Genomic DNA, 745,000 nt, shown 5'->3' with positions numbered 1-745,000 from the left:
GGGGCCACCCCAACTTGCCAAAAACCCACAACAGTTGAGCCTCGCAATATGCGGAAGCTGAACCGGACAGCCGTGGGTCAAGCCCGGGCATGACGGAGTCACAAACTGCCCCGGTCCATCGTCGCGGCAGCCCCACGTACTCGTAGCGGCGCACCACGCCGCGCAAGCATTATCATCTCCACATTCTCAAACAGCATCGCGTCGATCCGGGGCGAGCATCGACGGCCTCGCGACGCATCCCGCGCCCGAGTGATGCTCCAATTCCCGCCCTCTCCGAATGGAGGGCGCAGGGAAGGCCGGGCGCTGGCCGCGCCCGTGGCCCGCCTGCGAAAAAAATGCAGGCGGCAGGTACCACAGGTCTGGCCGAACACACCCGGCCCTCCCCGCGCGATGGTTTTAACAGGCTATAGCGCGCTCTTCCTGGTGCACCGGGCTTTCTGGCCACCATCCGCTGCGCGACGCGTCAGCGTCGTCGCAACGTTGACACTAGCGTCGGAGTGTCAGAACCACACGCCTTCACCGTCCGCGAGGCAAACGTTCGTCCGTGCTCAACACACGCCGCCACCCCGCGTCCACCGCTCCCCGCTGCCAACGTCCGTGACGACCGCGAACCGTCCCCTACCGTGCAACGGGATGGGCGGGACAATAATGCTGATTTGGGTCGAATTAAAGTCAATTATCTTTTTCCGAAGATATTGACATTTTTCCGAATTAGCGAATGTCCGGCCTGACGACCGCCAACCGCTGTGGCTGATCACCCGCCGGATGGGAGCCGACGGGTGATCTGGTGGCTGATCAGAAACAAGTCGCGGTGAATTCAGCACTGCCCGACGTTGGGGACACAAACGCCGGCGCATGTGTTCAAAAATGGAATACATGCTCCGACGCAGCACTTGCCCGGACCGCAACAATCGGACTGCACGACACGGCCGTCTTGTCTCACTTGATCCCAGTTGGCACCCCGCTCGGCCGGCTTCGCTTGTACTGGCATTCTCATGGCATTCCCTCGCTCTTGTCAGCCCGTCCCGGGACGACGAGCCGGGATCGACACCTCGCGGTCGTACCGAGAGGACGTACTCCCGCAGTACAATCTTGAAAGCTACGCACGACGACAGATCCTCTCGCTCGAGACCGCCAGGCCCTCAAGCGCCGAGCCGGACCGCCCAATTCCGCACCGGACCGACGGTCACGGGCAGCACCTCGCTGACATCCACGGTGTAGCGATAGACACGGCCCGCGCGACGCTCGTTTTCGGGGTCGAACATCTGCAGCTTGACGTCCCAGCAATCGGAGTCCGGGCGGCAAATTGGGCTCTTGACCACCTCGATGGAGTCGAGCGCGTAGTTGCGCGCCGTCGCCTCGGCGAAGACCTGGCGCGCCTGGTAGGCGTTGGTCGCCGCGAAGTTCATGGCGCGCTCCTGGGGCGTAACGCCGAGATTGCGAAGCTCGTAATAGACCCGGTTGAGGAAGTCCAAGATGGCCGCGTCTTCCGGCGGCGACGGCGGGTTCAGCAAGAACGACTTCGTCGCTTCCAGCAACTCATGCGGACGCCATCTGAACATGCCGCGTGGATCGGCGAACACGATCGGCACGCTCATGCCGTTCATCAGGCGCGTCGAGCCTCCGATAAATCCGGGCAGAGATATTCTCTGCAAGCGGCCGTGATCGCCGATCGATGCCTCGATCGCGTCGAGCATGTCCTTGTAGGTGTCGGCCGCGAACGGCCCTGACGGCACAATCGCATAGAGCGGAATCTGGTCTTGCAACAGTATGAAGGTGAGGCCGGTCGCAAACCGCGGTTGAGCGCGCAAAAAGCCGATCAACTCGTGGGGATTCGCCGCGCGAGCAGGATCACCTCCCAGTTGCTGGACGATCGCATCGTAGCGCGCCTCGGTACCGAAATCGAACCAAAGCGAACCAAGCGCATAAACGATCTGTGGCGGGCGCCCGCCACCGCACGAACAAGCCGATTGGCTGACGCCGGTATCTCCGTCACCGCTCTTAGTGAGCGCCGATGTCACAGAAGGCGACTTGGCCTGCGGCCTGATGGCCTGTTCGTCATCCTGCTCCTTGGCCTTGGTTTGACAAGCGCAGGCCGATGCTTCCAGTCCGGAACGCTCGAACGACAATGTTTCACTTGGCGCAATATCAGATTGCAGCATTTCAGGCCTCCCCATCGACGGTGATGCATGGTCAGGACGGACGAGCTCTTGACGAACTTCTGTTTTTAACGCGCTGTTTGCAGGCGGCTTCCGGGAGCTTCCGATCTGATGAAGCAACTTCAGCGCCCCTGCCGGATCCAGGGACCCGGCCAGATAGCGATCGCAAGCGCCTTCTTTCGCCAATTCGCAACGCTTCGCGCTATCAATCAAAATCGTGCGGATATCGAAAGCATCGATCGCGTACCCTCCCGAACGGGCCAACGAGAGCAGCAGCGCCGCCACCCCGGAGACGACGGCGGCAGCGTAGCTCGTTCCGCTGGCCCGGCCAAAGCGATTGCCGGTCAAGGCGACCGGAATGTCCTTGCCCGGCGCGAGGAGTCCGTTCAGCCGATAGGGACGCCCCCAGTTGCTCGTCTCCAGCGGAGAGCCATCGTGAGCAACGGCGCCTACGGCAAGAACACAGTCTGACGCGGCAGGAATGTGGATGCAATCGCAGCCATCGTTTCCCGCAGCTGCGACGACGAGCACCCGCCGCTCCACGCAGTTCTTCAAGACCTGCTGAAGATGAGCCTCCGCTTCCGTGCTGAAGCTTCGCTGCCCGGCACTGACGTTGATGATGGACGCGCCTCTTTCAATCCCAAACGCGAGAGCTCGGGCCAGATCGAGCTGCGATGCAGGTCTGGTGCGGGCGTCGTTCGTTTCACCGAAGAAGATGGGGAGCACCAACCCGGAGCATCCCGGAGCAATTCCGCGCAGTTCTGGGGTTTGGCCAAAGATGATGCTGCAGATCCCAGTCCCATGGCTATCGGGCGCTCCGGCCGAGCCGGGTATCATCGCATCCAGACACTCGATGTTCGCGCGTTGCAAGGAAGGATGCGAGAGATCGGGCATTCCATCGACGACGCCGATGAGAACGTCCGGGATACCTGGATAGACATTCTTCAGGCCGTCGCGGACGCCAGCGAGCGGATCACCAATATTGCCCAGCGCATGAAGCATGGCACCAGAACTCTATTGATTGAAAAATTCAAAAAATATCTCTTAAGGTTGCATCATATCGAGAACGAAACTCATGTCAACAGACCCTATCCACAAAAATGAGCCAAATGCACTGCACAATCAGTGCCGATGCAGATGAAGGATGATGAGAGCATCGCTCGCGATCGTGCAGACTTGTTTGATATGCGCGTCCGAGCGGAGCTGTTGATCGCTGACGTTGCGACCGATACCGTCGCGGACCGCTGCAAAGTGATTTCCCGCGGTTGAACGCCGGGTTGATCTTCCGTCGCGTTGCCGCTCCAAGCGGCCCAGCTGCATATGGCGGATTAGCCGAAGGCGTAATCCGCCGTCCCTCCGCGGAGAAGAAGCGGCGGATTACGCTCCGCTAATCCGCCCCTACTCATCCCTCACCGAAACGCCGAAACCACGATGGCCCCCACGATCGCAACCGTCAGCGTGTACTTCGCCGCGTAGTACACCGTCCTGTTCCACGCCTTCACCTTGCGCGTCGCGAGGTGAAACTCATACAGCTTGCCGAACACCTTGTTCAGCACGCCGACGTGCTCGCCTTCGACGTTCTGCGTCGCCGACGCCTTGACGATGTGGTGGCTGACCCAGCGGTTGATGGCGGTCATGGCGCCGTATTTCATCGGGCGCTCGACGTCGCAGAACAGGATGATGCGGTTGACATCCGTGGCGTTCTCGGCGCTGTGAATAAAAGTCTCGTCGAACATGAAGGCCTCGCCGTCGCGCCAGACGCAGGGCACGCCGTCGACCAGGATGCGGCACTTGTCGGAGTTCGGGGTGACGAGGCCGAGGTGATAGCGCAGCGAGCCGGCGAAGGGATCGCGGTGGGCGCCGAGCTTGCCGCCGGGCGGCAGCATCGCGAACATCGCGCCATGCACGTTCGGGATGGAGTCGAGCAGCTCGACGGTCTTCGGGCACAGCGTGCGCGCCGACGGCAGGAAGTCGTCGTACCATTTCAGATAGAAGCGCTTCCAGCCGCTCTTGAAGAACGAGTAGAAGCCCCAGTCGTTGTTGGCGGCGGCGGCGCGGATGAAGCCCTCGTCGAACAGGCGCACGGCCTCCTCGCGGATCTCCTGCCAGTTGTCGGTGAGCCTCGAGAGCTCCGGAAACTGCTCCACCGGGATGACCGGCGTGTTCGGCACCGCCGAGCCGGCATACATCAGCACGTTGTAAGGGGCGAGATAGGTCGAGTGGTCGCCGAGCTGGCGGGCGAAGCGCAGCCGCTGCTTGCCGCGGAAGTGGACGTAGATGGTGGCCCCGATCAGGATGTAGAGGCCGATGAGCTGAGGCGCGAAAAGCTGTCTGAGCATGTCCGGTACCCATGATCCGGCCGCTCTGAGCGTGTTGCGCAGATATGTCGCCTTTTTGGCGATCGAAATGGTGCTCTGATGCCAGCCGCTAGAGCCCCAATTTAGCCGCAAGTGCGGCGGGCCGCATCATTCGCACGTCGGTTGCAGGCGGACATCCGGGTTGAAAGTTCTGCGCCGTGGCCCCGTTGCAACAGCCGCCGGTCCCGGCTGGCGGTCGCGCTAGCCGCGCGTCAGCTCCTGCAGGCCCTTGAAGGTCAGCCGCTTGGGATCGCGGACGCCGGCGAGATAGATGCGCCGGACAAAGGCGGCGACCGCGTCGCGGTCGCAGCCGGTCAGGACGACGATGGCATCCACCGCGGTCTTCTGGGCCTCCATGGGACTGGTCCTCCTGGCAATGCACCCGGCACGCGCAGGCTGTCACGATGCCGATTAACATCGCGTTAACCGTGCAGACGGCCGCCAGTTCCCATGCCGCGATTCCTGCCGCCGCTCCATACGCGAAACCGCGCAGGCCGGAGCGGCGCCTGTCGCGCGCCGCGGCAGCGCCGCCGTCACACCATGAAGAAGTCCTCGGGCGCCCCGATCAGGCGGTCATCGCCGTGGGCCACGAGATTCCGCCGCATCGGGCGGACCGGCGGCGTGATGACCCGCCGCTCCAGTTCATTGGCGCCCGGCAACTGATCGACGAAGCGGACGGCGAAGCCGCTGGGGAAATGCCGGATGACGCGGCCGATGCAACTGCCCACCGCCAGCGGCGTGCCGATCTCCGGCTGGATCTCCGCCGAGACCGCCGCGCCCGACATCGAGGCATCGATCACGAAGCACGGGATGATGCTGCCGTCGGCGAGCGTCAGCGCCGAATGCGGCGAGTTGGGCACGAAGCGCGCGTCGCGGCGGGAATCGCGGATCGACGGATCCTTCTGCTTCTTCTCCAGCCAGACCAGCTTCTCGGCGAGCTTGGCGCGCTCGGCGCGCGTCATCTCCAGCTCGAGCAGAAAGCCGCCATGCACGGTGTCGCTGATCTCGCCTTCGAACTTGCCGAAATCGCGGAAATACGAGGTCAGGCGATCGCCGACCTTGCCGACGACGGGCACCTCGAGCAGCGCGCGAAACGGCGACACCCGCGTGGTGCGGCAGGCGAAGGATCGCAGCCGTCCTTCCGGGGAATACCAGTTCGGCAGCGTGTAGGACCCGACCGTCTGAATCCTGACCGCGCGCTGCTTCAGGAATCGAGCAACCGACATTGCACGTCTCCCCTCGCCCCCATGATGTCCCCGACGATGGCCCGGCCGCCGCCGCGGCACGATGCGCTAGTTACAATTTCTGCGTGCATTTTAGGTCGTACTAAATCGAATTGGGCATAGCCGCCGTGCCCGGACCGTGCGCGCAAATTGTTGAGGAAATCTGAATGTCGAGACGGAAATCCCGCTCAACGGAATCGTATGTCCAACCCGTTTCCGCTTTCTGAAGATGCGGCCCCGTCTGATTACGGTGCAGCACGGCATGCAGTGTCGGCATCGTCGCCCCCATGGAGAGTTCAGCGCGAACGTTTCGCGTGGCGCAGAGGCAAGTCGTGATCGGCCGATCCGCGCTGCCTCGCGCGACGGCACAACCTCGTCGACGGGGTCGTGTTCCTACGCTCGTGTTGTTAGCAAACGATTCAGCTTAACGAGATTCCCACTGAGGCGCGGCTGCAACTCATGATCTCATTCTGTCGCGCGCGCGCCGACGGATGCGTGCAGGCGCGCCGTGCGCAAATAGCTAACACATTCGCGGCGTTTCACTATTTGCACGCTAACAACCTGTTCACCACTTGCGCAATCGTTGCTTGATGCGGGTGCCGCGGCCCGCCGCGTTCAAGTCTGCTTATACCATTGGCGCTTAGTCGTTAGTGAGGGAGAACGGCTGTCAGTCGTCAGCGTGTTTGCTTCCGGTGTATGAGTAACAGAGTAGTCACGCGTATGATGACCGCACGCATCGTGGTGTTAACCATCGCTCTCGGCGCGGGCGGCGTTGCGGCCTATCTGGTCAGCAATTCCGACGGCCAGCGGCAGGCGCCCGTGGCGCCGGTCGTGCAGTTGCCGACGGTCGAGGTGCTGGTCGCCAAGACCGACATCGGACTCGGACAGGCGATCAAGCCCGGCGACCTGATCTGGCAGACATGGCCCGAGGCTGCGAGCAACATCTTCATCCGGCGCGGCGACCGTCCCGAAGCGGCCAATCAGCTGGTCGGCACCATCGCCCGCTCGCCCTTCGTGATCGGCGAGCCGATCCGCGAGCAGAAGCTGGTGAAGGCCGACGGCTCCGGCTTCATGGCGGCGATCCTGCCCGCGGGCATGCGCGCGATCTCCACCGAGATCTCGCCCGAGACCGGCGCCGGCGGCTTCATCCTGCCGAACGACCGCGTCGACGTCATCCTGTCGAAGCGCGACAAGAACCCTGACAAGCCCGGCGCCGCCGACTTCGTCAGCTCCGAGATCATTCTCTCCAACGTCCGCGTGCTCGCGATCGACCAGGCGCCGAAGGAGAAGGAAGGCCAGAACACCGTCGTCGGCAAGACGGTGACGCTCGAGCTCAGGCCCGAGCAGGCCGAGACCCTGGCGCGCGCGCGCCAAGCCGGCTCGCTGGCGCTGGCGCTGCGCAGCATCGCCGACGTGAACGCAGCCGACGGCAACAAGACCGAGGCACAGCAACAGCAACAGCAGCAGCAGATGGCGCGACGGGGCAGCGCCATCGAGATCATTCGCTATGGGATCACGAGCTCGCTCACGGCGCAGAAGTGATCGAAAGGACGTGGAAGATGATGGGTGGGCATCAACGCGCAACGTTCGGGACGTGGGTCGTCCGCGCGCTATCGACATCGGCCGTGATCGGGCTTGCGCTCAATCCGGCGCTGACGCCGGTGAAGGCGGCTGACGACAGGCTGGAGACGCCCGTGGTGTCGGTCGGCTCGTCGAAGATGCGCTTCCTCTCCCTCGGCATCGGCAAGTCCGTGGTCGTCGACTTCCCGCAGGACGTCAAGGACGTGCTGGTCGCCGATCCCAAGGTCGCCAACGCCGTCGTCCGTTCGGCCCGGCGCGCCTACATCATCGGCGCGGCGGTCGGCCAGACCAACGTGGTGTTCTTCGACGGCGAGGGACAGCAGGTCGCGGCCTACGACATCGCGATCAAGCGCGACCTCAACGGCGTGCGCCAGGCGCTGAGCCAGAGCATTCCCGGCGTGAAGATCGACGGCGTCGGCGAGGGCGTGATCCTGACCGGATCGGTGTCGAGCCCGGTCGAGGCGCAGCAGGCCGGCGAAATCGCCGCACGGCTGGTCGGCGGCGCCGACAAGGTGGTCAACTCGATCGTCGTGCGCGGCCGCGACCAGGTGATGCTGAAGGTCAACGTGTCGGAGGTCCGGCGCGAGATCGTCAAGCAGCTCGGCATCGATCTCAGCGCCAGCCTGAACTACGGCACCGCAGTGGTGAACTTCAACAACACCAACCCGTTCACCGCCTATGGCAAGTCGCTGGTCGGGACCAACGGCCTGTCCGCCACCGGCGGCGGCTTGTCGTCGGTGTCGGCGACGCTGCGCGCGATGGAGACGGCCGGTGTCGTCAAGACGCTGGCCGAGCCCAACCTGACCGCGATCTCCGGCGAATCCGCGACCTTCATCGCGGGCGGCGAATTCCCGATTCCCGGCGGCTATTCCTGCGATCCGACCACGCGGGTGTGCAGCACGTCGATCACCTACAAGAAGTTCGGCATCTCGCTCAACTTCACGCCCGTCGTGCTCGGCGAAGGCCGCATCAGCCTGCGGGTGATGACCGAGGTGTCGGAGCTGTCGAACGACAATGCGATCACGGTGTCCTATGCGCTGACCTCGGCCTCGACCTCGTCGGTGACGATCCCCGCGATCCGCACCCGCCGCGCCGAGACCACGGTCGAGATTCCTTCCGGCGGCTCGATGGCGATGGCCGGCCTGATCCAGAACCAGACCAAGCAGGCGATCAACGGCCTGCCCGGTCTCAATCAGCTGCCGGTGCTCGGCCAGCTGTTCCGCAGCCAGGACTACGTCAACAACGAGACCGAGCTGATGGTGATGGTGACGCCCTACGTCGTGCGCGCCGTCGCCCAGAAGGAGCTGTCGCGCCCGGACGACGGCTTTGCGCCAGCCACCGACTCGGAGTCGGCGCTGCTCGGCCGCATGAACCGGCTGTACGGCATCGCCGCCAAGGTCGACGCCGCCACGGGGCAGCCGGCCGGCTTCGGCTTCATCATCGACTGAGATTGCGGGACGACGGGGACGGGGGAACGATCATGTCGGCAACATCCACACGAGACGGCGGACGCGCACTGCGCCGGATCGGCGCCATCGCGGGGCTGGCGCTCACGCTCGGCGCCTGCAACGCCACCACCGGCGAGGTCGTCGCGACGATCCCCGACGACTACAGGATCCGCCATCCGATCGCGATCGAGGAAGGCCGGCAGTCGACCGTCGTCTTCATCGGCAGCGGCCGCGGCGGCCTGACCTACCAGCAGCGCGTCGACGTCGCGGGTCTTGCGCGCTCATGGCTGCGCGAAGGCACAGGCGGAATCATGGCGGAGGTGCCGACGGGCACGTCGAACGCGCGCGCCGCGGCCGACGCCTATCGCGAGATCCGCGCCGTGCTGACCGCCGGCGGCGTTCCCGGGCACGCGATCACACTGCGCAACACCATGCCCGATGATCCGCGGCAGCTCGCCGTCATCCGGCTGAGCTATCCGAAGATCGCCGCCGTCGCCGGCCCCTGCGGGCTGTGGCCGGACGACCTCGGGCCGAACCTCGACAATCGCGGCTACAGCAGCAACCAGCACTATCAGAATTTCGGCTGCGCCACGCAGCGCAACCTCGCCGCGATGATCGACAACCCGGCCGATCTCGAGCAGCCGCGCTCGGAGATGGCCGCCTACACGCCGCGCCGCTCCGCTTTGTTCGAGAAGTACCGCAAGGGCGAGTCGACCGCGGTGGCGTATCCGGAGTCCGACAAGGCCAAGCTCAGCGATACAGGCAAATGATCAACGCGTCCCGTCAAAGCCAGGACGAGCCGGCCGCCCCCAGCGGCCCCGTGCTCGACGACCACATCGCGCCGGTGCCGCGCGTCTCGGTGCAGGCGTTCTGCGAAACCGATCAGACCTCGGCCGCGATCCTCGCCGCCAGCCAGGACCGCCGGCTCGGCAAGGCGCACATCACGATCAAGGCGGGCGGCATGGCGCGCGCCATCGAGACCTATCATTCGCAGCCGACGCCGAACGTCATCGTGATCGAGACCAGGCCCGGCGGCGACATTCTCGGCGGCCTCGACGATCTCGCCAGCGTCTGCGATCCGGGCACCCGCGTGGTGCTGATCGGCAGCCCGGCCGACGGCGTCGCCTATCGCGAGCTCGTCCGGCGCGGCGTCAACGACTACGTGATCGGCCCGGTCGAGACCATCGACGTCATCCGCTCGGTCTGCAGCCTGTTCTCGGCCTCGGAGGCCGTCATCACCGGCCGCATCATCGCCGTGGTCGGCGCCAAGGGCGGCGTCGGCGCCTCCACCGTCGCCCACAACGTCGCCTGGAGCATGGCGCGCGACCTGACGCTGGATTCCGTCGTGATCGATCTCGACATGGCGTTCGGCACCGCGGGACTGGACTACAACCAGGATCCGCTGCAGGGCATCGCCAACGCCGTGTTCCAGCCCGACAGGCCGGATACGGCGCTGATGGAGCGCCTGCTCGCCAAATGCACCGAAAATCTCAACCTGCTCGCCGCACCCGCGACCCTCGACCGCGTCTATGATTTCGGCGCCGACGCGTTCGACGCCATCTTCGACACCCTGCGCATGACCCAGCAATGCATCGTGCTCGACGTGCCGCACCAATGGTCGGCCTGGACGCGGCACGCGCTGATCAATGCCGACGACATCCTCGTGGTCGCCGAGCCCGATCTGGCGAACCTGCGCAACGCCAAGAACCTGCTCGGCGTGCTCAAGGCCTCGCGTCCCAACGACCGGCCGCCGCTGTACTGCCTGAACCAGGTCGGCATGCCCAAGCGGCCGGAGATCGACCTGAAGCGCTTCGCCAAGACCGTCGAGGCCGAGCCGGTCGCGATCATCCCGTTCGACTGCAAGCTGTTCGGCACCGCCGCCAACAACGGCCAGATGATCGCGGAGATCGCGGCGCTGAGCCGCACGCCAAAACTGTTCCAGGACATCGCCAACCGGCTGACGGGGCGGATCGACCACAAGCCGCAGCGCAGCTCGCTGCTGGCGCCGATCGCAAAGCTGCTCGGCGCGAAATAGCGCCTGAGATCATGATGCGATGCCACGGAATCGCATCATGATCTCATCTCTCTATTGAGCATGATCTCCGCGCAAACGCCTTCGGCGTTCGTCGCGAGGGAAAACCGGCTTTCCTAGTCGTCGGACCGGCTGAGCGCCCGCGCCAGCGCCTTGTCGGGCTCGCCGGCCACCGGACGGTCACGGCGCGGCGACAGCTCGCGCTGCGCGATCTTGCGGCGCTCCAGGATGCGCTTGACATAGGCGACGCTGGCGCTGGCCTGCTCCGGCGGCAGCCCTGATCGTGCGATGCTCTCGGCCTCGCTCATCCGGCCCTCCAGCCCGACGATGACGGCAAGGTTGGTCCTGACCCGCGGGCTGGCATCGGGATGCGCGCTCGCCTTGCGCAACTGCTCCTCGGCCTTCGGCAGCTCGTTCGTGAGCGCGTAGGAGAGACCGAGATTGGACAGCACGGACGGGTCGTCAGGGGCGATCTTCAGCGCCGTCATGTAGTATTGCCGGGCCTCCTCGTTGCGCCCCATCTGGTCGAGCGTGGCGCCCTGCGCCGACAGGATGCGCCAGTCGGGATCCTCGGGCGAATGCGCGCGGCTGAGCACGTCGAACGCCTGCTGGAAATTGCCGTTGTCGGCGAGCGCACGGCCATAGGCCGCAAGCAGCGTCCTGTTGCCGGGGCTTGCGATGCTCGCCTGCTCCAGCACGGCGACGGCCTGCGAGCGCTGGCCGGTGGCGCGCAGGGCGCTGCCATAGCGCAGCGCCACCTCGGGATCGTCGGGACTGGCGCGGAAGCGCTCGCGAAGCTGGTCGATCTCGGCGCGCGGGTCGCCGGCGGCAGCGCGGCTCTTTTCGGGATTGCCGCCCAGTGCCCCCGTGACCTCGCTGAGATCGGTGGTCTGGCAGGCGCCGAGACCGAGCAGCACGGCCGTGAACGACAGCGCGAACGCGGCCGGCCGGAGCAGAGGGAGAGAGCGGAGGGGCCGCGTACGCATGCAACTGAACTACTTCGGGACCAGATGATCTGCACGCTGGCAGATTAACCCTAAGGTCCCGTTAAGCGGGCGCGGCCGGCCCGCCTCAATCGATGAATTCGGCGCCGAACTCGCAGCCGATGCGCCAGGCCAGCCGGCACTTGCGCTGGTGGTCGGGCGCGAAGACGATGGTGAACTGCGGGGGAATCTCGACGAATTCGGCGATCACCTTGACGCCGCCGTCGGAAATATCCGTGACCGTGCAGTCGCGCGGCAGGCTGCCGTTGCCGTAGTGAATCTTCGCGATCCTCCTGCACAGCCGACGTTCACTCTTGCGACGGTTCGCCAACATCAACATTTCGACGTCTCACCCACTCGATCGTCCATTCCGGAGACCTCGTTTGTAGCGAGGAAACCTTGGGATCTGACTAGCGCCAAGCCCTGAAATCCAGGGGCCGGATTTGGATTTCGTTTACCCTCTGCGTCCCTCAGCGGACCGGCAGCAGCACACGATCGAAATACGCCGACAGCCTCCTGACGTCGTCGAGTGGCAGGACGTCGGCGACATACTGATCGGGCCGCACGATCACGATGCAGCCCGCCGCGCGATCGACGCCGCGCATCGCAAAGATGTCCTGGCCGCTCTTCAGATCGGCACAGAACATCTTCTCGTAGTCGATGAGGCCGTAACGGCCCTTGCGCGGCAGCAGCAGCTCCGGCATTCGTTCGAGCGCGAGCTCGCGATGCCCCTGCTGGAACACCGCGCGCAGATCGATCACGGAGTCGATGTCGGCGCCCGCCGGGGTGTGGCGGCGCAGGGGTGAGGCGGAATCCTCGCTGAGGAATGTGCATAGGCGGCGGATCGCGGACCCCGGCGCGGCCGGATCCTCTGCCTCCGCGAAAGCGAAGATGCGGAAGCGGCCGTCGGCCTGGACGACGTGGCCGAGCTGCACCGGCTTGGCGTCGCCGAGCCGGATGACCGGCGCCGAGTGAAAGCGCTTGCCGATGACGAAGCCTGTGGCGAGCGGCTGGAAGGTGTCGTCGCCGGTGAGAACGGAGGGCCGATAGTGCGTGGCGGTGCCCGCCGTGTAGCGGCCGTGGCGCACGAAATAGTCCTGCGTCTTGGCCGCATCGGCGCCGCCCTGCTTGGCGGCGGAAGCGAGAATTCCTGCCCATTCGCGATCGAAATCGATCAGCTCCTGGGCGATGGCCCGCCGCTCGGCCGAATAGCTGTGCAGGAGCTCCGGCGCGCAGCGCTTGCCCAGCACAGCGGCAAGCTTCCAGCCGAGATTGAACGTGTCCTGCATCGAGACGTTCATGCCCTGCCCCGCCTTCGGGCTGTGGGTGTGGCAGGCGTCGCCGGCGATAAAGACGCGCGGCAGCCGCGTTGCGACCTCGGTCTCCGGCACGTCGTCAAACTTGTCGGTGATGCGCTGGCCGATCTCGTAGACCGACCACCACGCGACCTCCTTCACCTGAAGCGTATACGGCGCGAGAATGCGCTGCGCCTTGGCGATCACCTCGTCGACGGTGATGTTGCGCCCAGCCACGCGCTCGCCGACCTCGAGCTTGGCAAGCTCGACATAGAGCCGGACGAGATAGCCGCCCTCGCGCGGGATCACCAGCAGGCTGCCGTCCTTGGCGGACTGGATCAGCGACTTGAAGCGGATGTCGGGAAAATCGGTGACGGCGAGCACGTCCATCACGCCCCAGGCGTGGTTGGCGGAATCGCCGTGCAGCTCGCGGCCGATCGCCTTGCGCACGATGCTGCGTGCACCGTCACAGCCGACCACGTAGCGCGCCTTGATGGTCTCGACCTGGCCTTCATGCTCCGGATGGATGCGGTCGAAGCTGACGGTCACGCCGTGTGCGTCATTGCCTGTGGACGGATCGATATGAAGGTCCCGCAGTCGCCGGGCGTAGTGCGGCTCGAGCTTCGCGGCCGAACGGCGCATCACGTCCAGGAAGAAGTCGTGCACGCGAGCCTGGTTGAGCACGACATGCGGCATCTCCGACAGGCCATCCTCCACGTCCTGCACGCGGCCGCTGCGCGCAATATGCGCGCGGTTGGCGTCATCGGGCTTCCAGAACGTGGTCTCGTTGATCCAGCAGGCTTCCCTCAGCACTTTCTCGGCGAAGCCATAGGCCTGGAACATCTCCATGGTGCGGCAAGCGATGCCGTCGGCCTGGCCGAGCAGCAGCCGGCCGGGCTTCTGCTCGACGATGCAGGTCTTGATGTCGGGGAAGGCAGAGAGCTGGGCGGCGAGATTGAGGCCCGCCGGGCCGCAGCCGACGATGAGGACGTCGGCCTCGGCCGGCAGCGGGCTGCTCGCGCCGGCGCTCGCGACACGTTCGGCCGTGTCGAAGATTTCGGGATCGCCCGGCTGGAAGCCATTGAGATGAAACTGCACGTGACCACCCTCCCTCGCTGTTCCTTATTGATCAGTATGCTGATCATCAGTATACTTGTCAAGCTGGTGACAGGAGATTCGAATTGACCGAGATGCGGGACATGCCGGGGCACCTGGCGCGCCGGTTTCAGCAGATCGCCGTGGCGGTGTTTCTGGCGGAGGTGGAAGCGGCCGGCTTCGACCTGACGCCGGTGCAATATGCGGCGCTGGCGGCGATCGCGGCCAACCCGGCGATCGACCAGATCACGCTCGCTGGCCTGATCGCCTATGACCGCACCACGATCACCGGCGTGATCGACCGGCTTGCACAGAAAGGCCTCGTTGTCCGCCGAGCGAGCGCGCGCGACCGCCGGTCACGGGAGCTGTTGATCACCGATGAGGGGAAAAGGACGCTGGAGGCGATCACGCCGGCGGTCGAGGCCGCGCAGCGGCTGATGGTGCGCGGCCTCAGCGCGGCCGAGGCGAACGAGCTGGTGCGCCTGATGCGCAAGGCGATCGCCGCCGCCAACGACCTCAGCCGCGCGCCGCTGCGGGAGGGGGCGGCGGAGGAGCGGTGAAGGTTGCTCCTGCTCCACCCCATCATGCGCACGGTCGCGCCCGAAAAGAACTGACGCTGACACCGTCGTTGCGGCCATCCTTCGAGACGCCCGCCTGCGGCGGGCTCCTCAGGATGAGGATCGAGTGCGTGGCGAAATCCTCTGCGGTGGCGAGATGTTTCCCCTCATGGTGAGGAGGCGCGAAGCGCCGTGTCGAACCATGAGGCCCGAGATCGCGCCGACGATCCGACGGAGCGCCCTGCCCTCACGAATACCGCATCACGCCATCGTCGACCTTGCCGAAGCGCAGGGAGACGATATCGAGGGCGTAGTTCTGGTACAGCCGCCACGGCCGCTTCGAGCCTTGTTTCGGCAGATCGGCGACCGAGCGCTGCACATAGCCGGAGCTGAAGCTCAGCGACGGCAGCGGCGTGACGGTGGCGTCGTCATTGTGCGGCACGCATTGGCGGTAGCCGTGCCGGTCCATGTAGTTGAGGAGCCGGCAGACATATTCGCAGGTAAGGTCGCATTTCAGCGTCCACGACGCGTTGGTGTAGCCGAGCGTCGCCGCCAGGTTCGGCACGTCGGAATACATCATGCCCTTGTAGTTGAGCGTCTTGGCGAAATCGACGGTGCGGCCGTCCACGACGACCTCGAGGCCGCCGAGCACCTGCAGCACCAGGCCGGTCGCGGTGACCACGACATCGGCCTCGATCTCGCGGCCGTCGGTGAGGCGCAGGCCGCGCTCGGTGAAGGTCTCGATCCCGGCCGTCACGACCGAGGCACGCTGCTCGCGAATGGTCTTGAACAGGTCGCCGTCCGGCACCAGGCACAACCGCTGGTCCCACGGGTTGTAGCGCGGCGTGAAATGGGTGGCGACGTCGTAATCGGGACCCAGCGCGGCGCGCACCCCGCCCAGGATCAGCTGCTTGACCCGCTGCGGCTTGCGCCGGCTGAGCTGGAAGAAATACATCCCGAACAGCACGTTGCGCCAACGGATCAGGTGATAGGCGAGAGCAGCGGGCAGATGCCGGCGGAGCCTGTTGGCGAGCGCGTCCTGCGCGGGGCGCGACACCACATAGGTCGGCGAGCGCTGCAGCATCGTCACATGCGCGGCGGACTTGGCCATCGCCGGCACCAATGTGACCGCGGTCGCGCCGGAGCCGATCACGACGACGCGCTTGCCGGCATAGTCGAGGTCCTCAGGCCAGGCCTGCGGATGCACGATGCGGCCCTTGAAATCGGCCATGCCCTTGAAGTCCGGCAGGTAGCCCTTTTCGTAGCGGTAGTAGCCGGAGCACATGAACAGAAAGCCTGAGGTCATCCGCACGGTCTCGACCGTGCCCTGCTCCGTCCGGCGCTCGGCCTCGACGGTCCAGCATGCGTCCGCGCTCGACCACGACGCACGCCGGACCCGATGGTTGAACCGGATGTGGCGGTCGATGCCGTTCTCGGTCGCGGTGTCCTGGACATATTTCAGGATCTGCGGCCCGTCGGCGATCGCCTTCGGATCTGTCCACGGCTTGAACGAATAGCCAAGCGTGTACATGTCGCTGTCGGAGCGGATGCCGGGATAGCGGAACAGGTCCCATGTGCCGCCGATCGCGCCCCGCCCCTCCAGGATCGCGAAGCGCTTGCCCGGGCACTTGTGCTGCAGATGATAGGCGGCGGCGATGCCGGACAGCCCGGCGCCGACGATCAGCACGTCGACATGCTCTGTTGACATGTGGTGTTCCTGGCGTTTCCTGGTGCGGCTTTCTTGCTCTGGCTGCGGACAGTCGCAATCCGGCTCGTCGCTGTCAAATCGCCGGCGCATTCGTCGTCGGTCAACCCTCCTCCGCTATCAGCGGGAGACCACCCTCGATACGGATCTGGCGATGAACGCTCCCCACCCGCGCGACGACAGGCCCGGCGACGGCGACAGCCGGGACGGCAGTGGCGCGCCGTCACAGCGCATCGCCCTGGGCTTCTCGCTGTTCGCAATCGGGCTCGCAGCCTGGTCGCTCTTCCCGAGCTTTCCGGCCGGCCAGCTGATCGCGGTCGTCACCGTCATTCCGCTGCTGGCGCTCGTCCTCACCTTGCGCTTTCCCGGGCGGTTCCGCATCGGCCTCGGCTCCGGCTACGGCGCCAATCTCGGCACCGGTTGCATCGTGGCGGCCGGCACGCTCGCCGCGCGCACGCTGTCGGACGTCAATCTCGTCAGCTGGCTGCCGCTGACGGCCTTCGCGGCCGCGGTCGCGATCATTTTTCTCATCGTCGCCGCGCGGTTCGAAACCCAACTCCGCCGCCGCGGCTGGCGGCTGCTGCTCGCCGCTCTGTTCGTCGCCGCCTATGCGTTCGGGGCGCTTGGCCAGTTCAACACCGCACTCGACCGCTCGGCGCCGGCGCTGCTGCGCAGCCGCGTGCTCGCCAAGCATCTCGGCCACAGCCGGCTCGCCACACATCAGGTGACGCTCGAGCCGTGGGGCCCGTTCGCGAGAGCCACCGATGCACATGTTGCGCAGGCGCTGTACGAAAGGTTGCAGCCGGGCGACACCGTGTGCCTGCGCCTGGGCGATGGCGCGTTTCGCATGGCGTGGTTCACGGTGGCCGCATGCCGTTGAGACCCGGCGCTGCGGCCGAGACAGGAAGGGCCATTTGCGCAGCGCGGCGATACTGCGTATCGTCGTAGTTTCGTGGCCCGCATGAGCGCAGCCATATGCGGGGCCTCACGCGCCGTCTCGATGAACCCGGACGTCGCTCCGCTCATCCGAGCTATGCGATTGCGAGCCGTTCTGCATGACCGACTTCCTGCCCCGCCCTTTCGCTGTCGATCGTCCCGACGTGCTGGAGCTCGACATCACCGCGCTCGACGCGCGCCCCGGCGCGGTGCTGGTGGCGCGCTCGCCATTCTATCCCGGCGGCGGCGGCCAGTTGCCGGACCGCGGCACGATCGCGTGGAACGGGATCGTCCGCGTCGTCACCGGGTTCGAGCCGACGGCATCTGGCACCTGATCGGTGATGACGCCATCCCGGACGGGGCGATCGAGCTGCGCGTCGATCCGGCGTTCCGGCAGCGCATGAGCGAGCAGCACACGGTGGCGCATCTCGTCAACAGCGCCGTCTACACCCTGTTCGACGGCGCGCTGCTGACCGGCGTCCGCATGACCGAGACCGACGAGTTCAGCGTCGACTTCGACCTGCCCAAGGTGGCGCCGGAGCAGCTGCGCGCGGTGGAGGACGCGGTCAACGCGGCGATCTCGGACGATCGCCCGGTACGCGCCTTCGACATGCCCTATGACGACGCGCAGGCGACCGCGGGACTGTTTCGCGCCAAGTCGGTCGCCCCGCCGCGCCAGGCCGACGGCCTGATCCGCATCGTCGACATCGACGGCCTCGACCGCCAGGCCTGCGGCGGCACGCATCTGGTCTCGACGGCGCAGGCGCGGCGCATCCGCATCCTCAAGGTGGATAACAAGGGACGGCAGAACCGAAGGTTCAGGATTGGGCTCGGCCAAGCATAGCAGCCCGCAGCCCGGATGGTCAGCTCCGCTTCGCCGCGATTCGTCCCGATCATCAGCGCCATTCGATGTCGAGGAAGCAGGCTGACGCTTGGGACGGAGCCAGCATGACGGGTACACGTTGACAGAAGCCCGTTAGATCTCTTGTGAGCGTAAGCAGCTGCGTAGGGACCGGATCAGCCAATGCCGCGCGTTGAACAGATCTTCGACTATCGCTTTCCGAACATCGACATGGCCATCGTGAAAGTGAGACGGCCGCTGACCGAGCTCGCGGCAAGCCATGGCTGGACGGCGGAGACTTGGCAGGAGGACGGACTCGGCGACGCCTCAGGCGTGCTCCTCAGGCTCGGGTCGGGGCGCACTGTTCTTCTGATGGAGCTTCGCCATGCGGTCGAGCATCTCGGCGAGACGGGACCGACGGCCTTCATCGATGGCGCTGAGCTCGCCACACATGGGGTCGCAATCTTGCTCGCCGAACTCCTCGCGGCGCTGAGCTTGACGGAACAGGACACGAGCTGGATCGCGCCGCCCGAAAGCCAGCAAGCCGCGCTCGACTTCATAAACCATCTCCGCACCCTACCACCACCGCCGTCCGTCGGGCCGCCCGATAGCTACATGCACACAATCAATCCCCCGGACGGCGATATCGAAATCGAGTGCTATGGCGAGCTCGATCGGGATCGTTATCCGATCAGATGGATCAGGAAGTATCCCGGCGGCCGGTTTGAGACTTGCAGCTACGCCCAGGCGAACTGGCGCGACATGATGCCGGAAGGCGCGATTCCGTCCATTTCCGAGATCAATGATCTCAGCGGATTTTCCGCGCGCAATATCTCGGCTTCCGAATTTGAAGCGGCCTGGCGGGTCGCTCTGGGCTTCCAAGTGACGAGCGAGACGTAACGTCGCGGACGTCGCGCGTGTCGCCAAAGCCCCTGATTTGCAGGCCCGCCGCAGCCCGTAGCCCGGATGTCGCTGTGCTCATCCGGGCCACGCAACTGTCTCAGGTTTCCAGCTAATGTACGATCACGTTGAACCCTTCGTCCGCCGTCGGCGCCACGAAGTAGCTCGTGAACAGATCGAACTCCTCGTCGGTCACCGTGAAGGCGTGGCGGCCTTCCGCGTTGCGCGCGCGCAGCCGCGCCTTGCAGACCTCGTCGGGCACGTCGAGATGATGCAGCTGGTGCGGCGCGCCGGCTGCTTCGAACAGGCCGCGCATCCAGGCGCGGCTCGCCGGCGTGTTGGCGGGAAAGTCGAGCACGACGGAAACGCCGGCCCGCAACAGCGCAACGACGTGCGGCCCCATCACGCTGCGCAGCCGTGATGAATTGCGCACGTAGTCGGCCAGGGTGCTCTGCTCGCCGGGATAGAGCCGCGCCAGCCAGTCGTCCTCGGCGATCACGATGGTGCCTGTGCGCCGGCCTAGCGCGGCAGTGAGCGTCGATTTGCCCGCAGCGATCTTGCCGCACACGAGGTGCAGCGTGGCAGGATGAGAAGACATGGACGACCTCGCATACGGCGCCGCTTCGGGCGCCAAGAGCATTCACAGGCAGTTCTCACAGGCAAAGCGCCCGGCCCGACGGATCAGGCCGGGTCGGTAATTCGGCTGCTCAGTGCAGCGCCTGCGACGTGAATGCGGAAGGTCATGAGGATATATTTGACAGTTATTCGCGACGGCGTCCAGGCTGGGCCTCATCGGTTGCTCGAAACCGCGCCGCGATTGAGTTTGACTCGCAGGACGCAACCGCCTGCATGTCACGCACGCTGCGGTTCACGACTGAGTTGAAGCCACTTCAATGTTGCCGAATTGATCCACCGTGACGGGAGAAGACGACATCCCACATACTCCATTGCCAATGCGATGCCCGCTCCTGTAGGTCATTCCAAGGGACGGGAGCGTCAGCCGGTGGCTCGTCAGGGGCGTCAACGACAAGGCATCGCATCAGGACGACGTGAGGCGCGCATGCGCTCAGCGCGGCGGCGCGCAGCGCTGTCGCGGCTCGGCGGCGCTCTCGTCTGGTTTGCGGCATGGGCCCTGATCTTCCAGTCCGCGCTGGCGCTCTCCGCGATGAGCGCTGCGGTTGCGGCTCCCGACGCCGTCGCCATCATCTGTCAGAGCTCCGCCGACGCGCCGTCGTCGGACGACATCGGCACTGCGGCCAAGCAATGCGCGAGCTGTCCGTTCTGCGCGCTCGGGCGCGGCGTCACCGTCCCGCACGTACCCGCCGTGGCGCGGCCGATGCCGATGGTCGTGGCGATCCTGATCGAGCGGACCGACCTCGTTGCGGCACCCCGGCCTGCGCTCGAACTGCCGGTCGCTCGCGGACCACCGGCGGCCGTCTAGGCCGACACTCCAGACGTCTCATCCCGTCACGATGCGGCCGGTCTCGTCGGCGCGCGCTGTAGGCTGCCGTCCGGCGGCCGCCGCAGCGTGCCCGCAGCCGCCTCGTCGCGACATGTTCACGAGGCCACGGCGCGCTCGCCGCCAGGCGCCTCTCCCATTCCTATTCCGAGATCCCATCATGGACCATTGTTCGACACCCGTCCGGCGGCGGTTGCTCCGCTCAACCACCGTGCTCACATCGCCCGCGCTGCTGGCATTCGCTCTTTCGAGCCCCGCACTCGCGCAGGACCCATCGCAGGCTCGCTCCGGCACCACGCTGCCGCAGGTGACGGTCACTGTCCCACAGCCCCGCCCGGCCGCCCGAACGGCAGTCCGCCGCAGGGGCGCACATGCGGCGACGATCAATCCGGCAGCTGCGCCACCGCGGCAGGCGGCCTCATCCGACGGCATCGCCGCGCCACCCGGCGCCACTTCGGTTGCGCCGGGTGACTTCCTGGCGAAGCGGGCCACCACGAACGACACGGCTGCGCTATTTGCCGATGTGCCCGGCGTCAGCCTCTATTCGGCCGGCGGAGTCTCGAGCCTGCCAGCGATCCATGGCCTCGCCGACGACCGCCTGCGCATCAAGGTCGACGGCATGGACACCATCGCCTCGTGTCCCAATCACATGAACCCGGCGCTGTCCTACATCGATCCGGCCCAGGTCGCCGCGGCCAAGGTCTGGGCGGGCATCACGCCCGTGAGCGTCGGCGGCGACTCGATCGGCGGCACCGTCGCGGTCAACTCGCCGGCGGCCCTGTTCGCGGCGCCGGGGCAGAGCCTGCTGACCAAAGGCAGCATCGGCACGTTCTACCGCAGCAACGGCAACGTGCGCGGCGTCAACCTGTCGGCCACCATGGCCACCGAGAACTACAGCGTCAGCTACAGCGGCGCTGCGGTCAAGGCAGACAACTATACGGCCGGCGGCAACTTCAAGAACTTCACCCTGAGGAGCTCGATCACGCCGGTGCTCCCCCTCGATCAGGTCGGCTCATCCGCCTACGAGACCAGGAATCATCTGATGGGCGTCGCCTGGAGCAAGGACGGCCAGCTCATCGAGCTGAAGGCGGGGGTGCAGGAGGTCCCCTATCAGCTCTACCCGAACCAGCGCATGGACATGCTGGGCAACGATGCCTACAGCGTCAACCTGCACCATCTCGGCCGGTTCGACTGGGGCGATCTGGACACCCGCCTCTACCACCAGTCCGTCGATCACTACATGAACTTCGGCGGTGATCGGCTGTTCTCGTATGGCACGCTGAAGTCGCCGAACACGACGGGAGCAAGCTATCCGGTCAACGGCATGCCGATGTATACGCGCACCAAAACCAACGGCCTGACCTCCAAGGCCGACATCACGCTGTCGCCCCGCGACGTGGTCCGCGTCGGCGTCGATCTGCAGACCTACCGTCTCGACGACTGGTGGCCGCCGGCCCCCGATTGCGGCGTCGGCAACTGCATCGGCGGCATGGCGCCGCTGACGTTCTGGAACATCAACGGCGGCAAGCGCGACCGGGTCGGCGTGTTCAGCGAGTGGGAGGCGAAGTGGAGCCCGTCCTGGCTGTCGCTGCTGGGCGTCCGGTTCGAGCGCGTCGAGACCGACACCGGACCGGTCGTCGGCTACAACACCAGCACCACGCCGCTGACATCGGGATTCATGTCGGGCATGTACGAGACGAGCTCGGTCGGCTCCCGCGCGGCGTTCAACGCCATGGATCGCTCGCGAAAGGACAACAATATCGACCTGACGGCGCTGTTCCGGAACACGCCGAGCGTTCATCTCACCTTCGAGTTCGGCGCGATGCAGAAGACCCGGTCGCCAAATCTGTACGAACGCTATTCCTGGTCGCGCAACACCATGGCGCTGGAGATGAACAACTTCGTCGGCGACGGCAACGGCTATCTCGGAAACCCCGATCTGAGACCCGAGGTCGCCCATACCGTGAGCTTCACCGGCGCCTGGCACAGCGCCGACCATGAGGCCGAGCTTCGGCTCACCCCCTACTACACCCATGTGCGCGACTACATCGATGCGGTGCAGTGGAAGGCCGCCACCAACACCGCTGCCGTGCCTGCCGTCGCCAACCAGTTCGTGATCATGAAGTACATGAACCAGCCGGCACGGCTGTACGGCTTCGATCTGTCCGGCAAGGTGCCGCTGGGCAGCACGCCGGTCGGCGATTTCGGCCTGAAGGGAGTCCTGAGCTACACCAACGGCAGGAACCTCGACACCGGAAGCGGCCTCTACAACATCATGCCGATCAACGGCAAGCTGACGCTCACGCACCGGCTCGACGGCTGGGACAGCGGCCTCGAGCTGGTGATGGTGGGCCGCAAGTCCGACGTCTCCGTCGCGCGCAACGAGCTGAAGACCCCGGGCTACAGCCTGGTCAACCTGCGCAGCAACTACATCTGGCAGAAGCTGCGCATCAGCTTCGGCGTCGAGAACCTGTTCAACAAGCTCTACTACCTGCCGCTCGGCGGCGCCTATGTCGGCGAGGGCGCATCAATGTCGTTCAACAAGGAGGCCGGGACCGTCGCTGCCACCGGCGGCGGCGTATCGGGCACTGCGACGATGTGGGGCACCGCCGTTCCCGGTCCCGGACGTTCGTTCTATCTGGGGGCGAACCTGGAATTCTGACGCCGGCATTCGCAGCCCTGCCCTGTCCCGCCGCCCGGGACAGGGCGAGAGCGGACGCCAGCCCACAGCGTCGCGACGGGCGGCACGAGCGAGACGTAACGTCGCGCATCGCGCCATCTGCGATTCTCGGCCGAAATCGCGACCCTCACGAACTTGGAAAAGCTCTAAGAGCGATTCCAGCCGCCGCTCCGTTGACACATCGGGGCGGTTGCCGTCTCCACTGATCCCACGATGCATCGTATTTGAATTTGCTCATTGGAGGGATTGATGAGACTGACCATCGCCGCCGTGCTCGGTGCCGCACTCGCCGGCTTCGCCATCTCGCCGGCTCTGGCCGACGGCTACAAGGACTGCACCAAGCTCGACAAGGCCCAGTGGAAGCCGGCGGCCGAGGCGGAAGCCAAGGCCAAGGAAGCGGGCTACGAGGTGCGCCGCTCGAAGGTCGAGGGCTCCTGCTACGAGGTCTACGGCGTCAAGGGCGGCAAGCTGTATGAGCTGTTCTACAGCCCCGAGGATCTCAGCCTGAAGCACACGATCGCCAAGTAGTTGGCGCAAGCGTCGTCCAGCGTGCTGAACGACGTGACGTGAGAGCCATGCACGGCACAGCCCCCAGAGCCAGCCTGAAACGCCAGGACACCGCCGACACCGTGCAGGTCTGGGACCTGCCGCTGCGGCTGTGGCACTGGATGCTGGCCGTGCTGGTGCTCATCGCCTGGGTGACGCCGAACGTCCACGACGGGCTGCACCGGATTGCGGGCTACGCGATCCTCGGCCTGCTCGCCTTTCGCCTGATCTGGGGCATCATCGGTACGCGCCATTCGCGCTTCCGCAGTCTCCGTGCCCGGCTGCGCGCGACGCCGGCCTACCTGTGGAATCTGCGGCGCGGCAGGACCGGGCGCTATCTCGGGCTGAATCCCGCCGGCACGGCGATGCAGCTCGCACTGCTGCTGCTGCTGATCGTCTCCGCGGTGACCGGCGCGATGCAGGTGACCGTGCGGTTCTTCGGCATCTGGTGGGTCGAGGACACCCACGAGGTGACGTCCTATCTGCTGATCCCGCTGGTGGTGCTGCATGTCGCCGGCGTCGTGCTGGTGAGCCGCCTGCAGCACGAGAATCTCGCCCGCGCCATGCTGACCGGACGCAAGCTGCTGCGGCGAACGATGCAGCGTGGGCAGCAGTCCAGCACAAGAGTCGACTCATAAGCGACACACGGAACTCACAATCGCGCACCGTTGCGCTGATGTCACAGTTCCCGCAAAAGCCGCTCGCCACGGGCGTCGTGTTGTTGCACCTCGCCGCCAAGCGCCGAACAATCGCAGGTATCGGATACCTGACCGCCCCTCACCAGCAGGGGCTCGGATTTTGGGGAGACCGGATGATGAGCTCGCAGCAGCTTCTGACGCGTGCGTTGTGTCGGTCCGTTGTCCTGGTAGCTTGTGCGGCGGCTTGGCCCGCGGCTGCCGCCGAGATCGAGGCGGCGACGCCGCCCATCGTCGCGGAGCCGATCGCGACGTCGCCGCAGCCGACCGCAGCCGAGCCTGCGCTGACGACCGCGTCGATCACCCCATCGGCCGTCCTGCCCGCGGACGAACAGGCCGCGCCCGACGCGGCAACCGAACCGCCCCGGCCCACCGTCGCCAGCGCCGACCGCATCGAGATCCTCGACGAGTGCCCCGACATCGATGCCTGCATCGACCGCTATCTGTTCGCGCTGTATGAGCGCGCGCCGAAGCTCGACAAGATCCGGGAGACCGAGCGCCGCGTCGTCACGGTCAAGCGCAAGGGCCGCATGGTGAAGGTGACGCGCGCGTTCACCAAGCTCGTCGACAATGACTTCACCTGGAAGGATCCGAAGGCGGCCGACCGCGTCGGCCGCAGCATGATGGAGTATGTGATCGGCGGCATGGACCGCGGCTTCAAGCTGAAGCTGTTTCATACCCTGCACGCCGCCGAGGCCGCGGGTCTCGCGCCGGGCATCACCAGCGGATTCCGCGACGATTATCGGCAGGAGATCGCGAGCGGGCTGAAGGCCGCCAGCAACCGCTCCTATCACGGCGGCAGCCTGCGCGGCGGCTACGGCCATGGACTCGCGGCTGACATCGTCAGCGTCAACGGCGCGACGCGCGCGCAGCGCTGGATCGCGACCGAGGCGCTGTGGAAATGGGTCGACGCCAACGGCAAGACGTTCGGCATCGGCCGGCCCTATCTCGACCGCGACCCGCCGCATGTCGGCCCGGTCGACGGCGAGGAATATGCCAAGCATCGCGCGCCGGCCGTGAAGGTGGCGGCAGCGGAGACGAAGAAGCGCAAGCGGATCGCCGCGCGACCGGAGCATCACGCGGCCAAGCGCGCGAAGGCGGTCCGCGCGTCGGCGCTGGCGTCGCGGCGGACGGGGTGATTGCAAGCGTAGATTGCTACGCGTGTAGCTAAACCACGGACTTGACGACATCCTTCAGTGCGGTGAGCGATGCAGCGCCCTCTCCCCTTGTGGGAGAGGGCATCTCCGAACCATCCACGCACGCGGTCGGGTGAGGGGTCTCTCTCCGCGAGCGTTGCTCGTGGAGGCATTACCCCTCACCCAAACAGATTTGTGGCAGTCACCACCTTGCCCTCTCCCACAAGGGGAGAGGGCGCATTCATGGGCATCGCACTCGACTTGTCATCCTCAATCGCTACGATTGAGTTTGATAGTTACTTCGCGATCAAAACAAAAAAGGCCGGGGCAATGCCCCGGCCTTCGTCGTCTCGCCGCGCGTCGCGCCGGAACTCAGTAGCGGTAGTGGTCCGACTTGAATGGGCCTTCCGGCTTGACGCCGATATACGAAGCCTGGTCGGGACGCAGCTTGGTAAGGGTCACGCCGATCTTGGCGAGATGCAGCATCGCCACCTTCTCGTCCAGCGACTTCGGCAGCACGTAGACTTCCTTCTTGTACTTGCCGTCCTTGTTGTTGGCGTAAAGCTCGATCTGCGCCAGGGTCTGGTTGGTGAAGGACGCCGACATCACGAAGGACGGGTGGCCCATCGCATTGCCGAGGTTCACGAGGCGGCCTTCGGACAGCAGGATCATGCGCTTGCCGTCGGGGAAGGTGATCTCGTCGACCTGCGGCTTGATGTTGGTCCACTTCAGGTTCTTCAGCGAGGCGACCTGGATCTCGTTGTCGAAATGGCCGATGTTGCAGACGATGGCGCGATCCTTCATCGCGCGCATGTGCTCGATGGTGATGATGTCCTTGTTGCCGGTGGCGGTCACGAAGATGTCGGCGCGCGGCGCGGCGTCCTCCATCGTGACGACCTCATAGCCCTCCATCGCCGCCTGCAGAGCGCAGATCGGGTCGATCTCGGAGACCATGACGCGGCAGCCGGCCTGGCGCAGCGAGGCGGCCGAGCCCTTGCCGACGTCGCCGAAGCCCGCGACCATCGCGACCTTGCCCGACATCATCACGTCGGTGCCGCGGCGGATGCCGTCGACCAGCGACTCGCGGCAGCCATAGAGGTTGTCGAACTTCGACTTGGTGACGCTGTCGTTGACGTTGATCGCGGGCCACAGCAAGGTGCCGGCCTTCTGCATGTCGTACAGGCGATGCACGCCCGTGGTGGTCTCCTCCGAGACGCCCTTGATCGACTTGGCGATCTCGGCGAAGTAGCCCTTCGGCTTCTCCTTGAGCTGCTTCTTCAGAAGCGCGAAGAACACCTCCTCTTCCTCGGAGGCCGGCTTGTCGAGGAACGCCGCATCGCCGTTCTCGGCGCGCAGGCCGAGATGGACGTACATGGTGGCGTCGCCGCCGTCATCGAGGATCATGTTGGGATGGCCGCCGCCATGCCAGTCGAACAGTTTTGCGGTGTAGTCCCAGTAGTCGACCAGCGTCTCGCCCTTGACGGCGAACACCGGAATGCCGGCGGCGGCGATCGCGGCGGCCGCGTGGTCCTGGGTCGAATAGATGTTGCAGGAGACCCAGCGGATGTCGGCGCCGAGCGCCTTCAGCGTCTCGATCAGGACCGCGGTCTGGATGGTCATGTGCAGCGAGCCTGCGATGCGCGCGCCCTTCAGCGGCTGCTTCGGGCCATACTCCTCGCGCGTCGCCATCAGGCCGGGCATCTCGGTCTCAGCGAGCGAGATCTCCTTGCGGCCGAACTCGGCGAGCGAAATGTCCTTGACGATGTAGTCGTTGAAGGCGGTCATGAGATCATCCTCTGTCTTCGCGCGAACGCGACATTCAGCAAATCGAACAGCAATGGTTCGTCATGCCCGGCCTCGTGCCGGGCATCCACGTCGTCAGTCGTATCAGTCACCTCAACTCAAGACGTGGATGGCCGGGCCTCCGCCTCGCCGAAGCGGCTTCGGCCGCGCAGGCGGGACAAGCCCGGCCATGACGCCTCGAACATTCAGGCGGCAAGCGCCGGCAATGCTTACACCGCGCGCTTGAACGCCTCGGCGAGGTCGGTCTTCTCCCAGGAGAAGCCGCCCTCGTTGTCCGGCGTGCGGCCGAAATGACCGTAGGCCGCGGTGCGCGCGTAGATCGGGCGGTTGAGGTCGAGATGCGAGCGGATGCCGCGCGGGGTGAGGTTCATGACCTCGGCCGCCGCCTTCTCCAGCTTGTCCTCGGAAACCTTACCCGTGCCGTGGGTGTCGATGTAGATCGACAGCGGCCGCGCCACGCCGATCGCGTAAGCGAGCTGCAGCGTGCAGCGATCAGCCAGACCAGCGGCCACGATGTTCTTGGCGAGGTAGCGCGCAGCATAGGCCGCCGAGCGGTCGACCTTGGTCGGATCCTTGCCGGAGAACGCGCCGCCGCCATGCGGAGCCGCGCCGCCATAGGTGTCGACGATGATCTTGCGGCCGGTCAGGCCGGTGTCGCCATCGGGGCCGCCGATGAAGAACTTGCCGGTCGGGTTGATGTGCCAGATCGTGTCCTTGGTGATCCAGTCCTTCGGAAGCGCCTCGCGGACGTAGGGCTCGACGCGCTCGCGCACCTGCGCCGAGGTCATGTCCTCGACCAGATGCTGATGCGAGACGACGATCTCGCGCACGCCGACCGGCTTGCCGTTCTCATAGCGCACGGTGACCTGGCTCTTGGAGTCCGGGCCGAGCACCTTCTCGACGCCGGAGTGGCGGGCTTCGGAGATCAGGCGCAGGATCTTGTGGGCGTAGAAGATCGGCGCCGGCATCAGATCGGGCGTTTCGTTGCAGGCGTAGCCGAACATGATGCCCTGGTCGCCGGCACCCTCTTCCTTGACTTCGCCGGGCTGCAGCGCGTCGACGCCCTGGGCGATGTCGGCCGACTGCGGATGCAGCAGGATCTCGATGTCGCAGGTCTTCCAGTGAAAACCTTCCTGCTCGTAGCCGATGTCCTTGATGGCTTCGCGCACGACGTGCTCGATGTGCTCGTTGGTGACCGAGGCCGGGCCGCGGGTCTCGCCGGCGATCACGACCTTGTTGGTGGTGGCAAGCGTCTCGCAGGCGGCGCGGATCTGCCAGGGGTCGATGCCGGCCTTCGGCCCTTCACGGTAGAACAGGTCGACGATCTCGTCGGAAATACGGTCGCAGACCTTGTCCGGATGGCCCTCGGACACCGACTCCGAGGTGAACAGATAAGACGCGCGCATCAAGCAACCCCTTCTTTGCCGCCCACGGCGGTCATTTGTATTGATCCCAAGTCTCTCGATCCCAAGTCTCTTGATCCCAACTGTCCTGATCCCAGGATGTCAGTCGCGACGCCGCGAGATGACGTAGGACTCGTCGTAGAACCACAGCCCGTTGTGCTTTCGCAGAACCTCTCTGGCGGCGTCGAGCGCACGAGACGAGTGGGCCACCTCGGTCAGGCGGTCTTCCTCGATCTGCGCGACATACACCGCCGCGTTCCAGGCTGCAAAGGCCGTCGAGGTTCCGATCGCACCGGTGACCTCGTTGGGCAGAGCCTCCATCTCATACCTGAAAATCGAGCGATTGTCCGCATAGGCGTTAAAATTTAAGTCTCGCCCACTGGAGCCCAGCTCGTATTTCACGGCGCGCAATAGCTCATGGCGGCTGACCGAGAAAGGATTTTCTCCGGGCCAGACCGCCTGGATGATGTCCAGGCCGGGATCCTGGCCGTGGGAGTGGATTCCGATCAGCCGGCCGCCCGGCTTTAAGGCACGCGCCAGCGGTGCGATGATGCGCTTGGCGCGAAAATTGACCGAGGACCGGGCACGGTAGGGCTGGGAGGCGATGATCAGGTCGAAATTGGCCTCGACCCGTCCGGCCCGCGGGATGATGCCGTCGAGCAGAAAGCGGTGGTCCTCGCGGTACAGCACCAGCGCGATCGGCCGTTCATAGACCGGCATGCCGGTGCGCTGGGAGACGTTGGCGCGCCAGTTCTGCTCCAGAAACGGCTTCAGCGCGGTGATCTGGGCCTCGAAATCCCCGGACGAATCGCCCTGCAGCACGACCTCGTGCCAGATCATCGACGCCGCGACCGAAGGCGACGCCGGCGTCAGCCAGGGCGCCTCGGCATAGTTCATGTTGGTGAACACGAACACGCTGGCCGGATGCTCGAACAGCCGGTCCGGCACCTTCTCCAGTGTCAGCCGAACGTCCTCGAGGCTCAGCTCCTTGCCGGCGACATAGAACGGAATGTGCGGAAAACGGCCGTGCATGGTGCGCAGCACCTTCGACAGCACGGTGCCGTCGCCGACGCCGGCGTCGAACAGCCGCAGCGCCGGCGGCCGCGGATGGATGCTGGCGAGCTCGAGGCCGACACGCTCGGCCACCACCCGCTTCTCGCTGCAGGTGTGCACGAACAGCAGGTATTTCTGGCGGTTCTCGAAGAAGCGGAAATTGCTCTTGGGATCGCGCTTCTCCGGCACGACGTCGAGCCGCGGCGGCGGCAGCGTGCCGGTGGAAGCCGCGATATAGGCCTGGATGCGGTCCAGCGTATCGATGGTGATGCGCTTGCCCTCGCGCAGCCGCTGCACGAGCTTGCCGTCGTTCACGGCCCGCCGGCCGAACGTCGATTCCGCCATGTCCGACTGGCGGCAGAACTCCGTGATCTGGGCGAGCAGCTGGTCGTTCTTCATTCGGTCCGACGGGTGGGAAATGCAAGTGGGCAGCGCGCCCTTGGCCCAACCTCCTAGCACCATCTGCCCACCATTGGAAAGAGCCTGAACCCGGACCCTTCCGGACGCAACAAACCGGATAGGTTCCTGCCTCTCGTCCCCACGGTCCGTGCCGATGCGCCGCTCCCTCCTGCTGCCGATACCGCTGCTGGCTGCCCTCTGGACGTCTCCCGGCCTCGCCCAGTCGAAGTCCCAGCTCGGCCCGCTCTGCACCACCGAGACGACGCCTGCGGACCAGATGATCGCCGCCTGCAACAAGATCATCGCGCTGAAGGTGTTTTCCGGCAGCCAGCTGGCGACGATCTATTTCTGGCGCGCGGTCGGCTGGAACAAGAAGGGCGACTACACCCACGTGATCGCCGATGCCACCGAGGCGCTGCGGCTGGCACCGGCGCAGGCGATCTACAATCTGCGCGGCTCGGCCTACTACGACAAAGGCGAGTACGAGATCGCGATCGCCGACTTCAACGACGCCATCAAGAGCGGCGCGCCGAGCGGCACGCTCTTCCACAACCGCGGCAACGCCCATCGCGGCACCGGCGACTACGCCAAGGCGATCGCCGACTACGACCAGGCGATCAGGCTGATGCCGAAATCCGCGCTGTCCTGGCAGAATCGCGGCATCTCCAAGGAAGCGACGGGCGACCTCGACGGCGCGCTTGGCGACATCAACGAGGCGATCCGGCTCGATCCGGCGCTGGCCTCGCCGCTGATCAACCGCAGTGTGATCTGGCGCGCCAAGGGCCATCTCGACCGCGCCGTCGCCGACGCTTCGGAGGCGGTCCGGCTCGCGCAGAATCCGCCGGCCAACGTGATGACGCCGCCGGGCAGCGTCGTCATCGCTGCCCATGTGCATCGTGCGCTGGCCTATGAGGCCAAGGGCGAGTTCGACGCGGCCAAGGCGGATTACGCCGCGGCGCTGACGCCGACCGCATCCGATGCCGGCAGCAAGGCCAACCAGGCCACCGCCAGGGTGCGTCTGTCGCTGCTGTCGGAGGCGGTGGTGCGCCCCCAGCCGCAGCCGGAATCCACGGCCCCCTCCTCGGCCGCAGCGGCGCCGACGGGGCAGCGCATGGCGCTGGTCATCGGCAACGGGGCCTACGCTCACGTGCAGCCACTGCCCAATCCGCCGCGCGATGCGCGAGCAATCGCCAGGAGCCTGCGCGACATCGGCTTCACGGTGACCGAGGGCATCGATCTCGACCGCGCGGCGATGCAGGCCAAGACGCGCGACTTCCTGCGCGAGGCGACGCGGGCGCAGGTGGCCGTCGTGTTCTATGCCGGCCACGGCGTGCAGATCGACGGCCGCAACTATCTCCTGCCCACCGACATCGCACCGTCCGCGGGCAGCGATGTGGTCACGGCAATGGTCGACATGGACCAGATCCTGGCCGGGCTCGACGACCAGGTCCGCACCAACATCCTGATCCTCGATGCCTGCCGCAACAATCCGTTCGCGCCGCCGGAGACCGCAAGCGCCGGACCCGGCCGGGGTCTCAGCGCCAGCGGGCTGGCCGCACCATCGTCGCTCGGTGCCGGCGCGACGTCCGGGGCCGGCACGCTGATCGCGTTCGCGACCGCGCCGGGCAAGGTCGCGCTCGACGGCGACGGCGACAACAGCCCGTTCTCGGCGGCGCTGACCCGCCACATCGGCACGCCCGGGCTCGAGGTGCAGCAGATGCTGACGCGCGTACGCGCCGAGGTCGTGGCCGGCACCAAGAACCGGCAGGTGCCGTGGTCGAATTCCTCGCTGCTTGGCGAAGTCTATCTGGCGGCGAGATAAACCTGCGGCTGGGCAGGCACTGCCACAGCCCGACCATCACAGCCCGCGAGACAGGTGCGGCACGCCCGAATCCTGATATCCTTTCTGAACAATGGAGACCAAGCGTGTCGCCGTCGGCCCGCCGCATCGCCGACACGATCCGCTAGCAACAAGTTCGTCTCGAAGGATGAGGGAGGCTCGCATGATCGGTCGTTTCGTTGTCGGACTAGGTGTGTCGCTCGTGCTGGCGGCAGGCCCGGCGCTCGCCGACGATGTCAGCGGCGTCTGGCTGCGCGAAAGCGGCGCCTCCAAGGTCAGATTCGCGCCCTGCGGCGGCGCCATCTGCGGCACGCTGGTCTGGATCAAGGAAGGCACGGTTACCCCCGCCAAGGTCGGCCAGCGGCTGTTCTCCGGCATGAAGCCGACCGGACCCAACGCCTGGGCCGGCAGCTACAGCAATCCCGACGACGGCAAGACCTACGATGCCAAGATGACCCTGTCCGGCGGCACGCTGACCACGGCCGGCTGCGCCTTCGGCGGCGTCATCTGCCGTTCCTCGACCTGGACGCGGACGAATTAGAGCTCCGTTTGCGAATTCATCCTACGGTCGGGTCACATCAGGGCATCGATCGTCCATATGGCAGCGAAAACGCAGGCGCGGCTGGGATTCGTGCTGTTTGCGGTGATCACCGCGGCAGCCGCGACGTTCGTGCTGGCACGCCGCTCGGCGACACCGTCCGGCAGCGACCACCGCATGGTCCGCCAGCTCGTCGTCCACTACAATCTGCTGGCTCGCCCCGATGACCCGATCATCGTGCTCGGTGACAGCATCGTCGAGGCGGCGACGCTGCCGGCCAACGCCTGCGGGCATCCGGTCGTCAACGCCGGTCTCGCCGGCGCCGGGACGCGCAGCGATCTCGCCGGCTGGCTGAAGCCCGCACTCGGGCCGAAACGGCCGTTCGCGATCATCGTCTCGCTCGGCGTGAACGACGCGCTGGCCGCCAAGCCCGACTCCAGCGAGGTCTTCGCTGCGCGCTACGAGGCCCTGCTGCGCGAGCTGTCAAAGCTCACCACGCGCATCTTCATCGCCGAGTTTCCCTCCGTCGAGGCGCGCGGGCCATTCACGCCGGCCATGGAGAAGGCCGCCACGGCGAGCATCACCGGCTATCGCGCCGTGCTGCCGGACCTCGCAAGGCGCACCGGCGCGACCTTCCTGCCCCTGCCGCCGATGGAATCGCCGTTCACGCTCGAAGGCATCCATCTGAATGCCACGGGCTATCGGTCCTGGGACCAGGCGATCCTGCAAGGAACCGAGCTCGCCTGCCGCTGATCCGCAGGCTGCGAAAACATTCCTTCACTTCGCGCCGGCTAGGATTGGGCGCACATCCCGTCGAGACGGTTAACGATCACCGCATGGCCCTGCCTCACACATCGACATCGTCTGGGACTCACAAGCTGCTCGGGCTCGAGCTGCTGCGTTTCATCGCCACGATCTCGGTGCTGTTGTGGCACTATCCGCACTTCGCCTACGTCGCCGACGCGCCGGTCGATCTCGTCCGAAGCGAATTGCCATTCTACCGCGTGCTGTTCCCGTTCTACGAGCTCGGCGAATACGGCGTGGTGATCTTCTGGTGCATCTCCGGGTTCATCTTCTTCTGGAAGTACAGCGCGCTCGTCCCGGATGGCGCGGTCGACGGCTGGACCTTCTTCGTCAACCGGCTGTCGCGGCTCTATCCGCTGCATCTCGCAACGCTGCTGCTGGTCGCGGGGCTGCAGGCCCTCTATGTCGCGCAGCACGGCTTCTTCTTCGTCTACCAGAGCAACGATCTCGCTCATTTCGTCGCCCAGCTTTTCATGGCGAGAGACTGGCTGCCGCCGACCGGGGTCAGCTTCAACGGCCCGATCTGGTCGGTCTCGATCGAGGTGCTGGTCTATGCCGCGTTCTTCCTGGCGCTGCGTTTCGTCACCGCATCGCCGCTGTTGAACCTGGCGATGATCCTGGCCGGGATCGCGAGCGGGACGCTGGTCGGAAAATGTTTCGTGTTCTTCTATGCTGGTGGCCTCGCCGCGATGGCGCGGCAGAGCGTTGCCGATGCCCCGTACCGGCCAAAACTGGAGGCGCTCGCCGCCTGCGCCGTCGTCGGCATTCCCTTGGCGCTGCGGGTGTCAGGCATCGCGCTCGCCGAGCGCGCGGCAGCGCTCCTGCTCGTCTACACACCGCTCCTGTTGTTCGTCTGCACAACCCCGCTGACACTGCCCAAGCGTGTCGAAGATCTGCTGCAGGCCGCGGGCAACATGACCTATTCGTGCTACCTGCTGCACTTCCCGATCCAGCTCATGATCGCGCTGGCATTCGCGTCCTGGGGCCAACCGATCCCGTACGGCAGCCAGCTGTTCTGGATCGGCTTCATGGGACTGACCCTGACGGCGGCATATCTCACTTATGCCGGCTTCGAGGCCCCCGCCCAGCGACTGATCCGCCGCGCGCTGCTGCGCAAAAACGAAGCGGGGCGGATTGCTCCGGCCCCGCTCCCGCACCACTGATCAATCATCACAGCGACGCCTGCTGTCGCAGGCGGGCGCTGCATTGATTGCCTGAATTACTTCCCCCAGATCTCCTCGGCGAGCTCGACGCAGAGGCGCAGCTTGGCCCACTGCTCTTCCTCGCTCAGGATGTTGCCTTCCTCGGTGGAGGCGAAGCCGCATTGAGGCGACAGCGCGAGCTGGTCGAGCGGGGCGAACTTCGAGGCCTCTTCCAGGCGGCGCTTGATGTCGTCCTTCTTCTCGAGCTCGCCGACCTTCGAGGTGACGAGACCGACGACGACGACCTTGTTGCCCTTGGGCAGGAAGCGCAGGGGCTCGAAGCCGCCGGCACGCTCGCTGTCATATTCCAGGAAATAGCCGTCGTAGTTGGTATTGGCGAGCATGGTCTCCGCAACCGGCTCGTAGCCGCCCGAGGAGATCCACGTCGAGCGGAAATTGCCGCGGCAGACATGGGTGGTGATGGTCATGTCGGCGGGACGCTCGGCGATCGCGTAGTTGATGATGCGCGAATAGATCTGCTGCAGGCCGTCGGGATTGTCGCCGCGCTCGCGCGCCTTCTTCAGCTCGTCCTGCGAGCACAGATAGGCCCACACGGTGTCGTCGAACTGCAGATAGCGGCAGCCGGCGTCGTAGAACGCCTTCACGGCCTTGCGGTAGGTCTTGCCGAGATCCTCGTAGAAGGCGTCGAGATCGGGATAGACGTCCTTGGAGATCGATTTGCGGCCGCCTCGGAAGTGCAGCACGGCCGGCGACGGGATCGTCATCTTCGCCGTCACATGCGCCGTATCGGCGTGCTTCTTCAGGAAGCGGAAATGGTCGAGCATCGGATGATCGGCCGGGAAGTCGAGCTTGCCGATAACGCGCACCGCGTCATGACGGGTCTGCACGCCGGTGAACTGAATACCGGCGTCCGGGTGAAACAGCTCGCAGCCGGTCAGCTTGGCGAGGAAGTCGAAATGCCACCAGGAGCGGCGGAACTCGCCGTCGGTCGCAAGCTTCAGGCCGGTCGAGGCCTGGCGATGCACGACCTTCTCGATCTCCATGTCCTCGATCTTTGCGAGGTCGGCCGCCGAGATCTCGCCCTTCTCGAGCTTGGCGCGGGCTTCCTTGATCTTCTGCGGCCGCAAGAGGCTGCCGACTTCGTCGGCGCGGAATGGGGGCTTGGTGCGTTGCATGTGCTCACTCCTTGGAAGGCGTCGATTCGTTGGATAGGGTTGTTGGACCGGCCGCGATCTGTCCTGGCTGGTCACCTGGGCAAAGCGTGATGGACTGGGTCCATCCCCTACCCCGTATCCGGTCGGTATACAATTCTGTCGAAGAGAGATCGTGGAGAGGCACGGCGCGATCCATGCCAGGTGCGGTGGTCTGGCCAATTCCGACCGCGTTCGATGGGCAATCTTGAGGTGACCCCATCAAATCCGTCTCCAGGCAAAGCGCCCTCGGGATAACGAGGCTCCGGCCGCCAGGGCGTCACAACTGGATTCTGCATACCGATGTTGACGACGGCCGCGCCATACCGCCAGACCTTCCGCGCGACCTCGGTCGATTGCGCGAGCCACGCTGTCCCCGCAACCAATGATGACGCTTCGGCTCGTCGCGTTCAAGCCTATCGATCAGGTCAGTGCGCGGCGGCGCTCGCGACGCCGAGATGCCGCTCCAGGGGCGCCGGATCGGCCTTCAAGGCGCTCGACGGCGCATCGTGCACGATGGTGCCGCGCTCCAGGATCACGACACGGTCGGCCAGCGCCAGCAGCTTCTGCGCGTGCTGCTCGACGATGATGGAGCACAGCCCGCCGGCGCGGCTAATGGTGCCGATCGCAGCCAGCAGCTCCTCGACGATGATCGGCGCGAGGCCTTCGGTCGGCTCATCCAGCAGCAGCACCTTGGGATTGAGCGTCAGCGCGCGGCCGATCGCCAGCATCTGCTGCTCGCCGCCGGAAAGCTGGTTGCCGAAATTGTTGCGCCGCTCCTTGAGCCGCGGAAACATCTGGTAGACGCGCTCGACCGTCCAGGGTCCGGGCTGCGCCACCGCGGTCATGTTCTCCTCCACCGTGAGCGAGCGGAAGATGTTGCGCTCCTGCGGCACCCAGCCGATGCCGGCGCGGGCGCGCTGGTCGGCGCGAAGAGCCGTGATGTCGGTGCCGGCCAACGCGAGCTTGCCGGAGAAGCGGCGGGTGACTCCGACGATGGAGTTGATCAGCGTGGTCTTGCCGGTGCCGTTGCGGCCGAGCAGCGCCAGCACCTGCCCCTCGGGCAGCTTCAGCGACATGTCCGGCAGCACGACCGCCTGGCCGTAGCCGGCGCGCAGGTTCTCGATTGTCAGCAGATCGGTCATCACGCGGCCTCGCCGAGATAGACGGCCTTGACCTGCGGATCGCGCGCGACCTCGTCGGGCGCGCCCTCGACCAGCAGCGCGCCGGAGACGAGAACCGAGATGCGGTCGGCGAAGGAGAAGACGAGATCCATGTCGTGCTCGATCAAGAGCACCGTCACGTCGCGCGGCAGCGCCGCGACGGCGGCGAGAATATCCTTGCGCTCGCCCTCGGGCACGCCGGCGGCGGGCTCGTCGAGGAGCAGAACGCGCGGGCGCGCGGCGATCGCGACCGCGATCTCCAGCAGGCGCTGCTTGCCATAGGGCAAGGTCGAGGTGCGATCGTTCATCACGTCGAGTAGCCGGAAGCGTTCCAAGGTCTCGGCGATCTCGGCATTGATGTCGTCGCGCGTGCCCATGCGCCGCCACCAGTTGCCGCCGCCGCCGAGTCGCTCGGAGACCGCGAGCCCGATCGTCTCCAGCGGCGTGAGGTCCGGATAGAGCTGGTTGATCTGGAAGGTGCGCGACAGGCCGCGCAGCACGCGCTTGTGCACGGGCAGGTCGGTGATCTCCTGGCCCTCGAGCAGGATGCGCCCCCCGCTCGGCTCGAGCACGCCGGTGAGCTGATTGATGACCGTGGTCTTGCCGGCGCCGTTCGGCCCGATCAGCGCATGGCGCGCGCCCGGCGCGATCTGCAGCGACAGATTGCGGGTGACATGGAGGCCGCCAAAATGCTTGTCGAGGCCGCGGGTTTCCAATGCGTAGGTCATGGCGCCTCGTTATCGGTGAGGGCCACCGCGGCCTTGCGGCCGGCGATCTGCCGAAGGATGAGATTGGGCAGCCACAGCGCATAGGCGTGGATGCGATGGCGGCCGACCAGAACGATGACGACGAGCACGAGGCCGATCCAGAACATCCAGTATTGCGGCGTGATCCACTGGAACAGCTCCTGCAGCATCCGGAACACGGCGGCGCCGATCAGCCCGCCATAGAGATAGCCGGATCCGCCGATGACCAGCATCAGCACGAGGTCGGCGGAGCGCTCGAACGAGAACACGTCGAGCGAGGCCAGCGCCGTGGTCTGGGTGAACAGCGCCCCGGCAATGCCGGCGTAGAACGCGCCGACGGTGTAGATCGCGATCAGGCGCTTGTTGACGGGAATGCCGACGGCGGCGGCGCGCAACGGATTGTTCTTGATCGCGCGCAGCGACAGACCGAAGGGGGAATGCACGATTGTCCGCGCCAGCAGGAACAGCACGAACAGCACCGCGAGCGCATAGAAGAACCCGGTCTTGCCGAACATGTCGAAGGCGAACACGCCGAAGATCGGCTGGATGTCGATGCCCTGGAGACCGTCGGTACCGCCGGTGATGTTGGAGAAGCGCTCCGCCAGCGCCTCCATCAACAGCGCGATGCCGAGCGTCACCATCAGCCGCGTCAGGTCGACGCCGCGGATGACCAGGAAGCTGGTGGCGAAGCCAAGCACGGTGGCGGTGAGGCCGGCCACGATCAGCGCCAACACCGGCTCGTTGATGATGCCGTGCACCGAGAGCAGGCCCGCGCAATAGGCGCCGACGCCGAAGAAGGCGGCGTGGCCGAGCGAGACGATGCCAGCATAGCCGAGGATCAGGTCGAGCGACAGCGCGAACAGCGCCAGCCGCAGGATCTCGGTCATGATCAGGTAGCGCGAGGGAAACGCGAGGCCAACCGCCAGCACGACGATCCAGAAGGCGAACTCGCTCCAGTGCCAGCGGCCGTGCTGCCTGGCGTGAAATCCGACCTCGGTTTGTGCGTTCGTGGTCATGCGATCCTCACCGCGTCGCCGTGCGGCCGAACAGGCCGTTCGGACGCCAGATCAGGATCACGATCATGATGGTGTAGATGACGAAGGGGCCGAGCTTCGGCACATAATATTTGCCGGCGACGTCGCCGATGCCGAGCAGCAGCGAGGCGAGGAACGGGCCGGTGATCGACGACGAGCCGCCCACGGTGACCACGATCAGGAAGTAGATCATGAACTTCAGCGGGAAGTATGGATCGAGGCCGAGGATCTCGGCGCTGAGCGCGCCGCCCAGGCCGGCGAGCCCGCAGCCGAACGCGAAGGTGAAGGCGAACACCTGCGGCACGTTGATGCCGAGGCCGCTCGCCGCGCGCGGATCATCGACGGCGGCACGCAGCCGGCTGCCGAACCGCGTCTTGGAGAGCACCAGCTGCAGCCCCACCGTGAGCAGCCCGCAGATGACGATGATCATCAGCCGATAGCGGCCGATGCCAACGCCGAAGACGTCGAACTGGCCCTGCAGCACGTCGGGCAGATTGATGAAGATTCGCGAGGAGCCCATGATGTAGTCGACCGCGGCCACCGTCATGAAGACGAGCCCGATCGAGAACAGCACCTGGTCGAGATGGCTGCGCGCATAGAGATGCTGATAGAGCGTCCGCTCCAGCAGCGCGCCGATCATGGCGCTCGCGACGAAGGCCAGCGGCAGCGCCGCGAAGAACGGCCATCCCATCCGGTTGACGAGCACGGCGCAGACGTAGCCGCCGGCCATGGCGAAGGCGCCATGGGCGAGGTTGACGAAGTTCATCAGGCCGAGCGTCACGGCGAGCCCGCAGGCCAGCACGAACAGCAGCATGCCGTAGGCGACGCCGTCGAAGAGGTTGGTGAGGATGGCGGTCATGGAGTCTAGTTTCAGTCCCCGGTCATCCCTTCATCCGAAGGGCATGCATTCAATGCTTGCTCGGTCTGCGCCTCCCCCGCCTGCGGGGGGAGGTCGGATCGCATCTGAACGATGTGATCCGGGTGGGGGACATCTCTCCACACGACGCGTGTGCCGTGGGGTACCCCCACCCCAGCCCTCCCCCGCACGCGGGGGAGGGAGCGCACCGTTCGTGCGCGCTCGAGATGACGCCTATCGCGTCACTTCTTGGCCTTGCCCGGATCCTTGACGGCCTCGAAGGTCTGGAACTCGACGTTGTAGAGCTCGCCGTCGACCTTCTCGACCTTGCGGATGTAGACGTTCTGAACGATGTCGCGCGTCTCCGGATCGATCGAGATGGGACCGCGTGGGCTCTCCCAGGCCATGCCCTTCATCGCAGCAAGCAGGGAATCGCCGTCGGTCTTGCCACCGGTCTTCTTCAGCGCCTCGTAGATCAGATGGATGCCGTCGTAACCGCCGACCGCCATGAAGCCCGGACGGCTGTTGAACGCCTTCTTGTAGGCCGCGACGAACTCCTTGTTCTTCGCCGACGGATGCGCCGCCGAATAGATGTGCGCGGTGACGGCGCCGAGCACGGCGTCGCCCATGTCGTTGAGCAGGTCGTCGTCGGTGACGTCACCCGGTCCGATCACCTTGATGCCGCTCTTGTCGAGGCCGCGCTCGGCATATTGTTTCATGAAGTTGCCGCCCTGGCCGGCCGGCACGAACACGAACATGGCGTCCGGCTTGGCGTCCTTCATGCGCTGCAGGAACGGAGCGAAGTCGGGGTTCGCCAGCGGAACCTTGATTTCCTCGACGATCTCGCCGCCGCCGGCGGTGAAATGCTCCTTGAACGAGGCCAGCGCGTCGTTGCCCGGCGCGTAGTCCGAGGTCAGCGTGGCGACCTTCTTGATGCCGTTCTTGACCGCCCAGTCGCCGATGATCGTCGAGGACTGCGGCAGCGTGAAGCTGGTGCGGACGATGTAGGGCGACTTCTCGGTGATGATGGAGGTGCCGGCCGCCATTACGACTTCCGGGATCTTGCCCTGGGTGGCAAGCGGCGCGGCGGCGAAGGCCGCCGGTGTCACGCCGAAGCCGGCGATCACATTGACCTTGTCGTTGACGATCAGCTCCTGCGCCAGACGCTTGGTGTTGTCGGGCAGCGCCGCGTCGTCCTTGAGGATGACCTGGATCTTCTTGCCGGCGACGGTGTCGCCGTTCTGCTGCATGTAGAGCTTGATGGCATTGTCGATCTGCTTGCCGGTCGACGCCTGGCCGCCGGTCATCGGCACGATCAGGCCGATCTTGAACACGTCTTCGGCCCGCGCCGCACCGGACGCGAGCGCAGCCGCGGCGAGCGCCGCACTGGCGGCGAGCGTCAGTGTCTTGTTTCGCACGAACATTGAAACTACCTCCCTGGTCGGATCAGGACCGCAGCCCCCGGCCATTGTTGTCTTAACCGTGCGATCTCGTTCACGATATCGCGGGCGCATCGCTGCGGACTTGGGACCCCGTTGTCAATGGCGATCATGGGAGGCTTCGTGAACGGTAGGTTTCCGCAACGGACCACCGATCCGTGATTGGTATATTAATACCCAAACCATCGAACGGCCAAATTTTACCAATTGATGGCAAGTCGTTAGGGTCCGGGCCGCGGGTCGCCCGCAGCACGAAAGGTCCCCCGTCAATGCCGGCCAGACGCCCCCACCGGACCAGGCTCTTTCCGGCCGCGATGATGCTTCTGGCCGCGGCCGGGCCGATCCTCGCCGGCTGCTCGTCGATCAATGAGAAGGTCGGCGCAGGGATGGGCGATCTGATGCCGCAATGGGCCGGCGGCCTGCCGGCCGACGCGCCACCCCGGCCGGGCACCCCCGAATACGACCGGTTCATGCAGGAGCGCGAGCGGCAGCGGCAGTTGCCGGCCGCCGAACGCGACAAGCAGACGCAGTCGAACGCCAACGCGCAGGCGACCGCCCCCGGCCGCTGACGGCGGCGACATCAATCCATGAAGACGACGGTCTTGCGGCCGTTGAGGATGACGCGGTCCTCGAGGTGATAGCGGATCGCCCGCGCCAGCACGCGCCGCTCGATGTCGCGGCCCTTGCGCACGAGATCGTCGGGGGTGTCGCGATGGCTGATTCGCTCGACGTCCTGGTCGATGATCGGGCCCTCGTCGAGATCGCGGGTGACGTAATGGGCGGTAGCGCCGATCAGCTTGACGCCGCGCTCATAGGCCTGGTGGTAGGGTTTCGCGCCCTTGAAGCCCGGCAGGAACGAATGATGGATGTTGATGCAGCGGCCGGACAGGCTCGCTGACATCTCGTCCGACAGGATCTGCATGTAGCGCGCGAGCACGACGAGATCGGTCTCGGTTTCCTCGACCAGCTTCAGGATCGCCTGCTCCTGGTCGCGCTTGGTGTCCTTGGTGACGGGCATGTGGTGGAACGGAATGTCGCCGAAATCGAGCCCGGCATAGGTCTCGCGCGGATGGTTGGAGACGATCGCGGTCGGGATCATCGCGAGGTCGCGGGTCCGCCAGCGATAGAGGATGTCGACCAGGCAATGGTCAAACTTGGACACCAGCAGCATCACCCGGCGCTGCCCGGCGCGGTCGCGCATCTGCCAGTCCATCGCAAAGCGTTCGGCAATCGCGGCGAATCCGGTCTGCAGCGCCGGCAGGTTGACCGCGAGGTCGGCCGCCGTGAACACCACGCGCATGAAGAAATGACCCGTCTCGAAGTCGCCGAACTGCTGGGCGTCGAGAATATTCTGGCCGTTATGGGCGAGGAAGGTGGAGACGGCCGAGACGATCCCGGGACGATCCGGGCAGGACAGAGTCAGGACATATTGGTGGTCGGACATGGCGTGACGTTACCGGGCGGATGACGAAGGGGTGAATGATGCGGCAGGCTTGTCGCCCGTTCGGGCCCTGCTCTATCACCCTCCGCGCGCTTGCGCCAACGCTCGGCCCGTGGGCAGGATGAACAAAACATCAACTCTCAAACTTCGAGCATCGTCATGGCTGACAGGCTGACCGGCAATCGCATCCTGATCCTGGAAACCCGCGAGGAGGCGCAGTTCTCGCGGCTGCTCGCCGAGCAGGGCGCCGACGTGCTGCAATGTCCGATGTTCACGATCGAGGATGCGCCGGACCCGGCGCCGATGGAGGCCTGGATTCGCCGCTGTAACGAACGGCCGTTCGACGATCTCGTGCTGATGACCGGCGAGGGGCTCAGGCGGCTGATGACGGTGGCGCGCCGGATCGGCGTCGAGGCCGAGTTCATCGCCGCGATCGGCAAGGCCCGGACCTTCACCCGCGGCCCCAAGCCGGGGCGCGCCTTGCGCGAGCTGGGCCTGGAGGCGCAGGTCACCACGGAGAAGCCGACCTCGGAAGGCGTGGCCGAACTGCTGGCAGGCTACGACCTCGCGGGCCATCGGCTCGGCCTGCAGCTTTATCCCGACAAGGATCATTCGGCGCTGATCGGCGCGATCAAGGCTGGCGGCGCCGAGGTCGATCCCGTGCTGCCCTATGTCTATGATGCCAAGGCGGCGGACGCGAACATCCTCACCGCGATCGACGAGATGATCGCCGGCAAGGTCGACGCGATCGCGCTGACGAGTTCCGGCCAGCCGCGGCGGCTGTTCGACGTCGCCAGGGCGCACGGCGTCGAGGCACGCCTGCGCGAGGGACTGGCACGCACGCAGATCGCCTCCGTCGGGCCTGTGGTGACGGAGGAGCTGGCTGCGCATGGGCTGACGCCGTCGATCACACCGGCGGGCGAGGCCTATTTCATGAAGCCGCTGATCTCGGCGATGGCCAAGGCGCTGGGTGTGAAAGTGCCGCCAGCGGCGCGTTACTAACAGTGTCGTCCCGGGCTTGACCCCGGACCTATAGCCACCGATCGCGATGAGGCAGGCAACTACCAGCCCCGTTCCCAGATAGCGTCCGCGGTATGGGTCCCGGCGTTCGCCGGGACGACAGCGGAGGGTTAGGGGGCGGCCTGCCCCGTCTCCTGAAGAAACGCTTGATACGCGCACGCGATGCCTTCCTTCAGCGACGTCGTCGCGCGCCAGCCAAGCTTTGCCAGCCGCGAGATGTCGAGCAGCTTGCGCGGCGTGCCATCGGGGCGTGAGGGATCGAAGCTGATCCGTCCCTGATAGCCGACCGTCGCCGCAACCACACGGGCGAAATCGGCAATCGTGATGTCCTCGCCGGTGCCGATGTTGACCAGCCCCGCCTCCGAATAGGTCTTCATCAGGTACACGCAGGCATCCGCCATGTCGTCGACATAGAGGAATTCGCGCCGCGGCGTCCCCGTGCCCCAGACCACCACCTCCGGCGCATCGGCGAGCCTCGCCTCATGGAAGCGGCGGATCAGCGCCGCAACGACGTGGCTGTACTCGGGATGGTAGTTGTCGCCGGGACCATAGAGATTGGTCGGCATCACGTTGATGAAATCGGCGCCATACTGGCTGCGATAGGCCTCGACCATCTTGATGCCGGCGATCTTGGCGATCGCGTAGGGCTCGTTGGTCGGCTCCAGCGGCCCGGTCAGCATCGAATCCTCGCGCAACGGCTGGGGGGCGAGCTTGGGATAGATGCAGGAGGACCCGAGAAACATCAGCTTCTCGGCGCCGTTCACATGCGCGGCGTGGATGACGTTGGTGGCGATGGCGATGTTCTCGTAGATGAACTCGGCACGCAGCGTGTTGTTGGCGACGATGCCGCCGACCTTCGCCGCGGCGAGGAAAACGGCCTGCGGCCGGGCGCGCGCAAACCATGAGAACACCGCCGCCTGGTCGCGCAGATCGACCTCGCTGCGCGGCACCGTCAGCAGTTCGACGCCTTCGCTCGCCAACCGCCGCACCAGCGCGCTGCCGACCATGCCGCGATGGCCGGCGACGAAGACACGCTTGCCGCGGAGATCAAATGGCGTGGCCACTGCTCGCCTCCCGCCGTGCGGCGCACAGATCGCTGGCGACCATCTCCTTGACCAGTTGGGCGAAGCTCGTCCTTGGTTTCCATCCGAGCTTGTCGCGCGCCTTGCTGCAATCGCCGATCAGGAGGTCGACCTCGGTCGGGCGGAAATAGGTCGGGTCGATCCGCACCACCGCCTTGCCGGATCTCGCGTCGATCCCGGTCTCCTCGACCCCCTCGCCGCGCCATTCGATGCGGCGATCGACCTCGGCGAAGGCGAGCTCGACCAGCTCGCGCACCGAATGGGTCTCGCCGGTCGCCAGCACGAAATCGTCAGGCGTATCGGCCTGCAGGATACGGTGCATGCCCTCGACATAATCGCGCGCATGGCCCCAGTCGCGCTTGGCCTCGAGATTGCCGAGATAGATCGTCTCCTCCAGGCCGGTCTCGATGCGGGCGACGCCGCGGGTGATCTTGCGGGTCACGAAGGTCTCGCCACGGATCGGGCTCTCGTGGTTGAACAGGATGCCGTTGCAGGCGAACATCCCATAGGCCTCGCGATAGTTCACCGTGATCCAGTAGCCGTACAGCTTGGCGCAGCCATAGGGCGAGCGCGGATAGAACGGTGTCGTCTCCCGCTGCGGGATCTCCTGCACCAGGCCGTACAGCTCCGAGGTCGAGGCCTGGTAGAACCGCGTCTGCTTCTCCATGCCGAGAATGCGAATGGCTTCCAACAAGCGCAGAACCCCGAGCGCGTCGGCATTGGCCGTGTATTCCGGACTCTCGAAGCTGACGCCGACATGGCTCTGGGCCGCGAGATTGTAGATCTCGTCGGGGCGGATCTGCTGCACCAGCCGGATCAGGTTGGTGGAATCGGTCATGTCGCCGTAATGCAGCAGGAACGGGACGTTGCCTTCGTGCGGATCCTGGTAGAGATGATCCACCCGCGCGGTATTGAAGGACGATGACCGCCGCTTGATGCCGTGCACAGTGTAGCCAAGGCCGAGCAGATATTCGGCCAGATAGGCGCCGTCCTGGCCCGTGACGCCCGTGATCAGGGCCACGCGGCCGCTGCAATCCTTCCCCGCCATACTCACTCCAACACCGTCGCGCCCCCTCGGGCCGAAGTTCCCGGCGAGCAGTCCACAGCCGAAGCCGCCGGTCAAGCTCGACGGAAAACAAGGCGTTGGATCAATCCCGTATCGGCGCGACGCAAGGCGGGATCTAGTCCCCGTAGCAGCGCAGCCGGTCGAGATCGAGCACGGTCACCCCGCCATATTCGACGCGCAGCAGGCCTTCGCGCTCCAGCGTCTTGAGGCATTGATTGGCGTTCTGCCGGGACAGGCCCGACAGCGCGCCGATCTCCTCCTGGGTGATCTCCAGGTGGCGGGTCGTATTCGGGTAGAGGATCGGATTGAACAGTGAAGCGATGCTGCGGGCGAGCCGTGCCGTCGCATCCAGCGTGCGGCCGACCTCGACCAGGCCGATGAACTGGCCGAGCCGCTCGTTGAGCTGGGTGACGAGGAAGCGATTGAAGCCGACGCTGTTCTCGAACAGCCACATGAAGGTCGGCCGCTCCATCAGCGCGACGCGCGTATCGCGCAGCGCCACGACGTCATAGCGGCGCGGCTCGTTCTTCAGCACGCTGCCCTCGCCGAACCAGGCGCCGGCCGACATGCCGGCGAATGTCGTCGCCTTGCCACCGCGCGACACCGTGCTCATGCGCGCCAGACCCGTGACGATCCCGGTCCAGTAGTCGAATTGGTCGCCGCGGACGAAGATGTGTTCGTTGGCCGCAAACGACCGCTCGACGACGCCGGCCGCGGCCGTGTCGATTTCCTCGGGCTTCAAATGGCGGGACCAGGGCGCGATGCGCAGAAGGGTATCGGGAGAGATCAAGCCGTCATCTCGTCTCGTCGAAGCTCGCGGCAGCCATATTGCATCGCAACAATCCAGCGGTGAATTTAGCCTGGGAAATGTCAGGCGCAAGACAGTTCCTGATAGCGCTTTCCCCTATCGAGGGCCACTGCTCTCGACTCGCGCCTCCGATGAGGTGCATCCGAGATGCGGCAAAATGCGCCCGCCCGGGTGGCCCGTCATTCGTCGGATGGCGCGGACCCGATGCCCGGGATAGGATTGCAGCCGACGCGACGAGCTCAACGTCGCGCGACACGATGCCTTGAAGAGCGCGCCAAGCGCCCAAGACAATTCGGGAGGACGACTTGGACTATACGTTGGAAGCGCGCGGAGTGTCGCTGCGTTTCGGTGGGGTGCGGGCCCTGACCGACGTCAGCTTCGGCGTGCGCGAGGGCGAGTTGTTCTCGATCATCGGCCCGAACGGTGCCGGCAAGACCTCGATCGTCAACTGCATCTCCGGCCGCTACAAGCCGACCGAGGGCCGCCTGCTCCATCGCGGCCGCGACATCACCGGCCTGCCGCCGAGCGCGCGCGCCAATATCGGCATCGGCCGCACCTTCCAGAACCTCGCCCTCTTCCACCACATGAGCGTGCTCGACAACATCATGGTCGGGCGCCATCACCTCTTGAAGAACAACTTCCTCACCGGCTCTCTGTATTGGCTCACCGGCGCGCGGCGCGAGGAGCTGAAGCACCGCGAGAAGGTCGAGCAGATCATCGACTTCCTCGACCTGCAGTCGGTGCGCAAGGCGCCGGCCGGCACGCTCTCCTATGGCCTGCGCAAGCGCGTCGAGCTCGCCCGCGCCATGGCGCTGGAGCCACATCTCATTCTCCTCGACGAGCCGATGGCCGGCATGAACTTCGAGGAGAAGGAGGACATGGCGCGCTACATCGTCGACCTCAACGAGGAATACGGCATGACCGTCGTGATGATTGAGCACGACATGGGCGTGGTGATGGACATTTCCCACCGCGTCATGGTGCTGGATTTCGGCCGCAAGATCGCCGAGGGCGACCCGGCCGCGGTGCTCGCCGATCCCCACGTCAAGCGCGCCTATCTCGGCGAGGAGGACGAACTGCTGGTCGATCCCGACGAGGCGCCGTCCATCGCGGAGGACGCGGCATGATGGACTATGCGGGTCGCGTCCGGCAGGCCGACACCTATCCGAAGCTGCTACGGCTGAACGCGAAAGAGCACGGGACGGAGATCGCGCTGCGCGAAAAGGATCTCGGGCTGTGGCGCACCTTCACCTGGGCCGACTACCAGGCGCGCGTGCGCGATTTCACGCTCGGCATGGTCGAGCTTGGGCTCGGCAAGGATGCCGTGATCGGAATCATCGGCGACAACCGGCCCGACTGGGTCGCGGCGGAGATCGCAACGCATGCGATCCGAGGCTACAGCCTCGGGCTCTATCGCGATGTGCTCGACGACGAGGCCGCCTACCTGCTCAATTACGGCGAGGCTCGGTTGGTGTTCGCCGAGGATGAGGAGCAGGTCGACAAGCTGCTCAACCTCGCCGAGCGCGTGCCGGCGCTCAAGCATATCGTCTATTCCGATCCGCGCGGCATGCGGAAGTATGACGATCCCAGGCTGATGCCGGCGGACAAGCTCGCTGAGCTCGGCCGCAATCGGGCGGCGCGCGAGCCGGATCTGTACGACCGCATGGTCGATGCGACCGTCGGCGACGACGTCGCCATTCTCTGCACCACCTCGGGCACGACCTCGCATCCGAAGCTCGCGATGCTGTCGGCCGCGCGCGTGCTCAAGCACTGCGCGACCTATCTCGCGTTCGATCCGAAGGGGCCGGAGGACGAATACGTTTCGGTGCTGCCGCTGCCCTGGATCATGGAACAGGTCTACGTGCTCGGCAAAGGACTGCTCTGCCGGATGAAGGTCAACTTCGTCGAAGAGCCCGACACGATGATGAACGACTTCCGCGAGATCGCGCCGACCTTCGTACTGTTTGCACCAAGGGTGTGGGAGCAGATCGCGGCCGACGTCCGTGCCGCCGTCATGGACGCCTCGCCGCTGAAGCAACGGCTCTACCATCTGGGCATGTCGACCGGCCTTGCGGCGCTGGAAAAGGGCCAGCATTCGAGCCTTGCCGACATGCTGCTGTTCCGTGCGCTGCGCGACCGGCTCGGCTTCACCCGGCTGCGCTCGGCTGCCACCGGCGGTGCCGCGCTCGGGCCCGATACGTTCAAGTTCTTCCGCGCCATGGGCGTACCGCTGCGCACGCTCTACGGCCAGACCGAGCTGCTCGGGGCCTACACGCTGCATCCGGACGACAAGGTCGATCCCGACACGACCGGCGTGCCGATGGCTGACGACATCGAGATCAGGATCGACCAGCCCGACAGCCAGGGCATCGGCGAGATCCTGGTACGCCACCCGAACATGTTCCTGGGCTACTACAAGGCCCCGGAAGCCTCGACCGCCGACGTCAAGGACGGCTGGATGCATTCGGGCGACGCCGGCTATTTCAACGACGCGAAGCAGCTCGTCGTCATCGACCGCATCAAGGACCTCGCCGAGACCGCGCGCGGCGAGCGCTTCTCACCGCAATATATCGAGAACAAGCTGAAGTTCTCACCCTATATCGCCGAGGCCGTCGTGCTCGGCGCCGGCCGCGAGCACCTCGCCGCGATGATCTGCATCCGCTATTCGATCATCTCGAAATGGGCCGAGAAGAACCGCATCGCTTTCACCACCTATTCCGATCTCGCCTCGCGCAACGAGGTCTATGCGCTGCTGCAGAAGGAGGTCGAGACCGTCAATGCCCACCTGCCGCCGGCGCAGCGCATCTCCCGCTTCCTGCTGCTGTACAAGGAACTCGATGCCGACGACGGCGAGCTCACACGTACGCGCAAGGTGCGCCGCAGCGTCATCAACGAGAAGTACGCCGATATCATCGACGGCATCTATGGCGGCAAGCCGGCGATCCCCGTCGACACGGTCATCCGCTTCCAGGACGGCACCACCCAGCGCATCCGCACCACGCTGAAGGTGGTGGACCTGGACAGCCACGGCCCCATGGCGGAGGCCGCAGAGTGATGTGCTTATCGTCATATTCGGTCATCCTGCGCGGGCTTGACCCGCGCATCCATCTTCTTGCGAGAGCGATGGATCGCCGGGTCGAGCCCGGCGATGACGAGCAGCGGCTTGAGCCGCAGCGAAGGTTACTGCGCATGACTGCGCCCTCTCCCCTTGTGGGAGAGGGCATCTCGGCCGGTCAACGCAAACGCGGTCGGGTGAGGGGTCCCTCTCCTCTCGCTCGCCCGCGGAGAGAGCCCCTCACCCGGCTGCGCTGCGCGCAGCCACCCTCTCCCACAAGGGGAGAGGGTAAGAGCCACGCCGGCTCGGCACACCCAATCGTCATGCGCGGGCTTGACCCGCGCAGCCATCCTCTTCCGAAAACGCTGGATCGCCGGGTCAAGCCCGGCGATGACGAGCGAGAACGATCATGAACACCGCCTTCCTCATCCAGCTCCTGGTCAACGGCCTCGTCGTCGGAACGCTCTATGGCGTGGTCGCGATGTCGTTCGTGCTCATCTACAAGGCGACCCAGGTCGTCAATTTCGCGCAGGGCGAGCTGCTCCTGATCGGCGCCTGGGTGTGCTGGGCATTGCTGACGAAATATCAGGTGCCGTTCTGGGTCGGCATGCCGCTGACGCTGGTCTTCATGTTCGCGTTCGGCATCGCGATCCAGGTTGTGATCCTCCGGCCGATGATCGGCGAGCCCATCATCTCCGTCATCATGGTCACGATCGGCCTGTCGACCGTGTTCCAGGCGGCGCTGAAATGGATGTTTGGCGTCAATCCGCAGCCGTTCCCGCCAGTGTTCGCAAGCACGTCCGTCGACCTGTTCGGACTGCAGATCCAGACGGTCTACGTCATGAGCCTCGTCGTGTCGCTGCTGATGATGCTCGGCATGGCCTGGTTCTTCAAGGCCTCCAAATATGGCCTCGCGATGCGCGCCACCGCCTTCAACCAGCAGGTCGCGCAATCGCTCGGCATCTCCGTCAAGAGCGTGTTCGCGATGGCCTGGGCGATCTCGGCGACCGTGTCCGCCGTGGCCGGCGTGGTCGTCGCCGTCGTCAACGGCGTGTCCTCGGGATTGTCGGCCTACGGCATCAAGGTGTTTCCGGCGGCGATCCTCGGAGGCCTCGACTCGGTCGGCGGTGCCGTGCTCGGCGGCATCATCATCGGCCTCCTGGAGAATATCGCGCAATATGTCGACAGCCAGTATCTGCACTGGGGCAATCTGTACGAGATCGCGCCGTTCTACGTCCTGATCATCATCCTGATGATCAAGCCCTACGGCCTGTTCGGCACCAAAGACATCGAGCGGATCTGAACCATGGTCGCACGTTCCACGATACCCGCCGGTGACTTCCGCACCTCCTACGCGGCCGACACCACGATCTTCCCGACCAGGACCAGCCGCAATTTCGCGATCGCCGGTGTCATCCTGCTGTGCTTCGCGCCGCAGGTGTTCTCCGAATACTGGCTGTCGGTTTCGATCCAGATCGGCATCTTCGCGATCGCGGCCCTCGGGCTGAACATCCTCGTCGGCTTCACCGGCCAGATCTCGATCGGCCAGGCCGGCTTCTTCCTGCTCGGCGCCTTCACCTCGGCCTACATCAACAACGCCTATGCCATCCCGGTGTTCTTCGCGATCCCGCTCGCCGGCGTGATCACGGCCCTCGTTGGTCTGGTCTTCGGCCTTCCGGCGGCGCGGCTGAAGGGGCTCTATCTCGTCATCGCCACCCTCGCTGCGCAATACATCCTGCTCGACTTCTTCTCCCGGGCCGAATGGTTCTCCGGCGGCTCGGTGCCGGCTTCGGCCAATCCGTTCTCGATTCTGGGCTACACGCTGCGCGGCGACCGGCAATATTTCTACGTCGTGCTCGCTTACGTGCTGGTCTGCTATCTCCTGGTCACCAACCTGATGCGCACCCGCGACGGCCGGGCGCTGATCGCGATCCGCGACCATTATCTCTCGGCCGAGATCATGGGCATCAACCTGACCAAATATCGCACGCTGTCGTTCGGCCTCGCCGCGTTCTTCGCCGGCATTGCAGGCGCCCTCTATGCGCACTACCAGCTGGTGATCTCGCAGGAAGGTTTCGGCATCGAGCGCTCGATCCTGTTCCTTGCGATGATCATCATCGGCGGCACCGGTTCGATCATGGGCACGCTGATGGGGACCGCCTTCGTCGTTCTGCTGCCGGAATCGATGGAGTGGCTCAGCCATCTCCTCAAGGGCGGCGCGATCGACAAGGCGCTCGCGCTCAACAACAACATCACCTTTCTGCGCGAGATCGCGATCGGCCTGATCATCATCGGCTTCCTGATGTTCGAGCCCGACGGGCTCGCGCATCGCTGGCGCCAGATCAAGACCTATTGGAAGCTCTATCCGTTCTCACATTGATTCCAACCAACAGGGACCGGCGGCAATCCGGCCCGAACCCACCACAGGAGGAAGCACTATGACGATCAAATCATGGCTCGGCTCGGCGGCACTGGCGCTCTTGGCGGGCGCATTCGCCCCGTCGGCGCAGGCGCAGCAGATCGCGATCGGCCATCTGCAGGATCTCTCAGGCGGCACGTCCGACGTCGGCACGCCCTACGGCCAGGGCGTCGCGGACACCTTCGCCTGGGTCAACAAGAACGGCGGCATCGGCGGCAAGCAGCTCGCAGTCGACAGCAACGATTATGGCTACCAGGTGCCGCGCGCGATCGCGTTGTACAAGAAGTGGTCGGCACCGGACAACAAGGTCGCGGCGATCATGGGCTGGGGCACCGCCGACACCGAGGCGCTGACCGGCTTCCTCGCCAACGACAAGATCCCGGACATGTCCGGCTCCTACGCTGCCGCGCTGACCGATCCGGAAGGCACCAGCGGCAAGGCGAAGCCGGCGCCGTACAACTTCTTCTACGGCCCGAGCTACTCGGATGCGCTGCGCGCCGAGCTGACCTGGGCGGCCGAGGACTGGAAGGCCAAGGGCAAGCCGGGCAAGCCGAAATTCGTCCACATGGGCGCCAACCACCCCTACCCCAACGCGCCGAAGGCGGCCGGCGAGGCGCTCGCCACCGAGCTCGGCTTCGAGGTGCTGCCGCCGCTGGTGTTCGCGCTGGCGCCCGGCGACTACAGCGCCCAGTGCCTGAGCCTGAAGAGCTCCGGCGCCAACTACGCCTATCTCGGCAACACCGCGGCTTCCAACATCTCGGTGATGAAGGCCTGCAAGAATGCCGGCGTCGACGTGCAGTTCCTGTCCAACGTCTGGGGCATGGACGAGAACGCCGCCAAGACCGCGGGCGCTGCCGCCGACGGCGTGATCTTCCCGCTGCGCACCTCGGTGGCCTGGGGTGGCGATGCGCCGGGCATGAAGACGGTGCAGGAGATCTCGAAGATGTCCGACCCGACCGGCAAGGTCTACCGCCCGGTGCACTACGTCGCCGCGGTCTGCTCCTCGCTCTACATGAAGGAGGCGATCGAGTGGGCTGCGAAGAACGGCGGTGCCACCGGCGAGAACGTTGCCAAGGGCTTCTATCAGAAGAAAGATTGGGTGCCGGCCGGGATGGAGGGCGTCTGCAGCCCGTCGACCTGGACGGACAAGGACCACCGCGGCACCATGAAGGTCGACCTCTATCGCGCCCGCGTGACGGGTCCGACCGATGGCGACCTCAACGACCTCATGGCCAAGGGCGTGATCAAGCTCGAGAAGGTCAAGACCATCGAGCTGCCGCGCAAGGCGGAATGGGCTGGTTGGTAAGTTGATCGGCGACGGTTGAGTGAACTCAGCAGTCGCCCCACACACGATCGTCATCCCCGCGAAAGCGGGGATCCAGTACGCCGCGGCTCATCGATCAAGCATCGGCGTCTCTGGAATACTGGGTCCCCCGCCTGCGCGGGGGACGACAGCGGTGGACAGCCACAATGACCGAAACACTCGACACTCCGCGAACCGGCGCAGCCAGCGCGACAGCAGCCCCCCTGCTCTCCGTCCGCAACATCGAGGTCGTCTATGACGACGTCATCCTGGTGCTGCGCGGGCTCAGCCTCGATGTGCCCAAGGGCGCGATCGTCGCGCTGCTCGGCGCCAACGGCGCCGGCAAGTCGACGACGCTGAAGGCGATCTCCGGCCTGTTGAAGACCGAGGACGGCGAGGTCACGCGCGGCGAGATCATGTTCGACGGCGCGCGCATCGACGGCATCGATCCGGAGAAGATCGTTCGCCGCGGCATCTTCCAGGTCATGGAGGGGCGCCGCATCGTCTCCGACATGACGTCGCTGGAGAACCTCAAGCTCGGCGCCTTCACGCGATCCGATCGCGAGGTCGCAAGCGACATCGAGATGGTGTTCAACTATTTCCCGCGGCTGAAGGAGCGCACCGGCTTCGCCGGCTATCTCTCCGGCGGCGAGCAGCAGATGCTGGCGATCGGGCGCGCGCTGATGGCGCGGCCGAAGATGATCCTGATGGACGAGCCGTCGATGGGACTGTCGCCGCTATTGGTCAAGGAAGTGTTCGCGATCATCAAGGACATCAACAGGGATCTCGGCGTCACCATCCTCCTCGTCGAGCAGAACGCGCGCGCGGCGCTGTCGGTGGCCAGCCACGGCTACATCATGGAGCAGGGAAAGGTGGTGCTCGACGGCACCGCCGAGAGCTTGCGCGACAACGAGGACGTCAAGGAATTCTACCTCGGCGGCGCCGGCGACCAGCGCAAGAGCTTCAAGAACCTGAAGAGCTTCAAGCGGCGGAAGCGGTGGCTGTAGCCGAACTCTCTCCTCGTCATGGCCGGGCTTGACCCGGCCATCCACGCGTGAGCCGCAACGACGAACGACGTGGATGCCCGGGACAAGCCCGGGCATGACGATCGCAAGATTCAAGGACTGGGTACGATGCCCCACTACGACGCCCTCGAAACCCGTGATCCCGCAGCCCGCGAGCAGGAGCTGTTCGGCCGCCTGCCCGACGTGCTGCGCGCGGCGATCGCGGCGCCCGCGTATGCCGCGCTGCTGCAGGGCATTGATCCCCGGGACATCACGACCCGCGCCGCGCTTGCGCAGCTGCCGGTGCTGCGCAAATCGGAGCTGCCGGCGCTGCACAGGGCGGCGCCGCCATTTGGCGGCTTCGTCGCGCAGGCGCCCGGCGCGTTCTCGCGCCTGTTCACCTCGCCCGGTCCGATCTTCGAGCCGGAGGCAGCGCACAACGATCCCTGGCGCGGCGCCCGCGCGCTGTTCGCGTCGGGCTTGCGCAGTGGCGACGTCGTGCTCAACACCTTCAGCTATCATCTGACGCCGGGCGGCTTCATCTTCGATGCCTCGGCGCGCGCGCTCGGTTGCGCTGTCATTCCGGCGGGACCAGGGAACACCGAGGCGCAGTTCGAGCTGATCGAGGCCTATCGCCCGATCGGCTACAGCGGCACGCCCGACTTCCTCAAGATCCTGCTCGACGGCGCCGCCAGCGCTGGCCGCGACGTCTCCTCGCTCAAGCGCGCGCTGGTGTCGGGCGCGGCGTTCCCGCCGTCGCTGCAGGCCGAAATCAAGGCGCGCGGCATCGATGCCTATCAGGCGTTCGGCACCGCCGATCTCGGCATCATCGCCTATGAGACCGCAGCGCGCGACGGCATGGTCGTCAACGAGGACCTGATCTTCGAGATCGTCCGCCCCGGCACCGGCGATCCGGTGGCGCCAGGCGATGTCGGCGAGATCGTCGTGACCTCGCTCGATCCCCACCATCCCTGGATTCGCCTCGCGCTCGGCGACCTCACCGCCGCCCTGCCCGGCCTCAGCGCCTGCGGCCGCACCAACATGCGCATCAAGGGCTGGATGGGCCGCGCCGACCAGACCACCAAGATCAAGGGCATGTTCGTGCGCCCCGAGCAGGTCGCCGAGATCGGCAAGCGCCACCCGGAGCTCGGCCGCCTCAGGCTGGTCGTGACCCGTGCCGGCGAGACCGACGCGATGACGCTGAAGGCGGAATGCGCCTCGCCGTCAGATGGCCTGCAGGACGCGCTCTCAGCCAGCCTGCGCAACATCACCAAGCTCGGCGGCGGCATCGAGCTGGTCGCGCCAGGCGCGCTGCCCAACGACGGCAAGGTGATCGCAGACGAGCGGTGAGACGGCGCGATGTTCCCGTAACGGGAAGCCCTGCACCAGCGGCATGAGCTGGGCGGCCCGCACCGCCCGCACGCAATTGTCGCCTCCCGCGCGCTCTCCTATACAGCCATGTCCCGTCTCTCGGAGTTCGTCCGCATGGCCTTTCCGCGCGCGTCCAAAGCCCTGTCCCGCTTCACCGTGCTCGATCTGACGCGGGTCCGCGCCGGCCCGACCTGCGCGCGGCAGTTCGCCGACTGGGGCGCCAACGTCATCAAGATCGACGCCATGATGGAGGACGGCGGCGAGGCGCTCGGCGGCCCGCGCCGCGGTTCCGACTTCCAGAACCTGCACCGCAACAAGCGCGCGATGACGCTCAACCTGAAGGACCCCAAGGGCGTCGACGTGTTCATGCGGCTGGCGAAGCAGGCCGACGTGGTCATCGAGAACTATCGGCCCGACGTGAAGACCAAGCTCGGCATCGACTACGAGGCGGTGCGCAAGGTCAATCCGCGCATCGTCTATGGCAGCATCTCCGGCTTCGGCCAGGACGGCCCCTATGCCAAGCGGCCCGGCTTCGATCAGATCGCGCAAGGAATGGGCGGGCTGATGTCGATCACCGGCGCGCCCGGCGAGGGGCCGATGCGCGCGGGCATCCCGATCGCCGATCTCTCCGCGGGCCTGTCCTGCGCGATGGGCATCCTCACCGCGCTGCTCGAGCGCGAGGTCTCCGGCGAGGGCCAGTGGGTCCAGACCTCGCTGTTGCAGGCGCAGATCTTCATGCTCGACTTCCAGGCCGCGCGCTGGCTGATGGAGAAGGACGTCGCGCCTCAGGCCGGCAACAACCATCCGACCAGCATCCCCACCGGCGTGTTCAAGACCTCCGACGGCTACATCAACATCGCCGCGACCGGCGGGCGGATCTGGGAGCGGCTGTGCCAGACGCTCGGCGCGCCCGAATGGATCGACAATCCGGACTACGCGACCGCGCCGGCGCGCTCGAAGAACCGCGACGCGCTCAACGCCGAGATCAACGCGCGCACGCTGGCAAAGACGAGCGAGCAATGGGTTGCCGAGCTCAACGCCGCCGGCGTGCCCTGCGGCCCGATTTACGCGATCGATCAGATGTTCGAGGATCCGCAAGTGAAGCATCTCGGGATGGCTCAGCAGGTCGCCAGCGACGACGGCCGTGACATCACGCTGGTGGCGCAGCCCTTCACCTTGTCGCGCACGCCGAGCCGGATGGCGGCGCGGCCGCCGGAATTCGGCGAGCAGACCGAGGAGATCCTTTCGGAATTCGGCTTCACCGACGGCGAGATCGCCGATCTCCGGCTGCATCGCGTCGTGTGAGCAAGTGCAATATGACCAAGCTGCGGCATCCCGCCGCTGTGGCCCAGATGTCACCACGTTGGAACTTCGACCTGGGCGGGATTGAGGCCAGAGCGAGACCGCGTTAACCTCTTCTCATCAGTTGATCGCGGACCCCCGGGGCCCGCGGGCTTGAGGAGTAGCGGGTCATGAGCGCATCGGAATTGAACGAGTTTCTGTCGGCGATGGATATCGTCCGCGACGTCAACGCCGCCGCTCTGAATCACGACGGCGCGCTGCCCTTCGATGAGACGATGCTGGACAACGAGTCCGACTGGTACCACATGCCGGTCGCGGAGAAGGCCAACTGAGGCTGACCTGCCTCGGGTTCGCGTCCTCGCTGACCTACATCACCTTTGCTCGAAGCCTTCGTTCCGAAAAGCCGGACGGAGGCTTTTTCCTTTCGAGGGTGACGGGATGAGCTGCGAACCCTGATCCACCGAATGCAAAAAAAAGCCCGACGCACGCGCCGGGCAAGGTGATCGTCTCGGGAGGAAACATCAGGGCGCGATGACCAAAGATCAGGCACCGCGCGTGAGCAGCACGACGTCTGCCCATGAATGAAGCCTACCACTGTGCTGCCTAAAATACTGTCATCGCAAAGACACAACCTCTGGAGAAGCGCGGAAGCGATTCGAACAACGGTCCGTCGCTGCCGATCCGGCCTCTCGTAAACGTGTCGGCGGTGCCACAGTCCGATTACGATCTGCAATGCCGCTCAATTCACCCAAAAAGTCACAATTCCCGCCCCCGCAAATTTGCGTGCTTTGGACGACGGCCTGCGTCCGTCGATCGGCACCGGCCTGATATCGAGTCGCGCGAAGGGCTGAAGTGCTGATCCCAGGCAGATTGAAGAACGAGACATCGGCCGATTCACTCCGACGTACTCAGTTGCGTTGGCTGGCAGCGACGACAGCGCTACTCACCGTCATGCTCGCCAGCCCAGTCCTCGCCCAGGCGACGAGTGGCGGCGACGGCGGCGCAGCGACTGGGAATGGCGGCACGAGTTCGGCCACTGGTTCGGGCGGCGATGGCGGTGCCGGAGCCAACATTGCGCAAGGAGGCGGCGGCGGCGGCGCGGGTGTGAACGGCGGCAACGGCGGAGGTGACAGCACGGGCCAGACCCTGGGGGGCCAAGGCGGCATCGGCGCGGGCGAGCGGGGACATGCCGGCGAAAGCGGCAGCGGGAGCACCGGCGGCGGCGGTGGCGGTGGTGGCGCTCATGGCGCGGTGGTCATCACGAACGACGTCAATTCGACAACCGTAACCGGCGGCAATGGCGGACGGGGCGGCTCGACCAGCCTCAGCTTCGGAGCCGGCGGCGGTGGAGCGGGCGGCTACGGGGTGGTCGTGGATGGCAGCGGCCTGACGTACACGAACGTTGGGGTGATCACTGCTGGTGGCGGCGGTCCCGGCGGCGTCGCCAACGGCACTGGTCGTGGAGGCGACGGCGGCGATGGTGGTTACGGCGTCTATCTGACCGGCACCAGTATCCTGGTCAATTCTGGCGGGATTTTCGGTGGCGTAGGCGGCGATGGCGGCAACACCGCCAACAGCATCCAATTCCACGCCGGTGGCGATGGCGGCAATGGCGGTGCAGGCGCGGTCTTCGCAGCCGGTGGAACCTTGATCAACTCCGGGAGCATCAGCGGTGGCGCTTCAGGAAACAAGGGCGTTGGCCCAAATGCGAACGACGGCGACTACCGTCCGGCCGGGGCCGGCGTCACCGGCGCCAATCTCACCATCATCAACAGCGGCACGATCTCGGCCGGGTTCAATACCGGCGGCGTCGCCGTGACCAGCGCCAACGCAATCACCTTCACCGGCGGCAGCAACACGCTGGAGATCTGGGCGAGCTCGATCATCAACGGCAACGTGGTCGGCACCGGCAGCGACACCTTCCGGCTCGGCGGCGCTGTGAACGGCACCTTCGACGCGTCCACGATCGGCGCCTCGGCGCAGTATCAAGGCTTCTCGAGCTTCGTGAAGACCGGCACGAGCACCTGGACGTTGACCGGCACCACGACCGCCGTCACGTCCTGGGCCATCAACCAGGGTGCGCTCGCGGTCTCCTCCGACGCCAGCCTCGGCGCGGCCTCCGGCGGGCTCTCGTTCGGCGGCGGCACGTTGCAATATCTCGCGGGCTTCAGCTCCAGCCGCAACATCACGCTCAATGCCGGCGGCGGCAGCTTCGACACCAACGGCAACAACGCCACGCTCAGCGGCACGATCACCGGCAGCGGCGGACTGACCAAGCTCGGCGCGGGCACCCTGACGCTGACCGGGACGACCACTTTTGCCGGCGACACCGTCATCAGCGGCGGCACCCTGCGGACCGGTGCGTCCGGCGTTCTCTCGGTCGCCAGCAGCTACATGATCGCGAGCGGTGCGACGCTCGACATCGATGGCACGGGCCAGACCATCGGCGGACTTGGCGGCAGCGGCAGCGTCCTCCTCGGAACCAACGGGTCGCTGGCGATCGGCGACAATGGCGGCGCCACCGTGTTCTCGGGCACGATCTCGGGCAGTGGCACCTTCGTCAAGAGCGGCCCGGGCGTGCTCACACTCGGCGGCACCAACACCTACACCGGGGCGACCATCGTCGATGGCGGCACGCTGCGCGCCGGCGCGGCCGGCGCCTTCGCCCCCTCAAGCTCCATCGAGGTCGACAATGGCGGCACTCTCGATCTCAACGGCTTCAATCAGACGATCGCCTCGCTGACGGGCGGCGGCGCCGTGCTGCTCGGCGCGGGCACGCTGACGTCAGGCGGCGACAACGCCAGCACGAGCTACACCGGCACGATCTCCGGCAGCGGCGGCTTCACCAAGGTCGGCACCGGCACGATGCGGTTCGACGGGCCGACCAGCTACACCGGCGCGACCACGATCGGCGCCGGCACCTTGCAGGCCGGCGCCTCCGGCGTGCTCGCCTCGGCCAGCGCGTTCATGATCGCGCCGGGTGCGACGCTCGATCTCAACGGCTTCGATCAGAGCATCGGCTCGCTGGCGGGGAACGGAAGCGTCCTGCTCGGCGCGGCGACGCTGACGGCGGGCGGCAACGATGGCAATACGACCTTCTCAGGCACGATCTCCGGCAGCGGCGGTTTCACCAAGGCCGGCAGCGGCCGGATGACTCTCACCGGCGCCAGCAGCTACACCGGTGCGACCACCATCAACGGCGGCGTGCTCGACGTCGAGGGCGCGATCACCAACACGTCCGGTGTGACCGTCAACGCCGGCGGCACGCTGATGGGCGCGGGCCTGGTTGATCCACCCATGACCGTCGGCATCAACGATGGCGGCACGCTGGCGCCCGGCAACGGCACCGCGGGGTCGTCGATGACCATCGTCGGCAACCTCGCCTTCCAGTCCGGCGCGTTCTATCTGGTGCAGATCGATCCGACGACGGCCTCGTTCGCCAGCGTCACCGGATCGGCCACGCTCGGCGGCGCGACCGTCAAGGCCGAGTTCGACGCCGGCGGCTATGTCGACAAGCGCTACACCATTCTGACGACGAGCGGCGGCATTACGGGCAGCTTCGGCTCGGTGGTGAAGACCAACCTGCCCTCCGGCTTCAAGACCAGCCTGAGCTACGATGCCAACAACGTCTATCTCGACCTGATCCTCGCCTTCGCCCTGCCTGGCGGACTCAACGGCAATCAGAAGGCGGTCGGCGATACGCTCTCGGCCTTCTTCGATCGCAGCGGCGACATTCCGGTCGTGTTCGGCAAGATGAATCAAGCCGGGCTCACACAGGCGTCCGGTGAGAGCGCGACGGGAAGCCAGCAGACGACGTTCAACGCGATGAGCCAGTTCGCGGGACTGCTGACCGATCCCTTCGCACAGCGTGCTGGCGGCGGTACCGGCAGTGGCAGCGCGAGCAGCTATGCGGACCCGACGCGCAAGCGCACCGATGCCTTTGCGATGCTGACCGAGGACAGGCCGGCGGACTTCGCGCAGCGCTGGAATATATGGGCGGCCGGCTTCGGTGGCTCACAATCGACCAGCGGCAATGTGGGCGTCGGCTCCAGCGACACCACCAGCCGCATCGCCGGCACCGCTGTCGGCGCCGATTACCGGATCGCGCCGCAGACCATTGCAGGCTTCGCTCTCGGCGGCGGCGGCACCAACTTCAGCGTCAACGGCCTCGGCTCAGGCCGTTCTGACCTGTTCCAGGCCGGCGCCTATCTGCATCATCATATCGGACCGAGCTATCTCAGAGCCGCCCTGGCCTATGGCTGGCAGGACGTCACCACCGACCGTGCCGTCACCATCGCCGGCGCCGACCGGCTGCGCGCGACCTATCAGGCCCACGCCTGGACCGGCCGCATCGAGGGCGGCACCCGCTTCCTTGCGCCGGTCGGCGGCATCGGATTGACGCCGTACGCAGCGGCGCAGGTCACGAGCCTGCGGCTGCCCGGTTACGTCGAGCAAGCCGTCGCCGGGGCCTCGACGTTCGCGCTGAGCTACAACGGCAAGACGGTCGCTGATACGCGCACTGAGCTCGGCCTGCGGACTGACAAGTCCTATGCCTTGAGCGATGGCACTCTCACCTTGCGCGGCCGACTCGCCTGGGCGCACGACTTCAATCCCGATCGTTCAGTCGCCGCGACCTTCCAGACGCTGCCGGGCGCGAGCTTCGTCGTGAACGGCGCAGCGCAGGCGCGCGATTCCGCGCTAGCGACCACATCGATCGAGATGAATTGGCTGAACGGCTGGAGCGCAATGGCCACATTGGAGAGCGAGCTCTCGAACGTCACGCGCTCCTATGCAGGCAAAGGGACCGTGCGCTACGCGTGGTGAGAGCTGGCGCGGCGCTCACCTCTCCCGCGCCCGTCCTTCGAGACGCCCGCCAAGGGGCGGGCTCCTCAGGACGAGGTCTGAATCCGCGGCGCGATCAAGATCCTCTCCATGAATACGCGGTCGGCGTGTTCATGGCCTCGTGTAAGGCGGCCGCTCGGTCCCTAGCCCGTCATGGTGAGGAGCGCCGCGCCCAGACCAACGAAAATGGCAACGGTCGAGCGCGGCGCGTCTCGAATTATGAGGCCCAATACGTCGCGGCCAGCTTGCCCTACGCCTCGGCCTTCGCCGCAGGCGCGCTGGACTTGCCGAAGCTCGCCACCAGCCGATCGATCAGCGGCCAGAACAGCAGCAGGATCGCCAGCGTCGTGATGGTGCCGACGAGACCGTTGGCCCAGAACACCTTCATGTTGCCGCCGGAGATGATCATCGACTGCCGGAATGCATCCTCGGCACGGCTACCGAGCACCAGCGCCAAGGTGAACGGCGCCAGCGGGATCTTGATCTTCTTGAAGACATAGCCGACGACGCCGAAGCCGAGCATCAGCCACACGTCGAACATCGCGTTCTGGATGGCGTAGGCGCCGATCGCGCAGGACACCACGATCATCGGCGCCACCGCCGCGAACGGCACGCGCAGGATCGAGGCGAAGATCGGCACGGTGGAGAGCACCAGCACGAGGCCGACGACATTGCCGAGATACATCGAGGCGATCAGGCCCCAGACGAAGTCCTTGTGCTCCACGAACAGCAGCGGGCCGGGATTGAGGCCCCACACCATCAGGCCACCGAGCAGGATCGCCGCGGTACCCGAGCCGGGAATGCCGAGCGCCAGCATCGGCAACAGCGCCGCGGTGCCCGAGGCATGCGCTGCGGTCTCGGGTGCGAACACGCCCTCGATACGGCCCTTGCCAAAACTGTCCTGGTTCTTGGAGAAGCGCTTGGCGAGGTTGTAGCCCATGAAGGAGGCCGCAATCGCGCCGCCCGGCGTGATGCCGAGCCAGCAGCCGATCACTGAGGAACGCAGCAGCGTCATCCAGTATTTCGGCAGGTCCTTCCAGACGGCGAGCACCGTGCGCAAGGAGATCGCGGCGGCGTGACCGCGCAGCGCCAGGCGTTCCTCCATCGTCAGCAGGATCTCGCTGATGCCGAACAGGCCGATGACCGCGACCAGGAAGTTGATGCCGCGCAACAGATCGGTCGAGCCAAAGGTCATCCGCAACTGACCGGACACGGTGTCCATGCCGACGCCGGCAAGCAGCAGACCGAGCGCCATCGCAATGACCGTCTTGTGCTTGTCCTCGCGTCCCAGGCCCACGAACGAGCAAAAGGTCAGGAGATACACGGCGAAGAATTCAGGCGGACCGAACTTCAGCGCAAACGACGAGATCCAGGGCGCCAGGAAGGTGATCAGCATCACTGCGACCAGCGAGCCGATGAACGACGAGGTGAAGGCGGCGGTCAGCGCTTCCGCTGCTTTGCCCTGCTGCGCCATCGGATAGCCGTCGAAAGTGGTCGCCACCGACCACGCCTCGCCGGGAATGTTGAACAGGATCGAGGTAATGGCGCCGCCGAACAGCGCGCCCCAGTAGATGCAGGACAGCATCACGATGGCCGAGGTCGGGTCCATCGAGAAGGTCAGCGGCAGCAGGATGGCGACGCCGTTGGGGCCGCCCAGCCCGGGCAGCACGCCGACGAAGACGCCGAGCACCAGCCCGACCATCATCAAGAGCAGCGTCTTCCAGGTCAGAAGGACCGCGAACCCGTGCAGCAGCAGACCCAAGGCTTCCATGATTCCATTCCAGCTATTTTGCCGTCATTGCGAGCGCAGCGAAGCAATCCAGAGTCGAATGCGCAGCCCTGGATTGCTTCGTCGCTTCGCTCCTCGCAATGACGGGGAGAGACCGGTATCAGTACCCGAACGCCGCTTCGAGCGGCCCCTTCGGCATGATCACGTCGAACACGACGTCGAACGTCACGAACATCACGGCGCTGAACAGGAACGCCGTGAGCAGCGATTTCCAGATCGCGATCTTGCCGACGAGGCGCATGAACCCGGCGATGAGCAGGAAGCTCGCGACATAGATGCCGAGGAACTGCATCGCGATGCAGAACAACAAGGTCGGCACGAACACGGCCATCACGCGGCGCAGTTGCGCGCGCGTCACGAAGGTCTCGACTGCTTCCTTGCTCGACAGGAAGGCGGCGCCGATCCCGTAAAGGCTGGCGCCGCCGAGGATCACCGACAGATAGAACGGAAAGTAGCCGGGCTCCGGACCGGTCGAGTCCCAGGACGCACCGGTCCGCCAATTGTCCCAGGCGAGCACGACCGCGAGCGCGAGCAGCAGCAGCGACACCGCGACGTCGACGGTCCCGGTGGAGGTGACGGCCGGAGAATTCTCCTCCGGCGCGGTCGGATCGTCGACGGCAATCTCGAGCTCAGCGTTGGACATCGATCCTCCTCATCCCCTCGCCCCGTCCAGCCTTACTTGGCGACGAAGCCCGCTTCCGTCATCAGCTGCTTGTTGAGCGAGCCATCCTCTTCGAGGAACTGCAGCATGTCCTTGCCAGTGAGGAAGATCGGCTTCAGCGCCTGCTTCTCCATGTAGTCCTTGTACTCCGATGTCTGCACCAGCTTGCTGAACAGGTCGATGTAGAACTCCTGCTGTTCCTGCGTCACCTTGCCCGGCAGGAACATGCCGCGCAGCATCAGGTACTGCACGTCGAGCCCCTGCTCCTTGCAGGTCGGAATGTCGTTCCAGGACTGCGTTTCGGTGACCTTCGTCGTGTAGGAGATGCGCTCCTTGTCGAATACGCACAGCGGACGCACCTGGCCGGCGCGCCAGACTTCGAGATTTTCCGACGGATTGTTGACGTTGGATTCGGTGTGACCGCCGACCAGCTGGGTCGCGGCCTCGCCCCCCGACTTGTAAGGCAGATAGGAGAACTTGGCGCCGGTCTTCTTCTCCATGAAGACGGTCAGCACGTGGTCCTCTCGCTTGGAGCCGGTACCGCCCATCTTGAACGGCGAGGCCGACGTCTTGGCGGCATCGATGAACTCCTTCACCGTCTTTGGGCCGTTGACGTTGTCCCACAGCACGAACTGGTCGAGTGCGATCACCGCAACCGGCGACAGCTCGTGCCAGTCGAACGGCAGCTTGGCCGACAGCGGCAGCATGTAGATCAGCGAATAGGCGATCAGGATCTTGTTCGGATCGCCGTCGCTGGACTTCATGTACATCAGGGCTTCGGCGCCCGACGCGCCGCCCTTCAGCGACACGACAACCGGCTGCTTCAGAAGATTGTTCTTCTGAATGGCAGCCTGCATCATCCGCGCCATCTGGTCGGATGCACCGCCGGCGCCCGCGGCGACGACGATCTCGACCGGCTTGGTCGGCTCCCAGCCGGCAAAGGCCGGAGCGCTTGTGAAAATGGCCGCCGTCGCGGCCGCGATCTTGATCAGTTTGCGCACGTGTTTTCTTCCCCGTTCGAAACGCCAGCTTGCATCCTACCAGGATACTGCTGGCTTATTGTGGTCAGTTCAAGAACACAAGCACGATGCGGCCTCATGTTCCTCGGCATAAGGTCGCAAGCACGGCATCGGACTACTTGCCTTTCCAGTTCGGCGTCCGCTTGTTGAGGAACGCCTCCATGCCCTCGCGGAAATCCTCACTCATATAGGCGCGCAGGATCAAATCCTCGCCCTCGTCCCGCGACAGGGTCCGGCGGATGCGGCGCACCGCCTCCTTGGTCACCTCGAGGGTGATCGGCGCGTGCGAGGCGATGAGCTTCGCGGTCTCCAGCGCGCGTGTCTGCAGCGTCTCGACGTCGGGCACGATCTCGTTGAGCAGATCGAGCGCCAGCGCCTCGGGCGCCTCGACCAGCCGCGCCTTGAAGATGAGATCCTTGGTGCGCGCAGGCCCAATCAGCGAGACCACGCGCGAAATGTTCGACATCGACAGGCAGTTGCCGAGCGTACGCGCGATCGGAAAACCGATGCGCGTGGTCTCGGTGCCGATACGGATGTCGCAGCAGGCGGCGATGCCGGCGCCGCCGCCGGTGCAGGCGCCCGCGATCGCCGCAATCACCGGCACACGGCACAGTTCCAGCGTGCCGAGCACGCGGTCGATCCGCGCCTCATAGTCGAGCGCATCCTGCGCGGTCTTGAAGGCGCGGAACTGTGAGATGTCGGTGCCGGAAGCGAAGGCCTTGTCGCCGGCCCCGGTCAGGATCAGCGCCTTGATCGACCGATCGCCATTGATGGCCTCGCAGATCGAGGCCATCTGGTCGTACATCGCGAACGTCATCGCGTTGCGCGCCTGCGGCCGGTTGAAGGTGATCTTGGCGATGCCGTCGTCGACGGCATAGATGAGATCGTCGGAGCCGGTCACAGGTGCGGTCATCAGGCCACCTTCGGAATCGGCGCGGCCTCGCGCGCCTTGAGAACATCCATCGCCGCAAGCACGCCCCCGGCACGATGCGGCACGTTGGCGAGCGCCAGGCCCATCTCGACGCCGGAGAGCGTGCCCATCAGCATCAGGTCGTTGAAATGACCGATATGGCCGATGCGGAAGACCTTGCCCTTGATCTTGTTGAGGCCGGTGCCGAGCGACATGTCGAAGTTTTCCAGCACCGTCTTGCGGAACTGATCGGCATCATGGCCGTCGGGCATGACGACGCCGGTCAGCGCCGGCGAATGCGCCTGCGGATCGGCGCATTGCGTGTCGAGGCCCCACGCCTTCACAGCGGCGCGCGTCGCAAGGCTGTGGCGGCGGTGGCGGGCGAACACATTCTCGTGGCCCTCCTCCTCCAGCATCTTCAGCGCCTCGTTGAGGCCCATCAGCAGATTGCAGGCCGGCGTATAGGGAAAGGTGCCGAGCTTGTTGAAGGTGATGATCTCCTGCCAGTCCCAGTAGGAGCGCATGCCGGGATTGGCCTTGGCGGCGGCCAGCGCCTTCTCCGAGATGGCGTTGAAGCCGAGGCCCGGCGGCAGCATCAGGCCCTTCTGCGAGCCCGCGACGGAGACGTCGATGCCCCACGCGTCGTGCTCATACTCCATCGAGCCGAGGCCGGAGATGGTGTCGACCATCAGCAACGCCGGGTGGCCGGACCGGTCGAGCGCCTTGCGCACCTCGAGCGGCGGCGTCAGGCAGCCGGTCGAGGTCTCATTGTGCACGACGCAAACGGCCTTGATCTTGTGCGCCTTGTCGTCGACCAGACGCTGCTCGATCGCCGCGATGTCGGCGCCATGACGCCAGTCGCCGGGGATGAAGTCGACGTCGAGCTTGAACTTGTCGGCGATGCCCCGCCACAGCACAGCGAACTGGCCGGTCTCAACCATCAGCACCTTGTCGCCGGGCGCGAGCGTGTTGACGATCGCGGCTTCCCACGCGCCGGTTCCCGACGACGGATAGATGATCACCGGCTGCTTGGTGCGGAAGATGCGCTGGCTGGCCGCCAGCACCCCGAAGCCGAGCTCGGCGAACTCAGGACCGCGATGGTCCAAGGTCGGCATGTCCATCGCGCGCAGCACGCGGTCGGGTACGTTGGTCGGCCCCGGAATCTGAAGAAAATGCCGTCCCGTGTGCACAGTCATTGGCGTCCATCCCCGGTCATTTGGTTGGTGCGCGGACGTGGCATGCCACGCGCTCGCCGCGCTTTTCTCCCGCCAGACCGCTGGCGTCAATAAAGAAGACGCAAGCACCGATCGCTCCGGGCTGACATCCCTCAGATGCACACAAATCCCCTTCTTCTGTGCAGTGCGGCATAGCGGGGCACCCCGGCTTGCGGCACGCGATTTGGCCTCATGTCACCGCCGCAAGATGACTCGGCGCATTGCCCTGCGATGGCTCGTCGAGCAGGGCCATCGCGGCATCGACACCGCCGGCGCGATGCGGCACGCCGGCCGCGCGCAGCCCCATCTCGACACCGCTCAGCGCAGCCATCAGGGTCAGCGCGTTGCACTCGCCGAGATGGCCGATGCGGAACACCTTGCCCGCGACCTTGGACAGGCCCGAGCCGAGCGACATGTTGTACTTATCGAGCACGACCTGGCGGAACTGATCGGCGTCATGGCCCGGCGGCATGAGCACGGCGGTCAGCACCGGCGAAAAATCCTTTGGCTCCTGGCACAGCACCTCGAGGCCCCAATGCTCGACCGCGGCGCGGGTCGCGGCCGCAAGGCGCTGGTGGCGCGCGAACACCTGATCGAGCCCCTCCTCGAGCAGCAGGGCAATCGCTTCGCGCAGGCCATAGAGCAGGTTCGTCGCCGGGGTATAGGGGAAGAAGCCGTTCGCGTTCAGCTTCAGCATGTCCTCCCAGTCCCAGAACGAGCGTGGCATCTTGTTGTCCTTGGCAACGAGGCGCGCCTTGTCCGAGATGGCGTTGAAGCCGAGCCCCGGCGGCAGCATGAAGCCCTTCTGCGAGCAGGATACGGCGACATCGACCTTCCACTCGTCGAAGCGGAAGTCGGCCGAGGCGAGACCCGAGATGGTGTCGACCATCAGCAGCGCCGGATGCTTGGCGCGGTCCATGGCGGCGCGCACCTCACCGACCCGGCTGGTCGCGCCGGTCGAGGTCTCGTTGTGCACGACCATCACCGCCTTGAGCCGATGGCCGGCATCGGCGACCAGCTTCTCCTCGATGACAGCGGGATCGACGCCACGGCGCCAGTCGCCAGGAATGAAGTCGACCTCGATGCCCCACCGCGCCGCCATCTGCCGCCACAGCGTGGCGAAGTGGCCGGTCTCGACCATCAGCACCCTGTCGCCCGGCGACAACGTGTTGACGATGGCAGCCTCCCAGGCGCCGGTGCCCGAGGAGGGGTAGATGATCACCGGGCTCGTGGTCTTGAAGATTGTCTGCGAGCCGCTGAGCACGGCCCTCCCCAGCTCGGCGAACTCGGCGCTGCGGTGATCGATCACCGGCATGTCCATGGCCCGCAGCACCCGCTCGGGCACCGGACTTGGGCCCGGAATATGCAGGAAATGACGGCCTTGGGGACGGGTCACGGTAGAACTCCAGGGAGACGACGGCATTCTGGCACCCATGATTGCATTCAATTTCTTAATGTGCAAGAGCTTAAACGCATTCACGGACGAGGTCGACCACATCTGTAACTACCGCTACAATGGGTAAGATGAATTCCACGATTCCCGATATCGAGACGCCACCCTTGGCTGGGCCAAGCGGTCGATCCGTGCCCGCGCGGGACGAGACCTCGCTGCATGACGAGATCCTGGCACGGCTGCGCGACTACATCGTCGAGGGCCATGTCGCCGACGGCGGACGCCTGTCCGAGCGCCAGCTTTGCGAAATGCTGGGGGTGTCCCGCACGCCCTTGCGCGAAGCGCTGAAGGTGCTCGCAGCCGAAGGGCTGGTCGAACTGCTGCCCAATCGCGGCGCCCGGGTGCGCCCTCTCAGCGCCGCCGACATCCATGAATTGTTCGACCTGATGGGAGGCCTGGAAGGCCTCGCCGGGCGCCTCGCCTGCGAGAAGATTTCGGATGAAGCGATCACGGAAATCGAGCAATATCATCACGATATGTACGGGTTCTACATGCGGCAGGACATGCAGGGCTATTTCCGCATGAACCAGTTGATCCACCGCGCGATCGTCGACGCCGCCGCCAATGCCACCCTTCATGCGACCTATGAGAGCTTGGCGGGCCGCATCCGCCGGGTGCGCTTCTCCGCCAATTTCGCCCGCAAGCGCGAGCGCTGGAGCGAGGCCATGCGCGAGCATGAGCTGATCCTCGATGCGCTGCGCCGCCGCGCCGGAAGCGAGCTGTCGGACATCCTGTTCCAGCATCTGCGCAACAAGGGCGCGGCTGCGATCGCCTACTTCGCAGAGAGCCAGCCGCCGCTGGCGGGAGCCAAGCCGGACAAGGTCGAATAACGCCCGGGATTGCGCAAATTTGCATGCAATCAGATTGACGCATTTGCGGAAATGAATGACACCGGGCGGAACAGCGCCCGCCGGACGACAGCCGGGCCCGACCAGGGATCACCATGCCGAACGCCAAAGCCGGTCCGTCCAGGCTCGAACAGAAGCTCCGCGCCGAGATCACGGGCAACGTCTTCTTCGACCGCTTCAACCGCGGCCGCTACGCCACCGACGCCTCGTTCTACCAGGTCATCCCGGCGGGCGTGGTCGTGCCGCGCACGATGGACGAGGCGCTGCTTGCGCTCGCCATCGCCCGCGACGACGGCCGCATCGTCACGCCCCGCGGCGGCGGCACCTCGCAATGCGGCCAGACTGTCAACGAGGGGATCGTCGTCGATTTTTCCAAGCACCTGAACCGCATCGTCTCGCTCGATGTCGAGGCCCGGACCTGCGTGGTCGAGCCGGGCATCGTGCTCGACGATCTCAACCGCCAGCTCAGGAAGCACGGCCTGTGGTTTCCGGTCGACGTCTCCACGGCGTCGCGCGCCACGATCGGCGGCATGGCCGGCAACAATTCCTGCGGCGGCCGCTCGCTGCGCTACGGCACCATGCGCGACAACACCATCGCGATCGACGCCGCGCTGGCCGACGGCACGCTGGCGCATTTCGGCGAGGTGCCGCGCGACCTTGGTGACGTCAGCGCGCCCGACGGCGCCCGCGCGCTGTTTCGCGACATGCTGGCGCTGGGCGAGCGCGAGGCGGCCGAGATCGCCGACAAGTTTCCCAAGGTGCAGCGCCGCGTCGGCGGCTACAATCTCGACGCGCTGACGCCGCGCAACGCTGCCAACAACATGGCCCACCTGCTGGTCGGCTCGGAAGGCACGCTCGCCTTCTCCACCCGGATCGAGCTCAAGCTGTGGCCGCTGATCCGCACCAAAGTGCTCGGAGTCTGCCATTTCGGCAGCTTCTATCAGGCGATGGATGCGGCCCAGCACCTGGTCAAGCTGAAGCCGATCGCGGTCGAGCTGGTCGACCGCACCATGATCGGGCTGGGCCGCGACATCGCGATGTTCCAGCCGGTGATCGCGGCAGCCGTGCGGGGCGATCCCGACGCGATCCTGGTGGTCGAGTTCGCCGAGGAGACTGCCGACGACAACCTCGCCAAGCTGAAGCAGCTCTCCGAGCTGATGGGCGACCTCGGCTTCTCCTGGAGCAACGAGATCAGCAAATGGGGCGGCGTGGTCGAGATCTCCGACCCTGCGCTGCAGACCGCCGTCGCCGACTTCCGCGCCGCCGGCCTCAACGTGATGATGTCGATGAAGGAGGCCGGCAAGCCGGTGTCGTTCGTCGAGGACTGCGCCGTGCCGCTGCCCCACCTCGCCGACTACACCGCGCGGCTCAACGAGGTGTTCGCCAGGCACGGCACGCGCGGCACGATGTACGCGCACGCCTCCGAGGGCTGCCTGCATGTGCGCCCGGTGCTGAACCTGAAGCTGGAGAAGGACGTCAAGGCGATGCGCGCCATCGCCGAGGAAGCTTTCGCCATGGTGCGCGAGTACAAGGGCTCGCATTCCGGCGAGCATGGCGATGGCATCGTGCGCTCGGAATTCCACGAGCAGATGTTCGGCAGCCGCATCGTCGCCGACTTCAAGAAGGTCAAGCAGCGCTTCGATCCGGCGAACGTGCTCAATCCTGGCCGCATCGTCGATCCACCCCGGATGGACGACCGCTCGCTGTTCCGCTATCCGCCGGACTACCGCATCGTCGACGACATCAAGCCGGTGCTCGACTGGTCGGCCTATCCGGGTGCCGCCGGCGGCTTCCAGGGCGCGGTCGAGATGTGCAACAACAACGGCGCCTGCCGCAAGCTCGACGGCGGCGTGATGTGCCCGTCCTATCGCGCCACCCGCGACGAGAAGGATGTCACGCGCGGCCGCGCCAATACCTTGCGGCTCGCGATCTCCGGCCAGCTCGGTCCCGGCGCGCTGTCGTCCGACGAGATGATGGAGACCTTGAAGCTCTGCGTCTCCTGCAAGGCCTGCCGCCGCGAGTGCCCGACCGGCGTTGACATGGCCAAGATGAAGATCGAGGTGCTGGCGGCACGGGCGAAGACGCATGGCCTCACGCTGCGCGACCGGCTCGTCGCCTATCTGCCGCGCTACGCCGATGTCGCCGCCCGCTTCGCGCCACTGGTGAACCTGCGCAATCACGTCGCGCCGTTGCGTGCGCTGATGGAGCGCGTGGCCGGCATCAGCGCCAGGCGCGAGCTGCCGGCGTTCCGCAGCGACACCTTCCGCGCCGTAGCCGAGGCGTTCGGCCCGGAGAACGGCTGCGAGGTCGTGCTGTTCGGCGATACCTTCAACCGCGTCTATGAGCGCGAAAATCTCGACGCAGCGCTGCGCGTGCTGATCGCCGGCGGCTATCGCGTCTACGTGCCCAAGCCGGCCGATGGTGGCCGCGCCCTGTGCTGCGGCCGCACCTTCCTCTCCGCCGGCCTCGTCGACGAGGCCAAGTCCGAGCTGCAGCGCCTGGTCGAGACCTACGCGCCGTTCGCCTCACGCGGCGTGCCGATCATTGGCCTCGAGCCAAGCTGTCTGCTGACGCTGCGCGACGAACTGCTGTCGCTGCGCAACGACGCGACCGCGAAAACGATCAGCGCACATGCGCTGCTGCTGGAGGAGTTTCTGGCGCGCGAGGCCGAGAGCGGCCGGCTCGCGCTGCCGCTCGCCCCCCTGCCCGGCAAGGCGCTGCTGCACGGCCATTGCCATCAGAAATCCTTCGCCGCCTTCAAGCCTGTCGAGCAGGTGCTGCGGCTGATTCCGGAGCTCGAGGTCGAGACCATCGAATCCTCCTGCTGCGGCATGGCCGGCGCCTTCGGTTATGGCGCGGAGACCTACGAGGTCTCGCTGCAAATGGCGGAAGCGTCGCTGCTACCAGCCGTGCGCAAGGCCGACGCTGCAACGTTCATCGTCGCCGACGGCACCTCCTGCCGCCACCAGATCCAGGACGGCGCCAATCGTGGCGCCGTTCACGCCGCGCAGCTCCTGGCGATGAGCCTGGAGCGAGGGCGAGCATCTACGTAGTCCGTAGGGTGGGCAAAAGCGAAGCGTGCCCACCGCGGACCTTCCGCTTCGCAAGATGGTGGGCACGCTACGCTTTGCCCACCCTACGCAGCTTCGTTTGAGTTAATGACACAGGGACTCACAGACATGGCCGACCTCTCTCTCGACACCGCCCGCAAGATCCTCGATGCCACCCTCGCCAAAGGCCTTGAAAAGAAGCTCAAGCCGCTCGCCGTGATGGTGCTCGACGCCCGCGGCTGCCTGAAAGCGGCCGCCGCGCAGGACGGCACCAGCCTGATGCGGGCCGAGGTCGCGCACGGCAAGGCTTATGGGGCGCTCGCGCTCGGCCTCGGCTCCCGCGCCCTGTTCCAGCGCGCGCAGGAGCAGGCCTATTTCATCGACGCCGTGAACACGCTGGCCCAGGGCCGCATGGTCCCGGTGCCCGGCGGCGTGCTGATCATGGACGGCACCACGCTCGTCGGCGCCGTCGGCGTCTCCGGCGATACCTCCGACAATGACGAGATCTGCGCGGTCGCCGGCATCGAAGCCGCCGGCCTCAAGGCCAATGCGGGCTGAGCTCGGTCGCACAGCAAAGCTCTGCGAATTCTACCGTTCCAACGATCTCGAGGGGACTGGCGTGCCCTCTCGGAGCTCGGTGGATCGCGCGTCGAACTCCCCGGCGCCGTCAAAAGCTGACGGAGAATTCATTCGGCCGGCTTGACCGGCCCGAAACATTGCCGGCCGCCGCACGTTTGTACCAAGGGGCGCGTGGAGAAACCGGACATGCCTCGCAGACGAACTCGCACCATCATCATCACTGGCGCCTCCGCAGGCGTCGGCCGTGCCATCGCGAAGCGTTTCGGCGAGGCCGGCGATCGCATCGGCCTGATCGCGCGCGACGAGGAAGCGCTGCGCGACGTCCAGCGCGAGCTGCAGGCGCGGTTTGCCCATGCCGAATACGAGGCCGTCGATGTCGCCGATGCGCAGGCCCTGTTCGACGCGGCCGAGCGGCTCGAGCAGCGCCTGGGTCCGGTCGACATCTGGATCAATGACGCCATGGAGACGGTGTTCTCGACCGTAGCGGACATCACGCCGGAAGAATTCCGCCGCGTCACCGAGGTCACCTATCTCGGCTTCGTGCACGGCACGATGGCGGCGCTGCGCTCGATGCGCCGGCGCAGCGAAGGCCGCATCATTCAGATCGGTTCGGCGCTCGCCTATCGCGGCATTCCGCTGCAGGCGGCCTATTGCGGCGCCAAACATGCGATCCGGGGCTTCACCGACTCGCTGCGTGCCGAGCTGATGCACGAGCGCTCGGGCATCACGCTCAGCATCGTCGATCTGCCCGCGGTGAACACACCGCAATTCGACTGGGCCCGCGCGCACCTTGCGCATACGCCACGCCCGATGGGCCGGCCGGTGGAGCCCGAGGTGATCGCGGACGCCGTCTATCGCGTTGCCGACGGCGGCTTCCGCGAATATTGGATCGGCTGGCCGACACTGCTCACGATCCTCGGTAACGCCGTCGCGCCGGCTTTGCTCGACCGCTACCTCGCAGCCAAGGCGATCGCCGGGCAACAGACCGATGTGCCGCTGGTGCCCGACCGCACCGACAATCTCGATCACCCGGTGACGCGCCTGCACCGCACCCGCGGTTCGTTCAGCCGCGGCGCGGCCCAGCAGACCCTGCTGGTGCCCGGTGATGTCGCGCGCGCGATGACGGTCGCGCTCGGCGCCGCGGTCTTTATTGCGTTGGGAGCGGCAATGAGCCGGCGGCGCTGGCGATGAGCCGCGACGCTGCCCTTGCCTGACACCGGCAGGATACGCTTTCCTGCAACGCGGCTTCCACTAGGGCTCGGAGCGCCTTCATGACCATCGAGAGCATCAGCGCGATCACCATCGCCACCCACGACATGGCGCGTGCCGTCGCCTTCTATCGCGCGCTCGGCTTCGACAACATCGCTCATGGCGGCGCCCACACGCCGTTCACGAGTTTCAGGGTCGGCTTCGGCTTTCTCAACCTGATCGCCATGCCCAAGGACAAGCAATGGAGCTGGTGGGGCCGCATCATCTTCCATGTCGCCGACGTCGACGCCGTCTACGCGAAGGCGCTCGGCGCTGGCTTCACGCCCTCGACCGAGCCGCGCGACGCCGAATGGGGTGAGCGCTATTTCCACCTCACCGATCCCGACGGTCATGAACTGAGCTTCGCGCGGCCGCTGGGCTAACCGAGCTCGAAGGTGGTGACGCCGAACACCCGCTCGATCCGTGGCGGCGGGATCGGCCCGGTGTACATCCGCGCGGTCTCGAACACCGGCTTGAGGCCGAGGCTCTCGGCGAGCGCCACCGCCGCGGAATTGATTGCGGGCACGTCGAGGAACACCTCGGCTTCGCCGGCCGTGCTCAACAGAGCCGCGATTACGGCCTCGGCATCATCGCGCCTCTCGGCAACCAGCGGACCGATCTTGTAGCCGATGCGGCACGGACGGATCACACCCCAGGCGGCTAGCGTATCGTCGCGGATCAGCGCCCGGCCGACATGACCGGGCGTGTCGATCCAGGCCCGCAGGAATGCACGGCGCGGGGCAGGAAACACGGTCGCGTCTGACGCTTCGATATCGGCGAACGACACATCGCCCAGAGTGACGACACCTGATCGCTCCACCGACTGCGGCAGGGCTACGGGTCGCCCGCCGTAGCGGATATTGGCATACGCATAGCTGAAGCCGGATTTCCGGTAGTTGTCCTGCTGCGCGACCACGCCGTCGAGCCCGACGACCCGCGAACCCGCATGGGCCATCGCCGCCTGCCAGAGCCGCAAGCCGTAGCCGTGCCCGCGCAGCTCGGAACGGACGATGTAGAAGCCGAGAAAGGCGAAGCGGTCGTCGTAGTTCACGCAGGACACGGTTGCGACCGGCACGCCCTCACGCTCGGCAATCAGAAAGCCGCCGGGATCGACCACGGCGAAACAGGCCGCATCCGACCGGCCGGGATTCCAGCCCTCGGCCGCCGCCCAATCGATGGCGAGCGAAATCTCGTCCGGGCGCATCGGCCGGATGCGCAGGCCGTCAGCGTTGGGATGTCCGGCCGATGGCGTCATGTTCTCCTCGATCCGAATGCCGCAGCATCTATCAATCATGACGCCGTGCGAAGCTCGGAGCAACCTGCGTAGCCAATTCTGCTGTAAGGTTTCAGTCGCTAACGAAGATCATCCAAGCTCATTGTTCATCTGCGGCAAGGACAAAACCAGGCAACGCTCGAAAGTGTGCTGCGCAGTCGCGGGCAAATCGTAGGCACGTCTCGATAAGATGCCGAATCGCCTCGTGCATCGTTCCGAATATCTTTTGCCGGATAGAGCTAGAATTGAATTTTGATGTGCCCCTCGACCGAGTGATCCTGGGTGCTGGTCGAAAGATTGCCGCGATAGGACAATCCTATGACAGTATTGGCGCCTGTGCGCAGATCAAGCGCGGTTTGCACCAGGGCGGCATCGCGGGCGAGCGGCACCCCGGCGATGTCGAATCGAGCGCCCGTGCTTCTGAAAAGCAGGTAGTCTTCCGGACTAAGCTGGCCGAACCCGTGTTGCCAAGCGAGCGATGCTGAAGGTTTGAGCGCCATTCCGCCCGACAATGCAATCACCGCCGACGCGCGCGCCCCGATCGCGGTATACCCCACGTCCTCCTCGCGCGCTGCGGCGGAAAGTGCGGCAACGTCACCGACCTCATCGAAGCCGTTGGTATGGAGATGGATCCAGGACCAACCTGTGAATGGCTCCACAACAGCATTTGCGAGGTTCAGCTCATACCCAATCTCACCAAACAATTGTGAGCTGAACGCGCCATAACGCCCGGTCGCCCGTTCGAGAAAACCAGGATAGCTGATCGAGCGAGCGCTCCCAATCGTGATGACACTCAGAAGGGCTCCCGAGCGGACGTTCCAGGCACCCACGCCCAATCCTGTATAGACGCCGAAAAATGCGCTATCGATATCGGCCGAGCTCGCACGGGCATCGATGCTCATCCTCGAATTGGTGTAGCCGAGTGCGACGCCTGCCCGCCAGTTGTCGCCCAGCCGCCCGTCTACTCCGCTGAAGAAGCCGCTCAGGCGTCTGCTCATACCAGCAGCATTCCCGTCACTATGAACCGCGCCCCAAGCCCCCACTCCCTGAGCCCACCAGGCAATATCCCGCGGCGCGGATGCGTCGGCGGACAAAGGAATGCTGCCGGCGCGGAAAATGTGCCTGCCCGTATCGGCATAGGCCAGGTGCTTCGGCGAGGATCGATCGGCATCACCGTAGATCACGGCCGGACCTTCGGAGCCAAAACTCGCAAAGGCCCCAAAACGGTCCTCAAACGACGTTTGACGCAAGCGACCGAGGATGGCGTCCCGGGCGTAATGACCGTCTTCAACGATGGACGTGCGTGCGCTGGCATGAAGTTCGCCCGATAGCGCGTCGAACGCCTGCTGCGCGCCGGCCGCCGTCTGGAAGATCACGCTACCGAAAAGCCGGCTGTCCGGCGAGCTTTGCTGGAGAGCGGTGGCTACGGCCAGCTGGTTTGCCGTTCGCGCGACGCTCGGAAAGAAGGTCGACTGGGTCAGCGAGAGGAACACGTTGTGGGCATCATAAGTCAGGCTGGGAAACAGGAACGCAGAGTTGCTGCTCACCCCAGAGAAGGCACCAATGACGCCATCGGTAGCATTGAGAATATTGTAGGTCGTACGGAAGCCATAGGCACCGCTTTGCGGCAGGACAACAACATTGCCATTGAGTCTCGCCGTGCCGGTCGCCACGATCCGGTCTGCGGCCCCGGTCGTGTTGGTCTCGACTTCGTAGGCGGAGCCAGGGGCGAAGGATAGGTCGCCGGAGACATTAAGCGTCCCGATCGAATTGCCTGGCGCAACGACTCCGCTGCTCGCAACACCGAGCCCCCCGATCGTGCCATTGCCCGTGAGCCGGGCCCCGGAGTTGACGAACACGGTCGATGCAAGCGTCCCCGTGACGTCCAGTATCCCGCCGTTGACGAACGTCGGGCCGGTATAGCTGCTGTCCCCGCTCAGGACGAGCGTGCCACTGCCGTTCTGCTCGAGGGTACCAGAGCCCGAGATCGTTCCACCGAAGGTGTAATTGTCGGAATGATTGAAGGCCAAGATTCCATTGTTGATCACGTCGCCGACGATCGAGCCGCTGGTGCCGCCATTCCCGAGTTGCAGCGTGCCGGCGCTGACGGTGGTGCCGCCGGTATAAGTGTTCGCGCCAGAGAAGATGGTCGTGCCGGAGCCAAGCTGTTGGAATGTCCCGGTGCCGGAAATGATGCCACCGAACGTGTAGCTGTCGGAACGATTGATCGCGAAGATGCCATTGTCGTTGACGTTGCCGCCGATCGAACCGCCGCTGCCGCCATTCCCGAGTTGCAGTGCGCCGCTGTTCACCGTGATCGAGGTGTTTGGCATGCTTCCGTCGACCTCGAGCAGGCCGCCATTCACGGCAAAGCTGGAGATGAGCGGAGTGGTGCCCGTAAGCGTCCAGTGGCTGCTGCCTTCCTTGAGAAACGTCCCGAAGCCCTGGTATTGCAGGCCTGCACCGACAGTTGCGACGTTGAAGCTCGCTGTACCCGTGCCGCCTAGTGCAAGGGTGTCGCTGCCGCCGCCGAAGACGTTGCCGTTGATCACAGCGGTTGGATGAAGCTCAAGCCGGTTCGCCGAACCATGAAATCGCACCGCGCCGCCTGCACCGCCGTTTAGCGTGCCGGCCACAGTGAGAGTCGTGGGGCTTACGACGAGGCTCGATGTATCAATGGCGAAACCAGCCGCCCCCGTACCATTCGAGGTCACGTGGCTTCCGGCACCGATCGCAATCGCAATCGATCCGCTCGTTCCGCTTCTGGCATATATGCCCGTCGTATTGGTTCCTGTGACGTCGCCAGCGACGGTAATCTCTACGGCGCCATTGCCATCGCTCCGCGCAAATATGCCACTCTCCTGGCCGCTCACGGCGGTTCCGGCGGTCGTGGTCACCGTGACATCCGCGTTCCCTCTCGCGAGAAGGGCGACATCGCTGCCGGTCGTGCCGGCGGCCGTGACGTCACCATTGACGGTTACGGTCGTCGATCCAGTGCCGTAGTTGCGGCTCAGAATTCCATAGCGCGCGCCACTAACGTTGGAGCCCGCGCCGGTTGTCACGGTCAGATCAGTGCCGAAATTGATCGCCACGATTCCCCGCGATACCGCGGTTGTGCCCGTGCTGACGACGTCGCCATTGGTCGTGATATTGAGCGCGCCGGTGCCCTGGTTGCGGCCCCGAATGCCGTAGTTGAGGGCGGTGATGTCGCCGTTGGTATTGACCGTGATGCTGCCCGGAACGCTGGCCGTTGTCGTCATATTGAGTCCGTTACCGGCGCTCGCGGTAAACGGAGAGGAGTTCGTATCGGTGTATGAAAGGTCGCCAGCGCCGGTGATCGTGAGGGCATTCGCGGAAACGGTCGTAATACGGAATCCTGATAGCGCAGTCACGTGCGCGTTGGCGCCCGAAATCGTCTGGGCGGTGCTGGCCCCCGAGCATTCCCAATTGGAACCGCCCACATTGGCGCAAGCAGAGTAGGCCCGGCGGCTATAGCCGGAAACAGCACCCACCAGCATCGAAGACGACAGCACCAGCTGCCGGCATAGAGACCTGTCGGACAAGCGCCCCCTCCTTGGGCTGGGAAATTCAACCTTTATATGTCAAAAATCACTCGACAACCAGGAGATGCCGCACTTCGATCACAAAGTCGTAGGTCGATCCCGTCTTTCGAGGCGCTCTCCTGGGCCGCGCTGAAGAGGTGCGGCCTCTTGTCGGGTCCACCGCCGTTTGGGGAAGCATCCATGTGCTGTCGTGACGATGTGCCGACATTCGAATCAAACGAGATTTTGCCCGCCGATCAAACTGGCCTGCGCCTTCCCGCGGAACAGGTCGGCCAAGCCGGCGGGGAGGCGCTTCGGTACTCCATGTCCCCCGGACTGCCCGAGTTTCTTGGTTCTCAGCGCATCGCTATCGTGGGTTCGTCCTATCAATCCGGCAAACTCTATTTCCTCGGTCAGAACGTCGATGGCGGGCTCTTGGTCCACGAGCGCCTCTTTCACAAGGCTATGGGACTCTGCGTCGTGGACAGAGACACGATTCTGCTCGCCACGATGTTCCAAATCCTGAAATTCAGGAACGTGCTTGCGCCCGGCCAGCGGATCAACGATCTGCACGATGCCTGTTATGTCCCGCGCCAGATATTCACCACCGGCGAGCTCGATGTTCACGACGTCGGGGTGCTGAGCGATGGCCGCATCGTCTTCGTCAACACGCTTTACAATTGTCTTGCTTCAATATCGGAACGGCACAGCTTCACGCCGCTGTGGAAGCCTTCATTCATTTCGAAGATCGTCAAGGAGGACCGATGTCACCTGAACGGACTTGCCATCGAAGACGGCACCCCTCGCTACGTTACCGCGATCAGCAAATCGGATACCGTCGATGGCTGGCGCGACCGTCGCTCCGATGGCGGCATCGTCGTCGACGTGCACTCCAACGAGATAGTGATCGGCGGTCTCTCGATGCCTCATTCCCCCCGACTCTATCGCGGGAGATTGTGGGTGCTTAACTCGGGCACAGGGGAGATCGGGTGGATCGCGCATTCAGCAGCCGGCGCGACGTTCCAGGTTTTGGCCTTCTGTCCCGGCTTCGTGCGCGGGCTCGCGTTTTTCGGCAACCATGCCTTCGTTGGCTTGTCGAAACCTCGCTATGAGCGGTTCGAGGGTCTCGCACTGGATCGCCGGTTAGCCGAAACCGATTCCGAACCGTGGTGCGGAATCCAATTGATCAATCTCGATACCGGTGTCTGCGAAAACTGGTTTCGGATCGACGGGGCGGTAACCGAATTCTACGATCTAGGCGTGGTGGCAGACGTGGTGCGCCCCATGGCGATCGGCTTCGCCAACAACGAGATCCTTGATCTCGTCACCCATGATCCGATTGATGCCGCTCAGAGCGCTTGGCCTGTGCAGAAACGAGCGCCGGGAGTGGGGTCCCCGTGGCGGGCGTAGAGTTGCACGCTAGCCGAGGAACAAGTGCTCCTCAAAGACGGCAGGCCGCACGCACGTGACGGTGACCCGAAAGCCCGGGGCACCAGAGAGATCACGTATAAGCCGATTCACCTGCCCTGCGCCCTCTTCATCTCTGAGTGCTGAGACCAGAACGGGACTCGGGCGCACGGCGCCGCGAGATTGCTGACGAATATATTCTGTTGCTCGACGATGGCGACGATGTTGAGAACGCGCGCACGTCTCCACCAGCGTTATTCCGGACCGCGCCTGCAAGGCGTGGGCACGGAATCCATAACCGCCATCGGGAGTATGGATTCCGGGATCGCCCTACGCGCGCCCCGGAATGACGACCTCATCATACGAGCGAAATCATTTCCCCGGCCACACCGGCTTGCGCTTCTCGGCAAATGCCTTCAGGCCTTCCTTGGCGTCCTCGGTCATCGCGAGCAGCGCGATCTGGCTTTCGAGATAGGCGATGGACTCGTCGAACGACATCGAGGCGATGGCGCGCATGGCGTATTTGCCGCGGCGGATGGCGGTCGGCGACTTGTCGACGAGGCGGCCGATCAGCCAGTCGATCTTGCCGTCGAGCTCGGCGGCGGGAACGACGTGGTTGAGCAGCCCGGCGGCCTGCGCGACCTTGGCGTCGAACGGCTCGCCCGTGAGCGCCCATTCGTTGACGAGACGCGGCGGCGCGATGCTCTGCAAGAGGCTCAGGACCTGCATCGGGAACACGCCGACCTTCACCTCCGGAAGGCCGAAGAGGACGTGATCGGCCGCGACCGCCATGTCGGTCATGCACAGCAGGCCCATGCCGCCGGCCATGCAGACGCCGCCGACCCGCGCGATCGCCGGCTTGGTGGCATTCTGCGACAGCCTGAGCAGATCGGCATAGTCGACATTGGGACGGGAGAAATCCATCGCGAACGCCGCGCCGGAGTTCTGCAGGTCGGCGCCCGCGCAGAACGCCTTGTCGCCCGCCCCCGTCAGCACGATCACGCGCACCCCGGGATCGTCATGCGCCTGGCGATAGCCGCGCGAGATGCCGGCGATGACGTCGCCATTCAGCGCGTTGCGCTTCTCCGGACGATTGATGGTGATCCAGAGGGCCTGCCCGCGCTTGTCGAGAATCACGCTGTCGTCGGTCATCGCCTTGCCTGTCGCTTGCTGTCGGATGCGAGATTGTCGCGGGATAGCCGCGAGGAGCAAGGAAAACTTGCGTCAGGAGGCCGCGCGGCGGCCGATCTCATCGATGACGCCGCGCAGCAGCGGACGCGCAGGCTCGAACTGGCCGGTACGCAGGAACGCGATGGTCTGCCGGAACGACGTCGGATGCACCAGCAGTCCCACGTGCGAGGCCTTGACGGTCGTGTAGTCCGTCATCCCGACGAGCTTGCAGCTCTCGACCGAGACGCGGCCGTCGTTCGGCCATGGCAGCAGGAACAGCCCGGCGATCGGGTCGAGGAAACGGTTGCCGGCGATCACGCCGATCTCGTAGTCGGCGGCCGGCAAGGAGGCGAGCGTGACGTCTTTCGTGGTCACCAGTTGCAGGCCTGCCGGCCCGAAATAGGCGCGATACAGCCCGACGTTCTGCAGCCGGTCGGCGAGCTCGCTGCCGCCATTGGGCGTTCCCAGCATGACGACACGGCCGAGCCGCGCCGGCCGATGCTTCGCGATCGCGACCCGTGCCAGCAGCCCGCCCATCGAGTGGGTGACGAAATGGACCGGACCGTCGATCCCGGCGGCGAAATCGGCGATCGCCGGGCGGATGTCGTCAGCAAGAAACTCGAGCGGCTTCTTGCGGCTCTCATAGTCGAGGTTCAGCGTCGCAAAACCTGCGCGCTGCAACCGCTTTTCCAGCGGACGCAGCATCAATGACCGGCCGGCGATGCCATGCAGCAGCACAACCCCCGCGTCGCGGGGGCCACTGTGCTGAGAACGCCGGCGCAGCGATGCGATCACGCGACTTCCCGCTCCTCCGGCTCGCGCTCCGTCGTAGCGGTTGCCGCACTCGCCTCGGCAAGCGCCTTGGCGCCGACATAGTCGGTCTTGCCCGAGCCGAGCAGCGGGATCTTGTCGACCACCATCACGACGGCCGGCACCGCAAGCTCCGGCGCGCCTTGCGCCTTGGCCTGACGCTGTATCGCGGAGCGTTCGGCATCCTTCTGCGTCGTGATCAGCACGATGCGCTCGCCCTTGCGCTGGTCGGGGATCGACACCGCGACCGAGGCTGCCTGCGGCCACAAAGCCGCGGCGATCTGCTCGACCACCGTCAGCGACACCATCTCGCCGGCGATCTTGGCAAAGCGCTTGGCGCGGCCCTTGATCGTGATGAAGCCCTGCGCGTCGATGGTGACGATGTCGCCGGTGTCGTGCCAGCCCTCCGGCAGTGCCTCGAGCACGCCGGGATTTTCGGCCCTGACATAGCCGAGCATGACGTTGGGGCCGCGGACCGAAAGCCGTCCGCCCTCCTCGATGCCCGGCACCTTGTCGAGCCGATACTCCATCAGCGGCGACAGGCGGCCGACGGTGCCGACACGGTTGGCCATCGGCGTGTTCATCGCCAGCACCGGCGCGGTCTCGGTGACGCCATAGCCTTCGAGAACGCGGATGCCATAACGCTCCATGTAGATCTGCCGTGTCCGATCCTTGACCGGCTCGGCGCCGGCAATGACCAGCCGCAGGGTGCGGAAATCGTAGGCATGAGCGGAGCGCGCGTAGCCGGTCAGGAAGGTGTCGGTGCCGAACAAGATCGTGGCGCCGGTCTGGTAGATCAGTTCGGGCACGATCCGGTAATGCAGCGGCGACGGGTACATGTAGATCGGGATGCCCGCCAACATGGGCATCATCATGCCGCCAGTGAGGCCGAAGGAGTGAAAGACCGGCAAAACATTGAACACAAGATCGTTAGCGTTGGCATCGACCCTCGCCAATGCCTGCGCGGCATTCGCGAGAATGTTGCGATGGGACAGGACGACGCCCTTCGGGGTGCCTTCGGAGCCGGACGTGAACAGAATCACCGCCGGATGGTCGGCATTGCGGGCGACGCGCGGCTTGGTGCCGTCGATCATCCCCTTGATCTTGTCGGCCAGGCTGACGGAGGCCTTGACGTCCTCGAGATAGACCAGGCGGGCCTGTCCTTCGATCGCCGCGATCAGCTTGTCGAGCTTGCCCTTCTCGATGAAGGCCCGCGACGTCAGAACGGTCGTGACCTGCGCCGCCTTCATTGCCGCCAGCACATTCACCGGGCCGGCGGAGAAATTCAGCATTGCCGGCACGCGGCCGATCGACTGCAGCGCCATGAACACCACGGCGACGCCGGCGGAGTTCGGCAGCAACAGGCCGATGTTCTCGCCCACCATCGTGCCCTGCTCGAGCTTGCGGCTGAGCACCTGCGAGCCGAGCAGCAGCTTGCGATAGGTCAGCTTGGTGCCGAGCGGATCCTCGATCATCACCTTGCCGGTGTCGTGGTCGCGATGGGCATGGGCGAGCGCCTCGAACAGCGTCCGATCCAGCATGGCGTTCTTGACCATGGCGTCGATCATCACGTCCTGCAGCGCCGCGCCGGCCGCATTGCGGCGGGTCTTGCCCTTGAGAGCCGCATCGATGGTGAGCTTCACCGGCGGCAGGATCGTCACCGTCACCTTGGGAAACCACGAGCGCTTGATCTGGCCATCCTTGAGATAGCTGAGATGCGAGCGCTGCGCGCCCTCGATGCGAACGGGCACCACGATGGCGTCGGCCTTGTCGGCGATCATCGCGGTGCCGTCATAGACCTTCATCAGCGAGCCCGACACAGTGATGCGGCCCTCGGGGAAGATCACCACCGGCTCCTGGCTGGCGACCAGCTTGATCAGATCGCGAGCACCGAGCGGCTTGGTCGGGTCGATCGTGATGTGCCTCACAAGTTTCAGAAAGACCTTCGCCCACCAGGCCTTAGATATCCCGGTGTCGACGGCAAAGGTGGCATCGATCGGCAGCACCGCGTGGAGCAGCGGACCGTCGATCAGGCTGACATGGTTGGGCGCGATCAGCATGCGGGTGCCGGCCGGTGGCAGGTTCTCCAGGCCGCGCACTTCGGTGCGGAACAGCGCGCGGAACAGCATCGCGCCGAAGTCGCGCACGCCCTCCCTGCCCCATTTGTTGAACACGAACCAAACGGCGCCGAAGCTCGCCAAAGCCAGACCGAAGAATATCCAGGCGATCGAGACGCCTGCGGCCTGCAGACCGGCCACGCCCAGCGAGCCGACCACCATGAAGGCGGCCTGCAGCACGTTGCCGGCAGCGATCACCCGGGCGCGCTCGGTCGGCTCCGACCAGGCCTGCACGGCGGCGAACGCCGGAACCACGAACAGGCCGCCGCCAAAGGCGAAAACGGCGAAATCGATCAGCATGCGCGCGCCCGCCCAAGAGCCGACGAAGGCGAGCGGCGTGAGGCCCTTTGCGGCCTCGGTCGTCCCGATCGCCCAGGACAGATCGAGGCCGAGCACGCCCATGAGGATGGCGCCGATCGGCACCAGCGCGAGATTCGGCCTGACGTGGCTGAGATGCGCTGCGAACAGCGAGCCGATGGCAATGCCAATCGCGAAGATGGCGAGGCACAGAGTGACCACGCCCTCGGTGCCGCCGACGACATCCTTGACCAGCGCCGGCAGCAGCGACAGCACGACGGCGCCGACCAGCCAGAACCAGGACACGATCACCATGCCGTCCCACAGCCGCGGCGCGGCGTACAGCGACTTGAGAAGGTGCGAGGTCAAGGTCCAGGGATTGGCCGTGATGCGCAGATCGGGGGCCGACGGCGACGTATGCGGAATGCGCGAGGCCGACGCCCAGGAGATCACCGCGAGGCCGATGACGGCGAGAGCGACCCATCCCATGTGCGACGAGCCGGAGACGAGCTGGCCGCCGGCGATGGTGCCGATCAGGATGGCCATGAAGGTCGCGCCTTCGACCAGCGCGTTGCCGGTGGCGAGCTCACCGACCGTCAGTTGATCGGGCAGCATGGCGTATTTCACGGGACCGAACAGCGCGGCAATGACACCGAACATGCCGAGGGCGACGAACAGCAGCGGGATCGAATGCAGAAAGAAGCCCAGCGCCGCAAAGGTTGCGGCGAAGATCTCCGCGAATTTGAGCCGGCGCGCCACGATTCCCTTAACATATCGATCCGCCAGCTCGCCGCCGAGCCCGGACAGGATGAAGAACGGAAAGATGAAGACGGCGCCCGCCACGGTCACAAGCGCGTCGCCATGCGTTGCCACGGCGCCATAGAGCAGCATGATGACCAGCGCATTCTTCAGGACGTTGTCGTTCAGCGCCGAGGAGAATTGAGCCCAGAACAGCGGGGCAAAACGGCGCGACGACATCAACTGCTTGATCATGATCGATTCCTGGTGTGCTGCAGCGGCTTGGCCGCAAGGATCGCAAGAGTCTTGAAGGCTGGTGATGAAATGAGGCGGAGCCGGCGATGCATCCCGTTAGACGCGGTCATGCGGTTAGGCGTTCTGTTGTTGGTCGCCGACCAGGACGGAAAATAGCGCGAAGGTCGTGTGCAAAAGGCTTATCCAGACCGATGGCAACGGGACGGAGGGGGTGGGACGCGAGGACATGGTGACCGCTTCGTTGCGCATCAGATCGGGATTTGAGACGAGGTCAGGTCAGTTCGCTCAGGTAGTGGAAGCAGCCGAACAGGCCGCCACGGCGCAGCCGGTGCCCTTCGCGCCCGGCGGCACGAAACAGACGTTGTCCCGCCAGCCGCCTCGTTCGCCGCGCAGCCAGCAGACCGGCAACATCACAAGCATTTGCGATCCGCTCGACGCGCGCCGTCAAAAGGTGAGACGCGAACCGCGCGAGACCGTTCAGTCCTGTCGGCGCATTGGTCGAAAAAAAATGGGGAGCGCGAGAGTCGAGAACCTGCATGAGACTTCTCCATATTTTGAGCAACGCTCAAAATATATATCGCACTTTTGAACGACGCTCAAGAAGAGAATGTAAAACGTCAAAGAAGGGTAAAATGATCCTGCGAGGCGCCCGCCCCTCGGCGTGAGGGGCAATTAGGGCCCTCGAATCAGAAGGGATTTTCGATAACTCGGCTTGCCCCAGTGGGTCAGCCTGCCGATTTGCGCAGCCAGACCTTGTTGTCGTGGAAGGCCGCGCCCCCGATCGGGGCGACGGTGTCGGCGGCGGTGAGCACGTTGATGCCGCGTCCCCCGACATGGGCGCGATTGGGATGGATCGATTCGGCGATCAACACTCCGCGCCGGACTCCGTCGAACAGCCGGGCCGCAAGCGAGGTCTGTCCGCGCTCATTGCCGAGCGCGACGATGTCGCCGTCGACGATGCCGAGCGGGGCTGCATCCAGCGGATGGATCATGACGGAGGGGGCCCCTTCCCGCGCCTGCGACGATGGCGTCTCGTTGAAGGAGGTGTTGAGGAACGAGCGTGCGGGACTGGTTGCAAGCCGGAACGGATGCTGCTGATCGACCTCTTCGGTCACCGCCCAATGGTCGGGCAATGACGGCATGCGCTCCGGATTGCCCATGACGCGTCCGAATGGCGGATGAGCCCAGTCGGCCTTGAAGTGGAATTTGCCGTCCCTGTGCGCGAAGCCGTCGAGATAGTGCGACGTGCGGAAGTCCGGCTGAAGGTCACGCCAGACATCGGCCTCGAGCCCGGCGATATCGCCATGGCCGCTCTTCTTCAACGTCGCATCGATCAGCTCGCGCGGCGACATCTCGAAGCCCGGATGCACAGCCCGCAGCCGCCGCGCCAGGCCTTGCAGCACCTCGTGGTTGGAGCGGCACTCACCCGGTGGATCAATCAGCTTCGGTCCGACCGAGATGTGCTGATGGCCGCCGCCGTAATAGAGATCGTCATGCTCCATGAACATCGTGGCGGGCAGCACGATGTCCGCCATCTGCGCCGTCTCGGTCATGAACTGCTCGTGGACGGCGACGAAAAGGTCTTCGCGCGCAAATCCGTTGCGAACCAGCTCCTGCTCGGGCGCCACCGTCATCGGGTTGGTGTTCTGGATCAGCATCGCCTTGACTGGCGGGCCTCCACAGAGGGCCACCGCGTCTCCCGTCAGGATGCGCCCGATCTGGGACTGATCGAGGAAGCGGGTGGAATGATCCACGGCGTCATGGCCCTCGATGATCGACTCATCGAAGTGCCAAAGCGCGGCGTTGTTGAAGAAGGCCCCGCCTCCTTCGTACTGCCAGGCGCCCGTCACCGCGGGAATGCAGGATGCCGCATGCATCTGCGTGGCACCGTTCCTGCTACGGGTGAAGCCGTAACCCAGCCGGAAGAAGGTGCGCTTCGTCTCTCCGACCAGACGGGCGAACGCCTCGATCTCGGCCACGGGAACGCCAGAGATTTGCGATGCCCATTGCGGCGTCCGCGTCTGCAGATGCGCTTCGAGTTCCGCAGGGCAGTCCGTGTACTTCTCCATATAGGCGCGGTCGGCAAAGCCGTCGCGAAACAGCACGTGCATCACGCCGCAGGCAAAGGCGCCGTCGGTGCCTGGGCGCAGGATGATCTTGATGTCGGCCTGCTTCATCGTCTCATTGTCGTAGACATCGATCGCGGCGATCTTGGCGCCCCGCTCTTTTCGGGCGCGCGCGGCATGAGTCATGACATTGACCTGCGTGTTCACCGGGTTCGTGCCCCAGATCACGACCAGGTCCGAGAGCGCCATTTCCCGCGGATCGACGCCGGCGATCTTCCCGGTGCCGATGGCAAAGCCGATACGCGCGACATTGGCGCAGATCGTCGAGTAGAATCGCGAATACTTCTTCACATGGGTGAGACGATTGAGGCCGTCGCGCATCACGAGACCCATCGTGCCCGCGTAATAATACGGCCATACCGACTGAGCGCCAAAATCCCGCTCCGCCTGGAGAAACCGCTCCGCGATCTCGTCCAATGCCTCGTCCCAAGAGATGCGTGCAAAATGCCCTGATCCTTTCGGACCGACGCGACGCATCGGATGCATCAGCCTTTCAGGATGATGAATCCGCTCGGCATATCTCGCGACCTTGGCGCAAACCACGCCAGCCGTATAGGTCTGCCGTTTCGAGCCGCGAACGCGGCCGATCGTCTTCCGATCGAGCACTTCGACGTCGAGCGCGCAGGCGGACGGACAATCGTGCGGGCAGGTGGAATGGCGGATATCGACGCGGGTCTGCTGGTTCATGCCCGATTGGTAGCATCAAAGAATGCATCCGCCGAGAGCATTCGCGAGGCATTCGCATGAACAAGATTCGTACGTGTCTGCATCACCGCAGATCTGGTTCTGGACGTGGACAAGTCGCCGCCGACGACGGCTGATCCGCCGTTAGGGGCGAGATGAAGACGGCAAGAAAAGACGATAGGCTTTGTTGCGTGCTCGTGTTTGCTGCCTGCGACGGTCTACATCGCAGCGCACCATCACGAGCCCTCAGCTGACGGCAATTTCGATTGCAAAGCGAGTTTCATATATTAATATATCAGTTGAGGAAACGAAAATGTCCGGTCGCCCCCCGAGGAAATTGGCCGCAGCGCCACGGCCCGTGGTGGCCCGCATGCGCCGCAATGGTCGACCCCGCGGCGCGACAGCAGCGTCACGCATCTACACCGATCTCAGGTCGGAACTCGTGTCGCTCGTGCGCCTGCCGGGCGAACCGATTTCGGAAGCGCAGATCGCGACGGCCTATGGCGTCAGCAGGACACCGGTCCGCGAGGCCATTCTGAAGCTCTCGGACGAAGGGCTGGTCGAGATCTTTCCGCAGTCCGGCATCTTCGTCTCGCGCATTCCGGTCGCAGCACTCCCCGAGACCATCATCATCCGAAAGTCTCTCGAAGAGACCACCGCACGGATGGCGGCCGAGCATGCAACATCGAGCCAGTTGCTCAACCTGCATGCGACCCTCGAACGTCAGCGCGAGGCCTGCGCCGCAAAGGATCGCGAAGCCTTCCACCAGGCCGACGAGATGTTTCACGCTGGCATCGCCGAGGTCGCCGGCTATCCCGGTATCTGGAAGCTGATCGTTCAGGTCAAGGTTCACGTCGACCGCTATCGCCGCCTGACCTTGCCGCAGATCGGACGGATGGCCGAAGTGATCGCAGAGCACGAACCAATCCTTCAGGCCATCGAACGGCGCGATCCGGATCGTGCCCGGGCTGCCATGGCGAGTCATCTGGAACGCCTGCTCGACGACATCTCTGAAATTCAGACCAAGAATCCAGAGTATTTCGATCAACCAAGCTAGCGAGATGATCGCATCGAACCTTGCGGCGACACGATCACTTCGGCGGAGAGACGCCATGAAAAGACGCGATTTCATCAGACTGAGCGTGGGCTTTGCGGGCGTTGCAACGCTGCCGCCGATCTCGGCCGCCCTTGCGCAATCGAAGGCGGTGTTCAAGGCATCCGACGTTCAGCCGCCGGGGTATCCGACGGTTGCAGCAACAGAAAACCTCGGCAAGAAGCTTGCGGCGGCCACCAGCGGCAGGCTGTCGATACAGATGTATCCGTCCGCTCAGCTCGGCGGCGAGAAAGAGACCATCGAGCAGACCCAGATCGGGGCGATCCAGATGCTGCGAGTCAGCGCCGGCGCGCTCGGCCCGATCGTCGATGACGTCAACGTCGTCAACATGCCCTTCCTGTTCAAGAGCATCGAACATTCGGAAAAGATGATGGACGGTCCGATCGGTCAGGACCTTCTGGACCGCGTCAGCGCCAATGCCAGCGCAAATCTCGTCGCACTCTGCTGGATGAATTCGGGTGCGCGCAGCATCTACAATACCAAGAAGCCCATCAGGACGGTGGAGGACGTCAAGGGGCTGAAGATTCGCGTGATCGGCAATCCCATCTTCATCGACATGATGAACGCGCTCGGCGGCAACGGCGTCGCGATGGGGTACGATCAGGTCTTCAGCGCGCTGCAGACCGGCGTGATCGACGGGGCCGAGAACAATCTACCGAGCTACGTCTTCAGCAATCACTACACGGCCGCGAAGTACTATTCGCTCACCCAGCATCTCGTCATTCCAGAAGTCCTCGCGTTCTCGAAGCGCGCCTGGGCGAACCTGTCGACCGACGACCAGACCTTGATCAAGAAGTTCGCACGCGAAGCACAGATGGAGGAACGCGAACTCTGGAAGGTCTACGAGCGGGAAGCGACGGAGAAGGCCAGGGCCGCCGGCTCCGAAATCGTCGAAATCGCCGACAAGGCGCCGTTCCAGAAGGCCGTAAAGCCGGTCTGGGACAAATACGGTCCGAAGCACCAAGAAATGATCAAGCGCATTCAGGACATCGCGTAGACCGCGCGCTCGGTTCGGACGATCGGGAGGCTTACGATGGCCGGACTCCATCGCCGGCGATGGATGCGCTGCATCTCGCCTGCGTCATCGTGGGCGTGACGGCGCTCGTGCTGATCTTAGCCCTCATCCTTTGGGCGGTCTTCACGCGCTACGTCCTGAACAGCGCGATCTTCTGGCCCGAACCGATGGCCGTCCTGTTGTACTGGCGCCACCAAGCCACAACGCCGTCCTGTACTCGCTCGCGACCGGTGGGGCGTTCTCGATCAGCGTGCTGCTCATGGCGGGTATATTCCCGGGACTGCTGCTCGGCTTCTCGCGGATCCTGCTCTGTACCGTGTTCGCCTATCGCGAAGACCATCCCCACAGCCGGCAGGTTCCAGCCAAGGATGCGATCAAGATCACGATCGATCGCTGGCCGGATGCGGCCATCATCGGTTCAGCAGGACGCCGGAAAATGCCTCTCGGCCCCTACTCGTCCTCGTCTTGACCGGTCTCTGCCAATCCGCGTAGCGGCTCGGGGTTCAGAAGAACGATCGCCCCGTGCTCGAGGCGGACCCAGTCCCGCGCGGCCCACGCACGCAATTGCTTGTTGATGCTCTCCCGCGTCATGCCGACCATTTCGCTGATCTCCTGCTGAGTGATGGCAATGGTGCGGCTCGCGGCATCCAGCTTGCGCTTGTCGGTCAGGCCGAGCAGTGCACTGGCAAGGCGGCGAGGAAGATCCTGGAGGATGACCTGCTCGACCTGGTCGCTGGTCCAGCGCAGCCGATCGCAAAGCAGCTCGATGAATTTCATTGCCAGCACCGGCTGGCTCTTCACGAACGGCAGGAATTCGCGCCGATCGATGACCAGTATCTCGCAATTCGTGTTGGCCGTTGCATCGGCTGTGCGTTCTCGTCCGTCGAGCACCGCGACCTCGCCGAATATCTCACCCGCGCTGATCAGGTTCAGGATGGCATTGCGGCCGTCGGGCGACGAGACACTGATTTTGACGGTGCCACTGATCACGGCATATAAGCTCGAGCCAGGATCGCCTTTTGAGAAGATGGTTGCACCGCGCTTGAGCGATGTCGGCTTGGCGTAGCGGCAGAGCTGATCGACCGCATCAGCCTCGAGCTCACGAAAAATCGGATGCTGACGCAGCACCGACAGTTTGCCGTTATTGGTAGGTCGGACGCTCGCCCGCTTTTCCTCAGTCACACCGCATCTCCCAGGCGTCCGAATACCGCCGCCCAAGGGAAATGTCCAAAGCTGGTGGCCAAGGCCCCGCGGATGTCAGGGGACTATGGACACGCCTACAGCCACCAGCAAAAACGATCCCTCGGACTTGCGACCACCGATCCTCGATTTCATTGCATCTCGGAATACGGCAGATCGGCGGATTGTCCAGGAAAATGCGGCGAACGCTCAACGGCGAAGCCATGTGCCAATCGACGCCGGAGGCGTTTACGCCGCCGGGACGGGCCCTGCATACGTTGTGCAACGCGTGAGAGTCGTCCAGCCGCCCCGTCGGACTGGCAGCGCTACTCTTCTGAGCGCAAGATGCCGCAGCCCAAGGGCAGCCTGTACCTCACACCCGATGCCTTGTCTGTGAATCAGCCCAAAGCAGGACCGCAGCGAACCCGACAAAAACCCCCACAACTGCAAAGCTGACCATCATAGCGTCCAGCGGCATGTCTCTCTCCCCCTGTTCGAGTTTGAGACACAGTTCCCTATCGGCTGCGCGACAGTCCTTGATCCAGATCAATGCAATGCGGATTTCGCCCGCGATGTCAGGCAGCAGCCATTGCTTCAGCTCGCGCCGAGTCCCGAAGCGAGACGCCCCCGGGCAGGATCGCGATGATGCCCTCCCGTTCGAGCTTCGTGAACGTTCGACTGACGGTCTCGATGGTGAGCCCGAGATAGTCGGCGATATCCTGCCGACTCATCGGCAACGGTACCATGTTAGAGGCCCCCCGAAGCTCCACCAGCCGATCCCTCCAGCCAACGAGGAATGTCGCGACCTTCTCCTCGGCTGATCGGCGTCCGAGAAGTACCATGTGATCACGCGCCTGATTCAGCTCCTGCACGGCCAGTTCGTTCATCCGGCGCAGCAGATTCGGCTTGTCCTCGGCAAAGCGTCCGAACGGTCCCTTCGCGAACTGGCAGACGGTGACGGGACCGATCGCGTCAGCCGAAAATCCGTGCCGTTCCTCCGTCGTCATGCCGACGAAGTCGCCGGGCAGCGCAAATCCGACGATCTGCCTGCGTCCGTCGGGGAGAAGCTTGTAGAGCCTCATGACCCCATCCAATAAATTGTAGAAGCAGGACGACGTATCTTCTTGCGCGAAAACCGTCTCGCAGGTCGCAAAATGGGCTCGGCGGCTGAGGTGCTCGAATTCGCGCATCTCAAACTGGTCAAGCGACGCACAGACACTGAATCCCCGCACGGCACAATCGGCACAGGCCTGCCCGTGGAAATCGATTGCAACAAGAGACGTCTTCATACGAGGGCTCCGGTGGGCCAAGCGCAAAGCGAATGGTTGCATTCTAACGGACGCTCGAAGTTCCGATTGATTCAAATCAAACGAACCAACAATCCGGGCCCTATCGTGGCCGCCACTCCCAACACCAATGGATATCGTGAATGCAGCGGCTTGTTCTGTGCCACCTTCTCGCCGCCACGATGTTGGCGACACCGTCATACGCAGCGTCGACAGCAGAGCAACGCGGACAGGCTTTCGCGAAGGCCCACTGCGCACGATGTCACGCCATCGGTCGAACGGGAGAGAGCCCCTTCGAACCGGCCCCTCCGTTCCGCAGCCTGCATCTCCGCTACCCGATCGAATCGTTGGGCGAAGCGCTCGCGGAGGGGATCATGACTGGTCACCCGGCCATGCCCCAATTTCAGCTCGCGCCGCCGCAGATCCACGATCTGCTCTCGTATTTGAAGAGCTTGGAATAGCCCCGTCGATTCAGAGCGCCTGTACCGTCCAGGTCAAAATCGATTTGGCAATCCGGCCGAAGGCCTCGTCGAAGGCGGACACGGCATCAGCAGGATCAAGCCGGGCAACGGACTGGTTTTCGTCAAACAGCCGAGACGCGATGGCCTTGCCGTTCTTGTCGACGAGGCGAGCCGACAGGCCGATCTCCACCGCGGCGGTATCGGCATTGATCCGGAAACGGCGGACATCAATCAGCAGCTGAAAATCCGGCTGGCCCAGATCGGATGTCCGCAGCGGAGCGTGGGCCACATCGTAATTCTCGAAGGCATCGATCAGACGTGATTGCAACAACTTGGGGATGCTGTCAGCCCACAGGAAATCACCGAACCCCGGGTAATCCTTTGTTGGCGTGAATAGCATGCGCTGAGTCTGCAGCATCGCCACGGCCGTGGGCTCAGGTATCGCAAGCTGCCCCTTGATGGTCTTGTTGACCGGCCCCAGTTCTCGCGGCGCGCTCAGATCATAGGTGACTTTCTGTGCTGGAGCACCGCCTCCCGTCATTTTCTCCAGACCCGAGACGATTCCATCGAGCTTGCCGGTATTCCGCGCAAGGCCGTCTGAGAATGTCTTGAGGTTGGCGATCGTATCTTTGAGCGGCCCTGCATTCTCCGCAAGAACTGCATCGACACGCCGCAGGGCGTCCCGGGCGGCCTGCGTCATGCTTTGTCCGGCGCCCGGTTCTGCAATCAAGGTCGATACGGCACTCGCCGCTCCTGCCGACGCGCCACCCTCCAGCGCAATCACCGGCACTCCTGTCAGCCCCTGAAATTCCAACCCTACTTTGGTGTCGGCGCGCACGGGAGTCGTCGACGCCACGGAAATCGTTGCGTTGACCCGACGCGGATCGTTCGCCGCCAGACCGAGCTCGGTCACCTCGCCGACCCGGATTCCATTGAACAGAACGGCAGCCCCGACCAGCAGGCCGGGCACCGAGCCCTCGAACTGCACGTGATAGGTCGTGCGAGGACCGAGTCCTCCGGTGTTGTTGAGCCAGTAAACGAAGCCAAAGATTGCGACGATGGCCGCCAGCACGAAGCCGCCGATGACAGCGAAGGGTGCACGGGTTTCCATCTTTCAACTCGCTTTTGGTTGCAGCATCTGGGATCGCTTGCCGTGAAAATAGGCTTTGACCCATGGATGTTCTGATCGGAGGAGGTCGCTCATAGGACCAATCGCCACGATCCTGCCATCGGCCAACGCAGCGACACGGTCGCAGACCGTGTTGAGGCTGGCGAGGTCATGGGTCACCATAAACACCGTCAATCCCAACGTCAGCTGGAGCGTCTTGATCAGGGCATCGAAGTCGCCGGCGGAAATCGGATCGAGGCCGGAGGTCGGCTCGTCAAGAAATACGATCGCCGGATCGAGAGCGAGGGCGCGCGCCAGCGCGGCGCGCTTCGTCATGCCACCGGATAGCTCGGCTGGGAATTTATCACCGTCCTCTGCGCGAAGGCCGACCATTTCGAGCTTGGCTATCGCGATCTCATCCATCAACTCCTGCGACATCTGCAGGCTCTCGCGCAGCGGAAACTGAACGTTCTGCTTGACCGTCAGTGACGAGAACAGAGCTCCCTGCTGGAACAGAATTCCCCAGCGCTTCGCTGCAGCCTGCGTCGTCCGCTCCTCGGCGCTCCCAAGGGTTGTCCCCATGACCTCGATGGACCCGCTGCGCCGAGGAATGAGCCCGATGATCGTCCGCATCAGGACGGATTTTCCGCCGCCTGACGCGCCAACCAACCCGAGAATCTCACCGCGACGAACGTCGAGCGAAAGATCGTTCAGAACGAGCTGCCGGCCGAACCCGACAACGAGATCGGTCACGCGGATCGCGCTGGACACGCCAAGATCATCCATTGCTACATTCCAATGGACGCAAAGAACACGGCGAAAAGACCATCGAGCACGATGACCAGGAAAATGGACTTCACCACGGATGTCGTAGTCTGTTGCCCCAGCGATTCGGCACTACCTTTCACACGAAGTCCCTCACTGCAGGCGACAATGCCGATCACCAAGGCCATGAACGGCGCCTTCAATATTCCCACTTCGAAGTGCGTCACCGAGATGGCATCGTGTAGCCGGGCGATGAAGATTGCTGGTCCCATGCCGCCATAGAGCTGGGCCACCAGCCCTCCTCCATACAGGCCAGCCATCGAGCCAATGAAGGCGAGAATTGGCAAGGTCAAGATCAACGCAAGGATACGGGGCAGGATCAGCACCTCGACAGGATCAAGTCCCATCGTCACCAGCGCATCGATCTCCTCGCGCATCTTCATCGATCCAAGCTCGGCCGTGTAGGCGCTTCCCGACCGTCCTGCCACCATGATCGCGACGATCAGAACGCCAAGCTCGCGCAGGACCAGAATTCCGACCATGTCGACGACGTAAGACTCGGCACCGAAACGTCGAAAATGGAAGATCCCCTGCTGGGCAATGATGGCGCCGATCAGGAAGGTGATCAACACCACGATTGGAATGGCCTGCCATCCGATGCGGTACATCTGATAGACGAGGGAGGTCACGCGCAGAGATCGCGGCCGGCGCAGCGTCCGCAGCAGCGCAAAGAACAGCGCGGCCAACATGTCCAGAAACACCTTGATATCCTGGGCGGCCCCCAGACTCGAACGACCGAGGTCGGTGAGTTTGGCAAGGATCGGGTTCAGTCTCGGTGCCGGCGCGACGGCTCGTCGATTGACCTGCCGGACCTCCTCGACGAGGCCGATGTAGTTTTCTGCCACCCCGGTCGTCTCGACCCGCCGACCGCCAACAGTAGCCCGGCGGCCGAGCTTCTCAAGCAACCAAGCACCCACGGTATCGATTTCGCTGACGGCTCCAAGATCAAGCTTCACCGCAGTCGCGCTGTTGATGCTGTTGCCGACAGAGCCGGTCAAGCTCTCGAGCTCTGCCACGTTCAGGGACACCCATGATCCGCTCGGACGAAGCTCGAGCACATCCTCCGTCGTCGCGGCGGTCAGTCCCGGATGAGCACGCAATTGGATGTCTCCCTCAGTCGGCGTGCCGAGGCACACCCGTTCCTAAATCGCGCCGATCTGCCTCGCTTGATCTGCGTCAATCCCGTCAGCGCAACGGGTTGAGCGAAATCAAGCATCGTGCCGAGCTACGTTCTACAGTGATTTTGACCCGAGGACAAAACATGGCCATCGACCCGACGACGCTCCGGACCGAGTTGGAGAGCCTGACGCGCGAGCTAAGCCAGCTGTTGCGGGGCGCGGGTGCGCCGCGTGACAACCCGGACGCGCAACCAGCTGCCGGAATGCTCGCTGCAGCGATCGAGGGGCTAGACATGCGTCTAAGTGAGACCGACGTTCAGGTGGAGCGGATGATCAGGGATCGTCCGATCGCGGCGACAGCTTCGGCCTTCGCCTTCGGGCTCGCGGTTGGCCTCCTGCTGCGGAGAACTTAAGTGGATACCGAAAATGTCGTTAAACATTTGCGCCTTCTCTGGCGGACGGACCGGGTCATTGCCGACATCAGGCTCCGGCATCTGCTCGTCGGACTCGGCCTCCGGGCCTTTGCGGCGCTGATCGCCGTCTTTGGCCTCCTGATGTTCGAGCTGGCGGCCTACCTTGCGTTGGTCCAGATCACCTCTGCAGTCGTGGCAGCCGCAGCACTCGGAGCCTGCAATATCGCGATTGCGGCGATCCTCCTGATCATCGCATCCCGTGCACCGTCCGGCCGGGAACTCGAACTAGCCAACGAGATTCACTCCTCGGCGATGGACTCGCTGCAGTTGGAAGCACGAGCTTTGCAGTCCCGGATATCGAGCGTGGTCAACCATCCGCTCAACAGCCTCATTCCGCTGCTCATCGTTCCCATTGCGACGATGATCATCAGAACTCTCCGCTCGCATGGCGCCTCCGAAGGCGAGGCGGCGAGGCCACCGTCCAATGACGACCACCATCCGACCTGAACCGATGTATCCGGTGAGAGGACACCAAACACCTAAGCTTAGAGCCTGAGTTTGACATTGCAAAGGTCGCGCTCGGTTGGATCGGTTCTGACCTCGAAACCGAGGTTCCTACACATCTCCAGCATGACGACATTCTCCTGCAGGACGTCACCGGAGATCATCTTCAGGCCCTCCGACTTGGCATATTCGATGATCAGCTGCATCAATGCCCAGCCGAGTCCGCGTCCCTTGAGATCCGACCGCAACAGGATTGCGTACTCCCCGCTCTCGTAAACCGAGTCGGAGTGAATCCTCACGACGCCGACCAGTTCGTTTGTCGCTTCATCGAGCGCCACAAAAGCCATCGCGCGCGCATAGTCGAGCTGCGTCAGGCGCGCGATGAACTCGTGCGTGAACTCCTTCATGGGGGCAAAGAATCGAAGACGCAGGTCTTCCGGAGTGACATGCTTGAGGAACTCATGAATGGTTGGCTCATCCTCGGGTCGGATCGGCCGCGCACGGATCCGCCAGCCGTCCTTGACCTGGAGATGCCGTTCCCATTGGCTCGGATAGGGCCGAACGGCGAAATTCGACGGACCAGAGCCTTTGAATTTCGGCGGAACCCTGCCGACGGCGACGCGCGCATCGACGGCCATGACGCCGCTCTCGTCGGCGAGCAGCGGATTGATATCGAGTTCGCGAATCTCGGGAACGTCTGCTGCAAGCTGCGCAAGCTTGACCAGCACCAGTGCGACTGCATCGGGCTTGACCGCGGGGACATCACGATAAGCGCGCAGCAATCGTGAGACGCGCGTCCGCTCGATGAGGTTTCGCGCCAGATGGAGATCGAGCGGAGGCAGACCGAGCGCCTTGTCGTTGATGATCTCGACGGCGGTACCGCCCCTGCCGAACACGATCACGGTTCCGAAGATCGGATCGTCGGCAATGCCCATGATCAGCTCCCGCGCCTTGGCGCGGACGATCATGGCTTGCACGATCACGCCGGAAATCCGTGCGTCGGGCCGAAGGGCCTTCGCGCGGGCCATGATCTCGTTCGCCGCGTTACGCACGGCCTCGGCCGTGGTGAGATTGAGCACGACACCGCCGACGTCGGATTTGTGAATGATATCTCTCGACAGAATCTTGAGAACGACAGTTGTGCCTTGAGCGAACAACTGTTCCGCATACCCGACCGCCTCGTCGACCGAGGACGCAGCGAACGTCGGCACCATCGCAATATCGTAAGCCTCCAGCAGGCGACTGATCTCGACCGGATCGAGCCAGGTCCGCCCGTCGGCGAGGGCTGTCGCTATAATTCCGCGGGCTGCGTCGACGTCGGGCGCAAAAGAGCTCGGCATGGCCGGCGGGACAGCGGCAAGCGATTCGACCACCTCCCGATGACGAACGAGATGCATGAAGCCGCGAACGGCATCATCCTCGGTTGGATAGTTCGGAATTCCTGCCCCGCTCAAGGTCTCGATGACCGGCTGCTCCGCGCCGACCCATGCCGCCAGAACCGGCTTTGCCCAGCGCCGGTGCTGCTTTCGATAGGTACTGACGAACTCGGTGACAGCCGTGGCGATGGCGCTCGCGGATGCAATCGCGGTCTGAACATTCATGACGAGAATTGCATCGTTGGCTTGATCGGCGAGCAGCGCTTCGAGCGCGAGCGTGTAGCGTGCGGCATCGGCATCGCCGACGATGTCGACCGGGTTGGATCCGGACCAGGTCGGCGGCAGGATGGCGTCAAGTTTGTCGTGTACGACCGGCGAAAGTGCGGCAGGCACGCCTCCGAGCTCGACCAGTCGATCCACGGCGAGCACGCCGATCCCGCCGCCGTTCGTGAGAATGGCGAGCCTCTTGCCCATGGGCGACTCCACCCGCCCCAGCGTTTCGGCGCAGTCGAACAACTCGCGCAGATCGGAGACCCGCAGAACGCCGGCCCGGCGAAAAGCCGCATCATAGACGGCATCGGCTCCCGCCAGCGCGCCCGTATGTGTCGCCGCAGCTTGCGCACCGACGGCACCGCGGCCCGACTTTACGACCACAACCGGCTTGACCCTTGCCGCCCCTCGCGCCGCGGACATGAACTTTCGCGCGTCCTTGACGGCTTCGATGTAGAGCAGGATCGCGCGGGTCCCACCGTCCAACGCGAAGTGGTCCAGAAGATCTGCGAGATCGACGTCCAACTGATCGCCGATCGAGACGATTCCAGAAAACCCAACACCGCGCTGAGCAGCCCAATCTACCATCCCCGCCGCGATAGCGCCGGACTGGGAAATGAGCGCCAAGCTTCCTGCAACCGGCATGTGTGCCGAAAAGCTCGCATTGAGCTTGATGGTAGGCATCATGATTCCGAGACAGTTCGGCCCGATGAGACGCATGCCGTATTTCTGCGCCGCCTTCTCGGCCTGGTCGGCGAGCGACCCCTCTCCGTGCCCGAGACCCGAGGTAATGATCAAAGCCCCTGCCGTCCCCAACGCGCCTGCGCGATGAATGAGATCCGGGATCGAAGGGGGGGGCGTCGTGATCACCACCAGTTCCGGCACAAACGCCAGTTCGGCGAGGCTGCCAACGGCTGCGATATTGGATATTTCCCGATAGCGAGAATTGACCAGGCCAAGCTTGCCCTCGAACCGCGCCTTGACGATATTGTCGAGGATGGCCTTCCCTACCGAGTTCGGTCGCGGACTTCCTCCGATCAGAGCGATGGAGCGTGGCAAAAGCAGGTTCCGCATTCGGTAGGTCGACATTTGCACGTCCAACATCAGTCGGTGAAAGGCGGGTGAATCCCGGAGACTGATCTTAGTTTCAATCCGCAGCCGGTCTAGCGCGACTTATCATCCCAGCATGGTGACGGATGCAACCCCGCTGCGTTCCCTGACTGCGCCTGCCGGTTCCGCTCGGTAGGCCGCAGTATTCGGACCAAGTCCTTGATGAGCATCAAACGATTGCCGGGCTGATTATCTTATTACCCTGCAAATTCGTCCGGGAGGCTCTCCGATGCGAGCGATGGTTCTGCGAAAGCCTGGAGCGCCTCTGCAGCCCGAGACACTCGCGGACCCCGATCCTGGTCCCGGTGAGATCCGCGTCAAGATTAGGGCATGCGGCGTGTGTCGCACTGACCTGCATGTGTACGACGGTGAGCTTCCCGACATCCGGTATCCGCTCATCCCCGGACACGAGATCGTCGGTCATGTCGATCAGATTGGTCCTGGTGTGACGACGCACAGGCTCGGCGAACGCGTCGGAATTCCATGGCTGGGGCATACATGCGGCCATTGCGCGTTCTGCGCACGTGGTATGGAAAATCTCTGCGACCAGCCGACGTTTACCGGCTATACGCGCGATGGCGGCTATGCGACCCACACCGTCGTCGACGCAAATTATGCATTCCCGCTCGATGGTCTGGAGGATGACATCGCCACCGCACCACTGTTGTGCGCCGGCCTGATCGGCTGGCGATCCCTGGTCATGGCAGGGGAAGCCGAGAGGCTTGGCATCTACGGATTCGGCGCGGCGGGTCACATCGTTGCCCAGGTGGCCCGCTGGCAGGGGCGTCAGATCTATGCGTTCACCCGCGAGCACGACGAGGCTGCGCAGGATCTGGCTCGCCAACTTGGCGCCACATGGGCCGGAGCGGCGGGCCAGCGTCCCGATGTTGCTCTGGACGCGGCCATCATCTACGCGCCAGCTGGCGAGCTTGTTCCGGCCGCTCTGCGGGCTGTTCGGAAGGGTGGCCGGGTGGTCTGCGCAGGTATCCATATGAGCGACATTCCGACGTTTCCCTATTCCCTTCTCTGGGGAGAACGCCAAGTGGTGTCCGTCGCCAACCTGACGCGACAGGACGGTCTCGATTTCCTGCAGGTCGCGCAGCAGGCTCAGATACGGACCCATACGACGCCCTATCCGCTGTCCGACGCAAATGACGTTCTGGCCCGCCTGAGGCGGGGTGACGTCGTCGGCGCGGCGGTGCTTATCCCGGACTTTTGAAGTGAATGTGGTAACCCCGCCCATGGCATCACCATCCGATCAGGAACTGGTCTTCTCCTTCTTGGGCAATACCACCCGACATCCAGGTGTCCGCCGGATCGACACGCACGCGGCTTCAGTGTTTCTGATCGGCGACCGCGCTCTGAAGATCAAGCGCGCCGTTCGGCTGCCATTTCTGGACTATTCGACGCTCGATCGGCGCAAGGCAGCGTGCGCGAAGGAAATGGAGATGAATCACCCGTTTGCTCCAGACATCTATCGGCGTGTCGTCGCCATCACCAAGGCGCCAGACGGATCATTCGAAGTCGATGGATCCGGCACTCCGGTCGAATATGCCGTCGAGATGCGTCGCTTCGATGACAGCCGGACACTCGATCACCTCGCTCGCCACCAGCAATTGGAGATCGGCTTGGGCGAACGTCTGGCGGAGACGATCGCGGCGTCGCATGCCGTGGCCACCCGGATGCCGTCCAACGCGTGGACGCAGTCGCTTCCAGTCTGGATCGACGCGTTCGTCGCCAGCCTTCGAAACGTCCCACTATTTGACGCTACGCAAATCGAAGAACTCCGCGCTCTTTGCCACTCGGCCTTCACACGGCTCTGTCCCCTGCTCGAGCAACGCGCAAAAGAGGGGCACGTGAAGCGCTGCCACGGCGACCTCCATCTCGCAAATATCGTTCTCATCGACGACAAGCCGGTGCTGTTTGACGCCATCGAGTTCGACGACCGGATAGCCACGATCGACGTCCTCTACGATCTCGCGTTTCCATTGATGGACCTCTTGCACTTCGGGCAGTCGATCGCCGCCAACCATCTCTTGAATCGCTACCTCTCGATCGCTGCGCCCGACCAGACCGGTGGATTGGCTGCTCTGCCTCTGTTCATGGCGATCCGGGCCGCTATCCGTGCGCAAGTCTTTCTTGCAAGGCTCGACCGCAGTGATGCCGAACACTCGGAGGCAGACCGCTCTGCGACCATCGGGATCGCAGAGAGCTACTTCCAACTTGCGCGCAGCCTCATTCGGCCGGCGGAGCCGAGGGTGGTCGCCGTCGGCGGATTATCGGGAACGGGAAAATCTGCGCTCGCCCGGGCTCTGGCTCCCCTCTTGGCTCCTCCACCGGGAGCAATCGTGTTGCGCAGCGACGTGCTGCGCAAGCAACTATCCGGCGTGAAGGAAACCGAACGCCTCCCAGCTGCGGCCTATACGCCGGCATCGAGTGCACGGGTCTATCGAGAGTTGACGACGCAGGCCGGCCGCGTGCTCTCACAAGGCTTCACGGTGATCGTCGACGCCGTGTTTGCACGTTCGGATGAACGACAGGCGATCCATGATCTCGCGAACCGGCTGAAGGTGCCCTTTGCCGGCCTCTTCCTCGTCGCAGATTTGCGCAGCCGGCAGGAGCGGATCCACCATCGAGTCGACGATGCGTCCGATGCAACGGTTGGAATTGCCGAAGATCAGGAACGCTACGACATCGGCGCCCTGGATTGGCTCCGGGTGGATGCGTCGGGCACGGCCGAGACGACACTGGAACGAAGCCGATCATTGCTCCGGATCGGCACCTGAGTCCGGTGGAATAACGCTGCCTGACCGCCACAAGCGGCGACTACGTGTGCACGTAGTCGCCCGGCGCGTCTCCGAGATCATTTGAACGATCTGCCCCGAGTTGCGGCGGCGCGCCCGGTGCACCCGACTGCTGTCCAAGCCACGCCGTCCACGCCGGCCACCATGACCCCTCCAGTTTTGGCGAGGTGCTCTGCCACTCGTCCGGCCCGAGATATGGCGCGTCGGCTGCCTTGGTCCGCATCTGATGGGAGCGCCCCTGCTCGCCCGGCGGCGCCACGATGCCGGCATTGTGGCCGCCGCTCGCAAGCACGAAAGTGACGTCGGCATCAACTTCGTAGTGGACCTTGTACGTCGACTTCCAGGGCGCAACGTGATCACGCAGGGTCCCGACCACGAACATCGGCGTGTGGATGTCCGAGAGCGAAACGGGTTTCCCCTCGACCCGATATCGCCCCTCGGCGAGATCGTTGTTCAGGAACAGCTTGCGCAGATACTCGGAGTGCATCCGATACGGCAGCCGCGTCGCATCTGCGTTCCATGCCATCAAGTCGCTCGGATTCGCGCGCTCACCGAGAAGATAGTCGCGCGAGACACGCGACCAGATCAGATCGTTGGAGCGCAGCAATTGAAATGCGCCCGCCATCTGCGTGGTGTCGAGATATCCACGCTCCCACATCATGTCTTCGAGAAAGGCGACCTGGCTTTCATTGATGAAGAGCGTCAGCTCTCCCGCTTCGGTGAAATCGGTCTGCGCCGCAAACAGCGTGATCGTCTTCAGACGCTGGTCACCGTCCCGTGCCATGGCCGCCGCCGTGATCGAAAGAAGCGTTCCGCCGAGACAATAGCCTGCGGCATGAACCGGCGTATTCGGAATGATCGTTCCGATCATCTCCAGGGCCGCCATGACGCCCAGCGAGCGGTAGTCGTCAAACGCAAGATCCCGGTCTTCCGCGCCGGGGTTTCGCCAGGAGATCATGAAAACCGTAAAGCCTTGGTCGGTCAGGTATCGGACCAGCGAATTGTGCGGCGATAGATCCAGGATGTAATATTTCATGATCCAAGCCGGTACGATCAGGACCGGCTCTGGTCGCACCTTCTCGGTCGTCGGCAGGTATTGAATCAGCTCAATCAACTGATTGCGAAGCACAACCTTGCCCGGTGCGGTCGCGACGGTCTTGCCGGCGACGAACTCACCATTGCTCGATATCTTTCCGGGCTGCATTACCTGCATGATATCGGCGAGCCAGTTCTGCCAGCCGAAGATCAGGTTCTCGCCACCGCTTTGAAACGTCTTTTCCAAGACTTCCGGGTTGGTCGCGGCAAAGTTCGATGGTGCGAAGATGTCGAGCAGTTGACGAATTGAAAAGTCGACGACGGCTTCGTTGGCGGGGTCGACACCACGAATGCCGGTCGTCGCCTTGTGCCACCAATCTTCCCCGAGCAGGAACGCCTGGGCGAACAAGTTGAACGGGTACGTCGCCCATTGCGGCGTGGAAAAGCGATGATCGTTCGCCTGCGGTTTGATCAGGTCCCAAGGACCACGATTCGGGTCTGCAAAATGCAGGGACCGTTCAGCGACCTGCTTTGCGCCGTACCAGGCATCTCGAACGATTTCGATCTGGCGCTGAGGTGCTGCGGCCAGATGACAAGCCCAATCCAGATACGCCATTGATAGAGCGGCCGGGGAAATTCCGCCGGTGAGCCGAGCCAGCATCGCGCTGAAGGCCTTGTCCAGCTCGTGATCCTCGCGCCGAAGCTCCCCGGAGCTCGCGTCGGCTTCGCGGGAGAGCAGCTTTGCGTCGGATGCGGCGAGCGCAGCAGCCGGCTTCAAAGAGGTCCCTGCAGAGACAACGGCACTGCTTCGGTCGTTGTCGGTCGTTCCTTCGCGTTCCCGTTCGGGACGCGACACACCCGCACTCTTCAGTTTCGCCACCGTTGCCCCATAAGATTCACGCTGGCATCAATCAGGCGCTGCCCGTGTTTGAAAAGTCGATCGCAATCACGCCTGACGAAATCAATCTGATGCCGTCCACATTCCTGAACCATCGCCTGGATTCCCGTCACGGAATGCACGCCGGCCAGCTTCGACACGAACTCGGCCAGCAGATGCGTCTCCGTACGCGCGCGATCCAGCACTTCGTTGCTGGCAAACAGAATCTCCTCCATGATGATCTGCTGGGAGCCAACGAGCAGCTCAAGTGCGTGCTTGTTGGAGAGAGCGACACGTTCGGACAGTTCGGCCGTTTCGTCGGCCAGGATCTTGGTCCCGGAGAACTCGGACATGGGCACCTCTCCTCTCGCTGGATCAGAAGGCCGTATAGCTGCAATTCAAAGCCAAGACCTTGAGCTGCGTCAATGACGGCGGCGGCACCTGCTTTGACCTGCGTCAATTCAAGACCGTGGCAGCGGGTTACTTTTTCTTAGCTTTTGACATTGGAGTTCGCCATGCGCGCCCATCAGATCATGACCCGCCCCGTCATCACCGTCACCCCTGACACTTCCATCGTGGATGCGGCAAATATCATGCTTCAACGGCACGTCAGCGGCCTTCCAGTGGTCGATCCCGGCGGAAAGCTGGTGGGCGTCGTCTCGGAAGGCGATTTCATCCGCCGAACGGAGATCGGCACCGGGCGAAAGCGCGGCCGCTGGCTGCGATTCATTCTCGGGCCCGGAAAGTCGGCGGCCGACTTCGTCCACGAGCATGGTCGCAAAGTGTCAGAGGTGATGACCAAGTCTCCCTTGACGATCACCGAGGACGCCGCGCTGGCTGAGATCGTGGAACTGATGGAAAAGAACCACGTGAAGCGGTTGCCCGTGGTCAAGGGAGACCGAGTGATCGGCATCGTGTCACGGGCGAACCTGCTGCAAGCGGTCGCCGCGCTCGGGCGGCAGGTTCCGGATCCAACGGCCGACGACGATCACATCCGCAACCGTGTGATCGACGCCCTCGAGAAGAACGACTGGTGCCCGTTCGGATTGTCCGTCATCGTTAAGGACGGCATCGTTCATCTGAGCGGCGTCATTACCGAGGAGCGGTCGCGGCAGGCGGCAATCGTTGCCACCGAGAACATCTCTGGCGTCAAGAAGGTGCATGATCATCTGTGCTGGGTCGACACCATGTCGGGCATGTATCTGAACTCACCGGAAGACGATGAAATGGCCAAAGCCGGCTGATGGCTGCTGAGGACGCTGCCGCTCCTCCGTGTCCGGCAACAGTGACGATGCCCTCAGGCTCCCGGATTATTGCGTCCGAACGTCCCTACCCGACGCAGGGCTTCGATCTCCTGCTCGGTGTACCCAAGCCTGTGGCGCAGGATTGCGGCCGTATGCTCACCGAGCCGCGGCGCCGCCGTCGGCTCGACGGTTGGTGTGAGCTTCATGGTGATTGCAGGCTCGACGTTGGGTATCGAGCCTGCTGTCGGGTGCGGAATACGACAGGTGCGGTCGCGCATCCGGACCTCGGCCGCGTTGAACGCCTGCTCGACCGTTCGAACGCGTCCAACCGGAACTCCAGCCTGGTTCATCCGGGATATCCAGACATCCATCCGTTCCGTGGCAAGGATGTCGGCGATGAGGCCGCGCAGTTGCGCACGGTTGACCCATCGCGCCCTTCGCGTGGCAAAGCGAGGATCGCTCAGGAGATCCGGACGACCAAGCACCTCAGTCGACAGCCGGCGGTAGAGCCGATCGTTGGCACATGCGATGTAGAGCGGGCCATCTGACGCTTCAAAGACGCCGACCGTCGGAGAGTCGTTCGGCGAATTTCCCGTTCGCGTGGGGTTCACGCCATTCATCAAATACGCCATTCCGGAGAAGCCTGTCATCGCCAACGCGATGTCGAACAGCGCCACCTCGACGTGCTGCCCGCGACCGAGCCGCTGCCGGGCGGCAAGTGCCAACAGGATGGCATTGCAGGCGGACATGCCGGTGGCCAGATCAACGATCGGAGGACCGGTCCGCACCGGCGGACCGTCGGCGAAACCGTTGAGGGACATGAACCCGCTTTCGGCCTGGGTGATCGGATCGAACCCTGATCGCCACGCGAATGGACCGGAGCGTCCGTAAGCCGAGATCGAGCAATAGATCAGCCCGGGATTGGTGCTGGACAATGCCTGATAGTCCAGCCCGAACTTCTCCATGACGGACGACGAGAAATTCTCCACGACGATGTCGGCCTTGGCGATCAGCGCACGCGCGACGTCTCTGGCCTGCGGGATCGTGAGATCCAACACCATGCCGCGCTTGTTGCGATTGAGGCTGAGGAACGCAGCGCTCTCTCCGCCGAGCTCGGCGTGCTCGTATGCCCGGGTATCGTCCCCCGTGAGCGGCTGCTCGATCTTGATCACCTCGGCGCCGAAATCGGCCAGCGTCTGTGTGCACGCGGGCCCTGCGACGACACGTGTGAAGTCGATCACCAGCAGACCAGCCAGCGCGGTCGGCGCGTCAGGCGACCGTGGCGCACGCTCTGGCAGGGTGACCTCGGCCGGCATCCCAGAGTCCTTCCCGTTGCTTTGATCGTCTGAAGCGATCTTCCATTCACTGCCGGGCGCAGCTTGTCTCCAACATCCCGACAACGCATGGTTAGCTCAACGGCAGCCGCAAAAAAAGCCTGGCTCGGAGCTGTCGAGCCGGGCTAGTTCTGCTGCAGCGCAATGCAATCTGCATAAGGCGTCGGTCGACAGCTCACCGCCGGATCATCTTGCGCCAATAAAGCGAGTTCCCCCAGGCCCAGGGCCGGCCCGGTTGGAACAACACATATCCGCACCGAATGAAATTGTTCGCGGAAACGATGTTGCAGGTCGTGTCCGAAACGATGCAATCCAGTCCCGAGCGGCGCGCGCGCAGCTCGATCGCACGCATCAGCCGCCGCTGCAGGCCGTAACCACACCGCTCTTGGAGAACACCAACCCTCGAAAGGTAGGCGATGCCTTTGCCGAGGGATGACGGCGTCATTCCGGCGAAGGCAACGGGCCGTCCGAGCTCGGTCGATATCCACCATTGTCCGCTCTCGAAATCAGGCAGAGGCGCGCAATCGAGGAATGTGCGCGCATGGAGCTCCTTCAAGGTGTCGAGAACGTCAGGCTCGCAAGCGTCGACCTCCCTGATGCGGAAGCGGCGGTCTCGCCGTAAGGTCCTGGCTGGCACGGCATTACCTTCCGAGCACGACTTTGATGCCGAGCCAGATCGCGCCGATCAGACCTGTCGCGATGACCGTGATGACGGCCTTGAACGTGTAGCTCTGAGCCTGCTCCACGCTCTTGCGCCAGCGCCGCAGGTGCTGGAAATCGGCTCTCAGCTCCTTCCGATCCTCCTCCTCGATGCCGAACGAGGTGAGAATGGTCGCGATCGCCCTCATCACGACGGCATCGATCTCGTCGCGCTGAAGCTGACTCTGCTTGGCCAGGGTCTCGGCGACGACGGCCGTGATTTCGTCATGGGTGATGTTCATCGCCTGATGATCCTCGCTACATTTTCGAAGCCGCGCTTGGCAAAATAGAAGGAGATGACGAGATTCGCGGTCGTCGACGCGAAGCCCGCGAGCGGATCCGTCGAGCCGAGCCCGAGCACCTTGTCCCACACCAGCAGCTTGGCAAAGTAGATCGAGACGCAGTAGCCGATGAGCTTGTCCGGCTCGTACCAGCAGCCGATTTCGGCCGCACGCAGCCGGAGCTGCGCGTCGCTTTCGGAGACCTGCGCGGCGATCTCCGTCGCCGCCAGGTCTGCCGCGATCTTGGCATCCGCGTTGCCTGCCCTCAGCTTCGCCTGGTAGGCATCGATCAGCCCCTTGATCACCGGCCCGCCCAGGAATCCCAGAATGCTCATCCACATGTCACGACGCCCTCTTGAGCGAGCGCAGCCGTGCCAGAATCGTGATCAGCGAGATCGCGAGAAAAATCCGGCCGACGGCACGGGTATCGCCGATGGCGGCACTGATCTGATCTTTCAGGCTCGGGTCTCCGAGCGCGTCACTGACGTTGTCGGCGATCGACAGCAGAAACCCGATGACCGCCAGCGCGTAACCCCAGGCGATCGTCAGCGAATGACGACACGCGGCCTTGATTTTCGTCCACATGATGAATCCTTTCCGAAAAAAATGCGGAGACGACGCCGCCGGCCCTGCGCGAGCCGCGCTCGGCGCCCTGCAATAGTTGAATTTTGTCCGAGGCCCGCCCGTCCGTCGGTACACCGACGTGGAGCACGAGGATTGCGCCGGTCAGCGATCGCCGAGAATGCGTTTCACCAGAGCAGCAAAAAGGGCCCCAATGGAGCCCTTTGCCGGATGTCTGATTGATGCGGAAGCCGACGTCGGAGGCCCCTTGTCGGGTGGCCGTTCCGCCCCCACAAGACCGGGCGGGAAGCTGATGGTCGCATCGATCTCCATCATGGCCTTGAGCATCCCGGCGCAACCCGGCTGCCGGTCGACGGCCTGGGGATCGTAGACGCCGTCGCGGACATACTTGCCGGCACGATATTGATCGGTTCCGGCCCAGACATAGGGTGACGGCACGCCCCGGCGTGCATAACCGAGCCCATTATACTGCTCGAGAAGCGTCAAGGCGCCGCCAATCGACCAGTCCTGCCACCGCGCCGCATGCGGCGCGCAATTGACGAGCGCGTCAACCGCAGCGTCCTCCCACGAGGCGAACGGTCCTCGTCCCGCAGGCACATGGACCGACACCCGGTCCCAGGGATCCCCCTGCGCCAGCGACCGGGACCAGCTCTGCGACGATTCGCGCTCGTGGATAACGGCGATGATCGGCCAGGGGACACCGGTCCGCTTGGTAACGGCCTGATAGCGAGGCTTGGCCGCAATGAGACGTTGGGCTGCGGCATCCATGTTGCGGGTGAACCTTGCCACTTGCCATTTTTTGGCGTTCGTCGTGATTAGCGTTCTGATATCGGGCATTCTGAGGTCCGAAAAATATGGTTGGATAATCTTGCGATTAAACGGGCCGCGTGATTGTCTCTCTGAACGCGATACAGCCTTGAGATGAGCTCCATGAACCCGAACTATCGTTATGTGTTTGATCGTGCCGTCTCGGCCTCCGGAACTGCTAACCCGAAAGTCTTGGACTACGGCTGTGGTCGGGGAGAGGTGGTGACCTTTGGCCGTTCAATGGGGTACGAGTTTTTCGGAGTCGACCGTACTGCTCCCGCTTCGGAACGCCCCAGCCATTTTCAGCCGCTTGATGGGACGCGTATTCAGTTCGAGGATGCATTTTTCGACGTGGTGATTTCGAACCAAGTTTTTGAACACGTGTCTGATCCGCCAGCCGCCCTAGCGGAGATCGCACGCGTCCTGAAACCAGGTGGGGTATTTATCGCTCTATTTCCGTCGAGGGCGGCGTGGTTCGAGGGGCATGTTGGTGTTTATTTCGTGCATCGAATGCATCGACACCTCGCCAAGGCGTATCTAGAGATCTGCCATCGGTTGGGGTTCGGCTATTATCGCGAAGGTAAATCAGCCCGTGCGTGGGCTGATTTTATGCTGAACCAGCTCGAAACGGACGTTTTCTACCACTCGCCGGCTGATCTCAAACAATGGTGGACCAACGCTTTCGGAAGCACGCCAGTCGCTATTGAGCACGATTTTATGCTCTATAGACTGTCGAGCTCGCCGCGACTGCGTTCGTTCTCGCGAATTGTCAGTGCGCCGATATTTGGGCCAATAGTTTCTTTTATATGCCAGAAGCGGGCAGGCATCGTCTGGCGTACGACTAAATCACCCTCAGGATACGATTGCACAAAATCGTTGGCTGCATGACGTTGTGTGCCGCTCCACCACCTGAATTCTGAATACTAATTCCGGTAAGCGCAGAACTTGTGTTCAGGGTGGCCAGACTTGCGAAATTGCCTGCAACAGCGTTCACATTTCCACCGGGCGCGTAACTCTGCACGGTGTGACTATGACCGGGATCGCTCACGCCATGAGCGTGGCTTGGCATCTCACCAATAACGAGGACGTGCGCATCTTCACCGCCAAACCCGCCGATGCTGTGGCGCACGCTGGCAAGCCCGCCACTTACGAGACGATTGGCGGTCGCTCCGCCCATGTTGTCCACGCACGCGGTCACGCGCCCCCGTAAATCGGGAAGATTAAACGTGGTCGATCCGTCCCCCGTTCCAAACGCTGTTCCCATAAGTGCAAATAGGACGGAATAAGTTGTGCGGCTGATCGATTGCCCATACGGGAAAACAAACGAGCTGTTCGGCGCGGTCGAGCCCCAGAACTCAAGACTCGCTCCGATCGGAACATTGTAAGGATTGCCGAAAAACCCATGCAGGTAAAAGGCGCCATCGCTGTTGTTGTAAGCGGCCACATATGGGGTGCCTTGGACAATTGTGCCGGCCGGCAGCTCGATATTCGGGGCGGTTCTCAGTGCTTTCGCACCAAGGCCGTCTACATTTAGAGTGGACGTCCCACCATTGGTGACGTGCGGCGTGAACGCGATGATCTGTCCGTTGAGATGCGGCAGCGAATCGAATTGCTGGTTGCTCGTTACGGCGTAGGCGGTGCTCGTGCCGCTCGTTGCGATCGCGCCCGCGATGTCGTCGCGATATTTTGCGGTCGCCGCCATCATGGCCCGAGCGGAGTCGTTGATGCTCGACGGCACTTGTCCTTCGGACCAGTTGATCGTTGGATCGGCCGTGGCATCCGCCGATGCGGTCTGCGACCATCGATAGAGTGTCATTCTGCTTCTCACATAGAAATGGCAGCCGCGCGGGCTGCAGGGGCCGGTTTGTGGCTGTTCGATGCGGGGATCGCGGCACGTGCCCGATGATCGATCACGCATCCATGGCTAGGTCTCTCGCCGTAGCGTCAGATATTGCTCGCAGGCACAGGACGGCGCCCTGGCGATCAGCAGATTGCGGATCACCCCTTTGGGCACTCCGGGACTTTCTCTTGCGATCGCGTCCACACGAGTCTGCACGACGCGCTCGATCTCACCCCGAAGCTCCTGAATCCTGTCTTCGATGGTCGGATTGCTGCGATTCTGCTTCACCGGTCTGATCCTCCTTCATCGTACGCTCCGCCGATCGGAGCCGTACGAGCATCTTGTTCGTATGCGCGAGCGCGTGCTGCGTGCGTCTCAAGCTCTTCTCGCGTCTCGTCTCGTGGTCCGCGATGAAACGCTTCAGGTCGTGGGGCAAGGCCTTGAAGCGCTCCTTCCAGGGACCTGGCCAGGATTGCGGGGGCGAGAGGTTGGCGATGCCGTCGATGACGATCGCGACCGGCGCTCCCGCCGTGGGATCAGCCAGTCCCAATGAGACATGAGCTCTGGAGATGTCGAGAATCGCCTCCCAGAGCGGCTCGACACCGATGCCGGCGTGTGCTCTGGCAAAGCGGGCGACCGCCGCCGGCGAGGCCGGGCAGAACGTCTCGCGCTCCCGCTCACACCAGCGTGCAAACAGCGGAGCGCGCTGCCTGCGCGCCTCGGCAAGCGCAGCCAGAACGGGGTTTGCCATCGGTGGTCTCACGGCCTGCCGGATCTGCGGGCCTGGTAGAGAGCGACCGCGTCCTTGAGATCCCCCGACGATGTCAGGCGGGCGTTGAGCGCCCGCAGATCCGTCCGTCCCCGCTCCCCTGACGAGACTGAGACACCCGGCCGCACCACGGGCGGGACAGCCTTCGTCACCGCGGCATCCTTTGCCCGCATCATCAGTCGATATCGCGCCGCGTCGTACATCATCCGCTGAAAGGTGGCGTGGCGCATCAGCGGCTCGGTCTGGAACAGCCGGTTGAGCTCCGACGCCGAGATCCCGCTCTCCTTTGCCGACGCCATGATCTCCGCGGCAACGGCCTGGCGTATAGCGCGCGGCTCGCTCTTCAGCATGTCCTCGAGCCGGCCGTCCTGGTCGTGCGCAAAGGACTGGAAGCTCCGTTGAGCCGCTTCGGCGTGCTGGCGTTGCGCCTCGGCCTGCTGTGCCAGCAACTGATCCGACATCGCGACGGCTGCCTGGATGCGTCCAAACCTTGCCGGATCCTCGCGCGACATCCGTTCGAGCGCGGCGGGGACCTGCCCGGCAGGCATGCCGGCGAATTCGGGAAACTGGCTGAGAAAGCTCGCTTGCGCAATCTGGACGGCAGACGCCAGACCTTCCTGGTAGGATTGGCGGGCCTGCTCGGCTTCGCCGATCTTCTCCTCGATCGCCTGCAGCACCTGCGGATGCTGCAACACCTTCTCCAAGTCAGGCGCAAGTCGCGACGAGGCATCATGTTGCGCCGGATCGGTCTCGGCAGCAGACTCGGCAGCGTCCGAATCCGGCTCGAAACCGTCGGGCTCACCATTTGCCGGCCAACCCAAGCGGTCGCCCGGATCGGAATCCGACGTCCCGCGAGATGCCTCACCCGCCTCAGCGGCCCGGACGCGCGCGTGATCACGCGCCGCGCGATCGAGCGTGACCGACTCGCCGCGATCGACCACGTTGCCGGCTTCGTCGACATACTCCCGGACCATCACTGGCGGGCGTAGATTGGTGCGCTGCTCGGCAGCGTCGCGCAGCGACGCAACGTCGCCGTCGAGCGCCTCGCGCTCCGGCCGCTCCTCCGGATCCGGCATCGGCCGATAGCCGGCATTCTCCAGTTCGAATGCCGCCCCCGTCAGGAGGTGCTCTGATTCATCTGACATTCACTACCGCTCCCTCGAGATGCTGCACCGAGCTACTTCTTGCCAAAGGCGCCGCTGAACGGCTGGAGCAGGCTGCCGATTCCGCCGGCGATCTTCGCAAACTGATCGGCACCGGACATCTCCTGTGTTCCGGTCATGGTGCCGTTGGTCTGCTGACCGAGCTGAGCGATCGGCGTTCCGATCTGTGCCAGGAGCCCCAGCGCCTGCACCGGAATTCCGCGGCGCTGCGCCTCCTCCGCCAAGGTGGCATTTGCGCCATAGTTCTGCGCATCGAGCGCGGCCTGTGACGCCGTCACGCCCTGCCCCTGGTTGGCGAGGGATTGCTGCTGCATGCCGCCGAGCATGTTGGCCGTCGTGTTGCCGGCGCCGTACAGCGCGTTGGCCGCGCTCAGCTGGTTCTGGACGTCCTGATTGTACTGGGCCGCGATCACAGGCGCTTCCGCCGCCGCCACGCCGCGGCCATACGCCATCTGGTTGGCGCCGCTGAAGTCGCGCCCGGCAGCTGCAAACTGGCCGTTGATGGACGTGCCGACATCGTTCTGGATCTGCGCCAGTTGCGCCGCGAGCGCAGGATTGTTACCGATCATGCTGCCATTGGCGTAAGGCGTCAGCTGCCCCTGCAACGTCTGCAGATTGGCCTGGGCCGCCGGCGCCTGCGCCAGCGCGTTGCCGCCATTGAGCAGCGACTGCGCATAGGCCCCGATGCTGCCGGCATAGGGATTACCCTGCGCCGCGTTCTGCTTGAGCGTATCGAGCGCGCCAGTCTCGGCGCTGGTCAGCCCGGTATTGTTCAGGCCATTGCCGACCTGAGACAGGATGTTCTGCAACATCGGCTGCGCCGGCTGCCACGGCTGCGTCTGGGATTGCTGGGTCTGCGTGCTGGATGATTGTCCGCCCATTGGCGAGGAGCCTTCTTTTCTGAGAATCAATTGCCTGGCTGTTGATCGGATCAGCAGCTAACGCATCTCGAGCAAATGCCGGGATGGTTGAAGACTTCCATTTCACCAATAAGCCGGTCGCGACACGAGAGTGCGAACGCTGCGGCCATCTTGAGGAGGCTGCGCCGAGGATCTTTCTGATTCCTGATCGACCGGACTGGTGTTCGTAGGCTGCGGAGCAGAAGTACCGCCCGCATGGCGGCCACTTACCCGCTTTTCGGCCCAGTCTCTGAGATAGCCGGCGGTCTTTCCTGCTAAGAACGGATTCGCCTTCATCGCGCTTGGCTTGAGTAACTGATCCAACGGTGTTGCAGGATCAGCCGTAAGAACAGATCTGGCACCACCTGCGCCGGCAAAATGCGCGAGATACAAATTTCCGGGCGTCGTCGCCAGTCCCCACCTCTGAAGTTGCCTGCCGTTCTCGTGCAGGTACGCTTCCGTCATCTCGCGGGAAAGGTCGGGGTTGTTGCGGAGCGCTAGAAGTTCCTCCCGGGTTCCCCTGATCTCCGGGTGATAGCGAGCCATCAGCTCAAGCCAAGTGCCATCAATGAACTGTCCAAGTCCCGTAGCAGAGGATCGCGGGTTTTTAGCATTTGGGTTTCCACTGCTTTCAGCTCCGACGAATCTTTCCGTCAATGCTGACGGCGCAAGATGGCTATCACCCGCGGCAACTGGCTTGGAGACTTGCGGGCCCGCAATACCTTTCCGCGCTGTCGAGTCAAACGACGGAGGCGCGCTCGCACCTGTGGCTCCAGATGGCGCGTTTAGCCCCCTTGCCCAACCCAGCCGCTGCTGCTGACCTGAGTAGCCGCCCTGCTCCTGCTGCAGGCCGCGCATCCGGTCGATCAGCGCAGCCTGCGGATTTACCTCAGATCTGATATCGAAGCCGGGCCCTGCGGCGTTGCCTTGCTCCGGTACTGCCGGCTGCGACGGCATCAAACCCTGGAACGCCTTGAGCAGACCCTCGCCCCAGCTGCCATAGGTCTGCGGATCGAACTCGCTGTCGTCAAATCTCGGCATCACCTCGTCTCCTTTTCCATGATCACGTGTGTCTGCGCGTAGCCCTCGAGCACGCGCTGCCAGCCTTTGCGCCCGAAGATGCGGACGCGTTGGCAGCCTTCTGCCTTCGCGTAAGCCTCGATGCCGCCGATCAGCGGCAGCCAGCGATGCCGACGCCGGCCTTCGCAGGCGACGATCACGCACACCTTCCCTGCGTCGGTCTGTTCGATCCGGGTCGTCGCCACCGCATCGATCGCGACCTCGCCCTCGTCCCTGCTTAGCGCCAGCCACAGCAGCGCGCGGCCCTGGCGAATGTCACGCTCGACGTCAGCGAAGGCCGACAGGCCCGTGCGCGAGATGGCGCACTGCAGCCGCTGCGCCACCCGCGGCCAGATCAGTCCGACCTGGTCGGGATCGACGCAAGCGAGCTCAGCCGAGCAGCGCATAGAGAAACGTCCGCGTCGTGACTGCACTGCTGGCGTGGGTGAGCGTGAACGAGCCGTTGGCGACCGCGCTCACATAGATCGTCCCGTTGCCGAGCTCGGCCGCCGCGCTGGCGGTCGCCGGCGTCAGGATCGGGGTCGAACCGGCTGCACAGTTCTTGTCGGCGACCACTGTCGCCGTCGTGCCCGCCGCCAGGGTGACGCTGCCGACGGCGTTGGAGCGCCCGGCGGCGAGCTGCTGCAGCGCCAAGATGATCTTCTTGAGATCGGTCTCGGTGATGCCGGGGACGTAGGCCGTCATAGCGTGCCGCTCACGGTGAGGTCCGGCACCACGCCCGCACAAAAGCTCCATGACGCGTCGGCCGGAATCCTGATCTTGAAGCGGGCATAGCGTGTGTCCTTGCGCAGGTCGCAGCGCCCCGTCCGCGTGTTGACCGAGACCTCTGCCCCCGCGACAGCAGCCGCCGACGGCTTGTCGCGCGAGGAGACCGATCCGAACAGCGAAGTCGCGTCGGTGACCGGCCGGAAGCCGCGGATCATGATCCGATTGTCGTCGGTGCCCTGCTCTGCGCTCTCCATTGTCGCCTCGAGATTGTTGCCCCGGAAGAAGCCGAGCACATGATTTGCCGAAAACTGCGCGATCTCGGGCTGGACGGCCGTCGCGTAGGCGTCGAGGCTCAGGGTCATTGCGTCGATCGACGACGAGATGCTGTCGAGATTCTCGAGCGTGAGGCCGGTCTGCGACATGCCGAGCAGATATTCGCCGGTTGCCGCGATCGAAAAGAAGCGGTCGAGCAGGAAATCATAGCCCAGCAGCTTGTCATAGGTGCCGACCGCGCCGGAAATCGACCTGTAGGACCAGAACACCCGCGTCGAGCGCGGATCGGCCGCCCCGATCAGCAATTGCAGATTGCCCTTGTCGAGATCGGCAAGGAAAGTGCGGTCGACCTTCTCGCGGCCGATCGGCTGCGGCAGGCCGCCGGGCTCGATCTTGTGAAAGCCCTGACCGGCATAGAAGAAGATCCGCTCGCCGGCACGGATGATCGAATACGGCGCGTAGAGACCCTTGTCCTGGGTGATGCGATCGATCTGAAAGATGATCGGCGATCCCGGCACGTAGGACATGCGCCGGATCGCCTGGTCCTGGAAGATGATGCCCGCTTCCCCGCCGGCAACGCCGCGGACGATGCCGCCGTCGGGAAAGTCCTGATGATCGGACCCAGCCGTCAGGCCGTCCCATGACGTCGCCGAATTGAAGTTGTTGAGACCCGACCATTGGATGCGATAGGGCGTCGACAGCAGGCCGGAGAGCACCAGGAAGCGTCCGACGACGCTGATATAGGCGGCCTGCGGCGGCGCGCCCAAGGCGTTATCGAAGGCGGTCGACGATGTCAGATCGAACACCTGCAGCAGCGCATTCGCCTGGGTGGCGAACACGAGATTGCCGGTCTGTGCGAACTGCCACTGCGCTGCCGCGGACAGCTGCGCATAGCTGGTGCCGCCCTTCGAGACATCGAGCCAGGTGAAGTCCGTATTGTTGAGGCGGTAGAGCTTCGTCGATGTCGCGACGAAGGTCACGACGGTGCCGTCCGATTTCAGAGCGTAGAACGCACCGCGGCACGGCTCCGGCAGAGCCGACGTGTAGGCCGAGAAGGACGGAAAGGGGCCATAGCCATCGCCGCGAGGAACGACGTTCTGAATGTTCCGGGTGGCCTGACCTTCATAGTCGCTCACGTCGGGCCGATATTCGCCAAAGGCAAGAAGAGGCATGTCACCTCCAATCATCGATTGCCGCCGGCGAAAATCCGCCGCGGTCAAGAGGAAACAGAAAAGATCGGTAACGCAGATGGTACCTGGGCCTTCAAACGGCTGCGCGCATCAGGCTTGAACAGATGATGACCACGACGAGGACATCATTCGCCCGTCCAGGGCGGCGCCGAAGGAGACAACGCATTCCACGAGATCGACGATGCCGAAACACCGAGCCAATGGTCGGCCACAGCTGGCGCCGGCAACCAGGCCTGCTCAGGATCGGTGCTGCTGCTCCAATCGATCGTCCCCACGCCGAGAGGATACCAGGCCTCGAAGCCGCGCCCGTAGCCGACGTCGTATCCGACGAGCTGATATGAGGTCTTCTGACCAGTCATTGCGCCAAGGAAGGCCGATGATTGGCCGCTGACGGTATGAGCCCGCCCCGCGGCCTGCATCGTGCCGGCCGTCGTGATGGAATTTCCCGCCGCGACGAAATCGCCGCGTGCGGCGAAAGCACCGAACGAATACAGGACCGCGGTGCCCGCCGTCAGCCAGCCGTTCTGCGCGCCGAGAAGACCGATGCGCGCCCCCGCCGAGCCACCGGCATAGACGAGCGCCGCGGTAATCTGAGTGAGTGCAGACTGGAAGCTGGCTGCGCGGCCTGCAAGCGTGACGGCGGCCGGACTCGCAACGAAGATCGTATTCGTTGCGGAGCCGCGCGGGAGTTGCGCGATCGCCAGCCTGCCGATGGCGTCGAATCCGAGCAGTGACATCAGTAGTACTCGTCGATGATGATGATGCCGGAGCCACCAGCGCCGCCAGTTGTGCCGTTCGAACCCGGAGAACCGCCGCCGCCCGCTGCGCCGACCGAATACGCGTATGTCGCGGCCGGAGCAGCAATGTACTTCTCCACGTATCCTCCGGCGCCGCCCCCGGCAGCACCGCGCCCGCCAGAACCTCCGTCGGTGCCTCCGCCTCCTCCGCCGCCGCTGCCGCTATTTGTCGCCGCCGCACTTCCCGCGGAGCCGATCCATCCGCCTGCTCCACAGCCGCCGAATGCAGAGTTGGCGCCATTCCTGCCTTGAAGCACCGCGCCTGTTGAGCCGCCCGCACCATCGGTCGGCGTGCTGTGACTACCTCGGATATTGAGGTCACCGCCCGCCGCGCCACCACCACTCGCGTAAGCGTTGCCGTACGGGCCGCCGTTTGCTCCTCCTGAGGCGGTCAGGAACGACGAGCCGAACGTCGTGTCACCGCCGACGCCACCAAATGTCGCTCCCGTCGTGCCGCCGCCGCCCCCACCGCCCCCGCCGCCGACCATGCGGACCAGCAGCGCCTTGCATCCGGCTTTAAGAGTGTAGGTGCCAGATCCTGACGTCAGGACGGAGCGCGTCCAGTTGCCGGGACCTGCAGCCGCGGCGATATTGCTCCGCGCCTGCGCCTGCTGTGTGCTGGTGAAGGCGTTCGCCTCCTCGATCGAGATGAGATCTTCCTTCAGCGCGACGATCGCGACTTGTGGCGCAGCCGAAAAACTGATCTTCGCCGTCGTTCCGGCCGAGGTGAACAGAATCGTCGTCCGAGCCAAGGTGCCGGTCGACGAGGCGTAGGCGCCCTCGCCGATCTCCCATTGCGTCAGGTCGGCACTCTCGGCCCTGTATTTGTAGAGCCGGCCATTGACCGCGCCGGCCGCGGCCGGGCTCTGATAGCCCTGGACGGCCGCGGCATAGGTCCAGTCCGTCGTGCCGCCGGCGGTGGGCAGGAACCTGCAGATGTCGAGAAAAGCTGCCATGTCAGGTGATCGTCAGGATGCCGTTCACCTGGTCGAGGTCGACCGTGAACGTATTGCCGTTGGTAAGCGTGACCGAGGTGCCGTAGTCCCACCAGCCGATCAGTGGCTTGGTCGCCGATGTCGCGTTGTAGAGCACGGCGTATTGAAAGGGCCCGATCGAACCGCCGGCCGCGGTCCACGACGGATCGCTGCCGCCGATGAAGCGGAAGGTGCCAGAGGTCTGTCCGCCGGTGATCGCACCGATCGAGACGCCGCCTGCCGTGTAGCCGTTCCCGGTCGCCAGGTCGGCCGGCGTGTTGTAGACCGTATTGGTCGCGACCGGCGCCGTGCTGGTGAGATAGATCCTGTAGACATGCGATGTCCCGGTGAGCATGTCGTGCAGGGCGTGCGCGACATCCTGGACGAAGCAATTGAACTTGTTGAAGGCAGCCATGTGATCCTCTGTGTTGGACGGCGTCTCAGACGACCTGGCCCGAGAGCCGCATCGCCATCGGACCGGCGTTGAAGGTCGACGTCAGGCCAAGGGCATTGAGATCGGCGAGCGCGCTGGTGAAGCCGAGCCCCCAGGTCTGAATCCGTCCGTCCTCCTTGAGATACGGCGCCGACTCCAGGAGAGCGCCGTAGAGATAGAGATCGGGTGCCAGCGTGAGCAGCCAGTTCGAATCGTTCGATGCCAGCGGCGGAATGGTCCGTCGGTAGACCATCTCGATCGTGTAGGCAGCGTCAGGCCGCGGCGCGAGCTCGATCTGATCGCCGAAGACGGAGAAGTAGCGCGGCTGGCCAGTGACGTCCGAGACGCGAAAGCGATACTCGTCGAGTTGCACACCGGACCTGAACTCCAGCGCAGGCTGGCCGCGCACGCTGGTCAGTCGTATCCGCCGCATCGACTGGAAGTCGGTCGGCAGCGCGATGAACTCCGGCTCGCTCGCGCCGAGATCGACGACCGCAATGGCCCGCTGCTCCATCTGCCGCACGAACAGCTGCCGGTTGAACTTGGCCTCGGCGAGCTGGATGAAGCTCGGGATCCGCGCCACCAAGGTCGTATCCTGGTCGCGCGCCAGGTATTCGGTCACTGCGGACTGCAACGAGGAATAGTTCGAGATCAGCGGCATGACGGCTCCGCCCTCCATCCACTCTGCAGCGCAGGCTTGTCGGTGCGCAGATAGGCCCAATCCGGATCATTCAGCTTCGTCTGCACGATCGCGTCGAACTCGGGCGTGAACAGGCGAAGCCGGGTGTTGCCCCTGGCATATTCCTCGTTCAGCCATTTGACGTAGATGACGTTCGGAATGCGCGCGACGTGGCGGCCCCAGTCGCTGTGCTGCTCGTCGCGGCGCGCTTCGCTGTTCCAGTCCAGGATGGGCGCGACATCCTGGAGATGCTCGATCACGAGGCCGGAGCCGTCGCGATCGAGATGCGGGCGAATGGTCAGCCCATCCATCACGACAGCTCCGTGATCCACAGCGTGCCGGCCGTCGCCGTGACTAGGCCGTTGCTGGCCGCCTTGATGGCCGCGATGTTCTGCCCGGGCGTCACGGTGACGTATTCGACCGTGTTGGCCGGGAGAAAGACGTCGGACACGGTCGCAGTCTGGGCGCCGTCACCGATCCGGTAGCAGCAGGCCGAGCTCGCGGCCAGGCGAAGCTGGAACGTGCCCGGACCGAACTTGTTGGTGGCCCCGACGCTGCCGTCGTAGGCGATGGTCTGCGTGCCGCCGATCCGGGATGATGGCTGTTTGGGAAAGAACGACATCTCAGGCTCCCCTGACTGCAAGCGAAAAATGCATCGGCACTGATGTTCCCGACGCGCCGGAGGGCGACAGGGCGATGACATCGTCTTCGTTGAGGTAGACCGGCGACGCCGGCACCACCGAGAACAGCTGCCCCGCCGCGGAGCCTGACTGCGGGACAGCGAAGCTTGCGACCGGCGCCCCGTTCACCGTCACGGTGACAGTGCCGTCGGCCGTGGTGATGGCGCCGCCGAGGATGCCGGCGACTTTGAGCAGCCTGCCGCGGAAGGGCGCACGGACATAGGCGGCGACGGGACTGGCGCCGCAGGAAGGCGTGTAGGCCGTCAGATCGGCCGTGTTCAGGGGACGATTGCCGGGAAGCGGCATGAATGAACCTCCAAAAGAAACAGGCGGCCCGAGAGCCGCCTGCAGGTCAGGGTGATGAAAGATCGGACTATGCGGTGGTGTTGTCGAAGATGCCGCCGCTGGCCTTCTCGTTGCGCGCGACCAGCGCGTATTCGGCGAGGATCTGGCGCCGATCGGAATCGCCGGTCTTGGCCAGCGGGATCGAGATCATGTTTCGACCGTTGAGATAGGCCACGGCCCACTTGTCCATCTCGAGCACGAGCACGTCACGCGGCCGCTGGAAGCGGCTGGCGACCACCTTGAGCTTGCCGAAATCGGATTCGTAGGCATCGACCGAGGCGACGATCTTCTTCGATTTCGCCTCTTCGATCGCCGTCGAGCGGCCGGTGAAGGTCGAGAACACCTGCTTGTTGAACGCGCCGGTCAGGATCGTGCCCGGCTTGCCGCCGTTGATCCAGATCGACGACAGCACCGTCTTCAGCCGCGCCTCGGTGAAGGCGATCTGGGTGCCGTCGGTGCGGGTGCCCGAGCCGTCGGCCGTGGCCGGATCGGCCGCGCCGCCGGCGCTGCCCTTCGACGTGTTGGAGACGATCCATGACAGGATCGAAGCCGTCTTGCGCGGCGTCGTCGTGTTGCCGATCAGCTTGGCCTGGTTGGTGCCGCAAAGAATCGTCTCGAGATCGCGCTTGAGCTCGAGGCCCTTCAGCATCTCCTGGTAGGCGAGCTCGTTGTCGCGGCCGGCATGGTCGACGGCCTGCTGAGTGCCGGAGACGCGCGCGACCTTGTAGGAAATCTGGCATTGGTTGCCGAGGCGAACGGTCGGCGTGGTCACGTTGGTGTTGGGATCGTCGCCTTCGAGCTGGGCATTGGTGCCGTCGGCCGGCGCCAGCGCCTGGGTCTGCCATTCGTGGTTGACGGCGGTCGCCTTTTCCTTGTCGACGCCGCTCATGAACGGGGTATCGACCGGATCGATGCGATAGATCATGTCGCTGAGATCTTCGCGATTGCCGACCGCCTGATAGGTGACAAAAGTGGACGTGGGTGTGGTCATCGATGATCCTTGTTGATGGTTCGTGCAGCGCACGGCGTCCCCCCCGATCGCACCGCCGTTGCGGTGGTCACGAGCGCACTTTTCGCCGGTCGACGCTGCGCAGTTCCGAGAATGGTCGAAGTCGTTCAGGTCCCGCCGGCGCGATGGCGCGAGAGATCGCTCCCGGTTCGGCTCGCGCGAGACGTCGATGCCGTGGCGCCCGCCGCGAGCGGGGTCGGCAGAACCGCCTGTCGCGCACTCACCGCGTCTAACGCGGTGAAGCTCGACAGCACGGCACAGTCCTTCGAAGCCGGGAATGTCCGCGGCTCACGAAAAAGCCCGCGGCGGGGTCTCCGGCGCGGGCTTCATGTAAGTCTTTTGATGTTGCCTTTATGAAGGTGATTTGCCCGACGTGTCAATGGATCATGAGATGAACGTGAATTAAACATCGAGCCCCCGCAAAGGCACCCGATGGCACCAATGCTTGTCCGCAGGACTATCCCCGCGCATTATTTCTGCTCATGGACATTTGGTTGGTAACCACTTCAATCTCTCATGGATCATAGATGACTTTCCCGAGGCGGTGCCGCGCGGCGAGCGCATCGACATCGTCTTGACTGGCGGGGTAGGCCTCATAGATGATCTTCGTCTTGAAGAAGACGTCGTACCGTGGATTGAGCGTCCACGCGACCCTCGAATAGATTCCGAACTGATCGTAGAGGTTCTTGACCATCCGCCTCGTATAGGGACTGTCCGGCGGACCCTCGAACTGGGGCTTCACCGCTCTCTCTGCGTAGAACGCCTGCTCCGCACGAATGGCGGCTCTACTCTTTTGTTCCTGCTCGGAAGACGTATCCGGACAGGATATCCGCCGCAATCTCTTGCCGCGCCCATCTTCAGCGTCGCCAACCGATACACAATCCGTCCGCAGGTCATCTACGACGCGCCACGCAACGATGGAGCCACTCGTCACATAGGCCTGGTCCGACGAGATCAGCAGAAAGCTTGCGCACGCGGCCATACAATAATCGTAGACGACGACCGCTGCATGGCGGTCTCGTAGCAGGCGAGACAGGGTCATAGCCGTCGCAGCCTGTCCTCCGAAACTTCTGACCACGAATAGACCACCATATTGGAGATCGTGTATGGTGGAAAGATCCATGCCGTCATCGATCCAGCCGTCGAAACAAACGATACGCCGGTCAGGTCCGGAGGCAATCGGACGCTGCAGCGGCCCCCGGCAATACTCGACAGCAAGGTGCTCGAGATCCCAATTGGCCTCGCTTTGAAGCGGATCAGCCTTTCCTGGTGGGACGATGATCAGAACCATCGCCAGAACGACTAACCAGCGAGCAGTCGCAAAGGTCCATGAGCCGAATGGCATTCGGCATCCTTCCTGAATTCACCTTGAGGAGGATCGATCACCAGGATTGGCAGCCATGAGCCTGGTCAGCAGGTCGAGCAGACCCCCACTTCCGATCTGGGCGCCAGAAACCTGCGGCTGGCTCGACGTGCCGAGGCCGAACAGCACGGCCGGGCCCGCAGCGCGCGCGGCCATCGCGTCCATCTGTCCGCTCCCGCCCTTAGCCGCCAGTCCATCAGTTGGCTGCAGCTTTGCTGCCAGAGCAGGCGCCATCATCTGGAACGATCGGCTGGAGACACCTTGAGAGACCGGGGAAGGCGACTCCGGCCGGAGCGGCGCCTCGTTACGACGATAGAACCACGGCGATTTCTCGATCCATTTCGGCGCTGGCGGCGGCACATAGACGGGCCGGCGGTTTCGATAGAGATCCTCGAAACTCGGAACGGTCCAACGGTCGGCGTATCCCGGAGGATCACCAGCGAAATTCGGATCAGGGACAATCGGCACGGAATGCAATGAAGCCTTGTCTCTCATTTTCCTACCTTCAAAAGAGCCTTGATGTTGATGACAATCCGGCGAGCTTGCCGATCATGGATCATAGATCACGTCGCGCGCGCCGAACTGGTTGGCCAATGCCGTCGCCTCCTCTTGCGACTGAGGATAGGCCTCATAAGTGATATCCGCCTTGAACAGACGCTTGAGCGAGGTCGGACTCAACATCCATCCGATCTCTGGAAAACGTCCTGTCTGATCGTAGAGCCGCTTCAAGCGCTTTCGGACATATTCGCTGTCCGGCAGCGGCTCGAAATGATACCGATCGACGACCCTGTCCTGATAAAATTGTCTGAGCACCGGAGCATCGCTCGCAAAAGAGAGACGCCATTCCTTTCCGTTCGGACACTCCGCACGCCACAATTTCGGAACGCTGGAATCATGCGGCTCACGAAACGTGACCTGGCAATCCGATAAGAAGTGCTGCCATACCACGATCGTATTCTTCACGACGTAGGTTCTCGCCGACGCCACGAAGTAATACTCCGCACAATGGTAGGCGCAGACGTCGAACACCACCACGGTTGCGTTGCGGCTGCGCAGTAGATCGGAGACGCTCATCGCAGTGTCGCGCTTGCCACCATAGCCGCTCAACACGAATAGCCCGTTATCAGCGATCTGGTTCACCGTAGACACGTCGACATCGAGGCCGGTCTTCGCGCTGAAGCAGACGATCGTTCGGTCAGGACTGATCGCCGTCGGTTGCGGGACGTCACCGCGACAATATTCAACGGCGCGATGATAGGCCTCGGGATTCGGTTTCGCGTCATGGGCGGCCAGTCCGGTCGCATACAGAAGGAGAAAAATGGAGCCGGCCCACCGAAGCAATTTGCTGACCATCCGTGGCCCTCTGAACGGTCGCCGTCCTCTCTCCTGTCGTCCAGCCGCGCTCCAGCGCAGCCCACAACCTCGGTACTCGTATCGTGGCATTGTCGCTTCTCATCGTTTGCATTCTGGAGCCTGAACGGCCAAAAGGTGCGTGTTTCCGGAAACCTCCCTCCCAGCCACGTTCCTTGAAGTATGAGGTAACAGCCGTATTTGCTGAAGGAGAGGTTGTCGTTGGCACTCTCAAATTCCGGATACGGTAGCGAGAACGTTCGCCCACCAGCGCGATCGATACGCACGATTCCGCGCGTCGTGTGCCGGCAAAATTCTCCAAAAAATCGGACCGAGAACTTTCGCGAAGCTTAGAACAAACAAAGAACATGTCAATACAGCTTTTGATTGTTCTCCGTCAAACCACCCTACAGCACGCCGAACCGTTTCCTGCGCTCCGCCGTCCGCGCGAGCTCCCTCAGCTCCGCCTCCGCCAGCTTGCCGTTGGCGATGATCGCGCCGAGATGGTCGCGCACTTTGCCGACGATGTTGATGGCGAGGAACAGCTTTTCGCGGCCGGCGACGTCGTCGATCTGGGTCTGCCGCCAGGCCGCGCTGTAGCTCGCCTCCAGCACGTCGAAGGCGCCGGCGAGCAGTTCGTCGTCGAGCAGCGCCTTGGCGCGAGTCCCCCGCGCCGCCGTCTGTTGCAGGATGCTCTCGTCAGTCATCGTGCCGCTCCTTCTGCTCATCAGACGCGCGATTGGCATGAGCTGCAGTTGCAAGGCCCACGGCCGCTTCGGCAATCTTCAGCTCGTGAGCCGCACGCACTTGTTCGCGCTTCTGCGCCGCCTCGATCGACTTGAGGTGCGCATCGAGCAGCGCGATCTTGGCATCCAGCCCGGCCTTGATCTTGGCCAGCTCGATCTCCGCCTGCATCTTCACCTGCTGATGGACCATGTCGTTGTGCGCCTGCTGCTGCGCCAGCTCCGCCTTGTGCGCGGCGATCGCCTGCTCGGTCTGCAGACGCGCCTGCGCCGCGAGCAGCTTCGGATCGGGTGGCGGCTGCAGCGGCGCCGGCGGCGGATGCAGCGGCCGGCCGGTCTGCGGGTCGACCGCGGCCGGATCATTGAAGAACCGACCGGGATTCTTGTGCCCCATGATCCGCGTCAGCTCGGCCGCCGTGTTGTAGAGCTCGCGATCGCCGACCAGGTTGATCTTGCCGGCCATCGCCAGCTCCTTCTGGACGTTGGCAATCGCCATGGTCTGCGCGAACTGCTGCGCCTTGCCGCCAGAGCCGAGCCCGACCTCGATCGTCATGTCGTCGCGCGTCTTCCAGCTGCGCGGATCGATTTGGACCCAGGCATTACGCAGCCGTACGGTCTGGCGCTGCTGACCGTGCTTGCGGATCGTGCCATGCAGCAGGCCGAACATGTCTCGCACGCCCTCCGCCATGATCCGCGCGATCAGCTTGATGCGCATCTGCGAGGCGGAGAATACTTGCGCAACTGCCGTCGCCGACTGGTTCTGCAGCGCGTTGGCGTCGATGCCCTGCGCCTGCTTCGAGAGCCCCGAGCGGCTCTCAAGCTCGGCATCGATATATTGCAGCATCGGATAGATCGAGCTGGTGATGTCAGGCACCACCTGCCAGTTCAGCCCGCCCGCCGTCTTGGTGCGAACCACACCGCCTGGACGCGAGACCAGGAGATCGTCCAGCGTGTTGGGGCCGGCGTTCGCCTCGGCCACCTCGACGCGGGGATTGTTGTGCAGATAGAGATTGTCCAGCGCGCCGCGCTTCAACGCCGTCTTTTCGCGCTGCAGCGGCATCACCAGATCGGCGATCGAACGCCCGAAGAAGCGGTGCGTCATCGGCACCGGCGTGGTCGCGGCGAACGGGATCGCGTCGAACGGCGTGATGCAGTCCTGTCCATCCTTGCGCAGGATCTCGCCTTGGTCGCCACCGGTGATGATCTGGTACAGGCACGGCCTGCCGTCGCCTTCATAGTCGATCCGGACATAGTGCTCGGTGATGCGCACGAGCCTGGTGCCCGAATTCGATGCGCTCGACGATGCCCGTGAATGCTCGTCGACCGTATCGCGCGCAAGCGTTTCGACCTGCGTCGTCCCGGTGTAGTCGCCGAGCGACTTGATCTGCGCAGGGTCGAACCCTTCGGCAATCAGCTGAGCCTCCGTTTTGGTGACGATCTCGTGGAAGCAGTAGTTGCAGTCACGGATCGAGCGCGCGCCGCGCTCGATCCCGAACTCCTCGGGCGGCACGCCCATCACCCGCGCATGGGCGAATTTTCGCGTGGTGACGATGGTGACGTCGTGCGTGATCGGTTCCGGCACCGGTTGCAGCGGCGCCGGCGGCAGAGGCATGGTCATGGTCATGGACTCGTTGATGCTGGAGAATGGACAAATCGAGCCGGCGCCTAACGGCTTTCGCCCCGTGACGCTTCGGTCAGGAGGTAGTCCTGAATCATCCCGAGCAGACCGCCAACGGGAGTACCGGCCTGCCCGCTCGCGACGGTGCCGCCTCTTGAGGGAGATTCGCCTACGCCGGGAAAGCCTGCAGCAGAGGCACGAGCCGCGTCTCGGATGTAGGGAATGGCCGAAGCTCCGGCGGAAAACGCTCGATCGGCCTCGTTGCGCGAAACTGTCCCAGCTGACGGTTCGTCACGACCGCCAGGGTACCCGGACGCCCAGGGAGCGATTCTCGAACCGAAGTCGTTTCTGTTCAACGAGGAGCCGGCATAAGGCACGGGTGGTTCGGAGGCGGGCTCCGTTCTTATCCGCCCGCTCTGAAAAGTCGGCATGGATGCTGAAGGTGGCTTTTCCGACCTTACACCCAAAATGTACTTCTTGATGAATTCTGCGATCCGTGCCGGCGCGACCGTATAGTTCGCACCGAACCCCGGAATGGCGACGCCCGCCCCGATCGACGAAACTTTTGCGTTCCAAGGTTCAGGGATGCCGTATGTGTCCGGAATCGTGGCGTTGACATTCAAGGACGGCATGTTGACCGAAGCGCCGTATCCTAGAGTATCTTCGGAGGTCATGCCCCTTCTGAGATGAATGAGGTGAGCCCCTCCTCCGCCCATGCCGACGCCTCTCGTCAAGGTGACACTCGGCGCAGCTGGCGCGCCCGGATTCCAATAATATGCACCTCCCCAACCGATGAACGGCAGCTCGAGAGAGATGCCATCCGGGCGAAGGTTGCCTTTCTCGTTGACCGACACTAAATTATCCTCATCAAGCGGAATGAACATCGACTGTGATCTATAATTCTGTTTCCCCTTGCGAACATGTCCTACACGGCAATCGGCATCCTTCTGATCTGGACGATCGTCCGCCTGACGCTGTCGGCGCGATGGCTGAATGATCTTCGCATCATCCACAACCACATTGCTCCAGACGCTTCAGACATGAAGTACATGATGCCGAGTTATTACAGACGATGGTGGTTGCTGAGATTTCGTTTCTCGGCAATGGACCCGACGAAACTGACGGAGCCCGGTCGTGACCGTCTGAAGACCGCAATATGGAACGAGCGTGCGATATGGGCGTGGTCGGCCATCGGGCTTCTGTTGATCTTGGTGCTCGGCGCGCTGGGCTGAGCATCGTGTCGGAAAACTGCAGGCGGCCGCCTCTGAAGCGAACGGGAGACATCGGCTGAAGGCAGGGCTATCGACCGCGTTCGGCCCTTTCCCGCGATACCAGCCGTCAGGACCAAGTCGTCATCGGTCCTTCACTCCGCGACCGCGCGATACGCCGCCCAGCCGAAGGAGAGCAGCACAAGACGGCCAAACACCGGATTGCCGGCGGCAAAGAATCTCAGAAGAACAGGCAGGCTGCGCAGGGCAAGCCCATAGCTCTGTCGCCCTCGGCTCGGATTTCTGCTGGAGCCGTCGGCTCGAATGCGTGGGCCAAGAATGGATAGCGATATCCCATCGTCCTGAAACTGCAGAGGAAGTGCGCCGTGGATGACGATCGGCTTCCTGTCATGATCGCATCTACTCAGCTCACGCGAGCCGATGCGCGTCGGCGCCTGGCACCGAGGCTCCACCCGACACCATCAAGCCGGTCGCCGACGGCGCTCTTCCTGAAGACTGGTGTAGGCCGTCTTCTCCCCCGCGCACGCTATGCGCAACGATCCTCATCGCCCCGTCGGAGTCCATGACCGACTGCGCCAGCAGCGCGAATTGGTCCTCGCTGAGATCGTAATACGTCTCGCGGCTCTCCTCCTCGCGTTCCTCCCACCACACCTTGACGACACCGACCTTCGAGAGGAGAGCATCCTTGATGAAGGAATACAGGATCATGAAGCCGGGGTTCTGCTGCATGAAGACGTGATTGACGTAATCGGTCTCCTGCGCCGCGGCGGCCTCGTCCTCCGGACCGACGGGCTCGAACCGCACAACCTCGTCGGATCCGGCGAAGATGTCCATCAAATGCGGCATCAGTCCTTCTACCGTATCGGCGACATCGGTCGAGACCACCCGCGAGCGCCCCTCCTGCGCAGGCATGTCCTTGCGCATGTTGCCGAGATAATAGTCCATCGCATCGGCGCGCTCTTCCGCCAGCCGTGCGGCGGAGATGGCGGCCAGTGCATCCGCCTTCTCGGCGGCGAGCATCGTCTTGAGGTCGGCGTTCGACATTTTCGGCATGGTCAGAACCGTATCGTTGACATGATGTGAGCGATGAGATGGGCCGACTGGTGCCGGGCACTGGAGAGCGGCATCAACGGGAAGGCGCCAGACGCGATCGCCGCGAGGCCTGCTCGCAGACGCGCCGCAAATCAGCGCGACGGGCCCCATGGCGAGCGCCGACGCCGAGTCCCGGCCCAATCCTCCAAACCAGGCGATGCCTCTCCAAACGCCGGAATCTCGAACGGATAATCCGGCATTGCATTCCGGGTGAGCACACCGCCCGAGCCTGCCGACTCCGGCAACGGCAAGAACGGCTGGTAGGGCGAGAGCGGCGCGGTCACATTGCCGGTCGACGCCCAGCTTCCGAAACGATCGTCGAACGATGGCGCTTGATCCCCGACGGGCAATTGATTGGGAGCAGTCCCGGACGGTCCGAGGCTTGCTGTTGGCAGCATCTGATCTGCGCGGCGGGAGCGCAGGATGCGGATGGGAGACTTGACCGGATAGGGGCCGCCTCCACTCGCGGCGAGGTCGGCCGGGTTCGGCGGCTCTCCTGCCCCTCCAGGAAACAGCAGAGACGGCGGTGGGGACCCTGGCTGAAGCGGCTGAGCGCCAGCCGCCTCCGCAGTCCCGCGTCGCGCGAGCTCACGCAGGAGCGGTGATTGTGACGCCGCGGCATCGCTGGTCGCAGGGGACCATCGGCCGAAGCGGTCGTCGAACCAGGCGGGAGCATCATGAGCAGCCGACGGCGCACGCGATCCGACGGGACCGACCCGGTTGTCCGGAGTCACCGGTACGTCCCCCGCGGGACCATCGGCCAGATCAGGCGCGGACCACTCGTCTTTCTCCCAGGCCTTATCCTCGAACGCACGCTTGGCATAGTAAGGCGTCGACTTGATCTGCTTGTTCACATACGTTCGATCGTGTGACAGGCCGTTGTAGAGCGAGTAGATGTTTTCGACGCTGGGATCGTCCAGCCGCTTTGCGATCCCTGCCAGCAGCTTCGCGGTGAGCTCGATGTTGTCTCGCGGGGAGTGAACGTCAGATCCGGGAATGAGCTTCTGCCAACTGGAATCGATGTTGCCTGGCAGAATCGTGCGAGCAATCACGTCATGATCGAGTTGGAACAGCGATCTCACCGCCCGGCCTACAGCCTCGCCCGGATAACCGTATTCGCCGCCTCTCGAGACCTCCGTGTAGATCACGGCTCTTACGAGATCGGGGTTTACCCCATGGCGCCCGGCTGCCTCCTCGATCAACTTATTGTACGTCTTGACTTGCTGAGCACCCCACCGATGGTTCTGCAAAATATTATTTATGGCAGGTCGCTTATCCTTCGGAATGTCGGAGAACTTCTGGCTTTCGAATTCGAACTTGGTATCCGGCACATCATCCAGGAGCGCCCGCTTTCTATCTTCCGCAGTTCGCAAATAGGTCGTCATTCAATTCCCCTGGAAACGTCCATGCATGACTTTGATGAAGAGGCTTGAAACGAGGAGGATGGCATAGAGCGCTGCGGCCACAGTAAGGATCTGGAGTAGATGGGACACGAGGAGGCTCTCCCGCGCCTTCATAAAAAGAGCCAAGAACTGCACCCATCCGCACTCGTCGCAGCGGTAGTAGATGTCGTACCAATAGGTTTCGAGCACCAGATAGAGGTGGACAGGCGGCGCAAGTGCCGCAGGTGCGAACAGTACAAACCACCAATTCAGCCGAGCTGTCAGCTTCACGCCAAACCTTCCTGACACGGCCGCCAGGGCAAGCAGAAGGATCGCAATCAGATAGCCAGTCACGACGACCGCCAGCGCAAGCTGCGGAAGGTTCGAAACAACTGAAAACTGAAGCGGAAACCAAGCGGCGAGAATGAGCGTTACGGAGCCATACTTTAGAAGCTTGAACAGAAGCTGCATGTCGGCCTTCACGAAGTTCGGAGTCAGCGGGCGTGTCAGGAACAAATAAAGAACGCCGACGATTCACGATTGTCAATGACGATCGCGAAGAGTGCGGCACGCAGGACGTCGTGGACCACCGGCTTTCCAACCCCTACGCCAGCTCTCGGCGCCGTTACCGCCACCCCGCATCCTGATATCGAATGGGACGGTTGAAGCTTGCGGCTCGCCCCGGAGCTTCGTAGCAGACCGCCATCAGTCCGAGCGCATCGGCGGCATGCGACGACCAGTCGTGCTCGGGGCCGAGCCCGACATTGCGTGTCTCGTCCCGGCGCTCGTGATAGAAGCCGAGCGCCTCGCGCCCGGCTTCGGTCGCTGCCTCGTTGAACCAGAGCTGCGGACCGAGTCGTCGCAGTGCCTCGATCCGCATCATCGCCGCACCCGTGCCCTGGTTCTTGAGCGGCGGTTCGACAGCGAAGCCGGCGTCGCGCAGATGGTCGGCATAGCGCTTGCCGGTCACGGCGTTGGTCGCGAGGCCATCATGCGGAAGATAGAGGATCGCGTTCTGATAGCCGCGCGTGCGGAGCCAATTGACGTGGAAGGCGAGGACCTGGCCGACCGCCTCATAATAGTCGAGCACGCGAATTTCGTTGCCGACCCACTGCGCGATCCAGATCGTGAAGGCGTCGGCCGTGGCGCCGGCGCCCCCGATATCCACGAAGGCGCGCAACGGCAGCAGCGGATCCGCCGCCACCCTGCCGATCCGCCCGTCGCGCTTCGCTTGCGCCAGCAGATCGGCGAAATAGGCTCCTTCGAACGCGCGCACGTAGTCGCCCTCCCAAATGTGCTCGTAGCGATCCGGATAGAGCGCAAGGTCGAGCCGCCGCTCTTCCTCCAGCACCGCCGGAAGCCACGGGTTGTCGCGCCAATTCGCCTTGACCACGACCGCCCCATCCGGCTTGCGGCTGCGCAGGAAGTCGTCGACGGCATCCGACTTGCGGCGCGGATTCCAGCTCGCCCACAGCTCCGAGCGCGGCGCGCGGATCGTCGGCCGCAGCAGCGACAGCGAGCGCGCGCTCAGGGTCTGTGCCTCGTCGATCCAGGCGATGCGGAATCCCTCCAGCGACTTGATCGACTCCGCCGTGTGATCCTGCATCCCGCGAAAGATGATGAGCCCATCGCCCGGCGTCGCGATGCGATCGCTGAACGGCCGGAAGCCCTGGCCGAGGCCCAGCGTTGCGATCTTGCCCTCGATCAGCCGCTTCGAGGATTGCGCCAGCGTCCGCTGCGCCTCGCGGATGCAGACCGCGAGCGTACCCCGCTCGGCCTGGCAGGTCTCGACCAGCAGTTCGCCGAAGAAGTGCGACTTGCCTGAGCCGCGCCCGCCGAACGCGCCCTTGTAGCGGGCCGGCGCGAGCAGCGGCTCGAACACTTTCGCGGTGGGAATCTTGAGGGTGGACAATGGTAGGCCTCGCAGCAGTCGGTCTGCAGTTCGGCGCGGTGGATCATCGCGCTCGCGACAGTGCAGGGATCAGATCAAGTTGTCGCCAAGACCCACGCCGCTCAGACAGCATGTTCGGTAAAGGCGCTCCCTAGACAGCCGCGCTCATGTCGCGATGACCATTTTCTTGAGAAGCTCTTTGGGCGATAAGATGCTCGGTGCCCGCGCTCCGTTCCGCAGCAATTGCCATCACTCATCCACCTGCTCCTCATCGTGCTCATCCGGATGCACGATGACCCGCTCGATGCGGTGGATCAGCTCCAGTGCACCGTCCTCGCCGTTCTGTAGCGCTTGAGGCGCTTTGCCCCAGCCGCGATCGAGGATGGCATTGGCGGCCGACACGCGGGCCGCATGGGTCGCCTTGGGCGAGCGCATCACACCGACCAGCGTGTTGATCGCCGTCTTGGTGTGGCTGCGCGCCATCGAGCGGATTTCAGTGATCGTCTTCGACATGGTCGCTTCCGGAATCTTGCAAAGTGGATTTGGAACGTGGTCACGACAGCGCATCGCCGGCGGCGATCGCGACGAGCCCTACCAGGGCGAGCGAAATCAGATAGACGGTCATCGTCCTGTCCCGATCGGTTGAAAACAGAAAGGCGCGGCGGATCGCGGCCAACGCGATCGCTTCGGGCGCGAACCTTATCCCTCGCGTGAGGGACCGCTGCGGGCACGACGACGATCATCGTGCCCGCGACCACCCCGTTCGCGCGGGACGGTCAACATCCGGATGACTATGAGAGCACACGCTGCCGAACGGCAAAATGAGGTGATCCGGAAGCAGTCGCGCCAGCATCCCCGAACAGGAGCCCACCGCTGTTGGCGGGCTGCGGCCACCGCAATTTCGGAAATTTCGATGCTGACATTTTGTCAGTGATTTGCCCGACGTGTCAAATTTGATCGAAATGCGGCGATCGGGTTTTCCGATTTCGATAACCACCGCGCGAATTCCTTTCCTGAAACATAAAAAGCCCGCTGCCGACTGATCGGCGCGGGCTCTATGATTTTTTCGACGTTGGCAAAATGCGCCTGATTTGCCCGACGTGTCAAGCGCCCAAATGCGCGCCGATCGTCAGTTCATTTCGCAGCTCGTCGGGCTGAGCCGGAAGGAGGTTTCTTGATGTATGTCGTCGCAGTCGTTCTGGCCGCCTTGTCCGCGCTGTTCTACGCGGCCGCGCAGCATCAGCTCGGATCGGTCGGTGCCGACGTCTGCAGCTACGGCAGCCTGTTCTGCGATAAGCCGCACTACATGATGACGGGTGCGCTGCTCGCGGGCCTCTGGGGCAAGTTCGTCAGCATGCGATAGCAGCGTCGACGATCAGTTCTTGATCGCGTAGAGCGGCGTTCGCACGGTCAGCTGATAGACCGGCTTCGGCGCCCATGCGATCTGCGCCGTGATGCCGAACAGGCGATTGTCGTCGTCATCCATGCGATCGAGATCGAGCCTGACCAGTGGCTGCGTGTAGGCCGCGATCGGCGCGAGGGCGAGCAGCTGCGCACCGCCGAACGACTGCAGCCCGACCCGCGCGGAGACCTTCCAGTTGTTGTCCCACTGATAGAAGCCGCCGACATAGCCGGCGGTGGTGTCGCCGATCCGCGCCAGAACGGTGTCGATCTCCGTGTGAGCATATTGGATGCCCGCCAGCCAGCCGCGCATCTCGTCGGGGTCGAGCGCGTATTTCGCCTCGACCACCGTATTGAACGACGTTGTCGCCAACGGCGAGTCCGGCACCGACCGCGTCAGCGTCGACTGCAGCGTCAAGGTCGGGAATGCGCCACCGTTCTGCTGATAGACATCGGCCTGGAAGCCGAGGAACCAACTCGTCACCGCGACGTCAGACCAACCGGACAGGCCGTTGTAGGACGCGCTGCCGGTGAAGCCGCCATAGAGCGAGAGCGCGTCGCCGAGATCCGCCGTGAGCGGAACGTCGACGCCGACGCCCTGGTTGGTCGGAACCGAGAGCTGCGGGCGCCCCGGCAAGGTTGGCCGGTCGAGCAGCTTGCGCAAGGTTGCGAGCTGGGACAGCGTTCCGAACAGCGAGGTGTCGCCGAGGCCCGTCGACAACGCAGCGCCGGGCAGATAGGCGTAGTTCGTGCGGAAATCGATATAGACGTCGGCAAGACCCGCCGGCTCATCCGCCTCATCGTCCTTGGCAAGGGCACTGCCGCTCATGACCAGTGCCGCGCCCGCGACAAGAGCAGATATCCGCCGCTGCGTCCGACCGCCGCGCAGCCGCCATTCCTCGTGTGCCATGAGACTTCCCCCAGCACCGAAAATACGCCGGTCAAGCGCGATCCTTCAAGTGCTGATCGCGCGAAGCCGACCGGAGTCAGGGGAAAGCTGCCGCGCGTCTCATGCCGACGGCGCCGGCTTCGCGCCTGCCGCTCGCGTGGCCATGACATGGCGCAGCACGCGCGACAGCTCGTCGACCGAGTAAGGCTTCTGGATCAGGCTGAAACCGTGGCGGTCACCGTCAGCGAGGACATGACTGTAACCGCTGTTGAGCACGATCGGGATCATCGGCAACCGCCGGCGGATTTCCTGGCCGAGCGTCACCCCGTCCATGCCGGGCATCACGACGTCGCTGAGCACGAGATCGAAGCTCTCGGGATTCTCGTCGATCATCCGCAGTGCATCCGTTCCGCTGCGCGCAAGCACCGTCCGGTAGCCGAGGTCCTCGAGCAATTGCGTGGAAAATTCGCCGATCTCCGGGTTGTCCTCGACGACCAGCACGCTCCAGCGCGCAGCGAGCTGTTCGGCATCCTGCTCGCTCCGCTCGCGCGGTCCCAGTGGTTTGTCCGTCAGCGGAAGCAACAATGTCAGCGTCGTGCCCTTGCCGAGCTCGCTGTCGACCAGCACCCGTCCGCCGGACTGATGAACGAAGCCGTACACCTGGGACAGACCGAGGCCGGTACCGCGCCCAACGCCCTTGGTGGTGAAAAACGGCTCGAAGATCCGGTCGATCTGATCTGGAGGAATGCCGGATCCGGTGTCGCTGACCGCAATGGAGACGAACGACGACTGCCCGGACTGACCGCCCTCCCGGACGATCTCGCCGCGAATGCTCAGGACGCCCCGCCCCTCCATCGCATCGCGCGCATTGGCGACGAGGTTCACGAGCGCCGTCTCGAACTGATTGATGTCGACGTCGACCGGAAGCGGGCGCAAAGCGAGATCGAGCTCGATCACAGCCGGTGCGCCGAGCACGGTCTGCAGCATCTCCTCGATCCGCTCGATATGAACAGCGGCATCGAAGACGCGGCGCTCCATCGGCGTCCGCCGCGCGAAGGCGAGCAACTGTCCGGTGAGCTTGGCGGCGCGATCCGCCGTGTCCGAGATCGCATCCACGTAGCGCCGCATGCGCTCCGGGGACAGCTGGCGCCGGCGCAACAGGTCGGCCGACGACCGGATCACGGTCAGCAGATTGTTGAAGTCGTGCGCGACGCCGCCGGTGAGCTGGCCGATCGCCTCCATCTTCTGGGCCTGGCGGAACGCCTCCTCCGCCTTGCGCCGTTCGGTCAGCTCGACCGCCTCGGGCACGATGGCGGCCACCTGTCCGGTCTCATCCCGCACCGGCCGCATCTGGAAGTCGAACCAGCGTGAGCCGCCGACCGGCAGTTCGAGCTGCAACTCCTGGCGGGCCCCGTCGCCGCGAGCGACGGCGTCAACCAGGGATCTGATCACCTCGGGCATGCCGGGCGTACCCGCAAACCACGGCGTCTCCCAGAATGGCAGCCCTGCGACCTCGTGCAGCGGCGCAGCGATCGCTTCGAGCGAGGTCGCATTGGCGTCCAGAAGCGTCCCATCGGACGAGAGCAGCGCTTGGAACGTGTAGCTCGCCTCGAAGATCGTCCGCAGCCGCGCCTCCTTGACCTGCAGCTCCGCGGTACGCTCGGAGACCTGCGTCTCCAGACGCTCGTTCAGCTCACGCAGCGTGATCTCGGCCTCGTGCCGCACCCGCGACAGATCGATGTTGGCGCGCACCCGCGCCAGCAGCTCGCGCGCGCTGAACGGCTTGGTGAGATAGTCGCTCGCCCCGGCATCAAGTCCCTCCACCTTGGCCTCCTCGCCGGCGCGCGCCGACAGCATGACCACAGGAATGTCGCGAAGCTGCGCATCGCCACGCAGCACTCTCAGCAGGCCGAAGCCGTCGAGCCCCGGCATCATAACGTCGGTCAGCACCAGATCGGGGCGGCGCCGTCGGACGGCCTCGAGGGCCGCGATGCCATCGCTGACCGCCTCCACGTCATAATCCTCGCCGAGCAAACGGCGGACGTAGTCGCGCATATCAGGATTGTCGTCCGCGAGCACCACGCGATCACGGGCCGATGCCGTCGCGGAGCGAACTCCGAGGTCATCGGATGACGACGGGTGAGGAAGCTCGAACCGCCCACCGCCGTTCAGCCATCCGAGCGCCTCCTCGATGTAGGCTTCGGCACGCACGTTGGTAACGGCCAGGACACGGGAAGGTCCGATCTGGCCCGCCGGCAGATGCGCCGAGCCTAGCGGAATTCGCACGGTGAAAACCGAGCCGCGGCCGAGTTCGCTGTCTACGGCGATCTCCCCGCCATGAAGCCTCACCAGTTCCTGAACGAGAGCGAGACCGATGCCGCTGCCCTCGAAGGATCGGCCGCGCGCACCTTCGATGCGACGAAACCGTTCGAACAAATGCGGCAGCTCACTGGGCGGGATGCCGGTGCCGGTGTCGCGAACCTCGAGCTCGGCATGATTGCCGTCAGTGGACAAGCCGATCGACACCGCGATTTCACCTTCGAGGGTGAACTTGAACGCATTCGACACCAGATTGAGAACGATCTTCTCCCACAAGTCGCGGTCGACATACACCGGCTCGGACAGGGGCGTGCGGTCGATGGTGAGACGCAGGCCGGCAGGATCCGTCGCCGAGCGGAAGTTGGACACGAGCTCGGCAGTGAAACCCGCAAGATCGATCGGCTCGAAATGCGCGGTCATGCGGCCGGCCTCGATGCGCGAAAAGTCGAGCAGCGTGTTCACGAGCTTCAGCAGACGAATGCCGTTGCGGTGGATCAGGCTGAGGGCGGATCGCGCCTCGGGGGTGAGTTGGGCCTCGGCGCGGCCGAGCAGCTCTTCCAGCGGGCTCAACATCAGCGTCAGTGGCGTACGAAACTCGTGGCTGATGTTGGAAAAGAACGTCGTCTTGGCGCGGTCGATTTCGGCCAGCGCTTCCGCCCGGCGCCGCTCTGCCTGATAGGCCCCGCCGTTGCTGACGGCCGCTGCAATCTGCCCCGCGACGAGGTTCAGGAAGCGGGCATAGCTCTCGTCGTAGAGGCGGAACGGATTGAGACCTGCGACGAGGAAGCCGCCCCGTCCGGCTTCCCCCGACGCGGGCAGCGGAAGCACAACGGCGTGCTGTGGCGGCTGACGCCATCCGCCGGTCGGAAAGCTGAGACCGAACCGCCGCGGAAGGTCACGAACCAGCACCGCATCCTGCAGCTTCAGCGCTTCGGCCAGAGGCCACGTTCCTTCCGGCTGAATTCTCAGCCTCGGCTGAGCAGCGGGATGATCGCGGTCGATGCCGGTCAAGGCCTGCAGTCGCGCCGCCTCGCCGTCCGGGTCGGTCATGTAGATCATCGCGAACGGAAGGTCGCGCGCCTCCCGCGCCAACGCGTCCGCGCAGCTTGCGCAGGCCTGATCGATGCTGCGGGCCCCGGCCCCGGCATTTGCGAGTTCGCGCAGCAACGAGAGCTGGCGCTCGCTGATCACGCGCTGAGTGTCATCGGTGTTGGCGCAGAAGATTCCTCCAGGTGATCCATCGTCGTCCGGAATGGGACTGTAGGAGAACGTGTAGTAGGTCTCCTCGGGAAAGCCGTTGCGCTCCATGATCAGGAGTTGCGCCTCGACATAGGTGCCCTGGTCACCGCCGCCGGCCTTGGCCAGCAACGGACCGATGTCCTCCCAGATCTCGTGCCAGACTGCAGAGATCGGTCGGCCGAGTGCCCACGGATGTTTGCCGCCGATGATGGTCTTGTAAGCATCGTTGTAGAGATAGATCAGCTCCCTTCCCCAACCGATCCAGATCGGCTGTTGGGATGTCAGCATGATCCTGACGGCCGTCTTCAGGCTCTGCGGCCAATGCTCCGGCGGTCCGATCGAGGTGCTCTCCCAATCGAACCGCAACATCAGTCCGGCCAGCTCACTGCCTCCGGAAAAAAGCCTCTCGCGCTCGGCCATGCCGAGCTCCTGATCATGCCCTGTTTGCCGCTCGTCCGGCACGCGCTCCCCCTGGTCGAAATCCGACGTGATCTGGAACGCAGGTACTCTCCTCCGGTTCCGGAGCCGGGAACAAAAAGGGGGCGTGCGACTTCGAGACATACACCGCCGGGGGAGTGCTGCCATGGCCACGACCGTTGCATCTGAACCGAACACACCGAGACGGTCGCCCTGGAGCGTATTCCGGCTGTTGGGTCCAGGTCTCGTGACCGGTGCCGCTGACGACGACCCGTCGGGAATAGCAACGTACTCCCAGGCCGGCGCGCAGTTCGGTTATGGGCTGTTGTGGACGGTCTTTCTGACAGCGCCTTTCATGATCGCGATCCAGCTGGTGAGCGCGCGCATCGGCCGTGTCACCGGCAAAGGGCTGGCGGCCAACATCACCGCGCTTGCGCCACGCGGGATCGTCTTCGGCCTCGTCGCGCTGCTGGTCGGCGCCAACACCTTCAACATCGCAGCCGATATCGCGGCGATGGCGGAGTCGCTGTCGCTGGTGATCGGCGGTCTCAATCATGAGCACGCGCTCATCTTCGCCGCCGGGTCGACGCTGCTCCAGGTATTCCTGCCCTACCGCCGCTACGCACCTTTCATCAAGGTGCTGACCCTCAGCCTGTTCGCCTACGTCGCGACCGCCTTGATGGTCAAAGTGCCCTGGAGCACGGCGCTGCTCGCGGCGGTTTGGCCCAGCCTCTCGACGGAGGCCGACTATCTGCTGACGGTGGTGGCTGTGCTCGGCACCACCATCAGCCCCTACCTGTTCTTCTGGCAGGCCTCGCAGGAGGTCGAGGAGATGAACCAGGGCAAGGTCGACCGTCCCTTGCGCGAGCTGTCGAAGAAGGACCACCCCGACCTCCGCCGGATCAGGATCGACACCACGATCGGCATGATCTTCTCCAACGCGATCGCGTTCTTCATCATCGTGACGACCGCCACGGTGCTGCACGCGCATGGCATCACCAAAATCGACTCGGCGACGCAGGCGGCCGAAGCCCTGCGCCCGCTCGCGGGCGACTTCACCTTCCTGTTGTTCGCGCTCGGCATCATCGGGACCGGCATGCTGGCGATCCCGGTGCTGGCGGGCTCGGCCGCATACGCCGTCGCCGAGATCTTCGGCTGGCACGCGACCCTGGAGGCCAAGCCGGACGAGGCGGTCGGCTTCTACAGCATCATTGCTGCCGCCACGATCATCGGCTTCGGGCTCGGCTTCACCGGCATCGACCCGATCCACATGCTGGTGTGGAGCGCCGTGCTCAACGGCATCGCCGCCGTGCCGATCATGGCGATGATGATGGTGATCGTGTCCAATGCCGGGCTGATGGGCCGCTTCCGCGGACGGTCCTGGCTGATCGCCCTGGGATGGATGGGGACAGGCATCATGGCCATCGCCGTGCTGGCGCTGCTGTGGTCATTCGTCACGGGCCGCGCCTAGCGGCCATCGCATGTCCCTCTGCGTCGGCTGCAACGCAGTTGCACAACGTCATTGGTGCAACGCGGAACGTAAACTGTGTTAACAGTCCGTTCCCGCCATCCCGCCGCGATTGATGCCGATCAACGCCGGGCGCGCGCCGGTATGGCGGTGCTCGAACAAAGGACCTCGGAGACTGCCTTGACCCAGCCGCAACGCATGAGCGCATCGACGCTCCCCCCCTATTCTCCGCGCGGACTCGCGCTGCTGCGCGATCCGCTGCTCAACAAGGGCACCGGCTTCACCGAGCAGGAGCGCGATGCGCTCGGCCTGCGCGGCTTCCTGCCCGCCGGGGTCATGTCGATGCCGGCCCAGGCCGAGCGGATCCTGGTCAATCTTCGCAGCCTGTCCAGCGACCTCGAGAAGTATGTGGCACTGAACGCGCTGCATGACCGCAACGAAGCGCTGTTCTTCCGGGTGGTCTGCGACAACATCGACGAGATCCAGCCGCTGATCTACACGCCGACCGTCGGCCTTGCCTGCCAGAAATACGGTCTGATCTTCCAGCGTCCGCGCGGCCTGTTCATCTCGGCCAACGACCGCGGCCGGATCGCGGAGATCCTCGCCAACTGGCCGTATCGCGCCAGGCTGATCGTCGTCACCGACGGCGAGCGCATCCTGGGTCTCGGCGATCTCGGCGCCAACGGCATGGGCATTCCGGTCGGCAAGCTGTCGCTGTACTCGGCCTGCGCCGGCATCCATCCGGAAGAGTGCCTGCCCGTCATGCTCGATGTCGGCACCAACAACGAAGAGCTTCTGGCCGACCCCTACTACATCGGGCTGCGCCAGAAGCGCCTCACGGGCGAAGCCTATGACGCCTTCGTCGACGAGTTCATGACCGCGGCCCGCGCCGCCTTCCCGGGCGTGCTGATCCAGTTCGAGGATTTCGCCAACCACGCCGCGTTCAAGCTGCTGCACAAATATCGCGACGACGCCTGCGTCTTCAACGACGACATCCAGGGCACCGCGGCGGTGGCGCTCGCCGGCTTGTTTTCGGCGCTGCGCATCACCGGCGGCAAGCTCCGCGATCAGACGGTGCTGTTCCTCGGCGCCGGCGAGGCGGCCACCGGCATCGCGGATCTCGTCGTCTCCGCCATGATGGCCGAGGGCCTGTCCGAAGCAGAGTCGCTGCGGCGCAACTGGCTGACGGACTCGCGCGGCCTCGTCATCAAGGGGCGGGAGAACCTGCACGGCCACAAGCTGCGCTATGCGCACGACCAGGCGCCGATCGCGGACTTCCTGACCGCGATCAGGACGCTGAAGCCGACCGCGATCATCGGCGTGGCGGCCGTCGGCGGCGCCTTCACGCCGGAAGTGCTGCAGGCCATGGCCGAGCTGAACGAGCGCCCCATCATCTTTGCGCTCTCCAACCCGACCTCGAAGGCGGAATGCTCGGCGGAGTCGGCCTATCGCTATACCCAGGGCCGCGCGCTGTTCGCCTGCGGCAGCCCCTACGATCCAGTCAAGCTCGACGGCAAGACCTTCGTGCCGCGTCAGGGCAACAACTCCTACATCTTCCCCGGCGTCGGCCTCGGCGCCATCGCCAGCGGCGCGCGGCTGGTGACCGACGAGATGTTCATGGCCGCCGCGCATACCCTGGCGAACTGCGTCACCGGCGCCGATCTCGAGCAGGGCAGCCTCTACCCGGCGCTGCCGCGCATCCGCGAGGTGTCTGCCCATATCGGCGCCGCGGTGGCCGGCGTTGCCTATCAGAACGGGCTCGCCACGGGCCCTGCGCCGAACGATCTGCTCGGTTTCGTCGAGTCGAAGATGTACGACGCCCGCTACTGAGCCCGAGATCGCGGATGCCTCGGGCTCACCGAGGTCGAGCGAGGAGGCATCCGCTCTATTGATCCGGAACGATCGCATTGGTCGGCGTCGGCCGGTCCGTGATCTGCTGACCGAACAGGCTCGCGATCAGTTCGACCGCGACGCGCGCAGTCTTGCCGCGCTCGTCGAGGAACGGGTTGAGCTCGACGATGTCGACCGAACGGACCAGGCCGGAATCGTGCAGCATCTCCATGATGAGATGCGCCTCGCGATAGGTCGCGCCGCCAGGTACGGTCGTGCCGACGCCGGGGGCCACCTCGGGATCGAGGAAGTCGACATCGAAGCTCACATGCAGGACGCCGTTCCGCGCACGAACCCTGTCGAGGATCCGGCGCATCAGCACGCCGACGCCGAATTCGTCGATGGCGCGCATGTCGGCGATGCTGATACGCCGGAGACGCAGCAGCTCCTTTTCCGCCCTGTCGATCGAGCGGATGCCGAACAGCTCCAGCTGATCCGGGGGGATGGACGCGCGTGCCTCGTCGCCGAGCAGGCCGTCGAGACCCGGCTCGCCGCACAAGAACGCGGCGGACATGCCGTGCATGTTCGCCGTGATCGTGGTGTCCGGCGTGTTGTAGTCGGCATGTGCGTCGAGCCACAGCACGAACAGCTCCCGCCCGATCTCGCGGCAATGGCGCGCGACCCCGTTCACCGACCCCATCGATAGCGAATGGTCGCCGCCGAGAAACACCGGAATGGCGCCGGTCCGGGCCAGGTCATGGCTGCGGCGCGCCAGCACCCGCGACCAGCGCTGGATCTGGCGATAGTGCTTGGCCCTCGCCGGCGGCTCGTCTGCAGACTCCGTCATGTCGACGATGCCGACATCGCCGTAGTCGGTAACGTCGAGCCCTAGGCTTTCAAGCACGTTGATGAGACCTGCGGTGCGCAGCGCAGCCGGCCCCATCAGCGTGCCGCGGACCGACGCGCCGAGATCGATCGGCGCACCAAGGACGGCAATGCGATGTGGCGCTGTAAGGTCTGGAGAAGCCAAGACGGAATCCTTTCATCGACGGCCGGCCGCCCAGCGTAGCGCGATTTTGCACCGCGTGCTTCGCCGGTGATGCGTCTCGGTCCACGGGAACCAATCGCATCAGACGGCATTTTCAGGAACGTCACATCCGCCCTCGGCCGAATCGCGTCGGCACGGGGGGCCAATCCGACGAGCCGCGGCAGGAAGGCGACCAAAGTGAGCAGCGAAACGTTCGAAACTCCTCCACAGCCGGGCGTCGCCGAACGCGCGCTCGACACCGCGACCGACATGTCGCGCACACTCGGGGAGATGGTCGGCACCTTGAGTGCGGCCGTCGACCGGCTCAGCGAAGCGGCAAGGGACGCGCGGCGGCCGGGGACCGCTCTGTCGACCGTCAGCGCGATCACCCGCGAGGCGCCGCTCGCGAGCCTGTTCGTCGCCTTCCTGTTCGGGGTCGCGGTCGCGCGCCGGCGCTGAAGGGTGGCGCTCAGAACAGCCGCGGTCCACGCCGGTCGAGCTGCGACTCCCAGGTCAGGAGCGTGGCGACCATGATCATGATCGCGATCCCCGCGACACTGATCAAAATTTGCATCGCGAACCCGCTCGCCACATCGGTCAGCACGACCTGGCCGAGAAAGGCCAGCAGCACACCCACGCAATAGATCGAGAGCGAGCTCTCACCGCACCTGATCATGGCCGTCGTCAGCGGACGGATCGGCCCCTTCCATTGCGGCGGCGCCAGCCGTGACACCACGAAGGCAAGCGCCAGGAAATGCAACAGCCGCACCGGCGCAAGGTGGCTCTTGTAGATCGGATAGATCAGACCGCTGATGCCGGACGGGATCAGGCTCTCGAGACTCTTGAACTCCCAGCTGAGCGCCATCAGCAGACTGAAGACGAGATAGCCGATCGCCACGACCAGCAGCATCGGCGAGTCGAGGAGCCGGCGCAGCCGCGTGGTGCCGGCATAGCTGTACCAGGCGCCGATCACGAACAGGAACTGCCAGGCGAACGGATTGAAATACAGCTCGCCGCTCGGCCACGCCGGCACCTGCCAGCTGAACAGCTGAACCATCATGTAGAGCAGGAATGAAAGCACCAGCGTCAGCGTCGCGCTGGTCATCATCAGCCACAGGATGACGGGAAAGCAGAAGTGCAGGATTGCGAACGTCAGCAGGATGTCGGTGTTGACCGGCGCGAATTGCAGCAGCGCCACATGCACCAGCGTGGGCCCGGGCTCGCGGAAGAAGAAGCCGGTGTTGGTCTCGTCGACGAAGCGCGTGCCGCCGCCGATCACCCAGACCAGCGCCGCATAGGCGAGCAGCAGGACCAGGAACGCCGCATAGATCTCCCAGGCACGCCGCAACGCCCGCACCACCGTGGTCGCCCAGCCCTGGTCCCGCAGCGCTCCGCCATAGGCCAGCATGCAGGTGTAGCCGGAGATGAAGACGAACACCTCGGAGGTGTCGCTGAAACCGTAATTGCGCAGCGTCAGCCACGCCAGCGAGTTGTCTGGAACATGATCGATGAAGATGAACCAGAGGGCGAGACCCCGGCACGCGTCGACCCGGAGGTCACGCCGTCCGTTGCCGTTCCCGTTGCCGGCTGCCACGCTATCTGTCTTCGCCAGCTCTTGATCATCGGCAAACAAGATGGACCTCGTCTCGGGATGGCGGACCAACATCGACTCCGGCATGTCGTGCCTTAATATCTCCTGCCGGTCATCGATCGGAACTCGAATCCGAAACACGCGCCCGCCCTTCCGGCAGATTCCGGGCCCTCGAACGCGCCCCCCGTCTTCGTCTTCAGGTTGCCCCGCGCGATTTCAGCGGATTGTGCACGGCCGATATCCGCACTGGAAAAGTGTGCACGGAAGCCGGGTACCTGCGGAACATTGTCGGCATGGTGGTGTTAACCATCTCACCAACCGCGGAGCTGGCAATTGTTCCAGTCCCGTATTTGCCCGGATTGATTGTAGATTGGTTAGACGTTGACTTTGAGTGGAAGTGTTGACAGGGGGGTTCCGTGATCCACCGAGGTGTCCAATATACGGTCGTGGCGACTGCTGAACCGGACATTTGGGAATGGCGGTACGAGTTTGGCGATCAGATCAAGACCGGACGCACCCAGACCAGACTCGCCGCGCTCGCGGCGCGGCGCGTGAAGTCGAAGATCGATGCGGCCCTCCGTGCGGCCCAGACGGGTTCCGTGTCCACGGTGAACGTCGCCGAACGGATCGACAGGGCGAAGGCTGTATCGCATAGCCTGACCTGACATTCTGTTCCCTGGCAGTCCGGCGAGCGCCGGTCGGCTCATCGTCTGTTGAGACAGATCAAGGCATCGATGCCGGCATTTGTCATGTTCAGACTATGGAAACTCTCGTTTTTCGCTGCTCCCAGACGGGATCGAACGTTCAGATCGGCTTGGCCACACCGGCTCTTGCCGACCAGTTCGACGCCTATGAGGCGGCCGCATGCCCCGCATGTGGCGGTACGCACCTCGTCAACAGGCTGAGCGGAAAGATGCTGAGCGACAGGGAGGGCTCGACATGTCCTACGTTGCGGAAGAGTTGACGATCACCGCCTCGCCCGACGTGTCTCGCCCGACCGATATGTCTTGGCTGCGCCGTGCGACCGCGCTCCTGAAGGCGATCGTCAGCCGGATCGACCTGTCCCACTTTCCCAAATCGTGCTGTAATTGACGTCGAGATTCATCGACGCGCCGCGTGCCTGCGCGGCGGAACGGCCAAGATCGCCCCTCTCCAGGGGCGAAACATTCCTTCATGAGCCGCTCGCCGCCACTTGGGCGAGGTGCGCCACCACCCAACAGACAAAGATCAGGAGTTTCTTGATGCACGCCTCGGTGATGAGAGTTATCGCGATCGCGATCGCGGCTGCGGCTTCGACACCGGCCTGGGCCGCCGATCCGGATCACGGCGGAGATCTGGCCCGTCGCTGGTGCGCCTCATGCCACCTCATCGAAGGGACGCAGAAGCAGGCCAGCGCGGACGTTCCCTCCTTCGCCCAGATTGCTAAGAAGACGGATTTCACGCCAGAGAAGATCGCGTTTTTCCTGCTCGACCCGCATCCGAAGATGCCAAGCTTTCCGCTCAACCGGCTGGAGGCAGCCGACATCGCCGCCTATATCGGCAGCCTGCGAAAATAGGGCTGGGCTCCTTCGCCCGTCTGGTCCGTCCGCCCGCGCCCATTCGGCGGCAGCGCTGCCGCCGAGCTCCGTCCATGCAGACCGTCGCTCCTGCGACGGCAAGGCTCGCGGTTCAGCTCTTGGGCTCGGTCACCTTGCTCGCGGCGGACATGATGCTCGCCGTGATCGTCTTCATGTGTTCACCGGCGTTGGTGAACTGGCTGCGCAGGAACTCGGACTGGATCCGCATCGCCTCCTCGAGCTCGGTGGCGTGAACGAGCTTTCGCGCGTGCTCGAAAGCCGTCTTGATGTTCTGCTCGGTGAGAGTGAGCGCCTGCTTGGACATGTCCGCGGCAGGGCCCGGAACCGTGCCGATCGATTTGCCGGCTGCGTCGAAGAACATCTCGAACGCCTTTTCCGCCTGCGAGATGGTCTTTTCGGCCAGGTCCCGCAGTTCAGCGGGCACTTCGAGTTTGGTTTGGGTCATCGTTGCGTCCTCCACGACAGATCCAACTACCACATCCGACTCCCTGCGTCGCCGTGCAAATGGATGCGGGAAGAAGGCGGCAAGCGCCTGTCAGAGCGCGGCCAGACGTCGGCGCGCGATCTGCAGCGCGTGCTCGATCGAAGCGAGATGACGATCATAGGTCAGCCGCGCGCGCTCGTCCGAAACGAAGCCTGAGAGTTCTCGCGCATGCTGCAGGGCAAGATCGAGGAGGAGGACAGTTCTTCTCACATCTTCCCTGACGCCGAATGCACCGGCTCGCACGTTTTCCGTGTGGACGGCCCCGGCCACCACAACCGCGGCCTTCGCTTGCGCCCTTGCAAAGGCGGCGTGAGGCAAGAGTACTCTCGTGCGAAAGGGAACGATGTTGGTCATTGGCCTTTCCCCACTGCTCTGCAGGGGCGGATCTGCATCGAATTTTCAGCGTTTTACCCGTGGCATTTTACGGAAGCCTTAGAGCGATCGCACACTTCATGGCCGCTCTGGCCGCAACGCGAGCGACGGGATTAACTTGAAGGCAAAGGGAGCGGCCTCGACTCCGGCGAAAAGTGTCAGCCGCGGTCGCGGCAAGCGCCGATCAGCCCGAAAAGCGACGCCGATACTCCGACGGCGACACACCGAGATGCCGCAGGAACGCCCGCCGCATGCGCTCGTCGTCGCCAAAGCCAGCCCGTTTGGCGATTTCGACCACGTTTTCGACCTGGCGGCTTTCGAGCAGGAGGCGCGCCGTCTCGACCCTGAGCGCCTCGACTCCCTGTGCCGGTGTCATCCCGGTACGGCTGGCATAGGTGCGGGCAAAGGTACGCGGCGTCATGCCGGCTCGCGCGGCCAGCGCCTCGACCCGCAGATCGCTGGCGATGTTCTCGATGATCCAGGCATGCAGCGCACTGAACCGACCCTCGACGTCGGACGCTTGCGCCGCCAGCACGGTCGAAAACTGACTCTGGCCGCCAGGACGTTTCAGAAAGACGACGAGCCGTCGCGCCACGTCGAGTGCGATCGTATGACCGAAATCCTCCTCGATCATCGCCAGCGCGAGATCGATGCCGGCGCTCACGCCTGCGGATGACCAGACCCGGCCGTCCTGCACAAAGATGGCGTCGGGCTCGACCTTCACGTTCGGAAAGCTGTCCTGCAGGCGCGGACAATAGCGCCAATGTGTCGCGGCCCGCCTGCCCTCCAGCGCTCCGACCCAGGCCAGCGCAAAGGCGCCGAGGCAGACGGACGCGATGCGGCGGGCGCCGGGAAGCACCTGGCCGATCCACTGCATCACCGTCTCGTCCTGCCGCAGCTTCCAGATGCCGGGCCCCCCCGGAATCAGCAGCGTATCGACCTCCTCAGGCTTCAGGGATGAGAGTGGCGCAGTGTCGATCATCAGGCCGACATCGGTCGGCACAAGCCCGCCTTCCTTGGACACGTAGCTCAGCACATAGCCCGGCGCCGGCAGCTCGATCTCGCTGAGCTCGGCAAACACCTGTGCCGGGCCGGAGACGTCGAGCAGTGTCACTCCAGGAAAGGCGAAGATCGCCAGCCGCCTTTCGGCACCATCTCGACGCACCGCAGCACGCCGGGGAGAGTTGGCAGAATTCGAGGGCATATTGTCCTTTAAGCCATCGGAGCCCCGCCTGTATAGCTCGACCTTGCAGTGCTGGAGTTCACGCGATGTCGCGCAACCTGGACGGCCGATACAAGACGGTCGCCTCGCCCTGGGACGACTACACCGTCTACAGCTTCTCCGATGCGTCGGAGATCCAGCAGCCTGATCGGCAGCCGATCATGGATGCGATGAATTCGATCATTGCCATTAACTGGAAAGCAATCGAACCCCACTGGACCGCGACCTCGTCGCCATTCGACAGCAAATACAGCCTCGTTCTGGTCTACGATCACATCGGACTGGTCGCGTTCTCGGTCTATCGCGTGATGACGATCGCGCAGCGGCTGGCCATCTACCGCAGTGGGACCGAAGTACTACCCGCACATCAGGGCCGTGGCCTGTATGGGTTCTTTACGTCGCAGATCCTCAAGCATCCTGGGTCGGCCACGCCCGGCGAGGAAATTCTGTACGGATGGCGAACGCGCAACCCGATCGTGTGGGCGGCCAACGCCAAGATTTGCGAGAGAGTCGCGCCGTCGCTGCTCGACGAGTCCGCGGATGCCGAGCTGCAGGCCGCCTGCGTCGAGATGTGTGCGACGATCTATCCGGGCAAAGCGCTCGAGGTGCCCCACATGATCATGCGTGGCGCCTATGGACACATCCAGCACATCAGGCAGGACTATCACGGCAGGGCCTCGCTGGTTGAGACCGCGATGTCGCGGATCATCCCGGATTCCGCCGACGCCCTGTTCTCCGTCGGCTACGCGAGGGTGTGATGGCGGCGCTTGGACAACAGGCGGTCGCGTCCTCTCCGCTCCGGTTCTTCGATCGCGCCTATGTCGCGTGGGGAACGGTCGCGTTCGCCTACGCCATCGCCTTCCTGCAGCGGATGTCGCCGCAGACCGTCGGCCTCGACTTCATGCGGGACTTCGGCACCGACGCCTCCGGCGTCGCGATGCTCGCCTCCAGCTATTTCTGGGGCTACACATTGATGCAAATCCCCGCGGGCGTTCTGGTCGACCGCTACGGTGTGAAGCGCGTCGTGCTGTGCAGCATGACGGCATCCGTGCTCGGCAGCGCCGCCTTCGCCTTGTCGCCCACCCTGCTCGACGTCTTCATCGCGCGCGTGGTCGTGGCCTGCGGCGACGCGCTGGTGTTTACGGCGCTGCTGAAGCTCGTCGCGCAGAGCTTTTCCGACCAGCGTTTCGGCCTGATGTCCGGCGTCTCCCAGGTATCGGGCTATGTCGGCGGCGTCCTCGCCACGACTCCGCTCGCTGCTGCGGTCAGCGGCTTCGGCTGGCGCGCCTGTTTTCTCTTCATCGCCTGCGTCGGCGTCGTGAACTTCGCCTGCGCGTCCGCGACCCTGAAATCCGCACCGGCGAACTACACCAGCAGGACGCTGAAGAGCGTCCTGGTCACGAGCTGGCATGCGCTCGGATCGGCCGCGACATGGGGCTGCGCCATGAGCTTCGCCGCGCATTTCGCGGTCGTGACCACGCTCGCCGGCGTATGGGGCATCCCGATGGTCGCGCATTATTTCGGCATCTCGCCCTCGGCGGCCGGCGGCCCCCTGCTCGCCTTCATGGTCGGCAACGCCATCGGATCAATCTTTCTCGGCCATGCCGCGGACCGGATGCAGTCGCTCAATGCAGCTCTGATCTCCATCACCTTCCTGCGCATGCTGCTCGTCGTGATGCTGTTGCCGGCACTGGCGCACAGCTTCGGCTTCTTCTATGTCGGCGCGGTGTTCGCCCTGCTCGGCCTGGTGGCCGGGGGCACCGTGCCGCTGATCCTGAAAAGCACCAAGCATCTCTACACGGCGGAGCGCATCGGCGTCGGCGCATCGATCAATACGACGGCCGCCGGCATTTTTGCCGGACTGGCTCAGCCGGTGATCGCCTTTGCCATGGTGAGTGCGAGCGGCCTCAACCCCGACATCGGATCAAGCCTGCGCAGTGCTGCCAGCGATTCCGGCTACGCAGCCCTGATCGAGATTCTTCTCCTGATGTCGCTTCCTGGACTGCTTGGGCCGCTGATGATGAGGCGCAAATTGATACTTCGTACTTAAGCATAAAAAACAGAGAGGGTCAGTATGTCGCGTTTGTATTTGAGAAGGGACGAAGTCCGATCCGGCCATCAGGCCGGAAGCTGGCAGAGCGTCCTGTTTTCGGAATTCGAGGCTCAGATGAGCAGCGAAGCAAGACCCTTTCCGTGCGTATACGGCGTCGCGGGCTATCGTCACGATCAGCTTCGCTATCTGTTTCTCGACCCCATCGACATCGATGTGCTCGGCCAGCAGCTCGCCTTGTTCGTCTCCGAGAGCCGCTCGCACGGGCCCAACACCTCGCTGGTCCTGTTCACCCGCCCGCGCCCGGTTCAGACCATCGACTCCTACTACAAGAAGTTCTGGAAGATCCTCGATCAGTTGGCCCGCGTCGACAGCCAGCCGTGGCCGGCCGAAATTCCCGAGACCGTCGATCATCCGATGTGGGAGTTCTCGTTTGCCGGAGAGCCGATCTTCGTGGTCTGCAGCACACCCGCGCATGTGATGCGGCAAAGCCGTCGCTCGAGCGCATTCATGCTGACCTTCCAACCGCGCTGGGTGTTCGAACGGATGCTCGGCACCGATGAGGCCGCCGCCAAGGCCTTCGGCGAGGTGCGCAAACGGCTGGTCCCGTTCGACACGACGGCGCCGTCGCCCCAGCTCGGACGCTACGGCAATCCGGAGGGCCGGGAGTTCAAGCAGTATTTCCTCTACGACGACAACCAGCCGCCGCCGGCCTGTCCCTTCCACAAGCTGGCGCAGACCAAGCCATCGTCCATCGCAGACAAGGAGCAGGCCGCATGACCCAGATCATCGCTGGAACGAAGACCAGCTTTGCGATCGATCCCGACATCCTGGCGCTGTTGCCGACGCAGGGCTGCATCGAGCTGCAGCACGATGCGGCCGGCAAGGTTCACGCCTTTCATACCCACCCGGTCGACGAAATCCTCGTCGTGATCCGGGGACGGCTCACGTTTCGTTGGGAAGGCGGCGAGCGCATCTGCACGGCCGGCGACAAGATTCTGCTGCCGGCCGGGACGCTGCACGAATCGGAAGCGCTGGATGATGCAATCTACGCGATCGCGACGCGACCGCCCGCAACCATTGCATGCAATCGGGAGGGATGAGCTCAGGACAGAGGGCGATCGGTCTCCGAAAGGGACTCCGCGGTCAACCGCTCAACCATCTCGATCACCTCGATGCGCTGGCCCGGAGCCAGCTTCAGGAATGCCTTCAGCAGACGAAGGCTTTCCACGGCTTCGCTCGATGGGGCTCCGAGCTTCGTGTGCAGCTCCGCGATGAATGTTGAATTCTTCATCTCGCACCTTTGGCAGGAAACAGTAATGCCAGTCCTTAGCAAACGTGAAGGCCTTGCACGCAAGGTAGATACTGCAGCAATCGAGGCTGAAAGTCTTGGTCTGACGACTGCGACCCTGATCCTCAGGATGGCCCGCCTGGAAATCGACCGTGCGGAACCCGAAGAGGTTGAAAGTATGCCAGCGAACAACTCTTGCAGCAAGCCGAACTGACCGGTTGGTTGATTTCGGCGTCACAATTTGAGCCTTCTGGCAGTTTCTGGCTGACGATACCAGTGGAAACGGTCGTTTACCGAACGAGGCGGGGGGATTACGGAAGCGGTAAGCTTGTCCTCCACATTAGAGGTCTTCTATAGTTTGCTTGGGGGAAGAATGGGTTGCGGATCCTGTCCGGGATCCGTGCCCACTCCCGCGACACAGCGGCTGCAGGAAGACCATGCGCACTTATTATTTCGATATGAAGGATGGCATTCCGACCAGAGACCGGACCGGCCTGGAATTTGCGACGAGTGCAGGGGCGATCGAGCACAGCCGGGATTTGGCCCGGCGCCTCCGGCACGACCCGCGCATCACCGACCGCAGGCTGTCCATCGTCGTCGTCGACGAATCTGGCGCGGAGGTTCACCGCGAGCCGGTTTATCCGGCCGCAGTGAAAGCCAGCCTGTCCTGATTTTTTCATAGGCGTGCCAGCAGTGACTGCGCGCCGACTGCTTTTTCTACTTTTCGTAGAGGATACGAAAAGCCGAACAACTCTTGAGTGTGCACATCGGGCGCGCGATCGGGCCGCTTCGGCATCAAGAGCCCCCTGAGTGCCAGACGCCCCGCCGATCGACTCGACCGGCTCTCCCTTTCCTCGGCCTCCAACGCACGCCGCCGCTGCACCACCGAGGGCCTATTGCTGCTTCTCCCAGAACGAGAGCAGGCCCTGGGAGGCCGAACCGCCGATCACGCACGGGATGCCGACGGCGACCTGCCCCAGCGCTGCCGCCGAGACACAACCGAGCGCAAGGGCGCCGACGCCGAGCTGTCCCCAGAAATCCATGTTGCGCCGGGCATCCGAGCCCTTGGTCTTCAGCTCCTCGACGGCGGCGACGGCATCCTTGCGGACGGCGCCGAGCTGCACCGTATCGGCGGCCTCGACCACCTCCCTGAGCGGCTCCTTGACCGGTCCCGACTGCCGCGCCAGTTCCTCCCGGAGATAGTCGCGCAGGCTGGCATCGCGCACCGAGTAGCTGGCAAGCGTATAGCGCGCCATGCTGCCGATCGTCAGCTTGTCGACCGTGTCGCGGCTCTTCGACCAAGGCAGCATCTGGACGATACGCTGGATCGGTACGCGCGAGCCGGTTGCGAAGTAATAGCCCCAGAGGATGTCGAGCAGATCCTGGTGGGTCGCGTAGCTGAGCCGCGTGTCGAGCTTGCGTTCCTCCTTCTTGAACGGATTCTGCGTCAATGCGCCACGCAGCTTGTCCATCACGCCAGGCTTCGTTTCCTCCAATGGGATGTCCATCAAGGTCGGCTGTGCGCCGCTGAGATAGCCGTCGATCATCACGCGGCGGCCCGGCATCTTCGGCGCCACCCTGCGCATGAGATTGCGCCAGTCAGGCAGACCTGAATAAGCAATGGCTCGCACGACCACCCACTCCTCCTCGGGAGGCACGGGAAAGAAGCTGTTGACGAGTTGTTCGGCCTTGGCGGGATTGGAGCCGATCGCCCCCGCGATGAAGCCGAGATAAATGCCCGCGTTCTCCGGCTCCTTGAACGTCTGTGAATGGAATAGCACCCGGACCGCCGCCGGCACATGGGCGTAGTCGGGTTTGGTGCGATAGTTGTAGATCCAGTTCTGGACGACACCGAGCGACGCGCGTGGGTCGATCTCCGGGACGACCGCAGCAGCAAGAGCTGATTGAACGAAAGTGCAAGCGATGAGGGCCAAGGCGATCGCGCGCATGGTCTGCTCCCGACAAACGTTCGCCGCATCAGCATCTGCTGGCGCGTACGGATGAGGACGATGCTGCACGCCGTTTGAATCGACTCTGCGTCGAATCTGCGGCCGTGCTCGGTTCCCTGCCGGTCACCCTTCGCAGGCGTGATCGCAGACCGCCAAGTCTCCACGGCCTCGACATGATTTGGCCGTCCACCGGCTCTTGCATCTGGGCATGACGAGCAGGCAGATGCGTGCATGTTGACCGCCCGGAACAGCCGTCACCGCGGAGACAGCAGATCGCGACACGTCGCATTGATCGTTGCGACACTGTCGGTGCTGACGTCTGCGCCGCCGGCCGTAGCGGGCGAAGCCCTTGCAGTACAGGGCAATCGGCGCGTCGATGCCGACACCGTGCGATCCTATTTTCACGCTGACGTCAACGGGCGATACGACGCCGCCGCGCTCGACGCCGGCTTGAAGGCGCTGGTTGGGAGCGGACTGTTCGACGACGTGAAGATCAGCCGCGCCGATGGACGGACCGTGGTCCGCGTCTGGGAAGCAAAAGTGCTCGATCGCGTCGCCTTCGAAGGTAACAAGAAGGTGAAGGATGCGGAGCTCACGGGCGCGGTGCTATCAAAGCCGCGAGCCGGCCTCCAGCGCGCAACTGTCCAGGGCGACGTCGCCCGCATCATCCAGGCGTATCATCGTGCGGGACGCGACGACGTCCGCGTGGTCCCGGAGATCATCGATCGCGGCAACGACCGCGTCGATCTCGTCTTCACGATCACCGAAGGCAGGAAGACGCCGGTCAGGGCGATCAGCTTCACGGGCAACCGGGCCTACGGCGCACGGCAATTGCACGCGGTGATCAAGACCTCGGCCACCAACGTGCTGAGCTTCGTGACCGGCGGCAATGTCTACGACGCCGATCGCGTCAACGAGGACCGCGAACTGCTGCGGCAATACTATCGTAACCACGGCTACGCCGATGCCGAGGTCACGAACGTGAGCGTCGACTATGACGCGGCAAATGGCGGCTACAACCTCACCTTTGCGATCGAGGAAGGCGTCCTCTATAGGCTTGCGGTGGTCGACATCTCCTGTAACGTGCAGGGGCTGACGTGCGAGCGCCTGCGTCCGCTGGTGCTGGCGCAGCAGGGCGACACGTTCGACCAGAGCAAGATCGACAAGACCTCCGAGGTCCTGACGGCCGAGCTTGGCAAGCTCGGCCTTCCGTTTGCGCAGGTCGAGCCCAGGATCAATCGCCATGCGCAGGATCGGCTGGCCGACGTCACCTTCCAGATCGAGCAGGGACGGCGCAGTTATGTCGAGCGCATCGAGATCCACGGCAACACGCGCACGCATGACGACGTGATTCGACGCGAGTTCGACGTCAGCGAGGGCGACGCCTACAACAGGACGTTGATCGACCGCGCCGAACGTCGCCTGCGCAACCTCAACTACTTCAAGACCGTCAAGATCTCGACGCGGCCTGGCTCGGCCAGCGATCGCGTGGTGCTGGACGTCGAGGCCATCGATCAGGCGACCGGCGACTTCAACGTCTCGGGCGGCTATTCGTCCACGGACGGATTGCTCGCCGAGGTCAAGATCGGTGACCGCAACGTGCTCGGCACCGGCAACACTGCGCAGGCCACTTTCACCTACGGCCAGTTCGCGCGAGGCGCCAGCCTGTCGTTCACCTCGCCCTACGCCCTCGGTCGAACGACACCTGGCATGGAGCTGTTCGCGCGACAGAGCATGGTCAGCACGTTCCAATCGTTCGGCAGCAACACCTATGGCGGCGCCCTCACCCTGGGCATGCCGGTCAGCGAGCAGACGGCCATGCTGTGGCGCTATTCGCTCTATGACCAGAGGGTGGTGCTCGCACCGGGGATCTCGCCAGCGGCGGTGTCCCTGCCGGTTCGCCAAGCGGTCGCAGCCGGGCGGCAGACGGTGTCCTCGCTCGGCAATACCGTCACCTACAGCACCCTCGACAACAACAAGGTGCCGACCAGCGGCATCCGCTCACAGTTGACGCAGGATCTCGCCGGCCTCGGAGGCGACGTTCGCTTCTTACGGACCACAGGCGACGTCCGCTATTATCGATCGATCAACAGCGACCTGACCGGCATGGTGCGCGCGCAGGGCGGCTATATCACCGGATGGGGCGGCCAGCAGGCGCCGCTGCTCAACAGCTTCTTCGGCGGTCCTACCATGGTGCGCGGCTTCGCGCCGGGCGGCTTCGGACCGCGCGATCTGACGCCGGGATCGACGATGGACAATGTGGGCGGCAGCCTGTTCTGGGCGACAACGGCGGAGCTGCAGGGCAACATTCCCGGATTGCCGCAGGAATACGGCCTGCGTGCATCGGCCTTCGTCGACGCCGGGACCGTGTTCGGCTATCGCGGCCCGACCCAGAATGTCCAGGTGGCGAACAGGAACGTGCTGCGGTCCTCGGTCGGCGTCGGCATGACCTGGGCATCACCGTTCGGACCGCTTACCGTCGACTACGCGGTCCCGATCAGCAAGGCGGCGTATGATGTCGTGCAGCCGCTCCGTTTCAGCGCCGGTGGCTTCTGAGCCAACGCCGCAACGTCGACGGAGCGCCGCGTCACCTCAGTACGGATAATAGTAACCGCGCGGGCCGTAATACGGGTGACCGTAATACGGGCGAACATAGTAGGGCCGCGGTGCGTAGTACACCCGCGGCGGCCCGTAATAGCCGGGGCCGGGATAATAGCCGGGCCCATAGTAATAATAGTCGTCGTTCTGATGCGCGGCGATTGCGCCGAAGGTGCCGATCATTGCACCCATGATGGCCAAGCCGGCGGCTGGATTGCCCCTGTAGACGCGGCGGTAGCGCCGGCGAGCGCTGAGATCGGTCAAATCGCCGGCTGTCGCCGTCGCGACCGCCGGCTTGTTGGCCGGACCCGCCACCCGCGCATGGGCCGGCGCCGGCGCGCTTGCCACCACGGCGATGGCCGCGACGGCCGCAATCGCGATTTTTCCACCGGCCGAAGGAGATCGATATTTCCCGCTGAACATGGCATCACCCTTCACTTCACTCGTTCCCGAATACAACATGGCCGGGCGTGCAGCTTGACCTGTGTCAACTCAGGACGAACCAGCCGTCCGGCGGCACGTACGCATCCCGCAATCGTGCTTAGACGCGACGTCACGCCCCCTGGTTCAGCCCACCGCCGCATCGATTTCTGCGAACCGATGGCCGCCCGTCGGGAACCAATGGCTGCACACCGACGCCGTCCATCATGCCGTCGGCAACAGGAGTCCTCATGCCTTCCAGACTGACACGCCCATTCTTCAGCGCCGTCGCCACGCTGGCGCTCACCGCTTCGATGGCGAGCGCCGGCGACAGCGCGACCTCGCTGTTCAAGGTGGTGACCGTCAAGGATGAGATCGTCATCGGTCTCAATAGCGAAGAGCTGGCTACGATCGGCGGGAACGATGCCAGCGCCGTTGCGCGCGCATTGGCGCAGAAAGGCGACCTCGCAGCCTGGCAGTACAACGTTCATCGCGGCCCGAACGGCGAGCTGCAGATGGCACCTTCGGCCAAGATTGCTCTGCTGTCGCATGCCTCGCTGCGCGTCGAGCCCTACAGCACCACTTATGTCGTGGCGCCCCATCCCTGAACGAAACGATTGTCCGACCGGCGCTCGTACCGTCGACGACGGAACGAGGCCGGTCGGGCCAGCCGTTAGCTCTCGCCCCGATGGCCCGATTGCACGGCCCCATCGCATGTCCTGGGGACCCTGTCGGTGGAAAACCCGTAGACCACGGCCAGCCGGTCCAGGCACTCCTTGAAGCGGCGGGCGAAATAGTCGTTCCAGCGCTGGCTGGCGAGCCCCCGCTTGTGTCCGACCTGCTCCATGGTCAGGCCGTGCACCAGGATGTCATGGGTAATCGCCGCGCCGTCGGCGCCGAGCTCGCGCTCGGCGCGGTTGAGCCGCAGCACCGCCCGCCTCTGGCCTTCGGTGACCGGCTCGCGCCCGCGGGCGCCGTCAACGTGCTCGCGCGAGGGATCGATCGCCTGCGGGCCTCGCTCGGCCCGCTCCCAATCGTTCTGGAACGCCCGTCCGGCCCGGTATTGGGCGTCATCGAGCTGCTTGTGCGCGTGCAGCCGGCCGAGCGGGTCGCTGCGGACCGATCGCAACGCGACGATCTTTTCGCCGGGCTCAAGCGCCAGCGGGTCGTCGATCTCTACGGGAATCACGTCTGCATTTCGCGGCAGGTCGTGAGCTCTGCGGTCGTGGGTCTTGGACATGCGATGGGGCTTGCTGCGTCGGGGGCGCGCCATGTCTCGTCTCCGGAAAATGAATGGGGTCGGTTCGGGTCGGGCTTGCCGCGCTCTACGCGGCCGCGACCAGCCGCAGGATCAAACGGCCGGCGGGACGCGAAGCGGTTTCCTCGGGCGGAAGCCGCGTGAGATGGTAATGCGGCGTGCAGTAGCAGGAGCCGGGCTGGCGCGGATGACCGCAAAAAGTGATGGGATCGTCGTCCCGGTCGCCGCCATAGGGGTAGCGGCAATCGTTGCGCTCGAGCTGGTCGAGGGACAGCAGGCGCGGGCTGATGCCGACGCAACGCAGCTTGACGGCCGCCGCGGGTTTCGCCGCGGATGGCATCGGCCGGGCCGCCGCGTCCGGGCTCCGCCGTCCGGTTCGGGACGCCGCGGACATCGGCCGGGGCGTGGATCGCGCGGCTTTCGGCCCGCCCGGCGCGGCCAGCCCGATCCGCTTGCCGCGGCCAAGCGTCGCGTTCCGGGTATAGGCGGTTCCGAACTGCGCATTGAGCGCGCGCGCGATCTCGGCATAGGACCGCCCCTGGGCATGAAGCTCGCACAGCATCTTGGAATGCTGGTCTGGCCAATCTGTGGATTGCATTCTCGCCTCTTCCTTCTGGGTCGGGGCCGCCGGACCCGCCGGCTCACCCGACGGCCAAATCTTCCGATATTCCGAAGAAAAAGTCAAGCTTGAGTTCTGATTATTCGAAACATATAATGTCTTCCGAGATTCGCAAAAGAGGTCAAAGCCATGTTGGACGTTGCCATGATCGAGCGTGCACTCGAGAAGCCAGGAAAGACGAAAGGAGGGTTGGCCCGCGCCATGGGCGTGCGGCCGGGCGCGGTCTCCGAGATCCTCGGCGGCCAGCGCCTGATCAAGGCGGCCGAGATTCCGCTCATTACGGAGTATCTCGAGCTCAATTCCGTCCCCATCATGGGCCGGGTCGGCGCCGGCTCGGTGATCGAGCCCGATTACGAGCAGGTGCCCGTCGAGGGCCTCGGCGAGGTCGCCCTGCCCTTCCCGATCTCCGAGGAGACCATCGCCTTCGAGGTAACGGGCGATTCGATGCTGCCGAAATACGAGAACGGCGATGTGATCGTGGTCTACCGCGAGCAGCGCCACCCGCTGTCGAGCTTCTACGGCGAGGAGGCGGTGGTGCGCCTCAAGTCCGGCGAGCGTTACCTGAAGACGATCGAACGGGGCAAATCGCCGTCCGTGGTCAATCTGAAGAGCTTCAACGCCAAGCCGATCGTCGGGGTCAAGCTGGACTGGATCGGCGAGATCTTCGTCACCCTGCCGCGCGGCCAGATCTCGCGGATCCGCGCCAAGGCGGCCGCCAAGTCGCGCGCCCGCGCGGCAAACAAGTAAGCCTCGAGGCCGGATGCGGGGGACGCCGAGGCGCTCCCCCTGCATCCCCTCCCTCCAGGGGAGGGTGGGCACCGCGCCTGTGGCGCCGTCGTGATCAACAATTCTGAGCGACATATGGGGATGTGCGTCCATAGCCTCGCGGCGCCCCAGGCGTCCGAGTGATGCATCGATTTCACCCTCTTCAAACGAGAGGGTGCAGGGAAGGCCGGACCTCGACTGAGGCCCGTGGCCCGCCTGCTCAAAAAATGCAGGCGGCAGGTACCACAGGTCCAGCCGGAACGATCCGGCCCTCCCTGCGCGATGGTTTTCACGGCTGCTTCGCGTTCTCCCCGGTGCGCCGGGCTGTCTGGTCACCGTCACCCGCGCCGCGCCATTGGCGCCAGCGCAGGCTTGATACTGGCATCGGAGTATCAGGACCACGCGACTTGACCGTGCGGGCCGATGTTGTTCGTCCGCGCGAATGACCACGCTGCAAACCGGCCCGCCCATCACTCCCCGCCTCCACGTGTCGTGACGACCGCGATACGCCCTCTCCATGAGGCGGGATGCGCCTAGACAATCACGAATTCTGAAAAAGAGAAAGAAGAATTTTTCGGCCCGGCGGGCCGGATCGGGGCAATGCGTTGAAGCCTCGCCCAAAACAAGCGTTTCCGCACACGTCGTCTGCAGGCGATCGAAGGCCATGAAACGGACCATCGTGCGGGCGCATCGCCCCTGATTCGCCCGACGGGCGTGACGCCTTGCCACCAGCCGCGCCTGGCGCCCGGATCAGTCCTCGACCCGCAGCTCCTCGCCATCTCTCGCGGAAGGCAGCCCAATTCGAAAGCGCCTGAACGCTGCAATCCTCGATACGACGCAGAGCGACTGGTGGGACAGGCTGGTCTTGCGCTATCTCGGCTCCAAGCGGTGGCCCGCCCCGACGATACACGCGCCCGCCAGCGAGCCGGACCTGCTGCGCCGTCGCGTCATCGCCGATGTCCGGCCGAGGTCGACGACGTCGCGCAAGCGGATTGATCCCGATCAAGGACCAGGCGCCGCGCCGGAGCAAACTCACCATCAACCTGTGGCTGCACAGGCAGGACATGGGGAAACGCCATCATGGGAAACGCCATGCGGAGATATCTTCTTGCCTTTAGCTTGGTGATCGCCGCACTCGGCTTCACGTCGTCGGCGCGTGCGGGATGCTGGCCGAACGAAAACTTCCACCTCGTGTGCTGGCTGGATACCTATGGAACGGCGTGCGAAGCGCACCACGCGCTGACCAGCGTCAGAGCCGTGCTGTATCCGGAGCCGCGCTACTCGTACTATGAATTCGAGGTTTCGCACTGGTGGACGGCCCACAAGACCGTGGCCTGTCCGCCGAATCAAAAGACGACGTTCAGCGGTGTCTGGGACCGGGAAACCGGAAAGGCGGAGGAAACGGCGACCACCGGCATTTCGTCGGTGACGAGGCGAGTCTACTGCAGCAACAATCCCTGGACGGGCCAGGGGCCGCCAACGGTGCCGATCTGCTCATATCCGGCCGATGATCCGAACGTGGGACTGCCCGTCACCTCGGCGATGCTCACGCAAAGCCAGCGAGACGATCTGCTTCGCGTTCAGGAGCCGTTGCATACCCGTTGCCAGCAGATCAAGCCGCTCGAGGACGAGGTGTCGTGGCTGAACGGCCGCCCCATCGTCGAGGTGGTCGCGTCCCACCATGAATATCAGAAGCTCGAATGGCATCTGTGGTTCATGGACTTCGGCGAGTTCGGACCATGGCATGAGGTCGCGGCACCGAAGCCGAAGGGCCCCTTGATCTGGAAGGGCACGACCTATACCGAGCGCCGCATTGCGACATCGAGGCACAGATATTGGCTGAACAAGCCCGGCCGCTGGAAGGTGGTTGCGAAGCCGAAGCCGACCGCGGCGGCGGCGCAGGCGATCCCGATCAGCGTGACCACCGAATGTCCCGGCGCGACGTTCAACGTGCAGTAACGGGCGATGACGCGGTCTTCATGGCGTGCGGGAACATGCTTCCGGACGCCACGCTACATCGCCTGGACTATTTCCGCGGCTGATGCCGGTTTGGTGATGGCCGCGCAGGCTGGGATGGAGTCGGTGAGGCGAGGTTGGACCGAATCATCCTTGACAAAATTCTGATTTAAAGAAATAATGGAGCATCACAGTCAGCCGAAGGCGAACCGGCGCTCCATGCAGTATTTCGTCGTGATGATCGACTACGGCCGGCGCGGACGCGAGGCCGTGGTCGATCCTGAGATGACCCGGCGCGACGTCGTGGCGCGCATCGCGTCGGGCGAATATTCGAACGTCAGCTTCATCCACGAGATCGTCGACCGATCGGTTGCCGACGTCACCGCCGACATCATGTCCGAAGCCGCCCTGCCCGAGATCGATGGGCGGGACGCCGACCTGCAGGCCGTCCGGTTCGATCACCTCCACGACCTGCGCAAGCACGAGCAGGTTTGATCCGGCTGCGCCAGATCAGACCAGAAAGACGGTCGAACCGGTCGTCTTGCGTGCCGCGAGATCGGCGTGGGCCCGGGCCGCCTCCTTGAGCGGATAGGTCTGGTTGACCTCGATCTTCACCGCGCCCGATTTGACCACGTCGAACAGCTCGTTGGCCATCGCGACCAGGCTCTCGCGCCTGGCGGCGTAGGTGAACAGCGTCGGCCGGGTCACGAACAGCGATCCCTTCTGGGCGAGCAGCCCGAGATTGAGCGGATCGACCGTGCCGGAGGACTGGCCGAACAGCACGGCGTAGCCGAGCGGCGCGAGGCAATCGAGCGACTTGAGGAACGTGTCCTTGCCGACGGAATCATAGACCACCGGCACCTTCTTGCCGCCGGTGATCTCGCCGACGCGTGCGACGAAGTCCTCCCGCGTATAGATGATGGTGTGCTCGCAGCCGTGGGCCTTGGCGAGTTGCGCCTTGTCGTCGCTGGATACGGTGCCGATGACGTGAACGCCGAGATGCTTGGCCCATTGGCTGAGGATGAGGCCCACGCCGCCGGCCGCGGCATGCAGCAGGATGGTTTCGCCCGCCTTCACGCGGTAGGTCTGCCGGATCAGGTACTGGGCGGTCAGGCCCTTGAGCATCATCGCGGCGGCGGTCTTGTCGTCGATCTCGTCGGGCAGCTTCAACAGCAGCGCGGCCGGCATCAGCCGCGCCTCGGAATAGGCGCCGAGCGGGGACGAGCCGTAGGCGACGCGGTCACCCACCTTCAGGTCCGTCACCCCTTCGCCCAGTTCCTCGATCACACCGGCGCCCTCGCTGCCCAGCCCGCTCGGAAGCTGGACCGGATAGAGCCCGGAGCGATTGTAGATGTCGATGAAGTTGAGCCCGACCGCCGTGTGGCGAATGCGCGCCTCGCCGGGGCCGGGCTTGCCGACCTCGATCTGCTCCCAGGCGAGAACCTCGGGACCGCCGGTCTTGTGGAAACGAATGGCGTTCGTCATGGGTTGTCATCCTCCCTGTTCGGATTGCGCGACGCCGCGCCGCCCGGTCGCGCGCCGGCCCCTTGCGGGCCGTTCGAGCCTGTGCTTCTCCGCGACCGAACCTCGGTCTTCCGTAGCCGCAGTCGGCTGGGTTTGGCAATCGGCTTTGCCAGCCGGCACAGGAACAACGATCACCGTTCCAGCGTTCATCGGCCATAGCGTGGAGTCCGAGCCCATGCCGCCCAAGCGACGCAGCGCAGTAGTCAATCCGGCCATCCTGATCGAGCTGGCCTGCCACACCTTGATGGGCATCGCCATGGGGCTCGGCTTCGCCTTCGGGCTGACCCAACTGGATGCGTTCGGCATCGCGACCCTGATCGCCCACAGTGTCGATCCGCACGTGACGTTCGTGATCTTCGTCGGTGTGTTGACGCTGTCATTTGCCGTCGGCGCGACGATGACGGGCTTCGTGTTCACGATGATGGAGGAGAGATAGAAAGCCGCGCGCCGATGGCTGCATGGGCGCCCGCAATGTCATCAGCGCGTCGCGCAAACCATGCAGATGGAGATCAGGTTCGACCGGCGCGGAGACGACCAGATGGCCGGACTGATCGGTGCAAGCGATCCGCGGCTTCGCGAAGCAGGCTTCGGAGCCGCGGGCGTTGTCGCGCGCTTGGACGCACGGCCGTCATGAACGGCTGGCTTGCTCTGTTTGCGGCTGGAATGCTCGAGATCATCTGGGCGCTCGGCCTGAAGCATTCCGACGGCTTGACACGCTTCTGGCCCAGCGTCGCGACCGTGACCGCGATCCTGCTCAGCTTCGTGATGATGTCGCTTGCGCTGCGCTCACTGCCGTTTGGCACCGCCTATGCGGTATGGACCGGGATCGGCGCGGCCGGGAGCATCCTCGCCGGCATGGTCCTCTACAGCGAGCCGGCGGATCCGACGCGACTGTTCTGCCTCACGCTGATCATCACCGGCATGATCGGGCTGAAGCTGAACTCGCCGATCTGACACCGTCGACGGCCTCCGGCAGGATCGTGACAGCTCGACGCTGCCGAAGACGATGAGGGCGATCACGAACGGCAGCAGGTGATAGAGCGCACGGAAGATCAGCAGCGCCGCGAGCAGCCGCTCCTGATCAACGCCGCCCAGACCCAGCAGGATCGTTGCATCGAACAGGCCGATGCCGGCCGGGGCATGGCTGGCGAATCCAAGCAAGGTCGCGGCGATGAAGACCGCCATCAGCCGCGCGAGGTCGATGCCGAGCTCGGCCGGCATGAGCACATACATTGCCAGCGCCGCGGTGCTGAGCTCGAACAGCCCGACCGCGATCTGCAGCAGCACGGCAGGCCCGGACGGCAGCCGCACCGGCCATCGTCTGCTTCGCCGCCCCGGCCAGCTCCACACCACGAAGGCGGTGACGGCGCAGAGCAGCGCGGCCGCAACGACCCGGTTGAGCGCCGGCGGCCAATACTCCACCCAGCCGAAGGCGTCCGGATCGATCATCAAGCTCAGGCCGAGGGCGGTGAGATTGCCGAGCCAGAAGGTAAGCCCGGTCAGGAAGCTGATATTGGCGATGTCGATCGCCCCGAGCCGGTACGGCGCGTAGATCCGGTATCGAACCAGCGGCGAGATCAACGCGACCGCGCCGATGCCGTGCGCGATCGGATAGCTCGTGAAGCTGCCAAGCGCGGCCGCGCGATAGGGAATGTCGCGGCGGCCGATCGTCCGCAATGCGAACAGGTCGTAGAGCGTGAGGCTGGCGTAGGAGAGGAGGACGAATGCCAGAGCCGCCGCGATCAGATGACGGTCGGTGGCCTCGACGATCGACAGGACATGGGCAAAGTCGAGCTTCTTGACGGCGCGTGTGAGAACGTACACCGCCACAGCCGCGATCGACAGGCTCAAGGCCAGTCCGCCCAGGCTGCGCCACCAGATTCTGCGGTTCGACGGTAGCGGCGGAACGTCGATCAGGTCAGCCATTCAACGTGTTTTCGCTTCAAGCCTGCGCCGGCCGATTCGAGCAGGACGATGGCGCCGTGTGACACACCGATGTGACAGCGGCGTTACCATTGTGCGCTGCCCCCATGCCTTAACTATTTGTTAACGACGGACGATCGTTCACCGCTACCAACACGGCGAGCTGCAATGCAGCACCACATTTGCGATCATTCAAATTTGAATTAATCGCGGACGGGTTCGAGCGTAATGACGTGGACCGTATCAGTACGGATGCATGAAGGTCGCATCTTCGTCACGCGGGCTTTCTAAGACGGGTGCGGGACGCCAACATTCGAGGCAGCATGAACGCGGAATTCGAACACGAGCTCACGCCGGACCAATGGGAGACGCTGAAGGCGCTTCGCATTCCCGCGCGTGAACGCCGCAGGCTGAACGGCATGATTGTCGACGAGCTCACCGCATTTGGACTCGTCTCTATGGACAATGGCGCGGCGACACTCACGATGGCCGGCCGCAAGGTGCTCGTCAGGGGATCCTCACGCCTGCTCGATGTCGCAGCCTGATGTTTCGGAGCGCGGCCCGCCCTTCGAAGCGCCGCGCGCCGAACTCACCACATGGATTTCCGCGCGCGCTCGGGCCACTCGCGATCGTACGCCGCGCCGTCGATGTCGTTGGCCGTCATCGCCGCGAGAATCTGCCCCGGCGTCGGCAGTTGCTGCGGATCGACACGCCTATCCGGGTTCCAGAGATCGGCACGAACGATCGCGCGGGCACATTGGAAGTAGATCTCTTCCACCGTCATGATGAGGACGGAGCGCGGCAGCTTGCCTTCCATCCGGAACGACTCCAACAGATCGGGGGCCGTCGACAGATGACCATGCCCGTTCACACGCAGCGTGTTGCCTGATCCCGGAATCAGGAACAGCAGAGCGATCCGCGGGTCGCGCACGATGTTGCGCAAGGAATCCACGCGATTGTTGCCGCGGCGGTCCGGCATCATCAGCGTCTTGTCGTCGTGGATGCGGATGAATCCGGGGAGATCGCCGCGCGGCGAGCAATCGAGACCTTCGGGACCACATGTCGCGAGCGCCACGAACGGCGACTGCTCGATCATGATCCGGTAGTGCGGCGTCACGCGATCGGCCACCTTCGCCGTCGAGGTCAGCCCCGTCTCGCCATAGATCGCCTCGAGCTGTTCAATCGTGGTGACGATCGACATGGCCGCTGCCTCCGTTTGATCCGATCGGTTCTGCGTCAATCGGCCGCTTGATGATGTCCGCCAGCCGGTGACCGTGCGGCTCGGGGTCTCCGACATTGACGATCGTGACATCCGCTACGGCGTCTTCGGTCACCGCGCGGTGGAGACGCTCGCCGATGTCGCCGTCACTCGGACGGTGCCGCTTGCCGAGCCGTTCGGCGAGAACATCCGCGGGCGCGGTGATGGCGACGACGATGACGTTGGCATAATCCCGGCGCGCGGCGGGAATGATCGTTCGCGAGACGTTCACGACGACGGTGCGGCCGGCCAGGATGTCATCCTTGATCGCGCGCGGCACGCCGTAGTCATGACCATGGGCCTCCCAATGCAGCGCGAACTCTCCAGCACTAAGCGCCTGACGAAAGGCGGACACGCTCATCTCGAGATTGTCCTCGAAGGCCGAGGCTTCGCGCGTGACGATCCGCCGCGGAAAGACGACCCGGTCATCGCCGGCGCATTCGCGACGCGCCACGTTGAGCAAGGTGTCCTTGCCCGCGCCGCTCGGCCCGACCACCAGGATCAGGCGTCCCGGACCAAGCTTCCCGGATGTCGTCGCTGACGCAGGCTCGATTCCGCTCATGCCACCCGCAATCCTTCCCGCCAGACGCTGCGCACGACCGACAACTGGCCCGCGACATGAACCCGGATCAGGTCCGCACGCTTGCCCACGGCGATCTCGCCGCGATCATGCAGGCCGACGGCGTCCGCAGGCGCCTTGGTGACGGTGCGGACGGCGGCGGCAAGATCAATGGACGGCACCCGCTGCGGCAATTGCAGCGCGCCCATCAGCAGACTCGACGGCACATAGTCCGACGACAGAATGTCGAGCAGGCCCTCGCGCGCGAGGTCCACGGCTGCGATATTGCCGGAGTGAGATCCGCCGCGCACGACGTTCGGCGCGCCCATCAGGATACTGATGCCCGCCTGGTGAAGGCCCCGCGCGGCCTCCATCGTGGTCGGAAACTCCGCGACCGCGATGCCGTCCTTGATTGCGTCGGCGACGTTCTCCTCCGTCGTGTCATCGTGGCTGGCCAGCGGCACGTCATGGGTCTTTGCCAGCGCAATGATGTCGCGCATGTTCGGCGCCGCGTAGGCCTGCTGATAGGCGAAGCGGCGCGCGAACATCACGTCGAGCTCGGCATCGGTCTTGCCGCCGCTCTTGCCGCGATAGTAGTCGCGCAGCTTGCCTTCGTCGCGAAACTGGCGCTGCCCGGGCGTATGATCCATCAGCGACATCAGCCGCACATCCGGACGCCCCGCCAGTTGCCGCGCCTCCTCGACCACGGTCGGCATCGGCACTTCGCAGCGCAGATGCAGGAAGTGATCGGACCGCAGCAGGCCGCCGTCGCGCGCCGTCGCGATCGCCTCCGCGAGCACATTGGCTTGACCGTCGACGCCCTCGGCGCCTTCCTCGCTCCACACGCGCAGCGAATCCAGCACCGTCGTGATGCCCGCGGTCGCAAGCTGCCCGTCATAGGAAATGACCGCAGCGACGGGGTTCCAATAGACCTTCGGGCGCGGCACGAAATGCGCTTCGAGGTGATCGGTATGCAGTTCGACCAGTCCGGGCATCAGCAGGTCGCCGCCGGCATCCAGGCTGCCGGCCGGCGCAGCCCCTTCGCCCAATTCCGCGATCCGGCCTCCGGCGATCGCCACCCAGCCCTGCTCGACGACGCGGTCGGCGAGGACCAGCCTGGCATTGCCTATCACGATATCGGACATGTTCGCGCTCATCTGCAATGTCTACCTCTATGCCGCCGCGGCGAATGTCGTGACGTCGACCGTGCGATCCGCAATCTGCGCGCGGATCTCGTCATCATGGACGATCGCGAGCATGGCCACTCCATCCTTCTTCTTTGCCGCGATCAGGTCGACCACGACCGCACGGTTGGCCGCGTCGAGCGACGCGGTTGGCTCGTCGAGCAGCAGCACCGGAAGGTCGGAGATGAAGCCGCGGGCGATATTGACCCGCTGCTGCTCGCCGCCCGAGAAGGTCGATGGCGGCAGCGACCACAGCCGCTCGGGAATGTTCAATCGCCGCAGCAGCGCGCCTGCCCGCACCCGGGCGTCTTCGCGCGGCACGCCGGCCGCGAGCAGCGGCTCGGCTACGACATCGAGTGCAGGGACCCGCGGCACCGCGCGCAGGAATTGGCTGACATAGCCGATGGTCTGCCGCCTCGCATTCAGGACCAGGCGCGGCTCGGCGCCGGCGAGATCGGTCATCGCGCCCACGTGCCGGACGCCGATGCGTCCGCCATCGCAGCGGTAATTGCCGAAGATCATCTTCAGGATCGACGACTTGCCAGCGCCCGACGGTCCCGACAACACGACGCATTCGCCGCACCTGACCTGGAACGACACGCCGCGCACCACGGGCAGCGAGATGCCGCCCTGCAGATGCATGGTGAAGGTCTTCTCTGCATTCTCGACATCGATCATCACGGTCATCGCATTGGGCTCTTGCATCATGGCGGCAGGATCGAGGACACGAGGAGCTGTGTGTACGGCTCGCGCGGATCGTCGAGCACCTGGTCGGTGAGGCCGGTCTCGATCACCCGCCCCTCCTTCATGACCATCACACGATGCGACAGCAGCCGCGCCACCGCGAGATCGTGGGTCACGACGATGGCCGCGAGGCCGAGCTCGTTGACGAGGCTGCGCATCAGATCGAGCAGGCGCGCCTGCACTGAGACGTCGAGGCCCCCGGTCGGCTCATCCATGAACACCAGCCGGGGCTCGGTCACCAGATTGCGCGCGATCTGCAGCCGCTGCCGCATGCCGCCGGAATAGGTCCGCGGCGCATCGTCGATGCGGGCGACATCGATCTCCACGCGATCGAGCCAGGACGAAGCCGTCTGCCTGATCCGGCCATAGTTGTTCCAGCCGACCGCCATCAGCCGCTCACCGACGTTGGCGCCGGCGGAGACCGCCATGCGCAGGCCCTGCGCCGGGTCCTGATGGACATAGCCCCAATCGGTTCGGAACAGAAAGCGGCGCTCCGCCTCGCCAAGCCCGGCAAGATCGCGCAGCACGCCGTCGCGCATGCGGTAGGACACGCGGCCCAACGTCGGCGCCATTTGCGCCGACAGCATCTGCAAGAGTGTCGATTTGCCCGAGCCGGACTCGCCGACGATGGCGAGCACCTCGCCGGGATAGAGCACGAAGGAGACATCGCGGCAGGCTGCCAGGCGGCCGTAGCTCTTCGCAAGCCCTTCCGCGACGAGCAGCGGCTGATCGGATGCGCTGATCATCTCAGCCATGGGCGCTCTCCTTGTGCGGGGGGACGCTCTGCGCGCCACAATGTCCGGATGCCTGGCGGCCCTCGCAATAGTCGGTGTCGGAGCAGACGAACATGCGGCTGCCCTTGTCGTCGGTCACGATCTCGTCCAGATAGGACTCCTCCGCGCCGCACAGCGCGCAGGGCGCGTCGAACTTGTAACGCGTGAACGGATGGTCCTCGAAATCCAGCGAGACGACCGACGTATACGGCGGAATGGCATAGATTCGCTTCTCGCGTCCCGCGCCGAACAATTGCAGCGCCGGGCAATTGTCCATCTTGGGATTGTCGAACTTCGGCGTCGGCGACGGATCCATCACGTAGCGCGCATTGACCTTGACCGGATAGGCGTAGGAGGTCGCGATGTGACCGAAGCGCGCGATGTCCTCATAGAGCTTGACGTGCATCAGGCCATACTCGGCCAGCGCATGCATGCGGCGGGTCTCGGTCTCGCGCGGCTCGAGAAAGCGCAGCGGCTCGGGGATCGGCACCTGATAGACCAGCACCTGCCCCTCGTGAAGCGGCGCCTCGGGAATGCGATGCCGGGTCTGGATGACGCTCGCCGCTTCCGTCGAGGTCGTGGTGGCGACACCCGCGGTCTTGGCGAAGAACTTGCGGATCGAGATCGCATTGGTCGTATCGTCCGAGCCCTGGTCGATGACCTTGAGCACGTCGCAGGGACCGAGAATGGCCGCAGTGACCTGCACGCCGCCGGTGCCCCAGCCATAGGGCATCGGCATCTCGCGGCTCGCGAACGGCACCTGATAGCCGGGAATCGCGATCGCCTTCAGGATGGCGCGGCGGATCATCCGCTTGGTCTGCTCGTCGAGATAGGCGAAGTTGTAGGTCGGTGCGTTCATTCCGCAGCTTCCTTCAATTCGGGAGCGGCATTGGCCTCGGCGAACTCCCGGCGCAGCTTGCGCAGCAGGCCGAGCTCGGACTGGAAGTCGACATAATGCGGCAGCTTCAGATGCTCGACGAACCCGGTCGCCTGCACATTGTCGGAGTGCGACATCACGAACTCCTCATCCTGCGCCGGTGCAACCATGTCCTCGCCGAGCTCGCGCGCCCGCAGGGCACGGTCGACCAGGGCCATCGACATCGTCTTGCGCTCGCTCTGCCCGAAGGCGAGGCCATAACCGCGGGTGAAGCACGGCGGCTCGGTCGCCGAGCCCTTGAACTGGTTCACCATCTGACATTCGGTCAGCTCGACCGATCCGAGCGGCACCGCGAAGCCGACCTCCTCGGCCACGAACTCGACCTCGACGTCCCCGAAGCGGATTTCGCCGGCGAAGGGATGGTTGCGGCCATAGCCGCGCTGGGTCGAGTAGCCGAGCGCGAGCAGAAAGCCCTCATCGCCACGGGCCAGGTTCTGCAGCCGCAGATCGCGGTCGGCGGGAAAGCTCAGGGGATCACGGGTGAGATCGCCGACCGGCGCGCCAACCTCGGCTTGCGGCGACGGCTCGATCAGTCCGTCCTGACCGAGAATATCGGTGACACGCGGCGTCGGCGCATTCGGCGCCTCGGCACGGGCCGGCAGCTCCGGCTCGACGCCGGCCGCCAACTGCGGATCGAGCAGCCGATGCGTATAGTCGAAGGTCGGCCCGAGCACCTGGCCGCCGGGAATGTCCTTGAAGGTCGACGAGACACGCCGCTGCACCCGCATTGCGCCGGTATCGACCGGCTCGCTCGCGCCGAAGCGCGGCAGCGTCGCGCGAAAGGCGCGCACCAGAAAGATCGCCTCGATCAGATCACCGCGCGCCTGCTTGATCGCCAGCGCCGCGAGCTCGCGATCGTACAGCGAGCCTTCGCTCATCACGCGATCGACGGCGAGCCCCAACTGCTCGGAGACCTGCGCCAGCGACAGCTCCGGCACATCGCGATCACCCCGGCGCTCATGCGCCAGCAGCCGGTGCGCGTTCTCGATGGCGCGCTCGCCACCCTTGACGGCAACATACATGCCTCACTCTCCTGCGGAAACGAGCCGGGTCGTTCGCGGGATGGCGACGATGGACGAGCCATCGACCAGCACGACGTCGACACCACGCGGAAACAGCCTCTCATTGATCGACAGCCGCTCGAACAGGTCAGTCGGCGCGACCGTCGCACGGAACGATGTCGTCCCGTCGATGCCCGGACCACGCAGCTCGAACGCCGGACCTCTGGACAAGCTCGGCACCTGCAGGACCAGCGTCGTCGAGCGATCGGGATATTCGGCACTGCCGAGCGCGAATGAAGTCAGATCGGGAAGCGTTTCCGGATCCGCCGCGACCGCAAAGCAGGCGAGCGCCGCGTCGGCGACGATCGGCGCCCCCGTGTGAAACTTGAGCCAGGCGCCGACCTCGGACGTGCCGGCGAGCGAAGCATCAAGCCAGATCGGCGTATCGTGATCGAACAGGGTCAACGCGATCGCGGCGGCACCAGGCATCAACGACGACGGCCGGCCGACATGGCCCTCGACCTGTCGCACGCTTCCCGGACGCGCCATGGCCTCCATGACGATACGGAAGGTGGATTGCGCGGACAGCACATTGTCGGCGAAGCCGGGCTGCAGATCGGAAGCGGCGGCACCCATCAGCCTTCTCCTCGCACCATCGTATAGAAATCGACACGCGTGGCCGCAGCCTGCTCCGCGCGGTCGGCCCGCGATGCACGCATCTGCGCCTGCAACGGTGCGACCACCTGCGTCTCGATCGATCGCACATGGCTTGATGACTGGATCATCGCGTCACACAGCGCGATCAGGCGCGCCTTGTCGGCGTCACGTCCCAGCACATAGCCAAACCCGACCTCGCCGCTCTCGAGCCGCACCGCGGCGCGCGACACCGTCGCCTCGCCGACATTGAACGGCGCACCGTCGCCGCCGATCCGTCCCCGCAGCATCACCAGGCCATTCTCCGCCGGACGAAGATCGCGATACTCAGGCACCGCGAGGTCATTCAGCCTGGCGCGGATGTCCGCATGCGAGGCATGCGCCAATACCCGCATAGCCGCCCTGCGCCGGTCCTGCATCGTGGTCTCGCCGTCCATCGTCATCCCGATCTTGCCGTCTCGAAGTTGTCTATGTTAATAGACAACTTCGTAGCGAAGCGCCATGACTGTTTGATGACATGGGCGTGATTTCAGGCCGGACAGCGGAGAGCCGTGGATGAGCATGCAAGGCGCCGACTCGGGCGTGGCGCTGTGGCGGCGGGTGGCCGACGGCATCGAGCGCGACATCGCCGACGGCCGCTTCGCGGCCGGAACGCGCCTGCCCGGCGAGACCGAAATCGCCGAAACCTATCGCGTCAACCGTCATACGGTGCGTCGCGCGCTCGCGACCTTGGCGGAGCGCGGCCTCGTGCGCGCCGAGCGCGGCAGCGGCACCTATGTCGAAGCGCCTCGTCTGTCATATCCTCTGAGATCGCGCACCAGGTTCTCCGAGATCGTGGGGGCCGGCGGGCGCGAGCCGCGTGGACAGCTGATCGCAGCGTCCGAAGAGCCCGCGACGCGCGAGCTCGCGCGCGAGCTGCGATTGAAGACGGGCGCACCATTGGTGCGGATCGAGGCGCTGCGTCTCGCCGACAAGACGCCGATCTGCGTGAGCACATCCTGGCTGTCGGCCGAGCGTTTCCCCGAGGCCGGCCACATCTTCGCGTCGGTGCGCTCGATGACCGCCTTGCTCGCCCATTACGGCATTCGCGACTATCGCCGCGGCGCGACCAGAATCACGGCGGCGATCGCCGACGCGAGCGACGCCGCGCGGCTCGACCTCGCGCTTGGCCGTCCGGTGCTGGTGGTCGACAGCACCGATGTCGATGCCGACGGGACGCCGCTCGTCAGCAAGCGCTCGCGTTTCGCCGCGGAGCGCGTGACGTTCGAGGTGGAGAGCTAGACCAGACGTCCGCTACTCCCCCGTGCGCGCTCAGTCGATGAGCGAGCCGTCCTGATTGAAGAACGGATGCGGCCCGTCGAAATCGCCGATCGGCACCTGATGGGTGACGACCGTTCCGAAGCCCGGTCCTGGAAACCAGGCATGAAGGTGAAAGGCCGGCGGCTCGACCCGGAAGGATGGCGGGCGCAGCTCGGCCAGATCGAGCGCGACGGCATGGTTCGGCGCTGGACAGATCGTGCAGGGAATGCCCGCAAACCGGGTCAGCGTCGCGCGATGAACGTGACCGCATCCGATCAGTTGCACCCGCGGATGGCGCGCGAGGATCGCCGCGAGATCGTCGGCATTGCGCAGGTTCTGCCGGTCCATGTGCCAGATGCCGGTGGTGAATGGCGGGTGGTGCAGGAACAGCAGGGCCGGCCTTTCGCTGGAGGTGGACAGCCTGGCATCGAGCCATTGTAGACTCGCCTCGTCCAATTCGCCATGCGGATGGCCGGGCACGCTGGAATCGAGCAGAAGCAGATCGAGACCGGCCAGTTCCACATGCTGGTTCAGTGGCGCCGACTGCTCATGAGCAGCGCCGGGAAACGCCGCGCGCATCAGTTCGCGGGAATCGTGATTGCCTGGTACGGCGGCGAATGGAATCTCGAGGCCGGCAAGAAGATCTTTCAGATGATCGTACTCGGCCGGCGACGGCGTATCGGCGAGATCGCCCGAGATCACCACCAGATCGAGCTTCGGCGCGAACCGGTTGAGCTCCATGATGCAACGGGCCAGCGCACGCGCCGTATCGACGCGGCGGTAGGCGAGCCGGCCGGGCGCCTTGATGTGCAGGTCGGAGATCTGGGCAATGGTGACGGGGCTCTTGGTCATCGGCTGATCAACCCTTCTCCGGCAGCAGACGAATGGACCCGGGCGCAATCCGCAGGCCGATCCGCTCGCCCGCAGCGACCCTGATCGTATTCGGCGCGTCCACGGTCAGTGCGATCGAGGCGGCATCGCGGACAACGATCCGCTGCCGGTCGCCGGCAAAGCGGACGCTGTCGACGACGCCGGTCAGACTCGATACCGCGGCGTCGACGATCGCGATCGTTTCCGGCCGAACCATCGCCACCGCCAGGTTGCGTGGACCGGGATCCGCGATCGGCTGCCGGCCTCCCGGCAGAACGAGCTGGCCGCCGTCGAGCGGCGCCTCGATGATGTTGGCCGCGCCGACGAACTCCGCGACGAAACGATCGGCCGGCGCAAAATAGACCTCTTGCGGCGTCCCGATCTGGGCGATCGCGCCCTTGCGCATCACGACGATGCGGTCGCCGAGCTCCATGGCTTCAGCCTGATCATGCGTGACGTAGATCGCCGTGATGCCGAGCGTGCGCAACAGGCCGTTGAGCTCGCCGCGCAGGCGCTCCCGCAAGGCGGCATCGAGTGCGGTGAGCGGCTCGTCGAGCAGCAGCACGCTCGGGCGGATGGCGACTGCGCGCGCCAGCGCGACGCGCTGACGCTGACCGCCCGAGAGCTGATCGATGCGCCGGTCTTCAAGACCGCCCAGATTGGTCAGCGCGACCAGCTCGGCGACGCGCGCGGCGCGCTCCGGCTTGGCCACGCGGCGGATCTTGAGCCCGTAGCCGATATTGTTCGCGACCGTCATGTTGGGGAACAGCGCGTAGGACTGGAACACCATGCCGACATTGCGCTTCTCGATCGGCTGTCGCGTCAGATCCCTGCCGTCGAACAGCACGCGCCCGCCCGCATCGGGCGTTTCGAGCCCGGCCACGATCCGCAGCAGCGTGGTCTTGCCGCAACCGGACGGCCCCAGCAGCACCAGCGTCTCGCTCTGCGCGATGTCGAGCGTGGCGCGCGCGAGCGCGCACGTCCCGTCGGCAAAGGTCTTGCCGCAATTCTCCACCTTGAGGGCGGCTCCATGCCGGGTCATCGTGCTCACCGCAGGCTTCCTCTCTCGCCGACCCATTGCATGGCCACCAGCAGCGGGATGATCATGACGAAGAAGATCAGCGTGTAGGCGGATGCGACCTCGAGCCGCATCGATGCGTAGCTGTCGGCGAGACCGACCGGCAGTGTCTTGGTCAACGGCGTATGCAACATCCAGGTCAGGTTGAACTCTCCAAGAGATAGTGTCACCACCATGAGGCTGCCCGCCAGGATGCCGGGCGCGGCGTTGGGAACGATGACGTCGATGAAGCGGCGCCATGGCGCGGCTCCGACCGATGCGGCGCCTTCGTCGAGCGATGTCACGTCGATCGTCGAGAACACCGCCATGACGGACCGCACCATGAACGGCATCGTGAAGATCACATGGCCGACGAGGATGAACAGCCACGAGCGACGGAAGCTTCCGGCCCCGCCATAGGTGAGCAACAGCGCCAGCGCGATGGCGAGCCCGGGAATCGCGAGCGGCAAGGTGATGATCTCCTCGACCAGCCGCGCCAGCCGTCCGCCGCGAACGTACAGCGCGTAGGCCGCGGGAACACCGACCACGAGCGTGACCGCCAGCGTACCCAGCGCGATCAGGATCGACGCCATGATCGTGCCCGCGTAGAGCTCCCAGACCTGGGCCACCCACTGCAAGGTCACGCCGGACTGAATGCCGCGGAAGTAGTTGACGGTCACACCCGCCACGATCGAAAGGCCGGCCGGCACGGCCAGGAAGGCAGCGACCAGCAATGTGAACAGCAGTTGAAGGATGAAGATGGCTCCGTCGCGCACGTGCCTACCCTGCCGCTGCCACGGAGCTGCCGGCGAAGGAGCGCGCCAGTGCCAGCATCAGCCAGGTCATCAGGCCAAGCCCGACCGAGAGCGCCGCCGAGGTGGCAAGGTTTCCGGCCAGCGTGAACTCCGTGTAGATCAGCATCGGCAACACGTCGATGTTCGTGGCCAAGGTGAATGCCGTTCCGAACGCGCCCATCGCCGTCGCGAACGCGATCGCGCCGGACGCGATCAGCGCCGGCGTCAAGGCCGGCAGGATCACGTCGCGCAGCACGGCCCAGGGGCCGGCGCCGAGCGAGCGCGCGGCCTCCTCCAGGCCCGGATCCAATTTCTGCGCGGCAGCCATGATCGTGAGGATCACCCGCGGAATCGAGAAATAGAGATAGCCGAGGAACAGCCCGTAGATCGAATAGGCGAATACGAGCTTGTCGCCGGTGAGCCGGGACGAGATCTCGCCGATCAGCCCCTGGCGGCCAGCCAAAAGGATGATCATGAAGCCGACCACGACGCCCGGGAACGCGAGCGGAAACGTCAGGATCGCGACCAGGAGCGCGCGGCCGGGAAACCGGTGACGCTGCAGGAACAGGCCGGCGATCGTCGCGATGACCAGGGTCGCGATCGTGGTGGCCGCCGCCAGCGCCAGCGTGTTGAGAAGTGTCGTGCGGTAGCGCGGCTCGAGGATGATCGCGAGATATTCGGCCAGACCGTGCGGTCCCTCGGCGCCGGTGACGAGCAGCCTCGCCATCGGAAGCAGGAAGAAGGCCGCGGTGACGGCTGCCAATGGCAGCAGGCAGAGCCGGACGAATGAACTGTGCGACATGTGATCAAGTGCGCCTCCGCCGGATCCTCTCCGGCGGAGGCGCGGTGCTCCTTCAGCGGACTTCGGACAGATAGCGATCGACGAAGCCCTTTTGCGCGGCTTCCATATCGCCCCAGTTCACGCTCTTGGCGCGGGCGTAGTCGCTGTCCGGCAGGAACTTGTTCTTCACCGCGTCCGGCAGCTCGATCGGTCGCGCCGGGCGCAGATAGGCATTGGTCCAGATCGCCTGGCCCTTGTCGGAGAGCAGATAGTCGATCACCTTCTTCGCCTTGTCCTTGTCGGGTGCGTTCTTCACCAGGCCGACGACGTAGGGGAAGACCACCGAGCCTTCGCAGGGAATCACGAACTCGAAATTGCCCTTCTCGGTATATTTCGCGCGGTAGGCGTTGAAATCGTAGTCGAACAGGATCGGGATCTCGCCCGAGACGACACGCGCGTAGGACGTCTGCTTTGGCACAATCGGATCGTTCTTGCGCAGGTCCTTGAAGAACGTGACGGCAGGTTCGAAATTCGCTTGCGAACCGCCGAGCGCGAGATTGACGGCGACGGCGCCGACATAGCCGACGGCAGCCGAGCTCGGGTCGAGATAGCCGACCAAGCCCTTGTAGTCCGGCTTGAGCAGATCCTTCCAGCAGGCCGGGACCGGCTTGCCGCCAAGCGCATCCTTGTTCACGAACAGGCCGAGCGTACCGGAGTGGATCGTGGTCCAGTAGCCATCCGCATCCTTCAAGCCGGCGGGGACCTGATCCCAGTTCGCCGGCTTGTAGGCCTCGAGCGCGTCCTGCGTCTTCGCCTTCATTCCGAAGGTGACTCCGAAATAGCCGATGTCGCCGACTGGGTTGCTCTTCTCGGCAAGGATCTGCGCCAGCGCCTGGCCGGAGTTCTTGTTGTCGTGCGGAATGTCGTAGCCGAGATCGGTCTTGATCGCCTTGAGCATCGAGGCCCAGTCGGCCCATTCCGGCGGGCAGTTGTAGCAGATGACGTCCGCAGCCTTGGCCGGCTGCCACGATGCGGCGACGCACAGCGCGAGCAGCGCGAGAACGAGGCGGGTGAGCTTCATGAAGATAGACTCCGTATTCCTGGCATCACGGCCAGTTCCGGAGCTTCCCCTAAAGGCGGCACATGAAGGATTTGCGACACCGGGTGCAGCACACACAGCGGACGCCGCACCCTGATCGCTCGTAGGCAAACGATCGCAACCTTCGGATGCCACGCCCTTCAAGCGATGGCGCGGCGGCCGATGATCGCAAAGCGCAGCTTGCCCGAGATCCAGTCGATCGCAGCCACCGCCACAAGGATCATCAGGATCAGGAACGACACCTTCTGCCATTCCAGCACGCGGATCTGCTCGGCGAGTTGCAGCCCGATCCCGCCGGCGCCGACGATGCCGATGATCGTCGCCGAGCGCGTGTTGGATTCGATGAAGTAGAGCACCTGGCCGGCAATCACGGGAAGAACCTGCGGCAGGAGGCCGAAGCGGATCTCATGCAGCGCGCTGCCGCCGGCTGCACGAACGCCCTCGACCTGGCGCCGGTCGGCCCCCTCGATCGCCTCCGAGAACAGCTTGCCCAACGCGCCGAAGTCGGACACGGCAATCGCGAGCACACCGGCGAATGGACCGAGTCCAACGACGTTGATCCAGACCAGCGCCCAGATCAGCGTATCGACGCCGCGGATGCTGTCGAACAGCCGCCGTACCGGAAAGCGGAAGATTGCGGACGGGACGATATTGCGCGCCGCGAGCAGGCTGACGGGCAGCGCGAGCACGGCCGCGAGCATCGTGCCGAGCATGGCAATCGACAGCGTCTCTCCCATCGATTTCAGATAGGTCGGAAGCGACGCGCCGGGATCCGGCGGCAGCATCATCAGGGTGATCCAACCGAGTTGACTGATGCCCGTCAACAGCCTCGTCGGCGAGAAGCCGAGCTCGACGAGGCCGAACACGAAGATCCCCATCGCGGCAACCGCCACCAGCGGCGTCGCCAGACGGGCGGACGCTGGCCGCTCGAACACGCCTGGGTATCGCGATCGCAGCGCGGCGGTATCGATCTCGTCCAGCTTTCGCATCATGCCCGGCCTTCGCTGCCGAAGAGACGGCTGCGCAGCAGCCCCGTGCCAATGTCGATGACAAACACCGTCAAGATGATCAGAACGAGGATCGCGCTGACGTCGGAATAGTAGAACTTGCGGATCGCGACGACAAGCTCCTGGCCGATGCCACCCGCACCGACGAAGCCCATCACCGACGCCTCGCGGACGTTGATCTCGAACCGCAGCAACGTGTAGCTCGTGTAGCCTGCGACGACCTGTGGCAGGACGGCAAAGCGCATGCAGGACAGCCAGCCGGCACCGGTCGCGCGGACTCCCTCGACCGGCTTCATGTCGACGTTTTCGACGACCTCCGAAAACAGCTTGCCGAGCGCACCGCAGGAGTGGATCGCGATGGCGAATACGCCGGCCATTGGCCCCAATCCGAAGGCCATGACAAAAATCAGAGCGAACACGATGCCCGGCACCGTGCGGGCAAACTCGAGCAGGCGCCGGACCGCGAAGCGCAGCCAGGATGCAGGAGAGGTGTTCTCGGCCGCGAGGAAATTCAATGCAAACGCCAGGACGGCGCCGAGCATGGTTCCGACATAGCTGATCAGGATCGTCTCACCGAGAAGCCGCGTCCATTTGCGCAGGCCCCAGAGCCATTCCGGCAGGTTGGTCCACACGCGGTGTCCGTCGTCGAGCGTGAAGAGCCGGTCGAAATAGCTGAGGAAGTTGCCGAGATAGGTGACGAGCGTTCGGAGGTTGACCTCCGAACCGATGGCTGAAACGAACAGCACGAGGCCGGACGCAACCAGCACGACGACGGCACGCAGACGCTTGCGCGCCACCGCTTTGCGGTAGGCGCGCTGCAAAGGTTCGAGCTGCTGTTCAGGCAGGATGGCGACGGCTGACGACATGTTTGTCGGTGCAAAGCGCAAATAGGCCGGCGGGGCTTCGATGACGCGGTCCCCCGCCGGCCCGGTGCAACGCTTACGAGCCCTTCTTGCGGAGAGAGTCAACGAATTTGATCAGCTCGACAGTCTTGTTGTAGTCCTCCGTCGAGATCGCCTCCCACGGCTTGTTCTTGCCGTCGGACAGCTTGGCGAAGGCTTCCGGATCCTTCTTCGCCGCGTCGAGGAAGGCCTGCTTGATTGCGGCCTTCATGTCGGTGGGCAGGTCGCTGAGATAGGCGTAGGGCGAGTTGATGATCATGTCCGACTTGCCGATGATGCGGAAATCTTCCTTCTTCAGCGGCGTGCCGTCGGCCGACTTCACCATGTTCTTGGTGAGCATGCGGGTCAGGTTGGAGTCATCTCCGTTGTTCCACCAGTTTGCGGCGACGTCGACGGTTCCCTGCGCCAGGGCAAGCACGGCGTTCTCGTGGCTGCCCGTAAAGATGACCTGGGAGAAATAGGTGTCGGGGTCGATGCCCATCTGGCTCATCTTGAAGCGCGGCATGTTGTTGCCAGAGGTCGAGTTCGGGTCCACCAGGCCGAGATTCTTGCCCTTCAGATCCTCGAGCTTCTGGTACGGGCTCTTGGCGAGCACGTAGAACACTGAATAATAGCCCTTCGAGCCGTCCGAGTTGACGTCGATCACGAAAGCGTCCGTCTTGACGCCCGTCACGCGCGCGCGGGCGAAGGAGGCCGGACCATAATAGCCGATGTGAATGTTGCCGGCGCGCTGGCCCTCGATGACCGCGGCGTAGTCATTGGCGACGCGCAGCGTCACCTTGACGCCGAGCTCCTTGGAAAGATAGTTCACGAACGGCGTGTAACGCTCGACGACACCCGAGCCGTTTTCGGCCGGGATCGCGGCAAAGGTGATCTCCGGATATTTGGTTCGCCAGTCCTCGGCCGAGGCGGACGAAGCGAACGACAGAGCGGCCAAACCGGCCAGAATGAGACGACGATTGATCATGGAACGTCCTTCAAGTTTCAGGGGACGATGTCAGGATTGACACGACAGATGCGCCCGCAGCACGCAGGCAATCAGGCGACGGCAACTTTGCCGACAGCCGGAACGGATTCGGGAGCTTTGGGCATTGCCGGCGGCATCACCTCGTCGGCCTCCAGATCGTACAGCTCGCGCGCGATCTGGCCGGTGAGCGCCGCCGGCAGATCGTCGAACACGACCCGACCATTCGCCATTCCGATCAATCGGTCGCAATAGCTGCGCGCCAGATCGAGCGAGTGCAGATTGCAGATCACGGTGATACCGAAATGCTTGTTGATGCGCAGCAGCGCGTCCATGACGATCTTGGTGTTGCGCGGATCGAGCGAGGCGATCGGCTCATCGGCCAAGATGATTTCCGGATTCTGGACCAGCGCGCGCGCGATCGCAACGCGCTGCTGCTGCCCGCCCGAAAGCTGATCGGCGCGCTGCGCGGCGAGGGAGGCCATGTCGAACTGCTCGAGCGCGGACAGCGCCATGGCAACATCCGCCGCCGGCCAGAGCTGCGCCAGAGAGCGCCACGACGGGATTTCGGCGAGTCGCCCCATCAGGACGTTCGTGAGCACGTCCAATCGGCCCACCAGATTGAACTGCTGGAAGATCATCGCCGAGCGCGCGCGCCACTGCCGCAGGTCGCGGCCGCGCAGCGCCGTCACATCGAGATCCTTGAAGAGAATGCGGCCGCCGCTCACAGGACTCAGGCGATTGATGGACCGCAGCAGGGTCGACTTGCCCGCGCCGGAACGCCCGATCACGCCGACGAAGCTGCCGGGTGCAACAGAGAAGGACGCATTGTCGACCGCGGCTTTCATGCCAAAACGGCACGTCAGGCCATCCACCACCAGCATTGAATTCTCCAGACGCCTCGCTTTGGCCTATCGCTAACGTCTGGATTCTACAGTTATGTGACAGCAACACTGCGGCGCCACATCCGTCCACATGCCGGTCGGTAGTCATGTAGATGTCACGCCTCTGTCATAGGGGAGACCCAACACCTTCACAGGCGTAGAGACAGGACGCGAGATGGCCGGCAAGCTGCTTTCGATTGAACCTACCGTTGACCCTTCGGCCAAGCTCCAGGACGTGACGCTCGGCGCCTATTGCGAGATAGGCGCCCGCACCATCCTGCAGGAGGTGACGATGGGCGACTACTCCTACGTGGTCAACGATTCCCAGATCACCTACACGACGGTCGGCAAGTTCTGCTCGATCGCGGCGATGACCCGGATCAACCCGGGCAACCACCCGATGCAGCGGGCGACGCAGGCCCATTTCACCTATCGCGCCAGCGCCTATTTTCCAGGCGAGCCCGACGATGCCGAGTTCTTCGCCTGGCGGCGAGAGCATCATGTCCGGATCGGACACGACGTCTGGATCGGCCATGGCGCGATCGTGCTGCCGGGCCGCAACATCGGCACCGGCGCGGTCGTGGCGGCTGGCGCCATCGTCACCAAGGACGTTCCGGCCTATACGATCGTCGCCGGCAATCCGGCGCGCCCGGTCAAGCGCCGGTTTCCGCGCGAGGTCGAGCAGCGGCTGCTCGATCTGGCGTGGTGGGATTGGAAGCACGAGGCGCTGCGCGCGGCGCTGCCCGATTTCCGCAAGCTCGAGATCACCGCGTTCCTGGATAAATACGAGGCCGCTCTCGACGCCCGCGTCCCGGTACGGCAGAGTGCCGCCCCATGACCGATATCTCAATCTCGCGGGGCCGCTGCCTCGTCGACACCGAGCTCGTGGACACCTCCTTGATCATATCCGGCGACGTCATCGCCGGCATCGGGACACCGGGGTGCCGGTCGGGTCTCGAACTCGATGCGGAGGGGCTCACCGTGCTCCCCGGCATCGTCGACATCCACGGCGATGCGTTCGAGCGCCAGATGATGCCGCGCGCCGGGGTCGATTTCCCGACCGACGTCGCGCTGATCGACAGCGACCGCCAGGCCGTCAGCAATGGCATCACCACGGTCTTCCACGCAACGACCTGGTCATGGGAGCCGGGCCTGCGCAGCGCCGACAATGCGCGGCGGCTGCTCGAATCGATCGAAGCGCTGCGCCCGCAGCTCGCGGCCGACACGCGCTTTCATCTGCGCCACGAGACCTTCAATCTCGACGACGAGGAGGAAATCGGCCAGTGGCTCGCCGATCGGCGCGTCGACCTGTTCGCCTTCAACGATCACATGGACTCGACGGTCGCGAGCCTGGACACGCCGCACAAGCGCCAGCGCATGGTCGACCGCACCGGCCTGCCCGGCGCGGAGTTCGACCGGCTGGTCGCGCGCATCGCCTCTCGCGCGGATGCCGTTCCAGCCTCGATCGCGCGGCTGGCCGACATCGCACGCAAGGCTGGCGTCCGCATGCTGTCGCACGACGACGACAGCCCGGCCATGCGCAAGGCGTTTCGCAGCCAGGGCGTGACCATCGCGGAATTTCCGGTCAATGAGGAGACTGCGCGCGAGGCCGCTCAGGGCGGAGACGCGATCGTCTTCGGCGCGCCCAACGTCGTTCGGGGCGGCAGCCATACCGGGTGGACGCGAGCCAGCGACATGATCGCCAAGGGCCTCTGCTCGGTGCTGGCCTCCGACTACTACTATCCAGCGCCGCTGCTGGCGGCGTATCGGCTCGCGGCCGACGGCGTTCTGCCGCTGGCACGCGCCTGGGATCTGATCTCGGGCGGCCCCGCACGCGCGGCCGGACTGGCGGACCGCGGGACGCTGGCCGAAGGCCGCCGCGCCGACGTCATTCTGGTCGATGACCGCGTGCCGTTGCGCCCCCGCGTCGTCGCCGTCATCGCGTCCGGCCGGCTGGTCTATCTGGCCGAGACCCATCGGCTGAACGCAGTGCCCGTGCGCACCATCGCGGCGGAGTAGCAGATCATGGTCGATGCGCCCCGCTACGCGATCTACTACGCCCCGGCGGCGACGACGGGCTTGGCCGGATTCGGCGCGAGCCTGCTGGGTTACGACGCCTGGAGCGGCGACGAGCCGAGCTTTCCGGAAGAAGTCGTTCGCGCGGTTCCCGACTGGGCCGAGCTGAGCGCGGACCCGCGCAAATATGGCTTCCACGCCACTTTGAAGGCGCCGTTCGAACTGGCCGATGCGCAGAGCGAAGCCTCGCTCCGCGACGCCTGTGCGGAGTTCGCGGCAAGGCCGCGCGCCATTCCGATCATTCGTCCCATCGTGGACTCGATCAGCGGCTTCGTCGCGATGATCCCTGGCGAGCCCTCGCCGGCGATGCAACAGCTCGCAGCCGATTGTGTCCGGACGTTCGAGCCGTTTCGCGCGCCGATGACCGCCGAGGACCGTGCACGGCGCAAGCCGGACCTGCTGACACCACGACAGCGCGATCATCTCGATCGCTGGGGCTATCCCTATGTCATGGAGGATTTCCGCTTCCACATGACGCTGACCTGCCGGCTGTCGGACGAACGACGCCGGCCGATCCTGACGATGATGCAGCAGAGATTTGCGGCGCTGTCGCTGACAGAGCTCCGGATCGACCGGATCGTGTTGTTCCGCCAGCCCAACGCCCGCCAGCGGTTCGGCATCATCGGAGACTGGCCGCTCACGGCCGTCCAGCGCATCTAGGGACGTCGGTTCGGCATGGCCGCATGGTGCGGCCGCGCCTGCCGGTCGAACAGCGCGACCGGCAATCTCGTCGGACCTACACCGCCTTCGTCAGGGCGCCATCGATGATCAGATTGGTTCCCGAAATGCGGCTTGCGAGCGGGCTTGCGAGCATCACGACGCCGTAGGCCACCTCCTGGGCTGTTCCCATGCGCCCCGTCGGATTCAAGCCCATTGCGGTCTTGAACAGGTCAGGCGATCCATTCTCGATGTTCTGCCAGATGCCGCCCTCGAAATAGGTGTTGCCCGGCGACACCGCGTTGACGCGAATGCCTTTGCCGACCAGTTGATGCGCGAGGCCCTTGGCGTAATGGATCAGCGCGCCCTTGATCGCGCCATAGGATCCGGCGGCGAAATCGACTTCAAAGCCCGACACGCTGGAGATGATGACGATCGAGGCCGACTTCGACTGCTCCAGGTAAGGAATGGCTGCCGCGATCGCGTTGACCGTATGCATCATGTCGGTGCGAAAGGACTTCTCCCAGGTCTCCGGAGAGTCGCCCACGGCGAGCGCACTGACGTTGCAGACCACGCAATCGATTCCGCCCAGCTCCCTTGCCGCGCCGTCGACCCAGCCCTTCAGCGCCACGGGATCGGCGACGTCGACGCCCTGCCCCCACGCCTTCACGCCTTTCGACGCAAGTGTCGTCACGACCTTGCCGACTGCGTCGCCGTCGCGCGCACAGATCGCGACACCGGCGCCTTCCTCGGCGAACAATTCCGCGATCGCAAGGCCAATACCCTTGCTGCCGCCCGTCACCAGCACGCTCTGGCCGGCCAATCCCAGATCCATGATCGTCTCCTTTCAATCAGTTTCGGTTTTCAACCGTGATAGCCGGCGAGCAGAGCCTTGTTGACCTTGCAGATGTAGGTGTATTTCGGATTGACCACCTGGGTGCAGCGCGCCTCGGCGACCTGGCCGAGCAGCATGTAGGCCTCCGGCGCCGGAATCCTCCAATCGTCCTCCAGCCAGTTGATCATCTCCTCGAACGCGATCCGCATCGCGTCCTCGAGCGGGCGCGCGCAGCCCAGCGTGCAGATGTGCGTCGGCGTCTCGATTCGCGGATGGTTCAGCCGCGCCGGCGCCTTGTCCAACGACACCTTCACGGTGAGGTTCGCGGCGATCTCGATCGCGCCCATGCCGTTGGCTTCGCCGTCGCCCTGGATGGCGTGGCAATCGCCGAGGAAAAGATGCGCGCCGTCCTTGTTGACGCGGAAGAACACCGAGTTGCCGGAGGTGATCTCCTGAACGTCGAGATTGCCACCATGCGGCCCGTTGTCCACCGTCAGCACCGCGCCATGCACCGGCGCGACCCCGGCAACGCCGATCATCGGCCGGACCGGAAGCTTCACATGCTCGTTCCACAGCACGTGGCCGTCCTCGACCGCGACGACGCGGGTCTGGATGCCGAACTCCTTGCGCCGGCCCCAGTCCGGAAACATGCCGATGCCCGGCCACAGCGCGGTGAAGCCGAGCCGGTCGAGCTCCATGTCAATGATGTCGAGCCGCAACATGTCGCCAGGCTTGGCGCCGCGCACCTCGATCGGGCCAGTCGCACCGTTGACGTAGGGCAGCGTCACGTCGCTCTCGACCAGTTGCTGGCCGAGCGCGCGGATGGTTCCGTCGTTGACATTGATCGCGCATTCGACGACGAAGATCTCACCGGGATCGACGGTCGCGATGAACTCATTGTCGCCCGACAGCGCGTATTTGATGTTGCCGGCCTTGCCGATGCGCTTTGACATGATCACTCCTGCTATCTCCAACGTCGTTGCATCATCGCGGCTGCCGCCGCCACGGCATCAGCAGCCGCTCGATCTTGCCGACCGCAAACGTCAGAACCAGCGCCAGCGCGATCGTCGCAACCAGCGCGGCGAACACCTTCGGAATGATGTAGAGCGACCCGGCCTTGAAGATGGCGTGCCCCAGCCCTTCGGAGGAGGACATGAACTCGCCGACGATCGCGCCGATCAGGGCAAAGCCGACGGTGAGCTTCAGCCCCGCGAAGATGTCCGTCAGCGACGCCGGCACCACCAGCTTGCGGAAGATCTGGAACTTGGACGCGCCGAGAGTGCGGAACAAATTGATCTGGTCGGGATCGACGCCGGTGGCACCCTTGTACGAGGTCACCAGCGCGACGATCACGACCGACAAAGTCGACATCGCGACCTTCGAGATCAGCCCGGTGCCGAACCAGATGATGATGATCGGCGCGAGCGCGATGATCGGAATCGAGCCGAGCGCAATCACGAACGGCTCGACCACGCGCGAGACGAAGCGCGAATACCACAGCGACAGTCCGATCAATGTGCCGATGCAGTTGCCGACGAAGAAGCCGAGCAGCGTCTCCAGCCCGGTGACGGAGCTGTCGCGCCACAGGCTGCCGTCATAGGCCATCTGCGAGAGAAACTTGAGGATGGCGGACGGCGAGCCGAACATGAAGGCGGCGGCCTTGTTCTGCCCGGTCGCATATTCCCAGAAGGCGAGGAAGGCCGCCAGGACGAGAAGCTGGGTGACGAGCACGGCAAGCGTGGTGCGCAGGCGCAGCCATCGACGACCCGATGGCGGGGCGCGGACGGTCCGGTCGTTCGAGGCCGGCGTCGCGGCCGAGTGGACCGGCGCAGCGTCGATGTCGGCGGTCATTGCAGCACCACGTCGAGATCGGCCCAGATGCTGCGGACGTAGTCGCTGAAGCCCGGCGTCTGCCGCACCGAGATCACGTCGCGGCGCGCGCTGCCGAGCGCGATGTCGTAGACCGCCTTGATCTGCGTCGGCCGCTTCGACAGCACGATCACCCGGTCGGCAAGCGACACCGCCTCCTCGATGTCGTGGGTGATCAGCAGCAGCGAGCGGCGCCCCTCCCTGACCAGTCCCATCGTGTCGTTCTCGATCAGGAGCTTGCTCTGGAAATCCAGTGCGGCGAACGGCTCGTCCAGCAGCAGCACGTCGGGCTCATTGACGAGCGTGCGCGCGAGCGCCACCCGCTGGCGCATGCCGCCGGACAAGGTCGACGGATAATGATCGGCAAAGCCGTGCAGCCCGAGCTGGTCGAGCAAGGCGCGGCAGCGATTCTCCGCTTCGGCGGCCGGAACGCCACGGATCTCGAGGCCCAGCATGGTGTTGCCGAGCGCCGTCCGCCACGGCAGCAGCAGATCCTTCTGCAACATGTAGCCGACATTCTGCGGCTGGCCGGCGACCTCGCGGCCATGCCAGCGAATGTGTCCGGCATCCGGCGTCAACAATCCGCACAGCGTGTTCAGGAGCGTCGTCTTCCCGCAGCCGGAAGGCCCGACGATGCTGACGATCTCCCCCTCTCTCAACGTCAGGCTGAGATCGCCGATGACCGGCACCGCACGGCCGCTGTCGAGCTCGTAGCTCTTGGCCACGTGCTCGACCACGAGCGGTGGGGCGGACGCTGCGACGGCGCCCGGCACTGCCGGTATGATGCCGGTCACCTCGGTCATTTGAGGCTGGCGATGGCCTTCTCCGCAAAGGAGTTGTCGATGATCTGGTCGAACGGCACCGTGCCCTTGGCGTTGCCGAGATAGACCTGCATCTCCATCAAATTCGCCCACTGGTCCGTCTTGGTCATCACCGACTGCGCCGGAATGAGATATTTCAGCTCGGCGTCGATCGCCTTGTCGACGACCTCGCCGGGCAGGTCCGGGAACTCCTTGCGTGCGACTTCCTTGGAGAAAGCGGGGTCGGCGTAGGTCTTGCGCGAGGCTTCCTCGAACGAGGTCACCAGCGCCTGCACCATCTCGGGATCCTTCTGGATCGTGGTCGGCAGCACCATGATCCCCGTATTGCAGAACGGACCGATGTAGTTCGAGAAGTCGAACACCACCTTGGCGCCCTGCGCCTCCGCCGCGGCGACGCTGGGCTGATAGGCGATCGCGATGTCGGCCTGGCCCGCCAGCATCGCGGCGATTTCGGTGCCGGGGTTGACGGGGACGATGGTCGCATCGACGCCGACCTTCAGTCCCGCTTTCTCCAGAAGGCGCTTCGCCACGCTGTAGTTGGTGTTCGGCTCGGGCGAGGTCACGATCTTGAGGCCCTTGAACGCTTTGGGATCGGTGATCGGCTCGAGTGTCTTGGAGACGCCGAAATAGTGCGCCCTCTGCACCACCGTCCCGACCACCACGCCAGGACCGCCGTTCTCGCGCGAGATCTGTGCCATGGTCGCGTCGCCGATGGCAAAATCAGCCGAGCCGCCGAGCACTGCGGCGAAGGTCTGGGTGTCGCCGCCGGCGGCGCTCACCTGCATGTCCAGACCGTTCTTCTTGAATATCCCGGCGTGCATGCCGACGTAGAGATTGATGTAGCCGAGATTGTGCACGGCCTCGCTGAAGCGCACCGTCTTCAGGCCCGCCGCCGTCGCGCTCCTGGCTCCGAGCAGCGAGGATGCTCCCCATCCTGCCGCGAGCGCGGCTGAGGTCGCCAGAAATCGTCGTCGGTCGATCGACAGGCTCGCGCTAGCATTTGATGCCGAGACAGTTTCGCTCATGGTGATGAACTCCTCCCAGGCCAATGAAAATCTGAGAGGAGACTATGGTCGGGTCGTCGTGCAGCAAGGCGAAATAACAGACGCGATTTGCTGAAAAGCTGACAACACTGTGCGCTGTGCGACACCTTGCGCCGTGCCGCGCCGTGATCTGCCGACGGCTTGTCGCCTTGCTGCCGCTTCAGGAGTCGCCGTGGTCAAACGTGCATCGCAACAAAGGCGATAATGTCAATTTTGCCACTTGGGCCGCACAAAGAAATTGCACGTCGGCCGCCGGCTCGACCGTCAATACGAGGTCGCGCGGCGCCCAGACCAGGCGGGACGTCAACCTCCTGTTGCCGAGACAACGATGCGTGCCCTCCGGCTGCCGCCGCTCAATGTCGGACCACCATGTCGCGAAGCCGACGTTCGAAACCGCCCAAGCGGGCGGCATCTGCAAGCTCCCCGCCGCACGTCCTCGCATTTGCAGCATGGCGCCGCCGAGTGCCGGATTTTCGACAATCCCCTGATACTAAAAACGAATGGCATATCGCTTGCAATGCACAATGCGCCTCGCTATTGCAGTGCAATAATTTTCTTGGAGTGCAAAATGCTCGGAATTGGAAGCAAGCTGCCATCGTTTGAAATCGTCGGCGTGAAACCCGGCTTTCATCTGCAGGAGGAGAAGGGCGAGAGCGCCTTCGAGACCCTGACCGAGACCAGCTTCCCTGGAAAGTGGAAGATCATCTTCTTCTATCCGAAGGATTTCACTTTCGTCTGTCCGACCGAGATTGCCGAGTTCGCGCGCCTGGCGAAGGACTTCGCGGACCGCGATGCCGTGGTGCTCGGCGGCTCGACCGACAACGAGTTCTGCAAGCTCGCCTGGCGCCGCGACCACAAGGATCTGCACAAGCTGCCGATCTGGCAGTTCGCCGACACCAAGGGCGCATTGGTCGACGGCCTCGGCGTTCGTTCGCCGGATGGCGTCGCCTACCGCTACACCTTCATCGTCGATCCCGACAACACCATCCAGCACGTCTATGCGACCAACCTCAATGTCGGCCGCGCTCCGAAGGATACGCTGCGCGTGCTCGACGCGCTGCAGACCGACGAGCTCTGCCCGTGCAATCGCGAAGTCGGCGGCGAGACCCTGAAGGTCGCCTGATCATGTCGATCGAGCAGTTGAAGGACCAGATCCCGGACTTCGCCAAGGATGTCAGGCTCAATCTGTCATCCATGGCGTCCGACGAGACGCTGTCGCCGCAGGCCAAATATGGCCTGTTCGTCGCCTGCGCGATTGCGACTCGCAATCCGAGCGTCGTTGCGGCCTTCGAATCGGTTGCGGCCACACAGCTGTCGCCCGCCGCTTTGGCGGCGGCGAAATCGGCCGCCGCGATCATGGCCATGAACAACGTCTACTACCGCTTCGTGCACCTTGCCTCGAACAAGGAGTACGCGACGATGCCGGCCCGGCTGCGGATGAACGTCATCGCCAACCCAGGCATCGACAAGGCCGATTTCGAGCTGTGGTCGCTCGCGGTGTCCGCCATCAACGGCTGCGGCACCTGCATCGATTCGCATGAGAAGGTCCTGCAGGATGCGGGCGTGCCCGCGGCCACGATCCAGACCGCCGTCCGCTTTGCCGCCATCATCCAGTCGGTTGCCGTTGCGATCGAAGCCGCTTGTGTGTCCGTCGCGCTGGCGGCGGAGTAAAAATCGATCGGATATGTGAATGCGGCCGGCATTGTCCGGCCGCATTTGTTTTTCCCCACCTCTCGCCTAAGTTGCAGAATTTCCTGGCGCGCCTGCAACTCCTCGGCCCGCTAAGCCCCTGACCTCGCGGCAAAGTCGAGAGGATTGCGGCATCCAGATACTCCACCCGATCTTTCTGCAAAGCGCAGAACTCGCCCCCGGTCTCGCGCATCGCGAGCAATCACCGATGCGGCGCGCCGGGAAATTTCCATCAAATAGCCTTACCTGCTCACCCTTCCCGACAAGAACATTGATCAGCTTAGGGACCAAGCAACATCGATTGTGACCAGGGCGCGCGAAAACAATGGCGTGCATGTCGGAAGGAAACCGGACCTGTCGGTCTCGACGGAAGCGTTGATGCAATGTCCCCGATGTCGCATCATGTGCGCTTCGGTTGGACCGCGCGCGCCCGACGTCCTGAAGCTATCTCCCACGACCCGTTCGTCGGAGACAGGAGGCTAGTGATGAGTGCTCCAGATCAGAACGATCCGGCGAAGCCAGCGCCGCCCTGGGCGAGCGAAGAGCTCCGCAGATATGCGCCGCGCCGCCGCCAGACGGAGGCCGGCCCGACGACGTTCGATCCGCCTGCCGACGGCGTGCCCCTGCCGCATCATCTGGTGTCCCGGCCAAGCTCCCTGCCGGCGCGGCCGGCGGCCCTTGACCTCGACGATGAGGAGGTGCATCGCGCCTGGAGCGCGAAGCTCGATCCCGTCGTGATGCCGCTGCCGCCGGAGGATCCGGACAAATCGTTCCGGCTGGGCAGCATCATCAAGATCGGTGCCGCCGTCGGCATCGCGGCCTCCATCGCCATGATGGTGGTCAACATGGTCTCCTTCGAGAATGGCGGGCCGACACCGGGCAGCAAGAGCCCGATCATGCCGACCGCCGTGCTGGAAAGCCTGGCCCAGATCGATCCCGCGGAAGCCAAGGTTGCCCAGGAAGATCCCCCGCAGACGGTCGCCGCGCTCGCGGCTCCCAGCAGTACAGAACTGGCGATGCGGCCATGGCCCTCGACGCCGACGTCGCCAGCGCCGGCCGCCGCAGCGCCGGCGGTCTCCCCTCCCTCCCCTGCGCTGCCGATGGCCTCGCCCCGCCCGACCGTTCCGCTGCCGCGAGACGAGGTCGACGGGCTGATGAAGCGCGGACGCGACCTGCTCGCCGCGGGCGACGTCGCCAGCGCGCGGCTGATTCTGACGCGGCTTTCCGACGCCGGCATTGCGGACGCTTCCCTCCTGCTCGCGCGCACCTACGACCCGGCCGAACTGACGAAATCACGGTTGCTCGGTGCCGTTCCCGACGCAGCCAAGGCGCGGGCCTGGTATCTCAGGGCTGCGGAGCAAGGATCGCCGGAAGCCAGCCGACGCATCTCGGCTGCACGCTAACGCATCAATCTCGGAGCGCTCGAGACGCGACCCGGACCGCTCCCGGCGAGACGGGCGGCCGCGATCTGCTGCGCTCGAGAACCACATATCGATGGGAGGACTGGTGATGCAGGGCATCCATGCTGCAGCTCGCGCCTGCTTGGCCGCTAGATGGAGCCGACGTCGCAAACCACGGGATGCAACGAACAGCCGCTCTCGAACAGCCGCATGCCTCGTCCTGGCTCTGTCCGCAACATTGGCGCTGGCCGGGCATCGAGCGGTCGCCGCCGACAACGAGATTCGCATCGGCAACACCATGCCCTATAGCGGCCCGGCTCTCGCCTATGGTGTCATCGGCAAGACGATCGCGGCCTACTTCAACAAGATCAATTCCGAGGGCGGCATCAACGGCCGGCGCATCAACTTCATTTCCTACGACGACGGCTATGCGCCGCAGAGGACGGTGGAGATGACGCGCAAGCTCGTCGAGGAGGACAACGTCCTGCTGATGTTTGCGAGCCTGGGCACGGCCCCCAACCTGGCGGTGCGCCCATATCTCAACGCCAACAAAGTCCCGCAATTGTTCGTGGCATCCGGCTCCTCGCAATGGGACCAGCCGCACGACTTTCCGTGGACCATGGGCTTTCAGCCAAGCTACCAGGCCGAGGCGCACGTCTATGCCCAGTACCTGCTGGAGACCCACAGCCGCGGCAAGATCGCGATTCTCTATCAGGACGACGATTTCGGAAGGGACTACGTCAAGGGATTGAAGGACGGCCTGGGCGGCAAGCTTCCGATCGTCGCGGAAGCCGGCTACAAGGTGACGGACGCCAACGTCAATCAGCAGATCGCCACGCTGAAGGCCTCCGGCGCCGACATCTTCTTCGACGTGACCACACCCAAATTTGCCGTGATGGCGATCCGCCGCGCGGCCGAGCTCGGCTGGCATCCGGACCACATCATCTCGACAGTCTCGGAATCGGTCTCCGCCGTGATGCAGCCGGCCGGCCTGCAGAATGCCGAAGGCATCCTGTCCGCGGGCTACTACTACGAGGGCGAGGAGGCCGCGGCGGCGGGCGATCCATCCTACCGCGAATGGTCCGCCTTCATGGACCGCTATCTGCCGGACGTACCGAGAAGCAATGGTCTTGCGACCTTCGGCTACCTCGCGGCAAACGCGATGGTCGCGGTGTTGCGGAGTTGCGGCGACGACCTGTCGCGCGACAACATCATGAAGCAGGCGGCATCCCTGAAGAGCCTCAAATTGCCGATGCTGACGCCCGGCATCACCGTCAACACCAGCCCCCATGATCACGCGCCGCTGGAGCAGATGCAGATGATGCAGTTCACCGGCGGGAAGTGGCAGCGCTTCGGTCCGGTGCGGAGCGGTATCGATCCCGGCAGTGTCAGCGATTCCTTCAAGACCATTTTCCGTTACGGTACGGCGAAGCGCGATCTGGCCAACCAGCTGAATGCCAATACCGTCACGCTGATGACCGGCTCGTTCGGCAGCACCTATGCCAACATGGGTGCGGACCTCGCATCGGCGCTCGACAAGGGGACGGAGCTGCGCATCCTTCCCGTGATCGGCCGCGGCTCGGTGCAATCGGTCGCCGACATCCTGCTGCTGCGCGGCGTCGACGCCGGCATCATCCGCAAGGACACCCTGGCCTTTCTCGAGCGCAAGGACTTCGCCAACAACATCCGCGAGCAACTGGTCTATGTCACCAAGCTGTTCAACGAGGAGATGCACGTGCTGGCGCCGAGATCTATCACCAGCCTGAGCGAGCTTGACGGCAAGACCATCGCCGTCGACCTGCCCGACGGCGGCACCTTCGTCACCTCGATCAACGTGTTCGAGCGCCTCGGGATCAGGCCGCATCTGCTCTATATCGAACCGCGGCTGGCGCTGGATATGCTGCGCAAGGGCGACATCGACGCGATCATCACGGTCGAGGGCAAGCCGGTGCAATGGCTGAGCCAGGTCAACGATCCCAATCTGCACCTGGTGCCCGTCGACTACGACAAGGCTCTGCACGACGACTACCTGCCGGCGCAATTGTCCGCCGAGGACTATCCGAACCTCGTCGGCGCCTCGGCGCCGGTGAACACGATCGCGGCCGAGGCCGTGCTGGCGTCGTTCAACTGGCCGGCCGGCAGCGACCGTCACCGCCGGCTGTCTCTGCTGGTCGAAGCCTTCTTCAGCAACATGCAGGCGCTGCAACGGCCGCCATACCACCCGAAATGGCAGGAGGTGGCGCCGCTGGCGCCGATCGCGGGCTGGACAAGATTCAAGACGGCACAGGACTGGCTCGATCGCAATACGCCGCCTCCCCAGATGCTGGGGGCGAATGCACAGGTCAACGATATGCAGGCGAGCGGCGTTTCAGCCGATCCCCGGTTGTTCCGTGAATTCATGGAATGGCGAGCCAACCGCCAGAAGCGCGCTGCGCCGCGGCACCCACAGTAGCCAGGTCGTGCGGTCAAGCCGCGGCTGAGGTAGGGCTGATCCGCACCTGCACGTCGCAGGGACGTGCGAGGTAGGGCGCCGAGGTGACCAGCACGTCCGCGCCCGCCGCAGCATAGGCGGCGGCGTTCTGCGCATTCACGCCCCCCGCGGCCGCAATGATCGGCCGACGCTGTAGCGCCGCGCTGATGGCGATCCGCTCCGCCAGCGTAGCGATCTGGGCAGGCAGAAATTTCTCGGCCTGGATCACGTCGAAGCCGGCCACGGCGGCGGCGACCGCCTGCTCGACCGTGGTGACCTCGATCACGATCCGCTTCTCCGGCGCGCTCCGCCGCAACCGCTCCGCGACGTCGGCAAGCGACGCATCGCCGAGAAACGCCCGGTGCTCCGGAAAGACCAGCACGGTCTCCGACAGGCCGAGCCGATGCATCACCGCGCCGCCAGCCTTCACCGCGGCGACGGCGAACGGCTTGGTGCCGGGGACGTTCTTACGCGTGCAGGCGACCGCAATGCCCGGCCTGATCGCCCGCGCCGCGCCGACGATCGCAGCCGCCCCGGTCGCGACGCCGGACCAGATCTCGATGAGCGTCTGCGCCACCTTCCAGCTCCGCAACAGGCCTGCCGCCGCGCCGTCTGCACGGAGGATCGGAGCCCCCTCCTCCAGCACCGTTCCGCTGCCGGCGAACAGTTCGACATGGCAGCCCGTGAGCTCGATCAACGCCGCCGCATCCTCGGCCAATGCCAGCACCATGCGGCCGCGCGCAGCGAAGTGCATCAGGCCCGGCTCGGCGCCGATCCCGAGCGTCTCCGTCGTCAGGTCGCCATAGGGGACATCGTCGCGGAGCAGCGCTTCGAGATCATTGTGCTTAGCGATGGTCGGCGCGCGCGACATCTGCTCTTTCTCCACAGGCTGCATCCTCTATATAAACCCTGGTCGCTGCCCGTCTCCGATCGCCAGGCCCCGCATGATCCCGCACGATCTTCCTGCCCCCGTTGAGCTCAATCAGCCCCGTCTCGCCGCGATTCTCTATGGACCGGGCGACGATGCCGATGCCTTGCTGGACGCCTTTGCCCAGGAGCTGCTGCGACGGGGCGTCCGGGTCGGCGGCATCGTTCAGCGCAATACGAGAGACGAGGTCGGCAAGAAAAGCGGAATGGACGTGATCGATCTCGGCAATGGCGACACGATCTCGATCTGCCAGGACCTCGGCGCCGGATCGACGGCCTGCAAGCTCGACACCGCGGGCCTTGCCGAAGCCGGCATGGCCGTTCACCGCGCGATCGCAGCCCATGCCGACCTCATCGTGATCAACAAGTTCTCCAAGCAGGAGGCTGCGGGAAGCGGGTTGCGCGGCGAGCTGGCCGACGCGATCACCTCGGGCATTCCGGTACTGACGGCCGTGCCGCAGAAATGCATCGACGACTGGCGGAGCTTTGCGGGCGACTTCGGCACGCTGCTGCAGCCGTCACGTTCGGCGATGGAAACCTGGTGGCTCGGCCTGCGCGCGCGCCACGCATCGACCGGCTGATCGGCGCAACAATTCGGCGCCATGTTCCTATTTGCCGATCATCACATCCGACGACTTGATGACGGCGGAGACGCTGTCGCCGACGGCAAGCGCGAGCTCCTCCACCGCCTCGTTGGTGATTGCCGAGAAGACCGTGAGTCCCGGGGCGAGCTCCACCTTGACGTGGGCGGTGGTCGCTCCCTTTTCAACCGAGATGATCCGTCCCGGCAAGACGTTTCGTGCGCTCAGCTTCACGTGCTGTTCCTCATCGATTGCAGCTTCGTTGCTGCCCCAGGATGTAAGCAGAACGCGGGCCCGAACTCAATGACCTATATCAAGAACAATATAGGATTGATGATCCGGCACCGGTTTGCGGCACCTCGTCGACCTGCGCGATCCGACGGGCATCAGCCGAACTTGAACAGCACGCCGTAGCCGCCGCGCGGATAGCTCCACTCGATGTCGCCGCTGGCCTCGCCGATGACCCGGCAGGTGCCGCATTCGATGCAGCCGTCGACCGTGATCTCGACCTGGCCCTTGTCGTTGAGCTCGTAGCAGCGTGCCGGGCAGGCCTTGAGAAGCGCCTTCAACTGCGGCGTCGGCGTCGTATGCGGACGGACCTTGATATGGGCCCGGCCGGGATCGACCTGATAGCGATTGTAGAACAGCTTGTCTTCGACCCTGACTGCGACGTCCGTGCTCATGTCTGATCTCCCTCGCTTAAGCTGTTTCGTTCATTCACCAATCATCGCCACGCCCGGGCAAACCTGAAGGCGTCGCCGAACAGGCCGGTCCATGACCTTGCATTCACGAAGGAGCGCACGGTGCTGCTCTCTTTCTCCTTCTTCGGCGTGCCGTCGACGCGCACGAAGTTCTGCATCGCCTTGGAGACGAGCTGCGGATAGGTCAGGAAGAAGTTCTGCGACTGGTTGTGCAGCAGCGCCGGCATGTCCTTGTATTTCTTCAGATCCTTGATGACGAAGGAGTCCTCCAGCATCTTCTTGTAGAGCGCGAGGTTCTCCTTGGTCATCGGATCACGGCGCGACTTCACCTGGAAGATCGCCTCGGCCGCGATGCGCCCCGAGGTCATCGCGAGATTGGAGCCCTCGCGGTGAACGGCGTTGTTGAGCTGGGCGGCATCGCCGACCACGACCCAGCCATCGCCGCAGAGCTGCGGGATCGCGTTGTAGCCGCCTTCGGGAATGAGATGCGCCGAGTACTCCTTGACTTCCGAGCCCTCGATCAGCGGCGCCACCGACGGATGCTGCTTGAACCGCTCGAGCAGGCCGTAGGGCGTCTCGCCGGTCTTCTGGAAGTCGGAGACGAGGCAGCCGATGCCGAGCGAAATGCACTCCTTGTTGGAGTAGATGAAGCCCATGCCGGTCATGCCGCGGGAAATCGTACCGACGGCCTCGATGACGGCGCCCTCGTCGCCCTTCAGGTTGAAGCGCGCCTCGATCGTTTCGCGCGGCAGGAAGTGCATCTCCTTGACCGCGAGCGCGACGTTCTCCGGCTTCGGCCGCTCGCGCAGGCCGGCGCGGCTCCCGAGCAGGCCGTTGACGCCCTCCGCCAGCACGACGACGTCGGCATGGATCTCACCATCGCGTCGATCGGTCCTGACGCCGATCACCTTGCCATAGGCGTCCTGCGCCAGCTCGGTGACGGTGGTCTCGCACAGCACGGTGGCGCCGGCTTCCTTGACCTTGGACGAGAACCACTTGTCGAACTGGGCACGGATAATGGTGTAGCGGTTCGGCTTCTCCTCGTTGAAGTCGTCCGACTTGTAGTGCAGGCCGACATGCGACTTGTCGTCGAGCATCCAGAATCGCTGCTCGACCAGATGGCGTTCGAGCGGCGCTTCCTCGCGGAAGTCCGGAATCAGCTTCTCCAGCATGTCGGCGTAGAGGATCGCGCCCTGCACGTTCTTCGAGCCGGAATACTCGCCGCGCTCGAGCTGCAGCACTTTCATGCCGCGCTGAGCCATGGTCAGCGCAGCCGCATTGCCGGCCATGCCGGCACCCACGACGATCGCGTCGAAACGTTCCTCGATCATTGCCCTGCTCCCTCTCTGGTGCCTAGCTTGCGATGCGATCGCGCGAATGCGGCGACAGACGCGCACGGAATGCCTCCGTCAGCGCAGGCAGCAGCCGGATCGCGTCGGTGACGATGCCGACATGCGCGAAGTCGAAGATCGGCGCGTTCTTGTCGGTGTTGATGGCGACGATCAGATCGGCGCCCTCGACACCGACCCGATGCTGAATCGCGCCGGAAATGCCTGCGGCAATATACAGCTTGGGCCGGATGGTCTTGCCGGTCTGGCCGATCTGCCGATCGGACGTGACCCAGCCCTTCTGCACCAGTGGCCGGGAGCAGCCGAATTCGGCGCCGAGCACCGACGCGAGCCCCTTGACGAGCTGGAAGTTCTCCGGCGAGCCAAGCCCGAGCCCGCCGGCCACGACGATGTCGGCATAGGCGAGATTGGACTTGGCGGAATCGCGATCCGGAATGAAGGACAGCACCTTGGTGACGATGTCCTCCTCGACGAGACCGAGCTTGTGCTCGATGACGCGGCTCGCAGGCTTCTCGACGCGGTCCGGCATCGGCATCACGCGCGGGCGGACGGTCGCCATCTGCGGCCGGTAGTTCAGCGTGTAGATCGTGCAGAGCAGCGAACCACCGAAGGTCGGCCGCGTCGCGGCCAGCGAGCCGTCGGCATCGACGTCGAGCTCGGTGCAGTCGGCGGTCAGACCCGTGAGCAGCGTCGTCGCCACGGAGCCCGCGAGGTCGCGGCCGAGCGTGGTGGCGCCGAGCAGCAGGATCTCCGGCTTGAAGGTGTTGACGACGTCGGTCAGCGCCTTGGTGTAGGCTTCGTTGCGATAGTCGGTGAGAACGCCGTCCGCGACGATGTAGGCGAGATCGGCGCCATAGCAGAACGACTCCGCGGCGGCGTGCCGCACGGCTTCTCCGGGAGGACCGATCACCACGGCCGCCAGATCAACCTTCAGCTTGTCGGCGAGCTTGCGGCCGGCGCCCATCAGCTCCCAGGACACCGGGTGAACCTGGCCGCGCTCCTGCTCGATGAACACCCAGACGTGCTTGTAGGCCTTGAAATGCTCGGGCAGCTCCTTCTTGGTCGCGGCGCGACCGGCTGCGGCGGGCGGTGCTTTGGTGGGTTCGCTCATGATCGTCGTCCCTTGGTCCGTCAAAAGCCGTCTGGATCAGAAGCCGTGTGCTGACGTCGTCAGCTCGGCTTCGAGCTTCGGCTGCCGCTTGAACAATTCCTCGATCAGCGCGTCGGCCGGCGCGCGGTTCGAGAAGTCGACCATGGTCGCCTTCTCCGCCCGGGCCGACGGCGCGAAGACCCGCTTCACGATGGTCGGCGAGCCCTTCAGGCCGCACTTCGAGATGTCCTCGACGCCGGCGTCCTTGGCGCTCCAGGTCACGATCTGAGCGCGCGCCGCACGGAGCGCATCGGCCATGGCGCCGCGGCGGATCTCGTTGGTCGCCTCCAGCATCGTCACCAGGCACGGCAGCCTGGTCTTCAGCACCTGAACGCCGCCCTCGGAGCGACGCTCGGCTTCGATGGTGCGCGCGACGGGATCGACCTCGTTGATCTTCGCCACATAGGTCAGTTGCAGCAGGCCCAGACGCTTGGCGATGCCCGGGCCGACCTGCGCGGTGTCGCCGTCGATCGTCTGCTTGCCGGTGAACACGATGTCCGGCGCTCCGAAGGTCTCGCTGATCTTGCGAATGGCTGTCGCCAGCGCATAGGTGGTCGCCAGCGTATCGGCGCCGGCAAAGAAGCGATCGGTCAGCAGCACGGCGCGATCGGCCCCGTAGGTCAGTGCCCGGCGCAGCGAGTCTTCGGCGGACGGCGGCCCCATCGTCAGCACCGTCACCTCGCCGCCGAACTTGTCGCGCAGTTGCAGCGCCGCCTCGAGCGCGAACAGGTCGTAGGGGTTGATGATGGTCGGCACACCCTGGCGCATGATGGTGTTGGTCACCGGATGAACGCGGATCTGCGCGGAGTCCGGAACCTGCTTGATGCAGACGACGATATGCATGCGATCACTCCGGGTGTGTAGGCCTGCGATCAGGACAGCAATTGTCGTACCAGTTTCGGCCGTGATGATTATCGGCACGGATTCAACACCTTGGCGCATGAACCTGAACTGCTTCTGAGAACTCGCCGCCGAGGTCCGACACGTCGCAAGCAACACGCGTCGGGAATGCGACAGGACTTTGAGAGCGCACCGCTCGCCTGAAAGCAGAAGCGCCGCCAGTGGTGCTGGCGGCGCTTCTGGGAGCGATCGTTAGTTCATGCGTTACTTGAGCGTCGTCAGCGACACGAATGGCTTGGGAGCCGGCTTCGGCGGCGCCACCGCCTCCTTGAGCACCTTGAACACCCGCTGATCGAGCGGCGTCGAGACGAGGAAGTCCTGATAGGCCTGCTCGAGGTACGACTTGCAGCGGGCTGCGACGTCCTCATTGGAAACGCCGGAGAAGTCCTCGCTGACGAGGTACTGTCCCATCCGGCGGAGAATATGCAGCCTGCAGACGTTGAGGACCTTGGGATCGTAGTCGACACCGAGCAGCTTGAAGAATTCCTCGGCAGCAGAGGTCTGCTTCAGTTGGTCCAGAACGTTCGGCGTTGCCACAGTCATTGCTTTGCTCCTTGACTCGAAATCGGATCAACCTCGCACAACGAGGTCGGCGCCGGAGGTGACGGTCCCTGGCGCACCTTCTGCCTGATGTGAGCGAGCTGCGCTTCGAGAAACTCGATCCGGTCCAGCATCACGGAAAGGGCCTCACCCACCGGATCCGGCATCAGATGATGGTCCAGATCGATGCGTCCGACGGTCCGCCGATGGGTGAATTCAGGCCGCACCACCTTGGCAGGGATCCCGACCACGGTAACGTCAGGCGGCGTGCTCTGGATGACGACGGAGTTGGCACCGACGCGGGTCCGCGGACCGATCGTGATCGGGCCGAGAATCTTGGCGCCGGCGCCGACGACGACACCGCTGTCCAGCGTCGGATGCCGCTTGCCTGGCGACCACGACGTGCCGCCCAGGGTGACGCCGTGATAGAGCGTGACATCATCGCCGATCTCGGCGGTTTCACCGATCACGACGCAGGCCCCATGATCGATGAAGAAGCGGCGGCCGATCTCGGCGCCCGGATGAATGTCGACATTCGACAGGAAGCGTCCGAGCCACGACAACAATCGTGCCGGAAAACGCCAGCCGCGAATCCACAGCCGATGCGCCAGGCGATGCCAGATCAGCGCGTGAATGCCGGGATAGGTCAGCAGGGTCTCGATTTCGCTGCGCGCCGCCGGATCGCGCGAGCGGACACAGCCAATGTCCTCGCGGATCAGGCGGACCAGCGAGGGCCGGCTCGCCTCGACGACGATCGGCTTTGCAATGGGGGTATCGACGATGTCGCTCATGATCAGGCAAAGCTCGCCAGCGGGTGATCGCAGACTTCGCGCCAGATGGCCGCAACGGCCTCTTTCGGCACCGGCCCCTTGTGAACGACGGCATGCCTGCGCACGCGCGCCAGGATGTGCCGAGCCTGGTCGGCGCTCGCCGGCAGGCGCAGATCCGACAGCAGCGAGGTGATCGCCGACAGCCCGGAATGCTTCCCGATCACGATCCGGTTGGAGCGGCCGAACAGCACCGGATCGAGCGCCTGGTAGGTGCGCTGATCCTTCAGCAGGCCATCGACGTGAATGCCGGATTCATGGGTGAAGACGTGCTCGCCGACGATGGCCTTGTTGAGTGGAATGGCGCGCGCCGCAGCGGCCGCCACGACATTGGCGACGTGATCGAGTTCGGCCAGCACGATGCCGGTCTCGCGCCGGTAGAGCTGCCGCAGCGCGACCGCGACCTCCTCCAGCGGAGCATTGCCGGCGCGCTCGCCGAGGCCGATCACGGTGACCGATGCATGGGTCGCGCCCGCCTTGACCGCCGCCAGCGTGTTGGCGGTGGCAAGACCGAGATCGTCATGGCCGTGAAACTCGATCTCCAGGTCCGTGGTCGCGCGCAAGGCGCCGACCAGAGCTGACGTCGCGTCCGGATCGAGCACGCTCAGCGTATCGGCGACGCGGAAGCGCCGGGCGCCGACCGACTTTGCGGTCGCGATCACCTCGGCGAGAAAGCCGACATCGGCGCGCGAGGAATCCTCACCGCCGACGGCAACGGCCAGTCCGCGGCTCCGCGCATAGCCGACCACGCGCTTGAGCAGTTCCAGCGCGGCACTGCGGCTGCCGCCGAGCTTGGCGGCGATCTGCACGTCGGATGTCGGGATGGAGACATTCACCATCGAGACGCCGGCCGCGATCGCCGCATCGACATCCGCCTCGCGCATCCGGCACCAGCCGATGATGGTCGCGGGCAGACTGGCCTCGACGATCGCCCTGATGGCAGCGATCTCGTCGGCCCCCATTGCCGGCGTGCCGGCCTCGATCTCGGGAACGCCGGCTCGCGCCAGCGCACGGGCGATCGCGACCTTCTCTCCGAGAGCGAAGGCGACGCCCGGCGCCTGCTCGCCGTCGCGGAGCGTGGTATCGTTGAGGATGACCCGGGGCATCGGGCTCCCCGAGACCGCGCTCCCGTTGGCAGAGCCGGCATCTCGGGCATTCCTGGACCCGCGCTGTCCGGAGACGTCTGGCATTCACTCGCTCCGTCGCAACCTGTGTGTGGCCGCCAGAAGCACGACGCTCCGTTGCGGCCTGCCATTCACTCAGCAACGGCCATGCCACCGCCGGACACCACGCCAACCAATTGAATATCCGATTGTTTTTCCAACGTCCCGGATTGTCGGATTCGTGACAGCGTCGGACATCGAACGTCGACGCGGAGAGACATGCCAGCGCCGCGCCTGGACCGCGCGGCGACCAAGGCTGCCGTCAGGCGTGGCGCCTGCGGCGCAGGTGGATGACGATGTCGATCCGCTCCATGCCGTAGCCCGGCAGCGGCTCGGGCAACTGCTCGAACGCGACCTGTTCGGGCACGTCGACGAGCTCGCCTTCGTCCTCATAGAAGAAGTGCGGATGCACGGTCGTATTGGTGTCGAAGAATGATTTCGAGCCGTCCACGCCGATCTGCCGCAGCAGTCCGAGCTCCACGAACTGGTTGAGGGTGTTGTAGATGGTGGCCTGCGAGATCTTCATGCCCGAAGCAACGGCAGCGGCATAGAGCGCGTCGGCGGTGATGTGGCGGTCGCCGCCGCCGAACAGAATCCGGCTCAGTTGCTGACGCTGCTGGGTAGGACGCAACCCGGCCCGACGCAGCGCGTCCTCGCATCGACGCATCAGGATCTCGCCAGCTTCGCAAGTCTCCGCCTGGGGACAACGTCCGCCGTCGGAGTTGCACGGGAATCCAAGCTGGCTGTCCAACAACATCGTCACGGTCCTCGAACTCACATCGCGGCGCCCGCCGCCTCCTGCAGCGCCACCTCGCGTCGCCGTTCGGCCATCCGGCTCTCGCCGCTCTCCTCGCCAAAACAAACTTCGAAGTCGTTGCACTGGGTACAGACCGGCGTCGTGCACATCACGAAGCCATCGTCCTCGCACAGCATGCGGTAGAAGAAGCGCTTCCAGCGCATGTTTCTGGCGTTGCGGCTCGCCAGCGGCGCGAAGTGGCGCATCAGCAGCCGCGACAGCTCGGACCGCTCGCGCAGGCCCAGGTCTTCCCAGAGATGGTTGGGCTCCATCGCGCGACGCGCCACCATGGCCGCGAGCCAGCGGCCGACCTCGCCGTCCGTGGAGCGCTGCGCGGCGAGCAGATCGCGCACCATCGTGATCTCGTCGTCGTCCGGCGCGGCCACGGCCCCGGTGAACGGCAGCCATGAGGAGTCGATCGAGGCTGCCGGAAACAACTGCGCCAGCAGCGCGATCAGCTCGACTGTCGAAAGCCCGGCGCGCTCCGCCAATACGCCGTGTTCCATCGCCGAGACGGAGAGAATCGACGCGACCACATGACGGTCGAAACCGATGTCGCTGTCGATCAGCGCGTCCTCGGGATCGACGCCGGTCAGCAGGCGGTAGATCTCGCGGCCGTGATGCCGCTTGTCCTCTTCGAACGAGCCGCTGCGCGGCGACTTTTGCAGGCCGGCAGCAACGGATTCCGAGACGCCCACGATTGCGATGGTCATAGCGCGATCCCCTGCCGCCATGTCGACGGGACATGCGATGAGGTACCGGCCTTCCGACGGGAGGAAGGCCGGTACCAAGACTGCTTAAGCCGTTGCGGCGAGATCGGCGGCAGTCTTTCCGATTTGGCTCTCGTCCACGGCCTTCATGATGCCGTGCTCCATCAGCATGTCCTCGAGCTCGTCCATCGTGATCGGCGTCGGGATGATGCCCTTGCCGCCGTTATTGTGGATCTTCTGAGCCAGCGAGCGGTAGTGGCCGGCCTGGACCGAGTCCGGCGCGTATTCCAGCACGGTCATGCGACGCAGCTCGGCGTGCTGCACGATGTTGTCGCGCGGCACGAAGTAGATCAGCTGCGTGCCGAGCTTCTTGGCGAGAGCTTCCGCCAGCTCCAGCTCCTTGTCCGTCTGGCGCTCGTTGCAGACCAGGCCGCCCAGGCGCACGCCGCCGGAGTTCGCATACTTCAGAATGCCCTTGGAGATGTTGTTGGCGGCATACATCGCCATCATCTCGCCGGACATCACGATGTAGATCTCCTGCGCCTTGTTCTCGCGGATCGGCATCGCGAAGCCGCCGCAGACCACGTCGCCGAGCACGTCGTAGGACACGTAGTCGATGTCCTCATAGGCGCCGTTCTCTTCCAGGAAGTTGATCGAGGTGATGACGCCGCGGCCGGCGCAGCCGACGCCCGGCTCCGGACCGCCGGACTCGACGCAGCGGATGTCGCGATAGCCGACCTTCATGACCTCCTCGATCTCGAGATCCTCGACGCTGCCGGCGGCGGCGGCCAGGCTGAGAATGGTGTCCTGCGCCTTGGCGTGCAGGATCAGACGGGTCGAATCCGCCTTGGGATCGCAGCCGACGATCAGGATCCGATGACCCATCTCGGCGAGCGCCGCGAGCGTGTTCTGCGACGTCGTCGATTTGCCGATGCCGCCTTTGCCGTAGAATGCGATTTGTCGCAGTGATGACATTCTGCTCTCCATCAACCGATTGCCTATGTCGCGCCCGCGCTGTTCGCGAGGCGTGACCGCGTCCTCTCTGTGTCCGAACCGGCAGACGGGTTGTTGGGAAGGAGAGCATCGCTCGTCCGAAGCGTCGGCGTGCACTCAGCCCTCAACCATTGCCTGGGCCCAGTTTAGCAACGGCTGTGCCAGCACGCGCACGGCGTCAAAAACAGTCATGATTTAAAGGAGATGCGGAGCATTCCGTGCGCGATGGCGGGTTGTTGCAAACCCGACATCGGAATGCTTCGCAAGATGCGACGACGCGCGGTGCTGTCCGAAACGACACAACGGCGGCGACTTTTCAGCCGCGCGGCGCCCGGAACGAGATTTGCTAGGTCCTCTCCGCAGCCCTGCGGCACAGACGCTGACAACGTTGAGGAGGATGCAATGCAGATCGGAGTGGAGACGGCCAAGGCCGTGGACCAGCGGCGCGTGTTCGTGATCGACGACGACGAGATCACGCGCGCGGCCCTGCAGTTCATGTTGCACGACGAGATCGAGACACATGAATTGGCGACTCCCGAGGAGGCGTATGAGAAGGGCGTCGACTGGTTGGCGCCGAACGTGGTGCTGCTCGGGGTGTCCTTCCTGAAGCAACGCGGACCCGAGCTCGTCCGCGAGATCCTGGCGAAGTTCAAGGGCGTGCGGATTCTGATCGTGACCGCCAAGGCGGACGAGGCGATCGCGATCGAGGGTCTCAAGGCCGGCGCGCATGGCGCCGTGGTCAAGCCGCTCACGATCGAGTCGGTGCGCAAGAAGGTCGACACCATTCTCGGCCGCGCCGGCGGCGCGCAGCTCGTCCAGCTCGGCGGCGCCTGACGTGACGACCGTCGTCTTCTACGAGAAGCCGGGCTGCGGCACCAACGCCCGGCAGAAGCTGATGCTGACGCGCGCCGGCCACGATGTCGTCGCCAGGAATCTCTTGACCGAGCCCTGGACCGGCGAGCGGCTGCGCGCGTATTTCGCCGGGACTCCCGTCTGGGCCTGGTTCAATCCAGCCTCGCCGCGCGTGAAATCAGGAGAGATCGAGCCAGAGACGATCGAAGCCGTCGCGGCCATCGACCTGATGCTCGAGGATCCGCTGCTGATCCGCCGGCCATTGATCGAAGCCGGCGGCCAGTGCTGCGCCGGCTTCGATCGTGAACCCGTGATCTCGCTGCTTCAGCAGTACGACGATCTGGACGACGTCCAGGGCTGCACGCGTCCGGAGGCGTCGACACCTTGTCCGGAGCCGCGCTGAGCGGCTCCGGTCAGCACGTCAGCGTTTCAACACCATGACCAGGCGATCGACACGCTTGCCCTGCTTGAAGTGGGATTCGACGATCTCGTCGATATCCTCAGCGGTGGTCGGCCGATACCAGACGCCGTCCGGATAGACCACCATCATCGGTCCGGCGCTGCAGAAGCCGAAGCAGCCGGCAGCGGTGACGCCGATGTCCGTCAACCGCTGCGCCTCGATGGTCTTGGTCAGCCGGTCCCACAGCGGCTGCACGCCGAGCGCGCCGCAGCTGCCGCGCGGATGTCCGGGCGGGCGCTGCGTCAGGCAGACGAAGGCGTGGTGTTTGTAGAGCTGCGGAATCTCGAACGCGTCATCCGCCTCGGCGACATCGGCATCGCTCATGACGCAGGCGCCTTGATGCCCTTGTCGGCGAGCAGGGTCGCGAGCTCACCGGCCTGGAACATCTCGCGCACGATGTCGCAGCCACCCACGAACTCGCCCTTCACGTAGAGCTGTGGAATGGTCGGCCAGTTGGAGAACTCCTTGATGCCTTCGCGAATGAAGGGATCGGCGAGCACGTTGACGCTCTCGTAGGCCACGTCGAGCTTGGCCAGGATCTGCGCCACCGCGGCGGAGAAGCCGCATTGCGGCGCGGCCGGCACGCCCTTCATGAACAGCACGACATCACTGCCGTCGATCAGCTTCTGAATGCGTTCGGATGTCGACATGGACTGGATCCTTTCCCTGAATGCGACCGATCAGCCGGGCCGCAACGATCACTTCGGCAATGACGTTTCGAGCGCCAGCGCGTGCAGCACGCCACCCATCTGGCCCTTGAGGGCCGAGTAGACCATCTGATGCTGCTGCACCCGGCTCTTCCCGGCGAAAGCCTGTGAGGTGACGCGCGCCGAATAATGGTCGCCATCGCCTGCCAGATCCTCGATCACGACGACGGCATCCGGGAACGCCTCCTTGATCAGACGCTCGATATCCGTTGCTGCCATCGCCATCGCTGCCACTCCCGCTGGACTGACGAAGGCCTCATGCAAGCTCCGAACCAGTCATCTGCTCGCCGCAATCGCCGTCTCGCCGGCATCTGACGACGTGTCCACGCCAAATCGCCAAGCATTGCGTCGTCTTTGCGACATCGGCCACGGCGCGGCGAAGAGGCGGCGTTCAAAATCCAACATCGGCCCGCTCTTCCGCCCGCCTCGTGCCGGCTCCGGCGCTGCTGCCCCCGCGCGAAAACGGTCCGCGTCTTGCAATGATTTGATCGAGGTCAATGCAGATGCGCGAACTCGTCAGCGAACCCGACACGATCAACTTCGGCGATCTGCCTGAGGAGATCGATGCCTTGTTGCAACAGGGCGTGGCGGCGTATCGCCGCGACCATGCGCAGGCGGATCGGCTGTTTCGCCAGGCGCTGGCGGCCGCTCCGCAGCAGCTTCCGACCTACTTCTGTCTGTATAAGATTCACACCTATCAGGGCCATCTCGACGAGGCAGAGGCGGTCGCCGAGCTGGGCCTTGCCGAAGCGGCGCGCCAGGCCGGCTGGCCATGTGATTGGCGGCATTGGACGCCGCATGATCCGCTGCCGGACGGCGCCGGCCGCTTCGCGCTCTACACGCTGAAGGCCCTCGCCTTTATCCATCTGCGCAAGACTGATTCCGAGGGTGCAGCCGAAATGCTCGCCGCGCTGCGGCGACTCGATCCCACCGGCGCCGTCGGATGGCCGGTCGTCGCCGCGCTGGCCGAGGGGCTCGGTCCGGAATGAGGCGACGCCATGCACGAGCGAAGCGAAACATGACTCGAATTGCAACGACCATCCCCCGGTGCGAACCAGGATCATGAGAGGAACCAACGCATGATGACCATGCACGCCCCGCCCCCTCCTTCCCCGGCGCAGACCGCCGTAGCGACCGGCTCCCAGAGTGCAGCCGAGAGCGTGATTGCGGCGTTGCGAACGGTCTATGACCCGGAGATTCCGGTGAACGTCTACGATCTCGGGCTGGTCTATCGGATCGCGCACGAGGGCGGCGGCGCCGTCGAGATCGACATGACCCTGACGGCGCCCGGCTGCCCGGTCGCGAGCGAGATCGTTCGCATGGTGGAGGACGCCGTGCAGGCCGTCGACGGCGTCGCATCGGTGAAAGTCACGCTCGTGTTCGAGCCGCCCTGGGACAAGTCGCGCATGTCCGAAGAGACCGCGCTGGAGCTGGGTTTGTTGTAACGCGCGCCAACCGCGCAACGGAAGCAGGAGCATCACATGCCTACGGAGAGCACGATCAAGCTGACCGCCAGCGACGGCCATACCTTTCAGGCGTTTCGTGCCGATCCCACCGACGCGCCGAAGGGGGCGATCGTCGTCCTGCCGGACGGCGCTGACGCTGCCGGCAGGCTACGCAAGATCGCCGATGCCTTTGCGGCCAGCGGATATGTCGTGATTGCGCCGGAGCTGTCACCTCCTGCGGCGATCGAATCGACGGTGGAGGGCGAGCCGGCCAAGTCCGTGCCGGATCCGACAACGCCGCTGCTCGCCGAAGTCCAGTCGACCGTCGACAGCGTCAAGGACTGCGGCAAGGTGGCGGTAGTCGGCTTCGGCGCCGGCGGCGGTCTGGCCTATGACGCGGCCAACCGCGTCTCCGGCGTGGCCTGCGCGGTGAGCTACTACGCGACAGGTGTCGTCAATGCGGCCGGCGCCAAGCGCAAGATTCCGACCCTGCTCCATTTCGGCGAGGCCGACATCGTCGTGCCGTTCGCGGAGGTGACCATGTTCCGCGCCTATCATCCCGAGGTCAGCGCATTCTCCTATCCGAATGCCGCGCATGCGTTCGACGGCAACGGCGAGACCTATGATGAATCTGCAGCCGCGCTGGCACATGAGCGGACACTGGCGTGGATCTCGCAATACGTCGTCGGCCAGCCGCCGATCACGCTGAAGAATGCCGGCGCCTACGCGCTCGCCAAGACCGACAAGAAAAAGAAGAAGAAGGCCGACGACGACATGGGACCGCCGACCGATTGAGAATCCGATGGAGTGAGAGCGTCGCGATGCTGCCGACCACCATCCTGATCGACGAGCGGCCACGTTGCGTGGTGCGCCCCAACGACACCAAGGATCTCAACCGCTTCATCCGCAACGGCAAGCCTTTTCTGCTCGCCGAGCATCCGGACGGCAAGATCACCCACCGCAACGCCAGCGGCACCGAGCTGGTCCAATGGCAGAACGCGCTGGCGCTGCACCGCGCCTGGGGCGGCGACGACGAGAATTTCTTCGGCGTGCCGTTGTATTAGTTGGGTACTAGTTGTGGTCCGATGGACTACAAGAACCTTCGGATCACCTACAAGCTCGCTGCGCGATACAGCGCCCTCTCCCCTTGTGGGAGAGGGCATGCAGGACAGCGCCGCAGACTCGGTTGGGTGAGGGGTCTCTCTCGCCGGGCGCCACCTCGCAGAGAGCCCCCCTCACCCGACCAAATATGTGGAGAGGCCGGCGATGCCCTCTCCCACAAGGAGAGAGGGCCCATTCTTGAGCACCGCGGCTTACCTCTCAGCTCACGGTCGCGCGGCCCGCGCGTCGTGCGGATTGCCGGCCTGGTTGCGCATCCAGTCGGCAAGCTTGGTCATCGCGGCGTCGACATCCTGGCGGGCCTCGACGTCGCTGACGGTCTCCTCGAGCGCGCCGCGCATGCAGAGCAGCCAGGCGTCGCGCTCGGCATTGCCGATGGGAAAGCCCATATGGCGCTGACGCAGCCGCGGATGCCCCTTCTCAGGTGAATACAGCTTCGGGCCGCCGAGCCATTCCGAGAGGTATCGCTTCAGGATGTGCTTGATCGGCCCAAGATTGGTGCCGTGCATGTCGCGGATGGCCCTCGCCTCGGGCAGAGTATCCATCCGGTGGTAGAACGACTCGACCAGACGATCGACCACGACGGCGCCGCCAATTCGTTCATAGGGCGTGACGACCGGTCCCGCTTCTGAAGTTCCGGTCTCTGAAGTCCCAGCATCCGCCATCGGTCGTTCCTGTCTCTACTCGTCCAAGCTCGGCTGCAGGATGACCTCAGCCGGCGCCCCCGGGCCCTGCTGGTCCACGAGCTCCAGCGCATCGACACGCGACAAACCGCCGCCACTGTCCATCAGCACGATAGCGTCCTTCGGCATGCTGGCAAGAGCCTCGATCAGCTTGGCGACAGTCACGGTCCCTCCCGCTCACGCAGCGTCGTGCGCGGCCACAGGCGCGCCGGTTTCGTCGAAATTCAGCGTCACCGGATCCTCGTCGAGCATCACGATCTCGGCCCGGCTCAGCGCCCCATTGGCATGGTAGCTGTAGCAGTGCGTGAGCTCGATCTCGCCGTAGACGATCTTTTCGAACCCGGTCAGTACGCCGTCGGCATCGAAATAGCCGCGGATGAACGTGTTCCGGTTCGAGAGCTGCTCCGGCGCGATCGCAGTCACCAGCCGCAGCGGCAGCTTGACGCCGGTGTACGAGACGAAGAATCGACACGCCTGTCCCGCATCCGCGCTCATGCTGCCGCTCGCATCGAAGGTCACACCGCCGCCGTCACGAGACGGCTGCGGTCTTCAGAGCCTCGATCTGGTCACGGTCGACCTTGAACACGCCGCGGCCTCCGGCAAAGGTCTGATAGGCCTTCATGCCGATCGCAGCACTCAACTTGTCGAACCATTGCTGTGGCGTCAGGTCCCCGGGGCGTTCGCTGATCTCGGCGACAGTGCCGTCATTGGCGAAGCGGACATGCAGCGTCAAATTGTCCATGGTATCCTCCTCTTACAGGCCTGAACCGAAGCCGAGCAGCTCGATCTTGACGTTCTCGGTGCCAAGGATGGTCGCCTGGCAGGCGAGGCGCGACTTCGAGCCGACGCCGACGATGGTGTCGAGCTTCTCGTTCTCGAGCTTCGTCACCTTCGACACGCCCTTGCGTCCCTCCTGCAGGAAGATGTGGCAGGAGCCGCACTTTGCCTGGCCCTCGCATTTGTGCTGGATCTCGACCTCAGCGCCGAGCAGCGCTGCCAGAATGGTGGTGCCCTCGCCCACCTCGATCGTCTTGCCGGAGGGCATGACCGTTAGAGTTGCCATTGAATGTCTCCTTTGCTGGGTTGAGTTCAACTGGTGTCAGTAGATCGCGGCGCCCGCCCCGACATTGACCGAGGCGTCCTTCATCGTCGCAACGATGAAGGCGATCTGGTCCGTGGTGAGATGGACGTGGAACGGCAGGGCCACCACACGATCGGCCACCTTCTCCGTCACGAGATAATCGCCACGGCGATAGCCCATGTCGAAATAGTGTCGCTGCAGATGCAGAGGATTCGAATAGGCCACCGCCTCGACCTGCTCGACCCTGAGATCCTCGACGATCGAGTCCCGGCTCGACTTCGAGAACCGGGTGCCGAGATGGACCTGATAGAGGAACCAGTTCACCTCGGTGACATCTGGACCGACATAGGGATCCTTGATGCCCTCGAACGACTGCACCTCGCTGTAATAGATCTGCTCGATCAGCTTGCGCCGCTCGAGGATTTCGTCGATCCGCCTCAGTTGCGCCAGCCCGAGCGCGGCGGTCACGTCGCTCATCACGGCCTGGTGCGACGCGCTGCTGCTGACCACGACCGATGCGCGCTCGTCGAGCCGGTGCGACCGGTGCCGACGCACGGCCACCGCGATGTCGACGTCGTCGGTGACGACCATGCCGCCCTCGCCGCAGGTCAGCGCGAAGGGCTGCGAGAAGTCGAACACCGCGGCCGTACCGAATGTGCCGACCAGCGCCCCCTTGTATCTCGAGCCGATAGCCTCGGTCGAATCCTCGATGACAGGCAGTTCGTGGGCTTTCGCGATCGCCTGCAGCTCAGACCATTTGGCCGGGTGGCCGTTGGTGTTGCCGGCCAGGATCGCCTTGGTGCGCTCCGTGATGCGCGCCTCGATCTTGCTCGGGGCCAGCGTGCCCGAATAGTAGTCGATATCGGCAAACACCGGCTTGGCGCCGGCGATGCTGATCGCATGCGCGATCTCGCGGAACGAATACGACGACGCGATCACCTCGTCGCCGGGCCCGATCCCCATCGCCTTCAGAATCAGCAGCAGACCGAGCGTTCCGCTCGGGACGGCGATGGCATATTTGCGCCCGAGATAGGCGGCGAACGTTGCCTCGAACTCCTCCACCAGCGGACCGCAGGACAGCCGCGGCGAGCGAAGCGTCGCCTCGACCGCCGCGATCTCCGCCGTCGTGATGTCGGGATCGGACAGCGGGATGAAGTCGGAGCCAACCGGCGTAAGTTCGGTCTCGTCCTGCTCCTGTCGATCCGCATCGTGCACCAGAACGGGATTGATCATGATCAGCTCCGCCTGGCGAGGATCAGGCCGGTGGCCTTCGCCGGATCGTCGGTGACCCCAGCGCAATGTTCGCTGGCGTCGAGCAGATGCAGATCGAACGCCGGATAGCTGCGGAACGGCGCCTCGGTCACATCGGAGGCATCACACCGCGTCAGCGCCAGCTTGGGAAACCGACGGCGCAGTTCGCCGAACGCCGCGCTGCCGGCATCTGGTCCGGTGAGGACCTGCTCGATCTCATTCAGTTCCTGCTCGGCAAGCGCCATGCCACCCGTCCTCTTTGCTACTGCCAGAATATCCGCTCGGGATCGGCGTTCAGTTCGTCAACCGCCGCGGTCAACCGCCGGTGCACGCTGTGCAGCTCCCAAATCCCCCGACCGTGATCTCTCCAGAACAGCTTCCACATTGCGTTCGCGGCGTCATGACGCAGCAGCGCGACGTCGATCACCCCGCCGTCCTTGTCGATGTTGCGCGAGCAGCACGGACTCTGGACGTGATAGCCCTCAGTCGCCGGCGACACCGTCGGCTCGACGTAGCGATAGCGCTTGCGCGACTTCAGCGCGCGTTCGATCCGCTTGCGATCCAGTTCGTTGGGATGCGCAGGCAGGACGACGCTGGGCTCGAGCGCGGCTGCGATCATGGCAGAACATCTCCCTAGACCGGGACGATCTCCTCTTCGAGACAGCCCACGACGAGCTGCTCGCCGAACTCGACGAGATAGATCGGCATGTTCGCCTCGGTGTGAGTGCCGACCTGGACGATCTCGCCCATGTCACCGACGCCGACCAGCTTCGCCTCGGCCGGCGCGTTCGGGAACGAACCGTCGTTGACGAGATCGATCAGCGCCTTCACGCGTTGACCCCATTGATATCTAGGCAGACGTGGCTCGATCATGATCTGGTTGCTCCCGGCAGCGGCAGCTCGTCCTCGGCCTCCCCGCGGGGAACGGTGGATTCGAGCTCCTTGCGCTTCATGCCGACGCGGTTTCCGCTCTCGAGAAACTCGACGCCGTAGATGTAGAACTGCTGCAGGAAGGTTCCGATCGAGACGACGTAGCCGACCTCGCCCTTCTTCGCGAGGATCTCGCCGATCTCCTTGCCTGCATAGGTGCCGTCGTTGCGGATCGTACGCTTGGCCTTGACCTTCTCGCCGAACGCGAAATACGGCGGCGCGGACAGCTCCACGACCTCGCTGTCACGAACGATGTTGCTCATGCCGGTTTCTCCATCGCAGCTCCGGAACGATTGTCGAGCCGGCCGCGCGCCATCTCCTGCACCAGCGGATCCTCGTCGCGCGTCAGCTCGGCGAGCTCACTGAGCGCGATCCGGCTCGCAACCTCGTGACGCACACGCCAATCGGCGTCGTTGCGCATCGCGGTGAGAAGATCAGGCACGAGGCGCTCGGCGATCTCGAGCCGTACCCGTGGATCGGGGTCGCTGATCATGCCGAGCAGCCAGTCGCTCGGGATGCGCCGCGCGACGACGCGGCGGACCTCGGCCTCCGGGTCCCCCATCATGCGGCCGAGCACAGACGGCACGATGCGGCGCGCCACGACGAGGCGGACGTAATAGTCGTCGTCCATCATCATCGGCATCAGGTCTTCCGGATCGAGCACGGTCGCGATCCGAATGCGGACCTCGCGATGCGGATCATGGCGCAGCCGCAGCACCAGCCGCTTCGGCAGCCGCCGCGCGGCGTTCCAGCGCACCGTCTCCTCGGGATCATCGAGCAGCGGCGGCAGGAAGAACGGGCTGGCATGCTTCGCCGCGATCGCACGAACCTCGAAGTGCGGATGCTTGACGTAGCCGTTGGCGAGCGCCGGATTCCAATTGAAGAAGCGGTCGATGCGACGGGCGTAGCGATCGTGCACGCAGGCGTGCCGAAGGCGACATCCGCCGGATGCGTTGAGCGGCGCGTGTTCGCAGCCCGCGCAACTGATCTCGTTGCCCTGCCAGTCGATGGCCTCGTCGATGTCGTCATTCATCGTCGAGCTCCACCCGGTCGACCACCTCGAGCAGGACGCGTGCGCCGATCTTGTCGCTGGGATCGAGCTCGAGCAGCTTCTGCACCGCAAGCCGTCCCTCGACGAGATTGCCGAGGCGCATCTGCAAATAGGCGTATCCCTTCAAGGTGAACATGAAGAAGCGCGGCAGCATGTTGTCATAGCTGCCGAACTCGGCATGACCGGCGCGAACGTCGCGCCAGTGCGGTGGCAAGCGGTTTTCGACGGCCGCCTTGGCGAGGCACCGCTTGGCGATCCGCAGCGCGTCAGCGAGCCGTCCCTTGTAGAAATAGAAGCGGTAGAAGCCGATCAGGACCGCCGCATGCCCAGGCGCCAGCGCGTCCGCCTCCTTCAGATGCGTCTCCGCAACCTCGTCGAGATGATAGCTCTGGCCCGCCTGCCACAGATGATACTCGGCTTCCTCCGGCAGGCCGCCGCCGAGCAGCGCGTCGGCGAGCAGCGTGTCCTCGATGGCAGTCTGAGAGCTGGGCCGGGCATCGGTGGGCATGGCGAGCTGTCCTAGTGCTCCAGCGCCTTCAAGGCATGGGTCGAGCACGAGACCTGTTTCGGATCGTGAAACACGAGGCCGGTCTGCGTCGCGGTATCCGCGAAGTCGATGGTGACGCCGTCCAGCAGCAGCCGGCTCTCTGCCGGCAGGAACAGCCTGAGGCCGTCCCGCTCGACCACCGCATCGCCGGGCTGGGGTGCGGCGAGGACGCTGATGTCGGCGGCGAGCCCGGAGCAGCCGCCGGGAGAGACGGCGAGCCGGAAGCCGGAACCCGCAGTGCCGTCGGCCCGCAACATCATGCGCATGAATTTCTGCGCGGCCGGCGTGAGCGTGAAGTTCATCTCGGTCTCCCTCAAGCCGGCGGCTGGTAGCGCGGGACCGAATTGTCGATCACGCAGGTGTTGTCGACCGGGCAGACCGCCGCGCATTGCGGCTCGTCGAAATGGCCGATGCACTCGGTGCACTTCTTCGGATCGATCACGAAGGTGCCGTTCTTCTCCGAGATCGCCACGTTCGGACATTCGGGTTCGCAGGCCGAGCAGCTCGTGCACTGCGAGGCAATGATCTTCAAGGTCATCAAAGGCTCCTGTCGAAGGGACCCGGCGGCGGGATCGCGCCGCCGGGGTCTGATGTCACGCCGCCGAGATCAGGGCGCCCTGGCGAATTTCGGCGTCGCCGCGCACGACGTGCTGGATCTCGCCGCTGTTCACCTTGTCGAGATAGCTCTTGAACCAGGCGATCGCGGACTTCTCGATGAACTCGTGCGCGAACTGGTCGACCGGCTCGATGCCCGCCGCCTGCAGGTCGCTCTTCGGGCAGCCGCCGATCTTGGCCACGAACACCGCATGGCAGTCGTTGATGGCGCGGATGACGGTCTCCAGGCTGTCCTCGTCGCCATAGCCGCCCTGGCAGTACAGGTCGACGCGGCGGTGACCAACGAACTTGGCACCGGCCGTGGAGAGCTCGTAGACCTGGAACTCCTTGGCGTGACCGAAATGCTCGTTGATCAGGCCCGAGCCCTTGGTCGCGACCGCGATCAAGAGCTTGATGTCGCTCGACTGGCCGGCGAGCGAGGCGAGCTCTTCCTGCTTCGCCACGACCTTGGCGACGCGCTCGCTCTCGACCGCCTCCTGATAGGCCTTGCGGCTGTCGATGTCGTAGTTCACCTCCATCGCCATGATCTTGTCGGTGGTGAACTCGGCCGAGCGATCCTCGCCGAGCAGGCCCACGGCGTCGGCGCGGCACTGGCGGCAATGCCGCATCATGTTCATCTCGCCTTCGCACTCGTCCTGCAGCGCCTTCAGCTCCTGCGCCGTCGGGCCGCGCTGGCCGGTCAGGCCGAACACCGTGCCGTGCTCCGGCGACGAGATCAGCGGCATGATGTTGTGCAGGAACGCGCCGCGCGATTTCACCGCCTTGTTGACCTCGACGAGGTGCTTGTCGTTGACGCCCGGGATCATCACCGAGTTGACCTTGCAGAGGATGCCGCGCTCGGTGAGCATCTCCAGGCCCTGCAGCTGGCGATCGGTGAGCAGCTTGGCCGCCTCGACGCCGGTGTAGCGCTTGTGCTTCCAGAACACCCAGGGATAGATCTTGGCGCCAATTTCAGGGTCGACCATGTTGATCGTGATCGTGACGTGATCGACGTTGAATCCGGCGATGGTGTCGACATGGTCGGGCAGCGCGAGGCCGTTGGTCGACAGGCAGAGCTTGATGTCCGGGGCGGTCCGGGCGATCAGCTCGAAGGTCTTGAACGTCTTCTCCGGATTGGCGAGCGGATCGCCGGGACCGGCGATCCCGAGCACGGTCATCTGCGGAATGGTCGAGGCGACGGCGAGCACCTTCTTGGCGGCCTGCTCCGGCGACAGCTTCTCGCTGACCACGCCCGGACGCGACTCGTTGGCGCAGTCATATTTGCGGTTGCAGTAGTTGCACTGGATGTTGCAGGCGGGCGCGACGGCGACATGCATGCGCGCGTAGTGATGATGCGCCTCCTCGCTGTAGCAGGGATGGTTCTTCACCTTCTCCCAGATCTCCGGCGGAAGGTCGTTCTCGCCTGCGCCCGAGCCGCAGCTCGCCTTGCCGCTGCCGCCCGAGGTGCCGCAACCCTTGTGTTCCGCGATGGTCTGCATCACCGAGCTCAGCTTGTCGCCGTCCGGTATCGTCGCCTGTTCGTGCTGCACTGACGCGTCCATGTCCGCTCCTTACGTTGCTGGCGAGCCGCAAACCGCCTTGACGATGGTTCAGCAACTCGCGTGCCACGCCGCGGAAGCGGTCATTTCGCCGGACTATCAACGTGTTAGTGAGATGATTGCGCCTGTCGCCTTGCCAACATGCGAGAGGCTCGCGATCGCGCGGATGTTAGAAACGTTACAGACTCGGCCAAGGCCTCAAGCCGAACAGCAAGACAGCGCGGCATGCGACCGCGCTGTCCGATGATCCGATCGATTGGTTGTATTCAGCCGCCGATGATGATCTCGGTGGCGCGGACCAGCGGAATCGCGATCGGCGTCAACCGCTCGGCAATGAAGAACTTCAGCTCGTTCTTCGACAATGAGTCGGGCTCGACCAGGACGTAATGCTCGGCGCCGGAGCGCTTGATCACCTGGCGACCATAGGTGCGCAGCAGCTGGTCGTTGAAGCGGCAGCCGATGAACAGGAAGCTGCGGTCGGTGCGCCGGTCCTTGACCGTGTCGGGTATCGGCGTCTGGATGTCGATGTCGGTCAGCACCTCGACATAGTCGGCATCGGTGATCAGGAAGTTCTTGGCCGGCGTGATCCCGCCATGCGGCTTGTAGAGCAGCGTGGTCCAGCTTGCAGCCTTCTCGCGATCGCTCTCGGCGCCCGCGGCGTCATAGAAGCGATACCAGCGGTCCTCGCCGATGCCGGCACGGGTGATGCCCTGCACCTCGCCCCAGTCAGTACGTCCAGCCAGCGCCGTCCGCATGGCGCCGTCATACCAGCTGTCGACGATCATCGGCAGCGGCAGCGACGCCAGATGCTGCTGCAGCGGTGTCGGCGCGACCGGCGCGGCAAAGGCTTCAGCCATCAGCGCCGTCACCGTCGAGCGGTGGCGCGTGCTCTCGATGTGCTGGGCTGAAGCCCACGCATTGCCCTTGGCGCGGCGCGGCAGCGCCACCTTGGTGCCGAAGAACGCGGCCAGCGCTTCAGGATTCATCGGCACGTCGGCGCCGGACTGCTCCGACACGGCGGGACCGAGGAACGGGACGACCTTGCCGGCCTTCAGTCCGGCGACAACGTCCTTGAGCAGGGCCTCGGCATCGGCCTGCTTGACGATGTCGATATGAGGAAGCGGCGCGTTCATCACTCGTCCCCTTCGCCACCGCGCTTGCGCGCATTGATCGTGATCGGCAGCCGCGTGTCGGCGGCCATCTGCGGCAATTCCAGCACCCAGCCATTGGCGATGCGGATCCAGCCGCCCCACAAGGACTCGTGCTCGGACTCGACGATGGGCTCCTCGAGGTCCTTTTTGGGGACGTAGATCGACAGGCCCGTTTCCGGCGAGCGGCGGATCATGACTTTCATTGCGTGAGCTCCGTGGATCGAAGGGGGTCCGCCGATTGCGGAGGATGATGCTGCAGCCAGGCCGGCGAGGTCTCGCGCAACCTGGCGACGATATCGGGCAGAACCTGCAGCACGCGCTCGATGTCCTCGGTCGACGTGTCCCGCGACAAGGAAAAGCGGACGGCGCCGCGCAGCAGATCGGCCGGAACGTTCATCGCGCGCAGCACATGCGACGGCTCCATCGAGCCGGACGCGCAGGCGGAGCCGAGCGAAGCCGCGATGCCGGCCTGGTTCAGGCGCATCACGATCGGCTCGCCTTCCAGATGCTGGAAGGCCATGTTGGAGGTGTTCGGCAGGCGATGGTCCGGATCGCCGAGCACGGCGCAATGGCCGACGCTCTGGATGATGTCCTGCTCCAGCCGGTCGCGCAGACTGCGCACCCGGCCCTGCTCATCGGCAAGATGTCGGCCAGCGAGCTCGGCCGCCTTGCCGAGCCCGACGATCGCGGGCACGTTCTCGGTGCCGCCACGCCGCCGGCGCTCCTGCGGGCCGCCGCGCAGAAGCGGCACGAACGGCGTGCCCTTTCTGACATACAGCGCACCGATGCCCTTGGGACCGTGCAGCTTGTGGCCGGACAGCGACAACAGGTCGATATCGGCGCTCTTCAGATCGATCGGGATCTTGCCGACCGCCTGCACGGCGTCGGTGTGGAATAGCGCGCCGGCCTCATGCGCGAGCTTGGCCAGCTCGGAAACCGGAAACAGCGTGCCGGTCTCGTTGTTCGCCCACATCACCGAGGCGATCGCCGTGCGCGGCCCAAGCGCGCGCCGGTAAGCCTCCAGATCGAGGCGGCCGGCGGCATCGACGCCGACCAGATGCACGGTCGCGCCACGCCGATCCCGCAGATATTCGACGAGCGACAGGATCGCGGGATGCTCCACCGCCGTCGCGACGATCTCGTTCCGGCCCTCCTGCGCGTCGAGCGCCGACAGGATCGCGGCATTGTCGGATTCCGTCCCGCCCGAGGTGAAGACGATCTCGTGGTCGAAAGCGGCGCCGAGCAGCGCCTGCAGGCTCTTGCGCGCCTGCCTCACGGCCCCGGCGACCTCGCTGCCGAACGCATGCGAGGACGACGCATTGCCGAACTGGTCCGTGAAGAACGGCAACATCGCGGCGACGACCTCGGGATCCGCGCGGGTCGTCGCGTTGTTGTCGAGATAGACCGGGCGCAAGACCGCTCCTTAATGCCGCGCCTTGGCTGCGCCGGCCACCGGAACGAGGCGAACGAACTCGCCGAGCTTTTCGATCATGCGCGCCTGGATGCCTTCGAGCGTCGCGCTGGCGAGCTTGCAAAAAATGCAGGCGCCGGCGAGCTTGACCATGATCTTGTTGCCGTCGATCTCGACGAGTTCGCAATCGCCGCCGTCGCGCTTGAGATTCGGACGGACCTCCTCGATCACGGCCCGGATGATCCGCTCGCGCTCGCTCATCTGCGACGGCGCTTCGACGATGCCCTGGGATTCGACCAGCATGGTTTCACTTCTCGCGTTTTGAATGATCGAGCGAAAGATCAGGCGAACGACTTGCCGCAGCCGCAGCTCGACTTCGCGTTCGGATTCTCGAAGGTGAAGCCGGACCCCTCCAGCGCGATGACGAAATCGATCGTCGTGCCCTCGAGATATTCGAGGCTCTTGTGATCGACGAGCACGCGCACGCCCTCGCGCTCGATCACGGTGTCCTCCGGCTCGCTGCCGCTGACGAGACCCATGTTGTACTTGAGCCCGGCGCAACCGCCGGCTTCGACCATGATCCTGAGGCCGTCGACCGGCTTGTCGGAGGTCGTGATCGCGTTGCGAACCGCATTGATGGCGCTGTCGGTCAGGTTGATCATCATCGTCTCGCCCTTTCCCATTCGGCTGTTGCGAATGGGATTGGCAAGTCCCGTGCCATGCAACAATCGCCTGAAAGACCTCATGTTTTCATGCCGTCGCTGTGGCGTTTCCGACGCGTGTCGGGTTTCCGACAGGCGCTGTTCACGCCCTGTCGCGCGGGCGGCGGCGCGATGTCGGGGCGCAAACCCGACAATCGACTGGCGCGAGAGGCAAAAGAACCAAGCAAATCAAGCCGCAACACACACCGGCAGACAATTTGCATCACGTCCCTTTCGACCGCGCCGTGCGGCGAACGGCTGACCAGGACATGCGAGAGAATTGCTGATGACGACATTGGAGAAGACGGTTGCAATCGAGACCACCGCGCTCGCGCAGCTCGACAAGGAAGGACGGCTGTTGAACGCCGTACTCAAGGCGCCGACCACCAAGCCGGGGCGGTTCGGCTTCCGCGGCGACATCGCGCTGAAATTCCAGACCCAGGTTGCGGACGAGAAGCGCCCGCCGGACTTCTCGATCGAGCAGGTGCTGACGATCGTCAACGACGGCGAGGCGACGATTCCGGTGCTCGTCGGCTACATCCACTCGCTGGCTTATCTGGAGACCGCGGTCGAGGTGCTCAAGGGCCTGCTGAGGCCGGACGGCAGCTACTTCATGTTCTGCAACAACATCGATCTGCTGGCGAAGTACCGCATCAAAATGGGCGACGTCACGTTCTATGTGCTGCCCTGCGACGAATCCACCGTCTGGAAGGAGATGATGGATCTCCTCGGAATCGACAAGAACGACATCAAGAAGCTCGATACCGCCGGCAAGCTCGACTACGTGCTCGATGCCGCCAAGAAGTTCAGCGAGAGCTATGAAGTCATCGCCTATGCAGATGCGCTGGCCAGGATGGAGCCGGTGAAGAACCGTAACGAGAACCGGCCGGTCTGACTCTCGTTCCTTCACGCGCAAGCTGAAGTCCCGGCGCTCGCGCCGGGACTTCGTGTGAGAGCTCAGCCTTCTTCACACTGAAGACCCGTCTCTTCGGCCTCCTCGTCATCCTCGACCAGGGTCACGCCGGTCACGCAGATGTCGCCGTCGAGGACACTCAGCGCGACCGGCGTCAGGCTCTCGCCCTTGCACGGGCCGTCGACGCAGAGTCCGGTGCCGATCTCGAACAGCGAGCCGTGCTTGCCGCACAGGATGCGCAGGCCGTTGCCGTCCAGGAACTGGTTGCGTTCCCAGTCGAGATTGACCTTGTCGTGCGGGCACATGTTCAGATAGCCGAACACCTGCTTGCCCCAGCGGATGACGAAGATCGGCCACGGACGATGGCTGCCGTCCTCGGCCACGATCATGAGCTGAAAGCCCATGGCGCGGCGGCTCGGAATGTCGTTGAAGCTGCAGATGGCGTAGGCGACGTCGGTCGTCATGTCAGGCCTCATCGATGTCTGGCGCATGTCCGACATTGCCGCTCTCGGCCCAGCGAGAGCGGCGGTCGGCTCGGTGAAGGACCACGTTGCAAGATTCGCGCAACTCCGCCTGTTCGCCTCGCCTTCTTCGCCGCTGCGGGAGACTGGCACAGAACTTGAAAATTTCTCCTGCAAACGCGGCTTTGTAAGGAGATCGACATGAACGTGGCACTGGAATTCGTCGAGAGCTCGCTCGACGACATCAAGGCGGCGCTGGCTGGCGGCACGCTGACGGTCTACTCGGTGGCACGCCCGATCACTGCAGACAAGGCCGTCGACCGCAGCGGCGTGCTCGCAACCTTCACGTTCGGCTCGCCCGCCTTCGGCCCCGCGGCGGACGGCCTCGAGCAGCCGAACTTCGTTGCGGCATCGGTACCGGCGGCCACCGTCGGCACGCCTGGCTTCGCGCGGGCGCGCAAGGCGGACGGCACCACTGTCGCCGATTTCTCCGCCGGCCCAGGCGAGCGCGAGATCAAGTTCACCGAAATATCATGCTCGCCCGGCGCGCCGGTCACGGTCGCGACCTTCAAGATCATCGCCGAAGGCGGCTGGCCGGAGCGTCCGGAATACTACGACACGCATCCGCGCCCGGGCTATCCGATGCCGAAGACGCTCTGACGCGCCACGTGCAATCATCGGATCGGCATCTCTGTTGGATCAACGACATCGCGAGCGCATCCATGAACACGGACACCTCTGACGCCCTGGTCAGCTCGGAATGGCTGGCACAACATCTGTCCGACCCTGCTATCAAGATCCTCGACTGCACCTGGCACCATCCGAGCACCAACCTGGACGGCCGTACGCAATATCGCGGCCGGCACCTGCCGGGCTCGGTGCATTTCGACATCGACCAGATCGCCGACAAGTCGAGCCCGCTGCCGCACATGCTGCCGTCATCGGAGGATTTCGCCCACAAGGTCGGGCTGCTCGGCGTCAGCAATGCCGACCGGGTCATCGTCTATGACCGTCACTATGGCGGCTCGGCCGCGGGCCGTGTGTGGTGGATGTTCCGCGTCTTCGGCCACGACAACGTCGCCCTGCTCGACGGCGGCTTCGGCAAATGGACCAAGGAGAAGAAGCCGGCGGAGATGACGCCTGTGCGCCCCGTGCCGGCGAGCTTCAGCGCGAGCTTCAGGCCGGAGCTTGTGGCAACCTCGGACGCCGTGCAGAGCTTGCTGCACAGTGGCGGCGCGCAGTTGGTCGACGCCCGTGGGCCGGGCAAGTTCGACGGCACCCAGGCGGACGTGTTCACGTTCAAGCGCCAGGGCCACATTCCCGGCGCCGTCAATCTGCCCTGGGCGGATCTGGTCGACCCCGACACCGGCGAACTGCTGGCCTCTGATGCGCTCGGCGCCCGCTTCGCCGCCGCTGGCGTCGATCTGGCGAAGCCGATCGTCACCACCTGCGCCTCGGGCATCACGTCTTGCATGCTGGCGCTGGCGCTCTATCGCCTCGGTGTTCCGAACGCGGCCGTCCACGACGGCGCCTGGGCGGAATGGAGCCAGCTCGACGACACGCCGGCGGCGGCGTGACAAAGCGGACTTGGATGACGGGAGCACGAGCATGGCAAAGACCCTGGTCAAGACGACGCAGGACGGCCGCAAGGTCGAGGTGATCGGGCTGGCAATCTGCCTCGAAGGCGAGCTCGAGGCGTTCGAGCTGGTCGAGGTGAAGCTGCATCCGAACCGGCGCAAGATCTGGGAGGCCGCGCCCGACGCCACCCACATGGCCGGCCGGATCACGCTGACGAAGGACGAGGCCGCGATCGTCGAGAGCGCGTTTGCCGCCGCCCAGGCCGAGATTCTCGCCAACCCCGCCGCAATCAACGAACGCTTCCGCATCGCCGCGATGTGGAAGGCCAGGGAACAGGGAATCGAGTAGGCGCCACATTCGGAGTGGTGCGCACCTCCCTCCGCCGTGATTCCGGGGCGCGCGCAGTGCGAGCCCTGAATCCATAGCAACGACCGGCTATGAGGCGCGAGATGTCCGTGGCGCCTGTCTGCGAAAACAAGAAACATTCGTGTCTATGGATTCCGGGCTGATCGCTGCGCGATGCCCCGGAATGACGCATGGATGAACTGTGCCGCCATGGATGCGGCAGGAAAGACTCGTAGGGTGGCAAAGCCGTCGGGCGACGCGAAGCGGCGTCCGATGGTGCGCCCACCATTGTCGTTCCGGATGCGCAGATGGACGGCGGGCACGGCGCGTGAGACCGAATCCCCTATTGAGAGACCGCCCAGGCGCCTTTGCCCACCCTACGGACCAATGCCCGTCATCGCGAGCGCAGCGACGCGATCCAGGGCGGCGCGAGGACTCTGGATTACTTCGTCGCCTGCGGCGGCTCGCAATGGCGCTGTGGCGCGCATCCGTCCCTGCTACTGAAAAATCCGGCCACGGTAGTGATAGCCGCCGCCGTCATCGACGTCGAACAGCTCGCCGATGTCCGGATGCTTGACCGGCTCGCCCGAGACGTCGGCGACCAGGTTCTGTTCGGGCACATAAGCGATGTAGCTGCTGTCGCCGCATTCGGCGAGCAGATAGTAGAACGGCTGCTCCCGATCGAGCCGCGTATCCATCGTGATCGCCCGCCAGCCCTCCTCCTCGGAGAACGACAGATCGACGTCGAACACGACACCGCGCAGGTCGTAGACGCGATGCCGGGTCACCTGGCCGATTGTGAACTTTGCTTCCATCCGCAGCATGACGGCACGCTCGACAGTCTCAGGCCGCCGGCGAATGGGTCTGGCAGTTGGTCGGGCAGACCCGGGCGCAGGCGCCGCAGCCGATGCAGGCGCCGGTGTCGTGCATGACCATGATCTTCTTCTCGACCTCGTCATCCTCGTCGTCGTCGAGCTCGACGAACTCGCCCTCGTCGTTGATGCCCTTCAGGGTCATGACCTCGCGGCCGCAGACCTTGTAGCAGCGCCCGCAGCCGATGCACTTGGCCGCATCGATCGCGACTAGGTAGTCCGGCCGCCAGTCGCGGCCGTCACGGGTTGAATTGGACATGGTGACGGGTCCTTGTACAGGCTCACGCGGCCTCGAGCTTCTTCAGCTCGGCCCGCTTCTTCTCCAGCTCGGCGAACGCCTCGTGCGCCTTCTGCGCCGTCGGCAGGATCTGGTCCCAGTTGATGGGCAGCTCCTCCGACAGATCATGCAGGTTCATCTTGGCATCCATAGCGCGCGCCGACAGCTTCTTGATCTCGGCCTTCAGGGTGTCCAGGTCGCTCATCTCTCATCCTCACAGTTCAGTAATTCGCGACATCCTTGAACTTCTCGATCATCTCGACGCCGGCCTTGACGAACTTGTCGCCCTCGTCGGCCAGCTTGCCGAGATTGTCGAAGCCGAAGCGGTGTACGTCGCGCAGCTGCTTGTTGACCACGATCAGCCGGCCGCCGATCAGCACCATGCGGCCGAAGCCCTCGTGACTCATCTTCAGCATCGGCGAGATCATCACGCCGGTGGCCTTCTCGATCGACAGCGCGACCGCGTTGAAGAACAGCTCGAGCCGCCAGATCGTCTCCGGATCGGGATCGCCGATGATCGGCAAAGCGCGCCGCTTCTCCTTGTCTAGGATGTAGGGCTCGAGCAGATCGACATCCTTCTTGCCCTCCCAAGCCCCATGGGTGTCCTGGGCACGCCAGACCTTGATCAGCTCCTTGACAAAGGGCCGCTGCTCGGCGGGGACGGTTTCGACGGCTACCGCGGTATCGGACATGGTGGTTTCCTCATTCCTCGAAATCGAGCGCGCGTTCCTGGCCCTTCGCCAGCGCCTTGCGCAGCCACGGCGGCGGCGTCCCCTTCAGCACGGTCTGCAGCTTGCCCAGGAGATCGGTGATCTCCTCGGGCTGATTGACCTTCATCGGATGGATGTTGTTGGCGACGACGCGCGCTGCGCCGGAGCCTCCGATCGCGGCGACATAGAGGATGGCGCAATCCTTGATCGCCTCGATCTTCGGCGCCAGCTTGTCCTCGTTGCCGTCCTCCTTGAGATCGCCGTCGAACTCGACGCTCTCGACGAAGCGGTAGCCCTCGGGATCGAGATCGTAGATCGCGATGTTCTTGGCCCAGCCGAAATGGGCATCGACGCGTTTCAGATCCTGGGTAGCGAATGCGACTTTCATGTCGTCGGTCCTTTCTCCTCAAGCGTCAATGCAAAGGCGCCACGACGGCGGATTCGGGCGATGCCTGCTGGAAATCCTTCCAGGGATCGATCCAGGTATCCGGCGTCGGCTGATGATTGTCCTCGCGGTCGGCGATGATCAGGTTGGCCAGCGCAAACACCAGGTCGCGGGTGCCGCGATAGCCGACCGTCAGCAGATGCCCTGCGCCCAGCCGGTCGAACATCGGAAAGCCGATCCGGTAGAACGGGATCTTCAGCCGCGCGGCAGCCTGGCGGCCGTGCGAATGCGTCATCATCAGCCCGCAGTCGCGCTGCTTCGCGAGATTCTCCAGATCCTCGAGATCGCCGATCAGCACCTCCTCGCACGGCATCCGCTCGAGCACCGGCGACTGCGTCGTGGTGATGGCGACCGAGATCTCGGCCCCCATGTCGTGCAGCATGCTGGCGACGTCGAACAGCAGGTCCGGCTCGGCGCCGATCGCGAGCCTGCGGCCGCCGATGTGGAAATGCGCGTCCAGCATCGCGTCGGCGAGCTGGCCACGCTGCCGGCGATACTTCGCTGGCACCGGGCGTCCCGAGATCTCGCTCAGGAACGTCATGAACTCGTCGTTCGGCAGCAGCCCGCAGAGACGTTCGAACAACCGGTATGGAACGCCGGTCCTGGCCTGCATCGCCTCCGCCGCGCGCTTCATCTGGGCCCCGATCGCGATCGTCCAGGACGCGCTGCCCATGACCGCGATCTCCTCCAGCCCGATGCCGCCGATCGTCGTCGGTGTGAACTCGTCGGGGATATGACCGTCGAGCGAGCCGCCGATATCCGGCAGGAACGACGGCTCCAGCCCGAAATCCTCGATGATGGTACGCAGCTCCTCGATGTCCCCCGGCGTCAGATGACAGCCCGGCAGCACGTTGACCCGCGCTGGATCGCGCCTTGTCGACGTCGGCTTGTCGACGAGCACCTCGACCATCTTGGCGACGGTCTTGTCCCAGCCATCCTGGAACGCGTCCTTGAAATCCGGCGTGGAGACATAGACCAGCGGATAGTTCGCCAGCTCCGGATGCTTCTCGCGGATCAGCCTGATGTAGCCGTCGACGTCGTCGCCCTTGGTCTCCGTGACCCCGGTGGAACAGATGCCGATGATCTCGGGCTTTTGTCGCTTGTGGATGTTGAGGATCGCCTGCTCGACATTCTCGTAGCCGCCGAGCACGGTGGCGACCTCGCTCATCGCGGTCGTCTGCATCGGCACCGCTTCCTTGAAGTGGCGCACGAACAAGGTCAGGCCGAACGAGGTGCAGCCCTGCGAGCCGTGCAGCAGCGGCATCGCGCCGCGCAGGCCGAGGAAGGCGAACGAGCCGCCGATCGGCTGGCTCATCTTCAGCGGATTGACCGCGCAGGCCTTCTTTCCGATGATGACCTTGGCCATGAGCGCTCCTACTCCGCCGCCTGCAGCAGCTCGGCCGGCGCCTTCTGCGCCGCCAGGATGTCCTCGACCCGACCGGCACAGGCGCCGCAGCCGCCAGAGGCGTTGGTGTGCGTGCGCACACCGGCGACGTCGGTGAGGGCATGCGCCTTGATCGCATCCTCGATGGTGCCGAGGTCGACCGTCTTGCAGTGGCAGATCTTCTTGGCACGCCGCGCGGCTTCAGCTGCGACTGGATCGGCCGCGAGCGCGGCAGCTTCGGCATTGGCCTGAGCGATCGCCCTGGCCTGCCAATTGTTGCTGGCCGTCTCCCAGGGCGCCCGCTTGCGCAGTTGCTCCCACATCGGGTTGTAGATCGCCTTGTCGATCTCGGCGACCAGCTTCACCATGCCGATATAGCCCATATAGGCGTGCGAGCGCTCCTGGTTGATGTCGAGCCAGGGCATCGCCGCCTTCAGTGCCACGAATTGCGACTTGCCGCCCGACAGCATGATGTCGGCCTTGGCGTCCTTGAGCATCTTGTACATCTCGCGCGGCGCCATATCGTCGATCATGTGCGCGTCCTGGCCCATCAGCTCCTTGATGCGCTCCTTGTCCTCCTTGGTGGACTTCTTCACGGAGGTGCCGACCAGCTCCATGCCGGCCTCCTGCAGCGCCGCCACCACCGACCACGATTTCACGCCGCCAGTGATCAGGAGCACCTTCTTGCCGGTGAGCCGTTGCTTGAACGGCTCGATCGCCGCCCAGGCCTTGGCTTCCTCGCGGGCGATCACCGCCTCGGTACGATCCAGCAGATCGGCCGGAGCGCCGCGCTCGACCAGGAGACGCGCGATTTCGCGCAGCGAATCCGAGGAGTCCTGGATGCCGTAGAACGAGCCCTCGAAGAACGGGATGCCGTAGCGCTCCTCCATCTTGCGGGCGACGTTGATCATCGCCTTGGAGCACACCATCATCGCTGCGCGAGCGCGGTGTGACGAGGCGACATCCTTGTAGCGGCCGTCGCCGGAGATGCAGGCGGAGATACGGATGCCGAGCTCGTCGAACAGCGGCTTCACCTGCCAGAGCTCGCCGGAAAGATTGTATTCGCCGATGATGTTGAGGTCGTAGGGGGTGGTCACCTCCGGCTCGACGGTGCCGATGACGTGGTCGAGCAGCGCCTCGCCGGCGAGCTTGTTGCCGAGGTTCTTCGGGCCCACAAAGCCCGGTGCATTGACGGGAATGCACGGCTTGCCGAACTTGGCGGAGGCCGCCTTGCAGACCGCGTTGATGTCGTCGCCGGTCATGGCGGGCACGCAGGTCTGGTAGACGAAGACCGCCGGCGGATCGTACTTCTCGATGATTTCCTTGATCGCCTTGTACAGGCGCTTCTCGCCGCCGAACACGACGTCGGTCTCGTTGATGTCGGTGGTGAAGCCGGTGCGCCAGATCTGCGCGCCCGACGAGGCCGCACCGCGATTGTCCCAGGAATTCCCCTCGCAGGCGATCGGCCCGTGCACGAGATGCGCGACGTCCGTCAGCGGCTGCAGTGCGACCTTGGCGCCGTCGAAGGCGCAACCACCGGCCGCGCCGCCCGGCTGCAGCTGCTTGGTGCAGCCCTTCTTGCGCTCGGCCTCGGACTTGTTGGCGTTCTTGCCGCAACCCGGCTCGTTGAAGACGTTCTGGATCGTGGCAGACAGCGAGCTCATCGGCTTCTCCTGTTGGCGGACCTTCTGCGCGTCTTGGTGAGACGAGGAGGCTCCGGCCTCTGCGGCCGTCCCCATGAGCCTTGTCGTCCAGATCGAAGCGCGGCGGCCCTTGAGGGACCGCCGCGCGCCGTCACTTAGCGGATGATGTCGAAGCTGTAGTCCGACTTGGCCGGCACGTTGGTGTTGCGGTCGATCTCGTCGAAGATCTTGTCGAGGATCGTGACCAGCACGTTCAGGCCGCCCTGATAGCCCCACACCGGATAGCGGTGCTTGTGGTGGCGATCGAAGATCGGGAAGCCGATGCGGATCAGCGGCGTGCCGGTGTCGCGCTCCAGATACTTGCCGTAGGTGTTGCCGATCAGGAAATCGACCGGCTCGGTGAACAGCAGCGAGCGCATGTGCCAGAGATCCTTGCCGGGATACACGTGGCAGTTCTTGCCGAACGGCGAGCTATCGAACACCGCCTGGACCTTCTCGGCCCAGTCTTTGTTGCCGTTGGTGGCGAGCACATGGGTCGGCTCGGCCCCGAGCTCGAGCAGGAACGCGGCCAAGCCGAGGCATAGGTCTGGATCGCCGTAGATCGCGAACTTCTTGCCGTGGATGTGCGCGCTGGAGTCGGCGATCGCGTCGACCAGGCGCCCACGCTCGAGAGCGAGAGATTCCGGGATCTCCTTGCCGCTGATGCGCGACAGCGCCATCACGAAGGCGTCGGTGCCGGTCACACCGACCGGATGGTTGAAGGAGACGACCTCCTGGCCGTGGTTCTTGATGAACGGCAGGGTCTTCTCGGTGCAGAAGTGCTGCATCGAGATCGTCGCCTTGGCGTGAACGGCGTTGGCCGCGTCCTCCAGGGTCGTGCCGCCGTCGTACATACGGAACTCGCCGTCGGTCGGCGTGTCGAACACGTTCGAATTGTCGCCGAGGATCGTATACTCGATCCCCATCGCCTCGAAGATGTGCTTCACTTCCTTGATGTTGCCAACGGTGTAGCCATCGAAACCGCCGATGAAATTGATCTTCTCGTTGGGAACGCGCTCCAGCTTCGGCGCGGTGCCGGCCTTGCCGTCCCAGAAGTGCTCGAGAATGCCCTTCATCGCGTTGTCGTAGCCGGTGACATGGCTGCCGACAAAGGCAGGCGTATGGGCGAAAGGCACGTCGAATTCGGCCGGAACCGAACCCTTCTCCTTGGAGGTCTTGATGAAGGCGTTGAGGTCGTCGCCGATGACTTCCGCCATGCAGGTGGTGGAGACAGCGATCATCGACGGCTTGTACATGTTGTAGGCGTTGGCGAGACCGTCGATCATGTTGTTCAGCCCGCCGAACACAGCCGCGTCCTCGGTCATCGACGACGACACGCAGGAGCTCGGCTCCTTGAAGTGGCGCGACAGATGGCTGCGATAATAGGCCACGCAGCCCTGCGAGCCGTGCACGAACGGCAGCGTCTTTTCGAAGCCGACGGCAACGAACACCGCGCCGAGCGGCTGGCAGGCCTTGGCCGGATTCACGGTCAGCGCCTCACGGGCGAAATTCTTCTCGCGATATTCGGGCGTCTTGGCCCATTCGCGGATGCGCTCGACCTCGGCGGGGTCGCGCGGATTCTCGAACATCTTCTTCTTGTTGGCCAGCATCTGCTGGTATTCGGGACCACGGAAAAGCTCGAAGTGATCGAGCACATGTTCGGCAGACTGCGTCATGGGAAAACCCTCTTTATGTTCCTGTGTCGATCAGGGAGCGCTGGCTCTCCGCCGAAGGAGAGCCAGGCCGTGGGTGGTGGTGGTTACTCGGCCGCCTGGAGCAACGGCTTGGGCGCCTGCTTCCAGGGTGCCTTGGCCATCTTCCAGACCGGCGAGTTGATGGCCATGTCCATGTCGCGGGCGAAGATCGCGAAGCCGTCATAGCCATGGTACGGACCCGAGTAGTCCCAGGAGTGCATCTGGCGGAACGGCACGCCCATTTTCTGGAACACGTACTTTTCCTTGATGCCCGAGCCGACCAGGTCCGGCTGGACCTTCTCGACGAACTTCTCGAACTCGTATCCGGTCACGTCGTCGTAGATCAGCGTGCCGTCCTTGACGTAGTGCTGGGCGGTGCGCTGATAGTCGTCGTTGTGGCCGAACTCATAGCCGGTACCGACGACCTCCATGCCGAGGTCCTCGTAGGCGCCGATCACGTGGCGCGGACGCAGGCCGCCGACGAACAGCATCACGGTCTTGCCTTCGAGGCGCGGCCGGTACTTGGCGATGACGGCGTCCATCAGGGGCTGGTACTTGGCGATGACACGCTCGGCACCCTCCTTGATCTTGTCGTCGAAATAGCTCGCGATCTTGCGCAGCGATTCGGCGATCTTGCTCGGTCCGAAGAAGTTGTATTCGCACCACGGAATACCGTACTTCTCTTCCATGTGGCGCGAGATGTAGTTCATCGAGCGGTAGCAGTGCAGCACGTTGAGCTTCGCCTTCGGCGTCGCCTCGAGCTCCGCCAGCGAGCCGTCGCCCGACCACTGGGCGATCACGCGCAGACCCATCTCCTCGAGCAGGATGCGGGACGACCAGGCGTCGCCGCCGATGTTGTAGTCGCCGATGATCGCGACGTCGTAGGCCGACGGCTCGAAGCGCGGCGCGGCATCGGCCGGGAGCTTGTCGAACACCCAGTCCCGGATGGCGTCGTTGGCGATATGGTGACCCAGGGACTGAGACACACCGCGGAAGCCTTCGCAGCGCACGGGGACGATGGTCTTGCCGTCATACTCTTTCGACTTGACCTTGGAGACCGCCTCGATGTCGTCGCCGATCAGGCCGATCGGGCATTCCGACTGCACGGTGATGCCGTTGTTCAGCGGGAACAGCTCCTGGATCTCGTCCATGATCTTGGCGAGCTTCTTGTCGCCGCCGAAGACGATGTCCTTCTCCTGGAAGTCGGAGGTGAACTGCATCGTCACGAAGGTGTCGATGCCGGTCGTGCCGATGTAGTAGTTGCGGCGCGCCGCCCAGGAGTACTGGCCGCAGCCGACCGGACCGTGGCTGATGTGGATCATGTCCTTGATAGGTCCCCACACCACGCCCTTCGAGCCGGCGTAGGCGCAACCGCGGATGGTCATGACGCCGGGGATCGACTTGATGTTCGACTTGACGCCGCAATCCGACTTGCCGTTCTCATGCACGTTGAGATGCTTGGCACGGCGCTTGGCGGTCTTTTCCGGATAAACCTTCAGGACCTCGGCGATCAGTTCCTTGTTGCGCGCCTTGATCTCGGCAACGCTTTGTTTCTCGATGACGCTCATCTGGCTTTCCTCGATGATCGGTTGCGGAGGTGCTCCGGCCCTTGGAGACGAAGGGCCGGAGCACCGGTGGCGGTTACGCCGTTGCGGCGAGCTCGGCGGCGGACTTGCCGATCTGGCTCTCGTCCACGGCCTTCATGATGCCGTGCTCCATCAGCATGTCCTCGAGCTCGTCCATCGTGATCGGCGTCGGGATGATGCCCTTGCCGCCGTTGTTGTGGATCTTCTGAGCCAGCGAGCGGTAGTGGCCGGCCTGGACCGAGTCCGGCGCGTATTCCAGCACGGTCATGCGGCGCAGCTCGGCGTGCTGCACGATGTTGTCGCGCGGCACGAAGTAGATCAGCTGCGTGCCGAGCTTCTTGGCCAGCGCCTCGGCAAGCTCCAGCTCCTTGTCGGTCTGGCGCTCGTTGCAGACCAGGCCGCCCAGGCGCACGCCGCCGGAGTTGGCATACTTCAGAATGCCCTTCGAGATGTTGTTGGCGGCATACATCGCCATCATCTCGCCGGACATCACGATGTAGATCTCCTGCGCCTTGTTCTCGCGGATCGGCATCGCGAAGCCGCCGCACACCACGTCGCCCAGCACGTCGTAGGACACGTAGTCGATGTCCTCATAGGCGCCGTTCTCCTCGAGGAAGTTGATCGAGGTGATGACGCCGCGGCCTGCGCAGCCGACGCCCGGCTCCGGACCGCCGGACTCGACGCAGCGGATGTCGCGATAGCCGACCTTCATGACCTCCTCGATCTCGAGATCCTCGACGCTGCCGGCGGCGGCGGCGAGGCTGAGAATGGTGTCCTGCGCCTTGGCGTGCAGGATCAGACGGGTCGAATCCGCCTTGGGGTCGCAGCCGACGATCAGGATCCGATGACCCATCTCGGCGAGCGCCGCGAGCGTGTTCTGCGACGTCGTCGATTTGCCGATGCCGCCTTTGCCGTAGAATGCGATTTGTCGAAGTGATGACATTCTGCTCTCCATCAACCGATTGCCAATGTCCCGCATGCGCCTTGCATGACGAGACCGCGTCCTCTCTCCAGAACCGGCAGACGGGTTATTGGGAAGGAGAGCATCGCTCGTCCGAAGCGTCGGCGTGCACTCAGCCCTCAACCTTTGCCTGAGCCCAGTTTTGCAACTGATGTGCCAGAGCTTTGGAATCGTTAAAAAGGCCATGTTTTGAAAGAGATGCGGCCAAGCTCGGCGCTAGGATGTACTTGTTGCAAATCCGACATCGGGGGTTTTCACCCGACGCTCCCGCGCCGTGCTGTCCGAAACGACACATGCCGCCGCGGCTCCGAGCGACGCTTCCGTAGAGAACACCGCGGAACGCTCGCCGAGGCCGGCCAGGAGCGGCGGTACGGAGTTTGCTTGATGTAGATCAAACCCGCTTTCGAACGGGCCAGCAGGAGTACTTTTGATGGCGAGCAAGGCGCGCGTCTTTGTCATTGAAGCCGATCAGGTGATCCGCTCGGCGCTCGGCTACATTCTCAGCGAGCGTCACGAGACCTTCACCTTCGCGGAGACCGCGGATGCACTGAGCAAGGCCGTGCGGGCCACGCCCGATGCCGTCCTGGTCGGGAGCAGCATCCTGGAGGACGACGGCGCCGAGACCGTCGGCATGCTTGCCCGGAAGATGCATCAGGCTGGCATCATCGTGGTCGCGGGATCGACCCGATCGCCGCTCGCGCTGGCCGGCCTGCAGCAGGGCGCGGAAGCCATCATCGCCAAGCCGATCACCTTCGACGGCGTCACGCACGCGGTCGATTCCGTGCTGGCGCGGCGCGGGAGCGAACCGGGCCCGACGGCATCGCCGGCCCACATATCCACGGAGATCAGCCGGTGACACGGAGAGCCTGATGTTGAAGATGACCCAGACCACGACGCAGGCGGCGCCGGACATCGAGGACATCGTCGAGAATTTCGCGCTGCTCGACGACTGGGACGACCGCTACCGATATGTGATCGAGCTCGGCCGCGGCCTCCCGCCGCTGCCCGACGCCGACCGCAATGATGGCAACAAGGTGCAGGGCTGCACCAGCCAGGTCTGGCTCGCCACCACCGTGCGGCACGACGCCGCAGCACCGGCGCTCCGCTTCATCGGCGACAGCGACGCCCACATCGTTCGCGGCCTGGTCGCGATCCTCCTGGCCATGGTGTCGGGCCGCACGGCAAGCGAGATCCTGGCCGCCGATCCGATCGCCCTGTTCGAGAAGCTCGGCTTGCGCGAGCATTTGACCCCGCAGCGCTCCAACGGTTTCCGCTCGATGGTGGCCCGCATCAAGGCGGACGCCCAGGCGGCGCTGGCGGCGGCGGCGTAAGTTTGATTTGTTTGATTTGATTGGGCCCGTGTAGCGCGGCGTAATTGGTGCACCCTCTCCCCTTGTGCGAGAGGGTGGCACGCCTGAGCGCAGCGAAGGCGCGCCGGGTGAGGGGTTCTCTCGGCACGCTCAGACGGTCGTGGCTCGCGGAGATGCCCCCTCACCCAAGCGTGTCTGGAGCTGGCATCGGCGTAGCCCTCTCCCACAAGGGGCGAGAGCGCATTCACGAACACCGCTTCTTCGCAACGTTAGCGCCAGCAAGCCGATTCTACGCGAAAAACTCCTGCGCCTTCCTCAGCGCGCGCACGAGGACATCGACCTCTTCCCGCGTGTTGTACATCGCGAACGAGGCACGGCAGGTCGCCGTCACGCCGAAGCGTTCCAGCAGCGGCATGGCGCAATGGGTGCCGGCGCGGACCGCGACGCCGGAGCGGTCGATGACGGTGGCGAAGTCGTGGGCGTGGGCGCCCTGCATCTCGAACGAGACGATCGCGCCCTTGTCGGCGGCATTGCCGATGATGCGCAGCGAGTTGATCTCGCGCAGCTGCTCGGTGGCATAGGCGACGAGATCATGCTCGTGCGCCGCGATGCGCTGCTTGCCGATCGAGGCGACGTAATCGATCGCCGCGCCGAGCCCAGCCGCTTCAACGATCGGCGGCGTGCCGGCCTCGAAGCGATGCGGCGGGTCGCCATAGGTGACAAAGTCCCGCGAGACCTCGCGGATCATCTCGCCGCCGCCGTTGAACGGCGGCATCGCGGCCAGGAGCTCGCGCTTGCCGTAGAGCGCGCCAATGCCGGTCGGACCATAGATCTTGTGCCCGGTGACGCAGTAGAAGTCGGCGTCGAGATCGCGGACGTCGACCTCCATGTGCACGGCGGCCTGCGAGCCGTCGACCAGCACGGGAATGCCGCGGGCGTGCGCGATGCGGATGACCTCCTTGACCGGAACGACGGTGCCGAGCACGTTCGACATCTGTGTCATCGCCACCATCTTGGTGCGTGGCGTCAGAAGCTTCTCGAACTCGTCAAGCAGGAAGTTGCCATCGTCATCGACCGGCGCCCATTTGATGACAACACCCTGGCGCTCCCTGAGGAAATGCCAGGGAATGATATTGGCATGGTGCTCCATGATCGAGAGCACGATCTCGTCACCGGGCCCGATCCGCTCGCGCCCGAAGGTCTGCGCCACCAGATTCACCGCCTCGGTGGCGCCGCGCGTGAAGATGATCTGCTCCGGGCTCTCAGCATTGAGGAACGCCGCGACCTTGGCACGGGCGCCCTCATAGGCCTCGGTGGCGGCGTTGGCGAGATGATGCAGGCCGCGATGCACGTTGGCATATTCGGACGTATAGACCTGGTTCATCCGGTCGAGCACCGCCTGCGGCTTCTGCGCCGAGGCGGCGTTGTCGAGATAGACCAGCGGCTTGCCGTGCACCTGCATGCCGAGGATGGGAAAATCCGCCCGGATGCGGCCGACGTCGTAGCCGCTTCCCTGCACCGCTGCATGCATCATCTACTCCCGTCGTCCGAGCCAGCCCAGCATCGCCTCGGTCAGCGCCGCCCGCACGCTCTCATTGGCCGCGCCTTCGATGATCTCGCCGATGAAGGCCTGGATCAGCAGCGCCTTGGCCTCCTTGGGCGGAATGCCGCGCGCCATCAAGTAGAACAACAGCTCATCGTCGATGGCGCCGGTGGTCGTGCCGTGACCACACTGCACGTCGTCGGCGAAGATCTCGAGCTCCGGCTTGCTGTCGGCCTCGGCCTCGTCGGACAACAGCAGCGCCCGCGACATCATCTTGGCGTCGGTCTTCTGCGCGCCGGGGCTGACGGTGATCTTGCCCTGGAACACCGCGCGCGCGGTATCGCCGACGACGGCCTTGAAGGTCTCGCGGCTCTGGCCGTTCTCGGCGGCGTGCTCAATAGCGAGCGTGGCATCGGCATGCTGCGTGCCCGACAGCAGCGCGCCGCCGCGGATATCGGCGACGGTGCCCTCACCCGCAAGGCGGACGAACAGCTGATTGCGCACCAGGCCGCCGCCGGCAACGAAGCCGAGCTGGTTGAAGGTCGCGCGCGCGCCGATATTGGCGAGCAGCGAGCCGATATGCAGCGCGCTGTTGCCCTCGCTGACGACCTTGACGTGATCGATCCGCGCCTCGTCGCCGACGACGAGTTGCATTGCGGCGTTCACCTGATACTCGCTGCCGTCGGGTCCCTGATGCGTCTCGACGATGGTGGCGTTGGCGCCGGCACCGATATTGACCAGCGACCGCGTGAACATCGAGGTCGCGACCCAGTTGGTCGTGACGAAGGCGACATGGATCGGCCGGCTCAGCACGGTGCCCGGTGCGACCAGGATCACGACCCCATTGGCGGCCAGCGCGGTGTTGAGCGCCAGCGCCGGATCGTCGTCCGGCACCATCGGGCCGAGACGCTGCGACAGCAGCGGCTTGTCGGCGGCGAGCGCGTCGGCCATCGGCTGGATGGTGAGGCCAGTCTCGAGATCGGCGAGGTCCGACAGCTCGGGCACGAAGGCGCCGTCGACGACCATCAGCTTGCGAAAGCCGGCGCCGGCGAACAAGTCGCGCGCCTCGCGCGCCTTGGCCTTCGCAGCATCGTCCGGAAGCGAAGCGAGACGCTTCGCCTCCTTCATCTGCGTGCGAAGATCGGTGTAGCGCCAGGCTTCGACGCGCCGATGCGGCAGGCCGACCGCGTTGAAGCGGTCGAATGCGGCGGCGCGCACCGCCGTGATCTCCTCGCCACCCGGCAGATAGCGGCGGGCGCCCTGATACAGATCGGCCAGTCCGAGCTCGGCCTTGGTCTTGCGGATCGCGACGCCCATGCTCGTGCTCCTCGCGCTCTTACGCCGCTTCGCTCTGATACTGGGCGTAACCGGTCGCCTCGAGCTCGCGCGCGAGGTCCGCGGTCCCGGTGCGGACGATGCGCCCTGCCGCGAACACGTGGACGATGTCGGGCACGATGTAGTCGAGCAGCCGCTGATAATGGGTGATCACGATCATGCCGCGCTCAGCGGAGCGCAGCGCGTTGACGCCGTTGGCGACGACCTTCAGCGCATCGATGTCGAGACCGGAATCGGTTTCGTCGAGCACGCAGAGCGAGGGCTGCAGCAGCGCCATCTGCAGGGTCTCGTTGCGCTTCTTCTCGCCGCCGGAGAAGCCGACATTGAGCGGCCGCTTCAGCATGTCGGCGTCGATGTTCAGGGTCTTGGCGATCTCGCGCACGCGCTTGATCAGGTCGGGCGACGACAGCTCCTCCTCGCCGCGCGCCTTGCGCTGGGCATTGAAGGCGGCGCGCAGGAACGTCAGGGTGGCAACGCCGGGGATCTCCAGCGGGTATTGGAACGCGAGGAACACACCCTTGGCGGCGCGCTCGTCGGCCGCCATCGCCAGCAGGTCCTCGCCGTTGAGATAGACCTCACCGGCGGTGACCTCGTAGCCGGGCTTGCCGGCGAGCACGTAGGACAGCGTCGACTTGCCAGCACCGTTCGGCCCCATGATGGCGTGGATCTCGCCCTTGTTCACGGTCAGGTCCAGGCCCTGGATGATCTTCCGTCCGCCGGCGATCTCGGCGTGGAGTCCCTTGATTTCGAGCAGGGCCGTCATCGAACACTCCTTCTGATGTTGTCGCCGCGCGACGCCGTCATCCAACCGAACCTTCGAGCGAGATCGAGATCAGCTTCTGCGCCTCGACGGCGAATTCCATCGGCAATTGCTGCAGCACGTCCTTGACGAAGCCGTTGACGACGAGGCCGACCGCTTCCTCTTGGCTAAGACCGCGCTGGATGCAGTAGAACAGCACGTCCTCGGAGATCTTGGACGTGGTTGCCTCGTGCTCGAACACCGCCGAGGAATTCTTCGCCTCGATGTAGGGCACGGTGTGTGCGCCGCATTTGTCGCCGATCAAGAGCGAGTCGCAGGCGGTGAAGTTGCGCGCCCCCGACGCCTTGCGATGCGCGCTGACGAGGCCGCGATAGGTGTTCTGCGACTTTCCGGCGGCGATGGCCTTGGAGATGATCCGGCTCGACGTGTTCTTGCCGAGATGGATCATCTTGGTGCCGCTGTCGACCTGCTGGAAGCCGTTGGAGATCGCGATCGAGTAGAACTCGCCGCTGGAATTGTCGCCACGCAGGATGCAGCTCGGATATTTCCAGGTGATCGCCGATCCCGTCTCGACCTGGGTCCAGGAGATCTTGGAATTGGTGCCGCGGCAGTCGCCACGCTTGGTGACGAAATTGTAGATGCCGCCGACCCCTTCCGAATTGCCGGGGTACCAGTTCTGCACCGTCGAATATTTGATCTCGGCATCATCGAGCGCGACCAGCTCGACCACGGCGGCATGGAGCTGGTTCTCGTCGCGCTGCGGCGCGGTGCAGCCTTCGAGATAGGAGACGTAGGCGCCCTTGTCGGCGATGATCAGGGTGCGCTCGAACTGGCCGGTGTTGCGCTCGTTGATGCGGAAATAGGTCGACAGCTCCATCGGACAGCGCACGCCCGGCGGGATGTAGACGAACGAACCGTCGGAGAAGACCGCCGAATTGAGCGTGGCGAAATAATTGTCGGTGGTCGGCACCACCGTGCCGAGATATTTCTGCACGAGGTCCGGGTGCTCGCGCAGCGCCTCGGAGATCGGCATGAAGATCACGCCGGCCTTTTTCAGCTCCTCCTTGAAGGTCGTCGCCACCGACACCGAGTCGAACACGGCATCGACCGCGATCCTGCTGCGCGGCGCCGCGGCCTCGCCGTCGACATTGGTTTCCGCCGCCGCAGGCCGCTCGACGCCCTCCAGGATTTCGACCTCACGCAGGGGAATGCCGAGCTTTTCGTAGGTCTTCAGGATCTCCGCATCGATCTCGTCGAGCGAGGCCACCTTCTTCTTCGGCTTCGGCGCGGCGTAATAATAGAGATCCTGATAGTCGATCCTGGGATAGCCGACCCGCGCCCAGGTCGGCTCGGTCATGGTCAGCCAGCGGCGATAGGCCTCCAGCCGCCATTCCAGCATCCAGGCCGGCTCGTTCTTCTTGGCCGAGATGAAGCGGATGGTGTCTTCCGACAGCCCCTTCGGAGCCTTCTCGGATTCGATGACGGTCTCGAACCCGTAGCGATATTGATCGACGTCAATGCCCTTGACCCGATCAATGGTCTCCTGAACTGCTGCCATCGCTCACTCCGCTTGCAATGTTTCCGCCGCGGCCCGCGTCAGGCAGGGACGCAGGTGTCCGGCACCGGACAGACAGCAGCGCATTGCGGCGCGTCGAAATGGCCTTCGCACTCCGTGCACTTCTTCGGATCGATGATGTACATGTCGTTCTTGAGCCGAATGGCTGCGTTCGGGCACTCGAACTCGCATGCCCCGCAGACCGTGCATTGTGAGGCGATGATCTTGTAGGTCATGTGCAGCTCCCGCGATTCCTGCGACATCGAGCGATGTCATTCGCGCGTTATCTTTCAAGCGCCGTGCCAGAGAGCATTTGGTTGATTTCTAAGGAGGATTCTAAAGTTCGCCGGTCACGGCGAGCTGTCGCTCTCCCGACAGCATGTCGCAAGTGCGACAGGACGCGAGGTAAGCGGTAGTCTCCGAAATCGGTAAGCGGTAGTCTCCGAAATCGGACTGCCAACCGCGACGACGGTGCGCTCCCCTCCCCCTTGCGGGGAGGGGTCGGGGGTGTGGGTCCACGCGCACGCTGCATGTGATGCGCGCTGATGCTCTGTCGAGGACACCGGCCATCGTTGATACATCGAACCGCTGAGCAACCGAGCGTAAGCCGCGGCAAGACCTGCATAACGATCGAATGCACTCACAACGATTTGCGTTCGGAGACCCCCCAACCCCTCCCCGCAAGGGGGAGGGGAGCCGACCACCACCGTGGTTGAAAGCTCGACTCTCACGATGACTGCAGCGGTCGACCGCAGCATGCGCCCAAACAAAAGGGCGCGCCAGCCGCGCGCCCTTCAAAAAGCCGAAGCCAGGCCGCTCAGAACCGCTTGACCTCGATATTGTGCTTCTTCAGCGCGTAGCCGATCTGGCGCGGCGTCAGGCCGAGCAGGCGGGCGGCCTTGGCCTGGACCCAACCGGACCGCTCCATCGCCTGCACGATGCGGTCGCGTTCCGGCACAGCGCCGCCCTCCATGCTATCGGAATACTCGCCGTCATCGGCATCGATCGCCGGCAGCTCGACGGGAGCCTCGACCGGCGCCGACGTCCGCGGCAGGATCGGCAGCGGCACCATCGGCTGGCCGCGCGGCGGCGGAGGCGTCACCGTATTGCCCTTCCACAGGATCGCCGACATGCACTCGTTGCGACTACAGGCGAAGTCGTCCATGCCGATCGCCGAGCCCGTCGCCATGGTCGCGGTCCGCTGCACGCAGTTCTCCAGCTCGCGCACATTGCCAGGAAAGCCGCAATGCATCAGCACCTCGATGGCGCTGACGTCGAAGGTGAGATCGCGCTCGTTCTCGCAATTGAAGCGGCGCAGGAACTCGCGCGCCAACTGCGGAATGTCGCTGCGCCGCTCGCGCAACGGCGGCAATTTGATCGGCACCACGCTGATGCGGTAGTAGAGGTCGGCGCGGAACTCGTTGCGCGACACCGCCTCCTCGAGATTGCGGTTGGTGGCGGTGACGATGCGGACATCGACCTTGATGGTCTGGTTGCCGCCGACGCGCTCGAACTCCTGCTCCTGCAGCACGCGCAGCAGCTTGGCCTGGAACGCCGGGGAGATCTCGCCGATCTCGTCGAGGAACAATGTGCCCTTGTCGGCCAGTTCGAAGCGGCCCTTGCGAGCGTTGATCGCGCCCGTGAAGGCGCCCTTCTCGTGGCCGAACAGCTCCGACTCCAGCACCGTCTCCGGCAATGCGGCGCAGTTGATCTTGATGAACGGCCGCTTCGCGCGATTGGACAGTTCATGGATCGCCTTCGCCACCAGCTCCTTGCCGGTGCCGGATTCCCCGCGCAGCAGCACCGGCGCATTCGACTTGGCGACGACGTTGATCTTCTCCAGCAGCGCGCGCAGCGCCGGGCTGTCGCCGACGATGCCGTCGACCAGCACCCTCTTGCGATCCTTCGGCACCGGCTTCAGTTCCGAGAGCTCCTTCTGCAGCCGGTGGCTTTCCGCCATCAACCGCTCGCGGTCGCGCGCCACGACGCGATGCAGCTTGATGGTCTGGCCGATCAGATTGGCGACCATGGTCAGGAAGCGCACATCGGAATCCAGCCGGAAGACGGCGCGGCCGTCCCAGACCCGGTCGATCGTCAGGGTGCCGACGACGCGCTGGTCGATGCGGATGGGAACACCGAGGAAGGACACACGGGTGTCGGCGCCGGCGCCGAGCGTGGCCGCATCCGCATCGCTGAAGGCGGGATGATCGGCGACGTTCTCGGCGATCAGCGGCACGGCGGTGGCGACGATCTGGTCAATGGCCTTCTGCGGCAGGCGCTCGCGATAACGCTGGTCGCTGCCTTCGCTCCACCCGGCCCCGACTGCGAGATCGGGAATGCCGTCATCGGCGAGCAGCGACACCACGCCGTGGCGCATCTGCATGAAGGACTGCAACAGGTTGACGACGTTGGCGAGGGTGATCTCCAGCCGCGTCGGCGCGGCGAGAATTTTCGAGATTTCGAAAATTCCGGTCAGCGCGATCTCGCTGAGCGGGATCGGCGCGGCGTTGGACCTGACGTCCTGAGCTTCGACCTGACGTGTTTCCGTTTGGACCATCGTCGCTTCTCTGATCGTCACGAACGCCTTGGTGAAGCCGCCCGTGATTGTAGGTGTTCTAACATCCTCCCTTAACCGCAGATGATTGTCGTGCCTAACTTTGCTGCATTGCCGCAGAAGTAGTGTGCAACGGACAGATCAGAAAGGCTGCAGGCTTTTATGATGTTAACAAATTAGTTTGCACCCGTGACGATGCGTGCATTGCACGTCCGCCCGGGCGGCAAAGACGATGCGCCTGACGATTTCGCGTTGTCTTCTCGACATCTAGTATTCGCGTATTCGCCGGCATGTTTGCGACCGGGTCGCAACGGACAACACCTGAACACCAACTTTCCACGTCCGGCCCGCCGCTCGACTCCTTCGGCTGCCAGCCGCGGCATGACGCGTTCACATCCGCGTGTCGGCCGCGCGCGGCTGTGATCAACCTAGAGGTGCTGCCCCCCGTTGATCTGAATCTCCTCGCCGGTCACGTAGCTCGCCGCATCCGAGCACAAAAAGAACAGCACCTTGGCGACCTCTTCCGGCGCGCCGATCCGGCGCATCGGAATCAGCGGCGAGAACCGCGCCTCGGTCTCCGGCGACACCATCTCGGTCTTGATCTCGCCCGGCGCGATGGCGTTGACGCGGATGCCATGCGGCGCGAAGTCGTGCGCCATCTCACGGGTGAGGCAGGCGAGCGCCGCCTTCGAGGTCGCATAGGCTGTGCCCGCAAACGGATGGACGCGGGTGCCGACGATCGAGGTCACGTTGACGACCGCGCCCTGCCCGCGCTTCAGCTCCTCGAACAGCCCGCGCGCCAGCAGGATCGGTCCGAGAAAATTGACGTGAAAGACGGTCATCCAGGTTTCGACCGAGGTCGACAGCGAATCCAGCCGACCGCCGTCGCCGGCCTTCGGAGAGATCGCGGCATTGTTGATCAAGGCATGCAGCGGCGCGCCGTCGAGCCGCTGCTTGATGTCGGCAATCGCACGCGGGATCGCCTTGCGATCGCTGAGATCGACCTGGACGTGATTGTCGGGACCGGCGTCCCACGGACAGCGGCCGCCATCGAAAGGCTGGCGCGAGCAGGTGATGATGCGCCAGCCGGCGTCGGAGAACAGCTTTGCGGTCGCATGACCGATGCCGCGCGAGCCGCCGGTCAGCACGAGCGTTTTCTGCTCGGTGCGCGCGGGCCGCTCGGCGGCGGCCATGTCTCGATGGAACGGGCACGCCGTGATGGTCCCGGCCGCCTCGATGACGGGTTCGCGGACGTCCTGGTCGAGATCGAGGCTCACCTCATCCGTCCTGATCCTGCGCCGCAACGCCACCAGGACGCCGGCTACCGAGCTTCGGCTGCTGCCTTTGCCTCAGACGTGGTCTGGGCGCAGGCTCCGCGACGATCGGAAATACCAGTGGTATCGCCATGCTCCGGCTGTGCAGATTCCGGGCCAGCGAAAACAGCGGGCAAAGCAGCCTTTTCCTGTCGGGTTCGCGACAGATTGGCGGGTTCTGGACACATCTCGCGTCGGCTTTGGACCGCGTCCTTCGCAAGACCGTCAAAGCGCGATCGTTTTCAGAACGATGGCCGATGGTCCAACTCTTGCTCGACGGAACCGATCATTCGAACTGGAAGACCGCTTGTCAGTCGAACGACGGACAGCCACGAGACGCCAACAGCGTATGGACCAGGACATGGGGACGAATGCAGTGCGCTTCGCCGTGGTCCTCGGGACCAACGACGTCGCGTCGGCGATCGGCGTGCATCTGCATCGTGCCGGCTTCTGCGTGGTGCTGTCGCATGATCCCAATCCGCCGGTCATGCGCCGCAAGATGGCGTTTCACGACGCCCTGTTCGGCGACACGGTCCGCGTCGAGAACGTGACCGGCGAGCGCATCGAGAGCACGATGGAGGTGTTCAAGGCGCTCGGCAATCCCCGGCACGTCCTCGTCACCCCACTTGGATTGCTCGATCTCCTGCCGGTCCGTACCATCGACGTCCTGATCGACGCGCGGATGCAGAGGCGCGAAGTGACCCCGGACCTGCGCGGCATGACGCGGCTCTCGATCGGCATCGGTCCGGGTTTCTCGCCGTCGGCCAATTGCGATATCGCGATCGAGACCCGGCCGGACCGGGTCGGCCAGATCGTACGCCAGGGCTGGACGCTGGCAACGGATGATGTCGGCGCGCTCGTCGGCGTCGAGTGCCTGGTGCATTCGCCGCATGAGGGCCGATGGCATACTCCGATCGAGATCGGCACGCGCATCTACAAGGGCTTCGTGATCGGCCATCTCTCCGGCGCGCCGGTCACGGCCCCCCATGACGGCATCCTGCGCGGCATCGTCCGCGACGGCAGCGACCTGCCGGCCGGCATCGCGCTCGCCGAGATCGATCCACGCGGCCGTCATGCGCAGTGGACCGGGATCGATGCGCAGGGACAGGCACTCGCCCAGGCGACGCTGGCCGCCATGCGGCTGCATGTCGCGCACTGCATCAGGACGAGCGCGAGCCTGCCCGCGGACCTGCCCGCGGATCAGATCGTTTCGAACGATTCTGATTAGCCCGCGCCCTGCGCGCCGGCCTTGGCATCCCGGTTGCTTATCGTTTGCAGGAGCGAGCAACAGCCATGATCATCTGTTCCTGCAACGTCATCAGCGACACGGCCATTCGCGACGTCGTCACGGCGGCCGACATCACCTTCGGCTCGCCGGCGCAAGTGTATGATTGTCTCGGCTGCACGGTCCAATGCGGCCTCTGCTCGCGCTCGGTGAAACGGATTCTCGACGAGCGGCAGGCTGACACGGCCGTCGCGGCGGTGTGGCCGGTGCAGCCCGAGCCGGCGCCGTGCGCGATGATGTCCGCCGCGTAGCTCCGACACGGATTTGTCGGATGTCGGACAAAGGCGACAACGCCGAGCTGCACACGTCTATCCGCATCGCAGTCCGTCACCTCAATGCGTGTTGCTCTCGCTCCACGTCTCCAGGTCCTTGGCCGCCTCCGAGCGCTGCTCCTTCTCCGGCTTCTCGGCCCAGGGCTTGTCGGTCTGCTTCATCGAGCCCCAGTCGCTTTTCTGGCGCGGATCGTCCTTCGGCGTTTCCTTGCTCATCAGCTCGCTCCTTGTCCGCTCGCGCTCACCCGGCGGGATCCTCGGTGGCACGCCTCGACGGTGTGACCTGCGTGGCAATCATCGGGACGAGACGAAGTTCCAAGGCATGCTCGCCATAGGCGATCTGCCGCGGAGCTGCCGCCGCGTGCTCCGCGCTGCAAATTGCGAATAGCCGGTCGGATGGTTCGTTGCGGCCGGACTCACGCCGCGTCGGCCGGCACCATCGCCTCGATCGTGACGCCGGCGCCGGTGGAGGCCACCGTCAGGGTGCCCCCCAGCGCCAGCAGCCGCTCGCGCATGCCGGTGAGGCCGAAGCCGAGCTTGTGCTCCGGGCTGAACCCGCGGCCGTCGTCGCGGACGCGCACCCGCGTATAGCTGCGGCGATGGCCGGCCGTCGTCTGCTGCAGCGGCTCGATGGTGACGTCGACCGCGGTGGCCTCGGCGTGGCGGAACACGTTGGTCAGCGCCTCCTGCACCACCCGGTAGATCGTCAGCTCCGCCGTCTCGTTGCTGCGCACGACCGTGTCGGTGAAGCTGGTCTCGATCGCGACCTCCGGGCGCGACTCCCGCCACAGCCGCACCAATGCGCCGAGCGCCTCGCGCAAGCCAAGCTCGGCGAGGCCGACGGGCCGCAGCCGCTCCAGGATGCGGCGGTTGAACTGCTGCACGGCGTTGACCTGATCGAGGATCGCCTGGCCGTGCCGACGCATCGCGGCGACGTCGAGCGTCGCAGCCTCCGGCAATCGCATCAGCGCGCTGGCATGGGCGCGCAGCGCGAACAAATGCGGCCCGAACTCGTCATGCAGCTCGCGCGCGATTTCCTTGCGCTCGTGGTCCTGCAGCGACACCGTGCGCTCGGCGAGGCGGCGCTTCTCCTCCACCGCCTCGCCGAGCGCGCCGGCGAGATGGTTGAGCTTGGCGCAGAGCGCCGCGAGCTCGGGCGCGCCGCCCGGCTTGACGCGGGTATCGTAGGCGCCGGCCTCGATCCGGCTCATCGCGTCCGACAGATCCGAAAGCGGCGCCAGCGCGCGGCCGACCACGAGCATGGTGATCGCGAACAACGCCAGCCCGACCAGCGAGCCGACGACGAGCTGGGTGACGATGCCGTCCCAGATCTCCGCGATCTCGTCGTCGGGATGCGAGGTGATCACCAGCGAGTCACTTTGGCCGGCGACGATGACCGGCATGCTGACCGAGGTCTTGTCGGGATGCACCAGTGCGATGAACCACGCCGGTGCCGCGCGGCCGACGCCGGGAGAGGGCGGAGTCTGCGCCGGCATTCCCTGCCGTCTCACGCTGACGTGACGAAGCTGTCGGAGATCGCCGACGATCCGGTCCAGCCGCGCGTTCGGATCCGGCGCGTCGTTGACCTCGTCCATGATGGTCTCGACGAAGGCCCGCGTCAGGCGGATGACGCTCTGGTCCTCCGCCAGCACGCGCGGCGCCGCCTCCAGCACGAGACGGCCGATGTTGATGGCGAGGCCCAGCGTCAGCAGCAGCGCCAGCAGCACGTTGATGCGGGTCCGCAACGACCAATTCTGCCACATTCTCTCCGCCTCACCGCCACCGGGTTTCATGCGCACTCACATTGACAGACAAATCCGCCGGCGATCTAATTGCAACATCATGCAATACCGCGCAGCATGCATTAATGATGCATCGCAACAATGACGCGAGTTGGAAGTCCGGGACCCCAAGGCCATGCGCGTACTGATCGTCGATGACCATCCCATTGTGGCATCAGGCTGCCGGGCCCTGCTCTCGACCGATCCGGAGCTCGAGCTGATCGAAGCCGTGGACGCCGAGAGCGGCGAAGCCGGCTTCATCGCGCGCCGGCCGGACGTCTGCGTCGTCGACATCAACCTGCCGACCGTCTCCGGCTTCGAGCTGGCGCGGCGCATCCTCGCCCACGACGGCAATGCCCGGCTGATCATGTTCAGCATGAACGACGATCCGGTGTTCGCGGCGCGCGCCATCGACATCGGCGCCAAGGGCTACGTCTCCAAGAGCGGCGATCCGAACGATCTCGCCGAGGCGATCCGCGAGGTCGCCCGCGGCGGCAGCTATCTGCCGCCGGCGATCGCGCGCAGCATCGCGTTCGCGGGCGCCGCCGTCGCGCAGAGCCCGCTGGCGAAACTGACCTCGCGCGAGCTCGAGATCCTGCGCCTGCTCAGCGCCGGCAAGAGCCTGTCGGAGATTGCCTGGCTGATCCACTCGTCCTACAAGACCGTCGCCAACACCTCCTCGATCATCCGCCAGAAGCTCGGCGTGCGAACATCCGGCGAGCTGGTGCGTTTGGCGATCGAGAACGGCGTTGCTTGACTCGTCCCGATTGAACGACGCAGCCTGACACGCGTTGGCGATAGCCACGCCAACAGCCCGACATCATTGCCGAACAGGTGATCCCATGACGCTCACGACCGTCTCCCAGAACAAATCCCATGGCGGCGTCCAGGGTGTCTACCGCCACGCCAGCCAGGAGACCAAGACCGAGATGACGTTCTCGGTGTTCGTGCCGCCGCATGCCGACGGCGCGAAGCTGCCGGTCGTCTGGTATCTCTCCGGCCTGACCTGCACCCACGCCAACGTCACCGAGAAGGGCGAGTTTCGCGCCGCCTGCGCCGAGCTCGGCCTGGTCTTCGTGGCGCCCGACACTTCGCCGCGCGGCGACGGCGTGCCCGGCGATCCCAACAACGCCTATGATTTCGGCCTCGGCGCCGGCTTCTATGTCGATGCGACCGAGGCACCGTTCGCGAAGAACTACCGGATGTGGAGCTACGTCACCGAGGAGCTGCCGAGCGTGGTCGCGGCAAACTTCCCGGTCGATCCGCGCCGGCAGTCGGTGATGGGCCACTCGATGGGCGGCCATGGCGCGCTCACGGTGGCGTTGCGCAACCCCGACCGCTACCGCGCCGCCAGCGCGTTCTCGCCGATCGTCGCGCCGTCGCAGGTGCCGTGGGGCGAGAAGGCCCTCGGCGGCTATCTCGGCGCCGACAAGGCGGCGTGGCGCAAGCACGATGCGGTGGCGCTGATCGAGGACGGCGCGCGCGTCTCCGACCTGCTGGTCGATGTCGGCACCGCCGATCAGTTCCTGACCCAGCAGTTGCGCCCGGAGCTGCTCAAGGCCGCTTGCGACAAGGCCCACATCCCGCTGCTGCTGCGCAAGCAGGAGGGCTACGACCACAGCTATTACTTCATCTCGACCTACATGGCCGATCATCTGCGCTGGCACGCCGCGCGGCTCGGCCGCTGACATCAGCCGCGGCCTTGATTTGCCCGACGGGCGCGATCGCGCGCCGTCGAGGCAATGTCATGATCTTCACCGTCCGATCATCTCCTGCGCGCGCAGGCCGATTTCCGCAGGCCGCGCAAGGCGATCACCGTGTCCAGTGCGTCGGGGAAAAAGATTCTGCTTTCGCTTTTCCAGAAAACATGATTGTATCGCGCCATCCCGCCTCGTCGAGAGGGCGTATCGCGGTCGTCACGAACGTGGAGGCGGGATGCGGTGGACGCCGGCGGCGCGCAGCATGCTCGCGAGAGCATGCGGACGAACGCGCCGCGGCGTACGGCCAAGTCGCGTGGTCCTGGCATCCCGATGCCGATGCCCCCGTGGCGGCGCGTGAGAAGCGTGTCGTCGCGCACGGTGACCAGAAAGCCCGGCGCACCGGGGAGAACGCGAAGCAACCGTTAAGACCATCCGCGCAGGGAGGGCCGGGATGTCCCAGCCGAACCTGTGGTACCTGCCGCCTGCATTTTCTTCTGCAGGCGGACCATGGGGGCGGCAGGCTCCCGGCCTTCCCTGCGCCTCTCTGCTTTTCGAGGGGCGATCGATATGCAAAGCTCGGGCGTCATCCGCCGCGAGAACGCACCGTCATATCTCGCCGGCTATTGCGCCTGCGGCGCGCCGTAGTTCGGCGCCAGCAGGCGGTTGCGGATCAGCCAGGCCATGGTGCGGGTCCAGGATTCGTCGGTGTTGCCGCGCATGTCGGCGGTAACAGCCGCGACCGGCTTCCCGGTATGCGCGTCGCGCAGATAGATGTTCATGTTGAGGATGAGATTGGAGACCTTCTGCACCGTCCCGGTGATGGCGAGATCGGCACCGATGTCGCCCGCGAGCTTGACGTCGCAGCCGCCGCAGGCCTGCAGATTGCTGTGGTGCGCCGCATCGTTGACGGGCGCGATGTCAAGGACGCGAAAACGTCCGGAATCCTGCAGCGCCGATCGCAACTGCTCGGCGGCGTGCGCCAGCCTGGTCTGCTCGTCCTGGCGCGGGCCCTGCACCTCGCCCTGCAGGCTGGTGTCGATCAGCTCGAAGTCGAACACCGCCACCTTGGTCGGCTCGGCATGCACTGATGTCGCAGACATCAGGATCAGGAACGCGAAGAGAACGGCAGGTTTCAAGGTCGTGATCCGAAATGACGCGACAGCGGCCAAAAGTGGGGTTGAAAGCTAGGCCAATTCGTTCATCTTGCAAGACGAAACCTCGCCGGAAAAGGACGAGGGAACAGTGGGAGGACATGTGGTCCTGGGAGTTCTGGCCCGATCTCTGATCGGCGCGATCGGCCTCATCGCCGCCGCAACCGCCGCCGTCGCGGCGGAGCCGGTCGACATCGCGATCGGCTATCTCGGCCGCGCGAGCGTGCCGCAGACGTTGTCGCCGCTCGACCAGCCGGCGGCCGATGATGGCGTGGCCGGCGCGAAGCTCGCGATCGAGGACAACAACACCACCGGCAAGTTCCTCAACCAGCGCTTCACTTTGATCGAGCGCCGCATCAAGGACGACGAGGACGCGGCGCAGGCCGCCAATGAGCTCGCGGGAAAGGCCGGCTTCATTCTCGCCGACCTTCCGGCGGATGCGCTGCTGAAGGTCGCAGACGCCCTGCGCGGACGTGGCACCACCCTGCTCAATGTCGGCGCCACGGACGACCGCCTGCGCGAGCAGGACTGCCGCGCCAACGTCATCCATGTCGCCCCGACACGCTCGATGCTGGCCGATGGGCTTGGGCAGTATCTGGTATGGAAGCAGTGGAAGCGCTGGCTTCTGGTCACCGGCTCGCACGACAACGACAAGCTGTTCGCCGACGCGCTGCGTCGCGCCGCCACCCGTTTCGGCGCTAGAATCGTCGAGGAGCGCACCTTCGAGGACACCGGCGGCGCGCGGCGCACTGACTCTGGCGTGACCCTGATCCAGCGCCAGATGCCGGTGTTCACGCAGAAGGCGCCGGCCTATGACGTGCTGGTCGCCGCCGACGAGAGCGAGGTGTTCGCCAACTACCTGCCCTATCGCACCTGGGATCCGCGCCCCGTCGCGGGCTCCGCCGGCCTGCGTCCGACCAGCTGGGATCCGGCGCAGGACCAGTGGGGCGCGACGCAATTGCAGAACCGCTTCATGAAGCTGGCATCACGCCGCATGGACGCGTTGGACATGCAGGCCTGGATGGCCGTGCGCATGATCGGCGAGGCCGCCTCGCGCACCAACTCCGGCGACGCGAAGACGTTGACCGACTATCTCAAGGGCCCGAACTTCACCATCGCCGCCTTCAAGGGCACGAGGCTCTCGCTGCGCGACTGGAACCTGCAACTGCGCCAGCCGATCCTGCTGGCCGACGGCCGCATGATCGTCTCGGTCTCGCCGCAGGAGGGTTTCCTGCATCAAGTCTCCGAGCTCGACACCCTCGGCGTCGACCGCCCCGAAACCAAGTGCAAGCTGCAATGATGTCGGATTGGAAGATGTTGATGACGATGCGCAGTCCGACAACCAATGTGGCTATCGGTCTGGGGCCTCATGGTTCGAGACGCGCCCAAGACGGCACTCCTCACCATGAGGGTCAAGAGCCGAGGGCGGCACTGCACACCGACCATGAACACGCCGAGAGGCGTGTTCATGGAGAGGGGCGAGATCACGGGGAGGTTCGGCAGCAAGGTCTCGAGCGCGCATGGCTTGGATCTAACCGCGCACACCGGCCTCGTCCTGAGGAGCCCGCCGGAGGCGGGCGTCTCGAAGGACGGCCACGGCTTCGCAGGTATGTCGGCATGGCAGCCAGCCTGCTCACCGCCGCGCTGTGGCTGGCCCACGCGTCGCCCGCCTCCGCCTACGTCGCCTTCGTCTCCAACGAAAAAGGCAACACCGTCTCCGTCATCGATACCGACACATGGACGGTCACCAAGACCATCAAGGTCGGCCAGCGGCCGCGCGGCATCGCGTTCACGCGCGACGGCAAGTTCGTGATGGTCGCCGTCGGCGATGACGACACCATCCAGGTGATCGACGCCAGGAAGATGGAGGTGGTGGACACCCTGCCCTCCGGCCCGGATCCCGAGCTGTTCGCGCAGGACGCCGCCGGCAAGACGCTCTATGTCGCCAACGAGAATGACAACACCGTCACCGTGCTCGACCTCGAAAAGCGCGTGCGCATCGGCGATGTCCAGGTCGGCGTCGAGCCCGAGGGCATGATGCTCAGCCCGGACGGCAAGATCCTGATCTGCACCTCCGAGACCACCAACATGGCGCATTTCATCGACACGTCGACGCGCCAGATCGTCGCCAACGTGCTGGTCGATGCGCGGCCACGCTATGCCGAGTTCAAGACCGACGGCTCGGAACTGTGGGTGTCGGCGGAGATCGGCGGCACGGTGTCGATCATCGATCCCGCCAAGCGCGAGGTCACCGGCAAGATCAAGTTCGCCGTGCCCGGGTTGCGCAGCGAGGCCATCCAGCCGGTCGGCATCGCCCTGACCAAGGATGGCAAGACCGGCTTCGTCGCACTCGGCCCCGCCAACCGCGTCGCGGTCGTCGACGGCACCACCCACGAGGTGAAGAAGTATCTCCTGGTCGGCCAGCGCGTCTGGCACATGGAGTTTACGCCCGACGAGAAATATCTTCTGGTCACCAACGGCGTCTCCAACGACGTCTCGGTGATCGACGTCGCGGCGCAGAAGGTGATCAAGACCATCCAGGTCGGCGAGCTGCCCTGGGGCATCACGATCGCACAGCCATGACGACGCAGAACGCACCCGCTCTCGACGCGACAGGCGCCACGCCGCAAACGGCTCCCGACCAGGTGCCGGCACTGTCGGTCGCCGGCGTCAGCCATTCCTATGGCGCACGCAAGGCGCTCAACGACGTAAGCTTCGCCGTGAGGCCTGCGAGCTTCACCGCCCTGCTCGGCCTCAACGGCGCCGGCAAGAGCACCTTGTTCTCGCTGATCACGCGGCTGTTCGCGGTGCAGACCGGCCGGATCGGCATTTTCGGCCATGACATCGGCCGCACGCCGGGCGAGGCGCTGCGGCTGCTCGGCGTCGTGTTCCAGCCGCGCACGCTCGATCTCGATCTGTCGCTGACTCAGAACCTGCTCTATCACGCCGCCCTGCACGGCATCTCGCGCCGCGAGGCCCGCGCCCGCAGCGAGGAGCTGCTGACACGGATCGGCCTCGCCGACCGCGCCGGCAACAAGGTGCGTGACCTCTCCGGCGGCCAGATGCGCCGCCTTGAAATCGCCCGTGCCCTGCTGCACCGGCCGCGCCTCCTGCTGCTCGACGAGGCCACCGTCGGTCTCGACGTCAAGGCTCGCGCCGACATCGTCGGTCATGTCCGTCAGCTCGTCACCGAGCAGGGCATCGGCGTGCTCTGGGCCACGCATCTGTTCGACGAGATCGCGCCGACCGACGATCTCGTGGTGCTGCATCAAGGCCGCGTGCTGGCGCGCGGGCCGGTGCCGCAGGTGATCACCGAGGCCGGCGCGTCCGACGTCAACGCCGCGTTCGCGCGGCTGACGACGCAGGCCAGCCCGGCGCGGAGTGCAGAGTCATGACCGTCACGACCGTCCACTCACCCGCCCCCACACGCAGCGGCTTCTCGGCCGGCGAATACATCACCTGCCTCACCGGCATCGTCTGGCGCGAGGGGCTGCGCTTCCTGCACCAGCGCGAGCGCTTCGTCTCGGCGCTGGTGCGGCCGCTGGTCTGGCTGTTCATCTTCGCCGCCGGCTTCCGCCAGGTGCTGGGCATCTCGATCATCCCGCCCTACGAGACCTACATCCCCTACGAGGTCTATATCGCGCCCGGCCTGATGGCGATGATCCAGCTGTTCAACGGCATGCAGTCGTCGCTGTCGATGGTCTACGACCGCGAGATGGGCAACATGCGCACCTTGCTGGTGAGCCCGCTGCCGCGCGGCTATCTCCTGTTCTGCAAGCTGCTCGCCGGCACCGCCGTCTCGGTGCTGCAGGTCTACGCGTTTCTCGCCATCGCCTGGTTCTGGGACATCACCCCGCCGCCGATGGGCTATCTCACCGTGCTGCCGGCGCTGGTCCTGTCCGGGCTGATGCTCGGCGCGCTGGGCATGCTGATCTCCTCCGGCATCAAGCAGCTCGAGAACTTTGCCGGCGTCATGAACTTCGTGATCTTCCCGATGTTCTTCGCCTCGTCGGCGCTCTACCCGCTGTGGCGCGTCGAGGAAGGCAGCCCATGGCTCGCTTATCTCTGCGAGGCCAACCCCTTCACCCACGCGGTCGAGCTCATCCGCTTCGCGCTCTATGGCAAGCTGAACTGGGTTTCGCTCGCGGTGGTCGGCGGCTGTACCGCCGTGTTCATGATCGGCGCGATCCTGGCCTACGATCCGTCGCGGGGTCTTGTCAGGCGTGGTCCCGGAGGCGAGGCATGAGGTTGAGAACGATCCTGGCGGCCGTCGCCATCGCAGCGTCAGCAGGCGCTGCGATGGCCGCCGATCCGCGCTATCCGGATTGGCCCTGCCCGCAGGCCAAGGTGCCGGAAATCTCCATCGCGGCCGTGTGGTCCGGCCCTGCGATCGACGATGTCGGCGCGAGCTGGAAGGACGACGCCAAGATCGCGGAGCTGGTCGCCAGGCTGGCGGCGCGCCGCATCCCGCTGGAGCAGGCGCAGAAGGACGTCGCCGATTTCCTGACCGGTACGCCCGAGGAGAAGACCCGCAAGGGCAAGCTGCTGTTTGCCGGCCTTTTCGATACGCTGAACGCCCAGCGGACGTCGGTCATGAACGGCCTCGAGCGCGTCATGCGCAAGCAGCGCGAAGCGGTCGAGAAGGTGCGCGGCGACACCATCGCGTTGCAGGAGATGCACAGCGGGCCCAACCCGGATCAGGCCAAGGTCGAGGAGATGACCAACCAGTTGAACTGGGAGACGCGCATCTTCGAGGACCGGCGTCGCGTGATGAAGTTCGTCTGCGAGGTGCCGACCGCGATCGACCAGCGCCTGTTCGCCCTGGCGCGCGAGATCCAGCAGGACATGGAGTAGCTGATTTGATGCGCTCTCGCCGCCCTCTCCGCTCACTCCTCAGGCCGCGGCTCGGGCTGCGTCTGCTGCAGCGGCAGGTCGGCGCGGCTCCAGCCGTCGGTCCCGTCGGGGTACCAGGCGATGTTGCGATAGCCGTAAGTCAGCGCGCGCCGCGCGGCATTCCACGACATCCAGCAATCTTCGAGGCAATAGAACACGAGCAGACGACCGAAATCGCCACCCGATGCATGGGCGAGGCCACGCTTCAGATAGTCCTCAGTCTGGGGGGCCAGCACGCCGTAGCCGGTATCCGGCAGCCAGATGCTGCCAGGAATGTCCAGGCGCGGCTGCTCGCGCCACACCGTCCCGGCCGGCAGGTTCTTCGGCTTGGGCGGCCGCGGCAGCACATCGACGAAGGCGGCCGATCTTGCGCGCCAGATCGCCTCGGTCTCCCGCGTCGACAGCACGCGCGCTCCGCTCAGGTTCGTCGGCACCGGCGCGCGATAGTTCTCGGTGCGATAGCTGTCCGGCTCCGGCACGAGATCATCGGCCCGCACCGCCACGGCGATCAGCAGCACGCCTGCCAATGCCGCAGCGGTGAGCCGACCGATCATGGCTTCGCTGCAGCCTCGGCGGTGATCAGATGATTGCTCTCGTCCAGCAGCGGCACCCCGAAGTCCAGCAGGATCTTGTTGATCTCACCCTGGTTCTCCTGGATCAGCTTGTTGAGCTGGCGACGCCAGTTCTGGTCCGCGCCACGGACGCCCATGGCGATGCGGTAGATCAGCTTCGGCCCGCTGGTCTCTTTCACCAGCGGCGTGACGTGCAGTTGAGGGCTCGCCTGCTTGGCATAGTAGCCGGCCATCGGCCCCCACAGCACGCCGGCATCGATCTCGCCGGACTTCAGATCGTTGATCATCGCCTCCGCCGAGGAATCGACGCGGGTGTCGATCATCAGCGGATAGGGCTTTGCGGTCGGCATCAGCCCGGCCAGCGCCATGTTGGTCGCCGGCGGCGTGCCCGCCACGATGCCGATGTGCTTGCCCTTCAGCTTGGCGTCCTCCAGCGTCGTCACATCGGCGAGATCGGAGCCCGGCTTGGTCACGATCGCGTAGGCCGTCCGGTAATAGGGACTGGTGCTCTGCACCAGGTCGTCCCCTTGCGGAAAGCCCATGATCACGTCGCAACGGTGCGAGCCGAGCGTCATGCGCACGAATCCGGTGGCCTGCGGGAAGAACGTGTAGTCCACCTTCTTCTGCAGCTTGGCGGCAAAGAGCTCGGCCAGCTTGTTCTCGAAGCCGTCGCCCTTCTCGTTCGAGAACGGCAGGTTGCGCGGATCGGCGCAGACCCTGAGCACCTTGGGATCGACCAGCTCGATCGACAGGTCCAGGCCGTCGTTGCTCTGCGCGAAAGCGGCGGCCGGTCCGAGCAGAGTGAACCCCGCGGCAACAGCCAGCGAGCAAGCAAGTTTGTGACGCTTCGTCATCCGTATTTCCATCCCTATCGAACGCATCGCGGTATTTTTGAAAATGCTAGGCCGCCGGCCGCGCGGGTGCAACAGTCGCCGTCATCGCGAAGAGTTGACCCGGTGCTGCGCCGCAGCGTCCATGGCCTGATGCACAGGTCCCACGCGAGCAAGGCAAGCCGATGGTGAGGCATCCGATCATTGCGATCATCGCCTGGTGTGCGCTGGCGCTCGGCGGCGCCGCTCTTGCCATGCCCCCGGAACTCGAGGTGAGCGAGATCGCGCCCGGCGTGTTCGTTCACATCGGCCAGACCGCGCTGATGAACGCGGCGAACGAAGGCGCCATCGCCAATGTCGGTTTCATCGTCGGCGGTGACGCGGTCGCAGTGATCGACACCGGCGGCAGCGTCCGCGAAGGCCGCGCGCTGCTGGCCGCGATCCGCGCCCGTACCGACAAGCCCGTGCGCTACGTCGTCAACACCCATGCTCATCCCGACCATCTGTTCGGCAATGCCGCCTTCGAGGCGGACGGCACCCGCTTCGTCGGCGCCAAGAACCTGCCCCGGGCGCTCGCCCTGCGCGGGCCGCACTACATCGAGGCGTTCCGGCGCCTGATGGGCGCCGAACTGATCGACGAGGTCCGCCTCGTCGCTCCGTCGATCCTCGTCGATGACGAGATGGCGCTCGACCTGGGCGGCCGCACCCTCACGCTGAAGGCCTGGAGCACCGCGCATAGCGACTGCGACCTGTCCGTCTATGATGACCGGAGCCGGACCTTGTTCGCCGGCGATCTCGTATTCCTGCGTCACATCCCAGTGATGGATGGCAGCCTGCGCGGCTGGATCGCCGACATGGCCGCACTCGCGGCCATTCCGGCCGAGCGCGTCGTCCCGGGCCATGGACCTGTCAGCCCCTGGCCACTGGCGCTCAGTGACGAGCGTCGCTACCTCGACACATTGGCCCACGACGTTCGCGGGCTGATCAAGGCGGGCAGGCCGATCGCCGACGCCGCTGGGGCCGCTGGATCGGAGCGCGGCAAATGGGAGCTGTTCGACGACTACAATGCCCGCAACGCAACTGCAGCATTCTCGGAAATGGAATGGGAATGAGGCGGGTGACGCGCTATGATCGTTAATCCACCAGACTGCCTTGGGAGGACTGCGCCATGATCGGGCTCCGCTTGCCGTCCACATTGCTTCTCGGGGTATGCCTCGCGTTTGCCTTCGCACCTGCGAAAGCCGCTGATGGTTATGATCCATGGCCGGGACTCGTCCAGGACATCTTCAACAACAAGGCGATGCAGGACGGCACCAATGTGCTGTCGATCGAGATGCCGACGCGCGCCGAGGATGCCTCGGTGGTCCCGGTCACCCTGCGTAGCAAGCTGTCGCCCGCCGACGAGCGCCGCATCAAGACCATCACGCTGGTGATCGACCAGAATCCTGCGCCGATGGCCGCCAAGTTCACGCTCGGCGCGGACGCCAATGTGACTGCGATCTCGACGCGGGTGCGCGTCAACAACTACACGGACGTGCATGCCGTGGCCGAGCTGACGGATGGTCAGCTCTATGTGGTCAAGACCTTCGTCAAGGCGTCCGGAGGCTGCTCGGCGCCGGCGGCGAAGAATCCGGACGAGGCCAAGGCGCGCATCGGCCAGATGCGCTATCGGCAGTTCACGCAAAGCAGCGACGGCGCCACGAGCGGCATCCGCGAAGCGCAGGTCATGATCGGGCATCCCAACAATTCCGGGCTCCAGATGGACCAGGTGACGCAGCTCTACATCCCGGCCTTCTTCATCGACCGGCTGACGCTGTCGCAGGATGGCAGCCTGGTGCTGTCGGTCGAAGGCGGCATCTCGATCTCGGAGGATCCCAATATCCGCTTCACCTACGTGTCGAACGGCGCCAAGCAATTCCATGCGGAAGCGAAGGATACGCAGGGCCACGTGTTCGAGCACGATTGGCCGGCCGACGGTTCAGGAACCTGATGCGGCAGAGCGGCAGCGCTTCAGAAGCATCTCACTTCGGCTTCGGCCTGCGCCCGGCGAAGATCGTTCAGCGCGTTGGCGGCCTGCTCGGACGTGCGGAACTGGGTGCCGAGATTGCTGTGCACCTGGGACATGCTGAGGACGGTCTCGGCCGTGACGTAGCGCTCATAGGGGATGATCGAGGCGATCACGTCGATCGAGCAGGAGCATTGCGCGATCGCCTCACGGGTCTCGCCATTCGCCTTCATGCAGCCGAACACATATTCGGCCCGCGCCGAGGTCGGATAGTCGTTGAGCTCCTCGGCACGAGCCGGCCCGGCGACCGCGATCATGGCAACGAGGGCGGCGACAATCGGTCCTACCGGAACAGCACTACGCATCACAGTCCTCCACGGCATCGCAGCCGAAGCTATGCTAAGGGAATGAGGCTGAAAAGAACACATCTCGAGGAATTGCAGACGGGCTCATGACGCAGATCGGTCGTTTGTTGATGGCGATTGTCGCCTGCGCCCTGCTGCCGGTCACGGCATGCTGCGCCGCCGAGACCGTCAAGGTTGCGGTGCAGAAGACCGGGACCTTCGCCTGGGAGCTGGGGGTGATCCGCGCCCACCAGCTCGACAAGCAGGCGGATATCGCGATCGATGCGGTCGAGCTGGCGAGCCCGGAGGCCGGCAAGATCGCGCTGCGTGCCGGCAACGCCGACATCATGGTATCGGATTGGCTCTGGGTGTCGCGCGAGCGTGCGCTCGGCGCCAAGCTGACCTTCTATCCCTATTCGAGCGCGCTCGGCGCCGTGATGGTGCCGGCGGCCTCGCCGATCAAGACGCTTGCCGATCTGAAGGGACGCAAGCTGGCGGTGGCCGGCGGCCCGCTCGACAAGAGCTGGTTGCTGCTGCAGGCCACGCTCAAGCGCGACGGCGTCGACCTGAAATCGCAGGCGACCATTACCTACGGCGCGCCGCCGCTGCTGGCCGCCAAGCTGGCCGACGGCGAGATGGATGCGGGCTTGAACTACTGGAATTTCTGCGCGGCGCTGGAGGCCAAGGGCTTCCGCCGGCTCGCCGGGGTCGAGGACCTGCTGCCGCCGTTCGGTGCCAAGGGCCGCACCGCGATGATCGGCTACGTCTTCGACGAGGACTGGGCCGCCAAGCACCGCGATCTCGTGGCACGCTTCCTGTCCGTCACGGCCAAGGCCAAGGAGATCCTGGCGACATCCGACGCCGACTGGCAGACGATCGCCCCGCTGACCGGCGCGCAGGACGACGCTACCTTGCGCGCCTATCGCGACCGCTATCGCGAGGGCATTCCGCGCCGGCCGATCGCCGAGGAAGAGGCCGACGCGCGCATCCTCTACGGCGTGCTCGCTTCGATCGGCGGCCGCGATCTGGTCGGCCCGTCTCCGGAGCTCAGTCCCGGCACCTATTACAGGGCGGATGCGAGGGATTAGTGCTGCGCTTGTTGTCCTTTGCGCTCCTGCTGGCCACGTGGTGGATTGCCGCGGCTGTCGCCGGCAGCGCCAAGCTGCCATTGCCATCGGCCGTGCTTGCGGTTGCGGTGGCGGAAGCGCGGTCCGGCGCGCTGTTTCTGCATCTCGGCGCCACGCTCGCCCGCGTCGCCCTCGCTTTCACGCTGTCGATGGCACTCGGCTCGGCGATCGGCTTTTTGATGGGGCGCAGCCAGCTCGCCAACCGCCTGGGCGATCCCTGGCTGATCCTGCTGCTCAATCTGCCCGCGCTGGTGGTGATCGTGCTCGCCTATATCTGGGCCGGTCTCACCGAGGTCGCAGCGATCGCGGCGATCGCGATCAACAAGCTGCCGACCGCCGTCGTCACCTTGCGCGAAGGCGCCCGCGCGCTCGATCCATCGCTCGACGAGATGGCCAAGGTGTTCGCCTTCCCGCGCGGACGCATCCTCCGCCATGTCCTGCTGCCGCAACTTGCGCCTTATATTGCGGCGGCCGCGCGCTCCGGCCTGTCATTGGTCTGGAAGATCGTGCTGGTCGCCGAGCTGCTCGGGAGGCCCAACGGCATCGGCTTCGAGATCGGCGTCGCCTTCCAGCTGTTCGACATTCCGCTGCTGCTCGCCTACTCGCTCAGCTTTGCCGCCGTGGTGCTGGTGATCGAGGCCGTCATCGTCCAGCCGTTCGAGCTGCGCGCATCGAGGTGGCGGCTCCGTGCGGCTTGAGGTCGATATCAGGTCCAAGAGCTACACCAGCGCCAATGGCAAGCGCCAGGAGGTGATTGCGGGCATTGCCTTTGCGCTGCAGCGGGGCGAGGTCGGCGTCGTCGTCGGTCCCTCGGGCTGCGGCAAGAGCACGATGCTGCGGATCCTCGCCGGTCTGGACAACGACTATGAGGGCCACGTCGCACAACCCGCCGGCGCCCGGCTGGCGATGGTGTTCCAGGAGCCGCGGCTGCTGCCGTGGCGCTCCGTCGAGGACAATGTCCGGCTGGCAGCGCCCGGTGTCGCCGAGGACAGGCTGGCCGCCATCTTCGGCGTGCTCGAGCTCGAGGGACATCGCAGCCATTTTCCCGGCGAGCTGTCGCTCGGCCTCGCCCGCCGCGTCGCGCTGGCGCGGGCGTTTGCAGTGGAGCCGGACTTCCTGATTCTCGACGAGCCGCTGGCTTCGCTCGACGACGCGCTCGCCGCGCGGCTGCGCGAGGAGATCGCGACGCTCGTGGCCTCGCGCCCCATGATCACGCTTCTGGTCACGCACAGCATGGACGACGCGGCACGGCTCGGCGACCGGATCTTCCTGCTGTCCTCGCGCCCCGCCCGTCTGCTTCATTCAGTCCCGATCGACCTGCCGCGCGCGCAGCGCAACAACGACGCGATCGCGGCAATCAAGGCCGATGTGGCGCGACTGGATTTTTCCGTGTCATAGTCACGGCAAAGGACATCGGACTCCAGGGAAAACGCCATGAGACGCGCATTCGCCGTGACGGCGATCATTCTGTTCGGCATCCCGCTCGCGACCGCCGCACAAAGCAAGGGCATCCGGCTCTGGAATCTGACCACCGCAACGATGACCGGCTTTCAGCTCTCTCCGGCCGGCCAGAACAACTGGGGACCGAATCAGACGCTGAACGACAAGGACAAGGAGCTCGATCACGACGAACGGCTGAAGCTGACCGGAGTCGAGCCTGGGCGCTACGACGCCAAGGTGAGCTATGCCGGCGAGCGCCAATGCGTCGTTCGCGACCTCGACATCACGGCCGACGCCGTGGTCTCGGTGGCGGACAAGGACCTCAAGGAATGCACGAAATAGGCGGCTGACACGCCTGCGGCAAAGCCGGCCTCAGGCCTTGTCGTTGCTGTGCGGATATTCGCAGCGCCATCGCACTGCAGTCCATTTCGGGTGCTCGCCGATCCACTGGGCGATGTAGGGCGGCGCCTTCATCGCGCATTGCTGCAGCGAGGCGCCGCCATCGGCGAAAACGAGATGCTGCTCCTCGCAGGTGGCCGGAGACAGGACTGCGCAGACGGTGATGACGAGATCGATGGAGCTCATGGCTCGTTGTCCTTCGATAAGCCTGAAACAGCTTATCTGAAACTACGACATCCGGCTGCATCAGTTTCTCCGCCCGCAACAAATTATGCAGCGGAACCGAGGCTGGAGCGACGATCCCTGGGCGAAGCCGCCCTGACGCTTGATCCGAACCGGCAGATCGGCTGCAATGGAATCGGTCGATCGACCTCAAAAAGAGCGAATGCGGAGGAAGCAGATGCCCAAGGTTCTCGTACTCTACAAGACCCCCAAGAGCGCCGAGGCGTTCGACAAACACTATATGAACGTCCATGTGCCGCTGGCGAAGAAGATTCCCGGTCTGAAGAGCTACGATATCAGCCGCGGTCCGGTGAATGGGCCGGGGGGGCCCACCAACCTCCACCTCGTCGCCACCCTGGTATTCGATTCGATGTCGGCACTGCAGGCAGGGATGAGCTCTGCCGAAGGCAAGGCGGCGGCGGGCGATCTGCCCAACTTCGCCGATGGCGGCGTCGATCTGTATATCTTCGACACGCAGGACGTCTGACCCTTGGACGGTCCTCAGGCCGTCACCAACGTTCGGCGGCGTGCCCGTCATATCCGATCGGCCGACAGGCCGGTCGCCGGGACGATCTCGCGGATCGTCCATCGAATGGATCCGCCAAGCCAGTCAGAAGCGAATGGCGCTCCTCGTGGCTTGGCAGATCGCTACGCGTTACTTGCGCGCCGCACAGGCGTACATGTTGATTTCCATGCCAACCGGCACTTCGACGATCTTCGGTGTCTTCCAGGCCATTTCAAGCTCCCAAGTTCGACTATCATTGACTGGCGCATTGCTCGCGCCAAGGCCGAAGCTAGGATCGCGTTCGGAAGAACGCAAGGCTCGACCGTCGCCGGCGGATCCCTATGCAGATGTCGCGTAGTTGACCCGACAACGTTCCGCCGCAATCGCCGCCCGCCCGTCTCCGGCTGCTCGACGCAGGCATCATCCGCCGAGGACGAGCGCCCGCAGCATCCGCTCACGCACCGCCCGGCTGCACATAGCAGAACACATACCGATTGCGGCTCAGGAAAATGATGCCGTGCCCCGTCGGATTTCCCTTGTCCCACTTCAGCTTGTGATCCGGGACCTCGATTTCCGTGCCGACATCGACATGCGGACGGCCACGCGGCTCATCGGGACGGTCGTCGGTGATGATCGCATAGGTCTTGCCGTCGCGAACATGGATCTCATCGGCAAAGTAGGCGTCGGCCTCGCCGCAGCACGATGCCGTCGGCACGTCAGGCTGCATCAGCGCCTCGTACCATTGGCGCAACGCCGGATCGACCGCTCCCCACTGACCGAGATCACGCGCACTCGCACTCACCCAAAGGCAACAAAGCATGCCGAGCCAAAGGATGGTTCGTCTCATCCGCCTACTCCTCTGTTATCCCGGCATGATGCAGTGAAGCAATGTTCGTGCCGCAATGCAGCATGACGGCGGTGCCATTTTGCCGATCCCGATCGGTGAGCGGCGCAACGGCTTGGCCGCTATGCCCGAATCGAGCGAGGACGGCTTCCCGATACGCCGAGGGCGGTTGCCAGCTTTTCGTATTGACGGTTCCCGATTTCGAGCGGAGTGTTGTTCCCGCAGCGTCAGGATAGGCGCGCATAAAAATCTCGGAGGAAATGAATGAAGCGGATCGCGCTGGCCGCAGGCCTCGCCCTTTTTGCATCACATGGTGCAAGCGCGCAGAGCGCCGATCAGTTGGTCAAGGGTGCAACTGATACGGCGAACGTTCTCAACTACGGCATGGGCTACAATCTGCAGCGGTTCAGCCCGCTCAACCAGATCAACAAGGACAACGCCAAGAACCTGGTTCCGGTCTGGAACTACAGTTTCGCCGATGACCGCAGCGAGGAGTCGCAGCCGCTGGTTTACCAGGGCGTGCTCTACGTCACGACCCACAACGCGACGATGGCCGTCGACGCCAAGACCGGCAAGCAGATCTGGAAAAGCAAGATCGACTATCCTGCCGAGACGCCGCGCGTGGTCTGCTGCGGCATCATCAATCGCGGCGCCGCGCTGTACGACGGCAAGCTGTTCCGCACGACGCTCGATGCCAACGTCATTGCGCTCGATGCCAAGACCGGCAAGGAGCTGTGGCGCCAGAAGGCTGCCGACATCAAGGAAGGCTACTCGATGACGGTGGCGCCGCTGGTCGCCGACGGCGTCGTGCTGACCGGCATCTCCGGCGCCGAGTTCGGCACACGCGGCTTCATCGATGGCTGGGACCCGGCGACCGGCAAGCATTTGTGGCGCACGCACACGGTGCCAACCCCGGATGAACCCGGCGGCGACACGTGGAAGGGCGACACCTGGAAGCTCGGCGGCGGCTCGACCTGGATCACAGGATCGTACGATCCCGAGCAGAACACCGTGTTCTGGGGCGTCGGCAATCCCGGACCGTTCAACGCGGCGGTGCGCCCGGGCGACAACCTCTACACCTGCTCGGTGCTCGCGCTCGATCCGAAGACCGGCAAGATGAAGTGGCACTTCCAGTTCTCGCCGAACAATCCGTTCGACTACGACGCGGTCGCGGAGATGGTGCTCGCCGACATGAACGTCGAGGGCAAGCAGACCAAGGTGCTGATGAACGCCAACCGCAATGGCTTCTTCTATGTGCTCGATCGCACCAATGGGAAGCTGCTCGCGGCCAACCCCTATGTGAAGGTGAACTGGGCCTCCAGCATCGACCTGAAGACGGGCAAGCCGGTCGAGACCGATGTCACGCGTGATGCGCGCGAGGGCAAGAAGGTCACGGTCTATCCGTCGATTCTCGGCGGCAAGAACTGGGAGCCGATGTCGTTCAATCCGCAAACCGGATTGGCCTACGCCAACACGCTCGTATTCGGCGGCCACTACAAGACCGAGCCTGCGACCTACAAGGCCGGCGAGTGGTACCTCGGCATGGATCTGACGGACCTGTGGGATTGGCCGGAAGGGCCGCGCGGTCAGCTCAAGGCCATCGATCCGATGACCGGCAAGACCAAGTGGGAGCAGCCGAGCGACATCCCGCGCTTCTCCGGCGTGCTGTCCACGGCAGGCGGCGTGGTGTTTTCAGGCAAGCTGACCGGCGAGTTCGAGGCTTTCGACGCCGACAGCGGCAAGAAGCTGTGGCAGTTCCAGACCGGCTCCGGCATCGAGGGCCAGCCCGTCACCTGGCAGCAGGATGGCGTCCAGTATGTCGCTGTCACCTCCGGCTATGGCGGCGTCTACTCGCTGTTCTCCGGTGACGAGCGCCTCGCCAACGTTCCGGCGGGCGGCTCGTTGTGGGTCTTCGCGGTCAAGAACTGAGTGCGGATCGCTCGTGAGACAGAATACGTTCATGAAAGCGGCGGCGGCCTTCGCCGCCGTCGTGGCGACGTTGGCCGTCCTGTCGACGGCCGCCCTCGCCCAACAACAAGATGACAGCGCGGCACACAGCCAGGTGGACCTCGGCAAGACGACGTTCGCCCAGAAATGCTCGCATTGCCACGGGCCCAACATGGTGAACTCCGGGACTATAACGCCGGACCTGCGCCGGTTTCCCGATGATCAGCCTCGTTTCGTCACCACGGTGAAGCAGGGCAAGAACGGCCGTATGCCGCCCTGGGGCGACATTCTCAGCGATGACGAGATCACCGCACTGTGGGCCTACGTCTCGAGCCGGAGAGCGCAGTGATGCGTCATCTCTGCTGTTGGCTTGCTGCCTTGATGATGTCGGCAATGTCGTCGGCGGCCTTGGCCGCTGACGACGTGCTGCGCATCTGTCTCGACGAAAATCTTCCGCCGCTCTCGGTCCATCATCGCGGCAAGCCCGGCGGCGGCTTCGATGTCCTGCTCGGTCAGGCGATCGCCGACCGCCTTGGCAGGAAGCTCGAGATCCAGTGGTACGAAAGCAAATTGGACGAAGATTCCAGTCCGGCGCTGGAGGCGAATGCGCTGCTATCGGACGGACGCTGCTCGCTGCTCGGCAGCTATGCGTTTACCCAGGACGGACTGGTTGCGCCTGGCGTCAAGACGGCCAAGCTGCCGGACTTCGATGGCGCCACGCGCGACGACCGCCGCCGCCGTGTTGCCCTCGGCACGCTGACGCCGAGCAAGCCCTATATGTTTTCGACCCTGACCGTCGTTCTCGGCCCTTCCGCGAAACAGCGCCCGATTACCGACATCGGCGATCTGGCCGGGCTGCGGCTGGCAATCGAGAGCGGCACGTTGGCAGATGCAATCCTGATGACGTTCGACAAGGGGCGGCTGATCGACGACATCACGCATTTGATTCCGACGCGGGACGATCTGCTCGGGGCGCTCGAACTGGGCAAGTTCGACGCAACCCTGCTCGATGGCAGACGCTTCGATGCGTATCGGGCCGCTCATCCCGACACCAGGCTGAGCGCGTCGGGGTACAGCTATCCGATTGGTGTGAACCGAGGCTATGTGGGGCTGGCCAGCTCTGCCGAGCTCATCGCATCGGTCGACAAGGCCTTGACGGAGCTCGAGGCCTCAGGAGCCCTGGCGACTCTCGGCCAATCCGCAGGACTGACCTACCTTCCGCCGCGTCAGCCGGTGATTCTGGGTGACGCGTTCCAGAGGATCATCCGGAGCGGCGCACGCTAACGGCCGCTCCAGGAGCGCTCAGCGCGCCGCCGTCTTGTGAACCGACGACGGCACGACGCCGAAATATTTGCGGAAGACGCGGCTGAAGTGCGACGAGCTCGAAAAACCCCACGAGAACGCGACATCGGTGATGGTCTTGCCGCTCTGCGTCTCCAGCTCCTGCCGGCAATGCTGAAGCCGAGCCCGCCAGATGTAGTCGCTGACTGTCATGCCACGATCGCTGAACACCATGTGAAGGTAGCGCTTGGTGCACCCCAGAGCCGCCGAAATCTGATCGATGCAAAGGTCAGGATCGCGCAGATGCTCGCGGATGAAGGCTTGAGCGCGGATATAGATCGCCTCGGGTCCCGCCCGATCCAGCATGCGATCGGCTTCACGCAGCGGCAGGAGCAACAGATCGATCAGCGATTCGGCGACGCTGACGGCCGAGTTGGGCGAAAGCCGGGTCGCCTCATCGAACGCGGCGTGGGTGACGTCATGCGCAATCCGACCGGTCCCGCTCCGCGCAGACAGCTTGTACGCGGGCATCTTTTCCGACCGGAAGCCGCGCTCCTGCAGTAGCTCCTTCGGCACGATCACGACGTCATGGCGGGTCAGCGCGGGGCTGATGATGGTGTGCGGCGACGAGACGTCATAGGCGAGACAATCGCCCGGGCCGATCTCGATCTGGCGGCCATCCTGCTCGAAATAGGACGTCCCATAGGTCTGGAACAAGATCTTGATGTAGGGATGTGCCGCCTTTTGCGCACGCGCATAGGTATGCGCAATACGGTGCTGGCTGGCCTCGATCTGGCAGAGCTTCAGACGTGACACCGTCGTGAAATTGATGCGCCCCTCGAATGAGGCCCCCTCCAGCGGATCGACATCGAAACGTCCGCACAGGTCGGTCAGTGCATCTGACCAACGCTGGATCTGGCTCTTCGGTGAGAATCCCGAAGTATTAAGCGAGCGGATCGTGTCGGACATGTTTCATCCACCGATTCATGATCGAAACGCAACGGGTCCGCCGCAGGACGGCGAACGAGACTGCAGCAAGATTGCTCCCATTTTAAGGCCGCGGCTTTCGCGGCGCACTTCGTTCCATAACGCGCCCCGCGTGATCCTCCGCCTTCGTCTCTTTAAGGTCAAGGGGAACGTCAACCTTCGGTGGAACCATGGTGCTGCAAATTGATGCTGCGCAGCAAGAATGGCGCTCATGTTGCGGACCAGCAAAGCAAAATCTCCTTCAAAAACTTCTATTCGCTTCACTCTTGAGCAAGCTCTTTTCTCTTTTGGGCAAGTTTCCCGGTTGGGAAGTGGATATTCAATGATGCCGAAAACGAATACTGGGCCGCGTGCTGCGGAACCTCAGTTGAACCCGGGAGGAAAGACGATGCGAAGAGTGCTACTCGCAACATGTCTGACGTCAGTCGCGGCGCTTGCCGCGGGTGGCGCATTTGCCAGCGAAGAGCTGGTCAAGATGTCGGCCAACCCGAAGGACTGGGTGATGCCGGCCGGCGACTACGCCAACACGCGCTACTCCAAGCTCAACCAGATCAACGCCCAGAACGTCGGCAAGCTGCAGGTCGCGTGGACCTTCTCCACCGGCGTGCTGCGCGGCCACGAAGGCGGGCCGCTCATCATCGGCAACATGATGTATGTGCACACGCCGTTCCCGAACAAGGTCTATGCGCTCGATCTCGCGCAGGACAACAAGATCGTCTGGAAGTATGAGCCTAAGCAGGATCCGAACGTCATTCCGGTGATGTGCTGCGACACCGTCAACCGCGGCGTCGCCTACGGTGACGGCAAGATCTTCCTGCATCAGGCCGACGACAAGCTGGTGGCGATCGACGCCAAGACCGGCCAGCACGTCTGGACCGCCGTCAATGGCGATCCGACCAAGGGACAGACCGGAACCTCGGCTCCGCTCGTAGTGAAGGACAAGGTGCTGGTCGGCACGTCCGGCGGCGAGTTCGGCGTCCAGTGCAGCATGACCGCTTACGACATCAAGAGCGGCAAGCAGGTCTGGAAGGCGTACTCTGAAGGTCCGGATGACCAGATCCTGTTCGACGCCAACACCACCGCGCTCGGCAAGCCGGTCGGCAAGGACTCGAGCTTGAAGACCTGGCAAGGCGATCAGTGGAAGACCGGCGGCGGCTGCACCTGGGGCTGGATTTCCTACGACCCGCAGCTCGACATGGTCTATTACGGGTCGGGCAATCCTTCGACCTGGAATCCGAAGCAGCGTCCCGGCGACAACAAGTGGTCGATGACGATCTTCGCCCGCCATGCCGACACCGGCGTCGCGAAGTGGGTCTATCAGATGACGCCCCACGACGAGTGGGACTATGACGGCGTCAACGAGATGATCCTGTCCGACCAGTCCATCAACGGCCAGCCGCGCAAGCTGCTCACGCACTTCGATCGTAACGGCCTCGGCTACACGCTTGATCGTGCCACCGGCGAGCTGCTGGTTGCCGAGAAGTACGACCCGAAGGTGAACTGGACCACCGGCGTCGACATGGACAAGAACTCTGCGACCTACGGCCGTCCGAAGGTTGTCGATCAATACTCGACGGACAAGCAGGGTGAGGACGTCAACACCAAGGGCATCTGCCCGGCGGCGCTCGGCACCAAGGACGAACAGCCTGCCGCCTACTCGCCGGACACGCAGTTGTTCTACGTGCCGACCAACCATGTCTGCATGGACTACGAGCCCTTCAAGGTGAGCTACACCGCAGGTCAACCCTATGTCGGCGCGACCCTGTCGATGTATCCGCCGGCGGGTGACACCCATATGGGCAACTTCATCGCCTGGGACGGCAAGACCGGCAAGATCGCCTGGTCGAACAAGGAGCCGTTCTCGGTGTGGTCCGGTGCGCTCGCGACGGCCGGCGGCGTGGTGTTCTACGGAACGCTCGAAGGCTACCTCAAGGCGGTCGATGCCAAGACGGGCAAGGAGCTCTACAAGTTCAAGACCCCGTCCGGCATCATCGGCAACGTCACGACCTACGAGGCCAACGGCAAGCAGTACGTCGCCGTTCTCTCGGGTGTCGGTGGCTGGGCCGGCATTGGTCTCGCGGCGGGTCTGACCGATCCGACCGCCGGTCTCGGTGCCGTCGGCGGCTACGCCGCGCTGAGCAACTACACCGCTCTCGGCGGCGCGCTCACCGTGTTTTCGCTGCCGCAGTAAGCCAGGTACCTGCCTCCGGCGCATGGATCTCATCCATGCGCCGGTTCGCCTGTTCCAAAAAATTATGGGAAAACGCCCTTGCGTAGAATCTGGTTTGCGGTCGCCACGGCTCTGAGCCTGGCAACCGGCGGGATGACTGTCGCCGAAAATGCCTGGGCCGAAGGTCCCGGCGATGCCAAGGCCGTCAAATCCGAGGACGGGAAGTACTTCGATAAGGATGGCATTCCGACCTACAAGGTGGCCGCCGACGGAACGGTCGACTGGTACACCTACTCCGGATACCGCCGCTATCATTCCGAATGCCACGTCTGCCATGGCCCCGACGGCATGGGATCGACTTACGCGCCGGCGCTCAAGGACTCGGTCAAGAACATGAGCTACGGCGACTTCATCGGGACCATCGCCAGCGGCCGCAAGAATGTCAGCACGTCCCAGGAGAACGTCATGCCGGCCTTCGGCGACAATCCGAACGTGGCCTGCTACATGGACGATCTCTACGTCTACCTGCGCGCCCGCGGCGATGATGCGGTGGGCCGCGTTCGCCCCGCCAAGCATGAGGACAAGCCGCCAGCCTATACGGAAGCGGAGAACTCCTGCATGGGCAAGAAATGACTGACGACGAGGACCGCGCCTGGACAGTTTCCCTGGACAGGGTCGCGGGCCTGACAGACTGAAACAGGAGTTTGAGACATGAAGACGCGCGCCGCGGTCGCTTTCGAAGCCAAGAAGCCGCTGGAGATCGTCGAGGTTGACCTCGAAGGGCCGAAGGCCGGCGAGGTGCTGGTCGAGATCAAGGCTACCGGCATCTGCCACACCGATGCCTATACGCTCGACGGTCTCGACAGCGAGGGCATCTTCCCCTCGATCCTCGGCCATGAGGGCGCCGGCATCGTGCGCGAAGTCGGCCCTGGCGTGACCTCGGTCAAGCCCGGCGACCACGTCATTCCGCTCTACACACCGGAATGCCGCCAGTGCAAGAGCTGCCTCAGCCGCAAGACCAATCTCTGCACCGCGATCCGCGCCACGCAGGGCAAGGGCCTGATGCCCGACGGCACGTCGCGCTTCAGCTACAAGGGCCAGGCCATCTATCACTACATGGGCTGCTCGACCTTCTCCAACTTCACCGTGCTGCCGGAGATCGCGGTCGCGAAGATTCGCGAGGACGCGCCCTTCGACAAGAGCTGCTATATCGGCTGCGGCGTCACCACCGGCGTCGGCGCGGTCGTCAACACGGCGAAGGTCACGCCCGGCGCGAACGTCGTGGTGTTCGGCCTCGGCGGCATCGGCCTCAACGTCATTCAGGGCGCCAGGATGGCGGGGGCCGACAAGATCATCGGCGTCGACCTCAATGACGGCAAGGAGGAATGGGGCCGCCGCTTCGGCATGACCCATTTCGTCAACCCGAAGAAGGTGACCGGCGACATCGTCCAGCACCTGGTCGCGCTCACCGACGGCGGTGCCGACTACACCTTCGACTGCACCGGCAATACCACGGTGATGCGCCAGGCGCTGGAAGCCTGCCATCGCGGCTGGGGCGAATCGATCATCATCGGTGTCGCCGAGGCCGGCAAGGAGATCGCGACCCGCCCGTTCCAGCTCGTCACCGGACGCGTCTGGAAGGGCACGGCGTTCGGCGGCGCGCGCGGGCGCACCGACGTTCCCAAGATCGTCGACTGGTACATGAACGGGAAGATCGAAATCGACCCGATGATCACCCACACGCTCAAGCTCGAAGACATCAACAAGGGCTTCGACCTGATGCATGAGGGCAAATCGATCCGTTCCGTCGTCGTGTTCTGACCCCAAGCACGCAAAACTGAGGAGGATTGCGCCATGACTGTCCACATCCATCCGTCCGTCGATAACGGCGTCAAACAGGGAAGCGGCCATTTCGCCGGCGGCACGCTGGTCTGCAAATGCCACGACCGGCCGGTCAAGGTCGGCATCAAGGGCGATGTCGCGCATAACCACGCGTGCGGCTGCACCAAATGCTGGAAGCCCTCCGGCGCGACCTTCTCGGTCGTTGCAGTGGTGCCGCGGCAGAACGTCACGGTGCTGGAGAACGGCGACAAGCTCAAGATCGTCGATCCCTCCGCCGTCATCCAGCGTTACGCCTGCACCGGCTGCGGCACGCACATGTATGGCCGCATCGAGAACACGGGCCACCCGTTCTACGGCCTCGACTTCATTCACCCCGAGCTGTTCCAGGAGCAGGGTTCGGCCGCGCCGGGCTTTGCGGCCTTCGTCTCCTCGGTGATCGAGTCGGGCGTGAAGCCGGAACAGATGGGCGAGATTCGGGCGCGATTGAAGGAGCTGGGGCTCGAACCCTATGACTGCCTGTCGCCGGCCCTGATGGATGCGATTGCCACCCACGTGGCGAAAGCAAAGGCGGCCTGACGGCCGCAACCTACCAAGCGTACAACTGAAGCGTTCCTTCCTGAAGACTTGGTGCCTCGCCTGCCCCACGCTGGCGAGGCATTCTTTTTCGCCGTCGTTATTGTCCGGTGGCCACCATTGTCGTCGGCGCATCGTCCATTGTTCTGCGTTTGCATTGCAGTGGGCTGCACGCGCTGCGCTCGTCTGCTCTGACAACACACGCGCCTGTGTAGACCGATGTCTGTCCCGGTCTGCTATCATGGATCGTTTCCGACAACTCCCAATTGATCCGGCGCGTGTACTCAGGACATGTGGTCCCGCGCGCGTCCACCAACGATCAGAACCAACAACCATTGGTCCGACAGAACGAGGGCGAGCATGATCAAGGTGAAAATCAACGGACAGGAGCAGAGCTGGGATGGCGATCCGAGCCTGCCGCTGCTGTGGTACCTGCGCGATGAGCTGGGCCTGACCGGCTCGAAATATGGTTGCGGCGCGGCGTTGTGCGGCGCCTGCACCGTGATGGTCGACAAGGAGGCCGCGCGCTCCTGCATCACGGCGATTTCGGATGTCGCGGGCCGCGAGGTCACCACCATCGAGGGCCTGCATCCGACCGGGGATCATCCGGTGCAGAAGGCTTGGCGCCAGGTCAACGTGCCGCAATGCGGCTTCTGCCAGGCCGGACAGATCATGCAGGCGGCGGCGCTGCTCAACCAGAATCCCAAGCCGTCGCATGACCAGATCCGGGACGCCATGTCCGGCAATATCTGCCGCTGCGGTTGCTATCAGCGCATCGAGAATGCGGTCCATCTGGCCTCGACGGGGGTGTGATCATGAGCATCATCGCAAATCCCGACATCGCAAAGTCTGCTTCTCGCCGCGGCTTCGAGCGGCATCTCAAGGTCGAGAACGTCTCGCGCCGCGCCATCCTGCAGACGCTGGGCCTTGCCGGCGGGTTCGTCCTCGCGGCTCCGTTGCTGTCGCGCCCGGCGTTTGCCGCCTATGAGACCGGCGCCGGCAAGATGCCGCACGGCACCGTGGTCGATCCCAAGATCTTCGTTTCGATCGCGCCCGACGGCATCGTCTCCATCGTTGCACATCGCTCCGAGATGGGCACGGGCGTCCGCACCAGCCTGCCGCTGATCGTAGCGGAGGAGATGGAAGCCGACTGGTCGCGCGTGCGCGTCGTGCAGGCCCCCGGCGACGAGGTGAAGTTCGGCAACCAGGATACCGACGGCTCGCGCAGCACGCGGCACTATCTGCTGCCGATGCGCCAGATCGGCGCACTGGCGCGGGCAATGCTCGAAGCCGCGGCGGCCAAGCGCCTCGGTGTGCCGCCGAGCGAAGTGAAAGCCGTCAATCATGAGGTCGTGCACAGCGCCAGCGGCCGCCGCCTCGGTTTCGGCGAGCTCGCAGCCGATGCCGCCGGTCTGCCGGTGCCTGCGGTCGACACCATCAAGCTGAAGTCGCCTGGGGATTTCCGCTATCTCGGCAAGGGTCAGGTCAGCATCGTCGATCTGCACGACATCACCGTCGGCAAGGCGCGCTACGGCGCCGACGTCCGCCTGCCCGGCATGAAATACGCGGTCATCGCCCGGCCGCCGGTGACCGGCGGCAAGGTCAAGTCGTTCGATCCGGCCGAGGCACTGAAGGTGCCCGGCGTCGAGCAGGTGATCGAGGTCAAGGGCTGGCCGTGGCCGTCGAAGTTCCAGCCGCTCGGCGGCGTCGCCGTGATCGCACGCAACACCGGTGCCGCGATCAAGGGCCGCGACGTGCTCAAGGTCGAGTGGGACGACGGCGCCAATGCGAGCTACGACTCTGTCGCCTATCGGGCCGAGCTCGAGGCCGCCGCGCGCCAGCCGGGCCTCGTCGTGCGACAGGAAGGCGACGTCGAGGCCGCGCTGAAGTCGGCCGACAAGGTCGTCATCGGTGAGTACTACCTGCCGCACGTCGCTCATGCCAGCATGGAGCCGCCGGTCGCGGTCGCCGACGTCAAGGGCGACAAGGCCGATATCTGGGCGCCGGTGCAGAGCCCCGGCGGCACGCACGAGGATGTCGCCAAGACGCTGCAGATTCCGCCGGAGAACGTGACCGTCAACGTCACCCTGCTCGGCGGCGGGTTCGGGCGGAAGTCCAAATGCGACTTCGCGCTCGAGGCCGCCCTGCTGTCGAAGACGGTGGGCGCGCCGGTCAAGGTGCAGTGGACGCGTGATGACGACATCCATCACGATTTCCTGCACACGGTGTCGGTGGAGCGCATCGAGGCCGGCCTCGACAAGAGCGGCAAGGTGGTGGCGTGGCGTCACCGCAGCGTCGCGCCGACCATCCTGTCGACCTTCGCCGCCGGCGCCGACCATGCCGCGCCGTTCGAGCTCGGCATGGGCCTCGTCGACATGCCGTTCGAGATCGCCAACATCCAATGCGAGAATCCGGCCGCCAAGGCGATGACCCGCATCGGCTGGTTCCGGTCGGTCTCGAACATCCCGCGCGCCTTCGCCGTGCAGTCGATGGTCGGCGAGATCGCGCACGCCACCGGCCGCGACCAGAAGGACACGCTGCTCGATCTGATCGGCAGCCCGCGCGTGCTCAAGCTCACCTCGGTGAAGGACCTCTGGAACTACGGCGAGCCCTACGAGAGCTACCCGATCGATACCGGACGGCTGCGCCGCGTCGTCGAGTTCGTCGCCGAGAAAGGCAATTGGGGCCGGTCGGTGCCCAAGGGCCACGGTCTCGGCATCGCCGCGCATCGCAGCTTCGTCAGCTACATCGCTACCATCGTGGAGGTGTCGGTCGACGACAAGGGCAAGCTTGTGGTGCACCAGGTCGACACCGCGATCGACTGCGGCACCTTCGTCAACCCCGAGCGTATCGCCTCGCAGCTCGAAGGTGCCGCGATCATGGGGCTGAGCCTCGCCAAATATGGCGAGGTGAGCTTCAAGAACGGCCGGGTGCAGCAGCGCAACTTCGACGACCATCCGGTGGTCCGGATCGACGAGGCCCCGCTGATCACGAACGTGCACATCGTCCCTGCCGATGCCGACACGCCGCCGAGCGGCGTCGGCGAGCCGGGCGTGCCGCCGTTCGCGCCGGCGCTCGCCAATGCGATCTTCGCCGCCACCGGCAAGCGCCTGCGGGCGCTGCCGATCGGCAATCAGCTCGCGACGTAAGCTTGCAGCAATCAGCAGATCATCGGCCGGAGCGATCCGGCCGATGATCCTACCGGAAGACGCAGGATCAGTCAGCGCCCATAGCGCACCGAGGCATAGCGGCCAATGACGGCGCCACGTCCCTGCCCCGGCGCGCCGGCCACGCCGTGAGGCGTGCTGCCGCAGTCCTGGCGCTGCGGCACCGGCGCAGCCTTGATGGCCGTGTTTGCATTCGGCTGCCCCTCGACGAGCTTCGTCACCAGCGAGCGCAGCCGCTGATTCTCGATCTCCAGCTCTTTCAGATGACGCAGAGCAGGACTGCTGAGACCGCCATAGCGCTGACGCCAACGATAGAAGGTGCGCAGCGACACGCCGGCCGTGCTGCAAATTTCGGCAATCGGAACGCCCGACTCCGCCTCGCCAAGCAGAACCAGAATTTCGTGCTCGGTGTGCAGGGAACGTCGCATGATCAGGTACCCCTACGCGGCCAACGCGGTCAATCTCGCATGAATTCCATGAGCTTGGTAGTGCGGCAACGCATGGGTCTCGCAACCGCGCTCCGCGTGGGCGCACCGCGATCGAGGTCAAGCGCGGCGATGCGGGCTCATCGCAGGCCGCCGGCGCCTCGCCGCCAATTGGCAAAATTGACGCGCGTCGCCAGACACGTCGCCCGCTGCCGGTCGTGTGAGCAAGGCTGAACAGTTTTTGGCGTTGCCGACCGCGACATCCTGCCTTGATATCAGCTGCAAAGACCGAGACCCGAGGAGCCCTGCCATGTCCAAACGCCACGAGATTCCCGCGACGCATGAGAGCATGGTCTGGGGCTATCTCGACAGCACGACGCCGCCGGTGCTCGAGGTCGCCTCCGGCGACACCGTGACGCTGCATTCCTTTCCGGCCGGCGGTAAGGAGACCTTGCCCGAGGACCGTAGGATCGTTCCCGCCAACTACCTCACTGCGCTCGACACCATGATCCAGGGGCCCGGACCGCATTTCATCACCGGCCCGGTCTATGTGAAGGGCGCGCAGCCCGGCGACACGCTCCAGGTCGACATCCTCAACGTCAAGGTCAGCCAGGACTGGGGCTTCGTCTCGATCCTGCCGCTGCTCGGCACCCTGCCAGACGAGTTCACGGACTACGAGACCATCCACCCCAAGGTCGACCACGACCGCCAGGTCTGCATCATGCCCTGGGGCACCGAGATCGCGCTCGATCCGTTCTTCGGCATCATCGCCACTGCGCCGCCGCCGGCCTGGGGGCGGTGCGGCTCGCCGGTGCCGCGCAGTTTTGGCGGCAACATGGACAACAAGGAGCTGCGGCCCGGCACCACGCTGTATCTGCCCGTCTTCAACGAGGGCGCGCTGTTCTTTGCCGGCGACGGCCATGGCGTGCAGGGCGACGGCGAGGTCTGCATCACCGCGCTCGAGACCGGCGTCACCGGCAGCTTCCGCCTCACCGTGCGCAAGGACATGGACATCACCTGGCCGTTCGCCGAGAACGCCACCCACCTGATGTCGATCGGCCTCGACGAGGATCTCGACGATGCCGCCAAGCAGGCGGTGCGCGAGATGGTCAAGCATGTCTGCGCCCGCACCAATTTGTCGCGCAACCAAGCCTACATGCTGTGCTCGCTGGCCGGCAATCTGCGCGTCACCCAGCTGGTCGACGGCAACAAGGGCATCCACATGCTGCTGCCGAAGGCGTATCTCTGAGCCTCCTCTACCGGTTGACGAAGCGATCGTGCGCGGTCAGCACGACCTGCCCGCTCGGATCGACCGCCTCGAAGGTGACGTCGGCATCCTCGGGCTCTGGCATGGTCAGCGTCACCCGCAGCGTTTCCGAGCCGTCGGGCTCGACCTCGATCGCATCCGCCGCCGCATGGCCGACGATGGCGAGCGCCGCGTCGACGCCACTGATCCCGAGCTTGAAGCTCTGCACGGCCGAGGACTTGTTGAGCAGCTTGACGGTGTAGGCGTTGCGCACCGAACCATCCGACAGCCGCACGGCAAGGGGATCACGATCGTGCTGCACCGACAGCACGGCCGTGGTCTTGGTCACGAACGACACCGCGATGACGCCGGCCAGCGCGACGCAGGCCAGCGCGAGTCCGATCGTCTTCGGCCGCACCAGCCGCGACACACGCGGCTCGCCGACACGGCCGCGCTCGATGTTGCGCCAGCTTTCGTAGTCGATCAGGCCGCGCGGACGGTCGAGCTTCGCCATCACGCCGTCGCAGGCATCGACGCAGAGGCCGCAATTGATGCAGGCGAAGCTCGGACCCTGCCGGATGTCGATGCCGATCGGGCAGACCGCGACGCAGGCGCCGCAATCGACGCAATCGCCGGCCGGCAGCCCCTGCGACCGCGCCTCGGCGGCCTTCTTCGCCGACATCCGGGTCTCGCCGCGATAATCGCGATAGTTCACCGTGAAAGCTTCCGGATCCCAGATCGCACCTTGAAGACGCGGCCACGGGCACATGAAGGTGCAGACCTGCTCGCGCGCGAAGCCGGCGAGGCCATAGGTCGTGCCGGCGAACACCAAGATCCAGGTCAGCGCGGTCGCCGACATCTCGCCATGCAGGACATCGCGCACCAGCTCCGGCGCATCGGTGAAGTAGAAGATCAAGGTGCCGCCGGTGCCGAGCGCGATCGCCATCCACAGCGCGTGCTTGGTGGCGATCTGTGCGATCCGCCGCGCCGTCAGCGGCGCGCCGATGTTCTTCAGCCGCTGCCGGCGGTCGCCCTCGACGAGGCGCTCGATCAGCAGGAACAGGTCGGTCCATACCGTCTGCGGACAGGCGAAGCCGCACCACAGACGGCCGGCCAGCGCGTTGACCAGGACGAGGATGAACGTCGCCAGCAGCATCGCCGCGGTGATGAGGTAGAGGTCCTGCGGCCAGATCTCGGCGGGGCCGAGATAGAGCTTTCCGTGGGCGAAATCGAGCAGCACGGCTTGGCCCGGGGCATTCGGTCCGCGGTTCCAGCGCACGAACGGCGTGATGTAGTAGACGGCGAGCGTCAGAACGAGAATCAGCCATTTCAGCCGCCGGATCGGGCCCTTGACACCCTGCGGAACCACGGGGCCGCCAGCGCTGCGCAACGACCGTGCCGGGCCGCGGGCCTGACCCTGGCCCTTGCTTTGGCCTTGGCCCTGCGCCATGCGCCGCGTCTTGGCGTGATCGATCTCGATGGTGATGGCCACGGCTGCCCTCGTTCGCTCGGCTGATGCAGGGCAACGATAGGCGGCGGTGCCCGGCGGCTCTTTGTCGGGCCACAAACTTGCGAACGGGTGGCAGCGCCTGTTTGCGCGGGAACAACGATAGTTCCCGTCCGGCAGGCAATGAGAGGCGCGGCCCCGCGAGCGCCACGGTGGCAGTCGCAGCATCCGGAGGGATGGTTGCGGCTGCCGCGCCTGTCGGATAGCGCGCGTAGCGGCGCTCGCTGCTCGCCTCTCCCCGCGTCCGGGGAGAAGGCGCGTACCGGCATTGCGGCGGCGACTTCCGGTCCGATCGGCAGCGTCAACGTGCTGCACACGACGGGTGGTCCAGCCCCTCTCTCAAACGATCTTGATCGACATGTCCGGCAGGCCCTCGAGCTTGCACAACAGCACGTCGCCCTTGACGACCGGGCCGACATTCTCCGGCGTGCCGGAATAGATGATGTCGCCGGCCTTGAGCTCGAACGCCTCGGACAGTTTCGCGATCTGCTCGGCGACGCTCCAGATCATCTTGTTGAGATCGGAGTTCTGCCGGACCGAGCCGTTGACCGCAAGCGAGATCGCGCCCTTGGTGAAGTGGCCGACCTTCGAGACCGGATGGATCGGGCCGAGCACGGCGGCATGATCAAAGCTCTTGCCGATCTCCCATGGCTTCTTCTCGGCGGCCATGCCGTTCTGCAGGTCACGGCGGGTCATGTCGAGGCCGAGCGCGTAGCCATAGACATGATCGAGCGCCGACCCGGCGGGAATGTTGGTGCCGCCGGATTTCAGCGCCGCGACCAGTTCGACCTCGTGATGATAGTTCTTGGTCAGCGACGGATAGGGATGATCGGCGACCTCGCCGATCGCGACGTTCTGGATCGCGTCGGTCGGCTTCTGGAAGAAGAACGGCGGCTCGCGGTTCGGATCGGAGCCGCGCTCGATCGCATGCGCCGCGTAGTTGCGGCCGATGCAGTAGATGCGGCGAACCGGGAACACGCCTTGCTCGCCGGCGATCGGGATCGTGGTCGCCGGAACGGCGAAGATCGGCTTCGGACCGGCCTGCGCGGCGGCAGGGGGGCCGTCCGCCATGATCGCGGCCGCTGCAGCGGCACTGCCGGCAACGAGAAGATTGCGGCGTGAGGTATCTGCCATTGGGGTCCTCCTGGGGTCAGCCGTCGCGACCGGCGGCCTGTTGTTCTTGAGCGCTGTCGGCGCCCCAACTGATAAGCATATCCAGTATGCCAGCGCCACCATGCGCGCACGCGCCGTCGCTCTCGCGGCGCAACACGCGCCCGAAGCGATGCTCGAGACCCTCGCCGGAATCGCGAGGGCGCAGGGAAGGCCGGGCCTCGGCTGAGGCCCGTGGCCCGCCTGCTCAAAAAAATGCAGGCGGCAGGTACCACAGGTTCAGCCGGACAGACCGGGCCTTCCCTGCGCGGCAGTCTTAACGTCTGCTCCGCGCTCTCCCTGGGGACCGGCTTGATTGCCCCCATCGCCCGCGCGACACGGCCTGTCACGGCTCGCGTCACAAACGAGCTTGGCGCCAGCATCGGGGCGCCAGGACCACACGGCTTGAACGTCCGCGAGCTGACAGTCGTCTCGCGCAAAAGCGCCTGACAGACCCGCGGCCACCGCTCCCCGCCTCAACGTATCGTGACGACGCGTACGCCCCTCTGCATGAGGCGGGATGGAGGGAGGAGAGCACATATTCCGATAAAACGAAAGTTGAAAATTTTTGCGCCGAGATCTGGACAGAGGTGATCGTGCTGAGCGCTCTACGGAATTTTCGTTTTCGGCGCAGGCACGATCTGGATCATGAGAGGGGGTGCGGGGCGGCGCTTGTTGTCGCGCCCGAGCCCGAGTCGTCCGACGGGCACGCACCACCATCGGCACGCGCGTAGGCCGGATGAGCGCAGCTACATCCGGGGGTCCCCTACGCCTCGTGCGATCCCCGATATCGCTGCGCTCATCGGGCTACGCTACAGTCGGGCGTCGCGAAGGACGACCGCAGGCGGGCACCCGGTACGTGATCTGCCGGACCTTCGCTCGCGTTTCCTCGTTACTCAAACCTGACGGCGCAACCGCCATGACCGAGCCGACACCACCCAGGAGACGCCGCATGCTGATCTGGCTCGCAGGCGCCACCGTGCTTGTCCTCGCCGGCGCCGCCATTGCCGCAGGGCCGCTTATGAGCCGGGTCGAACATCCCAAGTATGACGTGGTGAAGCGCGACGGCGACTTCGAGATCCGCGCCTATGCGCCGATGATCATTGCGCAGGCCGAGGTGCAGGGTGCGCGCAAGCCGGCGATCGAGGAAGGCTTTCGCATCATCGCCGGCTACATCTTCGGCGCCAACCGGGCCAAGGCGAAGATCGCGATGACGGCGCCGGTGCAGCAGCAGGCCAGCGGCACACCACCGACGGATAGCGGGAACAGCGACCGCTGGAGCGTCAGCTTCGTGATGCCGTCGAGTTGGTCGCTGGAAACGCTGCCGCCGCCGACCGACCGCAGGATCAAGCTGACGCCCGTCCCGGCACAGCGCATGGTCGCGTTGACCTTCTCGGGCTCCTATTCCGATGGCATCCTGGCCGAAAAAACCCGCGCGCTGCGCGACTACGCGCAACGGAAGGGACTGGCCGTGTCCGGCGCACCGCTGCTCGCCTTCTACAATCCGCCCTGGACCTTACCCATGCTGCGGCGGAACGAGGTGATGCTGGCGTGCAGTTGTTAGCTCATCCCCATCGCCTTCAATCCTGGCAGCGTGTTAGGGGACTGATCTCTCCCTGCATTGCCACGGCACGCTTCTCACTAGTCACCCCGTCCTGCCATGACGCCCTGGAAGAGGGGCGCAATTTGACAGTCAGATGCCATCACCTCCTCACCCCTCGATGATCGCCACCGCCCGCGTCCATCCGGCCGAGGCGCGCTCGATCTTGACCGGGAAGCACGACACGGTGAACCCCGTCGACGGCAGCTGCTCCAGATTGTGCAGCTTCTCCAGGTGGCAATAGCCGATGTGGCGACCGGCCTTGTGGCCTTCCCAGATCAAGGCGGCATCGTGGGTTTCGGCATATTTCTGGGCAGTGAACACGAACGGCGCGTCCCAGCTCCAGCCGTCGGTGCCGGTCAGGCGCACGCCGCGCTCGAGCAGATACATGGTCGCCTCATAGCCCATGCCGCAACCGGAATTGACGTAGTTGGCCTGTCCGAAGCGCGCGCCGGCCGAGGTATTGACGACGATGATCTCCAGCGGCGACAGCGTGTGGCCGATGCGCTTAAGCTCATCCTCGACATCCCTCGCGGTCACCACATAGCCGTCGGGGAAATGACGGAAGTCGAGCTTCACGCCCGGCTGCAGGCACCACTCCAGGGGCACCTCGTCGATGGTCCAGGCGCGCTCGCCGCGATTCATCGTCGGATGAAAATGCCAGGGCGCATCGAGATGCGTGCCGTTGTGGGTCGAAAGATTCACCTGCTCCACCGCCCAGCCCTGCCCATCCGGCAGGTCCTCGGCCTTCAGCCCGTCGAAGAACTGCAGCATGCGCGGCAGCCCCTGCTGATGGTCGATATAGGTGATGGTCGGATGATTGCCGGGCGGATCGGCGGGCACATCGTTCTGCAAGGGCACGGAGATGTCGATCAGCTTGCGGGCCATGGGCGGTCCTCTCTGATTGTCATTATTGGTTGTCGTCGTCGGCAACCGCAGCCATTGCCGACCGTGCCCGAGCCGATGAACTCGCCGGGCATCAGGGTCTCGTCCTTGCTGGTATAGGCGATCAGCTCCTCGAACGAAAACAGCATGCCGGCCGAGCGCGGCCGCGGTGAGCCGTTCCGGAGCCAGCTCAAACTGTTGAACGGCTGGGACGATCTGGACGGAACACCCATGGGGCCGATTGCGGGGCCAGAGCACCCGACCAGCCCCTGAAAGAAAGAGGCCGCCGACACAAGAAGTGCAGGCGGCCCAAGTCCAGGGAGGAAACGCCCCAAGAAGGGCTAGGTTTTACTTACTAGATCAGGAGAGTCGTGGGTATCCGGATGATACCGGAGGTTGTCATCGCGCTGCCGGGTTCCATATCCCGACCGAGATACCGTTAGACTACGCCGCCTGACGCTCCCGCACGCACGAATTCCGTGACCTTCCCGACATTGGAGTGGACCCACTCTGCCATCCGTTGCTCCAGCTGCGGCGACTGCTCGAGCGGCGCGCGGACCTCCTCGACATCGTCGGCGCGGCGCAACGCGAGCAGCGACTTGTAGGTGGCGATCTCAAATAGTGGGCGATCTCAAACTGATCGAATGCGTCGGTGGCGAAGGTGTTCTTCAGGAACTCGTCGCCGAACGGCGCAAGTTCGATCTCCGCCAAGAACGGAACCTTCTCAACGCCACATCGTCGGTGTGACAAGATGCGCGCCATCGGACCGTTTCCGACCGAGAGCGCCAGGGCTTTGTGCAGCCTGATCGACATTGGGCTCAGGTTCGATTGCGGGCGCGTGGTCGAGCTGGATCACAGCAACCGCGGCGGGGTGTTCCGGAGCGCTGCGCTGATCGCGCGCGCATGGCGAAGCGGAACTTGCCGAATCACTCGGCTGGTCAACGGGGTCGTGCATGTGGCAGCTCCGAGCCCTGAAGCGGCGTTTACTAATCCCTTCCGAGACTAGGCGATATCAACTGCGTTAATCCATGCGCGATCTCGCCGCGTGCGGCCGATTCGCCCGCAACGCGACGGACCAGCGTGTGCTTGCCATCCGTTCGTGGCCGCGCGATGACGCCTCCCGCACTGCACGCGGGATCGTGATGGACGTTCCGCCGGCATCAGCGCTCGCGCGCGCCGACGCGGTCGAGCAGTGCCGCACCGGTGCGGATGCCATTGTAGAAGCAGTCGATCGTCATGTTCTCGTTCGGCGCGTGATTGGCCTCGTCGGCATTCGCATAGGGAACGACGAAGGCGGGAACGCCGAGGATCTTGGTGAAGACGTAGTCCGGCAGACTGCCGCCGGTGCACGGAAATTCGAGCGGTGTGACGCCCTGGGCGAGCGCGATGGCATCACGCACGATCGCGCCAAAGGGCGAATCGAGCGGCACGCGCGACGGCAGCATGCCGCCGCGCCGGATGAACTCCACCTCCGGCGCGTGGCGCTTCACATGCGCCTCCACCTTCGCCAGCACGTCGTCCGGCGTCATCGCCTCGACCAGGCGGATGTCGCATTTGACGAACGCCTCGCAGGGCAGCACCGTCTTGCTGCCCGGTCCGCCATAGCCGCCGTGCAAGCCGTTGATGGTCAGCGTCGGATGGAACATCAGGCGTTCGTAGTAGCCGCGATCGGGCGGCGCATCGAGATGGCTGAGACCGAGGCTCGCCTTGGCGGCATCGAGATCCAGCGGCAGGCGTTTCACGGCCGCAATGTCCAGCTCGCTCGGCGGCACGATCGCATCATGCAGACCGTCGATGGTGATCTCGCCTGCGGCATTCTTCATCGTCCCGAGCAGGTGGACCAACGTCCAGATCGGATTCGGCACGATGCCGCCGAGATTGCCGGAATGCACGTCGCGGCTGGCGTGCCTGGCGCGCAGCTCGAACGAGCACATGCCGCGCACGCCATAGGTCATGGTCGGCCGCCCCGAAGGGTGCATCGGCCCGTCCGCGGTGACGACGAAGTCGGCTTTCAGCCGGTCCCTGTTGGCGGCGACGAAATCGGCGATGCGCGGGCTGCCGATCTCCTCCTCGCCTTCGAGCAGAAAGATCACATTGCAGGGCAGCTCGCCATGCACTCGGAGATGGGATTCGATCGCCATGAGCTGCGCGAAATGCTGGCCCTTGTTGTCGCCGATGCCGCGCGCATAGATGCGGCCGTCGCGGATGGTCGGCTCGAACGGCGGGCTCAGCCACAGCTCCAGCGGATCCGGCGGCTGCACGTCGTAGTGGCCGTAGAGCAGCACGGTCGGTGCGCCCGGCTTCTTCTGCCAGCGTCCGAGCACCATCGGATGTCCTGCCGTCGGCACCGTCTCGGCATCGAGTCCGATCTCCCGCAGCATCCTCACCAGCAGCGCGGCGACCTCGGCGATGCCGACACTGTGAGCGCTGATCGAGGGATGCCGGACATAGTCCATCACGCGAGCCAGGAAATCCTGCTTTTGATTCTCGATGTGAGCGAACACCGCCTTCAGGCCAGCAGATGGACGCGGCAGGCTACGCTCTTCATTCATGATGTCGGCTTTCGGCGCGTGCAATGGAAGGACAGGCTGATGTTCGATCGAATTGGACCGAAAAGCAAATCACGCGCGGAGCGAGCCCCGCGCGTGATCGATTGACCGCTCGATGCGGCGCGATGCTCAACCCTTGACGGCCGTGACCACGATCTCGATCAGCGCGCCGCCGCCGAGATCGGAGACGCCGACCGTGGCGCGGACCGGCAGGTCGTCGCCGAAGAACGCGGTCCAGGCCGCATCCATCTCCTTCTTCTTCGACAGGTCGGTGACGAAGATCTGGCCGGAGACGACGCGCGTCTTGTCGGTGCCGGCCTCCTTCAGGAAACCGTCGATCTTGCCGAGGATGTTGCGGGTCTGCTCGCTCATCGACACCGAGGTGTCGTCGGCGATGGTGCCGCCAATGAAGACGAAGCCGTTGGCCTCGACGATGCGGTGATGAATGGCGGAGCGGATCTTGCGGGTGATCGTCATCATGTCCTCATGTCGTTGATGAAAGAGTGGAAGTCTGAAAGCGCGCGACGCTGAGACCGCCGATGCGCGTCTGCGTGCCGCCGTGGGCGATCAGCTCGGCCATCACGGCGCCGGCGCCGGGGCCGAGCTGGAAGCCGTGCGCGGAGAAGCCGAACTGGTGATACAGCCCGTCGTGAACGGCGCTCGGCCCGAACACCGGAATGTCGTCGCGCATGCGTGCCTCGATGCCGGCCCAGGCGCGCACGATGGTCGCGCTGCGCATGACAGCGAACAGCTCCGCGACGGTGCGCGCGCTCTCCGACAGCTTGCGCCAGTCGAGCACGGTCTCGTTGCGGTCCTGATCGGGGATGGCGAGGTGTCCACCGCCGATCAGCACCGTGCCGTTGGAGAACTGCTTGAACGACAGCTTGCGGCCGCGCAGGATCACGACGGGATCGATGAAGTGCGCCACCGGCGAGGTGATCATCAGCATCGGCGCGATGGTCTCGACCGGGACCGGCTCGCCGAATTGCGCGGCGATCCGTCCCGCCCAGGCGCCCGCGGCGTTGACCAGCACCGGGGCGGCGAACGTCTCGGAGCCGACGTCGACATGCCAGAGCTTGCCGTCCTTGCGGATGTTCGTCGCAGCCACGCCCTCGCGAATGAGCGCGCCGAGCTGCTCAGCCTTGCGGCGGAACGCCGTCGTGGTGCGCGCAGGCTGCGCCGCGCCGTCCCGGCGAGATACAACGCCGCCCGGACAGCTCTCCGCCACGGCAGGCACGAGGCGACGCAATTCCGAGCCGTCGATCAGCTCCTCATGGCTGAAGCCGCGTGCGTTGAGATCGGCGACGCGGACGCGGCAGGCGTCGAGCTCCGAATCGTTCTCGGCGACCAGCACCTGGCCAAAACTCTCGAAACCGCAATCATCGTCGACGAGGTCGCTGAGGGTCTCCCAGATGCCCATCGAGCGGATCGACAGCGGAATCTCCGCGACGTCGCGCGCGAGCTGCCGCACGCCGCCGGCGTTGACACCGGAGGCGTGGCGGCCGGCATAATCCTTCTCGATCAGCACCGGCTTCAGCCCGGCGAGACACAGATGCAGCGCGGTGGAGCAGCCGTGGATGCCGCCACCCACGATGATGGCATCCGTCTTCACCGTCATCCGCGCACCACGGCCTTGGTCGCCTCTTCGGTCTTCGGCAGGCCTGCGAGCTCGGACAGCATGATCGGCTTCACCGGCGCGCGCAGCCGGTAGTAGCCGATCTCCTGCGGGGTCTTGCCGCGCGCCTGCGCCATCAGCTCGGTGACCGTGAGGCCACACAGCCGGCCCTGGCACGGCCCCATGCCGGTGCGGCGATAGGCCTTGAGCTGGTTCGGTCCGGTGGCGCCGATCGCGACGGAGTCGAGCACATCTCTGGCGGTGATCTCCTCGCAGCGGCACACGATGGTGTCGCCTTGAGGAATACGGAACTGCTTTGCCGGCTGGAATAGAACGTCGAGGAAGGCGCGACCGCGCTCGGCACGTTTCAACTGCGCTGAATGGTCCAGAACCTGTGCCTGGGGCCGCAGCGCCTTGATGGCGCTTGCTGCCGCGATACGGCCCCGCCACGGCGCCGCCTGCGCGCCGCCGATGCCGGCGCCATCCCCGGCAATGGCGATGCCGGGAATGGAGCTGTTACCAAGGGCATCCAGCACCGGAGTCCAGCACAGTTGCAGCTCGTTCCAGCGATGCTCCACGCCGGCGGCCATCGCGAGATTCACATTGGGGACCACGCCCTGATGCAGCAGCAGCAACTCGGCCGCCAGCGTCTCGCGCTTGCCGCCCGCCGTGGCGTAGCTGACCGCCGAGAGCTCGTCATCGCCCTCTGCCACGAGCTCGGTCACAGCGCTGGTGATGCGCACCTTGGCGCGCACCTCACGCATCATCGCAAGCCCCTTGCCGAAATAGGGCGAGGTCAGGAACGCGAAGGCATGAGGCAGCGTCGCGATGTAGTTGGCGCGCGGGGTGGTGTCGAGAATGCGGTCGATGCGGCCGCCGAGGCGCAGGATCTGCGCCGCGAGCAGCCACAGCAGCGGCCCCTGCCCGGCGATCACGGTCGGACCATCCGGCACCAGCCCGGACGATTTCAGCATCGTCTGCGCGGCACCGGCCGTCATCACACCGGGCAGGGTCCAGCCTTGTATCGGGAACGGCCGCTCCTGCGCCCCGGTCGCGATGATGACTCGCCTCGCCTTGATGAAGGCCGAACCGCCGCCGATGGAAACACCGAGTTCGAGATTGCGATCGAGGCTCCACACCGTGGCGCGAGGGATGATCTCAGCGCCGCTGGTCTCCGCGGCTTTCGCGATCTCGGCGCCCGACCAATAGTCGGTGCCGAGCAGCGCCTCGCGCTTCACCGGCGTCGAATGGATCGCGCGCCAGACCTGCCCGCCCGGGCCCGCATTCTCGTCGAGCAGCAAGGTCGACAGGCCGGCGCCGGCGGTCGCGGCCGTCGCGGCCAGCCCGGCAGGACCGGCGCCGATCACCACGACGTCATATTCATCATGCTTCGGCGCCGCGCTCATTTGCCGATCTCCCGCTTGCCCTTCTGGATCTCGATCTGCATGCCCTCGGCGACCGGCACGAGACAGCCTTGCCGGTTGCCGACGCCATCGATGGTGACGAGGCAGTCGAAGCACACGCCCATCATGCAATAAGGCAGCCGCCTTGCGCCGCTCACCGCGGTGGCGCGCCGGACGTCGAGGCCGGAGGCGAGCAGCGCCGCCGACACGGAGTCACCCTCGCGCGCGGCAATCGGCTGGCCCTCGACATGGATCGTCACCGGTCCCCTCGCATCACCCTCAGCTCGTTTGAACATCATCGTCTCCATGGCGCCTTGCGCCGTCATCTCTCAGTAGTAGCCACTGCCGCCGGCTCCGGCCGCGTTCTCGAAGCGCTTCGCGGTGAACGCGCCGATCAGCTCCGGCTCGAGCGCGCCGTCCTTGACCATGCGCGCGATGTCGAAGGCGTGGTTCGCCGCGAGCGTCACGCCGGAATGGCAGCAGGCGACGAAGGCGCCGGAATGGGTCTCCGACTGCTCGTAGATCGGAAAGCCGTCCTTCGGCATCACGCGGATGCCGGTCCAGCTTCTGACGACGTTGAGCCGCGCCAGATGCGGGAAGGTGCGCTGCGCGCGATCGGCCATGACCGCGTTGACGGAAAAGTTCTGCACGCGGTCGTCGAGCTCGTCCTCCTTGCTGTCGCCGATCATCACCGTGCCCTCGTCGGTCTGGCGGATCGTGGTCAGCGGATGCGGCAGGAACGGCATCGTGCGCTCGGTCACGACGATCTGGCCGCGCGTCGGTCCCATCGGCGCGGACAGCCCGACCATCGGCGCCAGGGTCTGGTTGGCATTTCCTGCCGCGAGCACGACCTTGGCCGCGCGGATCTCGCCCTGCGCCGTCGTCAGCCTGAACTCATTGCCGTCACGCGCGATCGCACCGACCGCGCGCTCCGGCAGATAGTCGACGCCGAACTGCTTCATGCCGGCGTGCAGGGCGCGGAAGGTGCGCAGCGAATTCACGTGGCCGTCATAGGGACAGAAGCTGCCGCCGGAGACCTCCGGGCCGATCAGCGGCAGCATCTTCTTCACCTCGGACGCCGGCAGCATCTCCATCTGATAGTCGGCGGCGCCGACCTGATTGTGCATGCGCGCGACGAGCTGGGTGCGCTGCTCGTACTCGGCCTCACCGAGGGTGAGATGAAAGCCGCCGTTCTGCTGCAGCACCACGTCGAGGCCGGTCTGCGCCTTCAGCTCTTCGGCGAGCTTCGGCCACGCCTTGGAACCGCGCACCGTCCAGCCGGTGTAGGCCGGCATGCCCAGGCCCTTGCTCTGCACCCACACCAGCGCGAAGTTGGCGCGCGAGGCACGCTTGGCGATGTCGCCCTCGTCGAGCACGGCGACGCGCTGGCCGAGCCGGCCGAGCCCCCAGGCAATCGCAGAGCCGAGCAGGCCGCCGCCGACGACGGCGACGTCATAGTCTTTCGTCATAAGGTCTCCTATCGTCCGGCGTCGCCGCCTTTGGCGGTCAGCACGCGGTCGAGCCCGTAGAAGCGATCGAGCAGGATCAGGACGGTCATGGTGACGGCGATGACGCTGGCCGACACCGACGTCACCAGCGGATCGATGTTGTCCTGGATGTAGAGGAACATGCGCACCGGCAAGGTCTCTGTGCCGGGCGTCGCCAGGAACACGGTCATGGTCAGATCGTCGAACGACTGGATGAAGGCGAGCATCCAGCCGCTCACGATGCCGGGCAGGATCGCGGGCAAGGTGACGCGGCGAAACATGGTCCAGCCGTCGGCACCGAGCGAGATCGCGGCCATCTCGATCGACCGGTCCATGCCGGTCGCGGCGGCAAGCGTCAGCCGCAGCGCGAACGGAAACACCACGACGACATGGGCGATCACCAGCGCCACGAACGTGCCGCCGATGCCGACGGAGGTGAAGAAGCGCAGGAAGGCGATGCCGAGCACGACGTGCGGGATCATCAAGGGTGACAGGAACAGCGCCGACAGCGCGTCACGGCCGCGGAAGCGATAGCGGCTGATCGCCAGCGCCGCCGGCACCGCGAACAAGAGCGCCACGCACGACGACAGCGCGCCGAGCCACAGGCTCACGCCGAAGGCGTGGACGAATTCCGGATAGTCGGCGAGCGCCCTGAACCAGCGCAGCGAGAAGCTGGTGATCGGGATCGACAGAAAACCTTCCGGCGTGAACGCGACCCAGCACACGACGACGATCGGCGCCACCATGAAGACGACGAAGACGGCATGGAAGATCAGCGCCAGAGGGCCGTTCCTGCTCATCGGAACACCTCCTGGTAGCGGCGCTCGATCAGCGCGTTGGAGCCGACGACGATCAGGACGAGCGCGATCAGCAGCAGCACGGCAACCGCGGCGCCGAGCGGCCAGTTCAGCGTGTTGAGGAATTCGTCGTAGGCGAGCGTCGCCGCGACCTTGAGCCTGCGGCCGCCGATGATCGCCGGCGTCGCGAACGCACTCGCCGACAGAGAGAACACGATGATGGCGCCTGACAGCACGCCCGGCATGATCTGCGGCAGCACGATGCGGCGGACCACCGTCAGCGAGCCTGCACCCAGCGACAGTGCCGCGTTCTCGACCTGCGGATCGAGCCGCTGCAGCGCGGTCCACACCGCGAGCACCATGAACGGCATCATCGCATGCGCCAGCGCGATCACCATGCCGGTCTCGGTGAACATGAACCTGATTGGCGAATCGATCAGGCCTGATGACATCAGGAGCTTGTTGGCGAGCCCGTTGTTGCCGCCGAACAGGAGCGCCCAGCCGAGGGTGCGCGCAACCACCGAGATCAGCAGCGGGCCGATGATCACCAGCAGGAAGAGGCCCTTCCACGGCCCCTGCATGCGGTTGAGGATGTAGGCCTCCGGCACGCCGAACACCGCCGTGATCAGGGTCGCCAGCACCGCGACGCGGAAGGTGCGCCAGAACATCTCCGCGTAGTAGGGATCGTCCACGATCTCGCGCCAGTTCTTCAGGATGAACACCGGCTCGATGCCCTTGTACTGGCCCCAATCGTGGAACGACAGCATCACGGTCATGGCCAGCGGGATCACGACGACGCCCAGGAACAGCATCAAGGCCGGCAGCGCCAGGGAAAGCCCGGCCCGCGTCTCCGATGGGTTGGACGCGATGGTCGCGCTCATGCTGCAGCCTTCGCGGCGCGCAGGCTCATGTCCGAGACCTGCCAGACGAGATGCACCGCTGCGCCCTGCTCCGGCTGCGGCTGGCCGTCATTCTGCCGGATCACGATCGCCGGCCCGCATTCGGTGTCGCATTGGAACAGCCAGTGATTGCCCTGGAAGATGCGGCTCGTGATGCGCCCCGCAAGACCGGCGTCGCCGAAGCCGATGCGCTCGGGCCGGACGCTGACGGCGACGGAGCCGGCGACGCCGGCCGGCGCCGGCGCGCTCCACGATCCCGCGACCAGCCTGGCCTGCCCGGAGGCGCAATCCACAGTCGCGGCAAACTCGTTGGTCTTGCCGAGAAACTGCGCGACGAAGACCGAGGCCGGCTGCTCGTAGACCTGCTGCGGCGTGCCGATCTGCTCGATCCTGCCCTTGCTCATCACCACGATGCGGTCGGACAGCGACATCGCCTCGATCTGATCATGGGTGACGAGAATGGTCGTAGTGCCGAGGTCGCGCTGGATCTGGCGCAGCTCGATCTGCATGTCCTCGCGCAGGCGCGCATCGAGATTGGACAGGGGCTCATCGAGCAGCAGCAGGCTCGGCCGGATCACCAGCGCGCGCGCGAGCGCAACGCGCTGCTGCTGGCCGCCGGACATGCGGCGAGGATGACGGTCCTCATAGCCGGCAAGGCCGACCAGCGCGAGCGCCGATCGTACGCGCTCCTCGCGTTCCTTGCGCGCGACTTTGCGCATCTCCAGACCGAACGCGACGTTCTCGGCGGCGGTCATGTGAGGAAACAGCGCGTAGCTCTGGAACACGATGCCGAGGCCGCGCTTCGCCGGTGGCACCGCGACGAGATCCCTGCCCTCGAGGCGGATCGCACCATGTGAGGGATCGAGGAAGCCCGCGATCATCTGCAACGTGGTGGTCTTGCCGCAGCCGGAGGGGCCGAGGAACGAGATGAACTCGCCCTTGGCGACGCCGAGGCTGAACTCTTCGACGGCCGTGTTGGGGCCGAAGGACTTGCCGACGCGGTCGAGTTCGAGGAGGGACATGCTTTGGATCCAGATGGGCGAGGAATACTGGCGCTCCGCGCACGGTGCACCTCCCTTCCCCTTTAGGGGAAGGGAGAACACCGCCGTCAACGAGAGAGGCTCGCAACAAGCAACCGGTTAGCGCTCGACCTCGCGATTCCAGCGCTTGGTCCATTCCTCGCGCTTCTCGTTGACCACGCTCCAATCGGGCGCATAGACCTTGGCGGCGCGTTCGCCGATCGGCGCCATCGCGCCCACGCCCTCGGGGATCACGACGGATTTCACGACCGGGCCGTAGCCATATTCCTTCAGCATCGTGAGCTGGATCTTCGGATCGAGCAGCAGCTTGATGAAGCTCGAGGCCAGCGGCGAGACCGACGGCTTGGCGATCGGACACGCCGTCGTCAGCAGGCTCACGGCACCTTCTTTCGGATAGACGAAATCGACCGGAAAGCCGGTGTTGGCGAAGCTCTGCACGCGACCGCTGCCCCACACCGCGATGACCGCCTGCCCCGATTGGAACAGCTCGGTCATCTTGCCGGGCGACGGCTCGTAGGCCAATACGTTGGGATTGATGTCATTCTTGAAGATCTTGAAACCGGCATCGACATTGCTCTCGCTGCCGCCGTTCATCTTCGCCAGCATCAGAAGCACGTTGAGGCCGTAGGTGTTGTTGATCGGCGGAATGACGAGCAGTTGCTTGTATTTCGGATCCTTGAGATCGTTCCACGAGGTCGGCGCGGCCCAGCCTTTCTCGGCAAACACCTTCTTGTTGTACATCAGGCCGGTGGCGACGAGGCCGATGGCGACCGCCTTGTCATCCTTGAAGCGCGCGACCTCCAGCAGATCGCCGGGCAGTCCGGTGACCTTGTCGCAGAAGCCGAGCTGGATCGCCTGGTACATCGGGCCGTCATCGACGATCGCGACGTCGATCTGCTGGTTGCCCTTCTGCGCCTGCAGCTTGGCGAGGGTGTCGGTGGAGTTGCCGGCGACGTATTCGACCTTGACGCCGTTGGCCTGCTCGAACGGCGGGATCACCTCCTCGCGGATCGTCTTCTCGAACGAGCCGCCATAACCGGCGACATAGAGCGTCTTCTGCTGAGCCCAGACCTGCGAGGCCGAGGCCAGGACAGCGACGCTGACCGCCATCAGGAGTTTAGGGTGCTTCATTGGACCGATCTCCATCATCTTGGATACGAGACGGTATAAAAAAACCGCCCCAGGGAGATCGGCTTGCCCGATGGCATCCGCAGATCCAGGAAACCGGAGCTGAAGAGCCTAAAAAACGAGCCTTCCCTCACCCTGCCAAAAAAGATCGCAGCAGAGGCTTTGATCGTCCAATGAATAATGGCACCCTATTCATACGTAAATGTTATGGATGTAAGGACGTATGGCGCGGATCAACTCGCGGCAGGTCGAAGCCTTCCGGGCGATGATGCTGAGCGGCAGCGTCACCGAGGCAGCCAAGCTGATGGCGGTGACGCAGCCGGCGGTCAGCCGGCTGCTGCGCGACCTGCAGGCGCTGCTCAAGATGGAGCTGTTCGAGCGGCGCGGCACCGGCCTGGTGCCGACCGCGGCAGCGACGGCGCTCTACATGGAGGTCGAGCGCTCCTTCGTCGGGCTCGATCGCATCACCGCGGCCGCTGAGGAGATCCGTGGCCGGCGCACCGGGACGCTGCGCATTGCCGCGCTCCCCGCGCTTGCCAATGGCTATCTGCCGCGGCTCGCAGGCCACTTCCTGCAGGAGCGCCCGAACCTCAACCTCGCCTTCTTCGGCGTGATCTCGCCGATCGTGATCGACTGGGTGCTGAACGCGCAATGCGACGTCGGCTTTGCCGAGGTGCCGATCGCCCATGCCGGGCTGCCGAGCATCAAGCTGCCGGCGCTGCCGCGCGTCGCCGTTCTCCCGGCAGGCCACCGGCTTTGCGCGAAGGCGATCTTGGTGCCGCGCGACTTCGATGGGGAGACCTTCATTTCGCTGTCGTCTGGCTCCACCAGCCGGCATCTGATCGATCAGATCTTCCATCGCGAGGATGTCAGGCGCGTGCTGCGGGTCGAGACGACCTTGTCGGAAATCATGTGCGGGATGGTGTCGTCGGGACTGGGCGTCTCGATTTGCGATCCGTTCACCGCGCGCGAATTCGACGGCCGTGGCGTGGTGATGCGGCCCTTCGCGCCGCGCATCGACTTCGAATTTGCCGCGGTGTTTCCGCCGCAGCGCAGCCCCTCGCCGGTGGCGCTGGACCTTGTCCAGTCGGTGCGACAGGCCCTGGAAGAGCTCGGCCGGTCGTCGATCCCTGGAGAAACCGGGTGAGGCCTGGTGGGCGAACCTAGGACCCGCGGATTGTGATCGAGAGTTCTGCCGGTTTGACGGCAGGATTTGATTGCATCGGAATCTTCGTCAGCTCTGTCATGATGCTTCTAGTTGTACGCCCTGACGTTGTTCGACGCAGTTCGATCAAGATCATGTGTGCCCAAGAAAGGGGGAGTCGCTCGTTGATTCTGATCAAGGCTGAGAGCCGTCAGCGCGGTAGCAACGTGCAAGACTGACATTTTCCGACGGATCACCATGGCGCTTTCTATACAATCAGAAGGCCGGGTACTCGCGGTCCGCGGCGCCGTGGTTGACGTGGAGTTCCCCGCCGCCGAGCTCCCCAAGCTAGGCGACGCGCTTCTGGTGGATTGGGACCTGCCCGAAATCCTGATCGTTGAGGTTCAGGCCCACCTGGACGAGACGACGGTGCGCGGCGTCGCCTTACAGGCAACTGCCGGTCTGAAACGGGGTGCGCGGGTGCAATCGACAGGTGGACCGATCAGCGTTCCCGTCGGCGACGCAGTGCTCGGGCGCCTGCTCGACGTGACCGGGCGCACGCGGGACAACGGCCCCGCATTGCCCGACGATCTGGCGCGCGCGCCGATTCACAATTCCGCACCGCCACTCGGCGAACGGAGCCCGGCCACGGCGATCTTCGAAACGGGCATCAAGGTCATCGATCTTCTGGCGCCGCTTCCGCAGGGTGGTAAAGCCGCAATGTTTGGCGGCGCCGGCGTCGGCAAGACCGTGGTGGTGATGGAATTGATCCACGCCATGGTTCAGAGTTACCAGGGCATTTCCGTGTTTGCCGGGATCGGCGAGCGCTCCCGCGAGGGGCATGAGCTGCTGTTGGAAATGCGCCGATCCGGGGTGCTCGATCGCAGCGTGCTGGTTTACGGCCAGATGAATGAGCCGCCGGGTGCCCGCTGGCGTGTCGGGCTGACGGCGCTGACGATCGCCGAATACTTCCGCGACACGAAGCGTCAGAACGTTCTGCTTCTCATGGACAACGTGTTCCGGTTCGTGCAGGCCGGGAGCGAGGTGTCCGGCCTGCTCGGGCGCTTGCCGTCGCGCGTCGGTTATCAGCCGACCCTTGCCACGGAAGTCGCCGCGTTGCACGAACGCATCGCCTCGGTTTCGGGCGTCTCGGTGACCGCCATCGAAGCGGTCTACGTTCCGGCCGACGACTTCACCGATCCGGCGGTGACCGCGATCTCAAGTCATCTCGACAGCATGATCGTGCTGTCGAGAACGATGGCCGCCGAGGGCATGTATCCCGCAGTCGATCCCTTGAACTCGTCCTCCATCCTGCTTGATCCGACTGTGGTTGGCGACGAGCACTATCGGATCGCCGAAGAGGTGCGCGAGACGATTGCACACTATCGAGAACTTCAGGACATCATCTCGCTGCTCGGAATCGAAGAGCTCAGCGCTCAGGACCGGCTGGCTGTTGCACGTGCCCGACGCCTGCAGCGTTTTCTCACTCAACCGTTTTCCGTGACCGAGGCGTTTACGGGTGTGCCTGGCCGCTCGGTTCCCCTGGCAGAGACGCTCAAGGGCTGTCAGGCGATCCTTGGCGGTGACTGCGATCAGTGGACAGAGAGCTCGTTCTATATGATCGGCGGCATCGACGACGCGAGGGCCAGGCAGCCTCAGGAAAAGTCCGAGGAGCCGGCGAGATGAGGCTCCTGATCACCACACCGACTGCAATCGTGATCGACGAAGCAAACGTTTCGAGCGTTCGCGCCGAGGACGACAGCGGCAGCTTTGGAATTCTCGCAGGTCATGCCGACCTTCTTACTGCTCTGAACATCTCGGTGGTCAGTTGGCAAGGCGCCGACAGGCGCCTACGCTACTGTGCGGTGCGGCGGGGCGTGCTTTCCGTGACCGGCGGCGCCGAGATCGCCATCGCCACACGCGAGGCGATTGCCGGCGACGATCTCGATCGCCTTGAAGTGATCGTGCTCGATGAATTTCGCAAACGAAGCGAAACCGAGCGCGCGTCCCGAACGGAGAATCTCCAACTGCAGATGAAGGCCATCCGACAGATCGTCCACTACCTGCGTCCCGACAAGCGGAGTTTGATGGAGGGCGGCTCGTGATGGTCGGTTCGAAGCCGAACGGCGATCCCACTCCTGATGGATTGACCAAGGCGGTCCGCGACCGACGCGCGCGATGGGAGTCTTGGCGTAGCGATGGCGACTCATCGGTGGTGCGATTTGTCGGCCAGATCGGCGTGCTCGGCTGGATCATCGTCGCACCTACGCTGATTGGCCTGTTCGTCGGCCGCTGGATCGACCGTTGGCTCGGGACAGGCATCTTCTGGAGCGCGCCGCTCCTTTTGCTCGGGGTGGCGGCCGGCTGCTGGTCGGCCTGGCGATGGATGCATCAGCAATGAGCCATGCCGTCATGCACGACTATCTCTTCATTGCTGAGGCAGCTGGCTGGATTGGTGCTGGTGGCCTGCTGGGGCTGCTGCATTTCGCCTCCTTGCGATGGAACGTAGGCTTCCTCATCGGTGGCCAGCCATTCTCTTCGCTCGGACTGCAATTGCTTCGTTTCGCTGCGACAGGTGGAGCCATGGTGCTCGTCACCAAATCGTTTGGAGCGATGCCCCTCCTTGCCGGGACCCTCGGCCTCCTGACCGCGCGAAACGGACTTCTTCGGCCGGAGACGCGACGATGATCGGTTCACCCCTGACCGCAAAGGTCGTGTTCACGATTGAGCCAGTCGCAGTCACCGAGCCCGTCGTCGTGACCTGGGGGCTCATGGCCATCCTCGGCGTGGGTGGCTGGCTCGCCACGCGCTCGCTCTCGCTGCGGCCCACCGCTGCCCAGGCGATCGTCGAGACGGTTGTCGACGTCATCGAAAATCAAGTCCACGAGACCATGCGCGTGGCGCCGGCGCCATATGTCCCGATGATCGGTACGCTCTTTCTCTTCATTCTGGCGGCAAATTGGTGCTCGCTGATCCCCGGTGTCGAGCCGCCAACTGCGCATATTGAAACAGATGCGGCGCTGGGGCTCATCGTGTTCGTCGCCATCTTCTACTTCGGTGTTCGGGCACGGGGGCTGGTCGGATATCTCAAGACCTTCGCCGAGCCCACCTTCATCATGGTTCCCCTGAACATCGTCGAAACGTTCACGCGAACGTTTTCGCTGATCGTGCGCCTGTTCGGAAACGTGATGAGCGGTGTTTTTGTCGTCGGCATTGTTCTGTCCCTTGCCGGTCTACTCGTGCCTATTCCGCTCATGGCGCTCGATCTCCTGACCGGCGCGGTTCAGGCATACATTTTCACCGTTCTCGCCATGGTATTCATCGGCAGCGCGTTGAACGAGGGACGCGCTCCCACGAAAGGGAAGTCATCATGAACTGGATCGAGATTGTCAGCATCTTTGCAGCGGCCATGGCGGTCTCTTTTGGAGCGATTGGGCCGGCACTTGGCGAAGGTCGCGCGGTCGCCGCAGCAATGGATGCCATCGCCCGGCAGCCCGAGGCGGCGGGGACGATCTCGCGCACCCTCTTCGTCGGTCTTGCCATGATCGAAACCATGGCAATCTACTGTCTCGTCATCGCGCTGCTCGTGTTGTTCGCCAACCCCTTCATCCATTAGGCCGATATGCATATCGACTGGTGGACGTTGGCGCTCCAGACCGTCAATGTCCTCATCCTCATCTGGATCCTGGGCCGGTTCTTCTTTCGTCCGGTCGCCGATCTTGTAGCGAAACGGCGAGAAGAGGCGGCTAAGCTCCTTGCGGACGCCGACGCGGCTCGAAAGGAGGCCGGGGACCTTCGCGCCGAAGCAACGACACTCCGCGCCGGGATCGACGCGCAGCGCGATCGCTTGCTCGCACAGGCCCGCAAGGACGCGGAGGCCGAGAAAGCGTCCGCGCTCGCCCAACTGTCGAGCGAGCTCGATCAGCACCGAAAGGATGCGGCAGTCGCGATCGAAAAAGAGCGCATCGCCATGCAGCACGCTGTGCTCGATCGAGCGAGCGAGCTCTCGGTGCGGATTGCACGCCGACTACTAGAACGGCTTCCAGCAAGCGCTGCATTCTCCGCTTTTCTCGATGGTCTTGGTGCTGAACTGGGCCGGCTGACGGTGGACTCGCGCAATCGCCTTGCGGGATCGGATCCGGCTCACCCGCTCGACGTCGTCGCAGCGGCGAAACTGGATGACGAGCAGGCGGCCAGCTTGCGGGAGACGATCCACGCAGCGTTCGGCAGTGAGCCACCGATACGTCTCTCGTGCGATTCCAGGCTCATCGCTGGTTTCGAAATCAGAGGCCGGAATATCGTCGTGCGCAACAACTGGCAGGCCGACCTCGAGATCATTCGAAGAGAGCTGGACCGATGACGGCCATCGCCCCTCTCGACAGCTGGCTACGGGAAGCCGAGGCGCGCGTTGATGCTGCGACGCTTGCACCGGTAACCGAGCAGATTGGCTGCGTGGAATCCGTTGCCGATGGGATCGCATTGGTGTCAGGCCTGCCCGATGTGCGTCTTGATGAGCTCGTACGCTTCGAGCACGGACAGGTCGGCTACGCCACCACGCTCGACCGCGATCTGCTCGGATGCGTCCTGCTCGACGACCCCGCAGGCCTCAAGGCGGGCCATCAGGTGCACGGCAGCGGCGAAGTGGTCCGCGTCCCCGTCGGACCTTCTCTGCTCGGCCGGACGATCGACCCGCTGGGGCGTCCTCTGGACGGCGGAGCACCGATCGAGTCGGGCGCATATGAGCCGATCGAACGGCCGGCACCGTCGATCATCGATCGCGACCTTGTCAGCGAGCCCCTGCAGACCGGAATTCTTGTGCTGGATTCGATGTTCGCGCTCGGCCGCGGCCAGCGCGAGCTCATTATCGGCGATCGCGCAATCGGCAAGACGGCAATAGCGATCGACTGCATCATCAATCAGAAGTTCAGCGACATCGTTTGTGTCTACGTCGCTATCGGTCAGAAGTCGTCGACCGTGAAGCGGGCGATACAGGCGATACAGGCACACGGCGCTCCCGAGCGATGCATTTTCGTCGTTGCCGGCGCTTCCGCTTCGCCCGGCCTGCAATGGATCGCCCCTTTCGCCGCTTTCACCATCGCCGAATACTTCCGCGACCGTGGCCAGCATGCGCTGGTGGCCATCGACGATCTGACGAAACATGCGGCCACCCATCGGGAAATCGCCTTGCTGACGCGCCAACCGCCCGGTCGCGAGGCCTACCCCGGCGACGTCTTCTATGTTCATGCCAGGCTGCTGGAGCGGGCGGCAAAGCTTTCCAAGGCGGCCGGGGGAGGTTCGCTGACCGCGCTGCCCATCGCTGAACTCGATGGCGGGAATCTCAGCGCCTACATTCCGACCAACCTGATATCGATTACCGACGGCCAGATCGTTCTCGATGCGCGTCTTTTCCACGAAGGTCACAAGCCGGCCGTCGATGTCGGCACAAGCGTCAGCCGAGTGGGTGGAAAGACTCAGGCTCCAGCCTTGCGCGAAGCCGCGCACGCTCTGCGCCTCGACTACGCGCAATTTCTGGAACTGGAAATGTTCACGCGCTTTGGCGGAGTGACCGACACCCAAGTCAAGGACAAGATCGCTCGCGGGCGACACATCCGGAGCATCCTGGCCCAGCCACAATATTCGCCGGTTCGTTTGGCGGACGAGGTCGCGCTCGTCACGGCGCTGCAGACCGGCATTCTTGACCGCGTGGCGTTGGACGACATCGCAAGGTTTCGCACCGAACTCTCGTCCTGGATCGACAAGGAGGCAAAGGAGGCCGTGGCGGCCATCGAGCGGACAGGCGAACTCGATGACCCGCAGAGAGCAGCCATGACAGCGGCGCTCACGGGGCTTGCCGCCAAGTGTGCCCGACCGCGCGCCGATCGGATCTGAATGATGGTGGAACGGCTCGCTGAGATCTCGGCCCAAATCCAGAACGTCCGTCAACTGGAGGCCGTGGTCACTGCCTTGCGCGGCATCGCCGCGTCGCGCGCGCAGCGAGCACGCTCCCTCCTTGACGGCATCGATTCCTACAGCGCTGTCGTTTCCCGGGCCATCGGACAGGCCCTGACGCTGCTGCCGGCAGATTTTCGACATCTGCCGGAAAGAAGAAGAGCGACAACCGGCGTGATCCTCTTTTGCGCGGAACAGGGCTTCGCCGGCGCATTCAGCGAACGTGTTTTGAACGCTGCAGGGGGCGATCTCGCAAACGCAACGACATTCCTGATTGGAACGCGTGGCCTTGTCATCGCCCGCGAGCGTGGGTTGAACCCGTCCTGGTCGACTCCGATGGCCAGCCACGTGGATGCTGTTCCTTCACTTGCGAACAACATCGCCGACGCCTTGTACGCGCAGATCGCAAGCGGTACGCCATCAACCGTTCAAATGATCGTGCCGCGATCAATCTCCGGCGTCGGCGTCCAGATTGAACGCTACTCGCTGCTTCCACTTGATCTTGCGCGCTTTGCCAGTGACTCCGAGACTCTGCCGCCGTTGACAACACTCGAGCCGCGGGAATTGCTCGAACGACTCACGGCCGAGTATGTCTATGCCCGGCTTTGCGAGGCAGCCATGCATTCCTATGAAGCCGAAAACCAGGCACGCATGATGACGATGACGGCAGCCCGGCACAACATCGGGACCCGCCTCGTCACGCTTGGACAGCGTGAGCAGCAGCTCCGGCAGGAAGAGATAACAAATGAGATCGTCGAGCTCGCCGCCGGAGCCGAGGCCCTGGCGGATCGCTGAAATGAACGACGCATTTTGAAAGGGACAACTGGCCCCGCGATCAAACGGCCCCCTTTGGCATCGTGGAGATGGCGGCCGGCCTGAGCTCTCGCCCGCAATGGCCACCATGCGCACCGGGAGATCCTTGTGGCGGGACATCGGCGCCACCGTCCGGCCGTTTCAGAAAGCCGGCACTCGTTCGTGCCGGCTCATTTCCTGCCGCGCGCCCCGAGGCTCATGGAACAAGGGACCGACAGGAATCTCTGAGAACGTCTCGTTTTGCCGCTGGATCAGCAGCGCATCGAGGCCTTGCTTCAGCGCCAGGGCCTTGCCTCGCTCCGGACCGAGAACCATGAGCGCAGTGGCCCAAGCATCGGCATCCATGCAGCTGGCGGCAACGACTGAAACCGACGCAATTCCATTGTCTACCGGGCCGCCGCGCGATCGGTCCATCGCGTGAGAGAGGCGCTTTCGCCCGATATCGACCCAGCGCCGATAGTCGCCCGAGGTCGCGACCGCCGCATCACGCAATTCGATCACGCCGAGCGGACCGCGTAGTTCATAGTCAGGCGCTTCCACCGCTACTCGCCACGAGGATTCGTCTGCCTTGGCGCCTCGCGCTTTCAACTCTCCATCGAGACCGAGCAGCGCATTGGAGACGCCGAAGCACTCGACCACGCGCATCATCTCGTCCACGGCGAAACCCTTGGCGATACCCGAAAGATCGAGGGCGAAGTGGCTGTGCTTGCGCGCCCTTCGTTCCGGCACATCCAGTTCAAGAACAGTGTGGGTTGGTGGCAGCCGCTCGCGAAGAGCCGCGCGAAGCGCTTGCGCATCTGTCGCCGAACAGGGAGGTCCGAAACCCCAGGCATTGACGAGAGTTCCGAGCCCGACGTCAAAGGCTCCGTCCGAGGCGCGTCCGATTGCAACTCCCCGCTCCAAGACCCGCATGAGTTCAATCGGCAAGGATTCCCAGGTGCCCGGCGACGCTGCATTGAAACGCATCAGGTCGCTGTCCGGCTTCCATGTGGACATCTGATGGTCGACGCAATCGACGGCGTGAGCCAATGCGGTTTCCAGCGCGGCAAGATTGGTCGACGGCGGTGCATAGAGCAGCGCCGACCAGCGCGTTCCCATGGTGGCGCCGCTCAATACATGACGGTGCAGGTCAGTAGACATCTTCAACATACCTCCCTTGGGCTTTGAGTGCGACAGGCGTCAGACCCAGGGGCGCCAATACGTCCGCCACCGCCTGCATGACGTCCGCTGCCATGTCGCGCCCGCCACAGACCATGATCTGTGCTCCGTTGGTGATGAGCGCGCGCAGGCGATCCGCGTCACCGCGCAGGCGATCCTGCACATAGCCGCCGCCCTTCACGCGCGAGAAGGCAGTGGTGAGGCTCGTCAATCGTTTCTCACCGAGCCAGCCATCGATTTCGCGCTCATAGAGAAAGTCAGAGGCTGGATCGCGCCCGCCGAAATACAGATGCATCGGCTGGCACCCGCCGTTGGCACGAACAAATCCTGCCAGCGGACCTATGCCGGTGCCAGCGCCGATCAGGATCACCGGCTTTCGTCCATGTGCCGGACGGAAAGCGGGATTTGCCTTCACGAAGGCCTCGACCTTGTCGCCCGGCTGAAGGCCGTGAAGCAGACCAGAGCAAAGTCCGCCCGGATGCTTGCGGACGCAGATCTCGACGAAGCCATCACGGGTCGAACTTGCCAACGAATAGTAGCGCGGCAAGTTGCAGTCCGGCGGCAGAACCGCGATCAGGTCGCCTGCGGCGAAGCGCGGCCAGCCATGCCCCATGAGGCGCGCGAACATGCCACGTCCTGGCAGCGCGAAGCGCAGCACGCAGGTGGGCGCCTGCACCTCCGCGCCGTAATCGATGCGTTCGATGAGCGTTAGCATATGAGTCCGCGGCCGCTCCGGCACATGGATCAGCACAAGGTCCTCACCCATGACATCCGACAGGGCCTTGCCCCACCGCGCAAACTCTTGCGCAGACTGGCGGTCGATCGTGTCCAGCGGCATCAACGATCGCGAGCCTTTACGCGCCAGGGCCGCCTCGACGTCGCGGGCGAATTGACAGAATTGCGGGAATTGCCGATCACCGAAGCCGAGGACTGCGACCGGAAAAGGCGGTGGCGCGGTGATCGCGTCGAGGCGTTTGAGGAATGCGCCGGCTGTCGCCGGCGCTGCGCCGTCGCCATAGGTTGCCGTCAGCACGAACATGCGCTGGGTCGACGGATAGGATCGCAACAAGCTGTCCATTGGAGCGACGTGAACCCTGTGCCCGTTGGACGTCAGCGCGGCATGCAGCGTGCAGGCGAAGCCCCATGTGCTGCCGCTTTCACTGCCGACCAGGATCACGGTGTCGGCATCTTTGGCAGGAACGTTGTCGCTGATGGGAGCGTGAGCGTGCTTCCTGCTCGACCACACCACGGCTCCGCTCAACCCGAGCACCGGCACACCGAGGGCACTGACGCCGAGCAGCAACCCAAGCCACCAGAGCCCTTGCCCGGTATGTAGCATGTAGATGAATTCGTAGATCTGCCGGGCGACCGAATTGTCCTGCCAGCCCAGCATCTCTCCGCTGGCCGGGTCGACGTAGCCCTCGCCTGCAGCGGTGACCAGATGGAAGAGATCGTTCGGATTCGCGGCGTTGGGAAACGTCAATTCACGCAGTTGAGAAAGATCGATGCCACGCAAAGCCTCGATTTGCTCGACCGGAAGAGCCGGGCCGCTGCTTGTCACGCTCGGGAATGCGGACAGCTGCGCCGTGCCGTCCGGGATCAGTCCGAACGTCGTGAGCGACAGATAAAGCGCCGTCATCGCCGACAGCACGAGCCCGACGGCCGCCAGCCGACCGAGATCGGTATGCAGGCGTTGCATGCCGCCGCCACGGGAGCGGCCGAGAACATGCCGCCACCCTCCCATGCGCCGGGCCGTCATCTGCAGACCGGACAGCGCCAGGACAAGCATGGCGAATGCGCTCGCGCCTGCGGCCATGCGTCCGCCATCGCTCAGAAAGAACGAGCGGTGCAGGTTTGTCATCCAGCGCTCGAACGGGGAGCGCACGTAGTCCGAAACCGGCTCGCCGCTGGAAGGGTCCACCACGCTCGCGGCCGGGCCGGCTGGTCCGGAGTAGAAGGCGATGATTTTGCCGGAGGTCAGTCGCTTGATCTGCTCGACGCCAGGATATCTGTGGGCGATCCGGCCGGCGAGGTCGGCGACGCTCATGCTGTCTGGCGATATCGCCCCAGCTCTTTCCCAAGCCGGGATCACCGACAGCACGGCGCCGCTTAGGACAAGCACCATCAGCGGCAGGACGACGGCAAGGGCCAGGCCCCTGTGAATCAAGCGCAGCATCACACCTATCCCAAGGCTACTTGTCGTAAGTGAACGAGCGGATGTAGCTGCGCCCTGCCAACGGCCGGCCCGCGCCCGCGGATGTCAGCGGAACCACCACCTCGGACGGGCTGTCGCGCATGTCCTCGGCGGCGGCGTCGATATGCAGCTTGTAGCCCGCATCGAAGAGCGCATCCGCAAGATCGAGCGTGATCTTCAGCGTACGGCCGGCTCCGACGCTTGCGCCGGTGATGCCGTTGATATCTGCAAGGTTTCCACGAGAACTGCGCTCCCAGCCGCTGAGATGGCCGTAATATTTGGACTTGGAGCCAGCCATCCACAGCGTGCCTTTGTAAGCTCCGGTCGCGTCGGTGACGTAAAGCGCCAAATACGCGCCGTTCCCGCCGTAGTTATTAAGCGTCGTGGTCAACGTGACAGGTCGCGCCATGGCCAGCCCGGGGGCGGTCAGCGCGGTGGTCACGGCAAGGGCGGCAATCATCGATTTCATTTTTGTCTCCGACAGTGGCGCTTCTATCGCGCCCTAACTGAATGGCGCGGCTGACGTGCTCCTGAAGGTCGATCCGATTCTGCTTCAGGTCGCCGTCAGGTTGGCGCTCTCCCCAAAAGAAAACGCCCCGCACGAGGCGGGGCGCGCTTGAACGCGATGTCGCGTTCACTCGATTCAGGCGACGTCCGTCGGTCAGGCCGGCCTTTTGCGTCCCAGGATGCTCGCGGCTTCCGGACCCTTATTGAACCTGGACCTTGGGAGCCGCGCCGCCCTGAATAAGTCCGTTGGTGGGCGGCGCCGTAGGCGCGGCTGCTCGTCCTGGTCCCGACTGATCGCCTCGCCGCTCTCGGTCACCTTGATCATGATCCTTGTCGTGCTCTCCGCGCTTTTGCTTCACGCGGATCACAGCCAGAGATGCAGGATCAATCTTTGCCTCGATGGCGCGACCGGCTTCGTCCTGTCCCCTGATCTCATAGCATCCATCGTCGATCTTGATTCTGCGCACGGTCCAGCCGCGCGCCTTCGCCATCTGCTCGACCGCTTCGCGCGGCTGCCACTGCGCCATGGGCACGTTGCAATCGTCATCATCGGCCAGCGCCATGCCGGGGGTCAGCGCCCCCAGCAGAATGGCGGCAATCAACACTGTCCTGTTCACGTTCTCTTGCTCCCGCTTCAAGGCTCCTGCCCGTCTTCTTCTTGAGCCGGTTTCCTGACGTTGGCCTGAAGACGCCGCGACTTTTGCTTCAGGTCAACGTCAGGATCTCCTCTATGATTATCGCTTACAGGTCGACGGGCTGGGCGGAATGACCCGATGCGGATATTGCTGATCGAAGACGACACGATTCTGGGGGCGGCAGTACGCGACCAGATTGTGTCGGATGGCCATTCCGTGGACTGGGTGACCCGCCTGGATGCGGCAAGGGAATATCTTGACACCGCGGCCTATGACCTCTTGCTCCTGGATCTGATGCTGCCGGACGGCCGCGGTATCGGACTGCTGCGGGATCGACGCGCCAAGGGCGACGTGACGCCGGTCATCATCCTGACGGCGCTCGATCAATTGTCCGACCGGATCGAAGGGCTCAACGCCGGCGCAGACGATTACATGATCAAGCCCTTCGATCTTTCGGAGCTTACGGCGCGGCTGAATGCCGTCGCTCGCCGCTATGCCGGCAATCCGAACCCACTGATCCGAATTGGCGATCTTCAGATCGATCTGGCCGCTCGGTCGATTACGCGTGCAGGAAAGAACATCGCCCTGACAGCGCGGGAATGGGTGCTGCTCGAGACTTTCTTGCAGCGTCCGCGACAGGTTTTGTCCAAATCGCTGCTCGAGGAACGGCTCTATTCCTTCGGCGAAGAGATCGAGAGCAACACCATCGAGGTACATGTCAGCCGGCTTCGCAAGAAGCTCGGACACGCCGTCATTGAGACCGTGCGAGGTCTCGGCTATCGGCTGGGAATCGCCTCATGAAAGGCCCGCGTAGTCTGCAGTGGCAGATCTCGCTGTGGCTCGGGCTTGGCGTCGCGCTCCTTTGGATTGTTGCAGCCGTCGTGACCGGCCAAAGGCTTCGTCACGAAATGAACGAGGTATTCGATAGCGCGCTTGAGGAGACGGCTCAGCGGATTCTTCCGCTTGCGGTGCTCGAGATCCTCGGCCGTGAGGCAGACGGCACGTCTCAGCGTATCGCCACGCTCAGGCAGCACGACGAGTACTTCACCTATGTGGTCCGCGACGACCGCGGCACCGTCCTGCTGCGCTCGCACGGCGCCGATGACGCGATCTTTCCTCCTTTCTCCAGAATGGGGTTTGTCGACACCCCAACCCATCGAATCTACTTCGACACTGCAGTGCGAGGCACGATGACGATCGCGGTGGCGGAGCTGCTGACACATCGTCGCGAGGTCGCGAACCAGGCGCTCCTCGGGCTTGCCTGGCCGCTGGGATTGCTCATTCCCCTCAGTCTTCTCGCCGTATGGGGCGTCGTGCGCGTTTCGATGACCCCGGTCAGGCGCCTGCGAGGCGACATTGAAGCGCGCGGCACCGGCGACCTGTCTCCGGTTCCAGCCGCGGGACTGCCCTCCGAGATCGGGCCGATCGCCGACGCCGTGAACGGCCTGCTGGAGAAGCTTCGGCGCGCCCTGGAAGCCGAGCGAAGTTTCACGGCCAATTCCGCGCACGAACTACGTACGCCGGTGGCTGCCGCGCTCGCGCAGACGCAACGGCTCATCGCCGAGACCCGGGACACCGCAGCCCGAACCCGGGCCCAGCAGATCGAGGTGGCGCTGCGGCGGCTTTCGCAACTGTCTGAAAAGTTGATGCAACTCGCGAAGGCGGAGGGTGGACGGCTTCAGGGCAAGGAGACGACTGACATCGCATCGGTGCTGAAACTGGTCATCGGGGAGATGATGCGCGATCCGGCTGCGGCCGGTCGACTCGCTGTCAACATTCCTGCGACGCCGGTTCTCTTCGATATTGATACGGATGCCTTTGCCATTCTAGCGCGCAATCTCATTGAGAACGGCCTCAAGCACGGAGCGTCCCACGCGCCAGTCGTTGTAACTCTTTCCAACACTGGCGTGCTGACCGTTACAAATGAGGGAACAGCCGTTCCGCCGGAGTTGCTGGAACGCTTGTCTCGCCCGTTCGAGCGCGGCAGCACCGATGCTGACGGCTCGGGGTTGGGCCTCGCCATCGCAAAAGCCATCGCCTCCGGAGTTGGTGCCGAGCTCGTCCTGACGTCGCCTTTGCCTGGAGCGCAGGGCGGCTTCCAGGCGAGGTTTTCCGCGCAGTGAGTTCATCGGCGGCCAGTCGATGATTTTTCGAGAAATTGGGAGCAGATTGGGACGTGGCAATTGCGGCCAATTAGCAGGCCGGGGGGCGAATCATGCGCGCGTGGCGACCAGCTCTTCGAGAAGCGCTACGGTAGCCGCTAGGCTTCGGCTCGGCGGCGTCATCTGATTGGCCACCTCGCGCGCCCGAGTGGGCATCCCGGCTCCAGAACGGTCCGCAGTTCATGGCGAAGGGTCGCTTGCGTCGTTGCCGAAAAACGACGCGAGGTGCCGATACCCAGGCGTCTGATCCGTGTCGCCCATACCGGCTGGTCGGCGCCGATCCAGAGGACAAGAGTTGGGACGCCGGAGCGAACGCTCGCGGCCGTGGTGCCGGAGCCGCCATGGTGAACGATGGCCCGGCAGCGCGGCAGGACAGCGGCGTGATCGGTCGCAGGCACGATCACGCCCGGGGACCCGACCGCAATCCACGATCTGACAGACGCCGAGCTGCGTGTCGCGGGCCGCCACTGCTCAAGTCGACAGCTACCGACCTATCCAGAACGGACCCGCAAACAGTTGATCTCAGGGTCGAAGAAGCGGCGGCAGGAGCAAACAGAAGCAGCTGGCGTGTCGGAATAGCCGCTGACCCGCTTGTCGGAATGGCTTTGCAGATTGGCCATACATCTTCGGAAGGCTTGGTGGGCGCACTAGGGCTCGAACCTAGGACCCGCTGATTAAGAGTCAGCTGCTCTACCAACTGAGCTATGCGCCCGGATCTTGCATCCGGAGAAAGCCTTCCGCGAGAGCCGGTCGTTTAGCAAAGCGATTCCGGGATGTCCAGCGATCCATGACGATTTTTCGTCACTTTCGATGCAGAAAAACCGCCGGCGGGCGGCGGTTTTCCCCAAGTGAAATCAGAAGGATCGTTAACCGGCGCTCAGAGCCGTCCGGACTCGCGTTCCTCCTCGGACCAGCCCATGTGGCCCATCGGTCCCGGGCCGAAGCGATGCCCGCCGAAGCGCGGACCGTCCTCCATGCCGCCCTCGCCGCGCTCCATCCAGCGGTGATGGCGCGGACCGTCCGTTCCCATCATGCGCCCCATCGGCCGGGTGAGCATCGACAGCCGGCGCTTCTGGCCGTCGTCGAGCGTCTTGTAGAGCGGGTCGGCAGCGTCGGCGACCTTCTTCATCGCATCCGCGGTGACCGCCATCGTATCGGCACGCTCGCGCAGCCGCGCCACGGGATCGATGTCCTTGTCCTGGGCTGCGTCGGTCATCCGCGCATTGGCGCGGTCGAACCGCAGCTTGGCGAGATCGCGCACCGCGCTCTCGACCGGCGGCCACAATTTCTCCTGGTCCGCCGTCAGCTTCAGGCCGGCATGGACGGAAGCGATGCGCGCATCCAGCATGGCGGCGCGATCTTCCGGATTCATGCGCGCATGATGCATGTGATCATGAAACCAGCCGCGCTGGGCGTAGACCGCGGTCGAGCCGGCGATGGCGAGCACGGCGACAGCGGCGATGGTGAACCTTCTCATGCCAACCTCCTTGGAAAGTCGGATCAGCATGAGCCCGCCGTTCCGCACCTTCAACTTACAGTTTGGACAGAGTGTACGACCTTACGAAGATGTAATTGCTTCAAATACCTTTCTGTTTTTGCAATTCGGTGTCATTTCATTTCTGCGCCTCAAAGCATCCCCAGCATGCGCGGCAACCACAGCGAGATTTCCGGCACGTAGGTGACGAGCGCGAGGAAGCCCAGCATCGTCAGCAGCCAGGGCATGACGGCGATGGTCAGCTCGGTGATGCCCATCTTGGCGATGCCGGAGGCGACGTAGAGGTTGAGCCCGACGGGCGGGTGGCACATGCCGACCTCCATGTTGACCACCATCAGGATGCCCAGATGCACCGGATGGATGCCGAGCTTGACCGCCACCGGGAACAGGATCGGCGCCATGATCAGGACGATCGAGGTCGCCTCCATCACGTTGCCGGCGAGCAGCAGGAGGATGTTGACGACCAGGAGGAACACGATCCAGTTGACGCCGGCCGCCGCCATCCAGTTGGCGATCTGTTGCGGGATGTTCTCATTGGCCATCAGGAACGAGAACAGCACGGCGTTGGTGATGATGTAGAGGATCATCGCGCTCATGTTGGCCGAGCCGAGCAGGACCTTCGGCACGTCCTTCAGCGACATGTCGCGATAGACGAACACCGCGATGACGAAGGCATAGACGGCGCTGACGGCCGCGGCCTCGGTCGGCGTGAACTTGCCGGTGTAGATGCCGCCGAGCACGATCACGATCAGCAGCAGGCCCCAGACGCACTTGCGGAAGGCCGTGAAGCGCTCGGCCCAACTTGCCCGTGGCATCCGGGGGTAGTCGTTCTTCCAGGCCCGGTAGAAGGTCGTGAAGCCGAGCAGGCTCGCCAGCATCATCCCAGGGATGACGCCGGCGATGAACAGCTGGCCGACCGAGGCCGAGGAGACGCGATGACCGGCCGGATCGAGCGCGATGCTGCCGCCGGTCGCCACCGCATAGACCACCATCACGATCGAAGGCGGGATCAGGATACCGAGCGCGCCTGACGTCGTGATGACGCCGGCGCCAAAGCGCTTGGGAAAGCCCTGCTTGACCATCGCCGGCAGCATGATCGAGCCGATCGCGATCACGGTCGCCGGCGACGAGCCGGACACCGCGGCGAACAGCGCGCACGCCATGACGCCGGCGAGCCCCAGGCCGCCATACCAGTGCCCGACCATCGAGGTCGCGAAGTTGATCATTCGTCGCGCGACGCCGCCATGGGTCAGGAAATTGCCGGCGAGGATGAAGAACGGGATCGCCATGATCTCGAAATTGTCGATGCCCGTGAACAGCTTCAGCGCGACGGATTCGGTCGGCACGTTCGTCATGAAGAACACGAACGAGAGCACGGTGAGGCCGAGCGCGATCGAGATCGGCATGCCCGTCAGCATCAGGAAGATGAGCAGGCTGAAAATGAGGAGGCTGCTCATCGCGTCGCCTCCGTGGCCGGCGCATCGACGCCTTCGACATAGGCGTGATCATGATGCGGCAGTTCGTCATGGCGGAAATAGTGCCAGGCAACCTGCAGGAAGCGGAAGCACATCAGATAGGAGCCGAGCGGGATGCAGAGATAGACCAGCCAGCTCGGCAGCTCCATGTCCGGCGTCACCTGGTCGGTCTGCGACAGGCCATAGACGAACTTGGCGCCCATGGTACCGATGATGGAGGTGAACAGCGCTCCACAGAGCAGGCCGAACAGCACCGTCACCTTGCGCAGCGACGGCCGCATCATGTTCACCACGACGTCCACGCCGACATGGATGCCGGTGCGCACGCCATAGGCGGCGCCGAACTTCGCCATCCACACGAACATGTAGATGCAGAGCTCCTGCGCCCAGGACAGGTCGATCGGAAACAGGATGGGATAGAGGAAGGGCACGCCGACCAGATAGCGGTGCAGCACGGCCACGAAGATGATCGAGGTCGCCGCCGCGATCAGGAATGCGATCAGGATCTCCTCGAGCCGATCGAGGATGCGCAACAGAAAGCCCAAGTCCCCTCCCCCACAATCAAACGTCCGCGGCGCTTGGCTGCGCCGTCTGCCTTCTTGCGCGCCGAGTGCTTCGCCCCCTCGATGCGCGGACCATGGCCCGCGCACCGCTCGCCTTACGCCGTCAGTTGGTCGTGCCGCGCGTCTCCTTCAGGAACTCGTCGATCAGCGGCTGACCGACGCGCCCCGCGACGTCCTTGTACACCGGCATCATCGCCTTGCGCATCGCCTCGTCCTGGGCCGGCGTCAGTTTGACGAGCTCGGTCTTGCCGGACTTGCGGATCTCCTCGAGCGCGTCGTCGTTCTCCTTCGCCGACTGGTTGTTGCCGTAGGCGGTCGCTTCCTTCATCGCCTTCTCGCAGGCGGCGCGGATATCCGGCGGCAGGCCGTCCCAGAACTTCTTGTTCACGACCACGACGTAGCCGATGTAGCCATGATTGGTCAGCGTGATGTACTTCTGCACCTCGTGCATCTTCTGGGTATAGATGTTCGAGGGCGTATTCTCCTGGCCGTCGACGACGCCGGTCTGCAGCGCCTGGTAGACTTCCGAGAACGCCATTACCTGCGGGATCGCGCCGAGCGTGCGGAACTGCGCATCCAGCACCTTCGAGGACTGGATGCGGAACTTCAGGCCCTTGTAGTCGGCGGGATCGACGAGCTTCTTGTTGGCGCTCATCTGCTTGAAGCCGTTGTCCCAGTAGGCCAGCCCGATCATTCCCTTGGGCTCGAGCAGCTTCAGCAGCCTGGCGCCGAGCGGGCCGTCCGTGACCTTCCGCAGGGTGGCGAGGTCGGGCAGGATGTAGGGCAGATCGAACACCTCGAATTCCTTGATGCCGATCGGGCCGAACTTGGAATTCGACGGCGCCAGCATCTGCACCGCGCCGAGCTGCAGCGCCTCGAGCTCTTCCTTGTCCTTGTAGAGCTGCGAGTTCGGGTAGACTTCGACCTTGACCTTGCCGTCGGTGTACTTCTCGGCCAGCTCCTTGAACTTGTCGGCGGCGAGGCCCTTCGGGGTGTTCGAGGCCACCACATGGCTGAACTTGATCACGATCGGATTGTCGGCGGCCAGGGCCGGGCCGGCCAGCGCGAGCACCGCGAGCGAGGCGGCGGTGGCGATCACATGGCGAAACTTGAAGTGCAAGGTGTCCTCCCGACGTTTCGGGGGACATTGCAATGATGCCCCCGCTTTGTATGCCAGGGACATTGTTAGCGGGTCGCCGGCCGGAATGCCATTGACCGTTAGCCGCAGAGCCGGGGATTCCCGTGCTGCAACGCACCATCTTCGCGTCGTCCGGGGCGGCGCGAAGCGCCGAACCTCAGATGCGCAATTGCGCATCGGGGAACCTCGATATGGCCAGAGCAGGATGCAAACCAAGCTCCGGAGTCCGGGTTCAGCCGCTCTCGCGGCTGCCCCGGAATGACGTTGTCGATCAGCCCGCTGCCGCCGTCGCGCCCTGCCCCTGCGCCACGTCACGCTGGCGCTTCATGACCAGCTTGTTGAGCGCCCCCAGATAGGCCTTGGCCGAGGCCACCAGCGTATCCGGATCCGCCGCGCGCGCGGTCATCGAGCGGCCGTCCTGCGACAGCCGCACCGAGACCTCGGCCTGCGCGTCGGTGCCCTCGGTCACGGCATGGACCTGGTACAAGTCCAGCTTGGCCTCGTGCGGCACCAGCGACTTGATGCAGTTGAACACGGCATCGACCGGCCCGTTGCCTTCGCTCTCCTCGATCTTGGTCACGCCGTCGACGTCGAGCTTCATGGTGGCGCGCTGCGGACCGCGGGTGCCGGCGATGACCGACAGCGACAACAGCTTGATGCGGTCATGGGCGCTCACCATGCCCTCGTCGATCAGCGCCTCGATGTCCTCGTCGTAGATCTGCTTCTTGCGGTCGGCCAGCGCCTTGAAGCGGACGAAGGCGTCCTCGACCTGATTGCTCGACAGCTTGTGGCCCATCTCCTCCAGCTTGTGGACGAAGGCGTGGCGGCCGGAATGCTTGCCCATCACCAGCGAGGTCTGCTTCACGCCGACCGTCTCCGGCAGCATGATCTCGTAGGTCTGCGCGTTCTTCAGCATGCCGTCCTGATGGATGCCGCTCTCATGCGCGAAGGCGTTGCGGCCGACGATGGCCTTGTTGTACTGCACCGGGAACGAGGTCGCGGCCGACACCACCTTCGAGGCGTGGGTCAGCTGCGTGGTGTCGATCTTGTTCCAGAACGGCAGCTTGTCGTTGCGCACGCGCATCGCCATCACGACCTCTTCCAGGGCCGCGTTGCCGGCGCGCTCGCCGATGCCGTTGATGGTGCATTCGATCTGGCGGGCGCCGGCGCGCACGCCGGCCATCGAGTTGGCGACCGCCATGCCCAGATCGTTGTGGCAGTGGACGGAGAACACCGCCTTGTCGGAGTTCGGCACCGTCTCGCGCACCCGCTTGAACAGGTCGTAATACTCCTCCGGCACGGCGTAGCCGACGGTGTCCGGAATGTTGATGGTGGTGGCGCCGGCCTTGATCGCGGCCTCGACGCAGCGGCACAGGAAGTCGAACTCGGTGCGGGTGCCGTCCTCGGATGACCACTCGACATCGTCGGTGTGGTTGCGCGCCCGCGTGACCGAGGAGATCACCAGCTCGAACACCTGCTGCGGGTCCATCTGCAGCTTGTACTTCATGTGCACCGGCGAGGTGGACAGGAAGGTGTGGATGCGGCCGCGCTTGGCCGGGCGGATCGCCTCGGCGCAGCGGTCGATGTCCTTGGCGCCGGCGCGCGACAGGCCGCAGATCACCGCGTTCTTCGAGCGCTTCGCGATCTCGTTGACGGCCTCGAAGTCGCCGTCGGAGGCGATCGGGAAGCCGGCCTCGATGATGTCGACACCCATGTCGTCCAGCATCGCCGCGATGTTGAGCTTCTCCTCGAACGTCATGGTGGCGCCGGGGCACTGCTCGCCGTCGCGCAGGGTGGTGTCGAAAATGACGACGCGGTCCTTGTCGGACTGAACGGGATTGGACATTGGCTTTCCTCGAATTTTGTCGGGTGGTGCGCTTGTCGGTCAGGATCTCTGAACATTGGGCGCTGAAGGGTGTTTCGGTGTCGAAGCAGCCCCCTGAGTGCCCAGGCGCATCCCGCCCAGCCGGCCCTCAGGGGCAGCTAAGAAGCAGAAGCTCGAGCGCGCCGGCAATCGAGCCAATCCGGCCGCGAGCAGGCAGCGGGGCGAGCGCGATCGACCGGGCGTCTGCCCCGGCGATGGCCTCGATCTCTGCGCTGCGAATCAGCATTGCCAAACCCTTTTGCGAAGACACGAAAATGGTGCGGCAAAACCATTGATGGTTCGTTGCCGGGGTGCCCTCGACGGTGCTTTTACCGGGAATGGGAGGCCGTCGCAACGCCGAATAAGGGTCAGGAGGGGTGACGTATTGGGGACTGCTGCCCACGCTGCTCCCCACATCAGCGGTGTCATCCCGAGCAAGGCCGCCAACGCGCCAGCGTTGGTGGCCGCTGACCCGCGATCCATACGCCGCGGAGGATCTGGCTGGGCGGGGATGGAGCGGCCATTGTGCCTCACAGGTCTCCCTGGGGTTATGGATCCCGGATCTGCGCGCGCGTGACCGCGCGCTTGTCCGGGATGACGGTGAAGGTGTGGTTGGCGGCGTCAACATCTGCATCAGCACGCACCTCATCATTCCCGCGACACCATCGTGCCCAGGCTGATCATCAGCATCGCCCCTCGCCAATCGAGGGTGCAGGGAAGGCCGGGCGTCTGCCGACACCCGCGGCCCCCGTGCGGAAAGAAGTGCACGGGGCAGGAACCACAGGATCGGCCAGGACATCCCGGCCTTCCCTGCGCAACGGCTTTACGGCTTACTTCGCGCTCTCCCTGGGGATCGGCGTTCTTGCCCCCATCGCCCGCGCGTGCCCATAAGCAACGACCGCGAACTTGACCTCAGCGACGAGAGGCCAGGACCACACGACTTCGCCGTCCGCAACGCGCCAGTCGTCCACCGGCGCCTCACGGCCATCGCTCCCCGCACTCCACGTATCGTGACGACGCGTACGCCCCTCTTCGATGAGGCGGGATGATGTAGAGAAGCATGTTTTCTGAAAAAAGGAAAGAGGCAATTTCGCCGAATACGAAGATTCGCGCATGTGCTAGGATCACATCATGAGCAACCGCCTCCTCCTCCATGGCGTCCCCGATACGCCCGCAATCTGGGGCCCGCTGATCGCGGCGCTCGGCGAGACCCTCGCCGTCCCCTCCCTGCCCGGCTTCTGCGGCGAAGCCCCGGCCGGGTTCACATGCACCAAGGACGCTTACGCCGGCTGGCTGGTCGCGCTGATGGACGCGCAGCATGCGGCGGTCGGGCCGCTCGACCTGGTCGGGCACGATTGGGGCGCGCTGCTGGTGCTGCGCGCGGCGTCGCTGCGGCCCGAGCTGGTGCGGAGCTGGGCTGTCGTCGGCGGCGTGCTCGATCCCGATTATCGCGGCCATCGCATTGCGCGGATCTGGAACACGCCCGTCCTCGGCGAGATCGTCATGGCGCTGTCGTCGCAGCGGATGATGGCGCGGATGTTTCGCCAGAGCGGACTGCCGGCCGAGCTCGCCGCGGGTGAAGCCGCGGCTTGGCAGGCGCCGGTGAAGCGCGCCATCCTCGCGCTGTATCGCTCGGCGAACGGGCTTTGCTTCGGCGGCGACTGGATCGAACGGCTGGCGCAGCTGCCGCGGCGCGGCCTCGTGATATCAGGCACGCAAGACCCTTACATGCCGCTCGACACACTCAGCCGCTTCGCACAGCACCACGGCGCATCCCTTCACGTCGAGCAGGACGCCGGCCATTGGAGCCTCGTCGAGCGGCCGCAGAGCATCGCGGCGGTGCTGCGGGAGCATTGGAGGGCATGAGCGCGAGACACTCCCGCGTGGCCGGCACCCGCGATTTCGTCCTCACCGATATCCCTACATTGCGCCCTGTCGCCCCACGACAGCCGGCATCGAGATTCTGACCGTGATGCACTCGGCTCAGAGATGGCCGGACGGGTTCTGACCCTGTCACCGGCAATACGCCGGTGCTGCCGCGCGCAATATGATTGTCACACAATCTTTGATGGATTGGGGTCTTCTGATACCGTATCATCGCTATGTTCAACAGAGGACGTTCGGCATGGTGCGTCTCAGGATTGACGTCTTGTTGGTCGCGGCGGCCTTGTTTGCTGGTCTCTTCGCCGACACGGCCTCGGCGGAGGACACCAGCCTCTCCCGCTTCCCCCAGCCCGGCTGGGCGACCGCCTCGCCCGAGGAAGAAGGCATGGACTCCGCGGCGCTGACGAAGCTCGTCGCCGCCGGCAAGACCATGAGGTTCGACAGCCTGCTGGTCACACGCCACGGCCGCGTCGTGCTCGATGCGTCCTACGCGCCCTACAAGGACGACGAGCTGCACATCATCAACTCCTCGACCAAGGCGGTCGTCGCCACGTTGATCGCGATGCTGCTCAAGGATGGCGTGCTCGACAGCCTCGACCATCCGGTGCTCGATTTCTTCAAGGATCGCAGGATCGACAATGTCGACGCGCGCAAGCAGGCGCTCACCGTGCAGCATCTGCTCAACATGACCTCCGGCCTGGACTGGGACGAGGGCTACAACGGCGGCGCCGAGACGTCGCTGTACGAGATGGGACGAAGCCCCGACTGGGTGCAGTATGTTCTCGACCGTCCGATGGCGCATGCGCCGGGCGAGACGTTCTACTACAACAGCGGCAACTCGCATCTGCTCTCCGCCATCGTCACCAAGCTCACCGGCAAGAGCGCGGAGGATTTTGCCCGGGAACGACTGTTCGCGCCGCTTGGCATCACCGAGCACGCCTGGTTCAAGGATTCCAAGGGGATTTCCGGCGGCGGATTCGGGCTCGCGCTGAAGCCGCGCGACATGGCGAAGATCGGCTACCTCTATCTGCGCCGTGGCCGCTGGGGCGAGCAGCAATTGCTGCCCCTCGACTGGATCGAAGCCGTCAACCACGCCACCGTCAGCATGAACGCGACGTTCGATCCGGGGCTCCGCTATGCCGATCAGTTCTGGGCCCTGCCGGAGCGGAACGTCTTCATGGCCGTCGGCTATCACTGCCAGGTCATCATGGTGCTGCCGGACCCTGACATCGTGGCCGTGATGACCGCGCGCAATTTCTGTCCGTTCCGCAAGCTTGCGAATGAGATCCTGGCCACGGTGAAATCGAATGAGGCCCTGCCCGCCGCTGATGGAGCCAAGGAGGCTCTGGCGGCCGCCATCAGCGAGGCCGGGACGGAGACGCGAGGCACGGTCGGCAGTGTCCCGGATATCGCGGCGACGATCTCGGGCAAGACCTACACATTTCCGCCCGGCCCGCTCGGCATCAACACAATCACCCTCAGCCTCACCGGACCCGAGCCGCAGGTCACCTGGGACATCCCGTCGCGAGACCGCAACGGGGGAACAGTTCATCTGCAGAGCCCGATCGGCCTCGACGGCCTCTATCGAGCGACTGCGCAACCTCACCCCTGGCAGCCCTACGTCTACCGCGCCATGAAGGGCAACTGGGTCGATCCGACGACCTTCGCGATCGACGTGCAGTTCATCGGCCAGGGCGAGGAGCGCAACTGGCGGCTCACCTTCGATGGCGACAAGGTGATGTTCAGAACCAAAGGCCGCTATGGCAAGGATCTGGCGATCGAAGGTCAGGCGGCGCCATGAGTCCCCGATCGGCTCCGCCAAACTCCTGATAGCAGCGGAGTCCAGATGCCTTGGTGCTGACGGACCGGCAGACCGGGCCGGAAACAGTTTGGAACAGTTCTAACAACCTTCCGCGTGCCGCAGGCCACGGCTGCGATCTCCCGTCGTTTTCGCGAGCAGCTCATCTCGTGTATGTCTGCCCTCCCGCCGCGGCTCGTCCTGCGTTGGGGGATCGTTTTTCGATTGCGGTGGCATAATGTTGGGATTGCTGGAGCGGCTGGGGCTGCGTTTCGAGGATGCCGTCGAGGAGCGGCGCTTCGTTGATCAATTTGTTCATGGCAATACCGCCTGGACGCAGATCGCGATGCTGCTCGGTGCGCTCACCTTTGCCGGCTACACCTTGTGGGACTTCGTGCTCTATCCCGAGATCGTGCCAACGACGCTCGCGATCCGCGGCGGCACCGCCGTGCTGGTGCTGCTGCCGCTGACGGCGCTGCTGTCGACGCCGGCGCGCCGATGGGCGGAGCCGATCCATCTGGTCTATTGCGTGATCCCCGGCTGCGTGCTGCCGACGATCTACTGGGTGCTGCCGTCGGGCTTCACCTACTCCGCGGCCGGCATGATCATCGTCATCCTGTTCGTGTCCACCATGCTGCCGCTGCGTACCGGCTCCTACGCGATCTTCTGCGCGACGAGCTGGAGCGCGCTGGCGGTCGCCGAGAGTCTCGCGACGGAGCCGCTGCCGCCGGGCCTGCGCTTCATCGATCATTCGCTGGTCGGCAATGCCTGCCTGCTCTCGCTCTATGCGGTCGGGGCGCGGGAGTACCAGGCGCGCAAGCAGTTCCGCACTGCCGAGGCACTGCAGCGGGAGAAGGAGCGCTCCGAGACCTCGCTGCGCGATCTGCATGCCACGCAGGCCCATCTCGTGCAGGCAGAGAAGCTGGCCTCGCTTGGCCAGCTCGTCGCCGGCGTCGGCCATGAGGTCAGCACGCCGCTTGGGCTGGCGCTGACCACGTCGACGGCGATGGAAGGCGACGTCCAGGCGATCACGCGCATGCTTGGCGGCGGCCCGGTGCGGCGCTCGGATCTGGCGCGGGGCGTCGCGCGGCTGCAGCAGGGTCTGCACCTGACGACGCAGAGCCTGCATCGTGCCTCCGAGATGGTCCACAGCTTCAAGCAGGTCGCCGTCGACCAGGCCAACGAGGCGCTGCAGACCTTCGAGTTGCAAAGCTGGATGACCGATCACGTCGCCAAGCTCCGCCCGCTGCTGGTGCGCCAGGGACTGACGGTCGTGCTGTCCTGCCCGGAGGGCATCGTGCTCACCAGCTATCCCGGCGCACTCGGGCAGGTCATCAGCATCCTCGCCTTCAATGCGGCGACGCATGCCTATCCTGGCGACAGCAGCGGCGTCTTCACCGTGGAGGTCGCACAGCCCAGCGATGAGTCGGTGCGCATCGTCTGCGCCGATCAGGGCGTCGGCATGCGCGACCAGGTGCGCGGCCGGGTCTTCGACCCGTTCTTCACCACGCGCCGCGAGAAGGGCAATGCCGGCCTCGGCCTGCACATCGCCTTCAACCTCGTGGCATCCACGCTCGGCGGCCGCATCGAGCTCGACAGCCGGCCGCAGCAGGGCACGCGCATCACGCTGGACATTCCGCTGATCGGGCCGGCCAAGCCGGCCGAGCTGGAACTCGCAGCGGCGCAATAGGCTCGGCCGCGCGCGCATCGACGACCGGTTCCAAGCGTTCAGAGTCCTCGGCACGCAGTCCCGGAAAACGAGACCCGCAGCGCTACGTCCGCGGCTCGGGTGGAGCGCTTGTCACCCATCATATCGCGCACGATCATAATCACTCCGCGTCGATCGTGATCATCAAATGCGGAATGCCGCAGAGACGCCGCGACCTGCGCATCTCCGAACCAATTAGAACACTTCAACACCGCATGGCTTAGAGCAATTCAATCCGGCGCGTTGTGTCTTTCGCTGCACTGCGTTGCTAGACGTCGCATCAAGCTGACCGTTCCCTCGAACGGTGCGACGTGGAAGTGCAGTGAACGATGACGAAGTGTGAAGTCCGGCGCGATGCGCGCGCTCGTACCGGCATGCGTGGCGCGATTGCGCTCGTGAGTGCTCTGACCGCAGACATCCTCTGGTCCGCCTCTCCCGTGTTTGCGCAGGCGACGCTGCCGCCGGTGACGGTCGACGTGCCGGCGCCGAAGCGCAAGCCTGCGAGCGCCGCCAGCGCGCCGCAGCGCCAGGCGCGTGCGCTGCCGTCACGGCGCGCAATGCCGCCGCCGATGCCGACACGCGCGGAACGCGCCGCGGCAGAGGCCGCCGTGCTCGACGCTGCAAAGCTCAACTACCGCGCCATGCCGAGCGCGACCACGCTGCGCAGCGGCGCGTCGCCGCTCGACACCGCGCAATCCGTCAACGTCGTGCCCGAGCAGGTCATCAGGGACCAGTTGCCGCGCAACATCGACGATGCGCTCGCCAATATCAGCGGCGTCACCCAGGCCAACACGCTCGCCGGCACGCAGGATGCCGTGATGCGGCGCGGCTTCGGCGACAACCGCGACGGCTCGATCATGCGCAACGGCCTGCCGCTGGTGCAGAGCCGCAGCCTCAATGCGGCCGTGGACAGCGTCGAGGTGCTGAAGGGCCCGGCGTCGCTGCTCTACGGCATCATGGATCCAGGCGGCATCGTCAACACCATCGGCAAGCGCCCCGAGTTGTATCAACACGGCTCGGTCACCCTGCTCGGCTCGGCCTACGCCAACGGCAGGACCGGCGCCGACGGCACGCTCGACGTCACCGGCCCGATCGGCGATGGCGGCCTCGCCTATCGCTTCATCGGCTATGGCGTCAGCGAGGACTATTGGCGAAATTTCGGCCGCCATCGCGAGATGCTGGTGGCGCCGTCGCTCGCCTGGTATGGCGAGACTACGACCGTGCAATTGAACTACGAGCATCGCGAGTTCATCACCCCGTTCGATCGCGGCACGGCCTTCGTCAACGGCGCGCCGCTGGCAATCCCCGCGACGCGGCGGCTCGACGAGCCCTTCAACAACACATGGGGGCAGTCCGACCTGGTCCAGGCCTCGGTCGAGCAGAAGCTCAACGACGATTGGAAGCTCACCGCGGCCTACAGCTACAACACCGAGAGCTCCAGCGCCAACCAGCTGCGCATCACCGCGATCGACGCCAAAGGCCAGGAGACCCGCAGCAATGATGGCACCTGGGGCTCGCTGAGCCGGGTCAGCTACGGCACGTCCTATATTCAAGGCGCCTTCTGGCTCGGCGGCCTGCGCAACGAGGTGCTGTTCGGCGGAGATGCGCAATATCGCACGATCTATCGCCAGGACCTGATCCGCGACAAGGTCACGAGCGTGTTCAATGTCTACAACCCGGTCTACGGGCTGATCCAACCCGGCACGCTGGTCTCGGCCAGCGACAGCGACCAGACCGACAAGCTCGGCCAGTATTCGCTGTTCGTGCAGGACACGCTGCATCTCACCGACAAGCTCTCCTTCGTCGGCGGCGTGCGCTACATGGACTACGAGCAGATCGCCGGCCGCGGCCGACCGTTCAAGGCCAATACCGACGTCGCCGCCGACACCGTGCTGCCGCTCGGCGGCGCCATCCTCAAGCTCAACGACCAGCTCTCGCTCTATGCCAGCTACACGCAGTCGCTGAAGCCGAACTCGACGATCGCGCCGCTCACCGGCGGCGTCGTGCTCGGCTCCAACATCGCGCCCGAGCAGGGCACGGCGTGGGAGACCGGCTTCAAGTTCGATCTCGACAAGAGGCTGTCTGGCACCGTCGCGGTCTACGACATCGACAAGCAGAACGTGCTGGTGTCGCAGACCAATGCCAGCAGCGTCGTCGAATACACCACCGCCGGCAAGGTGCGCTCGCGCGGCGCCGAGGTCGACGTCACCGGCAAGATCGCCGAGCACTGGACCATGATCGGCAGCTACGGCTACACCGATGCCAGGGTCACGGACGACCCGGTCTATCGCGGCAACCGGCTGCAGAACGTCGCGCTCAACACCGCCTCGCTTTACCTCGTCTACGAGTTCGGCACGGCGCTGCCCGGCCAGCTCAGGCTCGGCGGCGGCGCGCGCTATGTCGGCGACCGCGCCGGCGACGCCGCCAACAGCTTCGTGCTGCCGTCCTACGTCGTCGCCGACGTGTTCGCGAGCTACGAGACCAGGCACCATGACCTGCCGGTGATCTACCAGCTCAACGTCAAGAACCTGTTCGACAACGTCTACTACCCCTCGGCCAACAGCGCGCTGACCGTCGCGGTCGGCGATGCGAGGCGGGTGTCGCTGTCGGCCACGGTGAAGTTCTGAGCCAAGGAGAAGCGTGCGTGACGTCCTTCATCAAACCGGCGCTGCTGCAGATCCACTCTGTCCTGGGTCTTGCGGCCGCGCTGATCCTCTCCTTCATGGGCATCACCGGCGCGATCATGAGTTTCGAGGACGAGATCCAGGCCGGTCTCAACGCCAGACTGTCCCACGTCGCGCCGCGTTCGGAAGCGCCGCTTTCGCCCGCCGAGCTGATGGCGCGGCTGCAGGCCGACCCGGCGATCGGCAAGGTCTCCGCGATCACGCTGTCGCGCGATCCCTCCGCCGCCGCGCGCGTCCGCTTCGCGCGCAAGGATGACGGCGGCCATCCCTCCTCGCTGCTGGTCGATCCCTATGACGGCCGCGTGCTCGGTGAGCCCCGCGGCGAGGCGTTCTTCACGACCGTGCGCCACCTACATCGCTGGCTGCTGCTGCCCGGCGACGGCAACGGCGCCGGCCGGCAGATCACCGGCGCCGCCGTGCTCGGCCTCGTCGTGCTGCTGATCACGGGCATCGTGCTGCGCTGGCCGCGCCGCGCCACGAGCGCGAACGCGTGGCTGAAGCCGCAGCTCGGACTGAGCGGACGCGGCCTGCATCGCTCGCTGCACAGCGTGATCGGCACATGGGTGCTGCCGGTCTACCTGGTGATCGCGCTGACCGGGCTGTCCTATTCCTACGCCTGGTACAAGGCCGGGCTGACCGCGCTGCTCGCGCCGGCGACATCAGGAGCATCGATGCCCGGCAAAGCTCCGCGCGAGGGCCGCTCCGGGTCTGCGGACGCGAAGCCTGTCGCGCTCGATCTGGTGTGGGCCACGTTGCGCGAGCAGATCGGGGATCGCTTCGCGGTGATGCAGCTCACCTTGCCGGCGGCCGCCGGCGCGGCGGTGCGCGTGCGCGCCTGGCCGAGCGAGGCGCATGACGGCCGGCGCGACGAATTCCGTATCGACGGCGCGACGGGCCGGCTGCTCGCGGCCGAGCGTTACGCCGACAAGACCGCCGGCGAGCGCGTGCTCGCCCGCATCCTGGATATCCACCGCGGCAGCATTCTCGGCTGGCCCGGCCAGCTCGCCTTCATGCTCGCTGCCGCGCTGATGCCGCTGTTCGCCGTAACGGGCACGCTGCTCTATCTGTCGCGGCGGCGCTTGCGGCGGCCGGCGCAGCCGGCACGCGCCATCCAGCTCGTTCCGGGCGAATGAGGCCGCGCGCTCAGGCCACGGCGCGGGCCCGCGACGCGCGCCGGATGGCGTTGGCGGCGATGATGATATGCAGCAGCAGCGACAGGCCGAAGCCAAGGGCATGCTGCGCCGCCGTGGCCGGGATCGTCAGCACGGTGACGAGGCCGAGCGGAATGAACAGGACGATGCCGGTGACGAGGCCAGGATTGTAGCCGCGAAAACGCAGCGCCGGGCCGATATGGCCGAGCGCGTTGACGAGCATCAGATAGGGCGCGACCAGCGCCCAGGCCGGGCCGGCGATCCAGGCGACGTAGAGCGCAATCAGGTCGATGCCCCAGACCGCGCCGCAATTGACCCAAAGCACGTCGCCGGTGGTCAGCGCCTCGCGGCCGCCGAACATCACGGTGTTGACGAAGCTGCGGAAGCGGTCGCCGGTGTGCTCCTCGACCTGGTGGATCATGTAGCCCGGCGAATGCAGGAAGATCAGCAGCAGCGCGAGCGGCCAGTCGGCCGCCAGCAGCGGCACCAACGCCAGCAGCGCCGCGGCCATGAACACGGCGCCGGCAACCCAGTGACGGGTGAGAAGCTCCAGCATCACCTAGTGATGCGCGAGTCGGCCGAACTTGCCAAGCCGGGTTGCCCCGGAGCGACGCCGCCTGCTCCGGGAGGCTGCGGCCTGATGTCCCATCGCAGCCGCCAAACCTTGCGGGGCGCGGCGCGACCTACTTCAGCAGCACCAGGCATTCGCCGGCCGGCGCGGCGTTGGCGCGGGCAGTGTCGCGATCGAGCCTGCCGGCCATCACCAGCGGCCTGACACGCTCGACGATGACGTCCTTGACGACGCTGTCCGGGCCGATGGCCGGCGCAGACGCGTCGTAGATCTGCTTCGCCACCGGCGACAGCTTGGCGGCACAGCTGTCGGCGGCGGCGCGGTTGCCGGCCAGCGCGGCCTGCGACAGAAGACATTGGGAGACGGCGATGAATGTGACAAACGGGAATGCGACGCGCAGCATGGCAATCAGTCCTTCGTTCAAATGAGGTTCAGCCCGGCGCAAGCAGGCCCGGTCCGGAGCACATCCACTCATTGTCCGGCCGCCTGCATGCGGGCTCTGATCTAACCCGAGCCGGCAGCAACGCCTACTCGATTTCGCCCGTCCGCCCGCCGAGGTTCAGACCGTGCAGCAAGCTCCTGAAATGCTTCGAAAAACCCCGGTGCAGAAGCGCACGCGGCAGACCCTCGACGTGATCTTCGAGGCAACCGCTCAACTTCTGCAGAGCGGCGGCGGCAAGGGCCTGAGCACGAACGCCATCGCCGAGCGCGCGGGCTTCTCGATCGGCACGCTCTACAGCTATTTCAGGGACAAGACCTCACTGTTGCGTGCGCTGGTGCTGCGCGAGTTCGCTCGCCAGGAGGCGGAGTTCGGGGAGGCGCTGGAGGCGCATCGCGGGCTTGGACGCGAGGCGATCGTGCGCGCAGCGGTGCGCCAGGGCTTCGCCCCGTTCGCCGGCCGCCACCGTGTGCGGCGCTATCTGCTCGGCCTGCTGGGCAATGACGCGGAGCTGCAGAAGGCGCTGCACGAGATGGTGGACCGCATGACCGAACGGCTGATCCAGACGGTGGGATTGCGGAGCGAGGCGATGCCGGCCGCGCGGCGCTTCATCCTGGTCCGCGCTGCGCTGGGCCCGATCCGGGCTGCCGTCATGCGCGAGCATCGCCTCGTCGGCACGCGCGAGCTCGAGGACGAACTGGTGCGGCTGATGCTGTTCCTGCTGGAGCCGGATCCCGCCAGATCGTCATGAGAGCCGTCACGAGGGGCGGTCGGGCTTCGCGGCCGCCAGCCGCTCCGCGAGCTTCCTCAAGGCCTCCTCCGAGGCCGGCCGGCTCTGGAACTCGCGGATCGCGCGCGACAGCTCCTGATCCGACATCGGATGCGCCGGCTGCTTGATGCGGCCGTCGGCGAGGGCAGCTGCGATGGTTTCGATATGCGGCCCCGTGCCACCGAACAATTGGCGGAGCCGGGAGAGGAACGCGATGTGGGGCACGGCTGTTCTCCCGATGCGGCGACCGGCAACTTCGACCGCATCTGCTGAAAGCCACCTTAGTCGGCATCGCCGGCTCCGTCGTCTCATTTGATACAAAACAGCGCCCGGACGGTACGATTTTCATGGATGCGGACCGGATCGTCACCGAGAAGCTCAGGGAGCATTCGAAGCTGACCGGCGAGGACATCGCCGAGATCCGGCATTTCAGCTTCGCTTTGCGCGAGCTTGCCGATCAGGAGGACCTCATCCGCCAGGGCGACGAGCCGGACCGTTCCGTCGTCGTGATCTCCGGATGGGTGGCGCGCTATCACCTGCTGTCCGGCGGCCAGCGGCAGTATCTCTCCTTTCACATGCCGGGTGACTGGCCCGACGCCCAGGCGATCTTCCTCGACCGCATGGATCACGCCGTCTGCGCGATCGGGCCGGCGGTGGTGGCGAGCATTGCGCACAAGGAGCTGACCCGCGCGATCAGCCGACGGCCGACGCTCGGCTTTGCGATCTGGCGCGAGACGCTGATCGATGCGTCGATCTTCCGCGAGGCCATCACCAACAACAGCGCGCGGAGCAAGCCGGCGCGCATGGCGCACATGTTCTGCGAACTGTTCTATCGCGCCCGCGCGCTCGGACACGTCCGGGACGATCAGTTGCAGTTGCCGGTCAGCCTCGTGCAGCTCGGCGAGGCGCTGGGCATGGCGATCGCGACGGTCAACCGCACGCTGCTCGAGCTGCGCGCCAGCCGCGCGGTCGATTTCCGCAGCGGCATGCTGACGGTGCACGACTGGACGCGGCTATGCGCGATCGGCGAGTTCGATCCCGGCTATCTGCACCTGAAGAAGCAGCCGCGCTGAGGCACAGGTCTCAGCGCGGCGAAGTACGTGGGCTCGTCGAGCCCACCTCTCGCGCCGCCTCAGGTCAGGCGGCGACCTTGGTGATCAGCTTGACCGCGTAGGCGTAGGGCCCGTTCGGGCTCTTCTCGGCGATCCAGGCGCAATGCCAGTCGGAGCCGTAGCGCAAGCCCGTGTCCCATCCCGAGCCGCCGCCGTGCTCGTTGTCCCACGACCAGGCCTTGCGGTCCTTCTGAGGATCGGAAGGGAAGCTGCTGCCGCTGTAGACGGAGATCTGCCCCTGCTGCGCGCGGAACGGCGCGTTCGTGCTCCATTTGAGCCACAGATTGCCCTGCTCCTCGTAGGACGTGAGCGACCATTGGTAGGGCGCCGAGACGGTCTGCGGATTGGTGCTGGTGGCCGAGGTCTGCTCAATGACTGCCATGATGGTCTCCGTTCAAAATGAGATGAAAAATCTTCACGATACTGGCTGTCCAAAAGACAACCATTGCTTGCATATCCGACGAAACTCGCCTCGGCAACAAGCCTTCCTCGCACAACGGCGTGATCGCGCGGCGGGCGTCGCGTTCAGCCATGGCCGCAGGTCACTGCGCTCAGATGCAGAGACCGATCACCTTGATGCTGAGGTGGCAGTCCTTGGCGGAGGACGCCGGCTTGGCGCCCCAGCGCGTCACCGGCCTGGCGTCGCCCTTCCCGGATCGTGTCGCCGTCTGCGCGACCACGGCCTTGCCCTTGCTCTTCGGAGCGCCCTTCGGCTTCTCGGCGTCGTAGTCGCCCGCGATCACCATCGCCCAATAGGTGCGCTTGCCGCTGGCATTCCTTGCGCTGGCGATGCCGACCTTGGTCGCCTTCGGCAGCAGCAGGTTCTTGCGGTGCCCCGCCGAGTTGATCCACTGCCCCAGCGTCTTGTCGAAATTGTCATAGCCGTAGGCGATGTTCTCGGCGGCGCGGCCGGCCTTCGACGGCGCGACGCGGCGGGTGAAGGGAGCGAGCACCTCGTGGCTGAGATCGTCCTTATCGGCCATCGCGCGCGCCTGCTCCATCGCGATGCGGTCGAGCGTCGCGTCGCGCGTCACGCGGCCTTCGCCATGGGCGAGCCGGAACGCCGAGATCTGGTCGGCCGGCGCGGCGTCGCCGGCCCGCGCCGCGGACGCTGCGGTCGTGGCGAACAGCGCCGCGATCAGGAGAGTGCGGAAGCCGCGCAGCATGAGATGAAGCATCGGCATGCTAGTCCACCCTCTCGAGCGCATAGACGTCGATCGTCGGCTCCTCATAGGGATGCGCACTGCGGATCGCCTGGATCACGGACCTCAGCCTGTCCCCGGCGCACACGGCCTCGATGCGCTCCTCCTCGACCGTCTCGAGCCGGCCGACCGCGCCGATCGCCGGGTTGGCGCCGGCGAGCGGGCGAAACCGGCCGGTGCCCTTCGAGGTAAACGAACAATGATCATAGTTGCCGATGCGGCCGGCGCCGGCCTCGCCCATCGCGTGGCGCACGGCGTCACCCGCCGCTTCCGGGACATGGACGACGATCTTGTAGGTCTTCATGCGGGCCTGGATCCGGACGTCGATCACACGGCCGTTACCATCGCGGCGCCGCCGGCGCAATTTTCAGCGGCTCACGGGCAGTCACAATCACGCCAACGCCGGCGCCGGTGAGCAGCCATTCCGAAACACGCCTTGTGCGACGCAGCAAACCCGATATTTATCGGTGCTCTCTCCCGCATTCCCAACACCGTGGAAGGCCCGCGCCTTGGCTGATACCAGTGCCGACACCATCGAGATCGTCCGCCACCGGCCGATGGGCTTCACCGAATTCGTCATCGTGGTCGCGGCGATCATGGCGCTCAATCCGCTGGCGATGGACATGATGCTGCCGGCGCTGCCGAACATCGGCGCCTCGTTCCATATCGACATCGCCAACCGGCTGCAGACGGTGCTGTCGGCCTTCGTCATCGGCTTCGGCCTCGGCCAGTTCGTGATCGGCCCGCTGTCCGACAGCTTCGGCCGGCGCCCGGTGCTGATCGGCGGCATGGTGCTGTATGCGGTCGCCAGCCTGCTCGCGATCGCCGCCCCGTCCTTCGAGATGCTGCTGCTGGCGCGCGCGCTGGAAGGCCTCGGCACCGCGGCGACGCGCGTGATCGCGACCTCGATCGTGCGCGACTGCTATGCCGGCCGCCGCATGGCGAGCGTGGTCTCGCTGGCGATGATGGTGTTCATCGCCATTCCCGTGATCGCACCGTCGTTCGGCCAGGCCGTGATGCTGCTGACGCAGTGGCGCGGCATCTTCGTGGTGCTGACCTTGTACGGCATCGTCACCTTGCTGTGGACCGCGATGCGGCTGCCCGAGACGCTGCCCGAGAGCGAGCGCAAGCCGTTCTCGGTCAAGGAGATCATCGCGGCCTTCCGCAACACCCTCACCAACCGCCAGACGCTCGGCTATGCGCTCGCCGCGAGCGGCATCTTCGGCGCCGTGCTCGGCTATGTGCTGTCCTCGCAGCAATTGTTCACCGGCGTCTATCATCTCGGCCGCTACTTCCCGCTCGCCTTCGCGGCGATCGCGGTGACCATAGCTGTCGCCGGCTTCCTCAATGCCCGCCTCGTCGGGCGGCTCGGCATGCGCATGATCTCGCATGGCGCGCTGGTCGGCAGCGTCGTCATCGCGCTGGCCTGTTTCAGCGCGGCGGTTCTCGGCATGCTGCCGCTGTGGCTGTTCATGCTGCTGTCGGCGGGCATGATGTTCACGTTCGGCCTGATGTTCGCGAACTTCACCGCGCTGGCGATGGAGCCGCAACGGGCGAATGCCGGCACGGCGTCCTCGCTCTACGGCTCAATCACGACCCTGCTCGGCATGGCCGCCGGCGCCGTCGTCGGCCAGGCCTTCGACGGCAGCGCGTTGCCGTTCGCGGCTGGCTTCCTGGCCTGCACGTCGAGCGCGCTGGTCATCGTCCTGATCACCGAGAAGGGCCGGCTGTTCCACGGCCATGGCAAGCCGGTCTAGATCTGAGGCACTTGGCTGATCCGAGCGGTCAACCACGCTCTCATTTCGCCTCGCTCCATCGGGAGAGGTCGGTGCGTAGCTCCGGTTGATGGGCCGCGTCCTTCGGCACGGAGATTTTTCGATCGGACGCACGGGCAGACTGCGTTGCATCCGCTACACCCAACTTCTTCTGCTATGTGGTAACTTGGCATGCCGATACTGTGCGTGAAGACCTCCGGGACATCACCAGAATTCTGATGGGACATTCGGTGTCCGCGAGTGAAGGCTCAATCAATGGACACCGTCTACGTGATCCTGCTGATCACGACCCTCGTTCTGGGGTTCGTCGCAACCGTCCTATGGGGGCCAGACTTTGAGTGGTTTGGGCGCGATGTTGAGGCCGCTTACATCTTCAAGCTGGTCAGCGTCGGGCTGATCGTGTTCTTCCTGATCGCGATCACGTTCGGCCTCATCTGAGACCCCGGAAACCCCAACGGCGTGGTACGCCGGAGGCGGGTAGTCACGATGAACGCATCATCGATTGCGTCTGATGCAGTCCGTCCTCGCCAAACGGGAGAAGCGGACATCCGCCGCCGCACCGATCCCGCCAGTTCTCAGATGCAGGGGCCCTGCCCGCGCTGCGGGCACAGCTTGAGCACGCTCGACAGCGTCAGAAGCAGGCGCGCGCTGCGCGTTGTGTTGTCGGGGGCACGGTAGCTGAGCGGCGCGGCGACGCCGAGGTCGGCGCGCCAGTCGTTCGGGAAGGTGAAGCGGATCCCGGCTCCCGCCGAGGTCAGCGCCACGCCGTCCGACGGCCGGAAGCCGTCGTTCCAGGCGAGCCCGGCATCGAAGAAACCGTAGAGCTGGTAGCTCGTGAGATATTGCCAGTTCGGCTTCTGCTCGAAGCGGACCTCGAACGTGCCGGCGACGCCGTTGTCGCCGCTGATCTCGGCGCTGCCATAGCCGCGGCCATAGGCGAGGCCGCCGAGATAGAACTGCTGCGAATTGTACAGCGGACCCGAAGCGAGCTGGCCGGCGGCCGCGAGCTTCAGCGACCACGCCTCGGACAATGTCTGATAGCGCGCGAACCAGCCGCTGAAGACCGAGAAGCTCGGCGAGGCGCCCGCGCGCGATGCGAGGGGATCGTCGAGCGGCGTCGCCCCGAACGCGTTCAGGCCCTGCCGGTACGCCGCCGTCAGGTAGCTGTCGCCGCCGACATCATCCTTCCAGCGGTAGTCGGCAGTGAAGGTCAGCGTCCGCACGCGATCGCGATACCAGATGCCGAACAGGTCGCGCTCGGTCACGTCGCTGAAGGCGGCCGCGAGATTGAGCTTCAGCGAGGCGCGCTGCGACTGGATCGGCACGAGGCCGCCGCGCAGCTCGAGCGTCTCGGTCACCGTGTTGTCGTTGAACAGCCGTCTCCGGTCGCCCGGCCGCACCTCGCTGTACAGCGCGGAGGCGCCGACATAGGCGCCGTCGGTGCCGACCGGCACCTCATAGGACAGCCGGCCGAAGGCGAGCTGGCGCGGATCTCCCGGCGTCGTCGACAGGTTGGCGGTGAGCGTGTCGCCCGGCAGCAGATAGGAGTTGAAGGCGGCCGTGGCGTAGTTCTGCCAGGGACCGACGGTCGACGAGCCGAGATTGTCGACGCCGGCGAAGCCGTAGACGTGCCAGGTCTGCAGCTCGATCACCAGGCGGAACCGGCCGGTGGTGCCGCCGATCTCCTCCAGCGCGGAATCGACCAGACGGACGCCGCTGCGGCCGTTGATCAGCAGCAACTGCCGCTCCAGCGTCTCCAGCCGTGACGGCTGCTCGGCCAGCACGGGGGCGAGCATCGGCCGGATGCCGAACTCTTCCGCGCCGGCACCCTTCAAGGTCACCTCGGTGATGCTGCCTTCGAGGATCTGGATCCGCACCCGGCCATCGCGGATGTCCTGCGGCGGTACGATCGCACGGCTGAGATGATAGCCGGCGGCGCGGTACTGATCGCTGATCGCGGTCGTGATCGCGGCGAGGTCAGCCTGCGACACCGGCTTACCGAGATAGGGCTGATAGCTCGCGGCGAGCTGCTCGGCGGGCAGCGCGGACGCCCCCGTCAGCGTGACGCCGCGCATGGTGAACAAGGGCTTGCGATCGCCGCCACCCTGAGGCGCGAATTGCGGCGCTCGCGGCCGCGGCGGCGGCTGCGTCAACCGCGACTGCTGCTCGTCGAAATATCGCTCGGTCTGCCGCGGGTCGAAGCTCGGCTGGCTGACCTGCTGCGCCTGGGCCGTCGCTGCAAACAGCGACGCGGACAGGGAAATGCCGGCGGCGATCGCGGTTCGATGCAGCCGTCGCGAGCCGTGCGGTCCGGCCGCGACGTCGCGCCAACCCGCAGTCCTCCCAGTTCCGTCGACACAACCAGCGCGCATGCCTCGTTTCTAGTTTGTTAAGGTCAACGAAGCGTAAATGCGTGAGGGAAACGCGGCTGCAACTCCTAAGGGTCTCTTGAAACATTTCGATTAGTTTCAAAAGCCGCCAACGACGCGAGTTCGTGCCATGTCATTCAAGCGCTTCCTGATCCCGGGACTGATCGCCGCGTGCCTTTTCGGTGCGGCGCCGGCCGCACTCGCGGCCGACGGTGAGCCGTGGCTGGTGAGCAAATCGTCCGGCGAGGTCTGGGTCACCACCCAGGGCGCAGCGCAGGTGTCGCTCGGTCGCGAGGACCCGCTGAAGCCAGGCGATACGATCCGCACCGGGCCGACCGGCCGCGTCCGGCTGACCCGCGGCGCCGAGACGATCGTGATCGCGCCGAACTCCGAAGTCGGTCTCCCCGCCGCGGCCAGGGACGGCATGGCGACGACCATCCTGCAGCGCGCCGGCTCGATCCTGCTCGACGTCGAGAAGCGCAACGTCCAGCATTTCGAGGTCGAGACGCCCTATCTCGCCGCCGTGGTGAAGGGCACGCAGTTCAGCGTCACGATCTCCGGCCGCAGCACCAAGGTCGAGGTCAGCCGCGGCCAGGTGCAGGTGTCGGATTTCAAGACCGGCCAGATTGCCCAGGTGATGCCCGGCCAGGCCGCCACCGCCTTTGCGACCGGCCGCTCCGGCCTCAGCCTGTCCGGCGCCGGCACCTTCAGCCCGATCGAGCAGGGCCCGCCGCGCGCCTCCACCATCGATCGCGTTCCGGTGCCGCGCGACGGCCTGCAGGCGCCGCGCGAGGCCAAGGGCAGCGTGATCCACGCGCTGAACGTCAACGGCCCGCCCGCGCGTCCGGGCACAACGGTCGCCGCTCAGCGGCATTCTGCGACCGGATTCGGCGGCGCGAAGCCCGGCGTGGTGCGGATCTCGTCATCGATCGGCGAGGTCAATTTGAACATCCAGAAGGCGACGCGCGGCCTCGCCCATGGCGCCCATACGCCGGCCGCAGGTGCAGGACGAAGCACCGCCTGGAATGATGCGCGCGGCAACAGCGGCAATTCGACGAGCAACTCGGCGACCGCGAACGGCTCGTCGGGAGATTCCTCAATCGCGGCCGCCGTCACCGCGGCGATCGGTTCGCCGAGCGGATCCGCCAGCGCCAATGCGGCCGGCAATGGCGACGCCGGCAATGGCAACGGTAACGGTGGCAGCCGCGGCAGCAACAATGGCGGAAGTGGCAACGGCAACAACGGCCAGGGCAACAACGGCCAGGGCAACAACGGCAACGGCAACGGCGGCAACGGCAACAGCGGCAACGGCAACAGCGGAAACAGCGGTCACGGCAATAGCGGCAACCATGGCAACGGCAATGCCTACGCTTACGGTCACAACAAGAACTGAGGATCCGCCATCGAGCGTCACGCCGACGTCATGCGTGCTCATGGGGGGAGCGCAGGCCAGCAGGGATCCTGATGGCTCTGTGCGCGGAGCGGGATGAGATTGGGATCGACGTGGCACGCAGTCATTCGAGAGACGGGACGTTCAGGCGGTTCATGCCGCATATTCTGGTCGTCGTTGCGCTGCTGACGGTCGGCCTGTCGGGCGGCCACGAGCTGGTGAGCAACGCCCTCGTCGATCTGCGCTTTCGCCTCGACAACCGCCCCGCCAGCGGCGAGATCGCGGTGGTCGCGATCGACCCGCGCTCGATCGAAGCCATCGGCGTCTGGCCGTGGCCACGGACCCAGCATGCGCGCCTGCTCGAGCAGTTGCAGCGCGCCGGCGTCCGCGACGTCGCCTTCGACGTGGATTTCAGCACACCGTCCGACGCGGCCGGCGATCAGGCGTTCCTGACCGCGCTGCAGAATGCCAAGAGCTCGGTCGTGTTGCCGGCCTTCAGGCAGCTCGATGCGGCCGGGAAGGACACCGCCGTTCACCTCAACCGGCCGCTGCCGCAATTCGAGCAGCTCGCATGGTCGGCCTTCGTGAATATCGAGGTGGCGCGCGATGGCCGCGTCAGAAGCTATGCTTTCGGCGAATATTGCGAGACCGGCGGGGGCAAAACCTTCCTGCAATCCATGGGCGCGTTCCTCGCCGGCAGCGATGCGGTCAAGGACAGCTCCTTCCTGGTCGACTACGGCATCGATCTGTCGTCGCTGCCGCGGGTGTCGTATGTCGACGTCCTCCGTGGCGACGCGGCGGCGCTGGCCCGGATCAAGGACAAGCGGGTGATCGTCGGCGCCACCGCGATCGAGCTCGGCGACTACTACAGCGTGCCGAACGGCCGCGTCCTGCCCGGCGTCATGCTGCAGGCGCTGGCGGCCGAATCGATCATTCAGCACCGCACCCTGCTCTCGACGTCGACGGCGGCCACCCTGGGCGGCCTGCTGCTGATCGTCATCATCATGCTGGCGAGCTGGCGGCACCTCTCGGCGGCGCGGCGCGCGCTGCTGATCGCCATGATCAGCGTCCTGATCGAGGCCGTGGCGCTGCTGCTGCACGACCGCTACGCCCTGGTGCTCGACACCTCGATGCTGCAGATCGCGCTGGTCGCCTATCTCGCGGCCACGGCCCTCGACGAGATCGACTTCCGCGGCCTGCTGCGGCACGTCGCCGAGAGCCGTTTCGAGCGGATCGCGATGTCGATCGGCGACGGGCTGGTCTGTACCGACCGCGACCGGCGCATCACGGTGTGGAATCCGGGCGCGGTCGCGATCTTCGGCTACGGTGCCGGCGAGATCATCGGCCAGCCCTTCGCGCGTCTGCGCGCCGACGGCAGCGACACCCATGACCTGTTTCCGCAGCAGGAGGCGGCGCTGCCGGCGACGTTGATGCCCGGCGGATCCACCATCGAGTTCGACGGCCGGCGCAAGGACGGCGAGGTGTTTCCGGTCGAGGCGAGCTTCTCCGCCTGGCAGGGCGCCGACGGCCTGCAATATGGCGTGATCCTGCGCGACATCTCGGCGCGCAAGCGCGAGGCCGAGCGCATCCGCTACCTCGCCGAGCACGACACGCTGACCGCGCTGATCAACCGCAACACGCTGCAGAGCGAGCTCGCCGCCATGATCGCGACCGCGGATGCCGCGTCCGACCGCGTGGCGCTGCTGGTGGTCGGGCTCGATGCCTTCCAGCGCATCAACGACATGCTCGGCCACGCCTTCGGCGACGGCGTCTTGCGCGCGGCGGCCGAGCGGCTGCGCACCGAGATCGGCAGCATGGGCCGCGTCGCCCGGCTCAGCGGCGACGAGTTCGCCGTCGCCATTCCCTGCTCCGCCATCGGCGGCACGGTGGCCGAGCTCGCCGATCACCTGTCGCATTTGTTCGAGGCGCCGCTGGACGCGGGCACGCGCCAGCAGCGCGTCAAGGTCACCCTCGGCGTCGCGGTGCATCCCGAGGGCGGGCACTCGGCAGACGAGTTGCTCAGCAATGCCCACCTTGCCCTCTGTCGCGCCAAGATGGACCGGCGGGGCGGCCATGTGCTGTTCGAGAGCGCCATCCGCCACGAGCTCGAGCAGAGATTGACGCTGGAGGCGGAGCTTGCGCTCGCCGTCGAGCGGAACGAATTCGAGCTGTTCTACCAGCCGCAGGTGGAGCTGTTGGACGGCCGCGTGATCGGCGCCGAGGCGCTGATCCGTTGGCGTCACCCGACCCGCGGCCTCGTGCCTCCCGGTGATTTCATTCCGGTCGTCAACACCTCGCATCTTTCCGAGGCGGTTGCGACCTGGGTCATGGCCACCGCCTGCCGGCAGGCGCGGGACTGGCAGCTCGCCGGCCACGACATTCGCGTCGGCGTCAACCTCTCGCCGTCCCAGTTCCAGTCCGGCGACCTCGCGGCCTTCGTCAGCAAGCTGCTCACCTCGACCGGCCTGTCGCCGCGCCTGCTCGAGCTCGAAGTCACCGAGGACATCCTGCTGCACGACGAACCCGGCGTGCTGCAGACGTTCAACCGGCTGCAGGCACTCGGCGTCAGCCTGGTGTTCGACGATTTCGGCACCGGCTATGCAAGCCTGAGCTATCTGAAGAAATTCCCGCTCGACGGGCTCAAGATCGACCGCTCCTTCGTGCGCGACGTGCTGACCCAGGCCGACGACGCGGCCATCGTCGGCTCGACGGTCAGCCTGAGCAAGCAGCTCGGCCTGTCGGTGATCGCCGAGGGCATCGAGAACGCGGCGACGGCCGAGTTCCTGCTGCGGCTCGGCTGCGAGCAGGGACAAGGCTATCACTTCGGCAAGCCGATGCCGGCAGCGGATTTCACGCAGCGGTTCCTGCAGGTGCACGAGGACACACGCCAAGCCGGCGCGGCGTGAGGTGAGATGGCGGGATTGATGCGAGCGGATGGGCCATGCGTGTGCACGCTCGCATCTCTCGCGTGTCGAGCACTAATCCACCGTTATGTCCGGGCGCCCAGTTCAAGGTTGGGCCCATGCGAGCGCCTGACTCACTGATCCGTCATGGCCGGGCTTGACCCGGCCATCCAGCTCCTTGAACGGCTTTCCGTTGAAGGGATGGATGCCCGGGTCAAGCCCGGGCATGACGAGCTGACTAGCGGGTGCCACGGACGAACGAGAGAGTGCGATGAGCGCTTCGCGCTCAGCCCTTCTTGCCGCCCTTGCCTTCGCTCTCGAGCGCCTTGCGCACCGCCTTGAACTCCTCGCGCGAGCCGGCGTCGACGCGCGGAAAATGCAGGTCCAGGCCATCCAGCGCGGCGACGATGGTCGAGCCGATGACGACACGGGCGAACCATTTGTGGTCGGCCGGAACGACATGCCACGGCGCATAGGGCGTCGAGGTGTGGCGCACGATGTCCTGATAGACCGCCTGGTAGCGATTCCACCTCGCGCGCTCGGTGACGTCGCCCATCGAGAACTTCCAGTTCTTCGCCGGCTCCTCCAGCCGGTCGAGAAAGCGCTCGCGCTGCTCCTCCTTGGAGATGTTGAGGAAGAACTTCAGGATCACGGTGCCGTTGCGCGTGAGGTAGCGCTCGAACGCGGAGATGTCCTCGAAGCGCTCGTGCCAGATGTTCTTGGTGACGAGCCTCGGCGGCAGCTTCTCCGCTTTCAGGATCTCCGGATGCACGCGCGTGACCAGGCATTCCTCGTAGTAGGAGCGGTTGAAGATGCCGATGCGGCCGCGCTCGGGGAGCGCGATGGCGCTGCGCCACATGAAGTCGTGGTCGAGCTCCTTGGAGGTCGGCTGCTTGAACGAGGTGACCTCGCAGCCCTGCGGATTGACGCCCTCGAAGATGCTCTTGATCGCGCTGTCCTTGCCGGAGGCGTCCATGCCCTGCAGCAGCACCAGCACCGACCAGCGGTCCTGCGCGTAGAGCTTCTCCTGGAAGTCGGCGAGCCGCTGGCGGTTCTGCTCGATGATCGCCTCGCCCTCTTCCTTGGCGAGGCCGCCCTTGACCTTGGTCTTGTGCGACTTGAGATGAAACTTGTGTCCGCCATCGATCCGGAACGGCGAGATGAAACCATCGAGCTCATCGGCCAGCGTGCGCGGTTTCTTGCTCATGAGGACGGCTCTCCGGGGCTGAATTGCGTTTCGAGGAAGGCGGTCACGAAGCGCGGCATCGCCGCAGTCAGATCATTCCTGCTTCGAACCAGCCGTATCGAGCAGAGTTCCGGCTCGCCCTGGGCCGCGAGGTTGGCCTCGATGCGGCGCTGCAGAGCCTCGCCCATGTCAGAGGCGTCGAGCACACGCATCAGCGCGATCGACGCGCCGGTCACGACACAGTCCCAATGCGCCGCGGCCTGATAGTCCGATGGCGCGAGTCCCGTCTCCTCCTCGACCTCGCGCGCGACGTTGGCGGCGAGATCGAGCACACCGTCGCTGACGTCGTCGAGATCCGGCGTGCCGGCGGGAAAGTACAGCCGGCCGGCATTGGCGGTATGCGCGCCCATCTCGCCGAGCACGAAGGCGCCGTCCGCGGACCGCAGCGCGCCCATGCCGAAGCCGTTGAAGGCGGTGCGATCCGGAAAGCCCCAGTCGCGCCACGCCAGCAGGCTGGCGAAATCGGTCTCGAAATAGCTCGCCGAAAAACGTCCATCCGCGATGCGCGGATTGCGCCCGAGCAGCACACGGCCGTTCCACAGGCCGGGCCTCGCGCGCTGGCATTCCGCGAAATGCGCCGCGATGTCGTCGCGGCGCTGGTTCGCGAACGGCCAGTCCCACGGCTCGACCTTGAGGTCGAGCGTGGTGACGCGCTGGATGACGACGTCCGTCATCCGCTATTTCGCGCCCTTCGCCTGCTCGACGAACTTGTTGGTGAAGGTCTTGCTGACGTCGACATTGGCCTTGGCGACGTCGGGCGAGCCGGTCGAGAACACCGCGAGCACGGCGTCGGCGCCCTTCGGATCCATCTTGCCGGTCTGGGAGTACATCGGAATGGTGTTCTTCAGCGCCGCGAGATACAGCGCCTTGTCCTTGCCAACGAGCTCCTCCGGCATCTTCGCCATGATCTCCTCCGGCGTATGCGAATGGATCCAGCCCAGCGTCGCCACGATGGCGTTGGTCAGCGCCTGCGCCTCCTTGTCATGGCCGGCGATCCAGGCCGCCGTCGAGTACAGCGCGCCGCCGGGATATTCGCCGCCGAACACCTCCAGCGTGTCGTGCTGGGTGCGGGTATCGCTGAGGATCTTGAGGTCAGGATGCTTGCCCTGCAGCACGGTGACCGAGGGATCGAGCATCACGGCCGCGTCGATCTGGCCCTGCTCCATCGCCGCCACCGCGGTCGCGCCGAGGCCGACGCCGATCACGGCGGTACCCGACGGATCGAGGCCGTTCTTCTTCAGCATGTACTTCAGGAAGAAGTCGGTCGAGGAGCCCGGCGCGCTGACGCCGACCTTCTTGCCGGCGAGATCCTTGATCGAGCTGATCTCCTTGTTGTGCGACGGCGCCACCACCAGCACGAGACCGGGATAGCGGTCGTAGACGACGAAGGACTGCATCTCCTGCTTCTTGGCCGCGAGATTGACGCAGTGATCGAAATAGCCGGAGACGACGTCGGCGCTGCCGCCGAGCACCGCCTTCAGCGCATCCGAGCCGCCCTTGAGATCGACCAGCTCGACGTCGAGCCCGGCCTTCTCGTATTCGCCGAGCTGCTTGGCCAGCACGGTCGGCAGATAGCACAGGCACGCGCCGCCGCCGATTGCGATGGTAACCTTGGTGGCCGCGCTGGCGAGACCGGTGCTCAGCGTCAGCGCCAGCAGCGCGCCGGTGACCCGGCCGATGATCTTGTTCATGTGTTTCCTCCGTTCTGTCGTTGGTCAGATTAGGCGTGTTGATGTGGCTTTAGAAGGCTGCGCCACCCACCGCCGTCGTCCCGGCGAACGCCGGGACCCATAACCCCAGGGAGTGGTTTGGGGCACACGGGACGACCCGTCTTTTCCAACCGCGATATCACGCGGTATGGGTCCCGGCGTTCGCCGGGACGACGGCGGAGGATGTGGGAGCACCGCGCCCCTCATCGCCCATCCGCCGCGTCAGGCCGCCACACCAGGAGCCGCCGCTCCACCAGCGTGACGCAGATGTCGATCAGGATGACGAACGCCGACAGCACGAACATGCCGGCGAACACGCCGGCGACGTCGAAGATGCCTTCGGCCTGCTGGATCAGATAGCCGAGGCCGGCTGCCGAGCCGAGATACTCGCCGACGACGGCGCCGACCACGGCGAAACCGACGGAGGTGTGCAGCGAGGAGAACATCCAGGACAGCGCCGACGGCCAATAGACATGGCGCATCAGCTGCCGCTCGCTCATCCCCAGCATGCGCGCGTTGTCGCGCACCACCGGCGAGACCTCCTTCACGCCCTGATAGACGTTGAAGAACACGATGAAGAAGACGAGCGTCACGCCGAGCGCGACCTTGGACCAGATCCCCAAGCCCAGCCACAGCGTGAAGATCGGCGCCAGCACCACGCGCGGCAGCGCATTGGCCATCTTGACGTAGGGATCGAACACGGCGGCCACCAGCGGCTTGCGCGCGAACCAGAAGCCGACCAGGACGCCGCCGAGCGAGCCGATCGCGAACGCCAGGACCGATTCCCACAGCGTGATCGCGAGGTGCTTCCAGATCGAACCGGTCGAGAACCATTTGACGACCTGCGCTGATACGTCGACCGGATTGGAGAAGAAGAACGGCGGAAGCCAGATGCGTCCGAACACCGGCACGGTGGCGAAGAACTGCCACAGCGCAATCGCGACGATGGCGACCAACAGCTGCAGCGCGAGCAAACCGAGACGCGACATTCAAGCCGCCTCGCGCTGCGTGAGGGGTCCACGGCCGACGCCACTTGCGCCGCTGCGCTCCCTCCCCCCTTGTGGAGGAGGGCTGGGGAGGGGGGTCCCCCAACCACCAGTCTTTCCGGGGTACCCCCCTCCCCGACCCTCCTCCACAAGGGGGGAGGGAGCGCACTGCACGCGCCGAAACAGCGGGGCTCCCACGAAGCTCATTGCCGCCCCCATCACACCGCCTCCGCCTGCTTGTAGGTCTTCTCGACCTCCGTCTTCAGCGTCTGCCAGATCTCGCGATGCAGCTCATGGAACTCGTGCTTCATGCGCACCTCGAAGATGTCGCGCGGACGCGGCAGGGTCACGCGCCAGTCGCCGATGATGCGCGAGGCCGGTCCCGCCGACATGATGACGACGCGGTCGGCGAGCGCGATCGCCTCCTCCAGATCGTGAGTGACGAACAGCACCGCCTTGCGGTCGGCATTCCAGAGATCGAGCAGCAAATTGCCCATGATCTGCCGGGTCTGCGCGTCGAGCGGCCCGAACGGCTCGTCCATCAGGATGATGCGGGGATTGCGGATCAGCACCTGGGCGAGCCCGACGCGCTTGCGCTGGCCGCCAGACAGCATGTGCGGATAGCGGTTGCCGAAGGCGCCGAGGCCGACCGAGGTCAGCCATTGCTGCGCCTTGGCGGCCGCATCCTTCGACGGCGAGCCCGCGACCTCGAGCCCGATCGCGACGTTCTCCAGCGCGGTCTTCCATGGGAACAACGCATCGGCCTGGAACAGATAGCCGGCGTCGCGATTGAGGCCGGCCAGCGGCTGGCCGAAGATGCGCACCTGGCCGGCGGCCGGCTTCAGCAGTCCCGCCGCCACGTTGAGAAGGGTGGATTTGCCGCAGCCGGTCGGCCCGACGATGGCGACGAACTCGCCGTCGGCGACGGCCAGATCCGCCGTCTCGACGGCGGTGTAGGTGCGTCCGCCGGCGAGACGGAATGCCACCGTCGTTCGCTCCAGCGCGACCGCGGCGGCCGTGGGCATCGTCACGTCCAAGTTCCTCCCCGGAGAATGGCCGGGACGGCTTAGCCGCTTGCGCGGCGAAGTTCAACGCGCGGCCCGGACGTGCTAGGTCATCTGACTGAGCCCAAGGCCAACACCTCCGCCAACACCTCGGCCAACCGTTCCGCAAGGCCGCATGCCGCGCACGCCGTTCATCGTCTACGCCAACGTCCGCAAGGGCTTTCCTGGTCCGTCGGTCGCCGTGACCGCGGTCGACGGCGTATCGATGGAGGTCGCCGAGGGTGAGTTCCTGGCGATCGTGGGCGGCTCCGGCTCGGGCAAGACCACGCTGCTGCGGCTGACCAACCGCCTGATCGAGCTGGACGGCGGCGCGATCCGGATTGCCGGTGAGGATATCGCCGGCCTCGATCCTGTCAGCCTGCGTCGCCGGATTGGCACCGTGTTCCAGAACGGGGCGCTGTTTCCGCACATGACGGTTGCCGCCAACATCGGCATCACCCCCAGGCTGCTGGGGACCCCGCCGGCCGAGATCGCCACGCGCGTCGGCGAGCTGCTCGACCTCGTGCGGCTCGACCGCAAGGCCCATCGCGACCGGCTGCCGCACGAGCTCTCCGGCGGCCAGCGCCAGCGCGTCGGCGTCGCCCGCGCGCTCGCGGCGCGGCCGAAGATCGTGCTGATGGACGAGCCGTTCGGCGCGCTCGATCCGCTGACGCGTGATGCGCTCGGCAGCGACTACCGCGCCCTGCATGAGCAGTTCGCGCTGACCACGATCATGATCACGCACGACATCACCGAGGCCCTGCTGCTCGCCGACCGCATCGCAGTGATGCGCGGCGGACGCCTGATCGAGATCGGCACGCCGGCCGAGCTCGCGGCCAGCCGCGAACCCTACGTGACGGAGCTGATGACGACGCCGCGCCGGCAGGCGGCGCGGCTGGCCGCGCTGCTGCCCGAAAGCGGCGCAGCATGAGCGCCCTGTCCGATCCACGCTTCACCGAGGCGCTGTCGCATCTCCCTGACTATCTCGGCAGCCATCTGCGCGTGAGCCTCGCCGCGCTGGCGCTCGGCCTTGCCGTGAGCTTTCCACTGGCGCTGCTCGCGCGCAATCGCCCTGCCCTGCGCAATCTGCTGCTCGGCGCGGCAAGCGTGGTGCAGACGGTGCCGGGACTGGCGCTGCTGGCGCTGTTCTATCCGCTGCTGCTGGCGCTGACGGCACTCACCTTGCGCTGGTTCGGGCTCTCGTTCTCGGCCTTCGGCTTCCTGCCCGCGGTGCTGGCGCTGGCGCTGTATTCGATGCTGCCGGTGCTGCGCAACACCATCACCGGGCTGAACGGCGTCGACGCAAGCCTGATCGAGGCCGCCAAAGGCGTCGGCATGACCGAGCGCCAGGCGCTCACGATGGTGGAGCTGCCGCTGGCGCTGCCGGTGATCATGGCCGGCATCCGCACCGCTGCGGTGTGGGTGATCGGCACCGCGACCTTGTCGACGCCGATCGGCCAGACCTCGCTCGGCAACTACATCTTTGCCGGGCTGCAGACCCAGAACTGGGTGCTGGTCGTGTTCGGCTGCGTCGCCGCCGCCGTGCTGGCGCTTGCCATCGATCAGTTGCTGGCGCTGATCGAGCATGGCCTGCGCAGGCGCAGCCGTGCCCGTGTCGGGCTTGGCACCGCAACCATCGCGCTGATGGTCGGCGCCAGTCTCCTGCCCTCGCTGGCCGGCAGCTCGGCACGCTACGTGATCGGCGCCAAGACTTTTACCGAGCAATATGTGCTGTCGGCCTTGATCAGCGAGCGGCTGCAGGCAACCGGTCTCTCGGCGACGACACGCGCCGGGCTTGGCTCCAGCGTGATCTATGAGGCGCTCAAGAACGGCGACATCGATGCCTATGTCGACTATTCAGGCACGCTGTGGGCCAACCAGTTTCACCACAAGGAGCCGTTGCCGCGCGCCGCGCTGCTCGATGCGCTGAAGCAGGATCTCGCCAAGGACAAGGTGAGCCTGCTCGGCGAGCTCGGCTTCGAGAACGCCTACGCGCTGGTGATGCCGCGCAAGACGGCCGAGGCGCTCGGCATCCGCTCGATCGCCGACCTCGCGCGTCACACCAGCGACATGTCGATCGTCGGCGACTACGAGTTCTTCTCGCGCCCGGAATGGGCGGCCTTGCGCGACGCCTATGGCCTCGCCTTCCGCGCCCAGCGCCAGATGCAGCCCGACTTCATGTATGCCGCGGCCGCCTCCGGCGAGGTCGACGTCATCGCCGGCTACACCAGCGACGGCCTGATCGCGAAATACGATCTCGTCGTGCTCGACGACCCCAAGCAGGCGATCCCGCCTTACGACGCGATCCTGCTGCTGTCGCCGAAGCGTGCCGAGGACCGCGCGTTGCAGGATGCGTTACGACCGCTGCTCGGCCGCATCGACATCGCGACGATGCAGCAGGCCAATCTGCGCGCCTCCGGCAGTGACGCGGAGTCCTCGCCGCAGGCGGTGGCGCGCTGGCTGTGGGCGAAGATCGGGAAGTAGATCATCCGCTTTCCGAGTTCTGCCTGATCGCTCCCGACGTTACGACTGCTTGTCCGGCCAATTCAATCGCAATCATCTCTCGCGCGCGAGCCCGATAAGGGCTCTTGCAGAGCGAGCGAACGTGTTCGAGCCACAACGCCCCGGGGACCGCGCATATCATCAGTTAAACTTATAAGATTGACTTCATAACTGACCTGCCATAGCCTTGCGGCATGAGCCGACAGTCACCCCGGAAGGTCCCCCCGCCCGCTACCCATGCCCTGGCTGGCGAGCTGCGGGCGGTCGCCGGCAAGCTGAAGCGCCGGCTGCGCGAGCAGGCTGACGCGGGCGATCTGCCGCCGTCTCAGGTATCGGTGCTGCTTCGCCTCGAAAAAGACGGGCCCACGACGGCCTCGCATCTCGCGCGGATCGAGGGGATGCGGCCGCAATCGATGGGGCCAATCATTGCAGCGCTGGAAAGCGCCGGCCTGGTGCGCGGATCGCCGGACCCGGGGGACGGCCGGCAGACCATCCTTTCGCTGACAGAGGCATGCCGCGTCCGGATCGACGAAGGACGCGCCGCGCGGCAGGACTGGCTGTCGCGCACCATCGCGGCCCGGCTCTCGCCAGCGGAGCAGCAGCAACTCGCTTCAGCCATCGTGCTGCTCAGGCGCCTGGTCGACGACTGACGCGTGACGGCCGCGCGCAAACGCGCGCCGCGTGCAAGAGGAGATCATCAATGGCGCTCACGCAGCTCGATCTGAATACCGCGCTCATCGTTGTCGATCTGCAGAAAGGCATCGTCGGCGCATCCTTGCTGCATCCGATCGGCGAGGTCATCGCTCGCGCTTCCGCCTTGGCGGAACGTTTCCGCGCGCTCAGGCTTCCGGTCGTGCTGGTCAATGTCGCCGGCACCGCCCCGGGACGGACCGAGCGGCCGCCACGTCTCACCGCGCCGTTCCCTGCGGACTGGGCCGATCTCATCCCCGAGCTGAACCGGCAACCGCACGACATCGTGGTGACCAAGCGGACCTGGGGCGCCTTCGCCAGCACCGATCTGGAGACACGATTGAAGGCGCGCGACGTGACGCAGGTGGTCGTTGCCGGTGTGGCCACCGGCACCGGTGTCGAGTCCACGGCGCGGCAAGCGTATGAGCAGGGCTTCAACGTCACGCTCGCCGTCGACGCCATGACCGACACGCGCCCCGAGGCGCACCAGTACAGCCTCACCCATGTCTTTCCGCGACTGGGCGAAACCGGCACGTCTGCGGACATCATCCGACTGCTCGACGCGAGGACCCCCCTGACATGACCTGGCTTGATCTCTTTTCCTATTTCTTCGGCGGCGCCTTCCTGGCCAACGCCGTTCCGCATGTCGTGGCCGGCCTGATGGGTCAGCCGTTCCAGAGCCCGTTCGCGAAACCTTCGGGACGCGGCCTCTCCTCGTCGACGGTGAACGTGCTCTGGGGCCTGTTCAACGTCGCCGTCGGCTATCTGCTGGTCTGCCGCGTCGGCGATTTCGAACTGAGAAACACAAGCGATGTCGTGGCTCTCGGCCTCGGCTCGCTCGCCATCGGCCTGATGCTCGCGCGACACTTCGGCGCGCTCCATGGTGGCGATCTGCGGAAGCGATCATGACGGGCAAGGCGCCGGGCATGTTCCGGTCGCTGCACAAGTTCAACTACCGGGTCTGGGCAGCCGGCGCGCTCGTCTCCAATATCGGCACCTGGATGCAACGCACCGCCCAGACTTGGCTGGTGCTGATCCAGCTCACCTCGCATAACGCGTCCGCCGTCGGCACGGTGATGGCGCTGCAGTACGGGCCGCAGCTCCTGCTGTTACCTCTGACCGGCTACGTGGCCGACCATTTCAATCAGCGACGGGTCTTGATCGCCACCCAGGCGACGATGGGAGCGTTCGCGCTCATCCTCGGCCTTCTCACCGTGACCGGCGTCGTCCAGCTCTGGCAAGTCGACGTGTTCGCATTCCTGTTCGGCTGCGCGGCAGCCTTCGACGCTCCGGTGCGCCAGACGTTCGTCGCCGAGTTGGTCGGGAACGACGATTTGCCCAACGCGATCGCGCTCAACTCGACATCGTTCAACGCCGCGCGGATGATCGGCCCGGCAATCGCCGGCATGGTGATCGCCGCGTTCGGCACCGGCTGGGCCTTCCTGATCAACGGCGCGTCGTTCATGGCCGTGCTGGCGTCGTTGAACCTGCTCCGCATCGCCGATCTGCGTCCGAACCCGCGGGCGCAGCACGCCAAGGGGAACGTCCTGGCGAGCGTCACCGCCGGCTTTGACTATGCATGGTCCCACCCGGAGCTTCGGGCCACTTTGATCATGCTCGCCCTGATCGGAACGTTCGGGCTCAACTTCCAGATCTTCGTCTCGACGATGGCGATCAAGGTCTTTCACAGCGATGCACGCGGCTACGGCCTGCTGTCCTCGGTCATGGCCGTCGGCACGGTTGCCGGCGCCCTGTTCAACGCCAGCCGGCACCGGCCGAGATTTGGCGCGCTGCTCGCAGGCAGTGGCCTGTTCGGACTAGGCTGCACGCTGGCCGCGCTCGCCCCGACCATCTGGCTGTTCGGCGCCGCGCTCGTCGTCATCGGCGTCGCGGCGCTCATGTTCACCAACACCACCAACAGCCTGATGCAGCTTGCGACCGAGCCCTCCATGCGCGGCCGGGTGATGGCGCTGCGCGTCGGCGTCGCACTCGGCGGCACGCCGATCGGCGCGCCGATCGTGGGCTGGGTGGCCGACAGCCTCGGCCCGCGCTGGGCGCTCGGCGTCGGCGCGGCGTCAGGTCTCGCTGCCGCGCTCGTTGCCATCGCAGCGATGCGAACGCCGCATCGAACGTGATCTCACATCCCCGGCTCGATCGGCTTCTCGACCGCGCCGCCGCTCTCGGCCCAATCCTTGAACGCGCCGACATTGAAGACCTTGTCGTAGCCGAGGTCCTTCAGCGTCTTCCCTGCCAGCGCCGAGCGGCCGCCGGAGGCGCAATACAGAATGACGCTCTTGTCCTTGCTGAAATTCTTGTCGTGATAGGGCGAGTCCGGATCGGCGCGGAATTCGAGCATGCCGCGCGAGACGTGATGCGCGCCTTCGATCTTGCCGCTCTTCTCGACCTCCGGCGCATCGCGCACGTCGAGGACGAGCGTATTGCCCTTGGCGATCATCGCCTGCGCCTCGGCCGGCGCGATTTTCGGCACCGCGGCGTTGGCGGCTTCCAGCATCTGCTTGACTGAGGTCGACATCGATTTCCTCCCGGACGTTGACGAGACAGCGGTAGCGGTCCGCCGGCCGGTTCACAACCCTCGATCAGGGGACCGGCGCGGGGCGCAGCAAAGGATACTGCACCCACGCTGTCCACATAGTGGACGATCATGGCTCAAAATAACAAGCATATGGACTCCACGGGTATCATCGGTCATTCTTCGTCCATGTCCGTTTCCCGCCCCCTCCCGATCAGCCGCGACCGCGCCGTCGAAACGATGCTCGCGGACAGCGCCAGCGATGCCGCCTTTGCCACGACCCTGGCCAAGGGCCTGTTCGTGCTGGAGGCGTTCGGGACCGGATCGGCGGTGCTCGGCAACATGGACATCTCGGTCCGGACCGGGATTCCGCGGCCGACCGTGGCCCGGCTCACCCACACCCTCACCGAGCTCGGCTATCTCTCGTTCGATCAGGCGCTCGCGAAGTATCGCCTCGGCATCCGCGCGTTGCGGATGGCGCATCCGCTGCTCGCCGACATGCCGTTCCGGCAGATTGCGCGGCCGCTGATGCAGGATCTCGCCGCGAGCGTCCGCGGCACGGTGTCGATCGGCCTGCTCGACGGCAGCGCCGTGGTCTATGTCGAGACCGCGCGCTCCGGCGATGTCGGCCCGCATGTTCCGGACATCGGCATGCCGATCTCGGTGGTCGCGACCGCGATGGGGCGCGCCGCGTCGGCGATCCTGCCGCCCGGCGCGGCCGCGCGTTTCGACGCGCAGCTCGCCGCCGGCGACGCCGAGCAATGGAGCGATTTTTCCGCGCTCTATTTCGGCGGCATCACGCAATGTGCCGAGCGCGGTTTCTGCACCTGCATCGGCGAATACATGCCTGCGATTCACGCCGTCGCCGCGCCGCTGCATTACGCGAACAGCTCCGGCCGCGCCTTCGCGATCAATTGCGGCATTCCCGCCTTCCGGCTGCAGCCGGGCCAGCTCGATGCCGAGATCGGCCCGCGCATCACGGCGCTCGCCGCCAGCATCCGGGCACTCATCAACGAAGCCGAGCCCAAGATCATCAGGCGCGCGCCGGAGCCGGCGCTTGCGGCCGAAGCCGGCTGAGACAGGTGCATCACGACATGGCCGGGCCACTCCAGGGTTTGCGCGTTCTCGACATCGCCACGATCATCGCGGCGCCGTTCGCGGCCACGCTGCTCGCCGACTATGGCGCCGACGTCCTGAAGATCGAGATGCCGGGCCAAGGCGACGGTGTCCGCACTTTCCCGCCGTTCAAGGACGGCAAGCCGCTGTGGTGGAAGACGGCCAACCGCAACAAGAGCTTCGCGACGCTCGATTTGCGCACGCCCGACGGGCTCGCGCTGTTCAAGCGGCTGCTGCCGCGCTTCGACGTGCTGATCGAGAACTTCCGCCCCGGCACGCTCGATCGCTGGGGACTGACGAAGGAGGTGCTGTGGTCGATCCAGCCGCGCCTCGTCATCCTGCGCGCCACCGCGTTCGGGCAGGACGGGCCGTACAAGGACCGGCCGGGCTTTGCCCGCATCTTCGAGGCGATGGGCGGCCTCACCTACATCACTGGCGAGGCTGATGGAGAGCCGACCCATCCAGGCTATCCGATCGGCGACGCCATCGGCGGCGCGTTCGGCGCGATTGGCGTCCTCGCGGCGTTGTGGAAGCGGGCGCGCGACCCCGACGCGCCGGGCGAGGAAATCGACCTCGCGCTGACCGAGGCTGTCTTCCGCTTGCTCGACGTGTTGCCCGTCGAGCACGACCAGCTCGGCTTCAGCCGCAGCCGGATCGGCAATGCCAACGGCTACTCGGCGCCGGCCGCAGTCTATCGCACCCGCGACGATCGCTGGGTGACGCTCGCCGGCTCGACCAACGCGCTCTACGCCGCCAATTGTCGCGCGATCGATCGTCCTGACCTGATCGAGGATCCGCGCTTCGCGAACAATGCCTCGCGGGTGAAGCATTCGGCCGAGCTCAACGCGATCTTTGCCGCCTGGTGCGCCGCGCATGACCTCGATGATGTCGTCGCGCGCTTCACCGCGGCCAAGGGAACGATCGCGCCGATCTACGCGATCGACCAGATCGCGGCCGATCCGCAGGCGATCGCGCGCGAGATGATCACGCGCGTGCCCGACCGCGATTTCGGCTCGGTGGCAATGTCGAACGTCGTACCGCGCTTTGGCAACGATCCCGCGGCGCTGCGCCATGCCGCGGGCGACGTCGGCCAGGACAACCTGGAGATCTATCAGGGCTGGCTTGGACTGTCAGACCAGGAGATGGACGATCTCGCGCGCAGGAAGGTGATCTGACGCGGCGCGAGCAGATACGACCAGGCGCAGCGAAGAACGCGCCGGAGCAGCCCGGACAAGGGATGCAGCAGACAGGGAGATGCGCGATGAGACCGTTGACGATGACGCGCCGTGGCCTGCTCGGTGCCGGAGCCGCGCTGGCCCTGGGCCGCAGCCATCCCGCACGCGCCGAGGGCGAGTGGCCGACCCGCATGGTGCGGCTGATCTGTCCCTATGGCGCCGGCGGCGCCAGCGACATCTCACTGCGCCTTCTGGCGACGGAGTTCGAACATCACCTCGGCCAGCAGTTCATCATCGAGAACAAGCCGGGCGCCGGCAGCCGCATCGCCAATGACGTCGTGGCCCGCGCCGCACCCGACGGCTACACCCTGCTCTACGCCGCCGCGCCCTACGTCACCGCCGAAGCTTTGTTCGGCAAGCTGACCTACGATCCTGTGAAAGACCTGCGCCCAGTGGCCGGCACGGTCGTCGCGCCGATCTTCCTGATGATCAGCGCCAACGCGCCGTTCAAGACGCTCGCCGAGCTGATCGCCTACGGCAAGTCCAAGCCGGAAGGCCTGACCTTCGCCTCGCCCGGGGCCGGCTCGCAGCCGCATCTCGCCGCCGAGCTGCTGTTCCGCGACGCCAAGGTGACCGGCCTCAACATCCCCTTCCGCGGCGACTCGATGGCCTATACCGAGCTGCTCGCCGGCCGCGTCGATGCGACGCTGACGGCGATCAGCACGGCGCTGCCCTATATCCAGGCCGGCCAGTTCCGCGTGCTCGGCGTCGCCGCCACCGAGCCCAGCGCGATCTATCCGCAGGCGCCGACGCTGCGCGAGCAGGGCCTGCCGAACGTGGTCGCGTCGGGCTGGTACGGCTTCATGGCGCCGGGCGCGACGCCGCAAGCCATCGTCGACCGGCTGTCGCGCGAGATCATCGCCGATCTCGCCGCTCCCGAGGTGAAGCAGAAGCTGTTCGCACAAGGGCTCGACGTGCAGCCGCGCGACCCCACGGCGTTCGGCCAGTTCATCGCCGACGAAACCAAAAAATGGAGCGCGGTCATCCGCGACGCCGCCATCAAGGCCGAATGAGTTTCACAAAAAATGATCAGGGAGTGGATGTGATGAGGATTGGGACCACCGCGCTGGCCGCGCTTGCCCTGCTGTCGCTGGCAGCGACGGCTTCGGCGGCCGAGAAGAAGTACGACACCGGGGCCAGCGACAGCGAGATCAAGGTCGGCCAGACCGTGCCGCTGAGCGGCCCGGCCTCGGCCTATGCCACGATCGGCAAGGCGCAGGCCGCCTATATGAAGATGATCAACGACCAGGGCGGCGTGAACGGCCGCAAGATCAACCTGATCCAGTATGACGACGCCTACTCGCCGCCGAAGACGGTCGAGCAGGTGCGCAAGCTGGTCGAGAGCGACGAGGTGCTCCTGACGTTCCAGATCATCGGCACCGCGCCGAACGTCGCCGTGCAGAAATATCTCAACGCGAAGAAGGTGCCGCAACTGTTCGCGGCCACCGGCGCCTCGCGCTTCACCGATCCCAAGAACTTTCCTTGGACGATGGGCTTCAACCCGAGCTACGTCGTCGAAGGCCGCATCTACGGCCAGTACATTCTCAAGACCCATCCCGACGCCAAGATCGGCGTGCTCTACCAGAACGACGATCTCGGCCGCGACTATCTCGCCGGCCTCAAGGCCGGGCTGGGCGAAAAGGCCGCCAAGATGATCGTCGCCGAATCGTCCTACGAGATCACCGAGCCGACGATCGATTCCCACATCCTGAAGCTGAAGGACGCCGGCGCCGATCTGCTGTTCAGCGCCTCCACGCCGAAGCAGGCGGCGCAGGCCATCAAGAAGGTCGCCGAGCTCGGCTGGAAGCCGGTCCACATCGTCGACATCAATGCCAATTCGCTGGGCGCCACCCTGAAGCCCGCCGGGCTCGAGAATGCCAAGGGCCTGATCAGCGTCGGCTACGTCAAGGACCCGCTCGAGGAGGGCTTCAAGAACGACCCCGGCGTGCAGCGCTATCTCGCCTTCATGGAGAAATACTATCCCGACGGCGACAAGGGCTCGAACTTCAACGTCTATGGCTACATCACCGCCGAGCTCCTGGTCCAGGTGCTGAAGCAGTGCGGCGACGAGCTGACGCGGGAGAACGTGCTGAAGCAGGCCACCCATCTCGACCATGTCGAGCTCGGCATGCTGCTGCCGGGCATCAGCATCACGACCTCGCCGACCGATTATCGCGTCAACAAGCAGTTGCAGATGATCCAGTTCGACGGCGCCCACTGGCAGAACATCGGCGGCATCGTCACCGACGCGGCCGCGGATTAGCAGCGGCGGCTGCGCCCCTGACCGGCCGCCCCTCGGCGTCGGCCGGTCACAGCCCGCGGATCAGCTCGGCGTCGATCAGCATGCGGTTGAAGCGGCGCGCCTCGGCGCCGTCGCCGCAGGCATAGAACACGCCCTTGCAGCGGAGCATGATCTCCTTCTGCTCGGCAAAGGACGGATCGAGCGGAATTCCGGCGGCCTCGAGCGTGACCAGCGGCAGATAGGCGGCGTCGATCCGGTCCATCACGACCGCGCTCTGGCGCGGCTCGAAATTGACGGCATCGATCGCGTAATACGTCCGATAGTAGCGCGGATCGTAGCTTTCGAGCTTCTCGCCGATGCCGGCCTCGTCGAGCTTGGGATCGAGAATGTGCGGCGAGAACTCCGGCTGGTGATCGCCATAGCGGACGATCAGGAACGGCTGGTCGCCGAACCTCTTCTTCAGGCTCGCAAGAAAGCGCTGATAGTCCGCTGCGCTCATCATCTGCCGGCGCAGATATTCGTCGATCGAAGGCAGATTGCCGGGCGCACGCCAGGACGGCGTCAAATCGGGCCGGAACGTCGTCTCCCACGGGAAATGGTTGGCGGCGAGATAGACGAACATGAACAGCGGCTTGCCGCGCGGCCGGTGCTGCATCAGGTCGAGCGCGGCGTCGTAGAAGAAGCCGTCGGGCTCGACGCCCTTGGCGCCGAGATCGCGCGCGTCGAGGAAACGATCGACACCGACAGTGGTCTGAAAGCTGCGCGCGCTCATGAAGGCGCCCTGCGCGGGATACAGCGACACCGTGTCGTAGCCGCAATTGCGCAGCGCCAGCGGCAGGCCGCGCTCGACCCGGCCGGACGCGATCCGCGTCACGAAATAGGCGAAACGGCCGAACGATCGCGACGACAGGCCGGCGAGCACGTTGTACTCGGTGAACCAGCTCGGGCCGCCATTGCTCTCGGCCATGAACTGCCGCGCCTTGCCGTCGAACGACTTGAAGTGGCTGCCATAGCCATCGGGCACCTTGATGCCCTCAGCCGAGCGGATGTCGAAACTGGATTCGTCGTGGATCAGCACGATGTTCGGCCGGCGCGCGGCCGGATGACAGGAATCCGGGACGAAGGCAGCCAGACTTCGATCAGCCGTGGCGTCGGATTCCATGAAGCCGTTGGCGAGGAAGTCGGACACCGCCGTGACGCCGGAGCGCGCGAATTTCGACAGATAGCCGTCGTCATAGTAGCCGCGCCAGGCCTCGTCGCGCCAGTTAAGCGAATACAGCGTCAGCGCCGCGAGGCAGGCGAGCTTGCCGGCGAGCGCCGGCAGCCGCGCGATCCGGAACGGGTCGGCCCACCACAGCAGCCCCAACAGCGGCAACACGACCGCGACGGCCACCAGCACCGACAGCTTGAGATTCGGAAAGATCGTGAACAGGAATGCCGCGCTGTCGTGATCGATCAGCATCACGTCGACGAAGTTCGCGGTCATCTGGACCACAGCGTGCTTGAGCTGCGACAGCAGCACCAGCACCACGACCATGGTCAGCGCCAGCGCGGCCGACACCGCAGGCCGCCGCAGCAGCACCAGCCAGAAGCCGTTCAGGATGCCCCAGGCCAGCACGAAGCCGAGCCGCGAGCCGAAATCGGTCTCGGTGTGCAGCATCAGAGCGAGCGCCGCCACATGCGGCGCGGCGACGGCGGACAGCCGGACGGCGGCAGAGCGTGTTGCGCTCGCCGCGGCGAGCGTGGTGATCGGTTGGTCGTTCGGGGTCAGTGACATCAGCCGGTCGAAAGCAGGCGCCCTTCGCCGGCGCATGCCGACAGATCAAGGAAGCCGATCCTGTCATTCGACCGTAATGAAATCGTCACAAATCACAACAGCCCGGATTTGCACGGAGCCGCGCGCCGATCGTCCGGCATGGCGGACCGGCGCAGCTCCCGGCGACGGCTCCGGGACCGGAGCGATGGCCGGGCCGCGATCAGTGCTCCGAGCCGGTCTCGAGCAGCCGCTCGCGCACCAGACGCACCGCGCCGCGACTCCAGGAATAATTGGCGCCGAGGCGCAGCCCGCTGTCGCCGGCGACGACGAGTGCGCCACTGTCGGCCTGGCGGACGCGAAAACCGATGATGTATTCGGTGCGGCCGATCCGCCTGACGATGCCGAGCAGCGACTGCTGGGCGCCGACCGCGCGCGCCACTCGCGCCTCGCAATCGTCGCACTCACGCACCGGCTGCCCCGGCTTGATCTCGCCGGCGGCGTCCACGAGGCGATAACGCCCGGACTGCGCCAGCAGCTGCCGCACCGCGTCGGTCGCCTCCTGCAGCCCCTTCTGGTCGGACTCCGTCGCGCCGAGCGCAGCGCCTGCGCTGGTGTCGTCGAGCTCGAATGGCAAGAGCGCCAGCCGGATCGGCTCCGGCGGCGCCAGCGCGTCACGGACCTGGCGCGAGACGAACATCTCGGCGCGCTGCCAGGCCTCGTCGCTGTCGCCGCGGAAGGTGAAGACCTTGTCGAACAGCACCCGATGGGAGGTGACGTCGATGGCCGACGCCCGCGCCCACTGCACCAGGGTCGAGAGCTTCTGGACACCACCGGTGACCACGACGGTGGCGCCGGCCGCGGCCGCCATCTGCAACCGTGCCTCCGGCGACGCATCGGTCGGACAGGACGGAGCGCAGGACGGGCTGACCGGACGCAGCCGCGCATCCGCGGCGACATCGCGGCGGAGCGCGGCGATGAACGCATCCAGCCGCCGCTGATGCGCTGCGGTCTGATCGACCGGCTCGCCGGACGTGTCGAGATAGCTGAAATCATCGACCAGCACGGCCGGGACATCACCAGAGGCGGCGCGGACCGGGCCGGCCGCGAGAGCAAGCGCGAGAACGAGGCAACGGACGAGGCGGCGGTTCGACATGAGATTCCCCTGCAACGATGTCTGGCGCTCCGAAGCTAGATGCCGGCGCGGCATGGCCGCAGCGGCGAGGATCCCGGCGAGGCACGGGAAAATTTCACGACGGCACCGTCCACCGGGCCGCGGCGCTTTTGGCCCGGGCGGTTCTGCCGTTAAATGCCGGCGGGCTGGGCTGCCATGGACGCGCCGAAGATGTGGAGCCGCTACGACCTCAAATACCGCCTGACGCTGCGCATCGCGGCGGTCTCGGCGCTCTGCTTCGCGGCGATCTGCGCCTATGTGCTGTTCGACACCGACCGCTCGGTGCATGCGCGCAACGCGCGGATCGCCGAGATCACGGCCCGGACGCTGCAACTGCAGCAGAGCAAGATGCATTGGGTCAACAGCCCGCCGGCCGGCTTTCCCGACCTCGACGCGGTCGCGGCCGCGGCGATGGGACCGGGGCTGTGCATCGCCTATCGCGGCGTCGACGGCGTGATCGTGCAGCGGATCTGCGGCGGCGCGGACGCGCAGGCGGACGATCCGCCCCGCGCCTTCGCGATGCCGTATCGGCGGCTGTTCGAGCCGGGCCGGGAAGCGGCACGGCCGGTCAGGTTTCGCGGCGAGAGGACCGGCGATGCGGTCGTCTGGATCGATGCCGGCGTCATGACCGCGGACGCCTGGCGCGAGCTCGGCCGGCTGCTGCCGGTACTCGGGACGGCGCTGGTGCTGCTGTGCGTGCTGGCCTACGCCGCACTGGCCCGCGCGCTGCGCCCGACGCGGCTGATCCGCGCCGGGCTGGAGCGGATCGCCGCCAACGATCTGTCGGCGCGGCTGCCACCGTTCGACCTCGCCGAGCTCTCGGCGATCCGCGATGCCTTCAATCAGCTCGCCGAGGGGCTGGAGACGGCGCTGGCGCAGCGCGGCGAATTGACCCGGCGCCTGATTGCCCTGGAAGACGACGAACGCCGCCACCTCGCCCGCGAGCTGCATGACGAATTCGGCCAGTCGCTGGCGGCGATCCGGGCGCTCGCAGCGTCGATCCGTCACAGCGCGGCGCAGGATTGCCCCGCTCTGGTCGGCGAATGCGACGGCATCGCGCGCACCGCGAGCGACATGATGGAGCAGTTGCGCGGCGCGCTGATGCGGCTGCGTCCGCCTGATGTCGACGAGCTCGGCCTCGCCGGCAGCCTCGAAGGCCTCGTGGCCGGCTGGAACCGGCGGCAGCACGGCCGCACCGTGTTCGAGATCAGCCTGTCGGGCGACGTCGACCGGCTGCCCGGCATCGTCGCCAGCAACGTCTACCGCATCGCGCAGGAGGCGCTCACCAACGCCGTCAAGCACGCCGGCGCGACGCGCGTGCGATTGCAGTTGACGCTTCAGGACGGGCCGGCTCAGTCGGCGCCCGAGAGCACGACCGTGCTCACCGTCGAAGATGACGGTCCTGCCGGCGATGCGCCCGACAAGCCGGGCATGGGCCTGCTCGGCATGCGCGAGCGCGTCGCCTCCATGGGGGGCCAGATGAGTTTTGCGGCCACGTCCGGCGGCGCGCGCCTCCGCGTCGAGATTCCGCTCCCGGCCCTGCCCGGCCTCTCGCCTGCGCAGCCGGAAACGGCCTACGCGGCATGACGACGCCCGCCGGCACCATCCTGCTGGTCGACGACCATGCCGTGGTCCGCGAGGGCTACAGGTCGATGCTGCAGAAGCAGCCGGGACTGCGCGTGGTCGCCGAAGCCGCCGATGGCGCCGAAGCCTACCGGCTGTTCAAGGAGGTCAGGCCCGATCTCGTCATCATGGACCTGACGATGCCGGGCGTCGGCGGCATCGAGGGCATCCGCCGCATCCGGCAATGGGATCGCGGCGCGCGCATCCTCGTGTTCACCATGCATGAGAATGCCGGCTTCGCGGTGCAGGCGATCCGCGCCGGCGCCCGCGGCTATGTCACCAAGAGCAGCCCGCCGGAGGCTCTCGTGCGCGCCGTCATGGACGTGCTGGCAGGCCGCATCGCGATCAGCCCCGACATCGATCACGAGCTCGCGCTCAGCCGCCTCTCCGGCGAGCGCGCCGCCGCCGACGTGCTGTCCGCGCGCGAGTTCGAGGTGATGCAAATGCTGCTGGCCGAACGGACGACGGACGAGATCGCGTCCGCGCTGCATCTCAGCCCGAAGACGGTTGCCAACCTGCACTCGCTGATCAAGGACAAGCTCGGCGTTGCCAGCGACATCGAGCTGGTGCGGCTGGCGCTGCGGCAGGGCCTGCTGAGCTGAGCCGGCGGGGCTTACATCCCCGCGAGAAAGCTCAGGAGTCGCCCTGCGGCGTCGCTGCCGCGTCCGACGCCGTGACCGGATCGTCGATCAGGTGAAACGCGCGCCCGAGCCGGCGCTGCACGCTCATCACGGCGCGGTCGACGTCGCTGATCAGGCTGTCGCCGAGAACGACGTGCGGGATCTCCCAGTTGCGGCCGCTGCGCACGTCGAGCGCATGAACCGCCGGCACGCGCGCGGTCTCGCAGCCCGGCTGCGCGCGAAGGTCCTCCTCGACCAGGCGGGTCAGCTCCGCCTGGGTCTTGCCGATGGTCGTCATCGCCGGCATCAGGGCCTGGTCGCGGGCATCAGGCCGAGCCGCTTGGCGATGATGCGATCGACGGTCCGTTTCGGAAGCACCCGCACGATCCATTGCCTCATGGCGTCGGGCGCGATCTCGTAGCGCACCTTGGGCGCCGGCAAGGTCAAGGCGTCGGCCACCCGAGCGGCGATGGTCTCGGCCGGCAGCCCCGACTTGCCGAGATTCAGCATGAAGGCGCGGATCTTCTGCAGCGCCGGGAAGAACGGCGAGGCCTGATACGGCGACAGGTCGACCTCGTCGGCCTTGGCCCAGATCGGGGTCTTCACCGCGCCCGGCGCGATGACGATGACGTCGATGCCGAACAGCATCAGCTCACGGCGCAGGCTCTCGGACAGCCCTTCGATCGCATGCTTTGAGGTCGAATACGGCGCCAACAGCGGGTTGCCATTGCGCCCGGCCACCGAGCTGACCATCACGATCCGGCCTCGCTCCCCTTTCATGGCGGGATCCGCTCCGAGCAGCGGCGCGAACGCCTGGGTCGCGATCACCGGGCCGATGACGTTGACCTCCATCTGATGGCGGAACTGCGCGATCGGCAGCTCCGTCACCGGCCCCGCGACGGCGATGCCGGCATTGTTGACCAGGCCGGCGAGCGCCTCGCCGGCGAGAGCCGCCCGCACCTCCTGCGCGGCCGCCTTCACCGCCGCCTCGTCGGTCACGTCGAACAGCAGCGGCGTGAAGTTGGCGCCGAGCTCGCTGCGCAGACGGTCTGCATCGGCCTGCTTGCGAACGCTGCCGAACACGCGAAAGCCGCGCGCGAGCAGGTGCTTCGAACAGGCGAACCCGATGCCGGTGGATGCGCCGGTGATGACGACGGATTTCATGGGGACCTCAACGATTTGCGCGGCGATTATCGCACGGGATGCGGCAAGATGCTGGCGCTGATTTTTCGCGTGAGGTCATCACCCGCCGAGCCTGCCCCGGAACAACGGAATACGGCACGCAACGCACGGCGCGTCGGCAAAACGGCCGCGGCAAGAATGGGATTTAAGTTTCAATGCTTGAGAGGATGAGAGCTGACGTGAGATCGAGGGCAGCGACCAAACTGGATGAAGGAAGGTTTGTGACCTTATGAGATCGTTAACCTTTCCGCCTCGCTCGCCTGTCTTCGCCGGGTCTGCAAGGAGGTGATCGCACCTCATTCCATCGATTGTCCGGCGAATCTCCGAAAGGCCGGGCTCCGACCCGTCTTCCCCTCTATGCGTATCGTCTTAATTTTCCGTATCCGTGTTTCCCCGGAGTACTACGCCCTCCGCCCCTAACGCATTGTTATCGCCCGTGCCGAAAACTGCCCCGGCCGAAAGCCTTGCAGCGGATCCCACACGCGTTGCTGTCGCTCCGGCAATCCGGACCAACGAGCGCGATCGTGTCACAGCCAGAACAGCTTCCGCTTTCAGAAAACTCCATCATCACCGAACTCGAAGAGGCCGTCCGCAGCGGCTCCTCGGCGAAGCGCGTCAACACGCTGCGCCAGGTCACCAACCTGTTCCTGCATGACGGCGAACGCCTCAGCGAGGACCAGATCAAGGTGTTCGACAACGTGCTGTGCATGCTGGTCTCGCGGGTCGAGACCCGCGCGCGGGCCGAGCTCAGCAAGCATCTCGCGCCGGTCGACTATGCGCCCGTCGAATTGATCCAGCAGCTCGCCCGCGACGACGAAATCTCGGTGGCCGAGAACGTGCTGATGCACTCGAGCCGGCTCACCGAGCATACGCTGGTGGAGGTCGCGGCGACCAAGGGCCAGGATCACCTGATGGCGATCTCCAGCCGCCCGCATCTGACCGAGGCGGTGACCGACATCATCGTCGACCGCGGCGAGCGCCGGGTCATCCGCAAGCTTGCCAACAACCAGACCGCGCGCTTCTCCGAGACCGGCTATTCCGGGATGATGGCGCATGCCGAGGACGACGACGAATTGTCCGAGATCATCGGGCTGCGCATCGACCTGCCTACCAAGCATCTGCGCGACCTCCTGCGCCGCGCAACCGAAGCCGTGCGCGCCAAGTTGATGGCCTCGGCGCCGCCGGCGTTGCAGCAGGAGATCAAGAAAATCCTCAAGGCGATCGCCGACGTTGCGCGCAGCGACGGCGGCCTGATCGGGCGCGACTTCACGCTGGCCGAAGAGGCCGTCAAGCGCATGAAGGGGCTGAACGAGCTCAACGATGCCGCCATCGCCTTCTTCGCCGAGACTCGCCGCTTCAGCGAGGTGTCAGCCGCGCTCGGCCTGCTCAACAACGTCCCGACCGAGATGATGGCCAAGGTGCTGGAGGGCCCGCGCACCGACATCGTGCTGATCCCCTGCCGTGCCGCCGGGCTGGCCTGGTCGGTGGTGGCGAAGATCCTGACCCACCGGCCGATCAAGCACGCCATCGACAGCGACACGCTGAAGCTCGCGGAACGCGACTATTCCCGCCTGTCCCTCGACACCGCCCAGCGCACCCTGCGGTTCTGGATGGTGCACAACAAGGTCGAGAAGTAAGCGGCGCTCGCAAAAGCGATCCGCGCCGGAATTGATTCGCGCCTCACACCCCGCTGTCGTCCCTGCGAACGACAGCTGTGGGGCGTCGCGGGTGCCGGGTATCTCATGCCGAACGCGGCAGCCGAGAGAGTTCGCCACACGCAATCCACGCCAGCGCGTTATCGCCAGGAGATCACCGGGCGCCGGATTGACTTTGGTGCGCCCGCACTCCTACGGTGACGGCGACGGTGCCCCTCGACCGGGGCTCAATAGGGAATGCGGTGCCGGAGACGTCTCGCAAGGGACGTGACCGAAGGCCGCAGCTGCCCCCGCAACTGTAAGCGGCGAATCTCGCGTCAGAGGCCACTGGGAAATCTCGGTCCCGGGAAGGCGACGTGGAGGTGACGACCCGCGAGCCAGGAGACCTGCCGTCAGCCGTGGTCACACGCGAGGATGCCGGTCGGGGCGTTATTGGCATCGTTTTCAGGCAGGCCTGCAAAGGCGTGCATGAGACCTCGTTCGCGGTGACGTGCCACTGACGTCATGCCGAGGTCACTCGTGTCTCCCGTTCCCCATGCCAGGCGCCGTCGCGCCCTTCTGTCGTCGTTCTACCTCCTCTCGTCGTTCGCGCTGCTCGGTCCCTCCCCCGCAACGGCGCAGCAATCCGCCTCGCCCGATCTGCTGCCGCCGGTCGAGGTCGACCCGCCGCACCGGCCGATCGCTCCGAAACCGGCCATCCCCCGCAGAGCCGGCAACGCCGCGCATCAACAGATGCCGGCGGCAAAGCCGGAATCGCCGGCCAGCCCGCCCGTCGCGGTCAGCCCGGCCGGCATCGTGACGCCGGTCGCCAACGTCGCGAATGCGATCACGGTGGTGACCGACAAGGACATCGCCGCGCAGCAGGCCCGCACGGTGCCGGACATCCTGAGCACCGTCCCCGGATTGAACGTCGTGCAGGCCGGCGGCCCGGGCGGCCAGACCAACGTCTTCATGCGCGGCACCAATGCCAACCACACCAAGCTCATCATCGACGGCATCGACGTCGGCGACGTCACCAACAGCAACGGTGCGTTCGATTTCGCGCATCTGCTCGCCGCCGACATCCAGCAGCTCGAGGTGCTGCGCGGGCCGCAGAGCGGGCTGTACGGCTCCGATGCGATCGGCGGCGTGATCTCGGTGATCACGCGCAAGGGCGACGGCCCGGCGCGGGCGACCGCCTCGGTCGAGACCGGCTCGTTCAAGACCTTCAACCAGTCGGCCGGCGTCAGCGGCTCACAAAACAATGTCAACTACGCGGTCAACGTCGCGCATCTGCACGCCGGCGACGTGCCGGTGACGCCATGGCAACTGCTCCCGGCCGGGCAGAAGGCGATCGGCAACGCCTACGACAACGTGACCGCCTCGTCCAAGCTCGGCGTCGATCTCAACGAGGCCTGGACACTGAATTCGGTTGTCCGCTACACCGACGCCACCCTGCTGTTCACCGGCGACAGCGGCTTTCCCAGCGTTCCCGATGCGATCAGGAGCAAACACACCGTCCACCAGCTGGCAACGCGCCAGGAAGCCGTGTGGTCGCTGCTCGGGGGCCGCATCAGGAACTACTTCGGCGTCAACTACGTGAACAACTGGTCGTCCGATCTGACGGCCGGCAATCCCGTGGCCGCGGTCGCCACGGGGGAGCGCATCAAATATGACTGGCACGCGGTGACCGAACTGGCGCCGCACAACAATCTCGTCGTCGGGCTGGAGCAGCAGACCGAGCGGCTGAAAACAACCGATCTTTCCGCCGAGAACGGCAACAAGGCCGGCTTCGTCGAGCTGCAGACGGAGCTCGCCAAGCGCTGGTTCGTGGTGGCGAGCCTGCGCAACGACGTCAACGACCAGTTCGGCGGCCATGGCACCTACCGCATCGCGCCGGCGGTGATCCTGCCGCTCACCGAGACCAAGCTGAAGGCGAGCTACGGCACCGGCTTCAAGGCGCCGACCCTGAGCCAGCTGCACCAGGATTTTCCGGCCTTCAACTTCTTCGCCAATCCCAACCTGAAGCCGGAGCAGAGCACCGGCTACGACGCCGGCTTCGAACAGCCGCTGTTTTCGGATCGCATCCGCTTCGGCGCGACCTACTTCCACAACAGCATCACCAACCTGATCAATTTCAACGCGACCTTCACCTCCTATGCCAATGTCGGCCTCGCGACCACCGAAGGCACCGAGAGTTTTGTGGCGGCGAAATTGACCGATCGGATCTCGCTGCGCGCGGACTATACCTTCACCCGCGCGGTCGATGCGGCCACCGGTCAGCAGCTATTGCGACGGCCGAAGGAGAAATGGAGCGCAACCGCGATCTGGCTGCCGGTCGATGCGCTCAGCCTGTCGGCCACCGTGCTGCGGGTCGGCGACTGGCTCGATGTCAGCCGCGACGGCATGACCACCGGCCTGGTCGCGCCCGGCTATACGGTCGTCAACCTGCGCAGCGACTACGCGTTGTCCAACCAGGTCAAGCTGTTCGGCCGGATCGATAACCTGTTCAACCGTCACTACCAGAACCCGACCGGATTCCTCGCGCCGGGCTTCGGCGTGTTCGGCGGCATCCGGGTGGCGAGCTCCGGCGTGCAGTGACGCTGCCGACCAACCTCCCGGCGGCTGACAGAAGCTGCCGAAATGGACTACAATCGCAACAGAAGGAGATGTTCCATGACTCTCGACGTTCTCGCCCGGCCTGGTTCCGGGGCTCGCCTCGCGCCCGTTCCGCAACGGCATGCCGCTGCGTTCTGCTTCGCGCTGCTGACAGCGGCCTGCGCGCTGGCGAGCTTCGTGTTCGCCTGCGCGACGCCGTTTGCGGCCTTCGCCGTGATCGCCGCCGCCATGCTGCCGCTGCGCATGGCGCTGCCGGTGATGCTCGGCGCCTGGCTGGTCAACCAGGGCGTCGGCTTCGGCGCGCTGCACTATCCGGTCGATGCCAACACGCTGGCCTGGGGCGCCATGATCGGCGTCGCGGCGCTCAGCGCCACCGTCATAGCCCGCATGGCGCTGGCGGCCTTGCGCACGGCACCAGCGCCGGCCGCGTTTGCCGTCGCGCTCCTCAGTGCCTACGCCGCCTATGAGCTGGTGCTGCTGGCCGCCACGCCCGCACTCGGCGGGGCCGCAAGCTTCGCGCTCCCGATCGTCGCCCGCCTCGGCCTGACCAGCGCCGCCTGGCTGGTCGGCCTCGTCGCGGTCAGTGAGATCGTCCGCCTGCTCACGCCGCTGGCTTCGCGGCACACGGCGTCCTGACCGAACCAGCATCAGCGGTTAGGCGCTCGTCGTCTTCCCGCCCACTGCCGTCGTCCCCGCGAACGCGGGGACCCATACCGCGTGATGTGAGTTGGCGGAAACGGTCTGGATCATCGTCCTTCGCAAAACAAAAGCCGGTGGTTATGGGTCCCTGCGTTCGCAGGGACGACAGCTGTGGGTGTTGCAAACGGCCGGGCTGAACCACGCTTCGCCGTCGCAGCCAAGAAAAAGCCTCCGCCCGACAAGGACGGAGGCTTTTGATTGAGCCGATGGCGGGGACCGCGCTACCGCGGTCCCAACCGTCGAATATGACAGCTCAGTTCTTGCTCTTGTCGACCAGCGCGCCCTTCTTGATCCAGGGCATCATGTCGCGCAGGCGGGCACCGACTTCCTCGATCGGGTGCTGGGCAAGCTTGGCGCGGGTCGCCTTGAACGAGGTCTGGTTGACCTTGTTCTCCAGCATCCAGTCGCGCGCGAAGCGGCCGGACTGGATGTCGTCGAGCACGCGCTTCATCTCGGCCTTGGTCTCCGGCGTGATGATGCGCGGGCCGGTGACATACTCGCCGTACTCGGCGGTGTTGGAGATCGAGTAGTTCATGTTGGCGATGCCGCCTTCATAGATCAGGTCGACGATCAGCTTGACCTCGTGGAGGCACTCGAAATAGGCCATCTCCGGCGCGTAGCCGGCCTCGGTCAGCGTCTCGTAGCCGGCCTTGATCAGTTCGACCAGGCCGCCGCACAGCACCGCCTGCTCGCCGAACAGGTCGGTCTCGCACTCTTCCTTGAAGGTCGTCTCGATGATGCCGGCGCGGCCGCCGCCGATCGCCGAGGCGTAGGACAGGCCGAGGTCATGGGCGTTGCCCGAGGAATCCTTGGCGATCGCGATCAGGCAGGGCACGCCGCCGCCGCGCTGGTACTCGGAGCGGACGGTGTGGCCGGGGCCTTTCGGCGCGATCATCAGCACGTCGAGATCGGCGCGCGGGTCGAGCAGGTTGAAGTGGACGTTCAGGCCGTGGGCGAACACCAGTGCGGCGCCCTGCTTCATGTTGTCGTGCAGGTGCTCGCGGTAGATGTCGCCCTGCAGCTCGTCCGGGGTCAGCATCATCACGAGGTCGGCCCACTTCGCGGCCTCGGCGACTTCCATCACCTTGAAGCCGGCGCCTTCGGCCTTCTTGGCCGAGGCCGAGCCCTTGCGCAGCGCGATCGCGACGTCCTTGACGCCGGAATCCTTCAGGTTGAGCGCGTGGGCGTGGCCCTGGCTGCCATAGCCGACGATGACGACCTTCTTGCCCTTGATCAGGTTCAGATCGGCGTCGCGATCGTAGTAGACACGCATTGTCGTTTCCTCTTTGAGATGGCCGGAATTGGCTGAAAAGTCAGACGCTTGGGTGAGGCACGGGCGGCTGCGCCCGGACGAAATCCGGCCCGTGTCTAGAGCATTTTGGGTCCCGTTGGAAACCCCGATCTCGCATGGCGGCGGCGTCCCTCATGCGTCCATGAACACGGGATAGAGCGAGGCCAGCAGCAGCACCGCCATCAGGATGTTGAAGGCGCGGACCGCACGCTCGGAGCTCAGCAGCGGCCGCAGCGCGGTGCCGAACAGGGTCCAGGTGATGGTCGAGCCGATCGCCATCACGAAGCTGATCGCGACCTGCAGCCCGACATTGGCCGGAAAGCTGGCAATCGCGGCATAGGCGGTGATGGTGCTGATCACCATCACCCAGCCCTTGGCGTTGACCCACTGGAACAGCGCCGCGCCCCAGAACGACATCGGCCCGCGCGGCTTGGTGTCCTCAGGTTTGGTCGATCCGGACAAGGCGATCGCAACCGCGAGGTAGATCAGATAGGCCGCGCCTAGATATTTCAGAACGTCTTGCAGGACCGGGTAGCGGATGAACACCGTGGCCAGCCCGAAGCCGACCGCGCCGACCATGAAGGCGAAGCCGAAGCTGACGCCCATCATGTGCGGCACCGTGCGGCGGAAGCCATGGGTCACGCCCGACGACAGCAGCATGATGTTGTTCGGACCCGGCGTGAACGCCATCACGAAGGCGAAGGTGACGAAGGCGATGAGGAGCTGCTGGGACATCACTCATCTGCCTCCACGTCGTCATGGCCGGGCTTGTCCCGGCCATCCACGTCGTTCAGCACGCCTGGACAGACGTGGATGCCCGGGACGAGCCCGGGCATGACGGAGTAACAAGTTCCCAGGACTGCGGACCGCGACAGCTTCAGTTCACAAGATGCAATCCGGGTGAGGGTGACTCTCCGCACGGTCGGTGTGCGTGGCTGCCCCTCACCCCAGCCCTCTCCCCGTAAGAACGGGGAGAGGGAGCGCACCGCGTGCTGCGCAACAGCTTGCGCTCCGCCTCGACAATCGATCATTCGATCAGCCCTGCCCCGCCGGCTTCTGCAGCACGTAGGTCGCGTGCATCGGGGCGTGGTAGTCGGCCGACACCATCGTAAATCCGACCTCGGCCAGCATGCGCTCCATCACCCAGGCGAAGGTGGAGTTCTCGTCGCGCATGTGGGTGATGACGCTGTCGCGGGCGAGGTCGTGGTTCTTGATGTTGAAATCCGCCCATTGCTCAACCGAGCGCTCCGCGCCGTCGGGCATGGAGACATAGACGATGTCGCGCAGGAAGAACTGCGCGCCCGGCTTCAGCGCCGCGAAGATCCGCGCCAGCGCCACCGCCTTCCAGAAGTCTGGCAGGTGATGCAGCGTGAACTCGCTGGCGATCAGGTCATAGGTGGCAGCCTCATAGGCGAACGACAGCAGCCCCGCCGAATGCATCCGCACCGCGGTACGGCGGTCGCGGGTGTAGATCTTGGTCAGCGCCAGCATCGCCGGCGAGATGTCGATGGCGTCCACCACGGCCCCCATCAGCGCCGCTTCCGTCGCCAGCACGCCATTGCCGCAGCCGATGTCGGCCACCCGCCAGCCCGGCTTGACACCGAGCATCTTCAACGCGGCGCGCGCACGCTCGTCGGCATCGTCGCCCGAACCGTAGATCGAGGCCACGGCATGATCGAGACCGATCCGGTTGCGTTCGTTGTAGTACCAGTCGCGCGCCAGCATGGCTCACATCCCTTCCGGTCCCCGCCCGATCGCCGCAATGCCGGTCCTGGCGACTTCCACCAGGCCCAGCGGACGCATCAGATCGATGAATTGCGTGATCTTGTCGGTGTTGCCGGTGATCTCGAACACGAAGCTCTCGGTCGTGGCGTCGATCACGCGGGCGCGGAACGCATCCGCCAGCCGCAGCGCCTCGACCCGCGGCTCGCCGATGCCGCGCACCTTGACCATCGCCAGCTCGCGCTCGATCGCGCGTTTCGTCAGCGTCATGTCGACGACGCGATAGACCGGGATCATGCGGTCGAGCTGATGCTTGATCTGCTGGATCACCATCGGCGTGCCGGTCGTGACGATGGTGATGCGCGACAGGTGCTTCTGGCTCTCGGTCTCGGAGACGGTGAGGCTCTCGATGTTGTAGCCGCGCCCCGAGAACAGGCCGATGACCCGCGCGAGCACGCCGGGCTCGTTCTGCACCAGCACGGCAAGCGTGTGCGTTTCGTTCGGATCGTGGCGGTCTTCGATGAAATAGGCGGAGGCTGGCTGGTTCATTGGTGTCCCCGTGTTAGCCAAGTCGTCATGGCCGGGCTTGTCCCGGCCATCCACGTCGAGCATCGCAGGCGCGGCTCGTGGATGCCCGGGCCTTCGCCGCGCCGAAGCGGCTTCGGCCGCGCAGGCGGGTCAAGCCCGGGCACGACGGCGGTATGTGGAGTGAGCGGAGTGCCCATTACGGCAACTCCGCCATTTCTTCGGTTGCCGCCGGCATCACCCAGCGCCTGAACAAATCGAGATCGATGTTGCCGCCGGTCAGCACCAGGCCGACGCGCTTGCCGGCCAGCCTGCCCTTTTCCTGCAAGGCGGCTGCGAGCGACGCCGCACCAGCGCCTTCGGCGAGATTATGCGTGTCGGTCCACAGGATGCGCACGGCCTCGGCGATCTCGGCGTCGCTGACCTGCACGATCCGCGAGGCGCCTTTCAGGATGATCGCGAGCGCATCCGCATCCGGGCTGCGCGTGGCGAGACCATCGGCGTGGGTGTCGGCGCTGTTGGTGGTCACCACGGTGCGCGCAGCGAACGACAGCGCGTAGGACGGCGCTTCGGTCGACTGCACGCCGACGATCTCGGTCTTCAAACCGAGGAGGTCGCGCGCCAGGATGCAGCCGCAGATTCCGGAGCCCTGGCCGATCGAGACGTAGAGCACGTCGAGATCGGGGGCGCTGCGCAACAGCTCCAGCGCGTAGGTCGCGACGCCGCGCACGAGATCGCGATGAAACGACGGCACCATGTGCAGGCCGTCGCGCGCGGCGTGGCGCCCGGCTTCCTCGCGCGCTTCCTGGAAGTCGCTGCCATGCTCGATCAGCTCGGCGCCGAACGCCGCCATCGCGCGGTTCTTCTCGACCGAGTTGCCCTGGGGCACGTAGATCGTCACCGGCAGGCCGTTGCGGCGGCCGGCGAAGGCGATGCTCTGGCCATGATTGCCGCGCGTCGCGGTGATCAGGCCACGGACATCGGGCTGCGTGCGCTTGAGGCTGTCGACATAGACCAGCCCGCCGCGCACCTTGAAGGCCCCGGCTGGGGTGTGGTTCTCGTGCTTGACGACGACGTGCGTCCCCAGCCGCTGCGCCAGCAACGGCCACGCATGCGCGGGTGTCGCCGGCACCGCGGCGCCGACGATCGCATGGGCCTGCTCGAGCTCGGCGAGGCTGAACATGGTTACACCAGCGCCTTGCCGCCGGCGAACGCCGCCGCCGGATCGGACGCTTCCGCCGGCAGGATCATCTCGTTGTGCGCCTTGCCCGAGGGGATCATCGGGAAGCAGTTTTCGAGCGCGGCGACGCGGCAGTCGAACAGCACCGGCTTCTTGACCGAGATCATCTCCTTGATCGCGCCGTCGAGGTCGCCGGGCTTGCTGACCTGCAGGCCGACGCCGCCATAGGCTTCGGCGAGCTTGACGAAGTCCGGGAGCGCCTCCGAGTAGGAATGCGACAGGCGGTTGCCGTGCAGCAGCTGCTGCCACTGCCGCACCATGCCCATGTACTGGTTGTTGAGGATGAAGATCTTGACCGGCAGCTCGTACTGCACGGCCGTCGACATCTCCTGCATCGTCATCTGCACCGAGGCGTCGCCGCCGATGTCAATGACCAGGCTGTCGGGATGGGCGACCTGCACGCCGATCGCCGCCGGCAGGCCGTAGCCCATGGTGCCGAGGCCGCCCGAGGTCATCCAGCGGTGCGGCTCCTCGAAGCCGTAGAACTGCGCCGCCCACATCTGGTGCTGGCCAACCTCGGTCGTGATGTAGGTGTCGCGGCCGCGCGTCAGCTCGAACAGCCGCTGGATCGCATATTGCGGCATGATCACGTCGCGGTTCGGCTTGTAGGCCAGCGAGTTGCGCGCGCGCCAGACGGCAATCTCCTGCCACCACGACTTGATGTCCGGCTTCTTCGCCTCGGCCCTGAACACCTGCAGGATGTCGGCGAGCACGTCGCCGCAATCGCCGATGATCGGCACGTCGACGCGGATGTTCTTGTTGATCGAGGACGGATCGATGTCGATGTGGATCTTCTTCGAGCCGGGCGAGAACGCATCGGTGCGCCCGGTGATGCGGTCATCGAAGCGCGCGCCGACGCACAGCATGACGTCGCAATCATGCATCGCCATGTTGGCCTCGTAGGTGCCGTGCATGCCGAGCATGCCCAGCCAATTCTTGCCCGAGGCCGGATAGGCGCCGAGCCCCATCAGGGTCGAGGTGATCGGAAAGCCCGTGACCTCGACCAGCTCGCGCAGCAGCTTCGAGGCTTCGGGGCCCGAATTGACGACGCCGCCGCCGGAATAGATCACCGGCCGCTTGGCCGAGGCCAGCAGCGCCACGGCCTTGCGGATCTGCATCGCGTCGCCCTTGACGCGCGGCGAATAGGACACGTGGACGTCCGACTTGCGCGGCGGATGATAGGTGCCGGTCGCGAACTGCACGTCCTTCGGCACGTCGACCACGACCGGCCCCGGCCGGCCCGTGGTGGCGACGTAGAACGCCTCGTGCAGCACCTTGGCGAGGTCGTTGACATCGCGGACCAGCCAATTGTGCTTGGTGCAGGGCCGGGTGATGCCGACCGTGTCGCATTCCTGGAACGCATCGTTGCCGATCAGGTGCGTCGGCACCTGGCCGGTGATGCAGACCAGGGGAATCGAATCCATCAGTGCGTCCGCCAGCGGCGTCACCATGTTGGTCGCGCCGGGGCCCGAGGTCACCAGCACGACGCCCGGCTTGCCGGTCGAGCGCGCATAGCCTTCGGCGGCGTGGCCGGCGCCCTGCTCGTGGCGGACCAGGATGTGCTCGACCTCGCTCTGCTGGAAGATCTCGTCATAGATCGGAAGCACCGCGCCGCCCGGATAGCCGAAGATGTGCTGCACGCCGTGGTCGATGAGCGCGCGCACGATCATCGCGGCGCCGGTCATCTGGTTCGGATCGTGGCTCTTGTCGGTCATGGTGGGCTCCGGATCGCTGGGTCTCAGCGGCTTGTCGTTTTGGTCGGTCGGTTCGGTCGGCTGGTTTTCTGTTGGTTCAGCGTGGTCGGGTCGCTTCGGGCAATAAAAAAGGGCCCTGGAAGGCCCTGCGCACCGCTCGGATCATGGATGGCCGCTAGCCATCCCCGGCGATGCGCCTGGGTACGACTACGATAAGGAGGGCAATAAAGTTGCGCATGATGCCGAGCAAGCTTCCCAAAGGTTGCGCGAAACATAGCCATGGTTGCCTCGATGTCAAGGCAAAGCCGGCTCTGCTGCGCGATTTATGGATGTTAACGCGGAATTTTCCGTTCGGCGAGCGGTAATTTGGCCATCACGCCGTCATTGCGAGCGAAGCGAAGCAATCCAGGGGCCCCACTCGACAACTCGGGATCGCTTCGTCGCTGCGCTCCTCGCGATGACGATCAGAGGGATGCCACCCACGCCCGCGCCGCCTCGGGGCTCATCCACTCGAACTCCGGCAACTGGTGCCGGAACCAGGTGAACTGCCGCTTGGCGTAATGGCGGGTGTCGGCCTTGCCGATGGTGGCCGCCTGCTCCCGCGTGATCTCCCCTCTGATATAGCGCATCAGCGCCGGCACGCCGTGGGCCTTCATCGCCGGCAGCAGCGGATCGAGGCCGCGTGCCGCCAGCCGCTCGACCTCCTGCAACGCGCCGCGGTCCAGCATCAGATCGAACCGCGCGTCGATCCGCTGATACAGCGCCTCGCGCTCGGGAGCGATGAACAGCGCCCGAGTGCTGCCCGCCGGCAGCAGCGGTGGCGTCGTCTCCGCGTGCCAGTCGGCCAATGGCCGACCGGTGGCCTCGATCACCTCCAGCGCGCGGGCCACGCGGGTGCGGTCACGGACGTTCAGCCGCGCGGCCGCCGCCGGATCGCGTCGCGCCAGCTCGGCATGCAAGGCCTCGACGCCGTCGCGATCGAGCCTGAGGCGCACCGCGTCGCGCACCTCATCCGGCACGGGCGGCACCGCGGACAGCCCTGATGTCAGCGCCTTGAAATACAAGCCGGTGCCGCCGATGAAGATCGGCAGCCGCCCGACCCGCTGCACCTCGCCTAGGATCTCGGCGGCATCCCGGACAAAATGGCCGGCCGAGTAGTTCACGCTGGCATCAACATGGCCGTAGAGCCGGTGCGGCACGGCGGCCTCCTCGTCGCAGGTCGGCCTTGCCGTCAGCACCCTCAGATCGCCGTAGACCTGCATGGAATCGGTATTGATGACGACCCCGCCCGCTTTTTGCGCAAGTTCCATCGCCAGCGCCGACTTGCCGCTGGCGGTCGGCCCTGCGATAAGCACCGCTTTGTTGATCCCTGGCAAAGTCACCTGATGTCTCTCGTCGCCACCTTCATCTGCAATCCCGCCGATCCCGCGCTTGATACCACGATCGTGGAGGCCTTCCTGGCCGTGCTGCCGTCGCCGGGCACGCCGCGCTGGCTGTTCGACGAGGTCGCGATCGACATCCCGTTCGCCCATGACGGCGAGGTCCACAAGCTCGAGGCGCGCCTGCGCGACCTGCGCGGCGACATGCCGATCGACATCGTCGTGCAGGCGGAAGCGGTCCGGCGCAAGAAGCTTTTTCTCGCCGACATGGACTCGACCATGATCGGCCAGGAATGTATCGACGAGCTCGCCGACTTCGCCGGGCTGAAGCCCCGCGTCGCCGCCATCACCGAGCGCGCCATGCGCGGTGAGATCGCATTCGAGCCGGCGTTGCGCGAACGCGTCGCATTGCTGAAGGACCTGCCGGTGAGCGTCGTCGACGAAGTCCTGACCAAGCGCATCAAGCTGACGCCGGGCGGCCGTCATCTGGTGATGACCATGCGCGCCAACGGCGCCTATACCTGCCTGATCTCCGGCGGCTTCACGCTGTTCACCAGCGCCATCGCGGCCAAGATCGGCTTCCAGGAGAACCGCGCCAACGAGCTCGTCGTCGACGGCGGCAAGCTCACCGGCGAGGTGCGCGAGCCGATCATCGGCCGCGACGCCAAGCTCGCCACCCTGATCGAGCTGCGCGAAGCGTTCGATCTCGACGAGATCGACACGCTCGCGGTCGGCGACGGCGCCAACGACCTCGGCATGATCGAGGCCGCCGGCCTCGGCGTCGCCTATCACGCCAAGCCCGCGGTCTCGGCCGCAGCCTCGGCCCGCATCGACCACGGCGACCTCACCGCCCTGCTCTATGCCCAGGGCTACACGCGCGATCAGTTCGTGGACTGACGAGACTGCGGCCGCGCGGCAGGCCAAGTAGCCGCGCGAGCCTTTGCGCAATACAGCGCCCTCTCCCCTTGTTGTGAGAGAGGACGCGTTGATGGGCAGCCGCCATGCCGTCATTGCGAGGGCACCGAAGCAATCCAGAGTCCGACGCAAGGCTATGGATTGCGTCGTCGCTTCGGTCCTCGCAACGACCGTGACATGTTCACCGGTCCACGTCCGTGTCACAAAGCGAGGGTGACAATGCGGTGATGACCCGCGCAGCCTGCTGTGGTGACATTTAATCAAGGTTTTGCGAACGCTCGACGATCGCAATCGCATTGCCCCTGTGCGAATCGCCGCCCAAGCAAAGCCGTTACCAAAGCCCTGCCTTCATCGGCTCTCGATCAGCGCATCATCAGGATTTTGTTTCAATCCAGCGCACTCGCACGCAACTCCATTCCAATCTCATTTCAGATCGCAAATCACATCATTCACCTTCCGCATCAAGGCGGCACGCGAACTGCCATTTTAACCGCATCACCAATCCATGAATTGTCAAATCATGCTGCAGCGCATATAAAGCTGACAACGCTAGGGAGTGTCCAAGGAAGCGAAAGCGATTGCAGGTGATGCAATCGATCATCGTCACAAAAGGACCTCTCGATGACCATCAAGCACATCATTCCCGGCTCTCTCCTTGCCCTCGCGCTGCTGAGCAGCGCTGCCGTAGCCGGCGAGCTGCCGAGCTACGAAGTGGGCGCGCTGCCGGCGTCCCCGCACCAGCTCTCCGTCATCGGTGCATCCGCCGCGCAGCAGACCGTTGCGATCAATGCGGACAGCACCGCCACCCCGGTCCAGCTCTCTGTGCTCACCCAGCATCGTCGCAGCGCCGCTCTCGCCGTGCCGGCGACCGTCGGCAGCGTTCGCAACTGATCGACAGGCCGTCTCCGCCATCAGGCAACTTGCTGCTGCTTCTCCCCGCAGGTCGGCGCGACCGTGGCCGAGGGCAGCAGCAGGAGTGCCGATGCGCTCGCCGCCGCGCAGACCGGCGCAGCGACCCAGAATACCCACGCGTAGTTCGGTACTTCGCCTGATCTCCCCAACACCGCGCCGAGCACCGCGATGCCGATCGCAAAGCCGGCTTGGCGCATGACGACCGTCACAGCCGCGGCCATCCCAGCCTGATCGGCCGGGACCAGCGCAACCACGGCCCCCGACAATTGCGGATGGGCCAGCGCGGCTCCGCTTCCGATCACGGCCATTGCGATGTGCACGAGCCACGACCGGAGCGCCGGATCGGGCATGGCCAGCGCGCCGACGAAGACAAGATTGCCCAGGGCGATGATAGCCAGCGCGACCGTGAAGTGCCGCCGCCATCCCCACCGGACGACCAGTCTTGCACCGAGCGGCGGCAAGACCAGCATCGGCAACGTCGCCGCGAGCATCGCAAACCCGCATTCGGAGGCAGTCCAGCCGAACGTCGCACGGAGAAAACCCGGCAGGAAGACCAGCACGGCCCAGTAGCCGAGCGATACGGCATTCAACAGCAGCGCGACGGCAACCATCGCGCGGTTGAGGAAGATCGCTGGATCGAAGATCGGCTGCGTGCGGCGCCGCTGCTGCCAGAGGAAAGTCGCCCAAAAAAGCGCCGCCAGCACGACCCCCAGAATCAGTTCCGGTCCGCCGTGACCGTGCAGCAGGGTTGCAATCAGCATGCAGAGCGCCGCGCTAAGAAGACCCATCCCGAGATAATCGAGCGGACGCCGCGCCGAACTGCGCATTTCGGGAACGAGCCGGGGAATGCTCCAGGCCGCCAGCAGGCACGCCGGCAGATTGGCGGCGAAGATCCAGCGCCAACCGATCCACGCGGAAATGCCGCCGCCGATGCTCGGTCCGACCGCCATCGCAACGCCCGAGACGACGCCGAGCCCCCCCAACACGCGCGTGCGCGAGGCGGCCTGCGGATAGAGAGCGGCAATCAGCGCAATGCCGCCGGTCATCACGAAAGCCGCGCCCAGTCCCTGCAACACCCGCGCGAGCCCGAGGGTCAGGCCGTCGGCCGACAGCGCGCACACGACCGATGCGGCGGCAAAAACGAGGTTGCCGCCGAGCATCGCTCGGCGACGGCCCAGGCTGTCGGCGAGAGCGCCCGCGACGAGAAGCGCCGCCGTGAAGGCGAGGCTGTAGCCGTCCATCATCCAGGCCTGGCCGGCGATCCCAAGCCCAAGCTCGTCCGCGATGGTGGGCAAGGCCACCACCACGGCGGTCACATCGAAATTGGTGAGGAAAGCCGCCAGGCTCAGGGCGAGCGCCGGCCACATGGACGGCGCCGTTGCGACGTCGGCCGACGATGACGTGGAACGGGCTGTCGGCATTTGGCGGCCTTCGTCATGGGGAGGGACGGGCCAAAGATATGGCCGGCGCACCCATTCACGTCAGCATGAATCTCGTTCATACTTGGCCGATGCGATCTCTTCCGCCATTCGACGGTCTCGTTGCCTTCGAGGCCACCGCCCGCCACCGCAGCATGACCTTGGCAGCGACGGAGCTCGGGCTGACGCAGAGTGCTGTCAGCCACCGGCTGCGCAAGCTCGAGACCTATCTCGGCGCCAAGCTGTTCAACCACCGCAGCGGGACCGGACTGTCGCCGACGACGGCCGGCACCTCGCTGCTCACGGAGATCGTTGGTCTGCTCGACGAGATGGCGCTGCTGCGCGCGCGCTACCGCGCCGCCGCGCAGCCCGCGGTGTTGAAGGTCGGCGTGAGCGCAGCCTTGTCGCACTACTGGCTGGTGCGTCGGTTGCCCGGCTTTCTGTCCAGACACGGCGATGTCGGCGTCGAACTCGTCGTCGCCGAGAGCGAGGCTCAGGCGCGCGCAGCTGATGTCGATCTCCAGGTGCTGTGGTTGCCGAAGGCTGCGGCGCGCGCGAGCTCGACGCAACGGCTGCTGTTCAGAGAGCGCGTCTTTCCGGTCGCCATGCCGCGCCTGTTGCCGCGCGGCCGCGCCTTGCACGATGTCCGCAATCTCGCGAACTACCCCATCATTCACAAGGGGCGCGCCGGCCGCGACGACGGCGCTGAATGGTCATGGCCCGCATGGTTCGAGCGGCTCGGCCTCGGCGCGGAGGCTCCCGTCGGCATTCGGGTCGATACGATCAGCCTGGCGCTCGCCGCAGCGATCGAGGGCGCCGGCGTGGCGCTGGGACGATCGCTGCTCGTGCATGACGCACTGGCCGAGCGCCGCCTGACGCGCGTCGTTTCGGCCGAATGGGACGTGCCGTCCAGCAAGGTGCATGTCGTGCGCTGGCCGGCCGTGCTCAGCAGCGATACGCGCGTCCGGTTTTTCACGAACTGGCTCGCGAGCGAAGCAGCGCTGCTCTCCGATAGTGAGTGATGCGTAGACAGGATATGGAGAAGATTTCTTGAGTGACATCATCATCCGCGCCGCGACCAGCGAAGACGCGCCGGCCGTCGCGGCGCTCCATGCGGCGAGCTGGCGCGACGCCTATGCCAACATCCTCGCGCCGGAGTTTCTCAGCAGCGCCATCGACGCCGACCGGCGCGCGGTCTGGACGCAGCGGCTCGGCACGCCGGCCGTGGATCAACTCGTCAACGTCGCACGCGACCCGGCCGGGTTGATGCGCGGCTTCATCTGCTGCTATCGCGACGCCGACCCGGTGTGGGGACATCTGGTCGACAATCTTCACGTCGCGGCCGAGACCAGAGGCTCGGGGCTTGGAGAGCGGCTGCTTCGCGGCGCGGCTCGCCTGCTTTCGGCAGGCGCGTCACACTCTGGATTGCACCTCTGGGTCTTCGAGGCCAATGTCGCCGGCCTCCGGTTCTACAGGCGGCTTGGCGGCCGCATCGTCGACACCAAGCCCTCCAGCATTCCCGCGGCTGACGGAAAGACCGTCCTGCGCGTGCATTGGCCTGACATCACTCAGCTCGCCTGATCCGGCATCGCCGGTGCGCGCAGACATACAGCCCGCAAGCCGCTGAGCCCAGTTTGCATCATCCCCTCGACGGGTCCGGGAATTGTCATCGCCGGCAGCGGCGTGCCAAGACAAAGGATATCATATGCGCTATTGCGCAAATACGAAAATACGCATATATCGCCGCCATGTCCGATCCCGTCGCGCTGCTCGCCGCTCTGGCCGAGCCGACCCGCCTCGCGGCCCTCCGCATCCTGTGGGATGGCGGCGAGCATTGCGTCTGCGAGCTCATGCGGCAGCTCCGAGCCAGCGCATCGCGCATGAGCCGGCACATGTCCGCCCTCAAGGCCGTCGGTCTCGTCGTCGACCGGCGTGACGCCCAGTGGGTCCGGTATCGGCTGAACCCTGACCTGGCGCCCGATCGCCGCGCCATCGTCAACGCCGTCATGGCGGCCATGGCTGAGCCGAACAGGAACGCAGCATGAAAACCGAAATTTCAACCTATCCTGACGGGTCGGCATCGGCTGTGATCTGGATCGTCGCGACGGCCGCTGCGGTCGCGATGTGGTTTGCGGTCTACTGGCAGCTGGAAGCGTTCTCGGCATGGCTGGTGTCGTCGCTGCCGGTGCCCCGCGACAGCCATCTGGAAGAAGCCGCGCGGTTCTTCGTGTTCGACGCGCCCAAGGTCCTGATGCTGATGACGCTGGTCGTGTTCGGCATGGGCGTCGTGCGCAGCTTTTTTTCAGCCGAGCGAACTCGCGCATTGCTCGCCGGCAGGCGCGAGGGCCTCGGCAATGTCGCGGCTGCGATCCTCGGCGTATTCACTCCCTTCTGCTCGTGCTCGGCGGTGCCGCTCTTCGTCGGCTTCGTCTCGGCTGGCGTCCCACTCGGCGTGACCTTCTCGTTCCTGATCGCGGCGCCAATGGTGAACGAGGTCGCGCTCGGCCTGCTGTTCGCGCTGGTCGGCTGGAGGATCGCCGCAATCTATCTGGCCTTCGGCCTGGCGGTCGCGATCGTGGCGGGATGGATCATCGGACGACTGCATCTCGAAGGCTGGCTCGAGGAATGGGTTCGCAACGTGCGCGCAGGACAGGCGGAGCTGCAGCCGGATTCACAGACCGTCGCCGATCGGATCCGGGCCGGGATCGACGCGGTGCGCGACATCGTCGGCCGCGTCTGGGCCTGGATCATCATTGGCATCGCGGCGGGCGCATTCATTCACGGCTATGTCCCGAACGACCTGCTCGCCTCGATCATGGGCAAGGACCAATGGTGGTCCGTGCCGGCCGTGGTGCTGATCGGCGTGCCGATGTACGCCAACGCTGCGGGCATCATTCCGGTCGTCGAGGCACTGCTCGGCAAGGGTGCGGCGCTGGGGACGGTGCTCGCCTTCATGATGAGCGTCATCGCGCTTTCGTTTCCCGAAATGCTCATCCTGCGCAAGGTGCTGACGCTCCGGCTGATCGCCGTCTTCGCCGGCGTGGTGGCGACCGGCATCGTCGCCGTCGGCTATCTCTTCAACGCCCTGTTCTGATGAAAGGACAAGCCCCATGAAGAACGTCAAGATTCTCGGCTCCGGCTGCAAGCGCTGCGTTCAGACCGCTGCCATGGCCTCCTCGGAAGCAAGCAAGCTCGGCATCGAGATCGAGCTGGAAAAGATCACGGACTTCGCCGACATCGCCCGGTTCGGCATCGCCTCGACGCCAGGCGTGGTGATCGACGGCAAGGTCGTTCACGCGGGCGGGCTGCCGAAGGCCGAGGACATGGCGAAATGGCTGTCGGCATGATGGTGTTGCGTCCGCTGCTCGCAGCCGTCCTCCTGCTCGGCCCGGCTGTCGTTGCGCGCGCCGACGAGCCCACCTGGACGCGGCGGATCATCGCGCCGGACACGGCGCTCAAGGCAGCACAGGCGGCGCTCGCGGAGTGCCGCAAACGCGGCTGGCAGGCTGCCGTGACCGTGAGCGATCCGTCCGGGCTCACGCTGGTCACCCTGCGCGACCGTTTCGCAGGCTGGCATACCCTCGAGGCCGCGACGGGCAAGGCGAGGACGGCCGCGAGCTGGCGCGAGGCGACGAGCACGCTCGCAGCCCGGCTGGCACGACCGGACGCCGCGGAACGGGCGATCGTCAACGTTCCCGGCGTTGTCATGGTCGGCGGCGGCATGCCAATAGAGGCTGCTGGCCAGCAGGTCGGAGCGATCGGCGTATCCGGTGCGCCCGGAGGCGACAACGACGACATCTGCGCGAAGGCCGGCATCGAAGCGGTCGCCGCGGACATCGCATTCTGAGCTCTTGGCGTTCTGGGCGGCTTGGCGTTCCGAGCGCTTCTGCCGGCGGATCTCGAACGAGGACGGCCGACGCCGATCATTTTGCCGGAGGATACCGCGTTGTCTGACACGATGCCTCAATTGGACGAAACCTCCTTCCATCCCATCGACCGCGCGAAGCTGCTGGAGCCCGCTCTCTCCTCCCACCCTCCGCGAATCCTGCTGCTCCACGGATCGCTCCGGCAGCGCTCGTTCAGCCGGCTGCTGACCGAGGAAGCGGCGCGCATTCTCGTACGCTTCGGCGCGGAGACACGGAGCTTCGATCCGCATGGCTTGCCGCTGGTCGACGACGCCGAGCCGGATCATCCGAAGGTCCGCGAGCTGCGCGATCTCGTGACCTGGTGCGAAGGCATGGTGTGGTGCTCGCCCGAGCGGCACGGCGCGATGACCGGCGTGATGAAGACCCAGATCGACTGGATCCCACTGTCGCTCGGGGCCGTCCGGCCGACGCAGGGCAAGACGTTGGCCGTGATGCAGGTCAGCGGCGGATCGCAGTCGTTCAACGCCGTCAATCAGCTGCGAGTGCTCGGCCGCTGGATGCGCCTCATCACCATTCCGAACCAGTCCTCGGTGCCGAAGGCCTTCGCGGAGTTCGACGACGCCGACCGCATGAAGCCGTCGCCCTATTACGATCGCGTCGTCGACGTGATGGAAGAGCTCGTCAAGTTCACGCTGCTGACGCGCGACCGGGCGGAGTATCTCGTCGACCGCTATTCCGAGCGCAAGGAGAATGCCGAGGCGCTGTCGAAGCGGGTCAACCAGCGATCGCTGTGAGGCTCCGGCCGCGGCGCTCAACCCTGCACCGGAACGGCGTCGCCGGCCTGCTGCGGGCGCCGCAATGGATTCTGGAAAAAAGAATCTTATTGCGCTTTACCTGAAATCATGATTATCTCCGCGCATCCCGCCTCACCGCAGAGGGGCGTAGCGCGCGATCGTCACGACACGCGAGGTGGGGATGCGATGGCCGCAGTGTTGCCGCAGCGTGTCTTCGGGCACGCCGACGAACGGCTTGGCTGCGGACGTGAAGTCGCAGCGTCCTGATACCCCGACGCTGGTATCAAGCCGCGATGGCGCCGCAGGCGCCGCGCGGCGATGGTGGCCAACAAGCCCGGCGCACCAGGGAGACTGCGTATAAGCGTGAAGACCGTCGCGCAGGGAATGCCGGTTGAATCGGCTTTACCTGTGGTACCTGCCGCCTGCATTTTTTTCGCAGGCGGGCCATGGGTGAGGCCTTCACCCGGCATTCCCTGCGCCCTCTGCATTTCGAGAGGGACGAACTGATCGCAGACCTCGGGCGCCATGCGCCGCGGGAATGTGATCTTACGTCCTCATGCCGATAGCGTCGCCTGCGCTGTTTGAGATGTAAATCGGATGTTTCTCCACCGTCGTCCCGGACAAGCCGTGACGCGCTCCAGCGCGGCACGGCGCCGATCCGGGACCTATACTCCGCGGCGGAGGTCATGGGCGAGCTGATAACGGCTCGCCTGCCTCAAACCACTCCCTGTGGCTATGGGTCCCGGCGCAAGGCCGGGACGACAGCGGAGGGTGTCGGCGCAGTCGGGCTCCAAGCGAGGTCGCGTAGGGTGGGCAAAGCAGCCGCCCGCAGGGCGGTCGCGTGCCCACCGTCGCGCCGCGAGCTCGGAGCCAGATGTGGTGGGCAGGGCGCGCGATGGGTCCTCGTCTCAAGGACGCTCCGGTGGCGCGCCTTTGCCCACCCTACTGCATCGTGCCCTACTGCAGGCTCAACGCCACGAACCGCAGCTCGCCGTCGGCGTTCGACACCAGCAGCAGCACCGACTTCTTGCCGTCCTTCTTGAGCTGGTCGACGCGCTTCTTGATGTCGGCGCCCGAGGTCACCGCCTCCTGGGCGACCTCGACGATGACGTCGCCGGCCGACAGCCGCTTCTCGGCGGCGTCGGAGGCCTGGTCGACGCCGGTGACGACGACGCCCTTGACGCTGTCCTTGATCTTGTAGCGGGTACGCAGGTCCTTCGACAGCGCGGCAAGATCGAGCCCGAGCGCCTTCTGGGTCACGGGCTTCTCGGCGGGCTCGTCCTTCTTGATCGCCGCCTGCTGCACCTTCTCGTTGTCCTCGAGCCGGCCGAGCTTGACCTTGAGCGTCTGCTCCTGGCCCTTGCGGATGACGATGACGTCGACCTCCTTGCCGACGGCGGTGTCGGCGACGATGCGCGACAGGTCCTTCGGCTCCTTGATGTCGTGGCCGTCGAACTTGACGACGACGTCGCCCGGCTCGATCCCGGCGGGCTTCGCCGGTCCCTTGTCGTCGACGCCGGCGACCAGCGCGCCGCGCGCCGGCTTGATGTTGAGGCTCTCGGCGATCTCATCGGTGACGCCCTGGATGCGGACGCCGAGCCAGCCGCGGCGCAGCTCGCCGAACTGGCGCAACTGGTCGACGACGCCGGCCACGGTCTTCGAGGGCACCGCGAAGCCGATGCCGATCGAGCCGCCCGACGGCGAGATGATCAGCGTGTTGACGCCGATGACCTCGCCATCGAGGTTGAACAGCGGGCCGCCGGAATTGCCGCGGTTGATGGCGGCGTCGGTCTGGATGTAGCTGTCATAGGGGCCCGACGAGATGTCGCGGTTCTTGGCCGAGACGATGCCGGCGGTCACGGTGCCGCCGAGGCTGAACGGGTTGCCGATCGCGACCACCCAGTCGCCCAGCCGCAGCTTGTCGGAATCGCCGAACTTGACCACCGTCAGCGGCCGCGGCGGCTTGAACTTGAGCACCGCAAGGTCGGTCTTCTTGTCGACGCCGACCAGCTCAGCCTTGATCTTGGTGCCGTCGTTCATGATCACGTTGATCTCGTCGGCATCGGCGATGACGTGATTGTTGGTGACCACGACCCCGGACTCGTCGACGATGAAGCCGGAGCCCAGCGAGTTGGTGCGGCGCGGCGAGTTGTCGGCCCCACCCCGGCCGCCCGGACCGCCGCGGCGGTTCTTGAAGAAATCGTCGAAGAACTCCTCGAACGGCGATCCCGGCGGCACCTGCGGATTGGCGTTGCGGTTCTCGGACGAGCCGCCCTTGGGCTCGACGGTCTGCGAGGTCGAGATGTTGACGACGGCGTCGATCACCTTTTCGGCGACATCGGCGATCCCCTCCGGCCCCCGCGCCGAGGCCGGGACCGGCGCGAGCGCCCAGCCCGCGGCAAGAACCGCCGCGGTCAGGATCGGACGCAGTCGACGGCGGAAAGCAAGGGTCGCGGTCATCGGGCGGATCTCCAGAAAAGTCGGCAAATTCAACCGTTACAGTGCGCCGGAACCGGCGGAGGACGCAAGCACGCCGGATCGGACCGCAGATTCATCATTGAGGGCGACCTAATACGGCAAAATGGCGCAGCCATCGCCTCACAATGGCGTTGGCCGGGCGGTTGACGGTCATTGCCGCGGCCGGACCTCGTTCCTGTGCGGCGGCGCGCAGGCAGACGGCGATGCACACCTCAGATCGGCCGCCGGATCACCCAGATCAGGACCAGACCGGCCACCGCCGAGCCGATGCCGACCGCGCGCAGCACGTTGTCGGGCGTGGTCATCGCGGTCTTCATGGCCCGCCGCATCCACTCCGGACTGGCCGCGAACAACAGGCCTTCGAGCACGAACAGGATACCTAATCCGATGAGGAAATCGGAAAACGCAATGGACCTCATCGGACCCGGACCTCCCGTTCGATCTTCTTGATATGTAACGGGGCGAAGCAACGGCTTCGCCCCGTCCATGTCAACTCTTATTCACCCGGATCAACCGCCCTGGTCATCGGGGCCGATGCATCAGGGCTTGGGCGCCGGCACCGCGGCCGCCGCGGTCGAGCTGCTGGCGGTGGACGGCGTCTCCCCCGCCGGCTTCCCAGAGGGGTTGGCGAAGTAGCGGAAGAACTCCGAATCGGGCCGCAGCAGGAAGCGGGTGTCGCCGGACTTGAGGCCGTTCTCATACGCCGTCATCGAGCGGTAGAAGGCGAAGAAGTCGCGGTCCTTGCTGTAGGCCTCGGCGAACAGCCGGTTGCGTTCGGCATCGCCGGCGCCGCGGGTCTGCTCCGCCTGCGAGTTGGCCTCGGCGACGATCACGGTAGCCTCGCGATCGGCCTTGGACCTGATCTCCTGGGCCTTCTGGCCGCCGAGCGCCCGGAACTCCTCGGCCTCACGCTGCCGCTCGGTCTTCATCCGGTTGTACACCGCCTGGCTGTTGGCCTCCGGCAGGTCGGCGCGGCGGATGCGGACGTCCACCACCTGGATGCCATAGGCGTCGGCCTCCTTGTCGAGCTGATCGCGGATCTTGCGCATCAGCGCCTCGCGCTCGTCGCGCACGACTTGCGTGAAGGTGACCTCGCCGAGCACGCGGCGCAGCGCGGCGTTCAGCAGCGTGCCGAGCTGGACGTTGGCGGTCTGGATCGAGCCGACGCTCTGGTAGAACTGCAGCGCGTTCTTGATCTTGTAGCGCGCGAAGGCGTCGACCACGAGCCGCTTCTGGTCGAACGCGATCACCTCCTGCGAGGGGTTCTCGAGGTCGAGGATGCGCTTGTCGATCGAGATCACGTTGTCGATGAACGGTGCCTTGAAGTTCAGGCCGGGCTCCGTGACGACGTCGACCGGCTTGCCGAACCGCACCACCAGCGCCTGCTCGGTCTGGTTCACGGTGAACAGCGAGCTGTAGCCGATGACGACGAGCACGAGCACGGCGACGAGCGCGACGATGCCTGCAACGGGGGACCTCATCGGACGCCTCCCTGCTGAGCGGCCGGCGCCGGACGGCGCGGCAAGAGATCGCCGAGCGGCAGCAGCGGCACAGGGCCGCCGGTGGCGCCAGAGTCGAGCACGAGCTTCTCCGAGCCACCGAGCACGCGCTCCATGGTCTCGAGATAGATCCGTTCGCGGGTCACGTCGGGCGCCTTCTTGTACTCGTCATAGACCTTGAGGAAGCGCGCGCTCTGGCCCTTGGCCTCGGCGATCGCCTGCTCCTTGTAGCCTTCGGCGACCTGCAGGATCTGCGCGGCACGACCGCGCGCATCCGGCACCACCTTGTTGGCGTAGGTCTGGGCTTCGTTCTGGAGACGCTCGAGGTCGGCACGCGCCGCCTGGACGTCGCGGAACGCCTCGATCACCTGGGCCGGCGGATCGACCTTCTGCATCTGCACCTGGGTGATCTGGATGCCGGAGCCGTAATTGTCGAGCGTCTTCTGCATCAGCTCCTGCACGTTCTGCTCGATCACGGTGCGGGCGCCGGTGAGGATCGGCTGGATGTTGGAGCGGCCGATCACCTCGCGCATCGCGCTCTCGGCCACCGCCTTCACGGTGCCCTCGGGGTTCTGGATGTTGAACAGGAAGTCGGCCGCGCCCTTCGGCTTGATGCGCCAGAGCACGGTGACGTCGACGTCGACGATGTTCTCGTCGCCGGTCAGCATCAGGCTCTCCTCCGGGACATCGCGACCGCTGCGGCCGCGCCGGCCGGGATCATCATTGGCGGTGATGCCGATCGAGATCGAGTTGACGCGCAGCGCCTTGGGCAGCAGCACGGTCTCGATCGGATAAGGCAGGTGATAGCGCAGGCCCGGCTGCTCATCGCGGACATATTTGCCGAAGCGCAGCACGACGCCGAGCTCCTCGGACTGCACGCGGTAGATGCCGGAGGCGAGCCAGATGATGATGGCGCCGAGCACGATCAGGAGCACGCCCGCGGTGCCGAAGCCGCCGCCCGGCACGAACTGCTGCAGCCGGTCCTGGCCGCGCCGCAGAAGATCTTCCAGGTCGGGCGGCCTTGGACCGACCGGTTGCGGTCCCGAGCCCCAGGGCCCCTTCGGACCCTGACCCCACGGGCCTCCGCCCTGATTCTTCCACGCCATCGATCGATCTCCTCCGAGAGGCTGAGTGTACACCAACGCCGGCCCCGACGGTCGCCGGGTTATAAGGGACGGCCCCGCCCCTTACAACGTAGCGCTCCAGCTAAGCCCGAACCGGGTTTTGTCAATGTAAACAGGGCCGGAAGCGCCGGTTTGCCGCGGCCTCAGCTCCGCCACGCGGCCAAACTGCGCGACTTCATCATTAACGGATGGTCTTGGACGGGCCGTCGCGTCGATCCCGCCGGCGAAACGCTCACCGCCGCCGGCGATAGGTGACGTAGGAGAATTCGGCCTGATCGTCAGGCCCCGAGGCATGGCGCTGCCGCGCCACCTCCTCCCATCGGGCCGGGTCGATCGCCGGAAACACGGTATCGCCAGGCGGGCTCGCATGCACCTCGGTGATCTCCAGCCGGTCGGCGATCGGCATCGTTGCAGCAAAGAGCTCGGTGCCTCCGATGACCGCGATCTCCGCGGCTGAACGCCGCAGCGCATCACCACGCGCGATGACGAGCGCTTCATCGACGGTATGGGTCACGATCGCGCCATCAGCGCGAAACTCGGCATTGCGGGTGACGACGATGTTGGTGCGGCCCGGCAGCGGCCGGCGCGGAAACGAGATGAAGGTCTTGCGGCCCATCACGATCGGGCGCCCCATGGTCATCGCCTTGAAGCGCTGCATGTCGCTCTTCTGCCGCCACGGGATCGCACCGGCGGCGCCGATGATGCCGTTGTCGGCGACTGCGACGATCAGCACGATCTCGATCACGGCGCCCTCTCCGCCAGCTGAGCCAGAGCCTCGCCGGTCACCTTGCACAGCGTCCACTCGTCCATGAGCTCGGCGCCGAGCGATTTGTAGAAAGTGATGGAAGGAGCATTCCAGTCGAGCACCGACCATTGCAGCCGCGCCCAGCCCTTTTCGATGCAGGTGCGCGCGAGATGGCCGAGCAAGGCCTGGCCGATGCCGTTGCGGCGAAACGCCGGCCGCACGAACAGGTCTTCGAGATAGATCCCTGGCTTGCCGGCAAACGTCGAGAAGTTGACGAACCAGACCGCGAAGCCCGCCACCGCGCCGTTCCATTCGGCGAGATCGCAGAACAGCGTCGGATGCTCGCAGAACAGCGCGGCGGCGATGTCAGCCTCGCTCGCGCCGACCTCGTGCGAGAGCTTCTCGTAGTCGGCGAGCTCCCGGATCAGCGCGAATACGCTTCCGATGTCGTCAGGCCCGGCGCTACGGATCGAAACCGGCATGCGTCAGACCGCGACCTCGGCCTTGATATGCGGATGCGGATCGTAGCCGGCGAGCGCGAAGTCCTCGTAGTGGAAGCCGAAGATGTCCTTGACGTCCGGATTGAGCGTCATGGTCGGCAGCGGACGGGGCGCACGGGTGAGCTGCAGGCGGGCCTGCTCGATGTGATTGGAATAGAGATGCACGTCGCCGAAGGAGTGCACGAATTCACCGGGCTTCAAATCCGTCACCTGCGCCACCATCATCGTCAGCAGCGCATAGGATGCGATGTTGAAGGGCACGCCGAGAAAGACGTCGGCCGAGCGCTGGTAGAGCTGGCACGACAATTTGCCGTTCACGACATAGAACTGGAACAGGCAGTGGCACGGCGGCAGCGCCATCTTTTCGACGTCGGCCGGGTTCCAGGCCGTCACGATCAGCCGGCGCGAATCCGGATTGCGCCTGATCATGTCGATCACGCCTCCGATCTGGTCGATATGGCCGCCGTCCGGCGTCGGCCACGAGCGCCACTGATAGCCGTAGACGGGGCCGAGATCGCCATTGCCATCGGCCCACTCGTCCCAGATCGTCACGCCGTGATCGTGCAGATACTTGATGTTGGTGTCGCCCTTGAGGAACCACAAGAGCTCATGCACGATCGCCTTCAGCGGCAGCCGCTTGGTGGTCACCAGCGGAAAGCCGGCCGCAAGGTTGAAGCGCATCTGGTGGCCGAACACCGACAGCGTGCCGGTGCCGGTGCGGTCGTGCTTCTTGGCGCCGTCGGACAGGATGCGTTCGAGCAGGTCGTGATACTGGTGCATGGTGCGCGCTGGCGGCCTTTCGCGGAAGGCGGCGAATGTAACGGCAGGGATCGCCCGGCCCTAGCCTCGACTCGGCCCGGTCGCCAATTATACCCCGAAAAATGTCGGCCGCAGCCGCAATTGACAAGGGCGGGACCGCACGTTCCGCCCTCCTCCCGATCCATGGCTGTTCCGTACCAGCTCGCCGGCTTGAGGACCGCGGACCATTTGACGATCTCGCCTTTGACCAGGGTCCCGAGCGCCTCCGGCGTCCGGTCCGCCGACGCTGGTCAGCCTTCGCTTTCCACGAAGACCTCATCGCGCTTGCGGCGCAGCGTCGGCAGCACCGCCAGCACGAGCAGCCCCGCCGCGATCGCGAGCAGCATGGCCGACAGCGGCCGCGTCAGGAACACCGACCAGTCGCCGCGCGAGATCAGCAGCGCCCGGCGCAGGTTCTCCTCCATCAACGGGCCCAGCACCATGCCGAGCAGCAGCGGCGCCGGCTCGAAATCATGCTTGATCAGCCAGTAGCCGACGAGGCCGAACGCGCCCGCCAGGACCACGTCGACCGGCGCGTTGTTCACCGAATAGATGCCGATCGCGCAGAAGATCACGATCGACGGGAACATCAGCCGGTATGGCACGCGCAACAGCCGCACCCAGATGCCGACCAGCGGCAGGTTGATGATGATCAGCATGAGATTGCCGATCCACATCGAGGCGATCATGCCCCAGACCAGATCAGGCTGCTTCTGCATCACCTGGGGGCCCGGCACGATGCCGTGGATGGTCATCGCGCCGACCATCAGCGCCATCACCGCATTCGGCGGAATGCCGAGCGTCAGCAGCGGAATGAAGGAGGTCTGCGCCGCCGCGTTGTTGGCGCTCTCCGGCGCCGCGACGCCCTCGATCGCACCGCGACCGAACCGCGACGGATCTCGCGCGAGTTTCTTCTCCAGCGTATAGGCCGCGAACGAGGCGATCACCGCACCTCCGCCCGGCAGGATGCCGAGGATCGAACCGAGCAGCGTGCCGCGCAGGATCGCCGGCGTGGAGTCTTTCAGATCCTTCCTGGTCGGCATCAGGCCGGTGATCTTCTTCTGCACGAGGTCGCGGTCCATCTCCGCGCCGGCATCGAGATTGCGGATGATCTCGGCGAAGCCGAACACGCCCATCGCGACGGTGGCGAAGCCGAGGCCGTCGGCGAGCTCGGGAATGTTGAAGGCCATGCGCGACACACCGGTCTCGATGTCCGAGCCGACCATCGACAGCAGCAGGCCGAGCACGATCATCGCGATCGCCTTCAGCACCGAGCCCTTCGCCAGCACGACCGCGAAGATCAGGCCCAGCACCATCAGCGAGAAATACTCGGCCGGGCCGAACGCCAGCGCGAGCTTGGTCAACGGCGCGCCGAGGATCGCAATCAGCACGGTGGCAACGCAGCCGGCGAAGAACGAGCCGATCGCGGCGATCGCCAGCGCCGGACCGGCACGGCCCTGCTTCGCCATCTGGAAGCCGTCGAGCGCGGTCACCACCGACGTCGCCTCGCCGGGAATGTTGACCAGGATCGACGTGGTCGAGCCGCCATACTGCGCGCCGTAATAGATACCGGCCAGCATGATCAGCGCGCCGACCGGCGGCAGGCCGAAGGTGATCGGCAGCAACATCGCCACCGTGGCGATGGTCCCGATGCCCGGGAGAACCCCGACCAGCGTGCCGACCAGCGCGCCGATCAGGCACATCAGCAGATTGATTGGCGACAACGCGACGACGAAACCGTGGGCGAGATTTGCAAACAGATCCATCACGCCCTCACTGCAAAAGGAAACGCGGCAACAGCGGCATCGGCAACCCCAGCACGTAGGGGAACAGCAGCGCGCAGCCGCCGGTCAGGCAGATGCCGACGATCAGGGCCTCGCGCCAGCGCGTCTCCGGGCTGCCGATCGCCGCGATCAGGAAGCTTGCAAGCCCCGTGATCAAGAGTCCGAGCGGGCGAATGGAGACGGCGAAGGTCAGGATCGCGAGCGAGACGAACAGCGGTCCGCGCCAGTGATAGGTCGCAAGCTGCGCGCCTTCACTCACGACGCCGATCACGGCCACGGCGGCTCCGAGCCCCAGCAGCAGCAGACCGAACATCCGCGGCGCAGTTCCGGCACCGAACGAGAAGCCGCGCATGCCCTGCAGATCGCTGGAGGCCCACAACGCGAACAGCGCGATCGCCATCAGCACGACGCCGCCGAAATAGTCCTGCGCCGCGCGCGGACGGACCATGAATGTGAACACTGCGACCGCGATCAGCGGATAGGTGTAGATGAGAGCCAGCAGAACATCGGAAGACAGCGAGGTCTTGCCGCTTGCGGCATATTGCTGCGCCAGGCTCGGGATCGCCATCGACAAGGCCGACGCATGGGCCGCAATGACCTGTAGCGGACCGCGTCCGGATAGTGGACCGACAAGACCGGCCAAGGCAATCAGCAGCTCGATGATCTGTGGCGCGAAGGCAAGGACCAGAATGATCGATGCGGCGGTCACGCTGCGGGCGGCCGGCATGCCCGCCGTTTCGCCCGACAATTGGCCCGTGGTCTCGGCCATGCCTCGCCCTCCCCGATCGGCCTTGATGGCCGGCACTGTTTTCGTTCGGCGGCCCGGAGCAAACCGGTCGCGCTTCTGTTTTGCTAGCGGCTTTCCCTAGAGAAGGCCAGCGAAACCAAGGCAGCCGCCTGCGGCGAGCAGCCAGAGCGGATTGAGTCGCGTCATAGATGCAACGAGTGCGGCAAGGACCGTCAGCGCGAACGCCCGCCACGTCTGGTCGGAAGCCTGACCGAGAATCCATGCGCTCGCCGCCATCAAGCCGATCGACAACGGCACCAGCGCCGCCTGCAGCATGGCGGGCCAGCGCGCATCCCGCGCATTCGAGAGCCAACGGCTGACGAAATAGGAGAGCACGGCAGTGGGACCGCACATCGCGATCGTCGCGACCGCCGCACCTGCCACGCCTGCGACCGAATAGCCGATCAGGGTGACGATCAGAACGTTGGGCCCGGGCGACAATTGCGACAGTGCGAACAGGTCGGCGAACTGTTTGTCTGTCATCCAGTGCCGGGCCTCGACTGCAACACGTTGCAGTTCGGGAATCGCCGCCACGGCGCCGCCAACCGCAAACAGCGAGATCAACGCAAAGGTCCAGAACAGCTGGAACAACGGATTGTCGTCCCCGCTCATCGTGCCCACCGCGTCTTGGCATAGGTGACGGCAAGGCTGAGCGGCACGGCCACCAGCAGAACCTCCTGAAGCGGCAGGCGCGCCAGCCCGATCGCCACGAACACGCCAGCGACGACGACAACGCCCGCCACGTCGCTCTTCTTGAGGAGCGGCGAGATCATGCGAAACACCACCGACGCCAGCAGGCCAACGGCCACGCAGGACACGCCTGCAAGCGCCCGTCGCCACGTGTCGGCTTGTCCAAAATGACCGTAAATGGCGCCGAGAGAGGTGATCAGCAGCATCGGGGGTCCGAGCAGGCCGGCAAACGCAGCGATTCCGCCGGCGACACCGCGCAATCGCGCGCCGAACACCACGGAGAAATTCACGATGTTCGGTCCGGGCAGGAAATGACAGAGCGCGAAGGTCGCGTTGAACTCCTCCGCCGTCATCCAGCGATGCTCGTCGACGATCGCACGCCGCGCGAACACCAGCACGCCGCCGAAGCCCGACAGCGACATTTTCGCGAATGCGAAGAAGAGCGTGCGGAGGCTGGGCGGGTGTCTGGCGATGTCGGCCGCGGGAGAGGCAACCTGCGCAACTTCGGGAGGCATGCCGCACTGTAGGAGGACGAAAACCAGGCTGCCAAGGTCGAACCAGAGGTTCCCGGCAGCCGCCCACATTTTTGTCGCGCGCCGCGGCGTTTCGGCCCTGTGCATCCGCCGGCCGGCGGCCTATATAGGGGGTGCCGGCTTGCCGGCTATGGAAATAAATCGCCGTCGAAATAAACCATTCGGACCCGGGGGCGGTACCCGGCGCCTCCACCAAAACCCACCGACAGATGGGTTTTGGCGGGGGCGAAATAGGATCGACGAGGGCGTAAAGGGCGAGCTTTTTCCCGGTATTGTTCCGCCGTTATCGGGCTACTGCAATAGTTGCCAACGACAACTTTGCTCCGGTTGCTCAGGCTGCGTAACGCAGTTTGAAAGACCACCTTAAAGTCCTAACGGGTTAAGCTCCGTTAGGCGGGGTTCGGAGGCACCTGGCAACAGAAGCCTCCACTTTCACCTGCCTCCACGTTAACCGGTTTCCTTCCACGGGCTGTGCCGTCCCCAGTTTTTTGGCGCGGCACCCGTTCATTCCGCCGTTGACCGGACTTCCGCCAGCTTCTACCCGTTCCCATATCTGGCGATCGACCGGCATGGCTGCTGACCTCGGCGCCGATGCCGGGTACGATGTGACTGACGCGAGTCGGGAATGCTGCTGCCTGCCGGGCGCGGCGGCTCGACACGTCGGGCGCAGCCCTCACGACACAGGACCGATCATGGCGACGGATCATATTCGATACGATGTGCTGGCGCGCGACGCGTTGCGCGGGGTGCTGCGCCGGGTGCTGACCGACGCTGCCGCCCACGGGCTCCCGGGCGAGCACCATTTCTTCATCACGTTCATCTCCAAGGCCGAGGGCGTCAAGCTGTCGCCGCGGCTGCTCGCGCAATACCCGGAGGAGATGACGATCATCCTGCAACACCAGTTCTGGGATCTGGTGGTTTCGGAGGACCGGTTCGAGGTCGGCCTGTCGTTCGGCGGCATCCCTGAGCGCCTCGTGGTGCCGTTCCACGCGATCAAGAGCTTCTTCGATCCGTCCGTGCAATTCGGACTGCAGTTCGAGCCGTCGGAGGCGATTGCCGAGACGCCGGCCGCGCCGAAGCTGCCGGCCGCACCGGCGCCATCGGCCATCGCCGGGCCGCTGCCTGCGACGCCGGCCGAGACCAGCGACGACAAGCCGCTCCCGCCGACCTCGCCGGGGGAAGGCGCCGAGGTCGTGCGCCTGGACCGTTTCCGCAAGAAATAGGCCCATTCGCCGCGCGCGGAACGGCGGTTGGACCACTAGATTGAAGCATGCTTGAACCGGTCGACGCCGGTTCACCATCAATCATGGGCATGCTTCATGGCACATTCAGCTGATTCATCATCGCACGGATCGACGCGCACGGAGACCGACAGCTTCGGCCCGATCGAGGTCGCCGCCGACCGCTATTGGGGCGCGCAGACCGAGCGCAGCCGGCAGAATTTCCGCATCGGCCACGACCGCATGCCGATCGGCATCGTGCGCGCGCTCGCGCTGGTGAAGTTGGCCGCGGCCCAGGCCAACCGCGAGCTCGGCCTACTCGAGCCACGCATGGCGGACGCCATCGTCCAGGCGGCGCAGGAGGTCATCGACGGCAAGCTCGACGACCATTTCCCGCTGGTCGTTTGGCAGACCGGCTCGGGCACCCAGAGCAACATGAACCTCAACGAGGTGATCGCCAATCGCGCCAGCGAGCTGCTCGGGGGCGAGCGCGGCACCAAGAAGCCCGTTCATCCGAACGACCACGTCAACATGAGCCAGTCGTCCAACGACTCGTTCCCCACCGCGATGCACATCGCCGCGGCGCGCGCGATCGCGGGCCATCTGGTGCCGGCGCTGTCGGAGCTGCTGGCGGCGCTGCGTGCCAAGCAGGACGCGTTCGCGGACATCGTCAAGATCGGCCGCACCCACACCCAGGACGCCACGCCGCTCACGCTCGGCCAGGAGTTCTCCGGCTACGCCGCGCAGGTCGAGAGCGCGATCGCACGAATCGAGACGGCGGCGCGGGATCTGTTGCCGCTGGCGCAGGGCGGCACCGCCGTGGGCACTGGCCTGAACGCGGATCCGAAGTTCGCGAAGCTGTTCGCCAAGCATGTTGCCGACGCCACCGGCCTGCCCTTCACCGGTGCCGCCAACAAATTCGAGGCGCTTGCGTCCAACGACGCCTATGTTTACGCCCATGGCGCGCTCAATGCGGCGGCCACTGGCCTGTTCAAGATCGCCAACGACATCCGCTTCCTCGGATCAGGCCCCCGCTCCGGATTGGGAGAACTGATCCTGCCGGAGAACGAGCCGGGCTCCTCGATCATGCCGGGCAAGGTGAACCCGACGCAATGCGAAGCGCTCACGATGGTGTGCTGCCAGGTGTTCGGCAATCACACGGCGATCACCATGGCCGGCAGCCAGGGTCATTTCGAACTGAACGTCTACAAACCATTGCTCTCACATTGCATGATGCAGTCCATACAATTACTAGGTGATTCAGCACGTTCATTCAGCGAACATTGCGTGACCGGAATCCAGGCCGACACTGCTCGCATTCGCGAGCTGATGGAGCGCTCGCTGATGCTGGTGACGGCGCTTGCGCCGAAGATCGGCTACGACAACGCCGCCAAAGTCGCGAAATCAGCGCATCAGCGCGGCACCACGCTGAAACAGGAAGCTTTGCGGCTCGGTCTCGTCTCCGAAGAGGAATTCGACCGCCTCGTTCAACCCGAGAGGATGACGAGGCCGGGGCGAGCGTAGCGGTAGTCCCGTAGTACTACGGGGGGTGATGCAATTCTCGCTGTTAACCCCTAAAGGATACTCTCGACTACAAGTTCTGCTGCGTTTGGTGAGTAAACAAATCCAGCTCGCAACGACGCGAATGGCCATCGAACTATCAGGGAGCGATGACGTGATTGTCTGGAGAACGCCTGAGCTCATCCGCGCAATGCGCATGCTCTCGTCGTGATGTTCGATGCCTTAGATGATTGGAGCAAGCATGGGTGACATCATCAACTTGAAGCGTTTCAGAAAGCGCGTGGAGCGCGATCAGGCAGCAAAGGTCGCCGAAGGCAACCGCGCTCGCTTCGGCAGGACGAAGTCCGAACGCGCAACTGACGCCCAACGCGACAAGCGCGCGAACGAATTACTCGATCAACATCGTATCAATGGCGAGGACGCGTGATGAAGTCGCCCGTCGTAAAACGTTCTATCGTGGTCGCAGGTCACAAGACCAGCGTCAGCCTCGAAGAGGCCTTCTGGAACGGCATGAAGGAGATTTCGGGTCTCCGTAACATGACCCTGTCCGAACTGGTCGGGGAGATCGACAACAATCGCCAGCAGGGCAACCTGTCGTCGGCGATCCGGCTGTTCGTGCTCGACCACTTCAAGAGCCGCGCCGCAGCGTCTTCAGGCCTCGAGCCGAAGGCGGCGGTGGACACCCGGCACACGGCAGCCGCTGCCGCTCCTTGAGGCAGATCAGACGGCGGCCCGCCCGGTCTGTTTAAAATCGCTCTAAGATGCCGCGGCATTTAACATGCCGCGCTTGACCTCTTGGCACGCGATTGAAAATACAGGCTATGAGCGAAATCTGCGATACAAGGCCGCCTCAGCCGCTCGGTCTCGCCCGGCGAGGCTATACCGGAACAATCCAGCATCTGGCTGCGGGCGGCGCGAGCTCGTCCCTGCCGGACGTCGAATTGGAGAGCCGGCTGATCGAACTGGGCTTCGTCGAGGGCGCCCGGGTCGAAATCCTGCATGAGGGGATCGTCGGGCGCGATCCGATCGCCGTCCGTGTCGACAACATCACCGTCGCGGTCCGCCGGCGCGAGGCCATGGCCGTCATCGTGGCATAGGCCGCGCGGAAAGCGTTGTCATGGAAAGCCCTCTGCTGCATCTGGCCCTGGTGGGTACGCCCAACAGCGGCAAGACCTCGCTGTTCAACGCGCTGACGGGAAGCCGCCAGAAGGTCGCGAACTATCCCGGGGTCACGGTCGAGCGCAAAGAGGGCGCCTTCGTCACCCCGCAGGGCCGCCAGGTCTCGCTGGTCGACCTGCCCGGCACCTATTCCTTGCGTGGTCGCAGCCCTGACGAGGAAATCACCCGGGATTTCGTGCTGGGACGCGCCACCGGCGAGGTCCTGCCCGATCTGGTGTTGTGCGTTGCCGACTCTACCAACCTCAGGTTGACGATCCGGCTGCTGCTCGAGCTCAAGAGCACCGGCCGGCCGCTGGCGCTCGTGCTCAACATGTTCGACATCGCCAAGCGGCGCGGCGTAACGGTCGACGTCTCCGCGCTGTCGCAGGCGCTGGGCGTGCCGGTGGTGACGTCGATCGCCGTGCGCAAGGGCGGCACCGACGACCTGCTGCGGCTGACCGACGAGCTTCTGGCCCAGGCGGCCGCGGCCACCGGAGAGCGCGCCAACACCTGGCGTCCGCTCACGGTCCCGGAGCTGCGCGCCACTCAGCGCGAGGCCGACCGTATCATCGCGGAGACGGTCAGCCTGCCCGAGCGGCCGGACACCTGGACCGCCCGGATCGATTCGGTCGCGCTGCATCCGGTCGGCGGGCTGCTCATCCTGCTGGCGATCCTGTTCGTGATGTTCCAGGCGGTGTTCGCCTGGGCGCAGCCGCTGATGCAGGTGCTGTCGGCGGCCTTCGATGCGCTCGGCCAGCTCGTTCACGACGAGCTTCCCGAGGGCCTGCTGCAGAGCTTCCTGCAGAACGGCGTGATCTCCGGCGTCGGCAGCGTCATCGTCTTCCTGCCGCAGATCATCATCATCTTCCTGTTCATCCTGCTCCTGGAAGATTTCGGCTACATGGCGCGCGCGGCGTTCCTGATGGACCGCATCATGGGCGGCGCCGGCTTGCATGGCCGCGCATTCATCCCGCTGCTCTCGAGCTTTGCCTGCGCCATTCCCGGCATCATGGCGACGCGCGTGATCGACAACCGCCGCGACCGGCTCACCACGATCCTGATCGCGCCGCTGATGACCTGCTCGGCGCGGATCCCGGTCTATACGCTGATCATCTCGGCCTTCATCCCGCCGACCAAGGTCTGGGGCCTGGTCAACCTGCAGGGCCTGGTGATGTTCGGGCTCTACGCCGCCGGGATCATCAGTGCGCTGCTGGTGTCGTTCCTGGTGAAGTTCTTCCTGATGCGCGACTACCAGCCGGCGCCGTTCATGCTGGAGCTGCCGGACTACAAGATGCCGCGGTTGCGCAGCATCGCGATCGGCGTCTACACCCGCGCCAAGATGTTCCTGCAGCGCGCCGGCACCACGATCTTCGCGATGATGGTGCTGATCTGGTTCCTGGCGTCGTTCCCGCAGCCGCCGGAGGGCGCGACCGAGCCGGCGATCAACTACAGCCTTGCGGCGATGATCGGCCAGGCGATCGCTCCCCTGCTCACGCCGGTCGGCTTCAACTGGCAGATCGCGGTCGCGCTGGTGCCCGGCATGGCCGCCCGCGAGGTCGCCGTCGCTGCGCTCGGCACCGTCTATGCGATCGAGGGCGGCAAGGAGGCGGCTGAGCAGATCGGACAGGTGCTGGCGAGCAAATGGAGCCTCGCCACGGCGCTGGCGCTGCTCGCCTGGTACATCTTCGCCCCGCAATGCGCCTCGACGCTCGCCGTCATCCGCCGCGAAACCGGCAGCTGGCGCTGGATGGCCGTGACCTTCTTCTACATGTTCGCGCTCGCCTATGCGGCGGCGTTCGCGACCTACCACATCGCGGTCGCGATGGGCGCGGGCTGAGCCCGCGCCGCGGCAACGTCATCGCACAGCGTCGACATGCAGCGCGAAGCCGCGCGCGTCGGCATGCCCGAGTTCGGGACGCAGCTGCATCGACGGGATCAGGTAATCGCCGTGGTTCTGCCGCCGGTACGGGATCGGCTGATCCGTGAACAGCGTCCGCATCCGCGCGCGGAGCCGCGCGGCGATGTCCGCGAAGCCCGCCTCATCGAGCCGGTTCACCCGGTGCGCCACGAAGGCCGGCAGTACGTCGAAGCCGGGATAGAACAGGATGCCGTGGTTGATGGGAAACAGGAGGTCGTCGATCGGCCCGTTGATGCCGCGCTCCGAATAGTGCTCCTGCCAGCCGCCGGTGGTCACCACGAGCATCGCGCGCTTGCCGGCGAACACGCCCTCGCCATAGCGGTTGCCCCAGCGCTTGTCGCTGTGCTCGCCGACGCCGTAGGTGAAGCCGTAGGAATAGACCCGGTCGACCCAGCCCTTGAGGATCGCCGGCATCGTGAACCACCACAGCGGAAACTGCAGGATCACCGCGTCGGCCCATAGGAGCTTCTCCTGCTCCGCCCTGACGTCGTCGGTGAGCGAGTGCGTCTTGAACGCCTCGCCGGAGGCCGTGGCGACGTTGAGGCGCACATCGGGCGGCAGTTGCGGAAAGTCGGCGCGGTCGGCGGCCGCCTTCCAGCCCATCGCATAGAGATCCGAGACCCTGACCTGATGACCTTGCGACCGAAGCTCGGCGACAGCGGCGTCGCGCAGGGCGCCGTTCAGCGAGCGGGGTTCGGGGTGGGCGAAGACGAGCAGCACATTCATGGCTTGATCCCTTGGCTGGAACAATCCAGGACATAGACCCGGCCTCGCTCATCCACTATATGACTGCTATCGATAACATTATGCCGTATTATGGATAAGTTGGACGTCAGCATCGTCAACATGCGCAGCTTCGTTCGCGTCGCCGAACGGGGCAACCTGTCGGCCGTCGCGCGTGAGCTTGGGCTGGGTCAGTCCACCATCTCGCGTCATCTCCAGGAGCTTGAAGACGCGATCGGCGTTCCCCTGCTGAGCCGCACCACCCGGCGCGTCACCCTGACCACCGAGGGCAGCCTCTATTATGCCAACTGCGTCCAGATCCTGCGCCTGATCGAGCAGGCCGGCGACGAGGCGCGCGGCACGCGTGGAGCCGCCAGCGGCACGATCCGCATCTCCTGCACGGCCGCGTTCGGCATCCTGCACATCACCCGGCTGGTGTTCGCGTTCCAGGACCGCTATCCGGACATCGCGATCGATCTCAATCTGACCGACGAGCGCATCGATCTGGTGCGCGAGGGCGTCGACATCGCGCTCCGTCTCGCGCCGCTCACTGACAGCTCGATGAAGCTGCGCGCACTCGGCCATTCGCACCGGCTGCTGGTGGCGGCGCCGGGCTATCTGGCAGGACGCGGCACGCCGCGCGTACCGCAGGATCTGCTCGGCCATGACGGCATCCGCATGCCCAATGTCGCCGGCAGCGACGTGCTGGCGCTGATGTCCGGCGACGGCCAGCGCCACGAGGTGCCTTTCAGCGGCCGCTTCCGAACCAATCACGGCCTCGCGGTGCGCGAAGCCGTGCTGGCCGGGCGCGGCATCGCCGCAGCCCATGCCTGGCTGGTCGACGATCTCATCACCGAGGGCAGGCTGACGGTGCTCCTGCCCGACTACAGGCTGCCGTCGGTGCCGCTCAACATGCTGATCGTCCCGGAGCGCGCCGGCATCGCGCGCGTCCGGCTGGTGATCGAAGACCTGGCGGCGGCAATCGTCAGTCTGCCTGGGATTCGGCCGGAGCCCTGATCTACAGCCGCGGCATCGTGTCCGGCCGCACCTCGCGCGCCTGCGCCGCCAGCCGGATCGCGGCGTTGGCGGCGCCGAAGCCCTGGTAGTTGCGGCGCTGCACGATCTCGAAGAAGAAGCGCTCCTCGAAAATGTGGGTGTAGACCTGGAAGAACTCCGCGTCGCCGTCGCGGTCGTACAGGATCTCGTTGGCGCGGAGGGCCGCGATGGTCTCGGGCGCAAGATCGTATTTCGCTTCGAGATCGTCGTAGTAGTTGTCGGGAATGTCGAGGAAGCCGGCGCCGCGGGCGCGCATTTCAGCCACGGCTGCAAAGATGTCGTCGCAGGCGAAGGCGATGTGCTGGACGCCCGAGCCGAAGAACTCGGAGATGAAACGCGACGACAGCGTGCGCGTCGCCGTCGAGCCGTTGAGGATGAAGCGCAGGCTGCGATCGCCGTTGACGATCGCCTGGCTCTGCACGAGGCCTCTGGGATCGGCGATCTCTATCTGCGGCAGCCGCGAGAAGTCGATGATCCCGGCATAGAACAACAGCCAGGACAGCATCTCCTCATGCGGCATCGACTGTGCGATGTGATCGACGGCCAAGAGCCGATCAGTCGTCTTGTCGCCGGCGACCGGTTCGAAGTCGACATCCCAGTGACGGCCGTGGGTATCGAGGAAATACAGCAGGCTGCCGCCGACACCATGGATCGCCGGGATCTCCAGCTCGCCCGGCCCGACCGGCTGGGTGAAGGTGCGCGTCTTCAAGGACTGCGCCCGCGCCATGGCACGGTCCGCACTGTCGACATCCAACGCCAACGCGCAAACGCCGGGACCGTGCGTGATATAGTGCGAATGCGCGAAGCTCGCCGGCTCGCAATTGATCACCAGCTCGATCGCGCCCTGCGACCAGCGCTGCACCGCCTTGCTGCGATGCCGCCCGGTTTTGCGGAAGCCGAGCTGCCCGAACAATGCGGCGAGCGACTCCGCCTTGTCCTCGCTGACCGCGAATTCCACAAAGCCGATGCCGTGGCTCTTCACGCGAGGCGCGAAGCGGGGCTCTGCCGACGCCGCGGGGATTTTTCCGGCGAGGTCATCCTGCAACAGCAGCAGCGAACGCATGCCGTCGAGCGCCGTGCGTGGCGCCGAGCCGGCACGGAACTGATCGTTGAAGATCTCCAGCGACAGCGGCCCGGAATAGCCGGTCGCGGCGACCGCCTCCATGAACTCGCCGACCGGGAGGTCGCCCTGCCCGGGAAAGCTGCGGAAGTGCCGGCTCCAGGACAGCACGTCCAGTTCGAGCTTGGGTGCGTCGGCCAACTGGACCAGGAAGATCTTGTCGGCGGGAATGGCGCGGATCGCATTGGTCGGCAGCGCCGGCGCCAGCGCATGAAAACTGTCGAGGATGACGCCGATCGCCTTGTGATCGGCGCGGCGCACGATCTCCCAGACATCGCGATAGTCGTGCACATGGCGGCCCCAGGCCAGCGCCTCGTAGCCGACGCGCAAGCCGCGCCTCGCGGCGCGCTCGCCGAGCTCGTGGAAATCCGCGGCGGCGCGGTCGATGCCGCCGAGCGCGGCCGGCGACACGCTGCTGCAGATCAGCAGCAGGTCGGTGCCGAGCTCCTGCATCAGGTCGAATTTGCGCTCGGCACGGACGAAGTTGCGCGCGCGCTGCGGCTCCGGCATGCCCTCGAAATCGCGGAACGGCTGATAGGCGCAGATCGAAAGGCCGAGGTCGCGGCACATCTGCCCGATCTCGCGCGGCCGCATCCCGAACGCGACCAGATCGTTCTCGAAGATCTCGACCGTGTCGAAGCCGGCGGCAGCGATCGCCTTGAGCTTCTCGTCGAGCGCGCCAGAGATGGAGACCGTGGCGATCGAGCGCTGGTTCATGCCGCCGTCTCCTCCATCGCGCCGCCCAGGAACAGCTGGCCGATGCGCGGATCGGCCAGCACGCGATCGGCCTTGTCGATGATGCGGGTGCGACCGAGCTCGAGCACGATGCCGTAGTCCGAGATCTCCAGCGCCGAGCGTGCATTCTGCTCGATCAGGAGCACCGAGACGCCGCGGTCGCGCAATTGCTTCAGCATGTCGAAGGTCTGCTGCACCATCAACGGCGACAGCCCGATCGACGGCTCGTCGATCAGCACGAGCTGCGGCTCGAGCAGCAGCCCGCGCGCGATCTCGAGCTGCTTCTGCTCGCCGCCGGACAGCGTCGAGGCCTGCCGGTCCGCCTTCTTGCGCAGCACCGGAAACACGTCGAGCGCCGCCTCGACGCGCGCAGCAAGATCGATCTCACGCGGCGCGGCAACGCCGCCGAGCTCGATATTGTGGCGCACCGACAGCTCGCCGAAGATGTTGCGGCCCTGCGGGATGTAGCAGACGCCCGCGCCGAGCAGCGCGCGCTGGCTGAAGCCGGTGACGTCGCGGCCCTTGAAGATGACCTTGCCTTCGCGCAGCTTCAACAGACCGAAGATCGCCTTGAACACCGTCGACTTGCCGGCACCGTTCGGACCGATCACGGTGGTGATCGATCCCGCCGGCACCGAGAACGTCGTGCCGTTGAGGATCGTCATCTTGCCGTAGCCGCCGACGAGGTTCTGGACGTCGAGAATGGGATCGCTCATCGTCGGCTCCGTCAGTGTCCGAGATAGGCTTCGATCACGGCCGGATTGGCCCTGATCTCGTCGGGCTTGCCGATCGCCAGCACCTTGCCCTCCGCCATCACCATCACGCGCGAGCACAGCGACATCACGAACTCCATGTTGTGCTCGATCACGACGAAGGTGGCGCGGCGCTCGCGGTTGATCGCGATCAGCCGGTCCTTGAGATCGCCGAGCATGGTCGGATTGACGCCGCCGGCGGGCTCGTCGAGCAGCACCAGCCGTGGACCGCCCATGAACGCCATCGCGGCATCGAGCAGCTTCTGCTGCCCGTAGGACAGGCCGCCGGCCGGCTCGTTGGCGAGATGCTCCAGCTTGAAGAAGCCGATCATCTGATCGGCGGTCTCGGTGAGCCCTGCATCCGACGGACCAAACAGGCGCGACAGCATGCTGCCGCGATGCTCCTGGCCGGCGAGGATCAGGTTGTCACGCACCGACAGCTTCGGGAAGACCTGCAAGAGCTGAAACGTGCGGCTGACGCCGAGGCGGTTCAGTTCGGACGGACGCTGGCCGGTGACGAGCTTGCCGTCCACCCTCACCTCGCCCCCGCTCGGCACGAGCTGGCCGAGAATGCAGTTGAACAGCGTCGACTTGCCACAGCCGTTGGGGCCGATCAGGCCGAGGATCTCGCCCTCCTGCACATCGAAGCTGACGCCGTTGACGGCGGTGATGCCGCCAAAGCTCTTCTTGACGTCGCGAACGTCGAGGACTGCGGTCATCGCGCGGCCTCCAGCTTGGATTGAGCCGCCGCCCGCAATGCGGATGCCGCCTGGGTGCGGCGTGAGCTGAGATAGCGGTCGAGGATGCCGAGAATGCCGCTTGGCGAATAGATCAGCAGCACGATCACGGCCGCTGCATAGAGCATCAGATAATAGCCCTCGGCGAAGCGCAGCCATTCCGGCAGCAGCACCGCGATCATGGCGCCGAGGAACGGCCCGAGCATGAAGCCGGCGCCGCCGACGATCACCATCATCAGGAGATCGAGCGAGAGCTGCAGGTTGAACGGCACGGGATCGACATATTGCGTCAGCGGCGCATAGAGCACTCCGGCGATGCCGCCGAGCACCGAGCCGATCGCGAACGCCATCAGCGTGTAGCGTCTGGTGTCGATGCCGAGCGATTGCGCCCTGATCGGATTTTCGCGCAGCGCCATGAAGGCGCGGCCCCAGGGCGAGCGGATCAGCCACCACATCGCGAGCGTCACGAGACCGAGGGAGCCAAGACAGAGATAGTAGAACGGCAACGGCTTGCGGGTCGGGAAGCCGAAGATCTCGGGGCGCGGAATGTTGCTGATGCCGTAGATGCCGTTGGTGAGCCAGCTCTCGTTGCGGAACACCAGGAACGCCAGGGTCGAAAAGGCGAGCGTGACGAAGGCGAGATAATGATGCTGCACGCGCAGCGCCGGATAGCCCAACAGCCAGCCGACGATGAAGCAGACGATGATGACGAGCCCGAGCGCCGATATCAGCGGCCAGCCATGGGTGGTGAGGATGGCAGCACCGTAGGCGCCGATGCCGACGAAAGCGCCCTGCGCCAGCGACACCTGCCCGGCATAGCCGAGCGTGAGATTGAGCCCCATCGCGGCGATGGTCATCACCGCCCATTGGCTGAGGATATAGAGGCCGTAGCGGTTGAAGTTCATCGGGATGATGATCAGGCCAGCAATGACGACGATCGCCAGCGCGGCGAGGAGCAGTCTGCCGTTGCGGGTCATACCGTGCGCTCCTCGGCTCGTCCGAGCAGGCCCTGCGGCCGGAACAGGATGACAAGGATCAGCAGCACCATCGGAACAGCCGCGCGATACTGGGTGGAGACGTAGGCCGCGGCGAGGTTGTCGACGACGCCGATCAGGAGACCGCCGGCGATCGCGCCGCGCACCTGGTTGAAGCCGCCGACGATCGCGGCGATGAACGCCGCCTGCCCGAGCACTTCGCCGCTCGAGAATTTGGCAAGATAGATCGGCGTGATCAGCAGCGAGGCCAGCGCGACCAGCACGGCATTGATCAGGAAGGTCAGCAGGATCATGCGCTCGACGGGAACGCCGATGATGCGCGCCACCGTCGGATTCTGTGCCGCCGCCTGCATCTGGTGGCCGAGCGAGGTGCGATTGAGCAGCGTGGTCAGGCCGACGACGGCCAGGATTGCAACGGCGAGCACGCCGAGACTCTGCAGCGAGATGACACGGCCAAGCACGCTGATATCGCCCGCGGGAACGATCGACGGAAACGGCGAGGCCTCGGCGCTGAAGAACTGCTTCACGGCCTCCTTGATCCCGATCGCCAGCGCCATGGTGGCGATCGCCAGCGGCAGCACGCCGTGCCGCAGCATCGGATCGACCAGCAGCATCTTGAAGGCGAGACCGAGCAGCAGCGCCGACAGCAGCACGCCGGCGAGCACCGCGAGCCAGAACGGCGCGCCGAGATGCATGACCGCGAGCATCAGGAAGGCGGGCAGCATCACGAACTCGCCCTGGGCGAAGTTGATGGTCTGCGAGGTCTGCCACAGCAAGGTGAAGCCGACGGCGACCAGCGCGTAGATGGCGCCGGTGGCGAGTCCCGCCACGATCAGGTCGAGCAGATTGGACATGGTTTCCCCGTGAGCCCTTGGGTGACGGCGGCGCCGGACATCACCACACCGGCGCCGCCGATCGACCGTTGTCCTCAGTTGAGCTTCGGCAACACCTGCTTCACGACCTGCTTGCCTTCCACGACCTCGACCAGGAAGCCCTGGCGATCGATGTCGCCGTTCTGGTCGAAGGTCACATCCATCAGGATGTTCGGTTCGGCCGAGGTCTTGATGGTCAGGCCGTGCAGCGTGTCGGCGAACGCCTTGGAGTCGACCTTGCCCATCTTCTCGGTCGTGGCCTTGACCATGTAGATCGCGAGATAGCCCTTGATGCCGTTGTGATCGGGCACGTAGTTGTACTTCTTCACGAAGCGGTCGCGGAACGCCTTGATGGCCTCGATCGGTGCGTCGGTGGTGAGACCCACGTGGCCGCGAGCGCCGTTGGCGGCATCACCGGCGAGCTCGATCACCTTCTGGCCGACCAGCGTGGTCTCGCCGATCAGCGGCACAGTCACACCCTGGCGCTTGATCTCCTTCAGGATGCGCGCGCTCTCTTCCTCGTTGACGTAGATGAAAACGGCGTCCGGCGCCGCCGCCTTGATCTTGCTGACGTCGGCAGCGAAGTCCGCCTGGCCGGCTTCGGTCGACAGGTCGGCCGCGACCTTGATGCCGAGACGGTTGAACTCCTTGGTGATGACGTCGCGGCCGCCACGGCCGAAATCATTGTTGACCCAGACCACCGCGACCGACTTCGCCTTCAGCTCGTCGTTGATGTACTTGGCGACCTTCGGCATCGAGGACTGCTGGCCGAACGACGTGCGGAAAAGGAACTTGTTGCCAGCCTGCGTGAGCTCGGCCGCCTCGCCGCCCATGATCTGGGTGATGCCGGCCTCGGCCGCCAGCGGCGCCGTCACCTTCACCGAGCCGGAATAGCCCGGCCCGAGCAGCACGTAGGGCTCGCCATCGAGCGCCTTCTGCACCTGCGCACGCGCAACGCCGGGGTTCGACTGCGAGTCGGCGTGGCTCACCTCGATCTTGCGACCGAGGATGCCGCCCTTGGCGTTGATTTCCTCGACGGCGAGGTCGATGCCGTTCTTCCAGTTGTTGCCGACGGTCGCGCCGCCGCCGGAGAGCTCGGCGACATCGGCGATCTTGATGGGGGCGCCGGATTGCGCGTAGGCGGCACCGGACAGCAGCGTGGCTGAGCACAGGCCAGCCAGGATGATCGATCTCACGTTGTTTCCTCCTCTGACTTAAACGCTTGTTTGCGTTTCTTGCTTGAACGACTTGTTCCGGCGCGTATTGACCGTCGGCTCAGGCGGCGTCAACCGCCGGATATCTCTCCGCCATGTGGTTGTCGAACGCAGCCCCCATCGCCTCGGTCGAGGGCGCCAGGCCGGTGAACAACTCGAAGGCGTCCGCAGCCTGGTAGATCGCGAGCTCGCGGCCGAGCAGGACCCGGGCTCCCCTGGCTTTGGCGGCTTTCAGCAGCGGCGTCCAGAGCGGCGAATAGACCGCGTCGGCGACCCAGAGGTCGGCGCGCAACAAATGATCAGGCACCGGCGTACCGCGGTTCGGCAACATCCCGATCGGCGTGCCGTTGACGACGCCAACTGCGCCGTGCAGTGCCGCTTCGACGCTGTCCGCGACCGTTACCGTGTTGCCGGCCGGCAGCAGCCTCGCCAGCTTCTCGGCGCGCGTGCGCTCAGTGTCGTAGATGCGCAGGCCGGCGACTCCGAGGTTTGCAAGTGCGAAGGCGATCGCCTTGCCAACCCCGCCGGCCCCGACCAACGCGACGACGCCGCGATCGGTCTGGCTGATGAGTGGCGCGACGGCTCGCTCGAACCCGGTGGTGTCGGTGTTGTGGCCGATCAGCCGGCCGTCGCGAACGACGACGGTATTCACCGCGCCCATCGCCGCCGCCCTCGGCGCGAGCTCGTCGAGCAGCTCGACCACGGCTTCCTTGTAAGGATAGGTCACGTTGACCCCGGCAAAGCCGAGCCGGCGCACGCCTTCCAGCAGCGCGGACAGACCGGCCCGGTCGGCGCCGGCCACCTCGATGAGCTGGTAGTGGCAGCGCACGCCGAGCGCCGCCGCGGCATGTTCGTGCATGGCAGGAGAGGCCGAATGCGCGATCGGCGCACCGATCAGGCCGGTCAGGAATTTGCGGGCTTTGAGCGCGGAAAGATCGGGCACGTTGGCTTCAGTCTCTGCTGCCGCTCGCGCGATCGCCGCACGAGCGATGAATGGCGTCGCGGACGATAGCGCGTCCGCCAGCTAACACAATTACCCAAATATCCGCTGAACCTAACATCATGTTATTTTTTGACGAGCGCCGCCTTCCCCGGCCTCGCAACCTGCCGCCGGCCCGGCTCCAGCGCGCGCATCTCGGCACGCAGGCAGTCGATGAAGTGCTCCGCGTAAAGCGACAGCGGCGTGCCGCGCTTGACGGCGATGTAGGTGTCGAACCGCGTCGGCTCGGCGATCTTCAGCAGCTCGATGCCGGGATAGCCGCCATGCGCGACCGTGAACTGGTCAATCACCGCGATGCCGAGCCCGGCCTTCACCAGCGCGCAGACCGTGGTGCCGAAGCGCGCCTTGATCGAGATGTTGTAGCTGAGTTTGTTGCGCGCGAAGATCTCGGCCATGATCCGGCCGTAAGGGTCATTGGGATCGATGCCGATCAACGGATAGCGAGTCATCTCCGCGGCGGAGACCTGCTTGCGGCCGGCGAGCTCGTGGCCGGGCGGGACGATGCAGAACAGTTCGCCTGAGGCGAGAGGAAGGAATTCGAGCCCGGAATGATCGAGCCGGTAGCTCATCGCCACGCACTCGCCCTTGCCCAGCATCAGATAGTCGATCGCCTCCTCGATCTTGAGGATGTTGATGTCGATGCCCAAATCAGGATAGCGGCGGCGGACGCGCTCGATCGCGCGCGGCACCATCACCTGGGAGATGCTGGGCACCGAGCCGACGCGCAGTTCCGACAGCGCGCCGCGGCCGATGTTGGAGATGATGTAGCTGAGATCGTCGACCTTCTCGTAGACGCTGTTGATCTGCTCGAAGATGTTCTGCGCCTCGGGCGTCGGAAAGTAGCGGCCGTTCTGGCGCTGGAAGAAGCGGATGCCGAGCGAGCGCTCGGTGTATTTCACCAGACGGCTGACACCCGGCGCCGACACCTTCAGCAGGCGCGCGGCGCCGTTGATGGTGCCCGTCACCATGACCGCGCGAATGACCTCGACCTGTCGCAAGGTCATCATCGGCGCGGTCCCCGCACGCCTTCGGCCGGAATCACGGACTGCCCGGCGGCGTCAGCACGACCGGCGGGCGCGGCACCGGCCGTGGGCGCGGCGGCAGCGCCCCCGGCGCGGGCTTGATCTCGACCGGCGGCGGCAAGGGCGCGACTTGCGGCTGGCTCGATGCCATCGGTGCCGCCGGCTGAGGCGCAGGGGCGGGAGCGGAGAGCGGCGGTGTCAGCGGCGACACGACGGCGCGCGGACCACCCAGCTTGGCGCGCGGCTCGCGCCGTGGATCACGACCGGGCAGCGGCACGTCGGCCGCGCTCGGTGCCGCCGGGCCAGCCTCGGGTGCACCGGGCAGCGACGCCGTCGACGATGGATAGGCCGGCGGCACCTCGCCGCGCGCGATCGCATCCAGACGCCGCGTTTCGCGATCGATCGCGCGCACCGCCAGCCACGACGACAGGGAGGTGACGTCGACCGCGCGCGTCAGCGCCTCGGACGTCCCGACCACGAACAACTGGATCTCCGGACGGCTGTTGGCATTGCCGACCGTATTGGCGCTCAGGCTGGCGCGAATGTCGGCATTGTCCGCCGGAATGTCGAAGCCGCCGGACACGATGACGCGGGCGCCTTGCGCGTCGAGCGTGGTGGCGCCGACCCGCAGCCGGCCGTCGCGGATGATGAAGGGGATCTGAGCAGACGCGACCGGCAACGTCCCCGACGTCAGCACCGGCTCGATCACCTGCCGCAACTTGCCGTCGTCGCTCACCTGGCCGGCGTCGGCCGCGCGCAACGCCGCATCGAACGCCCGCGGGTCGAGATTGGGGAGCGCCGCATTGTCGAGCGTCACCGTGCCATTGCCCGAGAGCGCATTGACCAGTGCCTGCACGCTGCGTCCTTCGGCGGCGAGCGTCATCTGGGCCGAGACCTTGCCGGCCGGCATCTTCAGGCTGTGATAGCGCAGCGCGTTGCCGTCGATGCCGGCGAGCTCGACGCGGCCGTTCAGGACGAGACCATTCGCGTTGGAGCGCGCATCGATGGTCGCGGCGACGTCGCCGCCGCCGAGCTTGCCCTTGAGGTTCTCGATGGTCAGCGACTGGCCGTCGCTCTTGATGGCGCCGCCCAGCGGATGCAGATCAATGCCATTCAGAATGGCGCCGCTGAGGGCCTGGAACGAGACACGCCCGCGCCACCCCTTCAAGAGACCTGCGCCGAGAGGCTCGGCGGGCTCACGCCCGGCCGCTCCGATCAGCACCGATACCACTTGCGGCACGTCGAGCGCATCCAGCCCGAGCTCGCCCTCGATCTGCTTGTCGTCGTCGAGCACCAGCGCGAGCCGGCCGCGCAGCCGCGATCCACCCACCGTGCTGTCGATGTCGTCGAGCGTCAGGCGATTGTTGGAAAGACCGAGACGGCTGAACAGGCGGACGTTCTGCGCGCCCGGATCCTGCGGCTTCAATCCAAACAAGGGCGACAGGTTGGCGCTGCGCAGGCGCAGATTGACGTTGGCCTTTGCGGTGTCGCCCCAGGGATCGACAGTGCCTTGCGCATCGCCATCGAGAGCGGCGCCGGAGAGCTTGGCATTCACCCGCAGCGGCGCCCGCCAGCCGCCGGTCACGCTGGCATCGAACTGGGCCGGACCTGTGCCCGCCGCCGCCACGCGATCGAGCCCGAGCAGCGCCAGCACGGCGCTGCCCTGCTCCGACGACACCCGGCTCTCGATTCCAAGCTCCGTTCGATCGATCGCATCGACCTCGAAGCTGCGCAGCGCCGCGGCCGAGGGTTTGGCCGTCAGCGTCGCCGAGCCCTTCAATTGTGGCGCGTCGAGATCGAGCACCGCCTTGGCCTGGCTCCGATCGGCGTTGGCTGGGTCCTTGGCGAGATCGAGCGTGAGCTTCAGCCGGGCGGCGCCGGGCGGCATACTGAGCGCATCGAAGCGGGCGGCGATCTGCGGCGCGAGCGGCTGCACCAGCGCCGTGATCTCCTTGAGCGAGCCGGCCATCGAGGTCACCACCAGCCGTCCGGTTGCGTCGGCGCGATCGAACCGGCCGGAGCCCTCGCTCGTCACGCCGCTGCTCTGGCCGAACTTGATCTGGTCGATGGCGATGGTCTTGGGATCGTAGGAAAAGCGCGCGGTGAGCGGACGCAGCTCCTGGCCGCTCAGCTTGGCGCGGCCGACGTCCAGCGCCACGCTGGCCTCCGCCGGCCACTCGCCGGTGACGCCGACCAGCGAGCGCGTCACGGCCATCGCGGCGTCGAGATCGAGCCGGTCGCCCTTCAGCACCGCCTCGAAACGCGAGCCCGGCCCTGTCGGCCGGTTGACGAGAGCGACGCGTCCGTCGACGGAGCCGCCGTCGATATCGGCCTTGAGGCTGTCGATCGCGACCCGCTCCGGCGCCACGTTGAGGTCGCCGCGCAGCCGCAGCGGACGCTGGGTGCGATAGCTGCCGTCGCTGCGGCCCTGCAGCCACGCCACCAGCGTGTCGGGTTCCGACGATTCGAGATCGAGCGCGCCGGTGAAGCCCGATGTCACCGAGGTCGAGATGCCGATGGTCCGGAACGTCAGCCGCGTCGAGCCGGGCGCGCGCAGGTCGACCTTCTCGAGGCTCCATGCCGAGGGCTCGTTGTGCAGGTCGGCGGTGAAGTTCTGCACCGGTCGGCCGGAGAGCATGATCTGCTCGGTCGCGAACTGCACGTTGGCCGGCATCGGCAAGGTCGGCAGCTGTGCAATCCAGTTGCGCAGCGCCGGCAGCACCAGCGCGGGCGCGATCGTCCGCCGGTCCTTCAAGTCGTCACCGCCGCCAAGCAGCTTGTCGGCATCGAGCTGGCGTGCGGACAGCGAGGCTTTCAGCACGGGGGTGGCGCCGAAACGGATGTCGCCGCTGCCCGCGAATTTCAGCGACCGATCCTCCTGGCCGAAGCTGACCTCGATCTGGTCGAGCTTGGCCGACGCCTGGTCGCCGACGATCTTGGTCGCGATGCGCCAAGGCGTCGCGCCGGCCTGGTTCAGCGGAAGGGCCTTGGGCTGTTGGGCCTGCTTGGCGGATGACGCCTTCGCAGACTGGGCGGGCTTGTCGTTCTCGGCGCCCTGCTCCTTCGGGGGCGACGACAGGGTCAGCGCGCCCTCGAACTTCGGCGAGCGGTTGGGAAAGCTGATGAGGCCTTCCACGTCGGCCATCACGGGACGCTCGCCCGGGTCGATGTTGAGGTGGACGCGCAGGCCGTTGGAGTCCTTGTCCTGGCTCGACGACACCCTGAACGGGTAGCGGCCGCCGCGGATCGACACCGCGCCGTCGCCGCGCAGCGAGCCGGCCAGCGAACGCACGTCGCCGGAGAAGACGATGTCGGTCAGCTCCAGCGTCGAGCGGCTGGCGGCGTCGTGCAGGGCGACGCGGCCGGTGAGGTTGAGCCGGTCGATCGCGAGCGCCGCCAGATTGAACCGGCCCGACGCGGACGGCAGGTCGACCTGGCCCTTGGCATCGAGGCCGAGATCGGCGGCCATGCCGCCGATGGTGAGCTCGTTGGCCCGCCACTCGCCGCGCATCAGGTCGCCGAGGCTGAACTCGACGTCGAGCTTGTCGGCGCGCAGCTTGCCGAGGTCGTTGGCGCCGCCGAAGGTGACCTTGCGCAGCCGCAAGGTCGGCGTCGGCAACAGCCGTGCGTCCAGCGCACCGGCGACCCGCACGGGCACGCCGATGACCTGGCTCGCCTCGGCCTCGAACTGCGGCCGGAACTGGTTCCAGTCGACGAAGTACGGGCCGATCAGCGCAGCAAGGAGCGCAAGGATGAAGGCAATCGCCAAGCCGAGCAGGGTCGTCTGCACGGGGTCTCCCTCAAAGGACAACGCTCCGGCGTCCCAACCTTAAAACCAATGCGGCCGCGGCCCACTGGCATCGATACCGGAGCGCTGCATCATATAGGATTAAGTATGGCGAAGTCACAGCGCTGACGGTATTTCCGGGGGCGTTGCACAACTCCGTTAACGAAGATGGTTACCAGTGCGCCGGCAGCCGCTTCAGGCCGCGCAGCACGAAGGTCGGCCGCCATTCCGGGTTGTCGGGTTCGTCCAGCTTCAACTCCGGCAGACGCCGCAGCAGGGTTCCGATCGCGACCTCGGCCTCGATCCGGGCGAGCTGCGCCCCCAGGCAATGGTGGATGCCGCCGCCGAACGACAGCGGCTTCACATTGGCCCGGGTGATGTCGAGCTGCTCCGGATTGTCGGGATAGACCGCCGGATCGCGGTTGGCCGAGCCGAGCAGGCACAGCACGGTCTCCCCCGCCGGGATACGGCGGCCGCCGAGATCCTCGATGTCCTCGAGCGCGACCCGCCCGGTGAGCTGCACCGAGGAATCGTAGCGCAGGAACTCCTCGATTGCGTTGGTGATCAGCTCGGGGCGCGCCTTCAGAAGCGCGAGCTGATCGGGATTGCGATGCAGCGCCAGCAGGCCGTTGCCGATCAGGTTGACCGTGGTCTCGTGTCCGGCGCCGAACAGCAGGATGATGTTGGCGGTGAGCTCCTCGTGGCTGAGCTTGGCGCCGTCCTCCTCGGCCTGCAGCAGCTGCGTGGTCAGATCATCGCCGGGCTGCTTGCGGCGCAGCTCGAACAGATGCTGGAAATAAGCCCGGGAGACCGCGTTGCCGGCATTGCCCTCGGCGATCTCCGCCTTCGACAGCGGCACCGGCTCGAGCAGCCGCCCGCCCTCGCGCGAGCTCTTGTAGAACGCTTCGCGGTGCTCCTCGGGAATTCCGAGCATGTCGCAGATCACGGTGACCGGCAGCTTGAACGCGAAGTCCTCGATCAGGTCCATCCGGCCGCGCGGGATGATCTCGTCGAGCGTCGAATCGACGATCGCCTGGATCCGTGGCCGCATGTCCTCGACGCGACGGGCCGTGAATGCCTTCACCACGAGGCCGCGCAAGCGCGTGTGATCCGGCGGATCCTGCTGCAGCATCCAATGGCTCATGCTGCGGAAGATCGGCTCGTTCATGATGTCAGGGCCGTAGCGGCGGATCGAGCGGGCGACGAAGTCCTTGCCGAAACGCTTGTCGCGCAGCACGAGGCTCGATTCCGCGTGCCGGCTGGCGAGAAACGAGCCGAACGGCGTCACATGCACCGGGTCATTGTCGCGGAGCTGCTGATAGAACGGATAGGGATCGCGGATGAACTCCGGCGACAGCGGATTGAACAGCGGCGCGGCCTTGCCAGCCTGGACATGCTCGTTCATGGGGTCCCTCTCCCTGGATTGACCGATTAGCTCACGGCCGTGGCGCGATGGCAACCGGCCAGTTCACACATCATGCCGCAGCCCCCGCCGTCTTTAACCTGTGCAACTGGCCGGCGACGAGGCGGACCCGGCGCGGGGCCGCGATCCAGATCGCCGCCGCCGAGACGAAGGCGCCGAGGAAAGCGATCACGAAGCCCGGCGTGTAGCTCAGGGTGTGGTCATAGAGCACGCCGGTCACCCACGGCCCCGCTGCTCCGCCGCACAGCCCGATCAGCATCAGCGTTCCAAAAATGCTGCCGAAATGCGCGCCCTGGAATATTTCCAGCGCGACCGCCCCCATCACCGAGGTCAGGCCGTAGCCGAGCGCGCCCTGCGTCGCCACCATGACGTAGACGAGCAGCAGCGACGGCGACGCCTTGAGCGCGATCAGCGCGGCGAAGCAGATCGCGAAGCCGAGACAGCCTAATCCCCACACCGCCTCGCGCCCCAGCCGGTCCGACAGATGGCCGAGCGCGATCTGGCCGGGAATGCCGAGCAGGCTGACCGCGCCGAGCGCCCACACCGCGACGCTCGAGCTGAAGCCGATCTCGAGCAGGTACTTCGTCTGGTGGACCTGCACCGCGTACCAGACGTAGAGCCCGAAGAAATAGCCGAGCGCCAGCCACCAGAACCGGCCCGTGCGCAGCGCGCGCGACAACGTCCAGTCGGTGCCGGCCCAGGCGGCGTCGACGACGTTGGAGACCGGCTTGGCCGCATTGGCGAGCGGAGCGGCGTCGCCGTCGGGACGCAGGCCGATCTCCTCCGGCTTCTTGCGCAGCAACAGATTGATCGGCGCCAGCACGACCAGCACCACGATCCCCATCGCGGTGCAGGCCGTGCGCCAGTTGGTCTGTGCGATCATGTGCTGCACCCACGGCAGCAGCGTCATCGAGCCGATGCCGACGCCGGCGAAGGCGATGCCGATCGCCAGCCCGCGGCGGCGGATGAACCAGTTCGGCAGGAACAAGGACTGGCCGGAATAGCCGAGGCAGACGCTGCCGGCGCCGACCATCACGCCAATGGTGATGTAGAGATGCCAGGGCTGCGAGGTCAGCGGCGCCAGCAGCAGGCCGCCGGCCATCAGCGCGACGCCGAGTTCCATCACCGCCCGCGGGCCGGTTCGGTCCATCAGCCGTCCGATCAGCGGACTGACGATTCCAGAGGCAACGAAGCCGAAGGAGAACGCCCCGGCGGTGACGCCGCGGTCCCAGCCGAATTCGGCGAGAACAGGCGGATAGAACAGCGAGAACGCGGTGCGCGCATTGACCCCGATCGCCATCGTCACGAAGGTCACGGCGACGATGACCCAGCCATAGTAGAACGGCAGGCGCATTGTTGTTGTTTCACTCCCTGGTGCATCCTTCGCATCATCTGCGTGCGAAGGGGTCAAGGATTTTCTGCGCGGGCGACGGCGGTGTCAGTTACCTGCGAGGTCATGTGTGCGGTGCACTGTTCCTCTGCCCCCCGCTGTCGTCCCGGCCTAGTGCGCAATTGCGCACGCGGCGCCGGGACCCATACCGCGCGATCTCACGAGGGACATGGCTGACAGTTGCGCGTCTCATTCCCGCCGGTGGTTATGGGTCCCGGCTCAAGGCCGGGACGACACCGCGTATGTGGCGAGCTTCGCCGGATCATGGCTGCACGTCCCCGCAGCGCGATCTGCGCCCGAGCTTTGCTTGCTCACTCACCCTCCTCGAACAGGAGGGCGCAGGGAAGGCCGGGCGCCGGCCGCGCCCGTGGCCCGCCTGCTCAAAAAAATGCAGGCGGCAGGTACCACAGGTTCAGCCGAGATCGCCCGGCCCTCCCTGCGCGATGGTCTTCACGCTTATATGCAGGCTTCCTGGCGCTCGGCTTGTTGGCCGCCATGCGCAACAACGCGTTTCACGCGTTGCGCGGTGATACCAGCGTCGAGGTATCAGAACCCTGCAACTTCACGTCCGCAAGAACGTCGTTCGTCCGCACATCCAGGACATGCTGCCAAGGACATGCTGCGAGCTCTCGCGGCCACCGCTCCCCGCCTCGCGTGTCGTGACGATCGCGCGCAACGCCCCTCCATGATGAGGCGGGATGCGCGGAAAGATCGCGGTGATTTGCCCGACGACGCAAGCGAAATGATCTGCGACAAAGTAACCCGACGGGCAAACAGCGTTCCGTCGTCATTCCGGGGCGATCGTCCAAACGCGTCTGCGTCTGGACGATCGAACCCGGAATCTCGAGATTGTTGAAAGACGGATGCAAGCCAATGTCGAGATTCCGGGTTCAAGGCCTGCGGCCTTGCCCCGGAATGACGTCGTGGGGCGACAGCGAACTAATAAGTTGCGTTCTACGCCGCGGCCTTGGCCTCGTCGGCGCCATGGAACGCATACACGTCCATGCGCAGCACGCCGTAATTGGCGCTGTTGTGCAGCCGTTCGACGCGGGCGCCCTCTCCCGCGGCGCCGAGTGCAGCGAACAGCGGCAGGAAGTGCTCGTCGGTCGGATGATTGTCGCGCGCATGCGGGGCGAGACGGCGGTAGTCGACGATGTCGTCGACGCGGCCTTCGATCACGGCCTTGTGCACCCAGTCGGCGAAGTCGACCACCCAGGACGGCGTGGGGTCGTCGATATCGAGCCGGCGCTTGCGGAATTCGCCGAGATTATGGGTGAAGCTGCCGCTGCCGATGATCAGCACGCCCTCGTCGCGCAGTGGCGCCAGCGCGCGGCCGAGTGCGAGATGATGTGCCGGCCCGCGCTCGGTCTGGATCGAGAGCTGCAGCACCGGAATGTCGGCCTGCGGGTACATCAGGAGCAGCGGCACCCAGGCGCCGTGATCGAGCCCGCGCTCGCGGTCGATGCCGACCGGCAGCCCGGCCGCCTGCAACCGCGCCGCGACGGCCTGCGCGAGATCGGGCGCTCCCGGCGCGGGATAGCGCAACTGATAGAGCTCACGGGGAAAGCCGTAGAAATCGTAGATCGTCTCGTTGGTGGCGACCGCATTGACGGCGGGGATGTCGGTCTCCCAATGCGCCGAGATCACCAAAATCGCCTTCGGCCGCGGCAGGCGGCCGCCGAGGCTGACGAGGAAGTCACGCGCCGCCGAATCCGTGAGCGGCAGCATCGGCGAGCCGTGCGACAGGAAGATGCTGGGAAGGGTCATGTCATCTCTCCTCGGACTGCTGACACGTCGTCAAGATCACGTCGTCAAGATAGCGCGCCAAAACCACAGCTGTCGTCCCTGCCAAGGCAGGGACCCATACCGCGTGATCGACACTCGAGGCAGGCTGAGTATCGACCGTCGTTCCCACACCAGTTCCGCCTGTGGTTATGGATCCCCGCGTTCGCGGGGATGACAGCGAAGGTGTGGCGACAGTCGCCGAATCCAACGTCAATGCGCGCTGCGCAACTGACCGCCGGCAAGGCTGCTGCGCAGGCCCCCCAGCGCATAGGCGCCGTCGCCGAGCAGGGCCTGGATCACGAGGGTCACCGCCCAGAACGCCGGATACTCCCAGCCGCCCTTCGGGTTGTTGAAGAAGAACCCGGCGGAGCCATGAACGGTGAAGATGGCGCCGAGCAGGATCGGCACGGCGGCGAGCGCCACCCAGCGGGTGTAGATGCCGAGGATCAGGGCGATGCCGGCCAGGATCTCTGCGGTGATCACCAGATAAGCCAACTCGGGCGGCAGGCCGATGCTGCCGAAGAACTTTGCCGTGCCGGCCGGGCTGAACACGAACAGCTTGAGGCTGGCATGGGCCAGAAACAACCCGCCAAGGGTCAGGCGGAGCAGGAGCGCGGCATAGGGCGCGGTACGGGAATCGATCATCGGAACCTCCGGTGGGGACCCCCAGCATATGGATCATTTCCCGAAAGACGATAATCCGATAGAATGGAAATTCAGTTCACACCAAAAGAGTGAGATGATCCAGTGTTGGACCGGTTGACCGGACTGGAGGTGCTCTCGAAGGTGGCGGGTTCCGGAAGCCTGTCGGGCGCGGCTCGCCTGCTCGGCATGTCGCCGACCATGGTGACAAAGCACCTCGCCGCGCTGGAAACGCGACTCGGCACCAAGCTGTTTCACCGCACGACCCGCCGGCTGACGATCACCGAGGCCGGACGCCGCTATCTCGACCTCGCCGAGCGCGTGCTCGGCGACTTCGAGGCGGCGGAGAGCGCGATCGCGGCCGACCGCGTCGAGCCGCGCGGGCTGTTGCGGCTCAACGTCCCGCTCGCCTTCGGCACGCGCCAGATCGCGCCGCTGCTCGCCGGCTTCGCCGCGCTCTATCCCGGCGTCAGCGTCGAGCTCGGGCTCAATGACCGGCTGGTCGACCTGATCGAGGAAGGCTGGGATCTCGCGATCCGGATCGGCACGCTCAAGGACTCCAGCCTGGTGGCGCGGCGGCTGGCGCCGTGCCGGATGATGGTCTGCGCCGCGCCATCCTATCTCGCTGCGCAAGGGACACCGCGCACCACGGCCGATCTCGGCAGCCACAACTGCCTCGGCTACACGCTGGCGGCGGCCGGCCCGTCACGCTGGCGCATGGGTGGCAAGGCCGCGGTCGACGTCACCGTGAACGGCAATCTGCGCGCCAACAATGGCGATGCGCTGCTCGCGGCAGCGCTCGCCGGGCAAGGCGTGATCTACCAGCCGACCTTCATCGTCGGCGACGAGATCCGCGCGGGGCGGCTGGTGCCGTTGACGCTCGACGTGCCGCCGTCGGACCTGCTGGCGGTGCATGCCGTCTACCTGCCGGATCGCACGCCATCGGCCAAGGTACGCGCCTTCATCGACCACCTCGCCGCGGCATTCGCGCCGGAGCCCCCCTGGGATCGCGATCTTGCGTGAGCGGCGCCAGTTCTTCGTGACGTCGTCGCGAACGAACTGAGTTGCGCGCGAGCCTCAGAAATCCATTCCGCTCATCCTGCCGCCGGACGGCGTGGCCGGAGCCGCCGCCTGCTCTCTGGGGAGTTCGGCGACCATCGCCTCGGTCGTAATCAGAAGGCCGGCGACGGAGGCAGCGTTCTGCAACGCGGTCCGCACGACCTTGGTCGGATCGATGATTCCCTTGCTGATCATGTTCCCGTAGCCGTCCGACTGTGCGTCATACCCGTATGCATACTGATCCTGCTCCAACAGTCTGCCGACGATGACGGAGCCGTCGGCTCCGGCATTTGCTGCAATCTGGCGCGCTGGTGCTTCCAACGCCTTCATGACGATACCAAAGCCATGCATGATATCCGGATTTTGCCGAGCAGATTGCCAGCCAGCTCCCCGCGTCCGTGAATGACGGCGTGCGGATTCGCGCCTTTCTCTGAGGTTGAGAATCATTTCCGTCAGATAGTCGATCAACTCGGCTTCGAGCGAATCGGGAAGCTGCAAACGACGGACACGCTGAAAGAAGAAGTCCGGATAGACGAACGGACTGTCGGAATTCAGCAGCTTCTCGATGGATACGAAGATCTCGTTCAAGAGCCTGTTGTTCAACAAGGACTGCTTACGAAGCAGGCGCCCCAGATCGTGCGTGTCAGACATCGCCAGGTCGGAAATGCTGTCCGGCTCGCTCTTGCTCTTGAACATCCGGCTCAAGGCCTGCTTGGCGCGCAACAGTGCAATGCCACCGCCGGGAACGATGCCTTCCTCGACAGCCGCGCGGGTCGCATGCATCGCGTCATCCACGCGATCCTTGCGCTCCTTGACCTCGACCTCGGTCGCGCCGCCGACGCGGATCACCGCGACGCCGCCCGCGAGCTTGGCGAGACGCTCCTGCAGCTTCTCGCGGTCGTAGTCCGAGGTGGTCTCCTCGATCTGCGTCTTGATCTGCTGAACGCGCGCCTCGATGTCGGCCTTCTTGCCGGCGCCGTTGACGATCGTGGTGTTCTCCTTGTCGATCATCACCTTCTTGGCCCGGCCGAGCATGGAGAGGTTGACGTTCTCGAGCTTGATGCCGAGGTCTTCCGAGATCGCCTGGCCGCCGGTCAGGATCGCGATGTCCTGCAGCATGGCCTTGCGGCGGTCGCCGAAGCCCGGCGCCTTGACGGCGGCGACCTTCAGGCCGCCACGCAGGCGGTTCACGACGAGCGTGGCCAGCGCCTCGCCCTCGACGTCCTCGGCGACGATCACCAGCGGCTTGCCGGTCTGCACCACGGCCTCGAGCAGCGGCAGCAGCTCGTTCAGCGACGACAGCTTCTTCTCGTTGATGAGGATGTAGGCGTCGTCCATCTCAACGCGCATCTTGTCGGCGTTGGTGACGAAGTAGGGCGAGATGTAGCCGCGATCGAACTGCATGCCCTCGACGACGTCGAGCTCGGTCTCGAGCGACTTGGCTTCCTCGACGGTGATCACGCCCTCGTTGCCGACCTTCTTCATGGCGTCGGCGAGGAACTTGCCGATCTCGGAGTCGCCGTTGGCGGAGATGGTGCCGACCTGGGCGATCTCGTCGTTCGACGTGACCTTCTTGGAGTTCTTGACGAGATCGGCGACGACCGCCTCGACCGCGAGGTCGATGCCGCGCTTCAGATCCATCGGGTTCATGCCGGCGGCAACTGCCTTGGCGCCCTCGCGCACGATGGCCTGCGCCAGCACGGTCGCGGTGGTGGTGCCGTCGCCGGCCGCGTCAGCGGACTTCGAGGCGACCTCGCGCACCATCTGCGCGCCCATGTTCTCGAACTTGTCGTCGAGCTCGATCTCCTTGGCGACGGTGACGCCGTCCTTGGTGATGCGCGGAGCGCCGAACGACTTGTCGAGGACGACGTTGCGGCCCTTCGGACCGAGGGTGACCTTCACGGCATTGGCGAGGATGTCCACGCCGCGCAGCATGCGGTCGCGAGCTTCACCGGCGAATTTGATGTCCTTGGCTGCCATTCTCGACGACCTCCTAGGACTTCAACATCGGCAGATTGATCGCTTTCTGCATATGCCTGATATTGGCGAGGCGCAGCTTGGATATCTTGGTCAGGCAAGCCTGGTCGCTGACGACATCGACCCTCAGCCGGTCAGGATCGAAGCCTGCCAGGATCAGCCTGTCCTTGAACTCCATGGCACGATCGAGATCGCATTCCGGCTCCTGGTCGGAGGCCACGATGTAGATCTCGAATCCCAGTATCGCGATTTTCTCCCTGTCCAAGCGATTGCTGAACTCGACGAACTGACCGTCGATATAGCGCCTGTTCTCCGGCTTCAGGTATTTTGCGTCGATCAGGCACCCGATGGTCTGCGACAGCGCTTCGTCCGGGATGGCTTCGTGCTTCTCGCATAAGATGGAGACGCTGAAATGCTTCGAATTGGAATATTTCGACTGCATGATCTCCTTCTTGCAGTCCTGCATCTGTCGCATCGGGACGCCGAAGGGGGACCAGGCACATGGCTGCTCGCCGTCGAGCGTGGCGAAATAGAGAGGAATGATTTCGCGCATCTTATTTAAGCCCCTGATTCAACACTGCCAGAGTTTCCACTAGCGACTCCTGACCTTGCGTCGCTGCCGTCATGAAGTCGGCATGGCTGGCCATCTTGCTGTAGGCGATGAAGGATCGGAGCCTCTTTTCCACCCCCTTGGGCAACTCCGGCTCGACAAGCTGCGAGGCGGCCTCCTTCAGCTCCTTGGCAAGCGATTCCACATCTTCGACCAGCTCCGCCCGCTTCACCTTGAAATCCGCCTTGGTGACGTCCGTGTCCTTGAGACGGCGGACATGGGTCTTTGCCCGTCGCCAGAGCACGCCGATTTTTCCGAGGTCCGGTCCGCCCGACTGCACGAGTCGCCCGATCAGCGATAGGGCGGCGAATGCTGATACGCTGGCCTGCATCAGCGCGGCGTTCATGTCCGATTTGGGCCAGGTTCCGAGCATGCTCAGCGCAGTGACCACCAAGACCGTGACGAGACAGGGAATGATCGCCGCGACGACCGAGATGTAGTCCGCTCTTGCGGCGTTGATGCATACGACCAGGCACAGGAGCAAGACGACGACCGTGATGCGCGCTTCGTGCCCCGCGGCCTGCGTGCCGAGCGAGGTGAAAATATCGATGGCCTTGATTGCTCCGGTTGCGGCCACCAAGAACAGCAGCGCCATCAGCAGCGGCCCCACCAGCGCATGCTCGGGGCGATACGGAAACCAGATCAGCCGGTGGAAGACGACCTTGTACAATGGCGTATCCCGTCGTGAGACGAAGCCCCGTCTCGCAGGCTGCAGGCAATGGAGACCTCGGGGGCCTCAAATCGAGTATCCAAACCAATCCGAATTAGAGAATAATGATGCCAACTCCAACGTTCTTGCAAGTCCGTCCTGCCGTGCGGGCAATTGCACCTGCGCTGTTGCGCTGCCCGATCCAGCCGTGCCATCGAGGATGATCGGGCTGTGGCTCTGCCGCCTGCAGCGACGTCCGGAGACGTAGAAACTCATGACAGACCAGACTGCGGCCGGGCGTCCATGGACGCTGCTCCGCTCCCTGCAATCCTACCGGTTGAGCGCCCTGCCCGCCGATCTCGCCGCCGGACTGACGCTGGCGGCGATCGCGATCCCCGAGCAGATGGCGACCGCCAAGCTCGGCGGCTTCGCGCCCGAGATCGGCTTCTTCGCCTTCATGGCGGGATCGCTGGGGTTTGCGCTGTTCGGCGCCAACCGCTTCCTGTCCTGCGGCGCCGATTCCACGATCACGCCGATCTTCGCCGGCGGCCTGGCGCTGCTTGCGGCCGGCGGCACGCCCGAATACGGCAGCCTGGCCGCGGCGCTGGCGCTGCTGGTCGGGGTCATGCTGGTGCTGGCCGGCGGCTTCAAGCTCGGCGGCATCGCCAACCTGCTGTCGGTGCCGGTCACCGTGGGCTTCCTCGCCGGCATTGCCGTGCATATCATCGTCTCACAATTGCCGGGCGTGCTCGGCCTGCCGTCACCGAGCGGGCCGACGCTGGCGCGGATCGCGACCCTCGCGGGCGAGCTCGGCAAGTCCAACGCATACACGATGCTCATCGGCTTCGGCGTGCTCGCGACCATCACGGTCTGCGAGCGGATCAGCGCCCGCATACCCGGCGCGCTGATCGCGCTGACGGCCGCGACCCTGTTCGTGATGTCGGCCGGGCTGCAGGGCGGTGGCGTGCCCGTCATCGGCGAGATCGCCGGCACGGTGCCGATGCCGTCCGTGCCGCTGATCGGACCGGAACAATGGGCGAAGCTGGTCCCCCTCGCCTTCCTGATCGCCGTCGTGGTGATGGTGCAGACCTCGGCGACGACGCGCTCGTTCCCCTCCGATCCCGACCGGCCGGCCGACGTCGACCGCGACTTCCTCGGCGCCGGCGCCGGCAGCCTGCTGGCCGGATTGTTCGGCGCCTTCCCCGTCAATGCCAGCCCGCCGCGCACCGGCATCGTGGTCGAGACCGGCGGCCGGTCGCAGGTCGCGGGCCTGCTCGCCGCCGCGATCGTGCTGCTGCTCGTGCTGTTCGGCGCCCGGCTGCTTGCGAATGTGCCGGAGGCGGCGCTCGGCGGCGTGCTGCTGTTCGTGGCCTTGCGCATCATCCGCGTCGCGCAGATCACCAGCGTCTATCGTGCGTCGAAGGGCGAGTTCCTGCTCATCCTCGCCACCGCGGTGGCGATCATCGCGCTGCCGATCGAGCAGGGCGTCGCGATCGGCATCGCGCTGTCGCTGCTGCACGGCATCTGGAGCACGACGCGCGCCCACCTCATCGCCTTCGAACGCGTGCCAGACACGACGATCTGGTGGCCGGCGCATCCGCAGATCAGAGGCGAGGAGCTGTCCGACATCGCCGTGGTCGGCTTCCAGGCCCCGCTCAGCTTCCTCAATGCGGCGACGTTCCGCGCCGACATGCAGCGCCTGCTGCGCAGCCGCAAGCCGCGGCTGGTGGTGTTCGAGGCCAGCGCCATCGTCGAGATCGATTTCACCGCCGCGCAGACCCTGCGCGACATGATCCATATCTGCAACGAGGCCGGCATCGTGTTCGCGGTGGCGCGGCTGGAGTCGCTGCGGGCCCAGGCGGCCTTCGAACGGTTCGGCCTGTACGACGTGCTGCCGCGGGAGCGCGTGTTCCACAGCGTCGATCACGCGCTGCGGAAGCTGCGGGGCAGTGCCTCGGATATGCACGCTTGAGGGAATGGCGGCACGAGCGCTGCCGTGATCGACGACGACTGGGGGCACGCGGACGCTTGCGCTCTGCGCCGTGACCTCGTGATACAAACCGTTACACGTTGCGGCGACGGTCGACATATGCCCGCTAAATTCATCGGCGAGACAACCGCCTCACGAGGCCCGGCGCGTCGGCCGCGGCAAGAGAGGAATCATCGATCATGCAGAAGCTGTTTCCGCTGCTGTTGATAGTCATCTTCAGCGCTGCCGCCCAGGCGCAGGACAGAAGCGCGATGCGCCAGGCCTGCGGCGACGACGTGCGCACGCTTTGTACGGGAATCATGCCGGGCGGCGGCCGCATCAAGCAGTGCATGATCGAGAAGTTCGACAAGCTCTCCGACGGCTGCAAGACGGCGCTGAAGGACGCGAAGGCGCAGCCGGCCGGCAAATGATGCCGGCTGCGACGAAAGCCAGCAGCAGACGTCGCTCGTCGTTCATGTTCCTTGCAGCGAATGTCTGCTAGAACACCGGACGACAGCGACGATCCTGTAGCGATGCGCTCCATGATCAGCAGAGCTGCATCGCGCGATCGGTGTCGTGGAGATCTCTATGGTACTAGGAAGAGGTTTCGCGACGTCGAAAAAATTGCGAAACCAAATCCTGTCCGAGGACGTCTAAGGACTGCACTGCTTCGAAACCAACGAGAGGACCGCACTGCAATGCGCAATCTGTTCACCTCCGCCCTGCTCGCCGCGACCGTCATGCTGGGCGCGTCGGCCGCGCAGGCCTTCACGCTGCCGGCGCAGCCGGCTGCTCCGGACAGCAATGTCGAGCGCGTCGCCGGCGGCTGCGGTCCCGGCTGGTTCCCCGACCGCTGGGGCCGTTGCCGGCCCGCCCCGCGCGTCTATCGCCCCTACGGTTATGGCGGCTTCGGCCCGCGCACCTGCTGGGTCCGGCCGACCCCGTGGGGACCGCGCCGCGTCTGCCGTTGATTTGAATGGACTACAACGCCGCCGCGTGTCGAACGCGGCGGCGTTTTTGTTTGGTGCTCTCCTGACGAGGTTGGATCGGACGTGTCGCCGCGCAGGTAGTGCGCACCCTCTCCCCGTTCTTACGGAGAGAGGGAGCGCAGCGTGATCGAGGAGAGAGTTGAGGCCTGATGCGGCTTCAGGCCGGGATGATCTTGCCGGGGTTGAAGATGTTGTGCGGATCGAGCGCGGCCTTCACCGCGCGCATCGCGTCCAGCGCTTCCTCGCCGAGCTCGGACTTGAGGTATTTCTGCTTGCCCTGGCCGATGCCGTGCTCGCCGGTGCAGGTGCCGTCCATGGCCTGGGCGCGCTCGACCAGGCGGTGCATGAACTCGTCGCCGCGCGCCATCTCGTCGGCATCGTCGACGTCGCACATCAGCGAGCAGTGGAAATTGCCGTCGCCGACATGGCCGACGATCGGCGAGGTCAGCCGCAGACGCGCGAGATCCTCCTCGGTCTCGGTGACGCAGTCCGCCAGCCGCGAGATCGGCACGCAGACATCGGTCGCGACCACGCCGACGCCGGGCCGGATCGCCTTCACCGACCAATAGGCGTCGTGACGCGCCTGCCACAGCTTGGTGCGGTCCTCCGGCTTGGTGGTCCAGGCGAAGTCGCCGCCGCCGCACTCCCTGGCGATCTCGGCAAAGTTCTTCGACTGCTCGGCGACCTCGGCCTCACTGCCATGAAATTCGAGGAGCAGCAGCGGCGTCTCCGGCAGGGTCAGCTTGGAATAGGCGTTGCAGGCCTTCACCTGCGCCGCATTGAGCAGTTCGATGCGCGCCATCGGAATGCCGGTCTGAATCGCGAGGATCGTCGCCTGGCAGGCGCCGCGCACCGTCTCGAACGAGCACGACGCCGCCGCGATGGTCTCGGGAATGCCGCGCAGACGGATCGTCATCTCGCAGATGATGCCGAGCGTGCCCTCGGCGCCGATGAACAGGTGCGTCAAATCGTAGCCGGCCGCGGACTTCTTGGCACGGGTGCCGGTCTTGATGATCTCGCCGTCGCCGCGCACCACCTTCAGCGCCAGCACGTTCTCGCGGATGGTGCCGTAGCGCACCGCATTGGTGCCGGAGGCCCGGGTCGAGGCCATCCCGCCGAGCGAAGCGTCGGCGCCGGGATCGATCGGGAAGAACAGGCCCTGGTCGCGGAGATATTCGTTCAGCGTCTTGCGGGTGATGCCGGGCTGGATCACGCAGTCGAGGTCCTCGGCATGCACCTCCAGCACCTTGTTCATGTCGCGCATGTCGATGCAGATGCCGCCCGCGGGCGCGTTGACCTGGCCCTCCAGCGAGGTGCCGGTGCCGAACGGAATGATCGGCACGCCTCGGGGGGCGCAGATGCGGACGACGTCCTGGATGTCGGCGGTCTCCTGCGCCAGCACCACGCCATCCGGCGGCTGCGTCGGCAGCCAGGTCGTGGTATGGCCATGCTGCTCGCGCACGGCCTGCGAGGTGATGAGCCGGTTGCCGAAGCGGGCTGCGAGCGCGTCGAGCGCGCTTTTCAGCGCCTCCGGCGCGGGCCGCTTCAAATCGTGATGGGGGATCGTCGTCGCCACTGCTTCCTCCGAAAGTTGGGCGGACCGTGGCAAAGGACGCAACAGGGGTCAAGGGAGCAAACGGAAGAGCCGATGAGCGATAATGCAGTGCCCACGACGCAAGAGGCCGGGCCGTTCATGTCACAGGTCATGCAGATCGAGCCGCAATGGATCGACTACAACGGCCATCTCAACATGGCCTACTACAACGTGATGTTCGACCGCGCGATCGACCAGATCTGGGCCGAGCTCGGTATCGGCCCGGCCTATATGAAGGAGCGCCAGGGCTCGACCTTCACCGCCGAATGCCACGTGCGTTATCTGCGCGAGATACATCTCGGCGATCCCGTCCAGGTCGCGGTCTGGCTGATCGCAGCCGACGAGAAGCGGCTGCACACCTTCGAGGAACTGCGCCATGCCGGGGAAGGCTGGGTCTCGGCGACCTCGGAGAACATGTCGGTGCACATCGACATGACCAAGCGCAAGGTCGCGCCGTTTCCGCCGGACATCCAGGCCAACATCGCCCGCGTGCTGCGGGCCCATGCCGCGCTGCCGCAGCCCGACGGGCTCGGCCGCGCCATCGGCATGCCGCGCAAGTAGGACCAGCGGGCCATGCGGGCGCGCCGGCGTCCCGCGCTCAGCTCCCGCCGGCCGCCCTCTTCTTCGCAGCACCTGACTTGGCGACGCGCGCCTTCGCGGTGCGCGGCTTGGGACTGGTGACCCTGACGGCCAAGCGAGCCTGCGGCCGGATGCGGTAGCGCCCCGACCCGGTCGGATCGCGGTTGCCGACCTGGTTCTGCGGCACGCCGCTCAGGACCTGGACGATGTCGTCACGGACGACCGGAAAGATGCGATAATACTGGTGCTCCTGCGGGTCCTGCGCGAACGACGTGACGTCAGAGCAATCCACCGCGGTGACCTTGTCGCTAATGCTGCCCATGTTGTCGGGGCCGTCATTGCCGAGCCGCGGACCGTTGAATTTCGTGCCCGCGCTCAGCGTGTTCAGCACCCAATCCTTGGTCGAGTGATAGACCGTGACGCTGCTCGCGGTGCGCGGTAGATATTTCAGCTTCGCCGGGTCATCGAACGCATCCGCGTCCTCGTCGGCTGCCGCGAGCACGATCTTGTCGAACGTCCTGCGCAGTCCGGTCAGCGCCGGCTGCGTGCCGTCCATCCGCACCATCGCCGGCACGCTCCCAGCCATGGCCGCGCCGGCCGCCGGATCCGGCATCTGCATCAAGGCCTGCAGCGCGCCGCGCAGGACATAGACCCCCATGCTGTGACAGATGAGATGAATGCTCTGGTTGCAGCGCTCGCTCTCCGGCAGCCCGTCGACGAAATCATAGAGACGCCGCAGCGTGCGTGCCACGGCCGGGCCGGATGCCGCCGCCGTCTTGCGATCGTGCTGGTAGTCCACAAAGGGCAGCGGCACGCCGACCGGCGAGGCCACCGACGGCCAACTGAACACGAACATGTTGGCGTCGATCCCGTAGAACGCCGATATCCACCCGGCGCGTTCGATCGAGTCGACGAAGCTGTTGCTGAAGCCGTGAATGAACGCGATCGTCGGCCGCGCCTTCGCCAGCATGTCGGTACGCAGGGCGTCGAAGATCGTATTGCTGCCGAGGACGGCTCGGGAGCCTTGCGGAAAGATCAGTTGCTCGTCCTCGACATGAAGCGATCCAGGCACCAGGCCATAGCTCGATGCCTGTAGATCGACGGCGATCTCGGCCCGGCCATACCTGATGTTCAAGCCGTTGACGGGACCGAGCTCGGAGCTAAACCCGGTAATCTGAGTCGTGCCTTCAGCCGTGATCGGTTGCCTGTTGGTCGCGAAATAGACCGTGACGTTCATGATCCCGCCCTCTGAGAATATCGCCACAAGCATGGCACGGCACCGGACGAGCGGATCGTCGGAAGCGGCGCGAAATGGCTTCCGCACCACGGCAGTCACGCGCGATGGGCCGGATCCGAACAACGTCGCCGTCTGAACAACGTCGCCGAACCGGCGCGGCTTCCGCAACCGCGCTCCACCTCAGATAGAACACCACAAACAGCGCGCACGCAATCGCGATGGATGCGCACGGCGTCGTGCGACGCACGACCGCGCTGCGCAAACCGGCCCATCTCGTCTGGTCAGCCCTGCATCACCCAGTCCGGCAAGCGCGCGAACCAGGGCTGCGCCTGCTCGAGCTGGCGGGCGAGCTGCAACAGTCTCGTCTCGTCGCCGAGCCGGCCTGTGAACTGCACGCCGAGCGGCAGGCCGTCGGCGGTCCAGTGCAGCGGCACGCTCATCGCCGGCGTTCCCGTCAGATTGGCGAGCTGCGTGAACGGGACATATTGCAGGCTGTCGCGGGCGATCTTGTCGATCATGCCGTCGAGCAGGCCCCAGCGCGTCAGCAGCCCGAGCAGGCCGATGCGGTCGAGCATGTCGAGCAGGGTCTGTTCGGCCGTGCTCGGATCGCCCTCGCCGTGCCGGATCGGAGGGTGTGCGAGCGTCGGTGTCAGCAGCAGGTCGTAGCGCGCATGGAAGCGCGCGAGCGCGCGAGCGAACTCGTTCCATTTGAGCAGCTGCGTCGTCAGCGCGCCGGCCGAGATCGCGCCGCCCAGCGTCGACAGCACCCGCGTCAGCAGCTCGAACTCCTCGCGCCTGGCGCCCTTGCCGCGCGCGTCGGCGACCAGCGCCGCGACCTGGCCGAAATAGATGTGCAGGAACGAGGTCGCGAGCGCGGCGCCGTCGATGTCGGGGGTGGCCTCCTCGACCTCGTGACCGAGGCCCCGCAGCAGCTTCACGGCGTCGTCGACCGCAAGCTTCGCCTCGGCATGCACCCCGGTCCCGATCGGCGACGCCGCCGTGTAGCCGATGCGCAAGCGGCCGGGATCGCGGGCGACCGCATTGGCATAGACCACGCCGGGCTCGGCGGTGAGAAAGGGATCGCCGGGCTCGCTGCCCGCGATGACGTCGAGCGCGAGCGCGGTGTCGCGAACGCTGCGCGACAGCACGCCCTCGCTCGAGGCGCCGAACCAATACTCACCGAAGCCCGGGCCCGACGAGATCAGGCCGCGCGACGGCTTCAGCCCGAACAGGCCGCAGCAGGCGGCGGGAATGCGGATCGAGCCGCCGCCATCATTGCCGGCGGCCATCGGCACGACGCCCGAGGCGACCGCCGCTGCAGCGCCGCCGCTGGAGCCACCCGGCGTATGCGCGGGATTCCAGGGGTTGCCGACGCGGCCGAAAGCGCGGGAGTCGCTGACGCCCTTCAGCGCGAGCTCCGGCAGGTTGGTCTTGCCGAAGATCACGAGGCCGGCTTCGAGATACCGCCCGACGACCGAGGCATGCTCGGCGGCCGCGAAGCCGGACAGCGCCTTGCTGCCATAGGCCGTCGGCAGGCCCGCATAGTCCTGGGCACAATCCTTGATCAGGAACGGTACGCCGGTGAACGGGCCGGTGGCAGGCTTGGCAAGCTGCGCACGGGCCTCGCCCTCCATCAGCCTGCAGACGGCGTTGGTCCGCGGCTGGGCCCGCTCGTTCTGTACCAGCGCGAGCTGCAGCAGCTCCGCCGCATGGGTCTCGCCGCCCTTCACCGCGGCGGCAAGCGCCGTTGCATCTCGCTGCACATAGTCCCCTAAGTTCACGCCGCCCTCCCCGCACCGCATTCGTTGCCGTGATCGTAGCTGATTCTGGCTGCAACCGAGGCGCAGTTGCGCCGAACGCGGCGTCAATGCGGCCCCATCGGGGCGATCATGGCGACATGATGATCAACCCCGGTCGACTCGAGGGCCGGATTGCGCAGCTTGGTCCCGATTTTAGTTAATTTGATTCAGATCATTCGTCGCGTCTCTTGTGCCGACCTAACCTTACGCATCGTTAGTTGCGTAGAGTTGACGAGAGAGCGATGGGACGCCTCGCAAGCCTGCTGAGCCGAGCGCACGGTCCGCATGAGGATGCGGCGGCCCTGCCCGTGACCACCGCCGACTACTTCATCCTGCTGTCGCGCGCGATGGAGAACCTGCCGGACTCATCCCCCGAACGCCGAGCCGAAGTCTACCAGTCGGCCCGCCAGGCGCTGGTGACCCAGTTGCAGGCGATGGATCCGCCGGTCTCGCGATCACGCATCAAGGCCGAGCAGCGCGCGCTCGACGACGCGGTTGATACGATCGAGACGCGCGCGCTGACGACACCGGACGGCAGTCCGGAACAGACGACGACGCTGGTCCCGGATGACCCGCTGTATCCCTCCGCCGTTACTGCACAGATCGACATTCCCGCCGCTTCCGTTTCAACAGCTCAAGATGATGACCAGGACCCCGCCATGGCTCAAAGTCAGTTTCATTCCAAGTTTGCCCCGCGCGCCGTCGAGGAGAAGCCGATGTCACGACTCGATGAAATCAACCGCGTCCTGCGCAAGCTGCAGAGCGACTCGTTCGGGGTCGAGGCCTGCGCGCTGATCTCGGAGGACGGGCTGATGATCGCGAGCGTGCTCGCGGCCGACATGGAGGAGACGCGGGTCGCCGGCATGACCGCGACCTTGCTGTCGCTGGGCGGCCGCGCCGCCATGGAGCTCGGCCGCAGCCATCTGCAGGAGGTCATCATCCGCGGCGAGTCCGGCTACGCCGTGCTGGTCAGCGCCGGCCGCGGCGCGCTGCTGCTCGCGCTCACCAACGAGAACAGCAAGCTGGGCTTAACCTTCTTCGACATGCGCGAAGCCGTCCGGTCGCTGCAGAAGGTGCTGTAGCGCATCGTCGTCAATGAGCCGGCGCGCGGCGATCGCGCGGCGCCGGCGGGGAGTCATTTCATGGCCAATACCGTCCTCTATGACGACGGCGTTCACAAGAACATCCTGCTGGAGGATTTCGGCGCCGGCGACCTCGCGGTGCAGGCGAACCAGCATCTGATCATCCACGACCGCATCGGCATGCTGCTCGATCCGGGCGGCCACAAGGTCTATTCCAGGGTGCTCAGCGAGACCTTCAGCGAGCTCGCGGGCGGGCGGCTGAAATATCTGTTCCTGTCGCACCAGGATCCCGACATCGTCGCAGCCATCAACGGCTGGCTGATGACGACCGACGCCGACGCCTACATCTCGGAGCTGTGGACCCGCTTCGTTCCGCATTTCGGCTTCGACCACATCGTCGCCGACCGGCTGAAGCCGATCCCCGATGAAGGCATGGTGTTCGATCTCGCCGGCAGCAGGCTGTATGCGCTGCCGGCGCACTTCCTGCACAGCGAGGGCAATTTCCAGCTCTACGATCCGATCTCGAAGATCCTCTACAGCGGCGACCTCGGCGCTTCGATCGGCGTCGACTACACCGTCGTGCGCGACTTCAAGGCGCATACGCGCTTCATGGAAGGCTTTCACCGCCGCTACATGGTCTCCAACCGCGTCATGAAGGCGTGGGCGCAGATGGTGAGCACGCTCGACATCGAGATCATCGCCCCACAGCACGGCGCGCTGTTTCCGGATGCTGCAATGTCGCGCCAGTTCATCGCATGGTGCGCGGGGCTCGAATGCGGCATCGACCTGATCACGCCGAAGTTCAAGGTGCCCGTGGGCTGAGATGCTGGCGCCCTCCCCGAACTCCGTTCCGCCCTCGCCCGCGATGCGCGTCGATGCGTGCACCGTGGCCGGCGAGGAGGCGCCGATCTGGCTCGCCGCGGCCTTCGCCGTCGCCGGCACCCTGATCGCCGTCATGTCGGCAGCGCTCTGGCAGCAAGGCATCGCTACGGCGCCGGTCGCGACGGCGGCAATGCCGGTGATGGCCGTGCCGCAGCGCGACGACCGCATTGCCGACGCGGCGCCCAAGCGACGGGAGGCGCGGATCGTCGACCCGGCACCGGTGGTCGCGGCGCCGCCGACGCCGCCCGCGCCCGCTCCCGTCGTAATCGCGCCACCGACTCCGCCGGTCGCCCCGGCAGCGCCCCCGGAGCCCCAGAGCCCCGCGAAGCCTTCCGCCGAGTGCTTCGCCCCGCTGGCGGTCGGCTTCGAGCGCGGCAGCGCCCGACCGAACCCTGCCGACATGAAGCGGTCGCTGGCGATCCTGCAACGCACGCTCGCGCGCCACGGCGATGCGACCATCATCATCGAGGGCCATACCGACGCCAGCGGCACCGAGGATCTGAACGTGCTGCTCAGCTATTCGCGCGCCAAGGAGATCGCGGCCCAGTTGAAGCGCGAGGGTCTCCCGGCGCAGCGGATGTCGGTGCGCGCCGCCGGCGCCGGCGAGGCGCGCGGCGATGCCCTGGCGGTCGCGGGCGACCGCAAGGCCGTGCTGCGCATTGCGGGCGTCGATGATTGCAGTCAACTCACAGCGACGAAGCGACCATGACGATCTATGCCATCGTGAGCGGCCTCGGCGCCGCCATCCTGCTGCTGACCTCGGGCTATCTGTTCGGCGCCCGCCAGGGCGCGCTGTCCCGCGAGCTGCTGCGGCGGCAGGTGCAGATGCAGGCGGCCAGCCTCGACCAGTTGCAGGAGCAGAGCAGCCACGACGCCATTGAGCGCGAGACCAGCCTGCGCAGCGCGATCGAGGACGTGCTGGCGCCGCTGGTCGAGCGTGAGCGCATCTCGCTGGATCTGGCGCAGCTCGCGAGCCGGCCGGGCCGGCGCCGCGAGCTGGTGCCGCTGCTCGACCGCATCGCCGAGGTCGGCCGCTTCCAGACCGTGCTGCTCACCAACGAGGAAGGCCTGCCGCTCGCGGCCAATACGACCGCCCACCGCACCGAGCAGCTTGCGGCAGCGGCGACGCGGCTTGCGCTGGTGGCGGAGAAGATCGCCGACGAGACCCATATCGCGCCGTTGTCGGTGATGCTGCGCGACGCCTCCGAGGCGACGACGCTGTGCCGGATCTTCCGCGTGCAGGACCAGACGCTCACTCTGACCGCGCTCTCCAACGATACGCGCCTCGCCTCCGTGGCGCTCGATCCGGCGCTCGCCAAGGTGCAGGTCGCGCTGACGGCGCCGGCCTGACACCTCCTCAAAACGCAAAGAGCGCAGCACCTCTTGCGAGGCACTGCGCCCTTCGCCGACCTCATTGTCAGGGATGAGGCCGACTACACGCGGCTGCGGCCGCGGGCGAGGCCCACGACGGCCGAAACCAGAAACAGCACGACGGCGATGAAGAAGATGATCTTGGCGATCTCGATGGAGGCACCGGCGACGCCGCCGAAGCCGAGAATGCCGGCGATCAATGCGATAACCAGGAAGGTGACAACCCAGCCTAACATGACACGACCTCTGTCTCTCGATTGCGGTTCAAAGCGACGCGGAGCTTGCGCCGTTGCCAGAACAATCGTGGCTTGGAACAAAGGTTCCGGCCGCGCGGGCCGGTAAAAATTCGCGATCTGCCGGAACAAAAGCCCGCCGAGGCTGGAGCAGACGTCCGTCTGCCCCGATTTAGGGCTGTAAAACGCCGCTGCCGGCCCCATATAGCCGTCAATCCCTGCTATGAGGGCTCCTTCCTGCAGACCTCGCGATGCCGTCATATGATGCCATCCGAGGGACGAGACTGATTCGCTGATGACCGAGCCCAACCGCGTGAGCCCTTTTCCTGCGCCCGACCACCAGCCCGTTGCCGGCGGCATTGCCGCGCGCGCCCGCGCCGCCGCGACCGGTGGTGCGCGCTATCTGGCGGGCCTCAATCCGGAGCAGCGCGAGGCGGTCGAGACGCTCGATGGCCCGGTGCTGGTGCTCGCCGGCGCGGGCACCGGCAAGACCCGCGTGCTGACCACGCGCATCGCGCATATTCTGAGCCAGGGCCGCGCGAGGCCGAGTGAGATTCTGTCGGTGACCTTCACCAACAAGGCCGCGCGCGAGATGAAGACGCGGCTGGCCGAGATGCTCGGACAGGCGGTCGAGGGCATGCCGTGGCTCGGCACCTTCCACTCGATCTCCGGCCGCATCCTGCGCAGCCATGCCGAGCTGGTGCAGCTCAAGTCCAATTTCACCGTGCTCGACGTCGATGATCAGATCCGCCTGCTCAAGCAATTGCTGCAGGCCGAGAACATCGACGACAAGCGCTGGCCGGCGCGCATGCTGGCCGGGCTGATCGACGGCTGGAAGAATCGCGGCCTGGCGCCGTCCCAGGTGCCCTCGGGCGAGGCCGCGGTGTTCGCCAACGGCAAGGGCGGCAAGCTCTATGCGAGCTATCAGGAGCGGCTGAAGATTCTCAACGCCGCCGATTTCGGCGACCTGCTGCTCGAGAGCATCCGGCTGTTCCGCGAGAACCCGGACGTGCTCAGGCAATATCAGAGTCGCTTCAAGTTCATCCTGGTCGACGAGTATCAGGACACCAACGTGGCGCAATATCTCTGGCTGCGGCTGCTGTCGCAGGCGCCGTCGTCCTCCGGCTCGTCATTGCCGGGCTCGACCCGGCAATCCATCACGTCTTCGGAAGAAGATGGATCACCGGGTCTCGACGCTCCGCGTCGGCCCGGCGATGACGACAGAAGTGTTGCCGCGCCTAGCTCCGCCCCCGCCCTCAAGAACATCTGCTGCGTCGGCGACGACGACCAGTCGATCTATGGCTGGCGCGGCGCCGAGGTCGACAACATCCTGCGCTTCGAGCACGACTTTCCCGGCGCCAAGGTCATCCGCCTCGAGCGCAACTACCGCTCCACGGGGCACATCCTCGCCGCCGCCTCGCATCTGATCACGCACAACGAAGGCCGGCTCGGCAAGACCTTGCACACCGAGGACGTCGAGGGCGAGAAGGTCACCGTCACCGGCGCCTGGGATTCGGAAGAGGAAGCGCGCGGCATCGGTGAGGAGATCGAGGAGCTGCAGCGCAAGGGCGAGCATCTCAACGACATCGCGATCCTGGTGCGCGCGTCCTACCAGATGCGCGAGTTCGAGGACCGCTTCGTCACGCTCGGCCTGCCCTATCGCGTCATCGGCGGCCCGCGCTTCTACGAGCGCGCCGAGATTCGCGATGCGCTGGCCTATCTGCGCGTCATCAACTCGCCGGCCGACGATCTCGCCTTCGAGCGCATCGTCAACGTGCCGAAGCGCGGGCTCGGCGATGCCACCGTGCAGATGCTGCACGACCACGCCCGCAAGCGCCGCATCCCGCTGTTCGAGGCGGCGCGCGCGGTGGTCGAGACCGACGAGCTGAAGCCGAAGGCACGCGGCTCGCTGCGCGGGCTGATCCTGCAGTTCGAGCGCTGGCGCGCCCAGCGCGAGGTGACGCCACATACCGAGCTCGCCGAGATCGTGCTCGACGAGAGCGGCTACACCGAGATGTGGCAGAAGGACCGCTCGGCCGATGCCGCCGGCCGCCTCGACAACCTCAAGGAGCTCGTCCGCTCGATGGAGGAGTTCGAGAACCTGCACGGCTTCCTCGAGCACATCTCGCTGGTGATGGACCGCGAGGGCGCAGCCGACGAGGAAGCGGTGTCGCTGATGACGTTGCACTCGGCCAAGGGGCTGGAGTTCGACAACGTGTTCCTGCCGGGCTGGGAGGAAGGCCTGTTCCCGAGCCAGCGCACGCTCGACGAACAGGGCCGCGCCGGGCTGGAAGAGGAGCGCCGCCTCGCCCATGTCGGCCTGACCCGCGCGCGGCGTCGCGCCAAGATTTATTTCGCCACCAACCGCCGCATCCACGGCACCTGGACCACGACCATTCCGTCGCGCTTTCTCGACGAGCTGCCCGCGGCGAGCGTCGAGATCACCGAATCGAAGGGCGGCTCGGGCTGGGGCGGTGCTGGCGGCTACTACGGTCCGTCGCGCTTCGACAACGTCGAATCGTTCGGATCGAGCTATTCCACGCCGGGCTGGCAGCGCGCACAGGCGCGTCGGCCGGGCGCGGCACGCGGTTCGTCGGAGAGCGGCTTCAAGGAAGAGCCGTCGCCGTTCTCGGGCCGTGATCCGTTCGGCAGCGGCTTCGGCGGTAATTTCGGCCGCGGCAAGCGCGGACCGATGACCATCGAGGGCGAGCTGGTGGCGAAATCCACCGGCACGACGTCGGAATTTGCCCTCGACGACCGCGTCTTCCATCAGAAGTTCGGCTATGGCCACGTCGTCAAGATCGACGGCAACAAGCTGACCATCGCGTTCGACAAGGCCGGCGAGAAACACGTCGTCGACAGCTTCGTGCAGCGGGCGTGACCCGGCGGCCACGCCGCCGCACTTCGCCTTGGTTAGGCCTTGACCATGGCAGCGTGCATCGTATGAGATGCAATCATGGTCCGAGGATACATTCTGTTGAGTGTTGCGGTCGCGCTGTGTGTGCCCTCGCTGGCGGCGGCGCAGACGATGAGCTTTGGCGATTCCGCGGGGCTGATCGCCTCGAGCTGCGGCGCAGACATCACCGCCAATTGCCGCGGCGTCAACCTCGACTCCAACCGCCTCAAGGAATGCCTCTCGCGCAACCAGGACGTGGTCTCCGCGCAGTGCAAGGCGACCTATTTCAAGGCGTTCGAGGCGATCCAGAAGCGCATCGCGGCGCGGGTCACGGTCGCCAATGCCTGCCAGCGCGAGATCGTCAAGCTGTGCGGCGGCTCCACGAAGGAAACGAGCAAATCGATCCCGTGCCTGTTGACGGCCAATGGCGTGAGCGCGCGGTGTCAGCAGGCGATGGGCGAAGCGGGGTATCGCTGATGCGGCGGACCGCGAGATCACTGCTGTCGGGGCTGATCGCTGCTTCGCTGGTGGCCGCGAGCGCGCCCGCGTGGTCGCAGGAGCTGAGTCGCGAGGACATCGTGCGCCAGCTCGGCCGCTTCGAAACCGCGCCTGCGCTGGATCTTCCGGCGCTGAAGCAGCAGACGCAGGAGCGTTCCAGGTCGCGCGGGCGCAACGAGCCGCCGCCGCAGAAGCGCCCGCCGATCGCGCCGGAGCTGGTGAATCTGCCGGCCTTCAACGTCGACATCCAGTTCGACGTGGACACGCCGATCGTGCGTCCGGAATCCTACCAGACCGTCGGGCGGATCGCCGATGCGATGGTGTATTCCGACCTGCTGCCCTACACCTTCCTGATCGTCGGCCATGTCGAAGCCAACGGCAAGCGCGAGTCCAACGTCATCCTGAGCCAGCGCCGCGCCGACGCGATCCGCGACATCCTGGCAAACACCTTCAAGATCTCGGTCAAGCGGCTGCAATCGATCGGACTTGGCGAGGAGCAGTTGCTCGACCCGTCCAAGCCGACCGCCGCCGTCAATCAGCAGATCCAGATCATCCCGATCGCAAAAACCGTCGAAGAGGCCGCAGCGCCGCCTTCGCCCCCTGCTCCGACGACGCCCGGCAAGCAGGGCCCCCGCAAGCATCGCAATTGATGCAATTGGGACCCGCGCGCAGGCCATGAACCCGGAGCGCTGCGGGCGCGACTGTTGTTTCAGCAGGTACCGATGCGCTCTTCCCGACAGGCGCGAATGGAACCGGTTTTCAAGTCGGGTTGCGCGGCCATGCGGATGGGCCGTGATTGCCGGGTTTGTCGACACAGCCGCTTGATGGTATAGCCCCCTCTTTGCGGCCGTCGATTGAGCGGCGGTCGATCTCATTGACGAGCGAGCCAGCCATGAACGCCATGTTCCGACGCCAGATGGTCGACTACGTCGAATATCATCGCGATCCGCGCAACGGCCTGATGCATGTGTTCGGGATCATCCTGTTGTTCCTGGGCGCCGTGCTGCCGCTGAGCTTGTGGCATTTCGACGCGTTCGGCATCCGGATCGGCCTCGGCGCCGTGCTGGCGCTGCCCGTCCTGCTCTACTGGCTGCTGCTCGATGCCGCACTCGGGGCCGGCATCCTGGCCTTCGCGGTGCTGTTCCTTGCTGCGGCCATGATGATCGCCGATCACGTCCATGGTGTCGCCTTCTGGGCGCTGTTTGCCGCGCTCATCATCTTCGGCTTCGTCTCGCAGGCCGTGGGCCATAAGGTGTTCGAGCGCAACAATCCGTCTCTGCTGGATCATCCGGCGCATCTCTTTCTCGGTCCGATGTTCGTGATGGCGAAATTGTACATGGCGTTGGGTCTGCGGCCTTCGGTGGCCGACCTCATCGCGCCGAACTGGTCGCCGGATCGGCTTGCATCGGACCGGCTTCAAGGCGATCAGCACTCGCGTCCCTAATGAAAATCCTCGTCACCGGCGGCAGCGGTTTCATCGGCCATCACCTCGTCTCTGCGCTCGTGACGCGGGGCGCCGAGGTGCGTGTGCTCGATATTCGCTGCCCCAGCCACATGATCGCTGACGTCGAGTACATCGAAGGCTCGGTGCTCGATGCGGGCCTGGTGAAGCAGGCGGTCGCCGGCGTCGATCAGGTCTATCATCTCGCCGGACTGCCCGGCATGTGGATGCCTGACCGCGAGGACTTCTATCGCGTCAACTGCATCGGCACGGAAACGGTGCTGGCGGCCGCACGCGCCGACCGGGTGCGCCGGTTCCTGCACTGCTCGACCGAATCCATCCTGTTCGACTATCCCCGCTCGACCGGTGCCGCATCGGCGCCAACAGCACCGCCGGCCGAGGCGATGCCCGGGGCCTATACGCGCTCCAAGGCGCTGGCCGAGGCGCGCGCCATGACAGCCGCCGCGGAGGGCTTCCCCGTCGTGGTGGGCACGCCGACGATGCCGATCGGGCCGCATGACAGCAATCTGACACCGCCGTCGCAGATGCTGCGGCATTTCCTGGACAGCCGGGTCCAGCTCTATCTCGACTTCATCGTCAACCTGGTCGACGTCCGCGACGTCGCGGCCGGCCTGATCCTGGCGATGGAGCGCGGCAAGGTCGGTGGCCGCTACGTGTTCGGCGGCGAGAGCCTGCGCCTCAGCCGCATTCTCGATCTCATGGCGGCGATCAGCGGCCGCAAGCATGTCGCAGTCGCCGTGCCCGGCCGGCTGGCCGAGCTGTCGGCGGGCATGCTGGAGTTCGTCTCCGATCACCTCACCAAGCGCTGCCCGTCCGGCACCGCCGAGGGGGTGCGGATCGCCCGCGCGGCCTCGGATCTGTCGATCGACAGGGCCAAGCGCGAGCTCGGCTACGTCCCGCGCCCGATCGAGCCGACCTTGCGCGAGACCATCGCCTTCCTGCTCGGTTCCGAGCCGGGAAAGCGGCTCGACGGTAAACAACACCCTTTTCGCACTGCGGCCGAATAGCTAAGAGCAGCCGGTCCCACGTCCCATAACGGTTTTGCAGACATGTCCGGCGATGCCAGCCCCATCTCGTCAGTTGCGTTCAGCGGCTGGACCACCACTTGGCCCACCTCGCTGCTGGCCATCATCTGGCTGATCTGGCTCGCGAGCTGGGTCGGCGCCTCATTCTGGTCGGGGCAGACCCGCAAGCATGTGACGGTGATCAAGACCAGCCGCTATCACGCGCTGATCGTGCTCGGCGGCATCCTGTTCACGCCGTGGACCTCGCGCCTGCTCGGCGAGAAGCCGTTCTGGACTCCCGGCGAGACCGGCGTCTACCTGCTGACCGTGGTGACCCTGGCCGGCATCGCCTTCACCTGGTGGGCGCGCATCCATCTCGGCCGCTTCTGGTCCAACGCGATCACCCACAAGGAAGGCCACAAGGTCATCGACACCGGCCCCTACGGCATGGTCCGTCACCCGATCTATACCGGGCTGATCCTCGGCATGATCGCCACCGGCATCGCGGTGGGCACGGTGACCGCCGTGCTCGGCGCCGTCCTGATCTCGCTCGGCATGGCCTGGAAGGCGAAGATGGAAGAGGTCTTCCTCGCTCAGGAGCTGGGGCCGGATTACGTCACCTACCGGCAGCGCGTGCCGATGATCATTCCGTTCCTGCCGCCGGGCTAAGGCCGCTCAGCGCCTGGCCTGGGCTGCCGAAGGCGGCTGCGGCGCCTGGTTTGCCGCCTGCGGCAGCAGGTGGCGCGGCAGGATGATGCGCTGGCCCGGGACCAACGGCTGGGTGGCGAGGCCACGGTTGGATTGCTGGAGCGCCCAGAGCGGAACGTGATAGTTGGCGGCGATCTGGTCCAGGGTCTCGCCCGGCCTCACCGCCAGAGCAGTGCCGCTGTCCCACAGCTCCACGGAGGCTGTCGGCGGCACCAGATATCGCAGCGGCACCGGATCCGCGTCGGCAGTAGCCGAGGTCTGCGACAACTGGCTGATCATGGTGACCAACTGGGCGTGCACGTCCTCCATCTTGTCGATGTTGATGTGCGTGACCTCGTCATGATCCTTCATGTCGAAGCTGGCGTAGTGACCGCGAAAGCCGGGCTCCGGCTTGACGTCGCCGCCGCCGAGAATGTTGTCGGACAGGAACACGTTGATGAAGCGCTGCACGTTGGACGGCACGCTCTTGGTCGCATGCGCCGGATCGACGGTGACGACGAGGGCGACCGGGATGTTCTGCTCCTGCAGCGTGATCGCGATGCGCACGCTGCACAGCCCGCCCATCGAATGGCCGATCAGCACGATCGGGCCCGGCTCCTGGCGGTAGTTCTTGGCCACCTGGAGCGCGATCAGGTCGCACAGCGTGAATTCATAGACACTGGCCCGGTAGCCGGCCGCCTCGATCTTTTCGGCCAGACGGTCCATCCCGGTCGAGAACAGCGGACCGAGCGCGCCGCGGAACAGGTACACCCGCGGCGGCGGCAGCGGCTGGCTGATCTCGGGCGGCGCAGCGGGTACGGCCCGGATCGCCGCGGGGGTTACTGCCGGGGATGCCTTCGCGGATCTGGTCGGCGCAGGGGCGGAAGCAGCGCCGGGCTGGGCGGCCTGCGAGATGCTCGGCGCCGCAAGTCCGGCGAGGAAAGGTGCGGCGAGGAGGATCGCAAGCCGTCTCCTGCCGGCAGCCGCCTTGGCTGGACCGAGCCACCGTCTCGCGATTCGCGCCACGCTGGTCATTCGCGCTCCCGGGAAAGCTCACAAGCTCAGATCGAGCAGGGTCTCATCTCCCCCCTGCCATACCGCTTGTCGCCACTGAATGGGAGCATTTTGGGGCGCGCGCCCAGTGGCGCGGTCGTCGATTACCGGTAGCCGGCGACGTTCGCAGCGCGCTGCGGAGCGGCCATGCGGGTCGGCGGCGCCGCCGCAGGGCGGCCCCGCCCGCCGAACACCACGCCATCGATGGCACCGATCACCTTCTGCTGCATGATCTGGTTCTTCTCGATCGTGACGTGGCCAACACCGGGAACCGATTGGACGTCGACATTCTCGAGCTTGCCGCGGAAGCCGTCGTCGCGGCGGACCGGCTCGCCGGCGCCGCTGGCGATGTAGAAATTGATGTAGCGCTCGGCGTTGCCGCCGACGAGCTTGGTCTTGAACACCGAGTCCAGACCGATCGCGAGCTTCACGGGCACGCCGAGCTGGCCGAGTTTGTTGATCATGTCCGGCAGCGCAGTCGCGCCCGAGGAATGCCCCACCAGGATGATGGTCTTGATCCGGCCGGCGCGATAGGCGGCCGCCGCCTCGTCGGCGAGCGACGACCACGACACGAAATTGGCGACCGTGTTTGGAATGCCCTGCGAATCCAGCTTGGCGGCGATGTCGTCGAGCCCCAGCGAGAAGATGTTGAGCACGCCGCGCAGCAGATAGACATGCGTCGTGCTGGCGGTGCTTGCGGCCGCCGGGCTCGGTGCCGCCCTGACCGATCCGGTGCCGAGCGGCAGAGCCAGCGCAACGGCCAGGGCCACCATGCCAAAGCAGCGCGCCGACAGGCTGCGCTTGAAGGTGGGTCGAACGGTGCTGGCGCGTGGCGTCATCGGTCCTTCTCCGCGGCGGAAATGTCGAGACGGCGCGACCGTACCCAAGATGCTCGCGGACGCAACATTGTCGAACATCGCGAGGCGGCGATCCTCGCCAGCCGTGGCTGAGCGGCAACACCTAACCATATTGGCCACGGAAAAGCCCAACAAGCGACACGATCGAGGGTCGCGCGCATGATTGCGCGAACGCCCCCCCGTTCCTATCTGAGCGCTTCGCCTGCGCCCCTCCTCCGCGCAGCTCCCCCGCTCTTTTCGAATCCCTCGCATCGAATCCCCGTGATGGCTCCCGTCATTTCCGTTACCGGCCTGTCGAAGACCTATTCCTCGGGCTTCACCTCGCTCAACAATGTCGATCTCGCGATCGAGCGGGGCGAGATCTTCGCGCTGCTCGGGCCCAACGGCGCCGGCAAGACGACGCTGATCAGCATCATCTGCGGCATCGTCAATGCGTCCAAGGGCAAGGTCGCGGTCGGCGGCCACGACATCAACCGCGGCTATCGCGCCGCGCGGGCGCTGATCGGACTGGTGCCCCAGGAGCTGCACACCGATTCATTCGAGACCGTATGGGCCACGGTCAGCTTCAGCCGGGGGCTGTTCGGCAAGGCGAAGAACCCGGCGCTGATCGAGAAGATCCTCAAGGACCTGTCGCTCTGGGACAAGAAGGACGCCAAGATCATCACGCTGTCCGGCGGCATGAAGCGCCGCGTGATGATTGCGAAAGCGCTGTCGCACGAGCCGCAGGTGCTGTTCCTGGACGAGCCGACCGCGGGCGTCGACGTCGAGCTGCGCAAGGGCATGTGGGACGTCGTGCGCGAGCTCAAGGCCGCCGGCGTCACCATCATTCTCACCACGCATTACATCGAGGAAGCCGAGGAGATGGCCGATCGCGTCGGCGTCATCAACAAGGGCGAGATCGTCCTGGTCGAGGACAAGGCCAAGCTGATGGCGAAGCTCGGCCGGAAGCGGCTGAGCCTGCATCTGCAGCATCGGATCGAGACCATCCCCGAGGCGCTCGCGCCCTATCAGCTCGCGCTGTCCGACGACGGCTGGCGGCTCGCCTACGACTACGACACCAAGGGCGAGCGCACCGGAATCACCAGCCTGCTCGGCGATCTCAGGACTGCCGGCATCCGCTTCGTCGATCTCGAGACCAAGCAATCATCCCTTGAAGACATCTTCGTGAGCCTGGTGCGGCAATGAATTTTCGCGCGGTCGCCGCAATCTACAAGTTCGAAATGGCCCGCACCTGGCGCACGCTGCTGCAGAGCATCGTGTCGCCGGTGGTGTCGACCTCGCTCTATTTCGTCGTGTTCGGTGCCGCGATCGGCTCGCGCATCAGCGAAGTGGACGGCGTGAGCTACGGCACCTTCATCGTGCCCGGCCTCGTGATGCTGTCGGTGCTGACCCAGAGCATCTCCAACGCCTCGTTCGGGATCTACTTCCCGAAATTCATCGGCACGATCTACGAGATCCTGTCGGCGCCGATCTCGCATTTCGAGATCGTGCTCGGCTATGTCGGCGCGGCCGCGACGAAATCCATTATTCTCGGGCTGATCATCCTCGCCACCGCCGGGCTGTTCGTGCCGCTGCACGTCCAGCACCCGGTGTGGATGCTGTCGTTCCTGGTGCTGACGGCCGTGACCTTCAGCCTGTTCGGCTTCATCATCGGCATCTGGGCCGACGGCTTCGAGAAGCTGCAGATGGTCCCGATGCTGGTGGTGACGCCGCTCACGTTCCTCGGCGGCAGCTTCTACTCGGTCAACATGCTGCCGCCGACCTGGCACTCGATCGCGCTGCTCAACCCGGTGGTCTACCTGATCTCCGGCTTTCGCTGGAGCTTCTACGAGATCGCCGACGTCAGGGTGGAAATCAGCGTCGGCGTGACGCTGCTGTTCCTGGCGATCTGCATGGCGATCATCTTGTGGATCTTCAAGACCGGCTACCGGCTCAAGCATTGAGCCGGCGCCTCAGCTTGGTGGTGACAGCTCAGCGGTAGCAGTGAAAGCGGCCGTAGCCGTCGCGATATCCGCGGCAGTGATAGTGCCGGTGGTAATACGAGCGGTGCGGGACGCCGAGCACGCCTTCGACGGCGCCCACGGCTCCGCCGACACCGGCACCGACCGCGCCGCCGACGACGCCGCCCACCGGGCCGGCGATACGGTTGCCTTCGTGCGCCCCTTCATGGGCGCCACGGATGATGCCCTGGGCGTGGGCGAATTGCGGCAGCGCCAGCCAGGCCAACGCCAGGATGAACAGTGCGAGCGCAGCCAGCAGATAGGTCAGCTTATGCGGCGCGCGATCGTCGAGCACCGCCGTCTTGGCCTTCATCGTCAACATTTTGAGTCCTGGGAACCGCATGGAGGAACCCTTGAAACGCGGATGCGGCCAAAAAGTTGCGCGGTCATGACAAATTGGACCGATTAGAGAAGTCCCAAACGCCGGAATGAAAGACCGTCCGCGGTCGCGAAAATGTCAGCGCGGATGAACAGGCCGAGCCTTTGTCCGGCCCCCGCCCGCCATTAAGGTTGAAGCTGCCCTCGGCTGGAACAAATCCGGCAATTCCGACATAGTGCAGGCCGAGGCGATGACCTGGGCGTTGACGTCCCGTTTTGAGGTCTCTCCACAGTCGAGGGCCCTGGAGGCCAGAGGTTAGATGCGTACCATCCTTTTTGCCGTTGCCGGCTTCGCCTTTCTGTCGGCCACGCCGGCTCTGGCCAAGATCGACATCACCGTCGACAAGAACAACCAGATCATGACTGTCGCCGTCGATGGCGTCGAGCGTTATCGATGGCCGGTCTCGACCGGCATTCCCTCGCGGGAAACGCCGAATGGCTCGTTCCGCGCCTTCCGCATGGAAGCCGATCATTTTTCCAAGGAATTCGACGACGCGCCGATGCCGCATTCGATCTTCTTCACGAAGGTCGGTCACGCGATTCACGGCACGGATTCGGAAAGCCGCCTCGGGACCCCGGCGTCCCACGGCTGCGTCCGGCTGTCCAAGGCCAACGCGACGACGCTCTATGACCTGGTACAGAAAGACGGCGTGCTGAACACCACGGTGACGCTGACCGGATCGGCCGAGGTGGCGCTGGCGCGCAATCCACGCCGCGGCACCGCTGTTGCGCGGCGCGAGGCGCCGCAGCAGTATGACGACAGTGGCGAGCCGGTCGTGCTGACGCCGCAGCCGCAGATGCTGCCGGGGCGCCCGGTCGTTCCGCAGCAGCGGCCCGATGACGGCTACATCTATCCCGCCGACGGCAGCGACAACGGTGCGCGCTATCCGGCACCGCCCGGCACGGCCCGCCGCGTCTATGACGCCCAGGCCTATCCGCAGCAGCAGCCGCAGCAGTACTATTACGACAACGGCAATCCGAGCTACGCCCAGCCGCGCTATTACCAGCCGCGGCCCTACTACCAGCCGCGCGGCTATTACACCTATCAGGACTGATCGCGCACTGATCCCAGCAACCGGGCGTGGCCACCAGGCGGCGCTCGGCCCGTTGGGATCTTCTCACTCGGCGTTGACGCGCCCGAGCGAGGCCGACGCACGATCGGCGCTGGCCTGCCCGCGGGCCGTCGGCATGCGCTTGCGCCGCTGCACGAGATACTGGTCGGCCAGCACGCCGATCAGGATCACCGTGCCCATCACGGCGAAATTGAGCGAGCTGGGGATGCCCAGCAGGTTGACCAGGTTCTGCAACACTTGCAGCAGGACCGTGCCGAGCACGACGCCGATGATCGAGCCTTCGCCGCCGCGCAGCGAGCAGCCGCCGAGCACCGCGGCGGCGATCGCATAGAGCTCGTAGAACGAGCCGTGCACCGCCGGCGAGATCGAACGGGTATACATCGCCAGCAGGACCGCGGCGAGCGCGGTCAGGGCCCCGCAGATCACATAGGCCGCGATCGTCACCCGGTCGGACCGGATGCCGGAATAGCGCGCCGCCTCCTCGTTCTTGCCGACGGCGTAGAAATAGCGGCCGTACACCGACCGGTGCAGCACCAGCCAGGCGATGCCGGCGACGATCGCGAGCGCCACGACGCTGTGCGGCAGCGGAAAGCCGAGGACATCGGTGCGGCCGGCGGCCAGCCATTCCAGCGCCGGGAAGCTCGCGCCATAGCCGAAGCCGGCCGTGGCATCCTCGGTGTAGTAGCGCGCCGCGCCGCGATAGATCAGAAGTCCGCACAGGGTCACCACGAAGGGCTGGATGCGCATCTTGGTGACCAGCGTGCCATGGACCAAGCCGATGGCGATGCCGCCGGCGAGGATGAGGAACAAGGCAGCGACCCAGTCGACGTCCCGGTTGACGATGAGGTCGATGAACAGCACGCCGAGCAGCGCGATCACCGACCCCACCGCAAGCTCGATGCCGCCGACGATGATGACGAAGGCCTCGGCGATCGAGAAGATGCCGAACATGCCGACCTGGTTGGCGGTGTTGGAGAGGTTGCCGACCAAGAGGAAGCGTGGGTTGATGAAGGCCACGACGGCGCCGACCACCAGGATCAGGATCAGCAGGCTGAGATCTTTCTTCTGCACGGGCGCCCTCGCTCAGACGGTATGGCCGACGGCGAGCTGAAGCACGTTGTGCTCGCTGAACTCGTCTCTCGCCAAGAAACCTGAAATCATGCCTTCATGCATCACGGCGATCCGGTCGCTCACCCCGATCACCTCCTCCATGTCGCTCGAGATCATCAGGATCGCGACACCGGAATCCGCCAGCCGCCGCAGCATGTCGTAGATCTCCTGCTTGGCGCCAACATCGATGCCCCGGGTCGGCTCGTCGAAGATCAGGACCTTCGGCCGCATCGACAGCCATTTGGCGAGCACGACCTTCTGCTGATTGCCGCCCGACAAGGTGCCGACCGACACCTTGACGTCGGACGCCCGGATCTTGAGCCGTTCGCGCTGTCGATCGGCATTCTCGGCCTCGCGCCTGATGTCGACAAGTCCGAAGCTCAGATAGGAGGCGAGATCCGGCAGCGAGACGTTCTCGGCGATCGACAGGTCGAGCAAGAGGCCGCAGGCCTTGCGGTCTTCCGGAATGAGATAGATGCCGCGATCGATCGCCGCGCGCGGCGTCGAGATGCGGATCGGCTCGCCCTCCAGGCTGAGGCCCCCGGCCAGCAGCGGCTCGACGCCGAAGATGGCGCGCGCGAGCTCGGTCCGGCCGGAGCCGACGAGGCCGGCAAGTCCGAGGATCTCGCCGCGCCGGAGTTGCAGGCTGACGGCCTGGTTGGGATAGGTCGCGGTCACGGCCTCCATGACGTCGAGCACGGCCTCGCCAGGCGGCGCGGCCGGCGGCACGTAGAGCGACCGCAGGTCCCGGCCGATCATCAGCCGGATCATCGCTGCAGGATTGAGCTGGTCTCGCGTCAGCGCGCCAACCATGCGACCGTCGCGCAGCACGATGGCGCGATCGGCGCATTGCATCACTTCGTTCAGGCGATGCGTGATGAAGATGACGCTGACCCCGTCCGACTTCAAGCCGGCGATGACATGCATCAGCCGCTCGGTTTCCGACAAGGTGAGGCTGGAGGTCGGCTCGTCCATGATGACGCAGCGCGCATCGAGCGACAAAGCCTTCATGATCTCGACCAGCTGGCGCTGCGCCAGGGACAGTTCGGCAAGCGGCGTATCCGGCTCGAAATCGGCCCCGAGACGCGCGATCAGCGGGCGCACCCTGGTCCGCAGCGTCGCGCGGTCGATCAGCCGCAGCGGCCCGCCATAGACCGGCTCACGCCCGATGAAGACGTTGCCCGCGACGTCGAGATTGTCGAACAGGTTCAGCTCCTGGTGGACGAAGGCGATGCCGGCCGCGATCGCGTCCGCCACCGCATAGCTGGCCCGCGCCACGCCATCGATCCGGATCGTGCCGCTGCTCGGCTCCACCACGCCGCCGAGCACGCGCATCAGGGTCGACTTGCCGGCGCCGTTCTCGCCGACCAGGGCGATCACCTCTCCGGGCGCGACCGACAGGTTGGCGTGGTCGAGCGCGACCACGCCAGGATAGGTCTTGCCGATGTCGATCAGCTCGAGGAAGGGCTCGCGCACGCCGGCCGTCGCGTCACTTCTTCAGCATCTGCTTCATCTGCGCCATGAAGTCGTCGACGTTCGACTTCTCGATCACCTTGCCGGGCACGATGATGATGCCGTTGGCCGGCACACCCGACTTGTCGCCCTCAACGACCTTCGCCATCAGCTTCATGCCCTGATAGCCCCATTCGAACGGCTGCTGCACCACCGTGCCCTCGATCGCGCCGTCCTTCACGCCGCCGAGCGTGATCGGATCCTCGTCGAAGCCGATGATCTTGATCTTGCCGAGCTTGCCGGCTTCCTTCAGCACCTCGTAGATGCGCGGTGTGTTGTAGGAGTAGAAGCCGACCAGGCAGCTCACATCGGGCATCGCCGCCAGGATGTCCTCGACATTGCGCTTGGCCCGGGTCTGGTCGATCTCGTCGCCGCGCACGTCGACCAGCTCGACCTTCGAGCCCTTGATGGTCTCCTTCACGCCCTCGATGCGCTCGCGGGCGTTGTCGGCGCCGAGCAGGCCGACGAAGCCGACGCACTTGCCCCCGTTCGGCAGCGCCTTCAGCATCAGCTTGCCGGCGTCCTTGCCGAGCTCGGTATTGGAGGAGCCGATATAGGCGATGCGCTTCGATTGCGGCGCGTCGCTGTCGGTGGTGAAGAGCACCGTCTGTGCCGCGATCTTGTTGAGGTGCTCGGTCTGGTTCTTCGGATCGACGGCGCTCACCATGATTCCGGCGGCGCCGGCCGCGACGAGGTCATCCAGCATCCGCTGCTGCACGGCGGCGGCCGCCTGCTCGGGATATTTGAGCTGCAGGTTGTAGTTGGGCAGCTCGCCCTGCGCCTTCTTCACGCCGGCCTCGGCGATCTTCCAGAAGTCGGACGCGCCGTTGACGACGAAGGCGAGGACCTTCTTGTCGGCCGCTCCCGCCGAGCCCACACCGAGCGCCATCGCCAACAGAGCAGACGCGCCGACCATCCAAAGACGCTTCATCAAACCCCTCCCATGTCAGCCGGCCTGCTTGATGCGACCGGCGTTTTGTACTCATTGAAGACACGTTCCGCGCCCGGGACGAGGCCTGCACCCGCACGGCACCGCAGGTCTCGACGTGAACTCGACAAAACCCGAGGCGCACGGGCGTCGCCAAAATCGACGTCACCCCTCGAGTCGTGAAGATGTCGTGTGAGACTTACCGTGCCGCGTACCGAGCCGCCGCTTTCCTCCCGAGAGCCTCATCGTCGTGGAACTTTTATGAGGCACGCACCTCAAGGTAGCATGATCGTGACAGCTCCGCAACAAAGCCGCTGAAGAAAGCAGATCGTGCTATGTTCTGCGATGCAATATCGCTCCATCGCGATGAACCAAGCGGCGAACATTTGACGCGACGCAACCGGCGCCGATTCGGAATCGAGGAGCGCACCTCTTTCCGAACGCGCATGCCGCATGGCGCGCGCCACCCGAATCCTGACGGCCGCCCAACCGGCGGGAACGCGGCGTGCGCCCTCGCCTACTCGCCGTCGCGAAGCCGCCGATACACCGCGCCGAGAATATTCGAATAGTCGTCGGTCCAGACCCGCTCGCCGTCGGTCGGCTCGGTCTCGGTCCACTTGTCCGAGGAGGCGAGCTTGCCGACATCGGCATCGTCGCGCGCGCTGACGACGACGTCGGTCGGGAAGATGTACTCGTCGTCGCGGCCGGAGTCCTCGTTGTAGACCCAGCTCTTCAGGTCGTTGGCGTCGGCGATGCCGACCACGACGCTCTCCAGCTCCAGATGGCGATTGGAGACGTGCATCACGACAGCGCCCTGTGGCGCCAGCTTCGCCTTGTAGATCGCCATCGCCTCCTCCGTCGCGAGGTGGATCGGAATCGCATCAGACGAATAGGCGTCGACAATGATCAGATCGTAGACGCCGTCCGGCTCCTTGGCGAAGGTCAGCCGGGCATCGCCGATGACCGGCTTGAAGTCCGGCGCGCAGCTCTTGATGTAGCTGAAATATTTCGGATCGCTGGCGGTGTCGACCATGGTCTGGTCGATCTCGAAGTAATTCCAGCTCTCGCCGGGCTGGGCCGCGCAGGTCAGCGTGCCCGCGCCGACGCCGATCACGGCGACCTTGAGCGGCGCGCCCTTGCGCTCCCGGATCGCGGTGATGGCGCGGCCGATGCCGCCGTCCTTGTGATAGTAGGTGATCGGCTCGGGCCGCCCCGTCACCTTGGAGCCGTCGGCGTTGAGATATTTCTGCGCGCCGTGGATGGTCGTGCCGTGCATCAGCACGTGGTAGTGCCCGTCCGATGTCACCACGATCTTGTGCACGCCGAAGAAGCTGCGCACCGTTTCGACGCGGCCGTCATCGGCCGGATAGGCGCGGATCAGGACGAGCGCGAGTGCGGCCGTCGCGAACACCTTCCAGCGGCCGCCGTTCAGCAGCAGAGCGAGCAGCGCGGCGAGCACGCCCACGGCGCCCGCGACATAGACGCGGTGGTCCTCGAGATAGGTCGTGACCTTGCCGGTCATGCCTGAAGGCACCAGCAGCGCGACCGCAATGACCGCGAGCAGGAGCCAGTACCAGCGCGTGAGCCCGGGCAGGCGCTCATTGGCAGCCGGGCGGCACAACGCCGCCAGCGCCAGCAGGATCGGATACTCGGCGACCCAGGAGAAGGTGAACGGCGCGATCAGCCCGGCGAACAGGCCACCGACCATGCCGCCGAACGACAGCGCGACATAGAACCCGGTGAGATACTTGGCCGGCGGGCGCGTGCGCGCGAGCTCGCCATGGCAGGCCATGGCGATGATGAAGAAGCAGAGCTGATGACCGCCGAGCGTGAGCGCGAGATTCTGTTCGCCGCCGAAGGCGAGCAGCACGATCACGCCGGCGATCGCCAGCGGCTGCAGCGCCAGCATCCATTTGTGCGGCAGCAGCGGCCGCGACTGGAACACCAGCACCCAGGTGAGCAGATAGAGCGACAGCGGCAGCACCCACAGCAAGGGCGCGGCCGCGACGTCGGTGGAGATGTGCGCGGTCACCGCGATCAGCAGGCCCGAGGGCACCGCGGCCAGGAATATCCAGCGCAGGCGCAGCAGCCAGCGTGGCGCCGGGGCATGGCTGTCCTCGGTGTGCAGCAGGCTCGCGACGATCACCGGCGACCGCAGCAGCAGGACGCCGCAGCCGGCGATCAGCGCGATCAGGAGGCCATAGCCGCCGGTCCAGATCAGGTTCTGCATGCGCAGGCTGAAGATCGGCTCGATCAGCAGCGGATAGGACAGCAGCGCCAGGAAGCTGCCGATGTTCGACGACGCATAGAGGAAGTACGGGTCGGGCGCGGCTGGATGGCCCGTGCGTACGAACCACGCCTGCAGCAGCGGATTGTTGGCGGCGAGCGCGAAGAACGGCAGGCCGATCGACACGGTGAACAGGCCGAGCAGCCACAGCCCGTAGCCCGAGGTCGGCGGGTTGCCCCAACTGCTCGCGATCGACAACGGCAGCGTCAGCAGAGCGAAACCGAGCAGCAGCAGATGGATCGCGATCGGCAGCACCCGGCTGGGCAACTGGGTGAGAAAATGCGCATAGGCGTAGCCCGCCAGCAGCAGGGTCTGGAAGAACACCATCGCCACCGACCACACCGCCGGCGAGCCGCCGAGCCGCGGCAGCACCATCTTGGTGAACAGCGGCTGCACCGAGAACAGCAGCAGCGCGCTGACGAAGATGGCGGCGGTATAGACGACGAGCACCAGCCGGTTGCGTGCGGCGGAGGGCTGAGCGACGGCGGCGGGCGAGGCGATTGAGGTCATGACAACTCCGGCAGCAGCGCGGCCGGCATCAGATGCCGAGGCCGGACCGCGATGAGCAGACGAGACATAGCGGATCGCAGGGCGGTATGGCGAGCAGCTGAGGCAAAATGGAGTTTTCCTTGACGTCGCAGCCTTCCGGCGCGACAGCACCAGCCGAGGTTCCCGGTGCGGGTGATAAACAGGGCTTTTTGAAGCTGACATGAATGAAACCGACGTCATCATCATCGGCGCTGGCCACAACGGCCTGACCTGTGCGGCCTATCTCGCCATGGCGGGCCTGCGCGTGCATGTGGTCGAGCGCCGCAAGGTGGTCGGCGGCGCCGCGGTGACGGAGGAGTTTCATCCGGGCTTCCGCAACTCCGTCGCGTCCTACACGGTGAGCCTGCTCAATCCGCGCGTCGTCTCCGACCTGAAGCTGCATGAGCACGGGCTCGAGATCGTCGAGCGCCGGGCGCAGAACTTCCTGCCGTCGCCGGACGGTCGCTATCTGCTGACGGGCGAGGGTCGCACGCTGGCGTCGGTTGCGCGGCTGAGCCAGCGGGACGCCGACGCGATCGGCCCGTTCTCGGCCCGGCTCGAGGCGATCGCGGACGTGCTGCGCAGCCTCGTGCTGCGGGCGCCGCCAAACCTGGTCGCCCAGTTCGGGCTATCGGCGATCCGCGAGGCGTTCAACGCGCTCGGCACCGCCAACGCGTTGCGCGCGCTGTCGCTGGAGCAGCAGCGCGACCTGCTCGACCTGTTCACGCGCTCGGCCGGCGAGATGCTCGACGAGATCTTCGAGACCGACCTGGTGAAGGCGCTGTTCGGCTTCGATGCCATCGTCGGCAACTATGCCAGTCCCTACGCCGCCGGCTCGGCCTATGTGATGCTGCATCACGCCTTCGGCGAGGTGAACGGCAAGAAGGGCGTCTGGGGCCATGCGATCGGCGGGATGGGGGCGATCACGCAGGCGATGGCCGGGTGCCTGAAGGAACTGGGCACGCTGGTCGAGCTCGAGGCCGGCGTGCGCGAGGTGATCGTCGAGCGTGACCGCGCCGTCGGCGTCGTGCTCGAGGATGGCCGCACCATCCGCGCCCGCCACGTCGTCGCCAACGTGAACCCGAAGCTGCTCTACACGCGCCTGGTGCCGGCCGGCGCCGTGCCCGAGCCGTTCCTGAACCGCATCCGGAACTGGCGCTGCGGTTCGGGCACGTTCCGCATCAACGTGGCGCTCGACCGGCTGCCCTCGTTCAGCGCACTGCCGGGCGACGGCGACCATCTCTCCGCCGGAATCATCCTCGGCCCGAGCCTCGGCTACATGGACCAGGCCTATCTCGATGCGCGGGCGCATGGCTGGAGCCGCGATCCCGTGGTCGAGCTGCTGATCCCGTCCACGCTCGACCCGACGCTGGCGCCGGCAGGCCAGCACGTCGCCAGCCTGTTCTGCCAGCATGTCGCGCCCGAGCTGCCGGACGGCCGCTCATGGGACAATCACCGCGACGAGGTCGCCGACCTCATGATCGCGACCGTGGACCGCTATGCACCGGGCTTTGCCGCCAGCGTGCTCGGCCGGCAGGTGCTGTCACCGCTCGATCTCGAGCGCCAGTTCGGGCTGATCGGTGGCGACATCTTCCACGGCGCGCTGACCTTGAACCAGTTGTTCTCGGCCCGCCCCATGCTCGGCCACGCCGACTATCGCTCGCCGCTGAAGGGGCTCTACCATTGCGGCTCGGGCAGCCACCCCGGCGGCGGCGTCACCGGTGCCCCCGGCCACAATGCGGCCCAGGCGATCCTGGCGGACCATCGCGCCTTGTTCGGCTGAGGATAAGGGATGGAAAAGCGGGCGGACGTCCGTGTGGACAAGCTGTGGACGCGCCCTGGGTCAACCAGCCAAGAAACTGGTGCACGGCTGTGTGGATATGCTGTGGACCCGGCGGTTGATATGGCCTCAAGCAGAAAAACCGGGCGCAGGGCCCGGTTCTTCGAGAACGCCGCGTCGGGCGGATTACTTCAGGGACGTGTTGATCGAGTCGAACTTGCTGCTGAGCGAGCTGCCCAGGCCGTTGACGGCGGCGATGATCGCCAGCGAGATGCCGGCTGCGATCAGGCCGTATTCGATGGCGGTGGCGCCGGATTCATCACGCAAGAACTTCGACAGAATGGACTTCATCTGAACCTCGTTTCCCAACCCAGGAACCGAGGATCATCCGGTTCCCATGGCGGGAACATTAGGGGCCAAGACCCTAAAGTCGGGATAATCCCCCCAGGTCAAGTTGCAGAGATTCTTCGCTGCAATTGAACCTCAACTTTTATTCGGATGAGGAAAGGCATTATACAACCGCTGGATGCGCAGATCCGGCAGAATTGCGGTCCTATCGCTTGCGTTGGCAGGCAATTCCCTTAACCACGCCGTCAAATCTCGCCAGGATCCACCTTGATGACCTCAACGACCACGCCCGCCACCCACAAGGCCAGCTTCACGGTTGCCGATGAAGCGACCGCCCGCCCGGCGGTCGACCTCCTGACCGAAGTGTTCTTCGAGGGGGACGCGGCGGTTGCGGCGTTCGAGCGTCCGGACGGGCGCTGGGACGTCACGGTGCATTTTGCCGATCCGCCCGACCAGGCGCTGGTGCGCGAGCTCGTCGGCGGGGCGGCGGGCGCCGACGTGGCCCGGACCCTGACGTTTGAGGTCGTCGAGGCCAAGGACTGGGTCAAGGCCAGCCTGGACGACCTCGTTCCGGTCCCGGCCGGTCGTTTCATGGTGCACGGCAGCCACGACCGTGCCCGCGTGCCCGGCAACAAGCTCGGGATCGAGATCGAGGCGGCGCTCGCCTTCGGCACCGGCCATCACGGCACCACCCGGGGCTGCCTGCTGCTGCTCGATCACGTGCTCAAGACGCGCGCGCCGCGGCGCGTGCTGGATCTCGGCACCGGAACCGGCGTGCTCGCCATTGCCGCCGCCAAGGCAACGCGCCGGTCCGTGCTGGCGAGCGACATTGATGCGCCCTCGGTCATGGTGGCGCGGGAAAACGCCCGACTCAACGGCGCCGGCCCCCTGGTCCAGGTGATCCGGGCCACCGGCTTCGCCGCCGCGGAATTTGCCGAAGCCGGCCCGTTCGACCTGGTGCTGGCGAATATCCTGGCCAACCCGCTGCGCCAGCTGGCTGCGCCGATGCAGCGCCACCTCGCGCCGGGGGCCTTCGTGATCCTGTCGGGCCTGTTGACCCCGCAAGCACGCGCCGTCCGCGCCGCCTATCGTGCCCGCGGCCTGGTTCCGATCCGGCATTTGAGAATCGAGGGATGGAGCAGCCTGTTGCTGCAGAAGCAGCAGTGAGGCGGATCAGCTCACGGCATGGACCGAACCTGCACGCTGGGTGCGGCAAGTTCTCGATTACGTCTTCGGCTGGCTCTGCTGCGAGGTGGAGTCGGACTGATTACGCGGGGCACGTCGACCGCGCGGCGCGACGAGACGATTGACGAGATCCGCCAGCGCGCTGCGCGGCTTCTCGGCCGGTGCGGACACCGGTCCGCTCGGCGCGGGCGCCGATAATTTTTCGAAGGTAAAAGCAGGCATCGTGCATCCCCTCGCCGTTGAGTTGAGGCACTCCCCGGATCATGCGACCGTGGATGATCTTTACGATCGTGGTCGTCACGTCCATACGTTTCCTCGCCGCACCTCTTTCGGATGACTGGCATGCGACAGCAAATCTTTTTGCACAGGCGAATGCAAGGAGATTCTTCGTGCACTGCACTGTCTGCTGAAGGAGTATTCGCCGACGCGGCAGGATTCACTTCTAAAGTATGAGACCGATGTTCGAAGCTCTGTTCCAGACGTTCGAAGAACCCGAAACCGGCGTGGCACTGACCGCGCGGCTCGCCGCGCTCCGCGAAGAGCTGGCCAGACGCAAGCTCGCCGGCTTCATCGTGCCGCGCGCCGACCAGCAGCAGAACGAATATGTGCCACCCTCGGAGGAGAGGCTGGCGTGGCTGACCGGCTTCACCGGCTCGGCCGGCCTTGCGATCGTGCTGTCGCAGGCGGCCGCGATCTTCGTCGACGGCCGCTATACGCTGCAGGCCGGCAAGCAGGTCGACGGCAAAGCCTGGATGGTGGAATCGCTGATCGAGCCGCCGCCCGAGAGTTGGCTGACCCGCCATTTGCAGAGCGGTGACCGCGTCGGCTTCGATCCCTGGCTGCATACGACGGCCGCGGCCGAACGTCTGGCCGCCGCCTGCGCCAAGGCGGGCGCGGAGCTGGTTCCGGTCGAGCGCAACCCGGTCGACAGCATCTGGACCGAACGGCCGCTGCCGCCGCTCGGCGCCGTCGCCATCCACGGCGCGGAATTGTCCGGCGAGAGCGAGGCCGACAAGCTCGGCCGGATCCGCCAGGAGATCGAGCGCCTCGGCGTCGAGGCGCTCGTCCTGTCCGATTCCCACAACGTCGCCTGGACCTTCAACATCCGCGGCGCCGACGTCTCGCACACGCCGCTGCCGCTGTCCTATGCGCTGGTGCCGAAGACCGGACGCCCGACGATCTTCATCGATTCCCGCAAGCTCTCGAACCTGACGCGCGATCATCTCGAGCAGAGCGCCGAGGTGGCGGAGCCGGACGCGCTGACACCGCGCCTGTCCGAGCTCGCGCAATCCGGCGCGGCCGTCGCGCTCGACAGCGCCACGGCCGCCGATGCCCTGACGCGCCTGATTCAGGGCGCCGGCGGCAAGGCGGTGCGCGGCGCCGATCCGGTCAGCCTGCTCAAGGCCGCCAAGAATGCGGTCGAGATCGACGGCACGCGGCGCGCCCATCAGCGCGATGCGGTCGCGCTGGCCCGCTTTCTCGCCTTCATCGATCGCGAGGCGCCGAAGGGCTCGTTGACCGAGATCGATGCGGTCGAGGCGCTGGAGAGCTTTCGCCGCGACACCGGCGCGCTCAAGGATGTGTCGTTCCCGACCATCTCGGGCACCGGTCCCAACGGCGCCATCGTGCATTATCGCGTCACCCGCAAGAGCAACCGCCGCATCATGCCGGGCGATCTGCTGCTGATCGATTCCGGCGCGCAATATCAGGACGGCACCACCGACGTCACCCGCACGATCGCCGTGGGCGCGCCGACCGAGGAGATGCGCGATCGCTTCACCCGCGTGCTGCGCGGCCACCTTGCGATCGCGCGCGCGATCTTCCCCGACGGCACCACCGGCGCCCAGCTCGACACCCTGGCGCGGCAGTTCCTGTGGCAGGCCGGCATCGATTTCGAGCATGGCACCGGCCACGGCGTCGGCAGCTATCTGTCGGTGCACGAGGGACCCGCGCGGATTTCGAAGCTCGGCACCACGCCGCTGAAGCGCGGCATGATCCTGTCCAACGAGCCCGGCTACTACAAGACCGACGCGTTCGGCATCCGCATCGAGAACCTCGAGCTGGTGGTGGCCAAGGACGTCGCGGGCGCCGAGAAGCCGATGAACGGTTTCGAGGCGCTGACCCTGGCGCCGATCGACCGGCGCCTGATCGAGGTCGCGATGCTGAGCGCCGAGGAACGCGCGTGGCTCGACGCCTATCATGCCCGGGTCAGGGACGCCGTCCGAGCGGCGCTCGACGAGGGCGACCAGCGCTGGCTCGATCAGGCGACAGCGCCCCTGTAGTCAGCCGTACGGTCCGGCTGCGCGCCGTCCCGCTGCCTGCATGGGCGCATGCCGAAACAGGCATTTCCGCGAAATGGAAGACCGCTACAGTCAGGACTGTTCACCTGATTTGAGCGGCACCATGCATGGAATGATCAGCAGACCGCCTGGAGCGGCGCCACCGCGCGCCGTTCCGTCGCGCACGATGCTGGTCCTGCTGGTCGTGATGACCGGGCTGGCGCCGATCTCGCTGTACCTGCTGGTACCGGCGCTGCCGATGCTCGCGACCACCTTTGGCCGCGACGCCTCCGTCGTGCAGATGACGGTGTCGTTCTACATGGCCGGCATTGCGATCTCGCAACTGCTGCTCGGGCCGCTGTCGGACCGCTTCGGCCGCCGCCCCGTGATGCTCGCCGGGCTCGCGCTGTCGATCGTCGCGAGCGTCGGCTGCATCTTCGCCGACACCCTGGCCCAGCTGATCGCGGCGCGCTTCTTCCAGGCGCTCGGCGGCGCCAGCGGCATGGTGATCAGCCGCGCCATCATCCGCGATCTCTATCCGCGCGAGCGCATCGGGGCGATGATCAGCCTCGTCGTCGCGGTGATGATGATCGCGCAGATGCTGTCGCCGCTGACCGGCGGCCTGATCGAGATCGCATTCGGCTGGCACGCCATCTTCTATGTCGTCGCCGCCCTGTCGATCGTGATCGCGATCGCCGTGACCATGGCGCTGCCGGAGACCCGCCCTGCCCGCATCGAGGGCGCGAGCTTCCGCCGCGACGTCGCGATGCTGGTGAAGAGCCGCGCCTTCCTCGGCTACATGCTGTGCCAGGTGCTGGCGTCGCAGATCATCTTCGCCTTCGCCGGCGGCGGGCCGTATATCGTCGAGGTGCAGATGGGCCGCTCCTCGGCGGAGTATGGTGCGTGGTTTGCGACCACCGGCTTCGCCTATTTCGTCGGCAACCTGTTCTGCGTGCGCTACGCGCCGCGCCATTCGCTCGATCGGCTGATCTGGTTCGGCCTGGGGCTGCAGCTCACCAGCGCCGCGCTGAACTTCACGTGGAGCCTGTTCGGCTTCAACCAGGTGCCCTCGGTGCTGTTCGGCACGCAGATGCTCTTGATGTTCGCCAACGCCGCCGTGATGGCGAACTCCGCGGCCGGCGCGATCAGCGTCCGGCCGGGCGCGGCGGGCACAGCTTCCGGCGCGATGGGGTTCCTGCAGATGGGCGTGGGCGCGCTGACGTCGCAGCTCGGCGCCTATCTCGGCGGCCACTACGCAACGACGCTGCCGCTGACGTCGGCGATGCTCACGTTGTCGCTGGCCTGCGCCTGCAGCATGATCTTTCTGGTTCCTCGCACGCAGATGAAGGTGACGAAGGAGCTGATCGAGACGGCGGAAGAGGATGAGGCCGGGGTGATGTGAAGGGCGGCGTGAGGACCGTACGCCCCCACGCCGCTCTCGGGGTCTTACCCGCGTAGGCGCCGCGACCTGCACAGCCTCGCGAACAAGCGGTGTCATGCCCCGCGAAGGCGGGCATTATTCCGAGGCGCCTCGATCCAACCACTGCGGCCTCTGAAATACTGCATCATCCGCTTTCGCGGATGATGCCAGTTGTGGTGCCACAACCACCTTCTGCACCAGACGAGCGCGCGAGCTACTCCCCGATCAGTTGCAGCCACTCGTCCTCGGTCAGCACCTGGACGCCGTGCTTCTGTGCGTCCTTCAGCTTTGAGCCCGCGCCGGGACCGGCGACGACGTAGTCCGTCTTCTTCGACACCGAGCCCGATACTTTCGCACCGAGCCGCTCGGCGGTCGCCTTGGCCTCGTCGCGCGTCATCTTTTCCAGCGTGCCGGTGAACACCACCGTCTTGGTCGCGATCGGCGAATTGCGCTTCGGCTTCTCCGCGTCGAGGATCTTCACCTCTTTCGTCAGCCGCTCGACGATGCCGCGATTGTGGTCCTCGCCGAAATAGGCGGCGACGCTCTTGATCACGGTGTCGCCGATCTGGTCGAGCGCATCCATCTCCGCGATCGCCTCCTCGTCGCCGCTGGCGACCTTGAGACAGGCTTCGTGGAACGCATCCCATGAGCCGTAGCCGCGCGCGAGCGCCAGCGCCGTGGTCTCGCCGACATGGCGCATGCCAAGCGCGTAGATGAAGCGCTCCAGCGCGATCTCACGCCGGGCGTCGATGGCATTGAAGAGATTGCGCACCGAGGTCTCGCCATAGCCCTCGACCTCCTCGAGCTTCAGCCTGGCGTTGCGCGCGGCCAGCGTGAAGATGTCGGCGGGCTCCTTGACCCAGCCCTGGTCGAAGAAGAACTGGATCTGCTTCTCGCCGAGACCGTCGATATCGAAAGCGCGGCGCGAGGCGAACAGCTTGAGGTGCTCGATCTTCTGGAACGGACAGGCGAACTCGCCGGTGCAGCGGGCGCGCGAGCCCTCCTCGCCGGTCGCGATCTCCTCGCGGACGACGTCGGTGTGAAGCGGGCACGGGCATTTCTTCGGGAAATGGAATTCCTTGGCGTGCTTCGGCCGCTTGTCGATGAGGACGTCGACCACCTGGGGGATGACGTCGCCGGCGCGCTGGATCACCACGGTGTCGCCGATCCGGATGTCGCGGCCTTCGCGCAACACTTCGCCCTTGTTGCCGATGCCCTTGATGTAGTCCTCATTGTGCAGCGTCACATTCTGCACGATGACGCCGCCGACGCCGACCGGCTCCAGCTTGCCGACCGGCGTGAACGAGCCGGTGCGGCCGACCTGGATCTCGATGTCCTTGAGCACGGTCATGGCGCGCTCGGCCGGAAACTTGTGGGCAATGCCCCAGCGCGGCGTGCGCGACACGAAGCCGAGCCGCTCCTGCCAGTCGATGCGGTCGACCTTGTAGACGACGCCGTCGATGTCGTAGTCGAGCTCGGCGCGCTGCTCCTCGATGTGACGATGGAACGCGATCAGTTCCTCCACCGAGTGGCAGAGCCTCGTGAGCGGATTGGTCGTGAAGCCGCAGCGTTCGAACCATTTGATCATGCCGCTCTGCGTCTCCGCCGGCAGCGCGCTCATCTCGCCCCAGGCGTAGGCAAAGAAGCCCAGGGGACGCGAGGCGGTGATGGTCGGATCCTTTTGCCGCAGCGAGCCGGCGGCGGAATTGCGCGGGTTGGCGAAGACGGTGTCGCCCGCTTCCTTCTGGCGCTCGTTGAGCGCGAGGAAGGCCTGCTTGGTCATGTAGACCTCGCCGCGGACCTCGCAGATGTCGGGCAGGTTGCGGCCGTGCAGCCTGTGCGGTACGTCCTTCAAGGTACGGATGTTGGCGGTGACGTCCTCACCCTCGGCGCCGTCACCGCGGGTCGCGGCGGTGACCAGCTCGCCGCCCTCGTAGCGCAGCGACATCGACAGCCCGTCGATCTTCGGCTCGGCGGAGAAATCGATGCGCTCGTCGGCAAGCTTGAGAAAGCGCGCAATGCGGCCGACGAAGTCGCGCACGTCCTCCTCCGCGAAGGCGTTGTCGAGCGACAGCATCGGCACCGCGTGCCGCACTTTCTTGAACCGGCCGGAGGGCGCAGCGCCGACCTTCTGCGACGGCGACTCGCTGCTGACGAGCTCAGGGAAACGCTTTTCGATCGCATTGAAGCGGCGACGCAGCTCGTCGTAGGCGGCGTCCGAGATCTTCGGCGCGTCATCCTGATAATAGAGCCTGTCGTGGGTCTCGAGCTCCAGCGCCAGCCGCTTCCACTCCACCTTGGCCTGCGCCTTGGTGAGATCGGCAACGTCGACGGGCTGCTTCGGTTTTGCTGTCTTGGGCATGCGTATGATCTGCTCGTCATTGCGGGACGGCCCGGAGGCCGTCCCGAGACGACGGTGTACACAATGCGCGCGCCGGAGCCAAAGCGTTCGGCCGCTCCGTTTCCAGCTATGCCGCCGCAGCCTCCAGCAGCCGGTCGGCGGCGGCGCGGGCTTCGGCGGTGACCTCGGCGCCGGCCAGCATGCGGGCGATTTCCTCGCGGCGGTGCAGGGTGGCCAGCGTATTGACCCGGGTGACGACACGCTTGCCGCGATCGAGCGCATCTTTGGAGATCAGCAGATGCTGGTCCGCCCTGGCCGCGACCTGCGGCGCGTGGGTCACGGCCATCACCTGAACCCCGTGCGCGAGCCGCGCCAGCCGGGCGCCGATGGCGTCGGCGACCGCGCCGCCGACGCCGGTGTCGATCTCGTCGAACACCAAGGTCGGCGCCGAGCCGCGGTCGGACAGCACGACCTTGAGCGCCAGCAGGAACCGCGACAGCTCGCCGCCCGAGGCGACCTTCATCATCGGGCCCGGCCGCGTGCCCGGGTTGGTCTGAACCCAGAACTCGACACGGTCGATGCCTTCCGGCCCCGGCGCCTCGGCGTCGCTGTCGACCTGGGTCATGAACTTGGCCCGCTCGAGCTTGAGCGGGCCGAGTTCCGCAAGGACGGCCCGGTTCAGCTTCTCGGCCGACTTGGTCCGCGCTGCCGACAGCTTGGCAGCCGCGGCGCCATAGCGCCCATCGGCTGCCGCCGCCGCTGCTTCCAGCTTCTTCAGCTGCTCGGCGCCGGCATCGATCAGGACGACGTCGGCGGCATATTTGGCAGCCAAGGCAGCCAGACCGTCCACCGGCGTCGAATATTTGCGCGCGGCCGCGCGCAGCGCGAACAACCGCTCCTCGATGCGCTCCAGCTCCAGCGGATCGAAATCGGTGGCCGCGAGTGCCACCGTCAGATGCTGATCGGCCTCCTCCAGGGCGTTGATCGCCGAATCGATCGCCTTGACCGCCGGATCGACCAGCGCGGGCGAGCTCGCCGCGCGGCGCTCCAACCGGCGGACCGCCGCGGCCAGCGCGGCGATCGGCGACTGGTGGCCGCTGACGGCATCCTGCGCGTCGCGCAGATCGCCTGCGATCTTCTCGCCCTGCATCATGGCGGTGCGGCGGGCGGCGAGCTGCGTCTCCTCGCCCTCCTTCGGCGCCAGCTTCTTCAGCTCGTCCGAGGCATGCCGCAGATAATCGGCCTCGCGGGCCGCGCGCTCCATGCTCGCCCGATGCTCGTCGAGCGCCGTGACCGCAGTCCGGCGCGCTGCCCACAGCGCTTCCACCGCGGCGACGTCCTTCTCCAGGCCCGCAAAGGCATCCAGCAGCCGGCGGTGGGTGGCGGCGTCGACCAGCGCACGTTCGTCATGCTGGCCGTGGATTTCGACCAGTGTGGCGCCGATCGCCTTCAGCGTCTGCACGCTGACCGACTGGTCGTTGATGAAGGCGCGGGTGCGGCCATCGCCGAACTGAACGCGGCGCAGGATCATCTCGCCATCGGCATCCAGGCCGTTGGCAGCGAGGATCCGGGCGGCCGGATGATCCTTGCCGATCTCGAACACGGCCGTGACCTGCCCCTGGTCGGCGCCATGGCGCACCAGGCTGGCGTCGCCGCGGCCGCCGAGAGCCAATGCAAACGCATCGAGCAGGATCGACTTGCCGGCTCCGGTCTCGCCGGTCAGCACCGCAAGTCCATTCGAGAATTCGAGATCGAGTCGTTCGATCAGGACGATGTCACGGATCGACAGTCGCGCCAGCATGGAACCGAAGTCCTTCGTAACGGGGCGGATCGCCCCTGAGCGAACGACTCGATGCTAGCAGCAAAAAGAGAACAAAACAAGAATATAGAACAAAGCAAGATCAGACGAGTGATCCGGCCGATCGCTCAGCCCAGGCCGAGCTTCTTGAAGGCGCGCGAGATGTAGGAGCCCTTGTTCTCCTCGGGCTCGACGCCGCCCGACTTCACGAGATTATAGGCGTCCTTGTACCACTTGCTGTCGGGGAAATTGTGCCCGAGCACGGCCGCCGCGGTCTGCGCTTCGCCGACGATACCGATCGTCATGTAGGCCTCGGTCAGGCGATACAGCGCTTCCTCGACGTGCCGCGTGGTCTGGTACTGAGTCACCACCGCCTTGAAGCGGTTGATGGCGGCGGTGTAGTCGCGCTTCTGCATGTAATAGCGGCCGACATCCATCTCCTTGCCGGCGAGCTGGTCGCGGGCGCCCTCCAGCTTGGCCTTCGCATTGGTGGCGTATTCGGAGGTCGGATATTTGCGCACCACCTCTTCGAGCGAGGCAATGGCCTTCTCGGTGCGGCCCTGGTCGCGGCTGATGTCCGGGATCTGGTCGTAATGCGAGGCGGCAATCAGGTACTGCGCATAGGCCGCGTCCGGGCTGCCCGGGTGCAGGGTCACGTAGCGGGTGGCGGCGCCGATGCAGCCGTCGTAGTCGCCGGCCTGATAGGAGGCGTAAGCCGACATCAGCAGCGATTTGCGGGCCCAGTCGGAATAAGGATGCTGGCGATCGACCTCCTCGAACTTCTTGGTCGCGCCTTTGACGTCCTTCTTCTCATTCATCAGGTACAAGCCCTCATTGTAGAGCTTGTCCGCGGGCTCATCGACGAAGGTGTCGTCCTTGGCCAGGAATTTGTCCCAGAGCCCGCCTGTTCCGCAGCCGCTCAGAGGCAGCGCCAGCAGGATCAGCGATGCGGCGAGCCTAAGCCGGCGGATGCTTGCTGCGGGATGACGGAGGTCGCGCGTGAGACGCTGTATCGACATGCTTCTTTGGAACCCGATGCCTGTGATCTGATCTACGCCGCGCACCATGAAGGTCGCTTCATGACCGCGAGGGAAGAGCCCCGCCGGTGGCACGCATCACGCGGCCCCGGCCTCTCTAGCCGAAAACACTTCATCAACCAACCGCATAGGAAGCCAATCCGCCCGGATTAAGGCAACACCGAGGCTGCCGCCACGCATCATGGTTACCGCTGAAGAAGCCGTTGGAAAACATCGAAATGCCGAGGGTCCAGCCGCTGAGAAGGACGCGGCCGGCAACAAACATTGACAAAAAAGCAGACGGAAAAATCTGAACCACGCCGAAAGCAAAGCTCCCGGCGATGTCGCGCGTTGCGTAGGTCAGCCGACGGAATCAGCCGATCGGGACGCCGCCGCTCAGGACACGTCCGGGCCGTAGGCCGGGGCGACCATGCCACCGACCATGCCGCCGACGACCTCCGCGGCCACGCGGGGACGACGCACGGTCTCGCCTTCGACGATCCGCCAAGCGGTGCGATCGGCCATCAGAGCAGTCAGCACCGCATGGTTGAGCTTGTGACCGCCACGGACCGAACGATAGGTTCCGAGCATCGGCAGGCCGGCCAGCGCCAGATCGCCGATCGCGTCCAGCACCTTGTGGCGGGCGCATTCGTCGGCGTAGCGCAGACCTTCGGGATTGAGCAGGCGGTCCTCGTCGAACACCAGCGTGTTGTCGAAGGAGGAACCGAGCGCGAAGCCGGCGCTCCACAGCCGCGACACGTCGCTCATGCAGCCGAAGGTGCGGGCGCGGGCGATCTCGCGGCGGAAGCGCTCGGGGCTGAGCTCGAAATGATAGGCTTGGCGGCCGATCACGGGGTTGGTGAAATCGATTTCAGCTTCGACCCGGAAGCCGGAGCTGTTCGGACGCAGCTCGCCCGTGGAGGCGCCCATGGTCACCTGGACCGGCTTGAGCACCTGAAGGTAGCGCCGCGGGGCCGACTGATTGACGATTCCGGCCTGGTCGATGGCAGCGACGAACGGCGCAGCGCTGCCGTCCATGATCGGAACCTCGGGGCCGTCGACCTCGATCAGGGCGTTGTCGACACCCATGCCGCGCAGCGCAGCGAGCACATGCTCGGCAGTGGACACCAGCGCACCGTGGCGGTCACCGAGCACCGTCGCCAACTCGGTGGCGATCACCGAGCCGAAGGACGCCTGGACCTCGCGGTCAGCGCCATCGAGGCCGGTGCGGAGGAACACGATTCCCGCATCGATCGGCGCAGGCCCGATCGTCAGGCTGACAGGCGCACCAGAGTGGACGCCTACACCGGTGACGGTGGCTTGCGAACGAAGCGTTGTTTGCCGGCTGAATTTCATCGACGATCGCCCAAGACCCCGCCTGATCCCTTATCGGCCGCCCCTCGCGAACCGACTCAGTTTCAGGCATCCCCAAGTCACGGCAGAACTTAACGAGAGCCCCAAAGAGCGCCAACTCACGCTTCTTTACGGATTGTTACCCCATCTCTGCCGTATTCGCGCCAACCCTTAACCAAACTGGAACGTGGCCTTAACCCTCCTGGTTCCCGATCTAAACACCGAAAGAATAATTAATCATTTAAAATCAGTTAGTTGAACGGCGATCGACGAGCCCCGGACAGCCATGGAAAAGGCCCGGCTCTCGCGAGCCGGGCCTGTTCAGCACCATCAGGGCTGTAACAATTCTCAGGTGGCCTGCCGGCGCAGGAAGGCCGGGATATCCAAATGGTCGTCTCCCTGTGGCGCCGGGGACACAGGCGCGGGACGGCCATGGACGTCCAGACCCTGGGGTGCGGGACGGCGGGCATATTCCGAGACAGGCGATTCGTGGCTCGCAACCTGCTGAGCAACGTTCCGCTGCGGCTTCCGTTCCGGCAGCGGCGGCATCTGCGGCATGGCAGGACCCGCGGTCCGCACCGGCAGCGGCGGCTCGGCATCCTCGTCGCGGCGGCCGAGACCGACATTGGCGAGACGCTGCAGCAGCGACATCCGGGTCTTCTGCGGATGCTCATCGCCCTCGTCGCCGCGCGCCTGCCGGATCTCGGCCTGGGCCGGCATCGGCAGGTCCTCGAACTTCGGCATGCGCGGCGCGCGCGACGGAACCCGCTCCGCGGCCTGCGGGATGAACGTCTCCGGCGGGGCCGCCGGCTCGATCGGGGCCGCGCGCTGCGCCTCCGGTTCCGGGAACAGCGACGGCTTCTGCGCGATCGGGCGCACCGTCACATCGCCATAGGAGGCGGGCTGGACCGGCGCCGACGCGGGCGCGGGCTCGCTGGCCATTGCGGCGGCAACGGCGGCCAGCGTGTCGCGCTCGAGGTTGGGAGCCGGACGCGGCGCAGGCGCCATCGGCGCGGGCGCGGCGACGGCCGGAGCCTGCGACGCCTGCTGCTCGAGCTTGGCGGCGCGTTCAGCCAGGCGCTGATTGTCGGCGCGCAGGCGCGCAGTCAGATCGGCGAGGCGGCTTTCAGGGAGACCCGCGGCAGCGGTCGGGGCGGCGGCAATCGGAGCGACAGCCGCCGCCGGCTGTGCAGTCGTCGTGACGCCGCGGTTGAACTGCGCCTGCTCGATGCCGGTGGCGACCACCGAGACCCGGATCAGCCCGTCGAGCGATTCGTCGAAGGTGGCGCCGACGATGATGTTGGCGTCCTGGTCGACCTCCTCGCGGATGCGGGTCGCAGCTTCGTCGACCTCGAACAGCGTGAGATCCTTGCCGCCGGTGATCGAGATCAACAGGCCGCGCGCGCCCTTCATCGAGGAATCGTCGATCAGCGGGTTGGCGATGGCCGCTTCGGCGGCGGTCAGCGCGCGCTTGTCGCCGGAGGCTTCACCGGTGCCCATCATCGCCTTGCCCATCTCGCGCATGACGGCGCGGACGTCGGCGAAGTCGAGGTTGATCAGGCCTTCCTTCACCATCAGGTCGGTGATGCAGGCGACGCCGGAATACAGCACCTGGTCGGCCATCGCGAAGGCGTCGGCGAAGGTGGTCTTCTCGTTGGCGACCCGGAACAGGTTCTGGTTCGGGATGATCAGCAGCGTGTCGACGACCTTGTGCAGCTCGGAGATGCCGGACTCCGCGGTGCGCATGCGGCGCGCGCCTTCGAAGTGGAACGGCTTGGTGACGACGCCCACCGTGAGGATGTTCATCTCGCGCGCGGTCTTGGCAATGACCGGGGCTGCACCGGTGCCGGTTCCGCCACCCATGCCGGCGGTCACGAACACCATGTTGGCGCCCGAGAGATGATCGCGGATCTCGTCGATCACCTCCTGCGCGGCGGCAGCTCCCACGTCCGGCTGCGAGCCGGCGCCGAGGCCCTGGGTCACCTGCGTGCCCATCTGAATGATGCGCTGCGCCTTGGACATGGTCAGCGCCTGCGCGTCGGTATTGGCGACGACGAAGTCGACCCCCTGCAGGCCGGCCGTGATCATGTTGTTGACGGCATTGCCGCCCGCGCCGCCGACACCGAACACGGTGATCCGGGGCTTCAGCTCGTGGATATCAGGAGGTGTAATAGTGAGTGCCATGATTGCCTCTCGATCACGCGCGGGTGGGTTCGCCCCGGCCGCCGGCCGCGGTTGGTGTTGTTGAAAATCGCATGGGGTGGAAACCGGTCATCAGAAGCCCTCGCGTAGCCATCGCCCGACCTTTCCGAAGTAGCCGTCGGTTCCTGTCCCGACCTGCCGCGTATGCCGCGGTTCGACGTGTTCGAGGTGCGCGTATTGCGGATAGACCAGCAGCCCCGTCGGCACCGCGAAGGCGGCGTTCTTGGCCTCGTTGGGGAGACGACCGAAGCCGAGCGGGCGGCCGACGCGCACCGGGCGGTCGAGGATCCGGGTCGCAAGCTCGACCAGCCCCGTCAGCTGGGAGGCGCCTCCGCTGAGGACGACGCGCGCCTTGGGTTCTGCCGCAAAGGGCGAATCCTTCAGCCGGTCGCGGACCATTTCAAAAATCTCCTCTGCGCGGTGCCTGACGATGTTCGCGATGGTGGCGCGGGACACGATCTGCGGAACATCCCGCTCGTTGTCACCGGCCGTCGGAACAGACATCAACTCACGCGCGTCGGACCCGCCAGTCAGCACCGTGCCATATAACGTCTTGATTCGCTCGGCATCTGCAATGCACGCTGATAGTCCGCGCGCAAGATCCATGGTCACGTGATGCCCGCCGAGCGCAAAACCGGAGGCATGGACGAAGCGGCCGCCGGAATAGATCGCGATCGTCGTGGTGCCCGCCCCCATCTCGACCACGGCGGCGCCGAGATCGGCCTCGTCGTCGGTCAGCACCGACAACCCGGCAACATACGGGCTTGCCGCCATCGCCTCGACGTTGAGGTGGCAGCGCTCGACCACGAGCATCAGGTTCTTGGCCACGGTGGCGTCGGTCGTGACGACGTTCATGTCGACGCCGAACTGCCGCGCCAGCATGCCGCGGGGATCCCGGATGCCCTTCACGCCGTCGAGCGTGTAGCCGACGGGCAAGGCATGCAGCACCGCGCGCCCGTCGCCGGTGGCGTGGTGCATGCCGGTCGAGGTGACGCGACTGACATCGGCCTGGGTGACGGCGCCGCCGCGGATGTCCGAGGTGGCCTCGATCAGGTGGCCCATGACGCGGCCGCCTGCGACCGGCAGCAGCACGGATTCGACCCGCACCTTCGCCATGCGCTCGGCCAGCGCGACCGCCTGCCGCACCGCCTGCTCGCATTCGACGGGATCGACGACGGCGCCGGCCTTGACGCCGCGCGACTGGATCTGGCTGTAGCCGATCAGCTCGACGGCGTGGGTGCGGCCGCGCAGCGCGTCGCTCGGCGGCGCCGGCTTCAGCCGCGCGATCATGCAGGCGATCTTGCTGGTGCCGACGTCGAGCGAGGCCACGAGCGCGGTGCGCTTCTGGCCCATCGGGCGCGTCTTGGGAGTCTGGCGATCGAAGCCGGTCATGCGTCACCGGCCTTCTTCTTGGACTTCTTGTCCTTGAACAGCTCGTCGCGCGCCTTGCCCGCATCCTCGGAGAGCTGCACCGTCAGCCGGTCCGGCAGCCGCAGGTCGATGGCGACGATGTCGCGCGAGAACAGCTTGTCGTCCTGATCGAGCTGGGTCAGGGTCGCGAGCGCGTTGCCGACATCATGTTCGGGCAGGCGAATGTCGAGGCCGTCCTTGGTCCGCAGGTTCCAGCGCCGCTCGCCGACGAACACGGCGGCCTTGGTGACCGCGCGCACCTGCGGGTAGCGGGCGAGCAGCGCCAGGAAATCGCGCGCGCGGCTCTCGGCTCCCTTGCCGACCACGAGCGGCAGCGTCAGGAAGCGGCGCGAGACATATTGCTCGAGCACGGCGCCGTCCTCGGCGATGACCGAGAGGCGACCGTCCTGCTGCCAGAGCGCGAACGCCTTGCGCTCGACGACATCGATCTGCAGCTGGTTCGGAAAGAACTTCTGCACCGTGGCGTCGGCGATCCAGGGGTTGGCTTTGAGCCTGTCACGCACTGCGGCGGCATCCAGGAACAGCAACGAGGAGCGGCCGGTAACGCCGCCGACCGCGAGGATCTCGTCCTGGGTAAGCTGCTTCCGGCCGTTGATCGCAACAGCCGTGATGCGGAACCCGGCCGCATTGGCGAGCGCGTTGCGGGTGTCGGACAACGCCACACTGACGTCCTGCGCATGGCCGCCCTTGACGATGCCGAGCCAGACACTGCCGAACAAGAGGACCACCGTCGCCACGGTGCCGAGCCGGCGCGGCAGATAGCGCTCGACGAGTTCGACCACGCGCGGCGGCGCCTCGCGCTCGACCATCGGCGCGAGCGCGGCCTGCGCCGGCGCAAGGTCTCGTCGGATGGATCGCCTGCCTTGCTTCGTGCCTCGCGCAAAGCGGACACGCGGAAGACGGGCCGAGACATACTCGCGCAGCAGGATTGCCGCGCCAAGGGCAGCGGCTTTCAGGTCAGCTTGAGGCCTCTGCGATCGAGCGAGGCGTCCTGCACCATCCATTGCACGAGCTCATCAACTGTTGCGCCCGCAGATACTCGCGGACCCACGCCCACGGTCCCGGCCGACCGGATCCCTTCCGACCATCGCGACGCGGTTCGTCACGACGGCCCGACCTGGCAGCCGAGCACCACTGAGGCGCCAGCGTTAACCTTCGGACGTCCTGGTAAACAAAAAGTAAAATCGGTCCGAGGAGACGAATTTTTTCTCCGATTTATGAGGACCTTGCCCGGAATTCTTAAGCATTTTACGGGTTACAGGAACCACCGGGGGACGCCGGGCCGGGTTCTTCCGGTGCGCCTATCGCACGCCGGATCGGCGGCTGCGCCTCTCGGCCAGGGCGATCTGCTGATTGAGGAAATCGACAATGGCGATGCCCTGGGCCGCCAGAGCCTTCGGGTAGAGCGAGGCGGCCGTCAGGCCCGGCAGGGTATTGGTCTCCAGATAAACCGGACCGTTGGCCGCGACGATGAAGTCGGTGCGCGAGTAGCCGCCGCAGGACAGCGCGCGATGCGCCTTGATCGCCTCAGCCTGGAGCGCCGCAGTGATCTCCGGACTGAAGCGGCCCGGACAGATTTCCTTCGTCGCCGCCGCGAGGTACTTCGCGAAATAGTTGAAGGCACCGTCGGCGGGGAGGATCTCGATCGGCGGCAGCGCGATCAGCGAGCCGTCGGCCTGCTCGAGCACGCCGCAGGTCGCCTCGGTCCCGATGACGAACGGCTCGATCAGATACTCCTCGGTCGCGGCCGCTGCCTTGACGGCGACGAGGTCCTGGCTGGCGTTGACGAAGATGAGGCCGAAGCTCGAGCCGTCCTTCACGGGCTTCGCGATCAGCCGGCCGTAGCGCGCGAGCGCAGCCTCGGCATCATCCAGCGCGACACCCTCGGCCGCCGTGACACCGCCGAGCACGGCGAAGCGCTTGGCGGCAACCTTGTCGAAGGCGAGGTGCGAGGCCGCCGAGCTCGAGCCGGTGAACGGCACACCACGAAGCTCGCACATCAGTTGAAGCTCGCCATTTTCCGCCCGGCCGCCATGCAGGCCGAGCACCAGGACCCGATCTTCGGCCCCGGCGCGATCGATAGCCTCGCTGAGCGTGCCGATCCTGGCGCCATCGGCGGTGAACGGCTCCTCGAACGGCTTGGCATGCGCGGCCAGCGCTTGGCCGCTGGCCTGATGCACGGTGTCATCGACGTCCCAGAACCACAGCTCAGCCTCAGGCAACGCGGCGTGCAGGGCTTTCGCGCTCGCGACCGAGACGAGGCGCTCCTTGTTGGAGCCGCCGAACAAAATCGTGGTGCGCATCAATGTCTTCTCGATTGATCTCACAATCGCGGTCGCGATTGCGCTGACGTCACGTAAGCCTGCGGCTCGATCAGCTCGCCTTGATTCCGATCCGCTTGATCTCCCACTGCAGCTCGATGCCCGAGCTCGCCTTGACCCGCTCACGCACGGTCTCGCCGAGCGTCTCGATGTCGTCGGCGCTAGCGCTGCCGGTGTTGATCAGGAAGTTGCAGTGCATTTCCGAGACCTGGGCGCCGCCGACCCTGAGTCCACGACAGCCGGCGGCATCGACCAGCTTCCAGGCGGAATGTCCCGGCGGATTCTTGAAGGTCGAGCCGCCCGTCTTCTCGCGGATCGGCTGCGCCGTCTCGCGATGCGCCTGCACCTCCGCCATGCGCGCCCGGATCGCCTCCGGCGCCGAGGGCGTGCCGCGGAAGCGCGCGGCCGTGAAGATCAGCGCCGGATCGACGCCGCTCGCGCGATAGGTGAACTTCATCTCGGCATTGTTGAAGCGGTGCGTCTCGCCGTTTCGGTCGACAGCGATCGCTTCAATGAGAATGTCTTTGGTCTCGCCGCCATTGGCGCCGGCATTCATCCGCAGCGCCCCGCCGATGGTGCCGGGAATGCCGAACAGGAATTCCAGGCCCGCGAGGTTGGCCGACGCGGCGACCTCCGCGACGCGCTTGTCGAGCGCGGCGGTGCCGGCCGTGACGATGTCGCCTTCCGCCTTGACCTCGCCGAACGCGCGCGGCGCCAGCCGGATCACGACACCGGGGACGCCACCATCACGCACGATCAGGTTGGAGCCGACGCCGATGACATAGAGCGGGATATCCGTTGGGAGGTGCTTCAGGAAATAGGCGAGGTCGTCGGCATCCGCCGGCGTGAACAGCACCTGCGCCGGTCCGCCGACACGAAACCAGGTCAGCGGCGCGAGACTCGCATTGGCGAGCAGCCGCCCACGCAGCTCCGGCATGGCCGTTTTGAGATCGGGGGTGATGTCGGGAAAGGTCATGCGGCGGCCTGCCTCGTTTGGGCCGACGTCGTTGCGACGTAGCACGCTCCGTTCCCTCCCCCCTTGTGGGGGAGGGCTAGGGAGGGGGGGACCACGCACTCCGGAGTCTGCGGCTCACCCCCCTCCCTGCCCCTCCCCCACAAGGGGGGAGGGAACGGAGAGGCTACGTCGAGTGGCCTGACTTTCTCGGTGAACCGCTGGTTCAACACCGCCCTCACCCCAGTGCCTTCAACTCGCCGGGCAGCGCGTAGGCCCATTGCGTGATGTTGCCGGCGCCGAGGCACACGACGAGGTCACCGGGCTTGGCGAGGTCCTTGACGATACGAGCGAGATCGGCGGCCTTCGGCAGCGGCACCACGTCGCGATGGCCGTGGGCGCGCAGGCCCAGAACGAAGTGGTCGCGATCGATGCCCTCGATCGGCGCCTCGCCGGCCGGATAGACGTCGGCCACGACGACCGCATCGGCGTCGTTGAAGCAGGTGCAGAACTCTTCGAACAGCGATTGCAGCCGGGTGTAGCGATGCGGCTGCACCACGGCGACGACCTTGCCGTTGGTCGATTCGCGCGCCGCCTTCAGCACGGCGGCGATCTCGACGGGGTGATGCCCGTAGTCGTCGATCACGGTGACGCCGTTCCACTCGCCGGTGCGGGTGAAGCGGCGCTTGACGCCGCCGAAGCCGGCAATCGCCTTGCGGATGGCCTCGTCGGACAGGCCGAGCTCGCGCGCGACCGCAATGGCCGCCGTTGCGTTCGAGGCATTGTGCCGGCCTGGCATCGGCAGCGCGATGTCGGCAATCTCGTGCGTCTCACCGCTCTTGCGGTCGCGGAACACGACCTTGAACGACGAGCCGCCGCCCATCGGCGCGAGGTCGACGAGCCGGACATCGGCCTGCGGGTTCACGCCATAGGTGATGATGCGGCGGTCCTCGATCTTGCCGACCAGCGCCTGCACCACCGGATGATCGATGCACATCACCGCGAAGCCGTAGAACGGCACGTTCTCGACGAAGGCGCGGAACGCGTCCTGCACGGCCTCGAAGGTCTTGAAGTGATCGAGATGCTCGGGATCGACATTGGTGACGATGGCGACATCCGCCGGCAGCTTCAGGAAGGTGCCGTCGCTCTCGTCGGCCTCGACCACCATCCATTCGCCGGCGCCGAGCCGCGCATTGGTGCCGTAGGCATTGATGATGCCGCCATTGATGACGGTCGGATCGAGGCCGCCGGCATCGAGCAGCGCCGCGACCATCGATGTCGTCGTGGTCTTGCCATGGGTGCCGGCGATCGCGACGCAGCTCTTCAGCCGCATCAGCTCGGCCAGCATCTCGGCACGCCGCACGACCGGGATGCGCTGGGCGCGCGCGGCCATCAGCTCCGGATTGTCGCGCTTGATCGCGGTCGAGACCACCACGACGTCGGCGCCCGCGACATTCTCGGCCTTGTGCCCGACGCTGACGGTGATGCCCTTCTCGCGCAGCCGCGCGACATTGGCGTTGTCGGAGGCGTCGGAGCCCTGCACCGTGTAGCCGAGATTGCACAGCACCTCGGCGATGCCGCTCATGCCGATGCCGCCGATCCCGACGAAGTGGATGGGTCCGATCTCGCGCGGCAGTCTCATGGGGCGTCTCGTCTCAAGGGTTCCGGGCGTCCCCACCGGAGGGAGCGGCCGCGAATCATCAGCCCTTCTTGCAAGACATGGCCGACCTGGACAAGTCCGCCCGGGCAGTAAGAAGTGCCAAATTCGCAGGCGTTCGCCCGGTTTTAGCCGATTTTGGCAGCCCGGCCGGCGGCGATCGGCCAGGAGTTCCCGCTCGATCCCTCCCTTCACGAATTATTAAGCGCGATCACATGCCGTCCCCTCCCAACGGGATACCTGCAATTTTTGCGCGCTCACTGCGTCAGTTCGCGTGGCATGAGTAGCCGTGCGGCCGGCGTGCCGGGCACGCATATTTCAATCTTTGATGGAGAACCCTCGCCGATGTGCTCGCTGTGTGAAACGCACCCTCCCGTATTGTCCCGCCGCCGGCTGCTCGGCGGCGGCGCAGTGCTGGCTGCCGCGGCGGTCGGCGCACTTCCGGCGTTTGCCAAGGAAGCCAAGCAGGCGAACGACAGCGCAATGCCGCCCAACGCCATCTCTCCGGATGACGCGATGAAACGCATCGTCGATGGCAATGCGCGCTACGTCGCCGGCAATCTCGACAACAAGGATTTTTCGGCCGGCCGGGCGGCGCGCGCCGCGGCCCAATACCCGATCGCCGCGATCGTGAGCTGCGCAGATTCCCGGGTCGCGCCCGAGCTGGTGTTCGATCAGGCGCCCGGTGAGCTGTTCGTGGTCCGCGTCGCCGGCAATTTCGTCAATGACGACGGCCTCGCCAGCCTCGAATACGGCGTCAAGTTCCTCGGCACGCCTCTCGTGCTGGTGCTCGGTCACAGCGGCTGCGGCGCCATCGATGCGACGATCAAGGTGCTCAAGGACGGCACCAAACTGCCAGGCCACCTGCCCGCATTGATCAATGCGCTCAAACCCGGCGTCGAGGCAGCGATCGCGAAGAAGCCGCAGGATCTGCTGGCCGAAGCCACCGCGGAGAACGTCCGCAACAATGTCCGGCGCCTCTCGACTGCCAAGCCGATCGTCGGCCGCATGGTCGCCGAGGGCAAGGTGAAGATCGTGGGCGGCATCTATGACATCGGCACCGGCCGGGTCACGATGATCTGACGCCCTCAAGCCGGCCGCAGCACGCGATCCGCACGTGCGGCTGCGGCCGCGAGCCAGCACACCTGGTGGCAGAACCAAGCTTCCACGGAAGCCACGAAACCCGGCGTCAGCGTCAGATGCCGGCGCCCGTCGCCGAAGCGCAGCAGACCACGGCCCTCCATGGTCGCCAGCAGATTGCGGATATGGGAGCGCGAGACGCCGAGCGAGGTCGCAAGCTCCGCCGTCGAAATCGCGATGGCCTCGCGCCCAACCGCGGACCGGGCGACGAGCGTCAGGGCCAGATGGATGCCGCTGTCGTGCTCGTCGGTCCAGGCGAGATCGGGAAAGCCCGTCAGCGGCCGGTTGTCGCGGCAGAGCCAGCCCGCACATTGCCGGATCGTCTCCGCAAATAACGCGGCGTCGTCCTGCAGACGAAGGCTCAGTCCATCGGACTGCGTCAACCGCGCGTGGCAATCCAGGTGCATGGCAAGCCAGCCTCGCAGTCCCTCGAGGATGACGGGGCCAGGCACCAGATAGCGGATACGAGCGTCCTCGGGATCTCGCTCGACGGTCACCAGCGACAGACCGCGCAACACCGCGACGAACGCCGCCGTCTGCCGCGGACCCGGCAGCCGCATCTGCAGACGCGTCAGTGTCGGCCGCTCGACCGGCTTGCGCGCCGACATATGCATCATCACGATATGCGCAGCGATTTCCGTCGGAGCGCGCTGACCGAACAGCTTGATCATCAGGCGCTGGCCGCGCAGCGGCGCAATCAGCCGGTCGCAGAATTCCACGAGCACAGGCACGAAGGACGGATGCCGCCGCAAGCGCATCGGACGATCGTCGGGCAGGATGCCGCCATCGTCGGAGCTCCGGTTCATCTTGGGTTCACCGTGCGCTCGCGCGACTAGAGCGCCGCCGTCCTGATCACGAGATCGGCCAGACGTTCCGCGGCATCGAGCCGGCCGGCCGCGCGCGCGGCCTGCGCCATGGCGGCGAGGCGCGCGGGCTCGGCGGCGAGCGCCGAGATCTCGGAGGCCAGCCTGTCGGAGGTGAATTCGGTCTGCACGATCCGGATCGCGGCGCTCGCGTCCGACAGCACGCCGGCATTGGCGAACTGGTCCTGGTCGATGGCGCCGGGCAGCGGCACCAGGATCGAGGGCCGGCCGATCGCGGCGAGCTCGGCCACGGTACCGGCGCCTGAGCGCGAGATCACGAGATGATTGGCGGCGAGCCGCGCCGGCAGGTCGGTGAAGAACGGCTGCAGCTCGGCGTTGATCTTCAGCCGGTCGTAGAGCGCGCGCACCCGCGCCATGTCCTCCTGGCGCACCTGCTGGGTCAGCATCAGCCGGCCCCAGAGCGCCGGCTCCAGCCGCTCGATCGCGCCGGGCACGATGTCGCTCATCACGCGCGCGCCCTGGCTGCCGCCGACCACGAGCAGCCGCAGCGGCCCGGCGGTCTCCGGCGGAACATAGGGCACGGCCGCGGCTTCCAGGATCGCGGGACGCATCGGGGTGCCGACCGTGGTCGTCTTGGCCGACAGCGCGGGATCACGGTCGAGTACACCCGGCAGCGAGGTCGCGATCGCCTTCACATGCGTAGACAGGAAACGATTGGCGCGGCCGAGCACGGCATTGGCGTCGTGGATCAGGCTGGGCACGCCGGCGAGGCGTGCCGCCAGCAGCGGCGGCACGGTCGGATAGCCGCCGAAGCCGATCACGGCCGCGGGCTTGAGCCGCCGCATCAGGTTGAAGGCCGCGAGGGTGCCGGTGCCGAGCAGCAGCGCGGTCCGCGCGAGTGCGACCGGCGAGCGGCTGCGCACCGTCTCGCTCGGCACCACGTCGATCATGTCCTTGGTGAACAGGCCACTGTAGCGCAGCGCGCGCGCATCGGTGACGAGACGGACGCGATAGCCGCGCCTGATCAGCTCGACGCCGAGCGCTTCAGCAGGAAACAGATGGCCGCCGGTGCCGCCGGCCGCGAGCAGAATGAGAGGCGCGGTTGAGGTCATGCGGGCTTGTTTACAGGCAATGTGTCGTCATTGCGAGCAAGGCGACCTCAAGCGTAATTGCGCACCGCGCCGGCTGCGTCGCCTGCCTCGACCTCCATCCGCGGCCGCTGCCGGGTCAGCGCCAGCATCATGCCGACGCCATAGGCGAGCGACACGATCGAGGAACCGCCGTAGGAGATGAAGGGCAAGGTCATGCCCTTGGCCGGGATCAGCTGCAGGTTGACGGAGATGTTGATGGCCGCCTGGATGCCGAACAGGATCGCGAGGCCCGACGCTGCGAAGCGCGCGAAGCTGTCCTCGGTCGCATAGGCGCGCGACAGCGTGCGGATCACGATGAACGCAAACAGCGCGACCAGCGCCAGGCACAGGATGATGCCGAACTCCTCGGCGGCGACCGCGAACACGAAATCGGTGTGACTGTCCGGCAGGCTGCGCTTGGCGATGCCCTCCCCCGGTCCAAGGCCGAACCAGCCGCCGTTGGAGAACGCCTCCATCGCGGTGTCGACCTGGAAGGTGTCGCCCGAGGCCGGGTTCATGAAGCGCTTGATGCGGCCGGCGACGTGCGGGACCAGGAGATAGGCCCCGAACAGGCCGGCGGCGGCGGCGCCCGCGAGACCTGCTACCCAGATCATGCGCATGCCGGCGATGAAGAACAGCGAGCCCCAGACCATCAGGATCAGCATGGTCTGTCCGAAATCCGGCTCCATCACCAACAGCGACACCAGCATCAGCAGCAGCACCAGCGCCATGGTGGTCGCCGGCATGTCGGGTCGCCGCGCGGATTCCGAGAACAACCAGGCGGAAACGACGACGAAGGCCGGCTTCGCCGCCTCGGACGCCTGGATGTTGACGCCGATCAGCGTGATCCAGCGCCGCGAGCCCTTCACCTCCGGGCCGATCGCGAGCGTCAGCACGATCAGCACGATGGCGATCGTGAACACCACCAGCGCGCTGCGCCGGATCTGGCGCGGCGACAGGAAGGAGACGCCGATCAGAACGATGAAGGACGGCAGCAGGAACAGGACGTGGCGATTGAAGAAGTGGAACGGATCGAGCCCGATCCGGGTCGCCACCGGCGGGCTGGCCGCGAGCGACAGGATCACCCCGCACAGCATCAGCGCGAGGATGGAGCCGAGCAGCGGCTTGTCGACCGTCCACCACCAGTCGGACAGCGGATTGCGTTCTTCACGGGAGAGCATCGGGCGTCCACCTGAGCCGAGACATCGGCCCATTGGCGCCCAGGATGGTTATCGAAGGGTTAAGGGCCTCTCAACTGTCGTCCCGGACAAGCCGTGGCGCGCGCCAGCGCGTCGCGGCGCCGATCCGGGACCCATACGCCGTAGCCGTCGTGATGGGCAAAGAGCCAATGGCCGGCGTGCCTCAAGCTGCTCCCTGCGGGTATGGGTCCCGGCGTTCGCCGGGACGACAGCGGTGTTTGCGGCCTAGACAACCCGCTCCACACCCGGCAGCGCCTGCACCAGGTCGCGGAAATGCGTGCCGCGGATTTCGAAGTTGCGGAACTGATCGAAGGAAGCGCAGGCCGGCGACAGCAGCACGACGGCATCCTTTAATCCCGAGGCCTCCGCATCGGCGGCAGCCTGCGCGACCGCGACCTCCAGCGTGCCGGACATCTCGTGCGGCACCTTGTCGCCAAGCGTTCCGGCGAACTCGGAAGCCGCCTCGCCGATCAGATAGGCCTTGCGAATGCGCGGGAAGAAGCCGGCGAGGCTGGTGATGCCGCCCGCCTTGGGCTTGCCCCCGGCGATCCAGAAGATGTCGGCAAAGGACGACAGCGCATGCGCGGTCGCATCTGCGTTGGTGCCCTTGGAGTCGTTCACGAACAGCACGTTGCCGCGGCGGCCGACCTGCTCCATGCGGTGCGCCAGACCTGGGAAGCTGCGCAGCCCCTGCTGCAGCACATCCTCCCTGACCCCGATCGCGAGCGCGGCAGCGGCGGCGCAGGCGGCGTTCTGGGCGTTGTGTTGACCACGCAGCGAGCCGATGCCACCGAGACGTGCGACCTCGCTGCGCGCGCCCCCCGCGCTGCGCACGATCGTCTCGTGCTCGACGTACAGCCCATCCGCCAGCGGGTTCTTCACCGAGATGCGCACGACGCGCTTGCCGCCCCGGTCGAGCCGATCGGCGATCGCCCGCGAAAAACCGTCGTCGACACCGACGATCGCGGTGCCTTTGGACTGGACACCCGCCACCAGCCGCTCCTTCACCGCCGCATAGTTCTCGATCGTGCCGTGGCGGTCGATATGGTCCTCGCTGACATTGAGCAGGATGCCGACGCCCGGATCGAGCGACGGCGTCAGGTCGATCTGGTAGGACGACATCTCGATCACGTGGACGCGGCCCATGCGCGGCGGCTCCAGCGACAGGATCGCGGTGCCGATATTGCCGCCCATCTGGGTATCGTAGCCGGCGACGCGCATCAGATGCGCGATCAGCGCCGTCGTGGTCGACTTGCCATTGGTACCGGTGATCGCGACGAATGGCGCATCCGGCGCGTGCCGCCTGCGCTCGCGGCAGAACAGCTCGATGTCGCCGATCACCTCGACCCCGGCCTCGCGCGCCTTCAACACGCTCCAATGCGGGACCGGATGGGTCAGCGGCACGCCGGGCGCCAGCACCAGCGCGGCGAAGTTCGCCCAGGAGACGGTGCGCAGATCGGCGGTGATGAAGCCTGCCTTCGCCGCTTCCGTCATCCGATCGGCGCCGTCGTCGGCCGCGATCACTTCGGCCCCGCCGGCCCGCAGAGCATGACAGGAGGCCAGCCCCGAGCCGCCGAGCCCGAAGACGGCGACGGTCTTGCCGGCAAATGAGGTAACGGGGATCATGTCAGCGCAGCTTCAAGGTCGAGAGACCGACCAGGGCCAGCATCACCGAGATGATCCAGAACCGGATCACGATCTGCGGCTCGGTCCAGCCGAGCTGCTCGAAATGATGGTGGATCGGCGCCATCTTGAAGATGCGCTTGCCGGTCAGCTTGAACGAGGCCACCTGCACGATCACCGACACGGCCTCCAGCACGAACAGGCCGCCGATGACCGCCAGCACGATCTCGTGCTTCACCGCGACCGCGATCGATCCGAGCATGCCGCCGAGGGCCAGCGAGCCGGTGTCACCCATGAAGATCGACGCCGGCGGGGCGTTGAACCAGAGGAAGCCGAGGCCCGCGCCGAGCACCGCGCCGCACAGCACGGCAAGCTCGCCAGTGCCCGCGACATAATGGATCTGCAGGTAATCGGAAAACACCGCGTTGCCGGCGAGATAGGCGATCAGACCGAAGCTGGCGGAGGCGATCATCACCGGGACGATGGCCAGGCCGTCGAGTCCATCGGTCAGGTTGACGGCATTGCCGGCGCCGACGATGACGAACGCGCCGAAGATGACGTAGAGCCAGCCGAACTTGATGACGAGTTCCTTGAAGAACGGAATGGCAAGCCCGGTCGCGGACGGATCGCGCCCGAGCCGCACCAGCGCATAACAGGCGACCAGCGCGATCGCAGCCTCGATCAGCAGACGCAGTCTGCCGGCAAAGCCGGAATGCGACTGTTTGGTCACCTTCAGATAGTCGTCATAGAAGCCGACGAAGCCGAAGCCGAGCGTCACCGCGAGAACGATCCAGACGTAGGGGTTGAGCGGATTGGCCCACAGCACGGTGGAGACGACGAGGCCCGACAGGATCATCAGGCCGCCCATCGTGGGCGTGCCCTTCTTGCTGATGATGTGCGATTGCGGGCCGTCGGTGCGGATCGGCTGGCCCTTGCCCTGGCGCAGGCGCAGATGATCGATGATCCACGGCCCGAACAGGAACACGAACAGCGCCCCGGTGACGACCGCGCCGCCCGTACGGAACGTGATGTAGCGGAACACGTTCAGCAATCCGCGAAACACGGACAGGCTCGGAAACGTATTCGTCAGCTCGATCAACCAGTAGAACATCCAACCCGCCTATGCCGCCTCACCGAGACCGCGAACACGGATTCGCTCGCGAATCCGGTCCAGCCTCTTTTAACCATGATCGGGGCCGGGTGCGAATCATAGGCCGGCGGAAAGACCCGTCCGGCACGATCGCTTCGACCGCCAGTGGAAAATATCGTTCTGCCGCGCCGCGATATCGCCCGATTTTCAAGCGGGCCGCTGCAGCGCCGCGGCGAGCTTCGACACGAACTTGTTGACCCAGAAGATCTTCTTGCTGCCCTTGATGACGACGACGTCGCCCGGCGCCAGCAGCGCCGCGACCCGGCCGGGATCCAGCGTCACCGGATCCTCGTGCCAGCCGAGCCGCTTTGCGTGCGGCAGGCTGTCGAACAGGTGACGCATCAGCGGACCGACGCAATAGACGCCATCGACCCCGGCGAGATGAGCCACCATCCCCTGATGATAGGCCGGCGCCTCGGCGCCGAGCTCGAGCATGTCGCCAATCACGGCGATGCGCCGCCCCCGCACCGGTCGCGCCTGCAGACTGTCGAGCGCTGCCGCCATGCTGGCCGGATTGCCGTTGAAGCTGTCGTCGATGAGAACGATGTCGCCGACGGTCTGCTCGACGCCACGGCCCGTCATGATGCCGACATGGCCGAGCGTCGGCGCGAGCAGCGCCGGATCGAGCCCGGCCGCTGCGATCGAGGCCAGCGCCGCCAGCGCATTGTGCAGGCGATGCGGCGCACCGGGCGTCAGCGCGAATGCGACGCGACGACCGGCGACATCGGCGATCACATCCCAGGCTTCGCCGCGCGAGTTGTGCGAGAGCTCGCGCACCTCCGCATCGCCGCCGAAGCGGATCACCTTGCCCGTCCATTCCGGCGCCGCGAGATCTGAGGGAAGCACGAGGACGCCATCGGCTGGCAGACCGCGCGCGATCGAGACCTTCTCTTTCCTGATCGCTTCCAGGCTGCCGAGCTTCTCCAGATGCACCGGCTGGACGTTGACGACCAGCGCCACCGTCGGCTGCGACAGCTCCGTCAACCGCGCGATCTCGCCTGTCTGGTTCATGCCCATCTCGACGACCCAGACCGAAGCGGAGGGATCGGCGTTGCACAGCGTCAGCGGCACGCCCCAGAAATTGTTGAAGCTGGACGGACTCGCGGACGCGCCGGGATAGGCGGCGATGAACTCCTTGGTCGAGGTCTTGCCGGCGCTGCCGGTCAACCCGATCACCGGGCCGTGGAAGCGCGCCCGCGCGGCGCGCGCCAGCGCCCACAGCCCATCGATCAGCGTGTCCGGCACCACGAGCTGCGGCACGGTGACGCCATCGATCCTGTGCGGCACGATCATCGCCACCGCGCCAGCCGCTTCGGCGTTCGCCGCAAACTCCCAGCCATCGCGGCTGGAGGCAAAGCTCGACACGAAGCCGCCACTCGGCGTGCCGCTCAGCGCCACGAACAGGCTGCCGGGCTTCACCGCGCGGCTGTCCTGCGTGACGAAGTCGATTCGAGTCTCCGGATAGTCGCCGGTGAGGCCGAGCGCGCGCGCCGCCTCTGCCACGGTCCACAGCGCCTTCGTCATGATGTCCTCGATGCCAACGCGTCCGCGACCGCTTCATGATCGCTGAAATGCAGAATATTGCTGCCGATGATCTGTCCGATCTCATGGCCCTTGCCGGCGATGACCAGCGCGTCGCCGGGCTGCAGCTCGCTGATCGCGACCTGGATCGCCTCGGCCCGGTCGCCGATCTCACGCGCGCCGGGTGCGGCTGCCAGGATCGCGGCGCGGATCGCAGCCGGATCCTCACTACGCGGATTGTCGTCGGTGATGATGACGCTGTCGGCCTCTTCGGCGGCGATCGCGCCCATCAAGGGACGCTTGCCGGTGTCACGGTCGCCGCCGGCGCCGAACACGACGACGAGTTTTCGGGCGGCATAGGGCCGCAGTGCATGCAGCGCCTTGGCGAGCGCGTCCGGCTTGTGCGCGTAGTCGATGAAGATGGGCGCACCATTGTGCTCGCCGACCAGCTCAAGCCGGCCCTTGGCGCCCTCGAGCTGCTCGAGCGCTTCGAACACGGCCTGCGGATCGCTGCCGGTGCCGATCGCAAGGCCCGCTGCGACCAGCGCATTCTCGATCTGAAACGCGCCGACCAGCGGCAGCCGGACCGCATGCATGCGGCCGCAATGCTGGATCTGGAGCTGCTGCGCAAAGCCGTCGATTGCAGCGGCCACGAGACGGATGCCCTCGCCCGCGCCATCGCCATGGGTCCCCACCGTCATCAGGCGAAGAACGCGCGTCTGCGCCGCAGCGATGACCTCCGGCGAGCACTCATGATCGGCCGAGATCACCGCAGGCCCGCCCGGCGGAACGAGATCGCGGAACAGCCTGAGCTTGGCGTTGAGGTAGTGCGTGATATCCGGATGATAGTCCATGTGGTCGCGCGACAGGTTCGTGAACCCGCCGGCCGAGACCCTGACACCGTCGAGCCTGAACTGATCGAGCCCGTGCGACGAGGCCTCGAACGCCAGATGGGTGACGCCGTCCTGCGTGATCTCGTCGATCTGCCGATGCAGCGCGATCGGATCGGGCGTCGTCAGCGAGCCGTAGACGGTGCGCTTGTCCGACACCAGCCCGACGGTCCCGATGCTGGCCGAGCTGTGGCCGAGCTTCTGCCAGATCTGCCGCGTGAAGGCGGCGACCGACGTCTTGCCGCTGGTGCCGGTGACGGCGGCAATCGTTGCCGGCTGGCGCGGATAGAACCGCGACGCAGCCAGCGCGAGCGCCCGCCGCGGGTTCGGCAGCGCGATGAATGGAACGGCCAGCCCTGCTCCAGATCCCGCCGCGCCGGCCACGGCGACCGCGCCGGCCGCGATCGCCGCCGCAATGAAGCGGGAACCATCGGTCTTGGTGCCGGAGAGTGCAAAAAACAGGTCGCCGGGCCGCACGGCGCGGCTGTCGACGGCGAGGCCGGATATCTCGACTGCGGCGATGGGAGCGTCGAGCGTCGCCTGATCGCCCAGGAGGTCGTGAAGTTTCATCCTGGTTCCGTGCCAGTCCTGGCCCCGCCCGGGGATGGCGGCAGCTCCAAAGCCTGCGATTCGACGACGGCTTACTGTGTCAGCCGCGATGCCGCAAGAATTTGGCGGTCGGACGGCGGCAGGTCGAACCGGGGCTCGATTCCCAGCAGCGGCCCGATCCGGGAGATCACGTTGCCGGCGGTCGGCACCGCGTTCCAGCCCGAGGTGATGAAGCCATAGGTTTCCTTCAACGGCTGCGGCTCGTCCAGCATGATCAGCAGCTGGTATTTTGGCTTGTCCGCCGGGATCACTGCGGTGAAGAGGGTCAGCACCTTCTTCTTGGCGTAGCGGCCGTTGATCACCTTCTCGGCGGTGCCGGTCTTGCCGCCGATGTAGTAGCCCTTCACGTCAGCCTTGCGCGCGGTGCCGATCTCGGCGTTCAGACGCATCAGATAGCGCATCTTTTCGGAGGTCTCCGGCTTGATCACGCGCTTGGCGACCTGCATCGCCTCCGCCTCGGTGCGCTTCATGAAGGTCGGCGGGATCAGATAGCCGCCATTGACCAGCGCGCTGACGCCCATCACGCCCTGCAGCGGCGCCACCGCCATGCCGTGACCAAACGCGATCGTGATCGTGTTCAATTCGCTCCAGCGCTTGGGCAGGATCGGCGAGGCACTCTCCGGCAACTCGGTGCGCAACCGGTCGAACTGGCCCATCTTGCGCAGGAATGCCTTGTGGCCCTCGACGCCCTGAGTCAAAGCGATCCTGGCGGCGCCGACGTTGGAGGAGAAGGTGAACACCTCCTTCATGGTAAGGAAGCGGCCCTTCGGCTCGTCGTCGTGAATGGCGAATTTGCCGTAGTGCAGCGGCCCGCGTGCATCCCACAGCGAGTTGAGATCATACTTGCCGGTGTCGAGCGCCATCGCGAGGGTGAACGCCTTGAAGGTCGAGCCCATCTCGTACACGCCCGTGGTCAGGCGGTTGATCCGGTCTGGATCGTGCGCTTCCTTCGGGTTGTTGGGATCGAAATCCGGCAGCGACACCATGGCGATGATCTCGCCGGTCCTGACATTGACGACGAGACCGGAGGCCGCCTTGGTCTTGAACTTCTCCTTGGCCTTGAGCAGTTCGTCGCGCAGCGCATGCTCGACGCGTAGGTCGACCGACAGTTCAACCGGCCGCTGCAGTCGGTCGGTGGCGAAGCCGGCGCGATGCAGGTCGGCGAGGCCCTGATTATCGAGCCACTTCTCCATGCCGGCGATGCCCTGGTTGTCGATGTTCACCAGGCCGATCAGATGCGCCACCTCGTTGCCGGTCGGATAGACACGCTTGTTCTCGCGCAGGAAGCCGATGCCCGGCAGGCCGAGGCGATGAATGTCCTGCTGCTGCTTCGGCGTCATCTCGCGCTTCAACCAGACGAAGCCCTTGCGCGACATCAGTCGGTCGCGGACCTCGCCCGTATCGAGATCCGGCAAGGTCGCCGTCAGTAGCTCGATCGCCTCGTCCTTGTCGATGAGGCGACGCGGCTCGGCGAACAGGCTCGGCGTCTTCACGTCGGTGGCGAGAACGGCGCCGTTGCGGTCGACGATATCGGGGCGCGCGGTGGCGATGGCGTCCTGCTGCGCGGCGCGCCGCGCGCTCGGACCATCCGAGCCGATCGCGAACATCACGAGGCGGCCGCCGATCACCGCGTAGACGGCGGCAAAGGCAATGATCGCGAGGCCGACGCGCGCGCGCGCCTTGGCAGTCCGATCGACATCGCGCCCATACAGCAGCGTGCGCACCAGACGTTGCCGCCAGGGTTCCTGCGGCTTGACGTCGGGCCGAAGCTGATCGGTCATTGCTGATCCTCCGGGCGACGCACTGACCCGGTCACGGGGGGCTCTTCGTTGATCGCGTCGATCGCATCGATCATCGATCCGATCGGATCCGGATTGTCCGGTCGCGCAAATCGCGGGGGCCGCTCCGGCAGATTCTTCAGGCTGTCGTATTGCGTGGCGTTGAGCGGCTTCAGCGGCAGATGCCGCTCGACCAGCCCTTGCAGCCGCAGCGGCGCGTCGAGCTTGGCCCATTCCGCGCGCAACACTGCGATGGCCTCGCGCTGCTCGCGGATCTCGGCGCGCAATTGCAGCACGCGCTCGACCCGTGCCGTGGAGTCCATCTTGATGCGATAGACATAGGCCGCCGCGAAGATCAGCGAGCAGATCACGACGAGGTGCAGGAGGCGCATCGGTCAGCCTCCTCGCAGGACATCGGCCAGGCGCGGCCAGGGCGAAGAAGATGCCGAAGCGTGCGCCGGCGCGGCCGTACGCTCGGCACCGCGCAGCTTGGCGGACCGCGCCCGCGGATTGGCGTCGGTCTCGGCCTCCGCGGCCACGACCGGCTTGCGGTTGAGCAGTTGGAAGCTCGGTGCCTCCTGCGCGATCTCGGGCAAATGGCGCGAGCCGCCGCCGGTTCTGCTGCGCTCGGCGAGGAACGTCTTGACGATGCGGTCCTCGAGCGAATGGAACGAGACGACCGCCAGCCGGCCGCCCGGTGCCAACACGCGCTCCGCGGCCGACAGCGCCTGTTCGAGCTCGAAGAGCTCCTCGTTGACGAGAATGCGCAACGCCTGGAACGTGCGCGTCGCCGGATGGATGTCGCCAGGCTTGGATCTCACCACGCGCGCGACGATGTCGGCAAGCTGCCGCGTCGTCGTGACCGGCTGTTCCTTGCGCGCGGCCACGATGGCCCGCGCCACGGCGCGCGAGTGCCGCTCTTCGCCAAAGATATAGATGACGTCGGCCAGAGCGCGCTCGGCGGCGTGGGCGACGACATCGGCGGCCGTCGGTCCCGTGCCGCCCATCCGCATGTCGAGCGGGCCGTCGAACCTGAACGAGAAGCCGCGCGCGGCGGAGTCGAGCTGCATCGAGGAGACGCCGACATCCATCACGACGCCGTCGACATGCGTGAGGCCTTGCGATGCACAGATGTCGGCCAATGCCGAGAAGCGGTTCTCGACCAGTTTCAGGCGATCGCCCGCTTCGGCGAGGAGACCAGCGCCGCCGGCGATTGCAGTGCTGTCGCGATCGATCCCGATGACCCGTGTTCCCGCCATCGCCAGGATCAGGCGCGTATAGCCGCCGGCGCCAAAGGTCGCATCGACGTAGGTTCCGCCGTCGCGCGGCGCCAGCATCTCGACCGCTTCGGGGCCGAGCACCGGGACGTGTCGCTGGTCAGCCGTACTCACGCGGCCGCTCCGCGAGCGCGCCGTTGCTTCAGACTGATTTTGGTCGGCAGCGAGCCCATCGCGCCTTCGATCCTCGCGCCCCGTCAATTCGCCAAGCCATCTCTCGGGACGCTCCGTCATCCGTGGAGCCGTCACGACATCAGCAGCACGATCCGGCCACGTCGAGACCCTCGATCCGACAGCGATCGCACGGCGCCGGAGCGCCCCGGAACCGGTTTCGATCGTAATCTGCCGTGCAGGACCTTGCATCGTGGCGGCTTGCCGTCCCGAAAGCCGGCTTGGCTCTTCACCACTCAGTAACGGCGTTTAGCGTTAACAAACCGTTGACGGTCTGTGGCGGATGTTAGGCACTTGGAGTGCGAAGCAGAGCCGGCGCGCCGGTCGGCGGACGTGCCGTCGCGATACAACGGTCGGCTCAATATCGAGGGCTCGCATGCGATTTCGATTGCGGCTGGGACATGTAAAAGAGTAGTGCCTGCCCATATCCGGTTTGAGCCATCGCCGCCGCCGTCCGCTTCGAGTCGTTCATGCCCAATCCCTCCGACAAGCCGGAATCGAAGCGTTCTCGTGCGCTGCCGATCCCCAAAGGCGTTGCCGACCTGCCGGTCTTTACGCCGGACTCGTCGGTCGCCTCCGACGTCATCCCGTCGGCCAATTTCGGCGAGCGCAAGGGCGGGCGCCAGCCGGACATGATCATTCTGCACTACACCGGCATGCCGGATGTCGAAGGGGCGATCACCAAGCTGTGTACCGCCGGCAGCGAGGTCTCCGCGCATTACGTCGTGCTCGAGGACGGACGCATCGTCCAGTGCGTGCCGGAGGCCTTGCGCGCATGGCACGCGGGTCTCTCGTCATGGGGCGGCGAGGAGGACATCAATTCCTGCTCGATCGGCGTCGAGATCGTCAATCGCGGCCACGATTGGGGCTATCCGGATTTCCCACCGCGGCAGATCGCGGCGGTGATCGCGCTGTGCCGGGGCATCATGCTCCGCCGCAACGTCCCGGCGCATCGCGTGCTCGGGCATTCCGACGTCGCGCCCGCGCGCAAGAAGGATCCGGGCGAGAAATTTCCGTGGCATTCGCTGGCGAATTCCGGCGTCGGCCATTGGGTGCAGCCGGCGGCGATCACCAAGGGCGAGACGCTGAAGCTCGGCAGCATCGGCGACGACGTCAAGGGCCTGCAGAAGGCGCTCGCCAAATACGGCTATGGCGTGCCGATCACCGGCAAATTCGACGGCATCACCATGGATGTGGTCACGGCGTTCCAGCGACACTTCCGCCCCGAAAAGATCGACGGCATCGCCGACCGCTCGACCTTGTGGACGCTGCATGCGCTGCTGACGAGCCTTCCGGCCGAGGATCAGGCGCCGCGCGCCTGACGCGTCAGGCCTCCGCGTCGAGCTCCCCGAGCCGGCGTGCATAGAGACGCCTGAGCGGCGCGAGCTGCGTCGCTGCGCTCGCCTCGCGATAGGCCGCGCTTGCCTCGTCGCGCCGGCCGAGCCGCCGCAGGAGGTCCGCCCGCACTGCCGGCAGCAGATCGTACTGCTTCAATCCGCCACGGGCGGCCAGCGCATCGACCAGCGCCAGCGCCCGCGCCGGGCCGTCGACCATCGAGACAGCGGCTGCATGATTGAGCTCGATCACCGGCGATGGTGCGATCCGCAGCAGAACCTCGTAGAGGCCCACGATCTGCCGCCAGTCCGTTTCAGCGTAACTGGACGCCTGGGCATGAAGCGCGGCGATCGCCGCCTGGACCGTGTAGGACTGCGGCAGCCCCTTCATGCCCAGCGCCTGTTCGACCAGCCCCAGCCCTTCGGCGATCTGCTCGCGATTCCACAGCGAGCGGTCCTGCTCCTCCAGCAGGACGATGTCGCCCGCCGCATCGGTTCGGCCGGCGCGCCGCGCATCGTGCAGCAGCATCAACGCGAGCAGGCCCTTGATGTCGCGCGCCTCCGGCATCAAGCCAAGCAGCAGCCGACCCAGCCGGATCGCCTCGCGCGCGAGATCCTCGCGAATCAGCTCCGTGCCGGAGGTCGCGAGATAGCCCTCGGTGAACACCAGATAGATCACGGTCAGGACGCCGCGCAGCCGCTCCTCGAGCGCCTCGCGTCCCGGCACCTCGTAGGGAATGCCGGCGAGACGGATCTTCTGCTTGGCGCGGACCAGGCGCTGCGCCATCGCCTCCTCGCCGGTGACAAAAGCGCGGGCGACCTCGGCGGTGGTGAGGCCGCAGACCGTGCGCAGCGTCAGCGCGACCTGGACCTCCGGCGCGAACGACGGATGGCAGCAGGTGAAGATCAGCCGCAGCATGTCGTCGTCGAGATCGGCCGGCGCGTCGGCGTCGTCGCTGGCGGCATCACGCTCGATCGCATGAACGATCTCCGCCTCCTTGTCGCGAAAATTGCTCCGCCGCCGGATGCGATCGATGGCCTTGTTGCGGGCGACATTGACCAGCCACGCCCGCGGGTTGGCGGGAGCGTCGGACCCCCGCCATTTGAGCAGCGCCGCAGCGAACGCATCCTGCAGCACGTCCTCGGCCAGATCGAAGTCACCGACGAGCCGGATCAAGGTCGCGAGTGTGCGGCCGGCCTCATCGCGGAACACCTTGTCGATCGCATCGGGCGTCATCGGTGACCTTCTCGGCAGCGAGCCGCACCGGTCTCAATGATTGTATTGCCAGACCGGCCGCACCTCGATCGAGCCGAGCCGGGCGCCGGGAATCCGCGCGGCAATCCCGATCGCCTCGTCGAGATTCTTGGCCTCGATCATGTAGTAGCCGCCGAGCTGCTCGCGGGTCTCGGCGAACGGACCATCGGTTGTGAGGATCTTGCCGTCCCGCACCCGCACGGTGGTCGACGTCATGGTCGGCTGCAGCCGATCGCCGCCCTTGTAGTTGCCGCTCGAGATGATGGACTGGGTGAAGGCCTGATATTCCGCCAGCATCTTCCCTTCGGCCGCCTTCTCCATCTTCGCGTATTCGACCTCGTTCAGATAGATCATCAACAGATACTGCATCGGACTTGCTCCTCATGTTCGGCTGGATCGCCGACATCCAGTCGAACGGCGCCGACATGGAACGACACGCGAAGGATAATATTTTTCGCCGGCATGGCGATGGCTTGACGTGCTGCTCGGAAAGCCCCATTCAGGCCGCATCAGTCGGCCGGACGGCCGCTCCGGCAAGCGCCGAAAGGCCGCCGGGGAGGAAAGTCCGGGCTCCATCGACATGCGGTGCCGGATAACGTCCGGCGGGGGCGACCCCAGGGACAGTGCCACAGAGAACGAACCGCTTCCTCCCGCGAGGGAGGCAAGTAAGGGTGAAAAGGTGCGGTAAGAGCGCACCGCGGGGCCGGCAACGGAACCGGCATGGTAAACCCCACCGGGAGCAAAACCGAATAGGGACGGCCACGCGGAGACAATCGCCCAGGCACTTTGTGTCAGGCGATGACGTCCGCGGGAGCGATGTCAGGCTCGCCGTCCGGGTAGGTTGCCCGAGGTCACGCGCAAGCGCGATCCCAGAGGAATGGCCGTCGCGTATCGTCATGCGCAAGTGTGGCGGTGCCCTACAGAACCCGGCTTACAGGCCGGCTGATATGTTCATGAGGGGCTCGGCGCCGACAGCGCCGGGCCCCTCACCATTTGTGTTATCCCGCCGCCGAGAGCTGGCCGAACTCGATGGCCTGCCGCTCGAACAGGCTGCGATAGAGTCCGCCAGGCTTGCCGACCAGCGCGGCGTGGCTGCCCTGCTCGACGATGCGGCCACGATCGAACACCAGGATGCGGTCGAGGCTGCGCACGGTTGCCAGCCGATGCGCGATCACGATCGCGGTCCTGCCCTTCATCAGCCGCTCCATCGCCTCCTGGATCAGCGCCTCCGATTCCGAATCCAGGCTCGAGGTCGCCTCGTCCAGGATCAGCACGCGCGCATCCGCCAGGAACGCGCGCGCCAGCGCCACCCGCTGCCGCTCGCCCCCCGACAGCTTGACGCCGCGCTCGCCGACGAGCGTACCGTAGCCCTTCGGCAGCCGCGTGATGAACTCATGCGCGTTCGCAAGCCGCGCCGCCTGCTCGATCTCCGCCTGGCTGGCGCCCGGCCGGCCATAGGCGATGTTCTCGGCCAGCGAGCGGTGGAACAGGATCGGCTCCTGCTGCACGATCGCGATCTGGCTGCGCAGCGAGTCCTGCTTGGCATGGGCGATGTCCTGCCCGTCGATCAGGATCCGGCCGCCGCTCACGTCGTACAGCCGCTGTACCAGCTTGACGAAGGTCGTCTTGCCGGAGCCGGAGCGCCCGACGAGGCCGATCCGTTCGCCCGGCCGGATGTCCACCGACAGCCGATCGTACAGCGGCGCACGATGGCCGCCATAATGGAACGTCACCGCATCGAACACGATGTGGCCGCCCGTCACGGCGATCGGCCTGGCATCGGCGGCATCGACGATGCCGATCGGCTCGCCATGGATCGCCACCAGTTCGTCCATGTCGTTGACCGCACGCTGCAAGTTGTTGATGTGCATGCCGACGTCGCGCAGATAGGCATGGATCACGTAGTAGCTGGTCAGCACATAGGTGACGTCACCCGGCGAGGCCCTGCCCGCCATCCACAGCAGCACGGCGCCGCCGATCACCGAGGAGCGCAGGCACAAGAGCACGCCGAGCTGCACCGCAGCCGTGGTGTTGTAGCGCAGCCAGGTGCGGTTGACGCGCCGGGACCAGCGCTTGACGACGCGCATCAGCCTGAAGTCCTCGCGCGCCTCGGCGCCGAACGACTTCACCACCGCATTGCAGCTCAGCGCGTCCGCCAGGGTGCCGCCGACCTTGGTGTCCCAGGCATTGGAGATCCGTGCGGCCGGCGCGATGTAGCGGGTTGAGAACGCCACCGTCATCGCGACATACAGTACCGCGCCGACGGCGATGACCCCACCCAGCGCGCCCCAATGCAGGCCGAGCAGCACCATCGAGCCCAGCAGCACCGACAGCGACGGCAGCAGGGCCAGCAGGATGGTGTCGTTGTAGAGGTCGAGCGCCCACATTCCCCGGGTGATCTTGCGCACCGTGGAGCCGGCGAAACTGTTGGCGTGCCAGTCGGTCGAGAACCGCTGCACGCGCACGAAGGCGTCGCGCGCCACGTCGGACATGATGCGCAGGGTAAACGGCACGATCAGTTGCAGGCCCGACAATCGCAGCACGATCGAGGCGAAGCCCAGCGCGACGATGCCGGCGAATGCCACCAGCGCGGCATGTCGCGCATCGCCGTTTGCCGGGCCGAGCGTCAGCGCATCGACGAGCTTGCCGGAGAACACCGGCATGAACAGGTCGGCGGCGGTGGCGCCCAGCAGCGCGCATGCAATGCCGAGGGTCATGCGCGGCTGCTTCCGCCAGTGGCGGAACACGAACGGCATCACGACGCGGATGGCGGCGGGACGCTTGTCGGCCTTCAGGCCGGAGACGTCGACGGTCATGGCATCATCCGGCCGCGCGCGCAGCGCCAGCCGGCTCCAAATAATGCAGACGTGACGCGGCGCGCGGTCTGCGGATGAGTAATCAGGCGTTGGGAAGTTAGGCGGTGGTGCTCAAAGCGAGCGGCCGAACACCAGAACAGGCATCGAGCGGGTGCACGCGATCTGCAGATGCGATTCAGTCATGCAAATCTCCCCGGTTCGAGCGACAATTTTTGTTCCATACCATCGAGGGTATGATTTGGCAACCCGCGGCGCGCGCGGGGCCGCTCACGTCAATGTGCGTCGCCGCCGCCGGCCATCGGTGAGCTCGGCTTGTTGAGCAGCATCACCATGAAGCTGAGCGCGATGTAGAAGCAGGTCAACATGAAAAACGCATCGCCATAGCCCATCACCACCGCCTGCCGGTGCACGATCTGCGACAGCTGCTTCATCGCCATCAGCGCCGAGTCACCCATGCCCTGCAGCTTCTGCTGCAGCATGTTGAGCGTCTCCACCGCAGTGGCGTTGCCCCAGTTGACGCGCTCGTGCAGGCGGGAGATGTGCAGGTCGGTGCGATCGTTCAGCACCTGGTTGATCACGGCAAGGCCGACGGCGCCGCCGAGATTGCGCATCAGGTTGAACAGGCCGGAGGCGTTCTTGACCCGGTCGGGCGCGAGCGTGCCGAGCGCGATGTTGTTGGTCGGCACCATCGCGAACATCATGCCGACGCCGCGCAGAACCTGCGGCAGGAACAGCTCCCAGAAATCGTAGTCGCGGGTGATGCCGGTCATCTGGTAGGAGCCGATCGCGAAGATCACGAGGCCGAACGCGATCATCAGGCGCATGTCGACCTTCAGCATCAGCCGACCGACCACCGGCGCCATCAGGAACATGGTGACGCCGGAGACGAACATCGTCTCGCCGATCATCAGCGCACTGTAGCCGCGGACCTCGGCGAGATAGCGCGGATAGATGTAGGTCAGGCCATAAAGGCCGATGCCGATGCAGAACTGCAGCAGGCAGCCGACCGCGAAGTTGCGGTTGCCGAACGCGAAGAGGTCGACGATCGGCTCGTCGGCCGTCAGCACCCGCCAGAAGAAGCACACCGCCGAGACGGCACAGACCGCAGCGAAGATCGCGACCGAGGTGTCCTGCAGCCATTCATATTGCGGCCCCTCCTCCAGCACGTATTCGAGCGAGCCGAGGAAGCCGGCCATGAACAACAGGCCCCACCAGTCGAAGCGATCGAGCAGCTCGAAATGCGGCTCGTCGAAATCGACGAGCGCCAGCACGCCGATCGTAATCAGGATGCCCGGCGGGATGTTGACGAAGAACAGCCAGTGCCAGGACATCGCATCGGTGATGTAGCCGCCGACGGTCGGGCCCACCGTCGGCGCCAGCGTGGCGACGAGGCCGATGATCGGACCGACGATGTGGAATTTGGTGCGCGGAAACACCGTGTAGGCCGAGGCGAACACGGTCGGGATCATGCCGGCGCCGAGGAAGCCCTGCAGAGCGCGCCACAGGATCATCTGCTCGATCGAGGAGGCGAAGCCGCACAGGAAGCTGGAGATGGTGAAGCCGGCCGCCGAGATCGCGAACAACAGCCGCGTGCCGAGCGCGCGCGACAGGAAGCCGGACAGCGGGATCGCGATCACCTCGGCGATCAGATAGGCGGTCTGCACCCATGACACTTCGCTGGAGCTTGCCGACAAACCCGCCTGGATCTCGGTCAGCGACGCCGACACGATCTGGATGTCCAGGATCGACATGAACATGCCGAACACCATGATCAGGAACGCGATCAGACGCCGCGGCGCGATGCGGTCGGACGGCGCCGCCGGCGCGCTCATGGTGGGGTTGGCTGTGGTGGCGGTGGCCATGGTCAGTTAGTCCGCTTGGATCGAGGACCGCGCCGCATTCCCGGTGCGCTCCCCTCCCCCTTGTGGGGAGGGGCTGGGGGAGGGGGCCCACAACGGCGGTCTCGCCCGGAGTACCCCCCTCCCCAGCCCTCCCCCACAAGGAGGGAGGGAGCTGACTTCCGATGACGCGACAGCTCGTGCCCTCGCATCAGTTCAAAATACTTTCCCTGTCCAACTACTTCCCCTGCACCGTCGCCGATGCGTCGAGGTCGGCGTCGGTGTCGGCATCCTTGGCGTCGGTGGTGTCGACGGTGACGTAGACCGACATGCCGGCGCGCAGCAGGTTCTGCCGCGCCACCTCCTTCGGCACGCGGATGCGCACGGGCAGGCGCTGCACGATCTTGGTGAAGTTGCCGGTGGCGTTGTCCGGCGGCAGCAGGGTGAACACCGAGCCCGCGGCCGGCGAGATGCTGTCGACCACGCCCTTGAAGCCGCGCGCACCATAGGCGTCGACCTTGATCGTGACCGGCTGGCCCGGACGGATGCGCCTGAGCTGGGTTTCCTTGAAATTCGCATCGATGAAGACGTCGTCGAGCGGCACGACGTTGCCGAGCCGCTGGCCGACCGCGATGAAGTCGCCGGTGTTGACGAGGCGGTTGGAGAAGGTGCCGTCGACCGGCGCGCGCACGGTGGCGAATTCGAGATCACGCTCCGCCTTGGCGAGCGATGTCTTGAGCTCGGCGAGCTGCGCCTGGGCCTCGACCTGCTGCGCCTTCGTCACCTCGACATTGTCGCGCGCGGCGTCGTACGCGGCGCGGGCGGCGCGGACCGCGGCCATGCCCTGGTCGCGCGCGGCTTCCGACTGCTCGAAGGTCGCGTGCGAGGCAAAGCCCTTGCTGCTCAGCGCCTGCTGGCGCTCATAGTCGAGCCCGGCGCGCTTCATCGCGGCTTCGGATGAGGTGAGATTGGCCTGCGCCTGCTCGGCGGCGCTCTGCTGCGCGGCGACCTGGCGGCCGATGCGCGCGATCGTCGCCTCCTGCGTGGCGATCTTGCTGCGGGCGGCGTCGACCGCGATCTTGTAGTCGCCGTCGTCGATGCGGAAGATCACGTCGCCCTTGCGGACCACCGAATTGTCGCGCGGCACGATCTCCTGGATGTGCCCGGAGACGCGCGCGCCCAGCATGGTGTTGTTGGCGCGGACGTAGGAATCGTCGGTCGAGACCATGAAGCGGCCGACCAGATAATAGTGCGTGGCATAGCCGGCGGCGGCGAGCGCGAGCAGCACGCCGATGCTGGCCAGCACCCGCTTGCGCTTGCCGGATTTCGGAGCCGCGGCGGCCACGGCCTGCGGCTTCGCGCCCGCGGGAGCGCCGGCCGGCGCGGGCCGTTCGGATGGAGCCTCGGTGCTGACGTCGGCCTTCAGGTCGGCAGGCTTGGCATCAGCAGGCTTGCGCTGCGCCGTGTCGCTGGCCTGCGGCCGGACCGGCTCAGACCTCGTCTGTTCCGGCGCTTCATCAGCGTCCGGACGGCGCGCCCGTACAGCCTGGTCTCTCGCAGCGGCCATCAGAGACTCCCACCCATGACAGCGGGGCCGTCGAGGCCCCGAAAATTCCGACCGAACCGTTCGGTCAATCCATATCTATCATTGACCGAACCGTTCGGTCAATCTATATCTTCGCTACCGCAACATATCCGCGCAGATGCTTTTGTGACGTTGGCGCCGGCCAAATCTTCGGGAACAGCCTAAACCAATGATTGAGGCGGACCACACCATCACCCAGGCGACGTCGGACGACGATTCCTCGAAGCGCCGGCAGATCCTCCAGGGCGCCCGCAAGGTGTTCATGGACCTGGGTTTCGACGGCGCCAGCATGGGCGAGATCGCGCGCGTCGCCGGCGTCTCCAAAGGCACCCTCTACGTCTACTTCGCCGACAAGTTCCGCCTGTTCGAGGCGATCGTCGAAGAAGAGAGCGTGCATCGAGGTGCCTCGAACTTCAGCTTCGATCCCGCCCGCGATGCCGCGACCGTGCTGTACGAGTTCGGCACCGCCTGGATCGCGGTCGTCTGCCGCCCCGGCGGCGGATCGGCGATCCGCACCGTGATGGCGATCGCCGAACGCATGCCTGAGGTGGGACGGCGCTACTATGATTGCGTCATCGAGGGCACGATCGGCCGGCTCGCCGCCTATCTGCAGGCCCGCGTCGATGCCGGGGAGCTCACCATCGACGATTGTCATCTCGCCGCATCGCAATTCCAGCTGATGTGCCAGGCCACGCTGTTCCTGCCTTTCATCTTTCAGGGAGCCCCCGCCCCCTCGCCCGACGAGACGCACAAGGTGGTGGTGAGCGCCGTCCGCATGTTCCTCGCGACCTACAGCATCAAGAGTTGAGACGCCGCTGACCGCAGCGATGCGCGCGCCGATGTCGGCACAACAGATATCGGCGCCAGACATGTCAGCCCGAGATATGTCAGCATGAGACATGCGCTCTCCTTCTCGCGGCTGGTGACGCCCGAGCTCTGCAATCGGATCACCCTCGAATCGATCGGAGGGTGCAGGGAAGGCCGGGCGCTGGCCGCGCCCGTGGCCCGCCTGCGGAAAAAAATGCAGGCGGCAGGTACCACAGGTTCAGCCGAGATCACCCGGCCCTCCCTGCGCGGTGGGCTTACGATTTATACGTACTCTCCCCGGTGTCCGGGCTTGTAGCCACCGTCGCCGTCCGGCTCATCACCGAACGACTTAGCACCAGCATCGGGGCGCCAGGACCATACGACTTCACCGTCCTGCCGGTCGCGTTCGTCCGCTCGCGATTCCAGCGCGCTGCGCGCCGACAGGCCACCGCTCCCCGCCTCCAACGCTCGTGACGACCGCGAAACGTCCCTCTTCGATCGAGGCGGGATGCGGAGAGAGAACCATGAAATTCGGAAAAATGGAAGCAGAATATTTTTCGCGCGGGGACTGGACAGGGCAAATCAGGTTGATGGGACTGACAAATTTAGTTTTTGCGCGCACATGGTCTTTAAGGCGCATGACAGCAGCAGCAGTGCGGCGTCATCGCGAGCGAAGCGACGCGATCCAGGGGCCGCACCAACAGTCTGGATTGCTTCCGCCTACGCCCGATCGGCTTCGGCGGACACGTCGGCGCAAGGGCGCCTTGCAATGACGTGGACGATGCAAGGCGCGCAGGGTGGACAAACGGCGCCTTGCTCCGCTGCAGCCGCGGGTGACAATGCAACGGCGCTGCCCCCCCCTCCAAAACCGATGCACCTGCCTGAACTGGACAGCCGGCCGGAGCCTAAAGTCCGAGAAGGGCCAGAAGCGGAAGGTGCAGGTAGACGAACTCGTTAATGGTCTGCAAACCTGTTCTGAGCAAGCGGGCAATACGGGAGACTAGCGTATGCTATGGTGATGAGCATATGAGTGGAGCTCCCAGCGTGAAAGTCAGAGCGCAGGCGGTCATCGTTACTTATCTAACGATCTGGACCACCACCGTAGCATGGCTGACTGTTCTTATGATTCGGCCTCTCTATCCGGAGCTTTTTACGTCCGTCGTGCGCATTGAGCGCGACCTGATGAATGCGCTTCCTGGATTTACTCCGTTCATCGCCGCCCTCATCGCGTTTCACCAAGCAATGAGCGTGATGAGAAAGCGAAAGGCCATCGACGTCGGTATGCTCATACATTATTTCATTGGAGCGCCCGTTTGCATCTACTTTACGCTTCTTATCATTGTTTCCCTTCTCACCGTAATCTTCGCCCCTATTACTTTCGTGCTGGGTTTAACCTACGGCACCATTCCTCTTTTGGCCGGGATAGCAATTCACTGTCTCGGAATGGTGCCGTTGTTCTTCTTGGACAGATGGCTGCAATCGCCTGCGCGGGCCAGCACGTCCCCTTCGGGTCAATAGCTGAGACTGTTGACTAAGCCGCTGCTTAACGAGAACTGTCGCCGCCAACAACGCCTCGCTGCTGGTCCAAAATACGCCTCAGCTCCGACGCGGGTCGACGAATTGCTCGCTTGGCGCGTCGGCCAATCGATCTGCTGTGTCGGAAAAACGCATAACCAGCGAGCAGAATTGCAGTGACGCCAGAAATCACGTGACCAGCCGCTAGAGTCGCAAAGCAGAGCGGCCCACCGACGCAGATCACACCGGTCCATAGTAGACAGAATCCAAGGTAAGTTTTGCCCGTCGGGATACCGCTGCTCATGGTCACAACCGTAGCGCCTTTATGATCTCTCGGCCCGGCAAAATCGTCCGCGCCGCATCCGCACGTGGCCAATGGTGAATCTAGGATTGACGCTATCTGCCATTGTCCCGGTCGGACCAGGCGCTAGGTGTTTCGCCAACGGCATCCGCAGGCGCATGACCGGGCGCTGGCCGCCGGCTCTGGCAGCGCTCAGAGCAGTTGCTCGACGCAGCCTCGACGATGTCACGCGCAGCCATGCGGGCCATCTGATGGGTATCGGAAACATCAGTTGTAGGGTGGGCAAAGTAGGAGCCTGCAGGTCGGTCGCGTGCCCACCATCGCTCCGCGCACGAGAAAGCGGAATGGGGGGCACCGCGCGACGCATCACGTATGATCAGCGGCATCGGGGCGGGCATGACATTGGAGGATTTGGCCGGCAGTGTGCCAAATCTCTTTCTGCTCTACTTCTTCCCGCTCTTGGTCGTGTGGGAATGCGAGTGGCTGTGACTATGGGCGTGGCTATGCGAATGCGCATGCCCATGATCATGCGCCGCCTCGATCGGCATCATCGCGACGTGGCCGTGGCGGACGCCGCGTTCGGCGATGACGTGGTCGGCGAAGGCCTTGACCTCGCGGCGCTCGCCCTTGAGCACGGTGACCTCGAGGCAGCTCTCCTGGTCGATGTGGACATGCAGGGTCGCCTGGGCGAGGCCGGAATGGTCATGCGCCTCCTGGGTCAGCCGCTTCGGCAGCTCGCGCGCGGCATGGTCGTAGACGTAGCTGAGGGTCGCGATGCAGGAACGGCCGTCACTGGCGCCGGTATCGGCGGTTTCGAGGCCGCTGCGCAGCAGATCGCGAAACGCTTCCGAGCGGTTGTCGTAGCCGCGCCGGGCCATGAAGGCGTCGACCTCGGCGAGCAGGTCGTCGTCGATCGTGATCGTCAGGCGCTGCATGTCCCGTCTCCCTGAGCTGCGCGGCAAGCGCCTATCCACCGCATGAGTATGATGTGTTCACGTTGACATCATACCGGTGTCACCTTAGCGTTCTTTAACATTCGACAGTGGGGCGATCCAAGCGAGCATGTCGCGGGCCAACGAAGGCGCGCGGCAGTTGATGATGCATGCCCTGTGGCGAGTTCGAGGGGCGTGACGATGCGGTGGTGTGGGGCGAGTGTTGGCGTGCTGATGGCGGCCTTGGCGCATCAGGCACAGGCACATCCGGAACGGCCCCCCGCAGAGCTGCCGACAGTCGATGTGGATGCGCCCAAACGGACCGCCAAGCCCAAGCCGCAGGCGCGACGCACGGCACAGCGGCCGGTTTCGGATGCACTACGCCCGCGCATCGGAGCGACGCCGGCCGCGACAGCCGCGGCAGCGACGCCCCCATCCGGCACGCCCAGTGCCGGCTCCGGTGCGCCGCACCCGCAGGGCATGGCGAGCGAGGTCGTCATATCAGGCGAGGAGATCAACGCCCGCCCAGCCACGCGGCCCGGCGAGGTGCTCGAAGCCGTGCCCGGCCTGATCGTCACGCAGCACTCCGGCGAAGGCAAAGCCAACCAGTATTTTCTGCGCGGCTATAATCTCGATCACGGCACCGATCTCGCGTTGTTCGTCGATGACGTGCCGGTGAACATGCGCACCCATGCGCATGGCCAGGGCTATGCCGATCTCAACTGGCTGATGCCGGAGACGATCGGCCGGGTCGACGTCCGAAAGGGCCCGTACTTCGCCGACGAAGGCGATTTCGCCTCGGTCGGCAGCGTCCATATCGGCCTGGTGGACAGCGTGCCGAAGGCGATCGCACAGATGACGGCCGGCAGCTTCGGCTATCGCCGCTTCTTCGGCATGGACTCGGTGCATGTCGGCGACGGCCATCTGCTGATCGCCGGCGAGGCCGGCCGCTATGACGGTCCCTGGACCACGCCCGACGACGCCAAGAAGCTGAACAGCCTAGTGCGCTACTCGCAGGGCACGGCGACTGACGGCTTCTCGATCACCGGCATGGCCTATGCGAACCGCTGGACCTCGACCGACCAGGTGCCGGAGCGCGCCATCACCTCGGGAACACTCGGGCGCTACGATTCCGAAGACCCGACCGACGGCGGCAAGACCAACCGCTTCGCGCTGTCGGGCCGCATCGCCGGCACCGACGAGGCCGGCTCCTGGAAGGCCAACGCCTATGCGGTGAAGAGCCAGCTCGATCTCTACAACAACTTCACCTACGCGCTCAGCAACCCGACCTACGGCGACCAGTTTCACCAGCATGACGACCGGCTGATGCTCGGCGCCAACGCATCGCGCACCTTGAACGGCAGCTTTGCCGGCCGGCCCATGGAGACGACGTTCGGCGTCCAGACGCGCTACGATGACATCGCGCTGGCGCTGGCCAACACCCGCCAGCGGGTGCTGCTCTCCGACATCGATCCCTTGAGCACCGGCGTCGTTCGCGCCGACAAGGTCGGCGAAGGCAGCGTCGGGCTGTATGTCGAAAACACGGTGCGCTGGACCGACTGGCTGCGCACCACGGTCGGCTATCGCGGCGACTATTATCAGACCCACGTGTATTCGCTGACCAATGGCAACAACACCGGCGATGCCGCAGCCAGCCTCGGCAGCCCGAAGTTCCGCATGGTGATCGGGCCGTTCGACAAGACCGAGTTCTTCCTTGGCGCCGGCTACGGCATGCACAGCAACGACGCCCGTGGCGCGACCACGACCGAGGATCCCGCCGATCCGACCAACAAGCTCGCCTCCTCGCCGCTGCTGGTACGCACCAAGGGCGCCGAGGTCGGCGTGCGTACGCGCATCATTCCGGGACTCGATTCGTCGCTGAGCGTGTTCATGCTCAACCAGGATTCCGAGATCCTGTTCTCCGGCGACGCCGGCGACACCGAGGCGAGCCGGCCGAGCCGGCGCTACGGCTTCGAGCTCACCAACCACTATCGCCCGGCATCTTGGATCGACATCGACGCCGATCTGGCGATGACCCACGCCCGCTTCGTCGGTGACAATGCCGACCAGGCGGCGGTCTACGCCTCGCTCGCCGGCTACCCGCAGGCCCAGCTCGGCAATGCGCCGGGCAACTACATCCCCAATGCGCCGTCGATGATCGCCTCCGCCGGCATCACGCTCGGCGAGAAGACCGGCTGGTTCGGGTCCTTGCGCTGGCGCTATCTCGGCGCGACGCCGCTGACCGAGGACAACTATTTCCGCTCGACCGCGACCAGCGTGTTCAACGGCCGCATCGGCTTCCGCGACGCCAATGGCTGGCGCATCCAGCTCGACGTGCTGAACCTGCTCAACACCAGGGCCAACCAGATCTCCTACGGCTACGGCTCGCTGCTGCCGACCGACCAGCTGTACCAGGCGTGCTACGGCAACGCGCCGACAGGGGTGCCGGCCCAGGTCTGCCAGACCGGCGTCAAGGACCGCGTCCTGCACCCGATCGAGCCGCTGACGTTCCGGGTGACGGTGGCGGGGACGTTTTGAGGCCGACCGCTATCGCGGCAACAGCGGTCGACTCCCCTCCCCTTGCGGGCAGGGCGATCGCACATGGTGAAAGAGGCCGGGCGCGCAGTCTTTCCGCGACCATCCTTCGAGACGCCCGCCTTCGGCGGGCTCCTCAGGATGAGGGCCTTTCTCCGCCGCAAAGCTGTTGATCCTCATGGTGAGGAGCGTCGCTCTTGCGACGCGTCTCGAACCATGAGGCCATGAAAGGTCCGCCCGGGAAAACCATATGCGATCGCCCTGCCGCAAGCGAGGAGAGGTCGGATTGCATCGTCAGACGCAATCCGGGTGAAGGGGGTACAGGTCTATCCACCTGCGCTTCCCGTGCGTCTGCCCCTCACCCCAACCCTCTCCCCGTAAAGAACGGGGAGAGGGAGCCCACCGTCCTCGCCGCAAGAGCCTGCGTTACATCTCAGACCGCTCGGATTTCTTCGTGCAGCATTCGCAGCCTGCGACGATATTGCGAACTCGTGATAGGATGAGCCTCCTCTGCACCAAACGGCCATACCATGCCCGACCGCGCCAGCCATTGGCAGACCGTCTACACCACCAAGGCCGAGACCGAGGTCAGCTGGTACCAGGACGACCCGGCGACGTCGCTGCGGATGATCCGCGAGGCCGGCGCGACGCCGACATCGCGGATCATCGATATCGGCGGCGGCGCCTCGCGGCTGGTCGATGCGCTGCTCGCGGCCGGCTACGGCGCGCTCACCGTGCTCGACATCTCCGACGCCGCCCTGGCGACGGCGCGCGGCCGGCTCGGCGCCGCGGCGGCCGGGGTGACGTGGATCGCGTCCGACGTCACCACCTGGACGCCGGACGCGCGCTACGACGTCTGGCACGATCGGGCCGCCTTCCATTTTCTCACCGCACCTGAAGACCGCGCCGCCTATGTCGATCGCCTGCGCGCGGCGGTGGTGCCCGGCGGGGCCGTCATCATCGGCACGTTCGCGCCCGATGGTCCGGAGAAGTGCAGCGGACTGCTGGTCGTCCGCTACGACGCCCACGGCCTGGCCGCAACGCTGGGTCCTGCCTTCACGCTCGAGGACAGTTGCACCGAGGCACATCGCACGCCGTGGGGCGCGACGCAGCAGTTCCAGTTCTGCCGCTTCCGCGCCGGTTAGAGCATGATCCGGAAAGTGGAAACCGGTTTTCCCTCGCGACAAACGCCGAAGGCGTTTGCGCGGAGATGATGCTCAAACAAGGAGATGAGATCATGATGCGATTCCGTGGAATCGCATCATGATCTGGTCAGCAGCACAGAGGCGGGCCATCCGACACGACGAGGACCTCGGTGTCGGCATCCTCGCTGTGCGCGGCATCGTCCGCGCCGCCGGCGGAGGTCTCACTCTCCGGCGGCACACGCCAGGGGATCGGCTTCGGCGGCATCCGCTCCAGGCGCTGCGCATCGGCGACGGCGCGGCGTGCCGTCTTCAGCGAGCGGCAGACCAGCACGGCCTGCTCGGCGGTGCCGACCTCGAAGCCCGCCCCAATCGCCTTGATGCGATACGATGCCATCTCCGCCTCTCCCAATCCGGCAGCAACCAGAACCCCGCGCGCCTTGTTCCTGGCGACTGTGGCAGGTCTAGTGTCGGCCAATGGCGGACGGCAAAACTGGTCAACGGACTCCTAATGCGCAGCGCGCGACGTCGGCGTTTCCGTTTCGGGGCGGGACAGAGCGCCTTCAGGCGCGGCTGACGGCGAAAGAAATCCACAGCCGCGCACAGCGCGAAGCGAATGACAAAGAGTGAGGGGATGGTCGGGCCGGGAGATGCGACGCGCTATTCACAGTTGCCACTCAATCGTCCCGGAATTCGTCTTCCTCGTTGATCAACTGACCAATCGACTTGGCTTGCTTGCGCGGCGGGATCGAGCTGGTGACGTCCGGCCCGCGCTGGCCGTAGCCGTAGCGCCGCTGCTGCGCGCGCGCCGCCACCGCCTCGCCGGATTGCGCGGCCGGCTGACAGATCAGGCGGCGGCTGGCGCGGCGCATCAGGTCCACATGGATGTGATCGTAGTGATAGACGTTGGAGCCCGGCGCCAGCACCGTGGTGAACTGCTGGCACGCGCCGCCCTGGACGTCGCGCAGAAAACCCTGCTCCTCCGGCAGGCCGATCCAGCCGTCCTTGACGGTGATGCGGCGACCGTCGGCGAGCATGAAGGCGGAGATGTCGAGCGCGTTGCCGAAGGCGTGCTCCGAGATGTGCGCACTCGGATTGCCGTTCATGCCGCGGCAGGAATAGGCCGAGATCTGCTTGATCTCGACGACCTTGGTGCCGAACCAGCGCTGCGCCGCCGGCTGCACCGATTCAGCGATCCAGCGGTCCAGCGCCGAGACGATCGGACAGGCGAGCGTCGCGGTCGGCTTCACCGCGACGGGGCCGACGGTGCCGACCGGATCGCGCGACGGTCCGAGCCGCGGCGGTGGTTCCTGCTGCGGATAGGCGGTGCGCCCGGCAGGCTGCCCGCGATAGGGCGCGGCGGGATAGGACGCGTCGGCCGGCTGGTCGACGTCGTCCTCGCCGGCCGGTGGATCGAGTTGCAGCGGCGCGCCGGGCGGGACGCCGTAGGACGGCGATGCCGGACCAGGATAGGCCGCGTTCGACGACGGATAGGCCGGCTGCGGCGCGGCCTGTGGCTGATAGGTCGCAGGCGGGGCATAGCGTTGCGGCGGCGGGTTGATCGGCCAGCGCGGCTGGCCGCCGATCGCGGCCGGCGGACGCAGGCTTTCGTCGGCGAAGCCGTAGCTCGCGGTCGATTCGCCGAGCGCCGCCACCTTCAGCGGATAGTCGGCGCCGCACATGCCGGGGCCGGTGATCGGGTCGATGCGGACGATGTCCGCGCTCTCCTTCACCGCGCCCGATTTCAGGCAGGCGATCTCGGCCTCGGCCCGCCACGGCTCGCGCTCCTGGAAAAATCCACGGCCGCAACCCGCAAGCGAGACAAGGACGATGGAGCCGACGAGATACAAACGAACTCCGCGCGTCATATGCAGAGGTTTGCGGCAATTTGCTTAAGGACCTGTCAATGCCGTCCCTTTACGGCACGCAAACCATCGCGACGTGAAAGGCAGTCGTTTTACGGGGAAGCGACAGCCGCGCTGTCTTTTTTGCCGATGCCGATCTTGTATGTGTGGCGCGCGCTCTGCGGAGCGCAGGCGTCAAGAGCCAGCGCACGCCAGGTGCGCGAGAGATGCGAAAACGGGAGCCGTCCCATGAGCCTTGCCGATCGGCTGAGCATGGTGGTCACGTATGTCGTGTTTGCATTTGTCGGCGCGATCATCGTCGGGATGATCTGATCGCCGCGATCCGATCGATCAATTGACGGGCCGCGTGCGGCCCCGGCCCCATCGTCTCTTCGGCTCTCCGGCTGTGACCCTCGTCACAGATCGCGCGGTCGCCCGCGTCTAAGAGTTCCCTCAGGTTCACGACGCCGTCCGAGGGAGCTCATTCATGAAGACCGTGTATCTGGCCGCAGCAGCCGTTCTGATCGCGAGCAGCGCCGCGCAGGCCGGCAGCTCGATCGCGTTCAATTTCGACGGGCACAAGATCCGCGTCACCGTGCCGCGCAACTGCCAGTCACTGTCCTGCCTGCAGGTGTCCGGCATCGACCTCAGCGGGCTGAAATCCTCCAAGCTCGACGATGACGATGCGCCGGCGAGCGGCGCGCCTGCGACCGGCGCTCCGGCCGCAGCGGCGCCCGTGGCGGCTCCGCCGGTCGTCAACGCGCCGGCGCCTGCCGCCGCCGCGCCGGCCGCGGCTGCACCGGCCCCCGCAGCGCCCGCTGCCGTCGCGCCATCCACGACGGTGCAGATGCCGGTGCCGCCGGCACCGGTCGCCGAGACCGCGCCTGCTCCCCAGGTAGCGCCAGCACCCGCGCCGGTCACCGTTGCCGAGGCGCCTGCCGCAGTTCAGCCGGCTCCGGTGCCGGCAGTCGATCCGAACTCGCCGCTCGGCCTGTGGGCCACCGAGGGCGGCAAGGGCAACGTCGTGATCGAGCCGTGCGGCGCCAACATCTGCGGCTTTGCCGAGAAGACGCGCGAGAAGATCCTGATCAACATGAAGCGCAAGGACAGCAAATGGGTCGGCCGCATCCACGATCCGGACGGCGGCGGCAACTACGACTCCACCGTCGTGCTCAAGAATCCGAACACGCTGCGGGTCCAGGGCTGCGCCTTCGGCGGCCTGTTCTGCGGCGGCCAGACCTGGAAGCGCGTGAGCTGACCGCCATCCCTCGACATCGGCGAACGCAAAGGCCCCGCCGGGATCAGCACCGGCGGGGTTTCCTGCGCGTGGCGCCCGCTACGCCACCTTGGCGGGGATCGCCGCGGGCATCGCGAGGCGCAGCGGCAGCGACAGCCGCACCCGCAGGCCGCGCGGCGCGTTCGGCATCAGCGCGATGCCGCCGTCATGTTTCTTCATGATCTCCTGCGCGATCGACAGGCCGAGGCCGAAGCCGCCGGCGGAGCGCGCCTGGTCGAGCTTGACGAATGGCTCCAGCGCGCGCGCCTGCAGCGCCTGCGGAATGCCGGGACCGTCATCGGCGACCTCGATCGCGATCATGCCGTCGGCCAGGGTCGACAGGCTGACCACGACCTCGCTGCCGTGCTTGACGGCGTTCTCGACCACGTTGGTGACGGCGCGCGACAGCGCCCGGGCCCGGCCCTCGCAGACCAGCCGCGACGGTCCATCGAAGCTGACGGCGTGGCCGACATCGGCGAAGTCGCAGCAGATCGTCTCGAGCAGGCTCGACAGCTCGATCCGCGCCGGCTGCTCGGCCTTGGTGTCGTCGCGCAGATAGTCCAGCGTCTCGTCGAGCATACGACTGACCTGGTCGATGTCACGCAGCATCGCGCCGCGCATCTCGCCCTGGGCGATGCGCTCCGAGCGCAGCCGAAGCCGCGTCAGCGGCGTCCGCAGGTCGTGGCTGATCGCCGCCAGCATCCGCGTGCGGTCGTCGAGCAGCGCGCGGATGCGCGCCTGCATCTCGTTCAGCGCCTCGGCGACCTGGGCGATCTCCCGCGGGCCACGCCGGCTCAGCGGCTCCTGCGCACCCGGCGAGCGGCCGAACGCGGCGGCCGCGCGCGCCATCTCCGACAGCGGCCGGATGATCGCCCGCGCCGCGTAGATCGACAGCAGCACGCCGAGGATCAGGATGAGGAACAGGAACACCGCCGCCGGCTTCAGCACCATCGACCAGAATTCGAGCCGCGGCACGTCGTCGAACACCAGCGCGCGCTCGCCGTCGACCTGGACGATGATCTGGGTCGGCGGCGCCGCGCCATAGCCGACGCCGTGGAGCAAGGTGACATCGCGCAGCACGCTGAGCTGGCGGCGCGCCAGCCGCGAGGTCCATGGCACGTCCCTGACCGGCTTGGCGAGCAGCGTCAGCGAGCTCAGCGGCACCAGCTCGACCTGGATGCCGGAGCTGCGCAGGCTCGACAGGCTGCTCTCGACAGCCACGGGGTCGTTCGCGGCGCGGACGAAGTGCACCGCCTCGGCGACGCGCGCGATGCCGTAGGCCGGCGATTCCTGCTCGTCGGGCGGATCGAGAAACAAAAGCGCGGCCGCGATCATCAGCACCATGCCGAACAGCACCGACAGCGACGCCAGGGTCACGATCTGCGTGGTGAGGCCGAGGCGCGGGCACGGCTTGCTATCAGGCGTCATCGATGGTCTCGACTCTTGGCGTGAAGACGTAGCCGCCGAGGCGCACGGTCTTGATCAGGGTCCAGCTCCTGGCGCCGGGCTCGATCTTCTGGCGGATGCGGCTGATGTGAACGTCGATGCTGCGCTCGACCGGCCCGGCCTGCCCGCCATGCGCCAGCTCGATCAGCTGCTCGCGCGACAGCACGCGGCCGGCGTTGCGGCAGAACGCCAGCAGGATGTCGAACTCCGCGCTGGTCAAGGTGATCTTGACGCGGTCGGGATCGAACAGCGTGCGCGTCGCCGGCTCGATGCGCCAGCCGTCGAAGGTCATCGGCGCCTGCCGCGCCGCGATCACGGCGGGGTGCAATTGCGACCGGCGCAGCAGCGCGCGGATGCGCGCCACCAGCTCGCGCGGATTGAACGGCTTGACGACGTAGTCGTCGGCGCCGAGCTCGAGGCCGAGGATGCGATCGATGTCCTCGCCCTTCGCCGTCACCATGATGATCGGCACGGTCGAGATCTGGCGCAGGCGGCGGCAGATGCTCATGCCGTCGTCGTCCGGCAGCATCACGTCGAGCATGATGAGGTCGACCTGCTCGCGCTGCAGGAGGTCGTTCATCGCGGCCGCCGACGACACGAAGCGCGGCGCGAAGCCGTGTTCCTGCAGGAGCTCGGTGAGCAGCGCCGCGATCTCGCGATCATCCTCGACGCAGAGGATCCGCGCGGCGGCCGGCATGTTTGCGTCTGCGGCCACGACGGTATTGTGTGACGACATCATGCGCGGAACATGGTCGATTTTGGCCAAAAAGAACAGCCCGAAGCGACGCGCGATCGTGGCGAAAGTAAGCTGTATTGTTAAGGCGGAAACATTTCTTCACGCGACTTAACCCTGCGCAATCGTTAATCTGCCTAGGCTCTGTGCATCAAACAAACATCAACGGGGAAGTCCTGCGGCGTGGCCGACCAGCCTGCGCGGCCTCCTGTCGAACCGCGATCGTATCAGCCGCCGTGAAGCCCGTCCTGCTCGCACTCTGCCTCGCCACGCCGCTGCTCGCCGGCTGCGCCGTCGGCCCCGACTACGTGACGCCGGAGTTCGGCGTGCCACAACGTTGGAGCAGCGACCGCAACCAGCCGGCGCAGACGCTGAAGCTCGCGCAGTGGTGGCGCAACCTCAACGATGGGCTGCTCGATCAGCTGATCAGCGAAGCGGTCGACGGCAATCTCGACGTCGCCGCCGCCAAGGCGCGCATCCGCGAGGCGCGGGCGACGCAGCGCCAGGCCGTCGGCGCGCTGTTCCCCACCGTGAGCGGCACCGGCACGGCGACGGAGACCCGCAGCGCCGGCAGCACCACGAATGGCATCGCGATCGCTCCGACCACCTATAGCCAGTACCAGGCCGGCTTCGATTCGAGCTGGGAGCTGGATCTGTTCGGCGCCAACCGCCGCGCCGTCGAGGCCGCCGGCTACGGCGTCGACGCCGCCGAGGACGATCTGCGCGCGACCCTGCTCACCTTGATCGGCGACGTCGCCTCCAACTACATCGATGCGCGCGCCTATCAGGCGCGTGCGGCGCTGGCCCGGCGCACCGCGGCCTCGCAGCGCGAGACCGCGGCGCTGACCGAGCGCAAGCAGAATGCCGGCTCGGCCTCGGCCGTCGACACCGCCAAGGCGAGCGCGCTGGCGGCCAGCACCGAAGCCACCATTCCGACCTATGAGAGCAGCTATCAGCAGGCTGTGCATCGGCTCGGCGTGCTGCTCGGCCGCGACCCGACGGCGCTGAACCTCCGCCTGTCGCTGGTGACTCCGATCCCGTCGCCGCGCCTGCCGCTGCCCAAGGGCATCCCGGCCGACGTGCTGGTCATGCGCCCCGATGTGCGCAAGGCGGAGCGGCAGCTCGCGCAGTTCACCGCCAAGATCGGACAGGCGACGGCTGCGCTGTACCCGGATGTCAGCCTGACCGGCACGGTCTCGACCACGGCATTGAAGCTCGGTGATCTCGGCAAGAGCTCGACGATCGGCTGGTCGATCGGTCCGAGCCTGTCGGTGCCGATCTTCAACGGCGGCAAGCTGCAGGCCGCCGTCGAGGTCGCGGAAGCGCAGCGCGACGAATACCACGTCGCCTGGCGCAGCGCGGTGCTGAGCGCGCTCGAGGACGTCGAGAACGCCATCGTGAGCCTCGGCCAGGAGCGCATCCGCATCCGCAGCCTGAGCGAGTCGGCGCGGCGCTATGGCGAGGCCGCACGGCTGTCGCGCTCGCTCTACCAGACCGGCTCCAGCACGTTCCTCGACGTGCTCGATGCCGAGCGCTCGCAATTCACTGCCGAGGACAGCCTGCTCGCGAGTCGCGCCACTCTGGCGAAGAACTACGTGGCGCTGGCCAAGGCGCTCGGCGGCGGCTGGACCGGCGCAGTCGACAGCTCGGTTCCCGAAATCGTCGACGGCGGCACCGGCCCGCATCTCGCACAGGTCGGCGCGCCCAGGTAATTTCCGCAGCCCTTTCGAAGTCAAGGCGATGAACGCACCCCTGCCCCACATGCCCCGACCGTCCGCTACGGAAGACGGCGTCCCGCCGGTGCTGAAGCCGAAGCGTCCGCGCCGCCGGGCTGTGCTGATCATCAGCCTGCTCGTCGCGCTCGCGCTGGCCCTCCTGTTCGTTACCCGGTTCACACGCAATCCGAACGCCAACCTGGTGACGGCGCCGGTCACCCTCGGCGATATCGAGCAGACCGTGCTCGCCACCGGCACGCTGAAACCGGTCAAGCTGGTGGCGGTCGGCGCCCAGGCGTCGGGACGGCTGGTCGCGCTCAACGTCAAGCTGGGACAGAAGGTCAAGGCCGGCGATCTGATCGCGGAAATCGACTCGCTGACGCAACAGAATACGCTGCGCACCAACGAGGCGAGTCTGCGCAACGTCCGGGCGCAACGCGACGAGAAAGTCGCCACCCTGGCGCTCGCCGAGGCGAACCTGGCGCGGCAGCAGGTCACGCTGGCGCAGAAGGCCTCGTCGCGCGCCGACTACGACAGCGCCGAGGCGACCGCGAAGCAGACCCAGGCCCAGATCGCGCAGTTGGACGCACAGATCGTCGAGGCCGAGGTCGCGATCGAAACCGCGCGCGTCAATCTCGGCTACACCAAGATCACGGCCCCGATCGACGGCACCGTGCTGTCGATCGTCACCCAGCAGGGCCAGACCGTCAATGCGGTGCAGTCGGCGCCGACCATCGTCGTGCTCGGCCAGGTCGAGACCATGACGGTGCGCGTCGAAATCTCGGAGGCCGACGTCGTCCGGGTCCGGCCGGGACAGAACATCTACTTCACCATCCTCGGCGATCCCGACCGCCGCTACGAGGCCACGCTCGGCACGATCGAGCCGGCGCCGGAATCGATCAAGAGCGATTCGAGCTTCTCCTCGAGCTCGACCACGACATCGAGCAGCAGCAGCACGTCGTCATCATCCACATCGTCGGCGATCTACTACAACGGCGTGTTCGACGTCGCCAATCCTGAGGGGCGGCTGATGACCTACATGACGGCCGAGGTCCACATCCTGCTCGGCGAAGCGCGCAACGTGCTGACGATCGCCTCGTCGGCCCTGGGCAATGCCAATCCGGACGGCAGCTACAACGTCCGCGTGCTCAATGGCGCAGGCGCGCTGGAGAAACGCGCGGTGCGGATCGGCCTCAACAACAAGATCAGGGCCGAGGTGCAGTCCGGCCTGCGCGAGGGCGAGCGGGTCGTGATCTCGGCGCCCGAGCAGGGCACGAAGCAAACCGTGATGCCGCCGCCGCCCGGAGGCGCATGATGACCGAGGTCCTGATCGACCTGCAGAATGTCGGACGGTGCTACGCGTCCGGCGAAGGCACGGTCCACGCTTTGCGCGGCGTCGACCTCCGGATCGCGCGCGGCGAGATGGTGGCGATCATCGGCCAGTCGGGCTCCGGCAAGTCGACGCTAATGAACATCCTCGGCTGTCTGGACCGTCCGACGTCCGGCAGCTACCGGATCGCCGGACGTGAAATGAGCTCGCTCGATCCGGATGAGCTGGCGGCGCTGCGGCGCGAGCATTTCGGCTTCATCTTCCAGCGCTATCATTTGCTCGGCGAGCTCACTGCCACCGAGAATGCCGAGGTGCCCGCCGTCTATGCGGGGCTTGGCCCGTCGGCCCGGCGCCGCAAGGCCGAGGCGCTGCTGCAGCGGCTCGGCATGGGCAGCCGCACCGATCACAGGCCGGGACAGCTCTCCGGCGGGCAGCAGCAGCGCGTCTCGATTGCCCGCGCGCTGGTCAACGATCCCGACGTGATCCTCGCCGACGAGCCGACCGGTGCGCTCGACCGCGCCAGCGGCGAGGAGGTGCTGCGCATCCTCGACGAGATCAGCGCCTCCGGCCGCACGGTCATCATCGTCACGCATGATGCCGGCGTCGCGCAGCGCGCGCGCCGCATCATCGAGCTGCAGGACGGCCGCGTCATCTCGGACAAGCCCAATCCACTTTCGCCCGGGCCGGCGGCTGCCGCCGCGGCCGAGGACGCCGGATCGCCGGCGCCATCATGGTGGCGCAGTCATCTCGACCGCTTCCGCGAGGCGGCACGGATGGCGCTGCTCGCCATGAATGCGCACCGGCTGCGCGCCTTCCTCACCATGCTCGGCATCATCATCGGCGTCGCCTCCGTCGTCATGGTGCTGGCGCTCGGCCGCGGCTCGCAGGCGCGGGTGCTGGAGAACATCAACCGGCTCGGCACCAACACGCTGGAATTCTTTCCCGGCAAGGATTTCGGCGACACCCGTTCCAGCAAGATCAGGACGCTGGTGCTCGCGGATGCCAAGGTCATGGCTGAGCAGCCTTACGTGGATGCGATCTCGCCGACGGTCTCGACCACCAGCACCTTGCGGTTCGGCGCCGTCGAGGTCAGCGCCCAGATCTCGGGCGTCGGCGAGCAGTATTTCCGCGTCAAGAACACCGAGCTCGCGGAAGGCAGCTATCTCGATGCCGACACCGTGCGATCCTACGCCCAGGACGCCGTGATCGACGACAATGCGCGCAAGGCGCTGTTTCCGGATTCCGACGTCAGTCCGCTCGGCAGCGTCATCCTGATCGGCAAGGTGCCCTGCCGCGTCGTCGGCGTCACCAAGCAGCAGCAGGCCGGGTTCGGCTCCAGCTCCACGCCGATCGTCTATCTGCCCTACACCACGGTGCAGGCGCGCTTCCTCGGCAACCAGGTGCTGCGCAGCATCAGCGTCCGCGTCGACGAGGCGACGCCGATGGCGGCGGCCGAGCGCGCCGCGACGGCGCTGCTGACGGCACGGCACAACGCCAAGGACTTCTTCGTGCTCAACACCGACGACATCCGCAAGACCGTCGAGAGCACGACGCAGGTTCTGACCCTGCTGGTGGCGGCCATCGCCGTGATCTCGCTCTTGGTCGGCGGCATCGGCGTCATGAACATCATGCTGGTATCGGTGTCCGAGCGCGTCGGCGAGATCGGCGTGCGCATGGCGGTCGGCGCGCGGCGCAGCGACATCCTGATGCAGTTCCTGATCGAGGCCGTGCTGGTCTGCCTGCTTGGCGGTGCGCTGGGCCTGGCGCTCGCGGTCGGCTTCGGCACGGTCTTCAACGCGCTCGACGTCGGCTTCCAGCTGATCTATTCGCCGCTGGCCATGGTCGGCGCCGCGGTCACGTCGATGGCGATCGGCATCGGCTTCGGCTACATGCCCGCCCGCGGCGCCTCGCGGCTCGATCCGGCAACGGCGCTGGCGAGGGAGTAGGTTGAGGCGCGCATGAGCGACCGGCAGAGTAGGTGCTCGCCACGACGGTAGTGCGCTCCCTCTCCCCGTTCTTCACGGGGAGAGGGAGCCTGCCACGCTCTGCCGAACTAGCTGCTTTCCATCGCTGCGAACGACAGCAGACCATCCTACTTCACCGGGCGCTTCTCCAGCTTGCGCGCCAGAGTCCGGCGATGCATGCCGAGCCTTCTTGCGGCTTCGGAGATGTTGAAGTCTGTCTCGATCAGGGTCTGGTGGATACGCTCCCACTCCAGCGTCTTGATCGAGGTGGAACGCTCGGCCAGCGCCACTTGCGCATTGCCCTGCGCCTTGCGGAACGCTTCCTCGATATCGTCGGTGTTCGACGGCTTGGCGAGATAATGGCAGGCGCCGAGCTTGATCGCCTCCACCGCAGTGGCGATGCTGGCAAAGCCCGTGAGCACCACGATCAGCATCTCCGGATCATGCGCGTGCAGCTTCTCGACGCAGACGAGGCCTGAGGCGCCGCCGAGCTTGAGATCGACGACGGCATAGCCGAACGTCTTCTCCTTGACGGCCTGGTCGACGTCCTCGAGCGACGCCGCGATCACGGCCTCGTAGCCGCGCCGCTCGAACGAGCGCTTCAGGGTGCGTGCAAAACCGTCATCGTCCTCGACGATCAGGAGAGACATGTCATTCGCCATCGCGCTCTCCAATCACAAGCGTCGACAACGGCAGCGACAGCCGTACGGTCGCCCCACGTCCCCGGTGGTTCCAGGCCGAAACGCTGCCGCCCAGCTTGCGGATCACGTTGACCACCAGGAACAGGCCCAGACCGCGCCCCGGGCGGCCCTTGCTCGACTGATAGGGACGTCCGAGCTGGCCCAGCATCGCCGGATCAAAACCCGGCCCGCGATCGCTGACGCTGAGCAGCAGCTGATCGCCGTCCCGTTCGGCGACGAACTCCACCCACTCGCGCGAGACTTCGAACGCGTTGTCGAGCACGTTGACGATCGCCTGCTTCAGCGCGACGTCGGAGACGATCGTCGGATCCGAGCCGAACTCGTTGCGGAACGTCAGATTGCGCGCCGAGCGCGCCGCGCTCCATTCGGCGACCAGCGTCGTCAGGAACGCCTTCAACGTCGTGGGCGCCGAGCCTTCGCCCCGCGCCTGGCCGGCCGAGACCAGGATGTCAGTCACGATCGACTTGCAGCGCTGCACCGCCGCTTCCATTTCGGTGAAATCCTCCGCGAGCGTCGGATCGGCAGAGATCGCGGTCATGCGCCGCCAATCGTTCAGGATCACCGAGATCGACGCCAGCGGGGTCCCGAGCTCATGCGCGGCACCTGAGGCGAGCAGGCCCATGCGGATGATGTGATCCTGCTCGACGGCGTGCTGGCGCAGATCGGCGAGCTTGGCGTCGCGCTCGCGCAGGTTCCGGTTGATCCGGGTGACGAACACGACGAGCAGCACGGCGTCGAGCACGAAGCCGACGAACATGCCGGTGATGTGCAGGGTGAAGGCATCGCTGACGTGATGCTGCGGCAGTTGCAGCGGGCGGTACTCGATGGTGAGCCAGATGAAGCTGAGCACCGTCAGTGCGACCAGCGACCAGGACGAGCGCGCATCGAGCAGCACGGCCCCCAGCGTGACCTGCAGCAGATAGAGGCACGTGAACGGATTCGACGCGCCGCCGGTGAGATAGAGCTCCGATGTCAACGCCACCACGTCCAGCATCAGGGCGATCAGCAAATGGCGATTGCCGACGTCGTCGCGCCTGCGCAGCCAGATGTGGCTGGCGACGTTGAGCGCCACCAGCGCGCAGATGATCGCCACCATCGGCAGCACCGGCAGCGCGATGCCGAACCAGGTGGTCACGAAGCCGATGGTGACGATCTGGCCGACCACGGCGATCCAGCGCAGCTGGATCAGCAGCACCATGTTCTTGCGGTTGGTCGCGTCCCTGGTCGGCAGCGGCGCGTTGATCTCGGGTGTGGCGATCGCGGCCACGGCTCCGAACGGCAGGTTGGGCGCCTCGCTTCTCATGAGGCCACGTCCGGTCTCCGCCGCCAGAACGGGAAGCTTCGATCCCTCAACACGTCACCCCGCATCCACCCATGTCCTGCCGCCGCTGATCCCATTCCACATCCTGCGCCGCCGGCGCTTCGGATCACGCTGCGCGCGGCGGAGCCGCTGCAGCCCGGCGCCGGCCAGCATGAGAGCCAATGTAAACCAGGTGAGCGCGTAAACCAGATGGTTGTTCGGAAACGAGATCACGGTGAGTCCGCCGATCGGAAGCCCGCCGGGATTCGGGGTCGCATCGGCATCGACGAAGAATGGCGCGACGTCGGACAGACCGCGCGCCGCCGCGATCGCCCCGACGTCACGTGAATACCAGCGATTCCCCGCGGGATCGTTGTGGCGCAGGAAGCCGCCGCCCGGCTCGGAGAGCCGCAGCAATCCCGTCACGCTGACCGTGCCATCCGGGTTCCCGGCGCTGCGGCTTGCGCGGGCGCGGCGATCCGCGGGCACGAAGCCACGATTGACGAGCACGGTGCCGCCGACGGTCCGCAGCGGCGTCACCACCCAATAGCCGGAGCCCTCGACCGTCAGCGCCTGCACCAGCGTCTCGCGATCGTTGAGAAAGCGGCCGCTCAGTGTGACCCGCTTGTACTCGTCATCGCTGCGATTGATCGCCGGCCAATCCGCCGGGCCCGGCGCCGGCACAGGTTCGGCATGAACGCGGCGCTCGACACGATCGATCAGGTCGAGTTTCCAGGCCCGCCGCTCGATCTGCCAGACGCCCAGCGCCAGCAGAATCGCGACGCACGCAACCCACGCCGCGCCGATCGCGAGCCGCAGCGCGCCGGATCGCCCGCGGCCGGCCTCATCGCGTTCCCCTGCCCCGTCGGCAGGAGCCGACATCACGGCGTCTGGCCCATCTCATGCACCGGCATCATGTTGGTGGTCAGGTGATGCATGACCCAGAGCGAGCCCGAGAGCGCGATCACCACCATGATGATGGTGAAGATCAGCGCCATCATGGTCCAGCCGCCCTCGGCCTTGGTGTTCATGTGCAGGAAGAAGATCATGTGAACGACGACCTGCACGGCCGCGAACGCCATGATGATCAGCGCGGTGGCCTGCCTGTCGAGCGAGCCGTTCATCACCAGCAGAAACGGAATCGCAGTGAGGACGACGGAGGCGCCGAAGCCGATCAGCTGGCCGGAGCGCGTGCCGGCATGGTCGTCGGCCGAGCCGTGCGCGCGTGCATCAGAGCTCATCGCAGCATTCCCATCAGATAAACGAAGGTGAAGACACCGATCCAGATCACGTCGAGGAAGTGCCAGAACATGCTGAGGCAGACCAGCCGGCGGCGGTTGGCCTCGATCAGGCCGTGGGTCCTGACCTGCACCATCAGCGTGACCAGCCAGACCAGACCGAACGTCACATGCAGGCCGTGGGTTCCAACGAGCGTGAAGAACGACGACAGAAAGGCGCTGCGTTGCGGCGTCGCGCCCTCATGGATCATGTGCGCGAACTCGGTCAGCTCGATGCCGAGGAAGGCGAGGCCGAACAGCCCGGTCACCACGAGCCAGGCCTGCATCGCGCCGACGCGATTCTGCTGCATCGACAGCATCGCGAAGCCGTAGGTAAGCGAGGACAGCAGCAGGAACGAGGTGTTGACCGCGACCAGCGACAGGTCGAACAGGTCCTTCGGCGCCGGACCGGCGGCATATTTGGCGCCGAGCACGCCATAGACGGCGAACAGGATCGCAAAGATGAGACAGTCGCTCATCAGATAGATCCAGAAGCCGAGCATCGTGCTGCTGCCTTCGGCGTGCTCGTGCTCGTCGACGACGTAGAAGACCGGCTCGCCGGCCTTCAATGTGCCCATCGCGACCGTCATGACTTGGCTCCTGCCGCGAGCAGCTCGGTGCGCGCACGCTCGGCGCTGACGACCTCATCGGCCGGGATGTGGAAGCTGCGGTGATAGTTGAAGGTGTGGCCAATCGCGACCGCGAGCAGCGCGACGAAGCTGCCCGCCGCCATCCACCACATGTACCAGATCAGGCCAAACGCCATGGTGGTGCTCAGCGCTGCCAGGATCACGCCGGTGCCGGTGTTGCTCGGCATGTGGATCGCCTTGAAGCCGGCGAGCGGACGGGTGTAGCCACGGCGCTTCATGTCCCACCATGCGTCGTTGTCGTGGACGACGGGCGTGAAGGCGAAGTTGTAGGCCGGCGGCGGCGACGACGTCGCCCACTCCAGGGTGCGCGCATTCCAGGGATCGCCGGAGACGTCGGCGAGCTGCTCGCGGCGCAGGATGCTGACCGCGATCTGGATCAGGAAGCTCGCGATGCCCAGCAGGATCAGGAACGCGCCGATGCCGGCGATCACGAACCAGATCTGCAGGCTCGGATCGTCGAAGGTGCGCAGGCGACGCGTCACGCCCATCAGGCCGAGCACATAGAGCGGCATGAAGGCAAAGTAGAAGCCCACCGTCCAGAACCAGAACGACAGCTTGCCCCAGAACGGATCGAGCCTGAAGCCGAACGCCTTCGGGAACCAGTAGGCGATGCCGGCGAACAGGCCGAACAGCACGCCGCCGATGATCACGTTGTGGAAATGCGCGACCAGGAACAGGCTGTTGTGCAGCACGAAGTCGGCCGGCGGCACCGCGAGCAGCACGCCGGTCATGCCGCCGATCACGAAGGTCAGCATGAAGGCGACCGTCCACATCATCGGCAGCTCGAAGCGGATGCGGCCGCGATACATCGTGAACAGCCAGTTGAACATCTTCGCGCCCGTCGGGATCGAGATGATCATCGTGGTGATGCCAAAGAAGGAGTTGACGCTGGCCCCCGACCCCATGGTGAAGAAGTGGTGCAGCCAGACCAGATAGGACAGGATGGTGATGACGACGGTGGCGTAGACCATCGAGGTGTAGCCGAACAGCCGCTTGCCCGAGAAGGTCGAGGTCACCTCGGAGAAGATGCCGAACGCCGGCAGGATGAGGATGTAGACCTCGGGATGGCCCCAGATCCAGATGAGGTTGACATACATCATCGGATCGCCGCCGAAATCATTGGTAAAGAAGTTGGTGCCGACGTAGCGGTCGAGCGACAGCAGCGCCAGCACCGCTGTCAGCACCGGGAAGGAGGCGACGATCAGGACGTTGGTGCACAGTGACGTCCAGGTGAAGACCGGCATCTTCATCATGGTCATGCCGGGGGCGCGCATCTTGACGATGGTGCAGATCAGGTTGACGCCGGATAACAACGTTCCCACGCCGGCAACCTGCAGCGCCCAGATGTAATAGTCGACGCCGACATCCGGACTGTAGGACAGGTTCGACAGCGGCGGATAGGCCAGCCAGCCGGTGCGCGCGAACTCGCCGACGAACAGCGAGCACATCACCAGCACGGCGCCGGACGTGGTCATCCAGAAGCTGAAATTGTTGAGGAACGGGAACGACACGTCGCGGGCGCCGATCTGCAGCGGCACGACGTAGTTCATCAGGCCGGTGACCAGCGGCATCGCCACGAAGAAGATCATGATCACGCCGTGCGCCGTGAACACCTGATCATAGTGGTGCGAGTTCAGGTAGCCTTCGGAGCCATTGAAGGCGATCGCCTGCTGCAGGCGCATCATCAGCGCATCGGCGAAGCCGCGCAGCAGCATGACGATGCCGAGCACCATGTACATGATGCCGATGCGCTTGTGGTCGACGGTGGTGAACCACTCTTTCCAGAGATAGCCCCACAGCCGGAAATAGGTGATCGCGCCAAACAGCGCGAGACCGCCGAGCGCGACCATGGCGAAGGTGCCGACGATGATCGGCTCGTGCAGCGGCAGCGACTCCAGCGTCAGCCGGCCGAAGATGATCTTTGTGAGCTCTGCTGTATCGAACATGATGGACCCTCACGAATCCGACTTTGAGGTTGGCCCCGTGATGAAGGATGCCTTGGACGGCCGCAGCAGGCCGGGCCGCGCCAGCCCGCGCCCCTGCAATGGCGTCCAGTCCAGCGGCGCCAGCACGGTCGGCGAAGAGTCCTCGGCCATCCGCGTGACCTGATCGCCCGGCAGGCAGACGCCGCCGGCAACGAAGCTCGGCTCGGTGCCGAACACGGCGCCGCGGCCGGCGAACTTGTCATAGGCGAGCGGCAGCGTGTTGCGCACGCCGGCCATGCCCATGCCGCCCTGCGCGTCGATCGCCATCATCTCGCTCATGCACATCTTGCCGGGCTCGACGCACATGTTGAGGATGGCGCGGAACAGGTCGCTGTCAACCGAGGCATAGTGGCGAACCGGTTCATTGGCGCTCGGACGCTCGAGCGCAAGATAATCCTGCTTGTTGAGCTCCTGCCCACTCGCCTTGGCCTTGTCGACCCATCCGGCGAAGTCCGCATCCGACAGGCCACGGAAAGCGAAGCGCATGCCGGAGAAGCCGGAGCCGCTGTAGTTGGCCGAGAAACCGCGATAGACGCCGGGCTTGTTGATGACGGCGTGCAGCCGGCTCTGCATGCCCGGCATCGCATAGATCTGGCCGGCGAGTGCCGGAATATAGAACGAGTTCATTACCGAGGACGAGGTGATCCTGAAATCGAGCGGCCGGTTCACGGGAGCTGCGAGCTCGTTGAGGCTGGCGATGCCGTATTCGGGATAGATGAACAGCCACTTCCAATCGAGCGCGACGACGTCGACCTCGAGCGGCTTGTCCTGCGGCGTCACCGCGCGCTCGGCGGAGATGCGTCCGAGCGTTCGATAGGGATCGAGCAGATGCGTGCCCATCCACGTCACCGCGCCCAGGCAGATGATGATCAGCAGCGGCGCCGCCCAGATCAGAAGCTCGAGCTGGGTGGAGTGGTCCCAGTCCGGCGTGTAGGTCGCCGCCTTATTGGACTGGCGGTAGCGCCATGCGATCATGGCCGTGGCCGCCATCACCGGGATCACGATCAGCAGCATCAGTACGGTGGCGATGATCACGAGATCGCGCTGCTGGGCGGCGACGTCGCCGGAGGGCGCGAGCACGACCAGATTGCAGCCTCCGAGCGCGAGCCCCAGCGGCAGCATGCCTAAGAATTTCCAGTAACGCACGCTCAACCTCGTCGCACGGCGGATCTCTGAACGAGGCCTCACCTAGCGATCGGACGACACGGCCGGTATTGGACAATTTGTCCAATACCGGAGCGGCGCCGAGGACGACAATTACGTGGCGAAAATAGAGTACGAGAGGACTGCAGGCAGCGCGATGACACAGGCAGCGGCGACCGCCGACGGCGAAACCCATCTCTCCCGCACGCATGAGGCGCATCCGGGCGAGATCGCGATCGGCGTGATCGTCGGGCGCACGTCGGAGTTCTTCGACTTCTTCGTCTACGCCATCGCCTCGGTGATCGTGTTTCCGCGCCTCGTGTTTCCGTTCGCCGACGAGCTGACGCAGACGCTGTATTCGTTCGCGCTGTTCGCGCTCGCCTTCATCGCCCGCCCGTTCGGCAGCGTGATCTTCATGGCGATCGACCGCCGCTACGGCAAGAGCGCCAAGCTGATCACCGCATTGTTCCTGCTGGGCACCTCGACGGTCGCGATCGCCTTCCTGCCGAGCTATCACACCGTCGGTGCGGCCGCGATCTGGCTGCTGGCGCTGGCGCGGATCGGCCAGGGCCTCGCCTGGGGCGGTGCCTGGGACGGGCTGGCGTCGCTGCTTGCCATGAATGCGCCGGAGCACCAGCGCGGCTGGTATGCGATGATCCCGCAGCTCGGCGCGCCGCTCGGGCTGATCGTCGCCAGCGTGCTGTTCGCTTTCTTCGTCGGCTATCTCTCCGCGGCCGACTTCTTCGACTGGGGCTGGCGCTACCCGTTCTTCGTGGCGTTCGCCATCAACGTCGTGGCGCTGTTCGCGCGGCTGCGCATGGTGGTGACGCCTGAATATGACGAGCTGTTCCAGTCGCGCGAATTGCAGCCGGCGCGCGTCATGACCACGATCCGGCACGAGGGCCGCAACATCGTGATCGGCGCGTTCGCGCCGCTGGCGAGCTTCGCGCTGTTCCACATGGTGACGGTGTTTCCGCTGTCCTGGGTGTTCCTGTTCACCAAGGAGACGCCGGCGCGCTTCCTGGTCATCGAGGCGGTCGGCGCGGTGTTCGGCGTCGTCGCCATTGTCGGGTCCGGCATGCTGGCCGACCGCATCGGCCGCAAGTCGCTCCTGATCGGCTCGGCGATCGCGATCGCGGTGTTCTCGGGCTTCGCGCCGCAACTGCTCGATGCCGGCCCGATCGGCGAGACCATCTACATGGTGCTCGGCTTCATCCTGCTCGGCCTGTCGTTCGGCCAGTCCTCCGGCGCGATCGCCGCCAATTTCGCGCGCACCTATCGCTATACGGCATCGGCGCTCACGGCGGACCTCGCCTGGCTGTTCGGCGCCGGCTTCGCGCCGCTGGCGGCACTCGTGCTGGCCGCCCATCTCGGCCTGCTCTCGGCCGGCGGCTACCTGCTGTCCGGCGCAGTCTGCACCCTGCTCGCGCTGTGGCTCAGCGCGCCGCGGCAGCTGCAGCAGGTGTGAGGCCTCACGCGCCGCGCCACTTGCGCTCCGCCTCGTCCCACGCCGCCAGCGGCTGCAGATCCGGCACCCATGCGAGCCCGGTCTTGGCATCCGACGACACCGCTTCCGGCGTCACCACCACATCGAGCAGCGCCGGGCGATTCGCGAGCGCGCGCTGGATGGCGGGGCCGAGTTGCTCCGCGGTCTCGACGCGCTCGGCATGCATGCCGAAGGCGCGCGCCATCGCGGCGTGATCGGCGAATTGCAGCCTGGTGCCGACCACCTTGCCATGGGTCACGGTTTGGTCGTGCACCTCGATCTGCCAGGCGCCGTTGTTGGCGACGACGATCAGCACCGGCGCCTTGTGGCGCACGGCCGTGTCGACCTCGATCGCGTTGAAGCCGAAGGCGCCGTCGCCGGTCGCGACCACCACGGGCTTGTCGGGAAAGGCGAGGCTCGCGGCGATGCCATAGGGCACGCCGATGCCGATGCAGCCGAACGGGCCGGGATCGAGCATCAGCGGCGCGCTCAGGCCGACGCGGGCGAACGAGAGAAAATCGCCGCCGTCGGTGATGACCACGGCATCATTGCCGATCGCCTCCTGCAGGGCCGACAGCACGCGGTTCGGATGCAACCGTCCGTCGCTGCCGGCCGGCGCTGTCGCCATGCTCTGGCGCAGCTTGGCCGCGCGCTCCTGATGCGCGGAGCGGAGCTTGCCGGCCCATTGCTTGTCGACAGCCGACTCGCGATTGCCCGCGAGCGCAACCATTGCCCGGAGAGTTTCCGCAGGTGATGCGAGGATTTCGGCTGCGCCGCGGCGATTGTCGCGCAGCTCGCTCGCGGTGTCGCTGATGCGGACGAATTTGGCGTCCTTGAACACGGCCGGCGAGCCGTAGGCGAGCTGGAAGTCGAGCCGGCGGCCGACCGTCAGCACCACGTCGGCATCGCCCATGACAGCGCCGCGCATCGCGCCGACCACCGAGGGGTGATCGTCGGGCACGAGCCCCCTGCTCTCGCCGGTGTCGAGATAGACGGCGCCGAGCCGGTTGAGCAGCGCGATCAGCTCAGGGCCGGCGCCGCGCGCGCCGCGGCCGGAGATGACGAGCACGCGCCGCGCCGACCACAACAGCTCGACCGCCTTCTCGACCTCGGCCTGGTCCGGCCGCGGCGCCGCCCGCGGCTTCGGCGCGAGATGCTCCTCCAGTTGCAGCGCCTTGGGCACGATGCCGCGCAAGGTGTCGACCGGGAAATCGATGAACGCAGGTCCTGGCTCGCCGCCGTCGCCGAACGCGCGCGCGATCGCCTCGTCGAGCTCCTGCAGCACCAGCGACGGCTCGCGCACGGTGCGCGCGTAGCGCGTGATCGAACGCACGAGCTGGGTGTGGTCCATGTCCTGCAGGCCGCCGCGGTTCTCCTGCGGCCGCGGGTTGCCGCCCGAGATCACCAGCACCGGCGCGCGCGAGACGTGGGCGTTGGCGATGCCGGTGATCGCGTTGGTCATGCCGGGCCCGGCCGTGACCAGGGCGACGCCGAGCTCACCAGTCAGCTCCGCATGCGCCTGCGCCATATGCACGGCCGCGCGCTCGTCGCGCACGTCGATGATGCGGATGCCCTCGGCATCGAGCCGCATCCAGATCGGCATGATATGGCCGCCGCACAGCGCGAACACGCGGGCAACGCCGCGGCGCTTGAGCAGGCGGGCGATCAGGTCGGCGGCACTGTCGGGGGAGATCTTCATCGGACCACTCCAGCGAACGAAGTTGCGATCAGCCCGGCGCGAGCCAGGCCACGAGCAGCGAGACGGTGAGGACGGCGAAGATGTGCGAGACGAGGATCGAGCCCGACGTGACACCCGCCTCGAGCCCATACAGTTTGGCGATCGTGAACGGCCCCGAGCCGATCGGCAACGCGCTGAGGATGACGGCCGAATGCGACCAGAGAGGCGGCATCGAAAAGACGTGGAAGGCGAGCAGCGCGGTCACCGCGGGCTGCATCAGCAGCTTCAGCGACACCAGGATCGCGATTGATGTCGCATCGTGCGTGACGACGCGCTCCTGCGCCAGGAACAGGCCGATGCAGACCAGAGCGGCCGGCGAGGCCGCGCCGCCGAGCAGGCTGGTGAAGCTCATGAACGGCGCCGGCAATGCGAAGCCGCTGAGGCCGACCGCGAGTCCGGCGACGGGCGCGATGAACAACGGACTTGTCAGCAGCGAACGCGCCACCTTGGCGATCGTTGCGCCCAGGGTGGCGCCCTTCTGCAGATCCATCTCGACGACGACGATCGCGAACAGGAACAGCACACAGGCCGTGAACAGGGTGGCGATGATCGAGGCCGGCGCGCTGTCCGGGCCGAACACCAGCAGGCACGTCGGAATGCCCATGAAGCCGACATTGCTGTAGCCGGCATCGAGCCCCTCGATGCTGGCATTGGCGGCGCGGCGGCCGCGCAGACGGCTGATCACGAAGCCGGTCGCGAAGGTCGCGGCGATGCCACCGCAGAACGCGCCGATGAAGCCGAACTGGCCGACCTGCTCGAGGCCGATCTTGGACATCGCCGTGAAGATCAGCGCCGGCAGCGCCAGGTACACGGCGAAACGATTCAGATTGTCGGTCGCGGTGCGGTCGAACACATTGAACCAGCCGCACAGGAACCCCGTGAGGATCAACGCGAAGATGGGAAGAGCGGAATTGAGGACAGCCTGCATCGCAGCTACATATCAGACGCGCCGCGCATTGCAGCGACCAACTCACGAAAATCTCTTCTTCAGCTCGCGATGCAGGATCTTGCCGGTGGCGTTGCGCGGCATCTCGGCGTCGGTGATGAAGGCATAGGACCGCGGCCGCTTGAAACCGGCCAGACGTTCCTTGGCCCAATCGACCAGCTCGCGCTCGTTCACTGTCATGCCGTCGCGCGGCACGATCACGGCATGGACCCGCTCGCCCCATTTGTCGTCGGGCAGGCCGATCACGGCGATGTCCTTGACGGCCGGATGGGCTCCGACCTGCGCTTCGACCTCGGAGGGATAGATGTTCTCGCCGCCGGAGATGATCATGTTGCTCTTGCGGTCGGCGAGATGGATATAGCCGTCGGCATCGCGGCGGGCCATGTCGCCGACTGAGCAATAGTCGCCGCGGAACGCCTCCGCGGTCTTCTCCGGCAGGCGCCAGTAGCAGTCGAACGTGTGCGCGTTGCTCGAATAGAGCTCACCCGCCTCGCCGTCCGGCACCTCGCGGCCTGCCTCGTCGAGGATGCGGATCGGCGCGGCGCCGACGCATTCGCGCCCGACCGAACCCAGCTTGGTGAACTGCTCGTGCGGATGCAGCATGGTGACCCAGCCGGTCTCGGTCGCGCCGTAGAGCTCGTAGAGGCCGGACTTCGGAAACATCTCCATCACTTCGCGCTTGGTCTCGGGGCGCGCCGGCGCCGAGGAGATCATCAGCTTGGTGACCGCGCTGAAATCGTGCTCCGCGCGCACCCCTCGCGGCAGATCGAGCATCATGATGTAGTGCGTGGGGACCAGCGAGGTGAAGGTGGAGCCGCCATCGGCGAGCGTCGTCACCGCGTGCTCGGGATCGAAGCTCTTGCGCGAATAGATCGAATTGACGCCGCCGATATAGCCGAACGCGCCGAAGAAGTTCAGCGAATTGGCATGGCACATCGGCATCACCAGCAGCGCGCCGTCGTTGCGGCTCAGCTTCAGCTCGATCTCGGTGACCATCGACAGGAGGACGGCGCTGCGATGGCTGCGCAGCACGCCCTTCGGCTTGCCGGTGGTGCCCGAGGTGTACATCAGGGTCCAGGGATCGGACAGCGCGACCTGCTGATCCGGCTCGCGGTCCGCAGCCGCGGCGATGATGTCCTCGTAGCCGCGATAGCCTGCCGGACGCGGCTTGGTGCCAAAGTGGATGAAGCGGTCGTCGGCGATGCCGAGATCCTTGCGCGCCTCCTCGACCAGGCCCACGAGTTCGTCCTGCACGATGACGGCGGCCGCTTCGGCATTCTGCACGATGAACTGCATCTCGGGCGCGGTGAGGCGGAAATTGATCGGCAGCGCCACCAGTCCGGCTTTGGCCGTGGCCGCATAGATCTCGCACCATTCGACACAATTGTAGGCAAGGATCGCAACGCGATCGCCCTTGGCAAGGCCGAGCCCGAGCAGCGCGTTGGCGAGCCGGCACGCGCGCTCGTTCCACAGCGCAAAGCTCATCGCACGTTCGAGATCGCGGGCACCGGTGCGCTCCGGCGACATGCGCGCATGGGCCGACAGCATCTGCCCGAAATTCAAGAGATCCCTCATCGTCGTTTCCTCCCGGCAGCCGGGTTCACGACGCCGACTGGCGCGCGCCTCCAGCGGAGCGCGATGAAGATCGGCGACGGACTAGTTGATATCCTTCGTGATCCGCACCAGCGTCTGATCGACGAAGCTCTTGATGTCCTGGTCCGGCTTGCGGAACAGCTCGCGCTCGACCGTCAGCGTCCGGCCGGGCACCGTCTTCTTGCAGACCTCGCGCAGGAACACGCCCCCGACCGGCTGCTCGCCTGCTGTCGGCTGCTGCTCCTTGCACTCCCAGCCCTCGGCGCCATAGCGCGACTTCACCTGGTTGCCGAGCAGGAAGGCCTTCTTGCGAATATAGAGCCGCGCCTTCGGATCGGTCTCGATCGTCAGGCCGGTGACGGTGCCCTTGTCGTCGACCAGGACCGTCAGCAGCACGGGATGACCGGCCACCTTGGTGCCGTCCTGGCTGGTCTCCGGATCGAAATCGAAGCGCACCGCGTGCCGCGCCTGCTCGTCCGCTGGACAGTCGCGCCACGCCGACCACGCATTGAGCTTGCGATTCGGATCCTTGGCGCAAGTCAGATTGACATAGCCCTCATTGGGCAGGTCGCCGACGGGCATGCCGACGGTGATGTCGCGCAAATCGTAGTTCGGTACGGCCTGCGCCGAGGCCGCATGCATCACGAACGACAGCACGAACGTGGCGAAGATCGCAGCGCAGGTTGACCGCTTCATTTCGATGGCTCGCTTGCAGGCTTGGCGGCATTCGTCTTGTAGATGTCGCAGACCCGCGACGTGTTCCCGAAGAACGCGGTACACTCGTCGTAGTTCGGCTCGCCGCGGCCCTTGATGTGCGCGAGCACGTAATCCGCGACCGCCTGGATATCGTTGGGCCGCAGGAACACGCCGCCCTCGGGCGGCATGCGCTCGCCGACATCCTGGCGGCTCATGTCGTAGCACTTCGCCGTGTCATAGGAGTCGCGCGCAAAGTACGGCATGCCCGTCCCGGGCCGGCCGCAGGTCACGGTCTCGATGATCTGGTCACGGGTGAGCTGCGTCTTGCGCAGCGACAGCGCGTCGCCGCCATAGCCGCCACCGCCATTGCCGTGCCATTTGTGGCAGCCGACGCAGTTCGCGCGCTTGAACACGGCCTTGCCGGCCTCGGTCGGATCCGTCGGCGCCGCGGACTGCGCCGACGCGAGCGAAGCGGAGCCGAGGACGACAGCCGACGCCACAGCGAACGTGATCGCACTGAATTTCATCTGATCTTCTTGTCGAACAGGGGATAGGGGCGGAGCGGAGGACATGCCTCCGCTCCGCTGTCGACTTCACAGCGAGAAGACGTAGAGCATCGAGCCGGGCTGGATCTTCTTCAGCTCGGGCGTGGATTCGATGAACCACTTGTCCCAGGCGCCGCCGAGACCGACCAGGATCGCGACGTATTGCTTGCCGTCGACCGAGAACGTCACGGGAGGCGCATTGACGCCGCCGCCGGTGTTGAACTCCCACAGCTTCTGCAGGGTCTTGGCATCGAGCGCCATCACCTCGCCCGAGGGCTGGCCGGTGAAGACGAGATCAGGCGTCGACAGCATGCCGCCGAGATTCGGGAACGGCGTCTCCATCTTGCCGGCGATCTTGCCGGTGGTGACGTCGATCGCGGTCACGCTGCCCGTGATCTTGAATGGCTGGCTCGGTCCGCCGCCGGTCCAGAACTCACGCGGCTTCAGCTTGTCCTTGGTCGCTTCTTCCACGGTGATCCGGTTGCAGCTCTCGATGACAGGGATGTACCAGAGCTTCAGGTCCGGATTGTACGAGGTCGGCGGCCAGTTCTTGCCGCCCATGTTGCCCGGGCAGATGTCCGCGACCTTGTTCTCACGATGCGGCGACACCGACGCATTGTAGCGCTGCACCGGGTTCTTCGGATCATACTCGATCGGCTTGCCGGTCTCGGCATCGAGCCCCTTGGTCCAGGTGACCTTCTTGACGAAGGGCAGACCCCAAATGAACTTGCCGCTGGTGCGGTCGATCGCATAGGCAAAGCCGTTGCGGTCGGCCTCGAGCGCGAGCTTCAGGGTGGAGCCGTTCGGCGCGGGCACATCGACCAGGACGTTCTCGGCGACGCTGTCATAGTCGAAGGGATCGTTCGGCGTGTGCTGATAGTGCCACTTGATCTTGCCGGTGTTCGCGTCGAGCGCCAGCGAGCTGTCGGTGTAGAGGTTGTCGCCGGGACGATAGGCGTTGTCCCAGTCCGGGCCGGGATTGCCGACGCCCCAGATGATGGTGTCGGTCGCCGGATCATAGGTGCCCGTGACCCAGGTCGAACCGCCGCCGGCCGCCGCCGCGTCGTTGCTGTCCTTCCAGGTCTCGCTGCCGGGCTCGCCCTTGGCCGGAATGGTGTGGGTGCGCCAGACCTCCTTCTGCGTGGTGAGGTCGGTCGCCGCGATCCATCCGCGGATGCCGTATTCGGCGCCGGCGACGCCCGAGATCGCCATGTTCTTCACGATCAGCGGCGCGCCGGTGATCACCTCGCCCTTGTCGGGATCGGCGACCTGACGCTGCCAGGCAACCTGCCCGGTTTCCTTGTTGGTCGCGATCAGGCGGCCGTCGAGCGTGTGCGACACGACGAGGTTGCCCCACAGCGCGACACCGCGATTGTCGACGCCGCAACAGGCGATCGCGCCGGCCCAGTCGTGATCCGTCTTCGGATCCATCTTCCAGACCATCTGGCCTTTGCCACCGCGCGCATCGATCTTGTACACCGAGCCCCAGCCGTCGGTGACATAGATCATGCCGTTCTCGACGATCGGCGTGCCTTCGAGACCGCCGTGGCTCCAGATGCCGCCGCCCTCGACGCCGCCGAGATGCATGGTCCAGGCGACCTTCAGGTTCTTGACGTTGTCCTTGTTGATCTCCTTCAGCGCCGAGAACCGCGTGCCCGAGTAGTTCTTATGATGGTGGAGCCAGTTGCCGGCCTCCTTGTCGGCGTTGAGCAGCCGCTCGGGGGTCATCTCGTCGGCGGCCTGCGCCGGCGACGCAAGCTGGAAACAGGCGAAGGCTGCGCTGGCCAGCAGCACCGCCCGCAAGGTTGACCTGACGTTTTTCCTCATCGTTTCCTTCTCCCATTATTGATTATGAGTTGGAGCGAATACCGCTCCGCCGAGCCCGAAGGCGGAGAGCAGCAGGCGACAAACACGCTTCAAGGGGACTTGCGAACCTCGACCTCCGTTTCGATGGATCCTGCTTTCTGGAACACGATCGTGCAGGTGAAGCGCCTGCCTGGCTCGAGCGGCTCCCGCGTCTGCAGCAGCATGACGTGATAGGCGGTCGGCAGCAGCACCAGCGTGCTGCCTGCAGCGATGGGAATGTTGGGAATGGAGCGCATCGCCGGAGCGCCTTCGCCGCGATCGACGGTGTGCCGCTCAGAGAAATTGGCGACCGGACAGCGCACGCGCATCAAGGCTTCCGGCGCGGTCGTGTCGTTCTTGATCGTGATCAGCAGCGGGATGTCGCGCCCCACCTCGGGCGCCGCCGGCACCCAGGCGTCGGACAAGGTCAACCCTTCTCCGGCCGCGGCGAGCGCAGGCGTCATCGCGCCGAACGACGTAACCGACGCCACCAGCAATGCGCGCGACACCGCCGACATCACACCGGCGCGCACGCTGCCCTCCGGGCGCACGGACCAGACCTGACCGCACTCCCGACTGGTCGGATCTTCCGACAACGGAGTCCCTCCCCTGTTTGGCCGCTTTTTAACTTGCCTTAGTGCGGCGCCTTTTCTGAATTCGTACTCTGAATTCGAATGCATCGCAAATCGATTTTCGGACTTGACATGCTAATGTCCGGCAAAATGTGATGGCCCATGCGAATCGTGCCCGCCGCTCCCTCTCTGGTCGACCAGGTCGTCGAGGCGATCACTGACGAGATCGTCAGTGGAGTTCTCACGCCGGGCTCGCGGCTGATCCAAGATGATCTGGCTCAGGCTTACGGGGTGTCGCGCCAGCCGGTTCAGCAGGCGCTGATCCTGTTGCGCGGCTGCGGGCTGGTGCAGAGCGCGCCGGGCCGCGGCCTGATCGTGGCGCCGCTGGACCCCGCCTTCGTCCGGGATCTCTATGAGATGCGCGCCGTTCTCGAAGGCCTCGCGGCGCGGCTGGCCGCCGAGCGCGCGAGCGAGCGTGCCGCGCGCGAAGGCCCGGACTACATCGCGGCCGGCCACGAGGCGGTGAAGAGCGGGCTCGTCAACCGCAAGATCGAGACCGACATCGCCTTCCATCAATTCCTCGGCGACCTCTCCGGCAACGCGCTGATCGGCGAGACGATGGCGCCGCATTGGCCATGCCTGAAGCGGGTGATGTCCGACGTGCTGCAGAAGGAGCAGAGCATGTCCCGGATGGTCTGGGACGAGCACGAGGACATTCTTGCAGCCGTGATCGAGGGCCGCAGCGCCGAGGCCGAACGGCTGAGCCGCGAGCACATTTCGCGCGCGGCCAGTGTGTTCATCCATCACCTCAAAATCCAGCAGGACAGCAACTCCAAGCAGCGGCGGACGCTCGCCGCGCGGAAACTCTCGGTATGACCCCATTCAGACCGACCTCGTCCGCCATGCGAGCGCCGGGCTCCGGGACGGCAGTCTCACACGCGCGACCGGACATCACACCTGATCCCGTGGAGGCCGTGTGCCACCGCTGAAGACACAGCCGAGCCTGACCGAACGCGTCTACGAGCGCATTCTCTCCGACATCGTCGGCGGCGAGCTGCCGGAATCCGCCCGCCTCATCCAGGACGATCTCGCCCGCGACCTCGGCGTCTCGCGCCAGCCGGTGCAGCAGGCCCTGCTGCTGCTGCGCAATCAGGGGTTCGTCCGCGACGCGCCGGGCCGCGGCCTGGAAGTCGCGCCGATCGACACGGACTTCATCCGCAACCTCTATGAAATACGCGCCGTCGCCGAGGGCCTCGCCTGCCGGCTCGCGGCGACGCGCGGCGCCGAGCGCGCGGCCGAGGAGGGCCCCAAGCTAATCGAGCAGGGCCGGCGCGCCGAGCGCGAGCATTCGGTCGAGAAGCTGATCGAGGCCGACGTCAAGTTTCATGAATTCCTCTACGAGATCTCCGGCAACTCCGTCATCCAGGACACCACCCTGCCGCATTGGCTGCATCTGAGGCGCCTGATGGGCGAGGTGCTGATGCGCGACGAGACCCCGCGGCGGATCTGGGACCAGCACGAGGACATCCTGCGGGCGGTGATCGCAGGCGATGCGCAGACAGCCGAGGATCTTGCCCGGCAGCACATCACGCGGACCGCCACGGTGCTGCTGGCGCGGCTGTCGAAGCAGCGCGAGCCCGTGCCGGTCGCGACGGCGTCCTGATCACGTCGGACTTGGCCTTTGCCGGCGACGTCCGGCAACCCCGCGTCAGGAATCCCGGCATCGCCTCGGACGTTCAAGGAAGATGAGGACGCTCAGCATCCCATGTCGGCGTCGGCGGCAGCCCCTGCGCGCATCGTCAAGCCGCCGGCAAGGTGAAAGAGAACGTGGCGCCGCCCTGCGGCTCGTTGCTGGCCAGCAGTTCGCCGCCGTGCTCGCGAACGATGCCGTAGCTGATCCACAGCCCGAGCCCCGTCCCCTCCCCGACGCGCTTGGTCGTGAAGAACGGCTCGAAGATGTGGGTCAGATGATCCTTGTCGATGCCGGGGCCGTTGTCGGTGATGCGAAAGGCGATCTCGCTGCCCTGGCGCATCACCGCGACCAGAAGGCGCGGCAGGTCGGTCGATCGCATCGCGTCGATCGCGTTCTCCACGAGGTTGACGATCACCTGATGCAGCTGGCCTTCGTTGCCGGAGATCCACAGATCCGGCTCGACCTCGATCTGGATGTCGACACGATGCTGCTTGGTGCGCCCCGCCCACAGCACGGCGGTATTGATCAGTCGCTCGATGTTGACGCGCTCGACCTCGCCGAGCTTCGAGAACGACAGGCGGCGCAGGTTCTTGACGATCTCGCTGATGCGCACCGCGCCTTCCAGCGTGCCATCGATCAGCGGGCCAAAATCCTCCAGGATGGCATCGATCCTGAGATCTTTGCGAAGCGCAGCGACATCATCCGCGACCGGCTGCTCGTGGATGGCATCGAGATAGCCGACCAGCGAGGTGCGGTAGCGCATCAGGGTGTGGATGTTGCCGTAGACGAAGCTGATCGGATTGTTCAGCTCGTGGGCCACGCCGGCGACGAGGCGGCCGAGGCTCGCCATCTTCTCCTGCTCGACCAATTGCCGCTGCGCCCGCTGCAGCTCCTGATGCGCCTTGTGCAGGGCCTCATAGGCGCGGCGCAGCTCGCCGATCGGGCGCCCCGTCAGCACCACGCCGATGAAGCGGCCGCGATGGTCATGCCGCGGCGAGCTGTTGATCGCGAACAGGTCGGAGCTGACGCCGGCGGCCGCGGCAAAGCGCAATTCACCGTCGACCACATCGGCGCTGCTGCGCGGCGTCAGCAGCGCGGCGAGCTTGGGCCGATGATCGGGATCGATCATCTCGGCGATGTTGCGACCTGCGATGTCGGCCAAAGCCCGTCCCGATGTCTGCAGAAAGGCGGAGTTGGCCTGCTGTACCGTGCCCCTGGCGTCACAGACGACCAGGATGTCGGAGACGGACTCGATGACGTTGGTGACGAACGCCTGGGCTTCCTCGAGCTCGGCGTTCTTGTGCTCGAGATCGACCTCGTAGCGCAGCAGGTCGGAATAGACCTCGTCCATCTTGCGGATCACTTCGATCCACACGCCTTCGCGCTCGCTGTCGAGTTCGAGCGTGCTGCTGCTCGCGATCAGCTTGAGCAGCGTGTCAGCCCCGGACTCAGGAGAGTGAGTGGCCTTTGCCATGCTTCTTCAGATCGTATCTCGACAGTTTGTTCCGGAGCCCCACCCGGGACAGGCCGAGCTCGCTGGCGACGCGACTGATGTTACCATCATATTTCTCCAGACAGTGAACGATGATGGTCTTTTCGAGATCCTCGACCTTGTCCTTCAGGCTCCCGGAACCATTGAGCTTGCCATTGGCGATCGCGGGCGCGGCGCGGCGGCCGCCGCGCCGGCCGGCAAACGGCGGACAGCGCAGTTCGTCGGCATCGGCCAGCACGGCCATGCGCTGGATCTCGTTCTGCAACTCGCGAACGTTGCCGGGCCAGTGATAGCGGGAGAATTCCTCAAGCGCCGCCGGTGCGAACCGCAGATGCGGCTGGTTGAACGATGTCTTCACCGCCGATAGCACGCCCTCGGCGATCAGCGGAATGTCCATCGGCCGTTCGCGCAAGGACGGCATGTGCACCGGAAACGCGGCGAGCCGGTAGTACAGGTCGCGCCGGAAGCGGCCCGCCTCGACTTCGGCCTCGAGATCCCGGTTGGTCGCGGCGACCACGCGCACATCGACCTGGCGCACGCGCTGCGCGCCGAGCGGCCGGATCTCGCTCTCCTGCAGCACGCGCAGCAGCTTGACCTGAAAGGCGGGGGATGTCTCGCCGATCTCGTCGAGAAAGATGGTGCCGCCGTCGGCGACCTCGAACAGGCCGATGCGGTCCTGATAGGCGCCGGTGAACGCGCCCTTCTTGCAGCCGAACAGCTCGCTTTCGAGCAGCTCATCCGGCAGCGCGCCGCAATTCTCGACCACGAAGGCCTTGGTGGCGCGCGCAGAGCCATAATGAATCGCACGTGCGAGCAGCTCCTTGCCGGTGCCGGATTCGCCGGTGATCAAGACCGAGATGTCGTAGTCGGCAGCGCGCCGGCCGAGCTCGATCACGTTGCGCATCGGGCTCGCGGCCGAATGCACGATGCGGTCGAAATCATAGAGCTGTTTGGCGGCGCCGCGCTTGACCGACACGACCTTCTTGATATGGGCCGGCGTGGCCTTCACGTCGACGCCGGCGGTCTCCGTCTCCTTCTGCAGCCGGTAGAGCTGCACGGCCTCGCGGACGATCTCGATCAGGCGGTCCGGCTGCCAGGGTTTCGTGATGTACTGATAGATGCCGGCCTCGTTGAGGCCGGCGATGATGTCCTCGGAATCCGAATAGCCCGAGATGATCATCCTGACAGGGTCGGGCCACATCTCGCGCACGCGCTTCAGGAAGCTGACGCCGGATTCCTGCGGCATGCGCTGGTCGCAGATCACCGCATGCACGATCTCGCCTTCGAGCAGCTTCTCGGCATCGTTGGTGTTGCCCGCACACAAGACCTCGAAATCCTGGTTGAGGACGCGCCGCAGCGCCTCCTGTGACCGGACCTCGTCGTCCACGACCAGTATCGTTCCCTGGATGCCCATCGCGCGTCTCAGCAGATCCGCGGCAACTGCTCGCCCGACAGCCAGTCGACGATGCGGCCGCCGCCGAAGCTCGTCGCCATCTGGACGAAGCGATGATCATCGGCCACAGCTTCGCCGATCTCAGCCGCATCGCGGCCGAGCGGATGCGCCCTCATGGCGGCGAGAACGGCGCCGGCCAGCTCAGGCGCGACGATCGCGACCAGCTTGCCCTCATTGGCGACGTGGAGTGGATCGAGCCCGAGCAGCTCGCAGGCGGCCGCGACCGCCGGCTTCACCGGAATCGCTTCCTCCTGCAGACGGAAGCCCAGATTCGACTGCTGGGCGATCTCGTTCATCGTGGCCGCAACCCCGCCGCGCGTGGGATCGCGCATCAGCCGGATGCCGGCGCCGCCGGCTGCGACCATGTCGGCGACGAGACCGTGCAGCGAGGCCGAGTCGGAGACGATCTCGGTGTCGAAGGTGAGGTTCTGCCGCCGCGACATGATCGCCACGCCGTGGTCGCCGAGGCTGCCGGACAGCAGCACGCGGTCACCGGGCTTGGCCTTGTCGGCAGAGAGATCGAGGCCTTGCGGCAGCACGCCGACACCGGCCGTCGAAATGAACACGCCATCCGCCTTGCCGCGCTCGACCACCTTGGTATCGCCGGTGATGATCGCGATGCCGGCCTCGCGCGCCGCCTCGCCCATCGCATCGGCGATCCGCTTCAGGTCGGAAAACGGAAACCCCTCCTCGATGATGAAGCTGGCCGACAGATACAGCGGCCTGGCGCCGGCCATGGCGATGTCGTTGACCGTGCCGTGCACCGCGAGCGAGCCGATATTGCCGCCGGGGAAGAACAGCGGCGAGACGACATAGCCGTCGGTCGTCATCACCATGCGGCCGGCCGCGACGTCGAACGCCGACTGGTCGTTGCCGCGCGCCAGCCATTCGTTGCCGAACGCCTCGTGGAACAGGCCGGCAATCAGTTGCGCCATCGCGCGGCCGCCGGCGCCGTGCGAGAGGTCGACGCAACCGCTCTTGATGTCGAGCCGGCGCTGGTGAATGCTCATGATGCGAGCCTCCGCTGATGGTCGCGGAAGCGGCCATAGGTCCAATGCGCCGCGCAGGCGCCTTCCGACGACACCATGCAGGAGCCGATCGGCGTCTCCGGCGTGCAGGCGGTACCGAACAACTTGCAGTCCACCGGCTTCTTCAGGCCGCGCAGAATGGCCGGACACTCGCAGGCCGGATTGTCGGCGACGATCAGCTCGGACATCGCGAAGCGCAGCTCGGCGTCGAGATGCGCAAAGGCGGGCCGCAATTTCAATGCGCTCGCCGGAATGCTGCCGAGCCCGCGCCATTCGAACTGATCGCGCAACTCGAAGATCTCGGCGACCTCGCGGATGGCGCGCTGGTTGCCGCTGCCGGTCACCGCGCGGCGATACTGGTTCTCGACCTCGTGACGGCCGTCATTGACCTGCTCGATCAGCATCAGGATCGCCTGCATCATGTCGAGCGGCTCGAAGCCCGCGATCACGACCGGCTTGCCGTCATCGCGCGCGAACGGCGCGTAGGGCTCGGTACCGATCACGGTCGAGACATGCGCCGGTCCGACGAAGCCGTCGATCTCGATCGGCGTGTCGCTGTCGAGGATCGCGCGCATCGCCGGCGGCGTCAGCACGTGGTTGCAGAACACCGTGAAGTTCGACAATTGCTTCTTCTCGGCGGCCCGGATCATCACGGCGGTCGGCGGCGTCGTCGTCTCGAAGCCGATGGCGAAGAACACCACCTCGCGACCAGGATTCTGCTCGGCCAGCGCGATCGCATCCAGCGTCGAGTATATCATGCGGATGTCAGCGCCGCGCGCTTTCGCCTTGAGCAGCGAGGACCCGCGCGAGCCCGGCACGCGCATCAGGTCGCCATAGACGCAGAGGATGACCTCGGGGCGTTCGGCGAGCGCGATCGCCATGTCGATGCGCCCGGCCGGCAGCACGCAGACCGGACAGCCGGGACCGTGGATCATGCGCACATTGTCCGGCAGCATGTCCTCGAGGCCATAGCGCGCGATCGCATGGGTGTGGCCGCCGCAGAACTCCATGAAGCGATAGGCGCGCGCCGGATCGGCCTTGGCGCGGATGGCGCGCGCAAGCCCGGTCGCCAGTTCCTTGTCCCGAAACTCGTCGGCATATTTCATGGTCTGACCTCCGCCACAACCTCGCCCATCTGCCGGAGCAGGTCGAGCGTCTCGCGCGCCTCCTCCGGATCGATCCTGGCCAGCGCATGGCCGACATGAAGAATGACGTAGTCGCCGACGGCGATCTCCTCGATCAGCGCGATCGAGACCTCCTTGCTGACGCCGTCGATCGAGACGATCGCCATGTCGTCAGGCAAGAGCTTGATCACCTCGGCAGGAATGGCCAGGCACATCAGACGGTCCCTCCAGACACCATATTGTTTTGCGTGAGATGCAGACCCGCCACCCAGGCCTGCCCGAGGCTGAGGCCGCCATCATTGGGCGGCAGCCGCCGCGGCAGCAGCGGATCGAGGCCCGCGGAACGGCAGCCACGCACGATCAGTTCGGCCAGATGCGCATTGAGGAAACAGCCGCCGCTCAGCACGATCATGCCGATGCCCGTCGCGCGCGATGCTCTCACGGTCCAGTCGACGCAGGCCGCGGCCAAGGTGCCGTGAAGCAGCTCCGCCGCCGCGACGGCGTCGAGATCTCGCGCGATCAGATGCGCGAGCAGCGGCCGCAGCGACAGCACGCCATCGGCAATGGTCCAGCCGCGCTCCAGCGCCGCCGGTTCGCGCACCAGCGCCTCCAGCTTCATGGCCGCCTCGCCTTCGTAGCTCTGCACCGTGTTGACACCGAGCAGGCCGGCCACGGCATCGAACAACCGGCCGGCACTGCTGGTGACCGCGGCATCGGCACGATTCAGCAGCATCGAAATGTTGCGCGCTTGCGGCTGGGCTGTGAAACGCTGTTCGATCTCGTCACCGTGACCTAAATCGTGCAGCACGGACGCTGCCATCCGCCACGGCTCCCGTGCGGCCCGGTCGCCGCCCGGCATCTTCAAGGGAGCGAGATGGCCGAGGCGCTGGAAGCCCGCTCCGTCGCACGACAGCAACTCACCGCCCCAGGCGCCGCCATCGCTGCCATAGCCATAGCCATCCAGCACCAGCGCGAGGGCGGGGCTGGTCACGCCGTGCTCGGCCATGACCGAGGCCGCATGCGCATGGTGATGCTGCACCGGCAGCGTCGGCAGACCGTGTGCCAGCGCGAACCGCGTCGACGCCATGTCCGGGTGCAGGTCATGCGCGATCGCGACCGGCTCGACGTCCAGGATGGAGGTGAGATGCGCGATCGTCTCCTCGAAGAAGCGGATCGCAGCCCCGGTGTCGAGATCGCCGAGATGCTGCGACACGAATGCCTCGTCGCCGCGCGTCACCGTCACCGTCGCCTTCAGCTGAGCGCCGACCGCGATCACCGGCGGCATGGCGCGCGCGAGCCGGATCGGCTCCGGAACATAGCCGCGCGCGCGCCTGACGAAGCGGGGAACGCCGGCCACGACAGCAAGCACGGAATCGTCGGCGCGGATGACGATGCCGCGATCGTGGGTGACGATCAGATCCGCAATGTCGGCGAGGTCCGCGCGCGCCTCGTCATTGTCGGTCAGCAGCGGCTCGCCACTTGGATTGGCGCTGGTGCAGACCACCGCCCATGGTCCATCAGCGGCCGGCCGGCGCGCCTCCAGCGCATGGAAGATCAGATGATGCAGCGGTGCGAGCGGCAGCAACACGCCGATCTTCGAAAGGCCCGGTGCGACCGAGGACGCGACACGTTGGCGCGAGCGCAGCAGCACGATCGGTCGCGCCACCTGCTCCAGCAGCGCGCGCGCAGGCGCATCAATCTCGGCAATCTCGGTTGCAGCGTCGACCGTAGCGAGCATCACGGCGAACGGCTTGCCATCGCGCTGCTTGCGCGCGCGCAGCCGCTGGACGGCCTGCTCATCCCGGGCGTCGCACAGCAGCTGATAGCCACCGAGACCCTTGATGGCCACGATCCTGCCATTCGCGAGCACGGCTGCGATATCATCGATGCCATGGCTGAGCTGCGGACCGCAGCGCGGACAAGAGATCGCTTCGGCATGAAAGCGGCGCCCGGCGGGATCTTCGTAGTCGGACCGGCACGCCTCGCACATCGGAAAGCGCTTCATCGAAGTGGACGCGCGATCGTAAGGCAGGCGCTCGGCGATGGTGAAGCGCGGGCCGCAATGGGTGCAGTTGACGAAGGGATAGAGATGGAAGCGGCTATTGCGATCGAACAGCTCGGCCAGGCACGCGTCACAGGTGGCGGCGTCGGGCACGATCCGCGTCGTGACGCGCCCGCCCGTGCTCTGGGCGATCCGGAAGCCCGTGCTGCAATCGGCCACGATCGGCTCGACAGCGATGTCGTCGATGCGGGCCAGCGGCGGCGCCTGCCGCGGCAGCGCCGCGACGAAGTCAGCGACCTCGTCGCCCTCGACCTCGATCAGCACGCCATCAGCGTCATTGGCGACGAAGCCGCCGAGCCGATGGCGCGTGGCCAGGCCGTGGACATAGGGACGAAAGCCGACGCCCTGCACGGCGCCGCGGACGCGGAGCCTGAGGCGCGCATGGTTCGCCGCCGATGTCCGGCCGGGCGTGCTCATCCCCGCACCGCGTTCGCTGCGCTCGCCCGCATCCGCTCAGACTGCTTCCTGATCCAGGCGTAGAACGCAGAAAGGCCCTCGCCTGTCTTCGCGGAGATCGTCAGCACCTCGATCTTCGGATTGACGCGGCGGGCATATTCGATCGTCTGCGCAAGATCGAAATCGAGCACCGGCGCCAGATCGATCTTGTTGATCAGCATCAGCGATGATGCCGCGAACATGTCGGGATATTTGAGCGGCTTGTCTTCGCCCTCGGTGGTCGAGAACACGACGATCTTGCAAGCTTCGCCGAGATCGAAGGCGGCCGGACAGACGAGGTTGCCGACATTCTCGATGAACAGCAGCCCGCCGCGCAATGACGGCAGCCGGCCAAAGGCTTCGCCGACCATGGCCGCGTCGAGATGACAGCCCTTGCCGGTGTTGATCTGGATCGCCGGCACGCCGGTGGCGCGGATGCGCTCGGCATCGTTGGAGGTCTGCTGGTCGCCCTCGATCACCGCGACGGGCCGGCTCTGCTTGAGATCGGAGACGGCGCGCACCAGCAGCGAGGTCTTGCCGGCGCCTGGGCTGGAGACGAAATTGAATGCCAGCACGTCATGCGCGGCGAAGCGCGCGCGGTTTTCTGCCGCGAGCCGGTTGTTCTTGCCGAGAATGTCGCGTTCGATCTGGATGATGCGCCCGCTGGAGAGACCGGCAACCTCCTGTCCGGCCGGATTGGCCGAACAGTCGACGTGGTCGGCAGCATGATCATGATGATGATCATGCGCGCGACCGTGATCATGATGGTGATCATCGTGATGGTGACCATGCTCGTGATCATGATGGCCGTAATGGTGATGATGTCCGGACTGATCATGGCTGTGATCATGTCCATGAGCATGATGATGCTCGCCGTGATCGTGATCATGATCACCGGTCTCGATGGAGGACTTGCCGTCACTGCAGCCACACACCGTGCACATTACTCGACCTCCAGCTCCTTGACCCGCATGTCCTCACCGCCCGTGACCTGCAGCTGATGACTGCCGCAGACCGGACAAGGCTGATAGCGTTGGCTGATCTCGACGCTGCGCGAGCAGCCCAGGCACCATGCCGTGCCCGGCTGTTCGATGATCTCGAGCGCTGCCCCCTGCAACAGGGTCTTCGCGGTCACCGCCTCGAAACAGAATCGCAGCGCCTCCGGCGCGACATGGCTGAGCGCACCGATCTCCAACCATACGGTCTTCACCGTGGAGAAGGCGCCCTTGCGTGCCTCCTGCTCGACGATCTCGACGATGCCTTCGCACAGCGCCATTTCATGCATCGGCCATCCCCCGGAACGCCAGGTGATAGCCGACGCAGGGATCGAACGATCCGACCATCGTATGGACGGCGTGGCGATCGACGGTGCCGCGCAGCGCAACTCCCGTGAGGCTCCTCACGACAGGACCGCGCGGGTGAAAGTTCCATTCCGTCGGCGCCAGATACTCGAAACGCGAGACCGTGCCGTGCGCATCCAGCTCGATCGCGTGATGCAGCCGGCCGCGCGCGCATTCGACCGCGGCGGCGCCGCGCCGCGGGCCAAGCCCGTAGCTTGCGACGGCATGCGGGTCGGCCGCGGCGGCCTCCGCCTCACCCGCCTCGATCAAGCGGAGCAGCTCGGCAATCTCAGCGATCTTGGCTGAGAGGCGTTCGACGGGGCCGGCTGATGCCAACTGATGGCGCTCCGCATAGCGGGCCCAGACTCCGGTCTCCGGAACGCGGCCGTCAAGTTCGGGAGCCTCAGCAAAGGCAGATCCCACGTCGATCAATCGCGTGACGATGGCGCCATCATCGGCGGCCGACAGGATGTCGTGCTCGGCCGGCATGTGGCTCCATCCTCCATCATCGGCGGCCTTCCGGGCCGCGTCCATCATCGATGCAAGCGGAGTTCCCGGCAGAACCGGCTCCGCTGGCCAGCCTATGCCCAGAGCCACCATGCCCATCTTGATTTGAGACAAGGTTGCAGCGCGAGATTGCGGCGGGGCATCAGCGTCGGAAGGCGTCTGCAGCGAGGCGATCGCCTGCAACAGCCGTTGCACCGGCTGCGCGACACTGCGATTGTCCGCCATTGAAGCAATCAGCAGACCGCGCATGAGTTCGGCGAAGCGTTCCGCCAGCACGGCCTGGATCCGACGATGGCGCGTCGACGGCGCAGCCTGCTCGCCGCGGGCCGCCTCCAGCGCCGAGAGCAGCGCGACCTGGTGTGCACCGGCGCACAGCGAGAACAGCCGCGGCAGGGCCGCAAGCAGCATCTCGGCCGGCTTGCCGGCGAACAGCCGTTCCAGCGGCGGCCGCGTGCGCGGCTGAATGTCGACGCCGACGATCAGCTGATCAGCGACCGACAGCGTGACGTCGATGCGGTTGCGGAACGTGAGGATCATGCGCGGCCCTCGGAAAGGGTCCCACGCAGGAACGCCCGGCGATCGATCGTGCTCGACGCCTTCGCAGCGCGTTCGGACGACAGGTCATCCTCCGGCGCCGTCATCAGCGCGGCCAGCGCGGCCTCCGCCGCCGCACGCGCCGCGGCCATGTCCGCGAACTCGAACATCGGCGAGAACAGCGAGCAGCTCGCGATCCGCCCGATCCCGGCGATATCACCGATCGTGAACTCGAACGAGCCGGCCGGAAGCACGATCTTGACGACGGATCCCGCGGAGCCCTGGGCGGCCGGAGTGACCAGGTTCATGAACCACGGCGTGACGACGATGCCGAGGATGCGGCCCTCGACAACCGAAAATCCAATCGCCTCGACGTCGAGCGCGTCGTGATAGATCGGCAGATCGCGCATCGCACGCGCGCCGATCTCGCGATAGAAGCCGGCGAGACGCTCGCCCCACGCGACCGGCGTGACGTCAGACGTGCCCTGCCCGGCCGCCTCAGCGCTCATGGCTCGACCACCATGAACTTGGCTTTCGGCGCATCGCAGTTCGGGCAATGCCAGTCGTCCGGCAGCGCCGCGAACGGCGTCCCCGGCGGAATCTGCGCGACGCCGTCACCTTCGGCCGGATCGTAGCGCGTCCAGCAGATGCCGCACTCCAGCAACACGTCATCAGCGAGATCGCTGCGGACACCGAAATTCTCGAAGCCGCCGCTCATGTGAAATAGGCCTCGATGATCTGGGTCAGGCGCTCGGCCGAATCCTCGAAATCCTCAGCCGCGGCGAGCGCGACCACCGGCACGCCGCCGACTTCGAGGGTGTCGAGAATGATCGTATCCATGGCGTTGAAGAACTGCACCGACCAGACATGGCGGATGCCGGTCGCGAGCACGCGGCAGGTGCCGTAGCCGCGCGACATCAACTGGATCGGGCCGTTGCCGAGCGTCTGCTGCAGGAAACTCATGTCGGCCGGGCTCATCGGCAGCAGCGTGAAGTTGATGGTCTGCGAGCGCTGGCCCGGTCGCCAGGACAGCGCGCGCTCGCGGATCTCGGCGAGCACCGGCAGCGCGTTCATCGTGCCCTCGGGCACAGGGCCGATCACGATGTCACCCGCGGTCAGATCGGCGGCGGCGCGCGACACGATCTCCGGCACGGCGCCGACCTCGATGTAGTCGTGGCGCTCATCCGCTTCCAGCCGCACCCGCCAGATGCCGGCGAGCACCGATTCCTGGATTTGAGCCAGCGTCCCGTCGGGAAGAGCTACGACGCCCGCGACCTCGCCCTCGCCCAGCACGTCGTCGATCAGCCGCCGCTCGAGATCGTTGAGGCCTTCGAGACGGAATAATTGCGTCGGTGCGCCGGCAGTCTGCGCCGCGATGGCGGATGCAATCGTCGACAGCAATTCGACCGCGCGCGGGCAGCTCCGCGCCAGCGCCTCCGAGTCGAGCGAGGCCAGCTTGGCCAGCGCTCCGGAAGCGGTCAGCCCCTTGTGGGAGGTATCGAGCGCCTCTTCGCCGATCGGAAAGATGTTGACCGGCTCCTCGGCTCCTTCAGGCGCGATCCAGAATCCCGGCTTCATCGCTCGACTCCCGCAGGCTGATGGACTGGGACGATGCTGGCGACGACCGCCGCCGTCGCGCCCTGCGGCCGGTCGATCAGCCGCGAGATGCGGTCGACATAGACAGACCAGTCCTGGATCTTGGCGATCAGGCCAAGCGTCTCCGCGCCGCGGCACAGGATCAGGCTCGGCTGCACGCGCACGCCAAATCGCGCCCCGAGCTCGGCCTCCGCGTCGCGCGCGATGATCGCGCCACGCAGCCGGCCCTGAAACGCCGTGATCAGCTCCGGCAGCACGATGGCCACGTCCAGCGCCTCCGGAAATCGCGCGGGATCCCCGGCCGACAGCAGCACGGCGACAAGCCCGGCGCAATCAGCCTCGGCGAGAAAGGCATCGACGGTGCCGGTATCGACCTCCGGCAACCCGCCTCGCGCGCGCGCGGGGTCACGCTGCTGCATTTCCATCGGTGTTTCTCCCTGACCAGTTATCGTTGCCATATTCCCCATGATCAGCAATCGACGTGCCAGACACCCACGCGGGGCCGGTAGCATCCAAGACATTGAAACATATTCGGTTTTTATTGCAACTAAGGATTGCGCAAGAAATCGGAAAGGTGCTTTCCAGACAAAGCCTGCAAACTTACTTCATCTATGGAAATTCTGTTATCAGCAATCCGGCGCTGCCCGAGGGCATCACGCCGCTACCGCAAATGCTCCGGAAGCTCCGGCTCGCGCCCGATCAGATCCGCGAAGAAGTCATCGCAATTCTCGCCGTTCACGGCCGCCTGCAGGCCGCGCAGCGCCTCACCGATCAGCCGCGCTTCTTCGTCATCGAGCAGGCGAACGGCGTTGTCGATATAGACGAGCACCTTGGCCCCCACCGGCGGGTTCGACAGCAACAGCACCGAGACGCGGCGCTCCTCGCCGTCGAAGCTGCACAGTGCCGAGACGCCATCGGTCTCGAGGATTGTCATCGGCAGGCCAAGACACATGGCGGATTTCCTCGCGGCGCGGTCACTCGGCCGGGCGCGCCCGCAGCTCGTAGCTGTGATGGTCGATGTCGTTCGCGAGCAGGCGTTCGTCGCCGGCGAGCGGTTCACGCCGCGGCACGGCGAGTGCGCCCCATTCCGCCAGCAGGGCGCAGGCCAGCTCGATCGACGGCCCGATCTGCGCGAGGACAGGCGCGGTCAGCGGCCCGCCCCAATCCTCGAGGTCGAGCGGCTGGCAGCCGATCAGCGCAAGCCGTTGCGGATAACGGCCGAGCAGGTCGGCCGCGCTCAGCACTTCCTGGAAGCCCGTCTGGTGCAGGCTCATCTTCTTGGCGCCGGTGAAGCGCGGCACCTCGTCGTCCCGGACCAGCTTGAGCTCGCCCGGCACGAGGCCGTAGTCGATGGCGTCGAACACGATCAGGCTGTCGGCTTCCTCGACATAGTTGACGAGGTAGAGTCCCTGCGTGCCGCCATCGAGGATCGTGACGTTGTCGGGCACGGCGAAGCGGCGGTGGAATTCCTCCACCACCCGCACACCGAAGCCTTCGTCAGCCCAAAGAATGTTGCCGATCCCGAGCACCAGAATGCGGTCGCGCCCGCGCTCATCGACCATGCCGGCCCCCCTCTGTCAGTCGCGGAACTGCCGCTCGCCCGAGATCATCGAGGAGATGATGCTCTGGCGCGACATGATGTCTTCGCGAATGGCGGCATAGACGTGCACCATCACGAAGGTGACCAGCGCCCACATCCCGAGATGATGCCAGGTATGGACGTCCTGGCTGTTCGGCCAGATGGCGAATACCCAGCCGAACAGCTTGTGCTGCCAGCTGTCGATCCCGGTGCCTTCCGAATAGAGCGCAAAGCCGGTGACGATCATGAAGGTCACGAACAGCGTGAAGCCGGTGAACATCGCCGTCTGCGCCAGCGGATTGTGGCCGACATACATCTTCGGCTCACGCTCCAGGAACGCGTACCAGCGGATCTCGTGCAGCACCTCCTTCCAGAATTGCTTGCGATGCACCGGAATGTAGAAGATCTGCCGGGAGTGGTGGTTGCCGACGAAAGCCCAGAAGATGCGGGCGAGGAAGAACACCGCCAGCACCTGTCCGGCCGCGAAATGGGCAAAGCGGATGTAGCCCATCACGAAATTCGCCGACGCCTCCCCCGACACCGTCGGCAGCGGTGATCCGATCAGATAGCCGGTGATCATCAGAACGATGATCGCGAACGCGTTGACCCAGTGGCAGATGCGCACGGGCGCTTCGTAGACATAGACCGTGGGCCGGCCGACCGCATGCTCGCCGGCGGCGTCGGCTGCGATCGCGGCGATGTCCGTCCCCGACTCGGGCGGGCGTGCAACTGCATCCATCATGACCCTGCTCCCCGTACTACCTGACCTTGACCTCGGCCAGCTCCTGGCCATCCGGACTCATGACGTGCGTCGAGCAGGCCAGGCACGGATCGAAGGAATGGATCGTGCGCAGGATCTCCAGCGGCTGCTCGGGATTGGCCATCGGGGTGTTCATCAGCGACGCCTCGAAGGCGCCGATGTTGCCCTTGGGATCCCTCGGCGAGCCGTTCCAGGTCGTCGGCACAACGCACTGGTAATTGTCGATCTTGGTATCCTTGATCTTGATCCAGTGCGCGAGCGCGCCGCGCGGCGCCTCGGTGAAGCCGACGCCCTTGGCCTCCTTCGGCCAGCTCTCCGGCTTCCATTTGTCGACATTCGCCGTCGAGCTGTCGCCGGCCTTGATGTTGGCGATCAGCTTGTCCTGGAAGTAGCGCATCTGCCGTCCGGCCCAGACCGATTCCAGCGCACGCGCCGCGGTGCGGCCGAGCGTTGAGAACAGCGCGGTCAGAGGCAGGTCGAGATCCTTCAGGAACTTGTCGACCGGGTCCTTGAACTCCGCCTTGTTCTGCGCATAGCCGACGACCCAGCGTGCGAGCGGCCCGACCTCCATGGCGTGGCCGCGCCAACGCGGCGCCTTGATCCAGGAATATTTGCCGCCCTCGTCGAGCTCCTTGATGTCGGTCTTGGTGCCCTTCGCGTTGGGGCCAAGCACGTAGTTCGGCTCGGTGATGCCGTCCCAGGGATGCAGCCCCTTGGTCTCGTCGGGATATTTGTACCAGGAGTGAACCACGAACTCCTGGATCTCGTCCGGATTGGCATGATCGACCGGAAACACCTCCGACAGATTGCCGTTGATGATCGCACCGCGCGGCAGCTTCAGGCTCTTGGCCGAGTAGTCGTTGGCATGCTCGGGCACGTCGCCATAGGCGAGCACGCTCTTGCCGGACAGGCCGCCGCCGTAGAGCCAGTCCTTGTAGAACGAGCCGATCGCGGCCACGTCGGGAAGATAGACCAGCTCGTTGAACTCGATCAGGCGATCGATGATCGACGAGACGAGATTCAGCCGCTCGATGTTGATGGCGCCGACCGCGCCGGTGCCGTCGATGTTGATCGGACACGGCACGCCGCCCACCAGCCAGTTCGGATGTGGATTCTTGCCGCCGAAGATGGTGTGGATCTTGACGATCTCCTTCTGGAAATCGAGTGCCTCCAGATAGTGTGCCACGGCCATCAGATTGGCCTCAGGCGGCAGCTTGTAGGCCTTGCTGCCCCAATATCCGTTCTTGAACGGACCGAGCTGGCCGGACTCGACGAACTTCTTGAGACGGGTCTGCAGGTCCCTGAAATAGCCGGGCGACGACAGCGGCCAGCTCGAGATCGACTGCGCCAAGGTTGACGTCGCCTTTGGATCGGCCGAGAGCGCCGAGACCACGTCGACCCAGTCCAATGCGTGCAGATGATAGAAGTGCACGACGTGGTCGTGCACCTGCAGCGCAAGCTGCATGAGGTTACGAATGGAGTTGGCATTCTCCGGAATGGTGATGCCGAGCGCGTTCTCGACCGCGCGCACCGATGTGAGCGCGTGCGTTCCGGTGCAGACGCCGCAGATCCGCTCGGTGAAGGCCCAGGCGTCGCGCGGATCGCGGTTCTTGAGGATCACCTCGATACCGCGCCACATCGTGCCGGTGGAGACCGCATTGCGGATCACGTTGTCGGAATCGACGTTGACCTCGACCCGCATGTGTCCCTCGATGCGGGTGACCGGATCGACGACGATGCGCTTGCCGGAATTGTCGAGATTGAAGCCGTTGGGAGTCTGGATGCCCATCGTTGCCTGTCCTGAATTCGATCAATGATCTTGCTTGGCGTTTTCCTTGGCGTCGTCGCGTTTGGTCGCGAGACGCTTGACCGCCGTGACCGCCGCATGCGCTGCGACCGCCGCACCTACCGTGCCCGCGGCCACCATGCCGACCTGGTCGGCGTTGTGCTCGATGCCGAACTGCTTGATGTTGGTGAGGCGGTCGTAGAACGAGCCCTTGTCCCAGAAGCCGTCCTCCGAGCAGCCGATGCAGCCATGACCCGACTGGATCGGGAACGATACGCCGCCATTCCATCGCACCGTCGAGCAGGCGTTGTAGGTGGTGGGGCCCTTGCAGCCCATCTTGTAGAGGCAGTAGCCCTTGCGCGCCGCCTCGTCGTCCCACTCCTCGACGAACTGGCCGGCGTCGAAATGCGGCCGGCGATAGCACTTGTCGTGGATGCGCTGTGAGTAGAACATCTTCGGCCGGCCCTGGCGGTCGAGCTCTGGCAGCTTGCCGAAGGTGGTGATGAAGGTGACGACGCCGGTCATGACCTCGGCGATCGGCGGGCAGCCCGGCACCTTGATGATCGGCTTGTTGGTGATGACCTTGTCGATCGGCGTCGCCTGCGTCGGATTCGGCTTCGCCGCCTGCACGCAGCCCCAGGAGGCGCAAGCGCCCCAGGCGATGATCGCCATCGCGTCCTCGGCCATCATCTTCAGCTTCTCGACGAACGGCTTGCCGCCGTCGATGCAGAACATGCCACCTTCGTTCAGCGGCGGATTGCCCTCGACCGCGAGAATGTACTGTCCCTTGTACTTCGCGCGCGTCTCTTCGAGGATGGCCTCGGCCTGGTGGCCGGCCGCCGCCATGATGGTGTCGTCATAGTCGAGCGAGATCATCGACAGCACGGCATCCTTCACCAGCGGATGCGCCGAGCGGATGAAGCTCTCCGAGCAGCAGGTGCATTCGAGCCCGTGCATCCAGATGACCGGCGTGCGCGGCTTGGTCTCCAGCGCATTGGCGATGCGGCTCGCCGCGACCGGCCCGAGCCCGAGGCTCGTCGCCGTCAGGCTGCAGAATTTGTGAAAGCTGCGCCGCGTGATGCCCTGACGCCGGATGACGCTGTAAAAAGTTTCCGTTGCCGCGCCCATGAGTCCTCCCCCTGATATCGCGTTGGCGATCGTGTGATCGCGTTCTGGCGAGAAGGACAGCAAGATGCGGGCCAGCATCATCCCTGGATTTGAATCATAATGATTCCAGATGCTTGAAGCAGTGAGGCCGCAGCGGCTAAGGCTTCGACAGCGGATCGCGCGCGATAATCGGAAATCACGCGCTTTGCACCGACAAGCTTGTTTCCGCTTGCTGCCTACCTGTGTGCAGCGCGCTCAATGCGCCGTGCAGACCATGCACGGATCGAACGACCGCACGACGTGCTGGATGCCGACCGCACGAGCGCCGGCATCGCCGACCTCGGTGCCGACCAGCGCCTGTTCGAGCGGACCGGCTATCCCATCCGCGTCGCGCGGAGAGAAATTCCAGCTGGTCGGCGCGATGATCTGATAGCGCTCGATGCGGCCAGAGCGCACCGCGAGCCAGTGGCCCAGGCTGCCGCGCGCAGCTTCCACGAGCCCGACGAAATTGCCGTCGGCCGTACTGGTGCTGTTGTCGCAGAACGGCTCGTTGAGACGCAGTGCCTTGATCCAATGCTCGATCGCCAGCGCGAGGCGCGCGGTCTCGATCAGCCGGGCGATGACACGATTGCGGACATTGCTGCGACCGCCCGCGAGCAGCGCGGAGATCAACGGCTGACCGTCAATGGCCTGCCTTGCGAGAGCGCCGACCTCGACCGGTTCTCCCGCAAGCCGCGGCGCCTTGCACCAACTATAGGCGTCGGGCTTGTCGGCGTCGGGCTCGGTCCGGCTCTCGGCCGGATCGAGCGAGGTCGCACGCATCCAGGCGTGTGACACGTCCTCCGTGATCCGATTCGACGGCAGCGCTTCGGTCGTTCCATCGCGGGTGCGAAGCCCGGCGCGGAAGTGCGCACTGTCAGACTCGTGATAAGCGCCGAAACTCATCAGCAGGCCGGAGCCCGGGCCAAGATGCGCCAGATCGAGCGCGTCGGCGATGCGCAGGAAATGCGCGAAGTCGCCGGCGCGGCCCTCGCGCCAACGGTCGAGCTCGTCCGACGTCGACAAGGCGAGCACATTCTCCAGCCTGTCGGCAAACACGGCGCGTTCAAGAAAACCGCGAAACGACGCCGCGATCGCGTTGAGGCGCACGCGCTCGCCGAGCTCGATCGCGCGCGTGGTCCCGCCCGGCTGGAAGGCGAGACTGTGCGGCCATTTGCCGGCGATCAGGCCCATGATCTCGAGCAGCCGCGCGCGCGCCGGCAACGCTTCGCGAGCCGCGCTGCCCTTCGTCGCCGCGAAACGCTCGGCCGCAGCCGAATGCCAAGCGTGCGCGACGTAGGCGTCGCGGGCGAAGTCCGGCATGAAGAAGATGTAGAAATGCGTCAGATGGTCCGCCGCGTTCTCGGCCGCATGGGCAATGTTGGCCGCGAGGATGCCGTTTGGCGCTGCCGCAATGCCCATGGCCTGGCGCAACGCGGCGGCGGCGGCGATCGATTGCGACACCGAGCAGATGCCGCAGATTCGCGGTGCGATCACCAGCGCGTCCAGCGGCGGCCGCCCCTCCAGGATCTGCTCGAAGCCGCGATAGAGCGGCGCCGTCACTTCCGCCCTGGTGACGCGGCCGCTCTCGATATCGAGCCTGACCTCGAGGTCGCCTTCGACACGATTGAACGGCCCGACCGTGATCCGCGTCATGGACGGCGCTTGTCACTGGCCCGGCCCGGCGGCACCACGACGTGATCCGCCGTCGCATTGACCCGTACGCGGCGCGGCGTGGCCGATTTCGACAGCGCGGCGAGCGCCACGAACCAGGCTTTCGGCATGTCGGTCGGAAGGCCTACGGGAATGCCCGCGAGCTTCGCCGTCTCCAGATAGTTCTGCGTGCTCTCGAAGCCCGGCGAGGTGCAGGCGATGCAGGCGTACCCGCCCTTGGTGCAGGAGCCGCCGCCATTCCAGGAGCGCTGATTGCAATCGCCGACCGCCTGCGTCGCCCGGCAGCCGAGATGCTCCATCAGGCAGCCGCGCTCGGACATCGTCTCAGCGCTCGCCTTGAACTCGTAGAACTCGTTGCGCGAGCAGCCGTGATGAGCCAGGTGATTGGCGATGAAGGTCGGACGGCCGACTGCGTCGAGGCCGTCTGCCGTCAGATCGCCCGAGGTGAGCGCCAGCAGGCTTTCCATCATCCAGCCCGGATGCGGCGCGCAGCCTGCGACGTTGATCACCGGCAGCCCGCGTTTCGAGCGGAATCCCGCGCCGAGCGCGCCGCCGATGTCACTGCCCTCGAACTGCAATCCGACCGCGTCGGTCGGGTTGATGCCGGCAGCAGGAATGCCGCCATAGGCCGCGCAGCTACCGACGGCGACGACGTAGTCGGCCAGCGGCGCCAGATCGAGCAGCCAGTGATAGATCGAGCGGTTGGTGCCGGCGAGCATGTTGAAGCGGCCGGTCTGACCAGGTCCGCGCGCCACCGAGCCTTCGAGCACCAGCAGATCGAGCCGCTCGCGACCGTCGCGGATCGCCTCCAACAGTTCGACGACTTCGTCCCCGGTCTCTTCGCTGACAGAGGGATGCCAGATCAGGTCAATGCCGGACTGGCGCAACTCGTCGAACCAGCCGGACGCACCGCTTTCCAGGATCGACATCGTGCAGCCGCCGCAGCTCGCGCCCTGCAGCCACAGCATCCTGGTCATTTCGTCCGAGCCGGCCATCATCCGTACCCGCGCGCTCGATCCTATTTCGTTCTCGGGTTTAGCGCCCCGGCGCGAACGCTGGCAAGCTCCTCACCCGGCGCATCCTCGGAACCGCCCGGACGGCGGCCAAGCAGCACGGCGCCCGCCCAGATCAGGCCGAACAGTCCGATGGCGACGATCCCGAGGTTGGCGAGATCATCGCCCAGCGCGGTGACGACCTCGGCCCATCCGCCGGTGAAGCCAAGCCGGGGCGTCAGCAGCGCGACCGCCTCGACGCCGCCGATCACCAGCGCGATCGCGACCGAGGCGCCGGTGATGACCAGATTGTAGCGCCGCTTGCGCGCGGGATCCGTGAGCGCCCAGCGATAGGCGCCGGCCATCAGCACGCTGTCGGCGGTGTCGACGGTGGCCATCGCCGCGGCGAACAGCGCCGGGAATACCAGCACATGCGCCAGGCTCGCCCCGCGCGCCGCCTCGGTCGCCGACAGGCTGAGCAGCCCGATTTCGCTGGCGGTGTCGAAGCCCAGGCCGAACAGGAAGCCGAGCGGGTACATGTGCCAGGCGCGGGAGACGACGCGGAGCACCGGCCGCAGCAGACGAATGAGCAGGCCCCGCCCGGCGCTACCGGCGGCATCCATGTCGGAATGGGGGTGGGATGGGCGGCGCCAGAGGTTCACGAACAGCACCAGATTCGCGAAGGCGATCAGCAGCAGGAAGCCTGCGGAGACCGAGGCGCCGATGGTGCCGCCGATCGCGCGGATGGCGCTGTCCTCACTCAACAGATCTGCGCCGGCCACCAGGCTCACCACGATGGTGGCGATCACGACGACGCTGGAATGGCCGAGCGCAAAATAGAGGCCGGCGGCGCGCGGGGCGCGACCGTCCTGCACGAGCTTCCGCACCACATTGTCGATCGCCGCGATGTGGTCCGCATCGACGGCATGGCGCAGTCCGAGCAGCCAGGCCAGCATCGCGGTGCCGACGATGGCGGGCCGGTCGGCGTAGAGCGCGAATGCCCAGGCCCAGGCCACCGCATTGGCCGCGACCAGCCCAGCGACGAGCGCAACGGTCCTGCCGGGCTGCGACCGCCACCACAGCAGCCGCGGGGCACGAGGATGATCAATTGGAACAATCGTCATACTCGGACTATAGCAAGAGCCAGGCCAGTTCGGTAAAGCCCCGCTGCAGGCGAAAGCTACAGGAAAAAATCGGCTGCACTTGCCGGATCGCCCGCTCGCTTGGCAACCCGCTATCCAGTCGCGCACAGATCGTGACCAGCGGCGGGACCTCTCTCGTCCCCTCCCCCTTCACCGCGCCGAGGCACTCTGCGCCGCAATCTCGCGCTGCACGACCGCCTCGAACTGGCTGGCGGGCGCAGCGAACATCAGCCGGGTCTCCTCGTGGAACGCCGAGAAGATGCCGACAACGGTCGGCTGCCCGCCGACCTCGGCCAGGATCGGCGAGCCCGAATAGCCGAAATTGGCGAGGCAATGCACCGTCAGCAGCCGGGCATCGCTGGTCATGCCGGCGCTGCAATTGCGCTGGCCGGTCGGCGAATAGCGCCGCTCCTGGCCGTAGCCGATCTCTGAGATGGTTCCGGCGGTGGTCGCAGCCTGCAGTTCCTCGCGCGTCAGCGCCTTGACCGCGACCGGCTTCGACGGCAGCGCATCCTTCAGCACGATCAGCGCCCAATCGGCGGGCGAGCGGTCGAGCGACCATCTGTCGTGCCGGGTCGGGACGAAGTCCGGCGCCACGATCAGCTTGTCGGCGACCGACGATGCCGCCGGCGTGCCCCTGTTCATGCCGGCCAGGAAGCGGACATTGCCGGGGCTGACCTGCGCGACGCCGTTGAACACGCAATGCGCGGCGGTGAGCACGACGCGCGGCGCGACCAGAGTGCCGGTGCACCAGCCGCCGGTCGAGTATTGCGCGACGGTGACGACGCCGATCGACGACGCCGGCCACGAGGTGGGATCGACGACCTCGCCGATGTGGCGGTCGAGCCCGAGCAGTTGCTCCGGACGCGGAGCGGCGACGCCCGCCTCCGCCGATTCCGGCTTCGGCCGCCAGGCCGCAATGGCGCTCTGGGCCTGGACGCGCTGCGGCTCCGTCAGCTTGACCCTCTGCACGTCGCGGCCGGCCGATCGCACGCCGCTGCGACCCGCCATCACCAGCCAGGCGTAGCCCTGCACGACGTCCTGCTTCACGCCGCGACCGTCGAGCAGCATCAGGCCCAGCATGTATTGCGACTGGGCGAAGCCCTGCGCTGCCGCGCGGCTGAACCAGCGGCCGGCTTCGCCATAATTGCTCGCGACACCTTCGCCGTTGACATAGGCGATGCCGAGATAATGCTGGGCGACGGCGAGGCCCTGATCGGCGGCCTTGCGATACCACGCCAGCGCCTCGGCGGGGTTGCGCGGTTGGCCCCAGCCGAAGGCCTCCATGAAGCCGACGTCGAACTGCGCCCGCGCATCGCCCTTGGCGGCCAGCGGCAGCAGGCGGCGCATCGCCGCGGCGTGTTGTCCGTTTCCCGCCGCGGCGACCGCGTCTTCGAGCTCGGCGGCCGCGGCGCCCGCCGCGCTGCCGAGCAGGACGGCTAGAGATATGATGATGATCTTGATCAAGGGCGTCCGCTGGGACCGAAACATCGTCAGGGGCCGCCGAGCTGACATGATCAAGACGGCGGCGGCGTGGCGGAAAGCGGACCACGATCTCCTCAATCGGGCCCCCTCGCGCCTCACACCTGCTTCATCCTCACGCCCGATCGCCCCTTACACCTGCTCGCTCTTGGCGAAGCGATCATCGAGCGCATAGCCGGCGCCGCGCACGGTGCGGATCGGGTCCTGCTCGCGGCCCGGATTGAGCAGCTTGCGCAGGCGGCCGATATGGACGTCGACCGTGCGCTCGTCGATATAGATGTCGCGGCCCCAGACGCTGTCGAGCAGCTGCTCACGGCTGAACACGCGGCCGGGATGCTCCAGGAAAAACTCGAGCAGGCGGTATTCGGTCGGGCCGAGATCGATCGGCCGTCCCGAGCGCGCCACGCGGCGCTTCTCGCGGTCGAGCTCGATGTCGCCATAGGACAGCACGGTCGCCAGCCGCTCCGGGCTCGCCCGCCGCAGCAGGCCCTTCACGCGCGCCAGCAGCTCCGGCACCGAGAACGGCTTGACGATGTAGTCGTCGGCGCCGGTCGCGAGGCCGCGCACGCGCTCGCTCTCCTCGCCGCGCGCGGTGAGCATGATGATCGGCAATTGCCGGGTCTCGGACCGCGCCCGCAGGCGGCGGCACAGCTCGATGCCGGACAGGCCCGGCAGCATCCAGTCGAGCACGACGAGATCGGGAACGCGCTCCTTCAGCCGTGTGTCGGCCTCGTCTCCGCGCGCCACCGTCTCGACCTCGTAGCCTTCGGCCTCGAGGTTGTAGCGCAGGAGCGTCGTCAGCGCCTCCTCGTCCTCCACCACCAGAATTCGGGCGCCCATGTCAGAACCGTCTCTCTCAGTTGCCGGGGATCGTCGATGCGAAGCTCGTCATGTCGCCCTTCGGGCGCTTGTCCATGATCTGCTGGCCTTCGATCATATAGAAGACGGTCTCCGCGATGTTGGTCGCGTGATCGCCGATGCGCTCGATGTTCTTGGCGCAGAACATCAGATGGATGCAGAACGAGATGTTGCGCGGATCCTCCATCATGTAGGTCAGGAGTTCGCGGAACAGCGAGGTGCAGATGGCGTCGACCTCCTCGTCGCCCTTCCACACCGTCATCGCCGCCGGCAGGTCGTGCGCGGCATAGGCGTCCAGCACCGTCTTGACCTGCGACTGCACCAGGTCGGTCATGTGCTCGAGCCCGCGGATCAGCTTGAGCGGATGGAAGTCGCTCTCCAGCGCCGCGACGCGCTTGCCGATGTTCTTGGCGAGATCGCCGATGCGCTCCAGATCGGTGGCGACCCGCATCGCACCGACGATCTCGCGCAGGTCGACCGCCATCGGCTGTCGCCGGGCGATGGTAAGAACGGCGCGCTCCTCGATGATGCGCTGCAGCTTGTCGACCTCGGCGTCGGTGGCGACCACCTTCTGGCCGAGCGCGATGTCGCGCCGCACCAGCGCATCGACGGAATCGACGATCAGACGCTCGGCGAGGCCGCCCATTTCCGACACCAGCCGGGTGAGATCCTGCAGATCGCTGTCGAACGCCTTGGCGGTATGTTCACTGGCCATGATGATCTCCTGAAGTCAATGTCGTCGGCGTCAGCCGAACCGGCCGGTGATGTAATCCTGGGTCCGCCGATCGCTCGGCGAGGTGAAGATCTTGCTGGTGTCGTCGAACTCGATCAGCTCGCCGAGATACATGAAGGCGGTCTTGTCGGAGACGCGCGCCGCCTGCTGCATGTTATGCGTCACGATGGCGATCGTATAGTTTTCGGCGAGCTCCTGGATCAGCTCCTCGACCTTGGCGGTCGAGATCGGATCGAGCGCCGAGCACGGCTCGTCGAACAGGATCACCTCCGGCCGGACCGCCACGGTGCGCGCAATGCACAGCCGCTGCTGCTGGCCGCCTGACAGCGACAGGCCCGAAGCGTTGAGCTTGTCCTTGACCTCGTTCCACAACGCGCCGCCGCGCAGTGCCTTCTCGACCCGGTCGTCCATCTCCGACTTGGAGATCTTCTCATACAGCCGGATACCGAAGGCGATGTTCTCGTAGATCGTCATCGGGAACGGCGTCGGCTTCTGGAACACCATGCCGACCCGGGCCCGCAGCAGGTTGAGGTCGAGCTTGGGATCGAGGATGTTGGTGTTGTCCAGCATGAGCTGGCCAACGGCGCGCTGGCCCGGGTAGAGATCGTACATCCGGTTGAAGATGCGCAGCAGGGTCGACTTGCCGCAGCCGGACGGGCCGATGAACGCGGTGACGCGGTTGGTCCCCAGCGACAGGTTGATGTTCTTCAGCGCGTGGTGATCGCCGTAATAGAAGTTCAGGTTGCGCGCGGTCACCTTGGCGGGGGCTTCCGGCAAAACCTTGCCGTTCAGCGCGGCGGGATTGGGCTGGCTGACGGATACGGACAGGTCGGTCATTTTGCGTTCCTCTCGGCGCCGAGAATGCGTGCACTGACATTCAGGGCGAGCACGGCCAGAGTGATCAGAAGGGCTCCGCTCCAGGCCAGCTGCTTCCAATAGGCATAGGGGCTCTGGACGAAGTTGTTGATGGTGACGGGCAGGTTGGCCATCGTCTTGGAGAGGTTGAGGCTCCAGAACTGGTTCGACAGCGCAGTGAACAGCAAGGGCGCGGTCTCGCCGGCGACGCGGGCGGTGGCCAGCAGCACGCCGGTGATCAGGCCCGAGCGCGCCGCGCGATAGGCGATGCGCCGGATCACCAGCGATCGCGGCAGGCCGAGCGCCGAGGCCGCCTCACGCAGCGGGTTGGGCACCAGCAGCAGCATGTCCTCGGTGGTGCGCAGCACCACGGGGATGACAATGACCGCCAGCGCCAGCGAGCCAGCGAGCGCCGAGAAGCCGCCCATCGGCACCACGACAGCGCCATAGATGAACAGGCCGATGATGATCGAGGGCGCCGACAGCAGGATGTCGTTGATGAAGCGGATCACCGAGGTCAGGCGGTCGTTGCGGCCGTACTCGGCCAGATAGGTGCCGGCGAACAGGCCGAGCGGCGCGCCGATGCCGACGCCGATGACCGTCATGATCAGAGAGCCGACGATGGCATTGCGCAGGCCGCCTTCGCTCGAGCCCGGCGGCGGGGTGTCGGCGGAAAACACTTGCAGGCTGAGGCCGGCGAGGCCGTTATAGAACAGCGTGAACAGGATCAGCGCCAGCCAGGTGACGCCGAACAGCGCGGCGGCGACGCAGAGGCCGCGGATCACGATGTCCCTGCGGCGTCGGCGCGCATAGATCGGATTGACCGGCGTATCGGCGGTGAGCGAATCTGCGCTGGACATGGCTTATTTTCCCGCCTTTGCTTGGAGCCGCATGAGCATCAGGCGCGCGCTCGCCAGCACGAAGAAGGTGAGCACGAAGAGCAGCAGGCCGAGCAGGATCAGGCTCGACTGGTGCAGGCCGTCGCTCTCCTGGAACTCAGAGGCAATGGCGGCCGAGATCGTGGTGCCCGGCGCGAAGATCGACGATGAGATCCGGAACGAGTTGCCGATGATGAAGGTCACCGCCATCGTTTCGCCGAGCGCACGACCCAGCGCCAGCATGACGCCGCCGATGACGCCGACACGGGTGTAGGGAATGACGACGCTGCGCACGACCTCCCAGGTGGTGCAGCCGACCCCGTAGGCCGCTTCCTTCAGCACCGGCGGGACGGTCTTGAACACGTCGACCGAGATCGAGGTGATGAAGGGCAGCACCATGATCGCCAGGATCAGCGAGGCGTTGAACAGACTGAGATAGGACGGCGGACCGGCGAAGATGTCCTGCAGCACCGGGATGCCGGAGCAGAGATTGATCATGAACGGCTGGAACGTGTAGGCCAGGAACGGGCCCAGAACGAAGAAGCCCCACATGCCGTAGATGATCGAGGGAATGCCGGCGAGCAGCTCGATCGCAATGCCGATCGGACGGCGCAGCCATTGCGGGCACAGCTCGGTGAGGAAGATCGCAATGCCGAGACCCACCGGAATCGCGATCAGCATCGCGATGAAGGACGTGACCAGGGTGCCGTAGATCGGGCCGAGCGCCCCGAGCACCGGCGGATCGGCCGACGGCGCCCAGCGCCGCGTCCACAGGAATTCGAAGCCGTAGGCCTTCATCGCCGGCCAGGCGCCGATGATGAGAGAGATGATGATGCCGCCGAGGATCAACAGGACCGAGATCGCGGCGAGCCGGGTGATCCAGTAAAAGGTGACGTCGCCAAGCTTGAAGGCACTGAGCGCGCGCGCCCGGTCGTAGGGCCCGGCAGCAGCCGCGATGTCGCCGACTTCGGTCTGAACCGCCATCTCTGCCAATTCCGCCCCCTGTTCCTTGGACACGCCTCAACCCCGGTAGCACCCCTCCCCCGGCGGCCGGGAGAGGGGAATTTTCGATACGTCCAGCTCAGCTCTTGATGTCGGCAGACCAGGTCTTCTCGATCAGCTTCACGACGCTGTCGGGCATCGGGATGTAGTCGAGCTCCTCGGCCATCTTGCCACCCTTCTCGAACGACCACTTGAAGAACTTGATCGCCTCGGCGGACGCGGCCTTGTCGGTCGGCTCCTTGTGCATCAGGATGAAGGTCGCGGCCGTCATCGGCCAGGACTTGTCGCCGGGCTGGTTGGCGAGGATCACGTAGTAGCCGGGGGCCTTGGTCCAATCGGCATTCGCGGCGGCGGCCTGGAAGGCCTCGACGGTCGGCTGCACGGTCTTGCCGGCCTTGTTCACCATGGCCGTGTAGGTCAGCTTGTTCTGCTTGGCATAGGCGTACTCGACATAGCCGATCGAGTTCTTGGTCTGGCCGATGTTGCCGGACACGCCTTCGTTGCCCTTGGCACCGACGCCGACCGGCCACTCGACCGCGGTGTTGAAGCCGATCTTGCTCTTCCAGTCGGCGCTCGCCTCGGAGAGATAATAGGTGAAGTTGAAGGTCGTGCCCGAACCGTCGGAGCGGCGGACGACAGCGATCGCGTCCGACGGCAGCTTGACGCTGGGGTTGAGCTTCTTGATCGCGGCGTCATCCCACTTGGTGATCTTGCCGAGATAGATGTTGGCGAGCGTCTCGCCGTCCAGCACCATCTCGCCCGGCTTCACGCCCTCGAGGTTGACGACCGGCACGATGCCGCCCATCACCATCGGCCACTGCACCAGGCCGTCCTTCTCGAGCTGCTCGGCCTTGAGCGGCGCATCGGTGGCGCCAAAGGTCACGGTCTTGGCCTGGATCTGCTTGATGCCGCCGCCGGAGCCGATCGACTGGTAGTTCAGACCGTTGCCGGTCTCCTTCTTGTAGGCGTCGGCCCACTTGGAATAGATCGGGAACGGGAACGTCGCGCCCGCACCGGTGATGTCGGCAGCGAACGCCGACGTCGATGCGGCGACCAAGCCGGCAGCGACGATAGCTTTGACGAAATTCATAGCTGGTCTCCATGCTCGGGAAGCGAAGCGCCATCTGCGCCCGATTGCGCTTCCCCGGCCGCTTTACGGGGCCTCAGTGTGGCTTTTATAAAGGTTCGATGACAGTCGGATGACAGTCACAAGCCGTTGATAATTCTTGATATTTAGAATTTGACCCGAGTTTTTACGGAGCGCGGGCGGGGTTTCATGCGGGCCTCCGCCCCTCGCCGTTTGCGAGCACTGCTCAACGAGATTGGAGGACCCGGCGATGCCGCGCGCAACCTCATCGACCCCATGCGGCCGCTGCGCCCGACGTGGAAGTTGCCACAAGGGGCCGCCAAATCATCGGTGTCGTTCCAGGCAAGGTCGGCGACGGGAAGCGGTGACGGCCGCCGACCCGGGACCCACTCCGCAGCGGTTGTGGCTTGGCGGCCGGTCCATCATCGTGCCTCGAACTCCTCCCTGGGGTTATGGATCCCGGATCTGCGCGCGCTTTGCGCGCTTGTCCGGGACGACAGCGGAAAGGTTGGTTGGCCGCTCCGCCGCCTCATGACACGCGTCATCGCGCCCCACGGCACACCGTGCCCGAGGTGATGCATCGATCATATCGCCCTGAAACGAGAGGGCGCGAGGAAGGCCGGACCTCGGCTGAGGCCCGTGGCCCGCCTGCTCAAAAGAATGCAGGCGGCAGGTACCACAGGTACAGCCGGACAGACCCGGCCTTCCCCGCGCGATGGCTTTACGGTGTCCTTCGTGCTCTTGTGTGTTCGAAACCTGCCAGAATGTGCGAACGGGCGGTTCTGACCAACCGCCCGTCGCTGGATCTGAGCCCGATCGTGCTCAAAGGCCCTAGAGCCTGTCGGGGAGCGTGGGACAGGTCCGGTGTCTTCCTTCAACCCGAACAGTTGCACGGGCTTCGAGCCCGCACCTTGCAAGGAAGGGAGCTGGATGATGGCACAGAATGATCTCGTTGTCGCGGGTGTCGATGTCGCCAAGGATAAGGTCGATGCTTGTACCCGAGCGCCCGGGTCCAAGCAGATGTTTGAAAGGACGAAGGAAGGCCAGCGCGACTTCGTGGCGTGGCTGCGCCGGCACGGCGTCACCAAGGTCGTGATGGAGGCCAGCGGCGGCTACGAGCGGGAGTGGGCCAAACTGGTGCGAGCCGCCAAGATCGACGTTCGTATCGTCGATCCAAAGCGGGTGCGGAGCTTCGCTCAATCGGCCGGGCGCCTGGCCAAGAACGACAGTATCGATGCGGACACGATCGCCTGGTTCGCCGAGACCTTCAACGAAGCTGCGGTGCAAGCCTACGATGCCGCCCGAGAGAAGCTTCAGCAGATGGTCAATGTGCGCCAAGCGACGAAAGATATGCTGGTCAGACTGAAGAACCAGGGCGAGCATAAATTGCCTGTAGAAGTACAGCGTCTGCATACGCGCATCGCCAAGGCGATCAGCGCCGAGCTGGCCGAGCTCGAGGCAGAGATCTCCGCCCTGATCGAAAGCACGCCGCATTTTGCGGAGCTCGCCGAGATCATCGAAAGCGTTCCGGGCATCGGCCGCACGACGTGTGCTACGCTGATAGCAACCATGCCGGAGCTCGGCCAGACCAGCGACAAAGCCGTCGCGGCGCTGCTGGGTGTTGCGCCGTACGATGATGACAGTGGCCGGCGTCGCGGGGATCGGCACGTCAAGGGCGGACGCCGCAGAACTCGCAACACATTCTACATGGCCTGCGTGGGCGCCGCGACGCGGTGCAATCCAGTCCTGAAGGCCTTCTACGAGCGCCTGCTCGCCCAAGGTAAGTTGAAGAAGGTCGCGCTGACCGCCTGCATGCGCAAGCTGATCTGCATTCTCAACGTCATGGTCAAACGCCGCCAAAAGTGGAATCCGGCGCTCCACGTTGTGAACGGGTCGAGCGCCTCATAGCCGCTCGGGCTCCGCCCGAGCGCACGCCAAGCCAACAGACCGGCGAGCGGACGGGGTCAAGGCCGTCAGCCGCCGAAGGCGGTGGCGCGCCTTCGCGCCAGCCTTGAGGCCGGCCGATCACCGGTCTACAAAAAAGACAGTTGCTCCCTGGGGATCGGCTTTCTTGCCCCCATCGCCCGCGCGTGCCGTCAGGCAACCACCGCAGACTTGACCTCAGCGTCGAGAGGCCAGGACCACACGACTTCGCCGTCCGTGCCAACTACGCTCGTCTGGCGCAGCCGTCACGTCCATCGCAGCCCACCTCAACGTATCGTGACGACGCGTACGTCCCTCTGCTCGAGGCGGGTTGCACGCAAGAGAACATGATTTCAGAAAAATAGCAAGCTATTTATTTTTTTCGGAACACACCCTCCCCCCCGGCACGCGGGGCATCGGCTCAATCCGGCTTCGGCGGCTCGATCCAGATCCCAGGGTCGGAATGGGTCCGGATGTGGTCGACGAGGAAATCGGCGAACACCCTGATCTTGGCCGGCAGCCTGACGCGGTTCTGGTAGGCAATGTTCATCGTCAGGAGCGGCAGCTCCCAGTCGAGCAGGACCGGCACCAGCCGGCCGGCCAGAATGTCGCCCTGCACGATGTAGAGCGGCTGAATCAGGATGCCGAGCCCGGCCAGCGCCGCGCCCCTGATCACCTGGCCGTCATTGCTGTCGAGCGTCGGCGCGATCCGGATGCTCTGGGCCGTCGTTCCGTTGCGCAGGGACAGGGAATAGGGATCGTTGGCAAGGTTGTAGATCAGCATGTCGTGGCGCACGAGATCGGCGGGAACGACGGGGCGGCCGCGGCTGGCGAGATAGGACGGCGCCGCCGCCAGCACACGCCGCATCTGCCCGATGCGGCGGACGACGATGCCCGAGTCCGGCTCATGCTCGCGGGTGCGGATCGCGACGTCGATGCCCGCCTCGATGAAATCCGGATAGCGGTTGGCGGCGATGATCTGCAGGTTCAGCTTCGGATACATCGCGCGGAACGCCGGCAGCATCGGCGCGAGATAGATCGTCGCGAACGACAGCGAGCTGGTGACGCGCAGCATGCCCTGCGGCGACAGCGCGCGGTCGCTGACGGCGTCCTCGGCCTCGGCCAGCTCGTTGAGCAGCGTGCCACAGCGCTGCAGCAGCTCCTGCCCGGCTTCGGTCAGCCAGAGACGGCGGGTGTTGCGCTCGATCAGGCGCACCGCCAGCCGCTCCTCCAGCGCGCTGAGATGCCGGCTCGCCGCTGCGTTGGACATCCGCAAGGACTCGGCGGCCTTGGACAGGCTGCCCAGCTCCGCCGTCCTGGAAAACACTTCGAGCTGGAGCAGACGGTCCATTGTTGCGCCGAATTGTTACGCTGAGCGGAAAACAGAGTTACAATTTTTGGGCTTTATTTCCATTTCCTGCAAGGCAAAATCGCCCGACAAGAACAAGGCACAGGTGAGGACGCACGAATGACGGGGCCGATCAGGCACATCGTGATGTGGCGGCTACGCGCCGAGACGGCCGCCGACCGCGCCGCAGCCCGGCTCAAGGTCAAGACCCTGTTCGAGGGCCTCAAGGGCCGGATCGACGGCCTCACCCACATCGAGGTTGGTCTCGATGTCAGCGACGTCGACTACGCCTGCGACGTCGTCCTGTTCTCCGAATTCGCCAGCAGTGCCGCGCTGCACGCCTATGCCTCGCACCCCGAGCACCTGCGCGTGCGCGAGGAGCTCGGCGACATCAGGATCGGCCGCTTCCAGGTCGACTATCCCCTCTCTGCGGCGACCGGCGCGTGACCGGGGCGTTCATCTTCGACGGCCTGCCCGGCCGCCCCCTGCCCGGCTCCAGACCACATGGCAGATCAAGCCAATGACGGACGGCATCGATGCCCCTTCCTGACCAACGCCTCGCCTTCATCGGCATCGGCAAGATCGGCCTGCCGATCGCGGCGCGGCTCGCCAAGGCCGGCTATGACGTCACGGCGTTCGATCCCAACGCCGAGCGGCTCTGCGAGGCGCGCGCGCTCGGCATCGTCGCTGCAACGTCCGCGACGGCGGCGGCGCGTGACCATGCGGTGGTCATCGCGTCCCTGCCCGACGACACCGCGCTGCGCGCGGCGATGCTCGGCGACGGCGGAGTGATCGCGGCCATGGCACCGGGCGCGATCCTGATCGAGACCAGCACCGTGGGCGTCGACGCCTCGAGCGCAGTCGCCGCGGCCGCCGGCGCGCGCGATGTCGCTTATCTGCGCACGCCGATCTCCGGCAATGCCAGCATCGCCCACACCGGCGAGCTGACCTGCTTCGTGTCCGGGCCGAAAGCGGCCTTCGCGCGGATCACGCCGCTGCTGCAGGCTTTCACGCGCGCGCAGACCTATCTCGGCGCCGCCGAAGAGGCGCGCTATGCCAAGCTCGCCGTCAACCTGATGATCGCGACGACCGCGGCGATGATGGCCGAGAGCCTGGCGCTGGCGCGCAAGGGCGGCATCGCCTGGCCGGACATCCTGCAGGTGCTGCACGACAGCGCGGTCGCCTCGCCGATGGTGAAGTACAAGACCGCGCCGCTGCTGGCGCGCGACTTTGCCGCGACGTTCTCCTGCGCGCAGATGGCCAAGGATCTCGATCTCATTCTCGGCGCCGGACACGCCGTCGGCGTGCCGCTGCAGCTCGCGGCGCAGGTCCGCGAGACCTATGCCGCGCTGATCGCGCAGGGCGAGGCCACGACCGATTTCCTTGCCACTGTCCGTCATGTCGAACGGCTGTCCGGGCTCGGCGAGCCCGTCTGAAAGGAGCCGCCTCGTGCGCAACTTCAACGAGACCACGATCACGGATGCCGTGCTCGACCGCCTGGCGGGCGCGAGCGATGCGCGCATCAAGCAGGTCAGCGAGGCGCTGGTGCGCCATTTCCATGCCTTCGTGCGCGAGGTCCGTCCGACCCAGCAGGAATGGGAGTTCGGCATCGACTTCCTCACCCGCACCGGGCAGATGTGCGACGACAAGCGCCAGGAATTCATCCTGCTGTCTGACACGCTCGGCGTCTCCATGCTGGTCGACGCCATCAATCATCCCGTGCCTGAAGGCGCCACCGAGACCACCGTGCTCGGCCCGTTCTTCGTCCAGGCCGCGCCGGAGCGCGCCAATGGCGACGACATCGCGGGGCCGATGAAGGGCGATCCGCTGCTCGTCACCGGCTCGGTGTCGCGCACCGACGGCCGGCCGCTCGCTGGCGCCGTGGTCGACGTCTGGCACTCCGACGATGACGGCTATTACGACGTGCAGCGGCTCGAGCAGATCGGCGATCTCGCCATGCGCGCGCGCTTTCGCACCGATGCCGGCGGCCGCTTCCATTTCTGGTCGATCAAGCCCGCCGCCTATCCGATCCCCGATGACGGGCCGGTCGGCGACATGCTGGCGGCGCAGGGACGGCATCCGTGGCGGCCGGCGCATGTGCATTTCATGATCTCGGCGCCGGGCTTCGAGCGGCTGGTGACCCATGTGTTCGTCGCCGGCGACCAGTATCTCGATTCCGACGTCGTGTTCGGCGTCAAGGACAGCCTGATCCGCGACTTCACGCGCTGCCCGCCGGGCCGTGCGCCAGATGGCCGCATGGTGGCGGAGGGATATTTCCATCTCAACTACGACTTCGGCCTGAAAGCGCTTGCGGAGCGCGGCGATCGGGCTTGAGCTGAGCGGACGACAAGGACCGTCAAGAGTCCTGTCGTCGTCGAGGAAGCGGACGGGAGGAACGATGGAGTTGCGGGTCGGCACCGGCGCATTGGCCGAGCGGCTTTCGTGCCTGATCGGACCACGCGCGAGCGTCGCGCGCGGCGTGCTGGATCAGCACGGCCGCAGCGAGTCGTATTATCCCGCGATGCCGCCCGACATCGTCGTATTCCCGGAGACGACGCAGGAGGTCAGCGCCATCGTCGGGCTGTGCGCCGATGCCGGCATGCCGATTGTGCCGTTCGGCGCCGGCACCTCGCTCGAAGGCAATGCCGCGGCGGCCGCGGGTGGCGTCTGTTTCGACTTCGCCCGCATGAACAAGGTGCTGGCCGTGCATGAGGCCGACATGGACGTCGTGGTGCAGCCCGGCATCACCCGCAAGCAGCTCAATGCGGAGCTGCGCACGACCGGCCTGTTCTTTCCGATCGATCCCGGCGCCGACGCCTCGATCGGCGGCATGAGCTCGACCCGCGCCTCCGGCACCATGGCGGTGCGCTACGGCACCATGAAGGACAACGTCCTCGCATTGGAGGTGGTGCTGGCCGACGGCCGGGTGATCCGCACCGCGAAGCGTGCGCGCAAATCGGCCGCCGGCTACGACCTGACGCGGCTGTTCGTCGGATCGGAGGGGACGCTCGGCGTGATCACCGAGATCACGCTGAAATTGCATCCGCTGCCCCAGGCGATCTCGGCCGCGACCTGCAGCTTCCCGACCCTGCACGACGCGGTCGACACCGCGATCGCCCTGATCCAGTCGGCGGTCCCCGCCGCCCGCATCGAGCTCGTCGACGACGTCATGATGCGCGGCATCAACGCCTACTCCAAGCTCGGCTATCGGGAAGCGCCAACCTTGTTCCTCGAATTCCACGGCTCCGAGGCGGCCGTCGCCGAGCAGGCGCAGACGGCGGAGGCGATCGCGACCGAGCATGGCGGCCGCGGCTTCGCCTGGGCCAAGGCGGCCGAGGACCGCAGCCGGCTGTGGCACGCGCGCGACAACACGCTGTACGCCGGCCTGGGCCTGCGGCCCGGTGCGCGCGCCGTCATCACCGATGTCTGCGTGCCGATCTCGCGGCTCGCCGAATGCCTGACCGAGACGCGCCGGGACGCCGACGCCAGCGGCTTCCTCGCGCCGATCGTCGGCCATGTCGGCGACGGCAATTTCCACATGCTGATCCTGGTCGATCCCAGCGATGACAGCGAGCTCGCCGGCGCCAAGGCGCTGCAGGCGCGCATGGTGGCGCGCGCGATCGCGATGGACGGCACCTGCACCGGCGAGCACGGCATCGGCCTCGGCAAGATCGACTATCTCGAGGACGAGCTCGGCGGGGCCGTCGCCGTGATGCGCGCCATCAAGGCCGCGCTCGATCCCGCCGGCCTGATGAATCCGGGCAAGATCTTCGCCGGCGGAGCACCGTCATGAGCGCGGCGGCCGCCATCGCAGCTCCATCGCCCGCGCCGCTGCTGGAGCTGCGCGGCATCAGCAAGTCGTTTCCGGGCGTCAAGGCGCTGGACGACGTGTCGTTCGCGATCTACCCGGGCGAAGTCCACATGCTGCTCGGCGAGAACGGCGCCGGCAAATCCAGCCTGATGAAGGTGCTGTGCGGCGCCTACAGCGCCGATGCCGGCGAGATCATCTCCAAGGGCGCGAAGGTCGAGATATCATCGACGGCCGACGCGCAGAAGCTCGGCATCGCCGTCATCTTCCAGGAATTCTCGCTGGTGCCGTTCCTCGACATCGCGCAGAACATCTTTCTCGGCCGCGAGCCGAAGGGCCGCATCCCCGGCACCATCGACCGCCGCAAAATCCTGGCCGATGCCAAGCGCGTGCTCGAGGGCATCGGCTTCGACATCGATCCCTCCGTCATCGTCGACACGCTCGGCGTCGCGCAGCAGCAGATGGTGGAGATTGCCAAGGCGATCAGCCAGAATGCGCGGATCCTGGTGATGGACGAGCCGACCGCGGCGCTGTCCGACCGCGAGGCGGAGCTGCTGTTCGCGCTGATCAGGCGGCTGAAGGCCGACGGCGTCGCCATCGTCTACATCTCGCACCGTATGGCCGAGGTGTTCGCGCTCGGCGACCGCATCACCGTTCTGCGTGACGGCCGCCGCATCGACGATCTCAGGCCCGCCGACGTCACCCCCGACCAGCTCGTGCGCATGATGGTCGGGCGCAATATCGACATGAGCTATCCGCGCCATTTCGTGGAAACGCCCGGCGAGCTCGTGCTGGAGGTCAAGGGACTGAGCGCGCCGAGCGGGATTGCCAACATCAACATCGAGGTGCGGCGGGGCGAGATCGTCGGCCTGTGCGGTCTCGTTGGCTCCGGCCGCACCGAGGTGGCGCGCGCGATCTTCGGCGCCGATCCGGTCAGCGAAGGCGAGATCATCTTCGACGGCAAGCCGATCGCGGGCGAGCCCGACATCGCCGCGCGCCGCGGCATCGCGCTGATCCCCGAGAGCCGCAAGAGCGAGGGCCTGGCGCTGCTGCGCTCCGTCGGCGACAACCTCGTGGTGTCGGCGCTGAAGAAGCTGTTTCCGAGCGGGCTGTACGATCCCCGCGGCGCTCAGCGCACGGCCGACGGGCTGATCCGGCAGTTGCGGATCGCAACGCCCACGGCGCGGCAGACGGTCGGCCTGCTCTCAGGCGGCAACCAGCAGAAGGTCGTGATCGGCAAGTGGCTGGCGGCCGGCGCCAGGCTGTTCATCTTCGACGAGCCGACCCGCGGCATCGACGTCGGCGCCAAGTCGGAGATCTTCGCGCTGATTGACCGGCTGGTCGCCGACGGCGCGGCCGCGCTGATGATCTCGTCCGAGCAGATCGAGATCTGCCACGTCTGCGACCGGGCCTATGTGATGCGCGAAGGCCGCATCGCCGGGCATTTGTCACGGGGCGAGCTGACCGAGGAGAATATCGTGCGACTGGGGATGCATGATGAGTGACACCGCCATCGTCTCGCCGATCCGATCCCTGCAGCGCATCCCAGGCGTCGCCATCGTGCTGGTGCTGTTGATCGCGCTGTTCGGCGCGATCGCGCCGGGCTTCCTGTCGGCCGCGAACCTGTCCAACGTGCTGGTGCAGTCGACGATCCTGACCATGCTCGCGCTGCCGATGACCCTGATCATCATGACCGAGGGGCTCGACCTGTCGATGGGCGCGGTGCTGACGCTGACCTCGCTCTGCGTCGCCATCGTCTCGCTCGCGACCAAGTCCGTGCTGCTGGGCCTCGGCGCCGCGGTGCTGGTCGGCGCGGCGTTCGGCACCGTCAATGGCTGGCTGGTCGCGGTCGTCGGGATTCCGCCGTTCGTGGCGACGCTCGCCACGCTCGGCATGGCGCAGGGCCTGTCGCTGATCGTGAGCGACGGCCAGAGCGTCGTCGGCATTCCCCACGGCGTGCGCGACATCTATGCGGCGACGCTGCTCGGCATCCCCGTGCCGATCGTGATGGGGCTTGCCACCTACGCCGTGTTTCACGGCCTGCTGTATCATACCAGGTTCGGCACCTACGTCTTCGCGCTCGGCGGCAACCGCGAAGCGCTGCGCTATGCCGGCCTGTCGCCGACACGGCTGCTGATTGCGGTCTACGCGATCGGCGGCACGATGGCAGGGATCGCCGGTCTGCTGATGACCGCGCGGATGAATTCGGGACATCCGACCGCGGGGCTCGGGATGGAGTTCGACGCCATCGCGGCGGTCGCGGTCGGCGGCACCTCGTTCGAGCGCGGCAATGGCTGGCTGCTCGGCACCGTGCTCGGTGTCATCGCCGTCGGCGTGCTGCGCAACGGCCTCAACCTGGTGTCGCTGCCGTCCTCGGTGCAGGTCGCGAGCGTCGGCGCGCTGGTCATCGTCGCGATGTTCCTCGACGGCCTGCGGAGCCGGTCATGACCGACATCGCCAAGGACACGCTGCCGCCGCCGCGCTCGCTCCTGTCGCAGAATGCAGCGCAGGTGTTCTATCGCATGCTCGCCGCGCTCTTGATCTGCGCGGCGCTGACCGTGCTGAGCGACTCCTTCCTCAGCCTCGGCAACATCCTCAACGTGCTGAGGCAGGCGAGCCTGACCTTCTTCATCGCCTCCGGCCTCACCCTGGTGGTGCTGACCGCCGGCCTCGATCTGTCGGTCGGCGCCAACGTCGCGCTGTCGGCGTGTCTCGCCGGCACCGTGATCCATCAGACCGGCTCGCCGATGCTGGGGATCCTGACCGGGCTGCTCGCGGGCGGCAGCGTCGGCTTCCTCAACGGCTTCATGGTCACGGCGCTGCGCATCCCCTCCTTCATCGCCACCTACGGCATGCTGTGGGTGCTGAACGGCGTCACCTACTGGTACATGGCGGGCGAGACCATCCACGGCTTTCCCGCGGGCTTCCGCCAGATCGGCAGCGGCTATCTGCTCGGGCTGCCGATCCCGGTCTATCTGCTGCTGGTGTTCCTCGCGATCGGATCGTTCTTCGCGCAGCGCACGATCTGGGGCCAGGAGATCTACGCGATCGGCGCCAATCCGGTCGCGGCGCGGCTCTCCGGCATTCCGGTCGCGCGCCGGCTGCTGCTGGTCTACACGGTGTCCGGCACCATGGCCGGGCTCGCCTCCATCATCTTCCTGTCGCGGCTCAACTCGGCCGAGGCCGACATCGGCGAGAGCCTAACTTTGCCGGCGATCGCCGCGGTGCTGATCGGCGGCACGTCGCTGTTCGGCGGCGTCGGCACCGTGTTCGGCACCTTCATCGGCGCCCTGATCCTGACGCTGGTGCTGAACGGCATGAACCTGCTCGCGATCAGCGCCAACTGGCAGCCGCTCGTCACCGGCATCATCGTGATCATAGCCGTCTGGCTCGACATGAAGACAAGGCGCCCGACGCAATGAACTGGAAGACAACCAAAAAACGAGGGAAGGAAACGACATGCAACATCGGATCACGCGCTGTCTCGCTCTGTCACTGCTGATCGCCGCGGGCGCGACGCAGGCGCGCGCCGACGGCGAGACCATCGCCGTCTTCACCAAGAACCAGACCAATCCGTTCTTCCAGACGGTGCGGGTCGGCGCCGACAACATGGCGAAGGTGCTCAACGCCAAGGTCCTGCACTACATCCCGACCAAGCCGGACTCGATCCCCGAGCAGCTCAGCCAGATCGAGGACGTCGTGGTGAAGAAGCCGAGCGCCATCGTGTTCACGCCGGTCGACTACAAGGCGATGGTGCCCGGGGTCGAGAAGATCAACGACGCCAAGATCCCTGTCGTCAACATCACCGACCGCTCGGCCGGCGGCAAGTTCATAGCCTTCGTCGGCGCCGACGACTACAGCCTGGGCCTTGAGACCGGACGTTTCCTGCTCAAGACGCTCGGCGGCAAGGGCAACATCGTCATCATCGAAGGCGTCAAGGGCTCGCTGACCAATGTCGACCGCGTCCGCGGCTTCAACGACGCGCTCAAGGAGAACCCCGGCGCCAAGCTGCTGGCGTCGCAGCCCGGCAACTATCAGCGCTTGCAGGCGCTGCAGGTGATGGAGAACCTGATGCAATCCAACCCGCAGATCGACGGCGTGCTCGCCGCCAACGACGCGATGGCGGTCGGCGCGATCGAGGCGCTGGACGGCGCCAACCGCAAGGCGCAGGTGATCGGCATCAACGGCACCAAGGAGGCGATCGACGCGATCAAGTCCGGCAAGCTGCTCGCCAGCGGCGACTACAACGGCTTCGCCCAGGGCTGCCTCGGCACCATGATGGCCGTCCGCGCATTGCGCGGCCAGCCGGTGATCAACGAGATCGTGCTGAAGCCGACGGTCATCACCAAGGACAATTACCAGCCGTTCGACGTGGCGCTGGAACAGCGGACCTGCCCGAGCTTCGAGGATGCCGGCAAGCTCGGCGCGAAATAGGATCAGCCATCAGTCCGGAAGCAGGACGGCACGCCGCCGTCCTGCTTCGACTTGCGGAGAGAATTCATGCTGTTTGCGATTCATGCCCTCGACAAGCGCGACGCGCTGCCGGTCCGGCTTGCCAACTACGACGCGCACAAGGCCTATCTCGGCGACAGTGCCCGCCTTCCGGTCACCATCGTGATGTCCGGTCCGCTCGTTTCCGACGACGGATCGAAAATGATCGGAAGCCTGTTCCTGGTCGAGGCTGCCGGCCGCGCCGAGGTCGAAGCCTTCAATCGCGCCGACCCGTTCGCCGCGGCCGGGATCTGGGAGAAGGTGACGATCACCGGCTTCCTGCGGCGCCAGGGGTAGTCAGCCCTTCAGCTCGACGCCGGCCAGCGCCTCGCTCAGCTTCGCCAGCGCCGTGTGGTCCTGGCCCGGTCCGAGCATCCCCTGCGCGCTGGCGCTCAGCTCGCGGCAGAGATTGGAGAACGGCGCGGCCACGCCGGCGGCGCGCGCGACCTCGAGCGCGATCGACAGGTCCTTCACCATCAGGTCGAGCCCGAAGCCGCTGTTGAACTGGCGCGACAGCACGAACTGCCTGAACTTCTTCTGCGTCGAGTTGTTCATGCCGGTCGAGGCGTTGAGCACGTCGGTCATCAGGCCGGGATCGATGCCGAATTGCTGGCCGATCAGCAGCGCCTCGATGCCGATCAGGAAGCCGCCGGCGGAGACGAGGTTGTTGAGCGCCTTCATCGCCTGGCCAGAGCCGAGACCGCCGATGCGGTGGATCGTGGTGCCCATGGCGCGCAGCAGCGGCTCGACGCGGTCGAGCGCGGCGGCATCGCCGCCGGCCATGATCGCGAGCTCGCCGGTCACCGCGCGCGGCACGCCGCCGCTCACGGGCGCATCGAGCATGGTCACGCCGAGCGGGGCGAGATCGGCCGCAATCGCCTGCGTGGCCGCCGGCGCGCCGGAGCTCATGTCGATCAGGATGTGATCCTGCTTCAGGCCAGCGCGCAAGGCCGCGACCGCGTCCGCGACATGTTTGCTGGTCGGCAGCATCGTGATGACGACATCCGCCTGCCCCGCGGCCACAGCGAGATCCGCGGCCAAGGTGCCGCCGACCTGGCGCACGAAATCTTCGGCGCGCCCGGGCACGGCATCATTGACGGCAACCGCAAAGCCGGCGCCGAGCAGGCGCGCGGCCATCGGCCAGCCCATGTTGCCGATGCCGACGAACAGGACCCTTTGCGGCGCGCTCATGCGCCGTCCTTCTTGGCGATGGCGCCTTCGGCGAGGAGCACCTCATGGGCCGCCTTGAACGCCTCGAGGCCCGCGGGAATGCCGCAATAGACGGTCGCGTGCAGCAGGATCTCCTTGATCTCGTCGACCGTGACGCCGTTGGTGAGCGCGCCCTTGACGTGCAGCTTCAATTCGCTCGGCTTGCTGAGCGCGGTCAGCATTGCGAGATTGATGATGCTGCGGGTGCGGCGATCGAGCCCGGGCCGGGTCCAGGCATAGCCCCAGCACATTTCGGTGGTGATGTGCTGAAACGCCATCATGAAGTCGTCGGCCTTGGCGAGGCTGCCATCGACATAGGCCGCGCCGAGCACCTCGCGGCGCACCTTCAGGCCCTTCTCGAACAATTCCTTTTCGTCGCTCATCCGCTCGTCTCCCTTTTAACACCTGACGTCATTAGCGCTTCGCCGCGCGGACTGACAACAACGCCGCACGGCATGCGTCGTCGCGTCCGTGCGGCGGAATTGACCGGAGCCCCGGCTCCACTGATCTAGCCGTGCTTGACGATCAGGGTCTTCATCGCGGCGAGCTCGTACAGCGCCTCGAAGCCCTTCTCGCGGCCGTGGCCCGACTTCTTCATGCCGCCGAACGGCAGCTCGATGCCGCCGCCGGCGCCGTAGCCGTTGACGAACATCTGGCCGACCTTGACCTTGCGCGCGACGCGCATCGCGCGCGAGCCGTCGCGCGACCAGACGCCGGCGACCAGGCCGAAATCGGTGGCGTTGGCGAGCCTGACGGCGTCGGCCTCGTCGTCGAACGGCATCGCCGCCAGCACCGGACCGAACACCTCCTCGCGCGCCAGCTCGGAGTCGCGCGCGACGTGCTGATACAGTGCCGGTGCGACGTAGAAGCCCTCGCCGGGCACGCCTTCGGCGATCCTGCCTGTCGCCACGCGCCTGGCCCCGCCGCTTTCAGCGCGCGCCAGCATGTTTTCGATCCGCGTCTTCTGGACCGCGCTGATGACCGGGCCGAGATCGAGGTCCATCTCCGGCGTACCGGCCGTGATCTTCTCGAAGCGCAAGGTGAGGTCGGCGAGGAAGCGGTCCCAGATCGAGCGCTCCACCAGCACGCGCGAGCCGGCCGAGCAGGTCTGGCCGGCGTTCTGCACGATCGCCGCGGCCACCGAAGTCAATGCGGCATCGAGATCGGCGTCGGCGAACACGATCTGCGGCGACTTGCCGCCGAGCTCAAGCGTGCAGCCGATGTGATTCCTCGCAGCCGCGGTCTGCACCAGCGTGCCGACCTCGGGGCTGCCGGTGAAGGAGATGAAGTCGATGCCGTCATGCGCCGACAGCGCCGCACCCGCCTCCTCACCGAGACCCGGCACGACGTTGATCGCACCGGCGGGGAAGCCGGCTTCCGCCGCGAGCTCGGCAAGACGCAGCGGCACCAGGCAGGCCTCCTCGGCCGGTTTGATCACGGTCGCGTTGCCCATCGCCAATGCCGGCGCGACGGTGCGGCCGAACATCTGCCCCGGATAATTCCATGGAATGATATGGCCGGTGACGCCGAGCGGCTCGTAGACGGTCGTGACGAAGAAGCCGTCCAGGAAAGGAATGGTGTCGCCATGCACCTTGTCGGCGGCGCCGCCGTAATATTCGAAATAGCGCGCGACGGCGACGACGTCAGCCCTGGCTTGCTTCATCGGCTTGCCGGTATCGGCCGCTTCGAGCTTCGCGAGCTCCTCGGCATGATCCTCGACGAGGCGGCCGAGCTTCGACAGCAGGCGCCCGCGCTCCACTGCGGCGAGCCGGCCCCACGGCCCTTCGAGCGCACGGCGCGCCGCCGCCACCGCAAGATCGATGTCGGCCGCATCACCTGCCGCGATCGAGGCGATCACCTGGCCGGTCGCCGGCGCCAGCATCGCAATGGTGCGGCCCGACTGCGCGGGCTGCCACTTGTTGTCGATGAAGACGCCCTTGGCGGCAGGCAGTTTGACATTGGCGTTCATGGCAGCTCTCCGACTTCCTTTGCAGCTCGTCCGCGGGTCATCTCAGACCTCGGCACGGCGCATCACAACGCGGCCGTTCGACAGCCGAGGCAACGGAGGCGTGTGACCATGGCCGGATTGGCCGGCCGCTCCTCGTTTGCGCTGCAGCGGTGATGATGCCCGATGGATGCGTCCGACGTTTCTGTCAGACAATCCGGGAGCCGTCCAGAACCGGACGTGGGGTGCACGCGAACGTGCGGCGCGCGGCCCTGCGGGGCTCGCGCGCGATCGGCCGCGACATCATCGTCGCAAGACTCGTCATCTGGCTTGCCGCCTGGTCCGGCAGGCGGTCGGGAACGCTCGCGGCCGGCGCGCGATTACGCGCCGGTTCTCGCCTTGCTCGCCGCGATCTGGTGCAGCGCCCATCTCGCGTTCTTGCGAACGTCGGGATCGAGATCGTCGGCGACCAGCGCGAGGTACGGCTCGCCGTCGGGCGCGGCGATCTCGCCCAGCGCAGCCGCCGCCTCCTTGCGCAGATTGGCCTGCTCGTGGGTGATGCATTGGCCGATCGGCCGCACCGCATGCAGCACCTTCATGCGTCCGAGGCTGCGGATCGCCTTCAGGCGCACCTGCCAGAACTCATCCGCCAGGCAGGCGATCAACGGATCGGCGGCGACGGCACCATTGACGTTGAGCCCGAGCGTCTCGGCCGCCATCTCCCGCACCATCCAGTCGGAATCCCTGAGCGCGCGGGTGATGGTCTCCGCGGCGATCTTCATGTGCGAGAAGGCGAGCGCACTGACCGCCGCGCGGCGGACATGCGCATCGGGATCTCCGATCAGCGCCGTCAGCGCCGGAATCGACTCCTCGAGCTTGAGGAAGCCGATGACGCCGATCGCCTGCACGCGGACGGCGGCATCCGGATCCTGCAGCGCCTCCAGCGCCGGCTTGAGCGTGTCCTTGCGCCGCAGCTCCTTCAGCGCGCGCAGCGCGCCCATGCGGACGAAGGCATGCGCATGCGTCACCAGCGGCAGGATGGCCTCGGCCGAAGCGGGATCCTTGAACTCGGCGAGACTGTCGGCGGCCGCCGAGGCGACGATCCGCTCGGGATCGACGAGCAGCTGGACCAGCGCCTCCGCCGCCTCCGGCCCGTCGAACTCACCGAGCGCCATGGCGACCTGCTGCCGCACGCCGGCGTCGGGATCGGCGACCATCTTCGCCAGATGCGCGACCGCGGCGGGATCGCCGGAATGTCCCAATGCGATGATCGCGACCCGCCGCTCCGCCGGATCGGCGGCTCCGAGCCGCTCGTCGGCGTCGTCGAGATCGTCATAGGCTTCGAACGGGCTCGACATGATCACCTCAACAGATAGGGAATGTTGACGGTGACGGCGCCGGTCGGGCAATCCGCTTCGCAGGGCATGCAGTACCAGCATTCATCATAGGCCATGAAGGCCTTGCCGGTCATGTCGCTGATCCTGAGCACGTCGAGCGGGCAGACGTCGACGCAGACCGTGCAGCCCTTGTCGGCGATGCATTTGGCGTCGTCGACGACGACCGGAACCGACGTCTGATAGGTGGCAAGAGGCATGTCTCGTTCTCCGTCTGATCGTCAGGCGCTGGCGCGGATGCGCTGCTTGTCGTAGAGGTCCTTCTCGTCGTCCGCGATCGGCACGACATAGGGTTGCACCGCCCGCTTCTCGCTGGTCATGCGGCCGTCCTGCTTGCTCAGCAGCGTGTGGCAGAACCAGTTCTCGTTGTCCTTGTCCGGAAAATCGGTGCGCCAGTGATAGAGCCCCCAGCGGCTCTCCTCGCGGAACAGCGAGGCATGGGCCGCCATATCCGCGCAATCCATGATCGACTGCACCTCCAGCGCACGCAGCAGCTCGTGCGCGTTGCGCGCGATCATGCGCTCCTGCATGTCCTCGCGGACCTCGGCGAGCCGGCGCATGCCGAGCTCGTACTTCCGCGTCACCTTCGGCGGCTGCAGATAGTCGTTGACGAGCCGCCGCGTCTTGTACTCGATCTGGTTCGGCGGAATGCCGTCCTCGCGCTTGGTCGGCGCCAGCACGCGCTCGCGCTCCAGCGCGACCTCGGCGGCATCGATTTCGCCGAAATCATGGTTGTCGGCGAACTCCATCGCGTCGAGCCCGGCGAACGACCCGTTGGTGAATGCGCCCAGCATGTAGTTGTGCGGAACGCTGGCCATGTCACCGGCCGCATAGAGCCCGGGCACGGTCGTGCGGGCATTGTCGTCGACGAACACGCCCGACGCGCTGTGGCCTGAGCAGAAGCCGATCTCGGAGATGTGCATCTCGATCGATTCCTTGCGGTAGTCGACGCCGCGTCCCTCCTGGAACAGTCCGCGTGTGGGACGCTCGACCTTGTGCAGGGTGTGCTCGATCTCCTCGATCGTCTTGTCGTGCAGGTGCTTGAGCTGCAGGAACACCGGCCCCTTGCCCGACAGCAGCTCGTTGTAGAACTCCAGCATCATCTGGCCCGACCAATAGTCGCACTCGATGAAGCGGCGGTCCTCGTTGTTGGCGGTGTAGGCGCCGAAGGGCCCGGCGACATAGGCGCAGGCCGGGCCGTTATAATCCTTGATCAGCGGATTGATCTGGAAGCATTCGAGATTGGCGAGCGCGGCACCCGCGTGATAGGCCATCGCGTAGCCGTCGCCGGAATTGGCGGCGTTCTCATACGTGCCGAACATGTAGCCCGAGGTCGGCAGGCCGAGCCGTCCCGCCGCGCCCATGCACAGGATGACAGCCTTGGCCTTGATCACCAGCATCTCGGCGGTGCGGGTGTTGACGCTGACGGCGCCGGCGATGCGGCCATCGCTCGACTTCAGGAGCCGCGTCGCCATGTAGCGGTTGGAGATCAGGATGCGCGCCCGCCGCAGCTGACGATACAGCGCCTTCTTGACGGTCTCGCCGTTCGGCATCGGCAGGACGTAGGTGCCGATGTGGTGCACCTTCTTGACGGCATAGTCGCCGTTCTCGTTCTTGAGAAAGCGGATGCCGAAGCTGTCGAGCTCCTCGATGATCCCGTAGCAGCTCTGGGCGTATTTATACACCGCCTTCTGGTCCACGATGCCGTCATTGGCGATCGTGATTTCCTTGGTGTACTGCTCCGGCGTCGCGTAGCCGGGGATGACCGCGTTGTTCAGGCCGTCCATGCCCATCGAGATCGCGCCGGAGCGCTTGACGTTCGCCTTCTCGAGCAGAACGACGTTGGCCTTCGGATTCTTCATCTTGGCCTTCAGGGCGGCCATCGGGCCGGCGGTGCCGCCGCCGATCACCAGCACGTCGCAGGACACCTCCGAGAGGCCGTCGACGATCTCATCCATTGCCATTCTAAGCTCCTGCTTGGCCGGACCCACCGGTCCGGGTCAGAGTTGTTCAGCGGCGCGCCCGGCGATAGCAATTAGTTGTCGCCGGGACGCAATTCTTCCGCCGGCGCTCAGCGCTCGACGAACGCCTTCTCGACCACGAAATGGCCGGGCGTGCTGTGGTTGCCTTCGACGAAGCCGCGGTCCTCCAGCATGGTCTGGAGCTCGGCCAACATCGCCGGGCTGCCACAGAGCATGACGCGGTCGGTCTCGACATCGAGGTCGGGCCCGCCGATGTCGGCGAACATCTGGCCCGATGCGATCAGATCGGTGATGCGGCCGCGGTTGCGGAACGGCTCGCGGGTCACCGTGGGGTAATGAAGCAGCCGATCTCGGACCAGGGGGCCGAAGAAGTCATGGCCGCGCAGGCTGTCGACGAGCTGCTCGCCATAGGCAAGCTCCGAGACCTGGCGGCAGCCATGGGCCAGAATGATGGTCTCATAGGTCTCGTAGATGTCGGGATCCTTGACCAGGCTGGCGAACGGCGCCAGCCCGGTGCCGGTCGACAGCAGCAGCAGACGTCTGCCGGGAATGAGGTTGCCCGCGATCAGCGTTCCCGTCGCCTTGCGCCCGACGAGGATGCGATCGCCCTCCTTGATCTTCTGCAGCCGTGAGGTCAGCGGCCCGTCCGCCACCTTGATGCTGAAGAACTCCAGCTCATCCTCGTGATTGGCGCTCGCCATGCTGTAGGCGCGCATCAGCGGCCGGCCGTCGACCTCCAGTCCGATCATCGCGAACTGCCCGTTCTGGAAGCGGAAGCCGGGATCCCGCGTGGCGGTGAAGCTGAACAGCGAATCGGTCCAGTGCCGGACCGACAACACCGTCTCGGTCTGAAAAGCGCTCATCGTCGTCTCCTAAAGGCGCGGGGCGCGCCGTGTGGCGGTTGCTGAGCACGATCTCTCGGAAACGGCGCAGTCCGGCAATTTCGAACGTGCTGCGACGGTGGATTAGTTGCGAAGATTGTTCCGGGGAAAGCCATCGCGCCTAACGAAGCAGCAGCGCTCGACATTCCGTCGAACGAGGCAATTAGTTGCTGGGTGCTCCAAACCGTCTCCCCTAGCGTGATGACACCGGCCTCGGCACAACCAGGAGGAGCCATGATTGCAGCCGACATCGCTGACGGCGAGGTCAGTCCCGACCTGGCATCATTGCGGCTACGGAACGCGAGCGGCGCACCCGCGGTGCTGTCCGCCGAACGGCTGCGCCTGTCCTGCATGTGCGCGCATTGCAGGCGGGCCCGCTTCGACGGCCGCTTCCCGTCGCAATTTCCCGGGATCGGCATCGTGGGGGTCGGTGACCTCGGCTACGGCCTGAACATCGCGTTTTCCGACGGCCATAATCGTGGCATCTATCCGAAATCATACCTCTGGGAACTCGCTGCCGTTTGAGGCCCTCACGCGGCGACGGATGGCACGAACATTGCTCCGCTTCTGATCAGTATGATCAATGCGGAGGCAAGACATGTTGCTGCAGGCGGCCAAATCAGCTGCGGAAGCCGTGCCCTCTCCCATGACCTCAGCACGCGCGGTGACCAGTTCGTCGCTCCTGCTCACCGAAAGTCAGCAATCCATCGGCGGCCCGCCGTCGCTGATCGAAAGGCTCAGCCTGCGCGAGCGTGAGCAGGTGCTGAAGCAGGGCCGCCGCAAGGTCCTGAACCGCGGCCAGACGCTGTTCAGTCAGGGCGCCCGGCACGACGGCATTTTCCTGGTCGAGAGCGGCCGCATCCGCGTGTTCTACACGTCCCCGCAGGGGCGCGAGATCACGCTGGCCTATTGGCATGTCGGCAATTTCGTCGGCGGTCCCGAAGTGTTCGACACCGGCGTGCATCAATGGTCCGGCATCGCGGCCAGCAATGCCAGCGTGATCCAGCTTCCCGGCAAGGAGCTGCGAACGCTGGTGGCGGAGATCCCCAATCTGGCGATCGGACTGATCGAAGGGTTGAGCTTCAAGGGAAAATGCTACTCCGCCCTGGCCCAGATGCTGGGGACCCGTTCGATCACCGAGCGGCTCGCCCATCTGCTGCTGCATCTCGTCGACCTCTATGGCGTCGACGATCCCGACGGCAAGGTCATTGCCGCGGCCTTCACCCATGCCGACATCGCCCACATGGTCGGCGCGACGCGGCAGTGGGTGACGATCAGCCTCAAGCGGATGCAGGAAAAGAATATCGTCCGTACCAGGCGGTCGCAGATCGTGGTCTGCCGGCCCGACGTCCTGGACGAGATGCGCGGCCAGGCCGCGGATTAGCCGGCCTGCTCATGCAAGCGGCTGTCATGAGCGAAATTGCCCAAGGAGTACGCAACCGGATTTTGACGGCAACTAATCCACCCGCTGCCGAACTCCGGATTTGCGCTCGTGGACGCGGCCTTCATCATGGCGCCATCAGCCATCCAACCGAACGGGGATGAGAATGGTCCGCTGCCGTCACGCGCTCTTACTATCCGTCACCTGTCTGTCCCTGATTGCGGCGCAGCCCGTCGCAGCAGAGACGGTCACGATCGGCATAGGCACCCAGGACACCACGACCAACACGGTGACTGCCGGCACCATCGTGCGGCAGCTTCACCTGCTGGAGAAGTATCTGCCCAAGGACGGCAAATACGCCAACATCAAGTTCGAGATCGAGTGGCAGAACTTCACGTCCGGCCCGCCCGTCACCAACGGGATGATGGCGAACAAGCTGCAGTTCGGCATGATGGGCGACTACCCGCTGATCGTGAACGGCTTCACCTTCGAGAACAATCCCGAGAGCAAGAGCCGGCTGATCGCGGTCGCCGCCTACAGCCTCGCCGGCTCCGGCAACGGCATCGTCGTTCACAAGGACTCGCCCTACTATGAACTCTCCGACCTCAAGGGCAAGCTGGTCAGCGTGCCGTTCGGCTCGGCCGCACATGGCATGGTGCTGAAGGCGCTTCAGGACGCCGGCTATCCGGCGGACTTCTTCCAGCTCGTGAGCCAGACGCCGGAGGTCGGCTCGACGAACCTGCAGGAAAAGAAGATCGACGCGCACGCCGATTTCGTTCCGTTCGCCGAGTTGCTGCCGTTCCGCGGCTATGCGCGCAAGATCTTCGACGGCGTCCAGACCAACCTGCCGACCTTCCACGGCGTCGTCGTCCGCACCGACTTTGCGGAGAAGTATCCCGAGGTCGTCATCGCCTATGTCAAGGCAGTCATCGCCGCCAACCAGTGGCTGCGCCAGGATCCGAAAGCGGCGGCCGAAAAGATCCAGGAATGGACCGGGATCAACAAGGAGGTCGTCTACATCTTCCTCGGTCCCGGCGGCAACATGACCACGGATCCGACGATCAAGCCGGCGCTGGTGGATGCCGCCGCGACTGACGTCAAGGTGCTGCAGAGCCTCGGCCGCATGAAGGAGTTCGATCCGAAGAAGTGGGTGGACGACAGCTACATCCGCAAGGCCTATGCCGAGCTGAAGCTGGACTATGACAAGGATCTCGCCAGCACCGCGAACTACGAAATCTCCGGCGAGGACAAGTTCTGCAACAGGCCGATCACCGAGCCGCGCAAGGCCGGCGAGGTCTGGATCGACGGCGAGGGCATCACAGCCTTCAGCAGCGCGACCTGCACGCTCGGCGCCTATGCCGACTACAAGGCCAAGGGCAAGAAGATCAACGTCGCCTACGTCTTCGACACCGCGCGCGGCATCAAGCTGTTCGCCGACCAGGCGTTCTTCGCCGCCGCCAATGGCGAGATCGCGCCGTTCCTGCTGAAGAAGGATGCCGAGGCCTATGCCGCCAAGATCGGCGGCAAGGTGATGGGACTTGATGACGCCGTGAAGCTGGCGGTGGCGGGAGGCAAGACTTGAGCAGCCCCGCCCTGATGACGTCGCCCGACCAGGCTGCGGCGGCCGCCGCGCCTGGCACCGCGCCCCCGCCGAGCCGGCCGCACGTCTCCGCCCGCGCGGCACGCTGGTTCCGGCTGAACCAGGACCGGCTGCAGTCGCTGCTGATCGGCACCGCGTCGCTGATCCTGTTCCTGATCGCCTGGCACCTGCTGACGACCTACCGCGTCGTCTTCTTCGTGAAGTTCACCAACGTGCCGGCGCCGCTGGCGGTCTATGCGAGCTTCACCAAGGCGATCCACGATCCGAAATTCCTGATGCACATCCTGCTCAGTTGCCGCCGGATCTTCATCGGGTTCTCGCTGGCCGCGCTGGTCGGCGTGCCGCTCGGCCTGATCATGGGCCGCTTCAAGCTGGTGCACGAGATCGTGTTTCCGGTCGCCGAGGTGCTGCGTCCGATTCCGGCCATCGCCTGGGTCCCGATGGCGATCATGCTGTGGCCGACCAACGAGCAGAGCATTGTCTTCATCACCTTTCTCGGCTCGTTCTTTCCGATCCTGGTCAACACGCTGCACGGCATGACGCTGGTGGATCCCGTGCTGGTGCGGGCCGCCAAATGCCTCGGCGCGCGGGAGACGTCGATCTTCCGCGAGGTCTATTTCCCAGCGTCGCTGCCGCACATCTTCACCGGCCTCACCGTCGGCATGGGCGTCGCGTGGGTGTCGCTGATCGCGGCCGAGATGATCTCGGGGCAGTTCGGCATCGGCTATTTCACCTGGGAAGCGTATTCGCTGGTCCAATACGCCGACATCGCGCTCGGGATGATCGCGATCGGCGTGCTCGGGCTCGGCTCGAGCCTCGTGATCCGCGCGGCCGGACAGTTGGTGATGCCCTGGAGGTCGCGATGAGCCAAGCCGCAGCGGATGTGAGACAGGGCCATATCGAGGTCCGCAACTTCGCCCTGAGCTACGAGACCATCGACGGCGCCGTCGAGGCCGTCACCGACACCCAGATCCATGTCGAGCCCGGCGAGTTCGTCTCGATCGTCGGACCGTCGGGTTGCGGCAAGTCGACACTGCTCAACGCTGTCGCGGGCTTTCTCAAGCCCACCAGCGGCGTCGTCACGGTCGACGGCCAGGCCGTCACCGGACCCAGTGCCGAACGCGGCATGGTGTTTCAGCAATACTCGCTGTTTCCCTGGAAGACAGTGCGCGAGAACGTCGAGTTCGGGCTGAAGATGCGCGGCATGCCGAAGTTCGAGCGCGCACGCGCGGCGCGCACTCTGCTCGGCCTCGCCGGCCTCGAGGCGTTCGAGAACCATTATCCCGAGCGCCTCTCCGGCGGCATGAAGCAGCGCGTCGGCATCGTGCGCGCGCTCGCGACCGGCCCGAAGGTGCTGCTGCTCGACGAGCCGTTCGGCGCGCTCGACGCGCAGACCCGCATCATCATGCAGCAGATCCTCACCAACATGTGGCAGCGGCTGAAGATCTCGGTGCTGTTCGTCACCCACGACATCGACGAGGCGATCTTCCTGTCCGACCGCGTCTACTGCATGACCGCGCGCCCCGGCTCGATCAAGGCCGAAATCCAGATCCCGCTCGAGCGCCCACGCCAGCAAGCGATGATGATGTCGTCGGAATTCCTGGCGCTGCGGCGCGGGCTGATGTCGTTGATCCGCGAGGAGAGCCTGAAGGCGATGGGCGGCGAGATCACCGATCTCGGCATGCAGGGACTGAGCATCGAGTTGCAGGGCCAGTCGATCTCCGAAATCCTCTGAAGGGTTTTGCGCTCGACCGACGGCGGCCGGTCCAGCTCCGAAGAAGGCGCCCGATGGTCGCACCCGAGCGGCGCAACAGGTGCTGGCGTCCCGGCCGGTCCTGGCGCAGAATGCCGGATAGCAAACAAGGACGTCGCAGGGGGAACGCCCGGATCCGTCAGCATCGACATCGGGCGTGAGGGTTGCTCGCAGGCGCACATCGAGGGGTCCAGCCGGACGCACCGGCCGTGCATTGCACAACACGGACGGCGTCCGGGATGCGTCTCGTCGCGGCCGCGGCCGCTCTCCCAGGCGCAACTGAGAGGAACCAATGCAGGGCACCATCTACCCAAGCCTCAAGGATCGGGCCGTTCTCGTGACCGGCGGCGGCTCCGGCATCGGGGAAGCGATCGTCCGCAATTTCGTCGGCCAAGGTGCGCGTGTCGGATTCATCGACATCGATCTGGAGGCCTCGCAGCAAGTGCTGGCGAGCCTGCCTGCGGAGGCCAAGGTGCACTTCGCGCATGCCGATCTGCGCGACATCGCCGCGCTGAGGGCTGCGGTCGCCGGCGCCCGCGAGGCGCTCGGGCCGATCACCATCCTCGTGAACAATGCGGCGCGCGACGACCGCCACACGATCGAGGACGTCACGCCGGACTATTGGGACGAGCGCATCGCCGTGAACCTCAAGCATCAGTTCTTCGCGGCCCAGGCGGTTGCGCCGGACATGATCCAGGCGGGAGGCGGCGCGATCGTCAATCTCGGCTCGGTGAGCTGGGTGCTCGGCCAGGGCAACATGCCCTGCTACACCACGGCGAAGTCGGCGATCCAGGGACTGACGCGCGCTCTCGCCCGCGATCTCGGCCCCAGCAACATCAGGGTCAATTCCATCCTTCCGGGCTGGATCATGACCGAGCGCCAGCAGCGAATGTGGCTGACGCCCGAGGGCGAGGCCGAGCTGATGCGGCGCCAATGCCTCAAGCGCAAGCTCGTGCCGGACGACATCGCCCGCGTAGTGCTGTTCTTCGCCGCCGACGACAGCGGCGCCTGCACCAACCAGAACTACATCGTCGACGGCGGCTGGGCCTGAGACCGCGCCGCTCTCACGATGCAACCAGATGCGGCCCGGTGCTGCCGCGCGCGACGATCTCGAAACCGAGGTCGATCTGCCGCGCTCTCGGCCGCCTGCCGGTGGCGATCACCTGAAGCACCAGTTCGGACGCCACGCGCCCCATGTCGGCGCGCGGCGTCAGCACGGTCGACAGCGGCGGATTGGAGGCCGCCGCGAATTCCAGGTCATTGAAGCCGATCAGTGAAATCCGGCGCGGGACCTCCAGCCCCGCCTGCTGGCAGGCGAACAACGCCCCGAGCGCGATGTTGTCGTCGCAGCAGAAGATCGCGTCGGGGGCTTCGCTCGCGAGCATCTCCTCGGTCAGCTTCCGCCCCAGCGAGATCGTCGCCTGGGCCGGGAGCCAGGCCACCAGCGACGCGCCGTCCAGCCCGGCTTCCGCCAGCGCTGCGTGATACCCCTCGAGCCGGGCGCGGGCCCGGTCGTCGCGCTGTCCCGAGAGATAGGCGATCCGCCGATGTCCCAGCTCGATCAGGAAGCGGGTCGCGGCATGGCCGCCCTGGCGCTGCGAAAGTCCGACATTCAGATCGATCGGATCGTCGGTCAACTCGAACGTCTGCACCACCGGAATCCGCGAGCGTTCGAGAATGCGCCGTGCCGCCCGCGTCTGGTTCACCCCGACCAGGATCAGCGCCTCGATGTTCTGGCCCAGCAAGGTCCTGATCGCGCCCTCTTCCTCCTCCGCCGAGTAGCGGCTGCTGACGACGACGGGGCGAAAGCCGAGCGGCAGCAGGGTGTCGTAGATCGCCTGCAGGTAGTCCGCGAAGATGCCGTTGGAGAGCGACGACACGACGATGCCGATGGAATGCGTGCGGGTCGAGGCGAGCCGGCTCGCCGCGAAGTTGGGCACATAGGCCAGCCTGTCGACCGCCGCATCGATCCGCTTGCGCAATTCCGGCGACACCATATCGGGCCGACGCAGCGCCCGCGACACGGTGACAGCGCTGACATTGGCGATGCGCGCGACGTCCTCCAGCGTGGTGCGACGCTTCTGAGACATGATCCTTGCAGCAATGATTCACGCGGATTTGTCCGAACCACATTCATGACATGCGACCGGCCGCTTGGCAAAAGCGGCGCGACGGTAATTGACAGCGCTGTCATTGATCAGTAACGCTTGGCGGGTCGAGACGACGAGCATTGCTCGCACAACCTCCGGAAACAAAGAGGCGTCTCGCACATGCGTCATTGATCTGGCGCCACAACAACAGGGGAGGTCACGAATGTCGTCCAAGTCGATGAGGGCGCGATGCCTTGCCACGTGTGCATCGCTGGTGCTGGTCACCGCGTTTGCCAGCAAGGCGCTGGCGGAGCCGGAGATGGTCAAGGGACCGGCGAGCGAGCCTGAATGCATGGTGCCGTGGACCAAGGACACCAAGTTCTTCAAGTTTCCGGCCAAGAAGGGCCCCTACCGCATCGCACTGGCGAACGGCTACATCGCCAACACCTGGCGCATCCAGATGATCCAGACCGCGAAGGCCTATGCGGCGCAGCCCGAGGTGAAGGCCAAGCTCAAGGAGTTCAAGGTCGTCTCGACCGGCGAGGACGTGCCGGCGCAGATCTCGGCGATCAACAACTTCATCGACTCCGGCTATGACGCCATCGTCGTCAACGCGCAGAACCCGACCGCCTTCGGGCCGGTGATCAAGCGCGCCAAGCAGGCCGGCGTGATCCTCGTCGCCTTCGACAACATTCTCGCGACGGAAGACGCGATCAACGTCAATGTCGACCAGAAGGGCCTCGGCGAGCTCTGGGCGAAGTGGCTGGTCAAGAACGTGCCCGGCGGCGGCAAGGTGCTCGAGGTGCGCGGCGTCGCCGGAACCTCGGTCGACACCGACCGTCACAACGGCTTCCACTCCGTTCTCGACGGCTCCGGCAAGAAGTGGCAGGTCACCGAGGTCGTCGGCAAATGGGACGACGGCGTCGCCCAGAAGGCCACGGCCGATGCGATCGCGACCAACGGCCCGTTCGATGCGATCTCCGGCCAGGGCGGCGACACCGGCATCGTGCAGGCCATGCTCGACGCCAAGCACAAGATGGTGCCGTTCGGCGGCGAGACCGAGAACGGCTTCCGCAAGTTCTGCGCCGCCAAGGCCTCGGAAGGCCTGAAATGCTCGTCGGCTGGCACCGGACCTGCGCAGGTCGCGGTCGCGATCAAGGTCGCGCTCGCCGCCCTCGAAGGCAAGGTCGTGCCGCAATCGGTCAAGCTGCCGCTCGCGGTCGTGGAAGATCCGAACTTCAAGAAGGATCAGGACTACTTCCCGGCCCAGTCCGACAACTTCTTCGTCGGCAACTCCTTCCCGACCTGCGGCATCAACTTCACGGCGCAGGAGATCATGGGCCAGTCGAAGGAAAACCAATAGGCCGGTGTGATCGCTGGTCCGCGAGTTTCTCTCGCGGCCAGCCCGTCCCTATTGCCCAAACGACTGGGGAAGCAAGCATGATCGCGGCTGAGCCGCTGTTTCGCGCCGTAGGACTGTCCAAACGCTACGGCGGCGTGATCGCTCTCGACGGTGCGGACCTGGAGGTCCACCCCGGCCGCATCCACGCCATTCTCGGCGAGAACGGCGCCGGCAAGTCGACGCTGATCAAGCTGATGGTCGGCGTGGTCGCACCGGACGAAGGCCGGATGACGCTCGAAGGGCGCGAGGTCGCCTTCAGCGGTCCCTCCGCCGCGAATGATGCCGGCGTCGTCTGCATCTTCCAGGAGCTGTCGCTGATTCCCGACCTGTCGGTCGCGGACAACATCATGATCTCGCATCCGCCGACGCGGTTCGGCATGATCGACCGGCGCGCCCAGCGCCGGCTTGCCGAGGAGGCGCTGCACCGCGCAGGCGCCGGCGACATTCATCCGCGCGCGCTGGTGAAGGACCTGCCGCTGTCGCGCCGGCAGATGGTCGAGATCGCGAAAGCGCTGTCGCGGCGGCCGAAGATCCTGATCCTCGACGAGGCGACCTCGGCGCTGACCGCCTCCGACGTGACCAAGGTATTTACGGTACTGAAGCGCCTGCGCAGCGAGGGGCTGGCGCTGCTCTACATCTCCCACCGCATGCACGAGATCGCCGAGCTCGCCGATGAATGCAGCGTATTCCGCAACGGGCGCCGCATCTCGACCTTCCCGGCCGGCACCAGGACGGATGCCGAAGTGATCGAGCTGATGATCGGCCGCGAGTACAAGCACGCTTTCCCGGACAAGCCGCCGCGCAAGACCGATGGGCGGCCGCCCGCGCTGCAATGCACGAGCATCAGTTGGGGCGACCGGCTGAAGGACATCTCGTTCTCGCTGCAGGCCGGAGAGATCATCGGACTCGGCGGGCTCGACGGCCAGGGCCAGCGCGAGCTGCTGCTGGCGCTGTTCGGCGTGCTGCGCGACTGCCGCGGCGACATTCTGATCGACGGCAACAAGGTGACGATCGACAGCCCCGTCACTGCCAAGTCGGAGCGCATCGGCCTCGCGCTGATTCCGGAGGACCGCAAGACCGAAGGATTGATGCTGCCGATGTCGGTGCGCGACAATCTCTCGGCCGCCGCCTTCGACCGGTTCGCGACATTCGGCATCATCGACCGGCAGCGGCAATCGGCGCTGATCGAGGAGATGATCCGCCTGATCGAGATCAAGACCGCCTCCCCCGATCTCGCCGTCAGCGCGCTCTCCGGCGGCAATCAGCAGAAGGTCGTGATCGCGAAATGGCTGATGAACAAGCCGCGCATCATCCTGCTCAACGATCCGACGCGCGGCATCGACGTCGGCACCAAGCAGGAGATCTACCGGCTGCTGCGCCGGCTTGCCGACGAGGGCGCCGCGATCCTGCTCTATTCGACCGACTATGACGAGCTGATCGGCTGCTGCGACCGCGTGCTGGTGATGTATGATGGCGCGATCAGGCGCGAGCTTGCGGGCGCCGAGATCACCGAGCGCGCGCTGGTCAGCAGTGCGCTCAATGTCGACGAGGGCGAGCGAGCGGAAGCGAGTCTGGCATGACCGAGTGGCGGTACTGGCTCGCCGAACAGCGCGGCACCCTGCTCGCGATTGGCATCTTCGTCGCGATGTTCGTGCTCTATGCGACCAATCATCCGGCCGGCTTCAGCGCCAACATGGTGCAGACCGCGGCCAACAAGGCGACGCTGCTGGCCTTCGTCGCCATGGCGCAGGCGATCGTGGTGATCACCGCCGGCATCGATCTGTCCGTCGGCATGATCCTGACATTGACCAACTGCCTCGCGTCCTGGATCGTGGTCGGCACCGCCACCGAGACCGCGCTCGGCGTCGCCGGCGTGCTCGGCACCGGCATCGTCTGCGGCATGATCAACGGCGCGATCGTGATCTTCGGGCGCCTGCAGCCGATCGTGACCACGATCGCCACCGGGGCGATGTACTACGGCATCGCGCTGTTCCTGCGGCCCAATCCCGGCGGATCCGTCAACGAGACGCTGGCGGATGCCTTGACGGGAAGATTATTCGGCGTGCTGCCCACGAGCCTCGTGGCACTGGCTGCGGCGGCACTGCTGATCTGGGTGCCCTATAGCCGCTCGGTCGTCGGCCGCGCCGCGTTCGCGACCGGCTCCTCCGAGGTCGCAGCCTACATGTCCGGCGCGCCGATCCGCGCGGCCAAGTTCGTCGCCTACACCCTGGCTGGCCTGCTGTCCGCGATCGGCGGCCTGTTCCTGACGTTCTTCTCCTACACGGGCGAAGCCGCCTATGCGAGCGGCAATGCCTACACGCTGTTCTCGATCGCGGCCGTGGTGCTCGGCGGCGTGTCGCTGATGGGCGGGCGCGGCAGCGCGATCGGGGCGATCTTCGGCGCACTCGCGTTCCGCACCATCGGCGATCTGTTGTTCGTGTTCGATTTCGATCCGCTGTGGCAGCCGCTGTTCCAGGGTCTCGTGCTGATGCTCGCGGTCTCGATCGGCGCGTTCGGCCTGGTGCGGGTGCGCAATCGGCTGGAGTGGTTCGGATGAGCGACGCAACGGCACCACAACCGGCCCAGCGCGGGATCGCCATGCTGCGTCGGATCGATCCGGCGGTGGCGGCCTCGTTCGGCTGCATCGTGCTGCTGCTGCTGGTCGGCAGCCTCTATTCGCGCAGCTTCCTGTCGCCGGATTATCTGCTGCAGCAGTTGAAGGTCGCGAGCTTCCTGGGCGTGATCGCCACCGGCATGATGCTGGTGATCCTGCTCGGGCAAATCGATCTCTCGGTGCCGTGGGTCGTGACAACGGGCGCGATGATGGCCTGCGCGGCGGCCGCTCATGGCACGACGGGCGCCATCATCGCGATTCCCTGCGGCATTCTCTGCGGCGCCGCCATCGGTCTCCTGAACGGCATCGGCGTCGCCTATCTGCGCATTCCCTCGATGATCATCACGCTGGCGACCAACGCGGTCGCGCAAGGCCTGATGGTGGCCTACACCGGCGGCTTCGCGCCGCAGGATTCCGCCTCCAGGGCGATGCGCTATCTCGCCACCGGCACGATCGTGCCCGGCCTGCCCAATGCGGTGCTGGTCTGGGCGATCATCGGCGGCGCAGCGATCTGGCTGCTGTCGCGGACCACGTTCGGCCGCGCCATCTATGCCATCGGCAATCGCGAGCGCGCCGCGTATCTCTCGGGGATCGACACGCGCCGCATCACCATGCTGGCGTTCGCGCTGTCGGGCGCCCTCTCCGCCTTCGGCGGCGTGCTGCTCGCGGGCTACGCGTCGAAGGCAGCGCAGTCGATGGGCGATGCCTATCTGCTACCCTCGATCGCCGCCGTCGTGCTCGGCGGCACGCACATTCTCGGCGGCCGCGGCAGCTATCTCGGCACCGTCGCCGGCGTCGTGCTGATCACCCTGCTGCAGTCCATCCTGTCCGTGATGCAGATCAGCGAGGCCGGTCGCCAGCTGATCTACGGCGCGGTGATCATCCTGATGCTCCTGATCTACGGCCGCCAGAAGCTGTGATCGAACAGCGACTGGTCCCGCAAGCCGGCTGGTGATCTGCGACGGATGCCGCTGCACCTCACACTTCGAGCCACTCCTGCCGGACCGCGGTGTTGGCCTTGAGCTGATCCGGCGTTCCTTCGAACACGACGCGACCGTGGCCCATGACATAGACGCGCTTCGAGATCCGCATTGCGATCGAGAGCTTCTGCTCGACCAGCAGGATCGCGACGCCAGCCGCCGCAATCCGGGCGATCAGGTCGCCGACCTGCTGTACGATCAGCGGCGCCAGACCTTCGGTGGGTTCGTCGATCATGATCAGGTCGGGGTCACCCATCAAGGTCCGGCAGGTGGTCAGCATCTGCTTCTCGCCGCCCGACAGCACGCCAGCCGGCGTATCGGCGCGCGCGGCGAGATTGGGAAACATGTCGAGCATGTCCTGGAGGCGCCACTTCCCCGGCCGCCGGGTGTCCTTGATGCCGAGCACGAGATTTTGCCGCACGGTGAGGCTCGGAAAGATGTCGCGATGTTCGGGCACATAGCCGAGCCCCAGGCGCGCGATCTTGTAGCTCGGCAGGCCGGCAATGTCCCGGCCCTTGAAGCGGATCGTCCCCTGCGGACTGACCTCGCCCATGATCGCCTTCACGGTGGTCGAGCGGCCGACGCCGTTGCGGCCGAGCAGGCTCACCACTTCGCCGGCAGCGACGTCGAGGTCGACGCCCTGGAGGATGTGACTCTTGCCGTAATAGGCGTGGAGGTTCCTGACTTCGAGCATCAGTGGGCCTCCTCGCCGAGATAGGCTTCCCTCACCTTCGGGTCACGACGGATCTCCTCCGGCGTGCCCGACGCGATGATATGGCCGTAGACCAGCACCGAGATGCGATCGGCGAGACCGAATACCACGCTCATGTCGTGCTCGACGATCACCAGCGTCCGCCCCTCGGTGAGCCGCCGGATCAACGAGACGGCGCGCTCGGTTTCCGCATGGCTCATTCCGGCCGTCGGCTCGTCGAGCATGACGACCGTCGCACCGCTCGCAATGGTGACCCCGATCTCCAGCTCGCGCTGCTCGGCATAAGTCAACAACCCCGCGGGGATGTCACGCCGATGCGTGAGATGGATGTCGTCGAGGATCTGGGCGGTCCGCTCGCGCACCTCCGGCAGGCTGTCGACGTTCTTCCAGAACGCGTAGCGATGTCCGGTCGCCCACAGCACGGCGCAGCGGACGTTCTCCCACACGGTCATGCGGGCGAACACGTTGGTCACCTGGAACGAGCGCGACAGGCCGCGCCGGTTGATCTCGAACGGCCGCAGGCCCGAGATGACCGCGCCGTTCAATCGCACCTCGCCCGAGGTCGGCCTGATATGCCCGCTGATCAGGTTGAACGTCGTGGACTTGCCAGCGCCGTTCGGGCCGATGATCGCGTGCCGCTCGCCCTTGGCGACGCTCAGGTTGAGGTCGCGGATGACGCCGACATTGCCGAAGCGCTTCTCGACGGCACGGACTTCGATGGCCGCGGTCATGCCAGATACCCCCGATCACGCGCCACGGTGGCGGCCCCGTCCCAGGCTCCGGCAATCCGCTGCCACGTCGACCGCGCGACGAAGAAGCCGGCGACCACCAGAATCGCGGCGACGCCCCATGTCAGGGGGGATTGCGGATTGAAGGCCACGCCGAACAGGTTGATGGCGTCGCCACCCGAATAACGCGCGACCGTCTCGATGGTCAGGATGACGCCGCAAGCGAACGCCGCGGTCGGTACGATGGCAACGAGATAGGACGGGATCACCATTCCGAGCGTTCCGGCACGGACCAGCGGCCGGTGCATCATCAGCAGACCGGCGATGCCACCGGGTGAGAACATGACGATGCCGATGAAGATGATGCCGAAATAGAGCTGCCAGACGCTGGTGAGGCTCGTCAGCCCGAGCTGGAGATAGGTCACCAGGATCGCGCCGAGGATCGGACCGAAGAAGTAGGCCGTCCCACCGATGAAGGTCGCGAACAGCACGAGGCCCGACTGGATTGCACCGAGATAGGCGGAGTTCGCGATCTCGAAGCTGATCGCCGCGAGGCCGCCCGCGACGCCGGCGAAGAATCCGGCGAAACAATAGGCGAGATAGCGGACGACGTGCGGATCATAGCCGATGAACTGGACCCGTTCGGGATTGTCGCGCACCGCATTGCTGATCCGTCCCAGGGGCGTCCGGGTCAGCGCATACATCGCGATTGCCGACAGCACCAGCCAGAACGCGATCAGGTAATAGACCTGCAGCTGCGGCCCGAAGGTCCAGCCGAACATGCGCGGCAGAGCGGTGCGGTCCGTGGTGATGCCGGCTTCGCCGCCGAACACCGAGCGCAGGATCAGCGATGACGACGCCACCAGCTCGCCGATGCCGAGCGAGATCATCGCAAACACCGTGCCGGCGCGCTTGGTCATCACCCAGCCGAGGATGATCGCGAAGGCGAGGCCGCCCAGCCCGCCGAACAGCGGGATGAAGGGCAGCGGAATCGGCCAGCCATGCGCCACCACCACATTCATCATGTGACAGGCCGCGAAGCCGCCCAGGCCGTAGTGAACCGCGTGACCGAACGACAGCAATCCGGTCTGACCGAGGAGGATGTTGTAGGAGAGCGCGAAGACGATCGCGATCCCGATGAGGCTGAACGAGGTCAGCGACCCGCCCGAATTGAAGAGCAGCGGCAGCACGATCAGCGCGGCCACGCCGATCACCCAGACGGCATAGAAGCGGAGACGGGATCCGGCGGGGTTTGCCGCGAGATGAGACGCGGAGGTCACTGCTGCGGTCATGATTCGCGAGTCCCCATCAGGCCCACGGGGCGCACGATCAGGACGAGCACCAGCAGCAGGTAGGGAACGATCGGCGCGACCTGCGCGATCGTCACGTTCCAAATGTCGGTGAGCACCGATGGCCCGGCGGACGGATCGAGCGGGCCGAAGGCGCTTGCCAGCGAGCCGTTCAGCGCCACGGCGAAGGTCTGCACCAGGCCGATCACCAGCGAAGCAATGAAGGCGCCCGGCAGCGAGCCGAGGCCGCCGAACACGATCACCACGAACAGGATCGGCCCAAGTGCCGCGGCCATGTCGGATTGCGTCACCAGAGCGGGACCGGCGATGACGCCGGCGAGACCGGCCAGTGCGCTGCCGACCCCGAACACCACCATGAACACGCGTCCGACATTGTGGCCGAGATGGCCCACCATGTGGGGATGGGTCAGCGCCGCCTGAACGATCAGGCCGACCCGGGTGCGCTTGAGCACGATCAGCAGCGCCACGAAGATCGTTACCGACACCGCCAGCATGAACAGCTTGTAGGCCGGATAGTTGGTCGAGAAGATCGTGAATGCGGGAAAGTCCAGCAGCGCCGGGACGCGATAGTCGAGCGGCGTCTTGCCCCAGATCATCGAGACGATTTCCTCGATCGCGAATGCGAGGCCGAAGGTCAGCAGCAGCTCGGCGACGTGACCATGCTTGTGCGTGTTGCGCAGACCGTAACGCTCGACCGCCATGCCGATGGCCCCGACGAGGAGCGGCGCGAGCAGGAGGGCCGGCCAGAAGCCGACCCATTTCGTGAGCTGGAAGCCGAAGAAGGCGCCGAGCATGTAGAAGCTGGCGTGAGCAAAATTGAGCACCCCCATCATGCTGAAGATGACGGTCAGCCCGCTCGACAGCAGGAACAGCAGCATGCCGAACAGCACGCCGTTGAGGGTGGAGATGACGATGAGTTCAAGCACGGTGCACCCGCGAATGTCCGGGGCCTCGATGCCCCGCCGCTCATTCCCTAACAGATCGACGCAGGGCCGACGCCGCTTCCCGCACGGTGAGGCCGTGCGGGAAGCCAGCGCCGATCGATTACGGCCGCGCCATCTTGCACGTCGTCGACACCATGGCCTGGGGCGTATCGACCCTGGAGACCAGGTGCCATCCCCAGCCGGTGTTCTCCTCGTCGAACGGCTCGTTCGCCGCGAGCTTGCCGAAGGACGAGACGTAGATCGGCTGGAAGAACTGGTGATCATCCTTGCGCATGAAGCCGGTGCCGCCATCCAGCACCTCGAGCTTGAGGTCCTCGAGCGCGGCCGCGACCTTCACCGGGTCGATGGAGTTGGCCTTCTCGGCCGCCGCCTTGAACATGCGCATCTCGTTGACCGCCCGCGGATACCACAGCGACATGTTGACCTTGGCGCGGAACGCCTTCTCGTAATCCATCGCAGCCTGATGGCCCGAATTGGCGAAGCCTTCGGTCAGCTGGAAGACCTGATGATCCAGGCCCGTCTGCTTGATGGCGGTCGGGCCGCCGGCGCCGCCCGCGTAATAAGTGTACCAGTTGACCTTCAGGCCGGCATCCGCGGCGGCCTTGAGCAGCAGCGCGATGTCCTGGCCCCAGTTGCCGGTGATGACGCTGTCGGCGCCGGACGCCTTGATCTTGGCAATGTAGGGCGAGAAGTCCGTGATCTTCAGCAGCGGATGCAGCTCGTCGCCGACGATCTGGACATCGGGTCGCTTCGCCGCCAGCATCTTGCGCGCGTCGCTGCGGACCGACTGGCCGAACGAATAGTCCTGATTGATCAGATACACCTTCTTGATGGACGGGATGTCCTTCATGTAGTTGGTGAGCGCCTCCATCTTGATGTCCGAGCTGGCGTCCCAGCGGAAATGCCAGTAGCTGCATTTCTCATTGGTCATGCTCGGATCGACGGCGGCATAGTTGAAGTACAGCACTTCCTTGCCGGGGTTGCGCGTGTTGTGCTTGTTGACGAAATCCTCCAGCGCAAGCCCGACGGACGATCCGTTGCCTTGCGTGATGTAGCGGACGCCGGCGTCGATCGCCTTCTGGGCCTGGACCAGGCTCTCTTGCGGATTGGTCTTATTGTCGAACGGCACGATCTCGACCTTATGGCCGAGAATGCCGCCCTTGGCGTTGAGCTCGTCGGCCAGGTACTGGAACGTCTTCAGGCCGCCCTCGCCGACGCTGGCACCGCCGCCGGACAGCGGATCGATATAGCCGATCTTGACGGTGTCTTCGGCCTGCGCGGCATGACCGAGCATCGGGACGATCAGGGCAATGGCTAAAGTTAACTTGCGCATAGTTTTGTTTCCTCGCTGGCTGTCGACTTCAGTCGATCGATCGATGCGCATGATCGCGCAATTTGAAGAAGCACTGAGCAGAATAACGGCCGGATGACAAGCTCGGCATGAGATGAAGCCGTGTTTGCCGCTCCGGCAATGGGCCGGCAAGCAGCTCACCGCCGATCGGACGTTTCATCGAGCGGAATGTGGCGTCCACATCGTGGACATATTCTCCCATCTCTCGGAGATGACGGCACCTGCCGGTCATGTCGCTTGTTCCACAATGTGGGACAGCGCGGCGTAGGTTCCCCGCTGATAGACGGGAAGAGCACGGCGGCCGGCAGCGCCGCGCCCAGTGGCGATCGTGGCCCCTGCCCCCGCCGAGACCGGCACGTGATGCTGAATCAGATAGATCATGATCAGGTCATTGACCGGATCGGCCTGCCACCAGGTGCCGAAGATGCCAGGCCAGGTCATCGAGCCCGGTGCGCCACAGGCATAGGGATTGCCGACGGCATCCTCGGCGATCGCCAGTCCGAGCCCAAATCCGGAGGTCTGCCACAGCGGCATGCCGGCGAAGGGTATCTGGCGCTGCCCATCGGTCAGCCGATTGGTTCGCATCAGATCCACAGTTGCAGGCCGCAGCAACCTGACGCCGTCCAGCTCGCCTCCTCCGAGCAGCATGCGCGCGAACCGATGGTAGTCCGGCGCGGACGAGATCAGCCCGCCGCCACCCGGCGTATAGGCCGGCGGCTCGTCATACATGACCGGCTCGACCTTCACGAGCCGCTCCGTCGTCTCGTCATACCCATACAGGCTCGCCAGGCGATCTCGCTTGGCGTGCGGCAACCAGAAATCGCTGTCGTCCATGCCGAGCGGCGCGAAGATGCGCTCCTGCAGCACCCGCCGGAACGGCTTGCCTTCGACCCGGCCGATCAGGAAGCCGAGCACGTCGGTCGAGTGGCCGTAGTGGAATCGGTCACCGGGCTGATAGGCCAGCGGTAGCGCGCCGAGCGCCGCGAGCCATTCGTCCGGCGCCGAACGGTTCATCGCGGGATCGCCGAGCGCGCGCTCATAGGCGACCTTGAGCGGGCCTTCCGAGAAGAACGCGTAGGCGATGCCCGAGCGGTGCGTGAGCAGATCCTCGATGGTGATCGCGCGCTGGGCGGGCACGGTCTCGTCGAGCGGGCCGGCGGCGTCGCGCAGGACCCGTAAATCGGCCAGCTCCGGAATCCACTGGGAGACGGGGTCCGCCAAGGCGATCCTGCCTTCCTCGACCAGCATCATCGCCGCCACCGAGGTGATCGGCTTGGTCATCGACGCGATCCGGAACAACGTATCCGCGCGCATCGGACTCCTGCTTTCGACATCGCGCCAGCCGATCGTCTCGGCAGCAACGATCTCGCCGCCGCGCGAGGTGAGCGACACGACGCCCGCGAGCTCGCCGCGATCGACGAATTCGGCGAGCGCCGGGCCGATCGCTGCAAGCGCCGCAGGATCGAAGCCCCGGCGGCGGCGGACGGCTTCACTGGTCATGAGCGGCGCTCCGACGGACAGGGTTCAGCTTTCGGCGCCGGCCGGCGCGGGTGACGGAGAGACAACAGGGTATCCTGGCGCGCAAGCGACGCCCGGACAGGCCATGGCCGACGAGAGGATCAGTCCGCCTTGAAGTCGTCGGTCAGGATCGGACCCGAGATGATCCAGCGCTGACCGTCGAATTTCATCATCTGGAATTGCTTGCTGATGCGGTAATCGTCGGGCGTTGTCGTCACCGACATTCCCGGCAGCCCGAGGTCGGGAACGAAGCCCTTGATGTTGGTCGCCTGCTTCATGATGTTGGCGCGCGTCAGCTCGTCGCCGCATTGCCTGAGAATGTGGACGAGCAGAGCGGCCGTCGAGTAGCCATAGGTCGCAAAGCCGCTGTTGGCGTCCTCGCCGGGCGCGTATTTCGCCATGAACGCCTTGTAGCGCTTCATGCCCTCGTCATCGGCCCATTGCGGATCGAGCGGATCCTTGCCGTAGGCGACCGAGATGATGTCCTTGGCATTCTCGAGCCCCGCGGGCACGAGCACCTGACCGACCGCCGTCGCGTTGACCTCCAGGATGTGGACGGGCTTCCAGCCAAGCTCGGCGGCCTTCCTGATCGATTGCGCCGCGAATTTCGGCGTCGACATGTTGTAGAACAGATCGGCACCCGACGCCTTGAGCGTCACCAGCTGCGAATCGATCGTCGGGTCGGACAGCTCGTAGGACAGCTCCTTCACGATCATGCCGGCCTTGGCGCCGAGCCCGTCCTTCAGCCCCTTGACGTAATCTTTGCCGAGATCGTCGTTCTGATACAGGATGCCGATCTTCGCGTTCGGATGGTTCTCCAGAATATATCTTGCGTAGATGTGCGCTTCCGACTGGTAGTTCGGATTGGCGGAGATCGTCCACGGAAAGTTCTTCGGGTCGGTGAAGCGGGACGCTCCACTTCCCGCCAGAAGCTGCGGGACGCCCTTGCCGTTCAGATATTTCTGGACCGCAGCGTTCGGCGGCGTGCCGATGATCTGGAACGTGGTCAGCACCTCGTCGCTTTCGACCAGCTTGCGCACCTGCTCCACGGTCTTCGGCGGGCTGTAGGCATCGTCATACTGGATGAGGGTGATCTTGCGCCCGTTGACGCCGCCCTGCTCGTTGATCATGCGGATATAGGCCGCCTCCGCCTTGCCGATGGCGCCGAAGGCGGACGCCGGCCCGCTGAGCGGGTTCGTCTGGCCGATCTTGATCTCGGTGTCGGTCGCGCCGACGTCGTATGTCTTCTGCGCGAACGCCGGGCCAGAAAGGGCCACGCCGAGCATCAGCAGGGCGGCCGCCGTCGACTTGAACCGTGTCATGTGTCCTCCCGTGTGCGGCTGATGCATCGCCAGCCGCTTGCTTTGACAACATCCGCGCACGACGAGACTGGCAGCGCTGCCCGCCACCCGATCATCGACCGCTTTCCATCATGCCTCCGACACCTACCGTCCGAGCCACGTCGGGTCAAGTTCATTCATTTAGTGCTAAATGAAATTGTCGGAAGCCCGAAGTCCTGCTTGACCGGGCGCGCCCGCCCCCTCATCGTCGAAATGGACAACGGCGCCGTTCCTGTGCGCGCCGATCGGGGACCAGGGAGAGCATGTCAGCAGAGCTGAAGCCGGAGGGGCGCCGCACGCGCGCGGAACAGCGCGCGACGACGGTGAAGCTCATCCTCGACACCAGCGAGGAGCTGTTCGCGCAGCTCGGCTATTTCGGCGTGACGATCAAGGATGTGGCCGACAAAATGGGCATCCATCCCGCGCTGATCCATTACTACTTCGAGGGCAAGAGGGCGTTGTTCGATGCCGTGTTCGAACGCCGCATGGAATACGCTGTCACGGTGCGCACGGCCGGGCTGGATGCCTACGAGGCCAAGGTCGGAGATCGTCCGACCGTTGAAGGCGCGCTGCGCGCCTATTATGACGGCGCGTTCGACGTCTACATCAACGAAGAGGACAATTGGCGGCACTTCGGCCGCATCTTCGCGCAGGTCGCCAACGCGCCGGGCTATGGCGTGGAGATGATGGACACGTACCTCGATCCGATGGTGCTGCGTCTCATCGGGCTGCTGCAGAAGGCATTGCCCGATGCCACGCCCGAGGACCTGTTCTGGAGCTTCCAGTTCACCTCCGGCGCCTACTCGCTGATCCTGTCACGGACCGGCCGCATCGACCGCCTGTCCGGCGGTCTATGCAAGTCCGACGATTTCGTGGCCGTCCGCGAGCGGTTCGTGACCTTCATGGCCGGAGGCTTCAACGCGCTCTACAAGCGGCGGAAGCAGAAGTCGAAATGAGCGCCTCGGCGTCTCCCATCGGTCGACGCGATACAAACAACCAGCCGGAACCAATGATGACAGCTCCCTATATTCCGCAAATGGCCCTCTATCGCCAGTGGCTGAAGGATCATCGCGGCCTCCACTTCGAAAGCTTCGAGAAGATGCGGCAATGGTCCATCCGCGACCTCGACGGATTCTGGCGCAGCATCTGGGACTATTATGACCTGCAGTCGCCGACCGCGTTTTCGACCGTCCTGGGCAAGCGCACGATGCCGGGAGCGGTCTGGTTTCCGGGCGCTTCGGTCAACTACGCCCGGCAGGTATTTCGTCACGTCGAAGCCGCCGATGCGGCGGGCCTGCCCGCGATCGTGAGCAGTCACGAGGACGGCCGGTTCACGGAGACGACCTGGCCGGAGCTTCGGCGAAAGGCTGCCGCCCTGGCGCTGCATCTGCGCGAGCAAGGCGTGGCGCCCGGCGACCGGGTCGCCGCCTATCTGCCCAATATCCCCGAAGCCATGATCGCGTTTCTCGCTGCCGCGAGCATCGGCGCAATCTGGAGCGTTTGCGCGCCCGACATGGCCGCGCCCGCCGTGATCGACCGGTTCAAGCAGATCGAGCCCAAGGTGCTGATCGCCTGCGATGCGGTCACCTATGCCGGCCGCCGGCACGATCGCCGCGATGTCGTCGAGGAGCTGCGGCGGTCGTTGCCAACGGTCGGTCACGTCATCCTGCACAGCGACGATGCCGGCGCGCCGGTCGCCGGGGGCGTCCATCTCTCGGATGTCCTGTCACGAACAGGCCCTGGCGTCGATGCCTTCGAACCGGAGTGGCTTCCCTTCGATCATCCGCTCTGGATCGTGTATTCGAGCGGCACCACCGGATTGCCGAAACCGATCGTGCATGGTCACGGCGGCATCATCATCGTCACGCTCGCGCTGCTTGGGCTGCACAACGACATCGGCTGCTCCTATCAGCCGAATTCGTTCGGCGAGCGCTATCACTGGTACAGCTCGACCGGCTGGATCATGTGGAACAACCAGGTCGGCGCGCTTCTCAACGGCACCACGTGCTGCATCTTCAACGGCAGCCCGGCCGGGCCCAAGGATCATCCGGACTGGACCACACTGTGGCGGTTCGTGGCGAACTCGAAGTCGACCTTCTTCGGCGCCGGCGCGGCGTTCTTCGCGAGCTGCGTCAAGGCTGATATCAACCTGGCCGACGCGGGCGATCTGTCCCGACTGCGTTGTCTCGGGTCCACCGGCTCGCCGCTCAGTGCCGACACGCAGGCCTGGTTCGATCAGCGGTTCGCGGAGCTGTCGCGGGTCAATGGCAGCCGGGCGCAGGCGCAAATGTGGTGGTCGAACATCTCCGGCGGCACCGACTTCGCCGGCGCCTTCATCTGCGGCAACCGCGAATTGCCGCAGATGCCCGGAACCATGCAATGCCGCGCACTCGGCGCGGCCGTCGAGGCCTTCAATGACCAGGGCGAGCCTGTTATCGGCGAAGTCGGAGAGCTCGTCTGCACCGCGCCGATGCCGTCGATGCCGCTGCGGTTCTGGAACGATTCGGGGAATGCGCGCTATCTCGCGAGCTACTTCGACGCCTTCGAGGCGCGCGCGGGCGGGCCGGTCTGGCGACATGGCGACTGGCTCAAGGTCAATCCGGATGGCTCCTGCATCATCTATGGCCGCAGCGACGCGACCATCAATCGCCACGGGCTGCGCATGGGGACGAGCGAATTGTACTCGGCCATCGAGGCGCTGCCGGAGATCCTGGATTCGCTGGTCGTCGATCTCGAATATCTCGGCCGCGACAGCTACATGCCGCTGTTCGTGGTGCTGCGCGACGGTGTCGCGCTCGATGCGGTGATGAAGCGGAAGATCAACATGGCGGTCGAAGCCGGCCTGTCGCGGCGCTTTGTGCCCGACGAGATCTTTGCGGTGGCCGAGATCCCGCGCACCTTGTCCGGCAAGAAGCAGGAGCTGCCGATCAAGAAGCTCCTGCTCGGGCAGCCGCTCGACAAGGTCATCAACCGCGACGCCATGGCCAATCCCGGTTGTCTCGACTGGTACATCGCGTTCGCCCGGAGCCGTTTGCAGAGCGGCTCAGGCGCGACATAGCAGACGCGCCCGAGCGAACAGCTAGACCATCAGCCGATCGAAATCGATCGCAACACGGCTGTTGGTAAAAATCTCCCGCGCCTCGACGAGGATCTCCTCGTCGGGATAACGGCCGGAGATGTGGTTCAGGACAAGCAGCCCGACGTTGCTCGACGCCGCGAGCCCGGCAGCCTCCGCGGCCGTCAGGTGGCCGTAGTCACGAGCCATGGCCGAATCCCGCCGGAGAAAAGTGGCCTCGATCACGAGCATGTCCGCGTCGCGAACATGCTCGTGCAGACCCTCGGTCGTTCCAGCATCGCCGACGATGACGAGCTTTTTCGGTCCCTGCGGAGGCCCCAGAACATCCTCCGGATCGATGGTTCGTCCGTCCTCCAGCGTGACCGGCCGGCCCTCCGCCAATGCCTTCCGCACGGGCCCATCAGGGACCGCGAGCGCCGCCAGACGGTCTGGCAGCAGATGGCGGCGAACTTGACCTGCAAATTCGAAGCCGAAGCTGTCGGTGTCGCGGTGCCGGACGGGAAAGCAGTTGATCGTAAACTCGCCGGCATCGAGAACCGTCCCGCGCCCGAGCGGAACGAGCTCGAGCGGGATCGGCGCGCGGCCCTCGCCCCACAGCCCCGCGAGCATTCGGACCACCACATCGAGCGTGTCGGGGCCGCCGTGTATGCGCATAGTGTCAGCGCTCCTGCGCAGCCGCAGGGTGGAAAACAGTCCGGGAATGCCGAGGACATGGTCGAAATGGCCGTGGGTGAGCAGGATCCGATCGAGCCGGCGAAAGCCTGCCCCACTGCGGAGCAGCTGACGCTGGGTCCCCTCGCCGCAATCGACGAGAATACGATGCCGGCCTGCTCGAACGAGAAGGGCTGGATGGTTGCGGTCCGCCGACGGAACGCTCGCCGAGGTCCCCAGGAAAGTGAGCTCGAACATCACAGCCGCTTCAGGCCCATGGTCGCAGCGTCGTGAGCGGCTTTGACGACAGGTCCCGGCTGCGCTGCTTCGTCTCGATCACGGTCGGCGGTCCCTTTTCTCATGAGCGTGTTTCCCTCGTCGCCGATGAAAGGCTGTGAGGGAGAGGGACATCGCAACGTCCTTGTAAGGGGCGTTGCTGGTAGCCAGCACTCGGCTGTGCAGACTTCATCGCCTCGCTCTGATAGAGCTTGACCATGCCAAGCTCCGGTCCGGAACAGGATGCCGCACCGCCGGCAACCCGCAAGATCATCCACATCGACATGGATGCATTCTACGCGTCGGTCGAGCAGCGGGACAATCCCGAGCTGCGCGGCAAGCCCGTGGCCGTCGGAGGCTCGCGCGAACGCGGTGTCGTGGCAGCCGCAAGCTACGAGGCTCGGGCGTACGGCGTGCGCTCGGCAATGCCGTCGGTGACGGCAAAACGCCAGTGTCCGGACCTGATATTCGTCAAGCCTCGCTTCGAGGTCTACAAGGCCATCAGCCAGCAGATCCGCGCCATCTTCGCCCAGTACACGCCGGTCGTCGAGCCTTTGTCGCTGGACGAGGCCTATCTGGACGTCACCGAAAATCTGCAAGGCATTCCGCTGGCACGCGACATCGCCTTGCAGATCCGGGCCAAGATCAAGGCCGAGACCGGACTCAATGCCTCCGCGGGAATCTCCTACAACAAGTTCCTCGCCAAGCTGGCCTCGGACCATCGCAAACCCAATGGCCAATACGTCATCTCGCCGGAGATGGGTCCAGCCTTCGTGGAGGGGCTGCCGGTCGGCAGGTTTCACGGCATCGGCCCGGCGACCGCCGCGAAATTCAACGCGCTCGGAATTCATACCGGGCTCGACATCCGCAATCAGACCCTGCCCTTCCTCCAGCAGCACTTCGGCAAGGCCGGCCACCACTACTATTGGATCTCGCGCGGCATCGACAATCGCCCGGTCCGCGCCAATCGCATCCGCAAATCAGTCGGCGCCGAAAACACCTTCTCGACCGACCTGACCGACTTCGAGCCGATGCTGGCGGAGCTGCAGCCGCTGATCGACAAGGTCTGGCAGCATTGCGAAGCCAGCGGCAACCGAGGCCGGACGGTCACCTTGAAGGTCAAGTTCGCGGACTTCGACATCATGACGCGCAGCAGGTCCGTCGCCAACCTGGTCGCGAGCCGGGAGGACCTGGCACGCTTGTCCATTGCTCTCCTGCAGAGCGAGATGCCCTTGGCCAAGCCGGTGCGCCTCCTCGGCGTTTCGCTGTCATCCTTGCAGCAGCACGACACCGGCGTGGAAGCCCAGCTTCCCTTGCTGATCTGAGGCGGGTCGGCCCCGATAGCGATCGCGACGGTCCCCGATCGTTCCAGCAACGGGACGGGTTGACAGCCGAACAACCGAGCGCTTTATTCTGCCGCACGGGGATGTGCGATCTCCCCGCGAGGCGACATGCCCAAGAATCGCGTCCTGGTCACCAAGGGCGCAGCATGTCATCATCATATACGTCCATCTCACCCGAAAAATTGTCTCGACTGATCGGCACGGCGGCCGCGCCGGCGCTCGTCGACGTGCGTATCGACGAGGATTTCGCCGCCGACCCGCGCCTCATCCCCGGCGCCGTCAGGCGTTCGCATCTCGATGTCCAGCAATGGGCGCCGAGCTTCACCGGCCAATCCGTCATCGTGGTCTGTCAGAAAGGCAAGAAGCTCAGCGAAGGCACCGCAGCCTGGCTCCGGTGCAGCAACATCGCGGCCGAGGTCCTCGACGGCGGACACGTCAGCTGGAGGGAGGCGCAGCTCCCGACTGTGCCCGCGAACAGGATTCCCGCGAGGGACAGCCGCGGCAGCACGGTCTGGGTCACGCGATCACGTCCGAAGATCGACCGCATCGCCTGTCCATGGCTGATCCGCCGCTTCGTCGACCCCGCCGCGGTCTTCCTGTTCGTGACACCGGCCGAGGTGGAAGCGGTCGCCGAGCGCTTCCAGGCCACGGCCTTCGACGTCGAGAACGTCTTCTGGAGCCATCGCGGCGAACTTTGCACCTTCGACATCATGGTCGAAGAGTTTGGCCTGCGGACGCCGGCATTGGAGCGACTCGCCACGATCGTGCGCGCCGCGGATACGGCGCGGCTCGATCTGTCTCCCGAGGCTCCCGGACTGCTCGCGGCTTCACTCGGGCTGTCGCGAATGTACGACGACGATCTGGAGCAGTTGAGCGCAGGGCTTCTGCTCTACGACGCCTTCTACCGCTGGTGCCGCGACGCCACCAAGGAGGCGCACAACTGGCCGAACAGCAAGGTGAAGTCATGACGGACATCGCAGCATCGCGAAAACCGGTTGCGGCCGAGCACACCCATGGCATCTCCTTCAATGACGCGCTTCTGGTGTGGATCCGGGTGGCCTGTCTGAGTTTCGGCGGCCCCGCCGGCCAGATCGCGGTCATGCATCGCATCCTCGTCGAGGAGAAGAACTGGATTTCGGAGAGCCGCTTCCTGCATGCGCTGAACTACTGCATGCTGCTGCCGGGACCCGAGGCGCAGCAGCTTGCGACCTATATTGGCTGGCTGCTGCATCGGACCACCGGCGGCATCGCTGCGGGCACGCTCTTCATCCTGCCGGGCATTTTCGCCATCATGGGCCTCAGCTACATCTACGCGGCCTATGGCCATGTCGGCGTCGTCGACGCCTTGTTCTTCGGCCTCAAGGCGGCGGTGCTGGCGATCGTGATCCAGGCCGTGGTCCGCGTCGGCAAGCGCGCGCTACGCAATCGGATCATGATCGGACTGGCGGCGGCGGCGTTCGTCGCGATCTTCTTCTTCGGGGCGCCGTTTCCGACCATCATCATTGCCGCCGGAGTCATCGGCTTCGTCGCTGCCCGCCTCGGCCGGCCGGAGTTCGCAGCCCTCGAGCACGGCGGCAAGAACGCCGGCGCGATCGACAGCATGCTCGGCGAAGCCGTGCCGGATCACGTCCGTCCGAACGCGTCGCGCGCGCTGCGGGTGGCGGCCGTCTGGCTCGCGATCTGGCTCGTCCCCGTCTTCGCCCTGCTGACCCTGCTCGGGCCGAACGACGTCTTCGGTCAGATCGCGATCTTCTTCAGCAAGATGGCGATGGTGACGTTCGGCGGCGCCTACGCCGTGCTCGCCTACGTCGCGCAACAGGCCGCGGAGTACTATCACTGGGTTGCTCCGCGCGAGATGCTCGACGGCCTCGGCATGGCGGAGACGACTCCCGGTCCCCTGATCATGGTCGTCCAGTTCGTGGGCTTCATGGCCGCGTTCCGCGGGGCGAGCGGGCTGTCTCCCATGCTCGCCGGCACACTGGGCGGACTGCTGGCGACGTGGGTGACGTTCGCGCCCTGCTTTCTCTGGATCTTCGTCGGCGCCCCCTACATCGAGGCGCTGCGGGGAAACAAGGCGCTCGCCGGCGCGCTCTCGGCGATCACGGCGGCCGTCGTCGGCGTGATCCTCAATCTCTCGATCTGGTTCGCGCTGCACACCCTGTTTCGCGAAACCTTTCCGATCCATGGATTCGGCCTGTCATTCGACGCGCCGCTGCCGGCGAGCATCGATCTGCCGGCCGTCGTCCTGTCGATCGCGGCGGCGACCGCCATCTTCCGCTTCAACATGGGAATGCTCGTCGTCCTCGCCGCCTCGTGCATCGCTGGCATGCTGATGCGCGTTGCAGGCGCCATCTGAGCGCTGTGACGGCCGCTGGATGCGCTAGCGCCGATCCGGCGTGTCCCATCGCTCGACCCGCTCGCGGTCCTGTGGCAAATTTGGGCGATGCCGATGGGGCGCAGCCGGATGTGGTAATGTCGTCGAAGCAGGACTGGACGCTCGCTTTCCCGCCGTTGCGACAACTGCCGGAGGAGATCTTCGCGCAGTTGCGCGAGGCCAGCCTTATCGTCGAGCTTCCGGAAGGCAGCCGGATTTTCGGCCCCGGTCAGGCGCCGGATTCCTTTCTGCTGCTGCTGGACGGGACCATCCGCGTGCAGCAGACGTCCGAGTCCGGCCGCGAGATCGTGCTCTACCGCGTCCAGGCAGGCGAAAGCTGCGCGCTGACCACGGCCTGCCTGATGGGTTACGAGGAATACCAGGCCGAGGGGATCGCGGAGACCCGGATCCGTGCCGTGGCGATCCCGCGCGCGCTGTTCGACCGGCTGATCGCCAACTCGCGCGAATTCCGACAGTTCGTCTTCACCGCGTTCAGCCGCCGCGTCACCAATCTCTTCCGCATCATCGAGGAAGTCGCGTTCGAGCGGATCGATGTGCGGCTCGCGCAGAAGCTTCTGGATCTCGCGGGGACAAAGCAGCAGATCGCTGCAACGCATCAGGAGCTCGCCAACGAGCTCGGCAGCGCACGCGAGGTCATCAGCCGGCAGCTCAATGAATTCGCGCGGCGCGGCTGGTTGCGAATGGCTCGCGGAATCGTCGAGATCACCGACAGACCGGCGCTTGTCCACCTGGCCCAGCATGGCTAGGAACCGGCGTCTCTTGGTGACTTAGTTACATACCCGCGCTGTGTCCCGCTCTATCGTCTGCATCATCGCAAGCCAAAGGGGAGCGCGACATGACACAGAACATTGGCAAGATCGACCGGCTGCTCAGGATCATCGTCGGACTGGCGATCCTCAGTCTGACGGTCGTAGGACCGCACACCCTGTGGGGCCTTCTGGGCCTGATCCCGCTCGGCACCGCACTGATCGGCTGGTGCCCGCCCTACGCGATGCTCGGCATCAATACATGCGGAACGAAATCCAATTCGATGTCTTAGACCGCGCAGGACGACAAACGCGCCGTGGGCGGCGATGCCGCCCCGGAGCCAAATCGTGGAGCAGCAGCCATGTCCTATCGAATCGATTCCTATCCAATCGATCTCCGCATGCAGCCGAAGGTGGCCGGATTTTTCGATCCTGACACCAGCACGATCAGCTACGTGGTGAAGGATCCGTCATCGCCGTCCTGCGCGATCGTCGATCCCGTCCTCGACATCGACTACGCGGCCGGCCGCATCAGCACCCGCTCCGCCGACATGCTGATCGACTACGTGAAGATCAACGGCCTCAGGCCGGAGTGGCTGATCGAAACGCATGCGCATGCCGACCATCTCTCTGCTGCGCCCTACATCCAGGACAAGCTCGGCGGCAAGATCGGCATCGGCGAGCATATCCTGACCGTGCAGGAGACCTTCGGCAAGGTCTTCAACGAGGGCACGGAGTTTCGTCGCGACGGCAGCCAGTTCGACCGGCTGTTCAAGGATGGCGACACCTATCAGGTGGGGCAGATGACGGCCTTCGTGATGCACACGCCCGGCCATACGCCGGCCTGTGCCACACATGTGATGGGCGATGCCGCTTTCGTCGGCGACACCTTGTTCATGCCGGACGGGGGAACGGCGCGGGCCGACTTTCCAGGCGGCAATGCGCGCACGCTGTACCGCTCGATCCGGAAGATCCTTGAGACGCTGCCGCGCGAGACCCGGCTGTTCATGTGTCACGACTATGCCCCCGACGACCGCGCGGTGCGCTGGGAAACGACCGTCGGCGAGGAGCGGCTCCGCAACATCCACGCCCGAGACGGGATGACCGAGAACGAGTTCGTCGCGCTCCGCGAGGCCCGCGACAAGACGCTCGGCATGCCGCGCCTGATCATTCCATCGCTGCAGGTCAATATCCGCGCCGGACATCTGCCTCCCGCGGACGCGACGGGAAAGACATTCCTGAAGGTACCGATCAACGTACTTTGAGAACCGCTCGCTTTGCTCACGCGATGCGGGTTTGGCCGCAAGTTCGCGGCGTCACGAAGATGTCAGTTGCCAACAGCGGTCGGTCTGCGCGACCAGTCCAGACTGGAGAAGATGATCCACGATGAGACGTGCTGAGCTCGAGATGCCCGCGATGACACGCCGCCTGATGGCGGCGCTGATTGCGCTCGTTTTGAGTCTGGCGCCTCTGCTCGGAACCTTCGAGGTAGCAACGGCCGACGCCGGCGCCGGTGTGCACCAATGGTCCCGAACGACCACCAGCGCGCCCAAGCCATGCAGGAAGGCCGTCATCCCGGGCATGATCAACACGTGTCCGTTTGCCGCGGCGGGTCTGACTGCCGTCCCCGCGAGCGACAGTGGGGCGGCACAGCCGGTTGCCGCGTCCCGGACGCTGTCCTGGCGCCCCTATGACGAGGCGCTGACGACGCAATGCGACGCGTCCTCGCCCTACCGTCCCCCCTGTCGCCACGCCTGATCCTTCCGTCGTCATCGGCTCGCGGGCCGCGTAACGTCGTGACTTGAGCGGACGAATATCCACCATCGATCGTGCGTCGTGCAGGTCGGCTTAAGGTGCCCATTGCCAGGCGCGCCTTGCGCCGGGTCGCGCAGCGCAACTGCCACCGCAACGCACGATCAGCGCGCGGGAGATCATCATGTCCATCCGTCATCTTGGCCGGCTCGCATGGCTGCTCGGCCTGCTCCATCTTGCGGCGACGACCGCTGTCGCGGGCGAATTGCGACCGCAGGCGAACGTCGACACGCGCCTGCTGGTCGGCGACGTCACGCGAGCAGACGGCGGCCCGGCCGCGGCATGGGCCGGACTGGATGTCAGGCTGGATGCAGGCTGGCACACCTATTGGCGCTCGCCCGGCGACGCCGGCGCGCCGCCCGAATTCGACTGGACCGGCTCGCGCAACGTCGCCGATGTCACCGTCGAATGGCCGGCACCGAGCCGCTTCAGCGAGCAGGATATCGACACGTTCGGCTATGCCGAGCACGTGCTGTTTCCGTTGCGCGTGCGGCTCGAGGATGGCGCGGCGCCCGCGCATCTCACGCTGAAAACCGTGCTGTTCGTCTGCTCGGTCATCTGCACCCAGCAGGAGGCCCATCTCGAGGCCGACATCCCCGCCGTGTCGCGCCGGCCGAACGATCAGGCGCTGATCGACGAATGGCGGCAGAGCGTCCCGCGCGCGAGCGCGCCCGGGCTTTCCATCACGGCGTTGCGCATCGATCGGCAACCAAAGCCGCACCTGCAGCTCGAGGCGCATGCGACGCCGCCACTGCACGCGCCCGACGTCTTCCTTGATGGGAACGACGCCGTGTCCGGCGGCCGTCCCCAGGTGAGCCCGATGTCGGACGGCGGCGTCCGGATCACCGTACCGGTGCAAGGCCTCGATCAGGCCGGTCCGGTGCAACGTCTGCGGGTCACCCTGGTCGATGGCGATCGATCGATCGAAGCCATGCTTCCGGTGGATGCCGATCAAGCTGCTCGCGCTTCTGCGGCCAAAGCAGCCACAGCGGCACCGCGTCCTTCGGCGGCATCGATCTGGGCCATGCTCGGCGTGGCCCTGCTCGGCGGCTTCATCCTCAACTTCATGCCATGCGTGTTTCCGGTGTTATCGTTGAAGCTCGTTTCGCTGGTCGATCACGATCCCGCACGCGCGCCCTCGCCGCGCCGGGCATTCCTGGCGACGGCGGCCGGCATCGTCGCCTCATTCGTGACCCTTGCCACCGTCCTCTCCGCGCTCAAGGCCGCGGGCGCCGAAGTCGGCTGGGGCCTGCAGTTTCAGCAGCCAGCTTTCCTCATCGCGATGATCATCGTGCTCGCCGCATTCGGTGCCAACCTGCTCGGCCTGTTCGAGATCGGCCTGCCGTGGTGGATCGCCGGCCGCCTTGGCAACGCCGCGAGCCACAGGACGATGGCAGGTCATGCCATCAACGGCTTCGTCATGACGCTGCTGGCCACGCCGTGCTCGGCGCCGTTCGTCGGCACCGCCGTTGCCTTTGCGCTGTCGCAGGCCGCGCCGCAGATCCTGCTGGTGTTCACCACGCTCGGGCTCGGCATGGCCGCGCCCTATCTGTGTCTGGCTGCAGCGCCAAGCCTTGCCGCACTCTTCCCGCGGCCCGGCCGCTGGATGCTGAAGCTGCGCGCCGTCGCAGCGGCCGCGATGGCGGCGACCGCGCTATGGCTGCTGACGGTGCTCGCCGACATCAGTGGCGCGGCGACTGCGGCCGTCCTCGCCGCTGCGCTGCTGGTCCCCACGCTGATCATGGCGGCGCTCCGTTTCCCGTTGCGGCGAACGATCGCTGGAGCCGGCCTCGCCGGCATGATCGGACTAACGCTAATCGCCGCCACCTCCATTAAGCAGCCGGATGGCGGAAGCCGACCGGCCGGAATCGCCTGGCAGCCGCTGGTGCCCGCCGAGATCGCGGCACAGGTGCGCGCCGGTCGCACGGTCTTCGTCGATGTCGGCGCCAGCTGGTGCGTCACCTGCAAGGTGAACGAGAAGCTCGTGCTCGACAGCACGGCCGTGCGCGGTCGCCTTGCGTCGGGTGTCGTTGCCGTCAGGGGCGACTGGACCTCCCCCAGCGATGCGATCGCGACCTATCTGCGATCCTTCGGCCGCTACGGCCTGCCGTTCAACGCCGTGTTCGGCCCGGGCGCTCCCGCCGGCATCGTGCTGCCCGAACTACTGACTCCACAGATCGTGCTCGACGCGATCGACACCGCCTCAACCACCCCTCATCAGGAGAACGACAAGACATGACCACGAAGACCTTCGCCGCATCGATCGCGACGCTTCTGCTGCTCGCCACGGCGATCCTGCCGATCCAGGCCCGCGCCGAGGACGACGACACCGACATTCTGAGCGAAGCGCGCATCCTGCACGATCCGGCCATCCCCGCTGTCGGAAACGCCGAGGGCGACATCACGATCGTCGAGTATTTCGACTATCAGTGCCCGTATTGCCGCAAGATCAGCCCGGAGCTCGCCAAGGTGGTTCGCGACGACGGTCACGTCCGGCTCGTCTTCAAGGATTGGCCGATCTTCGGCGGCGCCTCGATCTACGCGGCCCGCCTCACCCTGGCGGCGAGATATCAGGACAAGTTCGCCGAGGCGCACGAGGCGCTGATTTCGCTGCACGACAAGCTGTCGGAAGCCAAGGTCGATGCGGCGCTCAGCGGCGCCGGAATCGATCTGGCCCGCGCCAAGGCCGACCTCGCGGCCAAGCACGCCGACATCGACGCCGTGCTCGCGCGCAATCACGAGCAGGCCACGGGCCTCGGCTTCCGCGGCACGCCGGCCTTCATCATCGGCCATTTCCGCATCCCCGGCGTCCCCAATGCCCAGGCTTTCAAGCAGGCCATTGCGGATGCCCGCGCGGCTGCATCCGCCAAGTGAGCGGGCCCCTGGCGCTCGCCACGGACACGCCGCGCCCCCAAGGTGCGGCTCAATGGCGGGTGCAAGGGTTAGGGTGATCTCGTTCCAGACGTCTGGGACAGCGGGGCTCCCTGACGCTTTCCGCGATGGAGCGAGGTCCTGATGCGGTCGGCCACCGCGGTCAGGCCGATCTCGGTATCAGTGAGGCGGTCGCCGCGGCCGCCGATCCCGCCGACATTCCCACTGCCCCAAATCGATGCTACCAAGCCCAGATCGCCTGCCCGATCCATGCCGAGGATGCATCGATGTTCGACCTCAACCAGCTGCGCTGCTTCGTCACCGTGGCCGAGGAGCTGCATTTCGGCCGCGCCGCGATCCGGCTCAACATGACGCAGCCGCCGCTGTCGCGGCAGATCCAGGTGCTGGAGCACATCATCGATGCGGTGCTGCTCGAGCGCACCAGCCGCTCGGTGAAGCTGACGCCGGCGGGCCGCAGCTTCCTGCCGGAGGCACGGCGCATCCTGAAGATGGCCGAGAGCGCCGCCCAGGTGGCGCAGCGCATTGCCAGCGGCAAGAGCGGCTCGCTCAAGATCGGCTTCACCGCGGCCGCGGCCTACAGCTTCCTGCCCGATCTGGTCGCCGCCTGCCGCAGCGAGCTTCCAGAAGCCGATCTGTCGCTGAAGGAGATGGTCTCCGGCGACCAGATCGAGGCGCTCGCCTCCGGCCAGATCGACGCCGGCCTGCTGCGGCCGCCGATCGCGCGCCCCGAATTCGCCACCCGCCGCGTCGTCGCCGAGCCGCTCTGCGCCGCGCTGCCGCGCCGCCATCGTCTCGCCTCCGCCGAGAGCGTGTCGATCCGTGATTTCGACGGCCAGAACTTCATCATGTATTCGCAGACCGAGGCGCGCTATTTCCACGATCTCCTGGTGTCGCAGTTCATGCGCGCCGAGGTGCTGCCGCGCTACGTGCAGCATCTGAGCCAGATCCATTCCATCCTGGCGATGGTGCGCGCCGGCCTCGGGCTTGCGATCGTGCCCGAAGCGGCCTCCAGCCTGAAGATCGCCGATGTCCGGCTGCGGCCGCTGAAGCTGCGCAATCCGACGCCGGCCGAGCTGTTCCTGGTCTGGCGGCGCGATCACGACAATCCGCTGCTGCCGGCACTGGTCGATCTGGCCGGCAATCTCGCCGTCAAGCCGGTCGAGGATTGATACCCGATCCACATCAATCAATACCGTCATTGGCTTGGACCGGCATCGAACTTGGTCCTACGACATCGCCCGGGGGAATGCGCGCCGGCGCCTGCCGCGCCCGTTCCCAAGGACATTCGTGAAGGACCCGCGCGATGAGCAAGATGACCCCGACGGAAATGGCTGCGAAGATCGGCAGCGGCCTGCTCTCCTTCCCCGTGACGCCGTTCAAGGCCGACTATTCGTTCGACGAGGCCACCTATCGCGCCAACATGGACTGGCTGTGCGGCTACGACGTCGCCGGCCTGTTCGCCGCCGGCGGCACCGGCGAGTTCTTCTCGCTGACGGCGGCCGAGGTGCCCGAAGTCGTGCGGGTCGCGGTCGAGGAGACCAAGGGCCGCGTGCCCGTGCTCGCCGGCACCGGCTATGGCACCGCGATCGCCCGCGAGATCGCCATCGGTGCCGAGAAGGCCGGCGCCGACGGCCTCCTGCTGCTGCCGCCCTATCTGATGCATGCCGAGCAGGACGGCCTCGCCGCCCATGTCGAGGCGATCTGCAAGTCGGTCAAGATCGGCGTCATCGTCTACAACCGCGACAACGCCATCCTGCAGCCGGATACGCTGGCGCGGCTGTGCGAGCGCTGCCCGAACCTGGTCGGCTATAAGGACGGCATCGGCGACATCGAGCTGATGACCCGGGTGTACAGCAAGATGGGCGACCGCCTGACCTATATCGGCGGCCTGCCGACGGCCGAGACCTTCGCCCTGCCCTATCTCGACATGGGCGTGACCACCTACTCCTCGGCGGTGTTCAACTTCGTGCCGGAATTCGCCACGAACTTCTATGCCGCAGTGCGCAAGCGCGACCACGCCACGATCCATGCCGGATTGAAGGATTTCATTTTGCCGCTGATCGCGATACGCAACCGCAAGAAGGGCTACGCGGTCTCGATCATCAAGGCCGGCATGAAGATCATCGGTCGCGATTCCGGCCCGGTCCGCCTGCCGCTGACCGACCTGACCGAAGCCGAGATGGCTGAGCTGACCGCGCTGGTGAAGGCGCTGCCGACAGCGGCGGTGAGCCAGGCGGCGGAGTGATTTCGCAGTCATTCCGAGGCAAGGCCGCAAGGCCTTGAACCCGGAATCTCGAAGTTGATTGAATAGAAGAGACGCAAGCCAATCTCTGGATTCCGGGTTCAGCCCTGACGGGCTGCCCCGGAATGACGGTGGTAAGAAGACGAGGAGGAGCACATGAGTCACGACGCCACCCGCACGGACATCTCCGGGGCGCCGGTCGTCACCGGCATGGAGGTCATTCCGGTCGCCGGCCGTGACAGCATGCTGCTCAACCTCTCGGGCGCGCATGGGCCGTTCTTCACCCGCAACATCGTCATCCTCACCGACAATTCCGGCCGCACCGGCGTCGGCGAGGTGCCCGGCGGCGAGAAGATCCGGCGGACGCTGGAGGATGCGAAGAGCCTGATCGTGGGCCAGAGCATCGGCGCCTGCAACACGATCCTCGCCGCGATGCGCACCGCCTTCGCTGACCGCGACGCCGGCGGCCGCGGCAAGCAGACGTTCGATCTGCGCGTGATGATCCACGCGGTCACGGCAGTCGAATCCGCACTGCTCGACCTGCTCGGCCAGCATCTCGGCCTCCCGGTCGCGGCGCTGCTCGGCGAGGGCCAGCAGCGCGCTTCCGTCGAGGCGCTCGGCTATCTCTTCTTCATCGGCGACCGCCGCAAGACCGACCTGCCCTACGCCACCGGCGAGGGCGAGAAGGATGGCTGGTATACGCTGCGACATCAGGAGGCGATGACACCCGAAGCTGTCGTGCGCCTCGCCGAGGCCACCCACGACGCCTACGGCTTCGCCGACTTCAAGCTGAAGGGCGGTGTGCTCGCGGGCGAAGCCGAGATCGAGGCGGTGACCGCGATCTCGAAACGCTTCCCGCAGGCGCGCGTGACGCTCGATCCCAACGGTGCATGGTCGCTGGATGAGGCGATCCGGCTGTGCAAACACATGCACGGCATCCTGGCCTATGCCGAGGATCCCTGCGGCGCCGAGGCCGGCTTCTCCGGCCGCGAGATCATGGCCGAATTCCGCCGCGCCACCGGCCTGCCGACCGCCACCAACATGATCGCCACGGACTGGCGGCAGCTCAGTCATGCGCTGCGCCTCGGCGCGGTCGACATTCCCCTGGCCGATCCCCACTTCTGGACCATGCAGGGCTCGGTGCGCGTCGCCCAGACCTGCCGCGACAATGGCCTGACCTGGGGTTCACACTCCAACAACCATTTCGACATTTCGCTGGCGATGTTCACCCATGTCGCCGCCGCAGCTCCAGGCAAGGTCACGGCGATCGACACCCACTGGATCTGGCAGGACGGCCAGGCGCTGACCAGGCAGCCGCTGCAGATCAAGGCCGGCAAGATCGCGGTGCCGGAGCAACCCGGGCTCGGCATCGAGGTTGACCGCGACGCCATCGAAAAGGCTCATGCGCTGTACAAGAGCCACGGGCTCGGCGCACGCGACGACGCCGTCGCAATGCAGTATCTGATCCCCGGCTGGACCTTCGACGACAAGCGCCCCTGTCTCGTGCGATGACGGCGGCGATCGGTTAGATTGTCCGAGCAATCGCGCAAAGTCTGGAGAACAACATGAACGCGATCCTCAAGAATTTCATCGCCGGCGAATGGGTCGACGGCAGCGGGGTGACCCGCAACATCAACCCCTCGAACACCAACGACGTCGTCGGCGAATACGCCAAGGCCGACAAGGCGCAGACCGAAAAGGCGGTCGCCGCCGCCAAGGCCGCCTTCCCCGCCTGGTCGCGCTCGACGCCGCAGGAACGCTACGACGCGCTGAACAAGATCTCGGCGGAGATCCTGTCGCGCAAGGAAGAGCTCGGCCGCCTGCTCGCCCGCGAGGAAGGCAAGACCCTGCCGGAGGGCATCGGCGAGGTCGCCCGCGCCGGCCAGATCTTTGCGTTCTTTGCCGGCGAGGCGCTGCGCCTGACCGGCGAGAAGGGCGCCTCGGTCCGTCCGGGTCTCGACGTCGAGATCACCCGCGAGGCCGTCGGCGTCGTCGGCATGATCACGCCCTGGAATTTCCCGATCGCGATCCCCGCCTGGAAGATCGCGCCCGCGCTCTGCTACGGCAACACGGTGGTGTTCAAGCCGGCCGAGCTCGTGCCCGGCTCGGCGCATGCGCTGTCCGAGATCATCGCCCGCTCGGGCCTTCCCGCCGGCGTCTTCAACCTCGTCGTCGGCTCCGGCTCGGTGGTCGGCCAGACCCTGCTCGAACACCCCGACGTCGCCGCTATCTCCTTCACCGGTTCGGTCGGGACGGGCCGCAAGATCGCGCAGGCCTGTGTGCTCTCCAACCCAATGAAGAAGTTCCAGCTCGAGATGGGCGGCAAGAACCCGCTGGTCGTGCTGGATGACGCCGACGTCAAGGTCGCGGTCGAAGCCGCCGCCAACGGCGCCTATTTCTCCACCGGCCAGCGCTGCACGGCCTCCTCGCGCCTGATCGTCACCGAGGGCATTCACGACAAGTTCGTTGAAGCGCTGACGGAACGTCTGAAGGGCCTCGTCGTCGACGACGCCGTCAAGCAGGGCACCCATATCGGCCCGGTGGTCGACGGCAACCAGCTCGAGCAGGACCAGCGCTATCTCAAGATCGGCCAGGACGAAGGCGCCAAGCTGACCTGGGGCGGCGAGCTTCTGAACCGCGAGACCCCCGGCTTCTATATGCAGCCGGCGCTGTTCACCGAAGCGACCAACACCATGCGCATCGCCCGCGAGGAGATCTTCGGACCGGTCGCCTGCGTCATCCGCGCCAAGAACTACGACGAGGCGCTGGCGATCGCCAACGACACCGAGTTCGGCCTCGCGGCGGGCGTCTGCACCACCAGCCTGAAATACGCCTCGCACTTCAAGCGCAACAGCGAGGCCGGCATGGTGATGGTCAACCTGCCGACCGCCGGCGTCGACTACCACGTCCCGTTCGGCGGCCGGAAGGGCTCGAGCTACGGCGCCCGCGAGCAGGGCTCCTACGCCCGCGAGTTCTACACCACGGTGAAGACGGCCTACACCTTCCCGGTGTGAGCCCTCATCATTGCGAGCGAATGAGATCGCGGCAGAGGCGGTCTGCTCCCTCTCCCCGTTCTTACGGGGAGAGGGCTGGGGTGAGGGGCAGCCGCACGGACAGTCTCCGCGGCGAGCGCCCCTCACCCGGATTGCTTCTCCGATGCAATCCGACCTCTCCCTGCGGGAGAGGTGACGAGAGAGCTGTAGGGTAGGCAAAGGCGCGACAGCGCCGTGCCCACCGACAGTCGACCAAGACGAAAGACGGTGGGCACGCTTCGCTTTGCCCACCTTACGGAGCACAACGGAGCCAGCATGAACCAGCAGGTCGTGAACCAGGAGCCCCGCATCATCAAGCTCAACGCGCGCGACAATGTCGCGATCGTGGTGAACGATTTCGGCCTGCCTGCCGGCACCAGATTTCCCGACGGCCTGACGCTGAGGAGCTTCGTCCCGCAGGGCCACAAGACCGCACTGATCGACATCGCCGAGGGTGGGCCGATCGTCCGCTACGGCGAGATCATCGGCACTGCGAAGTCGCCGATCGGAGCCGGCGAATGGGTCGACGAGGCCCGCATCGACATGCCGGAGGCTCCTGCCCTCGACAAGCTGGAGATTTCGACCGCCGTCCCGGCGCCGCTGCCGCCGCTCGACGGCTACACCTTCGAAGGCTATCGCAACGCCGACGGCTCGGTCGGCACCCGCAACGTGCTCGGCATCTCCACCTCGGTCCAATGCGTCAAGGGTACGCTCGAATTCGCGATCAAGCGCATCAAGAGCGAGCTGCTGCCGAAGTACCCAAATGTCGATGACGTCGTCGCGCTCACCCACGCCTATGGCTGCGGCGTCGCGATCACGGCGCCAGATGCCGTGGTGCCGATCCGAACCCTGCAGAACCTCGCACTGAACCCGAATTTTGGCGGCGAGATCCTGGTCGTCGGCCTCGGCTGCGAGAAGCTCGCGCCGGAGCGGCTGCTGCCGGAAGGCACGGAAGACTCGATCGTCCGCATGCAGGACGAGGCGTTCGACGGCTTCGGCGCCATTGTCGATGCCATCATGACCCAGGCCGACCGTCGCCTCGCCGAGCTCAACAAGCGCACGCGCGAGACCTGTCCGGCGTCCGATCTGGTCATCGGCCTGCAATGCGGCGGCAGCGACGCGTTCTCCGGCGTGACCGCCAATCCCGCCGTCGGCTTTGCAGCGGACCTGCTGGTGCGCGCCGGCGCCACCGTGATGTTCTCCGAAGTCACGGAAGTCCGCGACGCCATCCAGCTGCTCACCCGACGCGCGATCAACGAGGAGGTCGGCCGCGCGCTCATCCGCGAGATGGATTGGTACGACTCCTATCTCGCCCGCGGTGGCGCCGATCGCAGCGCCAACACCACGCCCGGCAACAAGAAGGGCGGCCTCGCCAACATCGTCGAGAAGTCGCTGGGCTCGATCGTGAAGTCGGGCTCCGGTCCGATCCATGGCGTGCTGGCGCCGGGCGAGAAGGCCAAGCAGAAGGGCATGCTGTTCGCCGCGACGCCGGCCTCCGACTTCATCTGCGGCACCCTGCAACTTGCCTCCGGCATGACCTTGCAGGTCTTCACCACCGGCCGCGGCACGCCCTATGGCCTCGCCGCCGCCCCCGTCATCAAGGTCGCGACCCGCAGCGAGCTGGCGCGGCGCTGGAAGGATCTGATCGACTTCGACGCCGGCCGCATCGCCACCGGCGAGATGACCATCGAGGAGACCGGCTGGGAGCTGTTCAAGCTGATCCTCGACGTGGCGAGCGGCCGCACCAAGCCATGGTCGGATCGCTGGGGCATCCACAACGACCTGACCTTGTTCAATCCTGCGCCGGTGACCTGAGGGAGACCGCGCTCAACCTGCAATGGCCATGGTTTCGCTCGGACCCATCCCCGTCATTGCGAGCGAAGCGAAACAATCCAGCGTCCCAAAACGGACAGAACTGGATTGCTTCGCTTCGCTCGCGTTGACGCGTATGCTGAGGCGGTAAACCTAGATAACAAGGGCCAAGGGGGAAACAACAAGATGCTCAACATCAGTCGTTTTGCCGCAATCGCCGTAGCAGCCCTCCTCCTCTCCGCCGCTCCATCCCGCGCCCAGGACTCCATCCCCGGCGTCCCGCGCGAGCTGCTCGAGGACATCGCGACCGGCAGCCGCATCCTCGCCGACCTCGGCGTGGTCGACGCCTTCGGCCATGTCAGCGCCCGCAGCCCCGCCAATCCGCACCACTTCCTGATGGCACGCTCGATCGCGCCGGCGCAGGTGACGGCCAACGACATCATGGAGTTCGACGAGAATGGCGAGCCGGTCGATGCGAAGAACCGTGCGGTGTTCCTCGAACGCTTCATCCATGCCGAGATCTACAAGGCCCGTCCGGACGTCAACGCCGTCGTGCACACCCATTCGCCGGGCGTCGTGCCGTTCAGCGTCAGCCATACACCCTTGAAGCCGCTGTATCACAACGCCGCCTTCCTCGGCGACGGCGCGCCGGTGTGGGACATCGGCAAGGAGTTCGGCGCCACCGACATGCTGGTGCGCAATAATGCGATCGGCAAATCGCTCGCATCCGCGCTCGGCGACAAGTCCGTGGTGCTGATGCGCGGCCATGGTGACGTCACCGTCGGTCCTGCGGTCAAGGCCGCCGTGTTCCGCGCCTATTACACCGACGTGAATGCGAAGCTGCAGGCGCAGGCACTCGGGCTCGGCTCCGAGGTGACGTATCTCAGCGCCGAGGAGGCTGCCAAGGCCGATGGCGTCAACATGGTGATCATGGATCGTGCCTGGGCGCTTTGGAAGCAGAAGGTGCAGTCGGCGAAGTAGTCCTGGAGGTTGAAGATCATTTCACCGCAGCGGTGCCCCGGAATCCTGTGACGCGTTGGGCCACGACGTGACAATGTCATCGGTTTCTCCCTGTCGTTGTCGTGTTGGGCCGTTGTTCCGGCCGTATCGATCCCATGGGGCTTGCGTCCCGGAACTTTCCATTGCTTTTGCGGTATCGAACGACCACCGGCGCGGTTCAGCATCGGGCTCTGCACGGGTGCGATCGGAGGTGCACAGCGCTGCTTCCGACCTCTTTTTGCCGCAAAGCTGACACATCGCTTGACCTCTCGCGCCGTCCCGATTCCTCCAGGCTCTCCCCGCGGATGCCCCTGCATTTTCCTCGCCTCGCCGTCCTTGCGGTCGCGCTCTCCCTGGGGACGCCATGTCTGGCTCAGCAGCCGATGCCGGTGACGGGCGCGCCGGAGGACCGGCCCGACATCGATCTCTACGCGCTGATGTCCGGCACCTGCCGCACCGCGAAGGTCGATGGCCGTGAATATTCGTGCAAGACGGTGGCGTTCTTTCACAGCGAGAAGGGACGCGCTCATTTCACCGTCGCGCTCGACGATCCCGCCGACGAGAACCACATCATCGCGTTCTCCGGCGTCAATGGCCGCAGATCGATTCAGAACGTCTACGAGTTGCCGATCGACCGCATGCTGCTGAACTCCAAGCATCGCCCGAAGGTCGATGGAATTCCGGTGCCGGCCACGAAGAGCTCGGCCGGCGTGTGCCGTCAGGTCGGCAATTTCGCGATGCTCAAGGTCACCAGCGTGACCTGCTCCGCCAAGGACGACAGCGGTCGCGCCTATGAGCTGCAGTTCGTCTCCGACGGCACGCCCATCACCTTGCGCCGGGTGCGCCAGACGATGACGAACGCCGAGCACAATCCGTATGAGTAAGCGCATCGCGATTGCGGCGACCGAGCGCATCCGCGCCACGTGAGGCGCATCTGCTCCAATCCGCATCTCGAACAGCCATGAACATGAGGGCGCGTTAACATGAGGGCGCGTTCTCGCGGCAGATGATGCCCGAGGCTTACGATCCATCTCGCCCCTTCGAAGTGCAAAGGGCGCAGGGAATGCCGGGTGAAGGCCCCACCCATGGCCCGCCTGCGAAAAAAATGCAGGCGGCAGGTACCACAGGCAAAGCCGTACACTCCGGCATTCCCTGCGCGACGGTCTTCACGCTTATACGCAGTCTCCCTGGTGCGCCGGGCTTGTTGGCCACCATGGCGCAATGCGCTTGCGCGCATTGCGCTGGACACCAGCGTCGGGGTGTCAGGACCCTGCGACTTCACGTCCGCAGCCTCGCCGTTCGTCCACGCATCCAAAGACACGTTGCGGCTTGATCGCGGCCATCGCATTCCCGCCTCGCGTGTCGTGACGATCGCGCGCAACGCCCCTCTGCGGTGAGGCGGGATGCGCAACCAAAGCATGATTTTCGAAAAAACGAAAGCGGAAAATGCGAGCGCGCGACCAGGCATCGAGAGGCCGTTGAACGGATTGAACAAAATTACGACGGCTTGTTGCGCGCAACCGCTGGCGGCGGCCTCTGCACAGGCGCGCAGACGTTCAGAGCGGGGCTGATTTGCCCGACGTGCCGGCTCGGCCACACCCGTAACATCGACAAGCGACGCTCAGCGCGGGCGCGCAGCGGCGCCCACGATCTCCTGTGCGGCGCGCCCGAGCCGCCTGGCGGCATCGGCAAGATCCTTGGCCGCAAAGCCCGAATAGCCCAGGATGAAACCGTCAGGTCCGCGCTGCACGATCCGCGCATCCGACAACAGCCGGCATTCGATGCCGGCGCGGTCGCGGATCAATTTCGCCGTGCCCTTCGGTGTTGCGGGCGGCAAGGTCGCCAGCAGATGCAACCCTTGCGACGGCGCGGCCAGTTGCAGGCTGCCCTTGCCGTGCCTGGCGAGCGCTTCGGCGACGACATCGCGCGCCTGGCGGTAGCGCGGGCGCATCCGCCGCATGTGGGCCGCGAGCACACCGTCGGCCATCAGGTCGGCCAGCGCGTCCTGCATGAAGGCCGGTGGAAACCGGTCCTGTGCCGCACGCGCGGCGACCACCCGCGCGACCAGACCCGGCGGCACCACGAGGTAACCGAGCCGCAGTCCCGCGAACAGCGTCTTGCCGAAGGTGCCGAGATAGATTACGCGCTCGCCGCCGATGCCGGCCAGCGCCGTCAGCGGCGGACCGGCAAAGCGGTACTCGCTGTCGTAGTCGTCCTCGAAGATGTAGGCGTCCGCCCTGCGCGCCCAGTCGAGCAGCGCGATGCGCCGCGCCATGCTCATCGCAACACCGGTCGGAAACTGATGCGATGGCGTCACGTAGGCAGCCTTGGCCGCCATGTACGCCGCCTCCCCCGAGCTCACGATAATGCCTTCATCATCGACCGGCACCGGGACCAGCTTCGCGCCGGTCGTGCTCAACGTATAGCGAGAAGCGACGTAGCCGGGGTCCTCGAACCAGACGGGATCGCCCGGCGCCAGCAGCGCATCGATGCACAGCCGCAGGCCATGCTGGGTGCCGCTCACGATCAGGATGCAGCTTGGGTCGCAGCGGACGCCGCGATTGGCCGCAAGATAGTGCGCGACCTCGGTGCGCAGATGCAGGCTGCCGCGCGGATCGCCATAGCCGAGCTCATCGGGCGCGGCGTTGGCGATGCGGCGCCGGCTGGCCGCGGCGAGCCGCCGCAACAGGACGGGATCGACCAGCGTGCAGCCGAGCGCGAACGGCCGGCGCGGCGGAATGCGGATGTCCAGCTCGGCGGCCGGTGCGGCGACCTGCGGCGCGGGCAGCCGTGCCGCGACATAGGTGCCGGCGCCGTGGCGCGCCTCGACCAGGCCATCTGACAGCAGCGCCTCATAGGCCGCGACGATCGCGTTGCGGCGGACGCCGAGCTGCTCGGCGAGCCCGCGCGTCGACGGCAGACGCAGGCCGGGTGCGAGCAGCCCGTCGACGATGCCGGTCCGCAACGCGCCATGCACCTGCTGCGACTGGCTGCGGATGCTGCGGTCGAGCCGGATCGGCAGCGCCAGCACGTCGTCGCGGCGCCGCGAAGTGGTTGGTTGCTTTCGCATCAAAGTGGAACTCCCGGCAACCACTTTGCCATGGCATGACGGCGGCGGAAACAGGAGACTGACGATGTCCGAGCAACAGATGCCGAGCTATCCCGTCGACGACACCAACCGGGTCAAGCGGCGGCATCAGCGCGCCCACTACGATCATGCGACGGTCCATGCCGTGCTCGATTCCGCAACGCTGTGCCACGTATCCTATGTCATCGACGGCCAGCCCTATTGCACGCCGACGCTGTTCTGGCGCGAGGGAACGACGCTGTATTGGCATGGATCGAGCGCCAGCCGCATGCTGCGCAGCCTGTCCGAGGGACAGCCGACCTGTCTCACCGTCACCCATCTCGACGGCCTGGTGCTGGCGCGCAGCGCCTTCCATCACTCCGCCGACTACCGCTCGGTGATGGCGTTCGGCCATGCCCGGCTGATCGAGGATCCGGCCGAGAAGGAGCGCGCGCTGGTGATGATGGTCGATCGCCTGTTTCCCGGCCGCACCGCGAGCCTGCGCCCGACCACGGAGCAGGAACTCAAGGCCACGTCGGTCGTGACCATGGAGATCGAAAAGGCATCGGCGAAGATCCGCGCCGCGGGCATCATCGACGATGAGGAGGACTACGCGCTGCCGATCTATGCCGAGCGGATTCCGGTGCACACCCTGATCGGGGCGCCGGAGCCCGATGGCCGGCTGGTCGCGGGCGTCACTCGTCCCGCGACGCTGTCCGGCTTCAGCGCCGGACGGCGGCTCGACGAGGCGCTGACGGAGGCCTATGCAGCGAGCTATCCGGCGGGTAGTTAAGATAACGGAAGTGTAGGGTGCGCAAAGGCGCGTCCCAGCGCCGCGTTTGTTGCTGGCTAGCGATCGCGCCGTGCCCACCCTACGGCCCGATCAGATCAGTCAGGGCTACGCTGCCCAATGAAGTGCCCTCTCCCCTTGTGGGAGAGGGCATCGGCGGCCTATCCGCATACGCGTTTGGGTGAGGGGTTCTCTCAACGAACGATGCTCGTGGACAAATACCCCTCACCCAACCGTGATTGGAGCACCGTCCAAAATGCCCTCTCCCACAAGGGGAGAGGGCACATTCACGAGCACCGCGTGCCAAGCGTTACTACTACGCTTCAACGCGCCTTACCGCTCGATCATCCTGTTCCAGCGCGTGTTCCATTCGGGGCGCTTGGCGTTGATGACGTCCCAGTCGAGCGTGATCGCGCTCTTCATGTAGGTATGAAACGTCGCGAGCTTCTGCTCGGCTGCCGGGGTGGTCGCCTTCGCGGTCGTGTTGGACGGCACGATGTTGCCGGCCGCCAGCGCCTTGGATTGTGCCTCCGGTGACAACAAATAAGCCGCCAGCTTCTGTGCCAGCTCGGCTTCGGAGTTGTTGGCGATGACGCATTCGGCGACCATCAGCACGACCGAGCCCTCCTTCGGCTGCGCATACTCGACCGCGATGCCCTTCTCCTTCAAGGTTGATACCGCGGTCGGCGTGAGCGGGAAGATCGCGGCCTCACCGGTCTGCACCATCTCGGAGATCTTGGCCGAGTTCGGGATGTATTCGAGCACGTTCTTGCCGATCGTGTCGGGGAACGCCTTGAAGCCCGGCTCGACATTGGTCTCGCTGCCGCCGTTGATGCGGTTGAACATCAGGAAGGCGTGCAGGCCGAAGGTCGAGACCGAGGCCGACTGGAACACGACCTTGTCCTTGAATTTCGGATCCGCGAGATCGAGCCAGGAGGTCGGCGCCGCCCAGCCCTTCTGGTCAAATAGCTTCTTGTTGTAGGCAAGGCCGGTCATACCGATGTCGATGCCGGCGGCGACGTCGCCCTTGAGACGCGCGAACGGCTCGAGCTGCGCCAAGCCATCGCTCGGCGTCAGCTTCTCGCACAAGCCAAGGCCGGCAGCGCGGATCATGACGCCGTCGTCGAGAAACATCACGTGCATCTGCGGCTTGTCCTTGGCCGCGATCGCCTTGGCGAGAATCTCCGAGGAGGTGCCGGGCACGACGACGATCTTGACGTCGTTCGCCTTCTCGAAGTCCGGAAACACGGCTTGCGTATAGGTGCGCTCGAAATTGCCGCCGTTCATGCCGACATAGAGCGTCCTGGTTTCAGCATGCGCGGCTGATGTGGCGAGCATCAGCGCGAGGGCTGGGCCGAGCGCGGCGCGAGCATCGATCATGGCGAGGTCTCCTTCGATCCTGTCGTCATTGCTGCTTGAGATGCATCGCCCGGCTGCGATGCGGGTGGGAAACGTGTGATCGCGAAGGCGCCGATCGGCGTCGAGGTCTCGCCGTCGCGCACCAGCTCGGCCAGGACCTCGCCGACACCCGGCGCGATCTGGAAACCGGCGCCGGAGAAGCCGAAGGCGTGGATCAGGCCCGGCGTCGTCGCGCTCGGCCCGATCACCGGATTGCGGTCGGGCATCGTCGCCTCGGTGCCGCTCCAGAACCGGATCGCCTGCGCATGGCGCAGCGGACCGAACAGCCCGCTCGCCCGCTGCATGATGGCGAGCACGCCATCGCTGAGGGGACGCGAAAAATCGGGGTCGGCGAGCGGCGCAGCGCGCTCGCCGCCGACGACGACGTTGCCGCGGGCAACCTGCCGCGCGTAGATGCCGCCGCCCTCGATGCCGATGTTGACGCCGAGAAACGGATCGAGCGGCTCGGTCACGATCATCGAGGGATAGGTGCGCTCCAGCGGCACCGGCTCGCCGAATGTGGCGGCGAAGCTGTCGGCCCATGCGCCGGCGCTGTTGACGACGGTGCGCGCCTTGATGGCGACGTCGCCGGCTTCCAGCGCAAAGCCCTCGAACGTCCGGGTGGCGCCCGTGACCTCCGTGGTCTCCAGCACCTCGGCGCCGGCGCGACGCGCCGCTGCGGCGAAGGCGGCGGCGACGAGCCGCGGATTGGCGTGGCCGTCGCCGGGACAGAACGAGCCGCCGACGACGTCGCCGCTGATACCGAAGCGCTCGCGTAGCTGGTTATGACCGACCAGCTCGAGGCCGAGTCCGAACGCGGCGACATCGGCGGCGTAGCGTTCCAGGCTCGCCATGTCCTCAGCGCTCCGCGCGAGCTTGAGATGGCCGGAGCGCACGAACTCGCCGTCGATGCCGATCAGCGCCTCGAGCCGCGGCCAGATCGCGTGTGATCGCTGCGACAGCGGCAGTTGCTCGGACGGGCGTCCCTGCCGGCGCACGCCGCCGTAGTTCACACCGCTCGCCTGCGCGCCACAAAAACCCTTGTCGAGCAGCGTGACGGAGAGGCCCATGCCGCGCAAGGCGAGCGCGGCAGCGCTGCCGACCAGCCCGCCGCCGATGATCGCGACATCGCTGTCAATGCGCCGGGTCATGCTGCCTCTCGTCGGCGGACAGGCCGGCAGCCAGCGGGATCGGCTTGATCGGCGCCTGCGCGCGCAGCCGGCCGACAGCGCCGATGTCGCGGCGCGTCTGCGCAGCCAACAGCTCCGCGGCGGCCGCGCCGCACATGCGGCCCTGGCAGCGGCCCATGCCGATGCGCGTCACCGCCTTCAGGCGATTGATCTCGGCCAGCGAGAAATCGCTGATCGCGCGCCGCGCCTCGCCGGCATCGATCTCCTCGCAGCGGCACAGCAGCGTGTCATCGGCGATATCGCCCACCCAATGCGACGGATAGGGAAACGCGGCCTTCAGCCCGTCGCGCAGGCGATCGATCGTCGCAAGCCTGCGCTCGAGCGCGGCAACCCGCGCGGCATCATGCGGCAGGCCGCGATCCTCCAGCAAGGCCAGCGCAGCGCGCTCGCCGGCGGCCTCGGCGGCATCAGCGCCGGCTATGCGGGCGCCGTCGCCGGCAAGGTACACGCCCGCGACGCTGCTGCGGCCACTGGCGTCGCGCACCGGCAGATGCGCCCGGTCGCGCGCATCAAAGCGGAAGGCGCAGCCGGCGAGATCGGCCGCCTGGGTTTCCGAGCGCAGATTGAGGCCGTAGCCGACGCCGTCGCAGGCGATCGCGTGCTCCCGCCCGCCGGCGTGAAAGGCGATGCGGGCCACCCTGCCCTCGCCCTCGATCCGCACCCGGGACACGCCGAACCGCACGCGCGTGCCGCGCAGCGTCAATTCCACGGCCATGCGCACCCCACGCAGCACGATGCCGGGGGCCAGCGGCAGCGCGCGCAGCAGATTGAGCTTCGCCGACAACGGCGCCGCGTCGAGCACGGCGGCGACGTCGACACCGGCCTTCATGTACTGCCACGCCACCAGATAGAGCAGCGGGCCGGAGCCCGCGAACACCACGCGCCGGCCGATCGCGCAGCCCTGCGCCTTCAGCGCGATCTGCGCGCCGCCGAGCGTGAAGACGCCGGGCAAGGTCCAGCCCGGGATCGGCAGCACGCGATCGGTGGCGCCGGTCGCGAGGACGAGTCCATCATAACTGATGCGATGGCTGATGCCGGCGCGGAGAATGTCGGCCGCGCCGTCGCGCAGATTCCATAGCAGCGCATTCGGCCAATAGTCGACTGCAGGGCCGAGCGCCGCGAAATCGCGATGCAGCCGCACGGCCTTCGCAGCCACCGAGCCGTAGCGCTCCGGGGCATCACGGCCGTCGGGCGCCAGCGGCTGGCGATAGATCTGGCCGCCGCAGGCGTGGCCCTCATCGACCACGACCGGCCGCAGGCCGGCCGCGACCAATGTCATCGCGGCGCGGATGCCGGCCGGACCGGCGCCGAGGATCAGGGGCGATGCACGCTCAACCATGGCCGCGCCCTCGTCGTGTGATGATGTCCATGCCTTCGGTAAGCGGCGTCGTACAGGCGCGCAGCCGCTCACCGCTTGCGAGCTGCACCCAGCAATCCTGGCAGGCGCCCATCTGGCAGAAGCCGGCCCGTGGCGCGGCGGAGAACTCGCTGTGGCGCAGCCGTTCGACATGACAGAGCACCGCCGTCAGCACGGTGTCGCCGGCGCGGCCGTCGCAGGGCACGCCGTCGATCGTGAAGGAGATGACGGTGCTGTCGTTGCGGACGAGGCGGTGCAGCAGCGGCATGGTGTCAGCCTTGTCCGACGAGGACCTTGTCGAGGCCGAAGATGCGGTCGAGCAGCAGCATCGCCGCCGCCGTCACCGCGATCATCAGCGCCGACACCGCGGCCATCATCGGATCGATCGATTCGGTCGCGTACATGTACATGCGCACCGGCAGGGTGACGGTGGCGGGCGAGGTGATGAAGATCGACATCGTGAGCTCGTCGAAGGAGTTGATGAAGGCGAGCAGCCAGCCGCCGGTGATGCCGGGCAGGATCATCGGCACGGTGATCCTGCGGAACACGATCCAGCCGGAGGCGCCGAGCGTGACCGCCGCCTGCTCGGCGCTGCGGTCGAGCCCGGACAGCGCCGCCAGCACCAGCCGGAGCACATAGGGCGTGACCACGACGATGTGGCCGGCCGTCAGCCAGACCAGGCTGCCGGTGGCGCCGAGCAGCGCGAACAGCCGCAGCAGCGCGACGCCAAGCACGAGATGCGGGATCATCAAGGGCGACAGGAACAACGCGTTGAGCGCCGCCCGGCCGCGGAAATCGTAGCGATCGAGGGCGAGGCCGGCGGCGACCGCGAGCACGACCGCGATCGTCGCGGCTGTCGCCGCCACCCACAGGCTGTTGAGGAAGGAGGCGACGAAATCCGGATGCGCGAACACGGCCGCGAACCAGCGCAGCGAGACCTGCGTCGTCGGCAGGGTCAAGGTGTTGGCCGGCGTGAACGCGACGAGGCCAATCACGATCAGCGGCGCCAGCACGAAGCCGACGACGCAGGCGTGGAAGATCAGCACGATCGGACCATTGTGGCGCATGCCGCTCACCCCAATGTCCGCCGGGCGCGCGTCTCGACGACGCGCTGATAGGCCAGCATGATGACGAGGTTGATGACCAGCACCAGAATCGCGATGGCCGCGCCGAGCGGCCAGTTCAGCTCGTGCATGTATTCGTCATAGACCAGCGTGGCCGCCATCTTCAGCCGGCGGCCGCCGAGCAGCGCGGGGATCGCGAAGGCGGACGCAGAGAGGCCGAACACGACCAGGCTGCCGGACAGCAGCCCCATCGTCACCTGCGGCAGCACCACGCGGCGCAGCGCCGTGAAGCGCGAGGCACCGAGCGTCCAGGCCGCGGCCTCGACCATCGGATCGAGCTTCTGCAGCGAGGTCCAGACCGGGATGACCATGAACGGCAGCATCACATGCACCAGCGCGATGACGATCGCCGTCTCGGTATAGAGGATCCTGACGGTGCCGAGCCCGAGCGCGCGGAACGCCTCGTTCACCAGGCCGGTGGGGCCGAGCAGCATGCTCCAGCCGAAGGCGCGCACCACGACCGAGACCAGCAGCGGGCCGATGATCGCAAGCAGAAACACCGAGCGCCAGGGCTCGCGCATGCGCGCCAGGATGTAGGCCTCGGGCGCACCGATCAGCGCGCAGATCAAGGTCGTGAGTGCGGCGAGCCGCAGCGTGCGCCAGAAGATGGTGATGAAGTAGCTGTCGGAGAGGATGGCGAGGTAGTGCGCCAACGTGGTCTCGTCCTTGACGCCGGTCGCGGCGTCATAGACGTGGAACGACAGCGCCAGTGTGAGCGCCAGCGGCACGACCACCAATGCGGTGAACAGCAGCGCGCCCGGCGCCGTCAGCAGCCATGGTGTCGCATGGGCGCGCGTGCTCATGCCGGTGGCGCTCCGTCCGGCTTCGACGCGCGCGCACCGGCGCTGCTCCAGGCGAGGCCGACCTGATCGCCCTCGCGCGCCGGCTCCTCGCCCGCATTGGGCAGGGAGACGCCGATCACTCCGGCGAGCGTCTCCACGGTGAAGAACCAGGCGCTGCCAAGGAAGAAGCGCGCCCGGATGCGGCCATCGAGCACGCCGGCGCCAGGCGAGGTGAGACTGATCTTCTCCGGCCGGATCGCCAGCACGGCGGCTGCGCCGTCCGCGAGGCCTGCGGCCTCGCACGGCAGCACGCGCCCGCCGATCTCGACGCCGCCGTTGCGCCAGATGCCGGACAGCCGGTTCATCTTGCCTACGAACGAGGAGATGAAGGGTGTCGCGGGATGTTCGTACAATCGATAGGGCGCATCGACCTGCATGATGCGGCCCTGCTCCATCACCACGACGCGATCGCTCATCGACAGCGCCTCGCCTTGGTCATGGGTCACCATGATCGTGGTGGTGCCCACGCGCTGCTGGATGCCGCGCAGCTCGAACTGCATCTCCTCGCGCAGCTTGGCGTCGAGGTTCGACAAGGGCTCGTCGAGCAGCAGCACCGGCGGATCGATGACGAGCGCGCGCGCCACCGCGACGCGCTGACGCTGGCCGCCGGAGAGCTGGCGCGGATAGCGGTCGGCCAGCGATGCGAGCTGCACCAGCGCCAGCACCTGGCTCACGCGCACGTCGCGCTCGGCCCTGGCGACCTTGCGCATCTCCAATCCGAAAGAGACGTTCTGCGCCACCGTCATGTGCGGAAACAGCGCGTAGCTCTGGAACACGATGCCGAGGCCGCGGCGGTCGGGCTTCTCATTGGTGATGTCGCGACCGTCGAGCGTGATCCGGCCCGAGGTCGGCTCGACCAGGCCGGCGATCATCTGGAGCGTCGTGGTCTTGCCGCAGCCGGAGGGGCCGAGCAGCGAGATGAACTCGCCCTTGGCGACGCTGAGGCTGACATCGCTGACCGCAGCGATATCGCCGTAGCGCCTGGTGAGACCGTCCAGCGTCAGGAAACCCATGCGTCCTCGCGCGGGAAGCTCCCTTTGCCATCAGCAGGGATTGCCGCCCTGGGGCTCTTTCATGCCGGTGGGCCATGCAGACGGTCAATCATGAATTCCGATATCCTGAATTTATCTATCTGGAATTCTAATATATGAAATCTATACGACAGATTTGCCTCCAACATTCATCACTACAGATGACGACAGCCGACAGCGATTCGTCCTCCAGCCTTCGCCGGGCCCTGAAGCTGCTGCGCATCCTCGCCGAGGGCGACCCCGACGGGTTGCGGCTGAAGGACATCGCGGAGGCCGCGGGCTGCAGCCAGCCGACCGCGCATCGCATGCTGCAGGATCTCGCCGCCGAAGGTTTCGCCGAACAGGCGGCCGGCAAGCGCTATCGCCTGGCGCTCGACTTCTACGTGCTCGCCGCACGCGCGGGCCAGGCCAGCGGCCTACGCGAGGCGGCGCGGCCGGCGCTGCTGCGGCTGTCGGCAACCTTGAGCGACACGATCTTCCTGCTGGTGCGCAACGGCTTCGACGCGGTCTGCCTCGACCGCGTCGAAGGACCGTTTCCGATCCGCTCCTTCACCGGCGACATCGGCGGCAAGGTGCCGCTCGGGCTGGGCCAGGGCAGCCTCGCGATTCTCGCCAACCTGCCCGAGGACGAGCAGGAGGCGGTGATCCGCTTCAACATCCCGCGCCTGCTCGATCGCGGTTTCCTGGACGAGGCCTCGCTGCGCAGCGCGCTGGCACAGGCCCGCGCCCAAGGATGGGTCAACACCAGCACCGGTCTCATTCCCGGCATGGCCGGCGTCGGCGTGCCCGTGCTCGACGCGCAGGGCCGCGCCGTCGCGGCGCTCAGTGTCGGCACGCTGGCGGAACGGCTGAACGCCGACCGGCTGCCGCATGTCGTGAAGATCCTGCAAGGCGAGGCGAAGGCGCTGGCCGGCAAGCTCAACCCGTTCGATGTCGCCTTGCGCTATCCGTCGCGCAGTTTGAGCACGATCGGGGGAAGCTGAGCACGCGACGGTCGAGGCCTCATGGTTCGAGAAGCGCCGCGCGCGGCGCTCCTCACCATGAGAGTCAATATCTCGCCGCGCGTGTTCGAACCGTTATGTCACCCACTCGGCGCGAATGCCACGCGGCGCGTCCCTGATCTCGGGCTCGCGCCAAGAGAAGCTGAACATGCCTATTGGCTCGACCTGTTCGAGCTCAACTCGGACGATGTCGCGCGCGATCACGACGATGAACGGCGCCGGCGGTTTCTCGGCCGTCAATTGCCGCGGCGGCGAGAACACCGTCCCGACGCTTTCCACCAGCAGCGGCCGCTGCGCCTCGTGAACCTTCACGAGGCCCTTGATGCGCAGCAGCCGCTCGCCGAGCCGGCCCGCGACATTGTCGAGCCAGCCGGCGAGGTCGGCATAGGCAATCTCAGCCCGCGGGCGGACGAGGCAGAGCGCGAGGCGCGGATGCGCGGTGGACAGATCGGGCGCGACCTCGCGCAGCGGCAGCGATGTTGCCAGCGGCGCGAATGCCGCCGTGACGATGGCCACGCGCTTCGCGCTGGCAATCGCCTCGGCCACGGGATTGAGCTGCGCGATCGCCGCCTGCGCTCCGGCCAGCGCCTGCGGCGCGAGATCGGCCTTGGTCGCGACGATGCGATGCGCCGCCGCCCATTGCGCGGCGGCTTCCTCGAATGTCGCGACGGCCAGCCCGCGCGTGAGATCATAGGTCGCGACGACGGCGACGCGCATGCGGTGCTCGGCCAATGTCGCGAGCTGACGCAGCACGGGGCCGGGCATCGACAGGCCCGAGGTTTCCAGGATGATCCGCCGCAACGGCGGCAACCCGTCCGGCCGCGGCGCCATGATCAGGCGATCGAGGGTGAAGGCGAGATCGCTGCCGACCTGGCAGCAGACGCAGCCGTTCGACAGCATCGCCATCGGCACGTCATCGCCGCTCTCGCGCAGCAGCACGCCGTCGAGCCCGACCTCGCCCGCCTCGTTGACGATCACGGCCGTATCCGACGCCGTCTCCGCGGTGAGCACGTCGCGCAGCAGCGACGTCTTGCCGGAGCCGAGGAAGCCGGTCAGGACGAAGAAGTCGATGCTAGAGGCGCTCATGGCGCCGCGGCGTCCTTGGTGGCGTACTTCTCCGGCACGTCGCTTTCCCAGCTCGCCTTCACCAGATCGCGGACGTCGGCGAGCAACTCTTCGGTGTCGTAGATAATGCCGTCCTTGATCGTGAATTTGAGGCCGCGATGCCACTCGACCGCGTTGGTCGCATCGTTGAAGCGCATCGCACCGGTGCCGTAGAGCAGCTTGAAGTCGGTCAGCGGATTGTGGTCGTGCACCAGCATGTCGGCGCGCATGCCGATGTCGATGGTGCCGATCTCGTCCTCGAGGCCGCACAGCGCGGCGCCCTGCGAGGTCGCCGAGCGGATCACCTCCAGCGGATGGAAGCCCGCCTCCTGCAGCAGCTCCAGCTCGCGGACATAGCCGAAGCCGAAGATCTGGTAGATGAAGCCGGAATCCGAGCCGGTGCAGACGCGGCCGCCGCGGTTCTTGTACTCGTTGATGAACGCCATCCAGAGCCGGTAGTTCTCCTTCCACTCGATCTCGTTCTGGGTCGACCAGCGATACCAATAGGAGCCGTGGCCACCGCGCTGCGGGGTGAAGTAGTCCCACATCGACTTCCAGGTATAGTCCTTGTGCCAATACGCCTGGCGCGCCCGCATCAGGTCGCGGTTGGCGTCGTAGATCGTGAACGTCGGCACGAAGGTGAAGCCGATCTCCAGGAACTGCTCCAGCACCTCGTTCCACTTGGCCGAGCCGGGCTCGGCGCCCTGCCGGAACATCTGTCCGGACACCGAGAAGCGGAAATATTCGTCGGTGTAGTTGTAGTCGAGCGGGAAGTTCTGGATGACGCGATCCTCGAACAGCGCCTCCGGCAGGCCGTAATAATGCTCGGCGCTGGTGAGGCCCCATTTGGCCGTGGTCAGCGCGTTCATGCGCGACACCGCCATCTGGGCGTGGTGGCAGCCGGTGCGAAGGCCGATCTTTTTGCACTCGTCGAGCGCGGCTTCCATGATCGCAGGCGGCGCGCCGAAGAACTTGATGCCGTCGGCGCCGCGCTCCTTGACGGCACGCAGCCAGCTCCGCCCCTGCTCCGGCGTATAGATCGTCTTGACCATGTCGTTGACGGCCGGAAAGTACGCATAGGCCAGCAGCCGCGGCGAGGCGATGCCGTTGTTCTCCGCGCGCTGCTTCTGGTCGAGCATCCAGGACAGGCCGTTCATCGAGCCCATCTCGCGCACCGTGGTGACACCGTGCGCCAGCCAGAGCTTGTAGACGTAGTCGACCGGCGGCACCCAGCCGTTGGCGGAATGATAGGCGACGCCGGCATGGGCGTGGCAGTCGACGAAGCCCGGCGTCACCCATTTGCCGCGGCAGTCGATCTCGTGATCGGCCGGCTCGCCGGCGTTGCCGGCATAGCCGTAGCCCACGACCTTCTTGATGCTGACGATCCGGCCGTTCTCGACGATGATGTCGACCGGCCCGATCGGCGGCGCGCCGGTGCCGTCGATCACGGTGGCGCTGCGCAGCGCCAGCCGCTTGAACGGCCCGATGCCGCGATCGCGGCTCGTTGCCTTCGGCACGATCGGCGCGGCGCCCTTGTTCCTGATGAAGGCGAGCTCATCGCCGGGGAGCGTGGCTTGGTCGGTCATAGCAACAATTCCTTTGATCCAATTAGTAAACCAAGCGCACAGTGCGTTCCCTCTCCCCGTTCTTACGGGGAGAGGGTTGGGGTGAGCGGCAGACGCACGGGTGGTGTTTGTGGTGAGACCTGTACCCCCTCACCCAGATGGGGCATCTGACGATGCCATCCGACCTCTCCCCGCAAGCGGGGCGAGGTTACACCGCGCGCGCGATGAAGTTCTCGCGCCACACATTCCACGCCTATCCCGTCCTGTACCGCCGCGCGAATGCCACGCTGCCGAACACCGTGAACGCCATGGTCACCGCCAGCAGCATGAAGGCGAGTGCGGCGCCCATCGGCCAGTTGTTGCCGCGCACGAACTGGTCGTACACCGCAGGCGCCATCATCTTGAATCGCGGGCCGCCGAGAAGCACCGCCGTTGCATAGGTGTTCATGCACAAAACGAACACCAGAATCGAGCCGGCGGCGACGCCGGGGCCGGACAGCGGCAGGATGACCCGCCAGAACACCCGCGCGCCGGAGGCGCCGAGATTGGCGGCGGCATATTCGAGATCGCGCGGAATGCTCTCGATCACCGCCGACAGCGTCAGGATCATGTAGGGCAGCACCACCGCGATGATGCCGATGATCACCGCCTTGGTCGTGTACATGATCTCCAGCGGCGTCGAGATCAGGCCGAGCTTCAGCAGGCTGGTGTTGACGAGGCCGTCGCGTGCGAACAGCGCCATCCAGCCCGCCGAGCGCACGACGTTGCCGACCAGCAGCGGGAACAGGGTCGCGATCACGACCAGGCTCTTCCAGCGGCTCTCCATGCGGCCGAGCCAATAGGCCGCCGGGAAGGCGAGAATCAGCGTGAGCAGAGTGCACAGCAGTGCGATGCCGAGCGTCGCGAGGATGATCTGCTGATAATATGGATCGGTCGCGGCCTTGATGTAGTTGTCCGGCGACAGCGCCTGCATCATCAACTGGGTCGGGCTGAACTGGTTGAGCGATATCCGGAACATCAGGATCATCGGCCCGACCAGCAGCGCCAGGACCAGCAGACAGGCAGGAACGACCAGCAGCGCCATCGCGCGAGCTCCGATTGCGAAAGTGTCGGCTGTTCAGCCGCGGCTCCTGCGGCGAGGCCGCAGGGAGCGCATCATCCAAGGCCTACGCCTTGAACTCCTTGTTCCAGAAGTCGAGCGTGCGCTGCGAGCGCCCGGCGGCATAGGCGTAGTCCGGCTTCAGCAGCCGCGCGCGCTCGGCCTCGGTGAGGCTGACCTGCTTGGCGAGATCCTCCGGCAGCGGCGCGTCGGTGACGGTCGGGACGTAGCCCATCTTGTCCGCGAAGCCGCCCTGCGCCTTGGCATCCAGCATCGCGTCGAGATAGGCGAAGCCGCCGGCCTTGTTCTTGGCGTTCTTCGGCACCGAGGCCTGGAACACGATGGCCGGCGTGCCCTCCTTCGGCACGACATGGGCGAGCGGAATGCCGGACTTCTTCCACATGAAGCCACGGGCGAGCCACATCGTGGTCAGCCATACCTCTTCCGACTTCAGCGCCGCCGCCAGCGCCTCGTTCGACGGATAGATCTTTACGTCGAGCGAGCGCCATTCCATCAGCTTCTTCTCGGCCGGATCGAGATTGCTGACTCCGCCGCCGCCGGCCAGCGCCGCCGCCAGCGTGTTGTTGGGATAGAGGATGTCGGCGAGACCGATCTTGCCGCGCCACTTCGGATCCCAGAGATCGGCGAAGGATTGCGGCGGCGTCTTCACCTGGTTGGTGTTGTAGAGGATCACCTGCGCCGAATAGATATGCGGAATCGCGATCTCGCTTCGAAGCTCCGGGAACACCTTGTCGAGCCGCTTCACCTGGGCGGCATCGACCTTCTCGAACACGTCGGACTGCGACACGATGTAGGCGTCGTTGTCGGACAGGCAGGCGACGTCCATCGAGCCGCGCCGGCTCTGCCGCTCGGCCAGCAGCTTGGTCTTGCGCGGATCGGCGTTGGCGACGTCCTGCACGATCTCGAAGCCCTTCGGCGTCATGATCGGCTTGTCGATGATGTCAGAGAGCAACTGGCCGTAGTCGCCGCCCCAGGTGCCGACCACGACCTGTCCGCCTTCGGCGCGGGCGGTCGGCATGCCGGAGGCCAGCGCGGCCATGCCGGCGCTGGCGGAGAGAAAATGACGTCGCGAAATCATGGCAGAACCTCTCGCTGTGGATGGGATTGCGTTACAAAGATGTCTGAGGCACGAGACGCGGGACCTTGCGGTCCCATTGCAGCGACACCGGATCATCGGGCCTGAGCGCCGCCAGCGGCTCGCCGGCGTCGGGCGTCGGGCTGATCGCGACCAGCGTCTCGTCGCCGAGCGCCACCACATATTCGGTCTGCGCGCCCATATAGGTGATCGCCTGCAGGCGGCCGCGCACCTCGCCGGACTCGCCGGGCGCGATGACAATCCGTTCCGGACGCAGCGCGAAGGCGTCGGCATCGTCGCGCTCGCCGCTGCTGACATCGACCGGCAGCAGCAGGCCGCCGCTGGTGCGGAACTGGCGCTCATTCGCACGCCGGCCCGCCACGATGTTGCAGCGGCCGACGAAGTCCGCCACGAACGCATCCTTCGGCGAGTCGTAGAGCTCCTGCGGCGTGCCGATCTGGCGCACGCGGCCGCCCTCCATCACCACGAGGCGGTCGGCCATGGTCAGCGCCTCCTCGCGGTCATGCGTCACCATCAGCGTCGTCAGGCCGAGCCGCTGCTGCAGCGCGCGGATCTCGAGCCGCACCTCGGCGCGCAGCTTGGCATCGAGATTCGACAGGGGCTCGTCGAGCAGGAAGATGCGCGGATTGATCACCAGCGCGCGCGCCAGCGCCACGCGCTGCTGCTGTCCGCCGGACAATTGCCGCGGCAGCCGGTCGGCGAGATGCGACAGCCGCACCAGCTTCAGCGCCTCCGCAATTTTCGTCTTGCGTTCGGCCGTACCGAGGCCGCGCATCTCCAGGCCGAAGCCGACATTGTCGGCCGCGCTCATGTGCGGAAACAGCGCATAGGACTGGAACACCATGCCGGTGGCGCGCTTGTAGGCCGGCAGATGCGTGACGTCCTCGCGGTCGAACAGCACGCGGCCACTGGTCGGCGGCAGGAAGCCGGCGACCATGCGCAAGGTCGTGGTCTTGCCGCAGCCGGACGGGCCGAGCAGCGCGACCAGTTCGCCCTCATTGACGGCGAGATCGAGCCCTTCCACGCCGATCGACGTGCCGAATCGCTTGGTCAGCTTCTCCAATGTGAGCTGCGCCATCACACCACCCGCGACAATTTGACGAAGCGGTCGGTGATCACCATCAGCAGCCCGACCAGCGCGATCTGCACGGTGGCGACGGCAGCGAGCGTCGGATCGATGCGGAATTCGAGATAGTTCAGCATGGCAACGGGAAGTGTGATCCGTCCGGGCCCGACCAGCAGCATCGACAGATCGAGATTCTCGAAACTCTGGATGAAGGAGAACATCGCAGCCGCCACGATGCCGGAGCGCATCATCGGCAGGGTGATGCGGCGGAACACCTTGAACGGGCTGGCGCCGAGATTGGCGGCGGCCTCCTCGGCGGCACGGTCGAGTCCCTGCAGGCTAGCGACGACCAGCCGCACCGTCCAGGGAATCGCCAGCAGCGTATGCGCGGCGACCAGGCCTTCGGTGGTCGCCTTGATGTCGCGGTCGAGCAGGTCCTCCGCCAGCACGTAGAGCATGTAGAGGCCGGAGCCGGCGACCACGCCGGGCACCGCGAGCGGCGCCAGCAGGAACGAGCTCAGCGCCTGGCGGCCGCGGAACTCGCCGCGCACGATGGCGAGCGCCGCCGCCGTGCCCAAGGGCACGCCGATCGCGGTGGCGAGCAGCGCGACCTGGAAGCTCGTCACCAGGCCGCGCAGGAATTCGGGCTTGCTCAGCGCGTTGGCGTACCATTTGAGCGACAGCGCCGGCGGCGGAAAGCTCACGATCTCCTGCGCGAAGAAGCTCGTCATCACGATCATGATCACAGGCGCGAAGATGATGGCATAGGCGACGACGATCAGTGTCCGCACTGCGAATGGGCCGAGTGATGGTTGTCCCGTAAAACGGAACAGCATTGCAGACACCTCAACAAACAGATCAGCAACTTATGCGGCGCATCGTAGTCGGCGGCCTCGCCGCCGCCAAGCCTGTGACACGGGTTATCGCAATGCACATACGCATGGGCGACACGATGCTGCGATCCTGACGCGTGACGCGGTGCCGCTTCCATCTTGGCGCTAGCGCCGTGCGCGCATGTCCCGTCGCCGGCGCGGGGGCCTTGCTGATTTCTGGATTTCCGATCGCGGGCACGGCCTGCGCGACGGTCCGTCGCAGCGGCGCGGTTTTGGGCAATGCGTGCTCAATTCTTGCACCGGCACGATCCAATATTTTGTGCGTCCACGGACAAGTCAGCCGCGCGGGCGCGCACCTAAGCTTCGCCCCGAGCTTGGACCGGGGCGACGGCACCAATGCACCGCCGGACCAGCGCGACATCATCGTTCGAAGGAGCTGGCAACATGCAGACGAGGCTATTCACTGGGGCGCGGCGCGCGTGGCTTGCCGCGCTCGGCGCCATCATCGCGGCGGGACTTCTCGCGCCGATCGACGCTCAAGCGGCGACGCCCGCGGGCTGCGCGGCGTTGAAGGAGAAATATCCGGACTGGAAGGGCAAGACGCTGGTCAATGCCATCAACCCGCACACGCCGGGCTACGAGTCGATCGACCCGAAGGATCCGAGCAAATATGTCGGCTTCGACATCGATCTGGGCGAGGCCATCGGCGACTGCCTCGGCTTCAAGCTGACCTACAAGCCGGTGACCTTCGCAGCGCTTCTGACGACGCTGGCGAGCGGCCAGGCCGACATCGTGATCTCCGACATCTACGCCACCAAGGAGCGCGCCAAGGCCGCCGACTTCATCACCTACTCCAAGGTGTTCGACGGCGTGCTGGTCGCCAAGGGCAATCCGAAGGGCATCAACGGCATCAACATGTCGATGTGCGGCGCGGCCGCGGCCGAGAACACCGGCTACGTCGAGGTGCCGCTGATCCAGGATCTCGCGCCGAAATGCAAGGAAGCCGGCAAGCCCGAGCCGACGATCCAGCTCTATGACAACAACGCCAACTGCATCCAGGCCATCCTCGCCGGCCGCGCCGATACCTATGTCAACGACGTCAACACGGTCGACCAGGCGGTGAAGGCCTATCCGGACAAGCTCGAGAAGGCGATCGCCGTCACCATCCCCTATTCGGTCGGCATCGCCGTGCCCAAGGACAAGCCGAAGTTCCGCGATGCCGTGCTCGCCGCCCTGATCGAGGTGCAGAAGGAAGGCATCCACCAGGAACTCCTGAAGAAGTGGCAGCTCGATCCTGCCAACTTCAAGGAGCCGGACATCCTGACGGCGGACTAACAGGCGCGGCTTCGAAAGCGAAGCTGCTGCCGCGGAGACGGTGCGCTCCCCTCCCCCTTGCGGGGAGGGGTCGGGGGTGGGGGTCGACACGGGACAGTCTTTCCTGGGTACCCCCCTCCCCAACCCTCCCCCACAAGGGGGGAGGGAGCGCAGCACCGCAGCGGTGACACCTTGCCTCACAGCGACAGCTTCAAGCAGCAAGCGGCTGCTGAATTTCGATCAAACGCTGAGCTTCGCGACTGCTGACCATCTGAGTTCCGATACCGCGCAACAACGCACGCAGACTTCGTAGGGTGGGCAAAGCGCAGCGTGCCCACCTTCTTTCTTCCTTTCTTCCTTCTCTCGAACCACCGCGGTGGGCACGGCGCGTCGCGCCTTTGCCCACCCTACGTAGCCAGGCCGCCCCCCTCATGTCCCTCTTCCTGCATTATCTCAGCATGCCGTATCTGCTGCAGGGCATCGAGCTGACCCTGCAGGTCACCGCGCTCGGCCTGGTCGGCGGTCTCATTCTCGGCCTCGTGCTCGCGGCGATGCAGCTCAGCCGGTTCTGGCCGCTGGCGGCGATCGCGCGCGGCTACACCGTGATCTTCCGCGGCACGCCGCTGATCCTGCAGATGGTGTTCGCCTACGACGCGCTGCCGCATATCGGCATCAAGTTGCCGGCGGTGCTGGCGGCGGGCCTCGCGCTCGCCTGCAACGAGGCGCCGTTCATCGCCGAGATGCTGCGCTCCGGCGTGCTCGGCGTCGATCGCGGCCAGCTCCTGGCCGGCCAGGCGCTGGGCATGACACCCGGCGTCCTGATGCGCCGGATCATCGCGCCGCAGGCGATCCGCACCATGATTCCCGCGTTCGGCAACGAGGCGGTGAGCGCGCTGAAGAACTCCTCGCTCGCCTCCGTCATCGCCGTGCAGGAGCTTACCCTGCGCTCGACGCAGCTCGCGTCCTCCACCTTCGACTTCTTCTCGATCTTCTTCGCCTCGGGTCTCATCTATCTCGTGCTGACCGGCGCGATCAGCGTCATCCAGCTTGCGCTCGAATGGCTGCTCGATCTCGACCGCACGGCGAAGCAGCGCAAGCTGGCGGACTACCTTGCGCTATTGTTACCTCGGCGCCGCGCCGACGTCGCGACGAAGCTGGAGCTCGCGGAGAAGACAGCCCCGGCCATCGAGGCCGCGCCGCCCGAGCCCGCCGAGCTGAAGGAGACGCCGCCGCTCGCCTTGTCGATCGAAGACCGGGCCCGGCGTGCCGCAACGATCGCCCGCAACAACGTCGCCGTCGAGGTCACGGATCTGCGCAAGGCCTATGACGGCAACAAGGTGCTGGACGGCCTCGATCTCACCGTACGCATCGGCGAGGTGATCGCGCTGCTCGGGCCGTCCGGCTCCGGCAAGAGCACCCTGCTCCGCTGCATCAATCATCTGGAGAACTGGGACGCCGGCGACATCCGCGTCGGCGGCCGCAAGCTCGGTTTCGACGACCGGGGACGCAAGCTGTCGCCGCGCGCCATCGCCAACGAGCGCGCCAATGTCGGCGTCGGCATGGTGTTCCAGCAGTTCAATCTGTTCGCGCATCTCACGGCCAAGGAGAATATCGCCGGTCCCTTGCGCTGGGTGCATGGGCTCGGCCGCTTCGAAGCGGAGCGTCGCGCCCTTGAACTGCTCGACCGTGTCGGCCTGTCGCATCGCGCCGATGCGCTGCCGCGGCATCTCTCCGGCGGCCAGCAGCAGCGCGTCGCGATCGCCCGCGCGCTGGCGCCGAATCCGAGCGTGCTGCTGCTGGACGAGCCGACCTCCGCGCTCGATCCGGAGCTGGTCAACGAGGTGCTGGAGGTGATCCGCCGTCTCGCCATCGACGACGGCCTCACGATGATCATCTCGACGCACCAGATCCGCTTCGCCGACGAGGTCGCCGACCGCGTCGCCTTCCTCAATGGCGGCGTCATCCTCGAGGAAGGCCCCGCACACGAGGTGCTGACCAACCCGCGCCATCCGCTGACCGCGCGCTTCCTCTCGGTGATGGAGGCCGAGCGGCCGAAGGACGCGGTGGCATGAGTTCATCCTTCACGTTAGGAGCGAGCGCTTGCGTGCGGCCATCCTTCGAGACGCCCGCCTGCAGCGGCCTCCTCAAGATGAGGTCCGTGGGTGAGGTGGCCTCGCTTCCGACCCTCATGGTGAGGAGGCGCGCAGCGCCGTCTCCGGACGATGCCTCCGGCATCGCCTTGAGAACCATGAGGCCCGCCCTCGAATTCACCGCACGACAATCTCGATCTCTGAGCAAAGAGGCCCTCGCATGAAACACCATCTGCTGCCGGTGTCCAACAAGACCGTCCATTGGGGCTATTTCTCCAAGGTGGTGACGCCCGCGCTCACCCTGCGCTCCGGCGAGCGCGCCACGATCGAGACGCTGACGCATCACGCCAATGACGACTATGAGCGCATGATCAAGGACGATCCCGGCGCGGAAAGCGTGTTCAAGTGGACGAAAGAGCACAAGGCCGTGGCGCGGCGCGGCTCCGGTCCGACCGAGGGCCCGTTCATCCGCGGCTCCGGTGAAGGCATCGGCGTGCATCTGCTGACCGGACCGGTGGCGGTCGAAGGCGCCGAGCCCGGCGACGTGCTGGAGGTGCGCATCCTCGACATAAGGCCGCGGCCGAGCCGATGCGGCTGCCATGCCGGCAAGTGCTTCGGCTCCAACGCCGCCGCCAATTGGGGCTTCCACTATCACGACCTGATCGAGGAGCCGAAGCCGCGCGAGGTCATCACCATCTTCGAGCTGGACACCGCGGGCGAGCCGTTCGCCAAGGCGGTCTACAACTACGTCTGGACGCCGCAGACCGATCCCGACGGCATCGTGCACCCGACCATCGATTACCCCGGCGTGCCGGTCGACCACGCCACGATCAAGAAGCGCGAGAACATCCTGCCCAATGTGAAGGTGCCGGCGCGGCTGCATTTCGGCACGATGGGGCTCGCGCCATCGGAGGCCGACTATGTCTCATCGATCCCCCCGAGCTACACCGGCGGCAACATCGACGACTGGCGTATCGGCAAGGGCGCGCGGATGTACTATCCGGTCGCCGTACCCGGCGCCTATTTCTCGGTCGGCGATCCCCATGCCGCGCAGGGCGACAGCGAACTCGGCGGCACCGCGATCGAGACCTCGCTCACCGGCGACTTCGAGTTCATCCTGCACAAGAAGAGCGACCTCGGCGGCACGCAGCTCGAGGGCCTGACGCATCCGCTGCTGGAGACCGACCAGGCGTGGTCGGTCTACGGCTTCACCTATCCGAACTATCTCGCCGAGCTCGGCGCCAATGCGCAGACCGAGATCGCCAACCACTCCAGTCTCGACCGCGCCATGCGCGACGCCTTCCGCAAGCTCCGCCGCTTCCTGATGACGGTGCACCACCTCAGCGAGGACGAGGCGATCTCGCTGATGTCGGTCGGCGCCGACTTCGGCGTCACCCAGGTGGTCGACGCCAATTGGGGCGTGCATGGCACGATCCGGAAGAACGTGTTCCGGTGTGAGTGATTTTGCGAAACGTATAGCCAGCTCCCGCCCCGCGGATGGTGCGCTCCCTCCCCCCTTGTGGGCCCCTTGTGGGGAGGGTTGGGGAGAGGGGTGCCCCGGGGCGAGACCGCCGTTGTGGGCCCCCTCCCCTAACCCCTCCCCACAAGGGGGAGGGGAACCGATCGCGCCTGTGGCACGAGCACCGATCCAAATGAGTGGAGGAATAGCGAACTGAACAACACCGATACACGGCAGGTCATGAAGCTCATCTGGCACGGGGGTTGCTTAGAATTCCCCGACCCGGGGCGTGCCATGAGTTTTCGTCCGTTCACCAGCGAATCCTATGCCGAGGGCGAGCGTCCGGAGGCGTGGCGCGACGTGCTGAATGCGGTCGGGCTGCAGCCCGCGGCGAAGACGCCATTTTATGATGGTCATGCCACCGCCTCGCATCGCCACGCGCCGGGGATCGCTCTCTCGCGGCTGTCGGCGGGTGCGCAGGCGGTCACTGCGGTTCCGCAGGCTCATGAGGACCTGCCGATCGCTCTGCTCGCAATCGAGGACGGTGCCGTGCTCCGCAGCGGCGACGGCCATCGCATCGTCCCCGCGGGACATCTGATGCTGTTGCCGCGCGCCGGCGACTGGAACATCGCGTTCCAGCGCGATCTGCGCGCGATCGTGCTATCGGTGACGTCGGACGCCCTGCATGGCCGCATCAGCGGCAAGCTGAAATGGGCCCAACCGCAGGTGATCGCACCGAGTGGCCTGGCCGACGTGGTCTGCCGCACCATCGAGGCCACCGCACGCGCGCTCGACACTCTGAGCGATGCCGAATGGAGCACGGTCGCGCAGAGCATGGTCGATCTGCTGCTGACACTTGCCCATCAACAAGCCGCGCCGGCAGCGGAGGCCGGCAGCAGCGCGACGCAGGCCGCGATCCTGCACCGGCTCTGCCAGACCATCGAGCGGCGGCTCGACGATGCCGAGCTGACGCCGGCGCGGGTGGCCCAGGCCGAAGGCATTTCCGAGCGCTATCTGCAAAAGCTGTTCGAGAGTGCCGGCGACAATTTCAGCCACTACGTCAAAGAACGCCGGCTGCAGCGGGCCTGGACCGACCTGTCCAATCCGGCCGAAGCCAACCATTCGATCTCGGAGATCGCCTATCGCTACGGCTTCGCCGATTCAGCGCATTTCAGCCGCAGCTTCCGCGCCCGCTTCGGCCTGTCGCCGCGCGAGTTCCGGCAGCAGAAGGCCGAGCAGGCGGTGACGGTGGCGGCCCCGCGCGGCCAGCGCGGATGGCCGCAGGACGCGCTGGCGCAGCAGCGCGCCTGCGAGAGGCCGGCGTCGGCCAGGAGCGATGTCGCCCTGCCCGCGCCGGCCAACGACCAGGACGCGCAGCGGCATCACCATCATCTGGCGGTGTCGGCCGAGCGCGTGCATTGGGGCTATTTCAGCCGCTCGCTGCCGCCGCAGATCGAAATCGCGTCCGGCGACACGATCACGGTGGAGACGCTGACCCAGCATGCCTCGGATGATCCGGAGCTGATGATCGCAGGCGACGCGGCTGCGCTCAGCGTGTTCGGCTGGACCAAGGCGAAGAAGAACGTCGACCGCCGCGGCGCCGGCCCGATGGACGCCAGTGTGTTCGGCCGCGGCGCCGGCGAAGGCTTCGGCGTGCACATCTGCACTGGTCCGGTGGCGATCAAGGACGCACAGCCCGGCGACGTGCTCGAGGTGCGCATCCTCGACATCGTGCCGCGGCCAAGCCGCAACCCGAAACATGCAGGCCGCGTGTTCGGCTCCAGCGTCGCGGCGTGGTGGGGCTATCACTACAACGAGCTGATCGCCGCGCCGGCGCCGCGCGAGGCGGTGACGATCTACGAGATCTTCGCCGATGCGCCCGAGCCGCATGCCCGCGCGCTGTATTCCTACCGCTGGGAGCCGCAGACCGATCCCAGCGGGATCCTGCACGCCACCTACGACTATCCCGGCGTGCCGGTCGCCCCCGACAGCATCAAGCGCCGCCACGGCGTGCTCGACAACATCCGCATTCCCTTGCGGCCGCATTTCGGCGTCATCGCGGTGGCGCCGCGCGAGGCCGATTTCGTCGATTCGATCCCGCCCTCCTATTTCGGCGGCAATCTCGACAATTGGCGGCTCGGCAGGGGATCGACGGTGTATCTGCCGGTCGCGGTGCCCGGCGCACTGCTGTCGGTCGGCGACCCCCACGCCACCCAGGGCGACGGCGAGCTCGGCGGCACCGCGATCGAATGCTCGATGACCGGCACGTTCCAGGTGATCCTGCACAAGAAGGCGCAGCTCGCGGGGCAGCCGTTCGCCGATCTCTCCTACCCGCTGATCGAAACCGCGACCGACTGGGTGCTGACCGGCTTCAGCCATCCGAACTATCTCGCTGAGTTCGGTGCGCAGGGCCAGAGCGAGGTCTACGCGACCTCCTCGCTCGACCTCGCGATGAAGGACGCGTTCCGCAAGATGCGGCGCTTCCTGATGCACGTCAAAGGCCTGAGCGAGGACGAGGCGGTCGCGCTGATGTCCGCCGCGGTGGATTTCGGCGTGACCCAGGTCGTCGACGGCAATTGGGGCGTCCACGCGATCCTGAGCAAGCGGCTGTTCGAGGATGAACGCTGACGTTCATTGCCCCCCAACTCCATCCCAGATCTCCGTCATTGCGAGCGAGCGAAGCAATCCAGGGCGTCACGCGCTGCCCTGGATTGCTTCGTCGCTTCGCTCCTCGCAATGACGACCATTGCTGTCGCTACCACGAAGCCCAACAACAAAGGAGCATCCCTATGCAGTTCCACATGATCTCCGGCGCGACCAGGCCGGTGGCCCCCTTCAGCCACGCCGTCGAGACCGACGGCTTCGTGTTCGTCACCGGCCAGATGCCGGACTCGCCGGAGGCGCCGGGCGTGCTGCCGGAGGGGATCGTGGATCAGACGAAGGCGGTGATGCAGAACTTGAAGTACATCCTCCAAGGTCTCAACCTCGGCCTCGAACATATTGTGATGTCTCGGATTTACCTGACCGAGTTCAAGCGGGATTACGCGGCGATGAATGAAACCTACCGTTCATTCTTCCCGCCGGACCGGCTGCCGGCCCGCACCTGCGTCGGCGTCACCGGCTTGGCCTATGACGCGCTGATCGAGATCGATCTGGTCTGCCGAAGACCATAGTACCCATTGGTAAACATCTCCTCAACGCGAGGCCCCGTCATTCGATCCGGGCTGGGGAGCGTCCCGCTGTCGCCGATTGCGCGCCGACGCCGGCCGGTGTCAATTCGCCGGACCATCAGGCGGGATCGTGGGGAGTGCCATGCCGTATCAGTTTTCCAATCGTCAGCAGATCCGCAAGCCGGCGGTGAGCAGCAAGGGCGGCATCGTCGCGGCACAGTCGCGGCGCGCCGCCGAGATCGGCGCCGAGGTGCTGGCCGCGGGCGGCGACTGCGTCGATGCCGTGGTCGCGACCGGCTTTGCGCTCGGCGTGCTCGAGCCGTGGATGAGCGGCCTCGGCGGCGGCGGCGCGATGGTGCTGTACCGCGCCAGGGACAACCATGTCGAAGTGATCGACTACGGCATGCGCGCGCCCGACAGCCTCGATGTCGCCGACTATCCGCTGGCCAATGACGGCAGCGTCGCGGCCGACATCTTCCCATGGCCCCGCGTCAAGGACGACCGCAATCTGCACGGCCCCGGCGCGATCGCGGTGCCCGGCGTCGTGGCCGGCATGGAGGCGGCGCATCGCCGTTACGCGCGGCTGCCATGGGCGGATCTGGTCACGCCGAGCGTGAAGCTCGCCGCCGAGGGCCTGCTGGTGGACTGGTGGACCACCGTGATGATCTCGAGCTGCGCCGCCGACCTGCGCCGCTATCCCGGCAGCGCCGCGGCCTATCTGAAGGATGGCCTGCCGCCGAATCCGCAATGGGGCGCCAAGGCGGTGACGCGGCTGCCGCAGGAGCAGTTGAAGGCGACGCTGGCCCATCTTGCCAGCGCCGGCGCGCGCGACTTCTACCGCGGCGACATCGCCCGCTCGCTGACCCGCGACATCCAGGCCGCCGGTGGCGCGCTTTCGGTGGATGACCTCGCCGCGTTCGAGGCGCATGTCCGAGAGCCGCTGCGCATTCCCTATCGCGGCGGCGCGGTGTTCGCGACGCCGGAGCTCACCGCCGGCCCGACGCTGGCTCACGCGCTGCGGCTGATGCAGGCGAGCGTAACGGCTTCGGGCAAGGCGCCGGATGCCGGCGCCTTCATCGCCTATGCCGAGGCGGTGCAGGCCGCCTATCGCGAGCGGCTCAACGACATGGGCGACGCGGCGGGCAAGCGCGCGATCGGCGCCGAATATCTGGCACCGGCCTGCACCACGCACTATTCGGTGGTCGATCGCGACGGCAACATGGCGGCGGTGACGCAGACCCTGCTGTCCGGCTTCGGCTCGAAATTCCAGGCGCCGCAGAGCGGCATCATGATGAACAACGGCATCATGTGGTTCGACCCGACGCCCGGCACAACGAATTCGCTGGCCCCCGGCAAGCGCTGCCTCACCAACTACACGCCGGTGGTGGCGCAGGCCGCCGACGGCCGCCGCCTCGCATTGGGCGCCTCCGGCGGCCGCCGCATCCTGCCCGCGGTGGCGCAGATGCTGTCCTTCGTGATGGACTACGGCATGGACCTCGATGCCGCGATCCACCAGCCGCGCATCGATGCCAGCGAAGGCGACGTGGTCGGCGCCGACACCCGGCTGCCGGCGGAGGTGATGGACGCGCTGACGGCGAAGTTCGAGACCGTGCCGGCGCCGGTGCAGACCATGCCGATGAAGTTCGCCTGCCCCAGCGTCGTGCTGCGCCAGGGCGACGCGAACAGCGGCGCGACGGAAATCTTCCATGCCTGGGGCGATGCGGTCGCGGAGAGCTGATCGAATGCGAGACACCGGCTGAACGGCAGTCCGCTCTCTCCGTTCTGCCGAGGCCGCGACGAACACCGCGACCCTACACAGGAGCGGTCTCCGACATCCCATGACGGGGCACAGAATTCACGGCCCATCCATCTAGCAACTCTTGAAATTGACCGCTGTGGTGTTGGCGCCGCAGACCAGAACCGCGACGCGCTCGGACGGACCCGCACGGTAGGCACCGGATAGCAGCGCGGCGAAGGCCGCGGCGCCGCCCGGCTCAGTTACGACGCGCAACGTCATCCACAACGCGCGCTGCGCCGCCCTTATGTCGTCGTCGCTGACGATGATCACCTCCGCCGCCGCGAACCGCTGCACGATCGGAAACACGCGCGCGCCGATCTGGCGCGGCGCAAGACTGTCGGCAGCGACGCCACCGGCGGGCGCGTCGACGGGGTGTCCGGCCGCCAGCGCGTCGCGCAGGGTCGGCGCGCCGTCCGACTCCACCGGCACGACCTTGACGCGTCCCTCGTACCACGCGGCGATGCCGCCGATCAGCCCGCCGCCGCCGACCGCCACCAGCAGCGTGTCGATATCATCTGCGTCGCGCTCCACCTCCAGCCCCACCGAGCCCTGCCCCAGCATGGTCTCGGGCTGATCAAACGCATGAATCGGCAAGGCGCCGCTCTCGGCGACATGTCGTTCGCTCGCCGCCAGCGCATCGGCATAGCGATCCCCGCCGACGTGGATCTCCGCGCCGAAGCGCTTGATGAGGTCGATCTTCGACGGCGAGGCGATGCTCGGCACGAAGATCGCTGCTCTCAGGCCAAGACGTTGCGCCGCCAGCGCCACCGCGACACCATGGTTGCCGCCGGACGCCGCGACCACACCGGCCCCCGGCACATCGCGGGTCAGGAGATTGGCGAACGCCCCGCGCGCCTTGAACGAGCCGCCATGCTGCATGAATTCGAGCTTCAGTCGCAATGGGGAAGACGGCAGGCCGAAATCGCCACCATCGACCGTTATCATCGGCGTGCGCCGGACGTAAGGCCGGATCAGCTCATAGGTGGCCGCGATCTGCTGCCGGGTTACCGCTGTCGATATGTCTGACATGCCGCACCTCGTTCCGATCGGCATGTCTTGACATAAATTAGCTAATTGGCAAAGTACCAAAATGGCGCCCGACCGCGTGTTCCGTGCACTGGCCAGCGACAAGCGGCTGCAGATCCTGGAGTGGCTGCGCGATCCGACGCGGCATTTTCCGCCACAGAACGATGGCGACCTCGTCAAGGACGGGGTCTGCGGGCTATTCATTGCCGAAAAGCTCGGCGTCTCCGCGCCGACACTGAGCGAGCACATGCGCGTGCTGGTGGCCGCCGGCCTCGTCAAGGCCAAGCGCGCCAAGGGCTGGACGTTCTACAAGCGCGACGAGCAGGGATTGAAGGCGGCGCGACGGCTGCTCAGCGACGCGCTATAGGAATTATGCGAACCTTGGCGGGCAACGGGAATTGCGGCGAAGCGCGCCGAAGCATCATCCTGTCCACGACGACGGCGCAGCGATTTCTGCGAGGAAAGCTCGCCATGCGCGAAAGGGAGGCGGCGACGGCGTCCTCCTTGATCTTGTCGCTGTCGCTGCGATCGACCCGCTGCACCTCGACTCAGCACCAATCCGGTCGAGGCGTCGATTGGCCCTAGAAGTGCTTCGCGCGCCCTGGCCCTATGCGGCGCAGCCGTCGGGTCGCAAGCGAAGCCCGTTCGGCACAGATCCGAGCTATGGCTGCACGCCCGCTCCCGTCAGCCTCTCGGCGAGAAACGTGGTCAGCTCCCCCACCGTGCGGGAGTTGCTGCGGCCGCGCGCATAGGCGAGCTCGACGGTCGGCAAGCGCGGCAGACCGCGATCCTGCCGGATGATGCGCAACGGCGGCTGCACCAGGGCGCGCGCAAGGACGGTGATTCCCAGCCCCTCGAGCGTCGCCGCCTTGAGGCACTCGAAGCTCGGACTGACGAAGCTGAGATGCCAACGCCGGTCGTTCTGCTTCAGCGACGACATGGCGAAACGCCGATACGTGCAGCCGTCCGGGAAGAGGACGAGAGGGATCGACGCATCGTCGGGTGTGTAGTTCGGCCCGCAGACCCAGACCAGTTGCTCTGTCAGCACCGAGGTGCCGGTTCGAGCCCCGGCCTCCTGCTTGAAGAAGGCGAGGTCGAATTCGCCGCGGGCGCTCCGCTTCATCAGGCTTTCCGACTGATTGGCTTCGACCTCGATGCCCACCATCGGATTCTTGGTCTTGAACCGCGCGAGCCACGTGGTGAAGTCGCGGCCAAAAAAGTCGAGCGGAACCCCCAGACGAACGAAACCGAGGAGGACATCCTCGCACATCGAGGCATAGGCCTCGTCATTGAGCTGGAGAATACGCCGCGCGTATTGGACGAAGCGGTCACCCTCGGGGGTCAGCTCCAGAACGCGGCCCTTGCGCCGCGTCAACAATGGCTTGCCCACCTGCAATTCCAGCTTGGACATCTGTTGGCTGATCGTCGACTGCGATCGCCCGACGGACTCTGCGGCCCGCGAGAAGCTCATCGTGTCCGCGATCACGAGAAACGATCTGAGGCAGTCGATATCGAAGTTCACGACAGTCCCCGCTATCGAAAAAGACGATACCAACATCGTCATAATTCACTTTGTCGGTCGGAACACACTTCGTAAAGACCAGAGTTGCGGCATGGGATGCCGGAACTCGCGTCAAGTCCCTGACGCGACGCAACGGGACTGCATTGCGGTCCCTTGCCGCACTTCGCGTACAAAACCGCTCCGACACAAGGACCATCCCCGTGGCGATCAGCACCGTCGTCTTCGACGCCTACGGCACCCTCTACGACATTCAATCGGTGGCGTCGGTCACCGAGCAGGCTTTCCCGGGCCGCGGCGACATGATCACGCAGATCTGGCGGATGAAGCAGCTCGAATACACCTGGCTGCGCTCGCTGATGCGGCGCTACGAGGATTTCGAGGCGGTGACTCGCCAATCCCTGGTCTATACGCTCCGGATCCTCGGCCTTGGCTACGAAGAAGCGCTGCTCGAGGTGATCATGGACAAATATGTCCACCTCGATCCCTACCCGGACACGCTGTCCACCCTTGAGCGTCTCCAGGACCGCAAGCTGGCGATCCTTTCGAATGGTGCCCCTGCGATGCTGGACGCGCTGGTACGCAACACCGGTCTCGATCGGTTTCTCGACAAGACCATCAGCGTCGACAGCAGAGCGACGTTCAAGCCGAGTCCCGAGGCCTACTCCCTGATCGAGTCCGAGCTCGGAGCCGCGCCCGCCGAAGTCCTGTTCGTGTCCTCGAATCCGTGGGACGCGATCGGTGCCAAGGCTGCCGGGCTGACCGTGGCATGGATCGAGAGGGTCACGCCCGAAGCGATGGCCGCAGCCTGTGAAAGCTGCGCGCTCGTTGCGCCGCTGACGATGTTCAAGGCGATGCGGATGCAGATGGACGAGCTCGGGCTCGCGCCCGATCACCGGGTCCGGGGACTGTTCGATCTGCCCGGGCTGCTGCCACCCATTGCCAGGCCGTAGATCCCCTCAGATCCCGCGCCGCATCCGACGAGCACCTGCTGTCGGGACGACGTCATCCTTCACTGGTAGCACGCCTCCAGTGCGGAAGCCGCCCGGTACAACGTCGACTCGTCGAGGTGACGCGCGACCAGCATCGCGCCGATCGGACGGCCGTCCGCCGTCTTCCCAACCGGAACGGAGATCGCGGGATGCCCGGTGAGGCAGGTCGGCGCGGTATTACCGACCATCTCGAAGGCGCGGCCGATGATCTCCTCCCGCGACGCCCCGGCGGACGGCAGCCGGGTCGCTGCCATCGGCGTGGTCGGCATCAGAAGCAGATCGGCCTGTTCGAGCGCGCGATCATAATCTCCCGTGAGCAGGCGGTTGAGGTTCTGTGCCTTGCCGTAGTAGCGGCCGCGATTGCGCGACGACATATAGTGGCCGGTCAGGATGCCGAGCTTCAGCGTCTCGGACAATTCTCCGGCCCGATCGCGCCAGCGCGCGTGGGCATCGAGCAGGCTCTCCAGAAACACGCCCTTCATGTTGGTACCATAGGCGTTGCTGCGCATCATCAGATCGGTGGCGCCTTCGAGAAAGATCGGCGTCCAGATTGCAGCCCCGGCGGCATGCAGCGGCACTGCGACCTCACGGACGTCGGCCCCCTTGGCTGCGAGACGACCGGCCGCCTCGCGCACGCGGTCGTCCACCTCGGTCTCGGCGCCGGCCGTGCCGAACCCTTCGGGCACCACGCCGATGCGCAAGCCGGCCACGCCTTGCCGCAGCGCCTGCGTATAGGGCTGTGACGAGGCACCGCGCTGCCGCGGATCGAGCCCGTCCGGCCCTGCCATCACCTCGAGCATCAATGCGTTGTCGGCCACGGTGCGGGTGATCGGGCCGGCGTGATCGACCGTCAATTCGACCGCGAAGATGCCCGTATAGGGCACGAGGCCGTGCGTCGGCTTCAGGCCGACGGCACCACAATAGGACGCGGGGATGCGGATCGAGCCCCCCTGGTCGCCGCCGGTGGCCATGTCGACGATGTTGGCCATGACCAGGGCGGTGGATCCTGAAGACGATCCACCGGCATTGTAGCCGGGCACGACCGGATTCTCGACGACCCCATTGGCTGAGGTGTGACTGCCGCCGGAGGCGCAGTAGTATTCGCAGACGGCCTTGCCCAGAATGTCCGCGCCGGCATCCAAGAGGCGCGTGACGATCGTCGCATCGATCTCCGGGACGTAGCCCTCGAGGATGGTCGCACCATTCATCATGGGAAGGCCGGCGACGCAGACATTATCCTTGATGGCGACGCGCCTGCCCTTGAGCTTGCCGTCCGCAGCGCCCTGGATGTGCGCGGTGACGGCCCAGGCGCCGAACGGATTGTCCTCCGGTAGCGGGCGTGTTCCTGAGGGCCTCGGATATTTGACCTCGGGCAGCGGCGCCGCCATCTCGTCGACGAGATCGTACGCGTCGAGCTGCCCCTGCATCAGCGCAAGGAACGACGCCGCATTGGCATCATCGAGATCGAGGCCGATCTCGCGCGCGGCCTGTTGCAGCTCGGTAGCAGTCGGACGTCGGACTGGCATCAAGGCCTCTCGATCGCGGTGCGACCACGTCCACGCGCAACGGAGCAAGGTGGACGAGGTCGACGTTCAACACGCGAAAGAGTAGCCAGCCGCCGAGGTGTTCCAAAATGAGTTATGTCGATAGCCGTAATTTGCTTTGACGATTAAGCGTGGCCGCGACCTCGAACCCACGCGGGAGCTGCCTACATCTCCACCAGCGCCTTCACCAGCCCGCTCTCCGCATCAGCCAGATCGTCGATCACGTCGAAATGGTGCCGGTCCGGCGCCTCGACATAGGCGGTCGTAGCACCCAAGCCGATCCAGATGTTTGCGAGCAATTGCGCCTGACGGCGGAATTCGTTGCGCTCGGCGCCGCCGACCCAGGCGGTGACCTTGACGCCGTCGATCGGCGCGAGCAGCGCCGGGCTCTCGCGCAGCGCCGTGGCGTCGTCGATATGTAGCGTGTCGTTCATCACGGTCCGCTGCAGCGGGCGCAGATCGTGCAGGCCGGAGAGCGAGACCACGCTGGTGATGCGCGCCTGTCGCTCCGGCGACAGCGGGGCGCCGCGGCAGATCATGCGGGTGACGAGATGGCCGCCGGCGGAATGGCCGGTCAGCGCCACGGGACCGGCAACCTCGTCCATCGCCTTCGCGACCGCCTGCGCGACATCGCCCGAAATGTCGGCGATGCCGACCTCGGGACACAGCCGGTAGGACGGCATCGCCACGGCAAAGCCGCGCGCGATTGGACCTTGCGCGAGATGCGACCAGAAGCTCTTGTCGAGGCGCATCCAGTAGCCGCCATGCACGAACACGACGAGCCCCTTTGGCGTGCCCTCAGGCAGGAACAGGTCGAGGCGCTGGCGCTCATGTGCGCCAAAGGCAATGTCGAGCCTGGCGCGGCCCTGCCCGGCCAACGCCGTTCGATACGCCTCGGCCGGCGCGACCCACAGGCCGGGCCAGCGCTCGCCGCCGGCGATGTTCGGGCCGTTGGCGTAGGCGTTGTCCCAGTCCTTGACGGCATACAGCATGATAATCTCCTGATCGAATGAGCGCGCGATGGCTCAGAGGCCGGTGCGCAGCTTCCAGAGTTCGGGGAACAGCACGATCTCCAGCATCTTGCGCAGATAGTTGACGCCTGACGTGCCGCCGGTGCCGGTCTTGAAGCCGATGATGCGCTCCACCGTGGTGACGTGATTGAAGCGCCACCGGCGGAAATAGTCCTCGAAGTCGACCAGCTTCTCGGCGAGCTCATACAGCTCCCAATGCCGCTGCGGATCGCGATAGACGCTGGTCCAGGCGGCCGCGACCTCCGGGCTCTCGGCGCGGATGCCGCGCCAGTCGGTGCGCTGCCCGTCGATGCCGATGAAGAAGCCGCGCCGTGCCAAGAGCCGCAGTGCTTCGTCATACAGGCTGGGCTTCGCCAGGATCGCCTCCAGCTCGGCGGTCAGCTCCGGATGATGCGCATGCGGGCGCAGCATCGCCAGATTGCGGTTGCCGAGCAGGAATTCGATCGAGCGATACTGGAACGACTGGAAGCCGGAGGACTCGCCGAGCTTGTCGCGGAACAGCGTGTACTCGCTCGGCGTCATCGTGCGCAGCACGTCCCAGGCGCCGTTGAGCTGCTCGAAGATGCGCGACACTCTTGTCAGCATCTTGAACGCCGGCTGCACGTCGTCCCGGGCGATCGCCGCCATGGCGGCCTTGATCTCGTGGATCGCGAGCTTCATCCACAATTCGGAGGTCTGGTGCTGGATGATGAACAGGAGCTCATCATGCGCCGACGACAGCGGCGCCTGCGCATCGAGCAGGCGATCCAGCATCAGATAGTCGCCATAGGACATCCGTCCCTTGAAGTTCATCCGCGCCCCCTCGGTGGCGGGATCGTAGGGCGCGCTGCTCACGTCACGAGCTCCTTCTGGCGATACTCGGGCTTGTCCCACAGCTTGTCGGCAAGCACCTCTTCGAGAATGTCGACGGCGCCGCGCACCTCGCTCTCGCCGATGTAGAGCGGCGTGAAGCCGAAGCGCAGCGCGTCGGGCGCGCGGAAATCGCCGATCACGCCGCGCGCGATCAGCGCCCGCATGATCGCATAGCCGTCCGGATGGCGGAACGACACCTGGCTGCCGCGGCGCGACGCATCGCGCGGCGAGGCCAGTGTCAGCGACGGACAGCGCCTCTCGACCTCGGCGATGAACAATTCCGACAGCGCGATGGAGGCTTTGCGCACGTCCTGCATCGACACGCCGTCCCAGGCGTCGAGCGCGGCATCCAGCGCGGCCAATGCGATGATCGGCGGCGTGCCGATGCGCATCCGCTCGATGCCGCCGCCGGGGCGATAATCGAGATCGAAGGCGAACGGCGCCTCGTGGCCCATCCAGCCGGACAGCGCCGGCGGCGCGATGTCTGCGTAACGCGGCGCGACATAGATGAAGGCCGGCGCGCCGGGACCGCCATTGAGATATTTGTAGGTGCAGCCGACCGCAAAGTCGGCCTCCGAGCCGGCGAGATCGACCGGCACCGCGCCGGCGGAATGCGCGAGGTCCCATACCGTGAGCGCGCCGGCCGCGTGCGCCTTTGCCGTCAGCACCTTCATGTCGTGCATGCGGCCGGTGCGGTAGTCGACCTCTGTCAGCATCAGCACCGCGACGCTGTCGTCGATCGCAGCCTCGACCTGCTCCGGCTCGACCACCTTCAAGGTGGCGCGGTCGCCGAGCATGCGGACCAGGCCCTGCGCCATGTAGAGATCGGACGGAAAATTGCCGCTGTCGGACAGGATCACGCGACGGCCCGGATTGAGCGACAGCGCCGCGGCCAGCGCCTGATACACCTTGATCGAGAGCGTATCGCCCATCACGACCGTGCCGGGCGCGGCCCCAATCAGCCGCGCGATACGGTCGCCGACGCGGCGCGGCTGCACCATCCATCCCGCGCTATTCCAGCCGCGGATCAGCTCCCGTCCCCACTCAGCCTCGATCATCCGGGCAACGCGGGCGGGCACGGCGGACGGCAGCGCGCCGAGCGAATTGCCGTCGAGATAGATGACCCCGTCAGGGATCGTGAAGAGCGATCGAGTCGTGGAAAAATCGGTCATGCGGCTCCTGCTTCGTTCACGGCCTGAATGCATGATTCGCGCCGGATCAGGCCAGATCAAGCCGATCCGATCGCGACCGGCACCGCGCGGGCCGCATGGCTCGCGAAGACGTGACGATGGCGACACAATCCAGCCGGCCGATCGCCGCCGGCCCGCGACATTGACGCGCGACGGCAGGCTTGTCACGCACGGTACATGGCGCATGATGGATCGACCCGACCTGCCGATGGAGGACATGACATGCGCATTCTGATGCCGCTCGTCCTGCTGCTGTCACTGTTGGCCCACCCCGCCGCCGCGGCGGACGCCAGCGCGGCGCAGAGCGTCATCCGCGCCCAGGAACAGGCCCTGGCGCGCGACGACGGCGCGACCGCCTATGCCCAGGCCGCGCCGGAAATCCAGGCGCTGTTTCCGAGCGTCGAGATCTTCATGAGCATGGTTAAGAGCGGCTACCCGCCGGTCTATCGCCATCGCAGCTTCGAATTCGGCGCCGCGCAGGTCGAGGACGGCAGCGTCGCGCAGCGCGTCCACATCATCGATGCCGAGGGCGAGGCATGGGAGGCGCTGTACACGCTGCAGACCCAGCCCGACGGCAGCCTCAGGATCACCGGCTGCTCGCTGTTGAAGACGGGCCAGTCGGTCTAGCGCGAAGCCGGTTCAGGTCACGCCGAACCGCTTCTTGAACTGCGCGACATTGATGAGGCCGCGACCGTGGCGGCCGTCGCCGATCTTCACCTCGCCATGATACGCCTCGACCGAGAAGCGGATGACGCGGCGCTCGACCTCGATCACCTCGGCAACCGTGCGAATGGTGGCGCCGACCGGCGACGCCGCGAGATGGCGGACGTTGACCTCGGTGCCGACCGTCACCCAGCCCGGCGGCAGCACCGGGTTGATGGCGTCGCCCGATGTCATCTCCATCTCCAGGATCATCATCGGCGTCGCATAGACCATGGGCATATGAGGAACAAAGTGCCCCACGGTGCGCTCCGGCGGCACCACCAGCAGGCGCTCGGCGCGCATGCCCGGTTTGATGATCTCACGTGCGTCCATGACGGCTCCAAGTTCAGATGTCGTCCCGGACAAGCTGCGACGCGCGTCAGTGCGGCGTAGTGCCGATCCGGGACCCATACGCCGCGGCGGTCGTGATGAGCAAAAGGCCAAAGACCAGCATGCCTCAAACCGCTTCCTGGGGCTGTGGTCCCTGGGCCGCGCGCAATTGCGCGCCGAGCAGGGACGACAGCAGCGCCTACTTCTTCTGCTCGGCCAGACGTTCGACGAAGGTCTTGCCGCCCTTCATCTTGTGCGTCAGCGGCGCCTCGTTGATCTGGATCACCACCGCTTCCGGATCGACGCCGAGATGCGTCACCAGGGCCTTGGTGATGTCACGCATCATGTTGGCCTTCTGCTCGTCGGTGCGGCCGGCGGCCATGCTCACTGTGATCTCGGGCATTCGTTGCTCCCTGTTAGTTAGTCCTGTCCCAAGCCTGTCATTGCCGGGCTTGCCCCGGCAATCCATCATTCTGAAATGAAAGGCCGTCGTGAAGCGATGGATGCGCGGGTCAAGCCCGCGCATGACGAGTCCTGTTACCCCCAGCTCACGTCGTGGCGCGCGAGCACCTCGCGGACGCCGGCGACGAGTTCGTCCTCCTTGGCTGAGAACTGCGCCGGGCGGCTCTCGCGCCATTCCTGGTTGGAGGCGATCGCGGCCGCCGCCTTGGCGCCCTCGATCAGGTCCTTGATCTGCACCTCGCCGCGCGCCTTCTCGTCCGAGCCCTGGATGATCACGCAGGGTGCGTTGCGGCGGTCGGCATATTTGAGCTGGTTGCCCATGTTCTTGGGATTGCCGAGATAGAGCTCGGCGCGGATGCCGTGATTGCGCAAGGTCGACACCATCTTCTGATAGTCGGCGACGCGGTCGCGGTCGAAGACCGTGACGACGACGGGGCCGAAAGCCGGCCGCGTGTCGAGCTTGCCGAGCAGGGTCAGCGCCGCCTGCAGCCGCGACACGCCGATCGAAAACCCGGTCGCCGGCACCGGCTCGCCGCGGAAACGCGAGACCAGCCCGTCATAACGACCACCGCCGCCGACCGAGCCGAAGCGCACGGGACGGCCCTTCTCGTCCTTGGTCTCGAGCAGGAGTTCGACTTCGTAGACCGGGCCGGTGTAGTATTCGAGACCGCGGACGACGGAGGGTTCGACGCGGACGCGGGTATAGCCATAACCGGCCGCGCTGCACAGCCTGGCGATCTCGGTCAGCTCGTTGACGCCTTCCACATAGGCCGGCGAGGACATGAACAATTTCTGCTGAGCAACGCTCGCCAAGACCTGGGCGTTGAACTGCAGATCCTGCTCCTCACCTTGAATTTGCGGCTCCGCGATCTTCATCTCGAAGAAGGCCAGCAGGGAGTCGATCTGACTTTCAGTCAGGCCCGCGCCCTTGGTGAAATCACCCTTGCCGACTTCGCCGCCGTCCCAGCGGCCCTCGCCCAGCAGCTTCTTGATCTCTGAAATCGGAAACTTGTCGGCCTTGTCGATTGCCCTGAGCACCGTCAGCCGACGGCCGGCGTGCTCATCACCGCCGATGCCGATCGCCTCCATCACGCCGTCGAGCACCTTGCGGTTGTTGACCTTCACGACATACGAGCCGCGCGGAATCCCCAGCGCCTCCATCGTATCGGCCGCCATCATGCACATCTCGGCGTCGGCCGCCGGCGAGCCGGAGCCGACGGTGTCGGCGTCGAACTGCATGAACTGGCGGAAGCGGCCGGGGCCCGGCTTCTCGTTGCGGAAGACGTAGCCGGCGCGATAGCTGCGATAGGGCTTCGGCAGCGCGTCGAAATTCTCGGCGACATAGCGCGCCAGCGGCGCAGTCAGGTCGTAGCGCAGCGAGATCCACTGCTCGTCATCGTCCTGGAACGAGAACACGCCCTCGTTCGGACGATCCTGGTCGGGCAGGAACTTGCCGAGCGCGTCGGTGTATTCGAATGCCGGCGTCTCCACCGGCTCGAAGCCGTAGCGCTCGTAGACCGCGCGGATCTTCTCGACCATCTCGCGCGTCGCGGCGATCGCCGCCGGGCCGCGATCCTCGAGCCCGCGCGGCAGCCGCGCCTTCAGCTTCTGGGGTTTCTTGGGTTTGTCGGACATCGGACTCGACACGTAGGGTGGGCAAAGCGCAGCGTGCCCACCATGGGCTGGATGACGTCGCAGCGGTGGGCACGGCCCGCTTGCGCGGCCCTTGGCCCACCCTGCGGGATGGAATGCGTTGCCTGAGGTGGTAGCAGCCGCGACAGGGTGCGGCAACCCGCGGGAGGCGTCGGTCACCCGCGCATCCATGTCAGTGAGAGCGAAGCTATCGCCATCCATGCGGTGCGCCCCCTCCCCCGCAAGCGGGGGAGGGAGCGCACCGTCAGCGGAGCCCCGCCCTACTTCACATCCCTGATCCACTGATGCGGATCCGGGCTGCGGCCGTATTGGATGTCGACGAGTTGCTTGCGCAGGCCCATGGCGACCGGGCCGGCCTCGCCGCCGTTGATCAGGACATCGCCGCTCGCCGAGCACACCTTGCCGATCGGGGAGATCACCGCGGCGGTGCCGCAGGCGAACGCCTCCTTCAGCTTGCCGCTCTTGGCATCCGCCCGCCACTGGTCGATCGAATATGCCTCCTCGCGCACCTCGCGGCCGGCATCGCGCGCCAGCGCGATCAGGGAGTCGCGGGTGATACCCGGCAGGATGGTGCCGAGCGGCGGCGTCGACAGCGAGCCATCGTCGAACACGAAGAACACGTTCATGCCGCCGAGCTCCTCGACATAGCGGCGCTCGATCGCATCCAGGAACACGACCTGGTCGCAGCCATGGGTGATCGCCTCGGCCTGCGCCTTGAGGCTCGCGGCATAATTGCCGCCGCACTTCACGCCGCCGGTGCCGCCGACGGCGGCGCGGGTGTAGTTCTCCGAGACCCAGATCGAGACCGGCGCCGGGCCGCCCTTGAAATAGGAGCCGACCGGCGAGGCGATCACCGCGAAGATGTACTCCGCCGACGGCTTCACGCCGAGGAACACCTCGCTGGCGATCATGAACGGACGCAGATAGAGGCTGCCCTCGCCGCCCGGGATCCAGGCGCGGTCGATTTGAACCAGCCGCTCGACCGCCTCGATGAAGACCTCCGGCGGCAACTGCGCCATCGCCATGCGCTCGGCCGAATTCCAGAACCGCTTGGCATTGGCGTCGGGGCGGAACAGGTTCACGCCGCCGTCGTCGCGCTTGTAGGCCTTGAGCCCCTCGAAGATCTCCTGCGCATAGTGCAGGACGGCCGCCGCCGGATCGAGCGGGAAGTTGGCGCGGGATTCGACCCGCGCGCTGTGCCACCCCTTGTCCTGGCTGTACTGGACCACGGCCATGTGGTCGGTGAACACCCGGCCGAAGCCCGGGTTGGCGAGCTTGGCAGCGCGCTCCTGGTCGGAGGTCGGGTTCGTCGTCGGCTTGATGTCGAATGTCAAAGTCATGTCCTTGCTTCCCCCGCTCTGATCGCCATTCGCGAGTTCTGGGGCCGACCCGTCCGATCGGGCCAGTCGGCTTCTTGAATTTCGGACCTGCCGCGACCGGCTTTGGGCCGGTCCCCGGGCAAGCATGCCACCACAGGACATGCTTTTGCGCCCGGCGGAAGTCCAGTATGGTTTGCCGAAATGCCGCTCGACATCACACGGTTGTTCGATACGTCGCCCAAGGATGCCCGTCGGGGTTGCCTACGGCCCGTTCAGACACGCCTGGAGACCATCGCCCGCCGATGAAACGATCTAAAATTTCGTAGCGGACGATTGTTTTGTAACATTGAACCGCAGAAACGTCAATATGGCTGACATAAATTTCTCGTCCCCGACGTTGAGCCCCGAGCTGCGCGCGGCTGAGCCCGCCGCCGGCGAGCCGCTGCGCTGGGACATCATCGAGCTCCTGTTCTTCGCCTATCGCGACTTCGTCGGCGATGCCGACCACGAGCTGGAGGCGTTCGGCTTCGGCCGCGCGCATCACCGCGTGATGCATTTCGTCACACGCTATCCCGGCCTGAAGGTCGCCGATCTGCTCGACGTTCTCCGCATCACCAAGCAGTCGCTCGGACGCGTGCTCAAGCAGCTGCTGGACGAAGGCTACATCGTGCAGAAGACCGGCAACAACGACCGCCGGCAGCGCCTTCTTTTCGCCACGCCGAAGGGCGAGGCGCTGGTCGCCAAGCTGGCCGGGCTGCAGACGCGGCGCATCGACCGCGCGCTGGAGCAGATCGGGCCTGCTGGCGCCGAGAAGGTCCGGCAGTTCCTGCGCGCGATGATCGATCGCGACGATCCGGACAAGGTGCTGGAAGCCATCTTCAAGACGCCTGTCGCCGCTGCCAAGGAGTGACCGTGACGATCGCCGCCATCGCACCGCATCATCAGCAGACGCCGGCCGACGACGCACCGCATCTCCTGCTCGTCGACGACGACCGCCGCATCCGCGATCTGCTGTCTCGCTTCCTGCGCGGCGAAGGCTATCGCGTCACCACGGCGGCGAGCGCGAGCGACGCCCGCGCCAAGCTGACGGGGCTGCATTTCGATCTGCTGATCCTCGACGTGATGATGCCCGGCGAAAGCGGCTTCGACCTCGCCCGCTTCATCCGCACGCAATCCTCGGTGCCGATCGTGATGCTGACCGCGCGGGCCGAGCCGGAGAGCCGCATCGAGGGCCTGCAGCTCGGCGCCGACGACTACGTCGCAAAACCGTTCGAGCCGAGAGAGCTCGCGCTGCGCATCGGCAACATCCTCAAGCGGGCCGCGCCGCCGCCGGCGGAAGAGGTCGTCGAGCAGATCGGGTTCGGCCCGTTCGTCTACCATCTGGCGCGCGGCGAGCTGAAGCAGGGCGAGGAGATCGTCCACCTCACCGACCGCGAGCGCGAGATGCTGCGCATCCTCGCCAATGCCCGCGGCGAGACCGTGCCGCGCGGCGCGCTGACCGGCAACGGCACCGTCAACGAGCGCGCCGTCGACGTCCAGATCAACCGCCTGCGCCGCAAGCTGGAGAGCGATCCGGCCAACCCGCTGTTCCTGCAGGCCGTGCGCGGCATCGGCTACCGGCTGATGGTGACGGGTTGAGAGCGGGTTGATGACCGGCGGCTCCGACCACGTTGCTCTTCTTGCGCGTTGCGCCAGTGAGCACGCTTATTCTCTCCGGTTGGATTCGAGCTCTCGCCACGAGCGCGGTCTCAGCCTCTCCCCGCCTGCGGGGAGAGGTCGGATTGCATCATCAGATGCAATCCGGGTGAGGGAGTACAGGTCTCACCACAAACACTCCCCGTGCAGCTGCCCCTCACCCCAGCCCTCTCCCCGTAAGAACGGGGAGAGGGAGCAGACCATCGCCGGTGCAAGAACTTCGATCCCATCCGCCAGGGCTGCGGCTCTCACTTCCTCGCCGCAAGAGTTGAGGCGCCCCAATCTCTCCCCGTCATTGCGAGCGAAGCGAAGCAATCCAGAGTCCCGCGATGACCCTGGATTGCTTCGTCGCTTCGCTTCTCGCAATGACGGCAGCGTCACCCGTGAGAGCAGATCCGCATGACCACGCTCGACACCGGCCTCACCCTGATCCGCACCGCCTCCCGCCGCGTGTCGCGCGCCAACAGCATCGTCGGCAACGCCTTCAAGGGCTGGATGCCGACCGGCCTGTATGCGCGGGCGCTGCTGATCATGATCGTGCCGATGGTGATCCTGCAGACGGTGGTCGCGGGCGTGTTCATGGAGCGGCACTGGAACACGGTGACGCGACGCCTCTCCGCCGCCGTGGTGCAGGACGTCGCCGCGCTGATCGACATCTACAAGGGCTATCCGCAGGACAAGGACCGCACCATGCTGCGCCGGATCGCGCAGCAGCGGCTCAATCTCGTGGTGGACTTCCTGCCGGCCGGCGACATGCCGCCGCCCGGGCCGAAGCCGTTCTTCAACCTGCTCGACCAGTCGCTGTCGAGCCAGATCGGCCGCCAGATCAGCCGCCCGTTCTGGATCGACACCGTCGGCCGCTCAAACCTGGTCGAGATCCGCATCGCGCTCGATGACGCCGTGATGCGCGTGTTCGCGCAGCGTGGCGCGGCCTATGCGTCGAACACCGACATCTTCCTGTTCTGGATGGTCGGCACGTCGTCGATCCTGCTGATCGTCTCGGTGCTGTTCCTGCGCAACCAGATCAAGCCGATCCTGCGGCTCGCGGATGCCGCCGAGAGTTTCGGCAAGGGCCGCGAGGTGCCGAACTTCCGCCCGCGCGGCGCGCGCGAGGTGCGGCGCGCGGCGCACGCCTTCCTGGAGATGAAGGCGCGCATCGAGCGCACCCTCGAGCAGCGCACGGCGATGCTGGCAGGCGTCAGCCACGATCTGCGCACCATCCTGACGCGCTTCAAGCTTGAGCTGGCGCTGCTCGGCGACAGCCCGGAGATCGACGCCATGCGCAAGGACGTCGACGAGATGTCGCACATGCTGGAGGACTATCTCGCCTTCGCGCGCGGCGACAATGGCGAGATCGCGCAGCCGACCGACATCTCCAACGCGCTGGAGGAGCTGCGCAGCGACGCCGAGCGCAACGGCCATTCCGCCACGGTGTCGTTCCACGGCCTGCCGGTGGTCACCGTGAAACCGCAGGCGCTGAAGCGCTGCCTCGGCAATCTCGTCTCCAACGCCGCCCGCCATGCCGACGCGATCGCCATCACCGGCCATCGCGACCACCGCTACCTCACCATCACCGTCGACGATGACGGCCCGGGCATCCCGGCCGACATGCGCGAGGAGGTGTTCAAGCCGTTCCTGCGCCTCGACGACGCGCGCAACCAGGACGAGGGCGGCACCGGCCTCGGCCTCGCCATCGCCCGCGACATCGCGCGCTCGCACGGCGGCGATATCACGCTGGGTGACAGCCCGATGGGCGGCCTGCGCGCGAGCGTGCGGATCCCGGTGTAGCGCGCCGGTTTAGCTCATTCCTGCGCGATCACGGCGTCGAGCCACGCGCAGTTCAGCGGCGGAACGCGCGGATCCGGCACGCGAACGCCGCGTGCAGCCGCGGACAGCCGCATGTCGCGCAGGCGCTTGCGCTGCTCATCCAGCAAATACAAGCGCTCGTGTCCCCACAATGACGGACCGTCGAAGGTCTCGTGCGGCTGCCAGGTCGCGGGATCGATCAGCCGGCCGCCCCAGCCATATTCGATGAAGAAGCCGGAGGGCGTGTTGACGTAGAACGAGGTCATGTGGTCGTTGGTATGACGGCCCAGCGTATAGGCCACGCGCCCATCGTCGAGCTGCGCCAGGTCGTAGCCCTGGCCGACGTCGTCGAGACTGCCGAGCTCCACCATGAAATGATGCAGCGTGCGGCGGCCCGAACCGACCATCGCAAAACTATGGTGGCGGCCGTTGACGTGGAAGAAATACAGCTTGTAAGGCGTCAGGCCGAAGTCGGACACCTGGAAGCCGAGCAGGTCGCGATAGAACCGCAGCAGCGGCTCGACGTCCTCGACATTGAGCACGACGTGTCCCATGCCGAGCGGCCCGGTGCGAAAACCGGAGATCGGACGTCCCGGCCTGAAGGGATCCGAGGCGACGGCCGCCCCCCAGAACACCTCGATCGTGTGGCCGGCGGGATCCTGAAAGCAGATCAGCTCGGTGACATGACGCTCATCGGCCAGCGCCTGCGAACCACGGGCCACCTTCACGCCGTTGTCGTCGAGACGGCCCGCCAGGCGCGCGAGCGCGGCGGCGTCGCCGACCTCCCAGCCCATGACGGCGAGCCCGCCATCGCCGCTGCCATCGACGATCAGCCGCTGCTTGCGATCGTCCATCCGATAGGCCTGCACGCTGGCCGCGCGATCCACGCGCTGCATCCCGAGGAGTTCGGTCGCCATGCGTCCCCACTGCTCCGCCTGGGACGACTTGATGCCGATGTAACCGAGCGCCGTTATTTCCATCTTGTTGTCTCCCGAAAGGCGCGGGCGGAATTTCGTATCAGCTCCGCGCGGTCCTGCAGTAGACTGCCGCCCCTGCATCCGGCTCGCGTTCTCAAGACGGTATCGGCGGACGGAAACGAAGAACAGGGAGGATTTTCCAAGTGTCCAAGCAACGGACGCGATCTCCGCAAGCCCGTCCTGCGGAGGGTGTCCGCGCCTTCAAGCGGGGCCTCGACGTGCTGCGCGCGGTCAATCGGTCCGGCGGCATTCGCGCCGGCGACGTGGCCCGCCAGCTCGATCTGCCGCGGCCCACGGTCTATCGGTTGCTCGAAACACTCGAGGAACTCGGCTATGTCGCGCGCAGCGCCAGCGACGACCGCTTCCGGGTGACGCGCCACGCGCTGAGCCTCGGAGACGGCTATGATCCCGGCATCTTTATCTGCCAGGTCGCCGCGCCCTATCTCGCCGAGCTCAGCCGCAGCCTGATCTGGCCGGTCGATCTGTCGACTTATGAGAACGGCGCGATGGTCATCCAGGAGACCACGCATGCGCGCAGCCCGCTCTCGATCGATCGCAGCATGATCGGCAAGCGCCTGCCGATGCTGCAGACCTCGGCCGGCCGGGCCTATCTCGCCGCTTGCCCGCCCGCCGAGCGGGACATCATCATCAACCACCTGCGACGCATCGAGGATGCCGAGGACGCTTCCTTCCTCGCGCCCGAGCGGCTGCAGCGCATGATGAATGAAACGTCTCAGCGCGGCTATGCAATCCGCAACGAGGGCGAGTTCAATCCGAAGACGTCATCGATCGCGGTGCCGATCGTGCGGGGCGACGTCGTGTTCGGCTGCATGTCGATCATCTGGATCCGCTCCGCCATGACCCTGGAGGAGGCTGTCGCCCAGTACGCGGCGCCATTGCGCGACGCCGCAGCCGCGATCCCCGTCCAGGCCTGAGCGTCCGCTGGGCGGACAGTTCGTGACCGCGCCTTGAAGGTGCGAGGCGGTTGCGGAACAGATGCGGCCATGAGCAACATGGCCGCACACTCCGGAAGCTTCGACGTCGTCATTGTCGGCCGCGGGCCCGTCGGCTCGACGCTCGCCAACCTGCTCGGCCTGTGCGGCATCCGCACCCTGGTCCTGGAGCGCGAAGCCAAGGCTTATCACTTGCCGCGCGCAGTGCATTTCGATGACGAATGCATGCGCGTGTTCCAGACCATCGGTCTCGCCGACGCCATCCTGCCCCACATCACTTTAAGTCCCGGGATGCGCTTCGTCGATGCGGAGGGACGGTTGCTGCTGGACTGGCCGCGCCCCAGCGAGCCGACAGCGATGGGCTGGAATCTGAGCTACCGCTTTCACCAGCCCGATCTCGAAGCCGTGCTCAACAATGGCCTGGAGCGCTGGCCTCATGTCGAGCTGCGCACGCGCTGCGATGTGTTCGCGCTGGAGCAGAACCAGGACGTCGCCCGCGTTCGCTATGAGGATCTCGCCACGGGCCAGCTGGTCGACATCTCCTGCGCCTATGTGGTCGGCTGCGATGGAGCACGCTCGCTGGTGCGGCGCTTCATCGGCTCGGCGCTGGACGATCTCGGCTTCCACGAGCGCTGGCTGGTCTGCGACGTGCGGCTGAGCGAGGAACGGCCCGACCTCGGCGATTTCAGCGTCCAGCACTGCAACAAGCAGCGTCCCGCGACCTATATTCGCGGCACCGGCAACCGCCGACGCTGGGAAATCACGGTTCAGCCTGACGAAGACGCCGCCGAGATCACGCGGCCGGCGCGCGTGTGGGAGCTGCTCTCGCCCTGGCTCCGGCCCGCAGAGGCCGAGATCGAACGCGCCGCTGTCTACACCTTCCACTCAGCGGTGGCGCAGCAATGGCGTAGCGGACGGTTGCTGCTCGCAGGTGATTCCGCGCATCAGACCCCGCCGTTCCTTGGCCAAGGCATGTGTGCCGGCATTCGCGATGCAGCCAACCTCGCGTGGAAGCTGGCCCATGTGATCGCCGGCAAGGCAACGCCTGATCTTCTCGACACCTATCAAAGCGAGCGCGCGCCGCATGTACGCGAGTTCATCGAGCTCGCGATCCGGCTGGGCGGACTCATCAACACCAAGGCGGTCGAGTCGGCGCTCGCGACCGGCACGGCACAGGGCGACGGCCAGCTCAAGCTCGACGTGCAGAAGCCGCTGCTCGGCCCGGGCCTGGCCTGTGGCGATCGCAGCATGACCGGAAAGCTGGCGCCGCAATTCCGCAGCCGCGATCTCGGCCGCAGCGACGACCGCATCGGTTATCGCTTCGCGCTGTTGTGCCGGTCAGGACTCGGTGCCGCAGTGATCGAGCAGCATCATGCCCGCCTGACGGCCGCTGACGTCGCCGTCATCTGCGGCGAGGAAGCTGGCGGCCTCGACGGCTGGCTCGATCAGCACGGCTTCGACGCCGTGCTGATGCGCCCCGACCGCTACATCCTGGGCGCTGTCCGCACGGGCGAAGATCCCGCGGTGCTGTTGTCAGGCCTCGCCTTCCTCGCACCGCTGCCGAACGCGGCCTGAGCTGCCGAACGCGGCCTGAGCGTTTTCGTTCCTTTTGAGAGGGTTCACGTATGAAGCTGGTTTCCTTTGTCATCGACGGTCGTGCGGGCTACGGCGTAGTGAAAGGCGACGGCGTCGTCGACCTCGACCGGCGGCTGTCGTCGAAGAGCCTGCGCGCGCTGCTTGAGGCCCATGCGCTCGGCGACGCCGCCGCGCTGCTCGCCTCCGAACCGGCCGACTATCCGCTCGACGCGATCGCCTTTGCGCCCGTCATTCCCGATCCCGGCAAGATCATCTGCGTCGGCCTGAACTATCGCGACCACGTCGCCGAGACCGGGCGAACCGTCACCGAGAAGCCGGCGCTGTTCGCGCGCTTTCCGACCAGCCAAGTCGGACATCTGCAACCGATCGTTCGCCCTGCTGTCTCCGATCATTTCGACTACGAGGGCGAGCTCGCGCTCGTGATCGGGAAAGCCGGCCGGCATGTCCGGCGCGAGGACGCGCTCACGCACATCGCCGGCTATTCCTGCTACAATGAAGGCAGCATCCGCGACTGGCAGCGCCATACGTCGCAATTCCTGTCGGGCAAGACCTTCGACCAGTCCGGCGCGTTCGGCCCCTGGCTCGTCACCGCCGACGAAATTCCCGACCCGTCCAAGCTGACGCTGCAGACCCGCCTCAATGGCGAGACCGTGCAGCGGACCACCACGGACCTGCTCATCACCGACGTGCCTGATCTGATCGTCTATTGCTCGGAGATCATGACCTTGCTGCCGGGCGACGTGATCGTCACCGGCACGCCGGGAGGCGTCGGCTTCAAGCGCACCCCGCCACTGTTCATGAAGCCGGGCGATACGGTCGAGGTCGAGATCTCGGGCATCGGCGTCCTGCGCAATCCCGTGGCCGCCGAACCGGCGGCCTGACGTCTCCGCCTCGCGGAACCGCGCGGCGCACCAACCAAACACGACATAACAAACAAAGTCGTTGAATCCGGGGAGGATCATCATGTCGCGACGTCTCACAGCGGGCATCGCCGCGCTGTTGCTGCTTGCAGGCTCATCCGCGCAGGCGGACATCAAAGGGAAAGCCATCCGGATTGGCGTGCTCACCGACATGACCGGCATCTTTGCGACCGCGATGGGGCCCGGCTCGGTGGAAGCGGCACGGATGGCCGCAGAGGAATTCGGCGGCAACATCAACGGCAGGCCGATCGAGATCCTTCAGGCGGACCACCAGAACAAGCCGGATATCGCGGTCGCGATCGCCCGGCGCTGGTTCGAGCAGGACGGCGTGCAGGCGATCGCGGACGGCGGCAGCTCCGGCGCGGCGCTCGGCGTCCAGGAGCTGGTGCGCAGCAACGGCAGGATCTTCCTCGTCTCGGGGGCCGGCGCCAACCAGCTCACCGACGAGGCGTGCGCGCCGACCTCGGTGCAATGGACGCACGACGCCTATTCGACCGCCACCGCCGTCGTCTCGGGCATCATGCAGACCAGCAAGGAGCCGTGGTTCTTCATCACCGGCGACTATGCGTTCGGCCATTCGGTCGAGGCGACCGCGCGCGCCCGCATCGCCGAGCTCGGCGGCACGGTCGCCGGCAGCGTCAAGGCGCAGCTCGGCACGCCGGATTACGGCTCGTTCCTGTTGCAGGCCCAGGCCTCCGGCGCCAAGATCCTGGCGCTCAACGTCGCCGGCGACAATGCCACCGCCATCAAGCAGGCCGAGGAATTCGGGCTTGCGGCCCAGGGGATGAAGATCGTGCCGATGTCGTTCCAGAACGTCGACATCGAAGCCATCGGCCTCAAGGCGACGCAGGGCGATCTCATCGTCACCAGCTTCTTCGAGGACGCCTCCCCCGCCGCGCGCCGCTTCTCCGACGCGTTCTACGCGCGCCGCAAGGCGATGCCGTCACAGATCCAGGCCGGGGTTTATTCGGCCGTGCGGCACTATCTGCAGGCGGTGAAGGATGCGGACAGCGACGACGGCGCAACGGTGATGGCGAAGATGAAATCCACACCGGTCTCGGACGCCTATGCGGACCACGGTCAGATCCGCGACGACCAGCGCATGGTGCACGACCTGTACCTCGTCCAGGTCAAGACTCCCGCCGAATCGAAGGGCCCCTGGGACTTCGTCAAGCTGGTGACGAAGATCGCCCCCGATCAGGCGTTTCGTCCGCTCGACCGCAGCAAGTGCGGCCTGGTCGGCAAGTGAGCACATGAGCGACTACACATGATTCAGCGCGCCGTCATCATCACCGCCGCGGGCGGCCCGGAGGTCCTGTCAGAGCGACAGGACTGGCCGGTCCCGCGGCTCGGCCCCGACGACGTCCTGATCGAGGTCGCCGCCGCCGGCATCAACCGTCACGACTGCAACCAGCGCGCTGCCGGGCCGTCGCGGGAGCCCAATCCCATACCGGGATTGGAAGCCTCGGGGCGCATCGTGGCCTGCGGCGCCGACGTTTCCCCGGAACGGCTGGGTCAAGCGGTGATGGCGCTGACCGACGGCGGCTCCTACGCGCAATACGTCGCCACCGATCAGCATCTTGCGCTGGACCTGCCGAGCAGCCTCGACTGGATCCAGGGCGCCGCCCTGCCCGAGGCGCTGTTCACGACCTGGTTCAACTTCTTCGAGCTGATGCGCATGGCGCCCGGCGAGACCACCCTGATTCACGGCGGCAGCAGCGGCGTCGGCACGATCGCGATCCAGCTGCTGCGCGCGCTGGGACATCCCGTCATGGCCACCGCCGGCACCGCGGAGAAGCGCGCCCTGGCACTCAGGCTCGGCTGCAGCGCCGTGTTCGACTATGCCGATCCCGATCTCGCCGAGCAGATCCGCGCGGCGACGGGGACGCGCGGGGTCGACTGCATCCTCGACACCTCCGCCGGCGCTCACATCGCCCAGGACCTTGCGGCGCTCGCGATGGGCGGACGGATCGCCCAGCTCTCGGCTGGACAGGGCAAGGAGCTGGCGGTGCCGCTGCGCAGCCTGATGGTGCGCCGGGCCAGCATCACCGGCGCGTTCCTGCGGTCGACGTCGCTCGATCTCAAGCGGCGCATCGCGACCGAGCTGCGGCAGCGGATCTGGCCTCTTCTCGGAACGGCCATTCGGCCGCACATCGACAGCACCTATCGCCTGTCCGAGGCGGCCGCTGCGCATGCCCGCATGGAGACGGGCCGGCACATCGGGAAGATCGTGCTTTGCGTCCGCGAATGAGCGACGATCCACGTCGCTGCGCCCATCACGCGCAACGAGCGCCCGCCTACTGCTTCACGCCCGGGATCAGGGCCTTCAGCTTGGCCATGTCCTTGACGTTCATCTTCATGCCGCCGGGCATCACGATGTCCCCGGGCTTCTGGTCGGGCCTGCAGGCGCCGAGCCATCTGGCCTCGATCGTCATCGCGGTGTCCTTCACCCCGGTGCCGGCGGCGCCGCCCGTGACTCGCGACATCGTCTTCACCGTATAGGCCGAGTTGAAATCGCCGGTGATGTCGGCATGCGATGTCGTATTGATGCCGCCGAAATTGCAGACCGAATCGGAAACGTAGCCGGTCACGGTCTTCTGGATGTCCTGCTTGGAGCAGACCTGCTGCGCCATCGGCGAGGCGAAGTTGTTCATCTCCTTGTCGGTGGCCGCGTCGGTGCAGTGCTGGATCGTCGCCTCCGGCAGCTGACCGCCGGATCTGATCATCTTCAGCTCCCACAGGCCGGCCTTGCGCACCGGCAGGTCGACGGCCCGAGCCTCATGGCTCGCGGTCACGCCCAGGAGGCAGCAGGCCAACAGCCCGATTGCGATGCGTGTGCAGGTCATGTGCCCCCGTTCCGGCTCGTTGATCGATGCCAGAGCGAATGCCGCCAAAAGATGGCAATTAGGAGAACGGCAGTTGATGGAAGGTCAGTAGAGCGTCCGCAGCGGCCGCTGCGCCGAGCCGTACGGTACCCAGCGGCAGGAGAACGAGACGTAGCCGCCGTAGCGCGCATCGACGGCGCCGAACTTCGCGACCTTGCCGTAGGAGGCGCAATGGTCGACCGCGAGCTGGCGCGCATCCGTGGTCTGGGCCAGCTGATAGGCGATGATGCCGCCGGTGTCATTGCCCTTGAAGGGCGGCACCACGTCGGCCTGGGCGGACGCGGCAACCAGAACCATCCCAGCGGCCACGAGGCCTGCAGTCTTCACGAATCCGGCCATCAGCGTCCGCATTGCATTCTCCTCGATCTGGCCTGCCATTCTAAAGGTCCCGTGCGGTCAAGAAAAGAACACCGGCCCCGGGTTAACAGGACTAATCGTGGAGTGTTGCCGCGTTGCACTTGACCTCCTGTGGCCACCGCGGCACGGTCCACGCTCCCGGATCAGCCTTGCGGACGGCCCATGCGCGACTTCAGCTCAGCTTTCAAGACGTTCGGTGCCGCATGCGGCGCGCTGCTCGCGGTCGCGACCGCGCCGGCCCAGGCGGCCAACCCGCTCGAGATGAACTTCTGGCTGTCCGGCCCGAAATATGACGGCCGGGTCGCGCCTTGCGAGGCGGCCATTCCGACCATCGTCTCGCGATTCCAGGACAAGGAGAGCACCTTCTGGAATTCCTCGCTGACGATTACCGGCGTCGCCAATGTCCATGAGATCGCCTTCCGGCCCTGGCAGTCCGACAATATTCCGCGCCGCTTCTGCACCGGCAGCGTGATGATCAGCGACGGCAAAGCGCGCACCGTCAACTTCTCGATCATCGAGGATGGCGGCTTCGCCGGCTATGACCAGGGCGTCGAGTTCTGCGTCGTCGGCCTCGATCGCAACTGGGCCTTCAATCCGGCCTGCCGCGCCGCCAAGCCCTGATTCGCCTTTCCCGGCGCATCGCCCGCTCGCGCGAGCGGCCAGCTGACCAATGGCTGCCTCGGGGCAGCCATTTTTGTTCTTGAAATGTTCCCGCGCGCTGGTAGGCTCCTGGCATTGTCCGGGGAGTATGCCATGTTCGATTGCCTGCGCCGACCTGCCGTCCTGTTGTCCAGAACGATCGCCTGCTTTGCCCTCTTGCTCGGTGTGCTCGCGGCTGGCTCCGCCGCGGCGCAGGACCGGCGCCAGAATGCGCCGGGCGCGTTCGACTTCTACGTTCTCTCGCTGTCGTGGTCGCCCTCGTACTGTGCCGAGGCGGAGGAGCGCGGCGGCCGCGGCAGCCGGTCCCAACAGTGCAGCGGCCGGCCCTACTCGTTCGTCGTGCACGGGCTGTGGCCGCAATACGAGAACGGCTACCCTGAATATTGCGAGCAGCCGGCGCCGCGCCTGCCGCGCAACATCATGACCTCGATGCTCGACCTGATGCCGGCGCCGGGCCTGATCTACAACGAGTGGGACAAGCACGGCACCTGCGCCGGCGTGTCGGCGAAGGCCTATTTCGAGGCCATCCGCAAGGCGCGAGCCGCCATCAAGATCCCGCCGGAATTTCTCGATCTCGCGGAAGCCAAGACAGTGGCGCCGGCGGCGGTCGAGGAGGCCTTCATCAAGGCCAACCCCAAGCTCACGACATCGGGCATTGCCGTCACCTGCAATCGCACGAGGCTGAGCGAGGTCCGGATCTGTCTGTCGAAGGACCTCGAGTTTCGCAATTGCGATGAGATCGACCGCCAGGCCTGCCGGCGCGACGAGGTCAACATGCCGCCGGTCCGCGGCGGCTAGCGACTGCGAATCGGGCGACCGCCGCGCGTCGGCCTGCGGCCCTCTTGGGGCCGCGCTGATCCGCGGCTCTCCGAAAGGGCATCCGGCGCATCGACGGGGTACCCTTTTGACGCGGAACGGCGTAACCCGGACGGCATGAACTACCGACACGCCTTTCACGCCGGCGGCTTCGCCGACGTCATCAAGCACATCGTGCTAACGCGCATCCTGGTCTACCTCCAGGAGAAGCCCGCTGCGTTCCGGGTGATCGACACCCATGCCGGCGCTGGCCTTTACGATCTCACCGGCGACGAGGCGACGCGCAGCGGCGAGTTCCTCACCGGCATTGCCCGCCTCCTGCAGGCGCGGCTGTCGGATCAGGTCTATGCGCTGGTCCAGCCCTATCTGGATATTGTCCGATCGTTCAATCCGACGGCCGAGCTCGTCGCCTATCCCGGCTCGCCGCTGATCGCGCGCGCGCTGCTGCGGCCGCAGGATCGCATGACCCTGTGCGAGCTGGCGCCGATCCCCCGCAAGCAGCTGATCGATCAGTTGCGCCGCGACACCCAGGCCCGCGTCGTCGATCTCGACGGCTGGGTCGCCCTGCCCGCCTTCGTGCCGCCGAACGAGCGCCGGGGCGTGGTGCTGATCGATCCGGCGTTCGAGGCGAAGGATGAGTTCGAGCGGCTCGCCGACCGCTTTGCCGCGGCCTTCGCGAAATGGACCACTGGTATCTACGTGCTGTGGTACCCCGCCAAGAGCCGGCGCGCCACCGAAGAGCTGAGCGATCGCATCGCGGCGCTCGCGGCCGCGGCCAAGCCAACCGGCAAGGTGCTGCGGGTCGAGTTCAGTGTTGCACCGCAGATCGAAGGCGAGGCGCTGACCTCGACCGGACTGCTGATCGTCAACCCGCCCTGGACATTGCATGACGAGCTGAAGCTCATCCTGCAGGAACTGCAGAAGCCGCTCGGCCAGGGCGGCGCGGCGCGCTTCCGAATCGAATTCCCCAAAGCTTGAAACGGCTACTGGTCGAAAAGCCGTAGTCAATCGGCGCGGAACCGTATTATTGTGTCCGATTGTAAGACTGGCTTTACGTTCCGCTTCCGCGAATGGTTGCGGCGGGGTGATCAAGGCCTAACAAGATCCGGCGATCCGGCGCGGCGAGCGCTGGGCGTTAAGGTGGCCAACGCTTTCCGATCAAAGTGATGTCCGGTCGGACGCTGCGCAGGGCGCGCAGTGGAGGAAGCATTGCGGGGGAGGAGTTTCCCGATGGCCATGACTGGGACGGTCAAGTTCTTCAACGGTGAACGCGGCTACGGCTTCATCAAGCCGGACGACGGTGGACGCGACGTGTTCGTGCACATCACGGCGGTGGAGCGCGCGGGCCTGAAGGACCTGACCGAAGGACAGCGGATCAGCTTCGAGGTCGAGCCGGACAAGAAGGGCAAGGGCCCGAAAGCGGTGAACCTGGTGCTATCGTCTTAGGACGAGCCCGCCTGGCGGTCGTTCACGCGCCGGCGTGAGTGCAACCGGACGCGCCTCGACGCCAACTCTTCGTTGGTTTGGAAGCTGTCGGCAGCGCCTGTGTGCGTGCACAGCATTGCCGGCTCGTACGTGCAGGCCGCGCGCGATGATGCACGATTGCACGGAGCGCTCCGACAAAAAAATCCCGGCCGCGCGAGCGGCCGGGAGGTTGTCGTTGGACGTTTCTTCTTCCTATTCCCTCGTTGCCATCAGAAGTGGAAGTTGATGCCTGCGCGCACAATTCCAAACCGATAGTCGTTCTTCGCCCCCGTGATCACGAAATTGCTGCTGTCGAGATCGACGTAGAGATACTCGATCTTGGCGGTCCAGTTCTGCGCCAGGCCGAACTCGGTGCCGGCGCCGAGCGTCCAGCCCACCGTGGTGTGCGATTCCGAAAGACCGAAGGTCTCGGCGCGCAGGCCGCCAAAGGCGAGGCCGCCGGTGCCGTAGAACAGGATGTTGTTGAAGGCGTAGCCGGCGCGGCCGCGCAAGGTGCCGAACCACGGGTTGGAGAACTTCCAAGGCGCGAAGGTGTCGTTGGCGCCGGTCAGGTTGATGTCGCCCTCGGCGCCGAACACCCACGGGCCGTTCTGCCAATTGTAGCCCGCGGTCAGGCCGCCGGTGAGACCGGACGGCTTGGTCGGGTTGTTGCCGACGGTGCCCCACTCATAGCCCAGCGTGCCGCCGAGATAGGGGCCGGCCCAGCTGTAGGCGTTGAGGGGCTGGTTGACGGTGTAGGGCGCGCCGCGCCCGTAGCCGAGGTCCGCCGCCTGCGCCGAGACCGATCCGAGAGCCGCCGCGCCCAAGCCCGCCGCGGCGGCAGCACCGACCAAGAACCTGTTCATCGCTCACTCCACGCCACTCGCCGTCACCCGCCGGAGCATGCGCCGCGCGACTGTGCTGCGCGGGCCGGCGTGGTTACGGAACTCTCGCTTCTTTCGTGAGCATTTATCGAGAGTTTTAGGTTAAGCCGTTGTTAAGCCGGGTTACCCGGCCATTAACGTGCTTAACGGAGCGTTACCGCCCTGCCCTGTGCATGGCGCGATCGCAAGCTGGCGAGACGGCGCGGCAGCGCTTAATTTGCGGACATGACCACCCACAGCTCCGATCCACCCAAGGCGCCGACGCCCCCGAGCCGGCGTGGCGCCACGGCCGACCTGCCGCCCGAGGCCATCGACACGCCCGATCTCGACCCCGCCGCCTCGGCTGCAGACGAGGACGATGACGGCCGGCTGCCGGAGCTGGCCGAGGAGAGCCTGGAGGCCGTCGGCGAGGGCCCGCTCGCGATCGGCCACGCGGCGATCGAGAACGCGGTGCGGCTGGCGCCGACCTCGCCCGGCGTCTACCGCATGCTCAACGCGGCACACGACGTGCTCTATGTCGGCAAGGCCAAGAACGTCAAAAAGCGCCTGTCGTCCTATGCGCGTGCCAGCGCGCCGCTGCCGGCGCGCATCCTGCGCATGATCGCGGCCACCGTGACGGTCGAGATCGTCTCCACCACCACGGAGACCGAGGCGCTGCTGCTCGAAGCCAATCTGATCAAGCAGCTCAAGCCGCGCTTCAACGTGCAGCTGCGCGACGACAAGTCGTTTCCCTACATTCTCATCACCGGCGACCATTGGGCGCCGCAGATCCTCAAGCACCGCGGCGCGCAGTCCCGGCCGGGGCGCTATTTCGGGCCGTTCGCCTCGGCCGGCGCGGTCAACCGCACCATCACCGCGCTGCAGCGCGCCTTCCTGATCCGCTCCTGCACCGATTCGTTCTTCGAGAGCCGCACCCGCCCCTGCCTGCTGCACCAGATCCGCCGCTGCGCGGGTCCATGCACCCAGGAGATCGATTTCCCCGGCTATACCGAATTGGTGCGCGAGGCGACCGACTTCCTGTCCGGACGCAGCCAGGCGGTGAAGGCGCTGCTGGCGGCCGAAATGGAGAAGGCGTCGAGCGAGCTCGAATTCGAGACCGCGGCCGTCTATCGCGACCGTCTCGCGGCACTGTCGGCGATCTCCTCGCAGCAGGGCATCAACCCGCGCACGGTCGAGGAAGCCGATGTGTTCGCCATCCACCAGGAGGGCGGCTATTCCTGCGTCGAGGTGTTCTTCTTCCGCACCGGCCAGAACTGGGGCAACCGCGCCTATTTCCCGCGCGCCGAGAAGACGTTCACACAAGAGGAAGTGCTGTCCGCGTTCCTGTCGCAGTTCTACGACGACAAGCCGCCGCCGAAGCTGATCCTGCTGTCGCACGAGATCGAGGAGGCCGAGCTGCTCGCCGAGGCGCTCTGCGTCAAGGCCGGCCACAAGGTCGAGGTGTCCTGTCCGAAGCGCGGCGAGAAGAAGGACCTGGTCACTCACGCGCTGACCAATGCGCGCGAGGCGCTCGGCCGCAAGCTCGCGGATACCGCGACCCAGAGCCGCCTGCTGGAGGCGATGACGACGACGCTCGGCCTGCCGCAGGTGCCGAAGCGCATCGAGGTCTACGACAACAGCCACATCCAGGGCACCAACGCGGTCGGCGCGATGATCGTCGCCGGCCCCGACGGCTTCATGAAGAACCAGTACCGCAAGTTCAACATCAAGTCGGAAGGGCTGACGCCCGGCGACGACTACGCGATGATGAAGGAGGTGCTGCAGCGCCGCTTCAAGCGGCTGGTGTCACCGTCGGAGAAGGATGTCGCCCGCGCGGCCAAGGAGGACGACGTGCCGCAATGGCCCGATCTCGTCATCATCGATGGCGGCCGCGGCCAGCTCAATGCCGTCCGCGAGATCTTCACCGAGCTCGGCGTCACCAATGTCGCGCTGATGTCAGTCGCCAAGGGCCCCGATCGCGACGCCGGCCGCGAGACCTTATTCATCCCGGAGCGGGAGGCGATCAAGCTCGAGCCGCGCGACCCCGTGCTGTATTTCATCCAGCGGCTGCGCGACGAGGCCCATCGCTTCGTCATCGGCTCGCACCGCAAGCTGCGCAAGAAGGACATCCGCGAGGCCGGCCTGCAGGAGATCCCCGGCATCGGCCCGTCGCGCAAGCGCGCGCTGCTGCACCATTTCGGCACCCTGAAGGAGATCGAGCGCGCCTCGATCGCCGACCTCGGCAAGGTGCCGGGAGTGTCAGCCGAAAGCGCCCGCAAGATATTTGAGTATTTTCACAGCAACGCGAGCTAGTTAATCGCGCCGTCAGACGTTCTTTGTGTAGATGGGGAGGCTTCATGGCGAAGCGAACGAAGCTGCCTACGATCGTAATGGGCCGCTCCATGTGGGGCGGCCCATCGATGGATGATGACTCCAAGGTCACGTTTGAACTTGAGGCCGAAACGGGCGAGATCTTCGAGGCCAGCTTCTCGCTGCGCGGCATCCTAAGCACTGTTGTGATGGCCCACAGCTGGCCGCCTCTGAAGGACGAGCTCGCGCAGATCGAGCCGCCCATCAAGGTTTAACCTCGTGCTACAGGGGCCGACGACATCGTCGCTGTTCCTGTGGAGCTCAGAACGGCTTGACGACCACGAGCACGGCGATCGCAGCAGCGCTGCCGACGATCAGCGGCGGCGCATGAGAGAACCAGCGCGGCGCCGGCGACTCGGACCGTGCAAGCCGTCGCAGCGTTCCCGCGAGCACGCCGTGCAGCGCGGACAGCGCGACCACGATGCCGAGCTTGATCGTCAGCCAAAGCGAGCCGAACCATTGGCCCTGCATGGCGAGTGCGAGGCCCGCGCCCCACACGACGAGCATGGCCGGCGTCGTGACACGCCGGTCCCAGCGGCTGACAATCTCGACCATGGTGGCGGCACCAGCCGCTTCTGCCTTGGTCGCAGCCGCCGCGATGGTGATCGCTGCGGCCAGCAACCCGCCGCTCCAGCACAGTACGGCGGCGACGTGCAGCGCCTTGAGCCACTCGACCATCATGGCGCCGCCAGCAGCATCTCGCGTCGCGCCAGGACGCGGGCATTGACGAAGCCGCCGAACGGCACGAACGCAGCCATTGTCATCCGGACGATCTCCGTTCTCGACCAGCCGCCGCCGGCTGCGAGCTGGATGAGCATCCAGATGTAGCCCATGAAAGCGAGGCCGTGGACAGGACCCATGATCCTGGTGGCGACGGCGAAGCCGGCAAAGTGCTTCAGCGGCACCGCCACCAGCACCAGCAGCAGCAATGTGCTGCCTTCGACGAGCGAGACTGCGCGCATCCGCTTCAACAGCGACAGCTCCTCGGCCTGATGTTGAGTGGTCATCATTCGACCTCCTTCAGCACCTTCTCGACCTGGGTGAGCCGCAGCTCGATCTGCCCCAGACTGCCCTTGAGGGCGGCGAGCAGCTCTGCACTCGTCTCCTGCGCTCGAACGGCTCGCTCGGTCAGCGCGCGGAAGCCCTCCTCCGTCGCGACCTGCCGTCCGGCCTGCCGGACCGCCGCAAAATACTTCATCGCAAACACCAGGATGATGGTGACAAGGACGAGGATCGTGACGAGCAGGAAGATGGCGGCTTTGTCAGCCATGTTGGTCTCCTTCCGGTTTGATGGAGGATGGAACGACGGACAGCGTCTCCGCTGCTTTGGCGATCGAGGACGGCGTCAGGGCGATCTCGAAGGGAGCAACCTCGAAGTAGTTCAGCGCCTTGCCGTCGGCGGAGAGCTCCAACCGGCTGGTGACCAGCCCCGCCTCTTCGAGCTTGCGCAAATGAAGGTGCAGCAATGGCCGGCTGATGCCGAGCTCGCGGGCCAACTGGCTGACATAGGTGCGCCCCCGGGCCTGCAAAGCAGCCACCACCCGCAACCGATGCGGATTGGCCAACGCTGCCAGCCTGTCCAGCAGTTGATCGCCTTCAGTGGGCATACGTCGCGGCTCTCCACCTGTAAGGATATTATTACAGGTGAGGTCCGCCCCCGTCAACTTTACGATACACATGTCAGGAAAAAATTTCGATTTCCATATATTTACCCGGACAAAAATAAGCTCTACATGAGCTGAGCCCACCTCACTTTGGAGCGACACCTCATGAACCCCGATCAGCGCAAGGCGGCGGTCGCCGCCTACAAGGAGCGCAAGAGCCCTGCCGGCATCTTTGCCGTCACCTGCGCCGCCACCGGCGCGCGCTGGATCGGCTGCGCGCCGGACCTCGACAAGATCCAGAACCGTCTGTGGTTCACCCTGCGCCAGGGCGGCCATCGCCGCGGCGGGCTGCAGGCGGCCTGGGCCGCCCATGGCGAAGGGTCGTTCAGCCTGGAGGTGATCGAGACCTTCGACGACGAAACGCTGGCCTATGTGCGCGATCGCGTGTTCGCGGAACGGCAGGCGCATTGGTGCGCGGTTCATGGGGCCGAGGCGATCTGATCACCGGCGGCATTCGCGCCGCTGTCATTGCACCGCAATAAGACCGATCGGCGCGCCCACCGCGGCACGCCGATCTCCCCACTGGCGCGACCGCGTGCGGTTGCTTAAGGAAGCGTTACCGCTCTTTGTATCGGGGCGGGAGAGTTCCTATCTCCGCAAGACTTCGTTGCGAACAGCGTCATATCTGCGTCATCCTGCCGAAGCGGCTCGGCTCGGAGGTTGACGTCCGAACGGCGGCAGTATTGGTACACCGGATGAATATTGCGACCACACGCGTGCCCAGCAAGACGTCGACGTCCCTGCCGAACATCCTGACCTATACGCGCATCGCCGCGATACCGGTCGTGGTCGGCTGTATCTACGCGCAGTCGGTATGGATGTATCCTTTGTGGCTCCGCTGGGTCGCCGTCGCGGTGTTTATTGCGGCTGGGATCACCGACTATCTCGACGGTCATTTCGCACGGATCTGGAACCAGCAATCGGCATTCGGCCGTATGCTCGACCCGATCGCGGACAAGCTTCTGGTCGCCTCCTGCCTGCTGATGCTGGCCGCCGACAGCACCATCCAGAACTGGTCGCTGTGGGCGGCCATTGTGATCCTGTGCCGCGAGATCCTGGTGTCGGGCCTGCGCGAATATCTCGCCGCGCTGCGCGTCTCGGTGCCGGTGACCAAGGTCGCCAAATGGAAGACCACGATGCAGCTGGTGGCGATCGGCTTCCTGCTCGCGGGCGAGGCCGGCGATGCGGCGGTCGCCCAGATCTCGACGTCCGTGGGTCCGATCGTGAGCGGGATCGGAATCTGGCTGCTCGGTTTGTCGGCGGTCTTCACCATCTATACCGGCTACGACTATTTCCGCGCCGGCATCCACCACCTCATCGAGGCAGACTCGCGATGAAGGTGAAGTATTTCGCCTGGGTGCGTGAGCGCGTCGGCAAGGCCGAGGAGACGATCGAGCCGCCGGCGGACGTGCGCACGGTCAGCGAGCTGATCGCCTGGCTCACCACGCGCGGCGAGGGCTATGCCTATGCGTTCGACAAGCCGAAGGTGATCCGCACCGCGATCGACCAGACCCATGTGCAGCCGGATACGGCCATCGCCGGCGCCCGCGAGATCGCGTTCTTCCCGCCGATGACCGGCGGCTGACGCAACGGAAGATCCGTCCATGACCGCGATCGTCACCGTCCGGGTGCAGCAAGAGGATTTCGACACCGCGGCCGAGATCGCAGCCCTCAGCCATGGCCGCACCGACATCGGCGCCGTCGTCAGCTTCTCCGGCCTGTGCCGCGGCAACGACCATGACACGCCGATCACCGCGCTGACGCTCGAGCATTACCCGGGCATGGCGGAGGCCGAGATCATGCGGCACACCGAGCAGGCGATGGCGCGCTGGCCGCTGCAGGGCCTGACCGTGATCCACCGCTTCGGCCGGATACGGCCGGGCGAGAACATCGTGCTGGTGGTGACCGCCTCCAGCCACCGTCAGGCGGCGTTCGAGGCGGCTGAGTTCCTGATGGATTATCTCAAGACCAACGCGCCGTTCTGGAAGCGCGAGGAAACCAATGATGGCGGCAGCTGGGTCGAGGCCAAGAGCCACGACGATGCCGCCGCGGCGCGCTGGAAGTCGTGATGGCGAAGAAGGTCAAGACGGCAGCGCCGCGCAAGGCGGCGGCGCCGAAGCTGCCGAAGGTCAATGAGGGCGAGCTGGTCAGCCTGCTCGACTATCTGCGCTACGCGGTGAGCTGCTTCCAGGACGCCGATCTGGTGTTTGCGCACGGCACCACCGATCCGGTGTCGGAGGCCGCCTTCCTGATCGGCGAGGCGCTGCATCTGCGCCCCGATCAGTTCGAGAGCTTCGTCACGGCCCGGGTCACCGCGGCCGAAGGCAAGATGATCCTCGACCTGATCACGGCCCGAATCACCACGCGAAAGCCGGCGGCCTATCTGGTCAACAAGGTCTACATGCGCGGCCTGCCGTTCTACGTCGACGAGCGCGTCATCGTGCCGCGCTCGTTCATCGGCGAGCTGCTGGAGACGCATTTCGGCGGCGCCGAGGCCGATGGCACCTCGCTGATCGATGATCCGCTGGCCGTGGACAGCGTGCTGGACCTCTGCACCGGCTCTGGCTGTCTGGCGATCCTGGCCAGCCGCCACTTCCCCAATGCGGTGATCGACGCCGTCGACATCTCCAAGGACGCGCTCGCGGTCGCCACGAAGAACGTCGCCGACTACGACCTCGGCGAGCGCATCTCGCTGCACCGCGGTGACCTGTTCGCACCGCTCAGCCAGCGCCGCTACGATTTGATCATCACCAACCCGCCCTATGTCGACGCCGAGGGCATGGCCGGCCTGCCCCGGGAATGCCGCGCCGAGCCGGCGCTGGCCTTCGACGGCGGCACCGACGGGCTCGACATCATCCATCGCATTCTCAGCCAGGCCCGCGACCATCTGACTGCGGAGGGCGGATTGTTGTGCGAGGTCGGGCGCGACCGTCCGCAGATCGAGGCGGCCTATCCCGACCTGCCGCTGCTCTGGCTCGACACCGAGGACTCCGAGGGCGAGGTGTTCTGGATCACCGCGCGCGATCTGGTCTGAGACGCGGCTGCCCGAGGCACAGCGGCCCGGTTGGCGCGAAATGACGCAGCCACTTCCAATATCCGGCACAATCTGCTGCCGCTGTGCAGAAACCGCTCACCAGGGCAGCAGGGAACGCTGGACCTTTGACGTTTCCGTCGGCGCGCGAAACTGATAGCTTGGCGCCGGCCCGGATCATCGGCTGACCACGTCGGCGCGCGCATTCAGGCCCATCAGCACGATCCGTTTCGGCAAGCTGTCCTGGCACCGGTTCGCCACCTTTCCGGATCATGCTGCCGCCGTCGCACAACCTGCCTTGAACGTCCGAGAGGTCCCCATGCTGGACAAGAGCCCCCGCCCCGCCGTCACCGTTCCGAATGATCTTGCCGCGCATTGGATGCCGTTCACCGCGAACCGTGCCTTCAAGAAGAACCCGCGCCTGCTCGCCGGTGCCAAGGACATGCACTACATCACCGTCGATGGCCGCAAGATCATCGACGCCGCCGCCGGCATGTGGTGCTGCAACGCCGGCCACGGCCGCAGCCAGATCGCCGAGGCGATCGGCCAGCAGGCCGCCGCGCTCGACTACGCGCCGCCGTTCCAATTCGGCATTCCCCAGGCGTTCGAACTCGCCAACCGCATCGCCGATCTCGCGCCCGCCGGCCTCGACCACGTGTTCTTCTGCAACTCCGGCTCGGAGGCGGCCGACACCGCGCTGAAGATGGCGCTTGCCTATCACCAGATCAACGGCCAGGGCAGCCGCACCCGCCTGATCGGCCGCGTCCGCGGCTATCATGGCGTCGGCTTCGGCGGCACCTCGGTCGGCGGCATCGTCAACAACCGCAAGCTGTTCGGCACCCTGCTGACCGGCGTCGACCACATCCCGGCGACCTATGACCGCGAGAAGCAGGCCTTCACCAAGGGCGAGCCGGAATACGGCGCGCACTTCGCCGATGAGCTGGAAAACCTCGTCAACCTGCACGGCGCCAACACCATTGCCGCCGTCATCGTCGAGCCGATGGCCGGCTCGACCGGCGTGATCCCGGCGCCGAAGGGCTATCTCAAGCGGCTGCGCGAGATCACCCAGAAGCACGGCATCCTCTTGATCTTCGACGAGGTCATCACCGGCTTCGGCCGCCTCGGCTACGCCTTCGCCGCCGAGCGCTACGGCGTGACGCCTGACCTTCTCACCTTCGCCAAGGGCGTCACCAATGGCGCGGCGCCGATGGGCGGCGTGCTGGTGCGCGACACCATCCACGACGCCTTCATGAGCGGCCCCGAGCACATGGTCGAGTTCACCCACGGCTACACCTACTCGGCGCATCCGATCGCCTGCGCCGCCGGCCTCGCCACGCTCGACATCTACCGCGACGACAAGCTGTTCGAGCACGCCCGCGCCATAGAGCCGAAATTCGCCGACGCCGTGATGTCGCTGAAGGGCCTGCCCAACGTGCTCGACATCCGCACCGTGGGTCTCACCGCCGGCATCGACCTCGCGCCGCTACCCGACGCGGCTGGCAAGCGCGGCTACTCCGCGATGGAGACCGCCTTCCACAACAACGACCTGATGCTGCGCATCGCCGGTGACACGCTGGCGCTGACCCCACCGCTGATCATCAGCGAGGATCAGGTCGGCGAGATCATCGAGAAGGTCGGCAAGGTCATCAAGGCCGTGGCGTAAGCCATTCGGCGACCAATCGGCCATGATCGGCCAGGAGCAGAATTGGCGGCCCGCGTGGCCGCCATTTTTGTTTCTACGATCCCCAAGAACGGTCATTGCGGCTTTCCACATGTCGCATGCCGGCCGACAATAGCCTCGCGCGTGCGCAGGGAACCTTCGCAAATCCTCCACGTTCATGTCGCGAGCCGGCGGTTCGCGCGCGGCGATGGATCATCGGAGGACGCGCATGCTTGCACCGCCAGGAGAGCTGCTGCGATTGGGGCTCGAGCAGAGACTCAACCGCGTCAGGCGCGCCACCCAGGCCTACATGCGCGATCGCGCCCGGCAGGCCACCGGAACGGTGACGTCCTACGCCGTCGCCGCCGGGCTGTTCGCCACCGCGGGCATCTTCCTGATCGCCGCCTGCATCGTCGGATTGACCGCGCTGTTCCGCTGGGTGGAAATGACCTACGGCCTGTTCACCGCATTCGCTGTGGTCGGCGGCATCCTGGTCGCGCTGGCGGTGATCTGCGCGATCATCGCGGCGGTGAAGTTGCGCAGTCCGACGCCGCACTATCCTTCACTCTCCAGCCGGCTGCGCGTGGCGATCGCAGCGCCCGTGGCCCGGGAACCCGACGCGGACGAGATCGATCCCGACACCATCCCCCTGGCACCGTCATCGACCTCCACGAATCACGGGAGCGGAGCTGCGGGCGCACTCGGCCGGGTCAACGTGCCCGTTGGTGTCGCCGTTGCGGCACTGCTGCTCGGTGTGGCGGCCTTGCGCCGGCGTCACCGCAGCGCGTAAGCCTGCCCCGACAGCGACAGGCGCGGTTCGACGGACATCGAAGAATCACCGGCTCGGTTGAGTTGATCAGCAACACCCGTTGATCAGCTCATGGGCATCGCGCGCATGTCTCAATGTGTCTGGAGTCCGCGTGGCGCTTTCCCCGGTGTTCTACGGGTCGGCGACACTACGATGACACTCCGCTTTCCCCGGTGAACTTGCGTAAATGACACGCAGACGGGAAATCATCGGCCTCTCCCGGTATTTGAATCCCGCCGACTATCCTCGCGAATCAACAGAAGTGCTAAGGTTGCATTCGGTTGGGAGCGTCGCGCAGCATGATCCGTATCTCCACGATTTTCATTGCCATTTGTATGGTTCTGGTCGCAGCCTCGCTCGGCCTGATCCTGTATTCGGTGGCCGGCATCAGTGGCTCGGAATCCGCGATCGTCGCGCTCGCCGCACTGACGTTCCTGATTCTCTACAATGCCGTGTCGATGCGGCTGCGCGACCGCACCGATATCGGCAGCCAGATCGCCGATCTGTCGCGCGGCACCGCCGACCTCGCGCGCCAGGTCGCCGAGTTCGGCCGACGCCTGTCGGCGGTCGAGGGACGCATCGTGTCCTCGAGCTCGGTCAGCGCCGATCGCCTGCAGGGCGTGATCGGCGAGATCAACGAGCTCGGCGGACTGATGAAGCAGCTCGCCGTCACCGTGGCCCAGCATGAAGACCTGATCGCGGCGATCCCGCCGGCAACACCGCCGGGAGCTGCTGCCGGCATGGTTCGCGAGGCCGATCATCCGCTCCCGGCGGCCGCTGCCTCCAGCGGCGCGCGCGAGATGACCGCGCTGCCGCCGAGCGACATCGAGCAGAGGATGCCCGAGACTCCCGGCACGTTCAGCGCGGCATCGGCTGCCGCCCCCCTGCCGCCCAAACCGCAGGCCCCGGCGGTCACTGCCGTACCAGTAGCCTCCAAGATCACGACGCCGGCTCCGTCGGCGCCGGTTGCCCCCGCCGTGCCGCGCAGCCAGCCGCAGATCCTCGCCGCGGTCAAAGGCGCGATCGAGGACAACCGCCTCGACATCTACCTGCAGCCGCTGGTGACGCTGCCGCAGCGCAAGGTGCGCTTCTACGAGGCGGTGACGAGGCTTCGCGACGAGCGCGACCAGGTGGTCGCGGCCGAGGACTTCATCGGCATCGCGGAAGCCGCCGGCCTGGTCGGGCGCATCGACCACATGGTTCTGCTTCGCTGCGTCCAGGTGCTGCGCCGCCTGATGGTTCGCAACAAGGACGTCGGCATCTTCTGCAACATCTCCGCGGCGACCCTCAGCAGCCCCGCCAACTTTTCACAATGCCTCGATTTCCTCGAAGCGAATCGCGCCCTGGCGCCGTCCTTCGTGCTCGAATTCAAGCAGTCGACCTTGCGCAGCCTCGGCCCGACCGGGGCCGAGCATCTCGCGGCCCTGGCCCAGCGCGGCTACCGCTTCTCGATCGACCATGTCACCGACCTCCGGTTCGAGCCGCGCGAGCTTGCCGATCGCGGTGTCCGCTTCATCAAGGTCCCGGCCGCGCTGCTGCTCGACCCCAAGCAGAGCTCGGCCTCCGACATTCACCCGACCGATCTCTCCGATCTGCTGGGCCGTTTCGGCATCGACCTGATCGCCGAGCGGATCGAAGGCGAGAACAGCGTCGTCGACCTGCTCGACTACGACGTCCGCTTCGGCCAGGGCTTCCTGTTCGCGCCGCCCCGCCCATTGCGACCCGAGGGCGCATCTGCTACCGGCGAGGCCGCCGCCGGCCCATCGGGCGGGCAGGATATCAAGATTCAGGACCCCAATGCCGCCGGCACCACCTCTCTGGACGCGTCACACACCAATGCTTCGACGCGCAGCGGCAATGCCGCCCTCGCCCGCCGTGCCGCCGGGACCCTCTGAAATCAGCCGGCTGCCATGACCGTTCTCCGCTTCGAAGAGCGGCTGCGCGATCTGGTCGGCCGCAAGCAGGTGCTGCTGAGCGACATCTGGGGCGTGGTCCATAACGGGCTGGAGTCCTTCCCCGACGCCTGCGACGCGCTACACCACTTTCGCCGCCAGGGCGGTACGGTGATCCTGATTACCAACGCGCCCCGGCCGGCCGATTCGGTCCAGCGCCAGTTGCGCAAGCTCGGCGTCGCCGACGAGGTCTACAGCGCCATCGTCTCCTCCGGCGACCTGACCCGCCACTACGTGGCCGATCATCCCGGCGGCAAGGTGTTCTGGCTCGGCCCCGAGCGCGACAATTCCATTCATCGCGGTCTCGACCTGGCGCTGTCGCCGCTCGAAGAAGCGTCCTACATCATCTGCACCGGCCTCTACGACGACGAGACCGAGACCGCCGAGGACTACCGGCCGATGCTGCTGCGCGCGCGCGAGCGCAAGCTGCCGCTGATCTGCGCCAATCCGGACATCGTGGTCGAGCGCGGCGACCGGCTGATCTACTGCGCCGGCGCCATCGCGGAGCTCTACCGCGAGCTCGGCGGCGAGGTGATCTTCTACGGCAAGCCGCACCGGCCGATCTACGAGCGCGCCATGATGCTCGCCGAGCAGCACGCCGGCCGGAAGGTCGCGCGCGAGGAGGTGCTGGCGATCGGCGATTCCGTCCGCACCGATCTCGCCGGCGCGCACGGCTTCGGCATCGACTGCCTGTTCGTCACCCGTGGCATCCATTCCGAGGAGTTCGCCGGCGTCGAGCAGCTCGACCCGGCGTCGGTCAAGGAGCTGTTCGGCCACCCGCCGCGCGCCCTGATGCGCGAGCTGAAGTGGTGACCTGATCCCGAAACGAAAAACGCCCGGCCGGGTGCCGGGCGTCTTTCATTTGAGAGCGGATCAGGCGGGCGTCAGGCCGTCGCCATGTCCGGGAATACCGCGTCGATCTTGGTCTTCAGGGTCGCGGCGTTGAACGGCTTGACGATGTAGTTGTTCACGCCGGCCTTCTTGGCCGCGATCACGTTCTCGGTCTTGGATTCCGCCGTGATCATGATGAACGGCGTGGTCGCCAGGTTCGGATCGGCGCGGACCTCGCGGAGCAGGTCGTAGCCGGTCATCGGCTCCATGTTCCAGTCGGAGATCACGAGCCCGTATTTCTTGGCGCGCATCTTGTTGAGGGCCATCGAGCCGTCGCTGGCATCGTCGATGTCCTCGAATCCGATCTGCTTGAGAAGATTCCTGATGATACGGATCATGGTGCTGTAATCGTCGACGACGAGCACCGGCATCGTCAAATCAACCGCCATCTTGACTCCCCCAGACGCGAACACAACGCGCAGACTGTTACAAAAACGCTCTTGCGGCACGGGTCGTAACCGACCCCGCCATCCGCTCTGAGCAGTAGCATCAGCCGTTAAACAGCGCGTTAACTGCGCTGCGGCTGCATGTCGCTATTGCTGCGCTGCATGAGCGGAGGAACCCCTTCGGCTTGACTTCGCGGGGCCGGCCGCCCACCGTCAGGGCAATCCCCGCCCGCCGGCGGCCCACCGAAATCTGCGAGACATTTCCGTCACATGCCCGATTTCAAGATCATCCGCGATTCCACCCCGCCGTCGGACATCCTCAAGGGCGCGGTGGTGGCGATGGGCAATTTCGACGGCGTCCATCTTGGCCACCGGGCCGTGATCGGGGCGGCGGTCGACATGGGCAAGGCCAAGGGGCGGCCGGCGCTGGCGCTGACCTTCGAGCCGCATCCGCGGCGCTTCTTCAGCCCCAATACCCCGCAGTTCCGGCTGACCGACGAGACCGCCAAGCTGCGGCTGCTGGCCGGAATGGGATTGGCCGGGGCGGTGGTCATGACCTTCGACAAGGGCCGCGCCCAGACCTCGGCGCAGGACTTCATTCACCATGACCTGATCGGGCGGCTCGGCGTCTCCGGGATCGCGGTCGGCTACGACTTCCATTTCGGCAAAGGCCGGGTCGGCTCGCCCAGCCTGCTCGCCAACGAGGCCCCCAAGCTCGGCATCGAGGTCGACATCCAGGCCCATGTCGACATCGACGAGCGGCCGGTGTCCTCCACCGCGATCCGCGAGGCGCTGGCCGAGGGCCAGGTCACGGAGGCGACCGCCATGCTCGGCGGCCCCTGGTTCGTGACCTCGGAGGTGATCCACGGCGAGAAGCGCGGCCGCGATCTCGGCTACCCCACCGCCAACATGCGGCTCGACCGCGATTGCGGGCTGCGCCACGGCATCTATGCCGTGCGGGTCGGCCGCGGCCGCGGCGCGAACCGGGTGCTGATCGACGGCGTCGCCAATTTCGGCCGCCGGCCGACCTTCGACAACGGCGCGCCGCTGCTCGAGACCTTCCTGTTCGATTTCAAGGACAGCCTCTACGGCGAGGTCCTGGACGTCGCCTTCATCGGCTTCATCCGCGAGGAGGCCAAATTCACCTCGATCGAGGCCCTGATCCGGCAGATGGACGACGACAGCGCGCGGGCGCGCGCCCTGCTGGCGGCCGCCCCCGGCCTCTTCCCCCGGCTCGGCGAGATCGGCTGACCGCCTCCCCGCGAACTGCGCTTTGCGATTTCGCGGCGCGGCTGCTATGAGGGAGCCCCATGTTGATACGGCGCATCATCGGCATTAGCGGCCCGGCTTCCGCCTGAGCTTCGAGCTCGGCGCAAGACCGGGATGTCTCTGCTCGTTCCGCCGCCCGCGATCGAAATCGCGTCTCAGCGCCCTCTTAAAGCTCAGCCAGCCAGATCACGATGTCCGAAAAGCCGCAAAAGCCCGACGCCCAAAAATCCGACGCCAAGGACTATTCCAAGACCCTGTACCTGCCGCAGACGGAATTCCCGATGCGCGCCGGCCTGCCGCAGCGCGAGCCGGAGATCCTGAAATATTGGGGTGACATCGACCTCTACGGCAAGCTGCGCGAGACCGCGAGGAACAGGCCGAAATTCGTCCTGCACGACGGCCCGCCCTATGCCAACGGCAACATCCACATCGGGCACGCGCTGAACAAGATCCTCAAGGACGTCGTGACCAAGAGCCAGCAGATGCTCGGCCACGACTCCAACTACGTGCCCGGCTGGGACTGCCACGGCCTGCCGATCGAGTGGAAGATCGAGGAGGAGAACTACCGCAAGAAGGGCAAGACCAAGCCCGACTTCCGCGACTCCGCCGCCATGGTTGCATTCCGCCGGGAGTGCCGCGCCTACGCCGATCACTGGCTCAACGTGCAGCGCGAGGAGTTCAAGCGTCTCGGCGTCATCGGCGACTGGGATCATCCCTACGCCACCATGACCTATCCGGCGGAGGCGCAGATCGCCCGCGAGCTGATGAAGTTCGCCGCCAACGGCACGCTGTATCGCGGCTCCAAGCCCGTGATGTGGAGCGTGGTCGAGAAGACCGCGCTCGCCGAGGCCGAGGTCGAGTACGAGGACTATCAGTCCGATACGGTGTGGGTGAAGTTTCCGGTGACCTCGCCGGCGCATGGCGCGCTCGCCGGCGCCGCGGTGGTGATCTGGACCACCACACCCTGGACCCTGCCCGGCAACCGCGCCATCTCGTTCTCGCCGAAGATCGCCTATGGCCTCTACGAGGTCACCGACGCGCCGGCTGACAACTGGGCCAAGACCGGCGACAAGCTGATCCTGGCCGATGCGCTGGCCGACGGCGTGTTCAAGCAGGCGCGCGTCACGAGCTACAACAGGCTGCGCGACGTCCCCGGCGACACGCTCGACGCCGTCGAATGCGCGCATCCGCTGAAGGGCCTCGCCGGCGGCTACGGCTTCACCGTGCCGCTGCTGCCCGGCGACCACGTCACCGACGACACCGGCACCGGCTTCGTGCACACCGCGCCCGGCCATGGCCGCGAGGATTTTGACGTCTGGATGGCGCATGGGCGCGAGCTCGACGGCAGAGGCATTGCGACCACCATCCCCTACACCGTCGACGAGAACGGCGCGCTGACCGACCATGCGCCGGGCTTCACGGGAAAACGCGTCATCAACGACAAGGGCGAGAAGGGCGACGCCAACGAGGCCGTCATCAAGGCGCTGACCGAGGCCGGCATGCTGCTCGCGCGCGGCCGGCTGAAGCATCAGTACCCGCATTCCTGGCGCTCCAAGAAGCCGGTGATCTTCCGCAACACGCCGCAATGGTTCATCGCGATGGACAAGGACATCGCGGACCATGGCCACGCGAAATCCGGCGACACGCTGCGCGCCCGCGCGCTGCGCGCGATCTCGGTCACGCAATGGGTGCCGGCCGCCGGCCAGAACCGCATCAACGGCATGATCGCCAACCGCCCGGACTGGGTGATCTCGCGCCAGCGCGCCTGGGGCGTGCCGATCGCGGTGTTCGTGCGCGAGACCGGCGACGGCTCCGCCGAGATCCTGCAGGACGAGACCGTCAACACCCGCATCGCGGAGGCCTTCGAAAAAGAAGGCGCGGACGCCTGGTACGCCGACGGCGCGCGCGAGCGCTTCCTCGGCTCACGCGCCAACGAGGACTGGAAGAAGGTCGACGACATCTGCGACGTCTGGTTCGACTCCGGCTCGACCCACGCCTTCGTGCTCGAAGACCCCGTGCACTTCCCCGGCCTCGCCGGCATCAAGCGCAAAGTCGATGGCGGCCGGGACACGGTGATGTACCTGGAAGGCTCCGACCAGCATCGCGGCTGGTTCCACTCGTCGCTCCTGGAAAGCTGCGGCACCCGCGGCCGCGCGCCGTATGACGTCGTGCTGACGCACGGCTTCACGCTCGACGAGAACGGCCGCAAGATGTCGAAGTCGCTCGGCAACACCGTCGAGCCGCAGAAGGTGATCAAGGACTCCGGCGCCGACATCCTGCGCCTCTGGGTCTGCGCGACAGACTATGCCGACGACCAGCGCATCGGCCCGGAGATCCTCAAGAACACCATCGAGACCTACCGCAAGCTGCGCAACAGCATCCGCTGGATGCTCGGCACCCTGCACCACTACAAGCGCGGCGATGCGGTCGCGTTCGCGGACATGCCGGAGCTGGAGCGGCTCATGCTGCATCAGCTCTCGCAGCAGGCCGAGACCATCACCCGCGCCTATGCCGCGTTCGACTACAAGACCGTGATCGCGACCCTCGCGGCGTTCATGAACACCGAGCTGTCGGCGTTCTATTTCGACATCCGCAAGGACACGCTGTATTGCGATCCGCCGTCGTCGGTGGCGCGCAAGGCGGCGCTGACCGCGATCGACCTGATCTGCGATGCCGTCCTGAAATGGCTGGCGCCGGTGCTGTCCTTCACCACCGACGAGGCGTGGCGGATGTACAGGCCGGACGCCGAGCCGTCGGTGCATCTGACGCTGTTCCCGGAGGCGATGGACGGCTATCGCGACGACGCGCTCGCGACGAAGTGGGAGACCATCCGCAACGTCAGGCGCGTCGTCACCGGCGCGCTGGAGCTCGCCCGCGCCGCCAAGACCATCGGCTCCTCGCTCGAGGCCTCGCCGATCATCTACGTCGCCGACCGCGCGCTGCTCGGCACCTTGTTCGATACGGATCTGGCCGAGGTCTGCATCACCTCGAACTACGAGGTCCGCGAGGGCGACGCGCCGGCCGATGCGTTCCGGCTCGATGCGGTGCCGGGTGTGGCGGTGGTCGTCGAGAAGGCCGTGGGCAAGAAGTGCGCCCGCTCCTGGAAGATCCTGGAGAGCGTCGGCGACGACAAGGACTATCCCGACGTGTCCCCGCGCGACGCGCAGGCGCTGCGCGAATGGAAGGCGCTGGGGGTGGGCGTGTGATGCGCGATCGCGCGTCACACTCCGCCGTCGTCCCCGCGCACGCGGGGACCCATAACCACCGGCCGTCTTGGTAGGCAAAGACTGATGACTCCGAGTCCTTTTCACCAATCGGCCGTCCGCGGTATGGGTCCCGGCGTTCGCCGGGACGACAGCTGTGTTTGCGGCCGGCTTGGTGGTCAACTCACCGGCTTGCAATGACCCCTCGCCTCCGTCTCGGCCTCATCGCCGGCTTCGCCACCCTGGTCATCGACCAGGCCTCCAAGCTGTGGCTGCTGTACGTGTTCGACCTGCCCAACCGCGGCACCGTCAGGATCACCCCGTTCTTCGACCTCTACCTCGCCTGGAACATCGGCATCAGCTTCGGCTGGCTGCAGAGCGAGAGCATGCTGGCGCAATATGGGCTGATGGCGGTGAAGGCCGTCGCGGTGGTCGCCCTCGCCATCTGGATGGCGCGTGCGGAAAGCAAGCTGGCGACGGCGGCACTCGGCCTGATCATCGGCGGCGCCATCGGCAACGCCATCGACCGGCTGGCCTATGGTGCGGTGGTCGATTTCGCGCTGTTCCACATCCAGATCGGCGGCACGGTTTACAACTGGTACATCTTCAACATGGCCGACGTGGCCATCGTTGCCGGGGTGGCGGGCCTGCTGTATGACTCCTTCTTCGGGGCTCATGCCGCAAAAGCGCCCTGATCGGGGTCGATACCGGCCGGTGCTGTCCCGGAGCCAAGAGCCTGAGGTTCTTCACGTTTTCGGGACTGGCGCGGTGACCGGACCAGCCGCCTGCGGCGAGCGTCCAAATCGGTGGATTCGCGGCCGGTTCGTCGGAGCCCGAGCACTGCACAAGCGAGGACGGGAAAAGCCATGCGCAAGACCGAAGTCAGCGGCCGGATCGTGACCCACGCGGCCATTCGCGCCCTGCGGCTGTCCGCCGTCGCGCTCGGCATCGGCCTCGTCATGGCCGCCGGCGCCGCCCGTGCCCAGGACGACGAGGAAGACGACAAGACCTTCGAAGAGAAGATCATCGATAATCTGATGCGCGGCCTCGGCGGCACCAACATGGAGACGCCCTCCATCGAATACCGCGAGCGGTCGCCGCTGGTGGTGCCGCCCAAGCTCGATCTGCCGCCGCCGGCCGCCGCGGCGCAGGCGACCGCGCCGAACTGGCCGAAGGACCCCGACGAGCAGCAACGCCGTGCCGCGGCCGCCGCGCGCAAGAAGGAAAACAAGGATCCGGTCAATGCGGCCCGCCCGCTGACCCCGGCCGAGATGAAGATGGGGCGGACGGCCGCCGCCAAGTCGACTGAGCCGATTCAGCCCGGCGTCGCCAACAACCCGATGATGAGCCCCTCACAGCTGGGCTTCAAAGGCGGCCTGTTCGGCATGTTCAAGGGCAGCGACAGCGAGACCAAGCCGTTCACCAGCGAGCCGCAGCGTGAGAGCCTGACCCAGCCGCCGCCCGGCTATCAGACGCCGTCGCCGAGCTATGCCTACGGCACCGGCAAGCAGGAGCCGATCGGCGGCAAGCAGATGGACATCATGACCGGCAAGGAACGGTGACGGCGGCACCGCCCCGTTCGCCCGGAGATGCCGGCTTCGCTGGCGTTAGCGAAATTTAATGTCTCGCGGCGGCACGATGTCGCCGTTTTGTGACGTCGGGCGCCGTCCGGCGCGATGTAGCATGCTGCGCTCAAACCCGATCGCCCCTCCCTGCGGGCCTCCAGAAGGATCATGATGTCCTCGCACCGGTTCAAATCCGTCGCCGCCGCGCTCGTCTCCCTCATCGCGTTCACGGCCGGCGCTTCGGCGCAAACGACGTTCGCCTCCGAGCCCCCCACCAGCTTCACCCTCCCCAACGGCCTGCAGGTCGTCGTCATCCAGGATCACCGCACGCCGGTCGTGACGCAGATGATCTGGTACAAGGTCGGCTCCGCCGACGAGACGCCCGGCAAGTCGGGCCTGGCGCACTTTCTCGAACATCTGATGTTCAAGGGCACCGAGAAGCATCCCGCCGGCGAGTTCTCCAAGACGGTCCTGAAGATCGGCGGCAATGAGAACGCCTTCACCTCGGTCGACTACACCGGCTACTTCCAGCGCGTGCCGCGCGATCAATTGCCGAAGATGATGGAGTTCGAGGCCGACCGCATGACCGGCCTCGTGCTGAAGGACGAGAACGTGCTGCCCGAGCGCGACGTGGTGCTCGAAGAGTACAACATGCGCGTCGCCAACTCGCCGGAAGCGCGCCTCAACGAGCAGATCATGGCGGCGCTGTACGTCAACCACCCCTATGGCCGCCCTGTCATCGGCTGGCGGCCGGAGATCGAGAAGCTCAGCCGTGAGGATGCGCTGGCGTTCTATCGCCGCTTCTACGCGCCCAACAACGCGATCCTGGTGATCGCCGGCGACACCGACGCCAAGGAAGTGCGCCCGCTCGTGGAGCAGACCTTCGCCAAGATTCCCGCGCAACCCGACATCCCCGCGCGCCGGTTGCGGCCGCAGGAGCCCGAGCCGGTGGCGCCGCGCACGGTCACACTGGCCGACCCGCATGTCGAGCAGCCGTCGATGCGCCGCTTCTATCTGGTGCCCTCGGCCACCACGGCTGCCCCCGGCCAGTCGGCCGCACTGGACGTGCTGGCGCAACTGATGGGCAGCGGCAGCAACTCCTATCTCTACCGTGCGCTCGTCGTCGACAAGCCGCTCGCGGTCAATGCCAGCGCGTCCTATCAGGGCACGTCGCTCGATCCGAGCCAGTTCTCGATCGCGGTCGCGCCGCGTCCGGGCGTCGATTTCGCCCAGGTCGAGGCTGTCGTCGACAGCGTCATCGCCGAGATCGCACAGAACCCGGTGCGCGCCGAGGACCTCGAACGCGTCAAGACGCAACTCATCGCCGAGGCGATCTACGCCAATGACAACCAGGCGACCATGGCGCGCTGGTATGGCGGCGGCCTCACCACAGGTCTCAGCATCGAGGACATCAGGAGCTGGCCCGACCGCATCCGGGCCGTGACCGCCGAGCAGGTCCGCGCCGCCGCGCAGACCTGGCTGCAGAAGAAGCGCTCGGTCACCGGCTATCTGATCAAGGACAATGCGGCCAAGCGCGAGGAGAAGCGGTCGTGATGAACACAATGACCTTCGCCCGCCGCTTCGCCTGCGCGCTCGCCGTCGGCGCCGCCGCGCTCACGATCGCTCCTGCCGCCCATGCGGCGACCAAGATCCAGCACCTGGTGTCGCCCGGCGGCATCGAAGCCTGGTTCGTGCAGGACGCCACCGTGCCGCTGATCGCGATGGAATATGCGTTCCAGGGCGGCGCCTCGCAGGACCCGGTCGGCAAGCCCGGCGTCGGCAATCTCGTGGCCGACCTGCTCGACGAAGGCTCCGGCGATCTCGACTCCAAGACCTTCCACGAGCGGCTCGACCGCCGCGCCATCGAGCTCTCCTTCCAGATCTCGCGCGATCAATTCCGCGGCTCGCTGCGCATGCTGCGCGACAACAAGGACGAGGCGTTCGAGCTGCTGCGGACGGCGCTGACGTCGCCGCATTTCGACAGCGCCGACGTCGAGCGCATCCGCTCGCAGGTGATCTCCGGCCTGCGCCGCGAGACCACCAATCCGAGCTCGCTGGCGGGCCGCAAGTTCCTCGAGCTTGCCTTCCCCAACCACCCCTACGGCCGTCCGGCCAACGGCACGCTGGACAGCGTGCCGACCATCACCGTCGACGATCTCAAGGCCTATGTCGGCCGCGTGCTCGCCAAGGACACGCTCAAGGTCGCGGTGGTCGGCGACGTCGACCCGGTCACGCTCGGCAAGCTGCTCGACCAGACGTTTGGCAGCCTGCCGGCCAAGGCTCAGCTGACGCCGGTGCCCGACGTCGTCGCCACCAGGCCGCCGCAGCGCGCGCTGGTGCCGCTCGACGTGCCGCAGACGGTGATTACCTTCGGCGGTCCCGGCATCCGCCGCCACGACCCGAACTTCATGGCGGCCTATGTGGTCAACCACATCCTCGGCGGCGGCGGCCTGTCGTCGCGGCTCTACAAGGAGGTGCGCGAGAAGCGCGGCCTCGCCTACTCCGTCTATGACGCGCTGCTGTGGATGGATCATTCGGCGCTGTTCATCGGCAACACCGCCACCCGCTTCGACCGCGCCGGCGAGACCATCGCGGCCGTCGAGCAGGAGATCCGCCGCATGGCGGAGGAAGGCCCGACCCAGCAGGAGCTCGACGAGGCCAAGTCCTATATCAACGGCTCGCAGATGCTGGCGCTCGACACCTCCTCCAAGCTGGCGCAGGCGATGCTGCAATATCAGCTCGACAAGATGCCGATCGACTACATCGAGAAGCGCAGCGAGATCGTGAATGCGGTGACGCTCGATGACGCCAAGAAGGCCGCCAAGCAGCTCTGGAGCCAGGGCCTGCTGACCGCCGTCGTCGGCCGCACGCCGCAGGCGGCCGCCGAACCGGCGCAAGCCCCAGTCACGGCTCCGGTGACGAAGACGAACTGAGCTTGCGAAGGCGCGCTCGCCTTCAACGACGCAGAATAACTATCAATGGCGACGTCATGCCCGGGCTTGTCCCGGGCATCCACGTTTTGGGGCAATTGACGCAGGTGGATGGCCGAGCCTTCGCCACTCCAAAGCGACTTCAGCCGCGCAGGCTGCACAAGCCCGGCCATGACGGCTGCTCGTGGCTTCCCACCGCGGCATCGACAAAAATGGTGTCGTCCCGGCCTTGAGCCGGGACCCATACCCCCAGGGAGGTGTTTGGGGCAGGCTGGTTTTGGGCATCTCGCGCCTCACATCTGCTGCGGCGTATGGGTCCCGGGTCGGCGCCATCGACGCCGCTTCGCGGCGCCGACGGCTTGCCCGGGACGACAGCGGGGCCAACACACCGACGTCACATACGAATAATTATCTTGCTATTTTTCCGAATTCATGATCAACTCTCCTTATCCCGCCTCACCGCAGAGGGGCGCATCGCGATCGTCACGACACGCGAGGCGGGGATGCGATGGCCGCGAGAGATCGCAGCGTCTTCTGAGCGAAGGCGCGGACGAACGATCTGTCGCGGACGTGAAGTCGCGTGGTCCTGGCATCCCGACGCTGATGCCAAGCTCGCCGGTGATGATGATCCGGCGGGCGACGGTGGCCAACAAGCCCGGTGCACCGAGGAGAGCGCGTATAAGCGTGAAGACCGTCGCGCGGGGAATGCCGGGATGCCTCGGCTGAACCTGTGGTACCTGCCGCCTGCATTTTTTTCGCAGGCGGGCCATGGGTGCGGCCAGCGCCCGGCATTCCCCGCGCCCTCTGCATTCTCAGCGAGGGCCACGACGATGCAAGCCTCGGGCAGGCATGCCGCGAGAGCGCGAAGCCGTGTCCTAGCTGATCGTCCCCGCTGTTTGAACCGTGAAGTCCGCCACACCAACCGCTGTCGTCCCGGACAAGCGCGCAAGGCGCGCGCAGATCCGGGACCCATACGCCGCAGCCGAAATGATGGGGACGAGATGTCAATGACCCGCCTGCCCCAAACTGCTCCCTGGGGTATGGATCCCGGCGTTCGCCGGGATGACAGCGGAGATTGTGATGACTGTCCCGGGTCAACGGTGCCGTCGACGCGAACCCGCGCACGCCGCCCCTAAAACCGCTATGGTGCACGCGAAAGCCTCGATTCCCCCTGGTGCTCCATGCTGCGGATTTCCCGCGACCTTGCCATCGACGAGAACGACATCGAGATCTCGTTCGTCCGCGCCTCCGGCCCTGGCGGCCAGAACGTCAACAAGCTGTCGACGTCGGCGCAACTGCGCTTCGACACCAGCCGCATCACGTTGCCGGAGGATGCCGCGGCACGGTTGGCGCGGCTGGCCGGCCAGCGCATGACCAAGAATGGCGTCATCGTGATCCAGGCCGAGCGCTTCCGCACCCAGGAGCGCAACAAGGCCGATGCGATCGAGCGGCTGGTCACGCTGCTGCGCGAAGCGATGGTGCGGCCGAAGGTGCGGCGCCCGACCAAGCCGACCTTCGGCTCCAAGCAGCGCCGGCTCGAAGGCAAGAAGCTCCGCAGCGACGTCAAGGCGGGGCGCGGCGCGCGCCGTTTCGACGATTAGTCCGCAACGCTGACATTCCTGCGGCGCGCACGACTGCTGCGCACGCTTTGTTCCCGCTGAAACAGCCGGCTACTACCACGGCGCGCCCCCTGCGACCTACGCTCCGGAAAAATTGCGAGCGAGGAACGATGGCGGGACGGCGTGCGGCGCAAGATGCGCTTCTTCTGTGCGGGGCATTCATTGGCGCGGTGCTGAGCACCACGATCGCGTCGGCGCAGATGACGCTGCCCGCGCCGAAGCCCGTCGACGGCGCCACCCTGTTCAAGCAGCAATGCGGCGTCTGCCATACGCTGAGCAGCGCCGAGCCGATGCGGCAGGGGCCGCCGCTGTCGAAGATCGTCGGCCGCCGCGCCGGCTCGATCGAAGGTTTCCGCTATTCGGCCGGCTTCGCCAAGGCCGATTTCACCTGGGACGAGGCCAAGCTCGACGCCTGGCTGACCAATCCGCAAGAGCTGATCCCCGGCGCCGTGATGGCCTATCGCCAGGCCAAGCCCGACGTGCGCGCCACGATCATCAACTATTTGAAGGACAATTGAGATGGCCAAGCCCGTACACTCCATGATCCGCGTCTTCGACGAAGCGAAAGCGCTCGACTTCTACAAGCGCGCCTTCGGCCTGGAGATCGCCGACAACCTCCGCTTCGACGGCTTCGCGCTGATCTATCTGCGCCATCCGTCGTCGCCCTTCGAGGTCGAGCTGACCGTGAACTACGATCGCAAGGAGCCGTACACGCTCGGCGACGGCTACGGCCATCTCGCCGTCGTCGTCGACGATCTCGATGCCGAGCATGCCCGCTTCGAGCGCGAGAAGCTGGCGCCGGGCCCGTTGCGCGATTTCAAGCACAATGGGGCGACGCTGGCGCGGTTCTTCTTCGTCAGCGACCCCGACGGCTACAAGATCGAGGTCATCCAGCGCGGCGGCCGCTTCGGCTAGCCGCAGAACGACGCAAATACATAAGCAAAAAACCCACGGAGGATACCCATGAGAGAAGTCGATCGCCGCAACAAATACGACCGCCGCGTTTTTCTCAAGGGCGCGGCCTCGACCGTGCCGGCCGCCGCTGTCGCCTCCGCCACCGGGCTGGGGATCACCGATGCCTGGGCCGAGGATGCCAAGGCGCTGACGCCGGCGACGCTGAAGACGCTGGTGAAGGTCGCGCGCGACATCTACCCGCACGACTTCCTCGCCGACCGCTACTACATCACCGCGGTCAAGCCGTGGGACGGCAAGGCGGCGGAAGATGCCGCGGTCAAGGCGATGATCAATGACGGCGTCGCCCGGCTCGATCAGGACGCGAAGGATCGCCACAAGGTGCCCTATGCGCAGGTGCCGTGGGAGGCCGACCGCGTCGCGCTGCTCCAGGGCATCGAGCAGACCACGTTCTTCAAGACCCTGCGCGGCGACCTCGTGGTGTCGCTCTACAATCAGAAAGAGCTCTGGCCAAAGTTCGGCTACGAGGGCTCCTCCGCCGAGCATGGCGGCTACATCAACCGTGGCTTCTCCGACATCGACTGGCTGCCGAAAGCCTGACGCCGGCGAACAACGAAGAGAACACGGAGGACACCACCATGGCAAAATTCGACCAGAACGATTCGAGCGTCGTCGTCATCATCGGCTCGGGGGCCGGCGGCGGCACGCTCGGGAACGAGCTCGCCCAGAAGGGCATCAAGGTCGTCATACTGGAGGCCGGCAATCGCTACGAGATTCCGGACTTCATCAATGACGAATGGGAGAGCTTCACCCAGCTCGCCTGGACCGACATGCGCACGACCTCGGGCACTTGGCGTGTCGCCAAGGACTTCGCCAATTTGCCGGCCTGGATTGTCAAGGCGGTCGGCGGCTCGACCGTGCACTGGGCCGGCGCCTCGCTGCGCTTCGACGAGCACGAGTTCAAGGCCCGCACCACCTATGGCGGCGTCCCCGGCTCGAGCCTCATGGACTGGCCGGTGACGCTCGCCGAGATGGAGCCGTGGTACGCCAAGGCCGAGTTCAAGATGGGCGTGACCCGCACCAACGACATTCCCGGCCTGCCCGGCAACAACAATTTCAAGGTGCTCGAAGCCGGCGCCCGCAAGCTCGGCTACAAGACCGTGCACACCGGCAACATGGCGATCAACTCGCAGCCGCGCGACGGCCGCGGCTCGTGCCAGCAGATCGGCTTCTGCTTCCAGGGCTGCAAGTCCGGTGCGAAATGGTCGACGCTCTACACGGAGATTCCGAAGGGCGAGGCCACCGGCAATCTCGAAGTGCGATCCGGCAGCATGGCGATCAAGATCGAGCATGACGCCTCCGGCAAGGTGACCGGCGTGGTCTATGCCGACAGCCAGGGCAAGATGCAGCTGCAGAAGGCCCGCATCGTCGCGGTCGCCGGCAACTCGATCGAGAGCCCGCGCCTCCTGCTCAACAGCGCCTCGAACATGTTCCCGGATGGCCTCGCCAACTCCTCCGGCCAGGTCGGGCGCAACTACATGCGGCACATGACCGGCAGCGTCTATGCGACGTTCGAAAACCCGGTGCACATGTATCGCGGCACCACGATGGCCGGCATCGTGCGCGACGAGGCGGCGTTCAATCCGAAGCGCGGCTTCGTCGGCGGCTATGAGATGGAGACGCTGTCGCTCGGCCTGCCGTTCATGGCGGCGTTCCTCAACCCCGGCGCCTGGGGCCGCAGCTTCACCGCGGCGATGGAGACCTATCCGCGCATGGCCGGCATGTGGCTGGTCGGCGAGGACATGCCGCAGGAGACCAACCGCATCTCGCTCGATCCGGTCGCCAAGGACAAGTTCGGCATGCCCGTGGCCTCGGTGCATTTCGACGACCACCCCAACGACGTCGCGATGCGCGCCCACGCCTACAAGCAAGGCTCGGCGATCTACGAAGCGGTCGGCGCCACCGTGACCTACCCGACCACGCCCTATCCCTCGACGCACAATCTCGGCACCAACCGGATGAGCGAGAAGGCCAAGGACGGCGTCGTCAACAAGTTCGGCCAGACCCACGACATCAAGAACCTGTTCGTCTCCGACGGCAGCCAGTTCACCACCGGCGCGGCGTGCAATCCGACGCTCACCATCGTGGCGCTGGCGATCCGCCAGGCCGACTACATCGCCGGAGCGATGCAGAAGAAGGAGATCTGATTGGCAACGCGTGATGGGTGCGCACCTCACCCGCCGCGAATGCAGTCAGCGCCTCCCCCGCTTGCGGGGGAGGTCGCATCGCATCGAAGATGCGATGCGGGTGGGGGAACGTTCCACAAAGACTGCCCATGAAGCGCGCGCAGGAAAGACTGCCCGTGTGGCGCCCCCACCCCGCCCTCCCCCGCAGGCGGGGGAGGGAGACGAGACAGCAGACGCGTGGCTACTCCGCCGCGTCCATGATCGCGGCCGGCGCGCGAAAATCCGGCACCGCGGCGGTCGCCTTCGCCCGATAGATCAGGCAGGAACAGCGCAGCAGCGAGGCGAAATTCCTCACCTCGCCGTGGTGGTCGAGCACCTCGGCGTACAGCGTGGTCACGAACTTCGCGAGGCTCATGCCTTCCTTGGCGGCGATCTCCTCGAGCGTGTCCCAGAACGCCATTTCGAGCCGGATCGACGTGCTATGGCCGCCGATCCGCAAACTACGGGTCTGCGACTCATAATCGCGCTGAGGCTGGTGTGCGAACAGATGGCACATGGTCTTCCTCCGGCTGATCGTTATTTTTGCGAAACGATATACTGGCCCCGCCCGCCTCACAATCCCGTTGGAGAAGGTTGCTTTTCTCTGCCGCAGCGCATGAAAAAAGCTATTCTCGTCCCACATTTGCAGCGTGGCCGCCGCAGCGCCGCGCGCCTTCAAGATCCAAGCCAGCCAGCTTTCAAGTTCGTTCGCACCATGCCCGTCCGCCAGCTCCCCGAACAGATCGTCAACCGCATCGCCGCCGGCGAGGTGGTCGAGCGGCCCGCGAGCGTCGTCAAGGAGCTGGTCGAAAACGCGATCGACGCCGGCGCCAGCCGCATCGACATCTTCACCGATGGTGGCGGCCGGCGAAAGATCGCGATCACCGACGACGGTGGCGGCATGACCGCGGCCGATCTCGCGCTCGCGGTCGAGCGCCACGCGACCTCCAAGCTCGACGACGAGGACCTGCTGCAGATCCGCACGCTCGGGTTCCGCGGCGAAGCGCTGCCCTCGATCGGCTCGGTGGCGCGGCTGTCGATCACGACGCGACACAAAAGCGAGCCGCACGCCTGGGCGCTTCAAGTCGATTGCGGCGACAAGTCCCCGATCGTGCCGGCCGCGCTGAACCAAGGCACCCGCGTCGAGGTCGCCGACCTCTTCCACGCCACGCCGGCACGGCTGAAGTTCCTCAAAACCGACCGCACCGAGGCCGAGGCGATCCGCGAGGTGGTGCGGCGGCTGGCGATGGCGCGGCCCGACATCGCCTTCACCCTCGCCGGCGAGGAGCGCGCGCCGGTGACCTGGGCCGCCGCGCTGCCCGGCGCGCCGGGCCAATTGACGCGGCTCGGCGACATCCTCGGCGCCGACTTCCGCAGCCATGCGATCGCGGTGCGCAGCGAGCGCGATCACGTTGTCGTCGAAGGCTTCGCCGCGGCGCCGGCGCTGACGCGCGCCAATGCGCTCGGCCAGTATCTGTTCGTCAATGGCCGCCCGGTGCGCGACAAGCTGATCCTCGGCGCGGTGCGCGCCGCCTATGCCGACTATCTGCCGCGTGACCGGCATCCGTTGGTGGCGCTGTTTGTGACGCTCGATCCGCGCGAGGTCGACGCCAACGTGCATCCGGCCAAGACCGAGGTGCGCTTCCGCAATGCCGGCCTGGTGCGCGCGCTGATCATCCACGCGCTGAAGGAAGGTCTCGCCCGCGAAGGCCGCCGCACCGCGGCCAATGACGGCGGCGCGACCATCGCCGCATTCCGCCCGGCCTTCGCGCCGCCGCGGCCCAACGTCGGTCCGATGAACTGGGACTGGCAGCGCTCGCCGTCGGCGCCGGTGATGCCGCATTTCGGCGGCTCCTTCCCTGCGGCGGCGCCCTCACCAGATCTCGGGTCGTTCGGGCTTGCGGAATCCTCTCAAGCGGCGTTCGACGTCGGCGGCCCGCGCGCCGACGTTCGGCTGCACGAGCAGCCGGCGACGCCTGACCTGCTCGACCGTCCGCTCGGCGCCGCGCGCACCCAGATCCATGACACCTACATCGTTGCACAGACCCGCGACGGCCTCGTCATCGTCGACCAGCACGCCGCGCATGAGCGCATCGTCTATGAGCGGCTCAAGGCCTCGCTGGCGGCGCATGGCGTGCAGCGGCAGATCCTGCTGATCCCGGACATCGTCGAGCTCGACGAAGCCACCGTCGAGTCACTGCTCGCGCGCACCGATGAGCTGGCCTCGTTCGGCCTCGCCATCGAATCCTTCGGCCCCGGCGCCGTCGCCGTGCGCGAGACGCCATCGCTGCTCGGCAAGATCAATGCCGCAGGCTTGCTGCGCGACCTCGCCGAGCACATGGAGGAATGGGGCGAGGCGCTGCCGCTGGAGCGCCGCCTGATGCACGTCGCAGCCACCATGGCCTGCCACGGCTCGGTCCGCGCCGGCCGCCGCCTCAAGCCGGAAGAGATGAATGCGCTGCTCCGCGAGATGGAGGACACGCCGAACTCGGGCCAGTGCAATCACGGCCGCCCGACCTATGTCGAGCTGAAGCTCGCGGATGTCGAGAAGCTGTTTGGGAGGAGATAGCGGCTACGATTGAGGCCACGACGATAGCTACAAATCCGGTGTCGTCCCGGACAAGCCACCGGCGGCGCGTAGCGCCGTCCGGCGGCGCCGATCCGGGACCCATACGCCGCAGCAGCAGTCAGGGACATGAACGACGTTACGAGCAGCCAGCCTCCCAACGCAATCCTGTGGCTATGGGCCTCTGCGTTCGCAGGGGCGACAGCGAGCGAGGATCAGGACCGGCGCAGGAACACGAACTCCGTGTCGTCGTAAGCGCGGCGCTCGAGCTCTTCGAACCCCTCGGGCGCCTTGAACGCGGCAGCCTTGGACTCCTCGACCACGAGCAGCGCCGATGGCACGAGCCAGCCGCCGTCGCGCAGCGAGGCCAGCGCCTTCTCGGCCAAGCCCTTGCCATAGGGCGGATCGAGGAACACCAGCGAGAACGGCTCGACCGGATGCGCCGGTCCGAGATCGGTGGCGTCGCGGCGGTAGACCTTGGTGACGCCGCCGAGCCCGAGCGATTCGACATTGTTGCGCAGCAGCGCCCTTGCCTCGGCGCCGTTGTCGACGAACAGCGTGAACGCCGCGCCGCGCGAGGTCGCCTCGATGCCGAGCGCGCCGGTGCCGGCAAACAAATCGAGCACGCGTGCGCCCTCGATCGGATCCTCGTAGGCGTGGACGAGGATGTTGAACAGCGCCTCGCGCAGCCGGTCCTGCGTCGGCCGGATGTCACGCGACGCAGGCGAAGCGATGTTGCGGCCCTTCAGCCGTCCGCCGACGACACGCATCGTAACACCCTACTCGTCATCCTGCGGCGTGATATCGCGCTTGCCGTGATAGCCGCGCTTCGGCCGCCGCGGCGGACCGGGGAAACGCGCCTCGGCCTCGTGGCGCTCGCGCGCTTCCTCGCTGCCGGTACGCTGGACGAGCACGCGGCGGCCCTTGCGGTCGGCGACGACCTCGCGCTTCGGCTTGGGCTTCGGGTCCGGCAACGGCTCGCGATTGCCCTTGCCCGCAGGACCGAGATCGGCACCCGACTGCGCAATCACCTTCTCGCCGAGCTGCTCGCGCAGCACCCGCGTCTTGACTTCCTGCACCTCGCCCTCGGGCAGCTCCAGCAGCTGGAACGGACCGTAGGAGACGCGGATCAGGCGATTAACCTCGAGGCCGAGATGCGCGAGCACGTTGCGCACCTCGCGGTTCTTGCCCTCGCGGATCGCGACGACGAGCCAGACATTGGCGCCCTGATCGCGCTCCAAGGTCGCTTCGATCGGGCCGTATTTGACGCCGTCGACCTCGACGCCCGCGGCGAGCTGATCGAGCTGCGCCTGTGTGATCTCGCCATGGGCGCGGACGCGATAGCGCCGCGTCCAGCCGGTGTCCGGCAATTCCAGCACGCGCGCGAGGCCGCCGTCATTGGTGAGCAGCAAGAGCCCTTCGGTGTTGAAGTCGAGTCGGCCGATCGAGATCAGCCGTGGCAGGCCCTCGGGCAGATTGTCGAACACCGTCGGCCGCCCCTCGGGGTCGCTGTGCGTCGTCATCAGCCCGCGCGGCTTGTGATACAGAAACAGCCGCGTGCGCTCGCGCTCCGGCAGCGGCGCGCCGTCGACCTGGATCACGTCATTCTCGGTGACATCGAGCGCGGGGGAGTTGATGACGCGGCCGTTCACCGTCACGCGGCCCTGCGTGACCATCTCCTCGGCGTCGCGGCGCGAGGCGAGGCCGGCGCGGGCCAGCACTTTGGCGATGCGCTCGCCGGCCTTCTTCGGTGCGGCCGGCTCGGCGGCAACGCGGGCGCTGCGCTTGTCGGTCTCGGGCTTGCGCTCGCGATAGGCGCCGCGGCCGCCGAACGCCGGACGCTTGGCGAAGACCTTGCTGTCGTCTTCATTGTCGCGGCGCGGCCGCTCGGAGAAGCCGTCGCGGCCACGGCGTTCGCTGCGCGGATGCTCCTGCCAGTCGGTGCGCCCCTCGGGACGGCGCGGCCGGTCGAAGCTGCGCTCCTCGCCCCGATCGCGCGGGCGGTCGAACTTCGGCTTGTCGAATTTGGGCCTGTCGAATTTCGGACGATCCTCGCTGCTGCGCTGGGTGCGCGGGCGATCGAAGCTGCGGCCGCCTTCGCGCGGCGGACGCGGGCTGCGTTCCGGGCGATCGCCATCCGCGCCGCGCTTCTGCCACGGCTTGCTCTCGCCGCGCGAGGGACGGTCGCCAAACTCCTTGCGCGGCCCGCGCGCGCCGGCACCGAACTTGCGCTCGCCCCGATCGCCTTCAGCGCCGCGAGAGAACTTGCGCTCTCCGCCAAACTTGCGCTCAGGGCGATCGCCGGTCCGCGGCGGACGGTCGCCGAAGCTGCGCTCGGTGCGCGGCCGGTCGCCGCGATCACGCGCGCCCTCGCCGCGTGGCGTATAGGGGCGTTTCTCACCATCGCGCTCCCGCGGAGCGTAGGGCTTGCGCTCGCCGAACTTGCGCTCGGACGATCGCCCCGCCGGACGAGCCTCGTCGCGGCCGGCGCGCGGCGTATAGGGACGCTTCTCGCCGCCCCGCTCGTCGCGATCGAATTTCGGCCGGTCGCCACGCGGCTTGAAGGCGCGCTTCTCGCCATCGCCCGACCGCGCCGGGCGAGCGGCATAGGGCCGATCGCCGCGCGGCCGCTCATCGCGGTTGAAGCGCGGCTTGTCGCCAAAGGATTTGCGCGGCGCATCGCCGTCGTCGCGGCGGCGCGGGGCGCGGCCCTCGTCGAAGGAGCGCTTGCCCCGGCCACCCGCTTCCTTGTCGCCGAAGCCGCGCTTGGCGAACTTCTTTTCCGGCCCACGCGCGGCGCCCGAGCGTCCTTTGCCGCCCTCGGACCGCCCCCGCGGGGCGCCGCCGCGGCGGCCGCGGGAATCGTTGTCTTTGTCGGTGGTGCGGGGCATGAAGGTCTCACTTCGAGGTGCAGGACGACGCGTGAACCGCGCGCTTCTGAAGCAGCGCATGTCACGCAGGAAATCGGGGTCCGGTTGTGCTGAAGGGCGATCCAGTAGCAGACTTGGGCGGGCGTGACGAGCCATGAACAGCCCTTCTTTCATGGATTTGGCGCTGAAAGCGGCCGAATCGGCCGCAATTTCCGGCGAGGTGCCGATCGGCTGCGTCGTCGTCCGTGACAACGCGGTCATCGCCACCGCCGCCAACCGCACTTTGACCGACCGCGATCCGACCGCCCACGCCGAGATCCTGGCACTGCGGCAGGCGGCCCAGGTCGTCGGCAGCGAGCGGCTGGTCGAGTGCGACCTCTACGTCACGCTCGAGCCGTGCACGATGTGCGCTGGCGCGATCTCCTTCGCGCGCATCCGACGGCTGTATTACGGGGCCGCCGATCCGAAGGGCGGTGCGGTCGAGTCGGGTGTGCGCTTCTTCACGGCGCCGACCTGCCATCACGCCCCGGAGGTCTATTCGGCGGTGGGCGAGCAGCAGGCGGCGCAGATGCTGAAGGAGTTCTTCAAGGCGCGGCGGTGAGGCCTATGCAGCCGCCTCCTTGCGCAGCGCGCGAAAGCTCATGCGAACCGGGAGGCTGGAGACGCCGCTCATGAAGGGCGACCGCACCCGGCGCACCCGCCCGGCGAGTTCGATCCGTTCGGTCCGGCGCAGCAGCTCCGCAAATAGCGCCCGCATCTGCATCCGCGCCAGCTGCAGTCCCATGCAGATGTGCGGACCACGGCCGAAGGCGATGTGCGGGTTCGGACTGCGATCGATCCGGAACGCGCCGGCGTCCTCGAACACGGTCTCGTCGCGATTGGCCGAATGGAAGAACAAGGCCAGCGCATCGCCTTCGCGAATGCGTTGCCCCCCGACCTCGGTGTCGCAGACCGCGGTGCGCATGAAGTGCCGCACCGGCGAGGTCCAGCGCAGCATTTCCTCGATCGCCGGATCGAGCAGCTCGGGCTCGGCCCGCAGCCGCACCATCTGCTCGGGCGCCGCGAGCAGCGCCGCCAGGCCGCCCGCCAATGCGAGCGCCGTCGTATCGTGGCCCGCCGTGACCAGCAGGATGAAGTAGGAGATCAGCTCGTAATGCGGCATTGCCGCGCCATGCGGCGCGGCATGCGCAATCAGGCTGGCGAGATCGTCGCGCGGTCGGGCGCGCCGGTCGGCCACGACGGCTTCGAAATAATCGCGCAGCGCCAGCATGGCCATCCGCATCGTATCGCCCGGCGCCTCGGCGAGACGGCGCCGCGGATCCTCGGCGCCCACGAAGGCCTGAGCGAGCCGCGCAAGCCGGGCATCGTCGGCCTCCGGCGTGCCCAGCATGCGGCCGATCACCCGGAAGGTGAAGGGCAGCGCCACGTCGCCTGCGAAGTCGCAACTGGCGCCGCGCGCGGAAACCCGGTCGATGATCTCGGCGGCCCATTGCGACAGCCATGTCTCCATCTCGCGCAAGACCGGCGGCGCAAAGGCGCCTTGGATGATGCCGCGATAAACGCCGTGATCCGGCGGATCCATCTCGGTCAGGCTGCGCACGAGTTGCGGCTTGCCGGTGACACGCTGCAGCACGGCCTCGGAGGTCTCGCTGGCGAGATAGGTGCGCGGGCCCGCGGCAAACTCATTGCTCCGTGTCTCGATCGAGACAATGTCGGCATAGCGCGTGACCGCCCGGAACGGACGAACGCCCGAGCGTTCAACCCAATGCAGCGGCGCGCGCTGGCGCAGCAGCGCACAGGCGCGTTCCAGCCGCGTTGGATCGGCGTGACCTCGCGAGGAGATCAGCACGTCCACAGCACGCTCGACGGCGGCGCTGCGGCGATCTGTCTGCGAGGATAGCGACGGAACAGCCGACATCAGTGCGAGAGCCCTGCTTGCGACGGGGCGGCATGAGTCAGGCGGCGCACCAGGAGCGTGAACTCCTTCATCCCGTAGTTGCCGATGACCTCGACGGCCGCCGCAAACTCCTGCTCGCAGTGGGTGGCCCAAACGTCCGGCGTAGTGCGATACAGGCGCGCCTTGGCGGGATCGCCGTCCTGCTCCTCATCAGCGGCCGCTCGCATGAAATTGACGGCAAAGCCGCGCCGGCTGGTCGCGAACATGCGCTGCAACATGGCTTTGATGTAGCCTTCCCAGGCGTCGCGCGAATAGCCGACGTTGACGTTCATGATGCCCGAGGCGACCGAATAGTCGGCGATGCGCGGGCTCTCCGACGCGACGACGAAGCGCCGCAAGGGGGCGGCAAAGCGGCGCCGCGCCCGGCTGATCATGGCGCGGGACAGGTCGATGCCGAGATAGTCAATCTCACAGGACGCAAAACGCGATTCAAGAAACGGCACCAGCGCGCCATAGCCGCAACCGATGTCATTGAGGCTGAACGGCGCCGACACGTCGCACAGCTTCATCAGTTGCACGAAGCGCAGGCCCTGCGTCGCCTCGCACGACCAGTCAACGCCGCGCGGCGTTGCGCCGTGACGCGCAACGCAGGCAGAGTAATAGGCATCGACGTCCGCCTGGATCAAGCCGAGGCTCGGAACGTCCTTCGCCGTGCGTGTGGCAGATCTGGCGCTCACTGCATGCTGAGCTCTCGAGCGCGCCGCTCCCGCACCGTCTTTGCAATCTGCTGTCGCACGACGCGGCCGGGCGTCGTCGGAATCGACACGATGACGTGCACGTCGGACGCGAAGACGACAGGCCGTCCACGAGAGACAGTGACGCGCGGATCATCGGCGGCCGAATGACAGACGAGCGAGATCGGCAACGGCGCGCCCGATTCCAGATCCTCCTTGAAAGCCTCGACGACTCGATCGTGACCATTTACGCCGTCGCGGTCCGAAGGATAGGTCTTGAGATGATCCAGGAATTTGTACCAGCGACGGCGCTCATTCCAGTCGGCAGGCACGATGCCAAGCAAGGTGAACGAGCGCTGCAGGCCATGCTCGGCAGAAAAGATCCCGAACTCGCGCTGCAACTCGGCCATCTCCGGCACCGCGTCAGCCTCGAACCGCTTGTTGAACTGAACCACGACGTCGAGCGTCGTGCTGTCCTTCATCATCGCTCCCATAACGGCTTCCTCCCGATAGCGCAGAATGCACCGGTGTCATGGTGCCTTCTTTTCTCCGGACCATCAAGGGCGATCTGGCGCCAATGGGACAGTGAAGCTGAACGGCACAAGGCAGCGCTCAGCTTCTCACGCACATCAGCACCGAACCGGGTCGGTGATCGCTCGAGACGGCACGGCGCGATAGACATCGACGTCAGAACAGGGGAATCGAGCAAAGAGCCTCGTCTCCGAAGACGACCCTCGTGGTCGCCTCACTTCTTGCGTTTTTCGACCCGCCTCGCCCGTGCGGTCTCAGCGGCCTGCTTGCGTGCCTCACGACCGGGCGTCGTCGGGATAGAGATAATGACGTGCTTGTCGAGGGAGAAAACGATCGGACGTCCTTCCGACACGGTGACACGGGGATCCTCTGCCGCAGAGTGACAGACGATCGAGACCGGCAGCGGCTTTTCGCACTCCAGATCATCCTTGAACGCCTGGATCACACGATCATGGCCGTTCACGCTGGCGATGTCCGATGGATACGTCTTCAGAAACTCGAGAAACTTGTACCAGCGCCGCCGCTCGGACCAATCGGCAGGCACGATTCCGAGCAAAGCAAAGGACTGCTGTAGACTATGCCTCAGCGAGAAGACCCCGAACTCCCGTTGCAGCTCGACCATTTCGGGCAAGGCATCTGCATCGAATCGTTTGTTGAGCTGCACGATAATATCAAGGGTAGTACTGTCTTTAATCATTACCCCCATTGTAACCCCCAAATCTGAAAAAGCCGGAATTCAACGAATCGACAATGCATGCATCATTGCATTGCTTCAAGATGCAATTGCAGTTTCTGAACTAATGAACGCAGACAGAACGCACCGGAGACATTCATGAGATGTCCTATCTGCTCAAGAAGTCCCGCAGCCTGCTCGTTCCTACCGGCTCCGGCAAGAGCAAGGCCCAGAACGGTCGTCGCGTAACACTCCGCCACTCGATCCGTCTTTCGCTTGGCTACAAGGATCGCCTGTTTGCTGGCCTCGATGGCGGCATCGAAGTCGTCACTCCGGTAAAGCAGATCGGCATTTATGGCGGCCATGCGCGCCTCGAGCTCGAGCCCCGTCCTTGCGGCCCGAGCGGCTTCGATCGCGCCAACCATCTCATTCGTCGCGTCGGCGAATCGACCGGTCAAACCCTGTTCGAGGCTTTCGCAGAGCAAGGTGAGCACGCGGATGTAGGGAATGCCGGATGTTTCAGCGAGATCGGAAACTCGCCTTGCGTGCTCGCGCGCAAGGCTCTGGTCTTCGACCATCCATGCCAGCTCCACGAGGTTGAAGTGCGGGACGAACTGGAGCACCGGTGCGACCTCGGATGAAGGCTGCTGCACCAATTCGAGAAGCTCGCTGCGAGCATCCTCGATCTGGCCGAGATGAGCCATTGCGCGCGCCCTGATGCATCTCACCCAATAGCTGACGTCAAAACCGAGAATCTGGTTCGGGTTCAAACCAAGCGTGACGTGACTGTCGAAGCCGGCCTGGCTTGCCATTGCAGCGATGGCTGTATTGGCCGCCGAGAGCGCCTCGTTCATCCGTCCCGAATGTGTGTATGCCTGCGCCAGCATGGCGTTGACGGTCGCGTAGCGGCCGACATCCCCCTCGCCCGAGGTCAGCTTGATGGCGTTCTGCGCCAGGTCGACGTAGTCATCGGCCGCTCCCGTCGAAGCGAGCACTCGGCCATAAGCGCCGATCAACAACGGCTCATGCGCCTTGTCGGAGGAGCGGGCAAATCTCAACGCTTCTTCAGCAAACGGCTTGACCTCTTCGGCCGAGATGCCTTCGCGCCAGCCGAAGTTCAGGATCTGGCCGCTGGCCAGCGCACGCAGGCGGTCGACGCGCTCCGATTGCGGCAGCGCCTGCAGCAGGGAGCGGATCTTCTTCCACAGCCGCAGCGCCTCCGCCGTGTTGGTGCGGCCGATCCAGCGCGCCGCGCGCTGCAGATGCTCGACCGCCTGCATGGTCTGGCCGGCGAACTCATAGTGCGAGGCGATCAGGGCAGCGAATTCGTCCTGCGTCCCCCAATCGAGCGCCTCGATCGCCTTGGCCACGGCAGCGTGGATCGTGCTCAGCCGGGACCGCAGCTGCATCGCATAGGCGACCTCCTGGATCAGCGGATGGCGAAAGGCGAGCACGCCCATGTCGAACGGCGGCAGATCGTAGAGAAGATCGGCCTGCCTGAGCTGAGCGAGCGCATCGAACAGCTCTGCGTCATCGATGCCGGTTACGGGCTTGAGCACCGCCAGCGCGACCGATCGGCCGATCACGGCCGCTGCTTCCAGCACGTTCTTGGCAGATTCGCCGAGACGATCGATGCGCGCGGCCACGACCGCATGCACGGTCGGCGGCAGTGGAATCGGTCCGATGCCACCCTTGAGACGGTAGGCGCCGCGCTCACCCTCGAAGCCGCCGCTTTCGGAGACGGCGCTGGCAAGCTCCTCGAGGAAGAACGGATTGCCCTGCGCGCGCTCGACGATGTCGCGCGCCAGCACCTCGAGCGAAGGATCGTCACCGAACACCCCGCGCAGCAGTTCGCTTGCCTCCTCGGAGGCAAGCGGGACGATGTGCAGTTCGTGAAATGGGGCCTGCTGCATGAAGGAGGCGGCGAAACCCGGCCTGTAGTTCACGACCAGCAGTGTCTTGGTCCCGACCGTGGCCTCCGCGAGCGCCTCGACGAATTCCTCGCTGGCCTCGTCGACCCAATGCAGGTCCTCGATCATGATCACCATGGCGCCGTCGGCGGGCGCCGCACGGAACAGCGTCTTGAACACGTTCAGCAGACGGGTCTTGAACACGCCGGGATCGAGCCGGAGCGCCGGCCGTGCCGGATCGGCGAGATTCATGAAGTCCAGGAGCAGGACCAGGGCCGTGTCGGGCATGGCAATGGCTTCGAGCCGGTCGACCACGCGCTGACGCGACACCTCCACCGGCTCCTTCGGCCGGATGCCGAAGAAGTCGCGCAGCAATTCGAGCACCGGCTGGAACGGGGTGGCGCGGCCATGTGCCAGCACGCGCGCCTCGTAGACGCGAATGCCCTGGCGGCGACAGTGCTCGGCGAACTCGAAGCACAGCCGGCTCTTGCCGATGCCGGCCTCACCCACAATGCCGACGACAGCGCCGCGGGCGGCCAGGACGTCGTCGAGCTCGCGCTCGAGCACCGCGAGCTGAGCATTGCGCCCGATCAGCGGCAACAGGCGCTGGCCGCTGCGGAAGACGTCGCTCGCCGGCGCACTGAGGCGGCCGATCAGCTTGTAGATCGACACCGGCGAGGCAATGCCGCGCAGCGCGTGGGTGCCGAGCGGCTCGGCTTCGACGAACTGCCTGGCGCCGGTGTAGGTCTCCTTGCTGATCAGGATGGTGCCGGCCTCGGCCATGTGCTCCAGACGATTGGCGAGATGGACGTTGGCGCCGGCCGCGTCGTAGGTCTGGTACATGCTGTTCTCGACGACCTGGACGATCACCTCGCCGGTGTGCAGCCCGACCCGGACCTGCAAATGCGGGTCGGCGAGGCGCGCGATGGAGTCCTGCATCGCCAGCGCGCCGAGGCAGCCGCGAACCGCATGATCCTCATGCGGCACCGGCGCTCCGAACAGGGCCATGACGCCGTCACCCTGCGTCTTGTTGACGACGCCGTCATAGCGGTGGACCGCCTCCTTCATGAGGTTGAGCACCGGATCGAGCCGCTGCATCGCGAGCTCGGGATCGCCGAGGCTGTCGATCAGCTGGGTGGAATCGCGGATGTCGGCGAACAGGATGGTGAGACGCTTGCGTTCTCCACCCTTGCTGCTCAGGGTCCTCAGGACGCGCTGCGCCGCCTGGTCGGGCGGAGCCAGCCGGCCGGGCAACGGCGCGCCGCATTGGCCGCAGAAGCGATTCGACGGACTGTTGGTCTGGTTGCACGCCTCACATCTGAGGCTGAGTGGCTCGCCGCACCGGTCGCACGAGGCTCTCCCTGGCTGATTCTGCCTGCCGCACCGCGCGCATTCCATGGCCCCTCCGTTCCACGGCGGAACTGATTCATCCCATCAAGGCATGAGTCTATGGAACTGCCACAATTCGCACGGGAAAAATAGCCTTGCGGGGCCGACTGCGGCGACCACGATGCTCAGCCCTGACCGCTTTCCTGCGCCACCGCCTGCCAGGCAATGTCGCGCCGGCAGAAGCCGTCGGCCCATTTGATGCGGTCGACGGCCTGATAGGCCCGCGCCTGAGCCTCGGTGACGGTCTTGCCCGACGCGCAGACATTGAGGACGCGCCCGCCATTGGCGAGAATGGCGCCGTCCTTTGCCACCGTACCGGCGTGGAAGATCTCGACGCCCTCGATCCTCGCGGCGTCGTCGAGCCCCTCGATGACACCGCCCTTGGCGTAGTCGCCGGGATAGCCCTTCGCGGCCATGACCACGGTGACGGCAGCCTCGGGAAACCAGCGCAGGTCGAAATTCTTCAACTGCCCGTCGCAGGCGGCCAGCATGGCGGGCACGAGATCCGACATCATCCGCAGCATCAGCACCTGACATTCCGGATCGCCAAAGCGGACATTGTATTCGAACAGCTTCGGCCCCTGGGCCGTCAGCATCAGGCCGGCATAGAGAATGCCCTTGAAGGGTGTGCCCCGGGCGTTCATCCCGGCAATGGTCGGCAGAATGATCTGATTCATGATCTTGTCATGAATCTCCTGCGTCACGAACGGCGTCGGGGAATACGCTCCCATGCCGCCGGTGTTCGGTCCCTGGTCGTGATCGAACACCCGCTTGTGGTCCTGGGCGGAGGCCAGCGGTATCGCGGTCTCGCCGTCGCACAACGCGAAGAACGACACCTCCCGACCTTCGAGAAACTCCTCGATGACGACCTCGGTGCCGGCAACGCCAAAGCCGCCCTCGAACATCATCTTGATGGCGTCCTCGGCCTCGGCAACCGTCTTGGCGACGACGACGCCCTTGCCGGCCGCCAACCCGTCCGCCTTGACGACGATCGGAGCGCCGTGCTCGCGGACGTAGGCGAGCGCCTCCGGAGCGTTGTCGAAGCGGGAATAGGCGCCGGTCGGGATGTCGTATTCGGCGCAGAGATCCTTGGTGTATCCCTTGGAGCCCTCGAGCTTGGCGGCGAGCCTCGACGGGCCGAACGCCTTGATGCCCGCCGCCTCGAGATCATCGACGATTCCGGCGGCGAGCGGCGTCTCGGGGCCGACCACCACCAGGTCCACCTTGTTCGCCCGGCAGAAGGCGATCACCGCCGCATGATCGGCGACGTCGAGCGCGACACATTCGGCCTCCTTGGCGATTCCGGCATTGCCCGGCGCGCACCACAGCTTGGTGAGCAGCGGCGAGCCGGCGATCTTCCAAGCGAGCGCGTGCTCGCGGCCGCCGGAACCAAGGAGCAGAATGTTCATCGTCGATGCCGTCGCAGAGGGATGGGCCAATTTGGACGCCCCAATTGCCCGGCCCTCGCAACGGAGTCAAATCATGGCTGCGGCGGCTTCGCGGCTGCGCCGGCAATGATGTCCTGCAGGCTCGCGACATAGCGGGCGAAGGCCGCACGGCCGGCCGCGGTGGCCGTCACCGTGGTCTGCGGCTTCCTGCCGACAAAGGCCTTGTCCACGGCGACGTAGCCGGCGCGCGCCAGCGTGTCGATGTGGGCGCCGAGATTACCGTCGGTGGCGCCGGTCAGCTTCTTCAGCCGGACGAATTCCAGCCCGGCCCCGGCCGGCAGGGCATTCAGCGCCGCCATGATCCTCAGCCGCAGCGGCTGGTGGATGATCTCGTCGAGCTCCGCCAAGCCGTCAGCTCCGCCGCATCCATAGGCCGCCGAGAACCAGGCCGCCGCCATTGACGAACGCCATCCACAACGGGAAAGCCGCGCCGATGAAGAGATAGCCGACCAAGGTCAACGCGGTCACACAGAGACCGAAGATCGTGAACGCGATGCCGAACCACAATCCGGCCAGGCCATAGAACAGCATGAAATAGACCGGCCAGAACGCGCCCATCTCGCGCGGTCCGAAATGGCCGATCGCCTCGACGAAGAAACCGAAGGCGAAGAACATGACGAAGGCGAGCACCGCCCTGACATCGAAGCTGCGCACGCCGGAGCGCGCTTTCTCCGCCGCGCCCAACGTCAGCGATCCGGCAAGACCGAGAACATAGACCGCCAGCCAGGCCTTGCCGGCGTAATAAGGTGTGAGATAGGTCACGAGATTGCCGGCGAAGACGAGAACGCCCCAGAGGATCATCAGCAGGCTCGACAGCCGATAGATCTGCGACTGCCGCACGCGCTTCATCACATCCTCGATGTCGCCGAGCGCCCGCGCGGCTTCCAGGCTGTCGATCATGCGGTTTGAACCTCTAGCGCTTAGCCACGTCTTCGGCGATCGCGCTCACCGCCTGCGGCGCCGACACGATCTCCATGTGATTGACGCCCGCGATCAGCTTCACGTCAACGCCGCGCGCGACGGCGCGCACCGCATCTGCATATTTGTCGGCGAGCATCAGCTCGTCATCGGCGCCGGCGATAACGGTCACCGGGTGCTTCGCCGCGGCGAGATCGGCCTTGTAGCCGCGGGTCGCGAAATTGCGGAACAGCCGGTAGCTGTAGGTCGGCGCCAGGAATTTCTCCGAGTTCGGCCTGACAGCAAAGGCCAGCACGGGCAGTGCCTCGCAACACGGCATACCGATGCGCCTGAGCATGCCGAGCGCCAGGATGCGCGGAATGTCGGGACCGGCCCAGCCGCCCGAATTCTCACGGTTGGTCGGCGCATCGTAGCCGAGATAGGGCGACAGCAGCACGGTGCGCGTGAACAGGTCCTGGATCGGGGCGCTCGCCGCGCGCAGCGCAAAGCCGCCGCCTGCGGAATGGCCGAGCAGGACGATCGGCTCGGTCGGGATCGACCTCCTGAGCTCGGCGACGAGGTCGGCCAGATCGTCTTCGAGCTGTCCGAGATAGCCAATGTCGCCGCGGGTGCCGGAGCCGCCATGGCCGCGAATGTCGGGCGCGAAGGTATCGATGCCGCGCGCCGCCAAAGCATCGGCGAGGGCATGCACGGCGACGCTGGAGCCGGAGGAGCCGTGGACGACGATCGCGACCTTGCCGACAGCCGCCCCTCGCGCCGGGTAATGGCGATAGGCCAGCTCGGTGCCATCGCGGGCACTGAAGCGCTGCAGCCCTGGCATGGTGCTGCGGTCGACCCGTCCGGCCGTCTCCGAGATCGACTTGAGCTCGGGCGGGCGCGCAAGCGGCGTCGCGATCATCGCGGCCAGAACCAAAGCGAGCACGCCGACGAGGCAGAGCGCTCCTCCTAGGGCCCGAAACAGGACCTTCGCACCGCGTCGCATGCTCTCCTCCGCTCACTCATTTATAGAGTACTCTGTATAACAGAGTTATCGAAAAGACAACGGCTCGATTGGCGGCGGACGCGGAAAGCCCCTACCTTGGCGGCTGCTCCCCGAACCGAATCAGCCAGCGATGCCGCCTGCGGAAGCCTTGCCCAACGCGCCCGAATTCACCGTCACCGAGCTGTCCTCGGCGCTGAAGCGCACGGTCGAGGACCAGTTCGGCCATGTCCGGGTGCGCGGCGAAATCACCGGCTTTCGCGGGCCGCATTCCTCGGGGCATTGCTATTTCGCGCTCAAGGACGAGAGCGCCAAGATCGAGGCGGTGATCTGGAAGGGCGTGCATGGCCGCATGCGCTTCAAGCCCCAGGAAGGGCTCGAGGTGATCGCCACCGGCAAGCTCACCACCTATCCCAACTCATCGAAGTACCAGATCGTCATCGAGGCGCTGGAGCCGGCCGGGATCGGCGCGCTGATGGCGCTGATGGAGGAGCGCAAGCGGAAGCTCGGGGCCGAGGGGCTGTTCGATCCCGCGCGCAAGCAATTGCTGCCGTGGCTTCCCGAGGTGATCGGCGTCGTCACCTCGCCGACCGGCGCCGTCATCCGCGACATCCTGCACCGGCTCGAGGACCGCTTTCCCCGGCGCGTGCTGGTCTGGCCCGTGAAGGTACAGGGCGAGGGCTCGGCCGAGCAGGTCGCCGCCGCGATCCGCGGCTTCAACGCCTTGCCCGAGGGCGGTCCGATCCCGCGGCCCGACGTGCTGATCGTCGCGCGCGGTGGCGGCTCGCTGGAGGACCTGTGGTCGTTCAACGAGGAGATCGTGGTCCGCGCCGCGGCCGAGAGCATGATCCCGCTGATCTCGGCGGTCGGCCACGAGACCGACGTGACCTTGATCGATTTCGCCGCGGACAAACGTGCGCCGACTCCGACAGCAGCCGCGGAAATGGCGGTGCCGGTGCGCAGCGAGCTGATGCAGGAGGTCGCAAGCCTCGCGCGCCGTGTCAGCGTCTGCTGGCAGCGTGGCCAGGAGAGCCGCCGCAACGAGCTGCGCGCCGCCGCGCGCGCTCTGCCCGGCGCCGGAGATCTGCTCGCCATTCCCAGGCAGCGGCTGGATTCGGCGGCCGCCAGCCTGCCGCGCGCGCTGAAGACCAACACGCATGTGCACTTCCGCCAGTTCGCGGCGGCGAGCGCCAAGCTCACTCTGCGCGTGCTGCACGCGCAGATCGCGCAATCGCGCCATCGCCTGATCGCGTCGTCCGAACGGCTGTCGCTGTCGTCGCGCGGCCAGTTGCACCGGCGGCGCGAGCGGTTCGAGGCGCTCGATGCCCGCTTCAAGGCCTCTCGGCAGGCCTATGCGCAGGCCAAGCGCCAGGCCATCGGTCGCGAGCGCGACCGAACCGAACGTCTGGCCGAGCGGGCCCGGCGCGCGTTGCTGACCCAGCTTCAGCGCCTGTCGGCCCGCGTCGGCCAGAACGAAAAGCTCCTCACCGCCCTGTCCTATCGCAGCGTGCTGGCGCGTGGCTTTGCGCTGGTGCGTGACGAGGCCGGCCACCCGCTGCACCATGCCGCGAGCATCGGTCCCGGCGCCGCGCTCTCGATCGAATTTGCGGACGGCAAGGTCGCGGCCACGGCGGGCGCGGACCGCCCGCTTCCGCCGGCAGCGCCGTCATCGCCGAAACCTGCGCGCGAGGCCAAGCCTTCGGCAGCGAAGCGCACGCCCGATCCCGCCGATCAAGGCAGCCTGTTCTGATCGGTTCTCAGCGCGCCAGCCACTCGGCCACGAGCTTCTGCGCATCGGCGCGCGCCTCGGGATCGGAGCCGACATGGCCGCGCTCGGGCGCCCCGGCATCCGAGCCGGCAACCTGATGCAGCGGCAGGTTCACACGATCGAAATCGTGATAGGCGCCGGGATAGATCACGATGCGGGTCAGCGCGCTGCGGCCGCGCGCACCATCGATCATCTGTCGGCATGCGGGCGGCGAATAGACGTCGTCCAGCCCGCCGATCAGCACCAATGTCGGGACGCGCGTGCTCCAGCCGAGGCCGGACGAGGCACGGCAATCCGGGTAGAACGCCACCGCCGAGCGGAAATCGGGCGAGACATGCTGGGGCAATTGCGGGCGTACCGCCCATAACAGCGCGCTCGCACCGCTGGCCCAGCCGACCAGACTGACCCGGTCGGGCATCGCCCAGGCTTGCTTGGCCAGCCATTTCTGCGCGATCACGATGTCCGCGACACGCTCGCGCCGGCCGCTGATACGACGCTCCTTGACGCGGCATTGCGGGCCCAGCCCGCGCGAGCCGTAGCTGTCCGGCAACAGGACGGCCTTGCCGTCCCCGACCAGTTCCTCCGCCCAGTCGCGATAACGCGGCAGCACGGGCTCGGAGCGGCCGGAAAGCCCACCGCAGCCGTGCAGGGCAACGACGACCGGAAATGGGCCGGCCCCCTTCGGCCGGTAGAGCTGGGCGCGCAGCACATAGCTTCCCGAGGGAATCTCGACCGCGACAGGCGCCGGCAACGGCTCAGCCAAGGCTGAAAACGCCGTGGCGCAAAGCATTGAGACAACGATGGCGACGAGGGAGCGCATCAAACCAGCCGGGCGGGACAAGCGGCGGATATTGAAACCTAGCTAGCACGGAGTTTCGTGCAGAAGCATCACAAATCAGTGGGTTTGCGCGGGGGGACAGCGTCCCCCATCTATGCTAGGACATCATCGAAAATCGGCCTGTCGTGTGCGTGCGGCGCTCGCGGAGGGACTTCACGGCAAGGAATTGGAGATCGCGGACGTGCTCAACAAGTTTGGTCCCTCGGGCCAGGGCGAGGCGCAGGTGCAGTATCTGGATGGCGATTTCCGCGTGATCTCACCGGGAAGCTATGTGCGCTGCGCGGTCACCGATGTGCGGATTCCGCTGGACGAGCTGAAGTATTGGAGTGTCGATCTGCAGGAAGCCTACGCCGTGCCGACCGCCGTGCTGCAGCGGCATTATCCGGGCGCATTGAAGGCCAACGGCTGACCTTTACGCTTCGCTGCCAGTCGTTGCACAACCAGCGCGCGCAACGCGGCGAGATCGTCGAACTGCAAAGTGACCGGGAATGCCATGACATCGGGCGCGGCCTCATGGCCGCGGAACCGCACGAGATCTTTTTCCGTGGTCACCAGGGCAAATCCATCACGCCTCGCTTCGTTGGCGAGGGCTGCGACGTCGCCTGTCGTGAATGGGTGGTGATCCGGAAAGGCCCGCTCGCGCCTGACGTCGAGACCCGCGCCGCGAAGGGTGCGGAAGAAGCGGGCGGGATCGCCGATCCCGGCAAACGCCAGCAGCGGCCTGCCCTGCAACGCCGCGACGACCTTTGCATCGGGCTGCAACGCGGCCGAGAACACCGGCTTGCCGGCCGCCGAGACACGCGCAGCGACCAGATCGCTGGCTCGGCCGCCGCCGATCACGACCAACGCGTCGGTGCGCGCCAGTTGCGGCGGCAGCGGCGCGCGCAACGGTCCGGCGGGAAACACCTCGGCATTGCCGAGGCCGCGCGCGCCGTCGATCACGATCAGCGCGAGATCCTTGGTGATCGACGGATTCTGGAAGCCATCGTCCATCAGGATGACCGAGGCGCCCTGCGCCTTGACGAGGCCGATGCCGTCGGCGCGGTCGCGCGAGACGACGACCGGCACCCGCGCGGCCATCATCAGCGGCTCGTCACCGACATCGGCCGCCTGATGGATAGCGGGATCGACGGCCACGGGACCGTGCAGCCGGCCGCCATAGCCACGGCTCAGCACCACCGGCCGCTCGCCGAGGTCACGCAGCATGTCGGTCAGCGCCAGCACGGTCGGCGTCTTGCCGGCGCCGCCGACATGGAAATTGCCGACGCAGATCACCGGCAGGCCTGCATCGACTCCGACTTGCGCCATGCGGCGTGCGGCAATGGCACCGTAGAGTGTCGAGAGCGGGGACAGCAGACGCGATTGCCAGGAGGGCGGCCGATGCCAGAAGGCCGGCTCACGCATCGCCGGCGGCCCCCATCTCGAGCCTGACCTGCAACAGATACGGCTCGAGCGCCGACAGCGTCCGCTCCAGCGCGCCACCGAGCTGATCGACGACGCGCGTGCCTGCCGCAACCAGGCTGTTGCCGGCTGCGGGATCGGCGAGCAGCTGCCGGAGCTGCCGGATCAGCGCCTCCTGATCGTGGGCGAGCCGGGCTCCCCCGGCCTTGTCCAGCGCCTCGTAGACGTCGGTGAAATTGAACACGTGCGGGCCATGCACGATCGCCGCGCCGAGCTTGACCGCCTCGATCGGGTTCTGGCCGCCATGCTCGACCAGCGACCCGCCCATGAACACGACCGGCGCCAGCCGGTAGAACAGGCCGAGCTCACCCATGGTATCGGCGACGTAGATGTCGGTGCCGGCGAGCGGCTGGTCCTCGCGCGACCGCAAGGCGCCCTGCAGGCCGGCGCTTGCGACGAGCTCCGCGACCGCCGGGCCGCGATGCGGATGGCGCGGCACGATCACGGTGAGCAGCGACGGATAGGCCGCAGACAAGGCCTTATGGGCCGCGATCAGGATCTCGTCCTCGCCGGGATGCGTGGAGGCGGCGACGACGACCGGACGGCCGCGCGTCATCGCCGTGAGCCGATCGAGCTTCGCCGGATCGGCGGGCGGCGCCGGCACGTCGAGCTTGAGATTGCCGGTGGTGATGACGTTGCGCGCGCCGAGCGCGGAGAACCGGTCGGCATCCGCCTGCGACTGCGTCAGGAAGAGATCAAAGCGTCCCAGCAAAGCGGAGATGGTGCCGGACATGCGGCGCCAGCGCGGGAACGAGCGCGGCGACATGCGGCCGTTGATCACCACCATCGGCACCCGCCGCGAGGCACCGGCCAGGATCAGGTTGGGCCAGAGATCGGACTCGATGAACAGCCCGAGCGAGGGACGCCAATGATCGAGAAACCGCTCGACGAAGCGCGGCGTGTCATAGGGCACGTATTGGTGGATCACGTCGGGTGGGAAACGCTTGGCCACGATCGCGGCCGAGGTCACGGTGCCGGACGTGATGAGGATGCGGATGTTGAGCTCACGCAGCCGCTCGATCAGTGCCGCCGCCGCGAGCACCTCGCCGACGCTGGCGCCGTGAATCCAGACCAGCGGACCCAGCGGGCGGGTGTCGTGGCTCAGGCCGCGACGCTCGTCGGTCCGCTCCGGATCCTCCTTGCCATGCTTGAGCCGCTGCCTGATCAGGGCCGGCGCAAGCGGCGATGCCGCCGAGGACAACCCGCGGTAGACACGCAGGGCCATCGGCAGCGGGCTAGGCACTCGATGCTCCCGACGCGACCGGCGGGGGACAGGCCTCGGGACGGCCGACGATCTCATAGGCGCGGCGCATGCATTGGTTCAGCGTCGCCTCGAGGTCGAGACGCGCCTCTTCCATCATCGCGGCGTCGGCATCGCGCGGCACGTTGATTTCCTTGATTCCCACCAATGCGCCGCGGCCGAATGGCAAATTGATGGTGGTGCTGTCCCAGTTCTTCAGGCGGATGAAGCGGCTCGTGACCATTGCGAACGGCATGATCGGACGTCCTGTTTCACGCGCGAGCATGATGATGCCGAGACCCGCAATCCGCGCGCGCTTCGGCACATCGGCGGTCGATGCAACATTATAGTTGTCTTCGAGCGCCCGCACCATCTCCTTGAAAGCTCCTACTCCGCCTTTCCGGTGGAAGGAAGAGCCGTGATCGCCGGAGCCGCGGATGGTTCCGATGCCGAGCCGCTCCGCCGCGATCGCGTTGAACTCGCCGTCGCGATGGCGGGAGATCAGCACCTTGGCGCGATAGCTCGGCTTGTTCTTGATGAAGGGGGTCAGCAGATGCTGGCCGTGCCAGAACGCGAAGATCGCCGGCATCTGCGGCTCGACGATATCGTAGACCTCGGGCGGCTCATAGGTGAAGCGGTTGGTCAGCCACACCAGACGCAGGTACTCGGCGGCGAGGAACCCGACGGCGCGCTGGAACCAGCCGCTGCGCAGCGTATTGCGAACCAGATGTTTCAAGTGACGAGCTTTGCGTCTTACTTCGCGTCCTGACCGGGATCGAGCAGCCGGTGCAGGTGAACGATGAAATAGCGCATATGGGCGTTGTCGACCGTCATCTGCGCCTTGGCTCGCCAGGCGGCGTGGGCCGCCGCGTAGTTCGGATAGACACCGACGATGTCGACCTTGTCGAGATCCTTGAATTCGTTCTTGTCGAGGTTGATGAGCTCGCCGCCGATCACGAGGTGAAGGAGCTGCTGCGAGGCGCTATCTGTCATCGGTATCGTTTCCTAATCAGCGCCTTGCAGGCGAAATGGAGGGTGCGATCCAGGGGCGTCAGTCCGGCGGTAACCTGCGATACTGAGCGACGATGTCAGCATGTCGGTCGCGGCCCGCTGCCACCAGCACCCCGTGCACCACTTCCGGACGATTATAGAGGATCGCCTCGCCGGACAACGCGGTCATTTTACCACCCGCTTCCTGCACGATCAAATGAGCCGCCGCAAGGTCCCAATCGCGGCTTTGTCCGCCTGCAAAAGCGGCATCGAGCCCGCCATGCGCGACACGGCACAGGCGCAGCGCCAGCGAGCCGATTCGCGGATGCAGCTCAATCCGCGCCGCGTCCGGAGCCAGCCGCTCAACCAGCGGTTTCGGGCCGGCCACGCGCGAGAAATCGAGCTCGCGTCCAGGTGCAGCCCGAACCGGCTGTTCGTTCAACGTGGTGCCGCTACCGCGCGCGGCGAAGAAGAACTCCTCGCTGACCGGGACATGCACGGCGGCGAGTATCGGCGCACCGTGCTCGACCAGCGCAACGCTCACGCACCAGTCGTTGCGGCCGCCGAGATAGGACCGCGTGCCGTCGATCGGATCGACGATCCAGACCCGCGATCGACCAAGTCTCGCCCGATCATCCGCGCTCTCCTCGGACAGCCAGCCGTAATCCGGCGTTGCGGATCGCAGCCTGCGTTCGAGCAGCGCATTGACCGCCATGTCGGCTTCGGAAACGGGCGACGACGCTCCCTTGGTCCATTTGCGCAGCTCCGTTCCGAACATCGAACGTGCGAGCTCGCCGGCTTCGCGCACCGCCTCTTTGAGGAGCCCGGCGTCCGCCGCCAGGCTCGTGTCGTCCGGTTTCCCGATCTCACCGTCCGCCAAGCGTCAACCCTTCGATGCGCACCGTCGGCGCATTGACGCCATAGCGGAATTCCAGATCGCTGGCGGGCGTCATCGACTTGAAGATCTCGAACAGATGCCCGGCGATCGTCACTTCGCTCACGGCATAGCCGATCTCGCCATTCTCGATCCAGAAGCCGGACGCGCCACGGCTGTAGTCGCCGGTGACGCCGTTGACGCCCGAGCCGATCAGGTCGGTGACGTAGAAGCCCTGCTTGATGTCCGAGATCAGCTCCTTGGCTGTCACGACGCCGGCTTCGAGATGCAGATTGAACGGACCGGGCGAAGGCGACGACGACACGCCGCGATGGGCATGCCCGGTCGTCACCATGCCGAGCTCGCGCGCGGTGCCCGAATCGAGGAGCCACGTCGTCAGCACGCCATCGTCGACCAGCGCGGTCTGCTTCACCTTCACGCCCTCGGCGTCGAACGGCTGCGACCGCAAGCCCCGCTTGCGCAGCGGATCATCGATGATGCGGATGCCCTTGGCGAACAGCTGCGCGCCGAGCTTGTCCTTGAGGAAGCTGGTCTTGCGCGCGATCGAGGCACCATTGATGGCGCCGACCAGATGTCCGACCAGCGAGCCGGACACGCGGGGATCGAACACCACCGGCACCTGGCACGTCGCAACCTTGCGCGGATTGGCGCGCGCCACCGCGCGTTCGCCGGCGCTGCGCCCGACGGCCGCGGGCGCCAGCAGGTCGGCGCCGTGCGGAGCCGCCGTGTAGTCGTAGTCGCGCTCCATTCCGGTGCCCTCACCGGAAATGGCGGTCGTCGAGATGCTCTGGCTCGAGCGCAGATAGGCGCCGTGAAAACCGTCGCTCGTGACCAGCACCATGCCGCCGATGCCGGTCGAGGCGGACGCACCACCGGACTTCGTCACGCCCTTCACGCCGAGCGCGGCGGCCTCCGCCTCCTGGGCACGGCGCTCCAGCTCTGCGGTCGAGGGAATCTGCGGATCGAGCAGATCGAGTTCGGGAATGTCGCGCGCCAGCAGCGCGGGATCGGCGAGGCCGACATATTGATCGTCGGGCGCCACCCGCGCCATCGCCACCGCCCGCTCGGCCAGCCGCGCGACACCGTCGCCGCTGACATCGTTGGTCGACACCACGGCCTGGCGCTTGCCGACCAGCACGCGCAGGCCGACATCGTCGCCCTCGGAGCGCTCGGATTCCTCGACACGGCCGTCACGGACCTCAACGCCTAGCGAGATGCCGCGCACCGCGATGGCGTCGGCGGCATCGGCGCCGGCCTTCCTCGCGGCTTCCACCAGCCGCTCGGCGAGCGTTCGCAGGGCGGACTGGTCGAGCAGATCTGATTGGGCGGAGGTCGACGATGAGGCTGGGGAAGAGGTCACGAACACGATCCGATCGATGTCAGGTGGGCGAAGACGGCTCAATCCAAACGAAATGTGGCCTGTTCACGCCGACTTCAAGCAGGACGGCAGACGGCACATCGGATTGTCGGCAAATCGGCAAGGTCTCGTCAATCATGCGGGGCAAGCGCTTGTCAATCATGACGGTAAGAGGATCATGCGTGAGATCTGATTAACCAGGCTTGTTAAGCCGATACGGGCGATCTGCGTGGCAAGGTCACACGCATCGACCGGGAGCATAATCCCGGCGGGGAGACCAAGCCGTGAGGCGTCAAACAGCAACAGGCGGAAGCAATTCCGCTGGGTCGGGCCGCGTCCTGCGGCTCGACCCTCTTTCCCTGCCCGTCTCGTACAGCGCGCACGATACCCGTGCCGATGGCGGGATCCGGCAGATCGAACTGCACCGGGAGCGCGTGGTCCTGCGTCGTGCCGTCAGCGGCATGCGCATGGCCCTGAACCTCCGCGTCAGCGACTTCCTCGGCATCGGCGTGCGCGAAATCGACGACACGCAACTGATGCTGGTGCTGGTCCACCGCGACCCCTCCCTGACCATCCCGCTCTGCGTCAGCGACGACCAGACCGAGATCGTTGCTGCGTGGGCGATGTGGAGCGAGACGTTCGCGCTGCCCCAGTTGCAGGACACGCGCCGCGAGGCCACGCCGCGCCGCCGCCGCCGCAACGCGATCCGCTCGCGCCGCCCGCGCTTCCTGATGCGACGCCGTGTCGGCTATCAGCTCAATCCCGCCTCGATCCATCGCGGCGAGCGCGAGATCATCGCGCGCAACTGATCAGCTTGCACGCAGCACGGCGTCGACCAGCAGTCCGGCGAACAGCAGCAGTCCGGCATCGCGGTTCGATTTGAAGATGCGCAGGCACAGCGCCGGATCGGCGATATCCAGACGCCGGATCTGCCAGCCGAGATGGGCGGCAAAGCCCGCGAGCCCGAGCCACGCCGCGACATGCACGTGGGCCGTCGCGAACGCGGCGCCAATCAGCATGACGGCCAGACCGTAGAAGATGACCAGCGCCAGATGCGTGCGCTCGGCAAACAGGCGCGCGGTCGACTTGATGCCGATCAGCGCGTCATCCTCGGCGTCCTGATGCGCGTAGATCGTGTCATAGGCGATCACCCACGCGATCGACCCGGCGTAGAGCAGCAGCGCGGTTGCATCGATGCGGCCGAACGCGACCGCAAATCCCATCAGCGCGCCCCACGAGAAGGCGAGACCCAGCACGACCTGCGGCCACCAGGTGACGCGCTTCATGAACGGATAGATCGCGACGATCAGCAGCGAAGCGATGCCGGTCGCGATCGCGAAGCGGTTGAATTGCAGCAGCACCGCCAAGCCGATCAGGGCCTGGACCACCAGGAAGGCGAGCGCCTGCTTCACGCCGACCTGGCCGGCGGGAATCGGGCGCGAACGGGTGCGCTCCACCTTGGCGTCGAGATCGCGGTCGGTGATGTCGTTCCAGGTGCAGCCGGCGCCGCGCATGACGAACGCGCCGACGAAATAGAGCGCGATCCACGCCGGCAGCATGGACAGATTCCCGCCGATCCCGGCCGCGAGGGCGGCCGACCACCAGCACGGCATCAGCAGCAGCCACGATCCGATCGGGCGATCGAAGCGGGCGAGCCGCAGGTAAGGCCGGCTCCAGACCGGCGCCAGCGTGTCGACCCAGTTGCCGGTCGCGTCAGCAACGCGGACGGCGGTGTTGCTCATCGGGTGAGGACGTTGCCGGTCATGGTGTCGAAGGCGGAACCGCCCTTCTTCGTCGCGTTGGCTTCAGGCAGCGCGGCCGACGAGCCCAGCACGTCGCTGAGGCTCGGAGCCGCGGGCCTTCCAGCCCCCGACTGCATCTGCGCCGCCACGGCACAGACCTTCTTTTCCAGCGCGTCGGTGTTCTTGTGACCGGCCTTCAGCTGGTCGGCGATCTGCTGGGGAATGCCGCAGCTCGCCGAATGCGCCTCGACATATTTGATCATCTTGACTTCGGCCTTGCCGAAATTCGCGATCAGCTTGCAGGCCTCGTCGGGCGAGGCCTTGCGGTCGCTCGCCGCCTTGATCAGCTTGCCGCGACGCTCGGCTTCCTCGCGCAGCGGCAGAAACTCCTTCATGCAGCTTTCGGGCGGACCGCCCTGCGGCGCAGCCCCCATCGGCGGAGGCGCAAAGCCACCGCCGCCGCCACCGAACGCGGAGCCGCCGGGGCTCGGAAACGGGCTCGACGGAGCCGCAGCCCGCATTGGCGCCGCGCCGTTGATGGGCGGAAACGGCGAGTTGCTGGTCTGGGCCTGGCCGGGCATCGGCGCGGGAAACGAGCTCTGCGCGACGACCTGCCCTGTGGAGAGCACCAGGGCGGCAATGGCGAGCGGCATGAAAGACTGGCGGACGATCAAGGCTGGTTCTCCGGTAAGACCAAGAATCCTCAACACTTCCGGATGAAAGCACGATCCGATCCGGGGCTTTTACGATTCTCGTCCGTCCAGCACAACCGCGGATTTGATCACATCCGCGGCGGAGGGACGCAGCCGGGTTCCAGACCGGCATGCAATCCCGTCCACGGACGTCAGGCCCGGGCATCGGGTTCGGTCTGCGCCCTGCACGCCCGATGAACGGAATAGCCAGTCGGCGGCGGGCGGCGACCTGCCCGCCGCGAGGGATCACGTCGCCGTGCACACCTTGCGCATCACGGTCAGGGTGTTTTCGTGATTCGCCTTCAACTGATCGGTGATCTTGGCCGGGATCCCGCAGAGCGAGGCATGCGCGACGGCGTAGTCGATCATCTTGGTCTGGGCGAGCTCGTAGTCATGCACCAGCTGACAGGCCTCGCCGGGCGCAAAGCGCCGCTCGGTCGCCGCCTTGAGCAGCTTGGCCCGGCGCGCGGTCTCGTCCCGCAGCGGGGTGAACTCCTTCAGACAGGTTTCGGGCGGGCGAAAGCCAGCCACGCCAGCGCCGCCCGGAACCGCGGGCGCCGCCCGCTGCGGCGGCGCGGCGACCGCCTTGTCGTCGGCCCGGGACGGCGCAGCGACCATCACGGCGATGGTCGCGGCAAGCGCCCAGATCGCAAGCGCCGAAGTCGAATGTCTCAAGATCAAGGCCGTTCTCCGCATCGAGGCTCACGGAATCGTCGGATGTCCGTCCCAAGGGACGACCCGCGGGATCGAAGCGGTAAAATCTGTCGACAGCACGGCCGAAAGGCGCCATCGCCAGTACCTGAGACAACACCCCGTGACGGCTCCGCCTGCTTTGCGGCCGGCGCGGGGTCCGGTAAGCAACGTCCGTCATAGCCATCGCTTCGCTCCATGCCCGCATACGACTTCACCGCCCCGCGCCTGTTCGTCGACGCCCCCCTGCAGGAGGGCGGCTCGGTCGCGCTCGACCGCAACCAGGGCAATTATCTCGGCAACGTCCTGCGCCTCGGCGCCGGCGATCACGTGCTGGTCTTCAACGGCCGCGACGGCGAATGGCGGGCCGTGATCGAGGGCCGCAAGCGCGCTGACGCCCTGACGATCCAGCAGCAGAGCCGGCCGCAGGATCACCTGCCGGACGTCGCCTATGTCTTCGCGCCGCTCAAGCACGCGAGGCTGGACTACATGGTGCAGAAGGCGGTCGAGATGGGCGCCGCGCGCCTGGAGCCGGTCATCACCCGGCACACCCAGGTGTCGCGCGTGAATGGCGAGCGCATGCGCGCCAACGTGATCGAGGCCGCCGAGCAATGCGGCATCCTCAGCCTCGCCAAGGTCAGGGACCCCGTGCCGCTGGAGCGCTTCCTCGCGCAGCGGCAGCCTGAGCGGCTGCTGGTGTTCTGCGATGAGGCGGCCGAGCTGGCCGATCCGCTGCAGGCGCTGCGCGGAACCAAGGCTGCGGCCGGCATCGACCTGCTGATCGGGCCGGAGGGCGGTTTTGCCGAGGATGAACGGACGCTGCTGCTGCGCCAGCCGCGCGTGATCAGGCTGGCCCTGGGTCCGCGCATCCTGCGCGCGGATACGGCCGGCGTTGCCGCCCTCGCCGTGATCCAGGCCACGCTCGGGGACTGGCCCGGAGCCCGCGGTTAAGGTCTTCCGGCCAATTGTGGCGCGCCGGGGCCATTCGCAGTCGAAACCGTCAAACGGCCATGCTAAGGGGCAGCCGCCGCTCCCAGCGGGCGCCCAATCCACTTTGGAACTCGAATCGCCATGACCGGACCCGCTCCGACCGGACCCGCCGCGTGGGCGGACACGCTGCTGCAATCCTTCGCCCAGGCCGGCTATCAGCGGGCCGAGCCGGCGATCCTGCAGCCGGCCGAGCCGTTCCTGGACCTATCCGGGGAGGACATCCGCAAGAGCCTCTACCTGACCGGCGACGCCGCCGGCGAAGAGCTCTGCCTGCGCCCCGACCTGACCATTCCCGTCGCCCGGGACTATCTCGCCTCGGCCCGCGCCGGGCAGCCGGCCGGCTTCAGCTATCTCGGTCCAGTATTCCGTTACCGCGAGGGCCGCCCGAGCGAGTTCCTGCAGGCCGGCATCGAATCGTTCGGACGCCAGGACCGGCCCGCCGCCGATGCCGAGATGCTGGCGCTGGCGATCGAGGCGACCGCCACCGCCGGCCTTGCCGCGGTGGAGATCCGCACCGGCGACGTCGCGCTGTTCACGGCCCTCATCGACGCGCTCGACCTCTATCCGGTCTGGCGGCGGCGGCTGATCAAGGACTTCAACCGCAAGCGCACCCTGGCGCAGGACCTCGAGCGGCTGGCGATCGCCTCGGTGGCGCCGCGCAACGAGTATGAGGGCGTGCTCGCCGCTCTGGCCGGCTCCGACCGCAAGGCGGCGCTCGCCCTGGTCACCGACCTGATGTCGATTGCCGGCGCCACCGCCGTCGGCGGCCGCACGGTGGCGGAGATCGCCGACCGCTTCCTCGAGCAGTCCACCCTGAAGAGCGGCGCGCTGCCACGTGACGCGCTGGACCGTATCAAGCGCTTCCTCGCCATCAGCGGCAGCCCGACCGAGGCCGTCGAGCAGCTTCGCGCCCTCGCCGCCGATGCCAGGCTCGACATCTCGGCGGCGATCGATGCGCTGGAGGCGCGCGCCGGCTTCATGGCCCAGCGCGGTATCGACATCGCCAAGGTGCGCTTCGCCACCTCGTTCGGCCGCGGCCTCGACTACTACACCGGCTTCGAGTTCGAGCTGCACCACCCAGGCAATGGCGACGAGCCACTGGTCGCCGGCGGCCGTTATGACGGCCTGCTGAGCCAGCTCGGCGCCGCCTCGTCGATTCCGGCCGTCGGCTTCTCGATCTGGATCGAGCGGCTGGCCCAGAGCAGCGCCGCGGGCAAGGCCGCGCGCGGGAGAGCATCATGAGCGGCCCCCTCGTCCTCGCCGTTCCCTCCAAGGGACGTCTGCAGGAGAATGCCGAAGCCTTCTTCGGACGGGCCGGGCTGAACCTGTCCAAGCCCGGCGGCGCGCGCGACTATCGCGGCACCATCGCAGGTCTCGACAATGTCGAGATCGCCTATCTCTCTGCGAGTGAGATCGCCTCGCAACTGGCGCGCGGGACCGTGCATCTCGGCGTCACCGGCGAGGATCTCGTGCGCGAGAGCATCACCGATGCCGACAAGCGCGTGCTGCTGATCGACACGCTCGGCTTCGGCGGCGCCAACGTCGTCGTCGCGGTGCCGCAGGCCTGGATCGACGTCCGCACCATGGCCGATCTCGACGACGTCACCACCGGTTTTCGCGCCCAGCACAATCGCCGCATGCGCGTCGCCACCAAATACATCAACCTGACGCGCAGCTTCTTCGCGGCCCACGGCATCGTCGATTACCGCATCGTCGAGAGCGCCGGCGCCACCGAGGGCGCGCCCGCGGTCGGCACCGCCGAGCTGATCGTCGACATCACCAGCACCGGCTCGACACTGGTGGCCAACGGGCTGAAGGTGCTGGACGACGGCGTGATCCTGCGCAGCCAGGCCAATCTCGTCGCCTCGCGCGACGCCGACTGGTCGGAGGGTCCGCGCGAGAGCGCCCGGATCATTCTCGACCACATCCATGCCCGCGCCCGCGCCAGCAAATACCGCGAGGTCCGCACCCGCTTCAAAGGGTGCGACGCAGCAATGCTGAGCGAGGCGCACAACCGCTTCGGCGTGGTGGCGCCGTTCGGCGGCCCGACCTCGTCCGGCATGCTCACCCTGCACTGCCCGCCGGCGCAGATCTACGCGCTCGGCAGCTTTCTGCGCGCACATGGCGCCGAGACCGTCTCGGTCGCCTCGCTGGACTACGTGCTCGACCGCGAGAATCCGCTGTTTGCCCGCCTCGAGGCCTTCCTGCGATCATAAATCGCCGTTCATCGTAGCGACAGGTGAGCGCGACTACCATATGTTGGTAGGAGAACGAGGACTCTGAGCAATGCTGGGAACTGACGTGTCCGACCTGACCACGACCGCGGCCGACGCCGCGTCGCAGGGACTGTCGATCGTTATCCCCGTCTACAACGAGGGCGCGGGACTGACGGCGCTGCACGAGCGGCTGAACAATCTCGCACGCACCCTGCGTCAGCGCTTCGGTCTCGCCTGTGAGCTCGTCTATGTCGACGATGGCAGCCGCGACAACACGCTCGCGATTGCCCGCACGCTGCAGGCCGATGCGCTCGATGTGCAGGTCGTGTCGCTGTCGCGCAATTTCGGCAAGGAGGCCGCGCTGATGGCCGGCCTCGATCATGCCCGGCGCGGCGCGGTGATGTTCATGGACGGCGACGGCCAGCATCCGCCGGCCCTGATCGAGCAACTCGTCACGCACTGGATCAAGGACGGCTACGACGTCGTCTATACCGCCAAGGCGCATCGCGACAACGAGCCGTTCCTGCGCCGGGTCGCCGTTCACGGCTTCTACGCGCTCATCAACTGGGGGGCGCGGCAGAAGATTCCGGAGGATGCCGGCGACTTCCGCCTGCTGTCGCCGCGCGCGGTGGCCGCGCTGCGGCAGCTCCCTGAACGCAACCGCTTCTTCAAGGGCCTCGCGAGCTGGATCGGCTTCCGCCAAATCCGCGTCGACTATGAGCCCGCGGCGCGCGCCCACGGCGTGACGACCTTCAACCTGACGAGCCTGCTCGGCCTGTCGATTGAAGGGCTGACCTCGTTCTCGGTCGCCCCGCTGCGCTTCGCCAGCCTGCTCGGAATCCTGCTGGCCTCTGCGGCCTTCCTGTTCGGGCTCTCCATCCTCTGGGAGACCGTCGTCAGCGGCAAATCGGTGCCGGGCTATCCCTCGCTGATGGTCGGCCTGATGACGATCGGCGGCGTGCAACTGATCATGATCGGCATCATGGGCGAGTATATCGGCAAGATCCTGTCCGAGCTGAAGGCGCGTCCGATCTACTTCGTCGCCGAGCACAGCGAGAAGCGTGCAGCGCTCGATGCACGGAGCGACGGCGCCGAGAGGAACGCCGCCGAATGAGCGCGACGCCGCACCGGCGCATCTGGCTGTGCGCCGACGACTATGGCATCAGCCCCGGGGTCAACAGCGCCATCCGGGACCTGATCGCGCGCGGCCGGCTGAACGCCACCTCGGTGATGACGGTGGGCGCCGCGATCGGGCGCGACGAGGTGGCGGAGCTGACCAGGGTCGCGTCCGACAGCCCGCGTTGCGCCATCGGCCTGCACGTCACGCTGACCGCGCCGTTCCGCCCCCTCACCATGCACTTCCGCCCGTCGGAAGGCGGCATGTTCCTGCCCTTTCCCAAGCTGCTGCGCGCCGGAATGTCCCGCCGGCTCGATCCCGAGCTGATCCGCGCCGAGGTGCTGGTCCAGCTTGCGGCGTTCGGCGAGCTGTTCGGCCGCGCCCCGGATTTCGTCGACGGCCATCAGCATGCCCAGCTCTATCCGCAGGTGCGCGAGGGCTTCCTCGCCGCGGTCAAGGAAGCCGCGCCGGCGGCCTGGGTGCGTCAGGGGGGGCGGAACACGCCGCTGATGCAGCGGCTGACGGCACCGAAGGCGCTGCTGCTGGACGTCCTGAGCGCGCAATTCCGCCGTCATGCCAAGCGGGCCGAGATCGCTTTCAATCCCGCTTTCGCCGGCGCCTATGATTTCAGCAAGACCTCGGATTTCGCCACGTTGATGGACGGCTTTCTGGACGAGCTGCCGGAGGACGGGCTGGTGATGTGCCATCCCGGCTTCGTCGACGACGTCCTGATCGAGCTCGATCCTTTGACCGTCCAGCGCGAGCACGAGCACGCCTATCTCGCCGGCGAGCATTTTCCAGCGCTGCTCGACCGCCGCCGGATGACGCTGGCCTGAACGGATCTTGCGGGCCTGCGACGAACAAAAAGCCGCTCGGCAGCGTTCCTCCTCCTGAGCCGAAGGCAGCATGGAGGTCCAAAACGCCGCGCAAGCCCGAAAGACGCTGTGTCGCATACCGAAATTTAATCCGCGCCCCGGCTGGCCGGGCCACAAAGTCCCCCTAAATCTTGGCCGCGCTTCGCCGGAACAAGGCAAGCGGCAGGAGAACGACATGACACCGCAAGAACGCCAACTCATCGACGATCTGTTCGACCGGCTTGCCAAGTTGGAGAGTGCACCGCGTGATCCGGAGGCCGCCGCCGCCATCGCCCAGGCGCTGCAGCGGGCTCCCAATGCCGTCTACGCGCTGGTGCAGACGGTGCTGGTGCAGGACGAAGCCTTGAAACGCGCCAATGCCCGCATCGAGGAGCTGCAGCACGCCCAGGCCCCGCAGCAGGCTCAGTCCGGCGGCTTCCTCGATTCGATGCGCGACAGCATCTTCGGCGCGGGCAGCCGCGGGTCGGTCCCTAACGTGCCGCCGCCGTTGCCGAGCCGGCCGGTCTGGAACAGCGGCCAGGCGATGCCCCCGGGCTACCAGGGCCAGCCCGGCTATCCCGGTCAGCCCGGCCCCTACGATCAGGGCGGCTTCGGCCAGCCGCGCGGCGGCATGTTCGGCGGCGGAGGCGGCTCATTCCTCGGCACGGCCGCGGCGGCCGCGGCCGGCATGGTCGGCGGCTCACTGTTGCTCGGCGGCATCCGCTCGATGATGGGCGGCGGGTCGCATCAGGCGTTCGGCGACACCACGATCATCGAGGAGCGCGGCGGCGGTGCCAGCCCGTGGAGCGGCGACCAGTCCGGCGGGTCGCTGGCGCGTGACGCCGGTCTCGACGACATCGGCCGCTCGGGCGGCGACAGTGGTCGTGCCGGCCTGTTCGACCAGGCGAACTACGACGACAACGGCAATGACAGCGACGCGGCCGACTTCGATTCCGATGACGGCTATGGCGACGACGACGGTGGCAGCGACTACGCGTGATCCTCCCGGGTCGCAGCCAATTCGAGAATGCAAAGGCCGCCCGGATGGGCGGCCTTTTTCAATGGCCGATGTCGTGCGGTGGCGGTCGTCAGAGCACGATCACCCGGGCACCGACGTTCACGCGGCCATAGAGGTCGATGACGTCCTCGTTGCGCATCCGGATACAGCCTGACGACACGTTGGTGCCGATCGTCCATGGCTCGTTCGACCCGTGGATCCGATACAGCGACGAGCCGAGATACATCGCGCGTGCGCCGAGCGGGTTCTGCGGTCCGCCCTCCATGTGCCGCGGCAGGTCGGGCCGGCGCGCGAGCATTTCCGGCGGCGGCGTCCAGTCCGGCCATTCACGCTTGGCCGAGATCGTCTTCACGCCCGACCAGGTGAAGCCGGGCCGGCCGACGCCGATGCCATAGCGCAGCGCCCTGCCCTCGCCCTGGACCAGATAGAGGAACTTGTTCGGCGTATCGATGACGATCGTGCCCGGCCGTTCTTTGCCGTCATAGTCAACGATCTGTTTCTCGTATTTCGGATCGAGCGGCCGCTGCGTCTGCTCATAGGCCTCCTCATCCGGCACTCCCTGCTGCGGGACCATGCCAGGCGCCAGCCGCTGCGGCTCGTAATAGGACGGCTGCTGCTGATACATCGGCTGTCCCGGCGGAGGCGCGCCGCGGCCGCCTTGCGGATCCCCGAACAGGAATTCGATGAAGCCGCCACCCATGCGCGAGCGTTCGACATAGGCGGTGCGCACCGGCGCGGATTGCTGCGGCGGCCCGCTGTAGATCACGGTCGGCTGCTGAAACCCCTGGGCCGCCGCCCGATCCAGACCTGAATAGAATGCGCATGCGCCGGCCAGCAGCGCTGTAGAGAATAATTTGAACATCGACGTACTCTGTACTGTTTCGTCTGGAGACTGTTCGTCGCGCGAGGCGGCAACGCCGCCGCGTATCGTCAATAAAGAGCAAAACCCGATCGCTTTGGTAAACGCGGGAGGCGCCGGGATTCACCATCGCTGCATACGACGGCGGTTTTGGTGGCTAGCGTTTATTTTGCGTGAAGGCCGGCGGGGCATGGTTAATAGTTGACGCACGATGCACGCCAGCGTTGCTCAACCGCGGTTCCTGGCGTGAACGCGATGTTAAATAGGCTCTGCGTAGAACTGATCCGAACAAGAGGTCAGGGATACTATCATGGCTGTTCGCAAGCGTTTCCGTATCGAAGAAGCAATCGTCGGCCATATGCCGGAGCCCGACTTCGTGGGCGGCGAGATCGGCCCCAACCACAAGGAAATCATGGACGAGCTGCGCGCGATCCGCTCCCAGATGGCCAACGCCATCCGCAGCGGAGGTAGCAACACGGCCAACGCCGCCATCGAAGAATCCGCCGCACGCGAGGTCGCCGAAGCGCGCGCGCTGCTCGAGACGTATCGTGCCCAGATCGAGCAGTGCGAAAAGCTCAAGGTCGAGCTCGACCTGATCCACGACGCGATCAACCGCACCAAGGGCGAGATCGCGACCCTCCATGCCAAGAGCTTCAACGGCGAGGAGATGGCCAAGGTCAACGGCGAGCTCGGCGCGGTCGTCGGCGGCACCGAGCAGGCGACGCAGCAGATCCTCGAAGCCGCGGAGGCGATCGACCAGGCCGCCAGTGCGCTGTCCAAGGTGGACTCGGCCGACCAGCAGAAGATCCTGAGCGAAGAGATCCAGGAGCGCGTGGTGTCGATCTTCGAGGCCTGCAACTTCCAGGACCTGACCGGCCAGCGCATCAACAAGGTCATGACCACCATGAAGTTCATCGAGCACCACATCGTGGTGATGATGGACATCTGGGGCGGCGTCGACGCCATCAAGGCGCATGTGCCGCCGATCGTCGACACCCGCGAGGGCGACGCCAGGCTGCTGAACGGCCCGAAGGCGGCGGGCGAGGTCGGCCACGCCTCGCAGGACGACATCGACGCGATGTTCAACTGAGGTCGGCGGCCAGTCCCAGCGACCGCTTCAGGCCACGTCACCATACAGAACGCCGGCGCAGTCGCCGGCGTTTTTCGTTCGACACTCGACCTTTGCGGGGTGATCGCCCGGATCTCAGGCGCGCGGCCCGCAGCGGACGTAGACCATCGTCTGGTAACGGGTCGCCGCATCCTTGTCGACGAAGCGGGTGATCAGCACACGGCCGTCGAAGGAGACGACCTCGCGGTCCTGCTCGCCGCCGGGCGGTCCGGCCGGGCCGATGTAGTTCTTGCCGCTGGCCGACCCCTTCAGGCGCAGTTCCTGGGGAGTCGCCTGGTCGGCCAGATGCATCACGACACCGCCGGACGTGCCTGCCCCGATGACGTAAGGCTGTTTGCACTGCGCCAGAGCCATCTTCTCGGTGCGCGCGCGGTCATTCGGATTGTTGTAGGCGGCGAGGCCCCATTTGCCCACGAGATCCTCGGGGCGGATCGTCGCCGGAACCTCGGGCTCGACCGGCGCCTCGGTCTGCATGGGGGGCGACGGCGACAGGCTGAAGCCCGTGCACGCTCCCAGAAGCATCGTGAGCGCCGACGCGATCGCGAGATTGGCAACCGGCCGCGCGCACCGTGAACTCGTCATGGCATCCCCTTAGGAACAGAATCGTGGCTGCCCCGTCCGGCAACCAAGCGCAAAACGCTCGTCAGAGCAATGACGTCGGATGACGACGCCGCTCCACTAACATGTCTGGCCCCGGACAACATCCCCCTAACAGCCTCAAGAACGGCTTAACGGCTGGCCGTTGCTTGACAGGAACAGCCGCAAGCCATATTTCCCCGAGCGGTCTTTAGCACTCGGAGGGCGCGATTGCTAAGGCTGCGAGCCAGTTGGCGCCAAGTGGGCGTCAAATGTGGTCGCATTCAGATTTCCTCCGACAGCAACACTTATCCAAGCACCCCAAAAGGGATCCGTCATGGCCAAATCGAAGTTTCGTCCCCTGCACGACCGCGTCGTGGTTAAGCGCATCGACGCCGAAGAGAAGACCAAGGGCGGCATCATCATTCCCGACAGCGCCAAGGAAAAGCCCTCGCAGGGCGAAGTCGTCGCCGTCGGCCCCGGCGGCCGCGACGAGAGCGGCAAGCTGATCCCGATCGACGTCAAGGTCGGCGACCGCGTGCTGTTCGGCAAGTGGTCCGGCACCGAGGTCAAGCTGGACGGCGAGGAGCTCCTGATCATGAAGGAGTCCGACATCATGGGCGTCGTCGCCTGATCCCGACCTGTCGGGGGCGGCGATCAGCCGCCCCGGGCGAAAATGCTCTGCAACCTCGTTCCAGCGACAGACGGGCGATCACGCCCCTCGCCGTCGAGGTCTACTCCAGGAGAATTTTGAAATGGCAGCCAAGGACGTCAAATTCGCCGGCGACGCACGCGACCGCATGCTGCGCGGCGTCGACATTCTCGCCAACGCCGTCAAGGTGACGCTCGGCCCGAAGGGCCGCAATGTCGTCATCGAGAAGAGCTTCGGCGCTCCGCGCATCACCAAGGACGGCGTCACCGTCGCCAAGGAGATCGAGCTGGAGGACAAGTTCGAGAACATGGGCGCGCAGATGCTGCGCGAGGTCGCCTCCAAGACCAACGACACCGCCGGTGACGGCACCACCACCGCGACCGTGCTGGCCCAGGCCATCGTGCGCGAGGGCGCCAAGGCCGTTGCCGCCGGCATGAACCCGATGGACCTCAAGCGCGGCATCGACATCGCGGTGGCCGCCGTGATCAAGGACATCGAGAAGCGCGCCAAGCCGGTCGCTGCGTCCTCCGAGGTCGCCCAGGTCGGCACCATCTCCGCCAATGGCGACGCCGCGATCGGCAAGATGATCGCCCAGGCGATGCAGAAGGTCGGCAACGAGGGCGTCATCACGGTCGAGGAGAACAAGTCGCTCGACACCGAGGTGGACATCGTCGAAGGCATGAAGTTCGACCGCGGCTATCTCTCGCCCTACTTCGTCACCAATGCCGAGAAGATGACCGCCGAGCTCGACGACGTCTACGTGCTGCTGCACGAGAAGAAGCTGTCGGGCCTGCAGGCCATGCTGCCGGTGCTCGAAGCCGTGGTGCAGTCGGGCCGTCCGCTCCTGATCATCGCCGAGGACGTCGAGGGCGAGGCGCTCGCCACCCTGGTCGTCAACCGCCTGCGCGGCGGCCTCAAGGTCGCGGCCGTAAAGGCGCCGGGCTTCGGTGACCGCCGCAAGGCCATGCTCGAGGACATCGCGATCCTGACCGGCGGTCAGCTGATCTCGGAAGATCTCGGCATGAAGCTCGAGAACGTCACGGTGAAGATGCTCGGCCGCGCCAAGAAGGTCGTGATCGACAAGGAGAACACCACGATCGTCAACGGTGCCGGCAAGAAGGCCGATATCGAGGCACGCGTCGGCCAGATCAAGGCGCAGATCGAGGAGACCACCTCGGACTACGACCGTGAGAAGCTGCAGGAGCGTCTCGCCAAGCTCGCGGGCGGCGTCGCGGTGATCCGCGTCGGCGGCGCGACCGAGATCGAGGTCAAGGAGAAGAAGGACCGCGTCGAGGACGCCCTCAACGCGACCCGCGCTGCGGTGCAGGAAGGCATCGTCCCCGGCGGCGGCGTGGCGCTGCTGCGCGCCAAGAAGGCGGTCGGCCGCATCACCAACGCCAACTCGGACGTCCAGGCCGGCATCAACATCGTGCTGAAGGCGCTCGAGGCTCCGATTCGCCAGATCTCCGAGAACGCCGGCGTCGAAGGCTCGATCGTGGTCGGCAAGATCCTGGACGAGAAGTCCGAGACCTTCGGCTTCGACGCGCAGACCGAGGACTATGTCGATATGGTTGCCAAGGGCATCATCGACCCGGCCAAGGTGGTCCGCACCGCGCTGCAGGACGCCTCGTCGGTCGCCGGTCTCCTGGTCACCACCGAGGCCATGGTCGCCGAGCTGCCGAAGGATGCGGCTCCCGCGATGCCGGCCGGCGGCGGCATGGGTGGCATGGGCGGCATGGGCTTCTGAGCCCTGTTTTCGACATCTCACATTCAGGAAGGCCGCCTCCGGGCGGCCTTCTTTTTGGCCGAGTGTCCGCGCCGGGGGTGCAGCGACCGCAAATCGGCGCTACAGCTTAAGGCCGATTCTGCCCCCACAAGGATTTTCAGATGCGCGCGATTTTGCTTGCGCTGGCCGTGATTGTAGCGGCCGCGCCGGAACTCGGTTGGGCCCAGAGCAAGAGCGGGACCAAGGCCCCCGCCAACGAGACGCGGTATTTCACCGCGATCGACGGTCTGATGGACGGCAATGCCGACGTGATCCTGAAGGAGACGCGCCAGGGCAAGACCGTCACCGCCGCCACGCTCGACGTCTGCTATCCCGTCGCAAAGAATTCGGATCGCAAGGACCGCTTCGTGGTCGGCCTCACGGTCAACGGCCAGACCTTGACCGGCGCGACCCAGAGCAACGGCGCCAAGGAGCCGGTCACGGTGAAGCTGAATCGCAAGCCGACCGGCGACACGTTCGAGTTCCGCGGCCAGATCACGATCGGCAAGAGCGTCACCGAGGTGGCGTCGACCGACAACTCCGACGTCAGCGAGAAGGAATTCCAGGAGAGCCAGTCGAGCGACGACGGCATCAGCGCCCAGCCGAAGGACTTCACCGACGTCTCGCCCGAGGCGGTCTCGGTCCGGCTCAAGCTCGACGCCATGACCGACTTCCTCAAGAGCCTGAAGGGCGAGAACGTCGAAGTTTCGCTGTCGAGCCTGATCGTGAGCTGCGATGCCTTGCGCGCGGGCGAGCAGACCATCAGCATGACGGTCGACCCCGACCGCGCCGGAGCGTTGATCGCGAAGGCGCGGGCCATGAACGGCGTGGTGACGGCCGGCTGGACCGCCGGCACCGTCGAGATGGACCGCACCATCCGTTTCGCGGCTGCCGACTGGCGCGACGGCGACAAGATCAACAAGGACAAGCTCGCAAACGCGATCTCCGACGTCCTGGCCCGGACCTACAATGCCAAGCCGACGAGCGCGGCGTGGAATCCGGTCAGCGGCAAGCTGAAGCTGACGTTGAAGCGGCCGAGCCAACTGATGCCGGCCCTGGAACTCACCGACGTCATCGAGGTCACCGGCCTCGTCTCGGCGGACAAGCCGGGCGGCGCGGACGCGCTGATGCTGTGGATCAGCAGCCCGAGCACGACGACGATCGACGAGAGCTCCGCCGCCAAGCTGATCCTGTCGGACGAATCATCCGGCGACGAGGAGGGCGACACCCGTGACGATGGCGGCGCCATCGACGAGCTGGCGAAGGCCTTCAAGGCCAAGCGCTGGGACGCGGACAACTCGGTCTGGAAGTGAAAGAGCGGCGGGCGCGCAGTCGACCGGTGCGCGCCCCCTTTCTTCAATTGGCACGGCGCATATGGCAACCCGTTGTGCGCTCACGTCTCTCTCCAGGTCGTCATGGCCGGGCTTGTCCCGGCCATCCACGCCGATCGGCATCCTGGGACGGACGTGGATGCCCGGGCCTTCGCCGCGCCGAAGCGGCTGCGGCCGCGCAGGCGGGACGAGCTCGGGCATGACGGAGTAACTGACCAGCAGGGTTGCTGGTCTCAGCAGCTTTTCATCTTCACAGGCGACCGCCCTGCCTCAGTTCGTATTGAGCCGGAAGCGCAGCGTCTTCGGCCCGATGAAGATGATCAGGTCGCCCTGACGCTTCCAGTTGGTCGCCGCGCTCAGCGCCGCGATCAGCTCATCGTCGGCCTGGGCGCGCGCCGCCGGGCAGTTGCGGTCCTCGATCCTGCTGGCGATGAACACGATGGTGTTGCCGGCAACTGAGAACTGGCCCTTGCCGCCCTTGCACCACAGCTCCAGCACGGTGTCACCGTTATCGCCGATGTCGAGATCCGGCACCCGTTTCGAGCCGGGCTGCGGCAGCGCATCGAGCGTCATCTCCATGCCGAAGGGAAACTCCTCCGCCGAGGCGGCGGCGAGCGCCAGCCCCGACATCGACAACGCCACCGTCGCCACGGCGCAGCCACGCTTCAACACTTGCATCGTTCCCCTTCACACCAGTCACACGCAGGGCTCGCCTTCCAGGCGATGGCCGTGACTCCCGCCAGCACGGCTCCCGCACAAATGTGTTCCAAACATAGCAAGCCCCGCGCCGCAGCTGCGGCGCGGGGCTTTTGTCGCAGACGGTGTTGCTACTTCAGCACCATCGCCGTGAACGGATAGACATAGGCCTGCAAGGTGACGAACAGGCCGACAAGACAGGCCAGCACGATCGAATGCAGGAAGACGTAGCGCAGGATCGAGCTCTCATGGCCGTACCAGTTGGTGGCGGTCGAGGCGACCACGATCGACTGCGCATCGATCATCTTGCCCATGACACCACCGGAGGAGTTGGCGGCCGCCATCAGGACAGGGGACAGGCCGAGCTGCTCGGAGGTGATCTTCTGCAGGTTTCCGAACAGCACGTTCGAAGCCGTATCCGATCCGGTCAGCGCCACGCCCAACCAGCCGAGCAAGGTGCCGAAGAACGGATAGAGCACGCCGGTCGCAGCAAAGGCTAGGCCGAGCGTGGCATCGACGCCGGACAGCCGGGTCAGCGTGCCGATCGCGAGCATCGCCGAGATCGTGATCAGCGAGATCGCGCAGAGACGGATGGTGCGGCCATATTCCGCGATCAGCTTGCCCGGTCCGACACCCATCAGGAAGCCGGAGATGATCGCGGCGATCAGCATGCCAGTGCCGGTGAAGGTCAGGTAGGTGAACGAGAACACTGCGCCTTCCGGCGTCGGCTTCGCAGCCACCGGCGGCATCTTGTTGATCAGCTTGTCGAGCTCGGGCACCGGATAGTTCCAGGTGAAGATCGAGTTCGCCCAGGCCTTGAAGGCGCCGTTGCCCCAGATCAGCATGACGACACAGACGATGATCCAGGGCAGCAGCGCGCCCCAGAGCTCGGCTTGCGTCAGCGGCGTACGGTCCAGCGGCTTCGCTGCCGTCATCGTGGCGGCCGATTCGTCACGCCCGCGCAACGCCGGCGACAGCCACAGCTGCCTCGGCTGCCAGACCTTCAGGAACAGGATCAGCGCGCCCATCGAGATCAGCGAGGCGCCGATGTCGACGATCCACGGGTTGACGTAGTTCGAGATCAGGAATTGCGGCACCGCGAACGAGACGGCGGTGACCAGGATCGCCGGCCACACGTCCTTCATGCCCTTCCAGCCCGCGAACGCCCAGATCACCCAGAACGGCACGATCAGCGAGAACATCGGCAACTGCCGGCCGACCATGGCGCCGAGGATGTAGGGGTCGAGGCCGGTGACCGAGGCGAGGCCCTGGATCGGCGTGCCCAGCGCGCCATAGGCGACCGGGGCGGTGTTGGCGATCAGCGACAGGCCGGAGGCCGCGAGCGGCGAGAAGCCGAGGCCGATCAGCACGGCACCGGTGATCGCCACCGGTGTTCCGAAGCCGGATGCGCCCTCGAAGAACGCGCCGAACGAGAAGGCGACCAGCAGCAGCTGCAGGCGCCGGTCTTCCGTGACGCCGCCGATGGCGCGCTTCAGAAGCTCGAACCGTCCGGTGGAGACCGTGACCTGGTAGAGGAAGATGACGTTCAGGACGATCCAGCCGATCGGAAAGAACCCGGTGATGACGCCCAGAAACGTCGCGCGCAGCGACATGTTGGCGGGCATCGTGAACACGAAGATCGTGATCAGGTTGGTCAGGATCACGGCGATGATCGCCGCGATGTGTGCCTTGACCTTGCCACTGGCGATCAGCACCAGCAGCGTCACGACCGGGACGGCGGCGGCCAGCGTCGACAGCGCCGGGCTCCCCAACGGGTCGTAGATTTGATTCCACATCGTGACTTCTCCCCCCACGTTCTTGTCGTTGGACCCCGTCCGGCGGGACGGATCAGGTCTGCTCGCCAGGCCCCCAAGCCTGGCAAAGGTCGGAAAAGGCGATCACAAAACCGGCAACGCCCAACTCTGCTCAAATTCTCGCGAAATCTGGCGGCGGTCGCAGTCCCTCTCCCCTGCCCCATGCTACGGTTTGTCACACGCGACCGACAAGCCGGCGGCCACCCGCCAGATTACGACTTTAGTCTAGGCAGGCGGCGACACCAGCGATTTTCTCGTTTTTCGTCAGCCTGTTAAGACCTTTTCTCAGGAGCAGCCCGTCTGTGAACAATCTGCGCTCGACCGTCGCCACCGTCTGGCGGATCGCCATTCCCTACTTCCGCTCCGAGGACAAGGTCGCCGGCCGCATCCTTCTCGCCGCCGTCATTGCGATCGAGCTGTCGCTGGTTGCGATCCAGGTGCTGGTGAACCAGTGGCAGAACAGGTTCTTCAACGCGCTGCAGCAGTATGATTGGAACAGCTTCATCTGGGAAATCGGCGTGTTCGCCGTACTGGCGACCATCTTCATCATCCTGGCCGTCTACCAGCTCTATCTCAATCAATGGCTGCAGATCCGCTGGCGGCGGTGGATGACCGACGTCTACCTGCGCCGCTGGCTGGACAACGCCACGCACTATCGCATGCAGCTCAAGGGCGACATCGCCGACAACCCGGACCAGCGCATTGCCGACGACGTGCAGCTGTTCGTCGACAAGACACTGAACATCACCATCGGCCTGCTCAGCTCGGTCGTCTCGCTCGCATCGTTCATGGTGGTGCTCTGGGGGCTGTCGACCGATGCCCCGCTGCAGCTGTTCGGCACCAACATCGCGATCCCCGGCTACCTGGTCTGGATCGCGCTGATCTATGCGATCTTCGGGACCCTCCTGACGCATTGGATCGGATCGCCGCTCGTCAATCTCAACTTCGAGCAGCAGCGCTACGAGGCCGACTTCCGCTTCAACCTGGTGCGGGTGCGCGAAAGCTCCGAGCAGATCGCGCTGCTGCGCGGCGAAGGCGCCGAGCAAGGTCAGCTCGGCACCCGCTTCGGCCGGGTCGTCCAGAACTGGTACCAGATCATGAGCCGGACCAAGCGGCTGACGGCCTTCACGGCCGGCTATTCGCAGGCGGCCGTGATCTTTCCCTATGTGCTGGTTGCGCCTGCCTACTTCGCCAAGTCGATCCAGATGGGCGGCATCATGCAGACGGCGTCCGCCTTCTCGACGGTGCAGGGTGCGCTGTCGTTCTTCGTGACGACCTATCGGACGCTCGCCGACTGGCGCTCGACCGTCGCCCGCCTCGACGGCTTCGACATGTCCATCGAGAGCGCCGCCAAGCTCTCGGCCGAGCCGCAGACGATCGATGTCGCCAGCCATGCCGGCGACAGCATCGAGCTCGCCCAGTTGCTGCTGAAGCTGCCGAACGGCCTGCCGCTGATCGCGGCCGACGGCTTCAGCCTCGAGAGCAGCGAACGCACGCTGCTCACCGGGCCGTCCGGCGCCGGCAAGTCGACGCTGTTCCGCGCCATCGCCGGGATCTGGCCGTTCGGCAGCGGCGCGATCCGCGTGCCCGCGCATGCCAAGCTGATGATGCTGCCGCAGCGGCCCTACTTCCCGATCGGCGCGCTCAAGGCGGCGATCGTCTATCCCGCGGCCGCCGATGCGTTCAGTGCCGAGCAGGTCAAGGAGACGCTGGTGGCCGTCGGCCTGCCGCAACTGGCGGACCGGCTGGACGAGGACCAGCACTGGAACCGGATGCTGTCGCTCGGCGAGCAGCAGCGGCTCGGCATCGCCCGCGCGCTGCTGCATGCGCCGCAATATCTGTTCCTCGACGAGGCCACGGCCTCATTGGACGAGCCGAGCGAAGCCCGGCTCTATCGGGTCATCGCCGAGCGGCTGCCGCAGACCACCGTCGTCTCGATCGGCCACCGCTCGACCCTGCACGATTTCCACGACCGCAAGGTCGAGCTGATTCGCGACGGCGACCGGTTCTCGCTGCGGCAAGCCGGACAGGCGGCCGACGCGACCGCGGGTGGAGGCAGCTGAGGCGCGCGCGCCGCGGTGCCCACGCAAGGCGACTAGGAAAGGCGGCAAGACGTCCGAGCGACAGCCGGCCCCCGTCACCAAAAAGCAGAAGGGCGGCAGATTGCTCTGCCGCCCTTCGTGATCAGTCCGATCCGCCTTGGCGGGTGATTACTTCAGATTGCTCATCGCCGTCAGGTCGACCGAGAGCTTGGCGATGCCGGTCGCACCGCACCACTTCGAGCCCAGGCCAGCCGGGTTGATCGGCGTGACGTTGGTGGTGCCGCTGGCGGTGAAGTCGCTGGTGAAGGCGTTGCAATCACCCTTCGACATGTCGGTGTCGGAGTAGCGCAGGTCCAGCGTGAACACCTTGTAGGTGAAGCCGACGCCGATGTTCCAGGTGTTGTAGTCGGCATACTTGATGCCGTTCGGGAAGGCGGGAACGCCGTAGAAGGAGTCCGACGTGCCGAACCACTGACGGCCGAACTCACCCGACACGTACATGCCGACGCCGCTGGAGCCGAAGGTCGTGCTCGGGGCGGTGAACTTGCCGGTGACCGAGGCGTAGTTGCCCCAGGCGCCGGTGTTCAGGAAGTTCGGCGAGTAGAACTCG

General features: G+C 65.7%; 720 protein-coding genes, 1 tRNA gene, 2 other RNA genes, 1 pseudogene and 1 riboswitch (1 of these 725 running past the window's edge). Of the genes and pseudogenes, 306 read left to right on the top strand and 418 right to left on the bottom strand.

Annotated elements, in window-relative coordinates; all coding sequences use genetic code 11:
• Window positions 1-1,142: 1,142 nt before the first annotated feature.
• The 4 genes from ACQR1F_RS04115 to ACQR1F_RS04100 all read right to left on the bottom strand — a co-directional run bounded on the left by ACQR1F_RS04115 (window position 1,143) and on the right by ACQR1F_RS04100 (window position 5,742).
• On the bottom strand, window positions 1,143-3,161 hold the full coding sequence (locus ACQR1F_RS04115; RefSeq protein ID WP_434912558.1) for a PatA/PatG family cyanobactin maturation protease: 2,019 nt from the start codon (window positions 3,159-3,161) through the stop codon (window positions 1,143-1,145).
• Window positions 3,162-3,568: 407 nt separating this feature from the next.
• Entirely contained in the window at window positions 3,569-4,498 is a 930-nt protein-coding gene (locus ACQR1F_RS04110; RefSeq protein WP_434899543.1) for an aspartyl/asparaginyl beta-hydroxylase domain-containing protein, read from the bottom strand.
• A 219-nt stretch (window positions 4,499-4,717) separates the two neighbouring features.
• Entirely contained in the window at window positions 4,718-4,873 is a 156-nt protein-coding gene (locus ACQR1F_RS04105) for a hypothetical protein (protein ID WP_434863756.1), read from the bottom strand.
• Between the two features lie 176 nt (window positions 4,874-5,049).
• Window positions 5,050-5,742, bottom strand: coding sequence for a PilZ domain-containing protein (locus ACQR1F_RS04100; RefSeq protein ID WP_315803523.1), 693 nt, complete (start codon window positions 5,740-5,742; stop codon window positions 5,050-5,052).
• A gap of 717 nt (window positions 5,743-6,459) precedes the next feature.
• Here ACQR1F_RS04100 and cpaB point away from each other — a divergent pair.
• The 4 genes from cpaB to ACQR1F_RS04080 are packed head-to-tail and all read left to right on the top strand — an operon-like array spanning window position 6,460 to window position 10,803.
• The gene (cpaB, locus tag ACQR1F_RS04095) at window positions 6,460-7,281 is read left to right on the top strand and encodes a Flp pilus assembly protein CpaB (RefSeq protein WP_316180124.1); all 822 of its coding nucleotides are present in this window, start codon (window positions 6,460-6,462) and stop codon (window positions 7,279-7,281) included.
• Window positions 7,282-7,298: 17 nt separating this feature from the next.
• Entirely contained in the window at window positions 7,299-8,768 is a 1,470-nt protein-coding gene (locus ACQR1F_RS04090; RefSeq protein WP_315803524.1) for a type II and III secretion system protein family protein, read from the top strand.
• Window positions 8,769-8,800: 32 nt separating this feature from the next.
• The gene (locus ACQR1F_RS04085; protein ID WP_434912557.1) at window positions 8,801-9,538 is read left to right on the top strand and encodes a CpaD family pilus assembly protein; all 738 of its coding nucleotides are present in this window, start codon (window positions 8,801-8,803) and stop codon (window positions 9,536-9,538) included.
• Window positions 9,535-10,803, top strand: a complete 1,269-nt coding sequence (locus ACQR1F_RS04080; protein ID WP_315803526.1) for an AAA family ATPase — start codon at window positions 9,535-9,537, stop codon at window positions 10,801-10,803. Before ACQR1F_RS04085 ends, ACQR1F_RS04080 begins: the two co-directional genes overlap by 4 nt.
• Window positions 10,804-10,916: 113 nt before the next feature.
• Here the strand turns inward: ACQR1F_RS04080 and ACQR1F_RS04075 are convergent, their stop codons facing one another.
• The 3 genes from ACQR1F_RS04075 to ACQR1F_RS04065 all read right to left on the bottom strand — a co-directional run bounded on the left by ACQR1F_RS04075 (window position 10,917) and on the right by ACQR1F_RS04065 (window position 14,176).
• Window positions 10,917-11,786, bottom strand: a complete 870-nt coding sequence (locus ACQR1F_RS04075) for a tetratricopeptide repeat protein (protein WP_434912556.1) — start codon at window positions 11,784-11,786, stop codon at window positions 10,917-10,919.
• Between the two features lie 85 nt (window positions 11,787-11,871).
• A complete protein-coding gene (locus ACQR1F_RS04070; RefSeq protein ID WP_315712872.1) occupies window positions 11,872-12,117 on the bottom strand; it encodes a PilZ domain-containing protein in 246 nt (81 codons plus the stop codon).
• Between the two features lie 136 nt (window positions 12,118-12,253).
• Window positions 12,254-14,176: an FAD-binding monooxygenase gene (locus ACQR1F_RS04065; RefSeq protein WP_434912555.1), complete on the bottom strand. Its 1,923-nt coding sequence runs from the start codon at window positions 14,174-14,176 to the stop codon at window positions 12,254-12,256.
• Between the two features lie 101 nt (window positions 14,177-14,277).
• On the opposite strand from ACQR1F_RS04065, the gene ACQR1F_RS04060 reads away from it, so the two are divergent.
• A complete protein-coding gene (locus ACQR1F_RS04060; protein ID WP_315803789.1) occupies window positions 14,278-14,733 on the top strand; it encodes a MarR family winged helix-turn-helix transcriptional regulator in 456 nt (151 codons plus the stop codon).
• 244 nt (window positions 14,734-14,977) lie between these two features.
• Here ACQR1F_RS04060 and ACQR1F_RS04055 read toward each other — a convergent pair whose 3' ends face one another.
• Window positions 14,978-16,438, bottom strand: a complete 1,461-nt coding sequence (locus tag ACQR1F_RS04055) for a flavin-containing monooxygenase (protein ID WP_434912554.1) — start codon at window positions 16,436-16,438, stop codon at window positions 14,978-14,980.
• A gap of 151 nt (window positions 16,439-16,589) precedes the next feature.
• Between ACQR1F_RS04055 and ACQR1F_RS04050 the strand changes: the two genes are divergently transcribed.
• From ACQR1F_RS04050 to ACQR1F_RS04040, 3 genes and pseudogenes are all read left to right on the top strand, one after another.
• Window positions 16,590-17,315 (top strand): hypothetical protein, encoded by a 726-nt coding sequence (locus ACQR1F_RS04050; RefSeq protein WP_315803529.1) that lies wholly within the window; start codon window positions 16,590-16,592, stop codon window positions 17,313-17,315.
• A 175-nt stretch (window positions 17,316-17,490) separates the two neighbouring features.
• Window positions 17,491-18,215, top strand: a pseudogene (locus ACQR1F_RS04045) (alanyl-tRNA editing protein).
• A 180-nt stretch (window positions 18,216-18,395) separates the two neighbouring features.
• Window positions 18,396-19,112, top strand: a complete 717-nt coding sequence (locus ACQR1F_RS04040; RefSeq protein WP_315803531.1) for a DUF6881 domain-containing protein — start codon at window positions 18,396-18,398, stop codon at window positions 19,110-19,112.
• 112 nt (window positions 19,113-19,224) lie between these two features.
• Here ACQR1F_RS04040 and ACQR1F_RS04035 read toward each other — a convergent pair whose 3' ends face one another.
• Window positions 19,225-19,710 carry an AAA family ATPase gene (locus ACQR1F_RS04035; RefSeq protein WP_315803532.1) on the bottom strand — a complete coding sequence of 162 codons (486 nt, stop codon included), beginning with the start codon at window positions 19,708-19,710 and terminating at the stop codon, window positions 19,225-19,227.
• A 462-nt stretch (window positions 19,711-20,172) separates the two neighbouring features.
• Here ACQR1F_RS04035 and ACQR1F_RS04030 point away from each other — a divergent pair, with 462 nt between their 5' ends.
• The 5 genes from ACQR1F_RS04030 to ACQR1F_RS04010 all read left to right on the top strand — a co-directional run bounded on the left by ACQR1F_RS04030 (window position 20,173) and on the right by ACQR1F_RS04010 (window position 25,631).
• Window positions 20,173-20,553, top strand: a complete 381-nt coding sequence (locus ACQR1F_RS04030; protein ID WP_315803533.1) for a hypothetical protein — start codon at window positions 20,173-20,175, stop codon at window positions 20,551-20,553.
• Window positions 20,554-20,782: 229 nt separating this feature from the next.
• The gene (locus tag ACQR1F_RS04025) at window positions 20,783-23,233 is read left to right on the top strand and encodes a TonB-dependent receptor (protein ID WP_434912553.1); all 2,451 of its coding nucleotides are present in this window, start codon (window positions 20,783-20,785) and stop codon (window positions 23,231-23,233) included.
• 267 nt (window positions 23,234-23,500) lie between these two features.
• Window positions 23,501-23,779 (top strand): PepSY domain-containing protein, encoded by a 279-nt coding sequence (locus ACQR1F_RS04020; protein ID WP_315768752.1) that lies wholly within the window; start codon window positions 23,501-23,503, stop codon window positions 23,777-23,779.
• Window positions 23,780-23,826: 47 nt separating this feature from the next.
• Window positions 23,827-24,435 carry a cytochrome b/b6 domain-containing protein gene (locus ACQR1F_RS04015; RefSeq protein WP_315803535.1) on the top strand — a complete coding sequence of 203 codons (609 nt, stop codon included), beginning with the start codon at window positions 23,827-23,829 and terminating at the stop codon, window positions 24,433-24,435.
• A gap of 173 nt (window positions 24,436-24,608) precedes the next feature.
• Window positions 24,609-25,631 carry a hypothetical protein gene (locus ACQR1F_RS04010; RefSeq protein ID WP_315803536.1) on the top strand — a complete coding sequence of 341 codons (1,023 nt, stop codon included), beginning with the start codon at window positions 24,609-24,611 and terminating at the stop codon, window positions 25,629-25,631.
• 369 nt (window positions 25,632-26,000) lie between these two features.
• On the opposite strand, the gene ahcY is transcribed toward ACQR1F_RS04010, so the two are convergent.
• The 3 genes from ahcY to ACQR1F_RS03995 all read right to left on the bottom strand — a co-directional run bounded on the left by ahcY (window position 26,001) and on the right by ACQR1F_RS03995 (window position 30,286).
• The gene (ahcY, locus tag ACQR1F_RS04005) at window positions 26,001-27,413 is read right to left on the bottom strand and encodes an adenosylhomocysteinase (RefSeq protein ID WP_315803537.1); all 1,413 of its coding nucleotides are present in this window, start codon (window positions 27,411-27,413) and stop codon (window positions 26,001-26,003) included.
• 227 nt (window positions 27,414-27,640) lie between these two features.
• Entirely contained in the window at window positions 27,641-28,837 is a 1,197-nt protein-coding gene (gene metK, locus ACQR1F_RS04000) for a methionine adenosyltransferase (RefSeq protein WP_315803538.1), read from the bottom strand.
• Window positions 28,838-28,936: 99 nt separating this feature from the next.
• Window positions 28,937-30,286 (bottom strand): hypothetical protein, encoded by a 1,350-nt coding sequence (locus ACQR1F_RS03995; protein WP_172112675.1) that lies wholly within the window; start codon window positions 30,284-30,286, stop codon window positions 28,937-28,939.
• Between the two features lie 154 nt (window positions 30,287-30,440).
• Here ACQR1F_RS03995 and ACQR1F_RS03990 point away from each other — a divergent pair, with 154 nt between their 5' ends.
• From ACQR1F_RS03990 to ACQR1F_RS03975, 4 genes are all read left to right on the top strand, one after another.
• Window positions 30,441-32,108 carry a caspase family protein gene (locus tag ACQR1F_RS03990; protein ID WP_434837794.1) on the top strand — a complete coding sequence of 556 codons (1,668 nt, stop codon included), beginning with the start codon at window positions 30,441-30,443 and terminating at the stop codon, window positions 32,106-32,108.
• Between the two features lie 181 nt (window positions 32,109-32,289).
• On the top strand, window positions 32,290-32,667 hold the full coding sequence (locus tag ACQR1F_RS03985) for a DUF2147 domain-containing protein (protein ID WP_316238914.1): 378 nt from the start codon (window positions 32,290-32,292) through the stop codon (window positions 32,665-32,667).
• Between the two features lie 57 nt (window positions 32,668-32,724).
• Window positions 32,725-33,417, top strand: a complete 693-nt coding sequence (locus ACQR1F_RS03980; RefSeq protein WP_316238915.1) for an SGNH/GDSL hydrolase family protein — start codon at window positions 32,725-32,727, stop codon at window positions 33,415-33,417.
• An 83-nt stretch (window positions 33,418-33,500) separates the two neighbouring features.
• The gene (locus ACQR1F_RS03975; RefSeq protein WP_434912552.1) at window positions 33,501-34,631 is read left to right on the top strand and encodes an acyltransferase family protein; all 1,131 of its coding nucleotides are present in this window, start codon (window positions 33,501-33,503) and stop codon (window positions 34,629-34,631) included.
• Window positions 34,632-34,687: 56 nt separating this feature from the next.
• Here ACQR1F_RS03975 and ACQR1F_RS03970 read toward each other — a convergent pair whose 3' ends face one another.
• The 6 genes from ACQR1F_RS03970 to ACQR1F_RS03945 form a co-directional block, all read right to left on the bottom strand.
• The gene (locus tag ACQR1F_RS03970; RefSeq protein WP_315803544.1) at window positions 34,688-35,806 is read right to left on the bottom strand and encodes a cobalamin-independent methionine synthase II family protein; all 1,119 of its coding nucleotides are present in this window, start codon (window positions 35,804-35,806) and stop codon (window positions 34,688-34,690) included.
• Window positions 35,807-36,249: 443 nt separating this feature from the next.
• Window positions 36,250-36,966, bottom strand: a complete 717-nt coding sequence (locus ACQR1F_RS03965; protein WP_315803545.1) for an ABC transporter ATP-binding protein — start codon at window positions 36,964-36,966, stop codon at window positions 36,250-36,252.
• On the bottom strand, window positions 36,966-37,712 hold the full coding sequence (locus ACQR1F_RS03960) for an ABC transporter ATP-binding protein (RefSeq protein ID WP_434912551.1): 747 nt from the start codon (window positions 37,710-37,712) through the stop codon (window positions 36,966-36,968). The genes ACQR1F_RS03965 and ACQR1F_RS03960 overlap by 1 nt, the downstream gene beginning before the upstream one ends.
• Entirely contained in the window at window positions 37,709-38,746 is a 1,038-nt protein-coding gene (locus tag ACQR1F_RS03955) for a branched-chain amino acid ABC transporter permease (protein ID WP_316238918.1), read from the bottom strand. Before ACQR1F_RS03955 ends, ACQR1F_RS03960 begins: the two co-directional genes overlap by 4 nt.
• A 7-nt stretch (window positions 38,747-38,753) precedes the next feature.
• On the bottom strand, window positions 38,754-39,623 hold the full coding sequence (locus tag ACQR1F_RS03950; RefSeq protein WP_315712905.1) for a branched-chain amino acid ABC transporter permease: 870 nt from the start codon (window positions 39,621-39,623) through the stop codon (window positions 38,754-38,756).
• A gap of 239 nt (window positions 39,624-39,862) precedes the next feature.
• Complete coding sequence (locus ACQR1F_RS03945; RefSeq protein WP_315803548.1) at window positions 39,863-41,044, bottom strand: ABC transporter substrate-binding protein; 1,182 nt, start codon at window positions 41,042-41,044, stop codon at window positions 39,863-39,865.
• 284 nt (window positions 41,045-41,328) lie between these two features.
• On the opposite strand from ACQR1F_RS03945, the gene ACQR1F_RS03940 reads away from it, so the two are divergent.
• Window positions 41,329-41,628, top strand: coding sequence for a hypothetical protein (locus ACQR1F_RS03940; protein WP_315803549.1), 300 nt, complete (start codon window positions 41,329-41,331; stop codon window positions 41,626-41,628).
• Window positions 41,629-41,639: 11 nt separating this feature from the next.
• Here the strand turns inward: ACQR1F_RS03940 and purU are convergent, their stop codons facing one another.
• Entirely contained in the window at window positions 41,640-42,503 is an 864-nt protein-coding gene (purU, locus tag ACQR1F_RS03935; protein WP_315803550.1) for a formyltetrahydrofolate deformylase, read from the bottom strand.
• A 156-nt stretch (window positions 42,504-42,659) separates the two neighbouring features.
• Between purU and ACQR1F_RS03930 the strand changes: the two genes are divergently transcribed.
• The gene (locus ACQR1F_RS03930; RefSeq protein ID WP_434912550.1) at window positions 42,660-43,502 is read left to right on the top strand and encodes a uroporphyrinogen-III synthase; all 843 of its coding nucleotides are present in this window, start codon (window positions 42,660-42,662) and stop codon (window positions 43,500-43,502) included.
• A 128-nt stretch (window positions 43,503-43,630) separates the two neighbouring features.
• On the opposite strand, the gene fcl is transcribed toward ACQR1F_RS03930, so the two are convergent.
• The 3 genes from fcl to ACQR1F_RS03915 form a co-directional block, all read right to left on the bottom strand.
• Entirely contained in the window at window positions 43,631-44,584 is a 954-nt protein-coding gene (gene fcl, locus ACQR1F_RS03925) for a GDP-L-fucose synthase (protein ID WP_316216907.1), read from the bottom strand.
• Window positions 44,568-45,623: a GDP-mannose 4,6-dehydratase gene (gene gmd / locus ACQR1F_RS03920; protein WP_409997946.1), complete on the bottom strand. Its 1,056-nt coding sequence runs from the start codon at window positions 45,621-45,623 to the stop codon at window positions 44,568-44,570. The genes fcl and gmd overlap by 17 nt, the downstream gene beginning before the upstream one ends.
• Window positions 45,624-45,783: 160 nt before the next feature.
• On the bottom strand, window positions 45,784-46,458 hold the full coding sequence (locus ACQR1F_RS03915; protein WP_315803554.1) for a Crp/Fnr family transcriptional regulator: 675 nt from the start codon (window positions 46,456-46,458) through the stop codon (window positions 45,784-45,786).
• Window positions 46,459-46,781: 323 nt separating this feature from the next.
• On the opposite strand from ACQR1F_RS03915, the gene ACQR1F_RS03910 reads away from it, so the two are divergent.
• The 10 genes from ACQR1F_RS03910 to ACQR1F_RS03865 all read left to right on the top strand — a co-directional run bounded on the left by ACQR1F_RS03910 (window position 46,782) and on the right by ACQR1F_RS03865 (window position 61,754).
• Complete coding sequence (locus ACQR1F_RS03910) at window positions 46,782-47,603, top strand: ABC transporter ATP-binding protein (RefSeq protein ID WP_434899529.1); 822 nt, start codon at window positions 46,782-46,784, stop codon at window positions 47,601-47,603.
• Window positions 47,600-49,531 (top strand): long-chain fatty acid--CoA ligase, encoded by a 1,932-nt coding sequence (locus ACQR1F_RS03905; RefSeq protein WP_316180086.1) that lies wholly within the window; start codon window positions 47,600-47,602, stop codon window positions 49,529-49,531. The genes ACQR1F_RS03910 and ACQR1F_RS03905 overlap by 4 nt, the downstream gene beginning before the upstream one ends.
• A 409-nt stretch (window positions 49,532-49,940) precedes the next feature.
• A complete protein-coding gene (locus tag ACQR1F_RS03900; RefSeq protein WP_315803557.1) occupies window positions 49,941-50,834 on the top strand; it encodes a branched-chain amino acid ABC transporter permease in 894 nt (297 codons plus the stop codon).
• Between the two features lie 3 nt (window positions 50,835-50,837).
• Window positions 50,838-51,911 (top strand): branched-chain amino acid ABC transporter permease, encoded by a 1,074-nt coding sequence (locus ACQR1F_RS03895; RefSeq protein ID WP_315803558.1) that lies wholly within the window; start codon window positions 50,838-50,840, stop codon window positions 51,909-51,911.
• A 58-nt stretch (window positions 51,912-51,969) separates the two neighbouring features.
• Complete coding sequence (locus ACQR1F_RS03890; protein ID WP_315803559.1) at window positions 51,970-53,256, top strand: ABC transporter substrate-binding protein; 1,287 nt, start codon at window positions 51,970-51,972, stop codon at window positions 53,254-53,256.
• A gap of 164 nt (window positions 53,257-53,420) precedes the next feature.
• Window positions 53,421-54,260, top strand: a complete 840-nt coding sequence (locus ACQR1F_RS03885; protein ID WP_434912549.1) for an ABC transporter ATP-binding protein — start codon at window positions 53,421-53,423, stop codon at window positions 54,258-54,260.
• Between the two features lie 126 nt (window positions 54,261-54,386).
• Window positions 54,387-55,607 carry a phenylacetate--CoA ligase family protein gene (locus tag ACQR1F_RS03880; protein ID WP_434912548.1) on the top strand — a complete coding sequence of 407 codons (1,221 nt, stop codon included), beginning with the start codon at window positions 54,387-54,389 and terminating at the stop codon, window positions 55,605-55,607.
• Between the two features lie 135 nt (window positions 55,608-55,742).
• Window positions 55,743-56,933 carry a CaiB/BaiF CoA transferase family protein gene (locus tag ACQR1F_RS03875; protein ID WP_434885674.1) on the top strand — a complete coding sequence of 397 codons (1,191 nt, stop codon included), beginning with the start codon at window positions 55,743-55,745 and terminating at the stop codon, window positions 56,931-56,933.
• A 167-nt stretch (window positions 56,934-57,100) separates the two neighbouring features.
• Window positions 57,101-57,262, top strand: a complete 162-nt coding sequence (locus ACQR1F_RS03870) for a hypothetical protein (RefSeq protein ID WP_315803563.1) — start codon at window positions 57,101-57,103, stop codon at window positions 57,260-57,262.
• A gap of 580 nt (window positions 57,263-57,842) precedes the next feature.
• Window positions 57,843-61,754 carry an autotransporter outer membrane beta-barrel domain-containing protein gene (locus tag ACQR1F_RS03865; RefSeq protein ID WP_434912547.1) on the top strand — a complete coding sequence of 1,304 codons (3,912 nt, stop codon included), beginning with the start codon at window positions 57,843-57,845 and terminating at the stop codon, window positions 61,752-61,754.
• A 268-nt stretch (window positions 61,755-62,022) separates the two neighbouring features.
• Here ACQR1F_RS03865 and ACQR1F_RS03860 read toward each other — a convergent pair whose 3' ends face one another.
• The 6 genes from ACQR1F_RS03860 to ACQR1F_RS03835 all read right to left on the bottom strand — a co-directional run bounded on the left by ACQR1F_RS03860 (window position 62,023) and on the right by ACQR1F_RS03835 (window position 68,761).
• Entirely contained in the window at window positions 62,023-63,543 is a 1,521-nt protein-coding gene (locus ACQR1F_RS03860) for a tripartite tricarboxylate transporter permease (RefSeq protein WP_316180076.1), read from the bottom strand.
• Between the two features lie 118 nt (window positions 63,544-63,661).
• The gene (locus tag ACQR1F_RS03855) at window positions 63,662-64,204 is read right to left on the bottom strand and encodes a tripartite tricarboxylate transporter TctB family protein (protein WP_315803566.1); all 543 of its coding nucleotides are present in this window, start codon (window positions 64,202-64,204) and stop codon (window positions 63,662-63,664) included.
• Window positions 64,205-64,236: 32 nt separating this feature from the next.
• Window positions 64,237-65,223: a Bug family tripartite tricarboxylate transporter substrate binding protein gene (locus ACQR1F_RS03850; protein WP_315803567.1), complete on the bottom strand. Its 987-nt coding sequence runs from the start codon at window positions 65,221-65,223 to the stop codon at window positions 64,237-64,239.
• A 133-nt stretch (window positions 65,224-65,356) separates the two neighbouring features.
• Window positions 65,357-66,154: an enoyl-CoA hydratase/isomerase family protein gene (locus ACQR1F_RS03845; RefSeq protein WP_434912546.1), complete on the bottom strand. Its 798-nt coding sequence runs from the start codon at window positions 66,152-66,154 to the stop codon at window positions 65,357-65,359.
• Window positions 66,154-67,347 (bottom strand): pyridoxal-phosphate-dependent aminotransferase family protein, encoded by a 1,194-nt coding sequence (locus tag ACQR1F_RS03840; RefSeq protein ID WP_434899522.1) that lies wholly within the window; start codon window positions 67,345-67,347, stop codon window positions 66,154-66,156. Before ACQR1F_RS03840 ends, ACQR1F_RS03845 begins: the two co-directional genes overlap by 1 nt.
• Before the next feature lie 208 nt (window positions 67,348-67,555).
• Window positions 67,556-68,761 (bottom strand): pyridoxal-phosphate-dependent aminotransferase family protein, encoded by a 1,206-nt coding sequence (locus ACQR1F_RS03835; protein WP_434912545.1) that lies wholly within the window; start codon window positions 68,759-68,761, stop codon window positions 67,556-67,558.
• 128 nt (window positions 68,762-68,889) lie between these two features.
• Between ACQR1F_RS03835 and ACQR1F_RS03830 the strand changes: the two genes are divergently transcribed.
• The 5 genes from ACQR1F_RS03830 (at window position 68,890) to ACQR1F_RS03810 (ending at window position 74,926) form a co-directional block, all read left to right on the top strand.
• Window positions 68,890-69,648 carry a GntR family transcriptional regulator gene (locus ACQR1F_RS03830; protein ID WP_315803571.1) on the top strand — a complete coding sequence of 253 codons (759 nt, stop codon included), beginning with the start codon at window positions 68,890-68,892 and terminating at the stop codon, window positions 69,646-69,648.
• A gap of 113 nt (window positions 69,649-69,761) precedes the next feature.
• Window positions 69,762-72,719, top strand: a complete 2,958-nt coding sequence (locus tag ACQR1F_RS03825; RefSeq protein ID WP_434912544.1) for an FAD-binding and (Fe-S)-binding domain-containing protein — start codon at window positions 69,762-69,764, stop codon at window positions 72,717-72,719.
• Window positions 72,720-72,845: 126 nt separating this feature from the next.
• Window positions 72,846-73,274 carry a GlcG/HbpS family heme-binding protein gene (locus ACQR1F_RS03820; RefSeq protein WP_315803573.1) on the top strand — a complete coding sequence of 143 codons (429 nt, stop codon included), beginning with the start codon at window positions 72,846-72,848 and terminating at the stop codon, window positions 73,272-73,274.
• A 207-nt stretch (window positions 73,275-73,481) separates the two neighbouring features.
• On the top strand, window positions 73,482-74,486 hold the full coding sequence (locus ACQR1F_RS03815) for an SDR family oxidoreductase (RefSeq protein ID WP_315803574.1): 1,005 nt from the start codon (window positions 73,482-73,484) through the stop codon (window positions 74,484-74,486).
• A gap of 80 nt (window positions 74,487-74,566) precedes the next feature.
• Window positions 74,567-74,926 carry a VOC family protein gene (locus ACQR1F_RS03810; RefSeq protein WP_315803575.1) on the top strand — a complete coding sequence of 120 codons (360 nt, stop codon included), beginning with the start codon at window positions 74,567-74,569 and terminating at the stop codon, window positions 74,924-74,926.
• Here ACQR1F_RS03810 and ACQR1F_RS03805 read toward each other — a convergent pair.
• Together ACQR1F_RS03805 and ACQR1F_RS03800 are read right to left on the bottom strand one after the other, a co-directional pair.
• A complete protein-coding gene (locus ACQR1F_RS03805) occupies window positions 74,923-75,798 on the bottom strand; it encodes a GNAT family N-acetyltransferase (protein WP_434912543.1) in 876 nt (291 codons plus the stop codon). The two genes, ACQR1F_RS03810 and ACQR1F_RS03805, sit on opposite strands and share 4 nt — an antisense overlap.
• 257 nt (window positions 75,799-76,055) lie before the next feature.
• A complete protein-coding gene (locus ACQR1F_RS03800) occupies window positions 76,056-79,379 on the bottom strand; it encodes an autotransporter outer membrane beta-barrel domain-containing protein (protein ID WP_434912542.1) in 3,324 nt (1,107 codons plus the stop codon).
• A gap of 180 nt (window positions 79,380-79,559) precedes the next feature.
• On the opposite strand from ACQR1F_RS03800, the gene ACQR1F_RS03795 reads away from it, so the two are divergent.
• The gene (locus ACQR1F_RS03795) at window positions 79,560-80,768 is read left to right on the top strand and encodes a TIGR03032 family protein (protein ID WP_316216917.1); all 1,209 of its coding nucleotides are present in this window, start codon (window positions 79,560-79,562) and stop codon (window positions 80,766-80,768) included.
• A gap of 369 nt (window positions 80,769-81,137) precedes the next feature.
• Here ACQR1F_RS03795 and ACQR1F_RS03790 read toward each other — a convergent pair whose 3' ends face one another.
• From ACQR1F_RS03790 to ACQR1F_RS03770, 5 genes are all read right to left on the bottom strand, one after another.
• Window positions 81,138-81,917, bottom strand: coding sequence for an enoyl-CoA hydratase/isomerase family protein (locus ACQR1F_RS03790; protein WP_315803578.1), 780 nt, complete (start codon window positions 81,915-81,917; stop codon window positions 81,138-81,140).
• A gap of 72 nt (window positions 81,918-81,989) precedes the next feature.
• Window positions 81,990-82,727 carry an esterase/lipase family protein gene (locus ACQR1F_RS03785; RefSeq protein ID WP_315803791.1) on the bottom strand — a complete coding sequence of 246 codons (738 nt, stop codon included), beginning with the start codon at window positions 82,725-82,727 and terminating at the stop codon, window positions 81,990-81,992.
• Complete coding sequence (locus tag ACQR1F_RS03780; protein ID WP_434912541.1) at window positions 82,727-86,152, bottom strand: acyl-[ACP]--phospholipid O-acyltransferase; 3,426 nt, start codon at window positions 86,150-86,152, stop codon at window positions 82,727-82,729. Before ACQR1F_RS03780 ends, ACQR1F_RS03785 begins: the two co-directional genes overlap by 1 nt.
• A gap of 271 nt (window positions 86,153-86,423) precedes the next feature.
• Window positions 86,424-86,690, bottom strand: coding sequence for a hypothetical protein (locus tag ACQR1F_RS03775; RefSeq protein ID WP_315803580.1), 267 nt, complete (start codon window positions 86,688-86,690; stop codon window positions 86,424-86,426).
• A 187-nt stretch (window positions 86,691-86,877) separates the two neighbouring features.
• Window positions 86,878-88,965, bottom strand: a complete 2,088-nt coding sequence (locus ACQR1F_RS03770; RefSeq protein WP_434912540.1) for a molybdopterin oxidoreductase family protein — start codon at window positions 88,963-88,965, stop codon at window positions 86,878-86,880.
• 367 nt (window positions 88,966-89,332) lie between these two features.
• Between ACQR1F_RS03770 and ACQR1F_RS03765 the strand changes: the two genes are divergently transcribed.
• The 3 genes from ACQR1F_RS03765 to ACQR1F_RS03755 all read left to right on the top strand — a co-directional run bounded on the left by ACQR1F_RS03765 (window position 89,333) and on the right by ACQR1F_RS03755 (window position 91,560).
• Window positions 89,333-90,019: a GntR family transcriptional regulator gene (locus tag ACQR1F_RS03765; protein ID WP_316180167.1), complete on the top strand. Its 687-nt coding sequence runs from the start codon at window positions 89,333-89,335 to the stop codon at window positions 90,017-90,019.
• Window positions 90,020-90,074: 55 nt separating this feature from the next.
• Entirely contained in the window at window positions 90,075-91,073 is a 999-nt protein-coding gene (locus ACQR1F_RS03760) for a TRAP transporter substrate-binding protein (RefSeq protein WP_434886399.1), read from the top strand.
• 130 nt (window positions 91,074-91,203) lie between these two features.
• On the top strand, window positions 91,204-91,560 hold the full coding sequence (locus ACQR1F_RS03755; RefSeq protein ID WP_434912539.1) for a TRAP transporter large permease subunit: 357 nt from the start codon (window positions 91,204-91,206) through the stop codon (window positions 91,558-91,560).
• Here the strand turns inward: ACQR1F_RS03755 and ACQR1F_RS03750 are convergent.
• Window positions 91,542-92,273, bottom strand: a complete 732-nt coding sequence (locus ACQR1F_RS03750) for a Crp/Fnr family transcriptional regulator (RefSeq protein WP_315803585.1) — start codon at window positions 92,271-92,273, stop codon at window positions 91,542-91,544. The genes ACQR1F_RS03755 and ACQR1F_RS03750 overlap by 19 nt on opposite strands.
• A 572-nt stretch (window positions 92,274-92,845) precedes the next feature.
• Window positions 92,846-93,559 (bottom strand): helix-turn-helix domain-containing protein, encoded by a 714-nt coding sequence (locus tag ACQR1F_RS03745; RefSeq protein ID WP_315803586.1) that lies wholly within the window; start codon window positions 93,557-93,559, stop codon window positions 92,846-92,848.
• Window positions 93,560-93,699: 140 nt separating this feature from the next.
• Here ACQR1F_RS03745 and ACQR1F_RS03740 point away from each other — a divergent pair, with 140 nt between their 5' ends.
• Window positions 93,700-94,017: a c-type cytochrome gene (locus ACQR1F_RS03740; protein ID WP_315803587.1), complete on the top strand. Its 318-nt coding sequence runs from the start codon at window positions 93,700-93,702 to the stop codon at window positions 94,015-94,017.
• Window positions 94,018-94,027: 10 nt separating this feature from the next.
• Here the strand turns inward: ACQR1F_RS03740 and ACQR1F_RS03735 are convergent, their stop codons facing one another.
• Genes ACQR1F_RS03735 through ACQR1F_RS03725 form a run of 3 tightly spaced genes read right to left on the bottom strand, consistent with a single transcriptional unit; the run spans window position 94,028 to window position 97,050 of the window.
• The gene (locus ACQR1F_RS03735; RefSeq protein ID WP_434912538.1) at window positions 94,028-95,128 is read right to left on the bottom strand and encodes an ABC-type transport auxiliary lipoprotein family protein; all 1,101 of its coding nucleotides are present in this window, start codon (window positions 95,126-95,128) and stop codon (window positions 94,028-94,030) included.
• Window positions 95,129-95,131: 3 nt separating this feature from the next.
• Window positions 95,132-95,911 (bottom strand): ABC transporter ATP-binding protein, encoded by a 780-nt coding sequence (locus tag ACQR1F_RS03730; protein WP_315803589.1) that lies wholly within the window; start codon window positions 95,909-95,911, stop codon window positions 95,132-95,134.
• 2 nt (window positions 95,912-95,913) lie between these two features.
• On the bottom strand, window positions 95,914-97,050 hold the full coding sequence (locus ACQR1F_RS03725) for an MlaE family ABC transporter permease (RefSeq protein ID WP_434912537.1): 1,137 nt from the start codon (window positions 97,048-97,050) through the stop codon (window positions 95,914-95,916).
• Between the two features lie 161 nt (window positions 97,051-97,211).
• Here ACQR1F_RS03725 and ACQR1F_RS03720 point away from each other — a divergent pair, with 161 nt between their 5' ends.
• Together ACQR1F_RS03720 and ACQR1F_RS03715 are read left to right on the top strand one after the other, a co-directional pair.
• Entirely contained in the window at window positions 97,212-97,481 is a 270-nt protein-coding gene (locus ACQR1F_RS03720) for a hypothetical protein (RefSeq protein ID WP_315803591.1), read from the top strand.
• A complete protein-coding gene (locus ACQR1F_RS03715) occupies window positions 97,482-97,988 on the top strand; it encodes a phage holin family protein (RefSeq protein ID WP_316216921.1) in 507 nt (168 codons plus the stop codon). It abuts the gene before it with no gap.
• Between the two features lie 38 nt (window positions 97,989-98,026).
• Here the strand turns inward: ACQR1F_RS03715 and ACQR1F_RS03710 are convergent, their stop codons facing one another.
• On the bottom strand, window positions 98,027-100,720 hold the full coding sequence (locus ACQR1F_RS03710) for a bifunctional acetate--CoA ligase family protein/GNAT family N-acetyltransferase (protein WP_434912536.1): 2,694 nt from the start codon (window positions 100,718-100,720) through the stop codon (window positions 98,027-98,029).
• 250 nt (window positions 100,721-100,970) lie between these two features.
• Between ACQR1F_RS03710 and ACQR1F_RS03705 the strand changes: the two genes are divergently transcribed.
• A complete protein-coding gene (locus ACQR1F_RS03705; RefSeq protein ID WP_315803594.1) occupies window positions 100,971-101,960 on the top strand; it encodes a zinc-dependent alcohol dehydrogenase family protein in 990 nt (329 codons plus the stop codon).
• A 22-nt stretch (window positions 101,961-101,982) separates the two neighbouring features.
• The gene (locus tag ACQR1F_RS03700; protein WP_434912535.1) at window positions 101,983-103,527 is read left to right on the top strand and encodes an AAA family ATPase; all 1,545 of its coding nucleotides are present in this window, start codon (window positions 101,983-101,985) and stop codon (window positions 103,525-103,527) included.
• A gap of 40 nt (window positions 103,528-103,567) precedes the next feature.
• On the opposite strand, the gene ACQR1F_RS03695 is transcribed toward ACQR1F_RS03700, so the two are convergent.
• Together ACQR1F_RS03695 and ACQR1F_RS03690 are read right to left on the bottom strand one after the other, a co-directional pair.
• Window positions 103,568-105,241, bottom strand: a complete 1,674-nt coding sequence (locus tag ACQR1F_RS03695) for a PHA/PHB synthase family protein (protein ID WP_434880468.1) — start codon at window positions 105,239-105,241, stop codon at window positions 103,568-103,570.
• Between the two features lie 206 nt (window positions 105,242-105,447).
• The gene (locus tag ACQR1F_RS03690) at window positions 105,448-105,810 is read right to left on the bottom strand and encodes a hypothetical protein (protein ID WP_315803596.1); all 363 of its coding nucleotides are present in this window, start codon (window positions 105,808-105,810) and stop codon (window positions 105,448-105,450) included.
• Window positions 105,811-105,972: 162 nt separating this feature from the next.
• Between ACQR1F_RS03690 and ACQR1F_RS03685 the strand changes: the two genes are divergently transcribed.
• Window positions 105,973-106,701 (top strand): CBS domain-containing protein, encoded by a 729-nt coding sequence (locus ACQR1F_RS03685; protein WP_315753506.1) that lies wholly within the window; start codon window positions 105,973-105,975, stop codon window positions 106,699-106,701.
• Between the two features lie 53 nt (window positions 106,702-106,754).
• Here the strand turns inward: ACQR1F_RS03685 and ACQR1F_RS03680 are convergent, their stop codons facing one another.
• The 6 genes from ACQR1F_RS03680 to ACQR1F_RS03655 all read right to left on the bottom strand — a co-directional run bounded on the left by ACQR1F_RS03680 (window position 106,755) and on the right by ACQR1F_RS03655 (window position 110,434).
• The gene (locus ACQR1F_RS03680) at window positions 106,755-108,017 is read right to left on the bottom strand and encodes a CaiB/BaiF CoA transferase family protein (RefSeq protein WP_316180037.1); all 1,263 of its coding nucleotides are present in this window, start codon (window positions 108,015-108,017) and stop codon (window positions 106,755-106,757) included.
• 193 nt (window positions 108,018-108,210) lie between these two features.
• On the bottom strand, window positions 108,211-108,672 hold the full coding sequence (locus ACQR1F_RS03675; RefSeq protein WP_316180036.1) for a GNAT family N-acetyltransferase: 462 nt from the start codon (window positions 108,670-108,672) through the stop codon (window positions 108,211-108,213).
• Window positions 108,673-108,676: 4 nt separating this feature from the next.
• Entirely contained in the window at window positions 108,677-108,976 is a 300-nt protein-coding gene (locus ACQR1F_RS03670) for a hypothetical protein (RefSeq protein WP_316216926.1), read from the bottom strand.
• Window positions 108,973-109,356 (bottom strand): hypothetical protein, encoded by a 384-nt coding sequence (locus ACQR1F_RS03665; protein ID WP_315739049.1) that lies wholly within the window; start codon window positions 109,354-109,356, stop codon window positions 108,973-108,975. Before ACQR1F_RS03665 ends, ACQR1F_RS03670 begins: the two co-directional genes overlap by 4 nt.
• 1 nt (window position 109,357) lies before the next feature.
• Window positions 109,358-109,600 (bottom strand): hypothetical protein, encoded by a 243-nt coding sequence (locus tag ACQR1F_RS03660; RefSeq protein ID WP_434912534.1) that lies wholly within the window; start codon window positions 109,598-109,600, stop codon window positions 109,358-109,360.
• 141 nt (window positions 109,601-109,741) lie between these two features.
• Window positions 109,742-110,434: a hypothetical protein gene (locus ACQR1F_RS03655; protein ID WP_434847655.1), complete on the bottom strand. Its 693-nt coding sequence runs from the start codon at window positions 110,432-110,434 to the stop codon at window positions 109,742-109,744.
• Between the two features lie 93 nt (window positions 110,435-110,527).
• Here ACQR1F_RS03655 and ACQR1F_RS03650 point away from each other — a divergent pair, with 93 nt between their 5' ends.
• Window positions 110,528-111,292 carry a class I SAM-dependent methyltransferase gene (locus tag ACQR1F_RS03650; protein WP_316216929.1) on the top strand — a complete coding sequence of 255 codons (765 nt, stop codon included), beginning with the start codon at window positions 110,528-110,530 and terminating at the stop codon, window positions 111,290-111,292.
• Here the strand turns inward: ACQR1F_RS03650 and ACQR1F_RS03645 are convergent.
• The 22 genes from ACQR1F_RS03645 to ACQR1F_RS03540 all read right to left on the bottom strand — a co-directional run bounded on the left by ACQR1F_RS03645 (window position 111,246) and on the right by ACQR1F_RS03540 (window position 129,201).
• Window positions 111,246-112,220, bottom strand: coding sequence for a phage tail protein (locus tag ACQR1F_RS03645; RefSeq protein ID WP_316216930.1), 975 nt, complete (start codon window positions 112,218-112,220; stop codon window positions 111,246-111,248). The genes ACQR1F_RS03650 and ACQR1F_RS03645 overlap by 47 nt on opposite strands.
• Before the next feature lie 253 nt (window positions 112,221-112,473).
• Complete coding sequence (locus tag ACQR1F_RS03640; protein WP_434880202.1) at window positions 112,474-112,995, bottom strand: hypothetical protein; 522 nt, start codon at window positions 112,993-112,995, stop codon at window positions 112,474-112,476.
• 8 nt (window positions 112,996-113,003) lie between these two features.
• Window positions 113,004-113,954, bottom strand: coding sequence for a hypothetical protein (locus ACQR1F_RS03635; protein WP_434912533.1), 951 nt, complete (start codon window positions 113,952-113,954; stop codon window positions 113,004-113,006).
• A gap of 236 nt (window positions 113,955-114,190) precedes the next feature.
• Window positions 114,191-115,057 (bottom strand): tail fiber domain-containing protein, encoded by an 867-nt coding sequence (locus tag ACQR1F_RS03630; RefSeq protein WP_434837772.1) that lies wholly within the window; start codon window positions 115,055-115,057, stop codon window positions 114,191-114,193.
• Window positions 115,058-115,159: 102 nt separating this feature from the next.
• Window positions 115,160-116,116, bottom strand: a complete 957-nt coding sequence (locus tag ACQR1F_RS03625) for a transglycosylase SLT domain-containing protein (RefSeq protein WP_434912532.1) — start codon at window positions 116,114-116,116, stop codon at window positions 115,160-115,162.
• On the bottom strand, window positions 116,116-116,478 hold the full coding sequence (locus ACQR1F_RS03620; protein ID WP_316216935.1) for a hypothetical protein: 363 nt from the start codon (window positions 116,476-116,478) through the stop codon (window positions 116,116-116,118). Before ACQR1F_RS03620 ends, ACQR1F_RS03625 begins: the two co-directional genes overlap by 1 nt.
• A 46-nt stretch (window positions 116,479-116,524) precedes the next feature.
• Window positions 116,525-116,839, bottom strand: a complete 315-nt coding sequence (locus ACQR1F_RS03615; RefSeq protein WP_434837769.1) for a hypothetical protein — start codon at window positions 116,837-116,839, stop codon at window positions 116,525-116,527.
• Entirely contained in the window at window positions 116,836-118,308 is a 1,473-nt protein-coding gene (locus ACQR1F_RS03610) for a hypothetical protein (protein WP_434912531.1), read from the bottom strand. Before ACQR1F_RS03610 ends, ACQR1F_RS03615 begins: the two co-directional genes overlap by 4 nt.
• A gap of 143 nt (window positions 118,309-118,451) precedes the next feature.
• Window positions 118,452-119,063 (bottom strand): hypothetical protein, encoded by a 612-nt coding sequence (locus ACQR1F_RS03605; protein ID WP_434880207.1) that lies wholly within the window; start codon window positions 119,061-119,063, stop codon window positions 118,452-118,454.
• A complete protein-coding gene (locus ACQR1F_RS03600; protein WP_434912530.1) occupies window positions 119,063-120,079 on the bottom strand; it encodes a hypothetical protein in 1,017 nt (338 codons plus the stop codon). The genes ACQR1F_RS03605 and ACQR1F_RS03600 overlap by 1 nt, the downstream gene beginning before the upstream one ends.
• Before the next feature lies 1 nt (window position 120,080).
• The gene (locus tag ACQR1F_RS03595; protein ID WP_316216940.1) at window positions 120,081-120,512 is read right to left on the bottom strand and encodes a hypothetical protein; all 432 of its coding nucleotides are present in this window, start codon (window positions 120,510-120,512) and stop codon (window positions 120,081-120,083) included.
• Window positions 120,513-120,537: 25 nt separating this feature from the next.
• Window positions 120,538-121,191, bottom strand: a complete 654-nt coding sequence (locus tag ACQR1F_RS03590; protein ID WP_434912529.1) for a phage adaptor protein — start codon at window positions 121,189-121,191, stop codon at window positions 120,538-120,540.
• Complete coding sequence (locus tag ACQR1F_RS03585; protein ID WP_316216942.1) at window positions 121,182-121,520, bottom strand: hypothetical protein; 339 nt, start codon at window positions 121,518-121,520, stop codon at window positions 121,182-121,184. The genes ACQR1F_RS03590 and ACQR1F_RS03585 overlap by 10 nt, the downstream gene beginning before the upstream one ends.
• On the bottom strand, window positions 121,520-121,831 hold the full coding sequence (locus ACQR1F_RS03580) for a hypothetical protein (RefSeq protein WP_316216943.1): 312 nt from the start codon (window positions 121,829-121,831) through the stop codon (window positions 121,520-121,522). Before ACQR1F_RS03580 ends, ACQR1F_RS03585 begins: the two co-directional genes overlap by 1 nt.
• A gap of 1 nt (window position 121,832) precedes the next feature.
• Entirely contained in the window at window positions 121,833-122,195 is a 363-nt protein-coding gene (locus tag ACQR1F_RS03575; RefSeq protein WP_316216944.1) for a hypothetical protein, read from the bottom strand.
• Window positions 122,196-122,262: 67 nt separating this feature from the next.
• Window positions 122,263-123,225: a DUF5309 domain-containing protein gene (locus tag ACQR1F_RS03570; protein ID WP_431336318.1), complete on the bottom strand. Its 963-nt coding sequence runs from the start codon at window positions 123,223-123,225 to the stop codon at window positions 122,263-122,265.
• A gap of 532 nt (window positions 123,226-123,757) precedes the next feature.
• The gene (locus ACQR1F_RS03565) at window positions 123,758-124,588 is read right to left on the bottom strand and encodes a hypothetical protein (RefSeq protein ID WP_434889063.1); all 831 of its coding nucleotides are present in this window, start codon (window positions 124,586-124,588) and stop codon (window positions 123,758-123,760) included.
• A gap of 18 nt (window positions 124,589-124,606) precedes the next feature.
• Window positions 124,607-125,101, bottom strand: a complete 495-nt coding sequence (locus ACQR1F_RS03560; protein ID WP_434847666.1) for a hypothetical protein — start codon at window positions 125,099-125,101, stop codon at window positions 124,607-124,609.
• 54 nt (window positions 125,102-125,155) lie between these two features.
• Window positions 125,156-125,959 carry a hypothetical protein gene (locus tag ACQR1F_RS03555; RefSeq protein WP_434891914.1) on the bottom strand — a complete coding sequence of 268 codons (804 nt, stop codon included), beginning with the start codon at window positions 125,957-125,959 and terminating at the stop codon, window positions 125,156-125,158.
• A 404-nt stretch (window positions 125,960-126,363) separates the two neighbouring features.
• Entirely contained in the window at window positions 126,364-126,663 is a 300-nt protein-coding gene (locus ACQR1F_RS03550; RefSeq protein ID WP_316216946.1) for a hypothetical protein, read from the bottom strand.
• The gene (locus tag ACQR1F_RS03545) at window positions 126,656-128,317 is read right to left on the bottom strand and encodes a portal protein (protein ID WP_434837761.1); all 1,662 of its coding nucleotides are present in this window, start codon (window positions 128,315-128,317) and stop codon (window positions 126,656-126,658) included. Before ACQR1F_RS03545 ends, ACQR1F_RS03550 begins: the two co-directional genes overlap by 8 nt.
• Window positions 128,318-128,364: 47 nt before the next feature.
• Window positions 128,365-129,201, bottom strand: coding sequence for a hypothetical protein (locus ACQR1F_RS03540; RefSeq protein ID WP_434837760.1), 837 nt, complete (start codon window positions 129,199-129,201; stop codon window positions 128,365-128,367).
• Window positions 129,202-129,237: 36 nt separating this feature from the next.
• Between ACQR1F_RS03540 and ACQR1F_RS03535 the strand changes: the two genes are divergently transcribed.
• A complete protein-coding gene (locus tag ACQR1F_RS03535) occupies window positions 129,238-129,549 on the top strand; it encodes a hypothetical protein (RefSeq protein WP_316216949.1) in 312 nt (103 codons plus the stop codon).
• Between the two features lie 405 nt (window positions 129,550-129,954).
• Here ACQR1F_RS03535 and ACQR1F_RS03530 read toward each other — a convergent pair whose 3' ends face one another.
• The 6 genes from ACQR1F_RS03530 to ACQR1F_RS03505 form a co-directional block, all read right to left on the bottom strand.
• The gene (locus ACQR1F_RS03530; protein WP_434912528.1) at window positions 129,955-130,599 is read right to left on the bottom strand and encodes a portal protein; all 645 of its coding nucleotides are present in this window, start codon (window positions 130,597-130,599) and stop codon (window positions 129,955-129,957) included.
• A gap of 131 nt (window positions 130,600-130,730) precedes the next feature.
• On the bottom strand, window positions 130,731-132,023 hold the full coding sequence (locus tag ACQR1F_RS03525; protein ID WP_434912527.1) for a hypothetical protein: 1,293 nt from the start codon (window positions 132,021-132,023) through the stop codon (window positions 130,731-130,733).
• Window positions 132,024-132,491 carry a hypothetical protein gene (locus ACQR1F_RS03520; protein WP_316216952.1) on the bottom strand — a complete coding sequence of 156 codons (468 nt, stop codon included), beginning with the start codon at window positions 132,489-132,491 and terminating at the stop codon, window positions 132,024-132,026.
• Between the two features lie 154 nt (window positions 132,492-132,645).
• Window positions 132,646-133,932, bottom strand: a complete 1,287-nt coding sequence (locus tag ACQR1F_RS03515) for a PBSX family phage terminase large subunit (protein WP_434837759.1) — start codon at window positions 133,930-133,932, stop codon at window positions 132,646-132,648.
• Window positions 133,933-134,160: 228 nt separating this feature from the next.
• A complete protein-coding gene (locus ACQR1F_RS03510; RefSeq protein ID WP_316216954.1) occupies window positions 134,161-134,424 on the bottom strand; it encodes a hypothetical protein in 264 nt (87 codons plus the stop codon).
• Between the two features lie 40 nt (window positions 134,425-134,464).
• Entirely contained in the window at window positions 134,465-134,587 is a 123-nt protein-coding gene (locus tag ACQR1F_RS03505) for a hypothetical protein (protein ID WP_316180034.1), read from the bottom strand.
• A gap of 501 nt (window positions 134,588-135,088) precedes the next feature.
• Between ACQR1F_RS03505 and ACQR1F_RS03500 the strand changes: the two genes are divergently transcribed.
• Window positions 135,089-135,274 (top strand): hypothetical protein, encoded by a 186-nt coding sequence (locus tag ACQR1F_RS03500; RefSeq protein ID WP_315803600.1) that lies wholly within the window; start codon window positions 135,089-135,091, stop codon window positions 135,272-135,274.
• 12 nt (window positions 135,275-135,286) lie between these two features.
• Here ACQR1F_RS03500 and ACQR1F_RS03495 read toward each other — a convergent pair whose 3' ends face one another.
• A complete protein-coding gene (locus ACQR1F_RS03495; protein WP_316216955.1) occupies window positions 135,287-136,222 on the bottom strand; it encodes a hypothetical protein in 936 nt (311 codons plus the stop codon).
• 99 nt (window positions 136,223-136,321) lie between these two features.
• Window positions 136,322-140,179: an ATP-binding protein gene (locus tag ACQR1F_RS03490; protein ID WP_434912526.1), complete on the bottom strand. Its 3,858-nt coding sequence runs from the start codon at window positions 140,177-140,179 to the stop codon at window positions 136,322-136,324.
• A 163-nt stretch (window positions 140,180-140,342) separates the two neighbouring features.
• On the opposite strand from ACQR1F_RS03490, the gene ACQR1F_RS03485 reads away from it, so the two are divergent.
• Both ACQR1F_RS03485 and ACQR1F_RS03480 read left to right on the top strand, forming a co-directional pair.
• A complete protein-coding gene (locus ACQR1F_RS03485) occupies window positions 140,343-141,647 on the top strand; it encodes an NRAMP family divalent metal transporter (RefSeq protein WP_315803603.1) in 1,305 nt (434 codons plus the stop codon).
• 195 nt (window positions 141,648-141,842) lie between these two features.
• Complete coding sequence (locus ACQR1F_RS03480; protein ID WP_315803793.1) at window positions 141,843-143,474, top strand: NAD-dependent malic enzyme; 1,632 nt, start codon at window positions 141,843-141,845, stop codon at window positions 143,472-143,474.
• A 55-nt stretch (window positions 143,475-143,529) separates the two neighbouring features.
• Here the strand turns inward: ACQR1F_RS03480 and rocF are convergent, their stop codons facing one another.
• Window positions 143,530-144,504, bottom strand: coding sequence for an arginase (gene rocF, locus ACQR1F_RS03475; RefSeq protein ID WP_316180030.1), 975 nt, complete (start codon window positions 144,502-144,504; stop codon window positions 143,530-143,532).
• A 195-nt stretch (window positions 144,505-144,699) separates the two neighbouring features.
• On the opposite strand from rocF, the gene ACQR1F_RS03470 reads away from it, so the two are divergent.
• The gene (locus ACQR1F_RS03470) at window positions 144,700-144,960 is read left to right on the top strand and encodes a hypothetical protein (RefSeq protein WP_315803605.1); all 261 of its coding nucleotides are present in this window, start codon (window positions 144,700-144,702) and stop codon (window positions 144,958-144,960) included.
• Between the two features lie 10 nt (window positions 144,961-144,970).
• Here ACQR1F_RS03470 and ACQR1F_RS03465 read toward each other — a convergent pair whose 3' ends face one another.
• Window positions 144,971-146,167, bottom strand: a complete 1,197-nt coding sequence (locus tag ACQR1F_RS03465; RefSeq protein WP_410051950.1) for an OpgC domain-containing protein — start codon at window positions 146,165-146,167, stop codon at window positions 144,971-144,973.
• A gap of 341 nt (window positions 146,168-146,508) precedes the next feature.
• On the opposite strand from ACQR1F_RS03465, the gene ACQR1F_RS03460 reads away from it, so the two are divergent.
• From ACQR1F_RS03460 to ACQR1F_RS03450, 3 genes are all read left to right on the top strand, one after another.
• Window positions 146,509-146,757: a hypothetical protein gene (locus tag ACQR1F_RS03460; RefSeq protein ID WP_315803607.1), complete on the top strand. Its 249-nt coding sequence runs from the start codon at window positions 146,509-146,511 to the stop codon at window positions 146,755-146,757.
• 274 nt (window positions 146,758-147,031) lie between these two features.
• Window positions 147,032-147,184 carry a hypothetical protein gene (locus tag ACQR1F_RS03455; protein WP_315803608.1) on the top strand — a complete coding sequence of 51 codons (153 nt, stop codon included), beginning with the start codon at window positions 147,032-147,034 and terminating at the stop codon, window positions 147,182-147,184.
• Between the two features lie 149 nt (window positions 147,185-147,333).
• Window positions 147,334-147,648, top strand: a complete 315-nt coding sequence (locus ACQR1F_RS03450) for a c-type cytochrome (protein ID WP_316216959.1) — start codon at window positions 147,334-147,336, stop codon at window positions 147,646-147,648.
• Window positions 147,649-147,760: 112 nt separating this feature from the next.
• Here the strand turns inward: ACQR1F_RS03450 and ACQR1F_RS03445 are convergent, their stop codons facing one another.
• The 3 genes from ACQR1F_RS03445 to ACQR1F_RS03435 form a co-directional block, all read right to left on the bottom strand.
• On the bottom strand, window positions 147,761-148,114 hold the full coding sequence (locus tag ACQR1F_RS03445) for a phasin (RefSeq protein ID WP_316180022.1): 354 nt from the start codon (window positions 148,112-148,114) through the stop codon (window positions 147,761-147,763).
• A 90-nt stretch (window positions 148,115-148,204) separates the two neighbouring features.
• Entirely contained in the window at window positions 148,205-148,507 is a 303-nt protein-coding gene (locus ACQR1F_RS03440) for a hypothetical protein (protein ID WP_434912525.1), read from the bottom strand.
• Between the two features lie 202 nt (window positions 148,508-148,709).
• Entirely contained in the window at window positions 148,710-149,729 is a 1,020-nt protein-coding gene (locus ACQR1F_RS03435; protein WP_434912524.1) for a GlxA family transcriptional regulator, read from the bottom strand.
• Between the two features lie 65 nt (window positions 149,730-149,794).
• Between ACQR1F_RS03435 and ACQR1F_RS03430 the strand changes: the two genes are divergently transcribed.
• The 4 genes from ACQR1F_RS03430 (at window position 149,795) to ACQR1F_RS03415 (ending at window position 152,900) form a co-directional block, all read left to right on the top strand.
• On the top strand, window positions 149,795-150,505 hold the full coding sequence (locus tag ACQR1F_RS03430) for a hypothetical protein (RefSeq protein WP_316216961.1): 711 nt from the start codon (window positions 149,795-149,797) through the stop codon (window positions 150,503-150,505).
• Entirely contained in the window at window positions 150,505-151,797 is a 1,293-nt protein-coding gene (locus ACQR1F_RS03425) for an MFS transporter (protein ID WP_316216962.1), read from the top strand. Before ACQR1F_RS03430 ends, ACQR1F_RS03425 begins: the two co-directional genes overlap by 1 nt.
• 117 nt (window positions 151,798-151,914) lie before the next feature.
• The gene (locus ACQR1F_RS03420; protein ID WP_315803614.1) at window positions 151,915-152,577 is read left to right on the top strand and encodes a YqcI/YcgG family protein; all 663 of its coding nucleotides are present in this window, start codon (window positions 151,915-151,917) and stop codon (window positions 152,575-152,577) included.
• Entirely contained in the window at window positions 152,574-152,900 is a 327-nt protein-coding gene (locus ACQR1F_RS03415) for a cupin domain-containing protein (protein WP_315803615.1), read from the top strand. The genes ACQR1F_RS03420 and ACQR1F_RS03415 overlap by 4 nt, the downstream gene beginning before the upstream one ends.
• Window positions 152,901-152,902: 2 nt before the next feature.
• On the opposite strand, the gene ACQR1F_RS03410 is transcribed toward ACQR1F_RS03415, so the two are convergent.
• Window positions 152,903-153,091, bottom strand: a complete 189-nt coding sequence (locus tag ACQR1F_RS03410) for a hypothetical protein (RefSeq protein WP_315712988.1) — start codon at window positions 153,089-153,091, stop codon at window positions 152,903-152,905.
• Between ACQR1F_RS03410 and ACQR1F_RS03405 the strand changes: the two genes are divergently transcribed.
• Window positions 153,072-153,302 carry a hypothetical protein gene (locus ACQR1F_RS03405; RefSeq protein ID WP_315803616.1) on the top strand — a complete coding sequence of 77 codons (231 nt, stop codon included), beginning with the start codon at window positions 153,072-153,074 and terminating at the stop codon, window positions 153,300-153,302. The two genes, ACQR1F_RS03410 and ACQR1F_RS03405, sit on opposite strands and share 20 nt — an antisense overlap.
• Before the next feature lie 223 nt (window positions 153,303-153,525).
• The gene (locus ACQR1F_RS03400; protein WP_315712992.1) at window positions 153,526-153,759 is read left to right on the top strand and encodes a DUF6894 family protein; all 234 of its coding nucleotides are present in this window, start codon (window positions 153,526-153,528) and stop codon (window positions 153,757-153,759) included.
• 222 nt (window positions 153,760-153,981) lie between these two features.
• On the opposite strand, the gene ACQR1F_RS03395 is transcribed toward ACQR1F_RS03400, so the two are convergent.
• Window positions 153,982-155,037, bottom strand: a complete 1,056-nt coding sequence (locus ACQR1F_RS03395; protein ID WP_315803617.1) for a hypothetical protein — start codon at window positions 155,035-155,037, stop codon at window positions 153,982-153,984.
• A 234-nt stretch (window positions 155,038-155,271) separates the two neighbouring features.
• On the opposite strand from ACQR1F_RS03395, the gene bamA reads away from it, so the two are divergent.
• Window positions 155,272-157,593, top strand: coding sequence for an outer membrane protein assembly factor BamA (gene bamA, locus ACQR1F_RS03390; protein ID WP_434912564.1), 2,322 nt, complete (start codon window positions 155,272-155,274; stop codon window positions 157,591-157,593).
• A gap of 36 nt (window positions 157,594-157,629) precedes the next feature.
• On the opposite strand, the gene ACQR1F_RS03385 is transcribed toward bamA, so the two are convergent.
• The gene (locus tag ACQR1F_RS03385; RefSeq protein WP_315803619.1) at window positions 157,630-158,058 is read right to left on the bottom strand and encodes a hypothetical protein; all 429 of its coding nucleotides are present in this window, start codon (window positions 158,056-158,058) and stop codon (window positions 157,630-157,632) included.
• A 248-nt stretch (window positions 158,059-158,306) separates the two neighbouring features.
• Here ACQR1F_RS03385 and ACQR1F_RS03380 point away from each other — a divergent pair, with 248 nt between their 5' ends.
• On the top strand, window positions 158,307-158,663 hold the full coding sequence (locus ACQR1F_RS03380) for a hypothetical protein (RefSeq protein ID WP_316180018.1): 357 nt from the start codon (window positions 158,307-158,309) through the stop codon (window positions 158,661-158,663).
• Window positions 158,664-158,728: 65 nt separating this feature from the next.
• Here ACQR1F_RS03380 and ACQR1F_RS03375 read toward each other — a convergent pair whose 3' ends face one another.
• Complete coding sequence (locus tag ACQR1F_RS03375; protein ID WP_434912523.1) at window positions 158,729-159,328, bottom strand: DUF6456 domain-containing protein; 600 nt, start codon at window positions 159,326-159,328, stop codon at window positions 158,729-158,731.
• Window positions 159,329-159,380: 52 nt separating this feature from the next.
• Entirely contained in the window at window positions 159,381-159,911 is a 531-nt protein-coding gene (locus ACQR1F_RS03370; protein ID WP_316216967.1) for a GcrA family cell cycle regulator, read from the bottom strand.
• A 150-nt stretch (window positions 159,912-160,061) separates the two neighbouring features.
• Between ACQR1F_RS03370 and ACQR1F_RS03365 the strand changes: the two genes are divergently transcribed.
• The 3 genes from ACQR1F_RS03365 (at window position 160,062) to ACQR1F_RS03355 (ending at window position 163,148) form a co-directional block, all read left to right on the top strand.
• A complete protein-coding gene (locus tag ACQR1F_RS03365) occupies window positions 160,062-160,679 on the top strand; it encodes a LexA family transcriptional regulator (protein WP_315713004.1) in 618 nt (205 codons plus the stop codon).
• A gap of 1,110 nt (window positions 160,680-161,789) precedes the next feature.
• The gene (locus ACQR1F_RS03360) at window positions 161,790-162,656 is read left to right on the top strand and encodes a hypothetical protein (protein ID WP_316180016.1); all 867 of its coding nucleotides are present in this window, start codon (window positions 161,790-161,792) and stop codon (window positions 162,654-162,656) included.
• A 216-nt stretch (window positions 162,657-162,872) separates the two neighbouring features.
• A complete protein-coding gene (locus ACQR1F_RS03355) occupies window positions 162,873-163,148 on the top strand; it encodes a hypothetical protein (RefSeq protein ID WP_316238945.1) in 276 nt (91 codons plus the stop codon).
• A 15-nt stretch (window positions 163,149-163,163) separates the two neighbouring features.
• Here ACQR1F_RS03355 and ACQR1F_RS03350 read toward each other — a convergent pair whose 3' ends face one another.
• Window positions 163,164-164,138 carry a quinone oxidoreductase family protein gene (locus tag ACQR1F_RS03350; protein WP_315803625.1) on the bottom strand — a complete coding sequence of 325 codons (975 nt, stop codon included), beginning with the start codon at window positions 164,136-164,138 and terminating at the stop codon, window positions 163,164-163,166.
• Window positions 164,139-164,352: 214 nt separating this feature from the next.
• Between ACQR1F_RS03350 and ACQR1F_RS03345 the strand changes: the two genes are divergently transcribed.
• The 3 genes from ACQR1F_RS03345 (at window position 164,353) to ACQR1F_RS03335 (ending at window position 166,645) form a co-directional block, all read left to right on the top strand.
• A complete protein-coding gene (locus ACQR1F_RS03345; protein WP_434912522.1) occupies window positions 164,353-164,613 on the top strand; it encodes a hypothetical protein in 261 nt (86 codons plus the stop codon).
• A 194-nt stretch (window positions 164,614-164,807) separates the two neighbouring features.
• Entirely contained in the window at window positions 164,808-165,131 is a 324-nt protein-coding gene (locus ACQR1F_RS03340) for a DMT family transporter (RefSeq protein WP_434912521.1), read from the top strand.
• Window positions 165,132-166,423: 1,292 nt separating this feature from the next.
• Window positions 166,424-166,645 carry a hypothetical protein gene (locus tag ACQR1F_RS03335; RefSeq protein ID WP_316180012.1) on the top strand — a complete coding sequence of 74 codons (222 nt, stop codon included), beginning with the start codon at window positions 166,424-166,426 and terminating at the stop codon, window positions 166,643-166,645.
• Window positions 166,646-166,689: 44 nt separating this feature from the next.
• On the opposite strand, the gene ACQR1F_RS03330 is transcribed toward ACQR1F_RS03335, so the two are convergent.
• From ACQR1F_RS03330 to phnG, 9 genes are read right to left on the bottom strand one after another with little or no spacing between them, the layout of a single operon-like run.
• A complete protein-coding gene (locus ACQR1F_RS03330; RefSeq protein ID WP_434912520.1) occupies window positions 166,690-167,301 on the bottom strand; it encodes a pyridoxamine 5'-phosphate oxidase family protein in 612 nt (203 codons plus the stop codon).
• Entirely contained in the window at window positions 167,279-167,920 is a 642-nt protein-coding gene (gene phnN / locus ACQR1F_RS03325; RefSeq protein ID WP_316216971.1) for a phosphonate metabolism protein/1,5-bisphosphokinase (PRPP-forming) PhnN, read from the bottom strand. Before phnN ends, ACQR1F_RS03330 begins: the two co-directional genes overlap by 23 nt.
• Window positions 167,917-169,074, bottom strand: coding sequence for an alpha-D-ribose 1-methylphosphonate 5-triphosphate diphosphatase (locus tag ACQR1F_RS03320; RefSeq protein WP_434912519.1), 1,158 nt, complete (start codon window positions 169,072-169,074; stop codon window positions 167,917-167,919). The genes phnN and ACQR1F_RS03320 overlap by 4 nt, the downstream gene beginning before the upstream one ends.
• A gap of 15 nt (window positions 169,075-169,089) precedes the next feature.
• Window positions 169,090-169,788 carry a phosphonate C-P lyase system protein PhnL gene (gene phnL, locus ACQR1F_RS03315; protein ID WP_434912518.1) on the bottom strand — a complete coding sequence of 233 codons (699 nt, stop codon included), beginning with the start codon at window positions 169,786-169,788 and terminating at the stop codon, window positions 169,090-169,092.
• A 17-nt stretch (window positions 169,789-169,805) separates the two neighbouring features.
• The gene (gene phnK, locus ACQR1F_RS03310; RefSeq protein ID WP_316216973.1) at window positions 169,806-170,600 is read right to left on the bottom strand and encodes a phosphonate C-P lyase system protein PhnK; all 795 of its coding nucleotides are present in this window, start codon (window positions 170,598-170,600) and stop codon (window positions 169,806-169,808) included.
• Window positions 170,593-171,477, bottom strand: coding sequence for an alpha-D-ribose 1-methylphosphonate 5-phosphate C-P-lyase PhnJ (locus tag ACQR1F_RS03305; RefSeq protein ID WP_434837745.1), 885 nt, complete (start codon window positions 171,475-171,477; stop codon window positions 170,593-170,595). Before ACQR1F_RS03305 ends, phnK begins: the two co-directional genes overlap by 8 nt.
• The gene (locus ACQR1F_RS03300) at window positions 171,474-172,577 is read right to left on the bottom strand and encodes a carbon-phosphorus lyase complex subunit PhnI (protein WP_316180001.1); all 1,104 of its coding nucleotides are present in this window, start codon (window positions 172,575-172,577) and stop codon (window positions 171,474-171,476) included. Before ACQR1F_RS03300 ends, ACQR1F_RS03305 begins: the two co-directional genes overlap by 4 nt.
• 3 nt (window positions 172,578-172,580) lie before the next feature.
• Entirely contained in the window at window positions 172,581-173,192 is a 612-nt protein-coding gene (phnH, locus tag ACQR1F_RS03295; RefSeq protein ID WP_434912517.1) for a phosphonate C-P lyase system protein PhnH, read from the bottom strand.
• Window positions 173,192-173,647, bottom strand: coding sequence for a phosphonate C-P lyase system protein PhnG (gene phnG / locus ACQR1F_RS03290; RefSeq protein WP_434837934.1), 456 nt, complete (start codon window positions 173,645-173,647; stop codon window positions 173,192-173,194). The genes phnH and phnG overlap by 1 nt, the downstream gene beginning before the upstream one ends.
• A 118-nt stretch (window positions 173,648-173,765) precedes the next feature.
• Between phnG and phnF the strand changes: the two genes are divergently transcribed.
• Window positions 173,766-174,491 (top strand): phosphonate metabolism transcriptional regulator PhnF, encoded by a 726-nt coding sequence (gene phnF / locus ACQR1F_RS03285; RefSeq protein WP_316179998.1) that lies wholly within the window; start codon window positions 173,766-173,768, stop codon window positions 174,489-174,491.
• Window positions 174,492-174,521: 30 nt separating this feature from the next.
• Here the strand turns inward: phnF and ACQR1F_RS03280 are convergent, their stop codons facing one another.
• The 9 genes from ACQR1F_RS03280 to phnC form a co-directional block, all read right to left on the bottom strand.
• Window positions 174,522-175,361: a phosphodiesterase gene (locus ACQR1F_RS03280; RefSeq protein WP_315803636.1), complete on the bottom strand. Its 840-nt coding sequence runs from the start codon at window positions 175,359-175,361 to the stop codon at window positions 174,522-174,524.
• A gap of 7 nt (window positions 175,362-175,368) precedes the next feature.
• The gene (locus tag ACQR1F_RS03275) at window positions 175,369-176,421 is read right to left on the bottom strand and encodes an ABC transporter ATP-binding protein (protein WP_434912563.1); all 1,053 of its coding nucleotides are present in this window, start codon (window positions 176,419-176,421) and stop codon (window positions 175,369-175,371) included.
• Between the two features lie 5 nt (window positions 176,422-176,426).
• A complete protein-coding gene (locus tag ACQR1F_RS03270) occupies window positions 176,427-177,212 on the bottom strand; it encodes an ABC transporter permease (protein ID WP_434837742.1) in 786 nt (261 codons plus the stop codon).
• Between the two features lie 4 nt (window positions 177,213-177,216).
• Entirely contained in the window at window positions 177,217-178,032 is an 816-nt protein-coding gene (locus ACQR1F_RS03265) for an ABC transporter permease (RefSeq protein ID WP_315803639.1), read from the bottom strand.
• Window positions 178,033-178,084: 52 nt separating this feature from the next.
• Window positions 178,085-179,092 carry an ABC transporter substrate-binding protein gene (locus ACQR1F_RS03260; RefSeq protein WP_434837741.1) on the bottom strand — a complete coding sequence of 336 codons (1,008 nt, stop codon included), beginning with the start codon at window positions 179,090-179,092 and terminating at the stop codon, window positions 178,085-178,087.
• 158 nt (window positions 179,093-179,250) lie between these two features.
• Window positions 179,251-180,099, bottom strand: a complete 849-nt coding sequence (gene phnE / locus ACQR1F_RS03255) for a phosphonate ABC transporter, permease protein PhnE (protein WP_315803797.1) — start codon at window positions 180,097-180,099, stop codon at window positions 179,251-179,253.
• On the bottom strand, window positions 180,099-180,983 hold the full coding sequence (gene phnE / locus ACQR1F_RS03250; RefSeq protein ID WP_316216980.1) for a phosphonate ABC transporter, permease protein PhnE: 885 nt from the start codon (window positions 180,981-180,983) through the stop codon (window positions 180,099-180,101). Before phnE (ACQR1F_RS03250) ends, phnE (ACQR1F_RS03255) begins: the two co-directional genes overlap by 1 nt.
• A gap of 73 nt (window positions 180,984-181,056) precedes the next feature.
• Window positions 181,057-181,986, bottom strand: coding sequence for a phosphonate ABC transporter substrate-binding protein (gene phnD, locus ACQR1F_RS03245; protein ID WP_315803642.1), 930 nt, complete (start codon window positions 181,984-181,986; stop codon window positions 181,057-181,059).
• 71 nt (window positions 181,987-182,057) lie between these two features.
• Window positions 182,058-182,867, bottom strand: a complete 810-nt coding sequence (gene phnC / locus ACQR1F_RS03240; RefSeq protein WP_316179986.1) for a phosphonate ABC transporter ATP-binding protein — start codon at window positions 182,865-182,867, stop codon at window positions 182,058-182,060.
• 175 nt (window positions 182,868-183,042) lie between these two features.
• On the opposite strand from phnC, the gene ACQR1F_RS03235 reads away from it, so the two are divergent.
• Genes ACQR1F_RS03235 through ACQR1F_RS03225 form a run of 3 tightly spaced genes read left to right on the top strand, consistent with a single transcriptional unit; the run spans window position 183,043 to window position 185,603 of the window.
• Window positions 183,043-183,705, top strand: a complete 663-nt coding sequence (locus tag ACQR1F_RS03235; protein WP_315803644.1) for a DapH/DapD/GlmU-related protein — start codon at window positions 183,043-183,045, stop codon at window positions 183,703-183,705.
• Window positions 183,702-184,886, top strand: a complete 1,185-nt coding sequence (locus ACQR1F_RS03230; protein ID WP_315803645.1) for an alpha-D-ribose 1-methylphosphonate 5-triphosphate diphosphatase — start codon at window positions 183,702-183,704, stop codon at window positions 184,884-184,886. The genes ACQR1F_RS03235 and ACQR1F_RS03230 overlap by 4 nt, the downstream gene beginning before the upstream one ends.
• Before the next feature lie 6 nt (window positions 184,887-184,892).
• Complete coding sequence (locus ACQR1F_RS03225; RefSeq protein ID WP_434886374.1) at window positions 184,893-185,603, top strand: DUF1045 domain-containing protein; 711 nt, start codon at window positions 184,893-184,895, stop codon at window positions 185,601-185,603.
• A 76-nt stretch (window positions 185,604-185,679) separates the two neighbouring features.
• On the opposite strand, the gene ACQR1F_RS03220 is transcribed toward ACQR1F_RS03225, so the two are convergent.
• Genes ACQR1F_RS03220 through ACQR1F_RS03200 form a run of 5 tightly spaced genes read right to left on the bottom strand, consistent with a single transcriptional unit; the run spans window position 185,680 to window position 190,150 of the window.
• Entirely contained in the window at window positions 185,680-186,435 is a 756-nt protein-coding gene (locus ACQR1F_RS03220; protein WP_315803647.1) for an SDR family NAD(P)-dependent oxidoreductase, read from the bottom strand.
• Window positions 186,436-186,464: 29 nt separating this feature from the next.
• On the bottom strand, window positions 186,465-187,388 hold the full coding sequence (locus tag ACQR1F_RS03215; RefSeq protein ID WP_434912516.1) for an acetamidase/formamidase family protein: 924 nt from the start codon (window positions 187,386-187,388) through the stop codon (window positions 186,465-186,467).
• Window positions 187,389-187,419: 31 nt separating this feature from the next.
• On the bottom strand, window positions 187,420-188,286 hold the full coding sequence (locus ACQR1F_RS03210) for an ABC transporter permease (RefSeq protein ID WP_434912515.1): 867 nt from the start codon (window positions 188,284-188,286) through the stop codon (window positions 187,420-187,422).
• Complete coding sequence (locus tag ACQR1F_RS03205) at window positions 188,283-189,107, bottom strand: ABC transporter ATP-binding protein (protein ID WP_434912514.1); 825 nt, start codon at window positions 189,105-189,107, stop codon at window positions 188,283-188,285. The genes ACQR1F_RS03210 and ACQR1F_RS03205 overlap by 4 nt, the downstream gene beginning before the upstream one ends.
• Window positions 189,104-190,150, bottom strand: a complete 1,047-nt coding sequence (locus tag ACQR1F_RS03200) for an ABC transporter substrate-binding protein (protein ID WP_434912513.1) — start codon at window positions 190,148-190,150, stop codon at window positions 189,104-189,106. Before ACQR1F_RS03200 ends, ACQR1F_RS03205 begins: the two co-directional genes overlap by 4 nt.
• Before the next feature lie 586 nt (window positions 190,151-190,736).
• On the opposite strand from ACQR1F_RS03200, the gene ACQR1F_RS03195 reads away from it, so the two are divergent.
• From ACQR1F_RS03195 to ACQR1F_RS03180, 4 genes are all read left to right on the top strand, one after another.
• Window positions 190,737-191,291, top strand: coding sequence for a peroxiredoxin (locus ACQR1F_RS03195; protein ID WP_315713058.1), 555 nt, complete (start codon window positions 190,737-190,739; stop codon window positions 191,289-191,291).
• A 2-nt stretch (window positions 191,292-191,293) separates the two neighbouring features.
• Window positions 191,294-191,839, top strand: a complete 546-nt coding sequence (locus ACQR1F_RS03190) for a carboxymuconolactone decarboxylase family protein (RefSeq protein ID WP_315803651.1) — start codon at window positions 191,294-191,296, stop codon at window positions 191,837-191,839.
• Window positions 191,840-192,342: 503 nt separating this feature from the next.
• The gene (locus tag ACQR1F_RS03185; RefSeq protein ID WP_315803652.1) at window positions 192,343-193,260 is read left to right on the top strand and encodes a sel1 repeat family protein; all 918 of its coding nucleotides are present in this window, start codon (window positions 192,343-192,345) and stop codon (window positions 193,258-193,260) included.
• 106 nt (window positions 193,261-193,366) lie between these two features.
• Entirely contained in the window at window positions 193,367-195,709 is a 2,343-nt protein-coding gene (locus ACQR1F_RS03180; protein WP_315803653.1) for an ABC transporter substrate-binding protein, read from the top strand.
• Window positions 195,710-195,722: 13 nt separating this feature from the next.
• On the opposite strand, the gene modD is transcribed toward ACQR1F_RS03180, so the two are convergent.
• Window positions 195,723-196,598 (bottom strand): ModD protein, encoded by an 876-nt coding sequence (modD, locus tag ACQR1F_RS03175; RefSeq protein WP_434872635.1) that lies wholly within the window; start codon window positions 196,596-196,598, stop codon window positions 195,723-195,725.
• Between the two features lie 73 nt (window positions 196,599-196,671).
• Between modD and ACQR1F_RS03170 the strand changes: the two genes are divergently transcribed.
• Complete coding sequence (locus ACQR1F_RS03170) at window positions 196,672-197,235, top strand: DUF2478 domain-containing protein (RefSeq protein WP_316180160.1); 564 nt, start codon at window positions 196,672-196,674, stop codon at window positions 197,233-197,235.
• Between the two features lie 27 nt (window positions 197,236-197,262).
• Here ACQR1F_RS03170 and ACQR1F_RS03165 read toward each other — a convergent pair whose 3' ends face one another.
• From ACQR1F_RS03165 to nifH (ACQR1F_RS03115), 11 genes are all read right to left on the bottom strand, one after another.
• On the bottom strand, window positions 197,263-197,469 hold the full coding sequence (locus ACQR1F_RS03165; RefSeq protein WP_315803799.1) for a TOBE domain-containing protein: 207 nt from the start codon (window positions 197,467-197,469) through the stop codon (window positions 197,263-197,265).
• 152 nt (window positions 197,470-197,621) lie between these two features.
• Complete coding sequence (locus ACQR1F_RS03160; protein ID WP_172112536.1) at window positions 197,622-197,918, bottom strand: ferredoxin family protein; 297 nt, start codon at window positions 197,916-197,918, stop codon at window positions 197,622-197,624.
• Between the two features lie 41 nt (window positions 197,919-197,959).
• Window positions 197,960-199,267: an FAD-dependent monooxygenase gene (locus tag ACQR1F_RS03155; RefSeq protein WP_315803656.1), complete on the bottom strand. Its 1,308-nt coding sequence runs from the start codon at window positions 199,265-199,267 to the stop codon at window positions 197,960-197,962.
• 22 nt (window positions 199,268-199,289) lie between these two features.
• On the bottom strand, window positions 199,290-200,396 hold the full coding sequence (locus ACQR1F_RS03150; protein WP_434895950.1) for an electron transfer flavoprotein subunit alpha/FixB family protein: 1,107 nt from the start codon (window positions 200,394-200,396) through the stop codon (window positions 199,290-199,292).
• A gap of 36 nt (window positions 200,397-200,432) precedes the next feature.
• Window positions 200,433-201,278, bottom strand: a complete 846-nt coding sequence (locus ACQR1F_RS03145; RefSeq protein ID WP_315803658.1) for an electron transfer flavoprotein subunit beta/FixA family protein — start codon at window positions 201,276-201,278, stop codon at window positions 200,433-200,435.
• A gap of 261 nt (window positions 201,279-201,539) precedes the next feature.
• Complete coding sequence (gene nifW, locus ACQR1F_RS03140) at window positions 201,540-201,878, bottom strand: nitrogenase stabilizing/protective protein NifW (RefSeq protein WP_434912512.1); 339 nt, start codon at window positions 201,876-201,878, stop codon at window positions 201,540-201,542.
• The gene (gene cysE, locus ACQR1F_RS03135) at window positions 201,875-202,666 is read right to left on the bottom strand and encodes a serine O-acetyltransferase (protein WP_434912511.1); all 792 of its coding nucleotides are present in this window, start codon (window positions 202,664-202,666) and stop codon (window positions 201,875-201,877) included. The genes nifW and cysE overlap by 4 nt, the downstream gene beginning before the upstream one ends.
• Window positions 202,667-202,668: 2 nt before the next feature.
• Complete coding sequence (gene nifV / locus ACQR1F_RS03130; RefSeq protein ID WP_315803661.1) at window positions 202,669-203,808, bottom strand: homocitrate synthase; 1,140 nt, start codon at window positions 203,806-203,808, stop codon at window positions 202,669-202,671.
• Between the two features lie 319 nt (window positions 203,809-204,127).
• Window positions 204,128-204,622 (bottom strand): Fur family transcriptional regulator Irr, encoded by a 495-nt coding sequence (irr, locus tag ACQR1F_RS03125; RefSeq protein WP_434912510.1) that lies wholly within the window; start codon window positions 204,620-204,622, stop codon window positions 204,128-204,130.
• A 17-nt stretch (window positions 204,623-204,639) separates the two neighbouring features.
• Entirely contained in the window at window positions 204,640-205,374 is a 735-nt protein-coding gene (locus ACQR1F_RS03120) for a nitrogen fixation protein NifQ (RefSeq protein ID WP_434837728.1), read from the bottom strand.
• A gap of 84 nt (window positions 205,375-205,458) precedes the next feature.
• Window positions 205,459-206,346, bottom strand: a complete 888-nt coding sequence (gene nifH / locus ACQR1F_RS03115) for a nitrogenase iron protein (RefSeq protein WP_315803664.1) — start codon at window positions 206,344-206,346, stop codon at window positions 205,459-205,461.
• Window positions 206,347-206,766: 420 nt separating this feature from the next.
• On the opposite strand from nifH (ACQR1F_RS03115), the gene ACQR1F_RS03110 reads away from it, so the two are divergent.
• Both ACQR1F_RS03110 and ACQR1F_RS03105 read left to right on the top strand, forming a co-directional pair.
• The gene (locus ACQR1F_RS03110) at window positions 206,767-207,198 is read left to right on the top strand and encodes a response regulator transcription factor (protein ID WP_315741025.1); all 432 of its coding nucleotides are present in this window, start codon (window positions 206,767-206,769) and stop codon (window positions 207,196-207,198) included.
• Window positions 207,092-207,619, top strand: a complete 528-nt coding sequence (locus ACQR1F_RS03105; protein WP_434912509.1) for an ArsC/Spx/MgsR family protein — start codon at window positions 207,092-207,094, stop codon at window positions 207,617-207,619. Before ACQR1F_RS03110 ends, ACQR1F_RS03105 begins: the two co-directional genes overlap by 107 nt.
• Before the next feature lie 18 nt (window positions 207,620-207,637).
• On the opposite strand, the gene ACQR1F_RS03100 is transcribed toward ACQR1F_RS03105, so the two are convergent.
• Genes ACQR1F_RS03100 through ACQR1F_RS03090 form a run of 3 tightly spaced genes read right to left on the bottom strand, consistent with a single transcriptional unit; the run spans window position 207,638 to window position 208,608 of the window.
• Window positions 207,638-208,000 carry a (2Fe-2S) ferredoxin domain-containing protein gene (locus ACQR1F_RS03100; protein WP_315803666.1) on the bottom strand — a complete coding sequence of 121 codons (363 nt, stop codon included), beginning with the start codon at window positions 207,998-208,000 and terminating at the stop codon, window positions 207,638-207,640.
• Window positions 207,997-208,326, bottom strand: coding sequence for a Grx4 family monothiol glutaredoxin (gene grxD / locus ACQR1F_RS03095; RefSeq protein ID WP_315803667.1), 330 nt, complete (start codon window positions 208,324-208,326; stop codon window positions 207,997-207,999). Before grxD ends, ACQR1F_RS03100 begins: the two co-directional genes overlap by 4 nt.
• Before the next feature lie 48 nt (window positions 208,327-208,374).
• Entirely contained in the window at window positions 208,375-208,608 is a 234-nt protein-coding gene (locus tag ACQR1F_RS03090; RefSeq protein WP_006609694.1) for a BolA/IbaG family iron-sulfur metabolism protein, read from the bottom strand.
• A gap of 272 nt (window positions 208,609-208,880) precedes the next feature.
• Here ACQR1F_RS03090 and ACQR1F_RS03085 point away from each other — a divergent pair, with 272 nt between their 5' ends.
• The 4 genes from ACQR1F_RS03085 (at window position 208,881) to ACQR1F_RS03070 (ending at window position 210,892) form a co-directional block, all read left to right on the top strand.
• The gene (locus ACQR1F_RS03085; RefSeq protein ID WP_434912508.1) at window positions 208,881-209,372 is read left to right on the top strand and encodes a tetratricopeptide repeat protein; all 492 of its coding nucleotides are present in this window, start codon (window positions 208,881-208,883) and stop codon (window positions 209,370-209,372) included.
• 93 nt (window positions 209,373-209,465) lie between these two features.
• Window positions 209,466-209,828, top strand: coding sequence for an iron-sulfur cluster assembly protein (locus ACQR1F_RS03080; RefSeq protein ID WP_315803800.1), 363 nt, complete (start codon window positions 209,466-209,468; stop codon window positions 209,826-209,828).
• A 36-nt stretch (window positions 209,829-209,864) separates the two neighbouring features.
• Entirely contained in the window at window positions 209,865-210,623 is a 759-nt protein-coding gene (locus tag ACQR1F_RS03075; RefSeq protein ID WP_316239624.1) for a dienelactone hydrolase family protein, read from the top strand.
• 26 nt (window positions 210,624-210,649) lie between these two features.
• The gene (locus tag ACQR1F_RS03070) at window positions 210,650-210,892 is read left to right on the top strand and encodes a hypothetical protein (protein ID WP_315803670.1); all 243 of its coding nucleotides are present in this window, start codon (window positions 210,650-210,652) and stop codon (window positions 210,890-210,892) included.
• Window positions 210,893-211,153: 261 nt separating this feature from the next.
• On the opposite strand, the gene ACQR1F_RS03065 is transcribed toward ACQR1F_RS03070, so the two are convergent.
• The 20 genes from ACQR1F_RS03065 to ACQR1F_RS02970 all read right to left on the bottom strand — a co-directional run bounded on the left by ACQR1F_RS03065 (window position 211,154) and on the right by ACQR1F_RS02970 (window position 221,867).
• On the bottom strand, window positions 211,154-211,612 hold the full coding sequence (locus ACQR1F_RS03065; RefSeq protein ID WP_434837725.1) for a group II truncated hemoglobin: 459 nt from the start codon (window positions 211,610-211,612) through the stop codon (window positions 211,154-211,156).
• A 15-nt stretch (window positions 211,613-211,627) separates the two neighbouring features.
• A complete protein-coding gene (locus tag ACQR1F_RS03060) occupies window positions 211,628-211,795 on the bottom strand; it encodes a hypothetical protein (protein ID WP_315803672.1) in 168 nt (55 codons plus the stop codon).
• Between the two features lie 12 nt (window positions 211,796-211,807).
• A complete protein-coding gene (locus tag ACQR1F_RS03055; RefSeq protein ID WP_315803673.1) occupies window positions 211,808-212,125 on the bottom strand; it encodes a DUF6156 family protein in 318 nt (105 codons plus the stop codon).
• 34 nt (window positions 212,126-212,159) lie between these two features.
• Window positions 212,160-212,372, bottom strand: a complete 213-nt coding sequence (locus tag ACQR1F_RS03050) for a hypothetical protein (RefSeq protein ID WP_315803674.1) — start codon at window positions 212,370-212,372, stop codon at window positions 212,160-212,162.
• A gap of 12 nt (window positions 212,373-212,384) precedes the next feature.
• Window positions 212,385-212,693: a 2Fe-2S iron-sulfur cluster-binding protein gene (locus tag ACQR1F_RS03045; protein ID WP_315713113.1), complete on the bottom strand. Its 309-nt coding sequence runs from the start codon at window positions 212,691-212,693 to the stop codon at window positions 212,385-212,387.
• 36 nt (window positions 212,694-212,729) lie between these two features.
• The gene (locus ACQR1F_RS03040; RefSeq protein WP_315803675.1) at window positions 212,730-213,944 is read right to left on the bottom strand and encodes a DegT/DnrJ/EryC1/StrS family aminotransferase; all 1,215 of its coding nucleotides are present in this window, start codon (window positions 213,942-213,944) and stop codon (window positions 212,730-212,732) included.
• Between the two features lie 2 nt (window positions 213,945-213,946).
• Entirely contained in the window at window positions 213,947-214,207 is a 261-nt protein-coding gene (locus tag ACQR1F_RS03035; protein ID WP_315803676.1) for a hypothetical protein, read from the bottom strand.
• A 17-nt stretch (window positions 214,208-214,224) separates the two neighbouring features.
• The gene (locus ACQR1F_RS03030) at window positions 214,225-214,581 is read right to left on the bottom strand and encodes a DUF3024 domain-containing protein (protein WP_315803677.1); all 357 of its coding nucleotides are present in this window, start codon (window positions 214,579-214,581) and stop codon (window positions 214,225-214,227) included.
• A gap of 14 nt (window positions 214,582-214,595) precedes the next feature.
• A complete protein-coding gene (locus ACQR1F_RS03025) occupies window positions 214,596-214,835 on the bottom strand; it encodes a nitrogen fixation protein NifZ (protein ID WP_316179954.1) in 240 nt (79 codons plus the stop codon).
• The gene (locus ACQR1F_RS03020; protein ID WP_315803679.1) at window positions 214,832-215,155 is read right to left on the bottom strand and encodes a nitrogen fixation protein NifZ; all 324 of its coding nucleotides are present in this window, start codon (window positions 215,153-215,155) and stop codon (window positions 214,832-214,834) included. Before ACQR1F_RS03020 ends, ACQR1F_RS03025 begins: the two co-directional genes overlap by 4 nt.
• Window positions 215,152-215,925, bottom strand: a complete 774-nt coding sequence (locus tag ACQR1F_RS03015) for a 4Fe4S-binding leucine-rich repeat protein (protein ID WP_434912507.1) — start codon at window positions 215,923-215,925, stop codon at window positions 215,152-215,154. The genes ACQR1F_RS03020 and ACQR1F_RS03015 overlap by 4 nt, the downstream gene beginning before the upstream one ends.
• Window positions 215,918-216,451, bottom strand: coding sequence for a hypothetical protein (locus ACQR1F_RS03010; RefSeq protein ID WP_434912506.1), 534 nt, complete (start codon window positions 216,449-216,451; stop codon window positions 215,918-215,920). The genes ACQR1F_RS03015 and ACQR1F_RS03010 overlap by 8 nt, the downstream gene beginning before the upstream one ends.
• Before the next feature lie 11 nt (window positions 216,452-216,462).
• Entirely contained in the window at window positions 216,463-216,792 is a 330-nt protein-coding gene (locus tag ACQR1F_RS03005; protein WP_434912505.1) for a HesB/IscA family protein, read from the bottom strand.
• A gap of 11 nt (window positions 216,793-216,803) precedes the next feature.
• The gene (locus ACQR1F_RS03000; protein ID WP_434912504.1) at window positions 216,804-217,028 is read right to left on the bottom strand and encodes a 4Fe-4S binding protein; all 225 of its coding nucleotides are present in this window, start codon (window positions 217,026-217,028) and stop codon (window positions 216,804-216,806) included.
• Between the two features lie 55 nt (window positions 217,029-217,083).
• A complete protein-coding gene (nifB, locus tag ACQR1F_RS02995; RefSeq protein ID WP_315803683.1) occupies window positions 217,084-218,646 on the bottom strand; it encodes a nitrogenase cofactor biosynthesis protein NifB in 1,563 nt (520 codons plus the stop codon).
• A 263-nt stretch (window positions 218,647-218,909) separates the two neighbouring features.
• Window positions 218,910-219,776 (bottom strand): SIR2 family NAD-dependent protein deacylase, encoded by an 867-nt coding sequence (locus tag ACQR1F_RS02990; RefSeq protein ID WP_315803684.1) that lies wholly within the window; start codon window positions 219,774-219,776, stop codon window positions 218,910-218,912.
• Window positions 219,776-219,997: a putative nitrogen fixation protein NifT gene (gene nifT / locus ACQR1F_RS02985; protein WP_315713133.1), complete on the bottom strand. Its 222-nt coding sequence runs from the start codon at window positions 219,995-219,997 to the stop codon at window positions 219,776-219,778. Before nifT ends, ACQR1F_RS02990 begins: the two co-directional genes overlap by 1 nt.
• Window positions 219,994-221,208 (bottom strand): cysteine desulfurase NifS, encoded by a 1,215-nt coding sequence (nifS, locus tag ACQR1F_RS02980; RefSeq protein ID WP_434912503.1) that lies wholly within the window; start codon window positions 221,206-221,208, stop codon window positions 219,994-219,996. The genes nifT and nifS overlap by 4 nt, the downstream gene beginning before the upstream one ends.
• 9 nt (window positions 221,209-221,217) lie before the next feature.
• Window positions 221,218-221,508: a NifU family protein gene (locus tag ACQR1F_RS02975; protein ID WP_315713137.1), complete on the bottom strand. Its 291-nt coding sequence runs from the start codon at window positions 221,506-221,508 to the stop codon at window positions 221,218-221,220.
• Between the two features lie 38 nt (window positions 221,509-221,546).
• Window positions 221,547-221,867, bottom strand: coding sequence for a HesB/IscA family protein (locus ACQR1F_RS02970; RefSeq protein WP_257170758.1), 321 nt, complete (start codon window positions 221,865-221,867; stop codon window positions 221,547-221,549).
• Between the two features lie 325 nt (window positions 221,868-222,192).
• On the opposite strand from ACQR1F_RS02970, the gene ACQR1F_RS02965 reads away from it, so the two are divergent.
• A complete protein-coding gene (locus ACQR1F_RS02965) occupies window positions 222,193-222,801 on the top strand; it encodes a hypothetical protein (RefSeq protein WP_434912502.1) in 609 nt (202 codons plus the stop codon).
• Window positions 222,802-222,863: 62 nt separating this feature from the next.
• On the opposite strand, the gene ACQR1F_RS02960 is transcribed toward ACQR1F_RS02965, so the two are convergent.
• Entirely contained in the window at window positions 222,864-223,283 is a 420-nt protein-coding gene (locus tag ACQR1F_RS02960) for a Rieske (2Fe-2S) protein (protein WP_315803687.1), read from the bottom strand.
• Window positions 223,284-223,481: 198 nt separating this feature from the next.
• Between ACQR1F_RS02960 and ACQR1F_RS02955 the strand changes: the two genes are divergently transcribed.
• From ACQR1F_RS02955 to ACQR1F_RS02945, 3 genes are all read left to right on the top strand, one after another.
• The gene (locus tag ACQR1F_RS02955; RefSeq protein ID WP_315803688.1) at window positions 223,482-223,940 is read left to right on the top strand and encodes a hypothetical protein; all 459 of its coding nucleotides are present in this window, start codon (window positions 223,482-223,484) and stop codon (window positions 223,938-223,940) included.
• Between the two features lie 62 nt (window positions 223,941-224,002).
• Window positions 224,003-224,857, top strand: coding sequence for a sulfurtransferase (locus ACQR1F_RS02950; protein WP_434891888.1), 855 nt, complete (start codon window positions 224,003-224,005; stop codon window positions 224,855-224,857).
• A 31-nt stretch (window positions 224,858-224,888) separates the two neighbouring features.
• Window positions 224,889-225,206 (top strand): hypothetical protein, encoded by a 318-nt coding sequence (locus tag ACQR1F_RS02945; protein ID WP_315713146.1) that lies wholly within the window; start codon window positions 224,889-224,891, stop codon window positions 225,204-225,206.
• A 494-nt stretch (window positions 225,207-225,700) separates the two neighbouring features.
• Here ACQR1F_RS02945 and hspQ read toward each other — a convergent pair whose 3' ends face one another.
• The 10 genes from hspQ to nifH (ACQR1F_RS02895) all read right to left on the bottom strand — a co-directional run bounded on the left by hspQ (window position 225,701) and on the right by nifH (ACQR1F_RS02895) (window position 234,796).
• The gene (hspQ, locus tag ACQR1F_RS02940) at window positions 225,701-226,027 is read right to left on the bottom strand and encodes a heat shock protein HspQ (RefSeq protein ID WP_315803690.1); all 327 of its coding nucleotides are present in this window, start codon (window positions 226,025-226,027) and stop codon (window positions 225,701-225,703) included.
• Window positions 226,028-226,046: 19 nt separating this feature from the next.
• On the bottom strand, window positions 226,047-226,334 hold the full coding sequence (fdxB, locus tag ACQR1F_RS02935; RefSeq protein ID WP_008960273.1) for a ferredoxin III, nif-specific: 288 nt from the start codon (window positions 226,332-226,334) through the stop codon (window positions 226,047-226,049).
• Window positions 226,335-226,356: 22 nt separating this feature from the next.
• Window positions 226,357-226,557 (bottom strand): CCE_0567 family metalloprotein, encoded by a 201-nt coding sequence (locus ACQR1F_RS02930; RefSeq protein ID WP_006609662.1) that lies wholly within the window; start codon window positions 226,555-226,557, stop codon window positions 226,357-226,359.
• Between the two features lie 16 nt (window positions 226,558-226,573).
• A complete protein-coding gene (locus ACQR1F_RS02925; protein WP_316179939.1) occupies window positions 226,574-227,044 on the bottom strand; it encodes a NifX-associated nitrogen fixation protein in 471 nt (156 codons plus the stop codon).
• Window positions 227,045-227,054: 10 nt separating this feature from the next.
• A complete protein-coding gene (gene nifX / locus ACQR1F_RS02920) occupies window positions 227,055-227,450 on the bottom strand; it encodes a nitrogen fixation protein NifX (RefSeq protein WP_315803692.1) in 396 nt (131 codons plus the stop codon).
• A 25-nt stretch (window positions 227,451-227,475) separates the two neighbouring features.
• Window positions 227,476-228,873, bottom strand: coding sequence for a nitrogenase iron-molybdenum cofactor biosynthesis protein NifN (nifN, locus tag ACQR1F_RS02915; RefSeq protein ID WP_315803693.1), 1,398 nt, complete (start codon window positions 228,871-228,873; stop codon window positions 227,476-227,478).
• Between the two features lie 8 nt (window positions 228,874-228,881).
• Window positions 228,882-230,555 carry a nitrogenase iron-molybdenum cofactor biosynthesis protein NifE gene (nifE, locus tag ACQR1F_RS02910; protein WP_434912501.1) on the bottom strand — a complete coding sequence of 558 codons (1,674 nt, stop codon included), beginning with the start codon at window positions 230,553-230,555 and terminating at the stop codon, window positions 228,882-228,884.
• 134 nt (window positions 230,556-230,689) lie between these two features.
• Complete coding sequence (gene nifK / locus ACQR1F_RS02905) at window positions 230,690-232,249, bottom strand: nitrogenase molybdenum-iron protein subunit beta (protein WP_316179933.1); 1,560 nt, start codon at window positions 232,247-232,249, stop codon at window positions 230,690-230,692.
• 83 nt (window positions 232,250-232,332) lie between these two features.
• Window positions 232,333-233,835 (bottom strand): nitrogenase molybdenum-iron protein alpha chain, encoded by a 1,503-nt coding sequence (gene nifD, locus ACQR1F_RS02900; RefSeq protein ID WP_315803696.1) that lies wholly within the window; start codon window positions 233,833-233,835, stop codon window positions 232,333-232,335.
• A 73-nt stretch (window positions 233,836-233,908) separates the two neighbouring features.
• Complete coding sequence (gene nifH / locus ACQR1F_RS02895) at window positions 233,909-234,796, bottom strand: nitrogenase iron protein (protein WP_315803697.1); 888 nt, start codon at window positions 234,794-234,796, stop codon at window positions 233,909-233,911.
• A gap of 448 nt (window positions 234,797-235,244) precedes the next feature.
• Between nifH (ACQR1F_RS02895) and ACQR1F_RS02890 the strand changes: the two genes are divergently transcribed.
• Both ACQR1F_RS02890 and ACQR1F_RS02885 read left to right on the top strand, forming a co-directional pair.
• Window positions 235,245-235,670: a response regulator gene (locus tag ACQR1F_RS02890; protein WP_434880233.1), complete on the top strand. Its 426-nt coding sequence runs from the start codon at window positions 235,245-235,247 to the stop codon at window positions 235,668-235,670.
• A gap of 13 nt (window positions 235,671-235,683) precedes the next feature.
• Window positions 235,684-236,145 carry a SufE family protein gene (locus tag ACQR1F_RS02885; protein WP_434912500.1) on the top strand — a complete coding sequence of 154 codons (462 nt, stop codon included), beginning with the start codon at window positions 235,684-235,686 and terminating at the stop codon, window positions 236,143-236,145.
• A gap of 268 nt (window positions 236,146-236,413) precedes the next feature.
• Here ACQR1F_RS02885 and ACQR1F_RS02880 read toward each other — a convergent pair whose 3' ends face one another.
• The 7 genes from ACQR1F_RS02880 to ACQR1F_RS02850 form a co-directional block, all read right to left on the bottom strand.
• Window positions 236,414-237,655: a cysteine desulfurase gene (locus ACQR1F_RS02880; protein WP_434912499.1), complete on the bottom strand. Its 1,242-nt coding sequence runs from the start codon at window positions 237,653-237,655 to the stop codon at window positions 236,414-236,416.
• 3 nt (window positions 237,656-237,658) lie between these two features.
• Window positions 237,659-238,984, bottom strand: a complete 1,326-nt coding sequence (gene sufD, locus ACQR1F_RS02875) for a Fe-S cluster assembly protein SufD (protein ID WP_434912498.1) — start codon at window positions 238,982-238,984, stop codon at window positions 237,659-237,661.
• 19 nt (window positions 238,985-239,003) lie between these two features.
• Window positions 239,004-239,765: a Fe-S cluster assembly ATPase SufC gene (gene sufC, locus ACQR1F_RS02870; RefSeq protein WP_315803701.1), complete on the bottom strand. Its 762-nt coding sequence runs from the start codon at window positions 239,763-239,765 to the stop codon at window positions 239,004-239,006.
• A gap of 37 nt (window positions 239,766-239,802) precedes the next feature.
• On the bottom strand, window positions 239,803-241,320 hold the full coding sequence (sufB, locus tag ACQR1F_RS02865) for a Fe-S cluster assembly protein SufB (RefSeq protein ID WP_434912497.1): 1,518 nt from the start codon (window positions 241,318-241,320) through the stop codon (window positions 239,803-239,805).
• A 38-nt stretch (window positions 241,321-241,358) separates the two neighbouring features.
• Window positions 241,359-241,553, bottom strand: coding sequence for a 4Fe-4S dicluster domain-containing protein (locus ACQR1F_RS02860; RefSeq protein WP_006609648.1), 195 nt, complete (start codon window positions 241,551-241,553; stop codon window positions 241,359-241,361).
• Between the two features lie 581 nt (window positions 241,554-242,134).
• A complete protein-coding gene (gene nifA / locus ACQR1F_RS02855) occupies window positions 242,135-243,874 on the bottom strand; it encodes a nif-specific transcriptional activator NifA (RefSeq protein WP_315803703.1) in 1,740 nt (579 codons plus the stop codon).
• A 425-nt stretch (window positions 243,875-244,299) separates the two neighbouring features.
• Entirely contained in the window at window positions 244,300-245,148 is an 849-nt protein-coding gene (locus ACQR1F_RS02850) for an SDR family NAD(P)-dependent oxidoreductase (protein WP_434837715.1), read from the bottom strand.
• A gap of 397 nt (window positions 245,149-245,545) precedes the next feature.
• Between ACQR1F_RS02850 and ACQR1F_RS02845 the strand changes: the two genes are divergently transcribed.
• Both ACQR1F_RS02845 and ACQR1F_RS02840 read left to right on the top strand, forming a co-directional pair.
• Window positions 245,546-246,412: a xanthine dehydrogenase gene (locus tag ACQR1F_RS02845; protein ID WP_315803705.1), complete on the top strand. Its 867-nt coding sequence runs from the start codon at window positions 245,546-245,548 to the stop codon at window positions 246,410-246,412.
• A 65-nt stretch (window positions 246,413-246,477) separates the two neighbouring features.
• On the top strand, window positions 246,478-246,720 hold the full coding sequence (locus ACQR1F_RS02840; RefSeq protein ID WP_316179915.1) for a (2Fe-2S)-binding protein: 243 nt from the start codon (window positions 246,478-246,480) through the stop codon (window positions 246,718-246,720).
• Between the two features lie 81 nt (window positions 246,721-246,801).
• Here the strand turns inward: ACQR1F_RS02840 and ACQR1F_RS02835 are convergent, their stop codons facing one another.
• Both ACQR1F_RS02835 and ACQR1F_RS02830 read right to left on the bottom strand, forming a co-directional pair.
• Window positions 246,802-246,957, bottom strand: a complete 156-nt coding sequence (locus tag ACQR1F_RS02835) for a hypothetical protein (protein WP_315803707.1) — start codon at window positions 246,955-246,957, stop codon at window positions 246,802-246,804.
• A gap of 200 nt (window positions 246,958-247,157) precedes the next feature.
• Entirely contained in the window at window positions 247,158-248,504 is a 1,347-nt protein-coding gene (locus ACQR1F_RS02830) for an ATP-binding protein (RefSeq protein ID WP_315803708.1), read from the bottom strand.
• 154 nt (window positions 248,505-248,658) lie between these two features.
• On the opposite strand from ACQR1F_RS02830, the gene ACQR1F_RS02825 reads away from it, so the two are divergent.
• A complete protein-coding gene (locus ACQR1F_RS02825) occupies window positions 248,659-249,279 on the top strand; it encodes a response regulator transcription factor (RefSeq protein WP_434912496.1) in 621 nt (206 codons plus the stop codon).
• A gap of 85 nt (window positions 249,280-249,364) precedes the next feature.
• Entirely contained in the window at window positions 249,365-250,210 is an 846-nt protein-coding gene (gene fghA / locus ACQR1F_RS02820; protein ID WP_434837713.1) for an S-formylglutathione hydrolase, read from the top strand.
• Between the two features lie 632 nt (window positions 250,211-250,842).
• Here the strand turns inward: fghA and ACQR1F_RS02815 are convergent.
• A complete protein-coding gene (locus ACQR1F_RS02815) occupies window positions 250,843-251,322 on the bottom strand; it encodes a DUF3280 domain-containing protein (protein ID WP_316239566.1) in 480 nt (159 codons plus the stop codon).
• A 169-nt stretch (window positions 251,323-251,491) separates the two neighbouring features.
• On the opposite strand from ACQR1F_RS02815, the gene ACQR1F_RS02810 reads away from it, so the two are divergent.
• The 5 genes from ACQR1F_RS02810 (at window position 251,492) to ACQR1F_RS02790 (ending at window position 256,227) form a co-directional block, all read left to right on the top strand.
• Entirely contained in the window at window positions 251,492-252,673 is a 1,182-nt protein-coding gene (locus tag ACQR1F_RS02810) for an ABC transporter substrate-binding protein (protein WP_434912562.1), read from the top strand.
• A 317-nt stretch (window positions 252,674-252,990) separates the two neighbouring features.
• Window positions 252,991-253,956 carry a YVTN family beta-propeller repeat protein gene (locus tag ACQR1F_RS02805; protein ID WP_434837712.1) on the top strand — a complete coding sequence of 322 codons (966 nt, stop codon included), beginning with the start codon at window positions 252,991-252,993 and terminating at the stop codon, window positions 253,954-253,956.
• The gene (locus ACQR1F_RS02800; RefSeq protein WP_434872640.1) at window positions 253,953-254,768 is read left to right on the top strand and encodes an ABC transporter ATP-binding protein; all 816 of its coding nucleotides are present in this window, start codon (window positions 253,953-253,955) and stop codon (window positions 254,766-254,768) included. The genes ACQR1F_RS02805 and ACQR1F_RS02800 overlap by 4 nt, the downstream gene beginning before the upstream one ends.
• Window positions 254,765-255,619, top strand: a complete 855-nt coding sequence (locus ACQR1F_RS02795; protein WP_434872641.1) for an ABC transporter permease — start codon at window positions 254,765-254,767, stop codon at window positions 255,617-255,619. The genes ACQR1F_RS02800 and ACQR1F_RS02795 overlap by 4 nt, the downstream gene beginning before the upstream one ends.
• Window positions 255,616-256,227, top strand: a complete 612-nt coding sequence (locus tag ACQR1F_RS02790) for a hypothetical protein (protein WP_315803713.1) — start codon at window positions 255,616-255,618, stop codon at window positions 256,225-256,227. Before ACQR1F_RS02795 ends, ACQR1F_RS02790 begins: the two co-directional genes overlap by 4 nt.
• 32 nt (window positions 256,228-256,259) lie before the next feature.
• On the opposite strand, the gene ACQR1F_RS02785 is transcribed toward ACQR1F_RS02790, so the two are convergent.
• Together ACQR1F_RS02785 and ACQR1F_RS02780 are read right to left on the bottom strand one after the other, a co-directional pair.
• The gene (locus tag ACQR1F_RS02785; RefSeq protein WP_434900283.1) at window positions 256,260-256,820 is read right to left on the bottom strand and encodes a PQQ-dependent catabolism-associated CXXCW motif protein; all 561 of its coding nucleotides are present in this window, start codon (window positions 256,818-256,820) and stop codon (window positions 256,260-256,262) included.
• Window positions 256,817-257,692: a substrate-binding domain-containing protein gene (locus tag ACQR1F_RS02780; RefSeq protein WP_434900284.1), complete on the bottom strand. Its 876-nt coding sequence runs from the start codon at window positions 257,690-257,692 to the stop codon at window positions 256,817-256,819. Before ACQR1F_RS02780 ends, ACQR1F_RS02785 begins: the two co-directional genes overlap by 4 nt.
• Window positions 257,693-257,853: 161 nt before the next feature.
• On the opposite strand from ACQR1F_RS02780, the gene ACQR1F_RS02775 reads away from it, so the two are divergent.
• Together ACQR1F_RS02775 and ACQR1F_RS02770 are read left to right on the top strand one after the other, a co-directional pair.
• Entirely contained in the window at window positions 257,854-258,780 is a 927-nt protein-coding gene (locus tag ACQR1F_RS02775) for a quinoprotein relay system zinc metallohydrolase 2 (protein WP_316179909.1), read from the top strand.
• 56 nt (window positions 258,781-258,836) lie between these two features.
• Complete coding sequence (locus ACQR1F_RS02770; protein ID WP_315803717.1) at window positions 258,837-259,658, top strand: quinoprotein dehydrogenase-associated SoxYZ-like carrier; 822 nt, start codon at window positions 258,837-258,839, stop codon at window positions 259,656-259,658.
• A gap of 20 nt (window positions 259,659-259,678) precedes the next feature.
• Here the strand turns inward: ACQR1F_RS02770 and ACQR1F_RS02765 are convergent, their stop codons facing one another.
• A complete protein-coding gene (locus ACQR1F_RS02765; RefSeq protein ID WP_316179908.1) occupies window positions 259,679-260,038 on the bottom strand; it encodes a hypothetical protein in 360 nt (119 codons plus the stop codon).
• Window positions 260,039-260,124: 86 nt separating this feature from the next.
• Here ACQR1F_RS02765 and ACQR1F_RS02760 point away from each other — a divergent pair, with 86 nt between their 5' ends.
• From ACQR1F_RS02760 to ACQR1F_RS02745, 4 genes are read left to right on the top strand one after another with little or no spacing between them, the layout of a single operon-like run.
• On the top strand, window positions 260,125-261,105 hold the full coding sequence (locus tag ACQR1F_RS02760; RefSeq protein WP_316179907.1) for an ABC transporter substrate-binding protein: 981 nt from the start codon (window positions 260,125-260,127) through the stop codon (window positions 261,103-261,105).
• Entirely contained in the window at window positions 261,105-261,842 is a 738-nt protein-coding gene (locus ACQR1F_RS02755; RefSeq protein ID WP_315803720.1) for an ABC transporter permease, read from the top strand. Before ACQR1F_RS02760 ends, ACQR1F_RS02755 begins: the two co-directional genes overlap by 1 nt.
• Window positions 261,832-262,542, top strand: coding sequence for an ABC transporter ATP-binding protein (locus ACQR1F_RS02750; protein WP_434900285.1), 711 nt, complete (start codon window positions 261,832-261,834; stop codon window positions 262,540-262,542). Before ACQR1F_RS02755 ends, ACQR1F_RS02750 begins: the two co-directional genes overlap by 11 nt.
• Before the next feature lie 36 nt (window positions 262,543-262,578).
• On the top strand, window positions 262,579-262,926 hold the full coding sequence (locus ACQR1F_RS02745) for a hypothetical protein (protein WP_316179906.1): 348 nt from the start codon (window positions 262,579-262,581) through the stop codon (window positions 262,924-262,926).
• Window positions 262,927-262,956: 30 nt separating this feature from the next.
• Here ACQR1F_RS02745 and ACQR1F_RS02740 read toward each other — a convergent pair whose 3' ends face one another.
• Window positions 262,957-263,169 carry a hypothetical protein gene (locus ACQR1F_RS02740; RefSeq protein WP_315713207.1) on the bottom strand — a complete coding sequence of 71 codons (213 nt, stop codon included), beginning with the start codon at window positions 263,167-263,169 and terminating at the stop codon, window positions 262,957-262,959.
• A gap of 214 nt (window positions 263,170-263,383) precedes the next feature.
• Here ACQR1F_RS02740 and ACQR1F_RS02735 point away from each other — a divergent pair, with 214 nt between their 5' ends.
• Window positions 263,384-263,692, top strand: coding sequence for an EthD family reductase (locus ACQR1F_RS02735; RefSeq protein WP_315803723.1), 309 nt, complete (start codon window positions 263,384-263,386; stop codon window positions 263,690-263,692).
• A gap of 168 nt (window positions 263,693-263,860) precedes the next feature.
• Here ACQR1F_RS02735 and pqqA read toward each other — a convergent pair whose 3' ends face one another.
• Together pqqA and ACQR1F_RS02725 are read right to left on the bottom strand one after the other, a co-directional pair.
• Window positions 263,861-263,941 carry a pyrroloquinoline quinone precursor peptide PqqA gene (pqqA, locus tag ACQR1F_RS02730; protein WP_009031067.1) on the bottom strand — a complete coding sequence of 27 codons (81 nt, stop codon included), beginning with the start codon at window positions 263,939-263,941 and terminating at the stop codon, window positions 263,861-263,863.
• A 223-nt stretch (window positions 263,942-264,164) separates the two neighbouring features.
• Window positions 264,165-264,557 carry a hypothetical protein gene (locus tag ACQR1F_RS02725; protein WP_315803724.1) on the bottom strand — a complete coding sequence of 131 codons (393 nt, stop codon included), beginning with the start codon at window positions 264,555-264,557 and terminating at the stop codon, window positions 264,165-264,167.
• A 261-nt stretch (window positions 264,558-264,818) separates the two neighbouring features.
• Here ACQR1F_RS02725 and ACQR1F_RS02720 point away from each other — a divergent pair, with 261 nt between their 5' ends.
• The 3 genes from ACQR1F_RS02720 to ACQR1F_RS02710 are packed head-to-tail and all read left to right on the top strand — an operon-like array spanning window position 264,819 to window position 267,785.
• Window positions 264,819-266,483, top strand: a complete 1,665-nt coding sequence (locus ACQR1F_RS02720; RefSeq protein WP_434883305.1) for a methanol/ethanol family PQQ-dependent dehydrogenase — start codon at window positions 264,819-264,821, stop codon at window positions 266,481-266,483.
• Between the two features lie 31 nt (window positions 266,484-266,514).
• The gene (locus ACQR1F_RS02715; RefSeq protein ID WP_315803726.1) at window positions 266,515-266,850 is read left to right on the top strand and encodes a c-type cytochrome; all 336 of its coding nucleotides are present in this window, start codon (window positions 266,515-266,517) and stop codon (window positions 266,848-266,850) included.
• A complete protein-coding gene (locus ACQR1F_RS02710; protein WP_434893865.1) occupies window positions 266,850-267,785 on the top strand; it encodes a substrate-binding periplasmic protein in 936 nt (311 codons plus the stop codon). Before ACQR1F_RS02715 ends, ACQR1F_RS02710 begins: the two co-directional genes overlap by 1 nt.
• An 18-nt stretch (window positions 267,786-267,803) precedes the next feature.
• Here the strand turns inward: ACQR1F_RS02710 and ACQR1F_RS02705 are convergent, their stop codons facing one another.
• On the bottom strand, window positions 267,804-268,751 hold the full coding sequence (locus ACQR1F_RS02705; RefSeq protein WP_434893858.1) for a helix-turn-helix domain-containing protein: 948 nt from the start codon (window positions 268,749-268,751) through the stop codon (window positions 267,804-267,806).
• Window positions 268,752-269,157: 406 nt separating this feature from the next.
• Between ACQR1F_RS02705 and xoxF5 the strand changes: the two genes are divergently transcribed.
• The 6 genes from xoxF5 (at window position 269,158) to ACQR1F_RS02675 (ending at window position 276,503) form a co-directional block, all read left to right on the top strand.
• A complete protein-coding gene (gene xoxF5, locus ACQR1F_RS02700) occupies window positions 269,158-270,960 on the top strand; it encodes a lanthanide-dependent methanol dehydrogenase XoxF5 (protein ID WP_434912495.1) in 1,803 nt (600 codons plus the stop codon).
• A 132-nt stretch (window positions 270,961-271,092) separates the two neighbouring features.
• Window positions 271,093-271,572 carry a c-type cytochrome, methanol metabolism-related gene (locus ACQR1F_RS02695; RefSeq protein WP_316179903.1) on the top strand — a complete coding sequence of 160 codons (480 nt, stop codon included), beginning with the start codon at window positions 271,093-271,095 and terminating at the stop codon, window positions 271,570-271,572.
• Window positions 271,573-271,650: 78 nt separating this feature from the next.
• Entirely contained in the window at window positions 271,651-272,760 is a 1,110-nt protein-coding gene (locus tag ACQR1F_RS02690) for an S-(hydroxymethyl)glutathione dehydrogenase/class III alcohol dehydrogenase (protein ID WP_434848496.1), read from the top strand.
• Between the two features lie 33 nt (window positions 272,761-272,793).
• Complete coding sequence (gene gfa / locus ACQR1F_RS02685) at window positions 272,794-273,357, top strand: S-(hydroxymethyl)glutathione synthase (protein WP_315713222.1); 564 nt, start codon at window positions 272,794-272,796, stop codon at window positions 273,355-273,357.
• 357 nt (window positions 273,358-273,714) lie between these two features.
• Window positions 273,715-274,167 (top strand): (2Fe-2S)-binding protein, encoded by a 453-nt coding sequence (locus ACQR1F_RS02680; RefSeq protein ID WP_316179901.1) that lies wholly within the window; start codon window positions 273,715-273,717, stop codon window positions 274,165-274,167.
• Window positions 274,168-274,169: 2 nt separating this feature from the next.
• Window positions 274,170-276,503: a molybdopterin cofactor-binding domain-containing protein gene (locus tag ACQR1F_RS02675; protein ID WP_434912494.1), complete on the top strand. Its 2,334-nt coding sequence runs from the start codon at window positions 274,170-274,172 to the stop codon at window positions 276,501-276,503.
• Between the two features lie 71 nt (window positions 276,504-276,574).
• Here ACQR1F_RS02675 and ACQR1F_RS02670 read toward each other — a convergent pair whose 3' ends face one another.
• Window positions 276,575-276,949: a transposase gene (locus ACQR1F_RS02670; protein ID WP_316179899.1), complete on the bottom strand. Its 375-nt coding sequence runs from the start codon at window positions 276,947-276,949 to the stop codon at window positions 276,575-276,577.
• 307 nt (window positions 276,950-277,256) lie between these two features.
• Here ACQR1F_RS02670 and ACQR1F_RS02665 point away from each other — a divergent pair, with 307 nt between their 5' ends.
• On the top strand, window positions 277,257-278,195 hold the full coding sequence (locus ACQR1F_RS02665) for an acetamidase/formamidase family protein (RefSeq protein ID WP_315803735.1): 939 nt from the start codon (window positions 277,257-277,259) through the stop codon (window positions 278,193-278,195).
• 7 nt (window positions 278,196-278,202) lie between these two features.
• On the opposite strand, the gene ccoG is transcribed toward ACQR1F_RS02665, so the two are convergent.
• Window positions 278,203-279,684 carry a cytochrome c oxidase accessory protein CcoG gene (gene ccoG, locus ACQR1F_RS02660; protein ID WP_434880240.1) on the bottom strand — a complete coding sequence of 494 codons (1,482 nt, stop codon included), beginning with the start codon at window positions 279,682-279,684 and terminating at the stop codon, window positions 278,203-278,205.
• Between the two features lie 354 nt (window positions 279,685-280,038).
• The gene (locus ACQR1F_RS02655; protein WP_434880241.1) at window positions 280,039-280,833 is read right to left on the bottom strand and encodes a fumarylacetoacetate hydrolase family protein; all 795 of its coding nucleotides are present in this window, start codon (window positions 280,831-280,833) and stop codon (window positions 280,039-280,041) included.
• Window positions 280,834-281,800: 967 nt separating this feature from the next.
• On the opposite strand from ACQR1F_RS02655, the gene ACQR1F_RS02650 reads away from it, so the two are divergent.
• On the top strand, window positions 281,801-282,412 hold the full coding sequence (locus ACQR1F_RS02650; RefSeq protein WP_434880242.1) for an SOUL family heme-binding protein: 612 nt from the start codon (window positions 281,801-281,803) through the stop codon (window positions 282,410-282,412).
• A gap of 147 nt (window positions 282,413-282,559) precedes the next feature.
• On the opposite strand, the gene ACQR1F_RS02645 is transcribed toward ACQR1F_RS02650, so the two are convergent.
• Both ACQR1F_RS02645 and ACQR1F_RS02640 read right to left on the bottom strand, forming a co-directional pair.
• On the bottom strand, window positions 282,560-283,336 hold the full coding sequence (locus tag ACQR1F_RS02645; protein ID WP_316217020.1) for a cyclase family protein: 777 nt from the start codon (window positions 283,334-283,336) through the stop codon (window positions 282,560-282,562).
• The gene (locus ACQR1F_RS02640) at window positions 283,321-283,566 is read right to left on the bottom strand and encodes a fumarylacetoacetate hydrolase family protein (RefSeq protein ID WP_410051426.1); all 246 of its coding nucleotides are present in this window, start codon (window positions 283,564-283,566) and stop codon (window positions 283,321-283,323) included. Before ACQR1F_RS02640 ends, ACQR1F_RS02645 begins: the two co-directional genes overlap by 16 nt.
• 388 nt (window positions 283,567-283,954) lie before the next feature.
• On the opposite strand from ACQR1F_RS02640, the gene ACQR1F_RS02635 reads away from it, so the two are divergent.
• Entirely contained in the window at window positions 283,955-284,080 is a 126-nt protein-coding gene (locus tag ACQR1F_RS02635) for a hypothetical protein (protein ID WP_315803740.1), read from the top strand.
• A gap of 413 nt (window positions 284,081-284,493) precedes the next feature.
• On the opposite strand, the gene ACQR1F_RS02630 is transcribed toward ACQR1F_RS02635, so the two are convergent.
• The 10 genes from ACQR1F_RS02630 to ACQR1F_RS02585 all read right to left on the bottom strand — a co-directional run bounded on the left by ACQR1F_RS02630 (window position 284,494) and on the right by ACQR1F_RS02585 (window position 294,254).
• Window positions 284,494-285,885, bottom strand: a complete 1,392-nt coding sequence (locus ACQR1F_RS02630) for a M20/M25/M40 family metallo-hydrolase (RefSeq protein ID WP_434880243.1) — start codon at window positions 285,883-285,885, stop codon at window positions 284,494-284,496.
• Window positions 285,886-286,011: 126 nt separating this feature from the next.
• The gene (locus ACQR1F_RS02625; RefSeq protein WP_316179892.1) at window positions 286,012-286,359 is read right to left on the bottom strand and encodes a RidA family protein; all 348 of its coding nucleotides are present in this window, start codon (window positions 286,357-286,359) and stop codon (window positions 286,012-286,014) included.
• Between the two features lie 7 nt (window positions 286,360-286,366).
• Window positions 286,367-287,500, bottom strand: coding sequence for an NAD(P)/FAD-dependent oxidoreductase (locus ACQR1F_RS02620; RefSeq protein ID WP_434880244.1), 1,134 nt, complete (start codon window positions 287,498-287,500; stop codon window positions 286,367-286,369).
• Window positions 287,497-288,903 (bottom strand): FAD-dependent oxidoreductase, encoded by a 1,407-nt coding sequence (locus ACQR1F_RS02615; RefSeq protein WP_434880245.1) that lies wholly within the window; start codon window positions 288,901-288,903, stop codon window positions 287,497-287,499. Before ACQR1F_RS02615 ends, ACQR1F_RS02620 begins: the two co-directional genes overlap by 4 nt.
• Complete coding sequence (locus ACQR1F_RS02610) at window positions 288,900-289,196, bottom strand: (2Fe-2S)-binding protein (RefSeq protein ID WP_434880246.1); 297 nt, start codon at window positions 289,194-289,196, stop codon at window positions 288,900-288,902. The genes ACQR1F_RS02615 and ACQR1F_RS02610 overlap by 4 nt, the downstream gene beginning before the upstream one ends.
• A 33-nt stretch (window positions 289,197-289,229) precedes the next feature.
• Complete coding sequence (locus tag ACQR1F_RS02605) at window positions 289,230-290,369, bottom strand: NAD(P)/FAD-dependent oxidoreductase (RefSeq protein ID WP_434880247.1); 1,140 nt, start codon at window positions 290,367-290,369, stop codon at window positions 289,230-289,232.
• A gap of 8 nt (window positions 290,370-290,377) precedes the next feature.
• Window positions 290,378-291,187: an ABC transporter permease gene (locus ACQR1F_RS02600; protein WP_315803746.1), complete on the bottom strand. Its 810-nt coding sequence runs from the start codon at window positions 291,185-291,187 to the stop codon at window positions 290,378-290,380.
• Window positions 291,184-292,065, bottom strand: coding sequence for an ABC transporter permease (locus ACQR1F_RS02595; protein ID WP_434880248.1), 882 nt, complete (start codon window positions 292,063-292,065; stop codon window positions 291,184-291,186). The genes ACQR1F_RS02600 and ACQR1F_RS02595 overlap by 4 nt, the downstream gene beginning before the upstream one ends.
• A complete protein-coding gene (locus tag ACQR1F_RS02590) occupies window positions 292,062-293,105 on the bottom strand; it encodes an ABC transporter ATP-binding protein (RefSeq protein WP_434912493.1) in 1,044 nt (347 codons plus the stop codon). The genes ACQR1F_RS02595 and ACQR1F_RS02590 overlap by 4 nt, the downstream gene beginning before the upstream one ends.
• A gap of 117 nt (window positions 293,106-293,222) precedes the next feature.
• Window positions 293,223-294,254, bottom strand: a complete 1,032-nt coding sequence (locus tag ACQR1F_RS02585; RefSeq protein WP_315803749.1) for an ABC transporter substrate-binding protein — start codon at window positions 294,252-294,254, stop codon at window positions 293,223-293,225.
• 220 nt (window positions 294,255-294,474) lie between these two features.
• On the opposite strand from ACQR1F_RS02585, the gene ACQR1F_RS02580 reads away from it, so the two are divergent.
• From ACQR1F_RS02580 to ACQR1F_RS02535, 10 genes are all read left to right on the top strand, one after another.
• Window positions 294,475-295,398, top strand: coding sequence for a LysR substrate-binding domain-containing protein (locus ACQR1F_RS02580; protein ID WP_434837691.1), 924 nt, complete (start codon window positions 294,475-294,477; stop codon window positions 295,396-295,398).
• Between the two features lie 255 nt (window positions 295,399-295,653).
• Complete coding sequence (gene atpD / locus ACQR1F_RS02575; RefSeq protein WP_434907370.1) at window positions 295,654-297,081, top strand: F0F1 ATP synthase subunit beta; 1,428 nt, start codon at window positions 295,654-295,656, stop codon at window positions 297,079-297,081.
• Complete coding sequence (locus ACQR1F_RS02570) at window positions 297,078-297,500, top strand: F0F1 ATP synthase subunit epsilon (RefSeq protein ID WP_316179884.1); 423 nt, start codon at window positions 297,078-297,080, stop codon at window positions 297,498-297,500. The genes atpD and ACQR1F_RS02570 overlap by 4 nt, the downstream gene beginning before the upstream one ends.
• Window positions 297,500-297,796, top strand: a complete 297-nt coding sequence (locus tag ACQR1F_RS02565) for an AtpZ/AtpI family protein (RefSeq protein ID WP_315803805.1) — start codon at window positions 297,500-297,502, stop codon at window positions 297,794-297,796. Before ACQR1F_RS02570 ends, ACQR1F_RS02565 begins: the two co-directional genes overlap by 1 nt.
• Entirely contained in the window at window positions 297,793-298,083 is a 291-nt protein-coding gene (locus ACQR1F_RS02560; protein WP_434912492.1) for an N-ATPase subunit AtpR, read from the top strand. Before ACQR1F_RS02565 ends, ACQR1F_RS02560 begins: the two co-directional genes overlap by 4 nt.
• Window positions 298,083-298,769, top strand: a complete 687-nt coding sequence (locus tag ACQR1F_RS02555; RefSeq protein WP_434912561.1) for a F0F1 ATP synthase subunit A — start codon at window positions 298,083-298,085, stop codon at window positions 298,767-298,769. Before ACQR1F_RS02560 ends, ACQR1F_RS02555 begins: the two co-directional genes overlap by 1 nt.
• Complete coding sequence (locus tag ACQR1F_RS02550) at window positions 298,766-299,011, top strand: F0F1 ATP synthase subunit C (protein WP_315803755.1); 246 nt, start codon at window positions 298,766-298,768, stop codon at window positions 299,009-299,011. The genes ACQR1F_RS02555 and ACQR1F_RS02550 overlap by 4 nt, the downstream gene beginning before the upstream one ends.
• A gap of 6 nt (window positions 299,012-299,017) precedes the next feature.
• A complete protein-coding gene (locus tag ACQR1F_RS02545) occupies window positions 299,018-299,755 on the top strand; it encodes a F0F1 ATP synthase subunit B family protein (protein WP_434848131.1) in 738 nt (245 codons plus the stop codon).
• Window positions 299,752-301,284 carry a F0F1 ATP synthase subunit alpha gene (locus tag ACQR1F_RS02540; RefSeq protein ID WP_434848130.1) on the top strand — a complete coding sequence of 511 codons (1,533 nt, stop codon included), beginning with the start codon at window positions 299,752-299,754 and terminating at the stop codon, window positions 301,282-301,284. The genes ACQR1F_RS02545 and ACQR1F_RS02540 overlap by 4 nt, the downstream gene beginning before the upstream one ends.
• A gap of 3 nt (window positions 301,285-301,287) precedes the next feature.
• On the top strand, window positions 301,288-302,139 hold the full coding sequence (locus tag ACQR1F_RS02535; protein ID WP_434848129.1) for a F0F1 ATP synthase subunit gamma: 852 nt from the start codon (window positions 301,288-301,290) through the stop codon (window positions 302,137-302,139).
• A gap of 159 nt (window positions 302,140-302,298) precedes the next feature.
• On the opposite strand, the gene ACQR1F_RS02530 is transcribed toward ACQR1F_RS02535, so the two are convergent.
• The 4 genes from ACQR1F_RS02530 to ACQR1F_RS02515 form a co-directional block, all read right to left on the bottom strand.
• Window positions 302,299-303,306, bottom strand: coding sequence for an FAD:protein FMN transferase (locus tag ACQR1F_RS02530; RefSeq protein ID WP_434912491.1), 1,008 nt, complete (start codon window positions 303,304-303,306; stop codon window positions 302,299-302,301).
• On the bottom strand, window positions 303,287-305,491 hold the full coding sequence (locus ACQR1F_RS02525; RefSeq protein WP_434912490.1) for a PepSY domain-containing protein: 2,205 nt from the start codon (window positions 305,489-305,491) through the stop codon (window positions 303,287-303,289). Before ACQR1F_RS02525 ends, ACQR1F_RS02530 begins: the two co-directional genes overlap by 20 nt.
• A gap of 16 nt (window positions 305,492-305,507) precedes the next feature.
• A complete protein-coding gene (locus ACQR1F_RS02520) occupies window positions 305,508-305,978 on the bottom strand; it encodes a DUF2271 domain-containing protein (RefSeq protein WP_434912489.1) in 471 nt (156 codons plus the stop codon).
• A 238-nt stretch (window positions 305,979-306,216) separates the two neighbouring features.
• Complete coding sequence (locus tag ACQR1F_RS02515; RefSeq protein ID WP_434912488.1) at window positions 306,217-306,633, bottom strand: PepSY domain-containing protein; 417 nt, start codon at window positions 306,631-306,633, stop codon at window positions 306,217-306,219.
• 156 nt (window positions 306,634-306,789) lie between these two features.
• Here ACQR1F_RS02515 and ACQR1F_RS02510 point away from each other — a divergent pair, with 156 nt between their 5' ends.
• Together ACQR1F_RS02510 and ACQR1F_RS02505 are read left to right on the top strand one after the other, a co-directional pair.
• Window positions 306,790-307,452, top strand: coding sequence for a response regulator transcription factor (locus tag ACQR1F_RS02510; RefSeq protein ID WP_316179877.1), 663 nt, complete (start codon window positions 306,790-306,792; stop codon window positions 307,450-307,452).
• On the top strand, window positions 307,449-308,774 hold the full coding sequence (locus tag ACQR1F_RS02505) for an ATP-binding protein (RefSeq protein ID WP_434872659.1): 1,326 nt from the start codon (window positions 307,449-307,451) through the stop codon (window positions 308,772-308,774). Before ACQR1F_RS02510 ends, ACQR1F_RS02505 begins: the two co-directional genes overlap by 4 nt.
• Window positions 308,775-308,932: 158 nt before the next feature.
• Here ACQR1F_RS02505 and ACQR1F_RS02500 read toward each other — a convergent pair whose 3' ends face one another.
• From ACQR1F_RS02500 to ACQR1F_RS02465, 8 genes are all read right to left on the bottom strand, one after another.
• Complete coding sequence (locus ACQR1F_RS02500; protein ID WP_434912560.1) at window positions 308,933-309,211, bottom strand: glycosyltransferase; 279 nt, start codon at window positions 309,209-309,211, stop codon at window positions 308,933-308,935.
• A gap of 238 nt (window positions 309,212-309,449) precedes the next feature.
• A tRNA-Lys gene (locus tag ACQR1F_RS02495) sits at window positions 309,450-309,525 on the bottom strand.
• A 165-nt stretch (window positions 309,526-309,690) separates the two neighbouring features.
• On the bottom strand, window positions 309,691-310,290 hold the full coding sequence (locus ACQR1F_RS02490; RefSeq protein ID WP_316217029.1) for a Spy/CpxP family protein refolding chaperone: 600 nt from the start codon (window positions 310,288-310,290) through the stop codon (window positions 309,691-309,693).
• 149 nt (window positions 310,291-310,439) lie between these two features.
• The gene (locus ACQR1F_RS02485) at window positions 310,440-311,765 is read right to left on the bottom strand and encodes a TRAP transporter large permease (protein ID WP_434912487.1); all 1,326 of its coding nucleotides are present in this window, start codon (window positions 311,763-311,765) and stop codon (window positions 310,440-310,442) included.
• Complete coding sequence (locus ACQR1F_RS02480) at window positions 311,762-312,328, bottom strand: TRAP transporter small permease (protein WP_434912486.1); 567 nt, start codon at window positions 312,326-312,328, stop codon at window positions 311,762-311,764. Before ACQR1F_RS02480 ends, ACQR1F_RS02485 begins: the two co-directional genes overlap by 4 nt.
• Before the next feature lie 121 nt (window positions 312,329-312,449).
• Window positions 312,450-313,466 (bottom strand): TRAP transporter substrate-binding protein, encoded by a 1,017-nt coding sequence (locus tag ACQR1F_RS02475; RefSeq protein ID WP_315736952.1) that lies wholly within the window; start codon window positions 313,464-313,466, stop codon window positions 312,450-312,452.
• A 289-nt stretch (window positions 313,467-313,755) separates the two neighbouring features.
• A complete protein-coding gene (locus ACQR1F_RS02470; RefSeq protein WP_315803768.1) occupies window positions 313,756-315,330 on the bottom strand; it encodes a 2-isopropylmalate synthase in 1,575 nt (524 codons plus the stop codon).
• A gap of 127 nt (window positions 315,331-315,457) precedes the next feature.
• Window positions 315,458-315,595: a hypothetical protein gene (locus ACQR1F_RS02465; protein ID WP_434848124.1), complete on the bottom strand. Its 138-nt coding sequence runs from the start codon at window positions 315,593-315,595 to the stop codon at window positions 315,458-315,460.
• Window positions 315,596-316,479: 884 nt separating this feature from the next.
• On the opposite strand from ACQR1F_RS02465, the gene ACQR1F_RS02460 reads away from it, so the two are divergent.
• From ACQR1F_RS02460 to ACQR1F_RS02440, 5 genes are all read left to right on the top strand, one after another.
• On the top strand, window positions 316,480-317,214 hold the full coding sequence (locus tag ACQR1F_RS02460) for an alpha/beta fold hydrolase (protein WP_434894367.1): 735 nt from the start codon (window positions 316,480-316,482) through the stop codon (window positions 317,212-317,214).
• A gap of 259 nt (window positions 317,215-317,473) precedes the next feature.
• Window positions 317,474-319,033, top strand: a complete 1,560-nt coding sequence (locus tag ACQR1F_RS02455) for a serine hydrolase domain-containing protein (RefSeq protein WP_315803772.1) — start codon at window positions 317,474-317,476, stop codon at window positions 319,031-319,033.
• A 235-nt stretch (window positions 319,034-319,268) separates the two neighbouring features.
• Window positions 319,269-320,720: a sensor histidine kinase gene (locus ACQR1F_RS02450; protein ID WP_434912485.1), complete on the top strand. Its 1,452-nt coding sequence runs from the start codon at window positions 319,269-319,271 to the stop codon at window positions 320,718-320,720.
• Window positions 320,721-321,067: 347 nt separating this feature from the next.
• Window positions 321,068-323,365, top strand: coding sequence for a TonB-dependent siderophore receptor (locus ACQR1F_RS02445; RefSeq protein ID WP_316239606.1), 2,298 nt, complete (start codon window positions 321,068-321,070; stop codon window positions 323,363-323,365).
• A gap of 17 nt (window positions 323,366-323,382) precedes the next feature.
• Window positions 323,383-324,555 carry a PepSY-associated TM helix domain-containing protein gene (locus ACQR1F_RS02440; RefSeq protein WP_316239605.1) on the top strand — a complete coding sequence of 391 codons (1,173 nt, stop codon included), beginning with the start codon at window positions 323,383-323,385 and terminating at the stop codon, window positions 324,553-324,555.
• A 10-nt stretch (window positions 324,556-324,565) separates the two neighbouring features.
• Here ACQR1F_RS02440 and ACQR1F_RS02435 read toward each other — a convergent pair whose 3' ends face one another.
• Window positions 324,566-325,129, bottom strand: coding sequence for an HXXEE domain-containing protein (locus tag ACQR1F_RS02435; RefSeq protein ID WP_316239604.1), 564 nt, complete (start codon window positions 325,127-325,129; stop codon window positions 324,566-324,568).
• 127 nt (window positions 325,130-325,256) lie between these two features.
• Window positions 325,257-325,547, bottom strand: coding sequence for a hypothetical protein (locus tag ACQR1F_RS02430; RefSeq protein WP_316239603.1), 291 nt, complete (start codon window positions 325,545-325,547; stop codon window positions 325,257-325,259).
• 181 nt (window positions 325,548-325,728) lie between these two features.
• Here ACQR1F_RS02430 and ACQR1F_RS02425 point away from each other — a divergent pair, with 181 nt between their 5' ends.
• Window positions 325,729-326,334, top strand: a complete 606-nt coding sequence (locus ACQR1F_RS02425; protein ID WP_434912484.1) for a TetR/AcrR family transcriptional regulator — start codon at window positions 325,729-325,731, stop codon at window positions 326,332-326,334.
• Window positions 326,335-326,340: 6 nt separating this feature from the next.
• On the opposite strand, the gene ACQR1F_RS02420 is transcribed toward ACQR1F_RS02425, so the two are convergent.
• Window positions 326,341-326,577, bottom strand: coding sequence for a hypothetical protein (locus tag ACQR1F_RS02420; RefSeq protein ID WP_315803778.1), 237 nt, complete (start codon window positions 326,575-326,577; stop codon window positions 326,341-326,343).
• A gap of 122 nt (window positions 326,578-326,699) precedes the next feature.
• On the opposite strand from ACQR1F_RS02420, the gene ACQR1F_RS02415 reads away from it, so the two are divergent.
• Window positions 326,700-327,425, top strand: a complete 726-nt coding sequence (locus ACQR1F_RS02415) for a Crp/Fnr family transcriptional regulator (RefSeq protein WP_315803779.1) — start codon at window positions 326,700-326,702, stop codon at window positions 327,423-327,425.
• Window positions 327,426-327,489: 64 nt separating this feature from the next.
• On the opposite strand, the gene ACQR1F_RS02410 is transcribed toward ACQR1F_RS02415, so the two are convergent.
• The 3 genes from ACQR1F_RS02410 to ACQR1F_RS02400 form a co-directional block, all read right to left on the bottom strand.
• Window positions 327,490-327,846, bottom strand: coding sequence for a hypothetical protein (locus ACQR1F_RS02410; RefSeq protein WP_316239601.1), 357 nt, complete (start codon window positions 327,844-327,846; stop codon window positions 327,490-327,492).
• 169 nt (window positions 327,847-328,015) lie between these two features.
• The gene (locus tag ACQR1F_RS02405; protein ID WP_316179856.1) at window positions 328,016-328,648 is read right to left on the bottom strand and encodes a CAP domain-containing protein; all 633 of its coding nucleotides are present in this window, start codon (window positions 328,646-328,648) and stop codon (window positions 328,016-328,018) included.
• Between the two features lies 1 nt (window position 328,649).
• A complete protein-coding gene (locus ACQR1F_RS02400) occupies window positions 328,650-328,970 on the bottom strand; it encodes a hypothetical protein (protein WP_315803782.1) in 321 nt (106 codons plus the stop codon).
• 205 nt (window positions 328,971-329,175) lie between these two features.
• Between ACQR1F_RS02400 and ACQR1F_RS02395 the strand changes: the two genes are divergently transcribed.
• Together ACQR1F_RS02395 and ACQR1F_RS02390 are read left to right on the top strand one after the other, a co-directional pair.
• Complete coding sequence (locus tag ACQR1F_RS02395; protein WP_315803783.1) at window positions 329,176-330,423, top strand: multidrug effflux MFS transporter; 1,248 nt, start codon at window positions 329,176-329,178, stop codon at window positions 330,421-330,423.
• Between the two features lie 273 nt (window positions 330,424-330,696).
• Window positions 330,697-330,879 (top strand): hypothetical protein, encoded by a 183-nt coding sequence (locus tag ACQR1F_RS02390; RefSeq protein ID WP_316179851.1) that lies wholly within the window; start codon window positions 330,697-330,699, stop codon window positions 330,877-330,879.
• Window positions 330,880-331,016: 137 nt separating this feature from the next.
• Here the strand turns inward: ACQR1F_RS02390 and ACQR1F_RS02385 are convergent, their stop codons facing one another.
• Window positions 331,017-332,813 carry a ShlB/FhaC/HecB family hemolysin secretion/activation protein gene (locus tag ACQR1F_RS02385; RefSeq protein ID WP_434912483.1) on the bottom strand — a complete coding sequence of 599 codons (1,797 nt, stop codon included), beginning with the start codon at window positions 332,811-332,813 and terminating at the stop codon, window positions 331,017-331,019.
• A 127-nt stretch (window positions 332,814-332,940) separates the two neighbouring features.
• Here ACQR1F_RS02385 and ACQR1F_RS02380 point away from each other — a divergent pair, with 127 nt between their 5' ends.
• Complete coding sequence (locus ACQR1F_RS02380) at window positions 332,941-334,203, top strand: FecR family protein (protein ID WP_434912482.1); 1,263 nt, start codon at window positions 332,941-332,943, stop codon at window positions 334,201-334,203.
• 152 nt (window positions 334,204-334,355) lie between these two features.
• Entirely contained in the window at window positions 334,356-337,106 is a 2,751-nt protein-coding gene (locus tag ACQR1F_RS02375; RefSeq protein ID WP_434912481.1) for an EAL domain-containing protein, read from the top strand.
• Window positions 337,107-337,389: 283 nt separating this feature from the next.
• Here the strand turns inward: ACQR1F_RS02375 and ACQR1F_RS02370 are convergent, their stop codons facing one another.
• The 5 genes from ACQR1F_RS02370 to ACQR1F_RS02350 all read right to left on the bottom strand — a co-directional run bounded on the left by ACQR1F_RS02370 (window position 337,390) and on the right by ACQR1F_RS02350 (window position 342,069).
• A complete protein-coding gene (locus ACQR1F_RS02370; RefSeq protein WP_315805594.1) occupies window positions 337,390-338,310 on the bottom strand; it encodes a polyphosphate kinase 2 family protein in 921 nt (306 codons plus the stop codon).
• On the bottom strand, window positions 338,307-339,023 hold the full coding sequence (locus ACQR1F_RS02365; RefSeq protein ID WP_434912480.1) for an NUDIX hydrolase: 717 nt from the start codon (window positions 339,021-339,023) through the stop codon (window positions 338,307-338,309). The genes ACQR1F_RS02370 and ACQR1F_RS02365 overlap by 4 nt, the downstream gene beginning before the upstream one ends.
• A gap of 3 nt (window positions 339,024-339,026) precedes the next feature.
• Window positions 339,027-340,040, bottom strand: a complete 1,014-nt coding sequence (locus ACQR1F_RS02360; protein ID WP_315805592.1) for an ABC transporter substrate-binding protein — start codon at window positions 340,038-340,040, stop codon at window positions 339,027-339,029.
• Between the two features lie 221 nt (window positions 340,041-340,261).
• The gene (locus ACQR1F_RS02355; protein WP_434912479.1) at window positions 340,262-341,047 is read right to left on the bottom strand and encodes an ABC transporter permease; all 786 of its coding nucleotides are present in this window, start codon (window positions 341,045-341,047) and stop codon (window positions 340,262-340,264) included.
• Window positions 341,048-341,262: 215 nt separating this feature from the next.
• Window positions 341,263-342,069 carry an ABC transporter ATP-binding protein gene (locus tag ACQR1F_RS02350; RefSeq protein WP_316183575.1) on the bottom strand — a complete coding sequence of 269 codons (807 nt, stop codon included), beginning with the start codon at window positions 342,067-342,069 and terminating at the stop codon, window positions 341,263-341,265.
• A gap of 154 nt (window positions 342,070-342,223) precedes the next feature.
• Here ACQR1F_RS02350 and ACQR1F_RS02345 point away from each other — a divergent pair, with 154 nt between their 5' ends.
• The 6 genes from ACQR1F_RS02345 to ACQR1F_RS02320 all read left to right on the top strand — a co-directional run bounded on the left by ACQR1F_RS02345 (window position 342,224) and on the right by ACQR1F_RS02320 (window position 347,414).
• On the top strand, window positions 342,224-343,018 hold the full coding sequence (locus tag ACQR1F_RS02345) for an ATP-binding cassette domain-containing protein (protein ID WP_316183548.1): 795 nt from the start codon (window positions 342,224-342,226) through the stop codon (window positions 343,016-343,018).
• Window positions 343,015-344,571: a glycine betaine ABC transporter substrate-binding protein gene (locus ACQR1F_RS02340; protein WP_434912478.1), complete on the top strand. Its 1,557-nt coding sequence runs from the start codon at window positions 343,015-343,017 to the stop codon at window positions 344,569-344,571. The genes ACQR1F_RS02345 and ACQR1F_RS02340 overlap by 4 nt, the downstream gene beginning before the upstream one ends.
• A gap of 212 nt (window positions 344,572-344,783) precedes the next feature.
• Window positions 344,784-345,239, top strand: coding sequence for a MarR family winged helix-turn-helix transcriptional regulator (locus ACQR1F_RS02335; protein ID WP_316183550.1), 456 nt, complete (start codon window positions 344,784-344,786; stop codon window positions 345,237-345,239).
• Window positions 345,240-345,289: 50 nt separating this feature from the next.
• Window positions 345,290-345,862 carry an isochorismatase family protein gene (locus ACQR1F_RS02330; RefSeq protein WP_434874775.1) on the top strand — a complete coding sequence of 191 codons (573 nt, stop codon included), beginning with the start codon at window positions 345,290-345,292 and terminating at the stop codon, window positions 345,860-345,862.
• Window positions 345,859-346,188, top strand: coding sequence for a hypothetical protein (locus tag ACQR1F_RS02325; protein WP_315805586.1), 330 nt, complete (start codon window positions 345,859-345,861; stop codon window positions 346,186-346,188). Before ACQR1F_RS02330 ends, ACQR1F_RS02325 begins: the two co-directional genes overlap by 4 nt.
• Entirely contained in the window at window positions 346,185-347,414 is a 1,230-nt protein-coding gene (locus ACQR1F_RS02320) for an MFS transporter (protein WP_316239590.1), read from the top strand. Before ACQR1F_RS02325 ends, ACQR1F_RS02320 begins: the two co-directional genes overlap by 4 nt.
• Window positions 347,415-347,416: 2 nt before the next feature.
• Here the strand turns inward: ACQR1F_RS02320 and ACQR1F_RS02315 are convergent, their stop codons facing one another.
• Complete coding sequence (locus ACQR1F_RS02315) at window positions 347,417-347,812, bottom strand: rhodanese-like domain-containing protein (protein ID WP_316183553.1); 396 nt, start codon at window positions 347,810-347,812, stop codon at window positions 347,417-347,419.
• Window positions 347,813-347,998: 186 nt separating this feature from the next.
• Between ACQR1F_RS02315 and ACQR1F_RS02310 the strand changes: the two genes are divergently transcribed.
• The 4 genes from ACQR1F_RS02310 (at window position 347,999) to ACQR1F_RS02295 (ending at window position 352,423) form a co-directional block, all read left to right on the top strand.
• Entirely contained in the window at window positions 347,999-348,886 is an 888-nt protein-coding gene (locus tag ACQR1F_RS02310) for an IclR family transcriptional regulator (protein WP_434912477.1), read from the top strand.
• A 17-nt stretch (window positions 348,887-348,903) separates the two neighbouring features.
• The gene (locus ACQR1F_RS02305) at window positions 348,904-350,100 is read left to right on the top strand and encodes a CaiB/BaiF CoA transferase family protein (protein WP_434912476.1); all 1,197 of its coding nucleotides are present in this window, start codon (window positions 348,904-348,906) and stop codon (window positions 350,098-350,100) included.
• An 86-nt stretch (window positions 350,101-350,186) separates the two neighbouring features.
• Window positions 350,187-351,173, top strand: coding sequence for a Bug family tripartite tricarboxylate transporter substrate binding protein (locus ACQR1F_RS02300; protein ID WP_316217051.1), 987 nt, complete (start codon window positions 350,187-350,189; stop codon window positions 351,171-351,173).
• Window positions 351,174-351,205: 32 nt separating this feature from the next.
• On the top strand, window positions 351,206-352,423 hold the full coding sequence (locus ACQR1F_RS02295) for an ABC transporter substrate-binding protein (protein WP_434912475.1): 1,218 nt from the start codon (window positions 351,206-351,208) through the stop codon (window positions 352,421-352,423).
• A 46-nt stretch (window positions 352,424-352,469) separates the two neighbouring features.
• On the opposite strand, the gene ACQR1F_RS02290 is transcribed toward ACQR1F_RS02295, so the two are convergent.
• Together ACQR1F_RS02290 and ACQR1F_RS02285 are read right to left on the bottom strand one after the other, a co-directional pair.
• Window positions 352,470-354,179: a sulfatase-like hydrolase/transferase gene (locus tag ACQR1F_RS02290; protein ID WP_434912474.1), complete on the bottom strand. Its 1,710-nt coding sequence runs from the start codon at window positions 354,177-354,179 to the stop codon at window positions 352,470-352,472.
• Between the two features lie 199 nt (window positions 354,180-354,378).
• Window positions 354,379-355,311, bottom strand: a complete 933-nt coding sequence (locus ACQR1F_RS02285; RefSeq protein WP_434912473.1) for a DUF2380 domain-containing protein — start codon at window positions 355,309-355,311, stop codon at window positions 354,379-354,381.
• 189 nt (window positions 355,312-355,500) lie between these two features.
• Between ACQR1F_RS02285 and ACQR1F_RS02280 the strand changes: the two genes are divergently transcribed.
• A complete protein-coding gene (locus ACQR1F_RS02280) occupies window positions 355,501-356,916 on the top strand; it encodes a HAMP domain-containing sensor histidine kinase (protein WP_316239610.1) in 1,416 nt (471 codons plus the stop codon).
• On the top strand, window positions 356,913-357,554 hold the full coding sequence (locus tag ACQR1F_RS02275; RefSeq protein ID WP_316217055.1) for a response regulator transcription factor: 642 nt from the start codon (window positions 356,913-356,915) through the stop codon (window positions 357,552-357,554). Before ACQR1F_RS02280 ends, ACQR1F_RS02275 begins: the two co-directional genes overlap by 4 nt.
• Window positions 357,555-357,585: 31 nt before the next feature.
• On the opposite strand, the gene ACQR1F_RS02270 is transcribed toward ACQR1F_RS02275, so the two are convergent.
• A complete protein-coding gene (locus tag ACQR1F_RS02270) occupies window positions 357,586-357,879 on the bottom strand; it encodes a hypothetical protein (RefSeq protein WP_315805576.1) in 294 nt (97 codons plus the stop codon).
• The gene (locus ACQR1F_RS02265) at window positions 357,879-358,736 is read right to left on the bottom strand and encodes an SDR family oxidoreductase (protein ID WP_316239581.1); all 858 of its coding nucleotides are present in this window, start codon (window positions 358,734-358,736) and stop codon (window positions 357,879-357,881) included. The genes ACQR1F_RS02270 and ACQR1F_RS02265 overlap by 1 nt, the downstream gene beginning before the upstream one ends.
• Before the next feature lie 542 nt (window positions 358,737-359,278).
• Between ACQR1F_RS02265 and ACQR1F_RS02260 the strand changes: the two genes are divergently transcribed.
• From ACQR1F_RS02260 to ACQR1F_RS02250, 3 genes are all read left to right on the top strand, one after another.
• The gene (locus ACQR1F_RS02260) at window positions 359,279-360,391 is read left to right on the top strand and encodes a DUF2336 domain-containing protein (RefSeq protein ID WP_434891158.1); all 1,113 of its coding nucleotides are present in this window, start codon (window positions 359,279-359,281) and stop codon (window positions 360,389-360,391) included.
• A 208-nt stretch (window positions 360,392-360,599) separates the two neighbouring features.
• Window positions 360,600-360,817, top strand: a riboswitch (cobalamin riboswitch).
• A gap of 111 nt (window positions 360,818-360,928) precedes the next feature.
• Window positions 360,929-362,989 carry a TonB-dependent receptor domain-containing protein gene (locus ACQR1F_RS02255; RefSeq protein WP_434912472.1) on the top strand — a complete coding sequence of 687 codons (2,061 nt, stop codon included), beginning with the start codon at window positions 360,929-360,931 and terminating at the stop codon, window positions 362,987-362,989.
• 75 nt (window positions 362,990-363,064) lie between these two features.
• Window positions 363,065-363,643, top strand: a complete 579-nt coding sequence (locus ACQR1F_RS02250) for a hypothetical protein (protein ID WP_434912471.1) — start codon at window positions 363,065-363,067, stop codon at window positions 363,641-363,643.
• 316 nt (window positions 363,644-363,959) lie between these two features.
• Here ACQR1F_RS02250 and ilvC read toward each other — a convergent pair whose 3' ends face one another.
• The 7 genes from ilvC to miaA all read right to left on the bottom strand — a co-directional run bounded on the left by ilvC (window position 363,960) and on the right by miaA (window position 371,560).
• Window positions 363,960-364,979 carry a ketol-acid reductoisomerase gene (gene ilvC / locus ACQR1F_RS02245; RefSeq protein ID WP_315713342.1) on the bottom strand — a complete coding sequence of 340 codons (1,020 nt, stop codon included), beginning with the start codon at window positions 364,977-364,979 and terminating at the stop codon, window positions 363,960-363,962.
• A 150-nt stretch (window positions 364,980-365,129) separates the two neighbouring features.
• Complete coding sequence (locus ACQR1F_RS02240; protein WP_434912470.1) at window positions 365,130-365,732, bottom strand: LysE family translocator; 603 nt, start codon at window positions 365,730-365,732, stop codon at window positions 365,130-365,132.
• 300 nt (window positions 365,733-366,032) lie between these two features.
• A complete protein-coding gene (locus ACQR1F_RS02235) occupies window positions 366,033-366,722 on the bottom strand; it encodes a class I SAM-dependent methyltransferase (RefSeq protein WP_434912469.1) in 690 nt (229 codons plus the stop codon).
• 3 nt (window positions 366,723-366,725) lie between these two features.
• The gene (gene ilvN, locus ACQR1F_RS02230; protein WP_315805569.1) at window positions 366,726-367,268 is read right to left on the bottom strand and encodes an acetolactate synthase small subunit; all 543 of its coding nucleotides are present in this window, start codon (window positions 367,266-367,268) and stop codon (window positions 366,726-366,728) included.
• A gap of 175 nt (window positions 367,269-367,443) precedes the next feature.
• The gene (locus ACQR1F_RS02225; RefSeq protein ID WP_434912468.1) at window positions 367,444-368,427 is read right to left on the bottom strand and encodes a threonine dehydratase; all 984 of its coding nucleotides are present in this window, start codon (window positions 368,425-368,427) and stop codon (window positions 367,444-367,446) included.
• Window positions 368,428-368,429: 2 nt separating this feature from the next.
• Entirely contained in the window at window positions 368,430-370,199 is a 1,770-nt protein-coding gene (locus tag ACQR1F_RS02220; protein WP_434912467.1) for an acetolactate synthase 3 large subunit, read from the bottom strand.
• A gap of 443 nt (window positions 370,200-370,642) precedes the next feature.
• A complete protein-coding gene (gene miaA, locus ACQR1F_RS02215) occupies window positions 370,643-371,560 on the bottom strand; it encodes a tRNA (adenosine(37)-N6)-dimethylallyltransferase MiaA (protein ID WP_434912466.1) in 918 nt (305 codons plus the stop codon).
• A gap of 3 nt (window positions 371,561-371,563) precedes the next feature.
• On the opposite strand from miaA, the gene serB reads away from it, so the two are divergent.
• Both serB and ACQR1F_RS02205 read left to right on the top strand, forming a co-directional pair.
• Window positions 371,564-372,454 carry a phosphoserine phosphatase SerB gene (gene serB / locus ACQR1F_RS02210; RefSeq protein WP_434912465.1) on the top strand — a complete coding sequence of 297 codons (891 nt, stop codon included), beginning with the start codon at window positions 371,564-371,566 and terminating at the stop codon, window positions 372,452-372,454.
• Between the two features lie 639 nt (window positions 372,455-373,093).
• The gene (locus ACQR1F_RS02205; RefSeq protein ID WP_315805564.1) at window positions 373,094-373,363 is read left to right on the top strand and encodes a hypothetical protein; all 270 of its coding nucleotides are present in this window, start codon (window positions 373,094-373,096) and stop codon (window positions 373,361-373,363) included.
• Between the two features lie 20 nt (window positions 373,364-373,383).
• Here ACQR1F_RS02205 and ACQR1F_RS02200 read toward each other — a convergent pair whose 3' ends face one another.
• Window positions 373,384-374,751: an MFS transporter gene (locus tag ACQR1F_RS02200; protein ID WP_316217064.1), complete on the bottom strand. Its 1,368-nt coding sequence runs from the start codon at window positions 374,749-374,751 to the stop codon at window positions 373,384-373,386.
• A gap of 143 nt (window positions 374,752-374,894) precedes the next feature.
• Between ACQR1F_RS02200 and ACQR1F_RS02195 the strand changes: the two genes are divergently transcribed.
• The 7 genes from ACQR1F_RS02195 to arsH all read left to right on the top strand — a co-directional run bounded on the left by ACQR1F_RS02195 (window position 374,895) and on the right by arsH (window position 379,462).
• Window positions 374,895-375,824 (top strand): LysR substrate-binding domain-containing protein, encoded by a 930-nt coding sequence (locus tag ACQR1F_RS02195; RefSeq protein ID WP_315805562.1) that lies wholly within the window; start codon window positions 374,895-374,897, stop codon window positions 375,822-375,824.
• Between the two features lie 28 nt (window positions 375,825-375,852).
• Window positions 375,853-376,383: a GNAT family N-acetyltransferase gene (locus tag ACQR1F_RS02190; protein WP_315805561.1), complete on the top strand. Its 531-nt coding sequence runs from the start codon at window positions 375,853-375,855 to the stop codon at window positions 376,381-376,383.
• Window positions 376,384-376,550: 167 nt separating this feature from the next.
• Window positions 376,551-376,847 (top strand): ArsR/SmtB family transcription factor, encoded by a 297-nt coding sequence (locus ACQR1F_RS02185; protein ID WP_316217066.1) that lies wholly within the window; start codon window positions 376,551-376,553, stop codon window positions 376,845-376,847.
• Complete coding sequence (locus ACQR1F_RS02180) at window positions 376,844-377,896, top strand: permease (RefSeq protein WP_434912464.1); 1,053 nt, start codon at window positions 376,844-376,846, stop codon at window positions 377,894-377,896. Before ACQR1F_RS02185 ends, ACQR1F_RS02180 begins: the two co-directional genes overlap by 4 nt.
• 16 nt (window positions 377,897-377,912) lie before the next feature.
• The gene (locus tag ACQR1F_RS02175) at window positions 377,913-378,149 is read left to right on the top strand and encodes a thioredoxin family protein (protein ID WP_315713355.1); all 237 of its coding nucleotides are present in this window, start codon (window positions 377,913-377,915) and stop codon (window positions 378,147-378,149) included.
• Window positions 378,134-378,649: a GlcG/HbpS family heme-binding protein gene (locus tag ACQR1F_RS02170; RefSeq protein WP_434891844.1), complete on the top strand. Its 516-nt coding sequence runs from the start codon at window positions 378,134-378,136 to the stop codon at window positions 378,647-378,649. The genes ACQR1F_RS02175 and ACQR1F_RS02170 overlap by 16 nt, the downstream gene beginning before the upstream one ends.
• Before the next feature lie 111 nt (window positions 378,650-378,760).
• Complete coding sequence (gene arsH, locus ACQR1F_RS02165; RefSeq protein WP_434912559.1) at window positions 378,761-379,462, top strand: arsenical resistance protein ArsH; 702 nt, start codon at window positions 378,761-378,763, stop codon at window positions 379,460-379,462.
• 957 nt (window positions 379,463-380,419) lie between these two features.
• Here the strand turns inward: arsH and ACQR1F_RS02160 are convergent.
• The 11 genes from ACQR1F_RS02160 to ACQR1F_RS02110 form a co-directional block, all read right to left on the bottom strand.
• A complete protein-coding gene (locus ACQR1F_RS02160) occupies window positions 380,420-381,922 on the bottom strand; it encodes a Do family serine endopeptidase (RefSeq protein WP_315805556.1) in 1,503 nt (500 codons plus the stop codon).
• A gap of 230 nt (window positions 381,923-382,152) precedes the next feature.
• Window positions 382,153-382,359 (bottom strand): DUF2065 domain-containing protein, encoded by a 207-nt coding sequence (locus tag ACQR1F_RS02155; RefSeq protein WP_315713359.1) that lies wholly within the window; start codon window positions 382,357-382,359, stop codon window positions 382,153-382,155.
• Between the two features lie 120 nt (window positions 382,360-382,479).
• Entirely contained in the window at window positions 382,480-383,421 is a 942-nt protein-coding gene (gene hflC / locus ACQR1F_RS02150; RefSeq protein WP_316183602.1) for a protease modulator HflC, read from the bottom strand.
• The gene (gene hflK, locus ACQR1F_RS02145; RefSeq protein WP_315805554.1) at window positions 383,418-384,545 is read right to left on the bottom strand and encodes an FtsH protease activity modulator HflK; all 1,128 of its coding nucleotides are present in this window, start codon (window positions 384,543-384,545) and stop codon (window positions 383,418-383,420) included. The genes hflC and hflK overlap by 4 nt, the downstream gene beginning before the upstream one ends.
• Window positions 384,546-384,795: 250 nt before the next feature.
• Window positions 384,796-385,308, bottom strand: coding sequence for a dihydrofolate reductase (locus ACQR1F_RS02140; protein WP_315805553.1), 513 nt, complete (start codon window positions 385,306-385,308; stop codon window positions 384,796-384,798).
• The gene (locus ACQR1F_RS02135; protein WP_315805552.1) at window positions 385,305-385,790 is read right to left on the bottom strand and encodes a GNAT family N-acetyltransferase; all 486 of its coding nucleotides are present in this window, start codon (window positions 385,788-385,790) and stop codon (window positions 385,305-385,307) included. Before ACQR1F_RS02135 ends, ACQR1F_RS02140 begins: the two co-directional genes overlap by 4 nt.
• Window positions 385,791-385,793: 3 nt before the next feature.
• Window positions 385,794-386,588 (bottom strand): thymidylate synthase, encoded by a 795-nt coding sequence (locus ACQR1F_RS02130; RefSeq protein ID WP_434912463.1) that lies wholly within the window; start codon window positions 386,586-386,588, stop codon window positions 385,794-385,796.
• A gap of 269 nt (window positions 386,589-386,857) precedes the next feature.
• A complete protein-coding gene (locus ACQR1F_RS02125) occupies window positions 386,858-388,372 on the bottom strand; it encodes a tripartite tricarboxylate transporter permease (RefSeq protein ID WP_434874757.1) in 1,515 nt (504 codons plus the stop codon).
• A 7-nt stretch (window positions 388,373-388,379) separates the two neighbouring features.
• On the bottom strand, window positions 388,380-389,159 hold the full coding sequence (locus ACQR1F_RS02120; RefSeq protein WP_315805549.1) for a tripartite tricarboxylate transporter TctB family protein: 780 nt from the start codon (window positions 389,157-389,159) through the stop codon (window positions 388,380-388,382).
• 96 nt (window positions 389,160-389,255) lie between these two features.
• Window positions 389,256-389,789 (bottom strand): chromate transporter, encoded by a 534-nt coding sequence (locus ACQR1F_RS02115; protein ID WP_315805596.1) that lies wholly within the window; start codon window positions 389,787-389,789, stop codon window positions 389,256-389,258.
• Window positions 389,786-390,382 (bottom strand): chromate transporter, encoded by a 597-nt coding sequence (locus ACQR1F_RS02110; RefSeq protein WP_315805595.1) that lies wholly within the window; start codon window positions 390,380-390,382, stop codon window positions 389,786-389,788. Before ACQR1F_RS02110 ends, ACQR1F_RS02115 begins: the two co-directional genes overlap by 4 nt.
• Window positions 390,383-390,476: 94 nt before the next feature.
• Here ACQR1F_RS02110 and ssrA point away from each other — a divergent pair.
• The 7 genes from ssrA (at window position 390,477) to feoB (ending at window position 396,136) form a co-directional block, all read left to right on the top strand.
• Window positions 390,477-390,831, top strand: a transfer-messenger RNA (tmRNA) gene (gene ssrA / locus ACQR1F_RS02105).
• 261 nt (window positions 390,832-391,092) lie between these two features.
• Complete coding sequence (locus ACQR1F_RS02100; protein ID WP_434891147.1) at window positions 391,093-391,623, top strand: SspB family protein; 531 nt, start codon at window positions 391,093-391,095, stop codon at window positions 391,621-391,623.
• A 96-nt stretch (window positions 391,624-391,719) separates the two neighbouring features.
• A complete protein-coding gene (gene fumC / locus ACQR1F_RS02095) occupies window positions 391,720-393,144 on the top strand; it encodes a class II fumarate hydratase (RefSeq protein WP_434912462.1) in 1,425 nt (474 codons plus the stop codon).
• Window positions 393,145-393,382: 238 nt separating this feature from the next.
• Window positions 393,383-393,568, top strand: a complete 186-nt coding sequence (locus ACQR1F_RS02090; protein WP_315805546.1) for a DUF4169 family protein — start codon at window positions 393,383-393,385, stop codon at window positions 393,566-393,568.
• Window positions 393,568-393,855, top strand: coding sequence for a ribbon-helix-helix domain-containing protein (locus ACQR1F_RS02085; RefSeq protein WP_315713371.1), 288 nt, complete (start codon window positions 393,568-393,570; stop codon window positions 393,853-393,855). Before ACQR1F_RS02090 ends, ACQR1F_RS02085 begins: the two co-directional genes overlap by 1 nt.
• A 107-nt stretch (window positions 393,856-393,962) precedes the next feature.
• Complete coding sequence (locus ACQR1F_RS02080; protein ID WP_315713372.1) at window positions 393,963-394,238, top strand: FeoA family protein; 276 nt, start codon at window positions 393,963-393,965, stop codon at window positions 394,236-394,238.
• Between the two features lie 20 nt (window positions 394,239-394,258).
• Window positions 394,259-396,136 carry a ferrous iron transport protein B gene (gene feoB, locus ACQR1F_RS02075; RefSeq protein WP_434912461.1) on the top strand — a complete coding sequence of 626 codons (1,878 nt, stop codon included), beginning with the start codon at window positions 394,259-394,261 and terminating at the stop codon, window positions 396,134-396,136.
• Window positions 396,137-396,154: 18 nt separating this feature from the next.
• Here the strand turns inward: feoB and ACQR1F_RS02070 are convergent, their stop codons facing one another.
• Window positions 396,155-396,943 carry an NAD(P)H-dependent oxidoreductase gene (locus ACQR1F_RS02070; RefSeq protein WP_316239615.1) on the bottom strand — a complete coding sequence of 263 codons (789 nt, stop codon included), beginning with the start codon at window positions 396,941-396,943 and terminating at the stop codon, window positions 396,155-396,157.
• A gap of 90 nt (window positions 396,944-397,033) precedes the next feature.
• Here ACQR1F_RS02070 and ACQR1F_RS02065 point away from each other — a divergent pair, with 90 nt between their 5' ends.
• The gene (locus tag ACQR1F_RS02065) at window positions 397,034-397,957 is read left to right on the top strand and encodes a LysR family transcriptional regulator (protein ID WP_315805541.1); all 924 of its coding nucleotides are present in this window, start codon (window positions 397,034-397,036) and stop codon (window positions 397,955-397,957) included.
• A 1-nt stretch (window position 397,958) separates the two neighbouring features.
• On the opposite strand, the gene ACQR1F_RS02060 is transcribed toward ACQR1F_RS02065, so the two are convergent.
• The 13 genes from ACQR1F_RS02060 to ACQR1F_RS02000 form a co-directional block, all read right to left on the bottom strand.
• The gene (locus ACQR1F_RS02060) at window positions 397,959-399,833 is read right to left on the bottom strand and encodes a bifunctional sugar phosphate isomerase/epimerase/4-hydroxyphenylpyruvate dioxygenase family protein (RefSeq protein WP_434912460.1); all 1,875 of its coding nucleotides are present in this window, start codon (window positions 399,831-399,833) and stop codon (window positions 397,959-397,961) included.
• Window positions 399,830-400,567 (bottom strand): ABC transporter ATP-binding protein, encoded by a 738-nt coding sequence (locus ACQR1F_RS02055; protein ID WP_316183611.1) that lies wholly within the window; start codon window positions 400,565-400,567, stop codon window positions 399,830-399,832. The genes ACQR1F_RS02060 and ACQR1F_RS02055 overlap by 4 nt, the downstream gene beginning before the upstream one ends.
• An 11-nt stretch (window positions 400,568-400,578) precedes the next feature.
• Window positions 400,579-401,322, bottom strand: a complete 744-nt coding sequence (locus ACQR1F_RS02050) for an ABC transporter ATP-binding protein (RefSeq protein ID WP_315805538.1) — start codon at window positions 401,320-401,322, stop codon at window positions 400,579-400,581.
• Window positions 401,319-402,317: a branched-chain amino acid ABC transporter permease gene (locus tag ACQR1F_RS02045; protein ID WP_316217695.1), complete on the bottom strand. Its 999-nt coding sequence runs from the start codon at window positions 402,315-402,317 to the stop codon at window positions 401,319-401,321. The genes ACQR1F_RS02050 and ACQR1F_RS02045 overlap by 4 nt, the downstream gene beginning before the upstream one ends.
• Complete coding sequence (locus tag ACQR1F_RS02040; protein WP_315805536.1) at window positions 402,314-403,189, bottom strand: branched-chain amino acid ABC transporter permease; 876 nt, start codon at window positions 403,187-403,189, stop codon at window positions 402,314-402,316. Before ACQR1F_RS02040 ends, ACQR1F_RS02045 begins: the two co-directional genes overlap by 4 nt.
• A 74-nt stretch (window positions 403,190-403,263) precedes the next feature.
• Window positions 403,264-404,403 carry an ABC transporter substrate-binding protein gene (locus ACQR1F_RS02035; protein WP_315805535.1) on the bottom strand — a complete coding sequence of 380 codons (1,140 nt, stop codon included), beginning with the start codon at window positions 404,401-404,403 and terminating at the stop codon, window positions 403,264-403,266.
• A 79-nt stretch (window positions 404,404-404,482) separates the two neighbouring features.
• On the bottom strand, window positions 404,483-405,364 hold the full coding sequence (locus ACQR1F_RS02030) for a shikimate dehydrogenase (RefSeq protein WP_434845799.1): 882 nt from the start codon (window positions 405,362-405,364) through the stop codon (window positions 404,483-404,485).
• 122 nt (window positions 405,365-405,486) lie between these two features.
• Window positions 405,487-406,428 carry a LysR family transcriptional regulator gene (locus tag ACQR1F_RS02025; RefSeq protein WP_316183616.1) on the bottom strand — a complete coding sequence of 314 codons (942 nt, stop codon included), beginning with the start codon at window positions 406,426-406,428 and terminating at the stop codon, window positions 405,487-405,489.
• A 31-nt stretch (window positions 406,429-406,459) separates the two neighbouring features.
• The gene (locus tag ACQR1F_RS02020; RefSeq protein ID WP_434912459.1) at window positions 406,460-410,233 is read right to left on the bottom strand and encodes an AsmA family protein; all 3,774 of its coding nucleotides are present in this window, start codon (window positions 410,231-410,233) and stop codon (window positions 406,460-406,462) included.
• Between the two features lie 169 nt (window positions 410,234-410,402).
• Window positions 410,403-411,635, bottom strand: coding sequence for a cytochrome P450 (locus ACQR1F_RS02015; protein WP_434912458.1), 1,233 nt, complete (start codon window positions 411,633-411,635; stop codon window positions 410,403-410,405).
• A gap of 70 nt (window positions 411,636-411,705) precedes the next feature.
• On the bottom strand, window positions 411,706-413,007 hold the full coding sequence (locus tag ACQR1F_RS02010) for an MFS transporter (protein ID WP_434912457.1): 1,302 nt from the start codon (window positions 413,005-413,007) through the stop codon (window positions 411,706-411,708).
• A 990-nt stretch (window positions 413,008-413,997) separates the two neighbouring features.
• Window positions 413,998-414,810: a DODA-type extradiol aromatic ring-opening family dioxygenase gene (locus ACQR1F_RS02005; protein ID WP_434912456.1), complete on the bottom strand. Its 813-nt coding sequence runs from the start codon at window positions 414,808-414,810 to the stop codon at window positions 413,998-414,000.
• Between the two features lie 228 nt (window positions 414,811-415,038).
• Window positions 415,039-415,473: a DoxX family protein gene (locus ACQR1F_RS02000; RefSeq protein WP_434912455.1), complete on the bottom strand. Its 435-nt coding sequence runs from the start codon at window positions 415,471-415,473 to the stop codon at window positions 415,039-415,041.
• Between the two features lie 102 nt (window positions 415,474-415,575).
• Between ACQR1F_RS02000 and ACQR1F_RS01995 the strand changes: the two genes are divergently transcribed.
• Window positions 415,576-416,493 (top strand): LysR family transcriptional regulator, encoded by a 918-nt coding sequence (locus ACQR1F_RS01995; RefSeq protein ID WP_434912454.1) that lies wholly within the window; start codon window positions 415,576-415,578, stop codon window positions 416,491-416,493.
• A 54-nt stretch (window positions 416,494-416,547) separates the two neighbouring features.
• Here the strand turns inward: ACQR1F_RS01995 and groL (ACQR1F_RS01990) are convergent, their stop codons facing one another.
• The 3 genes from groL (ACQR1F_RS01990) to ACQR1F_RS01980 are packed head-to-tail and all read right to left on the bottom strand — an operon-like array spanning window position 416,548 to window position 419,786.
• Entirely contained in the window at window positions 416,548-418,509 is a 1,962-nt protein-coding gene (groL, locus tag ACQR1F_RS01990; protein ID WP_434912453.1) for a chaperonin GroEL, read from the bottom strand.
• Between the two features lie 13 nt (window positions 418,510-418,522).
• On the bottom strand, window positions 418,523-419,059 hold the full coding sequence (locus tag ACQR1F_RS01985; RefSeq protein ID WP_434912452.1) for a hypothetical protein: 537 nt from the start codon (window positions 419,057-419,059) through the stop codon (window positions 418,523-418,525).
• 1 nt (window position 419,060) lies between these two features.
• Entirely contained in the window at window positions 419,061-419,786 is a 726-nt protein-coding gene (locus ACQR1F_RS01980) for a hypothetical protein (protein ID WP_434912451.1), read from the bottom strand.
• A 253-nt stretch (window positions 419,787-420,039) separates the two neighbouring features.
• Here ACQR1F_RS01980 and ACQR1F_RS01975 point away from each other — a divergent pair, with 253 nt between their 5' ends.
• From ACQR1F_RS01975 to ACQR1F_RS01965, 3 genes are all read left to right on the top strand, one after another.
• Complete coding sequence (locus ACQR1F_RS01975; RefSeq protein ID WP_434912450.1) at window positions 420,040-421,737, top strand: SulP family inorganic anion transporter; 1,698 nt, start codon at window positions 420,040-420,042, stop codon at window positions 421,735-421,737.
• Window positions 421,738-421,934: 197 nt separating this feature from the next.
• Complete coding sequence (locus ACQR1F_RS01970) at window positions 421,935-422,165, top strand: hypothetical protein (RefSeq protein ID WP_434912449.1); 231 nt, start codon at window positions 421,935-421,937, stop codon at window positions 422,163-422,165.
• Between the two features lie 267 nt (window positions 422,166-422,432).
• Window positions 422,433-422,705, top strand: coding sequence for a GCG_CRPN prefix-to-repeats domain-containing protein (locus tag ACQR1F_RS01965; RefSeq protein ID WP_315736838.1), 273 nt, complete (start codon window positions 422,433-422,435; stop codon window positions 422,703-422,705).
• Window positions 422,706-422,880: 175 nt separating this feature from the next.
• On the opposite strand, the gene ACQR1F_RS01960 is transcribed toward ACQR1F_RS01965, so the two are convergent.
• Window positions 422,881-424,299 carry an FAD-binding oxidoreductase gene (locus ACQR1F_RS01960; protein WP_316217705.1) on the bottom strand — a complete coding sequence of 473 codons (1,419 nt, stop codon included), beginning with the start codon at window positions 424,297-424,299 and terminating at the stop codon, window positions 422,881-422,883.
• A 72-nt stretch (window positions 424,300-424,371) separates the two neighbouring features.
• On the opposite strand from ACQR1F_RS01960, the gene ACQR1F_RS01955 reads away from it, so the two are divergent.
• Window positions 424,372-424,878: a thioesterase family protein gene (locus ACQR1F_RS01955; protein ID WP_316217706.1), complete on the top strand. Its 507-nt coding sequence runs from the start codon at window positions 424,372-424,374 to the stop codon at window positions 424,876-424,878.
• A 37-nt stretch (window positions 424,879-424,915) separates the two neighbouring features.
• On the opposite strand, the gene ACQR1F_RS01950 is transcribed toward ACQR1F_RS01955, so the two are convergent.
• Window positions 424,916-426,133 (bottom strand): alpha/beta hydrolase, encoded by a 1,218-nt coding sequence (locus tag ACQR1F_RS01950; protein ID WP_434912448.1) that lies wholly within the window; start codon window positions 426,131-426,133, stop codon window positions 424,916-424,918.
• Window positions 426,134-426,414: 281 nt separating this feature from the next.
• Window positions 426,415-427,914, bottom strand: a complete 1,500-nt coding sequence (locus tag ACQR1F_RS01945; protein ID WP_434912447.1) for an amidase — start codon at window positions 427,912-427,914, stop codon at window positions 426,415-426,417.
• Window positions 427,915-428,174: 260 nt separating this feature from the next.
• On the opposite strand from ACQR1F_RS01945, the gene ACQR1F_RS01940 reads away from it, so the two are divergent.
• From ACQR1F_RS01940 to ACQR1F_RS01925, 4 genes are all read left to right on the top strand, one after another.
• Window positions 428,175-429,014, top strand: a complete 840-nt coding sequence (locus tag ACQR1F_RS01940; RefSeq protein WP_315802148.1) for a roadblock/LC7 domain-containing protein — start codon at window positions 428,175-428,177, stop codon at window positions 429,012-429,014.
• A gap of 60 nt (window positions 429,015-429,074) precedes the next feature.
• On the top strand, window positions 429,075-429,836 hold the full coding sequence (locus tag ACQR1F_RS01935; RefSeq protein WP_315802147.1) for an MBL fold metallo-hydrolase: 762 nt from the start codon (window positions 429,075-429,077) through the stop codon (window positions 429,834-429,836).
• 64 nt (window positions 429,837-429,900) lie between these two features.
• Window positions 429,901-430,605 carry an OmpA family protein gene (locus tag ACQR1F_RS01930; protein ID WP_434907345.1) on the top strand — a complete coding sequence of 235 codons (705 nt, stop codon included), beginning with the start codon at window positions 429,901-429,903 and terminating at the stop codon, window positions 430,603-430,605.
• On the top strand, window positions 430,602-431,246 hold the full coding sequence (locus ACQR1F_RS01925; protein ID WP_315713402.1) for a hypothetical protein: 645 nt from the start codon (window positions 430,602-430,604) through the stop codon (window positions 431,244-431,246). The genes ACQR1F_RS01930 and ACQR1F_RS01925 overlap by 4 nt, the downstream gene beginning before the upstream one ends.
• Window positions 431,247-431,329: 83 nt before the next feature.
• Here ACQR1F_RS01925 and ACQR1F_RS01920 read toward each other — a convergent pair whose 3' ends face one another.
• Window positions 431,330-431,503 (bottom strand): DUF1328 domain-containing protein, encoded by a 174-nt coding sequence (locus ACQR1F_RS01920; RefSeq protein ID WP_315802178.1) that lies wholly within the window; start codon window positions 431,501-431,503, stop codon window positions 431,330-431,332.
• Between the two features lie 292 nt (window positions 431,504-431,795).
• Here ACQR1F_RS01920 and ACQR1F_RS01915 point away from each other — a divergent pair, with 292 nt between their 5' ends.
• The 6 genes from ACQR1F_RS01915 to ACQR1F_RS01890 all read left to right on the top strand — a co-directional run bounded on the left by ACQR1F_RS01915 (window position 431,796) and on the right by ACQR1F_RS01890 (window position 438,029).
• Window positions 431,796-434,381 carry an ATP-dependent helicase gene (locus tag ACQR1F_RS01915; RefSeq protein WP_434912446.1) on the top strand — a complete coding sequence of 862 codons (2,586 nt, stop codon included), beginning with the start codon at window positions 431,796-431,798 and terminating at the stop codon, window positions 434,379-434,381.
• 75 nt (window positions 434,382-434,456) lie between these two features.
• A complete protein-coding gene (locus ACQR1F_RS01910) occupies window positions 434,457-434,873 on the top strand; it encodes a hypothetical protein (RefSeq protein ID WP_315802144.1) in 417 nt (138 codons plus the stop codon).
• Window positions 434,873-435,544, top strand: a complete 672-nt coding sequence (locus ACQR1F_RS01905; protein ID WP_434839301.1) for an OmpA family protein — start codon at window positions 434,873-434,875, stop codon at window positions 435,542-435,544. Before ACQR1F_RS01910 ends, ACQR1F_RS01905 begins: the two co-directional genes overlap by 1 nt.
• 242 nt (window positions 435,545-435,786) lie before the next feature.
• Complete coding sequence (locus tag ACQR1F_RS01900) at window positions 435,787-436,338, top strand: Mpo1-like protein (protein ID WP_315802142.1); 552 nt, start codon at window positions 435,787-435,789, stop codon at window positions 436,336-436,338.
• Window positions 436,338-437,363: an NAD-dependent epimerase/dehydratase family protein gene (locus ACQR1F_RS01895; protein WP_316181746.1), complete on the top strand. Its 1,026-nt coding sequence runs from the start codon at window positions 436,338-436,340 to the stop codon at window positions 437,361-437,363. The genes ACQR1F_RS01900 and ACQR1F_RS01895 overlap by 1 nt, the downstream gene beginning before the upstream one ends.
• A gap of 42 nt (window positions 437,364-437,405) precedes the next feature.
• Complete coding sequence (locus ACQR1F_RS01890; RefSeq protein ID WP_315802140.1) at window positions 437,406-438,029, top strand: methyltransferase family protein; 624 nt, start codon at window positions 437,406-437,408, stop codon at window positions 438,027-438,029.
• A gap of 6 nt (window positions 438,030-438,035) precedes the next feature.
• Here ACQR1F_RS01890 and ACQR1F_RS01885 read toward each other — a convergent pair whose 3' ends face one another.
• The gene (locus tag ACQR1F_RS01885) at window positions 438,036-439,082 is read right to left on the bottom strand and encodes an alpha/beta fold hydrolase (RefSeq protein WP_434912445.1); all 1,047 of its coding nucleotides are present in this window, start codon (window positions 439,080-439,082) and stop codon (window positions 438,036-438,038) included.
• A gap of 122 nt (window positions 439,083-439,204) precedes the next feature.
• Window positions 439,205-439,939 (bottom strand): hypothetical protein, encoded by a 735-nt coding sequence (locus ACQR1F_RS01880; protein ID WP_316217714.1) that lies wholly within the window; start codon window positions 439,937-439,939, stop codon window positions 439,205-439,207.
• Between the two features lie 282 nt (window positions 439,940-440,221).
• On the opposite strand from ACQR1F_RS01880, the gene ACQR1F_RS01875 reads away from it, so the two are divergent.
• Entirely contained in the window at window positions 440,222-441,142 is a 921-nt protein-coding gene (locus tag ACQR1F_RS01875) for an ABC transporter ATP-binding protein (RefSeq protein ID WP_434886312.1), read from the top strand.
• Window positions 441,139-441,900, top strand: a complete 762-nt coding sequence (locus ACQR1F_RS01870; protein ID WP_315802136.1) for an ABC transporter permease — start codon at window positions 441,139-441,141, stop codon at window positions 441,898-441,900. The genes ACQR1F_RS01875 and ACQR1F_RS01870 overlap by 4 nt, the downstream gene beginning before the upstream one ends.
• 28 nt (window positions 441,901-441,928) lie before the next feature.
• Here the strand turns inward: ACQR1F_RS01870 and ACQR1F_RS01865 are convergent, their stop codons facing one another.
• Window positions 441,929-442,279 carry a hypothetical protein gene (locus ACQR1F_RS01865; RefSeq protein ID WP_315802135.1) on the bottom strand — a complete coding sequence of 117 codons (351 nt, stop codon included), beginning with the start codon at window positions 442,277-442,279 and terminating at the stop codon, window positions 441,929-441,931.
• Window positions 442,280-442,595: 316 nt separating this feature from the next.
• Here ACQR1F_RS01865 and ACQR1F_RS01860 point away from each other — a divergent pair, with 316 nt between their 5' ends.
• The gene (locus tag ACQR1F_RS01860; protein WP_434880311.1) at window positions 442,596-443,390 is read left to right on the top strand and encodes a L,D-transpeptidase; all 795 of its coding nucleotides are present in this window, start codon (window positions 442,596-442,598) and stop codon (window positions 443,388-443,390) included.
• Window positions 443,391-443,453: 63 nt separating this feature from the next.
• Here ACQR1F_RS01860 and ACQR1F_RS01855 read toward each other — a convergent pair whose 3' ends face one another.
• The 4 genes from ACQR1F_RS01855 to ACQR1F_RS01840 form a co-directional block, all read right to left on the bottom strand.
• Window positions 443,454-444,479: an ABC transporter permease gene (locus ACQR1F_RS01855; protein ID WP_315802133.1), complete on the bottom strand. Its 1,026-nt coding sequence runs from the start codon at window positions 444,477-444,479 to the stop codon at window positions 443,454-443,456.
• A 12-nt stretch (window positions 444,480-444,491) separates the two neighbouring features.
• Window positions 444,492-445,994, bottom strand: coding sequence for a sugar ABC transporter ATP-binding protein (locus ACQR1F_RS01850; RefSeq protein ID WP_434886311.1), 1,503 nt, complete (start codon window positions 445,992-445,994; stop codon window positions 444,492-444,494).
• A gap of 13 nt (window positions 445,995-446,007) precedes the next feature.
• Window positions 446,008-446,961: a sugar-binding protein gene (locus ACQR1F_RS01845; protein ID WP_410051968.1), complete on the bottom strand. Its 954-nt coding sequence runs from the start codon at window positions 446,959-446,961 to the stop codon at window positions 446,008-446,010.
• Between the two features lie 514 nt (window positions 446,962-447,475).
• Entirely contained in the window at window positions 447,476-449,755 is a 2,280-nt protein-coding gene (locus tag ACQR1F_RS01840; protein WP_315802131.1) for a spermidine synthase, read from the bottom strand.
• Window positions 449,756-449,954: 199 nt separating this feature from the next.
• Between ACQR1F_RS01840 and ACQR1F_RS01835 the strand changes: the two genes are divergently transcribed.
• Complete coding sequence (locus ACQR1F_RS01835) at window positions 449,955-451,556, top strand: phytoene desaturase family protein (RefSeq protein WP_434912444.1); 1,602 nt, start codon at window positions 449,955-449,957, stop codon at window positions 451,554-451,556.
• A 183-nt stretch (window positions 451,557-451,739) separates the two neighbouring features.
• Here the strand turns inward: ACQR1F_RS01835 and ACQR1F_RS01830 are convergent, their stop codons facing one another.
• Entirely contained in the window at window positions 451,740-451,904 is a 165-nt protein-coding gene (locus tag ACQR1F_RS01830; RefSeq protein ID WP_315802129.1) for a Flp family type IVb pilin, read from the bottom strand.
• A gap of 267 nt (window positions 451,905-452,171) precedes the next feature.
• Between ACQR1F_RS01830 and ACQR1F_RS01825 the strand changes: the two genes are divergently transcribed.
• Complete coding sequence (locus ACQR1F_RS01825) at window positions 452,172-453,068, top strand: 50S ribosomal protein L11 methyltransferase (protein ID WP_434873169.1); 897 nt, start codon at window positions 452,172-452,174, stop codon at window positions 453,066-453,068.
• A gap of 57 nt (window positions 453,069-453,125) precedes the next feature.
• Here the strand turns inward: ACQR1F_RS01825 and ACQR1F_RS01820 are convergent, their stop codons facing one another.
• A complete protein-coding gene (locus ACQR1F_RS01820) occupies window positions 453,126-453,308 on the bottom strand; it encodes a hypothetical protein (RefSeq protein ID WP_434912443.1) in 183 nt (60 codons plus the stop codon).
• Window positions 453,309-453,544: 236 nt separating this feature from the next.
• On the opposite strand from ACQR1F_RS01820, the gene ACQR1F_RS01815 reads away from it, so the two are divergent.
• Complete coding sequence (locus ACQR1F_RS01815) at window positions 453,545-455,368, top strand: aminopeptidase P family protein (RefSeq protein ID WP_434900211.1); 1,824 nt, start codon at window positions 453,545-453,547, stop codon at window positions 455,366-455,368.
• 121 nt (window positions 455,369-455,489) lie between these two features.
• Window positions 455,490-456,767, top strand: a complete 1,278-nt coding sequence (locus ACQR1F_RS01810) for a multidrug effflux MFS transporter (protein ID WP_434912442.1) — start codon at window positions 455,490-455,492, stop codon at window positions 456,765-456,767.
• A 232-nt stretch (window positions 456,768-456,999) separates the two neighbouring features.
• On the opposite strand, the gene ligA is transcribed toward ACQR1F_RS01810, so the two are convergent.
• From ligA to murC, 10 genes are all read right to left on the bottom strand, one after another.
• Complete coding sequence (gene ligA / locus ACQR1F_RS01805) at window positions 457,000-459,147, bottom strand: NAD-dependent DNA ligase LigA (RefSeq protein WP_434912441.1); 2,148 nt, start codon at window positions 459,145-459,147, stop codon at window positions 457,000-457,002.
• Window positions 459,148-459,253: 106 nt separating this feature from the next.
• Window positions 459,254-460,927 (bottom strand): DNA repair protein RecN, encoded by a 1,674-nt coding sequence (recN, locus tag ACQR1F_RS01800; protein ID WP_434891825.1) that lies wholly within the window; start codon window positions 460,925-460,927, stop codon window positions 459,254-459,256.
• 125 nt (window positions 460,928-461,052) lie between these two features.
• Window positions 461,053-461,943, bottom strand: a complete 891-nt coding sequence (locus ACQR1F_RS01795; RefSeq protein ID WP_434912440.1) for an outer membrane protein assembly factor BamD — start codon at window positions 461,941-461,943, stop codon at window positions 461,053-461,055.
• Between the two features lie 393 nt (window positions 461,944-462,336).
• Entirely contained in the window at window positions 462,337-463,296 is a 960-nt protein-coding gene (gene lpxC, locus ACQR1F_RS01790; RefSeq protein WP_315802123.1) for a UDP-3-O-acyl-N-acetylglucosamine deacetylase, read from the bottom strand.
• 345 nt (window positions 463,297-463,641) lie between these two features.
• The gene (gene ftsZ / locus ACQR1F_RS01785) at window positions 463,642-465,477 is read right to left on the bottom strand and encodes a cell division protein FtsZ (RefSeq protein ID WP_315802122.1); all 1,836 of its coding nucleotides are present in this window, start codon (window positions 465,475-465,477) and stop codon (window positions 463,642-463,644) included.
• A gap of 90 nt (window positions 465,478-465,567) precedes the next feature.
• The gene (ftsA, locus tag ACQR1F_RS01780; RefSeq protein ID WP_008964399.1) at window positions 465,568-466,887 is read right to left on the bottom strand and encodes a cell division protein FtsA; all 1,320 of its coding nucleotides are present in this window, start codon (window positions 466,885-466,887) and stop codon (window positions 465,568-465,570) included.
• Complete coding sequence (locus ACQR1F_RS01775) at window positions 466,884-467,930, bottom strand: cell division protein FtsQ/DivIB (protein ID WP_315802121.1); 1,047 nt, start codon at window positions 467,928-467,930, stop codon at window positions 466,884-466,886. Before ACQR1F_RS01775 ends, ftsA begins: the two co-directional genes overlap by 4 nt.
• A 297-nt stretch (window positions 467,931-468,227) precedes the next feature.
• Entirely contained in the window at window positions 468,228-469,229 is a 1,002-nt protein-coding gene (locus ACQR1F_RS01770; protein WP_434839307.1) for a D-alanine--D-alanine ligase family protein, read from the bottom strand.
• A 70-nt stretch (window positions 469,230-469,299) separates the two neighbouring features.
• Window positions 469,300-470,223, bottom strand: coding sequence for a UDP-N-acetylmuramate dehydrogenase (gene murB / locus ACQR1F_RS01765; RefSeq protein ID WP_434912439.1), 924 nt, complete (start codon window positions 470,221-470,223; stop codon window positions 469,300-469,302).
• Window positions 470,224-470,437: 214 nt separating this feature from the next.
• Window positions 470,438-471,841 carry a UDP-N-acetylmuramate--L-alanine ligase gene (murC, locus tag ACQR1F_RS01760; protein WP_315802118.1) on the bottom strand — a complete coding sequence of 468 codons (1,404 nt, stop codon included), beginning with the start codon at window positions 471,839-471,841 and terminating at the stop codon, window positions 470,438-470,440.
• Between the two features lie 360 nt (window positions 471,842-472,201).
• Between murC and ACQR1F_RS01755 the strand changes: the two genes are divergently transcribed.
• Window positions 472,202-472,939, top strand: a complete 738-nt coding sequence (locus tag ACQR1F_RS01755) for a carbonic anhydrase (protein ID WP_315802175.1) — start codon at window positions 472,202-472,204, stop codon at window positions 472,937-472,939.
• Between the two features lie 5 nt (window positions 472,940-472,944).
• Here ACQR1F_RS01755 and ACQR1F_RS01750 read toward each other — a convergent pair whose 3' ends face one another.
• From ACQR1F_RS01750 to rsmH, 10 genes are all read right to left on the bottom strand, one after another.
• Window positions 472,945-473,802: a hypothetical protein gene (locus ACQR1F_RS01750; protein ID WP_316181718.1), complete on the bottom strand. Its 858-nt coding sequence runs from the start codon at window positions 473,800-473,802 to the stop codon at window positions 472,945-472,947.
• 26 nt (window positions 473,803-473,828) lie between these two features.
• A complete protein-coding gene (gene murG, locus ACQR1F_RS01745; protein WP_434912438.1) occupies window positions 473,829-474,932 on the bottom strand; it encodes an undecaprenyldiphospho-muramoylpentapeptide beta-N-acetylglucosaminyltransferase in 1,104 nt (367 codons plus the stop codon).
• A 47-nt stretch (window positions 474,933-474,979) separates the two neighbouring features.
• Window positions 474,980-476,131, bottom strand: a complete 1,152-nt coding sequence (gene ftsW, locus ACQR1F_RS01740) for a putative lipid II flippase FtsW (protein ID WP_315802115.1) — start codon at window positions 476,129-476,131, stop codon at window positions 474,980-474,982.
• 243 nt (window positions 476,132-476,374) lie between these two features.
• The gene (gene murD / locus ACQR1F_RS01735) at window positions 476,375-477,775 is read right to left on the bottom strand and encodes a UDP-N-acetylmuramoyl-L-alanine--D-glutamate ligase (protein ID WP_315802114.1); all 1,401 of its coding nucleotides are present in this window, start codon (window positions 477,773-477,775) and stop codon (window positions 476,375-476,377) included.
• A 1-nt stretch (window position 477,776) separates the two neighbouring features.
• A complete protein-coding gene (gene mraY, locus ACQR1F_RS01730) occupies window positions 477,777-478,883 on the bottom strand; it encodes a phospho-N-acetylmuramoyl-pentapeptide-transferase (RefSeq protein ID WP_315802113.1) in 1,107 nt (368 codons plus the stop codon).
• A gap of 186 nt (window positions 478,884-479,069) precedes the next feature.
• Window positions 479,070-480,446, bottom strand: coding sequence for a UDP-N-acetylmuramoyl-tripeptide--D-alanyl-D-alanine ligase (locus ACQR1F_RS01725; RefSeq protein WP_316181712.1), 1,377 nt, complete (start codon window positions 480,444-480,446; stop codon window positions 479,070-479,072).
• Window positions 480,443-481,903, bottom strand: a complete 1,461-nt coding sequence (locus tag ACQR1F_RS01720; RefSeq protein WP_434912437.1) for a UDP-N-acetylmuramoyl-L-alanyl-D-glutamate--2,6-diaminopimelate ligase — start codon at window positions 481,901-481,903, stop codon at window positions 480,443-480,445. Before ACQR1F_RS01720 ends, ACQR1F_RS01725 begins: the two co-directional genes overlap by 4 nt.
• Window positions 481,904-481,974: 71 nt before the next feature.
• On the bottom strand, window positions 481,975-483,723 hold the full coding sequence (locus ACQR1F_RS01715) for a peptidoglycan D,D-transpeptidase FtsI family protein (RefSeq protein WP_315802110.1): 1,749 nt from the start codon (window positions 483,721-483,723) through the stop codon (window positions 481,975-481,977).
• Entirely contained in the window at window positions 483,720-484,112 is a 393-nt protein-coding gene (ftsL, locus tag ACQR1F_RS01710) for a cell division protein FtsL (protein WP_315713444.1), read from the bottom strand. Before ftsL ends, ACQR1F_RS01715 begins: the two co-directional genes overlap by 4 nt.
• A gap of 3 nt (window positions 484,113-484,115) precedes the next feature.
• Complete coding sequence (gene rsmH, locus ACQR1F_RS01705) at window positions 484,116-485,111, bottom strand: 16S rRNA (cytosine(1402)-N(4))-methyltransferase RsmH (RefSeq protein WP_434880325.1); 996 nt, start codon at window positions 485,109-485,111, stop codon at window positions 484,116-484,118.
• A 527-nt stretch (window positions 485,112-485,638) separates the two neighbouring features.
• On the opposite strand from rsmH, the gene ACQR1F_RS01700 reads away from it, so the two are divergent.
• Window positions 485,639-486,490 carry an N-acetylmuramoyl-L-alanine amidase gene (locus tag ACQR1F_RS01700; protein WP_315802108.1) on the top strand — a complete coding sequence of 284 codons (852 nt, stop codon included), beginning with the start codon at window positions 485,639-485,641 and terminating at the stop codon, window positions 486,488-486,490.
• Between the two features lie 4 nt (window positions 486,491-486,494).
• Here the strand turns inward: ACQR1F_RS01700 and ACQR1F_RS01695 are convergent, their stop codons facing one another.
• On the bottom strand, window positions 486,495-487,739 hold the full coding sequence (locus ACQR1F_RS01695) for an RNA polymerase sigma factor (RefSeq protein ID WP_434912436.1): 1,245 nt from the start codon (window positions 487,737-487,739) through the stop codon (window positions 486,495-486,497).
• Window positions 487,740-487,772: 33 nt separating this feature from the next.
• Entirely contained in the window at window positions 487,773-488,126 is a 354-nt protein-coding gene (locus ACQR1F_RS01690; protein WP_434907326.1) for a YciI family protein, read from the bottom strand.
• A 140-nt stretch (window positions 488,127-488,266) separates the two neighbouring features.
• Between ACQR1F_RS01690 and rnpB the strand changes: the two genes are divergently transcribed.
• Window positions 488,267-488,707, top strand: an RNA gene (rnpB, locus tag ACQR1F_RS01685) — RNase P RNA component class A.
• A gap of 48 nt (window positions 488,708-488,755) precedes the next feature.
• On the opposite strand, the gene ACQR1F_RS01680 is transcribed toward rnpB, so the two are convergent.
• The 3 genes from ACQR1F_RS01680 to ACQR1F_RS01670 all read right to left on the bottom strand — a co-directional run bounded on the left by ACQR1F_RS01680 (window position 488,756) and on the right by ACQR1F_RS01670 (window position 493,978).
• Window positions 488,756-490,573, bottom strand: coding sequence for an ABC transporter ATP-binding protein (locus tag ACQR1F_RS01680; RefSeq protein ID WP_434886302.1), 1,818 nt, complete (start codon window positions 490,571-490,573; stop codon window positions 488,756-488,758).
• 272 nt (window positions 490,574-490,845) lie between these two features.
• Window positions 490,846-492,435: a DHA2 family efflux MFS transporter permease subunit gene (locus ACQR1F_RS01675; RefSeq protein WP_316181703.1), complete on the bottom strand. Its 1,590-nt coding sequence runs from the start codon at window positions 492,433-492,435 to the stop codon at window positions 490,846-490,848.
• A gap of 214 nt (window positions 492,436-492,649) precedes the next feature.
• On the bottom strand, window positions 492,650-493,978 hold the full coding sequence (locus ACQR1F_RS01670; protein WP_434873177.1) for an HlyD family efflux transporter periplasmic adaptor subunit: 1,329 nt from the start codon (window positions 493,976-493,978) through the stop codon (window positions 492,650-492,652).
• Between the two features lie 187 nt (window positions 493,979-494,165).
• Between ACQR1F_RS01670 and ACQR1F_RS01665 the strand changes: the two genes are divergently transcribed.
• Together ACQR1F_RS01665 and ACQR1F_RS01660 are read left to right on the top strand one after the other, a co-directional pair.
• A complete protein-coding gene (locus tag ACQR1F_RS01665; RefSeq protein WP_434873178.1) occupies window positions 494,166-494,804 on the top strand; it encodes a TetR/AcrR family transcriptional regulator in 639 nt (212 codons plus the stop codon).
• A gap of 1,043 nt (window positions 494,805-495,847) precedes the next feature.
• Window positions 495,848-496,321 carry a hypothetical protein gene (locus ACQR1F_RS01660; protein WP_434912435.1) on the top strand — a complete coding sequence of 158 codons (474 nt, stop codon included), beginning with the start codon at window positions 495,848-495,850 and terminating at the stop codon, window positions 496,319-496,321.
• Between the two features lie 741 nt (window positions 496,322-497,062).
• Here ACQR1F_RS01660 and nikR read toward each other — a convergent pair.
• The gene (nikR, locus tag ACQR1F_RS01655) at window positions 497,063-497,554 is read right to left on the bottom strand and encodes a nickel-responsive transcriptional regulator NikR (RefSeq protein ID WP_434880330.1); all 492 of its coding nucleotides are present in this window, start codon (window positions 497,552-497,554) and stop codon (window positions 497,063-497,065) included.
• Between the two features lie 231 nt (window positions 497,555-497,785).
• Between nikR and ACQR1F_RS01650 the strand changes: the two genes are divergently transcribed.
• A complete protein-coding gene (locus ACQR1F_RS01650; RefSeq protein WP_434912089.1) occupies window positions 497,786-500,089 on the top strand; it encodes a TonB-dependent receptor in 2,304 nt (767 codons plus the stop codon).
• 527 nt (window positions 500,090-500,616) lie between these two features.
• Window positions 500,617-501,231 (top strand): class I SAM-dependent methyltransferase, encoded by a 615-nt coding sequence (locus ACQR1F_RS01645; RefSeq protein ID WP_434912075.1) that lies wholly within the window; start codon window positions 500,617-500,619, stop codon window positions 501,229-501,231.
• Between the two features lie 127 nt (window positions 501,232-501,358).
• On the opposite strand, the gene ACQR1F_RS01640 is transcribed toward ACQR1F_RS01645, so the two are convergent.
• Window positions 501,359-501,625 carry a hypothetical protein gene (locus ACQR1F_RS01640; RefSeq protein ID WP_316217740.1) on the bottom strand — a complete coding sequence of 89 codons (267 nt, stop codon included), beginning with the start codon at window positions 501,623-501,625 and terminating at the stop codon, window positions 501,359-501,361.
• 280 nt (window positions 501,626-501,905) lie between these two features.
• The gene (locus tag ACQR1F_RS01635) at window positions 501,906-503,096 is read right to left on the bottom strand and encodes an extensin-like domain-containing protein (protein WP_315802097.1); all 1,191 of its coding nucleotides are present in this window, start codon (window positions 503,094-503,096) and stop codon (window positions 501,906-501,908) included.
• A 463-nt stretch (window positions 503,097-503,559) separates the two neighbouring features.
• Between ACQR1F_RS01635 and ACQR1F_RS01630 the strand changes: the two genes are divergently transcribed.
• On the top strand, window positions 503,560-504,330 hold the full coding sequence (locus ACQR1F_RS01630) for a DUF2147 domain-containing protein (protein ID WP_434880333.1): 771 nt from the start codon (window positions 503,560-503,562) through the stop codon (window positions 504,328-504,330).
• A gap of 78 nt (window positions 504,331-504,408) precedes the next feature.
• Here the strand turns inward: ACQR1F_RS01630 and ACQR1F_RS01625 are convergent, their stop codons facing one another.
• Together ACQR1F_RS01625 and ACQR1F_RS01620 are read right to left on the bottom strand one after the other, a co-directional pair.
• The gene (locus tag ACQR1F_RS01625; protein ID WP_434880334.1) at window positions 504,409-505,776 is read right to left on the bottom strand and encodes an ATP-binding protein; all 1,368 of its coding nucleotides are present in this window, start codon (window positions 505,774-505,776) and stop codon (window positions 504,409-504,411) included.
• On the bottom strand, window positions 505,766-506,533 hold the full coding sequence (locus ACQR1F_RS01620) for a response regulator (RefSeq protein WP_315802094.1): 768 nt from the start codon (window positions 506,531-506,533) through the stop codon (window positions 505,766-505,768). Before ACQR1F_RS01620 ends, ACQR1F_RS01625 begins: the two co-directional genes overlap by 11 nt.
• A 230-nt stretch (window positions 506,534-506,763) precedes the next feature.
• Between ACQR1F_RS01620 and ACQR1F_RS01615 the strand changes: the two genes are divergently transcribed.
• Genes ACQR1F_RS01615 through ACQR1F_RS01605 form a run of 3 tightly spaced genes read left to right on the top strand, consistent with a single transcriptional unit; the run spans window position 506,764 to window position 511,518 of the window.
• On the top strand, window positions 506,764-508,239 hold the full coding sequence (locus ACQR1F_RS01615; protein ID WP_434912434.1) for an efflux transporter outer membrane subunit: 1,476 nt from the start codon (window positions 506,764-506,766) through the stop codon (window positions 508,237-508,239).
• Window positions 508,240-508,267: 28 nt separating this feature from the next.
• Complete coding sequence (locus ACQR1F_RS01610; protein WP_316236933.1) at window positions 508,268-509,557, top strand: efflux RND transporter periplasmic adaptor subunit; 1,290 nt, start codon at window positions 508,268-508,270, stop codon at window positions 509,555-509,557.
• Window positions 509,557-511,518 carry a MacB family efflux pump subunit gene (locus ACQR1F_RS01605; protein WP_434839440.1) on the top strand — a complete coding sequence of 654 codons (1,962 nt, stop codon included), beginning with the start codon at window positions 509,557-509,559 and terminating at the stop codon, window positions 511,516-511,518. Before ACQR1F_RS01610 ends, ACQR1F_RS01605 begins: the two co-directional genes overlap by 1 nt.
• Window positions 511,519-511,664: 146 nt before the next feature.
• Here the strand turns inward: ACQR1F_RS01605 and ACQR1F_RS01600 are convergent, their stop codons facing one another.
• From ACQR1F_RS01600 to cyoA, 7 genes are read right to left on the bottom strand one after another with little or no spacing between them, the layout of a single operon-like run.
• The gene (locus tag ACQR1F_RS01600) at window positions 511,665-512,198 is read right to left on the bottom strand and encodes a response regulator transcription factor (RefSeq protein WP_315802091.1); all 534 of its coding nucleotides are present in this window, start codon (window positions 512,196-512,198) and stop codon (window positions 511,665-511,667) included.
• Window positions 512,188-513,540: an ATP-binding protein gene (locus ACQR1F_RS01595; RefSeq protein ID WP_315802090.1), complete on the bottom strand. Its 1,353-nt coding sequence runs from the start codon at window positions 513,538-513,540 to the stop codon at window positions 512,188-512,190. The genes ACQR1F_RS01600 and ACQR1F_RS01595 overlap by 11 nt, the downstream gene beginning before the upstream one ends.
• 54 nt (window positions 513,541-513,594) lie before the next feature.
• On the bottom strand, window positions 513,595-514,419 hold the full coding sequence (locus ACQR1F_RS01590) for an SURF1 family protein (RefSeq protein ID WP_434839320.1): 825 nt from the start codon (window positions 514,417-514,419) through the stop codon (window positions 513,595-513,597).
• Complete coding sequence (gene cyoD, locus ACQR1F_RS01585; protein WP_434839321.1) at window positions 514,419-514,778, bottom strand: cytochrome o ubiquinol oxidase subunit IV; 360 nt, start codon at window positions 514,776-514,778, stop codon at window positions 514,419-514,421. The genes ACQR1F_RS01590 and cyoD overlap by 1 nt, the downstream gene beginning before the upstream one ends.
• Window positions 514,775-515,404 carry a cytochrome o ubiquinol oxidase subunit III gene (gene cyoC / locus ACQR1F_RS01580; protein ID WP_434839322.1) on the bottom strand — a complete coding sequence of 210 codons (630 nt, stop codon included), beginning with the start codon at window positions 515,402-515,404 and terminating at the stop codon, window positions 514,775-514,777. The genes cyoD and cyoC overlap by 4 nt, the downstream gene beginning before the upstream one ends.
• Window positions 515,401-517,410, bottom strand: coding sequence for a cytochrome o ubiquinol oxidase subunit I (cyoB, locus tag ACQR1F_RS01575; protein ID WP_316217749.1), 2,010 nt, complete (start codon window positions 517,408-517,410; stop codon window positions 515,401-515,403). The genes cyoC and cyoB overlap by 4 nt, the downstream gene beginning before the upstream one ends.
• 9 nt (window positions 517,411-517,419) lie before the next feature.
• Window positions 517,420-518,595, bottom strand: coding sequence for a ubiquinol oxidase subunit II (gene cyoA, locus ACQR1F_RS01570; RefSeq protein WP_316236929.1), 1,176 nt, complete (start codon window positions 518,593-518,595; stop codon window positions 517,420-517,422).
• Window positions 518,596-518,749: 154 nt separating this feature from the next.
• On the opposite strand from cyoA, the gene ACQR1F_RS01565 reads away from it, so the two are divergent.
• Window positions 518,750-520,060: an MFS transporter gene (locus ACQR1F_RS01565; RefSeq protein WP_434839323.1), complete on the top strand. Its 1,311-nt coding sequence runs from the start codon at window positions 518,750-518,752 to the stop codon at window positions 520,058-520,060.
• Window positions 520,061-520,064: 4 nt separating this feature from the next.
• On the opposite strand, the gene ACQR1F_RS01560 is transcribed toward ACQR1F_RS01565, so the two are convergent.
• The 7 genes from ACQR1F_RS01560 to ACQR1F_RS01530 form a co-directional block, all read right to left on the bottom strand.
• The gene (locus ACQR1F_RS01560; protein WP_434839324.1) at window positions 520,065-521,777 is read right to left on the bottom strand and encodes a thiamine pyrophosphate-binding protein; all 1,713 of its coding nucleotides are present in this window, start codon (window positions 521,775-521,777) and stop codon (window positions 520,065-520,067) included.
• 28 nt (window positions 521,778-521,805) lie between these two features.
• The gene (locus ACQR1F_RS01555; protein ID WP_434912433.1) at window positions 521,806-522,744 is read right to left on the bottom strand and encodes an AEC family transporter; all 939 of its coding nucleotides are present in this window, start codon (window positions 522,742-522,744) and stop codon (window positions 521,806-521,808) included.
• A 42-nt stretch (window positions 522,745-522,786) separates the two neighbouring features.
• Window positions 522,787-524,337 carry an AMP-binding protein gene (locus ACQR1F_RS01550; protein WP_434894436.1) on the bottom strand — a complete coding sequence of 517 codons (1,551 nt, stop codon included), beginning with the start codon at window positions 524,335-524,337 and terminating at the stop codon, window positions 522,787-522,789.
• A gap of 81 nt (window positions 524,338-524,418) precedes the next feature.
• Window positions 524,419-525,051 (bottom strand): hypothetical protein, encoded by a 633-nt coding sequence (locus ACQR1F_RS01545; RefSeq protein ID WP_434839327.1) that lies wholly within the window; start codon window positions 525,049-525,051, stop codon window positions 524,419-524,421.
• Window positions 525,048-525,578 (bottom strand): c-type cytochrome, encoded by a 531-nt coding sequence (locus tag ACQR1F_RS01540; protein WP_434839328.1) that lies wholly within the window; start codon window positions 525,576-525,578, stop codon window positions 525,048-525,050. Before ACQR1F_RS01540 ends, ACQR1F_RS01545 begins: the two co-directional genes overlap by 4 nt.
• Window positions 525,579-525,644: 66 nt before the next feature.
• Window positions 525,645-527,423, bottom strand: a complete 1,779-nt coding sequence (locus ACQR1F_RS01535) for a PQQ-dependent dehydrogenase, methanol/ethanol family (protein WP_316217758.1) — start codon at window positions 527,421-527,423, stop codon at window positions 525,645-525,647.
• Between the two features lie 89 nt (window positions 527,424-527,512).
• Window positions 527,513-528,121: a copper chaperone PCu(A)C gene (locus ACQR1F_RS01530; RefSeq protein ID WP_316217759.1), complete on the bottom strand. Its 609-nt coding sequence runs from the start codon at window positions 528,119-528,121 to the stop codon at window positions 527,513-527,515.
• A 54-nt stretch (window positions 528,122-528,175) separates the two neighbouring features.
• On the opposite strand from ACQR1F_RS01530, the gene ACQR1F_RS01525 reads away from it, so the two are divergent.
• Together ACQR1F_RS01525 and ACQR1F_RS01520 are read left to right on the top strand one after the other, a co-directional pair.
• Window positions 528,176-528,889, top strand: a complete 714-nt coding sequence (locus tag ACQR1F_RS01525; RefSeq protein WP_434886286.1) for a GntR family transcriptional regulator — start codon at window positions 528,176-528,178, stop codon at window positions 528,887-528,889.
• A 100-nt stretch (window positions 528,890-528,989) separates the two neighbouring features.
• Window positions 528,990-529,676, top strand: a complete 687-nt coding sequence (locus ACQR1F_RS01520) for a GntR family transcriptional regulator (RefSeq protein WP_434845750.1) — start codon at window positions 528,990-528,992, stop codon at window positions 529,674-529,676.
• Window positions 529,677-529,812: 136 nt separating this feature from the next.
• Here the strand turns inward: ACQR1F_RS01520 and ACQR1F_RS01515 are convergent, their stop codons facing one another.
• The 28 genes from ACQR1F_RS01515 to pstS all read right to left on the bottom strand — a co-directional run bounded on the left by ACQR1F_RS01515 (window position 529,813) and on the right by pstS (window position 557,254).
• On the bottom strand, window positions 529,813-531,180 hold the full coding sequence (locus tag ACQR1F_RS01515) for a sensor histidine kinase (RefSeq protein ID WP_316181655.1): 1,368 nt from the start codon (window positions 531,178-531,180) through the stop codon (window positions 529,813-529,815).
• On the bottom strand, window positions 531,155-532,612 hold the full coding sequence (locus ACQR1F_RS01510) for a sigma-54-dependent transcriptional regulator (protein WP_434912432.1): 1,458 nt from the start codon (window positions 532,610-532,612) through the stop codon (window positions 531,155-531,157). Before ACQR1F_RS01510 ends, ACQR1F_RS01515 begins: the two co-directional genes overlap by 26 nt.
• Before the next feature lie 8 nt (window positions 532,613-532,620).
• Entirely contained in the window at window positions 532,621-533,661 is a 1,041-nt protein-coding gene (gene hypE / locus ACQR1F_RS01505) for a hydrogenase expression/formation protein HypE (protein WP_434912431.1), read from the bottom strand.
• Window positions 533,658-534,785, bottom strand: a complete 1,128-nt coding sequence (gene hypD / locus ACQR1F_RS01500) for a hydrogenase formation protein HypD (protein ID WP_434912430.1) — start codon at window positions 534,783-534,785, stop codon at window positions 533,658-533,660. The genes hypE and hypD overlap by 4 nt, the downstream gene beginning before the upstream one ends.
• Window positions 534,782-535,018, bottom strand: a complete 237-nt coding sequence (locus ACQR1F_RS01495; protein ID WP_315802071.1) for a HypC/HybG/HupF family hydrogenase formation chaperone — start codon at window positions 535,016-535,018, stop codon at window positions 534,782-534,784. Before ACQR1F_RS01495 ends, hypD begins: the two co-directional genes overlap by 4 nt.
• Window positions 535,018-537,282, bottom strand: a complete 2,265-nt coding sequence (gene hypF, locus ACQR1F_RS01490) for a carbamoyltransferase HypF (protein WP_434912429.1) — start codon at window positions 537,280-537,282, stop codon at window positions 535,018-535,020. Before hypF ends, ACQR1F_RS01495 begins: the two co-directional genes overlap by 1 nt.
• On the bottom strand, window positions 537,279-538,244 hold the full coding sequence (gene hypB / locus ACQR1F_RS01485) for a hydrogenase nickel incorporation protein HypB (RefSeq protein ID WP_316181649.1): 966 nt from the start codon (window positions 538,242-538,244) through the stop codon (window positions 537,279-537,281). The genes hypF and hypB overlap by 4 nt, the downstream gene beginning before the upstream one ends.
• Window positions 538,244-538,585, bottom strand: coding sequence for a hydrogenase maturation nickel metallochaperone HypA (gene hypA, locus ACQR1F_RS01480; RefSeq protein ID WP_315802068.1), 342 nt, complete (start codon window positions 538,583-538,585; stop codon window positions 538,244-538,246). Before hypA ends, hypB begins: the two co-directional genes overlap by 1 nt.
• Window positions 538,578-539,684 (bottom strand): nickel-dependent hydrogenase large subunit, encoded by a 1,107-nt coding sequence (locus ACQR1F_RS01475; protein WP_434912428.1) that lies wholly within the window; start codon window positions 539,682-539,684, stop codon window positions 538,578-538,580. Before ACQR1F_RS01475 ends, hypA begins: the two co-directional genes overlap by 8 nt.
• Window positions 539,681-540,190 carry a [NiFe]-hydrogenase assembly chaperone HybE gene (gene hybE / locus ACQR1F_RS01470; RefSeq protein WP_434894442.1) on the bottom strand — a complete coding sequence of 170 codons (510 nt, stop codon included), beginning with the start codon at window positions 540,188-540,190 and terminating at the stop codon, window positions 539,681-539,683. Before hybE ends, ACQR1F_RS01475 begins: the two co-directional genes overlap by 4 nt.
• On the bottom strand, window positions 540,187-540,399 hold the full coding sequence (locus ACQR1F_RS01465) for a rubredoxin (RefSeq protein WP_315736715.1): 213 nt from the start codon (window positions 540,397-540,399) through the stop codon (window positions 540,187-540,189). Before ACQR1F_RS01465 ends, hybE begins: the two co-directional genes overlap by 4 nt.
• The gene (locus ACQR1F_RS01460; RefSeq protein WP_315802065.1) at window positions 540,396-541,259 is read right to left on the bottom strand and encodes a hydrogenase expression/formation protein; all 864 of its coding nucleotides are present in this window, start codon (window positions 541,257-541,259) and stop codon (window positions 540,396-540,398) included. The genes ACQR1F_RS01465 and ACQR1F_RS01460 overlap by 4 nt, the downstream gene beginning before the upstream one ends.
• A complete protein-coding gene (locus ACQR1F_RS01455) occupies window positions 541,256-541,702 on the bottom strand; it encodes a hydrogenase accessory protein (RefSeq protein ID WP_316181767.1) in 447 nt (148 codons plus the stop codon). The genes ACQR1F_RS01460 and ACQR1F_RS01455 overlap by 4 nt, the downstream gene beginning before the upstream one ends.
• A gap of 236 nt (window positions 541,703-541,938) precedes the next feature.
• Window positions 541,939-542,229, bottom strand: coding sequence for a HypC/HybG/HupF family hydrogenase formation chaperone (locus tag ACQR1F_RS01450; protein WP_315736711.1), 291 nt, complete (start codon window positions 542,227-542,229; stop codon window positions 541,939-541,941).
• A gap of 22 nt (window positions 542,230-542,251) precedes the next feature.
• Window positions 542,252-542,839, bottom strand: coding sequence for a HyaD/HybD family hydrogenase maturation endopeptidase (locus ACQR1F_RS01445; protein ID WP_434912427.1), 588 nt, complete (start codon window positions 542,837-542,839; stop codon window positions 542,252-542,254).
• A gap of 15 nt (window positions 542,840-542,854) precedes the next feature.
• A complete protein-coding gene (cybH, locus tag ACQR1F_RS01440) occupies window positions 542,855-543,598 on the bottom strand; it encodes a Ni/Fe-hydrogenase, b-type cytochrome subunit (RefSeq protein ID WP_315802062.1) in 744 nt (247 codons plus the stop codon).
• Window positions 543,599-543,614: 16 nt separating this feature from the next.
• Complete coding sequence (locus tag ACQR1F_RS01435) at window positions 543,615-545,405, bottom strand: nickel-dependent hydrogenase large subunit (protein ID WP_434912426.1); 1,791 nt, start codon at window positions 545,403-545,405, stop codon at window positions 543,615-543,617.
• A gap of 21 nt (window positions 545,406-545,426) precedes the next feature.
• Window positions 545,427-546,530 carry a hydrogenase small subunit gene (locus tag ACQR1F_RS01430; RefSeq protein ID WP_315802060.1) on the bottom strand — a complete coding sequence of 368 codons (1,104 nt, stop codon included), beginning with the start codon at window positions 546,528-546,530 and terminating at the stop codon, window positions 545,427-545,429.
• A gap of 234 nt (window positions 546,531-546,764) precedes the next feature.
• Window positions 546,765-548,204: a nickel-dependent hydrogenase large subunit gene (locus ACQR1F_RS01425; protein WP_434912425.1), complete on the bottom strand. Its 1,440-nt coding sequence runs from the start codon at window positions 548,202-548,204 to the stop codon at window positions 546,765-546,767.
• The gene (locus ACQR1F_RS01420) at window positions 548,201-549,217 is read right to left on the bottom strand and encodes a HupU protein (protein WP_434912424.1); all 1,017 of its coding nucleotides are present in this window, start codon (window positions 549,215-549,217) and stop codon (window positions 548,201-548,203) included. Before ACQR1F_RS01420 ends, ACQR1F_RS01425 begins: the two co-directional genes overlap by 4 nt.
• A gap of 23 nt (window positions 549,218-549,240) precedes the next feature.
• On the bottom strand, window positions 549,241-550,338 hold the full coding sequence (locus ACQR1F_RS01415) for a HoxN/HupN/NixA family nickel/cobalt transporter (RefSeq protein ID WP_434912423.1): 1,098 nt from the start codon (window positions 550,336-550,338) through the stop codon (window positions 549,241-549,243).
• 168 nt (window positions 550,339-550,506) lie between these two features.
• Window positions 550,507-551,823, bottom strand: coding sequence for a trypsin-like serine protease (locus ACQR1F_RS01410; protein ID WP_434912422.1), 1,317 nt, complete (start codon window positions 551,821-551,823; stop codon window positions 550,507-550,509).
• 147 nt (window positions 551,824-551,970) lie between these two features.
• A complete protein-coding gene (gene phoB, locus ACQR1F_RS01405) occupies window positions 551,971-552,678 on the bottom strand; it encodes a phosphate regulon transcriptional regulator PhoB (protein WP_315754964.1) in 708 nt (235 codons plus the stop codon).
• A 16-nt stretch (window positions 552,679-552,694) separates the two neighbouring features.
• Complete coding sequence (phoU, locus tag ACQR1F_RS01400) at window positions 552,695-553,411, bottom strand: phosphate signaling complex protein PhoU (RefSeq protein ID WP_315713504.1); 717 nt, start codon at window positions 553,409-553,411, stop codon at window positions 552,695-552,697.
• A gap of 30 nt (window positions 553,412-553,441) precedes the next feature.
• Window positions 553,442-554,266 carry a phosphate ABC transporter ATP-binding protein PstB gene (gene pstB / locus ACQR1F_RS01395; RefSeq protein WP_315802055.1) on the bottom strand — a complete coding sequence of 275 codons (825 nt, stop codon included), beginning with the start codon at window positions 554,264-554,266 and terminating at the stop codon, window positions 553,442-553,444.
• Entirely contained in the window at window positions 554,263-555,144 is an 882-nt protein-coding gene (gene pstA, locus ACQR1F_RS01390) for a phosphate ABC transporter permease PstA (RefSeq protein WP_315802054.1), read from the bottom strand. The genes pstB and pstA overlap by 4 nt, the downstream gene beginning before the upstream one ends.
• 3 nt (window positions 555,145-555,147) lie before the next feature.
• Window positions 555,148-556,146, bottom strand: coding sequence for a phosphate ABC transporter permease subunit PstC (gene pstC, locus ACQR1F_RS01385; RefSeq protein ID WP_315802053.1), 999 nt, complete (start codon window positions 556,144-556,146; stop codon window positions 555,148-555,150).
• 97 nt (window positions 556,147-556,243) lie between these two features.
• Window positions 556,244-557,254: a phosphate ABC transporter substrate-binding protein PstS gene (gene pstS, locus ACQR1F_RS01380; protein WP_315802052.1), complete on the bottom strand. Its 1,011-nt coding sequence runs from the start codon at window positions 557,252-557,254 to the stop codon at window positions 556,244-556,246.
• 930 nt (window positions 557,255-558,184) lie between these two features.
• Between pstS and ACQR1F_RS01375 the strand changes: the two genes are divergently transcribed.
• Window positions 558,185-559,159 carry an IS110 family transposase gene (locus tag ACQR1F_RS01375; protein WP_316239658.1) on the top strand — a complete coding sequence of 325 codons (975 nt, stop codon included), beginning with the start codon at window positions 558,185-558,187 and terminating at the stop codon, window positions 559,157-559,159.
• Window positions 559,160-559,595: 436 nt separating this feature from the next.
• Here the strand turns inward: ACQR1F_RS01375 and ACQR1F_RS01370 are convergent, their stop codons facing one another.
• A complete protein-coding gene (locus ACQR1F_RS01370) occupies window positions 559,596-560,525 on the bottom strand; it encodes a LysR family transcriptional regulator (RefSeq protein WP_316217771.1) in 930 nt (309 codons plus the stop codon).
• A 117-nt stretch (window positions 560,526-560,642) separates the two neighbouring features.
• On the opposite strand from ACQR1F_RS01370, the gene ACQR1F_RS01365 reads away from it, so the two are divergent.
• From ACQR1F_RS01365 to ACQR1F_RS01325, 9 genes are all read left to right on the top strand, one after another.
• A complete protein-coding gene (locus tag ACQR1F_RS01365; protein WP_434912421.1) occupies window positions 560,643-560,969 on the top strand; it encodes a Dabb family protein in 327 nt (108 codons plus the stop codon).
• A gap of 89 nt (window positions 560,970-561,058) precedes the next feature.
• Window positions 561,059-561,958, top strand: a complete 900-nt coding sequence (locus ACQR1F_RS01360) for an NAD(P)-dependent oxidoreductase (RefSeq protein ID WP_316217772.1) — start codon at window positions 561,059-561,061, stop codon at window positions 561,956-561,958.
• A gap of 13 nt (window positions 561,959-561,971) precedes the next feature.
• Window positions 561,972-562,856 (top strand): intradiol ring-cleavage dioxygenase, encoded by an 885-nt coding sequence (locus ACQR1F_RS01355; RefSeq protein WP_434912420.1) that lies wholly within the window; start codon window positions 561,972-561,974, stop codon window positions 562,854-562,856.
• 64 nt (window positions 562,857-562,920) lie between these two features.
• Window positions 562,921-564,315 (top strand): FAD-linked oxidase C-terminal domain-containing protein, encoded by a 1,395-nt coding sequence (locus tag ACQR1F_RS01350; RefSeq protein ID WP_434912419.1) that lies wholly within the window; start codon window positions 562,921-562,923, stop codon window positions 564,313-564,315.
• The gene (locus tag ACQR1F_RS01345; protein ID WP_434912418.1) at window positions 564,312-565,835 is read left to right on the top strand and encodes a sugar ABC transporter ATP-binding protein; all 1,524 of its coding nucleotides are present in this window, start codon (window positions 564,312-564,314) and stop codon (window positions 565,833-565,835) included. Before ACQR1F_RS01350 ends, ACQR1F_RS01345 begins: the two co-directional genes overlap by 4 nt.
• Window positions 565,828-566,778, top strand: coding sequence for an ABC transporter permease (locus ACQR1F_RS01340; protein WP_434912417.1), 951 nt, complete (start codon window positions 565,828-565,830; stop codon window positions 566,776-566,778). The genes ACQR1F_RS01345 and ACQR1F_RS01340 overlap by 8 nt, the downstream gene beginning before the upstream one ends.
• Window positions 566,775-567,752, top strand: a complete 978-nt coding sequence (locus ACQR1F_RS01335; RefSeq protein WP_434912416.1) for an ABC transporter permease — start codon at window positions 566,775-566,777, stop codon at window positions 567,750-567,752. The genes ACQR1F_RS01340 and ACQR1F_RS01335 overlap by 4 nt, the downstream gene beginning before the upstream one ends.
• Window positions 567,753-567,789: 37 nt before the next feature.
• A complete protein-coding gene (locus ACQR1F_RS01330; RefSeq protein WP_316236908.1) occupies window positions 567,790-568,764 on the top strand; it encodes a sugar ABC transporter substrate-binding protein in 975 nt (324 codons plus the stop codon).
• Between the two features lie 66 nt (window positions 568,765-568,830).
• Window positions 568,831-569,118, top strand: coding sequence for a YciI family protein (locus ACQR1F_RS01325; RefSeq protein ID WP_316236907.1), 288 nt, complete (start codon window positions 568,831-568,833; stop codon window positions 569,116-569,118).
• Here the strand turns inward: ACQR1F_RS01325 and ACQR1F_RS01320 are convergent, their stop codons facing one another.
• The 7 genes from ACQR1F_RS01320 to ACQR1F_RS01290 form a co-directional block, all read right to left on the bottom strand.
• Window positions 569,119-570,012, bottom strand: coding sequence for an NAD(P)-dependent oxidoreductase (locus tag ACQR1F_RS01320; RefSeq protein ID WP_315802042.1), 894 nt, complete (start codon window positions 570,010-570,012; stop codon window positions 569,119-569,121).
• On the bottom strand, window positions 570,009-570,413 hold the full coding sequence (locus ACQR1F_RS01315; protein ID WP_316236905.1) for a carboxymuconolactone decarboxylase family protein: 405 nt from the start codon (window positions 570,411-570,413) through the stop codon (window positions 570,009-570,011). The genes ACQR1F_RS01320 and ACQR1F_RS01315 overlap by 4 nt, the downstream gene beginning before the upstream one ends.
• A gap of 125 nt (window positions 570,414-570,538) precedes the next feature.
• Window positions 570,539-571,999 (bottom strand): aldehyde dehydrogenase family protein, encoded by a 1,461-nt coding sequence (locus ACQR1F_RS01310; RefSeq protein WP_434880356.1) that lies wholly within the window; start codon window positions 571,997-571,999, stop codon window positions 570,539-570,541.
• 356 nt (window positions 572,000-572,355) lie between these two features.
• Window positions 572,356-573,333, bottom strand: coding sequence for a HEAT repeat domain-containing protein (locus ACQR1F_RS01305; protein WP_434912415.1), 978 nt, complete (start codon window positions 573,331-573,333; stop codon window positions 572,356-572,358).
• A gap of 2 nt (window positions 573,334-573,335) precedes the next feature.
• A complete protein-coding gene (locus ACQR1F_RS01300) occupies window positions 573,336-573,569 on the bottom strand; it encodes a 4Fe-4S dicluster domain-containing protein (RefSeq protein WP_006609939.1) in 234 nt (77 codons plus the stop codon).
• Window positions 573,570-573,590: 21 nt separating this feature from the next.
• On the bottom strand, window positions 573,591-575,333 hold the full coding sequence (locus tag ACQR1F_RS01295) for a fumarate reductase/succinate dehydrogenase flavoprotein subunit (protein WP_316181613.1): 1,743 nt from the start codon (window positions 575,331-575,333) through the stop codon (window positions 573,591-573,593).
• 107 nt (window positions 575,334-575,440) lie between these two features.
• Window positions 575,441-576,214: a ferredoxin--NADP reductase gene (locus tag ACQR1F_RS01290; RefSeq protein WP_434873215.1), complete on the bottom strand. Its 774-nt coding sequence runs from the start codon at window positions 576,212-576,214 to the stop codon at window positions 575,441-575,443.
• A gap of 252 nt (window positions 576,215-576,466) precedes the next feature.
• Here ACQR1F_RS01290 and ACQR1F_RS01285 point away from each other — a divergent pair, with 252 nt between their 5' ends.
• The 6 genes from ACQR1F_RS01285 to ACQR1F_RS01260 all read left to right on the top strand — a co-directional run bounded on the left by ACQR1F_RS01285 (window position 576,467) and on the right by ACQR1F_RS01260 (window position 582,017).
• Window positions 576,467-576,757: a gamma-butyrobetaine hydroxylase-like domain-containing protein gene (locus tag ACQR1F_RS01285; protein WP_316181609.1), complete on the top strand. Its 291-nt coding sequence runs from the start codon at window positions 576,467-576,469 to the stop codon at window positions 576,755-576,757.
• Window positions 576,758-576,830: 73 nt separating this feature from the next.
• On the top strand, window positions 576,831-577,616 hold the full coding sequence (locus ACQR1F_RS01280; RefSeq protein ID WP_315802036.1) for a Crp/Fnr family transcriptional regulator: 786 nt from the start codon (window positions 576,831-576,833) through the stop codon (window positions 577,614-577,616).
• A gap of 163 nt (window positions 577,617-577,779) precedes the next feature.
• Window positions 577,780-579,195 (top strand): ABC transporter substrate-binding protein, encoded by a 1,416-nt coding sequence (locus ACQR1F_RS01275; RefSeq protein WP_315802035.1) that lies wholly within the window; start codon window positions 577,780-577,782, stop codon window positions 579,193-579,195.
• Window positions 579,192-580,079, top strand: coding sequence for an ABC transporter permease (locus ACQR1F_RS01270; RefSeq protein ID WP_434884592.1), 888 nt, complete (start codon window positions 579,192-579,194; stop codon window positions 580,077-580,079). Before ACQR1F_RS01275 ends, ACQR1F_RS01270 begins: the two co-directional genes overlap by 4 nt.
• Complete coding sequence (locus tag ACQR1F_RS01265; RefSeq protein ID WP_434912414.1) at window positions 580,076-580,948, top strand: ABC transporter ATP-binding protein; 873 nt, start codon at window positions 580,076-580,078, stop codon at window positions 580,946-580,948. Before ACQR1F_RS01270 ends, ACQR1F_RS01265 begins: the two co-directional genes overlap by 4 nt.
• Window positions 580,949-581,258: 310 nt before the next feature.
• Entirely contained in the window at window positions 581,259-582,017 is a 759-nt protein-coding gene (locus ACQR1F_RS01260; RefSeq protein WP_434912413.1) for an SDR family NAD(P)-dependent oxidoreductase, read from the top strand.
• 13 nt (window positions 582,018-582,030) lie between these two features.
• Here the strand turns inward: ACQR1F_RS01260 and ACQR1F_RS01255 are convergent, their stop codons facing one another.
• On the bottom strand, window positions 582,031-583,056 hold the full coding sequence (locus tag ACQR1F_RS01255) for a LacI family DNA-binding transcriptional regulator (protein WP_434884595.1): 1,026 nt from the start codon (window positions 583,054-583,056) through the stop codon (window positions 582,031-582,033).
• A gap of 223 nt (window positions 583,057-583,279) precedes the next feature.
• Here ACQR1F_RS01255 and ACQR1F_RS01250 point away from each other — a divergent pair, with 223 nt between their 5' ends.
• From ACQR1F_RS01250 to ACQR1F_RS01235, 4 genes are all read left to right on the top strand, one after another.
• Window positions 583,280-584,419: a sugar ABC transporter substrate-binding protein gene (locus tag ACQR1F_RS01250; RefSeq protein WP_315802030.1), complete on the top strand. Its 1,140-nt coding sequence runs from the start codon at window positions 583,280-583,282 to the stop codon at window positions 584,417-584,419.
• 77 nt (window positions 584,420-584,496) lie between these two features.
• A complete protein-coding gene (locus tag ACQR1F_RS01245) occupies window positions 584,497-586,038 on the top strand; it encodes a sugar ABC transporter ATP-binding protein (protein WP_434880362.1) in 1,542 nt (513 codons plus the stop codon).
• Window positions 586,035-587,015 (top strand): ABC transporter permease, encoded by a 981-nt coding sequence (locus ACQR1F_RS01240; RefSeq protein WP_316236897.1) that lies wholly within the window; start codon window positions 586,035-586,037, stop codon window positions 587,013-587,015. The genes ACQR1F_RS01245 and ACQR1F_RS01240 overlap by 4 nt, the downstream gene beginning before the upstream one ends.
• A complete protein-coding gene (locus ACQR1F_RS01235) occupies window positions 587,012-587,992 on the top strand; it encodes an ABC transporter permease (RefSeq protein ID WP_434912412.1) in 981 nt (326 codons plus the stop codon). The genes ACQR1F_RS01240 and ACQR1F_RS01235 overlap by 4 nt, the downstream gene beginning before the upstream one ends.
• A gap of 58 nt (window positions 587,993-588,050) precedes the next feature.
• Here the strand turns inward: ACQR1F_RS01235 and ACQR1F_RS01230 are convergent, their stop codons facing one another.
• From ACQR1F_RS01230 to ACQR1F_RS01200, 7 genes are all read right to left on the bottom strand, one after another.
• Window positions 588,051-588,746 carry an ABC transporter ATP-binding protein gene (locus ACQR1F_RS01230; RefSeq protein ID WP_315713534.1) on the bottom strand — a complete coding sequence of 232 codons (696 nt, stop codon included), beginning with the start codon at window positions 588,744-588,746 and terminating at the stop codon, window positions 588,051-588,053.
• Window positions 588,746-589,495 (bottom strand): ABC transporter ATP-binding protein, encoded by a 750-nt coding sequence (locus ACQR1F_RS01225; RefSeq protein WP_434912411.1) that lies wholly within the window; start codon window positions 589,493-589,495, stop codon window positions 588,746-588,748. Before ACQR1F_RS01225 ends, ACQR1F_RS01230 begins: the two co-directional genes overlap by 1 nt.
• On the bottom strand, window positions 589,492-590,784 hold the full coding sequence (locus ACQR1F_RS01220) for a branched-chain amino acid ABC transporter permease (RefSeq protein WP_434912410.1): 1,293 nt from the start codon (window positions 590,782-590,784) through the stop codon (window positions 589,492-589,494). The genes ACQR1F_RS01225 and ACQR1F_RS01220 overlap by 4 nt, the downstream gene beginning before the upstream one ends.
• A complete protein-coding gene (locus ACQR1F_RS01215) occupies window positions 590,781-591,728 on the bottom strand; it encodes a branched-chain amino acid ABC transporter permease (RefSeq protein ID WP_315802024.1) in 948 nt (315 codons plus the stop codon). Before ACQR1F_RS01215 ends, ACQR1F_RS01220 begins: the two co-directional genes overlap by 4 nt.
• 118 nt (window positions 591,729-591,846) lie before the next feature.
• Window positions 591,847-593,079 carry a branched-chain amino acid ABC transporter substrate-binding protein gene (locus tag ACQR1F_RS01210; protein ID WP_315802023.1) on the bottom strand — a complete coding sequence of 411 codons (1,233 nt, stop codon included), beginning with the start codon at window positions 593,077-593,079 and terminating at the stop codon, window positions 591,847-591,849.
• A gap of 246 nt (window positions 593,080-593,325) precedes the next feature.
• Window positions 593,326-594,597 (bottom strand): serine hydrolase domain-containing protein, encoded by a 1,272-nt coding sequence (locus tag ACQR1F_RS01205; protein WP_434912409.1) that lies wholly within the window; start codon window positions 594,595-594,597, stop codon window positions 593,326-593,328.
• A 119-nt stretch (window positions 594,598-594,716) separates the two neighbouring features.
• Window positions 594,717-595,937: an ABC transporter substrate-binding protein gene (locus ACQR1F_RS01200; protein WP_434912408.1), complete on the bottom strand. Its 1,221-nt coding sequence runs from the start codon at window positions 595,935-595,937 to the stop codon at window positions 594,717-594,719.
• A 281-nt stretch (window positions 595,938-596,218) separates the two neighbouring features.
• Here ACQR1F_RS01200 and ACQR1F_RS01195 point away from each other — a divergent pair, with 281 nt between their 5' ends.
• A complete protein-coding gene (locus ACQR1F_RS01195) occupies window positions 596,219-596,911 on the top strand; it encodes a TetR/AcrR family transcriptional regulator (protein WP_434912407.1) in 693 nt (230 codons plus the stop codon).
• Between the two features lie 56 nt (window positions 596,912-596,967).
• Entirely contained in the window at window positions 596,968-599,013 is a 2,046-nt protein-coding gene (locus ACQR1F_RS01190) for an acetoacetate--CoA ligase (protein WP_434912406.1), read from the top strand.
• 21 nt (window positions 599,014-599,034) lie between these two features.
• Here the strand turns inward: ACQR1F_RS01190 and ACQR1F_RS01185 are convergent, their stop codons facing one another.
• Window positions 599,035-599,940, bottom strand: coding sequence for a ribonuclease Z (locus ACQR1F_RS01185; RefSeq protein ID WP_434894456.1), 906 nt, complete (start codon window positions 599,938-599,940; stop codon window positions 599,035-599,037).
• A 236-nt stretch (window positions 599,941-600,176) separates the two neighbouring features.
• On the opposite strand from ACQR1F_RS01185, the gene dinB reads away from it, so the two are divergent.
• From dinB to ACQR1F_RS01105, 16 genes are all read left to right on the top strand, one after another.
• Window positions 600,177-601,283, top strand: coding sequence for a DNA polymerase IV (gene dinB / locus ACQR1F_RS01180; RefSeq protein WP_434884597.1), 1,107 nt, complete (start codon window positions 600,177-600,179; stop codon window positions 601,281-601,283).
• A gap of 164 nt (window positions 601,284-601,447) precedes the next feature.
• Complete coding sequence (locus ACQR1F_RS01175) at window positions 601,448-602,269, top strand: sulfurtransferase/chromate resistance protein (RefSeq protein ID WP_315802016.1); 822 nt, start codon at window positions 601,448-601,450, stop codon at window positions 602,267-602,269.
• A complete protein-coding gene (gene chrA, locus ACQR1F_RS01170; RefSeq protein WP_434912405.1) occupies window positions 602,266-603,657 on the top strand; it encodes a chromate efflux transporter in 1,392 nt (463 codons plus the stop codon). The genes ACQR1F_RS01175 and chrA overlap by 4 nt, the downstream gene beginning before the upstream one ends.
• 116 nt (window positions 603,658-603,773) lie before the next feature.
• Entirely contained in the window at window positions 603,774-604,442 is a 669-nt protein-coding gene (locus tag ACQR1F_RS01165; protein ID WP_315802172.1) for a Crp/Fnr family transcriptional regulator, read from the top strand.
• An 89-nt stretch (window positions 604,443-604,531) separates the two neighbouring features.
• A complete protein-coding gene (locus ACQR1F_RS01160) occupies window positions 604,532-604,735 on the top strand; it encodes a YgaP family membrane protein (RefSeq protein WP_315802014.1) in 204 nt (67 codons plus the stop codon).
• A 69-nt stretch (window positions 604,736-604,804) separates the two neighbouring features.
• Complete coding sequence (locus ACQR1F_RS01155; protein ID WP_315802013.1) at window positions 604,805-605,707, top strand: MBL fold metallo-hydrolase; 903 nt, start codon at window positions 604,805-604,807, stop codon at window positions 605,705-605,707.
• Between the two features lie 121 nt (window positions 605,708-605,828).
• Window positions 605,829-606,200, top strand: coding sequence for a hypothetical protein (locus ACQR1F_RS01150; protein WP_316217796.1), 372 nt, complete (start codon window positions 605,829-605,831; stop codon window positions 606,198-606,200).
• A gap of 178 nt (window positions 606,201-606,378) precedes the next feature.
• Window positions 606,379-608,493, top strand: a complete 2,115-nt coding sequence (locus ACQR1F_RS01145; protein WP_434839367.1) for a protein-disulfide reductase DsbD family protein — start codon at window positions 606,379-606,381, stop codon at window positions 608,491-608,493.
• Entirely contained in the window at window positions 608,490-609,128 is a 639-nt protein-coding gene (locus tag ACQR1F_RS01140) for a DsbA family protein (protein ID WP_315802010.1), read from the top strand. Before ACQR1F_RS01145 ends, ACQR1F_RS01140 begins: the two co-directional genes overlap by 4 nt.
• 284 nt (window positions 609,129-609,412) lie before the next feature.
• Window positions 609,413-610,315 carry a LysR substrate-binding domain-containing protein gene (locus ACQR1F_RS01135; RefSeq protein WP_316181762.1) on the top strand — a complete coding sequence of 301 codons (903 nt, stop codon included), beginning with the start codon at window positions 609,413-609,415 and terminating at the stop codon, window positions 610,313-610,315.
• Window positions 610,316-610,449: 134 nt separating this feature from the next.
• Window positions 610,450-611,391, top strand: a complete 942-nt coding sequence (kdgD, locus tag ACQR1F_RS01130) for a 5-dehydro-4-deoxyglucarate dehydratase (protein ID WP_434912404.1) — start codon at window positions 610,450-610,452, stop codon at window positions 611,389-611,391.
• Window positions 611,392-611,544: 153 nt separating this feature from the next.
• Window positions 611,545-612,900: a glucarate dehydratase gene (gudD, locus tag ACQR1F_RS01125; protein ID WP_434912403.1), complete on the top strand. Its 1,356-nt coding sequence runs from the start codon at window positions 611,545-611,547 to the stop codon at window positions 612,898-612,900.
• 53 nt (window positions 612,901-612,953) lie between these two features.
• Window positions 612,954-614,402: an aldehyde dehydrogenase family protein gene (locus ACQR1F_RS01120; protein ID WP_316217801.1), complete on the top strand. Its 1,449-nt coding sequence runs from the start codon at window positions 612,954-612,956 to the stop codon at window positions 614,400-614,402.
• 294 nt (window positions 614,403-614,696) lie between these two features.
• Entirely contained in the window at window positions 614,697-616,235 is a 1,539-nt protein-coding gene (gene garD / locus ACQR1F_RS01115; RefSeq protein WP_434912402.1) for a galactarate dehydratase, read from the top strand.
• 183 nt (window positions 616,236-616,418) lie between these two features.
• Window positions 616,419-617,213: a class II aldolase/adducin family protein gene (locus ACQR1F_RS01110; RefSeq protein WP_434839371.1), complete on the top strand. Its 795-nt coding sequence runs from the start codon at window positions 616,419-616,421 to the stop codon at window positions 617,211-617,213.
• Window positions 617,214-617,536: 323 nt separating this feature from the next.
• A complete protein-coding gene (locus ACQR1F_RS01105; RefSeq protein ID WP_434839372.1) occupies window positions 617,537-618,115 on the top strand; it encodes a hypothetical protein in 579 nt (192 codons plus the stop codon).
• 737 nt (window positions 618,116-618,852) lie between these two features.
• Here ACQR1F_RS01105 and ACQR1F_RS01100 read toward each other — a convergent pair.
• A complete protein-coding gene (locus tag ACQR1F_RS01100) occupies window positions 618,853-620,301 on the bottom strand; it encodes a PLP-dependent aminotransferase family protein (protein ID WP_434912401.1) in 1,449 nt (482 codons plus the stop codon).
• 64 nt (window positions 620,302-620,365) lie between these two features.
• On the opposite strand from ACQR1F_RS01100, the gene ACQR1F_RS01095 reads away from it, so the two are divergent.
• Window positions 620,366-621,091, top strand: coding sequence for a pyridoxamine 5'-phosphate oxidase family protein (locus tag ACQR1F_RS01095; protein ID WP_434912400.1), 726 nt, complete (start codon window positions 620,366-620,368; stop codon window positions 621,089-621,091).
• Between the two features lie 330 nt (window positions 621,092-621,421).
• Here ACQR1F_RS01095 and ACQR1F_RS01090 read toward each other — a convergent pair whose 3' ends face one another.
• Genes ACQR1F_RS01090 through ACQR1F_RS01060 form a run of 7 tightly spaced genes read right to left on the bottom strand, consistent with a single transcriptional unit; the run spans window position 621,422 to window position 628,012 of the window.
• Window positions 621,422-622,468, bottom strand: coding sequence for an ABC transporter substrate-binding protein (locus ACQR1F_RS01090; protein ID WP_434912399.1), 1,047 nt, complete (start codon window positions 622,466-622,468; stop codon window positions 621,422-621,424).
• Window positions 622,465-623,637 carry an NAD(P)/FAD-dependent oxidoreductase gene (locus ACQR1F_RS01085; protein ID WP_434912398.1) on the bottom strand — a complete coding sequence of 391 codons (1,173 nt, stop codon included), beginning with the start codon at window positions 623,635-623,637 and terminating at the stop codon, window positions 622,465-622,467. The genes ACQR1F_RS01090 and ACQR1F_RS01085 overlap by 4 nt, the downstream gene beginning before the upstream one ends.
• Window positions 623,621-625,015 (bottom strand): FAD-dependent oxidoreductase, encoded by a 1,395-nt coding sequence (locus ACQR1F_RS01080; protein ID WP_434912397.1) that lies wholly within the window; start codon window positions 625,013-625,015, stop codon window positions 623,621-623,623. The genes ACQR1F_RS01085 and ACQR1F_RS01080 overlap by 17 nt, the downstream gene beginning before the upstream one ends.
• Window positions 625,008-625,301, bottom strand: a complete 294-nt coding sequence (locus ACQR1F_RS01075) for a (2Fe-2S)-binding protein (RefSeq protein ID WP_434912396.1) — start codon at window positions 625,299-625,301, stop codon at window positions 625,008-625,010. The genes ACQR1F_RS01080 and ACQR1F_RS01075 overlap by 8 nt, the downstream gene beginning before the upstream one ends.
• Window positions 625,302-625,305: 4 nt before the next feature.
• The gene (locus ACQR1F_RS01070; protein WP_434912395.1) at window positions 625,306-626,100 is read right to left on the bottom strand and encodes an ABC transporter permease; all 795 of its coding nucleotides are present in this window, start codon (window positions 626,098-626,100) and stop codon (window positions 625,306-625,308) included.
• A gap of 5 nt (window positions 626,101-626,105) precedes the next feature.
• On the bottom strand, window positions 626,106-626,960 hold the full coding sequence (locus ACQR1F_RS01065) for an ABC transporter permease (RefSeq protein WP_434889487.1): 855 nt from the start codon (window positions 626,958-626,960) through the stop codon (window positions 626,106-626,108).
• Window positions 626,957-628,012: an ABC transporter ATP-binding protein gene (locus ACQR1F_RS01060; RefSeq protein ID WP_434912394.1), complete on the bottom strand. Its 1,056-nt coding sequence runs from the start codon at window positions 628,010-628,012 to the stop codon at window positions 626,957-626,959. The genes ACQR1F_RS01065 and ACQR1F_RS01060 overlap by 4 nt, the downstream gene beginning before the upstream one ends.
• Before the next feature lie 179 nt (window positions 628,013-628,191).
• Between ACQR1F_RS01060 and ACQR1F_RS01055 the strand changes: the two genes are divergently transcribed.
• Entirely contained in the window at window positions 628,192-629,013 is an 822-nt protein-coding gene (locus ACQR1F_RS01055) for an IclR family transcriptional regulator (protein WP_434899640.1), read from the top strand.
• Window positions 629,014-629,106: 93 nt separating this feature from the next.
• Here the strand turns inward: ACQR1F_RS01055 and ACQR1F_RS01050 are convergent, their stop codons facing one another.
• The 6 genes from ACQR1F_RS01050 to ACQR1F_RS01025 form a co-directional block, all read right to left on the bottom strand.
• Window positions 629,107-630,117, bottom strand: coding sequence for a CobW family GTP-binding protein (locus ACQR1F_RS01050; protein WP_434912393.1), 1,011 nt, complete (start codon window positions 630,115-630,117; stop codon window positions 629,107-629,109).
• The gene (locus tag ACQR1F_RS01045) at window positions 630,114-631,721 is read right to left on the bottom strand and encodes an amidohydrolase family protein (protein WP_434912392.1); all 1,608 of its coding nucleotides are present in this window, start codon (window positions 631,719-631,721) and stop codon (window positions 630,114-630,116) included. Before ACQR1F_RS01045 ends, ACQR1F_RS01050 begins: the two co-directional genes overlap by 4 nt.
• A 232-nt stretch (window positions 631,722-631,953) precedes the next feature.
• Window positions 631,954-632,784: an ABC transporter permease gene (locus tag ACQR1F_RS01040; protein WP_315801990.1), complete on the bottom strand. Its 831-nt coding sequence runs from the start codon at window positions 632,782-632,784 to the stop codon at window positions 631,954-631,956.
• Between the two features lie 82 nt (window positions 632,785-632,866).
• Window positions 632,867-633,898 (bottom strand): ABC transporter substrate-binding protein, encoded by a 1,032-nt coding sequence (locus ACQR1F_RS01035; protein ID WP_315801989.1) that lies wholly within the window; start codon window positions 633,896-633,898, stop codon window positions 632,867-632,869.
• 31 nt (window positions 633,899-633,929) lie between these two features.
• Window positions 633,930-634,994 (bottom strand): ABC transporter ATP-binding protein, encoded by a 1,065-nt coding sequence (locus ACQR1F_RS01030; protein WP_434845700.1) that lies wholly within the window; start codon window positions 634,992-634,994, stop codon window positions 633,930-633,932.
• Window positions 634,994-635,818, bottom strand: a complete 825-nt coding sequence (locus ACQR1F_RS01025; protein WP_434889492.1) for an ABC transporter permease — start codon at window positions 635,816-635,818, stop codon at window positions 634,994-634,996. Before ACQR1F_RS01025 ends, ACQR1F_RS01030 begins: the two co-directional genes overlap by 1 nt.
• A 441-nt stretch (window positions 635,819-636,259) precedes the next feature.
• Here ACQR1F_RS01025 and ACQR1F_RS01020 point away from each other — a divergent pair, with 441 nt between their 5' ends.
• From ACQR1F_RS01020 to ACQR1F_RS00995, 6 genes are all read left to right on the top strand, one after another.
• On the top strand, window positions 636,260-637,150 hold the full coding sequence (locus tag ACQR1F_RS01020; RefSeq protein WP_315801986.1) for an ABC transporter substrate-binding protein: 891 nt from the start codon (window positions 636,260-636,262) through the stop codon (window positions 637,148-637,150).
• A 410-nt stretch (window positions 637,151-637,560) separates the two neighbouring features.
• Window positions 637,561-639,201 (top strand): amino acid ABC transporter permease/ATP-binding protein, encoded by a 1,641-nt coding sequence (locus ACQR1F_RS01015; protein WP_434912391.1) that lies wholly within the window; start codon window positions 637,561-637,563, stop codon window positions 639,199-639,201.
• Window positions 639,202-639,439: 238 nt separating this feature from the next.
• Window positions 639,440-640,681, top strand: a complete 1,242-nt coding sequence (locus ACQR1F_RS01010) for an acetamidase/formamidase family protein (RefSeq protein ID WP_315801984.1) — start codon at window positions 639,440-639,442, stop codon at window positions 640,679-640,681.
• 291 nt (window positions 640,682-640,972) lie between these two features.
• Complete coding sequence (locus ACQR1F_RS01005; RefSeq protein WP_434912390.1) at window positions 640,973-643,306, top strand: acetamidase/formamidase family protein; 2,334 nt, start codon at window positions 640,973-640,975, stop codon at window positions 643,304-643,306.
• 161 nt (window positions 643,307-643,467) lie between these two features.
• Window positions 643,468-643,851, top strand: coding sequence for a RidA family protein (locus tag ACQR1F_RS01000; protein WP_315801983.1), 384 nt, complete (start codon window positions 643,468-643,470; stop codon window positions 643,849-643,851).
• 139 nt (window positions 643,852-643,990) lie between these two features.
• A complete protein-coding gene (locus ACQR1F_RS00995) occupies window positions 643,991-645,586 on the top strand; it encodes a gamma-glutamyltransferase family protein (RefSeq protein ID WP_315801982.1) in 1,596 nt (531 codons plus the stop codon).
• Between the two features lie 132 nt (window positions 645,587-645,718).
• Here ACQR1F_RS00995 and ACQR1F_RS00990 read toward each other — a convergent pair whose 3' ends face one another.
• A complete protein-coding gene (locus tag ACQR1F_RS00990) occupies window positions 645,719-646,675 on the bottom strand; it encodes a threonine/serine dehydratase (protein WP_315801981.1) in 957 nt (318 codons plus the stop codon).
• A 61-nt stretch (window positions 646,676-646,736) separates the two neighbouring features.
• Here ACQR1F_RS00990 and ACQR1F_RS00985 point away from each other — a divergent pair, with 61 nt between their 5' ends.
• A complete protein-coding gene (locus tag ACQR1F_RS00985; protein ID WP_434912389.1) occupies window positions 646,737-647,039 on the top strand; it encodes an ArsR/SmtB family transcription factor in 303 nt (100 codons plus the stop codon).
• Between the two features lie 294 nt (window positions 647,040-647,333).
• Here the strand turns inward: ACQR1F_RS00985 and ACQR1F_RS00980 are convergent, their stop codons facing one another.
• Window positions 647,334-648,194, bottom strand: a complete 861-nt coding sequence (locus ACQR1F_RS00980) for a LysR substrate-binding domain-containing protein (protein WP_434912388.1) — start codon at window positions 648,192-648,194, stop codon at window positions 647,334-647,336.
• A gap of 200 nt (window positions 648,195-648,394) precedes the next feature.
• Here ACQR1F_RS00980 and ACQR1F_RS00975 point away from each other — a divergent pair, with 200 nt between their 5' ends.
• A complete protein-coding gene (locus tag ACQR1F_RS00975) occupies window positions 648,395-649,144 on the top strand; it encodes a haloacid dehalogenase type II (protein WP_315801978.1) in 750 nt (249 codons plus the stop codon).
• A gap of 59 nt (window positions 649,145-649,203) precedes the next feature.
• Here the strand turns inward: ACQR1F_RS00975 and ACQR1F_RS00970 are convergent, their stop codons facing one another.
• From ACQR1F_RS00970 to kynU, 4 genes are all read right to left on the bottom strand, one after another.
• On the bottom strand, window positions 649,204-650,709 hold the full coding sequence (locus ACQR1F_RS00970) for an amidase (protein ID WP_434912387.1): 1,506 nt from the start codon (window positions 650,707-650,709) through the stop codon (window positions 649,204-649,206).
• 182 nt (window positions 650,710-650,891) lie between these two features.
• Window positions 650,892-651,719, bottom strand: a complete 828-nt coding sequence (locus ACQR1F_RS00965; protein ID WP_434886241.1) for an alpha/beta hydrolase — start codon at window positions 651,717-651,719, stop codon at window positions 650,892-650,894.
• A gap of 33 nt (window positions 651,720-651,752) precedes the next feature.
• Complete coding sequence (gene kynA / locus ACQR1F_RS00960; RefSeq protein ID WP_434912386.1) at window positions 651,753-652,592, bottom strand: tryptophan 2,3-dioxygenase; 840 nt, start codon at window positions 652,590-652,592, stop codon at window positions 651,753-651,755.
• On the bottom strand, window positions 652,589-653,782 hold the full coding sequence (kynU, locus tag ACQR1F_RS00955) for a kynureninase (RefSeq protein ID WP_434912385.1): 1,194 nt from the start codon (window positions 653,780-653,782) through the stop codon (window positions 652,589-652,591). The genes kynA and kynU overlap by 4 nt, the downstream gene beginning before the upstream one ends.
• A 240-nt stretch (window positions 653,783-654,022) precedes the next feature.
• Here kynU and ACQR1F_RS00950 point away from each other — a divergent pair, with 240 nt between their 5' ends.
• Complete coding sequence (locus ACQR1F_RS00950; RefSeq protein WP_434912384.1) at window positions 654,023-654,427, top strand: DUF4864 domain-containing protein; 405 nt, start codon at window positions 654,023-654,025, stop codon at window positions 654,425-654,427.
• Window positions 654,428-654,439: 12 nt separating this feature from the next.
• Here ACQR1F_RS00950 and ACQR1F_RS00945 read toward each other — a convergent pair whose 3' ends face one another.
• From ACQR1F_RS00945 to ACQR1F_RS00930, 4 genes are all read right to left on the bottom strand, one after another.
• On the bottom strand, window positions 654,440-654,835 hold the full coding sequence (locus tag ACQR1F_RS00945) for a thioesterase family protein (protein WP_315801972.1): 396 nt from the start codon (window positions 654,833-654,835) through the stop codon (window positions 654,440-654,442).
• Between the two features lie 196 nt (window positions 654,836-655,031).
• Complete coding sequence (locus ACQR1F_RS00940; RefSeq protein WP_315802170.1) at window positions 655,032-655,301, bottom strand: tautomerase family protein; 270 nt, start codon at window positions 655,299-655,301, stop codon at window positions 655,032-655,034.
• A 68-nt stretch (window positions 655,302-655,369) separates the two neighbouring features.
• Window positions 655,370-656,929: a histidine--tRNA ligase gene (gene hisS / locus ACQR1F_RS00935; protein WP_316183193.1), complete on the bottom strand. Its 1,560-nt coding sequence runs from the start codon at window positions 656,927-656,929 to the stop codon at window positions 655,370-655,372.
• A gap of 278 nt (window positions 656,930-657,207) precedes the next feature.
• Window positions 657,208-658,287: a branched-chain amino acid aminotransferase gene (locus ACQR1F_RS00930; RefSeq protein WP_434912383.1), complete on the bottom strand. Its 1,080-nt coding sequence runs from the start codon at window positions 658,285-658,287 to the stop codon at window positions 657,208-657,210.
• A gap of 346 nt (window positions 658,288-658,633) precedes the next feature.
• Between ACQR1F_RS00930 and ACQR1F_RS00925 the strand changes: the two genes are divergently transcribed.
• From ACQR1F_RS00925 to ACQR1F_RS00915, 3 genes are all read left to right on the top strand, one after another.
• Window positions 658,634-659,176 carry a MarR family winged helix-turn-helix transcriptional regulator gene (locus ACQR1F_RS00925; RefSeq protein ID WP_434912382.1) on the top strand — a complete coding sequence of 181 codons (543 nt, stop codon included), beginning with the start codon at window positions 658,634-658,636 and terminating at the stop codon, window positions 659,174-659,176.
• Window positions 659,173-659,904: a response regulator transcription factor gene (locus ACQR1F_RS00920; protein WP_315801968.1), complete on the top strand. Its 732-nt coding sequence runs from the start codon at window positions 659,173-659,175 to the stop codon at window positions 659,902-659,904. The genes ACQR1F_RS00925 and ACQR1F_RS00920 overlap by 4 nt, the downstream gene beginning before the upstream one ends.
• Window positions 659,905-660,360: 456 nt before the next feature.
• Entirely contained in the window at window positions 660,361-661,749 is a 1,389-nt protein-coding gene (locus ACQR1F_RS00915) for an ATP-binding protein (protein WP_316183195.1), read from the top strand.
• Between the two features lie 14 nt (window positions 661,750-661,763).
• Here ACQR1F_RS00915 and ACQR1F_RS00910 read toward each other — a convergent pair whose 3' ends face one another.
• Complete coding sequence (locus ACQR1F_RS00910) at window positions 661,764-662,747, bottom strand: VOC family protein (RefSeq protein WP_434893978.1); 984 nt, start codon at window positions 662,745-662,747, stop codon at window positions 661,764-661,766.
• Between the two features lie 140 nt (window positions 662,748-662,887).
• Here ACQR1F_RS00910 and ACQR1F_RS00905 point away from each other — a divergent pair, with 140 nt between their 5' ends.
• The 5 genes from ACQR1F_RS00905 to ACQR1F_RS00885 all read left to right on the top strand — a co-directional run bounded on the left by ACQR1F_RS00905 (window position 662,888) and on the right by ACQR1F_RS00885 (window position 668,464).
• Window positions 662,888-663,679, top strand: a complete 792-nt coding sequence (locus ACQR1F_RS00905) for a DNA-binding transcriptional regulator (RefSeq protein WP_316183197.1) — start codon at window positions 662,888-662,890, stop codon at window positions 663,677-663,679.
• A 69-nt stretch (window positions 663,680-663,748) separates the two neighbouring features.
• The gene (locus ACQR1F_RS00900) at window positions 663,749-665,272 is read left to right on the top strand and encodes a bifunctional 3-(3-hydroxy-phenyl)propionate/3-hydroxycinnamic acid hydroxylase (protein ID WP_434912381.1); all 1,524 of its coding nucleotides are present in this window, start codon (window positions 663,749-663,751) and stop codon (window positions 665,270-665,272) included.
• Window positions 665,273-665,322: 50 nt separating this feature from the next.
• Window positions 665,323-666,174 (top strand): fumarylacetoacetate hydrolase family protein, encoded by an 852-nt coding sequence (locus ACQR1F_RS00895; RefSeq protein ID WP_434912380.1) that lies wholly within the window; start codon window positions 665,323-665,325, stop codon window positions 666,172-666,174.
• Window positions 666,175-666,256: 82 nt separating this feature from the next.
• The gene (locus ACQR1F_RS00890) at window positions 666,257-667,462 is read left to right on the top strand and encodes an ABC transporter substrate-binding protein (RefSeq protein ID WP_315801962.1); all 1,206 of its coding nucleotides are present in this window, start codon (window positions 666,257-666,259) and stop codon (window positions 667,460-667,462) included.
• Between the two features lie 18 nt (window positions 667,463-667,480).
• The gene (locus ACQR1F_RS00885; protein WP_434912379.1) at window positions 667,481-668,464 is read left to right on the top strand and encodes an NAD(P)H-quinone oxidoreductase; all 984 of its coding nucleotides are present in this window, start codon (window positions 667,481-667,483) and stop codon (window positions 668,462-668,464) included.
• Window positions 668,465-668,510: 46 nt separating this feature from the next.
• Here the strand turns inward: ACQR1F_RS00885 and ACQR1F_RS00880 are convergent, their stop codons facing one another.
• Window positions 668,511-669,059: a DUF3617 domain-containing protein gene (locus ACQR1F_RS00880; RefSeq protein ID WP_434912378.1), complete on the bottom strand. Its 549-nt coding sequence runs from the start codon at window positions 669,057-669,059 to the stop codon at window positions 668,511-668,513.
• Window positions 669,060-669,143: 84 nt separating this feature from the next.
• Window positions 669,144-669,449 (bottom strand): hypothetical protein, encoded by a 306-nt coding sequence (locus ACQR1F_RS00875; protein ID WP_316236974.1) that lies wholly within the window; start codon window positions 669,447-669,449, stop codon window positions 669,144-669,146.
• Window positions 669,450-669,617: 168 nt separating this feature from the next.
• Here ACQR1F_RS00875 and ACQR1F_RS00870 point away from each other — a divergent pair, with 168 nt between their 5' ends.
• The 4 genes from ACQR1F_RS00870 to ACQR1F_RS00855 all read left to right on the top strand — a co-directional run bounded on the left by ACQR1F_RS00870 (window position 669,618) and on the right by ACQR1F_RS00855 (window position 672,377).
• Window positions 669,618-670,076: a hypothetical protein gene (locus ACQR1F_RS00870; protein WP_315801959.1), complete on the top strand. Its 459-nt coding sequence runs from the start codon at window positions 669,618-669,620 to the stop codon at window positions 670,074-670,076.
• 132 nt (window positions 670,077-670,208) lie between these two features.
• Window positions 670,209-670,913 carry a ribonuclease T2 family protein gene (locus tag ACQR1F_RS00865; protein ID WP_434845686.1) on the top strand — a complete coding sequence of 235 codons (705 nt, stop codon included), beginning with the start codon at window positions 670,209-670,211 and terminating at the stop codon, window positions 670,911-670,913.
• A gap of 135 nt (window positions 670,914-671,048) precedes the next feature.
• Entirely contained in the window at window positions 671,049-671,909 is an 861-nt protein-coding gene (locus ACQR1F_RS00860; protein WP_434894006.1) for a 23S rRNA (adenine(2030)-N(6))-methyltransferase RlmJ, read from the top strand.
• A 252-nt stretch (window positions 671,910-672,161) separates the two neighbouring features.
• On the top strand, window positions 672,162-672,377 hold the full coding sequence (locus tag ACQR1F_RS00855; protein ID WP_006612991.1) for a cold-shock protein: 216 nt from the start codon (window positions 672,162-672,164) through the stop codon (window positions 672,375-672,377).
• A gap of 248 nt (window positions 672,378-672,625) precedes the next feature.
• Here ACQR1F_RS00855 and ACQR1F_RS00850 read toward each other — a convergent pair whose 3' ends face one another.
• On the bottom strand, window positions 672,626-673,261 hold the full coding sequence (locus tag ACQR1F_RS00850; protein WP_315713602.1) for an outer membrane protein: 636 nt from the start codon (window positions 673,259-673,261) through the stop codon (window positions 672,626-672,628).
• A 243-nt stretch (window positions 673,262-673,504) separates the two neighbouring features.
• Here ACQR1F_RS00850 and uvrC point away from each other — a divergent pair, with 243 nt between their 5' ends.
• Together uvrC and ACQR1F_RS00840 are read left to right on the top strand one after the other, a co-directional pair.
• Complete coding sequence (gene uvrC, locus ACQR1F_RS00845; protein ID WP_434912377.1) at window positions 673,505-675,571, top strand: excinuclease ABC subunit UvrC; 2,067 nt, start codon at window positions 673,505-673,507, stop codon at window positions 675,569-675,571.
• A gap of 44 nt (window positions 675,572-675,615) precedes the next feature.
• The gene (locus ACQR1F_RS00840; RefSeq protein WP_316183205.1) at window positions 675,616-675,843 is read left to right on the top strand and encodes a hypothetical protein; all 228 of its coding nucleotides are present in this window, start codon (window positions 675,616-675,618) and stop codon (window positions 675,841-675,843) included.
• Window positions 675,844-675,889: 46 nt separating this feature from the next.
• Here ACQR1F_RS00840 and ACQR1F_RS00835 read toward each other — a convergent pair whose 3' ends face one another.
• Genes ACQR1F_RS00835 through ACQR1F_RS00820 form a run of 4 tightly spaced genes read right to left on the bottom strand, consistent with a single transcriptional unit; the run spans window position 675,890 to window position 677,235 of the window.
• Window positions 675,890-676,309: a CopD family protein gene (locus tag ACQR1F_RS00835; protein ID WP_316183206.1), complete on the bottom strand. Its 420-nt coding sequence runs from the start codon at window positions 676,307-676,309 to the stop codon at window positions 675,890-675,892.
• Window positions 676,306-676,635 carry a DUF3817 domain-containing protein gene (locus ACQR1F_RS00830; protein ID WP_316183207.1) on the bottom strand — a complete coding sequence of 110 codons (330 nt, stop codon included), beginning with the start codon at window positions 676,633-676,635 and terminating at the stop codon, window positions 676,306-676,308. Before ACQR1F_RS00830 ends, ACQR1F_RS00835 begins: the two co-directional genes overlap by 4 nt.
• On the bottom strand, window positions 676,635-676,898 hold the full coding sequence (locus tag ACQR1F_RS00825; protein ID WP_315801953.1) for a hypothetical protein: 264 nt from the start codon (window positions 676,896-676,898) through the stop codon (window positions 676,635-676,637). The genes ACQR1F_RS00830 and ACQR1F_RS00825 overlap by 1 nt, the downstream gene beginning before the upstream one ends.
• Window positions 676,891-677,235: an ArsR/SmtB family transcription factor gene (locus tag ACQR1F_RS00820; RefSeq protein ID WP_315801952.1), complete on the bottom strand. Its 345-nt coding sequence runs from the start codon at window positions 677,233-677,235 to the stop codon at window positions 676,891-676,893. The genes ACQR1F_RS00825 and ACQR1F_RS00820 overlap by 8 nt, the downstream gene beginning before the upstream one ends.
• A 162-nt stretch (window positions 677,236-677,397) precedes the next feature.
• Here ACQR1F_RS00820 and ACQR1F_RS00815 point away from each other — a divergent pair, with 162 nt between their 5' ends.
• The 9 genes from ACQR1F_RS00815 (at window position 677,398) to ACQR1F_RS00775 (ending at window position 685,556) form a co-directional block, all read left to right on the top strand.
• A complete protein-coding gene (locus ACQR1F_RS00815; protein WP_434912376.1) occupies window positions 677,398-677,733 on the top strand; it encodes a GIY-YIG nuclease family protein in 336 nt (111 codons plus the stop codon).
• A gap of 254 nt (window positions 677,734-677,987) precedes the next feature.
• Window positions 677,988-678,629 (top strand): CDP-diacylglycerol--glycerol-3-phosphate 3-phosphatidyltransferase, encoded by a 642-nt coding sequence (gene pgsA / locus ACQR1F_RS00810; protein ID WP_434839406.1) that lies wholly within the window; start codon window positions 677,988-677,990, stop codon window positions 678,627-678,629.
• Window positions 678,626-678,877 (top strand): molybdopterin converting factor subunit 1, encoded by a 252-nt coding sequence (moaD, locus tag ACQR1F_RS00805; protein ID WP_434891740.1) that lies wholly within the window; start codon window positions 678,626-678,628, stop codon window positions 678,875-678,877. Before pgsA ends, moaD begins: the two co-directional genes overlap by 4 nt.
• Window positions 678,878-678,896: 19 nt before the next feature.
• Window positions 678,897-679,361, top strand: coding sequence for a molybdenum cofactor biosynthesis protein MoaE (locus tag ACQR1F_RS00800; protein ID WP_315801949.1), 465 nt, complete (start codon window positions 678,897-678,899; stop codon window positions 679,359-679,361).
• The gene (prmB, locus tag ACQR1F_RS00795) at window positions 679,361-680,326 is read left to right on the top strand and encodes a 50S ribosomal protein L3 N(5)-glutamine methyltransferase (protein ID WP_316236859.1); all 966 of its coding nucleotides are present in this window, start codon (window positions 679,361-679,363) and stop codon (window positions 680,324-680,326) included. The genes ACQR1F_RS00800 and prmB overlap by 1 nt, the downstream gene beginning before the upstream one ends.
• Before the next feature lie 316 nt (window positions 680,327-680,642).
• Entirely contained in the window at window positions 680,643-681,986 is a 1,344-nt protein-coding gene (locus ACQR1F_RS00790; RefSeq protein ID WP_315801947.1) for an aspartate aminotransferase family protein, read from the top strand.
• A 226-nt stretch (window positions 681,987-682,212) separates the two neighbouring features.
• On the top strand, window positions 682,213-682,773 hold the full coding sequence (locus tag ACQR1F_RS00785; protein WP_315801946.1) for a phage holin family protein: 561 nt from the start codon (window positions 682,213-682,215) through the stop codon (window positions 682,771-682,773).
• A 317-nt stretch (window positions 682,774-683,090) separates the two neighbouring features.
• Window positions 683,091-684,686: an EAL domain-containing protein gene (locus ACQR1F_RS00780; protein WP_434894492.1), complete on the top strand. Its 1,596-nt coding sequence runs from the start codon at window positions 683,091-683,093 to the stop codon at window positions 684,684-684,686.
• A 15-nt stretch (window positions 684,687-684,701) separates the two neighbouring features.
• On the top strand, window positions 684,702-685,556 hold the full coding sequence (locus tag ACQR1F_RS00775) for a TIGR01459 family HAD-type hydrolase (RefSeq protein WP_315801944.1): 855 nt from the start codon (window positions 684,702-684,704) through the stop codon (window positions 685,554-685,556).
• A gap of 71 nt (window positions 685,557-685,627) precedes the next feature.
• On the opposite strand, the gene ACQR1F_RS00770 is transcribed toward ACQR1F_RS00775, so the two are convergent.
• On the bottom strand, window positions 685,628-686,023 hold the full coding sequence (locus tag ACQR1F_RS00770; protein ID WP_006613531.1) for a response regulator: 396 nt from the start codon (window positions 686,021-686,023) through the stop codon (window positions 685,628-685,630).
• A gap of 267 nt (window positions 686,024-686,290) precedes the next feature.
• Between ACQR1F_RS00770 and ACQR1F_RS00765 the strand changes: the two genes are divergently transcribed.
• From ACQR1F_RS00765 to ACQR1F_RS00715, 11 genes are all read left to right on the top strand, one after another.
• Window positions 686,291-687,271, top strand: a complete 981-nt coding sequence (locus ACQR1F_RS00765) for a bifunctional riboflavin kinase/FAD synthetase (protein WP_434912375.1) — start codon at window positions 686,291-686,293, stop codon at window positions 687,269-687,271.
• Window positions 687,272-687,480: 209 nt separating this feature from the next.
• Window positions 687,481-690,495, top strand: a complete 3,015-nt coding sequence (gene ileS / locus ACQR1F_RS00760; RefSeq protein WP_434912374.1) for an isoleucine--tRNA ligase — start codon at window positions 687,481-687,483, stop codon at window positions 690,493-690,495.
• Between the two features lie 194 nt (window positions 690,496-690,689).
• Window positions 690,690-691,187 carry a signal peptidase II gene (lspA, locus tag ACQR1F_RS00755; protein ID WP_434873260.1) on the top strand — a complete coding sequence of 166 codons (498 nt, stop codon included), beginning with the start codon at window positions 690,690-690,692 and terminating at the stop codon, window positions 691,185-691,187.
• Window positions 691,188-691,358: 171 nt separating this feature from the next.
• Window positions 691,359-692,054 (top strand): hypothetical protein, encoded by a 696-nt coding sequence (locus ACQR1F_RS00750; protein WP_315801940.1) that lies wholly within the window; start codon window positions 691,359-691,361, stop codon window positions 692,052-692,054.
• Between the two features lie 171 nt (window positions 692,055-692,225).
• Window positions 692,226-693,611, top strand: coding sequence for a M16 family metallopeptidase (locus tag ACQR1F_RS00745; protein ID WP_315801939.1), 1,386 nt, complete (start codon window positions 692,226-692,228; stop codon window positions 693,609-693,611).
• Window positions 693,611-694,990 (top strand): M16 family metallopeptidase, encoded by a 1,380-nt coding sequence (locus ACQR1F_RS00740; RefSeq protein ID WP_315801938.1) that lies wholly within the window; start codon window positions 693,611-693,613, stop codon window positions 694,988-694,990. Before ACQR1F_RS00745 ends, ACQR1F_RS00740 begins: the two co-directional genes overlap by 1 nt.
• Before the next feature lie 1,178 nt (window positions 694,991-696,168).
• Entirely contained in the window at window positions 696,169-696,588 is a 420-nt protein-coding gene (gene arfB / locus ACQR1F_RS00735) for an alternative ribosome rescue aminoacyl-tRNA hydrolase ArfB (RefSeq protein ID WP_006610408.1), read from the top strand.
• 218 nt (window positions 696,589-696,806) lie between these two features.
• Window positions 696,807-697,124 (top strand): c-type cytochrome, encoded by a 318-nt coding sequence (locus tag ACQR1F_RS00730; RefSeq protein ID WP_316179823.1) that lies wholly within the window; start codon window positions 696,807-696,809, stop codon window positions 697,122-697,124.
• A 1-nt stretch (window position 697,125) separates the two neighbouring features.
• On the top strand, window positions 697,126-697,521 hold the full coding sequence (locus ACQR1F_RS00725; RefSeq protein WP_434863871.1) for a VOC family protein: 396 nt from the start codon (window positions 697,126-697,128) through the stop codon (window positions 697,519-697,521).
• Window positions 697,522-697,569: 48 nt separating this feature from the next.
• Window positions 697,570-698,118: a gluconate 2-dehydrogenase subunit 3 family protein gene (locus ACQR1F_RS00720; RefSeq protein ID WP_315801936.1), complete on the top strand. Its 549-nt coding sequence runs from the start codon at window positions 697,570-697,572 to the stop codon at window positions 698,116-698,118.
• Between the two features lie 38 nt (window positions 698,119-698,156).
• The gene (locus ACQR1F_RS00715; RefSeq protein ID WP_434845673.1) at window positions 698,157-699,725 is read left to right on the top strand and encodes a GMC family oxidoreductase; all 1,569 of its coding nucleotides are present in this window, start codon (window positions 698,157-698,159) and stop codon (window positions 699,723-699,725) included.
• 220 nt (window positions 699,726-699,945) lie between these two features.
• Here the strand turns inward: ACQR1F_RS00715 and ACQR1F_RS00710 are convergent, their stop codons facing one another.
• Window positions 699,946-700,260: a ribbon-helix-helix domain-containing protein gene (locus ACQR1F_RS00710; RefSeq protein ID WP_316217224.1), complete on the bottom strand. Its 315-nt coding sequence runs from the start codon at window positions 700,258-700,260 to the stop codon at window positions 699,946-699,948.
• 198 nt (window positions 700,261-700,458) lie between these two features.
• On the opposite strand from ACQR1F_RS00710, the gene mutL reads away from it, so the two are divergent.
• Window positions 700,459-702,312: a DNA mismatch repair endonuclease MutL gene (gene mutL, locus ACQR1F_RS00705; RefSeq protein WP_315801934.1), complete on the top strand. Its 1,854-nt coding sequence runs from the start codon at window positions 700,459-700,461 to the stop codon at window positions 702,310-702,312.
• A 212-nt stretch (window positions 702,313-702,524) separates the two neighbouring features.
• Here mutL and rsmD read toward each other — a convergent pair whose 3' ends face one another.
• Together rsmD and ACQR1F_RS00695 are read right to left on the bottom strand one after the other, a co-directional pair.
• Window positions 702,525-703,079: a 16S rRNA (guanine(966)-N(2))-methyltransferase RsmD gene (gene rsmD / locus ACQR1F_RS00700; RefSeq protein WP_316179448.1), complete on the bottom strand. Its 555-nt coding sequence runs from the start codon at window positions 703,077-703,079 to the stop codon at window positions 702,525-702,527.
• Window positions 703,080-703,088: 9 nt separating this feature from the next.
• The gene (locus tag ACQR1F_RS00695; protein WP_315801932.1) at window positions 703,089-705,200 is read right to left on the bottom strand and encodes a pseudouridine synthase; all 2,112 of its coding nucleotides are present in this window, start codon (window positions 705,198-705,200) and stop codon (window positions 703,089-703,091) included.
• A gap of 133 nt (window positions 705,201-705,333) precedes the next feature.
• Here ACQR1F_RS00695 and ACQR1F_RS00690 point away from each other — a divergent pair, with 133 nt between their 5' ends.
• On the top strand, window positions 705,334-705,780 hold the full coding sequence (locus ACQR1F_RS00690) for a nucleoside deaminase (RefSeq protein WP_315801931.1): 447 nt from the start codon (window positions 705,334-705,336) through the stop codon (window positions 705,778-705,780).
• A gap of 3 nt (window positions 705,781-705,783) precedes the next feature.
• Here the strand turns inward: ACQR1F_RS00690 and ACQR1F_RS00685 are convergent, their stop codons facing one another.
• From ACQR1F_RS00685 to ACQR1F_RS00645, 9 genes are all read right to left on the bottom strand, one after another.
• Window positions 705,784-707,097 carry a cytochrome P450 gene (locus ACQR1F_RS00685; protein ID WP_316236850.1) on the bottom strand — a complete coding sequence of 438 codons (1,314 nt, stop codon included), beginning with the start codon at window positions 707,095-707,097 and terminating at the stop codon, window positions 705,784-705,786.
• Window positions 707,097-707,762 (bottom strand): class I SAM-dependent methyltransferase, encoded by a 666-nt coding sequence (locus ACQR1F_RS00680; RefSeq protein WP_434891729.1) that lies wholly within the window; start codon window positions 707,760-707,762, stop codon window positions 707,097-707,099. Before ACQR1F_RS00680 ends, ACQR1F_RS00685 begins: the two co-directional genes overlap by 1 nt.
• Window positions 707,763-707,809: 47 nt before the next feature.
• Window positions 707,810-708,292 (bottom strand): hypothetical protein, encoded by a 483-nt coding sequence (locus ACQR1F_RS00675; RefSeq protein ID WP_434863867.1) that lies wholly within the window; start codon window positions 708,290-708,292, stop codon window positions 707,810-707,812.
• 263 nt (window positions 708,293-708,555) lie between these two features.
• Window positions 708,556-709,005, bottom strand: a complete 450-nt coding sequence (locus tag ACQR1F_RS00670) for a hypothetical protein (protein WP_315801927.1) — start codon at window positions 709,003-709,005, stop codon at window positions 708,556-708,558.
• Between the two features lie 95 nt (window positions 709,006-709,100).
• Window positions 709,101-712,322 (bottom strand): adenylate/guanylate cyclase domain-containing protein, encoded by a 3,222-nt coding sequence (locus ACQR1F_RS00665; protein WP_434912373.1) that lies wholly within the window; start codon window positions 712,320-712,322, stop codon window positions 709,101-709,103.
• Window positions 712,323-712,438: 116 nt separating this feature from the next.
• On the bottom strand, window positions 712,439-713,722 hold the full coding sequence (gene purD / locus ACQR1F_RS00660) for a phosphoribosylamine--glycine ligase (protein ID WP_434912372.1): 1,284 nt from the start codon (window positions 713,720-713,722) through the stop codon (window positions 712,439-712,441).
• Window positions 713,723-713,793: 71 nt separating this feature from the next.
• Window positions 713,794-714,108 carry a transcriptional regulator gene (locus tag ACQR1F_RS00655; RefSeq protein ID WP_434912371.1) on the bottom strand — a complete coding sequence of 105 codons (315 nt, stop codon included), beginning with the start codon at window positions 714,106-714,108 and terminating at the stop codon, window positions 713,794-713,796.
• 4 nt (window positions 714,109-714,112) lie between these two features.
• Window positions 714,113-714,661: a hypothetical protein gene (locus tag ACQR1F_RS00650; RefSeq protein ID WP_434912370.1), complete on the bottom strand. Its 549-nt coding sequence runs from the start codon at window positions 714,659-714,661 to the stop codon at window positions 714,113-714,115.
• Between the two features lie 13 nt (window positions 714,662-714,674).
• Window positions 714,675-715,661 (bottom strand): alpha/beta hydrolase, encoded by a 987-nt coding sequence (locus ACQR1F_RS00645; protein WP_434912369.1) that lies wholly within the window; start codon window positions 715,659-715,661, stop codon window positions 714,675-714,677.
• Between the two features lie 130 nt (window positions 715,662-715,791).
• Here ACQR1F_RS00645 and xseA point away from each other — a divergent pair, with 130 nt between their 5' ends.
• Window positions 715,792-717,408, top strand: a complete 1,617-nt coding sequence (gene xseA / locus ACQR1F_RS00640) for an exodeoxyribonuclease VII large subunit (protein WP_316179463.1) — start codon at window positions 715,792-715,794, stop codon at window positions 717,406-717,408.
• A 7-nt stretch (window positions 717,409-717,415) separates the two neighbouring features.
• Here the strand turns inward: xseA and ACQR1F_RS00635 are convergent, their stop codons facing one another.
• Window positions 717,416-718,246, bottom strand: a complete 831-nt coding sequence (locus ACQR1F_RS00635) for a dienelactone hydrolase family protein (RefSeq protein ID WP_315801920.1) — start codon at window positions 718,244-718,246, stop codon at window positions 717,416-717,418.
• Between the two features lie 199 nt (window positions 718,247-718,445).
• Between ACQR1F_RS00635 and ACQR1F_RS00630 the strand changes: the two genes are divergently transcribed.
• Window positions 718,446-718,673: a DUF2093 domain-containing protein gene (locus ACQR1F_RS00630; RefSeq protein ID WP_315801919.1), complete on the top strand. Its 228-nt coding sequence runs from the start codon at window positions 718,446-718,448 to the stop codon at window positions 718,671-718,673.
• Here ACQR1F_RS00630 and lpxK read toward each other — a convergent pair.
• Genes lpxK through ACQR1F_RS00600 form a run of 6 tightly spaced genes read right to left on the bottom strand, consistent with a single transcriptional unit; the run spans window position 718,643 to window position 724,210 of the window.
• Window positions 718,643-719,668, bottom strand: coding sequence for a tetraacyldisaccharide 4'-kinase (lpxK, locus tag ACQR1F_RS00625; RefSeq protein ID WP_315801918.1), 1,026 nt, complete (start codon window positions 719,666-719,668; stop codon window positions 718,643-718,645). The two genes, ACQR1F_RS00630 and lpxK, sit on opposite strands and share 31 nt — an antisense overlap.
• Window positions 719,661-720,968, bottom strand: coding sequence for a 3-deoxy-D-manno-octulosonic acid transferase (locus tag ACQR1F_RS00620; protein ID WP_315801917.1), 1,308 nt, complete (start codon window positions 720,966-720,968; stop codon window positions 719,661-719,663). The genes lpxK and ACQR1F_RS00620 overlap by 8 nt, the downstream gene beginning before the upstream one ends.
• Complete coding sequence (locus tag ACQR1F_RS00615; protein WP_315801916.1) at window positions 720,961-721,701, bottom strand: lysophospholipid acyltransferase family protein; 741 nt, start codon at window positions 721,699-721,701, stop codon at window positions 720,961-720,963. Before ACQR1F_RS00615 ends, ACQR1F_RS00620 begins: the two co-directional genes overlap by 8 nt.
• 17 nt (window positions 721,702-721,718) lie before the next feature.
• Window positions 721,719-721,958, bottom strand: a complete 240-nt coding sequence (locus ACQR1F_RS00610) for a DUF4170 domain-containing protein (RefSeq protein ID WP_009031572.1) — start codon at window positions 721,956-721,958, stop codon at window positions 721,719-721,721.
• A gap of 58 nt (window positions 721,959-722,016) precedes the next feature.
• Complete coding sequence (locus tag ACQR1F_RS00605) at window positions 722,017-722,763, bottom strand: 3'(2'),5'-bisphosphate nucleotidase CysQ (protein WP_315802166.1); 747 nt, start codon at window positions 722,761-722,763, stop codon at window positions 722,017-722,019.
• A 58-nt stretch (window positions 722,764-722,821) separates the two neighbouring features.
• Window positions 722,822-724,210 carry a TldD/PmbA family protein gene (locus ACQR1F_RS00600; RefSeq protein WP_409997907.1) on the bottom strand — a complete coding sequence of 463 codons (1,389 nt, stop codon included), beginning with the start codon at window positions 724,208-724,210 and terminating at the stop codon, window positions 722,822-722,824.
• A 281-nt stretch (window positions 724,211-724,491) separates the two neighbouring features.
• Here ACQR1F_RS00600 and ACQR1F_RS00595 point away from each other — a divergent pair, with 281 nt between their 5' ends.
• The gene (locus tag ACQR1F_RS00595; RefSeq protein ID WP_434912368.1) at window positions 724,492-725,016 is read left to right on the top strand and encodes a DUF6101 family protein; all 525 of its coding nucleotides are present in this window, start codon (window positions 724,492-724,494) and stop codon (window positions 725,014-725,016) included.
• Here the strand turns inward: ACQR1F_RS00595 and ubiA are convergent, their stop codons facing one another.
• From ubiA to ACQR1F_RS00580, 3 genes are all read right to left on the bottom strand, one after another.
• A complete protein-coding gene (gene ubiA, locus ACQR1F_RS00590; RefSeq protein ID WP_434912367.1) occupies window positions 725,017-725,949 on the bottom strand; it encodes a 4-hydroxybenzoate octaprenyltransferase in 933 nt (310 codons plus the stop codon).
• Entirely contained in the window at window positions 725,946-726,620 is a 675-nt protein-coding gene (locus tag ACQR1F_RS00585) for a hypothetical protein (protein ID WP_409997909.1), read from the bottom strand. Before ACQR1F_RS00585 ends, ubiA begins: the two co-directional genes overlap by 4 nt.
• A 267-nt stretch (window positions 726,621-726,887) precedes the next feature.
• A complete protein-coding gene (locus ACQR1F_RS00580; RefSeq protein ID WP_315801912.1) occupies window positions 726,888-727,322 on the bottom strand; it encodes a hypothetical protein in 435 nt (144 codons plus the stop codon).
• A 207-nt stretch (window positions 727,323-727,529) separates the two neighbouring features.
• Between ACQR1F_RS00580 and ACQR1F_RS00575 the strand changes: the two genes are divergently transcribed.
• The 6 genes from ACQR1F_RS00575 (at window position 727,530) to ACQR1F_RS00550 (ending at window position 733,508) form a co-directional block, all read left to right on the top strand.
• The gene (locus ACQR1F_RS00575; protein WP_434912366.1) at window positions 727,530-728,282 is read left to right on the top strand and encodes a 16S rRNA (uracil(1498)-N(3))-methyltransferase; all 753 of its coding nucleotides are present in this window, start codon (window positions 727,530-727,532) and stop codon (window positions 728,280-728,282) included.
• A gap of 120 nt (window positions 728,283-728,402) precedes the next feature.
• Window positions 728,403-729,563: an ATP phosphoribosyltransferase regulatory subunit gene (locus ACQR1F_RS00570; protein ID WP_316179474.1), complete on the top strand. Its 1,161-nt coding sequence runs from the start codon at window positions 728,403-728,405 to the stop codon at window positions 729,561-729,563.
• Entirely contained in the window at window positions 729,560-730,537 is a 978-nt protein-coding gene (hisG, locus tag ACQR1F_RS00565; protein ID WP_434839427.1) for an ATP phosphoribosyltransferase, read from the top strand. The genes ACQR1F_RS00570 and hisG overlap by 4 nt, the downstream gene beginning before the upstream one ends.
• 70 nt (window positions 730,538-730,607) lie before the next feature.
• The gene (locus tag ACQR1F_RS00560) at window positions 730,608-731,651 is read left to right on the top strand and encodes a glycosyltransferase family 2 protein (protein ID WP_315801908.1); all 1,044 of its coding nucleotides are present in this window, start codon (window positions 730,608-730,610) and stop codon (window positions 731,649-731,651) included.
• The gene (locus ACQR1F_RS00555; RefSeq protein WP_434912365.1) at window positions 731,648-732,490 is read left to right on the top strand and encodes a ChbG/HpnK family deacetylase; all 843 of its coding nucleotides are present in this window, start codon (window positions 731,648-731,650) and stop codon (window positions 732,488-732,490) included. The genes ACQR1F_RS00560 and ACQR1F_RS00555 overlap by 4 nt, the downstream gene beginning before the upstream one ends.
• Before the next feature lie 214 nt (window positions 732,491-732,704).
• Window positions 732,705-733,508 (top strand): DUF2076 domain-containing protein, encoded by an 804-nt coding sequence (locus tag ACQR1F_RS00550; RefSeq protein ID WP_316179480.1) that lies wholly within the window; start codon window positions 732,705-732,707, stop codon window positions 733,506-733,508.
• An 88-nt stretch (window positions 733,509-733,596) separates the two neighbouring features.
• On the opposite strand, the gene ACQR1F_RS00545 is transcribed toward ACQR1F_RS00550, so the two are convergent.
• Window positions 733,597-734,388, bottom strand: a complete 792-nt coding sequence (locus ACQR1F_RS00545) for a L,D-transpeptidase family protein (RefSeq protein ID WP_434912364.1) — start codon at window positions 734,386-734,388, stop codon at window positions 733,597-733,599.
• Window positions 734,389-734,695: 307 nt separating this feature from the next.
• Between ACQR1F_RS00545 and ACQR1F_RS00540 the strand changes: the two genes are divergently transcribed.
• Complete coding sequence (locus tag ACQR1F_RS00540; RefSeq protein ID WP_315801904.1) at window positions 734,696-735,475, top strand: protein phosphatase CheZ; 780 nt, start codon at window positions 734,696-734,698, stop codon at window positions 735,473-735,475.
• Window positions 735,476-735,589: 114 nt separating this feature from the next.
• Here ACQR1F_RS00540 and ACQR1F_RS00535 read toward each other — a convergent pair whose 3' ends face one another.
• On the bottom strand, window positions 735,590-736,096 hold the full coding sequence (locus ACQR1F_RS00535; protein ID WP_316217136.1) for a hypothetical protein: 507 nt from the start codon (window positions 736,094-736,096) through the stop codon (window positions 735,590-735,592).
• 331 nt (window positions 736,097-736,427) lie between these two features.
• On the opposite strand from ACQR1F_RS00535, the gene groES reads away from it, so the two are divergent.
• The 3 genes from groES (at window position 736,428) to ACQR1F_RS00520 (ending at window position 739,820) form a co-directional block, all read left to right on the top strand.
• Window positions 736,428-736,724, top strand: a complete 297-nt coding sequence (gene groES, locus ACQR1F_RS00530; RefSeq protein ID WP_008961387.1) for a co-chaperone GroES — start codon at window positions 736,428-736,430, stop codon at window positions 736,722-736,724.
• A gap of 121 nt (window positions 736,725-736,845) precedes the next feature.
• Complete coding sequence (gene groL / locus ACQR1F_RS00525; protein WP_315801902.1) at window positions 736,846-738,489, top strand: chaperonin GroEL; 1,644 nt, start codon at window positions 736,846-736,848, stop codon at window positions 738,487-738,489.
• Between the two features lie 140 nt (window positions 738,490-738,629).
• Complete coding sequence (locus tag ACQR1F_RS00520; RefSeq protein WP_316179485.1) at window positions 738,630-739,820, top strand: hypothetical protein; 1,191 nt, start codon at window positions 738,630-738,632, stop codon at window positions 739,818-739,820.
• A 288-nt stretch (window positions 739,821-740,108) separates the two neighbouring features.
• On the opposite strand, the gene ACQR1F_RS00515 is transcribed toward ACQR1F_RS00520, so the two are convergent.
• Together ACQR1F_RS00515 and ACQR1F_RS00510 are read right to left on the bottom strand one after the other, a co-directional pair.
• Complete coding sequence (locus ACQR1F_RS00515) at window positions 740,109-740,516, bottom strand: META domain-containing protein (RefSeq protein WP_316179487.1); 408 nt, start codon at window positions 740,514-740,516, stop codon at window positions 740,109-740,111.
• Window positions 740,517-740,665: 149 nt separating this feature from the next.
• A complete protein-coding gene (locus ACQR1F_RS00510) occupies window positions 740,666-742,330 on the bottom strand; it encodes an L-lactate permease (protein WP_315801899.1) in 1,665 nt (554 codons plus the stop codon).
• A 320-nt stretch (window positions 742,331-742,650) separates the two neighbouring features.
• Between ACQR1F_RS00510 and ACQR1F_RS00505 the strand changes: the two genes are divergently transcribed.
• On the top strand, window positions 742,651-744,411 hold the full coding sequence (locus tag ACQR1F_RS00505) for an ABC transporter ATP-binding protein/permease (RefSeq protein WP_434912363.1): 1,761 nt from the start codon (window positions 742,651-742,653) through the stop codon (window positions 744,409-744,411).
• A 147-nt stretch (window positions 744,412-744,558) separates the two neighbouring features.
• Here the strand turns inward: ACQR1F_RS00505 and ACQR1F_RS00500 are convergent, their stop codons facing one another.
• Window positions 744,559-745,000 carry the 3' portion of a TorF family putative porin gene (locus tag ACQR1F_RS00500; protein ID WP_316179491.1) on the bottom strand. 554 nt of this gene lie beyond the right edge of the window, so only the last 442 of its 996 coding nucleotides appear in the window; its start codon lies off the right edge, out of view — the gene reads right to left on this strand; it ends in the stop codon at window positions 744,559-744,561.

It is taken from the genome of Bradyrhizobium sp. HKCCYLS3013 (genome assembly GCF_051167615.1).
Classification (GTDB): Bacteria; Pseudomonadota; Alphaproteobacteria; order Rhizobiales; family Xanthobacteraceae; genus Bradyrhizobium.
This window is presented reverse-complemented; position numbering and strand designations above follow the sequence as displayed.

What these genes read in the sequence shown, in the direction of transcription:
- ACQR1F_RS04115 (WP_434912558.1), bottom strand. Translation starts at nt 3,161, where the DNA reads ATGCTTCATGCGCTGGGCAATATTGGTGATCCGCTCGCTGGCGTCCGC.
- ACQR1F_RS04110 (WP_434899543.1), bottom strand. Translation starts at nt 4,498, where the DNA reads ATGCTCAGACAGCTTTTCGCGCCTCAGCTCATCGGCCTCTACATCCTG.
- ACQR1F_RS04105 (WP_434863756.1), bottom strand. Translation starts at nt 4,873, where the DNA reads ATGGAGGCCCAGAAGACCGCGGTGGATGCCATCGTCGTCCTGACCGGC.
- ACQR1F_RS04100 (WP_315803523.1), bottom strand. Translation starts at nt 5,742, where the DNA reads ATGTCGGTTGCTCGATTCCTGAAGCAGCGCGCGGTCAGGATTCAGACG.
- cpaB (WP_316180124.1), top strand. Translation starts at nt 6,460, where the DNA reads ATGATGACCGCACGCATCGTGGTGTTAACCATCGCTCTCGGCGCGGGC.
- ACQR1F_RS04090 (WP_315803524.1), top strand. Translation starts at nt 7,299, where the DNA reads ATGATGGGTGGGCATCAACGCGCAACGTTCGGGACGTGGGTCGTCCGC.
- ACQR1F_RS04085 (WP_434912557.1), top strand. Translation starts at nt 8,801, where the DNA reads ATGTCGGCAACATCCACACGAGACGGCGGACGCGCACTGCGCCGGATC.
- ACQR1F_RS04080 (WP_315803526.1), top strand. Translation starts at nt 9,535, where the DNA reads ATGATCAACGCGTCCCGTCAAAGCCAGGACGAGCCGGCCGCCCCCAGC.
- ACQR1F_RS04075 (WP_434912556.1), bottom strand. Translation starts at nt 11,786, where the DNA reads ATGCGTACGCGGCCCCTCCGCTCTCTCCCTCTGCTCCGGCCGGCCGCG.
- ACQR1F_RS04070 (WP_315712872.1), bottom strand. Translation starts at nt 12,117, where the DNA reads ATGTTGGCGAACCGTCGCAAGAGTGAACGTCGGCTGTGCAGGAGGATC.
- ACQR1F_RS04060 (WP_315803789.1), top strand. Translation starts at nt 14,278, where the DNA reads ATGCCGGGGCACCTGGCGCGCCGGTTTCAGCAGATCGCCGTGGCGGTG.
- ACQR1F_RS04055 (WP_434912554.1), bottom strand. Translation starts at nt 16,438, where the DNA reads ATGTCAACAGAGCATGTCGACGTGCTGATCGTCGGCGCCGGGCTGTCC.
- ACQR1F_RS04050 (WP_315803529.1), top strand. Translation starts at nt 16,590, where the DNA reads ATGAACGCTCCCCACCCGCGCGACGACAGGCCCGGCGACGGCGACAGC.
- ACQR1F_RS04040 (WP_315803531.1), top strand. Translation starts at nt 18,396, where the DNA reads ATGCCGCGCGTTGAACAGATCTTCGACTATCGCTTTCCGAACATCGAC.
- ACQR1F_RS04035 (WP_315803532.1), bottom strand. Translation starts at nt 19,710, where the DNA reads ATGTCTTCTCATCCTGCCACGCTGCACCTCGTGTGCGGCAAGATCGCT.
- ACQR1F_RS04030 (WP_315803533.1), top strand. Translation starts at nt 20,173, where the DNA reads ATGCGCTCAGCGCGGCGGCGCGCAGCGCTGTCGCGGCTCGGCGGCGCT.
- ACQR1F_RS04020 (WP_315768752.1), top strand. Translation starts at nt 23,501, where the DNA reads ATGAGACTGACCATCGCCGCCGTGCTCGGTGCCGCACTCGCCGGCTTC.
- ACQR1F_RS04015 (WP_315803535.1), top strand. Translation starts at nt 23,827, where the DNA reads ATGCACGGCACAGCCCCCAGAGCCAGCCTGAAACGCCAGGACACCGCC.
- ACQR1F_RS04010 (WP_315803536.1), top strand. Translation starts at nt 24,609, where the DNA reads ATGATGAGCTCGCAGCAGCTTCTGACGCGTGCGTTGTGTCGGTCCGTT.
- ahcY (WP_315803537.1), bottom strand. Translation starts at nt 27,413, where the DNA reads ATGACCGCCTTCAACGACTACATCGTCAAGGACATTTCGCTCGCCGAG.
- metK (WP_315803538.1), bottom strand. Translation starts at nt 28,837, where the DNA reads ATGCGCGCGTCTTATCTGTTCACCTCGGAGTCGGTGTCCGAGGGCCAT.
- ACQR1F_RS03995 (WP_172112675.1), bottom strand. Translation starts at nt 30,286, where the DNA reads ATGAAGAACGACCAGCTGCTCGCCCAGATCACGGAGTTCTGCCGCCAG.
- ACQR1F_RS03990 (WP_434837794.1), top strand. Translation starts at nt 30,441, where the DNA reads ATGCGCCGCTCCCTCCTGCTGCCGATACCGCTGCTGGCTGCCCTCTGG.
- ACQR1F_RS03985 (WP_316238914.1), top strand. Translation starts at nt 32,290, where the DNA reads ATGATCGGTCGTTTCGTTGTCGGACTAGGTGTGTCGCTCGTGCTGGCG.
- ACQR1F_RS03980 (WP_316238915.1), top strand. Translation starts at nt 32,725, where the DNA reads ATGGCAGCGAAAACGCAGGCGCGGCTGGGATTCGTGCTGTTTGCGGTG.
- ACQR1F_RS03975 (WP_434912552.1), top strand. Translation starts at nt 33,501, where the DNA reads ATGGCCCTGCCTCACACATCGACATCGTCTGGGACTCACAAGCTGCTC.
- ACQR1F_RS03970 (WP_315803544.1), bottom strand. Translation starts at nt 35,806, where the DNA reads ATGCAACGCACCAAGCCCCCATTCCGCGCCGACGAAGTCGGCAGCCTC.
- ACQR1F_RS03965 (WP_315803545.1), bottom strand. Translation starts at nt 36,966, where the DNA reads ATGACCGATCTGCTGACAATCGAGAACCTGCGCGCCGGCTACGGCCAG.
- ACQR1F_RS03960 (WP_434912551.1), bottom strand. Translation starts at nt 37,712, where the DNA reads ATGACCTACGCATTGGAAACCCGCGGCCTCGACAAGCATTTTGGCGGC.
- ACQR1F_RS03955 (WP_316238918.1), bottom strand. Translation starts at nt 38,746, where the DNA reads ATGACCACGAACGCACAAACCGAGGTCGGATTTCACGCCAGGCAGCAC.
- ACQR1F_RS03950 (WP_315712905.1), bottom strand. Translation starts at nt 39,623, where the DNA reads ATGACCGCCATCCTCACCAACCTCTTCGACGGCGTCGCCTACGGCATG.
- ACQR1F_RS03945 (WP_315803548.1), bottom strand. Translation starts at nt 41,044, where the DNA reads ATGTTCGTGCGAAACAAGACACTGACGCTCGCCGCCAGTGCGGCGCTC.
- ACQR1F_RS03940 (WP_315803549.1), top strand. Translation starts at nt 41,329, where the DNA reads ATGCCGGCCAGACGCCCCCACCGGACCAGGCTCTTTCCGGCCGCGATG.
- purU (WP_315803550.1), bottom strand. Translation starts at nt 42,503, where the DNA reads ATGTCCGACCACCAATATGTCCTGACTCTGTCCTGCCCGGATCGTCCC.
- ACQR1F_RS03930 (WP_434912550.1), top strand. Translation starts at nt 42,660, where the DNA reads ATGGCTGACAGGCTGACCGGCAATCGCATCCTGATCCTGGAAACCCGC.
- ACQR1F_RS03905 (WP_316180086.1), top strand. Translation starts at nt 47,600, where the DNA reads ATGATGGACTATGCGGGTCGCGTCCGGCAGGCCGACACCTATCCGAAG.
- ACQR1F_RS03900 (WP_315803557.1), top strand. Translation starts at nt 49,941, where the DNA reads ATGAACACCGCCTTCCTCATCCAGCTCCTGGTCAACGGCCTCGTCGTC.
- ACQR1F_RS03895 (WP_315803558.1), top strand. Translation starts at nt 50,838, where the DNA reads ATGGTCGCACGTTCCACGATACCCGCCGGTGACTTCCGCACCTCCTAC.
- ACQR1F_RS03890 (WP_315803559.1), top strand. Translation starts at nt 51,970, where the DNA reads ATGACGATCAAATCATGGCTCGGCTCGGCGGCACTGGCGCTCTTGGCG.
- ACQR1F_RS03885 (WP_434912549.1), top strand. Translation starts at nt 53,421, where the DNA reads ATGACCGAAACACTCGACACTCCGCGAACCGGCGCAGCCAGCGCGACA.
- ACQR1F_RS03880 (WP_434912548.1), top strand. Translation starts at nt 54,387, where the DNA reads ATGCCCCACTACGACGCCCTCGAAACCCGTGATCCCGCAGCCCGCGAG.
- ACQR1F_RS03875 (WP_434885674.1), top strand. Translation starts at nt 55,743, where the DNA reads ATGGCCTTTCCGCGCGCGTCCAAAGCCCTGTCCCGCTTCACCGTGCTC.
- ACQR1F_RS03870 (WP_315803563.1), top strand. Translation starts at nt 57,101, where the DNA reads ATGAGCGCATCGGAATTGAACGAGTTTCTGTCGGCGATGGATATCGTC.
- ACQR1F_RS03860 (WP_316180076.1), bottom strand. Translation starts at nt 63,543, where the DNA reads ATGGAAGCCTTGGGTCTGCTGCTGCACGGGTTCGCGGTCCTTCTGACC.
- ACQR1F_RS03855 (WP_315803566.1), bottom strand. Translation starts at nt 64,204, where the DNA reads ATGTCCAACGCTGAGCTCGAGATTGCCGTCGACGATCCGACCGCGCCG.
- ACQR1F_RS03845 (WP_434912546.1), bottom strand. Translation starts at nt 66,154, where the DNA reads ATGACCGCACCTGTGACCGGCTCCGACGATCTCATCTATGCCGTCGAC.
- ACQR1F_RS03840 (WP_434899522.1), bottom strand. Translation starts at nt 67,347, where the DNA reads ATGACTGTGCACACGGGACGGCATTTTCTTCAGATTCCGGGGCCGACC.
- ACQR1F_RS03830 (WP_315803571.1), top strand. Translation starts at nt 68,890, where the DNA reads ATGAATTCCACGATTCCCGATATCGAGACGCCACCCTTGGCTGGGCCA.
- ACQR1F_RS03825 (WP_434912544.1), top strand. Translation starts at nt 69,762, where the DNA reads ATGCCGAACGCCAAAGCCGGTCCGTCCAGGCTCGAACAGAAGCTCCGC.
- ACQR1F_RS03820 (WP_315803573.1), top strand. Translation starts at nt 72,846, where the DNA reads ATGGCCGACCTCTCTCTCGACACCGCCCGCAAGATCCTCGATGCCACC.
- ACQR1F_RS03815 (WP_315803574.1), top strand. Translation starts at nt 73,482, where the DNA reads ATGCCTCGCAGACGAACTCGCACCATCATCATCACTGGCGCCTCCGCA.
- ACQR1F_RS03810 (WP_315803575.1), top strand. Translation starts at nt 74,567, where the DNA reads ATGACCATCGAGAGCATCAGCGCGATCACCATCGCCACCCACGACATG.
- ACQR1F_RS03805 (WP_434912543.1), bottom strand. Translation starts at nt 75,798, where the DNA reads ATGACGCCATCGGCCGGACATCCCAACGCTGACGGCCTGCGCATCCGG.
- ACQR1F_RS03795 (WP_316216917.1), top strand. Translation starts at nt 79,560, where the DNA reads ATGTGCTGTCGTGACGATGTGCCGACATTCGAATCAAACGAGATTTTG.
- ACQR1F_RS03790 (WP_315803578.1), bottom strand. Translation starts at nt 81,917, where the DNA reads ATGACCGACGACAGCGTGATTCTCGACAAGCGCGGGCAGGCCCTCTGG.
- ACQR1F_RS03780 (WP_434912541.1), bottom strand. Translation starts at nt 86,152, where the DNA reads ATGATCAAGCAGTTGATGTCGTCGCGCCGTTTTGCCCCGCTGTTCTGG.
- ACQR1F_RS03775 (WP_315803580.1), bottom strand. Translation starts at nt 86,690, where the DNA reads ATGCAGGTTCTCGACTCTCGCGCTCCCCATTTTTTTTCGACCAATGCG.
- ACQR1F_RS03770 (WP_434912540.1), bottom strand. Translation starts at nt 88,965, where the DNA reads ATGAACCAGCAGACCCGCGTCGATATCCGCCATTCCACCTGCCCGCAC.
- ACQR1F_RS03765 (WP_316180167.1), top strand. Translation starts at nt 89,333, where the DNA reads ATGCGCCGCAATGGTCGACCCCGCGGCGCGACAGCAGCGTCACGCATC.
- ACQR1F_RS03760 (WP_434886399.1), top strand. Translation starts at nt 90,075, where the DNA reads ATGAAAAGACGCGATTTCATCAGACTGAGCGTGGGCTTTGCGGGCGTT.
- ACQR1F_RS03745 (WP_315803586.1), bottom strand. Translation starts at nt 93,559, where the DNA reads ATGAAGACGTCTCTTGTTGCAATCGATTTCCACGGGCAGGCCTGTGCC.
- ACQR1F_RS03740 (WP_315803587.1), top strand. Translation starts at nt 93,700, where the DNA reads ATGCAGCGGCTTGTTCTGTGCCACCTTCTCGCCGCCACGATGTTGGCG.
- ACQR1F_RS03735 (WP_434912538.1), bottom strand. Translation starts at nt 95,128, where the DNA reads ATGGAAACCCGTGCACCCTTCGCTGTCATCGGCGGCTTCGTGCTGGCG.
- ACQR1F_RS03730 (WP_315803589.1), bottom strand. Translation starts at nt 95,911, where the DNA reads ATGGATGATCTTGGCGTGTCCAGCGCGATCCGCGTGACCGATCTCGTT.
- ACQR1F_RS03720 (WP_315803591.1), top strand. Translation starts at nt 97,212, where the DNA reads ATGGCCATCGACCCGACGACGCTCCGGACCGAGTTGGAGAGCCTGACG.
- ACQR1F_RS03710 (WP_434912536.1), bottom strand. Translation starts at nt 100,720, where the DNA reads ATGTCGACCTACCGAATGCGGAACCTGCTTTTGCCACGCTCCATCGCT.
- ACQR1F_RS03705 (WP_315803594.1), top strand. Translation starts at nt 100,971, where the DNA reads ATGCGAGCGATGGTTCTGCGAAAGCCTGGAGCGCCTCTGCAGCCCGAG.
- ACQR1F_RS03700 (WP_434912535.1), top strand. Translation starts at nt 101,983, where the DNA reads ATGGCATCACCATCCGATCAGGAACTGGTCTTCTCCTTCTTGGGCAAT.
- ACQR1F_RS03695 (WP_434880468.1), bottom strand. Translation starts at nt 105,241, where the DNA reads ATGCTGGCTCGGCTCACCGGCGGAATTTCCCCGGCCGCTCTATCAATG.
- ACQR1F_RS03690 (WP_315803596.1), bottom strand. Translation starts at nt 105,810, where the DNA reads ATGTCCGAGTTCTCCGGGACCAAGATCCTGGCCGACGAAACGGCCGAA.
- ACQR1F_RS03685 (WP_315753506.1), top strand. Translation starts at nt 105,973, where the DNA reads ATGCGCGCCCATCAGATCATGACCCGCCCCGTCATCACCGTCACCCCT.
- ACQR1F_RS03680 (WP_316180037.1), bottom strand. Translation starts at nt 108,017, where the DNA reads ATGCCGGCCGAGGTCACCCTGCCAGAGCGTGCGCCACGGTCGCCTGAC.
- ACQR1F_RS03670 (WP_316216926.1), bottom strand. Translation starts at nt 108,976, where the DNA reads ATGAACATCACCCATGACGAAATCACGGCCGTCGTCGCCGAGACCCTG.
- ACQR1F_RS03665 (WP_315739049.1), bottom strand. Translation starts at nt 109,356, where the DNA reads ATGTGGATGAGCATTCTGGGATTCCTGGGCGGGCCGGTGATCAAGGGG.
- ACQR1F_RS03660 (WP_434912534.1), bottom strand. Translation starts at nt 109,600, where the DNA reads ATGTGGACGAAAATCAAGGCCGCGTGTCGTCATTCGCTGACGATCGCC.
- ACQR1F_RS03655 (WP_434847655.1), bottom strand. Translation starts at nt 110,434, where the DNA reads ATGCCCGATATCAGAACGCTAATCACGACGAACGCCAAAAAATGGCAA.
- ACQR1F_RS03650 (WP_316216929.1), top strand. Translation starts at nt 110,528, where the DNA reads ATGAACCCGAACTATCGTTATGTGTTTGATCGTGCCGTCTCGGCCTCC.
- ACQR1F_RS03645 (WP_316216930.1), bottom strand. Translation starts at nt 112,220, where the DNA reads ATGACACTCTATCGATGGTCGCAGACCGCATCGGCGGATGCCACGGCC.
- ACQR1F_RS03640 (WP_434880202.1), bottom strand. Translation starts at nt 112,995, where the DNA reads ATGGCAAACCCCGTTCTGGCTGCGCTTGCCGAGGCGCGCAGGCAGCGC.
- ACQR1F_RS03630 (WP_434837772.1), bottom strand. Translation starts at nt 115,057, where the DNA reads ATGGGCGGACAATCATCCAGCACGCAGACCCAGCAATCCCAGACGCAG.
- ACQR1F_RS03625 (WP_434912532.1), bottom strand. Translation starts at nt 116,116, where the DNA reads ATGCCGAGATTTGACGACAGCGAGTTCGATCCGCAGACCTATGGCAGC.
- ACQR1F_RS03615 (WP_434837769.1), bottom strand. Translation starts at nt 116,839, where the DNA reads ATGACGGCCTACGTCCCCGGCATCACCGAGACCGATCTCAAGAAGATC.
- ACQR1F_RS03610 (WP_434912531.1), bottom strand. Translation starts at nt 118,308, where the DNA reads ATGCCTCTTCTTGCCTTTGGCGAATATCGGCCCGACGTGAGCGACTAT.
- ACQR1F_RS03605 (WP_434880207.1), bottom strand. Translation starts at nt 119,063, where the DNA reads ATGTCACTGCTCGGATTCGACGCCATCGGCAGGCTGGCGATCGCGCAA.
- ACQR1F_RS03600 (WP_434912530.1), bottom strand. Translation starts at nt 120,079, where the DNA reads ATGGCAGCTTTTCTCGACATCTGCAGGTTCCTGCCCACCGCCGGCGGC.
- ACQR1F_RS03595 (WP_316216940.1), bottom strand. Translation starts at nt 120,512, where the DNA reads ATGGCTGCCTTCAACAAGTTCAATTGCTTCGTCCAGGATGTCGCGCAC.
- ACQR1F_RS03590 (WP_434912529.1), bottom strand. Translation starts at nt 121,191, where the DNA reads ATGCCGCTGATCTCGAACTATTCCTCGTTGCAGTCCGCAGTGACCGAA.
- ACQR1F_RS03585 (WP_316216942.1), bottom strand. Translation starts at nt 121,520, where the DNA reads ATGGATGGGCTGACCATTCGCCCGCATCTCGATCGCGACGGCTCCGGC.
- ACQR1F_RS03580 (WP_316216943.1), bottom strand. Translation starts at nt 121,831, where the DNA reads ATGTCGTTCTTTCCCAAACAGCCATCATCCCGGATCGGCGGCACGCAG.
- ACQR1F_RS03575 (WP_316216944.1), bottom strand. Translation starts at nt 122,195, where the DNA reads ATGCCGCTTCCCGGCAATCGTCCCCTGAACACGGCCGATCTGACGGCC.
- ACQR1F_RS03570 (WP_431336318.1), bottom strand. Translation starts at nt 123,225, where the DNA reads ATGACCACACCCACGTCCACTTTTGTCACCTATCAGGCGGTCGGCAAT.
- ACQR1F_RS03565 (WP_434889063.1), bottom strand. Translation starts at nt 124,588, where the DNA reads ATGCCATTCGGCTCATGGACCTTTGCGACTGCTCGCTGGTTAGTCGTT.
- ACQR1F_RS03560 (WP_434847666.1), bottom strand. Translation starts at nt 125,101, where the DNA reads ATGAGAGACAAGGCTTCATTGCATTCCGTGCCGATTGTCCCTGATCCG.
- ACQR1F_RS03555 (WP_434891914.1), bottom strand. Translation starts at nt 125,959, where the DNA reads ATGGTCAGCAAATTGCTTCGGTGGGCCGGCTCCATTTTTCTCCTTCTG.
- ACQR1F_RS03550 (WP_316216946.1), bottom strand. Translation starts at nt 126,663, where the DNA reads ATGACTGACGAGAGCATCCTGCAACAGACGGCGGCGCGGGGGACTCGC.
- ACQR1F_RS03545 (WP_434837761.1), bottom strand. Translation starts at nt 128,317, where the DNA reads ATGACCATGCCTCTGCCGCCGGCGCCGCTGCAACCGGTGCCGGAACCG.
- ACQR1F_RS03540 (WP_434837760.1), bottom strand. Translation starts at nt 129,201, where the DNA reads ATGTTCATTCCGCTTGATGAGGATAATTTAGTGTCGGTCAACGAGAAA.
- ACQR1F_RS03535 (WP_316216949.1), top strand. Translation starts at nt 129,238, where the DNA reads ATGTCCTACACGGCAATCGGCATCCTTCTGATCTGGACGATCGTCCGC.
- ACQR1F_RS03530 (WP_434912528.1), bottom strand. Translation starts at nt 130,599, where the DNA reads ATGCCGAAAATGTCGAACGCCGACCTCAAGACGATGCTCGCCGCCGAG.
- ACQR1F_RS03525 (WP_434912527.1), bottom strand. Translation starts at nt 132,023, where the DNA reads ATGACGACCTATTTGCGAACTGCGGAAGATAGAAAGCGGGCGCTCCTG.
- ACQR1F_RS03520 (WP_316216952.1), bottom strand. Translation starts at nt 132,491, where the DNA reads ATGCAGCTTCTGTTCAAGCTTCTAAAGTATGGCTCCGTAACGCTCATT.
- ACQR1F_RS03510 (WP_316216954.1), bottom strand. Translation starts at nt 134,424, where the DNA reads ATGTCGAAGACGATCACTGAAATCCGCTCGATGGCGCGCAGCCACACC.
- ACQR1F_RS03500 (WP_315803600.1), top strand. Translation starts at nt 135,089, where the DNA reads ATGTATGTCGTCGCAGTCGTTCTGGCCGCCTTGTCCGCGCTGTTCTAC.
- ACQR1F_RS03495 (WP_316216955.1), bottom strand. Translation starts at nt 136,222, where the DNA reads ATGGCACACGAGGAATGGCGGCTGCGCGGCGGTCGGACGCAGCGGCGG.
- ACQR1F_RS03490 (WP_434912526.1), bottom strand. Translation starts at nt 140,179, where the DNA reads ATGGCCGAGCGCGAGAGGCTTTTTTCCGGAGGCAGTGAGCTGGCCGGA.
- ACQR1F_RS03485 (WP_315803603.1), top strand. Translation starts at nt 140,343, where the DNA reads ATGGCCACGACCGTTGCATCTGAACCGAACACACCGAGACGGTCGCCC.
- ACQR1F_RS03480 (WP_315803793.1), top strand. Translation starts at nt 141,843, where the DNA reads ATGAGCGCATCGACGCTCCCCCCCTATTCTCCGCGCGGACTCGCGCTG.
- ACQR1F_RS03465 (WP_410051950.1), bottom strand. Translation starts at nt 146,167, where the DNA reads ATGTTGGTCCGCCATCCCGAGACGAGGTCCATCTTGTTTGCCGATGAT.
- ACQR1F_RS03455 (WP_315803608.1), top strand. Translation starts at nt 147,032, where the DNA reads ATGTCCTACGTTGCGGAAGAGTTGACGATCACCGCCTCGCCCGACGTG.
- ACQR1F_RS03450 (WP_316216959.1), top strand. Translation starts at nt 147,334, where the DNA reads ATGCACGCCTCGGTGATGAGAGTTATCGCGATCGCGATCGCGGCTGCG.
- ACQR1F_RS03445 (WP_316180022.1), bottom strand. Translation starts at nt 148,114, where the DNA reads ATGACCCAAACCAAACTCGAAGTGCCCGCTGAACTGCGGGACCTGGCC.
- ACQR1F_RS03440 (WP_434912525.1), bottom strand. Translation starts at nt 148,507, where the DNA reads ATGACCAACATCGTTCCCTTTCGCACGAGAGTACTCTTGCCTCACGCC.
- ACQR1F_RS03435 (WP_434912524.1), bottom strand. Translation starts at nt 149,729, where the DNA reads ATGCCCTCGAATTCTGCCAACTCTCCCCGGCGTGCTGCGGTGCGTCGA.
- ACQR1F_RS03430 (WP_316216961.1), top strand. Translation starts at nt 149,795, where the DNA reads ATGTCGCGCAACCTGGACGGCCGATACAAGACGGTCGCCTCGCCCTGG.
- ACQR1F_RS03425 (WP_316216962.1), top strand. Translation starts at nt 150,505, where the DNA reads ATGGCGGCGCTTGGACAACAGGCGGTCGCGTCCTCTCCGCTCCGGTTC.
- ACQR1F_RS03420 (WP_315803614.1), top strand. Translation starts at nt 151,915, where the DNA reads ATGAGCAGCGAAGCAAGACCCTTTCCGTGCGTATACGGCGTCGCGGGC.
- ACQR1F_RS03415 (WP_315803615.1), top strand. Translation starts at nt 152,574, where the DNA reads ATGACCCAGATCATCGCTGGAACGAAGACCAGCTTTGCGATCGATCCC.
- ACQR1F_RS03405 (WP_315803616.1), top strand. Translation starts at nt 153,072, where the DNA reads ATGAATGTTGAATTCTTCATCTCGCACCTTTGGCAGGAAACAGTAATG.
- ACQR1F_RS03410 (WP_315712988.1), bottom strand. Translation starts at nt 153,091, where the DNA reads ATGAAGAATTCAACATTCATCGCGGAGCTGCACACGAAGCTCGGAGCC.
- ACQR1F_RS03400 (WP_315712992.1), top strand. Translation starts at nt 153,526, where the DNA reads ATGCGCACTTATTATTTCGATATGAAGGATGGCATTCCGACCAGAGAC.
- ACQR1F_RS03395 (WP_315803617.1), bottom strand. Translation starts at nt 155,037, where the DNA reads ATGCGCGCGATCGCCTTGGCCCTCATCGCTTGCACTTTCGTTCAATCA.
- ACQR1F_RS03385 (WP_315803619.1), bottom strand. Translation starts at nt 158,058, where the DNA reads ATGTTCAGCGGGAAATATCGATCTCCTTCGGCCGGTGGAAAAATCGCG.
- ACQR1F_RS03380 (WP_316180018.1), top strand. Translation starts at nt 158,307, where the DNA reads ATGCCTTCCAGACTGACACGCCCATTCTTCAGCGCCGTCGCCACGCTG.
- ACQR1F_RS03375 (WP_434912523.1), bottom strand. Translation starts at nt 159,328, where the DNA reads ATGGCGCGCCCCCGACGCAGCAAGCCCCATCGCATGTCCAAGACCCAC.
- ACQR1F_RS03370 (WP_316216967.1), bottom strand. Translation starts at nt 159,911, where the DNA reads ATGCAATCCACAGATTGGCCAGACCAGCATTCCAAGATGCTGTGCGAG.
- ACQR1F_RS03365 (WP_315713004.1), top strand. Translation starts at nt 160,062, where the DNA reads ATGTTGGACGTTGCCATGATCGAGCGTGCACTCGAGAAGCCAGGAAAG.
- ACQR1F_RS03360 (WP_316180016.1), top strand. Translation starts at nt 161,790, where the DNA reads ATGCGGAGATATCTTCTTGCCTTTAGCTTGGTGATCGCCGCACTCGGC.
- ACQR1F_RS03355 (WP_316238945.1), top strand. Translation starts at nt 162,873, where the DNA reads ATGCAGTATTTCGTCGTGATGATCGACTACGGCCGGCGCGGACGCGAG.
- ACQR1F_RS03350 (WP_315803625.1), bottom strand. Translation starts at nt 164,138, where the DNA reads ATGACGAACGCCATTCGTTTCCACAAGACCGGCGGTCCCGAGGTTCTC.
- ACQR1F_RS03345 (WP_434912522.1), top strand. Translation starts at nt 164,353, where the DNA reads ATGCCGCCCAAGCGACGCAGCGCAGTAGTCAATCCGGCCATCCTGATC.
- ACQR1F_RS03340 (WP_434912521.1), top strand. Translation starts at nt 164,808, where the DNA reads ATGAACGGCTGGCTTGCTCTGTTTGCGGCTGGAATGCTCGAGATCATC.
- ACQR1F_RS03335 (WP_316180012.1), top strand. Translation starts at nt 166,424, where the DNA reads ATGAACGCGGAATTCGAACACGAGCTCACGCCGGACCAATGGGAGACG.
- ACQR1F_RS03330 (WP_434912520.1), bottom strand. Translation starts at nt 167,301, where the DNA reads ATGTCGATCGTCACCACGATTGAACAGCTCGAGGCGATCTATGGCGAG.
- phnN (WP_316216971.1), bottom strand. Translation starts at nt 167,920, where the DNA reads ATGAGCGGAATCGAGCCTGCGTCAGCGACGACATCCGGGAAGCTTGGT.
- ACQR1F_RS03320 (WP_434912519.1), bottom strand. Translation starts at nt 169,074, where the DNA reads ATGAGCGCGAACATGTCCGATATCGTGATAGGCAATGCCAGGCTGGTC.
- phnL (WP_434912518.1), bottom strand. Translation starts at nt 169,788, where the DNA reads ATGACCGTGATGATCGATGTCGAGAATGCAGAGAAGACCTTCACCATG.
- phnK (WP_316216973.1), bottom strand. Translation starts at nt 170,600, where the DNA reads ATGGCTGAGATGATCAGCGCATCCGATCAGCCGCTGCTCGTCGCGGAA.
- ACQR1F_RS03305 (WP_434837745.1), bottom strand. Translation starts at nt 171,477, where the DNA reads ATGAACGCACCGACCTACAACTTCGCCTATCTCGACGAGCAGACCAAG.
- ACQR1F_RS03300 (WP_316180001.1), bottom strand. Translation starts at nt 172,577, where the DNA reads ATGTATGTTGCCGTCAAGGGTGGCGAGCGCGCCATCGAGAACGCGCAC.
- phnH (WP_434912517.1), bottom strand. Translation starts at nt 173,192, where the DNA reads ATGGGTGCCGCCGCTTCCGATCTGCAGCCCGGCTTCGCCGACAATGTG.
- phnG (WP_434837934.1), bottom strand. Translation starts at nt 173,647, where the DNA reads ATGGACGGCGAGACCACGATGCAGGACCGGCGCAGGGCGGCTATGCGG.
- phnF (WP_316179998.1), top strand. Translation starts at nt 173,766, where the DNA reads ATGAGCATGCAAGGCGCCGACTCGGGCGTGGCGCTGTGGCGGCGGGTG.
- ACQR1F_RS03280 (WP_315803636.1), bottom strand. Translation starts at nt 175,361, where the DNA reads ATGACCAAGAGCCCCGTCACCATTGCCCAGATCTCCGACCTGCACATC.
- ACQR1F_RS03275 (WP_434912563.1), bottom strand. Translation starts at nt 176,421, where the DNA reads ATGACCCGGCATGGAGCCGCCCTCAAGGTGGAGAATTGCGGCAAGACC.
- ACQR1F_RS03265 (WP_315803639.1), bottom strand. Translation starts at nt 178,032, where the DNA reads ATGTCGCACAGTTCATTCGTCCGGCTCTGCCTGCTGCCATTGGCAGCC.
- ACQR1F_RS03260 (WP_434837741.1), bottom strand. Translation starts at nt 179,092, where the DNA reads ATGAAGCTCACCCGCCTCGTTCTCGCGCTGCTCGCGCTGTGCGTCGCC.
- phnE (WP_315803797.1), bottom strand. Translation starts at nt 180,099, where the DNA reads ATGCGAAAGCTGGACGAGATCGATACCGCCGCGCTGCGATCGCGATAC.
- phnE (WP_316216980.1), bottom strand. Translation starts at nt 180,983, where the DNA reads ATGTCGTCAGCCGTCGCCATCCTGCCTGAACAGCAGCTCGAACCTTTG.
- phnD (WP_315803642.1), bottom strand. Translation starts at nt 181,986, where the DNA reads ATGATCAATCGTCGTCTCATTCTGGCCGGTTTGGCCGCTCTGTCGTTC.
- phnC (WP_316179986.1), bottom strand. Translation starts at nt 182,867, where the DNA reads ATGCTGGTGGTGGATGGCCTGACGTGCCGTTTTGGCATGAAAGCCGCG.
- ACQR1F_RS03235 (WP_315803644.1), top strand. Translation starts at nt 183,043, where the DNA reads ATGGCCGGCAAGCTGCTTTCGATTGAACCTACCGTTGACCCTTCGGCC.
- ACQR1F_RS03230 (WP_315803645.1), top strand. Translation starts at nt 183,702, where the DNA reads ATGACCGATATCTCAATCTCGCGGGGCCGCTGCCTCGTCGACACCGAG.
- ACQR1F_RS03225 (WP_434886374.1), top strand. Translation starts at nt 184,893, where the DNA reads ATGGTCGATGCGCCCCGCTACGCGATCTACTACGCCCCGGCGGCGACG.
- ACQR1F_RS03220 (WP_315803647.1), bottom strand. Translation starts at nt 186,435, where the DNA reads ATGGATCTGGGATTGGCCGGCCAGAGCGTGCTGGTGACGGGCGGCAGC.
- ACQR1F_RS03215 (WP_434912516.1), bottom strand. Translation starts at nt 187,388, where the DNA reads ATGTCAAAGCGCATCGGCAAGGCCGGCAACATCAAATACGCGCTGTCG.
- ACQR1F_RS03210 (WP_434912515.1), bottom strand. Translation starts at nt 188,286, where the DNA reads ATGACCGCCGACATCGACGCTGCGCCGGTCCACTCGGCCGCGACGCCG.
- ACQR1F_RS03205 (WP_434912514.1), bottom strand. Translation starts at nt 189,107, where the DNA reads ATGACCGAGGTGACCGGCATCATACCGGCAGTGCCGGGCGCCGTCGCA.
- ACQR1F_RS03200 (WP_434912513.1), bottom strand. Translation starts at nt 190,150, where the DNA reads ATGAGCGAAACTGTCTCGGCATCAAATGCTAGCGCGAGCCTGTCGATC.
- ACQR1F_RS03195 (WP_315713058.1), top strand. Translation starts at nt 190,737, where the DNA reads ATGCTCGGAATTGGAAGCAAGCTGCCATCGTTTGAAATCGTCGGCGTG.
- ACQR1F_RS03190 (WP_315803651.1), top strand. Translation starts at nt 191,294, where the DNA reads ATGTCGATCGAGCAGTTGAAGGACCAGATCCCGGACTTCGCCAAGGAT.
- ACQR1F_RS03185 (WP_315803652.1), top strand. Translation starts at nt 192,343, where the DNA reads ATGAGTGCTCCAGATCAGAACGATCCGGCGAAGCCAGCGCCGCCCTGG.
- ACQR1F_RS03180 (WP_315803653.1), top strand. Translation starts at nt 193,367, where the DNA reads ATGCAGGGCATCCATGCTGCAGCTCGCGCCTGCTTGGCCGCTAGATGG.
- modD (WP_434872635.1), bottom strand. Translation starts at nt 196,598, where the DNA reads ATGTCGCGCGCGCCGACCATCGCTAAGCACAATGATCTCGAAGCGCTG.
- ACQR1F_RS03170 (WP_316180160.1), top strand. Translation starts at nt 196,672, where the DNA reads ATGATCCCGCACGATCTTCCTGCCCCCGTTGAGCTCAATCAGCCCCGT.
- ACQR1F_RS03160 (WP_172112536.1), bottom strand. Translation starts at nt 197,918, where the DNA reads ATGAGCACGGACGTCGCAGTCAGGGTCGAAGACAAGCTGTTCTACAAT.
- ACQR1F_RS03155 (WP_315803656.1), bottom strand. Translation starts at nt 199,267, where the DNA reads ATGATCGAGGAACGTTTCGACGCGATCGTCGTGGGTGCCGGCATGGCC.
- ACQR1F_RS03150 (WP_434895950.1), bottom strand. Translation starts at nt 200,396, where the DNA reads ATGAGCGAACCCACCAAAGCACCGCCCGCCGCAGCCGGTCGCGCCGCG.
- ACQR1F_RS03145 (WP_315803658.1), bottom strand. Translation starts at nt 201,278, where the DNA reads ATGCATATCGTCGTCTGCATCAAGCAGGTTCCGGACTCCGCGCAGATC.
- nifW (WP_434912512.1), bottom strand. Translation starts at nt 201,878, where the DNA reads ATGACTGTGGCAACGCCGAACGTTCTGGACCAACTGAAGCAGACCTCT.
- cysE (WP_434912511.1), bottom strand. Translation starts at nt 202,666, where the DNA reads ATGAGCGACATCGTCGATACCCCCATTGCAAAGCCGATCGTCGTCGAG.
- nifV (WP_315803661.1), bottom strand. Translation starts at nt 203,808, where the DNA reads ATGCCCCGGGTCATCCTCAACGATACCACGCTCCGCGACGGCGAGCAG.
- irr (WP_434912510.1), bottom strand. Translation starts at nt 204,622, where the DNA reads ATGTTGTTGGACAGCCAGCTTGGATTCCCGTGCAACTCCGACGGCGGA.
- ACQR1F_RS03120 (WP_434837728.1), bottom strand. Translation starts at nt 205,374, where the DNA reads ATGACCATCGCAATCGTGGGCGTCTCGGAATCCGTTGCTGCCGGCCTG.
- nifH (WP_315803664.1), bottom strand. Translation starts at nt 206,346, where the DNA reads ATGTCATCACTGCGACAAATCGCATTCTACGGCAAAGGCGGCATCGGC.
- ACQR1F_RS03110 (WP_315741025.1), top strand. Translation starts at nt 206,767, where the DNA reads ATGCAGATCGGAGTGGAGACGGCCAAGGCCGTGGACCAGCGGCGCGTG.
- ACQR1F_RS03105 (WP_434912509.1), top strand. Translation starts at nt 207,092, where the DNA reads ATGGCGCCGTGGTCAAGCCGCTCACGATCGAGTCGGTGCGCAAGAAGG.
- ACQR1F_RS03100 (WP_315803666.1), bottom strand. Translation starts at nt 208,000, where the DNA reads ATGAGCGATGCCGATGTCGCCGAGGCGGATGACGCGTTCGAGATTCCG.
- grxD (WP_315803667.1), bottom strand. Translation starts at nt 208,326, where the DNA reads ATGTCGACATCCGAACGCATTCAGAAGCTGATCGACGGCAGTGATGTC.
- ACQR1F_RS03090 (WP_006609694.1), bottom strand. Translation starts at nt 208,608, where the DNA reads ATGGCGATGGCAGCAACGGATATCGAGCGTCTGATCAAGGAGGCGTTC.
- ACQR1F_RS03085 (WP_434912508.1), top strand. Translation starts at nt 208,881, where the DNA reads ATGCAGATGCGCGAACTCGTCAGCGAACCCGACACGATCAACTTCGGC.
- ACQR1F_RS03080 (WP_315803800.1), top strand. Translation starts at nt 209,466, where the DNA reads ATGACCATGCACGCCCCGCCCCCTCCTTCCCCGGCGCAGACCGCCGTA.
- ACQR1F_RS03075 (WP_316239624.1), top strand. Translation starts at nt 209,865, where the DNA reads ATGCCTACGGAGAGCACGATCAAGCTGACCGCCAGCGACGGCCATACC.
- ACQR1F_RS03070 (WP_315803670.1), top strand. Translation starts at nt 210,650, where the DNA reads ATGCTGCCGACCACCATCCTGATCGACGAGCGGCCACGTTGCGTGGTG.
- ACQR1F_RS03065 (WP_434837725.1), bottom strand. Translation starts at nt 211,612, where the DNA reads ATGGCGGATGCTGGGACTTCAGAGACCGGAACTTCAGAAGCGGGACCG.
- ACQR1F_RS03055 (WP_315803673.1), bottom strand. Translation starts at nt 212,125, where the DNA reads ATGAGCGCGGATGCGGGACAGGCGTGTCGATTCTTCGTCTCGTACACC.
- ACQR1F_RS03050 (WP_315803674.1), bottom strand. Translation starts at nt 212,372, where the DNA reads ATGGACAATTTGACGCTGCATGTCCGCTTCGCCAATGACGGCACTGTC.
- ACQR1F_RS03045 (WP_315713113.1), bottom strand. Translation starts at nt 212,693, where the DNA reads ATGGCAACTCTAACGGTCATGCCCTCCGGCAAGACGATCGAGGTGGGC.
- ACQR1F_RS03040 (WP_315803675.1), bottom strand. Translation starts at nt 213,944, where the DNA reads ATGATCAATCCCGTTCTGGTGCACGATGCGGATCGACAGGAGCAGGAC.
- ACQR1F_RS03035 (WP_315803676.1), bottom strand. Translation starts at nt 214,207, where the DNA reads ATGGCGCTTGCCGAGCAGGAACTGAATGAGATCGAGCAGGTCCTCACC.
- ACQR1F_RS03030 (WP_315803677.1), bottom strand. Translation starts at nt 214,581, where the DNA reads ATGATCGCAGCCGCGCTCGAGCCCAGCGTCGTCCTGCCTGCGCATCCC.
- ACQR1F_RS03025 (WP_316179954.1), bottom strand. Translation starts at nt 214,835, where the DNA reads ATGATCGAGCCACGTCTGCCTAGATATCAATGGGGTCAACGCGTGAAG.
- ACQR1F_RS03020 (WP_315803679.1), bottom strand. Translation starts at nt 215,155, where the DNA reads ATGAGCAACATCGTTCGTGACAGCGAGGTCGTGGAGCTGTCCGCGCCG.
- ACQR1F_RS03015 (WP_434912507.1), bottom strand. Translation starts at nt 215,925, where the DNA reads ATGAATGACGACATCGACGAGGCCATCGACTGGCAGGGCAACGAGATC.
- ACQR1F_RS03010 (WP_434912506.1), bottom strand. Translation starts at nt 216,451, where the DNA reads ATGCCCACCGATGCCCGGCCCAGCTCTCAGACTGCCATCGAGGACACG.
- ACQR1F_RS03005 (WP_434912505.1), bottom strand. Translation starts at nt 216,792, where the DNA reads ATGAACTTCACGCTCACGCCGGCCGCGCAGAAATTCATGCGCATGATG.
- ACQR1F_RS03000 (WP_434912504.1), bottom strand. Translation starts at nt 217,028, where the DNA reads ATGACCTTGAAGATCATTGCCTCGCAGTGCACGAGCTGCTCGGCCTGC.
- nifB (WP_315803683.1), bottom strand. Translation starts at nt 218,646, where the DNA reads ATGGACGCGTCAGTGCAGCACGAACAGGCGACGATACCGGACGGCGAC.
- ACQR1F_RS02990 (WP_315803684.1), bottom strand. Translation starts at nt 219,776, where the DNA reads ATGAACGCGCCGCTTCCTCATATCGACATCGTCAAGCAGGCCGATGCC.
- nifT (WP_315713133.1), bottom strand. Translation starts at nt 219,997, where the DNA reads ATGAAAGTCATGATCCGCCGCTCGCCGGAAACGGGCCTGTCGATCTAC.
- ACQR1F_RS02975 (WP_315713137.1), bottom strand. Translation starts at nt 221,508, where the DNA reads ATGCTGGTCGAATCCCAGGGCATCGTCGAAGCGCCGTCGCAGATGAGC.
- ACQR1F_RS02970 (WP_257170758.1), bottom strand. Translation starts at nt 221,867, where the DNA reads ATGATCAACCTGACCGACAGCGCCATCAATGCGGTTCGCAACGCGATC.
- ACQR1F_RS02965 (WP_434912502.1), top strand. Translation starts at nt 222,193, where the DNA reads ATGACGACATTGGAGAAGACGGTTGCAATCGAGACCACCGCGCTCGCG.
- ACQR1F_RS02960 (WP_315803687.1), bottom strand. Translation starts at nt 223,283, where the DNA reads ATGACGACCGACGTCGCCTACGCCATCTGCAGCTTCAACGACATTCCG.
- ACQR1F_RS02955 (WP_315803688.1), top strand. Translation starts at nt 223,482, where the DNA reads ATGAACGTGGCACTGGAATTCGTCGAGAGCTCGCTCGACGACATCAAG.
- ACQR1F_RS02950 (WP_434891888.1), top strand. Translation starts at nt 224,003, where the DNA reads ATGAACACGGACACCTCTGACGCCCTGGTCAGCTCGGAATGGCTGGCA.
- ACQR1F_RS02945 (WP_315713146.1), top strand. Translation starts at nt 224,889, where the DNA reads ATGGCAAAGACCCTGGTCAAGACGACGCAGGACGGCCGCAAGGTCGAG.
- hspQ (WP_315803690.1), bottom strand. Translation starts at nt 226,027, where the DNA reads ATGCTGCGGATGGAAGCAAAGTTCACAATCGGCCAGGTGACCCGGCAT.
- fdxB (WP_008960273.1), bottom strand. Translation starts at nt 226,334, where the DNA reads ATGTCCAATTCAACCCGTGACGGCCGCGACTGGCGGCCGGACTACCTA.
- ACQR1F_RS02930 (WP_006609662.1), bottom strand. Translation starts at nt 226,557, where the DNA reads ATGAGCGACCTGGACACCCTGAAGGCCGAGATCAAGAAGCTGTCGGCG.
- ACQR1F_RS02925 (WP_316179939.1), bottom strand. Translation starts at nt 227,044, where the DNA reads ATGTCCGATACCGCGGTAGCCGTCGAAACCGTCCCCGCCGAGCAGCGG.
- nifX (WP_315803692.1), bottom strand. Translation starts at nt 227,450, where the DNA reads ATGAAAGTCGCATTCGCTACCCAGGATCTGAAACGCGTCGATGCCCAT.
- nifN (WP_315803693.1), bottom strand. Translation starts at nt 228,873, where the DNA reads ATGGCCAAGGTCATCATCGGAAAGAAGGCCTGCGCGGTCAATCCGCTG.
- nifE (WP_434912501.1), bottom strand. Translation starts at nt 230,555, where the DNA reads ATGAGCTCGCTGTCTGCCACGATCCAGAACGTCTTCAACGAGCCGGGT.
- nifK (WP_316179933.1), bottom strand. Translation starts at nt 232,249, where the DNA reads ATGACGCAGTCTGCCGAACATGTGCTCGATCACTTCGAGCTTTTCCGT.
- nifD (WP_315803696.1), bottom strand. Translation starts at nt 233,835, where the DNA reads ATGAGCGTCATCGAGAAACAAAGCGTTGCCGAGATCAAGGCGCGCAAC.
- nifH (WP_315803697.1), bottom strand. Translation starts at nt 234,796, where the DNA reads ATGTCATCACTTCGACAAATCGCATTCTACGGCAAAGGCGGCATCGGC.
- ACQR1F_RS02890 (WP_434880233.1), top strand. Translation starts at nt 235,245, where the DNA reads ATGGCGAGCAAGGCGCGCGTCTTTGTCATTGAAGCCGATCAGGTGATC.
- ACQR1F_RS02885 (WP_434912500.1), top strand. Translation starts at nt 235,684, where the DNA reads ATGTTGAAGATGACCCAGACCACGACGCAGGCGGCGCCGGACATCGAG.
- ACQR1F_RS02880 (WP_434912499.1), bottom strand. Translation starts at nt 237,655, where the DNA reads ATGCATGCAGCGGTGCAGGGAAGCGGCTACGACGTCGGCCGCATCCGG.
- sufD (WP_434912498.1), bottom strand. Translation starts at nt 238,984, where the DNA reads ATGGGCGTCGCGATCCGCAAGACCAAGGCCGAGCTCGGACTGGCCGAT.
- sufC (WP_315803701.1), bottom strand. Translation starts at nt 239,765, where the DNA reads ATGACGGCCCTGCTCGAAATCAAGGGACTCCACGCCGAGATCGCCGGC.
- sufB (WP_434912497.1), bottom strand. Translation starts at nt 241,320, where the DNA reads ATGGCAGCAGTTCAGGAGACCATTGATCGGGTCAAGGGCATTGACGTC.
- ACQR1F_RS02860 (WP_006609648.1), bottom strand. Translation starts at nt 241,553, where the DNA reads ATGACCTACAAGATCATCGCCTCACAATGCACGGTCTGCGGGGCATGC.
- nifA (WP_315803703.1), bottom strand. Translation starts at nt 243,874, where the DNA reads ATGGTCCAAACGGAAACACGTCAGGTCGAAGCTCAGGACGTCAGGTCC.
- ACQR1F_RS02845 (WP_315803705.1), top strand. Translation starts at nt 245,546, where the DNA reads ATGGGGACGAATGCAGTGCGCTTCGCCGTGGTCCTCGGGACCAACGAC.
- ACQR1F_RS02840 (WP_316179915.1), top strand. Translation starts at nt 246,478, where the DNA reads ATGATCATCTGTTCCTGCAACGTCATCAGCGACACGGCCATTCGCGAC.
- ACQR1F_RS02835 (WP_315803707.1), bottom strand. Translation starts at nt 246,957, where the DNA reads ATGAGCAAGGAAACGCCGAAGGACGATCCGCGCCAGAAAAGCGACTGG.
- ACQR1F_RS02830 (WP_315803708.1), bottom strand. Translation starts at nt 248,504, where the DNA reads ATGTGGCAGAATTGGTCGTTGCGGACCCGCATCAACGTGCTGCTGGCG.
- ACQR1F_RS02825 (WP_434912496.1), top strand. Translation starts at nt 248,659, where the DNA reads ATGCGCGTACTGATCGTCGATGACCATCCCATTGTGGCATCAGGCTGC.
- fghA (WP_434837713.1), top strand. Translation starts at nt 249,365, where the DNA reads ATGACGCTCACGACCGTCTCCCAGAACAAATCCCATGGCGGCGTCCAG.
- ACQR1F_RS02815 (WP_316239566.1), bottom strand. Translation starts at nt 251,322, where the DNA reads ATGTCTGCGACATCAGTGCATGCCGAGCCGACCAAGGTGGCGGTGTTC.
- ACQR1F_RS02805 (WP_434837712.1), top strand. Translation starts at nt 252,991, where the DNA reads ATGGCAGCCAGCCTGCTCACCGCCGCGCTGTGGCTGGCCCACGCGTCG.
- ACQR1F_RS02800 (WP_434872640.1), top strand. Translation starts at nt 253,953, where the DNA reads ATGACGACGCAGAACGCACCCGCTCTCGACGCGACAGGCGCCACGCCG.
- ACQR1F_RS02795 (WP_434872641.1), top strand. Translation starts at nt 254,765, where the DNA reads ATGACCGTCACGACCGTCCACTCACCCGCCCCCACACGCAGCGGCTTC.
- ACQR1F_RS02790 (WP_315803713.1), top strand. Translation starts at nt 255,616, where the DNA reads ATGAGGTTGAGAACGATCCTGGCGGCCGTCGCCATCGCAGCGTCAGCA.
- ACQR1F_RS02785 (WP_434900283.1), bottom strand. Translation starts at nt 256,820, where the DNA reads ATGATCGGTCGGCTCACCGCTGCGGCATTGGCAGGCGTGCTGCTGATC.
- ACQR1F_RS02780 (WP_434900284.1), bottom strand. Translation starts at nt 257,692, where the DNA reads ATGACGAAGCGTCACAAACTTGCTTGCTCGCTGGCTGTTGCCGCGGGG.
- ACQR1F_RS02775 (WP_316179909.1), top strand. Translation starts at nt 257,854, where the DNA reads ATGGTGAGGCATCCGATCATTGCGATCATCGCCTGGTGTGCGCTGGCG.
- ACQR1F_RS02770 (WP_315803717.1), top strand. Translation starts at nt 258,837, where the DNA reads ATGATCGGGCTCCGCTTGCCGTCCACATTGCTTCTCGGGGTATGCCTC.
- ACQR1F_RS02765 (WP_316179908.1), bottom strand. Translation starts at nt 260,038, where the DNA reads ATGCGTAGTGCTGTTCCGGTAGGACCGATTGTCGCCGCCCTCGTTGCC.
- ACQR1F_RS02760 (WP_316179907.1), top strand. Translation starts at nt 260,125, where the DNA reads ATGACGCAGATCGGTCGTTTGTTGATGGCGATTGTCGCCTGCGCCCTG.
- ACQR1F_RS02745 (WP_316179906.1), top strand. Translation starts at nt 262,579, where the DNA reads ATGAGACGCGCATTCGCCGTGACGGCGATCATTCTGTTCGGCATCCCG.
- ACQR1F_RS02740 (WP_315713207.1), bottom strand. Translation starts at nt 263,169, where the DNA reads ATGAGCTCCATCGATCTCGTCATCACCGTCTGCGCAGTCCTGTCTCCG.
- ACQR1F_RS02735 (WP_315803723.1), top strand. Translation starts at nt 263,384, where the DNA reads ATGCCCAAGGTTCTCGTACTCTACAAGACCCCCAAGAGCGCCGAGGCG.
- pqqA (WP_009031067.1), bottom strand. Translation starts at nt 263,941, where the DNA reads ATGGCCTGGAAGACACCGAAGATCGTCGAAGTGCCGGTTGGCATGGAA.
- ACQR1F_RS02725 (WP_315803724.1), bottom strand. Translation starts at nt 264,557, where the DNA reads ATGAGACGAACCATCCTTTGGCTCGGCATGCTTTGTTGCCTTTGGGTG.
- ACQR1F_RS02720 (WP_434883305.1), top strand. Translation starts at nt 264,819, where the DNA reads ATGAAGCGGATCGCGCTGGCCGCAGGCCTCGCCCTTTTTGCATCACAT.
- ACQR1F_RS02715 (WP_315803726.1), top strand. Translation starts at nt 266,515, where the DNA reads ATGAAAGCGGCGGCGGCCTTCGCCGCCGTCGTGGCGACGTTGGCCGTC.
- ACQR1F_RS02710 (WP_434893865.1), top strand. Translation starts at nt 266,850, where the DNA reads ATGCGTCATCTCTGCTGTTGGCTTGCTGCCTTGATGATGTCGGCAATG.
- ACQR1F_RS02705 (WP_434893858.1), bottom strand. Translation starts at nt 268,751, where the DNA reads ATGTCCGACACGATCCGCTCGCTTAATACTTCGGGATTCTCACCGAAG.
- xoxF5 (WP_434912495.1), top strand. Translation starts at nt 269,158, where the DNA reads ATGCGAAGAGTGCTACTCGCAACATGTCTGACGTCAGTCGCGGCGCTT.
- ACQR1F_RS02695 (WP_316179903.1), top strand. Translation starts at nt 271,093, where the DNA reads ATGACTGTCGCCGAAAATGCCTGGGCCGAAGGTCCCGGCGATGCCAAG.
- ACQR1F_RS02690 (WP_434848496.1), top strand. Translation starts at nt 271,651, where the DNA reads ATGAAGACGCGCGCCGCGGTCGCTTTCGAAGCCAAGAAGCCGCTGGAG.
- gfa (WP_315713222.1), top strand. Translation starts at nt 272,794, where the DNA reads ATGACTGTCCACATCCATCCGTCCGTCGATAACGGCGTCAAACAGGGA.
- ACQR1F_RS02680 (WP_316179901.1), top strand. Translation starts at nt 273,715, where the DNA reads ATGATCAAGGTGAAAATCAACGGACAGGAGCAGAGCTGGGATGGCGAT.
- ACQR1F_RS02675 (WP_434912494.1), top strand. Translation starts at nt 274,170, where the DNA reads ATGAGCATCATCGCAAATCCCGACATCGCAAAGTCTGCTTCTCGCCGC.
- ACQR1F_RS02670 (WP_316179899.1), bottom strand. Translation starts at nt 276,949, where the DNA reads ATGCGACGTTCCCTGCACACCGAGCACGAAATTCTGGTTCTGCTTGGC.
- ACQR1F_RS02665 (WP_315803735.1), top strand. Translation starts at nt 277,257, where the DNA reads ATGTCCAAACGCCACGAGATTCCCGCGACGCATGAGAGCATGGTCTGG.
- ACQR1F_RS02655 (WP_434880241.1), bottom strand. Translation starts at nt 280,833, where the DNA reads ATGGCAGATACCTCACGCCGCAATCTTCTCGTTGCCGGCAGTGCCGCT.
- ACQR1F_RS02650 (WP_434880242.1), top strand. Translation starts at nt 281,801, where the DNA reads ATGCTGATCTGGCTCGCAGGCGCCACCGTGCTTGTCCTCGCCGGCGCC.
- ACQR1F_RS02645 (WP_316217020.1), bottom strand. Translation starts at nt 283,336, where the DNA reads ATGGCCCGCAAGCTGATCGACATCTCCGTGCCCTTGCAGAACGATGTG.
- ACQR1F_RS02640 (WP_410051426.1), bottom strand. Translation starts at nt 283,566, where the DNA reads ATGGGTGTTCCGTCCAGATCGTCCCAGCCGTTCAACAGTTTGAGCTGG.
- ACQR1F_RS02630 (WP_434880243.1), bottom strand. Translation starts at nt 285,885, where the DNA reads ATGAATGAAGAGCGTAGCCTGCCGCGTCCATCTGCTGGCCTGAAGGCG.
- ACQR1F_RS02625 (WP_316179892.1), bottom strand. Translation starts at nt 286,359, where the DNA reads ATGACGATCACCCGCAAGATCCGCTCCGCCATTCATCACCGCATCGTC.
- ACQR1F_RS02620 (WP_434880244.1), bottom strand. Translation starts at nt 287,500, where the DNA reads ATGACGGTGAAGACGGATGCCATCATCGTGGGTGGCGGCATCCACGGC.
- ACQR1F_RS02615 (WP_434880245.1), bottom strand. Translation starts at nt 288,903, where the DNA reads ATGAGCGCGGCGCCGAAGCATGATGAATATGACGTCGTGGTGATCGGC.
- ACQR1F_RS02610 (WP_434880246.1), bottom strand. Translation starts at nt 289,196, where the DNA reads ATGTTCAAACGAGCTGAGGGTGATGCGAGGGGACCGGTGACGATCCAT.
- ACQR1F_RS02605 (WP_434880247.1), bottom strand. Translation starts at nt 290,369, where the DNA reads ATGACGAAAGACTATGACGTCGCCGTCGTCGGCGGCGGCCTGCTCGGC.
- ACQR1F_RS02600 (WP_315803746.1), bottom strand. Translation starts at nt 291,187, where the DNA reads ATGAGCAGGAACGGCCCTCTGGCGCTGATCTTCCATGCCGTCTTCGTC.
- ACQR1F_RS02595 (WP_434880248.1), bottom strand. Translation starts at nt 292,065, where the DNA reads ATGAGCGCGACCATCGCGTCCAACCCATCGGAGACGCGGGCCGGGCTT.
- ACQR1F_RS02590 (WP_434912493.1), bottom strand. Translation starts at nt 293,105, where the DNA reads ATGTCCCTCCTCGAACTCGACCGCGTCGGCAAGTCCTTCGGCCCCAAC.
- ACQR1F_RS02585 (WP_315803749.1), bottom strand. Translation starts at nt 294,254, where the DNA reads ATGAAGCACCCTAAACTCCTGATGGCGGTCAGCGTCGCTGTCCTGGCC.
- ACQR1F_RS02580 (WP_434837691.1), top strand. Translation starts at nt 294,475, where the DNA reads ATGGCGCGGATCAACTCGCGGCAGGTCGAAGCCTTCCGGGCGATGATG.
- atpD (WP_434907370.1), top strand. Translation starts at nt 295,654, where the DNA reads ATGGCGCTTTCTATACAATCAGAAGGCCGGGTACTCGCGGTCCGCGGC.
- ACQR1F_RS02570 (WP_316179884.1), top strand. Translation starts at nt 297,078, where the DNA reads ATGAGGCTCCTGATCACCACACCGACTGCAATCGTGATCGACGAAGCA.
- ACQR1F_RS02565 (WP_315803805.1), top strand. Translation starts at nt 297,500, where the DNA reads ATGGTCGGTTCGAAGCCGAACGGCGATCCCACTCCTGATGGATTGACC.
- ACQR1F_RS02560 (WP_434912492.1), top strand. Translation starts at nt 297,793, where the DNA reads ATGAGCCATGCCGTCATGCACGACTATCTCTTCATTGCTGAGGCAGCT.
- ACQR1F_RS02550 (WP_315803755.1), top strand. Translation starts at nt 298,766, where the DNA reads ATGAACTGGATCGAGATTGTCAGCATCTTTGCAGCGGCCATGGCGGTC.
- ACQR1F_RS02545 (WP_434848131.1), top strand. Translation starts at nt 299,018, where the DNA reads ATGCATATCGACTGGTGGACGTTGGCGCTCCAGACCGTCAATGTCCTC.
- ACQR1F_RS02540 (WP_434848130.1), top strand. Translation starts at nt 299,752, where the DNA reads ATGACGGCCATCGCCCCTCTCGACAGCTGGCTACGGGAAGCCGAGGCG.
- ACQR1F_RS02535 (WP_434848129.1), top strand. Translation starts at nt 301,288, where the DNA reads ATGGTGGAACGGCTCGCTGAGATCTCGGCCCAAATCCAGAACGTCCGT.
- ACQR1F_RS02530 (WP_434912491.1), bottom strand. Translation starts at nt 303,306, where the DNA reads ATGTTGAAGATGTCTACTGACCTGCACCGTCATGTATTGAGCGGCGCC.
- ACQR1F_RS02525 (WP_434912490.1), bottom strand. Translation starts at nt 305,491, where the DNA reads ATGCTGCGCTTGATTCACAGGGGCCTGGCCCTTGCCGTCGTCCTGCCG.
- ACQR1F_RS02520 (WP_434912489.1), bottom strand. Translation starts at nt 305,978, where the DNA reads ATGAAATCGATGATTGCCGCCCTTGCCGTGACCACCGCGCTGACCGCC.
- ACQR1F_RS02510 (WP_316179877.1), top strand. Translation starts at nt 306,790, where the DNA reads ATGCGGATATTGCTGATCGAAGACGACACGATTCTGGGGGCGGCAGTA.
- ACQR1F_RS02505 (WP_434872659.1), top strand. Translation starts at nt 307,449, where the DNA reads ATGAAAGGCCCGCGTAGTCTGCAGTGGCAGATCTCGCTGTGGCTCGGG.
- ACQR1F_RS02490 (WP_316217029.1), bottom strand. Translation starts at nt 310,290, where the DNA reads ATGAGAAGGTTCACCATCGCCGCTGTCGCCGTGCTCGCCATCGCCGGC.
- ACQR1F_RS02485 (WP_434912487.1), bottom strand. Translation starts at nt 311,765, where the DNA reads ATGAGCAGCCTCCTCATTTTCAGCCTGCTCATCTTCCTGATGCTGACG.
- ACQR1F_RS02470 (WP_315803768.1), bottom strand. Translation starts at nt 315,330, where the DNA reads ATGTCCAATCCCGTTCAGTCCGACAAGGACCGCGTCGTCATTTTCGAC.
- ACQR1F_RS02465 (WP_434848124.1), bottom strand. Translation starts at nt 315,595, where the DNA reads ATGCTGATTCGCAGCGCAGAGATCGAGGCCATCGCCGGGGCAGACGCC.
- ACQR1F_RS02460 (WP_434894367.1), top strand. Translation starts at nt 316,480, where the DNA reads ATGAGCAACCGCCTCCTCCTCCATGGCGTCCCCGATACGCCCGCAATC.
- ACQR1F_RS02455 (WP_315803772.1), top strand. Translation starts at nt 317,474, where the DNA reads ATGGTGCGTCTCAGGATTGACGTCTTGTTGGTCGCGGCGGCCTTGTTT.
- ACQR1F_RS02450 (WP_434912485.1), top strand. Translation starts at nt 319,269, where the DNA reads ATGTTGGGATTGCTGGAGCGGCTGGGGCTGCGTTTCGAGGATGCCGTC.
- ACQR1F_RS02445 (WP_316239606.1), top strand. Translation starts at nt 321,068, where the DNA reads ATGACGAAGTGTGAAGTCCGGCGCGATGCGCGCGCTCGTACCGGCATG.
- ACQR1F_RS02435 (WP_316239604.1), bottom strand. Translation starts at nt 325,129, where the DNA reads ATGCTGGAGCTTCTCACCCGTCACTGGGTTGCCGGCGCCGTGTTCATG.
- ACQR1F_RS02430 (WP_316239603.1), bottom strand. Translation starts at nt 325,547, where the DNA reads ATGCTGCGCGTCGCATTCCCGTTTGTCACATTCATCGCCGTCTCCCAA.
- ACQR1F_RS02425 (WP_434912484.1), top strand. Translation starts at nt 325,729, where the DNA reads ATGCTTCGAAAAACCCCGGTGCAGAAGCGCACGCGGCAGACCCTCGAC.
- ACQR1F_RS02415 (WP_315803779.1), top strand. Translation starts at nt 326,700, where the DNA reads ATGGATGCGGACCGGATCGTCACCGAGAAGCTCAGGGAGCATTCGAAG.
- ACQR1F_RS02410 (WP_316239601.1), bottom strand. Translation starts at nt 327,846, where the DNA reads ATGGCAGTCATTGAGCAGACCTCGGCCACCAGCACCAATCCGCAGACC.
- ACQR1F_RS02405 (WP_316179856.1), bottom strand. Translation starts at nt 328,648, where the DNA reads ATGCCGATGCTTCATCTCATGCTGCGCGGCTTCCGCACTCTCCTGATC.
- ACQR1F_RS02400 (WP_315803782.1), bottom strand. Translation starts at nt 328,970, where the DNA reads ATGAAGACCTACAAGATCGTCGTCCATGTCCCGGAAGCGGCGGGTGAC.
- ACQR1F_RS02390 (WP_316179851.1), top strand. Translation starts at nt 330,697, where the DNA reads ATGGACACCGTCTACGTGATCCTGCTGATCACGACCCTCGTTCTGGGG.
- ACQR1F_RS02385 (WP_434912483.1), bottom strand. Translation starts at nt 332,813, where the DNA reads ATGCGCGCTGGTTGTGTCGACGGAACTGGGAGGACTGCGGGTTGGCGC.
- ACQR1F_RS02380 (WP_434912482.1), top strand. Translation starts at nt 332,941, where the DNA reads ATGTCATTCAAGCGCTTCCTGATCCCGGGACTGATCGCCGCGTGCCTT.
- ACQR1F_RS02375 (WP_434912481.1), top strand. Translation starts at nt 334,356, where the DNA reads ATGCCGCATATTCTGGTCGTCGTTGCGCTGCTGACGGTCGGCCTGTCG.
- ACQR1F_RS02370 (WP_315805594.1), bottom strand. Translation starts at nt 338,310, where the DNA reads ATGAGCAAGAAACCGCGCACGCTGGCCGATGAGCTCGATGGTTTCATC.
- ACQR1F_RS02365 (WP_434912480.1), bottom strand. Translation starts at nt 339,023, where the DNA reads ATGACGGACGTCGTCATCCAGCGCGTCACCACGCTCGACCTCAAGGTC.
- ACQR1F_RS02360 (WP_315805592.1), bottom strand. Translation starts at nt 340,040, where the DNA reads ATGAACAAGATCATCGGCCGGGTCACCGGCGCGCTGCTGGCGCTGACG.
- ACQR1F_RS02355 (WP_434912479.1), bottom strand. Translation starts at nt 341,047, where the DNA reads ATGTCGCGTCTCGGTTTGCTCGCGCTGCAGCTGTTGGTCGCCATCGTC.
- ACQR1F_RS02350 (WP_316183575.1), bottom strand. Translation starts at nt 342,069, where the DNA reads ATGCCCACGGCCGCCGCGGTCGCGCTGGAGCGAACGACGGTGGCATTC.
- ACQR1F_RS02345 (WP_316183548.1), top strand. Translation starts at nt 342,224, where the DNA reads ATGCCGCGCACGCCGTTCATCGTCTACGCCAACGTCCGCAAGGGCTTT.
- ACQR1F_RS02340 (WP_434912478.1), top strand. Translation starts at nt 343,015, where the DNA reads ATGAGCGCCCTGTCCGATCCACGCTTCACCGAGGCGCTGTCGCATCTC.
- ACQR1F_RS02335 (WP_316183550.1), top strand. Translation starts at nt 344,784, where the DNA reads ATGAGCCGACAGTCACCCCGGAAGGTCCCCCCGCCCGCTACCCATGCC.
- ACQR1F_RS02330 (WP_434874775.1), top strand. Translation starts at nt 345,290, where the DNA reads ATGGCGCTCACGCAGCTCGATCTGAATACCGCGCTCATCGTTGTCGAT.
- ACQR1F_RS02325 (WP_315805586.1), top strand. Translation starts at nt 345,859, where the DNA reads ATGACCTGGCTTGATCTCTTTTCCTATTTCTTCGGCGGCGCCTTCCTG.
- ACQR1F_RS02320 (WP_316239590.1), top strand. Translation starts at nt 346,185, where the DNA reads ATGACGGGCAAGGCGCCGGGCATGTTCCGGTCGCTGCACAAGTTCAAC.
- ACQR1F_RS02315 (WP_316183553.1), bottom strand. Translation starts at nt 347,812, where the DNA reads ATGTCGACCTCAGTCAAGCAGATGCTGGAAGCCGCCAACGCCGCGGTG.
- ACQR1F_RS02310 (WP_434912477.1), top strand. Translation starts at nt 347,999, where the DNA reads ATGTCCGTTTCCCGCCCCCTCCCGATCAGCCGCGACCGCGCCGTCGAA.
- ACQR1F_RS02305 (WP_434912476.1), top strand. Translation starts at nt 348,904, where the DNA reads ATGGCCGGGCCACTCCAGGGTTTGCGCGTTCTCGACATCGCCACGATC.
- ACQR1F_RS02300 (WP_316217051.1), top strand. Translation starts at nt 350,187, where the DNA reads ATGAGACCGTTGACGATGACGCGCCGTGGCCTGCTCGGTGCCGGAGCC.
- ACQR1F_RS02295 (WP_434912475.1), top strand. Translation starts at nt 351,206, where the DNA reads ATGAGGATTGGGACCACCGCGCTGGCCGCGCTTGCCCTGCTGTCGCTG.
- ACQR1F_RS02290 (WP_434912474.1), bottom strand. Translation starts at nt 354,179, where the DNA reads ATGTCACTGACCCCGAACGACCAACCGATCACCACGCTCGCCGCGGCG.
- ACQR1F_RS02285 (WP_434912473.1), bottom strand. Translation starts at nt 355,311, where the DNA reads ATGTCGAACCGCCGCCTCGTCCGTTGCCTCGTTCTCGCGCTTGCTCTC.
- ACQR1F_RS02280 (WP_316239610.1), top strand. Translation starts at nt 355,501, where the DNA reads ATGTGGAGCCGCTACGACCTCAAATACCGCCTGACGCTGCGCATCGCG.
- ACQR1F_RS02275 (WP_316217055.1), top strand. Translation starts at nt 356,913, where the DNA reads ATGACGACGCCCGCCGGCACCATCCTGCTGGTCGACGACCATGCCGTG.
- ACQR1F_RS02270 (WP_315805576.1), bottom strand. Translation starts at nt 357,879, where the DNA reads ATGCCGGCGATGACGACCATCGGCAAGACCCAGGCGGAGCTGACCCGC.
- ACQR1F_RS02265 (WP_316239581.1), bottom strand. Translation starts at nt 358,736, where the DNA reads ATGAAATCCGTCGTCATCACCGGCGCATCCACCGGCATCGGGTTCGCC.
- ACQR1F_RS02250 (WP_434912471.1), top strand. Translation starts at nt 363,065, where the DNA reads ATGACTCTCGACGTTCTCGCCCGGCCTGGTTCCGGGGCTCGCCTCGCG.
- ilvC (WP_315713342.1), bottom strand. Translation starts at nt 364,979, where the DNA reads ATGCGTGTCTACTACGATCGCGACGCCGATCTGAACCTGATCAAGGGC.
- ACQR1F_RS02240 (WP_434912470.1), bottom strand. Translation starts at nt 365,732, where the DNA reads ATGTCCCAGCAGCTCCTCATCGCCTTCGTCACCTTCGCCTTCGTGATG.
- ACQR1F_RS02235 (WP_434912469.1), bottom strand. Translation starts at nt 366,722, where the DNA reads ATGCTGGCGCGCGACTGGTACTACAACGAACGCAACCGGATCGGTCTC.
- ilvN (WP_315805569.1), bottom strand. Translation starts at nt 367,268, where the DNA reads ATGAACCAGCCAGCCTCCGCCTATTTCATCGAAGACCGCCACGATCCG.
- ACQR1F_RS02225 (WP_434912468.1), bottom strand. Translation starts at nt 368,427, where the DNA reads ATGTTCAGCCTCGCCGAGCTCGAGCAGGCCCATGCGATCGTCGGCGCC.
- ACQR1F_RS02220 (WP_434912467.1), bottom strand. Translation starts at nt 370,199, where the DNA reads ATGACCGACAAGAGCCACGATCCGAACCAGATGACCGGCGCCGCGATG.
- serB (WP_434912465.1), top strand. Translation starts at nt 371,564, where the DNA reads ATGTCTCTCGTCGCCACCTTCATCTGCAATCCCGCCGATCCCGCGCTT.
- ACQR1F_RS02205 (WP_315805564.1), top strand. Translation starts at nt 373,094, where the DNA reads ATGACCATCAAGCACATCATTCCCGGCTCTCTCCTTGCCCTCGCGCTG.
- ACQR1F_RS02200 (WP_316217064.1), bottom strand. Translation starts at nt 374,751, where the DNA reads ATGTGGCCGGCGCTCGCCCTGAGCCTGGCGGCTTTCCTCACCAATTTC.
- ACQR1F_RS02195 (WP_315805562.1), top strand. Translation starts at nt 374,895, where the DNA reads ATGCGATCTCTTCCGCCATTCGACGGTCTCGTTGCCTTCGAGGCCACC.
- ACQR1F_RS02185 (WP_316217066.1), top strand. Translation starts at nt 376,551, where the DNA reads ATGTCCGATCCCGTCGCGCTGCTCGCCGCTCTGGCCGAGCCGACCCGC.
- ACQR1F_RS02180 (WP_434912464.1), top strand. Translation starts at nt 376,844, where the DNA reads ATGAAAACCGAAATTTCAACCTATCCTGACGGGTCGGCATCGGCTGTG.
- ACQR1F_RS02175 (WP_315713355.1), top strand. Translation starts at nt 377,913, where the DNA reads ATGAAGAACGTCAAGATTCTCGGCTCCGGCTGCAAGCGCTGCGTTCAG.
- ACQR1F_RS02170 (WP_434891844.1), top strand. Translation starts at nt 378,134, where the DNA reads ATGGCTGTCGGCATGATGGTGTTGCGTCCGCTGCTCGCAGCCGTCCTC.
- arsH (WP_434912559.1), top strand. Translation starts at nt 378,761, where the DNA reads ATGCCTCAATTGGACGAAACCTCCTTCCATCCCATCGACCGCGCGAAG.
- ACQR1F_RS02160 (WP_315805556.1), bottom strand. Translation starts at nt 381,922, where the DNA reads ATGACCGCGACCCTTGCTTTCCGCCGTCGACTGCGTCCGATCCTGACC.
- ACQR1F_RS02155 (WP_315713359.1), bottom strand. Translation starts at nt 382,359, where the DNA reads ATGAGGTCCATTGCGTTTTCCGATTTCCTCATCGGATTAGGTATCCTG.
- hflC (WP_316183602.1), bottom strand. Translation starts at nt 383,421, where the DNA reads ATGAGGTCCCCCGTTGCAGGCATCGTCGCGCTCGTCGCCGTGCTCGTG.
- hflK (WP_315805554.1), bottom strand. Translation starts at nt 384,545, where the DNA reads ATGGCGTGGAAGAATCAGGGCGGAGGCCCGTGGGGTCAGGGTCCGAAG.
- ACQR1F_RS02135 (WP_315805552.1), bottom strand. Translation starts at nt 385,790, where the DNA reads ATGCCGGTTTCGATCCGTAGCGCCGGGCCTGACGACATCGGAAGCGTA.
- ACQR1F_RS02130 (WP_434912463.1), bottom strand. Translation starts at nt 386,588, where the DNA reads ATGCACCAGTATCACGACCTGCTCGAACGCATCCTGTCCGACGGCGCC.
- ACQR1F_RS02125 (WP_434874757.1), bottom strand. Translation starts at nt 388,372, where the DNA reads ATGGATCTGTTTGCAAATCTCGCCCACGGTTTCGTCGTCGCGTTGTCG.
- ACQR1F_RS02120 (WP_315805549.1), bottom strand. Translation starts at nt 389,159, where the DNA reads ATGGCCGAGACCACGGGCCAATTGTCGGGCGAAACGGCGGGCATGCCG.
- ACQR1F_RS02115 (WP_315805596.1), bottom strand. Translation starts at nt 389,789, where the DNA reads ATGAGCGGGGACGACAATCCGTTGTTCCAGCTGTTCTGGACCTTTGCG.
- ACQR1F_RS02110 (WP_315805595.1), bottom strand. Translation starts at nt 390,382, where the DNA reads ATGCCTCCCGAAGTTGCGCAGGTTGCCTCTCCCGCGGCCGACATCGCC.
- ACQR1F_RS02100 (WP_434891147.1), top strand. Translation starts at nt 391,093, where the DNA reads ATGGCGACGGATCATATTCGATACGATGTGCTGGCGCGCGACGCGTTG.
- fumC (WP_434912462.1), top strand. Translation starts at nt 391,720, where the DNA reads ATGGCACATTCAGCTGATTCATCATCGCACGGATCGACGCGCACGGAG.
- ACQR1F_RS02090 (WP_315805546.1), top strand. Translation starts at nt 393,383, where the DNA reads ATGGGTGACATCATCAACTTGAAGCGTTTCAGAAAGCGCGTGGAGCGC.
- ACQR1F_RS02085 (WP_315713371.1), top strand. Translation starts at nt 393,568, where the DNA reads ATGAAGTCGCCCGTCGTAAAACGTTCTATCGTGGTCGCAGGTCACAAG.
- ACQR1F_RS02080 (WP_315713372.1), top strand. Translation starts at nt 393,963, where the DNA reads ATGAGCGAAATCTGCGATACAAGGCCGCCTCAGCCGCTCGGTCTCGCC.
- feoB (WP_434912461.1), top strand. Translation starts at nt 394,259, where the DNA reads ATGGAAAGCCCTCTGCTGCATCTGGCCCTGGTGGGTACGCCCAACAGC.
- ACQR1F_RS02070 (WP_316239615.1), bottom strand. Translation starts at nt 396,943, where the DNA reads ATGAATGTGCTGCTCGTCTTCGCCCACCCCGAACCCCGCTCGCTGAAC.
- ACQR1F_RS02065 (WP_315805541.1), top strand. Translation starts at nt 397,034, where the DNA reads ATGGATAAGTTGGACGTCAGCATCGTCAACATGCGCAGCTTCGTTCGC.
- ACQR1F_RS02060 (WP_434912460.1), bottom strand. Translation starts at nt 399,833, where the DNA reads ATGAACCAGCGCTCGATCGCCACGGTCTCCATCTCTGGCGCGCTCGAC.
- ACQR1F_RS02055 (WP_316183611.1), bottom strand. Translation starts at nt 400,567, where the DNA reads ATGAGCGATCCCATTCTCGACGTCCAGAACCTCGTCGGCGGCTACGGC.
- ACQR1F_RS02050 (WP_315805538.1), bottom strand. Translation starts at nt 401,322, where the DNA reads ATGACCGCAGTCCTCGACGTTCGCGACGTCAAGAAGAGCTTTGGCGGC.
- ACQR1F_RS02045 (WP_316217695.1), bottom strand. Translation starts at nt 402,317, where the DNA reads ATGACCCGCAACGGCAGACTGCTCCTCGCCGCGCTGGCGATCGTCGTC.
- ACQR1F_RS02040 (WP_315805536.1), bottom strand. Translation starts at nt 403,189, where the DNA reads ATGTCCAATCTGCTCGACCTGATCGTGGCGGGACTCGCCACCGGCGCC.
- ACQR1F_RS02025 (WP_316183616.1), bottom strand. Translation starts at nt 406,428, where the DNA reads ATGATGACCTTGCGACAGGTCGAGGTCATTCGCGCGGTCATGGTGACG.
- ACQR1F_RS02015 (WP_434912458.1), bottom strand. Translation starts at nt 411,635, where the DNA reads ATGAACGAGCATGTCCAGGCTGGCAAGGCCGCGCCGCTGTTCAATCCG.
- ACQR1F_RS02010 (WP_434912457.1), bottom strand. Translation starts at nt 413,007, where the DNA reads ATGCGCCTGCCGTTCTACTATGGCTGGGTCATCGTCGCCGTGACCTTC.
- ACQR1F_RS02005 (WP_434912456.1), bottom strand. Translation starts at nt 414,810, where the DNA reads ATGACCCTTCCCAGCATCTTCCTGTCGCACGGCTCGCCGATGCTGCCG.
- ACQR1F_RS02000 (WP_434912455.1), bottom strand. Translation starts at nt 415,473, where the DNA reads ATGATCGATTCCCGTACCGCGCCCTATGCCGCGCTCCTGCTCCGCCTG.
- groL (WP_434912453.1), bottom strand. Translation starts at nt 418,509, where the DNA reads ATGGCAGCCAAGGACATCAAATTCGCCGGTGAAGCTCGCGACCGCATG.
- ACQR1F_RS01985 (WP_434912452.1), bottom strand. Translation starts at nt 419,059, where the DNA reads ATGCGCGAAATCATTCCTCTCTATTTCGCCACGCTCGACGGCGAGCAG.
- ACQR1F_RS01975 (WP_434912450.1), top strand. Translation starts at nt 420,040, where the DNA reads ATGACAGACCAGACTGCGGCCGGGCGTCCATGGACGCTGCTCCGCTCC.
- ACQR1F_RS01970 (WP_434912449.1), top strand. Translation starts at nt 421,935, where the DNA reads ATGCAGAAGCTGTTTCCGCTGCTGTTGATAGTCATCTTCAGCGCTGCC.
- ACQR1F_RS01965 (WP_315736838.1), top strand. Translation starts at nt 422,433, where the DNA reads ATGCGCAATCTGTTCACCTCCGCCCTGCTCGCCGCGACCGTCATGCTG.
- ACQR1F_RS01955 (WP_316217706.1), top strand. Translation starts at nt 424,372, where the DNA reads ATGAGCGATAATGCAGTGCCCACGACGCAAGAGGCCGGGCCGTTCATG.
- ACQR1F_RS01950 (WP_434912448.1), bottom strand. Translation starts at nt 426,133, where the DNA reads ATGAACGTCACGGTCTATTTCGCGACCAACAGGCAACCGATCACGGCT.
- ACQR1F_RS01940 (WP_315802148.1), top strand. Translation starts at nt 428,175, where the DNA reads ATGGGACGCCTCGCAAGCCTGCTGAGCCGAGCGCACGGTCCGCATGAG.
- ACQR1F_RS01935 (WP_315802147.1), top strand. Translation starts at nt 429,075, where the DNA reads ATGGCCAATACCGTCCTCTATGACGACGGCGTTCACAAGAACATCCTG.
- ACQR1F_RS01925 (WP_315713402.1), top strand. Translation starts at nt 430,602, where the DNA reads ATGACGATCTATGCCATCGTGAGCGGCCTCGGCGCCGCCATCCTGCTG.
- ACQR1F_RS01920 (WP_315802178.1), bottom strand. Translation starts at nt 431,503, where the DNA reads ATGTTAGGCTGGGTTGTCACCTTCCTGGTTATCGCATTGATCGCCGGC.
- ACQR1F_RS01915 (WP_434912446.1), top strand. Translation starts at nt 431,796, where the DNA reads ATGACCGAGCCCAACCGCGTGAGCCCTTTTCCTGCGCCCGACCACCAG.
- ACQR1F_RS01910 (WP_315802144.1), top strand. Translation starts at nt 434,457, where the DNA reads ATGGTCCGAGGATACATTCTGTTGAGTGTTGCGGTCGCGCTGTGTGTG.
- ACQR1F_RS01905 (WP_434839301.1), top strand. Translation starts at nt 434,873, where the DNA reads ATGCGGCGGACCGCGAGATCACTGCTGTCGGGGCTGATCGCTGCTTCG.
- ACQR1F_RS01900 (WP_315802142.1), top strand. Translation starts at nt 435,787, where the DNA reads ATGAACGCCATGTTCCGACGCCAGATGGTCGACTACGTCGAATATCAT.
- ACQR1F_RS01895 (WP_316181746.1), top strand. Translation starts at nt 436,338, where the DNA reads ATGAAAATCCTCGTCACCGGCGGCAGCGGTTTCATCGGCCATCACCTC.
- ACQR1F_RS01890 (WP_315802140.1), top strand. Translation starts at nt 437,406, where the DNA reads ATGTCCGGCGATGCCAGCCCCATCTCGTCAGTTGCGTTCAGCGGCTGG.
- ACQR1F_RS01885 (WP_434912445.1), bottom strand. Translation starts at nt 439,082, where the DNA reads ATGACCAGCGTGGCGCGAATCGCGAGACGGTGGCTCGGTCCAGCCAAG.
- ACQR1F_RS01880 (WP_316217714.1), bottom strand. Translation starts at nt 439,939, where the DNA reads ATGACGCCACGCGCCAGCACCGTTCGACCCACCTTCAAGCGCAGCCTG.
- ACQR1F_RS01875 (WP_434886312.1), top strand. Translation starts at nt 440,222, where the DNA reads ATGGCTCCCGTCATTTCCGTTACCGGCCTGTCGAAGACCTATTCCTCG.
- ACQR1F_RS01870 (WP_315802136.1), top strand. Translation starts at nt 441,139, where the DNA reads ATGAATTTTCGCGCGGTCGCCGCAATCTACAAGTTCGAAATGGCCCGC.
- ACQR1F_RS01865 (WP_315802135.1), bottom strand. Translation starts at nt 442,279, where the DNA reads ATGTTGACGATGAAGGCCAAGACGGCGGTGCTCGACGATCGCGCGCCG.
- ACQR1F_RS01860 (WP_434880311.1), top strand. Translation starts at nt 442,596, where the DNA reads ATGCGTACCATCCTTTTTGCCGTTGCCGGCTTCGCCTTTCTGTCGGCC.
- ACQR1F_RS01845 (WP_410051968.1), bottom strand. Translation starts at nt 446,961, where the DNA reads ATGAAGCGTCTTTGGATGGTCGGCGCGTCTGCTCTGTTGGCGATGGCG.
- ACQR1F_RS01840 (WP_315802131.1), bottom strand. Translation starts at nt 449,755, where the DNA reads ATGACCTCAATCGCCTCGCCCGCCGCCGTCGCTCAGCCCTCCGCCGCA.
- ACQR1F_RS01835 (WP_434912444.1), top strand. Translation starts at nt 449,955, where the DNA reads ATGAATGAAACCGACGTCATCATCATCGGCGCTGGCCACAACGGCCTG.
- ACQR1F_RS01830 (WP_315802129.1), bottom strand. Translation starts at nt 451,904, where the DNA reads ATGAAGTCCATTCTGTCGAAGTTCTTGCGTGATGAATCCGGCGCCACC.
- ACQR1F_RS01825 (WP_434873169.1), top strand. Translation starts at nt 452,172, where the DNA reads ATGACCTCAACGACCACGCCCGCCACCCACAAGGCCAGCTTCACGGTT.
- ACQR1F_RS01820 (WP_434912443.1), bottom strand. Translation starts at nt 453,308, where the DNA reads ATGCCTGCTTTTACCTTCGAAAAATTATCGGCGCCCGCGCCGAGCGGA.
- ACQR1F_RS01815 (WP_434900211.1), top strand. Translation starts at nt 453,545, where the DNA reads ATGTTCGAAGCTCTGTTCCAGACGTTCGAAGAACCCGAAACCGGCGTG.
- ACQR1F_RS01810 (WP_434912442.1), top strand. Translation starts at nt 455,490, where the DNA reads ATGCATGGAATGATCAGCAGACCGCCTGGAGCGGCGCCACCGCGCGCC.
- ligA (WP_434912441.1), bottom strand. Translation starts at nt 459,147, where the DNA reads ATGCCCAAGACAGCAAAACCGAAGCAGCCCGTCGACGTTGCCGATCTC.
- recN (WP_434891825.1), bottom strand. Translation starts at nt 460,927, where the DNA reads ATGCTGGCGCGACTGTCGATCCGTGACATCGTCCTGATCGAACGACTC.
- ACQR1F_RS01795 (WP_434912440.1), bottom strand. Translation starts at nt 461,943, where the DNA reads ATGTCGATACAGCGTCTCACGCGCGACCTCCGTCATCCCGCAGCAAGC.
- lpxC (WP_315802123.1), bottom strand. Translation starts at nt 463,296, where the DNA reads ATGAAATTCAGCCGGCAAACAACGCTTCGTTCGCAAGCCACCGTCACC.
- ftsZ (WP_315802122.1), bottom strand. Translation starts at nt 465,477, where the DNA reads ATGGCACTCACTATTACACCTCCTGATATCCACGAGCTGAAGCCCCGG.
- ftsA (WP_008964399.1), bottom strand. Translation starts at nt 466,887, where the DNA reads ATGACCGGCTTCGATCGCCAGACTCCCAAGACGCGCCCGATGGGCCAG.
- ACQR1F_RS01775 (WP_315802121.1), bottom strand. Translation starts at nt 467,930, where the DNA reads ATGGATGGTGCAGGACGCCTCGCTCGATCGCAGAGGCCTCAAGCTGAC.
- ACQR1F_RS01770 (WP_434839307.1), bottom strand. Translation starts at nt 469,229, where the DNA reads ATGCGCACCACGATTTTGTTCGGCGGCTCCAACAAGGAGCGCCTCGTC.
- murB (WP_434912439.1), bottom strand. Translation starts at nt 470,223, where the DNA reads ATGACCTTTCCCGACATCACCCCCGATCTCAAAACGGCCATGCCGGAG.
- murC (WP_315802118.1), bottom strand. Translation starts at nt 471,841, where the DNA reads ATGAGACTGCCGCGCGAGATCGGACCCATCCACTTCGTCGGGATCGGC.
- ACQR1F_RS01755 (WP_315802175.1), top strand. Translation starts at nt 472,202, where the DNA reads ATGTGCTCGCTGTGTGAAACGCACCCTCCCGTATTGTCCCGCCGCCGG.
- ACQR1F_RS01750 (WP_316181718.1), bottom strand. Translation starts at nt 473,802, where the DNA reads ATGAACCGGAGCTCCGACGATGGCGGCATCCTGCCCGACGATCGTCCG.
- murG (WP_434912438.1), bottom strand. Translation starts at nt 474,932, where the DNA reads ATGACCTCAACCGCGCCTCTCATTCTGCTCGCGGCCGGCGGCACCGGC.
- ftsW (WP_315802115.1), bottom strand. Translation starts at nt 476,131, where the DNA reads ATGCTCTCCCGTGAAGAACGCAATCCGCTGTCCGACTGGTGGTGGACG.
- murD (WP_315802114.1), bottom strand. Translation starts at nt 477,775, where the DNA reads ATGATCCCCGTTACCTCATTTGCCGGCAAGACCGTCGCCGTCTTCGGG.
- mraY (WP_315802113.1), bottom strand. Translation starts at nt 478,883, where the DNA reads ATGTTCTACTGGTTGATCGAGCTGACGAATACGTTTCCGAGCCTGTCC.
- ACQR1F_RS01725 (WP_316181712.1), bottom strand. Translation starts at nt 480,446, where the DNA reads ATGACGAAGGCGCTGTGGACCGTGGCAGAGGCGGCGCGCGCGCTCGGC.
- ACQR1F_RS01720 (WP_434912437.1), bottom strand. Translation starts at nt 481,903, where the DNA reads ATGAAACTTCACGACCTCCTGGGCGATCAGGCGACGCTCGACGCTCCC.
- ACQR1F_RS01715 (WP_315802110.1), bottom strand. Translation starts at nt 483,723, where the DNA reads ATGACCGATCAGCTTCGGCCCGACGTCAAGCCGCAGGAACCCTGGCGG.
- ftsL (WP_315713444.1), bottom strand. Translation starts at nt 484,112, where the DNA reads ATGCGCCTCCTGCACCTCGTCGTGATCTGCTCGCTGATCTTCGCGGCG.
- ACQR1F_RS01700 (WP_315802108.1), top strand. Translation starts at nt 485,639, where the DNA reads ATGCCCAATCCCTCCGACAAGCCGGAATCGAAGCGTTCTCGTGCGCTG.
- ACQR1F_RS01695 (WP_434912436.1), bottom strand. Translation starts at nt 487,739, where the DNA reads ATGACGCCCGATGCGATCGACAAGGTGTTCCGCGATGAGGCCGGCCGC.
- ACQR1F_RS01690 (WP_434907326.1), bottom strand. Translation starts at nt 488,126, where the DNA reads ATGCAGTATCTGTTGATGATCTATCTGAACGAGGTCGAATACGCGAAG.
- ACQR1F_RS01680 (WP_434886302.1), bottom strand. Translation starts at nt 490,573, where the DNA reads ATGACCGTCGACGTCTCCGGCCTGAAGGCCGACAAGCGTCCCGCCGCC.
- ACQR1F_RS01675 (WP_316181703.1), bottom strand. Translation starts at nt 492,435, where the DNA reads ATGGCCACCGCCACCACAGCCAACCCCACCATGAGCGCGCCGGCGGCG.
- ACQR1F_RS01670 (WP_434873177.1), bottom strand. Translation starts at nt 493,978, where the DNA reads ATGGCCGCTGCGAGAGACCAGGCTGTACGGGCGCGCCGTCCGGACGCT.
- ACQR1F_RS01665 (WP_434873178.1), top strand. Translation starts at nt 494,166, where the DNA reads ATGATTGAGGCGGACCACACCATCACCCAGGCGACGTCGGACGACGAT.
- nikR (WP_434880330.1), bottom strand. Translation starts at nt 497,554, where the DNA reads ATGCAGCGCCTGACGATCACGATCGACGACGACCTGCTCGCCGAGGTC.
- ACQR1F_RS01650 (WP_434912089.1), top strand. Translation starts at nt 497,786, where the DNA reads ATGGCGGCCTTGGCGCATCAGGCACAGGCACATCCGGAACGGCCCCCC.
- ACQR1F_RS01645 (WP_434912075.1), top strand. Translation starts at nt 500,617, where the DNA reads ATGCCCGACCGCGCCAGCCATTGGCAGACCGTCTACACCACCAAGGCC.
- ACQR1F_RS01640 (WP_316217740.1), bottom strand. Translation starts at nt 501,625, where the DNA reads ATGGCATCGTATCGCATCAAGGCGATTGGGGCGGGCTTCGAGGTCGGC.
- ACQR1F_RS01635 (WP_315802097.1), bottom strand. Translation starts at nt 503,096, where the DNA reads ATGACGCGCGGAGTTCGTTTGTATCTCGTCGGCTCCATCGTCCTTGTC.
- ACQR1F_RS01630 (WP_434880333.1), top strand. Translation starts at nt 503,560, where the DNA reads ATGAAGACCGTGTATCTGGCCGCAGCAGCCGTTCTGATCGCGAGCAGC.
- ACQR1F_RS01625 (WP_434880334.1), bottom strand. Translation starts at nt 505,776, where the DNA reads ATGACGCCTGATAGCAAGCCGTGCCCGCGCCTCGGCCTCACCACGCAG.
- ACQR1F_RS01620 (WP_315802094.1), bottom strand. Translation starts at nt 506,533, where the DNA reads ATGATGTCGTCACACAATACCGTCGTGGCCGCAGACGCAAACATGCCG.
- ACQR1F_RS01610 (WP_316236933.1), top strand. Translation starts at nt 508,268, where the DNA reads ATGAACGCACCCCTGCCCCACATGCCCCGACCGTCCGCTACGGAAGAC.
- ACQR1F_RS01605 (WP_434839440.1), top strand. Translation starts at nt 509,557, where the DNA reads ATGACCGAGGTCCTGATCGACCTGCAGAATGTCGGACGGTGCTACGCG.
- ACQR1F_RS01600 (WP_315802091.1), bottom strand. Translation starts at nt 512,198, where the DNA reads ATGGCGAATGACATGTCTCTCCTGATCGTCGAGGACGATGACGGTTTT.
- ACQR1F_RS01595 (WP_315802090.1), bottom strand. Translation starts at nt 513,540, where the DNA reads ATGAGAAGCGAGGCGCCCAACCTGCCGTTCGGAGCCGTGGCCGCGATC.
- ACQR1F_RS01590 (WP_434839320.1), bottom strand. Translation starts at nt 514,419, where the DNA reads ATGTCGGCTCCTGCCGACGGGGCAGGGGAACGCGATGAGGCCGGCCGC.
- cyoD (WP_434839321.1), bottom strand. Translation starts at nt 514,778, where the DNA reads ATGAGCTCTGATGCACGCGCGCACGGCTCGGCCGACGACCATGCCGGC.
- cyoC (WP_434839322.1), bottom strand. Translation starts at nt 515,404, where the DNA reads ATGACGGTCGCGATGGGCACATTGAAGGCCGGCGAGCCGGTCTTCTAC.
- cyoB (WP_316217749.1), bottom strand. Translation starts at nt 517,410, where the DNA reads ATGTTCGATACAGCAGAGCTCACAAAGATCATCTTCGGCCGGCTGACG.
- ACQR1F_RS01565 (WP_434839323.1), top strand. Translation starts at nt 518,750, where the DNA reads ATGACACAGGCAGCGGCGACCGCCGACGGCGAAACCCATCTCTCCCGC.
- ACQR1F_RS01560 (WP_434839324.1), bottom strand. Translation starts at nt 521,777, where the DNA reads ATGAAGATCTCCCCCGACAGTGCCGCCGACCTGATCGCCCGCCTGCTC.
- ACQR1F_RS01555 (WP_434912433.1), bottom strand. Translation starts at nt 522,744, where the DNA reads ATGCAGGCTGTCCTCAATTCCGCTCTTCCCATCTTCGCGTTGATCCTC.
- ACQR1F_RS01550 (WP_434894436.1), bottom strand. Translation starts at nt 524,337, where the DNA reads ATGAGGGATCTCTTGAATTTCGGGCAGATGCTGTCGGCCCATGCGCGC.
- ACQR1F_RS01545 (WP_434839327.1), bottom strand. Translation starts at nt 525,051, where the DNA reads ATGAAGCGGTCAACCTGCGCTGCGATCTTCGCCACGTTCGTGCTGTCG.
- ACQR1F_RS01540 (WP_434839328.1), bottom strand. Translation starts at nt 525,578, where the DNA reads ATGAAATTCAGTGCGATCACGTTCGCTGTGGCGTCGGCTGTCGTCCTC.
- ACQR1F_RS01535 (WP_316217758.1), bottom strand. Translation starts at nt 527,423, where the DNA reads ATGAGGAAAAACGTCAGGTCAACCTTGCGGGCGGTGCTGCTGGCCAGC.
- ACQR1F_RS01530 (WP_316217759.1), bottom strand. Translation starts at nt 528,121, where the DNA reads ATGCATTCGAATTCAGAGTACGAATTCAGAAAAGGCGCCGCACTAAGG.
- ACQR1F_RS01525 (WP_434886286.1), top strand. Translation starts at nt 528,176, where the DNA reads ATGCGAATCGTGCCCGCCGCTCCCTCTCTGGTCGACCAGGTCGTCGAG.
- ACQR1F_RS01515 (WP_316181655.1), bottom strand. Translation starts at nt 531,180, where the DNA reads ATGGCAAAGGCCACTCACTCTCCTGAGTCCGGGGCTGACACGCTGCTC.
- ACQR1F_RS01510 (WP_434912432.1), bottom strand. Translation starts at nt 532,612, where the DNA reads ATGGGCATCCAGGGAACGATACTGGTCGTGGACGACGAGGTCCGGTCA.
- hypE (WP_434912431.1), bottom strand. Translation starts at nt 533,661, where the DNA reads ATGAGCATTCACCAGCGCCGGCTCGACATCAAGAGCGGTTGCGTCGAC.
- hypD (WP_434912430.1), bottom strand. Translation starts at nt 534,785, where the DNA reads ATGAAATATGCCGACGAGTTTCGGGACAAGGAACTGGCGACCGGGCTT.
- ACQR1F_RS01495 (WP_315802071.1), bottom strand. Translation starts at nt 535,018, where the DNA reads ATGTGCCTGGCCATTCCTGCCGAGGTGATCAAGCTCTTGCCTGACGAC.
- hypF (WP_434912429.1), bottom strand. Translation starts at nt 537,282, where the DNA reads ATGAGCACGCCCGGCCGGACATCGGCGGCGAACCATGCGCGCCTCAGG.
- hypB (WP_316181649.1), bottom strand. Translation starts at nt 538,244, where the DNA reads ATGTGCACGGTGTGTGGCTGCAGTGACGGCAAGTCCTCCATCGAGACC.
- hypA (WP_315802068.1), bottom strand. Translation starts at nt 538,585, where the DNA reads ATGCATGAAATGGCGCTGTGCGAAGGCATCGTCGAGATCGTCGAGCAG.
- ACQR1F_RS01475 (WP_434912428.1), bottom strand. Translation starts at nt 539,684, where the DNA reads ATGATCCTCACGTTCCGCAACCGCATCGACGTCACGCTGTCGGTCGCT.
- hybE (WP_434894442.1), bottom strand. Translation starts at nt 540,190, where the DNA reads ATGAGCGCTGAGGCGGCCGGGCAGGGCACGTCTGACGTCACGCCGGTC.
- ACQR1F_RS01465 (WP_315736715.1), bottom strand. Translation starts at nt 540,399, where the DNA reads ATGAGCGGCGGCTTCGAGAATTTCGGTGTCCGCAGCGATCTCGCTGAT.
- ACQR1F_RS01460 (WP_315802065.1), bottom strand. Translation starts at nt 541,259, where the DNA reads ATGAAGCCGGGATTCTGGATCGCGCCTGAAGGAGCCGAGGAGCCGGTC.
- ACQR1F_RS01455 (WP_316181767.1), bottom strand. Translation starts at nt 541,702, where the DNA reads ATGGAAATGCAGCAGCGTGACCCCGCGCGCGCGCGAGGCGGGTTGCCG.
- ACQR1F_RS01450 (WP_315736711.1), bottom strand. Translation starts at nt 542,229, where the DNA reads ATGTGTCTTGGCCTGCCGATGACAATCCTCGAGACCGATGGCGTCTCG.
- ACQR1F_RS01445 (WP_434912427.1), bottom strand. Translation starts at nt 542,839, where the DNA reads ATGGTCGATGAGCGCGGGCGCGACCGCATTCTGGTGCTCGGGATCGGC.
- cybH (WP_315802062.1), bottom strand. Translation starts at nt 543,598, where the DNA reads ATGATGGATGCAGTTGCACGCCCGCCCGAGTCGGGGACGGACATCGCC.
- ACQR1F_RS01435 (WP_434912426.1), bottom strand. Translation starts at nt 545,405, where the DNA reads ATGGGCATCCAGACTCCCAACGGCTTCAATCTCGACAATTCCGGCAAG.
- ACQR1F_RS01430 (WP_315802060.1), bottom strand. Translation starts at nt 546,530, where the DNA reads ATGGGCGCGGCAACGGAAACTTTTTACAGCGTCATCCGGCGTCAGGGC.
- ACQR1F_RS01425 (WP_434912425.1), bottom strand. Translation starts at nt 548,204, where the DNA reads ATGACGCGGATCACGGTCGGGCCGTTCAATCGTGTCGAAGGCGACCTC.
- ACQR1F_RS01420 (WP_434912424.1), bottom strand. Translation starts at nt 549,217, where the DNA reads ATGGCCGGCTCGGACGAAATGACCAGGATGCTGTGGCTGCAGGGCGCG.
- ACQR1F_RS01415 (WP_434912423.1), bottom strand. Translation starts at nt 550,338, where the DNA reads ATGACGATTGTTCCAATTGATCATCCTCGTGCCCCGCGGCTGCTGTGG.
- phoB (WP_315754964.1), bottom strand. Translation starts at nt 552,678, where the DNA reads ATGGGCGCCCGAATTCTGGTGGTGGAGGACGAGGAGGCGCTGACGACG.
- phoU (WP_315713504.1), bottom strand. Translation starts at nt 553,411, where the DNA reads ATGGCCAGTGAACATACCGCCAAGGCGTTCGACAGCGATCTGCAGGAT.
- pstB (WP_315802055.1), bottom strand. Translation starts at nt 554,266, where the DNA reads ATGACCGACCTGTCCGTATCCGTCAGCCAGCCCAATCCCGCCGCGCTG.
- pstA (WP_315802054.1), bottom strand. Translation starts at nt 555,144, where the DNA reads ATGTCCAGCGCAGATTCGCTCACCGCCGATACGCCGGTCAATCCGATC.
- pstC (WP_315802053.1), bottom strand. Translation starts at nt 556,146, where the DNA reads ATGGCGGTTCAGACCGAAGTCGGCGACATCGCGGCTGCTGCCGGGCCC.
- pstS (WP_315802052.1), bottom strand. Translation starts at nt 557,254, where the DNA reads ATGAATTTCGTCAAAGCTATCGTCGCTGCCGGCTTGGTCGCCGCATCG.
- ACQR1F_RS01375 (WP_316239658.1), top strand. Translation starts at nt 558,185, where the DNA reads ATGGCACAGAATGATCTCGTTGTCGCGGGTGTCGATGTCGCCAAGGAT.
- ACQR1F_RS01370 (WP_316217771.1), bottom strand. Translation starts at nt 560,525, where the DNA reads ATGGACCGTCTGCTCCAGCTCGAAGTGTTTTCCAGGACGGCGGAGCTG.
- ACQR1F_RS01365 (WP_434912421.1), top strand. Translation starts at nt 560,643, where the DNA reads ATGACGGGGCCGATCAGGCACATCGTGATGTGGCGGCTACGCGCCGAG.
- ACQR1F_RS01360 (WP_316217772.1), top strand. Translation starts at nt 561,059, where the DNA reads ATGCCCCTTCCTGACCAACGCCTCGCCTTCATCGGCATCGGCAAGATC.
- ACQR1F_RS01350 (WP_434912419.1), top strand. Translation starts at nt 562,921, where the DNA reads ATGGAGTTGCGGGTCGGCACCGGCGCATTGGCCGAGCGGCTTTCGTGC.
- ACQR1F_RS01345 (WP_434912418.1), top strand. Translation starts at nt 564,312, where the DNA reads ATGAGCGCGGCGGCCGCCATCGCAGCTCCATCGCCCGCGCCGCTGCTG.
- ACQR1F_RS01340 (WP_434912417.1), top strand. Translation starts at nt 565,828, where the DNA reads ATGAGTGACACCGCCATCGTCTCGCCGATCCGATCCCTGCAGCGCATC.
- ACQR1F_RS01335 (WP_434912416.1), top strand. Translation starts at nt 566,775, where the DNA reads ATGACCGACATCGCCAAGGACACGCTGCCGCCGCCGCGCTCGCTCCTG.
- ACQR1F_RS01330 (WP_316236908.1), top strand. Translation starts at nt 567,790, where the DNA reads ATGCAACATCGGATCACGCGCTGTCTCGCTCTGTCACTGCTGATCGCC.
- ACQR1F_RS01325 (WP_316236907.1), top strand. Translation starts at nt 568,831, where the DNA reads ATGCTGTTTGCGATTCATGCCCTCGACAAGCGCGACGCGCTGCCGGTC.
- ACQR1F_RS01320 (WP_315802042.1), bottom strand. Translation starts at nt 570,012, where the DNA reads ATGAGCGCGCCGCAAAGGGTCCTGTTCGTCGGCATCGGCAACATGGGC.
- ACQR1F_RS01315 (WP_316236905.1), bottom strand. Translation starts at nt 570,413, where the DNA reads ATGAGCGACGAAAAGGAATTGTTCGAGAAGGGCCTGAAGGTGCGCCGC.
- ACQR1F_RS01310 (WP_434880356.1), bottom strand. Translation starts at nt 571,999, where the DNA reads ATGAACGCCAATGTCAAACTGCCTGCCGCCAAGGGCGTCTTCATCGAC.
- ACQR1F_RS01305 (WP_434912415.1), bottom strand. Translation starts at nt 573,333, where the DNA reads ATGTCGAGCCCGTTCGAAGCCTATGACGATCTCGACGACGCCGACGAG.
- ACQR1F_RS01300 (WP_006609939.1), bottom strand. Translation starts at nt 573,569, where the DNA reads ATGCCTCTTGCCACCTATCAGACGTCGGTTCCGGTCGTCGTCGACGAC.
- ACQR1F_RS01295 (WP_316181613.1), bottom strand. Translation starts at nt 575,333, where the DNA reads ATGGCAATGGATGAGATCGTCGACGGCCTCTCGGAGGTGTCCTGCGAC.
- ACQR1F_RS01290 (WP_434873215.1), bottom strand. Translation starts at nt 576,214, where the DNA reads ATGAGCGCTTTTCAGACCGAGACGGTGTTGTCGGTCCGGCACTGGACC.
- ACQR1F_RS01285 (WP_316181609.1), top strand. Translation starts at nt 576,467, where the DNA reads ATGATTGCAGCCGACATCGCTGACGGCGAGGTCAGTCCCGACCTGGCA.
- ACQR1F_RS01280 (WP_315802036.1), top strand. Translation starts at nt 576,831, where the DNA reads ATGTTGCTGCAGGCGGCCAAATCAGCTGCGGAAGCCGTGCCCTCTCCC.
- ACQR1F_RS01275 (WP_315802035.1), top strand. Translation starts at nt 577,780, where the DNA reads ATGGTCCGCTGCCGTCACGCGCTCTTACTATCCGTCACCTGTCTGTCC.
- ACQR1F_RS01265 (WP_434912414.1), top strand. Translation starts at nt 580,076, where the DNA reads ATGAGCCAAGCCGCAGCGGATGTGAGACAGGGCCATATCGAGGTCCGC.
- ACQR1F_RS01260 (WP_434912413.1), top strand. Translation starts at nt 581,259, where the DNA reads ATGCAGGGCACCATCTACCCAAGCCTCAAGGATCGGGCCGTTCTCGTG.
- ACQR1F_RS01255 (WP_434884595.1), bottom strand. Translation starts at nt 583,056, where the DNA reads ATGTCTCAGAAGCGTCGCACCACGCTGGAGGACGTCGCGCGCATCGCC.
- ACQR1F_RS01250 (WP_315802030.1), top strand. Translation starts at nt 583,280, where the DNA reads ATGTCGTCCAAGTCGATGAGGGCGCGATGCCTTGCCACGTGTGCATCG.
- ACQR1F_RS01245 (WP_434880362.1), top strand. Translation starts at nt 584,497, where the DNA reads ATGATCGCGGCTGAGCCGCTGTTTCGCGCCGTAGGACTGTCCAAACGC.
- ACQR1F_RS01240 (WP_316236897.1), top strand. Translation starts at nt 586,035, where the DNA reads ATGACCGAGTGGCGGTACTGGCTCGCCGAACAGCGCGGCACCCTGCTC.
- ACQR1F_RS01235 (WP_434912412.1), top strand. Translation starts at nt 587,012, where the DNA reads ATGAGCGACGCAACGGCACCACAACCGGCCCAGCGCGGGATCGCCATG.
- ACQR1F_RS01230 (WP_315713534.1), bottom strand. Translation starts at nt 588,746, where the DNA reads ATGCTCGAAGTCAGGAACCTCCACGCCTATTACGGCAAGAGTCACATC.
- ACQR1F_RS01225 (WP_434912411.1), bottom strand. Translation starts at nt 589,495, where the DNA reads ATGACCGCGGCCATCGAAGTCCGTGCCGTCGAGAAGCGCTTCGGCAAT.
- ACQR1F_RS01220 (WP_434912410.1), bottom strand. Translation starts at nt 590,784, where the DNA reads ATGACCGCAGCAGTGACCTCCGCGTCTCATCTCGCGGCAAACCCCGCC.
- ACQR1F_RS01210 (WP_315802023.1), bottom strand. Translation starts at nt 593,079, where the DNA reads ATGCGCAAGTTAACTTTAGCCATTGCCCTGATCGTCCCGATGCTCGGT.
- ACQR1F_RS01205 (WP_434912409.1), bottom strand. Translation starts at nt 594,597, where the DNA reads ATGACCAGTGAAGCCGTCCGCCGCCGCCGGGGCTTCGATCCTGCGGCG.
- ACQR1F_RS01200 (WP_434912408.1), bottom strand. Translation starts at nt 595,937, where the DNA reads ATGACACGGTTCAAGTCGACGGCGGCCGCCCTGCTGATGCTCGGCGTG.
- ACQR1F_RS01195 (WP_434912407.1), top strand. Translation starts at nt 596,219, where the DNA reads ATGTCAGCAGAGCTGAAGCCGGAGGGGCGCCGCACGCGCGCGGAACAG.
- ACQR1F_RS01190 (WP_434912406.1), top strand. Translation starts at nt 596,968, where the DNA reads ATGACAGCTCCCTATATTCCGCAAATGGCCCTCTATCGCCAGTGGCTG.
- ACQR1F_RS01185 (WP_434894456.1), bottom strand. Translation starts at nt 599,940, where the DNA reads ATGTTCGAGCTCACTTTCCTGGGGACCTCGGCGAGCGTTCCGTCGGCG.
- dinB (WP_434884597.1), top strand. Translation starts at nt 600,177, where the DNA reads ATGCCAAGCTCCGGTCCGGAACAGGATGCCGCACCGCCGGCAACCCGC.
- ACQR1F_RS01175 (WP_315802016.1), top strand. Translation starts at nt 601,448, where the DNA reads ATGTCATCATCATATACGTCCATCTCACCCGAAAAATTGTCTCGACTG.
- chrA (WP_434912405.1), top strand. Translation starts at nt 602,266, where the DNA reads ATGACGGACATCGCAGCATCGCGAAAACCGGTTGCGGCCGAGCACACC.
- ACQR1F_RS01165 (WP_315802172.1), top strand. Translation starts at nt 603,774, where the DNA reads ATGTCGTCGAAGCAGGACTGGACGCTCGCTTTCCCGCCGTTGCGACAA.
- ACQR1F_RS01160 (WP_315802014.1), top strand. Translation starts at nt 604,532, where the DNA reads ATGACACAGAACATTGGCAAGATCGACCGGCTGCTCAGGATCATCGTC.
- ACQR1F_RS01155 (WP_315802013.1), top strand. Translation starts at nt 604,805, where the DNA reads ATGTCCTATCGAATCGATTCCTATCCAATCGATCTCCGCATGCAGCCG.
- ACQR1F_RS01150 (WP_316217796.1), top strand. Translation starts at nt 605,829, where the DNA reads ATGAGACGTGCTGAGCTCGAGATGCCCGCGATGACACGCCGCCTGATG.
- ACQR1F_RS01145 (WP_434839367.1), top strand. Translation starts at nt 606,379, where the DNA reads ATGTCCATCCGTCATCTTGGCCGGCTCGCATGGCTGCTCGGCCTGCTC.
- ACQR1F_RS01140 (WP_315802010.1), top strand. Translation starts at nt 608,490, where the DNA reads ATGACCACGAAGACCTTCGCCGCATCGATCGCGACGCTTCTGCTGCTC.
- ACQR1F_RS01135 (WP_316181762.1), top strand. Translation starts at nt 609,413, where the DNA reads ATGTTCGACCTCAACCAGCTGCGCTGCTTCGTCACCGTGGCCGAGGAG.
- kdgD (WP_434912404.1), top strand. Translation starts at nt 610,450, where the DNA reads ATGAGCAAGATGACCCCGACGGAAATGGCTGCGAAGATCGGCAGCGGC.
- gudD (WP_434912403.1), top strand. Translation starts at nt 611,545, where the DNA reads ATGAGTCACGACGCCACCCGCACGGACATCTCCGGGGCGCCGGTCGTC.
- ACQR1F_RS01120 (WP_316217801.1), top strand. Translation starts at nt 612,954, where the DNA reads ATGAACGCGATCCTCAAGAATTTCATCGCCGGCGAATGGGTCGACGGC.
- garD (WP_434912402.1), top strand. Translation starts at nt 614,697, where the DNA reads ATGAACCAGCAGGTCGTGAACCAGGAGCCCCGCATCATCAAGCTCAAC.
- ACQR1F_RS01110 (WP_434839371.1), top strand. Translation starts at nt 616,419, where the DNA reads ATGCTCAACATCAGTCGTTTTGCCGCAATCGCCGTAGCAGCCCTCCTC.
- ACQR1F_RS01105 (WP_434839372.1), top strand. Translation starts at nt 617,537, where the DNA reads ATGCCCCTGCATTTTCCTCGCCTCGCCGTCCTTGCGGTCGCGCTCTCC.
- ACQR1F_RS01100 (WP_434912401.1), bottom strand. Translation starts at nt 620,301, where the DNA reads ATGCGAAAGCAACCAACCACTTCGCGGCGCCGCGACGACGTGCTGGCG.
- ACQR1F_RS01095 (WP_434912400.1), top strand. Translation starts at nt 620,366, where the DNA reads ATGTCCGAGCAACAGATGCCGAGCTATCCCGTCGACGACACCAACCGG.
- ACQR1F_RS01090 (WP_434912399.1), bottom strand. Translation starts at nt 622,468, where the DNA reads ATGATCGATGCTCGCGCCGCGCTCGGCCCAGCCCTCGCGCTGATGCTC.
- ACQR1F_RS01085 (WP_434912398.1), bottom strand. Translation starts at nt 623,637, where the DNA reads ATGACCCGGCGCATTGACAGCGATGTCGCGATCATCGGCGGCGGGCTG.
- ACQR1F_RS01080 (WP_434912397.1), bottom strand. Translation starts at nt 625,015, where the DNA reads ATGGTTGAGCGTGCATCGCCCCTGATCCTCGGCGCCGGTCCGGCCGGC.
- ACQR1F_RS01075 (WP_434912396.1), bottom strand. Translation starts at nt 625,301, where the DNA reads ATGCCGCTGCTGCACCGCCTCGTCCGCAACGACAGCACCGTCATCTCC.
- ACQR1F_RS01070 (WP_434912395.1), bottom strand. Translation starts at nt 626,100, where the DNA reads ATGCGCCACAATGGTCCGATCGTGCTGATCTTCCACGCCTGCGTCGTC.
- ACQR1F_RS01065 (WP_434889487.1), bottom strand. Translation starts at nt 626,960, where the DNA reads ATGAGCACGCGCGCCCATGCGACACCATGGCTGCTGACGGCGCCGGGC.
- ACQR1F_RS01060 (WP_434912394.1), bottom strand. Translation starts at nt 628,012, where the DNA reads ATGGGTTTCCTGACGCTGGACGGTCTCACCAGGCGCTACGGCGATATC.
- ACQR1F_RS01055 (WP_434899640.1), top strand. Translation starts at nt 628,192, where the DNA reads ATGACGACAGCCGACAGCGATTCGTCCTCCAGCCTTCGCCGGGCCCTG.
- ACQR1F_RS01050 (WP_434912393.1), bottom strand. Translation starts at nt 630,117, where the DNA reads ATGAGCGCCTCTAGCATCGACTTCTTCGTCCTGACCGGCTTCCTCGGC.
- ACQR1F_RS01045 (WP_434912392.1), bottom strand. Translation starts at nt 631,721, where the DNA reads ATGACCGACCAAGCCACGCTCCCCGGCGATGAGCTCGCCTTCATCAGG.
- ACQR1F_RS01040 (WP_315801990.1), bottom strand. Translation starts at nt 632,784, where the DNA reads ATGGCGCTGCTGGTCGTTCCTGCCTGTCTGCTGGTCCTGGCGCTGCTG.
- ACQR1F_RS01035 (WP_315801989.1), bottom strand. Translation starts at nt 633,898, where the DNA reads ATGATTTCGCGACGTCATTTTCTCTCCGCCAGCGCCGGCATGGCCGCG.
- ACQR1F_RS01030 (WP_434845700.1), bottom strand. Translation starts at nt 634,994, where the DNA reads ATGGCGCAGCTCACATTGGAGAAGCTGACCAAGCGATTCGGCACGTCG.
- ACQR1F_RS01025 (WP_434889492.1), bottom strand. Translation starts at nt 635,818, where the DNA reads ATGCTGTTCCGTTTTACGGGACAACCATCACTCGGCCCATTCGCAGTG.
- ACQR1F_RS01020 (WP_315801986.1), top strand. Translation starts at nt 636,260, where the DNA reads ATGCAGACGAGGCTATTCACTGGGGCGCGGCGCGCGTGGCTTGCCGCG.
- ACQR1F_RS01015 (WP_434912391.1), top strand. Translation starts at nt 637,561, where the DNA reads ATGTCCCTCTTCCTGCATTATCTCAGCATGCCGTATCTGCTGCAGGGC.
- ACQR1F_RS01010 (WP_315801984.1), top strand. Translation starts at nt 639,440, where the DNA reads ATGAAACACCATCTGCTGCCGGTGTCCAACAAGACCGTCCATTGGGGC.
- ACQR1F_RS01005 (WP_434912390.1), top strand. Translation starts at nt 640,973, where the DNA reads ATGAGTTTTCGTCCGTTCACCAGCGAATCCTATGCCGAGGGCGAGCGT.
- ACQR1F_RS01000 (WP_315801983.1), top strand. Translation starts at nt 643,468, where the DNA reads ATGCAGTTCCACATGATCTCCGGCGCGACCAGGCCGGTGGCCCCCTTC.
- ACQR1F_RS00995 (WP_315801982.1), top strand. Translation starts at nt 643,991, where the DNA reads ATGCCGTATCAGTTTTCCAATCGTCAGCAGATCCGCAAGCCGGCGGTG.
- ACQR1F_RS00990 (WP_315801981.1), bottom strand. Translation starts at nt 646,675, where the DNA reads ATGTCAGACATATCGACAGCGGTAACCCGGCAGCAGATCGCGGCCACC.
- ACQR1F_RS00985 (WP_434912389.1), top strand. Translation starts at nt 646,737, where the DNA reads ATGGCGCCCGACCGCGTGTTCCGTGCACTGGCCAGCGACAAGCGGCTG.
- ACQR1F_RS00970 (WP_434912387.1), bottom strand. Translation starts at nt 650,709, where the DNA reads ATGCCAGTCCGACGTCCGACTGCTACCGAGCTGCAACAGGCCGCGCGC.
- ACQR1F_RS00965 (WP_434886241.1), bottom strand. Translation starts at nt 651,719, where the DNA reads ATGCTGTATGCCGTCAAGGACTGGGACAACGCCTACGCCAACGGCCCG.
- kynU (WP_434912385.1), bottom strand. Translation starts at nt 653,782, where the DNA reads ATGACCGATTTTTCCACGACTCGATCGCTCTTCACGATCCCTGACGGG.
- ACQR1F_RS00950 (WP_434912384.1), top strand. Translation starts at nt 654,023, where the DNA reads ATGCGCATTCTGATGCCGCTCGTCCTGCTGCTGTCACTGTTGGCCCAC.
- ACQR1F_RS00945 (WP_315801972.1), bottom strand. Translation starts at nt 654,835, where the DNA reads ATGGACGCACGTGAGATCATCAAACCGGGCATGCGCGCCGAGCGCCTG.
- ACQR1F_RS00940 (WP_315802170.1), bottom strand. Translation starts at nt 655,301, where the DNA reads ATGGATTGCCGGGGCAAGCCCGGCAATGACAGGCTTGGGACAGGACTA.
- hisS (WP_316183193.1), bottom strand. Translation starts at nt 656,929, where the DNA reads ATGTCCGACAAACCCAAGAAACCCCAGAAGCTGAAGGCGCGGCTGCCG.
- ACQR1F_RS00930 (WP_434912383.1), bottom strand. Translation starts at nt 658,287, where the DNA reads ATGACTTTGACATTCGACATCAAGCCGACGACGAACCCGACCTCCGAC.
- ACQR1F_RS00925 (WP_434912382.1), top strand. Translation starts at nt 658,634, where the DNA reads ATGGCTGACATAAATTTCTCGTCCCCGACGTTGAGCCCCGAGCTGCGC.
- ACQR1F_RS00915 (WP_316183195.1), top strand. Translation starts at nt 660,361, where the DNA reads ATGACCACGCTCGACACCGGCCTCACCCTGATCCGCACCGCCTCCCGC.
- ACQR1F_RS00910 (WP_434893978.1), bottom strand. Translation starts at nt 662,747, where the DNA reads ATGGAAATAACGGCGCTCGGTTACATCGGCATCAAGTCGTCCCAGGCG.
- ACQR1F_RS00900 (WP_434912381.1), top strand. Translation starts at nt 663,749, where the DNA reads ATGAGCAACATGGCCGCACACTCCGGAAGCTTCGACGTCGTCATTGTC.
- ACQR1F_RS00895 (WP_434912380.1), top strand. Translation starts at nt 665,323, where the DNA reads ATGAAGCTGGTTTCCTTTGTCATCGACGGTCGTGCGGGCTACGGCGTA.
- ACQR1F_RS00890 (WP_315801962.1), top strand. Translation starts at nt 666,257, where the DNA reads ATGTCGCGACGTCTCACAGCGGGCATCGCCGCGCTGTTGCTGCTTGCA.
- ACQR1F_RS00885 (WP_434912379.1), top strand. Translation starts at nt 667,481, where the DNA reads ATGATTCAGCGCGCCGTCATCATCACCGCCGCGGGCGGCCCGGAGGTC.
- ACQR1F_RS00880 (WP_434912378.1), bottom strand. Translation starts at nt 669,059, where the DNA reads ATGACCTGCACACGCATCGCAATCGGGCTGTTGGCCTGCTGCCTCCTG.
- ACQR1F_RS00875 (WP_316236974.1), bottom strand. Translation starts at nt 669,449, where the DNA reads ATGCGGACGCTGATGGCCGGATTCGTGAAGACTGCAGGCCTCGTGGCC.
- ACQR1F_RS00870 (WP_315801959.1), top strand. Translation starts at nt 669,618, where the DNA reads ATGCGCGACTTCAGCTCAGCTTTCAAGACGTTCGGTGCCGCATGCGGC.
- ACQR1F_RS00865 (WP_434845686.1), top strand. Translation starts at nt 670,209, where the DNA reads ATGTTCGATTGCCTGCGCCGACCTGCCGTCCTGTTGTCCAGAACGATC.
- ACQR1F_RS00860 (WP_434894006.1), top strand. Translation starts at nt 671,049, where the DNA reads ATGAACTACCGACACGCCTTTCACGCCGGCGGCTTCGCCGACGTCATC.
- ACQR1F_RS00855 (WP_006612991.1), top strand. Translation starts at nt 672,162, where the DNA reads ATGGCCATGACTGGGACGGTCAAGTTCTTCAACGGTGAACGCGGCTAC.
- ACQR1F_RS00850 (WP_315713602.1), bottom strand. Translation starts at nt 673,261, where the DNA reads ATGAACAGGTTCTTGGTCGGTGCTGCCGCCGCGGCGGGCTTGGGCGCG.
- uvrC (WP_434912377.1), top strand. Translation starts at nt 673,505, where the DNA reads ATGACCACCCACAGCTCCGATCCACCCAAGGCGCCGACGCCCCCGAGC.
- ACQR1F_RS00840 (WP_316183205.1), top strand. Translation starts at nt 675,616, where the DNA reads ATGGCGAAGCGAACGAAGCTGCCTACGATCGTAATGGGCCGCTCCATG.
- ACQR1F_RS00835 (WP_316183206.1), bottom strand. Translation starts at nt 676,309, where the DNA reads ATGATGGTCGAGTGGCTCAAGGCGCTGCACGTCGCCGCCGTACTGTGC.
- ACQR1F_RS00830 (WP_316183207.1), bottom strand. Translation starts at nt 676,635, where the DNA reads ATGACCACTCAACATCAGGCCGAGGAGCTGTCGCTGTTGAAGCGGATG.
- ACQR1F_RS00825 (WP_315801953.1), bottom strand. Translation starts at nt 676,898, where the DNA reads ATGGCTGACAAAGCCGCCATCTTCCTGCTCGTCACGATCCTCGTCCTT.
- ACQR1F_RS00820 (WP_315801952.1), bottom strand. Translation starts at nt 677,235, where the DNA reads ATGCCCACTGAAGGCGATCAACTGCTGGACAGGCTGGCAGCGTTGGCC.
- ACQR1F_RS00815 (WP_434912376.1), top strand. Translation starts at nt 677,398, where the DNA reads ATGAACCCCGATCAGCGCAAGGCGGCGGTCGCCGCCTACAAGGAGCGC.
- pgsA (WP_434839406.1), top strand. Translation starts at nt 677,988, where the DNA reads ATGAATATTGCGACCACACGCGTGCCCAGCAAGACGTCGACGTCCCTG.
- moaD (WP_434891740.1), top strand. Translation starts at nt 678,626, where the DNA reads ATGAAGGTGAAGTATTTCGCCTGGGTGCGTGAGCGCGTCGGCAAGGCC.
- ACQR1F_RS00800 (WP_315801949.1), top strand. Translation starts at nt 678,897, where the DNA reads ATGACCGCGATCGTCACCGTCCGGGTGCAGCAAGAGGATTTCGACACC.
- prmB (WP_316236859.1), top strand. Translation starts at nt 679,361, where the DNA reads ATGGCGAAGAAGGTCAAGACGGCAGCGCCGCGCAAGGCGGCGGCGCCG.
- ACQR1F_RS00790 (WP_315801947.1), top strand. Translation starts at nt 680,643, where the DNA reads ATGCTGGACAAGAGCCCCCGCCCCGCCGTCACCGTTCCGAATGATCTT.
- ACQR1F_RS00785 (WP_315801946.1), top strand. Translation starts at nt 682,213, where the DNA reads ATGCTTGCACCGCCAGGAGAGCTGCTGCGATTGGGGCTCGAGCAGAGA.
- ACQR1F_RS00780 (WP_434894492.1), top strand. Translation starts at nt 683,091, where the DNA reads ATGATCCGTATCTCCACGATTTTCATTGCCATTTGTATGGTTCTGGTC.
- ACQR1F_RS00775 (WP_315801944.1), top strand. Translation starts at nt 684,702, where the DNA reads ATGACCGTTCTCCGCTTCGAAGAGCGGCTGCGCGATCTGGTCGGCCGC.
- ACQR1F_RS00770 (WP_006613531.1), bottom strand. Translation starts at nt 686,023, where the DNA reads ATGGCGGTTGATTTGACGATGCCGGTGCTCGTCGTCGACGATTACAGC.
- ACQR1F_RS00765 (WP_434912375.1), top strand. Translation starts at nt 686,291, where the DNA reads ATGCCCGATTTCAAGATCATCCGCGATTCCACCCCGCCGTCGGACATC.
- ileS (WP_434912374.1), top strand. Translation starts at nt 687,481, where the DNA reads ATGTCCGAAAAGCCGCAAAAGCCCGACGCCCAAAAATCCGACGCCAAG.
- lspA (WP_434873260.1), top strand. Translation starts at nt 690,690, where the DNA reads ATGACCCCTCGCCTCCGTCTCGGCCTCATCGCCGGCTTCGCCACCCTG.
- ACQR1F_RS00750 (WP_315801940.1), top strand. Translation starts at nt 691,359, where the DNA reads ATGCGCAAGACCGAAGTCAGCGGCCGGATCGTGACCCACGCGGCCATT.
- ACQR1F_RS00745 (WP_315801939.1), top strand. Translation starts at nt 692,226, where the DNA reads ATGATGTCCTCGCACCGGTTCAAATCCGTCGCCGCCGCGCTCGTCTCC.
- ACQR1F_RS00740 (WP_315801938.1), top strand. Translation starts at nt 693,611, where the DNA reads ATGAACACAATGACCTTCGCCCGCCGCTTCGCCTGCGCGCTCGCCGTC.
- arfB (WP_006610408.1), top strand. Translation starts at nt 696,169, where the DNA reads ATGCTGCGGATTTCCCGCGACCTTGCCATCGACGAGAACGACATCGAG.
- ACQR1F_RS00730 (WP_316179823.1), top strand. Translation starts at nt 696,807, where the DNA reads ATGACGCTGCCCGCGCCGAAGCCCGTCGACGGCGCCACCCTGTTCAAG.
- ACQR1F_RS00725 (WP_434863871.1), top strand. Translation starts at nt 697,126, where the DNA reads ATGGCCAAGCCCGTACACTCCATGATCCGCGTCTTCGACGAAGCGAAA.
- ACQR1F_RS00720 (WP_315801936.1), top strand. Translation starts at nt 697,570, where the DNA reads ATGAGAGAAGTCGATCGCCGCAACAAATACGACCGCCGCGTTTTTCTC.
- ACQR1F_RS00715 (WP_434845673.1), top strand. Translation starts at nt 698,157, where the DNA reads ATGGCAAAATTCGACCAGAACGATTCGAGCGTCGTCGTCATCATCGGC.
- ACQR1F_RS00710 (WP_316217224.1), bottom strand. Translation starts at nt 700,260, where the DNA reads ATGTGCCATCTGTTCGCACACCAGCCTCAGCGCGATTATGAGTCGCAG.
- mutL (WP_315801934.1), top strand. Translation starts at nt 700,459, where the DNA reads ATGCCCGTCCGCCAGCTCCCCGAACAGATCGTCAACCGCATCGCCGCC.
- rsmD (WP_316179448.1), bottom strand. Translation starts at nt 703,079, where the DNA reads ATGCGTGTCGTCGGCGGACGGCTGAAGGGCCGCAACATCGCTTCGCCT.
- ACQR1F_RS00695 (WP_315801932.1), bottom strand. Translation starts at nt 705,200, where the DNA reads ATGCCCCGCACCACCGACAAAGACAACGATTCCCGCGGCCGCCGCGGC.
- ACQR1F_RS00690 (WP_315801931.1), top strand. Translation starts at nt 705,334, where the DNA reads ATGAACAGCCCTTCTTTCATGGATTTGGCGCTGAAAGCGGCCGAATCG.
- ACQR1F_RS00685 (WP_316236850.1), bottom strand. Translation starts at nt 707,097, where the DNA reads ATGTCGGCTGTTCCGTCGCTATCCTCGCAGACAGATCGCCGCAGCGCC.
- ACQR1F_RS00675 (WP_434863867.1), bottom strand. Translation starts at nt 708,292, where the DNA reads ATGAAGGACAGCACGACGCTCGACGTCGTGGTTCAGTTCAACAAGCGG.
- ACQR1F_RS00665 (WP_434912373.1), bottom strand. Translation starts at nt 712,322, where the DNA reads ATGGAATGCGCGCGGTGCGGCAGGCAGAATCAGCCAGGGAGAGCCTCG.
- purD (WP_434912372.1), bottom strand. Translation starts at nt 713,722, where the DNA reads ATGAACATTCTGCTCCTTGGTTCCGGCGGCCGCGAGCACGCGCTCGCT.
- ACQR1F_RS00650 (WP_434912370.1), bottom strand. Translation starts at nt 714,661, where the DNA reads ATGATCGACAGCCTGGAAGCCGCGCGGGCGCTCGGCGACATCGAGGAT.
- ACQR1F_RS00645 (WP_434912369.1), bottom strand. Translation starts at nt 715,661, where the DNA reads ATGCGACGCGGTGCGAAGGTCCTGTTTCGGGCCCTAGGAGGAGCGCTC.
- xseA (WP_316179463.1), top strand. Translation starts at nt 715,792, where the DNA reads ATGCCGCCTGCGGAAGCCTTGCCCAACGCGCCCGAATTCACCGTCACC.
- ACQR1F_RS00635 (WP_315801920.1), bottom strand. Translation starts at nt 718,246, where the DNA reads ATGCGCTCCCTCGTCGCCATCGTTGTCTCAATGCTTTGCGCCACGGCG.
- lpxK (WP_315801918.1), bottom strand. Translation starts at nt 719,668, where the DNA reads ATGCGTGAGCCGGCCTTCTGGCATCGGCCGCCCTCCTGGCAATCGCGT.
- ACQR1F_RS00610 (WP_009031572.1), bottom strand. Translation starts at nt 721,958, where the DNA reads ATGACAGATAGCGCCTCGCAGCAGCTCCTTCACCTCGTGATCGGCGGC.
- ubiA (WP_434912367.1), bottom strand. Translation starts at nt 725,949, where the DNA reads ATGAGCAACACCGCCGTCCGCGTTGCTGACGCGACCGGCAACTGGGTC.
- ACQR1F_RS00575 (WP_434912366.1), top strand. Translation starts at nt 727,530, where the DNA reads ATGCCCGCATACGACTTCACCGCCCCGCGCCTGTTCGTCGACGCCCCC.
- ACQR1F_RS00570 (WP_316179474.1), top strand. Translation starts at nt 728,403, where the DNA reads ATGACCGGACCCGCTCCGACCGGACCCGCCGCGTGGGCGGACACGCTG.
- hisG (WP_434839427.1), top strand. Translation starts at nt 729,560, where the DNA reads ATGAGCGGCCCCCTCGTCCTCGCCGTTCCCTCCAAGGGACGTCTGCAG.
- ACQR1F_RS00560 (WP_315801908.1), top strand. Translation starts at nt 730,608, where the DNA reads ATGCTGGGAACTGACGTGTCCGACCTGACCACGACCGCGGCCGACGCC.
- ACQR1F_RS00555 (WP_434912365.1), top strand. Translation starts at nt 731,648, where the DNA reads ATGAGCGCGACGCCGCACCGGCGCATCTGGCTGTGCGCCGACGACTAT.
- ACQR1F_RS00550 (WP_316179480.1), top strand. Translation starts at nt 732,705, where the DNA reads ATGACACCGCAAGAACGCCAACTCATCGACGATCTGTTCGACCGGCTT.
- ACQR1F_RS00545 (WP_434912364.1), bottom strand. Translation starts at nt 734,388, where the DNA reads ATGTTCAAATTATTCTCTACAGCGCTGCTGGCCGGCGCATGCGCATTC.
- ACQR1F_RS00540 (WP_315801904.1), top strand. Translation starts at nt 734,696, where the DNA reads ATGGCTGTTCGCAAGCGTTTCCGTATCGAAGAAGCAATCGTCGGCCAT.
- ACQR1F_RS00535 (WP_316217136.1), bottom strand. Translation starts at nt 736,096, where the DNA reads ATGACGAGTTCACGGTGCGCGCGGCCGGTTGCCAATCTCGCGATCGCG.
- groES (WP_008961387.1), top strand. Translation starts at nt 736,428, where the DNA reads ATGGCCAAATCGAAGTTTCGTCCCCTGCACGACCGCGTCGTGGTTAAG.
- groL (WP_315801902.1), top strand. Translation starts at nt 736,846, where the DNA reads ATGGCAGCCAAGGACGTCAAATTCGCCGGCGACGCACGCGACCGCATG.
- ACQR1F_RS00520 (WP_316179485.1), top strand. Translation starts at nt 738,630, where the DNA reads ATGCGCGCGATTTTGCTTGCGCTGGCCGTGATTGTAGCGGCCGCGCCG.
- ACQR1F_RS00515 (WP_316179487.1), bottom strand. Translation starts at nt 740,516, where the DNA reads ATGCAAGTGTTGAAGCGTGGCTGCGCCGTGGCGACGGTGGCGTTGTCG.
- ACQR1F_RS00510 (WP_315801899.1), bottom strand. Translation starts at nt 742,330, where the DNA reads ATGTGGAATCAAATCTACGACCCGTTGGGGAGCCCGGCGCTGTCGACG.